Origin of the sequence: Flavobacterium arcticum (genome assembly GCF_003344925.1) — a bacterium.
Lineage (GTDB): Bacteria > Bacteroidota > Bacteroidia > Flavobacteriales > Flavobacteriaceae > Flavobacterium > Flavobacterium arcticum.
The window spans coordinates 490,172-1,412,917 of the sequence record NZ_CP031188.1 but is presented as its reverse complement, the minus strand read 5'-3'; the positions used below and the strand labels follow the sequence as shown (position 1 = coordinate 1,412,917).

Annotated in this window: 821 protein-coding genes, 11 tRNA genes, 5 pseudogenes and 1 riboswitch (2 of these 838 only partly in view); of the genes and pseudogenes, 437 read left to right on the top strand and 400 right to left on the bottom strand. The window is 35.2% G+C overall.

Features of this window, described 5'->3' with window-relative positions:
* A protein-coding gene (hflX, locus tag DVK85_RS06375; RefSeq protein WP_114677644.1) for a GTPase HflX crosses the window boundary here: on the bottom strand, nucleotides 1-1,179 show its 5' portion. 66 nt of this gene lie to the left of the window's left edge; the window shows 1,179 of its 1,245 coding nt (coding positions 1-1,179); the start codon lies at nucleotides 1,177-1,179; its stop codon lies beyond the left edge, outside the window.
* Nucleotides 1,180-1,343: 164 nt separating this feature from the next.
* On the opposite strand from hflX, the gene DVK85_RS06370 reads away from it, so the two are divergent.
* The 6 genes and pseudogenes from DVK85_RS06370 to DVK85_RS06350 all read left to right on the top strand — a co-directional run bounded on the left by DVK85_RS06370 (nucleotide 1,344) and on the right by DVK85_RS06350 (nucleotide 16,372).
* Complete coding sequence (locus tag DVK85_RS06370) at nucleotides 1,344-7,289, top strand: choice-of-anchor J domain-containing protein (RefSeq protein ID WP_114677643.1); 5,946 nt, start codon at nucleotides 1,344-1,346, stop codon at nucleotides 7,287-7,289.
* Nucleotides 7,258-7,383: pseudogene (locus DVK85_RS13740) on the top strand (PorP/SprF family type IX secretion system membrane protein); the annotation flags it as partial. The gene DVK85_RS06370 and the pseudogene DVK85_RS13740, both read left to right, overlap by 32 nt.
* A 24-nt stretch (nucleotides 7,384-7,407) precedes the next feature.
* Nucleotides 7,408-9,279, top strand: a complete 1,872-nt coding sequence (locus tag DVK85_RS06365) for an OmpA family protein (RefSeq protein ID WP_114677642.1) — start codon at nucleotides 7,408-7,410, stop codon at nucleotides 9,277-9,279.
* Nucleotides 9,280-9,465: 186 nt separating this feature from the next.
* On the top strand, nucleotides 9,466-9,939 hold the full coding sequence (locus tag DVK85_RS06360) for a regulatory protein RecX (RefSeq protein ID WP_114677641.1): 474 nt from the start codon (nucleotides 9,466-9,468) through the stop codon (nucleotides 9,937-9,939).
* A gap of 103 nt (nucleotides 9,940-10,042) precedes the next feature.
* Entirely contained in the window at nucleotides 10,043-11,890 is a 1,848-nt protein-coding gene (locus DVK85_RS06355; protein WP_114677640.1) for a tetratricopeptide repeat protein, read from the top strand.
* Between the two features lie 600 nt (nucleotides 11,891-12,490).
* On the top strand, nucleotides 12,491-16,372 hold the full coding sequence (locus DVK85_RS06350) for a T9SS sorting signal type C domain-containing protein (RefSeq protein ID WP_127960561.1): 3,882 nt from the start codon (nucleotides 12,491-12,493) through the stop codon (nucleotides 16,370-16,372).
* Between the two features lie 518 nt (nucleotides 16,373-16,890).
* Here the strand turns inward: DVK85_RS06350 and DVK85_RS06345 are convergent.
* Nucleotides 16,891-17,523, bottom strand: coding sequence for a chloramphenicol acetyltransferase (locus DVK85_RS06345; RefSeq protein WP_114677638.1), 633 nt, complete (start codon nucleotides 17,521-17,523; stop codon nucleotides 16,891-16,893).
* Between the two features lie 122 nt (nucleotides 17,524-17,645).
* Nucleotides 17,646-19,706: a methionine--tRNA ligase gene (gene metG / locus DVK85_RS06340; RefSeq protein ID WP_114677637.1), complete on the bottom strand. Its 2,061-nt coding sequence runs from the start codon at nucleotides 19,704-19,706 to the stop codon at nucleotides 17,646-17,648.
* Between the two features lie 245 nt (nucleotides 19,707-19,951).
* Here metG and DVK85_RS06335 point away from each other — a divergent pair, with 245 nt between their 5' ends.
* From DVK85_RS06335 to DVK85_RS06320, 4 genes are all read left to right on the top strand, one after another.
* Complete coding sequence (locus tag DVK85_RS06335; RefSeq protein WP_114677636.1) at nucleotides 19,952-20,851, top strand: S66 peptidase family protein; 900 nt, start codon at nucleotides 19,952-19,954, stop codon at nucleotides 20,849-20,851.
* Nucleotides 20,851-21,210 carry a YraN family protein gene (locus tag DVK85_RS06330; protein WP_114677635.1) on the top strand — a complete coding sequence of 120 codons (360 nt, stop codon included), beginning with the start codon at nucleotides 20,851-20,853 and terminating at the stop codon, nucleotides 21,208-21,210. The genes DVK85_RS06335 and DVK85_RS06330 overlap by 1 nt, the downstream gene beginning before the upstream one ends.
* Before the next feature lie 297 nt (nucleotides 21,211-21,507).
* On the top strand, nucleotides 21,508-22,167 hold the full coding sequence (locus DVK85_RS06325) for an aspartate kinase (protein ID WP_114677634.1): 660 nt from the start codon (nucleotides 21,508-21,510) through the stop codon (nucleotides 22,165-22,167).
* Between the two features lie 37 nt (nucleotides 22,168-22,204).
* On the top strand, nucleotides 22,205-24,379 hold the full coding sequence (locus DVK85_RS06320; RefSeq protein ID WP_114677633.1) for a M12 family metallo-peptidase: 2,175 nt from the start codon (nucleotides 22,205-22,207) through the stop codon (nucleotides 24,377-24,379).
* Between the two features lie 94 nt (nucleotides 24,380-24,473).
* Here DVK85_RS06320 and mfd read toward each other — a convergent pair whose 3' ends face one another.
* Both mfd and DVK85_RS06310 read right to left on the bottom strand, forming a co-directional pair.
* Nucleotides 24,474-27,836, bottom strand: a complete 3,363-nt coding sequence (gene mfd, locus DVK85_RS06315; RefSeq protein ID WP_114677632.1) for a transcription-repair coupling factor — start codon at nucleotides 27,834-27,836, stop codon at nucleotides 24,474-24,476.
* Complete coding sequence (locus DVK85_RS06310) at nucleotides 27,833-28,522, bottom strand: hypothetical protein (RefSeq protein ID WP_114677631.1); 690 nt, start codon at nucleotides 28,520-28,522, stop codon at nucleotides 27,833-27,835. The genes mfd and DVK85_RS06310 overlap by 4 nt, the downstream gene beginning before the upstream one ends.
* A gap of 231 nt (nucleotides 28,523-28,753) precedes the next feature.
* Between DVK85_RS06310 and DVK85_RS06305 the strand changes: the two genes are divergently transcribed.
* The 3 genes from DVK85_RS06305 (at nucleotide 28,754) to DVK85_RS06295 (ending at nucleotide 33,143) form a co-directional block, all read left to right on the top strand.
* On the top strand, nucleotides 28,754-29,701 hold the full coding sequence (locus DVK85_RS06305; RefSeq protein ID WP_114677630.1) for an L-threonine 3-dehydrogenase: 948 nt from the start codon (nucleotides 28,754-28,756) through the stop codon (nucleotides 29,699-29,701).
* 72 nt (nucleotides 29,702-29,773) lie between these two features.
* Nucleotides 29,774-29,845, top strand: a tRNA-Arg gene (locus tag DVK85_RS06300).
* Between the two features lie 295 nt (nucleotides 29,846-30,140).
* On the top strand, nucleotides 30,141-33,143 hold the full coding sequence (locus DVK85_RS06295) for a ligand-binding sensor domain-containing protein (RefSeq protein ID WP_114677629.1): 3,003 nt from the start codon (nucleotides 30,141-30,143) through the stop codon (nucleotides 33,141-33,143).
* Between the two features lie 2 nt (nucleotides 33,144-33,145).
* On the opposite strand, the gene DVK85_RS06290 is transcribed toward DVK85_RS06295, so the two are convergent.
* The 5 genes from DVK85_RS06290 to DVK85_RS06270 form a co-directional block, all read right to left on the bottom strand.
* Complete coding sequence (locus DVK85_RS06290; protein WP_162845305.1) at nucleotides 33,146-33,781, bottom strand: response regulator; 636 nt, start codon at nucleotides 33,779-33,781, stop codon at nucleotides 33,146-33,148.
* A gap of 75 nt (nucleotides 33,782-33,856) precedes the next feature.
* Nucleotides 33,857-34,906, bottom strand: a complete 1,050-nt coding sequence (locus DVK85_RS06285; protein ID WP_317048268.1) for a glycosyltransferase family 9 protein — start codon at nucleotides 34,904-34,906, stop codon at nucleotides 33,857-33,859.
* A gap of 250 nt (nucleotides 34,907-35,156) precedes the next feature.
* Nucleotides 35,157-35,669: a DinB family protein gene (locus tag DVK85_RS06280; RefSeq protein ID WP_114677626.1), complete on the bottom strand. Its 513-nt coding sequence runs from the start codon at nucleotides 35,667-35,669 to the stop codon at nucleotides 35,157-35,159.
* Nucleotides 35,670-35,764: 95 nt separating this feature from the next.
* Nucleotides 35,765-35,986, bottom strand: a complete 222-nt coding sequence (locus DVK85_RS06275; RefSeq protein ID WP_114677625.1) for a hypothetical protein — start codon at nucleotides 35,984-35,986, stop codon at nucleotides 35,765-35,767.
* 97 nt (nucleotides 35,987-36,083) lie between these two features.
* A complete protein-coding gene (locus DVK85_RS06270; RefSeq protein ID WP_114677624.1) occupies nucleotides 36,084-37,478 on the bottom strand; it encodes a dicarboxylate/amino acid:cation symporter in 1,395 nt (464 codons plus the stop codon).
* A 245-nt stretch (nucleotides 37,479-37,723) separates the two neighbouring features.
* Here DVK85_RS06270 and DVK85_RS06265 point away from each other — a divergent pair, with 245 nt between their 5' ends.
* The 4 genes from DVK85_RS06265 to DVK85_RS06250 all read left to right on the top strand — a co-directional run bounded on the left by DVK85_RS06265 (nucleotide 37,724) and on the right by DVK85_RS06250 (nucleotide 40,978).
* Nucleotides 37,724-38,509 carry an HNH endonuclease gene (locus DVK85_RS06265; protein WP_114677623.1) on the top strand — a complete coding sequence of 262 codons (786 nt, stop codon included), beginning with the start codon at nucleotides 37,724-37,726 and terminating at the stop codon, nucleotides 38,507-38,509.
* 66 nt (nucleotides 38,510-38,575) lie between these two features.
* Complete coding sequence (locus DVK85_RS06260; RefSeq protein WP_114677622.1) at nucleotides 38,576-39,922, top strand: ammonium transporter; 1,347 nt, start codon at nucleotides 38,576-38,578, stop codon at nucleotides 39,920-39,922.
* Nucleotides 39,923-39,994: 72 nt separating this feature from the next.
* Nucleotides 39,995-40,513: a nuclear transport factor 2 family protein gene (locus tag DVK85_RS06255; protein WP_114677621.1), complete on the top strand. Its 519-nt coding sequence runs from the start codon at nucleotides 39,995-39,997 to the stop codon at nucleotides 40,511-40,513.
* Nucleotides 40,514-40,771: 258 nt separating this feature from the next.
* Nucleotides 40,772-40,978, top strand: a complete 207-nt coding sequence (locus DVK85_RS06250; RefSeq protein WP_114677620.1) for a hypothetical protein — start codon at nucleotides 40,772-40,774, stop codon at nucleotides 40,976-40,978.
* 488 nt (nucleotides 40,979-41,466) lie between these two features.
* Here the strand turns inward: DVK85_RS06250 and DVK85_RS06245 are convergent, their stop codons facing one another.
* The 4 genes from DVK85_RS06245 to DVK85_RS06230 all read right to left on the bottom strand — a co-directional run bounded on the left by DVK85_RS06245 (nucleotide 41,467) and on the right by DVK85_RS06230 (nucleotide 45,623).
* A complete protein-coding gene (locus DVK85_RS06245) occupies nucleotides 41,467-42,378 on the bottom strand; it encodes a leucine-rich repeat domain-containing protein (protein WP_114677619.1) in 912 nt (303 codons plus the stop codon).
* Between the two features lie 88 nt (nucleotides 42,379-42,466).
* The gene (locus DVK85_RS06240) at nucleotides 42,467-44,491 is read right to left on the bottom strand and encodes an alkaline phosphatase PhoX (protein ID WP_114677618.1); all 2,025 of its coding nucleotides are present in this window, start codon (nucleotides 44,489-44,491) and stop codon (nucleotides 42,467-42,469) included.
* Nucleotides 44,492-44,530: 39 nt separating this feature from the next.
* Nucleotides 44,531-45,088 carry a hypothetical protein gene (locus tag DVK85_RS06235; protein ID WP_114677617.1) on the bottom strand — a complete coding sequence of 186 codons (558 nt, stop codon included), beginning with the start codon at nucleotides 45,086-45,088 and terminating at the stop codon, nucleotides 44,531-44,533.
* Between the two features lie 40 nt (nucleotides 45,089-45,128).
* Nucleotides 45,129-45,623, bottom strand: a complete 495-nt coding sequence (locus tag DVK85_RS06230; protein WP_162845304.1) for a helix-turn-helix transcriptional regulator — start codon at nucleotides 45,621-45,623, stop codon at nucleotides 45,129-45,131.
* Nucleotides 45,624-46,183: 560 nt separating this feature from the next.
* Here DVK85_RS06230 and DVK85_RS06225 point away from each other — a divergent pair.
* On the top strand, nucleotides 46,184-47,842 hold the full coding sequence (locus DVK85_RS06225; RefSeq protein WP_114677615.1) for a tetratricopeptide repeat protein: 1,659 nt from the start codon (nucleotides 46,184-46,186) through the stop codon (nucleotides 47,840-47,842).
* 315 nt (nucleotides 47,843-48,157) lie between these two features.
* On the opposite strand, the gene DVK85_RS06220 is transcribed toward DVK85_RS06225, so the two are convergent.
* The 11 genes from DVK85_RS06220 to DVK85_RS06170 all read right to left on the bottom strand — a co-directional run bounded on the left by DVK85_RS06220 (nucleotide 48,158) and on the right by DVK85_RS06170 (nucleotide 61,694).
* On the bottom strand, nucleotides 48,158-50,101 hold the full coding sequence (locus DVK85_RS06220) for a hypothetical protein (protein ID WP_114677614.1): 1,944 nt from the start codon (nucleotides 50,099-50,101) through the stop codon (nucleotides 48,158-48,160).
* A gap of 108 nt (nucleotides 50,102-50,209) precedes the next feature.
* A complete protein-coding gene (locus DVK85_RS06215; protein ID WP_114677613.1) occupies nucleotides 50,210-52,462 on the bottom strand; it encodes a T9SS type A sorting domain-containing protein in 2,253 nt (750 codons plus the stop codon).
* A 91-nt stretch (nucleotides 52,463-52,553) separates the two neighbouring features.
* Entirely contained in the window at nucleotides 52,554-52,769 is a 216-nt protein-coding gene (locus DVK85_RS06210) for a hypothetical protein (protein ID WP_114677612.1), read from the bottom strand.
* A 1,060-nt stretch (nucleotides 52,770-53,829) separates the two neighbouring features.
* Entirely contained in the window at nucleotides 53,830-56,331 is a 2,502-nt protein-coding gene (locus tag DVK85_RS06205; protein WP_114677611.1) for a S8 family peptidase, read from the bottom strand.
* A gap of 13 nt (nucleotides 56,332-56,344) precedes the next feature.
* Nucleotides 56,345-57,304 carry an AAA family ATPase gene (locus DVK85_RS06200; RefSeq protein ID WP_114677610.1) on the bottom strand — a complete coding sequence of 320 codons (960 nt, stop codon included), beginning with the start codon at nucleotides 57,302-57,304 and terminating at the stop codon, nucleotides 56,345-56,347.
* Between the two features lie 180 nt (nucleotides 57,305-57,484).
* Entirely contained in the window at nucleotides 57,485-57,730 is a 246-nt protein-coding gene (locus DVK85_RS06195; protein WP_114677609.1) for a hypothetical protein, read from the bottom strand.
* 54 nt (nucleotides 57,731-57,784) lie between these two features.
* Nucleotides 57,785-58,540, bottom strand: coding sequence for a hypothetical protein (locus DVK85_RS06190; protein WP_114677608.1), 756 nt, complete (start codon nucleotides 58,538-58,540; stop codon nucleotides 57,785-57,787).
* Between the two features lie 426 nt (nucleotides 58,541-58,966).
* A complete protein-coding gene (locus DVK85_RS06185; protein WP_114677607.1) occupies nucleotides 58,967-60,238 on the bottom strand; it encodes a tyrosine-type recombinase/integrase in 1,272 nt (423 codons plus the stop codon).
* 30 nt (nucleotides 60,239-60,268) lie between these two features.
* Nucleotides 60,269-60,553 (bottom strand): hypothetical protein, encoded by a 285-nt coding sequence (locus tag DVK85_RS06180; RefSeq protein ID WP_127960560.1) that lies wholly within the window; start codon nucleotides 60,551-60,553, stop codon nucleotides 60,269-60,271.
* Nucleotides 60,554-60,621: 68 nt separating this feature from the next.
* The gene (locus DVK85_RS06175; protein ID WP_114677605.1) at nucleotides 60,622-61,164 is read right to left on the bottom strand and encodes a hypothetical protein; all 543 of its coding nucleotides are present in this window, start codon (nucleotides 61,162-61,164) and stop codon (nucleotides 60,622-60,624) included.
* Nucleotides 61,165-61,397: 233 nt separating this feature from the next.
* A complete protein-coding gene (locus DVK85_RS06170; RefSeq protein ID WP_114677604.1) occupies nucleotides 61,398-61,694 on the bottom strand; it encodes a hypothetical protein in 297 nt (98 codons plus the stop codon).
* Nucleotides 61,695-61,898: 204 nt separating this feature from the next.
* Between DVK85_RS06170 and DVK85_RS06165 the strand changes: the two genes are divergently transcribed.
* Nucleotides 61,899-63,179 carry a hypothetical protein gene (locus DVK85_RS06165; protein ID WP_114677603.1) on the top strand — a complete coding sequence of 427 codons (1,281 nt, stop codon included), beginning with the start codon at nucleotides 61,899-61,901 and terminating at the stop codon, nucleotides 63,177-63,179.
* Between the two features lie 15 nt (nucleotides 63,180-63,194).
* On the opposite strand, the gene DVK85_RS06160 is transcribed toward DVK85_RS06165, so the two are convergent.
* Complete coding sequence (locus tag DVK85_RS06160; RefSeq protein WP_114677602.1) at nucleotides 63,195-63,875, bottom strand: recombinase family protein; 681 nt, start codon at nucleotides 63,873-63,875, stop codon at nucleotides 63,195-63,197.
* Nucleotides 63,876-64,095: 220 nt separating this feature from the next.
* Here DVK85_RS06160 and DVK85_RS06155 point away from each other — a divergent pair, with 220 nt between their 5' ends.
* Nucleotides 64,096-64,428 carry a DNA cytosine methyltransferase gene (locus DVK85_RS06155; protein WP_114677601.1) on the top strand — a complete coding sequence of 111 codons (333 nt, stop codon included), beginning with the start codon at nucleotides 64,096-64,098 and terminating at the stop codon, nucleotides 64,426-64,428.
* Between the two features lie 65 nt (nucleotides 64,429-64,493).
* Nucleotides 64,494-65,075, top strand: a complete 582-nt coding sequence (locus DVK85_RS06150) for a class I SAM-dependent methyltransferase (protein ID WP_127960559.1) — start codon at nucleotides 64,494-64,496, stop codon at nucleotides 65,073-65,075.
* Nucleotides 65,076-65,176: 101 nt separating this feature from the next.
* Here DVK85_RS06150 and DVK85_RS06145 read toward each other — a convergent pair whose 3' ends face one another.
* Nucleotides 65,177-65,896, bottom strand: coding sequence for a hypothetical protein (locus tag DVK85_RS06145; protein WP_114677599.1), 720 nt, complete (start codon nucleotides 65,894-65,896; stop codon nucleotides 65,177-65,179).
* A 5-nt stretch (nucleotides 65,897-65,901) separates the two neighbouring features.
* Nucleotides 65,902-66,327 (bottom strand): lipocalin-like domain-containing protein, encoded by a 426-nt coding sequence (locus DVK85_RS06140; RefSeq protein WP_127960558.1) that lies wholly within the window; start codon nucleotides 66,325-66,327, stop codon nucleotides 65,902-65,904.
* Between the two features lie 116 nt (nucleotides 66,328-66,443).
* Here DVK85_RS06140 and DVK85_RS06135 point away from each other — a divergent pair, with 116 nt between their 5' ends.
* On the top strand, nucleotides 66,444-66,665 hold the full coding sequence (locus DVK85_RS06135; protein ID WP_114677597.1) for a helix-turn-helix domain-containing protein: 222 nt from the start codon (nucleotides 66,444-66,446) through the stop codon (nucleotides 66,663-66,665).
* A gap of 14 nt (nucleotides 66,666-66,679) precedes the next feature.
* Here the strand turns inward: DVK85_RS06135 and DVK85_RS13545 are convergent, their stop codons facing one another.
* The 5 genes from DVK85_RS13545 to rseP form a co-directional block, all read right to left on the bottom strand.
* Nucleotides 66,680-66,826 (bottom strand): hypothetical protein, encoded by a 147-nt coding sequence (locus DVK85_RS13545; protein ID WP_162845303.1) that lies wholly within the window; start codon nucleotides 66,824-66,826, stop codon nucleotides 66,680-66,682.
* Nucleotides 66,827-67,206: 380 nt separating this feature from the next.
* Nucleotides 67,207-69,330, bottom strand: coding sequence for a DUF262 domain-containing protein (locus DVK85_RS06130; RefSeq protein ID WP_114677596.1), 2,124 nt, complete (start codon nucleotides 69,328-69,330; stop codon nucleotides 67,207-67,209).
* Between the two features lies 1 nt (nucleotide 69,331).
* Entirely contained in the window at nucleotides 69,332-71,008 is a 1,677-nt protein-coding gene (locus DVK85_RS06125) for a DUF262 domain-containing protein (protein WP_114677595.1), read from the bottom strand.
* 145 nt (nucleotides 71,009-71,153) lie between these two features.
* A tRNA-Asn gene (locus tag DVK85_RS06120) sits at nucleotides 71,154-71,227 on the bottom strand.
* A gap of 148 nt (nucleotides 71,228-71,375) precedes the next feature.
* Nucleotides 71,376-72,710 carry an RIP metalloprotease RseP gene (gene rseP / locus DVK85_RS06115; protein WP_114677594.1) on the bottom strand — a complete coding sequence of 445 codons (1,335 nt, stop codon included), beginning with the start codon at nucleotides 72,708-72,710 and terminating at the stop codon, nucleotides 71,376-71,378.
* 244 nt (nucleotides 72,711-72,954) lie between these two features.
* On the opposite strand from rseP, the gene DVK85_RS06110 reads away from it, so the two are divergent.
* Genes DVK85_RS06110 through DVK85_RS06100 form a run of 3 tightly spaced genes read left to right on the top strand, consistent with a single transcriptional unit; the run spans nucleotide 72,955 to nucleotide 76,187 of the window.
* Complete coding sequence (locus tag DVK85_RS06110) at nucleotides 72,955-73,995, top strand: Gfo/Idh/MocA family oxidoreductase (protein ID WP_114677593.1); 1,041 nt, start codon at nucleotides 72,955-72,957, stop codon at nucleotides 73,993-73,995.
* 12 nt (nucleotides 73,996-74,007) lie between these two features.
* Complete coding sequence (locus DVK85_RS06105) at nucleotides 74,008-74,958, top strand: aldo/keto reductase (RefSeq protein ID WP_114677592.1); 951 nt, start codon at nucleotides 74,008-74,010, stop codon at nucleotides 74,956-74,958.
* Between the two features lie 23 nt (nucleotides 74,959-74,981).
* Complete coding sequence (locus tag DVK85_RS06100; protein ID WP_114677591.1) at nucleotides 74,982-76,187, top strand: MFS transporter; 1,206 nt, start codon at nucleotides 74,982-74,984, stop codon at nucleotides 76,185-76,187.
* A gap of 8 nt (nucleotides 76,188-76,195) precedes the next feature.
* Here DVK85_RS06100 and DVK85_RS06095 read toward each other — a convergent pair whose 3' ends face one another.
* Nucleotides 76,196-78,118 (bottom strand): M1 family aminopeptidase, encoded by a 1,923-nt coding sequence (locus tag DVK85_RS06095; protein WP_114677590.1) that lies wholly within the window; start codon nucleotides 78,116-78,118, stop codon nucleotides 76,196-76,198.
* A gap of 151 nt (nucleotides 78,119-78,269) precedes the next feature.
* On the opposite strand from DVK85_RS06095, the gene serS reads away from it, so the two are divergent.
* The 5 genes from serS to mgtE all read left to right on the top strand — a co-directional run bounded on the left by serS (nucleotide 78,270) and on the right by mgtE (nucleotide 84,012).
* The gene (gene serS / locus DVK85_RS06090) at nucleotides 78,270-79,541 is read left to right on the top strand and encodes a serine--tRNA ligase (protein ID WP_114677589.1); all 1,272 of its coding nucleotides are present in this window, start codon (nucleotides 78,270-78,272) and stop codon (nucleotides 79,539-79,541) included.
* 151 nt (nucleotides 79,542-79,692) lie between these two features.
* Nucleotides 79,693-81,471, top strand: coding sequence for a tetratricopeptide repeat protein (locus DVK85_RS06085; RefSeq protein WP_114677588.1), 1,779 nt, complete (start codon nucleotides 79,693-79,695; stop codon nucleotides 81,469-81,471).
* Between the two features lie 54 nt (nucleotides 81,472-81,525).
* Nucleotides 81,526-81,846, top strand: coding sequence for a DUF4286 family protein (locus tag DVK85_RS06080; protein WP_114677587.1), 321 nt, complete (start codon nucleotides 81,526-81,528; stop codon nucleotides 81,844-81,846).
* A gap of 44 nt (nucleotides 81,847-81,890) precedes the next feature.
* A complete protein-coding gene (rsmA, locus tag DVK85_RS06075) occupies nucleotides 81,891-82,670 on the top strand; it encodes a 16S rRNA (adenine(1518)-N(6)/adenine(1519)-N(6))-dimethyltransferase RsmA (RefSeq protein ID WP_114677586.1) in 780 nt (259 codons plus the stop codon).
* The gene (mgtE, locus tag DVK85_RS06070; RefSeq protein ID WP_114677585.1) at nucleotides 82,660-84,012 is read left to right on the top strand and encodes a magnesium transporter; all 1,353 of its coding nucleotides are present in this window, start codon (nucleotides 82,660-82,662) and stop codon (nucleotides 84,010-84,012) included. The genes rsmA and mgtE overlap by 11 nt, the downstream gene beginning before the upstream one ends.
* Before the next feature lie 13 nt (nucleotides 84,013-84,025).
* Here the strand turns inward: mgtE and DVK85_RS06065 are convergent, their stop codons facing one another.
* Entirely contained in the window at nucleotides 84,026-84,967 is a 942-nt protein-coding gene (locus tag DVK85_RS06065) for a hypothetical protein (RefSeq protein ID WP_114677584.1), read from the bottom strand.
* 95 nt (nucleotides 84,968-85,062) lie between these two features.
* On the opposite strand from DVK85_RS06065, the pseudogene DVK85_RS06060 reads away from it, so the two are divergent.
* Together DVK85_RS06060 and DVK85_RS06055 are read left to right on the top strand one after the other, a co-directional pair.
* Nucleotides 85,063-86,016, top strand: a pseudogene (locus tag DVK85_RS06060) (2-hydroxyacid dehydrogenase); the annotation flags it as partial.
* Between the two features lie 562 nt (nucleotides 86,017-86,578).
* The gene (locus DVK85_RS06055) at nucleotides 86,579-86,965 is read left to right on the top strand and encodes a DUF805 domain-containing protein (RefSeq protein WP_114677582.1); all 387 of its coding nucleotides are present in this window, start codon (nucleotides 86,579-86,581) and stop codon (nucleotides 86,963-86,965) included.
* A gap of 50 nt (nucleotides 86,966-87,015) precedes the next feature.
* Here the strand turns inward: DVK85_RS06055 and DVK85_RS06050 are convergent, their stop codons facing one another.
* On the bottom strand, nucleotides 87,016-88,827 hold the full coding sequence (locus DVK85_RS06050) for a GNAT family N-acyltransferase (protein WP_114677581.1): 1,812 nt from the start codon (nucleotides 88,825-88,827) through the stop codon (nucleotides 87,016-87,018).
* A 190-nt stretch (nucleotides 88,828-89,017) separates the two neighbouring features.
* On the opposite strand from DVK85_RS06050, the gene DVK85_RS06045 reads away from it, so the two are divergent.
* Both DVK85_RS06045 and DVK85_RS06040 read left to right on the top strand, forming a co-directional pair.
* Nucleotides 89,018-89,779 carry an exodeoxyribonuclease III gene (locus DVK85_RS06045; protein WP_114677580.1) on the top strand — a complete coding sequence of 254 codons (762 nt, stop codon included), beginning with the start codon at nucleotides 89,018-89,020 and terminating at the stop codon, nucleotides 89,777-89,779.
* 29 nt (nucleotides 89,780-89,808) lie between these two features.
* Complete coding sequence (locus tag DVK85_RS06040) at nucleotides 89,809-90,768, top strand: OmpA/MotB family protein (RefSeq protein WP_114678992.1); 960 nt, start codon at nucleotides 89,809-89,811, stop codon at nucleotides 90,766-90,768.
* An 81-nt stretch (nucleotides 90,769-90,849) separates the two neighbouring features.
* Here the strand turns inward: DVK85_RS06040 and DVK85_RS06035 are convergent, their stop codons facing one another.
* The 8 genes from DVK85_RS06035 to panC form a co-directional block, all read right to left on the bottom strand.
* Nucleotides 90,850-92,220, bottom strand: coding sequence for a PQQ-dependent sugar dehydrogenase (locus tag DVK85_RS06035; protein WP_114677579.1), 1,371 nt, complete (start codon nucleotides 92,218-92,220; stop codon nucleotides 90,850-90,852).
* 132 nt (nucleotides 92,221-92,352) lie between these two features.
* Nucleotides 92,353-93,981, bottom strand: coding sequence for a DUF4139 domain-containing protein (locus tag DVK85_RS06030; RefSeq protein WP_114677578.1), 1,629 nt, complete (start codon nucleotides 93,979-93,981; stop codon nucleotides 92,353-92,355).
* Between the two features lie 65 nt (nucleotides 93,982-94,046).
* Nucleotides 94,047-96,038: a transglycosylase domain-containing protein gene (locus DVK85_RS06025; RefSeq protein ID WP_114677577.1), complete on the bottom strand. Its 1,992-nt coding sequence runs from the start codon at nucleotides 96,036-96,038 to the stop codon at nucleotides 94,047-94,049.
* Nucleotides 96,039-96,055: 17 nt separating this feature from the next.
* Complete coding sequence (radA, locus tag DVK85_RS06020; protein ID WP_114677576.1) at nucleotides 96,056-97,420, bottom strand: DNA repair protein RadA; 1,365 nt, start codon at nucleotides 97,418-97,420, stop codon at nucleotides 96,056-96,058.
* Nucleotides 97,421-97,426: 6 nt separating this feature from the next.
* Nucleotides 97,427-98,575 carry an alpha/beta hydrolase gene (locus DVK85_RS06015; protein ID WP_114677575.1) on the bottom strand — a complete coding sequence of 383 codons (1,149 nt, stop codon included), beginning with the start codon at nucleotides 98,573-98,575 and terminating at the stop codon, nucleotides 97,427-97,429.
* Nucleotides 98,576-98,616: 41 nt separating this feature from the next.
* Nucleotides 98,617-99,579 (bottom strand): lysylphosphatidylglycerol synthase transmembrane domain-containing protein, encoded by a 963-nt coding sequence (locus DVK85_RS06010; RefSeq protein ID WP_114677574.1) that lies wholly within the window; start codon nucleotides 99,577-99,579, stop codon nucleotides 98,617-98,619.
* A 7-nt stretch (nucleotides 99,580-99,586) separates the two neighbouring features.
* The gene (panD, locus tag DVK85_RS06005) at nucleotides 99,587-99,937 is read right to left on the bottom strand and encodes an aspartate 1-decarboxylase (protein ID WP_114677573.1); all 351 of its coding nucleotides are present in this window, start codon (nucleotides 99,935-99,937) and stop codon (nucleotides 99,587-99,589) included.
* A 13-nt stretch (nucleotides 99,938-99,950) separates the two neighbouring features.
* Nucleotides 99,951-100,796 (bottom strand): pantoate--beta-alanine ligase, encoded by an 846-nt coding sequence (gene panC, locus DVK85_RS06000; protein ID WP_114677572.1) that lies wholly within the window; start codon nucleotides 100,794-100,796, stop codon nucleotides 99,951-99,953.
* A gap of 106 nt (nucleotides 100,797-100,902) precedes the next feature.
* Between panC and DVK85_RS05995 the strand changes: the two genes are divergently transcribed.
* The 7 genes from DVK85_RS05995 to DVK85_RS05970 all read left to right on the top strand — a co-directional run bounded on the left by DVK85_RS05995 (nucleotide 100,903) and on the right by DVK85_RS05970 (nucleotide 108,400).
* Entirely contained in the window at nucleotides 100,903-101,709 is an 807-nt protein-coding gene (locus DVK85_RS05995; protein WP_114677571.1) for a glycogen/starch synthase, read from the top strand.
* A 25-nt stretch (nucleotides 101,710-101,734) separates the two neighbouring features.
* Nucleotides 101,735-103,309 (top strand): DUF4270 domain-containing protein, encoded by a 1,575-nt coding sequence (locus DVK85_RS05990; RefSeq protein WP_114677570.1) that lies wholly within the window; start codon nucleotides 101,735-101,737, stop codon nucleotides 103,307-103,309.
* 9 nt (nucleotides 103,310-103,318) lie between these two features.
* On the top strand, nucleotides 103,319-105,166 hold the full coding sequence (gene glmS / locus DVK85_RS05985) for a glutamine--fructose-6-phosphate transaminase (isomerizing) (protein WP_114677569.1): 1,848 nt from the start codon (nucleotides 103,319-103,321) through the stop codon (nucleotides 105,164-105,166).
* 325 nt (nucleotides 105,167-105,491) lie between these two features.
* Nucleotides 105,492-105,731 (top strand): hypothetical protein, encoded by a 240-nt coding sequence (locus tag DVK85_RS13495; protein WP_127960557.1) that lies wholly within the window; start codon nucleotides 105,492-105,494, stop codon nucleotides 105,729-105,731.
* Nucleotides 105,732-105,923: 192 nt separating this feature from the next.
* Nucleotides 105,924-107,435 carry a F0F1 ATP synthase subunit beta gene (atpD, locus tag DVK85_RS05980; RefSeq protein ID WP_114677568.1) on the top strand — a complete coding sequence of 504 codons (1,512 nt, stop codon included), beginning with the start codon at nucleotides 105,924-105,926 and terminating at the stop codon, nucleotides 107,433-107,435.
* 62 nt (nucleotides 107,436-107,497) lie between these two features.
* Nucleotides 107,498-107,782, top strand: a complete 285-nt coding sequence (locus tag DVK85_RS05975; RefSeq protein ID WP_114677567.1) for a F0F1 ATP synthase subunit epsilon — start codon at nucleotides 107,498-107,500, stop codon at nucleotides 107,780-107,782.
* Between the two features lie 189 nt (nucleotides 107,783-107,971).
* Nucleotides 107,972-108,400: a hypothetical protein gene (locus DVK85_RS05970; protein WP_114677566.1), complete on the top strand. Its 429-nt coding sequence runs from the start codon at nucleotides 107,972-107,974 to the stop codon at nucleotides 108,398-108,400.
* Between the two features lie 46 nt (nucleotides 108,401-108,446).
* Here the strand turns inward: DVK85_RS05970 and DVK85_RS05965 are convergent, their stop codons facing one another.
* From DVK85_RS05965 to DVK85_RS05955, 3 genes are read right to left on the bottom strand one after another with little or no spacing between them, the layout of a single operon-like run.
* The gene (locus DVK85_RS05965; protein ID WP_114677565.1) at nucleotides 108,447-108,668 is read right to left on the bottom strand and encodes a helix-turn-helix domain-containing protein; all 222 of its coding nucleotides are present in this window, start codon (nucleotides 108,666-108,668) and stop codon (nucleotides 108,447-108,449) included.
* 2 nt (nucleotides 108,669-108,670) lie between these two features.
* Nucleotides 108,671-109,195, bottom strand: coding sequence for a DUF2975 domain-containing protein (locus tag DVK85_RS05960; protein ID WP_114677564.1), 525 nt, complete (start codon nucleotides 109,193-109,195; stop codon nucleotides 108,671-108,673).
* Between the two features lie 3 nt (nucleotides 109,196-109,198).
* A complete protein-coding gene (locus DVK85_RS05955) occupies nucleotides 109,199-109,702 on the bottom strand; it encodes a DUF2975 domain-containing protein (RefSeq protein ID WP_114677563.1) in 504 nt (167 codons plus the stop codon).
* A gap of 127 nt (nucleotides 109,703-109,829) precedes the next feature.
* On the opposite strand from DVK85_RS05955, the gene DVK85_RS05950 reads away from it, so the two are divergent.
* Nucleotides 109,830-110,975, top strand: a complete 1,146-nt coding sequence (locus tag DVK85_RS05950) for an aminotransferase class I/II-fold pyridoxal phosphate-dependent enzyme (RefSeq protein WP_114677562.1) — start codon at nucleotides 109,830-109,832, stop codon at nucleotides 110,973-110,975.
* Here DVK85_RS05950 and DVK85_RS05945 read toward each other — a convergent pair.
* A complete protein-coding gene (locus DVK85_RS05945; RefSeq protein WP_114677561.1) occupies nucleotides 110,953-112,065 on the bottom strand; it encodes an AI-2E family transporter in 1,113 nt (370 codons plus the stop codon). The two genes, DVK85_RS05950 and DVK85_RS05945, sit on opposite strands and share 23 nt — an antisense overlap.
* A 174-nt stretch (nucleotides 112,066-112,239) precedes the next feature.
* On the opposite strand from DVK85_RS05945, the gene bioD reads away from it, so the two are divergent.
* From bioD to DVK85_RS05915, 6 genes are all read left to right on the top strand, one after another.
* Nucleotides 112,240-112,863, top strand: a complete 624-nt coding sequence (gene bioD / locus DVK85_RS05940; RefSeq protein WP_114677560.1) for a dethiobiotin synthase — start codon at nucleotides 112,240-112,242, stop codon at nucleotides 112,861-112,863.
* Nucleotides 112,863-114,173 (top strand): adenosylmethionine--8-amino-7-oxononanoate transaminase, encoded by a 1,311-nt coding sequence (gene bioA / locus DVK85_RS05935; protein ID WP_114677559.1) that lies wholly within the window; start codon nucleotides 112,863-112,865, stop codon nucleotides 114,171-114,173. Before bioD ends, bioA begins: the two co-directional genes overlap by 1 nt.
* A gap of 76 nt (nucleotides 114,174-114,249) precedes the next feature.
* The gene (locus DVK85_RS05930; RefSeq protein ID WP_114677558.1) at nucleotides 114,250-115,404 is read left to right on the top strand and encodes a beta-ketoacyl synthase N-terminal-like domain-containing protein; all 1,155 of its coding nucleotides are present in this window, start codon (nucleotides 114,250-114,252) and stop codon (nucleotides 115,402-115,404) included.
* Between the two features lie 43 nt (nucleotides 115,405-115,447).
* Nucleotides 115,448-115,936 (top strand): hypothetical protein, encoded by a 489-nt coding sequence (locus tag DVK85_RS05925; protein WP_114677557.1) that lies wholly within the window; start codon nucleotides 115,448-115,450, stop codon nucleotides 115,934-115,936.
* A 52-nt stretch (nucleotides 115,937-115,988) separates the two neighbouring features.
* Nucleotides 115,989-116,891 (top strand): histone deacetylase family protein, encoded by a 903-nt coding sequence (locus DVK85_RS05920; RefSeq protein ID WP_114677556.1) that lies wholly within the window; start codon nucleotides 115,989-115,991, stop codon nucleotides 116,889-116,891.
* 161 nt (nucleotides 116,892-117,052) lie between these two features.
* Nucleotides 117,053-119,218, top strand: coding sequence for a M12 family metallo-peptidase (locus DVK85_RS05915; RefSeq protein WP_114677555.1), 2,166 nt, complete (start codon nucleotides 117,053-117,055; stop codon nucleotides 119,216-119,218).
* Between the two features lie 57 nt (nucleotides 119,219-119,275).
* On the opposite strand, the gene DVK85_RS05910 is transcribed toward DVK85_RS05915, so the two are convergent.
* The 6 genes from DVK85_RS05910 to DVK85_RS05885 all read right to left on the bottom strand — a co-directional run bounded on the left by DVK85_RS05910 (nucleotide 119,276) and on the right by DVK85_RS05885 (nucleotide 128,642).
* Nucleotides 119,276-124,129, bottom strand: a complete 4,854-nt coding sequence (locus DVK85_RS05910) for a DNA repair ATPase (RefSeq protein WP_114677554.1) — start codon at nucleotides 124,127-124,129, stop codon at nucleotides 119,276-119,278.
* A gap of 12 nt (nucleotides 124,130-124,141) precedes the next feature.
* The gene (locus DVK85_RS05905) at nucleotides 124,142-124,594 is read right to left on the bottom strand and encodes a hypothetical protein (protein WP_127960556.1); all 453 of its coding nucleotides are present in this window, start codon (nucleotides 124,592-124,594) and stop codon (nucleotides 124,142-124,144) included.
* A gap of 80 nt (nucleotides 124,595-124,674) precedes the next feature.
* Nucleotides 124,675-126,708 carry a flotillin family protein gene (locus tag DVK85_RS05900; RefSeq protein WP_394338171.1) on the bottom strand — a complete coding sequence of 678 codons (2,034 nt, stop codon included), beginning with the start codon at nucleotides 126,706-126,708 and terminating at the stop codon, nucleotides 124,675-124,677.
* A 164-nt stretch (nucleotides 126,709-126,872) separates the two neighbouring features.
* Nucleotides 126,873-127,511, bottom strand: coding sequence for an OB-fold-containig protein (locus DVK85_RS05895; protein ID WP_127960555.1), 639 nt, complete (start codon nucleotides 127,509-127,511; stop codon nucleotides 126,873-126,875).
* Between the two features lie 14 nt (nucleotides 127,512-127,525).
* Nucleotides 127,526-128,242, bottom strand: a complete 717-nt coding sequence (locus DVK85_RS05890) for a PspA/IM30 family protein (RefSeq protein WP_114677550.1) — start codon at nucleotides 128,240-128,242, stop codon at nucleotides 127,526-127,528.
* 4 nt (nucleotides 128,243-128,246) lie between these two features.
* Nucleotides 128,247-128,642, bottom strand: a complete 396-nt coding sequence (locus DVK85_RS05885; protein ID WP_114677549.1) for a type III secretion system chaperone family protein — start codon at nucleotides 128,640-128,642, stop codon at nucleotides 128,247-128,249.
* A gap of 207 nt (nucleotides 128,643-128,849) precedes the next feature.
* Here DVK85_RS05885 and DVK85_RS05880 point away from each other — a divergent pair, with 207 nt between their 5' ends.
* A complete protein-coding gene (locus tag DVK85_RS05880; RefSeq protein ID WP_114677548.1) occupies nucleotides 128,850-129,605 on the top strand; it encodes a helix-turn-helix domain-containing protein in 756 nt (251 codons plus the stop codon).
* 52 nt (nucleotides 129,606-129,657) lie between these two features.
* Here DVK85_RS05880 and DVK85_RS05875 read toward each other — a convergent pair whose 3' ends face one another.
* Together DVK85_RS05875 and DVK85_RS05870 are read right to left on the bottom strand one after the other, a co-directional pair.
* Nucleotides 129,658-131,400: a hypothetical protein gene (locus tag DVK85_RS05875; protein WP_114677547.1), complete on the bottom strand. Its 1,743-nt coding sequence runs from the start codon at nucleotides 131,398-131,400 to the stop codon at nucleotides 129,658-129,660.
* Between the two features lie 226 nt (nucleotides 131,401-131,626).
* On the bottom strand, nucleotides 131,627-132,139 hold the full coding sequence (locus DVK85_RS05870; protein WP_114677546.1) for a hypothetical protein: 513 nt from the start codon (nucleotides 132,137-132,139) through the stop codon (nucleotides 131,627-131,629).
* A gap of 548 nt (nucleotides 132,140-132,687) precedes the next feature.
* On the opposite strand from DVK85_RS05870, the gene DVK85_RS05865 reads away from it, so the two are divergent.
* Together DVK85_RS05865 and DVK85_RS05860 are read left to right on the top strand one after the other, a co-directional pair.
* Nucleotides 132,688-134,259 carry a bifunctional GNAT family N-acetyltransferase/carbon-nitrogen hydrolase family protein gene (locus DVK85_RS05865; protein WP_114677545.1) on the top strand — a complete coding sequence of 524 codons (1,572 nt, stop codon included), beginning with the start codon at nucleotides 132,688-132,690 and terminating at the stop codon, nucleotides 134,257-134,259.
* A gap of 18 nt (nucleotides 134,260-134,277) precedes the next feature.
* On the top strand, nucleotides 134,278-135,081 hold the full coding sequence (locus tag DVK85_RS05860) for an SDR family oxidoreductase (protein WP_114677544.1): 804 nt from the start codon (nucleotides 134,278-134,280) through the stop codon (nucleotides 135,079-135,081).
* Nucleotides 135,082-135,285: 204 nt separating this feature from the next.
* Here the strand turns inward: DVK85_RS05860 and DVK85_RS05855 are convergent, their stop codons facing one another.
* On the bottom strand, nucleotides 135,286-135,948 hold the full coding sequence (locus DVK85_RS05855) for a response regulator (RefSeq protein ID WP_162845302.1): 663 nt from the start codon (nucleotides 135,946-135,948) through the stop codon (nucleotides 135,286-135,288).
* A 315-nt stretch (nucleotides 135,949-136,263) separates the two neighbouring features.
* Between DVK85_RS05855 and DVK85_RS05850 the strand changes: the two genes are divergently transcribed.
* Nucleotides 136,264-136,869 (top strand): hypothetical protein, encoded by a 606-nt coding sequence (locus tag DVK85_RS05850; RefSeq protein ID WP_114677542.1) that lies wholly within the window; start codon nucleotides 136,264-136,266, stop codon nucleotides 136,867-136,869.
* A gap of 36 nt (nucleotides 136,870-136,905) precedes the next feature.
* Here DVK85_RS05850 and DVK85_RS05845 read toward each other — a convergent pair whose 3' ends face one another.
* Nucleotides 136,906-138,969, bottom strand: a complete 2,064-nt coding sequence (locus DVK85_RS05845) for a M13 family metallopeptidase (RefSeq protein WP_114677541.1) — start codon at nucleotides 138,967-138,969, stop codon at nucleotides 136,906-136,908.
* A gap of 166 nt (nucleotides 138,970-139,135) precedes the next feature.
* Here DVK85_RS05845 and DVK85_RS05840 point away from each other — a divergent pair, with 166 nt between their 5' ends.
* From DVK85_RS05840 to DVK85_RS05825, 4 genes are read left to right on the top strand one after another with little or no spacing between them, the layout of a single operon-like run.
* Entirely contained in the window at nucleotides 139,136-139,828 is a 693-nt protein-coding gene (locus tag DVK85_RS05840; protein ID WP_114677540.1) for an SCO family protein, read from the top strand.
* A gap of 54 nt (nucleotides 139,829-139,882) precedes the next feature.
* Nucleotides 139,883-140,116, top strand: a complete 234-nt coding sequence (locus DVK85_RS05835) for a FeoA family protein (RefSeq protein ID WP_114677539.1) — start codon at nucleotides 139,883-139,885, stop codon at nucleotides 140,114-140,116.
* Nucleotides 140,117-140,121: 5 nt separating this feature from the next.
* A complete protein-coding gene (feoB, locus tag DVK85_RS05830; RefSeq protein WP_114677538.1) occupies nucleotides 140,122-142,227 on the top strand; it encodes a ferrous iron transport protein B in 2,106 nt (701 codons plus the stop codon).
* Nucleotides 142,228-142,232: 5 nt separating this feature from the next.
* Nucleotides 142,233-142,364 (top strand): FeoB-associated Cys-rich membrane protein, encoded by a 132-nt coding sequence (locus DVK85_RS05825; RefSeq protein ID WP_114677537.1) that lies wholly within the window; start codon nucleotides 142,233-142,235, stop codon nucleotides 142,362-142,364.
* Nucleotides 142,365-142,395: 31 nt separating this feature from the next.
* Here the strand turns inward: DVK85_RS05825 and DVK85_RS05820 are convergent, their stop codons facing one another.
* Nucleotides 142,396-143,220: a ZIP family metal transporter gene (locus DVK85_RS05820; protein WP_114677536.1), complete on the bottom strand. Its 825-nt coding sequence runs from the start codon at nucleotides 143,218-143,220 to the stop codon at nucleotides 142,396-142,398.
* A gap of 7 nt (nucleotides 143,221-143,227) precedes the next feature.
* Complete coding sequence (locus tag DVK85_RS05815) at nucleotides 143,228-143,881, bottom strand: metal-dependent transcriptional regulator (RefSeq protein WP_114677535.1); 654 nt, start codon at nucleotides 143,879-143,881, stop codon at nucleotides 143,228-143,230.
* Nucleotides 143,882-144,010: 129 nt separating this feature from the next.
* Between DVK85_RS05815 and DVK85_RS05810 the strand changes: the two genes are divergently transcribed.
* The 5 genes from DVK85_RS05810 to DVK85_RS05790 all read left to right on the top strand — a co-directional run bounded on the left by DVK85_RS05810 (nucleotide 144,011) and on the right by DVK85_RS05790 (nucleotide 148,235).
* Nucleotides 144,011-145,147, top strand: coding sequence for a lycopene cyclase family protein (locus DVK85_RS05810; RefSeq protein ID WP_114677534.1), 1,137 nt, complete (start codon nucleotides 144,011-144,013; stop codon nucleotides 145,145-145,147).
* A gap of 67 nt (nucleotides 145,148-145,214) precedes the next feature.
* Nucleotides 145,215-145,625 carry a BrxA/BrxB family bacilliredoxin gene (locus DVK85_RS05805; protein WP_114677533.1) on the top strand — a complete coding sequence of 137 codons (411 nt, stop codon included), beginning with the start codon at nucleotides 145,215-145,217 and terminating at the stop codon, nucleotides 145,623-145,625.
* A 150-nt stretch (nucleotides 145,626-145,775) separates the two neighbouring features.
* Entirely contained in the window at nucleotides 145,776-146,510 is a 735-nt protein-coding gene (locus DVK85_RS05800; RefSeq protein WP_114677532.1) for a lysophospholipid acyltransferase family protein, read from the top strand.
* Between the two features lie 4 nt (nucleotides 146,511-146,514).
* A complete protein-coding gene (locus tag DVK85_RS05795) occupies nucleotides 146,515-147,510 on the top strand; it encodes an acyl-ACP desaturase (RefSeq protein WP_114677531.1) in 996 nt (331 codons plus the stop codon).
* Nucleotides 147,511-147,581: 71 nt separating this feature from the next.
* On the top strand, nucleotides 147,582-148,235 hold the full coding sequence (locus DVK85_RS05790; RefSeq protein ID WP_114677530.1) for an HD domain-containing protein: 654 nt from the start codon (nucleotides 147,582-147,584) through the stop codon (nucleotides 148,233-148,235).
* 1 nt (nucleotide 148,236) lies between these two features.
* Here DVK85_RS05790 and DVK85_RS05785 read toward each other — a convergent pair whose 3' ends face one another.
* Nucleotides 148,237-149,736: a hypothetical protein gene (locus DVK85_RS05785; RefSeq protein WP_114677529.1), complete on the bottom strand. Its 1,500-nt coding sequence runs from the start codon at nucleotides 149,734-149,736 to the stop codon at nucleotides 148,237-148,239.
* 127 nt (nucleotides 149,737-149,863) lie between these two features.
* On the opposite strand from DVK85_RS05785, the gene yiaA reads away from it, so the two are divergent.
* The 3 genes from yiaA (at nucleotide 149,864) to DVK85_RS05770 (ending at nucleotide 152,263) form a co-directional block, all read left to right on the top strand.
* Nucleotides 149,864-150,337: an inner membrane protein YiaA gene (gene yiaA, locus DVK85_RS05780; protein WP_114677528.1), complete on the top strand. Its 474-nt coding sequence runs from the start codon at nucleotides 149,864-149,866 to the stop codon at nucleotides 150,335-150,337.
* 77 nt (nucleotides 150,338-150,414) lie between these two features.
* Nucleotides 150,415-151,704, top strand: coding sequence for a DUF2157 domain-containing protein (locus DVK85_RS05775; RefSeq protein WP_114677527.1), 1,290 nt, complete (start codon nucleotides 150,415-150,417; stop codon nucleotides 151,702-151,704).
* A complete protein-coding gene (locus DVK85_RS05770; RefSeq protein WP_114677526.1) occupies nucleotides 151,694-152,263 on the top strand; it encodes a GDYXXLXY domain-containing protein in 570 nt (189 codons plus the stop codon). Before DVK85_RS05775 ends, DVK85_RS05770 begins: the two co-directional genes overlap by 11 nt.
* Nucleotides 152,264-152,311: 48 nt before the next feature.
* Here the strand turns inward: DVK85_RS05770 and DVK85_RS05765 are convergent, their stop codons facing one another.
* From DVK85_RS05765 to DVK85_RS05740, 6 genes are all read right to left on the bottom strand, one after another.
* Nucleotides 152,312-153,094 (bottom strand): enoyl-CoA hydratase/isomerase family protein, encoded by a 783-nt coding sequence (locus DVK85_RS05765; RefSeq protein ID WP_114677525.1) that lies wholly within the window; start codon nucleotides 153,092-153,094, stop codon nucleotides 152,312-152,314.
* A gap of 21 nt (nucleotides 153,095-153,115) precedes the next feature.
* Nucleotides 153,116-154,627, bottom strand: a complete 1,512-nt coding sequence (locus DVK85_RS05760; RefSeq protein WP_162845301.1) for a sensor histidine kinase — start codon at nucleotides 154,625-154,627, stop codon at nucleotides 153,116-153,118.
* A 4-nt stretch (nucleotides 154,628-154,631) separates the two neighbouring features.
* A complete protein-coding gene (locus DVK85_RS05755; protein WP_114677523.1) occupies nucleotides 154,632-155,189 on the bottom strand; it encodes a CopD family protein in 558 nt (185 codons plus the stop codon).
* Nucleotides 155,189-156,529, bottom strand: coding sequence for an MATE family efflux transporter (locus DVK85_RS05750; protein ID WP_114677522.1), 1,341 nt, complete (start codon nucleotides 156,527-156,529; stop codon nucleotides 155,189-155,191). Before DVK85_RS05750 ends, DVK85_RS05755 begins: the two co-directional genes overlap by 1 nt.
* Nucleotides 156,529-157,560 (bottom strand): ferrochelatase, encoded by a 1,032-nt coding sequence (gene hemH / locus DVK85_RS05745; RefSeq protein ID WP_114677521.1) that lies wholly within the window; start codon nucleotides 157,558-157,560, stop codon nucleotides 156,529-156,531. The genes DVK85_RS05750 and hemH overlap by 1 nt, the downstream gene beginning before the upstream one ends.
* A gap of 89 nt (nucleotides 157,561-157,649) precedes the next feature.
* Nucleotides 157,650-158,522, bottom strand: coding sequence for a helix-turn-helix transcriptional regulator (locus DVK85_RS05740; protein WP_114677520.1), 873 nt, complete (start codon nucleotides 158,520-158,522; stop codon nucleotides 157,650-157,652).
* A 228-nt stretch (nucleotides 158,523-158,750) separates the two neighbouring features.
* Here DVK85_RS05740 and hemA point away from each other — a divergent pair, with 228 nt between their 5' ends.
* The 9 genes from hemA (at nucleotide 158,751) to DVK85_RS05695 (ending at nucleotide 167,615) form a co-directional block, all read left to right on the top strand.
* Nucleotides 158,751-160,007 carry a glutamyl-tRNA reductase gene (gene hemA / locus DVK85_RS05735; protein WP_114677519.1) on the top strand — a complete coding sequence of 419 codons (1,257 nt, stop codon included), beginning with the start codon at nucleotides 158,751-158,753 and terminating at the stop codon, nucleotides 160,005-160,007.
* A complete protein-coding gene (gene hemC, locus DVK85_RS05730) occupies nucleotides 160,004-160,927 on the top strand; it encodes a hydroxymethylbilane synthase (RefSeq protein ID WP_114678991.1) in 924 nt (307 codons plus the stop codon). The genes hemA and hemC overlap by 4 nt, the downstream gene beginning before the upstream one ends.
* A gap of 8 nt (nucleotides 160,928-160,935) precedes the next feature.
* Nucleotides 160,936-162,672 carry a TrkH family potassium uptake protein gene (locus tag DVK85_RS05725; protein ID WP_114677518.1) on the top strand — a complete coding sequence of 579 codons (1,737 nt, stop codon included), beginning with the start codon at nucleotides 160,936-160,938 and terminating at the stop codon, nucleotides 162,670-162,672.
* A 12-nt stretch (nucleotides 162,673-162,684) separates the two neighbouring features.
* Complete coding sequence (locus DVK85_RS05720) at nucleotides 162,685-163,386, top strand: potassium channel family protein (RefSeq protein ID WP_114677517.1); 702 nt, start codon at nucleotides 162,685-162,687, stop codon at nucleotides 163,384-163,386.
* 3 nt (nucleotides 163,387-163,389) lie between these two features.
* Nucleotides 163,390-164,061 carry a uroporphyrinogen-III synthase gene (locus DVK85_RS05715; protein ID WP_114677516.1) on the top strand — a complete coding sequence of 224 codons (672 nt, stop codon included), beginning with the start codon at nucleotides 163,390-163,392 and terminating at the stop codon, nucleotides 164,059-164,061.
* A 93-nt stretch (nucleotides 164,062-164,154) separates the two neighbouring features.
* Nucleotides 164,155-165,180: a uroporphyrinogen decarboxylase gene (hemE, locus tag DVK85_RS05710; protein ID WP_114677515.1), complete on the top strand. Its 1,026-nt coding sequence runs from the start codon at nucleotides 164,155-164,157 to the stop codon at nucleotides 165,178-165,180.
* A gap of 15 nt (nucleotides 165,181-165,195) precedes the next feature.
* Nucleotides 165,196-166,098 (top strand): oxygen-dependent coproporphyrinogen oxidase, encoded by a 903-nt coding sequence (gene hemF, locus DVK85_RS05705; protein ID WP_114677514.1) that lies wholly within the window; start codon nucleotides 165,196-165,198, stop codon nucleotides 166,096-166,098.
* 90 nt (nucleotides 166,099-166,188) lie between these two features.
* Entirely contained in the window at nucleotides 166,189-167,184 is a 996-nt protein-coding gene (gene hemB / locus DVK85_RS05700; RefSeq protein ID WP_114677513.1) for a porphobilinogen synthase, read from the top strand.
* A 20-nt stretch (nucleotides 167,185-167,204) separates the two neighbouring features.
* Entirely contained in the window at nucleotides 167,205-167,615 is a 411-nt protein-coding gene (locus DVK85_RS05695; protein WP_114677512.1) for a c-type cytochrome, read from the top strand.
* 75 nt (nucleotides 167,616-167,690) lie between these two features.
* On the opposite strand, the gene DVK85_RS05690 is transcribed toward DVK85_RS05695, so the two are convergent.
* Entirely contained in the window at nucleotides 167,691-168,374 is a 684-nt protein-coding gene (locus tag DVK85_RS05690; protein WP_114677511.1) for a response regulator transcription factor, read from the bottom strand.
* Entirely contained in the window at nucleotides 168,371-169,651 is a 1,281-nt protein-coding gene (locus DVK85_RS05685; RefSeq protein ID WP_114677510.1) for a sensor histidine kinase, read from the bottom strand. The genes DVK85_RS05690 and DVK85_RS05685 overlap by 4 nt, the downstream gene beginning before the upstream one ends.
* Before the next feature lie 177 nt (nucleotides 169,652-169,828).
* Between DVK85_RS05685 and DVK85_RS05680 the strand changes: the two genes are divergently transcribed.
* From DVK85_RS05680 to DVK85_RS05645, 8 genes are all read left to right on the top strand, one after another.
* The gene (locus tag DVK85_RS05680) at nucleotides 169,829-170,296 is read left to right on the top strand and encodes a DUF1573 domain-containing protein (RefSeq protein ID WP_114678990.1); all 468 of its coding nucleotides are present in this window, start codon (nucleotides 169,829-169,831) and stop codon (nucleotides 170,294-170,296) included.
* Between the two features lie 132 nt (nucleotides 170,297-170,428).
* Nucleotides 170,429-170,911, top strand: coding sequence for a hypothetical protein (locus tag DVK85_RS05675; protein WP_114677509.1), 483 nt, complete (start codon nucleotides 170,429-170,431; stop codon nucleotides 170,909-170,911).
* Nucleotides 170,901-171,101: a helix-turn-helix transcriptional regulator gene (locus tag DVK85_RS05670; protein WP_114677508.1), complete on the top strand. Its 201-nt coding sequence runs from the start codon at nucleotides 170,901-170,903 to the stop codon at nucleotides 171,099-171,101. Before DVK85_RS05675 ends, DVK85_RS05670 begins: the two co-directional genes overlap by 11 nt.
* 6 nt (nucleotides 171,102-171,107) lie before the next feature.
* Nucleotides 171,108-171,581: a methylated-DNA--[protein]-cysteine S-methyltransferase gene (locus DVK85_RS05665; RefSeq protein ID WP_114677507.1), complete on the top strand. Its 474-nt coding sequence runs from the start codon at nucleotides 171,108-171,110 to the stop codon at nucleotides 171,579-171,581.
* A 90-nt stretch (nucleotides 171,582-171,671) separates the two neighbouring features.
* Nucleotides 171,672-172,862, top strand: a complete 1,191-nt coding sequence (locus DVK85_RS05660) for a serine hydrolase domain-containing protein (RefSeq protein WP_114677506.1) — start codon at nucleotides 171,672-171,674, stop codon at nucleotides 172,860-172,862.
* A 24-nt stretch (nucleotides 172,863-172,886) separates the two neighbouring features.
* A complete protein-coding gene (locus DVK85_RS05655; RefSeq protein ID WP_114677505.1) occupies nucleotides 172,887-173,600 on the top strand; it encodes a 3'-5' exonuclease in 714 nt (237 codons plus the stop codon).
* A 51-nt stretch (nucleotides 173,601-173,651) separates the two neighbouring features.
* A complete protein-coding gene (locus DVK85_RS05650; RefSeq protein ID WP_114677504.1) occupies nucleotides 173,652-173,864 on the top strand; it encodes a hypothetical protein in 213 nt (70 codons plus the stop codon).
* Nucleotides 173,865-173,887: 23 nt separating this feature from the next.
* A complete protein-coding gene (locus tag DVK85_RS05645) occupies nucleotides 173,888-175,573 on the top strand; it encodes an ABC transporter ATP-binding protein (RefSeq protein WP_114677503.1) in 1,686 nt (561 codons plus the stop codon).
* Nucleotides 175,574-175,637: 64 nt separating this feature from the next.
* Here DVK85_RS05645 and DVK85_RS05640 read toward each other — a convergent pair whose 3' ends face one another.
* The 7 genes from DVK85_RS05640 to DVK85_RS05610 form a co-directional block, all read right to left on the bottom strand.
* The gene (locus DVK85_RS05640; RefSeq protein ID WP_114677502.1) at nucleotides 175,638-176,294 is read right to left on the bottom strand and encodes a CoA transferase subunit B; all 657 of its coding nucleotides are present in this window, start codon (nucleotides 176,292-176,294) and stop codon (nucleotides 175,638-175,640) included.
* A gap of 2 nt (nucleotides 176,295-176,296) precedes the next feature.
* Nucleotides 176,297-176,995: a CoA transferase subunit A gene (locus tag DVK85_RS05635; protein ID WP_114677501.1), complete on the bottom strand. Its 699-nt coding sequence runs from the start codon at nucleotides 176,993-176,995 to the stop codon at nucleotides 176,297-176,299.
* A gap of 82 nt (nucleotides 176,996-177,077) precedes the next feature.
* The gene (locus tag DVK85_RS05630) at nucleotides 177,078-179,396 is read right to left on the bottom strand and encodes a penicillin-binding protein 1A (protein WP_114677500.1); all 2,319 of its coding nucleotides are present in this window, start codon (nucleotides 179,394-179,396) and stop codon (nucleotides 177,078-177,080) included.
* 8 nt (nucleotides 179,397-179,404) lie between these two features.
* Nucleotides 179,405-179,896 (bottom strand): gliding motility lipoprotein GldH, encoded by a 492-nt coding sequence (locus DVK85_RS05625; protein WP_114677499.1) that lies wholly within the window; start codon nucleotides 179,894-179,896, stop codon nucleotides 179,405-179,407.
* Entirely contained in the window at nucleotides 179,880-181,256 is a 1,377-nt protein-coding gene (locus DVK85_RS05620; RefSeq protein ID WP_114677498.1) for a PSP1 domain-containing protein, read from the bottom strand. The genes DVK85_RS05625 and DVK85_RS05620 overlap by 17 nt, the downstream gene beginning before the upstream one ends.
* A gap of 241 nt (nucleotides 181,257-181,497) precedes the next feature.
* Nucleotides 181,498-182,853 carry an oxygen-dependent tRNA uridine(34) hydroxylase TrhO gene (gene trhO, locus DVK85_RS05615; RefSeq protein WP_114677497.1) on the bottom strand — a complete coding sequence of 452 codons (1,356 nt, stop codon included), beginning with the start codon at nucleotides 182,851-182,853 and terminating at the stop codon, nucleotides 181,498-181,500.
* A gap of 133 nt (nucleotides 182,854-182,986) precedes the next feature.
* Nucleotides 182,987-183,937, bottom strand: coding sequence for a hypothetical protein (locus tag DVK85_RS05610; RefSeq protein ID WP_114677496.1), 951 nt, complete (start codon nucleotides 183,935-183,937; stop codon nucleotides 182,987-182,989).
* A 147-nt stretch (nucleotides 183,938-184,084) separates the two neighbouring features.
* Here DVK85_RS05610 and recA point away from each other — a divergent pair, with 147 nt between their 5' ends.
* From recA to DVK85_RS05590, 4 genes are all read left to right on the top strand, one after another.
* Nucleotides 184,085-185,089, top strand: coding sequence for a recombinase RecA (gene recA, locus DVK85_RS05605; protein WP_114677495.1), 1,005 nt, complete (start codon nucleotides 184,085-184,087; stop codon nucleotides 185,087-185,089).
* A gap of 108 nt (nucleotides 185,090-185,197) precedes the next feature.
* Complete coding sequence (locus DVK85_RS05600) at nucleotides 185,198-185,632, top strand: hypothetical protein (protein ID WP_127960554.1); 435 nt, start codon at nucleotides 185,198-185,200, stop codon at nucleotides 185,630-185,632.
* 17 nt (nucleotides 185,633-185,649) lie between these two features.
* Complete coding sequence (locus tag DVK85_RS05595) at nucleotides 185,650-186,195, top strand: RNA polymerase sigma factor (protein WP_114677493.1); 546 nt, start codon at nucleotides 185,650-185,652, stop codon at nucleotides 186,193-186,195.
* The gene (locus tag DVK85_RS05590; RefSeq protein ID WP_114677492.1) at nucleotides 186,192-187,859 is read left to right on the top strand and encodes an outer membrane beta-barrel protein; all 1,668 of its coding nucleotides are present in this window, start codon (nucleotides 186,192-186,194) and stop codon (nucleotides 187,857-187,859) included. Before DVK85_RS05595 ends, DVK85_RS05590 begins: the two co-directional genes overlap by 4 nt.
* Before the next feature lie 71 nt (nucleotides 187,860-187,930).
* Here DVK85_RS05590 and DVK85_RS05585 read toward each other — a convergent pair whose 3' ends face one another.
* Complete coding sequence (locus tag DVK85_RS05585; RefSeq protein WP_114677491.1) at nucleotides 187,931-188,674, bottom strand: lysophospholipid acyltransferase family protein; 744 nt, start codon at nucleotides 188,672-188,674, stop codon at nucleotides 187,931-187,933.
* Nucleotides 188,675-188,747: 73 nt separating this feature from the next.
* Between DVK85_RS05585 and trpS the strand changes: the two genes are divergently transcribed.
* Nucleotides 188,748-189,719 (top strand): tryptophan--tRNA ligase, encoded by a 972-nt coding sequence (gene trpS, locus DVK85_RS05580; RefSeq protein ID WP_114677490.1) that lies wholly within the window; start codon nucleotides 188,748-188,750, stop codon nucleotides 189,717-189,719.
* 66 nt (nucleotides 189,720-189,785) lie between these two features.
* On the opposite strand, the gene dprA is transcribed toward trpS, so the two are convergent.
* Nucleotides 189,786-190,889: a DNA-processing protein DprA gene (gene dprA, locus DVK85_RS05575; RefSeq protein WP_114677489.1), complete on the bottom strand. Its 1,104-nt coding sequence runs from the start codon at nucleotides 190,887-190,889 to the stop codon at nucleotides 189,786-189,788.
* Between the two features lie 99 nt (nucleotides 190,890-190,988).
* On the opposite strand from dprA, the gene DVK85_RS05570 reads away from it, so the two are divergent.
* A complete protein-coding gene (locus tag DVK85_RS05570; protein WP_114677488.1) occupies nucleotides 190,989-191,927 on the top strand; it encodes an HU domain-containing protein in 939 nt (312 codons plus the stop codon).
* A 64-nt stretch (nucleotides 191,928-191,991) separates the two neighbouring features.
* Nucleotides 191,992-192,501 (top strand): acyl-CoA thioesterase, encoded by a 510-nt coding sequence (locus DVK85_RS05565; protein ID WP_114677487.1) that lies wholly within the window; start codon nucleotides 191,992-191,994, stop codon nucleotides 192,499-192,501.
* 56 nt (nucleotides 192,502-192,557) lie between these two features.
* On the opposite strand, the gene DVK85_RS05560 is transcribed toward DVK85_RS05565, so the two are convergent.
* The 7 genes from DVK85_RS05560 to DVK85_RS05530 form a co-directional block, all read right to left on the bottom strand.
* Nucleotides 192,558-193,808 carry a murein hydrolase activator EnvC family protein gene (locus DVK85_RS05560; RefSeq protein ID WP_114677486.1) on the bottom strand — a complete coding sequence of 417 codons (1,251 nt, stop codon included), beginning with the start codon at nucleotides 193,806-193,808 and terminating at the stop codon, nucleotides 192,558-192,560.
* 15 nt (nucleotides 193,809-193,823) lie between these two features.
* Entirely contained in the window at nucleotides 193,824-194,597 is a 774-nt protein-coding gene (locus DVK85_RS05555; protein WP_114677485.1) for a DUF4292 domain-containing protein, read from the bottom strand.
* A complete protein-coding gene (locus DVK85_RS05550; RefSeq protein WP_114677484.1) occupies nucleotides 194,594-195,958 on the bottom strand; it encodes a tetratricopeptide repeat protein in 1,365 nt (454 codons plus the stop codon). Before DVK85_RS05550 ends, DVK85_RS05555 begins: the two co-directional genes overlap by 4 nt.
* 6 nt (nucleotides 195,959-195,964) lie before the next feature.
* Nucleotides 195,965-196,975, bottom strand: a complete 1,011-nt coding sequence (locus tag DVK85_RS05545) for a sugar phosphate nucleotidyltransferase (protein ID WP_114677483.1) — start codon at nucleotides 196,973-196,975, stop codon at nucleotides 195,965-195,967.
* A 2-nt stretch (nucleotides 196,976-196,977) separates the two neighbouring features.
* Complete coding sequence (locus DVK85_RS05540) at nucleotides 196,978-197,943, bottom strand: tetratricopeptide repeat protein (protein ID WP_114677482.1); 966 nt, start codon at nucleotides 197,941-197,943, stop codon at nucleotides 196,978-196,980.
* Nucleotides 197,944-197,958: 15 nt separating this feature from the next.
* Complete coding sequence (gene dut / locus DVK85_RS05535) at nucleotides 197,959-198,393, bottom strand: dUTP diphosphatase (RefSeq protein WP_114677481.1); 435 nt, start codon at nucleotides 198,391-198,393, stop codon at nucleotides 197,959-197,961.
* Nucleotides 198,394-198,463: 70 nt separating this feature from the next.
* On the bottom strand, nucleotides 198,464-199,921 hold the full coding sequence (locus tag DVK85_RS05530; RefSeq protein ID WP_114677480.1) for a lipopolysaccharide biosynthesis protein: 1,458 nt from the start codon (nucleotides 199,919-199,921) through the stop codon (nucleotides 198,464-198,466).
* A gap of 185 nt (nucleotides 199,922-200,106) precedes the next feature.
* On the opposite strand from DVK85_RS05530, the gene DVK85_RS05525 reads away from it, so the two are divergent.
* Both DVK85_RS05525 and DVK85_RS05520 read left to right on the top strand, forming a co-directional pair.
* On the top strand, nucleotides 200,107-200,547 hold the full coding sequence (locus DVK85_RS05525) for a hypothetical protein (RefSeq protein WP_114677479.1): 441 nt from the start codon (nucleotides 200,107-200,109) through the stop codon (nucleotides 200,545-200,547).
* A complete protein-coding gene (locus tag DVK85_RS05520; protein WP_162845300.1) occupies nucleotides 200,544-200,918 on the top strand; it encodes a TIR domain-containing protein in 375 nt (124 codons plus the stop codon). The genes DVK85_RS05525 and DVK85_RS05520 overlap by 4 nt, the downstream gene beginning before the upstream one ends.
* A gap of 67 nt (nucleotides 200,919-200,985) precedes the next feature.
* Here the strand turns inward: DVK85_RS05520 and atpG are convergent, their stop codons facing one another.
* From atpG to DVK85_RS05445, 15 genes are all read right to left on the bottom strand, one after another.
* Complete coding sequence (atpG, locus tag DVK85_RS05515; protein WP_114677477.1) at nucleotides 200,986-201,846, bottom strand: ATP synthase F1 subunit gamma; 861 nt, start codon at nucleotides 201,844-201,846, stop codon at nucleotides 200,986-200,988.
* 70 nt (nucleotides 201,847-201,916) lie between these two features.
* Complete coding sequence (atpA, locus tag DVK85_RS05510; RefSeq protein ID WP_114677476.1) at nucleotides 201,917-203,491, bottom strand: F0F1 ATP synthase subunit alpha; 1,575 nt, start codon at nucleotides 203,489-203,491, stop codon at nucleotides 201,917-201,919.
* A 40-nt stretch (nucleotides 203,492-203,531) separates the two neighbouring features.
* Entirely contained in the window at nucleotides 203,532-204,065 is a 534-nt protein-coding gene (atpH, locus tag DVK85_RS05505) for an ATP synthase F1 subunit delta (RefSeq protein ID WP_114677475.1), read from the bottom strand.
* A gap of 7 nt (nucleotides 204,066-204,072) precedes the next feature.
* Nucleotides 204,073-204,573: a F0F1 ATP synthase subunit B gene (locus tag DVK85_RS05500; RefSeq protein ID WP_114677474.1), complete on the bottom strand. Its 501-nt coding sequence runs from the start codon at nucleotides 204,571-204,573 to the stop codon at nucleotides 204,073-204,075.
* Nucleotides 204,574-204,666: 93 nt separating this feature from the next.
* Nucleotides 204,667-204,858 carry an ATP synthase F0 subunit C gene (gene atpE, locus DVK85_RS05495; protein ID WP_026992764.1) on the bottom strand — a complete coding sequence of 64 codons (192 nt, stop codon included), beginning with the start codon at nucleotides 204,856-204,858 and terminating at the stop codon, nucleotides 204,667-204,669.
* Nucleotides 204,859-204,895: 37 nt separating this feature from the next.
* Nucleotides 204,896-206,071, bottom strand: coding sequence for a F0F1 ATP synthase subunit A (gene atpB / locus DVK85_RS05490; protein ID WP_114677473.1), 1,176 nt, complete (start codon nucleotides 206,069-206,071; stop codon nucleotides 204,896-204,898).
* 119 nt (nucleotides 206,072-206,190) lie between these two features.
* Nucleotides 206,191-206,580, bottom strand: coding sequence for a DUF6168 family protein (locus DVK85_RS05485; RefSeq protein ID WP_114677472.1), 390 nt, complete (start codon nucleotides 206,578-206,580; stop codon nucleotides 206,191-206,193).
* Nucleotides 206,581-206,582: 2 nt separating this feature from the next.
* On the bottom strand, nucleotides 206,583-206,804 hold the full coding sequence (locus tag DVK85_RS05480; protein ID WP_114677471.1) for an AtpZ/AtpI family protein: 222 nt from the start codon (nucleotides 206,802-206,804) through the stop codon (nucleotides 206,583-206,585).
* Nucleotides 206,785-207,183, bottom strand: coding sequence for a bactofilin family protein (locus tag DVK85_RS05475; RefSeq protein ID WP_114677470.1), 399 nt, complete (start codon nucleotides 207,181-207,183; stop codon nucleotides 206,785-206,787). The genes DVK85_RS05480 and DVK85_RS05475 overlap by 20 nt, the downstream gene beginning before the upstream one ends.
* A 34-nt stretch (nucleotides 207,184-207,217) precedes the next feature.
* Nucleotides 207,218-209,872: a type IX secretion system periplasmic lipoprotein PorW/SprE gene (gene porW, locus DVK85_RS05470; RefSeq protein ID WP_114677469.1), complete on the bottom strand. Its 2,655-nt coding sequence runs from the start codon at nucleotides 209,870-209,872 to the stop codon at nucleotides 207,218-207,220.
* A gap of 153 nt (nucleotides 209,873-210,025) precedes the next feature.
* Nucleotides 210,026-210,721: an ABC transporter ATP-binding protein gene (locus DVK85_RS05465; protein WP_114677468.1), complete on the bottom strand. Its 696-nt coding sequence runs from the start codon at nucleotides 210,719-210,721 to the stop codon at nucleotides 210,026-210,028.
* Between the two features lie 13 nt (nucleotides 210,722-210,734).
* Nucleotides 210,735-212,207: a DUF5687 family protein gene (locus DVK85_RS05460; protein ID WP_114677467.1), complete on the bottom strand. Its 1,473-nt coding sequence runs from the start codon at nucleotides 212,205-212,207 to the stop codon at nucleotides 210,735-210,737.
* A 58-nt stretch (nucleotides 212,208-212,265) separates the two neighbouring features.
* Nucleotides 212,266-212,976 (bottom strand): hypothetical protein, encoded by a 711-nt coding sequence (locus DVK85_RS05455; RefSeq protein ID WP_127960553.1) that lies wholly within the window; start codon nucleotides 212,974-212,976, stop codon nucleotides 212,266-212,268.
* Nucleotides 212,969-213,586, bottom strand: coding sequence for a hypothetical protein (locus tag DVK85_RS05450; protein ID WP_114677465.1), 618 nt, complete (start codon nucleotides 213,584-213,586; stop codon nucleotides 212,969-212,971). Before DVK85_RS05450 ends, DVK85_RS05455 begins: the two co-directional genes overlap by 8 nt.
* A 2-nt stretch (nucleotides 213,587-213,588) precedes the next feature.
* Nucleotides 213,589-213,936 carry a PadR family transcriptional regulator gene (locus DVK85_RS05445; protein WP_114677464.1) on the bottom strand — a complete coding sequence of 116 codons (348 nt, stop codon included), beginning with the start codon at nucleotides 213,934-213,936 and terminating at the stop codon, nucleotides 213,589-213,591.
* Between the two features lie 142 nt (nucleotides 213,937-214,078).
* Between DVK85_RS05445 and DVK85_RS05440 the strand changes: the two genes are divergently transcribed.
* A complete protein-coding gene (locus tag DVK85_RS05440; protein WP_114677463.1) occupies nucleotides 214,079-215,131 on the top strand; it encodes a ferredoxin--NADP reductase in 1,053 nt (350 codons plus the stop codon).
* A gap of 81 nt (nucleotides 215,132-215,212) precedes the next feature.
* On the opposite strand, the gene DVK85_RS05435 is transcribed toward DVK85_RS05440, so the two are convergent.
* Together DVK85_RS05435 and DVK85_RS05430 are read right to left on the bottom strand one after the other, a co-directional pair.
* Nucleotides 215,213-216,262, bottom strand: coding sequence for a glycosyltransferase family 9 protein (locus DVK85_RS05435; RefSeq protein ID WP_240339578.1), 1,050 nt, complete (start codon nucleotides 216,260-216,262; stop codon nucleotides 215,213-215,215).
* A 6-nt stretch (nucleotides 216,263-216,268) separates the two neighbouring features.
* Nucleotides 216,269-216,874, bottom strand: a complete 606-nt coding sequence (locus tag DVK85_RS05430; protein ID WP_114677462.1) for a DUF4254 domain-containing protein — start codon at nucleotides 216,872-216,874, stop codon at nucleotides 216,269-216,271.
* A gap of 67 nt (nucleotides 216,875-216,941) precedes the next feature.
* Between DVK85_RS05430 and upp the strand changes: the two genes are divergently transcribed.
* A complete protein-coding gene (gene upp, locus DVK85_RS05425) occupies nucleotides 216,942-217,595 on the top strand; it encodes a uracil phosphoribosyltransferase (protein WP_114677461.1) in 654 nt (217 codons plus the stop codon).
* On the opposite strand, the gene DVK85_RS05420 is transcribed toward upp, so the two are convergent.
* A complete protein-coding gene (locus tag DVK85_RS05420; protein ID WP_114677460.1) occupies nucleotides 217,590-218,519 on the bottom strand; it encodes a DUF6427 family protein in 930 nt (309 codons plus the stop codon). The genes upp and DVK85_RS05420 overlap by 6 nt on opposite strands.
* A gap of 50 nt (nucleotides 218,520-218,569) precedes the next feature.
* Here DVK85_RS05420 and DVK85_RS05415 point away from each other — a divergent pair, with 50 nt between their 5' ends.
* On the top strand, nucleotides 218,570-218,800 hold the full coding sequence (locus tag DVK85_RS05415; protein ID WP_114677459.1) for a DUF6341 family protein: 231 nt from the start codon (nucleotides 218,570-218,572) through the stop codon (nucleotides 218,798-218,800).
* A gap of 1 nt (nucleotide 218,801) precedes the next feature.
* Here the strand turns inward: DVK85_RS05415 and purD are convergent, their stop codons facing one another.
* The 10 genes from purD to DVK85_RS05365 all read right to left on the bottom strand — a co-directional run bounded on the left by purD (nucleotide 218,802) and on the right by DVK85_RS05365 (nucleotide 231,267).
* The gene (gene purD, locus DVK85_RS05410) at nucleotides 218,802-220,073 is read right to left on the bottom strand and encodes a phosphoribosylamine--glycine ligase (protein ID WP_114677458.1); all 1,272 of its coding nucleotides are present in this window, start codon (nucleotides 220,071-220,073) and stop codon (nucleotides 218,802-218,804) included.
* A 27-nt stretch (nucleotides 220,074-220,100) separates the two neighbouring features.
* Nucleotides 220,101-221,468, bottom strand: coding sequence for an undecaprenyl-phosphate glucose phosphotransferase (locus tag DVK85_RS05405; RefSeq protein ID WP_114677457.1), 1,368 nt, complete (start codon nucleotides 221,466-221,468; stop codon nucleotides 220,101-220,103).
* Nucleotide 221,469: 1 nt separating this feature from the next.
* Nucleotides 221,470-222,453: a UDP-glucuronic acid decarboxylase family protein gene (locus tag DVK85_RS05400; protein ID WP_114677456.1), complete on the bottom strand. Its 984-nt coding sequence runs from the start codon at nucleotides 222,451-222,453 to the stop codon at nucleotides 221,470-221,472.
* Complete coding sequence (locus DVK85_RS05395; RefSeq protein WP_114677455.1) at nucleotides 222,450-223,769, bottom strand: O-antigen ligase family protein; 1,320 nt, start codon at nucleotides 223,767-223,769, stop codon at nucleotides 222,450-222,452. The genes DVK85_RS05400 and DVK85_RS05395 overlap by 4 nt, the downstream gene beginning before the upstream one ends.
* Nucleotides 223,705-224,817 (bottom strand): DUF1972 domain-containing protein, encoded by a 1,113-nt coding sequence (locus tag DVK85_RS05390; protein WP_114677454.1) that lies wholly within the window; start codon nucleotides 224,815-224,817, stop codon nucleotides 223,705-223,707. Before DVK85_RS05390 ends, DVK85_RS05395 begins: the two co-directional genes overlap by 65 nt.
* Nucleotides 224,818-224,894: 77 nt before the next feature.
* A complete protein-coding gene (locus DVK85_RS05385; protein WP_114677453.1) occupies nucleotides 224,895-225,992 on the bottom strand; it encodes a glycosyltransferase family 4 protein in 1,098 nt (365 codons plus the stop codon).
* A gap of 1 nt (nucleotide 225,993) precedes the next feature.
* Nucleotides 225,994-227,283, bottom strand: a complete 1,290-nt coding sequence (locus DVK85_RS05380; RefSeq protein WP_114677452.1) for an O-antigen ligase family protein — start codon at nucleotides 227,281-227,283, stop codon at nucleotides 225,994-225,996.
* Nucleotides 227,284-227,297: 14 nt separating this feature from the next.
* Nucleotides 227,298-228,110 carry a glycosyltransferase family 2 protein gene (locus DVK85_RS05375; protein WP_114677451.1) on the bottom strand — a complete coding sequence of 271 codons (813 nt, stop codon included), beginning with the start codon at nucleotides 228,108-228,110 and terminating at the stop codon, nucleotides 227,298-227,300.
* A gap of 11 nt (nucleotides 228,111-228,121) precedes the next feature.
* Nucleotides 228,122-228,784 carry a class I SAM-dependent methyltransferase gene (locus tag DVK85_RS05370; RefSeq protein ID WP_114677450.1) on the bottom strand — a complete coding sequence of 221 codons (663 nt, stop codon included), beginning with the start codon at nucleotides 228,782-228,784 and terminating at the stop codon, nucleotides 228,122-228,124.
* Complete coding sequence (locus tag DVK85_RS05365) at nucleotides 228,784-231,267, bottom strand: DUF6311 domain-containing protein (RefSeq protein ID WP_127960552.1); 2,484 nt, start codon at nucleotides 231,265-231,267, stop codon at nucleotides 228,784-228,786. The genes DVK85_RS05370 and DVK85_RS05365 overlap by 1 nt, the downstream gene beginning before the upstream one ends.
* A gap of 199 nt (nucleotides 231,268-231,466) precedes the next feature.
* On the opposite strand from DVK85_RS05365, the gene DVK85_RS05360 reads away from it, so the two are divergent.
* On the top strand, nucleotides 231,467-232,948 hold the full coding sequence (locus tag DVK85_RS05360) for a glucosyltransferase domain-containing protein (protein WP_114677448.1): 1,482 nt from the start codon (nucleotides 231,467-231,469) through the stop codon (nucleotides 232,946-232,948).
* Nucleotides 232,949-232,970: 22 nt separating this feature from the next.
* Here the strand turns inward: DVK85_RS05360 and DVK85_RS05355 are convergent, their stop codons facing one another.
* The 9 genes from DVK85_RS05355 to DVK85_RS05315 all read right to left on the bottom strand — a co-directional run bounded on the left by DVK85_RS05355 (nucleotide 232,971) and on the right by DVK85_RS05315 (nucleotide 242,327).
* Entirely contained in the window at nucleotides 232,971-233,930 is a 960-nt protein-coding gene (locus tag DVK85_RS05355) for a glycosyltransferase family 2 protein (RefSeq protein WP_114677447.1), read from the bottom strand.
* Complete coding sequence (gene rfbD / locus DVK85_RS05350) at nucleotides 233,923-234,762, bottom strand: dTDP-4-dehydrorhamnose reductase (protein WP_114677446.1); 840 nt, start codon at nucleotides 234,760-234,762, stop codon at nucleotides 233,923-233,925. The genes DVK85_RS05355 and rfbD overlap by 8 nt, the downstream gene beginning before the upstream one ends.
* Complete coding sequence (gene rfbC / locus DVK85_RS05345) at nucleotides 234,756-235,307, bottom strand: dTDP-4-dehydrorhamnose 3,5-epimerase (protein ID WP_114677445.1); 552 nt, start codon at nucleotides 235,305-235,307, stop codon at nucleotides 234,756-234,758. Before rfbC ends, rfbD begins: the two co-directional genes overlap by 7 nt.
* 8 nt (nucleotides 235,308-235,315) lie before the next feature.
* The gene (rfbA, locus tag DVK85_RS05340) at nucleotides 235,316-236,176 is read right to left on the bottom strand and encodes a glucose-1-phosphate thymidylyltransferase RfbA (protein ID WP_114677444.1); all 861 of its coding nucleotides are present in this window, start codon (nucleotides 236,174-236,176) and stop codon (nucleotides 235,316-235,318) included.
* A gap of 1 nt (nucleotide 236,177) precedes the next feature.
* Complete coding sequence (gene rfbB, locus DVK85_RS05335) at nucleotides 236,178-237,194, bottom strand: dTDP-glucose 4,6-dehydratase (protein WP_114677443.1); 1,017 nt, start codon at nucleotides 237,192-237,194, stop codon at nucleotides 236,178-236,180.
* On the bottom strand, nucleotides 237,187-238,185 hold the full coding sequence (locus tag DVK85_RS05330; RefSeq protein WP_114677442.1) for a hypothetical protein: 999 nt from the start codon (nucleotides 238,183-238,185) through the stop codon (nucleotides 237,187-237,189). Before DVK85_RS05330 ends, rfbB begins: the two co-directional genes overlap by 8 nt.
* A 5-nt stretch (nucleotides 238,186-238,190) precedes the next feature.
* The gene (locus tag DVK85_RS05325) at nucleotides 238,191-239,876 is read right to left on the bottom strand and encodes a DUF6909 family protein (protein ID WP_114677441.1); all 1,686 of its coding nucleotides are present in this window, start codon (nucleotides 239,874-239,876) and stop codon (nucleotides 238,191-238,193) included.
* Between the two features lie 93 nt (nucleotides 239,877-239,969).
* Entirely contained in the window at nucleotides 239,970-241,451 is a 1,482-nt protein-coding gene (locus tag DVK85_RS05320; RefSeq protein WP_114677440.1) for a GH3 family domain-containing protein, read from the bottom strand.
* A 6-nt stretch (nucleotides 241,452-241,457) separates the two neighbouring features.
* Nucleotides 241,458-242,327 carry a M23 family metallopeptidase gene (locus DVK85_RS05315; RefSeq protein WP_114677439.1) on the bottom strand — a complete coding sequence of 290 codons (870 nt, stop codon included), beginning with the start codon at nucleotides 242,325-242,327 and terminating at the stop codon, nucleotides 241,458-241,460.
* A gap of 180 nt (nucleotides 242,328-242,507) precedes the next feature.
* Between DVK85_RS05315 and DVK85_RS05310 the strand changes: the two genes are divergently transcribed.
* A complete protein-coding gene (locus tag DVK85_RS05310; protein WP_114677438.1) occupies nucleotides 242,508-242,717 on the top strand; it encodes a Sec-independent protein translocase subunit TatA/TatB in 210 nt (69 codons plus the stop codon).
* Between the two features lie 88 nt (nucleotides 242,718-242,805).
* Nucleotides 242,806-243,348, top strand: a complete 543-nt coding sequence (locus DVK85_RS05305) for a hypothetical protein (RefSeq protein WP_114677437.1) — start codon at nucleotides 242,806-242,808, stop codon at nucleotides 243,346-243,348.
* Nucleotides 243,349-243,449: 101 nt separating this feature from the next.
* On the opposite strand, the pseudogene DVK85_RS13715 reads toward DVK85_RS05305, so the two are convergent.
* The 3 genes and pseudogenes from DVK85_RS13715 to DVK85_RS05290 form a co-directional block, all read right to left on the bottom strand.
* Nucleotides 243,450-243,539: pseudogene (locus tag DVK85_RS13715) on the bottom strand (S1 RNA-binding domain-containing protein); the annotation flags it as partial.
* On the bottom strand, nucleotides 243,533-244,621 hold the full coding sequence (locus tag DVK85_RS05295; RefSeq protein WP_394338170.1) for a two-component regulator propeller domain-containing protein: 1,089 nt from the start codon (nucleotides 244,619-244,621) through the stop codon (nucleotides 243,533-243,535). The pseudogene DVK85_RS13715 and the gene DVK85_RS05295, both read right to left, overlap by 7 nt.
* Nucleotides 244,622-245,016: 395 nt before the next feature.
* Nucleotides 245,017-247,140: a Tex family protein gene (locus DVK85_RS05290; RefSeq protein ID WP_114677435.1), complete on the bottom strand. Its 2,124-nt coding sequence runs from the start codon at nucleotides 247,138-247,140 to the stop codon at nucleotides 245,017-245,019.
* Nucleotides 247,141-247,251: 111 nt separating this feature from the next.
* On the opposite strand from DVK85_RS05290, the gene DVK85_RS05285 reads away from it, so the two are divergent.
* Complete coding sequence (locus tag DVK85_RS05285) at nucleotides 247,252-248,085, top strand: pPIWI-associating nuclease domain-containing protein (protein ID WP_114677434.1); 834 nt, start codon at nucleotides 247,252-247,254, stop codon at nucleotides 248,083-248,085.
* Nucleotides 248,086-248,233: 148 nt separating this feature from the next.
* Nucleotides 248,234-248,302 (top strand): DUF1211 domain-containing protein, encoded by a 69-nt coding sequence (locus DVK85_RS05280; RefSeq protein ID WP_240339579.1) that lies wholly within the window; start codon nucleotides 248,234-248,236, stop codon nucleotides 248,300-248,302.
* 35 nt (nucleotides 248,303-248,337) lie between these two features.
* Here DVK85_RS05280 and DVK85_RS05275 read toward each other — a convergent pair whose 3' ends face one another.
* From DVK85_RS05275 to DVK85_RS05265, 3 genes are all read right to left on the bottom strand, one after another.
* Nucleotides 248,338-248,904, bottom strand: coding sequence for a helix-turn-helix domain-containing protein (locus DVK85_RS05275; RefSeq protein WP_114677433.1), 567 nt, complete (start codon nucleotides 248,902-248,904; stop codon nucleotides 248,338-248,340).
* A 197-nt stretch (nucleotides 248,905-249,101) separates the two neighbouring features.
* Entirely contained in the window at nucleotides 249,102-249,533 is a 432-nt protein-coding gene (gene rpiB, locus DVK85_RS05270) for a ribose 5-phosphate isomerase B (protein WP_114678988.1), read from the bottom strand.
* A 621-nt stretch (nucleotides 249,534-250,154) separates the two neighbouring features.
* The gene (locus tag DVK85_RS05265) at nucleotides 250,155-250,394 is read right to left on the bottom strand and encodes a DUF2007 domain-containing protein (RefSeq protein ID WP_114677432.1); all 240 of its coding nucleotides are present in this window, start codon (nucleotides 250,392-250,394) and stop codon (nucleotides 250,155-250,157) included.
* Nucleotides 250,395-250,533: 139 nt separating this feature from the next.
* Between DVK85_RS05265 and rnr the strand changes: the two genes are divergently transcribed.
* From rnr to DVK85_RS05245, 4 genes are all read left to right on the top strand, one after another.
* Nucleotides 250,534-252,723 (top strand): ribonuclease R, encoded by a 2,190-nt coding sequence (gene rnr / locus DVK85_RS05260; RefSeq protein ID WP_114677431.1) that lies wholly within the window; start codon nucleotides 250,534-250,536, stop codon nucleotides 252,721-252,723.
* Nucleotides 252,724-252,817: 94 nt separating this feature from the next.
* A complete protein-coding gene (locus tag DVK85_RS05255) occupies nucleotides 252,818-253,489 on the top strand; it encodes a head GIN domain-containing protein (RefSeq protein WP_114677430.1) in 672 nt (223 codons plus the stop codon).
* Nucleotides 253,490-253,614: 125 nt separating this feature from the next.
* Nucleotides 253,615-254,256 carry a GIN domain-containing protein gene (locus tag DVK85_RS05250; protein ID WP_114677429.1) on the top strand — a complete coding sequence of 214 codons (642 nt, stop codon included), beginning with the start codon at nucleotides 253,615-253,617 and terminating at the stop codon, nucleotides 254,254-254,256.
* Nucleotides 254,257-254,372: 116 nt separating this feature from the next.
* A complete protein-coding gene (locus DVK85_RS05245) occupies nucleotides 254,373-255,053 on the top strand; it encodes a LysE family translocator (RefSeq protein WP_114677428.1) in 681 nt (226 codons plus the stop codon).
* Nucleotides 255,054-255,113: 60 nt separating this feature from the next.
* Here DVK85_RS05245 and DVK85_RS05240 read toward each other — a convergent pair.
* Together DVK85_RS05240 and folB are read right to left on the bottom strand one after the other, a co-directional pair.
* Nucleotides 255,114-255,184, bottom strand: a tRNA-Cys gene (locus tag DVK85_RS05240).
* 71 nt (nucleotides 255,185-255,255) lie between these two features.
* Nucleotides 255,256-255,615 (bottom strand): dihydroneopterin aldolase, encoded by a 360-nt coding sequence (gene folB, locus DVK85_RS05235; RefSeq protein WP_114677427.1) that lies wholly within the window; start codon nucleotides 255,613-255,615, stop codon nucleotides 255,256-255,258.
* Between the two features lie 131 nt (nucleotides 255,616-255,746).
* Here folB and DVK85_RS05230 point away from each other — a divergent pair, with 131 nt between their 5' ends.
* The 4 genes from DVK85_RS05230 (at nucleotide 255,747) to DVK85_RS05215 (ending at nucleotide 258,672) form a co-directional block, all read left to right on the top strand.
* Nucleotides 255,747-257,429 (top strand): glutamine--tRNA ligase/YqeY domain fusion protein, encoded by a 1,683-nt coding sequence (locus DVK85_RS05230; protein ID WP_114677426.1) that lies wholly within the window; start codon nucleotides 255,747-255,749, stop codon nucleotides 257,427-257,429.
* 311 nt (nucleotides 257,430-257,740) lie between these two features.
* A complete protein-coding gene (locus tag DVK85_RS05225; protein WP_114677425.1) occupies nucleotides 257,741-258,055 on the top strand; it encodes a YtxH domain-containing protein in 315 nt (104 codons plus the stop codon).
* 18 nt (nucleotides 258,056-258,073) lie between these two features.
* The gene (locus tag DVK85_RS05220) at nucleotides 258,074-258,427 is read left to right on the top strand and encodes a competence protein (protein ID WP_114677424.1); all 354 of its coding nucleotides are present in this window, start codon (nucleotides 258,074-258,076) and stop codon (nucleotides 258,425-258,427) included.
* Nucleotides 258,428-258,429: 2 nt separating this feature from the next.
* On the top strand, nucleotides 258,430-258,672 hold the full coding sequence (locus DVK85_RS05215) for a DUF6327 family protein (protein WP_114677423.1): 243 nt from the start codon (nucleotides 258,430-258,432) through the stop codon (nucleotides 258,670-258,672).
* Nucleotides 258,673-258,721: 49 nt separating this feature from the next.
* Here the strand turns inward: DVK85_RS05215 and DVK85_RS05210 are convergent, their stop codons facing one another.
* Nucleotides 258,722-259,732: an SPFH domain-containing protein gene (locus tag DVK85_RS05210; RefSeq protein ID WP_205431321.1), complete on the bottom strand. Its 1,011-nt coding sequence runs from the start codon at nucleotides 259,730-259,732 to the stop codon at nucleotides 258,722-258,724.
* A gap of 161 nt (nucleotides 259,733-259,893) precedes the next feature.
* The gene (gene gltX, locus DVK85_RS05205) at nucleotides 259,894-261,408 is read right to left on the bottom strand and encodes a glutamate--tRNA ligase (protein ID WP_114677422.1); all 1,515 of its coding nucleotides are present in this window, start codon (nucleotides 261,406-261,408) and stop codon (nucleotides 259,894-259,896) included.
* A gap of 200 nt (nucleotides 261,409-261,608) precedes the next feature.
* Here gltX and DVK85_RS05200 point away from each other — a divergent pair, with 200 nt between their 5' ends.
* The 6 genes from DVK85_RS05200 to DVK85_RS05175 all read left to right on the top strand — a co-directional run bounded on the left by DVK85_RS05200 (nucleotide 261,609) and on the right by DVK85_RS05175 (nucleotide 269,514).
* Nucleotides 261,609-264,911 carry a DUF4175 family protein gene (locus DVK85_RS05200; RefSeq protein ID WP_114677421.1) on the top strand — a complete coding sequence of 1,101 codons (3,303 nt, stop codon included), beginning with the start codon at nucleotides 261,609-261,611 and terminating at the stop codon, nucleotides 264,909-264,911.
* A complete protein-coding gene (gene ybeY, locus DVK85_RS05195) occupies nucleotides 264,904-265,323 on the top strand; it encodes an rRNA maturation RNase YbeY (RefSeq protein WP_114677420.1) in 420 nt (139 codons plus the stop codon). The genes DVK85_RS05200 and ybeY overlap by 8 nt, the downstream gene beginning before the upstream one ends.
* 112 nt (nucleotides 265,324-265,435) lie before the next feature.
* Entirely contained in the window at nucleotides 265,436-267,307 is a 1,872-nt protein-coding gene (gene mnmG, locus DVK85_RS05190; RefSeq protein ID WP_114677419.1) for a tRNA uridine-5-carboxymethylaminomethyl(34) synthesis enzyme MnmG, read from the top strand.
* A gap of 65 nt (nucleotides 267,308-267,372) precedes the next feature.
* Nucleotides 267,373-267,825, top strand: coding sequence for a hypothetical protein (locus DVK85_RS05185; protein WP_114677418.1), 453 nt, complete (start codon nucleotides 267,373-267,375; stop codon nucleotides 267,823-267,825).
* Entirely contained in the window at nucleotides 267,826-268,674 is an 849-nt protein-coding gene (locus tag DVK85_RS05180) for a class I SAM-dependent methyltransferase (protein WP_114677417.1), read from the top strand. It abuts the gene before it with no gap.
* Nucleotides 268,675-268,926: 252 nt separating this feature from the next.
* On the top strand, nucleotides 268,927-269,514 hold the full coding sequence (locus tag DVK85_RS05175; RefSeq protein WP_114677416.1) for an OmpH family outer membrane protein: 588 nt from the start codon (nucleotides 268,927-268,929) through the stop codon (nucleotides 269,512-269,514).
* A gap of 62 nt (nucleotides 269,515-269,576) precedes the next feature.
* Here the strand turns inward: DVK85_RS05175 and DVK85_RS05170 are convergent, their stop codons facing one another.
* Nucleotides 269,577-270,491 (bottom strand): LysR family transcriptional regulator, encoded by a 915-nt coding sequence (locus DVK85_RS05170; protein WP_114677415.1) that lies wholly within the window; start codon nucleotides 270,489-270,491, stop codon nucleotides 269,577-269,579.
* Between the two features lie 96 nt (nucleotides 270,492-270,587).
* Here DVK85_RS05170 and DVK85_RS05165 point away from each other — a divergent pair, with 96 nt between their 5' ends.
* Together DVK85_RS05165 and DVK85_RS05160 are read left to right on the top strand one after the other, a co-directional pair.
* Nucleotides 270,588-271,214 (top strand): NAD(P)H-dependent oxidoreductase, encoded by a 627-nt coding sequence (locus tag DVK85_RS05165; RefSeq protein ID WP_114677414.1) that lies wholly within the window; start codon nucleotides 270,588-270,590, stop codon nucleotides 271,212-271,214.
* Between the two features lie 79 nt (nucleotides 271,215-271,293).
* Nucleotides 271,294-273,576, top strand: coding sequence for a helix-turn-helix domain-containing protein (locus DVK85_RS05160; protein ID WP_114677413.1), 2,283 nt, complete (start codon nucleotides 271,294-271,296; stop codon nucleotides 273,574-273,576).
* Between the two features lie 25 nt (nucleotides 273,577-273,601).
* Here DVK85_RS05160 and DVK85_RS05155 read toward each other — a convergent pair whose 3' ends face one another.
* The 3 genes from DVK85_RS05155 to DVK85_RS05145 form a co-directional block, all read right to left on the bottom strand.
* A complete protein-coding gene (locus DVK85_RS05155) occupies nucleotides 273,602-274,081 on the bottom strand; it encodes a hypothetical protein (RefSeq protein WP_114677412.1) in 480 nt (159 codons plus the stop codon).
* A 128-nt stretch (nucleotides 274,082-274,209) separates the two neighbouring features.
* Complete coding sequence (locus DVK85_RS05150; protein WP_114677411.1) at nucleotides 274,210-274,590, bottom strand: DoxX family membrane protein; 381 nt, start codon at nucleotides 274,588-274,590, stop codon at nucleotides 274,210-274,212.
* A 5-nt stretch (nucleotides 274,591-274,595) separates the two neighbouring features.
* The gene (locus DVK85_RS05145; RefSeq protein ID WP_114677410.1) at nucleotides 274,596-275,744 is read right to left on the bottom strand and encodes a DNA polymerase III subunit; all 1,149 of its coding nucleotides are present in this window, start codon (nucleotides 275,742-275,744) and stop codon (nucleotides 274,596-274,598) included.
* Between the two features lie 262 nt (nucleotides 275,745-276,006).
* On the opposite strand from DVK85_RS05145, the gene DVK85_RS05140 reads away from it, so the two are divergent.
* The 5 genes from DVK85_RS05140 (at nucleotide 276,007) to DVK85_RS05120 (ending at nucleotide 281,149) form a co-directional block, all read left to right on the top strand.
* Nucleotides 276,007-277,194 (top strand): phosphoglycerate kinase, encoded by a 1,188-nt coding sequence (locus tag DVK85_RS05140; protein ID WP_114677409.1) that lies wholly within the window; start codon nucleotides 276,007-276,009, stop codon nucleotides 277,192-277,194.
* A gap of 94 nt (nucleotides 277,195-277,288) precedes the next feature.
* Nucleotides 277,289-279,034 (top strand): lytic transglycosylase domain-containing protein, encoded by a 1,746-nt coding sequence (locus tag DVK85_RS05135; protein ID WP_114677408.1) that lies wholly within the window; start codon nucleotides 277,289-277,291, stop codon nucleotides 279,032-279,034.
* Nucleotides 279,035-279,053: 19 nt separating this feature from the next.
* A complete protein-coding gene (locus DVK85_RS05130; protein ID WP_114677407.1) occupies nucleotides 279,054-280,031 on the top strand; it encodes a DUF4837 family protein in 978 nt (325 codons plus the stop codon).
* On the top strand, nucleotides 280,032-280,688 hold the full coding sequence (locus DVK85_RS05125) for a hypothetical protein (protein ID WP_114677406.1): 657 nt from the start codon (nucleotides 280,032-280,034) through the stop codon (nucleotides 280,686-280,688).
* On the top strand, nucleotides 280,688-281,149 hold the full coding sequence (locus DVK85_RS05120) for a GNAT family N-acetyltransferase (protein WP_114677405.1): 462 nt from the start codon (nucleotides 280,688-280,690) through the stop codon (nucleotides 281,147-281,149). The genes DVK85_RS05125 and DVK85_RS05120 overlap by 1 nt, the downstream gene beginning before the upstream one ends.
* A 49-nt stretch (nucleotides 281,150-281,198) precedes the next feature.
* Here the strand turns inward: DVK85_RS05120 and DVK85_RS05115 are convergent, their stop codons facing one another.
* The 5 genes from DVK85_RS05115 to rnpA all read right to left on the bottom strand — a co-directional run bounded on the left by DVK85_RS05115 (nucleotide 281,199) and on the right by rnpA (nucleotide 287,080).
* Complete coding sequence (locus DVK85_RS05115; protein WP_114677404.1) at nucleotides 281,199-282,017, bottom strand: OmpA family protein; 819 nt, start codon at nucleotides 282,015-282,017, stop codon at nucleotides 281,199-281,201.
* Nucleotides 282,018-282,041: 24 nt separating this feature from the next.
* Complete coding sequence (locus DVK85_RS05110) at nucleotides 282,042-284,009, bottom strand: KUP/HAK/KT family potassium transporter (RefSeq protein WP_114677403.1); 1,968 nt, start codon at nucleotides 284,007-284,009, stop codon at nucleotides 282,042-282,044.
* A 129-nt stretch (nucleotides 284,010-284,138) separates the two neighbouring features.
* Nucleotides 284,139-285,776: a S41 family peptidase gene (locus DVK85_RS05105; protein ID WP_114677402.1), complete on the bottom strand. Its 1,638-nt coding sequence runs from the start codon at nucleotides 285,774-285,776 to the stop codon at nucleotides 284,139-284,141.
* Nucleotides 285,777-285,780: 4 nt separating this feature from the next.
* Nucleotides 285,781-286,626: a DUF4349 domain-containing protein gene (locus DVK85_RS05100; protein WP_114677401.1), complete on the bottom strand. Its 846-nt coding sequence runs from the start codon at nucleotides 286,624-286,626 to the stop codon at nucleotides 285,781-285,783.
* A gap of 70 nt (nucleotides 286,627-286,696) precedes the next feature.
* Nucleotides 286,697-287,080: a ribonuclease P protein component gene (gene rnpA, locus DVK85_RS05095; RefSeq protein WP_114677400.1), complete on the bottom strand. Its 384-nt coding sequence runs from the start codon at nucleotides 287,078-287,080 to the stop codon at nucleotides 286,697-286,699.
* Nucleotides 287,081-287,173: 93 nt separating this feature from the next.
* On the opposite strand from rnpA, the gene DVK85_RS05090 reads away from it, so the two are divergent.
* The gene (locus tag DVK85_RS05090; RefSeq protein ID WP_114677399.1) at nucleotides 287,174-287,869 is read left to right on the top strand and encodes a S24 family peptidase; all 696 of its coding nucleotides are present in this window, start codon (nucleotides 287,174-287,176) and stop codon (nucleotides 287,867-287,869) included.
* A 155-nt stretch (nucleotides 287,870-288,024) separates the two neighbouring features.
* Here DVK85_RS05090 and DVK85_RS05085 read toward each other — a convergent pair whose 3' ends face one another.
* The 3 genes from DVK85_RS05085 to DVK85_RS05075 all read right to left on the bottom strand — a co-directional run bounded on the left by DVK85_RS05085 (nucleotide 288,025) and on the right by DVK85_RS05075 (nucleotide 292,710).
* On the bottom strand, nucleotides 288,025-289,908 hold the full coding sequence (locus DVK85_RS05085) for a M1 family metallopeptidase (RefSeq protein ID WP_114677398.1): 1,884 nt from the start codon (nucleotides 289,906-289,908) through the stop codon (nucleotides 288,025-288,027).
* 256 nt (nucleotides 289,909-290,164) lie between these two features.
* On the bottom strand, nucleotides 290,165-291,772 hold the full coding sequence (locus tag DVK85_RS05080) for a S8 family peptidase (RefSeq protein ID WP_114677397.1): 1,608 nt from the start codon (nucleotides 291,770-291,772) through the stop codon (nucleotides 290,165-290,167).
* A gap of 77 nt (nucleotides 291,773-291,849) precedes the next feature.
* Complete coding sequence (locus DVK85_RS05075; protein WP_114677396.1) at nucleotides 291,850-292,710, bottom strand: MBL fold metallo-hydrolase; 861 nt, start codon at nucleotides 292,708-292,710, stop codon at nucleotides 291,850-291,852.
* 180 nt (nucleotides 292,711-292,890) lie between these two features.
* Here DVK85_RS05075 and DVK85_RS05070 point away from each other — a divergent pair, with 180 nt between their 5' ends.
* From DVK85_RS05070 to sufD, 5 genes are all read left to right on the top strand, one after another.
* A complete protein-coding gene (locus DVK85_RS05070) occupies nucleotides 292,891-293,220 on the top strand; it encodes a HesB/IscA family protein (protein ID WP_114677395.1) in 330 nt (109 codons plus the stop codon).
* Between the two features lie 77 nt (nucleotides 293,221-293,297).
* Nucleotides 293,298-294,746: a Fe-S cluster assembly protein SufB gene (gene sufB, locus DVK85_RS05065; protein WP_114677394.1), complete on the top strand. Its 1,449-nt coding sequence runs from the start codon at nucleotides 293,298-293,300 to the stop codon at nucleotides 294,744-294,746.
* Between the two features lie 31 nt (nucleotides 294,747-294,777).
* Nucleotides 294,778-295,527, top strand: coding sequence for a Fe-S cluster assembly ATPase SufC (gene sufC, locus DVK85_RS05060; protein WP_114677393.1), 750 nt, complete (start codon nucleotides 294,778-294,780; stop codon nucleotides 295,525-295,527).
* Between the two features lie 39 nt (nucleotides 295,528-295,566).
* Nucleotides 295,567-295,929: a four helix bundle protein gene (locus tag DVK85_RS05055; RefSeq protein ID WP_114677392.1), complete on the top strand. Its 363-nt coding sequence runs from the start codon at nucleotides 295,567-295,569 to the stop codon at nucleotides 295,927-295,929.
* Nucleotides 295,930-295,981: 52 nt separating this feature from the next.
* Nucleotides 295,982-297,298 (top strand): Fe-S cluster assembly protein SufD, encoded by a 1,317-nt coding sequence (gene sufD / locus DVK85_RS05050; RefSeq protein ID WP_114677391.1) that lies wholly within the window; start codon nucleotides 295,982-295,984, stop codon nucleotides 297,296-297,298.
* 72 nt (nucleotides 297,299-297,370) lie between these two features.
* Here sufD and DVK85_RS05045 read toward each other — a convergent pair whose 3' ends face one another.
* Entirely contained in the window at nucleotides 297,371-297,787 is a 417-nt protein-coding gene (locus DVK85_RS05045; RefSeq protein ID WP_114677390.1) for a hypothetical protein, read from the bottom strand.
* 16 nt (nucleotides 297,788-297,803) lie between these two features.
* Nucleotides 297,804-298,277 (bottom strand): hypothetical protein, encoded by a 474-nt coding sequence (locus DVK85_RS05040; RefSeq protein WP_114677389.1) that lies wholly within the window; start codon nucleotides 298,275-298,277, stop codon nucleotides 297,804-297,806.
* A 240-nt stretch (nucleotides 298,278-298,517) separates the two neighbouring features.
* Here DVK85_RS05040 and DVK85_RS05035 point away from each other — a divergent pair, with 240 nt between their 5' ends.
* Both DVK85_RS05035 and DVK85_RS05030 read left to right on the top strand, forming a co-directional pair.
* Nucleotides 298,518-300,674: a TonB-dependent receptor plug domain-containing protein gene (locus DVK85_RS05035; protein ID WP_114677388.1), complete on the top strand. Its 2,157-nt coding sequence runs from the start codon at nucleotides 298,518-298,520 to the stop codon at nucleotides 300,672-300,674.
* Nucleotides 300,675-300,686: 12 nt separating this feature from the next.
* The gene (locus tag DVK85_RS05030; protein WP_114677387.1) at nucleotides 300,687-301,760 is read left to right on the top strand and encodes an HmuY family protein; all 1,074 of its coding nucleotides are present in this window, start codon (nucleotides 300,687-300,689) and stop codon (nucleotides 301,758-301,760) included.
* Between the two features lie 139 nt (nucleotides 301,761-301,899).
* On the opposite strand, the gene DVK85_RS05025 is transcribed toward DVK85_RS05030, so the two are convergent.
* The 4 genes from DVK85_RS05025 to DVK85_RS05010 are packed head-to-tail and all read right to left on the bottom strand — an operon-like array spanning nucleotide 301,900 to nucleotide 305,654.
* Nucleotides 301,900-302,937: a hemin-degrading factor gene (locus DVK85_RS05025; RefSeq protein WP_114677386.1), complete on the bottom strand. Its 1,038-nt coding sequence runs from the start codon at nucleotides 302,935-302,937 to the stop codon at nucleotides 301,900-301,902.
* A gap of 18 nt (nucleotides 302,938-302,955) precedes the next feature.
* On the bottom strand, nucleotides 302,956-303,735 hold the full coding sequence (locus DVK85_RS05020; RefSeq protein ID WP_114677385.1) for a heme ABC transporter ATP-binding protein: 780 nt from the start codon (nucleotides 303,733-303,735) through the stop codon (nucleotides 302,956-302,958).
* 3 nt (nucleotides 303,736-303,738) lie between these two features.
* Entirely contained in the window at nucleotides 303,739-304,773 is a 1,035-nt protein-coding gene (locus DVK85_RS05015; protein ID WP_114677384.1) for a FecCD family ABC transporter permease, read from the bottom strand.
* Entirely contained in the window at nucleotides 304,773-305,654 is an 882-nt protein-coding gene (locus DVK85_RS05010) for a heme/hemin ABC transporter substrate-binding protein (protein ID WP_114677383.1), read from the bottom strand. Before DVK85_RS05010 ends, DVK85_RS05015 begins: the two co-directional genes overlap by 1 nt.
* A gap of 219 nt (nucleotides 305,655-305,873) precedes the next feature.
* On the opposite strand from DVK85_RS05010, the gene DVK85_RS05005 reads away from it, so the two are divergent.
* The 6 genes from DVK85_RS05005 (at nucleotide 305,874) to DVK85_RS04980 (ending at nucleotide 309,839) form a co-directional block, all read left to right on the top strand.
* Nucleotides 305,874-307,088 carry an aminotransferase class V-fold PLP-dependent enzyme gene (locus DVK85_RS05005; RefSeq protein ID WP_114677382.1) on the top strand — a complete coding sequence of 405 codons (1,215 nt, stop codon included), beginning with the start codon at nucleotides 305,874-305,876 and terminating at the stop codon, nucleotides 307,086-307,088.
* A 34-nt stretch (nucleotides 307,089-307,122) separates the two neighbouring features.
* The gene (locus tag DVK85_RS05000) at nucleotides 307,123-307,563 is read left to right on the top strand and encodes a hypothetical protein (protein ID WP_114677381.1); all 441 of its coding nucleotides are present in this window, start codon (nucleotides 307,123-307,125) and stop codon (nucleotides 307,561-307,563) included.
* 5 nt (nucleotides 307,564-307,568) lie between these two features.
* Nucleotides 307,569-307,988: a SufE family protein gene (locus DVK85_RS04995; RefSeq protein WP_114678987.1), complete on the top strand. Its 420-nt coding sequence runs from the start codon at nucleotides 307,569-307,571 to the stop codon at nucleotides 307,986-307,988.
* A gap of 5 nt (nucleotides 307,989-307,993) precedes the next feature.
* Nucleotides 307,994-308,317, top strand: a complete 324-nt coding sequence (locus tag DVK85_RS04990; RefSeq protein ID WP_114677380.1) for an SUF system Fe-S cluster assembly protein — start codon at nucleotides 307,994-307,996, stop codon at nucleotides 308,315-308,317.
* A gap of 54 nt (nucleotides 308,318-308,371) precedes the next feature.
* Nucleotides 308,372-308,881 (top strand): DUF2480 family protein, encoded by a 510-nt coding sequence (locus DVK85_RS04985; RefSeq protein ID WP_114677379.1) that lies wholly within the window; start codon nucleotides 308,372-308,374, stop codon nucleotides 308,879-308,881.
* Nucleotides 308,882-308,954: 73 nt separating this feature from the next.
* Nucleotides 308,955-309,839 (top strand): DUF3078 domain-containing protein, encoded by an 885-nt coding sequence (locus tag DVK85_RS04980; protein ID WP_162845306.1) that lies wholly within the window; start codon nucleotides 308,955-308,957, stop codon nucleotides 309,837-309,839.
* A gap of 253 nt (nucleotides 309,840-310,092) precedes the next feature.
* On the opposite strand, the gene DVK85_RS04975 is transcribed toward DVK85_RS04980, so the two are convergent.
* From DVK85_RS04975 to DVK85_RS04965, 3 genes are all read right to left on the bottom strand, one after another.
* Nucleotides 310,093-311,973, bottom strand: a complete 1,881-nt coding sequence (locus DVK85_RS04975) for an OmpA family protein (RefSeq protein ID WP_114677377.1) — start codon at nucleotides 311,971-311,973, stop codon at nucleotides 310,093-310,095.
* Nucleotides 311,974-311,994: 21 nt separating this feature from the next.
* Entirely contained in the window at nucleotides 311,995-312,933 is a 939-nt protein-coding gene (locus DVK85_RS04970; protein WP_114677376.1) for a PorP/SprF family type IX secretion system membrane protein, read from the bottom strand.
* Between the two features lie 313 nt (nucleotides 312,934-313,246).
* Entirely contained in the window at nucleotides 313,247-320,017 is a 6,771-nt protein-coding gene (locus DVK85_RS04965) for a choice-of-anchor J domain-containing protein (protein ID WP_114677375.1), read from the bottom strand.
* A gap of 226 nt (nucleotides 320,018-320,243) precedes the next feature.
* On the opposite strand from DVK85_RS04965, the gene DVK85_RS04960 reads away from it, so the two are divergent.
* Nucleotides 320,244-320,996: a UDP-2,3-diacylglucosamine diphosphatase gene (locus DVK85_RS04960; protein WP_114677374.1), complete on the top strand. Its 753-nt coding sequence runs from the start codon at nucleotides 320,244-320,246 to the stop codon at nucleotides 320,994-320,996.
* Here the strand turns inward: DVK85_RS04960 and DVK85_RS04955 are convergent.
* The 6 genes from DVK85_RS04955 to DVK85_RS04930 form a co-directional block, all read right to left on the bottom strand.
* Nucleotides 320,993-321,346: a hypothetical protein gene (locus tag DVK85_RS04955; RefSeq protein ID WP_114677373.1), complete on the bottom strand. Its 354-nt coding sequence runs from the start codon at nucleotides 321,344-321,346 to the stop codon at nucleotides 320,993-320,995. The two genes, DVK85_RS04960 and DVK85_RS04955, sit on opposite strands and share 4 nt — an antisense overlap.
* 56 nt (nucleotides 321,347-321,402) lie before the next feature.
* On the bottom strand, nucleotides 321,403-323,097 hold the full coding sequence (gene recJ, locus DVK85_RS04950; protein ID WP_114677372.1) for a single-stranded-DNA-specific exonuclease RecJ: 1,695 nt from the start codon (nucleotides 323,095-323,097) through the stop codon (nucleotides 321,403-321,405).
* 70 nt (nucleotides 323,098-323,167) lie between these two features.
* Nucleotides 323,168-324,280, bottom strand: coding sequence for a serine hydrolase domain-containing protein (locus tag DVK85_RS04945; RefSeq protein ID WP_114677371.1), 1,113 nt, complete (start codon nucleotides 324,278-324,280; stop codon nucleotides 323,168-323,170).
* 30 nt (nucleotides 324,281-324,310) lie between these two features.
* Complete coding sequence (locus tag DVK85_RS04940) at nucleotides 324,311-326,221, bottom strand: AAA family ATPase (RefSeq protein WP_114677370.1); 1,911 nt, start codon at nucleotides 326,219-326,221, stop codon at nucleotides 324,311-324,313.
* Nucleotides 326,222-326,280: 59 nt separating this feature from the next.
* Entirely contained in the window at nucleotides 326,281-326,958 is a 678-nt protein-coding gene (gene rsmI / locus DVK85_RS04935; RefSeq protein WP_114677369.1) for a 16S rRNA (cytidine(1402)-2'-O)-methyltransferase, read from the bottom strand.
* The gene (locus tag DVK85_RS04930; RefSeq protein ID WP_114677368.1) at nucleotides 326,958-327,977 is read right to left on the bottom strand and encodes a hypothetical protein; all 1,020 of its coding nucleotides are present in this window, start codon (nucleotides 327,975-327,977) and stop codon (nucleotides 326,958-326,960) included. The genes rsmI and DVK85_RS04930 overlap by 1 nt, the downstream gene beginning before the upstream one ends.
* 102 nt (nucleotides 327,978-328,079) lie before the next feature.
* Between DVK85_RS04930 and DVK85_RS04925 the strand changes: the two genes are divergently transcribed.
* A complete protein-coding gene (locus DVK85_RS04925) occupies nucleotides 328,080-328,703 on the top strand; it encodes a thymidine kinase (protein ID WP_114677367.1) in 624 nt (207 codons plus the stop codon).
* Here the strand turns inward: DVK85_RS04925 and DVK85_RS04920 are convergent.
* Nucleotides 328,700-329,032, bottom strand: coding sequence for a hypothetical protein (locus tag DVK85_RS04920; protein ID WP_114677366.1), 333 nt, complete (start codon nucleotides 329,030-329,032; stop codon nucleotides 328,700-328,702). The two genes, DVK85_RS04925 and DVK85_RS04920, sit on opposite strands and share 4 nt — an antisense overlap.
* 123 nt (nucleotides 329,033-329,155) lie before the next feature.
* Here DVK85_RS04920 and DVK85_RS04915 point away from each other — a divergent pair, with 123 nt between their 5' ends.
* The 3 genes from DVK85_RS04915 (at nucleotide 329,156) to DVK85_RS04905 (ending at nucleotide 333,293) form a co-directional block, all read left to right on the top strand.
* Complete coding sequence (locus DVK85_RS04915) at nucleotides 329,156-331,597, top strand: bifunctional UDP-N-acetylmuramoyl-tripeptide:D-alanyl-D-alanine ligase/alanine racemase (RefSeq protein WP_114677365.1); 2,442 nt, start codon at nucleotides 329,156-329,158, stop codon at nucleotides 331,595-331,597.
* A gap of 61 nt (nucleotides 331,598-331,658) precedes the next feature.
* Nucleotides 331,659-332,093 carry a large-conductance mechanosensitive channel protein MscL gene (gene mscL, locus DVK85_RS04910; protein WP_114677364.1) on the top strand — a complete coding sequence of 145 codons (435 nt, stop codon included), beginning with the start codon at nucleotides 331,659-331,661 and terminating at the stop codon, nucleotides 332,091-332,093.
* 210 nt (nucleotides 332,094-332,303) lie between these two features.
* Nucleotides 332,304-333,293: an aspartate-semialdehyde dehydrogenase gene (locus tag DVK85_RS04905; RefSeq protein ID WP_114677363.1), complete on the top strand. Its 990-nt coding sequence runs from the start codon at nucleotides 332,304-332,306 to the stop codon at nucleotides 333,291-333,293.
* 74 nt (nucleotides 333,294-333,367) lie between these two features.
* Here the strand turns inward: DVK85_RS04905 and DVK85_RS04900 are convergent, their stop codons facing one another.
* Both DVK85_RS04900 and DVK85_RS04895 read right to left on the bottom strand, forming a co-directional pair.
* Nucleotides 333,368-333,895, bottom strand: coding sequence for a hypothetical protein (locus DVK85_RS04900; RefSeq protein ID WP_114677362.1), 528 nt, complete (start codon nucleotides 333,893-333,895; stop codon nucleotides 333,368-333,370).
* 102 nt (nucleotides 333,896-333,997) lie between these two features.
* Nucleotides 333,998-334,276, bottom strand: coding sequence for a hypothetical protein (locus DVK85_RS04895; RefSeq protein ID WP_114677361.1), 279 nt, complete (start codon nucleotides 334,274-334,276; stop codon nucleotides 333,998-334,000).
* A 14-nt stretch (nucleotides 334,277-334,290) separates the two neighbouring features.
* On the opposite strand from DVK85_RS04895, the gene DVK85_RS04890 reads away from it, so the two are divergent.
* The 5 genes from DVK85_RS04890 (at nucleotide 334,291) to DVK85_RS04870 (ending at nucleotide 340,182) form a co-directional block, all read left to right on the top strand.
* Complete coding sequence (locus DVK85_RS04890; RefSeq protein ID WP_114677360.1) at nucleotides 334,291-334,476, top strand: hypothetical protein; 186 nt, start codon at nucleotides 334,291-334,293, stop codon at nucleotides 334,474-334,476.
* Nucleotides 334,477-334,550: 74 nt separating this feature from the next.
* Entirely contained in the window at nucleotides 334,551-334,904 is a 354-nt protein-coding gene (locus DVK85_RS04885; RefSeq protein WP_114677359.1) for a hypothetical protein, read from the top strand.
* Between the two features lie 95 nt (nucleotides 334,905-334,999).
* Nucleotides 335,000-337,381, top strand: a complete 2,382-nt coding sequence (locus tag DVK85_RS04880) for a TonB-dependent receptor (protein ID WP_114677358.1) — start codon at nucleotides 335,000-335,002, stop codon at nucleotides 337,379-337,381.
* An 18-nt stretch (nucleotides 337,382-337,399) separates the two neighbouring features.
* Nucleotides 337,400-337,969, top strand: a complete 570-nt coding sequence (locus DVK85_RS04875; protein ID WP_114677357.1) for a type 1 periplasmic binding fold superfamily protein — start codon at nucleotides 337,400-337,402, stop codon at nucleotides 337,967-337,969.
* Nucleotides 337,970-338,079: 110 nt separating this feature from the next.
* Nucleotides 338,080-340,182, top strand: coding sequence for a prolyl oligopeptidase family serine peptidase (locus DVK85_RS04870; protein WP_114677356.1), 2,103 nt, complete (start codon nucleotides 338,080-338,082; stop codon nucleotides 340,180-340,182).
* A 42-nt stretch (nucleotides 340,183-340,224) separates the two neighbouring features.
* Here the strand turns inward: DVK85_RS04870 and DVK85_RS04865 are convergent, their stop codons facing one another.
* The 4 genes from DVK85_RS04865 to DVK85_RS04850 form a co-directional block, all read right to left on the bottom strand.
* Complete coding sequence (locus DVK85_RS04865; protein WP_114677355.1) at nucleotides 340,225-341,178, bottom strand: lipid A deacylase LpxR family protein; 954 nt, start codon at nucleotides 341,176-341,178, stop codon at nucleotides 340,225-340,227.
* Nucleotides 341,178-341,855, bottom strand: coding sequence for a monofunctional biosynthetic peptidoglycan transglycosylase (gene mtgA, locus DVK85_RS04860; protein WP_114677354.1), 678 nt, complete (start codon nucleotides 341,853-341,855; stop codon nucleotides 341,178-341,180). The genes DVK85_RS04865 and mtgA overlap by 1 nt, the downstream gene beginning before the upstream one ends.
* 83 nt (nucleotides 341,856-341,938) lie before the next feature.
* A complete protein-coding gene (locus DVK85_RS04855) occupies nucleotides 341,939-343,051 on the bottom strand; it encodes an NAD(P)/FAD-dependent oxidoreductase (RefSeq protein ID WP_114677353.1) in 1,113 nt (370 codons plus the stop codon).
* Nucleotides 343,048-343,788 (bottom strand): DedA family protein, encoded by a 741-nt coding sequence (locus DVK85_RS04850; protein WP_114677352.1) that lies wholly within the window; start codon nucleotides 343,786-343,788, stop codon nucleotides 343,048-343,050. Before DVK85_RS04850 ends, DVK85_RS04855 begins: the two co-directional genes overlap by 4 nt.
* A 234-nt stretch (nucleotides 343,789-344,022) precedes the next feature.
* Between DVK85_RS04850 and DVK85_RS04845 the strand changes: the two genes are divergently transcribed.
* The 3 genes from DVK85_RS04845 to DVK85_RS04835 all read left to right on the top strand — a co-directional run bounded on the left by DVK85_RS04845 (nucleotide 344,023) and on the right by DVK85_RS04835 (nucleotide 348,874).
* Complete coding sequence (locus DVK85_RS04845; RefSeq protein WP_114677351.1) at nucleotides 344,023-345,924, top strand: S9 family peptidase; 1,902 nt, start codon at nucleotides 344,023-344,025, stop codon at nucleotides 345,922-345,924.
* A gap of 75 nt (nucleotides 345,925-345,999) precedes the next feature.
* On the top strand, nucleotides 346,000-347,202 hold the full coding sequence (locus tag DVK85_RS04840; protein WP_114677350.1) for a C1 family peptidase: 1,203 nt from the start codon (nucleotides 346,000-346,002) through the stop codon (nucleotides 347,200-347,202).
* An 88-nt stretch (nucleotides 347,203-347,290) separates the two neighbouring features.
* Complete coding sequence (locus tag DVK85_RS04835) at nucleotides 347,291-348,874, top strand: FMN-binding glutamate synthase family protein (RefSeq protein WP_114677349.1); 1,584 nt, start codon at nucleotides 347,291-347,293, stop codon at nucleotides 348,872-348,874.
* Between the two features lie 49 nt (nucleotides 348,875-348,923).
* Here DVK85_RS04835 and DVK85_RS04830 read toward each other — a convergent pair whose 3' ends face one another.
* From DVK85_RS04830 to pdxA, 8 genes are all read right to left on the bottom strand, one after another.
* Nucleotides 348,924-349,292, bottom strand: a complete 369-nt coding sequence (locus DVK85_RS04830; RefSeq protein ID WP_114677348.1) for a hypothetical protein — start codon at nucleotides 349,290-349,292, stop codon at nucleotides 348,924-348,926.
* 128 nt (nucleotides 349,293-349,420) lie between these two features.
* The gene (locus tag DVK85_RS04825; RefSeq protein ID WP_114677347.1) at nucleotides 349,421-350,359 is read right to left on the bottom strand and encodes a tetratricopeptide repeat protein; all 939 of its coding nucleotides are present in this window, start codon (nucleotides 350,357-350,359) and stop codon (nucleotides 349,421-349,423) included.
* Between the two features lie 123 nt (nucleotides 350,360-350,482).
* Complete coding sequence (gene accC / locus DVK85_RS04820; protein WP_114677346.1) at nucleotides 350,483-351,829, bottom strand: acetyl-CoA carboxylase biotin carboxylase subunit; 1,347 nt, start codon at nucleotides 351,827-351,829, stop codon at nucleotides 350,483-350,485.
* 95 nt (nucleotides 351,830-351,924) lie between these two features.
* Complete coding sequence (gene accB, locus DVK85_RS04815) at nucleotides 351,925-352,410, bottom strand: acetyl-CoA carboxylase biotin carboxyl carrier protein (RefSeq protein WP_114678986.1); 486 nt, start codon at nucleotides 352,408-352,410, stop codon at nucleotides 351,925-351,927.
* Nucleotides 352,411-352,436: 26 nt separating this feature from the next.
* Entirely contained in the window at nucleotides 352,437-353,435 is a 999-nt protein-coding gene (locus tag DVK85_RS04810; RefSeq protein WP_114677345.1) for a beta-ketoacyl-ACP synthase III, read from the bottom strand.
* 162 nt (nucleotides 353,436-353,597) lie between these two features.
* Nucleotides 353,598-353,792 (bottom strand): 50S ribosomal protein L32, encoded by a 195-nt coding sequence (gene rpmF / locus DVK85_RS04805; protein ID WP_035133354.1) that lies wholly within the window; start codon nucleotides 353,790-353,792, stop codon nucleotides 353,598-353,600.
* 9 nt (nucleotides 353,793-353,801) lie between these two features.
* Complete coding sequence (locus tag DVK85_RS04800; protein WP_114678985.1) at nucleotides 353,802-354,344, bottom strand: YceD family protein; 543 nt, start codon at nucleotides 354,342-354,344, stop codon at nucleotides 353,802-353,804.
* A gap of 135 nt (nucleotides 354,345-354,479) precedes the next feature.
* Nucleotides 354,480-355,529 (bottom strand): 4-hydroxythreonine-4-phosphate dehydrogenase PdxA, encoded by a 1,050-nt coding sequence (pdxA, locus tag DVK85_RS04795; RefSeq protein ID WP_114677344.1) that lies wholly within the window; start codon nucleotides 355,527-355,529, stop codon nucleotides 354,480-354,482.
* 54 nt (nucleotides 355,530-355,583) lie between these two features.
* On the opposite strand from pdxA, the gene DVK85_RS04790 reads away from it, so the two are divergent.
* On the top strand, nucleotides 355,584-356,174 hold the full coding sequence (locus DVK85_RS04790) for a riboflavin synthase (RefSeq protein ID WP_114677343.1): 591 nt from the start codon (nucleotides 355,584-355,586) through the stop codon (nucleotides 356,172-356,174).
* 81 nt (nucleotides 356,175-356,255) lie between these two features.
* Here the strand turns inward: DVK85_RS04790 and DVK85_RS13655 are convergent, their stop codons facing one another.
* The 6 genes and pseudogenes from DVK85_RS13655 to DVK85_RS04760 all read right to left on the bottom strand — a co-directional run bounded on the left by DVK85_RS13655 (nucleotide 356,256) and on the right by DVK85_RS04760 (nucleotide 361,427).
* Nucleotides 356,256-356,615, bottom strand: coding sequence for a T9SS type B sorting domain-containing protein (locus tag DVK85_RS13655; RefSeq protein ID WP_241209610.1), 360 nt, complete (start codon nucleotides 356,613-356,615; stop codon nucleotides 356,256-356,258).
* A gap of 358 nt (nucleotides 356,616-356,973) precedes the next feature.
* Nucleotides 356,974-357,135, bottom strand: a pseudogene (locus tag DVK85_RS13650) (type IX secretion system membrane protein PorP/SprF); the annotation flags it as partial.
* Between the two features lie 229 nt (nucleotides 357,136-357,364).
* Nucleotides 357,365-358,447 carry a biotin synthase BioB gene (gene bioB / locus DVK85_RS04775; protein ID WP_114677340.1) on the bottom strand — a complete coding sequence of 361 codons (1,083 nt, stop codon included), beginning with the start codon at nucleotides 358,445-358,447 and terminating at the stop codon, nucleotides 357,365-357,367.
* Between the two features lie 67 nt (nucleotides 358,448-358,514).
* A complete protein-coding gene (locus DVK85_RS04770) occupies nucleotides 358,515-358,985 on the bottom strand; it encodes a hypothetical protein (protein ID WP_127960551.1) in 471 nt (156 codons plus the stop codon).
* A 185-nt stretch (nucleotides 358,986-359,170) separates the two neighbouring features.
* Nucleotides 359,171-360,496: an HTTM domain-containing protein gene (locus tag DVK85_RS04765; RefSeq protein ID WP_114677338.1), complete on the bottom strand. Its 1,326-nt coding sequence runs from the start codon at nucleotides 360,494-360,496 to the stop codon at nucleotides 359,171-359,173.
* Nucleotides 360,477-361,427 (bottom strand): bifunctional riboflavin kinase/FAD synthetase, encoded by a 951-nt coding sequence (locus DVK85_RS04760; RefSeq protein WP_114677337.1) that lies wholly within the window; start codon nucleotides 361,425-361,427, stop codon nucleotides 360,477-360,479. Before DVK85_RS04760 ends, DVK85_RS04765 begins: the two co-directional genes overlap by 20 nt.
* 259 nt (nucleotides 361,428-361,686) lie before the next feature.
* On the opposite strand from DVK85_RS04760, the gene DVK85_RS04755 reads away from it, so the two are divergent.
* Nucleotides 361,687-363,927 (top strand): zinc-dependent metalloprotease, encoded by a 2,241-nt coding sequence (locus DVK85_RS04755; RefSeq protein ID WP_114677336.1) that lies wholly within the window; start codon nucleotides 361,687-361,689, stop codon nucleotides 363,925-363,927.
* Between the two features lie 54 nt (nucleotides 363,928-363,981).
* Here the strand turns inward: DVK85_RS04755 and DVK85_RS04750 are convergent, their stop codons facing one another.
* Nucleotides 363,982-364,488 (bottom strand): hypothetical protein, encoded by a 507-nt coding sequence (locus DVK85_RS04750; RefSeq protein WP_114677335.1) that lies wholly within the window; start codon nucleotides 364,486-364,488, stop codon nucleotides 363,982-363,984.
* A 150-nt stretch (nucleotides 364,489-364,638) separates the two neighbouring features.
* On the opposite strand from DVK85_RS04750, the gene DVK85_RS04745 reads away from it, so the two are divergent.
* Both DVK85_RS04745 and DVK85_RS04740 read left to right on the top strand, forming a co-directional pair.
* Nucleotides 364,639-367,893, top strand: a complete 3,255-nt coding sequence (locus DVK85_RS04745) for a reprolysin-like metallopeptidase (RefSeq protein ID WP_114677334.1) — start codon at nucleotides 364,639-364,641, stop codon at nucleotides 367,891-367,893.
* Between the two features lie 73 nt (nucleotides 367,894-367,966).
* The gene (locus DVK85_RS04740; protein WP_114677333.1) at nucleotides 367,967-368,374 is read left to right on the top strand and encodes a hypothetical protein; all 408 of its coding nucleotides are present in this window, start codon (nucleotides 367,967-367,969) and stop codon (nucleotides 368,372-368,374) included.
* A 36-nt stretch (nucleotides 368,375-368,410) separates the two neighbouring features.
* On the opposite strand, the gene pth is transcribed toward DVK85_RS04740, so the two are convergent.
* From pth to DVK85_RS04725, 3 genes are all read right to left on the bottom strand, one after another.
* The gene (gene pth, locus DVK85_RS04735; protein WP_205431300.1) at nucleotides 368,411-369,037 is read right to left on the bottom strand and encodes an aminoacyl-tRNA hydrolase; all 627 of its coding nucleotides are present in this window, start codon (nucleotides 369,035-369,037) and stop codon (nucleotides 368,411-368,413) included.
* Between the two features lie 104 nt (nucleotides 369,038-369,141).
* On the bottom strand, nucleotides 369,142-369,744 hold the full coding sequence (locus DVK85_RS04730; RefSeq protein ID WP_114677332.1) for a 50S ribosomal protein L25/general stress protein Ctc: 603 nt from the start codon (nucleotides 369,742-369,744) through the stop codon (nucleotides 369,142-369,144).
* Nucleotides 369,745-369,774: 30 nt separating this feature from the next.
* A complete protein-coding gene (locus DVK85_RS04725; RefSeq protein WP_114677331.1) occupies nucleotides 369,775-370,716 on the bottom strand; it encodes a ribose-phosphate pyrophosphokinase in 942 nt (313 codons plus the stop codon).
* A 152-nt stretch (nucleotides 370,717-370,868) separates the two neighbouring features.
* Here DVK85_RS04725 and DVK85_RS04720 point away from each other — a divergent pair.
* Nucleotides 370,869-370,948, top strand: a tRNA-Leu gene (locus DVK85_RS04720).
* 50 nt (nucleotides 370,949-370,998) lie between these two features.
* Here the strand turns inward: DVK85_RS04720 and DVK85_RS04715 are convergent.
* From DVK85_RS04715 to DVK85_RS04700, 4 genes are all read right to left on the bottom strand, one after another.
* On the bottom strand, nucleotides 370,999-371,799 hold the full coding sequence (locus DVK85_RS04715; RefSeq protein ID WP_114677330.1) for a sulfite exporter TauE/SafE family protein: 801 nt from the start codon (nucleotides 371,797-371,799) through the stop codon (nucleotides 370,999-371,001).
* Between the two features lie 81 nt (nucleotides 371,800-371,880).
* Nucleotides 371,881-372,510 (bottom strand): Crp/Fnr family transcriptional regulator, encoded by a 630-nt coding sequence (locus DVK85_RS04710; RefSeq protein WP_114677329.1) that lies wholly within the window; start codon nucleotides 372,508-372,510, stop codon nucleotides 371,881-371,883.
* A gap of 36 nt (nucleotides 372,511-372,546) precedes the next feature.
* Nucleotides 372,547-372,960 (bottom strand): YeeE/YedE family protein, encoded by a 414-nt coding sequence (locus DVK85_RS04705; protein ID WP_114677328.1) that lies wholly within the window; start codon nucleotides 372,958-372,960, stop codon nucleotides 372,547-372,549.
* A gap of 7 nt (nucleotides 372,961-372,967) precedes the next feature.
* Nucleotides 372,968-373,525, bottom strand: a complete 558-nt coding sequence (locus tag DVK85_RS04700; RefSeq protein ID WP_114677327.1) for a YeeE/YedE family protein — start codon at nucleotides 373,523-373,525, stop codon at nucleotides 372,968-372,970.
* A 300-nt stretch (nucleotides 373,526-373,825) separates the two neighbouring features.
* On the opposite strand from DVK85_RS04700, the gene DVK85_RS04695 reads away from it, so the two are divergent.
* From DVK85_RS04695 to DVK85_RS04680, 4 genes are all read left to right on the top strand, one after another.
* Nucleotides 373,826-374,254 carry a hypothetical protein gene (locus tag DVK85_RS04695; RefSeq protein ID WP_114677326.1) on the top strand — a complete coding sequence of 143 codons (429 nt, stop codon included), beginning with the start codon at nucleotides 373,826-373,828 and terminating at the stop codon, nucleotides 374,252-374,254.
* Between the two features lie 172 nt (nucleotides 374,255-374,426).
* Nucleotides 374,427-375,509 carry an efflux RND transporter periplasmic adaptor subunit gene (locus tag DVK85_RS04690; protein ID WP_114677325.1) on the top strand — a complete coding sequence of 361 codons (1,083 nt, stop codon included), beginning with the start codon at nucleotides 374,427-374,429 and terminating at the stop codon, nucleotides 375,507-375,509.
* A gap of 24 nt (nucleotides 375,510-375,533) precedes the next feature.
* Nucleotides 375,534-378,731, top strand: coding sequence for an efflux RND transporter permease subunit (locus DVK85_RS04685; RefSeq protein WP_114677324.1), 3,198 nt, complete (start codon nucleotides 375,534-375,536; stop codon nucleotides 378,729-378,731).
* Nucleotides 378,724-380,163, top strand: a complete 1,440-nt coding sequence (locus tag DVK85_RS04680; protein ID WP_114678983.1) for a TolC family protein — start codon at nucleotides 378,724-378,726, stop codon at nucleotides 380,161-380,163. Before DVK85_RS04685 ends, DVK85_RS04680 begins: the two co-directional genes overlap by 8 nt.
* 93 nt (nucleotides 380,164-380,256) lie before the next feature.
* Here DVK85_RS04680 and DVK85_RS04675 read toward each other — a convergent pair whose 3' ends face one another.
* The 24 genes from DVK85_RS04675 to DVK85_RS04560 all read right to left on the bottom strand — a co-directional run bounded on the left by DVK85_RS04675 (nucleotide 380,257) and on the right by DVK85_RS04560 (nucleotide 403,078).
* Nucleotides 380,257-381,798 (bottom strand): acyl-CoA carboxylase subunit beta, encoded by a 1,542-nt coding sequence (locus tag DVK85_RS04675; RefSeq protein WP_114677323.1) that lies wholly within the window; start codon nucleotides 381,796-381,798, stop codon nucleotides 380,257-380,259.
* A 4-nt stretch (nucleotides 381,799-381,802) separates the two neighbouring features.
* Nucleotides 381,803-383,245 carry an acetyl-CoA carboxylase biotin carboxylase subunit gene (accC, locus tag DVK85_RS04670; RefSeq protein WP_114677322.1) on the bottom strand — a complete coding sequence of 481 codons (1,443 nt, stop codon included), beginning with the start codon at nucleotides 383,243-383,245 and terminating at the stop codon, nucleotides 381,803-381,805.
* A gap of 4 nt (nucleotides 383,246-383,249) precedes the next feature.
* Entirely contained in the window at nucleotides 383,250-383,735 is a 486-nt protein-coding gene (locus DVK85_RS04665; RefSeq protein WP_114677321.1) for an acetyl-CoA carboxylase biotin carboxyl carrier protein subunit, read from the bottom strand.
* A 95-nt stretch (nucleotides 383,736-383,830) separates the two neighbouring features.
* The gene (cap12, locus tag DVK85_RS04660; protein WP_114677320.1) at nucleotides 383,831-384,754 is read right to left on the bottom strand and encodes a CBASS system CD-NTase-associated NAD(+) hydrolase Cap12; all 924 of its coding nucleotides are present in this window, start codon (nucleotides 384,752-384,754) and stop codon (nucleotides 383,831-383,833) included.
* Nucleotides 384,751-385,818 (bottom strand): hypothetical protein, encoded by a 1,068-nt coding sequence (locus tag DVK85_RS04655; protein WP_114677319.1) that lies wholly within the window; start codon nucleotides 385,816-385,818, stop codon nucleotides 384,751-384,753. The genes cap12 and DVK85_RS04655 overlap by 4 nt, the downstream gene beginning before the upstream one ends.
* A 22-nt stretch (nucleotides 385,819-385,840) precedes the next feature.
* Nucleotides 385,841-386,062 (bottom strand): DUF2188 domain-containing protein, encoded by a 222-nt coding sequence (locus DVK85_RS04650; RefSeq protein ID WP_114677318.1) that lies wholly within the window; start codon nucleotides 386,060-386,062, stop codon nucleotides 385,841-385,843.
* 411 nt (nucleotides 386,063-386,473) lie between these two features.
* A complete protein-coding gene (locus DVK85_RS04645) occupies nucleotides 386,474-386,920 on the bottom strand; it encodes a KTSC domain-containing protein (RefSeq protein WP_114678982.1) in 447 nt (148 codons plus the stop codon).
* A gap of 114 nt (nucleotides 386,921-387,034) precedes the next feature.
* Complete coding sequence (locus DVK85_RS04640) at nucleotides 387,035-388,435, bottom strand: NADH-quinone oxidoreductase subunit N (protein ID WP_114677317.1); 1,401 nt, start codon at nucleotides 388,433-388,435, stop codon at nucleotides 387,035-387,037.
* Between the two features lie 12 nt (nucleotides 388,436-388,447).
* Nucleotides 388,448-389,890 carry a complex I subunit 4 family protein gene (locus DVK85_RS04635; protein ID WP_114677316.1) on the bottom strand — a complete coding sequence of 481 codons (1,443 nt, stop codon included), beginning with the start codon at nucleotides 389,888-389,890 and terminating at the stop codon, nucleotides 388,448-388,450.
* Nucleotides 389,891-389,900: 10 nt separating this feature from the next.
* Nucleotides 389,901-391,793, bottom strand: coding sequence for an NADH-quinone oxidoreductase subunit L (gene nuoL, locus DVK85_RS04630; protein ID WP_114677315.1), 1,893 nt, complete (start codon nucleotides 391,791-391,793; stop codon nucleotides 389,901-389,903).
* Nucleotides 391,794-391,799: 6 nt separating this feature from the next.
* Nucleotides 391,800-392,120: an NADH-quinone oxidoreductase subunit NuoK gene (gene nuoK, locus DVK85_RS04625; protein WP_114677314.1), complete on the bottom strand. Its 321-nt coding sequence runs from the start codon at nucleotides 392,118-392,120 to the stop codon at nucleotides 391,800-391,802.
* Between the two features lies 1 nt (nucleotide 392,121).
* Entirely contained in the window at nucleotides 392,122-392,628 is a 507-nt protein-coding gene (locus tag DVK85_RS04620; RefSeq protein ID WP_114677313.1) for an NADH-quinone oxidoreductase subunit J family protein, read from the bottom strand.
* Nucleotide 392,629: 1 nt separating this feature from the next.
* Nucleotides 392,630-393,175: an NADH-quinone oxidoreductase subunit NuoI gene (gene nuoI, locus DVK85_RS04615; protein ID WP_114677312.1), complete on the bottom strand. Its 546-nt coding sequence runs from the start codon at nucleotides 393,173-393,175 to the stop codon at nucleotides 392,630-392,632.
* Between the two features lie 59 nt (nucleotides 393,176-393,234).
* Nucleotides 393,235-394,266: an NADH-quinone oxidoreductase subunit NuoH gene (gene nuoH / locus DVK85_RS04610; RefSeq protein WP_114677311.1), complete on the bottom strand. Its 1,032-nt coding sequence runs from the start codon at nucleotides 394,264-394,266 to the stop codon at nucleotides 393,235-393,237.
* Between the two features lie 3 nt (nucleotides 394,267-394,269).
* On the bottom strand, nucleotides 394,270-395,313 hold the full coding sequence (locus DVK85_RS04605) for a 2Fe-2S iron-sulfur cluster-binding protein (protein WP_114677310.1): 1,044 nt from the start codon (nucleotides 395,311-395,313) through the stop codon (nucleotides 394,270-394,272).
* Nucleotides 395,314-395,378: 65 nt separating this feature from the next.
* Entirely contained in the window at nucleotides 395,379-396,746 is a 1,368-nt protein-coding gene (gene nuoF, locus DVK85_RS04600; RefSeq protein WP_114677309.1) for an NADH-quinone oxidoreductase subunit NuoF, read from the bottom strand.
* 2 nt (nucleotides 396,747-396,748) lie between these two features.
* Nucleotides 396,749-397,294: an NADH-quinone oxidoreductase subunit NuoE family protein gene (locus DVK85_RS04595; RefSeq protein ID WP_114677308.1), complete on the bottom strand. Its 546-nt coding sequence runs from the start codon at nucleotides 397,292-397,294 to the stop codon at nucleotides 396,749-396,751.
* 5 nt (nucleotides 397,295-397,299) lie between these two features.
* Complete coding sequence (locus DVK85_RS04590) at nucleotides 397,300-398,535, bottom strand: NADH-quinone oxidoreductase subunit D (protein WP_114677307.1); 1,236 nt, start codon at nucleotides 398,533-398,535, stop codon at nucleotides 397,300-397,302.
* Nucleotides 398,536-398,563: 28 nt separating this feature from the next.
* Nucleotides 398,564-399,085, bottom strand: coding sequence for an NADH-quinone oxidoreductase subunit C (locus DVK85_RS04585; RefSeq protein WP_114677306.1), 522 nt, complete (start codon nucleotides 399,083-399,085; stop codon nucleotides 398,564-398,566).
* 7 nt (nucleotides 399,086-399,092) lie between these two features.
* Complete coding sequence (locus tag DVK85_RS04580; RefSeq protein WP_114677305.1) at nucleotides 399,093-399,644, bottom strand: NADH-quinone oxidoreductase subunit B; 552 nt, start codon at nucleotides 399,642-399,644, stop codon at nucleotides 399,093-399,095.
* 31 nt (nucleotides 399,645-399,675) lie between these two features.
* Entirely contained in the window at nucleotides 399,676-400,041 is a 366-nt protein-coding gene (locus DVK85_RS04575; RefSeq protein ID WP_114677304.1) for an NADH-quinone oxidoreductase subunit A, read from the bottom strand.
* Nucleotides 400,042-400,346: 305 nt separating this feature from the next.
* Nucleotides 400,347-400,541 (bottom strand): cold-shock protein, encoded by a 195-nt coding sequence (locus DVK85_RS04570; protein WP_114677303.1) that lies wholly within the window; start codon nucleotides 400,539-400,541, stop codon nucleotides 400,347-400,349.
* Between the two features lie 148 nt (nucleotides 400,542-400,689).
* Nucleotides 400,690-402,438, bottom strand: a complete 1,749-nt coding sequence (aspS, locus tag DVK85_RS04565; RefSeq protein WP_114677302.1) for an aspartate--tRNA ligase — start codon at nucleotides 402,436-402,438, stop codon at nucleotides 400,690-400,692.
* 79 nt (nucleotides 402,439-402,517) lie between these two features.
* A complete protein-coding gene (locus DVK85_RS04560; RefSeq protein WP_114677301.1) occupies nucleotides 402,518-403,078 on the bottom strand; it encodes a hypothetical protein in 561 nt (186 codons plus the stop codon).
* 100 nt (nucleotides 403,079-403,178) lie between these two features.
* Here DVK85_RS04560 and DVK85_RS04555 point away from each other — a divergent pair, with 100 nt between their 5' ends.
* Nucleotides 403,179-404,168 (top strand): TlpA family protein disulfide reductase, encoded by a 990-nt coding sequence (locus DVK85_RS04555; RefSeq protein ID WP_114677300.1) that lies wholly within the window; start codon nucleotides 403,179-403,181, stop codon nucleotides 404,166-404,168.
* Between the two features lie 25 nt (nucleotides 404,169-404,193).
* The gene (locus DVK85_RS04550; protein ID WP_114677299.1) at nucleotides 404,194-405,186 is read left to right on the top strand and encodes a TlpA family protein disulfide reductase; all 993 of its coding nucleotides are present in this window, start codon (nucleotides 404,194-404,196) and stop codon (nucleotides 405,184-405,186) included.
* Nucleotides 405,187-405,212: 26 nt separating this feature from the next.
* Here DVK85_RS04550 and DVK85_RS04545 read toward each other — a convergent pair whose 3' ends face one another.
* On the bottom strand, nucleotides 405,213-406,616 hold the full coding sequence (locus DVK85_RS04545) for a hypothetical protein (protein ID WP_114677298.1): 1,404 nt from the start codon (nucleotides 406,614-406,616) through the stop codon (nucleotides 405,213-405,215).
* 167 nt (nucleotides 406,617-406,783) lie between these two features.
* Here DVK85_RS04545 and DVK85_RS04540 point away from each other — a divergent pair, with 167 nt between their 5' ends.
* The 7 genes from DVK85_RS04540 to DVK85_RS04510 all read left to right on the top strand — a co-directional run bounded on the left by DVK85_RS04540 (nucleotide 406,784) and on the right by DVK85_RS04510 (nucleotide 426,417).
* Entirely contained in the window at nucleotides 406,784-407,131 is a 348-nt protein-coding gene (locus tag DVK85_RS04540) for a toxin-antitoxin system YwqK family antitoxin (protein WP_114678981.1), read from the top strand.
* A 228-nt stretch (nucleotides 407,132-407,359) separates the two neighbouring features.
* Nucleotides 407,360-408,001, top strand: coding sequence for a helix-turn-helix domain-containing protein (locus DVK85_RS04535; RefSeq protein ID WP_114677297.1), 642 nt, complete (start codon nucleotides 407,360-407,362; stop codon nucleotides 407,999-408,001).
* A 105-nt stretch (nucleotides 408,002-408,106) separates the two neighbouring features.
* Complete coding sequence (locus DVK85_RS04530; protein ID WP_114677296.1) at nucleotides 408,107-410,233, top strand: hypothetical protein; 2,127 nt, start codon at nucleotides 408,107-408,109, stop codon at nucleotides 410,231-410,233.
* Nucleotides 410,234-410,244: 11 nt separating this feature from the next.
* Nucleotides 410,245-412,815, top strand: coding sequence for a deaminase domain-containing protein (locus tag DVK85_RS13645; protein ID WP_240339567.1), 2,571 nt, complete (start codon nucleotides 410,245-410,247; stop codon nucleotides 412,813-412,815).
* An 18-nt stretch (nucleotides 412,816-412,833) separates the two neighbouring features.
* A complete protein-coding gene (locus tag DVK85_RS04520; protein ID WP_114677295.1) occupies nucleotides 412,834-413,433 on the top strand; it encodes a hypothetical protein in 600 nt (199 codons plus the stop codon).
* A 46-nt stretch (nucleotides 413,434-413,479) separates the two neighbouring features.
* Nucleotides 413,480-420,391, top strand: coding sequence for a hypothetical protein (locus tag DVK85_RS04515; protein ID WP_114677294.1), 6,912 nt, complete (start codon nucleotides 413,480-413,482; stop codon nucleotides 420,389-420,391).
* Between the two features lie 20 nt (nucleotides 420,392-420,411).
* Nucleotides 420,412-426,417 carry a hypothetical protein gene (locus DVK85_RS04510; RefSeq protein WP_114677293.1) on the top strand — a complete coding sequence of 2,002 codons (6,006 nt, stop codon included), beginning with the start codon at nucleotides 420,412-420,414 and terminating at the stop codon, nucleotides 426,415-426,417.
* 92 nt (nucleotides 426,418-426,509) lie between these two features.
* Here the strand turns inward: DVK85_RS04510 and DVK85_RS13640 are convergent, their stop codons facing one another.
* The 7 genes from DVK85_RS13640 to DVK85_RS04475 all read right to left on the bottom strand — a co-directional run bounded on the left by DVK85_RS13640 (nucleotide 426,510) and on the right by DVK85_RS04475 (nucleotide 430,468).
* A complete protein-coding gene (locus DVK85_RS13640) occupies nucleotides 426,510-426,869 on the bottom strand; it encodes a T9SS type B sorting domain-containing protein (protein WP_240339566.1) in 360 nt (119 codons plus the stop codon).
* Between the two features lie 503 nt (nucleotides 426,870-427,372).
* Nucleotides 427,373-427,771: a hypothetical protein gene (locus DVK85_RS04500; protein WP_114677291.1), complete on the bottom strand. Its 399-nt coding sequence runs from the start codon at nucleotides 427,769-427,771 to the stop codon at nucleotides 427,373-427,375.
* 3 nt (nucleotides 427,772-427,774) lie between these two features.
* Nucleotides 427,775-428,164 (bottom strand): putative periplasmic lipoprotein, encoded by a 390-nt coding sequence (locus tag DVK85_RS04495; RefSeq protein ID WP_114677290.1) that lies wholly within the window; start codon nucleotides 428,162-428,164, stop codon nucleotides 427,775-427,777.
* Between the two features lie 19 nt (nucleotides 428,165-428,183).
* On the bottom strand, nucleotides 428,184-428,567 hold the full coding sequence (locus DVK85_RS04490) for a hypothetical protein (RefSeq protein WP_114677289.1): 384 nt from the start codon (nucleotides 428,565-428,567) through the stop codon (nucleotides 428,184-428,186).
* A gap of 31 nt (nucleotides 428,568-428,598) precedes the next feature.
* Nucleotides 428,599-428,958 (bottom strand): DUF3127 domain-containing protein, encoded by a 360-nt coding sequence (locus DVK85_RS04485; protein WP_114677288.1) that lies wholly within the window; start codon nucleotides 428,956-428,958, stop codon nucleotides 428,599-428,601.
* 10 nt (nucleotides 428,959-428,968) lie between these two features.
* A complete protein-coding gene (locus DVK85_RS04480; protein WP_114677287.1) occupies nucleotides 428,969-429,847 on the bottom strand; it encodes a DUF3127 domain-containing protein in 879 nt (292 codons plus the stop codon).
* A gap of 18 nt (nucleotides 429,848-429,865) precedes the next feature.
* Nucleotides 429,866-430,468 carry a hypothetical protein gene (locus DVK85_RS04475; RefSeq protein WP_114677286.1) on the bottom strand — a complete coding sequence of 201 codons (603 nt, stop codon included), beginning with the start codon at nucleotides 430,466-430,468 and terminating at the stop codon, nucleotides 429,866-429,868.
* 142 nt (nucleotides 430,469-430,610) lie between these two features.
* Between DVK85_RS04475 and DVK85_RS04470 the strand changes: the two genes are divergently transcribed.
* Nucleotides 430,611-430,841, top strand: coding sequence for a helix-turn-helix domain-containing protein (locus DVK85_RS04470; protein ID WP_114677285.1), 231 nt, complete (start codon nucleotides 430,611-430,613; stop codon nucleotides 430,839-430,841).
* A 147-nt stretch (nucleotides 430,842-430,988) separates the two neighbouring features.
* Here DVK85_RS04470 and DVK85_RS04465 read toward each other — a convergent pair whose 3' ends face one another.
* Together DVK85_RS04465 and DVK85_RS04460 are read right to left on the bottom strand one after the other, a co-directional pair.
* Nucleotides 430,989-431,426, bottom strand: a complete 438-nt coding sequence (locus DVK85_RS04465) for a JAB domain-containing protein (RefSeq protein ID WP_114677284.1) — start codon at nucleotides 431,424-431,426, stop codon at nucleotides 430,989-430,991.
* Nucleotides 431,427-431,656: 230 nt separating this feature from the next.
* Entirely contained in the window at nucleotides 431,657-432,052 is a 396-nt protein-coding gene (locus DVK85_RS04460; RefSeq protein ID WP_114677283.1) for a hypothetical protein, read from the bottom strand.
* 268 nt (nucleotides 432,053-432,320) lie between these two features.
* Here DVK85_RS04460 and DVK85_RS04455 point away from each other — a divergent pair, with 268 nt between their 5' ends.
* Genes DVK85_RS04455 through DVK85_RS04435 form a run of 5 tightly spaced genes read left to right on the top strand, consistent with a single transcriptional unit; the run spans nucleotide 432,321 to nucleotide 440,406 of the window.
* Nucleotides 432,321-434,534 (top strand): type I restriction-modification system subunit M, encoded by a 2,214-nt coding sequence (locus DVK85_RS04455; RefSeq protein ID WP_114677282.1) that lies wholly within the window; start codon nucleotides 432,321-432,323, stop codon nucleotides 434,532-434,534.
* 56 nt (nucleotides 434,535-434,590) lie between these two features.
* On the top strand, nucleotides 434,591-434,923 hold the full coding sequence (locus DVK85_RS04450) for a type II toxin-antitoxin system RelE/ParE family toxin (RefSeq protein ID WP_114677281.1): 333 nt from the start codon (nucleotides 434,591-434,593) through the stop codon (nucleotides 434,921-434,923).
* A 25-nt stretch (nucleotides 434,924-434,948) separates the two neighbouring features.
* Nucleotides 434,949-436,040 (top strand): ImmA/IrrE family metallo-endopeptidase, encoded by a 1,092-nt coding sequence (locus DVK85_RS04445; protein WP_114678979.1) that lies wholly within the window; start codon nucleotides 434,949-434,951, stop codon nucleotides 436,038-436,040.
* On the top strand, nucleotides 436,041-437,336 hold the full coding sequence (locus DVK85_RS04440; protein ID WP_205431299.1) for a restriction endonuclease subunit S: 1,296 nt from the start codon (nucleotides 436,041-436,043) through the stop codon (nucleotides 437,334-437,336).
* A gap of 1 nt (nucleotide 437,337) precedes the next feature.
* Complete coding sequence (locus tag DVK85_RS04435) at nucleotides 437,338-440,406, top strand: type I restriction endonuclease subunit R (protein ID WP_114677280.1); 3,069 nt, start codon at nucleotides 437,338-437,340, stop codon at nucleotides 440,404-440,406.
* A 58-nt stretch (nucleotides 440,407-440,464) separates the two neighbouring features.
* Here the strand turns inward: DVK85_RS04435 and DVK85_RS04430 are convergent, their stop codons facing one another.
* The 13 genes from DVK85_RS04430 to DVK85_RS04370 form a co-directional block, all read right to left on the bottom strand.
* Nucleotides 440,465-441,499, bottom strand: a complete 1,035-nt coding sequence (locus DVK85_RS04430; protein ID WP_114677279.1) for a DUF3871 family protein — start codon at nucleotides 441,497-441,499, stop codon at nucleotides 440,465-440,467.
* A complete protein-coding gene (locus tag DVK85_RS04425) occupies nucleotides 441,471-442,334 on the bottom strand; it encodes an AAA family ATPase (RefSeq protein WP_114677278.1) in 864 nt (287 codons plus the stop codon). Before DVK85_RS04425 ends, DVK85_RS04430 begins: the two co-directional genes overlap by 29 nt.
* A 113-nt stretch (nucleotides 442,335-442,447) precedes the next feature.
* On the bottom strand, nucleotides 442,448-443,680 hold the full coding sequence (locus DVK85_RS04420) for a site-specific integrase (RefSeq protein WP_114677277.1): 1,233 nt from the start codon (nucleotides 443,678-443,680) through the stop codon (nucleotides 442,448-442,450).
* Nucleotides 443,681-443,757: 77 nt separating this feature from the next.
* A complete protein-coding gene (locus tag DVK85_RS04415) occupies nucleotides 443,758-444,639 on the bottom strand; it encodes a hypothetical protein (protein WP_114677276.1) in 882 nt (293 codons plus the stop codon).
* A 4-nt stretch (nucleotides 444,640-444,643) separates the two neighbouring features.
* Complete coding sequence (locus DVK85_RS04410; protein WP_114677275.1) at nucleotides 444,644-444,937, bottom strand: helix-turn-helix domain-containing protein; 294 nt, start codon at nucleotides 444,935-444,937, stop codon at nucleotides 444,644-444,646.
* A 114-nt stretch (nucleotides 444,938-445,051) separates the two neighbouring features.
* Nucleotides 445,052-445,906 (bottom strand): hypothetical protein, encoded by an 855-nt coding sequence (locus DVK85_RS04405; RefSeq protein ID WP_114677274.1) that lies wholly within the window; start codon nucleotides 445,904-445,906, stop codon nucleotides 445,052-445,054.
* Between the two features lie 109 nt (nucleotides 445,907-446,015).
* Nucleotides 446,016-446,089: transfer RNA gene (locus tag DVK85_RS04400), tRNA-Ile, on the bottom strand.
* A gap of 213 nt (nucleotides 446,090-446,302) precedes the next feature.
* A complete protein-coding gene (locus DVK85_RS04395; protein WP_114677273.1) occupies nucleotides 446,303-446,689 on the bottom strand; it encodes a hypothetical protein in 387 nt (128 codons plus the stop codon).
* Between the two features lie 419 nt (nucleotides 446,690-447,108).
* A complete protein-coding gene (locus tag DVK85_RS04390; protein ID WP_114677272.1) occupies nucleotides 447,109-450,564 on the bottom strand; it encodes an efflux RND transporter permease subunit in 3,456 nt (1,151 codons plus the stop codon).
* A 25-nt stretch (nucleotides 450,565-450,589) separates the two neighbouring features.
* Nucleotides 450,590-451,753: an efflux RND transporter periplasmic adaptor subunit gene (locus DVK85_RS04385; RefSeq protein ID WP_114677271.1), complete on the bottom strand. Its 1,164-nt coding sequence runs from the start codon at nucleotides 451,751-451,753 to the stop codon at nucleotides 450,590-450,592.
* Nucleotides 451,754-451,770: 17 nt separating this feature from the next.
* Nucleotides 451,771-453,144, bottom strand: a complete 1,374-nt coding sequence (locus DVK85_RS04380) for a TolC family protein (protein ID WP_114677270.1) — start codon at nucleotides 453,142-453,144, stop codon at nucleotides 451,771-451,773.
* Nucleotides 453,145-453,170: 26 nt separating this feature from the next.
* Entirely contained in the window at nucleotides 453,171-453,764 is a 594-nt protein-coding gene (locus DVK85_RS04375; protein WP_114677269.1) for a TetR/AcrR family transcriptional regulator, read from the bottom strand.
* Nucleotides 453,765-453,840: 76 nt separating this feature from the next.
* Nucleotides 453,841-454,455 (bottom strand): TetR/AcrR family transcriptional regulator, encoded by a 615-nt coding sequence (locus tag DVK85_RS04370; RefSeq protein ID WP_114677268.1) that lies wholly within the window; start codon nucleotides 454,453-454,455, stop codon nucleotides 453,841-453,843.
* A gap of 146 nt (nucleotides 454,456-454,601) precedes the next feature.
* Here DVK85_RS04370 and DVK85_RS04365 point away from each other — a divergent pair, with 146 nt between their 5' ends.
* Together DVK85_RS04365 and DVK85_RS04360 are read left to right on the top strand one after the other, a co-directional pair.
* Nucleotides 454,602-455,576 carry a polyprenyl synthetase family protein gene (locus DVK85_RS04365; RefSeq protein ID WP_114677267.1) on the top strand — a complete coding sequence of 325 codons (975 nt, stop codon included), beginning with the start codon at nucleotides 454,602-454,604 and terminating at the stop codon, nucleotides 455,574-455,576.
* Nucleotides 455,576-455,926 (top strand): hypothetical protein, encoded by a 351-nt coding sequence (locus tag DVK85_RS04360; RefSeq protein ID WP_114677266.1) that lies wholly within the window; start codon nucleotides 455,576-455,578, stop codon nucleotides 455,924-455,926. The genes DVK85_RS04365 and DVK85_RS04360 overlap by 1 nt, the downstream gene beginning before the upstream one ends.
* 127 nt (nucleotides 455,927-456,053) lie before the next feature.
* Here DVK85_RS04360 and DVK85_RS04355 read toward each other — a convergent pair whose 3' ends face one another.
* Nucleotides 456,054-456,608 (bottom strand): hypothetical protein, encoded by a 555-nt coding sequence (locus DVK85_RS04355; protein WP_114677265.1) that lies wholly within the window; start codon nucleotides 456,606-456,608, stop codon nucleotides 456,054-456,056.
* 117 nt (nucleotides 456,609-456,725) lie between these two features.
* Between DVK85_RS04355 and DVK85_RS04350 the strand changes: the two genes are divergently transcribed.
* Together DVK85_RS04350 and odhB are read left to right on the top strand one after the other, a co-directional pair.
* Nucleotides 456,726-459,509 (top strand): 2-oxoglutarate dehydrogenase E1 component, encoded by a 2,784-nt coding sequence (locus DVK85_RS04350; RefSeq protein ID WP_114677264.1) that lies wholly within the window; start codon nucleotides 456,726-456,728, stop codon nucleotides 459,507-459,509.
* Between the two features lie 56 nt (nucleotides 459,510-459,565).
* A complete protein-coding gene (gene odhB, locus DVK85_RS04345; protein WP_114677263.1) occupies nucleotides 459,566-460,780 on the top strand; it encodes a 2-oxoglutarate dehydrogenase complex dihydrolipoyllysine-residue succinyltransferase in 1,215 nt (404 codons plus the stop codon).
* A 76-nt stretch (nucleotides 460,781-460,856) separates the two neighbouring features.
* Here the strand turns inward: odhB and DVK85_RS13540 are convergent, their stop codons facing one another.
* From DVK85_RS13540 to DVK85_RS04320, 6 genes are all read right to left on the bottom strand, one after another.
* A complete protein-coding gene (locus DVK85_RS13540; RefSeq protein ID WP_162845285.1) occupies nucleotides 460,857-461,009 on the bottom strand; it encodes a hypothetical protein in 153 nt (50 codons plus the stop codon).
* A 455-nt stretch (nucleotides 461,010-461,464) separates the two neighbouring features.
* Nucleotides 461,465-461,944 (bottom strand): hypothetical protein, encoded by a 480-nt coding sequence (locus DVK85_RS04340; RefSeq protein ID WP_114677262.1) that lies wholly within the window; start codon nucleotides 461,942-461,944, stop codon nucleotides 461,465-461,467.
* Nucleotides 461,945-462,094: 150 nt separating this feature from the next.
* Entirely contained in the window at nucleotides 462,095-463,114 is a 1,020-nt protein-coding gene (locus tag DVK85_RS04335; RefSeq protein ID WP_114677261.1) for a hypothetical protein, read from the bottom strand.
* Nucleotides 463,115-463,213: 99 nt separating this feature from the next.
* Complete coding sequence (locus DVK85_RS04330; protein WP_114677260.1) at nucleotides 463,214-464,242, bottom strand: hypothetical protein; 1,029 nt, start codon at nucleotides 464,240-464,242, stop codon at nucleotides 463,214-463,216.
* Nucleotides 464,243-464,565: 323 nt separating this feature from the next.
* A complete protein-coding gene (locus DVK85_RS04325) occupies nucleotides 464,566-466,824 on the bottom strand; it encodes a choice-of-anchor L domain-containing protein (protein ID WP_114677259.1) in 2,259 nt (752 codons plus the stop codon).
* A gap of 75 nt (nucleotides 466,825-466,899) precedes the next feature.
* On the bottom strand, nucleotides 466,900-467,337 hold the full coding sequence (locus DVK85_RS04320; RefSeq protein WP_114677258.1) for a retropepsin-like aspartic protease: 438 nt from the start codon (nucleotides 467,335-467,337) through the stop codon (nucleotides 466,900-466,902).
* A 101-nt stretch (nucleotides 467,338-467,438) separates the two neighbouring features.
* On the opposite strand from DVK85_RS04320, the gene DVK85_RS04315 reads away from it, so the two are divergent.
* The 4 genes from DVK85_RS04315 (at nucleotide 467,439) to DVK85_RS04300 (ending at nucleotide 470,570) form a co-directional block, all read left to right on the top strand.
* Nucleotides 467,439-468,206 (top strand): TatD family hydrolase, encoded by a 768-nt coding sequence (locus tag DVK85_RS04315; protein WP_114677257.1) that lies wholly within the window; start codon nucleotides 467,439-467,441, stop codon nucleotides 468,204-468,206.
* A 69-nt stretch (nucleotides 468,207-468,275) separates the two neighbouring features.
* Entirely contained in the window at nucleotides 468,276-469,412 is a 1,137-nt protein-coding gene (locus tag DVK85_RS04310) for a 1-acyl-sn-glycerol-3-phosphate acyltransferase (RefSeq protein WP_114677256.1), read from the top strand.
* Nucleotides 469,402-470,430: an asparaginase gene (locus tag DVK85_RS04305; RefSeq protein ID WP_114677255.1), complete on the top strand. Its 1,029-nt coding sequence runs from the start codon at nucleotides 469,402-469,404 to the stop codon at nucleotides 470,428-470,430. The genes DVK85_RS04310 and DVK85_RS04305 overlap by 11 nt, the downstream gene beginning before the upstream one ends.
* 52 nt (nucleotides 470,431-470,482) lie before the next feature.
* Nucleotides 470,483-470,570, top strand: a tRNA-Ser gene (locus tag DVK85_RS04300).
* A gap of 22 nt (nucleotides 470,571-470,592) precedes the next feature.
* On the opposite strand, the gene DVK85_RS04295 is transcribed toward DVK85_RS04300, so the two are convergent.
* From DVK85_RS04295 to DVK85_RS04275, 5 genes are all read right to left on the bottom strand, one after another.
* A complete protein-coding gene (locus DVK85_RS04295) occupies nucleotides 470,593-470,979 on the bottom strand; it encodes a VOC family protein (RefSeq protein ID WP_114677254.1) in 387 nt (128 codons plus the stop codon).
* Between the two features lie 15 nt (nucleotides 470,980-470,994).
* Nucleotides 470,995-471,198 (bottom strand): YqaE/Pmp3 family membrane protein, encoded by a 204-nt coding sequence (locus DVK85_RS04290; protein WP_114677253.1) that lies wholly within the window; start codon nucleotides 471,196-471,198, stop codon nucleotides 470,995-470,997.
* A gap of 72 nt (nucleotides 471,199-471,270) precedes the next feature.
* Nucleotides 471,271-472,326 (bottom strand): Omp28-related outer membrane protein, encoded by a 1,056-nt coding sequence (locus DVK85_RS04285; RefSeq protein ID WP_114677252.1) that lies wholly within the window; start codon nucleotides 472,324-472,326, stop codon nucleotides 471,271-471,273.
* 47 nt (nucleotides 472,327-472,373) lie between these two features.
* Nucleotides 472,374-473,111, bottom strand: coding sequence for a T9SS type A sorting domain-containing protein (locus DVK85_RS04280; RefSeq protein WP_114677251.1), 738 nt, complete (start codon nucleotides 473,109-473,111; stop codon nucleotides 472,374-472,376).
* 109 nt (nucleotides 473,112-473,220) lie between these two features.
* Nucleotides 473,221-474,678 (bottom strand): T9SS type A sorting domain-containing protein, encoded by a 1,458-nt coding sequence (locus DVK85_RS04275; protein ID WP_114677250.1) that lies wholly within the window; start codon nucleotides 474,676-474,678, stop codon nucleotides 473,221-473,223.
* A gap of 416 nt (nucleotides 474,679-475,094) precedes the next feature.
* Here DVK85_RS04275 and DVK85_RS04270 point away from each other — a divergent pair, with 416 nt between their 5' ends.
* Nucleotides 475,095-475,571 carry a TlpA family protein disulfide reductase gene (locus DVK85_RS04270; RefSeq protein ID WP_114677249.1) on the top strand — a complete coding sequence of 159 codons (477 nt, stop codon included), beginning with the start codon at nucleotides 475,095-475,097 and terminating at the stop codon, nucleotides 475,569-475,571.
* 3 nt (nucleotides 475,572-475,574) lie between these two features.
* Nucleotides 475,575-477,269, top strand: a complete 1,695-nt coding sequence (locus DVK85_RS04265) for a DUF6029 family protein (protein WP_114677248.1) — start codon at nucleotides 475,575-475,577, stop codon at nucleotides 477,267-477,269.
* A 144-nt stretch (nucleotides 477,270-477,413) separates the two neighbouring features.
* Here the strand turns inward: DVK85_RS04265 and DVK85_RS04260 are convergent, their stop codons facing one another.
* Complete coding sequence (locus DVK85_RS04260) at nucleotides 477,414-477,728, bottom strand: HPF/RaiA family ribosome-associated protein (RefSeq protein WP_114677247.1); 315 nt, start codon at nucleotides 477,726-477,728, stop codon at nucleotides 477,414-477,416.
* A gap of 196 nt (nucleotides 477,729-477,924) precedes the next feature.
* Between DVK85_RS04260 and DVK85_RS04255 the strand changes: the two genes are divergently transcribed.
* Together DVK85_RS04255 and DVK85_RS04250 are read left to right on the top strand one after the other, a co-directional pair.
* On the top strand, nucleotides 477,925-479,007 hold the full coding sequence (locus DVK85_RS04255) for a mechanosensitive ion channel family protein (protein ID WP_114677246.1): 1,083 nt from the start codon (nucleotides 477,925-477,927) through the stop codon (nucleotides 479,005-479,007).
* Nucleotides 479,008-479,103: 96 nt separating this feature from the next.
* On the top strand, nucleotides 479,104-479,823 hold the full coding sequence (locus tag DVK85_RS04250) for a porin family protein (RefSeq protein ID WP_114677245.1): 720 nt from the start codon (nucleotides 479,104-479,106) through the stop codon (nucleotides 479,821-479,823).
* A 1-nt stretch (nucleotide 479,824) separates the two neighbouring features.
* On the opposite strand, the gene DVK85_RS04245 is transcribed toward DVK85_RS04250, so the two are convergent.
* The 3 genes from DVK85_RS04245 to asnS form a co-directional block, all read right to left on the bottom strand.
* The gene (locus DVK85_RS04245) at nucleotides 479,825-480,442 is read right to left on the bottom strand and encodes a hypothetical protein (protein WP_114677244.1); all 618 of its coding nucleotides are present in this window, start codon (nucleotides 480,440-480,442) and stop codon (nucleotides 479,825-479,827) included.
* A 5-nt stretch (nucleotides 480,443-480,447) separates the two neighbouring features.
* Nucleotides 480,448-481,911 (bottom strand): RNA polymerase factor sigma-54, encoded by a 1,464-nt coding sequence (rpoN, locus tag DVK85_RS04240; RefSeq protein WP_114677243.1) that lies wholly within the window; start codon nucleotides 481,909-481,911, stop codon nucleotides 480,448-480,450.
* Between the two features lie 121 nt (nucleotides 481,912-482,032).
* Nucleotides 482,033-483,466 carry an asparagine--tRNA ligase gene (gene asnS, locus DVK85_RS04235; RefSeq protein ID WP_114677242.1) on the bottom strand — a complete coding sequence of 478 codons (1,434 nt, stop codon included), beginning with the start codon at nucleotides 483,464-483,466 and terminating at the stop codon, nucleotides 482,033-482,035.
* A gap of 143 nt (nucleotides 483,467-483,609) precedes the next feature.
* Between asnS and DVK85_RS04230 the strand changes: the two genes are divergently transcribed.
* Nucleotides 483,610-483,936 carry a DMT family transporter gene (locus DVK85_RS04230; protein ID WP_114677241.1) on the top strand — a complete coding sequence of 109 codons (327 nt, stop codon included), beginning with the start codon at nucleotides 483,610-483,612 and terminating at the stop codon, nucleotides 483,934-483,936.
* On the opposite strand, the gene DVK85_RS04225 is transcribed toward DVK85_RS04230, so the two are convergent.
* The 4 genes from DVK85_RS04225 to DVK85_RS04210 form a co-directional block, all read right to left on the bottom strand.
* Nucleotides 483,933-486,422, bottom strand: a complete 2,490-nt coding sequence (locus DVK85_RS04225; protein WP_114677240.1) for a DUF5686 family protein — start codon at nucleotides 486,420-486,422, stop codon at nucleotides 483,933-483,935. The genes DVK85_RS04230 and DVK85_RS04225 overlap by 4 nt on opposite strands.
* A gap of 90 nt (nucleotides 486,423-486,512) precedes the next feature.
* Complete coding sequence (frr, locus tag DVK85_RS04220; RefSeq protein ID WP_114677239.1) at nucleotides 486,513-487,073, bottom strand: ribosome recycling factor; 561 nt, start codon at nucleotides 487,071-487,073, stop codon at nucleotides 486,513-486,515.
* Between the two features lie 26 nt (nucleotides 487,074-487,099).
* Nucleotides 487,100-487,807: a UMP kinase gene (gene pyrH / locus DVK85_RS04215; protein ID WP_114677238.1), complete on the bottom strand. Its 708-nt coding sequence runs from the start codon at nucleotides 487,805-487,807 to the stop codon at nucleotides 487,100-487,102.
* Nucleotides 487,808-487,879: 72 nt separating this feature from the next.
* Nucleotides 487,880-488,659, bottom strand: coding sequence for a patatin-like phospholipase family protein (locus DVK85_RS04210; protein ID WP_114677237.1), 780 nt, complete (start codon nucleotides 488,657-488,659; stop codon nucleotides 487,880-487,882).
* 96 nt (nucleotides 488,660-488,755) lie between these two features.
* Between DVK85_RS04210 and DVK85_RS04205 the strand changes: the two genes are divergently transcribed.
* On the top strand, nucleotides 488,756-489,370 hold the full coding sequence (locus tag DVK85_RS04205; protein WP_114677236.1) for a thioredoxin family protein: 615 nt from the start codon (nucleotides 488,756-488,758) through the stop codon (nucleotides 489,368-489,370).
* Between the two features lie 17 nt (nucleotides 489,371-489,387).
* Here the strand turns inward: DVK85_RS04205 and DVK85_RS04200 are convergent, their stop codons facing one another.
* The 5 genes and pseudogenes from DVK85_RS04200 to DVK85_RS04180 all read right to left on the bottom strand — a co-directional run bounded on the left by DVK85_RS04200 (nucleotide 489,388) and on the right by DVK85_RS04180 (nucleotide 492,753).
* Nucleotides 489,388-490,020, bottom strand: a complete 633-nt coding sequence (locus tag DVK85_RS04200) for a YiiX/YebB-like N1pC/P60 family cysteine hydrolase (protein WP_114677235.1) — start codon at nucleotides 490,018-490,020, stop codon at nucleotides 489,388-489,390.
* Nucleotides 490,004-490,696, bottom strand: a complete 693-nt coding sequence (gene truB, locus DVK85_RS04195) for a tRNA pseudouridine(55) synthase TruB (protein WP_114677234.1) — start codon at nucleotides 490,694-490,696, stop codon at nucleotides 490,004-490,006. Before truB ends, DVK85_RS04200 begins: the two co-directional genes overlap by 17 nt.
* A gap of 6 nt (nucleotides 490,697-490,702) precedes the next feature.
* Nucleotides 490,703-491,512, bottom strand: coding sequence for an undecaprenyl-diphosphate phosphatase (locus DVK85_RS04190; RefSeq protein WP_114677233.1), 810 nt, complete (start codon nucleotides 491,510-491,512; stop codon nucleotides 490,703-490,705).
* A gap of 86 nt (nucleotides 491,513-491,598) precedes the next feature.
* Nucleotides 491,599-491,832 (bottom strand): annotated as a pseudogene (locus DVK85_RS04185) (DUF3098 domain-containing protein); the annotation flags it as partial.
* 48 nt (nucleotides 491,833-491,880) lie between these two features.
* The gene (locus tag DVK85_RS04180) at nucleotides 491,881-492,753 is read right to left on the bottom strand and encodes a cell division protein FtsX (RefSeq protein ID WP_114677231.1); all 873 of its coding nucleotides are present in this window, start codon (nucleotides 492,751-492,753) and stop codon (nucleotides 491,881-491,883) included.
* A 168-nt stretch (nucleotides 492,754-492,921) separates the two neighbouring features.
* Here DVK85_RS04180 and DVK85_RS04175 point away from each other — a divergent pair, with 168 nt between their 5' ends.
* The 3 genes from DVK85_RS04175 to DVK85_RS04165 all read left to right on the top strand — a co-directional run bounded on the left by DVK85_RS04175 (nucleotide 492,922) and on the right by DVK85_RS04165 (nucleotide 497,578).
* Nucleotides 492,922-495,942, top strand: a complete 3,021-nt coding sequence (locus DVK85_RS04175) for a leucine--tRNA ligase (protein WP_114677230.1) — start codon at nucleotides 492,922-492,924, stop codon at nucleotides 495,940-495,942.
* Nucleotides 495,943-496,084: 142 nt separating this feature from the next.
* Nucleotides 496,085-496,795, top strand: coding sequence for a hypothetical protein (locus DVK85_RS04170; RefSeq protein WP_114677229.1), 711 nt, complete (start codon nucleotides 496,085-496,087; stop codon nucleotides 496,793-496,795).
* An 87-nt stretch (nucleotides 496,796-496,882) separates the two neighbouring features.
* Entirely contained in the window at nucleotides 496,883-497,578 is a 696-nt protein-coding gene (locus tag DVK85_RS04165; protein ID WP_114677228.1) for a zinc metallopeptidase, read from the top strand.
* An 83-nt stretch (nucleotides 497,579-497,661) separates the two neighbouring features.
* Here the strand turns inward: DVK85_RS04165 and DVK85_RS04160 are convergent, their stop codons facing one another.
* Both DVK85_RS04160 and DVK85_RS04155 read right to left on the bottom strand, forming a co-directional pair.
* Entirely contained in the window at nucleotides 497,662-497,943 is a 282-nt protein-coding gene (locus DVK85_RS04160) for a hypothetical protein (protein ID WP_114678977.1), read from the bottom strand.
* Between the two features lie 253 nt (nucleotides 497,944-498,196).
* Nucleotides 498,197-499,567, bottom strand: a complete 1,371-nt coding sequence (locus DVK85_RS04155) for a saccharopine dehydrogenase family protein (RefSeq protein ID WP_114677227.1) — start codon at nucleotides 499,565-499,567, stop codon at nucleotides 498,197-498,199.
* A gap of 108 nt (nucleotides 499,568-499,675) precedes the next feature.
* On the opposite strand from DVK85_RS04155, the gene DVK85_RS04150 reads away from it, so the two are divergent.
* Entirely contained in the window at nucleotides 499,676-500,062 is a 387-nt protein-coding gene (locus DVK85_RS04150; RefSeq protein ID WP_114677226.1) for a DUF423 domain-containing protein, read from the top strand.
* 78 nt (nucleotides 500,063-500,140) lie between these two features.
* Nucleotides 500,141-501,742: a phosphoenolpyruvate carboxykinase (ATP) gene (gene pckA, locus DVK85_RS04145; RefSeq protein ID WP_114678976.1), complete on the top strand. Its 1,602-nt coding sequence runs from the start codon at nucleotides 500,141-500,143 to the stop codon at nucleotides 501,740-501,742.
* A gap of 133 nt (nucleotides 501,743-501,875) precedes the next feature.
* Here the strand turns inward: pckA and DVK85_RS04140 are convergent, their stop codons facing one another.
* Entirely contained in the window at nucleotides 501,876-502,625 is a 750-nt protein-coding gene (locus DVK85_RS04140; RefSeq protein ID WP_114677225.1) for a uroporphyrinogen-III synthase, read from the bottom strand.
* 15 nt (nucleotides 502,626-502,640) lie between these two features.
* Nucleotides 502,641-503,309 carry a DUF4271 domain-containing protein gene (locus DVK85_RS04135; protein WP_114677224.1) on the bottom strand — a complete coding sequence of 223 codons (669 nt, stop codon included), beginning with the start codon at nucleotides 503,307-503,309 and terminating at the stop codon, nucleotides 502,641-502,643.
* A 105-nt stretch (nucleotides 503,310-503,414) separates the two neighbouring features.
* Here DVK85_RS04135 and DVK85_RS04130 point away from each other — a divergent pair, with 105 nt between their 5' ends.
* From DVK85_RS04130 to DVK85_RS04120, 3 genes are read left to right on the top strand one after another with little or no spacing between them, the layout of a single operon-like run.
* Nucleotides 503,415-504,137 (top strand): polyprenol monophosphomannose synthase, encoded by a 723-nt coding sequence (locus tag DVK85_RS04130; RefSeq protein WP_114677223.1) that lies wholly within the window; start codon nucleotides 503,415-503,417, stop codon nucleotides 504,135-504,137.
* 8 nt (nucleotides 504,138-504,145) lie between these two features.
* Complete coding sequence (locus DVK85_RS04125) at nucleotides 504,146-505,489, top strand: dihydroorotase (RefSeq protein WP_114677222.1); 1,344 nt, start codon at nucleotides 504,146-504,148, stop codon at nucleotides 505,487-505,489.
* Between the two features lie 3 nt (nucleotides 505,490-505,492).
* The gene (locus DVK85_RS04120; RefSeq protein ID WP_114677221.1) at nucleotides 505,493-505,930 is read left to right on the top strand and encodes a DUF4296 domain-containing protein; all 438 of its coding nucleotides are present in this window, start codon (nucleotides 505,493-505,495) and stop codon (nucleotides 505,928-505,930) included.
* 4 nt (nucleotides 505,931-505,934) lie between these two features.
* Here DVK85_RS04120 and DVK85_RS04115 read toward each other — a convergent pair whose 3' ends face one another.
* Nucleotides 505,935-506,939, bottom strand: coding sequence for an NAD-dependent epimerase/dehydratase family protein (locus tag DVK85_RS04115; RefSeq protein WP_114677220.1), 1,005 nt, complete (start codon nucleotides 506,937-506,939; stop codon nucleotides 505,935-505,937).
* 102 nt (nucleotides 506,940-507,041) lie between these two features.
* On the opposite strand from DVK85_RS04115, the gene tyrS reads away from it, so the two are divergent.
* Nucleotides 507,042-508,340 (top strand): tyrosine--tRNA ligase, encoded by a 1,299-nt coding sequence (gene tyrS, locus DVK85_RS04110; RefSeq protein WP_114677219.1) that lies wholly within the window; start codon nucleotides 507,042-507,044, stop codon nucleotides 508,338-508,340.
* Nucleotides 508,341-508,371: 31 nt separating this feature from the next.
* Here tyrS and DVK85_RS04105 read toward each other — a convergent pair whose 3' ends face one another.
* From DVK85_RS04105 to DVK85_RS04080, 6 genes are all read right to left on the bottom strand, one after another.
* The gene (locus tag DVK85_RS04105; RefSeq protein WP_114678975.1) at nucleotides 508,372-509,352 is read right to left on the bottom strand and encodes a LuxE/PaaK family acyltransferase; all 981 of its coding nucleotides are present in this window, start codon (nucleotides 509,350-509,352) and stop codon (nucleotides 508,372-508,374) included.
* Between the two features lie 80 nt (nucleotides 509,353-509,432).
* Nucleotides 509,433-510,371 (bottom strand): T9SS type A sorting domain-containing protein, encoded by a 939-nt coding sequence (locus DVK85_RS04100; protein ID WP_114677218.1) that lies wholly within the window; start codon nucleotides 510,369-510,371, stop codon nucleotides 509,433-509,435.
* A 128-nt stretch (nucleotides 510,372-510,499) separates the two neighbouring features.
* Nucleotides 510,500-511,372, bottom strand: coding sequence for a T9SS type A sorting domain-containing protein (locus DVK85_RS04095; protein ID WP_114677217.1), 873 nt, complete (start codon nucleotides 511,370-511,372; stop codon nucleotides 510,500-510,502).
* A gap of 112 nt (nucleotides 511,373-511,484) precedes the next feature.
* Complete coding sequence (locus tag DVK85_RS04090) at nucleotides 511,485-511,823, bottom strand: T9SS type A sorting domain-containing protein (protein ID WP_114677216.1); 339 nt, start codon at nucleotides 511,821-511,823, stop codon at nucleotides 511,485-511,487.
* A 110-nt stretch (nucleotides 511,824-511,933) separates the two neighbouring features.
* Nucleotides 511,934-513,085: a hypothetical protein gene (locus DVK85_RS04085; protein ID WP_114677215.1), complete on the bottom strand. Its 1,152-nt coding sequence runs from the start codon at nucleotides 513,083-513,085 to the stop codon at nucleotides 511,934-511,936.
* 140 nt (nucleotides 513,086-513,225) lie between these two features.
* Nucleotides 513,226-516,027, bottom strand: coding sequence for a TonB-dependent receptor (locus tag DVK85_RS04080; RefSeq protein ID WP_162845284.1), 2,802 nt, complete (start codon nucleotides 516,025-516,027; stop codon nucleotides 513,226-513,228).
* Nucleotides 516,028-516,209: 182 nt separating this feature from the next.
* Here DVK85_RS04080 and DVK85_RS04075 point away from each other — a divergent pair, with 182 nt between their 5' ends.
* Together DVK85_RS04075 and DVK85_RS04070 are read left to right on the top strand one after the other, a co-directional pair.
* Nucleotides 516,210-516,893, top strand: coding sequence for a response regulator transcription factor (locus DVK85_RS04075; protein ID WP_114677213.1), 684 nt, complete (start codon nucleotides 516,210-516,212; stop codon nucleotides 516,891-516,893).
* Nucleotides 516,893-517,936 carry a sensor histidine kinase gene (locus DVK85_RS04070; protein WP_114677212.1) on the top strand — a complete coding sequence of 348 codons (1,044 nt, stop codon included), beginning with the start codon at nucleotides 516,893-516,895 and terminating at the stop codon, nucleotides 517,934-517,936. Before DVK85_RS04075 ends, DVK85_RS04070 begins: the two co-directional genes overlap by 1 nt.
* Here the strand turns inward: DVK85_RS04070 and DVK85_RS04065 are convergent.
* Nucleotides 517,910-518,971, bottom strand: a complete 1,062-nt coding sequence (locus tag DVK85_RS04065) for a glycosyltransferase (RefSeq protein WP_114677211.1) — start codon at nucleotides 518,969-518,971, stop codon at nucleotides 517,910-517,912. The genes DVK85_RS04070 and DVK85_RS04065 overlap by 27 nt on opposite strands.
* A 95-nt stretch (nucleotides 518,972-519,066) precedes the next feature.
* On the opposite strand from DVK85_RS04065, the gene trmB reads away from it, so the two are divergent.
* The 3 genes from trmB to DVK85_RS04050 are packed head-to-tail and all read left to right on the top strand — an operon-like array spanning nucleotide 519,067 to nucleotide 520,723.
* Complete coding sequence (trmB, locus tag DVK85_RS04060) at nucleotides 519,067-519,741, top strand: tRNA (guanosine(46)-N7)-methyltransferase TrmB (protein ID WP_114677210.1); 675 nt, start codon at nucleotides 519,067-519,069, stop codon at nucleotides 519,739-519,741.
* Nucleotide 519,742: 1 nt separating this feature from the next.
* Nucleotides 519,743-520,375: a LysE family transporter gene (locus tag DVK85_RS04055; RefSeq protein ID WP_114677209.1), complete on the top strand. Its 633-nt coding sequence runs from the start codon at nucleotides 519,743-519,745 to the stop codon at nucleotides 520,373-520,375.
* Between the two features lie 12 nt (nucleotides 520,376-520,387).
* Nucleotides 520,388-520,723 carry an MGMT family protein gene (locus DVK85_RS04050; protein WP_114677208.1) on the top strand — a complete coding sequence of 112 codons (336 nt, stop codon included), beginning with the start codon at nucleotides 520,388-520,390 and terminating at the stop codon, nucleotides 520,721-520,723.
* A gap of 54 nt (nucleotides 520,724-520,777) precedes the next feature.
* Here the strand turns inward: DVK85_RS04050 and aqpZ are convergent, their stop codons facing one another.
* Nucleotides 520,778-521,482 (bottom strand): aquaporin Z, encoded by a 705-nt coding sequence (gene aqpZ / locus DVK85_RS04045; protein ID WP_114677207.1) that lies wholly within the window; start codon nucleotides 521,480-521,482, stop codon nucleotides 520,778-520,780.
* 226 nt (nucleotides 521,483-521,708) lie between these two features.
* Between aqpZ and DVK85_RS04040 the strand changes: the two genes are divergently transcribed.
* The 4 genes from DVK85_RS04040 to DVK85_RS04025 all read left to right on the top strand — a co-directional run bounded on the left by DVK85_RS04040 (nucleotide 521,709) and on the right by DVK85_RS04025 (nucleotide 524,583).
* Nucleotides 521,709-522,839 carry an Mrp/NBP35 family ATP-binding protein gene (locus DVK85_RS04040; protein WP_114677206.1) on the top strand — a complete coding sequence of 377 codons (1,131 nt, stop codon included), beginning with the start codon at nucleotides 521,709-521,711 and terminating at the stop codon, nucleotides 522,837-522,839.
* 2 nt (nucleotides 522,840-522,841) lie between these two features.
* Nucleotides 522,842-523,081 (top strand): NifU family protein, encoded by a 240-nt coding sequence (locus DVK85_RS04035; RefSeq protein WP_114677205.1) that lies wholly within the window; start codon nucleotides 522,842-522,844, stop codon nucleotides 523,079-523,081.
* A gap of 115 nt (nucleotides 523,082-523,196) precedes the next feature.
* Entirely contained in the window at nucleotides 523,197-524,249 is a 1,053-nt protein-coding gene (locus DVK85_RS04030; protein WP_114677204.1) for an NAD(P)/FAD-dependent oxidoreductase, read from the top strand.
* 1 nt (nucleotide 524,250) lies between these two features.
* Entirely contained in the window at nucleotides 524,251-524,583 is a 333-nt protein-coding gene (locus tag DVK85_RS04025) for a 2Fe-2S iron-sulfur cluster-binding family protein (protein WP_114677203.1), read from the top strand.
* 113 nt (nucleotides 524,584-524,696) lie between these two features.
* On the opposite strand, the gene DVK85_RS04020 is transcribed toward DVK85_RS04025, so the two are convergent.
* The 6 genes from DVK85_RS04020 to DVK85_RS03995 form a co-directional block, all read right to left on the bottom strand.
* Nucleotides 524,697-526,760, bottom strand: a complete 2,064-nt coding sequence (locus DVK85_RS04020) for a T9SS type A sorting domain-containing protein (protein ID WP_114677202.1) — start codon at nucleotides 526,758-526,760, stop codon at nucleotides 524,697-524,699.
* Nucleotides 526,761-526,870: 110 nt separating this feature from the next.
* Nucleotides 526,871-527,656, bottom strand: a complete 786-nt coding sequence (locus tag DVK85_RS04015; RefSeq protein WP_114677201.1) for a DUF3050 domain-containing protein — start codon at nucleotides 527,654-527,656, stop codon at nucleotides 526,871-526,873.
* A 198-nt stretch (nucleotides 527,657-527,854) separates the two neighbouring features.
* Complete coding sequence (locus DVK85_RS04010; RefSeq protein ID WP_114677200.1) at nucleotides 527,855-529,033, bottom strand: acyl-CoA dehydrogenase family protein; 1,179 nt, start codon at nucleotides 529,031-529,033, stop codon at nucleotides 527,855-527,857.
* Nucleotides 529,034-529,135: 102 nt separating this feature from the next.
* Nucleotides 529,136-529,849: a tRNA1(Val) (adenine(37)-N6)-methyltransferase gene (locus DVK85_RS04005; protein WP_114678974.1), complete on the bottom strand. Its 714-nt coding sequence runs from the start codon at nucleotides 529,847-529,849 to the stop codon at nucleotides 529,136-529,138.
* Between the two features lie 60 nt (nucleotides 529,850-529,909).
* Nucleotides 529,910-530,437 carry a ribosome maturation factor RimM gene (gene rimM, locus DVK85_RS04000; protein WP_114677199.1) on the bottom strand — a complete coding sequence of 176 codons (528 nt, stop codon included), beginning with the start codon at nucleotides 530,435-530,437 and terminating at the stop codon, nucleotides 529,910-529,912.
* 15 nt (nucleotides 530,438-530,452) lie between these two features.
* Nucleotides 530,453-531,004 (bottom strand): 30S ribosomal protein S16, encoded by a 552-nt coding sequence (locus tag DVK85_RS03995; protein ID WP_114677198.1) that lies wholly within the window; start codon nucleotides 531,002-531,004, stop codon nucleotides 530,453-530,455.
* 232 nt (nucleotides 531,005-531,236) lie between these two features.
* On the opposite strand from DVK85_RS03995, the gene DVK85_RS03990 reads away from it, so the two are divergent.
* The 6 genes from DVK85_RS03990 to DVK85_RS03965 all read left to right on the top strand — a co-directional run bounded on the left by DVK85_RS03990 (nucleotide 531,237) and on the right by DVK85_RS03965 (nucleotide 538,493).
* Nucleotides 531,237-531,713, top strand: coding sequence for a DUF6252 family protein (locus DVK85_RS03990; RefSeq protein WP_114677197.1), 477 nt, complete (start codon nucleotides 531,237-531,239; stop codon nucleotides 531,711-531,713).
* Nucleotides 531,714-531,880: 167 nt separating this feature from the next.
* Nucleotides 531,881-532,243 carry an RNA recognition motif domain-containing protein gene (locus DVK85_RS03985; RefSeq protein ID WP_114677196.1) on the top strand — a complete coding sequence of 121 codons (363 nt, stop codon included), beginning with the start codon at nucleotides 531,881-531,883 and terminating at the stop codon, nucleotides 532,241-532,243.
* Between the two features lie 149 nt (nucleotides 532,244-532,392).
* Nucleotides 532,393-536,886 (top strand): DNA polymerase III subunit alpha, encoded by a 4,494-nt coding sequence (gene dnaE / locus DVK85_RS03980; protein WP_114677195.1) that lies wholly within the window; start codon nucleotides 532,393-532,395, stop codon nucleotides 536,884-536,886.
* A 112-nt stretch (nucleotides 536,887-536,998) separates the two neighbouring features.
* Entirely contained in the window at nucleotides 536,999-537,316 is a 318-nt protein-coding gene (gene trxA, locus DVK85_RS03975; protein ID WP_114677194.1) for a thioredoxin, read from the top strand.
* Between the two features lie 87 nt (nucleotides 537,317-537,403).
* On the top strand, nucleotides 537,404-538,330 hold the full coding sequence (locus DVK85_RS03970) for a DUF58 domain-containing protein (RefSeq protein ID WP_114677193.1): 927 nt from the start codon (nucleotides 537,404-537,406) through the stop codon (nucleotides 538,328-538,330).
* 86 nt (nucleotides 538,331-538,416) lie between these two features.
* Nucleotides 538,417-538,493, top strand: a tRNA-Asp gene (locus DVK85_RS03965).
* Nucleotides 538,494-539,194: 701 nt separating this feature from the next.
* Here the strand turns inward: DVK85_RS03965 and DVK85_RS03960 are convergent.
* On the bottom strand, nucleotides 539,195-542,464 hold the full coding sequence (locus tag DVK85_RS03960; protein ID WP_114677192.1) for a collagen-binding domain-containing protein: 3,270 nt from the start codon (nucleotides 542,462-542,464) through the stop codon (nucleotides 539,195-539,197).
* Nucleotides 542,465-542,801: 337 nt separating this feature from the next.
* Here DVK85_RS03960 and DVK85_RS03955 point away from each other — a divergent pair, with 337 nt between their 5' ends.
* On the top strand, nucleotides 542,802-543,278 hold the full coding sequence (locus tag DVK85_RS03955) for a hypothetical protein (RefSeq protein WP_114677191.1): 477 nt from the start codon (nucleotides 542,802-542,804) through the stop codon (nucleotides 543,276-543,278).
* Here DVK85_RS03955 and DVK85_RS03950 read toward each other — a convergent pair.
* Nucleotides 543,265-544,212 carry a lysylphosphatidylglycerol synthase domain-containing protein gene (locus DVK85_RS03950; RefSeq protein WP_114677190.1) on the bottom strand — a complete coding sequence of 316 codons (948 nt, stop codon included), beginning with the start codon at nucleotides 544,210-544,212 and terminating at the stop codon, nucleotides 543,265-543,267. The genes DVK85_RS03955 and DVK85_RS03950 overlap by 14 nt on opposite strands.
* A 23-nt stretch (nucleotides 544,213-544,235) precedes the next feature.
* Here DVK85_RS03950 and ruvC point away from each other — a divergent pair, with 23 nt between their 5' ends.
* The 4 genes from ruvC to DVK85_RS03930 are packed head-to-tail and all read left to right on the top strand — an operon-like array spanning nucleotide 544,236 to nucleotide 547,151.
* Complete coding sequence (gene ruvC, locus DVK85_RS03945) at nucleotides 544,236-544,793, top strand: crossover junction endodeoxyribonuclease RuvC (protein ID WP_114677189.1); 558 nt, start codon at nucleotides 544,236-544,238, stop codon at nucleotides 544,791-544,793.
* On the top strand, nucleotides 544,790-545,983 hold the full coding sequence (gene hemW, locus DVK85_RS03940; RefSeq protein WP_114677188.1) for a radical SAM family heme chaperone HemW: 1,194 nt from the start codon (nucleotides 544,790-544,792) through the stop codon (nucleotides 545,981-545,983). The genes ruvC and hemW overlap by 4 nt, the downstream gene beginning before the upstream one ends.
* Before the next feature lie 36 nt (nucleotides 545,984-546,019).
* Nucleotides 546,020-546,787, top strand: a complete 768-nt coding sequence (locus tag DVK85_RS03935) for a cyclase family protein (RefSeq protein ID WP_114677187.1) — start codon at nucleotides 546,020-546,022, stop codon at nucleotides 546,785-546,787.
* 4 nt (nucleotides 546,788-546,791) lie between these two features.
* Nucleotides 546,792-547,151: an MmcQ/YjbR family DNA-binding protein gene (locus tag DVK85_RS03930; RefSeq protein ID WP_114677186.1), complete on the top strand. Its 360-nt coding sequence runs from the start codon at nucleotides 546,792-546,794 to the stop codon at nucleotides 547,149-547,151.
* Here the strand turns inward: DVK85_RS03930 and DVK85_RS03925 are convergent.
* The 3 genes from DVK85_RS03925 to DVK85_RS03915 form a co-directional block, all read right to left on the bottom strand.
* Nucleotides 547,144-548,244 (bottom strand): DUF4407 domain-containing protein, encoded by a 1,101-nt coding sequence (locus DVK85_RS03925; protein WP_114677185.1) that lies wholly within the window; start codon nucleotides 548,242-548,244, stop codon nucleotides 547,144-547,146. The two genes, DVK85_RS03930 and DVK85_RS03925, sit on opposite strands and share 8 nt — an antisense overlap.
* 135 nt (nucleotides 548,245-548,379) lie before the next feature.
* Nucleotides 548,380-548,814: an energy transducer TonB gene (locus DVK85_RS03920; RefSeq protein WP_114677184.1), complete on the bottom strand. Its 435-nt coding sequence runs from the start codon at nucleotides 548,812-548,814 to the stop codon at nucleotides 548,380-548,382.
* A 14-nt stretch (nucleotides 548,815-548,828) separates the two neighbouring features.
* Nucleotides 548,829-550,217 (bottom strand): dipeptidase, encoded by a 1,389-nt coding sequence (locus DVK85_RS03915; protein ID WP_114677183.1) that lies wholly within the window; start codon nucleotides 550,215-550,217, stop codon nucleotides 548,829-548,831.
* Between the two features lie 141 nt (nucleotides 550,218-550,358).
* Here DVK85_RS03915 and DVK85_RS03910 point away from each other — a divergent pair.
* Nucleotides 550,359-550,440: transfer RNA gene (locus DVK85_RS03910), tRNA-Leu, on the top strand.
* A 163-nt stretch (nucleotides 550,441-550,603) separates the two neighbouring features.
* Here the strand turns inward: DVK85_RS03910 and DVK85_RS03905 are convergent.
* Nucleotides 550,604-553,930: a CotH kinase family protein gene (locus DVK85_RS03905; RefSeq protein WP_114677182.1), complete on the bottom strand. Its 3,327-nt coding sequence runs from the start codon at nucleotides 553,928-553,930 to the stop codon at nucleotides 550,604-550,606.
* 396 nt (nucleotides 553,931-554,326) lie between these two features.
* Between DVK85_RS03905 and DVK85_RS03900 the strand changes: the two genes are divergently transcribed.
* Complete coding sequence (locus tag DVK85_RS03900) at nucleotides 554,327-555,349, top strand: LacI family DNA-binding transcriptional regulator (protein WP_114677181.1); 1,023 nt, start codon at nucleotides 554,327-554,329, stop codon at nucleotides 555,347-555,349.
* 68 nt (nucleotides 555,350-555,417) lie between these two features.
* Here the strand turns inward: DVK85_RS03900 and DVK85_RS03895 are convergent, their stop codons facing one another.
* From DVK85_RS03895 to polA, 3 genes are read right to left on the bottom strand one after another with little or no spacing between them, the layout of a single operon-like run.
* Nucleotides 555,418-555,696, bottom strand: a complete 279-nt coding sequence (locus DVK85_RS03895; protein ID WP_114677180.1) for a hypothetical protein — start codon at nucleotides 555,694-555,696, stop codon at nucleotides 555,418-555,420.
* A 60-nt stretch (nucleotides 555,697-555,756) separates the two neighbouring features.
* A complete protein-coding gene (locus tag DVK85_RS03890; protein WP_114677179.1) occupies nucleotides 555,757-557,073 on the bottom strand; it encodes a serine hydrolase domain-containing protein in 1,317 nt (438 codons plus the stop codon).
* Nucleotides 557,074-557,127: 54 nt separating this feature from the next.
* The gene (gene polA, locus DVK85_RS03885) at nucleotides 557,128-559,965 is read right to left on the bottom strand and encodes a DNA polymerase I (protein WP_114677178.1); all 2,838 of its coding nucleotides are present in this window, start codon (nucleotides 559,963-559,965) and stop codon (nucleotides 557,128-557,130) included.
* A 149-nt stretch (nucleotides 559,966-560,114) separates the two neighbouring features.
* Between polA and DVK85_RS03880 the strand changes: the two genes are divergently transcribed.
* Both DVK85_RS03880 and DVK85_RS03875 read left to right on the top strand, forming a co-directional pair.
* The gene (locus DVK85_RS03880; RefSeq protein ID WP_114677177.1) at nucleotides 560,115-561,344 is read left to right on the top strand and encodes a metallophosphoesterase; all 1,230 of its coding nucleotides are present in this window, start codon (nucleotides 560,115-560,117) and stop codon (nucleotides 561,342-561,344) included.
* A gap of 73 nt (nucleotides 561,345-561,417) precedes the next feature.
* Nucleotides 561,418-561,717 carry a thioredoxin family protein gene (locus DVK85_RS03875; protein ID WP_114677176.1) on the top strand — a complete coding sequence of 100 codons (300 nt, stop codon included), beginning with the start codon at nucleotides 561,418-561,420 and terminating at the stop codon, nucleotides 561,715-561,717.
* Here DVK85_RS03875 and DVK85_RS03870 read toward each other — a convergent pair.
* The 3 genes from DVK85_RS03870 to DVK85_RS03860 all read right to left on the bottom strand — a co-directional run bounded on the left by DVK85_RS03870 (nucleotide 561,710) and on the right by DVK85_RS03860 (nucleotide 569,135).
* Complete coding sequence (locus tag DVK85_RS03870; RefSeq protein WP_114677175.1) at nucleotides 561,710-562,354, bottom strand: polysaccharide deacetylase family protein; 645 nt, start codon at nucleotides 562,352-562,354, stop codon at nucleotides 561,710-561,712. The genes DVK85_RS03875 and DVK85_RS03870 overlap by 8 nt on opposite strands.
* A gap of 78 nt (nucleotides 562,355-562,432) precedes the next feature.
* Nucleotides 562,433-565,714, bottom strand: coding sequence for a glycosyltransferase family 117 protein (locus DVK85_RS03865; protein ID WP_114677174.1), 3,282 nt, complete (start codon nucleotides 565,712-565,714; stop codon nucleotides 562,433-562,435).
* A 145-nt stretch (nucleotides 565,715-565,859) separates the two neighbouring features.
* Nucleotides 565,860-569,135, bottom strand: a complete 3,276-nt coding sequence (locus DVK85_RS03860) for a glycosyltransferase family 117 protein (protein ID WP_114677173.1) — start codon at nucleotides 569,133-569,135, stop codon at nucleotides 565,860-565,862.
* Between the two features lie 147 nt (nucleotides 569,136-569,282).
* Here DVK85_RS03860 and DVK85_RS03855 point away from each other — a divergent pair.
* Nucleotides 569,283-569,355 (top strand) — tRNA-Gln (locus tag DVK85_RS03855).
* Nucleotides 569,356-569,408: 53 nt separating this feature from the next.
* Here DVK85_RS03855 and DVK85_RS03850 read toward each other — a convergent pair.
* Nucleotides 569,409-570,254 carry a universal stress protein gene (locus DVK85_RS03850; RefSeq protein WP_114677172.1) on the bottom strand — a complete coding sequence of 282 codons (846 nt, stop codon included), beginning with the start codon at nucleotides 570,252-570,254 and terminating at the stop codon, nucleotides 569,409-569,411.
* 184 nt (nucleotides 570,255-570,438) lie between these two features.
* Here DVK85_RS03850 and rimP point away from each other — a divergent pair, with 184 nt between their 5' ends.
* The 3 genes from rimP to infB are packed head-to-tail and all read left to right on the top strand — an operon-like array spanning nucleotide 570,439 to nucleotide 575,137.
* Nucleotides 570,439-570,903: a ribosome assembly cofactor RimP gene (rimP, locus tag DVK85_RS03845; RefSeq protein ID WP_114678973.1), complete on the top strand. Its 465-nt coding sequence runs from the start codon at nucleotides 570,439-570,441 to the stop codon at nucleotides 570,901-570,903.
* Nucleotides 570,904-570,918: 15 nt separating this feature from the next.
* Nucleotides 570,919-572,160: a transcription termination factor NusA gene (gene nusA / locus DVK85_RS03840; protein WP_114677171.1), complete on the top strand. Its 1,242-nt coding sequence runs from the start codon at nucleotides 570,919-570,921 to the stop codon at nucleotides 572,158-572,160.
* A gap of 49 nt (nucleotides 572,161-572,209) precedes the next feature.
* Nucleotides 572,210-575,137 carry a translation initiation factor IF-2 gene (infB, locus tag DVK85_RS03835; protein ID WP_114677170.1) on the top strand — a complete coding sequence of 976 codons (2,928 nt, stop codon included), beginning with the start codon at nucleotides 572,210-572,212 and terminating at the stop codon, nucleotides 575,135-575,137.
* A gap of 98 nt (nucleotides 575,138-575,235) precedes the next feature.
* On the opposite strand, the gene DVK85_RS03830 is transcribed toward infB, so the two are convergent.
* Nucleotides 575,236-575,625 (bottom strand): SPOR domain-containing protein, encoded by a 390-nt coding sequence (locus DVK85_RS03830; RefSeq protein WP_114677169.1) that lies wholly within the window; start codon nucleotides 575,623-575,625, stop codon nucleotides 575,236-575,238.
* Nucleotides 575,626-575,839: 214 nt separating this feature from the next.
* Here DVK85_RS03830 and DVK85_RS03825 point away from each other — a divergent pair, with 214 nt between their 5' ends.
* From DVK85_RS03825 to DVK85_RS03700, 26 genes are all read left to right on the top strand, one after another.
* Nucleotides 575,840-577,171, top strand: coding sequence for a cytochrome c3 family protein (locus tag DVK85_RS03825; RefSeq protein ID WP_114677168.1), 1,332 nt, complete (start codon nucleotides 575,840-575,842; stop codon nucleotides 577,169-577,171).
* 34 nt (nucleotides 577,172-577,205) lie between these two features.
* Complete coding sequence (locus tag DVK85_RS03820) at nucleotides 577,206-580,259, top strand: TAT-variant-translocated molybdopterin oxidoreductase (protein ID WP_114677167.1); 3,054 nt, start codon at nucleotides 577,206-577,208, stop codon at nucleotides 580,257-580,259.
* A 34-nt stretch (nucleotides 580,260-580,293) separates the two neighbouring features.
* Nucleotides 580,294-581,715 (top strand): NrfD/PsrC family molybdoenzyme membrane anchor subunit, encoded by a 1,422-nt coding sequence (gene nrfD, locus DVK85_RS03815; RefSeq protein ID WP_114677166.1) that lies wholly within the window; start codon nucleotides 580,294-580,296, stop codon nucleotides 581,713-581,715.
* A 6-nt stretch (nucleotides 581,716-581,721) separates the two neighbouring features.
* On the top strand, nucleotides 581,722-582,246 hold the full coding sequence (locus DVK85_RS03810) for a DUF3341 domain-containing protein (RefSeq protein ID WP_114677165.1): 525 nt from the start codon (nucleotides 581,722-581,724) through the stop codon (nucleotides 582,244-582,246).
* A 6-nt stretch (nucleotides 582,247-582,252) separates the two neighbouring features.
* Nucleotides 582,253-582,798: a c-type cytochrome gene (locus tag DVK85_RS03805; protein WP_114677164.1), complete on the top strand. Its 546-nt coding sequence runs from the start codon at nucleotides 582,253-582,255 to the stop codon at nucleotides 582,796-582,798.
* 25 nt (nucleotides 582,799-582,823) lie between these two features.
* A complete protein-coding gene (locus DVK85_RS03800) occupies nucleotides 582,824-584,239 on the top strand; it encodes a quinol:cytochrome C oxidoreductase (protein ID WP_114677163.1) in 1,416 nt (471 codons plus the stop codon).
* A 19-nt stretch (nucleotides 584,240-584,258) separates the two neighbouring features.
* Entirely contained in the window at nucleotides 584,259-585,449 is a 1,191-nt protein-coding gene (locus DVK85_RS03795; protein WP_114677162.1) for a cytochrome c oxidase subunit II, read from the top strand.
* A 30-nt stretch (nucleotides 585,450-585,479) separates the two neighbouring features.
* Nucleotides 585,480-587,288: a cytochrome c oxidase subunit I gene (locus DVK85_RS03790; protein WP_114677161.1), complete on the top strand. Its 1,809-nt coding sequence runs from the start codon at nucleotides 585,480-585,482 to the stop codon at nucleotides 587,286-587,288.
* A 92-nt stretch (nucleotides 587,289-587,380) separates the two neighbouring features.
* Nucleotides 587,381-587,683 (top strand): GNAT family N-acetyltransferase, encoded by a 303-nt coding sequence (locus tag DVK85_RS03785; protein ID WP_114677160.1) that lies wholly within the window; start codon nucleotides 587,381-587,383, stop codon nucleotides 587,681-587,683.
* 27 nt (nucleotides 587,684-587,710) lie between these two features.
* On the top strand, nucleotides 587,711-588,736 hold the full coding sequence (gene ruvB / locus DVK85_RS03780) for a Holliday junction branch migration DNA helicase RuvB (RefSeq protein ID WP_114677159.1): 1,026 nt from the start codon (nucleotides 587,711-587,713) through the stop codon (nucleotides 588,734-588,736).
* A gap of 13 nt (nucleotides 588,737-588,749) precedes the next feature.
* Nucleotides 588,750-589,256 (top strand): hypothetical protein, encoded by a 507-nt coding sequence (locus DVK85_RS03775; protein WP_114677158.1) that lies wholly within the window; start codon nucleotides 588,750-588,752, stop codon nucleotides 589,254-589,256.
* An 11-nt stretch (nucleotides 589,257-589,267) separates the two neighbouring features.
* On the top strand, nucleotides 589,268-590,191 hold the full coding sequence (gene queG / locus DVK85_RS03770) for a tRNA epoxyqueuosine(34) reductase QueG (protein WP_114677157.1): 924 nt from the start codon (nucleotides 589,268-589,270) through the stop codon (nucleotides 590,189-590,191).
* 63 nt (nucleotides 590,192-590,254) lie between these two features.
* The gene (locus tag DVK85_RS03765; protein WP_114677156.1) at nucleotides 590,255-592,558 is read left to right on the top strand and encodes an NADP-dependent malic enzyme; all 2,304 of its coding nucleotides are present in this window, start codon (nucleotides 590,255-590,257) and stop codon (nucleotides 592,556-592,558) included.
* A 52-nt stretch (nucleotides 592,559-592,610) separates the two neighbouring features.
* The gene (gene ruvA / locus DVK85_RS03760; protein ID WP_114677155.1) at nucleotides 592,611-593,192 is read left to right on the top strand and encodes a Holliday junction branch migration protein RuvA; all 582 of its coding nucleotides are present in this window, start codon (nucleotides 592,611-592,613) and stop codon (nucleotides 593,190-593,192) included.
* A 66-nt stretch (nucleotides 593,193-593,258) separates the two neighbouring features.
* Nucleotides 593,259-600,512 carry a T9SS outer membrane translocon Sov/SprA gene (sov, locus tag DVK85_RS03755; RefSeq protein ID WP_114678972.1) on the top strand — a complete coding sequence of 2,418 codons (7,254 nt, stop codon included), beginning with the start codon at nucleotides 593,259-593,261 and terminating at the stop codon, nucleotides 600,510-600,512.
* Nucleotides 600,513-600,577: 65 nt separating this feature from the next.
* Nucleotides 600,578-600,958, top strand: a complete 381-nt coding sequence (gcvH, locus tag DVK85_RS03750) for a glycine cleavage system protein GcvH (protein WP_114677154.1) — start codon at nucleotides 600,578-600,580, stop codon at nucleotides 600,956-600,958.
* A 61-nt stretch (nucleotides 600,959-601,019) separates the two neighbouring features.
* Nucleotides 601,020-601,325 carry a VanZ family protein gene (locus DVK85_RS03745; protein WP_114677153.1) on the top strand — a complete coding sequence of 102 codons (306 nt, stop codon included), beginning with the start codon at nucleotides 601,020-601,022 and terminating at the stop codon, nucleotides 601,323-601,325.
* A gap of 45 nt (nucleotides 601,326-601,370) precedes the next feature.
* Nucleotides 601,371-602,114, top strand: coding sequence for a deoxyribose-phosphate aldolase (gene deoC / locus DVK85_RS03740; protein ID WP_205431297.1), 744 nt, complete (start codon nucleotides 601,371-601,373; stop codon nucleotides 602,112-602,114).
* 247 nt (nucleotides 602,115-602,361) lie between these two features.
* Nucleotides 602,362-603,264 carry a heme o synthase gene (gene cyoE, locus DVK85_RS03735; protein WP_205431309.1) on the top strand — a complete coding sequence of 301 codons (903 nt, stop codon included), beginning with the start codon at nucleotides 602,362-602,364 and terminating at the stop codon, nucleotides 603,262-603,264.
* A 3-nt stretch (nucleotides 603,265-603,267) separates the two neighbouring features.
* Nucleotides 603,268-603,852, top strand: coding sequence for a cytochrome c oxidase subunit 3 (locus DVK85_RS03730; RefSeq protein ID WP_114677150.1), 585 nt, complete (start codon nucleotides 603,268-603,270; stop codon nucleotides 603,850-603,852).
* A gap of 45 nt (nucleotides 603,853-603,897) precedes the next feature.
* A complete protein-coding gene (locus DVK85_RS03725; protein ID WP_114677149.1) occupies nucleotides 603,898-604,875 on the top strand; it encodes a cytochrome c oxidase subunit 3 in 978 nt (325 codons plus the stop codon).
* A gap of 21 nt (nucleotides 604,876-604,896) precedes the next feature.
* Nucleotides 604,897-605,247 carry a cytochrome C oxidase subunit IV family protein gene (locus DVK85_RS03720; protein WP_114677148.1) on the top strand — a complete coding sequence of 117 codons (351 nt, stop codon included), beginning with the start codon at nucleotides 604,897-604,899 and terminating at the stop codon, nucleotides 605,245-605,247.
* Nucleotides 605,248-605,324: 77 nt separating this feature from the next.
* Nucleotides 605,325-605,975 carry a hypothetical protein gene (locus tag DVK85_RS03715; protein ID WP_114677147.1) on the top strand — a complete coding sequence of 217 codons (651 nt, stop codon included), beginning with the start codon at nucleotides 605,325-605,327 and terminating at the stop codon, nucleotides 605,973-605,975.
* A gap of 6 nt (nucleotides 605,976-605,981) precedes the next feature.
* Nucleotides 605,982-606,608, top strand: coding sequence for an SCO family protein (locus DVK85_RS03710; RefSeq protein WP_114677146.1), 627 nt, complete (start codon nucleotides 605,982-605,984; stop codon nucleotides 606,606-606,608).
* Between the two features lie 4 nt (nucleotides 606,609-606,612).
* Nucleotides 606,613-607,167, top strand: coding sequence for a DUF420 domain-containing protein (locus tag DVK85_RS03705; protein WP_114677145.1), 555 nt, complete (start codon nucleotides 606,613-606,615; stop codon nucleotides 607,165-607,167).
* A 22-nt stretch (nucleotides 607,168-607,189) separates the two neighbouring features.
* A complete protein-coding gene (locus DVK85_RS03700) occupies nucleotides 607,190-607,420 on the top strand; it encodes a hypothetical protein (protein ID WP_114677144.1) in 231 nt (76 codons plus the stop codon).
* Here DVK85_RS03700 and DVK85_RS03695 read toward each other — a convergent pair whose 3' ends face one another.
* Entirely contained in the window at nucleotides 607,421-608,815 is a 1,395-nt protein-coding gene (locus DVK85_RS03695; RefSeq protein ID WP_114677143.1) for a DUF4403 family protein, read from the bottom strand.
* Nucleotides 608,816-608,955: 140 nt separating this feature from the next.
* Between DVK85_RS03695 and DVK85_RS03690 the strand changes: the two genes are divergently transcribed.
* The 3 genes from DVK85_RS03690 to tsaB are packed head-to-tail and all read left to right on the top strand — an operon-like array spanning nucleotide 608,956 to nucleotide 612,329.
* Complete coding sequence (locus tag DVK85_RS03690) at nucleotides 608,956-610,344, top strand: TolC family protein (protein ID WP_114677142.1); 1,389 nt, start codon at nucleotides 608,956-608,958, stop codon at nucleotides 610,342-610,344.
* Nucleotides 610,345-610,356: 12 nt separating this feature from the next.
* Entirely contained in the window at nucleotides 610,357-611,664 is a 1,308-nt protein-coding gene (locus DVK85_RS03685; protein ID WP_114677141.1) for an efflux RND transporter periplasmic adaptor subunit, read from the top strand.
* A 5-nt stretch (nucleotides 611,665-611,669) separates the two neighbouring features.
* Nucleotides 611,670-612,329 carry a tRNA (adenosine(37)-N6)-threonylcarbamoyltransferase complex dimerization subunit type 1 TsaB gene (gene tsaB / locus DVK85_RS03680; protein WP_114677140.1) on the top strand — a complete coding sequence of 220 codons (660 nt, stop codon included), beginning with the start codon at nucleotides 611,670-611,672 and terminating at the stop codon, nucleotides 612,327-612,329.
* A gap of 5 nt (nucleotides 612,330-612,334) precedes the next feature.
* Here tsaB and DVK85_RS03675 read toward each other — a convergent pair whose 3' ends face one another.
* From DVK85_RS03675 to DVK85_RS03665, 3 genes are all read right to left on the bottom strand, one after another.
* Nucleotides 612,335-613,015, bottom strand: coding sequence for a hypothetical protein (locus DVK85_RS03675; RefSeq protein ID WP_114677139.1), 681 nt, complete (start codon nucleotides 613,013-613,015; stop codon nucleotides 612,335-612,337).
* A 105-nt stretch (nucleotides 613,016-613,120) separates the two neighbouring features.
* Nucleotides 613,121-613,954, bottom strand: coding sequence for a mechanosensitive ion channel family protein (locus DVK85_RS03670; protein ID WP_114677138.1), 834 nt, complete (start codon nucleotides 613,952-613,954; stop codon nucleotides 613,121-613,123).
* 3 nt (nucleotides 613,955-613,957) lie between these two features.
* Entirely contained in the window at nucleotides 613,958-615,982 is a 2,025-nt protein-coding gene (locus DVK85_RS03665; protein ID WP_114677137.1) for a thioredoxin domain-containing protein, read from the bottom strand.
* Between the two features lie 224 nt (nucleotides 615,983-616,206).
* On the opposite strand from DVK85_RS03665, the gene DVK85_RS03660 reads away from it, so the two are divergent.
* Nucleotides 616,207-616,908 carry a peroxiredoxin-like family protein gene (locus DVK85_RS03660; RefSeq protein WP_114677136.1) on the top strand — a complete coding sequence of 234 codons (702 nt, stop codon included), beginning with the start codon at nucleotides 616,207-616,209 and terminating at the stop codon, nucleotides 616,906-616,908.
* Nucleotides 616,909-616,919: 11 nt separating this feature from the next.
* Complete coding sequence (locus DVK85_RS03655; RefSeq protein ID WP_114677135.1) at nucleotides 616,920-617,627, top strand: flavodoxin family protein; 708 nt, start codon at nucleotides 616,920-616,922, stop codon at nucleotides 617,625-617,627.
* A gap of 54 nt (nucleotides 617,628-617,681) precedes the next feature.
* On the opposite strand, the gene DVK85_RS03650 is transcribed toward DVK85_RS03655, so the two are convergent.
* The 9 genes from DVK85_RS03650 to DVK85_RS03605 form a co-directional block, all read right to left on the bottom strand.
* Nucleotides 617,682-619,442, bottom strand: a complete 1,761-nt coding sequence (locus DVK85_RS03650; RefSeq protein WP_114677134.1) for a family 43 glycosylhydrolase — start codon at nucleotides 619,440-619,442, stop codon at nucleotides 617,682-617,684.
* Nucleotides 619,443-619,571: 129 nt separating this feature from the next.
* Complete coding sequence (bglX, locus tag DVK85_RS03645) at nucleotides 619,572-621,812, bottom strand: beta-glucosidase BglX (RefSeq protein ID WP_114677133.1); 2,241 nt, start codon at nucleotides 621,810-621,812, stop codon at nucleotides 619,572-619,574.
* 46 nt (nucleotides 621,813-621,858) lie between these two features.
* Complete coding sequence (locus DVK85_RS03640; RefSeq protein ID WP_114677132.1) at nucleotides 621,859-622,557, bottom strand: carboxylesterase family protein; 699 nt, start codon at nucleotides 622,555-622,557, stop codon at nucleotides 621,859-621,861.
* Between the two features lie 4 nt (nucleotides 622,558-622,561).
* Nucleotides 622,562-623,953: a glucoamylase family protein gene (locus DVK85_RS03635; RefSeq protein WP_162845283.1), complete on the bottom strand. Its 1,392-nt coding sequence runs from the start codon at nucleotides 623,951-623,953 to the stop codon at nucleotides 622,562-622,564.
* Between the two features lie 117 nt (nucleotides 623,954-624,070).
* Nucleotides 624,071-625,003 (bottom strand): LamG-like jellyroll fold domain-containing protein, encoded by a 933-nt coding sequence (locus DVK85_RS03625; protein ID WP_114677129.1) that lies wholly within the window; start codon nucleotides 625,001-625,003, stop codon nucleotides 624,071-624,073.
* Nucleotides 625,004-625,031: 28 nt separating this feature from the next.
* Nucleotides 625,032-626,492, bottom strand: coding sequence for a RagB/SusD family nutrient uptake outer membrane protein (locus DVK85_RS03620; protein ID WP_240339565.1), 1,461 nt, complete (start codon nucleotides 626,490-626,492; stop codon nucleotides 625,032-625,034).
* Between the two features lie 18 nt (nucleotides 626,493-626,510).
* Nucleotides 626,511-629,321 (bottom strand): SusC/RagA family TonB-linked outer membrane protein, encoded by a 2,811-nt coding sequence (locus tag DVK85_RS03615; RefSeq protein WP_114677127.1) that lies wholly within the window; start codon nucleotides 629,319-629,321, stop codon nucleotides 626,511-626,513.
* Nucleotides 629,322-629,563: 242 nt separating this feature from the next.
* Nucleotides 629,564-632,311, bottom strand: a complete 2,748-nt coding sequence (locus DVK85_RS03610) for a helix-turn-helix and ligand-binding sensor domain-containing protein (RefSeq protein ID WP_114677126.1) — start codon at nucleotides 632,309-632,311, stop codon at nucleotides 629,564-629,566.
* Nucleotides 632,312-632,475: 164 nt separating this feature from the next.
* Nucleotides 632,476-632,548 (bottom strand) — tRNA-Phe (locus tag DVK85_RS03605).
* A 109-nt stretch (nucleotides 632,549-632,657) separates the two neighbouring features.
* On the opposite strand from DVK85_RS03605, the gene DVK85_RS03600 reads away from it, so the two are divergent.
* The 7 genes from DVK85_RS03600 (at nucleotide 632,658) to DVK85_RS03570 (ending at nucleotide 640,269) form a co-directional block, all read left to right on the top strand.
* Nucleotides 632,658-633,398, top strand: coding sequence for a type III pantothenate kinase (locus DVK85_RS03600; RefSeq protein ID WP_114677125.1), 741 nt, complete (start codon nucleotides 632,658-632,660; stop codon nucleotides 633,396-633,398).
* Complete coding sequence (locus tag DVK85_RS03595) at nucleotides 633,391-634,653, top strand: hypothetical protein (protein ID WP_114677124.1); 1,263 nt, start codon at nucleotides 633,391-633,393, stop codon at nucleotides 634,651-634,653. Before DVK85_RS03600 ends, DVK85_RS03595 begins: the two co-directional genes overlap by 8 nt.
* Before the next feature lie 17 nt (nucleotides 634,654-634,670).
* Nucleotides 634,671-636,038 (top strand): tetratricopeptide repeat protein, encoded by a 1,368-nt coding sequence (locus DVK85_RS03590; RefSeq protein WP_127960550.1) that lies wholly within the window; start codon nucleotides 634,671-634,673, stop codon nucleotides 636,036-636,038.
* 3 nt (nucleotides 636,039-636,041) lie between these two features.
* Complete coding sequence (lptC, locus tag DVK85_RS03585; protein ID WP_114677122.1) at nucleotides 636,042-636,590, top strand: LPS export ABC transporter periplasmic protein LptC; 549 nt, start codon at nucleotides 636,042-636,044, stop codon at nucleotides 636,588-636,590.
* A 12-nt stretch (nucleotides 636,591-636,602) separates the two neighbouring features.
* Nucleotides 636,603-636,800, top strand: coding sequence for a hypothetical protein (locus tag DVK85_RS03580; protein WP_114677121.1), 198 nt, complete (start codon nucleotides 636,603-636,605; stop codon nucleotides 636,798-636,800).
* Between the two features lie 6 nt (nucleotides 636,801-636,806).
* On the top strand, nucleotides 636,807-638,072 hold the full coding sequence (locus DVK85_RS03575; protein ID WP_114677120.1) for a hemolysin family protein: 1,266 nt from the start codon (nucleotides 636,807-636,809) through the stop codon (nucleotides 638,070-638,072).
* Nucleotides 638,073-638,163: 91 nt separating this feature from the next.
* Nucleotides 638,164-640,269, top strand: a complete 2,106-nt coding sequence (locus DVK85_RS03570; RefSeq protein ID WP_114677119.1) for a peptidylprolyl isomerase — start codon at nucleotides 638,164-638,166, stop codon at nucleotides 640,267-640,269.
* A 58-nt stretch (nucleotides 640,270-640,327) separates the two neighbouring features.
* On the opposite strand, the gene DVK85_RS03565 is transcribed toward DVK85_RS03570, so the two are convergent.
* Together DVK85_RS03565 and DVK85_RS03560 are read right to left on the bottom strand one after the other, a co-directional pair.
* The gene (locus DVK85_RS03565; protein WP_114678971.1) at nucleotides 640,328-641,248 is read right to left on the bottom strand and encodes a GYDIA family GHMP kinase; all 921 of its coding nucleotides are present in this window, start codon (nucleotides 641,246-641,248) and stop codon (nucleotides 640,328-640,330) included.
* A 4-nt stretch (nucleotides 641,249-641,252) separates the two neighbouring features.
* Nucleotides 641,253-642,578 carry a hydroxymethylglutaryl-CoA reductase, degradative gene (locus tag DVK85_RS03560; RefSeq protein WP_114677118.1) on the bottom strand — a complete coding sequence of 442 codons (1,326 nt, stop codon included), beginning with the start codon at nucleotides 642,576-642,578 and terminating at the stop codon, nucleotides 641,253-641,255.
* 164 nt (nucleotides 642,579-642,742) lie between these two features.
* Between DVK85_RS03560 and DVK85_RS03555 the strand changes: the two genes are divergently transcribed.
* The 4 genes from DVK85_RS03555 to DVK85_RS03540 are packed head-to-tail and all read left to right on the top strand — an operon-like array spanning nucleotide 642,743 to nucleotide 648,721.
* Nucleotides 642,743-644,914, top strand: coding sequence for a S9 family peptidase (locus tag DVK85_RS03555; RefSeq protein ID WP_114677117.1), 2,172 nt, complete (start codon nucleotides 642,743-642,745; stop codon nucleotides 644,912-644,914).
* Nucleotides 644,915-644,917: 3 nt separating this feature from the next.
* On the top strand, nucleotides 644,918-646,468 hold the full coding sequence (locus tag DVK85_RS03550; RefSeq protein WP_114677116.1) for a peptide MFS transporter: 1,551 nt from the start codon (nucleotides 644,918-644,920) through the stop codon (nucleotides 646,466-646,468).
* A complete protein-coding gene (locus DVK85_RS03545) occupies nucleotides 646,468-648,210 on the top strand; it encodes a peptide MFS transporter (RefSeq protein WP_114677115.1) in 1,743 nt (580 codons plus the stop codon). The genes DVK85_RS03550 and DVK85_RS03545 overlap by 1 nt, the downstream gene beginning before the upstream one ends.
* A 49-nt stretch (nucleotides 648,211-648,259) precedes the next feature.
* Nucleotides 648,260-648,721 carry a thioredoxin family protein gene (locus DVK85_RS03540; protein WP_114677114.1) on the top strand — a complete coding sequence of 154 codons (462 nt, stop codon included), beginning with the start codon at nucleotides 648,260-648,262 and terminating at the stop codon, nucleotides 648,719-648,721.
* A 19-nt stretch (nucleotides 648,722-648,740) separates the two neighbouring features.
* On the opposite strand, the gene DVK85_RS03535 is transcribed toward DVK85_RS03540, so the two are convergent.
* From DVK85_RS03535 to surE, 5 genes are all read right to left on the bottom strand, one after another.
* Nucleotides 648,741-650,765: a ComEC/Rec2 family competence protein gene (locus tag DVK85_RS03535; RefSeq protein ID WP_114677113.1), complete on the bottom strand. Its 2,025-nt coding sequence runs from the start codon at nucleotides 650,763-650,765 to the stop codon at nucleotides 648,741-648,743.
* 42 nt (nucleotides 650,766-650,807) lie between these two features.
* The gene (locus DVK85_RS03530; RefSeq protein WP_240339564.1) at nucleotides 650,808-651,470 is read right to left on the bottom strand and encodes a C40 family peptidase; all 663 of its coding nucleotides are present in this window, start codon (nucleotides 651,468-651,470) and stop codon (nucleotides 650,808-650,810) included.
* A gap of 67 nt (nucleotides 651,471-651,537) precedes the next feature.
* On the bottom strand, nucleotides 651,538-652,650 hold the full coding sequence (gene lpxB / locus DVK85_RS03525; protein ID WP_114677111.1) for a lipid-A-disaccharide synthase: 1,113 nt from the start codon (nucleotides 652,648-652,650) through the stop codon (nucleotides 651,538-651,540).
* Between the two features lie 102 nt (nucleotides 652,651-652,752).
* The gene (locus DVK85_RS03520) at nucleotides 652,753-653,286 is read right to left on the bottom strand and encodes a lipocalin family protein (protein WP_114677110.1); all 534 of its coding nucleotides are present in this window, start codon (nucleotides 653,284-653,286) and stop codon (nucleotides 652,753-652,755) included.
* Nucleotides 653,287-653,358: 72 nt separating this feature from the next.
* Nucleotides 653,359-654,138: a 5'/3'-nucleotidase SurE gene (gene surE, locus DVK85_RS03515; protein ID WP_114677109.1), complete on the bottom strand. Its 780-nt coding sequence runs from the start codon at nucleotides 654,136-654,138 to the stop codon at nucleotides 653,359-653,361.
* 140 nt (nucleotides 654,139-654,278) lie between these two features.
* Here surE and DVK85_RS03510 point away from each other — a divergent pair, with 140 nt between their 5' ends.
* The 3 genes from DVK85_RS03510 to DVK85_RS03500 are packed head-to-tail and all read left to right on the top strand — an operon-like array spanning nucleotide 654,279 to nucleotide 658,079.
* Complete coding sequence (locus DVK85_RS03510) at nucleotides 654,279-656,510, top strand: carboxy terminal-processing peptidase (RefSeq protein ID WP_114677108.1); 2,232 nt, start codon at nucleotides 654,279-654,281, stop codon at nucleotides 656,508-656,510.
* A gap of 4 nt (nucleotides 656,511-656,514) precedes the next feature.
* Nucleotides 656,515-657,624: an ABC transporter permease gene (locus DVK85_RS03505; RefSeq protein ID WP_114677107.1), complete on the top strand. Its 1,110-nt coding sequence runs from the start codon at nucleotides 656,515-656,517 to the stop codon at nucleotides 657,622-657,624.
* A gap of 11 nt (nucleotides 657,625-657,635) precedes the next feature.
* Nucleotides 657,636-658,079, top strand: coding sequence for a hypothetical protein (locus tag DVK85_RS03500; protein WP_127960549.1), 444 nt, complete (start codon nucleotides 657,636-657,638; stop codon nucleotides 658,077-658,079).
* Between the two features lie 5 nt (nucleotides 658,080-658,084).
* Here DVK85_RS03500 and rodA read toward each other — a convergent pair whose 3' ends face one another.
* The 6 genes from rodA to purH form a co-directional block, all read right to left on the bottom strand.
* Nucleotides 658,085-659,341, bottom strand: a complete 1,257-nt coding sequence (rodA, locus tag DVK85_RS03495; RefSeq protein ID WP_114677105.1) for a rod shape-determining protein RodA — start codon at nucleotides 659,339-659,341, stop codon at nucleotides 658,085-658,087.
* Nucleotides 659,342-661,201: a penicillin-binding protein 2 gene (gene mrdA / locus DVK85_RS03490; protein WP_114677104.1), complete on the bottom strand. Its 1,860-nt coding sequence runs from the start codon at nucleotides 661,199-661,201 to the stop codon at nucleotides 659,342-659,344.
* Nucleotides 661,198-661,704 (bottom strand): rod shape-determining protein MreD, encoded by a 507-nt coding sequence (locus DVK85_RS03485; protein WP_114677103.1) that lies wholly within the window; start codon nucleotides 661,702-661,704, stop codon nucleotides 661,198-661,200. The genes mrdA and DVK85_RS03485 overlap by 4 nt, the downstream gene beginning before the upstream one ends.
* Nucleotides 661,697-662,521, bottom strand: coding sequence for a rod shape-determining protein MreC (gene mreC / locus DVK85_RS03480; protein WP_114677102.1), 825 nt, complete (start codon nucleotides 662,519-662,521; stop codon nucleotides 661,697-661,699). Before mreC ends, DVK85_RS03485 begins: the two co-directional genes overlap by 8 nt.
* Nucleotides 662,522-662,532: 11 nt before the next feature.
* Nucleotides 662,533-663,561, bottom strand: coding sequence for a rod shape-determining protein (locus DVK85_RS03475; protein WP_114677101.1), 1,029 nt, complete (start codon nucleotides 663,559-663,561; stop codon nucleotides 662,533-662,535).
* A gap of 62 nt (nucleotides 663,562-663,623) precedes the next feature.
* A complete protein-coding gene (gene purH / locus DVK85_RS03470) occupies nucleotides 663,624-665,150 on the bottom strand; it encodes a bifunctional phosphoribosylaminoimidazolecarboxamide formyltransferase/IMP cyclohydrolase (protein ID WP_114677100.1) in 1,527 nt (508 codons plus the stop codon).
* A 156-nt stretch (nucleotides 665,151-665,306) separates the two neighbouring features.
* On the opposite strand from purH, the gene DVK85_RS03465 reads away from it, so the two are divergent.
* Nucleotides 665,307-666,557 carry an ABC transporter permease gene (locus DVK85_RS03465; RefSeq protein ID WP_114677099.1) on the top strand — a complete coding sequence of 417 codons (1,251 nt, stop codon included), beginning with the start codon at nucleotides 665,307-665,309 and terminating at the stop codon, nucleotides 666,555-666,557.
* A gap of 23 nt (nucleotides 666,558-666,580) precedes the next feature.
* Complete coding sequence (locus DVK85_RS03460) at nucleotides 666,581-666,988, top strand: hypothetical protein (protein ID WP_114677098.1); 408 nt, start codon at nucleotides 666,581-666,583, stop codon at nucleotides 666,986-666,988.
* A gap of 33 nt (nucleotides 666,989-667,021) precedes the next feature.
* On the opposite strand, the gene accD is transcribed toward DVK85_RS03460, so the two are convergent.
* The 3 genes from accD to tamL all read right to left on the bottom strand — a co-directional run bounded on the left by accD (nucleotide 667,022) and on the right by tamL (nucleotide 671,631).
* Entirely contained in the window at nucleotides 667,022-667,876 is an 855-nt protein-coding gene (gene accD, locus DVK85_RS03455) for an acetyl-CoA carboxylase, carboxyltransferase subunit beta (RefSeq protein WP_114677097.1), read from the bottom strand.
* Nucleotides 667,877-667,945: 69 nt separating this feature from the next.
* Nucleotides 667,946-669,013 (bottom strand): class II fructose-bisphosphate aldolase, encoded by a 1,068-nt coding sequence (fbaA, locus tag DVK85_RS03450; protein WP_114677096.1) that lies wholly within the window; start codon nucleotides 669,011-669,013, stop codon nucleotides 667,946-667,948.
* Between the two features lie 47 nt (nucleotides 669,014-669,060).
* Entirely contained in the window at nucleotides 669,061-671,631 is a 2,571-nt protein-coding gene (gene tamL / locus DVK85_RS03445; RefSeq protein ID WP_114677095.1) for a translocation and assembly module lipoprotein TamL, read from the bottom strand.
* Nucleotides 671,632-671,670: 39 nt separating this feature from the next.
* On the opposite strand from tamL, the gene DVK85_RS03440 reads away from it, so the two are divergent.
* Nucleotides 671,671-672,408, top strand: coding sequence for a TrmH family RNA methyltransferase (locus DVK85_RS03440; protein WP_114677094.1), 738 nt, complete (start codon nucleotides 671,671-671,673; stop codon nucleotides 672,406-672,408).
* On the opposite strand, the gene porT is transcribed toward DVK85_RS03440, so the two are convergent.
* The 10 genes from porT to DVK85_RS03380 all read right to left on the bottom strand — a co-directional run bounded on the left by porT (nucleotide 672,395) and on the right by DVK85_RS03380 (nucleotide 680,330).
* Nucleotides 672,395-673,102: a type IX secretion/gliding motility protein PorT/SprT gene (gene porT / locus DVK85_RS03435; RefSeq protein ID WP_114677093.1), complete on the bottom strand. Its 708-nt coding sequence runs from the start codon at nucleotides 673,100-673,102 to the stop codon at nucleotides 672,395-672,397. The genes DVK85_RS03440 and porT overlap by 14 nt on opposite strands.
* A 1-nt stretch (nucleotide 673,103) precedes the next feature.
* On the bottom strand, nucleotides 673,104-673,835 hold the full coding sequence (ubiE, locus tag DVK85_RS03430) for a bifunctional demethylmenaquinone methyltransferase/2-methoxy-6-polyprenyl-1,4-benzoquinol methylase UbiE (RefSeq protein WP_114677092.1): 732 nt from the start codon (nucleotides 673,833-673,835) through the stop codon (nucleotides 673,104-673,106).
* A 105-nt stretch (nucleotides 673,836-673,940) separates the two neighbouring features.
* Nucleotides 673,941-674,549: an alpha-ketoglutarate-dependent dioxygenase AlkB family protein gene (locus DVK85_RS03425; protein ID WP_114677091.1), complete on the bottom strand. Its 609-nt coding sequence runs from the start codon at nucleotides 674,547-674,549 to the stop codon at nucleotides 673,941-673,943.
* Nucleotides 674,550-675,113: 564 nt separating this feature from the next.
* Nucleotides 675,114-675,605 carry a dihydrofolate reductase gene (locus tag DVK85_RS03410; RefSeq protein ID WP_114677088.1) on the bottom strand — a complete coding sequence of 164 codons (492 nt, stop codon included), beginning with the start codon at nucleotides 675,603-675,605 and terminating at the stop codon, nucleotides 675,114-675,116.
* Nucleotides 675,605-675,973, bottom strand: a complete 369-nt coding sequence (locus DVK85_RS03405; protein WP_114677087.1) for a 2TM domain-containing protein — start codon at nucleotides 675,971-675,973, stop codon at nucleotides 675,605-675,607. Before DVK85_RS03405 ends, DVK85_RS03410 begins: the two co-directional genes overlap by 1 nt.
* Before the next feature lie 38 nt (nucleotides 675,974-676,011).
* Nucleotides 676,012-676,836, bottom strand: coding sequence for a thymidylate synthase (locus DVK85_RS03400; protein WP_114677086.1), 825 nt, complete (start codon nucleotides 676,834-676,836; stop codon nucleotides 676,012-676,014).
* 78 nt (nucleotides 676,837-676,914) lie between these two features.
* A complete protein-coding gene (locus DVK85_RS03395; protein ID WP_114677085.1) occupies nucleotides 676,915-677,535 on the bottom strand; it encodes a bifunctional nuclease family protein in 621 nt (206 codons plus the stop codon).
* Nucleotides 677,536-677,630: 95 nt separating this feature from the next.
* Nucleotides 677,631-678,599, bottom strand: coding sequence for an electron transfer flavoprotein subunit alpha/FixB family protein (locus DVK85_RS03390; RefSeq protein ID WP_114677084.1), 969 nt, complete (start codon nucleotides 678,597-678,599; stop codon nucleotides 677,631-677,633).
* Nucleotides 678,600-678,691: 92 nt separating this feature from the next.
* Nucleotides 678,692-679,438 (bottom strand): electron transfer flavoprotein subunit beta/FixA family protein, encoded by a 747-nt coding sequence (locus tag DVK85_RS03385; protein WP_114677083.1) that lies wholly within the window; start codon nucleotides 679,436-679,438, stop codon nucleotides 678,692-678,694.
* Nucleotides 679,439-679,649: 211 nt separating this feature from the next.
* Nucleotides 679,650-680,330: a hypothetical protein gene (locus DVK85_RS03380; RefSeq protein ID WP_114677082.1), complete on the bottom strand. Its 681-nt coding sequence runs from the start codon at nucleotides 680,328-680,330 to the stop codon at nucleotides 679,650-679,652.
* A gap of 222 nt (nucleotides 680,331-680,552) precedes the next feature.
* Between DVK85_RS03380 and DVK85_RS03375 the strand changes: the two genes are divergently transcribed.
* From DVK85_RS03375 to DVK85_RS03355, 5 genes are all read left to right on the top strand, one after another.
* A complete protein-coding gene (locus DVK85_RS03375; RefSeq protein ID WP_114677081.1) occupies nucleotides 680,553-681,530 on the top strand; it encodes a pyruvate dehydrogenase complex E1 component subunit beta in 978 nt (325 codons plus the stop codon).
* A 65-nt stretch (nucleotides 681,531-681,595) separates the two neighbouring features.
* Nucleotides 681,596-684,091, top strand: coding sequence for a DUF5686 and carboxypeptidase-like regulatory domain-containing protein (locus tag DVK85_RS03370; RefSeq protein ID WP_114677080.1), 2,496 nt, complete (start codon nucleotides 681,596-681,598; stop codon nucleotides 684,089-684,091).
* 317 nt (nucleotides 684,092-684,408) lie between these two features.
* Nucleotides 684,409-684,939 carry an inorganic diphosphatase gene (locus tag DVK85_RS03365; RefSeq protein ID WP_114677079.1) on the top strand — a complete coding sequence of 177 codons (531 nt, stop codon included), beginning with the start codon at nucleotides 684,409-684,411 and terminating at the stop codon, nucleotides 684,937-684,939.
* A 114-nt stretch (nucleotides 684,940-685,053) separates the two neighbouring features.
* A complete protein-coding gene (locus DVK85_RS03360; RefSeq protein WP_114677078.1) occupies nucleotides 685,054-687,483 on the top strand; it encodes a sodium-translocating pyrophosphatase in 2,430 nt (809 codons plus the stop codon).
* A gap of 221 nt (nucleotides 687,484-687,704) precedes the next feature.
* A complete protein-coding gene (locus DVK85_RS03355) occupies nucleotides 687,705-688,043 on the top strand; it encodes a hypothetical protein (RefSeq protein WP_127960548.1) in 339 nt (112 codons plus the stop codon).
* Between the two features lie 87 nt (nucleotides 688,044-688,130).
* On the opposite strand, the gene DVK85_RS03350 is transcribed toward DVK85_RS03355, so the two are convergent.
* From DVK85_RS03350 to DVK85_RS03320, 7 genes are all read right to left on the bottom strand, one after another.
* Complete coding sequence (locus DVK85_RS03350; RefSeq protein WP_114677076.1) at nucleotides 688,131-688,745, bottom strand: deoxynucleoside kinase; 615 nt, start codon at nucleotides 688,743-688,745, stop codon at nucleotides 688,131-688,133.
* The gene (locus DVK85_RS03345; RefSeq protein WP_114677075.1) at nucleotides 688,745-689,539 is read right to left on the bottom strand and encodes a hypothetical protein; all 795 of its coding nucleotides are present in this window, start codon (nucleotides 689,537-689,539) and stop codon (nucleotides 688,745-688,747) included. The genes DVK85_RS03350 and DVK85_RS03345 overlap by 1 nt, the downstream gene beginning before the upstream one ends.
* An 80-nt stretch (nucleotides 689,540-689,619) precedes the next feature.
* Nucleotides 689,620-690,336: a LytR/AlgR family response regulator transcription factor gene (locus DVK85_RS03340; RefSeq protein WP_240339563.1), complete on the bottom strand. Its 717-nt coding sequence runs from the start codon at nucleotides 690,334-690,336 to the stop codon at nucleotides 689,620-689,622.
* A complete protein-coding gene (locus DVK85_RS03335) occupies nucleotides 690,326-691,177 on the bottom strand; it encodes a sensor histidine kinase (protein ID WP_162845282.1) in 852 nt (283 codons plus the stop codon). Before DVK85_RS03335 ends, DVK85_RS03340 begins: the two co-directional genes overlap by 11 nt.
* 227 nt (nucleotides 691,178-691,404) lie before the next feature.
* Complete coding sequence (locus tag DVK85_RS03330; protein WP_114677073.1) at nucleotides 691,405-691,710, bottom strand: DUF4907 domain-containing protein; 306 nt, start codon at nucleotides 691,708-691,710, stop codon at nucleotides 691,405-691,407.
* Between the two features lie 18 nt (nucleotides 691,711-691,728).
* Complete coding sequence (locus DVK85_RS03325; protein ID WP_114677072.1) at nucleotides 691,729-692,715, bottom strand: Kelch repeat-containing protein; 987 nt, start codon at nucleotides 692,713-692,715, stop codon at nucleotides 691,729-691,731.
* A 3-nt stretch (nucleotides 692,716-692,718) separates the two neighbouring features.
* Nucleotides 692,719-693,606 (bottom strand): DUF6268 family outer membrane beta-barrel protein, encoded by an 888-nt coding sequence (locus DVK85_RS03320; RefSeq protein ID WP_127960547.1) that lies wholly within the window; start codon nucleotides 693,604-693,606, stop codon nucleotides 692,719-692,721.
* Nucleotides 693,607-693,825: 219 nt separating this feature from the next.
* On the opposite strand from DVK85_RS03320, the gene DVK85_RS03315 reads away from it, so the two are divergent.
* The 5 genes from DVK85_RS03315 to DVK85_RS03295 all read left to right on the top strand — a co-directional run bounded on the left by DVK85_RS03315 (nucleotide 693,826) and on the right by DVK85_RS03295 (nucleotide 700,888).
* Complete coding sequence (locus tag DVK85_RS03315) at nucleotides 693,826-695,154, top strand: DUF4270 family protein (RefSeq protein WP_114677070.1); 1,329 nt, start codon at nucleotides 693,826-693,828, stop codon at nucleotides 695,152-695,154.
* Nucleotides 695,144-696,385, top strand: coding sequence for a PorV/PorQ family protein (locus DVK85_RS03310; protein ID WP_127960546.1), 1,242 nt, complete (start codon nucleotides 695,144-695,146; stop codon nucleotides 696,383-696,385). The genes DVK85_RS03315 and DVK85_RS03310 overlap by 11 nt, the downstream gene beginning before the upstream one ends.
* A gap of 233 nt (nucleotides 696,386-696,618) precedes the next feature.
* Complete coding sequence (locus DVK85_RS03305; RefSeq protein WP_114677068.1) at nucleotides 696,619-697,503, top strand: GLPGLI family protein; 885 nt, start codon at nucleotides 696,619-696,621, stop codon at nucleotides 697,501-697,503.
* A gap of 56 nt (nucleotides 697,504-697,559) precedes the next feature.
* Nucleotides 697,560-700,313, top strand: a complete 2,754-nt coding sequence (locus DVK85_RS03300) for a TonB-dependent receptor (protein ID WP_114677067.1) — start codon at nucleotides 697,560-697,562, stop codon at nucleotides 700,311-700,313.
* 98 nt (nucleotides 700,314-700,411) lie between these two features.
* On the top strand, nucleotides 700,412-700,888 hold the full coding sequence (locus DVK85_RS03295) for a hypothetical protein (protein WP_114677066.1): 477 nt from the start codon (nucleotides 700,412-700,414) through the stop codon (nucleotides 700,886-700,888).
* Between the two features lie 76 nt (nucleotides 700,889-700,964).
* On the opposite strand, the gene metK is transcribed toward DVK85_RS03295, so the two are convergent.
* A complete protein-coding gene (gene metK, locus DVK85_RS03290) occupies nucleotides 700,965-702,215 on the bottom strand; it encodes a methionine adenosyltransferase (protein WP_114677065.1) in 1,251 nt (416 codons plus the stop codon).
* A 643-nt stretch (nucleotides 702,216-702,858) separates the two neighbouring features.
* Between metK and DVK85_RS03285 the strand changes: the two genes are divergently transcribed.
* Together DVK85_RS03285 and DVK85_RS03280 are read left to right on the top strand one after the other, a co-directional pair.
* Nucleotides 702,859-703,302: an OsmC family protein gene (locus DVK85_RS03285; RefSeq protein ID WP_114677064.1), complete on the top strand. Its 444-nt coding sequence runs from the start codon at nucleotides 702,859-702,861 to the stop codon at nucleotides 703,300-703,302.
* 101 nt (nucleotides 703,303-703,403) lie between these two features.
* Nucleotides 703,404-703,925, top strand: coding sequence for a hypothetical protein (locus DVK85_RS03280; protein WP_114677063.1), 522 nt, complete (start codon nucleotides 703,404-703,406; stop codon nucleotides 703,923-703,925).
* Nucleotides 703,926-704,264: 339 nt separating this feature from the next.
* Here the strand turns inward: DVK85_RS03280 and DVK85_RS03275 are convergent, their stop codons facing one another.
* Complete coding sequence (locus DVK85_RS03275) at nucleotides 704,265-704,711, bottom strand: hypothetical protein (RefSeq protein WP_114677062.1); 447 nt, start codon at nucleotides 704,709-704,711, stop codon at nucleotides 704,265-704,267.
* 495 nt (nucleotides 704,712-705,206) lie between these two features.
* A riboswitch (SAM riboswitch) is annotated at nucleotides 705,207-705,312 on the top strand.
* Between the two features lie 77 nt (nucleotides 705,313-705,389).
* On the opposite strand from DVK85_RS03275, the gene DVK85_RS03270 reads away from it, so the two are divergent.
* The 5 genes from DVK85_RS03270 to DVK85_RS03250 are packed head-to-tail and all read left to right on the top strand — an operon-like array spanning nucleotide 705,390 to nucleotide 711,906.
* The gene (locus tag DVK85_RS03270) at nucleotides 705,390-706,388 is read left to right on the top strand and encodes a homocysteine S-methyltransferase family protein (protein ID WP_114677061.1); all 999 of its coding nucleotides are present in this window, start codon (nucleotides 705,390-705,392) and stop codon (nucleotides 706,386-706,388) included.
* The gene (gene metH, locus DVK85_RS03265; protein WP_114677060.1) at nucleotides 706,388-709,063 is read left to right on the top strand and encodes a methionine synthase; all 2,676 of its coding nucleotides are present in this window, start codon (nucleotides 706,388-706,390) and stop codon (nucleotides 709,061-709,063) included. The genes DVK85_RS03270 and metH overlap by 1 nt, the downstream gene beginning before the upstream one ends.
* Nucleotides 709,064-709,066: 3 nt before the next feature.
* Nucleotides 709,067-710,023, top strand: a complete 957-nt coding sequence (gene metF, locus DVK85_RS03260; RefSeq protein ID WP_114677059.1) for a methylenetetrahydrofolate reductase [NAD(P)H] — start codon at nucleotides 709,067-709,069, stop codon at nucleotides 710,021-710,023.
* A gap of 31 nt (nucleotides 710,024-710,054) precedes the next feature.
* Nucleotides 710,055-711,152 carry an acyloxyacyl hydrolase gene (locus tag DVK85_RS03255; RefSeq protein WP_114677058.1) on the top strand — a complete coding sequence of 366 codons (1,098 nt, stop codon included), beginning with the start codon at nucleotides 710,055-710,057 and terminating at the stop codon, nucleotides 711,150-711,152.
* Nucleotides 711,153-711,156: 4 nt separating this feature from the next.
* On the top strand, nucleotides 711,157-711,906 hold the full coding sequence (locus DVK85_RS03250) for a head GIN domain-containing protein (RefSeq protein WP_114677057.1): 750 nt from the start codon (nucleotides 711,157-711,159) through the stop codon (nucleotides 711,904-711,906).
* Nucleotides 711,907-711,908: 2 nt separating this feature from the next.
* Here DVK85_RS03250 and gldA read toward each other — a convergent pair whose 3' ends face one another.
* The gene (gene gldA / locus DVK85_RS03245; RefSeq protein WP_114677056.1) at nucleotides 711,909-712,814 is read right to left on the bottom strand and encodes a gliding motility-associated ABC transporter ATP-binding subunit GldA; all 906 of its coding nucleotides are present in this window, start codon (nucleotides 712,812-712,814) and stop codon (nucleotides 711,909-711,911) included.
* 61 nt (nucleotides 712,815-712,875) lie between these two features.
* Between gldA and DVK85_RS03240 the strand changes: the two genes are divergently transcribed.
* From DVK85_RS03240 to DVK85_RS03185, 12 genes are all read left to right on the top strand, one after another.
* On the top strand, nucleotides 712,876-713,976 hold the full coding sequence (locus DVK85_RS03240; protein WP_114677055.1) for a bifunctional 3-deoxy-7-phosphoheptulonate synthase/chorismate mutase type II: 1,101 nt from the start codon (nucleotides 712,876-712,878) through the stop codon (nucleotides 713,974-713,976).
* Between the two features lie 44 nt (nucleotides 713,977-714,020).
* Nucleotides 714,021-714,983 carry a ribosome small subunit-dependent GTPase A gene (gene rsgA / locus DVK85_RS03235; RefSeq protein ID WP_114677054.1) on the top strand — a complete coding sequence of 321 codons (963 nt, stop codon included), beginning with the start codon at nucleotides 714,021-714,023 and terminating at the stop codon, nucleotides 714,981-714,983.
* Nucleotides 714,984-714,986: 3 nt separating this feature from the next.
* Complete coding sequence (dtd, locus tag DVK85_RS03230; protein ID WP_114677053.1) at nucleotides 714,987-715,439, top strand: D-aminoacyl-tRNA deacylase; 453 nt, start codon at nucleotides 714,987-714,989, stop codon at nucleotides 715,437-715,439.
* A 48-nt stretch (nucleotides 715,440-715,487) separates the two neighbouring features.
* Entirely contained in the window at nucleotides 715,488-717,386 is a 1,899-nt protein-coding gene (locus DVK85_RS03225; RefSeq protein WP_114677052.1) for a DUF3857 domain-containing protein, read from the top strand.
* A 19-nt stretch (nucleotides 717,387-717,405) separates the two neighbouring features.
* Nucleotides 717,406-719,421 (top strand): DUF3857 and transglutaminase domain-containing protein, encoded by a 2,016-nt coding sequence (locus DVK85_RS03220; protein WP_114677051.1) that lies wholly within the window; start codon nucleotides 717,406-717,408, stop codon nucleotides 719,419-719,421.
* Nucleotides 719,422-721,440 carry a transglutaminase domain-containing protein gene (locus DVK85_RS03215; RefSeq protein ID WP_114677050.1) on the top strand — a complete coding sequence of 673 codons (2,019 nt, stop codon included), beginning with the start codon at nucleotides 719,422-719,424 and terminating at the stop codon, nucleotides 721,438-721,440. It begins immediately after the preceding gene.
* Nucleotides 721,441-721,459: 19 nt separating this feature from the next.
* Entirely contained in the window at nucleotides 721,460-723,406 is a 1,947-nt protein-coding gene (locus tag DVK85_RS03210) for a transglutaminase domain-containing protein (protein ID WP_114677049.1), read from the top strand.
* Nucleotides 723,406-723,732 (top strand): nucleotide pyrophosphohydrolase, encoded by a 327-nt coding sequence (locus DVK85_RS03205; protein WP_114677048.1) that lies wholly within the window; start codon nucleotides 723,406-723,408, stop codon nucleotides 723,730-723,732. Before DVK85_RS03210 ends, DVK85_RS03205 begins: the two co-directional genes overlap by 1 nt.
* A 31-nt stretch (nucleotides 723,733-723,763) precedes the next feature.
* Nucleotides 723,764-725,002, top strand: coding sequence for a 3-phosphoshikimate 1-carboxyvinyltransferase (locus tag DVK85_RS03200; RefSeq protein ID WP_114677047.1), 1,239 nt, complete (start codon nucleotides 723,764-723,766; stop codon nucleotides 725,000-725,002).
* Nucleotides 725,003-725,149: 147 nt separating this feature from the next.
* Entirely contained in the window at nucleotides 725,150-726,199 is a 1,050-nt protein-coding gene (gene queA, locus DVK85_RS03195; RefSeq protein WP_114677046.1) for a tRNA preQ1(34) S-adenosylmethionine ribosyltransferase-isomerase QueA, read from the top strand.
* 100 nt (nucleotides 726,200-726,299) lie between these two features.
* Entirely contained in the window at nucleotides 726,300-727,580 is a 1,281-nt protein-coding gene (gene kynU, locus DVK85_RS03190; protein ID WP_114677045.1) for a kynureninase, read from the top strand.
* 35 nt (nucleotides 727,581-727,615) lie between these two features.
* Nucleotides 727,616-728,422 (top strand): zinc-dependent peptidase, encoded by an 807-nt coding sequence (locus DVK85_RS03185; RefSeq protein ID WP_114677044.1) that lies wholly within the window; start codon nucleotides 727,616-727,618, stop codon nucleotides 728,420-728,422.
* 1 nt (nucleotide 728,423) lies between these two features.
* Here DVK85_RS03185 and DVK85_RS03180 read toward each other — a convergent pair whose 3' ends face one another.
* Genes DVK85_RS03180 through DVK85_RS03160 form a run of 5 tightly spaced genes read right to left on the bottom strand, consistent with a single transcriptional unit; the run spans nucleotide 728,424 to nucleotide 730,855 of the window.
* The gene (locus tag DVK85_RS03180) at nucleotides 728,424-728,930 is read right to left on the bottom strand and encodes a DinB family protein (protein ID WP_114677043.1); all 507 of its coding nucleotides are present in this window, start codon (nucleotides 728,928-728,930) and stop codon (nucleotides 728,424-728,426) included.
* A 37-nt stretch (nucleotides 728,931-728,967) separates the two neighbouring features.
* Nucleotides 728,968-729,348, bottom strand: a complete 381-nt coding sequence (locus tag DVK85_RS03175) for a VOC family protein (RefSeq protein ID WP_114677042.1) — start codon at nucleotides 729,346-729,348, stop codon at nucleotides 728,968-728,970.
* A gap of 34 nt (nucleotides 729,349-729,382) precedes the next feature.
* Complete coding sequence (locus tag DVK85_RS03170) at nucleotides 729,383-729,838, bottom strand: VOC family protein (protein WP_114677041.1); 456 nt, start codon at nucleotides 729,836-729,838, stop codon at nucleotides 729,383-729,385.
* A 31-nt stretch (nucleotides 729,839-729,869) separates the two neighbouring features.
* Nucleotides 729,870-730,436, bottom strand: coding sequence for a dihydrofolate reductase family protein (locus DVK85_RS03165; RefSeq protein WP_114677040.1), 567 nt, complete (start codon nucleotides 730,434-730,436; stop codon nucleotides 729,870-729,872).
* The gene (locus DVK85_RS03160) at nucleotides 730,433-730,855 is read right to left on the bottom strand and encodes a DoxX family protein (protein ID WP_114677039.1); all 423 of its coding nucleotides are present in this window, start codon (nucleotides 730,853-730,855) and stop codon (nucleotides 730,433-730,435) included. The genes DVK85_RS03165 and DVK85_RS03160 overlap by 4 nt, the downstream gene beginning before the upstream one ends.
* Nucleotides 730,856-731,033: 178 nt before the next feature.
* Here DVK85_RS03160 and DVK85_RS03155 point away from each other — a divergent pair, with 178 nt between their 5' ends.
* Nucleotides 731,034-731,999, top strand: a complete 966-nt coding sequence (locus tag DVK85_RS03155) for a GlxA family transcriptional regulator (protein WP_114677038.1) — start codon at nucleotides 731,034-731,036, stop codon at nucleotides 731,997-731,999.
* A 3-nt stretch (nucleotides 732,000-732,002) separates the two neighbouring features.
* Here the strand turns inward: DVK85_RS03155 and DVK85_RS03150 are convergent, their stop codons facing one another.
* Entirely contained in the window at nucleotides 732,003-732,455 is a 453-nt protein-coding gene (locus tag DVK85_RS03150; RefSeq protein WP_127960545.1) for a thioredoxin domain-containing protein, read from the bottom strand.
* 1 nt (nucleotide 732,456) lies between these two features.
* Complete coding sequence (locus DVK85_RS03145) at nucleotides 732,457-734,697, bottom strand: TonB-dependent receptor (protein WP_114677036.1); 2,241 nt, start codon at nucleotides 734,695-734,697, stop codon at nucleotides 732,457-732,459.
* A 177-nt stretch (nucleotides 734,698-734,874) separates the two neighbouring features.
* On the opposite strand from DVK85_RS03145, the gene DVK85_RS03140 reads away from it, so the two are divergent.
* Nucleotides 734,875-736,599 carry a patatin-like phospholipase family protein gene (locus DVK85_RS03140; RefSeq protein WP_114677035.1) on the top strand — a complete coding sequence of 575 codons (1,725 nt, stop codon included), beginning with the start codon at nucleotides 734,875-734,877 and terminating at the stop codon, nucleotides 736,597-736,599.
* A 6-nt stretch (nucleotides 736,600-736,605) separates the two neighbouring features.
* On the opposite strand, the gene rpe is transcribed toward DVK85_RS03140, so the two are convergent.
* The 8 genes from rpe to DVK85_RS03095 form a co-directional block, all read right to left on the bottom strand.
* Entirely contained in the window at nucleotides 736,606-737,268 is a 663-nt protein-coding gene (gene rpe / locus DVK85_RS03135; protein ID WP_114677034.1) for a ribulose-phosphate 3-epimerase, read from the bottom strand.
* A gap of 300 nt (nucleotides 737,269-737,568) precedes the next feature.
* On the bottom strand, nucleotides 737,569-738,432 hold the full coding sequence (locus DVK85_RS03130) for a sigma-70 family RNA polymerase sigma factor (protein ID WP_114677033.1): 864 nt from the start codon (nucleotides 738,430-738,432) through the stop codon (nucleotides 737,569-737,571).
* Nucleotides 738,433-739,093: 661 nt separating this feature from the next.
* On the bottom strand, nucleotides 739,094-739,387 hold the full coding sequence (locus DVK85_RS03120) for a Bor family protein (protein ID WP_114677031.1): 294 nt from the start codon (nucleotides 739,385-739,387) through the stop codon (nucleotides 739,094-739,096).
* A gap of 130 nt (nucleotides 739,388-739,517) precedes the next feature.
* Nucleotides 739,518-740,003: a hypothetical protein gene (locus DVK85_RS03115; RefSeq protein ID WP_114677030.1), complete on the bottom strand. Its 486-nt coding sequence runs from the start codon at nucleotides 740,001-740,003 to the stop codon at nucleotides 739,518-739,520.
* Between the two features lie 2 nt (nucleotides 740,004-740,005).
* On the bottom strand, nucleotides 740,006-740,686 hold the full coding sequence (locus tag DVK85_RS03110) for a hypothetical protein (RefSeq protein ID WP_127960544.1): 681 nt from the start codon (nucleotides 740,684-740,686) through the stop codon (nucleotides 740,006-740,008).
* 186 nt (nucleotides 740,687-740,872) lie between these two features.
* On the bottom strand, nucleotides 740,873-743,155 hold the full coding sequence (locus DVK85_RS03105; RefSeq protein ID WP_114677028.1) for a polyribonucleotide nucleotidyltransferase: 2,283 nt from the start codon (nucleotides 743,153-743,155) through the stop codon (nucleotides 740,873-740,875).
* A 142-nt stretch (nucleotides 743,156-743,297) separates the two neighbouring features.
* Complete coding sequence (rpsO, locus tag DVK85_RS03100; protein ID WP_114677027.1) at nucleotides 743,298-743,567, bottom strand: 30S ribosomal protein S15; 270 nt, start codon at nucleotides 743,565-743,567, stop codon at nucleotides 743,298-743,300.
* A 137-nt stretch (nucleotides 743,568-743,704) separates the two neighbouring features.
* A complete protein-coding gene (locus DVK85_RS03095) occupies nucleotides 743,705-744,160 on the bottom strand; it encodes a GAF domain-containing protein (protein WP_114677026.1) in 456 nt (151 codons plus the stop codon).
* A gap of 75 nt (nucleotides 744,161-744,235) precedes the next feature.
* Between DVK85_RS03095 and xrtF the strand changes: the two genes are divergently transcribed.
* The 6 genes from xrtF (at nucleotide 744,236) to DVK85_RS03065 (ending at nucleotide 749,800) form a co-directional block, all read left to right on the top strand.
* Nucleotides 744,236-744,787 carry an exosortase family protein XrtF gene (xrtF, locus tag DVK85_RS03090; RefSeq protein WP_114677025.1) on the top strand — a complete coding sequence of 184 codons (552 nt, stop codon included), beginning with the start codon at nucleotides 744,236-744,238 and terminating at the stop codon, nucleotides 744,785-744,787.
* On the top strand, nucleotides 744,765-745,202 hold the full coding sequence (locus DVK85_RS03085; RefSeq protein ID WP_114677024.1) for an exosortase F system-associated membrane protein: 438 nt from the start codon (nucleotides 744,765-744,767) through the stop codon (nucleotides 745,200-745,202). The genes xrtF and DVK85_RS03085 overlap by 23 nt, the downstream gene beginning before the upstream one ends.
* A 54-nt stretch (nucleotides 745,203-745,256) precedes the next feature.
* A complete protein-coding gene (locus DVK85_RS03080) occupies nucleotides 745,257-745,682 on the top strand; it encodes an HYC_CC_PP family protein (protein ID WP_114677023.1) in 426 nt (141 codons plus the stop codon).
* Nucleotides 745,683-745,745: 63 nt separating this feature from the next.
* Entirely contained in the window at nucleotides 745,746-747,983 is a 2,238-nt protein-coding gene (locus DVK85_RS03075) for a TonB-dependent receptor plug domain-containing protein (protein ID WP_114678969.1), read from the top strand.
* Between the two features lie 50 nt (nucleotides 747,984-748,033).
* Complete coding sequence (locus tag DVK85_RS03070) at nucleotides 748,034-748,375, top strand: heavy-metal-associated domain-containing protein (RefSeq protein ID WP_114677022.1); 342 nt, start codon at nucleotides 748,034-748,036, stop codon at nucleotides 748,373-748,375.
* A gap of 111 nt (nucleotides 748,376-748,486) precedes the next feature.
* Nucleotides 748,487-749,800, top strand: a complete 1,314-nt coding sequence (locus tag DVK85_RS03065) for a hypothetical protein (RefSeq protein ID WP_114677021.1) — start codon at nucleotides 748,487-748,489, stop codon at nucleotides 749,798-749,800.
* A gap of 41 nt (nucleotides 749,801-749,841) precedes the next feature.
* Here DVK85_RS03065 and DVK85_RS03060 read toward each other — a convergent pair whose 3' ends face one another.
* From DVK85_RS03060 to miaB, 8 genes are all read right to left on the bottom strand, one after another.
* The gene (locus tag DVK85_RS03060; protein ID WP_114677020.1) at nucleotides 749,842-752,220 is read right to left on the bottom strand and encodes a hypothetical protein; all 2,379 of its coding nucleotides are present in this window, start codon (nucleotides 752,218-752,220) and stop codon (nucleotides 749,842-749,844) included.
* A gap of 135 nt (nucleotides 752,221-752,355) precedes the next feature.
* Nucleotides 752,356-753,987, bottom strand: coding sequence for a chaperonin GroEL (groL, locus tag DVK85_RS03055; protein WP_114677019.1), 1,632 nt, complete (start codon nucleotides 753,985-753,987; stop codon nucleotides 752,356-752,358).
* Between the two features lie 36 nt (nucleotides 753,988-754,023).
* Nucleotides 754,024-754,299, bottom strand: coding sequence for a co-chaperone GroES (locus DVK85_RS03050; protein WP_114677018.1), 276 nt, complete (start codon nucleotides 754,297-754,299; stop codon nucleotides 754,024-754,026).
* Nucleotides 754,300-754,437: 138 nt separating this feature from the next.
* Nucleotides 754,438-754,794: a preprotein translocase subunit SecG gene (secG, locus tag DVK85_RS03045; RefSeq protein WP_114677017.1), complete on the bottom strand. Its 357-nt coding sequence runs from the start codon at nucleotides 754,792-754,794 to the stop codon at nucleotides 754,438-754,440.
* Nucleotides 754,795-754,799: 5 nt separating this feature from the next.
* A complete protein-coding gene (locus DVK85_RS03040; protein ID WP_114677016.1) occupies nucleotides 754,800-755,660 on the bottom strand; it encodes a tetratricopeptide repeat protein in 861 nt (286 codons plus the stop codon).
* Nucleotides 755,661-755,742: 82 nt separating this feature from the next.
* The gene (locus tag DVK85_RS03035; RefSeq protein WP_114678968.1) at nucleotides 755,743-756,246 is read right to left on the bottom strand and encodes an LptE family protein; all 504 of its coding nucleotides are present in this window, start codon (nucleotides 756,244-756,246) and stop codon (nucleotides 755,743-755,745) included.
* A 10-nt stretch (nucleotides 756,247-756,256) separates the two neighbouring features.
* A complete protein-coding gene (locus DVK85_RS03030; RefSeq protein WP_114677015.1) occupies nucleotides 756,257-757,534 on the bottom strand; it encodes a sigma-54 interaction domain-containing protein in 1,278 nt (425 codons plus the stop codon).
* A 118-nt stretch (nucleotides 757,535-757,652) separates the two neighbouring features.
* Nucleotides 757,653-759,098 carry a tRNA (N6-isopentenyl adenosine(37)-C2)-methylthiotransferase MiaB gene (gene miaB / locus DVK85_RS03025; RefSeq protein ID WP_114677014.1) on the bottom strand — a complete coding sequence of 482 codons (1,446 nt, stop codon included), beginning with the start codon at nucleotides 759,096-759,098 and terminating at the stop codon, nucleotides 757,653-757,655.
* A 399-nt stretch (nucleotides 759,099-759,497) separates the two neighbouring features.
* Here miaB and topA point away from each other — a divergent pair, with 399 nt between their 5' ends.
* From topA to DVK85_RS02990, 7 genes are all read left to right on the top strand, one after another.
* On the top strand, nucleotides 759,498-762,014 hold the full coding sequence (gene topA / locus DVK85_RS03020; RefSeq protein WP_114677013.1) for a type I DNA topoisomerase: 2,517 nt from the start codon (nucleotides 759,498-759,500) through the stop codon (nucleotides 762,012-762,014).
* 6 nt (nucleotides 762,015-762,020) lie between these two features.
* On the top strand, nucleotides 762,021-763,175 hold the full coding sequence (locus tag DVK85_RS03015; protein WP_114677012.1) for a formimidoylglutamase: 1,155 nt from the start codon (nucleotides 762,021-762,023) through the stop codon (nucleotides 763,173-763,175).
* Between the two features lie 149 nt (nucleotides 763,176-763,324).
* A complete protein-coding gene (porK, locus tag DVK85_RS03010; RefSeq protein ID WP_114677011.1) occupies nucleotides 763,325-764,707 on the top strand; it encodes a T9SS ring complex lipoprotein PorK/GldK in 1,383 nt (460 codons plus the stop codon).
* A 68-nt stretch (nucleotides 764,708-764,775) separates the two neighbouring features.
* Nucleotides 764,776-765,411: a type IX secretion system motor protein PorL/GldL gene (gene porL, locus DVK85_RS03005; protein ID WP_162845287.1), complete on the top strand. Its 636-nt coding sequence runs from the start codon at nucleotides 764,776-764,778 to the stop codon at nucleotides 765,409-765,411.
* A 45-nt stretch (nucleotides 765,412-765,456) separates the two neighbouring features.
* The gene (gene porM, locus DVK85_RS03000; RefSeq protein ID WP_114677010.1) at nucleotides 765,457-767,013 is read left to right on the top strand and encodes a type IX secretion system motor protein PorM/GldM; all 1,557 of its coding nucleotides are present in this window, start codon (nucleotides 765,457-765,459) and stop codon (nucleotides 767,011-767,013) included.
* Nucleotides 767,014-767,057: 44 nt separating this feature from the next.
* A complete protein-coding gene (gene porN, locus DVK85_RS02995; RefSeq protein WP_114677009.1) occupies nucleotides 767,058-767,984 on the top strand; it encodes a type IX secretion system ring subunit PorN/GldN in 927 nt (308 codons plus the stop codon).
* A gap of 64 nt (nucleotides 767,985-768,048) precedes the next feature.
* Nucleotides 768,049-769,089, top strand: coding sequence for an NAD(P)/FAD-dependent oxidoreductase (locus DVK85_RS02990; RefSeq protein WP_114677008.1), 1,041 nt, complete (start codon nucleotides 768,049-768,051; stop codon nucleotides 769,087-769,089).
* Here the strand turns inward: DVK85_RS02990 and DVK85_RS02985 are convergent.
* Nucleotides 769,079-769,474, bottom strand: coding sequence for a DUF983 domain-containing protein (locus DVK85_RS02985; protein ID WP_114677007.1), 396 nt, complete (start codon nucleotides 769,472-769,474; stop codon nucleotides 769,079-769,081). The genes DVK85_RS02990 and DVK85_RS02985 overlap by 11 nt on opposite strands.
* A 54-nt stretch (nucleotides 769,475-769,528) precedes the next feature.
* On the opposite strand from DVK85_RS02985, the gene DVK85_RS02980 reads away from it, so the two are divergent.
* Nucleotides 769,529-771,439 carry an ABC-F family ATP-binding cassette domain-containing protein gene (locus DVK85_RS02980; RefSeq protein ID WP_114677006.1) on the top strand — a complete coding sequence of 637 codons (1,911 nt, stop codon included), beginning with the start codon at nucleotides 769,529-769,531 and terminating at the stop codon, nucleotides 771,437-771,439.
* A gap of 59 nt (nucleotides 771,440-771,498) precedes the next feature.
* Here the strand turns inward: DVK85_RS02980 and DVK85_RS02975 are convergent, their stop codons facing one another.
* Both DVK85_RS02975 and DVK85_RS02970 read right to left on the bottom strand, forming a co-directional pair.
* Nucleotides 771,499-771,762, bottom strand: coding sequence for a hypothetical protein (locus DVK85_RS02975; RefSeq protein ID WP_127960543.1), 264 nt, complete (start codon nucleotides 771,760-771,762; stop codon nucleotides 771,499-771,501).
* A 72-nt stretch (nucleotides 771,763-771,834) separates the two neighbouring features.
* Nucleotides 771,835-772,803 (bottom strand): App1 family protein, encoded by a 969-nt coding sequence (locus tag DVK85_RS02970; RefSeq protein ID WP_114677004.1) that lies wholly within the window; start codon nucleotides 772,801-772,803, stop codon nucleotides 771,835-771,837.
* Nucleotides 772,804-772,869: 66 nt separating this feature from the next.
* Here DVK85_RS02970 and DVK85_RS02965 point away from each other — a divergent pair, with 66 nt between their 5' ends.
* The gene (locus tag DVK85_RS02965) at nucleotides 772,870-773,760 is read left to right on the top strand and encodes a diacylglycerol/lipid kinase family protein (RefSeq protein WP_114677003.1); all 891 of its coding nucleotides are present in this window, start codon (nucleotides 772,870-772,872) and stop codon (nucleotides 773,758-773,760) included.
* Here DVK85_RS02965 and DVK85_RS02960 read toward each other — a convergent pair.
* The gene (locus tag DVK85_RS02960) at nucleotides 773,753-774,895 is read right to left on the bottom strand and encodes a GNAT family N-acetyltransferase (RefSeq protein WP_240339562.1); all 1,143 of its coding nucleotides are present in this window, start codon (nucleotides 774,893-774,895) and stop codon (nucleotides 773,753-773,755) included. The genes DVK85_RS02965 and DVK85_RS02960 overlap by 8 nt on opposite strands.
* A gap of 58 nt (nucleotides 774,896-774,953) precedes the next feature.
* Nucleotides 774,954-775,436 carry a DUF1761 domain-containing protein gene (locus DVK85_RS02955; RefSeq protein WP_114677002.1) on the bottom strand — a complete coding sequence of 161 codons (483 nt, stop codon included), beginning with the start codon at nucleotides 775,434-775,436 and terminating at the stop codon, nucleotides 774,954-774,956.
* Nucleotides 775,437-775,616: 180 nt separating this feature from the next.
* On the opposite strand from DVK85_RS02955, the gene DVK85_RS13535 reads away from it, so the two are divergent.
* From DVK85_RS13535 to DVK85_RS02935, 5 genes are all read left to right on the top strand, one after another.
* Nucleotides 775,617-775,790: a DUF5522 domain-containing protein gene (locus tag DVK85_RS13535; RefSeq protein ID WP_162845281.1), complete on the top strand. Its 174-nt coding sequence runs from the start codon at nucleotides 775,617-775,619 to the stop codon at nucleotides 775,788-775,790.
* Between the two features lie 73 nt (nucleotides 775,791-775,863).
* Nucleotides 775,864-777,852, top strand: coding sequence for a urocanate hydratase (locus DVK85_RS02950; protein WP_114677001.1), 1,989 nt, complete (start codon nucleotides 775,864-775,866; stop codon nucleotides 777,850-777,852).
* 70 nt (nucleotides 777,853-777,922) lie between these two features.
* The gene (locus DVK85_RS02945) at nucleotides 777,923-778,435 is read left to right on the top strand and encodes a DUF4136 domain-containing protein (RefSeq protein WP_114677000.1); all 513 of its coding nucleotides are present in this window, start codon (nucleotides 777,923-777,925) and stop codon (nucleotides 778,433-778,435) included.
* A gap of 136 nt (nucleotides 778,436-778,571) precedes the next feature.
* Complete coding sequence (locus DVK85_RS02940; protein WP_114676999.1) at nucleotides 778,572-780,887, top strand: T9SS type A sorting domain-containing protein; 2,316 nt, start codon at nucleotides 778,572-778,574, stop codon at nucleotides 780,885-780,887.
* 256 nt (nucleotides 780,888-781,143) lie between these two features.
* Nucleotides 781,144-782,907 (top strand): aromatic amino acid hydroxylase, encoded by a 1,764-nt coding sequence (locus tag DVK85_RS02935; RefSeq protein ID WP_114678965.1) that lies wholly within the window; start codon nucleotides 781,144-781,146, stop codon nucleotides 782,905-782,907.
* Nucleotides 782,908-782,959: 52 nt separating this feature from the next.
* On the opposite strand, the gene DVK85_RS02930 is transcribed toward DVK85_RS02935, so the two are convergent.
* From DVK85_RS02930 to DVK85_RS02920, 3 genes are read right to left on the bottom strand one after another with little or no spacing between them, the layout of a single operon-like run.
* Nucleotides 782,960-784,987: a M3 family metallopeptidase gene (locus tag DVK85_RS02930; protein ID WP_114676998.1), complete on the bottom strand. Its 2,028-nt coding sequence runs from the start codon at nucleotides 784,985-784,987 to the stop codon at nucleotides 782,960-782,962.
* Nucleotides 784,988-785,014: 27 nt separating this feature from the next.
* Entirely contained in the window at nucleotides 785,015-785,503 is a 489-nt protein-coding gene (purE, locus tag DVK85_RS02925; RefSeq protein ID WP_114676997.1) for a 5-(carboxyamino)imidazole ribonucleotide mutase, read from the bottom strand.
* Between the two features lies 1 nt (nucleotide 785,504).
* Nucleotides 785,505-786,659, bottom strand: coding sequence for a 5-(carboxyamino)imidazole ribonucleotide synthase (locus DVK85_RS02920; RefSeq protein ID WP_114676996.1), 1,155 nt, complete (start codon nucleotides 786,657-786,659; stop codon nucleotides 785,505-785,507).
* 199 nt (nucleotides 786,660-786,858) lie between these two features.
* Between DVK85_RS02920 and DVK85_RS02915 the strand changes: the two genes are divergently transcribed.
* A complete protein-coding gene (locus tag DVK85_RS02915; protein WP_114676995.1) occupies nucleotides 786,859-788,145 on the top strand; it encodes an MFS transporter in 1,287 nt (428 codons plus the stop codon).
* Here the strand turns inward: DVK85_RS02915 and DVK85_RS02910 are convergent.
* Entirely contained in the window at nucleotides 788,142-788,705 is a 564-nt protein-coding gene (locus DVK85_RS02910) for a hypothetical protein (protein WP_114676994.1), read from the bottom strand. The genes DVK85_RS02915 and DVK85_RS02910 overlap by 4 nt on opposite strands.
* A 144-nt stretch (nucleotides 788,706-788,849) precedes the next feature.
* Between DVK85_RS02910 and hpt the strand changes: the two genes are divergently transcribed.
* From hpt to DVK85_RS02900, 3 genes are read left to right on the top strand one after another with little or no spacing between them, the layout of a single operon-like run.
* Complete coding sequence (gene hpt / locus DVK85_RS13635) at nucleotides 788,850-789,377, top strand: hypoxanthine phosphoribosyltransferase (RefSeq protein WP_240339561.1); 528 nt, start codon at nucleotides 788,850-788,852, stop codon at nucleotides 789,375-789,377.
* Between the two features lie 21 nt (nucleotides 789,378-789,398).
* Entirely contained in the window at nucleotides 789,399-789,974 is a 576-nt protein-coding gene (locus tag DVK85_RS13630; RefSeq protein ID WP_240339560.1) for an adenylate kinase, read from the top strand.
* 11 nt (nucleotides 789,975-789,985) lie between these two features.
* Nucleotides 789,986-791,260: a hemolysin family protein gene (locus tag DVK85_RS02900; RefSeq protein ID WP_114676993.1), complete on the top strand. Its 1,275-nt coding sequence runs from the start codon at nucleotides 789,986-789,988 to the stop codon at nucleotides 791,258-791,260.
* Between the two features lie 82 nt (nucleotides 791,261-791,342).
* On the opposite strand, the gene DVK85_RS02895 is transcribed toward DVK85_RS02900, so the two are convergent.
* Nucleotides 791,343-791,990, bottom strand: a complete 648-nt coding sequence (locus DVK85_RS02895) for a hypothetical protein (protein ID WP_114676992.1) — start codon at nucleotides 791,988-791,990, stop codon at nucleotides 791,343-791,345.
* A 198-nt stretch (nucleotides 791,991-792,188) separates the two neighbouring features.
* Between DVK85_RS02895 and obgE the strand changes: the two genes are divergently transcribed.
* The 3 genes from obgE to DVK85_RS02880 all read left to right on the top strand — a co-directional run bounded on the left by obgE (nucleotide 792,189) and on the right by DVK85_RS02880 (nucleotide 797,011).
* Complete coding sequence (gene obgE, locus DVK85_RS02890; protein ID WP_114676991.1) at nucleotides 792,189-793,190, top strand: GTPase ObgE; 1,002 nt, start codon at nucleotides 792,189-792,191, stop codon at nucleotides 793,188-793,190.
* 208 nt (nucleotides 793,191-793,398) lie between these two features.
* Complete coding sequence (locus tag DVK85_RS02885) at nucleotides 793,399-795,543, top strand: S46 family peptidase (RefSeq protein WP_114676990.1); 2,145 nt, start codon at nucleotides 793,399-793,401, stop codon at nucleotides 795,541-795,543.
* A gap of 109 nt (nucleotides 795,544-795,652) precedes the next feature.
* Nucleotides 795,653-797,011: a UDP-N-acetylmuramate--L-alanine ligase gene (locus DVK85_RS02880; protein ID WP_114676989.1), complete on the top strand. Its 1,359-nt coding sequence runs from the start codon at nucleotides 795,653-795,655 to the stop codon at nucleotides 797,009-797,011.
* Nucleotides 797,012-797,058: 47 nt separating this feature from the next.
* On the opposite strand, the gene DVK85_RS02875 is transcribed toward DVK85_RS02880, so the two are convergent.
* Entirely contained in the window at nucleotides 797,059-797,628 is a 570-nt protein-coding gene (locus DVK85_RS02875) for a DUF1287 domain-containing protein (protein WP_114676988.1), read from the bottom strand.
* 93 nt (nucleotides 797,629-797,721) lie between these two features.
* Here DVK85_RS02875 and radC point away from each other — a divergent pair, with 93 nt between their 5' ends.
* From radC to DVK85_RS02845, 6 genes are all read left to right on the top strand, one after another.
* Nucleotides 797,722-798,420: a RadC family protein gene (gene radC, locus DVK85_RS02870; protein WP_114676987.1), complete on the top strand. Its 699-nt coding sequence runs from the start codon at nucleotides 797,722-797,724 to the stop codon at nucleotides 798,418-798,420.
* Between the two features lie 64 nt (nucleotides 798,421-798,484).
* Nucleotides 798,485-799,114, top strand: coding sequence for an ABC transporter ATP-binding protein (locus DVK85_RS02865; protein WP_114676986.1), 630 nt, complete (start codon nucleotides 798,485-798,487; stop codon nucleotides 799,112-799,114).
* Complete coding sequence (locus tag DVK85_RS02860; protein ID WP_114676985.1) at nucleotides 799,111-800,475, top strand: ABC transporter permease; 1,365 nt, start codon at nucleotides 799,111-799,113, stop codon at nucleotides 800,473-800,475. The genes DVK85_RS02865 and DVK85_RS02860 overlap by 4 nt, the downstream gene beginning before the upstream one ends.
* Entirely contained in the window at nucleotides 800,468-800,974 is a 507-nt protein-coding gene (locus tag DVK85_RS02855; protein ID WP_114676984.1) for a hypothetical protein, read from the top strand. Before DVK85_RS02860 ends, DVK85_RS02855 begins: the two co-directional genes overlap by 8 nt.
* Complete coding sequence (locus DVK85_RS02850) at nucleotides 800,974-801,663, top strand: YjjG family noncanonical pyrimidine nucleotidase (RefSeq protein ID WP_114676983.1); 690 nt, start codon at nucleotides 800,974-800,976, stop codon at nucleotides 801,661-801,663. Before DVK85_RS02855 ends, DVK85_RS02850 begins: the two co-directional genes overlap by 1 nt.
* 7 nt (nucleotides 801,664-801,670) lie before the next feature.
* Complete coding sequence (locus tag DVK85_RS02845; RefSeq protein WP_127960542.1) at nucleotides 801,671-802,378, top strand: hypothetical protein; 708 nt, start codon at nucleotides 801,671-801,673, stop codon at nucleotides 802,376-802,378.
* A gap of 10 nt (nucleotides 802,379-802,388) precedes the next feature.
* Here DVK85_RS02845 and DVK85_RS02840 read toward each other — a convergent pair whose 3' ends face one another.
* Nucleotides 802,389-803,666: a replication-associated recombination protein A gene (locus DVK85_RS02840; protein ID WP_114676981.1), complete on the bottom strand. Its 1,278-nt coding sequence runs from the start codon at nucleotides 803,664-803,666 to the stop codon at nucleotides 802,389-802,391.
* A 94-nt stretch (nucleotides 803,667-803,760) separates the two neighbouring features.
* On the opposite strand from DVK85_RS02840, the gene DVK85_RS02835 reads away from it, so the two are divergent.
* Nucleotides 803,761-804,552 carry a rhomboid family intramembrane serine protease gene (locus tag DVK85_RS02835; protein ID WP_114676980.1) on the top strand — a complete coding sequence of 264 codons (792 nt, stop codon included), beginning with the start codon at nucleotides 803,761-803,763 and terminating at the stop codon, nucleotides 804,550-804,552.
* A 16-nt stretch (nucleotides 804,553-804,568) separates the two neighbouring features.
* Here DVK85_RS02835 and rlmB read toward each other — a convergent pair whose 3' ends face one another.
* Both rlmB and DVK85_RS02825 read right to left on the bottom strand, forming a co-directional pair.
* A complete protein-coding gene (gene rlmB / locus DVK85_RS02830; RefSeq protein WP_114676979.1) occupies nucleotides 804,569-805,303 on the bottom strand; it encodes a 23S rRNA (guanosine(2251)-2'-O)-methyltransferase RlmB in 735 nt (244 codons plus the stop codon).
* Between the two features lie 54 nt (nucleotides 805,304-805,357).
* Nucleotides 805,358-806,992 carry a BamA/TamA family outer membrane protein gene (locus DVK85_RS02825; protein ID WP_240339559.1) on the bottom strand — a complete coding sequence of 545 codons (1,635 nt, stop codon included), beginning with the start codon at nucleotides 806,990-806,992 and terminating at the stop codon, nucleotides 805,358-805,360.
* A gap of 215 nt (nucleotides 806,993-807,207) precedes the next feature.
* On the opposite strand from DVK85_RS02825, the gene rpsL reads away from it, so the two are divergent.
* From rpsL to DVK85_RS02610, 43 genes are all read left to right on the top strand, one after another.
* Nucleotides 807,208-807,588 carry a 30S ribosomal protein S12 gene (gene rpsL, locus DVK85_RS02820; protein WP_114678964.1) on the top strand — a complete coding sequence of 127 codons (381 nt, stop codon included), beginning with the start codon at nucleotides 807,208-807,210 and terminating at the stop codon, nucleotides 807,586-807,588.
* Nucleotides 807,589-807,614: 26 nt separating this feature from the next.
* Entirely contained in the window at nucleotides 807,615-808,091 is a 477-nt protein-coding gene (gene rpsG / locus DVK85_RS02815) for a 30S ribosomal protein S7 (protein WP_114676977.1), read from the top strand.
* A gap of 30 nt (nucleotides 808,092-808,121) precedes the next feature.
* On the top strand, nucleotides 808,122-810,245 hold the full coding sequence (gene fusA / locus DVK85_RS02810) for an elongation factor G (protein ID WP_114676976.1): 2,124 nt from the start codon (nucleotides 808,122-808,124) through the stop codon (nucleotides 810,243-810,245).
* Between the two features lie 18 nt (nucleotides 810,246-810,263).
* Nucleotides 810,264-810,569 carry a 30S ribosomal protein S10 gene (gene rpsJ, locus DVK85_RS02805; protein WP_114676975.1) on the top strand — a complete coding sequence of 102 codons (306 nt, stop codon included), beginning with the start codon at nucleotides 810,264-810,266 and terminating at the stop codon, nucleotides 810,567-810,569.
* A 114-nt stretch (nucleotides 810,570-810,683) separates the two neighbouring features.
* Nucleotides 810,684-811,301 carry a 50S ribosomal protein L3 gene (rplC, locus tag DVK85_RS02800; protein WP_114676974.1) on the top strand — a complete coding sequence of 206 codons (618 nt, stop codon included), beginning with the start codon at nucleotides 810,684-810,686 and terminating at the stop codon, nucleotides 811,299-811,301.
* Entirely contained in the window at nucleotides 811,301-811,930 is a 630-nt protein-coding gene (gene rplD, locus DVK85_RS02795) for a 50S ribosomal protein L4 (RefSeq protein ID WP_114676973.1), read from the top strand. Before rplC ends, rplD begins: the two co-directional genes overlap by 1 nt.
* Before the next feature lie 7 nt (nucleotides 811,931-811,937).
* A complete protein-coding gene (gene rplW / locus DVK85_RS02790; protein WP_114676972.1) occupies nucleotides 811,938-812,228 on the top strand; it encodes a 50S ribosomal protein L23 in 291 nt (96 codons plus the stop codon).
* A gap of 6 nt (nucleotides 812,229-812,234) precedes the next feature.
* Nucleotides 812,235-813,059, top strand: a complete 825-nt coding sequence (gene rplB / locus DVK85_RS02785) for a 50S ribosomal protein L2 (protein WP_114676971.1) — start codon at nucleotides 812,235-812,237, stop codon at nucleotides 813,057-813,059.
* Between the two features lie 10 nt (nucleotides 813,060-813,069).
* Nucleotides 813,070-813,348 (top strand): 30S ribosomal protein S19, encoded by a 279-nt coding sequence (gene rpsS, locus DVK85_RS02780; protein ID WP_020213638.1) that lies wholly within the window; start codon nucleotides 813,070-813,072, stop codon nucleotides 813,346-813,348.
* A 9-nt stretch (nucleotides 813,349-813,357) separates the two neighbouring features.
* Nucleotides 813,358-813,771: a 50S ribosomal protein L22 gene (gene rplV, locus DVK85_RS02775; RefSeq protein ID WP_114676970.1), complete on the top strand. Its 414-nt coding sequence runs from the start codon at nucleotides 813,358-813,360 to the stop codon at nucleotides 813,769-813,771.
* A gap of 8 nt (nucleotides 813,772-813,779) precedes the next feature.
* Nucleotides 813,780-814,523 (top strand): 30S ribosomal protein S3, encoded by a 744-nt coding sequence (gene rpsC / locus DVK85_RS02770; RefSeq protein WP_114676969.1) that lies wholly within the window; start codon nucleotides 813,780-813,782, stop codon nucleotides 814,521-814,523.
* A 19-nt stretch (nucleotides 814,524-814,542) separates the two neighbouring features.
* Nucleotides 814,543-814,962 (top strand): 50S ribosomal protein L16, encoded by a 420-nt coding sequence (rplP, locus tag DVK85_RS02765; protein WP_114676968.1) that lies wholly within the window; start codon nucleotides 814,543-814,545, stop codon nucleotides 814,960-814,962.
* A gap of 13 nt (nucleotides 814,963-814,975) precedes the next feature.
* Complete coding sequence (gene rpmC / locus DVK85_RS02760; protein WP_114676967.1) at nucleotides 814,976-815,167, top strand: 50S ribosomal protein L29; 192 nt, start codon at nucleotides 814,976-814,978, stop codon at nucleotides 815,165-815,167.
* Nucleotides 815,168-815,186: 19 nt separating this feature from the next.
* On the top strand, nucleotides 815,187-815,444 hold the full coding sequence (gene rpsQ / locus DVK85_RS02755) for a 30S ribosomal protein S17 (RefSeq protein WP_114676966.1): 258 nt from the start codon (nucleotides 815,187-815,189) through the stop codon (nucleotides 815,442-815,444).
* 2 nt (nucleotides 815,445-815,446) lie between these two features.
* Nucleotides 815,447-815,815, top strand: coding sequence for a 50S ribosomal protein L14 (rplN, locus tag DVK85_RS02750; protein WP_114676965.1), 369 nt, complete (start codon nucleotides 815,447-815,449; stop codon nucleotides 815,813-815,815).
* Between the two features lie 11 nt (nucleotides 815,816-815,826).
* Nucleotides 815,827-816,141, top strand: a complete 315-nt coding sequence (rplX, locus tag DVK85_RS02745) for a 50S ribosomal protein L24 (protein ID WP_114676964.1) — start codon at nucleotides 815,827-815,829, stop codon at nucleotides 816,139-816,141.
* Nucleotides 816,142-816,143: 2 nt separating this feature from the next.
* Nucleotides 816,144-816,695 (top strand): 50S ribosomal protein L5, encoded by a 552-nt coding sequence (gene rplE, locus DVK85_RS02740; RefSeq protein WP_114676963.1) that lies wholly within the window; start codon nucleotides 816,144-816,146, stop codon nucleotides 816,693-816,695.
* 3 nt (nucleotides 816,696-816,698) lie between these two features.
* On the top strand, nucleotides 816,699-816,968 hold the full coding sequence (rpsN, locus tag DVK85_RS02735) for a 30S ribosomal protein S14 (protein ID WP_114676962.1): 270 nt from the start codon (nucleotides 816,699-816,701) through the stop codon (nucleotides 816,966-816,968).
* 22 nt (nucleotides 816,969-816,990) lie between these two features.
* On the top strand, nucleotides 816,991-817,389 hold the full coding sequence (gene rpsH, locus DVK85_RS02730; protein WP_114676961.1) for a 30S ribosomal protein S8: 399 nt from the start codon (nucleotides 816,991-816,993) through the stop codon (nucleotides 817,387-817,389).
* A gap of 18 nt (nucleotides 817,390-817,407) precedes the next feature.
* Entirely contained in the window at nucleotides 817,408-817,950 is a 543-nt protein-coding gene (gene rplF, locus DVK85_RS02725; RefSeq protein WP_114676960.1) for a 50S ribosomal protein L6, read from the top strand.
* Nucleotides 817,951-817,961: 11 nt separating this feature from the next.
* A complete protein-coding gene (gene rplR, locus DVK85_RS02720; protein ID WP_114676959.1) occupies nucleotides 817,962-818,312 on the top strand; it encodes a 50S ribosomal protein L18 in 351 nt (116 codons plus the stop codon).
* A 6-nt stretch (nucleotides 818,313-818,318) separates the two neighbouring features.
* Entirely contained in the window at nucleotides 818,319-818,843 is a 525-nt protein-coding gene (gene rpsE, locus DVK85_RS02715) for a 30S ribosomal protein S5 (RefSeq protein ID WP_114676958.1), read from the top strand.
* Between the two features lie 12 nt (nucleotides 818,844-818,855).
* Entirely contained in the window at nucleotides 818,856-819,038 is a 183-nt protein-coding gene (gene rpmD, locus DVK85_RS02710) for a 50S ribosomal protein L30 (RefSeq protein WP_114676957.1), read from the top strand.
* Nucleotides 819,039-819,049: 11 nt separating this feature from the next.
* Nucleotides 819,050-819,502 (top strand): 50S ribosomal protein L15, encoded by a 453-nt coding sequence (gene rplO / locus DVK85_RS02705; RefSeq protein ID WP_114676956.1) that lies wholly within the window; start codon nucleotides 819,050-819,052, stop codon nucleotides 819,500-819,502.
* Between the two features lie 11 nt (nucleotides 819,503-819,513).
* A complete protein-coding gene (gene secY, locus DVK85_RS02700) occupies nucleotides 819,514-820,857 on the top strand; it encodes a preprotein translocase subunit SecY (RefSeq protein ID WP_114676955.1) in 1,344 nt (447 codons plus the stop codon).
* Nucleotides 820,858-820,864: 7 nt separating this feature from the next.
* Nucleotides 820,865-821,080 carry a translation initiation factor IF-1 gene (gene infA, locus DVK85_RS02695; protein WP_035129818.1) on the top strand — a complete coding sequence of 72 codons (216 nt, stop codon included), beginning with the start codon at nucleotides 820,865-820,867 and terminating at the stop codon, nucleotides 821,078-821,080.
* Between the two features lie 11 nt (nucleotides 821,081-821,091).
* The gene (ykgO, locus tag DVK85_RS02690) at nucleotides 821,092-821,208 is read left to right on the top strand and encodes a type B 50S ribosomal protein L36 (RefSeq protein ID WP_114676954.1); all 117 of its coding nucleotides are present in this window, start codon (nucleotides 821,092-821,094) and stop codon (nucleotides 821,206-821,208) included.
* Nucleotides 821,209-821,210: 2 nt separating this feature from the next.
* Nucleotides 821,211-821,585, top strand: coding sequence for a 30S ribosomal protein S13 (gene rpsM, locus DVK85_RS02685; RefSeq protein ID WP_114676953.1), 375 nt, complete (start codon nucleotides 821,211-821,213; stop codon nucleotides 821,583-821,585).
* A gap of 11 nt (nucleotides 821,586-821,596) precedes the next feature.
* Entirely contained in the window at nucleotides 821,597-821,980 is a 384-nt protein-coding gene (rpsK, locus tag DVK85_RS02680) for a 30S ribosomal protein S11 (protein WP_114676952.1), read from the top strand.
* Between the two features lie 91 nt (nucleotides 821,981-822,071).
* Nucleotides 822,072-822,677, top strand: a complete 606-nt coding sequence (gene rpsD, locus DVK85_RS02675) for a 30S ribosomal protein S4 (protein WP_114676951.1) — start codon at nucleotides 822,072-822,074, stop codon at nucleotides 822,675-822,677.
* Nucleotides 822,678-822,697: 20 nt separating this feature from the next.
* Nucleotides 822,698-823,690: a DNA-directed RNA polymerase subunit alpha gene (locus DVK85_RS02670; protein ID WP_114676950.1), complete on the top strand. Its 993-nt coding sequence runs from the start codon at nucleotides 822,698-822,700 to the stop codon at nucleotides 823,688-823,690.
* A gap of 33 nt (nucleotides 823,691-823,723) precedes the next feature.
* Complete coding sequence (gene rplQ, locus DVK85_RS02665) at nucleotides 823,724-824,215, top strand: 50S ribosomal protein L17 (protein WP_114676949.1); 492 nt, start codon at nucleotides 823,724-823,726, stop codon at nucleotides 824,213-824,215.
* 182 nt (nucleotides 824,216-824,397) lie between these two features.
* Nucleotides 824,398-825,504, top strand: a complete 1,107-nt coding sequence (carA, locus tag DVK85_RS02660) for a glutamine-hydrolyzing carbamoyl-phosphate synthase small subunit (protein ID WP_114676948.1) — start codon at nucleotides 824,398-824,400, stop codon at nucleotides 825,502-825,504.
* 133 nt (nucleotides 825,505-825,637) lie between these two features.
* Nucleotides 825,638-826,930: a phosphopyruvate hydratase gene (gene eno / locus DVK85_RS02655; protein ID WP_114676947.1), complete on the top strand. Its 1,293-nt coding sequence runs from the start codon at nucleotides 825,638-825,640 to the stop codon at nucleotides 826,928-826,930.
* 140 nt (nucleotides 826,931-827,070) lie between these two features.
* Nucleotides 827,071-829,233 carry a DUF7619 domain-containing protein gene (locus DVK85_RS02650; protein ID WP_114676946.1) on the top strand — a complete coding sequence of 721 codons (2,163 nt, stop codon included), beginning with the start codon at nucleotides 827,071-827,073 and terminating at the stop codon, nucleotides 829,231-829,233.
* A 158-nt stretch (nucleotides 829,234-829,391) separates the two neighbouring features.
* Nucleotides 829,392-831,368 carry a tetratricopeptide repeat-containing sensor histidine kinase gene (locus DVK85_RS02645; protein ID WP_162845280.1) on the top strand — a complete coding sequence of 659 codons (1,977 nt, stop codon included), beginning with the start codon at nucleotides 829,392-829,394 and terminating at the stop codon, nucleotides 831,366-831,368.
* A 2-nt stretch (nucleotides 831,369-831,370) separates the two neighbouring features.
* Nucleotides 831,371-832,132 (top strand): LytR/AlgR family response regulator transcription factor, encoded by a 762-nt coding sequence (locus tag DVK85_RS02640; RefSeq protein ID WP_114676944.1) that lies wholly within the window; start codon nucleotides 831,371-831,373, stop codon nucleotides 832,130-832,132.
* A gap of 72 nt (nucleotides 832,133-832,204) precedes the next feature.
* Complete coding sequence (locus tag DVK85_RS02635) at nucleotides 832,205-834,067, top strand: DUF7619 domain-containing protein (RefSeq protein ID WP_114676943.1); 1,863 nt, start codon at nucleotides 832,205-832,207, stop codon at nucleotides 834,065-834,067.
* A 191-nt stretch (nucleotides 834,068-834,258) separates the two neighbouring features.
* A complete protein-coding gene (locus DVK85_RS02630) occupies nucleotides 834,259-835,542 on the top strand; it encodes a citrate synthase (protein WP_114676942.1) in 1,284 nt (427 codons plus the stop codon).
* 203 nt (nucleotides 835,543-835,745) lie between these two features.
* Complete coding sequence (locus tag DVK85_RS02625) at nucleotides 835,746-836,660, top strand: dimethylarginine dimethylaminohydrolase family protein (RefSeq protein WP_114676941.1); 915 nt, start codon at nucleotides 835,746-835,748, stop codon at nucleotides 836,658-836,660.
* A gap of 26 nt (nucleotides 836,661-836,686) precedes the next feature.
* Complete coding sequence (gene ctlX, locus DVK85_RS02620; RefSeq protein ID WP_114676940.1) at nucleotides 836,687-837,622, top strand: citrulline utilization hydrolase CtlX; 936 nt, start codon at nucleotides 836,687-836,689, stop codon at nucleotides 837,620-837,622.
* Nucleotides 837,623-837,628: 6 nt separating this feature from the next.
* The gene (locus tag DVK85_RS02615) at nucleotides 837,629-838,042 is read left to right on the top strand and encodes an RrF2 family transcriptional regulator (protein WP_114676939.1); all 414 of its coding nucleotides are present in this window, start codon (nucleotides 837,629-837,631) and stop codon (nucleotides 838,040-838,042) included.
* A 174-nt stretch (nucleotides 838,043-838,216) separates the two neighbouring features.
* Entirely contained in the window at nucleotides 838,217-838,933 is a 717-nt protein-coding gene (locus tag DVK85_RS02610) for a phosphoadenylyl-sulfate reductase (RefSeq protein WP_114676938.1), read from the top strand.
* Between the two features lie 164 nt (nucleotides 838,934-839,097).
* Here the strand turns inward: DVK85_RS02610 and DVK85_RS02605 are convergent, their stop codons facing one another.
* Nucleotides 839,098-839,730 (bottom strand): MarC family NAAT transporter, encoded by a 633-nt coding sequence (locus tag DVK85_RS02605; protein ID WP_114676937.1) that lies wholly within the window; start codon nucleotides 839,728-839,730, stop codon nucleotides 839,098-839,100.
* A 275-nt stretch (nucleotides 839,731-840,005) separates the two neighbouring features.
* On the opposite strand from DVK85_RS02605, the gene DVK85_RS02600 reads away from it, so the two are divergent.
* From DVK85_RS02600 to DVK85_RS02590, 3 genes are all read left to right on the top strand, one after another.
* On the top strand, nucleotides 840,006-840,464 hold the full coding sequence (locus tag DVK85_RS02600; RefSeq protein ID WP_114676936.1) for a gliding motility lipoprotein GldH family protein: 459 nt from the start codon (nucleotides 840,006-840,008) through the stop codon (nucleotides 840,462-840,464).
* 81 nt (nucleotides 840,465-840,545) lie between these two features.
* Nucleotides 840,546-841,640 (top strand): carboxypeptidase-like regulatory domain-containing protein, encoded by a 1,095-nt coding sequence (locus tag DVK85_RS02595; RefSeq protein ID WP_114676935.1) that lies wholly within the window; start codon nucleotides 840,546-840,548, stop codon nucleotides 841,638-841,640.
* 84 nt (nucleotides 841,641-841,724) lie between these two features.
* Nucleotides 841,725-842,093 carry a CoA-binding protein gene (locus tag DVK85_RS02590; RefSeq protein ID WP_114676934.1) on the top strand — a complete coding sequence of 123 codons (369 nt, stop codon included), beginning with the start codon at nucleotides 841,725-841,727 and terminating at the stop codon, nucleotides 842,091-842,093.
* Here the strand turns inward: DVK85_RS02590 and DVK85_RS02585 are convergent.
* Nucleotides 842,077-843,588: a sodium:solute symporter gene (locus tag DVK85_RS02585; protein ID WP_114676933.1), complete on the bottom strand. Its 1,512-nt coding sequence runs from the start codon at nucleotides 843,586-843,588 to the stop codon at nucleotides 842,077-842,079. The two genes, DVK85_RS02590 and DVK85_RS02585, sit on opposite strands and share 17 nt — an antisense overlap.
* Before the next feature lie 113 nt (nucleotides 843,589-843,701).
* On the opposite strand from DVK85_RS02585, the gene recR reads away from it, so the two are divergent.
* The 33 genes from recR to DVK85_RS02420 all read left to right on the top strand — a co-directional run bounded on the left by recR (nucleotide 843,702) and on the right by DVK85_RS02420 (nucleotide 879,069).
* The gene (gene recR / locus DVK85_RS02580; RefSeq protein ID WP_114676932.1) at nucleotides 843,702-844,322 is read left to right on the top strand and encodes a recombination mediator RecR; all 621 of its coding nucleotides are present in this window, start codon (nucleotides 843,702-843,704) and stop codon (nucleotides 844,320-844,322) included.
* Between the two features lie 178 nt (nucleotides 844,323-844,500).
* Nucleotides 844,501-845,475: an SDR family oxidoreductase gene (locus tag DVK85_RS02575; RefSeq protein ID WP_114678963.1), complete on the top strand. Its 975-nt coding sequence runs from the start codon at nucleotides 844,501-844,503 to the stop codon at nucleotides 845,473-845,475.
* A 32-nt stretch (nucleotides 845,476-845,507) separates the two neighbouring features.
* Nucleotides 845,508-846,779 (top strand): nucleotide sugar dehydrogenase, encoded by a 1,272-nt coding sequence (locus DVK85_RS02570; protein WP_114676931.1) that lies wholly within the window; start codon nucleotides 845,508-845,510, stop codon nucleotides 846,777-846,779.
* Between the two features lie 30 nt (nucleotides 846,780-846,809).
* Nucleotides 846,810-848,201, top strand: coding sequence for a UDP-glucose 6-dehydrogenase (locus DVK85_RS02565; protein ID WP_114676930.1), 1,392 nt, complete (start codon nucleotides 846,810-846,812; stop codon nucleotides 848,199-848,201).
* Nucleotides 848,202-848,268: 67 nt separating this feature from the next.
* Nucleotides 848,269-849,279 (top strand): NAD-dependent epimerase, encoded by a 1,011-nt coding sequence (locus DVK85_RS02560; RefSeq protein ID WP_114676929.1) that lies wholly within the window; start codon nucleotides 848,269-848,271, stop codon nucleotides 849,277-849,279.
* 173 nt (nucleotides 849,280-849,452) lie between these two features.
* On the top strand, nucleotides 849,453-850,247 hold the full coding sequence (cysQ, locus tag DVK85_RS02555; RefSeq protein ID WP_114676928.1) for a 3'(2'),5'-bisphosphate nucleotidase CysQ: 795 nt from the start codon (nucleotides 849,453-849,455) through the stop codon (nucleotides 850,245-850,247).
* Nucleotides 850,244-850,672 (top strand): DUF2061 domain-containing protein, encoded by a 429-nt coding sequence (locus DVK85_RS02550; protein ID WP_114676927.1) that lies wholly within the window; start codon nucleotides 850,244-850,246, stop codon nucleotides 850,670-850,672. Before cysQ ends, DVK85_RS02550 begins: the two co-directional genes overlap by 4 nt.
* Complete coding sequence (gene cysC, locus DVK85_RS02545; RefSeq protein WP_114676926.1) at nucleotides 850,669-851,265, top strand: adenylyl-sulfate kinase; 597 nt, start codon at nucleotides 850,669-850,671, stop codon at nucleotides 851,263-851,265. The genes DVK85_RS02550 and cysC overlap by 4 nt, the downstream gene beginning before the upstream one ends.
* A gap of 4 nt (nucleotides 851,266-851,269) precedes the next feature.
* Nucleotides 851,270-852,175, top strand: a complete 906-nt coding sequence (cysD, locus tag DVK85_RS02540) for a sulfate adenylyltransferase subunit CysD (protein WP_114676925.1) — start codon at nucleotides 851,270-851,272, stop codon at nucleotides 852,173-852,175.
* Between the two features lie 72 nt (nucleotides 852,176-852,247).
* The gene (locus DVK85_RS02535) at nucleotides 852,248-853,507 is read left to right on the top strand and encodes a sulfate adenylyltransferase subunit 1 (RefSeq protein ID WP_114676924.1); all 1,260 of its coding nucleotides are present in this window, start codon (nucleotides 852,248-852,250) and stop codon (nucleotides 853,505-853,507) included.
* A 2-nt stretch (nucleotides 853,508-853,509) separates the two neighbouring features.
* Nucleotides 853,510-854,955: a lipopolysaccharide biosynthesis protein gene (locus DVK85_RS02530; protein WP_114676923.1), complete on the top strand. Its 1,446-nt coding sequence runs from the start codon at nucleotides 853,510-853,512 to the stop codon at nucleotides 854,953-854,955.
* A gap of 6 nt (nucleotides 854,956-854,961) precedes the next feature.
* Nucleotides 854,962-856,191, top strand: a complete 1,230-nt coding sequence (locus DVK85_RS02525; RefSeq protein ID WP_114676922.1) for a UDP-N-acetylglucosamine 1-carboxyvinyltransferase — start codon at nucleotides 854,962-854,964, stop codon at nucleotides 856,189-856,191.
* A gap of 7 nt (nucleotides 856,192-856,198) precedes the next feature.
* The gene (locus DVK85_RS02520; protein ID WP_127960541.1) at nucleotides 856,199-856,711 is read left to right on the top strand and encodes a serine O-acetyltransferase; all 513 of its coding nucleotides are present in this window, start codon (nucleotides 856,199-856,201) and stop codon (nucleotides 856,709-856,711) included.
* 9 nt (nucleotides 856,712-856,720) lie between these two features.
* Nucleotides 856,721-857,587, top strand: a complete 867-nt coding sequence (locus tag DVK85_RS02515; RefSeq protein WP_114676920.1) for a sulfotransferase family protein — start codon at nucleotides 856,721-856,723, stop codon at nucleotides 857,585-857,587.
* 12 nt (nucleotides 857,588-857,599) lie between these two features.
* Nucleotides 857,600-858,460: a UDP-N-acetylmuramate dehydrogenase gene (gene murB, locus DVK85_RS02510; protein WP_114676919.1), complete on the top strand. Its 861-nt coding sequence runs from the start codon at nucleotides 857,600-857,602 to the stop codon at nucleotides 858,458-858,460.
* Nucleotides 858,461-858,462: 2 nt separating this feature from the next.
* Nucleotides 858,463-859,623 carry a glycosyltransferase family protein gene (locus DVK85_RS02505; RefSeq protein WP_114676918.1) on the top strand — a complete coding sequence of 387 codons (1,161 nt, stop codon included), beginning with the start codon at nucleotides 858,463-858,465 and terminating at the stop codon, nucleotides 859,621-859,623.
* Between the two features lie 19 nt (nucleotides 859,624-859,642).
* Nucleotides 859,643-860,935 carry a hypothetical protein gene (locus DVK85_RS02500; protein ID WP_114676917.1) on the top strand — a complete coding sequence of 431 codons (1,293 nt, stop codon included), beginning with the start codon at nucleotides 859,643-859,645 and terminating at the stop codon, nucleotides 860,933-860,935.
* Between the two features lie 14 nt (nucleotides 860,936-860,949).
* Nucleotides 860,950-862,053: a polysaccharide deacetylase family protein gene (locus DVK85_RS02495; protein WP_114676916.1), complete on the top strand. Its 1,104-nt coding sequence runs from the start codon at nucleotides 860,950-860,952 to the stop codon at nucleotides 862,051-862,053.
* Nucleotides 862,053-863,192 carry a hypothetical protein gene (locus DVK85_RS02490; protein WP_114676915.1) on the top strand — a complete coding sequence of 380 codons (1,140 nt, stop codon included), beginning with the start codon at nucleotides 862,053-862,055 and terminating at the stop codon, nucleotides 863,190-863,192. The genes DVK85_RS02495 and DVK85_RS02490 overlap by 1 nt, the downstream gene beginning before the upstream one ends.
* A complete protein-coding gene (locus DVK85_RS02485) occupies nucleotides 863,185-864,339 on the top strand; it encodes a glycosyltransferase family 4 protein (protein ID WP_114676914.1) in 1,155 nt (384 codons plus the stop codon). Before DVK85_RS02490 ends, DVK85_RS02485 begins: the two co-directional genes overlap by 8 nt.
* An 18-nt stretch (nucleotides 864,340-864,357) precedes the next feature.
* Nucleotides 864,358-865,455, top strand: a complete 1,098-nt coding sequence (locus DVK85_RS02480) for a glycosyltransferase (RefSeq protein ID WP_114676913.1) — start codon at nucleotides 864,358-864,360, stop codon at nucleotides 865,453-865,455.
* A gap of 11 nt (nucleotides 865,456-865,466) precedes the next feature.
* Nucleotides 865,467-866,627 carry a glycosyltransferase gene (locus tag DVK85_RS02475; RefSeq protein ID WP_114676912.1) on the top strand — a complete coding sequence of 387 codons (1,161 nt, stop codon included), beginning with the start codon at nucleotides 865,467-865,469 and terminating at the stop codon, nucleotides 866,625-866,627.
* Nucleotides 866,617-867,957 carry a polysaccharide pyruvyl transferase family protein gene (locus DVK85_RS02470; protein WP_114676911.1) on the top strand — a complete coding sequence of 447 codons (1,341 nt, stop codon included), beginning with the start codon at nucleotides 866,617-866,619 and terminating at the stop codon, nucleotides 867,955-867,957. The genes DVK85_RS02475 and DVK85_RS02470 overlap by 11 nt, the downstream gene beginning before the upstream one ends.
* Nucleotides 867,957-869,078 (top strand): glycosyltransferase family 4 protein, encoded by a 1,122-nt coding sequence (locus tag DVK85_RS02465; protein ID WP_114676910.1) that lies wholly within the window; start codon nucleotides 867,957-867,959, stop codon nucleotides 869,076-869,078. Before DVK85_RS02470 ends, DVK85_RS02465 begins: the two co-directional genes overlap by 1 nt.
* 2 nt (nucleotides 869,079-869,080) lie before the next feature.
* Nucleotides 869,081-869,695 carry a sugar transferase gene (locus DVK85_RS02460; protein WP_114678962.1) on the top strand — a complete coding sequence of 205 codons (615 nt, stop codon included), beginning with the start codon at nucleotides 869,081-869,083 and terminating at the stop codon, nucleotides 869,693-869,695.
* A gap of 19 nt (nucleotides 869,696-869,714) precedes the next feature.
* Nucleotides 869,715-869,939: an acyl carrier protein gene (locus tag DVK85_RS02455; protein ID WP_114676909.1), complete on the top strand. Its 225-nt coding sequence runs from the start codon at nucleotides 869,715-869,717 to the stop codon at nucleotides 869,937-869,939.
* 2 nt (nucleotides 869,940-869,941) lie between these two features.
* Complete coding sequence (locus DVK85_RS02450) at nucleotides 869,942-871,000, top strand: 3-oxoacyl-ACP synthase III family protein (RefSeq protein WP_114676908.1); 1,059 nt, start codon at nucleotides 869,942-869,944, stop codon at nucleotides 870,998-871,000.
* Nucleotides 870,997-871,773, top strand: coding sequence for an SDR family NAD(P)-dependent oxidoreductase (locus DVK85_RS02445; protein WP_114676907.1), 777 nt, complete (start codon nucleotides 870,997-870,999; stop codon nucleotides 871,771-871,773). Before DVK85_RS02450 ends, DVK85_RS02445 begins: the two co-directional genes overlap by 4 nt.
* A gap of 29 nt (nucleotides 871,774-871,802) precedes the next feature.
* A complete protein-coding gene (locus DVK85_RS02440) occupies nucleotides 871,803-872,456 on the top strand; it encodes an acetyltransferase (protein WP_114676906.1) in 654 nt (217 codons plus the stop codon).
* Nucleotides 872,457-872,606: 150 nt separating this feature from the next.
* On the top strand, nucleotides 872,607-873,743 hold the full coding sequence (locus DVK85_RS02435) for a DegT/DnrJ/EryC1/StrS family aminotransferase (RefSeq protein ID WP_114676905.1): 1,137 nt from the start codon (nucleotides 872,607-872,609) through the stop codon (nucleotides 873,741-873,743).
* Between the two features lie 80 nt (nucleotides 873,744-873,823).
* Nucleotides 873,824-875,800 carry a polysaccharide biosynthesis protein gene (locus DVK85_RS02430; RefSeq protein WP_394338164.1) on the top strand — a complete coding sequence of 659 codons (1,977 nt, stop codon included), beginning with the start codon at nucleotides 873,824-873,826 and terminating at the stop codon, nucleotides 875,798-875,800.
* A 108-nt stretch (nucleotides 875,801-875,908) separates the two neighbouring features.
* On the top strand, nucleotides 875,909-876,685 hold the full coding sequence (locus DVK85_RS02425; RefSeq protein WP_114676904.1) for a polysaccharide biosynthesis/export family protein: 777 nt from the start codon (nucleotides 875,909-875,911) through the stop codon (nucleotides 876,683-876,685).
* An 8-nt stretch (nucleotides 876,686-876,693) separates the two neighbouring features.
* Nucleotides 876,694-879,069 (top strand): GumC family protein, encoded by a 2,376-nt coding sequence (locus DVK85_RS02420; RefSeq protein WP_114676903.1) that lies wholly within the window; start codon nucleotides 876,694-876,696, stop codon nucleotides 879,067-879,069.
* Between the two features lie 37 nt (nucleotides 879,070-879,106).
* Here DVK85_RS02420 and DVK85_RS02415 read toward each other — a convergent pair whose 3' ends face one another.
* The 3 genes from DVK85_RS02415 to DVK85_RS02405 form a co-directional block, all read right to left on the bottom strand.
* Nucleotides 879,107-879,844, bottom strand: a complete 738-nt coding sequence (locus DVK85_RS02415; protein WP_162845277.1) for a tyrosine-protein phosphatase — start codon at nucleotides 879,842-879,844, stop codon at nucleotides 879,107-879,109.
* A 61-nt stretch (nucleotides 879,845-879,905) separates the two neighbouring features.
* The gene (locus DVK85_RS02410; protein ID WP_114676902.1) at nucleotides 879,906-881,042 is read right to left on the bottom strand and encodes a lipoprotein N-acyltransferase Lnb domain-containing protein; all 1,137 of its coding nucleotides are present in this window, start codon (nucleotides 881,040-881,042) and stop codon (nucleotides 879,906-879,908) included.
* Nucleotides 881,043-881,055: 13 nt separating this feature from the next.
* Entirely contained in the window at nucleotides 881,056-882,129 is a 1,074-nt protein-coding gene (locus DVK85_RS02405) for a putative type IX sorting system protein PorV2 (protein ID WP_394338163.1), read from the bottom strand.
* A gap of 100 nt (nucleotides 882,130-882,229) precedes the next feature.
* Between DVK85_RS02405 and DVK85_RS02400 the strand changes: the two genes are divergently transcribed.
* Genes DVK85_RS02400 through DVK85_RS02390 form a run of 3 tightly spaced genes read left to right on the top strand, consistent with a single transcriptional unit; the run spans nucleotide 882,230 to nucleotide 884,305 of the window.
* Nucleotides 882,230-882,979 (top strand): CDP-alcohol phosphatidyltransferase family protein, encoded by a 750-nt coding sequence (locus tag DVK85_RS02400; protein WP_114676900.1) that lies wholly within the window; start codon nucleotides 882,230-882,232, stop codon nucleotides 882,977-882,979.
* A complete protein-coding gene (locus DVK85_RS02395) occupies nucleotides 882,980-883,873 on the top strand; it encodes a glycoside hydrolase family 25 protein (RefSeq protein ID WP_114676899.1) in 894 nt (297 codons plus the stop codon).
* A 54-nt stretch (nucleotides 883,874-883,927) separates the two neighbouring features.
* Nucleotides 883,928-884,305 carry a 2-dehydro-3-deoxyphosphooctonate aldolase gene (locus tag DVK85_RS02390; protein ID WP_205431296.1) on the top strand — a complete coding sequence of 126 codons (378 nt, stop codon included), beginning with the start codon at nucleotides 883,928-883,930 and terminating at the stop codon, nucleotides 884,303-884,305.
* 3 nt (nucleotides 884,306-884,308) lie between these two features.
* Here the strand turns inward: DVK85_RS02390 and lptB are convergent, their stop codons facing one another.
* The 4 genes from lptB to DVK85_RS02370 are packed head-to-tail and all read right to left on the bottom strand — an operon-like array spanning nucleotide 884,309 to nucleotide 887,260.
* Complete coding sequence (gene lptB, locus DVK85_RS02385) at nucleotides 884,309-885,088, bottom strand: LPS export ABC transporter ATP-binding protein (RefSeq protein ID WP_114676898.1); 780 nt, start codon at nucleotides 885,086-885,088, stop codon at nucleotides 884,309-884,311.
* Between the two features lie 27 nt (nucleotides 885,089-885,115).
* Nucleotides 885,116-885,466, bottom strand: coding sequence for a carboxymuconolactone decarboxylase family protein (locus tag DVK85_RS02380; RefSeq protein ID WP_114676897.1), 351 nt, complete (start codon nucleotides 885,464-885,466; stop codon nucleotides 885,116-885,118).
* A 3-nt stretch (nucleotides 885,467-885,469) separates the two neighbouring features.
* Nucleotides 885,470-886,288, bottom strand: a complete 819-nt coding sequence (gene tatC / locus DVK85_RS02375; protein WP_240339558.1) for a twin-arginine translocase subunit TatC — start codon at nucleotides 886,286-886,288, stop codon at nucleotides 885,470-885,472.
* Nucleotides 886,289-886,294: 6 nt separating this feature from the next.
* Nucleotides 886,295-887,260, bottom strand: coding sequence for a KpsF/GutQ family sugar-phosphate isomerase (locus tag DVK85_RS02370; RefSeq protein ID WP_114676896.1), 966 nt, complete (start codon nucleotides 887,258-887,260; stop codon nucleotides 886,295-886,297).
* Nucleotides 887,261-887,348: 88 nt separating this feature from the next.
* Here DVK85_RS02370 and DVK85_RS02365 point away from each other — a divergent pair, with 88 nt between their 5' ends.
* Entirely contained in the window at nucleotides 887,349-889,544 is a 2,196-nt protein-coding gene (locus DVK85_RS02365) for a RecQ family ATP-dependent DNA helicase (protein WP_114676895.1), read from the top strand.
* Between the two features lie 104 nt (nucleotides 889,545-889,648).
* Here DVK85_RS02365 and DVK85_RS02360 read toward each other — a convergent pair whose 3' ends face one another.
* Nucleotides 889,649-889,885, bottom strand: coding sequence for a hypothetical protein (locus DVK85_RS02360; RefSeq protein WP_114676894.1), 237 nt, complete (start codon nucleotides 889,883-889,885; stop codon nucleotides 889,649-889,651).
* Between the two features lie 78 nt (nucleotides 889,886-889,963).
* Here DVK85_RS02360 and DVK85_RS02355 point away from each other — a divergent pair, with 78 nt between their 5' ends.
* The 10 genes from DVK85_RS02355 (at nucleotide 889,964) to DVK85_RS02310 (ending at nucleotide 897,468) form a co-directional block, all read left to right on the top strand.
* Nucleotides 889,964-891,028 (top strand): DUF2891 domain-containing protein, encoded by a 1,065-nt coding sequence (locus tag DVK85_RS02355; RefSeq protein ID WP_114676893.1) that lies wholly within the window; start codon nucleotides 889,964-889,966, stop codon nucleotides 891,026-891,028.
* Nucleotides 891,029-891,070: 42 nt separating this feature from the next.
* Complete coding sequence (locus DVK85_RS02350; RefSeq protein ID WP_114676892.1) at nucleotides 891,071-892,624, top strand: NAD(P)/FAD-dependent oxidoreductase; 1,554 nt, start codon at nucleotides 891,071-891,073, stop codon at nucleotides 892,622-892,624.
* Nucleotides 892,625-892,757: 133 nt separating this feature from the next.
* Nucleotides 892,758-893,417, top strand: a complete 660-nt coding sequence (locus DVK85_RS02345) for a TetR family transcriptional regulator C-terminal domain-containing protein (protein WP_114676891.1) — start codon at nucleotides 892,758-892,760, stop codon at nucleotides 893,415-893,417.
* Nucleotides 893,418-893,426: 9 nt separating this feature from the next.
* Nucleotides 893,427-894,734, top strand: a complete 1,308-nt coding sequence (locus DVK85_RS02340; protein WP_114676890.1) for an ABC1 kinase family protein — start codon at nucleotides 893,427-893,429, stop codon at nucleotides 894,732-894,734.
* Nucleotides 894,709-894,807: a DUF2256 domain-containing protein gene (locus DVK85_RS02335; RefSeq protein WP_240339557.1), complete on the top strand. Its 99-nt coding sequence runs from the start codon at nucleotides 894,709-894,711 to the stop codon at nucleotides 894,805-894,807. The genes DVK85_RS02340 and DVK85_RS02335 overlap by 26 nt, the downstream gene beginning before the upstream one ends.
* 240 nt (nucleotides 894,808-895,047) lie before the next feature.
* A complete protein-coding gene (gene idi / locus DVK85_RS02330; protein WP_114676888.1) occupies nucleotides 895,048-895,608 on the top strand; it encodes an isopentenyl-diphosphate Delta-isomerase in 561 nt (186 codons plus the stop codon).
* Between the two features lie 7 nt (nucleotides 895,609-895,615).
* Entirely contained in the window at nucleotides 895,616-896,026 is a 411-nt protein-coding gene (locus DVK85_RS02325; RefSeq protein WP_114676887.1) for a 6-pyruvoyl trahydropterin synthase family protein, read from the top strand.
* Nucleotide 896,027: 1 nt separating this feature from the next.
* Nucleotides 896,028-896,990, top strand: coding sequence for a type I phosphomannose isomerase catalytic subunit (locus DVK85_RS02320; RefSeq protein WP_114676886.1), 963 nt, complete (start codon nucleotides 896,028-896,030; stop codon nucleotides 896,988-896,990).
* A gap of 58 nt (nucleotides 896,991-897,048) precedes the next feature.
* Nucleotides 897,049-897,315, top strand: coding sequence for a hypothetical protein (locus DVK85_RS02315; protein WP_114676885.1), 267 nt, complete (start codon nucleotides 897,049-897,051; stop codon nucleotides 897,313-897,315).
* 79 nt (nucleotides 897,316-897,394) lie between these two features.
* Nucleotides 897,395-897,468 (top strand) — tRNA-Thr (locus DVK85_RS02310).
* Between the two features lie 59 nt (nucleotides 897,469-897,527).
* Here DVK85_RS02310 and DVK85_RS02305 read toward each other — a convergent pair.
* The 5 genes from DVK85_RS02305 to DVK85_RS02285 form a co-directional block, all read right to left on the bottom strand.
* Nucleotides 897,528-898,256, bottom strand: a complete 729-nt coding sequence (locus tag DVK85_RS02305; protein WP_114676884.1) for a DUF4369 domain-containing protein — start codon at nucleotides 898,254-898,256, stop codon at nucleotides 897,528-897,530.
* A 117-nt stretch (nucleotides 898,257-898,373) separates the two neighbouring features.
* Nucleotides 898,374-900,248 (bottom strand): T9SS type A sorting domain-containing protein, encoded by a 1,875-nt coding sequence (locus DVK85_RS02300; protein ID WP_127960540.1) that lies wholly within the window; start codon nucleotides 900,246-900,248, stop codon nucleotides 898,374-898,376.
* 150 nt (nucleotides 900,249-900,398) lie between these two features.
* Nucleotides 900,399-901,793 (bottom strand): alpha/beta hydrolase family protein, encoded by a 1,395-nt coding sequence (locus DVK85_RS02295; RefSeq protein ID WP_114676882.1) that lies wholly within the window; start codon nucleotides 901,791-901,793, stop codon nucleotides 900,399-900,401.
* A gap of 73 nt (nucleotides 901,794-901,866) precedes the next feature.
* Nucleotides 901,867-902,145 carry a DUF2805 domain-containing protein gene (locus tag DVK85_RS02290; RefSeq protein WP_114676881.1) on the bottom strand — a complete coding sequence of 93 codons (279 nt, stop codon included), beginning with the start codon at nucleotides 902,143-902,145 and terminating at the stop codon, nucleotides 901,867-901,869.
* 170 nt (nucleotides 902,146-902,315) lie between these two features.
* The gene (locus DVK85_RS02285) at nucleotides 902,316-903,221 is read right to left on the bottom strand and encodes an EamA family transporter (RefSeq protein WP_114676880.1); all 906 of its coding nucleotides are present in this window, start codon (nucleotides 903,219-903,221) and stop codon (nucleotides 902,316-902,318) included.
* 138 nt (nucleotides 903,222-903,359) lie between these two features.
* Here DVK85_RS02285 and DVK85_RS02280 point away from each other — a divergent pair, with 138 nt between their 5' ends.
* Complete coding sequence (locus DVK85_RS02280) at nucleotides 903,360-903,968, top strand: murein L,D-transpeptidase catalytic domain-containing protein (RefSeq protein WP_114676879.1); 609 nt, start codon at nucleotides 903,360-903,362, stop codon at nucleotides 903,966-903,968.
* On the opposite strand, the gene DVK85_RS02275 is transcribed toward DVK85_RS02280, so the two are convergent.
* The 4 genes from DVK85_RS02275 to htpG all read right to left on the bottom strand — a co-directional run bounded on the left by DVK85_RS02275 (nucleotide 903,965) and on the right by htpG (nucleotide 909,536).
* Nucleotides 903,965-905,137, bottom strand: coding sequence for a DUF1501 domain-containing protein (locus tag DVK85_RS02275; RefSeq protein ID WP_240339556.1), 1,173 nt, complete (start codon nucleotides 905,135-905,137; stop codon nucleotides 903,965-903,967). The two genes, DVK85_RS02280 and DVK85_RS02275, sit on opposite strands and share 4 nt — an antisense overlap.
* Nucleotides 905,138-905,146: 9 nt before the next feature.
* Nucleotides 905,147-906,532 (bottom strand): DUF1800 domain-containing protein, encoded by a 1,386-nt coding sequence (locus DVK85_RS02270; protein WP_114676877.1) that lies wholly within the window; start codon nucleotides 906,530-906,532, stop codon nucleotides 905,147-905,149.
* 79 nt (nucleotides 906,533-906,611) lie between these two features.
* Nucleotides 906,612-907,025 carry a DUF2721 domain-containing protein gene (locus DVK85_RS02265; protein WP_114676876.1) on the bottom strand — a complete coding sequence of 138 codons (414 nt, stop codon included), beginning with the start codon at nucleotides 907,023-907,025 and terminating at the stop codon, nucleotides 906,612-906,614.
* Between the two features lie 624 nt (nucleotides 907,026-907,649).
* Complete coding sequence (htpG, locus tag DVK85_RS02255; protein WP_114678958.1) at nucleotides 907,650-909,536, bottom strand: molecular chaperone HtpG; 1,887 nt, start codon at nucleotides 909,534-909,536, stop codon at nucleotides 907,650-907,652.
* Nucleotides 909,537-909,796: 260 nt separating this feature from the next.
* Between htpG and DVK85_RS02250 the strand changes: the two genes are divergently transcribed.
* Nucleotides 909,797-910,246 (top strand): lipocalin family protein, encoded by a 450-nt coding sequence (locus DVK85_RS02250; RefSeq protein ID WP_114676874.1) that lies wholly within the window; start codon nucleotides 909,797-909,799, stop codon nucleotides 910,244-910,246.
* A 39-nt stretch (nucleotides 910,247-910,285) separates the two neighbouring features.
* The gene (locus DVK85_RS02245; protein ID WP_114676873.1) at nucleotides 910,286-910,981 is read left to right on the top strand and encodes an OmpA family protein; all 696 of its coding nucleotides are present in this window, start codon (nucleotides 910,286-910,288) and stop codon (nucleotides 910,979-910,981) included.
* An 82-nt stretch (nucleotides 910,982-911,063) separates the two neighbouring features.
* Here the strand turns inward: DVK85_RS02245 and DVK85_RS02240 are convergent, their stop codons facing one another.
* Nucleotides 911,064-911,687, bottom strand: coding sequence for a hypothetical protein (locus tag DVK85_RS02240; RefSeq protein ID WP_114676872.1), 624 nt, complete (start codon nucleotides 911,685-911,687; stop codon nucleotides 911,064-911,066).
* 293 nt (nucleotides 911,688-911,980) lie between these two features.
* Here DVK85_RS02240 and DVK85_RS02235 point away from each other — a divergent pair, with 293 nt between their 5' ends.
* The 3 genes from DVK85_RS02235 to DVK85_RS02225 all read left to right on the top strand — a co-directional run bounded on the left by DVK85_RS02235 (nucleotide 911,981) and on the right by DVK85_RS02225 (nucleotide 914,653).
* A complete protein-coding gene (locus DVK85_RS02235) occupies nucleotides 911,981-912,940 on the top strand; it encodes an ABC transporter ATP-binding protein (protein ID WP_114676871.1) in 960 nt (319 codons plus the stop codon).
* Nucleotides 912,941-913,039: 99 nt separating this feature from the next.
* Nucleotides 913,040-914,053, top strand: coding sequence for a 3-oxoacyl-ACP synthase III family protein (locus tag DVK85_RS02230; protein WP_114676870.1), 1,014 nt, complete (start codon nucleotides 913,040-913,042; stop codon nucleotides 914,051-914,053).
* A gap of 78 nt (nucleotides 914,054-914,131) precedes the next feature.
* Nucleotides 914,132-914,653 (top strand): L,D-transpeptidase family protein, encoded by a 522-nt coding sequence (locus DVK85_RS02225; protein ID WP_114676869.1) that lies wholly within the window; start codon nucleotides 914,132-914,134, stop codon nucleotides 914,651-914,653.
* Between the two features lie 103 nt (nucleotides 914,654-914,756).
* Here DVK85_RS02225 and DVK85_RS02220 read toward each other — a convergent pair whose 3' ends face one another.
* A complete protein-coding gene (locus DVK85_RS02220; RefSeq protein WP_114676868.1) occupies nucleotides 914,757-917,168 on the bottom strand; it encodes a TonB-dependent receptor domain-containing protein in 2,412 nt (803 codons plus the stop codon).
* 235 nt (nucleotides 917,169-917,403) lie between these two features.
* Here DVK85_RS02220 and argS point away from each other — a divergent pair, with 235 nt between their 5' ends.
* The 4 genes in view from argS to DVK85_RS02200 are tightly spaced (at most 15 nt apart) and all read left to right on the top strand, a layout consistent with a single transcriptional unit that may run on beyond the window.
* Nucleotides 917,404-919,188, top strand: coding sequence for an arginine--tRNA ligase (gene argS / locus DVK85_RS02215; protein WP_114678957.1), 1,785 nt, complete (start codon nucleotides 917,404-917,406; stop codon nucleotides 919,186-919,188).
* Nucleotides 919,189-919,203: 15 nt separating this feature from the next.
* The gene (locus DVK85_RS02210; RefSeq protein WP_114676867.1) at nucleotides 919,204-920,679 is read left to right on the top strand and encodes an SGNH/GDSL hydrolase family protein; all 1,476 of its coding nucleotides are present in this window, start codon (nucleotides 919,204-919,206) and stop codon (nucleotides 920,677-920,679) included.
* Complete coding sequence (locus DVK85_RS02205; protein ID WP_114676866.1) at nucleotides 920,669-922,084, top strand: GDSL-type esterase/lipase family protein; 1,416 nt, start codon at nucleotides 920,669-920,671, stop codon at nucleotides 922,082-922,084. The genes DVK85_RS02210 and DVK85_RS02205 overlap by 11 nt, the downstream gene beginning before the upstream one ends.
* A protein-coding gene (locus DVK85_RS02200) for an MBOAT family O-acyltransferase (protein ID WP_114676865.1) crosses the window boundary here: on the top strand, nucleotides 922,084-922,746 show its start. It continues 999 nt past the right edge of the window; 663 of the gene's 1,662 nt are visible here — the first part of the coding sequence; it begins with the start codon at nucleotides 922,084-922,086; its stop codon lies beyond the right edge, outside the window. Before DVK85_RS02205 ends, DVK85_RS02200 begins: the two co-directional genes overlap by 1 nt.

The following is a 922,746-nucleotide window of genomic DNA, read 5'->3' as shown; positions in this document are numbered from 1 at the left end:
GTTATAAGGAAAGCGTGTAATATGTATTTCTCTTACTGCTTGGTATACCTTTTCGCGAAACTCCTCGAAGTTTTCTTTATTTACTGCCGATATAAATAATGCATTGTGCTCTCCTACATTTGCCATCCAAGTAGATTTCCACTCTTCTAGCGTATAATGTCGTGATGTCTTTTCGGTAATCAAGTCATCCTCATCAATAGTTAATGGCTTGTAAGCATCAATTTTATTAAAAACCATAATAGTCTGTTTATCTATACAGCCTATATCTTGCAATATATTATTTACCGATGCGATGTGGTCTTCAAAATCAGCATGCGAAATATCTACAACATGCAGCAGCAAGTCAGCCTCACGCACTTCATCTAATGTACTTTTAAACGATTCTATAAGCTGGGTAGGTAGTTTTCTAATAAACCCTACGGTATCTGACAGTAAAAACGGAAGGTTTTTTATTACCACTTTACGCACTGTGGTATCTAATGTTGCAAAAAGTTTATTTTCTACAAAAACCTCACTTTTACTTATAACATTCATTAAAGTAGATTTCCCCACATTAGTGTATCCTACCAGTGCTACACGAACCAGCGCGCCACGATTGCTGCGCTGTACAGACATTTGCTTGTCTATAGTCTTAATTTTATCTTTTAGTAACGCAATCCTATCGCGCACAATACGTCTATCAGTTTCAATTTCCGTTTCACCAGGACCACGCATACCAATACCCCCACGTTGTCGTTCAAGGTGTGTCCACATACCACTAAGGCGTGGCAATAAATATTGGCATTGTGCCAGCTCTACCTGTGTACGTGCATAAGATGTTTCGGCACGTTGTGCAAAAATATCAAGAATAAGATTTGTTCTATCCAGTACTTTACAGTCTAGTATCTTATTTAAATTTTTTTGCTGAGCAGGTGTCAACTCATCATCAAAAATAATAGTCTTAATATCATTTTCTTTTATATAAAGATGAATTTGCTCTATTTTACCCGTGCCTAAAAAGGTTTTGGGGTTAGGGCGTTCCATCTTTTGAGAGAATCGTTTTACTACTTCACCTCCGGCGGTAAAAGTTAAAAACTCTAGTTCATCAAGGTACTCTGACAGCTTTTCTTCATCTTGCTCCTGTGTTATAACTCCTGCAATAACTGTCTTTTCGAAATTTATAATTTCTTTTTCAAGCATAATTTTTATGTATATCACAAATTTACAAAAAAAAACAAGGTTTTTTTTAAGTATTCAAACTATACACTTTTTTTGGTTTTCTTATGTTAAATTTAAATAAAATGTTACGCATAAGTTATATTTTTTTAAATTTGAGGATTAAATTTAGCTAAACCCTTAAATCTATGAAAAAAATTACCTTTTTATTTTTCATGTCATTACTCTCTCTGGGAGCCTTTTCGCAAGGTCTTCCTTTAGAAAGTTTTGACGACACAGGTGTGTTTCCTCCTACGGGATGGGAAGTACACGACAACGCAATTGGGCCTGCCGCCTTTTGGGTACAAGCCGACGGAAGTGCTACTCAGCCTGCTCATACAGGGGCACACGCCGCTTATCTTAATAAAGAAAACGTAGCAACAGGCATTCCTGAAGATTGGTTAGTTACCCCTTCATTTACTGTTCCTGCTAATCCACAGCTTCGCTTTTGGTCGAGGCTTAGTCTTGGTGGAGATAACGGATCTATTTATCGTATAATGATCTCGACAAATGTTACTGATGCATTTGACGCTGCCAATTATACTAACATACAAGAATGGACAGAGCTTATAATTAACCCTTCGCAAACTACTTATACCGAAAAAGTAGTAACTATTCCTGCAATTTATATAGGTCAAGATGTACACATTGCTTTTGTAATGGCTGGTGATAACGGTGACCGTTGGCTAGTTGACGATGTAATGGTGGTAGAACAATGTTTAGATCCTACAGACCTTGACACTGATCTTATTGGGACTGACTCTGCAGAACTTACTTGGGCTAACCCAAGTGGTGCTACATCTTGGGAAGTAATAGTACTTCCTGCAGCAGGTATTCCTAACGTTACTGGTATAACTTATACTGGTACACTTCCATATACTGCTACAACGCTAGCAGATGGTGTTACACCTCTTACAGAGGATACTGATTATAAATATTATGTTCGTGCACTTTGTACTGATGAGTCAAGTAGCGAACTAATAGGACCGTTTCTTTTTAGTACAGTAGCTATGGGAGAAACATGTGGTGCTCCAATAGAGATTGCTACACTACCTTACTCTACTACTGATAATACTTCTAACTACGGAGACGACTATAATGCATCTCCAGGAGCTACAGGTTGTGGTACTACAGGAAACTACCTTAATGGTGACGATGTAGTATACTCATTTACATCTACTATAGATGGTCTTATTAGTATTGAAATGACGAATAACGGAGCTGACTCTGGTATATTTGTTTATAGCGACTGTGCCGATATAGGTACTGCTTGTATAGATGGTGGCTTTACTAACTTTGCAGCTAACCCTGTAACTTTAGATAATTTTGCAGTAACAAATGGAGAAACCTATTATATTGTAATTTCTACAGATGGTTTCCCTCAATCTACTCCATATACACTTACTATACAGCAAGTATTTTGTGCTGAGCCTGAAGGCTTACCAACAACTGGTGCAGATCATGAATCTGCTAACCTTTCTTGGACAAATCCAGGTGCAGCTACTTTATGGGAAATTGTTGTTCAAAATGCTGGCGATGGTATTCCTACTGGTGCTGGTACAACAGTTAATACAACTCCAGAATATGCCGCTATAGGATTAGATGAAGCAACAAACTATGAGTACTTTGTAAGAGCTGATTGTGGCGATGGTACTTTTAGTGCATGGGCGGGTCCTTACGGATTTTCTACTACGCAAGTTGCTGCAGCTATGGATTACTCTCAAGACTTTGAGGGTGTACACGGATGGTCTTTAAGTAATGGTACAGCTACAAACCAGTGGAATGTAGGTACAGCTATTGCAAATGGTGGTACTCAATCATTATACGTTTCTAACGATAACGGAGTAACTACTAACTATACAATCAACAGTACATCTGTAGTGCATGCTTATAGAGATATTCAAATGCCAGCAGCTGTTGATCAAGCAACTCTTTCTTTTGATTATAATATTGATGGTGAAAACTGTTGTGACTATGTAAGAGTTTGGATAGTTCCTGCATCATTTACACCTACAGTAGGCACACAAATAAACGCAGGTGCAGCAGGTGCAAATGCTTTTCAAATAGGTGGTAACTTTAACGATAGTAGCGGATGGGAAACTGAGCTTAATGTTGTTGATTTAACTGCTTATTCAAACGAAGTAATGCGACTTGTTTTTGAGTGGAGAAATGATGGAAGTGTTGGTACAGCACCAGCAGCTATTGATAATATAGATGTTTCACTTATCACATGTCCTTCACCAGCAGATTTAGCAATAGATGATTTACAAGAAGACGAAGTTACTTTTGCTTGGACATCTCCAACATCTGTAACTCCTACATTCGATTATTATTTTGCAACTGCAAGTACAGCTCCAGATGATTTAACTGTTCCTACAGGAAATACAGCTTTAGAGTCAGTTACTATTGGTTCTCTTGCTCCATCTACCGCTTATTGGTTTTGGGTAAGAAGTAATTGTGGTCCTGGCGATACTAGTTTCTGGGTAGGTCCTGTTCAATTTACAACTCCTCAAGTTCCTGCTTCAATGGATTTTGAAGAAGATTATGAAGGAACTATAAGCTGGACACTAAATAATGGTACAGCTACTAACCAGTGGGTTGTAGGGGAAGCTATTAATAATAGTCCTACGCACTCCCTTTACATATCTAATGATGGTGGTACAACTACTAACTATACTAACAATAGTACATCTGTAGTACAAGCTTATAGAGACATTGCAGTTCCTGTAAGTGCTCTTGAAGCAGATTTAAGCTTTGATTATAATATTGACGGTGAAAACTGTTGTGATTATGTAAGAGTATGGATGGTTCCTGTAACATTTACACCTGTAGCTGGCACACAAACAAATGCTGGTGCCGCAGGTACTGATGCTTTTCAAGTAGGAGGTAACTTTAATGATACCGCTGGTTGGGAAACAGAGAATGCTGTAGTTAATGTATCTGCTTATGCAGGTAGTACTGTTCGACTAATTTTTGAGTGGAGAAATGATGGTAGTATTGGTACAGCTCCAGCAGCTATTGATAATGTAAGTCTTTCACTTATAACATGCCCACAACCTATTGATTTAGCAATTAGTGATGTAGAGCAAACAACAGCTACTTTTGGCTGGACTAACCAAGGTACTGCTACAGCATGGGAAATATATTATGTTCCTGCTGGCGACCCTGCTCCTACTGATGTTACTGTAGGAACACCTGCACCAGTAAACCCACACCCTCTAACAGGTCTTGATGAGTCTACTCCTTATGACATATATGTAAGAGCAATTTGTGGAGTTGATGATATTAGTCAATGGTCTGGACCTTTAAACTTCCAAACACAATGTGGTTCGTTTAATGTTCCTTTCTTTGAAGGCTTTAATACCGATTCGACATCAGAGCTTTGCTGGACAGTGCTTAACGAGAATGCTGATTTTGACACATGGAACATGAATAATGGTTTCAACCAGTTTGAAGGTGATCAATGTGCATCAATCAATACAGATTTTAATAATGGTAATAATGATGACTGGTTAATTTCACCAACTATCAACCTTACAGGTAATCAAAGACTTAGATTCCACCAAAGAGTACAATCGACATTTGAACCTAATGATTTTGAAGTATTACTATCTACTACAGGAATAGATGCAGCAGATTTTACTGTAACCCTTATTCCTCTTGCAAGTTATGATAATACTGAATATGTAGAGTATGAAGTATATCTTGAAGATGCAGCAGATGTTCTTATATCTGGCCCTGTAAACATTGCATGGCACATACCTAATGGTGGTCTTGACGGATGGAATTTATTTATTGACAATGTAATTGTAGATGATATACCTTCGTGTCCTCAACCTGTAGATCTTGCTGTATTTGATATTAGTAATACAACAACTTCTATAAGCTGGACAGAAATGGGATCAGCAACAGCATGGGAAATAATAGTAGTTCCTACAGGTGATCCTGCCCCTGCAGATGACGCTGTTGGAATACCTGCTGATTCAAATCCATTTACACTACCAGAAGGAACAATTGGTGCTGGTCTTACTTATGATATATATGTTAGAGCAAACTGTGGTCCAGATGATTTAAGTTTATGGTCAGGTCCAATAACTTTCAATTCAGCAATATGTCCATTAGATGCCCAATGTGGTTATGAATTTATAATGACAGATACTGGTGGTAACACATGGAATAATAACACGATGTCTGTAATACAAAACGGTATTATAGTAGGTACTCTAACAGGACCAACAAATGCTGATGGTACAAATCCTGTTACTGCTACAGTACCACTTTGTGCTGGAGTTCCATTCCAATTAGTATGGAATGATGATGGTTTCTCTGATCAACAAGTAGGTGTAGAAATTGTTAATCCTTTTGATGAAACAATATATACTAAACTTCCAGGCGAAGGTTCGGCACCATCTACATTATATGAGGGTATTCCTAACTGTGAGCCTATAACTTGTCCTCAGCCAACAGATCTTATGTCTGAAGGTTACAACTTCGATTCTGTTGAACTAAGTTGGACACCTGGAGATGTTGAGACACAATGGGAACTTGTAATACAAACTTCAGGAGGTGCATATCCAGGAGAAAACCCAACATCTGTAGTAGCAGTTGATGGTGATCCTGAATACATCCTTACGGGTATAAACCCTGATGTTTTTTATGAATATTATGTAAGAGCAATATGTGGTGAAGGTGATGAAAGTTTCTGGAGTGGTCCATTTGAATTCAGTTTGTTTAGTCCTCCTGGATGTGCAGCTGTTGATGTATTTGATGATGAACTAGAAATTATAGCTCCAAACTCTGAAATAAGCCTTTGTCCTGGTGATGATACTTGTTTCGACTTTAGTGCTAACTATTATCAATTAAAAGAAACAGATACTTATGATGTAGAGTCTATAGACTACTCTCCTCCATACCCATTCCTTGGTGGTACAGAGCTTAACGTAACTACAGATGATATTTGGTCTCCAGTTGTAGATCTTCCTTTCGACTTCTGTTTCTTTGGTGAAACTTATAATGAAGCCAAAGTAGGTTCTAATGGGGTTGTACAATTCGGTGAAAATATGACAGATGCAGGTAACTGCCCTTGGTCATACTCACAATCTGTTCCAGACCCTGCATTCCCTATAAAAAATGCTATTTATGGAGTATACCAAGATATTAACCCTGCTGTTGCAGGAAGTGATGTAAGTATTAACTACCAAGTGTTAGGTAACTACCCTTGTAGAGCTCTTGTAGTAAACTACTACGATGTTCCTCAATTCTCTTGCGGACTTAGTGTAGGTACTCAAACTACTCAAATAGTTATATACGAAGTATCTAACATTATAGAAGTATATGTAGAAAATAGAACATCTTGTGTAGGATGGAATAGTGGTAATGGTGTAATAGGTATCCAAAATTCAGCGGGTACTGAAGGTTTCACGCCTCCAGGACGTAATACTGGTGATTGGACTGCTACCGAAGAAGCTTGGAGATTTACACCAAGTGGCGATAACTTAAGTGTAGTATTCGAATGGTTAGAAAATGGTGATTTTGTTACTAATGATACAGATCTTCAGGTTTGTCCTACAGAGGAAACTGTTATAACTGCTCGTGCAACTTATACTGCTTGTACAGGTGAAGAGATTATAAAAGAAAACAACTTTACAATACATGTTGGTGAGCCTATTATCGCTAATGAACCTCAAGACTTAACAGCTTGTTCATCAGGTGAAGAAGTTACTTTTGATCTTACTGAGAGTTTAGACGGTATTATGGATGACTTAACCGGATATAACTTTACGTTCTATGCTTCTCAAGAAGCAGCAGAACTTGGTTTAGACGATAATTTACCAGAATCGTATACTACAGATACTGCACAAACTGTATACATAAGAATAACAGAAGGCGAAATAGAGTGTCCTATATTTAGATCATTCGAATTAATTCTTACTAATATACCACCAGCATTTACAGTAACAGAAGATGTTACGGTATGCGAAGGAACCCCAGTAACACTTGAAGTGTTTGCAGGAAACTTTGACCCTAACGCTCCAGATGTAGAATACTCTTGGATGTTAGATGGTCGGTTATGCTTACGACCATATCATCTCTGAATTGGATGTAACAACACCGTCTTCGCATGAAATCATGCTCCTGTTTGATGTAAACTTCCCGAAAAAAGTTTCCCGTTCACCACGTTATTTCTAAACAATCTTATAAAGAAACAGTACTATGAAACAATTATGTTTTACACTAACTTTATTATTAACTATAATTTCGGTTAACGCACAAAACAAGGATACCGAAACAGCAGATAAGCTATTTGGGCGCTTTGAATATGTTGATGCTGCAAAGGAGTATTTAAAAGTTGCTAAAAAAGGTAAGGATCCGTACGTATATAAACAACTTGCCGAGAGTTACTATAATGTATTTAATACTAAAGAGGCTATAAAATGGTATGCCAAGGCAACAGAATCTAAACAAGATGCCGAGACGTATTACCGCTATGCACAAATGCTAAAAGCAGAAGGAGAGTATGAAGAAGCTAACAAGCAAATGCAAAAATTTGCTAAAATGGCTCCTAAAGACCAAAGGGCTGTTATTTTTAACCAAGACCCTAATTATTTGCCTAAACTAAGGAATCAAGAAAAATTATTTGATGAAAGAATATTAGACATTAATGATGATAAAAATGCCGATTTCGGTGCTGTACTTGCAAACGACAATACGTTATATTTTACTAGTGCTCGTAATACTTCCAGAAGAAAATATGGCAGAAACGAAGAGCCTTACTTAGACATTTACACCGCTATTTATAACGAAAAAACAGGTAGTATAAGCGAGCCTAAACCGTTAACCGACATTAACACAAAGTGGCATGATGGTCCTGTAGCAATTACTGCCGATGGTAAAACCATGTATTTTGCGAGTGAGAGTTTTGTAAAAGGAGATTTCGATAAAGAAAGTACCATGAAACAGCGTACAGGACTTATTTATCTTTTTGTAGCTACAAAACAAGACGGGAAATGGGGCAATGTAAAACCTGTATCTTTTAATAGTAACAACTGGAGTACGGGGAACCCTACTATTAGTAACGATGGTAAAACATTATATTTTACTTCTAACAGAGAAGGTTCTATAGGCGATACCGATATTTGGAAAGTAGAAGTTAAAGGTTATAACAGTTTTGGCGAACCTGAAAATCTTGGTACAAAAGTAAATACTGAGGGTAAAGAAACTTTCCCTTACATTACAGATGATGATAAACTATATTTCTCTTCTAACGGGCATAAAGGTTTTGGCGGACTTGATATTTTTATGATAGACCTTGCCAATGATGGTGAAACTATGAATGTGGGTGCACCCGTAAACTCACCACAAGATGATTTTTCATTTAGCTTTAACAATACTAAAAACATAGGGTTCTTTTCGAGTAACCGTAAAGATAAAGACAACATGTATCTTGCCATACCTGTATGTGGTGTAGAAGCCATTGTAACAGTAAAAGACATTAATACAGGTAACCCGTTAGCTTCGGCTAAAGTAGCAATACTAGATGATAAGCAAAATGTTATTGAAACCCGTACTACCGACGAAAACGGAAAACTAATGTATAATGTAGATTGTGAAAGATCATACTCATTAAAAACATCGGCTATTGGTTATGAAACAAGTATGTTACGCCTGCCTAAATCACGCGAATCAAAAATAGATATTGAAGCCTTCCTAAAACCAATAGGAAATCTTATTGTAGATGGTAAAGTAGCACTTAGCGATATTTATTTTGAATACAATAAAAGTAATATGACCCCCGAAGCTGCTTTTGAACTTGACAAACTTGTCGAAGCAATGAAGGCAGACACTAATATGGTAATCATGGTAAAAGCTCATACTGATAATAGAGGAAGTGAAGAATATAACTTAAACCTATCTGACCTAAGAGCTAGAGCTACTGTACAATATGTAATATCAAAAGGAATAGATAAAAGTCGTATCTCTGGAAAAGGATATGGCGAAAGTGAATTGAAGATTGATTGTGGTGAAAACTGCACCGAAGAACAACACGCCATAAACCGTCGTACGGAATTTATTATAGTACAGTAAATTTATAACTAAACAAATCGTTAAAAAAGACAGCTTATACAAGCTGTCTTTTTTATGAACATTAATAAGTACATACATAAAATGATGTGATTTGCCTCAAGGTATTTTTATTATGTAGTACTTTTACAACTTATTGTTTAAAACAATTACAACTATAATATTGTTATACAAAACTAAAGCTAATAAATGCTGCATAAATCATATACTGTAACCGAAGCACAAAAAAAACTGGAACAGTACTGCGCTTATCAAGAGCGCTGTCATGAAGAGGTTATACAGAAGCTAAAAAGCCTTAATATGATACCTCAGGCTATAGATACAATTATAGGGCATTTACTAGAGCACAATTTTCTTAATGAAGAACGTTTTGCACGTAGTTTTGCACGTGGCAAATTTCGTATAAAACATTGGGGGAAAATAAGGATAGTTAGAGAACTTAAAGCAAGACAAATATCTCGTTATAATATAGATGCTGCCTTAAAAGAAATTGATAACGAAGAATACATCGCTGCATTTAATGAACTTGCTAATAAACAATGGGACTTTGTAAGAGAAAGCAACCTACTTAAAAAAAAGAAAAAAGTTTTTGATTTTTTAATGCGTAAAGGCTTTGAAAACCAGCTTATCTATACAAAAATAGCAGAGTTAGCGGGCAATTAACCTACATTAGGGTTTAAAAATGTAAAAAAAGCATTCATTTTTTCACTAAATTGCACTATCCCTCCAGCTACCAACAACCATTTACAAAAAAGTATCATTTTACATGGTTAAAATACTACTACCCTTATTGCTGTTTGCGAGTACTTTAGGCTATTCTCAAAAACAATCTTATGATTTTAAAAAAGCAGAAATAGATGCTCGAGAACTTATTTATAAGTCGCCCGATAGCGCCCTTGTACTAATAAAAAAAACTCTAGCACAACCCCCATCACATGATACCATTTGGGGTAACACCTACAACCTCTATGGCATGTATTATGGCATGACTGGCAATCCAGATTCTTGTATATATTATTTTAAAAAATCATTAAAATATCTTGATAAATACCCAAAAAACCGCCTTCGCAGTTTAATGAATCTATGTATTGGGTATAGAAACAAAGGCGAATATGAAAAATCGTTAAAGCATCTTGATGAATCTCTTATATTAAGTAAAAAAATTAAAGACAACATCGCTACAGGAAAAGTATATGGCGAAATGGCATCGAACTATAACTACATGTTGCAGTACGATAAATCGATTGATTATTTACTACAAAGCATACAAATTTTTAGTAGAGAAAACAGTACCGCAAACTTAATGGCTGCACGACAAAAGCTTGCCAACACCTACTTAGCTACTGAAAACTTTGAGTTTGCCGCCGACCTATATAAAGAAACTCTTATCGGGTTTAAGAAAACAGGTATGGAGAAAAATTATTACATAACCCTCGTTAACCTTGCCGAAGCTTATATACGCATGGAACGTTATACCGAAGCCAAAAAAGCATTACAAGATGCTGCAAGTGGAGTCGAAAAATTTGGAGATAAAGAACTATCTGGCATTGCATACAGCAAAATAGGTAATATAGAATATAAGGAAGGACACAACAAGAAAGCCTTAAAGTTTTACAAAAAAGCATTTAATAGCCTAGTAGAAAATAAATCTACACGAATATTAAGAATAGCAGGCGAATATATTAATATACTAAATATTGAAAAAAGATATAAAGAAGCTCTCGATATCATTGCACGAGCAGAACCTTATAGAGATAATAGCGTTATAAACTCGAACATACAAGACAGGATGGTGTATGTAGAAGCGATTGCCGATACGTATAGCCATACAGGAGATACACAAAAAGCATTTATAGAATATAAAAATACTATTGCTATAAAAGACTCTATAGCATCTTCTGACACAAAAGCAGCTGTCAAAGAAATACAAGCTAAATTTCAAACTAAATTACAGCGTGAAAAAAACCTCGCACTAGAAGCAAATAACAAAGCATTAAAACAAAAAGTTGAAAAAGAACACATAATAATGCTGTCATACATCTTTGGGAGTATCATAATAATGATACTTATACTTGCTTTTTTGAGAAGTTACTGGCTAAAAACAAAACTACAGAAAGAAGAACTAAAGAGTATTGAAGCCGAAAACAAACTCATTAAACAACACCATCAGCACGAGCAAGAACTTACTAATGCTCAAAAACAAATAATAAATGAAAAACAAAGAGAGCTAACTGCTACAACACTGCAAATGGCAAACTATCAAGACAATATAAACACCATTCTTGACAAGTGTAAAAAAGAAGAGGTAAATATAACTAGTCTTAAAAAAGAGTTGCAACAACTACTTAAACAAAAAGATTATTGGAAACAGTTTGAAACCCGTTTTAATAACCTGCATCCTGAGTTTGAAAAAACCTTGAGTAATAAATTCTCAAAACTCACTAAAAATGATATTGAGTTTTGTTCACTTTTAAAACTAAACCTTACTAATAAAGAAATTGCTTCTTTATTACAAATATCTCACGAAAGTACTATCACAAAAAAGTATCGAATTAAGAAAAAAATGGAAATTAATGACGATACTGAGTTTGAAAAATTATTGCTTGAAATATAGCTCTACGAAAAACCCCTAACGGTTATAAATGGCTCTAAAACTATTGGTTTTAGAGCCATTTATCTTAAAAAGCAATTACCATTCAACGGCAGATAATTACCGTTGAACGGCATTGGCAAATGCATCATCGAAAATAAGCAATTACCCCTCTATTAGCAACGTATATTTGTAACAGATAACGCGAACATTTATAGGGGTAAAGTTCAAAATTATGCTAAAACGTTCATTAAAAAAGTGCAACCAACAATTATGAGGTTCACAAGAGAAAGTAAAATAAGAAAAATCTATTGAACCATATTTTTATAATATGATAAAGCAAAAAATGATCGAAAATTAGAACATACATTTGCAATAGGATATAAGAATTTTGAAAGTAAATAGATTAAACGACAGCATATCCAATGAATAGATATTTATCCGCTTAAATAGTTACACTGTAGCTTATTACAGTTAAAAAATAATTAAAATAAAAAGTTTTAAAAAATAATACGATTTAACCGCTAAAAAATTTTTTAGATTAAAAAAATGGTGTAATTTTGCACCCGCAATCAAAAGCAGTTATGCCCCCCATAACTACCTAAATTTAAATTAATTACTAGAATGAGAAAGTTACTACTTTTAATCATGCTATTGCCTCTTATTGGCTTTACGCAAACAGACCTTGTACGTTGGAATACATTATCTCCAACTACCCCAACAAATTTATCAGCTCAAAACTTATCAACCGCAGGAGGAGCCACAGCTGTAATGAATCAGTGGAGTGCATCTGGTATTATGTTAGAGAATTTCCATACAGGTTCTAACAGCACTCAAATTATAACTACTAAATATATCGAGTTTTCTATAACTCCTAATACTGGTTATAAGTTTACTGCATCTCAGTTTTCCTTTATCTATAATTCTGGACAAGCAGCTGCAAAAAAAATGCAGGCAAAATCATCTGTAAATGGTGGAAGCTGGGTGAACCTTACCAATAACGGTAGCCAATCAGAAATTACATTGCCTGAAGGTAACAACACTACTATTACATTAAACTTCCCTTCAAACTATACAGCTATACAGGGCGAGAATATTAAAGTAAGGCTTTATTTTTACGACTTTAATAATAATTACTATACAAAATTTTATTTAAGAACTAATGCTTATGGAGCTAATACTGAAGGACCAACAGTATCAGGTACAGTTTCAACAAGTTCAGGAGATTCAGTTTCAGAAGGTTCAGAGCCTGCTATAACTGGAGCATTATGCGGAACTTATTACATAGGTACTGACGGAGATTTCTCTACAATAACTGATGCAGTAGATTACCTAAACGATTACGGTGTTAGCTGTCCTGTAACATTCTTACTAAAAGATGTAACATACAATAATGAATCTGGTGAAACATTCCCTATAACTATTAACAGCTTTACAGGTAGCTCTGCTACTAACACAGTTACTTTTAAACCAAATACTGGTGTAAACGTAAAAGTAGAAGCGACAAACATAAACCATTATACTGGAGTTTCTTCTGTATTTAAACTTAACGGTGCAGATAACATTATTTTTGATGGTAGCAACGAAGTTGAAGGAAGCACAAGAAATCTTACTATCAAAAACAAGAGTAATATAGACTACAATAATCGTTCAGTATTATCTATTACTTCAAACGGTTCAAATGGCGCTACTAATAATACTGTGAAGTATTGTAATATTAGACAAGAATACAAGAACAGCGGTAGTAATTTATGTATAGGTGTTTTTTCTGGAAGTAATGACTCTTACTCATTCAATACAGCTACAGCAGATAATACAAACCTAACCGTATTAGGCAACAACTTTATGAATGTAAAGCAAGGTGTTTATGTTGAAGGTAACGCAAGTACTCGTACAACTAACGTTGTAATACATCAAAATGATTTAGGTTCTGAAAACAATACTGAAACTATTATATATCCTGCTTATTTATCTAACGTTAACGGGTTTGAATATACTGAAAATTATATATACAACTTGTACCGCGATACTAATGCTGGAGATTTAAGATCTGCAGGGATACATGTTGCTAATAACTCTACAGATGGTTATATCCTTAAAAATACAATGCGTGATCTTACTAGAACAACTACTGATCAATATACATTTGCAGGGATAACACTCGCCTCTACAAACAATAATGCCAATATACTTGTAGCTAATAACACTATATTAAATGTTATTGCAAAAGGTAATACTACTGCTGATGAAAATGGACATGGTATTAATGTACATTCAGGTGGAGGTTACAAAATATACCACAACACTATAGTACTTAACACAAACCAACCTAACAACGGATATACAGCTGCTCTATATGTACACTCAGATGTTAATGGTTCTCTTGATGTAAGAAATAATATTTTTGTAAACAACCAAACTACAGGAACAAGAAGAACAGCAATACTTGTAAACAAATCATTAAATGATATAAACAGTCTTTTTAGTCACTTAGATTACAACAATTATTATTCAAACGATAAAATTGGATTTATCTCATCAGCAGGTTCTACTGACTGGTCAAACAATCCTGATTACCAAACAACACTTTCAGGATGGCAATCGTTTACTGGAAAAGATGCAAACTCTATAAACGAATTACCTGCATTTGTATCAGCTAAAGATTTACATCTTGCGAGTAACGATAATGACGCTCTTAATAACCTAGGTACACCTATAGCAGATGTTACTAAAGATATGGATGGACAATTGCGTAACACTACTGCTCCTGATATGGGTGCTGATGAGTTTGGAGCAATACAAATGCCAACAGCTGGTGCAGGAGAAGGCATATATTGTGACACAAGTGTTACATGGAATGGTACAGAATGGATAGGTGGAGAACCTACAGCAACAACAGATGTTATCTTCACAGGAGATTATACTCAGGATGGTTATGCACTATATGCTTGCTCTATATTTGTAATAGACGGTGCAAATGTAATTTTTGAAAACAATGCTAACGCAATAGTAACACATAGTGTAAACATTGAAGAAGGTTCTACACTTACTTTTGAGAGCAGTTCTAACCTTATACAAATTGAGAATACAAAAAACGAAGGAATTGTTACTGTGAAAAGAAACAGTTCTATGATAAAACGTCTTGACTACACTATATGGTCATCTCCAGTAACAGGCACACAAACATTACTTGACTTTTCGCCACAAACGTTAACAAATCGTTTTTATAAATTTAATACTGAAAGTAATATTTACAATGCAATAGCAGATCCTGCAAGCACAGAATTTGAAACAGCAAAAGGATATCTTATACGTGTAGCCAACAACCACTCTGCTACTGACCCAAGTGTATATGAAGGAGCATTTGTAGGAACACCTAACAATGGTACAATTAGACGTACATTGGAGTATACTAATGGTGAGCAGAGCTACAACATAGTAGGTAATCCATATGCGTCACCAATAAATGTTAATAAATTTATAGATGCTAACATTGATAATATTGATGGTACTATATGGGTATGGAGAAAAACAAATGACCCAACAAAAACTACATACTGTACTATTAACAAAATGGGATTTGTTGCTAATAACGCCCCTGGTGGTGGTGGTGAAAACGGAAATGATGGTAACGAATTAATAGGTGATCCTTTTGATACAGTAGAAGGTGGTGTCTTAAACACAGGACAAGGTTTCTTTGTAAGAGCACTAAATGATAACGATCTTGTATTTAGTAACAATATGCGTGAAACTGTTAACTATAATAACTTTTTCCGTAGCGAGAACACAGCAGAACAACAAGATACTACTAACCAAACTAACCGTTACTGGCTAAATGTAGTTACTGAAGATGAAACAGTATTCACTCAAATGCTTGTTGCACACTCAGCCCTAGCTACAAATGATTATGATAAAGGATATGACGGAAAAGCTTTTCTTGATGGTGATGTTAGTTTATATACAATAATAGATGCTGCAACTGAAGAAGAAGAAAACCTAAAACTATCTATACAATCAAGAGCTACTTTTACAGCAACTGATGTTATAAAAGTAGGATTTAACACTGAAATAGCTGGTACATTTAGCTTTACAATAGACCATATGGATGGACTGTTTGAAGAAGGACAAGCTATATACCTTGTAGATAAGTTTACTAACACTACTTACAACCTAGCAAACGGAAACTATACATTTGATTCTGAAATAGGTATATTCGAAAACAGATTTGAAGTTATCTATAGTATTGAAACACTTGGTACAGAGACACCTCAGTTTACTAAAGATGATGTAGTAGTTTACCAAAACAATAAAGAGCTTTCTATAAATGCTCCACAAAACATAGAGTCTGTAGTAATTTATGATTTACTTGGAAAAGTTTTATACCAAAACGCAAAAGTAGATAACACTGAGTTCACTACAACAGTAAATACTCAACAACAAGTAGCTATCGTAATGATAACTCTTGAGAACAACCAAGTTGTTTCTAAAAAAATAATGATAAACTAAAACTAAGGTTTATCAATAAAATAGTAATTATTTGGGGTAAGCCTCCAGTTTTGCAAAAAAACTGGAGGTTATTAAAAGAAGTTTTTTAGAAGCCTTTTATTCTTAAAAACAAAAGCTTTTACAATAATTATAATGACTACAGGTCGTTATAGTTTAGTAATTTTTTAGTTGGATGTAAGGTCCCCCAATAGCACTGCTGTTGGGGGATTTTACATTTTTAAAACCTAACAAAAAATAAATAGTTTTTTTTACAGCATAATACATCTTTTTACAAAAAGTAGTAGTATATTTGCTATATAATTGAACGATTAGAAAACCGAATTCTCAAGTACTGATTTTATACAGCACAAAAGGTAATTATTATAAAGGCGTTTAGTAAGTCCTTTTAATAATTTCGAAGAAAATTATGGTGGATTAGTCTATCGTAATTGTTTAGTAATTTTTTAGTTGGATGGATCCCCGGTGCAAACCGGGGTTCTTACTTTTTAGGAGATACGCATTTATAACAAATCTTAAGATTATAAATTCTCATTAAGTTTCTCTTGCAACAAGTCAAAGAATAACCCTACATGATAACCGTCCATCAATCCATGATGCACGTGTACAGATACTGGCATTATTTTATACCCATTATTTTCAACCATTTTACCTACAGATATCTTCGGACAACTATCAGCTAGTGTAAAACTACGTGCGTGCGACAACGAAGTAAAGTTAACCCAAGGTACTGCCGAAAAATGAATGATATTGTCTACCTCAAATGCTCTCGTAAACAACCCTGGAGTAGTACGCACTCGCTCAATCTCTTTTTTCGCACTTGCTTCAAATTCATTAAAGCTTTTATGAAATTCCATTAGTGAAAAGCCAAAGGTATTATCATCTCGCGTTAGTGTTGCCGAAACATCAATCTTGTCATACACAACGACCTCATCACCTGCAATACGATATCTAAACGCTTCTACCCCATTAACAGCAGCAGCAACTTTATGCAGGTAATACAGAAAAAAAGAAGTTTTAGCGCTTTTTGCAGTAGCATAAGCTTTAGTCACATCTACATCAGCAACAATACCAAAGAAAGGTTCTTCAAATTTCCTAAAAAATTCAAAGTGTTCACGGCGCGACCAGTTTTCAAGATCAAGTTTATTTTTCATTGTAAGTGTAGTAAAAACAAAAACAGCCACACTCAGAAATTCTCAGTTTGACTGTTTTTATTATTTATTTTAAAATTTAATTATCAGTTAACCTGATAGCTATACAGTAGTATTTATCAATATTAGCTAATTACCTCACCATTTGCTACATTATCAGTATCAGGGTTTACAAATACTAACTGCCCTTCTCTATCCTCTGTCATTAATATCATTCCTTCACTCTCCACACCACGTAGTTTTCTTGACGCAAGATTAACTAATACTGTAACACGCTTGCCAATTATATCTTCTGGTTTAAAACTCTCTGCAATACCACTCACTATAGTACGTACATCAATACCCGTGTCTACTTTGAGCACAAGTAGCTTCTTAGCTTTTGGCATTTTTTCTGCCTCTAGTATAGTACCTGTACGAATATCCATTTTAGAGAAATCCTCAAAAGTAGCAAGCTCTTTTTGAGGCTCTGCCTTTTTGTTTTCGGCAGCATTAGCCGTTTTTGTAGCCTCTAGTTTATCTATTTGCTTTTGTATTGCCTCGTCTTCTATTTTAGCAAACAATAGCTCTGCCTTTCCTATAGTATGCTCTGCTGCGATAAGCACCTCTTTAGAGGTTACATCACCCCACTGCAAACCACCATCTAGTTTTAATATATCTTTTAATTTACTAGATGTAAATGGTAAAAATGGCTCACTAAGCACTGCTAATGCTATAGCTATTTGCAATGCTACATACATTTGTGTTTTTACCCTTTCTGGGTTTTCTTTAATCACCTTCCAAGGCTCTTCATCAGCAAGATATTTATTACCCAATCGCGCAAGGTTCATGAGTTCACTAAGGGCTTCTCTAAAACGATAACGTTCTATAGAGCTTGCTATAACAGCAGGGTAAGCATGCATTTCGGCAAGTGTAGCTTCGTCTACATTACTAAAATCGTTTGGTTGCGGCACTACACCTTCATAATACTTATTAGTAAGTACCACTACCCTATTGATAAAGTTTCCGAATATAGCAACTAACTCATTATTATTACGCGCTTGGAAATCTTTCCAAGTAAAGTCATTATCCTTAGATTCTGGCGCATTTGATGTCAATGCATAACGCAATACATCTTGCTGCTCTGGGAAATCTTCTAAATACTCGTGTAACCAAACTGCCCAGTTTTTAGACGTAGACAACTTGTTACCCTCAAGATTTAAAAACTCATTAGCAGGTACATTATCTGGTAATATATAACTGCCCTCTGCTTTAAGCATCGCAGGAAAGATAATACAATGAAAAACAATATTATCTTTTCCTATAAAATGTACTAATTTAGTGTCATCACTTTTCCAGTAAGGTTCCCAGTCTTTACCTTCGCGCTCTGCCCACTCTTTAGTAGAAGATATATAGCCAATAGGCGCATCAAACCACACATAAAGCACTTTTCCCTCTGCCCCTTCTACAGGGACTGATATACCCCAATCAAGATCACGGGTTACAGCACGGGGTTTTAACCCATCGTCTAACCATGATTTTACCTGACCAAATACATTAGGCTTCCAGTCGTTTTTATGACCTTCTAATATCCACTCACGCAGAAAAGTATCATATTGGTCTAATGGTAAAAACCAATGTTTTGTACTCCTTGTAATAGGAATAGAACCTGTTATTGTCGATTTTGGATTAATTAAGTCAGTAGCATTTAACGACGAACCACATTTTTCACATTGATCGCCATACGCCTCTTCGTTACCACATTTTGGGCAAGTACCCATCACAAACCTATCAGCAAGAAATTGGTTAGCTTCTTCATCATACAGCTGTTCCGTTACTTCTTCTATGAACTTGCCATCATTATATAGTTTTTTAAAAAACTCCGATGCCGTATCATGATGAATTTTTGAAGACGTACGAGAATAGTTATCGAATGATATCCCGAAATCTAAAAACGACTGCTTGATGATACCATTATATTTATCAATTACTTCTTGTGGAGTAATACCCTCCTTTTTAGCTTTCATAGGTATAGCAGCACCGTGCTCGTCACTACCACATATAAAAGCTACATCTTTTTGTTGTAACCTCAAGAAACGAGAGTAAATATCGGCAGGAACATATACCCCTGCAAGGTGACCTATATGTATGGGACCATTAGTATATGGCAACGCTGCTGTAATGGTATATCGTTTTGGATCTTGTATCATCGGAAAAAAAATTGAAATTTAAACACAAATGTACGACATAGTTAGAAAGTCGTAAAATTGAATGTTAGAAAGTTTATATAGATATGTGTCATGAAGGTATTAAGTAAATTATATCATCATTATTGTTGTTCCATTTTTTCATTAAGTTTGCTATACCAAAACAGGAACGAATGCTACGGATTAAACGATTATTGACATTACTGTTTGCTTTATTTTTTTCAACCCTGCTATACGCACAAAATATTATGAAAACACCACCGTACTTACAAAAAGGAGATACCGTGGCAATACTTGCCACAGCACGAAAAATAGATCTTGCACCGTTACAACCTGCTATAAAGCTACTGGAAAGCTGGGGACTAAATGTAGTTACTGGCAAAACTATAGGACTAGACAATAACAACCAGCTTGCTGGAGCCGACTGGCAACGTGCTACTGACTTCCAGAACATGATAGATAACCCATCTATTAAGGCAATATGGTGTGCTAAAGGTGGATATGGTACAGTGCGTATGGTGGATAGGGTAGATTTTACCAACTTTAAGAAAAACCCAAAATGGTTTATCGGCTTTAGTGATGCTACTGTGCTGCACAGCCATATTAACAATATGAATATTGCAACACTACATGCTATAATGTGTATTAGCGTATCGCGTGCTACACCCGAAGCTATTGAGAGTTTTCGTAAAGCATTATTTGGAGAGAAGATAAGCTACAGTATAGAACCCCATAAGTTTAACAAAGCAGGAAAAGTACACGGCGAGCTTATTGGCGGTAACCTTTCAGTATTGTATAGTATCATTGGGTCGCGGTCGGAAGTGGAGTATAAAGACAAAATACTTTTTATTGAAGACCTCGACGAATACTTATACCATATAGACCGTATGATGATGAACTTGAAACGAAATGGTTATTTCGAAAATGTAAAAGGTATTATAATAGGCGGTATGACCAGTATGAACGACAATAGTATTCCATGGGGACATGATGCTTTAGAGATTATTCAGGATATTACTAAAGACTATAATATACCTATCTGCTTTAACTTCCCAGCAGGGCATATGCACGATAACCGCGCTTTAGTACTAGGGCAGGGAATTACTCTTGATGTAAGCACTAATGGTACAAAAGTTACTTTTGACTAATGGCAGAGCATAACGAACTTGGGAAACTAGGGGAAGAAATGGCAGCCGATTATCTGCGGAAGCAGGAATATGAAATATTAGAAACTAATTGGGTTTTCCAGAAAGCAGAGGTTGATATTATTGCTAAAAAAGGTGATGTGCTGGCGATAATAGAGGTAAAAACACGATCTACACTAGATTTTGGGTCACCACAAGACTTTGTAAAGCCCAAAAAAATACAACTATTGGTAAAAGCAGTAAATGAATATATAACACAAAACGATCTAGACGTCGAAGTGCGTTTTGATATTATTGCTATTTATAAAAACAAAGGTCTGTTTGAAACGGAACATCTTGAAAATGCATTCTTTTATTTTTAAAAACCTATAAAATAGATTAAAAACAAACACTATGTTTAAAAAATTAACAGTTGTTTAGTTTTAAACATAATTTAAGTATTACATTATAATCATGATATAACCCGAAAAACTAGATAAACAATAAAAAAATACCTGCTTTTTAAGTTTTAAAAAAGATATTCTCAGTATTTCTTTAACAGCATTAATTTAAAATCAAAATTATTTTTGTGATTTTTAGTTTGTTAAATATTTAACAGAATGTTTTAGTTTGTATATTTGTTTACACAAACTACAACTACAACTACAACTTATTAACGTATGAAAACAATCTCTTCTGTAGTAGAACACTACATAAAGACTAAACCTTTTTTGCTAAGCGCATTATCGCAAGGTATTATCAACCTTACCTCACTTGCACGAAATATGATGCCCGAACTGGAACTAGAATTGGGTAAAGATGTGAAACAAGGTGCAGTAGTTATGTCGCTAAAGAGACTCTCTGAAGATCTTGACTTCCGCCTTAATCATAAAATAGTTAAAGTACTAAAATCTATAGGCGAAATTACGGTACGCTCTTCACTAACTGATTATACCTTTGTGGTATCTGACACTATGTTAAACAAACATGTCGAATTAATAAACCGTATTACTGCTAATCCTGAAGTATTCTATACCTCATCACGCGGTGTGAACGAAACAAGCATTGTTGTGAGTTCATCTGTCAATGATATTGTAGATACACTTTTTGCTGATGAAAAAATGGTAGAGCGCACAGATAATCTTGCCTCTATCACTATAAAACTACCTAAAGACAATATATCTACACCAGGTGTATATTACTATATATTTCAAAGACTTGCATGGGAAGGTATTATTGTAAATGAAGTAATATCTACATCTTACGAGTTTACAATACTAGTAAGCGAAGAAGAGATAGATCTTGCCTTTAAGGTTATGAAAGATCTTAAAAATCTATAATAAAAAGCTTTGTAATACGTTATATCATAAAAGATTTATGAAAAAAATTATTTTTATTATAGCACTTTTCTTAAGTGCTATAAGTTTTTATGGACAAAATAGAATAGCTCAAAAAATAGAAGTTCTAAATTCTCAAAAGACACAGTTCATAAAATTCACTCCACTCATTGCTACTACTGCCCCAGTAGATAATACCATTCAAAAAACGGTAAACAACTCACTATTAGCAACCGTAAACAAGAGTGTTATTGAAAACATTGCAAACAATCATTATGAAAATATCGAACTCGATATTCCTTATAGTGAAGGTACTATTACCGTACAACTATATAGAGTAGACATCCTAGCCGAAGGCTTCCATACCGATACTGACAAACAAAACGACGTTCCTTTTAACAAAGGAGCTTATTATAGAGGTATTATAAAAGGAGACGCCACTACAGTAACATCATTCAACTTCTTTAAAGACGAAATGAATGGAATAATATCATCAAGCAGCATTAACAACCTTGTTATAGGAAAGTTACACAAAACAGGCAACTTAACTGATTATATTATCTATTCTGACGCTGACTTAAACATTTCAAACACATTTAAATGTAATGCTCCAGAGCCTAAAGCAGCACAATTTAGCGGACAAAAAAGAGAAGCACAAAGTCCAGCAGGAACACTTAGCGACCGTTGTGTAACGATGTATTTTGAAATAGATAATGATATCTATCTTGAAAACGAATCTGACGAAGAGTTTACCATAAACTGGATGACATCAGTGTTTAACAGTGTTCAAACATTATTTGACAACGATGGTATTACAATAGCATTAAAATCACTTTACATCTGGACAGAGCAAGACCCTTATGAAGGCGAAAGCTCTTTTGAATACCTTAATCAATTTAACCAAATACGTCCCGTTTTTGATGGCGATGTAGGACAACTTGTAGGTATAGACCCTGGAGGGCTTGGTGGTGTAGCTGCCACTATAGATGGTTTATGCTCTAATTCAAACTACAGCTACTCTGACGTTAATAGTCTTAACTTTCAAGAAGTGCCACTTTTCTCTTGGGCAGTTCAAGTTATAACACACGAGTTTGGTCACCTTTTAGGCTCACCACACACTCATGGTTGTTACTGGAATGGTAACAATACCGCCATAGACGGTTGTGGTACATCAGCAGGATTTGTAGAGGGTAATTGCGAACAAAGTATTATACCTACAGAATTAGAAGGTGGTACAATAATGAGCTACTGCCACTTAGTCCCTGAAGTAGGTATTAACTTTGCCAACGGGTTTGGTATGCAACCTGCCCAAAGAATATTAGACAACGTTAATAGTTCAACCTGCCTTAGCACCGATTGTATTAATACCTGTATAAACACTATAGCAACTTATACAATTACCGAGGTAACAGAGACCACAGCAACCATAACATGGATTGATGAAAGCGAAGGTCCATGGGAAGTAGCCTATGCCGATATTAATGGCGAATTTACCAACTGGCAACCTGTAGACGAAAACACATTTACAGCCACAACACTAGACCCTAACACCTACTACAAATTCTCTGTGCGCCCAGTATGTCCAGAGAGTACAGCACCAGCAAATGACCAACTGGTGTTTGCTACTACTACCGATTATTGTTTAGGCATAACATTTACCGATACAGGAGATATTGATGGTAATTATAGTAACAGAGAAACCCTAACACGTACTTTTATCCCTACAGAGGATACAAACATTATTGTTACGTTTACCGAGTTTGATTTAGAAGCCGATTTCGATTTCTTATCTGTATATGATGGTGCTACAGCCAACGCTCCCTTACTAGGAACATTTAGTGGTACTACCATCCCCGGACCATTTGAGTCTACCGCCCAAGACGGATCGTTAACTTTTGTTTTTACATCAGATAGTTTCCTGACAAGAACAGGGTGGAGCGCCGATGTAACATGCGCTGGCATTGCATCTGTTAGTGACAATACATTTTCCGACTTTAGTTATTACCCTAACCCTACCACCGATGTTGTAAACATTACCTCAGCAGAAAACATTACAGATGTTTGGGTATACAATGTAGCAGGACAATTACTACTACACAACAAAGCTAATAGCAACAACACAAGTACTAACATTGCACCGTTTGCACAAGGAGTTTACTTCTTTAAAATAGCTAACGGTACTAAAGAAGCTAACTTCAGGATTATAAAACAATAGCATTTAAATAGGATTACTTATATCAATAAAAAAGCGGTATTACTAAGTTTAGTAATACCGCTTTTTTATTGGTCTCTATTTTCGTGATATAGCTCTACTCAAACACCATTTCTAGTAAATGTAATGCTTTAGGTAAAGTTTTTACATTATCAAATGTAAGCAGTAATCGCAGCCCGTTTTTAGTTTGTTTTTCCTTCATACGGCTTAGTGATGGTTGCTTTTGTACAAACTGCAAAACCTTGTGGAAAGTCCCACTCTGGTAATAATCACTCTGCTGGTCGCTCACAAAATACCCTATCATTTTACTTTGCTTTAACACCAGTTTTTCTATACCCATTTTGGTAGCTAGCCACTTAATGCGCATACTTGTCATTAACGCAAGTGCTGGTTTTGGCAATGCTCCAAAACGGTCAATCAGTTTTTGTTCAAACTTATTTAAGTCCTCTTCTGTTTTTATAGCACTAAGCTCGTTATACAGGTTAAGCCTTTCGGTAATATTATTTACATACTCATCAGGGAATAGTAACTCAAAGTCTGTATCTATCTGTATCTCTTTTACATATTCCCGTTGTACAGGTTTTTCGGTATCTTCTTCATAAAGGTATTTAAACTCGTTCTCTTTCAACTCGTCTATAGCCTCATTCATTATCTTTTGGTAGGTATCAAAGCCTATCTCGTTAATAAAGCCACTTTGTTCTCCACCTAGCAGGTCTCCTGCTCCGCGTATCTCAAGGTCTTTCATAGCGATATTAAAACCACTACCCAGTTCGCTAAACTGCTCTAGTGCCTGTATTCTTTTACGGGCATCCTCTGTCATAGCGCTATATGGCGGTGTTATAAAATAGCAAAAAGCTTTTTTGTTACTACGTCCTACACGTCCACGCATTTGGTGCAGGTCACTAAGTCCGAAGTTATTGGCATTGTTTATAAATATAGTATTAGCATTAGGTACATCCAGTCCGCTCTCTATAATAGTGGTAGCAACCAGCACGTCAAAATCGCCATCCATAAAGGAAAGCATCAGTTCTTCCAGTTTCTTACCTTCCATTTGCCCGTGCCCTACTCCTACTTTTGCTCCCGGTACTAAACGTTGTATCATTCCGGCAACTTCTTTAATATTTTCAATACGGTTATTTATAAAGAATACTTGCCCTCCACGCTGTATTTCATACGATATAGCATCGCGAATAATTTCTTCATTAAAACCTACCACATGACTTTCTATTGGGTAACGGTTGGGCGGAGGTGTAGTTATTACCGAAAGGTCGCGCGCTGCCATCAATGAAAACTGTAATGTTCTGGGTATAGGTGTAGCAGTAAGCGTAAGTGTGTCTACATTTGCTGCAATGGTTTTTAGTTTATCTTTTACATTTACGCCAAATTTTTGCTCCTCATCTACTATCAATAAACCTAAATCTTTAAACACAACATTTTTACTGGTAAGCTGGTGCGTACCAATAATGATATCGAGTTTACCTTCGGCAAGTTCTTTCAGCGTTTCTGCTTTTTGCTTTGCCGTACGGAAACGGTTAAGGTAACCAATGGTAACTGGCATATCTTTCAGCCTTTCGCTAAATGTTTTATGATGCTGAAATGCCAATATAGTAGTGGGCACCAGTATCGCTACTTGTTTACCGTTATCTACCGCTTTAAAAGCAGCACGAATAGCAACTTCTGTTTTACCAAAGCCCACATCACCACACACTAGCCTATCCATAGGGCGCTCGTTTTCCATATCGGCTTTTACATCACGAGTTGCTGTTACTTGATCAGGCGTGTCTTCGTATATAAAAGATGACTCTAACTCTGCTTGCATATAACTATCTGGCGCATACTGAAAACCTTTTTCGAGTCTACGTTTAGCATATAGTTTAATTAAGTTAAAGGCAATATGTTTAACTCTTGCCTTGGTCTTATTTTTAAGGGTTTTCCATGCACTACTGCCTAGTTTGTATATCTTGGGCGGTGTACCGTCTTTACCGTTATATTTCGATATTTTGTGTAACGAGTGTATGCTTACATATACAATATCATTATCAGCATATACCAGTTTTATAGCTTCTTGTTTTTTACCCTCTACTTCTATTTTTTGTAATCCGCCAAACTTACCAATACCATGATCGATATGGGTTACATAATCGCCTACCGATAGCGAGCTAAGTTCTTTTAGAGTAATGGTTTGTTTTTTAGAGTAACCATTCTTAATATTAAATCGGTGGTAGCGTTCAAATATCTGATGGTCAGTATAGCAGGCTATTTGGTTTTCTTCATCGATAAAACCTTCATATATAGGGAATACTATTGTTTTATACTGCTTACGTATATCTTCGCTATTCTCTTCGTCAATACTCTCAAATATATCATGAAAACGGGCTGCTTGTGCTTCGTTCGAGCAGAATATATAGTTTTTAAAACCATTAGCTTGGTTCTCGTTCAAGTTATTAAGCAATAAGTCGAATTGCTTGTTAAACGATGGTTGTGGTTGTATATGAAACTCGAATGCTTTATCTATTTTAAAGACAGGTTTTGTGGCAAGATCTACTACTGTGAAATCTAATGCTTTTTTAAGGAATGACGCCTGATTAAGAAACAATTCCTCGGGAGCTGCATGTTTAATATCTTCAGACAGTTTACCAAAAGCTTCGACAGCCTTACTATACAGCACGTCTAGCTGTGATAGCATAGCCTCGGTATTCTGGATAAAGACAACAGTTTTTTGATTAATGTACTCTAAAAAACTCTGCCTGTTTTCCTGCAAAAATTTGTTCTCAACATTTGGGATAACTGTTATTTGCTTATTCTTCTCTAACGATAATTGCGTTTCTACATCAAATGTACGGATGCTATCGACCTCATTACCAAAAAACTCTATACGGTAAGGGTTATCGTTACTAAATGAAAACACATCGACAATACCACCTCGTACAGAGAACTCTCCAGGCTCAGTTACAAAATCTACTCTACGAAATTCGTACTCGAACAACACTTCGTTAATGAAATCGATACTCACTTGGTCGCCTACTGCTACTTTTAGCGTATTCTTATCAAGCTCCTTTCGGGTTACCACTTTTTCAAAAAGCGCCTCGGTGTATGATACTATAATTGCTGGTTTCTTGCGCGAATTGATACGATTCAGTACTTCCGCACGCAATAGCACATTCGCATTATCCGTTTCCTCTATTTGGTACGGACGACGGTAAGAACCAGGGTAGAACAATACATCTTGCTCGCCCACTAGTTTTTCGAGGTCATTAAGGTAATATGCGGCTTCTTCTTTGTCTTTAAAAACAAGCAAGAACGGAAGCCCTGCTTCCTGAAATAGCGGGTCGATGATAAATGATAACGACGAGCCTATAAGTCCTTTTATATGCAACTTACTTTCGCGCTGTTGTAGCGCAGTTGCAATTTGTTTTACTTTAGTCGACTCTTGGTATATAGTTGTTATTTCGGGTTTCAATTTTCAGATTTCAGTTTATTGGTTTTAAACGGTCGCCTTTGTCTATTAGGCACATCAGTACTAGTTGGTAAAGTATCCTTTACTGGTGTAGCTATCGATGGTTTTGGAATATTATCTGGATTTGCCATTCGTGTAGTATCGCGAGCACGAAGCATTTGTTCTTCTCCTATTTCCTTAGGAATTTCGCTTAAACGTATTATCTCGTCAAACTGTTTTTGTAGTGCAGTAGTTTCTTCTGTTATTTCGGCTATTAGCAGTAATACTTTGTCGCATTGTACTACATCGAGCACCATGTAGGTATATAATGATTTTATTTTGGTATCAAGCACTGTAAGACGGCCACGCACTTGTGGTTTGTCAAAAAATGGCGGTATGCTTGTTTTTACCTCTGCTACTTTATTAATAAGGTTCTCTGCTTTTTGTTTATAAGCCGTTAGTGTACCCGTTGGTTTTTGCGAAAGCTCATTACTAAAGCGTTCCCATTCGTTCCAGCCTGCAATGCGTTCCTTTACTTTTTCTGTAAGGGGGGGCACATTAAAATGCCAATTGCTACTTACTACTTTTACTATAGAATCGTTTCGTTGTTCGGCTTTACGTGTTTCTGCAAGTTGTTGTTTTTCATCATCTTGACAAGACAAAAGAGTAAAACTCAAAAAAGTAGTTATAATAAATAAGATATATTTCATAATAGGGTATTGAACTACAAATTTACAAATGTTAGACCAATGTGGTGTTTATTAAAAATAAAATATAACGAAAGCTTATTTATAGAGCATTCAAAACAATGTCATTTTTAAGAATATAGCACAAACATTTACCTTAAAATCACAATATGATAAATTTTTGTTACAATCAAGGTGTTAAACAATATATTTCATATTCCTAAAATGGTATATTTGCAAAATAAACAACAAACTATGAGTACTATTTTAATTATAGGGGCTTGCGGTCAGATAGGCACAGAGTTAACCAAAAAGTTAAGAAACCTTTACGGAAATAATAATGTTATTGCATCGGATATAAGAGAAGGTGATGCCGAATTTGTATCGTCGGGTCCTTTTGAAGTGGTTAATGCTCTTGATTTTGACCAAATAGCCAACGTAGTTAAAAAGCATAATATTGAGGAAGTTTACCTCATGGCAGCTCTATTATCAGCAACTGCCGAGAAAAACCCTGCCTTTGCATGGGACTTAAATATGAATTCGCTTTTCCATGTATTAAACCTTGCTAAAGAAGGGAAAATTAAAAAAATATTCTGGCCTTCAAGCATTGCTGTTTTCGGTCCTACGACACCTAAACAAAACACGCCTCAATATACTATAATGGAACCTTCTACGGTATATGGTATATCTAAACAAGCGGGCGAAAGATGGTGCGAATATTACAATAAAATATATGGTGTAGATGTTCGTAGCATTCGCTACCCAGGGCTTATAAGCTGGTCTACCCTACCTGGAGGTGGTACTACTGACTATGCTGTAGACATATACCACAAAGCACTTAATGAAGGTGCTTATACCTGCTTCCTGTCTGAAGATACACGTTTACCGATGATGTATATGGATGATGCTGTACGAGCTACTATTGAGATTATGCAAGCTCCTACAGCGCAAATAAAAATACGCTCGTCATACAACTTATCGGCTATGGACTTTACACCGAAAGAGATTGCCGAAACAATACAGCAACACATTCCTGATTTTACCATAAGCTATGAGCCTGATTTCAGACAAAAAATTGCTGATAGCTGGCCACAAAGTATAGATGACAGTAAAGCACGAGAGGACTGGAACTGGAAACATGATTATGACCTAAAAAACATGACATCGGACATGCTAGAGCATCTTGAGAGCATGGCTGAATAGCACATAAACGAGGCTTACTATTAATTTATAGCAGGAACTAAAAAAGTAGTATCTTTGCATCTCTAAAATTTTAGCCTCGTAGTTCAACGGATAGAATGGGAGTTTCCTAAACTTTTGATCCAAGTTCGATTCTTGGCGAGGCTACAAAAAAACCGGTTTACTATAGTAAAGCGGTTTTTTTGTGTTTAAAATATTATCTAAACACATGGTCTAAAAAAAGAAAGATGTGCCAAGGGTCATGACACATCTTTTCCATTTTTTGTTGTCTTTTGTTACAAAGACATTTTCGGGGGGCCAAAAATTTACATTGCAAATATATATTTATTTTTTAGCTCTAGCTGTACTAAAAACTTTCTTTAGATGTAGAAATAATACTACACAAACAATACGTGCTTATATTTTATATACTTTAGTCCTCTCAAACACTTTTATATCTTAAATGAAATTACTAAATCTTATTGTTTTATTATTAATTTCAACATATTGTTTTAGTCAGCAATCATACCATACACAATGGTATTCTGCCGATAGTAATCATCTACCTCAAAACAGTGTAAAGTCTATAATTAAAGACAAGTATGGCTTTATATGGCTCTCTACAGAGAGTGGTCTTATAAGGTTTGATGGCAGTAATTTTAAAGTTTTTAACAGCGCTACTATTCCTAATTCAAATTCTGACCGAATGTATTTATTCGGCGGATCAGTCGAAAAAGACAGTATTACAATTCGTAATGGTTTATTACAATTTTTTGTTATACAGAATAGAACCGTACAAATTGACACTCCACATATTGTTCCTCCTTTTAAACCTAAAAAAGATTTGTACATATGGGAGCTAGAGTTTAGAAAAGGACTGCATTACACAAAAGAAAACAAGCTCTTTAACCTTACACCAAAAAATGATTTAACTTATATAATAGGGAATGACAGTATTAGGGAATACAAGAAAAACTATGTATTAAAAAATAAGTTTTTTTTTCCTTTACCTAATGGTTTACAATTTTTTAGCGCAGGGGGTAAATTATACCTTATGGGTGAAGATAACACCTATTATCATGTAACTGAAAATGGTAAAGAAGCTTTTACATTTAGTAATACCGCTCCTGTTCCTTATACCGTTTTTACTAATGAACCTTGTAAACAGGTTTTTTTAGCTTCAGGAAAAAATTTATACATCGTAAGACAAAAAGATAATGGGTTAACTACTGAATTATTGTATAATGATTTTGACCTTAAGAACAATATTAACTCTATTTATTATGATCAGGAAAATAACGTCCTGTATTTAGGTAGTAGTAACAAAGGATTACTTGTTATAAAAAAACACGATTTTATGACGATAGGCTCCCCTATTAAAATGGATAATGGGGTTGATGGAGTATATTATGGTCTTATCGCTTTTGATAAAAACAAAATACTAACAGCTACAGGAAGTATTTTTGAAAACGAAAAATACAGTGGCTACATACCCATAGGAGAATATAGCGATAAGTATATCATAGCAATAGATAATAAAGAAGATGTATGGACTAAAGGATATATACACCTCTATAGATTTAAAAAAGAATCAGGATATAAAGAATATAATAAGTGGACACTAGACAACTATATCACTGCAATAAATAAAAGTCCTGATGGGAGAATATGGGTATCTACAGTTCATATTATTAACAGTCAAGAATATGGATCTATTTATGTTGTAAACCCAAAAGATAAAGAGGTAAAACCCAAACTATACAGAAAAATAAATAGTGGAATTAGCGCACTTTTAAGTACTAATAATGATGAACTTTGGGTAGGCTCTAGAGATGGTTTATTAAAACTGAATACTAGAAGTAATACTATAAAAACAATATCTGGGCTTGAGGGCACTCATATAAGAAGCATTCGAGCAGGTGAAGACAACGAGCTATGGCTAGCAACATATAACAAAGGGCTTTTTTTATATAAAGATGGAAAAATAACTAGTTTTCCTGCTGATAGAGATAAACACATTCTTTCGTCCCACTGTATTGTTGAAGACAAAAATGGTTTCTTTTGGATAACTACTAATAGAGGGTTATTCCGAGTAAAAAAACAAGATTTATATGATTATGCTGCGGGAAAGAAAGAAAGTGTTTACTATTACTATTATGATAAAGACTCAGGATTTACTACTAATGAGTTTAATGGAGGGTGCTACCCGTGTAGTGTTTTTTTAAATGATAAAACTATATTTTTTCCGTCTATGGATGGTATTGTATATTTTAATCCTGATGAAGTAGAAATGAAACAACCAAAAAGCGATTTATTTATTGATGAAGCAGAGGTTGATAATAGACTCGTAAGTACTACAAATCTAGAAATAGACCGTAACTTTGATAGAGTAAAGTTTTTTATTTCTAGTCCTTTTTATGGTAATACTTATAACCAAAATATAGAAACACAACTTTCAGGACCTGTATCGCAAAACTGGGCTGGGCTTACAGGTAATTATGTCGATCTTTCTACGCTACCTCCTGGAGACTATAACCTAAAAGCACGTAAACTAGCCGGATCAGGATCTAACTATATATATAAAGAAATAAATTTTAGAGTTATACCCGCTTTTTGGCAAACAATATGGTTTAAAGTTCTAGTTATTGTAGTATGCTGTATAATTCTAATTCTTATGTATAAAATGAGAATGAGATACATAAATTATCAAAATGAGATGTTAGAGCAACAGGTAGCAATACGTACAAAACAACTGGGAAATACAATAAAAACGCTACGAAAAACGAAAATAAACCTTAGCAAACAGAACGAAAACCATAAAAAACTTATTAAGAATATTACTCATGATATTAAAAGTCCTCTAAAATTTATTGCAATAACAGGACGCTATGTATATAACAATCTTAATGAGGGTGATGCTATGTATAAAGAGGATATAGAATCTATTCACACCTCGTCGTCTCAACTATATTACTTTGTAGATAGTTTTCTAGAATATACCAAACAGGCTGATAACGACTTAAAAAACTCTCCTTCCTTTTTAAAAGAAATTGTAAACGAAAAAATTGCGTTTTTTAAAAATATAGCTAATTCTAAAAATACGCAAATAATAGATAATACAGAGCCTAACACCATAGTCGTAATAAATAGACATCTATTATCTATAGTACTACATAATCTTTTAGATAATGCAGTAAAAAACACTTATAACGGTAACATAACACTCAGTACTACACTAAAAGAAAGAGAAGTTATACTTACCATTAAAGATACAGGTAAGGGTATGAGTAAAGAACAGGTTACAGAATATAATGATATTATTAACCAGAAAGCAGGTAATCTAGAGTACTTTAATAATGGTATGGGACTACAAATTATTGCCGAACTATTAGTTATAATGGATGTTGTAATGACAGTTCATTCTGTAGAAGGTATTGGAACGCAAGCTACTCTAAATCTTAAATAATACTATTCGCTATATAGCTTATATTGCTCTACTAGAGATACTACATTAGTTACATTAAGTTTTTCGAAAATGCGATGTTTATAAGTGCTAACCGTAGACATTTGTATATTAAGTATATTGGATATCTCTAAGTTACCCTCGCCTTTTACTAATAACGAGGCCACTTCCATTTCCCTATCAGATAAAGACTCTAATGGGTTAAGAGGGGTATTGTTTAACGCGTTTTCAAAAATTTTGTTCTTTACCCTCTCACTAATGTACTTACCGCCATCAAGAATAATCTTTACTGCTTCAATAATTTTTTCTTCAACAATAAGTTTATTCAAGTAACCATCTGCACCTGCCTGTATGTATCGCAATGCAAATTGCTCTTCATCAAATGCCGAGAACATAAGTATTTTTACAGATGACTGTACCATACGCACCTTCGCTATCATAGCCGAAGTATTACCACCTGGCAAATTAATATCTAATATAATTAAATCTATAGGTTCTTTTTTAAGCACAGATATAACCGAATCAAAATCAGCAGCATAATTAATATTTACACCCACAAGAGACTCCTTTAAAATAAGAGCTACCCCTCTGCGGACTACACTATGATCATCGGCAAGCAGTATTTTTTTATCACTAAACATAGTTGGCATGGTTATGTCATAAATGTAATACAAAATTACTTTTTAAAAACACACAGATATTTATTTTAAGATTATTTACCTTTTTTGGATAATTCTATCTAATGTAGCCATACAACTCCGTGTACATAAAATGTTAGTATTAATAGCCGTACTACTACTATTATAAGGAGTATAAACACTTTCTTTAGTAATCGAAAAAAGTCCTACTGTAGGGGTTTGCGATGCGCTCGCTAAGTGCATCATACCACTATCGGCTCCTATAAAAAATTCAGTATTAGCTATAAGTGCAGCTATTTCGCGAACATCTTTACTATAAAATGAAGGAGCTTTAAAATTTATTTGAGAAACATTTTCTACAGGTAAAATCTCTATAATATTATACTCATCAGCATAGCGCTCCTGTAATGTAGTATAAAAATCGTCCCACCAGCTTTTAGAATAGCATTTTGCACCTGTAGCATAAGTAAAAATACTAATCGTTTTTCTACCATCTTTTACTAATTTATCTAAGGCTCTTTTGCCTTCAGCCAACTCATCAGCACTCAATTTAAGATCCAGTGTAGGCATCTCAGCATTTTCACGCGCTGTAATTCCAAGCATCGAAAGATAGTACCTAAAGTTATACACCGGATATTTTGCAATATGACAATAATCGGTATGTTTTGTAGTATAACTTTCTTCTACATCTCCAAAAAATTTATAATCTCCTCTAGCCGTCTTAGTAGATAACCTGCCAGATGACGAGGTTTTATTCACGTTAATTACAATATCATAATGTCTTTTCTTAAGAGCAATCCATCCGCCAAAATATTGAAACAATTGTTTAAAGTGCTTTTTAGGTAATTTTATAATGCGATCTACACAAGCATAATTACTAAAAATAATACCACCTAAATTACCTTTTACAAACAAGTCTATTTTACAATTAGGAAAAGTGCGCTCTACCTCCTGTACAAGTGGAGTTATTAGTAACATATTACCCAAACGATGGTTTGGGCGACATATCAAGACACGTTTTACCTCATCTCTTTTAAGCGTAGGCATATCTTTAAAATCGTTGCTACCCATATTTTTGGTAAGCCCCTGCATAATAATTTTCCTAAACTTATTGATAGTTTTTAGCATAGTAATAGAATTGATACTTCGACCAACTTATTTTTATAAAAAAACAAGCTGGTCGAAGTATAAAGTAGTTTCTTCAATTATTTCTTTCTTCTCTACAAATATAAAGAAGCAACTACCATACATTTCTTAAGATATGCTAAAAAATACAGTTCAATTATAACATTTTGTTGATTATATGTTAAAAAAATATTCCAGTTTTCTAAAATTTACGAAAAAAACAAAATTTAGAACATTTAGTATAATCAATTTCTTACCGTTCCCAAAAAAATGGAGGCTCTATATTTAAAGAGCGTAAATACACATAACCTTGCCCTCTATGGTGTATTTCATTATCTACAAAATATAAGATAGTACTATAAACAGGGTTTTCATATTGCCCAAAAGCCACTACAGTTTCGGCAAAACGATGCGGAGTAAGTTCACCCCATAAGTCGTCTATTACACGTGTAATTTCATCCCAAAGCTCTAGTAATTCAGCTTTGGTTTCAGGCATACCTTCACCAGTATGATGAGGCATCTCCTCTATTTTATCCCATTCGTTGGTTACAAAACCCTGCATACCAGGACCTGCCAAATCTATCATTTCCATAGCAAGCCGTGCAAAAGGTCGCATACCTCCTATAGAATAATTAAACAATTCCTTTTCAGGAAAAGCAGCTATAACTCTGCGGGTAAGCGCACGATGCCCTTGCCAATGTTTTAATAAAATTTCGGGGGTTATTACTGTAACTGTACTGCTTAATGTTGCTGTATTGTTTTCCATAATGTAAATAATTAGTGGTTCATATTTCTTTCACCAAAATTATCTATAGGTAATGACAACAGTATGTCAGTAGCATTTATATATCAGGATAAAAATTACTTCATAATTTTATTTCCCATTCTATCAATAGTACTATGACGATTTCTTTTATAAGGAACAGTACACCCACCAGCACCACAACCAGTATTGAGTGCTGCCAAAAGTAATAAAAACACGCCTGGAATAGCAAGCAGCCATTCTTTAACATCTATAGCCTGTAATATAATAAGTATGCCAAAAACAAGACGGAGTATGCGTGGTATATTAATATTTTTCATAACTATTGTTCTTAAAAAAGTTGTGTAACACAAACTATAACGTAAGATACAAAAATTACATTGTATAAAAAAACCGCAATAATTGCGGTTTCATATATTATTCAGGGATTTCGGCGTCAAAAACCTTATCACCACCTTCTTTATTCGGGTCAAACTCACCTTCCCACTTAGCAATAAATGCCGAAGCTAAACAATTACCAATAACATTTATAGAGGTACGTGCCATATCCATAAGTTCATCTATACCCAATATTGCCATAATAGGCCATATAGGCAAGTTAAACGAAGCTGCCGTACCCATAAGTATTACCAGCGAAGCACGCGGAATACCCGCCACGCCCTTACTGGTTACCATTAATGTAAATACCATTATAAGTTGTTCGCCAAGGCTAAGGTCTATACCCGCAGCTTGCGCCACAAATATACTAGCAAGAGATAAGTATAGTGTAGTCCCATCGAGGTTAAAACTATACCCCATAGGCATTACAAATGACACTACCTTTCGCGGAACACCGATACTCTCCATAGCCTCCATAGCACGAGGCAATGCAGCTTCTGAACTTGTAGTAGCAAAGGCTATAGATACAGGTTGTTTTATAGCTTTTATAAACGGTATAAGCGGTATACGAGCAATTAATGCAATAGGCAGTAAAACCAAAAGTGCAAAAACTATTAATGCTCCATAAAGTAAAAGTAATAAGCCAAAAAGGTTTTCTAATATAGAAAGCCCCATATGCCCTACTGTATAAGCCATTGCAGCTCCCACACCTATCGGTGCAAAATACATAACGATATTCGTAAATTTAAACATTACTTCCGATAAACTTTGAGTAAAGTCAACCATCGGTTTACGCTTGTCTTTTGGAACCATAATAAGACCAAGCCCAAATATTACACTAAACACTACTATTTGCAATACTTCGCCCTCAGCCATAGATTTGGCTATGTTTTCTGGGAATATATGCAATATTATTTGTTGCCATGTTTGTGGTTCGGCAGCCGTAATTTGTTCGTGCATTGCTGCTGGTGCCTCTATACCCATACCTACAGGAAACAGGTTAATAGCTGCAACACCTATAAATAGAGCTATAGTAGTTACTACCTCAAAGTAAAGTAAGGACTTCCACCCCATACGCCCTACTTGCTTAATATCTGAGTGTCCTGCAATACCATAGACCAGTGTAGCAAAAATAAGCGGACCTACTATGGTTTTTATCATCTTGAGAAATATCTTGCTCAGTACACGTAGGTGTACAGCAACATCAGGAAAATCATATCCTATGGTAGCCCCTATAACTAAACAGACTAATATCCAGGTGGTAAGACTTCTCTTTTTAATACCATATAACACTAACCCAAATATAGATGCCCAACGAAAGAACGTTAGTACACTATCGGGTACTACATCAAACATGAAGTTTACTAAATATATTACAGCTGTAATAGAAACAATAATAAATGCAAAAAAATTAATATAGCGGGATTTAAACATAGAGCAAGTGCTTTATTTAGGTGTTTGTTTTTTTAAAGTGTTTTTACAGAAAGTGTAGTACTGCGCGGTAAAAATAATGGAAAAATAGTTTTTAGGCTAAAAAAGGTATTAAAATCATTAATCTCTTGTGCACTACCATAACAAATATAATTCTCGACTACCTCAAAACAACAATCTATCTCTATTATTAAAAACACTATAAAATTGCCTAATGATTATCTATATTTGATGTAAACTGAATCCTAATGGCGTCAAAGAATTGGACACGAGAAGAATTAATATTAGCTTTTAACCTTTATCTCAAAATTGAATTTAGCAAAACACATAAAGGCAATCCAAAAGTTATTGAGCTTTCAAATATAATAGATCGTACTCCAAGTGCCGTGGGTATGCGGTTAGGGAATTTTGCAAGTGTAGACCCTTATCATCAGCAACGAGGTGTAACAGGGCTTCGAAACGGAATTAAACAAGTGCAACCTATTTGGGATGATTTTTTTAATAATCAAGAAGATTTGATTTTTGAAAGTGAAAGAATATTAGCCGAAAAAGAGAATATAACACTTGAAGATAAATATAACAGTCTGTTTTCAGACATTAAGGATTTAAAAGGCGAAACAAAAATAAGAGCTGTTAAAACTCGAGTAAACCAATCGGTATTTAGAGAAATAATTTTAACAAATTATAGATCAAAATGCGCCATAACAGGTATCAATATTCCCGACTTATTATATGCAAGCCACATCATACCATGGTCTAAGAATGAAAAAGAGCGGTTAAATCCAGAAAACGGTATTTGTCTTTCAGCTTTATATGACAGATCCTTTGATAAAGGTTATTTAAGTTTTTCTGATAATTACAAAGTATTATTATCCTCTAAACTAAAAGAAAAAAGCAATACCGAATATTATAGTAAATATTTTGCCTCTATTGAAAATACAACATTAATAAAACCGATTAAATACTATCCCTCAAAGCTATTTTTAGAATATCATCGTGATGAAATATTTGACAAAAACAAACACACCCCCTAATTTTTAATCATCATACGTCTTTATAAAAATAATTTTATATTTTTAACCCTATAAAAAATAGGGGTTATGTGTAAGAAAATAGAAAAAAGATGGATCGTTGCTTTTTTAATCACCACAGCAGTATGTTTAACAGGGTTATTTTGGGAACATTCCACGGTAACCGATTCCAGCGAGTTTAACAGTACCGATACCATAGTCCCCGCCGATGTAGCATGGCTACTCACAGCTTCGTGCCTCGTGTTGCTCATGACCCCTGGACTTTCGTTTTTTTATGGTGGTATGGTAGGCAAAAAGAATGTTATCTCTACCATGCTCAAGAGTTTTATATGTCTTGGCGTTATCAGTATGCTATGGGTAACAGTAGGGTTTAGCTTGTCGTTTGGTAGTCCTATAGGTATTACTATAAATGATGTAGAATATGGAATTATAGGCAATCCGTTTGACTTTGCTTTTTTTAATTATGTAGACGAACACCCACATTCACAAATGGCGAGTACCATTCCGTTTATACTTTTTGCCCTCTTCCAGATGAAATTTGCTGTAATTACTCCCGCCATTATTACAGGCGCACTCGCCGAGCGTATTAGGTTTATATCTTTCCTTCTATTTATATGTCTTTTCTCTTTACTTATTTATGCACCACTTTGTCACATGGTTTGGCACCCTAACGGGTTGCTAGGCAGCTACTTTGGTATAAAAGATTTTGCTGGTGGTACTGTAGTACACATGAGTGCCGGTTTTGCTGCTATTGCAGGCGTACTGGTACTGGGCAAGCGTAAAAATGTAGAACACATACCCACTAATATACCATTTGTACTGCTGGGTACAGGTATGCTATGGTTTGGGTGGTTTGGTTTTAATGCAGGTTCGGCACTGGCTGCTAACCATACTAGTGCTATGGCTTTTGCTACTACCACTATTGCTTCGGCTGCTGCTATGCTTACTTGGGTGTTTTTCGACAGGCTCAACGGTCGTAAGGTGTCTGCAATGGGGGCGTGTATTGGCGCTGTAGTTGGGCTTGTGGCAATTACTCCTGCTGCGGGGTTTATATCTGTACCAAAAAGTATGTTTTTCGGGTTTGCTGCTGCCATAGTATCTAACGTTATGGTAAACTGGAAAAGCCTGAAACATATTGATGATACGCTAGACGTTTTTGCTTGCCATGGTGTAGGCGGTATTATGGGCATGATACTTACCGCTATTTTTGCCGAGGGCGAAAATGCGAGTTTGCTACATGGCGGTTGGGGTGTTTTTGGGCATCATATGCTTGCACTTATATTGGTAGCAACATTTTCTTTCTTTGGAGCAATGCTATTGTATAAATTTACAAATCTGTTTATTCCGTTACGAGTTTCAGAAGAAGCCGAAGAACAAGGGCTAGACATTTCGCAACACGGCGAAATGCTTTCGTAACTCATAGGTCAGTTTTTAACAATCTAAATTATAGACGTCTTATTTGTATATTAGTCTCAAAACTATATACCAATGAAAAAACTGTTATTCTTTTTATCCTTTGCTACTATTACCTATGGTGGATTTATAAATAAAGAAGTATCTATTAACACCTCTACTGAAAAAAAAACTATTAATGCATTATTAAACGATTGGCACACTGCTGCTGCAAATGCAGACTATAATAGCTATTTTGATAAAATAGCCGAAGATGGTTATTTTATGGGTACTGATGCTACCGAAAATTGGAATAAAAAGGATTTTTCGGTTTTTGCTAAACCACATTTTGATAAAGGCAAAGCATGGAACTTTAAAACCTTAGAACGCAATATTTATTTTAGCGAAGACGGGAAAACAGCTTGGTTTGACGAGTTACTAGATACCTGGATGAAGGTTTGCCGAGGCTCTGGAGTATTAGAGAAAGAAGGTGATGGATGGAAAATAAAACATTATGTACTCTCTATGACTGTGCCTAATAAAGTAACTAAAGAGATAATACCTCTTAAAGCTAAGTATGAAGACTCTTTAATAGAAGAAATGAAAGAACAATAGTTATATAAACGAAAACTGCCGAGTGGGGACTCGGCAGTTTTCATACTAGCAATAATAAAAAAGAGTTTAGTGATAAAATAATGGGGGGGGGGCCATCACTAAACATTTATATATTTTAACAGTTTTTGTAATAATTTACTTTTTAACTGTTTTCTTGTCATTTTGATACTTCAAAGATAGTTACTACTCTACCCTTTTAACACTTTATTCGCCGACACCTCTTATTAACACCTCTGAAATGCGCATAAGTATAGACGAATGGTAAAACACATACTCCCTATAGACTGTCTTAATCAAATTACCAAAACATCTCTAATTACCAATAAACATAAAGGATGTCCTAATATAAGGAGTGAAAGAACAATCGTTATACAAACGAAAACTGCCGAGTGGGGACTCGGCAGTTTTCATACTAGCAATAATAAAAAAGAGTTTAGTGATAAAATAATGGGGGGCCATCACTAAACATTTATATGTTTTAACAGCTTTTGCAATAATTTACTTTTTAACTGTTTTTTTGTCATTTTGATACTTCAAAGATAGTTACTACTCTATCTTTTTAACATTTTATTCGCTGACACTTCCTATTAACAACCTCGAGATGCACAAAAGTGTCGACGAATGGTAATATCGACTATGTTATTTTTTTCTAACAAAAAAAGAAACGCTCCGAACATTGCTGCCCGAAGCGTTATCCACCTAACCAATAAAAAAATCATTTATAAAAAAATTAAATACTAACGAGTAATCGTTCCTCATTTAATTACATTGGTAAAATTACTATACATCAATCTTATTATTATTTTTTATCGGCAATATGCAATAAACCATAGATGAATATCTCTTTACAAACGATGAATGAATATTTACATAAATAAAAACGAACAACCAGAATAAATTAATGTTCTAGTGTTTTGCTTTTCAGAAAAAATCAATAGTTTGATAACATCAAACTACCAATATATTTTACATTCTGGCAATGCTTTTTTCACTTCTTCTTTTTCAGCTTTTGAGATAGGGTTTCCTACTAAAATTAATGTTCTTAAACTTTTTAGCTCCGCTATATTTTGAGGTAAATTTTTAATCTTATTTTTTGATAGGATCAACAATTCCAGCTTATCAAGCTGTGTAATTTCATCAGGTAACTCAGTTAATTCATTATCACTTAAAATAAGTGTCTTTAAACTTTTGAGTTCTTTTATAGATACTGGTATTCTTTTTAATTTATTATTCTCCAGATTAAGTGACTCTAATTGAGTTAGCCTAAACCATGTTGTTTCAAACTCATGAAACTGGTTGTATCCTAAATTTAAGTTTTTTAGCTTTTTTAGCTCAGCCATTTCTTTTGGTAAAAAGCTTAACTGGTTGTTATCAATCTCTAAACTTTCTAAATTATGGCATTTTGATATTGAAGCGTTTACCTGAATTATATTATTAAAAGATAAATGTAAAAAACGTAACTCTTTTAAATCGCCTATAGCCTCTGGCACTTCTTTCAGTTTATTGCTTGACACATTTAAACGAATAAGCTCTTTTAATTTAGACATATCCTTTGATATGTAGGGTAATTCATTTTGTTGTAAATTTAAAACTTCTAGTTTATTCAGATTAAAAATACTCGCTCCCCAATCTTCTAAATTATTACCCATAAGGTTTAAAAAAACAAGGTTTTTAAGTTTAGAAATGTCTTTTGGCATATAGTAATAGCTCTGGTCTCTCAGGCTAAGTTGTGTAACATCATTCGGTTTTAATAGTGCCTTAGACAAATCGTTTAAAACATCTTCTTTTAACGGATTGGCATTTTGTGCCTGTAATGATAACATAGCACAAACAGTAAGCAAAACGGCTATAGTAGCTCTTTTCATTATTATAAATGTTTGTTTATACACAAATACAAAATTAAATAACAGAAGCCGGCTAAACGCCGGCTCCTGTAGTATAAATAAAAGCTAATTACTTAGTTAAAACTTTAAAGTGATGAACAGTTTGTCCTACTTTAACGTTAAGTACCAGTACTTGATTTTGACTAGCAAAAGCACTTACATTTAACTTAATGGTTTGTAATCCGCCCTCAATAGCGTTAGTTACATTAGTAAGCTCATGACCAAGAATGTCATAAACTGTAACAGTAACGTTTTCGCCCATTAAACTTGAATTAAACTGAATATTTAACTCATCTGTAGTAGGGTTAGGATATACTGTAATATCAGCTTGTGCTGTATCTGGGTTAAATATACCTGCAGGTACTGCTCCAATATTATCTTTTAATGCAAATACTATAGAAGCAGAAGCATCAAAAACAACTTCCTCTCCTGTTGCATCCTCTTGCGGAGTATTGCTTGAGCTAGGATGTTGTACAGAGAAGAAACCATACTTAAAATCAGGTGTAAATGTTAATCCAGTAGGTTCTGACCCTATTGGCATAGATGCAAATAGCTCTACATTAGGAGTACTTTGTGTATGATCTGGTCTTACAACCCATATATAGTTGTTTCCGCCATCTTCTAGTACCCAAAGGTTCCCTTTATCGTCAAAAGTAAGGTTATCATTACCATTACCCCAAGGCTCAACTTGTTCGCCTGTAGCAGTAGTTACACTATAACTCATACCTCCTACAAAAGTTTCGAACTCGCTAAATGTATTCCCCTCGTCAACAAACCTGTACACTCTATCAAGACCTTTAGCCGCAAAGTATATTTTACCATCTATAGGGCTTATTTCTACATCTTCAACACCGTTAAATGATGTACCTCCAACATTAGAGGCTACTGTACCTAAGTTGTTTCTTTCTTCCTGAGTATCGTTAGGAACTTCTATCCACTCTCCTGTAGAAGAACTTGGATCGTTACCCGAAAGTGATAATTCTAATTTCAATACATATACAGTACCTGCACTTAGATTACCAGGGGTATCCATTACATACTTGTACATACAATGTGTTCCTCCATCTTCGCCATAATAAGCCGTAGTACCGTCTGGCGAAACTACTACATTCTCATGGTTCATTCTACCCATAGCCCAAAGTTTGTCTGGTTGAGAATCTCCATCATAATCTACTACTTCAGCAGTTTCAGGATCTATTTCCACTAACCACCCCACATCTTGATAGCCATCGCTATTTACGTCTCCAGTATTCATAGTTTCCTCAGCAGTTACTACAGTTCCCCATGGTGTAATACCACCAGAACAGTTTCTAGTTGTTGTAACTAAGACTTCGTTATACAAGTCTACAAGCTTGCTATCATCTACTTCCCATAATTGATTTTCAGTATTTAAATGTATATCTACTATAGATACACCACCTGGTGTATTTTCGTGATTAACAGAAAGATACCCTTCTTCACTGCTTCCGTCTATTGCTATATAACCAGTAAAGTCGTTATTACCCGGCACTGTGCCATCTCCTGTTATATAAGCATCGCCTTCTTTAAATAGCATCTGGAAATCGTGCTCTTCAGGAATAAGTAAGTTAGTAGTTTGTCCTGTAGGTGCTATAGATGTAAAGCAAGCTACGTGCTCTTCTGTACAATCAATTCCAAGATCATCTACATTCTTAACATACATATCAAATCGTGTATCAGAACTTGTTGCACCAGCTTGGTGTAATTCTACCGCTATTCTATTTACACCATCTACAAATGCCGTACTTGATATTTGAGCAATGTGATAAATATTCTCATCTATACCACCAACAGTGTTTACTGCCGATGTGTTATAATTAACATCGCCTTCGGGCATATTTTGTCTAAATACCTCAGTACCGTTTACATAAACTACTGCACCATCATCTCTCCTTAAACCAAACTCAACATTACTTGTTAATTCACTTACTGTAACATTAATATCCTTAACAAAATAAGAAGTTATGTATTTATTGTTAGAATCTGGACCATAAGAAATTTCAGTATTAACAACGTCACCATAACCGAAAGGTGCATTACCCCTGTTCCAAGGTATAACGTTATACTCAGTTGCCAACCATTCAGTACCTAAGTCACTACCGTTATCAAGGAAATACTATTCTTCATCTTTCGCTACAGGATAATTTGTAACCTCTAGTGCAGGAAGTGTATAAGTAACTTCCATATCAAATCTTAGATCAGAGCTACTTGCCGAACCTTGGTGTAGTTCTACTGCAATTACATTTTCTCCGTTTTGAAGTAAGTTTTCAGTCACTACTTCTACCCAAGTTTCTTCATCTGCACCACCTATTGCACTAGATGCATACGTGTTATAGGTAATTTCACCGTCAGGTATATTATCTCTAAACACCTCAACACCATTTACATATACTACCACACCATCATCTTTCATTGTATTGAATACTAAACTACCTATTTGAGTTATGTCTTCAACATTAAAGATGTGACGTAAGTAATAAGTAGGGTATTTGTTATCGGCATCAGTTCCGTAATCTAGTGTAGTAGACTCAATTCCGTCTCCATATCCTAATATTGCATTACCAAATGCCCATTCAGCATCATCATAACCATTGTTTTTCCAATCTGTACTTAAATCTACACCTGTATCATTATATTTGCATAATCCACCAGATGCGATAGGGAAAGTTCCCATAGGGTATTTGCCATGCCTTAAAACTCAACCATGATTTAGTTTATCTATCACTAATAGGTAGTAAATCTTTATTTGTTGCATAGGTAATTAACACATCTTCAATCTTTCTTTCATCATTAATCCCCATTTTTCTTTTGAGTCTATATTTTTTTGAAATAACACTTTCATGGGATATTTGTAATAACTCTGCAATTTCTTTATTTGAAAGCTTCATTTTCAGTAATGCGCAAAAATTGATATCATTAATGTTTAAAATGGGAAAAGCCTGTTGTAAGTTATTGCAAAACTGAGGATGTGTTTCATTAAAACGAACTTTAAATTCCTTCCAATAGTCTTTACTTTTTATGATTTTTTCAATTGCTGATTTAATTTCAGATCTTTTAAAGTTTTCATTATCTATCTTATTTATAACTTCTTTTAATTTATCATCTTTATTCATTAACTCTATAGAAGAGGACATTAATTGCTTATTTTTTAAATAAACAAGCTCTTTTAGGCTATCTATTTCACTTTCCAAGGGTATTTCATCGTTCACTTTATTAAGTTTTATAGCTTTTTTTACCTTGGTTTTAGTAAGATAAATGAATATTACAATTATTATAGTTAATGAATAAATACAACAAATTAATATTGTAAAAACATAGGTATCCTGAGTCATTTTATTTTTAATGATGTTTTATAAATTATGAAGATCCTGTGCGTATATTTAGAAATCACTCTGCAATAAATTAAACACATTATTGAACTGATTTATTTAATCTATCTTAAAAAGAGCAGGGCAAAATATCGATTACATAAATAGCCTTGGTTAATTTAGAGGATGACAAAGCTATCTTAGCAAACCATTAAAGCTTGGAATTAGTTTAAGAAAATAAACTTTAAACTAATTATTTGAGATGCCCGACCATCATTTAATATTAAAAACGCTACCCCTGATTTGTGTCAAATTTATTTATATGTTTGTAACCGCAGTAAAAACAGGGGTTACACTTTTAGAATATATGAATACAAATAATGTAAATGGGTGTAAATGAGATAAATCTGTTTTAGATATTTTGTTTAATTATTTATCGATAAAATGAATTTATAGTACATATGAACTTTAAAATTTACTTTTTATACTTTTTTTTCCTTTTAAAATTATCTACAAGTTACAGTCAGTCTACTCCAAAAGAACAATATAATACTGCTTTTAAACTATTGACTAAAGACGTACATCAAGCCGAGATAATTGGTGAAAAATTACTAAAATCCAGTATTGATTCTAAAAAGGAAATGCCTATTGCAACATCTTTAAGTTTAATGGGTATGGTATATTATTATAAGGCTAATTACTACTTGTCAAATAAATATTATTTCCGTGCCTTAAATAGTGCTTTTTCAAAAAAGTCTAAGCCATTTCAAGAAAGTTGCTACAATAATATTGCAGTAAATTATGAAATGTTGGGGCAATACGGAAAATCTATTAAATATTATAACAAATCACTTAAAATAACAGAGCAAAGTAAAGATTCGGTTTCTATGGCAGAATCATGGATTAATCTAGGGCTCATAAATCATAAAGTTGACAATCATAAATTAGCGACAAGCCAAACCAAAGCGGCTTTAAAATATTTTATAAAGAGTAACGATTCTTTGCAAATGGCCTTATGTCATCATAACTTATCTCTTTTTTATTTTAAAAAAAACAAATACATTGATGCCGAAAATGAGGCTTTAACAGCTTTGCAGCTTTATGAAGTTTTAGATCATAAATTAAATGAAGCAAAAACATTGGTGATATTGTCAGATTTATATGTTAAGCAGCAAAAAATAAAAGAGTCTAATAAATTTTTACATCAGGCACTTGATTTAGAATGTAATAATGACTTATTAATCGCTACAATTTATACCCGTTTGGCTACTAACAAAATAGCAAGAGAAGAATATAAAGATGTTGAAAAATATTTGCAAAATGCATATCTGTATTTTAATAAAGTTAATTCTACAGACAATCGGCTCAATGATTATTATAGTGTAAGGTCAGATTTTTATGCCAAAACCAATAATTATGATGCCTTTTTAAAAAATAAAGAAGAGTATGAGCAATATAATACTAAAATAGAAACTTCTCAAGCAAAAGATAAGTACAGAGAGCTACAAGCAGTTTATGAATACGAAAGCCAGCAAGGTAAAATAGAAGCACATAAAAAGGAATTGTTTATTAAAAAAAAGGAATTATCTATTAGTAGATATCAAATAGGGCTACTTATAATAATACTTCTTACCATTTTTATAATTGTAGGTATTATTGCTACAAACAGCAGAAAGAGAAAGAAATATATACAATTACTGTTTTCTTCTAATGTTAGAGAAATACAGGTCCCAAAGATAGATACAAGTGATAGTTCGGACACCAAATTTTTAGAGATATACAACAACTTATTGCATCTAATGGAAAATGAAAAGCTTTATACAAACCCAAACCTAAGCGTTAATGAAATTTGTAAATTACTGGCTACAAATAGTAAATATCTTTCATTAGCTATTAATAAATATGCTAAGACAAATTTTAATGGCTTTATTAATAGCTATAGGATTGCAGATGCAAAAAAGCTAATTCTGTTTTCAGATAAATCATTAAAAGAAATTTCAAGCGAAATAGGGTTTAACAATCATACAACATTTTACAGGCAATTTAAAGAATCTATAGGAATGTCTCCCAAGCAGTTTCAAGACCTAAGTATATTAAATAAAAAAGAATCGATACAGTAATAATTATTTAATGAAACAGCTAAAAAAATAACAGTCAGTAATACTTAGCTGTTTATTTTTTTAACTACGATGTTCCGTCCTGAACAAGCAAACATAAAACTTCATTACATCAGAAGAAGCAAGCTATGTAAAGTACATCCAGCAAGATTGTATTATTTTACTTAACCGTCAAATGAATTAAGTGTGGAGGGGTTATCTGCCTATATAGCTTTAAAAAAACAGAAGTAACCCTAAAGCTACTTCTGTCTAAAAAAAATGTACTTTTATTTAATGATGATCCTCTATCATTATTTTAAGATTCACAACAAACTCTATTTATGGAGTTGTAGAGGCATTACATAACAGTAAAGAATGAGTATTGGCATGGTTACCAACACTATCTCCAATTCGGGATATTGTTAATGTATCATAGAGGCCAGAAGCGCTTATATTAAATAATACACTAACAGTACTTGGCGAACCCGTATTTCTGATAGATGCTGAATTGCCATCCTGTGTAGAAGTAAAATTAGAATTACAGGTTCCTGCAAAGGGTACCAATTGTACTGCTACGGGCGATCCGCCTAAGGAAGCTGTTACTGTATACCCTTCATTACCTTCACCACTTTCATTACTCATACCATAAACCTGTACATTTTTTAGCGGCGAGCTAAAGCTATAAGTAACGCCTTGAGTTCCGGTAAATCCAGTTAACCTTTCACCGCTAATATTAATACCGCATGAATCGTAATTTGCACCTGTAACACCCCCACCTGTTTTAGAAACAGTAACACTACTCCCATTAACAGTCACAGTTTGTGGGTAACTTCCATAGCCGGTACTGCAAAGTGTGGTGTTAAACGATTCGCTAATGGTTCGATCAAAACTACAGCTCGGAGTAGTATTTAATTCAAATGTACCTGTGCCAGCTACTGTAGGAGTACCTGTTGCTGTAAGTACTACTGTTTGTGCTCCAGTAGCTGCAAAAGTTCCGCTTTTTGAAAAAGTTACACCATTTGCAGTTGCTGTAATATTATAAGTACCTGCAGTAGTAACATTAGCAGTAATAGTTTGTTGAACATCTGACGACACAGGAATATCAACTGCCAAAGCTCCTTGTGAAGCTACAGAACAACTGTATGATGAAATGACTGCTGTACCGTTTGAGGCACTATTAGGTGCTGTAGTAGCATTACAAAACATTAAACCATACCCATTGGTACCAGCCGAACCTCCTGCTGCACGGCTTATGATAATTTTATCATAGGCATCTGCAGAACTGACATTAAAAATTAATGAAGAAGTATCTGTTGAATTAGTATTTCTGATACTTGCTGAATTACCAGACTGTGTAGAGGTAAATGCTGACTGACAAGTACCATCAATAGCACTTAACTGAACTGCTACAGGAGCTCCGGCTAACGAAGCACTAACTGTATACCCTTCATTACCTTCATCACTTTCATTATTGTAACCATATACTTGAACATTTTTTAAGGGTAAACTTAAAGTATAAGTAGCGCTTTCTGATCCTGAAAATCCCACAGCACTACCGGTAATAGACATACCACATGTTGTGTTATTAATCGACCCTGAAGGACCGTCTCCTGTCTTGGTAACCGTTACACTAGTTCCTTCTACATCAACTGTTGCTGGATAGTTTCCATAAGTAGTACTACAAGCAGTAGTTGAATAATTAGCACTAATTGAACGAGAAAAGCTACAGTTTGGATCTGTGTTTAGAGTAAAAGTTCCTGTACCCGCTGTGGTAGGTGTGCCACTTGCTGTAAGCGTTATTACTTGGTTTCCAACTTCTGTAAAAACATCTGCATTAGAAAATGTAACACCGCCAAAAGTAGCCGATATGTTGTAGCTTCCTGTTAAAGTAACGTTAGCAGTAATAACCTGTGTAACACCGGAAACTTCGTTTCCTACAGACATTGTACCCGTAGCAGTACCTGAACAATCATAAGAAGCAACCACAGCAGTACCGTTAGAGGTAGGCGAAAGAGCATTTGATGCCGCACTTAAACAAGCAGACCATGCACCATTTTCATATGCTTTTATACAGTTTGTAGATAAATCATACACCATCATACCATTAACTGGTGAGGTAATTTCTGATGTATCTGCTACTCTGGTAAGTACAAGTGCCTTATTGGTACTTTCAAGTTCAAGGATAGAACTTGTGCCTACAGATGTGGGGTTATCTCCAATCTTTACCTGTGCCTTAACTCCAAATACACAAAGTAAAAGTGATGTTATAATTATTTTTTTCATATTTTATTATTTATATAATTCTCTTATTTTTTTAAGTCTTAACAAGTTCTTTTATAAATATTTGTACATAGTGTTTACTTACTTATAAAAGAGATTAAAAATTGTACTTTATATTCCGTTAATTAATTTTTGAGTAACAGTACTGCCGTCCGTAAGCACTGCTTTGGCTATATATATACCTTGGGAATGATTAAATGGAGCATTATAGGTAATATTATTTTTCACGTCATATTCCTGTACCATTCTTCCCGTTATATCATAAATAATGATACTATTTACATTTACCGAAGCATTTACATTGAATTGTGAATTATTAATATTCATAGTAATGTCTCTATTTTTAATTAAATCATTTTCTCCTAGTAAACTACTCTGATATACTACTTCAAAGCGGTCATTATTTTGAAGTCCAACAGCAGTGAAATTATAATCACTCAGGTTAAGATTATGATATTCATCAAGATACATATCGTGAAGGTATATGGTTACATCGCTTGTAGCAAATATCCCTTCGGGGCTTTGCAGTGTAATAGTATACATATTGCCATCATTTGCTGTTCTAGATACCCCAAGAGGAACCTCGTCATTCGCGTCAAATTCCGGACGACTATTGATAGCATATTTTGAATCTTCAATAAATGAATATAATTGAGATGTACTAGTGCTATTCCTGTTGGCATCATAGAGGCGATCGTAATCATAAGTAGCCTCTTCAGTATAGTTAATCAGAATTTGGCTAAAAATACCTTCTGTATTGGTAAGATTAAGCCAGTAACGGTCTTTTTCATCTTCATTAGTACGGAAGTAATTATTATTATTACCCGTAACCCTCATACAGTTTGTAAACATCGCTACGCCCTCGCTAGTTAGCCCTTTTACCATAAAACCTTGCCCAGAAGAAATATAACCTGTAGGTACCTGACTTGTTCCTTCTGGTAAAGTAGTTACACTTCCTGCAAGATTCCATACTGCATAATCAGCTACTGCTCCAGCACTATTATACTCATTAGCTGTCCATAGATAAATGGCTCCTCCAAGATTTAAATTGCTCCTCAAAAACTCTCCTGCATCTATTGCTGAAGGATAAGGGTTTGCAAGCAAATTATAACTCCTTGCGCCAGTTGTAGCGCTACCTAGCTCTACTTGTATGGTACCATTATTTGCTGTACCAATTATAGGAAACTCTATAACTTCATTATACTCATCATCTATAAAAGGAGCTTGATTTTTAATACGGGTAATAAAACCTTTACCAGGAATAATTTGATCAAGATTCTGCCAAGACCCCCCATCTCCATCCTGAGAAACATATTTATATGCTACATCAAATGCTATTACTTGAGAGCTTTGAGATTTAGCGTTTGATATTTGGTCAATAAAGTTTTCCTGTATTGGTGTTCCCCAATAGGCATAATCCCATTTTCGTAAAGGACGAGTCTCTTTGGTAAGTTCTATTTGTGGAGCTGCTGCTGAAGAAGCGCGTTGCACAAATGAACTTTCAGAGGTAAGAAAAATTGTCCCTTCGCCTGTAACATCTTTTAAAACATCAATGTATGCACCATCTGTAATTGTTATATCTGAATTAAGTATAAGGTTGTTTGCTACAAAAGAAGTTTCTGGGGTAACAGTAAGTGCACTATTTATAATAACTGTGGTAAGCTCGTCGGGGGAACTATCCCAAAGTCCATCATAAATAACCTCTCCAGTAGCATTTACAACCTGCATACAGCCGTTTTTAAAGGCTAGTGTAAATAGGTTATATGAGCTAAAGTCTACTATCCCATCAGTTGTTATGCTCCCCTCATTTAGTGTACTTCCAATATCCACCGAAGAAGGTAATACTATCCATTTTTCGCCATTCCATGCAACAATAGTTACATCTTCAAGGTCTAAACTTAAGGCTTGACTAATACTTCCATAACCACTTTCTTCTGTCCATTTTACAGTGATATTTGCGCTGTTATTACTATTTATTGCCCAATGTTCGTTATCAGAAACCATCAGTATATCGGTATCATAGCTATCGGTATCTTCTGGAGAAAATTCATTATAGAGAGCCATAACAGGTTCATTAGATATCGTTACATTAGTAAGTTTGACAGGCGAACTTATATTATTACCTGTTGGCAGAAATACCAAGTTGTCTGTTTCGTAAACCTTAGCACGTCCGTCTATGTATCCGTTAATACTAGTAGTTCCAGATAGTGATGCAAAAGAGATTATACTGGAATCGCTACTTCTGTCAGTCTTTACATTTTCGAAGGTTATATTTTCAGTATATTTTATATACATCTCAGTACTTTCACCTATCCAAGTATTACTAAAGTTGGCTCCCTGCGAGGCAGCATTCTGTGTTGACACTAAGGATAGAAAAAGGATAAATATTAAATAATATGTACTATTATAATTCACATGTTTAGATTTTATTTGGTTTAAATTCAGTGCTTGTATATCAGTTATTGTCTATTATTACAGAGCTATTCTTCTTTAATACATACCAAGAGAATACAATTCCTACTCCTACTAATAATAAAAGATATTCATTAATAGGTGCAGGTGGCGGGCCTTCAGGACCATCAGGATCTACACTCTGCCCAAATACTATAGAAGTATTGAACAAATACAATAATAGTAGTAAAAAACAATTCAATTTCTTTTGCTTTAACATTCCTAAAGTTTGTTTTAATTTTACAAATAATTCTCTTTCAAATTTCTATAAATTGTAAAACAAATACACTTATTAGCAATAGATAAAACATAGATTAAAACATAGATTAAATATGCATCTATGAAGAAAACCTCTGCAAAGGCTGGGATTTCGGTTCTCAAAAACCAAACTCCTCTAGGAGTAAGTTTGAACAATGATTATGATTGTAGAAACAAATGTGAGTACTTCTAAAATCCGTTTTATCACCCGTTTTATATTAAATCATGATCTTGCGATTGCGAAGTTTTTTCATCCCTTATGTATTGCGGCAAGCTTTAAAATCGCTTGCGCGACATAAGAGTTTTTCATATATGCATCTATGAAAAAATTTGACGATAATAAATATTAAAGCTTTTATGTATTTGACTGCAACTCCAAAAAAAAGAAACATGATTACGGTTATGCTTAATTTTTTTTCTTAATCTAATTACTGGTAGTTAAATTCGAATTTTCATAACAATATTGATGATCACTTTGTTATTTTAGGAATGAATATTAATAAATATAAAACAAAGGATTAAGATGAAGCACCTATTATTTATACTACTTGTTAGGTACTTTGGTCTTTAAAAGTATCCATTAACTTTAAAATTCGGTCTAATACATTTTTGCGTGCAAATTGCGTGCAAATAAAAAAAGACCTTAAAAGTGTTACCTTTTAAAGCCTTTCTTTAGTAGCTCCCCCTCTTGGGCTCGAACCAAGGACCCTCTGATTAACAGTGGCAGAATAGGAAAAAGCAAAGCTGACCTTCAACTATTTATAATTGCTCAAATTTTCAAAAATCCACATTTTCAAACATTTTTCCACTTAATAAGTACACTTAAATTTTCAAATAAATTCATATACAATCAATCACAAAATGCAAAGAAGTGGTTTTTTTATACTGATTAAAGAATTGTTTTAATTAAAAAACTTTTTATAAGATTACGGAGGTTTTAACAAGGTTCAAATAAATCTCATTAAGTAGAATAAAAAACTAAGGAAAACTTATATGCCCAAAATTTTTAGTGTTATTTTCAATTAATTACCTATAGGAATTTCAATAGGAATAATACTTTGTATAGCTACTTCAACTGGAGTATAGAGTTCTATATTTGTGACAGGTGTTTCCAATGTTACAATTAATGAATATCTAGTACTAGTTTCTGTCATATTTAAATGAGTTCTTTGTCTCCACCATCCTATAATAGGGTATACGGATAGTAAATTACAAGCAGCTAACTGAGCCGCTGTACCAGTCCATGAATCTGAATGAACTGAACCAGATTTTCTCCCTTGCATTCCAATTTTCCACCTACTACTGTCGCTATCAAATTCAATTCCTTCATCTTCATCACGAATCGCTTTATTAATTCGACTTTTAAAAGCCAATACATCTTCAGTTTCAGAATTAACATCAAAACACAGTCCATGTGAGCGATATCTATATTTATCTTTCCAGCCTACTTCACCTACTCCTGGCTCAATAAAATATGAAAGAGTCACTTTTAATGTTACTTCTATATCAGGGTTGGCCAATAATTCATCTTTTGGCCAAGGAAGCTCAAAAAAGTGCATTTCATTAGTTTTATGCGATGAACCGACTTTTTTAAATGGTTTTATTGTATTTTGGGATATAAACGTAAGAGCATTATTATAACTAAATAAAGCTTTGTCAATATTCGGAATCCCATAACCAAATATTCTCAATATGTTTTTAATATCACTTTTACTATTAGAATTTTTGTCAAACTGGGCAAACATTTCCTGATTCCAATCTGCAGAGTGTATTATTAATGCACGTACAGTTTCTGGCCAAGCTTCTTTATAAGTAGACATTATCTTCGCCGCCATCCATGATGCTTTTGCTGTAGCTGCACTTGTAGCATTTATAGTATCGAATTGTCTTACAACTGGATTTTTAGCGGTTGAAAGTAATCCAAAATCGTCATATCTATCAATATATTCGTCAGTTTCATTTTTTAGCAGATTTCCACCTTCAAATACAACATCGGGTTTTATTGGCCATTTTTTTTCCCAACTAAAAGATGTTGAACTAAATGGAGAAAGACATCCTTTTGATGCCACAGGAGTATATGATGAATAAGAATCATCTTTTATTTCAACTTTATCAGTATAAGCACCTACAACTAAGCTATTCCATGACTGCGCAGGGTTTTGTATTGAACTGGTCAAATTGCTATGGGGATAACTACTCCAATCTAATGGATTTCTAATATTACCACCGCTTATAATAAATAACCTCTTGACAGTTTCACCATAACTAATCTTATCAATTGCACCAGACCATGAAGATGGCCTCCCCCTGTCAATCTCCAATGATGATGTAACTGCCATACAGTATACAATTCTTTCATCTGGTAAGTTAATTTCAGTTCTGCTAATTGCCTGTGAAGTTATATCGCCCCAAAGCTCAATTGGACTTCCTTCTTGTGAAGGAGGAGGAATTATTTTTACGGAACATAATTTATGATATTGGGAAACTACTTCACTTGATTCTAATATTTCTTCTATATTATTATAAGCTGCAATTCCACTCATTAGAGTTCCGTGTCCGCCTCCAGATTCATGGTCATTTGTAAGCCAAGTAGGGCGTACTGTTAAACAATGCACATCTTCTAAAAGTGGCGCTAATAATGGATGTCCATTGTTCACACCACTGTCTAATATACAAACTCGAACATTAACGTTCTCGTCAATTTGTAATCTTTGTAGTAAATCGTCAACCCATTCTTGTTGCTCATTATTGGTTTGACCAGTCCAAAACCCTGCAGCCTCTTGAGCGATTCTTATCTCTGCCAAATAATCAGTTTGCGAGACTATTTCTGACAACTGACTTCTATTAGCTTTAGCTATTAATACAGACCTTTCAGGAAAATTTATGACATTTGTTTTATACTCAATTTCACTTGCAGAAAGTAATGATAGAAAATTTTCTATAATAGCTTGAGAATCTTCATTATTGTGTCTAAGCCATATTTCACACCATAATGGAGTTTCATTTGGTAATAACTCAATTGGGTCTGTCCAAAGGGACTCGACAAAAGCAATTTTTATATCATCAATACTATTTATTAGCTTTTTATTTTTCGGATTTCCACCTACAGTGAGTTTGTTTGCATCGGCATAGTCGGTAATCTTTTGCAAGAAAAAATTCTCTTTTCCAGAGGGCACATATACAGTACAAAGAGTTTCTTCATTTTCATTTTCCCCAGTTTGTCTAACATTAAGTAATCGAACACCTTGTCTAACATCTTCTAAACTCTTTGTTATCAAGTCATACCCCGCTCTACTCTTGAATTCTAGATAAGTTCCGTCTTTACTTCTTACTGAAATCGCTTCCCTTTCAGCTCTATTATGCTGGGTATCTCCCCAAATTCCTTCAAATATACTAATCAGTCTTTGACTGTGAGAAACAACCTCTCTATCTGGAATATTTGCCTGTGGTCCTCTAGTAGCATTAGAAGTATAAGGTATGGACTCTTTTATGTCTGGAAGGAATAAATGCGAATATTGAGCCATACAGTATAACTATTTAAAGGATTTTATTATAGAAATGTGAGCGGTCTTTTAGAGCGGCAATTAGAGTACCTTCACTCACTTTGAGATTGTTGGATAATACTGTTTCTTTAATTGCGTCAAAACACGCTTTTGAAATTTCCGCATGACTTAAGTCTTCACAATGAGTAAGAACATTCTTAAGATTTATTTTTCCTTTGAAATTGGCTAGTCTATTATCAATAAGTGATTTTATTTCTTTTTCGTTAGGTTTATTGTATAGTAAAACATCATCAAAACGGCGAAATAATGCTTGGTCAAGCAATTTAAAATTATTAGTGGCAGCTACTATAATGCTCTCAGAGTCATCCATTTCGATGAACTGTAAAAATGAATTTACAACCCTTCTCATTTCACCTACATCATTGTCTTTCCCTCTCTCACCTCCAATTGCATCAAATTCATCAAACAAGTAAATTCCTTTGTTTTCTTTTATATAGTTAAATACAGTACGAAGTTTTGCACTAGTTTCTCCCATAAATTTTGTCACAATTTTGTCCATCAATATTACATACAATGGAATGCCAAGTTCTTTTGAGATAATGGAAGCAGTCATTGTTTTTCCAGTGCCAGGAGGTCCGCTCAATAGTACTTTCCTTCTGTTTTCCAAACCATATTTCAACAATTTTGAACTATTACGATATTCATTTAGGATTTTTTGAATTCTATCTTTTAAAACATCAGAAACAATCAACTCTGACAATTTACTATCTGCGTGAACTTCAAGAATCAATTCTTCTAATTCCCTATTCAAAGGTTTCAACTGACGAATCATTGGTTGTGAATTATCAATCAAATTCCTAATATCATTTGCCAAAGCAGTATGTCCCAACTTTGCCTCATGAGCAGCAATTTGAAGTGAAAGAGTTATAAAACGATTTCCTCCTTCTTCAAAATGAGATTTAATTAAAGTTTTTAATTGTTGGGCTGTAGCCATCTATAAAAATAGTTTATGAAGGATGTAAAATAAATATTTACCAAAAATATGCTTTTTCTTTCTGATTAGATAATGAATATTATGTTTTTCTAGATATTTGCAATCAAGATAAATTTAGGTTGAATACTTTTATTAATAGTGCTTAAGAATTATTTTTTGTATTCACCTAGAGGCACATGGTTAAATGAAAAATTTCTTGTAAATCAATGTGATTCCAATTATCAGAATTACCACCAGAGCCACAATCATCTGCAACACCGCACCCATAATTTCGAATACAAACCCGACATTTGGTGCTGGTGCCGTCCGCATCTGATGATTTCTCATTCCTATCATCATCTTTGATGCAATAATGTCGTACTTGAGATTGGTTGAACTGGAATTATCTGTAGGGAATCCATTGAAGTTCGGTATTTGATTATTCATTTTAACTGGTGTTTTATTCCATGAAGATAAACATTAAACTATACCACGCCAGCTTTAGAAGCTTGATGGCGCTAAGACAAGTGCCTCAAATGCCTCTATCATCTCATCAATACTCCAACCTTTTGGATTATCTATCATGTACTGTATCGCTAATTTCTTACCGTTCATATTATCCTTGCGTATCAATCGTTTAAGCAAAACCATAAATTCAGGTAAGGTTTCAATGCTTTTGTAGCCTATAACATCAGCATCGTCCGTAAATATTTCAGGCTTGTCAACCTCAGGTTTTAATTCAACGTACTTGCCAGTACCTTCATCCTGCTTATCTAATTCCGCCAACTCGTCTATAAGGGATTTAGAGCGATTTATTTCAGATTCACCATCTAGCCCTGACTCTTCTGTCGATTGCTCCTGTAAGGGGCTTACTAGGACTTCTGAGGCATTTGCAATAACAGGATTGAAAGCCGCATGGATTTGGCTTTCCAAAAATATCATATTAACTTTTAGATTAGCTGAAGAGCCTCCGTTTTTCCCATTAAAATTATGGATAGTTTCGGATGTGATGTAACCTTTTGCTTTTGCCTTGGCGACTATATTACCAACCGACTTTGCCTTATTTTTAGTGTTACCCAAATGTAGATACTCCGCAATGTTAGAATAGTTCATGTAGAACTCATTCCCCTTTTCAGTAAATGATAAAACTAATTCGATAAGCTTTATCTCGTTGGCTGATAAATCTAATCGTGTAAGATGTGGAAGTGACTTGATGAAGTTTTTGCTTAACGCATCGTGTAAAGAAGTGAAATTCATATTAGTGTATTTAATAGTTAATCCCTTGGGATACTTTTATTTATGCTTTCGTAGGTGCAATGGAATCTTAAGAGGCTTAGCCACAAGAGTACCTTTTAAGTATATTGATTTTTGGAAATGATGGTTTAATGCCGAGTAACTTAATAATTACCTTGCGCTTTTAGTCTTCAAAGATTCTTTCCTTGGACTGATTCCGTAAAAAAGGAATGAGAAATGAGAATTGGAAGAAGGATTCTAAACGGAGGTAATCTAACAATTACCTTACTATAATTATATTATTTATACTCTTATCTTTAATCTTAGTTAATAATCTTATAATGGGGTAATCTGCCAATGGTAGGCTGGCAATTTTCCAATTACCGTGCAGAATTATGTAATTACCTCGTTGAGTTATTCAATTGCCTCGGTTGTGTTAGGGCTTTGGCATTAGAAGTATGAAAACTCTCTTTTGGCAACTTCCTTTACAACCGCTCTTTTATCAATATAGTTTTTCAAAACTACACTTGATGTCTTTTGATAACCCATTGATTCAGTTAAACCTGTTTGCAGGTGAAGCTTTGTCAAAAATGTCTTTCTAAGGTGTTTTATGCTAAAATCATCGCTTAATTCTGCTTGTCTCCTATAGAACGTAAATGAATGGCTCAATTGCTTTGCTAAAGAACTTCGGCTAATGTTTTCATCGCCAGCAATCAAATATTTATTCATTCCAAGATTGTCTTTATAATTTAAGCGAATCAGTAGACTTCTTAATTCAGGTGAAATTGGTATATATATAACTTTTTTAGCTTTTGTATTATCCCAATTATGAGCTCGCTCAAATTTTAAATCTGTACCAATTAAGCTCTCCAACTCCCCACTTTCATCGACAACAATGTCTGAATATTTTAAAGAAGTGACTTCTTCCAATCTCAATCCCGTGTAGGCACACAGTTCAATTCCTGCCTTAGTGTATGTTCTAAACCGATTCTTCCTTACACCACTTTTGAGGACTTCCATTGAGGTCTCAGGATTAATCTTTGAAAGCAAGGCTAAAAAATCTTTGTCAGCAATACTTATGGGGTTTGGATTCTCATACTTCAACTTCATTTTCTTTGGAATATTTGGAATCAGCAATTCTTTCTCATTAACCAAAAAATTATAGAAGTTCTTTATTGCTCTCAAATTATGGTTAAACGTTGCTGGACTTTTTATCTTAGTTTCCAAATGTTCATAGAAGTCTCCCAACAAAAACTTATCGATTTGATATATGGTTAGCTTCTCTAAGTCAAGGCCATTTCTTTTCAAGAACTCGATGAACTTCATTACATACCCAACAGTCTCTTTGATATATTTTGTTGACCTCAACTTTTGCTCGTACTTTGGAACGTCTACATTTTCCAGCCAGTCACTATACATTATTATAAAATCGGTCAGTAAAGTAAATTCAACCTCAACTTTGGAAGTAGGAATTTCAAACTTTATCGGACTTGATAACTCATCTTTAAACTCCAACAATTCCTTTACTGCATCATTATATTCAACAGCGTTTAAATCCCTTGTTTTACGGCCTCCATTAATCTTTACAATTGCTTTATACTTTTGCCTGTCAATCGGGTGCTTACATCCTTTGTATGGCGTTTGAGACACCTCAACGAGCTTGTTACATTTTTTGCAAACGATATGCAGTCCAGTAAACTTCTTGTATTTAAGTAATTTCATTTTTTACGGCGGTTTTAATGCGAGGATAACTCATTTCCTGGACTCTCCAAAAATTTTAGCAGTTAATTTGCCTTTGGGAGTATAGCTAATATTTTTTTTACTTGTAGGTGGTTTTAGTGTAATTGCCTCATGTAATTTACCATTCAGATACAGTTCGTAATAATCTTGCCAATAATCACCAAATTGGTTTTTTAATCTTAATATTATAGGCAGGTTGTATGCTAGTTCAAATTCTTTCTCATTAACAAATTCACCCGATGAATCCCTGTAAATCGGGAGTTGGTTTTTCACACACCATTTACGAATGCTTCTCACGTCCCTTTTGTTTATTAAAGGAGATAACTCTGCTAGGTACATTCTCCTCTCCAATAGAATAGGCATTGCTAAACAAAAGTTTGAATGTCCACAAGTAACTCCGAAGAAGAATTTTTAACCTCATCAACAAGCTGATTGATTAATGAGTGGTCTACGCTTTGCAAACATTTTGTCGAAAAACCATTTAAACTCAAATCTTCTGAATAACGATGCAACCACTGGTTTGCATTATCAGTAATTATAAAGTCATGAATGTTTTTATTGGGTTTAGTACCGTAGTATTCCCTTATTGCGATTTTGTTGTATTTGTAACTTGGGTCAATAATAATCGTTTGGGTATCGATTTCTAAAACACACCATGTATGATAAATTCCGATATTCTTTCCTTTTGAAATCGATTTGCCATAAATAATATTTTTCTCATTCTTGTCCTTAAATATTACAGTGCCTGTAACTTTCCTGGCTGTATACCCTGCCCTTATCAATCCTTCTGCCATACAATGTCCAATTAAATAGCATGTTCCAACGGGGTAATTGCTTAAAAGGCTTTCCAGTTTATCCGTGAATCGCTGGCACATTATTTCTAAATTATTCTTTAAATTATTTTCCATAGTTGTTGTTTTAGATAATAGCTGACCTACATTTTTAAATGACTGTTGTGTGCAACTTAAATAGTTGGGTATTTTTAAGCATAAAGAGTCCCGCTTAGGGTATTTACCGAATTTTTGGTATCCATATGTTTTGGTATTTAGTGGCTGAGGATTACATTTTATCGCAAGAATAAAAGGAGTTTACATTCGCTAGCGTTTAAGGGGTTTTCTTCTCCATTGTATCCAAAAATGTATCATAAACAATATCCGTCGAGGGTTTGCTCTACAAAATCATAAATTGCTTCCTCATCATTTTCAAATAAATCACGGATTTCATTGGAGAGGTTATCACATTCCGCTTCAAGGTTTGATGGCCTTTCACTATAATCTATCTCCAATTGGAATAGCAGTCCAAAGGCACCATGGCACATAATATCATAAATGATAAACCTTCCATAGTGTAGTTCATTTTTATCCATTATTTCGATTACTGTTTCTAAATGCAGAATTATGGAGTCAAAGGTTTCGGGATTGTTTTCAAGATGTTTCATACTGTTTGTTTTTAAGATTAATATTTAAAATCCCGTTGCAACTGTGATTTTGATAGGACAAAGGTAGAGTCAAAAAAGCCCCATAAATAAAAGCTACCCAAAATATCCTATTTTTGCGCATAGCCCTAAATCATTATTATACCAGTAACTTAGCACTATATTTCGAGTTCTAAATTTTTGATAAAAGTCCTAAAACACTTAAAAATGGCGCAAATACTACTACTTGACAGGTTCGATATATTGATAAACAAGGCGTTAGAGCTACCTGTTCTACAAAAAACTGTTGAATGGAATGACAATTACCGTATTCTCCTGCTGATAGTTATTCTATCAACAGGACTTCCAATTTCCGAAATCAATAAGTTAAGATGGGAGGATATTTTAGACGTTGGGGGTATTGATGGCGTTAAAGCTAAAGAACAACTGTTTGTAAGAAGATATGCTAATTACATCCATCCTATAATACAAGTAAAAATAGAAACACTGTATGTTCAAGGATTTCTATCTCCCAAGATGACATCCCTATTATTTCCTGCTCATAAAACTGAAAACGCATTGTTTTATCTTCATGCATTTTTATCTATAGAACAAAAGCACTTTTCAATATACTGTCAAGAAGGACACCCCATGGATATAACACTCTTTAATTATTTTTTTCAAGCCACTTTTGGAAGACAAGTTGTGAGGGTTTGTGGTTTTAATAAAGAAACGTCAAGACAGTTGCGCCGTCATTTCAGGGTGAAATCTAATGATGAAGTTCTTTATTTGCTATGCATGGACAAACCAACAGTTTTTAATTTGGAAAATTTAAATCTATATGGACAAGAGTACTTATACCTTGAAAGTAGGAATTTTGAAAATGGCTACGCTTTCCAAAGCTTTATTTATTTAAATAAATTCCTTGAGGACATTATTTTTGAGTGTCAGAGAGATGCGGCAATGCAATGCTTAATGTTGCTCAGCCTTCACAATGGAATAAAAATGAGTGCATTGCTTAAGATTGAAAGTTCTGATGTTTATTTTAAAAAAGATAGTCTCAATCCAGAGGCAATTATGTTTTGTAACCACAAACTTGTATTAAGTAAAACTATAGAATCAGCATTCAAACGTTATTTTTTCAAATATGGATATGACAATTCTCTACCACTTTTTAGGACTAATCGCGGAAACCGCATAAGTCCGTCCAGTTTACAGAGAGAACTTACATCCGTTATGAAACAATTTGGACACAAATATTACAAATCTTTTAATCAAGATTCGTTTTTAATATCTTGGGGGCGTAGAGTGATTTCAATTACAGGAGACCATAAACCCACGATTAAAGCATTAAAAGAACGGCTTAAGTTAAAAACTGAACAAGATTTGTATAGATTTCTACAACTGCAAAACCCTAAAAAAGGTTATTCAATAAAGGGCCGATACGAAAAGGATATATATAGAGCAATTACCTATTCTTTTCCCACGGAGAGACAGGATATGAATTAATCAGATTGAGTACAACTACTGCAATTGTAAATCACTCTTTCGTAAAAATAATCGCCTTACACTTGTAGAATTATGCTTTTTCCCTTGTGAAGTACCGAAATTCAGTTGGTTAAGGGCAGCAGCAATCTTATCATAGCTTAGCCCTTTGCTTCGGTACTCTACAATCAAAGCCGTAGCCTGTACGTTTGCTTTATTTTGGGCTGCCTTCTGCCTGATTACCTGTATTCCCTTTGCTTTAGCTTCATCAGTCAGGTTTTCAGGTGTGCCCAACTTACAGCCACGCTTCTTTTTTTCGACCAACGCATTTTTAGTACGCTCCGATATAAGGCGGCCTTCCATCTCTGCCAAAGCGGCGTACAGATGGATGGTGAAGTTGGTTGCCTGTGGTAAATCACAAGCTACAAACTCCACTCCAGCCTCCATTAGCGAGCTAACAAAGTAAACATTCCTTGCAAGGCGGTCTATCTTTGCGATTACTAGTATAGCATCATTTTGTTTGGCAAATTCAATGGCCTTGTAAATCTCTGTCCTTCTCCTTTTAGAGGTACCTGTCTCAATTTCCGTAAACTGATTTAATATAATTCCATTATTACTATTGATGTAATTTTCTACCATTGTTCTTTGGGCTTCCAGACCCAAACCTGACTTTCCCTGCTCTGATGTGCTCACCCTGAAATATGCGACAAATCGTTTCATAATGTTTTCTTTTAATTGTATAGCGGACCATAAACATCCGTTTGGAATCCGCTGGATATGCCACGAGGATACGAGGAAATAATTTCCTGTGCCAGTTTTTTCAATATTTTTTTAATGGAAAGCCCTGCCAATAGGGCATTTCTAAAAATTAATTCATTTTCCCCACCTCATAATCTGTCTTTTTCCCCACGGCGGAATATTTATCAATTAAACGGTAAATATGACAGAAAATGAAAAAGGAATTAATGTGCTATCCCTCTTCGATGGGATAAGCTGTGCTAAGCTCGCCCTAGAGAGAGCGAGTGTCAAAATAAATAAGTATTACAGTTCAGAGATTGACAAATCTGCCCTGAAAATCCAAGAGCATCATTATGGTGCTGACACTAACTTTATCCAGTTGGGCGATATAAGAAATATCAACGGATTGGATTTGGCCGATGAGATTGACTTGGTGGTATTCGGCTCGCCCTGTACTAACCTTTCATCTATCAACCCAGTTGACAGGCGAGGGCTGGAAGGCTCTGAATCAAGGCTGTTCTATGAGGGATACTAAAGGAAGTATATGTATTCCAGCCATACCATAAGAAGCTGTATTTCCTGATGGAAAACGTAGCTAGCATGAGGACGGCAGACAGGGATAAAATAACCGAAGAGCTAACCAGAATATTTGATGATGATGTCCAGCTATTGAAGATAGATTCGGCACTGGTGGCTCCAGCACACAGGAGAAGGCTGTATTGGACAAACATTCCCCATGTAACAGTTCCTGAGCCTACCGTCATCAATTATGCCAACATACTGGAAAATGGTTATGTGGACTGTGATAAGGCTAATGTGTTGCTGTCTGGAAATGTAACCCTGACGAATGGGATTTTCAGGCATTACAAAATGAATATCGGTAATATCATTTATAAGAATAAGGATTTTGCTAAACTGCCAACGGAAGAAAAGTTAGCTAGGTATCCCTCGATACTAGCCGATTCAGGATATAAAGGCAAAGCCCATAGCGTTACCGATGAGTTGGATTTTCCAAACGGGTGTTACCGTCACCCCAGCATCAGGGAATATTCAAGGCTTATGACAGTCCCTGAGGATTATGTTAACGGCGTTGCTGGTGTTTCAAAGACCGAAAAGCTAAAAACCTTGGGGCTTGCTTTTACCGTTGATGTTGTGGCACATCTCCTGAAGGGGCTGGCGTGACAGATTATTTCTTAAAAGGATAAAGCGGCATTACGCCGCTTTATCTGTTATTATCTTATCCCGCTACTGGTTTGGTGTGAGGTATAGGGGTCTATAATTTATTAATAGCCCTGATGCCCTTTGCCGTCACATTGGGGGCAAACCCTTCCATACTCATTGCTCATTGAACTGTGATTCTTTTCAATTCCTGTCCCACCGCAGAGAGAGCATGCCGCATTTTCATAAATCCTGCCGTTGCTTCCAGTTGTGTAGCCAGATTCAGATTCATAGGAATCAGATTCTGAATATTTAGTAGTTGATAGGGATTCCATATTTCGCCGACCACGCTTTAGATGAGGGCTGCCATCGGGAGCGAATTCAAATGTCTGGCCGTTGACTACGGTTGAGATAATGTCCCTTGATTCATCATAATAAAATGTCCTGTCGTTTGTGCTGCGCCCTTCACAGTCAGAATCGGAAAACTTAGCATAGATTTGCCCGTTTTGTATTATATATGAATAAGTAAACCTGCAAACATTGTCTTTAAGTATACTTCCTTCTGAAAAGGTGCAAGCGCCATGGTTGGTTTTGCCCCACGCTGAGAACGTTATGCTGTTGCCGTCCTCTGTCTCATAATTATAGTAGGTTTTTCGCTTTATTTTCTGGCCTATCTCAATATTCTTTTCTTCTGTACTGGATTCGGGTTCCGTTGCATTATTAGAGGCTACATCAGCTGTACAATTGCTGCTTTGTTTGCTGCCATCGAAATGATAATACTTTTCGGCAAGGGTGAACCCTATAAAAAGGAGTAGGGCTGCCAGTAATTTAAATTTAATGCTCATGGCCTCTAATTTAACTTATTATAATATTTCTTGTATCCAGCCTCCTGCGTTGCATCTACCATCAGTTCATTGCCGTTAACCGTAATAATATGATGGTAGCTGTTCTGCGCACCCATGGCAACTGCACCATTCTCCAGTACCCACCATGAATAGCTTCCCGAACCGCCAAACTGGCAATCATCATCTATATATAAGGTCTCACTTACTTCACCATCATTCTGAAACTCTAGGATTTCACGGCCGCAGGCGCCGTTGGATTCATACAGTACAGGTTCTGAATTTTCATATTCGGCTTTATATATTTTCCACTTGCCTAGCAGTTGGGTTGTGTCGGTGTTTTGTACTGGCGCTGGTGAATCGTCCCCACCTGAACAGGCGGTTAGGAATAGCATAATGGTTAATACGGGTGCAAAGAACAATTGTTTTCTCATTAGTTGATATTTTATGGTTACTAACCGCAAACATATATAAAAAGGCCGAATAACATACTATAGTATGTTAAAAATGTTGAGCTGAAATCTGACATTGGCTCTAAATATTAGGAGTAATGGATAAGTCAGTAGAATTATTGAAGCTAGGGAGCAAGATAAGGGAGTTGAGAATGGCTAAAGGGCTTTCGCAAGCTAAATTAGGAGCTATAGTATTTAAGGATCAGCAATCCATTCATAAGGTAGAAACAGGGGAATTTAACCCTACATACATTTATTTGTTAGAAATATGCGAGGGTCTGGATATTACTATTTCGGAATTATTAGATTTTAAAAAATAGTTTGCTATTGGGGTTTAGTCCTTCTTTTTCTGATTTATCAGTAGTGATAATTCCTGAAACTCCATTTTGCTTATCTTATCCATTTTTATAAGGATTGGTAGTTTTACTGGCTCACTTGCTAATATCCTTTTTAGCTGGTCAACCGTTAATATTATTTTCATATCTTTCTTTTCTATAAATAGTTTGCTATGGGGAAATTCTCAAAAAATTGCCCAAAAAAATATTCCTGGAATTTTCGAGACCATCCGAATGACTTCATGCTTTAGCGTAAAAAAGGTATTAGTAAGAGGGGATTCGGCAAAGCCTCTTTTACATTTCTTAAAAAACCCGCCCTCAAGGAGGGAGAACACGTGCATCAATCAGAATAATTGGGCTGTACACTACCAAAATAGCCAATTTTGAAAGAATTATTTTTACAAACAGGTGCTAACGATGTCACAAATGGTTATTGTTGTAGACCAAATTAAGACAATTTTCAAGTTACTTTGAACTATTAACGACCCATTTAGGGATAATTAATGGACTGTAGGGAACCGACAAATTAAGTAGCCCTTTCTTTCACGTCAGTTAAAAACTCGCACAAAATTTCAATTCTATCTTTATCTTCATTTTCAGTCAACAAAAAGTAATCTTTTTTTTCCACGAGTTTGTAACTTGGAATTAAATCGCCGAAAAGGTCTTTGTCAAATTTGTAAATCAACCAGCCCTCACCTTTGGAATAAACTTCCAATTCTTTACAGGTTAAATAACTAAATGAATCGTATTGTACAATATATGACTGCTCTCCTAGCTTTTTGGCGACTGTTGTAATGTAAGGATTTTGATGGTATGCATTTAAATTGCTTCCCCCCATTTTTTCAAGTGAGTATTGACCATTCCAAGAAAATATGTTATTGTCTTTTGATAAATCGGAAATCGATGATGTCATTTCGGGATACTTTATAAAGTAATATCGCCAATCGTTATTTGTATTTGTCTTTAAATAAGATGAAACAACAGCATTCAAAGAATTGTTATTCAATTTAAAGGATTCGAAATAGCTTTTATAAAAGCTTTGTTTGTTAGGGGCAGTAAGTATAACTTCCCAGTTGTTCACGTTTCCAAAATAAAATTTATCGCCTAAAATTGTCCAACCGATGTTCAATGAATAGTTATCAATTGTAAGTAAGGACCTAATTATTAAACTGTCTTTGTTATCAAATATTTCTCGAATTGAATTACCATAAAAGTGCAACTCAGTGATGTCTGAAGATAGTAAGTTATGAATATCGCCCTTGAGATATTTAAAGTCCTCGAGTCGAAATATTTCATCTTTAATATTAGGGTCTTGCTGGATTATTTCAGCCTTATCAATTTCAAATTGTATTGAAGATTCGCTTATACCAGTATTTGTCCTGTCAAAATCATTATTAACCAATTCGTAATACACTTCTTTATTGATAAGCTCTAAAAAAAAAATTAATAAAGATTGAATGTTTTCAAATGATAAATCATTGGTGTAGTAAATAAATCCATTTTTTAAGTGCTTTATTCGGTAAGTTAAATTTCGAGCAACCCTCAGCAAGTCTTTTAAATTATTATCCAATTCTGACCCTAAAGAATGATTTACGATAATGTACAGGAGTATTTTCTGTTGAATGTTCACTGGCTGCCCTATGATAATTTTTTCCAAAAGATTATAATCATCATCGAAAAGGCAAACCTTATTTACTTCGTATTTTTGAGTGCAAAACAACTCGCCAAAACAACTCACGACATACGGTAACCTATCTAATGATTTAAACAAAAATTGAATTTGTTCTCTAGTTCTATATAAAGACTTTATTTGTTCAAAATCGCTTTCTTCTGTTAAAGTGTCCCTATTATTGCTGTAATAAATCATCTCTGTGATATAACCGAAATAATTCATGAAGAATCTATCTATGAGGAAACTTTTATCATTTACGCCATACTTCCAAAAAAAGTCTGTCCACTCATTGTCAATTTTCTGAGAGAATTCGAGGTATAAGTCGTTATCAAATTGAATTAAATATTTTTCGAATTTTGCCTTAAAATTTTCAAACTCAGTTAGCGATTTTCCCCTGGCGTTCATTTTAATATAAAGGTCGTCGTCAAGGCCGAATTTTTCCAATTCAAAAAAGTTGAAAGTGATTTTATCTAAATTATTGTAATATGATTTATCATTAAACTTCTGATGGATATCGTCAATCATGTTTAACATTGCTCTGATTGATGGGTCATTTTCCCAATATGCCAAAAACCAACTACTATCCTTAATTTGGTGACTAATGCTCGTGTCTAAAAAGTTTATACTACTGTCAACAAGTTTACTACAGAATTCCCTCGAACTGGCTCGAGTCTCATACGTAAAGTTTTTAAGGTAGTCAATTTCTTTCTCCTCCTTTTTCCCAAAATACCAATAGAGTAAATACAAGGTTGTAAGTCTTTGTTGGCCGTCAAGAGGAATAAATTTATCTTGTTTTACGCTTCCATAAATAAAATCAAGATGTAGTTCGTCACTCTTTCCAAGGACCTCAGCTATCGAGTTTAGAAACCCTTCTCTAATTTTTGACGCTCTACGGTCCATTCGGCCTTGAGCATAATCCCTTTGAATAATAGGAATTTGGATTTTATATTTTTCAGCAACGTTTTTGAAATTTTCCATTTTAGAAGTTTTTTATTACTGATTTAATTTCCTTTACGTAATCAATTCTATCGGTGTTATTCCAAAAGAATAAATCATTAGCATTTTGGCTATAGTACTTCAGGAAGACATTTTTTGTACAGATTGGAATGAATTCACCATTCTTATCTTTTTCTAATAATAATTTCCTTTTGAGAGGAAAAAAACTATTTCCAAGAGATGAATTAACACTATTTGAAAGGAGGGCTAAATTATCAATTGTATCAACGTCGGGCTGTCCAAAAAACTCAAAAATGATATTTTGAACAGAACGAAACTCCTTATCATCCTTAGTTATTTTGGAAAGATTAGATAATCTTTGGGTCTCAAGAATAATCTTATTTTTTTTCTTTTGCAATTGTTCTTTATCTTTTACGTCAATTGCTTTGATTTGCTTTTGCACATCTTTAAGCCATCCTATTATTGAATCAGTACTTTGCAACCCCTTATCCTTTTTGGCATGAATATGCTCTATACTCCAATTTTCTCTATTGAACTTGTCGAACGCAAATCGAATATAGCTGTTCGAGTTATTTAATATCGTAGCCACGTTAAATAAAAGCAACACTTTAAAAACCTCTGCGTAATTATTACTATAGTCTAATATTTCGATTTTATTAACGTTAACATCTGACTTGATTTTCAGTAATAAATCATCCACAAATTGGCTCTTATTTTTACCTTTAAAAAGTTTGTAAATGCCGTCGACTGAATAAGTATCGGTTGAAATTAAATATCCGATAAGGTGAAACAGTTTTCTATTATCAAACCAATATTTTAAGCTTAGGAATATTTTTTTGATGTTTTCACTATCCTCAGCCCAAAGATTGGTTATTAGTTTTTGTTTAGCAAAAAACCTGTAAGTTGAAAACTCGTCTTTAATCGGTTCGGTTGAAAAAATTTCAAATAACAATTCGATTCTTGTAGGATATTCTTTTCTCTTGGTTAAGAAATGCCAAAATTCATCGTTTTGCAGGGTCAACTCAATTTCATCCCATTCTTTTGCTATTTCAATCTGCCTAAGGTATTTCTCTGCAGTAGCAAAATTTTTACTATTCAGAAATAATGCTTTAATTAATTCAGCATTGGTTAACGGTATTTTCCCGCTGTTAATTCTTGTAAAAACTTCAATTTCATCTTCATTATCTTCGATTTCATACCAAATCACTTTAGTGTACTTTCCTAAATTAATATAGAACTCCTCTTTAATCGTAGATTCATTTTCCTCTTTTTCCTCAAACCATTTTTTTATTATAGCGAAGGCTTTACTGATATGATGGAAATCAATATTTTCATTGTTGATGTCCTCGGATATATTATTCAAGAAGGTCTTACTTTTTTCACGTGTTTCGAATTCGAGTGAAAACCTCTTTTTTTCTAAATAAACCAATATTATATAAATCGTAGTAAGCCTCTGTTGGCCATCAATCAGCCTAAAGTTAAGTTCGGTCACTTTATTTAAAATAACAGGCTGTAGGCAATAGAAATCACCCACGAGTTGAGATTTACTCTCTTTGTTCTGAATGAATTCATATATATCATTGAGTAAATCCACGACTTGTGTTTTATTCCATCTATAACCCCTTTGATACGATGGGATTAAAAATTCGAATTTTAATAAGTCATTGATTGATTTAAGTTCTATTTTACTTGTCCCCATAAAGTTTGGTCATTAGCAAACGTTAAGAAGTTTGCAGAACAAATATAGATAAAAAGTAATGTGAAAATTTCGGAGTACACTTAAGAAGTACACTTAGCTAAAAGAAAAAAGCCCTTACATTGCTGTAAAGGCTTCTCCTTCAATGCTCCCCCTCTTGGGCTCGAACCAAGGACCCTCTGATTAACAGTCAGATGCTCTAACCAACTGAGCTAAGGAGGAAACTGTATATTGTTTTGTAACTGTTACCGAAACTCGGTTGTAATTACATTATGTTTTTATTAACGTGCGAAGTACTAAAACATATCGCCTTTATTGCGGTGCAAATATATAACCATTTTTAATTTTCACAAACAAATTCGTGAAAATTTTAGAAGAAATTTTTCATTACTATCTGGTAGATATCTTTACCAAAAACTAACACCATGAGTGTTAATAATATAACCATACCTATTGTTTGTACTACGCCCGCAGCCTTATCGCCTAATTTACGTCCTGTAATCATCTCTGCGATGGTAAAAATGGCATGACCACCATCAAGACCCGGAATAGGTAGTATATTCATAAAAGCAAGTCCTATAGAAAATAGTGCTGTAAACTTCCAGAAAAATTCCCAATCCCAAGTGGTAGGCAACTTACTCGCAATTCCTACTACACTACTTACGTGCTGGTATGCTCCAGTACTTGGGCGAAGTATTAATTTAAACTGTTTAATGTTATATATAATTAAGTTATATGACTCATCCATTGCTTCTGGAATAGCACTAAAAAAACTATACTCTTCATTAACAAAATAATCTATGCCCGAAGGGACTTTTTGCGAAATACCAATTATACCTAGCGAGTCTACCGCAGTAGTAACAGTAAGCGGCTCATTTCCGCGTTTTATAGCAAGGTTTAATTTTCCTCCCTTATGCTCGTATGCCTGCTCGTTTAACTGGCTTCTATATTTAAGCGGCATCCCCTCGACACCTACTATGCTATCGCCTTTTTTAAGCCCTGCTTTTTCTGCATTACCTCCTGGCACAATGCTATCTATATAAGTAGTCGTTACCATCGGGTGAATAAAACTACGCCCTTCTTTATCTAATATCTCTTTTATACTTTCATCAGTAAGGTGTATGCTTACAGGCTTACCATCGCGCTCTACAGTCACCTCATCGCCTAACAGCACATCTAGTATCATTCTATCAAACCTAGGCTGGTATTTACCATCTACACTCAAAATTTTATCACCATCCTTAAAACCTGCCTTTTTACCTATTGTACCAAAAGCAAGCCCCTTTTCTTGTATTTTTTCGGTAGCTACATAGTTTTTACCATAAGTAGAATAAACAAACGTAAAAATAATCCAAGCTAAAAGTACATTTACAATAATACCTCCCATCATTATAATAAGACGTTGCCATGCTGGTTTACTACGAAACTCCCACGGTTGTGGTTCAGTTTTCATTTGGTCGGTATCCATACTCTCGTCTATCATACCGCTTAGCTTTACATACCCCCCTAAAGGTAACCAACCAATACCCCAAACCGTTTCGCCTATCTTCTTTTTAAATAAAGAAAAACCAGCATCCATAAAAAGGTAAAACTTCTCTACCCTTACTTTAAACATTTTAGCTGTTATATAGTGCCCAAACTCGTGTAGTATTACCAATATTGATAACATTAAAATCAATTGGGCTATCTGTGTAAATGTATCCATTCTTTAGTTTCAATTTTTATAAACGCACAAAAATAGTGTTTTCTGATTACTTACAACTATTTTTAGTATATATCGCCCTATGTTTTAAAAGTTTGTTAATAATAAGGTTCAGTAAGCATACTTCAACTTTTGTAAGTAATTTTACATTTGTTAAAAATTATCATACATCAATTGCAGTAAGACTCAATAGTATTACCATACCTAAAACTATCTGTTAAGGTAAAAATATAGAACAGCAAACAGAATGAAAAAAATAAAAACAGCCCTCGTGTCATACGGCATGTCAGGCAAAGTATTCCATGCACCATTTCTAAAAGCACATGATGGGTATGAACTCGTAGGAGCCTGGGAACGAAGCACAAAAAACATACAAAACGACTACCCTGAAACAAAAAGTTACGATACTATCGAAGCTCTTTTAAACGACACTATTGATTTAGTCGTTGTAAATACCCCTGTAAATACTCATTATGAGTATGCAAAAAAGGCATTACAGGCAGGCAAGCATGTACTTGTAGAAAAAGCCTTTACTACTAATGCTGCCGAGGCAGAAGAACTGCAAACATTAGCCAAGCAAAAAGGATTAAAACTAACGGTATATCAAAACCGCCGCTGGGACAGTGATTTTAAAACAGTACAAAAAGTATTGCAACAAAACCTGCTAGGCGATATTATAGAAGCCGAAATTCATTTTGACCGTTATAACCCAAACCTCAGCCCAAAAGCACATAAAGAAACAGGAGAGCCTGGTGCGGGAGTACTCTGGGATTTAGGTTCGCATATTATCGACCAAGCATTAGTGCTTTTTGGTTATCCTAAAGCGGTATTTGCCGACATCAGGAAAACTAGAGAAAACTCTAAAATAGACGATTGGTTCGATATTGTTTTATATTATACCGATAAAAGAGTTCGAGTTAAAGCAGGTTTTTTTATGCGTGAACCTATACACTCTTACATATTACATGGCAAAAAAGGAAGTTTCTTAAAAAGCCGTGCCGATGTACAGGAAGATGAGCTTAAAGAAGGTAAAACACCTGACAGTAATGATTGGGGTACAGAACCTAAAGATAAAGAAGGACTACTCCATACCGAAATTAATGGCGAAGTAGTAAAAAAACGAACCCCAACAGAGCAAGGTAATTATAGTGAGCTTTTTGAGCGTTTATATAACTCTATTATAAATAACACTGATGAGCCTGTTACCGCAGCCGAAGGTGTACAGGTAATGAAAATAATAGATGCTGTACAAGAAAGTAGCGCACTAAAACAAGTTGTTGAATTGTAATATTAAATAGAAATGAAAAAAAGACAATTAGGCACTACCGATTTATATGTTTACCCTATAACATTTGGAGGTAACGTATTTGGCTGGACAATAGACGAAAAAACATCCTTTGAAATACTAGACGCCTTTACAGGCGAAGGTTTTAATTTTATAGATACTGCCGATGCCTATTCGCGATGGGCAGATGGTAATGAAGGTGGAGAATCGGAAACCGTTATTGGTAACTGGATGAAGCAAAGAAAAAATCGCAACAACGTTATCATTGCTACAAAAGTAGGTTATGATATGGGTGAGGGTAAAAAGGGACTTTCTAAAAAGCGTATCCTGCAAGCGGTTGATGATTCACTCACAAGGCTACAAACAGACTATATAGACTTGTATCAAACCCATTTTGATGATGAAAACACTCCTATAGAAGAAACATTAGAAGCCTACCAACAACTGATAAAAGAAGGTAAAATACGCCACATAGGAGCATCTAACCTTTCGCCTGAAAGACTTACAGCATCATTAAATATCGCCACCGAAAAAGGATTACCTATTTACAAGACTTTTCAGCCACATTATAATTTATACGATCGTGATAAATTTGAAAACGGATTAGAACAAATCTGTTTAGACAACAACCTTGGCGTACTCAATTATTTTTCTCTCGCTAGTGGTTTTCTTACTGGAAAATATCGTAGTAAAGATGATTTTAGTAAAAGTCCTCGTGGCGGTGGCATGGACAAGTACTTAGATGAACGCGGATTAAAAATACTCGCTGCACTAGACAAAACATCTCATGAACTAAACACTACACAAGCAACAGTAGCATTGGCATGGCTTATACACCGTCAGTCTATTACTGCACCTATAGTGAGCGCCACCAGCCTAAAACAGCTAAACAGTATTATAAACGCACCCAAATTACCTATAACACCCGAACAGATTGAGTTCCTTACGCAAGAAAGCGCATGGTAATTATAAAAAATTAAAAGAGCATAATGCAGGAGAATAATACTAAGGAACACCTGCCTAATAAAAAAGGCTACAGCAAAGCAAAAACAGATTACCTCAACCGCATACGCTGGGCGGTGGGGTTGCTTTATTTTGCTATGGGGCTTTGTTTTGCCACTTGGGCAAGCCGCATCCCTGATATTAAAACATCGCTCGGTCTTACCGATGCCGATTTGGGTACAGTACTGTTTGCCATACCTTTTGGGCAACTGGCTATTATGCCATTCTCAGGAAGGCTTGCCACTAAGTATGGTAGCCATAAAACAGTGCTTATTGGGTTAGCAGCCTATATTCTTAGTCTTGTAGCGCTTGGGTTGTGTACTGAGCGTTGGCATTTATCGCTTATTCTTTTCTTTTTTGGTGTATCTAGCAATCTTACTAACATTTCTGTAAATACACAGGGTATTTATACCGAAGGCATTTTTAGACGACCTATCATGTCGGCATTTCACGGGGCGTGGAGTATAGCGGGCTTTACAGGCGCATTAATAGGACTAGGAATGATGGGACTAGGAGCAAGTCCTTTTATCCATTTTGTTATGGTAGCGCTATTACTTTTCATAGTAATACTAGTAAACTACAAGCACCTTGTTAAAGTAAAAAAACAACCATTACCGCAAAAAAGCAAACTATTCAGTAAACCAGACAACGTGCTTATGTGGCTTGGGGTAATGTCTTTTTGTTGTATGCTAAGCGAAGGTATAATGTTTGACTGGAGTGGTGTTTATTTTAAAGAGGTAGTAAAAGCACCAGGGGCTCTAGTGGTTTTAGGCTACGCATCATTTATGATAATGATGGCATTAGGACGTTTTTTTGGCGATGTTGCCATTAGAAAGTTAGGACGAAAACGAGTACTACAAATAAGTGGCTGCCTTATAACCATTGGGTTATTAAGTGCTGTACTACTACCCTACCTTATTACTGCAACTCTCGCCTTTATGATGGTGGGCGTTGGGGTATCGGGTGTTATCCCTATAATATATAGTGTTGCTGGTAAGCGACCAGGCATACCTCCAGGTATTGCTTTACAAACTATTTCGGGTGTTAGTTTTCTTGGCTTTATGCTTGGTCCTCCCGTTACAGGTTATGTAGCACAAGCTACCAGCTTAAGGGTATCATTTGCCATTATAGCTGTTTTTGGTGTGGGCATTGCACTTTTAGCAACTCATGTAAAAGCAATAAGCGAATCGTAAACTACTAATTACTCTTTTATAAATCGTAATTGTTTACTGCCTTTATCTGTTACAAGTGTAAGGAAATGCACCCCACTAGCAAGGTTTGAAACATTCCATTCAGTTTCATCATTACTTTCCAGTACTTTTTGCCCTAATGTGTTATAAAAAATCGCTTTTTCTAAAATTACACCTTGCGGAAGCTGCACACTCAGCTGTCCTGAAGCTGGGCTTGGGTATAAACGTACACCTGTAAGGTTGTTTATAAGTGTTGTCCCTAAAATATTTTGATTGTTAGCAGATATGATATTATTTTCAGGGTCAAATTCTATTGCGTTAAAAAGAAAAGGCACTGGTACTATAAACTCTTGCCCATCAAAGGTATTATCTAACACTACATCTTGTTGTTCTCCCTGAGTACCATAAATACGTATTGGCACAGGCATTTCGAAATAATCTACAGAAGAATGCGACTGGGTTTGATTTACCGTTATTTTAACCTCTCCCATTGCAAAATGCGCTATTGTAATGGTATAACTTGGGTAACCTTCCCTATAAACCCAATCCTGAAAAAACTCATTTAAATCCATACCAGACACAGCTTCTAAATGTGCTTGTAAATCGGGCGTTTTTGCATAACCATAAGCTAGTTCGGGATCAGCAAGATAATTTTTAACCCCTTGATAAAAATCGGTATCACCAAGTTTATAGCGCAACATATGTACCACCATAGCCCCTTTATTATACGTAAGCCTATTACTAAATATTCTGCCCACGCTGGTAGTATCAGTATCCGTAAGATATAAATTACCATCAGGAAGTGATGTAATATACTCAATGCGGTCAGCCTTCCATGCAGGGAAAAACTCTTCACTATCCATGTGCTCTACTACAAGCCCTGATAAATAAGTAGCAAAGCCTTCATTAAGCCATATATCTTTCCATGAACCACAAGTTACTTTATCTCCAAACCATTGATGAGCAAGCTCATGCGCTATTAGTTCGCGTCCAAAACTACCCATAAACGATACCGTAGTATGTTCCATTCCGCCAGGTATGCTACACTGTGCATGCCCATATTTTTCTTCATGAAAAGGATATGTTTCAAATAAGTCTTCAAACAATTCCATTATAGATGGTGTTACAGCTAACTGTGCTGTGGAATTATCAGCACTTTCAGGATATAGGTAATTGACTATAGGAAAAGTATTAGGTGCAGTACCTGCCGTTTGCTCATATATTGTATAATCTGTAACCGCTATAGCAATCAGGTAAGCAGGTATAGGAAAATTATGCTGAAAACGTGTAGTAGTTGTACCATTACCATTATCTATTTGCGATTGCTCCATTCCGTTAGAAACACTTTCATATTCTGATGGTGCCGTGATATATACATCAATATTGTCTATTTTATCGTTTAAATCTTGCTTGCATGGCCACCAGTCTTTTGCGCCATAAGGCTGAGATAATGTCCATATTTCAGGTATTCCATTATGATTACCTGTATTAAAACCATCCGAATCTAACGGTGGCTGTCCTGAATAGGTTACTATAATAGTATTTTCTGACCCCTCAATTAATGGAGTTGGAAAATTTACTATAAGCTCATCATTGGTGTTTTGTTCAAAAATAAGTTCTTCTCCTCCCATAGTAGCCATACTTACGGTAAGTTGCGATGCAAGGTCAAATGTAATATCAGGCATATCTTCTTTAGCCAAAAAAGTAGTAGTAACTACTCCATCTATAAAATTTATAGCAGGATCAACTTCAAATTCAAGCTGATGGTATACAATATCATAATCGCCTGTATTAATGTTAGCTGTAAAATTAGTAATACTATATGCCGATTTCATTTCGGCTTCTACTATCTGATTAAGGGTATCGTTATTATTCTGAGCAAATAATGATGGTAAGCAAAACAGTAAAGTAATTATTTGGGTAAAATTTTTCATTCTCAATGTGTTTTTTTCAAAAATAGGGAATAAAAAATAATTCTCAATTCATAAAAAGTTAAAGATAAGTACTTTGAAAGTTTATCAATGCTCAGGTATTAATAAAAAACAAATGATTAAATTTGCTCACTTTACAAAACATTATAAAACCATGTTACAGACAGTATTTATTAGAGAAAACAGAGAAAAAGTAATCCAAGCACTGGGCAAAAGAAATTTTGATGCTCAAGCGTTAGTTGATGAAATCATTGCACTTGATGAAAAAAGAAGAAGTACCCAAGCGGAACTTGATACTGTTTTATCGGAATCCAACAAACTGTCTAAAGATATTGGGGCATTGATGAAAGCAGGCGAAAAAGCCAAAGCTACACTACTTCGAGAAAAAACAGCACAGTATAAAGAGAATAGTAAAGAACTTAATGAGGTATTAAATACCACATCAGAAGAGCTAACACAAGCTTTATACAAATTGCCAAATACACCGGCTGATATTGTACCCGCAGGTAAATCGGCAGATGACAATGAAGAAGTATCTAGAGAAGGTGACATCCCTGCGCTACATGCAGATGCAATGCCACACTGGGAGCTTGCCAAGAAATATGATATTATCGACTTTGAATTAGGTAATAAAATAGCAGGAGCAGGTTTTCCTGTATATAAAGGTAAAGGAGCAAGGTTACAGCGTGCACTTATCAATTATTTTCTTGATAAAAATACTGGAGCAGGTTACAACGAGGTTCAAGTACCTCACTTGGTTAACGAAGCATCTGGCTATGGTACAGGACAACTACCTGACAAAGAAGGGCAAATGTATCATGTAGGGGTAGATGATCTTTACCTTATCCCTACTGCAGAGGTACCCGTTACTAACATGTTCCGCGATGTAATTATCGAAGAAAAAGACCTGCCTGTATTATGCACAGGCTATACACCATGTTTCCGTAGAGAGGCTGGTTCTTACGGGTCTCACGTACGTGGTCTTAACCGCCTGCACCAATTTGACAAAGTAGAGATAGTACGCATCGAGAAACCTGAAAACTCTTATGCTGCTTTAGATGGCATGGTAGAACATATTAAAGAAATACTTAAAGAGCTTGGTTTACCCTATAGAGTATTACGCCTTTGTGGTGGCGATATGGGCTTTACATCGGCACTTACTTATGATTTCGAAGTGTTCTCTACCGCACAAGATCGTTGGTTAGAGATAAGCTCTGTTTCTAACTTTGAGACTTTCCAAGCAAATAGATTAAAACTACGTTTTAGAGATAAAGATGGTAAAAATCAACTGGCACACACGCTAAACGGTAGCTCACTGGCATTACCAAGAGTACTGGCAGGACTACTTGAAAACTACCAAACTCCTGAGGGTATTGTAATACCAGAAGTTTTACGCCCATATACTGGGTTTGATATTATAAATTAGTAATTTTGTTACTAAAGGTAGGAACGCGGATGCCGCGGATTTTACAGATGCTCACAGATTTATACTTATAAATAGTTGTTTTGCGTTTATAGTTTAATCTTCGAGAGTTTGCCTAATCCGAGTTTTCCGCGTTCTATTTTTTAAAATAATTATGAAAAAACTATTTCTCTATATCGCTTTTATTTTTTCGGTTGCCGTTTTTGGGCAAAACGAACAATTGGCAAAAAATTATTTTGAAAAAGGAGAATTTGAAAAAGCACTCGTTATTTATGAACAACTAGACGAGAAGCAACCTAGCAATACTTACATAGCACAACGCATGGCTGCGGCTTACCAGCAGTTAGAACAATATGATGAAGCACAAAAACTACTATTAGAAAAGCTAGAAAGAACTAAACAACCCATGTTACTTGTAGAGATTGGGTATAACTATCAGTTACAAAAAAACACTCACGAAGCTGAAAACTATTATAAGCAAGCACTAGACGCTATAGCACAAAACCCTAGTCATGTATACAGCATAGCCAATACTTTCGAGAAAAAGGTATTAGCAAAAGAAGCACTGCAAGCCTATGAAATGGCAATAGCGATAAACAAAAGCTTGAATTTTGATTATCAAATGGCGTTACTACAAGGTCAGCTTGGCAACATGGACTTGATGATAGAAAACTTGCTCAACTATGCTTTTAAAAACCAAAAAAACTTACCCATAGTACAAAACCAACTCTCGCGATTTATGAACGAAGAATCGCCAGAAGCATTTAATACTGCACTACGAAAAACATTACTTATAAACACCCAGAAAACACAAGATATTTTCTGGAATCAGTTTCTAAGTTGGTTTTTTGTACAACAGCGTGACTACGGCAAAGCCTTTATACAAGAAAGAGCCATATACAAGAGAGAGCCTGATAGTTTTATGAACATAGTAGCCCTAGCAAAACTTACTGTTGAAGAAGGCGAAAACGAAACGGCACGCGACATACTAAACTATATACTAGAAAACACACAAGACCCTAACCTGCAAATGGAGGCGCACAAGTATCTGCTAAAAATGGATATTGCAACAACAGGAGAAAAAGAATATCTAGCTATCAAAAAACGTATCGACGATTTACTAGCACAATTTGGTATAAGCCCTTACTCACTAGAACTGCAATTGCTAAAAGCAAACTTTGATGCATTTTACCTTAAAGATCCTGATGCGGGTATTACAACTTTAAATACCGCATTGAAACTTCAATTGAACAAATATCAAACAGCCGAAGTAAAAATGAAGCTATCGGATATATTGTTGCTAGAAGAAAAATTTAATCAGGCAATAATATACTATGCCCAAATAGAAGAAGAACTAAAAAATGATGCCGTAGGGCATGAAGCAAGCCTAAAAGTGGCAAAAAGCACCTACTTTAAAGGCGATTTTGAGTGGGCACAAAAACAACTAAAAGTACTAAAATCATCGTCATCACAGCTTATTGCTAATGATGCATTAGAGCTTTTTTTACTAATTACTGATAACACAGTAGAGGATAGTACCCAAACGGCTTTAAAAAAGTTTGCTCGTGCTGATTTTAAACTATATCAAAATAAAAAAGCTGAAGCACTAGAAGGGTTCAAAAATATTATAACTACAGATAAAACCGAAAGCATACAAGATGTTACCCTATTACGCATAGGCAAAATATATGAAACACAAGGGCAATATGACCTTGCCCTACAATACTACCAGCAAATTATTGATAAATATGCCGAAGGTATTTATATAGACGAAGCCCTATTCTTCTCGGCAGAAATTTATTATAAAGAACTAAACGATACCGAAAAAGCTAAATCATTATACGAAAAAGTGCTTTTTGAACATCAAGACAGTATCTATTTCATAGAAGCAAGAAAACAGTTTAGACTGCTAAGAGGAGATACAACTATTTAGCCTTAGCAAACTAGGTCTATTATAAACAAAATATAAATTAAAGGATATAAAAAGATGATTATATACAACGTAACTATAAACATAGACGATAGCGTACACGACCAATGGTTAACATGGATACATGAAAAACACATCCCTGAGATGCTACAACTAGGTAAATTTACCGAAGCAAAAATGGTTAAAGTACTTGTAGAAGAAGAAATGGGCGGAGCTACTTACTCTATACAATTCCTTACTGAGAGCAAAGCAATGCTAGAACGTTACTATAACGAAGATGCACCTAGAATGAGAGAAGAAGGTTTAAAGCTATTTGGCGATAAAATGCTTGCTTTTCGCACAGAGTTAGAGTTATTAAAACAATATACGCTTTCATAACATTATTATTCAAGGACTGTATTACCAGACTATAAACAACTTATATGGATAAAGTAAGAGCAAAAAAACATCTAGGGCAGCATTTCCTTAAAGATGAGAGCATCGCAAAAAATATTGCCGATGCACTAACACTAGAGGGATATGACACAGTACTAGAAATAGGACCTGGTATGGGGATGCTCACTAAGTATTTGTTAGAGAAAGAGCTAAACACCTATGTTATAGAAATTGATAGGGAATCGGTTGAGTACCTAACAGAACACTACCCTAAGCTACATGGTAAAATAATTTCTGAAGACTTTTTAAATTATAATCTCGATAATGTTTTTGCCGATGTACCATTGGCAATAATCGGCAACTTTCCGTACAATATATCTACACAAATTGTTTTCCGTACGCTGCAAATGCGCGACAGAATACCCGAATTTGCAGGTATGTTTCAAAAAGAAGTAGCCGAACGTATCTGTGAGAAAAAAGGCAGTAAAACCTACGGAATACTATCTGTACTGGTGCAAGCTTTTTATGATGCTGAATATCTTTTTACCGTATCTGAGGATGTGTTTATACCACCTCCAAAGGTAAAATCAGGAGTACTTCGACTAAAGCGTAAAGAAAACTATCATCTGCCTTGCGATGAAAAATTATTCTTTGCAGTAGTAAAAACAGCTTTTAACCAACGTAGAAAAACACTGCGTAATAGTTTAAAAACCTATAACCTTTCTGATAGTTTAAAGGAAGAGAGTATCTTTGACCTTCGTCCGGAACAACTTTCGGTAGAAGACTTTATTATGTTAACCCAAAAAATAGCTGCCAATGGAATTTAAGGTTAGTAAGGATTTTGTCGCTCAAATAGAGCAATATGTAGAAGAGAATCGCGAAAAGGAATTACAAAACCTTCTTGACGATATTCACTACGCGGATATTGCCGAAATTATGGGTGAACTTAGCGATTCTGAAGCGACCTATATATTCCATATTCTTGACAGCGAAAAAACTGCCGAGATACTTCTTGAACTTGACGAAGAAGTACGAGAGAAAATTTTAAAAGAACTTTCGTCAAAAGAAATTGCCGAAGAGCTTGATGAACTTAGTACAGATGATGCTGCCGATATTATTGCCGAACTGCCACAAGACAGAAAAGAAGAGGTAATATCTGAAATAAATGATGTAGAACATGCTAAGGACATTGTTGACCTGCTTCGCTATGACGAAGATACCGCAGGGGGGCTTATGGGTAAAGAGCTCGTAAAAGTAAACGAGAACTGGAACGTGCTTACCTGTGTAAAAGAAATGCGCGAACAAGCTGTAAACGTGCAACGTGTACACTCTATATATGTGATAGACGATGAAAACAGACTTAAAGGCAGGCTCTCTCTAAAAGACTTACTTACTACATCGACCAAAACACCTGTAAGCGATGTTTATATACCCAAGGTAGACTATGTAAAAGTAAATACACCAGGTGTAGAGGTAGCACGTATTATGCAGCGTTATGACCTTGAAGCAATACCAGTGGTAGACGAGCTAGGCAGACTTGTAGGACGTATTACTATTGATGATATTGTCGATGTAATTAAAGAAGAAGCCGACAAGGATTACCAGTTGGCAGCAGGTATATCACAAGACGTAGAGGCAGATGATAGTATCCTCGACCTTTCTCGTGCACGATTACCTTGGTTAGTGCTTGCTTTATTAGGTGGTTTTATAACCGTTAAAGTATTAGGATTATTTGAGACAGCAATGGATGTACACAAAGAGCTTTTCTACTTTACACCGCTTATTGCTGCAATGGCAGGTAACGTAGGTGTACAATCATCAGCAATTATAGTACAAGGTCTTGCTAATAATACCCTTAGTGGCTCGTTATGGAAACGCCTTATAAAAGAAGTTTCACTAAGCCTTTTAAACAGCTCTATATTAGCCGTTATATTAATAGTTGGTAGTCATTTTCTTTTGGGGGTAACCTATGATGTTGGGCTTACTGTAAGTATATCGCTTATATCAGTAATTGTTATTGCCTCACTAATAGGTACATTCGTACCAATACTACTTAATAAATTTGGTATAGACCCTGCACTCGCTACAGGACCATTTATCACTACCAGTAACGATATTTGCGGGATATTAATTTACTTCTCTATCGCAAAAATGATATTAGGATTTTAACAACAAGTTTCATTCAAAAAAAAGTAACTTCAACTGCATAAACCTTCTTTTCCCAAATATAGATAAAAGCAAATCCTTTGTTATCAGTAAAAGATATTTGATAATAATAATTATCTGTAGGGTCTTTTAAAGGAGCACCCCAGTTCCTAAAAGTAGTAGAGCAAGGATAGTTTTCAATTATTTTTTCTTCGCTATCGCCAATTGCAATACCATCTACAGTCATAGTAAGGTTAACGCCATACTTCCCTGTAGGGTGATGTGCGTTTATAGTACTTATAACATCTGTATCGCCAAATAACACTTCTAAGTTATTTACCCAATACTCTTTAGCAACAACTATTCTCTTTCCGAAAATAGAATCTGTTCTTACCATTTGAAAAGGAATAATTTTATCTTCAAAACTTTTACGTTTCAGTTTATAAATGGGCTTATTATTTATCACTACCTTTTTTACCGAAACAGAATCGTACACACGCTGCATTATATCTGTTAAAAAATCTTTCGTTACAAAATCTCCAAAACCTTTATTAAGTACATTTTCCAATTTACTCTCTGCATCAAAATATTTCTTCTGTTGTTCTGGAAAAAAAATAGCACAATTATTTTTTGTAGTATAAATAGTATCTCTATAACTATTTATCTGCACCACATACATATTAGGTATTACCTGCCCTTTTTTATAGACCTGTCCTTTACAATCACATTCCTCAGCAGCCCAATTCTCTTTAGCATCTCGTTTAAGTTGTAATAACTGGTGTGCCAAATCAGAATCATAAGACACCGTTGCCTGCACTGTAGTGCCTACGGCAGAGACATCTTTTAAATAATCTTTTATGGTACAAGAACCATTTCTAAACATAACGCCTAAAGTATAAGCCGTTACTTTAGTATTATCTTTAATATCCTGTGCACTACAGGAAAAACTTATCAGTATAAAAAGTAAAATGTATCGCATAATATAATTAGTTGGTATTTTATAAAACTAATAATTTCATCTGATAGTATATTAATAACCGCTTTCTTTAACTTTGTAATAGAAAACAATAAGCAATGACTACACAACCAGAAAAAATAAAAATTCTTCATATAGATAGTAACCACCCCATACTTTGGCAACAATTGGAAGAAGTAGGGTTTACTAATGAAGCTGATTATAAATCTACAAAAGAAGAGATAGAAGCTAAAATTGCTAACTATAGTGGTATTGTTATTCGTAGTCGGTTTGATATAGACAAAGCCTTTTTAGATAAAGCTACAAACCTACAATTCATAGCCCGTATAGGTGCAGGACTAGAAAGTATAGACTGTGACTATGCAGAGCAAAAAAACATACAGCTTATTGCCGCTCCCGAAGGTAATCGCAACGCTGTAGGCGAACAGGCTTTGGGAATGTTATTATCGTTATTTAATAACCTTAACAAAGCTGACAGAGAAATCAGAGAAGGTAAATGGATACGCGAAGGTAACCGAGGGCATGAATTAGACGGTAAAACCGTAGGTATTATTGGCTATGGTAATATGGGTAAAGCATTTGCCAAAAAGTTACGCGGTTTTGATGTAGACGTGCTTTGCTATGATATTAAACCTATGGTGGGCGATGCTAATGCCAAACAGGTAACACTTGAAGAGCTACAACAAAAAGCAGATGTACTGAGCCTGCATACCCCTTGGACTCCCGAAACAGATAAAATGGTGAATACTGATTTTATCAATGCATTTGCAAAACCTTTTTGGCTTATTAATACCGCACGAGGAAAAAGCGTAGTAACTAAAGACTTGGTAGAGGCTTTACAATCAGGAAAAATAAAAGGAGCTGGGCTTGATGTACTAGAGTATGAAAAATCATCATTCGAAAACTTATTTACTGATAATGCTATACCCAAAGCATTTCAATATTTGTTAAATGCCGATAATGTATTACTATCGCCACACGTAGCAGGATGGACTTTTGAAAGCCATGAAAAACTAGCACTGGTAATAGTAAATAAAATAAAAGCTGTTTACTTTGAAAGTGAAGTAGTTAAACAGGAAGAAAAACGTGTAACAGGCATTGGCGGTGTTTTCTTTAAATCGGAAAACCCTAAAGCATTAAGAGACTGGTACAAAAAATATTTAGGACTTCCTACAGATGATTACGGCTGTTCTTTTTGGTGGAAAGATACAGCGGGTAATGACGCTATGACACAGTGGTCGCCTTTTGCTAATGACACCACCTACTTTGAGCCATCAGGAAAACAGTTTATGCAAAACTTTAGAGTACATAATCTTGATAGGCTTCTTGAAAGACTAAAAGCGGAAGGTGTAACCCTTGTAGGAGAACCCGCAGTATACGATTATGGAAAGTTCGGCTGGATACTTGATTGTGAAGGAAATAAGATTGAACTATGGGAACCTATTGATAAAGCTTTCCTTTAATGTTAAGTTTTTTAGTGTTTTTACATTTTTCATAACATTGTGTTAAAAAAAGGCATATTTTAGTATCCTGAAAATGGTAACTGATCCATATAAAATCAGGGAGTAACCGAAAATCCGTAAAAGAGTAGGAACCAACCAAAAACAAATAATTATGATTGAATGGTATTTAAAAGTAGTTAGAGATAACTATGCAACTTTTTCAGGTAGAGCACGCAGAAGTGAATATTGGTATTTTGTACTATTTAATATTATTATTGGTATTATACTCGGAATTATTGACTCTGTAATTGGAATTGACTTATTAGGTACAATATATTCATTGGTTGTACTCATCCCATCTCTTGCTGTAGGAATAAGAAGACTACATGATGTAGGTAAAAGCGGATGGTTTACATTAATTATATTAATTCCATTAATTGGTGCTATATGGCTTATTGTGCTATATGCGACCGAAGGAGATAGAGGAGCTAATGAATATGGCGAAGACCCTAAAGCAGATTACAACGAGTTTGAAGATATAGGAAAACCTGAAGCATAATAAAAAAAGCCCTTTAATAAGGGCTTTTTTTATATTTAATCAATACCATTTTAGTGCTCACCTTTTTCTATAAGTTTACGTTCTAGTTCTGCCTGAAACTCTTCCATTACAGGTTTTACTGTGCTCTCGGGCAAGTCGGCAATACGAATGTACATTAACCCATCTACCGAGTTATTAAACAACGGGTCTACATTAAATGCTATAACCTTTGCATTTTGTTTAATATACTTTTTTATAAGTACAGGCAAGCGCAAGTTACCTGGCTCTACCTCTTCAATTATCTTGTCAAACTTATTAACGTCCGATTCGGTTTCGTTAAATACAAAATCTTTATCGGCATCCTTTAGTTTTACTTTATATTCCTTTTTAGGGTGGACATACTGCGCAATATAAGGATCGTAATAATGTGACTTCATAAACTCAATCATCAACGATTTAGAGAAGTCAGAAAACTGATTACTGATACTTACCCCACCTATCAAGAATTTATGCTCTGGATAACGAAGTGTAATATGTACTATACCTTTCCATAGTAAAAATAAAGGCATTGGTTTTAATTGATAATCTTTAATAATAAAAGCACGTCCCATCTCTATAGACTTCGATAGCATATCATAAAGTTCTGGTTCAAAACGGAAAAGATCGTGCAAATAAAAACCATTAATACCATGTTTTTTATAAATATCGCTACCTAACCCCATACGGTAAGCTCCAGCAATTTGTTTGGTATTTTCATCCCATAAAAACATATGATGGTAGTACTTATCATAATCGTCAAGATCTAGCGACTCATTAGTACCCTCGCCTACTGCTCTAAAAGTTATTTCCCGAAGGCGACCTATTTCATGTAGTATGTTAGGTATTTTATCTGCCGACACAAAAAACACTTCATAGTTTTTGCTTTGCAACAATCTACAATCAGCCTTTCTAATCTTGTCTACCTCTGCTAATATCTCATCATGATTAGCAGGCATAGCTATTTGCTTAGGACTTTTTTGCAGTTTTAAATTCAGGTTAGATGTATCTATAAGTTTTGTGCCTTTTTCAAAAGGATTGGCTAGCATATAGGTCTTACGTCTCAAAAATTCAGAGTAAGCATCTAAATTCTCATATTCATTTTGCTCTGCTACCGATATAGGTTTACCAATACGCACTTTTATTACCCTATCTTTTTGTGTAAGCAATTCAGAAGGTAACTTAGCGGTGCGCAAAGTATCACTCATTTTAGAAAGAAAATAAAACAACCTGCTGTTTTTAGCATGAAAATATATGGGTACTACAGGTACATTTGCTTTTTTTATAAGTTTTATAGCCCCTTCTTCCCAAGGTTTATCTACAACTAGTTTGCCATCTCTGTAGGTAGACACTTCTCCCGCAGGAAAAATACCTAAAGGTTTATCTTCACTAAGGTGACGTAAAGCATCTTTAATCCCTACAACGCTAGACTTAGCATCTTTATGCCCCTCAAAAGGATTAACAGGCATTATGTAATCTTTCATTGGTTCTATGCGGTGCAATAAAAAATTAGCTATAATTTTAAAATCAGGGCGTCTTTCGAGCATTAATTTTAATAACAAAACCCCGTCTAAACCACCTAATGGGTGATTAGAAACAGTTATATAAGCTCCTTCTTTAGGTAAGCGTTTAAAGTCTTCTTCTGGGATTTCAAATTTTATTTGAAACTCGTCCAATAATGCATTCAGGAAGTCTACATCCGATAAATGTTTATGCTTATCGTATATTTTATTTACAGTAGAAATCTTTAAAACCTTCATCAGTAGCCAACCTGAAAAAGTCCCTAAAAAACCATACTTGTCAGTTTTTATTGCTTTTGCAACTTCTTTAGCGGTAACTAAACTCATCTACATTGGTGTGTTTCGGCGAAAAACAAAGATAACAATTCTGACGAAACGTTAAAATGTAATATTTTTTTTAACGCTTTAAATATTTAACCACCTAATTATCTGCTATTAAGATGTTTAAAATCTAATAGTGTAACCTGAATTTAATATCTATAGTTTTTTGGTTACTTTTGGGTTGTTAATTTAGCTTATGAAAATTATTTCTTATAACGTAAACGGTATACGTGCCGCATTTACAAAAGGTTTTTTAGACTGGCTACAACAAGCCGATCCAGATATTATTTGCCTACAGGAAACTAAAGCAAACCAAGATCAGGTTGATATCGCAGCTATAGAGGCTGCTGGTTACCCATATCATTACTGGTTTTCTGCCCAAAAAAAAGGCTATAGTGGCGTAGCAATATTATCTAAACATAAACCGCTTAATGTGGTGTATGGCACAGGTATTGACTATATGGATGCCGAAGGACGTAACCTTAGACTCGACTTTGAAAACTTCTCTGTAATGAGTCTTTACCTGCCTTCAGGAACAAATAGTGAAAGATTAGGGTATAAGTTCCAATATATGGACGATTTTTACGATTATATAAATAACCTAAAGACAGAAGTACCCAATTTAATAGTTTGTGGCGATTATAATATATGTCATGAAGCGATAGATATACACGACCCTGTTCGTAATAAAAAAGTATCAGGCTTCCTACCAGAAGAGCGCGTATGGCTAGACGGGTTTATTAATAATGGATTTATAGACAGTTTTAGGTATTTTAATAAAGAGCCACACAACTACAGTTGGTGGAGTTATCGTGCCAATGCACGTAACAACAATAAGGGATGGCGCATAGATTATTGCATGGTAACTGAGCCAATGAAAGACAGACTTACAAGGGCTTTAATATTACCCGAGGCAAAACACAGCGACCATTGCCCTATAGTGATTGAATTTGAATAATGAACACATATAAATTGAAAAATAAAATGATGATTAAAAGAATTTCTGTAGGAATACTAGCTTTGGCACTTACTACTTCATGTGTGTCATCTAAAGTATATAAAGATCTTGAAAATAAATATGCTGACCTGAAAAAGGAAAACAGGTCAATATCTGATGAAAATACGGCTTTGGCAAAAGAAAAAAACCAACTAGACTTGCAAACTAAAGACTTACAAGCACAACTGGAAAAAACAAAAGCCGAACGCGACAAGCTAGCTGCTGACTATGCAGCAGCACAATCTAGCCTTAATACACTAAAGTCTTCATACAATGCTTTAGAAAAAAATAGTAGTGAAGCACTTGATAGCAATATGAAGAAAAATCGTGAATTACTGGCTCAGCTTGAAGCGAAAGAAAAAGCACTTGCAGCAGAACAAGAAAGACTAAACAAGCTAAAAAGTGACTTGCAAGACCGTTCGCAACGTGTAGATGAACTAGAAGGTATGATAGCTAACCAAGATGCGAGCCTAAAACGTCTAAAAGAAACACTTAGCAAAGCACTAAACAGTTTTGAAGGAAAAGGACTTACCGTAGAGCAGAAAAATGGTAAAGTATATGTAAGTATGGAAAACAAATTGCTTTTCGGCTCAGGTAGTTGGACTGTGGGTACAGAAGGTCGAAGAGCCGTTAGCGAAGTAGCTAAAGTACTTGCCGATAATCCTGATATCGCGGTACTTATTGAAGGGCATACTGATAATGTACCCTACAATGGTAATGGACAAATTTCTGATAACTGGGATCTTTCTACCAAGCGTGCTACGGCTATTGTAACCATTATTAAAGATAACAAAGGTGTAGACCCTAAAAACCTTACAGCAGCAGGACGCGGAGAGTATGCTCCTGTGGCAAGCAATGAAACTGCCGAAGGAAAATCGAAAAACAGAAGAATTGAAATTATCCTGACTCCAAAACTAGACGAAATTTCTAAAATGCTTAACGAAATATAATAAGCGTCCTTTAGGTTATATACATAATAAAATCCCGCTGCATTGCAGCGGGATTTTTTATTTTAAAATTTATTTTCAGCACTATTTAACTGCTAATTTATAGTTATATCCTGCACCATTTACATCGGTTATTTGTAAAAGATATAAACCCGAAGGCAACGTGCCTATACTAAATGTATTTTGCTCGGTAGCATCAAGCGAATAGTGTAAAAGACGTTTCCCACTCATATCATAAATAATAGCATCGGTAGCTATAATATTATTAGCTGCTTCTATAGTAAGCAAATCAGTAACAGGATTAGGATAAACAGAAAAAGAATCCCCTGTAAAAGTAGGTGTACTTAACTCCGTATCAATAATTCGGTACACATTACCACTATTACTACCCGCAATGTATAGCTCGCCATTTATATCTTCGCCAAAAGTGGTAAAAAACTCTCCCGAAAAAGCACTGGTATAGGTTATTTCCATATCGCCATTTAGAACACCAATCTTATTATTACAATAATCGGCAAAAAGATACATCCCCTGCAATCCAGGGTACGTGTCACCAGTATATACATAACCTCCAGTTATAGAGCATCCGCCTGTAGCAGTATGGGTATATTCAGCAACAGGATAGGTAAAGGTTTCTGTCATTGAGCATCCATCTGAATTATACTCTGTACTACCCTCATAACAACGCCACCCAAAATTATAACCTCCTGTAGATGGGTCAACCTTATTAATTTCTTCAATTTCACCTTGTCCTACATCGGCAATCCATAAATCGTTATTATCTTTATTAAAAGAGAATTTCCAAGCATTACGTAGTCCATAAGCCCATACCTCATCAGCCCCATCGACACCTACAAAAGGATTATCGGCAGGTATGCCATAAGGTGCAGCACCATCTACATCAATACGCAACATTGCGCCCAATAATGTATTCTTGTTTTGACCATTACCATTAGGATCACCTCCACTACCGCCATCGCCCATAGAAATATAAAGATATTCATCAGGACCAAAATGAATACAACCACCATTGTGGTTAGAAAAAGGCTGATCTACAGTAAGCAATATAGTGGCACTACCTGTATCGGCTATATTTTCGTCACTTTCGCTTACAGCATAGCGGGCTATAACTGTATCGCCCGATGTATTGGTATAGTTAACATAAAAGAAACCATTTGTGGCATAATCAGGATGAAAAGCCAAGCCTAGCAAACCTCTCTCGCTGCCCAGACCTAAAATACTACTAACATTAAGAAACGGAGTTACATTGGTCGTGCCATCTGCATTTAGCACCTTAATCAATCCACCTTGCTCTACTACAAAAAGACGATCATCACCCGCATTTACAATCTCGGTAGGAGAATTAAACCCCGAAGCAAAAAGATCTAAATCGACTGTTTGCCCAAAAGCAAGACTCGATAGCATAGTAAGAATAAATAGTAATTTTGTTTTCATAGCTGTTTGATTTTTATGTTATTATGCTAATTTAACAATTATAACAATGCTAATCACGCAGTGAGTAAAGATTATAAAAAAACAACCCCTGCTTTCGCAAGGGTCGTTTCGGGTTATTGAGTTAGTTAGCTTCTATAAATTATTTATCACTTTATCTTTAGGATAGCGCACTTTATAACTGATGCGTACTTTTTTAGTTTCGCCTGGCTTCAGGTCAAACTCCCAAGTAAGCACCCCTGTTTCGGTATTTACTTTAGCGCCATCATCTTTAAGTAGCTCTACTTCTATTTCTTTATCGGTACTTATTGGGTATTGGTCTTTCAGCATTAGCTCGACAGTTTCTTTCTTATTATTTCTTATAGTAATATCATAAGTAAAGGTCTGTTCTTTGTAGGACGACAAGAATTTACTACCCGATTTATCAGCTACTTTTTCTCTTTTAATAGAGATTTTTTTATCCCTGCCCATACTTAGTCGTAAAGTATCGGTAGTTTGGTTCGGGTCAATAACGGTTTTACCAATATACATTCCTTCAAAAATAATGTTGGCTTCTCCCGTTAGTAAATTGTATTTAGAATAGTCGCTAAGCTCTGCCAAAAGGAAGGCTTCTTTTTCCAGTTTTGGCACAGCATAATGCTTATAAGTAGCAGGAAGTTTAATTTCTTTAAGCGTTACACTGTGTTTTTTACCGTTACTAAGTATATCATAAGGTACATCTATATCAAATGAAACATTAAGTTGGTTTTCGCTTATGGTAGTGTAATTGGAGATATTAGCTCTATCTTGTAGTTCCGAGCTAGCACCAGGAGCACCTTCTCCAGTTGCAATTTTCAGCCCTTGAACCTGCCCATTAAATGTGTTCATTCTTACATCACTATTATCATACCTATACAAAACACCAAATCGTAAAAACCATGCTTGTAATAATGGTGCTTGATTGTTTTGGTTGGGCATACCGCTAGATAGCGTAAGTTTTGCTTTTTTCCAGTCGATACCCGTTTGCTGTACTACCTGTGCTTTATACAGCATGTTTATAGGCTCACTTATGTTATCTACACGCAGGTCATAAAACGGCGACCATGATGCACCTGTGGTAAGATAGTTTATTTCGAGCGGTACACTACCCGCTGCATCACTCATTACCTGCAATACAAGTTTTCCTTGAGATGTTTTCTCTTCTTTATTAATGTTTGTTTGTAGTCTGCTCTTTAAGTCACTAAGTTTTTGATTGAGCATTTGTAGCTTTGTATTTAATGCACTTTCAGAAAGCGCAATTTCTTTGCGTTTTGTTCTGTAATATTCAACCAGCTTAGTCAATTCGGCTACGTTAAGCCCGCTTTGCTGTCCCGCTACTTGTTGATTTTTATCGAGTATTTCGAGGGTTTTTTGCTCGGTATACTTAGAAATACTTGTTTGCTGAATATCTTTCTCTATAATCGTTATACTATCGCGCACTTTTTTTAATGCAGGGGAGCTATCATCATGTTCATATTCCGAAATATAATCGCGGGTAAACTGTACTGATAGTACCGTAAGACTTTCGGGTGCACCAATGCAAACCGTGCTTTCGTTAACGTAGTCCGCAACATTTTTAATCACTATTTCTGATGTTCCCAATGGTATTCTAGCCGATGCCGATTGGGTTATCTCCGCAGCATTAAAATATACCGTAGCTGCTTTTACTTTTGCCGATGTAAAAACGGGCTTTTGTGCATAAATTATGCCGCTGAATAGCAGGCATACAAAAAGTATCTTCTTCATAATTATAGTGTTTAATTATATAGAGCATCATTTTGTAAGAAAGGTTGGGACAGCCCTAAAAAAATTTAATCAGTTTCAGGAACAGTAAATAAAAAATCATCTAGATCTATCGAGTCATTTGCAATAGCCGTAGTATCTTTTATTCTCAGTCTTGCTCTGGCAGGACCACTAAGGTTTATTTTACTTGGGGCAATAGTGTCTTCGGGCGATAGTAACCCCCTGCGCAACATCAAATCTTTAATAAATTTGTTGTGTGTTTTGGCATAGGGTTTCAGGTTACCCTCATTGTTAAACTGCCACATAAACTTTTTAGGGCGTGGCACTATACTCGCCAAGAAAAGACATTCATCAAGCGTAAGTTCCGATGGTGTTTTCTGAAAATAATAGCGTGATGCCTCGCCTATACCATATACATCAGGACCCCATTCTATCACGTTAAAATAAACTTCGAGCATTCGTTCTTTACTGGCAATGCGATTGTTTTCGAGTATATATACCAAAAGAATTTCTTCTAGCTTTCTCGAAAGTGTTTTCTCGCGGGTAAGGAATACATTTTTTACCAACTGCATGCTTATAGTACTTGCCCCGCGTGCAAACTTCTTTGTCTGGATGTTCTTGATTATCGACTCACGGAAAGCTTCATTAATAAACCCTCTATGATTAAAAAACGATGGGTCTTCGCTGGTTAATACTGCTTTTTGTAAGTACGGTGCTATTTGGTCTATTGGAGTATAGTTCGGGTTCTCGTCCCCTACTACAATAGGGCGTTGCCGCACACCATTATCAATAGCGCTGTAGGTAAACGGAGTATTCAACTTGGCAAGGTTAGCCTCTCCATATTTGGTGATTTTCAGCCCCTCTTTTTTCAAGCTACTGTCAAAAATCAGGTCTTTTGGCTTGTTCTTGTTGTACTCAAAATCGAGGTCGTAACTAAAACTGCCTTCGGCTTCCATACCTTCAAAATTGCTAAAAAGCCCTTTTGGGAGCGAGGTTATAAAATCCTGAGCCTGCATTTTAGGTATGTGTACTTGTAGTGCATACACCGTATCTTTTATAACACTATACTTGGCAAACGGAGTAAACTTAATATTATTAAGCTGCATTGTAGATGCACTGTCTAAAGCTATAAAGCCAGTACCTAATAAAAAGTGATAATCAAAACGGGCGTTATTTATAACCACATCTTTCTTTGCAATTTTAGGATGATTTATCATAAAATCGCTAATAGTAGCGAAACCGTCTATGTGCAGTTCATCGCCATTCATATCTATGCTTTGTACATTAACTCGTATGGAGTCAAACCCCGATTTTAGATCAAACCGTTCGCTAATATATGGGAGTTCTATTCGTGAAGTATCGCTATTAAAAAACTTAAGGTCACCCTGCTTATTACGTGGGTCGGCTATACCTTTTACCTGCCATGACTGTATCTTACCATTATCAATTACCCCGAAAGATGATTCCAATTGCTTATCAGCAAGCCGAAGTGCTGTAAGGTCGATACTTACCTCGCGTCCCATATCATTCAATCGTAACGAAAGGTTTTGCAAGGTCATATCGGTAGGCACAAGATTTAACGCTCGGGTAAGTAAACGATAGGCTTTTTTAGCATAGTTTACAGCTTCTTTATCTTGTAAATCTTGCTTCGCAGCTACTCTTTTAGGGTGTAAAAAAGAATCAAAATTTCTGCCTTTCTTGCTTCGCACCAGTTGGATATATCCATTTTTCATATCCAGCGCACCCAACTGTATTTTACCCGCTAAAAGTCGCGATACATTTATTGTTGTAGTAAGCGACTCGATATGCAATAAGGTGTCAGCATCTTTAGGTACAAGAGTTATGCCCTGCATAGTTATGCCCGAAAAACCTGTAAAGGAGGCGTGCTTAACTTCAAATTTACTATTGTAATCGCGTTCCATTTTATGACTCACTTTGTCAATAGCTTTTTCTAGTAAAACATTACGGAAAGTAAAAAATGCTATAATTCCAAGTACTATGCAAGCAGCAAGTATCTTTACTAACAATACAAGTAACTGTTTCTTGTTTCTCTTACGCATTTTAAATAGTAATAAACTTAACCGAAAAGATGCCCCGCAACATCTTCTATTTTTGCTACGAGTTTAATTTGGATAAGGGTATCTTTTAATGATATCTTGTTGTACTTAGAAACAAATATAGTAGAGAAGCCTAATTTCTCGGCTTCTAGTATGCGTTGTTCTACTCGGTTTACGGGACGCACCTCACCCGAAAGACCTATTTCGCCTGCAAAACAATAATCTTTATTTACAGGTATATCCTCGTTAGACGATAATATTGCAGCAACTACAGCCAGATCTATAGCAGGATCATCTACATTAATACCTCCCGTAATATTAAGGAAAACGTCTTTTGCTCCTAGCCTAAAACCTGCACGTTTTTCTAACACAGCAAGTATCATGTTCAGGCGTTTGGCATTATAGCCTGTAGTACTACGCTGTGGTGTACCATATACCGCTGAGCTTACCAAAGCCTGTACTTCTATCATTAGCGGTCGCATACCCTCCATAGTGGTGGCTATAGCTGTACCGCTAAGTTCCTCCTCTTTGTGTGATATTAATATCTCTGATGGATTGGTTACCTCACGAAGTCCGCTGCCCAGCATTTCATAAATACCCAGTTCGGCAGTCGAGCCAAATCGGTTTTTTAGTGAACGAAGTATACGATATACATGGTTACGGTCTCCCTCAAACTGTAACACGGTATCTACCATGTGCTCTAGTATTTTGGGTCCTGCTATGCTACCGTCTTTCGTAATATGACCTATAAGTATAACGGGTACATTACTTTCTTTGGCAAATTTTATCAACTCGGCTGTCGTTTCTCTAATTTGCGAAATACTTCCTGCTGCTGATTCTATATAATCAGTATGCAACGTTTGTATCGAGTCGATAATAACCACCTCGGGGTCTATCGCCTCTATCTGCCTAAATATATTTTGGGTTTTGGTTTCGGTAAGGATAAAGCAGTTGTCAGCATCAGGCGTTATCCTTTCGGCACGCATTTTTATTTGCTTCTGGCTTTCCTCTCCTGATACATATAACGTACGATAAGGTAACTTTAAAGATATTTGCAATAACAATGTACTTTTACCTATACCGGGTTCTCCGCCAAGTAAAGTTAAAGAACCAGGCACTATACCGCCACCAAGCACACGGTTAAGCTCAGCATCTCCAGTATCAAGACGTTGCTCGCTGGTAGCATCTATTTCTTTAATTTTTAAAGGTCGTGCTGCTTTTTTTACTTCGGGAGATGTAGTTGCTCTCCACACAGGTTTTTCTTCCTTTTGTATTACTTCCTCAACTATGGTGTTCCATTCCTTGCAAGCATTACATTGTCCTTGCCATTTTGAATATTGTGTACCACAGTTTTGACAAAAGAAAGACGTTTTTACTTTAGCCATGTATTGTTATTCAACCAGATGTTTTAATGTTTCTGCCTTTTCTATGATAAGATCTTTAGTATAATCGCCAATATCGGCATAGTTATACCCTTTCAAGTAAGATCTTATCGCTTTTCGGGTTTCCCCTTTCATTTCATGATGTAGCCCTTGGTAATACTCTCCTATTATCATTTTTGGGTAGTCGTCTCGTGCCATATCCGCGAGATCTTCCAGCTCATCATAAGCGGCATTTTTCATGATGGCTGCCTCAATTGCCTTAAAGTCGTTAAGCCTTACGGGGATTTTAATACCCAGATCGTTACGTATAGCATCATATTTATTTTTCAGGTAATCAACATAACCTGAAGGCAGCGTAACAATTTTTTCTTCGTATTCTTTTGATGATATAGGCTGATATTCTGAAAATATAAAATATAATGAATTGGGTATACCTAATGCTACTAATGAATAGTGTGATGCTCCTTCAAATTCTTCAAATTTATATTTTAATTTCGGGTTTTCTACCGCTTGTATATTTACATTTAGCGTATCTATTTTTTGCTTTATTTTTTTTACATCGCCACTCGCAGTTGCCATGTAGTAATAAGTAGATTTCTTAACATCTTTAAGTGCTTGTGGTACTCTCTTCTCCATTTCGAAAGGTAGAATAGGGCTAAAAGATACATAGGCATTAAATACTGGTTTTTCTCTGTAAAGGAAAAAGTTTAAAAAACCTGCCGTAAGGTTATGCCCTGCTACTACCTTAAAGGGAGCTACACGATAGTTTTTCTCCATATAGGGTATTAGCTCGTTTGCTACAAATTGGTAAAACTGGTCGCCTTGTCCTTCTGGCAAACCTGTAGATTTATAGGTTTGTGTATCAAATTCTCTACCTTCAGCTCCATCATGATTTATACCTACAATTATTACTTGCGGTAAGTCATCCCAATAAGAAGTGTAAGACAAAATTCCTTCAAAAGGATCTACCAGATACTCTCCGTCAAGTAATATAAGTAAAGGATATAATTTCTCTTCATTTTCTTCATAGAGGGCTGGTGTAACAACAGTTACAACCTTAGTATCATTAAAAACTCTTGACGGTACGTCCTCTTGTATTTTTTGAGAATACAGCGAGCAAGAAACCAACAATATGAGTAGCAAATGTTTGAATTTCATTGTTTTACGGCTTTGTTGAAAAATGCAATGCAAGGTAACAATTATTTTTTTCTATAAAGTAAAGGGAGTAATAAAAATGATAGTCCACCCAAAAAGATAACAAACACTATTTGCGAAGTCCAAACAATCCACCCAAAAGCAGTACCTACCTCTTTAGGAATGTTATATAAAAGTAAAATTGCAGCAATTACAACAGGATAAACACCAAAACCACCATTTGAAAATGTTATAGCAAGACTACCTATAACAAAAGAAGTTGCTACAGCCCCAAAACTAATATTGGCAGTTTCGGGCAATGCATATATAGTAACATAGAACATAGCTACATAAGCCACCCATATATACAATGAATGAAGCAAAAAAGGCCACTTATTAGGCATTTTAAAAACACTTAACGAGCCCTCTACAAGCCCCGCTATTTTTGTTTTAATTTTAAGCACCCATTGTAAGCGCGAATATTTATAGAAAAGTATAGTACAAATAAAAAGTATAGCGAGAACACTGCCATATACCAATAATTTCTCGAAAGGTATTTCTTGTTCAATATACTCTTTAAGTACATCAAACTGTAAAATTAACGTAATAGAGATACATACTACAAGAAGTATTAAATCTACAAATCGTTCTGATATTATAGTTCCGAAGCCTTTATCAAAAGGCACTCCGCTATAATTTTTTAATACTACAGCACGCGACACCTCTCCTGATCTAGGAATGGTAAGATTTAAAAAATAACCAACGCTTATGGCGAAGAAGTTAACTAAAAATGGAGATTGATACCCTAAGTGTGAAAGTGTGTATCGCCAGCGATAAGCACGAGATATGTAGCTAGTAAGTGCAAAAAATAAAGATATAGCCACATAGCTATAATCGGCGTTTGCAAAATGCTTAAACATCTCTGTACGCTGTTCGGGCGTAAAGCTGTTATAGCTATATATAATTAAAAACACTCCCAGCAATAGCGGGAGTGTTACACTCAATATTGTTTTTATCTTTTTATTCAAGACACTCTTATGTTAAAGAGTTATCTCTCTCATTAGGGAATACAATAGCTGGTTTAAAAGATTTTGCTTCTTCAAACTCAAATATACCATAAGCTATTATAATAATAATATCGCCCTTTTGCACTTTTCGTGCAGCAGGACCATTTAGTGTTATTTCGCCACTACCTCTGTTTCCTTTTATAGCATAAGTCTCTAGTCGCTCACCGTTATTAATATTCACGATAGCAACTTTTTCTCCTTCAATAATATTAGCAGCATCCATCAAATTCTCGTCAATGGTAATACTTCCTATGTAATTTAAATCGGCTCCAGTCACCGTAACACGATGAATCTTGGATTTTACAACTTGAATTTGCATAGCGCAAAGGTAATTAATTTAATGATATATTATCTATAAGCCTCACATTGCTTAACATAACCGCAATAAAAGCCCTGTACTTTTTATCTTCTTTTAGCGTAGCCGATATAAGGTCGTCTTCAGCCGCTATTTCAAAGTATTCTAGTTCAAATTCAGGACGAGCTTTAAAGGCTTCTATAACATACTGCTTTATATAATCTATCTTATTGTTGGCAAATTGATCTTTTGCAACTATAAGAGTTTTATAGATAAAAGATGCTATCTCTCTTTCCGCTTCGGTGAGTCTTTGGTTCCTAGAACTCATTGCCAGCCCATTAGACTCACGAGTAATGGGGCAACCTACTACATTTACAGGAATATTGTTTTTTACAACCAATTTCTTAACAATCTGTAATTGCTGAAAATCTTTCTCTCCAAAATAGGCATTAGTAGGTTGCACATATTCAAACAACTTTTTTACTATGGTGCCCACCCCATCAAAATGACCAGGACGATGACTACCTTCCATTTGATTTTCTAATCCATCAAATGAAAATGATACCGACTGTGCATTACCATCATACATTTCATTTACAGATGGAGCAAAAACAACAATGTCCTTGCTAATGGCCTCTATCTTAACCACATCAGCCTCTAGTGTTCGAGGATATTTCTTTAAATCATCAGGGTTATTAAACTGCGTAGGGTTTACAAAAATACTAATTACAGTAATGGTATTCTCTTTTACTGATTGCTCTAACAAGGACAAATGCCCTCGATGTAGCGCACCCATTGTGGGCACAAAACCAATTGAAGAATCCTTACTTGTATAACGGGATAAATGCGACCTTAAATCGGCTTTATTATTGAAAATGAGCATTAAATTAAAATTAAAAATCAGGGCAAAATTAATTATTTAGTTATAAACTGCGTAAAAATGTTTAATTTTGCGTGTTTTTGTACCCAATTAAAAATAAATTTTGAAGATGGAGGATAAGAGGATATTGTACGTATCATCTGAAGTAGTGCCATATTTGGCTGAAAATGAAGTTTCTTTAATGTCATATGAAGTTCCCAAGATGATTAATGATCAGGGCGGACAAATAAGGATATTCATGCCACGATATGGTAACATTAATGAGAGAAGACATCAATTGCATGAAGTAATTCGACTGTCTGGGATGAACTTGGTTGTAAATGATATGGATATGCCACTTATTATAAAAGTAGCATCTATACCCAAAGAGCGTATTCAGGTTTATTTTATAGATAACGATGAGTATTTTAAAAGAAAAGCAACTTTTAGTGATGAGGATGGTGTATTATACCCTGACAATGACGAAAGAGCTATATTCTTTGCAAAAGGCGTTGTAGAAACCGTTAAAAAGCTAAACTGGGTTCCAGATATTATACATGTGCATGGTTGGATGGCTGCTTTACTGCCGGTATACATGAAGCATTATTATAAAAATGAAGCTTTGTTTGCCGATACTAAAATTGTAACCTCTGTATACAATCAGTCGTTTGAAGGCACACTTGATGCTGGTATGTTTAAAAAAGTACTTTTTGATGAAATACCCGAAGATGCTGTAAAACCACTAGAGACACCTAATTACGAAAATATACTTAAAACAGCTATAGCACACTCTGACGCGACTATTATATCATCTGAAAACCTATCTGATGAACTAACAAAATTCGTAGAAGAGTCAGGAAAACCATTCCTGCCATATGTTTCTAAAGATAAATTTGCCGAAGCATATACTAATTTCTATAAAAACGAGGTTTTATAGTAAATTAAATCATTAAAAAACTTATATGAATAACCGTTCGTTTTATAAAAAACTCATTCTTGCTTTAGGTATAGTATTCTTTATTGCTTGCGACACTGATTATAATGACATTGGCGCTAACATTATTGATAACGATGTACATCATAATATGTCTCAATATGAAGCCCGTATAGTTGCTACAGATGTAGGCACAGGAGTTGTACAGGCAAATAACCTGCCCATAAACTCTTTAGGAGTATATGACAACCCCATCTTTGGCAAAACTATCGCTAGCTTTGTTAGTCAAGTAGAACTTGTAACCGCTAATCCAACACTTTATAACCCTGTTATAGACTCTGTGTTTTTATATGTGCCTTACTACAGTACACTAGAAAGCACAGACTCTGATGGAGAAAGCACTTATACATTAGATTCTATTTACGGAAACAGCAATGCTAAGTTTAAACTGCATATTTATGAAAACCAGTATTTCCTTAGAGATACTGATCCTGGAGAAGGAGAAGCTTCTGTACAAAAATACTATTCTAACGACAAAACTTTAATTGAGAATAATAGAGGCACAACACTACTTAACAATAGTGGAGATGAAAGTCAGAATGAAACTTTTGGGTATAGCGCATCAGAAGTAAAAAGAACATATGGTACAGGTACTGTTGCCGAAACCTATACCCCAGGAATGTTTTTATACCTAAATAAAGATTTTTTCCAGTCTAAAATACTTGATGCTGGAGCATCAGGAAATTTACTTAACAACAATATTTTTAGAGAATACTTTAGAGGACTTTATTTTCAAGTAGAACAAATAGGAGATCAATCGGTAATGGGTATGCCACGATTTGACCAAGGTAAGATTACAATAAAATATACCGATAACAAAATTGATCTAGAAACTGGAGATCCTTTAGATGAGACCGAGAGTAAAACCATTACCTTAAACTTATCAGGCAATACTATTAACTTTTTTGACAACACCTATTCGTCACCATTTACTACAGCAATTACTAGTAATGATGATACTACAGGCGACGAACGTTTATACATTAAGGGCGGAGCAGGATCTATGGCGACTATAGATATACTTAGCGATGAAGATATAGCACTCTTAAAAGCAGAGAGAATACTTGTAAATGACGCAAGCATTACTTTTTATGTAGATAAAGAAACTATGGCAAATGCTAAAGAACCCATGAGAGTGTATCTTTATGACCTTACCAACAAAAGACCTTTATATGATTATAGTGTAGATGGTACATCTATCAGTACAGCGCCAAAATACAGTAAATATGTGCACGGTGGCTTACTAAGTTATGACACTGATGATAGAGGGCTTAGCTATAAAATAAGAATTACAAATCACATTAGTAACATTATAAACAAAGACTCTACAAATGTTAAGCTAGGTCTTGTTGTTACAGAGAGTATTAACGTTATTACCAATGCTGCATTAAAAGAGCCATTTACAACAGGTGAAACAGAGGTTAAAACCGTTCCTGTATCATCTGTAGTACATCCGTTCGGAACAGTATTGTATGGTAGTAATAGCAATGTACCCGAAGAAAAGCGCCTCAAACTTGAAATTTTTTATACTAAACCAAATTAATTATTAACTATGTGTGGAATTGTTGGTTACATTGGTCACAGAGATGCATACCCTGTAATTATTAAAGGTCTTAAGAGACTGGAATACAGAGGTTATGACAGCGCCGGAGTTGTCTTATTTGATGGCAACGACTTAAAGCTTTCTAAAACTAAAGGTAAGGTTTCAGACCTTGAAAAAAAATCACAGGAAGAAATTTCTGTTACGGGTACTATTGGTATTGGACACACCCGATGGGCAACCCATGGTGTTCCTAACGATGTAAATTCACATCCGCACTATTCTAATTCAGGCAACTTAGCAATTGTACATAATGGGATTATAGAAAACTATGAGCCGTTAAAAAAAGAGCTTATTGCAAGAGGCTATGTTTTTCATTCGGATACTGATACTGAAGTACTGGTTAACTTAATTGAAGACGTTAAGAAAAAAGACAACCTTAAACTAGGTAAAGCGGTACAAATAGCGCTTAACCAAGTGGTAGGAGCTTATGCTATTGCTGTATTTGACAAAGACAGACCAAAAGAAATTGTAGCAGCCCGTTTAGGTAGTCCGCTTGCTATTGGTGTTGGTAAAGATGAATTCTTTATAGCATCAGATGCTTCTCCATTTATAGAGTATACATCAAACTGTATTTATCTAGAAGATGAAGAAATGGCAATCATCCGTTTGCACAAACCAATGAAAATAAGAAAAATTAAAGATGACTCTTTAGTTGACCCTTATGTTCAGGAATTGCAAATGAACCTTGAGCAGATAGAAAAAGGTGGTTACGACCACTTTATGCTTAAAGAAATATATGAACAACCAGCTGTTATAAAAGACACTTATCGTGGTAGACTTCATGCTAACGAAGGTCTTATTAAAATGGCAGGTATAGAAGATAACCTGCAAAAATTCTTGAATGCCGACAGGATTCTTATTGTAGCCTGTGGTACATCTTGGCACGCAGGACTTGTAGCCGAATATATATTTGAAGAATTTTCACGCATACCTGTAGAGGTAGAATATGCTTCTGAATTTAGATACAGAAACCCTATCATTCGTGAAAATGATGTGGTTATCGCCATATCACAATCAGGAGAAACTGCCGACACCCTTGCTGCTATAAAACTAGCTAAAGAGCATGGTGCTTTTGTATTTGGAGTATGTAACGTAGTAGGTTCATCTATTTCTCGTGAAACTCACGCAGGGGCTTATACCCATGCAGGGCCCGAAATTGGAGTAGCTTCTACTAAAGCATTTACTACCCAAATTACAGTATTAACGCTTATTGCACTTCGTTTAGCACAAGCTAAAGGAACACTTACCAATTCTGATTTCCACAGATATTTACAGGAATTAGAATTGATACCAGAAAAAGTACAACAAGCATTAGAAACAAACGATACTGCAAAAGCTATTGCAGCAATATATAAAGATGCTCCTAACTGTCTATACTTAGGTAGAGGGTACAACTTCCCTGTAGCACTAGAAGGCGCATTGAAACTTAAAGAAATATCATACATACACGCTGAGGGTTACCCTGCTGCCGAAATGAAACACGGCCCTATTGCCCTTATCGATGAGCAAATGCCAGTTGTAGTTATTGCACAAAAGCAAGAGCATTATGATAAAATAGTAAGTAACATACAAGAGATAAAATCACGTAGTGGTAAAATTATAGCTGTAGTTACAGAGGGTGACACACAAGTAAGAGCACTTGCAGATCATGTTATCGAGATACCAAGAACAGTAGACGCATTATCGCCGCTATTAACGACTATACCGTTACAATTACTGTCTTACCACATTGCAGTAATGAGAGAATGTAATGTAGACCAACCGCGTAACCTTGCAAAATCGGTTACGGTAGAGTAAGGAAAACTTTATTTTAGAACTATATAAAAAGGCAGTTGATAATTAATTATCAACTGCCTTTTTCGTATGTTTATCTAATAGAAAAGTTTAACATGAAGAACTCATTAGTCTTTATCACAATTCTTTCTTGTAAAGAAGAAAAAACGATCTAAACTTAAACAAATAATCTCTTGAGATGAATTACAAACCCTTTTTAATCATCCCATTTTTTGTTTTTACATCCTGTAAAAAAACAGAATTTGAAACACTATTAACTAATCCCGATAAAAGATGGGTTTATATAAATGATAGTATTTTAAACCCAAACTCTAAATCACCTTGGTACATGAGGTTCGACAACAACAATAACTGTAAAAATCTCAACATATCAGACAATAGTGAATTACCATATATACATGGAAATGAATACCACGAATGTTCATGGGAGTATGATAAGACAAACTCTACACTCAAAGTATTTGATTATGATTTCAAGATAGAACGATACAATAAAGACACAATATACCTCACAAAGCAACAAACTAATCGTAAGGTACTATTTATTAATAAATATTTACGCAAATAAATCTCACAGTACTTTTCTTTAAAAAACACCTCGTTCAATAACAATAATACACTGAATTTTTAAGAAGAATCTCTTTTATTAAAAAAAATGCAAAATTAATATTGCATAAATCATTCAGAAAAAACTATCTTTGCGCTCGGAAAAAAGAAGTTTTTTCAGGAAATAAATAGCTGTTTAATAAATACATAAGCAATGTCTAAAGTAATAGGAAAAGTTGCACAGATTATCGGACCGGTTGTAGACGTAGTGTTTGACACTCAGAACGCTGAGCTTCCAAAAATCTATGATTCATTAGAGATCACTAAAAAAGATGGTACACTATTAGTACTTGAAGTTCAATCTCACGTGGGTGAAAACACGGTTCGTACAATTTCGATGGACTCTACTGATGGTCTTAGCAGAGGGTATGAAGTAGTAGGTACAGGTGCCCCGATACAAATGCCAGTTGGTAGCGATATCTACGGACGCTTATTTAATGTTATTGGCGATGCTATTGATGGTCTTGGCGATTTGCCAAAAGCTGGCGAAAATGGTTTACCTATTCACCGCCAAGCACCAAAATTTGAAGATCTTTCAACTTCATCAGAAGTTTTATTTACGGGTATTAAAGTAATCGACCTTATCGAACCTTATGCAAAAGGTGGTAAAATTGGATTATTTGGTGGTGCCGGTGTAGGTAAAACAGTATTGATTCAGGAGTTGATTAACAATATAGCAAAAGGTCACGGTGGTCTTTCAGTATTCGCAGGAGTAGGAGAAAGAACACGTGAAGGTAATGACCTTCTTCGTGAGATGTTAGAGTCAGGCATTATCAAGTATGGTGACGACTTTATGCACTCTATGGAAGAAGGCGGATGGGATCTTACTAAGGTTGACAAACCTGGTATGAGAGATTCTAAAGCTACTTTTGTATTCGGACAGATGAACGAGCCACCAGGAGCGCGTGCTCGTGTAGCACTTTCTGGTCTTACTATAGCTGAATACTTCCGTGATGGAGCAGGAGAAGCACAAGGAAAAGATGTACTTTTCTTCGTAGATAACATCTTCCGTTTTACACAAGCAGGTTCAGAGGTATCAGCACTTCTTGGTCGTATGCCATCGGCGGTAGGTTACCAACCTACACTTGCTACAGAGATGGGTGCTATGCAGGAGCGTATTACATCTACTAAGAAAGGTTCTATTACATCGGTACAAGCAGTATATGTGCCTGCGGATGACCTTACTGACCCAGCACCAGCAACAACATTTGCTCACCTTGATGCAACTACAGTACTTTCTCGTAAAATTGCCGAGCTTGGTATATACCCAGCAGTAGACCCATTAGATTCTACTTCTAGAATACTTACACCACAAATTCTTGGTGAGGAGCACTACAAGTGTACACAAAGAGTAAAAGAGATACTACAAAAATATAAAGAGCTACAAGATATTATTGCTATCCTTGGTATGGAGGAGCTTAGTGAAGAAGATAAACTATCTGTATCACGCGCACGTCGTGTACAGCGTTTCCTTTCTCAGCCATTCCACGTAGCAGAGCAATTTACAGGTATACCTGGTTGTCTTGTAGACATTAAAGATACCATTAAAGGATTTAACATGATTATGGATGGTGAGCTTGATCACTTACCAGAAGCTGCTTTTAACCTTAAAGGTACTATAGAAGATGTAATTGAAGCAGGACAAAAAATGCTTGCAGAGGCATAATCAGTTTTCAGTTTTTAGGCTCTAAGCCAAACTGTTAACTATTAACTCATAACTTATAAACTATGTTGTTAGAAATAGTATCGCCAGAAGGGCACTTATTTAAAGGAGAGGTTACTGCAGTAACTGTACCTGGTGTTGATGGTGAATTTCAATTATTAAACCAGCACGCTAATATCGTTTCGGTACTAGCAGCGGGTACTGTTAAGATTGCAGTAAATAATTTAAATGCTGCTACCGAATATTCTCCAAAATTTACTCGTAATGACAAAGAGCAAAAGTTGTTTCTTGCCATACAGTCGGGTACATTAGAGATGAAAGACAATAAGATCATTATTTTGGTTGATTAATTCACTTATATTTACTAAAAAGCCCTTTCTTACAAGAAAGGGCTTTTTTGATTTTGTACCATGAATACAATTCAGGAAAACATAATAATTACAGAGGGTAAACGCCCTATATAGCAAATAAGTATAGCGCTACTATGTTATGCTGGAGCAGTAACCTTATTTATAATAACAATTGTAGATGGCAGATTTTTGAATACAAGAGAAGCCAGAAGCTCTTTTCATTTACTCGAATTCTCTATTGTATTACTTTTATTGGGATTGCGGTTCTCTTTAATACAAAACATTTTATTCGACATAAAACACAAACGATTTAAAAAAGAGTTTGATATTGGTTTCACAAAATTCGGAAAATGGAAACAACTACCCAATATTGAATATATTTCTGTTTTTCAGCAAGGCGTAAGCAGTGATAGCGATGGAGATGGAAGAAAGAGTTATGGAATTATTTATAATGTAAATGTTTGGCATCAAACGTCAAAACATTTTACTATATACAGCAATACAGAATCTGATCCTGCTCTAGAAATGGGAAAACATATTGCAGCAAGTCTAAATACAGATTTACTAGATGCCACCGACCCTCATAACAGAATATGGATAGAGCCTGAAAAAGAATAATAAAATATCAAAAACGGCTAATTCTTCTTATCTAAAATTAATTCTCTTATAGTTTATTATTCACCTCTTCTACATACTCCATAATATCGGCAGGTTGGCAATCCAGTTCTTTACAAATGGCTTCGAGCGTACTAAACCGTATAGCCTTTGCTTTACCCGTTTTTAATATCGAGAGGTTTGCCGTAGTAATCCCTACACGCTCAGCAAGCTCATTACTTCGCATTTTCCGCTTTGCCAGCATTACATCAAGATTTATAATTATTGGCATAGCTATATAGTTAATTCGTTTTCCTCTTTCAGGAATGTACCTTTCTCGGCTAAGTAATATAATACCAACACAAGTTTACCTAAAAAATAAACCACAAGAAACATAGGGATCTCCTTAATAAAAATGCTAAAACTACGAAAGAAAAAAACTCCAAAAACACAAAACAGTAAGTATTTACATTTTGCAAATATGATAATTCCACCCCCTGCCCTTTTAAACTCGGCAGCCTGTTTTTTATAAAAAACCTCCCCTTTTTGCAACCTATCAAAACTACGATACAGCGTTATTAAAACATATACCAAGTACCCCAATAGTATAGCATAAAGTATATAAAAATAAGGTAAAGCACCCTGAGATATATCAAATCCTTTACTAAATGTATCAAATTCTTCTCTTATAGTATTTTCAAAGCCCGTTGGGTTTAAAAATGTAGCATAAGCCTTAAAGAGTTGCATTCCCGTATAAACTATTATTACAATTATCATGGCACGAATGGCAAGCAGTATAATATTTAAATGATACCTCATAACTTATATTGTTTGCTCGTTTTCTTCTTTCAAGTTCTTACCCATCTGGAATACTTCACTTAGTACTATAAAGAACAAACCAAGACCTATTGTAAACAATGTATTATTCCATCCAATATTAAACTTTATTTCATGAGTGTTATCTGTAAACCAAGTAAACACGTACATTGTAAATATTATAAAATAACCTATCAATATTGCTTTACCAATTTGATCAAAGTTTTTAATAACACGATTATCAAAAATGATTCGTTTTCTAAATAAATCAAGCGTTTTTCTAAACAAGTAAAGTGCATATACAAAGAACAAAGCACCCAGATATACTATAAGTAATATAATAATTAACTCCCAACCACCTATACTTTCTAGATTCTCATTTAATGTAAATGGAACTTGTTCAGGCATAACTGCAAGCATCAATATAAACGGGAGACCAATCACAGCTCCTATCATAGTAAGAACAAATAGTATATCGGCAATAGTTTTTAAAGTAGAAAGCTTTCTCATGGTTAGTTGGTTTAGATTAATATGATGATGCAAATATAGTATAATTATTGATAAACAATAATTACTTTATCTTAATCAATATTTAAAGTAGTTAGTCAATACTAAAAAAGATACTTATTTTTGAGGTATGCAGCAGTTACCCAAATCGCTTTCAGATAAATTAGCACAACGCCAGCAAAATGGTTTGCTACGCCAGCTACCTACCCCATCATCATTAATAGATTTTGCATCGAATGACTATTTAGGACTATCGCAAAGCAAGACCATTTTTGATGCAGCACACCAATACCTCATCGAGCATAATAGTATAACTAACGGCGCCACAGGTTCACGGCTTATTAGCGGAAATCATAATATTTATAACCAAGTTGAAAGCTATATAGCACAAGTTCACAATACCAAAAATGCGCTTATATTTAACTCAGGCTACGATGCTAATGTTGGCTTCTTCTCTTGTGTGCCGCAAAAGGGAGATGTGGTATTATATGATGAGTTCATTCATGCCTCTATACGCGATGGTATGCGACTGAGCAATGCTATAGCATACAAATTCCCACATAATAACTTAGATGCATTAAAAAAGCTCATAGAACGACACAAGGGTACTGCTATTGAGCTATATATTGTAACCGAATCGGTTTTCTCGATGGATGGCGATAGCCCTGACTTAACCGCTCTAGCAGAATTAGCAGCCAACCATAATTGCAAGCTTATAGTAGACGAAGCTCATGCATTAGGAGTATTCGGTATAAAGGGCGAAGGCTTAGTACAACATTTAGAGTTACAGGATAAAGTTTTTGCCAGAATCATGACTTTTGGAAAAGGATTAGGCTCTCATGGTGCGGTTATTTTGGGCAGCAAAGCTCTTATGGATTATCTAGTTAATTTCGCCCGCAGTTTTATCTATACTACAGGATTACCACCGCATAGTGTTGCTACTGTTTTTTGTGCTTACAAGCAACTACAAGAGGATGATGAAAATCGTAAAAAACTGAAAAGCAATATTCAATTTTTTAAAGCCGAAGTCAAAAGACTAGAACTAACTACTTTTATACACAGTAACTCAGCTATACATTGCACTATATTATCAGGAAATGAAAAAGTAAAAAATATAGCGCAACAATTACAGCATAGTGGTTATAATGTAAAAGCTATACTTTCGCCTACCGTGCCCAAAGAAAAAGAACGCTTACGCTTTTGTTTGCACAGCTACAATACCCCTTCAGAAATTACAGCTGTATTAGCACATCTTAAATTGACTCTTCAGGCTTAGGTTGTTCACGTTTTCGTAATCGCTTCTTAAACCAGTTGCTATCCTCTTCACCAAACAGGTAAGCATACGGTTGCGTTTCAGGATTCATTTCAAACAGTTTTTTAAGTATTGCAATAGTAGGGATAATCAAAATCATGCCTACCACCCCCCAAATAGCCGCACCTATAAGCAGTCCCAAAAAAGTAACAAAGGCATTAAGGTTTACATTGCTTCCTGTAATTTTAGGAGTAAGAAAGGCATTTTCTAACAATTGTATGAAAGTAAACGATATAATAATAGCTATTGGGTAAAACAACCCATCTTTTGTTATTAAAGCAAAGAAGAAAGGTAGTACGGCACCCAGTATAGGACCTAAGTACGGAATGATGTTTAGCATCCCTGCTAATACTCCAAAAAAGATAGCGTGTTCTATACCCAAGGTAAAAAGCACAGCCGTATTTATTATAGCAAGTATCATCATCACCTTTCCTGCCCCACTAATATAATCATATACTATTCGGCGAATAGCCGTTAACTTGTCTAGCAAGTCACTATCATTTTGCTTCCGAAAAACTTTACTGATGAATACCGCAAGGTGGTCTCTATAAATAAGCAGGAAAAAAATGAATACAGGTAACAGTAATATATCTGATAAAGTACTTAGTGTAATAAATATAAGTTGTGTGGGGCTAGCATCTTCTGTTTGTACAATAGCTACTGCTTTTTTAAACTCAAAACCATTGTACATACCCATATCTATGCCTAGATTTTCATAACTCCAGTTGTTAGCATCTATTACATATCCATTTACTTTTTCCGAAAGATTATCACCTAAATCCTCTACAAAACCACGAACTTGAAAATAGATAAAAACCAATGAGGCGGATATAACAATCATAAAAATCAACAAACTCACCGCAGCACTTACTGTTCTAGGAACTTTACGCTTTTCTAACCAATTACAAGCAGGTGTTAATAACATTGATATAAATCCCGATACAAAAAGCGGCACCAAAATAGTTTTTCCCACTATCATAAAAAAAACGATAAGAATAATGAGCAACGATATAAAAACAGCTTTTATATAAGATGGCACTTTCAATGTATTCATAGGTAAACAGGTGTTAAATTTGATGAATATTTTCAAAATTACATATAATATGCTATCCTATATGGTAATGTTTTATTAAAGTTATAAAGCATTATGTGCAAAAAACAAAGTCTTCTTTACCTAGTAAAATATTGATTGCTTATTTAGTAAATTTGTTATCTAATCAAATTGAGAATGAAACTATTTATAACAGGTATAGGCACAGACGTAGGTAAAACAATAGCATCGGCAATTATTACCGAAGCTCTAGAAGCCGACTACTGGAAACCCATACAAGCAGGAGATCTCAACAATTCTGATAGTCATAAAGTGAAAAAATACATCTCTAACACTAAAACAACATTTCACGATAACAGCTATGCGCTCAATACACCAGCAAGTCCGCACCTTGCAGCAGCAATAGACGGTATTACTATAGACCTTAAAAAAATAAAAGCCCCCAAAACTAAAAATCATTTGGTTATAGAAGGTGCTGGCGGACTATTTGTTCCGTTAAATGATAATGATACTATTGCCGACCTTATACAGCCCGATTATAAAGTTATCATAGTATCACGCCATTACTTGGGTAGTATCAATCATACGTTACTTACTATTGAAGCCTTAAAAAATAAAAATATAGCGGTTGCAGGTATCATTTTTAATGGTGAAGAAAACAAAGCAACCGAAGAAATAATACTACACAAAACAGGTATTACATTCCTTGGCAGGATAGAAAACGAGCCTTTTTTCGATACAACAGTTATTCGTGATTATGCCGATCAGTTTAAAAATAACCTAGAAGCATTAAATTCATAATGAGCAACGTAAATAAAACCACCTCCGCAAAAGATAAAAACCTTGTAGCACGTGATGCCGAATACCTTTGGCATCCTTATACACAACACAAAACAGCAGCACTACCTATAGCCATAAAACGCGGAGAAGGTGCGCTACTATGGGATGAAGATGACAAACAATATATAGACGCTATAGCATCGTGGTGGGTAAACCCCTTTGGGCACAGCAACACCTTTATAGCCGATGCCATATACAAGCAGCTTACCACGCTAGAACATGTACTATTTGGCGGATTCACACATGAACCTGCCGTATTGGTAGCCGAAAAACTAAAAGAGATACTACCACAAAATCAGCAAAAATTCTTCTTTTCAGATAACGGCTCTACCGCTGTAGAAATTGCCTTAAAAGTAGCATTACAATACAATTATAACAAAGGTGAAAAACGCACTAAGATAATTGCTTTCGAAAATGCTTTTCATGGTGATACCTTTGCGGCAATGGCAGCAAGCGGTATATCATTTTTTACCGAAGCCTTTCGTGGCTCACTTATAGAAGTTACCCGCATTCCTGTACCTGTAGCGGAACAAGAAGAGACAAGTATAGAAGCGTTAAAACAACTTGCAGAAACAGACGAATACGCAGCCTTTATTTTCGAGCCCTTAGTACAAGGTGCGGCAGGAATGGTTATGTACACCCCCGAAGCATTAAATGATTTAATAGACATTTGTAAACAAAATAACATATTTACCATAGCCGATGAAGTAATGACGGGCTTTGGCAAAACAGGTAAAAACTTTGCTTGCGATTACCTTACTACACAACCCGATATGATGTGCTTATCTAAAGCACTTACTGGTGGCACTATACCTATGGCACTAACGACTTTTACACAAGAGTTATTTGATGGTTTTTATGATGACGATGTAAACAAAGCATTATTTCATGGGCATACCTTTACGGCAAACCCTACAGGGTGTGCTGCTGCATTAGCCAGTATTGCGCTATTGCAACAACCTGAAATGCAAGAAAACATACAGCGCATTAACCAACAACACCTTGCTTTTAAAACTAAGATAGAAGCACACCCAAAGGTTAAAACTACAAGAGTATTAGGTGTAATTTTTGCCCTTGAATTAAAAACAGATGGTGAAGAAAGCTATTATGGCGGACTTAGAAATAAATTATACAATTATTTTATAGAAAAAGGTGTAATACTACGCCCTGTGGGGAATATCATCTATATACTCCCACCCTATATCATTAGCGATGAATTATTAAATACTATTTATAACACAATAGAATCGGCTATTAATGCTATTGTATAGCCCTACCAAGTGGTTTTAACAAACTGTTTTTCGGTAATTTCAGGTTTTGGAGTACTTTTGCGGTAAAACCGCCATATTGTCTATATCTGTTTCCATAACTGCTATCTCTTCTTTCTCACCATTAGGCAATAACCCTGATACTGTTTGGGAAAATTATCGCAACAATGCATCTTTTATACAATTGATGCACTTTGGTGTTAAAAAAGCATTTGGCGCGCCGCTATCTAACCTGTTACAACAAGAAGTACAAGCATTAAGAAATTCAGCATCAAAATATCAAAACCTTGATAACTCGGTACTATATGCACTCTTAGCATCACGTGCTGCCATAAAAAAAGCAGGATGGAAAACAGGCGATAATTTTGGTGTAAACATCGGTTCTTCTCGTGGCGCAACGGCATTATTTGAACAATATCATGAAGCGTTTTTAAAAACAGGACTCACCCATACGCAGGCTTCACCCTCTACCACATTAGGCAATATAGCCTCTTGGATAGCACAAGATCTTAAAACTACTGGACCCGACATATCGCACTCTATAACCTGCTCTACTGCATTACACGCTTTGCTTAACGGTGTGGCATGGTTACAATCGGGCATGGCAGATAAATTTATCGTAGGCGGTAGCGAAGCTCCTCTTACCCCCTTTACCATAGCCCAAATGCAGGCTATGAAAATATATGCATCTAAAGAGGCTGAATACCCATGCCTCGCCCTAGACCTCAACAAAAAAACCAATACTATGGTACTAGGCGAAGGTGCGGCAACTGCCTGTCTAGAAATTGGGCGCAAAGAAAATGCTATTGGTTACATAGAAGGCATTGGCTATGCTACAGAAGAACTGAAACATAGTGTTTCTATTTCGGCAAATGCCGACTGTCTGCAAAAATCGATGCAAATGGCTATTGGCAATACTCCATTAAACGAAATAGATGCCATAGTACTCCATGCTCCTGGTACAGTAAAAGGTGACTTATCTGAATATAATGCTATAAAAAGCATCTTTGGCAACAACCTGCCCTTACTTACTACCAATAAATGGAAAACAGGACATACATTTGGTGCTTCTGGGCTATTAAGCCTTGAGCTTGCATTATTAATGCTAGAACACAACACGTTTATTAATGTGCCTTTTATCCCTGTTCAGGAAAATAAAAAAGAAATTAAAAAAGTACTGGTAAATGCTGTAGGTTTTGGTGGTAATGCCGTGAGCGTATTAGTTGGTAAATAATGTAACAAATGTGGGTGTTATACGACTGATAAAATAAAAACACATGAGTTTAGACGAAACCTCTCAATTATTAAATACTTTACTCTCCCAAACGCATAAAAAAACAGAACAAAAGGTTTACACTAATTTTATAGGGATACTATCAGCTTTAAAAAAGAAAAACTTAACTGAAAACCAGCTACTATTAATACAAGAAAAACTTTCTTCGTTAAATTTAAATGCAATTCCAGAAAAAAGACGAAAATATTACAGTCAAAAACTTCATGAGTTTAAAACATTCTTAAAGAATGAATTTTCTTTTACAACTGAAAAACATTATGCCGAAGCAGGTGCAGCCTTAGGGATAAGTTTAGGAATGAGCTTAGGTATGGTAATGGGTTTAATAATTGGTTCTGCCATTAACCCCGATTTAGGGGTAAGTATAGGGATGTCTACAGGAATGTCTTTAGGTATAGGTGTTGGAGTAGCAATAGGAATGATATATGGTAAAAGAAAAGATGATGAAGCTAAAAAACAAGGACTCGTTCTTTAAAAGAGTAACTAAACATTACTAAGGAATTTTATCTTTGTATAAAGTTTACCGAATGCTTTCAATCGCTTTTCACTCTATATACAAGCACCCGTTACCCGAAGGGCATCGATTCCCGATGATAAAATACGAATTGTTACCCGAACAATTACTACACGAAGGAACGGTTACACAAAGTGATTTTCATACCCCTAATATGCCCAATATGCGCTATATATTCGGCATACATGAGAAAGCTTATGTAAATAATTTACTAAACCTAACACTCGACCCACGTGCAGCGCGCAAAATTGGTTTTCCGCTCTCAGCAGAATTAGTAGAAAGAGAATTACGTATTGCACAAGGTACTATTTGGGGATGCGACCAAGCATTACAAAAAGGCATCGCATTCAACATAGCAGGGGGCACACACCATGCCTACAGCACACATGGCGAAGCTTTTTGCCTGCTTAATGACCAAGCCATAGGAGCGCATTATTTACTACAAAATAATCTCGCGAAAAAGATATTAATTGTTGACCTCGATGTACATCAAGGTAATGGTACTGCCGAAATATTTAAAAATAATGACACGGTATTTACTTTCTCTATGCATGGTAAAACCAACTACCCTTTTAAAAAAGAAATATCTGATTTAGATATTGCCCTGCCCGATAATACAGGTGATGATGAGTACCTGTCAATTTTAAAAGAAACCTTACCAAAACTCATCGATAGCCACAAACCTGATTTTATTTTTTACCTGAGTGGTGTAGATATATTGGCTTCTGATAAATTAGGAAAACTAGACTGCTCTATACAAGGTTGCAAAGAACGAGATGAATATGTCTTAAATCTTTGCTATAAACTGAATATTCCTGTACAATGCAGCATGGGTGGTGGTTATAGTCCCGATATAAAAATTATTATTGAAGCCCACGCCAACACGTACAGAGCAGCTAAAAACATTTATTTCTAATACCTTTTTCTTCAAATACTAATTATAACACGGCACATACTCATTTGAGTTAACATATTATTAATTAGTACATTATATTTACACATTAATACTTTATTTATAATCAATTACTTAAAAAATAAATATTTTAGATTAAATTGCTACTCTTTAAAAACTAAGTTATGAAAAAAATTACACTAATAATAGCACTCCTTCTTTCGGTATCTTTTTATGCTCAGCGAAGAGTTGCTATAAAGGTGCAGGAATTAAATAATGCTGAAGCATCTTTTCAAAAATTCACTCCTCTTATTGCTTCTCAAGGCACTAAAGACTATACAATAGTAGATAACGAAACGTATGCTACGCTCGACAGTAATGTTTTAAATACTATATATAACAGCAAACCAGAAACTATTAACCTGATAATACCATATCAGGGAAATAATATAAACATCAGCCTGTATAAAGTAACTATTTTTGCCGAAGGCTTCCATGCAGATACTGATAAAGAAAAAGATTTTGCTTTTAAACACGGTGTTTTCTACCGTGGTATTATAAAAAATGATAATGCATCACTGGCATCTTTTAGCTTTTTCGAGAATGAAATGTCGGGTATTGTATCTAATCAAGAACATAAAAACATTGTGATTGGCAAGCTTGCCAAACTCCACAACTTTTCAGAATACATTATTTATTCTGATAGCGAACTAAATGTTGCTAATCCTTTTAACTGCTCAACATCGGATGACAATATTATTAAAGGACAGCAATTTGGAAAAAAAACAGCATTAAGCACACAAAATACAGAGACCGATAAATGTGTGGGCCTCTATTATGAAATAGATTATGATATCTTTCAACAAAACTTTTCTACCGAAGAACTTACCGCCAACTGGCTTACCTCCTTATTTAACAATACTCAAACACTATATGATAACGACGGTATTAACATATCGCTAAAATCATTTTTCATTTGGACTACTGATGACCCGTATTTTGGTGAAGACTCGGTTGATTACCTTATACAGTTTTTTGACAACTATCAAACTACCTTTTTCGATGGAGATTTAGGTCAACTTTTAGCAGACGATTTAGGAAGTTTAGGGGGGATTGCTTTCTTAAATGGTGTTTGTGATATCCCTAATAATGTTAGTTATGTAGATGTAGATGGTACTTCTTTACAAGATGTCCCAGCATATTCATGGAGTGTTCAGGCTTCAACACACGAACTTGGTCATCAATTAGGCTCACCACATACACATGCCTGTGTATGGAATGGAAACAATACAGCAATAGATGGTTGTTATGAAACAGAAGGTGGTTGTGCCCCAGGACCAATTCCTACAAATGGAGGAACTATTATGAGCTATTGTCATTTATCATCTGCGGGCGTTAACCTAGCAAATGGTTTTGGGGAACAACCTGCACAATTAATGATTGATAATGTAAACGCTTCAAATTGCCTAAGCACAAGCTGCGAAGGTGGCATTTGTGACGGCAATATTAGTAATTTAGGCGTTGAAGACTCTTCATTAGATAATTTTATCATCTCATGGGAAGACGAAAGTAGTACAACTAATTTATGGGATATAAGACTAGATGAGGCTAGCACATCACAAAATAGTGGATGGGTAGAGGTAGACTCAGAGTTTGTAACTATACAAGACCTTCAGCCTAACAATTATTATGTATTAAAAGTACGTTCTGTTTGCGAAACTGGAGTGTCTGGAATAGAAGAAATACTTTTTGCTACCGATGCCGACTGGTGTGAAGGGCAAATATTTACCGATCCAGGAGGAGTATCTGGGAACTATAATGAAAATCAATACATCGCCCGTACATTTACCCCTACAGAAGAAGGAAAAGTAATACGAGTTACCTTTAACTCATTTGAACTTGAACAAGGTTTTGATTATCTTACTATCTATAACGGAGCTACTACGACCGCCCCTTTAATAAATAACTACACAGGAACATCTATTCAAAATGTGGTTACCTCTACAGCAGCAGACGGTTCGTTAACTTTTGAGTTTTCTTCAAATGAATCACAAAATAATGCAGGATGGGTTGCCTCAGTAGAATGTGTTAATGCCAATGCTAGTGTTAATGATAACTCATTCAATAACTTTACATACTATCCTAATCCGGCTACAGACCTACTAAATATTAGTGCTGGTGAAGAAATCACCGAGATAAAAGTATATGCTATTTCAGGACAGCTATTATTTACAAAAGAGGTAAACGCAGCTCAGACTACTATAGATATTTCTGCACTGGCTAACGGTGTATACTTCTTTAAAGCGGTAAACGATAATAAGGAAACTAATTTTAGAGTGGTAAAACAATAAGCTCTAAGACATATCTTTAAATAAAAAAGCAGTGCTGTTACAGCGCTGCTTTTTACATTATTGCTTTTCAATACCTCTTCGCAATATCTCTTTTATACCTTCTATATGCTCGGTAAATTCCATTACTTGCGATAGCATTTGTGCCATGTCATCTCGGTTGCCAAAGCCTTTAAGTTTGTTGTTCTTTACAAAAGTCTCTTTTATAGACTCCCAACGCGCTACATCTTCTTCCGAGAGTTGCCCTGTCATTTCTTTATACTTAAGTAGGTTCGCTTCGGCAGCACTGGTAAGCGTTTGTGTTTCGTTACGGTAATGCGAAAGTAAGAGAGTGCTTATCTCATCATTGTTCATAACAGGTACTATCTTAGCAACTAGCTTGTTCATATCACGGTAAGATCCTTGCAACCTAAATGGCGGTTCTATTCGATAGGCATCTTCCATAGCTGCTGAGGCAATATAGGCGGCATTGGCTTTTAGTACTACATCACGCACTTTTATTACTTTATCTAGTACACTAACGTAGGTTTCTATTTCCTGCTTGCTATAATTACCTTTCAGTTCAATGCCATCACGCTGCTCTGTTGTTGCCATTTCAATCATCGGGTACAAGTCATCACCGTTTTTAGCCATTATACTTGCCAATACAGGGTTAGACGTTAAAGCATTCTCTATAAGGCTCAATTCAAACAAGTCGCTTGTACTACCTATAACATCACCCAAATTGTAAATATCGGCACGGTTGGCAAGCATATCGGGTATGCGGAATTTCTCGCCAGTTTCGGTATAAGGGTTACCCGCCATAATAACACAAAACTTCTTCGATTTCATGTCATACGTTTTGGGTTGCCCATTATATATACCTTCTATCTTACGCGTACCATCGGCAAGCGAAATAAACTTCTGTAAAAACTCAGGACTACAATGCTGTATATCATCAAGATATAGCATTACATTATTCCCCATTTCAAGGGCAAGGTTCAGCTTCTTCAATTCCTCACGAGCTGCTGCATTAGTAGCCGACGATGGGTCTACCGATGTAATATCGTGCCCAATTGCAGGACCGTTTATTTTCATGAAAACCAACCCAAGCCTGTTCGCTAGATACTCCATTAAGGTGGTTTTACCATAACCTGGTGGCGATACCAATAGTAACATTCCCGAACGATCAGTTCGGCGGTTTTCGCCTGCACTACCCAATTGTTTGGCAAGGTTTTCACCAAATAATGGCAAATAGACTTGATCAATTAACTTATTACGAACAAACGAGGTCAATACTTTTGGCATAAACTCATTTAAACGCAATTGTTCTTTAAGCTCTATGGTAAGCTTGTGGCGTTCTGCTCTGAAGTTTTCAAAAGCAGGCATTTCGTTATCATAATAGTTACCGAAAATTCGTGTAAACTCATGATAGTGGAAATGATATTTCCCTTCCTCTATTGTTGGGTGAGAACCTGCTAGTCCTGTAATTTCTTCATCTGGTTCTATCGGTACTATTTTCTCTGCCGACTCATGCCTGTATAATAACAAAGCTGTTATTTCATACAAATACTGTGCATACTGCTGTTGCTCGGTTTCTTCTAAATAAGAAGCTACCCATTGTGCAGCCAGTAGCACACCACTCTCTTTATCAGAAGCATGGTCTATATTATGTCTAAAGGTAACGGCTGCACCCTTGCTGTCGAGCATTTTTATAAAGCTCTCCGCCAGTTGTGCCGCTTTATGGCTTACTGTAAAAGCATCATCATCCTTTAATTCATCAAAAAGATAGCGTGCTGTTTTAGCCGTATCAATAGCCAAGTCTTTACCAAAAGCTGTATTGTGTAAATGCGCCTCTAGTTTTTGCTGTAACTCTTTAACAATATAATCAAACTCCTTGCTATTAGGGAATATCGCCAGCACGCCTCCCGACGCTTTTATTTTGCTATTAATGATATTCCGAGCTTCATCTTCTTGTGCATACCAAAAGAACTGTGCAAACGCTCGGGTGATAGGCGCGTAGCGCAACAACCCCAAGTTATGATGCTTTGCCACCAATGTTTTCAGTATTTTAAAAGCATCGGCATCATGCACGCCTTTTACATAGCCTTCGGTATAGTTTTTAGACGTTTCTTCAGCTACTAAAGCCTCTAAGGCTTCATCGGTCATATTAAAAAGCTTTTCAGGAGCATTATTCCTGAATATCTTGTATGCCAAGAAAGCTGCTCTGTATATCTTTTCATTTTCTGAAACCAGTTCCTGACTCCAATATTTTTTAGAAGCTAATAAGGTTTCACTTTTCAACTCTTGGTAAAAATCAGTCCCTGTTAAATGATAGTTCAGGTTACCGTCTTTATACACTATCGTTAAGTCTAGCGGTTGCTTGTTTACCGCAAACTTATGAGTACCCAACTTTATAATATTTTCGCCGTCTTCATACAAGTCCTGCTTGTCTTTCAGTTTACGAAGTGCATCTTCTCTCGCTGATTTCAATTCGGTTTCTATGGCTTCGGCTTTGCCTGTATCTTCTAGTGCTATAAGTTGCTCTACAAGGTCGCGGAGTTTGGCAATCATCAGGTCAGATGCAAAATAACCGTTTATCTCCTCAACCGAATCGAATGTAAGTGCCTTAGTTGCCACATTTTTTAAAATACGGCTTGAAGCATTTTCTATGGCAATCGCCTTTTTATTGCGTGCCTCGGTAAGTGCATTTTTCTTCGCTTCGAATGCCGAATATACCTCTTCGCGCTTCTCCATGATAGCCCCTGTAAACTCCTCATAGTCGGCAAAGCGTGCTTCAAGGTCTTCCAGTTGTACTGAAATTTTATTCAGTAATTCATCCGCTTTTTCAGGAGTGGTAGCTCTGTCGAGTGCATTTACAATACTTTGGTCTATCAGTTTTATCTGTGCTGCAAAATCGGCTTTTGCTTCTTTACTGCCAAGCGATGAAATCTTGTTTTTTATATCTGCCTTAACGCGGTTAAGTGTAGCAAATATCAGGGAGATATTATTGATAATTTGTGTTGACTTCGAGGTATCATCTATCTTTAAATTCGATACGATATCAATCAGCATTTCCAAATCGGCAGTAATGCTATTTACGGCATCTTGCAATTCTTTACCTTCGGCAACGGTGGTAATATTTTCTATTTCGCCTTTCTTTTCTTCTACCCGTGCATGATATGGCTCTAAAGCCTTTTCATCCATAAGGAACTCTACACAGTTTTGCGAAATATTCTCGGTTTGTTCTACAATTTCGGCTTCCAGCTCATTAATAAACTCAGTGTCAACATAGCGTACTTCGCGCAGGCTTATTACTTCGCCACGTAGTGAGCGTAATCCGGCAAGATCGGCTACAAAAACATCAATATCGTTAAGCGGAGAACTCTTTATTTGTATAAAAAGACTCTCTGCTTTTTGCCGTACCTCTCCTGTAATTTTCTTGGCATTATGGCGCAATTGCACCACCTTTTCAAACTCATCGATGGCGGCATTTGCCGTGCTTTTTATCTCGGTAAGTGGCTTGTTAAGCTCAAACGTCTCACTGTTGGTTATCCAGTAATAGCCATCAAGTATGTTTTGAGACAAACGAGTAAGGTCGGCATACAAGCCTGCATAATCGTCATTTTTATTCAATAAGGTAATAATGGCTTGACTGTCTGCCATAGCTTTTACAATATCCTTATTGCCTATTTTATAGATGTAGCTGTCCTTGTGTTGTGACGGCATAATATCGCTTTTTACAAACGGCGTTTGCCATATTTGTACCAAGTGATTTTTAGTCGCTTCATCTTCCGCACGGAAGTAGCACAGCTCGCCGTTTTTAAGAATGGTATAACCATTACAAACAATGGGTGTCATTACCTCGCGGGTAATAAGGTTATAGGACATCAGTACATACTGCCCGTAGGTTTCTTCATAAAAAACATACATAAAGTCCTCGCCGTTAGGCGATGCGATACGTTCCTGAAACATCAGGTTTTCCAGACTACTCTCAAATATTTTATATTCGCCTGTTTGCAAGTAATACCCGTTAGAGAATATCAACCCATGATCGTCAGGCAATAAAATAGCCGATGTTTCAAGGCTGTCTATCTTGCGGACTTCCTGTAATTTATGATTATATATAAAATAACGGGGCTCTTCCTGAAAGGGTTTTATGCGCAGTGCGATAAGGTTACCCAAATCGGCATATTGAAAATTACCATCGTCCAACGTTTGGTCAGGATGAATAACATCTTCGTCATAAATACCTTTGCCTACAGCGGTATTGTTTTCTATTTTTATGGTAAGTGTACCACCCACAGTTTCTACAAATACTTTATCGAGTATAGAAACGTGAGGGTGTTCGCCATACTTTTGCATTTCGCGCGTGGTTTCCTGCCACCTGAAATCGTGCTGACGCGGAAATTTATATTCGTGGTCGCTCCTGTTGTCTATATAAGTAAGCTGGTTGTCTTTTATCAGCCATTTGAATGTCTTTATATCCGAAATTCGGTCGCTGATTTGGAATACCATGTGCAGGTAGTTACCCGCAATAAAAAACTTGCGAAAACTGGTATCTCTGTAATATTTATAAAGGTTAAAAAAATCAGTTTGGAATGTTTCGTCGCCAATAAAGTCGAGGTTTTCCTCACGAAAATCGCCGTTTTCATATACATATATGGCAAAAACATCCTCAGCCTTAATATCGGTACGCAGCCCAAAGTGTACATTATACCCCAATATGCACCTGTCGTTTATTGATACAATATCGGCAGGAATACAGTTATTTTGGGTAATAATTCTGTTATTGGCTATCAGTTTGGTTTCGATACTGCCAAATACTTCCTTCCGCGCGCCATTTAGTTTTTGCAGCCTGTCCAAAAGATCTTTCTTTTGGGCTTCTAAACGTGCTTGTATAATTTCATATGTACCGCCTTCCAGTGTACTCATGGTGTGGTTGTATTATTTTTTTCTTTCGATTATTCCGTAAGTTGTCTTCAAGACTTGTTTGTTGACAGGATGTGTTAACAAACTTCCATTTTCGTCTTGAATATATATTTTTGGGTACATTACAGTAAAGCTCGGACGTGTTGCAGGCTCTATAATTACATTTCCATTAACCGGAAAATCTTTTTTAGTATTACACAATTCAAATACTCTAATTGTATCATTCTTTTTTGTAACTCCTATTGTAACTGATGCTGTTGCTATAGTTCCACAACCAACGCCTGCCAGTTGATGAGAAATAATCTTTAGTTCGGTTGATTCCTGTAAATCGAAATATACCCAATTGCTCTCATAATCATCCGCTATAGGCTCTGTAGTTTTGTTTGATTCATTACTAGATACATTCTGATAAGAATTACAAGAAACCGCAATAAAAAATAGAATCATCATTGAAATTATTCTTTTCATAGTATGCGAGAGTAAAAGTAACCCTCGGTGTGCTTTGGCACACCGAAGGCATTATTTAAAAAAATCAGATAAACTCATAATTATCCCAGCTTCCTGTTAGACAAGCCTAGGTTTTTAGCCATATCCATCAGGTTAGCAAACAAGCCTTGCTCTCCGTCATCGCTACTGCGTTTTTGCAGTTCCATAAGCAGTCCGGCTACGGTTAGGTTTTTTATATCCTCTGACGAGATGTTGTATTTATCGGCAAAGCCTTTAACACGCTCTATTAGGTTTTCTTGGCTTTCGCCACCTTCGCCTAAAATAGCATCTTTAATCTCGGTAATATTCTCAGAGTGGTTTACCAGTCTGTCAAAGCCTTTGGCTCTTGTTATCTGGTTAACAATCTGGTCAAAGAACATTGTTTCGCCACCCACAATATCAATCTTAGCCGCTTTAAGTGCTTCTCCTATTACGCTTGCCTGAGCATCTGCAATATCTTTCTGGATATTGATGTGTGCAAGATCAACTTGAAGTTCTTTATCTAGTTTTAACTTGAACTCTTCATGGTCTTTACCTACACCGTCAAGTTTCTTCATTGCTTCAGCTTTTTCTTCTATACCGCTAGCTTCGGCAAATGCTTTCTCTTTAATAACATTGGCTTCAGATAATCCGAACTCTCTTTCGGCTTCGGCTCTTGCTTTAAGACCTGCTGCTTCGGCAAGGGCTTTTTTCTCGATAATTACCGCATCTACTATACCTTGTCTTTCGTTAGCGTCCGCTTTAGCATGCATTACTTGCGCTTCAGATAATCCTAATGTAGCATCTTCCTTAGCTTTGGCTTCGGCAAGTATTTTACGGGCTTCGGCTTCTTTTTCACTCGCAGCCATTCTAGCAGCAGCATCAATATTAATTTCTTCTGCTTTTTGTTTCATTGCCTCTTTTTCTGCCTCGGCAGCTTTCAGGCGTTTAATGTATAGCTCTTCACTTAATTTCTCGGCAAGTGTGATTGCTACTTTTTTCTCCCTATCGGCAGTTTTAAATGCCTCAATATCTTTCATGTTTTCCTGCTCTTGCACCACGCCTTTTTCTAGCGTAACCCTATCGCGGATAACATTCTGTATGTTTTTGCGCTCTACCTCAACGGCTTTTTCTTTCTCTATCTGAGCTAGTGTAACAATACGTTCCCTTTCGGTTTGTTCTAATGCACGGTCTTTTTCTACCCTTTCGGTTTCTACGGCAGCCGTACGTTCTTTGTTCTTGGCTGCTACAATTACAAGCCTGTCTTTGTTTTCTTCGGCAACCTGAACTTTTTCGGCAGTGCTAATGCGTGCTGTTTCCGATTTCAGTTTTTCTTCTTCGGCTACTTTTGCAATTTCAGCTTCCTCACGCGATCTGATATTTGCTATCTCACGTTTTTGTATTTCTTCTTTTTCGGCAAGCTGACGGTCTAGTGCTAAAATAGCTTCACGTGCCTCTACATCTTGCTTGCGGATGGTTTTCTCCTCGTCCCTGCGGATAAGGTTTGATTTCATGTTTTGTGCAGCCGTAAGCTCAGTAATTTTCTTGATACCTTCAGAGTCAAGAATGTTATCTGATTTTAGATGGCTTAATGATGTTTGTTCTAAATCGTCAATAGCACAGTCATCAAGAATATAACCGTTAAGGTCTGTTCCTATTATCGAGATAATCTCTTCACGGAATTCGCTTCGGGCTTCGTATAGCTCGATAAAATCAAACTTTTTACCTACTGTTTTTAATGCCTCCGAGAATTTAGCATCAAACAGCTGCCTAAGTACATCAATTTCTGATGCTCTTTCGCAACCGATGGTTTGTGCTACGTTAATAATATCAGCAGTAGATTTATTAATTTTGATAAAGAACGTTACTTTGATATCGGCACGGATGTTGTCTTTACAGATAAGACCGTTAACACCTGTACGCTCTACATCGAGCTTTTTTACAGAGATGTCCATAATCTCCATTTTATGGAAAACTGGTACTATAAGCCCTGCATTAAAGAATACTTTTGTACCTCCATACCCAGTACGTACTATAACTTTACCTTGTATGGTTTTTTTGTACATGGATATTATCCATACTGCAAGACCAATAATCACAACGATAATGGCTATCATGGTAATAATAAGTGTGTCTCCTAACATTTTGTTTTAAGTGTTTAAATTGGTTGGTTAAAAAATTGATTGTATGATAGTTTGTATAAGCCCTACACAGGCTGAAATAATGGTAATAAAGACTGCTATCATGGTTGTTGGATGTTTTATGATGTTATTCTTAAGTACTAATAATCGAATTTTTCAATGAGGTAGTATCTCTTGTCTTCGCTTTCTTTTACTATAACTGCTTGCTGTCCTACTGTAATTCTTTCTTCGGTATTACTGCGGGCATACAGCTTTATAGGGTCGCCATTTACTATGAGTTCTATCATTCCTGTTTTATCTTGCGCTATTGATGTAATAACATTACACCTGCGCCCTAAAAAATCAATTTCTGGTTCGCCCTTATGGTTGACTAGTTTATATAGCTTTCCCAGTGGTTTGGCCAATATTTTCACTAAAAACAGACTAAAAATAAAGTTAGGAATAAGTAATATAAATCCTAACAAAGAACTCTCTACGCCTAAATAGTATGAGATATTGACGCCTAAAAACCACATACTAAAAAAGACTATGGTAACAATAAACATCATGGGGAGTTCGTCAAAACTAAAATACTCGAGTATTTTCATGAATCCACCACTACCCCCGTTGCCATCGACACCAAAATCGCCATCAACATCTGCTGCATCAAACTCTACACTAAATAAATCAGGATCTAAACCTGCTATAATGACCAATAGCCAATATAGCAACATGATAATAGACATGATGGTAAAAAATGCATTGACAGGCGAAAAAGAAATTCTAATTAATTCCTCCATTGTTTAAGTATGTATTATTCCGGTGTGCCACCGCCGATACCCATTTGGGATTTCAGCTTTTCGAGCTCGCTCATGGCTTTAGATTTTTTTACATCTACAGCCTTGTCTATCTCGGCATCTACCGATTTGGTTGAGTTGGCAATTTCGCCATAGGCTTCCGCTAACGCTTCCTCTTGTATTACTTTTTCTTTCATACGTTCTAAAAGCGATATGGTGCCATTTGTATCTATCTTAGCCATTTGTTTGTTAAGGCTCTTAGTAGCATCCGCAACCTTAACACGGCTTCTTAATATTTTTAATTCGTTTTCCCATTTATTAATATTTTGCTTAATGGTTTGCACATTGCCCTCCATTTGCAATACATTTTGGTCAAATTTCTCCTTGTCACCCTCAGCACGCTGCTGGTGTGCCATTGATTCTTCTTTTTTAAGCAAGGCTTCAGTTGCTAGTCGGTCAGCCTCTTCGGCATCCATATCGCCTTTTTGTGCTTTTTTTAGTATCAGCATGGCTTTTTCGTTATAATCTTCTGCCTTGTTACCGTGCTCTTCTATCTCATTTTTAGCACGTATGCTCATGGCTTTTACCTGCGCCAAAGCTTCTAGACCTTTATCAAGATCTTGTTTCATATCTCTTATACCTTGCTCTGTCATTTTTATAGGATCTTCTACTCCATCTATAGCGTGGTGCACCTCTGCCTGTCCAATCTTAAATAATCTTCTTAGAAATTTCATCTTTTTAATTTTTTGAAAAGTTAATAATCTGTTCCGAATACTCGCTAAGCAACAGGCTGAGCGAATTTAACGTTGCCCCAAACTCATTCTGGTCTAAATTTTCGAGTTGTAGCGAATCTCTGAAAATTACTTTTCTACCTGTATCATCAAGAACAAAGGCCCCGTGAATAATATCGCGATTTTTTTGGAGTAATTCTTTAAATACTGTGTAAGCATCTGGCTTGATTTCAAACAAATATTGCTCAAAAATAACAATAGGATATGCCACACAAATAATAAGATTAACTATACCGTCTTGCTCGCTGCTCACTATAAATACGCCATCTTTATGATTTTCGTATTTAACCTCAAGCTCAAGCTCATTCAGGTAATTTTTAACCACTCCAAAATAGTCTTTCATGTTACAGGTATTAATAATTTTATAAAACTCGCTTTTTTTTTGACGGCTTACAACTATTGCCTTACATATTTTTTAACAATAAGGGTTAAAATTTTAAGCTTCAAAAACTCATTATATTAGCATTATTACTATCTTTGCTAATATTGTTAGCACAAATTTAAGAAAATAATTTTAAATTGCAAATATTATTAGCAAAATAATTTTATCATGTTTGGAAAGAATCTAAAAAAAATACGCAGCGTACACGGAATGAGTCAGCAAGAATTTGCAGAACTGTTTGATTTAAAGCGCGCTACACTCGGGGCGTATGAAGAAAACCGTAGCAATCCTAAACTAGAAACCGTTGTAAAAATTGCTAAGCATTTTAGTATTAGTATAGATGACCTATTAACAAGGGAGCTTACCGTAAACCGATTATTACGCTTTAATGAGACTATAACGGTAATACCTGGAGAAACACAAGACAATGATAAAGAAGGTATTACCTGTATTTCTGAGAACAATAAAGAAGATTTCATTAAACAATACAATATTGCTAATAATATTAGCAACGTGCAATTACCCTCTGTTTACCTACCCCACGTTAGCGGAACGCATAAACTAGCGTTAGTAATAGATGATTTAACCATGTCTGGCGAGCCAAATGGTTTTTTACCAAAAGATATGGTAATAGGTACACAAATACCACTTGATGAAATTGAAAAAACTAACGGAGAACTAGTACTTATAGCCACAGCCAACGATTTTTATTTTAGAAAAATAAACTATCAAAATGATAAAGTAGTCCTAAAAGCTAACCATCCTGGTGTAGAACCAATAGCTCTTAACACTAAAGAAATTACAGGGCTATGGGTAGTAGTGCATTTATTTAGATATACATTACCAAGCAACGAAAGCGAACTAGAACAACGACTTGCACAACTGGAGAGCTCTATTGCCAACCTACGCCAAAACCCAGAATAGTAAACCAAAAATGGCAGCCAATTGACTGCCATTTTTAATACATATTTTTTATTTATTCCCTATAAATCTCTATTGTTCTATTTACACTGAAAGGAGTTGTATCAAGACAAGAATTATTGTCACCATTATAATTTCCATTATCATTTATAGTTCCTGTAAACTTATCTAAATCGTGGTTATATGTAACCACTATATTTTCATTTTGTAACAGATTAGTTTGTTGCTCCTCTTCTTCACAAGTATATTCTAATAAGAATTCATATTCTAAATAAATATCTAAATAATCACCATCTAAAGTATAAGAATTAATTACAAGATCTTGATTTAAAGCACTGCCGTTTTCCTGATACCCGTCACTTATTACAGTAATTTGATTGAATGTAATTGTGCTTTCATTAAATACAAATCTATATAAAGCAGCATCACCGTCAAGTGAACCAAAATCGTAGGGATTAGTAACCTGCATGATCCAATTTCCTGATAAATCTATTTCTGACAAACTTATTACAATAGGAAAACTACCACTAAAACTGTTCAGCTCATCCTGATAGCTATAATTTATGGTTGTTTCTAATGAGTCACCGTTTACAGCATCGGGATTATCAACCGTTAGCTTCATACTTATTGCACCATTAGCAAAGCTTACATTACTCATTGTTACATTGTTACTAGCTACTGATAATTGCATAGCATCAAAAAATGCGCTATCACCATTCTCAACTGCAGTTGGTTGATTACTCGGCATGGTATATACCGGAATAAGGCTAATGTTTGAAAAGAAAAGATTATCATTAACAAACTCAATAGCGTCATTAAGGTTGGTTACTGCACCGCTAAAGATTCCGTGCGAATTAAAAAAAGTAGTGAGTCCAGATGAAGATGAGCCTTCGTCTCCCGATTCAATATTACGGCTCTGAACATCAAAAGAAAAACTTTTTGCCTCACCATCAGTAAATGTAAGGGTTTGCAAAGTACCTCTACCGCTCAGTTCTCCCGCAACACCGTTAAATACTGCATTTATTTTTTTAAGCTTTACTTGCATAAATTCAGTTAGGTAATCTTTAGATTTTTTCCAAGCAATGGCTGCTACTAAAGCACCTAATGCTTTTTCTACAGGATCTGGAGCTAATATTACAAACGCAACACCACCACCAAATGCAAGTACTGCTAGTTTATGTTTTAGTAATTGAGTATCAATATTAAAAATGTTTGTAGAGCGACCTAAAGTAAGGTCTCCCGCTATGATACCGCTAAACAATTCGCTGTTAGCTTTATAAGTAATTGCTAATTGTTGCTTTTCTGAATCTGTAAGGGTTTCATAATACGCATTAAAAGAAGCTATGTATTGGTTTACTATATCGGCTTCCTCGTTTTGCTCATTACTTATAGACTCCGAAAAATCAACAACATCAGTAAAAAGCGGAGCTAGCTCTACTTCTGGTGTACTTGTAAGTACTGTTTCATATATAGTATAATGTAAGTCAAGTCCTAAATCAGTTACTACTAAATCGGCTTCACCGATTAGCGAAGAAGACACTTTAAACATTAGTGTGTTTTCGCCTGCTCTTGCCAGTGTTATTGGGCTTCCAGCAAATGTTCCTGCATATTGTGCAGCCGGTACTGCTGTGGGCATCTCTATACTTACTACCTGACTTTGATATATCTCGGTAGGAGTAATTATTTCACCCTCTTCCGCTGTAGCAGGACTGTCGTCTTTAGAGCAACTGTTTAAAAAACCTGTACAGGCAATTACCAACAGTACTAACGTAACTTGTAAAAATTTAAACTTTTTCATTTATGTATAATTAGTTATATAATAAATTTATGGCAGTAAATGTAAATAATTTCTGAACAACAAAAAAACATAACACACTATATAACAGAAATATACTCTATTTTACATTACTTAACCATTTCTTAAAACAATTAAATATTAATGAGGGGTTGCTCCTCAGCAACCCCTCCCCTAAACTAACTCATAGCGGGTTGACTTCCCGCACGAGCACAAAACACACAAATTCTTAGTTACTAAACTGCTCCCAGGTAATTGCATAGCAATCGCTACTTTGTTCCTGACGGCTAGCATATACTATACCTCCATCGTTAAGCTCTCGAATTTCGAAAGTTTCACCCTCCATAAGTATAGCCTCTTTATTATCATCTTTCCATTCCCAGCTGTAGTAAGAGAACTCCTGACCGTTACTACCATATTTTGCATACAATAATCCATCTGGTTTAAAAGCAATATAAAAATCTTCTTCATAAAGATCTTCATCTTCATAACCTCCACAGTGATAATCTATTTTAGATTGTACTTGTTTCCACCATACTTGGCTACTTTCTTCAAGACTTCCGCGTCCTTCACCTTCAGGAAAACCTGTAAGTGTTTCATAACGTTCGCCAACAGGCACTATCTCTCCCTTAGGAACCCCTGCAAACCTGTCTCCACCATCATCGTCTTTAGAACACGATGTTACAAGCGCTAGCCCTAATACAAATAAAAATGTTGCTTTTAAAAATAGTTTTTTCTTCATGGTAATTAAGTTTATTGGTTAATGCTTAAGTGTTTACTAGTTTTAGAAAGGTCAAACTTAGTCATTCAGGTTATGTCAAAAAATACCCAACTATGGGTATTATTATAAAAAAACCTCATTATCAACACTATATATAAAAGAAAGGGGGTTGCTCCTCAGCAACCCCACCTAAACTAATTTCAAATGGGTCTAATAATACCCCCCGATGAAACAAACACAATTTTTTAAGAAACTATTAGCTATTAAATCTAGGCAAATATAAAAGTTAGTGCAACACAAAAACATCCCCAATTATGGGTAATTATTATTTTGATAAGTAGAATACTAAATGTCAGTAAAGAATATAGAACCTCATCTAAAAAATAGGCTGAATTTAAACAATTCTAAAATAAGGTATCATGGTTGTAGAGCTGTAAGACATGATGACCATATACACATACAACTAAAATAAAAAACTAAATATCAGTTAGTTAAAAACTTCTACACCCCAATAAAAATTCCTTTTACAAATCAAAGACTTTTGTACATTTGATAAAAATACTGATAGTATGCAAATAGAGATAAATAAGGTTGAATTACGCAACCTGCAAATAGAAGATTACAAACAGTTAAAGCTTTCTATGCAACATGCCTATGGCGAGCTAGAACAGTCGTACTGGCAAGAAAAAGAAATAAAAAAACTCTTAAAAATATTTCCCGAGGGGCAACTTGTAGTGCTTGTAGACGGTAAAGTTGTGGGTGCTGCACTATCATTAATAATAGATTATAAAAAAGCTATAGGCAGTCATAATTATGAAACCATTACAGGTAAGTATACTTTTGATACTCATGACTATGAAGCTGATATACTATATGGTATAGATGTATTTATAGACCCTGAATATCGTGGGCTTCGCCTAGGCAGAAGGCTCTATGATATGCGAAAAGAACTATGCGAGCAACTCAACCTGAAATCGATAATATTTGCAGGACGTATGCCTAATTATACCGCTCACGTAGATGAATATTCACCTAAAGAATACATAGAAAAAGTACGCCTAAAAGAAGTACATGACCCTGTATTATCTTTTCAAATAAGTAACGATTTCCACGTAATAAAGTTAATGCGAAACTACCTAGAGGGCGATGTTAGCTCTAAAGAGTATGCCGTACTAATGGAGTGGAATAATATTTATTATGATAAAAGCCCTAAACTTATCAATACACAAAAAAGTACTATTCGTTTAGGATTAGTACAATGGCAAATGCGCCCACTAGCAAATGTTGAGGCACTTTTTGAACAAGCCGAGTTTTTTATTGATGCCGTTTCGGGCTATGGTAGTGACTTCGCATTATTTCCAGAACTTTTTGTGGCACCGCTTATGGCAGATTTTAACCATCTTAGCGAAGCTGATGCTATACGCGAAATTGCACGCTATTGCGATCCTATACAAAAACGATTTCAAGAAATGGCAATATCCTATAACATCAACATCATTACAGGGAGTATGCCTTACCTAGAAGATGGGAACCTGTATAATGTAGGGTTTTTATGCAAGCGCGACGGTACATCTGAAATGTATACCAAAATACACATTACCCCAAACGAGGTACAATATTGGGGTATGAAAGGTGGTAGCGAAATTAAAACATTTGATACCGATTGTGGTAAAATAGGTATTATGATATGCTATGATGTTGAGTTCCCAGAGCTAGCACGCCTAATGGCAGATGAAGGAATGAATATCTTATTTGTCCCTTTCCTTACCGATACCCAAAACGGCTATACTCGCGTAAAACACTGTGCGCAGGCGCGTGCGATAGAAAACGAATGTTATGTAGCCATAGCTGGATGTGTAGGTAACTTGCCTAAGGTAAATAATATGGATATACAGTATGCACAAACAGCAGTATTTACGCCATCTGACTTTTCATTTCCATCTAACGGTATTAAGGCAGAAACAACCCCAAATACTGAGATGACGCTTATTGTAGATGTAGACATTGACTTATTAAAAGAACTACACGAATATGGTAGTGTGCGCATACTGAAAGACAGGCGTAATGACTTATATAAAATAAAAAAGCTTAACCAACCTGTAGCAGCAACTAAATCAGGTTCGGATAACCAAACTAGTTAAATATTCACGTTACTATACATGGCACAAATATCTATATTGGGTTGTGGCTGGCTCGGACTGCCCTTAGCAAAACAACTTATTGCAAAAGGACATACCGTAAAAGGTAGTACTACTTCTCCCGAAAAAATAGCTGTTTTGCAAAAAGCAGCTATAAAGCCTTATGTAATAACATTACATGAAAATAATATAGAAGGCGATAGTAAAGGTTTTCTTCAAGACAGTAACATACTTATAATTGATATCCCTCCTGGGTTACGCAAAGGGAGCAGCGAAAGTTTTGTTGCCAAAATAAACACGCTCATCCCTATCATGGCAACTTCAAGGATAACTAAAGTATTGTTTATAAGCTCTACTTCTGTTTATGGTGCTGTAAATGGTATTGTTACAGAGGGTACTATACCCAACCCTGAAACCGAAAGCGGGAAGCAGCTTCTAGAAGTAGAAGCTATATTACAAAGCAATACCAATTTTAAAACTACTATAATTCGTTTTGGGGGACTTATAGGCGACGATAGAAATCCTGTAAAATACTTGGCTGGTAAAAAAGATATCAGTAACCCTAGCGCTCCTGTAAACCTCATCCATCGCGATGATTGTATAGGTATTATCATGAAAATAATCGAAAAAAATGTTTGGGGAGATGTTTTTAATGCTGTAACCCCTCATCATCCTACACGCCAGGAATACTATACCGAAAAGGCAAAAGAAAAAAACCTGCCTATACCTTTATTCAGCCGGGAAGAAGTATCAATAACAAAAGTGATAATTGCCGATAGGGTAAAGCAGGTTTTAGAATATAATTTTATAAACACTAATTTATAACTATTATAAAAAAATACTGCCCCGGATAAACGCATTACCAAGAGCAGTATCATAAATTAGCTGGATGTAGTGTAAAATAAAGGAATTTTTATGACTTAAAATTGCGGAAAAACCGCAATTAACATTTTATTAAGAGGTTTTTTCTTTCATAAAAAAGCCTGCTAAATGCAGGCTTCATATTATAACAATTTGGTAACAATGAAATTAAACATAACCTTGGTTACGGGCTTCAGATATCAATTCTTCATCGCCCCCCTCTATATCTAGTAAACGCTTTATTCTATATTTTCGTTTTTCTATACCACTTACAGTAAGTGGTATGTATTTATCTAAGTTTTTATTTTTGATACCTCTTGCTAATAATTTTATAATGCGGATGTCTAAGTCATCTAGTAATATACCAGAACTCAATCGTTTTTGAAAATTCGAAACTGTTTTAGAGTAATAATTACCCCCATCGAGCACTATTTTAAAACCTTCAAGAAGCTCATCGGTAGTACAATCACTTTTGTTAATAAAACCTTCGGGACTTATTGTTTCAAGTATACGCCCCATAATATCGACCTCTTTGTGCATGGTCATCATTACAATTTTGCATTCGGGCATAACTTCGCGCAATAGCATAGCCATATCTCCGCCAGAGTAGAGTTCTCGCTCTGCATAATCGGGAATACTATAATCTACTACGGCAATATCAAAAGGGTCGTTTTTATAACTCTCAATCAATTCATAAGCCGATTTGCAATCAGATGCTTTAATAAAATTTAGATTACCGTGTTCTTCATTCAGAGCTTTAAAAATGGCGTGATACCCCTCTAGAACTACAACATGGTCGTCTATCGCAAGAACATGTAATACCTTTTTCAAGTTGGATTGTATTTATTTTGTGGGTGGACAAAGTTAATTCTTAAATATCTATTATAACTGCGGTTTTTCCGCAATTAACAATTTAGGCATTAGCCTTTATAGGAACTCAAAAGCCCTATAATCAATAGGATAATCTGGTTAGCTCACTACACACATATTAAAAAATTATTGCACCTGAAAATAGTTAAAATTTACAACATAAAATACTTTTTTTAAATAATTATTATTGTTATGTTGACTAAGCATTAAGTTTAACCTACAAACGACAGTAGTGTTAAAAAAAAATAGATCTTAGCAAATTAATTAAATTAAAAAATGAAACTATCTCTCACTGCATTAGTTATATTGTTTTCAACACATATAAATGCACAATTTTATAACGGAAGTATAACCCTTAACGACGGAAAAAAACTAACTGGTCTTATTGAGTTTAATTATGATAATGGCATTAATTATAAGAAGTCAGAGAATGCCGACTTCTCTGCCATATCTTCTGATAAAATTAAATCGGTACAAGCAAATATCAACGACACTAATGAAAGTTTTGTTTTTCTCGACGCTCCCTTCTCTTTAACAAGAATAGATGAGCCCCAAAATATTAAAAAACGGCTTTTTCGCATTATGTCACAAGGAAAGGTTACACTATTAGAATACACTCCATCTACCGCATTAGTGTTATTATATTCAACCGAAATAACGGTTTTATATCTCCAAAAAACTGATGCTGAAATGCCAAAAATGTATGCTTATATACAAAGAGGGGCCGTAATTGGTGCTAGATACAAGCGCAGAGGATTTAAAGAATTTGCTACTGAATATTTCTCCGATTGTCCTACTCTTGTAGAAAAAATAAACAACAAAGATTTTAAAGCTAAACACGCTATTGAGGTTATTGATTATTATAATAATAGTTGTAACTAAAAGAAAAAGCCCTGCAAATTGCAGGGCTTTTTTTGTTTACCATATTTTTACCCGTTCATCAGGTGCGATATACATGCCATCTCCTTTTTTAATATCAAATGCTTTATAAAAGGCATCTACATTTTGAAGTGGTACATAAGCCCTGTACATACCTGGTGAATGCGGATCGGTTTTTACCTGATTTTTTATTGCTTCGTCTCTCATCTTAGTTCTCCATATTGTAGCCCAAGACATAAAGAAACGTTGCTCTGGTGTATAACCATCTATAAGCCCTGGGTTACCGTGCTCTTTAAGATATAGTTGTAACCCATCATAAGCAGCGTTTACACCACCAAGGTCACCAATATTTTCTCCTAGAGTAAATTTACCGTCTACAAAAGTGTTAGGTAGTGGTTGTAACTGACTGTATTGGCTGGCAAGTGCACCACCAAGTCCTGTAAATTTCTCAAGGTCTTCATCGCTCCACCAGTTTACAAGATTACCGTCGGCATTATAACGAGAACCAGAATCGTCAAATCCATGCGATATTTCGTGTCCTATTACAGCACCAATACCTCCATAATTAACTGCTTCGTCAGCCTTATAATCATAAAATGGTGGTTGTAATATTCCTGCAGGAAAAACAATTTCGTTATAGGCAGGGTTAAAATATGCATTCACAATTTGTGGAGCCATGTGCCATTCGTCTTTATCTACTGGCTTATGTAATTTTTCAATATCTTCATTATAACTAAAACGAGCGATGTTCATCATATTTGCAAAAAGATTCCCTCCTGCTTCAGGGCTCTTAATAGTTAATGCCGAATAATCTTTCCATTTATCAGGGTAACCTATTTTTACTCTTAATTTACGTAGCTTTTCTATAGCGTTTTTTCGAGTAGATATTGCCATCCATGGCAATTTGTTAATACGGTTTTCAAAAGCCTGCATTACATTGGCTATCATGCTCTCTGCTTTTTCTTTCGCTTCTGCAGGAAATTTTTCGGCAACATATAGTTTCCCTAATGCTTCGCCTACTGTACCATTTACTGTTTTTAGTGCATTAATATCACGCTTTTCTTCTTTTAGTGCACCACGAAGTGTTTTACTGTAAAACTCCCAGTCAGCAGTCTCAATATCTGTAGTAAGATATCCTGACGCTCTGTTTATTAAAGTCCATTTCATGTAAAATTTCCAGTCTTCTACATTGTTTTCTTTTAATATACTATTTAGGGCAGTCATATACTTAGGTTGCGATACAATAAGTGTATCTACCTTATCAATACCTATAGCTGTAATATATTTACTCCAATCTATAACAGGAGTAAGCTCCTGAAGTTCGGCAACCGTCATTGGGTTATAGCTTTTTCTTCTATCGCGACGCTCTACTCTATCCATTCTTGGTTCTGCCATTGCAGTTTCTAGCGCCAGTATACCTTTAGCTGCTTTTTGTGCTTGTGCATCACTATATCCTAAATATTTTAGCATTCGGGCTACGTGCAACACATACTCTTGTCTTTTTTCTTTAGAGTCTGCATCATCAGACACATAATAATCTCTGTCTGGCAAACCTAAACTACCAGGCCCCATATATACTACATTGCTATTACTATCTTTAGCATCTGCACCTATACCTATACCAAAAAAACCAAGTCCGCCAAGAGGCTCCATTTCTATTAAAAGTGATTGTAAATCTTTTACACTCCCAATCATATCTATTTTAGTTAAATATGGTTTTAGTGGTTCAATCCCTTTTTCATTTCGTGCCACAGTATCCATAATAGAGCGGTACAAGCTTGCTGCCTTACCTTGATCACTATTTGGGTCTAGGCCTTCATTAGCAGCCGCTTTTTTTAATATTGCAAGTGCATCATTATTAGTTTGCTCGCGCAGCTCATCAAAGCTTCCCCAACGGGTTTTATCTCCAGGAATTTCGGTATTGTCTACCCAAGTACCATTTACATAGCGAAAAAAATCTTCGCCTGGAGCTACCGACTTATCCATATACGATAAGTTAATACCTGGTTTCGATTGCTCACTATTATTAGTTTGTGCATTACATACCGTTGCACCAAGCACTATAGCTAAAGATGCAAAAGTTGTTTTTTTGTTTAATTTCATGTTTTCAGTTTTATACCTTGGTTTTACAAAAATATAAAGTTAGCCCAAAAAGCCATTATAAAAGCAAAAAAACTAGTTTTCCGATTGTTTTTTAACGTTGTAAAACCTGCTTTACTTGCATTGTAATCGGTTTTCCTTTCGTAATTTTGCAAAAAACTACCCCAATATGCTTTCTTTTTTCAAAAAATATAAATTTTTCTTCTTGTTCATGGGTGTGCTTTCGGCAGTCATCTTGTACCTGTTTTATGGTGCATTAAAGCCCAAAAAATCACTAAAAATATACAGCCCTGCCGATGTAAACCCAGAGCTGGTAGACACTACAGTACAATATGTAGCGCGTAATCATAAAATAGCCGATTTTGCTTTTACCAATCAAAACGGTAAAACCATTACTCAAAAAGATTATGAGGGAAAGATATATGTCGCTGATTTCTTTTTTACCACGTGCCCTACCATTTGCCCAATAATGACTGACAACATGGTATGGCTACAAGACAAAATTAAAGATAACACGAAAGTAATGCTACTTTCACACTCAGTTACACCAGATATAGACAGTGTACCAGTACTAAAAGCCTATGCCGAAAAAAAAGGAGTTATAGATAGTAAATGGAACTTGGTTACTGGTAATAAAAAAGACATTTATTACATTGCTAGAAAATCTTATCTCGCTGTAAAAACCAGTACATCAAACGAGTTGTATGACATGGTACATACCGAAAATTTTATATTAGTAGATAGTAAAGGTCGAATAAGAGGTTTTTACAACGGAACCAATCTTGATAAAGAAGTAGAGGGCGAAAAAAATGTAACCCAATTACTAGAGGACATCAACTGGTTATCTAACCATGAAAACTAACACTTGTGTGTTAATTTTTTGTAAATTTGTATCTTTAATTATTCTTAATAAACTTTGAAAAACACTCTTGCAGGGCTCAAAAAAGGGCAAAAAGCCATTATAGTCGATTTTAATATCGACCTCATCCCGCTCAAGCTACTTGAAATGGGGTGCCTGCCAGGCAATCTTGTAGAGTTATTGCAGGTCGCACCATTTGGCGACCCCATCTACATCAATGTAAATGATAGTCATGTAGCAATTCGTTTAGAAACTGCTGCTGAAATTGATGTAGAAATTTTAATCGACTAATTTTAATGGCAACCCAAACTATAAAAATTTCTTTAATAGGTAACCCTAACACAGGTAAAACCTCAGTATTTAACCAGCTTACAGGGCTTAACCAACAAGTTGGTAATTACCCTGGTATAACGGTAGAGCGCAAGCAAGGCTCTGCAAAACTAGGTACTGGTATTAAAGGAACAATTATAGACCTACCAGGCACCTATAGCCTGAATGCCAGCTCTATGGACGAGAATGTGGTTATAGAACTGCTGTTAAACCGTAATGATAAAGATTTTCCTGATGTAGCAGTAGTAGTAACTGATGTGGAGAACCTAAAACGTAATCTACTACTTTTTACTCAAATTAAAGATTTAGAAATACCCGCCATACTCGTCATAAATATGGCAGACAGAATGGAGCGCAAAGGTATATCGCTAGACATTCCGTACTTAGAAGAACAACTTAAAACAAAAATTGCCTTAGTAAGCTCTCGTAAAGGAACGGGAATTGACGATCTTAAAGAACTTATTGTTAATTATAAAGATCTTACTACAGAGCCATGCCTTAATGCATCGTCTATAGATCCTGATTATTTTGGTAAACTAAGAAAAGCATTTCCTAACCAATTATTATACAAACTTTGGTTGGTTATTACTCAAGATGTAAACTTTGGGCAACTAGAGCGAAACGAAATAGAAAAAAGTTCGTTTACCAAATCTAAAACAGAACTGAAAAGACTACAACAAAAAGAAACCATAAAACGCTATCAGTTTATAAATGATGTGCTAAAATTTGGGCTTGTTGTAGATGCTACGATAGCAAAAGACCTAAGAGCAAGACTAGACAGGGTATTAACCCATAAAGTATTTGGTTACGTTATTTTCTTTTCGATATTAATGCTCATCTTCCAATCGATATTTGCATGGTCGAGCGTACCAATGGATTTAATAGATGAAGGTTTTACATGGTTAAGCTCCTATGCATCTAAAAATTTACCTGCTGGCAAACTTACAGAGCTAATAGCCGAAGGTATTATTCCCGGTATAGGTGGTGTAGTTATCTTTATACCACAAATAGCCTTCCTGTTTCTATTTATATCAATATTAGAAGAGAGTGGCTATATGAGCCGTGTAGTATTCCTTATGGATAGGATTATGAAACGTTTTGGGCTAAGCGGTAAAAGCGTTGTACCCCTTATATCGGGTACTGCGTGTGCTATACCTGCTATTATGGCCGCTCGTAATATAGAGAACTGGCGCGAAAGACTTATTACTATACTAGTAACACCTTTTACCACCTGCTCTGCAAGGCTGCCTGTATATGCTATCCTTATTGCACTGGTAATACCTAACCGTATGGTTTTTGGTTTCTTTAACCTGCAAGGACTTACGTTAATGTTATTGTATATGCTTGGCTTTGCAAGTGCAATTGTATCAGCAATTATACTTAACAAAGTACTTAAAACTCGCTATAAAAGCTTTTTTGTAGCCGAAATGCCTAACTACAAATTGCCTCTTGCTAAAAACGTAGCGCTTACTGTAATAGAAAAAACAAAAGCATTTGTATATGGTGCAGGTAAAATAATACTGGCACTATCTATTATTATATGGTTTTTAGGCTCACATGGACCGGGTGATGAGTTTGAAAATGCAGAACAAATTATAACTACCCAAATTGGTACAACTAAAATAGACCCCGATAAACTTGATGATAAAATAGCTGCTTACCAGCTAGAGCACTCTTACATCGGTATTATGGGAAAAAGCATAGAGCCTGCTATAAAACCATTAGGTTACGATTGGAAAATTGGTATTGCTATAGTTTCTTCTTTTGCGGCACGTGAGGTATTTGTAGGTACTCTTGCCACCATATACAACATAGGTAGTGGCAGCGATGACGAAGCCACCATTAAAGAACGTATGAAGGCTGAAACTGACCCCGAAACGGGCAAGAAAGTATTCAACTTCGCTTCAGGGTTATCATTATTATTATTTTATGCCTTTGCTATGCAATGTATGAGTACACTTGCTGTTACTAAAAAAGAGACTAATTCTTGGAAATGGCCTATGATACAACTATTTGGCATGAGTACTTTTGCTTATATTGTATCATTGATAGCCTACCAGCTATTAAAATAAAAACTATGTATATACAATCAATAATAGCTTATTTATTAGTAGTAGGAGCAGCAGCTTACCTTGTAAAGAAATTCTTTTTTAAGAAAAAGAAGAAAGCAGCAGCAAACTGTGGCAGTGACGATTGTGGTTGTCATTAATATATAATGTAAATCATAAAAGGGAACTTGCTTAACCCAATGCAACATCTAACGACATCATTACTACAAACCCTCCTATAAAGCCTAAGGTAGCAATATCAGTATTCTTATCGCGCTGCGTTTCGGGTATTACCTCTTCTACTACCACAAAAATCATAGCACCCGCCGCAAAGGCTAAGGCATAAGGTAGTATAGGGGTAAAAAAAGTAACCGCTACCGCGCCTAGCACACCCGCAATAGGCTCTACAAGTGCCGATGCCTGCCCATACATAAAACTTTTACTACGCTTCATGCCCATACGGCGCAATGGCATAGACACTGCAATACCTTCGGGGAAATTTTGAATACCTATACCTATAGCAAGTGTTAAAGCCCCAGCTATAGAAGCCTCTGGTATACCTGCTGCAACACCACCAAAAAGTACACCTACAGCAAGACCTTCGGGTATATTATGTAATGTTATAGCAAGCACCAATAGTGTAGTACGTTGCCAAGGGGTTTTTATACCCTCTTTTTCTGTTTCTTTAAAGTTTATATGAAGGTGTGGTAATGCTTTATCAAGCCCAAACAAAAATAAGGCGCCAAGTATAAAGCCTATAGCAGCGGGCATTACTTTAGTAAAACCTTCACCCGAGCTCATTTCTATAGCAGGAGAAAGTAAGCTCCAGTAACTTGCTGCCACCATTACCCCTCCTGTAAAACCAAGCATACCATCTAGTAATGCCCTGTGCATTGTTTTAAAAAAGAATACTGCCGATGCGCCAAGTGCAGTAACACCCCATGTAAATAATGTAGCATAAAGCGCTGCCAAAACGGGGTCTATCGACTCAAAGTAAGTAACTATAGTTTCAAACATAATTTATTTACAAAGTTTTTACAAAAAGGTTAGCGGCTATTTTGTTTGATACTGTTAGTTGCTTATCGTGTACACGCAAAGTAAGCGACATATCAAAATCTTCTTTAGAAACTATATCAATAGCCGAGCCGAGGGCTATTTGTTGCTTATCGAGGTATTGTAAAAAGGCAGGCGAACTATCTTTTACACCTACACATATCACTTTTTTACCCGCTTCAACTTCTGATAGTAGTTTTTTATCTACTTTCTTTATATTTCCTTCTTTATCAGGTATAGGGTCGCCATGCGGATCTTCGGTAGGAAAATCGAGAAACTCGTCGAGCTTGTCTGTTAATTTATCCGATTTTATATGTTCTAATTGTTCGGCAACATCATGCACTTCATCCCAAGAAAAGTCGAGTTTTTCTAATAAAAACACTTCCCATAAACGGTGTTTACGCACAATCATTAGAGCCGTAAACCTCCCTTTATCTGTAAGCGATACACCTTGATACTTTTTATAGATAACTAAATCTTTCTCGGCAAGCTTTTGCAGCATATCAGTAACCGATGAAGGTTTACTCTCCATTTCATTAGCAATAGCGTTAGTAGCTATACCCTTGCTTGTGGCGGTAGAAAGATGGTAAATTACTTTAAGGTAATTTTCTTCAGAATAGGTCATTAATCATTAAATTGATATACAAATATAGTGATTATTTGATATGGTTAAAATATTTTTTAGGACAGCCTAAATATTATCCTTTTAATACTATATGCTATTTGCTTATTTTTGATTTTCAGGAGTAACGATATGAAACACTTTCACTATATTTTTGCAGGTTCGGGGCTTTCCGCTTTAATGACGGTTTACAGAATGGTCGTTTCAGGAAAGTTTACCGATAAAAGCATATTACTCATAGACCCTGATACCAAAGAAAGTAATGACCGTACCTGGTGTTTTTGGGAAACTGAATCAGGCGAATGGGATAATATAGTAAGTAAGCATTGGGATAGTGCCTTTTTTATTAACACTGCCTTTACTAAAAAAATGATACTTGCCCCTTACCATTATAAAATGATTAAGGGAGCAGATTTTTATAGTCATATAAAAAGTGTAATCAGTAAACAAGCTAACATTACTTTTATACAACAAAGAGTAACTGATTTTACCGATACTCCGCAACACGTTTTAGTAAAAACAGAAACGGAAAGTTATACTTGTAACAAACTGTTTAATAGTATATATAACCCTACATTGCCAGCAGAAAGCAGGTATCCTTTACTGCAACAACATTTTATAGGATGGTTTGTAAAAACCAAGAAACCTGTTTTTAATGCTGATACGGCTACATTTATGGACTTTAGCGTTCCACAAAAAGGCAATACTCGGTTTATGTATGTAATGCCCGTTTCTGAGACAGAGGCATTGGTAGAATATACGCTCTTCTCTCATGACTTGCTACAAACACAAGAATATGAAAGTGCGATACATCAATATCTTGAAAACCTCGATAGTAACGATTATGAAGTTATTGAAAAAGAAAGAGGCAGCATACCTATGACGTGTTACCCCTTTTGGGAAAATAATACTAAGAACATTATTAATATTGGCTCAGCAGGCGGATGGACAAAAGCCAGTACGGGTTATACCTTTAAAAATACAAGTAAAAAATCGCAGAAGCTTATTGCTTTTCTTGAAAATGAAACTGACTTTACCAAATTTCATAAGAAAAATCGTTTTTGGCTGTACGACCTATTATTGCTAGATATTCTGTATAAAAAAAACGAAAAAGGCAGCACTATCTTCTCGGCTATGTTTCGTAATGCCATGCCACAACTCATCTTTAAATTCTTAGATGAAGAAACCACAATATCAGAAGATTTAAAGGTAATATGGGCATGCCCCAAAAGCCTTTTTATAAAAGCATTAGGCAAAAGATTGTTTTAAACCGTAATATTTTTTAGAACAGTATTTCTTCGTAACTTTGCTACATCAAACTTTAATATATAAAGATATGTATCCTGAAGAACTAGTAAAACCAATGCGTGCTGAATTATCAGAAGCAGGTTTTGAAGAATTATATACAGCCGATGCGGTAAAAAATGCTATTAATATTGATGGTACTACACTAGTAGTAGTAAACTCGGTATGTGGATGTGCTGCAAGAAATGCAAGACCAGGCGCAAAAATGAGCCTTGACAACGACAAGAAACCATCTAAAACGGTTACTGTATTTGCTGGTGTAGATAAAGAGGCTGTAGATGCAGCAAGAGAGTCTATGTTCCCTTTCCCTCCATCATCACCATGTATGGCTTTGTTTAAAAACGGAGAATTAGTACACATGCTAGAGCGTCACCATATAGAAGGTCGCCCTGCCGAGATGATCGCAGAAAACTTAAAAGATGCCTATAGTGAGCATTGCTAAGCAATACTAACTACATCTATTATAAAAACCACGCTTATGGCGTGGTTTTTGCATAATTATACTATACACACCACATAATATGCTTGCATAGTAAAAATTTTCAGTATGTTATAAAAAGGTAGTACTTTTACGCGAATTTTTAACCCCTACATGGAAAAGATACTATCATATCCTATATCTGCAATATATTGTATTGCCTACTTGCTGGTGTTACTTATTTTTCATCCGATACAGTGGCTGTGCTTTACTGTTTTTGGTTACCAAGCACATAAAAAAAGTGTCGATTATTTAAACGGAAGTCTTTTAAGTTGTGCTTACATTATTGGTACTCATCATACATTTTACAATTTAGAACGTGTACCAAAAGGAGTCCCACTAATTATAGTAGCTAATCACCAAAGTATGAGCGACATACCGCCAATTATTTGGTTTATGCGAAAATTTCATCCTAAGTTCATTAGCAAAAAAGAATTAGGAAAAGGTATACCAAGTGTGTCTTTCAATTTAAAACATGGTGGCTCAGCACTTATAGATCGCAAAGACCCTAAGCAGGCACTACCAGCAATAAAACAGCTGGCAGAATATATAGAGAAAAATAATCGCTCAGCAGTAATATTTCCCGAAGGAACACGAAGTAAGACAGGAGAACCAAAACGATTCTCTGAAAACGGAATAAAAATACTTTGTAAATATGCCCCATCTGCGTACATTGTACCTTTAAGCATTAATAATTCGTGGAAAATATTTAAATTCGGAAAATATCCATTAGGATTGGGTAATCATTTGACTTTTACAGTACAAGAGCCATTTGCTATAAAAAATATTTCTTTTGCAGAGGTAATGGAACGAACAGAAAGAGAAGTAAAACAAGGAATAAAAAATTAAATATATGTCTATAAAAAACATCCGGTTAGAGGTAATGCAGTTTTTAGAAAAAAACATCGACGCTTTTGTTGATAGTTACCTCGTACCTGTAGAAAAAATATGGCAGCCAACAGACTTACTGCCAGACTCTCAGAGCGAATCTTTCTATGAAGATGTCAAAGAGCTAAGAGAAATAGCCAAAGACCTACCTTATGATTTTTGGGTAGTGCTTGTGGGCGATACCATTACAGAAGAAGCGTTACCTACTTACGAATCTTGGTTAATGGATGTAGAAGGTGTAAACCAAGTAGATAACGGTGGGAACGGCTGGAGCAAATGGGTGCGCAACTGGACGGGAGAAGAAAACCGCCATGGCGATGTGCTTAACAAATACCTATACCTATCAGGTCGTGTAAATATGCGTGAAGTAGAAATAACTGCACATCACCTTATTAACGATGGTTTTGATATTGGTACAGACCGTGACCCGTATAAAAACTTTGTGTACACAAGTTTTCAAGAACTAGCTACTTATGTATCGCACAACAGAGTATCGCAAATGGCAAAGAAATTTGGCGATAACAAACTATCTAAAATGTGTAAACTAATTGCTGGCGACGAAATGCGTCATCACATGGCATATAGCGAGTTTGTAGATCGTATTTTTAAAGTAGACCCAAGCGAAATGATGCTGGCGTTCCAATACATGATGAAGCAAAAAATAACTATGCCTGCGCACTTCCTTAGAGAATCGGGCGGTAGTATAGGTAGTGCTTTCGATCAGTTTTCAGATTCGGCACAGCGTATAGGCGTTTATACCGCTATGGATTATGTAGATATATTGCGTAAACTTAATGATAAGTGGCAAATAGATAAAATTACTGGGCTTACTGCCGAAGCTGAAAAAGCTAGAGATTACCTCATGAAATTGCCCGATAGAATGGCAAGAATATCCGAAAGGATAGTAATACCAGAAGAATCGCACATTTTTAAGTGGGTGCAACCTGCCCTGATAAAATAATACTAAAAGCTACCTAATGGTAGCTTTTTTATTTTTGTATTAACTATTTTTGCATTACTCAACATTATATCATGACTAACCCCGCTCTTATACACAAAACCATTAATTTCGTAAAAGAACAACTGGAAAATGCCGAAGGCGGTCATGACTGGTTTCATATACAACGTGTATATAACAACGCCTTAAAAATAGCCGAAACAGAACAGTGTGATTTGTTGGTTGTTCAACTTGGGGCGTTACTGCACGATATTGCCGACAGTAAGTTTCATAACGGCGATGAAACCGTAGGTCCAAAGGTAGCACGAGCTTTTTTAGAGCAAGAAAATGTTGAGGAAGCCACGATACTACACGTAGTAAACATTATCGAGAACATATCTTTTAAAGGAGGTAATTTCGAACAGAAATTCAACTCAATAGAATTGGAAGTAGTACAGGATGCTGACAGACTAGATGCAATAGGTGCAATAGGTATAGCGCGTACTTTTAACTATGGTGGGTTTAAAAACAGAGCTTTGTACAATCCTGATATTGCACCTGAAATGAATATGACAAAGGAGGAATACAAAAAAGGCGATAGCCCTACTATAAACCATTTTTACGAAAAGCTACTATTACTAAAAGACCGTATGAATACCGAAACAGGTAAAACCTTAGCACAAGGCAGACACAACTATATGGTTAACTTCCTTGCGCAGTTTTATGCTGAATGGGAAGGTGAAAAGTAAATTATACTGTTGCGCTTTCGTTTAATAGACTAAGCGTTACTTCATAAACAGGTTTGTTTTGTGTTTTGGCATATAGCCATGCTATGAAACTCAATACAAAAACATCTTGGGTTGCCGTTGCCATTGCCATAAGCTCCTGTAGTTTATCGTTAAATAGCTTTGTATATATAACATCCGCGTTCAAAATATATTTTTCCGCTAGCTGTACGTACTCCAATACTTTACCCTCTTTAACATCAGTAAGGTATTTTTTATACCGCCGTTTAAACCCTTTAATACGGGATAATGCTAACTCTTGATTATCAAATTCTGCCTGGAGTATAATTTCAACCAATGCCTTTTTTATAGCCCAGTCCATACCCATTCTTTTTTCGTACCAGCTGTCAGTATGAGCAAATTGCCTCATATATTTAAATGCTGTTTTATCGGCTTGTTGCGAATAGAAAACAACCATACAAAGCAGCAGGTCATTCAGGTCTGTAACATCTCCTTTTTGCTGATTTAGTGCTTTTTGTATTGTTGCTTTAGCTGCATCAGGGTTATTAGTATAGTGCTGGTTAAGCCCTAATAATAACGACCAGCGCATAAAGAACCGTTTGTAATATTTCTTGTTTTGTACTTGCATTTGCTCCTGCATCAACTCTAAGTAGCGTAATGATGTTGCAAACTCACGATTACGAAAATAGATATTGGCTATAAAATACAGCACATAAATATGGTAATACAAATGTTTCCCTGCAAGCTCTTTTTTATCTTGAATAAAAGGCAGACTTTTATTTACAAACGATGTTATAAGGCTATAATCGCTATTTATAGAGGCATACTCATTGGCAATAAATAATATTTGATATAGCGATTTAAAAGTAAGTACCTCATCTAGTGATATATTAAGCGATTTTATAGTATTCTGTATCAAAGCACGCAAATCGACTATTTTACCTTTATGGTAAATGTCTGCCAATTCCTTCCGTAATAGTGCATAACCCAAGTTAAGCTGTTCTTCATAATATAGCTTTTGCCTGTTAGCTGTAAACTTGGCAATCACACCATCCAGTTGTGGGCTACCCTCTATATGAGCAAATTGTATTTGGGTATGGTATATTTCATTAAGCAAACTAAACTGCTCTAAAGTCAATGCCTTTGTTTCGGCTTTTGCCAAACATTTAAATGCTGTTTTGTATAAATTATGTTCTAAAAATGCACGAGCTACTACCAGCAAACGTAACACCTCGTGTTCTGCCGAAGTAGTATACTCAAAAGTGCGGTTTGCCATAAATGCGATAAGGCTATCATACATACGTTTGCGCAAGGCATGATATACATCGGCAGATTTTTTAGTTTTATATCTATTTTTTAAGGTATTTATATCATCAGTTTCTAACAATTTAAAGAAGTTGATATTATGGACATCTTTACGTTTATTCTTCTTACCAAGATATGTTACAAAAGACTTTTTATCTTTCAACGACATCATAGAGACTACTTCATCCAGAGCATTCATACACTTTGCATATTAAGTATATAAATATAATAATTTAAATAATATATCATCAGTTTTTGTAAAATTATAGCTTTTACAGGTTTACTTTTTACAGGAGATTTGCCTCATAATCTTAAAACAAATAATTATGAATCCGCTAAACATAGAAGAAGTAAACGAAACTTCTAAATTTTTAAAAAAAGAAAGTAAAACAAGTAACAATCCTCTTAAACCCAGCACTGCTTTTATAGGCGCATCCTGGATGACAGTTCTTATCGGTATGACTTCCTACTGCATTGGTTTGTTTAATGCTGATATGGAACTCAACGAAAAAGGTTATTACTTTACCATATTACTATTTGGGCTGTTTTCTGTAATATCAGTACAAAAAAGTGTACGTGACCGCCAAGAGGGCATAACTGTAACCGATATGTATTACGGTATAAGCTGGTTTACTACACTTGCATCAGTAGTACTGCTGGTAGTAGGCTTATGGAATGCCACTTTAGCACTAAGCGAGAAGGGCTTTTACGGAATGTCGTTCGCGCTAAGCCTCTTTGCTGCAATAGCCGTACAAAAAAATACGCGTGATGTAAAACATTTTGAAGACAACAACGCTTAGCGGAGATGCCTCGCTACCAAAACATTCTATAATGCAAGGTTGCGAGGTTATTTTATTACATTTAAAAAAATTTAATTATGGCTTCATCTATTATAAAACAGTTGCCTGAACTTGTAAAAGAGAAGGTAATAACACCTGATACAGCAAAAGATATTGAACAATACTATGCAATTAAACATCGTGATAACGGCACAAACCCACTGGCAATATTCGGCTCTATAGGCGGAGTATTAATAGGGCTTGGTATAATATTACTGTTTGCGCACAACTGGGATAATTTTTCCCGACCTGTAAAAACAGGAATTGCTTTACTGCCTTTAATCCTGTTCCAGATAAGTACCGGCTATGCTTTGGTAAAAAAGAAAAGTCAGGTTTTTAAAGAAGTATCGGGAATACTTTTATGCTTTTCTGTAGGAGCTTCTATAGCATTGGTCGCCCAGATATACAATATACCCGGAGATATTGGCAGCTATCTTTTCACTTGGACGTTGCTATGTATCCCTTTAGTATATTTATTACAATCAAAAACTATTGCAGTACTGTCTTTAATTTTAAGTACCTACTACGCTACAGAAACAGGGTATTTTACCTACCAATATGAAAGTAGCCCTTGGTTCTACTTTATGTTTATTGGCGCACTACTGCCTTTCTACTTAAACTTACTAAAAGTAAAACCAAACCATAATGTTACTAATATTTTTAACTGGCTATTACCATTAAGTATTATTATAACATTTGGTGCTTTTATGGATAGCATTGAACAACTTATTATTATACTTTATGGTTTGTTACTATGCATAATTTATAATATAGGTATGCTCCCTGCCTTCCGGAGAGGCTGGTTACTAAATGGTTATAGTCAACTGGGTGCTTTAGGAATTACCACATTACTTATTATTAGTTCTTTCCGCATGGTATGGCGATTTAACACTGCTCAATCACCCGAAAAACCTGTATATTATATTCTGGCTTTAGTTTTAGCTGCTATAAGTATCTGGCTTAGCTACATTGCACGCAAAAAAGGAGAAAAACTTACTATTTTCAACGTAGCAGCATTAATTTTCCCTTTAATTTATCTCGGCTATCTAATTGATTATAATATCGCTTTTTGGTTAAGTAATGTAGCTGTGCTGGCTGTAGGAGTTGGCTGTATTCAACGAGGTATAAATACTATCGACTTTAAAATACTCAACTTCGGTTTAGTTACTATAGCAATACTTATACTATGCCGCTTTTTTGATATCCAAATTTCCTTTGCTATCAAGGGGGTTTTATTCTTGGCTTTAGGCATTAGCTTTTTTATAGGCAACTATTTTTTAGCAAAGAAGAAGAAAGAAACACTAAACACTACTAAACATGAAAACTAAACACCTATTTATAGCCTTTATAATCACTGCTATTGCTCAGGTATTTGTACCATTAAAAATGGTATATGATAGTGAAATGACCGAAAGAACCGGTACTGTATATAAGTTTAAAACAGCACCCATTGACCCCCAAGACCCTTTTCGCGGTAAATATGTAAGGTTGAATTATGATATGAGTTCATACCCTACAAATGACACTACTTGGGTACATGGAGAACCTGTTTATGTAACCCTAAAAAATGACAATGAAGGTTTTGCAGCTATAGAAAGCATAAGTCATCAAGCTCCTGATGACGGAACAGATTACGTTGTAGCAAAATACCGCTATAATGCTAAGGACAATATAAACTTCTCACTGGAGTTTGACCGCTACTATATGGAAGAAAGTAAAGCCCCAGAAGCAGAAACATTTTACAGGTCGTATAACCAAAATGCAGAAAACAAAAAACCTGCTTATGCACTGGTGGCTGTAATAAATGGTAATGCTGTTTTGAAAGATGTTATAATAGACGACATACCAATACGGGAATACGTTTTAAAAGAAAGAGAAAAACAATAAAAAAAGCCCCATGTTTGGGGCTTTCATGTTTATAATATAATGGTGTAATTACTTACCGGGAAAAGCAGCTCTTCTTTTCTCTAAAAAAGCCGTTGTTCCTTCCTTAAAATCTTCTGTACCGAAAGATTCGCCAAAGGCTTTTATTTCGGCTTCATAACCGTTTACGCCATCGGTATAGTTAGTATTTATAGCTTTTATAGCCTGTCCAATTGCTACCGATGAGTTTCTCATAATCTTGCCCGCTATACCTTTACAAAACTCCAAAAGCTCTGCTTGTGGCACTACGTGGTTTACCAGTCCGTAAGTTTTAGCCTCTTCGGCATTTATCATACCGGCTGTCATTATCATTTCCATAGCACGTCCTTTACCCACAAGTTGTGGTAAGCGCTGTGTACCACCGTAGCCCGGTATTACACCCAACGATACTTCGGGTAATCCCATTTTTGCATTATCAGATGCTACACGGAAATGTGCTGCCATAGCAAGCTCTAATCCTCCGCCCAGAGCAAAACCGTTTACGGCTGCAATAACAGGAGTAGAAAGGTTTTGTACAAAGTCAAATAACAACTCTTGTCCTTTTGCAGCAAGTTTACCACCTTCTGCTACTGAGAAGTTAGCAAATTCAGAGATATCAGCACCAGCTACAAAAGCCTTCTCGCCACTACCTGTTATAATAATAACCTTAACCGAAGCATCTTCGTCTAATGCTTTAAAAGCATTGTGTAGTTCCTCAATTGTGGCTTTATTAAGTGCATTTAGTTTTGTTGGTCTGTTAATGGTAATCAGTCCAAGACCGTCTGTTGTTTCCGTTAGGATATTTTCGTAATTCATTTTCAGTATTGGTTTTATAATTTACATTATTGTTTGTCCTTCTTTATTATCAGAGCTATCGGCATCTATAATAGGGAATTCTACTATAAATGTGGTTCCTTTCCCTATTTCACTAGTAAAGGTAATGGTGCCATTATAGTTCTCTACAATGTTTTTAATGATACCCAGTCCGAGCCCCATACCACTAGTTTTGGTTGTAAACTTAGGTTCAAATATACGGCTCTTATTTTCAATGCTTATACCTTTTCCGTTATCTCTTACTGCTATCACAGCATGATTGTCCTTGCTATACATACTAACCTCAATAAGCGGATTAGCAAAATCTTTAGACATTGCTTGCGTAGCATTTTTAACAAGGTTGGTAATAATCCGAATCAATTGAGTACGATCCATTCGGGTTATTATTTCCTTTTCTTCACTACTAAAAACAATATAGTTTTCATTAAATATCTCTAATGCAAGCTGCACTACTTTAACCATATTAATGGTCTCATTTTGCTGTGCTGGCATAGAGGCAAAACTCGAAAATGCCGACGCTACTGATGACATGGTATCTATTTGTTGTATTAACGAGGTAGAGTATTCATCCAGCTTTTTATTTATATCAGGATCATCAGGGTTAAACCTGCGCTGAAAACTTTGCACCGTGAGACGCATAGGCGTTAGCGGATTTTTAATCTCATGCGCCACCTGTTTTGCCATTTCGCGCCAAGCCTGTTCTCGCTCGCTTTGTGCCAGTTTTGCAGCACTCTCATCAAGATCATCTACCAAACCATTATAGGCTTTTACTAGCTGACTAATTTCTTGTGGCGAATCCCGTTGGTCTATTTTTTCGTTAACACTACTTAAGCGAATTTCGGTTATCCTGTCACTTATCGATTTAAGTGATTTTGTAATATAACTCGAAAGGAAGTAAGCTATTATTATAGAAATAAGTAACATAAAAGAGTACACCTGAAAAAAGCGCATCATAAAATTATTTATCTCTTTTTCATAATACCCATCATCTTCTATATAAGGTAGGTTGAGTATGCCCAATGGTTTAAACTTGGTATCTTTAATATAACTGTAAGAAGAGCGGTAGCGCTTTCCGTTTTCTGTTTTCAGTAAATCTACATAGCGTTTCTCGGCAGTAGAGCGTATAACACGCAATATAGGTTCATCTATTTTTTGGCTAACGGTATCTATAGAAAAAGCAGCTTTAGATGATTTTAACAACTCGCCATTAAGATCATAAATATTAATCTCCATGCCATGAATATTTGCTAACTCATGTATGCGTTCACGAAAAATAAGTGGTAAATTCTCTGTAGAAAGCGGATAGGTAGTCGTAGCAAGTATATAGTTAATATGCTCTTTTATTGCCTTCTCTTTCCTATCTACACGTTCCTGATGGTAGTCTTTGGCTTCTTTTTTAAACTGATAAATAGATACTGCTGCAATAAGCATAGAAGCCACTAACGTAACAAATATCATAGAGAGAAATATTCTTACTCGCAGCGACCATCTTCTTATCTTAAACCGTTTTTTCATCCTTTCAGGATTTGTTCTTTTCTCGTATCCGTTTATAAAATTTAAAACCTAACATGAGTAGTACAGAAAAGGCAATAATACCCACTACCCCATATATCCAGTTTACAGCACTTTTTAAAATTACTAAAAAAATGACGGCAAATAGTATAATGGTTGCACCTTCGTTCCACAAGCGCATAAAACTGGTAGAGTATTTTACGGCATCATTTTGCAATTGTTTAAATATCTGGTGACATTTTAAATGATATAAATAAAGCAAGAAAACAAAGCCTAGCTTTACATGCATCCACGAAAATTGTAACCACACTCCGCCACGTGCTGTACCAAACAGCATTAAAAAAGCAAAAATACTAGCTAATACTGCCGATGGCCATGTGATGATATACCAAAGCCTGTAGGACATTAACTTATATTGCTTTATCAATATTTCTTTTTCGGGCGATGGCTTATCGTTAGCCTCTATATGATATACAAAAAGCCGAACAATATAAAACAACCCAGCGAACCAGGTTATCACAAAAATAAGGTGTAACGATTTTATATAGTCATAGTACTCTTCCATCAAGCTTCTTTAAGTTCTTCGGTCATTTCTTTCTTTAAAAACAACCCCGTTAATAACGTAGATAGTATATCTGATATAGGGAAAGCTATCCATACCCCAAAAATACCAAAAAACGGTGGTAAAATAAGCACCAGCGGTATCAGGAAAAAACCTTGCTTACTAAGTGTTAACAATAATGCTTTAGTCGCCTTTCCTGCTGCCTGAAAATAAGCCCCTCCTATAAGTTGTATCGCAATAATAGGTGATGCCGCAAATACCCAGCGCAATGCAACTGGAGTACCTTCTATAACACCTGCATCGGTGGTAAATAAAGCTGCAATAGGTCTTGCAAATACAAGCACTACTACAAATATAATTATAGAAATATAGGTTGCATATTTAATAGCCGTAGTAATCGCTTCTTTTACTCTTATATAATTTCCTGCCCCATAATTATAACCTGCAATAGGCATAAAACCTTGGGTAACCCCAAGCACAGGAAATAGCATAAACATAAGCATTCGGCTAATAATACCATATATGGCAACAGCCTGTTCACCTCCTTCGGCATATAGCGTATGGTTTAATATAATGGCAAGAATACTTATTACGCCTTGTCTTGCAAATGTTACAAAACTCAACGAAACAATCTCTTTAACTAACTCAGGGTGAAAAACAAAACTACTCAGCTTTAATCTAAGTTCACTTTTTTTAATAAAAAACCAAAGGATATAAGCAAAACAAAGCATAAAAGAGAAGGCTGTGGCAAGTGCTGCCCCAAAAACCCCCATATCTAATACTTTTATAAAAAGCACATCTAAAATAACGTTTGATAATGCTGCCACTATCATGGCAACCATAGCATGGCGCGCCTTATCTTCGGCACGTATAACAGTGTTACCCATCATACAAAATGCCTGAAGTGGTACAGCAAGTAATATGGGCATAAAAAATTCTTTGGCAGGAGGCATAATAGCACCATTAGCACCAAAAAGAAAAAGTATCTCTTCGCTAAAAAATAGCCCTGCTATTACAAAGAGTATACAAATGCCAAAGGTCATCATAATTTGATGAGCAAAGGTAGCAACCGCCTTTTCATGATTACCTTTACCTAACGCCCGCGATAATACAGAGCTACCCCCTATACCTATAGCCATACCCATAGAGGAGATAAAAAAAGTAATAGGCATTACTACAGAGAGTGCAGCAATAGCTATAGAGCCTATCCATCGTCCTACAAAAATAGTATCTATAAGCAAGTTAACTGTTAAGAACAATATGCCTATAGATGCAGGTACAGCTTGCTTTATTAGCAGGCTTTTTATACTCTTATGAGCTAAATCGGTAGATGAAACTGACATTATGCTACTGGCTTTTCAGCGTGAGCCCATTCGTTTATCCAGTTTACTACAACGTCTATCCAAGGGTCGCTATCATTAAGACAAGGAATAGCCATAAAGTTTTCGCCACCATGTTCTTTAAAGTCTTCATTTGCGCGCATAGCAATCTCTTCGAGAGTTTCAAGACAATCTGACACAAAAGCAGGAGTTACTACTGCAAGATTTTTAATGCCTTTTTCGGGCATTTTATTTACTTCAATATCAGTATAAGGCTCTAACCATTTGTCGCCCGAAAGACGCGACTGAAAGGTTAGGGAATATTTATCTTCAGGTATACCCAGCTCTTTTACTACCAGTCGTGTAGTTTCGTAACACTGATGACGGTAGCAGAATTTATGTGCTGGAGATGGCGTTACACAACACGAGCCATCAATTTTACAGTGCGATTTGGTTACATCTGTTTTACGGATGTGACGCTCTGGTATACCGTGATAGCTAAACAACAAGTGATCATAATTATAACCTTCTAACGATGATTTTATCGAGTTAGCAAGTACTTTTATATAGTCTGGCTTATCATAAAAAGCAGGAACATCGGTAATGGTCATGTTTGGGAATTTCTTTGCGCGAATTTCCTCTGCAAGCTTCAATATCGTTAAAGTAGATGCCATAGCATACTGCGGATAAAGTGGAAAAAGCAGTACTTCTGTCACTCCTTTATCGGCAAGTTCTTGCAAACCCGTTTCTATAGAAGGCTGACCATAACGCATAGCAAGCGATACTGGCAACTCTACTTTTTTGTTTACTTTTTTATGCATCCTCTCGCTAATAACAATAAGCGGAGAACCTTCGTCCCACCATATTTGTTGATAAGCATGCGCCGATTCTTTTGGTCTTTTGCGTAATATGATACCTCTTACCAATAATGCTCGTAGCAAGAAAGGAACATCTATTACATATTTATCCATCAGGAACTCATCAAGGTAAGGTTTTACATCCTCTGGGGTTGGGCTTTTTGGTGAGCCTAGGTTTACTAACAGTACTCCCTTCATGTTATATATTGTTTGTTCTTGGTTGTTATTGCCTGCTTCTGCTCAAAAACCGTGCGAGATGCAGCCTGTTTATTAACTTTATGATTTGTTTAAGTGTTCGCATTCATACTCATCAAATACTTTTTGGGTGTAGTGCCAAATTTCTTTTTAAAGGCAGCTATAAAGTGGCTCGATGTGCTATAGCCTATACGCAGTCCTACTTCATTCACGTTATACGACCCACTATCTAATAGTTTACGAGCATACTCCATTTTATAATCAAACAAAAAACTGTACACACTGTCACCATATATCTGGCGAAAGCCCATTTTTAGCTTCTTTAAGTTGATCCCCACCTGGTCGGCAAGTTCTTGTAACCCTGGCGGCTCTGCCATGTTAGTTATAACTATATCTTTTGCCTTGCGAATTTTTATAACGTTATCCTCATCTATCAGGAATGGGCATTGCTCGGCATTGGGGTCTTCGGTACGGTTAAAATACAGGCTTAGCAATTCATACACTTTACCTTTAAAGTACAGTTTCTTGATAGACTGATGCAAATTAAAGTGAAACAACTGACTAAGCACTATAGCCATACTTGGGTTTATCTTATCTTCTTTATAATACTTTTTGTCTTTGTTACCATCGCTCAAAAACGGTATATAGTCTGCCTCTTCAGAGAAAAAACTATGGAATTTTTTTATTGATATTAATATAGATAAAACCCATGAATGTGGCGCAATTTCTAAGTGTACAGGCAACTCTTTTTGTGGGTTGTATAAAAACAGAGAAACCTCCTCGCGTAAGTCTAGTGCATAATGCCCCTGATTGAATATAAATTTAGCCTTACCCTTTACTCCAAAATGAAATTGGATAAGATCTACTCCTACTTCACGCTCAAAATGTACGGTATCATCGCTATCATTTTGGAAACGTAAAACAAAAAAATTATCCTCAATCTGTATCTCTTCATGAGTACCCATAGCGGTATTTTTTTGACTGCCTTTTTTAAGTTTTCAATTCGTTTTATTTAGAATAGTTCTAAACAAAAAAGTTGTAAGGCATTGATTTTAGTGCAAATTTAGCGTATTTATCCTTAAAAAAGGATTTTAGCACGAAAATATCCGACAGCGTTATAAAAAGAACCTGTAGCGTTACTTTTAAAAAAATGTTAAAAGTAATTTTGTAGCACTTTTAGGAAAGTGGATATTATGGAGAATCATAACGGATCGAAGCATCAGTACTTTTATGCTATAGGTTTAAGCTACAAGAAAGCAGATGCCGAGATGAGAGGAAAGTTTAGTTTAAGCGCCGAAGGCAAACACAATGTATTGCAACAAGCAAAACAAGAAGGCATAAGTAGCCTTGTTGTAATATCTACCTGCAACAGGACAGAGATATACGGCTTTGCTCAGCACCCTTTTCAGCTTATAAAATTACTTTGCGACAACAGCCGTGGTACTGTAGAAGAGTTTCAGCGCGTAGCTTTTGTATATAAAAACAACGAAGCCATAAACCATATGTTTCGTGTGGGTACAGGGCTAGACAGTCAAATACTGGGTGACTTTGAAATTATTAGTCAAATAAAAATTGGTTTTGCAGAGTCTAAAGAACTAGAGCTAACTAATGCCTTTTTAGAACGATTAGTAAACTGTACTATACAAGCTAGTAAAAGAATTAAAAATGAAACCGAACTTAGCTCTGGCGCAACATCAGTCTCATTTGCATCAGTACAGTACATTATGAATAATGTGGCTGATATTCAAAATAAAAACATACTCCTTTTTGGTACAGGAAAAATAGGGCGCAACACTTGCGAAAACTTGGTAAAACATACCAAGAACGAACATATTACCCTTATTAATCGTACTAAAGACAAAGCCGAGAAAATAGCTGGGAAATTTAACCTACTTGTAAAAGACTACGATTTACTACCACTAGAAATACCCAAAGCCGACGTGCTCGTGGTAGCTACAGGTGCCCAAAACCCTACTATAGATAAGGACATTTTAGTGCCACACAAACCATTGCTTATACTCGATTTATCTATCCCGAAGAATGTTCATGATAATGCAAAAGAAATTGAGGGCGTAACAGTAATACACCTCGACGACCTTTCTAAAATAACCGATGATACCCTAGAAAACAGGAAAAAACATATTCCTACAGCCGAAGCTATCATTGCCGAAACAGAAGAAGACTTTGTTAACTGGCTAAATGCAAGAAAGTTTGCACCAACTATACATGCACTTAAAGAAAAGCTTACGACCATAAAAGATGGCGAATTAGACTTTCAACGCAAAAAAATAAGTAATTTTGATGAAGAACAGGCAGAAATAATAAGCCAGCGAATTATTCATAAAATTACAACCCATTTTGCAAACCACTTAAAAGACAGGGATACTATGGTAGATGAAAGCATAGAATGGATAGAAAAAGTATTCCATATCGAAAACACTACAAAATGAATAAAGCCATAAGAATAGGCACGCGCGATAGTGAACTTGCACTATGGCAAGCACATACTGTACAAGCAAAACTGGAAGCGCTAGGCTATACCACTGAAATTGTAGCTGTAAAATCTACTGGAGATGTCGTATTAGATGTACCGTTATATGAGTTTGGCATTACAGGTATATTTACCAAAACGCTAGATGTCGCCATGATAAAAGGCGAAGTAGATATTGCCGTACACTCTATGAAAGATGTACCTACTGCATTGCCTAAAGGCATTATACAGGCTGCTGTATTAGAACGCGCCGCTACCGATGATGTACTGGTACATAAAGGAAACCTAGATTTCTTAAACAAAGAAGGGATTATTGCCACAGGTAGCCTTCGCCGACAGGCACAATGGCTAAACCGCTACACAGACCACTCCGTAACCGACCTGCGTGGTAATGTAAATACCCGACTTAGAAAGCTGGAAGAAAGCAACTGGGGTGGCGCTATATTTGCTGCTGCGGGACTAAAGCGCATTAACTTACTACCCGAAAATCATTTAGTACTCGACTGGATGATACCCGCACCTGCACAAGGCGCAATGGTGGTGGTAGCTATGGAAAGTGATAATTATTGTCGTGAAGCTCTTGCAAAACTAAACCATACTGAAACAGAAATTTGTACCTTTATAGAGCGTCAGTTTCTTAAAAAACTAGAAGGTGGTTGTACTGCCCCTATTGGCGCACTAGCTCAATTTAAAGAAGACACTATACACTTTGAAGGAATATTACTGTCAATAAACGGCAAACAAAGAATACATATCGAAAAAATGATTGCCAAGAATGCTGATTATAGTACCTTTGGCGAACAATGCGCTCAGGAAATCCTGAATAACGGCGGACAACCGTTAATGCAGGAAATTCGTGAGAAACTGAACAAAAAGTAATTTAGGAGATGTTTAAAAATATTTCGAATGTACTATCTAAGATATATGGCTTTGTAGATATCTTATTAATTACCTTCTTGGTATTCGATTTTGGCTTCGAAAATCTTATCTCTGAGTTATTTAATCATAAAACACTTTACCTTATTGGGCTTATAGCTGGGCTTATAACATTTAATGTTATCCGCTTTTTTTATACCCAAAACCTGATGCTCAAAAAGATGCTGAAGGCAAACGTATTGATATTAGCACTAACGTTAGTAATAGCGACTGTTACGTTTCTATTTAGTGATGAATATGAACGGCTGTATAAAGCAACCCTAATTATCGATACGGGGCTTATTCTTTACTTTTTCTTGCGACTTACAAGCCTCATCAGGAAACTATATGCGCTATATTACAACCCCACCATACTATTTGTAGGAAGTTTTGCTATTACAGGGTTTATAGGAGCTTTTTTATTAATGTTACCCAATGCCACGACACACGGAATTACCTTTACCGATGCACTATTTACATCCATTAGTGCCGTTTGTGTTACAGGCTTAATTGTAGTAGATACTGCTGCCGATTTTACTTTTATGGGTAAAACAGTAATCCTTTGTCTTATACAACTAGGCGGTATAGGTATGCTTACCTTTACATCTTTCTTCTCGTTTTTCTTTAAGCAAGGTTCTACCTTTAGAGAGGGTATGAATGTAAGCAGTTTTGTAGATAGTGATAACTTGCAAAATGTAATGCGTTTTGCCATGCGAGTAGTAGCTTTTACTGTAGGTATAGAAATTGCAGGAGCACTACTCATATATTCTTTTATAGCCGATATACCTAGTATAGAGCACAAAGCATTTTTCTCAATATTCCATTCTATCTCAGCATTTTGTAATGCTGGGTTTTCTACCTTTTCAGCAGGATTAGCCGACCCTTCGGTACAAAATGCCTATGCATTTCAGTGGGTTATAATGCACCTTATTATATTTGGCGGGCTTGGTTATAATATTGTTTTCAACTTTTTGCTTTACATAAAACACTTTATTGTTAATAGTATATCAAATATGCGTTTTCAAGCACCAGTGCGCATACTTACACTAAACTCTCGCATTGTTATTATCACTACCGCAACACTACTTACAGTAGGTAGTATATTTTTCTTTTTTGCAGAACAAAGTAACGCGTTTAGTAAAGAAACCTTTTTTGGTAAAATTACATCGGCAGCATTTACATCGGTTACAGCAAGAACAGCAGGTTTTAACACCTTCGATTTTGCTTCGCTGTCTATGCCTGCTATACTTTTTGTAATATTCCTTATGTGGATAGGAGCTTCACCTGGCTCTACTGGAGGTGGTATAAAAACCAGTACCTTTGCACTAGCTACACTAAATGTATTTACTATAGCACGAGGAAAAGAACATATAGAACTGAGGGGCAGAAAGATAAACAACCAGTCAGTAAAACGTGCATTTGCCATTATATGCATATCGCTTATTGTTATAGGTATGGGCATTTTAATGATATTATTCTTTGAAAAAGATTTTTCGCTTATACAAATTGCTTTCGAGGTATTCTCGGCATTCAGTACCGTAGGGCTTAGCCTAGGTATAACAGCAAGCCTTAGTATAGGCAGTAAATATGTTTTGATAGTAGTAATGTTTTTAGGAAGAATAGGCTTACTAAACCTCCTTATAGGTATGCTAAAAACTATAGAAGCACATAGTTATGAGTATCCTGAAGAAAACATACTGATAAACTAAAAATTTGAAATTATGAAAATTATCATATTCGGGTTAGGAAATTTCGGGATGTCGCTAGCAGTAAATCTTACAGAGACAGGCAACGAAGTTATTGGTATTGATAACGATATGAATAAGGTTAATATGGTAAAGCATCAAATATCTCACGCGATATGTATGGATGCTACTAATGAAATGGCTTACCAAGCACTACCTGTAAAGGATGCCGATCTTGCTGTTATAGCCATTGGCGAAAACGAGGGGGCAGCCATTATTACCACCGCTATAATAAAAAAATTATCACAAGCTCGTATTATAGGGCGTTCGCTTTCCCCTATACACGATACCGTATTAAATGCAATGGGTATAGAAACCATTATTCACCCAGAGCAAGATTTTGCTGACAGGCTTGCCAAAAAAATAAACCTAAAGGGTATTGTAGATAACTTTAGCATTGATAAAAATTACAGCATATCTGAAATTAAGGCTGTACCCGATTTTACAGGAAAAACACTTGAAGAATTGGCATTTAGACAAACATATAACCTTCATGTAGTAACTATTATTCGCAAACAAGCACGAAAATCTATTATAGGAACTACCAGTCAAATAGACCAGTCAGAAGGGTTTATAACAAAAGATAGTATTATTATGGAAGACGACCTTTTAGTCGTTTTTGGGCTTAATAAAGATATTGGTAAGTTTTGTAATCGCTACCAGCAAAAAAAGCGTTAAGTAATGGAACGGTGCGCGCGCATATTGGCTACCAAAAAGCTGCAACCTAACCAACGGCAATATCTACTTAATGCAGAATTATCTGTAACCGAAGCCGATTTTATAGGCATTAGTCACAAGCAGTTTGAGGTAAATAACATTAAAGGCAACCTGATATTTACCAGCCAAAACGGATTTAAAGCGTTCTTAGAGAAGAAAAAAAGTGAGAACTTTAAGGATAGAAATATCTTTTGTGTAGGGCAAAAAACCCGCGATGTTATTGTAAGTAATGGTTATAATGTAATTGCTTTTTCAGATTATGCAGAGGAACTGGCAACAACAATTATAAACAATTACAATAAAGAGAGTTTTACGTTCCTATCAGGTAGTATGCGACGCGATACTCTACCCGAAGCATTAAAAGCAGCAGGTATAGTGTTGAATGAAATTGAGGTATATAAAACGGTGCTAACACCACATAAAATTACCTCGGGCGCAGATGGAATTTTATTTTTTAGTCCGAGTGGTGTAACGAGTTATTTAAAAGAAAATAGTATTACAAATGAAGCTTGTTTTTGCATTGGTACAACTACCGCACAAGCTTTAAACGGTATAACCGAAAATATAATTGTGGCAAACAAGCCGAGTATAGAGAATGTTATAATACAGTGTATTAATTATTATAAGAATTATTAACCACCAAGAACACAAAGTATACACAACGGACACAACACATGTGGACCTCGTGAAAAACTTAGTGCACTTTGTGGTTAAATAAACTAAATACAAATGAGCATAAAAAACGACCTTTTCCTAAAAGCATTACGTAACGAAACCGTAGAACGCCCACCCGTATGGATGATGCGCCAAGCAGGACGCTACCTGCCGGAATTTATGGCATTGAAAGATAAATATGATTTCTTTACCCGTTGCCAAACACCAGAGCTTGCTGCCGAGATAACCGTGCAGCCTATTCGTATTGTAAAGCCCGATGCGGCAATATTATTTTCGGATATATTGGTTATACCACAAGCTATGGGGATAGACGTAGTAATGAAACCAGATTTTGGTCCGTTTGTACCCAATCCTATACGCACAATACAAGATGTAGAAAAAGTGCGTGTACCAGACATTCATGAAACACTGGGTTATGTAATGGACGCCATTAAACTAACCAAAGAAATGCTGAATGACGAAGTTCCGCTAATTGGTTTTGCAGGCTCCCCATGGACAATACTTTGTTATGCCGTAGAAGGTAGAGGCTCTAAAAGTTTTGATATTGCCAAAGGCTTCTGTTTTTCGCAACCCGAAGCAGCCCATGCGTTACTCCAAAAAATAACCGATACTACTATTGCTTACTTAAAAGAGAAAGTAAAAGCAGGCGTTAATGCTGTACAAATATTTGATAGCTGGGGTGGTATGTTAAGTCCTGTAGATTATCAAGAATTTTCTTGGAAGTACATTAACCAAATTATAGAAGCATTAGCACTCGAAACACACGTTATTGTGTTTGGTAAAGGTTGCTGGTTTGCCCTTGACGAAATGGCAAAAAGTAAAGCATCTGCACTTGGGGTAGACTGGACGTGTTCGCCACGCAATGCACGTTACTTAACAGGTGGAAAAATAACACTACAAGGTAATTTTGACCCAAGTAGATTACTATCGCCAATACCTACCATCAAGAAAATGGTGCACGAAATGATTGACGAGTTTGGTAAAGACAATTACATTGTAAACTTAGGTCATGGTATATTACCACACGTTCCTGTAGACCATGCCAAAGCATTTATAGAAGCAGTAAAAGAGTATAAATAGACACAACTACTCGCTATGAAAGACAAGTTTTACGCATACATACAACAACTACAAGACACAATAACCGCTAAACTAGAAGCCGTTGATGGCAAAGCCAAATTCCGTGAGGATATTTGGGAACGTGCCGAAGGTGGCGGCGGAAGAACCCGTGTTATAGAAAACGGAAATGTATTTGAGAAAGGCGGTGTAAATATCTCGGCAGTACATGGAGCATTGCCCAAAGCCATGCAGAGTTATTTTAATGTAGGTGATGTCGATTTCTTCGCTTGCGGATTAAGTTTGGTTATTCACCCAACAAACCCTTTTATACCAACAGTACATGCCAACTGGCGTTATTTTGAAATGTATGACAAAGAGGGTAACATCATCAATAGTTGGTTTGGCGGTGGGCAAGACCTCACCCCTTATTACCTTTTTGATGAAGATGCAACACACTTTCATCAAACGTGTAAAACAGCTTGCGATAAACACAACCCTGAATTTTACCCAAAATTCAAGAAACAATGTGACGAGTACTTTTGGAATGCACACCGCGATGAAGCGCGTGGTATAGGTGGTTTATTTTTTGACCATTGCAAAGCAACCGAAAACTTTAGCATGGAGCAATGGTATAACTTTGTAACCGAAGTAGGTAATAGTTTCCTTGAGGCTTATGTACCTATAGTAGAACGAAGAAAAGATATTGAATATACTGCTGAAAACAGGACTTGGCAAGAAATACGTCGCGGACGTTATGTAGAGTTTAACCTTGTACATGATAAAGGCACGCTTTTCGGGCTAAAAACCAACGGACGGATGGAGAGTATATTAATGAGCCTACCACCCCATGTACAGTGGGTGTACGACCATCATCCTGAACAGGGTAGTGAAGAAGAAAGGCTTATTACTATACTTCAAAAACCAAAAAACTGGATATAAGAGCCACTTGAGTTAAAATATACTATGTACATGATATATATCATACGTCATGTACTCAATTATTTGCAACTTTGATTAAATCATAATACTATGTTCCCAATACACAGAAACAGACGACTAAGAACCAACGATGCTATACGTGCCATAATGCGCGAAACTACCATAAGCCCTAACGATTTTATGTTTCCTATGTTTATTGCAGAAGGTACTAACGTTCAGGTAGAAATCCCATCAATGCCTGGTATTTACCGTCGTTCTATAGACCTTACCGTAAAAGAAGTTAAGGAATTGTGGAGCATCGGTATTAAAGCAATTAATATATATGTAAAGGTCAGTGATACCCTTAAAGATAATACGGGTAAAGAAGCATGGAACCCTGATGGGTTAATGCAACAAGCTATTAAAGCTATAAAAGATGCTGTACCCGGCATGATAGTAATGCCCGATGTGGCGCTAGACCCTTACTCGATATACGGACATGATGGTATTGTAGAAAACGGACAAGTAATAAACGATGCTACTGTAGATGCACTTACCTTAATGAGCGTAAGCCATGCCGATGCTGGTGCCGATTTTGTAGCACCAAGCGATATGATGGACGGCAGAGTACTCGCTATTAGAAAAGCACTAGAAGGAAGCGGACATCACAATGTGGGTATTATGAGCTATAGTGCCAAGTATGCTTCGTCATTTTATGGTCCTTTTCGTGATGCGCTAGATAGTGCGCCAAAAGAATCAGGCGTACCTGTACCAAAGGATAAAAAAACGTACCAAATGGATTATGCTAATCGCATAGAAGCTATTAAAGAAGCCTTACAAGATGTAGAAGAAGGTGCCGATATTGTAATGGTAAAACCAGGGCTTGCTTACTTAGACATTGTTCGTGAAGTAAAAAATGCGGTAAACGTTCCTGTATCAGTATTTCATGTATCAGGAGAATATGCTATGGTAAAAGCTGCTGCCGAAAAAGGCTGGCTAGATCATGATAAGATTATGATAGAACAGCTACACTGCATTAAACGCGCAGGAGCCGACCTTATCTCGACTTATTTTGCTAAAGAAGCTGCTATCTTATTAAACAAGTAATCGTCTTAAAACATTATATCATGAAATATTTTTTAACCCTGCTTGTTGCCTTTTCGCTTTTTGCTTGTAAGGATAACAAACAGCAAGAACCTTTTGGAAAAAAAACTGAAAGCACTACTACGGAAGAAGAAACAACTTCGAATTATACGTCTTCAGAAAAAATTGGTGAGGAAATTTTTAACGGAAAAGGTAATTGTTTTTCTTGCCATAAACCTGACCAAAAAGTTATAGGACCAAGTATTGCCGAAATTGCAAAAATATATGCTGATGAAAATGGTGATATGACTGCTTTTCTAAAAGGGAAAGCCGACCCTATTGTTGACCCTTCGCAATATGCTGTTATGAAAACCAACTTTTACATCACTAAACATTTTACTGATGAAGAAATGCAAGGCGTAGTAGACTATGTGATGAGTTTTAAACCTGAATAGCTTTTAATCTCGGCTTACAGTCGCAGTATTCAGCATGCACTATGCTAACTGTAAACTACGACTGTAAACTGAATACTACTCCGGTGCTACGAGTTTAAAGCCTACACGGGGTATATTCTCTATCTTAATACGGTCGTCGTCTTTAAATATTTTGCGCAAGCGCGATATAAAAACATCCATACTACGCCCCATAAAATAATCATCTGTACCCCAAATACTGGTTAGTATAACCTCACGTTTAAGTACGGTATTTTTATGCTCTATAAAGAGTTGCAGTAATGCCGATTCTCTTTCGGTAAGCTTTGTAGTTTCACCATTACGCAATATAGTATAGTTTACAGTATCAAAAACAAAATCGGCAATGGTATAAGTACTTTTCTTTATCGCCGATTTTTTCTGGCTCCGTTGTAAGAATACTTCAATTTTTAAAATCAGCTCCTCCATACTATAGGGCTTTACCAAATAATCATCGGCACCAAGTCGTAGTCCTTTTATACGGTCTTCTTTTAGTGTTTTTGCCGATAGGAAAATAATAGGCACCTCTACATCGCGTTCCCTAATGGCTGCTGCAAGTTCAAAGCCATCCATTATAGGCAACATCACATCGAGTATACAAAGATCAAAATCTTCTTGTTTAAAGGCTTCAAATGCTGCCTTCCCATTATCATAATGAGCCACTTCATACTCCTGCTCTAAATTATCTGCAGTAAGAAATGCTAGTGTGTTATCGTCTTCTACATATAGTATTTTCTTTTTCATAAAAGGCTACTGTTAGGTATGGCTATGGTAATGGTTATACCTTTATCGTCGTTATTTTTTATCTTAATTTTCCATTCGTGAAGTTCACAAATCTTTTTTACATAAAAAAGACCTATACCAAAACCTTCTATCTCCTTTTTATTTTCTCTGGGTACACGATAAAATCTATCAAAAACATACTCTAGATGCGATGCAGGTATGCCAGAGCCATTATCTGTAAATTGTAGTTCAAGATGTTTAGCACATTCTTTTATGTTTATATCTACCTCAGGAATATCATTACCATATTTTATGGCATTTTCTACAATATTGTAGGCTATATTATAGAAATGAAACTCATCTGCCGCTATTGTATACTTATCTTTTGTACTGTCTAATTGTATAATCGCAGTAGGGTATTTTAGTGATGCATTATCTTTAACCAAATCCAGAGTTTCTACAAGATTAATCTCTTGTTTTTCAAGCACCATAAGGTCGGCATCTGTCTTGGCTACATTTAGTATACGTTCTATGTGCTGATTCAGTTTATTACTTTGCTGTATTATTATCTGTAAGTACTTGTTTAGTTTTGGGTCTTTCTCTATAGCATCTTGCTTTACCGCATAGTTAGAAGCAATAAGTATAGACGATAATGGCGTTTTAAACTCATGCGTCATGTTATTGATGAAATCCTTTTGTAACTCAGTATATCTTTTCTGTTTCAAAAGTGTAAATACCGAGTAAACATAAATAACAAGTACTAAAAACAGTACTCCTGTATATATCCAATACTGCTGTAACGATGCTATATAATTATAATGCAGATGCGGAAACCGAATGGCAAAATAGTAAATAAGCCCTTCTTTCTTGGTAAAGCAATTTTCGCATTTGGCTATATCATTTTTCACTTCGCTCCCTGTAGCATTTATATAATTACCATACATCATTTCATCCGAAGCACAGTTGTATATAGAATACTCATAATCAATATCTAGTTTTACCTTCTGAAACTCGGTTCTTAAATAATATTCTAGTATATCTGCTTCAAAAACATCATCAACATTTACCACATAGTAATCGTCTGATACTTTTTTAATAGGCGTAGTAACGGGCAACTCGCTATCGTTATCCCTATAAATTTTATCTACAACATCTTGTAGTGCAAAATGAATTTTTTCACCAAACTCTTTACGCTCAAACATAAAAGCCTGTTTAAGCATTACCAACTGCATTGTGATAACACCTATTATAGCTAGTAAGCCAATAAAAACGATTATGTTAAGTTTATTGAATTTCAATTTTAAAAATGTTGTTTGTTACCATTATCCTATATTACTATAAAAAAGCGTATACCACAAGTCGTTAACATGTCATTAACAATAGTTTGAAAACAGTTAACATTTTTATTCAAATAAGTAAATATATTTGTATTGTTAAATAATAAAAACTGTATTAACCTTATAAATCTACTAATTATGAAATCATTGAAATTTACTTTATTTGCTGCGGCAGGGGCTTTATTACTAACATTCTCTGCTAACGCACAATCAGCAGCAGCTAAAAATACAAGAACAGCTACTAGTGAGCAAAAAAACATGCAACCTTCAGAAATCTCTTGGACAGAAGATTCTCATAACTTTGGCGAAATAGAGCAAGGAACACCAGTATCGCATGAGTTTACTTTTAAAAACACTACTAAACAAACTGTGCTTATTACTAATGTAAAAGCATCTTGTGGGTGTACTGCTACTAACTACACTAAAACTCCTATCAAACCAGGAGAAACAGGATCTGTAACAGCAACTTATAACGCACGTAATGGTGGTAACTTTAACAAAACAGTTAGTGTAACTACAAACGATAGCGATGTAAAAAAAGTACTTAAAATAAAAGGAAAGGTAATGACTCCTGCTGTTGAAGCAGCTCCTGCTAAAAAACAATAATTCTTTTTTACAGATTATAAAGATATAAAAGCCACCTGTAACGGTGGTTTTTTTATAAACAAAAAAGTAAAGTATACTTTACATATTGGAAAAATTGTTTTACATTTGATATCTAATCATAATATCAATCCTATGAAAACAAATTTTTTATTTCCGTATCGGCTAAAAACACTTAGTGGTATCCTGTTTAGCATATCATTTATTTTACTAGCATTGTTTTATTCTGTTTCCGAGTTTTCGAATTTCGAGATAAAAGCAAAAGTATTTGCTCTGTTCGGCGATACCGGGCTATTTGGAGAGAATGAAAGCTTTTTCTGGATTGAAAACTCTATTACTGATGAACTGCTCATACTGCTTGTTATTCCGTTTGGGATAATCTTTGCCTTTTCAAAAGAAAAACACGAAGATGAAATGGTTTCGGCAATACGTCTTAACAGCCTTGCATGGGCAACCATTATTAACTATGTTATTATACTTTTGGGTTACCTTTTTGTATATGGCATGCCATTTTTAAACGTTTTAATGGTGGCTATGATATCGCAACTTCTTATCTTTATACTGCTATTCCGCTTTAGAATGTATCGCTTTTATAAAACTGCTGCACATGAAGAATAATATAAAAGTACAGCGCGCCATATATAACCTGACACAGCAGGAATTGGCAGAGAAAATAGGAGTAAGCAGGCAAACCATTAACGCACTAGAAGCAGGGAAATATGTACCCTCTACCGTGCTAGCACTAAAGCTGTCTCAGCTTTTTGAAAAACCTGTAAATGAAATTTTTGAACTCGAAGAAGAAGATTAAATAATTATGGTTCAGGCACACATCAAAACACCGTTAGGCATTACCGCTATAGAAGGCGACACAGAGGGTATTACCAAAATAACAGTGCTTGATGAAGCTATGACTGTATCTAATACAATTGCTACAGAGTTACAGGAAGCTGTAAACCAACTCGAAGAATATTTTGCAGGCAAGCGAAATAATTTCACTTTCAAAATTAACCCACAGGGGACTGATTTTCAGAAGAAAGTTTGGCAGGCACTCTTAGAAATACCCTATGGTAAAACCACATCTTACCAAAAATTATCTATACAACTGGGCGATGTAAAAGCCATACGGGCTGTAGCATCGGCAAACGGTAAAAATCCGTTATGGATAGTTGTACCCTGCCACAGAGTTATAGGTTCTGACGGTTCACTTACAGGCTATGCAGGCGGACTGTGGCGTAAAAAATGGTTACTAGAGCACGAAAACCCACCCATACAACAAAGCCTTTTTTAAGCTAGTAATGTTAGTAGAAATTAGTATAATTTGTCTCAGTAACATATTTTTTAATTAAATTCGTTGCTAAACGTATTATACCATTCTTCTATGAGATTTATTAAAAACTTCCTGCTTTGGTTTGCTATCATCCTTACAGGTATCATTATACTCATGTATATTTTTGAGGTCAATTATCTATTACGAGCCGTTCGTACGATATATTTTAGGGGCGAAACCACCGCTTTTCTTGACGATTATAAAGAATTTCCTAACCGTACTATAGCTAAAGGCACGGTGCAACCATGGGCAATACATAAAGATTATAACAAAGTAAAAGCGACCCAAAGACTAGAAGAAGCCCACGAAAAACTTGAAACAGTAGCCTACCTCATTATAAAAAATGACAGTATCTGGCACGAAAGTTATTATGATGGGTATGATAAAGACAGTAAATCAAATTCTTTTTCTATGGCAAAAAGTGTTGTTTCGGCAGCACTATTTAAAGCTATAGAAGAAGGTAAAATAAAAAGCCTTAACCAAAAAGTAGGCGATTACTTTCCTGAATTTAGCGAAGGGCTTGCGGCAGAAATGACGGTAGGCGACCTATCTTCTATGGCATCTGGGCTAAGTTGGGACGAAAAATATTATAGTCCGTTCTCTATAGTAACCCGTGCCTATTTTGATGATCATCTAGATAAAGTAATACTGGGATTAAAAGTTGTAGATGAACCGGGCAAAGAATTTAAATACCTAAGTGGCGCTACTGAATTGCTAGCAATGGTAATTACAAAAGCTACAGGACAAACACTATCTGACTATGTTTCAGATAAATTTTGGAAGCCTATGGGTATGGAAAATGATGCATTATGGCAAGTAGACAACTTAGATGGCATCGAGAAAGCCTACTGTTGTATAGGTAGTAATGCGCGCGATTTTTCTCGTTTCGGGAAACTGTTTCAACATCATGGTAACTGGGATGATAGAGAACTACTAAATGCTGCATCAATACAAAAAATGATAAATCCTAGGTTTGTAGACACTCCATATTATGGCTACGGCTGGTGGATAAACAACTATATGGGCAAAAAAATGTTTTATATGCGTGGACACTTAGGGCAGTTTGTAATTGTTATTCCCGATGATAAAATTATCATTACCCGACTGGGACACCTAAAAGGACTGCAAACAAGTGAAGACGTACACAGTAACGACTTTTATGTATATGTAGATGAAGCCTACAAAATGATGGGACTGATGCAACCTAGCGAAGGCGAAGGCAACTCGAAAGCATTAAAATAACAAAGGCGCATATTTCATAGTATCATGTTAGAAAAAATAAGACTCGAAAATGTATTATTCCTCGATATAGAAACCGTTCCTGAGCAGGAAAACTTTGAATCGCTAGATGAGGAAACTCAAAAACTATACGATTTAAAAACGCAATACCAACGCAAGGATGGCGAGACGCCAGAGGAGTTTTATGAGCGTGCTGGCATTTGGGCAGAGTTTGGTAAGATAGTGTGTCTATCTGTAGGTTATTTTACATTTAAAGGCGATATACGCCATTTTAGAGTAACCTCTTTTCATGGTGAAGAACCTAAAATATTAAAAGACTTTAATAACCTCATCAATAATCATTTTAGTAAGCCACAATATATACTGTGTGGGCATAACGCTAAGGAGTTTGACTTCCCGTTCATGGCACGCAGAATGATTATTCATGGTATAGCATTGCCCAATAAGTTAAACCTTTTTGGTAAAAAACCTTGGGAAGTACCCCACCTCGACACTATGGAGCTATGGAAGTTTGGCGATTATAAAAGTTTTACCTCGCTAAAATTATTGACAAAAATATTGGGTATTCCATCTCCAAAAGGCGATATAGACGGCAGTCAGGTAGCCCATGTATATTATGTAGAGAAAGACATCGACCGTATTGTAACCTATTGCGAAAAAGATGTTATTGCCGTAGCACAAGTACTGCTGCGTTTTCGCCAAGAAGATTTACTGATTGATGAAGAGATTATACATGTGTAGATCTTATTTTTTTGCTATAAATCACATTAAATAATACAGTACTTTTGTAGTATGATAAAAGAAATAAAGGAATTATACGTAGCCCAAACCGATAATAAGGTAATTGTTTTTAGTACTAACCTAAAAGATTTTGTAATCTCGTTAGATAGTGTTGCTAAAAACCTGAAAAACTATATGTATTACTACAGGGAATTTAAAAAGACCGACTATATAGAACACATCGCTGCCGATGGTCGTAAATTTTACTTACAAAAAGTATTGTAAACCGTTTTCATTACTTTTATAGTATGAATACTCCCCTGCTACATATCGACCATGTTACTATTTCGGCTAAAAAAGAAGGCGAGTGGACTCCCATTGTAAAAGGTAGCGATTTTGTACTCCATCAAAATGAGATACTAGGCATAGTGGGCGAGTCAGGTTCGGGTAAGTCGGTTACTTCATTAGCAGTAATGGGGCTGTTGCCGAAAGGCATTTTAGCAATTACCGAAGGGAAAATTGACTTTGAAGGCAATACTATTGCCACACTTTCGCAAAAAGCACTACGAAAACTGCGCGGTAATGCCATTAGTATGATATTTCAAGAACCGATGAGTTCTTTAAACCCATCGCTAAAATGTGGTTATCAGGTAGCCGAAATACTAAAAGAGCATACCACACTTTCACAAAAAGAAATTAAGGAAACTATACTTTCATTATTTGAGAAAGTGAAGCTACCCAACCCGCATGAAATATACAACCGTTACCCACATGAAATATCGGGTGGGCAAAAGCAACGGGTAATGATTGCTATGGCAATAGCCTGTAAACCTAAAATACTAATTGCAGACGAACCCACCACAGCACTTGATGTAACAGTACAAAAAGAAATCATACTACTCCTAAAAGAGCTACAACAGGAAACAGGAATGAGTATTATTTTCATTTCGCACGACTTGTCATTGGTTTCAGAAATTGCCAATAGGGTATTGGTAATGTACAAAGGTGTAATTGTAGAGCAGGGCGAAGCAATGCAAATTTTCAATAATCCGCAGCACTTATATACCAAAGCACTAACAAGCTCTCGACCTTCGTTAGACGTTCGCTTAAAAAGACTCCCTACTATACAAGACTATCTTACCGAAAATATAGATAGTACTGAAATAAAACCCGAACAACGCAAAAAGGAACACGAAAAACTATACAGCCAACCACCATTACTAGAAGTAGTTAATGTAGAAAAAGAATATGTTTCATCAGCAGGATTATTCGGTAAAGATGTAAAGTTTAAAGCAGTAGATGATGTCAGCTTTAAAATATATGAGGGCGAAACCTTGGGACTAGTAGGCGAATCAGGTTGTGGTAAATCGACACTCGGGAATGCTATACTACAGCTTGACAAACCCACCGCAGGGAAAATACTTTATAGAGGCACAGACCTCAACCAACTATCAACAAAACAGCTACGCGAACTGCGTAAAGAGATACAAATCATTTTTCAAGATCCTTACTCTTCCTTAAATCCACGCCTTACAGTAGGCAGGGCTATAATGGAACCTATGCAGGTACATAAGCTGTATAAAAACGATAAGGAGCGTAAAGAGAAAACACTCGAAATACTAGAGCGTGTAGGGCTTGGCAGTGAACACTTCCACCGTTATCCACATGAGTTTTCGGGTGGGCAAAGGCAACGTATAGGCATTGCCCGAACCATAGCCTTACAACCTAAACTTATTGTATGTGATGAATCAGTTTCTGCGCTTGATATTTCAGTACAGGCACAGGTGCTTAACCTGCTAAATGAGTTAAAAGAAAATTTCGGATTTACCTATATATTTATCTCGCACGACCTTGCGGTAGTTAAATATATGAGTGATCAAGTACTGGTTATGAATAAAGGAAAAATTGAGGAAATGAATGAGGCTGATGCCTTATATGAGCATCCGCAAAAAGAATATACTAAGAAATTGATTGCTGCTATACCAAGTAAGTAGTTATCAGTCGCAGTGTACAATATAAATAGTAACTGCCTAGCGCGACTGATAACTGAGTACTGTATTAAATAACCATTTCAGGAATATCACCTTCTATAATAAGGTTACCTTCTGTGGCTTTTTGTATCTCTTGGACAGTTACACCTGGAGCGCGTTCTAGTAATTTAAACCCTTCGGGTACAATTTCCATCACGGCAAGCTCAGTAACTACTTTTTTAACGCAGCCCACACCTGTTAATGGTAATGAGCAACGTTTTAATAGTTTAGACTGTCCTGCCCTATTTACGTGCATCATTGCCACAATAATATTATCTGCCGATGCTACTAAATCCATAGCACCACCCATACCTTTTACCATTTTACCTGGAATTTTCCAATTGGCAATATCGCCATTTTCAGAAACTTCCATAGCACCAAGTATAGTAAGGTCTACGTGTTGCCCGCGTATCATCCCGAAACTCATAGCTGAGTCAAAAAATGATGCCCCTGGTAATGTTGTTATCGTTTGTTTTCCTGCGTTAATAATGTCGGCATCTTCTTCACCTTCAAAAGGGAAAGGTCCCATACCCAGCACACCATTCTCGCTCTGAAATTCTACCGAGATATCTTCACGAACATAATTAGCCACCAAGGTAGGGATACCAATACCAAGGTTTACATAATACCCGTCTTTAACTTCTTTTGCAATTCGTTTTGCAATTCCTGTTTTATCTAAAGCCATAATTATTTTTGTCTAACGGTTCGTTGCTCAATTCTCTTTTCATACTGCTCCCCTTGGAATATGTGTGTTACAAATATCCCTGGTATATGTATCTCATTTGGGTCAAGTTGTCCCGCAGGTACAAGCTCCTCTACCTCAGCAACAGTAATAGTTGCAGCTCCTGCCATACATGAGTTAAAGTTACGTGCTGTACCTTTAAAAATAAGATTTCCTGCCTCGTCGCCTTTCCATGCTTTTACAATAGCAAAATCTGCCTTGTATGCATTTTCTAGTATGTGCATCTTTCCGTTATACTCTCTAGACTCCTTACCTTCGGCTACTTCTGTACCGTAGCCTGCTGGTGTATAAAATGCAGGAATACCAGCTTGTGCAGCACGGCATTTCTCGGCAAGTGTACCTTGTGGGGTAAGCTCTACCTCTAGCTCTCCACTAAGCATTTGTCTTTCAAACTCGGCATTTTCTCCTACATAAGAAGAAATCATTTTCTTTATTTGCTTTTTTTGTAATAACAATCCAAGACCAAAATCATCTACCCCCGCATTATTAGAAATACAAGTAAGATTTGTAGTGCCTTTTTTAACCAGTTCGTTAATACTGTTTTCAGGTATGCCACAAAGACCAAAACCACCTAGCATGATGGTCATATCGTCTTTTATATTGCGCAAAGCGTCTGTAACGTTTTGTACTTTTTTATTAATCATACAATTTATTTTAATTTTCGACTATAAATATATAAAAAAACGCCTTCTTTTGAAGGCGTTTTTGCTATTATCTTCTACATCCTCAAATACCGAAGAAGTCATCTATATCTTGTTTTTCAATGGCTGTACTATCTTTCTCCACAGCTTTTGAACAATCTACTCTTATTGATAAGTTTTCAGGTCGTTCAAAATTTTCTTTAGAAATTTCGAGCGATTCATTGGCATAACATTTTTTCATATAAAGCCCCCATATGGGCAGTGCCATAGTAGCTCCCTGACCGTAGGTAATACTCCTAAAATGTGCCGAACGATCTTCGTTACCTACCCATACCCCTGTAGCAAGGTTAGGTACCATACCCATAAACCAACCATCACTTTGGTTTTGTGTTGTTCCTGTTTTACCAGCAATAGGATTTGTTAGTTTATACGGGTGTCCTGTAACACGTTTATAACCGTTACCACTCCAAGTCGATTTAAGTCTGTAGCCCGAGCCCGACTCGGTAACTCCTTCTAAAAGTTTAACAACGGCATAGGCAACATCTTTACTCATTACCTCTCTAGTTTGCGGAACATCGTGATACAACTGCACGCCATTTTTATCTTCTATTCGTGTTATTACTATAGGCTTTATATACATTCCTTTGTTAGCAAATGTACTGTATGCCGCTACCATTTCGCTAACGTTTAGTTCTGCTGCACCTAGTGCTATGGCAGGCGTTTCAGGTATCTCGTTTGTTACACCCAGTTTATGAGCCAAGTCAACCACTGCTTTAGGCCCTACCTCATTAATAAGCTTTGCCGATACCGTATTTATAGAATGTGCCAAAGCATACTTCATAGTAACTGCTCCTTCATGTTTATTGTTAGAGTTTTTCGGACTCCAATCAGCAGTAATACCATATTTACCTTTAGGCATTGTAAAAGGCGAATCGATAATAGTGTCACAAGGTGAATGGTGTATGTGCTCTATTGCAGTAGCATATACAAACGGTTTAAAGGTAGACCCTACCTGCCTTGTACCTTGTTTAACATGGTCATACTGAAAGTACCTATGGTTAATACCACCTACCCATGCTTTTACCTGACCCGTTTGTGGTTCCATAGACATTACACCTGTTTGTAAAAAGTGTTTATAATATCGGATAGAATCCATTGGGGTCATTATAGTATCTCTATCTCCTTGCCAGCTAAAAACTGTCATGTTTGTTTTTACGTCAAAAGACTTAATAATTTCATCTTCCGATTTTCCTTGCTTATTCATTACTCTCCATCGTTCAGAGCTTTTCATAGCCCTGTCTAGAATGCGCTTTGTTTCAGCACTAGAGATATTCATAAAAGGTGCATTCTTGTTTTTTTCCTGTCCTATAAAAAATTCTTCTTGTAAGTTAGAAAGATGTTCGTGTACTGCCTCTTCGGCATACTTTTGCATACGAGAGTCTATAGTAACATATATTTTTAGTCCATCTCGGTATATATCATACTCGGTACCATCTTCTTTCAAATTTTCCTTAACCCATGTTCTCATAAAATCATTCCTAATGTATTCTCTTAAATAAGTAGCAATACCCTCATTATGATCTTCAGGGTTAAAATCGAGTTTTATTGGTTTTAAAGCCAACTCTTCTTTAATCTCTGGTTTCAAAAAACCATTTTTCACCATCTGGCTAAGTACAGTGTTACGTCTGTCTAATACTCTTTTTTTTCTTGATTCTCTTGCTGGGTTATACAATGATGGGTTTTTAAGCATACCCACTAATACTGCCGACTCTTCAATAGTTAAATCTTTAGGCTCTTTACCGAAATAGGTTTTTGCAGCCGAACGGATACCTACCGCCTGATTTACAAAATCTACGGTATTCAAGTACATGGCTATAATTTCCTGCTTGGTATATTGCCTCTCTAGTCGTATGGCTATAACCCACTCTTTTGCTTTTTGTGTAATTCGGTAAAGAATATTTTTAGAACCTTCTCCATGAAAAAGGTTTTTTGCCAATTGTTGCGTAATAGTACTCGCACCACCTCCCGCTCCAAGAGATGCAGCAGCACGCAATGTTCCGCGCGCATCAATACCCGAATGCTCAAAAAAGCGTTCATCTTCGGTTGCTACAAGAGCATCTACCAAATTTTGAGGTAAATCGGCATACTTTACAGGTGTGCGGTTCTCAAGATAAAATTTACCGATAGTTACCCCATCAGATGAAATTATCTCAGTAGCCACATTAGAGTCTGGATTCTCTAACTGATCAAATGTGGGCATTTTTCCAAAAACACCCCATGATGCCATGAGGAAAAACAGCACTACAGATACAAGCCCTATTAAAAAAATAGACCAAAAGATTTTTATGTACTTAAAAAAGCCATTGCTACTCTTTGCGCTTTTAGTGTTTTTTTTTGTTGCCATTTATATTATTATTCTGTTGTCTCTATCCTGAAACCTATTTCTGTAATACCCTCTAGTTCTTGTACTCCAGGCACTTTTCCTGCTTCGCGCACTGCCTGCTGAATGTTTACTTTATAAGCTCCCTGTGTTGGGAATTTTACTTGTTCTCTATACCACAATTTACTTTCTTTAACATCCGTAAATCCTTCGCCCATAAGCGTTCCATCAGGATTTGCCATTTGGTATTCTAATGTATCTACTATTGTAAAATCGGTGTCGGGTTGCTGCATTTCTACTATCAAGAAAATGTTGCTGTATGGGTAATCATTATTACTCCTGATGTTAACGAACATATTATACACACTGGTTGTATCCTGTTGTTCAAAGTCAAACGAAGCAATACTGTCTTTATTCCATGCACCATCAAATGACTTATATTCATCAAAGACTCTCTTTTCGTCACAAGAACAGAAAAGGAGTAACAATGCGCCAAAAACAAAAATGCTATTTCTTATCCTCATTACCACCGGGCTTAGTGTTTCGGTTATTATTATTTTTGTTATTTCTATTCTTATTGTTCCTGTTAGCGTTATTCCTGTTATTTTTCTTGGCTCCAGCATCAGTATTTCTACCACCTTCTTTTGCTGGGGCAGCCTCTTTAACAGGTACAGCACCTCCAGGTTTTATAATCATCTTAGCCTTAGGAGCTACTTTACCTTCTGGCGAATTTGCCGTTGCTGGTTTTTTCTTCCTATTGTTATTGTTAGGTCTTTTCTTACGCTTAGGTGCATCAAAACGGGTAAGGCTATCTTGCCCTACTGCATTCTCAAAGTTTTTAGCAACCTCCTCTTTAGTAGTATCTTCAGTAACATATTCTTCTAACGAAGATACACGTTCTTTATTTTTATTAAGTGCCAGCATTTCTTTTACCTGCTCAGCATTAATCATGTGCCAGTGCGCATTATCATTAGCATAAGCAAACCACATATTACCCTTAAAAATATCTACCTTTTGGCAATAAGCATCACCTTTTTCAGTATATAATTTTGTATCAAGGTCTGGTAATTCTTTAAGCGCATCAAGATAAGTATCTAACTCATAGTTAAGACAACATTTTAACTTACCACATTGCCCAGCTAACTTTTGCGGATTTAGCGATAATTGCTGATAACGTGCTGCTGAAGTATTTACACTCCTAAAATCAGTTAGCCAAGTAGAACAACACAGCTCGCGACCACAAGAACCCACTCCACCAAGGCGTGATGCCTCTTGACGGAAACCTACTTGCTTCATCTCTATTCTTGTGCTAAACTCTCTTGCAAAATCTTTAATAAGCTGACGGAAATCTACCCTGTCATTAGCGGTATAGTAAAACGTAGCTTTTGATGCATCACCCTGAAACTCAATATCAGATATTTTCATTTCAAGATTTAAGCGTATTGCTAACTCACGAGCTATAACCTTCATCGGTTCTTCGCGGTCGCGGGCTTCGCGCCAAATATCAATATCACGTTGCGACGCTTTACGGTATATTTTTGCAATTTCACTATCGTCCTTTACTCGCTTTTTCTTCATCTGCATTTTTACCAGTTCGCCCGTAAGGCTCACAATACCAATATCATGACCAGGCGAAGCCTCGGTAGCTATAATATCGCCAATGCTAAGAGTAAGATTATCTGTATTTCTATAAAAGTCTTTACGTCCGTTTTTAAAACGAACCTCAACACAATCAAAAGGTGCTTCGCCTCCAGGGAGGCTCATATTGCTAAGCCAGTCAAAAACAGTTAATTTGTTGCAGCTGTCGGTACCACAGGTACCGTTATTTTTACATCCTTTGGGCGACCCATCTTTGGAGCCCGTAGAACAGTTTGTACATGCCATAATTTAAAATATATATAGTGGTCGCAGCCATAGCCGCTACTCTGTTGTAATAACGTTTTAATGGGTAAAGATAGTATATTTTATGGTAAAAGTATAAAAAGCCATCTCGAAGCTCGCCGCTTGTATTAATACAAAAACTAAATCAGATTATCAGCACTTTACCTACCAGGAGGTTGAGTATTACTTCCATAAAAAAACCTGCACTTGCGTGCAGGTTCGGTATATAATAAGCAACATTGCTTTATTCCTGTGGTAATTTATATAACTTATCCGAAAGGCGTATTCTAAACGGAATGTTCATTGTTACCCTATCATCTTTTTGAGCCACATCGGCAGGCGTGCCATTAACATGCATATTGGTTACAACCAGCTCTTCTCTACCTGTAGTAGGACCCATTATAACAATTTTATCGCCTGTTTTTAACTCGTTTACCATAGTAAACTGCCCTATACTTGCTTTAGTAAAATAATGATCGGCATTACCTACTAGTATTTTGCGTTCTCTTTTGCGAACGCCTTTTACTTTTGGCACTTCGGCTAAAGCAACAGCCGAAACCGTATCACCCGACTTTTTAAACTTCAAGGCATCCGATTTTCCTTTCCTGAAAATCATATTACCTTTCATAATACCACGACGCCTTGCTTTTTGCTCTTCTTCGGGTAGTTGAATTACCTCTACACACGCTGCCGAACAGCACCCTGCCATACTTGTAGCACACTCCTCACACTGAATAAACAGTAAGTGGCATGCCTCGTTAGCACAGTTGGTATGCGTGTCGCATGGCTTACCACACTGGTGGCATTGTGCAATAATATCATCGGTAATACGCTCGCCCAAACGGTGATCGAACACAAAGTTTTTACCTATAAACTTGCTTTCCAGTCCTTCGGCTTTTACCTGACGGGTATATTCTATAATACCGCCCTCTAACTGATATACATTCTTGAAACCTTTGTGCTTAAAGAATGCCGATGCCTTTTCGCATCGGATACCGCCTGTACAATACATCAATAGGTTTTTATCTTCTTTATGGTCTTTTAAATCGTCTTCTATAATGGGTAATGACTCTCTAAATGTTTCTACATCTGGCGTTATGGCGTTTTTAAAATGCCCTATTTCACTTTCGTAATGGTTACGCATATCTACCAAAACCGTGTTAGGGTCTTCTAGCATTTCGTTAAATTCCTGAGCCTTTAGGTGAATTCCCTTGTTCGTAACGTCGAAAGTAGCATCGTTAAGCCCGTCGGCAACAATTTTGTTACGTACTTTTATGGTAAGTTTTAAAAACGAAAGGTCGTCCTGCTCTACCGCCACATTAAGGCGCATACCATTCATAAAAGGGTAGGTTTCTACATGGTCTTTAAAAGCATAGAAATTATCGGCAGGTAGCGAAAGCTGGGCGTTAATCCCCTCGGTAGCTACATATATTCTGCCCAGTACCTCTAGTGGGTTCCAAGCAAGGAATAATTCGTCGCGAAATTGTTTTGGGTCTGTGATGTTTGCGTAGGCATAGAAAGACAGCGTTAATCGTTGCTTACCCGACTGGTCGATAAGCTCCGCTCTTTCTTCTGCGCTTAAAGTGTTGAACAGTTGCATGCTATACAAGTTTTAAGTGAGATAAATTTTCAATATGTACCAACCCCTATTGGCGGGATTGGGTACAAAGATAGAAAATTTTAGGAATTAGGAAATGTAAAAAGCAGTGAAAGACTTTCGGTCAAGGAACGGTTTATAAATCTAATTTTGTTTGATTTAATAACTCTTTGTTTCTTTTTTTTCTTTTTGTTTCTATTGTTTGAGCCCCAACAATTACATCTGTAACATTATATACATTTATCGCTTCAATGGTAACTTCTCCTTCATCATTAATAGATTGTTCAAGTTCTACATCACAAACAACACTTATTCCACTTGAAAAGCTAATTTCCCCATTAAGTACAGAGTTTCTAAATTCAGTATCTCTAAGATTAAAATTTATTGGTTTATCATCATATACACCTTTCCATTTCATTTTAGATTTTTTTAGAACTGGGGCAACTATTTCAATAATTATAGATTCTTGATATATCGGTTCTATTTGTCTCGTATGAATAATGAATCTATCAAAATTCGCTCTCGAAACTATGGACTCTTGTTCATAAGGAATTCTATCTTTATTAAGCAACTGAGTAGATATTTGTTCAACTTTACCATCATCTAAAAGAGCTGAATAAAAGTTAGATTTAAAAATTTTAATTTTATCATTATGTGTTATATAAAAATATAAATCTCTCACATACACCTTCTCGTCCTCCTCTGAGTTATCTTCTTTTTCTAAATCTTGTTTTAATTTTTGAATTCTAAGTTTTATTTCATCCTTTTGAAGCTGTTCATATTCTGTATCAGTATTTAATTTATTTGAAACTATATCGGTTATAACAACAGAAAGTATCCCTCCTAAAAAAATCAATACTTTATTAATTCTTTTTTTCGTTTTCTTTTTTCTGAGAAGTTTATAAAAAGATTTAATTCCTCCTTCTTCAATTGCAATAGCCTCAAATGCTATTTCGCCTTCAAGGTTAAGTGTTACTAAAACTTCTTTAAATATTTTTAATAATTCACTTTCTGCTTTATTTAATACAAAAGCATCCAGTGAATGCTCGTTGTCTTTTAAGTAATAATGTAGTTGAAAATAATCCATATAATTGGTTTTGTTAAATTTAACAAAATATCTTAACATTTCTGTTTCTTAAAAAATTTTGCTAAAAACTATTTCTTTATAAGATTATTTTCTTACATTGCGCTATCAAATAAAAGCAGTATTTTTACTAAAAAATAAGACGATATAATGAGTGCAGATAAAGAAGCAAAGCTAAAAGCATTACAACTTACATTAGACAAACTTGATAAATCATACGGTAAAGGTGCGGTTATGCGCCTAGGCGACAAGGCAGTAGAAGAGGTAGAAAGCATCCCTTCGGGTTCGCTGGGTATCGACTTAGCATTGGGTGTAAACGGTTACCCTCGTGGTAGAATTATAGAAATATACGGTCCTGAATCGTCAGGTAAAACAACGCTAACGCTTCACGCTATTGCCGAAGCGCAAAAAGCAGGCGGTATTGCTGCTTTTATTGATGCAGAGCACGCTTTTGACCGTAATTATGCCGAAAAACTGGGCGTAGACGTAGAAAATCTTATTATATCGCAACCCGATAATGGGGAGCAAGCACTAGAAATTGCCGAAAACCTTATCCGCTCTGGGGCGATAGACATTGTAGTTATTGACTCGGTTGCGGCACTTACGCCAAAAAGCGAGATAGAAGGCGAAATGGGCGACAGTAAAATGGGGCTTCATGCGCGCCTTATGAGCCAAGCACTAAGAAAATTAACTGCTACTATTAGCAAAACACATTGTACCGTTTTCTTTATTAACCAACTTCGTGAAAAAATCGGTGTTATGTTTGGTAACCCCGAAACAACTACGGGTGGTAATGCCTTAAAGTTCTATGCTTCGGTTAGGCTAGACATCCGTCGTTCCTCACAAATAAAAGATGGCGATAATGTTATTGGTAACCGTACCAAAGTAAAAATCGTTAAAAATAAAGTTGCTCCACCATTTAAAACTGCCGAATTCGACATTATGTATGGCGAGGGTGTAAGCAAAACAGGTGAGATATTAGACCTTGCTGTAGAGTTTGAAATCGTTAAGAAATCAGGCTCGTGGTTTAGCTACGGCGACACCAAACTGGGGCAAGGGCGCGACGCTGTAAAATCGCTGATAAAAGACAACCCCGAACTCGCTGATGAGCTGGAAATCAAAATAAAAGATGCCATAAAAGAACATCTGGCATAACAACTACTAAAACCCGATTGATTTCGGGTTTTTTTATACCCAAAATACGCAACCTTTTGCGTGTTATTGTATCTTTATACTACATGATGTATTGATTGAGGACATTTTATGAAAAAGCTATTATTGTTATTGATGATATTGATGGGGGTAAGCTCCTGCTCGTTTAAGGACGACACCTTAAATTTTCAGGTAGAGTTTATACCTGTAGAGAGTATTGAATTTCCTGAATATATGCAGGCTGGAGAAACTTATGAGTTAAAAGTGTATTACAAAAAACCCAACGATTGCTACTACTTTGATGGGTTTTATACCGAAAAAGGAGAGTCGTCGGAGGTATTAGCAGTACAAACATTAGTAATACAAAATGCCAAATGTGAATCGCTCGAAGATGAAGAACCCGAGTTTGGACTTTATGAATTTACATGCCCTAATATTATTATAGGCACTTTTAATAATGTCTATTTGTTTGAGGTCTACAAAGGCGATGACGGTGAAGGCAATATGATATTTGAAACCGTAGAGGTACCGATTGGGCAAGAATAATTTAACAATAAAAGTCGTTGGGTATAGAACAACTCATAAAAGATTGCCAGCAAGACAGCATAAAGGCACAGGAACAGTTGTACAGGCTTTTTGCCCCGAAACTGTTTGCTGTATGTCTAAAATATTCGCGCAATTATGAGGATGCCCAAGATAACCTACAAGATGGTTTTTTATTATTGTTTAGAAAAATAGGTCAGTTTCAGTTTAAAGGCTCTTTTGAAGGATGGGCAAAAAGGTTAATGGTAAACAATGTATTGCAAAGATACCGCTCGGAAGGTATTTTTGAGATTGTAAGTGAAAATATGCCTGACGAGGCAGAAGTAGAGATTGAGAGCGACAGCGTGAGTATGGATTTTTTGTTGTCGATAATACAGGGGTTACCAGACAGATACAGAATGGTGTTTAACCTGTATGTAACAGATGGCTATTCGCACAAAGAAATAGCCGATATGCTTGGTATAACGGTAGGGACATCTAAGTCTAACCTATCGAGGGCAAGAATAATATTGAAGGGAAAAATTGAAGCGCAGGAAGGTAATTCTAAAAATACCTACAGCAAATGAGTGAGAAAAAAAACATAGACAGGCTGTTTCAGGAAAAGTTTAAAGACTTTGAAGCCGCTCCGCCAGAATATGTATGGGAAAACATAGAAGCGGAACTGAAAAAAGATAAAAAACGAAGGGTTATACCATTATGGTTTAAGCTGGGTGGTATTGCTGCTGTTTTAGTTATTGGGTTATTCTTAATTAACCCTTTTAATACTGGAATAGAAGTAGATAACAACCCTGTTGTAAACAGTAACAACCCTAAAGATAAAACTAATAATAATGTTACTAACCCAAATGATGGGAATAATAACAATAAAGTTGTTGCGCCCGCAAATAACACACAAAATTTTAGTACTAACGAAGCCGTAGCCACAGGCAACGAAAACTCTTCAGGTGATGGGGCTCTAGATAAATTTTCAAACTCAGGTACTAACCAAAACAACGGTAAGAGTAACTCAAAAAATGGTTTTGGCAACAATAGCAATGCTGTAGTAAACAATAATAGCACTAAGAACAATAATAGTAAAACAAAAGGCGCTACTACAGGAAACAACAGTAAAACTGCTAATATTCAAAATAACAATACTGAGCATTTACGCAAAGAAAATGCTGTAGCCTACAACCCTAAAGCAAAAAGCAGCGATAACAGTAATAGCACAAGCAGTGAACATACTGGGTCAGGAAGTAAAGACAACAATACTATAAATAATGGTATTGCCGCATTTGAAGAAGCTGCTATAGCTGAAAATGAGCATAACGAAAATACAAATGCAACAAAAGACGGTAACGAGCAAAATAGCAATTATATACTTACAGATAAAGATATAATGACAGAAGAGGCTGTTACCGAAACAGTTGTTGACACTACCACTACAGAAGAACCTGAAAATGAGTTGGAAAAGCTATTGCAGGAAAAGTTAAATGAGGAAAAAGATAATAAAGATAAAATGCTCGCAAAAGCAGATGACAATAAAAAATGGAATGTTAAGCCACAAATAGCACCTGTATTTTACAACTCCCTTTCAGAGGGTTCGCCTATAGATGCTCAGTTTGCAGGTAATAGTAAAGATTATGAAAACAACCTTAGCTATGGCGTAGGTGTTGATTATGCTGTTAATGATAGAATCTCTATCCGTTCAGGTATAAATACCGTTAATCTTAATTATTCGACACGTGGTGTAGAGTTCTTCCCTTCTATGTCACAGCAAACCAATAACATCAGTAGTAATACTGCTTCTCGTGCTGCAAACCTTGTAGTACAAAATCAGTCGGCTGGTGTAGATGGTCTTAATCCTACTGCTTCAAAACAAGCATTTAATGGCTCTATGCTACAAGAAATGGGTTATATAGAAGTACCTGTAGAAATGTCGTATGCCTTGATTAATAGAAAATTTGGCATAGATGTTATTGGTGGTTTCAGTACACTATTTTTAAATGATAATAATGTAAGTGTAGTTACTACACAAGGATTAAGCTCATCTATTGGTGAAGCAGAAAACCTTAATAATATTCACTTTAGTACCAACGTAGGTATTGGTTTTAAGTACAAGTTCTTTAAATCATTCCAAGCTAGTTTTGAGCCTACATTTAAATATCAAATTAATACGTTTAGTGGCAGTTCGGGTAATTTTAAACCCTATTTCATAGGCTTATACTCTGGTGTAAGTTTCCGTTTCTAATGTATACTTAATTGGTTTAGGTAGTCCCGTAATGGGATAGAGTAAGGCGCCCACGAACACATTGGGGCGCTTTATTTTTTTAGATATTGTAATAAACTACTATAAATAGTCTGTCGAACATTATCTTTCAGTCCCTTTCTATCTTCAAGTTTCAATCCTTTTGTTGTTACAAAAGGGAGTACTTTTGCTCTCATCAAACCTGGGCTTCCGCTAAAAAAAGTATAAGAAAATCGTCTTTTATTATCAGGAAATGCCATAGGCACTATAGGTATTTGGTGTTCTATAGCTAACCGAAATGCCCCATCTTTAAATTCGTCAAGTACTACGCTTTCGTCATCGGGCACACCACCTTCTGGAAAGATACAAATACTCAGTCCTTCGTTTAATCTTTTTTGTGCTCGCACAAACACTTCTTGCCTGCTTTTAGGACTGTTCCTGTCCACCAATATACTGGTACGTTTATAAAAGAACCCAAAAATGGGTATTGTAGCAAGTTCTTTTTTACCTACAAAAACAAACGGGTTTTTAGACACGATGAGCATCATCATAATATCTGCCATAGAGGTATGGTTAGCAACTAGCATATAGCTCTTACCTTTTTCCATTTCCTGTTCGCGGTCTATTTTATAATAGAACCCCATACCAAGCAATATAACTTTTGCCCAAATGCGCGCCAAGAAAAAAAACTGCGGATAGGTTTTAGTCGATAAAATAGACAGTATAAGTAATGGCGAAAGCACAATAATAGGCACTCCCATCAGGATATAAAACCATACCCGCCATAATATCCAAAAAAAATATTTTATTGCTTTCATTATGTCAAATGTAATGATTAGCTAATTATCTTTTTATCAAAACTGTTACCTTTGTGAAAAATTATACTAAATAATGGCAAAAATACTTACTGGTATCCAGAGTACGGGAACACCACATTTAGGTAACCTTTTAGGTGCTCTATTACCAGCCATAGCAATGGCGAACAAACCCGAAAATGAATCATTCCTTTTTATAGCCGACTTACATTCTGCTACACAAATAAAAGATGGAAAAGAGCTACGCGAAAACACCTATAGTGTTGCTGCTACTTGGCTTGCCTGTGGTTTAGATATTAATAGGGTAGTATTTTATCGCCAAAGTGATATACCACAAGTAACCGAATTATCTTGGTACTTGAGTTGTTTCTTTCCTTATCAGCGTTTAACGCTAGCACACTCTTTTAAAGACAAAGCTGATAGACTAGACGATGTAAACGCAGGCTTGTTTACCTACCCTATGCTTATGGCTGCCGATATACTACTATATGATGCCGAGTTTGTACCTGTAGGAAAAGATCAACTACAGCATATAGAAATTACTCGCGATGTGGCTTCGCGTTTTAATCACCAAATGGGAGATACATTTGTATTGCCTGAAGCTATTACTAGCGATGTTACAAAAATTATTCCTGGAACTGATGGGGAAAAAATGAGTAAATCACGTAATAACTTTATCAATATATTTCAGGCAGACAAACCATTACGCAAACAGGTAATGAGTATAGATACTGATAGTACTCCACTAGAAGACCCTAAAAATCCTGATACATGTAATGTATTTGCTATATACAAACTACTAGCAACAGAAGAACAAGTAGTGCAAATGCGTGCTAATTACCTAGGTGGTAACTATGGTTACGGTCATGCTAAGCAAGCGTTATATGAACTAATAGCCGAGACCTTTAAAACTGAAAGAGAAAAGTACAGCTACTATATGGCTAACCCACACGAAATAGACGCTGCTCTAAAAGTAGGTGCCGAAAAAGCTACAAAAATAGCTAATGGTGTACTGGCAAGAGTTAGAGAAAAACTAGGATATTTATAGCTTTTAGTTAACAGTCGCAGTAAACAGTAATTTGATAACTGCCTACTGCGACTGTAAACCTTTATCCTAAATTGCCTCAAACATTTTACCAGGCAATGGGCGTATTACTCCCTTCAATTCCATAGTGAGTAATAATGATGATAACCTATATATAGGCATCTCGCATTGTAGTGCTATAATATCTATAAGCTCCTTGCCATTTTTCTGTAAATAATCATATACTTTTTGTTCTTCTACCTCTAGCGTTATAAACAATTGCTTTTGCACGGGCTTTTGTTTCTTCTCCTCTAGTTCCCAATTTAATATATAAATAAGGTCGGCAGCACTGGTAAGTAAGTTTGCTTTTTGGGTTTTTATCAGGTTGTTGCACCCTTGGCTATACTTATCAGTAATACGCCCCGGTACGGCAAACACATCCCTATTATAATCATTAGCAATATTAGCTGTAATTAGAGATCCTCCTTTATCGGCACTCTCTATAATTATGGTAGCTTCAGTAAGCCCTGCCACAATACGATTACGGCGCACAAAGTTTTCTTTATCAGGGTTCGATGTGCTCCAAAACTCCGTCATAAAACCACCATTCTCCTCCATCTTGGCAACATACTTTTTATGCGTCTTGGGGTATATTTGGTTTAGCCCGTGTGCTACTACACCTATAGTTTGTAAGTTATGTTCCATAGCTACATTATGAGCATGTATATCTACCCCATAAGCAAAACCACTTACAATAACAGGATTTAAGGGCGCAAGGTCTTTTATAAGTTTTCGGGTAAAATCGGCACCATATGAAGTAATTTGGCGTGTACCCACTATACTTATCAGTTTCCTATTCTGTAGGTTTATATTCCCTGAACTAAAAAGCAATACAGGACCATCTATACAGTGCTTTAATCTATCAGGATAATCTTTATCAAGATAAAAACTGACATTGATGCTGTTCTCTTTTATAAATTTCATTTCGGCTTCTGCCAAGCCAAAAACAGCTCTATTCTGGAGCTTATTGTATAACACCTCGCCTACACCCTCTATAGCAAGCAGTTGTTTTCGGGTAGCTAGAAATACAGCTTCGGCACTACCACAATGGTGTATTAGTTTTTTTGCCACAATGTCGCCCACACCTTCTATGCGAAGTAACGCTAGTGTATTAAGTAATTCAATATCAGTCATTAAAAAATAAAATAAGCGACTATCTATTTAATCGATAATTGTTAATAAAATTTGTGGATAAAATTTTTCTTTCACCACCGAATAGTTAATTTTGTGTTTATGATGATAGAAAAACACATATCGGCACTACTATATCGTTACCAGTGCGTTACCGTTCCTGGCTTTGGTGCATTTCTTGCCGAAACTACCTCGGCACAATTAGATAATGATACCCATACTTTCTATCCCCCAAAAAAACTTATTTCGTTCAATGCGAATTTAAAAAATAATGACGGGCTTTTGGGTAACCATATCGCATTACAAGAAAAAATTTCTTACGATGCAGCAGTAGCCGAAATAAACTCGGCAGTAAGTCATTGGCTAAACGAGTTACATAACAACCAAACACTTGTACTTAAAAACATAGGTAGTATTACAAATAACGCCGAAGGCAACCTTGTATTTACACCTGATACTCCTGTAAATTACCTTACAGACTCTTTTGGGTTAAGTTCTTTTATATCGCCTGCTATTAAGCGTGAAGAATATAAAATTATTGCCGAAGCAATAGAAGAAAAAGCCCCTGTAGTATTTACTCCAGAAAGGAAAAAGAATTATAGTTACCTTAAATATGCAGCTATATTTGTTGTTGCTCTTGGCGTAGGTAGCGTTGGGTTTAAGTTTTATAGAGAAAATGAAATTGCAACCGAAACACTTTTAGTACAGCAGCAAGCACAAGAAGAAGTACAGCAAAAAATACAAGAAGCTACCTTTTTTATAGAAAACCCTTTTGCAGTAACACTCCCTGTTAAAGAAGAAGTTACTAGTATGCCATATCATGTGGTTGCAGGTGCTTTTCGTAGTGAAGAAAATGCAGCAACAGCTGTAGAGCAACTTATTACTAAAGGTTATAAGGCAGCAAAAAGCATTGAGAAAAACAAGTTTGGGTTATATCCTGTTATATATAGCAGCTATACCACAAACCATGAGGCACAAGAAGCACTCAATAAGATAAGATTACAAGATAATGACGAAGCTTGGCTTCTCATAAAAGAATGATAAAAAATCCTCCTCTACGGAGGATTTTTTATTTCTGTAGTATCTTTGCCAAAAAAAGAAACGTATGCAGTCTAAAAATCCCTCAGATTCGGCATGTATAATGACCGATCTTGTACTCCCTGGAGAAACCAACCCGCTTAATAACCTTTTTGGTGGCGAGCTATTGGCACGTATGGATCGTGCAGCGAGTATTGCCGCACGCAGACATTCGCGACGCATTGTTGTAACAGCATCTGTAAATCACGTAGCTTTTAACCGTGCTGTGCCCCTAGGAAGTGTAGTAACTGTTGAGGCTAAGGTATCGAGAACTTTTCGTACCTCTATGGAGATTTTTATAGATGTATGGATAGAAGATAGAGAATCGGGTACAAAATCTAAGGCTAATGAAGCTATTTATACTTTTGTAGCAGTAGATGAAACAGGAATACCTGTAGCAGTACCTACAGTAGAACCGCAAACCGAACTTGAAAAAGAACGCTTTGAAGCAGCGTTAAGAAGAAAACAACTTAGCTTAGTACTAGCAGGCAAAATGAAACCTAGCGATGCGACAGAACTGAAAGCATTATTTATGTAAATAAGAATCTAATATAAATAAAAAAGGGGAAGTTTTTAAAACTTCCCCTTTTTTATTTATCGCATAATCCACTCTTCAGGATTGAGCCTGGTAGTGTTTTGCATTATCCTTAATTTTACTACTGTTTTTCCTGAAACAGGGTTTGTATGTACTGTTCCTATATTTTGTTTTATCGAAACATTATCTCCTGTACGCACGTTTACTTCACTTAAGTTAAAATATATAGAGATATAATTTCCGTGCTGTATCAAGACCGCTTTAGTACGCGTTCCTGGCATTACTTGTACATCCATAACTTCACCTGCAAAAATAGCACGAACATCAGCCCCTTCTTCGGTTGTTATTTCTATAAAACTATGATCTATCTCTACTGAAGAGGCTATAGGGCTTCTTTGTACACCAAAACCCATAGACATATATCCTTTCTCTACTGGCCAAGGTAATTTACCTTTATTAGCTCTAAAATTGTCGGCAATTATTTTACCCTCTTTAGTAAGTACAATTTTATTAGGTGCTGCTGTAGATGTCGATCCTTTACTTGTTGGTTTAGCTCCTGATGCAGCAGCCGCTTTTCTATTGGCAGCAGCAATTGCTTCTCTTACTATCTTATCTATCTTTTTGTCTATTTCTTTAGCTTCTTTTTGTTTCTTCTTTATATCAGCAGCATACTTTTTCTTGTCTTTTTGTATCGCTTTTATAAGTTTTTCTTGCTCCTTTTTTTCTTCTTCTAGGCTAGCCTTTACTTTAAGATTTTCGGCAAGTAATTGTTCTTTTTCTTTCTTCTGACTGTTTAACTTTGCTGCAAGCGCTTCAAGCTCGATCATTTTTTTCTTTATCTCTTCTCCTTGCATTTTCCTAAAACTAGCATACTGTTTCATATACTGCATGCGCTTATAGGCTTGCAAAAAGTTTTGTGAAGAGAGTATAAACATTATACGACTTTGCTGCGAACGGCTTTTGTATGCCTTTAATATCATATTAGCATAATCTTCTTTTAACACCTTCAATTCACGATTCAGCTTGTTTATTTTGCGCTGGTTCAGATAAATTTCGTCGCTAAGTATTTTAGTTTGCTTTTGGGTATTGCTAATAAGTTTTTCGCTAAGTCTTATCTTAGTTTGATTATCGGCTATTTTAGTAAGTACCGATTTCTCCTTGTTTTTTTCTTTACCAAGCAGGTTCTGAAATTCTCGAATTTCTTTATTTAGTTGCGCTCTTTTTTGTTCCAGTTCTTTTTTCTGGTCAGTCTGCGCTACGGCAAGCATTGTAAAGCTTAAAAAAAGAATGGTAAGGACTGCTCTTATCATGTTCTAAATATTCAGTTAGTCAAGAAAAATTTGATCGAACCCTTGTGGTACGTTAAATGGGAACGAAAAATCTTCGTCAAAGGTAACGGTATTGTAACCAATTTGTATAGTTACCTTATCTTTTTGTTGCGCATCTATCTTTATTTCTGCTGGTAATATTGCTTTTGGATACTCTCTATGGGCAGGATATTGAATATCAAGGCTACGCGCATCGAGACCGCCTTGAGCTATATTTTCTCTTTTTAGGAGATAATTTGATCCTTCAAATAGAAATGATTTCATTATTCCTCCAGAATTTGAGCTTAATCGGTATAATCCGCTTTCTATTTTGGCGGTATAAGTATCATCTTTAAGGTTATATATTGCTTTGCCTAAAATAAGGTTTTGCACTTTAGCATAATCTAAATCAGCACCTAACCAACGGCTTAACATAGCATAATTACCATCAAAATAGGTATTATTCAGTTTTTCATAATACGTTACACCATCAGGGGTTATTAAGGCTTTTGCCATGGTAATCCCTAAAAATTTTAGGCTTACCAATATCTTTTCATCTTTTTTAACTCTTATATCTGCCGATAGTTTTTGCGATGTATGTTTATCGCTATAGCGTACATCTGCTTTTATATAGAGTGTGTTAAAGTCTTTTTCGTTAGCATAATGCCCCTTTATAATTTCGGCTGTTGTTCTCGCTTTATTAGCACCTTGCTCGCCAAGTACAGCTTGCTTAGATTTACACGATGTAAAAAATACTACTGTAAGTAGCAATAAAGCTGTTATTTTTCTCATTTTGTCTTTTTCAATTTAAGCAATCCTTCTATCCTCCGTTTATATGCATCACTTCCCTCAACATCTCCTATACCCTCAAAAGCTCTTGCTAACTGCTGAGTAAAGCTAACTTCTAGTTCAGCATCTTCAACAACAAAGTCTATACCGCTTTCTAGCCAATCTTTTGCTTTTTTAAACTGTGATAAGTTATTCGCTGCTACTCCTGCAAAATAATATAGTCTAGCATGAGTAGGATATAAATCTATATAACTGGATGCTTTTTTAAGCAATAACTCATTTTGGTTATTCCCTTCATAGGTATATAGTAAAAGTTCTATTGCTTCGATATCGTCAGCATTTGCTGCAAGGCTTTTCTCAAAATAAGCCCCAGCACGTGCGTAATCTTTTTTAGTAAAAAAGAACTTGCCTACCTCTTTAGGTACATTTACCTCTTTATCGTCTTCAAAATAATCGGCAGCTTTGGCAAGGTCATTATTAAATTGCGGATTGTTATTCACAAAAATAAGAAACTCGTTAAAAGCACGATGTTTTATTTTGCGGTCTATTTTTTCGCTTTCTAAAATCCTGAAAAGGGATTTTGCAGCTTCGCCTCCCTCATTATTATTCAGGTGAAATTTGAAAAGGCTCACCTGTGCCCAATCTGAGTTTGGAATTTCCTTCTCTAGCTTTTTGGCTACTTCTTCTGCTTTAGCTTCCTGATTGCTTTCGGAATACAGATAAATTAACTCTAAATAATTAGACTCTTCTTTAGGGTTTTTCTTTATAGCTTCTTCTAATGATTCTTTTTTAGGTTTTCGGAAACGATCGTCTTGCATAATTTGCGCTCTATACATCGCCCTCTTGTCTGATTGTCCTACTTTATCATCTAGTGAGTTTATAAGCACCAATGCTTTGTCATACTGCATGGTGTACATGTATAATGACACAAGGTCTTCTTCATAAAATTCCTTTCGCCATTGGGTAAGTTTTTGTACTACGGGTATGGCTTTATTCCAATTTTGTATACCATAATACACGTCATACAAACCTTGCCAGTACCAACGATTTGCGGGGTCAAGCTGGGTTGCTTTTAAAAAAGCCCTCTCAGCATCGCCAAAACTTCTCAACGCAAGCTGATTTTTTCCTATCTCGTTATATACCGCATCATTATCTGGCTGTAACGCCACACATCGTTGTAACGCTTGTAATGCCTTATCATAATTTTCGATTCCTTTTTGCTTTAAGGCTTCATAAAAATTGTTTTCGAATTCATCATTCGCCAGTGCAATTTCATCTGGTTCTTGTTGCTGTGCCTGTATAACTACAGGGTACAGCAACAACCCAGAAAGCGCTAATCCGCTAAAAAGAATCTTTATATTCATATATTTTTATTCTAAAACCGAATAATCTCCAATGCTAATGGTTGTAAAATTACCATCAAAACGAGCATTATTACCTATCATGGCATTATCTAACTTAGCATTTTTTATTACCGAATTGGTTTGTACTAAACTGTTTTTAATAGTAGTATTTTCTACTGTGGTATTATCGCCTAACGATACATTTGGCCCTACTGTACTGTTTTTTAACACTACATTTTCGCCAATGTAACATGGTTGTATAATTTCGCTATTTTCTACAGTTGCCGATGTTGCTATCATATTGTGTCCGTCAGCATGCAGAAAGTTAAGCATTCTATTATTAGTATCTACAGTAACATTCTTATTACCACAGTCCATCCATTCATCTACTTTACCAGGCACAAACTTCATACCCTTTTGCTTCATGTTTTCTAAAGCATCTGTAAGCTGGTATTCGCCACCTTTTACAATGTTATTATCTAACAAGTATTGTAACTCACTACGCAGTGTTTCTCCACTCTTAAAGTAGTATATCCCTATAATAGCAAGATCTGACACAAAATCTTTTGGCTTCTCTACAAAGTCAACTATTTCTTTTTTATCATTAAGCTGAACAACACCAAAAGCACTTGGGTCATCTACTTGTTTTACCCATATTACACTATCGGCTGTAGTATCTAACGTAAAATCGGCACGAAATAGTGTATCGGCATAAGCAACTACTATTGGACCACTCATTGACTCTTTCGCACACATAATGGCATGACCTGTACCTAGTGGTTCATCTTGATAGTAAATAGTACCCTTAGCACCTAGTTTTTCGGCTATAGCTACAAGGTCTTTTTCTACTGGTGCGCCAAAACTTCTATGTATTATAAATGCTATTTCTTCTATCTCTTGGTTAATAACACCAGCAATATCCTCTACTAAGCGGTGCACTATTGGTTTACCTGCAATAGGGATTAATGGTTTTGGTACTGTTAGTGTGTGTGGGCGAAGGCGCGAACCGCGACCTGCCATGGGGACAATGATTTTCATGGTTATTCGTTGATTTCTATGTTATTGTTTTTGGCTGCTTCTAAAAAAATATCTAGTTTACCTTTTTCTTTGAGTTCATTATACATAGCAGAAATTACTTGCTGAGCATCACTTATATATGGGCTTTGTAATTCTTTATACATTAAGTAAGCTTTAAAAGCTTTGTCTACTCCCTTTGCATAATCACCTGCAAAATAGTACATCCTTGCTGCACCATAATAACCTTCAGGATCATTCGGGTACTGAATAATGTATCTATCATATACTTCTGCTGATTTTTGATACTCTTTTAAATACTCATAAGCTACTCCCAAATTTTGTAACGGCATTTTTCCTGTAGGATCTACTTCAAGTGATTTCTCATAACACTTTATAGCTTCTTTATAGTTACCACGTTTTCGATAACTAATCCCCAAATTATCCCAAGCAAAGGCAAATTTTGGGTCTTTCTTTACGGCTTTATTAAAACTAACAATAGCCATGTCATATTCTTCTCTCACGAGATGCGCTTCTCCTTCTTCATAAAATTGTAATGCTTTTTTATTCTTAGACATGGAGTGTTTGGACTCTGCATTGTTAGAGCTCATTAAAACTTTTACAGCATAACAATTCTCAAACATATACTGTTGGATTTCATCAAAATCCTTATCCATCGTAATAACGATGTTTTTACCTTTATTTTTACCAATCTCTGCGACCGTGTCATTATCGGTAAGTTTGCTAACTTCTTCCCTAATTTCTTCAGGAGTGCCAAATTGACTTGTCATCTGATCCAGTAATATTTGTGAAGATATACAATCATTTATCTTCTTTACTATTGAATCTCTTACTTGGTCTGTACTTATTTCCTTCGTACACTCACAGGCTTTATCACCAATGGTTTTAATACTATCATCATCCTGTGCAATAGCTATTAATGGGAATACCAGCAATAATAGTGTTAAAATAGAAAAACGGTTACTTTTCATATATGTTAGGTTAGTTTACTTTACCCCAGTACTACCAAACCCTCCTTCGCCCCTAGAGGTTTCGGTAAGCTCTTGTACTTCCTGCCATTCAGCACGTTCATGTTTGGCAATAACAAGTTGGGCTATTCTTTCGCCATTTTCTATGGTAAAAGCATCGTTTGATAAATTTACTAAAATCACGCCTATCTCGCCTCTATAATCGGCGTCTATTGTACCTGGGCTATTAAGTACCGTGATGCCTTTTTTGGCTGCCAGTCCGCTACGAGGGCGCACTTGGGCTTCATATCCTATAGGGAGTTCTATAAATAATCCTGTTTTTATAATAGCCCTGCCCAATGGGCTTAGTACTACTGGTTCGTCAAGGTTTGCCCTCAAATCCATACCTGCCGAAGCAATCGTTTCATAGTTTGGCAACGCATGCTGCGAACGGTTTATAATTTTAACTGTCATGCTTGTTTATTTATAAATCAAATATCAAAATAGTATTACTAATAACCAAACCTTTAGTTTGATTAATTTGTTACCCTTGCTTTATTATACGCAGTAATGTTGCCTTTTCGTTTATATAAATAAACCCAGCATAGACTACTATTGCAGCTACCCCTACAAAGTAATTTTCTCTGAAAAAGTAAAAACACACTAGCGACAGCGCAATAGAAAGCCCCAAGTAACCGCATATCTTTTTCATATCATAAGGAATAGGGTAATACTTGTTGCCTAATATATAAGAGATAACCATCATGGTGGTATAAGCTGATATAGTAGCAACTGCCGACCCCATATAGCTATACTTAGGTATGAGGGCAAAGTTTAGCCCCAAGGTAACAATAGCTCCTATTATAGAAATATAGGCACCCATTTTTGTTTTATCTGATAGCTTATACCAAACCGAAAGGTTATGATAAATACCCAGAAAGAAATTAGCCATAATAATAAGTGGTACTACCGCCATACCCTCCCAATACGATTCGTTACGGATGATAAGTACTTTGAGTAAATCTGCAAATACTATTACTACCAGTAATATAATCGACCCAAATATTACAAAATATCGGGTTATCATGGCATAGGTTTGTGGTGCATTCTTTTCTTTAGCATGGCTAAAAAAGAATGGCTCTATACCTAAGCGGAATGCCGTAGCAAAAAGCGTCATGAATATTGCCAGTTTATAGCAGGCAGAGTAAACACCTACTTCGGCTTCGGCTATATTTTCGGGCAGTATGTTGTGGAGTAATATTCTATCGAATGTTTCATTTATGGCAAATGCAATCCCCGCAATCATTATCGGGAAACTATAGCGCATCATTTTTGCCCATAACTGCTTGTCAAATTGCCACGAGATACGGAAATAATGTGGTGCTAATACCAAGAACGTTAACAGGCTCGCAATAAGGTTTGATATAAATATATACCCTATCTGGAAATTCTCTACATACATAGCGCCTAAAAGCGTATCAGGTTGTGCTGTAGCCAGTTTTGGCAAATAGAGCAGGAAGAATACATTTAATCCTAAATTGACCGCTACATTACCAATTTTTACGACGGCATACAATAGCGGTCTGCCTTCGGCACGCAGTTTAGAAAATGGTATAATAACCAGCGCATCGAGCACTAGTACCCAAATGGTATAGGTAATATATTGTACATCTATACCTGCAGCTTCGGCAAGGTAGTTGCGCCCCAGTAGGGCAGCTCCAAGAAAAACAATCGATGTCCAGAATATAGATATGGTAGATGTTGCTTGTACTTTTTTAGAATCTTCGTTAGTATAAAACCTAAAAAATGCGGTTTCCATACCATAGGCTAATACCACATTAAAAAGTACAATCCATGCAAAAATAATAGATACTTCTCCATACTCTTGCTCTGGTAAAATATCAGTATATAGTGGCGTAAGTACAAAACTAAACATTCGTGGTACTACCGTAGCGATACCGTATATAGCAGTCTGTTGAAAGAGATTTTTAAAAAGGCTCAAATGTTATTGATTGTATTTGTTAATGGCAAAAGTAGAGAATAAAAGATAGTTCTAAAATTGTATATAATAAATTGAAAAAAAATCTGGAAATAAATGATTTCTTAATTCACAAATAATCTATTAAAACCAACTACTTCATCAAAGTGATAAAAAATTAAATACCTTTGAACGTAAACTATAAAAGGATGAACGACATAAATAAAATTTTGAAATTAAAAGAAATTGATCAACTTGATTCTTCTATTCTTCAATTTTCTAAAAATACATTAGCTACTAAAAAAATTTGCGCATCTTTATTAGTTGCTATTCCGAGCATTATTTTTAAAATGACGGATAATAAACTAGATACTTCTATTTATGTTAGTAGTTCTCTCATACTTTTGTTTTTCTGGATAATTGACTCCAATTCCTATTATTACCAAAGGAAACTAAGAATTAGAATGTCCGAAATAGTTAATGAATTAAATGGAAACCAATTAATTGTGAATGGCTTTGGGATGCCTCTGGATAATAAAGAAAAAGAGTCTTGGGGAAAAGCGTTTTTTAACAAATCACAACTATTTTATCTATTTAGCACAATACTTGTTCTCATATTAATGATAGTTGATAAAAAAGAATTGATTTGATAGAAGGAAATAAACTAAAGGTATTTATTAGCTATACTGTTAGAGATGGAGAAATTGACAGCCATTTTTTAACTAAATTAAATCATCAAATATCTGAAATAAGTACAGTATACATTGATTTAATCCATAATAATTCTGTGAATAAACAAAATAGAGTCGTTAATGAATTGAAAAAATCAGATTTTATTTTTCTCATTAGGACTGAACAAACCAATAATTCTAAATGGGTAAATAAAGAACTATCTCTTGCTAGAGAACTTAACATCCCAATTGTAGAATTTAAACATAAAGAACTAATAAAAGTGGGTTTTCAACCAATTATAAAAGCTATAAAGCACCTTAACATAAAAAATAATCAAAGGTGTTCTTAACCATGTTATTTCAAACAAAAAAGGCTATCCTATTCGGATAGCCTTTTTTATATATTATTAAATGTTCTTAGTTATTCAAAGCTTCAGCACCACCAACAATCTCAAGGATTTCGTTAGTAATAGATGCCTGACGTGCTTTATTATACGTAAGTTTCAACTGGTTTCTTAGGTCAGTAGCATTATCAGTTGCTTTGTGCATAGCTGTCATACGTGCTCCATGCTCTGATGCAAAAGAATCGCGTATTGCTTTATACAACTGTGTTTTTAACGATAATGGTATAAGGTTAGCTACAATTTCTTCTTTAGAAGGCTCAAAAATATAATCAACGCTGTTGTTTACATCTGTAGTATCTAAAGGAGCTAACGGCAAAAACTGCTCTGTAAGCACTAATTGTGTCGCTGCATTTTTAAAATGGTTATATACAAGCTCTATTCTGTCATAATTTCCAGCAACAAAGCTATCCATAATATTTTGTGCTATATCAGCAACATTTTCAAACGTTAAATCGTCATAAACATTACTTTCATTAGCCGTAATGGTACAGGTTTTACTAAGTACGTCATTACCTTTTTTACCAATGGTTAAAACGTCTACTTGCTTACCAGCATAAGTAGCTTGTACTGCTTTTACACCTTTTATTACATTAGTATTAAAGGCACCGCACAAACCCCTGTTGGATGTAATGGCTACAACCAAGACTTTATTTATCGAGCGTTGCTCGGCAAATGCACCTCCGTTGTCACCCTCCATAGTGGCACTCAAATTTTGCAGTAGCTCAGTAAGCTTTTGGCTATAGGGGCGCATTGCCGTTATAGCATCTTGCGCTTTTTTAAGCTTGGCTGCCGATACCATTTTCATCGCACTTGTAATTTGCATTGTCGATGAAACGGAAGCAATCCTGTTACGTATTTCCTTTAAGTTTGCCATTTTATATAGTATTAAGTAGTGAGAGTTAAGTAGAACTCAAGTTCTCACTACTAAAATCTAAAAATCTAAATTAGTATTTTGCAGAAATTTCAGCTGCCGCTTTTTCAAGCACATCAGTAAGCTCGTCAGTAAATTTACCCGATTTAAGTAAATCTAAAGTATCTCTGTGTTTTGCATTAAGATACTCTATATAGTCTCTTTCAAACTCTTTTACTTTGTTTACTGGTACTTTTCTTAACAAGTTTTTAGAACCTGCATAGATAATAGCAATTTGGTCTTCTACCGTAAATGGGTCGTTAACTGCTTGCTTAAGTATTTCTACGTTTCTTCTACCTTTTTCAATTACGCTTAATGTAGCCGAATCAAGATCTGAACCAAATTTAGCGAAAGCTTCAAGCTCACGGAACTGTGCTTGGTCTAGTTTAAGTGTACCAGCAACTTTTTTCATTGGCTTGATCTGAGCATTACCACCCACACGAGATACCGAGATACCTACGTTAATTGCAGGACGCACACCTGAGTTAAATAAATCTGACTCAAGGAATATCTGACCATCTGTAATCGAAATTACGTTTGTTGGGATATATGCCGAAACGTCACCCGCTTGTGTTTCGATGATAGGAAGTGCTGTAAGCGATCCGCCACCTTTAACAATTGGTTTTAACGATTCTGGTAAATCATTCATGTTCTTCGCAATATCATCATCAGCAATTACCTTAGCGGCACGCTCTAATAATCTTGAGTGAAGGTAGAATACATCTCCAGGGTAAGCCTCACGTCCTGGTGGTCTTCTAAGTAGAAGCGATACCTCACGGTATGCAACTGCTTGCTTAGATAAATCATCATAAATGATAAGTGCCGGACGACCAGTATCACGGAAGTACTCACCAATTGCAGCACCTGCAAATGGAGCGTATACCTGCATCGGAGCAGGGTCAGAAGCATTTGCAGCAACAATAACTGTGTAAGCCATTGCACCTTTTTCTTCTAAAGTTTTTGCAATACCTGCTACTGTAGAAGCTTTTTGCCCAACAGCAACATATATACAGAATACAGGTTTACCCGCATCATAAAATTCTTTTTGGTTTAGTATGGTATCAATACAAACTGTTGTTTTACCAGTTTGACGGTCACCAATAACAAGCTCACGCTGACCACGTCCTACAGGAATCATGGCATCGATAGCTTTAATACCCGTTTGTAACGGCTCAGTAACTGGTTGACGGAAGATAACTCCTGGTGCTTTACGCTCCAAAGGCATCTCATAAAGATCACCACCAATAGGACCTTTACCATCTATAGGGTTACCTAGTGTATCTACAACACGACCTACCATTTGCTCACCTGTTTTTAGGGAAGCAATACGCTGTGTTCTTTTTACAGTAGAACCTTCACTAACGCCAACAGAAGGACCTAACAATACTACGCCCACATTGTCTTCTTCAAGGTTCAATACAATACCTTCTAACCCGTTATCGAACGCTACTAACTCACCATATTGTGCGTTAGATAATCCGTAAACACGGGCAATACCGTCACCTACCTGAAGTACTGTTCCTACTTCCTCAAGGGTAGCACCCGATTCAAAACCGGACAATTGTTTCTTTAATATTGCTGAAATCTCAGCAGGTTTAATTTCTGCCATAATAATTGTTTATAATTTAAACACTTACGTGTGGTATATACTAGTTACTGAATTCTCTTTTTAATGTTGTAAGACTATTAGCTACAGAAGCATTAAACTGCTTGTCGCCAACTCTTAATATAAACCCACCTATTATTGCAGGGTCTACTATATTTTGAAGCATTAGTTTTTTATCAGATAGCATCTTTGCTTTTTCTAATACTTGTGCTTCAAGCTCTGGTGTTATAGGAAAAGCTGTTGTTACTACCGCTCCCTCTCTACCATTTAGTTCGTCAAACTGAGTTCCATATTGTACAGCAACTTGCTCCAATATTTTAAACCTTTTGTTTACATGCAGAAGTTTAAATAGTCCTTCAGTAATATTTTGCGAACCTGCAAAAACTTCTTTAAGGGTTGCTTCTTTAACTTCTGCCTTTATAGTAGGACTGTCGATAAAATCGCGCAGCTCTTTATTACTATGCATTGTAGATGCAATTTGGCTCATATCCTCATTCACAGCAGATGCATTGCCTGCATCTTGTGCCATTTCGAGTATTGCCTTTGCATAACGTATTGCGGCTCTTGAACCTGTCATAACCGTATTAGTTTAATTTAACGTCGTTCAGCATTTTCTCTACCAAAGTAGTTTGAGCAGCAGCATCTGACAGTTCGTTTTTAAGAATCTTTTCAGCAATCTCTACAGATAGCGTAGATACCTGATTTTTAAGCTCAGCCATAGCAGCATTCTTTTCACTTTCGATAGAAGCTTTAGCTTGCTCAATCATTTTTTCGCCTTGTACTTGTGCCTCAGTCTTAGCGTCAACAATCATTTTATCTTTTATCTCTCTTGCCTCTTTTATCATGGCATCTCTTGTAGCTCTTGCTTCTTGCAGTATTCTTTCGTTATCTGCTTGTAGATTTTGCATTTCTTTACGTGCAGCCTCAGCAGCAGCAAGCGCATCAGTAATACCTGCTTCTCTAGCAGTAATAGCTGTCATTATAGGCTTCCATGCAAATTTTACAAGAAGTAGTACCAGCACTACAAAAATTATTGCTTGCCAGAAAAATAATCCGAATGAAAAATCATTTACTAACTTTTCCATTATATTTTTAGTATAATTAGTTTTTAATTAAATCAACTTGTTAAAACAACACCTGCAGCCAACCGCTACAGGTAGTTGCCTTATTTCTTTTTATTAAGCTGCGAAAAGCGCTGCGAAAGCAACACCCTCTAGAAGTGCAGCGATAATAATCATTGCAGTTTGGATTTTACCTGCAGCCTCTGGCTGACGAGCAATAGCATCCATTGCAGAACCACCGATTTTACCAAGTCCTAGACCTGCACCGATTACTACTAAACCTGCTCCAACAATTCCTGGAATTTCCATGTCTAATTTGATTTAAATTAATTAAAAAGATTACGTTTTATATTATTATTGGTTCTTCCTCTGTATGCTTGTCGTGGTCTTCTTCATGGTGATGTTCTTGTACTGCCATACCGATAAATAGTGAAGACAGCATTGTGAATACAAACGCCTGAAGGAAGGCAACCAAGATTTCTATAATAGAGATGAACAATGTTAATCCGAAGAACGATGGACCAGCGATCCAGTTTTTAAATACGAATATAAGACCTATAAGACTCATTACAACAATGTGTCCTGCCGAAATATTTGCATAAAGACGTATCATAAGTGCAAATGGCTTAGTAAGCGTACCTAATATCTCGATAGGTATAAGTGCTATCTTCATCAATACCGGCACATCTGGCATCCAAAAGATGTGCTTCCAGTAATCTTTATTCGCACTAAACTGTGTGATAAAAAAGGTTATAAGTGCTAAACAAGCTGTTATAGCGATATTACCTGTTACATTTATACCTAGTGGTGTTAGACCAAAAAGGTTAAGGATAAGGATAAAGAAAAACACTGTAAGTAAGTAACCCATGTATTTTCTATATTTATCTGCACCTATATTTGGTATTGCAACCTCATCACGAATAAATATAATAAGTGGCTCTAAAATTCTACCAAAACCTGTAGGTATTGGTCCTTTTTTGTATGACTTTGCTAGACCTGTAAACAATAAAAACATAATTAATGCCGTTACAAGCATAGCCATCACATTTTTAGTGATAGACATATCTAATGGCATTACATTAGTTGGATGATGGTGCTCATCAAAGGTTAGTGTACCTTCGGCATCCGTCTTGTATATTTTATTATGGTAAAGTGCGTAGTGCTCTCCTCCAGCTTCAACAATTTTTTCGCCATGCTCAAATTTTGCAGCAGAGAAAAATTTAACCCCGTTATCTATTAAGATTACAGGAAGCGAAAAACCATAGTGTTCTCCTGTCTCTTCATCTGAGAAAAAGATGAAGTCATGAGAATCCTGAAGGTGATGATTTATAAACGCTTTGATTTTTGAGTTTGTATCAATTATCTCACCCGTATTTTCCGAATGAGAACCTTCAGCAGCATGCGCTTCAGTATCGGCATGACTAGGCTGAGTTTCATCAGAAACATTAGCGGTACAAAGCAAAGGAAATACAGCAAAGAGGGCTGTTATTGTATTCTTAATTAATTTTGTGGAAAACACCATCTTATTAAATATCTTAATTTTACAGTCCTAAAATTTTGTGCAAAGGTACATTTTTAATTAATATTCCAAGATGATTGCTCAAAAATTTTTAAGATAATTTTAGTCTTATTAAATGTTTGTTATTTATTGTTTAATAAACGTGCTGTATAATAGGCTTCTATTGCTAAAAACAAAATAAACACTATAAAAAAGTTGATTTTCTCTGTAGGGTCATCAATCGTTTTCGTAAGTATAGGTCGGGCAATAAGATAACTAAGCCCCATCTTGGCAGATGTTAAAAAAAGAAATATATACCCTACTTGTTCTTTCTTTTTCTTTCCTAATGTAAGAAGTACACCTAATATTACAATGGTAAAAACAAAGAAAAAGAGATATACCAAAGGTAATGAATATATAAAATTTTGACTTGCTGCCTTAAGTTCAGGCACTTGATAAATGAGCATATTAGCAATCAAGGATAAAGCAGCTATAACGGTGGTAACGGTAAAAATACCTATGTTTTTTTTCATGTCTATTTGTTGAGTTCGTTTACCTGCCTTATTACATTATATAAGGCAATAAACACACCCAGAAGTGTAAAAATTATGCGATTTGTGTTTTTTGTATTAAGATACTCTGCATCAAGCCATCCGCCAAACCAAGAAAATAAAAAAATTATTATCCCCATTTGTAACGGTATATTAATAAGTGCCATCCACTTATTACGATTATTATTATCCCGCTTGTTGCTCATTTACTTTAGCTATTTGCTTTACCCCGTTTTTCATAGAACAGGTGGCTGTAAAGGCTGCTCCTGGCTCTACAGATAATTTACCCGTTATAACCTCGCCTACAATACTTGCGCTTGCCTTAAGACTAAGCAGCTCCTCTACCTCCATCTTACCTTTAAACCTACCCTCTACATCTGCGTTTTTACATTTAATATCACCTATTACTTTACCTGTTGGTCCTATTACTATTTTTCCAGTCGATGAGAAGTTTCCTTCAAGTTCGCCATCAAGCCTAAAATCAGCTTGCGATATAATATCGCCTTTTATAATAGTTCCTTCTACTATTCGGTTTGTTTTCCCGAAGTCGAGACCTCCTGTTTTTGGTACTTTTTTGTCAAACATTTTTTTAATGTGTATGGGTGATGGATATTGTGTTTTATTCTATAGCCAAATATTCGGTAAAGTTCTTTTTAATCTGAATTACTCTATAATCTTCACTAGATATAATAATAGGTGTTTCGGTAATTTTATACTTTTTATAATCCTTAAGTACAGATACCGCATCTTCTGCCGCTAGCTTACTATTAAAACCATGTATTACTAAAAAGTCTGACTCTGTTGTATAAACATCCTGAGATAGTGTTATACTATTATTAAGTCCTTCTTTAATATACTTTTGTATTTTCTCTTGCAGTGGTTTTATCTTAGGATCGTTAGGACTCTCAAACTTAAATATTACTTTCCAAGACATTGCAGGGTTACCAAAGTTAATTTTTTCTAATGCTGGTATATCGGTTTTCAGCATAATCTCTGCTTTTTTACCTTCATCACTATTGGGGTAATTTAGGGCTACAAAGTTCAATGTTTTTTTATATTCTTCTACACCGCTCAATCTTGCCGTAATACTAGCTTTTAATAATTCAAATTTAGAAACAATAGGCTCTCCTGTATATAAGTTTATATACTCTTCAACTAATGCTTCAGATTCTCTTAACGCACCACTTTCATATTTTTTAAACAGCGTAGCATATACTGCTTCGGGGCTTTGACTATTATCCGCACCCAGCGTAGGATTCTTTATAATCTCTGCATAGCGACTATCAGGATACTCTGTAAGTATTTGTTGCTTGTATAGCTCTGCTCTTTCAGGGTTTATAATTTGGTATATCTTATACAAGTTATATTTTGATGGCAATACCAAACGCTCTTCGGGATTATTTTGTAATAATTTTTCTAACTTATCTGCAGCACGCTGATACTCTTTAAATTTCTCTTTATATATAGTACCAAGCTGATAGTATGCAAAATTACGTTCTTTAGCAAGGCTGTCTAGCACCGTTTGCGATGTAGGTAATTGTGCAATATAATAGTCAGGAGTAAATCGAGGTTCTAGCTCCCAGTCTTTATCTTGTGTTACATCAAGGCTATCTGTATCTGTACCTTGGTTTCCTGCAATATTTCTCAGGTCTGCTGCCCAGCGCCAGTTGTCTACAAGCGGACGTTTGCCCCATCGTTTTGCAAACTCAATTTTACCATATGACACTGTAGATGGTGTATAGAAGTAAAATTTACCTCCTGCGCTACCTGACTGGCTTGTAGTATTAAAACCATTTCTTGTGCCTGCTTGTTTTGTAGCACTTTGAGCAACATCTTTAGAAACTACTGAACCAAAACTTGAAGGCTTATCTGAACCTAGCTTCATTGGCTGAATACCTCCTGATGCAGCCATGTTTTCTTGTATTCTAGCTTCTTTTTCTAACCTTTCTCTTTCTGCTTCTTCTTGTATTTTCAGTTTCTCTATATAAGCTTGATAGTATTCTTTTTTAGCCTCATCAGATAACGAAACGGCGTGCAGTATGCTATCATTAACCTGTGCTATAGCTTCATATTTTATAACATCTTCAAGATTATCTCTTTTCTTTTTAATGTTTTTAAACTCGCGCGATCTTTTTTCTAAGTACACCATGGTACTATCATAATAAAGCCCTGCAACAGGATATCTTGCTTTTTCAAAGTTTATCTCGGCAATATTGCGATAGTTAGAGGCTTTTAAGTAGCGATCTTGATTTTGTGTTTTGGCACGAAGCGACTTGTTATAATACTTTACAGCATTTTCGTCAAGATCTTGCTTATCATAAAATAAACCTACTTGATGGTTTATAACATCTAGAAAAGGTCTATTCTCTCTGTCTTTAAGCAAGTCTCTATATTTCTCCATAAATACAAGCGTGTCACCATTTTTATAATCAAACTGACCTGCCTGTTGGGCATGTGCCTGTATTACATAACGTCTTGGTGACTTGCGCTTCATGTCTATCACTTGCTGAAAAGAAGCAAAAGCACTATCTGGTTTGTTTAACCTTTGGTAAAGTTGTCCTGCTATAAAATAATATCTCGCTCTTTCTTCTTTACGCTTAGTAAATTCGCCTGCTTTTTTAAGTACTACTAAAGCACTATCTAAATATTCTGTTTTTATATACGCCTCGGCAAGTATAGCATTAGCATCTGCATATACTTGGTCGTCTAGTTTTTGTTTATTCTCTAATAACAGTTTCAGGTTTTTTATGGCAACACCTTCGCTTTCTAACCTTATATTGGTTTTTGCGCGCCATACCTTAGCTTCGCCTATTTTATCACTATTAGGATATTTATACAATATATAATTAAACGCCTCTAGTGCAGGTATATATCTATTATCATAATAGCGTGCTTGCCCTAGTAGTAAGTGGGCTTCATCTATTTGTGGGTTTTTCTCACTACCCCCCATATACATAGAGTGTTTTTGTATGGCCTTTGTAGCTTTTTCTTCGGCTCTATCAAAGTTAGGGTTTCGCTTATCATTAGGGCTCATTTCCTCTACGGTAAGCTGCATCCTTTCTACAGGAAGTAACTCCCAAAAGTTATCGTTATAGGTAGTTTTCAGCTCATTAACCCCTGCAACGAGGGCAAGGTTACCGTTATACAAAACATTATATTCGGTGGTGACCGCATGGTAGTTGCGGTTAATAAATTTGTTTTTTTTGGTAGAACAGGCTATTAAAAAAACAACCAAACCAAAAAGAAGAAAATATTTATACGTACTGGTTTTCAAATGTATAGATTTTTTATTCCTTTAACTGTCAAAATTCTTTTTTAGTATAAAAGAGGGGTAAAAATACACTTCTTTTCGTAAAGAGAGAATACTTTTACATCAAAAAATTGAATACAAAAAAAATCCCCTTACCAAAGTAAGGGGATAGTGTATTTATATCGCAAAAAAAGCTTCGAGCTCCTTGAGCGTTTCTTCAGATGTTTTTATGTCTTTTACCACTTCACCCTTTTGCAGTGCAACAATACGGTTACTTACCTCTATGGTATGAGCAAGGTCATGACTAGACACCAGTATTGTTACCTCTGGATCTTCGGCAAGTTCTTTAATTATTTTTTTTAGTCTAAATTGTGTAGTAGGGTCTAAGTTAGCAAAGGGTTCATCGAGTATAATAACTTCGGGGTTACCTATTAATGCTGCAATAATACCCACCTTCTTTTGGTTTCCTTTAGAGAGGTCGCGCAGGTATTTCTTTTTCTTTAGTATCTCATCATTAAAAAAGTCTTGATGCTTTACTAATAGTGCATCTACATCTGCTTTATTTAAACCGCGAAGTTCGCCAATAAAATAAAAATATTCTTCGGGCGTAAGGTAGCCTATAAGAAAACTCTCATCTATAAATGCCGATGTAAAGGGTTTCCATGCTTCGCTTTCATTAACCTTTATAGTATTGCTGGTTATATATCCGTTAGATGGCTGTATTAAATCTAGTAACAAGCTGAAAAATGTAGTTTTCCCCGCTCCGTTATTACCTACTAGCCCAAAGCTTTCGCCTTTAGGTATTTCAAGATTATCTATTTTTAATACGGTTGTTCCGTTATATGTTTTTCTAAGGTTATGTACTTGTATCATGATGTTGTGTATTTTAGTTTTTTTGTTTGTAAGATGCTAATGTTTTGTACTTCTCTGTTTTGTATATTTTCTCTACCATAGAGAATACTTTGTTACGGAAAGTAAACCCTATAATACCTGCAATAATTACAAGTAGTACTCCCCAATTTTCACCTATAAAAGCATCTCCAAGACTATATAGTGCCATTGGAATAATCATTTTAGGTAATGTTATTAATAGTGTTTTTACATTAAAGGCTTTCTTATCTCCAAAGGCTTGTTTGCTCGATGCCAAATCTATGGGTGTTTTTATATAGGCACCACCTAATAATATTAAGTGCGAATTTACCCCTATGTTATATACTCCTGCTGCAAGTAGCATTAAGTAAATATTTAAACCAAAGTAGATGTATGGTAATGCTAATATTGTACTTATAAATGTACCAATAACTACTAACCACCATTTAGAGGAGATATACTCACGATACTGTATATTTTGGCTCATCATTAATGGGTAGTAAGCACTATCCCAGCTTGGTACAAATTGCCCAAAAGTAAACAGGAAACCTCCTGTTACAAATATGGCTGCAAACATGTGCATAAAGCTATTATCATAACCTTTTACTATTCCTGTAAAGAAAGCTAATCCGTAAAAAAGAAATAATAAACTTAGACCCACTGTGGTTTTAGAGCGTTTGTTTCTTATTATCAGTTTAATATCATTTTTAAGGAAAGTACCTAGTGTACCATAACGATTAAGCCAAGAATAGTCTTGTGTAGTAACATCAGACTGTTTTTTAGCAAGCCCCGTGTCTTGATATAAATGTTGTTTAAAATAACGGAAAGAGTATATCACTAACCCTATAAGTGCTATTATTGGAAGTATAAAAATGTATGTTGTAGCATACATTCCTTGAAAAAATACTGATGTGTAAATTGTAGCATCAAATATTTCATAATACTGAAGTCCGCCCATTATAGCTAAAGAGCCCATAAATACAACAAAAAGACCATCTTTATTATTGATCAATATATTCATAAAGTTATTACAATATATCAATGCAAATATACCCAAGTGCCAAAGCCCTACACTTAATGGGTCATGCCCCTCTATTAACATAACTATTGAAAATGGTATAAAGAAAAAAGCATGTATATAATTAAAAAATGACAATGCTGTTTTACCTAGCGCAAAGCTTACAATAGTACTTCTTTTTATGGGTAGTGTAAGGAATGGTTTTATATTTATAACAGGAATTTTTTGTAAAAAGTACCTAATCATTATATCCGACACTAAATAGTATATAATATACTTATTTATTACTTCTAACGGATCTTGTTTAAGACTATCTTCTATAATAAAATAGCTTCCAAACCCCATACCTAAAAGTGCTAACATAAAGAATAGTCCTCCTAATATCATGAACACTTTCACGATAACATTAGCAGTAAAAGAGGGCGACCTAAAAAAGGCTTTCCATTCGAGTGCAATAAACTTCCTAAACATATAATTGGTGGTTTTGTTTATATAGTTAGTAGCAAAACCAAAAAAACGTTACAATTTTTTATTGTTTCTCTATTATATGATACTCTGGGTAAAGCTCTGTAAGGTGCTTTTCTGCTTTGCGAGGTAACACAAATAATGCTACGTAATCGAATAAATAGTAAAGGACTAATGTTATGGCAAGTAACCAAGCAGCAGGCTCAGATATTGTTTTTTCTTCTAAAGAAAAAAAGTGCTGAAAATAGATGGGCGCATACACTATAGGGAAACCGCCTGCACAACTGTATATAATTTCTTCAAGTAACCATTTACGCCCTGTCTTTTTGGCTCTTCTTCTATATTTTACGCTCATATATATAGCATATGATATACCTGCTACAATACCACAAAACAAGAAAACCGTGTAGAGTATAGTAGAGAACTTTAGTAGCCAATATATAGCAATTACTGCCGAAAGTGTACCTAAAACCTGCGGTAAACGGAAAAAGGTTTTAAAATAACTCCACAGTAGTTTATAATATTTTTTAGTAAGTGCCTTTTGGCGTTTTTCTACAATATCGGAAAAACCAAAAATCCCAAATTTCTTAAACGCTGCCTGCAATGCCTGTTCAAAATCTAAATCAGGATTTTGTTGCCATTTCAACTCTATAGCATTGGCTAAATGGTCTACAAGCTCCGACTGTAAATCGTAATGTTCTACAAAATGCTCGCGCGTAAAACCAAAAAGCCTATCTGCTTCGTGTGCTGTTATTTTTCTGTCTTTGTTATTCATAATTATATTGCAGTTTATATTTTTTTGATAAAACATAAAACGTGTATACATTTATAGTTATAAAAGATGTAAAAGCTGCATAATAAATAGTTATTAACATAGGGTTATCTATTAGCTTGTTTGGTCTTAAAAACACAAAAACAACATAGGTAATAATAAGCAATGTAGAAATTAACTTATCTAATACCGAAAATTTAGACTTATGGTAACCTATACTAAATTTATAAAACAATAGTAGGCATACCAGTAACAAACTATAAATTATACCTAGTACATCTTTTACGGTATTTACGCCAAAAGTAGTAACAGCCATATAAAGTACTAAAAACAAAGCAACCATAAACACAAGGCTATGAGGCTTAATCATGTTTTGTAATAATAGCCATAAGGCACGCTTGCGAGCAGCTTTAGCAAACTGCCTGTTAGATTGCATAATATACTTTTTATTACGAGCCATATATACCATGAAATTCTCAAGAAAATCACCTTCTTTTTCTTCTAAGGTCGTAGCAACATGGTCTGTCATCTCATAGCGAACATCACTATAGCTAACTCCTGAATTTTTCAGGTAATTGTCTATAAAAGTGATATTTTCTTTAGTAAGCTTCATAATTAAAACTGTAAATCAGGATTTGTTTTAGAGTTTACAAGCGTTTGCATATTTCTTATAAAATCTTCAAGTTCAGCCAGCCTATTTACCGTTTCTTTTTGTCCGCTTTCGGTAAGTTTATAGTACTTACGTAGCCTGTTATCTACTTTTTCTACTTCGGCTTCTAGCAGCCCTTCACCCTCTAGCCTATGTAATGCAGGATATAATGCACCTTCGGTAATATTTAGCTCTCCTTGAGTAATAAGCTTTACTTTTTGGGTTATTTCATAGCCATACATACGCTCATTTTCTTCTAATAGCTTCATAATTATAGTAGTAAGACTACCCTTATATAGTGGCGAGTTTTTCATGATGTGCCTAAATTCAAAATAATTTACAGTCCAAATATATACATAATTTTATTATGCATAATAATCTTATGTATAATTTATTTGCGAACAGTTTTCATTTCCCTATAAGGAATGCTTAATTTTGTAGCTAAATACTATTAATATGTCAACATTTCATACGTTAACCATAAAAGATGTTACAAGGGAAACACCTGGAGCAGTATCTATTGCTTTTACTATTCCTGATAACCTTAAAGATGCATACAAATTTACAGCAGGGCAGTATATAAACCTGAAAACTGAATATGAAGGACAAGAGGTGCGCAAAGCTTACTCTATTTGTTCTTCACCCAATAGTGATGAACTTCGCGTAGCTATAAAAGCAGTGCAAAGCGGAGGGTTTTCTAGCTTTGCTAATGAAAAACTAGCTACAGGTGACACCTTAGAAATAGGCACACCAGAAGGTAAATTTACTTTTGAACCTAAACCAGACAGACAGCGCAACTATGCGGCATTTGCTGCTGGTAGTGGTATAACGCCTATACTATCTATTATACAATCAGTACTAGAAGGCGAACCAAAAAGTACTTTTGTGCTGGTATATGGTAACAAAACACCCGAGGACACTATATTTCATCAGTTATTGCACGATATGCAACTAGAATATGTGGGTCGCTTTTTTGTACATTTTGTTTATAGTAAAGCTAGAGCCGAGGATTCTCTTTTTGGCAGAATAGAACGCTCTACCGTAAACTTTGTAACGAAAAACAAACATAAAGAAAAAGAGTTTGCTAAGTTTTACCTGTGCGGTCCTGAAGAGATGATAAAAACGGTAAGCGAGGTACTAAAAGAAAGTAATGTACCTGAGAAAAACATTAAGTTTGAGTTGTTTTCTACTCCTATTGCTGAGAAGAAAATTGAGGAAAACTTAGAAGGTCATACTAAAATTACCGTACTGGTAGATGATGAGGAAACGACTTTTGATATGTCGCAAAAAATGACAATACTAGACGCTGCCCTAAAACAAGGCGTAGATGCTCCTTACTCTTGCCAAGGTGGTATATGTAGTAGCTGTATGGCACGTATAACAAGTGGTAGTGCCGAGATGAAAAAAAACGCTATACTTACAGATGGCGAAATTGCCGAAGGGCTTATACTTACCTGCCAAGCACACCCTACATCGCAGGAAGTTTATGTAGATTATGACGATGTATAATACCTCAAAATAAAATTTATTAAATACAAAAACGGGCAATGTAATACATTGCCCGTTTTTATTTATTCTATAAAAATAGAACTATAAGTTATTATGATTTAAATAACTATCTACAATAGTTACAACATCATTTGGCTTTATAGTACGCATAGCATTTTCATAGCCTTCTACTTTTTTATTCCCATATATAGAGGTAGGCAGCTTAGGGTATTGTTCCCTGTCTGCAACCAATTGATTTTTCTCAGGTTGATTAAAGGGTGCAAAGCCTGCATAGGGATGCGTTGCGCCCCAAAGCGTTATCACATTAACACCATACATAGCAGCAATATGAGCATTACCACTATCCATACTAAGCATTATATCAAGATTGCTTATTAATTGTAATTCCTGTTTAAAACTCATTTTACCAGCAATAACAATTACATTATCATGTCCCTCGGCAAAGCCTTCTAGTTTCTTTATTTCGCTACGTCCTGCCCCAAAAAGAAAAATTTTTATTTTTGGTTTCACCAAAAGCTGATTAATAACCTCTTGCATTAAATCTTTAGGGTATATTTTTGCTCTATGCTTGGCAAAAGGAGCTATACCTACCCAGTTTTCTGTACGCGTACCTGTGGTTGCAATTATATCATCTGTAAGGCTCTGTTTTTCAATAAACTTAACCTTTTTAAGATCTATAGGATATCCAAGCATTTCAAACACATCGGCATACCTTTCTGTTATAGGCACTAAAGGTTCAAATACTTTATTATCAGGTCGTGTTAGTGCTGCTCTTTGGCTTCGGGCTTTATCAACTGTTGCTGTTTTTTTTCCCTTTAACCTAAACAGCGTTGTTATTATCCTACTTCGCAGTACATTATGTAAATCGGCAACACCATATACATGAAGTTTTTTAAGTTCAGAATACAGTTTCAGTAAACCTAAAAAACCTTTATGTTTACCATTAGGTTCGGCAGCAAAAAAATCTATATTAGGTATTCCATTAAAAAAGGGCTTAAAAAAAGCCCTTGATATTACTGTAACTTTTACCTTTTTATGTTGCTCTGTCAGCGCCCTTAGTACGGGTACCACCATAGCAACATCGCCCATAGCAGATAGGCGTATTACAAGAATATGTTTTTTCCTTCGCATGAAGGTCTATTTTTTATTTTGATACAAAACAGGATTCAACTCCTCGTCATTATACATTTTCATCTGCTTATAGACTTTCATATATTTCTCACCGCTTTCAATATCGGCAATCAAATCATCTATAGCAGTAGATAAGTCTTTTTTCTGCTCAAGTAGTACATTAAGTTTCTCTGTACATTTTTTACGATGCTCCTCAGATGCTCCCTCGCGAGTAGCCTCTTCGTTCATGTGATATATTTTTAAGGCAAGTATAGACAACCTATCTAATGCCCATGCAGGACTTTCAGAGTTTATTTTGGCATCGCTTTTAACCTGTACATCAGCATATTTTTGTAAAAAGTAACTATCTATATACTCTACCATATCTGTACGCTCTTGGTTAGATGCGTCTATACGTCTTTTTAACGTTAATGCTGCTACAGGGTCTATTTCTGGATTACGAATAATATCCTCAAAATGCCATTGTACAGTGTCTATCCAATTTTTAGCATAAAGCAAGTGCTCTATTTTATCTTTGCTAAAAGGATTATTTATAGGTTGGTCAACGTTATCAAACTTATGATAATCAAGGATACTCTGTTCAAAAACAGGAAAAGCTATTTCGGAAAACATACTCAAATTTTTATTTACAAATATAGTTTTAATACTTTTACCTTGCTAATACTAATATTTTTTTAGAATGAATCTCCATTATATCTCTGATAACAATAGTATACTCAACCACTTCCTTACACAACTGCGCGATGTAGAGATACAAAAAGATAGTATGCGCTTTCGTAAAAACATAGAACGAATAGGCGAAATAATGGCTTATGAGCTTAGTAAGGAATTAGATTATAAAGAAATTGAGGTTACCACCCCTCTAGGCATAAAAAAAACCACCGCAATTAAAGACGATGTAGTACTATGCTCTATACTTAGAGCAGGATTAGCATTACACACGGGGTTTATGAACTTTTTTGACGATGCCGAAAATGGTTTTGTTTCGGCATACAGACACCACCCTAATAATGATGACGAGTTTGAAATACTGGTAGAGTATCGTGCTGCACCATCTTTTAAAGATAAAACTCTTATACTGGTCGACCCTATGCTGGCAACAGGACAATCGTTAGTAGCTGTATTCAATCAGCTTATGGAAAAAGAAAAACCAAAAGAAATACATATTGCTGTAGTAATAGCTGCTCCTGAAGGTGTGGCTTACCTGAAAGAACAGTTACCTGACTACTGTCACCTATGGATTGCTACACTTGATGAAAAACTTAACGAAAAGAAATATATAGTACCTGGACTGGGCGACGCAGGTGATCTTGCTTATGGCAGTAAATTATAATTGCATTATAAATAATATAATAGCTATAACTACTATAACTGCCAAAACAGTTTCTTTAACCCAATAGTTTTTTTGGTTTTCCAGATAGTTTGCCCCCATTATGGCAAGTGGTGCAAAGGTAAAGGCAAGAAAACTATTGTTTTTAAAATCTGAAAGCACATAAATGCCTACGCCTATTAAAAATGAAAATAGCACCTTTTTGTGCGAAACTTGCAAGTTTATAGGTTTACTACTAATAGAAGCCAGATATGGGAAAAGAAATAATACCGTTACCGATGCAAAAAAGGCTATGGCTATGTTTTGATATACATTTTCGAAATAAGTAAAGTCTAGACTTATACTTATTTCGCCCATTACATGACTAAAGAAACCTTCGTCTATTATAAATGCTGCCATAAAATAGAGTACCGCCACTGCAAAAAAGGCAATAAAAGGAATAATCCAGTTTCTATAATCGCGCGATACATGAAAAATTATCGAGATAAAGACCAGTACAATATAGATAATGCTCCAAAAATGAAAGATAGCAGCAGCAAATATCCAAAACGAAGCATCAAATATTTTTTCTTTAGGTGTAATTAATGATTGTAATGATATAAGCCTCCTTAATGCCAAAAGTAAAAAAAAGTTTGATATAATAATATTGGTATTTACCATTATGGTAGGAAACAATATTAAAAATACCAAAAATAAAAACATTGCATAGGTGTTATCCTTATTAAGCCTGTTTTTGTGGGTAACAAAGTTAGTAAGGAATAAAGATCCTATTAAAAGGAGCAGTAAACCAATACCTTGAAATATGGATAAAATAGATTCTGTCCAAAAATTTTCTTTAAAAAGATATAGAAAATAGAACAATACAAGCGCTACGCCTATGATTACGTAATTTATAGGTCGCGATTTATTAAAAACACTTGCTAACATTTGGAAAATTTATATACTTTTGTGGATGTAAATATAATACTTGTTTAAAAATGAAAGCATTTTTTGAAGCTATAGGTTACCTTTTCACCGATATTTTATTCATCCCTATGGATTTTATCCGTGCATTAGAGTTAGAAAACTGGTGGACAGCCAATATAATTACTTGGGTTTTTATCATTACTTGCTGTGTAGCTACATGGTACTGGATAAAACAATTACAAGTATTTAAAGCAAACCACGCAGACGAACAAGATACTACAGCTCACTCATTCCTGTCTTAAACTACAGGTCGAAGCCAATATCTTTTCTATAATACATCTTATCAAAATGTAGCTTTTCTATGTTTTGATAAGATTTTTTTATGGCATTATCCCAGTTATCGCCATAAGAGGTTACCGCTATTACACGCCCTCCGTTAGTTACTACCGCACCATTATCTTCTTTAGTACCTGCATGAAAAGCAATAGAACCATCAATAGCATCAAGACCTGTAATGGCTTTACCTTTTTCATACCCTTCAGGATACCCACCTGATACTAGCATAATAGTAGCTACACTTCTTTCATCTATTTCCAGTACCGCTTTATCAAGTTTCCCTTGTGCAACGGCTTCAAATAGTGTTACAATATCACTTTTAAGTCTTGGTATTACCACCTCTGTTTCGGGGTCGCCCATTCTTACGTTATATTCTATTACAAATGGGTCGTTACCTACTTTTATAAGCCCTATAAATACAAAGCCTTTATATTCTATTGCATCATCTTGTAAACCTGCTATAGTTGGTTTTACAACACGCTCTTCTATTTTTTGCATAAACTCTTCATCTGCAAACGGAACGGGTGATACTGCGCCCATGCCTCCTGTATTAAGCCCTGTGTCGCCTTCGCCTATACGCTTGTAATCTTTTGCCATAGGCAATATTTTATAACTCTTACCATCGGTAAGTACAAAACAACTTAACTCTATACCGTCTAGAAACTCTTCAATTACTACTTTACTACTCGCATCGCCAAACTTGGCATCTACAAGCATGTTTTTAAGCTCCTGCTGTGCTTCTTTCAGGTCTTGCAATATCAACACTCCTTTACCAGCAGCAAGTCCATCAGCTTTTAGCACATAAGGTGGCTGTAGTGTTTCTAAAAACTTACAGCCCTGCTCTACCGTATCTTTGGTAAAACTGTCATAAGCTGCTGTAGGTATATTATTTTTTACTAAGAATTTCTTAGCAACCTCTTTACTACCTTCAAGCTCAGCACCGTGTTTTGATGGCCCTATTACAGGTATATTGGCAAGCTCATTATCATTTTTAAAGAAATCATATATACCGTTTACCAATGGGTCTTCGGGTCCTACCACAACCATTGTTATTTGTTCAGTAAGTACTAGTTCTTTTACCGCATCAAAATCGTTAGGGTTTATTGCCACATTAGTAGCTATAGTTGCTGTACCAGCATTGCCTGGTGCTACAAAAAGCATATCGCATTTTGGGCTTTGTGTTATTTTCCATGCTAATGCGTGCTCTCTTCCTCCTGATCCTAATAGTAAAATTTTCATATTGTGTGTGTTGTTCTTACTTAGTAGTTAATATGCTTTTTCGTCGCCTATTATTATATTGGTAACCGTTTGAAGTATAATTTTTAAATCTAGTATAAGCGACCAGTTTTCTATATAAAACACGTCATACTTTATACGGTTTATCATATCTTCATCAGTACTTATCTCACCTCTATAGCCTTTTACTTGGGCAAGCCCTGTAATACCAGGTTTTACATAGTGGCGTATACCATATTTTTTTATTCGTGAACTGTATAATCTATTCTGAGACCATAAATTTGGTCGAGGTCCTACTACCGACATTTCACCCTTAAGTACGTTTAAAAACTGGGGCATTTCGTCAAGGCTTGTTTTCCTGATAATTTTACCAACACGTGTTACCCTTGGGTCATTTTTCACTACTGATTGCTCTGTAGTCTTATTAATTTGCATAGAACGAAACTTGTAGCAAAAGAATTCTTTTTCTTTTATACCAGGACGACTTTGCAGAAAAAAAACAGGTCCTTTAGATTCTAGCTTTATCAATAATGCCATTAAAGGAGTAAACCATGAGAGTATAAAAACAATTACAAATAAAGAAAACACTATATCAAATACCCTCTTTACTATCATGGCTATTGGCTCGTGCAATGGTGTTTTACGTAGCGATAATACTGGGAAAAACTCATAATAATCTATCCGTAAATTTTTAGAAAATATATGTTTTGTGTCTGGTATAAATTTAATGGTTTTATCATTAACCTCTGCAAACTCTACAAGGTCTTTCATTTGTAGGTTGTCCAGCTCATTCATAGAGCAATATATATCGTCGATATTATTAATTAATGTAAAATCTTTTATATCGTTTACCCGTCCTACTATTTGTTCATTTTCTTTCTTATCTGAAAAATAGCCGTAAAAATTATATCCATAATCGGCTCTCGAATCAAACAATTCTCTAAGGTTTATTGCCTGAGGAGTAAAGCCTACTATAATCGCATTTCTTTTATTACTTCCTGTAGATATTCTGTACTTCTTTAAATAATAAAATAATAAAAATTTAAACGATATAATGGCTATAAATGCAACAACCATATATTCTGCCAAGGCTTGCCCGCTAAAAATAGTTTGTTTCGCAAAAGGGAAAAACGCAATAATTGCCAACAGGAAAAGTATGCCCTGTCGGAATAATTTAGAGAATATTTGCACAGCAGTAGTGTAACGATACACCTCATAAAATCCTAAAAAATAAGATATAATAGACCAGCAAACTATTTGATAGGCTGTAAAGTGTATGTCATTTACGTTAAGTTCGCTTAAAAAAAAGCGATATGCTATGCTAATAACCAGTACATCAAAAGATATACTAATTGGTCTTAAATATTTTGAGTATCTGCCCTTTCCAAATGAAATCATCTTAATGTATAAATCCTGAAAAATCTTTATGTTCTTCTTTTAGCAGCTCTTCATTAGACAACGATTTAAAATAATCATAGGTTATTTTCATACCTTCTTCGCGTCCTACTTTTGGTTCCCAGCCTAATATTTCTTTAGCTCTGGTAATATTGGGTTGGCGTTGTAAAGGGTCATCTTTAGGAAGCGGCTCATAGACTATCTTTTGGTCTGTACCTGTAAGTTTAATAATCTCTTCAGCAAAATCTTTAATCGTTATCTCATCAGGGTTACCAATGTTTACAGGATATACATAATCTGAATTTAAAAGCCTGTATATACCCTCTACTTGGTCATCTACATAACAAAAAGAACGTGTTTGCATACCATCGCCAAACACTGTTAAATCTTCTCCTCTAAGTGCCTGCCCTATAAATGCTGGTATTACCCTACCATCGTTCAGCCTCATGCGAGGACCATAAGTATTAAATATCCTTACTATTCTTACATCTACGTTATGAAAAGTATGGTATGCCATAGTTATAGACTCCTGAAAACGCTTAGCTTCGTCATAAACTCCTCTTGGACCTATGGTATTTACATTACCATAATAATCTTCGGTTTGCGGGTGTACTAAAGGGTCTCCATATACTTCGGATGTCGATGCTATAAGTATTCTTGCACCTTTTACTCTTGCCAGTCCAAGTAAATTATGTGTTCCTAAAGAACCAACTTTTAATGTTTGAATTGGTATCTTTAAATAATCTATAGGGCTTGCTGGCGATGCAAAATGCAATATATAATCGAGCTTATCAGGAATGTTTACAAACTTAGTAACATCATGATGATAGAACTCAAAGTTTTCTAATTTAAAAAGATGTTGTATGTTTTTAAGATCGCCCGTTATAAGGTTATCCATACCTATCACATAGTAACCTTCTTTAATAAACCTGTCGCAAAGGTGCGAGCCTAAAAAACCTGCAGCACCAGTTATAAGTATTCTTTTCATATCTTTTTTTTATCAGAAGTTCCTGGTAACAAAGCTGTATTGAAAATACAGTAGAACATAGTAAAGAAAACTACCCCTCTTTGTCGCCACAAAAATGATTCCGTCAAAAATAAACTTATCATAACAATTGCGAAAGCAATATGTATAAAATCTTTCTTAGTAAGCCCATTTTTAAGGTTTATAAATAACATTACTATAACAATCAAAAAACCAAAAATACCTAAATCGGCAAACGTTTGTACATATTGGTTATGAAAATTAAGTTTGTTATAAACCATGCCGTCTTTATCGCCATGTATTAAATTGTGTTCTATACCCTGTTCTTCTACTTTATTACAAGAAGCATTAAGACCATAGCCTGTAAAGAGCACAGGGTCTTCTTTTAGCATTTCAGTAAATATTCTTATTTGATATAACCTAAACGATGTTCCGTTAAGATAATCATTACCATTAAAATCATTTCTTGACCAAGCCTCCTTTAGGGTAACATAATGCACACCGCCTGCTGCTTCATCTTGTTGTTTATTATTAGTAAACTCGGCTGCTATACGTTCATTAATTTTTCCGTAATAACCAAGCCCTCCTGCCATTATACAAAGTAATAGTATAGCTACAACTCGCCCTCTTACTTTCATGCCTGAATAGAAAATATAGTAAATCGCTATAAGCAGTACATTAGTAATAATAATTACTTTAGAAGAAAGTAAAAACAGAAAAACAAGTAAGAACAATAATACACTATAGCCCCAAAATGTTTTTCTTTTCTTACACAAAAAATACATCAATGCCATAGATACTAGTACTGATAGGTATATAGCATTAACATCGTTAGTGGCAAGTTCATGATAAAAGAAAACATCTATACTTCCTGTATCGCTATAACGCATAACTGCCCTGCCCAAAAGTATAATACCAAACAATATAATACCTAAACTATAGTTTTCGAGTATTTTGGTTACTGCTTTGCGCGAAAGTGGCTGGTTAAAACAAAAGGCTATTGGTATAAATAGCAAGGGTGCCTCTCTACTAAGCGCCTTGAGGGTACTGTTAAAATCTACCGACCATACTAACGATAGCACCATGAGCAAAAAAAGCAATAATAACGGTAACAGCGGTAACCGCAATTTTATATTTTGCTTACTATAAGAAAGAAAGGTATATAATACAAAAAGAATAAGGGTAACACTGTTATAAACATAACTAAGCGGTATGGTTAATATCGCTGCCGAAATGAAAAAAATAAGCATTTTTTTACCTGGCGTGAGTCCTATTCTTTTTAGTAAAGCATGCCTCGAAAAATTGTAAATATTTGCCATTTATTTTCTCCCAGTTAAAGTCGTTTTCTATTGCTTGTATATTATTTTCTATAATCGCTTTATTTTCCTCTTTATCTAAATGTTGCAGTAAGTGAGTAACCTCATCAGGATTAGAGAAATAAAAAGCATTGTCTTGTAAAACGCCTCTATTAAAGGCATTATTGTGAGCTGCTATAAGCGCACCCGATGCCATTGCTTCGAGCAACGACGGGTTTGTACCGCCTACGGAGTGCCCGTGGAAATAAATTTTAGAAAACAATCGTAAATTATTAAGATGCTCTAAGTTGTAAAGCCCCCCTATAAACCTTATGTTTTTGTACGATTTATACTTTTCTATAAGATAATTACCATGCTTGGTCTTATAATTACCCACTACAAGTATAGGAACGTTATCATTCGTTTTTGCTACCCCTTCCAGTACCATATCAATATTATTTTCGGGCTCAAAGCGCGCCATAACCATATTATAGCCATGCTTCTTTACATCATACTCGTTTAATATAGCTTCGTTTGGGTTAGTAAAGGTAGTTGCACCGTAAGCTATGTATTCTGATTCTTTTCCATACAATCTTTTCAACGATTCCTGTATCCCTAGCGAGTCGGCTACAAGGTAATCGCTTTTAACAGCAGCAAGCCTTTCAGCAAATTTCAAAAACTGCTGCACTGGTTTTGAGTATTTAGAGCGTTTCCACTCTAGCCCGTCCATATTAGTAATAATTATAGCCTCTTTAGGTAGCATAAAATACCATACCGAATTACTGGTATAGCCCAGCTGTAGTATAATATCAAAATTACGTTTTTGGCTATCCTTTATGCAATTATAATCGTAAACAAACTGCCCAGCCGTACCCATTTTATATTCAGGATCATAGCAGTGAATGATATTTACACCGTTGAATTTTTTTTCCTGATAGGGATGATTATGCGAGTTATAAACATATACCTCATGCCCCTTTTCGACTAGGTAAACCGAGAAAAATTCAGCAAATTGCTCAAAGCCTCCGTAGTAATTGGGCACACCCCTTGTTCCTAATATAGCAATCTTCATTAAAGTTCTTTTTCAAGGACGTAAAAATAGGCTTTAATTTGTATATGAAAAAATCTATTCAAACATAATAGAGCCTATTATTTTATATAACTGTTTAGTATATATGCCGATTTTTTCCAATCGTATTTTTGCCTGATTATATCGCTTATTTCCTGAGTATTTGTATTAGATAAAGCATTTTGTATAGCAATGTGCATTGCTCCTTCAGAGTCGGGGTCAAAAAGTGTATTGCCAAAGAAATCGAAATCAGCCATAGCAGTTGCAGATGAACAGGCGGTAGCTACTCCTGCTGCTGCCGACTCTAATGGTGGTATGCCAAAACCTTCGGCTTTAGAGGGGTATAGACATACATTAGCACCTCTTATTAACTGCAATAAATCATCAAAACTAACTTTATTAAGTATCAGTATTTTGGCACTAACTTCGGCAGGTAGAGATTGGTATAAAACATCAAACTGGGGGTTAGCAATAGCAGGTTGCCCTACAAATACCAAACTATAGTTTTTATAGTATTCTTGCTCTACAAAAACTTTAAGCAACATATCATGGTTTTTTCTTGGTTCCCAACGGCTTACAAAAAGCAAATAGTCATTAATAGCATATTTCTTGGTAACGGTATCATGAATGGTCTTTTTATCATACTTTTCAAAAAAGGCAGCATCTACCGCATTAGGAGTAACAATTACATTCTGAATTTTATAATGGTTTTCTATTTGAGCTTTTGAGTATGGAGAAACAGTTACAACCAAGTCAGATAATTTTGCGCTATATCGGAAAAGAAATCCTTTAACTAACCTGTATGTTAACGGAAAATATTGGGGGTAATCTAAAAAAAGAAGGTCGTGTATGGTATTAATATACTTACAATATTTAAAAGGTGGTGTGATATATTGAAAGTGAGCAAAATCAATATCATTTCTTTTAATAATTCTCGGAATATCTATAAGCAAACGATAAAACTTTCCGTGTGATGCATAGCGAACGTAGTGTACATTTTTAGCAGTACCAAAAACCTTTTGCAAATTTTCAACATCAAATGCTGCCAAATAAAACTGTTTTGTTTCATCTTTAATTAACTCGCCATAAATGCCCTTCAGGTAAGTAGTAGTTCCCTGAAAGCCACCATCAAAAACATGACAATCTACAAATATGCGCAGTTGTTTTCTGGTATTCATTTTACTGTTGAATTTCTTGCACTTCTGCCTTAGTCTTTGCCGCAGATTCTGAATAATATAAAGCTGCTCCTAGTATAAAGATTATTATATCGCGACCATTAAATATTCCTGTAATTGTTATTGAAGAAAACAGGTATATGGTGCCAATAGCAGATACTAGCATATTTACCATTGTATTTCTCTTATAAATATAACTATACCATCTAAGCAAGATGAATAAGTATAACAAAATACCTATCGCCCCTATTTTATAAAAAACGTACATATAACCATTATGCAATTCCGAAACATATTTCATTCCTTTTAAATTGTCAGGTACAGGAACGAAAAATTTTAAATTAACTAGTGACCCATGCCCTGTACCTACCACAAATGAAGATGGATTTTCTTCCATTAAGGCATAAGCCCTTTTTGCTTCATAAGCCCGCCAATGATCCCATAAATCAGCATGGTTTTCACGGTTTATATTACCCACAAATATCTCTCCTGGAGCCATTTTAATTTTATATAAAAAGCCCTCTATACCCTCTTTGTCTCTCCTTATATTAGCATTATTAAGATATACAAATAGTAATGAAAGTAAAACAACACCTATGCTCGCCAGTACTAAACTCTTTTTAGTAATCTTAGTATAGCCATATATTGTTACCAGTAGTAAAATTGCTATTACTATCATGGTTCGAGAAAAGTATAATATACATGATAATGATATTATTCCAAGTGAAAAATATCTAAACAAGTAGTTGCTAAATAGCTGTTTACCTTCATATTTTTTATAAAAAACTAAAAAGAAAATGGCAAACAACTCTAAGAAATTATCTTTTGTATAAAGCCTGATATTTGAAATTTGACCACTAAAAAAATCTGTTATAAAGAATACTATATAGAGGTGTATAAATGCCGATAAAACACTTGCAATAACAATTGTTTTTATAAATAGGCTAAAATCATTCATCTTACGGAAAAAGAGATAACCTATAAGAATACCTACGGCAGGTTTTATAAAATGAAAAAGATCTTTAATAATATTAAAAGCACGGTATTTATGAAGTAATGTGCCTATAAAACCCAGTATTAACAAGAGAAAAACAGATGTAAACTGTCCTAAGAATTTTTTTGATATTAAAATCTTGCTTTCCGCAAAGCAAAAAAATAATAATGCAGCAACCTGTACTACTATATTAATCTTAAACGATGGTAAGTATAACTGCAATAACAGTAATAGCACAAAAATAGGTGCATATACTTTTTTTGCTTTTATTTTATCGTTTGTATTTTGCGCTTCTATCACGTATTAATATTATTTTAGTCCAGTGTAAAGGTACTCTTTAAGCGTTTTACTAACGCATTTATTGCTAATGCAAACTTAAGGTTTATTCGTTTTACACCACTATAGTGTTTAGTAATATACATTTTAAACCCTTTTATCAATAGGGGATTCCTGGCTTTATTAAAACCCACAAAATGTATATAACTATATTGTGGTAGAAAAACGCGCTTGTAGCCCTTGTAGTATACCCTTCGGCTCAAATCTACGTCTTCCACATACATAAAATAATCTTCATCAAAGCCTCCTATTTCATCATACACTTTTTTAGGCATCATTAAGAATGAGCCACTAAGCCAGTCAACTTCATAGGCTTCTTTAGAGAAATTACCTGTTTCTATATCGTTTCCTGCTTTGCTTAGGTTCTTTAGCTTTAGCATTGAGCCAAAATCGGGGAACTTACCTACTGCTGTAGCATACTCTCTACTACCATTCAGCATTTTTATAGCCAATGCTCCTATGGTATCGTCAGCCTTCACATAGTCCAATACAGGTGCTAAATTATCTAGCACTATAGTATCGTTATTTATAAGTAACAAATAATCGCCTTGTGCCTGTTTTACTGCTTCGTTATTACCTTTACCAAAACCAAGATTATCAGGGCTTTCTATAAGTTTTATATCAGGATAATTTTCGCGAATGTAAGCACAACTATTGTCGCTAGATTTATTATCTATAACAATAATTTCATAAGCTATACCCTCAAGTGTTTTGTACAGCGAATCGAAACACTCTTTAAGGTATTTTAACCCATTGTAGTTAACTATTATAATAGAGAGTTCTATTTTCATTTGACTGAATACTATTTTATTTTTGAACTAAAAAAATATTGCGTTGAAAAAAACTCCTCAAATAATCCGAATGTTAATTTATTAATTATTTTAACCCCTGATTTGCCTTTATAATTCTTAATAGAGCTTTCGCTATACTGTACTGCAAAGCCGGAATTTTCCAAAAGCTCCTTTATGTTTTTCCTGCAATAAAACCGCATATGGGTATAATCGAATATACCACTCTCTTCATACCTGAAATCGCCTTTAAACACAATCTTCTTTATCGCCGAATAATGCCTGATATTAGGCATACTTACTAATAACTCACCATCTGGGTTAAGGTATTTTTTCACTTTTGCAAGTACCTTTTTTGGTTCTACTAAATGTTCTAACACATCGGGCAACAGGATAATATCAAAGTAACCCTCATACTCAGGGAAATCTGTTTCCTCTATGTTGGCAAATATAAACCTATCCAATGGCTTGTAGTTTTCTTTGTTCTTAACATCTTCATAAAGCTCTACACCTACAGCCTCTGCTGCAATTCCTTGTTCTTTTAAAAAATGTAACGTTTCGCCATAGGCTGCACCAATTTCTAAAACTTTTAATCCGCCTTCTTTTTTACTTATCAGGCTTATAAGATCATGCCTTATATTAGCATAATAGCTCGATGTTTTATCGCTGTAATTCATTATTGTTTTATAAAAGTTTTGTCTGTCATCATTAACGACTCATCATTAGTAGATTTATTACGCACTAATAAACCTATTTTATAGTTACCCTGCGGTATATCCTTCTTATTAATTAATGCTCTAAAACCAGAATTATTATAGTCGTATTCTCTTTTATATGCCTCAGTAACATCAAACCTGTTTACAACTGTACTAGGATATACATATATATTGTCATTATCCATAAAAACGACCTCTACTTCACTATCAGTAGCATCTATATCTTTAAAAGCAGTCCAACCATAAAATTCTAAAGTATCATCTTCTTCAGTAAGATAATCAATAACCCCAATTTGAGCTTTTTGAGACGGTAATTTATCCTTTTTAATTGATTTAATAGTTTTTTTGATCTCCGATAACTTCCCTATACTATTATGTACCCATATGCCCGAATGTTTTTTTATCGCTATACCAAGTATTAGGTTATCTTGTAAGAAATTATTTACAAGTATAAAAGATGAAAAACTTAATCTTTCTTTATCAGAAGTATCTGTATTCTGTTTTGTTTGAGTAATGAATATTTGACTACCATCTGAAATAGTTACAAAAACAGAATCATTTTTATTTTTAATCTCATTTTCTATAAATGTACTCCCTTCTAGAGTAATACTACTCTGGTTTGTGATAAGCCGATTAAGTTTAAATTTTAATCTGCTGTTATGTATAGTATCAATGTCCTGCACTCTAACAAATTTAGTATTGCTAGATACATCTTTCAAATCGGTTTTATAAAATACAGATGCTTCACGTTTAAACTTTATTTTATTTACTTTTTCTTTGTCATAAAGTATATAATAACCATCTATATACTCTACCGTTACTTTATTATTCTGTAAAAGAGTACTAAAGGCATCTAAATGTTTAGAAGTTGTAATATAAAGTTCACCTGAAGAAAAATTACCCGCTTTTAGTGATGCTGTTAATGATTCGGTATACTTTTTATTCCCTTTATAATTTTCTCTTGCAGAATACCCTGTACTTATTGGTTTATGATTTTTTAATGCCATGAAGCATAAATCCTGATAATCCATTGCGTTAAGCAAATGATTATCGAATGATGGGTAAGTTATCATAGCATCAAAAACTGGAATTATAGCATTCCATCTCTCTTCTATTAAAGGGCTGTCATAATCACCATAAGGAAAATTTCTAGGTGTATAAAGGTTTTGAAGATCATAAGCCTGTGCTCCCACTATAATAAGTATAAAAACAGACTTAAACCAATCGGGTAATTTCGTTCTCAAGAAAATAATTATAAAAAACAGTATTACTATGTAATAAGGTATCCACATAAATCTTCCTGTTGCCCTAAAAACACCTCCTATTATCCTGATTATTTTAGGTGTATAATATTCAAATAACACAGTGTCATTGTAAGTAACTATATGCGTTATAGCAAAAACAGTTACAAACAAGCAAAGTATGAATAGTGGTAAAATAAATTTATTTTTCTTTATAAACCTTATTGGTTTTCCTATTATAATAAAAAGAATGGATGCTATACCAATAAGCAACATGAAACCTAATCCTAAATACATAAACCCTTCATACTGATGATCAGTAACCAATGCCTGCTTAGGAAAAATAGTAGAGAACCCAAAAGAGTTTGTAAGTGAGTTAAGATTAAAACCATAAAGACCATATCCCTTAGAAACTCCTAAGCTAGTATCACCTCCAAAGCTAATCATCCCTATACTATACCAAACTAACACTACGGATAGTGCAGAAATAGAAAGGTATGCTAAAAATCTCTTTACGGATATTAACTTGTCATAACGGCAATGCTTAAACGGAACAAGAAAATTAAAACCAGAAACCATAAAACAGATATAGGGATTAATTGCTGCACTTAACACAATTAATAATAACTGTTGCTTATTTATCCTATCAACATTTTGAGCATTAGCTGGTTTTAAGTATAAATATAAAGATGCCAAAATAAAGAAATGAGAACAAAGAGCAGGGTGCATCATCCTGTAAACCAAAACAGGGTTAAAGCCTATCAATACAGCAAAAAATACAATATAAAACCATTTTATATTATATAACCTCAATATTTTTATAGTAAAGTATCCTGTTAATAGATGACAAAGCAATAGCCAACCTCCTAAATATTGAAATGTATCGGGCAAAATAGGATTTAGCAATTTAAAAAAAATGGCTACACCTGGTGCAGTATCCCAATAGCCAACATTAGTGCCTGTAGGATAAATAACTGATTGCATCTCGCCTAAAGGAAACGTCCATGGTTCATTTCTATAAAAAGCCCAGCCTAAATAATGCTGCCCCCAATCGTGCCTGATAGAAAGAAGCCAGTTTATGTTTGAAGGGGCTATAATCTCTAACCCATAAGTATAATTAAAAATAAGTATAATTAATACAAATGTTAAACCTTCAGTAATCCATTTTTTATCCACAAACAAAGCTTCTAAATTCTTATGCATAAAAATTATCTTTGGTTTTATCAGGCTTCTCTTTTTGCATCTTATCATACAAATATAGCTATATTTATCTATCTCATAGATTCAGAATGATCACTTTTATAAATGTATGTTCTATTTATATCAGTCCATTTAATTACAACTAAAAAATTATTAACGTTTCACGAAAAAAATTATCTTTATACATATTTTTTTTAGAAAAATGAGCAAAACAATTTCATCCGAGTATTTTAAATTACTATTTTTTTCCATTGTTATTTCTTTTATTGCCTATGGATTTGCACTAACTAATTTTTCGCTTACCATTGATAGTGAACAAGTCTTTCTTCCTGATACTTCTTTGGCGCTAGGAAGATGGGGGACTAACATATTAAGATACCATATTTTTGAAGGAATAATACCTTATTTCACACTCTTACTTTCATTAATATTACTTAGTTTATCTGCTGTTGAAATAGCACAACTATTTCGTTTAAACAATCTGATGGGTTATATTTTTTGTGGTTTATTTTTAACTTTTCCACAAATGGCTTATCAACTTGTATTTACAATGCAGGCAGATGTTGTTGCTTTAGGGTTTTTAACATCTGCATTATCAATTAAATTTTTCATTAAGTCATTAGAGGGTTCTTTAAACTTAAAGTCTGCCAGCTATTTTACTTTTTCTTCATTATTTTTCATGTTCGTTATTGCGCTTTATCAAGCATTAGCTTTCATTCCTATAATTATATATATCATTATTTTATTTCAAAATACATCTTCTGAAAACTATAATTTTAAAACTGAATTTAAAAAAGGGCTCCTGTTTATTGGATTGATGATTACCTCTGTAATCTTATATTTCATATCCGTAAAAATTATATGTCCAAATGGTGATGGTAGTGGATTCCTTGCCAATTATACACAAGGAGATAAAAATCTTTTCGTTAATTTTTATGAAATATGGATAGCAAATATTAAAGGGAGTAGTTATTATGGAAATAAAACTTTTTTAATATCATCTATAATATGCGTACTTCTTATAATTAATCTTTTCTTTGGTGAGAGAAAAAACCGCCCTATTAGATCTTTTCTACTACTTTTAATGATGGTTATACCTTTTATAATATCTTTTTTTATTACAAGTGGTTATAACCCTCCAAGAATATATGTAACTGAGGGTATTGTTTTTGCTTTTATAATTGTGAGCTTTCTATCAATGATTAAAAAAGCAAAAATATCATTGATTTTTTCCTCTTTAATTATGCTGACCAATATCTATTTCATAACAATGTTATTTTGGTCAAACCATAAATTATATAATCACGATATAAATATTGCTAGAAATATAGATAACTCAATCCGAGCTAAATATCCTAATTTTGACCCTACTTCTGAGTACGTTTATTTCTTTGGAAGTTTGCCATATGGTGAGCATGAAAAGTTTAGATTACCAAATTCTGAAATATTTGGAGGCTCTTTTTTTATATGGGATGGTGGTAGTAATGATAGAATTATCAGTTTTATGAAATTCAGTGATGTTGCCTCTTATCGTAAAATTGATAATAAAGAAACCTATACTAAAATTAAGGACTCTATCAATTCAATGCCTACATGGCCAAAAAGTGGTTATATTAAACGTATTGATGATGTAATCATTGTAAAACTAGGTGATAAAAAAGGGGCAAAATTATGGGTTGAATAAGAACATTAAATAAAAAAAGCGGTTAATTATTATCTGCTTTTTCTATTCCCTCTTGAATTAGTTTATCTACAACATACAAAGGTCTATTTCTTACCTGATTGTATATACGTAATACATATTCGCCTATTAAGCCTAAAGAAAGTAATTGCACACCACTAAAAAGTATAATTGCAGCAATAGTAGCTGTAAAACCCTCTGGTACATCGCCAAAAAAAACTTTGCGGAATAGTATATAAAGTAAATAACAAATAGAAAGTAATATGGTTACTAACCCCACTTTTGCTATCATTCGTACAGGAAAATCACTAAAATTAAAAATACCATTAAAAGCAAGTTCAAACAATTTTCTCCAACCATATTTAGACTCTCCTTCCTGTCTTTCATCTCTATCATACTCATAGCCTATTTGCTTATACCCCACCCAAGCGCGCATACCCCTTAGATAACGACTTTGCTCTGGCATAGCATTCATAGCATCTACTACCCTTCGGCTTAGCATCGAAAAATCGCCACTATCAATAGGAATATTAAAGCTAGATATACGCTTTTGCAATCTGTAATAGTACTTATAAGCTATACGTTTTAAAAGGCTTTCTTTTCGGTTTTTCCTAATGGCATAAATAACATCATATCCATCATTAAGCAGCTCATAAAATTCTTTTACTAACTCAGGAGGGTCTTGTAAGTCACCATCAATTATCATAGCCCCTTTTTTACCCCTCACGTGTGCCATACCCGCTGTAACTGCAAGTTGATGCCCATGATTACGAGAGAGTAACACCCCTGTAAAGCGAGGGTTTTTCTTGCAGATACCCTCAATTAATTGGGCTGTATCATCGCTACTGCCATCATTAACTAATATAACCTCACAATTAAACTTACATGAGTCTATAACATTAGTAAGTCTTTCTATTAAAAGCGAAAAAACCTCTTCTTCATTATATAGAGGCACTATAATAGATATATCTATATTATTATTCATAAGGTTGTAAACTATCTTCCCATTGTTTTATATCAATTCCAAAAGCATGTTTTATTTTGCTCTTATCCATTACACTATAAACGGGTCTTTTAGCCGGAGTAGGATATTGTTCAGTAGTAATTGGTTTTAAATCTATGGTAATATTATTAACTTCAAATATTTTTTTGGCAAAATCATACCAAGTAGCAACACCCTCGTTACTGTAATGATATATACCATACTCGTGCTTACCACTTGCTATAATCTTTAATAAGGCATCGGCAAGGTCGTTAGCATTAGTAGGCGTTCCTGTTTGGTCGTTTACCACACTTAGCGAATCTCTTTCTTTACCCAACCTAATCATGGTTTTCATAAAGTTATTTCCATATTCTGAGTACAGCCATGAAGTCCTAATGATATAATGAGGATTTAATGTCTTTTCTATTTCTTGTTCTCCTTGTCTTTTAGTTAGTCCATATACACCCTGAGGGTTGGTTTCATCCTCCTCAGTATAAGGTGTATCTTTACTGCCATCAAATACAAAATCAGTTGAAACGTGTATTAACGTAGTGTTATGCTCTTTGCAAACTTCTGCAAGGTTTTTTGCACCTATAACATTTACCAAATGTGCTTTTTCGGGCTCGCTTTCGGCTTTATCTACAGCAGTATAAGCTGCTGCATTAATACAAAAATTCGGCTTTATAATGCCGAATATTGCTTCCAAATTTTCTTTACTTGTAATGTCGACCTCTGCCGAAGTAGCAAAGTGGAACTGTATTGTATTATACTGTGACGCTATTGCCTGCAATGCCTGACCTAGCTGACCCGATGCTCCTGTTACTAGTACTACCATATGGGTCTTGCATTTTCAAGATTAGGTAATATGGTGTCTTTTTGTGATATAATAAGCTCCGATGCTTCCATACCCCAGTCTATATCAATAATAGCATCGTTATACATAATACCACCTTCAGACTCTTTATTATAAAAATTATCACATTTATAAAAGAAGGTAGCTGTTTCGCTCACAACTAAAAAGCCATGTGCAAAACCACGCGGTACAAAAAGTTGTCTATTATTTTCTGCTGAAAGCAATACTGCTACATGCTGCCCATAAGTTGGCGAACCAGGACGAACATCTACCGCTACATCTAGCACTTCGCCTTGCAATACTCTTACCAGTTTTGCTTGTGCGTGTTCTCCTGTTTGATAATGTAACCCACGCAATACTCCTCGTGTAGAAAACGACTGATTGTCTTGCACAAAATGTACTTTAGCTCCTGTTTCAGCTTCAAAACGTTTCTCATTATAGCTTTCCATAAAATAGCCACGCTCATCAGGTATCACGTTTGGCTCAATAATAAAACATCCTTCCAGTTTGGTTGGTATAGCTGCCATCTTTTCTTTTATTCTATTATACTTAGCAAATGTGTTCCATAACCACTTTTTAATAACGGCTCTGCAAGTGCTGTAAGTTCTTCTTTATTTATATATCCCATTTTATAGGCAGCTTCTTCTATAGCCCCTATTTTAAGCCCTTGGCGTTCTTCTATTACTTGTACGAACTGCCCTGCTTGCATTAATGAGTTAAATGTACCTGTATCTAACCAAGCTGTACCTCTATCTAGTATACTAACCTTAAGATTACCACGCTTCAAGTATTCCTTGTTTACATCAGTAATTTCTAGTTCACCTCTATGGCTTGGTTTTATATTAGCTGCAATATCAAGGACATCATTATCATAAAAATAAATGCCTGGTACGGCAAAGTTCGACTTTGGTTTCTCTGGCTTTTCTTCTATAGATAGTGCATTACCCTCTTTATCAAAATCTACCACACCATAACGCTCAGGGTCGTGTACATGGTAGGCATAAATAATACCGCCTTCGGGATTGTTATTGCTTTGCAGTAAATCGCCAAGACCTGTACCATAAAATATATTGTCGCCCAGTATTAGCGCTACCTTATCGTTACCTACAAATTCTTTACCGATAACGAATGCCTCTGCAAGCCCGTTAGGGTGCTCCTGAACGGCATACTCAAAACGACACCCTAGTTTACTACCATCGCCTAAAAGATGACGGAACAACGGTAAATCGTGTGGGGTAGATATAATAAGTATTTCCCTAATACCTGCCCACATAAGGGTAGATAATGGGTAGTATATCATCGGTTTATCATAAATAGGCATTAACTGCTTACTTACGGCAAGCGTAAGTGGATGTAGTCTTGTACCTGAACCTCCGGCTAATATTATTCCTTTCATGTTATTTTGTTAGTTTCTGTAAATACCATTCTATGGTTTTTACAATTCCTGTTTCAAAATTTTCGGCGGCTTTCCAGCCTAATTCATTCTCTATTTTAGTAGCATCTATCGCATAGCGCAAATCGTGCCCTGGTCTGTCTGTCACAAATGTAATTTGATCTTTATAACTACCTTCTGCTTTTGGCTGCATTGTATCGAGCAGTTCACATATCTTGTTAGCAATATATAAATTATTGCGCTCGTTTCTTCCACCTATGTTGTAGGTTTCGCCTGCCTTACCATTTTTATAAGCAAGCTCTATACCTGTACAATGGTCTAACACATATAACCAGTCGCGCACATTTTTACCATCGCCATAAATAGGAATATTTTCTCCTGATATGGCTTTCCTTATAATAGTAGGTATTAGCTTTTCTTGATGCTGTTTTGGTCCATAGTTATTAGAACAGTTAGTAGTAACTACATTCATCCCATAAGTATGAAAATAGCTTCGTACTACCATGTCAGATGATGCTTTTGAAGCACTGTAAGGACTATTCGGTGCATAAGGAGTTTCCTCTGTAAATAAGCCTTCGGCACCTAGTGTACCATATACCTCATCAGTAGAGATATGGTGGAAACGGCAATTTTCATATCCTGATTTATACGCGTTAGGTGCATCCATCCAATGTTGTCTTGCGGTTTCTAGCAAGTTAAAAGTACCCAATACATTGGTTTTTATAAAGGCTTCTGGTCCTGAAATAGAATTATCTACATGCGACTCCGCAGCAAAATGTATTACCCCTCTAAAATCATATGTTGCAAATAACTCTTGTAAAAAAGGTCTATCGCAAATATCTCCTTTTACAAACTTATAATTTGGGTTATTCTCAATTTCTGTAAGATTATCTAGTGTACCTGCATAAGTAAGCAAATCAAGGTTTACCACAAAATAATCAGGGTTTTCGGCAAGAAAATGCACAATAAAATTTGCTCCTATAAATCCTGCTCCTCCTGTTATTACTATCGCTTTATTCATTGATAATCATTTTTCGTTTTTTTATTTGCCTTTTGTAGTAACTTATAAACGATACAATTGGCATAAAAATAAAGAAGAAAAGAAGAAACGGTACTATTAGCTTCATTCTGCCGGCAAGAATGTTATCTCGCTTAACATTAAGTACTACGCTATTTTCTTTAATAATTTTGCTATAGTTTATACGGTTTACCCTATTTTTATTTTGCTTCTTTATGAGTTTATTTTTAAGGATTATAACCTCATCCAGCTGTGTATTATCGCTATGGTACATTTGATTACCCACAGGAGTCTTTCTACCGTTAACAGAATAACCTGTTAGCAAAGCATCTATATTATTTATTGTACTATCATTAGCTACAATTTCTTGTTCAAGGCTCTTAGTATATTCTTCCTTAACCTTTAAAAAATAAGCATCTTGATTTAAGTATTTCATTAACGGCTCTACAGTTGCTTCATGGCTTGCATTACCAGCAGTATATATAGTAATCAGGTGTTTAGTATAGTTTCTAGAAGTAGGCATATCCTCCATTACATCTTCTATATTATCACTCTCTGCTAAAAGTCTAAATACCTGAAGTTTTTTCTGCTGCTCATCTTCTTCATCATCAATAAAATCGTATATCTCTATTACAGGTTTTACTGTAATACCACCTATTGCAGCTCCGCCATTAAAACCAATACTACTTAAAAACTCGCCATCACTCTCTTTTATTTTTTCGTTTATCAGCTCAATATTATCATATAAATAATCTATACTCCCAAAATTGGGCATTACAACTATTCGTTGCTCATAAATTTTTTCGTTGCTATCCATATAATAGCCCAGTGCTACACCAGCAATAATTACTATTGCTACTAATATAATATTACGCTTTAAAAATAATATCCAGTCAAAAAACCAGTCGTTTATACGTCCTATATATTTTTTAATCTTACCAGATACCAATGCTAGATCTAAGTCCTCGTTGGAGTTGTGGGTTTGGTTTGCCATTGGTTTTATTTACAGTTAAAAAGTTGTTCTAAAATTTTTATTGTTATTAAGTAGGTAGGTTTTACACCTGTAGTACCCAATCCGCCCGAAGCCAACGTACTGCCCGTTTCTAGTGGATTATCTGATGCATAGTAAGCATAACGTACTTTTACATCGGGGTTTATACTTTTTCTGATTTTGGATGCCGATTGTATGGCTTTTTGATAATAAGCACCTTCCATCTCTAGCCCTATAACGCCCCAAGTAGATTCGTGGAAGAATTTAAGTAAGTCTTTATTTTGAAGCGAAGTACCTAATACTGTTACCATAGAGCCACTATATACTGGTATACCTCCACCATCAAACATTTCGGCATTTAATTCATTTTCAAAAGGGTAGTTATCGCCTGTACCTTCATTTATATGTGCCGAAGGTATCATGATGTCGCCTTTATTACCTTCTAAGATACCTGCTTTACCCATTATAGAAACCGACGCTACATTAAGTAAGGTTTTAGCAGCATCTTCTTTATAAGGTTTCAATAACTCGTCTATAGTTTCATAAGCCTGCTCACCAAAAGCATAATCCATTACAATAATAACGGGTTTATCTTCTGCTAACTGTGCTGATGGAAATGCTGACTTTGAAAAATCAATCTTTGCCGAGTCAAATATTTGTACATCTATATTAGTACCTGATGCATCGGGCATAGCAATCATACCGTTTTTAAGCGCAAATTTTTCTACTTTGTCCCTATCAGTATTACCCGACTTGCTTAGTTCTTCATATATCGTAAAATCTGACGTGTCTTTATACTTTGCTTTAAGTACATGGGGTGCAAATATAGAGTTCATAACACTGTGCATATTAGCACTTATAATGTGTATAGGTCTTTCTAGTAGTCCGTTTTGCTTTAGTACCGCCTTTATATTATCTGCCCATATTTCACCATGTATATGGTGCCCTAATCTTTCGCGTAATATAGGGCTAAAAGTTATGGTGCGTTTTGGTCCGCCCAAAGCCTCGTCTATAGCTAGTTTTCCTAACCAATAAACTACGTGCAAAAATCTATCTGGCACATTAGCATTACCAAAAGAATCATAAATATCGGTAACCTCTGCAAAGGTGCGCCCGAGTATATTAGACACGTGCGATATCGCTATCTCGCGCTCTACAAGATTTAGTTTTTTGTTTTGCAGTATTACCTGCTCTAGCTTTTGCCAATCGCGAGTTACCTCGCCCGATTCGTCTATTAATACACGGGTTCTTATTTTGTGCGATTCTATAAATATAAAGGTAAGGTGCGTAAGTATATCATATATATCCGACCGTCCTCGTGTAATATCTACATTCATCTGCTCTTCGTCTATACGATAACAGTTTCGTCGCCTTTTAGGTGGTACTATTGTTTGAAAATGTGATTTAGAATAGCCTTCATCTGACGTGAGGTTAACAAATCGACATTCTTCTATACCTATAGGCAAACGCTCTATAACATATAACAATCCATTAAGCTCTGCTTTTTCATCAGCTATAGAACCATATATCTCAGGGCGAAGTTGCAATAATGCTTCTCTAAGTGTTTCGCCAGATACACCCATTGGTTTATAAAAACCACGGTTAAAAAGGTGGCGCATAGTTATGTAAAGTCGCTCTATTGCCGCAGAAGATTCTTGTGCTCTTGTGCGTGATATATTTTTAGTACTGCTCATTCTTTTTCTTATTTTACCCACAAATGTAGGATTTTTTATTTTAGTTGATTAAAGTAATACCTGTGTCGCTATTACTTATTGGTACGTTTTACCTTACCTTAATACATCGGCTATTTTCCTATCGTTACTTAGTCGAGGTAGCTTGTTTTGACCACCCAACTTACCAATAGATTTCATGTATTCCTGAAAACCATTCTTGCTCACTTTAGTAACTACTACTGTGCGGAGTATATTACCCCCTATCAGGTCATCATAATATAAATTTTGCTTACGCATCGCTTTATCTATAGCTAAGGCAAAAGTATTTATATCCTGCGGTTCATTTTCAAATTCTATAAACCATTCGTGGTAAGGCAATCCGCTATCGGGGTTTATTTGAGGGGCTACGGTAAACTCATTTACGCGCACATCTGTACCCTCCATCGCTTGGTTAAGTGCACTCTCTACTTCTTTACCAATAACATGCTCGCCAAACGCCGATATATAATGTTTTATCCTGCCTGTAACAATAACCCTATACGGCTGCAGTGAAGTAAACGCTACAGTATCGCCAGTATTGTATGCCCATAAACCTGCATTGGTAGAAATAATCAAAACATAATTTACACCTTGTTCTACTTCGCCTATAGTATAACGTTTCGGATTTTCAGTAAAAAACTCATCCGATTTTATAAACTCATAAAAAATACCCGAGTTGAGCAGCAGCAGCATCCCTTTTTCGCCTTGTTTATCCTGATAGGCAAAAAAACCTTCGGATGCAGGAAAAAGTTCTATACTATCTACTTTGCGCCCAATGAGGTTTTCAAACTTAGCGCGGTAGGGTTCGTAGTTAACTCCTCCGTATATAAACAGACTAAAGTTTTTAAAAATATCGCCTACTTTTTTATTGCCTTTTTGCTGTAAGCGTTCAAAATACATTTGCACCCAAGATGGTATGCCCGATATTACGCTCATATCCTCGTTAAAGGTTTCGGCTACTATTGCATCTACTTTGGTTTCCCAATCGTCTATCGTGTTGGTTTCCCAACTTGGCATTCGGTTACGTTGCAGGTAAGCGGGTACATAATGCGCTACAATACCACTAAGCCTACCGAACTTAATTCCGTTTTTCTCTTCTAGTATGGGGCTACCTTGCAAAAATATCATTTTACCGTCTACAAAATCGGCTTTCCCCGTTTCGTGTACGTAGAGTAATATAGCATTACGCGCTGCCTCTATATGGTAAGGCATCGACTCCTTTGTGAGTGGTATATATTTAGCCCCCGATGTTGTACCCGATGTTTTGGCAAAATAAATAGGTTTACCTACCCATAGCACATCAGCTTCGCCTTTTACAACACGTTCTACATAGGGTTTTAAATCTTCGTAATCGCGTACAGGTACACGAGCTGTAAAATCGGTATGGGTATATATAGCATTAAAATCATGGTCTTTACCAAAAACTGTATCCTTAGCTTTTGCCAACAACTGTTCGAAAACCTTTTGCTGGGTTGCTACAGGGTTATTTGCCCATTTTTGTGTATCGTTATACACCTTGTGCGCGAATATTTTTGCGGCAAATGATTTTAATGACATAAATTGTTATTCAAAGTCTATATACTGTGTTGGGTTTATCGGGTAGCCATCTTTCCATAACTCAAAATGCAAGTGTACACCTGTAGAGTGCTTTCCTGTAGAGCCTGCAAGCGCTATAACCTCGCCCGAACGTACTACATCGCCCTGCTCTTTAGTTAACGAAGCAGCGTGTTTATATACCGATATAATACCATCGTTATGGCGTACTATAATAACATTGCCGTTAGTAGGTGTCCAGTCGGCAAAAAGCACCGTACCCGCAGCAACCGATTTTATGGGTGTATCTTTTGCCAAAGCAATATCTACAGCAAAATGTTTATTTTTAGAATTATAAGGCTCTGTAATATGTCCTTTTGCAGGAGAAAATAATACAAACCCAACACGCGTTTGTGCTTCTTCAAATAAATTATATTTATCCTCTAGCGCTACTTCTTCTATTAGTTTTGCTTCCGCTTCAGATGGATTTACGTCTATATGTGGCATTTCTTTATGCTCAGGTACATATATAGAGTCACGACTTAGTTTAGTCATTTCTAAATCGCCTGTAAGCACTTTTTTTATTGAAGCCATATATGCTGTATTAGCTTCTAGTTCTTGGCGTAACGAATCGACCTTTATAACATTTTGAGCTGCTTCTCTTTTAAGCTGAGTAGAATTATATCCTGGTATGTATTCGCGTAGTGGTGTAAATGCAATAATGTAGGTTGTAAGTGTTATCATTACAATACTAACAAGTGTTATCACTACAAACACATTCATAAGATTGAGTTTGAGAGAAAATTTTTCCTCAAAGTTGTCCTCGTCCAGTATAACCAAACGGCTCTTGTTGAACAGCTTTTTTTTGATTACCTGTCTTTTTAGCCTCTTCTTTGCCATTGTAACAGTTTAATTGACAAATATACTAATCTCTGCAGGAGAATGAAATGGTATCTGCACGAAAAGCAATTGGTCATTAACTTTTATTTTATTTAACGTAAACCATATCCAAATAATTGTTGTAAATAATTATTGTAATAAATTTATCATTAACTTTGCATCGAAATATATTTTACTATTATGAACGCATTAGCATTTTTTTTAGGAATAGTAGGACCATGGCAAATAGCTGTAGTGGTAGTACTAATTGTATTGTTGTTTGGAGGAAAGAAAATTCCTGAATTAATGAAAGGACTTGGGTCTGGTATTAAGGAATTTAAAAATGCAGCAAAAGACGACGATCAGCCACACCAAACATCTAAAAAACAACAAGAAGAGAATAAACTATAATAACTACTTTTGGTTATATAAATAAACCCTGTAGCAATGCTATGGGGTTTTTTATTATTTTTAGTTTTACATATATAATTATTCTATCTTGAAAACAATACTTACATCAATTTTTATATTAATATCTTGTTTTGTATCAAGCCAGACAAAAGAAGATGTTTCTCAGATAATCAGTCTTGTCATACAGGAATATAACCCTGACAGCACCTATATTTACAATAGGTTTAAGAATACTAACCTATTATCCGACATAGAAAGAAGATATTTCTTTGAAATTGAAAACCTTGATGATGAAAGATTAAATGAATTTTATGTTGATACATTAGCATACAATCTGGATTATGCGAAAAAATATTTTAAATTACCCTTTTATCTAAATTTAGATAATAACATAAATAAAACTGATAATAAAAGAATAAATAAATACACTAATAAAAAGCTCGAAAATAATAGAAAAAAACGCCCTATAGCTTTTATTTCCTATCCATTAATCTCAGTTGATAATAAAAAAGCCGTAGTTTATGGAGCATATGTTTGCGGGGGGCTTTGTGGTAGTGGTGGAATATTCTTTTTAGAAAAAATAGATGGATTCTGGAAAATTATAAATTATCAAATGAGATGGGTTTCATAAATACTACTATCATCTAAGTTATCTTAATAACAATCCATAAAGATTGCCACGCTCCATTTCATTACGCTCGCAATGACGAAGTAATGACACGTAACCCGTAACTACAGTATCATACTCAACGCTACGCGTTTCCTCGCTTCATCTACCTCAATAACTTTTACTGTAACGTGCTGATGTAGTTTTACTACTTCTCTACTTTAACAATACCTTGTCGAGTAGCTAAATACAGATTTCCTTCTTTATCAAAACACATATCTGCAATATAAGATGTTGGTATATGAGAGTTTAGGTTATGATAGTTTTCCCAGTTGCCATTCAGGTCATAGCGTACTAATCCGGCTCTGTCAGTTGAAACCCATAAAATTTTTTCTCTTTTGTCAAACAACACACGAGTAGTATGATTAAAAGGCATTCCTGAATTTTTAGTAGTAAAGTGTTCCCAAGTACCATTATTATGGAAAATAGCAATACCCTCATTTCTATTTGCTTGTTTACGATCTTTAGGATTAAGCTCATAAAGACCAAAATATAAATTACCTTCATCATCTTCATCCATAGAGGTAATACAGTAACCTTTTAGCATTTCTTTAGTATCATTAAAGCTTGTTGCTTTGCTATTTTCATCTATCATTACAGACCCATCAAATGTTCCTATCCATAACCTGTTTTTAGAATCTCGCTTTGCAAAGTCAACTCTATCAGAAGGAAATTCTTTAATTTTTGATTTTGTAATCATTTTAAACCCTTCGTTGGTTTTTATAACTAATCCTGTTTTGGAACAAATAAAAAACTCATCGGAAGATGGGTTGTTCACAAAACCATAAGCATCAGGAATACCTATTTCATCTTCTTTATATTTTCTCCATTCATCATTTTCAAGACTAAATATTGCAGAGACACCATCTGTCCATACCCTGTCATTATCATCAATACCCAAAGCAAAATATTTTCGCTTTTTAATCTCTTCTTCAGTAGTATTTTCAGGTGCTAATTGTATCTCATTTCCGCTTAAGTAGAGTAGTTCACTATCAGCGATAGCCCATATATTACCTTTTGAGTCTGCAGCTATATGATTTACACTATTATCAGGTAAAGATGAGTTTGAAGAATTCCATATAGTAAAGCTATAGTTTTTTAAATTCTCATTGGTATAAGTATAATGGTCGTTATAAATTTCAGGATCTACAGGTCTGTCAAATGATTTTCCAAAAGCATCAGTATCAACACGCTCTATTTTTCCTGTAATATGGTTATCCTGAATGGTAAAACGCATATTTATTGATACTTTATCTTTTATCCCATCTTTATTATATGCGGGTTTCCAACCTTTAAAATTATTTAATTCCTTTATAATTTCTTTTGATATATAACTTTTACCCATATCTGTATGACTTAATGTACATCCTCTTCCTTTAGTATCAATAAGTATTTGGAACATTACTCCCCCTTTGGCGTCCTTTAGGTCAAGCGACTTATTTAGCCTCTTTAACATCTTCTCAAACTTAGCCTCATCATATGAGGCTTTTATATCTCCACAATCCAAACAAAAATATTCAGTATTACAATTTTCAAGTTTTACCGGAAACAAATTTTGAGCTTTAACCCCTGTATACATTATAAACAATGATACAATAAATAATTTTTTCATAATTAGACATTTATTTATATTTAAATAATCATACTTAACGCTACACGTTTCCTCGCTTCATCTACCTCAATAACTTTTACTGTAACGTGCTGATGTAACTTTACTACTTCGTTTACATCGCTTACAAAGCCTTCTTTGAGTTGCGAAATATGGACAAGTCCGCTTTCTTTAATACCGACATCTACAAAGCAACCAAAGTTGGTAATGTTATTCACAATACCCGGTAATATCATACCTGTATGCAAGTTGGTAATCGATTTTACATTGGGGTCGAACTCAAACATTTTAGCCGACTTACGCGGGTCAAGTCCCGGTTTTTCCAACTCTTTTAGTATGTCTTGTAGTACCAAAATACCCACTTTTTCGGTGGCATAAGTTGATGGGTTTATTTTAGCAATCGCTTCCTTATTGGAAACTAAATCGGATGTTTTCAGTTTCAGGTCTTTTGCCATTTTTTCGACAATAGCATACGCTTCGGGGTGCACCGCGCTATTATCCAGCGGATTTTTAGCATTGGGTATGCGCACAAATGCTGCTGCCTGCTGATAGGCTTTTTCGCCCAATCGGGGTACTTTTTTCAGTTGCTTTCTATCTTCAAAAGCACCGTTTTCACTACGGTAGTTTACTATATTTTCGGCAAGCTTCTCCCCTATACCCGATACATAACTGAGCAATGCTCCACTGGCAGTATTCAGGTTTACGCCTACCGCATTTACGCAACGCATCACTACCGTGTCAAGCTCATCTTTTAGCTTGGTTTGGTCAACATCATGCTGGTACTGCCCTACGCCTATGGCTTTGGGTTCTATTTTTACCAGTTCGGCAAGCGGGTCGCTGAGCCTGCGCCCAATAGATACCGCTCCCCTAACGGTTACATCGTAATTCGGGAATTCGGCACGGGCAATTTTTGATGCAGAATATACCGATGCCCCTGCCTCGCTTACCATATATACTTCCGGTGGTGTGTCCCACGCTATTTTTTTAATAAAATGCTCCGTTTCGCGGCTTGCGGTGCCGTTGCCTATGGATATTGCCTCTACTTTGTAAGCATTGACCATAGAACGGATTTTTTTCATGGCTATAGCCGACTCTTTTTGTGGCGGATGCGGAAATATCGTTTCGTTATACAGCAAGTCCCCTTTCTCATCGAGGCATACTACTTTACACCCCGAACGATACCCGGGATCTATAGCCAAAATGCGCTTTTCACCCAAGGGCGGTGCGAGCAATAACTGCCCTAAATTATCGGCGAATACTTGTATTGCCACTGCATCGGCTTTGGCTTTTGCCTCCTGCAATACCTCATTACTAATGGCGGGAGCAAGCAGGCGTTTATAACTGTCGGCTATGGCTTTTTGCAGTTGTGCTGTGGTTGCTACATTCGGTTTTTTGATGATTGACTGCTCCATAAGGTCGAGCACCTCATCATTATCAACTTCTATTTTGAATTTGATGATTCCCTCTGCTTCAGCACGTAATATTGCCAACAAGCGGTGCGATGGCGCTTTGGTTAGGTTCTCGCTCCAGTCGAGGTATTGCGAAAACTTTTGTGCCTTTTCAGGGTCGGCGGTTTTAACCGCTTTAGTAGTAATGGTTGCTTTGCGACTAAAAATGCGACGTAAACTTTTACGGATATACATATTTTCGTTTATCCACTCCGCTATAATGTCGCGTGCGCCTTGCAATGCGTCGTCTTCGTTAGCAACGTTACTGTTCAGGTACTTGCCTGCTATATAGTCGATGTCATCGGCGTTTTGTGCCATGATTATTTTTGCCAACGGTTCGAGTCCGTTTTCGCGGGCGGTGTCGGCTTTGGTTTTTCGGCGTTTTTTGTAGGGCAGGTACAAGTCTTCCAGCTCCGTGAGGTCGAAAGTAGTGCTGATTTTATCCTGTAATTCGGGTGTAAGGGCATTTTGCTCTTCGATGCTTTTTAGTATGGCTTCCTTACGCTTTATAATTGCCTCATACGCTTGGCTGAGCTTCGCTATTTGCTCTATGTCTACCTCATCGAGGTTGCCGGTGGTATCTTTACGATAACGGGCTATAAAGGGTATGGTGCAGTCTTCGCTAAGGAGTTGTAAGGTGGCGGTTATGCTTTTTACAGGTGCGGTTACCACGCCCGCTATATACTGAATGTTTGTCATGCTTTCTGATTATAGCTTACAAAGATAACGGGATATTTTAAGGGTAATATTTAAAAAATGATTTAAGAAAGTTTTTGTAAGTTAGAGGCTTAATACTAAATATATTACTAAGTGGATAATATCAAGAAAATATTAAAAACAGAGTTTCAAAAAAGTTTGTTTGATTCAGCTATAGAAAACTTAAATGATAAATCTAATAAATTAAGATATAACAATTTTGCTTATAGCATTCGAGAACTTTCCAGACATTTCTTGCATTCATTATCGCCTGATAATCAGGTAATAAATTGTAACTGGTTTATAAAAGAAACTCACAACGGTGCTCCTTCCAGATCTCAGCGAATTAAATATGCCGTAAAAGGTGGCTTGTCTGATGAGTATATAGAACAACTAGGTTTAGATCTAGAAGAACTTAGAGATACTATTATCGAAACGAAACGTATTATTGATTCTTTAAGTAAGTATACACATATAAATGAAGATACATATAATTTACTAGATGATGAAGTGACTGAGAAAAGTTCACTTGTGCTCTCAACTTTTTCAAAATTTGTAATGACTATTTTAGATTATAGAGATGATTTGAGAAACGAAATAGATAGGGTTATTCATGATCAAATATTTTCGGAAGTTACGTCTACTATATTTAGTGAAATTGATATTTTGTCTACGCATCACTATATAGAACATAGTGATGTTGAAGAATTCGAAGTAGTTGACATAACAAGCGATGAGATCTGCGTAGAAGTTTCAGGATACGTTCACGTAGTTTTAGAGTATGGATCTAAAAACGAGAGACGTGAAGATGATGGTCTCGATTTATATGAATATTTTGCCTTTGATTGCAGCATTAAGTATAAAATCGATGACGATTTCCCATCAAAAAATTACACAGTAGAGGACTTAGCTGTAGATACTAGTGAATGGTATGACGATTATGAATAATAAAATCTCGTAATCTTCATTTACAAGTTATTTCATCTATTTTGTTTTGTGATGTCCACCTTCAAATTCAGTCTTCGGAATAATATCAAACCTTTACAGTATTACAAAATTCCATACATTTAAAACCTGAACCAACAGGAATAAACCAATGCAAAAAACCCGCTTAGAAGCGTTTAGCGATGGCGTACTCGCTATAATTATCACTATTATGGTATGATATAAGAAATCCGCTCTTTCAAGCGGATTTTTAAATTATTTCACAATCCTGAATAACACCGGATAAAAATTCTTAACGATCCCTCTATTAATACGTATGGCATTACTAATAGCGTAGATAAAATTGAAAATACTCACTGCCAGTAAGCCCAATAGTATTCCGTTAAACGACACGTTATAGTTCCATAACTTACTAAATACTGCAAAAAGAAGTACGCCATAGGTTATAAACGTGTACATAATTTGAAAGTTAATAATATTGGCACCTTGCTGTTGTACATCGGTAATTTTATCCCGTTTGTTGAGCCATAATATAAGCGGCAGTATAATATTGCCTAAGGGTATTACACAAAAACTAAGTATAGAAAGATGCAGAAATATCAGGTAACTTTTGTCTTCGTTTTTACCATAGTCCAGTATATCTTCTATAGCTATGCCGAGTGCGCTACAAATGCCGTTTAACGAGTTGCCGCGTGGCTCGGTTTCGTCTTTTTCTATACGTTGCAGGGTACGCAGGTTTATGTTGGCGGTTTCGGCAACTTCCTCTTGTGTTAGTCCTTTTTGTTTGCGTATTGTTGCAATTTTTTTACCAATAGTTGTCATAGTATATATGTTTTAAGATTATGGTACAAAATTACCCTCAGCACCTCCATTTTGATAGCGGTTTTAGTACGGCATTTTTACGACATTTGTGTCTAACTACTGTAAATAAAGGAATTTTTAGACTAAATTTTATTACTGCGTAATAAAAAAATCCGCTTGAGAGAGCGGATTTTTAGTATATATAAAACGAGTAATTATTAGTTACACGCTATTTTATCTACACGGTTTTGGTGACGACCACCTTCAAATTCCGTATTCAGGAAAGCATCTACCATTCCTATAGCTTGTTGTATGGATGTGTAGCGTGCCGGTATGCTTAGTATATTAGCATCGTTGTGCTGGCGTGCCAGTTCGGTAATTTCTTTCGTCCAGCATAGTGCAGCTCTAATACCTTTATGTTTGTTAGCTGTCATGGCTGCTCCGTTACCGCTTCCGCAAATAATAATACCCATAGCTACAGTACCATTGGTTACATCTTCGGCTACAGGGTGTACAAAGTCAGGATAATCGACACTATCAAAAGTATCGGTACCGTGGTTAATAACTGTTATACCTTTTTGTTCCAAATGTTGTACTATTGCTTTTTTGTAATCGGGTGCAGCGTGATCGTTGCCTATTGAAATTTTCATATTTCGTTGTTGTGTTATGTTGTTTATGGGTGCAAATTTACCAAACAATTTTAATATGCTGTTAACCAGCATCATATTATTTAATTAACATTAGAGGCTAATAATATAACAATAAAAATGTTAAAATAAGGCAATGTTAATAAGTATTAAAATATACTGTAAATAAAGGAGTTATAAATTAACTAATATTGTTGATAAGTAAAGAACGAAAATTATAAATTTTTCTGGTTAGTTAACAATTTTTTTACATACAGCAGTTCAATTGTAAAATGCAAGAAAAGTTTCAGCTTTTTTACATATTTTTATGCAAGGTTTACTACTAGTTATTAACACTAATTAACAACCTGACTTATCAAAAAAATATAGATAAACTGTATTATTAACAACTGTTGATAACTCAATAATCAGAATTTAAATATACTTACTTATCAGTAGTTTACATTAAATTAACATTGTTGATTATTCTGTATAACTTACTACAAGTAGACAAAACAAAAATATAACTAAAAGTTATGCCTATTATTAACACGCTATAATAACCATCATTCTTTTTTAAATTTAAATAAATCTATTTTGTATTATATTATAAATGTTAACAACTTTGAAACTTTAAAAATAAATTTATACAATTCTAAGATTAGTATTAGATGAAAAGTCTTTGAGTATAGTTTTTACAGTTTCTATATCGTTAGGGTGTACTTTTAGTTTTATGCCACCCAGTGCAAAAGAATACATAGGTACTATAGCTGTCATGGTTTCGTTTTCGAAAAAGAAATTAATACCGCTTTCTATGAGTAAGTGTTTTAGTATTGCTATTTCGTGAGGGTAAGTAAAAACGGCTATAGTAACAAATTCTTTCATAAGAGTAAGTTATACTCATAAAGATACTCATTTTTGTTGTTTCGTGTAAATTAATTTTGAATCAAAAAAGTTATTATTTCATTAAATAGAGAGTAAAATCGTAGACTTATTTGTAATTTTAAGCATTATTTTAAATTATATGAGTAAAAAGAACGGAAGACCGTCAGCTAAAAAAGAGAAAGATTTTTCACACAAGATTTTTAAAATCCTTTCTAAAGATCCCAACAAATCATTTAACTATAAACAAATTGCTGCCATACTGGAACTAAACGATACCCAGAGCAGAAATCAAATTATTAAGGAATTAAAGTACTTAGCATCTAAAGAAAAGATTGAGGAAACAGAAAGAGGAAAATATAGTGTAATTGCTAAAGCTGATTATGTAGAAGGAAAAATTGATATGACAAGCAGAAAAACTGCTTATTTTGTATCTCCAGATCTAGAAGAAGATGTATTTATACCTACTAATAATCTTAATAAATCGTTAGATGGCGATAAGGTTAAGGTATATATTTATAACCGAAGAAGGGGCAGAAGACCTGAAGGTGAAGTAGTAGAGATACTAGAAAGAGCCAAAACTGATTTTGTGGGCGTAATAGATGTACAAAAGAATTTTGCTTTTGTATCTACTGCTAACCCTAAAATGTATACTGATATTTTTGTACCAAAAGATAAACTTGGTAATGCCGAAAATGGCGATGTAGTATTGGTAAAAATAGAAGATTGGCCTGCCAAGGCAGACAGCCCTTTTGGCGAAGTAATACGTGTACTGGGGAGACCAGGAGAACACGATACAGAGATACACGCTATACTTGCTGAGTATGGACTGCCTTATGATTTTCCTGTAGATGTAGAGGTATATGCACAAAAGCTAGATACCGAAATACATGAAGATGAAATTGCCCGTAGGAGAGATATGCGTGATACACTTACGTTTACCATAGACCCTAAAGATGCAAAAGATTTTGATGATGCATTGTCATTCAAAGTACTAGAAAATGGTAATTATGAAATAGGCATACACATTGCCGATGTATCGCATTACCTGCAAGAAGGAACAATATTAGACGAAGAAGCTTATAATCGTGCTACATCTGTTTATTTAGTAGATAGGGTAGTACCTATGTTACCTGAGGTACTTTCTAATTTTGCGTGTTCATTGCGACCACATGAAGAGAAATATACCTTTTCGGCAGTATTTGAACTAAATGATAAAGCAGAGCTTAAAAACAAGTGGTTTGGGCGCACAGTAACCTATTCAGATCAGCGTTTTGCTTACGAGGAGGCACAGCACATTATAGAAACAAAAGAAAACACTATACCTGCCGAGATTTCGCTTACCAACGAAAGTTATGAAGTAGGAGAGGAGGTAAGGCATGCTGTACTTAAAATGGATGAGCTAGCAAAAATAATGCGAAGCAAGCGTATGGCAAATGGTGCTATATCTTTTGATAAAGTAGAGGTGAAATTTAACCTTAACGAAAATGCCGAACCTATTGGCGTTTACTTTAAAGAATCGAAAGACGCTAACCACCTTATAGAAGAATTTATGCTGCTTGCTAACCGTAAAGTAGCTGAGTTTATTGGTAAACAAAATAAAACGTATGTATATAGAATACATGATGAACCCGATACTGATAAGCTAATGAACCTGCAAACAGTGATAGCTAAATTTGGGTATAGCGTTAATTTTAAAACTAAGCAAACCATATCGCAATCGTTAAATCAGTTAATGGCAGATGCACATGGTAAAAAAGAGCAAAACCTTGTAGATACCCTTGCTATTAGGAGTATGAGTAAAGCTAAATATTCTACTGATAATATTGGTCATTATGGCTTAGCTTTCGATTACTATTCACACTTTACATCGCCCATACGTCGTTATCCCGATGTTATGGCACATAGATTGCTACAACATTATTTAGACGGAGGAAAATCGGTAGATGAAGATGAGTATGAAGAAAAATGTACCCATTGTTCTAGTATGGAATATCTTGCTGTAAATGCCGAGCGTGATAGTATTAAATACATGCAGGTTAAGTATATGCTAGACCATAAAGACGAAGAGTTCTTAGGTGTAATATCTGGCGTTACAGAGTGGGGTATATATGTAGAAATTGAAGCAAATAAATGCGAAGGAATGTGTCGCATCCGTGAAATAAAAGATGATTATTATACTTTTGATGACAAGCAATATGCACTAGTAGGCGAGGTGACTCGTAATTTACTGCAACTTGGCGATGAGGTATATGTAAAAGTTAAAAATGCCGATTTGGTTAAAAAACAGCTTGATTTTACTTTTTTAGGAAAAGCAATTGATAAAAAGTAAATTTTTTTATGCTATAACAGTAACCTTTGGTTGTTTATTCTCGTCTTTGTTTATGTAGTGAAATATATAATCATCAATTTTAAAATCAATCAACATGAAAAAGGTAATAGTTATACTATTTATAATTATCAGTCAATTTGCTAATGCTCAGGTTACTAAAAATTTAGGCGATTTTACTACCGTTAAGGTATTCGATCAAATAAATGTAACCCTTGTAAAATCTGACGTAAACAAGATTGTTATAAAAGGTAATAGGGCAGATGAGGTAACACTAGTTACTAAGAATGATGTACTAAAAATAAAAATGAATTTTACTAAGCTACTCGCTGGCGAAGATATAGAGGCTACTTTATACTATAATGGCACTATACAAGCTATTGAGGCAAACGAAGGTTCGTTTGTAGGCTCGGCAGATACTTTTAAAGCAATTGCTTTTGATGTAAATGCAAAAGAAGGTGCTACTATAAAAGTAATACTTGATGTACAGAGCCTTGAATCTAAAACTACATCGGGTGGTATTCTAGAACTTTACGGAAAGTGTGATTATCATGATGCTAAAGTAAACTCTGGAGGCATACTCAATGGAGAAGAGCTTATTACTAAACAAACAAAAATAAGTGTTAGTGCAGGTGGCGAAGTAGAAATATATGCTACTGATTTTGTAGATGCTAAAGTAAGAGCTGGAGGTACTATTGACGTGTATGGAAATCCAAGCCAAGTCAATAAGAAAACCTTTGCAGGTGGCGATATTAGTATAATACAGTAATAAAAATAAAATCATTTTAACCTCATAAATATCATACATTGGTGTTTATGAGGTTTTATTTTTTATAGTAAACTGTAACAATTTATAATAAGCTGTGTCTTTACATAAACTAACATATTTATATCATGAAAAAAGTATTTTTATTTGCTACACTAGGTATTTTTAATCTTGCTATTGCGCAAAAAACAGTTGAACTTAAAGATTTTTCAAGTCTTACAGTAGGGTCTGATACAGAGGTTACTATGGTTAAATCTAATAAAAATAAGTTAGTAATAAACGATTCAGACGACGACAGTACCTATATTAACAACGCAGGAGGTTCGCTTGTGCTTAGTAGTGACGGTAATTATACTTTGTATTATAAAAATGATATAAACAATATTACAATTGCCTCAGATGCTGTTTTAGAATGTGACGACGAAATTAAATCAAATTCACTTACTATTACAGCAGCTTCAGATGCTGTAGTGATCCTTAAAATAGATGTAGAGAATTTACAAACAACAGCTAACTCTGATGCTGAAGTAACGCTTACAGGAAAAGCCAAAAATCATACTGCGGTTTTTAATTCTGATGCTGAGTTGAATGCTAAAAATCTTGTTACAGAAAATACAAATATCGTATTATCATCAGATGCTATAGGAGTAATTACCGCTAAAAAACAGGTAAATGCTACCGCATCTTCAGATGCTTCTCTCGAAATATATGGTAACCCTAAACAGGTTAACAAGGTAGTAAGTAGTGATGCAGAAGTTATTGTGAAGTAAGTTATAATTTGAGGTAATCAAAAAAAACAGTTTAGAGAGGTTAGTACATTCCTGTCATTAAATTTTCAGCTTTAAAAATATAAATGGTAACTTGCATTCCCATATTTTTATACTGAATGATTGACGATATACTTGCGGCATTGCCTTTAGGATTTCTTCTTAGTTTCATGCCAGGAGCAGTGTTTTTTGTGCTTCTTGAAACCAGTGTTGTAAAAGGATTTAGAGCTGCTATAACATTTGATTTAGGCGTTATACTTGCCGATATAGTTTTTATTTGCCTTGCTTATTTTAGTAGTTATAGGCTTATACAAAGCATTAAAGATGAACCTGCTTTATTTATATTTGGCGGACTCATATTGGTTATTTATGGACTTGTGTCATTTATAAAACAAAAACGCATTGCTAAAGATGAACTCTCTGAAAGCAAAACCAATGAAATTCTAAAAAAAGATTATTTTACATTAGCTTTAAAAGGTTTTATACTTAATATAATTAATGTGGGAGTACTGGGTTTTTGGTTAGCTATAATTATAACCGTAGGACCACAACTGGATATGAATCAGAGTAGGATACTTACATTTTTTATATCGGTATTAGCAGGTTATTTATGTACTGATATTTTTAAAATAGTATTAGCAAAACAACTTCGCAATAAGTTAACATCAGGTAACATACTTAAAATCAAAAAAGTAATAAGTATTATACTCATAATTTTCGGTATAGTATTGTTAGCACAAGCATGGTCACCTTCAGAGCGCAAATTTGTAATGGAACAATTAGAATCAGATAACAACTAGAAGAATAAAATATATAAGGCATAAAAAAAGCTGTTACTAAAGTAACAGCTTTTTTTGTAGAGGCATCGAGCGGATTCGAACCGCTGTACAAGGTTTTGCAGACCTCTGCCTAGCCACTCGGCCACGATGCCATTTAGGTTGGCAAATTTACATATATTTTAGACTAACACAAGACATTTATTGTAAATTTTACCATTTAGTATTAATTTCTATATTCTTCTAGCTGTACCGTTACAGCAGCTACATCGCCACCTATAGGGGGGTTTATTTTAGAAACCGCTACTAATATTCTTGATACCGAGGGTATTTCGCTAAAAATACGTTTTATAATACGCTCAGCTACATATTCTAATAACTTAGCACGTATAGCCATTTCTTCAACAACTATTTTGTTTAGCTGTACATAATCTACAGTATCGGCAAGCTCATCTGTATCGCGGGCTTTTCGCAAGTCGGTCTTTATTTCAAGATTTACCAAGTAATCCGATCCTATTTTACCTTCTTCTATCAAACACCCATGGTAAGAAAAAGTGCGTATATTTTCTAATCGTATAATTCCCATAATATAAATATATTTCCTTTTGTAAAAATAAACATTTCTTGGCTTTATTTTGCAGTTTAAAACTTTTAAACGCATCCTTTTTATCTGCTTTTTTTGAATAACTTTGCACCACTTGAAATACACCACATTATATGTCAAACGAAGAAAGATCGCTCAATTTTATTGAACTTATAATAGAAGAAGACCTTAAAAAAGGACTTCAGCAGGACGAACTCCGTTTCCGTTTCCCGCCAGAACCTAATGGTTACCTGCACGTTGGGCATGCCAGCTCTATATGCCTTAACTTTGGTTTAGGACTAAAATATAACGCACCCGTAAACTTGCGTTTTGATGATACAAACCCTGCAAAAGAAGAGCAGGAGTATGTAGATGCCATTAAACGCGATATAGAATGGCTAGGGTATGAGTGGGCAGAAGAACGCTATGCCTCTGATTATTTCCAACAACTATACGACTGGGCAGTCAATTTTATACAGCGTGGTCTTGCTTATATAGATAGCCAAAGTAGTGAAGATATGGCTAAGCAAAAAGGTACACCTACACAACCAGGTACTAATAGTCCATACAGAAATAGATCGGTAGAAGAGAACCTTGAGCTTTTCGAGAAAATGAAAAATGGTGAGTTTCCTGAAGGAAGCCATGTACTTAGGGCTAAAATAGATATGGCATCATCTAATATGTTGATGCGCGACCCTATTATGTATAGAATATTAAACAAACACCACCACCGCACAGGCGATTCATGGCACATATACCCTATGTATGACTGGGCACATGGTGAGAGTGATTATATAGAAAGCGTATCGCACTCATTTTGTACACTCGAATTTTCGATGCATAGAGAGCTTTATGACTGGTTCTTAGACCAAGTATATGATGACAACCAAACACGCCCTAAACAGCGCGAATTTGCCCGTAGAAACCTAAGCCATACCGTTGTGAGTAAACGTAAGCTATTGCAACTGGTTCAAGAAGGTCATGTAACAGGCTGGGACGACCCTCGTATGTCTACCATATCAGGGTTGCGACGCAGAGGATATACTCCTATGTCTATCCGTAATTTTGCCGATACCATAGGTATTGCTAAGCGTACTAACCTTGTAGATGTATCGTTATTAGAATTTTGTGTTCGCGAAGATTTAAACAAGACAGCACCGCGTGTTATGGCAGTTTTAGATCCTGTAAAACTGGTTATAGATAATTATCCAGAAGGAGAAGAAGAGTGGCTTGATGCCGAAAATAGCCCTGAAGATGAAAGCGCAGGATCTAGAAAAGTACCATTCTCTAAAGAGCTTTATATAGAGCGTGAAGACTTTATGGAAGAGGCTTCTCGCAAATATTTCCGTCTTACACTAGGTAAAGAGGTACGCCTTAAAAATGCCTACATTATAAAAGGAGAAAGCGTTGTAAAAGATAGTGAAGGTAACATTACAGAGATACATTGTACTTATGATGCCGATAGCCGTAGTGGTAGCGGTAGCGAAGCGAGTATGCGAAAAGTAAAAGGTACACTACACTGGGTATCTATACAACACGCTATACCAGCAGAGATAAGAATATATGACAGGCTATTTACTAACGAAAACCCTGATGGCGATAAAGAGGTTGACTTTAAGAGTTACATAAACCCAAATTCGCTAGAGGTTATTACAGGTTATCTAGAGCCAAGTCTTAAAGATGTTAAAGATGGCGAACAATTTCAATTTCAAAGACTGGGTTATTTCTGCGTAGATAGAGATACTACTCCAGAGAAAATTGTTTTTAACAAAACAGTAGGACTTAGAGATACTTGGACAAAAGTAGAAAGTAAGTAAATTACTATAATAAATTTTATTTATAAACAGCCTGCTAATGCAGGCTGTTTGTTTATTATTACTATTCCTAATAGTGTAGTGATGTTGTATAATTATTTTTTATAAAAAACGGCTTTATTTAAAGCGTTCTAATCTATTATTTATTTAGATTAATGTATTTGTGTGTTTGCGGCAATAATAGTTTATATAAGCTCATTATTTAAGTTTTCACATAGTTTATATTTCAATTAACTACCTGTTAACATCCTACAAATGTTAAAGTGAGTATCTTTATATAAAATAAATTAGATAACTTAAAAAAACTAAAAATTATGTCAGGTAAAACAGATACATTAGTAGCAATGGTTGCAGGTGCAGCTATAGGTGCAGTAGTGGGAATATTATTTGCTCCTGATGAGGGAAGCAAAACAAGAAAGAGAATTAAAGAGGGTTATGATTCTAAAAAAGATGAATTGCACGATAAACTTCACGAACTTAGCGAGCAAGTAAAAGGCAAGTTTGGTTCATCTAAAGAAGATTTAGAAGTTGGTATCGATAGACTTGTAGCAAATGTAGAAGAGAAAACAGATGATGTTATTGCTACACTCGAAAAAAAATTACAAGAGCTTAAAGCAGCTACAAAATAATAATATATAAAGGCTATTATGGCATTTGAAGAAGTAAAAGAAAATATTGAAGATCTAAAAGCACAAGGCGAAGAGGTATTTAACGCTAATGTAAAATATTACAAGCTTTTGGCTTTTAAGATGTTTATGAAAACCAATGTAATGGTGGCTAAAGCTTTGTTGCTTGGTACACTATTGTTATTAGTATTATTTTTCTTTTCGTTTGCAGGTGCTTTTGCTTTAGGAGAAGCATTAGGTAATTATGGTTATGGTTTCTTAATTGTAGGAGTTTTTTATTTACTGTTGGCTTTTATTGTATATAAAATGAGAAATAAAATTGTTGACGGACCACTTATTGCCAATTTTTCTAAAATATTTTTAAAAGACGACTAATTATGGAATCTGGCAAAGTATATACAACATTTAATGATATAGATAGAGATCTTGAAGTAATGAAGGTTGAAAAAGATCTTTCTTACTACAGGTTTAAAAGAGAACTAGCTACAACTAAAGAAAGTTTTGAGCCTGAAAACCTTATTGGTAAAACACCTGCTAAAATATTTAGCTTTTTATCTATGTTATCAGGACCTTTAAAAAATGCAGCACTCACGCTCATTTTTAAAAAGATATTTAAATAAAAAAAGTGCCAATGTAATTGGCACTTTTTTTATTTATTATAGAATCTATCTATTCATCAGTTTCTTCACTCTCGTCCTCATCATCATATCCCGAAGTTGGTTTAGGAGGTAAGGGTTGTGCATCTTTTCGCTCTTGCTCTATTCTTTTCTCATTACCGCGCTTCATTGCTTCGCCCACTTGGTTAGATGCTGTAAAAGATGCTACCATATTGTTAAGCATATCGCTACCTGCTTGTGGAGAGTTAGGCAATAGTATCAGGTTAGAGTTAGTATCTGCACCTATAGCTTGTAAAGTATCATAGTGTTGTGTAACCACAATAAGCGCAGAGGCTTCTTGAGAATTGATACCCACACGGTTAAGTACATCTACACTTTCTACCAGTCCGCGAGCTATTTCTCTACGTTGGTCAGCAATACCTTGTCCTTGTAGTCTTTTGCTTTCTGCTTCTGCTTTAGCTTTAGCTACAATACGTATTCTAGATGCTTCAGCTTCATACTCTGCGGCTGATTTCTCTCTATCAGCAGCATTAATACGGTTCATGGCATTTTTTACCTGAATATCTGGGTCAATATCTGTTATTAGTGTGTTTATAATATCATAGCCATATAAAGTCATAGCTTCGTTAAGCTCTCTTTTTACAGCAACGGCAATATCATCTTTACGCTCAAAAACATCATCCAGTTTCAGTTTAGGCACTTCGGCACGCACCACGTCAAACACGTATGATGTTATTTGGTCGTGAGGATACTCTAGTTTATAAAATGCTTCGTATGCTTTGTCTTGTATAACTTTAAACTGTACCGAAACTTTCATTTTTACAAATACATTCTCTTTTGTTTTTGTTTCGATAATAACATCAAGCTGCTGTATTTTTAGGTTTATACGACCTGATATTTTATCAATAACAGGTATTTTTAAGTGTAAACCTGCTTGACGAATGCTAAGAAACTTCCCGAAACGCTCTACAATAGCTGCTGTTTGCTGTTTTACGGTAAAAAAGGATAGAAATAAGACAATTAAGGCTAAGAAAAGAAATAGAAAAAGACCTGCATTTTCCATAATATAGTTTGTTTTTAAATTGGTTGGTTAAAAAATAAATGATCACTACTAGATAAGTATATAAAGGTATGCAAATGTTACATAGTAATCGTACTATTACTGTAAAGCATAAAAAAACCTCCCATTATAGGAGGTTAATTTTATAAAATGCTATTTATTTTTTATGATAATGTAGTAACTGCTTTGTTAATTCGGTTTATGGTATCTTCTTTTCCAATAATTTCCATAATATCAAATACGTGAGAACCTTTCATCTCTCCCACAAGGCTTAAACGTAATGATGGCATAACTTTGCCCATACCTAGCTCTTTTTCTTCCATCCAAGCTTTTGCAACGGTTTCTATGTTAGCCGATGAAAAATCTTCGGTGTTTTGTAGTACAGTTACTAGCTGAGTCAATATATCATTAGTAGTAGGCTTCCATTGTTTAGCGGCAGCCTTTTCGTCATAGCTAGTAGGAGGTATAAAAAAGTAACTACTCAAGTCCCATAACTCATTAGGAAAGTTAGCACGTTCTTTAACAATACCTACAATTTTTGTTACCTTTTCTATTGGCTCATTTATACCTTTACTTGTAAGTATTGGCATAAATTGTTCAGCTAATACAGCATCGTCAACTTGCTGTATATAATGATGGTTCATCGATTTTATCTTGGCAGGGTCAAACTTGGCACCTGCTTTTTGTACTTTATTAATATCAAACGTTTGTATTAACTCTTCTAGCGTAAAATACTCACGGTCATCACCATTGTTCCAGCCTAATAAAGCTAAGTAGTTAACAACGGTTTCAGGTAAATAGCCTTCTTCTCTATACCCCATAGACGATGTACCATCTTCATTATCCCATTGTAACGGGAATACAGGGAAACCAAATTTATCGCCATCGCGTTTGCTTAGTTTACCGTTACCCACAGGTTTTAATATTAATGGCAGGTGTGCAAACTCTGGAGCTTCCCATCCAAAGGCTTTATATAAAAGCACATGGAGTGGGAGCGAAGGCAACCACTCTTCACCACGAATAACGTGCGATGTTTCCATAAGGTAATCATCTACAATGTTAGCAAGGTGATAGGTAGGCATACCATCACTTTTAAACAATACTTTATCATCAAGTAACGACGATTCAAATTTTACTTCGCCTCTTACCATATCGTTCAAAACTATAGTTTCGCCCACAGGCATTTTAAAGCGTATAATATAGTCATCGCCATTAGCAATACGTTGCTTTACGTCTTCTTCATTAAGATGTAGCGAGTTAACCAGCTTTTCGCGGTTAGTATGGTTGTATATAAAAGTTTCGCCTTTGCTTTCGGCTTCTTTTCGTGCAGCGTCTAGTGACTCGGCAGTATCAAAAGCATAATAAGCCCATCCGGTATCAACAAGCTGTTGTGCATAGTCTTTATACATTGCTTTACGCTCACTTTGGCGGTACGGTCCAAATTTTCCTTCTTTACCCACGCCTTCGTCAAATGGTATTCCGCACCAGTTCAGCGCTTCAATAATATAGTCTTCAGCTCCTGGCACATAGCGATTTTGGTCGGTATCTTCTATTCTTAGGTAGAATACACCATTATGTTTTTTGGCAAATAGATAGTTAAATAGGGCAGTGCGCACACCACCTATATGTAGCGGTCCCGTAGGGCTTGGTGCAAAACGCACACGTACTGGTCTTGACATTGTTACTAAGTTTTGACGCAAATATACAATTATGAATTGTACTGCTCCATGTATTTTTGGCAGCTATTTTGCAGTTGTATTACAGTAGGCTTATAATAAGTTGTTTTAATAAAAAGCTATCATCCATATAAACCGATATTTAACGTTTATCTATTCAATATAAATTGTAATTTTATCAGTTATTAACAATTGTCAATAATTTGGAAGCAAAAAACATCATATATCAAAAGCTAGAAGACTTTATAAAAAAGTATTATACTAATGAGCTTATTCGTGGTAGTATATTTTTTGTAGCGCTTGGGCTGTTGTATTTTATAGTTACACTACTAGTCGAATATTTCCTGTGGTTGCCACAAGGCGGACGAACGGCATTGTTTTGGGTATTTATTGCGGTAGAGGTATTTTTACTTTTTCGTTTCATACTTTTTCCGTTGTTTAAATTGTTTAAACTTCAAAAAGGAATTAATTACAATCAAGCATCAGCTATAATAGGCAATCACTTTGCTGAGGTATCAGATAAGCTAACCAATTTTTTACAACTAAGTGGGCAATCGCACCAATCAGAATTATTAGCTGCATCTATAGAACAAAAGGCTAACGGTTTACAACCCGTACCATTTACTAATGCCGTTAATTTTAAAAAGAATTTAAAATACGTTCCTTATGCGGCGGTACCATTATTGCTGATACTATTTTTTATGCTAAGCGGTAACAGTGGTGTTATTACGCAAAGTTTCGATAGGGTAGTGCATTATGACAAGCACTATGCACCACCTGCACCATTCGAGTTTGTAGTACTGAATAAAAACTTGACTGCACAACAAGAGACTGATTTTCTACTTAAGGTAAAAACACAAGGCAATATAATTCCCGAAAATGCTATGATAACCATAGGCGAAGAGAATTATTATTTAGAGAATATGGGTAATGGTGTGTTTCAGTATAAATTTGAAAAGCCATCTAAAAATATTGATTTTCAGTTAAAGGCAAACAATGTAGTATCGCAACCCTATGAGTTGAATGTTATTGCTGTGCCTACTATTACCAATTTTGAAATGGTGCTAAACTACCCAGCCTATTTGCGCAAGACTACCGAAGTTGTGCGTGGAACAGGTAACGCCGTTGTACCCGAAGGTACTAAAGTAACTTGGAAAGTAGAGTCATTAGCTACCACAGGTATCGAGTGGGTATCGGGCGAAAGCACTTCAGACTTTAATTTGGGCGAAAAAAACTTTAGTTTATCTAAAAATATCTTTAATAATACAGACTATCAGATACTTACATCGAATGATAAGATAAAAAATCACGAAAAGCTACAGTATCAAATAACTACAATAAAAGATCAGCACCCAAGCATAACGGTAACTACTGCTCCCGATAGTTTACAGTTAAAACAAGAGGTACTGGTAGGGCAGGTATCTGATGATTATGGGTTGACTAAATTACAAATAGTTTATTACCCGCAAGATAATCCTGATACTGCTAAGAAATACAATCTGTTAGTTCAAAAAGATACCTACGACAGGTTTATATATACCTTTCCCGAAGGACTTGCTATTACAGCAGGAGTTAACTATGAATACTACTTTGAGGTATTTGATAACGATGCGGTACATAATTACAAGAGTACGAAGTCTTCAGTATTTTCTCACAGAGAGCTAACCGATGATGAAAAGCAGGAACAAGTACTACAGGAACAAAACAGCAACATCAATAGCTTAGAAAAGTCGATTAAAAATCAAGACAAACAAATAAGCGAGCTAGACAAGCTCCGCAAAATGAATAAAGAGAAGACCGAGCTAGACTTTAATGACCAGAAGAAAATAGAAGACTTTATCAAGAAGCAAAAGCAGCAAGAAGATATGATGAAGGAGTTTTCTAAAAAACTAGAAGATAATTTAGAACAGTTTAACCCAGAAAAGAAAGACGAGTTTAAAGAGGAGTTAATGAAACGCCTTGAAAAGAATGAGGAAGAGGCAGAGAAAAATAAGAAACTGCTAGATGAGCTTAAAAAACTTACCGATAAAATTAACAAAGAAGAACTTGCCGAAAAGATAGACAAGTTTAAACAAAAAGCCAAAAACCAGACGAAGAACTTAGAGCAGTTAGTAGAACTAACAAAGCGTTTTTATGTAGAGAAAAAAGCCGAACAGCTTGCTGATAAATTACAAAAACTAGGCGAAAAACAAGAACAGCTTGCAGAAGACAAAGAGAACTCGGCAAAGAAGCAAGATGATATCAATAATGAATTTGACAAGCTACAAGAAGAAATGCGCGCTCTTGAAAAAGAAAACGAGGAGCTAAAAAGACCCATGGATATTCCTACTGATAAAGCCGAAGAGGAAAACATTGAAGAAGACATGGAGAAAGCCGAAGAAGAACTCCAAAAGCAAAACAAAGATGCAGCCAAGCCAAAGCAAAAATCGGCTGGAAAGAAGATGAAAAAGATGGGCGGGCAAATGATGCAAATGATGATGAGTAGTGAAATGGAAACAATGGAAGAAGATGTAAAAATGCTTCGCCAAATATTAGACAACCTTTTGGCATATTCTTTCTCGCAAGAAGATGTGATGGGTCAGTTTAAAAATTCAAACTCTCGTTCGGCTTCATTTAGTAAGTATCTAAAAAGACAGCAAGATTTAAAACAGCAATTTGGACATGTAGACGATAGTATTTTTGCTTTGTCACTTCGTAATCCAAAAATCACCGAAATGGTAACTACCGAGGTGGGTAATGTACATTACTATGTAGGTAAAGCATTAACAGATCTTGCCGATAATCAAGTGCCGCGTGGTGTCTCAAATCAGCAATATGCCGTATCATCGGCAAATAAACTTGCCGATATGCTTAGCGATATGCTAAACAGTATGCAGATGCAAATGCAAGGTATGGGCATGGGGAAACCTAAGCCTGGAGAAGGAGAGGGGATGCAACTTCCAGATATTATTAAAAAGCAAGAAGGGCTATCTGAGGAGATGAAGAAAGGAATGAAAAAAGGGGAGAAAGAAGGTGAAGGAAAACCTGGCGAAAAAGGTAAGCCAAATGGTGAAGGCGAACAAGGAAAACCAGGAGAAGGTAAAGGACAAGGTGAGGGTGATGCAGGAAGGCTTTTAGAAATATATAAAGAGCAGCAACAACTTCGAGAGGCTTTACAAAAAGAATTAGAAAAGAAAGGTATGGGCGGTAATGGTCAAAATGCCATGCGCCAAATGAAAGAGATAGAAAAGCAATTGCTTAACAAAGGTTTTAATAACGAAACCATGCAGCGTATGCAAAATTTAAAGCACGAACTTTTAAAGCTAGATAAAGCAATACAGCAACAAGGCGAAGAGAATAAAAGGCAGTCGCAAACCAATAAAAAAGAGTTTAATAATCAGGCTACCCAACTTCCTGACGCACTGAAAGAATATTTAAATAGTGTAGAGATATTAAACCGCCAAGCCTTACCTTTGCGCCCGAATTTTAACCAAAAGGTGCAAACCTACTTTAGGAAAGATGATTAGTTTTAATTACGAAACCAACTTTGAGTTGGAGAATGAATCACAGTATGAAGATTGGATTACCCGCGTAATCGAATCGGAAGATAAAACAGCAGGCGAGGTAAACTATATATTTTGTGATGATGAGTACTTGTTGCAAAAAAATATTGAGTTCCTTAACCACGATACACTTACTGATATTATTAGTTTCGACTATACTATGGGTAACTTAATTAGTGGCGATGTGTTTATATCTGTAGAGCGTGTACGCGAAAATGCTACAGAATACAACGTTGTTTTTGAAGAAGAATTAAAGCGCGTTATGGCACACGGTGTGTTGCACTACTGTGGCTATAAAGACAAATCAGAAGATGATGCAGCGTTAATGCGAAGTAAAGAAGAAGAAAAAATTAAACTGTTCCACGTGGAACCTTAATGTTTTTTTATTCTTTGCCCAATACGTGTTCCACGTGGAACACGTGTTAATAATTTATTGAATACAGATAACACGTTCCACGTGGAACAACTAAATAAAGAAGGAGAATATAATGTTTCAGGATGTATATGATGTTATAGTAGTAGGAGGAGGGCACGCTGGTTCAGAGGCTGCTGCCGCTGCTGCCAATATGGGTTCTAAAACCTTGTTGGTCACTATGAGTTTACAAAACATTGCCCAGATGTCGTGCAACCCTGCTATGGGTGGTATTGCAAAGGGACAAATAGTGCGCGAAATAGATGCCTTAGGCGGATACTCGGGTATAGTCTCAGATAAGACCGCTATACAGTTTAGAATGCTAAACAAATCGAAAGGACCTGCTATGTGGAGTCCGCGTGTGCAGAGTGACAGAATGCGCTTTGCCGAAGAGTGGCGATTGATGTTAGAGCAGACTCCAAATCTTGATTTTTATCAAGAGATGGTTTCGGGCGTAGTTATAGAAAACGGTAAAATAGTCGGTATAAAAACCTCTTTAGGGTTAACCATAAAAGCCAAATCTGTTGTATTAACCAATGGTACTTTTCTTAACGGAATGATACATATTGGTGACAAAAATTTTGGTGGTGGTAGAGCAGGAGAAGGAGCTTCATTTGGTATTACCGAGGATTTAGTAAAAGTAGGTTTCGAATCGGGCAGAATGAAAACAGGTACACCACCACGTGTTGATGGGCGCTCGTTAGACTACTCTAAAATGATAGAACAGCCAGGTGATGAAAACCCAGACAAATTCTCTTATTTAGATATCACAAAGCCATTAACGCATCAGCGTTCGTGCCACATGACTTATACTTCAGAAGCCGTGCATGATGTTTTGCGCGAAGGTTTTGATCGTTCGCCAATGTTTAATGGTCGAATTAAAAGCCTTGGGCCACGATATTGTCCATCTATCGAAGATAAAATAAACCGCTTTGCCGATAAAGACAGACATCAGCTTTTTGTAGAACCAGAGGGTTGGAATACTGTAGAGGTATATGTAAATGGCTTCTCTACATCTTTACCCGAAGATGTACAATTTAAAGCCATGCGTTCTGTAGCAGGATTTGAGAATGTAAAATTCTTCCGTCCAGGATATGCTATTGAGTATGATTATTTCCCACCAACACAATTAAAGCACACGCTAGAAACGAAGCTGGTAGAAGGATTATACTTTGCAGGACAAATAAACGGTACTACAGGTTATGAAGAGGCTGCATCGCAAGGCTTAATGGCGGGTATAAATGCCCACCTAAAAGTAAACGAAAAAGCGCCTTTTATATTAAAACGTAATGAAGCTTACATAGGGGTGTTAATAGACGACCTTATTACTAAGGGTACAGAAGAGCCTTACCGTATGTTTACTTCACGCGCAGAGTATAGAACATTATTACGACAAGATAATGCTGATTTTAGGCTTACGCAGTTATCATACGAAATAGGTTTGGCAAAAGAAAATAGATTGATTAGAATGGAAAAGAAGCGTGACGAAAGTGATGCTTTTGTAACATTCTTTAAAGAAACTAGCGTTACTAAAGATGAAGCTAACCCGATTCTCGAAGAGAAAGGTTCTTCATTAATGACACAGTCAGATAAAATGTTTAAAGTCTTTTCGCGTCCGCAAATTGACTTGGAGGACATCTTGAAGTTTGATAAAGTAAAGCAATATGTAGCCGAAAAAGGTTTAGATAGAGAAGTAATAGAGCAAGCAGAAGTACAGGTTAAGTATTCGGGCTATATTGATAAAGAGAAAAACAATGCCGATAAACTAAACCGTTTAGAGGATGTGAAAATTCCTGAGAACTTTGATTTCGATAAAATAAAATCAATTTCTATGGAAGCTCGCGAAAAATTGAAGAAGATTCGCCCCGTAACCATATCGCAGGCATCACGCATTAGCGGTGTATCGCCAAGCGATGTTTCGGTGCTTTTAATACACATGGGACGATGATGTTTCACGTGGAACACAAGATAAAAACCCTTTTTAGAAGAGGGTTTTTTCTGTTTTGTATAACTATGTTTGCAGTATCGTGTATTACGCCAAGGCATACAGTAGAGATCAACGATTATATTTTATTAGAAAACGGAATAGAAATTTTAGGAAAAGAGAAGGGGTTAACGGCTTTTATGTTCGAGAACAACCCGAGAAAAATTCCTTTTCAGCAGTTTGTAGCCGATAAATATAATGTGGGCAGTTACCATGATGTAAATTACTGGGTAACTATAAATGGCAATAGATATAAAGTATTTGTATATGAAAATTCAGATATAGAGAAGTATTTTGATATATCAGAGTTTATGGTGACTAATGTAGAAACAGAAGTAAACATTGTAGGATCTAAAGCAAAATTTATAGCGCTGTCTATGACCGATGCCTCGAATGAAGATTGCCTTGGCGAAAATTCGTTATTTCGAAGCATTGCCATAAAGCATTTAAAACAATTAAAAGACGAATACCTGAATAACTAAATGGATTTTACTAACGCCACAAATCATCTTACTGTAAAAGACCACTCCGTTTCGGGAGAGGAATTTGAGTTATTACTTAATGAAGAGTTACAGCTTTTAAAAACGCATCCGCAACCTAGTGCCGAAAATTTAGGGCGCTATTATGAAAGTGACGATTACATTTCGCATACCGATGGTAAACGTTCATTTTTTGAAAAACTGTATCATACCATAAAGCAAAAAGCACTTCACGACAAGATAAAGTTATTGCAAAGCTTTAAGCCTAAAAAAGGGAAGTTGCTGGATATAGGTGCAGGTACAGGCGATTTTTTAGTAATGGCAAAAAACCATGGGTGGAGCATTACAGGTATAGAGCCAAGCGAAAAGGCAAAAGGTATTGCACAATCAAAAGGAGTATCATTTGCAGATAGTCTTGTCGATATTCAAGACCATTCGTTTGATGCGGTAACCCTATGGCATGTATTAGAACATGTACCAGATGTAGAAAAGCAAATCTCAGAACTAAAACGTATAATAAAACCCGATGGTGTTATTGTGGTGGCTGTACCAAACTTTAAATCATACGATGCCAAATATTATGGTGCTTATTGGGCAGCTTATGATGTACCAAGGCATTTATGGCATTTTAGTAAAACAGCCATGCAACAACTTTTTGGGGCGCAAGGCATGGATGTTGTAAAAATAGTACCCATGCTTTTTGATAGTTTTTATGTAAGTCTGCTTTCAGAGAAATATAAAAACGGCAAAATGAATTTTGTAAAAGGGTTTTGGGTCGGGTTAAAGTCAAATACTAAAGCAAGACGCAATTTTGAGTATTCGTCCCATATTTATATCATTAAAAACACCTAAAACACGAAATAAAGCGATTTAAGCTACTTTTATAGTTGATAATAGTAATTACCATAGCTGCTGATTCAAAAGCAAAGCAGCATAAAGATAAACAAGTCGCTTTTTATTAATTATAGTTATAGCTAATTTAAAAACTATAGTTAACCTTTATAGTGATAAAAACACAATAAACAGTCTATAAAAACAGTTGTGTTGTACATTAAGAAGTAATTATTACTTTTGTCGAAATTTTTAAATAACTAAATTCATAAAATGAAAAAATCGCTTATACTATTGGGTGCTGCCCTTGCCATGATTTCTTGTGATAAAGGAACATCATCATCTGCTGGTTTAAAAACAGCTTATATCGATACTGTCGAATTGATGGAGAATTATGAAGAGTTAAAAGATTGGGAATCGAAAGGAAAAGTAAAGAAAGAAGAGATGGAACGCGAGCTTCAAGAAGAAGCACGTAAACTAGAGCTTGATGCAGCGAGTTTTCAGAATGAAATGCAGTCTAAAGGAAGACAGTGGGCTGAGTTAAAATACCAAGAACTACAAAAAAGACAAAGAGATCTTGGCATTAAGCAAGAAACTATGATGATGCAACTTCAGGAAGAATTTGGTGTAAAAAGAGATACCATACTTTCGCAAATGAAAAGACATATCAAAGAGTACGGTAAAAAAGAGGGTTACGATTATATATACGGTACAGGCGATGCTGCAAGCATACTATATGGTAAAGAAGAGTATGAGATAACAGATGTTATACTTAAAGACCTTAACAAAAACTATAAAGGAGAGGCTACTACAACCGAAACTCCTGAAGCTAAAGAAGAAGACACCACAGCAGCAAAATAATATACAGTTTTATAACTAGTGTAAAGCGTTATATACCTTGGTATATAACGCTTTTTTAATGATTATTTAGAAGTAGTATTATCCTGAAATTCACTGAACAAAATATCTTCTATACACTTTATTTCATCCATAAGTATAGATTGTTTTCGTTTGCCAAAATATAGCGTGTTTTCAAGAGGTTTATAACCTTCCCATATTTTAAATACATTTTGGTTGTCCATTGCTTCTTTACACAAAAAATAGGGTAAAACAGCAATACCTCTGCCTTTAGATAAACACCTAATTATAGAAAACTTATTGGGCACAATGTAGTTAGGTAAAAAATTTGGGCGTTCGCCAAAATTATTCTCCCAAAATAAGTTTAAAACATCCATATCGGCAGCGGTACTGTACCACAACTGCGATTTTAGCCAGTCTTTAACCTCGTCTTTATTATTTTTATTTAAACGTTCAAATTCCGATATATCGGTACTGTTTCCTGCCACAACTATAAACCGTTCGGCTGCAAAAGGAGTATAGACTAAATTATTTACTGCTGTAGTAGAGGTAGTTAATATTAAATCGGCAGAGCCATGCTCTAGCGCTTGAATTAACTCGTTAGTACTACCAAATTGCATAATTAGATTAAAACCTAAATCGGGGATATGTTTTTCTAGCGCTTGCTGAAAAGTTTCTACACACATACCAACATTTACAGTAGCCCTGTCGTTACCTGACTTGCGCTGAAACCTACTTTCAATATCCTCCATACATAGCAATGAGTTTATCATTTGTTGGTAAAGGAGTTTACCTTTTTCGGTAGGTAGCATTTTGCGTGCTGTACGTTCAAATAACGGAAAACCCGTATAGGCTTCTAAAGCATTTAAATGCAATCCTATACCAGGTTGCGAAACATATAACTGTTTTGCTGCACCGCTCATTGTGCCTGTTTCATATATCGCTCTAAAAGTTCTGAACCATTCAAGATTAGCTTTCATTATAATTATTATTATACTTTATGCAAAGTTACATTATTTTTATTAGTGATTGATGTGTTCTAATTTTGTCCCTGTAATTAGTAAAGTAAAAGAAATATGACAAAAATATTTGTAATTAACGGAGGACAGCACTTTGGTCACTCAGGTGGTAAGTTTAATGCAACACTTACAGAGCTAGATAAAGCCTTTTTTACACAAGAAAATGGCTTTGAACTTAAAGTAACCGATATTAATGAGGAGTATAACCCTGATGAAGAGGTACAAAAATACGTTTGGGCAGATGTTATTATTTATCACTTCCCTGTCTGGTGGTTTTCTATGCCGCATAAGCTAAAAGCATATATAGACATCGTTTTTACCGCAGGGCATAAAAAAGGACTTTATTATAGCGACGGACGTAAAAGTCATAATCCCGATATTAATTATGGTACTGGTGGTAGCATGCAAGGCAGGAAATATATGGTAACAACTACATGGAATGCTCCCGAAACAGCATTTACCCTCCCAGATGAATTTTTTGACCAAAAAAGTGTAGATGACGGGGTATTATTTGGTTTTCATAAGATGAATCAGTTTATGTCGTTAGAAAAGATAGACGGTATACATTTTCATGACTTAGAAAAAAATGTAACCCAACAAATGGTAGATGAGTATAAAGAAACCTATACCAAACACTTAATCAATGCCTTTAAACAACAATTATCAACTACGCCTCTAGGGTGATGGTGTAGTTAGGGATTATTATAGTTTTTTTATGTACTAACGCCGAAAAATCCTTATTTTTCGGCTTTATTATACGCCTATGCAATCCCTCTCTACTACAGCCCAATATGCCCTTCGTTTTATCAACCAAACGAACAAGTCTATATTTCTTACAGGTAAGGCGGGCACGGGTAAAACCACGCTGTTAAAAGAGATTATCAAGACCACGCATAAAAATGTAGTAGTAGTAGCACCCACGGGTATTGCAGCACTAAATGCAGGTGGCGTTACCATACACTCTATGTTTCAGTTGCCCTTTGCGGGTTTTATACCAGAGTTTAACCATCCGCCACAATTTTCTGATAGGGTAAAATTTGAAACTAAAGATACCTTACGCAGGCATTTTAAAATGCGAGCAGACAAGCAAACAGTACTCAGGAACTTACAACTGCTTGTTATAGATGAAGTTAGTATGCTTCGTGCCGATTTATTAGATGCTATAGATTTTATGCTCAGGAGTGTACGCAAAAAAGATATGCCTTTTGGTGGTGTGCAAGTGTTGTACATTGGCGATTTATTACAACTTCCGCCCGTTGTACGCAATGAGGAGTGGGAGGTACTACGCCAGTTTTACAGAGGTAAGTTTTTCTTTCATTCGCACGTAGTACAGCAAAACCCGCCTTTGTATATTGAGTTAGATAAAATATACCGCCAAACGGATGAACAATTTATAAGCGTACTCAATAACCTGAGAAATAATATTATTACTAATGATGATTTGCAAGTATTAAATCAGTTTGTAAAACCTGATTTTGATATTAAAAATAACCCTGGTTATATTACCCTAACCACCCACAACGCTAAGGCAGACACCATGAATGCTAATGCGCTTAAAGACCTTAAAGGCAAAGCGCATACCTACCTACCTGAAATTGTAGATGATTTTCCCGAAAAGATATACCCTGTAGAGGAAGAGCTAAAGCTGAAAATTGGCGCACAGGTAATGTTCGTTAAAAACGACCCATCGCCAGAGAAGAATTATTTTAACGGAAAAATAGGGGTAATCGAATCATTATCAGAAGGTGAAATCATGGTACATTTCCCTGAAGAAGACCTTACCATTGAAGCCGAAAAATATGAATGGCAAAACATCCGTTACTACGTAGATGAACAAACCAAAGAAATAAAAGAAGAAATATTAGGCACATTTGTACAGTACCCGTTAAAGCTGGCTTGGGCAATAACGGTGCATAAAAGTCAAGGGTTAACATTTGATAAAGCGGTACTCGATGTATCGCGTGTTTTTATGCCAGGTCAGGCATACGTTGCTTTATCACGTTTACGTTCGTTAGAAGGGCTTGTTTTGCTTTCTCCGATGCAAATGAACGGTATTCTTAATGATGCCGATGTAATGCAATATGCTGCCGAAAAAGCTAAGACAGATGACCTTGAAGCCTCATTACAACAAGAAACCAAAGTATTTATAGGCAATTTCCTGATAAACAGTTTCGAATGGAAAGACCTAGCTACCCAATGGCAAAAACACAAAATGAGCTATCTGCAAGAAGGCGATAAAGCTCTGAAAAGCAAATACAGACAGTGGGCGCAGCAACAAGAAGACAAAATACACAAATTGTTAGACCCTGCGGGTAAGTTTATCAATCAGCTTAATAGTTTGTTTTATAAGCCCGACACCGATATGACTTTTGTAAAAGAAAGGGTAGTGGCAGCCTACAATTACTTTTTCTCTGTAATGGATGGATTAACGGGTGAGATATTGGCAAAAATGGAAGAAATAAAGCGACAGCGAAAAGCCAAGGGTTTTTATGAAGAACTTACCGAGCTAGAGGAACTACAAACCAATGCCGTACTGCAACTGATGAAAGCAAAATTGCTAATGCAAGCCGTAGTAGCAGGGGTAGAAATAAACCGCGATAACCTTACATCTCCCGAAATACAGTCGTATAAAAAAGACAAGCTGGCTACTATTCGCAAAAAAATGCCTGCTGCGCCTACCTTCTTAGACGATGACTACGAAGAAGATTACTCAGCTAGTTATGCGCCTAAAAAGAAAAAGAGCAAAGAGCCTAAAAAATCGACCCTCGAAGAAACCTTTGAGCTATGGCAGCAAAAAATGTCGATTTCCGAAATTGCCACCAAACGTAAGCTCACCGAAACTACAATACAAAGTCATTTTGCGGGATTGATACAAAAAGGAAAAGTACAAGTAACCGATGTATTACCAAAAGATAAAATAGAAGCTCTTAAAACGGCATTTACTGATTTTGACGGGCAATCCTTAACCGAAGTAAAACAAAAAAGCGGAGATCAATTTTCTTGGGGCGAGCTAAGGCTCTACAGAGCGAGTATAACTAATGAATAGATAGGTTACAAATAATCAGTTGTTGCTATTCTAACCCTAATACTTTTTTATTATCATCTGATAATTTCCAATTCTCTTGAATATCTAAGTTAAGAAAAATGATGCGTATGTTTAAATCCTTGTTGTTTTTAAGGGATTTATACCAGTTGTACGATGTATCATCGTTCATACCATCAACAAACATTGCCCAATTTATAATTACATAAGCATCATAACTGGCTTCTGTATTGTCACTAGAAAGGAAATTATAATTGGTTATCCAATCCTTAAAATGTTCTTTATTGTCTGAACTAGCATTACTAATTTCATCAATATTACTTATAGCCATACCACATCCTGTACCTTCAAATCCTGATATTAGATATCCATCTTTATTGAAGAAATAAGCTTCAGGTATAACTAATTTTTCAGAATTATTATACTCGATGAAGGTATTAATACCATTTAACGTTGCAATTTCATTAGCTGATACTTCATAACCTTTCTTATTAAGATAGTTAGTCATAGTCTTCTTATTCTGCTTCTCAAATTTTATACTCGTCTGTCGATTAATTGTGCAAGAAGCTGCTAGAAAACTTAGGATTAGAATAAAGTACTTCATGTCATTTTGAGGTTATAGGTTATAAATTCATTTTACAACCAGCTTAACAACAATACTACTGGTATAAAGTAAATCACTATGGTTCTTGCACCATCATAATCTTTAGCAGCACGCTGCCCTAAAAGCAGGAACAAAAACGTAACAGCCGATAGGCAAGCTGCATAAAACGCGAAATCAGTCTCGCCACTTACTAGTAGCTCTATAACCCCTATTAGCGATAAAGCACCTGCTACTACCTCAAGAGCAAGAATAATAAATACAGCTAACGGAACCATGTTTTTTAGGAATGTTTCAGCAAAATGACCTTTTAGCCAACCCACGTTGCCTTTCCAGTCCATTACTTTATCGTAGCCCGATTGTATAAATGTTATAGCAAGAAAAAGTAGTACGGCGATTATTGCGTAAGTCATCATAGTGTTTATTTTTTATGGATTAGTCGTGTTAGTTTAATAGATAAGTCAGTCAAAATTATTTTAGCATTACCATTACGTTCTATATGGTAAATGGCATCTGAAAGCTCTTTAAAAATATCGTTAATGTTGTTGCCGTTAACAAACGGTGCAAAATTTTCTAGTTTAAATTTATCTACAGTAGGCTCTATATATACCAGCTCCTTAGCCTGATAGTTAAGCATTAATGCTTGGCGGAACATAGTAATACAAAAATCAAGAAACTGTTTTTGCGCTTCGCGCCCTATACCCGCTATTTGTTCGCTCCAACTTATCAGATCGTGTATCGCAGCAGCATTCCCCTTGGCGCGAAAAGCAGCACGCACCCATTGTACAAACCACTCTTCAAAGGGGTAATCGTCACCCTTTTTGTGTAGTAAATGCGTTGCTTGGTTATAATTGCCCTGCGCTTGGTGGGCTAACTTCTGCGCTACGGCTGGTTCTATATTTTCACGAGAAACCAATGCATCGGCTATAGCTTGTTCGCTAAGCCCACCAAAGTGTAACACTTGACAGCGCGACAGTATGGTTTGTAGTATATCGTCTTCATCTTCTGTTACCAACAAGAAAACCGTTTTTTGTGGCGGTTCTTCTAGCAGTTTCAGGAGTTTATTAGCGGTAGCAGTATTCATTTTATCTGCCATCCAAATAATCATTACTTTATAACCACCCTCGTATGCTTTTAGCGAAAGCGATTTCATAATCTCCTGCGCTTCATCTACCCCTATTTGCCCTTGCTTGTTGGCAATGCCTATTTTTTTATACCAGTCAAAAAGACTACCATAAGGCGTTTGGGTAATAAACTCGCGCCACGATTTCATAAAGTTAGCACTCACAGGGTGGCTTTTTACCTCTCCATTGGGCGCTACTGGGAACACAAAATGCAAATCAGGATGCGAAAAGTTCTGAAACTTCAGGTTACAAGCAGCATTACCGTTGCTGTTTTCGCCACTGGTATTACCGCACAAAATATACTGCGCATAGGCAATAGCCATAGCGAGCGCACCAGAACCCTCTGGACCTACAAACAATTGCGCATGCGGAATGCGTCCGCTATCGGTACTTTTGGTTAAGTGGTTTTTAATGTGTTCCTGTCCTAAAATTTCTGAAAAAAGCATGGAACAAATATAGCAGAATTTAGGGGATTTGGTGTGTTATGATTGATGAAGATTACGCTGTCATTCTGAACGTAGCAGAGCGTAGTGAAGAATCTAAAACAAGCAGGAAATAGAGATGCTTCATTTCTCAGCATGACAGTACTTAACAACTACAACGAGTGATTTTTTTATAGTTTCATTTTTCAATCGCTATTTTTCAAACTATTATCAGAAAAAGTTATATTTGCTACGCTTCATTAAAAACTAAATAAAAAATACACATATGAAAACGCTTTCAGATATTGATTTTAAAGGTAAAAAGGCATTAATTAGAGTAGACTTTAATGTGCCTCTTGATGAGAATTTTAACGTTACCGATACTACACGTATTGATGCGGCAAAACCAACTATCGATAAAATTTTAAATGATGGCGGGAGTGTTATCCTGATGAGCCACTTGGGTAGACCAAAAGGAAAAGAAGATAAATACTCGCTTAAACATATTGTTGCAAAAACATCGGAGGTTTTAGGCAAGGATGTAAAATTTGTAAATGACTGTGTAGGCGATGAGGTTGAAAAAGCTGCTGCCGACCTTAAACCAGGAGAAGTATTACTGTTAGAAAACCTACGTTTTTATGATGAAGAAACAGCAGGCGACGAAGCATTTGCTCAAAAATTATCAAAACTAGGCGATGTTTATGTAAACGATGCTTTTGGTACAGCACACCGTGCGCATGCCTCTACCACTATAGTTGCAAAGTTTTTCCCTGAAAATAAAGTTTTTGGTGCGCTTCTTGCTAAAGAAATAGAGAGTTTAGATAAAGTATTAAAAAATAGCGAAAAGCCAGTTACAGCTGTTTTGGGCGGAAGTAAAGTATCTTCTAAAATTACTGTTATCGAAAATATATTAGATAAAGTAGATCACCTCATTATTGGTGGTGGTATGACCTTCACCTTTGTTAAGGCATTAGGCGGAAAAATTGGCGACTCTATTTGTGAAGACGACAAGCAAGAGCTTGCCCTTGAAATACTGAAACAAGCGAAGGCTAAAAATGTACAAATACATATTCCTGTAGATGTTGTGGCTGCTGATGGTTTTAAAAATGATGCTAACACACAAATAGTTGATGTTAACGAAATTCCTGACGGATGGCAAGGGCTTGATGCAGGACCAAAATCGTTAGAGAACTTTAAAAAAGTGATATTAGAGTCAAAAACCATACTTTGGAATGGTCCTCTTGGGGTTTTCGAAATGGAAAGCTTTGCTAAAGGGACTATAGCATTAGGCGAATTTATTGCCGAAGCTACAGCAAAAGGTGCTTTCTCGCTTGTAGGTGGTGGCGACTCTGTTTCGGCAGTTAAGCAATTTGGGCTAGAGCCAAAAATGAGCTATGTGTCTACAGGTGGCGGGGCTATGCTAGAGATGCTAGAGGGTAAAACCTTACCAGGTATTGCTGCTATATTAGAGTAGTCTGTTAAAATTTATACGAATACCAACTGTTTTAAAGTTATACCTCTTATGCCTTAGTAGCATTTAGGGTGTAGTAACGGTTAATAAATAATTTATGAACAAAAAAAGGATATTGTCTGCTGTTTTTGCATTCTTTTCTTTTGTGGCTTTTGCACAAGAAGGTGCCGAAACAGCCGTGAGTGCACAGGAAGTAAAACTTTCTTATATCGATTCGTTAAAAACAACCTTTATTCATAACGAAGAGCTAGCTTGTATGGACAGCCTTTGGGTAAAGGAACTGACTAATAAAGATCTTTTTGCAACCATGCAAGAGGATATACAAAATATAGATCCCGATGAAGAGGTAGATTATAACCTATCTACGGCTTTATTAAAAGAAAGGCTTGCCAAGCTGGATGCTGTCTCGCCATTTCATATAGAATACAGCAAAGGGTTAGAAAACATCATAAAATCATACCTGAAAAACCGACCAAAATCGTTTAGCAGGCTTATGGCACTATCAGAGTATTACTTCCCATTATTCGAAGAATACCTTGCCAAGTATGATGTACCTATGGAAATAAAGTATCTTGCCGTTATAGAGTCGGCACTAAACCCACGTGCAAAATCGAGGGTAGGCGCTACAGGACTTTGGCAATTTATGTACCCTACAGGTAAGCAGTTTAACCTTGAGGTAAACTCATATGTTGACGAAAGATGCGACCCTATACAGGCTACCGAGGCAGCTTGCCAGTATTTATCAAGTTTATACAATATTTTTGGCGACTGGGATTTAGTTTTAGCGTCTTACAATGCAGGACCGGGCAATGTTAATAAAGCAATACGCCGTTCGGGCAATCGTAAAAATTACTGGAACATACGACCAAAATTACCAAGAGAAACACGGGGCTATGTGCCTGCTTTCCTAGCTACTATGTATGTATATGAATATGCTAGCGAGCACGGTATTACGGCTAATAAAGCACCAATGACGTACTTTGAAACGGATACTGTAATGGTAAAACGTCAAATGTCGTTTAAGCAAGTTGCCGATTTATTAGATGTACCTATGGAGCAATTACAGCTATTAAACCCTATTTATAAACTAGATGTTATACCTTATACTACAGAGAAGCCACATTACCTGAGGTTACCTAAAGATAAGATTGGTTTATTTACCTCTAACGAAAAAGGAATCTATGCTTATATAGACTATGAAGCTGACCAAAGAGAGAAACCTCACTTTGTAATAGAACGCGAAGAGGCACTTGCACAAACCAAAATAATGGATGGTAAAAAGATAATTACCACCACCAAAACCTATAAGGTAAGACGTGGTGATAACCTTGGAGCAATAGCCAACAAGAATGATGTATCAGTAACAGAATTAAGAAAGTGGAACGGTCTTAGAGGTAATATGATTAGGGTAGGGCAAAACCTGAAAATTAAGGTAGAAACTATTGTAGATATACCGCCTATGCCAAAAGTAGAGGCTATAGCCGAGATAAAACCTAAAGAGGTTAAAAAGGAAAAATTAAAGCCGCTAAAAGCCGCAATTATTAAACCTATAATACCCGTTGATGAAGGTATAGTAATTGATGAAGATGAGGTTATTGAAGATACTGAAATAGCAGAAGAGGAAGCCGAAACACTTGAGGTGGCGACTGATACTCATAAAGACAATAAGTTTAAAGACTTTGATTATGAAAAGGAGCATTTGTATATTGTTCAAAAAGGAGACTCTTTATTCAGTATCGCAAAAAAACATCCTGGTGTAACAGTAGAGAACCTTAAAAACTGGAACAAAATAAAAGGAGAAAGCATTAAACCTGGCATGAAGCTAAAGGTTGTTGTTAACTAAAGTAAAGGAGTTTATTATCATGAAAAGAATAAAACAAATAGTATTTTTTGTTTTTGTTCTTTGTGCTACAGCTTGCAAAGATGACAGCGATGCAGATGCAGTAGCATCCAAAGGGAATATTAATGAGATATCTATCATTATAAATGATGTGCTATGGAGTGGCGACATAGGCGACAGCCTGCGCAAAAAACTAGCTGCACCAGTTGATGGTCTTACACAAGAAGAACCTCTTTTTACACTAAACCAATATCACGAAAGTACCTTTGATGAAGCCCTTAAAAAAGGCAGAAATATTATTATAATAAACAAAGGAGGCGAAAAGGAATATACTTCAAAAAAAAACAGTTTTTGCACGCCACAAAATGTGTTTACCTTTAGCGGAAAAAGCATCGACGATTTACTAGATCTCATAGAAATGCACTCTGATGAGATTATCATGAAAATAAAAGAAACCGAAATATGCGAAAACCAAAAGCGTAACCGAAAAGCAGGATTACTAGACACAATACCTTTTAAAGAACAGTTTGGCATCTCGATAATGGTTCCTGCTACCTATACCTATGCTATAGAAAATGATAAGTTTGTTTGGCTAAAAAAAGATATACCAAGCGGTAATACCAACATACTACTGTATAGTGTGCCTTATGAAACAATAGAGCAAGAAAAAACGATATTGAGTAACATTATCAGTATGCGCGACTCTATAGGTAGTCTATACATACACGGGCAAGAAGAGAATACTTACATGAAAACAGAAGAGGCTTACTCGCCTTACTTATTCATGACAAGTTTTAAAGATAATCGTGCTTTTGAAACACGTGGTAATTGGGAAATGGAAAATGACTTTATGAATGGACCTTTCCTTAACTACGCCATTCGCGACGATAAGCATCAATGTTATTTGGTAATAGAAGGGTTTATTTACAGCCCTTCGTCGCCCAAGCGCGACCTCATCATAGAGCTGGAGTCGATTATCAAGTCATTACAATTTCAATAAATGATTCAATTCAAAATAAAGTATTTATCTGCTTTACTTTCATATACATTAATCATAGGATTTTTTTTAGTTTCTTGTAGTCCAATAAAAGTAACTCAGCTAAAGGGTAACTATGTCTGCAAAAGAAAAAATAATCCTTATCTATATTCAGAAATAACCCTTAACGATACAGCATTTTCTTATACTTATAGAGCCGGCTTATATTATAAGGAATCTCAAGGAACGTGGCATATAGAGGGCAATAATATAATTTTAAACAGTTATGATTATTGTAAAAACGATTATTTGATAGTAGAAGAAAAACATACTGAAGGAAAGCCTTATATACAGTTAAATCTAAATCAAAATGAAGATAAGTTTCCCTTACCGGGGTGGAGTATTAAGATAAATGATTCGGGAGAGTATTTATTAACTGATTCTGAAGGGAAAATTTATTTTGATAAGACTGCTGAAATAGATACTATAACTGTTTTTTCTATTGGATTATCTGAAAAAAATTCAAAATATACCATAAAGGATAGAACTGCTAATATTTTTGAAATAGAATTGATTATGGAGAATCAATACATATATTTCGAAAATGAAAAGATGAAACGAAACGGCAGATTTCTAAAGTTTACAGATTATGTTAGTCATCTTAAATATTTTAAAGAATAATGTCGGAAATTACAAAACAACCAATATTCAAAATAAAGCAATTTAACGAGTTTTCACTAGATGAACTATACTCAGTGCTACAATTACGCAGTGAGGTGTTTGTAGTAGAGCAAAACTGCGTATATCAGGATATAGATGGTAAAGATGAAAAGGCATTACATCTACTCGGCATTTATGAAGGTAATGTTGTTGCTTATGCACGCCTTTTTGAACCAGGGTATTATTTTGAAGAAGCTGCCATTGGTAGGGTCGTTATTAATGAGAAATATCGTGACCGTAAATGGGGGCACAACCTTATGGAGGCTGCTATAGCAGGTATTTCAAAGCATTATACTACTACAGCCATTACCATATCGGCACAGTTGTACTTAAAAAAGTTTTACGAAAGTCATGGTTTTGTGCAGGTAGGCGAGGGGTATCTTGAAGACGATATTCCGCACATCAGGATGAAACGACAATAAATTAGTTGTACTTAATAACGCACTGCAACTGAAAACTGTGTGCTAAATACTAAATCTTAGTAATCACAAGCTCTACCCTACGGTCATATTCAGAGCCTTTACCTAGCGGTACGGTATTACCATAGCCTTTATAACTCATTCTGCTTTCGGGTATTCTTTTACGTAATAAAAATTTGTACACCGTTCTTGCTCTATTTATAGAGAGTTCGCGTTTACGAGTATCTTTATCTATAGCCTCTTTCTGGAAGGTAGGAGTACAGCATACATGACCTTGTATCTCAAATTGTAGGTTTCTATACTTGTGCAGCAGGCGTGCTATCCTTTCGAGTTCTACTCTCGATTTTCCAGTTAGTTTGCTACTACCACGTTCAAAAAGAATATTTTGAAGGTACACACGGTCGCCCACTATCATGTCTTTTTTAACCGTGTTATATACACCCGGTTCTAGCTTAGGTGGGGGGAGTGGCTCAAAGTTTACTACCACATCTACACGGCGATTTTTAGAGCGCGCTTCTGATACGTTGTCGATATCATCTTGCAACAATATGCGCCCTTTTCCCTCTATGGTTACAATAATTTTGTTTTTAATACCACTACCTATCATTTTTTCTTTAATGGTATTGGCACGATTGTTAGATAGCTTGTAGTTATATTCGTCTTTACCACGGTCATCAGTATAGCCAAATATCTGTATGCTTTCTATTCGGGTAGTATCTATAGCGTTTATAAAAGCTACAACATTATTGCCCTGTTTATCATCTAAATTATATTTATCAAATTCAAAATATATAGAGTAAACGGTTTCTTCTTGGGCAAGTGTAATGTTGGTAACTAGCAGTAAAACTAATATGTTGAAAATTGTTTTCATTGTTCTGCTAATTTAATAATTTTTTTACTCATCTACCCTTGTTAGGGCTACATCTTCGGGCGGATGAATTACTATTGGGAATTTTTCTACTTTAACAGAGCTACTGTCAAGCCCAAAAGCACGCCCTTCAGAAAGGCTTATTTTTTTCAGTACATGGTATATATCTAGCACTATTCTTTCATACCAAGGCAAGTCGTTATCATAAGACATAAACTTCTCTATAATAACAAACTTAAAATCGCCAATAACATTGTTTCGGTTTAAAGATTCATAGCGACTTGTAATATCTACCTCGCCACGCTCTACCATATCTTTTACCACTTCTTTAAACAAAAGGTTGATTCTTGGTGGTACACGGAAGCCCAAATAAAAATCGATACGAATAACATCGCCTTCAATAATTTCGCGTACACGATAATCCATACGATAAGGTTCATCTACCACATTAACATGTAAGAACCAGTATAAGTCGGCGCGTTTAGGTCTTTTTTGCAATATAGAGTATAGTACTTTCGATTCTATTTCGTCGCTAAACTGCGCATTGGTTAAATACACCAAATGCGTTGCATATTTAGGGATAGTAAGGTCGTTACTAAGCTCAGAGAGTACTGTTTTGTAATTCTCTACTTTTGTAAATTCGGTATAACCACTTCGTATTTTCTTGGCGGTGTACCATGTTGTCATAACTACAGAAAGCACGCCAGTAATAATTACCGAAACATAACCACCGTTGTGAAACTTATCTATATTAGCAACAAAAAAAGCACCTTCTATAACCAAGTAAACCGATATAATTGATACAATGATCCAGAGCGGATAGCGCTTTGTAGCCATAAACATACCCAGTAAAGAAGTAGTCATTAGCATACAAATTATTATGGCAAGCCCATAGGCAGCTTCCATCTTACTCGATTCTTCAAAATATAAAACAATAGCACAGCACCCAAAAAACAATAACCAGTTGATAGAAGGGATGTATAATTGTCCTTTCAGCTCTGTAGGGAACTTAACCGATACCTTTGGCCAAAGGTTAAGTCGCATCGCTTCACTTATCATGGTAAACGAGCCACTTATAAGTGCCTGCGAGGCAATAATTGCTGCCGATGTCGCTATAGCAATTCCGATGGGTAAAAACCAGTCGGGCATTAGTAAATAAAAAGGGTTTCCTGGATTTCCAGATGTACCAAGATCTATAAGTGTTTTACCCGAATATTTCATTAAGTACACACCTTGCCCAAAGTAGTTTAGCACCAGCATTGTTTTTACAAAAATCCAACTCATCCTAATGTTGTTCCTACCGCAATGACCCATATCGCTATACAAAGCCTCGGCACCCGTAGTACATAAAAATACAAAACCAAGCACATAAAAGCCTTCGTGGTGTATGCTTAGTAAATGAATAGCATAGTAAGGGTTTAATGCCTTAAAAACAGTTAAATCGCCTACTATTTGAGCCATACCCAGTATACCCAGCATACTAAACCAAATAAGCATCATAGGACCAAAAAACTTACCTAAAAATTTTGTCCCGAAACGCTGTATAAAGAAAAGAGCAAAGAGAATGCCTATTACAATAGCAATGGTATTAATGGTGGGGTTAAAAACTTTTAACCCCTCTACCGCCGAGGAAACCGATATAGGAGGGGTTATAAACCCGTCGGCAAGTAGACAACTACCCCCAATGATGGCGGGAATTATCATCCATTTTTTCTTAAACCTCTTTAAAAGTGTGTAGAGCGAAAAGATACCACCTTCGCCATTATTATCGGCTTGTAGTGTAAGCAGTACATATTTTAGGGTGGTTTGTAAGGTAAGTGTCCAAAAAATACAAGAAAGCGCACCAAGCACAACCTCTTCTTTTATAGGAACTTCGCCCATTATAGCCTTCATAACATATAGGGGTGAAGTTCCTATATCTCCGTAAATTATTCCTAAAGTAACAATGAGTCCTCCTGCTGTTACTTTGTTAAGGTTACTGTGATTACTGCTCACTTTATAATTGGGTTAAAGCTGCAAAGGTATATGTTTTTAACTATTAGGCATTTATTACCTACTGATATTTAATTTTTAAGCATAAAAAATCCCCTAGCTTTTATAGTAAGTAGGGGGTTTTGTGTTTTTCTATTTAAGCAGAATCCTGTTGTATTCGGTAGTATTCTTTAATAACGCTGTGGCTTTTATAATTTCGGAGTTACTGGTAGTGTAGTGTTTATACAGCCCTTCTTTATATTGGTAACGCTTTATAGCTTCGTCCAGCATTAGTTTTTTTATTTCGTCTTTATGTTCGTTTATTTCTTTTTCCTCACTTTTTTCTAACGCCATTACTAGCTGTTTGTATTCTTTGGCAATGTTTTCGTCAATTTTTTCTTTTACCGATGCTTCATACATAACTTTTAGTGCTTTCTCGGTTTCGGTATCAAAATCAAAATCTTCTTTTTTAAGGAATTTTTTAAAATCTTCGAAATCGCTATCGGTTATCTTAGGCAGTGTGTTATCTAAAATTGGGTTCTTGTAGTAGTAAGTAGTAATAAAGTTAAATATAGCATCATTGCGCTGTAGTGCATCGGCTATGGTGCTTTGTTTCGACTCTTCCAAAACTACATCGGGTAGTATACCACCACCATCATATACTGTACGACCTTTACGGGTTTTAAAAGCGTTATAGTCTTTTGAGTCAATACGTATTGCTTTACCATCGGCATCTTTATGCGTATAATCTAATGCTTGTATACCACGCCCAGATGGAGTGTAGTAGCGCGATATGGTTACTTTTACCTGTGTACCATAGGTAAGCTCTAGCGGACGCTGTACTAAACCTTTACCAAAACTACGGCTGCCCACTACTACGGCACGGTCTAAATCTTGTAATGCGCCCGAAACAATCTCTGATGCCGAGGCACTCTTACCATCTACTAAAACAACCAAAGGAATCTCAGTATCTACAGGTGCTTTTTTGGTTTTATAGGTAGTATTATATTTTTCGTTTTTCGATTTTGTAGTCACAATTACCTCGTTTTCTGGCAAGAAAATGTTACATACATTTACCGCCTCATTAAGCAGCCCACCTGGGTTACCTCTAAGGTCGAGTATTATTTTAGTAGCCCCTTGGTTTTTAAGCTCTAATAATGCTGCTTTGGTTTCGCTAGATGCTTTTGCATTAAATTGCGATAGCACTATGTAGCCTGTTTCTTTATCTGCCATAGCAAAATAAGGTACCGCTCTAAGGTCTACCTCATCGAGTATTAATTGTGTACTTAGCATTTTGCCTTGACGCTTGTATTTAATATCGATTTTAGTGTTACGTGTACCTTTTAATAATTCGCCAGCATCTTCTTTAAAATCGGCAAGGTTTACATCGCCTATTTGTATAATCTCGTCGCCTGCTTTAAGTCCTGCTTTATCGGCAGCATAGTCTTTATACGGCTCTTTTATTATTAACCTGCCATCTTTGCGCGTTATTAGCGCACCAATGCCTGTATATTCTCCTGTACTATTTATTTTAAACTTAGCTACATCTGCCTCGTTAAAATAGTTGGTATAAGGGTCTAAGTCGGCAAGCATACTTTTAATTGCAGTATCCATAAGCTCGCCAGGGTTGGTTTCGTCTACATAGTTGGTGTTAACGGTTTTAAACAGTGTAGTGAATATTTCTATTTGCTTTGCGATTTCAAAGAAATCATTTTGAAAGCTGGCACCAACGAACAGAAAAACAGCAGCAAGCGTTGTGACAACATATCTTTTCTTGAATTTGGAGAGCATAATTTTATAATGATTTATGTTTTTTTCGTTTTAATTTTCTGCGGATTACAAATAATGTAACTACGAAAATAAGGATAAAAGGCCAAAGATAGAGCAAACCGATAAAGAAACTTGAAAGCGAGTTAAAGCCCGATTTTATGGCGTTACCCATTTTAGAACCATAGGATACTGTTGCACCCGCCTGTGCTTCGGCTAATTTATAAAATTCAATGTTTACAGTGCTCATTGCTACACGGTTTTTCATGTAGTTGAGCCTGCCTTGCTGAGCCTCTATTTCTTCACGAATTGATGAGAGTTCTTTTTCTATTTCCAGCATTTCGCTCACTTTGTTTGCCTTTTTCAGCAGTTCTAAATAGCGACTTTCCAGTGTTTTCTTTGCTTTTATACGGGCTTCTACATCTATATACTCGGCGGTTACATCCTGTGAACTTATTTCCTTACGGTCAAAGTAAGCAACTCCCGTGCCGATGTCGGCAATAAAATTCTCAAAATGTTTTGATGGGATTCGCACTACAATATTACGGCTCATTTGGTAACTGCTTTTGCTTTCGGAGTCGCTTTTTACCTGTGCTTTATATTTTTTTACAGCCGTTTGTATGGTGTTGGCGGTAGCATCTAAATCATTAGTTTCAAAAGCCAGATTGGCATTTTTAATGATTTTAGGGTCGTAAGCACTTTCTTCGGCATAATCGGCAGAGGACGCTCTATTTGCTTCCAACGATTTGTATTTTACTTCTTCAACTATGCTCATCTCTTCGACGGCTTCAGCGGCATAGTCGTTTTCATCATAATTGTCTTTACATCCGGCAAGAGCCAACAGTATAAATAGGGTATAAATGCATTTTTTCATATTTGGGTGGTTTTACCCAATAAAACGTAAAAAGATACCTACTTAGTACAACAATTTAGAACAGAATTGATTATAACTCTTCCTGTGCTATAAATTTTTCGAATAGCTGTACCGTTTTGGTGTGTATTTCCTCATAGGTAAGCCTGTCTTTAGTTTGGTAAAAAAACATAAAGGCGGTAGGTTTTGATAGCTTATCGGTAAGCAGGTGTTTGTTAAGCCTGTAGGTTTCGCGCAGTATTCGTTTAAAATAATTCCTGTCAACGGCTTTTTTAAAGTGTTTTTTAGAAACCGAAACGCCCATTTTTATCATACCCTCATCGGCATTTTCTAGAGGTACATATACCAATCGCAACGGATACTTGCCCACCGATTTCCCTTCGGTAAACATTCTATCTATTGTGTTTCTGCTTTTCAGCTTTTCTTGTTTTGGGTAGGTATATTGCTTCTTTTCCATAAAGCGCAAAGGTACATTATTTTAAAATCTCAAAACGATATAATGTACGTGTCAGATTATTTTCTTATTATTGTGGTAAAATAGTACAACAATATGGTATCAGCAAGAGTAGGGAAGTATATAGAGGCAAAAGGAATAAGTTTTTATGCTTTCGAAAACAGTTTAGAAGCGAGTAGGGGTAGTATATCTAAGGCGGTAAAAGATGGTAAGAGCATTGGCTCTAATATGCTAGAAAAAATTCTTTTGCTATACAATGACCTCAACCCTACGTGGCTACTTACAGGCGAGGGCGATATGCTGCTAGATAATGGCGCTTGGCAAAATAGTAGTATTAATACTTATAGGCTAAAAACCGATACATCTGTAGAAAGTCAGCAAATACCATTGTATAACCTAGAAGCTGTAGCGGGTTTAGTGCCACTTTTTGGCGATAACAAAGCTTTTCAGCCAGTAGATCATATTATGATACCGCATCTGCCCAAATGTGATGGTGCAGTGTATATAACAGGCGATAGTATGTACCCATTATTAAAGAGCGGCGATATTGTTATGTATAAAGAGATAAACGATATTGCTAATAGTATTTTTTGGGGCGAAATGTACTTGCTAAGCGTTGATATGGGTGGCGAAGAGTACATAACAGTAAAGTATGTACAAAAAGCAGAAGACAACCATTATATAAAACTGGTAAGCGAAAACAAGCACCATCAGGATAAAGAAGTGCCGTTAGCTCAGGTAAAAGCACTTGCACTAGTAAAGGCTAGTATTCGTATAAATGCTATGACATAAAAAAAACCGCCAGGCACTACCACCGGCGGTTTTTTGCCGTTTCCGGCACATCCAACTAATTATCCTTTATTACATTACAAATGTAGCGTCCATATTCAAAAAGATATGGTAAAGGTTTCCTAAACTTCTGTTAAACCAACTTTGGCTTATCTCTGTTAAGGAGTAAACAAGTTATTTTCTTTATTTACATCTGCCATAAGCTCTGTAGGGTCTATTGCCATTACTTTTATAGCGCTCTTAGGCTTGTTTATAGTAAATGTATAGGTTGGGTGTGCCCAGTTCCATTCCTTTTCTATAGTACGTTTTAAGTTAGGGTATGGGTTATCTTTTTGGTAATGCATCATTTGCAACGGTATATAAAAACTCTCTTGTGTACCATCGGCATAGGCTACAATAATATCTATAGGCATTGGCATACGCCCTATACGCTCTAAGGTTATTGTAGTAGTTTCGCCATTTTCTTTAACCTCTTTAATACCATAATCTATAGTACTGGTTGTTTGTGTCCATTCGTTTAAATACCAGTCTAAATGTGCACCTGTTATACGCTCGGCAGTTCTTTTAATATCATTAGGCGTTGGGTGGCTAAATTTATAATCAGCATAGAATTTTTTAAGCGTTTTATTTAAATTATCCTGCCCGATGAGGTAGCCTAATTGTGTTAAAAATATTTCTCCTTTACTGTATGCCGAAATACCGTACAATACATTTTGGTCATACCTGTCAGCATGGGTGCTTAGTGGTTGCTCTTTACCCGATGATGCCATATAAAAGTAGTTAGAATATGCTCCTGCAAAAGGGTTGTTGTTTTCTTCTTTAGATGGCATTACCGCCTCCATAGCCAAATCAGATATGTAAGAGGTAAAGCCCTCATCCATCCATTCGTGTTTTGCTTCATTCGATGCTAAAATATGCTGAAACCAAGAGTGTGCAAACTCATGAGCTGTAACCCCCACAAGGCTACCATAGCTACGCTTGCCTGTAATAAGGGTACACATAGCATACTCCATACCACCATCGCCACCTTGTACAATAGAGTATTGCTTATAAGGGTAGACCCCCACATGGGTGTTGTAATACTCCAGAAGTTCTACAACTTTAGGTTGCATTTTTTTCCAACTGTCGTTATATTCTTTATTATCCTTATAAAAGAAATGCAGTTCAGTATCATTAGGACCCATTACTTTGTCGTGAATGTAATCTTTATCTGCTCCCCAAGCAAAATCGTGTACCATAGGGGCAACAAAGTGCCAAGTAAGGGTTTTAGTTTTTCGAGGGTGTTTTACCTCAACGCCTTCGTCTTGGTAGCCTTTACCTATTTCGTTTTTGTTTTGAAGGTAACCAGACCCACCAATAGTATATTTTTTATCAATAGTAATTTTTACATCAAAATCACCCCATACACCGTGAAACTCACGCCCTATGTAAGGGTCAGCATGCCAACCTTCAAAGTCATATTCGGCAATTTTTGGGTACCATTGCGTCATAGATAGGGCTACACCCTCTTCGCTTTCTCTACCCGAACGGCGCACCTGTAATGGTACTTGCCCTTCAAAATCGAGTGTAAAAGTTGTCGATGCTCCTGGAGCAATAGGTTTAGCAAGATTTACTTCTAGTACTGTACCGCCTACGGTGTTTGCGGCATTAATGCCATCTTGTTTTAGGTTCTTTATTTTTAAATACCCTATTTCGTCAGGCTTTAAAGTACTTATACGGCTTTCGTTTATGGTTTCTGTACCTCGCTTAAAGCTTTTTACCATACGCTTGTCTGGGTCAGCAATACTAGTAAGACGAGCATCCATTTCGCTACCCGGCTGAAAGGCGTTAGGATATAAGTGATAAAACACGCGGTACAATGTATCTGGTGAGTTATTGGTGTACACCAATTCCTGATTTCCCGTGTATGTGTAAGACTTCACGTCCATATTCACATCCATTTTATAATCTACATGTTGTTGCCAGTACCCGGGGTTAGGGTTGTTTTCTTGTGCCCATAGGTTGCCGATAGCCAGCAGGGCGAGTAGTGCTAATTTCTTCATGGGTTAAAAATAAACAAAGTTTTTAAAGTTATAAAGTTGATAGTGATACTAATTTTTTTTTTCGTCATGCTGGGGTACGAAACATCTATTTTTTTTAGATGCTGTATTCTGCTTTGCTACATTCAGAATTACAGTGTTAGCCATTGCGAGCATAATAATTTTTTAGCACAATGACTATGAGTCGAAAACAAATAAAAACCCCACAAACTACAGTAGTAATTTGCGGGGTTTTTAAAAATCATATAATAGTTACTAATTACATTCTTGACATTTTATCGGCAAGAATAATAGCGTTATAAGCATTAACAATTCGTCCTGTCATAGACACATCGCTAAAAGCTCTCATATCGTTAGTGTCGCCACCTGCAGCTACCTCTATGTTAATAGGAAGTCCTGACTGCATTATGATTTGTTTTACTTGCGCTGCTTTTAGTTTAGGGTAGTAAGCACGGATAAGTGCTGCTACACCTGCCGCATTTGGCGATGCCATAGATGTTCCTTGCAAGAACTCATAGTTGTTATCTGGTGTTGTAGCATATATCTCTACACCTGGGCTAAATACATCTACATCTGTTTTACCGTAGTTAGAAAAATCAGCAATAAGATTAACATCTAGGGGGTGGTTTAATGCACCTACGGATAGGAAGTTATCTGAAATCTCAGCACCACCATTTCTGTTATCGTTAGGGTAACGCTCTACACCACCTTCTTTGTTAAGGTCTGTACCTTCGTTACCTGATGCACAAACAATAAGTACATCTTTTTCTGCTGCATATTTAATAGCATCATATACCCATTCGCTGTGTGTAGCGTAGTATTTACCAAAACTTCCGTTAATTACTTTTGCTCCGTTATCTACTGCATAACGAATAGCCAAAGCTACATCTTTGTCATACTCATCACCATCTGGCACGGCACGTACAGGCATAATCTCTACTACGTTGCTGGCAACACCATCGCCACCTATACCGTTACCTCTTGCTTGTGCAATAATACCGGAAACGTGAGTACCATGTTTTGCTTCTTCTTTATCTGGACCTATAACATTGTTATTACCATAACCACGAACGTCGAAGTTATCAGCGTCATCTTTTAATATCTCTTGACGAGGGTTATAGTCAAGGTTTAGGTTATACTCTAACTGACCACCGTAGTAATCCATACCTCTTTGTATCTGACTAATAAGTTCTTCTCTAGAAACGTTACTTAAAATCATAACAAAACGAGGCTTAATGCTATTTATCATTGCATCGTCAGTTTCTAAACCTTTTAGGTCTTCGGCAGTATAATCATCTTTACCTAGTGCTTCTCTAATAGCTTTATCAGCACCCATTATTGCCTCCATTTGCTGTTTTCCAGCCATAGCAGCGCCATACTTTTGGTCGTATTCAGCTTTCGCTTTTTTATACGTTTCAGAGCCATCGTCCCCTTTTTTAACGATACGTACAAACTCTAAGTTTTCGTGTGCTATGTCACCAAGAAAGTTCCATCCGTGTACGTCGTCTATATATCCGTTTTTGTCATCATCCTTACCGTTACCAGCAATCTCTTTATCGTTTGTCCAGATAACATCTTTTAAGTCAGGGTGCTCAATATCTACCCCAGAGTCAATAACACCTACAATTACTTTTTTGGCTTTTCTGCCTTCAAGTAGTTTATACGCTTTATCTACACTCATTCCAGGTATAGTATCGGTTACTATATCTAAATGACTCCAGCGTTCTAGTTCGTTTTCAGTCAAGTCTGCCTTTTTAGGTGTTATTGACGAGATAGTAATAGGTTCTGCCGTTATTTTTTTAGTTGCGCTACATCCTACAAGAAATAGGGCGAGGGCAGCCGACAGGTAAATTGATTTAAATTTCATATCTTGATTTAGTTTACTTTTATAGAAAATGAGTCTAATTTATTAATCATTTGTTACAAGTATGGCGATAATTAACATTACATTAATATATCGTCCCATTTTAAAACCTCTTTAAGACGAACGCCTTTTTCGGTATGCTGTACTGTAATTATTTCATTATGTGCGTCATGCTCTAGTACCAAATAATATTCTTTATCAGCAGCCGTATTTAAAAATTTAGCTTTTTCGTCAAGCGTAAGCAACGGTCGTGTATCATAGCCCATTACATAAGGTAGCGGTATATGCCCTGCTGTTGGCAAAAGGTCAGCCATAAACACAAAAGTTTTGTCCATATAATTTATATGAGGTAACATTTGCTTCTCGGTATGCCCGTCGGCAAAAAATATCCCAAAGCCCATTTCGCTACTTTCTTTAAAATCGCCTTTGGGGCGTTCTATAAATTTAAGTTGTCCGCTTTCCTGCATTGGCATAATATTCTCTGTAAGGAAAGATGCTTTTTCGCGCGCATTAGGTTTAGTTGCCCATTCCCAGTGGTTATCATTTGTCCAGAAATGTGCATTTTTAAAAGCAGTTTCATAACCCGTTCGGTCTTTATTCCATTGTATAGCACCGCCCACGTGGTCAAAATGCAGGTGTGTTAAAAACACATCAGTAATATCATCACGGCTAAAACCATATTTTGCCAGTGACTTATCTATAGAATGGTCGCCCCACATGGAGTAATAACCAAAAAATTTTTCGCTTTGTTTGTTCCCCATTCCCGTATCGATAAGGGTTAGCCTGTTGCCATCTTCTATTAGTAAGCAACGCGCTGCCATATCTATAAGGTTCTTATCATCGGCAGGGTTGGTACGGCTCCAAAGGGTTTTTGGGACTACGCCAAACATAGCACCGCCATCGAGCTTAAAGTTACCGCTCTCTATTGGGTATAATTTCATGTTGTTTGTTTGAGTTTTAAAGCCAGCAAGTTACAAATTTTGATAAGAATAATTATAATTTAAAACATGGTATAAACATTGCCTATATACTTATAAGCATAAAACAGACACCTTTTATTGCAATCTGTAAAATTGTGGGTATCTTTGCACTAAATTAGATTAATTATATATAATACGAACATGATAAAAGTTTCTGAAACAGCAAGAAAAAGAATCGTGAACCTTATGGAGGACGACGGTTTTGATGCTACTATCGACTATGTGAGAGTAGGCGTAAAGAGTGGCGGATGTTCAGGCTTGTCGTATGACCTGAAGTTTGACAAAGCCATGGGCGAGAATGATAAATTATTTGAAGACAACAACATAAAGATAGCCGTAGACAAAAAAAGCTTCTTGTACCTTGCAGGAACAATACTAGAATATTCTGGTGGTCTTAACGGAAAAGGCTTTGTGTTTAACAACCCAAATGCACAAAGAACCTGCGGTTGTGGGGAGAGTTTTTCATTATAATTAATGAGTTGTAAAGTTGAAAGTTCGGTGTTTAATAGTAAACGTTTAGTAATGTTAAACCCGAAACAAATTAAGTTATGAGTAAATATACAGAAGAAGAATTAAAAGTCGAGCTCGAAAATAAAGAGTATGCATATGGCTTTTATACCGATATAGAGAGTGATACTTTCCCAATAGGGCTTAACGAAGATGTTATTCGTGCGCTTTCTTTTAAAAAGGAAGAGCCAGAGTGGATGACAGAGTGGAGACTTGAGGCTTTTAGAGCATGGGAACAAATGATTGAACCTGAATGGGCAAATGTACATTACCAAAAACCCGATTTTCAGGCGATATCATATTACTCTGCACCAAAAAAAGCAGACCCAAATAAAACGCTTGATGATGTAGACCCTGAGCTTTTGGCAATGTATAAAAAACTGGGCATCTCTATCGATGAGCAAAAGAAGATGAATAATGTGGCGGTAGATATTGTTGTAGACTCTGTTTCTGTAGCCACTACATTCAAGAAAACACTTGCCGAAAAGGGCATTATATTCTGCCCCATATCCGAAGCTATTAAAGAGCATCCAGAGTTAGTAAAGAAATATCTTGGTACTGTAGTGCCGCAAAAAGATAATTTTTATGCTGCGTTAAACTCAGCAGTATTTACCGATGGGTCTTTTTGTTATATACCAAAAGGAGTACGTTGCCCAATGGAACTTTCTACTTATTTCCGAATCAATCAAGCAGGAACAGGACAATTTGAACGTACACTTGTAGTTGCCGACGAAGGTAGTTATGTAAGTTACCTAGAAGGTTGTACCGCACCAAGCCGTGATGAAAACCAGTTGCACGCTGCGGTAGTAGAGCTTATAGCAATGGACGATGCTGAAATTAAATATAGTACAGTACAAAACTGGTTCCCTGGTAATAAAGAGGGTAAAGGTGGTGTGTACAACTTTGTAACCAAGCGTGGACTTTGCGAAAAGAATGCCAAAATATCTTGGACACAAGTAGAGACAGGATCTGCAGTAACATGGAAATACCCAAGTTGTGTGCTAAAAGGTGATAACTCAGTAGGAGAATTTTATTCTATTGCAGTTACCAATAACTATCAGCAGGCAGATACAGGTACTAAAATGATACACCTTGGCAAGAATACTAAGAGTACTATTATCTCTAAAGGTATCTCGGCAGGAAAATCGCAAAACAGCTACCGTGGTTTAGTACAAATAAACAGTCGTGCCGAAAATGCGCGTAACTTTTCGCAATGTGACTCATTACTAATGGGTAACAACTGTGGGGCGCATACATTCCCGTATATAGAGTCTAAAAATACAACAGCCAAAATAGAGCATGAGGCTACTACAAGTAAAATTGGCGAAGACCAAGTGTTTTACTGTAACCAGCGTGGTATTCCTACAGAAAAGGCAATCGCACTTATAGTAAACGGCTTTAGTAAAGAAGTACTTAATAAACTACCGATGGAGTTTGCTGTAGAAGCTCAAAAACTTTTAGAAATAAGCCTTGAAGGTTCAGTCGGTTAATAAATTCCCAAATCAACAAATTTCCAAATTAATGTTATCAATAAAAAATTTACACGCAAGTGTCGAAGATAAAGAAATTTTAAGAGGTATAAACCTTGAAGTAAAAGCAGGTGAAGTGCACGCTATAATGGGACCTAATGGTTCTGGTAAAAGTACACTATCATCGGTTATAGCCGGAAAAGAAGAATATGAAGTGACAGGTGGTGAAATTATCTTTGAAGGTGAAGATATTGGCGAGCTTGCTCCAGAAGAAAGAGCCCACAAAGGTGTTTTCCTTTCATTTCAGTACCCTGTAGAGATACCAGGAGTATCGGTAACTAACTTTATGAAAACAGCGATTAACGAAACCCGTAAAGCACAAGGTAAAGAAGATATGCCAGCAAATGAGATGCTTAAGTTTATTCGTGAAAAAAGTGAGCTTTTAGAAATAGACCGTAAGTTCTTATCACGTTCGTTAAACGAAGGTTTCTCTGGTGGAGAAAAGAAACGTAATGAGATTTTCCAGATGGCAATGCTAGAGCCAAAACTAGCGATACTTGATGAAACCGATTCTGGTCTTGATATTGATGCATTGCGTATCGTGTCTAACGGTGTTAACAAGCTGCGTAGTAAAGACAATGCAGTTATTGTAATTACACACTACCAAAGACTTTTAGATTATATAGTTCCAGATTTTGTACACGTACTTTACAATGGTAAAATTGTAAAATCGGGTGGTAAAGAACTGGCTCATGAGCTAGAAGAAAAAGGATACGACTGGCTTAAAGCTGAAAACGTATAATAAAGTCGAAGGTCGAAAGCCATAAAGTCGTAAAGAACTATGGGGAAGTTTAATTCTTTTGAAGAAATTAATTCTTGGCAAAAAGCAAGAGTTCTTAATAAGAAGATATACCTCATTACAGACGCTCTGGCTTTTAAGAAAGACTTTGATTTGGCTCGACAGATGAGAAGGTGCTCTGTGTCAATATCTTCTAATATAGCAGAAGGTTTTGAACGTAATACAGATAAAGAATTTATACATTTTTTATACATAGCTAAAGGTTCGGCGGGTGAGCTAAGGTCACAATTATATCTTGCCTACGATCTTAATTATATCTCTAGCGAGATTTTTAATGAATTACTAACAGAAATTACTGATATAGCAAAGCTGCTTAGTGGCTTTATAAAATACCTTAGTAAATAAAGCCAGAGAGTCTTTATGACTTTATGACTTTAAAACTTTTGACTAGAATAAAATGGATTTAAAAGACAAATTATTATCTTCTTTCATGGCTTTCGAAGAACGTGTAGATGTACACTCTACCCTGCACGATATTCGTACAGATGCCATTAAGAATTTCGAAAATAAAGGCTTCCCTACCAAAAAAGAGGAAGCATGGAAATATACATCGCTTAACAGCATCCTTAAAAACGATTTTAGTGTATTCCCTAAATCAGAAACGGCACTTCATTATGCCGATGTAAAAAAGTATTTCCTACACGATATAGATACATACAAGTTAGTTTTTATCGATGGTGTATTTAGTTCATACCTTTCCTCTACCACACACGATGGTATTGATGTATGCCTTATGTCATCGGCATTAACAAAGCCAAAGTATAAAGATATAGTAGATACTTACTTTAATAAGATAGCTAATACTGATGATAGCCTTACATCGCTAAATACTGCATTTGCTATAGAGGGAGCGTTTATAAACATCCCTAAAAGTAAAGTAGCCGATAAGCCTATCGAAATCATGTACCTATCTACAGGTAACGAAGCAGCACTTATGGTGCAGCCAAGAAACTTGGTTATAGTAGGCGAAAATGCGCAGGTGCAAATCATAGAGCGCCACCAGAGCCTTAACAGCAACCCTGTGTTAACTAACAGTGTTACTGAGATGTTTGTGCAAGAGCGCGCTATTTTAGACTATTACAAGATACAAAACGACGTACAAACAGCTAACATAGTAGATAATACTTATATCGCTCAAAAAGGAGATAGCAATGCATCGGTACACACGTTCTCTTTTGGGGGTAATGTTACCCGTAACAACCTGAACTTTTACCACCAAGGGGAGCATATAGAGAGCACTATGAAGGGTATTACCATTATAGGCGATAAACAACACGTAGATCACTATACGCTAGTACAGCACGCAACACCTAACTGCGAGAGTCACCAAAACTACAAAGGTATTTTTGACGGTAACTCCACAGGAGTGTTTAATGGTAAAATATACGTAGAGAAAGAAGCACAAAAAACCGATGCTTTTCAGCAGAATAACAATGTGTTATTAAGCGAAAAAGCAACAATAAACGCTAAGCCACAGCTTGAGATATTTGCCGACGATGTAAAATGTTCTCACGGATGTACCATTGGGCAGCTCGACGAGAGTGCAATGTTTTATATGCAGTCGCGTGGTATCCCTAAAAAAGAAGCCAAAGCATTACTAATGTACGCCTTTAGCAACGAAGTTATCGAGAGTATTAAAATACCAGAATTAAAAAGCAGAATTACTAAGCTTATCGCCAAAAAACTAGGCGTTAATATGGGTTTTGATCTTTAATATTCAATACAATATATATTTAAAAAGCGACCTTATTCAAGGTCGTTTTTTGTTTTTATACTTCTTGCTCCTCTAGCTGTAAAGTTTAGTTTTAATTGCTTGTAATTTCCGTAAAATTTTTGCTATAAAAGTCTCTTTCTTTGTAGGTGTATCTTCTGTTCTAAACTCTCTCCATTCTATTAATAATTCTTTAAAATCACTCATATGAATTATGAGATCAAAATCAATTATAACATTAGGGTGGACAAACTCTATGTGTATTCCTTCTGTTCCACCAGAAATTAGAAATTCAGGGTCATACGGCTGGTTATTTTCTATTAACTCAATCTCATGAATAAAACTCTCTATTTCAATGGGGTATAATATATCTATAAAAAAAAGTCTTGCATACAGTCCTACTGCATCACTTGCATCTATCATATGCTCAATAGTGCCAAAACCATTTAGCCCTTTGTAGAATTTTAAATTGTATACTTCTCTCTTAGTCATTTTAATTACAATAATTTCAAAAAGGACTTCGTCCTTCTTGTACTCTTTTTACCCGATAGTTTATAAATTCAGATAATTTTAATTTTAATTTAGTTATCCATGTAGATTCAGGGTCAGAATAATATCCCTCATGTACAAAGGGGTCATCTCCTTCGTCAAGATAAATAAATAAACACTGGTCGTTACCATTATAAACATCTACAGCATAAAAAGGTCGTGTTATTTGTTTTCCATATTCATTTATGAGCTCTCGTACATCTTCTTGTAATTCTTGCTGAGATTCATTAATCCCATAATCCAGTACATAACAATAATCTCCCGCTAAATATAGTAACTCCTGTAATGCTTTAGGAAAAGGTGCTCCATTATTATATAAGTCTTCTAAAGCTGTTATTTCTGTTTCTGGAATTGGTGTATTAAACCAATAAGACTTAGTATTGCCTGGTCTAGTAGGATAGTTTAACAAATCTTGTAAATATTCTATTTGCATTTCTTAGTCTTTAATGAATTGTCCCCACAATTTGTTTACTTGATTCCATTACAACAATAATCTAGCCAGTTGAAAAACTTAAATATAGAAATTTTCAAAATCTATAAAAAGCTGATGTTTTTAGTTTAAACAAACATTATAAATCTAAACCCTTCTCTTTTATTTAGAATTAATAAAAATAATTTGCATATGTAAACCCCTACCCGTAGATTTGCAATTTAGAATCAATCTAATATAATAATGCAAATTAACGTAAGGGTTTTACTACCTGTATTTCTTATAGCAACTTTTGTTGTCAGTGCACAGCAAACAGCAAATGATTCGGTCATTTTTGCCAAACTCGATGAGGTAGTTGTTACAGGGCAAATAGAACCACAATCGATAAAAAAATCAGTGTTTAACGTTAAGGTTATCACCGCAGCCGATATTAAGCGTCAGGCAGGAAATAACCTTGCCGATGTACTTAACCAGTACCTTAATATTAACATACAGCCACAAAGTGGCGAGGGGCGTTCTACCGTGTCTATGTTTGGGCTAGACAGCCAGTACCTAAAAGTATTGGTAGACAATGTTCCGCTAGTAAGCGATACAGGGCTGGGTAATAATATTGACCTTACCCAAATAAACCTCGACGACGTACAGCAAATAGAAATTATAGAGGGCGCTATGGGGGTTACCCACGGTGCTAATGCCTTGAGTGGTATTATAAATATCATTACCAAAAAATCGACCAAAAACAAATGGGAAATTACCGCTACAGTACAGGAAGAAACCATAGGCGAAGAGTACAGCCCACTCTATGACGAGGGCAGGCACATACAAGCCCTTAGAGTAGCCCACAGCATAAACGATAATTGGTTTGTGGCAGTAGGTGCTAACCGCAACGATTTTGAAGGTTACAAGGGCGAATTTGGCGGTAAAGAGTTTACCAATAACCCAAATAACCCAGAGCAAGAACGCGGGTATAGCTGGTTACCAAAAGAGCAGTATTTTACTAATGCATTAGTACGTTATCAAAAAGGAAGTACACGCTTGTTTTATAAATTCGATTACTTTAACGAAAATATAGATTTTTACAATAGTGTAACGCATGAAGAACTACAGGACGATAATATAACCAAGTTGATATATGCTGACGATAGGCGTTATTTTACCGAAAAATTTTACAATCATCTTAATGCAGTAGGTAAAGTTTTTGGACTAGATTATAACGCATCCGTTTCTTACCAAAAACAGCAACGCGATGCAGAGGATTTTAAATATTACATTCAAACCGATACAGAGTTAAACAATACCGAAGAAACCTATCAGGAAACCGAAGTGCTATACGCTACAGGAACAGTAAGCAACTTCTTTAAAAAAGAGGGCTTAGATCTTCAAGTTGGGTATGAGCTGGTAAATACTAGTGGTTATAGCTCGGCACTTTCAGGTATTTTTAATGATGAAAATCAGGATGATAACGATCATGAAAAACGATTAGAAAATTATGATGTATTTACAGCAGCCGAGATAAGTGTTACTGATAAATTCTCAGTTCGTCCAGGGGTTCGTTATTCATTTCAGTCAAAGTTCGACGACCAATGGGCAGCTTCTATGGGCTTTCGCTACCTGTTGGGCAAAGGGCTAGAAACCCGACTGAGCTATGGCAGGTCATACCGCACACCAAATTATGACGAATTATACACTTATTTTGTTGACTCTAACCACAATTTGCAAGGTAATCCTGATTTAGTGCCAGAAAGCGGACATAGTGTAGAAACGAGTATTAAAAAACAAACATTTTTAGACTCAGGCTTACAGCTTAGTAATACCCTTTCGGCAAGCTTTATTAGTATAGACGATCGTATAGAGCAGGCAGTGGTAGCCACTACACCATCATTGCGCTATCGTTATATTAATATAAGCCGTTATAAAATGTGGAATATTGCTACTACGCACCGCATGGTTTACAATAATTGGCAAGCAAAGCTTGGCGCATCTATTATGGGTATTTCTAGGGCTATTAACACAGGTTTAGCAACATCAGATGATAAATACTTAATCAACTACCAGTTTAACGCTAATATAGGCTACAATATCCCGAAATGGAATACATTACTGTCGCTTTATTACAAGCATAACGGCGAGCAACAACAATATGTACAAGATGGCTCACTAACCAACCCCAAGTTTGTTCTTTCAGAAATAGAATCGTTTGGGCTTATGGATGCCTCTGTACGCAAATCGTTCTTTAAAAATCAATTTGATGTTACCCTTGGTGCACGCAACCTGCTCGATGTGGTAAACATACAAAGCAGTGTAGCCAGCGGTGGCACCCACACTACGGGTAGTACCAATATGTTAATGGGCTACGGACGTTCTTATTTTTTAAAATTAACCTACAATCTTAATTTTTAATTTCTAATTTCTATGAAAAAGATAATCATATTATCATTTGCAATGCTATCATTAGTAGCCTGTTCTGACGATGATACAGCAAGTAATATAGCACCAATACAAACTATTTCAGAAGGCGGTCTTTTTGGTACTACCGATAATCCACTTAACCTTGGTGGTCCTAATCAGCAAAACCAAGTATATGTTAACCTTAGTGAGGCAGCAGCAATGCCTGTAGCCCGCGAAAGTTGGGATTTAGGCTTTTACTCGGGCAACGATTTTCGTGTTGTTATAAACGGGTCATTATTAATGGCAGTAAAACAACTAGAAACTACCGATATTACGGTAAGACAACATGAAGATGCATCGGTTGCAGTAGGTACTTTTCAAGTCGAAAATTTAGCGTATATAGATAATCCAGACGGGTCGCTTAGCGGTACAGCATTTGGTACACTGGCAACTAGCGAAGAGGCTGCCAAAGTATATCTCGTAAACTTGGGTAACCAAGTGCCCGATACAACTCCTGCGGCAGGATCAGTAAATACAGCAGGTGATGCACGTGGCTGGAAAAAAGTAAAAATATGGCAGGATGACGAAGGCTACAAAATGCAGTATAGCGACCTAGACACATCTGAATATACCGAAGTAGCAATTGCAAAAACAGCAGGTTACAATCATACCTTTTTTAGTTTTACAACAGGTAGTGTAGTAAATGTAGAGCCAGAGGCAGCTAAATGGGATATGAACTTAACTACGTTTACTAATGAGGTTTTCGATAACTCAGGAGTATCGGCAGGGGCGTATTTTTATTCTGATTTTATTGTAACCAATACCAAAGCAGGTGTAACAGCACTTATGGTAGAGGGCGATGTTGCAGCTTATGAAGGCTTTACTATAGAAACTTTAAATACAGGTGATTATGCTTTTAGCGACGACCAAAGAGCCATTGGTGCTAACTGGAGAAATGTAATACCACTAGAGGTATATAATAATGTTTTCTTTGTGCTAAAAGACGGTGCAGGTAACATGTATAAAATAAAGTTTATATCGATGCTTAATACCGATGGCGAGCGTGGTTTCCCGCTATTCCAGTATGAGTTGCTATAAAAAGAATATTTAAGTTTAGTAAGTTTTGTTTGAATTTATCCCGACTGTGTGTAATGCATGGTCGGGATTTTTTTTGGTAACCAAACACAAAAAAACCGCTCCCGAAAGGGAGCGGTTCTCAACTAAACATATATCCGGCTTATAATGAAGCGACTAAATCTCTCCACCCCTGTAGTTCAGGAATACCAGGTTTTCTTTTCCCGAAAAACTGTACTATAATTTCGCCCATTTCGTTAAATACTTCAAGAGCTGTAACGGTACCATCTTCGGTTGGCTTGCGCACTACCCACACCTGAGCAATTTTGCTCATATCTAGGTGCATGTTAAAGTCAGGATCCATAACATTAAACCAGTCGTTATGCCACATAGTTTTACGTATAGGTCCTGTATGTATTTGTATGTTACCTCTATTACCCGTAAACACCATTATAGGTAGTTTTGTTTCGGCAGCACCTTCTAGCATTTTTACAATAACTTCTTTGTCTACTTTTTGTGCATAGTCACCCTCTGGAGCAAGACGCAATGCCTGCGTACGCGTAACACCAAATTTACGCATCATCATAAAGAAATCATGCGTGTCTTTTAGGTTTACCCATGCCTCACGGAAACCAGCTACATCAATATCAGCATCAGCTTTTTCTTCAATTTTTAGCGGAACAGCAACAGTAGTTTCGGCTGTAGTTTGATTGTCTGACGTGTATTTTTCTACCAAAGCATCAAAAGCAGCTTCGTTACTATCAGGAGTCAAATATATTTTGTGTATTGCTAGTCCGTCTTTCCCAAAAAACTGAAGGCTTTTACGCTCGCCACGCTCGCTTTTTTCGGCTACAGCAAAGGCTTTATCCCAATGGGTATGAAAAATACGAAGGTCAATATCTTCACCTACAAAAAGTCCTGCATGCGGGCTACTAAAGTCAGGGTTAAGGTATGTTCCTTTACGCTCGTGTACACACTCGTCGTTACGCGTTAGTGCCATTACTTTCTCTAATTCTTTTACATCGGTAAGTATCGCTGCAAATTCAGGACGCAAACGCGTAACAGTATCACCTACCTGAGTAGCTAAAAGTTCGGCTTCGCTAACGCCAAGTTGATCGGCAGCGTTACGAATGCGTAGGTGTGGGTTTTCTGCTTTTAACGCATCCCACTGTGTTTTTAATGTATTAGTGATAGTATCCATATTGTTTATATTTATTAATTAGGTTCCAAATATTATTAAAGGATTTTTATTTACAGGGTTAGGGCATACCGTACACGGAAAGTTATATACACTGCTTATTATTTCGCGGGTAAAAACTTTATCGGGTACATCGTGGCTTACTATTTTACCTCTTTTAAGCAGCATTACAGTATCGGCAAATTGTGCTGCAAGGTTTAGGTCGTGCAGTACCATAATGGCAGTATTGCCACGCTCTGTAAAGTTCTTTATCGTGTGCAGTATGCGGTGCTGGTGCAGTACATCAAGATTATTTAATGGCTCATCCAGAAAAATGAGTTTATTTGCCACATCATTGTCTAGTTGTGCTAGTACACGAGCAAGGTGTACCCGTTGTTTTTCGCCACCAGAAAGCAAGTTATAATCACGTGTTGCCAATGCTTCTACATCCGTTTCTTGCATGGCTTTTGTAACCGCATCGTTATCTTGTTTTTGTGGTGTAGTATTAAAATAGGGATAACGCCCCATCATTACGACATCTTTTATAGAAAGGGGAATATCGTGACTGTTGCTTTGCGAAAATTTGGCTTTATGGCGTGGTAACTCTTTGTCGTCCCATTCTTCAAAAGATTTTCGTTTAAAAAGTATAGAAGACGACTCATTTTTGCCCATCTCGTTTGCCAAAAGGCTTAATAGCGTAGATTTTCCTGCACCATTAGGACCAACAATAACTAGTAGTTCGCCATGATTTACCGAAACATCTATATCTTCTAATATAGAAAACTTGCGGTGTGCGTATGATATTTTATTCGCTTTTAGCATGGTCTACATTGATTTTCGGTTGCGGATTAGTATAGCAATAAATATAGGCGCACCCATAAATGCGGTAAGTATTCCTATCGGAATTTCTGATGGTGCAGCTATGGTTCTGCTTATAGTATCGGCGGTAAGTAGCAGTATACTACCTAGTATTGCCGACATGGGTAATATTATATGGTAATTCGATTTGAATATCAAACGAAGGATGTAAGGCACTATAAGCCCTATAAACCCTATAGTACCCGCAAAAGCTACCGATGTACCTACCATAAGCGCAGTAAACAGCACTATTTGCTTCTTGATGCGTTCTACAGGTATACCTAGGTGTTGTGCATCGCGCTCACCCAGCATCATGGCGTTAAGTGCTTTCCCTTTATTGATAAGAAAGGCATACGATATGATTATGATAACAGCGAGTATTGCATTCTTTGTCCATGTAGCACTAGCAAGGCTACCTAAGTTCCAAAAGGTAAGGTCGCGCAGTTGCTCTTCTTTTGATATATAAATAAGAAACCCTGTTATAGCAAAGCCTAGTGCTGTTATTGCAACACCCGAAAGCAGCATTACTATAACATTAGTTTTACCATTGGTGGTAGATATGTTATATACCAGCATCATGGTAAGTAATGCGCCAAGAAACGCCATAATACTAAGTAGTGAAAAGTGCAATAACTCGGGGATATAAGGTTTTATAAAACTGCCTAGCACTATGGCAAGTGCAGCAAATAATGATGCCCCCGATGTTATACCAATCAAGTCGGGTGTGGCAAGCGGGTTTTTAAACATACCCTGCAAGCAAGTACCCGATACTGCAAGTCCGCTACCTATCAATATCGCCATCGTAATGCGGGGTAGGCGTAGCCCCATTATTACAAAGCGGTCACTATCAGAAATAGTGTCGTCGTTTACGATAAGCCCTTTTATAAGCGCTGTTAGCGAGTGTTTTTCAAATGTATATACACCCATATATAACGATACTATTGCTAATGTAATTAACAATAGTACACTAAGTAACAGGTAAAGGGATAATCTATTTTGCATTATTTATTTTCTGACAGCTTGCTATTTAGTTCTAATGCAGCTTCGCCCAAACGAGGACCAAAGCCTGCAAGCAATCCGCCATCCATAGCAATTACGTTTTTATTTTTTCCTGCATTGGTTTCAGCTATTCCCTGTATTTTTAGTACACCATCTATTCCGCTAAGGCTTGCTAACCCTGAGTTAAACATTAGTATTACGTCAGGATTTCCTTTTACAAGAGCTTCAGGGGTAAGAGGTTTGTAATCGTCAAAGCCTTCTATTGCGTTAGTACCACCTGCCAGTGTTATTACTTTATCTACAGGGGTGTTTTTTCCGCTTACCATAAGTGGTCCATGACCTGCATATATAAACAGTACTTTTTGTGCTTTTTCTAGAGGTACAATCTTAGCAAGATCAGCATCAATTTTATCTTGTACTTCTTTTACATTTTTGCTATCTAATATATCTGCTACCTCTGCTACAGTTTTCTTTGCACCATAAGGGCTAAATTCTCTTTCAAATACATAGGTAGTAATGCCCGATAATTCTATTTTTTCGATTAGTTCTGGGCTAATACCTTCACGAGTTGCTAGTACAAGAGTAGGTTGTAATGCCATTATCGATTCTATCGATATTTTGCTTGTATGCCCTAAATTTTGTGCCGACTCTTTAAGTTGTTCAGGGTAGGTGCTGGTAACATCTACTCCTACAATTTCATCTTGATGCCCTAGTGCACTAACCATTTCAGTTAATGCCCCGTTAAGCGATATAATACGTTGTTCCGTTTTAGCAACAGTATCATTTGCTACGGTGTTTTCTTCTGTTTGTTTTTGTTCTTTCTTGCAAGAAACAGTAGCCAATAGTACTAAGGCTACAGTTACAGTTTTAATTAGATGCTTCATTGATAGATGATTGTTATTTTTATTAAATCTAAATTATTGCAAATCTATAAATATTATTTAGAATGATGAAAAATAAGAAGCAAAAAGTTCCATTTTCTTGTATTCTTAAATCCATGCTAAAAATCTGTTTTTAAAAAAACAAGCCGTAACTTTGCATTGGCTTACTACGGGTACACAAAACCCTAACTAGCTGATAGTAATTAATTCAGGAAATTTATAATGTTAGATATAAATAAAGTCAGGGCAGACTTCCCGATACTTAATGAAACGGTAAACGGAAAACCCCTTGTATATTTTGATAATGCAGCCACATCGCAAAAACCCCAAGTGGTTATAGATGCTATTTCGGCTTACTACGAAACCATAAACTCGAACATACACCGTGGGGTGCATACCCTTAGCCAGTTAGCTACTGATGCTTATGAGGTTTCGAGACAAAAAATACAAAAGCATATTAATGCTAAGCATGCTCACGAGGTGCTGTTTACTACGGGTACTACACATGGTATAAACCTAGTAGCAAGCGGTTTTTCTGCATTTGTAAAAGCTGGCGATGCCGTAATGATATCGGCAATGGAACACCATAGCAATATAGTGCCATGGCAAATGCTTTGCGAGAGGGTAGGGGCGGAGTTGTTGGTTATCCCTATGAATGATAAGGGAGAATTGATAATTGAAGAATTTGAAAAGCTATTAACCAACAGGGTTAAAATAGTAGCGATAAATCATATTTCTAATGCACTGGGTACTATAAACCCAATAGAGCATATTATTACCAAAGCCCATGGGGTAGGGGCAGCCGTTTTAATTGATGGCGCACAATCGGCACCACACATGCAGTTTGACGTACAACAATTAGATTGTGATTTTTATACCTTTTCTGGGCATAAAGTTTGTGGCCCTACAGGTAGCGGAATATTATATGGTAAAGAAGAGTGGCTAAACAAGTTACCACCTTACCAAGGCGGTGGCGAAATGATAAAAGAAGTAACCTTTGCCAAAACCACTTATGCCGAGTTACCTCATAAATTTGAAGCAGGTACACCCAATATAGCAGGGGGCATTGCGCTAGGCACAGCTATAGATTATCTTAACGCTATAGGGTTAGATAATATTAATACCTACGAACAAGAATTATTACAATACGGTACAGAGAAGTTACTAGAAATAGAGGGACTTAAAATAATAGGTACAGCCAAGAATAAAACATCGGTAATATCATTTAACGTTGGGGATATTCACCCGTATGATATTGGATCTATTGTAGATAAAATGGGTATAGCCGTGCGTACAGGGCATCATTGTACACAACCGATAATGGACTTTTTTAAGATACCAGGCACAGTGCGTGCTTCTTTTTCGTTTTATAACACAAAAGAAGAAATTGATGCACTTGTAGCAGCAGTTATTAAAGCACAACGTATGTTGAGCTAATTTAAACTTGTTTAAAAAATTGTAATTTTATATCATGAAAAAACTACTGCCTTTACTGGTTATTACGTTGCTTTTTGCTGCGGGCTGTGCTTCATCGGCATTAAAAAAAGAAAGCGAGTACATTGCTTTTGAATATGAAGCCATGACACGTGGTGCCTATAAAAAAGTAATTGTAAAACAAGATACTGTTATTACGCTAAACAGCAGAGATACAGCCCCTATAACAACAGGGCTTAAAAAAGGCGACTGGAACAAGTTGCTTAGTGCGTTACAAAAAGTAGACTTAGATAAAATAAGTGAGCTAAAACCACCAAGTACCCGTAGCCATGTAGATGCTGCACTGGCTGCTAACTTAAAAGTGATTAGAAAAGATAAAACATATCAAAGTAATGGGTTTGATCATGGTAACCCACCTGCCGAAATTAAAGTACTGGTTGAGGAAATATTAGCAGTTTCGGCACTTGAAAATAAATAATGCAAATGAGAATAAAAGAAATACAAGACGAGATAGTAGACGAATTTTCAATGTTTGAAGACTGGGACGAGCGTTACCAATATGTAATAGACCTTGGTAAGACATTGCCACTTGCAGAAGAGCAATATAAGACCGAGGAGAACATCATTAAAGGCTGCCAGAGCAAGGTTTGGCTACACGGCGAGCAACAGGAGGGTAAAGTTGTTTTTACGGCAGATAGCGACGCTATTTTAACCAAAGGAATTATTGCAATACTTATTAGGGTATTTTCTAACCAAGCCCCTGCGGATATACTAGAAGCTGATATGGCTTTTATTGATAAAATTCAACTAAAAGAACACCTTTCGCCTACACGAGCGAACGGATTGGTTTCGATGATTAAACAGATAAAAATGTACGCCTTAGCATTTCAGGCAAAAAACTAAATAACATGGATACGCAAATAGATACCGCACAACTAGGAGAAGAGATTGTAAAAGCACTAAAAGGCATTTATGACCCCGAAATTCCTGTAGATATTTATGAATTAGGATTAATTTATGATGTAATGGTAAATACCGATAATGAGGTTAAAATACTCATGACACTTACATCGCCTAACTGCCCCGTTGCCGAAAGTTTACCAAAAGAGGTAGAAGATAAGGTAGTGGCTATAGAAAACGTTAAGAGTGCTGAGGTAGAAATTACTTTCGACCCACCTTGGACGCGTGACCTTATGAGCGAAGAGGCAAAGCTGGAACTTGGAATGCTGTAAACAAATTTCAGTTTACAGTAGTAGTATTCAGTTTTCAAAACTTATAATTTAATTATGGAAGAGCAGGAAATAATAAATCGTGTTGCCAATAGTGTATTGCAAGTGTTCGACCTAGAGGATTACTATCCTGAAGGCGAGCGCAAAACTATTGATATATCTCAATGGTTGTTAGAAGGCTTTGTGCTTCGCGAAAAAGACTTTAGAGCATCGCTTAAAGACCATAACTGGGAGCAATATAAAGATTGTTATGTCGCCCTATATTGCAGCACAGATGCTATAGTGCCCGCTTGGGCTTATATGTTAGTAAGTACTTACCTGCAACCTCTTGCTAAAAAAGTAATTCAAGGTACTATCGCTAATCTTGATGTACAATTATACCAAGAAATTCTTTCCGAAATAGATTATGCCGAATATAAGGGTAAACCTGTTATAGTAAAAGGCTGTTCTAAAAAGCCAGTACCACAGGAAGCCTATGTTATGGCAGTGCAAAAATTAATGCCTTTTGCCAAAAGTCTTATGTTTGGCGAAGCTTGTTCTGCTGTTCCGTTATACAAGAAAAAGTAGTGTTTTATTAGTCGTGCATAGCATAAATAAGTATTTAACTATCTTTGTACAAATATATATTTGTACAATTATGATAAAAAAAATTACTCTACTATGTAGTGCTTTATGCGTAATGAGCTTAAATGCACAAAATGAAGACTCTTCGAATGTAGCTAATGATACTATTAGCCCTTGGACAACAAAAGGGAATGCATCATTTTTATTCAATCAATCTACTTTCGACAACTGGCTTGCAGGAGGAGAGAACAATATCTCTGGTAATGCAGGACTTAACTACGATTTCAACTATAAAAAAGGCGACTGGAGCTGGGATAATAAGTTTATAGCATCTTATGGTATTGTAAAGACCAAAACAAGCTCATTTGCCAAGAAAACAGACGATCGTATGGAGGTTAATTCTGTTTTGGGTAAAAAAGTTACAGAGCGTTGGTACTATTCAGCATTTCTTAATTTTAAAACACAATTTACAAAGGGATATGTATATTCTAAAGACGAAAATGGTGCAGAAATAAGAGATGAATACACTAATTTTCTTTCACCAGGTTATTTACTAGTTGATCCTGGTATGATGTACAAAAAGGATGATAACTTTAAATTTAACCTCTCTCCTGCAACATCTAAATTTACTTTTGTAGACAAAAACTTTACACTACCCGAAGAAGCTTACTTTGGAGTAGAAGAAGGTAAATCAATGCGCTATGAGCTAGGTTTTAATGCATCGGCATACTATAAGTTAGATATTATTGCAAATGTAACTTTCGAGAATATAGTAAACCTTTACTCTAACTATCTTGAAGACCCACAAAATGTAGATTTAGATTATCAGCTTAATATAGTAATGAAGATAAACCGTTATTTAACTACAAACCTATCTTTCCAAACCGTATATGATGATAATGCTTACAAAGGATTCCAGTTACGTCAGGTATTTGGTGTAGCCGCTAATTATGGTTTCTAGTATAATTTATATTCCATATTTTAGAAATAAATATAAAAAGAGCAGTCATTATTGGCTGCTCTTCTTTTGAATAGTCGGTAGTTAATCTTATAAAATGATTTCTTGTTCTCTTTTATATGTTATAATAGTATTTCTTTCGAATATAAAAGAGCGCTATATGTCCTAAAAAACAAACCCCGCTACACAATGTGTAGCGGGGTTTTTGTTTTTATAAGCTCAGGGTAAAACCCTTATCGTTGATTGTTCGTTGTTGTTATTTCTTCACAACAAGGAACTCACTTCTTCTATTCTCAGCATTCTGTTCTTTAGTACAGTTATCTTTACAATCTACTTTAGGCTGACTCTCACCAAAGCCTTCACCAGATATTCTGTCCTTAGCAATACCTTTAGAGATGATGTATTGTACAGTAGCTTTAGCTCTTCTATTCGATAAGCCCATGTTGTACTTCTCACTACCTTGATTATCTGTATGCGCTTTCACCATGATTACCATCTCTTTGTTATCATTCATAGCTTCCACTACTTTATCTAACTCAAAGGCAGCCTCTTTAGTAATGTTACTCTTATCAAACTCAAAGAAAACAGGTTTTAGGTCTAGTACTGGTATCACCACGATCTCCTTAATAGGTTTCAGGTTCGCCGCAATCATAACCTTCCCACCATCAGTTTTGGCGATAGGGAAGCTGTTACTTTCATACTTGTTCGCTGTAACCTGTACGGTATAGGCTCTATCACAATCTACATTGTACGTTACCTTACCATCAGCACCACTCATTTTGCTTTCAATTACATTGTTCTTCTCATCCAAGATCGCCACCTTAGCCGAAGCCAATGGTTTTCCTGTATTAGCATCTTTTACCATAACAATAGCCTCTACACCACATACTGGCGTAGCACTGTATAGTTTATCCATTCCGCTTCTATTAGAAGCAAAAAAGCCCATGTTTTTAGTAGTGTTAAACGTAAAAGAGAAGTCATCTTGTGGCGAGTTAATAGGAGCTCCTACATTCATCGCTTCTCCACCATTAGCCAAGTCAATCACATAAACATCATGACCACCAAAGCCCGAACGGGCATTAGAGGTAAAGTATAAGATACCCTCATCAGTAATAAACGGGAAGGTTTCTTTACCTTCGGTATTTACTTTCTTACCAAGGTTTACTGGCTCACCATAACTGTTAGCGCCTTTTATTTCTACTTTCCAGATATCGTTATCCCCGATAGACCCTTCTCTGTTCGAAGCAAAGTATAATGTTTTACCATCTTTACTAATAGCAGGGTTACCTGTACTCCAACGCTTGTCGTTAAATGGTAATGGTTGTACATTACCCCAACTATCACCTTGCTTAGTAGCTTTGTATAGGTATACTTGTCCTATTTTAGCATTAGCGTCTTTATCACGCTCAAATTGCTTACTTTCTTTAAAACTCTCACTAGCAAAATACATTGTTTTACCATCTGGGGTTACCGCAGCAGGACCATCATGCCATTTGCTGTTCACACCATCTACAGGTACAGGCTCACTAAACGTACCATTAGCATTGTAAGTTGCCATATACAAGTCAAGATACGGTTGCTCGTTCCATCCGTAAGTTTTACGGGCTTTGTTACGGGCACTCGTAAAGTATAGGGTATTATCATCGGTTAGTACAGGACCAAAAGAACCATACTTCTCATCGTTAATATCTAATACTTTCTCATCAAAGAGTTTAGCTTGATTTTTTAGCTTCGGCAGGTAATTAGGATCTTCCATAAAGAGCACGGCACGCTGATCGGTAGGTGCCATTGTAGCAAATTTTTGCATTTGCTTGTTCGACTCTTCATAACGTCCTGCTGCTTTTAGCATTTGTGAGTAGCGGTAATAGGTTTCACTATCAGCGTTGCCTGCGGCAACAGCTTTGTCATACCATTTTACAGCTTCTTTATAATTGAATATGTTATAATAGCTATCGGCTAGTTGTGTATACACATAACCATCGGCTTTGCCATCATTGACAAGTTCTAAGTATTCTTCTGCGGCTTCTACATATTCGAAACGGTCAAAATGTTTATCCGCGGTCTTAGTATCTTTGTTTTGTGCCGTTACTGCCATAGTGGCGAGCATAAAACTAAGGGTAATATATAAGTTCTTCATTTTCTTATGTCGCTTTTAGGTTTAGAAATAACGTGGTGAACGGGAAACTTTTTTCGGGAAGTTTACATCAAACAGGAGCATGATTTCATGCGAAGACGGTGTTGTTACATCCAATTCAGAGATGATATGGTCGTAAGCATAACCGATTCTTAGATTAGGTGTAATAGCATAGTTTACCATTCCACCAAAACTGTCGTCTAACCTGTAGGTAGCCCCAATCTCAAAACGCTCAAAGAACAAGAAGTTCAATGAACCATCTATAGAAGGCGACACATCAAAAGAAGATTTTACCATAAACGATGGTTTCATCTTAGTGTTTTCGGAAATCTGGAAAACATACCCCCCCGTTAAGAAGTAGTGTGAAGTCTCTGAACCGAACTCATAGGCTGTTCCACTAGGAGCCGTTACATCAAGGTGCTTGCTTTTAAGCATATTCGGCACCGATAGGGCTAAGTAATAGTTTTGTGTATAGTAAAAGAAACCTGCACCTACATTAAAGTAGGTATTGTTTACGTTTTCTTGAAAGGCAGGATCACCTGGAGCAGGGACATAACCATTACCAATATCGCTGTATAAGCCTACATCGTGTAGGGTAACACCACCTTTAAGACCTAAGGCAAGACGGTGTTCGCCACCTAGGTTTAAGGTGTACGAGAAGTCGGCATAAACATTGGTTTCTTGTACAGGTCCAATCTCATCGACAATAGCCGATAGTCCAAGACCTACGTTTTTACCTACTGGGCTGTGTCCTGAGAAGGTTCCTGTATTGGGAGCACCTTCTACATCGACCCACTGGGCACGGTATAAAAGCCCAAAGGCTAGGTTTTCTTTAGACCCCGCATAGGCTGGGTTTATAACGTTCATGTTATACATGTACTGCGTGTAATGCGGATCCTGTTGGGCACTCATATCGGTAAAGCCTAACAGGGCTAAAAATGCTGATAAGTATAGTTTCTTCATGTGTGTGTATTAACTAATATTCAATTGTTTTTCCCGTTGTTGAAGGTAATTAAAATAAATGGAAAACTTAATAGTAGTAAGTGTTAAATTAAAAACAAGATAAATACTACCACTAAATTTTATAAATCTAAAAGAACCCGTTTAAAAAGAGTTCAAAAAAAATAAAATAAACTGAATTTAGTACAATTTTTAAAGTTTTTTTTAATGCTCTGTAATAAAAATAACGCTAAAAAAACAAATAATTAATGTTGTGTTTTTATACAAATGATAAAGAAGACACTTCCTGTGGTTAACAGGAAGCGTCTCTTTAGTTTTATTCCTCTCTATTAATGTAAACCCATCCTGTTTTGCTTTCGCCATTGCTACGCTCTATCGAGTAGAAATACGTACCAGTTGGGAGTTCATCACCACCATCGGTTTGTCCGTACCATTGGTTAGTATAAACACCATAACTAAAGACTTCTTTACCATAACGGTTAAAGATGCTTATTCTTCTAACATCTAGTGAGGTAAGGTCAAAATTATCGTTCATACCATCATTGTTTGGCGATATACCTCTTGGTATAAAACAACTAGTATCTAATACATTAACATCTGTTCCGCCAATACAACCTTCTAGGGTTTCTATTGTTACAGTATAAAGACCTGCTGAAGGCACAGTAACTGTTTGCGTTGTTTCAGAGAAGTTATCTGGACCTGTCCATGTAATTGTTGCTGTGTCAGGGTTAAATGAACCATCGATATCCATTACAGTTATCATATAGTCACCGCTTTCACAACCTTCTTCAAACATTACAGCAACAGCATTAGTGTCTTGTGTTACAGCAACACTTTGCGTGCTAGAACAGTCTCCCACAGTTACCGTTACTCCATAGGTACCGAAATCGGTAGCTTGAAGGCTTGCTCCTGTATCGGCTATTGGTGCATCGTTAAATGTCCATGCATAGCTTGCGTCGGCACTATTATAGTTACCTGGTGTTACTGTAATAACAGCATTACTCACAATACATACATTATAAGGACCACCTAAGTCAAACTCAGGGCTTGGAGTAATCATTACTTCAAACTGGCTTTCGTTTGTACAGTTTGGCGTTGTACCACTTTCTGCATAGATATAGATTGTTTGTGTACTTGTTACTACATCACCTGCGGCTAACGGTGTTCCTGCTCCTCCAGTTTCTGTAAAGTAATTACCTACTGTAAGTGCTTCAAGTGTATAGCTATCACAAGCTGTTACATTTGCCAATACATCGGCTACAGGTGTTGGTACTGTTATTACCTCTATTTCTTGGCTTCCTACACATCCTGCATTGTTTACGGTTACTTCATAAGTACCCCCTACAGTTACGGTTATAGATTGTGTAGTAAGACTAAGGTCATCGCCATCTAACATCCAAGAGTATTCTACATCTGGAGCGTTAGGGTCAAAGTTTCCTGCAAACACTTCAAGTGTTACTGGTGTTCCTTCGCATACCGTAACATCTTCTGTTACTGTAAATGCTGGTGGTATGTTAGATAGTATTATTTCAAACGACTTAATTAAATAACATTCAGAACCATCTTGATCTATTCTAATGAAAATAGTTTCACTAGTATTTGTAGTGTACGATTCTGGTAGGCTGTCATCTAAACCAAGTTCTGCCGCTTCTTGAGAAGCGTAGAACGTAAAGCTGTAACCTGTTGTATCATCCATCATACCGTCTAAACTCTCAGTAAGATCAAAAGTAACATCTTCGCCTGTAGAACAAGCTGTTAAGTTTTGAGGATCATCAGCTATAATAGGATCGTAAAATTCAATAGTTTTTTCGGCATCTACAGAGCAGTTTGTATTTTCAAATAAAACTTCTACTAAATAACTACCACTTTCTGTAACAGTTAAACTAGCTCCTGTTTCTCCGTCAATAGGTATACCATCTAAGAACCATGTAAAGTCATATACATCTGGATCCATTTCTGTATCAAGAACAATTTCTTCACCATCACAAGCTGCATTACCACCCTCGATAGTTAAATCGTCTCCTAAATCTGGTGCGCCAATTGCAAAACTACCTCCGTCAAGGAAAACCGCTGAGTTTACACTCGAGTCAGCTCCAAACGGACCATAATCTGCGATTACCAATTTAATATGGTAAGTTTCTCCTGGGGTTACTGGTGCAGATGCAACCATTGGAATGGTTTGACCATTATAACCTATTGATGACGCCTCTGGATTATCTGGGTTATATTGCCCAAAGTAACCTTCGTTTACAGACTCACAGAGTGTATTATATTGATTGTCTCTAATATTAACAACCGACACTGGTATTGTAGTACCCGGAATTACAGCCAAGTTATCACCATCTACAGCTGTAGTAGGACCTGTTAGTATAAAAGCAAAAGCATCAGAGTAATTACACTGGAAAGTACCATATTCATTCGATGCAAATAAGAAGTTAAAGCTTATTTGATCTGTAAACGGAACAAAATCAAATTCAAGTATAGATGCATTAACTAATGTTCCTGTATTTCCTCCCTCTGCAATAATTGCTGAAAGATCTGCATCACCTGGCCATAGTGAATTATCAAAAGTAGCCGCTCCTGGCCATGGGCCTGGCGCCTCAGTTATACCACCAGTTGCCATTACTATACCGTTTGTGAAAGGAAATGCCGATCCATTTTGGTCGAAATAACCAATACTGTTCGCCTGTCCAAAATCTGAACCAGATGTTGAAGTAACATTTGATACAATAGCACAATCAATACCTATAAGTACATCTTGTACTAGTTCCTCTATAGTATACTCCGTATCATTAACTGTAATAGGTGGTTCTGGTGTTTTTACACAAACATCAAAACTTGTTAATGCTAACGGATTACTTAAGAAGGTAGTATATACCATAACGTAGTAAGTATTACCAGGAATAAGACCTGTTACTGTTTGGTTAACACCTCCACAAGCTAATTGGGTAAGATTACCACAATCGTCTCCTTCGAAAATTATTTGCTGTAAGAATGCACCTCCAACAACATTATCTATAGTCACACTATGTGTGTTTACCTCTGCTACAAATGAATACCATACATCAAAATCAATATCTGTCCATGTAATACATGTTTGAGTTACTCCCGATCCTGTAGCACCAGTAATAGTACCCGATACAAAATCGACACACTCAGCATCTGGATTAACAGGAACATCTATAGCGCCATCACAATCGTCATTAGCTATTTCGGTTACAAAAACAATTGGTCCTGACCAATAACTAGAATCGTCATCAGCACAAACAGCTCTTACATAAAACTCATAAGGAGTAGATGGGTCAAGCCCTTCATACGTATAAGGATTTTCTGTTACAACAGTAACCTCTGTTTCATCAGTTGGCTCACCTGTACCAGGTGCTTGTACCACAACTTCCCAAGTATCTTCAGATCCAGATGGTGTCCAGCTAAGATCTATTGAAGTAAGTGTTGGGTTTGCAGCCACTAAATCAATTGGCTCAGGACACGTTGGTATATCTTGTATAATTACATTATCAATATATAACCTCCATCCGTCAAGACCGCCATTAGGTACATGCCATGCAATATTTACGTTGCCAGATATTAATGCATCTGCTGCATCATCAAGAAGTACAATATACTCTATATAATCTGTATTATCATAAGTAGCAATAGGCACAAGCTCTACCGTAAAATCAGCAAGAGCAGTTCCTGTAGTAGATAACAACACCTCAAAATCATTCGGTTCAAATGAAGATTGTACTCTTTGGTGGAATTTCAGCCTTTGATTACCTGTTAGAATTATTGTTGGAGAAATTAACCAATCGTCATTATTTCCATTATTAAAATCTGTATACATTACAGCAGATTGGTCACCTTCAAAAGGATTAAAATTATAATCCATATCCCATAAATCAAAATCTCCATTTCCATTTACTACTGACCAACAGTTTTGCGTTTCAGAATCTGTATTAAACCCTTCATAGAAAGGAACTGTAAACGGATCGCAAGCTGTTACAAAAGTAATTGGACCTATCCAGTTGCTAAGATCATCAACGCCACAATTTGCTCTTACATATACTTCATATTCAGTATTTGGCGTAAGACCTGTTGCTGTGTGCTCTGGGTCACCTGTTACAGCATCGCCTGGGGTAGTTGGCTCACCTGTACCAGGTGCTTGTACTACAATTTCCCATGCTGTTTCAGTAAAGCCAGGCTCCCAAGCAATATCTGCCGAAATATTAGCTGCACTTAAAACTTCTAAATCTGTTGGGTCTGGACACGTTGGTATATCTTCTATAATTACATTATCAATAAACAATCTCCATCCATCAAGACCTCCATTAGGTACATGCCATGCAATATTTACATTACCTGTTATTGGCACATTTGATACATCTACAAGGTTTACGATATACTCTACATAGTTTGTGTTACTATAATCTGCTAAAGGAACAAGCTCTAATGTAAAGTTAGCAACATCAGTTCCTGTAGTAGATAATAACACCTCGAAATCATTCGGTTCGAATGTCGATTGTACTCTTTGGTGGAATTTCAGCCTTTGATTACCCGTAAGTGTAATAGTAGGAGAAATTAACCAGTCATTATTATTTCCGTTATTAAAATCTGTAGTAATTGCTGCCGATTGGTCTCCTTCGAAAGAGTTAAAAGCATAATCCATGTTCCATGTATCGCCATCACCATTTTCATCTAAAACTGTCCAACAGTTTTGCGTAGTAGAATCTGAATTAAACCCTTCAAAGAAAGGAACTGGGAATGGGTCGCAAGCCGTTGTAAACTCAAACGGACCTACCCAGTTACTAAGATCATCAACACCACAATTTGCTTTTACATAATACTCATAAGTTGTATTAGATGTAAGCGCTGTTGCTGCATATTCTGGATCTGTTGTTACAGCTATACCTGCTGCAGTTGGCTCTCCTGTACCAGGGGCTTGTACTACAATTTCCCATGCTGTCTCGTTAAAGCCAGCTGTCCAAGAAAGATCTGCCGATGTAGGCTGAAGGTTACCTGCCATCAAACCTGTAGGATCTGGACAAGATGGTATATCTTCAACAATTACATTATCAATATAAAGTCTCCATCCGTCAAGACCTCCGTTAGGCACATGCCATGCAATATTTACGTTACCAGATAGTGGTGTATTAGTACCATCTACTATATTTACCATATACTCTACATAAGTAGTATTACTGTATGTTGCAAGAGGTATTAATGTCATTGTAAAATCGGCAGGATCAGCACCTGTAGTAGAAACAAGTACTTCAAAATCATTCGGTTCGAATGACGATTGTACTCTTTGATGGAATTTTAGCCTTTGGTTACCTGTAAGAGTAAGAGTAGGTGAAATTAACCAATCGTCGTTATTACCACCATTACCATCAGTAAGCATAATTGCTGATTGATCTCCTTCAAAAGAGTTAAAACCATAATTCATATCCCACTGATCATTATCAGCATTGTTATTTAATACTGTCCAACATAACTCTGTAGTAGAGTCGGCGTTAAAACCTTCGTAGAAAGGAACTGTCAGTGCTCCACAAGTTGTTCCAAAAATATAAGGACCAGCCCATGCACTAAAGTTACCATCGCCACAATCGGCTCTTACATAATACTCATATAATGTAGACTCTGTAAGTCCTGTTAAAGGATGATTTACATTTGTTGTTACAACATCTCCAGAACCAGCAGGAATACCTGCACCTGGAGCTTGTAAAACTATTTCCCATGAGGTAGCACCACTTGGGTTTGTCCAAGATACATTAGCAGTAGTTTGCGTTATGCTTGTTGTAGGCTCGCCTACTGGTGGCGCACAAAATACTTGCTGTATTATAAGTGTGTATGGCGTACTTTGTGGAGCAGCCCATGTAGATATTACAAAATAGTAAGTTGTACCAGCAGTAACTGCTAATGATGGTATACTAACAGGTGTAGCAGCAAAACCTCCTACTCCTCCAGCAATACATTCAACACCAATATCATCACAATCATCATAAACAAATAAACCGGCATAAGTACCCGTATTATTCATATCTGCGCTAATAACACCATCAGCAGTAGCTGTATAAGAATATACTACATCATCTCCATTAAGGTATCCAAATGTACTACCACAGCCAGATGCCCCTGGAGTTCCGTTATAATCATCTCCATAATTAGAAGTATCATCAGTAGTAGAGTAAGGTAATGTAGCAATCTCTATTGGAGCACCACATGTTTCTCCAAGTGCTACTGTACTAAATAAAAATGGTCCTATTAGTTCGCTACTTGAATCATCACTACATAGTGCACGAACATAATATTTATAATCTGTATTCTCTTCAAGAGGTGTACTATCATAAAGCGTTGTAGCAACATACGGTGGAGCACCGTTATAAGTTATACCTGTAACGTTTGGAATAGCCGCAGCAGGAAGCACAATTACTTCCCAAGATGTAGCTCCACCTGGGTTAGACCAAGTAAGTGTTGCAGAGTCAAGACCAGCAGTATCTACAGCTAGATCTGTAGGATCTAAACATTGTTCTACTACCATTACATCATCAACTAGCCAACGGTCACCGTTGTCTCCAGCCATTACAAAAGCAATACGCACATCCTGACCTTCATATGTAGCAGGAATAACTACTACTTTTTCAGTATAAGTAGTTTGCGATGGGTTAATTTCAAGTTCTGTCCATTCCTGAATATTAGTATAATCATTCGGGTCAATAGCACCAGTATTAACTGTTGATATCATTATACGATATACAGTACCATTATCTCCACCAAGAGTAAGTCTTGACCAGAAACGAAGTTGCGGATTAACCGGAACTGTAAATGAAGGGGTTATTAACCAGTCTTCAGGAATACCTGTTGCTACGTTCTCTTTGTTAAGATATGCAGCATGATCAGGGCTGTATGCCGGCTGAGTAACACCTCCATCGGCTTGTTCCCAAGAAGCAGCGGGTCCTATACCATTATCATATGTTTCCCACCCCGCAGGAGGAAATACACTTGGAGTATCAAATCCCTCCAAAGGAAGTCCTTGTGCAAAAACGCACAAAGATGATAATAGCATGAAAAACATTAAGGTAATTTTTTTCATAGAAATTTACGTTTAATTTAGTTTATGTTTAAGAACACGAAAATTAAAGAAAATAAATCAATCATTCATGATAAAAATTATACATTGTTTATTTTTTTCTTAAAAAAAACAAAATTATTGTGTTTTGTTATGAATATAAATTTAATTCTTGATTTTTAAACGATAAACAGAGTATGCTTTATTTAATAAAATACTCTTACTATCTTTGAAATCTGATTTACAGTAAATGACTGATACCAAAAAAATATACTTTGCATCCGATCAACATTTTGGAGCACCTACACCCGAAAAAAGTTTCCCGAGAGAACAAAAATTTGTAGCTTGGCTAGATGAAGTAAAAAAAGATGCCGAGGCTATTTTTCTTTTAGGTGACCTTTTTGACTTTTGGTTTGAATATAAAACCGTAGTACCAAAAGGTTTTGTAAGGGTATTAGGTAAGCTTGCTGAATTGAGAGATTCGGGCATTCCTATCTATTTTTTTATTGGCAATCATGATTTATGGATGGATGATTATTTTGAAAAAGAACTCAATATACCTGTATATCATCGTCCGCAAGAATTTACTTTTAATAACAAACTTTTCCTTATAGGGCATGGCGACGGTTTAGGACCTGGCGATAAAGGGTATAAACGAATGAAAAAGGTTTTTACCAATCCTTTTTCAAAATGGCTATTTAGGTGGTTGCACCCTGACGTTGGCGTAAGGCTAGGGCAATACCTCTCGGTTAAAAATAAGTTGATTTCTGGCGATGAAGACGTGAAGTTTTTAGGCGAAGAAAACGAATGGCTAGTACTATACAGTAAACGCAAACTAGAAACTAAACACTACGATTATTTTATATTTGGGCATCGTCACTTACCTATGACTATAAATGTAGGCGAAAACTCAAAATACATAAATCTAGGCGACTGGATAGGCTATTTTACCTACGGTGTTTTTGATGGTAAAAATTTTGAGCTAAAAGAATTTAAAAACTAATTACTACTCAGATTATTAATATAATTGTTCAGGTTTAGGTTAAACAAAGCCCCCTCCATAAGATCTTTAATAAGATAAAGTTCTTTTTGGGTAACTGCCAAGTCTACCTCATTAATAGGAGTTTTTAATAACATCTTGTGGCAAGACTGTTTATAAAAACAATCGCTACAGTCATATTGTGTACAAGTAGCGTTTACCAGCATTTTAAACTCATCAAGTTCATGAGGTTCTAAATAAAACCCTGTTTCTTTAAAAATAAGTTGTACCCTACTTGTTAACACCTCATCATCTTTTACCCAGTGAAATGCAACACCAAAGTCATTATGATATATCTGTTCTATTTCTTTCATTACTGATGATTTTAAACAAAAATACAATATTATTTAAAATCATTCTAAATAAAAAATTAATTTTCACTTTTTATATCCCTAAGCCTTAATTGTAAGGTAGTTTCGCCGTTCCAAGTATTCTCATCTACCGAATAAACCGCATCAAAAGCAGCTCCGCTACAAGCTATTTCCATTTTACTCGCCAAACCAAAACCTATCGCTGCAAAACCTTCTGAATTTTCTTGTTGCACAAAGAGTTTTAAATGAGTACCATCGCCTATAGGCTTACCAAAACCAGTATCTTTTATACCTTGAGTTAAAAATATAGGCGACATATTACCTGGACCAAAAGGCTCAAACTGCTTTAGTATCCTGTTAAACTTAGGCGTTATTTGCTCAAAATTCAGCTCCATATCTATTTTTATTTCAGGAACACGCATATCAGGATGTATAGTAGCCGTTACTACTTCTTCAAATTTTTGTTTGAATGCTTCATAGTTTTCTTCTTGCAGCGTAAGTCCTGCAGCATACTTGTGTCCGCCAAACTGTTCTATATGTTCGGCACAAGCTTCGAGGGCATTATAGACATCGAACCCTGAAACAGAGCGTGCCGAAGCTGCCAGTTTATCGCCACTTTTAGTAAACACTAGCGTAGGGCGGTAATGGGTTTCTATAAGTCGTGATGCCACAATACCTATTACACCTTTGTGCCACTCCTTATTATATACTACCGTAGTATATTTATCTTGCTCGCTGTTGCGCTCTATTTGTAGTAATGCCTCGGCTGTAATTTGTTTATCAAGGTTTTTTCTATCGACATTTAGAGCCTCAATTTGTGCTGCAAACTCAGTTGCTTGCATCATGTTAAATTCTGTAAGTAATGCCACCGCATCGTTACCATGCTTTATACGTCCTGCTGCATTAATGCGTGGTGCTATAGTAAACACCACATCGCTTATGGTAAGTGTAGGCTTTTTTATATTTTGTATTAGTGCTTTTATACCTGCTCTTGGATGGCTATTAATAACCTCTAACCCAAATTTTGCCAGCGTACGGTTCTCGCCTGTTATAGGCACAATATCGGCAGCAATAGCAGTAGCTACCAAGTCGAGATAAGGGATTAAATGGTTAATAGTTTGCCCTCTGTTTACCCCCAAGGCTTGTATCAGCTTAAAGCCTACTCCGCAACCGCACAGTTCGTCATAAGGGTAATTACAATCTTCACGCTTAGGGTCGAGTATCGCAACTGCATTGGGTAGTGTATCGCTAGGGCGGTGATGGTCGCATATAATAAAGTCGATGCCTTTAGTCTTGGCATAGGCTACTTTATCTATTGCTTTTATACCACAATCTAATGCTATTATTAAGATACAGCCGTTATCATCGGCATAGTCGATACCCGCTACAGAAACGCCATAACCTTCTTTATACCTATCAGGAATATAAGTATCTACATTCGGGTAGTACGACCGAAGGTAAGACGATACCAACGATACCGCCGTAGTACCATCTACATCATAATCGCCAAAAACCAAGATGTTTTCGCCGTTAGCAATAGCCGTTTCAATGCGCTGCACGGCTTTATCCATATCCCGCATTAGGTAGGGATCGTGCAAATCACTTAACGACGGACGGAAAAATTGTTTCGCCTCTTCAAATGTTTCAATACCACGTTGTAATAATAGTGTAGCAATGGTATTATCTACATTTAATGCTTTGGTAAGGTGTTGTGTTTTTTGAGTATCGGGGTTTGGTTTTAAAGTCCAGCGCATTTAAAAATTCAAATTTTAGCGAAGATAATCTATCTGTATGACATTCGAAAAACAACAGAAAACCCTTCAATTATTGCTTAATAATTTGAAGTATTGTATTGCTTATTTCGGCATTGAGTTCGCGTTTACTTTTCTCTAATGTATATACCGAAATAGTAGTGTTAAGCTCAGGAACATACATACAATCTGTACCCCAAAAACCACCGTGATAATAAGCATGCATACCGTGGAAATTAATATTTTGAAGCCCCAAACAATATCGTGATTCTTCTTGTGGTAGCACATAAGTATGCATTTGCTCTAACAGCTTTTTGTCTTTTACAATCTTACCTTCAAACAACAACTGAAAGAACATTGCCAAATCTTTAGTTGTTGCAGTCAACCCACCACCACCATATAAATCGAAAGATGGATGTAAATCAGCGACTTTTAGCCCATATTTACTATAATATTGATGCACTAAAGGCAAAACATTTTTTGGGTATTTTTCTAAGCTGTAAAACCATGTAGCATTAAGCTGGTGTTTTTTAAATTCGAGCAGTTCTCTAATGGCAGTATAAAAAGGCTTCTTGGTTTTATGCTCTATAATTTCTGTAAGTAATAAATAATTAGTATCTGCATAGCTATAAGTTTTACCTGCTTCGGCTAAAGGGTTTGCGTTTTCAACAGCAAATTGTATTTGTTCATCTCTCGTCCAATGATAATCCTGATGCTCAAATATAAATGCAAAATAGGCATCATTTACATAATCGGCAATTCCTGAGGTATGCGAAAGCAAATGCTTTATTGTAATTTGGTTAACCTTATAACCGTCAGCTATAAGAAGCTCTTTTGTTTTAGGATTAATTAAATCGGCTATTGGCTGATTTAATTGCAACTTACCATTCTCAATGAGTTTAACGATAGCAACCGCAACATACGTTTTGGTATTACTAGCAATAATAGCGGGTTGGTTCTTATTTATAGCTTCTTGAGTTTCTTTATTGGCATACCCCACAGCCGATGTCCAAGAAATATTTTTATCGGGTGCTTCAACATGAATCATAATCCCAACAGCATCCTTATTGGCAGTATAAACCGAATCTAACACCTGTTGAAATTTCATTTCTACCGATTGGGCTTTAACTCCTACTGAAAGGGTTAAAAATAAAGTAATCAGGAAAATTTGGGATATTTTTTTCATAGAATAGGTTTTGGTTTAAAGTTTAGTACGCTATTTACTAACTATAAAACTATATAAGTTTTCAATAACTTCTTCTAATTGTTGATTTTCTTTAATCAAATCAGAATAGTTATAATTACCATTGACAAAAAAGTCACACAACTTGTTCTTATAAAGATTATTTAGTGTTCCGCTAGGAGCTTTAAACTTCTTACAGTCAAAATTTGGTTTCAAAATAGACTCGAAATAATCCCCTAACCCTTTATTATAATAATCAGACCTATTAAGCCCTATGCTTTCGTACCCCTCATGTTGTTTAACCAATTCTGGAATAAAGTCTTTAATTATTTTAACTGGTAGTAAGTTTTCAATTTCTCGATATTCAGTATTTTGGTATTTAAAATTCTTATCTGAAATACCCTGTAAATTTTCCCTTCGTTTATATTTTGCACTCCCTTCTTCTACATTATCATTGTCTGCTAATAAATAAACTTTATTAGACAATGCAAATGCTTTTATTTTTTTCCTAACCTGTGCCTCTGTAACATCTTCATCAAAACTTTTATCAAAAAGGTAATGTTCTATTAAGTTGCCTCCATACTCAAAGAAAGCAAAATCAATATCTTCTTTTAAATAAGGCAACCCTTTGTGTTCACAATACAGTTTAAGCCATTTAGAAATATATTTTCTATCGGTAGGACCTTCTACCCAAATAGAAGTATTTGCCAAAAAAACTGATGATGTATTTACCCCTAATAAATCGAGAATTTCTTTACTTGGCTTAACATTCGTTTTAATATTAAATTTTTCAGAACTTTCTTTTTCAAATTGAAATATAGAGATTTCTTCATGATCAAGAGAAATATCCAAAAAATGATTTGAGTGTGTAGTAAAGAAAAAACGTAAGTTTTTTTTCTTTAAATGTTCATCATTTAAAAGTGTTTCAATGAATATTCTCTGCAATCCGGGATGTAAATGTGTTTCGGGTTCTTCTATAAAAAACCATGTTCCATCTTCTGCTGTATAAATGGGAAACATCAATAAAATTAACTGTTGAACTCCATCTCCTAAATCATAAACCGGAGTCAAATCACCATCAATATTTAATAATATATTGCTACTCTCATCATCTGGAATAATTCTAACATTTTTATTCTCATTAAAATTCTTTTTTATCCATTCGCTAAATGCATCTAGTTCTATTATCCGCGATGATGTGTGCTTCTTTAATACTTCTGTATATAATCTTTGCCCAGTAAATATATTCTTATTAATACCATACTTATTTTCAATAATTTTTTCAAAAACCTGACGCTGAAACCCTTCATCTTCAACTAAAGTCCTATATACTGGTATGTATAGTTTATCCTTTGGTTTAAAATTTGAATTTGTACGAACGTTATCTATAAAAGAGAGAATTTTATCTATAGCATTAATACATACTACAATCCCATTATACTCTGAATCAGATATATCTTCTATATGAGATTGCCTATCTTTATAAACAGCCCTGATTTTACCTAATTGATTTTTGATATCAATTTGCTCATTTACTCTATCATAGGCATATATGTTTTCTTCCCAAAAACTTTGAATATCTTGTCCTGTCCTATCAGTATAGGATACTTTTTTTCCAACAATTATATCTTTTAATAATTCATTATACTCATCTATTAAGGATATTTGATTTTTCGAAATCGTAATTCTATTCGCCTCTTTAAATAGAGCTCTCAAAAACCTACTCTTACCAGAATTATTACTCCCAATTAACAAGTTAATATTTTTAACTCCTTCTAGCCCTCCTCTCAAAGATTCTAAATCTATTATAGGGTTTTCGTTAGAATAATAATGAATTTTAGTTAGAACGTTATTATCATCTATATTAAATTCTTTATTTACCACCCCTAACTCTACAGGAAAAGCTTCTAAGTTTGTGGCATTAAAATTAAAATGTACATACATTAATTTATATTTTATTTTTTACTTAAAAGATTCTTCCTATCGTCAGAATGACAAATTAATTACTTCCCAGACTTCCCTCCCACAACAGCAACAATTTCCCCTTTTGAGGCGTGTGCTTCAAAATGCGCTAGCACCTCTGTAGCTGTACCGCGAATGGTTTCTTCGTGCATTTTGCTCAACTCTCGCGATACTGATACTGGGCGATTTTCGCCAAAGTATTGTACAAACTCACCCAACGTTTTTACCAGCTTGTGCGGCGATACATAAAAAATAATAGTACGGGTTTCTTCGGCAAGGGCAAGAAAACGCGTTTGCCTTCCTTTTTTATCGGGCAAGAAACCCTCAAAAACAAATTTATCATTAGGCAATCCACTATTTACCAATGCAGGCACAAAAGCCGTAGCACCTGGCAGGCATTCTACGTCAATATTATTTTCTACACAGGCACGGGTAAGTAAAAAACCGGGATCTGATATTGCAGGGGTTCCCGCATCAGATATTAGCGCAATAGTTTCGCCCATCTGTAAGCGTTTCACGATATTCTCTACCGTTTTATGCTCGTTGTGCATGTGGTGGCTTTGCATGTGTGTACCTATCTCAAAATGCTTCATGAGTTTACCACTCGTTCGGGTATCTTCGGCGAGTATCAGGTCGGCTTCCTTTAGCACTTTTATAGCTCTAAAGGTCATATCTTCAAGGTTGCCTATAGGCGTAGGAACAATATAAAGTTTACTCATTAATCAAATTTTTTGGCTACCAGTTCCATAAAACGCTCGGCATATTCCTCTTTATCTTTCCAGTTATTATAATCGGGCTTTACAAGATCGTTTATAAAATTATGAGCATCGCTAAGTTTATCAAAAGTATTCAATTGAGACAGTACACGGTTTAGGTCTTCGCCGCTACCCTCAAAAAGATGCTTTTCAAAAGCAATACGGTCGTTAAGCCCTATGTTTATGCTTTTACCAAACGAATCGTTTAGCGAACGTGTCGATGCTGTACTTGCTGTATTTGCTACAGGAACAGGCTCTGACGGTGATGCTGGTACTTCGGGTTCCTCTTTTTTAGGCTCCCAGTTTTGCCACTCTTCATCTACTGCCTTTATTTCTTCGGGAGCAGGTGCATCGTTATCTTTCTTTACAAACTCTGGTTCTATATAATCATGGAAATCCTCAAACGAAATTTCTTTCTGTTTTTCGGTAGTTTCAGTTGCTTCTTTTGGTTCAAAATCAATATCAAACCCAAAAGGCGATTTACCTACAGGTGTTACCTCATCATTGGTCTTATCTTCTTCAATAGCTTGCACTTCCTCTTCAATAGTTTGCGGTTGTGGTTCTGGCTCGCTATCAGTAATAGGTTCTTCTTGCTTTTCTTCTTGTTCTACCGCTGCTTCGGGTTTTGTTTCTGCTACAGGTTCCGCAACCTCTTCTTTAATATCTTCCTCCACTTCTTTTGCTGGCTCAGCCTGTTGCTCATCTAGTTCTTTCGCATCTTCTATTGGCTTAGGCTCTTGTATTACGGGTTCTGTTTCTTCTAAAACAGGAGTGTTATATATGTCTTCCAGCTTTTCTTCTGCCATAGCATACCCAATGGTAGGCTTTACATCGCCAAAGTTATCTTCTACAAATTTAAGCACCGACAATTTCTCATACAGCTTTAGTGTTTCTTGCTGTAATTGGTCAAGTTCTGCCCTGTTTTTTAGTTTTAATATCCTGTGAGCTATACTAATTAATTCGGCTTCTAACTTTTTCTTCATAACTTTTAGAATTAAACGGAGTCGCGCAATAGTTTTTTAATAAATTTGTTTCAGTACAAAGTAACAGAAAACATTTCTGTTTTACTGCCTGAAAAATACAAAATGTTTCTCGAAAATACAGTAAATCATAAAGAGCAATTTGGCTGGATAGAAGTAATATGCGGCTCGATGTTTTCGGGTAAAACCGAAGAACTCATACGACGTTTAAAAAGAGCACAATTTGCTAAGCAAAGAGTCGAAATTTTTAAGCCCACCATAGATATTCGTTACCACGATGAGATGGTAATATCGCACGATGCCAACGAGATACGCTCTACTCCCATACCTGCTGCTGCCAATATTCGCATACTGGCACAGGGCTGCGATGTTATAGGTATAGACGAAGCTCAGTTTTTTGACGATGAGATTGTAGCTGTATGTAATGACCTTGCCAATAGTGGTATTCGTGTTGTTGTAGCAGGGTTAGACATGGACTTTAAAGGCAATCCCTTTGGTCCTATGCCCGCACTTATGGCTACTGCCGAATATGTGACCAAAGTACATGCTGTATGTACCCGCACAGGTAACTTAGCCAATTATAGCTTTAGGAAAGGAAATAGCGACAACTTAGTGCTTCTAGGCGAAACAGAAGAATATGAACCCCTAAGCCGAGCTGCTTATTATAAAGCCATGCGCGAAGCACAATCAAAACAAAAGGATAATAAGGAACAAAAAGAAGGTAATTAGTGCAATAAAACATAATGTCCCATAAGCATATCATCTACAAGTATAGCTTCGCCTTGATAGGTAAGCTCCTCATTAATATACCATGATAGTTTATATTTTACACTTTTATTTTCGGCATGCTCAATAAACGAAATAATAAGTACCCCCATAAAACACTCATCGTCTATACACCATGTTGAGTTATATTTTCCTAAAAAAGGTGCATTACCCAGCTCTATTAGCTCACAACTTTCTGAAGAAACTGTGAAACGCTTATTATTAGTAAACTCGCCTAACAGCTTATTGCTTGCTACTCTTTTTAGGTAAAAAGAACCTATAATATCGCACATAATTTCATATTTAACTCTTTGATACAAAAGTAGCTATTTACACGAAAAGCATTTAATGTTTCGATTATATTTTTAAATGAAGTGATTATCCTTAATTTTACATTTACTACTAAAACTTAAACTTTGAGTCTAAAAATACAAGATATTACTACCGCTATAGCAGCATACTTTGAGAGTGTACAACCACAAGCGCATATAGACAACGTTTCTATAGACAGTAGATCGTTGCAAAACAATGCTAGCACTCTCTTTTTTGCATTACCAGGGCAAAACCGCGATGGGCATTATTATATTCCAGAACTTCTTAATAAAGGAGTAGTCAATTTTGTTGTTACCCATATTCCCGAAACAGTATCAGGAAAAGCTAATTTTATTATTGTAAATAACACTTTACAAGCATTACAAGATTTTGCAGCATACTACAGGCAGCAATTTCAGTTTCCTGTAATAGGCATAACAGGTAGTAATGGCAAAACTATTGTAAAAGAGTGGCTAAATTACCTATTAAGCCCCGATTATAATGTAATTAGAAGCCCTAAGAGCTACAACTCGCAAGTAGGTGTACCCCTATCTATTATTGGTATCAATAAAAAACATAATCTCGGTATTTTCGAAGCTGGCATATCGTTACCCAATGAAATGCAAAAGCTACAACATATTATATGTCCTGATATAGGAATACTCACTAATATAGGAACAGCACACGACGAAAGCTTTACTAGCCAAAAAGAAAAAACACTCGAAAAACTAAAGCTATTTAGCAAGGTAAAGCTATTAGTACTACAGAAGAATGAAGCTATAGAAAAACTGCTCCCAGCTACTACAAAAACCTTTACTTGGAGTTTTAACAATACAGGAAATGTACTTGTAAACAAGCTGGAAAAAGCTAGCGCAACTTGCTTAGAGGTAATTTACCAAGACACTATTTTCTCGGTAGAAATTCCTTTTACCGATGATTATGCGATAGAAAACGCAATTAACTGTCTAATGGTTATGCTGCATTTGGGCTATAGCCACGAAATAATTACACAACGTCTTGCAGGACTTTATCCCGTAGAACTTCGCCTACAGGTAAAAGATGGTATTAACGGCTGCACGATTATAGATGACAGCTATAGCGCCGACTACCAATCCTTAAAAATAGCGCTCGATTTCTTAGAACAGCAAAAAACACATAAAAAGAAAACCATTATCCTTTCGGATATTTTCCAGAGTGGGTTTACTAAAAAAGAGTTGTATAAAAAAGTAAAAGAACTACTAAGAACCCATAAAATAGGTAGGGTTATTGGCATAGGCGAAACGATAACTAAAAAACTTGCCGACTTCCCTAATTTCTTTGCTTATAAAACTACGCAGGAGTTTTTGGCGCAATACAACAGTAATGCTTTTGAAGATGAAACTATACTTGTAAAAGGTGCACGTAGTTTCCGATTTGAAGAAATTGTGGTTTTGCTTGAAGAAAAAACCCACGAAACAGTACTAGAAATTAATTTGAATGCCATTGTACACAACCTCAACTTTTATCGTGCTAAATTAAAGCCCGAAACTAAAGTTATGGTTATGGTAAAAGCCTTTGGTTATGGTAGTGGTAGTTATGAAATTGCCAAAACACTATCGCACCACAAAGTAGATTATTTAGGCGTAGCCTTTGCCGATGAGGGTATTGCCCTTCGTAATGCAGGAACTATGATTCCTATTGTAGTGATGAACCCAGAAAGTAGTGCTTTTAATGCCATGACAGCCTACAACCTTGAGCCCGAAATATATTCGCTACGCGAACTAAAAGCCTTTATAGACCTTGCCCGTAAAAAAAACCTATGGAACTACCCCATACATTTAAAACTCGATACAGGCATGCATCGTCTTGGTTTTGAAGAGCATCAACTAGCAGAGCTTATAGCACTACTACGCAATAATAACTTTGTTTCGGTAAAAAGCATCTTTTCGCACCTTTCAGCAAGTGATAGTCTACAATTTAAAGACTTCACAACGCAACAAATTGACCTTTTCGAAAAATGGTCTACTCAACTTATAGATGCCTTACAAATAAACCCAATGCGACATATCCTTAACACATCGGGTATATACAACTACCCTAATGCACAATACAATATGGTGCGTCTTGGCATTGGGCTATATGGTGTAGGCAACGATCCTACAGAAATGAAACACCTGCAAAATGTAGGTACGCTAAAAACAGTGATTCTTCAAATAAAAGAAATAGAAGTAGGCGAAAGCGTAGGCTATAGTCGTAAATATATAGCAACCCAAAAAACACGTACTGCCACACTACCCATAGGCTATGCCGATGGTATACCACGCGCTTGGGGTAACGGTAACGGCTATGTAATGATAAACAGCCAAAAAGCATCAATAGTAGGTAATATTTGTATGGATATGCTTATGGTAGATGTTACCAATATTGACTGCAAAGAAGGAGACAGAGTTATAGTCTTTGGTAAAGACCCATCGGTTGTAACAATTGCCAACACCTTAAACACAATTGCTTACGAAATTTTAGCAGGTATTTCTCATCGTGTAAAAAGAATTTTCTACAAAGAATAAATGTTTTTTTTTGTACATTAGTACCCACCAAAAATATTTAACAACAAAATCACAAAAAATTATGAGTTTTATTAAAGATTTTAAATCCTTCTTGCTAAAAGGCGATATTGTAAATTTAGCAACAGCTGTAATACTAGCTGGTGCATTTGGAGCTATCGTAAAATCGTTTACAACAGACATTTTAATGCCTCCTATCGGGATGGCCTTAGGTGGTGTCGATTTTAGCGAATTAAAGTACGTTCTTAAAGATGCACAACCCGAAAGCGTAATTAACGGCGAAACGGTTGCTGCTATAGAAGCTGTAACCATTAACTATGGTAACTTTATACAAATAGTAATTAACTTTATTATCATTGGTTTGTTCATCTTCATGGTACTAAAAGCTTATGAAAGAACCAAGAAAAAAGAAGCCGCTGCTCCTGCTGCACCACCAGCACCAAGCGCAGAAGAGAAATTGCTTACTGATATTCGCGACTTACTAAAAAACAAACAATAAAGACAAAGTGTTCGCTACACTATATATTCTAAACCTTTATTAACTAAACCGCCCATAACAGGGCGGTTTTTCTCTTAGTTATTATTTCACATAAATCGCTGTATTGGACTAAAAATAATACCTCTCCTGTTTTTTGTTATTTTTACTATATCCCGAAAAGACAATCTATTTTCTCCTTACTTTTGCAACACAATTTAATACACTATAATTATGAAAATTGCTGTTGTTGGTGCTACTGGAATGGTAGGCGAAGTAATGCTTAAAGTATTGGCAGAAAGAAATTTCCCTGTAACCGAATTAATACCTGTTGCCTCTGAGAAGTCAGTAGGAAAGGAAATCGAGTTTAAAGGAAAAAAATATAAGGTAGTAAACCTTGCCACCGCCGTAAGCATGAAACCGCAAATAGCACTATTTTCGGCAGGTGGCGATACTTCTAAAGAATGGGCACCCAAGTTTGCCGAAGCAGGCACTACGGTAATAGACAACTCTAGCGCATGGCGCATGGATGCCGACAAAAAGCTGATTATCCCAGAGATTAACGCTGGCGAGCTAACCAAAGACGACAAAATAATAGCCAACCCTAACTGTTCTACCATACAAATGCTGATGGCGTTAGCACCATTGCATAAAAAATATACCATAAAAAGAGTGGTAGTATCTACCTACCAGTCCATTACAGGAACGGGAGTAAAAGCGGTACAACAGTTAGAAAACGAGTACACAAACACCAAAGGCGAAATGGCGTACCCTTACCCTATTCATCGTAATGCGATACCGCAATGCGATGTGTTTGAAGACAATGGCTATACCAAAGAAGAAATGAAACTGGTGCGCGAAACCAAAAAAATATTGCGTGACGATACCGTAAACGTTTCGGCTACGGCAATACGCATACCTGTAGTAGGCGGGCACAGCGAAGCCGTGAACATAGAGTTTGTAAATGATTTTGATGTAAATGACGTACGCCGAATACTACACGAAACTGCTGGCGTAACGGTACAAGATAATACCGACACCAAAACCTACCCAATGCCGATATATGCCGAAGGGAAAGACGATGTTTTTGTAGGGCGCATACGCCGCGACGAAAGCCAACCCAATACACTAAATATGTGGATTGTTGCCGATAACCTGCGTAAAGGAGCTGCTACCAACACCATACAAATTGCGGAGTATTTAAATGCAAACGGACTGGTATAAAAGAATTTAATTTTATATTTATAACCTGCAATGCTTTAAAATGTTGCAGGTTTTTTATTATACATTAGAAATGCTCATTTTATTTCTAATTGGGCTGCTGTTGGTTCTATTTGTTGACTGGCTTCTATTTGGGAAGAGGAAATAGGTGTGTAGTAATTCAAAACCTGAAATATTGTACTTACTAAAAAAGTGAGTATAGCTATAAACCAAACTGTAATTTGAAAAATGTGTTTAACTCTTTCTCTATAGAATTGCCGATGTAAACCACCTGTAGATAGGAGTTCTAATCCTTTATAGCTTATCATATAGTCAGGTGTATAAGGGTTACTATCTTTTCTATAAAGCATCCCTAATTCAGATAAGTGTATAGCGGCTATTCTGAATACCATTCTTTCCTTACCAGCGGGAATATCAGGTTTAGTATAACTCCATTCACCAAAAATTTCATCGTAATACTTAATAAAACTAACACTGCGAGCAATATCATTTTCACTCTTAAACTCTCCTAAATTCTTAGAGAGTTCGGTTAAAATGTCATCTAAATAAACAAGCCTATTGTTAGGGTAACGTTTTAAGTAAAAGTTGTAAATATAAGATTGCATGAAATAACTGATTATTAATAGAATGTAATTTTTTTAAGTTTGTATTTATGAGTTTATATGAATTTTGGTAACTATATACAACTATATACCGAATTTTAGAGGTTAATAAGTTTTAATATTTCTACTAATATTTACTAAAGGATTTACACTATTGACATAGAGTTCCTTTTCTGAAACATCAGTTCTAATACCATTTAAAAAGTCTAACAGGTTATGTATCTGAAGAACTTTTATTTTTTCAGGGATATTGTCCCTACCAATTTCTAAATGTTCAACAACCTTACAATGTATGTATTCTTGAAAATTGTTACCGTTATATGTAACAGGGCGCATGTAAGTCTCTATTTGACCCACTTTAAAGTATTCTGGATTGTAAGCCATAAAAAATATAAATTATGATTGAGTTTGATAGCACTAAATATACAAAAGTTAAATTAGGAAAGGTAAAAATACCTAAAGAAGAAAGAACTAAAGAACAGCACGTCTTTTTAGTTTGTATATCTCGTATACATAAAGAATATAGTTTTGCTATAAAACCTTTCAATACGGAAACACTTAAGGAAAAAGAAGAGCTTGTGTAAGAACTCTTAAAAATTTCACAACATTACTGCAACCCTATTGCATTTAAGTAAATTGTTTGCTTACCTTTGCAGTCATGAAAAGAAAGTTTGCTTTATTTAATTTGGCACTTATGGCTGTTGTGTTACTCACAACCGCCTATCAGTCTTTTCATGCCTTTAGTCACAAGCACAGTGTAGTACACACAGCGCACAGCCACGAACTAAAAAAATCAGCAAAACAGTTTAGCGCTATCGATTTAGAACACGAACATGAAGACGATTGTTCGGTTTGCGATTTCCATTTCGACTTCTTTATTACACCACCACAGTTTTGCCTCCGTTTAGATTTCCCATTTAAACCCATCCCTTACAGCTACAACAGTATAGAAGGTTTTGCTTCTTTCGGCGGTAGCCTGTTTGCGCTTCGCGCACCTCCTGCATTGGTATAATACGTTTAACGCCAACCTTTCTGTAACAGGTAAGGATTTCGCTGTATAGCAAATACAGCAAGCTATGGCTTATATCAATCTTAGCATACATCACCATGAAGTTTCATCAGCTACTCCTGCCATTACTGTTGGCAGTAAGTTGGAGTACACAAGCACAATATACCCTTAGTGGTACGGTGCAAACTCCCAAAGGCATCCCCCTCGATGGGGCACACATACATAGCAACATGCTACATAGCGTAAGCACACCCGATGGCTATTATGAAATAAACGCCATACCCAAAGGCGAGCAGCGTGTGGTTATATCCTACATTGGGTACACAACCCTCGATACTGTTATTGACTTTCGTAATACTATAGTGCTAAATGCAACCCTGCAACCCCACGCAGCACAACTACAGGAAGTAGTACTTACCGAAAACAACACCGTTTCGCAAAACACGGTACACGAACAACGGTTAAAAACCGAAACTATAGAAAAATACAGCAGTGCCACACTAGGCGATGCCCTAAAAGAAATCTCTGGTGTATATGCTCTAAAAACAGGAACTACTATAGTAAAACCCATTATTAATGGGCTACACAGTAGCCGTGTGCCTGTAATTAGTAATAACGTTCGGCTAGAAGATCAGCAATGGGGTACAGAGCACGCCCCTAACCTCGATATTAACTCGGCTGGGCGAATATCAGTCATAAAAGGCGCCAATGCCTTGCAATATGGTGGCGATGCCATTGGTGGGTTAGTTTTGGTAGAACCGATGAAAGTATTGAAAGATACCTTGTTTGGCAAAACCATACTAACAGGTAACAGCAATGGGCACGGTGGTAACATAGCCACGAGCCTGCACAGGGGTAACGAAAAAGGCTGGGCATGGAACGCTAACGGTTCGTTTAAATATATGGGCGACCGCGAAGCTCCTGACTATGTCATTTCGAATACAGGCAATCGCGAAGCTAATTTCTCGGGCGATGCAAAATATATTGGTAGCGGTTATGACATTAGCGGGTTTTATAGTTTTTATAATGCTGATATTGGTATTGCCAAAGCAACGCATATAGGCAACACTACCGACTTGGTCAATGCTATCAATAACCAACAACCCAGCATTATTGAACCTTTCACGCACACTATAAGCGCACCCCGTCAGGAAATACAGCACCACTTAGCAAAGTTAGATTATAACAAAAAACTAAGTGATAATGCTTCGCTAAACTTGCAATATGCTTTTCAGCTGAACCGTCGTAAGGAATTCGACCTACGCCGAGGCGAGTATAAAGATGTCCCCGCGCTTGATTTAACCTTAGTTACCCATTCGGCACAAGCCAACTGGAAAAAATATTTAGGCGATGTGACGTTAAAATCAGGAGCAAGTTTCTCCCTACAAAATAATGATGCCAGCCCCGACACCGGTATATCTCCCCTGATACCCAATTATACTAAAACCGATGTTGGGGCTTATGGTATTGCTTCCTACTCTTTTTCTGACAGCTTTAGTGGCGAAGCGGGCTTGCGTTATGACTTTACAAACATATCGGCAAATAAGTATTATAAAAAATCACGCTGGAGTAACTTGGGCTATGATGGAGTTTTCGACCATTTCATTACAGGCGAACAGGGTTCGCAATGGTTAACCAAACCCAAGTTTACTTATCATAATGTTTCCGCAAGCTTGGGCGTACGCAAAAGGCTTAGCAACAACTTAGAACTCTTGGGTAATGCAGGACTAGCAATGCGTAACCCTAACCCTTCGGAACTTTTTAGCGATGGGCTACATCATTCTAACGGTACTATCGAGCTGGGCGACTTAGGCTTGAAGAAAGAACAAGCCGTAAAACTATCGGCGACGTTATTAAAAAGTGGCGATGTTTTTACATTCGAGGCTACACCTTTTATTAATAGAATTCACAATTTTATTTATTTACAGCCTACAGCAGCCGAGACGACCATTCGGGGTTCATTCCCTGTGTATAATTACAAACAGACCGATGCCCTACTAACAGGTATTGACCTCAACACGCACTGGAAACCACTACAAAACCTGCAACATACTTTTGGGTTTGCCTATGTGCGAGGTACTAACACTGTGACCGATGAACCTATTATCGATATGCCGCCGCTAAACATAAATAATACTGTGCGCTATACCATACCGAAATGGCATGACCTGTTTGTAGAACTTAGAAATGAAACGGTGTTTACACAAAGCCGTTATCCTAATTATAACTTTTATACTGATGTACCCCAAGATGGCGAACTCATTTCAACGCTAGTAGATGTAAGTACACCCCCAAAAGGGTATAGCTTGCTACACTTTACTTCGGGGGTTCAGTTTGCTTTAGGCAAAATGCAAACAGCCGTTAACCTATCGGTTTATAACATTTTCAACACTACTTATAGAGATTACCTTAACCGCCAACGACTCTATACTGACGAGGCAGGTAGAAACATTCAATTACAAATTAAATTCACTTATTAATTAAATACTTATATCAAAATGAGAAACTTAAAAATTTCAGCTTTAGCATTAATTTCTTTTATCAGTCTAACATCATGTAGCAATGATGATGATGCAGTTTTCGTAAACGAAGAGGAAGTAATTACTACACTTACCGCAACGTTTACACCTGCTGTTGGTGGCGAAACGGTTACATTAACCTCACGCGACCTTGATGGTGATGGTCCTGATGCACCTGTACTTACCGTTTCGGGTGACTTTGTTACAGGTACAACCTATTCGGGAACTGTAAGTTTCTTAAACGAAACCGAAAGCCCTGCCGAAAACATATCGGAAGAAGTATATGAAGAAGGTGATGAGCACCAAATATTCTTTCAACAAAGTGGTTTAGGCACATTTACTTATGCTGATACTGATGTGAACGGCAACCCAATAGGGCTTAGCTTTAACTACCAAGCAGCAGATGCAGCAACAACAGGCGCACTTACCATTACGTTAAGACATGAGCCTAATAAGGCTGCCGAAGGTGTAGCCGATGGCGATATTACCAATGCTGCCGGAAGCACCGATGCTACTGCTACTTTTCAGGTTGCAATAGTAACACCATAAGTTTTATAACAATTTGCTATTTAAATCCCGACACTAGTGTCGGGATTTTTTATTTAAGCAGGTTAATTAAGTATTCCCTATTTTTGTTTATCTAACTAACAAGAAACAAAATGAAAAAATCAATACTAACTATACTAACTGTGGCAACTAGTCTTAGCATGAATGCACAAAAAATTCACTATCCTACAACCCAAAAAGGAAATACTACCGATACTTATTTTGGTACTAATGTGCCTGACCCTTACCGATGGTTGGAAGATGACCGATCTGCAGAAACAGCAGCTTGGGTAAAAGCAGAGAATGAGGTAACGTTTAACTACCTCGACCAAATTCCGTTTCGCGAAAGCATAAAAAAACGTATGGAGCAGCTATGGAATTACGAAAGAGTTTCGGCTCCGTTTAAAGAAGGGGATTACACCTACTATTATAAAAATGATGGCTTACAAAACCAGTCGGTACTATACCGTAAAGATAAAAATGGTAAAGAAGAGATTTTCCTTGACCCTAATACGTTTTCTAAAGATGGTACTACTTCGCTTGGCGGAGTAAGCTTTACTAAAGATGGTAGCCTTGTTGCCTATTCTATTTCCGAAGGCGGTAGCGACTGGCGCAAAGTATTTATAATGGATGCTAAAACCAAAAAACTAACAGGAGAAGTTATTGTTGATGTAAAATTTAGCGGTACATCTTGGCTGGGTAATGATGGTTTTTACTATTCTAGTTATGACAAACCCGAAGGCAGTGAGCTATCAGCAAAGACTGACCAGCACAAACTGTATTATCATAAACTGGGCACGCCACAAGCTCAGGACAAAGTAATTTTTGGTACAGAACAAAAACGTAGGTATGTAGGCGGATATGTAACCGAAGATCAAAAATATCTGGTTATCTCGGCTGCCAATTCCACTTCAGGAAATGAATTGTATTTAAAAGACCTTAGCAATGCCAACAGTAAAATAATTACCGTAGTAGATAACTTTGACAGCGATAATGGTATTATTGATACCGATGGCAGTACCCTATTTATCTCTACCAACTACAATGCCCCTAATAAGCGAATTGTTACAGTAGATGCCAAAGCACCGCAACAGCAAAACTGGAAAGACCTGATTGCCGAAACCAAAAATGTACTCTCGGCATCAACAGGGTCAGGTTACATTTTTGCCGAATACATGCAAGATGCTATTTCGGTAGTAAAACAATATGACCGTAAGGGCAAACTGGTGCGCGAAGTTACCCTACCTGGTATAGGTAGCGCAGGAGGCTTTGGTGGTAAAAAAGATGCTGATGTGTTGTATTATTCATTCACTAACTACATCAGCCCAGGTACAATATATTCTTACAACCCTGAAACAGGAAAATCGGAACTGTATCGCAAACCAAAAGTTGATTTCGATACCGATAATTACATTTCTAAGCAGGTATTTTATACCTCTAAAGATGGTACTAAAATACCGATGATTATTACGCATAGAAAAGATTTAGAATTAAACGGTAAAAACCCAACGATGCTGTACGGTTATGGCGGTTTTAACATCAGCCTTACACCTGCTTTTAGCATAGCCAATGCGGTATGGATGGAAAACGGCGGTATTTATGCCGTACCTAACCTGCGTGGTGGTGGCGAATATGGTAAAAAATGGCATGATGCAGGGACAAAATTGCAGAAACAAAATGTATTTGACGACTTTATCGCTGCTGCTGAATACCTGATTGACAACAACTACACCTCATCAGACTATCTTGCAATTAGAGGAGGTTCTAACGGAGGACTTTTAGTGGGTGCTACCATGACACAACGCCCTGACCTGATGAAAGTAGCTTTACCAGCCGTTGGTGTACTCGATATGCTGCGTTACCATACTTTTACTGCTGGTGCAGGATGGGCATATGACTATGGTACTGCCGAAGATGATGCAGCAATGTTTGAGTACCTGAAAGGTTACTCGCCTGTGCATAATGTGAAAAAAGGTGTACAATATCCCGCTACGCTTATTACTACAGGCGACCACGACGACCGCGTAGTACCTGCGCACAGCTTTAAGTTTGCCGCCACTCTACAAGAATACCAAACAGGCGATAACCCTGTGTTGATTCGTATTGGTGTAAATGCAGGGCATGGCGCAGGAAAATCGGTAGCGCAAACTATTGAAGAGTATTGCGATATACAAGCGTTTACATTCTACAATATGGGTGTAACACCTAGGAGATAGTTTACAGTCGCAGTTTTCAGTAGCTCACTGCGACTGTAAACTTTACAAAAGATACCCTATACCAATAGAGCCGTAATAATAACCCGTAATAACGTTATTAGAAAGCTCTTTTCCACGATAATTTATAGCATACGATAAATTCCAGTTGTTCTTGCCATATTTAATACCAAACTCGGCATTAAAACGAACAGGAAGCAGCGGAAACGTTACAGGACTATTATCATTAAATAAACTACCTTGTATCGTAGCATCATAAATTTGATAGTTGATATTCGGGTTCAGGAACAAGAAAAACTCCCTGCGCCCTTTATAACTTTCTTTATCATGGCTTAGTGTTGCGTTATGCAATGTCGATTCATACATTGGTTTCAGCACAAGGTTTTTAGCAAGGTTAATACGCGCCATAGCCCCAACGGATGCTCCTGTCCAGACTGTACCAGCATTCAGCTCGCCTTGTAGGTGGAAATCTACTTTTTCTTTATAGGTTTCGCTAAATATTTTTTTAGAATAAAACGCATTTGCCTGTAAACCTAAAAGCGTTGTTATTTGGTGTTGCCACCCCCTAACGGTAGGATAGCTAAACAAACGATGTAGCCCTTCCTGTACATCTTCGGCATAGGACTCGGGGCCTACTACCCCAACCTGAAAATTGAGCTTTAAAAGACTTTCACTTTTATAATAAGTATTTATTCCTGCTTCGGCAAAAAGGTAACCGGCAAAAGGTCTGTCGTTTACATTTATCTCTTCTGCCCTTACAGATTGCGGATTATAAATGTACTGTCCTACTCTAAATTCGGTAATTTTCTTCGCTATTTTATCATTCTTAACAGTACCTAAATAACGGTAAAAAAGTTCGATACCATTAGTATAATACTGGTCGTTTACAGGCGAAGAGTACAAGTCATTATCTAGTATTGCGCCTATCTCGGCAGGCTTTTGCGCCCAAGCCGACACCGTACATAAAACTACAATTATAACCTGTTGTAATAACCTCATCAATAATCGAGTTTTACATAACGCATATGCCTTACAATATGCCCCTTGCGCCTGTTAATATATACAGATGAATTTACTGCTTTATACTTTAGCGGGCTGGGTAGTATAGCTGCGATACCTGCTGCTTCATATCGGGTAAGTTTTTTAGCATCTTTATGGTACCAATATTTGGCTGCTGCCTGCGCACCATATATACCATCGCCCATTTCGATACTGTTAAGATACACTTCCATAATGCGTTCTTTGCTCCATAATACTTCAATAAGCACCGTAAAATAGGCTTCAAGCCCTTTGCGCAAGTAGCTCCTGCCCTGCCATAGGAAAACATTTTTTGCTGTTTGCTGTGATATGGTACTACCGCCTTTTATCTTTTTGCCTTTTTTGTTGCTCTTGTAGGCTTTATATATCGCATCAAAATCAAAACCATGATGGGTTAAAAAGTTACCATCTTCACTGGCAATAACAGCTTTTTGCAATTCAGGCGATATTTCTTCAATAGGTACCCAATTGTGGTTTGCGGTCATATCCTCTCCTCGTTCACGCTGCTCTAACGCACGCGATACCATAAGTGGCGTAAATGGCACAGGCACAAAACGGAACAATACTACCGAAAGTACCGATATAACGATAAACCAAAGGAATATTTTAAAAACGAAGCGGAACACCTTTCGCAACATAGCATACTGAAATTACATATAACGAAAGTACAAATAAGTTTGGATATTTTAACGTTGAAAAATATAGTTATAATTAATTATGACTAAACCAAATCGGCAAGTTCTGTACCAATAGTACTGCCAATAGCTATGCCCATACCGCCAAGCCTTACGCCACAATATACGTGATTGCTCAACTGTTGTACAATAGGGTTCTTTTGGCTGCCTACACCCATAATACCACTCCATCTATGGGCAATTTTTATGTCTTGGTTAGGTAATATCACTTCATGTAATAATTGCTCTAGTCGATTTTGAATAAGGTCGGTTTGTGCCAGTTCAGTAGTGGTTTCACCTTCAAAGTCGAGGTTGCGCGCTCCACCAAGCAATATCCTATCGTCATAATTACGGAAGTAGTAATACCCCTTATCCATGTGGAATGTACCTTTTATGTCAAGGTTGGGTATTGGCTCGGTAATAAGTACTTGAGCGCGCGCGGGCTTTACAGCTCCGTTGGTAAGTGTCGAGGCAAAACCATTGGTAGCAAAGAGTAATTTTTTAGTACTAAAACTAAAATCGCCTACATTAACCTCTACACCATCTATTTTTTCGTGATAGCCTATAACGGTTTGGCAGTTTAGTATCAATATATCATTTGCAGCAGCTTCTTTCAGGAGTGCCTGCATCATGTTACCTGTATCTATCTGCCCTTCATAGGGGTTAAAAATCAGGTGTTCGTGTATGCCTTTAAAGTCAAAACGATTCGTTTCTGTAGCAAACACATCATTACGGAACAGTGGCTGGAGCACCTCATTTACAAATGGAAGTTTGCGTAGGCAATCTTTGTAAGTTGAAGTGTCTTTTTCAAGGAAAAGCTCATAACCGCCATAAGGCTTAAAGTCGATAACAGCATCGCCCAAACGTTTGCGTAATAATTGCAACCCATCCCAGCGTTTTTGTATCAGGTTAATAACCTCCTGTTCGGTATGATTGTTTAGGTCATCGGCAATTTCTGATAGGCTACCAAAACAGGCAAAACCTGCATTTTTAGTACTTGCCCCTTGCGGTAATTGCCCTTTTTCGAGTACCAATATTCTGCTGTCGGGAAATCGTTCGCGTAGGCGCAGTCCAGTATGAAGTCCTACAATGCCGCTACCTACTATGGTATAATCTACATTAGTAAACCAGTTTTTTATTTCCCACCAGCTTAGTTTCATCGCGGAAAGATGTCGTTATCGTGGTCGTCTTTACTTTCGGCTTCCTCTACAGCTTCTCGTTCTGTAACTTTATTACCTTTTAATGCATTTAATATCAATGGCACAGTAGTTATTAATACAATAATTAATATAATAATCTCTATGTGTGATTTAAGATCAATACCCATTGTTGTTTTGAAAAGCTCCTGTAAGTAATGCCCTGCAAATATGATGGTTGTTGCCCATGTAAAAGAGCTAATAATGTTATAAAACATAAACTTTTTCTTTTCCATTTTTACCACCCCTGCAATAATAGGTGCAAACGTCCTGATAATAGGCAAGAAACGAGCAAATATAATGGCTCTACCTCCATGTTTTTCAAAAAACTCGTGCGACTGTATTAGATATTTTTTCTTAAACCAAAAAGTATCTTCTTTTTTATACAAATAGCTACCACTCTTATGACCAAACCAGTACCCAAAGGTATTACCCAGTATTCCGCTAATTGCTACCAATACTGATAGTAGAAGTACATTTATAAAGTCGCCCTCAATAGGTATAAGGGTGTTCATTAACTCAGTACTATAAATACCTGCAAGGAATAAAAGGCTATCGCCCGGAAGGAAAAAACCTGCAAAAAGACCTGTCTCGGCAAAAATTATAAATAATACAACATAAATTCCTACAGGAACACCGCCAAGCTCTAGCATTATATAAAACTCAGGATTTATAAGTTGCATCCAGTCAAAATCACTCATGTGCTAAAATTATTGTATAAAACTGTTATTATTTTAAGTCTGTGAAATTACTTATATTTTTTTAATCCTGTAATAGCTTAACATTTTATAAGCATCTTTTATACATAAATTAATTATTTAACATAAAAAACCAACACAATATCAAATTTAAACCATAATGATGCGATATATCAAAACACGAGGTGTTAAAGAAATTTGCTATTTTTAAGCCAATCTTATTTTAATGTAAAACCAATGAAAAAAATACTTTTTATAACCTTTAGCCTCATGGGATTATCTGCTGCTGCTCAACAACACATGACCCCCGAACTGCTTTGGAAACTAGGACGCATAAGCCCTGTTGGCATAAGCAAAGACGGGAACAACATTATTTACAAAGTTTCTACCCCTAGCATGGAAGAAAATAAACAAAGTAGTAAGCTGTATAGCACTCCTATAAATGGTGGTAAAACCAATGAGATAGAAGACTATAAAGAACTTGTTGCCGATAAATATATTTCGCCCGATGGCAAATATAAACTAACACATAAAGAGGTTAAAACCGAAAATGTATATGGTAAAGATTATTACCCTGAACTAGAAAAATCTACCGTACAAATATATGATGCGCTAGACTATCGCCATTGGGATACTTGGAACGATGGAACGCACAACCACGTGGGCTATGCTCCTGTAGACAATAAAGACAACTTTACCGACATTATGAAAGGTGAGCCTTACGATTCTCCTCAAAAACCATTTGGCGGAGAGGAAGACTACACATGGTCGCCCGACGGAAAAAGCATTGTTTATGTAAGCAAGAAAAAAGCGGGTACCGAGTATGCCACAAGCACCAATACCGACCTGTATGAATACAACCTTGAAAAGAGTACTACTATAAACCTTACCGAAGGTAATAAAGGTTATGACACACAACCCGCATTTTCGCCGAATGGCGACCTGACTTGGCTACAAATGAAGCGTGACGGTTATGAAGCCGACAAAAATGATATTATAGTACGCCATAAGGGTATTGATATTAACCTTACTGCTAATTGGGATGGTACTGTTGATGCCTTTACATGGAGCGAAGATGGAAAAAAAATATATTTCTTGGCTGCGGTTGATGGTACACGTCAACTATTTGAAGTAAACTTCCCAGGGCTTACTAAAATAGCTGTTAGAGTACAACAAGTAACCGATGGTCATTGGGATGTAAATAGCATAATAGGCTTTAGCGGTAACAAAGTAATTGCAACCCGCAGCGACATGAACCACGCTAGCGAGATATACAGTTATGACCTCAAGAAAAAAGACTGGAAACAGATAACAACTGTAAACGACAAGGCATACTCAAGCATTGCATTAAGCAAAACGGAGAAACGCTATGTTACTACTACCGATGGTAAACAAATGCTGGTATGGGTAATATACCCACCTAACTTTGATGCATCTAAAAAATATCCTACACTGTTATACTGCCAAGGCGGTCCTCAAAGTGCACTCACACAGTTCTATTCTTTTCGATGGAATTTCCAAATTATGGCAGCACAAGGGTACATAGTAGTTGCCCCAAACCGTCGCGGTATGCCAGGGCATGGTGTAGCGTGGAATGAAGCCATTAGTACAGACTGGGGCGGACAGGTAATGGACGATTACCTTTCGGCAATAGACGATGTGGCTAAAGAACCTTATGTAGATAAAGCTAGACTAGGCGCAGTAGGTGCTAGCTATGGCGGTTACTCTGTATTTTACCTTGCAGGCATTCATAAAAAACGTTTCAAAACTTTTATTGCCCATGATGGGGTCTTTAACCTGAAAAGTATGTATGGTACTACCGAAGAGGTGTTTTTTACAAATTGGGATAGCGGAGGTGCTTATTGGGAAGAAGACAATGCTGTGGCACAAAAAACATATAACGAGTTTAACCCTATAAACCATGTACAAAATTGGGACACTCCAATACTTATATTTCAAGGTGATAAAGATTTTCGTGTCCCTATAGGGCAAGGACAAGAAGCTTTTCAGGCAGCACAATTAAGAGGCATTAAAAGCCGTTTTATAGTATTCCCAGATGAGAATCATTGGGTTCTAAAACCCCAAAATGGTTTAGTATGGCAACGAGAGTTCTTTAAATGGTTAAAGGAAACTTTATAGAAATTTCACAAATACGTAACGTTTTGTAAATTTTCTTTATTTTAGCAGTCTCAACTTAAACAAAACAAAAAGATTATGAAAAGATATTCATTTAGACCATTACTGGTAGCATCCTTACTATTTGCAGGTTTGCAAACTGTTTCGGCTCAGGACTATTTGGTAAATTCTCTAAAAAACAACAAGAGCGAAAACAGTAAAGATTCTTTTATTTTTACCGATGTAGTTAATCTTGAAAATACACCTGTAAAAAGCCAAGGTTCATCAGGTACTTGCTGGAGCTATGCAGCCAACTCTTTCATAGAGTCAGAAATGATTCGTATGGGTAAAGAACCTGTAGAAATTTCGCAAATTTATACCGCACGTAATGCTTATATAGAAAAAGGGAAAAACTATGTAAAAATGCATGGAGCCATTACCCTTGGCGATGGTGGCGCGCTGCACGATGTTATAAATATGTATGAAAAATATGGTGCATTACCACAAGCAGAGTACACTGGTTTAAATTATGGCACTACAAGAAACCAGTTTGCAGAAATGGCAGCTATAAACGAAGGTTTACTTGCTGCAGTAGTAAAAAACCCAAACGGAAAACTAACTCCTAACTGGGAAAAAGCCTATATCTCAGTATTAGACACTTATCTTGGAGAAGTGCCAGAAAAATTTACTTATAAAGGTAAAAAATATACACCACAAACATTTGCTAAAGAAGTTGTAGGTATTAATGCAGATGACTATGTAGAAATATCTTCGTTAAAAGAGCACCCATATTATAGCCAGTTTGTACTTATGGTACCAGACAACTGGTCACTAGACCTTGTTTATAATGTAAAAATGAACGACCTAACAGATATTATAGACAATGCTATTAAAAAAGGCTACTCTGTAGGATGGGCTGGTGATGTGAGCGAAAAAGGCTTTAGCTGGAAAAATGGTGTGGCTTATATTCCTGCAAAAGAGTTTAGCGATATGACTGCCGAAGAAAAAGAAAACATCTTTAAAGGGCCACAAAAAGAAATGGAAATAACCGAAGATATGCGTCAGGAAGCTTTTGATAATTATGAAACTCAGGATGATCACGGTATGCATATTGTAGGGATTACTAAAGACCAAAATGGTAAAGAGTACTACATGATAAAAAACTCATGGGGTGCTAGTAACGACTACCAAGGGTATATGTACATGAGTAAAAACTTCGTGAAATATAAAACTACTGCTATACTACTACACAAAGGTGGTTTACCGAAAGGTATTGCTAAAAAACTTAATATAGAACAGTAATTTATTAAGCATAATTAAATTAAATCCCGTTAGTTTTCTTAACGGGATTTTTTATTTTTATAAACTATAGTATTCACACCCATCACTAATGAGAAAAGCATTTATAGTTTTCAGTATTACTTTATTATCCATTATTGCTATAATGACCTACATTAACTGGAAATCATCTCTTTTACTATTAATATTTCTTCCTTTAATAATAATGGGGGTATATGATATGTACTTCTGTAAAAAAACCATCCGCCGAAATTTCCCTTTACTGGGTAGGCTACGATATTTATTACAGTCTATGGGACCCGAAATGCGTCAGTACTTTATTGAAACTGATCTTGACGGAAAACCATTTAACCGCCTACAACGAAATTTAGTGTATGACCGTAGCGAAAATTTAGTAAGCACTATGCCTTTTGGTACGCAGCTCAATGTGTACGATGTAGGCTACCAATGGATAAACCATAGTATAAATGCTATACCCTTTGCCGAGATAAATTTAGACCCACGCGTTACCATAGGTTCTTCACAATGTAACAAGCCGTACAAAGCGAGTCTCTATAACATTAGTGCTATGAGTTTTGGCTCATTAAGTAAAAACGCAATACTTGCCCTTAATGCAGGCGCAAAAAAAGGAGGGTTTTACCACAATACAGGCGAAGGAGGGCTATCGCCATACCATTTACAGCATGGTGGCGATATAGTATGGAATATTGGTACAGGCTATTTTAGTTGCCGTGATACTGATGGGCATTTTTCGTATGAAGAATATACTAGGCGTGCCACACTAGATGCCGTAAAGATGATTGAAATAAAATTTTCGCAAGGTGCTAAACCTGGTCATGGCGGTATTTTACCTAAAGAAAAAGTTACTGACGAGATTGCCAACATACGCCTTGTAAATAAAGGACATGATATTGTTTCGCCACCTTATCACTCTGCATTTACAACACCTTTAGAGCTTATCGAGTTTATAAAAGTCCTTAGAAAAGGATCTAAAGGTAAGCCGATAGGAATAAAAATTTGTATCGGAAATAAATCGGAGTTTCTATCCATTTGTAAAGCAATGGTTGCTACAGATACCTATCTTGATTTTATAACGGTAGATGGTGCCGAAGGCGGTACAGGTGCTGCACCACAAGAATATTCTGACCATGTGGGTATGCCCCTGCGCGACGCACTAGCTTTTGTGAGCGATGCCCTAACAGGTTTCGGGATTAAAGATCAAATTAAGATAATAAGTAGTGGTAAAGTTATTACAGGGTTCGACATTATTAAATGCCTTTCTATGGGTGCCGATTTATGCAACTCAGCAAGAGGAATGATGCTTGCTTTGGGTTGCATACAGGCTTTGGAATGTAACACCAACACCTGCCCTACCGGTGTGGCAACACAAGACCCCGACTTAGTAAAAGGGCTTGTGCCTACCGAAAAAAGCGAAAGAGTATACCGTTTTCATAACGAAACCGTTAAAAGCGCTATGGATCTTATGGCATCTGCAGGCATTCATCACCCCAATGGTGTAGATAGAACTGTAGTGAGTACTCGTGTAGACAAAAACAAGGTAGAGACTTATTACGAAAGCTATCCTGAGCTGGCTATAGGCTGTCTGCTGAATGAAGAGTCGGTTCCGCATAATCTATTACCTTTTTGGAGAAAAGCAACTGTAAACCAATTTTAAATATAAAACTCCTGCCGATAAGCAGGAGTTTTATATTTTATTTTTTACCCTAATAATACTCTTTTAGGAATTCTTGGTTTTTAGCCCTGTCCGCAGCATACGTTCTGTACTGCGCATCGGTAAGGACTGATTTTAATTTCTTCTCTCTGTCGGCACTGTATATCTTTATTTTCTTTTCTCTTGCAGGTACTGATTTTACGGTTTTTTTAGCCTTTACAATCCTGTTCAGGTATTCTTTGTTTATTTGTAGTACTTGGTTGTACTGAGCGTCGTTTAACGAGAGTTGTTCTTTCATTTTTACAGTTACAGCTAATGCTCCTTCATCGGCTTTACTTTGCGCTGTTGCGATAGTGGTAAATGTTACTAAAAGTAATACTATAGCTACAGTGCCCTTTAGGGCAGTTATAATCTTGTTCATTTTTTTGATTTTTTTTATAGTTGTTATATGGCAATAGTCATTCACAAAAATATATGATAATTTTAATTAGCTATCCTAAAAACCATTAAATAACAATAAGCAAACATATATAGGGAGACATTCTATTTTCAATACCCCTCATTTTGCAGGTATATACGTCTTAGTAATTTAAGTACTTTCTTGTTTGCAGTCCTTGAGGTAATTTTCCGTTCAAGGACTTCAGTGTTTATATTCAGCAGTTCTTCTGCTAAAGATATATCCGACTCCTGTGCATATACCAAATCCAGTTGTGCCTCATTATGCCTTCTCAGTCTCATTAATACTCTCCCTCTTGTTAACCTGTATGCTGCTTCATCAGGATTGAGCGCAATGGCTTTATCAAAATATTCTACTGCTTTGGAATATTTCCTAAAATGTTTATAGCAAAGCCCCGTGTTATATTGTATTTTATGATTGTCAGGAAATTTATCTACAACGCTTTTATGCAGTTTAAAAGCTTTCCTCATTTTTCTTACGCGGAGATAGCTGTAAGCAAGGTTTACGGTAATTTCGTCTCTTTTAAAATCACCTTTTAGAGCCGTTATATAATCAGGAATAGCCTCATTATGCAAATTTCTCAGCGCACTACACATAGCCCTTAAATAGTATAACTCTTCAGACCCAAAACCAAAACCGATACCTATAACGCATTCTTCACGAGCAAGATCTATATCTAACAAACTGAAATAAAGAGCCGCTTTAATACGATAATACATATCGCCGATATCGGGCTCATTCCTATGGTTTTCGGGTATTGAGTTAAGATAAATAATAGTTTTTTCTGCATCTAAATTATCAAAATCAATTGCAAACTCTATAAGAATCCCCAGATGGAAACCTTCAAAGTTTGAGTTATAAATAGCTATTTGCTCTTTAGCCTTTTCTATTTCTTCTAAATTCCAAAAATGAAATGTTCTCTCAAGTAACTGTCCTAAATAATCAGGATAATGCTCCTTAAAAGGATTAAGCAATGGAGACTCTTTGATAAAGTCATGCAGATTTATCGGTTTATAAAGTCCTTCATCCATTACTTTAAAAGTTACTATTATTTATACTGAATTTATATGAAATTTAATACTAATTTTTAAATAAACATATATAAAAAGCATAATAAAACTAAACCCGCACAGTTTTGCGCGGGTTTAGTTTTATTATGCAGGATCTTTCATTTTAAAAGATTCCATGAATTTTGTAGTATAATTACCTTCAACATAATCTTTCTCATCCATCAGTTGCCTGTGGAAAGGTATTGTAGTTTTAATACCCTCTATAACAAACTCATCAAGAGCTCGTCTCATTTTGCTTATAGCTTCTTCTCTTGTTTGAGCAGTAGTTATTAGCTTAGCGATCATAGAGTCATAATTAGGCGGAATAGTATAGCCTGAATACACGTGTGTATCTAACCTTACACCATGACCACCTGGCATATGCAGGGTAGTAATTTTACCTGGCGATGGGCGAAAATCATTATAAGGATCTTCAGCATTAATACGACACTCTATAGAGTGCATTTCTGGCAAGTAATTTTTACCCGAAATAGGAATACCTGCTGCTACTAATATTTGTTCACGTATTAGGTCATAATCTATTACCTGCTCAGTAATAGGGTGTTCTACCTGAATACGAGTATTCATTTCCATAAAATAGAAATTCCTGTGTTTATCTACAAGAAACTCTACTGTACCCGCACCTTCATACTTAATGTATTCGGCAGCTCTAACAGCAGCTTCACCCATTTTTTCACGAAGTTCATCTGTCATAAACGGCGAAGGAGTTTCCTCCGTTAATTTCTGGTGACGACGCTGTACAGAACAGTCACGCTCACTAAGGTGGCATGCTTTACCAAAAGAATCGCCTACAATTTGTATTTCAATATGGCGAGGTTCTTCGATAAGTTTTTCCATATACATACCGTCGTTACCAAAAGAAGCAGCAGCTTCTTGTCTAGCACTTTCCCATGCTTTTTTAAGCTCTTCTTTCTTCCATACAGCACGCATACCTTTACCACCACCACCAGCAGTAGCTTTTAGCATTACAGGATAACCAAACTCTTTAGCAAGTTTTTCTGTTTGCTCGTATGATTCTAATAATCCGTCAGATCCTGGTACACATGGCACGCCTGCTGCTTTCATAGTAGCTTTAGCACTTGCCTTGTCACCCATTTTTTCAATCATTTCAGGAGAAGCTCCAATAAATTTAATATTATGCTCTTGGCATATTTTAGAAAACTTTGCATTTTCTGAAAGAAAACCATAACCTGGGTGTATTGCATCTGCATTAGTAATCTCTGCTGCTGCAATAATGTTAGACATCTTTAAGTAAGAAAGGTTACTTGGCGGAGGCCCAATACACACTGCCTCATCGGCAAAGCGCACGTGCAAACTCTCAGCATCGGCTGTAGAGTAAACCGCTACCGTTTTAATCCCCATTTCTTTACAGGTTCTTATAACACGTAGTGCGATTTCGCCCCTGTTTGCAATTAATATTTTTTTAAACATCGCTTGAAATTTTAAATTTTGAATTCTAAATTTTAAATTATTTCTCAAAATAGCAAACAACATTTGCTACTCATAATTTAGTATTTAAAATTTCTTTATGATGGATCTACCAAGAATAAAGGTTGGTCAAATTCTACTGGAGAAGAATCATCAACTAATACTTTTACAATTTTACCTGACACCTCAGATTCGATCTCGTTAAATAACTTCATTGCCTCGATAACACAAACTACATCTCCTTTAGAAATGCTAGTACCCACTTCTACAAATGGTGCTTTATCTGGCGAAGGTTTTCTATATAATGTACCAATAATTGGTGACTTGATAGTGATATACTTGTCATCATCATTAGTAGCAACTGGCTCTGCAACTGCAGGTGCTGTAGGTGCAGCAGGTTGTGGTGCTGATGCCTGTGGCAATGCTTGACTTACAGGAAGGTGCTGAACATAGGTAGTTTCGGGAGTTCCGCTTTCTGTAGTAGTTTTTATGGTGATCTTTACATCATCCATTTCTAACTTTACTTCAGTAGCTCCGGACTTAGCTACAAACTTTATTAGGTTTTGAATTTCTCTGATATCCATAATTTCCGAATTTTGTTTTAGTTTGTTTATTTTTTGTCGTACGCCCACTTTAAGTAGATAGACCCCCATGTAAACCCACCTCCAAAAGAAGCAAATATAAGGGTGTCACCTTTTTTAAACTGGTGTTCGAAATCGTTTAGGAGTAAGGGTAAAGTGGCAGATGTAGTATTGCCGTATTTTTCGATATTTATGAGCACTTTAGACTCATCGAGTTTCATTCGTGATGATGTAGCATCAATAATTCTTTTATTAGCTTGGTGCGATACCAGCCAATTTACATCATCGTTTGTAAGATTATTGCGCTGCATTATCTGCTCGCTAATGTCTGCCATATTAGACACTGCATATTTAAAAACGGTTTTACCGTCCTGAAAGACATAATGTTGTTTATTATCAACTGTTTCATGCGAAGGTGGCAGTAAAGAGCCTCCTGCAGGAATTTTAAGAAACTCACGACCTATACCGTCACTTCTTAAAATTTCGTCTTGTAGACCTAGACCTTCATGGTTGGGTTCAAAAAGGGCTGCTCCTGCGCCATCGCCAAAAATTATACAGGTAGCCCTGTCAGTATAATCTATAATAGACGACATCTTATCGGCGCCTATTACTAATACTTTTTTATAACGACCACTTTCTATATAGGCTGCCGCTGTAGACATACCATATAAAAAACTAGAGCATGCTGCTTGCAAGTCATAAGCAAATGCATTTACAGCACCTATTTGTGTTGCTACATATACCGCCGTAGCCGCAACGGGCAAATCTGGAGTTACTGTTGCCAGCAATACCAAATCAATTTCAGCAGGGTTAGTACCCGACTTTTGCAGCAAATTTTCGGCTGCCTTTATGGCTAAGTATGATGTACCTTTGTCTTTATCTTTAAGAATGCGCCTTTCTTTAATACCAGTTCGGCTGGTTATCCACTCATCATTTGTATCTACCATAGTCTCTAAAACCTTATTAGATAATACAAAATCAGGAACATATGCACCAACGGCTGTTATGGCTGCTGTTATTTTACTCATAGGATAAATTTTTCAATCCAAATCACTTGATTTGAAAAGTGGTGGAAATTACAAAAAATTTACAAAAAGGATTGTAATTAGTTACCTTAAATTAAAACTAAAGGGTATTTAACAAAAAAACCCTCACTTTAGTGAGAGTTTTTCCTCAGTTCCTTATACTATTTAAGCTACTGCTTCTTGTTTATCAATAACAACCTGACCTCTGTAGTACATTTTACCTTCATGCCAGTAAGCTCTGTGGTAAAGGTGTGCTTCTCCAGTTACAGGACATGTAGCTATCTGTGGTACAGACGCTTTGTAATGCGTTCTTCTTTTATCCCTTCTCGTTTTCGATATTTTTCTCTTAGGATGCGCCATTTTACTATATTATTTATCCGTTAATAATTTTTTTAATTCGTCCCATCGGGGATCTATTTCATTCTCTTCTTGTTCGTCTTCCAGTTGTGCCTTTGGGGCAAGCTCGTCTAGTTTATCCAGTATATCGGCATCCATAGTGCCATCGCTAAATCCTGGATGTACTCGTTTTGAAGGTACTGATAATACAATCATCTCATAAATGTACTGTGTTACATCTACCTGATAATCGCCATGTTGTAATACAAGTATCTCATCATTTTCATCATTAAACTCATCACCAAATTTTACTACAATTTTCATATTGCCTTCTACTGGCAAATCAAAATCCTCATTACTAAGGTCACACGGAACATTTACAGTACCCTTGTGGTTAAAATGTAGCTCAAACATGGTGCTTTGCTTCTCCAAAACCATATCTACCTTGATATTGACATCGTTATACTCGTCAAAATCAAAAGCATCAAAGAACGTCTTATCTATATCAAAATCAAACTGGTGCTTACCTTGCTTTAATCCTACAAAAGGGATTAAAAATTCTTTATTCACTTTCATTTCGCCAGTTTTTAAAATTATCAAAACCGCTTATTGCCATCCAAACAGTCGCAAAATCATTCCGTTACAACAGTTTTGAGCGTGCAAAGATAAAAAATTATTGCAATTCCAAACATGTTATCAACATTTTTTTGTTTACAACTGTTTCTCTCTGGTTTTCAACGGATTTTTAGTTACATCGGCATATTCTTGTCTGTGATTATAAATATCAAGAGCAAGATATACTGCCTCTTTAAATGAATTATTATCAGCAATACCTTTCCCTGCTATCTCATAAGCAGTACCATGATCGGGCGATGTGCGAATCCCCTCTAGTCCTGCTGTATAATTTACACCCTTACCAAAAGAGAGTGTTTTAAATGGTATCAATCCTTGGTCATGATATGCCGCAATAACAGCATCATACTTTTCATACTGCCCACTACCAAAAAAGCTATCAGCAGAGTAAGGACCAAAAACCATTACTCCCTCTTCAAAGAGTTTTTTAAGCGCAGGCTTTACTACATCGTCATCTTCATGCCCTATCACACCATTATCACCACTATGTGGATTAACACCTAGCACAGCAATTTTAGGTCGATTTACTCTAAAATCTTCTTTCAACGATTTATTTATCGTTAATATTTTTTTTCTTATTAAAGCCTCTGTAAGATGTGCCGACACTTCATTTACCGGAATATGATCTGTAAGCAATCCTACTCTAAGGTCATCTTGCACCATAAACATTAATGCATCTCCCTCAAGCTCTTTATCAAGATAATCTGTATGTCCTGGGAATTTAAAATCTTCCGATTGTATATTGTATTTGTTTATAGGTGCCGTTACAAGCACATCTATATCCTTGGCTTTAAGCGCAGCTACAGCAGCCGTAAAAGACTGTATAGCATACTTGCCTATAGTATCATCATTCTTACCAAAATCGATATTAACACCTTCTTTCCAAACATTAAGCACATTAAGCTTACCTGGCACCACTTGATCAAGACTATCAATACCATATACATTACAATTAATGTTTAATACCTTCTTTATAAACGATAGTATTTTTACATTACCAAAAATAACGGGTGTACAAAATTCAAGCATACGGGTATCCTGAAATGTCTTTAGTATCACTTCGCTCCCCACTCCGTTAAGGTCGCCTATTGATACTCCTACAATTACATTCTCTGCTTTTCTTGTCATGATGCTGTTTTATTGCTACTTTTGATTGTACAAATTTAGTAAAATAAATCAAGGATGTTTACAGGAATAATTGAAACCTCGGGAAGTATTAAACAAATCTCGAAAGACGGCAGCAATATCAATATAACGATAACAAGCACTATTACAAATGAGCTTAAAATAGATCAAAGTGTTTCACACAATGGTATATGCCTTACAGTCGTGGCTATAGAGGGTAACAACTATACTGTTACCGCTATTAAAGAAACGATTGAAAAAACGAACTTAGGGCATTGGCAAGAAGGCGACAGCGTAAACCTAGAGAGAGCCATGAAACTAGGCGATAGGCTAGATGGACATATTGTGCAAGGACATGTAGACCAAACGGCAGTATGTAAACATATAGAAGAAGTCAACGGAAGTTGGTATTTTACATTTGAATACAACACAGACCAACATAATATTACGATTGAAAAAGGCTCGATAACCGTAAATGGAGTAAGCCTTACCGTTGTAAATTCAAAAACAAATGAATTTAGCGTAGCAATTATACCTTATACCTACGAACATACCAATTTTAAAGACTTCAAAGTAGGCAGTATAGTCAACCTTGAATTTGATGTAATAGGTAAATATGTTGCCCGCTTACAAGAATTAAGAAACTAAAAAGAGTTTCTATTTAAAATACAACAACAAATAAGGGCTACCATTTGGTAGCCCTTATTTGTTGTTGTAAGTGAACTATTATTATCTCTTAAGCGCAAAGTGAGCTTTAAACTCTCTAGTTACCATTCGTGTCACTTCACCTGTAACAGGCTCGTCAGTAACAGGATCATTAATAACATTACCATTTGCATCTCTAAGGGTCTCTATAGTGGTTATCTGCTCTACATATGTTACGGTAAACCAGTAATCATCTGCTGGCATTGGGCTTCCGTTGTAGGTACCATCCCAGCCTTCTCCTTGTGAACTAATTTGTTTGATGAGTTTGCCATAACGGTCAAAGATATAGATCTCGGCTCCACCTTGGCTCGATAAACCATAGATGTTCCAATAATCATTATAACCATCACCATTTGGAGTGAAGAACCTTGGATAGTCAATCACATTAACATCTGGGATGTCTACTACGAAGTCTGAACAGGCGTCTTTATCACGTACGTGTACGGTATAGGCGGTGCTTCTCGGGATAACACCTGTAAAGATGTTACTGTCTTGCCATGGTCCATTTTCTAATTGGTACTCATAGTCGCCATAGCCTTCTACAAATACAGTGATTACTTGGTCGTCACTAAAGGCATTGGTCACGCTAAAGCCTACGCCTATTACACTGGCGGGTCCACTTTGTGTTACTGTTACAGGTTCAATAGGGTCGCTAATACAGCCTGTTGCGCTTATGGCTTCTACGGTGTAGCTTCCTACGGCCTCGGCGATATAAATGTTTTCTGTTGCTCCTGCTATAATTTCTCCATAAAAGCCCAAAGGCTAGGTTTTCTTTAGACCCCGCATAGGCTGGGTTTATAACGTTCATGTTATACATGTACTGCGTGTAATGCGGATCCTGTTGGGCACTCATATCGGTAAAGCCTAACAGGGCAATAAGTAGCGATAAGTAAACTCTTTTCATTGGTATGAATAAACTTTAGGTTTGGTGGATATTAGCCTATATGTATTATATTAGTTACTAAATACTAATGCATATAAGCTCGATAAAGATAATTATTTTTACAACATTCAGTATATTCTGTTTAAAGTTTTCATAAAATTGATGTTATATGTGATAATTTCATAATTGGGGTATAAAAAAAGCTCTCTTACAGTCGTAAGAGAGCTTTTTTATTTATTGCTTTGAATGTTTATGCTTTTTTACCCGAAGCTTCAAGGTTACGCTCTATAGTGTGACCTGGACGTGTCCATCTTGGTTTTTCTCCTAGTGGTGCATATTCCGAGTCAGCAGCTTCTACAGTTTGTGGTTGTGAAACTTTAGTAAAAGGTTTTTGTGGTATCATGCCTAGCATCTCAAACATTTTCATGTCTTCGTTAACATCAGGGTTAGGTGTGGTAAGTAATTTATCTCCTGCAAAAATAGAGTTGGCACCTGCAAAAAAGCACATGGCTTGTCCTTCACGGCTCATTTGTGTTCTTCCTGCCGATAGTCTTACTTGTGTTTCGGGCATTACAATACGAGTGGTAGCTACCATACGTATCATTTCCCATATTTCTACAGGTTTTTCTTCTTCCATTGGTGTACCCTCTACAGCTACTAATGCGTTTATAGGTACTGATTCGGGTTGCGGATTTAGAGAGGCTAATGCTACTACCATTCCTGCTCTATCTTCTACACTTTCGCCCATACCAATAATACCACCACTACATACAGTAACATTAGTTTTTCTAACATTATCTATAGTTTGTAGGCGGTCTTCATACCCTCTGGTAGAAATTACTTCTTTATAATATTCTTCAGATGTATCAAGGTTGTGGTTGTAAGCATATAGCCCTGCTTCGGCAAGTCGTTTAGCTTGGTTTTCGGTTATCATACCTAGTGTACAACATACCTCCATATCAAGCTTGTTTATAGTACGTACCATTTCTAATACTTGGTCAAACTCTGGTCCGTCTTTAACATTTCGCCATGCAGCACCCATACATACGCGTGATGATCCTCCTGATTTAGCACGTAGTGCTTGCGCTTTTACTTGTTGTACCGACATAAGGTCGTTGCCTTCTACATCAGTATGGTATCGTGCAGCTTGTGGGCAATAGCCACAATCTTCGGGGCAACCACCTGTTTTTATAGAAAGTAGTGTAGATACTTGTACCACATTAGGGTCGTGGTGTACTCTATGTACTGTTGCTGCTTCATACAGCAAGTCCATTAAAGGTTTATTATATAGGGCTATTATTTCTTCTTTAGTCCAGTCGTGCCTCTTAATCATTAGTAACGAAATTTATTATTGCCCCAAAAGTAACAAATTCCGTTAATGTAATGAAGTACTACTGTGATTAATGCTCATTATGGGCAAGGTCATCTACTGTATCTATTCGTTCTATTTTGTTTTTCCAGATTTGCATCAATGTAAATGATACTATTACAGATGCTGCCATACCCTCTAGAAGTAGTCCCATTGCAAATTGTGGAATAGATGGATCGCCACCAAATATATAGCCTTTAGCATGCTCATCTATATATACTTCGCCTCCTTTATAGTTCGCATAAGCAATAAAACTAAAGATACCAATTACAAGACTTACAAAAGCAGTTAAGAATGCTGAAGATAAATTGGTTAAATAACCATTAATGTGGTCTTTATAGTTTTGCTTTATAGTAAGGTTTACACCATATAATACAAACACGAAGTTGAATAGCCTAAGATAAACATGATCTGTAAGGTTTAAAATTTCCATTAATAAGAAAAAGAGTGCTATACCAATGAAAATGATAATCCCGTTAATGATAACTCTTGAAATTTTCATAATTCTATTTTTTTAGTTACTAAAATTATTTAGGAATTTAGGAGATAGCTTAGGGTGTATATGTTATCTCCAACTACCTTTTTCGGTTTTAAAAAGGTAATTAATTCATATAAAGTTAGTTATAAAAACAATAGATTAAGAGGAATTAGTAAAAGTTTAATATATGTTTAGAAATAATTTTCTGTTTACTCTAAACGATTACCGTCGGCATCATAAAGTACAATCCAGTCATTATGGAAAAAGTAATCCCAATCGGCAGCGGCAAGGTCAGCTTTCTCGTCTATCAATGTTTTCATAGGCGCTCCGTTTATACCGGCTTTACTAGTTACATATACAGCAACATCAAATCCGTCTGCTTTAAAGTGTTTCTTTATACGCTGTGCTGTTTGCCATAGCATATCAGGTTTGGTGCGCATAGACCCAAGCTGCTTACGGGTCATGTAATCTAAAGGTCGGTAGGGTAGTGGCTCGTTATTCGCTTTGTTAATCACCTTAAAATAGGTGTATCCATTTCTGCTGCGCAGCATCATTCTCCAGCTCAGGCGGTGCCCTTCTTCTGTCCATAATACATCTCCTTTTATAAAATGATGTCTTATAGGGAGAAATAGCTGTATAATAAAATAAGGGATAAAGAAATAGAGAAGTATGCTTCGCTTCTCGGTTGTTGTTTCGTAATGAGTAACAACAGGTTTTTTCTTGAAAAACACTTGCCTAATACGCTCTGGTGGGTAAAAGAAAACTACAAAACTTAATGCGAAAAATGGAAAGATACCTATTTGTAATGTTATTGAGTTGAATAGATGAAATACAATTGACGCTATTAGTGCTATAGTTCTTGTTCTTTTATATAATAAAAAGGGTACTATAAGTAAGTCGAATGCTATACCCGCATAGGCAATAAACATATAAAACCATTTTTGTGAGGCAATTTCATGAAACCATCCATTACCACTATGCATAGCAAGTAGATTTTTAGTAAAAGTACCATCTAGCCAATCAGGATAAAATTTTGCTACTGTGGCATAAAAATATACTATTGCTACTTGCGCTATCATTACTACTGAGCACCAAGCAGGCATGGTTAGCTTTTTGAGCGTAGGGTTTTGTTTTGCATCTATTGAGGCATATCTATTTGCTGGAAGAAAAACCATGATAAGGCATACTAATAATAACAGGTAATAGTGATTGTTATAAGATGTTTTTTGCATAAAATATACACCTGCCCACATAATTGTATAAAGCCCTAATGTAAAGCGGTATTTATACCCAAGCATTACTAAAATGCCTAATGTTCCCATTACTAAAAAATAGAAATACATACCATTGCCTGGTAGGGGTTGTAGCCAGTCCATACCAATATGCGAAAAAGTGAATTCAGGATCAATAAAGTTTGACTTTACCCAACCTGTTGCTATAGCGCCATATGTTTCGCAGGCGAGTAAAAACCCGAAAAATATCCTAAAAAGGATAAGAGGTGCATTGTCTATTTCTTTAAAGAGACGATTGTTCATTTCTTGTTTCTTTAAAGTAATTTAAAGTAGCGGTTCTGTCTTCTTCGAGCTGAATTTTAAGCGCATCGACTGATGCGAATTTAACTTCGTCTCGCAGTCTTTTATGGATGTTTATTTTTAACTCTTTGCCGTAAAGATTCTCGTTAAAATCTAAAAAGTTAACCTCTATTGTTCCTGCTGTGCCACCTACTGTAGGGTTAGTGCCAATATTCATCATACCATGCACTGTATTTCCATCTATAAGAGATGAAACAACATACACTCCCTTAGCTGGTATCAGTTTATAATCTTGTTTAATATGGATGTTAGCAGTAGGAAAACCAATAGTTCTACCTAGTTTTTTGCCTTCAATCACTATACCCGATAAAAAATAATTGTAACCCAAAAACTCATTTGCTATAGCAATATCTCCTTTATCTAGGGCGTTTCTTATTTTTGTAGAGCTAACAGATACCTCGTTCACTTCAAGCGCCGATATTTGTTCTACTTCAAAATCATACACTGTACCATAATGTATAAGATCATCAATAGTTGCGGTACGATTACGCCCAAAGCGATGATCGTGCCCTATAATTATTTTACTAATATTTAGTTTATCTACTAAAATGTCTTTTACAAACTCTTCGGCAGTAAGCCTAGAGAAAGCATGATCAAAAGGATGTACTATAAGGTGATCTATGCCATGTTGTTCTAATAAATAAGCTTTTTCGCTCATGGTGTTAAGCAATTTAATATCAGTATTTTGCTGTAGTACCATGCGTGGGTGCGGAAAGAAAGTTAACACAACACTTTCACATCCCGATGATTGGTTGCTTTTTATAAGCTTATCGAGAATGCTTTTATGTCCTTTATGTACTCCGTCAAAAGTACCTAGGGTAACGATGGTTTTGGTTGTGCTACCAAATTCCTGTATAGAATTATATATTTTCAAAAGATTCAGTTATAAAGAGCAAATTTAATTATCTGTTTTTAAAAAGAATAGTATTATTTATGTTTTTAAAATCATACATGGATATTTTACTGTTTTATAAAGTTAAAAAATAACAATTTCTATTTTTTGAAAGTATATTCTTACATTATGATGCATGTTTTACTATTTTAACTTTAAAATAGCAGTCATACACCTGCCTTAATGCATATAATTATTAAATTAGTAGCCTATTAATTATTTTAGAGAAATATATAAAATCATGAAAAGAATTTTACTGCTGGTTATTATTAGTATCGTGTTCGGGTCGGCTAATGCACAGCAATTATGGAATGCTGTGCCTTCAGAACGGTTAAATCATCTTGAAAAGACCAATAGAGTTTCGATACCTTTAAAAAGCCAGACTTTTAGTTTAGATCTTGATGCTTTCAAAACAATTTTAGAAGCAGCCCCATCAAGAGATAACTATACAGCCCCATCTACGGTTATTGTACCATTTCCTAATGGTGAAGGTGAAATAGAGCATTTTAGAATTTATGAAGCTTCTGTTTTACATCCAGATCTTGCTGCACAACACCCTAATATAAAAAGCTACGTAGGACAAGGTATAGAACACCCTGCATCTTCAGTTCGTTTTAGTGTTACTATTTTTGGGTTACACTCTATGATGTTCTCTACAGCAGGTACATCTTATATAGATCCTTATACAAGAGATTTACAAAATTATTTGATTTACAAAAAGAAGGATCTACAAAATCCTCGTCAATTTTTCTGTGGAGTAACAGAAGACGTTCATCAAAATGCGGAACGTTCTCAGAACCAAAATGCACCTCTTTCGGTAAATGCAAGTGATGGTACACTGCGTACTTATCGTCTTGCTATGGCATGTACAACAGAGTATGCACAATATCAAATAGGAGCATATTTTTTGACAGCAGCCTCTTTAGAAGAAAAAAAGGCAGGAGTACTTACTGCAATGAATGTTACTATGACCCGTGTAAATGGGCTTTATGAGAGAGATATGGCAATAACAATGCAAATAGTCCCTGATAATGAAGATATTATTTTTGTAACCTCAGATAATCTTGCCAATAACAATGCAGGAACACTATTAGGTCAAATACAATCAGTTATTAATAATGCTATTGGATCAAGTAATTATGATATAGGACACGTAGTGAGTACGGGCGACGGTGGTATTGCATCACTTGGTAGTGTGTGTAGCTCTGTTAAAGCACAAGGTGTTACAGGTTCTCCTGTTCCTGCTGGAGATCCTTTTGATATAGATTATGTAGCTCACGAAATGGGACATCAATTTAATGCAACTCATACTTTTAATAACTCATTTCAGCGTACTGCTGCTACAGCAGTAGAACCAGGTAGCGGTAGTACTATAATGGCTTATGCAGGTATAAGTGCGCCAAATGTTCAAAATAATTCTGATGATCACTTTCATACTGTTAGTATAGCACAAATGAGTGATTTTGTTAATGGTTCAGGAGGTACTTGTGCTACTGAAACTGCAAATGGTAATTCGGCGCCTTTTGTTGGTTTTCTTTCTAACTATACAATACCAAAAAGTACTGCTTTTATATTAAAAGGTAGTGCTACGGATGCCGATGGTGATGCGTTGACATACTGTTGGGAACAAATAAATGCTAACGGTAGTTCATCTACAATAAATAGTGAACCATCTGCTTTTAGTACAAGTGGTCCTAATTTTAGGTCGCTTTCTCCGTCAGATTCTCCAAATAGATATATGCCACAACTTAATAGTGTATTGGCAGGTAACCTTACCCCAACATGGGAGGTAGTACCTGCTGTAGGTCGTACTTTAAATTTTGCATTAACAGTACGTGATAATCAAATACCTAATGGTGGACAAACAGGAAGAGATGATATCTCTGTTGTAGTAGTAAGTGCTGCAGGACCATTTGAAGTAACTTCTCAAAATACAGGAGGAATTACTTGGGCAGGTAATGGAAGTGAGACTATAACTTGGGATGTTGCAGGAACAACAGGTAATGGTATTAATACTGCAAACGTAAACATCCTTTTATCTACAGATGGAGGACAAAATTTTGATACTATACTTGCCGAGAACACACCTAATGATGGATCGGAAGCTATAACAGTGCCGAATGTAAATGCAACAACATGTAGAATAATGATAGAGGCTGCGGGTAATATATATTATGCAGTAAATAGTAATCAATTCCAAATTAGTGCGACTAATGGTACTGATGATTTTGGGTTACAAAGTTTTAAGTTATATCCTAATCCAAATAATGGCTCGTTCTCTGTTGCTTTCAATTCAGATAATACTAACGATGTTTCGATAGCAGTTCATGATATAAGAGGTAGAGAAATATATAGTAATGATTATGAAAACACAGGAGTGTTTACAGCCAACGTTAATTTGCAAGAGTTGCAATCAGGTATATACTTGGTAACAGTAATTAATGGTGCTAGAAAAGAAATGAAAAAAATTATTATAGAATAGATAGATATCACATTGTTAAATAAAAAAAAGGGAACACTTAGTGTTCCCTTTTTTTTATTTAAAAGTAACCGATATATCTTTAATCTTTTGTGCCTCTACCAGTTCTGGTAGTACAATATGCAACTTATTGTTTTTATACGTTAGGTTTCCTTTTTCAACACTATAAGAGCCCGCTTTACCTTTGCAAAAACACATTACCCCAAAAAGCATTTTAGTGTTTTGTATTTCACCATCAGTATAATCTAAATTTGTACTATCGTTAAAAATTTCAAATACTACTTCTTCAACATAACCAGAGTCGGGTAGTGTAGAGTTGGTTTCCTTAACATAACGATATTTTAGAACACTTGTAGCAGAGTTGTCTTTAATGGTGTAATATAGTTTACCTATATCGTCTGTTTTAATGATGAGGCTTTTATTTTTTAGAACTTCAAAAGTACAATTACCATCTTCAGGACAGGTCGTTATACTCGTTACAGCTTCTGCGTTATCATGTAAGCTTTTTGTACTTCCACAGCTAAATAGTATAAGTAATATAGGTATCAGGGCAATTTTTCTCATTAGAGTCTATTTTTATTAAAATTGAGTACTAATCTACAAATTTAAAGACAAATACTTCATTAATACGCTATATCAATAGTGTTGAGGTGTAAATGTTTAAAATTTTGTAAAACAAATTAGTATATTCGTAAAATTTAACTAACTACACACATGAACAAGAAACTATTGTTATCAATTCTTACCTTAATGGTAATACTGTCTGGCTACTCCCAAAATGCTATATGGAATCGTATTACTACTAAAAACATAGAGAATTTAGAAAAGCTAGAGAGAACATCACAACCTACTACTTTTAATCTTTATAACCTTAATCTCAACAATCTTAAACAACAACTACAACAAGTCCCTATAAAGCAACAAGAACAAAGTTCTAATGTAATATTGCCATTTCCTAACCGTAATGGCGAGTTTAATTATTATCGTATTTATGAAGCCCCTGTAATGCATCATGAATTATCGGCTAAGCATCAAGGTATAAAAACCTATATAGGTCAAGATATAAATGATGCCTCTGCAATAATACGTTTTAGTATTACGCCGTTCGGGTTTCATAATATGCTCCAGTCAGTAAACGGAACTACTTATACTGATCCTTATACTAAAGATTTACAAACCTATATAGTGTATAAAAGAGAAGGGCTTACTACAAGTCAATCCTTTCATTGCGATGTTATAGATAATGGTAACCATAATAATCAGAAAAATGTAAACCAACCTTTAAGTGTTGCTGCTACCGATGGTGTTTTAAGAACATATCGTCTTGCTATGGCGTGTACTATAGAATATGCAGCTTTTCATGTTAATGCCGCCGATCTTAACGATGGTACATTAGCAGAGAAAAAAGAAGCAGTATTAGCAGCTATGGTTATTACAGTTAATAGGGTAAATAGTATTTATGAACGTGACTTGTCTATAACACTAGAGCTGGTTCCAGATAATGAGGATGTTATTTTTATAAACGATGACAATTTTGATAATGCTAATACTGACGGAATATTATTAAACCAAAGTCAAAATGCAATAGATAATGCAATAGGGTTTAATAATTATGATATAGGTCATACAGTAAGTACAGGCGGTGGCGGTTTAGCTCAGCTGTTTTCACCTTGCTCTGGTAGTAAAGCTAGAGGTATTACAGGGTTACCTTCTCCTGTGGGAGATCCTTTTGATGTTGATTATGTAGCTCACGAAATGGGACATCAATTTGGAGGTAATCATAGTTATAATAACTCGTGTAATGGTAATAGGAGTAATGATAATGCTTATGAGCCAGGTAGCGGAAGTACCATTATGGCATATGCGGGTATTTGCGCACCAAATGTACAAAGTAACTCTGATGCTCATTTTCACGCTAATAGTATTGCAGAAATTACAGCATTTATAACTAATTGGGGTGATTGCTCTGAAAATACCATTACAGGGAATATACCTCCTGTTATAGATGCAGGTCTTGATTATACTATACCTTATGGTACACCATTTATACTATCGGGTACAGCTACTGATGCTAATAATGATATAATGACCTACAACTGGGAACAAATGGATAATGAAATATCCGAACAACCCCCATTAGCCAATGCTACCGATGGTCCTAATTTTCGCTCATTACCTAGTAAAGAACTACCAGAAAGATTTATGCCTGATATCGAGAGTGTAATTAATAACGACCTCGCCCCAACATGGGAGGTGATTTCTGATGTAGCACGTGAGTTTAACTTTGCCTTTACTGTAAGAGATAATAATGTAGCAGGAGGACAAACGGTTATAGATTATATGAAAGTAGATGTGTCGGGTACAGCAGGACCATTTATAGTTACGATGCCCAATGCTGCTGTGTCTTGGCAAGCAGGTACACATCAGGATGTAGAGTGGGATGTTGCAGGAACTACTACAAACGGGGTAAATACTCCTTATGTAGATATATTTCTTTCTACTGACGGAGGGTATACCTATCCTGTTATATTGGCTGCCAAAGTACCTAATGATGGTAGCGAAATAGTTAGTGTGCCCAACTTGCTAGGTAATGCTAATAGAATAATGGTTAAAGGGCATGATAATATTTTTTATGATATTTCGAATACTAATTTTACCATTATAGCACCAGCAACTACTATGGCAATAGCTGTAAGTGGCGCACAAAATATAGCTAACTGTATAGGTAATGAGGTTAGTTATGAACTAAACTATAATGCCTATTCAGGTTTTAATAGTGATACTACATTTGCTGTAACGGGCAATCCTGATGGTACTACTGTAACATTTAGTCCAGAAATTATTGTAGCCGATGGAACGGTAACCATGACTGTCGTTACAACAGAGAGTACTCCTGCAGGGTTTTATACTATGCCAGTAGTTGCTACGTCAGGCGGGGTAACAAAAACTATAAATGTATATCTTGACTTGATAGATGCTAACTTTGGGACATTAAGTCTAATTTCTCCTGTAAATAGTGCTACACAAGTGTTTGATCAAACTTCTTTTGATTGGGTTGATGTTGCTAATGCTACAGGTTATCAGATAGAGGTAGCAGGAGATGAAAATTTTACAGATATAATTATAGATGCTATTATAACAGATAGTAACTATATAGCTGTATTAGAAGGATCCGAGCAATATTACTGGAGAGTGCGCCCTATTAACGAGAACTGCTCTGGTAGTTATAGTGATATTAATGGATTTGTTACAGGTATTACCGAATGTAATGATTACACTGCTACCGATGCACCTGTAATAATACCAGACAATACTACATCTATAGTAAACTCTGTAATTGCAGCAACAGGCGATGCACCGATACAAAAAGTAAGTGTAACTCTTGATATAAGCCATACTTGGGTGTCCGACCTTACTGTTACATTAATTAGCCCACAGGGTACAGAAGTACAGCTTTTTAGTGATGAATGTGATGATGCAGATGATGTACAAGCTACTTTTGATGATAGTGGAGAATTATCGGTTTGTGGCACAGTACCTGTTTTAAGCGGTGTGATACAGCCTGATGAAGCACTTTCAATATTTAATGGAGAGCTACCTGAAGGTGAATGGATGTTAGAATTATCTGATGTTTTTGATGAGGATGGAGGAGCTATCAATAGTTGGAGTCTTACTATTTGTACTACTGAAGAAGCTACTGCAATTATTGAAAATAACCTGTTTACTAACTTTACATTATATCCTAATCCTAATAATGGGGATTTTACCATACGATATACCTCTGCTACGGGCGATGATATTAACGTAATGGTACACGATATAAGGGGTAGACAGCTTTTGAGTAATACATATAGAAATACGGGGCTGTTTGAAAATAACCTTTCTTTAGGCACAGTTGAAGCAGGAGTTTATTTAGTAACGGTACAAGATGGCAGTAATAAAATTACTAAGAAAATAGTGGTGCAATAAGTAACCTAAACATATAAATAAAAAAGAGGAGGTTTTTAACCTCCTCTTTTTTATATTTAAGCAAAATTTAAAAATGAAATCAAACCTATTTGCTGTAAGTATTGTTATATATATAATAGTTATACAGGTGCTAAGCTTATTTTTTAGTATAGGTGGTTTAATGATAATACACTATAACACTATAGATATTGTTTTTTTCGGCTCAGCGTTACTATGGTTGCTGCTTACAATTCCTGTAGTGAAGCTCTTGTGTTATTACTATATGTATAGTGAGCGCAAAATAATACTTTATCTGTACTGTATTATAGCATTAGTTATGTATGTGGGAGGTAATCGTCTGATTTCCTATTTAGCGGAGATGAGAGATGTAGATAGTGTAAGTGTGTTTAGGTTTCTTTTGTATGAAGACTTGAAATTAATAGATTCAGCGCTTCTTACTTTAGGCATTATAGTGTATCGTAATTATTTGTTTAAAGATTAAATAATAGAGTAAAACTAGGTTTAATAATTTTGGTATTTATTTTCCGTTAAAACTATTCATAGTATTGGCAAGTCCTGCCAATGCAAAAGATTTTATAGCCTCTGTTGCTGTTTCTAGTCTTTCAGGTAGTTTTGTTTTTTCTTCTTCATCCCATTCGCCAAGTACATAATCTACCTGCTTTCCTTTTTTAAATTCATCGCTTATCCCAAAACGAAAGCGCGGGTATTGATTGGTGTTTAATAACTGTTGTATGCTTTTTAGTCCATTATGTCCACCGTCGCTACCTTTGGCTTTAATACGAATACTACCAAAAGCGATGTTTAGGTCATCTGTAACTACAAGTAAATTTTCTATAGGTATATTTTCTTTCTCTAACCAGTATTTTACAGCCTTACCGCTGAGATTCATATAGGTATTTGGCTTTAATAATATAAGTGTGCGTCCTTTTATTTTATATTCGGCTACCGCACCTAGTTTTGCAGTAGCAAAGTCAAGTCCTTCTTGTTGTGCTAGTTTATCAAGTACTTTAAAGCCTATATTGTGGCGCGTGTTTACATAGTCGGCACCTATGTTGCCAAGTCCTGCGATAAGGAATTTCTTCATGGGGTCTGTAGGTTCTTTTGCTTCTTTTTTAGCAGTAAAAAGATTAGTAAGCCATTTCATAACGGCAAAGATAAAATTTTTTGATATTGTTTACAGGTAAAGAATTGACATAAAACAAAAAGCGCTCCATTTGGAGCGCTTTGTAGTATTGAAAAAAGAAATAATTATTTTTTCTTTCCTGCAGCTTTTTCTGCTTTTGCAGCCTCTTGAGCAGCTTTCATAGCAGCACGAGAAATTCTTACTTGCGCAACAACAGTGTTATCTGGGTGTAGCAATTTGAAATCGTTAGCTTCAATTTTAGTTACATAAAGTTTGTTACCCATTTCAAGTCCAGAAATGTCGGCTACAACAAAGTCAGGAAGGTTAGCAGGTAATGCTTTTACTTTAAGTTTACGTTGGTTAAGGCGTAATACACCACCACCAAGTACACCAGGAGATGTTCCTGTAACTTTAACAGGTACTTCCATAGTGATTTCCTTGTCATCATAAAGTTGGTAAAAATCCATGTGAAGGATTTTATCACTTACAGGATGAAACTGTATGTCTTGTAGGATAGCGTTATACGTTTTTCCTGCAAGGTCAATTACTACAGTGTGTACTTCTGGAGTGTAAACAAGGTTTTTAAAAGCCTTTTCTTCTGCAGTAAAATGTACTGGCTTGTCTCCTCCGTATAACACGCAAGGAACCATTCCAGCATTACGTGCGGTACGCGTTGCCGCTTTACCCACGCTTTCTCTTTCAGATCCGTTGATCGTAATTGATTTCATTGAAATAAAATATAGTTAATAAATAATAAATTACATTAAAAATTTCCCGCTTATCGAGTTGTTAAGGTGCACTTTGTGCATCACTTCGGCAAACAGGTCTGCGCAAGTTATTACGCGTATTTTGCTGCTTTGTTTTTTCAGCGGTATACTGTCAGTCACAATAAGTTCTGACAATTTAGAATTCTCTATTTTCTCATAAGCATCACCCGATAATATAGCATGTGTACATATAGCTCTTACGCTTAGTGCGCCTTTTTCTATCATTAGATCGGCTGCTTTTGCAAGTGTTCCACCAGTATCTATCATATCATCTACCAGTATTACATTGCGTCCTTTTACTTCACCTATCAGCTCCATAGCTTCTACTACATTAGCTGCTTTGCGGTGTTTGTAACATATTACAACATCACTTTGCAAAAACTTAGAGTAGGCATAAGCTCTTTTAGAGCCCCCCATGTCTGGAGAGGCAATAGTCAAGTTTTCTAAACCTAATTCTTTAACGTGTGGTAAGAATATGGTCGAAGCAAACAAGTGATCTACTGGTTTTTCAAAGAAGCCCTGTATTTGATCTGCATGCAAATCCATTGTCATAATTCTTGTTGCACCTGCCGACTCAAGTAGTTTAGCTACCAATTTTGCTCCTATTGGAACTCTTGGTTTATCTTTTCTGTCTTGTCTAGCCCATCCAAAATAAGGTATAACGGCAGTTATATGTCTTGCCGAAGCTCTTTTGGCTGCGTCTATCATTAATAGAAGCTCCATAAGATTATCAGAATTTGGAAATGTTGAACATACAAGAAAGACTCTTAAACCTCTTATAGATTCTTCGAATGAAGGCTGAAATTCACCGTCACTGTATTTAGAGAACGTAATTTTACCTAGCTCTACTCCATAGCTTTGCGCTATTTTTTCGGCTAAGTACACACTTTGAGAACATGCAAATATTTTCGCTTCCGGCTCGTGGTATGACATTTTTTAAATGGTTGTTTTGTAGTTAGTTAGTGTTGCGTTGTGTTACGAGGTGCAAATTTATAAATTTAATTGAAGTATAGAAGTAATTTATCATGTATTTTTCCTCAAATTAAATAATAATTTTTACATTTGCACCCACAAATAAACCAAATGCCTGGATGGCGGAACTGGTAGACGCGCACGACTCAAACTCGTGTACTTAGGTGTGTGGGTTCGATTCCCACTCCAGGTACTTAAAAGGCGACTCTTAACTAAGAGTCGCCTTTTTTATTTTTAATATAATTATTTAATTATAAGCTCTTTAATAAGGATGTAAGCACCCATAACTAGTACAAAATATCCGAAGCCGGTTTTTAATTTATGACCCTCTATTTTCTTTGAGGCATAAATACCAATAAAAATACCAATAATTGAGGCTAATGTAAAAGGAATTAAAAATGCCCAATCTATAATTTGAGCGTTGATATCTCCTACAAAGCCTGCCAAAGATTGTATTGCTATTATAAAGAGAGAGGTACCTACAGCCTTTTTAATAGGCAGTTTTGCTATGAAAATTAATGTGGGGATAATTAAAAAACCACCACCTGCACCAACAGCGCCTGCTAATAACCCCACACCTATACCACTTATAATCAGTTTTATATTTGATACTTTAAAGTCGTTGTTTACAACGGTTGATGATGTAGACCTGATCATTTTTATAGCTGCAGTTACCATAACTATAGCAAAAATCAACATTAATAATAATGATTTTGTTACATTTCCATAATCTGTTTTTATAATAATATCGGGTAGTGAGGGTATTATATATGCACGAACCCAATAGGCTGTGAGTAACGAAGGTATTCCAAAAATAGCGACAAGATTAAACTTTACGTTATGGTAAAAAGCATTACGAATTCCTCCTACAAGAGCGGTACTACCTACTACAAAAAGCGAGTAACCTGTAGCTATAACAGGATCAAACCCCAAAATATATACTAATATTGGCACGGTAAGTATAGAACCTCCACTGCCTATAAGTCCAAGAGAAATGCCAACTAGAAGCGCAAGGAAATAACCTGATAAAACTAAAAAATCCATAAATTGACTTTCTTATTATATTTTGCTAAATTATAGGATAAATACTGCAATTGTGGTAACAAATGTTACAGAAAGTTTTTTTTATTTTAAGAGCTCTACAGTATTACGATTTAGTTTAATGATTCCCTCGTTTTCAAAAGCCTTTAATAATCGCGATATTACAACTCTTGAGGTGTTCAATTCGTAGGCTATTTCTTGGTGTGTATTACTTATAATTAAAGAATTGTTCACTTTAGCTTTCTCTTTTAGATACTTCATGAGGCGCTCGTCCATTTTCATAAAAGCAAGATTGTCTATAGCAGTAAGCATTTCGCTAAGTCTTTTATTATAACTCGTAAAAACAAAGTTGCGCCAGCTTTTATATTTACCTAGCCATTCTTCCATTTTGCCTACAGGAATCATTGCTACACTACCCTCTGTTTCGGCTATAGCGCGTATTTCGCTTTTGGTATACCCCATGCAGCAGGCTAGTGTCATGGCGCAGGTGTCCCCTTTTTCAAGAAAATACAATAACAGTTCACCTTCATCTCGATCTTCACGCAATATTTTTATAGCTCCTTTTATTAAAAGTGGCATTTGTTGTATATATTCTCCTATCTCTATGAGCTTATCATCTGCTTTAAAATCAATGAGAGTTGCAGTATTAACAATTTCGTCTATAAGAGCGGGTTCAAATACTGAACCATAAGCTTTAATAAGGTGTTCTGTCATAATTTACTATCAATAGGATTGATGTAAATATACAAATTAATGAGGTAGTTTGTCTTTCAGCAGTCCGTACACCCATGTTCCAGTTATAGCGCCTACTATTACCACAATTATAGGTAAATAGCCAGCTCCTAGTAATGTAAACATAGGTCCTGGGCAAGCCCCAGCAAGTGCCCAACCTAGCCCAAATATGATTCCTCCGATCATATATCTTATAAAACTCTTTTCTTTTGGAACAAACACTATAGAATCGCCATTGATATGTTTTAGCTGTTTTCGTTTAATAATTTGTACCAAAACAATGCCTAATACTAAAGCCGAGCCTATGATGCCATACATGTGAAAGGATTTAAACTGAAACATTTCGTAAATGCGAAACCAAGAAGATGCTTCTGATTTAAACATTACGATGCCAAAAAATGTACCTATTATAAGGAAAATTATATTTTTCATATTGTATTTAAAAGATTAAAGGGAATAGTAAGTGTATCATAATGAGTCCGCCAATAAAGAAACCAATAACAGCTATTAGCGAAGGTAGTTGTAGGTTACTGAGTCCTGATATGGCATGCCCAGATGTACACCCGCCAGCATAACGTGCACCAAACCCTACAAAAAAGCCACCTATAAGTAATAATATAATTGTTTTTACTGAAGAGAAAGCTTCATTACCAAACAGCTCTGATGGCGCATAGGATGAACCTGCACTTTTAAAACCCATTTGCTGTAGTTGGGTAACTACATCATTATTAATATCAACAGCAGTGTCATTCGATAAAAAATTCATAGCAATAAACCCGCCTAAAACAGCTCCCACCATAACGATAAGATTCCAGCGTTGAGAACGCCAATCAAAACAGAAAAATTCGCATGTTTTTCCTCCTCCACACATTGTGCATAGTGTTCGTAGATTTGAAGACATCCCAAAGTTTTTCCCTGCAAATAAAAGCGCAGCCATAGTGACTGTAATTAAAGGTCCAGATATATACCAAGGCCAAGGTTCAAAAATCCAACTCATAATTTTATTTGTTTTTTATGAACAGCAAAATAACTGAATTATAAAAGCCCTGTCAGTAGCTTTTGTTACATAAGCTCTTTTTAATTGAAAAATAAATTTTAAGAAATGAATCTTTTAACCGTTAAATGCTATTATTGCTATTGAATATTAATCTAATACTTATATAGGGTAATCTATGGTAGGCCTCTTATGGGTTCATTATAAGTTATGTAATGACTATAGAGGTAACTTTTTATTATGTTTTATTTAATAACACATTCCTTGTCTGTATAAGCAACTTTGTGTAATTTTGCCGTTGATATGAAAAAAATGTTAGTCAGATTTTTCTCTTTACTCATCATTCTCCTTTTAGGAGGGCAGAGTACTTTGTATGCTAATGCATACGAAAATCAGACAGATAATTTTTCGATATTAAAAAATGAAAATCGCGAAATTGCCAACTTAGGCACAGCAAAAAGTACGCGGCATTCAATTATTAGACACATATTATCTGACATAGAAGAGGAAGACCTCGAGATATGTGCAATAGATGATAGTGAGAGCGAAGAAGAAAAATGGATTTCTTATAAGAAGACCTTAGAAATCAATAAATATTATACTTCTTCTTATTACGCTCAAGCAAACCAGTATTTTTGCCATCACGTTAAAAAACGCTTATCCTTACATAAGCAGTTTTTACACTTTATATCTTCTAGTAGATATATTACACTCAGAGTCATTAGATTGTGATTTAAAACAAGTTGAACAAATTTCGTTGTTTAACCCTCCCATTATTATTAGTTACTATTTCGCATATGAGTTAGCATAAGGCTAATTTGTATGCATCAAAGTGTATTTTCTATACACAATTTTCAAAAAAACATCAATAAAATCAAGCTGTTTTAAAAACATCAAAATTATTATGAAGCGAATTTTCATGGTTATGAGTTTGTGTGCCTTGTTATGCAATGTAGGCTGCAAAGAAGAAAAAGAAGAGAAAGAAGAAGAAACAAAGTTCTTGGTTACTAACCCGGTAAGGATGGATACTACAATGACAGAAGACTATGTTTGTCAAATCCGTTCCATACGCCATATTGAACTAAGGGCCCAAGAACGAGGGTACTTAGATGATATATATGTAGATGAAGGCGATTTTGTAAAAAAGGGGCAATTATTGTTCAAAATTATGCCCAAACTTTATGAAGCCGAAATGCAAAGAGCTAAGGCTGAAGCCGACTTTGCTGAAATTGAATACCAAAATACAAAAAGACTTGCCGATAGTAATGTTGTAGCTCCTAATGAGCTAGCTATGGCTAAAGCTAAGTTTGATAAAGCCAAAGCAGAACTAGCATTAACACAAGTACATTTAGACTTTACAGAGATAAGAGCCCCTTTTGATGGTATAATAGACCGTTTTCATGTAAGACAAGGAAGTCTTATAGATGAAGGAGAGCTACTTACTAACCTTTCAGACAATAGTAAAATGTGGGTTTACTTTAATGTACCCGAGGCTGAATACTTAGACTATAAAACTCAGGTAAAAAACAACGATAAGCAAAAAGTAAACTTGCTTATGGCTAATAATAAAATGTTTGAATATCCTGGAGTGATAGAGACTATTGAAGCAGATTTTAATAACGAAACAGGTAATATTCCTTTTAGGGCAACATTTGCTAACCCTGACGGATTATTAAGGCATGGAGAAACAGGTAGTATTCAATTAACCTCACCTTTAAAAGGGGCGCTTTTAATTCCTCAAAAAGCTACGTTTGAAGTACTTGATAAAAAATATGTATATGTAATAACAAAAGACGATAAGATACAATCTAGAGAGGTTAAAATTGCAGCAGAATTGCCTCATATCTTTATTATTAGTGATGGTTTATCTTTAGATGACAAGATTCTTCTTGAAGGCTTACGCTTAGTAAAAGAAAATGAAAAAATAGAATATAAACTGGAGAAGCCAGAACATGTTATATCGCATTTGGAGCTATATGCAGAATAATCGAATAACTTAAAAAGATAACAAATGTTTAATAAATTTATACACAGACCTGTATTTGCGATAGTAATTTCGATTATGATTGTATTTATGGGTACTCTGGCAATAAAACAATTGCCAACCTCGCAGTTTCCCGAAATTGCACCAACAACAGTAAATATTTTTATTGCTTATCCTGGAGCTAGTGCCGATGTATTAGTAAAATCGACACTTATTACACTAGAAAACTCTATTAATGGTGTTCAAGGTATGCGATATATGGCAACAGATGCCACTAGTGCAGGAGAGGCAACATTAAGGATAATTTTTGAACCAGGTACAGATCCTAATCAAGCAGTTATTAGGGTCAAGACAAGGGTAGATCAGGTTATGCCGCTATTACCCGAACTTGTACAACGAGAAGGGGTTATTATTACCCCTATTCAGCCTAGTATGCTAATGTATGTTAACCTGTATGCGAAAGGCAAAAACATGGATGAAAAGTTCCTGTATAACTACGCTAACGTTAAAATGATTCCTGAAATTAACAGGATTAAAGGGGTAGCAAGGTCACAAATATTAGGTAGCCGAACTTATGCTATGCGTATTTGGTTAAACCCTGATCGTATGAGAGCTTACCAAGTTTCTGTAGACGAAGTTATGGAAGCTTTAGGAGAGCAAAGTATTGTAGGGCGTCCTGGTCGTATAGGGCAAAGCTCTGGTATTGATGCCCAATCGTTAGAATATGTGTTAACATATGAAGGAAGGTATAATGAGCCAGAACAGTATGAGAATATCATCATCCGTGCTAACGCAGAGGGTGAAGCAATTCGATTAAAAGATATTGGTCGTGCAGAACTAGGTAGTGAATTTTTTGATATCTACTCTAATTTAGACGGACATCCGTCTGCATCTATTGTGTTAAAGCAAAACTATGGTAGTAATGCTAGCGATGTTATTGAAGATGTAAAAATGAAGTTAGAAGAAATGAAAGAAACTTTCCCTCCGGGAATGGACTATAAAATTAGTTATGATGTTTCTAAGTTCTTAGATGCTTCTATAGATCAGGTTATAGATACTTTAAGAGATGCCTTTATACTGGTAGCTTTGGTTGTATTTATATTCTTGGGCGATTGGCGTTCTACATTAATACCCATATTAGCCGTTCCTGTATCATTGATAGGGGCTTTCTTTGTTATTCAATTTTTCGGAATTTCCATTAACATGGTAACCATGTTTGCACTTGTGTTAGCCATTGGTATTGTGGTAGATGATGCCATAGTCGTCGTCGAGGCAGTCCATGCTAAGTTTGAGGAGTTTCCTCATATAACACCTTACATGGCTGTGAAAAAAGTATTAGGAGAAATCAGTGGTGCTATTATAGCCATTACAGCTGTAATGGTATCGGTGTTCTTGCCTATATCATTTATGTCAGGTCCTGTAGGAACATTCTACCGTCAGTTCTCTATTACTATGGCGAGTTCTATTGTAATATCTGCACTTATAGCACTTACACTTACACCTGTATTGTGTGCTATGCTACTAAAAAATAATCACGGAAAAGAAAAGAAACAAAACATACTTACAAAATCGCTCGATAAGTTTAATAGCGTGTTTGATAAACTTACAGGCAAGTATGTAGCACTGTTAAAAAGAATTGTTAGTAGGAGATGGCTCACATTTGCCATATTAATAGCATTTTGTGCAGGTACATTCTTTGTAAATAAAATTCTTCCTTCAGGTTTTATACCCAGTGAAGATCAGGGTACAATTTATGCCATTATTCAAACGCCACCCGGTTCTACATTAGAGACTACCAATCAAGTATCGCAAAGGCTTCAAAAAATTTGTGAAGAGATAGAAGGAGTAGAGTCAGTATCATCTCTTGCAGGTTATGAAATTATGACCGAAGGTAGAGGGTCTAATGCGGGTACGTGCCTTATCAACCTAAAACCATGGGATGAGAGAGAGCATAAAGTAACCGAGGTAATGGAGGAATTAGAAGAAAAATCTAAAGGACTTGGAGCAAAAATAGAATTTTTTGAACCACCCGCTATTCCTGGTTTTGGTTCTTCAGGAGGTTTCTCACTACGTTTATTAGATAAAAATACGACTACAAATTATCAGGATTTTGATATAATAAACAAAAAATTCCTCGAAGATCTAGGTAAGCGTAAAGAGTTATCAGGACTGTTTACATTCTTTGCTGCCAATTATCCGCAGTATGAATTGAAAATAGACAACGACCTTGCTATGCAAAAAGGAGTGTCTATAGGTAAAGCAATGGGAAATCTTGATATTTTGATAGGTAGTACCTATGAACAAGGTTTTATTAAGTTTGACCGTTTCTTTAAAGTATATGTACAGTCTGACCCTAAGTTTAGAAGACTTCCTTCGGATGTATTAAATCTATTTGTTAAAAATGATCATGGCGAAATGGTACCTTACTCTGCTTTCATGAGGCTAGAAAAGAAACAAGGACCAAATGAGATTACTCGCTATAATATGTATAATTCTGCTGCCATTCAGGGGCTTCCAGCAAAAGGTTATACAACAGCCGATGCTATTCAGGCTGTTCGCGAGGTTGCTGCCGAGACCTTACCAAAAGGATATGATATTGCATGGGAAGGACTTTCTTATGATGAAGCAAGCAGGGGTAATGAGTCAATTTACATCTTTATGATTGTATTAGTATTCGTTTACTTTGTGTTAGCTGCACAGTATGAGAGTTTTATTATTCCGCTTGCAGTTGTATTCTCACTTCCTGTAGGGGTGTTTGGTTCGTTCTTGTTACTCGAAGCAATGGGACTTCAAAATGATATTTATGCCCAAATAGGGCTCATAATGCTTGTCGGGTTGCTCGGTAAGAATGCGGTATTAATAGTAGAGTTTGCAGTACAAAAACACCATGAAGGTGCTACTATACTTGAAGCAGCTATAGAGGGGGCTAAAGTACGTTTTAGACCTATTTTAATGACATCGTTTGCCTTTATCGCAGGATTAATTCCGTTAATGCTTGCAACTGGTGCAGGAGCTATAGGTAACAAAACGCTTGGTTCTGCTGCGCTTGGAGGTATGTTCTTCGGAACAATTTTCGGGGTAATTATAGTGCCTGGACTGTACTTTATTTTTGGTTCGCTTGCAGAGGGTAGGAAACTAATAAAAGACGAAGACGACGGTTCTTTATCAGAAGAATTTGTACACATGATAGATAATTTTCCAAAAAATGAAGAAAATAATGAGTAAGATATTTAATAAGCAAACTTATATATATGTAGGTATTGTGCTTACGCTACTAGCATTTACAGGGTGTAAGCTCCCTTCTGTAGCAAAGCAAACAGCAAATACTAATGTCCCTGAGAGTTATAATGACTCTCAGGACACAGTGAATACGGCTCAGATAAAATGGAAAGATTATTTTACTGACCCGTATCTTGATAACCTTATTGAGATAGCTTTAAGCAACAATCAGGAGTTGAATATAATGTTGCAAGAAATCCAAATTTCTCAAAATGAGATAAAAACTAGAAAAGGAGAGTATTTACCTTTTGTAGGGTTAAATGGAGGAGCAGGGGTTGATAAAGTAGCACGTTTTACTAGTCGTGGTGCAAGCGAAGCCACTACCGAAATAGAACCTGGTAAAGAAATGCCCGACCCATTACAAGATTATATGGTAGGTGCTTATGCTACTTGGGAAGTAGATGTATGGGGGAAACTGCACAATGCTAAAAAGGCGGCAGTAAGTAGATACCTATCTTCTGTAGAGGGTAAAAACTTTATGGTAACTAATATGGTTGCCGAAATTGCCGATACTTACTATGAGCTTTTAGCATTAGATAATCAGTTAATTATCTTAAATCAGAATATTGAGATACAAGGGAATGCACTAGAGATAGTAAAACTGCAAAAACAATCGGCAAGGGTTAATGAGCTTGCCGTACGTAGGTTTGAGGCACAGGTGCTAAATACTAGAAGCCTTCAGTATGCCATTAAGCAGAAGATTACAGAAACAGAGAATAAGATTAATTTTTTGGTAGGACGATTTCCGCAACCTGTAGAAAGAAGCCCTCAAGAGTTTAATACTATAATACCAAGTATTATTCATGCGGGTATTCCATCGCAATTATTGGAAAACCGCCCAGATGTGAAACAAGCAGAGTTAGAACTTGCCGCAGCCAAACTTGATATAAAGGTAGCTAAAGCTAGGTTTTACCCTTCATTAGGTATTTCGGCAGGTATAGGTTACCGCGCTTTTGACCCAAGTTATTTAGTAAAGCCAGAATCGTTGCTGTATTCTATTGCAGGCGATTTGGCAGCACCATTAATAAACAGGAATGCTATAAAAGCAGCGTATAGTAGTGCCAATGCAAAACAGGTACAGGCTATTTATAATTATGAGCGTACTATTTTGAATGCATATATAGAAGTAGCAAACCAGTTGGCAAAAATAGATAATATGGAAAAGGCTTACGACCTGAAATCGCAAGAAGTAGTTGCTCTTACTCAGTCTATTGATATTTCGAATGATTTGTTTAGATCTGCAAGAGCAGATTATATGGAAGTGTTGCTAACGCAACGTGATGCGCTCGAATCGAGATTTGAATTGATAGAAACCAAAATGCAGCAAATGAGTGCAATGGTTAATATATACCGTGCCTTAGGGGGCGGATGGAATTAAGAGGGATAATTGTTAAGTTTGGTTAATTTTGATAAACCCTCCAAAGTCATTGACTTTGGAGGGTTTTCTGTTATTATATATTCTTATGTAAAATTACAGAGGAATATTACCGTGTTTTCGGTTAGGTGTCTCTACCTTTTTATTTTCTAGCATACTGAAAGCTTTTATCAGTTTTCTGCGGGTGTCTTTTGGCAGGATAACCTCGTCTATAAAGCCACGTTGTGCAGCCCTGTAGGGGTTAGCAAACTTCTCGGCATACTCCGCTTCTTTTTCCAACAGTTTAGCAGCAGAATCATCTGCCTCGGCAATTTCACGTTTAAAGATAATTTCACTAGCTCCTTTAGCACCCATTACCGCAATTTCGGCAGTAGGCCAAGCAAAGTTCATATCGGCACCAATGTGTTTCGAGTTCATTACGTCATACGCACCACCATAGGCTTTACGAGTAATAACCGTTACGCGTGGTACGGTTGCTTCGCTAAGTGCATATAGTAGTTTTGCACCGTGTACTATAATACCGCTCCACTCTTGGTTAGTGCCTGGTAAGAAGCCTGGTACATCTACTAATACTAATAACGGAATGTTGAAGGCATCGCAAAAACGGGTAAAACGGGCTGCTTTTGTCGAGCTATTTACATCAAGTACACCCGCTAAATACATGGGCTGATTTGCCACAATACCTACGCTTCTACCACCAATGCGGGCAAAACCTACAATAATATTTTCGGCAAAATCTTTATGTATTTCATAGAAAGAATCTTCGTCTATAATACCACTAATAACCCCATGCATATCATATGGTTTATTAGCACTATCAGGTATAATATCTGAAAGTACATCGCGTACTTCATCGTTAAGCTTGAAGTCTACTTTAGGAGCGGTTTCTTTATTGTTTTGAGGTAAGTAGCCTAGTAGTTTTTTAATATCTTCGAGACACTCTACATCATTTGCAGAGGTAGTATGCGCCACCCCCGATTTTGTAGAGTGTGTACTTGCACCACCTAACTCTTCGCTAGTTACGGTTTCGTTAGTTACTGTTTTTACTACATTAGGACCAGTTACAAACATATAACTCGTGTTCTCTACCATCATGGTAAAATCGGTCATAGCAGGAGAATATACTGCACCACCCGCACAAGGACCCATAATAGCAGAGATTTGCGGAATTACACCACTACTCTGTACGTTACGGTAAAAAATATCGGCATAACCGCCCAGTGAACGTACACCTTCCTGAATACGTGCCCCACCAGAGTCATTTAGCCCTATCATAGGTGCACCATTTTTAACAGCCATATCCATGACTTTACAAATCTTCTCGGCGTGCGTTTCAGATAATGCACCACCAAAAACGGTAAAATCTTGCGCAAAAACATACACAAGTCTGCCGTTTATAGTACCATAACCAGTGATAACACCATCGCCATAGTATTGTTCTTTTTCCATACCAAAATCAGTAGTACGGTGGGTAACCAGCATACCAATTTCTTCAAAAGAACCTTCGTCCATTAAGTATTCCACCCGCTCGCGTGCGGTAAGCTTCTTCTTTTCGTGCTGTTTTGCTATCCGTTTCTCGCCTCCACCTAAATGTGCCTGAGCGATTTTATCGTTTAATACTTTTATTTTGTCTTCCATAGGTTTACTGTATTGGCAGTCGTAAAATTTTCTGGTCTTCCAAATATTGTTTCAGGGCAACATAGGCAGCAATTTCTGCTTCGTTGTCCATTTGCGATTTTAGCTTTTCGGCATCGTAGTATTTCTTTACAAAATGCGTGTCGAAATCTCCTGAACGGAATGCTTCGTGTTCGCACACAAATGTACCGAAGGGTAGGGTAGTACTAATACCTTCTACTTTATAATCGGCAATGGCTTCTATCATTAGTTCGATAGCTTCCTCACGTGTTTTGCCATAGGTAATTAGCTTGGCAAGCATCGGGTCATAATAAATAGGTACATCCATACCTTGCTCAAAACCATTATCTACACGTATGCCTTTGCCTACGGGAATTTGATATATATCCAAATGCCCAACGCTTGGCGCAAAGTCATTTAGTGAGTCTTCGGCATATACACGAAGTTCTAGTGCATGACCGTTTATTTGTAAGTCTTCTTGTTTAATATCGAGTGCTTCGCCACGTGCTACTTTTATTTGTAGCTCTACAAGGTCAAGTCCTGTAATCAATTCGGTAACGGGATGCTCTACCTGTAGGCGGGTGTTCATTTCTAGGAAATAGAAGTTTTTATTTTCATCCAATAAAAACTCTACTGTACCAGCACCTAAGTAATCGCAGGCTTTTGCTACTTTAACGGCAGCTTCGCCCATGGCTTTTCTGATTTCGGGTGTAAGTACTGCACTTGGTGCTTCTTCTACCACTTTTTGGTGACGACGTTGCACGCTACATTCTCTTTCAAAAAGGTAAATGATATTGCCATGGCTATCTGCCATAACTTGTATCTCGATATGTCGTGGTGAGCCTACATATTTTTCGATAAAAACAGACCCATCACCAAAGGCTGAGGTAGCCTCACTTATAGCGCGTTCCATTTGCGGAACAAAATCGGCTTCTTTTTCTACCACGCGCATTCCTTTACCACCACCACCTGCTGATGCTTTTATCAGGATAGGGAAACCAATGTTTACGGCTGCTTGTTGAGCTTTTGCCACATCAGTAATTGCTTCGTCTATACCGGGAACCATAGGGATGTCATACCCCTTAACGGCATCTTTGGCAGCGAGCTTGCTACCCATTATGCGGATAGCTTTAGAGCGTGGTCCTATAAAGGTAATACCACTAGCTTCTACGGCTTCGGCAAACGTAGCATTTTCGCTCAAAAATCCGTATCCAGGGTGAATCCCATCTACGTTAAGCGATTTGGCTACTTCTATTATTTTATCTCCTAAAAGGTAGGATTTGTTTGATGGTGCTTCGCCTATGCAAACAGCTTCATCGGCAAGTTTTACATGGGGTGCATTTCTATCGGCGGTCGAGAAAACAGCAACGGTTTTAATGCCCATTTTCTTTGCGGTTTCCATTACCCTTATGGCAATTTCGCCCCTATTGGCTACAAGTATCTTTTTCATAGTGCTATTCAAATTCTATTAGTAACTGACCTTTATCTACAGCGTCGCCTTTGCTTACTGCAATAGACTTAATAACGCCAGCTCTTGGCGATTGGAAAGTGTTTTCCATTTTCATTGCCTCTAGTACGAGTAAGTTGTCATTTTCTTGTACTTCTTGTCCTACGGTAACATTTATTTCGAGTATAAGCCCCGGTATAGGTGCTTTTATATCGTTTACCTGTTTTGCAGCGCCTATCTCGAAGCCCATTGCTACAATAAGCTCATCGAGCGCATTAGCAATGTTTACAGTATAGGTGTTATTATTCACCGTAACGGTATATTCTTTTGCAAGAAAATTTGTTTGGGTAGTGGCTGCTTTAAAAGGTTTACTGTCTTTTAAAATATGGTAATTGTTCGGTGCTGTACTAATGGCATCGAGCTGCGAAAGTTGCGCTTCGTTAACATCAAAAGTAGTAGTGCCGTTTACCGTAAGTTTGTAAGCGTTACTCATGTGATAGTTGATTTTGGAGCTGTAAATATAAATAAAAGAAAACGTTTTCGGGGGGTGTAAGTGTGCAAAAGCCTGGATTTTTACCAGGCTTTTAATTAATTATATTTAATAGAAACAAGACCATCAAATCCATTTCTCTTTATTAGGCTTTGCAAAGTATGGACAAACCGTTCTAATTCCCGATTTAATATTTGCTTATATTCTTCACCATTTTCATTATATTCGTCAGGGAGGAGTTCCCTTATTGCATAATTTATACCTGTAAGTGTAGATGGAAAGTCTAAGATTTCTAATTGATTTTTCTCTAATTTTTTCACATCTACATTGTAATTTCGTCTTCTACCTAAGGCAGGAATACATTTTTCTTCAACTCCAATTTTATTTTTGATTTGTTGAAACTGTAGATTTAGGTCTTCCGATAGAGTTTTTGGAATCATTATTTGAATGCTACAAATACTATATTTAATACCTTCTATATCAAATTGATTTTTCTTATAGTACTCATTGCATAAAGGTTTTATGAAATTTTCAAAATAACCAAAAGCTAAAGTATTTGAAGGAAAAAAATTAAACTTATTAATAGAACTATTATCAAATAATTGCTTGACCTCTTTAATCTTATCGGTTATATTATCTATATTGTATTTGGCAATGTATATACCACTTAGGTCGGTAGGCACTTCTACTGATGAATCCACTAAAAAAGCACATTTATCAATACCCAATCTTCCAATAAATAAGCCTAATTCAAACAAAATATTATCACGTGCAGATAAAACTTCATTTCCTCGCTTTATTAGTTTATCATCTGGAGTACCAATTAAAATACCAAAGTCAAATTTTAAACTAGCTTTCAATAAATCATTTAAGAAATTGTTGTTTAATCTGAAAACTGCCTTATCCCAAATTTTTTCATCCCAAATTGTTACCTCATAATCTTTATCAAGGAAGCCTTCTACTATTTTAGCAATTTTTATTTCTTCACTAGAACATCCTATAAAAATTTTTTTCTTTTTCATACAGCGATTAATTTTAATGAATAGATATCGGATAATATTGCATCAATTTCTGATTTGAAAATATAAAGCTCACTTACTTTTTCAGGGTTTGACCTAAAAATATACTCTTGTGCATCTACTGATTTTAAATTATTTCTATAGCTTTCATCAGAAGCAAGTAAAGATATTTGATTATACAAAATCATGACTAATTCTAAGTAATTAGATGAATCGTATATTTTTAGATCTATATCATAGCAAATAGCATTAATGTCAAAACTTGATATTTTTGGTTTTCCTGTTATTTGTGAAGTATCACACTTAATATTTTTCAAAAAACGAATCATTTTTTTAAGTCTCCCATTAGATAAGATACTTTTTTCATTAATTCTTTTGATACTCCAAAAAGGAAACTCTACGGGTAGTTTACTGTCAGTTTCTTTATTATAAATTTGTATACCTTTTTTGTGTTCGCTGTTAGATTTCATATAGGGTATAGCTTTATAATAGACAGCAGTAGCAACATCTACTTTTCTAAGAGGTGTTTTGACTTCAACAGCAATGGCTTTTGGTTTTGAAATGTCCACATCTTTATAGATTGACTGTAAAGTTTCTTCGGACTTAATACGAATCTTCCCTAAATCTGAAAGCTGATCTCCTCCATATAAAGTAAAATTATCAGAATGCTCTTTCAGGTTTTTATACTCTTTGTTGGTGTATTTCCATGATTCATCTAATGCTGTTTTAAGGCTGGCACGGTCTACTGTTGAAGATTGCAACGAAATTTGTAAAAGATCAATATCATTATCATTTAAAATATGCGTATTGGTTTCAACGGATCCTTGAAATCTAAATTCTATATTTTTGTCGTGTAATTTTTCTAAGTGAACCATTACTTTTTTCGCAGCAGCCTTGCTATTATTAGTATATTCTAAAGGAACACCTGCCATTGCAAGTTTAACATATTGACCTACATCTGTATAAGGTATGCCTGCACTTTCAAAAAGTAACCTTCTAATAGGTAAGTTTTCAGGGTTACTTCTTTCTTTAACTTTTTGAATTAAATTCGTGTAATTTTTTTTCATACAAAAATCTTTAAATTATTAATTATCCTTTACTTTCTACAGGGTCATTACCATAGCTATCTCTACCTCGAATTGTTCCATCTTTTTTATGAATGAACAATTCTGATTCCTGATTTTTAGCAATTTTTCTTGCTGATTCAATAGCTTCTGTCTGTGTTTTTGTAACTTTTGTTGCTTTTGAGTTACCTTCACCTTTTACTGCCCATCCATCTTGATGGGGTACAACATGTTGATTTTTTTTCATGTTATTAAAAATTTTGATTATACTAAATTTTCGGTATTTAGCGAATAACCGGAAAGGAGAGAGTTAAAGATTTTGTAGGATGAAAAATAATATTATATTTGTACCTGTATTAAAATAGCAATAGTCCTTTCTTTTAACTGCTTAATTGTAATTTGGGGAGATTTTACAATTATCTTAACGTTTTTTTTAGTTCAAGTTTTGTGCCAACTATATCGTTTTCGCGTTTTATAAAAAAAAATATAGAAAATAAATTAATTTATAACCTAGATATATATCTAGGTTATAAAAAACTATGACATTGTGTCAATTGTGTTTGAAAAAATGACAATATGACGTTAAGATATGTCATGGTTTATAAATACAGAAAGCCTCCAATTAGGAGGCTTTTGTTGTTTTTATATCGATGAGGTTTTACTCTCCCGCTACTATTTTAATAGCACTGCGGTATAAGTATGTTCCATAAATGTGTCTACGAGCAAAACGTGCTGGCGACTCGGCATTTACCATCTTGATGTAGGTGTTTCTTGGTACACCAAAGTATTCATAATTGCTACCATCTACAAAGTTGATGTATAGGGCTTGGTTTTCCATATAAAAATCCAATATCCCAGACTCTTTTGTAGTCTTGGTATATTCTGCTTGGTTTTTCTCGGCAGTTTCAGGAGCAACACTTACCAAGAAGTGGTATGCCTCTATAATTGCCTTGCTTTTTTCTTCGGCAGCCAGTGTTTCTTCTTCAGTAGTACAGGTGTCTGGGTGGCATTCTTTCATGCTGTTCCTGTAAATGGTTTTCAGCTCCTTTAGGGTTGCTGCCTTAGTAACGTCGAGTAACTTTCTGTACTCAACAATTTTTTTCATGTTCATGGTGTTGCAAAATAAAAAACCACCTATTTTCATAGGAGGTTTGTCTTAGAAGGCGCAAAGGTACATTATATTTTTCAGCTTTGCACCTGTGTATCGTGAAAGATAATATTACTTTAATATACTTAATAAAGCATCAGGATAAAGCCCAATGGCAATAGTAAGCAGTATAGATACTACTGCGACTATGCTGTATGCCGTAGGTGCTTTCTGAGTGTTTTCTGTAGCGTCTTTGCTGTACATGGCTAGTATTAGCTTAAAGTAGTAGCCTACACTCACTATAGAGTTAACTACGGCTACTATTACTATAGCTATATGTCCTGATTTTATTACTTCGCTAAACAAGAAGAACTTGGCAAAGAACCCAGATAATATAGGGATACCTGCCATAGATAGTAATGCTAAGGTTAGTGTAGCTGCCATAACAGGATTGGTTTTACCCAGTCCGTTAAACTGATAAATATCTTCGTTCTCTTTATTACTAGTAACATATAGTATTACGGCAAACGCTGCTATACCCGCAAGTGCATAAGCCGAAGCGTAGTAGAACAATACCCCTGACATAGCAGGAGGGTTTAGTAATACCATAAGCATAAAACCTGCATGAGATATACCAGAGAAAGCAAGCATACGCTTTACGTTAGTTTGTCTTAATGCCATAAAGTTACCCACCGTCATAGATAGTATAGATACTGTTATGATAATGGCAATATAGCTACCTGGTACTTCGTGGTTAAGGTTGCGCATTAGCTTAAAGAAAGCTGCCATAGCAGCTACTTTTGCTAGTGTACTCATGGTAGCAGTGTTTAGTGCAGGTGAACCTTGGTAAACATCAGGTGCCCACATATGAAAAGGTGCAGCAGCAATTTTAAATAATAAGCCTATAGTAAGCATCACTATTCCTATAAAGAACCAACCTGGTAAATCGCCACTTAATACGGCGCTGTAAATAGCAGCATTGTCAAACGAGCCTGTTGCACCATAAATAAGCGCAATACCAAATAATAAAATACCCGATGCAAAAGCCCCCATAAGGAAGTATTTCATACCAGCCTCGTTACTTTTTATGTTTTTTGGCTCACTTGCAGCGAGTACATATAGTGATATAGATAAAATTTCGATACCTAAAAAGAACATAGCAAGGTTACCAAACGATACCATAGCTACAGCCCCTGCAAGCAAGAATAATTTTATAGCAACAAAGTCGGATATTTTAGCTTTGTGTTCTTTATGAAACTCGGGTGTCATTGCTACTAAAAAGATAGTAAGCACTATAAACAGCCCAGTAAATGCCATACCGAAACTGTTGTTAACAATCATGTTATTATAAAAGCCTTCACTACGATCGGTAATGGCAGCGTTTAGACCAAGCTCCATATAATCATATACGTTAAGCCCTAGTATTGCCAATAGCCCGATAATAGTAACGGGAACAATGGCTTTCCTTAAATTGAAAATTTCAGCTATAAGGCATAAAATCCCTAATCCTGCAATAGCTATTAATGTATTCATTGTTATATGAGCTTAATTAATCTGATTAATTTGTAATAATACCTTTTGTAGGTCTGGTGTAATAAAGTCGGCAATCGGGCTTGGATATATTCCGAAAAATAATAGTACCCCGATGATAAGTGCAAATACAAAGCCTTCGCCAAATGTAATATCGGCAAATACTTTTGTACCCTTATCGCCAAGCATTACTTGCTGGAACATTCTCAGCATATAAAATGCACCAAGTATAATGGTAGTACCGCCAAAAACAGCAAACCAAATATTAGTTTGGGCAAGGCTATATAGTACCTCAAATTCTCCTATAAAGTTAAAGGTTAATGGTAACGCAACGGATGCCATAACCAATATCATAAACATAGATGCAAATTTTGGCGCTTGTGTTCTGATGCCGCCCATATCTGCAATTTCTCCTGTGTTGTACCTGCGCGATATAATTTCGGCAGCGTAGAATAAACCAACTACTACAAAACCGTGCGCTATCATTTGCAAGAAAGCCCCACGAAGCCCGTCGATAGTAAGCGTATAAGCACCTGCTGCAATAAGCCCAACGTGTGCTAAAGATGAGTAGGCTAATAATTTTTTAAGGTCAGTTTGTTTCAGAGCAAGTATAGAGCCATATATAACACCTGCAATACACAGGGCTATAAAGATATATTTATATTCTGCTGCTGCTTGTGGCGCTATAGGTAATTGCCATCTCACGATGCTGTATAATGCCATTTTTAGCATAATACCCGATAGTAGCATAGTACCTACGGCTGGAGCTTTTTGGTACACATTAGCCTGCCATGTGTGGAATGGTATAATCGGGATTTTGATAGCATAAGCTAAAAAGAATCCAAGGAATATCCAAAATTGCTCTGTTTCCGATAGGTGTGCTTTATATAAGTGAATGTTAAGGAAACTTCCTGTTTTAGTATATAGGTATATAAACGAAACCAACATAAACAGCGAACCTGCAAAGGTGTAGATAAAGAATTTTACAACTGCTTTTTTTCTGCTTTCGGCATCGCCGCTACCCCATATAAGAGCTATGAAATATATTGGTATTAATGATAATTCCCAGAAAATATAATATACTAAACCATCTGTGCTTAAAAATGTACCTACCATAGCAAATGCCATAAACAGGATAAGAGCATAAAATGCTTTTGTTTTTGGGAACATATTCCCAAAAGATGTTAATACAATTATTGGTGTAAGCACTGTGGTAAGCGCAACCATAGCAAGCGATAAGCTATCGGCACTAAAGTTTAATAGTACGCGAGGTCTTTTTATCCAAGTATGTAAATAGCTTACCTTTTCGCCCATATTGTAGCGATATATCACATAAAGGGTGGCTGCAAATGCTGCGGTGCTAAATATTAATGCGGCTTTAGAAGCCCATTTATCGCCCACAAAGTAAGTAGCAACTGCTCCGAATAATAGAATAATGAGTATAAATGATACGTCCATCAGGTATGAATTATTTTAAAAAGATATAAGCTATTATAGAGCATACGCTCAATACAAATACAAACAGATATAAACCTACGCTTCCGTTTTGTGCACTTCTTCCTTGTGCACCTATTGCGTTGGCAACTTTACCAAGCCCAAATATAAAGCCTGAAAAAGCAACTTCGGTAATATTCTTAAAGAAAGCACCTAGAGCATATATTGGTTTTACAATAACTGTATTATAAATTTCATCTACATAAAATTTATTATAGACTATTTTGGCAAATCCTGTTATTTCATTATCTGGTACAGGTACAAATGATTTTTTGATGTATTTAGCATATGCTAACCCTATACCTATTAATGCACCTACAATTGCAACTCCCATAAGCATATACTCTGTAGTGCCCAATGCGTGGTGCTCTGCCGGATGGCTTATAATTGGTGCAAGGTATTCGTTTAGCCAGCTACTGCCTGGTAAACTTATAGCACCACCCACTAAAGCAAGTACGGCAAGTACTATAAGCGGGAAAGTAATAAGTGATGGCGATTCGTGCAGGTGGTTTTTCTGTTCTTCTGTTCCTCTAAAATCTTTAAAGAAAGTAAGGTATAGTAATCGGAACATGTAAAATGCTGTCATTATAGAGGCAACTGATCCAATAACCCATAGTGGTTTGTTATGGTGGAAAGCTGTCATTAATATTTCGTCTTTAGAGAAGAAACCAGAGAATGGCGGTAAACCTGATATTGCCAGTGTAGCAATAAGGAAAGTAATAAAGGTTACCTTCATTACTTTGCGAAGACCACCCATGTTGCGCATATCCTGCTCGCCACTCATAGCGTGTATAACCGAACCTGAACCTAAGAATAAACAAGCCTTAAAGAAAGCGTGTGTTATTACATGGAAAACAGCTATTTCATAAGCTCCTAATCCAAGCGCAAGGAACATAAGCCCTAATTGTGATACAGTAGAGTAAGCAAGTACTTTTTTAATATCATTTTGCATTAAGCCTATAGTAGCAGCAACTAGTGAAGTAACAGCACCTACTATGGCAATTATATTTTGAACATCTGGTGTAAGGTCAAAAACAAAATTCATTCGGGTAATCATAAAAATACCTGCGGTTACCATCGTAGCAGCGTGTATTAATGCCGAAACCGGTGTTGGTCCTGCCATCGCATCAGGTAACCATGTGTATAATGGTATCTGAGCACTTTTACCACAAGCTCCTATAAACAGGCATAGTGTAGCAACGCCTAACCATGTCATGTTTGTAACATCGTTTACATTAAAACTTCCTGAAGCAATAGCATTTTTAATATCTATATAATCTACACTATGGAAAAGGTACCCTATAATGAATATACCAATAAGGAAACCAAGGTCACCAATACGGTTCATGATGAAGGCTTTCTTGGCAGCATCGTTAAAGTCTTGATTTTTATACCAAAACCCAATAAGTAGGTAAGAGCAAAGTCCAACGCCTTCCCATCCGATGAACATTATAAGTAGGTTACTACCCATAACTAGCATAAGCATAAAGAATATGAAAAGGTTTAGGTAAGCAAAGTACTTATGCATATTTTCATCATTATGCATATAACTGATAGAATATACATGTATAAGTGTACCAATACCAGTAACAAACATTAGCCATAGCAATGATAGCTGGTCTAGTTGAAAAGCAAAGTTAACACTAAAGTTATCCAGTGTCATCCATTTAAACAGGTTAACCATTACAGGTTCTTTGGTACTGCTTACTTGCATGAAGAAAAACAGCGTAACTGCAAATGATACCGCCACGGCCAAAGTGCCTAATGTGCCCGATAAATTTCTGCTCAGTTTTTTTCCTGCAAAAATGTTAAGTAAAAACCCTGCTAAGGGGGCTAATAGTAATAGTAAAGCCAAATTAGTCTCCATTAGGCGTTATCCTTTTAAATTCTTTAAATTATCAATATCAATATTCTTCATGTTTCTGTACACGGCTACCAATATGGCAAGCCCAACGGCTACCTCTGCTGCGGCTACTGCCATAGAGAAGAATACGAAAACTTGTCCTGCTGCATCCTGATGGTAAGTAGAAAAAGCTACCAATAGAAGGTTTACTGCATTAAGCATAATTTCGATTGACATGAACATTACAATGGCATTTCTCCTGTAAAGCACTCCAAATGCCCCTACACAAAAAAGCAATGTGGAAAGATAAATGTAGTTTTCGATACCTATCTGTTGTAAAATGTTTTCCATATTAGTCGTTAATGTGTTCTTTTTTAGATAATAATACTGCACCTATCATTGATACCAAAAGCAGTATAGAGGCAAACTCAAACGGAACCATATAATCGTTGAGTAATACTTGTCCTAATACTTGAATAGATTGGTAATCTTCGCCCGAATTTTTATACTCCATTATTGCTGGTTGTGCTTTTATAAAGGTAGCCAGTAATACAAATGCTATAAGGCAAAAAGAAATGGTTGCCGCAATACGGGTAAGTATAGACTTGTGCTGTTCGTCCTCTTTATTGAGGTTCATGAGCATTATGGTAAAGAGCATCAATATCATGATAGCTCCCGAATATACTATGATGTGTACTATTGCTAAAAACTGAGCATTGAACATAAGATAATGTCCTGCAATAGAGAAAAAGCAAAGTACAAGATAAATAGCACTGTGTATAGGGTTTTTACTAAAGATGGTTAAAAACGCAGTAGCTAAAGTAATCGCCGATAAAATATAGAATACTGTTGTTATCATCTTAGTTTGCCGCGTTAGTTGGTGTGTTCTTAATTGCCATATCAAGAGGCATAACCAGTTTATCTTTTCCGTAAATAAAATCTTCTCTGTTAGTTGCCGATTTTACCATAACTCTCGATTTTGTCAAGAAAATAGCTTCTTTAGGACAAGCTTCTTCACAAAGTCCACAAAAAATGCAACGAAGCATATTTATTTCATATATAGAAGCATATTTCTCTTCTCTGTACAAGTGCTTTTCTTCAGGTTTTCTTTCTTCAGCCTTCATAGTGATAGCTTCAGCAGGGCAAGATAATGCACAAAGTCCGCAGGCAGTACAACGTTCTCTGCCTTCATCATCACGCATTAGCATATGTTGTCCTCTATAAACAGGGCTAAGTGATCTTGTTTCTTCAGGATATTTAATAGTCACCTTTCTTTTAAATAAGTGTCTTATGGTGATCATCAATCCTTTAAATATCGCCACAAGGTAAAGGCTCTCCAAAAAGGTCATCTTTTTGTTGGAAACCTCCTTCTTTCTTCCCGATAATGATATGGTCTCTATTGACATTTGTATAATTGTTAACCTGTTTTACATACAGGTAGTTGTAATTCTATTTTATTTTTAGGTTACTCTGTTAATAATATAACAATACCTGTAATAATAATATTTGCTATAGATAGAGGTATTAATATTTTCCATCCTAAACGCATTAACTGGTCATAACGGAATCTTGGCACCGTCCATCGTACCCACATATAAAAGAATATAAAGAAGCACAATTTAGCAAACAATGCAAACATACCTATTATGTTAGCAATATTAACGCCTACATTTTCTTCCATCCAGCTCATACCAGGGTAGTTGTATGCTCCAAAATAAAGCACGGCAAGAATAGTAGATGATATAAACATACTCGCATATTCTGCAAACAGGTAAAAACCCATTTTCATAGAAGAATATTCGGTATGGTAACCTCCTATAAGTTCTGCCTCACATTCTGCAAGGTCAAACGGTGTACGGTTAGTCTCTGCAAACGAACATACTAAGAAGATAAGGAAACCTACTGGTTGGTAAAAAACATTCCAGTTCATTCCTTCCTGTCCAGCAGCAATTTCGCGAAGGCTAAGTGTTCCTGTCATCATAATAAGTGCGATGATAGATAACCCCATTGCTACTTCATATGATATCATTTGTGATGCAGCACGCATGGCACTCATCAACGAGAATTTATTATTAGATGCCCATCCACCAATCATAATACCATATATACTTACTGATAGTACTCCGAATACATATAGTATTGCTACATCAATATCAGTAGCTTGTAGTATAATATCACGACCAAAAAGGTGAAGTTTGTCTCCCCAAGGAATAACAGCACTTGTCATTAGTGCCATACTCATTGATATTGCAGGACCTACAAAAAACAAAAATTTATTCTCTGTATTAGGTACAAATTCCTCTTTAGCAAATAGTTTTAAACCATCGGCAAGGGGTTGTAGTATACCGCCTTTACCTGCACGGTTAGGACCTACACGATCTTGCAACCAAGCTGCGATTTTTCTTTCGGCAAGCGTAGAGTACATCGCCATTAGCATGGTAAGGGCAAATACTGCAATAATAATAACGCTCTTTTCTATGATGATAGCTTCGTTCATAATTTATACGTTACCTTCTTTAAGTTTTTTCTTTCCTTGTTCTGTAAGTGGCACATCGGGCATACTTATTTTTTTTCTGTCCTGCTCTCTACCCAACAGAATGTTATGTTCGGTTTCAATAGTCACTTTTTCTAATTTTTGAGTATAGTTATTTTGATTAATAACCGAACCTTTTTCAAACTTACGAGGTCCTTCAATAACCCAATGGCTAGGATCTTTATGGTCAAAACGACATTCGTTACAAATGAACTCTTCTACTTCATGGTAAATATCTTTACGTCCTGTAACTCTTTGTATTTCGTCGCCAAACATCCAAAGTGTTGTTTTTCCGCAACATTTATCACAATCTCTATGAGCATTAAATGGTTTGTTAAACCAGACCCTTTGCTTAAATCGGAATGTTTTATCAGTAAGTGCACCTACAGGACAAACATCAATCATATTTCCTGAAAACTCATTATCTATAGCTTTAGAAATACAAGTAGATATTTGCGAATGGTCACCTCTGTTCATTACACCATGTACCCTGTCGTCTGTAAGTTGGTCTGCAACCATCACACAACGGTAACATAGTATGCAACGATTCATGTGCAACTGTATGTTTGGACCTATATTTTCAGGTTCAAAAGTTCTCTTTTCTTCAATAAAACGTGTTTTACCAGCACCATGCTTAAAGCTAAGGTTTTGCAGGTCGCACTCACCAGCTTGGTCACATACTGGGCAGTCTAACGGGTGGTTGATAAGTAGAAACTCAGTAACTGATTTTCTTGCATCTAATACTCTTTGCGAAGAAATACTGTTTACTTCCATACCGTCCATAACACCTGTTACACACGATGCCATTAGTTTCGGCATTGGTCTAGGGTCTCTTTCGCTACCTTTAGACACCTCTACAAGACAGCAACGGCATTTACCACCACTACCTTTTAGCTTAGAATAATAGCACATTGCTGGCGGAACAGATTCGCCACCTATCATACGAGCCGCCTGTAGGATGGTTGTCCCTGGTTCTACCTCTATACTTTGACCGTCTATTGTTACTTTCATATTCTATATAGTTTGAAAGATAAAAAGCACAAGGCTTTGAGACTTTCGACTTTTAAACTTTTGACTTAAACTGTTTGTTTCGTTACTAAGTGCTTTACTTTTTCGAAAGGTTCAGCTACATAATGGTCACGATTTTTAACTTTTTCTGGAAAACGAACGTGATACTCAAACTCATCACGGAAATGACGAATTGCTGCTGCTACTGGCCATGCTGCTGCATCTCCTAGCGGGCATATTGTATTACCTTCTATTTTACTTTGTATATCCCACAGTAGGTCGATATCTTCTTCACGACCATGTCCTGTTTCTATACGGTGTAGTACACCTTCTAGCCAACCTGTACCCTCACGACAAGGTGAACATTGTCCACAGCTTTCATGATGGTAAAAACGACTGAAGTTCCAAGTGTTACGCACAATGCACGATGTGTCATTGTAAACAATAAAACCTCCAGACCCTAACATAGACCCTGTTTGAAAACCACCTTCGCTAAGCGATTCATAACTCATTAACCTGTCGCCGCCTTCTGCATTCTTATAAATAAGGTGTGCAGGTAATATTGGCACAGATGAACCTCCAGGTACTAATGCTTTTAATGGTCTGTCATTCATCATTCCGCCTAAATATTCATCAGAGTTCATAAACTCATCAACACTTAAGCCTAATTCTATTTCATATACTCCAGGGTTTTTAATATGTCCTGAAGCTGATATTAATTTTGTTCCTGTAGAGCGACCAACACCAATTTTGGCATATTCTTCGCCACCATTGTTTATTATCCAAGGTACTGCTGCAATAGACTCTACATTGTTTACCACAGTAGGCTCTTGCCATAAACCTTTAACCGCAGGAAAAGGTGGTTTTATCCTTGGATTACCTCTTTTTCCTTCAAGCGATTCTATAAGTGCTGTTTCTTCTCCGCAGATGTAAGCTCCTGCACCACAATGTACATAAAGGTCTAGATCATAACCTGAACCTAATATATTTTTACCCAGCCATCCAGCAGCATAGGCTTCTTTAATTGCATTTTCTAATATGCGGTATACCCACATATATTCGCCACGAATGTAGATGTACGAAAGTTTTGCACCTAAAGCAAAGCTAGATGTTATCATTCCTTCTATTAAAAGGTGAGGAATGTACTCCATCAAGTAACGGTCTTTAAACGTTCCTGGCTCTGATTCGTCAGCATTACAAACTAAGTGTGAAGGATTTCCTGATTTTTTATCAAGAAAACTCCATTTTAAACCTGTTGGGAAACCTGCCCCACCACGACCTCTTAATCCTGAAGTTTTTACTTCTTCAACAATTTCATCTGGAGTCATGGTTTTTATAGCCTTTTCTACAGAAGCATAACCGCCCATTTTGCGGTACACTTCATAGGTTTTTATCCCAGGTACATTTGCGTGCTCTAATAATATCTTTCTTCCCATTGTTACTCAGTATAATGGTCTTGTTTGTGTAAATCTACTTTGCCTGCTTTGCATTCTTCAATAAGCGTGTCAACTTTCTCTTTAGTAAGATGCTCTCTATAATAGTCACCTATTTGTAGCATTGGCGCATAACCACAAGCACCTAAGCATTCTACACCCACTACGGTAAACTGTCCGTCGGGTGTTGTTTCGCCTTCTTTTATACCCAGTTTATCACAGGTATAATCCATAAGATCTTCTGCACCACGCAGGCAGCAACAAGAAGTTCTACAGAATTCGAACATGTATTTACCTATTGGTTTTTGGTTATACATAGTATAAAAGGTAACTACCTCATAAACCTCTACAGGTTTAATTTCTAGTATTTCTGCTACTTTATCTTGTAGCTCTATACTAAGCCAGTTATCATGTGCATCCTGTACTTCGTGAAGTACTGGAAGCAATGCCGATTTTTTCTTATCGGCAGGGTAGTGGCTTAATAGTTCGTTGATGCGCTCTGTGAGCTTCTCATCTATGTTTATAACCTGTTTTGCGTGTGAAATTTCCATAATCGTTAAGCGTCTAGTTCGCCTGCAATAACATTGAGGCTTGATAATGTTGCAATCGCATCCGAAAGCATTTGACCTTTTACCATTTCGTTAAAGGCTTGATAGTATATAAAACATGGTCTACGGAAGTGTAACCTGTATGGTGTACGGCTACCGTCGGTAATTAAATAAAAACCAAGTTCGCCATTACCGCCTTCTACCGCATGGTATACTTCGGTTTTTGGTACAGGCACTTCACCCATCACTATTTTAAAGTGATAAATAAGTGCTTCCATATTGTTGTAAACATCTTCTTTTGGAGGTAGGTAATAATCAGGTACATCAGCATGGAAAGGACCTTCTGGTAATTTATCCAATGCCTGACGGATTATTTTTAAACTTTCCCAAACTTCTGCATTACGTACACAAAATCTGTCATATGTGTCGCCTGCTTCTCCTACAGGAACATCAAATTCAAAATCTTCATAAGAGCTATAAGGCTGCATTACTCGCACATCATAGTCTATTCCCGCAGCACGAAGGTTTGGTCCTGTAAAGCCGTAACTCATCGCTTTTTCGGCAGATATAGGTCCTACACCTATAGTTCTGTCCATAAAAATTCTGTTACGTGTAAGTAGGTTTTCAAACTCTTGCCATACAGCAGGAAAATCTTCTAAAAATACATTTATTTTTTCGAATACAGCTGGGCTCCAGTCTCTTTCAAATCCACCTATACGTCCCATATTTGTGGTAAGTCTTGCACCACATATCTCTTCGTATATTTCGTATATTTTTTCTCTGTATTGAAATACGTATAAAAACCCTGTAAGTGCACCTGTATCAACAGCTAATACTGAGTTACATATTATGTGGTCGGCTATACGTGCCAGCTCCATAATAATAACCCTTAAATATTGTACTCTTTTAGGTACTTCTATATCAAGTGTTTTTTCTAAAGTCATCCACCATCCCATATTATTGATAGGAGAGGAGCAGTAGTTCATCCTGTCAGTAAGTGGTGTTATCTGATAAAAGGGTCTGTTCTCGGCAATTTTTTCAAATGCGCGGTGAATGTACCCTACAGTACCTTCGCCATCCAGTATTCGCTCGCCATCCATTAACAATATATTTTGGAATATACCGTGTGTAGCAGGGTGGGTGGGCCCTAAGTTAAGTACAGAAAGCTCGCTACCATCTTCGTTTTGCCTTTTGGCAATCATTTCGGCATAGCGTTGCTCTGGTGGTAATAATAGGTCTGACATTTATATTACAATTTATTCAGGTTCATTATTAGCGATTATCAGTTGTTCGTCCAAAAAAGCGGTCGTCTTTATCAGTCCTTCCACCGTCTTCTAGCGGGAATTCTTTTCGTAAAGGGAACGACACCATCTCATCCATATTTAATATCCTTTTCAATTGTGGGTGTCCTTTAAATATAATTCCGTAGAAATCATAGGTTTCACGCTCTTGCCAGTTAGCACTCAAAAATAGATTGGTAACTGTGTCAATTTCAGGGTTATCTCCGTTAAGGAAACTTTTAAACCTTATGCGAATATTATCTACCCAGTTATGCATATGGTAAACCATAGCAAACTGTTTGTCTTTTTCATTATCGGGATAATGTACTCCACAAAGGTCAGTAAGGAAGTTAAAGCGCAACACCGAGTCTTCTTTTAGAAAACGCATAACATCATTCATGCTATCTGGTGCGACTTCAAAGGTGAAAATATCTTTTATTTGGTTAAATTCGGTAACATTGTCGCCGAATTTATTTGTGAGCTTGTCTTGTATAACAGATGTTTCTAAAGCCATAGTGTCTTTATGAAATATTATAAGATGCCAATAATTCTTTATATTCTGGAGAGCTTCTCCTGCGTACGGATTCTGATTTTACTATTTCTTGTAATTCCATAATACCATCAAGTATTTGCTCTGGTCTTGGTGGGCAACCTGGTACATAAACATCTACAGGTATTACCTTATCTATACCTTGTAATACAGAATAAGTGTCGAATACACCACCAGATGATGCACAAGCTCCAACAGCGATAACCCAACGTGGCTCGCTCATTTGCTCGTAAACCTGACGTAATATTGGTGCCATTTTTTTGGCGATGGTACCCATTACTAAAAGCATATCGGCTTGGCGTGGTGAAAAACTCATACGCTCTGAACCGAAACGTGCTAAATCATAATTTGCACCCATAGTTGCCATAAACTCGATACCGCAGCATGAGGTGGCAAATGGTAAAGGCCATAACGAATTAGCACGTGCAAGCCCTACTACATCGTCGAGCTTAGTGGCAAAAAATCCGTTTCCCTCTACTCCTTCGGGAGCGTTAACTAATTGTATGTCTGATGAATCGCTCATTATACTTATTAATTATGGTTATTAGGTGTTGTTATTCCCACTCTAGGCCTTTTTTCTTCATTACATAGAAGAAGCCTACTATCAGTAAAAACATAAAGATACCCATCTTTGCTAAACCTTCAAAGCCCATTGCTCTAAAGTTTACTGCCCAAGGATACATAAATATTACCTCTACGTCAAATAAAACAAATAATATGGCAACAAGAAAATATTTTACAGAGAATGGTATTCTAGCATTACCAATAGATTCAACACCACATTCAAAGTTTTTATCTTTGTTAATAGAGTGCCTCTTTGGTCCTAGAAAGCTTGAAATTATAATAGTACCTACTACAAAACCAACAGCTAGTAATAGCTGCATAATTATCGGGAAGTAATCTACCTGTGTAGTTTGCATGATAGCTTAGATTTTTAATAATAATTCACAAATATACACGTCAATTTTTAAACTAAATCAAGGTTTGCTTTTTGTATCGGTTTATTTGTGTTAATTTTTATTTAGAATGAATAAAAATTACAAAACATTGTACTTTGCTTTTTTATAGAATTGCTGGTGAATTATTTTTATTGTTAACGAATTATTAACATATGGTGGTTTGGGTTGAGGATGGTGGTGGTTTTATTCTTAAAAACAAAAAAAAGAGCCGCTCTTTTGAGCGGCTCTTAAATTTTCAATAGGTAAGCAATAGTATTTATATTGTCTTAGATCGCTACTACCTGAGCAGCTACTTTACCTTTTCTTCCTTCTTCTTCTTCGTAGCTTACACTATCACCTTCACGAAGATCCTCCGTTTTGATTCCTGTAGCGTGTACAAAGATGTCTTTACCTGTTTCGTCGTCTGTAATAAATCCATAACCTTTGGACTCATTGAAAAATTTAACTTTGCCTGTTCGCATTCTGTAATAAAAAAATAATTAATAATTGTCAAAGGTAAACTTTATTATGAGACTGCAAAGATAATATTGAAAAATTTACATAAAAATAAATTGATTTACAGGAGTTTGAATTTTTTTTAAAGAAATTTATAAACAGAAAAAATTAATATTAGAGGTTTAGCTTTATGCTCAGTTCTTTGAGTTGTGTATCATCAATTGCCGAAGGCGCATCAATCATTACATCACGACCTGAGTTGTTTTTTGGGAAAGCAATAAAATCTCTAATAGTTTCCTGTCCGCCTAATATTGCTACAAGCCTGTCAAACCCAAAGGCAAGCCCGCCGTGTGGTGGTGCACCATACTGGAAAGCATCCATAAGGAAACCAAACTGTGCTTTTGCTTCTTCTTCGGTAAAGCCTAAGTATTTAAACATAAGCTGTTGTGTAGCTTTATCGTGTATCCTGATAGAACCACCGCCTATTTCGTTACCATTCAGTATAAGGTCATAAGCATTCGCCCTTACCTTACCTGGATCTGTTTCTAGTAGCGGCATATCTTCTGGTTTTGGCGATGTAAATGGGTGGTGCATAGCATGGAATCGTTCTGTTTCTTCATCCCATTCTAATAGCGGGAAATCCATAACCCATAATGGAGCAAATACTTCTGGATTTCTTAACCCTAGTCGTGTAGCTAGTTCCATACGTAGCGCACTAAGGCGAGCACGGGTTTTATTAGCATCACCACTTAGTATTAGTATAAGGTCTCCTGGTTGTGCGCCTGTAGCTTCTGCCCATTTTTTAAGGTCTTCTTGGTCGTAAAATTTATCTACAGATGATTTGATAGTACCATCTTCATTATATTTTGCATAAACCATTCCTGTAGCACCTACTTGTGGGCGTTTTACCCAGTCGATAAGGGCATCTATTTCTTTACGAGTGTATGATGCACATCCTGGTGCAGCTATACCAACAACAAGTTCTGAGTTATTAAATACACCAAACTCTTTGTGTTGTGCTACTTCGTTTAGTTCGCCAAACTCCATCCCAAAACGGATGTCTGGTTTGTCGTTACCATATTTTTTCATGGCTTCGTCATAGGTCATTCTCGGGAATGTACCTGTTTCTACACCTTTAAGTTCTTTAAGTAAGTGGCTTGCTAGTCCTTCAAAAGTTTGTACAATGTCTTCTTGCTCTACAAAAGCCATTTCGCAGTCTATTTGTGTAAACTCTGGCTGACGGTCAGCTCTAAGGTCTTCATCACGAAAACATTTCACAATTTGGAAGTACTTATCCATACCACCCACCATTAGTAATTGCTTAAAGGTTTGTGGCGATTGTGGCAGGGCATAGAACTGCCCTTCGTTCATGCGGCTTGGTACAACAAAGTCACGAGCCCCCTCTGGAGTACTTTTTATTAATACAGGGGTTTCTACCTCTATAAACCCTTGTTTAGACAAGTAGTTACGTACCTCCATGGCTACTTTATGACGAAATAGTAAGCTGTTTTTTACAGGATTACGACGAATGTCGAGGTAACGGTATTTCATACGGATGTCTTCACCACCATCAGTTTCATCTTCGATTGTAAAAGGAGGTGTTATAGCTGTATTTAGTATAGCAAGCTCTTTTACTAGTATTTCTATATCGCCAGTAGGCATATTTGGGTTTTTAGATACACGCTCTATTACGATACCTTTTACTTGTATAACAAATTCTCTACCTAGCGCTTCGGCTTGTTTAAAAACTTTGGCATCTGTACGCTCTTCATCAAATATAAGTTGAGTAACGCCATAACGGTCTCTAAGGTCTGCCCATACAAGGAAGCCTTTGTTACGTGTTTTTTGTACCCATCCGGATAAAGTTACTTCTTGGTCTATATTGGCTGCTGTTAGCTCACCGCAATTATGGCTTCTATACATTGTGTTCAATTTTAGAGTGCAAATTTAGCAACTATTACCAATTATGCTTACTCATATACATTCAAATATTTGCTAAAGCTTATTTTTTACTTTTATTAGTCTCTTTAAATGAGTTTATCATAGCCTTCATAGTCTCTTTATATTGCTCTTTCTTATCGGCAAGTGTCCATATCATTACTTGGTAGTAATTATTTTTTCCTTCTATAAAAGCTAAACTCCAATAAATATCTATTCCTTGAGAATTACCTGTAAATGTGGCTGTTTTTGCATTGAGTCCATTTATTTTTTTTGATATTAGTTGTGGTACACTATCTAGACTTGCTCTTGTCTCTATTCCTTCATTTAGTAGTTTTGCATATCCATCAAGATCTGGAGTGTAATAATCTTCTAAAGCATTCTCTTTAATAGCTTTTTCGAGTTTGCTTTTAGGTTCATCAATTACCATTATATACACCTCACGAAGTGTATTTTGATATTGTAATGATGCACTGTTATCAAGCCCTGTAGTTTTTGTAAGGTATTCAGGTAGCTCAATACTATACAAACCTTTTATTTTGATTGTTTGTATTTCTTCTTTACTGTCTCCGCAGGATAGTAGTAAGAACGCAGTTATTATGGTGATAAAGAGGTGTTTTTTCATCGTATATTTAAATGTGTTAGGTTTTTATGCTTTTTTTTAACGGTTGCAAGTAAGCTAAAAAGTTTAAAAATTCTATTTTTACAACTATTAAATTTACAACATGAAAAAATTACTTACATTACTTTTACTTACAGTTAGCAGTATTTATGCTCAAAATAAAGAGTTTACATTTTCGGCAATTATAAAAAATCCGAATAGCGATTCTCTTGTCATACGCTCTAAATCGATGCAAAAAGTTATTAAAGCTGATAAAAAAGGAAACTTTAAAGATAGCTTTTCTTTAACTACAGGCTTATATCAATTATATGATGGTAAAGAGTATAGCGTGTTATATCTTGATAATAGTTATGATCTTGATATGACGGTAGCAGCAGATAGCTTTGATAAAACGATACATTTTACAGGCAAAGGTGCGGCAGAGAATAACTTTTTAGCCAAAAAGATGCTTGCTGACCAAGTTTTTATATCAGGACTTGACGATTTGCCTAACGAACCCAATGCAGCTCAAAAAATAGTTGATGATAGAGCAAGAGAGTTACGATCTGCATTAGAGAATCCTGAAATAGGTGAAACGTTTAAAAACTTGATGATAACGGTACTTACCCAAGAGAAAAAGCAACTGGAAGCAATGGCAAAACGAGCACAAGAAGCCCAAAAAATGAAGGGAAAGCCATCGCCGCTTTTTACTTATGAAAATCATAAAGGAGGTACTACAAGTCTTAAAGATTTTAGAGGTAAATATGTATATATAGATGTTTGGGCTACTTGGTGCGGACCATGTCGTAAAGAGATACCTTATTTACAGAAAATAGAAAAAAAATATCATGATAAAGATATCGTATTTGTAAGCATCTCTGTAGATAAAGAGAAAGACCATACTAAGTGGAAAAAATTTGTAGATAAAGAAGCATTAGGCGGAGTACAACTTATAGCAGATAAAGACTGGAAGTCTGATTTTATTGCAGCTTACGATATTCATTCTATACCACGCTTTTTATTGATAGACCCAAAGGGCAACGTAGTACGATCTGATGCTGCAAGACCATCTGACCCTGCCTTACAAGAGTTACTGGATAAGCTCTTAAAATAAATTATATTTTACAATATCCAATTAAATGAAAAACATACTATTACTATTATTAGTGTGCACTGGTGTGTATGCGCAATCGGAAATTCAAAATTTTAAAGGGACTTTAAAAAATAATAGTGTTGACTCTATAATAGTCAAAAATCAAAGAGGTACTTGGCGCAAGGGTTATGCCTTAGATAAGCAGGGAAATTTTTCGGGTAGATTACAACAAGGATTGGGTATGTTTACGCTGCATTATGGAGATAATGAAGCTGAGATGTATTTAGGTAACGATTCGGATATTGTTATAACTGCAAATGCTGATAACTTTATTGAAACTCTTGTATATACAGGGAAAGGTGCTGATGAGAATATCTTTTTGGCAGAGTATGCTAGAGGGAAAAAGGCGTTAATTGATAAGTTTAAAGATGGTGGAGACAAAGAGGTTATACAAAAAGAAGTAGATAGTCTTATTGCTGTATTTGAAGATAAACTTAAAACAAGAAAGTATAACTTTATGTTTAGGAATTTAATGAGTACGACTTTAAAATACTCTGATAGTCAAATATTACCAATGCAAATTAGTAAGCAAGCGACTTCAAAAAGACTTGAAGGAAAGCCATCGCCCCTTTTTACTTATGAGAACCATAAAGGAGGGACTACAAGTCTTAAAGATTTAAGAGGTAAGTATGTATATATAGATGTTTGGGCTACTTGGTGTGGGCCATGCCGTAGAGAGATACCCCACTTGCAGGAAATAGAGGAGAAGTACAAAGGAGAAAATATTGCTTTTGTAAGTATTTCTGTAGATAAAGAAAATGATTATAATAAGTGGAGAGAACTTGTTACAAAAGAGACATTAGGTGGAATACAGCTTATTGCAGATGACAACTTCAAATCTGATTTTATTCAATCTTATAATATATTATCAATACCACGATTTATACTAATAGACCCTAAAGGTAATGTAGTAAAAGCCGATGCGCCAAGACCATCAGATTTTGCACTGCAAGATTTATTAAATAAACTCCTAAAATAAAAAATGCCTGCTTTTGCAGGCATTTTTTATAAGTTGTATGCTATATTGTCTATAACTATTTCGTTACTGTCTTTAGCAAGGTATACATATCGTATAGCAGTATTGTTAAACGAAGCACTAAAATGTTTTATCTTCTTATTTTCTGAAAATTGTTTGGTAAGCTCCTTTTTATCAATTTCAGGATAATCTGCTTTATCAACTTCTGTCTTATCTATAAGTTTCATGTCGCTGTTTAAAGCTATTATAAAACTAAAATTAGTTTCTTTAGTATATAAAGGTAAAGTAGTAAAATCAGCATTAGGTCCGCGCATTTGATTTTGTATCATCCACATATGATTTTGCATCATTAGTTGTTGCTGTTGCATTTGGATACGCATAAACCACATATTGTCAAACCACCAATTGTAATTATAGGTTTTAGTGTTAACAGCATCCACACGCAAGCTATAATTTTCACCTGATTTATTTACAGTAAGCGTTGTTCTTATATTGTTTTTATGTGCCTTTTTAAGGTAAGTAGCTACATCCATATCTACTTCATCAAAATATTGTATTAAATCATTGGTAAGGTTATAAGAAGTCTTTTTTTCGCCACTGTTTAATTCAAAGGCATTAATATCCATACTTTTTTTACTGCTATTCATTACAAAAATCATGTTTTCTTTCACAAAAGATGTTAGCTGTTTGTGTTTTTCATCGAGAACTTTAAATGTTTTAAAGTCAGCACTACCCGTAGTACTATTAATGCTTATTGTTTTTGTTGTATGATTAGCTTTATCATCATGAGTTATTATAATAGTGTTGTTTTCATAATATATACGCGCAGAGTTTAGTGAGCCATTCTTAACATATTCTTGTGTGTTAATCTGGTCGATGCGCTGTCGTTTTAAAGACTTTAATACCTTTTCTATTTCATCTGTGATTGTTACAGGAACAGAAGTGATTTCAGTACTGTTTTTAATTTTTTCAATTATAAGTCCGTCCCCTTTATAGGCTTGGCGCAATAGGATAGTATTATTATCATCGCTAAAAAATGCAATTGGCTCTGTAAAGTCTTCTATTACTTTATTGTATGCTGTATCGGTGCTGATTTCATAATCAATAATACGTAAGGTTTCATTATCGTAAGCTGTGAGGATAATATTGCCATTATTTATGTGACATGATTTAAACTTAGGTTCATCTTCATATGATTTTATATTCAACTGTTTTACACTACCTGATGCATCTGCAAAAAAGGGTATTACATCGTGTTTGTGAGTATCTCTGTTTTTAGCAATTACTACATGAAAACTCGCTCCTGTTACAAGGTTAAATGAATGAGTACTTTCTACTTTAAGATTAGCGGTTAAAGTATAGGTAAAACCTTCTGCTGCATTACCAATATAACCAACAAATAATAGAGCGCAATAGAGTAAAATTTTTCTCATTATCATATGTTTTATGAGGTATAAAATTATAAAAACCTTCTCTTTAAAAGCTATGATAGTGTTAAATATATTTCAATGTTACCAAATTGTTAACTAAATGTTTTTTTAATGTAAATTAGTTTTGTATATTTGTGTTAGGTTATTTGAAGAACTAAATACGAATGAATATGAAAAAGATAATTATTGCAGCATTTATGTTGTTTGCTGGTGTTATATCAGCACAGGAAATAAAACCAAAATACGAGATAGAAAACCAAACAGTGAAAGCAACGTATTATTATGATAATGGTAATATAAAGCAAGAAGGTTTTTATAAAGACGGTAAGCTACACGGAAAATGGATGTCTTTTAATGAAGATGGTACAAAACAATCAATAGGAGAGTATGCTAACGGGATAAAGTCAGGCAAATGGTTTTTTTGGAACGATACGACTCTTAGTGAAGTAGATTATAGTGACAGTAGGATTGCTGATGTGAAAAAGTGGTCGAGAGATGCTGTGGTAGTTAATAAATAACATTAATTTTCTTGTTATATAAAAGGGTGTAAATAAAATTTACACCCTTTTATGTTTTAAAGTCGCGACAGCTATAAGGAACTACATAAATGCTGCAATAATTATCTTTTTCATATTCATTTGTATTTAGTTGTATCTTCTTTGATTTAATAATGATATTGTAACTATAAGTTATTTATAATTCGTTTTTTTTGATTAATATTGATTATCCAATTTTAAATAGATTACATGAATATATTAATCTCTGGAAATCATCCGTTTACAATTGATGTTTTTGAGAAAACTTTACATGAAAACTTTATTGATTTAAATATATCCAAAACATACTGTTATAAAATAGCTTTTAAAATGATATCTAAAAACGCTATGGATCCTTATGAATTAGTTGTTTTTGATTTAAATACAATGATTAATGATGATTTAAATTTCACTTACATTGTTGAAATTATTGTTTTACTAAAAAAAAGAATGTCTAAATGTAAGATTATTGTAATAACGTCTAGAACTGAAATTTTACATGTTTATGAAATTGTAAGGAAAATAAAACCAACAGGTTTAGCCGTTAAAACAGATGTTTCTTTAACTGAATTAAAATATTTATTTGAAACAGTACTAAAAGGAAGTAACTATCAAAGTTTTCATGTTAAGCAATGTCTTAATGAGATTTGGGATAACCAATTAATGATTGAAGATTATAATAGACAAATTCTTTTACTTCTATCACAAGGATATAGAGTAGGAGAATTAAGTGAAGTAATTTCATTAAGTAAAAGCGCAATTCAGAAGAGAATATATAAACTAAAGAAAGCATTTAACACGGGTGATGAACAGAGCCTTATAAGAGAGGTAAGGCTAAAAGGGTATGTTTAACATAAATTACTCAAAAGTATCCTTATATGTTAAAATTTTGATTGGCTACATAATGTTATACGTTATTAATATTAGATTTCGATATAATTTTATGCCAATTAAAATATGCCAACTAATAATACTTCTATTGAGCCTAAATCTCATTTTTTTACAGATCCTAACTTAATTAGTCAAACTGAATCGCAAGCATTCGGTCCACAGTCATCTTCCTCGAGCTATAATATCAGTTCAAAATTTACAGCTTCTACAGATGCAAAAGCATTTGCAGTATGTAAGGGTATTGTTCTTATACAACCACAAGTAGACAATGCTAATAAAGTTAACCTCATACTTAGACCTTATGCTCAACCTGTTCAAGGGGTTAATATCAAATACTTTATTTATAGAGGATTAAAAAAATCAGATTTTTTTACTGATAATATGGTAAAAACTGGAGGTTCTGATTTTATTCAAAAAATACGAACTGATTTTTCTGATTTTTATCAAAATGATCCTGTGAACCCCAATCCTAATTTCTTAGCAAAATATATAGGTTTTGATCCAGAGAATCAAGATGAAAATTTACTTATAGATAGCTTCTTTTTTAAAGAATCAGAATATGTTGAGAGTAATGGCGAGTTTATAGAAGATGATGAGGGGTTTGGTTCTTTTGAGCTACCCTTAATACATGAAGGCGCGTGGCTTGGTGATTTTGCAGCAGGTGAGTGTGCTTTTGATGTTGTTTTAAACTACGGCGATTATAAATCTTCAGGAGAATTAAGCCAATTTAATTTTGACCTTAGTTATGCTAGAGCAACAAGTGCCGAAATAACACTAAACGGAGCTACAGATTATGAAAATAAGTGTATTAAAGAACAAATATTTCAATTTATAGATGCTGCTGCCTATTATGGCTTTCACACTGCTAACGGAACTGTAATTACAGACGATAATGGCACGAAGCAAAATAATGAAGGTCAGGGTATATATAATAATGTGCTAACAAATTTCATTACCAAAAACAAGCTCTATTTATATATACAAGGCGACAGGACTCGATCTTATAATTTTTATAATAATTATAAAATAGGCGAAACTAATAATTCTCTAAAATACGGTATTGAACCCGAAACTCTAAACGAAAGGGAATATGCTACTGACGGGTGGTCTGTTATTATAGAGTCGCCGCCAAACCCAACTACTTACCTACAGTTTGTTACCGATAATAATGTAAACACAGTATTATATGGACAGGTAGCCGATATTACTAATGCTGCTAAAAATAATTTTAGCAATGCAGATGATTTATTACTCCCGCCTAATGAAGAAGGGGAGGTAAGTGCCTTTACAAAAGTACTTGAATTGAGCAACCCAGTATCGGAGGTAGATGAGCTTACTATAGCGACTTTTAATATTATATTATATCAAGGAGTTGTTTATGACTATATAGTAGCAAATACACTTAATGAAAATTTAGATTTTTTAGAGATACTCGATAAACCTACTTTTTTAGACGATATTTTCGATCTTATAACAGCAGAACCACTTTTAAAGAATAGTGTAAATGATTATTCAGAAATAAGCTCATACAAACTTAAGCTCATTAATAAATATTATAATAGCAGACAAAATGGGACATTTGCAGTACAAACATTAGTGGCAAAAGATAAAATTGAAGATATCAATGATAGCTCCATTTTACAGAAACGTGTAACTTATGTTACAGAAATTATTTACTTATTTAATGATGCTTTGAATATTATGGAGAATATATCTTCATATACAAAATCTTCGTCTAGTATAAATGGTAATGTAGAGCCTCATAAAACTTATAAAGTATCGAAGTCATATAATATAAAAGAATTTACCGATGACACTGAAATTATTAATGGAATAGAAATAAATAATGAAAGTATATCTAAATCATCAAAAATAATAATTGGTATAACCGACTATGAAAATCAATTAATTAGGGAGCAGATTGTGGGGTTTGAATTTCAAAACCCAAGACTATTCTTTGTTAATCTAATTGAAGATGAAAATATTGATTTCATTTCTACGGAAGGAATTAGTTATAAAAAATATAAAATAGGAATTGTGGGCGAAAATGCAACAGGCGATTTACAAATAAAGTATCCTGAAAATGATATTATAATATACTCATTAGACGGAAGTTGTCACTTTAGTAAAGACTATAGCATTAATCTTACAGAAGAAGAAAGTATCCTAGTTAAAGAATATCTTAATCTTTAAAACCCTTTAAAATGAGCGAAAGATCGGTAATATTAGATATAGGAATAAAAAAAGCGTTTCGTAAATCAAATTTCCAAGAAATAGAGTTTAATTTGGATGGGTCTGTACATAGTTTTAAAATTATCAATGATCCTAGGCGTTATGTTAGGTCATATAGATCCACAATAGAAAATTTTTATGGATTTCTTGAAAAAACTAATTTTGATACACAAAAGGAAAGATTTAATAAAGGAGAAAAAGTAACAACTTCAGAATGGAGAAAGGGAGAATTTAATAACTTCGATTCCTTAAGTCCTGCTGAATCAGGCGATATTGTAGAAGGGGTTTATTCTATTTTCACAACGAATGGCAAGTGTAAACAAAAATATGTTTTTACATTTAGCAGTAATGGAAACATCCCTGAGACTTTTAATACGGTTTCAAATATAGACCCTATGAGCCCTAATTCGTACGATTGTAATGATTTTGGAGGAAATGCTACTCATCAAGGTGCTTTTTTCAATACTTACAAAGATGTTCTACTTTCTAACGATGATGGGCCTAATAGTACAGATATTGAGTTAATAGGAAAAATAGCAGCATTACTTGATGAAACAGAAGGAAAAACTGCTCAGGCTTTTATCGATTTCCAGTTGCAAAACATAGATAATGCTCAGTTTCAAATGATAATTATAGATGGTGTTTATGATCGCAAAGCTTTTGAAGTTTATAAGAAATCTCTTGAAAATTGGCTGGATATGCTCGATAAGTATAAAGAAAAAATCAAGAACCTTACTGATAAGGAAAAACTTTTTATATATATCGATGTAATGTATAGGCATAATATGCTTCACCTATTAACAGTACAACAAAAGATAGACATACTAGCTACTATGGCTACTGGAGCATTAATCACTTGGTATTTTGCTTCATGGACAGAAGGATTTCAAAAGAGGGAACCAATTGCCATTAAGGTGGTTGAATCGGTTACTAATGAACAAGCAGAAGAGTTTTTACAAAAATTAGTTAGTGAAAAAGTGTACACTAGTACATCTATTCCTATTCTTTTCCCCCTTCCTAGTGTTACTATTACAGGTGAAAACTCTCTTTACAAAGCACTTTTTTACAGATTTGATGATTTTTTTGGGAAAGACAATTTTACAGCTTTTGCCGAAAAACTTAATGCATTAGTACTTGCTAAAAATAATATAATACAAACTGCAGAAGGATATATAATTAGTACTCCTGAACAGCTTAATACTGATAATAATTTTGTTAAATATAATTTTATATGGAATAAAAAATTTAATAAAGATTTTAAAGGTGAAATAGAATATGATATCTCTTATCCTTCAGATAATCAAATTACAATAAAGGAGAAAATTGTAAAAGGGGTTACACGTAGGACAGTATCATATCAGGGAGTTACTGCATCTAAAATAGAAGCATCATCTTATTATGATGAGTCAGAAGTGACATTAAACCATTTTGATTTGGTTTCAATTACGTATTTAAGTAATCCATCATTTTTAGATTTATGTGAATATGCAGATTGCTCTAATGTTACTTTCTTAGCATCAGCGGCATATATTGATTACCTGTTAGAAAAGAGAGATACAAAAGATATTATAAATACTCTTTCTGTCAGTACACAGGTACTTTCTTTAGCTTTTGGTGTAGGAGAGTTATTAGCTGCTATTAGAACAGCAAATACAATCAGAGGTATAATAGGGGCATGGACAATTCTTGGTGATATATATTCTTTAATTATCAGTTCTCCAGTTTTTATAGAATTTTTGCAAGAGGCATACCCTAATGACTACATGGAAATTTTGGAAACTTTAAATATGATAGGTTTACTCAATGGTTTAACCAATGTAGGGGGTAATATTTTTTATAGTGCATATAACATAGATAAAGCCACTAAATTTATTGGTTACGTTGATGCTTTAAACAGCGACCATGGTGCTATAGCAAGGATGACAGCAGCGGAAGTTAAAGCGCTTCATATAACAAGAGAAAGGTTATTAGCTGAGTTATATGTATTGAGAAAAAACTCATCGGTGTATGAAACTGTTGAAAATCAAATACTTGCATATAGGAATCAGAGGAACTTACAACTTAATAATGCTGTTAGAGGTTCTACCACTGAATGGGAAGCAGCTCAGCAAATTATTATTCAGCATAGAGTAGCTGTTAGCACTCCTAATGGTAGAAATTTTGCATTTTTAGAAGGAATGGTAGAAGGTATAGATTCAAGTGCACTTATCGATCCTGCTGTTACCAACCAAAATCTTACCCAGAATCTTTGGAGGTCTGTTTCTGACGGTATAGCTGGAATGGAAGCTCATGTATTTACAGCTTCTGTAGTTGGAAACTATTTAAGAATAACGGATTCTGAATATAGAATGTTAAATAAGCTAGCATTAACCCTTAAACCAAATGCAGTTTTAGGATATATATATGTTGATGTAGTCGGTAATTTAAAAATAGTATCAGAGAATATATTCTGTGTATCTTGTCAAAACGCTATTAAGCAATTTAATCAGATGTTTCCAAATGTAAATATTACATTAATAGATGGAACTAGGGTTGGATATTAATATTAAAAAATAATAAAAATGAAAAAATTTAAAATTTTACTTGATATAAGATTAAAAGACGTTATTAACCATATTTTAAGAAAAAGGCGGTTTTCTCTGATTAATTATTCTTATTCGGTTGATTATATAAATTATAATGACACACAATTTATTGAAATTTCGGATGAAAAATTAAATCTCGATAAAGTAGCATTTTTAGGGTCACAGGTTTTTATTAGTATCTACTTATGGAATAAAAATATAAATAATAAAGAACATTATAGATATTTAGATGAATCTTCTGAAAATGAAATAATTAGTTATTGGCATAAAGAATATAGCCTCATTGATTTTCCTGAAAATTATAGCAATAATTTTGTTGCAGAAGTTAAATATTATAATGAAGGGAGTATATCAACAAATAAATTAATAGGCATTAATATATTTGAAATTAGCATCGGTGATTCTTCTTTAATGCCTGATGTAATAAGTACCTATAATGAAAATTATAACACTGACTTTTATATAGATGATATTGCTGGAGAGGATGGTCTAGAAACTTTAAAAATAGGATTTAAAAATGCTAGTCCAATAGATGTCTTTCTTGTTACTTTTCTGATGAGTGAAAGAGACTTTTAAGAAATTTGTTTGAATCGGAAAAATTTCAATTAATAAAAACTAAACTATGCCATCATCCAACATACAAATAGCCAGAAGGTATTATCCTAAACTATCAGAGATAGTAACCGTAGACGATTTGCCCGAGTCTCTTTCTTTTATACAAGAAGGGCTTAATGCAATATTCGATAAAATACATTACAAAAACCTGCAGTACTCTAAAAGTTATAGAGGCGATAGTGCTTTTTATAGCCTAGATATTGTTACTAAGCAAGATATAGGTTTAAACCTGCTGGGCAACATAAGGCTTATATTAAACCCTGATGCTACAGATAGTAATATATCTTCTTTTCCTGTAAGGGTAGAATACCAATGGGAAATATTGGGCTATTTGCGTAGTTTCAGTTTGGATGATTTTGCATTTTCACCTGAGGCATTTTTTAATATTGGGCTACAAGTTTTCCGCATAGATGATGGGCAGATAGTAGCAAATACCTTCAATTTTTTTGTTAATCCTACGGGTTCAGAAACAAAATTCGAAAATTTCGCATCGAGTATTGATGAGGTATACCCCAACTCAAGTTTCACTTTACCAGAAAACCCAACAATAGATACTGTAACAGAATCGATAAATAATGACCCAGAGTTGGGTTCTGTAGCAGAAGTTATTTTTAATATCTATATTTTACGTGACAATTCTACAGAGGTTGCTGATGCCGATACAATTAAGGCAAACCTAGAGAAGTTCTTTACTGTAATATCTCCCGGTGGTATTCAGGAATATATAAAGAAAATTATTGTACCAAGAGCTAAAGCATCGTTTTTGCTTAGTGCAGGGCTACAATTTCCGCGCGAGTATTTAAAGCCTGTATATGACGAGGAGGGTAATAGCCCCCTTACTACACAAACGGGCGAACCACTTGAGGTTATTCCTACAATAGATGGCGAGGGTAACCCTAAAGTTACACTTTTATTTGGAGAGGCAGAATTTTTTGCAGATACAGAAAAAGGATTGGGTTATTCGTTAGAGTTTAACATTACGTCTAACAATTATGCACAAATAGGGAATACGGGGCTTATAGTATATCTTAATAATTTAAAAATAGACCTAAGTAAAGATAGTAACATTCCCGAAGCAGATAGTGATGGTCGCCCTCCAGAGTTTATTGGGGTATATGCAGAACAGCTTGATATTTTTTTACCTAAAAAATGGTTTAAAAAAGACTCTGGTCAAACCTTAAAAATTTCTGGAAAAACGTTATTAATAGGCACAGGAGGTATATCGGGTACTATTGGTATAACCCCTACTTATGCGGTTAATAATGATGGGGAAATAGAAAATTACTATCAAGATTATTTTGATATAGACTATCCTGTTACAGTAATTTCAGGACAAGGTACTGAAGTTGAAATAAACTCATATAATGCTCTTGTAACCTACATGAATACATTGACAGCCCAAGAGCAGCTGAAGTTTAAATATCCTATAAACCTTGTAGATGCTACTACAAATAATACTGTAGTTATACCTAATGAAAAGGAATATAACTCCTATATAAATTTGTTGCAAATAAGTGACAATAATGCTTTATGGTTTGATTTAGGAGGTAATGGTAGTAAAAGTTGGCGACTCGGTTTCAAGTCTTTTGATGTTACTTTTAAACAAAATCAGGTTGTAGATTCTCATTTACATGCATCGGTAGAGCTTCCTAAGTTTAAAAATGAAGGACAAGAAAATGGGGTAGCTGTAGTTGATGTTTATGGTGAATGGAAAAGTTGGGAAGATTTTGAATTATCAGCTTCTTTTTTACCTGATGGGTTACCTCTAAATCTTTTCGGATTGTTAACGATTACTTTTCAAACTGCTAAAATAGGTAGTGAAGAAGGAGATTTTTTTATTGAAGCTGATACAAAAATTTCTTTTCCAGAGGGCACCCTTGCCTATTCACTTTTTAATGGTCAAGAAATAGACTTGCCTGCAATTCGTGTTTATTTTGACGGACGGTTTGAAATAGTAGGTGGTAATGCATTTATACCTGTCAATTTTACTCTCCCTATAGGTCCTATAGAAATGTCTGTTACAGGGATTCACTTTGGTAGCATACAAAGGGAACGAGGTGGGAAGATGAGGAAGTACAACTATATAGGTTTTGATGGTGGTATAAGTGTTGATCCTTTTGGGATAGATGTAAGAGGTAATGGTGTTAAATATTATTATACCATAGATAATGATGAGCACCCAGATAATTATTCAGATGATTATTTCCATATTTCTACACTTGAAATAGATCTTATTATACCAGGAACTGCAACTCCTACCGAAGCAATAGCCATCATAAAAGGTTCTCTTACAATTCCTGAACCTGGTGTTTCAACAGAATATCGAGGTTCTATTTCGATTCAATTACCTAAACCAATGATATATGGGTCGGCAGCTATGAGGCTTAACCCTAGGTATCCCGCATTTCTTATAGATGCATCTGTTGAGTTCCCTGTGCCTATACCTTTAGGTCCTGTAGGGATATTTGGTTTCCGAGGATTGCTGGGCTATCGTTATGTTGCTGAAAAACAAGCTATAGGTCTTACCGAAGATGATACTTGGTATGACTATTATATGACTCCACAGCGTGGTATTAATGTAGATAAATTTAGTGGTCCTGAACAAACTACCGAGTATAATTCGGCATTCTCAGTAGGTGTTGGTGCTTCTATAGCTACTATGGACGGTGGGGGTAGAACAGCATCATTAAGAGCTATGCTTTTACTTTCTCTTCCAAGTATGTTTGCTATTGACGCAGGCTTAACAATACTTAGTGAGCGCTTAGGAATGGCAGAGGAAGATCCATCAAGTCCACCTTTTTATGCTTTCGTAATAATAGGAGATGATTCACTTGAATTTGGTGCGGGTGCCAACTATCAGTTTAATAAAAGTCAAGGTTGGCTATTAGATATAAAAGCTGAAATACAGGCAGGGTTCTTTTTCAAAAATCAAAGGCCATGGTATATTAATTTTGGTACGAAGCAAACCCCTATTACTTCTACGCTTTTTAAAACCGTATTAAATATAAAGTCACTTTCTTTTCTTATGCTTTCTGCTTCTGGTATAGAGGCAGGCGCTAGGGTAGATTTTGACTTTGACTTATTTATTGCAAAACTATATGCTAGTTTAGAAGTAGGAGGTTATATAAGCTTTGAAAGACCTCAAATAGGAGGTTATATGAGGGCAGAAGGTAGTATAAAAATTGACTTCTGGATATTTAACCTTAGTGCAGAAGTAAAAACATACTTTAGTATAGAGTTACCTAAACCTTTCTTGATAATAGCTCAATTTAGTCTTAGAGTATGTGCTAGTATTAGTTATGGTTTCGGACGGATTACGATATGTAGAGACCTACCATTTACTATCAAATGGAGTAAAAATAATACGCTTGATGCCGCACCTATCCCTTCTTTAACTTATCAGGCAGTTAATGATCCTGATTATGCGAAGAAGATACAAACGTCAAACTTTGTGAAAGGAGTACACATGATGACTTTTGAAACATTTGAAGTTCAATATTTGGGAGTAAATTCAGGCATTCCTGATCATAATAATATAAATAATATAATTCCTTTAGATACTTATATTGACATTAAGGTAGAAAAAGGATTGATTCCTTCGGCTGTTTCTGGAATAATAGGGGGACATACGGGAGGCTCAACTAAATATGTTGACCTTATTCCACCAAAACAGCAGTTACCTGGAGGTAAAACAGTTCGTCAAGTAAAACATAAGTATTCTATTGAAGAAATTGAGATAAAGGCTTGGTCTGGCAATTTAAATGAATGGGTTGATTACCATCCGTATAAGGCTATTGCTCCCGAAGAAAATGTAGGTAATTTAAAAGTAGGCTACTGGCAAAAAAATAATGGAGGTAATTATTATGATACCATTCGTCTTTTAGCTACTACTCCTTTTGCTTTTTTAGATGGAGCAGAACCTGGCTGGTTTATTCCAGAGCAGTATGGTATAACACCTTCAACATTGTTTTGTACAGCTACAGATGTCGAAACATTTTGTTTTGATGTACTGAATAAGAACCTCAATAAAACCTATTATCCTCCTATCCATTATAATGCAGATTTTATAAATGGAGCTTATCTTAATATAAAGGGTTATTTTTCTCAAGAAGTAAGTAGTGAGCCACTAGGTGAAATTCTAGCCGTAAATGATACTATGGTAGTGAGTGATATAGCTAATCCTTTTGGTTATGAAAAATCATTAACTTTTGATAGTTATAATACTTTAGTAATCACTTTGCCAGAGCCTACTGCAAAAACAGAGTTAAAACTGACAACTTCAGGGCAAGGTGCTACTATCAGATATTTTAGAACAATTATAAATGATGACTCTATATTACAACATTTCGCACTTATAGAAGAAGTGTATAAAACGAGCACAGAATTACAATCGCCTGTAGTTTTTGATAATACAATAAATTATAGTAATATAAGAAATGTTTCAAAAATTGAGATAACTCCTGATTCGGCTAGCGGTAATGAAATTTATGAACTAGAAACTCAACTAGCAGAATTAATGAATACTGCTGAAGAGGCGAGTGAAGGAATTTCATATACAATACTTCAAGGAGAAGATTTAATAACATTTAATAATATTACAGCAGAAATAGCTTACTTAAAATCACTTGGGTGTAGCCAAGATGTAGGAAGTCCTTGTAATAAAGATGAAAATTTATGTGATCTTGCATCTAAACTTTCATCTTTATATATGGATGGTTTTATAGAGCTGTCTATTAATAATGTTTATGATTACTGCATGAATAAAGATTATTACACCTCTATTATTCTAGAATTAGAAAATTTTGATTCAAGTAATCCTGAATATGGTTTAATAGGAAATCATTTGAGTACTCTTTATGTAGATTATAAAGAGAAGCTAGATAAATTAATAGATTGGTGTGGTACTCCTGAAGTATCTGATAGTGAGGTTCTCGATTATTATAATGCTTTTATGCAAACTGCTAATAGCATTATTAGTACTGTAACTGGCTTAGGTAATTGCGATTGCGGAGAAAGTGATGAAGAGCTTTGTTCATTACATAGCGATCTTACAGATCTTTTTAACTCGTCATTCTTACCTTTAGATGGTAAAGATGTCTATACATATTGTGACTACTTACAATATTATGATAATATCATTACTATTTTAGTAGAGTTTGACGCGAATCATCCAGACTATTTATTAATTGGAGAATACATTACTACTCATTTTGAGGAATTTAAACAACAACTAATTTTTCTAAAATCGTGGTGCGAAAATACCTCGGGTACTGTTGAGGAAATATTAGATGCATATAATATGATGCAAAATAGTGGCTCAACTATAATTAATATCATTGGCAGTATGGGTAACTGTAATGAGGAACAGTATATTATGCTTAATTGTAAAACTTCGGTACAGTCATTATGCTGGCAAACTCTAGAGAATTTTGAATATATGCAGACTATTCCTGCACAAGAAGATGTTGAGGCAGATATTCAAGCCATGATAGAAGGGGTTGAAAAAACGGTACAACCAGTATGGAGACCAAATACTACTTATTATATTAAATTTAAATTAAAAGATGAAGTAGATAATGGACAAAGACCAGAGGGAACGTTTGACTATTATTATGGTTTTAAAACGGTAGGGCCTGTAGGACATTTCCATAAATACCCTAATGCTTATACTATGCCTCCTAATTCCAGTATAGAAGAATTCTCTGTAGCATCATTAAACAAGTACATTGATTATAAACGTTCTTACCCTAATGCAGATGGAAATATATTATTGGCTAAACCATTATTCTATGGTAATGAGCAATGTACAATAAATATTTATTTTTCTAAAGACTTTGCATATCATATGCTTAATACATGGAAAGCATACCCTAACGCTCAAAATGTAGAGGCATTACCCGAAATTAAAGGAGCAATGCACTTAGCGATAAAAGACCCTGTGTCTGATGTAATTATACCTTACCCATTACCACAAGACTGGGAAACTCATGAAACGGTGCCTGAAACAATACCTAATGGAGATGGTTTAACCCCATGGTCTGTAAATTCAGAGCCTCCACTTTCATTGGATATACAAATTTTTAATGATTTTATTGAAAATAGTGGAGATATTACTTGTCAAATAGACCTTGGAGATTTAATAAAACCAGCTTCATATTACTATACGGTTCAATTAAGCAATTTGAAACCAAGAAAATTGTATACTGCGTTGGTGTATAATGCCTTTGATGAAAATATGGACGGTAATATTGCTGACCAAACCTCACTAGATGCCGAAGGGAATCTTAAAATTGATTATGAAGAGAGCCAGAAAGTACATGAGTTTGTATTCCAAACTTCTCGCTATGCTAACTTTACAGAGCAGGTAATGAGCTATGTGCTTAAAGAGAAAGACGAGAATGGAAATGTTATTAATGAAAAAGAAGCCGTTTTTGAAATAAATACAACGCTTACTACCCAACAGGCGCAAACTGCACTTACCTTAGTTTCGGGTAGTACTAATACTGATACCGAAGCTTTAGCATTACAGTTTTATCATCCTTTTGATAGGGTACTAGAAGGTATATTTGGTTTAACACCTCCTGACCCTCCTACTACAACCGATTTTATAAAAATAAAAGATGTTTCATCAGGAAATATTGTAGCTCTATTGATTAGAAACCCAGAGCCATTTAATAACCCAAAGATACCTATAGCTGATATTTTAGATACTATACAGGTAGTGGACCAGTCAACCCAAATGGGAGATGAAAATTATAAAACGTTATTCTCGAAAGATTATTCTCAAGCAATTATAATGAACCAATCGGCATCGATTAATACAGGTACTTTACCTTTTCAGTTTAAATACAAGACCTATACCGCACTCGATCTAGTAGAGGCTGATACTGTTACATTCAACATAATAATTACTGAATAATATTTAATACAAGAAAAACTATGTCATTTTTAAATATATACGATAAACCACAAGATTATCATTACCAATTTTCCCTAAAAGCAGGGAATGTTCTTTATTATTTTGGTAAAATAGAAAACGATTTATTTATACTTAAAACTGATCTTTCGGGTGAAGTATTATGGGAAAAGAGATTTAGTGATATTTACCCAAATGTTAGGTTGTCTGAACCTACCATGTGCGATAATGGTGATATAATGATACTCCTTACTGAAATTCCGGCTCCGATTCTTCTGGTTGTGGCTACAGATAACACAGATTTTGTAGTCCTCCGCATAACACCTACAGGTACTATCGCTTGGAAAAAAAAGTATCATACACCTAATACGGGAAATATATATATCAAAAGAGTTAGTACAAATAATTATCTCATAAAATGTAGCTCAAGTGGTCTACCTTTTGGGTTATCATCATTTCCTTTTGTAAGCTTATTTATCAAAATAAATGACTTAGGTATAGTCGTTGCTACAAAAAGGCTTGATACAGATAATAGCTCTAACACCATAAGTATAAACAGTATAAAAAGAGATTTAATAACTTTTGATGATGATTATATCTACCTTGCTAGTGGGAATTTATCTTATATAAAATTAGACCACAATCTTAATCTAATTAATCAATTTGCTTTTGCAAATGATACAAACGGATACCATACTGCCTATGAAATAAAAAAACTTTCCAATGGAAAAATCCGAATAATTGGAAAAGAAAAATTTGGAGACAATAATGACTATGACTATTTTTTGATGGAGTTGAATTTCCTAAATACAACTATGAATCAAAATATCATGGTTAAGCGCTATGTGGATGATATTGGTAATGAATATTATTCTGGTTTTGGTCTTAGTACAGAAGATTCATTATTCATCAATAGAGCTAACAATAATCAAGCAGTTTTACAAAAAATAAACATTGCTGACAACTCTACAATATGGACAAAAGAAATAACATCTGCACCTTTAAATCTCCAAGTTAGTGAACAAGAAATTGTATGTAATACTGTTCATTATCCCTCCCCTACTTCAAACGTAGTAGGACTTATAAATGAAAACATGGAAAGTTGTATTTCACAACCTTATCCCTCCCCTATAGCTTCCCTTCCAGACGTATCTCTCAGCATAACTTCAGACTATACAGTAACAACTAATAATATAACAGTAGCAGTTACCAATGATGTAACAGTATCTATTAGTGACATTACTTCTGTTAAAATAAATCAGTGCGCTAGTGGAGATTCGATTGACATATCTGATAATCCACTTTTTCAATCGCCCTATTTATACTTTCAAGCAGTAGGATCTACAGGTACTGATAGTACAAAAGGAATCCACTTAAGGTGGACTCTTGGTGGTACACTAGGCGATAACCATATACCTAAGGGTAACTATGCTGCTAATAATGTTAACTTTAATAAGCCTAACGATTTTGTTAAAATATATCGCACCCCTTATCAAAAAGCAACGTTTACACTTGACCTAGCATTATTGCCACAAGCTGTTAATGATCAGCAGAAGTTTTGGCTTTATAAGTTTAATAATGATACCCGAATATTTTTTGTTTATTTCCGTAATGCTACAAAATACGACCAAGTAAGAGCTACTATTAACCCAATGACTAATCCATCTGGATTTATTCAGGCTTATGGAAATGAGATAATAGAAATAGAAAATAAAAGAGAATTATTTTTTGCTTCTAAACTTGTAGTTTCTAATACTACACCTACTAGTAGTTTGCAAGCAGAGGCATTATCAGTTCCTGAAAATCAAATTTTTGTAAATAAGTCACTCTTTTTTAGGAAAACATATAGTTCAACACAGTTGGATAACGTTGATTTAATAAGTGAAAATGGTAGAAGTGTACGATTTAAGCCTGAAAATTGTACTGTCTTGCAAGTAGAATTTGAATTTTATTCTGATTTCATAGTCAATACAAATAGTAATGCTGCATGGGAATCTTTAGGAGAATATGCATTAACCTTAGATGATGAATTAGCTATAAGTCAACTTGATCCTGACGAAAATAACCCTGTTAAAGGTAATTGGCTACGTTTTAATGATGAAGCTTATGTAGACACAGATAATTATGTAGAAAAATGGAATGCTCCTGTAGAGGAGTGGAATAGAAATATAAAAGATGTAGTAGGTCAATACATTAACTTGAGTAATGACCCTGATAATCCTAAAGCGGTTGAGTTTTTTGATTTAAATCTAGCAAATGATCAAGGCGGACCACTAACAATAGGTAGTAGTGAAGATGAGGCAGGAATGGAAATATCTAACCTAGATATGTTATTAATTGCAGGTTATGATTATCATATAGCTAGAATGTTAGGGCTAGGTACGCTTGACCTTGCCTCTGAAGTTATGGAAGGAGAGTATATTTACATATCAGAATATTATACCTCTGGTAGTTTAAGCAACGATTTGTCTGGCGAAGTACATCATCTTTCAATGTCATTACCAACTTCGGTAAACACGCAAAGACTACCTTTACCCGTAGCGCTTAGCGCGCTAGTGCCAGGATTCTCTAATGAAGAAGGAGAGGATGGCTCGGCAAATGTTGATGAAAACGGCTATTCTTTTGATGGTAGAAAAAGATATATAAAAATATTTCCTGAACAATTACCACAAGGAGAAATTAACCCTGTGTTCTTTGCAAATGAAATAGATTTTGATGGGTCTACATTTACAATGCCAATATATGCAGGGCTTGAGTATCGTAAGGTTGAACCTGGACAAAGTGATACAGGAATTTGGGAAAAGCCGGAGTTATCGCACACTAAAAAATATCTGAATATTGATGGGACGAGTATCGAATCGTATGAAACCTTACCCATAATTATACCCGATTATAATAATCCACTATACACTCATAGGCAAACACGTAGTGGTATGTATTATTACTCTGGATATGGCATAAACTGGTTTTCTAGAGCTACTACTAGCGATATTGTATTGCAAATTGAAACAGAAATTAAACCCTATAACTCATTATTACCACCAACTAACATTAACGCGTTATTGATTGTAAATGAGAGTCCTTTGATGTTTTCTTCGCAATCAGAACAGCTCAAATTAGCTCAAATTAATGATGCAGATAAAACATTAATCAGGCTTACATTTGATTATGATGCTAATAATGAAGTTATTAATTATCAAATACCTATTGATACAGCTGTTCCTGATAGTGATTTTGTAACAGATCCAGAAGTTTTATTTCCTGATGATGATGAGATATTTGCAGAGGATGTCGAAATATTTTTTAGAAATGAAACACCAAAAACTATTTATACAAAAGTAGTATCAGTAAGCCAAGATAGTAGTCCATTCCTTTCGGTACTACAAACGGAATCCTATCATCAAATTGATGGTATGGTACCTTCTGAATTTCCAGAGGGGACAACTTCTCAAAATTTTATAGGTAGTTTACTAGTAATGGGAGACCAGCAATATATAGTAAATAATATTGTTGAAACCCCAAATGGTTTGAGATTTACAGTATATAACCAGCAAATTACTAATAGTATTATGGGAAATGAAGTTGCTACTGTAGGTTCTCAGCCCATTATGACTCCTACTATTGAGAATGATGGTCTTTGTACAATAGTCGAAAACATGCAGAATACTTCTTCATGGGGTGCTCAGACAAATCCTCATAGTCTTAAAGTAAAAATAGGGTTTGATGGGACTAATTCTTGGGGAGTAAATAGAGAACTAGTAAGGTTTGTTAACGATGCTGGTCTTGTCGAAAAATATATAGAGAAGACACGCGGATTTTGGGAAGAAGCTACAATTGAAAAGTTTTTAGAAAACTTTACTTTTCAAAACTCAAACGGAGAACTTATACAAAAAACCAACACCCATAGAGGGATATATAAAATAACATTCAATTCGTTTAGTCTTCCTCAACACGTTCAGTATAATAATAATGATGTCTCTGTTGAGTTTTTCAATGGTACTGTTAGACTTTATACTGAGAATAATATGGTAAGTGGTAGTTTGACAGACTCGAGGGAGGTATTTAAAGTTTTTAAAACAGAAAATATAGGTACTGCAAACAATTTGGTTTTATATATACATGATGAAAACTTCCAATCAGATGGTCAAGGTAATCCATCTGTTGATAATAATAATATTCTTATTGATAATAATATATCTGTAAATTATTATCCATCATACAAAGTTTACCTATACCATGATCCATTACACAATCTTACAGAAGAAAAAATTTTACCTGAAGAAGGCGAAGGAGTACATTATTCAATATTTGGTCTTCGAGCAGTAGACTATGATAATACAAATAATGATAACACCTTTTATAAATCAAGGCTTAGTGTCCCAGCTATAATGTTTGCACAAGAGATAATTCTTCCGCAAGTTCCAAATGGTCCGCAAGGAGTTTTATATGCTACAAGACCCGATTTTTTTGGTAAATCAACATATACCTTTACCACACAGTTTAGTCATAAACCTTATAGTGTTGGTTTTTATAGATCTGATGATCAGGCTTTGTTATCTTCGATTTATGAAATAGAAACTATTCGTGAAATTAGAGCAGATTTGGCTAATATTGGAGGTAACCAAGAAGAGTACCTTACTGATAGATGGCAAAATTTTTTAGATTTTGATTTACTAAGTACTGATGGAGATTACTCAACATTCCCGCCAAATTTAGAAAATGCATATAAATTTCCGTTGCCTAATAAAGTGAAATTTTTTGATGAGATTAATTTCTTTATTCAAAAACACAATCAACATTACGATACAAGCATACCTTTAATATCAAATGATTACTATGGTAATATGGCTTTAGATAGTATTGTAATAACTATGCCTAACTCTAATAATTTGAGTTTGCTTGATTTTGTAAAAGAGGCTATCTTAAATGTGTTTGTACCCCTTAATGAGATTCCTGTAATTTATAATTTTATTCATACTGAATCGGGTTATAAGCCTACAAATAAGAAACCTGTAATAAGAGATGATAATGGTTATTTACTTAATCCAAGAGATGCTAATAGTGGTTTTGAGATGGCTCCTATGATGAAAGTTGTAGGTACAAACAAAATCCAATTTACAGATTTTACACTTGATGGTACTACATCTAACCTATACTTTTATGCTGCAAAGGAAATAGGCTCACAGATGAAAATGAGTGATTTTAGTACACCACTTGGCCCTATTAAAATGGTAAATACGAATGCTCCAGAAGCTCCTAAAATTAAAAGTGCACTGCCTGTATTATCCAATGATATGCTAAATATTACATCAAAAATAAGTTTTGAGATTAACGCTTATCCTTTAGTTCAAAATATTAAAAAGATTAAGTTATATAGGACAGATAGCCGTATTGATGCCGAATCTATATATTTTATGACTTTGGTTAAAGAGGTTGATTTAGAGGCTGATGGTATGGATACTAATAATATATGGAAATTTACTGATGATTTTTCTGATTTAGAAGAGATTCCGTTTGGCGATACTTTATTTTATCGCGTAACCGTATCTAGAGAGGTAGAGTATGCTGATGATGAAGATAATATAGTTATAGAATATGCTCCGTCTCAGCCTTCTAAAATATTAGCTACAATTGTATCCGAATCTAAAAAACCTAATTCACCTGTATTAAGTCATTCTTTTGAGCCCATCCAAAGTTATTTACTTAAGGACATAGTGTTACATTGGGATAAAATGTGTTATAAGGGGACTTATCATGTATATAAAATGAATAATCAAGGACATTGGGTTAAGATACATGAAATAAATACCAATGATGAGAATATTCATTTACCGCTAGAAGACACAAACCTTGAAAGCAGTGATTTAACAGTAATTGATGCTCAAGCAAACCCAATATACCATCATTTTAAAGTTATTACTGAGAATACTGCAGGAATGTTTAGTACAGAAGAAAATGTATTAACCATATGGAAAGATGTTGGAGGTATTGGAGAAATGAAGATATCACATAGTTTTGTAATACGATAATTTATAACTAAAAGAGATCTTTTTTAATCCTACATAAAAGAATAAGGGCTACCAAATGGTAGCCCTTACTTGTTGTTATAAGTGGACTATTATTATCTCTTAAGCGCAAAGTGAGCTTTAAACTCTCTAGCTACCATTCGTGTCACTTCACCTGTAACAGGCTCGTCAGTAACAGGCTCATTAATAACATTACCATTTGCATCTCTCAGTGGCTTATAAGATATTATTGTTTCCCCAAATGTTACGGTAAACCAGTAGTCATCTGCTGGCATTGGGTTTCCGTTGTAGGTACCATCCCAGCCTTGACTTTGTGAACTAATTTGTTTGATTAGTTTGCCATAACGGTCAAAGATATAGATCTCGGCTCCGCCTTGGCTTGATAAACCATAGATGTTCCAGTAATCATTATAACCATCACCATTTGGAGTGAAGAACCTTGGATAGTCAATCACATTAACATTTGGGATGTCTACTACGAAGTCTGAACAGGCGTCTTTATCACGTACGTGTACGGTATAGGCGGTGCTTCTCGGGATAACACCTGTAAAGATGTTACTGTCTTGCCATGGTCCATTTTCTAATTGGTATTCATAGTCGCCATAGCCTTCTACAAATACAGTGATTACTTGGTCGCTAATACAGCCTGTTGCACTTATAGCTTCCTACGGCCTCGGCGATATAAATGTTTTCTGCTGTACTATTCATGTTCCAAACTTAATAAAATAAGTAAATGTTTAAACTGAGAACATGAAAAAAGCCTTACATTTCTGTAAGGCTTTTTTTTAAGTAGTGGTCCCACCTGGGCTCGAACCAGGGACCACCTGATTATGAGTCTGTAACTGTTATGTTTCAGATTGTTGCTTTTTATTTCAGATGGTTGATTATCAATGATATAATTAAAAACCATTCTTTTCTTTGTTTCCTTTAGTTACCTATTATTATAAAAATGTTTGACCTATGTTTGACCCAGAATTTTAAACACTCTTAGCTTTATATCTTTCTCTATATCTAGCATCAGACTAAATTCTGGAAAACTGAAAACAGTAAATGTTTGACCTAAATCAAATTTATCTGTAATTAATAAATAATCACTTAACTTCTCTTGCAACTTACCTAAATCCTTTATATCAAAGCTATATACTATTCTAGAAAGTATATCTCCATTGTACTGTAAGATTGGATTACTGCAAAAAGAAACCCCGAATAGTGTTCTAAAATCTCCTTTTATATATTCGTAATTTTCATTCTCTAATCCATTACTAAAAGTTGATTCTAAAGCCTTAAGATTAAACTCATTTAATTCATACTGTTCTCCAATACTAAAGCGAAATTCTTTTAATAAGGAATTACACATACCTTAATTAAAAGTATATTGATATTGAAAACTCTGTTGGTTTATGCTTTCTTGATGAACATTAACGTTATCTACAGAACCATAAAAACACATTTCAGCTTGAGAAGAATCTTCTATATAAAATCCTAACTCAAAGCCTACTGTGTTCTCTGGAATCTCTACGCTAACTATATTTTGGGTATAGTCAAAATCTGAACTAATTGTTGACTCTGTTCCATCATCTGAAGTTAATGTAGTTGTTAAGCCTACAGATACCCAATCCTCAAGAGCACCTGTTGTAAACTGTACAATATGAGATTGACTAATTTGTTGTTCTTCTCCCTGATTGTCATCATCACTTGAGCAGGCTGTAAATGCTAAAATAGCTATTAATATTAAAAATGTATTCTTCATTCTATTAGGTTTTAGTTTATTAAAAATTATGGTTATAAGTATAATTTACTTCTGAAATAGTCTGTTCATCTATGATGTTACCTTCAGAACTAATTAACTTAATATTTACTTCTGAACCTCCTTCAATATAGAAATTCGATTCTATTTTAACTGGATTTAAATCTGTTTCTACTGTAACAGTTCTAGTATCTTCATCATAACCAACTTCTTTAAACTCAAAGGAATCTTCATATGTAATTGTATTTCCTGCTCTTACTACATAATAACTAGGCAATACACCTGTAGTATATACTAACTTATAACTGAGGTTAGCATTTGTCATTTCTGCAACCTCACTATCATCATCACTAGAACAAGCTACTAATGACAAAATCGCTATTAATGTTAAAAAGATATTCTTCATAATTTATTATTTATTGGTTAATTGATTCTTATTAAAATGGCAAGTCGTTATCTGCTTCATCTATAAAGCTAACTGGTTCTTGCTGTGTTTGTGTTTGAGGTGTAGGCTGTTTACTATTAACAAGCTCTATTCTCCAACCTTGAATAGCATTAAAGTATTTAGCTACTCCCTCAGGGTTAATCCACTCTCTACCTCTTAAATTAAGGGCTATTTTTACTTCTTGACCTACAACAAAACTATCTAGTAAATCACACTTATCTTGTATGAACTCTACTAAAATATGTTGAGGATACTGTTCTTCTGTAGTTATAACAACCTCTCGTTTTCTAAAGCCATTGTTCCCTATATTTTGAACATCATTTAAGACCTTTATTTCCCCTGTTAATTCCATAGTTTTTTATTTAAAAAGGTAATGGTAAAATGTATTTATAATACAAATCCATTTCCTTTGTGTTTTTCTTTACTTTTGGTTTAGCATCTAATATCTCTACACGCCAACCATATAAATGATGTTTATACTCTTTAGTACCTTCTGAATTTTGCAGCTCTCCTCCTGTGAGTCTTGCAAATACTTTTACAAACTGACCTACACTTAAATTATCTAAGTGTTTTACCCTTCCATCTGTAAAAACCACTTGAAGTTCACTACAGCAGAAATCATCAATTGACAGTACTATTTTACGCCTTGTGTATGCTCTTGTATTTTCAGTTTTTTTATAAACTTCTAAATCATCTATTGATTTGATTTTTCCTTCAAAGTGGATAGCTTTAGCTTCTTCTATAATACCCATGTATTTAAGTGTGTACTTAAAATCTTCAGGGTTTAATGTTAGTTCATCTAATTCTAAACGATAATGAGTAAGCTCTCTACTATCATAAAATACAGAAGAAAATAATTGATATTCATTTTTGTTTTCTTCTTGATATGAAAACCAAGTTTCAAGTTTCAACACACTGTCTTTAAATTCATTATAGTTATCTAGTTGTTGCCTAAAGTAAGCTTCCTTCTTATACAGCCTTGATAAAATATCTAACTTACCATATAAGACCTCAAAATCCTTTTTCACTAATACCTCTATCGAATTCAGTTTAGAAGCATATCTTTTATCTTCTAGTATTGTAAAACCTCTGTACCTTTCTAACCATAACTCTATAGCCTTCATATTACAAACACTTTTATAGCTGAATGCATTGTATTCACAAATCGGATTGGAATCATTTAGATGTTTCCTATATTCTGAAATGCTTTCTTGGTTTTCATCTTTACTAATTTCATCCATTCTCTTCTATACCTTTATTTATAAGTGACTTTCAAAACGAAATTTTTTGAGATAGTTTTTTAGGAATTCAATAACTTCAAACTGTTCATTCTCCATTATAAATAATGATTGTTCTTCTGATGAAATAATAACGAAGTCTATTTCATTAACATTTGTAGTTAGTATTCTTTTGGGAAACAAAACATCTACTTTTCTTGTAAAAAGGTTCTGTTCAGAAATGGTTAAGTTGTCAATAACTATCCTATACGGAACTTTGAGCCCTTTAAATGTTCCGAAAAGGAATGCTAAACTGATTAATATGTATATAAAATTACTTGTTAGATTACCATCACTATCTACACCCTTGGAACTCTCATGTAAAACTACTAAAACTGGAAATGCAATCAAGGCGACATAGAAATAACTAGATACAAGATATTTGTGCAACATCTTCAAGTGATTTACATTTCTAAAAACTAGCTTATCTTTAGAACTCTTACCTCTATCTAGTTCATAAGAACAAAAACTATCTGACTCTAAATTTATCTGCTCTTTAATACTACTCAATTTATGTTCTAAACTGAAATGAAAATCAGCTTCTGTTATTCCTGTATTTTGAAATTTTGAAATTTTTACTTTCATTATATTTTATTTATAAACTTTGAAATTGCCATAAACACTTATAGATAATAGATTTAACAAACATACTTTTTTTATCATTTATGATAACCATAACAGCTTACTTAATTATCATTTTTGACAACTAGATAATGTATGTTTTAAAATGGACGATAAAGACCAACTTCAAATAGCAATTGGAAAGCGAGTTAAAATGTTAAGAGAAGAGCAAGGTATTGCTCAACAAGACCTTGCTGCTAAATGTAATATTGAAAAATCTAACTTTAGTCGTTTAGAAGCTGGTGGAACCAACCCTACTTTATACACTTTAAAAAGGATTGCTGATAATTTAGGTATCACTTTATGTGATATTGTAAACCTTGAAGATAAAAAGTAAGATTTAGCTATTAATATTAATCTATAGGGCTTACAAACTGTAAATTTTTGCTTAAAAAGCCTACTCTCACACTCATTCATACACATACAAAAGACAAAAAGTCCCACTTTTTCCAATTCACTATATATAGAAATGGAAAAAAGAGGACTATTTTATCAATCCATTATCACTAAAACTATAAAAGTCATCTTTAGTTACTATTAAGTGGTCTAACAGCACGATATCTAGATACTGCCCTGCTTGTTTTAGTTTTTGTGTTAAATTCTTATCTGCTTCACTTGGCTGAAGGTTTCCTGAAGGATGATTATGTGCTATTATAATGTTTGAAGCATTGCATTTAAGAGCAACACTAAACACTAATTTTGCATCTACCACAGTAGCAGAAACACCTCCTTTAGAAAGCGGATAAACACCTAAAATCTGGTTACTCCTATTCATCATTAGTACCTTAAACTCTTCTTGTAATTCTATTGTAGAATCACTCCAACAAGCTCTTATAATATTATAAGACTGTTTACTATTACTTATTTTTAGTCTATCCCCATTATTGTTTGAGTATGATACACTTATTTCGGAAATTTTCATAATGAATATATTTGTTAATTAGAAACCTCAACACCTTACAAAATTCATTTATAGCTACTTATACCCACCTTCAAGATTAATAATATATCCTTATAGTAATAAAGTAAACTCGCTACAGTTATACTATTTTTTATTTATGAAGGTATAAGCAATCAAGCACAATATTGTAAGGGTATTTTAAAACTCAAAAAACAAAGCCCAATCTATTTACATAGACTAGGCTTATATTTTTACTCTGCATGCTCAAGAATACCATTCTGTGAAAACACATCAGAATTAGCTATAATATTATGTTTAGGCACAAAAGTTTCTTGCTTTGGCTTTACAGCATCTTCTGTAACATAAACCCATCTGTGGGATAATGTAATTTCCTCTCCTGTTTCCTTTACAACATATTCAAAAGGCTCACAGTCTTCTTTAATGATGCTCCCTGGCATTTCTGTACCAATAAGCCCAGTACACACCTGCTCATCAAATGTTGAAGGTATATAAGCTTTCTTAGCAGTAGCATAAAAGTTTCCTGTAACTTTGCTTAATACCATTTCAATTCCTCCTTGTAGTTCCAGAACGAAGAATGAAGTACCATCCTCTTTCTGTCTCTCTTTGTAATTTACGATTCTAACCATTTTTCTAAAAGTTTTTGAGTTGTAGTATACCACACACAGAAAATCAATTACCTACAGCATATAAATCTCAACTATCACCTTGAATTTATTAACTCTGCCAGAAAATCTTCTTTACTATATAAAGTGGTAGGGGCATCTTTATCCCCAGAACTTAGTGGGGGTTTTGCACAAGGTATCTGGCACTCTCGCTTTTAATCGATAATTTTTTTTTATAAAATTTTTTTTGCATTTGAATAGCCTTACATTTATAGGCACATAAAAAGTATAAATGAATAATAAAGTACATAATCAAATAGTTAGCTTCATTTGGAGCATTGCTGATGATGTTTTGAGAGATGATTTTGTAAGAGGTAAATACAGGGATATAATCCTACCCTTTACTGTATTAAGGAGGCTGGACGCATTACTAATACCAACCAAGGAAGAGGTTTTAAAAGGATATATCTTTTTAAAGGAAAATGGGATAGATGATTTGTCTGGACTGACACATCAATCTAAATTCCCCTTTTATAATATTTCAGGGTTTACATTTTCAGACAGCAGTACTGTAAAATCTAAATTTCCATATACAGCATTAACTAATGACCCTGCTAATATAGACAGTAATCTAGAAGAATACCTAGATGGCTTTTCAGATAACATTCAACTAATTATTGATAGGTTTGAAATAAGAAAGCAGCTTGCAAAATTAAAAGAGAATGGATTGACTCCTCTTTTAATTGAAAAACTAGCCTCCAAAGAAATCAATTTAAGTCCAATAGAAATTAAAAACCCTAAAGGCGAGGTACTACCTCCTTTAACTAATTTAGGTATGGGCTATGTTTTTGAAGAACTTATTAGAAAGTTTAATGAAGAAAACAATGAAGAGGCTGGTGAACATTTTACACCTAGAGAAATTATACAGTTAATGACACACCTTATCTTTTTACCAATAAAAGATAAACTTAAAGTTGCTCAATACTCTATTTACGATTCTGCTTGTGGAAGTGGTGGTATGTTAACCGAGGCTGAAAAATATGCTAAAAGGATAACAGATAACAAAACCTCTTTCAGTTTATATGGACAAGAAGTAAACCCTGAAACTTGGGCAGTTTGTAATTCTGATATGCTTATTAAAGGCGAAAAAGATTACCATATTGCTTATGGTTCTACATTAGCTAATGATGGTTTTCAGTTTAAAGAATTCGACTTTATGTTGTCTAATCCGCCTTATGGTAAGGCTTGGAAAAAGGATGAAGATGCAGTGGTTAATGAAAGAGGTAAAACTAATGAAGTAATAAAAGACCCGAGATTCCAAACAGGACTGCCAAAAATTTCTGATTGTCAATTGCTATTTCTTTCTAACATGGTTCATAAAATGAAGAAAGGAACTGAATTAGGAAGCAGAATTGCATCAGTCCATAACGGTTCTTCGTTATTTACTGGTAATGCAGGTCAAGGAGAAAGTGAAATTAGACGCTACTTAATTGAGAATGATTTGGTAGAATGTATAGTGGCGCTCCCAGAAAAAATATTTTACAATACAGGAATTCCAACTTATATCTGGCTACTTTCTAATAGAAAAGAAAAAAGAAGAGAAGGCAAAATTCAGCTTATTAATGCTTTAGACTTATCTACGCCTTTAAGAAGAAATTTAGGAGAGAAAAACTGTGAGATGCAACCAAGCCATATCAAGCAAATAGAGGACTTATTTCTAAACTGTAAAGAAACTGAAATATCTAAAGTATTCAACAATGAGGATTTTGGCTATCATGAAGTTACCATAGAAAGACCTTTAAGATACAAATCGCAGTTTACCGAAGAAGCAATCGAAAGATTGAGATATGTAAACACTATTTCAGAGGAAATGACATGGATGTTTAAAGCATTTGGAGATACTCTATATGAAGGTATTACAAAAGATATTAAACAAAAAACAGAGCTATGGATTAAAGACCAAGACTTAAAAACATCTACTGCTAATAGGAAAAAACTGTTTAGTGCAGCTACTTGGAAAACTCAAAAAGAATTGATGCTAATTGCTAAAGATATTTTTACTAAAATTGGAGATACACTTTATGATGACTTCAACCAATTCAATAAAGATGTTGATAAAGTGCTAAAATCGTTTTCGTACAAAGTTAGTGCTACAAACAAGAAAAAGGTGCTACTTGCTGTGAGTTGGAAAGATGAAGATGCGAAACCAGTTATTAAGAAGAAAGAAAAGATTGGCACTTTAACCTATGAAGCAGATGCTGATTTAAGAGATACCGAAATTGTACCTTTAAATGAAGATATAGAAGTGTATTTTAATAGGGAAGTTATTCCTTATGTTTCTGATGCATGGATAAACTATGACAAGATTACTAAAGGTTACATGATTTCATTTACAAGATATTTTTACAACTATTCTCCCCCTAAAGATTTAGAGCTAATAAAGCAGGAAATCCTTGATTTAGAAAAGGAAACAGAAGGAATTCTAGAAGAGATTATTAAAAGTTAATTACTATTTTTATTTTTTAATTAACACTTAATGTTAATAAGTTTATTATATTTGCAATGGATATTACATTTGGGGACAAGAAGTTAAAGAAATACGCCAACAGTGACAGGGATGGACAAAAAAAGTTGGGTGCAGATAAATTTAGAGTCTACAAAAAAAGACTCTCCCAAATTCAAGCAGCAACAACTTTAGAAGACTTAAGATATGCCCCAGGAAGATTTCATGAATTAAAAGAGAACAAAAAAGGGCAATGGGCTTGCGATTTAGACCATCCTTACAGACTCATTTTTACCCCTCAAGAAAACCCAATACCTACAGATGACAATGGAAAATATATTTGGGTTGAAATTTCAGGAGTAGAAATTATTAACATTGAAGATTACCATTAAACAGAAAACTAAAGAAGGGACAAATATGGCAACTATTAATCAGTATTACCCAGAAAGTGTTACACACCCTGGCGACATATTATTAGAGGCATTAGAAGAAAGAGAATTAGGAGCAAAAGAATTTGCAGTAAGAACAGGAAAACCAGAAAAAACTATTACAGCAGTATTAAAAGGTGAAAGTGCTATTACACCAGATATGGCAGTGCTATTTGAACAAGTTCTTAAAATACCTGCTCATTTTTGGATGAATGCCCAAAGCAATTTTGACGAGTATCAAGCAAGAGTTAACTTTCAGTTAGCTATTGATGATGCTATAGAATGGGCTAAAAAATTTCCTTATGCTAAAATGGCAAGTATGGGCTGGCTTCCTAAAACCTTAAAAATTAGAGAAAAGGTAGTTTATTTATTTAACTACTTTGAGGTAGCTAGTACAAAAGCTTGGGAAGATTATTACATCAACCAAAAGCTTCAAGTGGCTTTTAGAATTTCATTAAAAGACCACGAAAATGCTACTGCTATTGCATCTTGGTTAAGACAAGGAGAATTGCAGTCAGAGCTTTTAGAAGCACCAGAATTTGATAAGTCTGCATTTAAGAAATTACTGCCAGAGATAAAAAAAATAATGGCTAAACAGCCAGATGATTTCTTTGAGCAACTACAAGCCTTATGCCTAACAGCAGGTGTAAAAGTAGTACACACACCTTGTTTACCTAAAACAGCTATTCATGGCTCTACTAGATGGATTAACAATGTACCGCTTATACAATTAAGTGGTAGGTATAGAAGAAACGATATTTTTTGGTTTACATTCTTTCATGAAGTAGGTCATATTTTACTGCATGGTAAAAAATATATTTCTATTGAAAATGTTGCTTACGCAGGAGAAAATGAAGACTATGAAGCCCAAGCTGATGCATTTGCTTCAAACATCATTCTATCTGAAAAGGAAGAAGCTGAAATTTGCAGTAACAGACAACTATCTACTGATGATATTGTAAGATATGCCAAAAAATTTGGAACTCATCCAGCATCTATTATTGGCAGATTGCAATACAAAGAAGTTATTGCTTACGGACAAGGAAATGAATTTTTTAAACCTATTAACTTCTGCGATTAATTGAAGCCCACATATAATAAATACAAAAATTCAGATTTCATTTATACCAATCAAATAACTGATGATTGGGAATACATAAAGTTTAAGTACTTATTTGAAGAAAGAAAAACTAAAGGATTCCCAAATGAACCTCTACTTGTCGCATCTCAAGATAAAGGAGTGGTTTTAAAGGACAGTTACGGAAGAAGAACGACTACTGCTACAAAAGATTTACATCTACTAAAGTTGGTGCACAAAAGAGATTTTGTAATAAGTTTAAGGTCTTTTGAAGGTGGTATTGAAATTTCATATGAAAGAGGAATAATAAGCCCAGCTTACACAGTGTTTTTTCCAAAAAAAAATGTGAATAGTTATTATTATAAACATCTATTCAAATCTCATAGTTTCATAGCATTACTGAAAACTTGTGTGACTGGAATAAGAGAAGGTCAAAATATAGATTACAATATAATTAAGGATGAGTACATTCCAATTCCACCTATTGAAACACAAAATCTTATTGTTGCCTATTTGGATAGGAAAGAGAGACAAATTAAAAAATTCATTAGAAATAAACGTGAACTGCTTTCTTTAACAGAAAATCAGCTATACGCATTAGTTTTTGGAACCAAGGGACAACAGGAAGTTAAGGAGTGGGAAGATTTATTTGATAAGAATTGGGAGATAAAAAAAGGGAAATGGATTTTCAACGAAAGAAATATTAAAAATCATCCAAATGAAAGATTACTAGCAGCTACACAATCTAGAGGTTTAGTTTTTAAAGATGAGATTGAAGAAAATTATGTTACAGCAACTCAAACGGATGGATTAAAGTTAGTTTGTAATGGTGATTTTGTTATTAGTTTAAGGTCATTTGAAGGTGGAATTGAATTGTCAGAAGTACAAGGAATCACAAGTCCAGCATATACTATGTTCTATTTAAAAGATGAATACAAAAAGCTTAAGAACTTAAAGTATTATTACAAATACCTTTTTAAATCGAGTCAATTTATTGGATTGCTTAACACAGTTGTTTCTGGAATTAGAGAGGGGAAAAACATAAGCTTTAGAGACTTTAGAGATTTGAAAATTCCTATTCCAGACCAAAAAACTATTGATAGTATATATAAACTTCATATAAAATTAGTTGATACAAAAAATTTGATAAAAAAAGAAAATGAACTTTCAAAAAATCTATTATCTACTTTAATTGAGAATGTGGTTACTGGAAAATTACAAGCACCCAAGAGCTTTGAGAAGAAACCAATCACTATAAGTAAAGCAGCAGAACCTGCAACAACCTACAAGACTTTATAATATGCAAACAACAGACTATAGCGAAAGAGGATTTCAAGAACTCATAGTTAAAGAACTATGTGAGCAAGGATATACAGAAACGCTTTCAAAAGACTTTAATAAAGAGTTTTGTTTTAACCTCCAAGAGCTATGGTATTTTATAAAAACCACACAACCTAAAAAATTCGATTTCATTCAAGATAAAGGTGAAAGAAAGTTTTTGTTGCGGTTAGATAAAAAAATAAGGCAAGATGGTATTGTAGATACCTTAAGAAAAGGTGTTAAACACTATGATAAAACCATAGATTTATTTTACCAACAACCACCATCTGTTTATAATAAAAAAGCACAAGACTTATTTGAAAAAAACCTGTTTACAGTAACCCAAGAGTTAATGTATACAGAGGCTAATAGAAATGAAATAGACTTGGTAGTCTTTTTAAATGGGCTTCCAGTTGTAACAATGGAACTTAAAAACGCCTTTACACACCAAGCAGTAAAAAATGCTATAAAACAATACAGAAATACCAGAGACCCAAAAGACCTTATTTTCAACTTTGGTAGATGTATGGTGCATTTTGCAGCAGATACAGACTTGGTATATATGGCTACAGCATTAGCCTACGATAAAACATTTTTCCTCCCATTTAATAAAGGACTAAATGATGGTGATTATGTTGCTCCTTTTGGTGCTGGAAATCCTGAAGTCAATGAAGGTATTAAAACCTCCTACTTGTGGAAGGACATTTTAGAGAAAAGAAGTTTTACTAACATAATAGGGCAGTTTGCACAAATTGTAAAAGATGATGATGACCCTTGTAACAGAAAATTAGGGATTAAGAAAAAGAGCAGTCCTAAACTTATTTTCCCTAGATACCACCAACTAAAAGTAGTTAGAGATTTATTGTATGATGTAAAACATCAAGGCATTGGTAAACGGTATTTAATTCAGCATTCTGCTGGTTCAGGAAAGTCCAATTCTATAACGTGGTTAGCGCATCAATTAGTTGGTTTGTATGATAAAACCAATACTAACCACTTGTTTGATTCTGTTATTGTAGTTACAGATAGAACTGTTTTAGATAGGCAAATTAGAGAGAACATTAAACGGTTTGCACAAGTAAAATCTACCGTTGAAGCTATTACAGGTAAAGGTGGCTCTAAAACTTCACAGCTAAAAGAAGCGTTAGCTAACAAGAAAAAAATCATTATTTGTACAGTACAAACATTTCCTTTTTTGCTTAAGGAAATGGACGATTTACAGGAATCTAATTTTGGAATTATAATAGATGAAGCCCACAGTAGCCAAAGTGGCGATACTGCTGCTAAAATGAATGCAGCTTTAGCAGGAAAAGGCTTTGATGATTTACCAAAAAATGAAGATGGTACAATTGATACTGATGATATTGTAAATCATATTATTGAAAGTAGAAAAATGTTGAAAAACGCAAGTTACTTTGCATTTACTGCTACACCAAAAAATAAAACTTTAGAAACTTTTGGGGTGCCTTATAAAGGTATAGGTGATGATGGTTTAGAGAAAACAAAGTTTAAGCCTTTTCATACCTACTCTATGAAACAGGCTATTGAAGAGGAGTTTATTTTAGATGTGTTGGCAAACTATACCACTTACAATTCTTTTTATAAGTTAATATCACAAGCCAAAGAGCATAAGGAGTTTGAAATAAAAGATGCCAATAAAAAATTAAGGTCTTATGTAGAAGGGCACAAGTTTGCTATTAAAGAAAAAGCCATAATAATGGTTAATCATTTCCATCAAGATGTACATCATTTAATTAATGGAAAGGCAAAAGCAATGATAGTATGTAAAAGTATTGCTTCTGCTATGAAATACAAAGATGCAGTAGATGATTACCTAAAGGAAATAAAATCCCCTTATAAAACTATTGTAGCTTTTTCAGGTAAGAATAAACATTACAGTACTGGTATAGAAATGACCGAAGCTAGTATGAATAATTTTGCTGATGGAGACAATGACATTCCCTGCAAGTTTAAAAAAGACAAATACCGTTTTTTAATTGTAGCCAACAAATACCAAACTGGTTTTGACCAACCCCTATTACATACCATGTATGTAGATAAGCAGTTATCTAGTGTTGCAGCAGTTCAAACACTGTCAAGATTAAATAGAGCACATAAACCCTTTAAAAAAGACACTTTTGTTTTAGACTTTTTTAATAAGCTAGATGACATAAAAGTAGCCTTTCAAGACTACTATACAACAACCATTTTAAGTGAGGAAACAGATATAAACAAGTTAAATGATTTGCAAGACAATTTAGCTGAATATCAAGTCTATTCCCCAGAAATTGTAGAAGAACACTTTACATTATACTATAATAATGTTGATAGAAATAAAACAGAACCACTTATAAAAAGAGGTGCTTATTTTTTTGATAGTGAACTAACAAAAGATGAGAAAATAAGCTTTAAATCACAAGCAAAATCCTTTGTAAGAACTTATAGCTATTTAGCTAAAATTGTAGATGTACAAAATCCAGAATGGGAAATGTTATGGCTGTATTTAAAGTATTTATCACCCTTATTAAAGATTGATGATGAAAATGATGATGAAAACATCATTGAGGCTATTAACATGGATAGCTATAGAGTTTCTAGACACCAACAAGGAAAAATAGATTTAGTTGCAGAGACAGCTTCTATTGAGCCTATTCCTGTAAGTGAAGGTGGTTTTGGAACAGAAAAAATGTTTGACACTTTAGAGGGTATCATAAATGAATTTAATAAAAGATTTGGTGATATTGAATGGACAGACAACGATAAAGTAAATGAAAGGTTAAGTATTGAAATTCCTAGAAGAATTAGGGAGAACGAAGCACAAATGGCTGTATTTAATAATTCAGATAAGTCTAATGCAAAAGACTATATGAATAAGATAGTTACCGATGTTATGAAGGAGCTAATCTTCTCTTCAAAAGGAGATTTGGTAGTAGACACTGAAATCTATAAAACCTTTGCAGATAATGCAGATTTTAAACAGAAATATGTGGATATGATGTTTGATATGTTTTGGAGCAATAGGAATAATGATAGCAGAACACACAAATGATTTAAAATACTATTAAAAAAATAACCCAACCTCTAAATAAATAGAGATTGGGTTCTACTCAACTCAAAAACCAACGATGTTTAGAATCACCATTGATAGCATTTGCCAGACCTTGAGTAAAATCAAAGGCATTGACATTTCTTGATAGAAAAGAGTCTATATAAGAGCTTTTATTAGCTCCTGTGAAGAGATTATATACATTCCAAAGGTTAATATCTCTATTCTCATTTCTACAAAAGCTATCATCTAAATAATAGTCTTTAGCTACTGTAGAAATTTGTCCATCATTAAGCATTAATTCTGGAATTAGAGTCTTTTCTTCTTTAGGCAGAAAGTTATATAACCTTGCTCTACCTATAAGCTGAGCAAATTGCTGTTCAGTTAAATTATGTTGAGATAGTTGCTTCATTTCCTGTAAATGAGATTGTGCATTATAGTTCTCTATTAAATCCATGATTTTAGACTGTAATTCAGAATAGTTTCCTACTCGCATTTCATCTTGATAACCATCTGTAGAAATACATAGGTTACAACACACCATATTCTGAAAACCTATAAAGAACTTAAATTTCTCATAAGTTTTTCTGTTATACAAGTTTTCTTGATTGTAAGCTCTAACACCTCCAACAGTTAATGAAACATCATGACCATTTATGTTTTCTGTAATAGATGGTATTCTAATGATAAATGCCATTCTTTCAAAGTACTGTGTTTTCTCATGTTCTAAAAGCTCTTTTACTGGCTTGTAAATAGCATCAGCAGTTCTGCCTTTAATTTGATGAGAAACTCTAACCTCTGGCACTTCAATTGTATGATGTGAAAACACCTTACCAATACAGTCTTGAGCTATCTCTATAAACTCTTGATGCGCTAATGTCTTCTCATTATCCTTACTGAATACAGGAATGATACATTCATGTTTTAAAGTAGAAAGGCTAACCTCTTTTGTGTTAGCCTCTATAAATGGGTTATGTTGATATACTTTATTTTTTGAAGGTATTTGCAAAGGATGCACAATTTCAGGAATACCTTCAGGATAATTAAATACTCCTTGACGTTGCTTGTTAAGCTCTGTTACTGATACTATTTCCATTTTGACTAAAATTTTGTGGGTTAACTAATTTTTCTAATAAATCTTTTTTAGCTTGATACAAAGCTTTTAATGGCAACTGAAAACTAGGATACTCTTTGTATAGCTCCATTAACTGACTAACAGACAAACACTCTTCTATTCGCTGTTTTACATCTTCTTCTTTTACAGGTGAAGTACACCACTCTAAAATCCGTTTACCTGTAGAAGTATTTATCATAAATTCTGGTCTACCTGAAAACAAGTTAGTTCTGTCTTTACTCGCTATTGCAAAGTGCTTAATATCTATATCAAATACAATGGTAAACTCATAGGAAACATCATCTCTTTGTACAGCTTTAAGACCAACTTTTTCAGGAACATACTTTCCATCTTTTTGCTGTAGTACATAATCCTGTTTTGTTCTCATTGTAGCTATAACATGTGCATCACATTGTAAAATCTTATTTATAAATGCTTTTTGTCTAGGTGTAACCTTGCTCCAATTAGCAAAAGAATTCCCAGGTAGTTTTGAATGGTAATCTAAAAGCTCATCCCATACTTGAGAGATGGAATCCAGCACTATCACTTCCATTCCTGCCTCTTCACAAACAGTTATAGCTTCTATAAATTTCTCTGGTGTATAAGGTGGTTGTAACGGTAATACATTGTAGTTACCCAAATGAGCATAAAGGTCAGCAGAGCCATTTTCTGTATCAATTACAGCCACTTTATCCAGTTGGTCATTAGTTAGTCCTTTAGCAAGTAAAAGTGAGCTTAAACTCTTGCCTGAACCTGATGAACCTTGTAGAGCCATTTTAATTTTTGCTTGTTGTCTTTCTGATTTTCTTAATTGCATAATCTTATGTTTTTGAAGGTTAATATTAATTTGTATTAGTAAAGATTAATCTGAATAGATTAAGTATATAATGAAGAAAGACCCTCATAAAATGAGAGTCTTTTCATATAGTTTTAAGATGCATATTGTAATATGGGTTCTTCTAAAAGTTTTGACATTGCATCATCAATTATATCATCTTTAAACTCCTTAAGGTAGGCTTGTGTAATACTCACATCAGCATGCCCCATAGACCTCCCAATAACATCAGTTGAAATACCTGCAAACTTTAAGTTAGTAGCAAAGCTGTGTCTGATAACATAAGATGTTACATTTTGTTCCAAACCTTGAATTTCAGCTATCTCTTTGAGTTGCTTATTAAATCGTCTTAATGTTTTATGCTTCCTGTTGTCTATTTGTACTGGTGATAAGTCTTCTTTTAGTAAAATTGGAAACACATATTTTGTTGGTCTATTCTGAGCTTTGTAATAAGCTATAATTTGCTTTACAGGCTCTAACATTTTAACTGTAAACTTACCTTTGGTTTTAGAACGTATATATTGAATTCTATCACCTTGAATATTATCCCATTTCAATTTCATCATATCAACAAAGTTCATTCCTCCCATGTAATAACTAAAAACCAAGTAGTTCTTAGTGTTAATCAAATGCGGATATTTCTGGGTATTAATAGCTTCCATCAACTTCATTTCATCTCTAATCAATGCTTTTTTAACCCCTTTAGCTTTAAACTTTGAAATTTTATAAATCTTAAACGGATAGTATTTTTCATCTACAATTCCACTTTTAATAGCATAGTTATATAAAGCTCTAATAGTTCTCATTTTTATACCAATACCTCCATTGGAATTATTATTACTCCTTAAAAAGGTTTCATACTTATCTAGAAAAGCTGGTGTGACTTCTCTAAACAAAATATTTTTGTTCTTATGGAATTTAAAAAACGAGTTATAAGTGTCTTTATATGGTTTTGAATTACCTATCCTTCCTGCTTTTATGAAATCATTTATTTTTTCTTTCCAAAATTCGGAGACAGTTACACTGGAAGATTTACGCCCCCTAAACTTAGTTTCAAATTGATTTAAAGTAAAGTCAATGTCATCTAATGCAAATTCATCTATTATTTTTAATGCTTTTTCTTGTAGCTTTAATAACACTCTATTTCTCTGTGAGGCGTTAGCATATGTTTTTTTAAACTCGTTCTTTTTAGAATCCCAATCTTCCTTTTCACAAAGCATCCCTAAAGAGATTAGCTTAGACTTTCTATCTTTAACTATTCTTAGTATTACTGGAAATTCGTTTTTCTTATTAGGTTTACTTCTTAAGGTTATATTAATACTTGCCATAATTATGATTTTAAGTATGCGACATTTTCTCAACTATATATTACATATACTATAATGGTTGATAAAATGTCGCATTATTAGTTGGAAATGAATACACTAAAAGCTTTCCTTAGTTCACTTTCTAGATTTAGTTTTTCTTTATTTAGATTGTACTTAAGTATCAATGCATTGAATTTCGTCTTTTCTCTATACTTTGCTTTTCTGCCATTTTGGGTATTAAAAGACTCCCAATACCTATTACTTAAATATTTCTCCAGTGATAGCTTATCTTTCCCCTTAACATTTTCATAATTATCTACAATAATTATCTCGTTAAACCTCAGCATAAAGAAATCAAATAGTAGTTTTAGCTTTTCCTTTTTTTCTAAGTCATTTACGTTTAGAATCCCCATCTTTCTAAGTTCTAAACTCTTACTTAACGTAAGGTTTATACTTAAAAAATTTTCTAAACCAAGTTTCTTTTTACTTGCATAAATGCCAATAGTATAATTGGTGTATTCAAATTCCTTTAACTCTATGTTTTTCTTCTTCTTTTTGTTATGATTGTAATAGTTTAATTTGTGCATGAGAATGTTCATTTTTATTAAATCTTTTCCTGCTTTTTTTGTTGGTACACTAAAGCCATAACTAATCTTAGATATTTTAGTCTCACCAGAGTCAATCATATAACTTTTAAGGTTTTTGATAGCTCTTAGGGAGTCCGAAAATGTTAAATTTTCAAATTGATGCATATAACCTTTAGAAATACAGCGGTGGATGTTTTTTAAATAACCAATTATAAATGCTCTATACTTATCTATTAAAACTGAAACTCCATTTTGATATGCAGTTATAGGGTAATTAACTTCTCCTGTTTTAAGATTAGTTAATCTCTTAACATCTTCAAAAACATCTCTTTCTGTAATAAAAAGTTGATATTCTGATTTCGTTTTATGATATGATTTTATAATATCTATCATAACCTTAGTTCTCTAAAGGTTTAGACAAATAATTATCCATATCTAAAGCACAGTCATCATCAGTACTAACTCTACTATTTGTTATCCACTGGTCTATTTCTAAACGCTTTAGATATATCTTCTTTCCACCAGGCTTGTAATGAGGAATTTCCTTATTACTTGTCATTTTGTACAACCTAGAGGTTGATAACCCCAAGTACTGCGAAGCATCTTCAATTGTTAAAATCTCTTTTTGCTGAATGTTTAGAGCTAAAAGAAGTTTTTTTATTTCTTTAATTTCATTTTGAATAAAATCCATAATTATAATAAATTATGGATAGCCGACTATCCTTTTGTTAATGTTGAAACAAAGAAACTGCGAAGAAGACCTTACATTAGTTTACCATACCTTGACCGTATAGTAAAGCTATATTTATAGTGAAGAAATAATGATGTCAATTCTATCTTTAGAAGCTGGATTGTCTGACATAGCTTCTCTAGATTGTTTTAGGTTTTTTAATTCATTTCCATTATGGTCTCTAAACACATATCTAATGAATTTATAGAGGTCGTTTATGATACTTCGACTTAAAAATCTGTTATCTATAAGCTCGTCTAAAAAGTAAAGTAATGATGGCTTACTAACATAATTTTTATTCTTACCTGTAATTAGCCAATTAATGCCTTCGTCTATTTCTTTTCCTGTAAAGGCATTAATAAACTCTTCTAGTGAACAAGAGATAACTGATGGCTTTTCATGAAGCTGTTTATATAAAGTTTTAATTTTAGATAATTGCTCTTCAGGTGTCTTTGCTATAAACACAAAGGAAGGTGTGTAAGAATAGTTTGTAGATTGTTTTGAATACTGGTCAATCAAGCTATCTAATTGCCCTAAATACAAGAGTAAAAAGGGAAATTCTTTACAAGCACTATTACTAAAAAGACTGTTTAGTTTTATTCTTAAAAAATCAGCATAAGCCCTAACTTCTTTTTTATCAGAAAAGCGTTTTTGAAAGCCTAATTCAATGAACTCTTTAGCTCTTTTAACTTCCTGCTTCAGCTTTGATTTAGAAGAGTGTTCAAAAGAAAAAGTAATATACTCTGATGCAACTTCATCATGATGAATGTTAAGGACTTTAATAATGTGATTTACATTATCTATTTCATCTGTATTATTAAAATACAATTCTTCAGTAATATTAGTATAAAACTTTTTTAGGTCTCTCTGTATTTCGTTTTCTAAATACCAATCAAAAAATGCTAAAGGGAATTCTGCTGTACTTTCCATAAATCAAAACTAATAAAAACCGTGATTACAAAAAGAGAAATGTTTGACCTATGTTTGACCTCAATCCACAAAAAAAGCCTTACATCTCTGTAAGGCTTATGTTTACTAGTGGTCCCACTTGGGCTCGAACCAAGGACCACCTGATTATGAGTCAGGTGCTCTAACCAACTGAGCTATAGGACCGGTTTTGAGACTGCAATATTACTACTATTTTTTGATTACCGCAAGAGGTTTTTAAATATATTTTTTAAGATTTGCGATAAAATTTTGTAAAATGTTGATTTACAAATAATGGTGTGTGTTTTTTTATTAACAGGGTTTGTGTAGTGTTTAATTTAGAGAAGGGGTTTACTTTGATTTATAGGTTTGCTTTTAATGTGATGAGTGTAAAGTGTTTTAATAACACCTAATTTTTGAATGGTTATATATTAATCTATTATTGTTTTTAAAGTTAACAATACCTAAAATACTTACTTTATTAGGTTGTAATACTATGGTGTAGTTAGATTTATTGTATAACCCTTGTACGGTTAGTTGCAACTTTTTTTCCCCATCATCTGGGCGGCAAATTACTTGTCTATTTTCAAATGTTTTTTTATCGTTAAATTCATACCATAAAGCATTATCAAAGTTGTAACGGATAATAATAGTATCATTACTATCTCTATCACATACATAGTTAAAATATAATAATTTTAATGCTTTATTTCGTTTAGGTAAAATGAAAACAAATCGTTTCAAAATACCTAAACGGAATAAAATACAATCTAATAATGTAGACATATTTAACGGTTTTGGGGGCGATATAAAGATGGTAAAGGGGGGATTACCGACTGCAATTTATAAAATGATTAGATAGAAAAAGCCTATGAAACGTGGTTGTCTATACTTTGTCTATATTTATATTTTAGTTTTTTCTTTCTTTTTTTAGATGTAAGGTGCTGTTATATAGGTTGTTGATTCGCTATTGTTTGTTTTGTTTCGAATAACCCTTGTTTGTCTTTGTCGAGCTTTTGTAAGGGGTGATATTCTTAATTTCCTGTCTAGAATCTATCCTTTAAATAATTTATAGCAAGTATTAGTTTAAAGTTGATACTCTACTAATAACAAAAAAAATTCCCGATTACAACATTGTAATCGGGAACTTAGAATTATAATAATAGTAAGATACTTTACTCTGTATTTAAAGTACAATAGTAGTATTATGCAGTAACATTTTCGGGATTCTTTTTAAGTCTAATTTTTAACTTTTGAAGCATGAAAAACATTACAGGTACAATTACTAATGTAAGGAATGTTGCAAAAATAAGTCCGTAAATTACTGTTTTTGCTAATGGTCCCCAGAAAATTACATTATCACCTCCTAAATAGATGTTTGGGTTATAATCAGTAAATAGGTTAAAGAAGTCTATGTTAAGCCCTACTGCTAGTGGTACAAGCCCTAGTATTGTAGTAATAGCTGTAAGCAGTACTGGTCTTAAACGTGAACGTCCTCCTTCTACAATAATCTCTCGATATTCTTCTTTAGTAAGTAATGCCTTTTCTTCCATTCCATTTTCGGCAAGTTTACGGTCTATGAGTAGCTGTGTATAATCAATAAGTACAATGGCATTATTTACTACAATACCCGCAAGAGATATAATACCCATCATTGTCATGATAATTACAAAATCGTCTCCAGATATAATCATACCCCAAAATACACCACCAAAACTAAACAATACCGAAACCATAATGATAACTGGCTTAGATATAGAGTTAAACTGTGCTACAAGTATTAATACAATACCTCCTAATGCAATAAGCAATGCTTTTACCAAGAAGCTCATATTTTTAGATTGTTCTTCTTGTTCTCCTGTAAAGGCATACCCTATATCTTCGGGCATTTTATAATTAGTAAGCTCTCCTTTTATCTTTTCTACAATTTCATTACCGTTATAACCACCTAGTACATTAGAGTATACTGTAATAACTCTTTTAAGATTTTTTCGCTTAATCATGTTATAGGTAACGGTGTTTTCTGAGTTTGTTATTGCAGAAATAGGAACTTGTACGAGCTTACCTGTTGCTTGATCTCTAAAGGTAACTGGCTGATTGTATATTATACTCTTGTTGTTACGCTGTTTTTCTTCAAGTCTTACATTTATCTCATAATCATCTTTACCTTCTTTATAGGTAGATGCTTTTTCGCCATATATAGCCCTTCGTAAAGTTTCTCCTACTTTACCCGATGTAATACCTAGTTCTCCAGCTTTGTTTATATCTACACTAACATCTACACCTGGTTTCTGTTTGTTTACATCAACCTTAAGCTCTTCTATACCAGGAATGTTTTTCTCATTTATAAAATCGCGAAGTTTATGGGCTTGAGCAAGCATTTCGTCATAGTCTTCTCCTGCAATTTCGATGTTTATAGGATATCCTGCTGGTGGTCCTGCAGCATCTTTCTCTACAATTACCGATACACCCGCATAGCCTTGCACTGCTTTACGTACCTCTTCCATCACGTCAGAGCTTTCTACGCCTTTACGGTATTTAAACTCGCGCATAGTAAGGGTTATTTTTCCACGATGGGGCATTTCACTCTCAGACCCACTATCTGTTTGTGGGTTACCTGCTCCTTGTCCTACCTGTGCTATGGCGCTTTCTACCATATAGTTTTCGTTGCCATCAATATATTTGTTGGCTACAGCATATACTTTTTCTTCTACAAGTTTTGTAAATGCATTGGTTTTATCAATATCAGTGCCCTCAGGAAACTCGATATAAACTATAATTTGGTTAGGTTCATTTTCTGGAAAAAACAGTACATTAGGTTGAACGATGGCTATAGCAAAAAACGATAGTATAAGTAAGCCAAAAGTGCCTATAAAGAAAAACCTTGGTCGTATACCTTTTAAGGCATATTCAAGAAAAGCTTTATACTTATTTTCTAATGATACAAGACCATTGTTCTGGAAACGTTCCATTCTCTTAACAAGGAAAAATTTATATACCCAAAGCATTATTACAAAGAAAAGCATCAGATTACCCATTCCTCTTAATGCTCCTGAACCTGTTGTAAAGCCTCCGATAAGTGTAACTAGCCCTATGATACCTAATATAAGGCTTATACGAATCATTTTTTTACGCGTCATTCCTTCCTCCTTCAGTTTCATAAAGTCAGAGGTAAACATGGCATTAATAACCAATGCAACAAACAATGATGACCCTAATACTATAGAAAGCGTCATAGGGAAGTAAATCATGAATTTACCCATAGTGCCTGGCCATAAACCTAGTGGGAAAAATGCGGCAAGTGTTGTAGCTGTAGAGGCTATAATAGGCCATGCGATTTCGCCAATACCCTCTATAGCTGCCTGCTTTCGCGACTTACCCTGACTCATGAGCGAGTATACGTTTTCTACTACCACAATACCGTTATCTACCAGCATACCAAGCCCCATTACTAGAGCAAATAGTACCATAGTGTTTAATGTAATACCCATTGCTCCTAGTATCATGTATGACATGAACATAGATAGTGGTATGGCAATACCCACAAAAAGAGCATTTCTTAAACCAAGGAAAAACATAAGTACAATAACCACAAGTAATACCCCAAAAATAATATTGTTTACAAGATCATCTACTTGTGCAATGGTACGTGAAGACTGGTCGTTAGCAAAACTAATTTTAAGCCCTTTAGGGAAATAGTTTTCTTGTGCTTTTGTAACAATGGCTCTTACACCATCTACTGCTTCAACCATGTTTTTACCACTTCGCTTTTTAATGTCGAGCATTACTACGGGCTCGCCATATTCTCTTGCATATGTGGTTCTTTCTTTCTCTTTAAAGGTAACTGTAGCTATGTCTTTAAGATATACATTGCCATTGTCTTTCTTTACAATAATGTCTTCAAGCTGCGAAGGCTCATCAATTTCGCCTATTACCCTAATATTTTTATTAATACCATTACTTGTTACGCTACCGCCCGACACAGTTTTGTTTTCAAACTTTATGGTGTTTATAATATCGTCAAAGCTTACCATAGCGGCAGACATCTTATACATGTCTACAGCTATTTCTACCTCTTTTTCTTCGGCACCACGAATGGCAGCTTCTTTAATTTGAGGTAGACGCTCTATGCGGTCTTCAAGATATTCTGCAAATTCTTTTAGCCTTTCAGAAGTAAAATCGCCTGTAAGGTTAATGTTAAGAATAGGTGTTTCCTCGGCAATATTAAGGTCAAAAATATTAGGTTCTACCTTTGCACCACCATCTACAGTAGGCCACTCAGTATCAGCCTTTACTTTATCTACCTCGTCTTTTACTTTTTGCTTAGCATCTTGAACGCTTATATCCTCGTCAAACTCTACTAATATCATCGAATAATCTTCAAGCGTATTCGATGTTATTTCTGTAACTCCCGATATGTTATTAAACTCTTCTTCAAGAGGCTTTGTTATTAGTTTCTCTACATCTACCGCTGAGTTACCAGGGTTTATAGAACTTACATATATCTTGGTCTCAATAATTTCGGGGAAGTTTTCCCGAGGCATTGAGTAGTAGGTGATAAGTCCTCCAAAGAGCAGTATGGCGGTAATAACATATACCGTCATTTTATTGTTTATAGCCCAGGTAGATATACCAAAGCTTTTATTTATTTGGTTACTCATTATATATTGGTTTTATGAGTTGTTTTTATTTAATAACTTTTACCTCGGTGCCGTCTTCTACTGCTTTTGCACCTTCGGTTATAACTGTGTCACCAACTTTTAATCCTGATTTTATTTCTACATAAGCTCCAGATGTATAGCCTGTTTTTACTTCATTTTCTATAGCTACGAGCTCTTTTTTGCCTTCTTTCTTTTCTACAGTATACACTACAAGCCTTCCGCCAGCTTTTTGCTGAATAATGTTTTCAGGTACTAATACAGAGCTTTTATTTGTGTAGTCTTCTATTTTAAGTATCGCTACTTGATTAGGACGTAATAGATTTTCTGGATTTGGTAATGCTACCTCTATACCAAAGCTTCTGTTGCTTGGGTTAATAAAGTTACCTACTTGGCGTACTTTTCCTTTGTATGTTTTTCCTATTGATTGAAGATACACGTTTACAACAGCACCAAGTTTTACTTGTTCAAGGTAAGATTCTGGCACTGTAGCACTAACGTACATATCGTTAAGACTCACTATACGAAACAGGTCTTGCCCTGGGCTTACTACCTTGCCTCTTTCGGTCATTACTTCATCTATAGTTCCGCTAAAAGGTGCTTTTATAATCGTTTTTCCTTGCTGCGATTGTAGTTGTGCTACAACTTTTTTCTGACTTTCTAAATTGGTTTGTGCTTCTAAGAATTGCATCTCCGAACCTATTTTTTGATCCCAAAGTCTTTTTTGTCTTTCAAAAGTAGTTTGTGCTAACGAAAGTTGTGCTTTGGCTTGTGCCACTTGCGAGCCTATTCCGCCATCATCTATAGTGGCCAATATTTGTCCTTTAGATACTTTTTGCCCTGTTTTTACATTAAGCTTTAGTAATACTCCCGACATTTCTGGATATATTATAATATTTTGCTTAGTGTCTACATTACCTTGTATTTCTATAAAGTGTGTAAAAGCAGTATCTTTTATGGTTAACGATTGTACTAAAGGTAACTTTTTATTAGGGTTAAGTGAGTCTATAGCAGCATCAAGGCGCGCTAGGTCGGCACCAAGTTTCTCATATTCGCTATGTACTATGTCGCGCGATTCTTTGATTTTTGTAAGGTCGTTAGACTCTAACGTTTCATCAATGTTAACTTTTGATTTTTCGCCACATGAAAATACAAGGAGCGAAAGGACAGATATATATATTATTTTTTTCATTTCGTTTTATTTGATAATTATTGAGCAGTTAGTTTTTGTAAGGTAGCTTTTGTATTTATTACATTTAACATAGCTTGAAGGTAACTTTGTTGTGCCGAATAAAGCTGTCTTTGAGCTTCTGAAAGCTCGAAGCTAGATGAAAGTCCTTCGCGAAATTTTATTTGTTGTTTGTTTTCAATACGCTCTGCAAGTCTCATATTGTTTTTAGAGGTTGTGTACTCTTCTACACTATACTCATATTCACTTTCGGCTTGTTGGTATTGTAGCTTTAAATTTTGCTCTGTTTCTGTAAGCTGTGTTTGCGCTTGTTCTAGTGCTATCTTTGCTTGTTGTGTTCTGGCACTACGGGCAAAGCTGCTAAAAATAGGCACACTAAGATTTACAGATAGGTAAGAATAGTCTAACCACATTTGGTCTTTATTTGTAAACTTAAATTTGTCGTTATAACCGTTATATCCAAAAGCTAAACTTGTAGAAAGTGTAGGTAAGGCTTTGCTTTTTTCTTGTTGTAATAACAACCTTTTTTGCTCTTGGTTATTAGCACTTAGTTTATAATCGATGTTAGACTGTACATTAAAATCACTTCCTGTAAAGGCTACATCAAGGTTTGCCATTGTAAGGTCTTCTAGTTTGTCTGTAACATTTAGTTTGTCTTCTAAGTCGATACCTAATACAAGTTTTAGCATATTGATAGTAATCTTCTCAAGACGCTTTGCGTTGTTCAAAGAGCTATTAACGGTAGCCAATGTTATAGATATTTGTTCTACATCTTCTTCTTCACTAAAACCACTTTTGAAATTTTCATTAATTTCAAATTTGTTTTTTTCTAAAGTAGCTTTGTTTTTTTCAAGAATAGCAATGTTTTCTTGAGTTAATAATACATTACCGTAAGCGTTAATAACCTGTTCTTTTATTTCTATATCGGTTTTCTTTTTCGATGTCTCATAGAAATCAAGATAGGTTTTTGCTGCTTTAACGCCTACTATGTAGCTTCCGTCAAAAATAAGTTGCTCTAGAGTAGCGCTTGCGGTAGCACTATGTTTTGTAGAAAATGCTACAGCGGTAAATTCTCCAGGGTTACCCCCAAACAGCTCTGCTGGAATGACAGATTGCTGTATAGCAAAATTGTTTTGATAATTACCCGAAGCACTTATTTGGGGTAGACCACTAGCAATGGTTTCCCATTTCTTCTTTACAGATGCTTGTACGTCACGACCCGAGTTAATAACCGAGTAGTTGTACTGTAGTGCGTGTTGTACAGCTTCTTCTAAGCTGTAGCTGTAACTATTGGTTGCTTCTTGCGCCCGCAGTTGAGGTGCAAAAAGGTAAACCAGTAGTAAACTAAGCGCCTTAAAAAGGTGGCTTGTTAATTGATTTTGGTTTTTCTTCATAGAACTATTGTTAATTGATTGATGATTTATTGTTTAAATAAAAGGGTTAAAATAATTTCTTTACGTTCTTCTAGCAGTTTGTCATAGCTATCTTGGTTAAAACCCATTGTTTCTTGTAGTAATGGTCGCATAGAAACAGGAAAAGACATAAGTGAGATAAAGTTTAGCACAAATTGTTCTGGGCGCATTTTAGGTACATTACCTCTTTCCATTTCAAGACCTATTTCTAAGTAAAACTTATCGAGCATTCTGTTCATTGCTTCTGTATCCTTATGGCAACTTCCCTGATTCATTTGGGTTACCATATAAATTTCTAGGTACGGGTATTCTTTAGACTGTTCTAAAAACAGATCTAAGTGTTGCTCTATTTTTTCTCTTAGCGAAAGGTCAGAGAAAACTATCGATTCCATACGGATGTGCTCTTGTTCATGTGCATCTTCAAACACTATATTGAAGAGGTTATCTCTAGAACGGAAATAATAATTTATCAGCGTACGGTTAACTCCGGCTGCATCGGCAATTTCTTGCGTGGTAGCATTAAAGCGACCTTCTGCAAAAAATATTTTTTTGGCAGTGTTTTTTATGAGTTGCTCTGTAGCAATATCTTTTTTGTCTGACATTTTTGTTTAACTAAATTGTTTGACATTTTTGTCAATGCAAATTTAAAGCGTTTATTTTGATACTTACAAGATAAATTTATGTTAATTTTATTTTGTCACTTTCTAGTAGTTTTTCTAATATTACTAGTCCTTTTGCTGTTACAATTGCACGAAGATGATATTCTAAAAATGCTATAGTAAGCTCATTGGCACCAAACATAGAGGTTGGGTAAATATCTTGATCTTTAATTCCTGTAAGCCCTGTAAAATAGATGCGCGAAATAAAATCTATATTAATAGTATCACGATATAAGCCATTATCAATTCCTTTTTGCAGATTATCTTTCATACATCCGTTTACTTTCTCAAATTGTTGTGCGCGTAAACATGAAAATATTTTAGGAAAAAATTTTTGCAATTGGTAAAAAGGCGACGCCGACTCATTGTTTAAATGCTGCATCATAAAGCTACGTATAATGAAAATTTCTTCAATAGAGTTTTTACCCATTTCCCTTATTCCGTCTATACCACATGAAACATTTTCAAAAACACTCAAGGTACTAGCTTCTACTAAATCGTGCTTGTTACAAAAATGCTGGTATATCGTCTTTTTAGAAATACTAAGTTCATTGGCAATATCATCCATTGTTACACTCTTAAACCCAAGAGACATAAACATCTCCGTAGCCTTTTTTACAATAGTCTCTCTCATAGTAAAATCGTAATATTTCGTGGGCAAATGTATGAAGGAAACTTTTAAAACCAAAAAAGTTTCCATAGTTTTTAAATTATTTTTGTACTCCTTATCATATTGTTTATAAAAGCGGAAAGGTTTACTTTAGCCAAAAAAAAGAATCGATGCACGCTATAGCGCACTACCAGCAAATAATTCAGGAGTATTTTACCAATTTATCTTTAGAAAAAGAACCTGTAAACCTGTATAGCCCTATACAGTATATATTATCACTTGGCGGTAAGCGTATGCGACCTGTGCTTACACTTATGGCTGCCGATGTGTTTAATGCCGATTGTAAAGAGGCACTCCCAGCAGCTATAGCAGTAGAGATGTTTCATAACTTCTCGCTTGTGCACGATGATATTATGGATGATGCACCTCTGCGTCGTGGTAACGAAACTGTACACGAAAAGTGGGACGTAAATACGGCTATATTATCGGGCGATGCAATGCTTATACTCGCCTATCAGTATTTTGAAGATTATGAGCCCGAAACTTTTAGAGCATTGGCAAAGCTGTTTAGTAAAACAGCACTTGAAGTATGCGAAGGGCAGCAATGGGATGTTGATTTTGAGGAACGCAACGATGTTACTATACCCGAATATCTAAAAATGATAGAGTATAAAACAGCGGTACTAGTAGGTGCAGCCATGAAAATGGGCGGTATTGTAGCTAAAACTACGGAAGAAAACTGCGACTTAATATATAATTTTGGGCTTAATCTCGGTATAGCCTTTCAGTTGCAAGACGATTATTTAGATGCCTTTGGCGACCCAGAAACATTTGGAAAACAAGTAGGAGGCGATATTATAGAGAATAAAAAAACCTATTTATACCTAAAAGCATTACAACAGTGTGATGATAATCAAAAAGCAAGTCTTTTACAATGGTTTACATCGTACGCCGAAGATACAACAACCAAGGTAGCTGATGTAAAACAACTGTTTCAAACAACAGGAGCCGATGTTGCTACAAAAGAAGCTATTGAAGCCTATACCCAAAAAGCATTTGCAACATTAGAACAACTGGATATAGCTGCGGATAAAAAACAGATGTTAGAACAGTTTGGGCAATACTTAATGCAACGAACTGTATAATGTATATAGCACCTATAAATGCAGACTTGCTGCTGAGCGAAGCGCAAAAAGAAGAGCTTTATGTTAAACTGGTAGAGCAGTTGAATAAAGATTTTACGCTTGCCAATGAGTTACTAGATTTTGCAGTAGATATTACTCCAATAAATTTAAAACTAGGTCTACAAGAAAAAATTTACACGCTTATACAGCATCGCTTTGCCGAGTACTTAAATCTGCTCTATATTATAGATGTTTCTGAACGCGAAATAAAAGCCCTCAATGGTGGCGATATTACTGAACTTAGCGAGCAAGTAGCTTTCCTGATATTAAAACGTGAATGGCAAAAGGTGTGGTTTAGAAATAGATATTAATGTTATTGTTGAAGTTGCAATTCAAGGCAGAATTGCTGTCATTCTGACGAAGGAAGAATCTTTAATTGTTTAAGATTCTTCGACTCCGCTGAAGCTGCGCTCAGAATGATAGTCAATAATTTATTCTTTAAAAATAAACCCTTATAAAAGGCATAAAAGCATCACTATACACCATATCTCTTTCACGGAACAGCACATTATAGCGCACTCCTATGGTTGCGTTTCCCTGACGGTAGCCTGCGCCTAAAAATAATGCGGTATTCCAAAAATCCCTTTTCTTTTCCGCATCACTAGTATAGTTTGGAGTGCTAATGTAATTTTCATCATAACTAATATTAACGCGTAGTTGTTCTACCTCTGCAGAGAGTTGTATTTCTGGTATTGGGTTAAATACCCCTATAATAGATGCACCATAAATATACGATTCATAAAAATCTTTATACCTTACATAAGTGCCTTGTAAGCCTAAGCCCACACCTACATATTCGTTAATGTTGTAAAGTGCTCCTGGTGCAAGGGTAACATCAGTATAATTATTGCCAAAGGCTACACCTGCTGTACCGCCAAAACTAACATTGCCCCAAAAGCTATTGTCATTTTGTGATTTTACTGGTTCAAAAGTAAGTAGCGCTGTGATAATTATTATACAATTTGTTAAAAAACTGAAATTTCGGGTTTTCATAACAGATGTTTAGTATGTAATTATTAAACATAAATATATAAAAAACACTCAAAGGTTATTACAAATATTGTACTTTTGCATAAAATTTTTTAAACAAAAGGTCATAAAGACATAAGTATGGACAGGTTTTCCTTTTTAAACGCAGCACATACTGCTTTTTTTGCAGATTTATACAGTCAATATATAGAAAACCCGGATAGTGTAGAGCCAAGCTGGAGAAGTTTTTTCCAAGGTTTCGATTTCGCTAATGCCGGTTACGGAGATGAACTTACTGGAGCAGCCACCTCAGGGCAAGGAGCGACACAACAGGCTATTTCTGATTATTCGGATCTTCCCGAAAAATTACAGAAAGAGTTTAAAGTGATTAACCTTATTGAAGGCTACAGAACGCGAGGACATCTTTTTACTAAAACAAACCCTGTGCGTGCACGCAGGAATTATACGCCAACCATAGAGTTGGAGGATTTTGAATTGTCAAACGCCGATCTTACTACAGTATTTGATGCTGGTAAAGAGATAGGGCTTCGTCAAGCTACATTGCAACAAATACTAGATCATCTTAAAAAAGTATATTGCGATCACATTGGTGTAGAGTATATGTATATCCGTAATCCTAAAGTAAGGAAATGGATACAAACGAGACTCTCTGAAGGAGAAAATCAACCAAAATTTTCTGCCGATCAGCAAAAGCATATTCTTGAGAAACTAAATGAAGCAGTTTCTTTCGAAAGCTTTTTGCATACTAAATATGTAGGGCAAAAACGTTTTTCGCTAGAAGGTGGTGAATCGCTTATTCCTGCGCTAGATGCTCTTATTGAAGCAGCAGCCGAGAAAGGTGTAGAGCAGTTTGTGATGGGTATGGCACATAGAGGTCGCCTTAGCGTGCTTGCCAATGTGTTCGGAAAATCGCCTTCGGATATATTCAGCGAATTTGATGGTAAAGATTATGATGATGATGCTATGTTTGATGGTGATGTTAAATATCACCTTGGACTTACATCTGATAAGAAAACAAGACAGGGCAAAAATATCAATATCAATTTAGCACCAAACCCGTCGCACTTAGAAACAGTAGGTGCAGTTATAGAGGGTATTGCTAGAGCAAAACAAGATAGATATTTCCCTGAAGATAATAGTAAAGTATTACCAATAGCACTACATGGAGATGCTGCTATTGCAGGACAAGGCATTGTGTACGAAATTGTACAAATGGCAAAGCTAGACGGTTATAAAACAGGTGGTACTATACACGTAGTAGTAAACAACCAAATAGGTTTTACAACCAATTATCTAGATGCTAGATCATCTACTTATTGTACTGATATTGCTAAAGTAACGCTTTCGCCAGTACTACATGTTAATGCAGATGATGCTGAGGCAGTAGTACACGCTATGCTTTTTGCGTTAGATTATAGAATGGAGTTTGGTGGTGATGTATTCATCGATTTGTTAGGTTATAGAAAATATGGTCATAACGAAGGAGATGAGCCGCGTTTTACACAACCTAACTTGTACAAGCTAATTGCTAAGCATAGAAACATAAGAGATATTTATGCAGAGAAGCTTTTATCATCGGGTGTTATAGGGAAAGGTCATGTAGCTGAGCTTGAAAAAGAGTATAAGGACATGATGGAGCAAAACCTTGAAGCTTCGCGTAAAAAAGACTTGACTGTGATTACTCCGTTTATGCAAAATGAATGGGAGGGTTATGAAAAAGTATGCGAGCAAGAGATGCTTAAAAAGGTAGATACTACTATAGCCAAAGAAAAGCTTGACGATATTGCAGCTGTTATTACGCAGTTGCCTACAGATAAAAAATTCATCAGGAAGATACAAAAGCTTATTGATGACAGAAAACGTATGTATGAAACGGACAAGTTAGACTGGGCTATGGGTGAATTACTTGCTTATGGTACGCTACTTACTGAAGGTTTTGATGTACGTATGTCTGGACAAGATGTAGAAAGAGGAACTTTTTCACACCGTCATGCTGTGATTAAAGTAGAAGACTCAGAGGAAGAACTGGTATTACTAAATACATTAAACGATCAAAAAGGTCAGTTTAATATATATAATTCTTTATTGTCAGAATATGGGGTAGTAGGTTTTGACTACGGTTATGCCTTAGCTAGCCCTAAAACACTTACCATTTGGGAAGCACAGTTTGGAGATTTCTCTAACGGAGCCCAGATAATGCTAGATCAGTATATATCTGCAGCCGAAGATAAATGGAACAATCAAAACGGTTTGGTAATGCTATTGCCACACGGTTATGAAGGGCAAGGAGCAGAGCACTCTAGCGCGCGTATGGAGCGTTACCTTCAACTATGTTCTACTAATAATATGTATGTAGCTGATTGTACTACACCAGCTAACTTCTTCCACTTGTTAAGAAGGCAAATGAAAACTAACTTCCGTAAACCACTTATTGTGTTTACACCAAAGAGTTTATTGCGCCACCCTGATGCAGTATCTAGTGTAGAAGAATTGGTAAACGGAACTTTCCAAGAGGTTATTGATGACCCTGCGGTAAATGCAGATAAAGTAAAATCACTTGTTTTTTGTACAGGTAAATTCTATTACGATTTAGTAGCAGAAAGGAAAAAACTAGAAAGAGATGATGTTGCTTTTGTGAGATTGGAACAATTGTTCCCATTACCTATAGCGCAACTTAAAGGGATTATTGCGAAATATAAAAATGCCGATGATTATGTGTGGGCACAAGAAGAGCCTAAAAACATGGGAGCTTACAGCCATATGCTTATGAATTTTAACGAGGTAAAATTAAGGTTAGCTTCGTTAGAACCATCTAGTGCTCCTGCCGCGGGTAGCTCATCGCGTGCTAAAAAACGTCATGCAGTAGCGATTGCGATGGTATTTGACAAAGATTTATTTAATTAATATTGTATTTTTGATTTAACATATAGAGTTAACAACACCAATAAAATTATATTGAGATGATTTTAGAAATGAAAGTTCCCTCTCCAGGGGAATCGATTACCGAAGTTGAGATTGCAACATGGCTGGTACAAGACGGCGACTATGTAGAGAAAGACCAGGCTATTGCCGAAGTAGATTCAGATAAAGCAACTTTAGAGCTTCCTGCTGAAGCAGCAGGTATTATTACACTAAAAGCAGAAGAAGGCGATGCCGTAGCTGTTGGTCAGGTAGTATGCCTTATAGATACTGATGCAGCTAAGCCAGAAGGTGATGCTCCTGCAAAAGAGGAGAAAAAAGAAGAAGCGCCTAAAGCTGAAGCTAAGCCAGCAGCGTCAAAACAAGAAGAGAAAACGTATGCTACAGGAGCGCCATCACCTGCGGCGCGAAAAATACTTGATGAAAAAAATATAGACCCTACTACCATTAACGGTACAGGTAAAGATGGTAGAATAACTAAAGATGATGCGGTTAACGCAACACCATCTATGGGTACCCCAACAGGTGGTAACCGTAGTTCTGAGCGCAAAAAACTATCGATGCTTCGTAGAAAAGTAGCAGAGCGTCTTGTTTCGGCTAAAAATGAAACGGCTATGCTTACTACTTTTAATGAGGTAAACATGACGCCTATAAATAAACTACGTGCAGAGTATAAAGAAGTATTTAAAGGAAAACACGGTGTAGGTTTAGGCTTTATGTCTTTCTTTAGTAAAGCAGTAGTAAGAGCTTTACAATTATATCCTGATGTTAACTCTATGATGGATGGAGACTATAAAGTGTCTTATGACTTTGTAGATATTTCTATTGCAGTATCAGGTCCTAAAGGATTAATGGTACCTGTAGTAAGAAATGCAGAAGCATTAACTTTCCGTGGTATTGAGGCAGAGATTAAGCGTCTAGCTATTCGTGCTCGTGATGGGCAAATAACAGTTGACGATATGACAGGTGGTACATTTACCATTACTAATGGTGGTGTATTTGGTAGTATGTTATCTACACCTATTATTAACCCTCCACAGTCAGGTATATTAGGGATGCACAATATTATAGAGCGTCCTATAGCTGTAGATGGTAAAGTAGAGGTACACCCAATGATGTATGTGGCACTTTCTTATGATCATAGAATTATTGATGGTCGTGAGTCTGTAGGTTTCCTTGTAGCGGTAAAAGAAGCGCTAGAAAACCCATTAGAACTACTTATGGATAACAACCCTAAAAAGGCATTAGAACTTTAAGAGTTGTAGTTATATATATAAAAAAATCCCGCTCATTGAGCGGGATTTTTTTATAGACTGTATCTTCCCTTGATTATTAACGATTGATATCAAAACTACCTTCTGTTATTTCTACAGATATAAGGTTGTCTTCAGCATCATATTTTCTAAAGCTTCCTGAGAAAGTACCTTTCAACTTTTCAGTATCATTAATCTGGATAACGTTGCTTATGCTAGTGCCTTGATTCATTATCCAACCATAATACATTTGACCATTAGTATAATAAAGCGAAGCAGGGTCATATATTACATCAGCACCAACTTCGCCTTCAAGTATTTCAAAGGATATGTATTCCTCTGAGTTTCCTGTTTCGGATCCTGTTACGGTTAACCATATTTCCTCTTGTCCCCCAGATGTTACAGTTTCTGTATTAATAATAATATTACTATATGTTTTTTGAACGCCATCAGCCTTAAACTTTACATACGAAGTAGCATTGTCAGTCGAGCTTGAATCATCATCAGAGCAAGAGCTGATTGATAGGGTTAATACTGAAAGGGATAAGAATAAAAATAATTTTTTTCTTTTGTAATTTTATTTAAGTTAGAAATTAATTAGGTACGATTATAGAGTAATTTTTTTCTTTTATGTAAGTAAAAATTCCCAATATATAGCGAGGACTTTGTGTAAAGTTGCTAGGGTATTTATTCGTAGTTTAGTTTAATATCAAAATTACCCTCTGTAATAGTTTTGTAAATATATTCTCCATTTAAGTATTCTCTTAGAGTTCCTGTAAAGACCCCTTTTATTCTCTCAGAGGTATATATTTCAGTGTCATACACAATGTCTGAGCTGTTATTAGCTTCATATTCGAGCCCAGCATAATTATAGTTTAGATTGAGTATGTCGTATGGAGCGTTAGCTCCTTCATTTAAGTTCATATGTATATAAAGTTCGAGTGTTTCAGTAATATCATTCCCGTCTTGACCTTTAATACTTAAATAAGTATCTGATTGAAAAAATGTTTTTTCTTGAGTTATGTTAGTGAAGTTTTTCTGTACACCATCAACTTTAAATTTAATATATGAAGTAGCATTGTCAGTCGAATTTGAGTCATCATCAGAACAAGAGCTAATAGATAGTGTTAGAATAGAAAGTGATAAGAATAAAAATAATTTTTTCATTTTGTAATTTTATTTAAGTTAGAAATTAAGTGCAATTATATAACAATTTTGGATTTTAATAAAACTTTTATTTCGGCTATTAAATTTGCGTACAACAAAAACCCCACTCATTGAGTGGGGTTTTTTATTATTTGAAATAGAATTGTTTAATTAAGGTAGACTATTGAGCATATTGATAAGTGCAGGGTCTGTCGCTACGGCAAGATCAGACTGTGTGAAAACAATAATATCATTTCCTACTATAGTTACTTGTTTTACGCCCACTAGCCATTGCCCGCCTTGCGAGGAAACAAATATTACATTAAACTGCGCACCAATTGGAATGTTGTCATAAGGATCATCAAATAATTGTATGCCATAATCAAAGTTGTTAAACCCTGTAAGCATATTCATTTGTCCTTGGTAAGACATATATACCATAGAATTGGTGTCGTTAAACCCGTTAGGTGCGTCAACCCAAATTCCAGTGAATTCTTCAAAACCTTCTAGACTATCTAGTTTATCAATATTACACCACCCGAAGCTTAGCATCTCCATGATGAATTTGCCATCCTCTACAGATACTTCTCTTTCATTGCCATCGTCATCAACGTCTTTTTCCCATGCCACATCACCGTCTTCATCTTCTTCGCCAGTCCATACAATCATTTCTTCGGTATCCTCTCCTTGACCTCCAGATAGTTCTGTAGGTACAGATAGTACATAAGGCACACCGTCATCTATATCTTGACCTTCCTCTGTAGTCATGTTTACATAAAATTCACCGCCTGTTATAAGCCCTGCTAATGCAGAATCTTCATTTGCTTCTCCTTGAGGCACTCCCATAGTTGGCATACCTGTAGCTACCATTCCGCCTATCCCGAATACTTCTATAAACTCTACAACAACAGGACCGTTGTATGGGTTTCCGTTAACAGTTAAATTGTTAGGAGAAAAAGTTAACTCTACACCCATTTCTGATCTGAATTTAACTTGCTCTGTTCCAGTTTCAAACCTAAAATACTGTTTTGAGTTTTCTCTATTGTTTTGTTCTAATGCATAAAGACTACCTTCTTGGCTCTCCGAAGCTTTTTTTAATAAGGCGTTGTCAGTTGTGGAAGTGTCTTCGCTACTACATGCGGCAAAAATCAGTGCTACGAAAGCAGTCTTAAATAATAATTTAGTTTTCATAATTTATTTATTTGGATTAAAATTTATTCGAGAATTTTAAAATAACCCCATTTTATTAAGTAGGGGTTATTTTAGGTTTTTTATTAAAGTGAAGTTTGTTTATGGAATGGCATCTATAGCATTCTCTACATCAGTTTGAGTACCTGTAACTATATCTACGGCATCTATAACAATAATGTCATTAGGGGTAAAAGTTACGGGTTTTATGGTGTAGTCCCATTGTCCTATTGTTCCTGACACAAAAACAATGTAGCCGCTTAGCCCCACAGGTACTTGACCATAATGCTCACTAAAAAGTTCTGTTCCAGCATCATATGTATCTAGCCGAGCTAACATGTTTTGTTCTCCTTCTGTTGCAAGATACACGTTAGAGTTATTGTTGTCATATCCGGCAGGAACATCAACCCGAATTGTAGTTTTAGGACCAGCATAGCCCCAAAAACGATCGATATTAGACCACCCGAAATTGTCTACATCAAGATTATAATTTTCGCCACCAGTACCACCTTGATCACCGCCACCACCTACAGGCTCTGCATCATCATCTTCGTCCCATACTACATCACCGCCATTATTTATTTCACCATCCCATGCAGTCATGTTAGGGTCGTTACCGCCTGTTAATGCTGTAGGTACAGTAAGTGTAATATTAGCACCGTCATCTATTTGCTGATTATTAAATGTCATGTTTACAAAGAATTCACCACCAGTTTTAAGAGGCCATAAGTCTACTCCCTCTATTTCATCTGATTGTTCATCGGCAATTCCCATAGTAGTTTTATTGGCAGTTGCCATAGTACTACGTTTAAAAATTTCGACATATTCTACTACTATATTACCATGTACTCTTTGCCCTTGTATGGTAAGGCTAGAGGTGCTAATATTAATCATTACCCCATTCTCTGTTTCTAAAGTAACGTTAGGGTTTTCGGTGTTGAATTCAAAAAATTGTGTAATTTTTTCAAGAGCATTGTCTTGTAATTTTTTAACATCATTGTAGTTGTCTGACGTTTGTCTGTAACTGTTTTTAAGGTTAACGTTATTTTTTTCGTTGGAGTTGTCTTCATTGCTACAGGCACTGAAAAACAGGGCCACAATTGTGGCTGTAAATAATAGTTTAGTTCTCATAATTATAATTTAGTTGGATTAAATTAAAAAGTGAGTTACAATAACAATAGCTAGCATACTTGTTGTTGTAGCTTTGTTAAAAGTACTAAAATATTATCATATTAATTATTTTGTATCTTTTTTATCGACAAAATAATGGTTTTTTATGTTAAAATAACAATTTTAACATGCGGAGTTATTTTTTATGTAGTAAAATACTGAATAATCATGTTTTGTAGATTTTTCACTTAGTGTTCTGGAGGTTAGTGCTTTAGTTTTTGTGTAAAAAAACTCCTGCAATTTTGCAGGAGTTTTTAAAAATTGTTTTTTTTTAAAAGTATGTGTTACTCTTTTATTATTTTGATTGTCTTTTCGCTATTGCCAGCTATTATTTTAATAAAGTAAATACCTTGTTTAAATGCTTCTGTATTAATTTGTGTTTCGAGGCTGTTTACTTTTTCGCTAAAAATAGATTGTCCTAACAGGTTGTGTATAGTTACGGTGTCTATTTTGTTATTGTTTTTAATGTATAGTATATTACTAACAGGGTTAGGGTGGTAGCTAAAGCCTTCAAAATCGTGTTTTGAAGTACTTAATGTAGATGATACTGTAACAGAAAGTCTCTCAATACTTTCTATACCATAAATAGTTTGAGTCGCATAATATGTTACACCATTTACTAAGGGAGTGTCAAGCGGTAATGGGGTTTCCTCATCTTGTGTATTCATTGCTGATCGCCCACTTGTAGCATCTTCGGCATACCATTGTATGTTTTCTCCTTCTATTATTAAATCACCCAGTGTTTCTCCTTCGTCAAATGATTGTGCTTCCTCTCCTTGTGGGGCAGGGGTAGTGTAATTTTCATCTAAAATGATAAGTTGGAAGCTACCTGTATTAAAACAGCCTGATAATTCATTTTCAATTCTTACATATATTGTTTCTGGATTTTCTGAATTTTGATAATAATCAGGTAGAGCATTAGTACCTGCACTGGCATCTTCAAGGGTATTATGGAATGTAATGAATACATCTTGGAAGTTTAGATCTTGCAGTATTAGAGCTGATTTTTCAGCAAGATCAAAATTGAATAATCCGTCACTTTCTGCCTCAAACATTAATACATTGCTTATCTCAATGTCAGTAATGGTATCACTTCCTTCTGTAATATTTATACTGTAGCTAAGGTTACAGCCTTCGTTAGGTAAAGTTACATTTACAACATACTCGCCAGCTTGGGTAGCTATTATACTATTACTATCTTCTTCAGGAATCTCAACACCATCAAGATACCATGCGAACTCGAAAGAGCTATCTAGGTTAATACTAAGCGTTGTCGATTGACCTTCGCATAATACAGTGCTATTATTAGTGCTTATAGTAGCATATTCATATTCTGATGATCCAATATTAAAGCTTCCTCCCTCAATAAATATAGCAGAATCGAAAGCTGTATCGTTATAATCGGCAATAACGAGTTTTATATGATAGGTATTACCAGGTATAACATCGCTTTCAGCTGTCATAGGTACAGTAATTCCTCTAAAGTTAACAGGGGCAGTAATATCATCAGTAGTGTAGTAAGAGTCGAAATATTGTGGGTTTACAGAGGTGCAGCTAGTGTTGTATTGTGAATCTCTTATGTTTACTACAGATATAGGTATGGTAGTGCCTGGTATAACGGCAAGGTTAGTAGCTTCTCCCGTAGCTACATTAGTAAGGATAAATGCAAAAGCATCAGCAAAACCACACTGGTAGGTACCATATTCATTAGCAGCAAAAATGAAATCAAAACTAATGTGATCTATTGTAGGCACAAAGTCAAATTCAAGCCAACTAACGTCATTAAAACTTCCGGGAAAATCGAACATAATAGCCTCAAGGTCTTCATCACCACTTAAGTTAGATCCAACAGAACTTGATGGCCCTATAGCAGGACCGGGAGCAATGTCTATATTTCCGCTAGATAGGATAATACCATTGTCAAAATTAAATAAGGATTCGTTTTTTTCAAAGTAACCTAAGCCTCCTGAAAGTCCTTCGCTTGCCCCAGTTTGGTAATTAACGTTAGAAATGGTCATACATTCAGAACTTATCAATATATCCTCAATTAACTCTTCGGGCGTATAGGCAGTACTACTTGTCGTAATGCTATTAAGCGGTACATTCACACAAATTGTAAATACAATATTTTGATCCGACTGTGTGGTGGTAGCATGTACCTGTACCTTATAGGTTGTACCAATTGTTAAGTCCTCTACAATTCCTGCCGAATTGACACAACTAATTAGCGTGGGCGTATCACAATTATCTTCATATAATGATAACTTTATGTATGCGTCGGTGCCAGAAACTATATTGTAACCAATTCTATGTCTGTTACTTGTAGCAGTAAATTCAAACCATACATCATAACCATTGGTGCCAATACAATCGTTTGTAATGTTAGATAGTGTTGCCGCTACAAAAGTAGCTTCTACATTAGTGTCACAAATAAGCTGATTATTAACAGGTATTGTAGTTGCTCCACTACAGTTATTATTAGTAGGTTGTGCATAAGTAAATGCTGTAATGAGCGGGATTAAAAAAAGGAGCAATTTCTTCATAATAATAAGGTTGGTGGTTTTTAGCCGACTAAATTATAAAAAAAGAACTACAAATATGTTTTTTTAATATTATAACTATTTCAAATAAAAGCAGTTATTATAATAGTCTATGATAGCTTTGCCTTGTAGTAATACATCTGCACCTATAATGCCGTGTACAGGTTTTGCTTTATATTGGCGTAATGCCTCATTTACGTGCGACATGTCAAAAATAACTAAGTCAAAATCTTTGTTTTTCCACCAGCCCATTTTTAAAGTATTCTTTAAAGAGGTTTGCGTTAGCATACCTGTACCGCCTGCACCAGCAGCTTTAGTATCTGAGTCATTAGTTAAAAGCTCAAAGTGTTCTATGCTTTCAAACCCCACACAACTGTTAGATGCTCCTGTGTCTAGTATAAAATTACCTGCTATACCATTTATTTTGGCTGTTATAAGCAAATGCTGTGTTTTAGATATTTTAAATTTTATGCGTTTATAGCCTTTTTCTTTTAGTGTACTATATAAGTTTTCCATGCAAGAGGTCTTGATTCTTACTCAAAAATACTTTAAAATAATATATAAATGCAGTATAAGCAGTTGCAACTTTGTAATTTTGCAATCCAAAATATTTTGTAATGACGTTTACCGATACACATACTCATTTATACAGTGAAGAATTTCAACAGGATAGAGATAGCATGATGCAACGTGCTATAGATGCAGGTGTAACCCGATTATTTATACCTTCTATAGACTCTACTTATACTCAGCAGATGTATGAGATTGAGGCACAATATCCTGATAATGTGTTTTTAATGATGGGGTTACACCCCACCTATGTAAAGGATAACTATGAAGAAGAGTTGATGCATGTAGAGGCAGAACTTGCTAAACGTAAATTTGCAGCCGTAGGCGAAATAGGTATTGACCTATACTGGGATAAAACCTATATTAAAGAGCAACAACATGCTTTTAAACACCAGATACAGTTAGCTAAAAAATATAAGCTACCTATTAATATTCATTGTCGAGATGCTTTTGATGAAACCTTTGAAGTGTTAGGGTCAGAAAAAGGAGAGGGGCTTTATGGTATATTTCATTGCTTTACAGGTGATTTTAAGCAAGCAGAACAAGCAATATCCTACGGAATGAAACTGGGTATTGGTGGTGTTAGTACTTTTAAAAACGGAAAAATAGACCGGTTTTTAAACGAAATAGATATTAGTCATATTGTTTTAGAAACCGATTCGCCTTACCTCGCTCCTGTGCCATATAGAGGTAAACGTAATGAAAGTGCTTATACTGTACTTGTTGCAGAGAAACTTGCTGGGATATATGGTATGAGTATAGCAGATATTGCTACTATAACTACTGAGAATTCTAAATCAATTTTTGGTTTTTAACAAAGAAGACGGCTTAAATTCATAAAATTTTTGTTCATTTGTAAGATTGTTTTTAACATAAAGAAGTGCATGTCAAAATTTGAACATATCCGGCCTTTTTATGACAGTGAAGTAAATGAGGCTATATGTGGTGTTATACATCATCCTATGATGAAAGCGCTTATGAGTTTTGCATTTCCTGATGTTGACCAAAAGGTGTGGGAAAGGCAGTTGCAAAAAACACACTCTAAGCGCGATTTTCAAGTTAACTTTATATATCCTGCGGTGCAAAAAGTACTGCAAAAAAGTTCAGAAGGGCTTACTACATCTGGTTTTGAAAAGCTTGATAAGCATACACCTTACCTTTTTATTTCTAATCATAGAGATATTATACTCGATACTTCATTATTAAATGTTTCGTTGTACGATCATGGACAAATAATGACGGCATCTGCTATAGGCGATAATTTAGTTCAGAAACCTTTTTTACATACTCTTTCAAGACTTAATCGTAATTTTTTAGTACAAAGAGCACTACCGCCAAGGGAGTTGCTACAGAGTTCGCGCTTAATGTCAGAATATGTATGTCAGTTATTACTCCGCGAAAATCGTTCAGTATGGATAGCACAGCGTGAAGGACGTACTAAAGATGGTAATGATGCAACCCATCAAGGAGTATTGAAAATGCTTGCCATGGGTGCAGAGGGAGATAGTTTGATGGAGTATTTTAAGTCGATTAAAATTGTACCTGTTTCTATATCTTACGAGTACGACCCCACAGATGCTTTAAAAATGCCTATGCTAATGGCGCAGGCTAACGATGAAGTATATGTTAAGGAGAAAAATGAAGATTTTAATACACTACTTAGCGGTATAATGGGGCAGAAGAAACGGATTCATATTCATGTTTGTGATGTGCTAGATAATGAGTTAGATAAAATTAGTGCTGAATTTGATAATCAAAACAGACAAATACAAGCTGTTGCACAAGTGTTAGATGATGCAATATTGAGTACTTATAAGCTTTGGTCTACCAATTATATTGCATATGATTTATTGAATAAAACAGATTGTTTTAGTGCAAAATATACCGAAAAAGAGAAGCAGCTTTTTGAGCGAAGACTGGAAATGCGTATAGATGTAGATAATAAAACGTTATACGACGGTTTTTTAGCAATGTATGCTAATCCTGTAGTGAACAAAATGAAATACAAGAATGAAGTCTAAACCCAATATTTTATTATTATATACCGGTGGTACTATTGGTATGGTTAAAGACTTTGATTCGGGGGCATTAAAAGTGTTCAATTTTGACAAATTGCTACAAAATATCCCTGAACTAAAACAGCTTGATTGCGTTATAGAAACGATGTCGTTTGAAACACCTATCGACTCATCCAATATAACCCCACTTCAATGGGCTAAAATAGCCACAGTAATAGAGCAGAATTATAATAATTTTGATGGTTTTGTAATTTTACACGGCTCAGATACTATGTCATACTCGGCATCAGCATTGAGCTTTATGCTACAAAATCTTAATAAACCTATTGTTTTTACAGGGTCTCAGTTGCCAATAGGAGATTTGCGTACCGATGCTAAAGAGAATCTTATTACAGCAATACAAGTGGCTTCGCTTAGAGATAATGATGAGGCTGTTATACAAGAGGTGTGTCTTTATTTTGAATATAAGTTGTATAGAGGTAATCGCACCGTAAAAATAAGTGCCGAACATTTTAATGCTTTTATATCCCCTAATTATCCTGAACTAGCAGAGTCAGGGGTACATCTTCGTGTAAATAAGAATGTGCTATTGCAAAAGCAAGAAGATAAAGAATTATTAGTAATAAAAGATTTTGATACTAATGTTGTTATTATTAAGGTTTTCCCGGGTATTAATGTGCAGGTATTAAAAGCTATACTTGGTGCGCCAAGGCTTAAAGGAGTAATACTTGAGACTTATGGGGCGGGTAATGCACCTACCGATGCTTATTTTGTATCGACATTACAAAAAGCGATAGAACAAGGAATACATATAGTGAATGTAACTCAATGCTCAGGAGGTAGTGTTAATATGGGGCATTATGAAACAAGTACTTTATTAAAAGAGATAGGAGTGATATCGGGTAAAGATATCACTACCGAAGCGGCTATAACTAAGCTAATGTATCTGTTGGGGCAAGACGTACCAGCTCAAGAATTTAAAGAGCTTTTCGAAACTTCGCTATGTGGCGAATTGTCTTAATAATTTTTTAATATCCGTTTTAATATTCTATTTTTGCAGCCGCGATAAACTTAGAGAGGTGGCCGAGTGGTCGAAGGCGCACGCCTGGAAAGTGTGTATGCTCCAAAAGGGCATCGAGGGTTCGAATCCCTTCCTCTCTGCTAAAGAAAACCTGTGATTTATTTACAGGTTTTTTTGTGCTTTTAGGTTGCTTATTATTATGTTAAACCCGTCTGGATCCTGAATTAAAATACCATTTAAGTTCCAATAGGGGTTTTTGGGGTTTAATTTTTTAATTTGATATATGTTGATGTTTTCTATTATCATACTGTATGAAATATCTGTTTCAGGGTAAAAAACTAAAATATCGTCATCATTAAATTTATGATTTACAATTTCATCTGATTTTGTGAACTCTAAATGCCAGCTCATATCTTTCAGTCCTATAAAAACACCATCATAATTATCATGGTTGTTAAAAGAGCCAAGAATTTCTAAATCTAAAATATTAGTATAGAATGCTATTATTTTATCAAGATTGTTTGTGTGCCTAGCGACTCTGAAATTCATGACGTTGTTTAAAGTTTATCTGCTTTTTTTTATAGCTTTAATAACAGCTTTATTTCTTCTATCAGCATACATTCGGTTTAATGATGCTACTGCCCATATAAAAGCGGGTATCCAACCAATAATGGTTAATTGAAGTATTAAACAAAGCAAACCAGAAATTATTTTTCCTTGCAAGAATAAAGAAAGCCAAGGAAAGAAAAAAGCGATTACATATCTCATAATATAAATATATTAAAATAAATAACGGCTACCATTTGGTAGCCGTTATTTATTTTAATGCAATATTTTGTTCTATAAAATTTCAAATTCTTGTTCATCACCTGGGTGAGAACTCCTTACATTAAGTACATTGCCATCTGCATCTGTTACAAATGCAACAAATTCAAGTTTGCTGGCATTTTCAACAGTTTCGGGTACTGTAACATTAAATGTTCTTGTGTAAGTATTAAGTATGGTGGTTTGATTACTAGGTATATCTTCTCCCATAAGAGGTGTAATACATGCTCTTAATACATGATTATGTTCAAAACCTTCAAGAACATCAATACCATCATAATAGGTGGTATAGTTATGCTGCTCGTGTATTAAACCATCTTCAAGAATGTAAACAACCATCTTCATGTTGTTGTTAAAATCTTTACCAAACATGACTTTAACATCTATAGCTAGATTATTACCATCTTGAGATGATTTCATTGCAAGTCCCAGTTTCGGGTTATCACCTTGAGTTAATGCAATAACTTGGTTAAGATTGTTCGGCTCAGGATAGTTCCATTGCGTTAATCTATTTATTAAGCCTTTAGGGTAGCCAGGTATGTTTATAAAGTTTTCCAATTCGGTAGAGTCAAACGTATAAGGGTCATAGCTAGGATCGTTCGGGTTCAAACTAGCCCTGTGTATTGCTACAGCTACTACATTATCTGATTGAGTTTTAACTTGTTCTATACCAAATGCTACTCTTGGGCAGTAACCACACCAAGTACCTGTATAGTCTTCAATAAGTACACGTTTATTAAAGTTAACTTCTGAGCCATCATGAAAACGTATAGGTAGCTCTTCAGACTCTGCACCAAAATATTTGGCAGTAACTGTAAATTGACCTACTGTCGAAGAAGTAAACGTATTGCCTTCTAAGGTGTTTCCGTCTATATAAATAGTTGCATCTTCTGTAAGATCATTGCCATCATTATCTTTTACTGTAAAGACAATAGATTCATCTATAATTTTAATAGAGCTATCAGCTGTTAGTATTATAGAGTCAGCTGACTTAAGTATCTCATAGTCCGAAGAACATGAGGATAGTAATATAGATGCTAAAGCAAAGAATAGGAATAAGCTCTTTTTCATAATTTCATTTTTTACCCCAAAATATATAAGTGATTAATATGATGGTTTTATTGCTTAACAACTCTAATTTGAGATGTTTTATTATCCTCTGTAGCAAATCGTGCAATGTAAATTGCGCTAGAAAGTGACGAAAGATCTATTGATTGATTTCCTGTACTAATAGTTACAGATTTTATTAATTGCCCGTTCATGTTGTATAGTTCTAAACTAGCGTTTTGTTGTGCATTGATTTCCATATTATTTTTTATAATAGTACTTTCTAATGAAATGCCTGCATTTTGTAAAGCTTCAAAGTCATTAATGTTTGCGGTAGAACTATATACATAATTAAAAGAAATAAGCTGGTTTAATTCATTACCACTACCATCTACTGTTATTATGGCTAATGTATAGCTTACAGACATACTTTCGTTATCACCAGTATAACTACTCCAAAAATGATTATCTCCTGTAGAAGAAGCTCCAGCTTCAAGAGTTAGTCCGCTTTGAGGGTTAGATGGTACTGTAGAGCCTTCGCTAATGCTAAAAAAACATTGCGGATCAATGCAAAATTGTAGACTTGTACCTGCGGTGTTATTGCTTATTGATAGAACTTTCATTTTTATATTTACACTTTCAGTAGATGTATTTGTGAAGTGTAAATCTAATGTAGCTGTCTCTGCATCTAATGTATTAAATGTAAAAGTTTGTCCTTCGGTAATAGCTTCCCCATTACCAGTTACTGTGATTTGTGCTTGTGCTATTCCGCAAAGTAATAATCCTGCAATAAGTATAATTTTTTTCATAATTCTTTTTTTTAATTCGTTTATAGTATTTAAGTAAAAAGGCTATCGAGAACAAATAAATGTTCTCGATAGCTTTCTATTAAAGTATTGTAAAAATAGCTTTTAATTTTTATTTGATAACCAATTTCTCAGTTCTTTCTCCTGTAGCACCAACTATTTTAGCAAGATACATACCTTTTTGTAGGTTACTAAGGTTCATAGTGTCGCCATTGTTAATTTCTTTAGCAGTAAATACTACTTTACCTGTTAAGTCCATAACTGTTACAGCTACTGCTTCTTGAGTTGCAAAGTTAAACACACCGTTTGAAGGGTTTGGATACACTGCAAAAGTTGAAGTTTCGATAGTTTCAGAAGCTAAAACACCATTTGTTTTGAAAGCAGATGCTCTTGTTAATTCAGTTCCAAAGTTTCCAGGTCCATAAGCAAATACAGCTGTATCATTAGAGTAAACCTCCATACCATGCCATGTGTTACCAAGACTCCATCCGTCGCCATATGCATCATACATGTTAACATCAAAACAATCTGAAGTACCTTCAGGTATTTCTACAAAATGCATTTTGGTAGTATTAGCATCAGGTCCACCTGCTCCAGCAGTACCAGTACCTGCTTGATAAGGACCGCCGTTAGCAACTACATTTCCATTACTGTCTTTAATATCCCAGCTTATTTCACCAGGGTAGTTGTCTGTGTGTACAAGTACAACTAAGAAGTTGTTTTCTGCCTGACCTGCAACGCTAACATCTACAGTGTTAGATTCAAGGACACTGTTAAAAGGCTCACTTCCGTTAATTTGAGTAAATTCTATTGTGTGATCTTTTGATGTGTCAAATTCTACACCTTCGAAACTAACAGTCCCTGAAGTATAAAGAGAAAGATCTCCACTATATGTTTGTGTAGCAATCACAGTACCATCTTCTTTAAGAGAAAGTTCCGCACTTGTTAAATTGTTTCCACCATAATTTTTTATTTCAACATCAAAGTTTGTAGCTCCTGTAGCTTCACAAAGTGAAACAGATGTTTTTTCTACTTCGGCATGATTTTCTGCACCATCAATACTACCGCAGTTACTAACTCCTTCTAAAAATGGTAGTGGGTTAGCCTGATTCATTTCATACACCAATCCGTCAGGGCATATTCTATATAGAGTAGGGAAGTAAGCAATGTCATATAAGTTTGCTATAGCAGCACTATCTATAATAGGATATTTTGTTCCTGTAACCCAGTCTCCTTGAGTTTGAGCTGTTTCACCATTAAGGTCAGATATAGATGTTGAGCCATCACCCTCTATAAAAAGGATAACTACTTCGTCTGATCCTTCTGGACCGTGAGATTTGTATAACTCTTCGAGAATGTGTGCAGAGTGAAAACTCCAACATGGCCCACACCATGTAGCAGATACGTCTAATACTACAGTTTTACCTTGGTCAAGATAAGTTTGTAAATGATGTTCTACACCATTAATGTCTGTTGCTGTAAAATCGGGAGCTTGAGAACCCGAAGCTAACTGAGCGTTAGCAGAAAAACCTGCAAGGGCAAGCATTCCTAATAGTAGTGTTTTTTTCATGGTCTTTCCTTTGAGAAATTTAGTTTTGTTTTTTATGTAACGAATACCTTTCTATTTGTTTATTTTTTAACAAATAAATAATGAAAAGTAAAATATTATCCGAAAATATGTAAAAAAAAGTTACTATCAAAAAAACATATAGAAAAAAAAATTAATTAACATTTTTTATATATCAATGATATTTTTTAAGGTTTCTCTATAGGAATAGTAGGCTTTTAGGTGTTTTGTGTTTTGTTAAAAAACTTTTTTTTAATTAACATTTTAGCTATTAATGCTTTTGCGGTTTATTTCTATGGTAGATAGAGTTTATAACTAACTATTTTATGTTTTTTATTGAAAAAAAGTAATAGACTGTCAAAAAAATTTTTAATATTGCGACTCAAACAACACATAATGTATTAATATTATTTTATAACATGAAAAATTTACTCATACTATTTTTGCTCGTTACCTTTTCTGCCAATGCACAAAAAGCAATGCCTAGTGTAACCCTTAAGTCGGTTAATAATAAAAGATATAATGTTAAAAACGATTTTAGCGAAAAAGATAAACTTTATGTATTTACATTTTGGGCAACTTGGTGTGCACCTTGTATAAGTGAGCTTGATGCTATAAAAGAGCATTATACTGAGTGGTCTAAAGAACTTAATATGGAAGTGATTGCGGTATCTATAGATGATACACGTACACAAAAAAGAGTTAAACCATTACTTAATGGTAAGAACTGGGACTATACTGTTTTGTTAGATACAAATCAAGATCTAAAAAGAGCACTTGCCATTGCAAATCCACCTTATACTGTAGTAGTAAAAAATAAAAAGGTTGTATATGTACACAATGGATACAGCCAAGGAGCTGAAATAGAACTTTACAATAAACTGAAGGAACTATAATTGATGAAAAGAAAACTACTTTTTCTGTTACTACCCTTAGTAACAGGATCATTATATGCTCAGGATACCGAAACCGAAGAAAAGGAAGAGGTAAGAGTGTATGGCGGATTTGAATCGAATATACAATGGTATCTAAATGATAGTGGTAGGGGTATAGAACATCCTAGTACTCCGTTAAGGTCTAATAATTATTTTTTAACAAATTATCAATACGGTCGATTTACGGCAGGTTTCCAAATTGAGGCTTACGAAGATAATGGGCTATTAAACTACAATCCTGGTTTTAAAGGTGGAGGTGTGGGTACATATTACCTTAACTATAAGACCGAAAAACTAGAGCTTACTGCTGGATATTTTTACGAACAGTTTGGTAGTGGTTTATTATTACGCGCATGGGAAGATCGTGCTTTGGGTATTAATACAGCCTTGCGAGGCGGACGTGTTCTTTTTAGACCAAGTGATAATGTAAGGTTAACAGCTCTTTTTGGGCAGCAACGTACGGGGTTTGATGTTTCAGAAGGAAGAATATATGGTTTTGATTCTGATATTAATTTAAATAGCTTATTCAAATTCGAGCAATCAGACCTTTCTTTTGGAGTAAGTTATGTAGGTCGATATGAAAAAGTAACTATCCCTGACCCAAATTTTGATGAGCTTACTAATGCTTTTGCAGGAAGAATTAACTTTATACACAATTCATTCTATATCTCGGGTGAATATAATTATAAGCAGAAAGATGCTATACTAGATGTACAAAACCGTATTAATAACGATTTTGTAAAGCCAGGTAATGCTATCCTTCTTAATTTTGGGTATACAGGCACAGGACTTGGTATAGATGCTACTGTGAGAAGAATGGAAAACATGAGTTTCCTTTCAGAGAGAGAACCTACATTTGTAGACGCAACATCTTCTAGTCTTAACTTTAATGATAAAGTACTCAACTTTGTACCTGCTTTAACAAAACAACACCACTCTAATCTTGCCAATATATATGTTTTTCAGGCACAAGGTAAGGTAGATTTTATAGACCAACCTATAATGAAGGCAGGAGAGACAGGCGGACAAATAGATATTTTTTATGAGTTTGCCAAAGAAACTGCACTTGGCGGTAAGTACGGTACTAAAATAGCTCTTAACGCATCGAGCTGGTATAACTTACCAGGTCAGTACAGGTTTACTCCTGCTGATTATGAAACAAACCTTTTTGGTGTAGGAGAGAAATATTTTTCAGATTATAATCTAGAAATCAAAAAAAGACTTTCAGAAACATTGCTTACTAATTTCTACTATATCAATCAGTATTACAATACTCAATGGTTGCAAGGTGGCGAAGAGGTAAACTCAAACATTGTTACAGGAGAAGTGGTTTATAATTTTGATACAACCAAATCAGTACGTGTTGAGGCTGAACATATGTGGGCTGATGCCGATAGGAAAAATTGGGCAGGAGGTACTGTAGAGCTTAACCTAAACGATAAATATTCTTTTTATGTATGGGATATTTATAATTATGGTAATGATGATAGCGCTAAGCAAACCCATTATTATAATGTGGGTGGTGCTTACCGTTATGGTGCTACACGTATGGCTCTAAACTATGGTAGACAGCGTGGCGGACTGGTATGTGTAGGCGGTGTATGTCGTTTTGTGCCAGAAAGTACAGGTTTTACAGTGTCTTTAAGTACAGCATTCTAAAGGAACTAACCACTCACCAATTATACTTAAGCCCTTGCATTTACTGTAAGGGCTTTATTTTTATTAGTCTTTATACACTATCCGCTTTATAACAAAAAACTCCCGATAGAATATATCGGGAGTTTTTTGTTATGTTGCTTTAGCTTAGTTTGCGTTTAGTTTGCCAAAAGTGTGTTCTAAAGCACTTTTTATTTTATCGGTAGCACCTGCAACTGCTTTTTCAATAGTATTAGCATGGTTTACTACTCCTATGGGCTTTAATCCAGCAATGCGTGCCTCTATACTGCAACGCTTGTCGTTCTCTCCACCTTTAGTACTATTCTCGTCACCAAGATGTACTTCAAGGCGTGTTATTTTTTCCTCATATTTTTTTAAGGAAGTTTGTAGCTGTGTAGTAAAATATTCTTCCAGTCTGTGGTGACCTTCAATATTATTATCGGTATTAATTTGTACTAGCATAGTATATATCGATTTAATTATTTACACAAATATAGCAACAAAACGTCAGGTTTGTTATGATATTGGTCATAGTTAACGTAACATTAAGTATTTATTTTAACTTTTACATTACAACGTTATAGGTTAATGTATTCATTAATTGTTGTTATACCCTAATTTGATTTTTAACTTTAAGGTTTAATTGTATAAATTACTTATGATGAATTTTTTAGCTATAAACTCTAATCTTCTCCGGTATCTCATTTTTGGAGCATTAGGACTCATAATAACATTTGCAATAATATTTCTTGTATTAAAGAAAATAGGTAAAAACCCTAAAAACATACTGCCAGTTAACTTTGCACATCGCATCAAAGTTCCGCTTGTATTATTTATAATTGCGTTGGTTCTCCGTATTGGAGTATCTAGTAATGTATTCGCAGAACCTCAATTAAGTATTATTGGGCATATAGGCACATTACTTTTAATATTAACGATAACATGGTTTTTAGTTATTATACTTCGGGCTGTAAAAACAGGACTCATGCGCAAATATGATATTTCGGCTTCAGATAACTTAAATGCAAGACGAGTATACACTCAGTTTAGTATATTAGAACGAGTAATTGTTTTTATACTTGTTATACTAGCTATAGGTATTGCTCTTATGAGTTTTGATAGCATACGAGCCATAGGGGCAAGTGTTTTGGCTTCGGCAGGGATAGCAGGTATTATCATTGGGTTCTCGGCACAAAAAGCACTAGGAACATTGTTAGCAGGGGTGCAAATAGCCATTACTCAACCTATTCGGTTAGATGACGTATTAATTGTAGAAGGCGAATGGGGGCGTGTAGAAGAAATTACCCTTACTTATGTTGTGATAAGTATTTGGGATAAACGCAGGCTTGTAGTACCCACTACTTATTTTATAGAAAAACCGTTCCAGAACTGGACAAGAAATAGTGCCGAGATTATGGGTACAGTATTTATTTATACTGATTTTCATGTTCCTGTAGATAAACTTCGTGAAGAGCTTACACGTTTATTAGAAGGCTCTGACCTTTGGGATGGTAAGGTAAACGTACTTCAGGTTACAGATGCTAAAGTAGATGTTATGGAGATACGCGCCCTAATGAGCTCTGCAGACTCTTCTATATCATGGGATTTACGTGTGTATATTAGGGAAAAACTAATAGAGTACCTTCAAAAGAACTATCCTGACAGTTTACCAAGAACACGAGTTTCGTTAGTAGACCCTAATACAGCAAACTCATCTGGTGTTAATATAAATGATTTATAAAAACATATTTATCATTGCTAACGAAAAAGATGAACAGGCAGTAATAAAGTATAGGCAAACTTTTGCATCTTTGTACTACTAACGTTATATACTATTATGCGGTCATTATTTATACTCATACTCAGCTTTATTATAAGTACTTCATTTGCACAAAATATAGATGAAGTACAGGAGGTAAAAACGGATAGTATTACTACTGTACCCGACTCGTTGTATAGAGAAGATCAGTTTTATGCTTCAATATCGTATGTAGTTATGCAAAATAAACCGAATGGTTATGAGCAAAATTCTGTTTCTACGGGATTAACTATGGGTTTTTTAAGAGATATGCCTATCAATGAAAAAAGAACCTATGCCATAGCCGTGGGGTTAGGATATGCTTATTATAACATAAAAAATGACCTTAAAGTAACTGAAAGTGCCGGTACTGTATTTTATGAGCAGGCAGATGCTGCAGACTTTGATAAAAATAAACAAGTACTTCATTATCTTGAGTTGCCGATAGAGTTGCGCTGGCGTAACTCAAGTGAAACAAGTCATAAGTTTTGGCGTGTATATACAGGCTTTAAAATAAGTTATCTTTTTGCCGATAAAGCGCAATATTATCCCTTATCAGGAGGGAGTACAAAAGTAAAAGGAAATAGTGATCTTAATAGCCTTGTGTATGGTGCTTATATTTCTGCAGGATGGAACACCTGGAACTTGTATGCTTATTATGGTATAACGCCTATTTATAAGAATCAAGCAAAATTAAGTGATGGAGAAAACATAAACCTTAACACAGTAAGTCTAGGGCTTGTTTTTTATATACTATAATTTAAAAAGCAGGTATAAGCCATACAAACCATAATAGTACCTGTGGTAGCACACCTACAATACTACCTAAAAAAACACCGCTAAGCGAATGTTCTTTTGCTTGTAGTCGAGATGAAGCTACAATTCCAGATGATAGTATTAAAAAAGCGATGGAGTACAAGAAGGAAACATGATAGTAGGCTGATATACTTATTACAAATACCGTTAATGATGATACCCCCATTACATGAAGGCTTATTTTTTGATTAAAAAGTAGTAAAACTAAAGCAATTAGAATACTTATAAGACTACCCAAAAAATAATAATATAACTCAGGTATAACTAGTACAGAAAAACTGTGTTTTATTAATACCAGTAGTAAAATAGCATAAAATGCTAAAGGAAGTTTGCGTTCCCTTCTATCAATTAGCATTTTAGTGCGTATAAGCCCTAATGAGCGTAAAAGGTAAAATAACGATATAGGCAACAGCATAGTTAGTATAAGTACCTGTATAAACACAAGATAGATTTCGTGCTTATAAAAGTAATTCATGGTAATCATGAAATAAAATAGCGTAACATATACAGGTATAAGTAACGGATTGAAAGCATAAGAAAATAAAACAAATAGTTTTTTCATGCACCTTATATTTTCTTTCGCATTCGTGCTACTGGTATATCTAGTTGCTCCCTGTATTTGGCAATCGTCCTTCGGGCTATAGGGTAGCCTTTATCTTTAAGTATTTCGGCAAGTTTATCATCAGGAAGTGGTTTTCTTTTGTCTTCCTCTTCAATAACATTTTGCAGTATTTTTTTAATTTCTATAGTCGATACATCCTCTCCCTGATCATTTTTCATGGCTTCAGAGAAAAATTCTTTTATCAACTTCGTACCATAAGGTGTATCTACGTATTTACTATTTGCTACACGCGACACCGTTGAGATATCTAGACCCACAAGGTCGGCAATATCTTTAAGTATCATAGGTTTTAGCTTTGCTTCATCACCATCTAAAAAGTACTCTTCCTGATAGTGCATTATAGCATTCATAGTTACATACAGCGTTTCTTGTCGTTGCCTTATAGCATCTATAAACCACTTAGCAGAGTCGAGTTTTTGTTTTATAAACTGTACTGCATCTTTTTGGGCATTCGATTTCTCTCTAGAAACCTTATAGCTTTGCAGCATCTCCTGATAATCTTTAGACACGTGTAGTTCTGGTGCATTTCTTCCGTTAAGCGTGAGTTCCAGTTCGCCATCCCTAATTTTTATAGCAAAATCAGGTACTACGTGTTCTACAGTTTTACTATTGTTATCATAAGAGCCACCTGGTTTTGGGTTTAGTTTCTCAATCTCATCAATAGCTTTGCGCAATTGGTCTTCGCTTATGTCGTATTTTTGCAATAATTTGGCATAGTGCTTTTTAGTAAAAGCATCAAACTGATTTTCTAGTATGTTTATAGCCAAGTCTATGGGCTCTGTAGGCGTTTTATGCTTTAGTTGCAATAGCAAGCATTCTTGCAAGTCGCGCGCTCCTACACCCGCGGGCTCTAACTGATGAATAACATGTAGCATATTTTCTACTGTTTTTTCATCGGTATAAATACCTTGAGTAAATGCCATATCGTCTACAATATCGGGTATGTTACGGCGTATGTAGCCCATGTCGTCAATACTACCTACAAGAAATTCGGCAATATCCCTTTCGTTCTCGCTAAGTATAAAAGTGTTTAACTGCTCTGTTAGGCTTTGATGAAAACTAACATTTGCTGCCATAGGCATAGTCCTATCTTCATCATCATCACTATAGTTGTTGGCTTGGGTTTTATAGTTGGGTACCTCGTCGTCGCTAAGGTATTCGTCTATGTTTATGTCATCGGCATTAATGCTCTCGTTGTCATAATCATCATAGTCGTCATATTCATCTGCTGCAAACTCATCGGTTTCATACTCATCCTCTTTACCGTTTTCAAGTGCAGGGTTCTCTACCATTTCTTCTTTAAGACGTTGTTCAAACGCTTGCGTAGGGAGCTGTATCAGCTTCATCAGCTGAATTTGCTGTGGCGATAATTTTTGAGATAGCTTTAATTGTAAGTTCTGCTTTAGCATATGTAATTGGGTGGTTTTCCAGTATAAAAATACAAAAAACAGGCATTACAACCCTACGCTTTTTAGATAAAATTATGACGTAAAAGGTATAATGCCTGTTTTTAAGTATGTAAGAATATTTTTAGAAATCGGCGTTTTGTGGTGTTCTAGGGAAAGGTATTACATCTCGAATGTTACCCATACCTGTTACAAACAGTACAAGGCGCTCGAAACCAAGCCCAAAACCACTGTGTACAGCACTACCAAAACGGCGTGTGTCTAAGTACCATTTAAGTTCTTCTTCGTCTACGCCAAGCTCTGCCATTTTTTGCTGTAATACATCAAGACGCTCTTCTCTTTGCGAACCTCCTACAATTTCTCCAATACCTGGGAAAAGGATGTCCATAGCGCGCACGGTTTTATTATCGTCGTTAAGCCTCATATAGAAGGCTTTTATATCAGCAGGATAATCAAATAATATTACTGGAGAGTTAAAATGTTTTTCTACAAGGTAGCGTTCATGCTCACTTTGTAAATCAGCACCCCATTCTTCAATAATATAATTGAATTTCTTCTTTTTGTTTGGCTTACAGTTTTTCAGTATATCAATAGCCTCAGTATAACTAACACGTTTAAAGTTGTTTTCAAGTACAAATCGAAGCTTTTCTAAAAGACTCATTTCGCTACGTTCTGCCATTGGCTTGTTTTTCTCCTCGTCTTTAAGACGCTGGTTTAAAAACGTAAGATCTTCAGGGCATTTCTCTAATGCATAACGGATAACATATTTAATGAAATCTTCTGCTAAGTCCATGTTAGCATCAAGATCATTAAATGCAACCTCAGGTTCTATCATCCAAAACTCAGCAAGGTGGCGCGATGTGTTACTATTCTCTGCACGGAAGGTAGGTCCAAAGGTATATACCTGTCCTAATGCCATAGCAAATGTCTCGGCTTCTAACTGCCCAGACACGGTAAGGTTGGTTTCTTTACCAAAAAAGTCTTCTTTATAATCTACATTTCCTTCTTCAGTTTTTGGTGGGTTACCTATTGGTAATGAGGTTACGTGAAACATTTCTCCTGCACCCTCTGCATCACTACCTGTTATAATGGGCGTGTTTACATATACAAAACCTCTATCTTGAAAATAATGATGTACGGCAAATGATAGTACCGAACGCACTCTCATAATTGCACCAAATGAATTAGTACGTACCCTTAGGTGTGCATTCTCTCTTAAAAATTCAAGAGAGTGTTTCTTAGGTTGTATAGGGTATTTTTCTGGGTCGCTGTCGCCCAGTATTTCAAGCTGTGTTACTTGTATTTCAAACTGCTGCCCAGAGCCTTTACTTTCTACAAGGTTTCCATTTATAGCAACAGCAGCTCCTGTAGTAATCCTTTTTAGTGTTTCGGCAGGTGTATTTTCAAAATCTATTACGCATTGTATGTTATGTATAATAGAGCCATCATTAAGTGCTAAAAACTGGTTATTTCTAAAAGTTCTAACCCATCCTTTTACCGAAATACCATCAATAGGTTTTGTGCTGTTCAGCAGGTCTTTAACTTTAGTATGTTTCATTGTAAATAATTTAATTCATTTTATTATAGATACCTGTCTCATGATTATAGCTCATTGATGAGGTAAATGCCTGCAAATGTACTAAAAACAACAAAATAGTTAAATAGTAAGGCGTAATATTTGGAAAACTTTATATTAGCATAATGAACTGGATATTATTAATTATAGCAGGATTGTTTGAAGTAGGCTTTGCTTCATGCCTTGGTAAAGCTAAAGAAACAACAGGAATAACCTCGACCTACTGGATGGGAGGTTTTTTTGTTTGTCTAGCTATAAGTATGTTTTTGTTATATAAAGCAACACAAACACTACCTATAGGAACGGCTTATGCGGTATGGACAGGTGTGGGAGCTGTGGGTACTGTACTGGTGGGTATTTTTATTTTTAAAGAGCCTTCGCACTTTTGGCGGTTGTTTTTTCTTACCACGTTAATTGCTTCGTTAATAGGACTAAAGTTTGTGTCAAATTAGAGTAAATTTAGGACAAAAGACACTTTTATCGAAATATTTCTATCTAGTTGAGGTAAGTGATAAGGTCCATATCTGTAAAAAGCAGTAAACCCAAGCCCCTTAAAAATTTCATTAAACTCTATGCCGCTTTCATAATACCCTTTTTTAAGGGTGTTATATTCTATACCTTCATGTTCATGGTTGTTTTCCATATTACCCCATGCAAAACGTGTAACGAGCATAGGCGATAGTTTAAGGGAGTTAAATATTGTAAAACGGCTCATGCCGTGTTTTAATTGTACTATTGCATATTGGCTAGAGAAAAATTCGTTAAAATACATGGTTTCAAAACTGTTTTTCCCTGCAAAAGTAATTCGTTGTAAAACCCCATCTCTGTCAAGATTATTAGGCGATGTACTGTATAGATGGGTAAGAGGTGTGTCGCCTACAGCAACTCCTGTTTGTATAAGTGCCGATGTTCTTTGCCCGTTGAGGTATTTTCTTTCCATTTCTACTCTAAAGTCGAGTTTGCCAAAAGTGAAATCGCTATCTAAAATTCCTGCAAGGGCTTGCGTGTATTGAAAAGTAAACTTAGGGAAACGCTTGTCTACCTCTATTCGCCCATTAGGTGTTTGCATAAAATCGCTAAACGGATTCCATTGTATAGCTGCTGTAGCAGTAACTAAGTTAAACTGTGAATAAGATCTTCCGTTAGGACTATATATGTAGTTAAACTTGGGGTCAATACTACTATGAGTAACTTGCCAATGACTTTCTGTTTTAGGTAATATTTTAGACTCTAAGTAGGCTTCCCAAGTTTTATGTTCATAAAAAGTAGAAATGTTTATGGGGCGAGGATCGTATATTTTAAACGTTTTTTTGTCAGTAGCAAATGATGTACTTGCAATTTCCCGAACATCCTCAGTATATGAACCGCCTATCCAAGAGCTTGAGAAGTTGCCTATTCTTACTGCAGCTCCCATACTGTATTTAAAAGCATTGTCTTTAGTACCATGAACACCATAGCCTTTTATTCTGAAACAGTTAGAAAACTTACTGTTAGTAATACCGCCTAGCCCAAGTCTAAACCCTTCATAGTTATTATATTTAATAAGATCTCTAAGGTCAATATCAATTATGCCAACAGGTATATAACCGTCAATTATTTTTTTGCCTAGAAATATTTTTTTCTCCCATTTTTTTTTAGCTACAAGACTATCTAAAGCAATATATGTTTTCATACTTCGGTTATCCAAAGTGTCAATGCGGTAACGATTCCAGTAGTTTTCGGGTCTGTTTATAGCTTCCTGCTTTATATCTATTGCTACCCCAGGGTGTTTTATTGTTAATGGTATATTGTATTCTTGCTCGAAGTTAATAGACTCTGATATGAGATATACATAATCTGAGGCATCTTTTTCGCGATTAGACTTGTCTTTTTCTACTCCGTCAAACTTTATAGTTTCTCCAAGTATTTTAATATCATTCTTATTATTGCCTTTTACAATTTTTAGTTTTTTTTCATCAGGAAACCACAGGTTTAGCTCTTCGTTATAACTAAATACATGGGTAGAGGTAATATCGAGTGCATTTTTTACTCTAAAAATAGCTTTGGCTATACCATAGTTTTTACCGTCAATGTATAGTAGTCCTTCTAGTTTTCGTTTTTTATATTTTCTTTTTGGGGTAAAGTATACAACATAAACTCTTCTGTCATCTATAGCTACGGTGTCGAGTATTTTATATTGATAATCAAGTAACGCATCATCGGCTAATGGTCCTGCATATTTGGTTTCAACCAATTCTACATTGTTGCCATATACAGAGTATGATTGCAGCGTTAGTCCTATTATTTCATATAATGGCTGCTTAAAGCCTGCCATGCGGGTGGCAAGTACATTTTCTTTTAAGCCTTGTTTTTTAGTGTATTTGAACTCTGAAACCTTTTCTGTTTGATAGAGGTGTTGCTGCTCTATCAGCTTCTTAAATTTAAATTCTGTAGAGTCAATTTTGCTAAATCGCTTTCTCGATCGTTTATATGTATATATAGAATCGATTTTCCCTACTATAGAGTCAGGGTTAGCAGTAACCAGTAATTTGTTGTAGGTTTTATATCTAAAACTTTCTAGTCTTTGTCTCGGGTCGTTATATGGTTTCCTGTAAATTACTTTTCTTAATAAAGCGTTAGCACTATTGCTTTGCTCTATAACAACCTCTTTGAGTTGTTGAGTGCTTTGAGTAAGAAAAATATTGTATTTTTCTTTACCAGGTATAACGGCTATTTTTTTCTTTTTATAGCCAACATAAGCAACGGTAAACCATTCGGTAGCATCAGTATTAAATTTTCCGTCAATATCTGTAACTAATGTTTTCCCTTTATCTGTAGTAATGGTGGCAAAGGGTAAGGGTTTATTGTGCTCATTGTCTCTTACAATACCTGCAATAGTAAACTGCGCCTGACAAGACAGGCTACCTATAAGCAAGAGCAATAGTGTAAGGATTCTCATGTACCTTTTTATGCTAAACGAAAGAAACCGCAATTTGTTTCGACAAAGATAGCATATAAATAAAAAATCCGCCTTAGTGGCGGACTTTTATTATACTTTCATTATCTCGGCTTCCTTGGTCGAGAGTAACTCGTCAATTTTTTTTATGAAACTATTGGTTAGCTCCTGCACCTCATCTTCGGCGCTTTTACATACATCTTCAGACATACCGTCTTTTTCTAGTTTCTTAATTTCGGTATTAGCATCTTTACGAGCGTTTCTTATACCTATTTTAGCATCTTCTGCTTCACCTTTAGCTTGTTTTGCTAACTCTCTTCTGCGCTCCTCTGTTAATGGTGGGACGCTTATAATAATGTTATCACCATTATTCATAGGGTTAAAACCAAGGTTAGCTATCATAATAGCTTTTTCAATAGGCTGTAACATGTTTTTTTCCCAAGGCTGTACTGTTATAGTTCTAGCATCAGGAGTATTAACATTAGCTACCTGAGATAACGGTGTTTGCGAACCGTAATAATCTATCATTACTCCGCCTAGCATAGCAGGACTAGCTTTACCGGCGCGAATATTTAAAAATTCTTTTTCAAGGTGTGCAATAGAGCCGTTCATTGACTCTTTTGTACTATCTAAGATAAAATCAATCTCTTCCATAGTAGTAATTCTTATGCTGTTAAAAATTATACGTTTACTGTAGTTCCTATAGGTTCGCCTTCGCAAATTTTTACGAGGTTACCATTTTTGTTCATGTCAAATACTATAATAGGTAATTCATTTTCTTGACTTAAAGTAAATGCAGTTGTATCCATTACATTAAGTCCTTTACTCAATACATCTTCAAATGTAAGCGTGTCATATTTTACTGCACTAGCATCTTTTTCAGGGTCGGCAGTATAAATACCATCTACGCGTGTACCCTTTAGTATCACATCGGCATTTACTTCTACACCTCTAAGTACAGCAGCGGTATCTGTAGTAAAATAAGGGTTACCAGTACCTGCTCCAAAAATTACAATACGATTTTTTTCTAAATGGCGTACTGCTTTTCTTTTTATATAAGGTTCTGCAATAGCTTCTATTTTTAAAGCCGTTTGCAGTCGTGTTTGCATACCAGCATCTTCTAGGGCGCCCTGTAGTGCCATACCGTTAATAACGGTAGCAAGCATACCCATATAGTCTCCCTGAACCCTATCCATACCGTTACTAGCGCCAGCTACACCCCTAAAGATGTTACCACCGCCTATAACAATAGCGATTTGTATACCTTTATCGTGTATTTCTTTAATTTGTTGAGCATATTCGGCAAGTCTTTGTGGGTCTATACCATATTGTCTGTCGCCCATTAAGGCTTCACCACTCAATTTTAACAGAACTCTTTTGTATTTCATAGGGAGATTTTTCTTGAATGGTGCAAATATAGTAATAAATGTTTTTCTAAAAAGAGTTTTATAGCCTCACTCTTATACTATAAGTGCATCATACGATTTTTTTGCAGCTTCATAGCCTATATCAAAAATTTCGCCCATTTTTATCTTATTAGTCTCAAAGGTATTATAAGGTGCTAGCTTATCAGGACTTATTACCCAATCGCACAAGCTAAATTTTTGCATATTTGAGTTGGCAGTAAGCAAATCATAAGCACGTGTCGTAACTGCTTTTATACTTTTCATATCGCTTGCTTCAATTTTTTGTATGGGGCTTAAATATACGCCTATCAAAACTTCACACCTGCCCTGTAACACATCAGTAGGAAAGTGGTTTAGTATGCCTCCATCGCTATATAGCTTACCGTCTATTTCATAAGGGCTAATAATACCAGGAAAAGCAGCCGAAGCCAAAATGGCATCGATAATCTTTATTTCAGGACCAAATATGTGTAATTTACCCGATACAATATTGGTGGCAGTGATGTGCACTCTATAAGGAAGATCGCCTAATGTGGCATCTTTAAAAATGGTGCTGAAATAACTTTTAAATGCATCTGCATCAATAAAACCTGCTTTGCGAAAGGTGAAGTGCTTCCAGTGAAAAAAATAGATAGATTGGAAAAATTCTAGTATTTCATCAGGTGTTTTACCCCACGCGTATAATGCTGCTACAATAGCACCAGAGCTAGTGCCTGCAATATGGGATGGTTTTATGTTTTTTTCTTCAAAAAACTTAAGTACTCCTGCGTGGGCAATACCTTTAGTGCCTCCTCCAGAAAGTGTAAGTCCAATAGTGTTGCCTTCAAATTTCATTTCTACAATTTATCTTACTAAAGTACAATTTTTTATTAATTGTGTTTTTTTTGTTTCTCTAAAACTTGACGTAAATTTGTAGTAAAAGAAAACAATATGCAAAATACGCTTATTACTAATAGTTTAGAGAAAAGTTATTCTTATACTGAATATAGAAATCATATTTCAAAATTATTGTTAGACGGGTTATCTACTGGTGAGACCCAATCGGAAAGCCTTACGCATTACAGTACTTTAAATGAAGTGCGTATGAAACGCTTAGATAAAACCATAAAATTGACTCCTGATGTTGTCGAAAAACTAAAAGCAATAAAAGATAACTATGTTTTCCTTGTAATTTCTGAGGGATGGTGTGGCGATGCGGCTCAGTTACTACCTGTAATGGAGAAAATGGCAAGCGAAAACGATTTAATAGACTTGCGGATTGTACTTAGAGATGAAAATAGCGAATTGATGGATGGTTTTCTTACTAATGGTGGAAGGGCAATACCAAAGCTAATTTTAGTAGATGCTAAAGATAATACTGTTTTGGGTAATTGGGGGCCACGACCAGAGGGAGGAACAAAACTGATTAAAGATGCCAAAGAAAAATTCGGTGTAATTAATGAGGAAACTAAAACCGAATTACAAAAATGGTATTTGCACGATAAAGGTATTAGTGCTATGCAAGAAATTACAGCCCTCTTAGAGAAAGCACAGGCAAGTAAATAGTTTTATTGAAAGCAGTATTATTCTATTACACCTATAATCTCTATTTTATTAGACACCGACATACCGCCAGGGTTACAACCCAGTAAGCCTTCAGGTATAGTTTTGCCTATACTTTTGTAATAGTCTACCCATGCAGGGAAGAACTCGTTAGTATTAGGTTGTTTATATGTCATTGGGTAAAGCCTGAAAAATGGCTTACCTGAATTGGCAAACAAGAAAGCATCATATATAAGTTCTGAACAGTAGTAACTGCCATTATCATATACATATTCATCATCATAAGGTACACCCATTTGCTGTAATGAGAATGAGATAGCTGAAGGTATTAGGTTATTATATTCTTCTTTTAGCCGACCTATATACATGGGTTTTGATGTGTTCTCTGAAAATTTTTCAAGCGTAGTAAGCCGCACTGCATTACCGGCAGCTTCTATAATGTATACTGTATCGTTTTTATGATATACCATACCCATGTGGCTAAAGTTATTATTGTTATAGCCTTCGGTTACAGCTTCTATCGCATCGCATAACGGACCGCAATCCATATCTTGAAAAATGAGGTCGCCATCTTGCAAATCTACTTTTTGAGCAAAAGCAGAAGATAAAGAGAATGCGATAAGTAAGTATAATAATTTACTTTTCAATTTCATTCTCAAAAATTTCAGGATCTATAGCATTATCAACGGAAAATTCTCCAATTTTAGTGCGTCGCAGTACTGTAAGGTGTGCGCCAGATTGTAATGCTTTACCATAATCAAAAGCTAAAGAGCGAATGTAAGTACCTTTGCTACACACTACTCTAAAGTCAACTTCGGGTAATGCTATGCGGATAATTTCAAACTCGTATATTGTGGTTTTGCGTGAAGCAATTTCTACTTCTTCGCCTTTACGAGCATGTTCATACAGTCGTTTACCATCTTTTTTTATAGCCGAGAAAATAGGGGGTTTTTGGTCTATTTCGCCTAAAAATTGCGAAACAGTTTCTTTGATGAGGTTCTCATCTATATGTTCGGTAGGGAAAGTAGCATTAACCTCGGTTTCTAAGTCGTAAGATGGTGTTGTAGCACCAATATGAAAAGTACCTGTGTACTCTTTCTCCATACCCTGCAATTCGGTGATGCGTTTGGTGAATTTACCAGTGCATACTATAAGTAGTCCTGTCGCCAAAGGGTCGAGTGTACCCGCGTGCCCTACTTTTATTTTTTTTAAGCCTAAATGCTTCTTTAAACTCCATTTTATTTTATTAACAGCCTGAAAAGAACTCCATTTTAAGGGTTTGTCTATTAATAATATTTTGCCTTCGGTAAATGCTTCGGGTGTCGTCAAATCAAATTATTTGTATGTTGTAAAGTAAGCAAGTAGTAGTGCTCCTGCTATTATTCTGTACCAGCCCCAAGGCTTAAAACCGTATTTCTTGATGAAGCCTATAAAACCTTTTATAGCAATAATAGATACAATAAAGGCAATAACGTTACCCATAAGGAACATTTTGAGATTATCTGGTGACTCTACTAATAACTCATAGCCTTTAAGTCCTGAATGCTCATACGTTTTTAGAAATACAGAGTATAGTGTAGCGGCAGCCATAGTAGGTACGGCAAGGAAAAAAGAGAACTCTGCTGCATTTTCCCGAGTAAGTCCTTGTTGCATACCACCTATAATAGAAGCAGCCGAACGGCTTGTACCAGGCATCATGGCAAGACATTGCCAAAAACCTATGGTTATTGCTTTCTTTCGGGTTATATCTTCTTCCTTTTTTATCGGTTGGTTAATAAAGAAATTTTCGATAAATAACAATATCACACCACCCACTATAAGCACTATGGCAATGGGTATAGGGTCGCCCAAAGCTTGCTCTATAAGATCGTCAAATAATAAACCTAAAATTAACGCAGGTACTACTGCAAGTGCTAGTTTTATATAGAAGTTGAATTTTGTAAAATCGAAAAACTTTTTCCAGTATAAAGCTACTACTGCGAGTATAGCGCCAAATTGTATAGATACCTGAAACAATTTTACATAGTCGTCTTCCTGTATGCCGTAGTAAGAACTTGCAAAAATCATGTGTGCGGTAGATGATACAGGTAAGTACTCTGTAAGTCCTTCAATAATAGCAATTATGATAGCCTGATAAAAATCCATTACTGTTTCTTGTTTTTAAAGTTTTTAATGGCTTTATCTTCAGGGAAAGTTTCTTCTGTTTTTATTTCAGGAGTGTTTTTACCATGTGGGTTTTTAAGTATAGCATAAATAGTAATACCAAAGCCTATAATTACTACGGTAGGTGCAAGACGTATTCTTCTAAAGTTGAAAATATCTTCGCTAAATACATTAGGATCGTCACTGCCTCCGCCTGCCATTAGTATAAAACCAAGAGCAATTACGCCTAAGCCTATAAGTAGTATTTTATAATTTACCTTTTCAAAAAGAAAATGGGTTTTTATTTCGTTGTTATTCTTCATCAGTTTTGTTTTAAGTTTTTACTATTGCCTTTTTCTGTATCGCTAGTCTTAATAAAGATCGTCTGTTCTTAAATTAAGAAAACGTTGTGTGGCAAAAAATGTACTTATTGTAGTAATGATAATTCCAAAAGCTAATACACCACCAAAAACAATAGCCGTAGGCATCCAGTCTTCCCAAATGTTTAGTACAGGTAGTGCAGCATCAAGATAATATACTAGCCATAGTAGCGTAGCGATAGCAAAGAGCGAACCTATAAGCCCTAGCTTAATCCCCCTCCACACAAATGGTTTACGGATAAACGATTTTGTAGCACCTACCATTTGCATGGTTTTTATAGTAAAACGGTGGTTGTATATAGATAGTCTTAACGCACTATTAATAAGTAGCATCGCAATAAATACCAATATTCCGCTTATAACGAGTATCCAGAATGTAATGGTTTTTATATTTTCGTTTGCCATTTCTACCAATACAAGGTCATAGGTAACATCGGCTACCATAGGGTTGGCTCTCAATGCTAATTCAATGTTTTTAATACTATCAGTTTGTACGTATCCTCCTTTTAGGTGAATGTCATAGGAGTTTAATAAAGGGTTGCCGTCTAATAAAGTTTCATAGTCACCCATAATATCTTTATTATTTTGTGCAGCTTCCTCTTTGGTTACATACACATAATCCTTTATGTAAGGAGCTTCTTTTAACTCTTCGCCAAACGATTGCATAGTAGCATCATTTGCATCCTTTTTAAAAAACACCGTCATCGGGATGTTTTCCTTTACATAACTCGATATTTTTTCGGTATTTATCACAAATAGTCCTAGCGCTCCTAAAAGCGTAAGTACTATGAAAATACTGAGTATCACAGAAAAATAAGAGGAAAGAAGCCTTCTTTTTTGGAATTTTTCAAAAGATGATGCCATAGTTTATATTTTAGCGGTAAAAATAATAAAGAAATTTGTTAAACATAGTTTATAACGGGCAAAGTTTTAACTTTCGTACAATAAACGTAAATTTGCTTTTTTTAAGCTGAGTACCGCAACGGCTCGGCAACTTTTTAACCTTATGACTTTCAATTTTACGACTCACTTATGAGATACAATCCTAACGAGATAGAAGCCAAGTGGCAAAAATACTGGGCTGAAAACAAAACGTTTAAAGCAGAAGATAGCACTGAGAAACCAAAATATTATGTACTCGATATGTTCCCTTACCCATCGGGGGCGGGGCTGCATGTAGGGCATCCGCTAGGGTATATCGCATCAGATATTTATGCGCGCTACAAACGCCATCAAGGTTTTAATGTATTGCACCCACAAGGGTATGATAGTTTTGGGCTTCCTGCTGAGCAGTATGCTATACAAACAGGACAACACCCTGCGGTTACTACTGCTACTAATATTGCGCGTTATCGTGAACAGTTAGATAAGATTGGTTTCTCATTCGATTGGGATAGAGAAGTACGTACTTCTAACCCTGAATATTATAAATGGACACAATGGATATTTATCCAACTGTTCAACTCGTGGTATAATAATGATACCGATAAAGCAGAAAGTATTTGTACATTGATTGCCAAGTTTGAAGCAAATGGTAATACAGACATCAATGCCGTATGCGATGATAATATTGCTACTTTTACAGCCGACGCATGGAAAAGCTATAGCAAAGAACAACAAGAAAAAATATTATTACAATATAGGCTTACTTATCTTGCCGAAACCGAAGTAAACTGGTGTCCTGCACTAGGTACAGTTTTGGCAAATGACGAGATAGTAAATGGAGTATCTGAAAGAGGTGGGCATCCTGTTATGCGTAAAAAGATGACTCAATGGAGTATGCGAATTTCTGCCTATGCCGAGCGTTTACTTCAAGGCTTAAATACTATCGACTGGACAGAATCACTTAAAGAAAGTCAGCGTAACTGGATAGGTAAATCAGTAGGAGCATCGGTTACGTTTAATGTAAAGGAGCATGATGCGAAAATAGAAGTTTTTACTACCCGTCCTGATACTATTTTTGGCGTAAGCTTTATGACGCTTGCACCCGAACATGATTTGGTAGCCGAAATAACCACACCAGAACAGGCAGCAGCTGTAACACAATATATAGAGGCTACTGCAAAACGTAGCGAACGCGATCGTATGGCAGATGTAAAAACCATATCGGGTGTGTTTACAGGGGCGTATGCCGAGCATCCATTTACAAAAGAACCTGTACAAATTTGGATAGGCGATTATGTATTGGCAGGTTATGGTACAGGGGCTGTAATGGCAGTACCTTGTGGCGATCAGCGTGATTATGATTTTGCAAAGCATTTCAATATAGAAATAAAAAACATATTCGCAGGTATAGATATTAGCGAAGAAGCCTATGCAAGTAAAGAGAACGTAGTATTACAAAACTCTGATTTTCTTGATGGGTTAGACTATAAAACAGCAACCAAAAAAGCAATAACAGCATTAGAGGAGATAAGCCAAGGTATGGGTAAAACCAATTACCGCTTGCGCGATGCTGTATTTAGCCGTCAGCGTTATTGGGGAGAACCATTCCCAGTGTACTATGTAAATGGTATGCCACAAATGATAGATAAAGAGCATTTACCAATACGTTTACCAGAGGTAGAAAAGTACTTACCAACAGAGGATGGACAACCACCACTAGGTAATGCTACAACATGGGCGTGGAGTACTACTGAGAATAAAGTAGTGAGCAACGACCATATAGATAACGAAACTATTTTCCCATTAGAGCTAAACACTATGCCAGGTTGGGCAGGTAGCTCATGGTACTGGTTACGCTATATGGATGCGGGTAATGAAAATGAATTTGTAAGTGAAGCAAACCAAAGCTACTGGCAAAATGTAGATTTATACATTGGTGGTAGCGAGCACGCTACAGGACACCTACTATACAGTCGTTTTTGGAATAAGTTTTTACAAGATAGAGGTTTTGTACAACAAGAAGAGCCTTTTAAAAAGCTGATTAACCAAGGTATGATATTGGGGGAGAGTGCCTTTACTTTTAGGATTAATGGAGGGTTTTACTATGGTTATGCTGAAAATATTAGTCAAGAAGATTATCAGTCTAAAGATGAAATTTTTGATAATATTTTTGATAATATATTTGATAGGCGATTAGTGTCGTGGGATATTCTAAAAGATAAAAATTATGAAGCTGTAGTTAATGGGCTAAAATATAAGTTAACTGAAGTTTTTAGTGAAGATTTAAAAGAATATTTTGAACCATCTGGATTTGATATTAATAAGATTTATTTTACTGTAACGAAACTTCATGTACCTGTAGAGTATGTTAATTTAAAAAATGAAATTGAAAATGAAGAAGGGCTAGCTAGTTGGTATAATGAAGATATACATACTAGTACAATATTTAGGACAAATGGAAAATTTACGACTCTTAGAGAAGTCGAAAAAATGTCGAAGTCCAAATACAATGTAGTAAACCCAGATGATATTTGCGAACAGTACGGTGCTGATACATTGCGTTTATACGAAATGTTTTTAGGACCATTAGAGCAAGCTAAACCATGGAATACCGCAGGTATTACAGGCGTTAGCGGTTTCCTTAAAAAACTATGGAAGTTGTATTTTGATGATAACGGACTTATTGTTACCGATAACGAACCAAGCAAAGAAGCTTACAAAATACTACACCGTACTATTAAAAAAGTGCAGGACGATATTGAGAACTTTTCGTTCAACACATCAGTAAGCTCGTTTATGATAGCCGTTAATGAGTTAACAGCTATTAAGTGTCACGAACGTGCTATACTAGAGCCATTGGCAATACTTATGTCACCTTATGCGCCACACATTGCAGAGGAGTTATGGAGTCAGTTAGGGAATGAGGGCAGTATTGCTAGAGTAGCTTTCCCAGAGTTTAATGCAAGTCATTTAGTAGAAAGCAGTAAAGAATATCCAGTATCGTTTAACGGTAAAATGCGCTTTAAGATAGAGTTGCCTATGGATATGCCGAAAGATGAAATTGAGAAAACCATACTTGCTGATGAACGTACCATACAACAACTTAATGGGCAGCAGCCCAAAAAAGTAATTGTAGTACCAGGTAAGATTATCAATATAGTAGGATAATTACTTATTGTATACTATGATAAAAAGCACCAACCATATACTATGGTTGGTGCTTTTTTCGTTTTAAGATTAATTAACAAGGTTTTTTTGGCATACAATTTGAAAGAGCCTAAACAAATCATCAATTAAAAAAACAAAACTTATGAAAAAAATTGTATTTGCAACTATTTGCTTTTTTGGAGGTCAAGCATTATTACTTGCTCAAGAAACAGTAACAACCACGACAACTACTACAACTACCACTACCATGGCAGATGAAAACAATCCTAAAACAAGTTTTTATGTTGGCTTTGGGGCAGCAGTGTTTGAGGATCATAAAATTAGCGATAATCTTGCAGCAGCAGGAATGCCCGGTATAGATGAGGTACTACCCGAAATGACTTTTGGGTTTAATGTTATGGGCGAAGACTATTTGGTAGATATAGAGTTTAATACTAATTATCTTGATAAAAAAACAAGTACCGACAGGATAAGAGCAGTTGCTGCTGGTATTAAAATGAGAGGTCATTATATACCTGTAAATACGGGTAATTTTTACCTTTCTGCAGGGGCTGATTTGTCTTATATAGGCAGTAATTATGATTTATTTACCCGAGGTAATGTTATAGATCTTAACGATCTTAATCCAGGTACCCACACAGGGCATATTAGTCTTTATAATAATCAGTTTTATGCAGGACCATCATTAGCGTTTGGTGCTTTCCAAAAAAGTTCATTTCCGCTGCGTCTTAACGTAGGGTATGAGTGGGCTTTGATAAGCGGAAAATGGAAATCAGAATACGCTAATGTAAATAATACTTTTAGAGAGAGCGGGCAAGGGCGCTTTTATGCTAAACTTACTTTCTTGCTATAATTGTTAATTATGACAAAAATTCATTTAAAGCCAGTCTGTAAAGATTGGCTTTAAATTTGCTATATATTCTGTAAAAAGAATTTAAAAATGATAGGATATTATGTGTTATTAGGACTTATAGCTCTTGTGAGTTATGCGGTAAGTTCAAAACTTAAATCGAAGTTTGAGTACTACTCTAAAGTACACTTGCGCAACGGTATGAGTGGTGCTGAGATTGCACAAAAAATGTTACAGGATAATGGTATTTATGATGTTAAGGTAATTTCTACATCAGGTAGCCTTACTGACCATTACAACCCTGCCAATAAAACAGTAAACCTTAGTGAGGCGGTATATAATCAGCGTAACGCTGCCGCGGCAGCCGTTGCTGCTCACGAGGTAGGGCACGCTGTACAACATGCTAATGCGTATAGCATGTTGCAGTTTCGTTCTAAAATGGTACCTATGGTAAATGTGTCATCACGATTATCAGGACCACTTATTTTTATAGGCTTAATACTTGGTATTGGTTCGCAACTAGGCTTTGGCTATTATATAGCCGTTGCAGGGGTACTACTTATGGGTATTGCTACATTATTTAGTTTTATAACATTACCTGTAGAGTATGATGCTAGTAACCGTGCATTAAAATGGTTAAAAACTAAAAATATGCTTACGCAAGAAGAATATTCGGGTGCAGAAGATTCGCTTAAATGGGCGGCACGTACCTATGTAGTAGCTGCCATTGGTGCACTTGCTTCATTGTTATACTGGGCATTTTTAGTGTTTGGTAGGAGAGATTAAATATTTTAAGATAATACATAGCAAACCCCGTTACAATATTGTAACGGGGTTTGTTTTTATAGTAAGATTTATTTAGTTGCTAATTATAGCCTTATAATACCTGTAATATAAGGTGCGCCATTAAGAGGTCTGAAAATTTCTACGATAGCTTCCCACTCTACTTCAGATGGTGGCATAGAGGCTATGCATTTAAATCGATAATTCATTCCGGCTACAACTTGTGTTGATACGGATTGCGGAGTGTACTTTACTCCTACAAAGCCTTTCATAGCTTCGTTAAACACTTTTTGATCTTCTGGAGTTAGTTTGTGGTACGCAGACCATCCTCCAACTACATGGGGTTTTGTGGCTTCTTTAGTTGACATAATTTTTTGTTGAATTAAATTTTCCCTACTCATAAGGCTTTTTGGGTTCCGCCCGTTTTTTTTAAGTGGTTAACGTTTTCACTGTTTTGATAATCAATATATTGATATATTAAAGGTAAGTTGAAGTTACTAAAAATAATTAGGTGTAAATACCGTTTTTTATAGTAGGTAAATGTCTTTGATTTTAAATAAAAAACCTCCCCGTATAAATACGTAGGAGGTCTCGAAAAAAAAGTTGAGTTAGTTATTAGGGTTAGCTCGCTACATTGTCGGGGTTATACCCCATGTAAGGAACTTCTTTCTCATAGAAAGTAACCCCAAATTCTTCAAGTTCTTTTAGTATAGGTTCATATACTTCTTTATATATAGGTAATTGTACACCTTTTAGGGTAATATTGCCGTTTAGTATTTGTAATGCAGCCATGGCTACGGGTAGTCCTACGGTTTTTGCCATTGCCGTGTAGGTTTGATCTTCACCTGTACACACCATAGTAGCATCTATTTGTTTTTTTACACCATTAATTTCATAGCCAAATTTATGATACATTACTATCATATCTTTATCTTCAGGGCTTAGTGTCCATTTATCCGAAAGTATTTTTTCGAGTATTTGTGCAGGTGTAGCATCACGAAGGCCAATTTTTTTATCGGCATTAAAAATGTCAAGCTCTAGTAGTTTTTCCCACTGTATATCGTCTTGATCTACTTTTAATATGTGTCTTAGTTTTAACTCTATTGAATCTGTTGGATGATAAGGTAAGAATGAATTAATAAACTCACGATAACTCATGTTTTCAGAGTCTTCCATTACATAAGTATCATCTGTCATACCTAGTTGTACAAACATATTCCATGCCTTAGAGTAGCCTACTCTTCGCATTGTACCTCTATATAGAGTAAGAGCGTCGTCTAGCCCATATACACTACGGTATTTAAGGGAGTCACGATTAGCATAGGCTTCAAAACGACCAAAGCCATCAATCTCTAAAAATTCTGTTCGACGAAATAATTTGTTGTATGGGATATATTTATACTTACCCTCTTGTATAAACTTAGCTGCGCCACCTTGTCCTGCTAATACAACATTTCGAGGATTCCATGTAAATTTGTAGTTCCAAATGTTATTGTCAGATTCTGGAGCTACCAGTCCACCGCAAAATGATTCGAATAGTAATACTTTTCCACCTTTACTTCTTATCTCATCCAAAATCTTCATGGCACTCATATGGTCTACACCAGGGTCTAAGCCTATCTCATTCATGAAAATGAGGTTGTTTTCCCTTACTTGAGCATCAAGTTCTCTCATGGCAGGGCTTATGTAAGATGCCGTAACCATATTTTTTTTATGCTTAACGCAGTCTTTAGCTACTTCATAGTGTAGATGTGCAGGTAACATTGATATTACAATATCGGCGTTGCCTATGTAAGTATTACGTTGTTCGTCATTAAAAATATCGAAAGCAATAGGAGTAGCTCTTGGGTGATTTTTCGTTTTCTTTTGCGCCAATTCTATAGAAAGGTCGGCAATAGTGATATGTAGATCTTCGGTTTCTGATTTTTGTAACAAGTATTCTATTAATGACGTAGCCGAACGTCCTGCGCCAATAATTAAAACGTGTCTCATAGCTTCTTTAATTTATAACACGAAATTAGTGATTTGTTATATTTATAAAAATATTTGTGGGGTAAATTTCTATAAACTTTTTAATTTTACCATATAAATTAGAAGAAAATGAACAGAAAAATTTTAGTTACAGCAGCAGTGTTAGGAATAATAGCTATAGGCTTAGGTGCTTTTGGTGCTCATGGATTAAAAAAAATACTTGATCCTGAGATGCTTGTAACTTTTGAAACGGGGGTTAGGTACCAAATGTATCATGCACTATTTTTATTATTTGTAGGTACGACGCCATTAATTTCAGACAAGGCGAAGAAAATTATTTTTACTTTAGTAGTAATAGGAGTGTTATTTTTCTCTGTATCTATTTATTTTTTAGCGTGTAATGGTCTTTTTTCTTTCGATTCCAAGAAGATTGGCATTATTACTCCTATTGGAGGATTGTTATTAATTGGTGCTTGGGGAACGCTGTTATTAAATTTAATGAAACGAAAAGGATAAAATAATTGTAATTCGACACATTTATAAAATTATTTTTTACATTTGTGCCCATAAATAATGCAACTTAATCTTAAAGTTATGGAGAATCACGGTCTTTTCACGAAAACGATTTCGTTAGAAAGCATGGGAATTAAGAACGCGAATGTTAAATATCAGTTAACTCCAGATGAGTTACACGATATTTCTATTGAAACTGGAGAGGGTGTAGAGAACTCTACAGGAGCGCTTGCCATTAACACAGGAGAATTTACAGGAAGATCACCTCAGGATAGGTTTATTGTTAAAGATAGTATTACCGAAGATAAAGTATGGTGGGGTAATGTAAATATTCCTTTTGATAGTGATAAATTTGATGCTTTATATAATAAGGTTACTGAATATTTATCTGGTAAAGAGGTTTATGTTCGTGACAGTTATGTATGTGCTGACTCTAACTACAGACTTAATGTACGAGTAGTTACAGAAAAGCCTTGGGCGAATCTTTTTTGTTATAATATGTTTCTTCGTCCTGAAGAATCTGAACTAGAAAATTTCGCACCAGATTGGAAACTAATATGTGTGCCAAGCTTTATGGCAGATCCTGCTGTAGATGGTACACGTCAACACAATTTTGCAATACTAAACTTTACACGTAAAATAGCACTTATAGGTGGTACAGGTTATACAGGAGAGATGAAAAAGGGTATCTTCTCTGCTTTAAACTTTATATTACCTGTAGATAAAAATGCACTTCCAATGCATTGTAGTGCTAATGTGGGTGAAGATGGAGATACTGCAATATTCTTCGGTCTTTCGGGTACAGGAAAAACAACGCTTTCTGCCGATCCTGCACGTAAATTGATTGGTGATGATGAGCATGGATGGACGAATGAGAATACCGTGTTTAATTTTGAAGGTGGTTGTTATGCTAAAGTAATTAACCTTACCGAAGAAAATGAACCAGATATTTTTAGAGCTATAAAAAGAGGTGCAATCTTAGAAAATGTTATTTTTAAAGAAGGTACTAATGTTGTAGACTTTGAAGATACTTCTATAACCCAAAATACAAGGGTGAGTTACCCTATATATCACATAGATAATGTACAGCCAGGCTCTATAGGTAAGAATCCTAAAAACATATTCTTCCTTACTGCCGATGCTTTTGGAGTACTGCCTCCTATATCTAAACTTACTCCAGGTCAGGCGGCTTACCACTTTATATCGGGTTATACCGCTAAGGTTGCTGGTACAGAGGCTGGTGTAAATGAGCCACAACCTAACTTCTCAGCTTGTTTTGGTGCGCCTTTTATGCCACTGCACCCTACAAAATATGCCGAGATGCTTAGTACAAAAATGAAAGAATCTGGTGTTAATGTATGGCTTATAAATACAGGCTGGACAGGTGGTGCTTATGGTACCGGAAGCAGAATGAAATTAAAATATACAAGAGCAATGATTACAGCTGCTCTTAATGGGGAACTTGATAATGTAGGCTTTGAAGTTCATCAAGTATTTGGACTTGCAAAACCGCAGAGTTGCCCTAATGTACCATCAGAAATACTTAACCCTCGTAATACGTGGGAAGATAAAGCGGCTTATGATGCTAAAGCACAGGAGTTAGCTGAATCATTTAAGAAAAATTTTGCCAAGTTTGAGGAATTTGCAAATGAAGAAATTCTAGCAGGTGCCCCACTGGCATAAGTGTGATTTTAGAATAGATGCGAAAAACCGCCTGTGATGGGGCGGTTTTTTATTTTTTTAAATTTTCTTCAATGTATAAAAAAAGAGCTACCTTATAAGGTAGCTCTTTTTATTATGTATATAGGCAAGTGTTTTACTTTGCTTTGTTAGCTTCTAAAATGTATTTCTCTAATGCCATAGTCATAGATGGTGTTTCTGGTGCAGGTGCCATAATATCTATGCGTAGGTCTCTGTCGTTGGCTTCTTTTTGGGTAGTAGTGCCAAATACTGCTATACGGGTATCATTTTGTTTAAAGTCTGGAAAGTTTTTAAACAACGACTTAATACCTGTTGGGCTAAAGAATACTAGAATATCATAGTATACATCTTTCAGATCAGAAAGATCGCTCATTACTGTGCGATAAAATATACCTGGTGTCCAGTTTACCTTTAATTTGTCTAATGTGGTAGGTACATCATCATTAAGCTGATCTGATGCAGGGAGTAAAAACTTTTCGTCTTTATACTTTTTGATAAGCGGAGCCATATCTGCAAAGTCTTTTTGCCCCACATAGATCTTTCTTTTTCGATATACTACATATTTTTGTAGATAAAAAGCTACAGCTTCACTCTGACAAAAATATTTCATATTTTCTGGTACTTTGTAGCGCATTTCTTCTGCTACACGAAAAAAATGATCTATAGAGTTTTTACTTGTAAGAATGATCGCGGTATAGTTGTTAAGGTCAACTTTTTGTTGTCTTATATCTTTTACGCTTACACCCTCTACATGAATGAACGGCCTAAAATCTACTTTTACTTTCAGTTTTTGCTGTAATTCAAAGTATGGTGAATTTTCTACTTTAGGTTCCGGTTGTGAAACCAAAATTGTTTTCACTTTCATATTTTTTTATGTCTTTTATTTACTATTTGTAAACCAGTAATACATGAAATAATAGGGTGCTATTTCAAGAGTGCAAAGATATAAAATAAAATAGAACAATTTGCTAAGTATCAAACTTTGATGTAATCTTAATGATACAAAATAAGAAATAATATTTGTGATGAATATAAGGGCTACAATAATATATACTACAAAAGGCTGAGGGTCATTGTTATAGAAGAGTATAATGTTAACGGGTAGCAATATAAGCCCTATGTAGGTTCTATAACTAACTTTATGTAAATTAAAGGTTTCGCTAAACTCTTCGATATTAAATGAAGTTGCTATTATTTTCTCGATAAGATACTTAGAAAGTATAAAAACAGCAATAAAAGTGAGTATCTGTACAAAGGTTATCCAGCTTGTTTTCTCGGCAAGCCCATAGTAGCTTAGTAGAAACTGTACAAGGAAAGTAAATGATATGAGCTGTATTGTAAAAAAAGAAATAGTAAACCCACTTAGCATATTACTACTATCTTTATAGATCTTCATATATTTGTCAGAATATCCAAGTCTGATAAATTCAGTAAAGCGGTTTCCCGATACAGTTTTGTTTATAGCTATCAATGCAAGACAGAGGACAAATAGAATAGTTGCCCAATCATTACCGCCTGTAGCTCGTTCGTTAAAAATCAAATCCATCATAGGGTGTAAAATTACTAATTTTTACAGTTAAAAATTTTATTATAATTTAATTGAGGTACTCACGTTAGAAATACATTATTTTTGCACTAAAATTTACAGTTACTAATGAGCGATGGCATTGTTATAATTCCTACGTATAACGAAATTGAAAATATTGACACCATACTTAGGGCAGTATTTGCACTAGATACGCAATTTGATGTATTGGTAGTAGATGATAACTCTCCCGATGGTACAGCAGGTAAGGTAATAGAACTGCAAAAAGAATTTTCTGGTAGGTTGCATCTAGAGGTTAGGGCAGGTAAATCGGGTTTAGGTACAGCTTATGTACATGGCTTTAAATGGGCTATGAACAACAAGTATGATTATATTTTTGAAATGGATGCCGATTTTTCTCATAACCCTGCCGATCTTGAGCGTTTATATAAAGCATGTGTTGCCGGAGCTGACATGGCTATAGGATCGCGTTATAGTACAGGTGTAAATGTGGTAAACTGGCCGCTTAGCCGTGTGTTGCTTTCCTATTATGCATCAGTATATGTGAAAATGATTACAGGTATGCAAATACACGATGCTACAGCAGGTTTTATTTGCTACAAACGAAAAGTACTAGAAAGAATAAACCTCAACAAAATAAAATTTGTGGGTTATGCTTTTCAAATAGAAATGAAATACCGTGCCTTTGCTAATGGTTTTGTAATAGTAGAAGTACCCATAATATTTACCGATCGTACAAAAGGCGAATCAAAAATGAGTAACGCTATAATAAAAGAAGCGATATTCGGCGTTATTGCACTCAGAATAAAAAAAATGCTAAATAAGCTATAGATATCACTATGAACAGGATTTTAATAAAGAATGCCAAGATTGTAAATGAAGGAACCATTTTTGAGGGTGATCTTTTAATTGAGGATAAGTATATCAAAGAAATTGGCGATAGCATAAGCCCAAAAACATCTGATGTTAAAATTATTGATGCCGAGGGGAGCTACCTTATACCTGGCATGATAGATGACCAAGTACATTTTCGTGAACCAGGGCTTACCCATAAAGGTAATATAGAAACCGAATCGCGTGCTGCGGTAGCTGGTGGTATAACCTCTTTTATAGAGCAACCAAATACAGTGCCCAATGCTGTAACTCAGGATTTGCTAGAAGATAAGTATAAAAGAGCAGCCGAGGTTTCTTATGCTAACTATTCGTTTATGATGGGAGGCACAAATGATAACTTAGAAGAGGTGCTCAAAACAAATCCTAAAAATGTAGCAGGAATCAAGTTGTTCTTAGGCTCATCTACAGGGAATATGCTTGTAGACGATGAAGCAGTACTTGAGAAAATATTTTCGAGTACATCTATGCTTATTGCGGCGCATTGTGAGGACGAAGCTACCGTGAGACATAATTTGGAAAAATATAAAGAAGAGTATGGCGATGATATCCCTATGAAATATCATCCGTTAATACGTAGTGCTGAGGCGTGCTATATATCGTCATCAAGAGCCATTGCACTAGCTAAAAAAACAGGAGCAAGATTACATGTTTTTCATGTATCTACAGCTAAAGAAACAGAATTGTTTACGAACAAAATTCCGTTAGAAGAAAAGAAAATTACTGCCGAAGTATGTATACACCATCTTTGGTTTACTGATGCTGATTATGAAAATAAAGGTTCATTAATAAAATGGAACCCTGCTGTTAAAACGGAAGCCGATAGAGATGCACTATGGAAGGCTCTACTAGATGACAGGATAGATGTTATTGCAACTGACCATGCTCCGCATACACTTGATGAGAAGAAGAACCCTTATACAAGTGCTCCTTCGGGCGGACCATTAGTACAGCACGCTGTTGTAGCACTATTTGAAGCATACCATCAAAATAAAATATCTGTAGAGCGTATTGTAGAGAAAATGGCACATAACCCTGCAAAAATATTTAAAATTGAGAAGCGTGGTTTTATCAAAGAGGGGTACTATGCCGATTTGGTGTTGATAAACCCAGGGTTGCCTTGGAATGTGAAAAAAGAAAATATTTTATATAAATGTGGGTGGTCGCCTTTTGAGGGGACTAATTTTAAATCGAGAATAACCCATACCTTTGTAAACGGACAGCTAGTTTACAATAACTTTAAAGTAAAAGATATTCATTGCGGCGAACGTTTACTTTTTAATAGGTCATAAATTATGAAGAGAGCAGCACTTATACTATTAGCATTTTTGGTTTTGGGGTGTAATGATAATGCCCCTAAAGAACCTGAAAAACTACTCAGCGAAGAAGAGATGGTTAATGTGTTGTATGATATTACCATGTTGCAATCCATAAGGTCTTTTAAACCACAGGTGTTAAGAGAGAATCACGTAGATGTTGCAGAATATGTTTATAATAAGTATGATATAGATAGTACTATTTTTGCTCAAAACCACACGTATTATGCATCACAATTAGATGTGTATGAGCGTATTCATAACAAAGTGAGCGATAGTGTGAAAAAACAACAAGAACCTTTTAAAGAAGAAGAGGTGGAAACTAAAAAGGACACTATTAAAAAAGGTAAAAACAAAATATTAGATAGTATTGCCTCAAAAAGGCTTAAAATGAATGAGGAAAAGAAAGACAAGTAAATATTTACTGTAAATGTTCTGCGGCACTTGCTATTTGTTTCAAGTACTCTTTAACGTTAGTGAAATTATAATCTAGTAATGCTTTAATTTTGCTGTTGTCATAATTTTCATCATTGTGAGTAGCGGTTGCCATATCTCTGGTCATTACTCTTTTTCTTTGTAGTAGTTTTGATAATAGCCAGTCTAAACGCCAAGCTACCGATGTTAAAAAAGGAGTAGCATATATACTAGGACGTTTTTTATTTAACCCATCTGCAATACTAAATAACATTTCTTTATATGATAGCTGCTCTGCTACAAGAGTATATCTTTCGCCAGATACTTCACTAGCCATAAGCTCTATCATAATCGTTGTAACATCTTCTACAGCTATAACACCACAGCTTCCTTTGGTATAAAAGTACTGACCATTGTTTACTGTTTTAAATATCTTACCGCTACCCTGTGCCCAAAACCCATAACCAAATATAAGACCAGGGTTTACAACTACCATATCAAGCCCTTCTTGCCAAGCCCGCCATACTTCCATTTCTGCGCCATGTTTGCTTATGGCATAATCGCTATGTTTTACTTCAGGGTTCCATTCTGTTTCTTCGGTAATAGTTGTTTCATTCTCTCTAGGATTGCCTAGTGCGGCAATAGAGCTAACGTGGCACAACTTCCGTACACCATACGCTAACGCGCAGTTCACTACATTGGCAGTACCCTCTATATTCACTTTTCGTAATAGCTCCTCGTCATTAGGGTCAAAAGATATATAGGCAGCACAATGATAAACATGAGTAACATTTGCAAAAGCAGTTTCAAGCGACGGAATATCGGTTATATCACCCTCTACCCATTCTATAGTTGTAAACAGGTTGCTTTTGTTATAGTGTTCAAAAAGCTTCTTGGTTTTTATTTTGCTAACTTCAGTGCGATACAGTGCACGTACCGCTTTTTTGCCTTCTGCTAATTGTAGCAGTAGGTGTGCACCTACTAAACCTGTTCCGCCAGTTACTAATATCATACTACAAAAATACTTTTTACAGAATAAATATTAGCAGATGTTTACTTTTTTTGACTCATGTTAATGCAAGTTTGTATTTTTGTGGCTCAATAAACAATAAGCATGAAAAATTTTGTAGAAGAATTACAATGGAGAGGTATGGTGCACGACATTATGCCAGGAACTGAAGAGCAATTAAATAAAGAAATGACGACTGCCTATATTGGCTTCGACCCAACTTCTGATTCATTGCATATTGGTAGCCTTGTGCCTATTATCATTTTGGTTCATTTGCAAAAATGTGGTCATAAACCCATTGCCCTTGTGGGTGGTGCTACAGGTATGATAGGTGATCCATCGGGTAAATCGGATGAAAGAAATTTGCTAGATGAGGCTGCACTTGAGAAAAACGTAGCGGGTATAAAAGGTGTGCTTTCACGCTTTTTGGATTTTGACTCTACTGATGCAAATGCACCTATGTTAGTAAATAATTATGACTGGATGAAAGAGTTTTCTTTTATCGATTTTGCTCGCGATGTGGGTAAGCGTATTACTGTAAACTATATGATGGCTAAAGATTCGGTTAAAAAACGTCTTACAGGCGAAGCTGGATCAGGAATGTCTTTTACCGAGTTTACCTACCAACTTATACAAGGTTATGATTTTTACCATTTGTATAAACATCATAACTGTATGCTACAGCTTGGCGGTAGCGACCAGTGGGGTAATATTACCACGGGTACAGAGTTGGTGCGTAGAATGAATGATGAGGGTGCAAAAGCATATGCTATGACGTGTCCGCTTATTACGAAAGCTGATGGTTCTAAATTTGGGAAATCAGAAGGAGGTAATATATGGCTAGATGCCGATAAAACATCAGTGTATAAATTTTACCAGTTTTGGATTAATACTACCGATGTTGATGCCGAAAAGTATATTAAGATATTTACTTTTTTACCAAAGGAAGAAATAGAACAATTAGTAATGGAGCATAAAGAGGCACCTCATTTACGACTACTACAAAAAAAATTAGCAGAACAAGTAACAATATTTGTGCATTCGGAACAAGAATTAGAAAAAGCAATAAAAGCCTCTAATGTATTGTTTGGAAAATCTGATGCAGATGATTTAAAAGCATTAGATAGTGCTACTTTCTTAGAAGTATTTGATGGTGTCCCACAGGCAGAAGTTGCAATGACAGATATAGAAGAAGGTTTGGCTATAATTGATGCCTTTGTTGCAAAATCTGAGTTTTTATCTAGTAATGGAGAAGCAAGACGCGCATTGAAAGAAAATTCAATTTCTGTAAATAGAGCTAAAGTAAAAGAGGACTACACTATTACTAAAGAAGATTTAATAAATGACCAGTTTGTATTATTACAAAAAGGGAAAAAGAACTATTACATACTGAGAATAAAATAGTAAAAAGCGGCGTAAGCCGCTTTTTTATTTTTTATAATACCATGAGGTTGCAACCGCGAATATCTGAATTATCAAATCGTCCTAAAACCTCAAAGGACTGATTACTGTATTTTTTACCTAAATCTTGTGTAGCTATAAACGAGCAAGAGTTTATGTTAGCAAGGTCGATAACATTAATACCGCCTGTTTTATTATAACCTACATAGTTAAGTGCATCTTCGGTATCTCTTATGAGTATATCCATCCAAGGAGGGCATTCAAAAACACCGTTGCCTAAGGAGTAGGCTTGCGATAAAAGCTCAGTCATACCATACTCTGAATGGATTTCGTTTACACCAAAACCTGTGCATAGTATTTCGTGTAGTTCTTCGCGTATCATTTCACGACGTTTACCTTTCATGCCGCCTGTTTCCATTATAATAGTGTTTTTTAATTGAAATTGTTGCATTTCAATTAAGTCGAGTAGGGCATAGGTAACACCTATTAACAATACATTTTCACCTGACTTGTCAAGTTGTGTAAGTTTGTTGATAAGCTCAGCGTAGTTATGCAGATAGAAACCACTATCAGGGTTATTAGAGCCTTCTATCAAATCGTTAACCATATAGATTAGCGATGAGCCCTCGCGCTCTAAATAAGAAGGGAGGAGTGCTATTATAGTATAATCTTCAATATTACCATAAAATTGAGAAAACGCTTGCCGAAAGCTTTGTTCGTAGTGACTAAGGTCAATTACATGGTGGTTGCTGGTAACCATGCCCGTAGTGCCGCTACTAGTAAAGGTTACTTGTATAGGTTCTTGACTACTAACTATTTTATGGGTTTTAAAGAACTGTATGGGCAAAAACGGGATGTCTTTAACGGTTTTTACGTTCTGCTTGTCCTTTTTTAATAAGGCACAAAATTTCTGATATATAATATTACTATCATACTGTTGGCGGAACACCTTTAGTGTGATTTTTTCAAACTCTTTTTTTGAGGCAATATTAAATATATCTGATGCAGTAATCAAAGCAATTATTTTGCTGTAAAGGTATAAAATAAAAAAGCACCGCATATAGCGGTGCTTTTGATAATATTGCAAAAAAGTAATTATCTAACTACAAGTTTTCTTGTAGCAGTTTTACCTTCTTCTGTAATTTTTACGATATAAACACCAGCAGTAAGTGCAGAAACATTTACAGTTCCGTTTGCAGTTACAGTGTTTACTACTTGTTTTCCTAGTACATCAAATATACCAACTGTTTTAGCAGCGTTAGCATTAGATGTTATGTTAAGAATGTTTCCTGAAACTGGGTTAGGGAACATTTTAAGACCAGAGATAGTATCAAATGTTTTAGTAGATAAAAAAGATTCTAAAGCTACTGCAGTTACAAACTCAGAACAAGTAACACCGTCTAGAGCATTATTACCTCCGTAAGTAAAAGTAGAAGCGTCAAAGTTACCACCGTTAGCTGCAACACTGTTATTTCTAGTTACATAACTGTCTTGGTAAGACCATGCAGCAGTATAGTCACTACCATCAGCAATATCAAGTGGGCTTCCAAATTGATCAATAACACTTATTAAATTGTCTCCATCATAAGTAGCGATTCTAAGAGCATCATTACCATTCATGTTAGGGGCATAAGTATTGAATATTACATTTGTAAGGTCTGGATACATTTCAGTAAAAACTGGAAGTGTATTTTCATAATATGGTTCGCCTGTATCAAAGTCTTCTGGAATATTAACTAAATAAACAAATGAATCAGTAATTTGATTAAGTGAGCTTAAAAATAATCCATCACTCCAATTAATTGCATCTTCGTTTGCGGCACCATTTGCTTCTGTTTGTACTCTATAGTCATTAGTTGCAAAATCAACTGTTCCTGATACATAAAGTTCAACAATTTTAGGACTGTAAGTACCTTCCGTTCCAGCGCATCCATCATGAGGTAATGTGCCATCTATAACTTTGGTAATAACTACACTCTGTCCGAATGCAGCAGCAGATAAAAGTGCTAGTGATAAAAAGTAAAATTTTTTCATTTTCAATATGATTTGTTATAATTCGGTGCAAATGTATTGAAAAGGTTAGATATCTAATGTTTCGAAATTGTTATTTAACAAAAAAAGCACCTAATTTTAGGTGCTTTTTTGTTTTTCTTGATGTAAGGTTATTTAACAACAAGTTTTCTTGTAGCTGTTTTACCTTCTTCGGTAATTTTAACAATATAAACGCCAGAGGTTAAACCTGAAACATTTATAGTTCCGTTTTTGGTTACTGTATTTACTACTTGCTTGCCTAATACATCATATATAGCAACTACTTTTGTAGCATTAGCATTAGATGTTATGTTAAGAATGCTTCCTGATAGTGGGTTAGGGAACATTTTAAGTGTTGAAATACTATTTTGTTGTACTGATGCTGTTGCATTGTATTGTCCGAAGGGTACTATTGTAGATAATGCTGCTTCAGCATTACATAGGCCCAGTCCGTCTAATGCGTCTACACCACCATAAGTCCAGTTGTCAGCATTAAATGTTCCGCCGTTAGGACCAGTACCGTCTACTCTTCTCGCCCATGAATCCAAGTACTCCCATGTAGTTTCACTACCATCCACTCCTTCTTCTCCATATTGATCTATTACAGTCATTCCTACATCAATAATTCTTACCCTGTCATCACCATTTATACTTACAGGAGCTGGCTCTCCATTTTCTGTACTTGTATAGAAAATATGAGATGAAGGTACATCGGCAAACTCACTTGAGAAAGATGTATTAGTATCAGCACTTACGATATAGATGAAATCATCTGTTACAGTACCAAAAGAAGCAAGGTTTAAAGTGTTGCCCCATGTTGTGTTAGCGTTACTTTGGTTTTCTAAAGAATAGTTAGCAAAATCTACAGTGCCGTTAGCATAAATTTCGACTGCTTTTGGGTGACCACCAGTGCAAGGGCCATCCATGACACCCGTGATTATAGGTGTTTGAGCGAAAGATAGACTTACCGCCATTAATAAAGATAAAGAGTAAATTTTTTTCATATTCGTAGTGTTTTAGTTATTATGTATAACAAATATAATAACAAATACTATTCTAATTGAAAAAAAATCATAAAATTATGATAGTTTTAAGGGAAAGTGGTGTGTGGTGTAACTATTTAATAATCAATTTCTTTGTAGAAGTAGCTTCGCCTTCTTTTATCTTTATAATGTACACCCCAGGAGTAAGCGACGAAATGCCAAGTTCTTTGCCATTAACTACAGTTTGGAGTATCTTTTTCCCTAATACATCATATATCTGAATTTCTTTACTCAGCATATTTTTCGAAGTAATATATATTCTGTCAGTATTTACAGGATTAGGGTATATATTAAGTCCTTCTATGGCTTGACTACTACTCATAGTAGAATTCCCTTTATTTTCTTGGGCATTAGCGCCAAGACTAAAAAGAGAAACGAATAATAGTGTTATATAAAAATATTTTTTTGCCATGATGATTATTGGTTTTGTAAATATATAAAATATATTTCAAATAGTGTACCAAAAAAATAACCCCTCAAATATTTGAGGGGTTATTAATTATATCTTAAACTTGTTTTAGATTACCAAGTAAGCTCAGAATTGTGAGACCAGCTGCCAAAAGCCGACATATTTGCTCCAGTTGCAGTAGCGTCTTGTGTGAATAATAAACTATCTAAATCTGTGTCATCAACATTGTTTACAACAAGTGCGATTGTAGGATCAAAATCACCTGTCATATGTAACGAACCATCATTAACTTGGTTAAGTTGATTGTTTACGAAAGCTACGTGCTCAACATTGTAAACTTTTATATTACCAAAGTCACCTGCAGTACCTTCTTTAAGGTCAAAAGCTGATTTACCAGCTTTTAAGCTCCCTCTGATTGTTACATTTCTTACAATCGGGTTTGATCTTGGCTCAACATTCCACTCTGTTTTACGACTTGAAAGTTCGAAAGCAAAGTCACCAAGGTTGTCCTCCTGATAAACAGCAATATTTGTTAGTGTACCTTTATATCCTTGATCCCAGTCAATAGAATCATCCTCCATACCTATAGCGATTAAGTTTGTAGCACTTACAAGACCACCATAAAATTCAAATCCGTCATCAGCACCTTTATAAGCTTCACAGTTTTGAACTATTGTTCCAGAACCACAAGCAAAGAAAGAGAATGCGTTATATTCAAATTGACCATCAGATGATGCAACACCTGCATATTCTACACGAACATATCTAAGTATACCTGAAGTTTCTTCATTAGTATCTCTATCTCCGCTGTATGGAAGTTGTCCTGCTTCAGATAGAGGGTTACTGTCAGTACCATTAATAGGAGCTCTACCGTGTAGTACTATACCACCCCAGTCTCCATCAGATGCTCCTGCACTCTGATTTTCAGAAGTAAATACAATAGGCTCATCAGCTGTACCGTCAGCAATAAGTTTACCTCCTTGTTTTACCATTAAAACGTTTATTCCTGTTGCTTGATCAGCAAGGGTTACAGTGATTGTAGAACCTTTTTCGATAGTTAGCGTAGCGCCATCTTCAACTAAAACAGTACCTTTTAGTGTGTAATCACCTTTAGGAACAAAAAGATCTTCTGTTATAGAGCCTGTAATTACGTTCCCTTCAATAACATCACCATTGTTGTTGTTACTGTTCGAATCATCATCGCTACTGCAAGATGTAACTGCTAATGCTGATATTGCAAGCATTGATAAAAGCAATTTTTTCATTTGTTGTGTTTTTAAAGTTAAGTATAAATTTATGTGGCAAAAATATTTGTATTTAATTAATCGGTGTTTACCTAAATATTAAGGGATTGTTAAATGTAGTAAGGTAAATCTGCCTCAATGTTGCCTAAAGATTAACCGAATTAAAGTTTATAAGTAAGTGTTAGTCCAAAGTTTACACCTAAGTTATAACTCTCATAAACGTTACTATACGCATCAGGAAATTGAATTTCTTTAGTAGCATCTTGTGTAAATAATGTTTTTTCGTCGAGTATGTTTTGTATGGTAAACCTTAAGCCTAAGTGGTCATTAAACTCTGTATTCCATACTAAGTCGAATTGATTTATCGGTTTTTCGTATATATCATCGGCACCTTCAACACCTACAGCATAGATTCTTTTTCCATAAGTGTTAAAAATTAGCGTAAAAGTTGAATTAAAGTTTTCGCCGCTTTTAAACTCATAAGAGATATCTGCATTTATCCCCCAGTTAGATGCTCCTTGCAGTTGTCTTTCTTTATTTGTTATTTGTCCAAATTCGTTATTGTTATTTTCTGTTTTAGATTCTGAGTCCATAAGGATTCCGTTAAACCCTAACGATAAATCTTTTAATGCATCAGCTTTAAACACATTACCGATGTTTAACTTTCCTTCTAGTTCTATACCATATAAGTATGCCTTATCAAAATTCCCAAAACTTTCAAGATAACCTACTGATGTACTACGGAATAGTCTTTCTATAGGGTCTTGTATTAACTTACCAAATGCAGCTATTGCTAATACTTCTGAGTTGCTTGGGAATATTTCATACTTTAAATCAAAATTATAATTGGTTGAGTTCTTCAGTAATCGATTTCCTACCGTTTGGTTTCCGTCTCCACCTTGATAAACTGTAGGGAGAATTTCTCTTAGTCTTGGTCTTGTTGTGGTTTTTGATGCAGCAAGGCGGATGTTAGTATCATCATTTAAATTGTATTTTATATTTAATGCTGGACTGAAATCAAAAGGATCATATTTTTCTATACGATGTGGGTCATATACGTTGTCGGTTTGCAGTCGATATTCTATTTCTCTTATGGCATATTCAGCCCTGACACCTACTTCTATTAAAAGCTTTTCCCATTGTTTAGTATAATTAACATAGGATGCGTTTATGAATTGATTTATGTTGCTATCCATTGTTGGGTCGGGAGTATTTCTATATCTTAAGAATCCGTTTGCGAAACCATTTTGGAAGAATGCTTCAGGGTTATTAGTGTTTATAATAGCCTGGTCTGGCGTGCCATTAAAACTTGCGGATATTGTTCGGTTAAAAAAATTATAATCAAGTAAATCTGTATTGTATCCAATTTTTACATTTGATTGATATTGATCATTTTCTTCATTATGATCAAAACCTATTTTGTACTCTACAAGGGCATTAATGTTTGAATTATCTAGTTCTTGATAGAACTTAAATGGGTTTATTCCATTTGTAGTGATATACTCTGCGTTTTCACCATTGCCTGCAGCAACTAAAACTCTTCTATCTGGCACACTGTTTTTACCATCAGAATAAGATGTTCCAAAGTGTAGCACGTGCTTTCTATTCATCCATTCATAATCACCTAATACTTGAAAGATGGCTACCCTGTTTTCTGTATATTTAGTATCCCTTATGAAAAAAGGAGTATTGTTAAGTTGTGTATATGAATTATTAAGACCTAATCCTTCAGCTATTGCATTACTGCTATTCTGTAAGTATATTGTGTTAAACGTCAAGTCTAGTTTGTCATATATTTTGTAGTTCAGGGCGAATAGTCCAGATTTTTGTGTTGAAAAATCGTATTGTTTTGATTTGAAATCTTGTTGTGCATTTCCTTCTGAGCTAAGTCTTCTCTCTACCCCTGACTGATAAAGGTATGAGTTGTTATAATTAAAACTCAAAAACACGCCTAAGTTTCCTTTATCCCACTCTTTTATTCTTTGTCCATGACTTATGCCAAATTTACTATTAAGTGGTGCAGTACTTTTTTTAGGAGTCCATGAAGAGTTAAATAAATTTGCTGATTCCTCTGGAGTTGCATTATAGGCTAAGGGGTTGTCTTCTGAGTATACATTCGGTATTTCTCTGCTATTCCCTGTATATCCAGCAAAATTTTGAAATCCAGATCCTGAATCGTCAGTATAAAAATCATTAAAAGTAGTGTTGGTATTGTATCCTACACCAAAACTAAAAACTGTTGTAGGTCTTGAAGGTGCTTTTTTAGTGTTTATCTGAAATGTAGCTCCAGCAAAATCCTGATACAGGTTACTGCTGAAGGTTTTAAATACATCTACCGATTCTACGATACTAGTTGATACGTAATTAAGAGGTATGATTTTTTTATCTGGATCAGGAGAGGCTATCGGGAGACCGTTTATTAGTAAATAATTGTATCGATCATCTAGACCTCTAACGAATATACCGCGCCCCTTAACATTAGTAATACCTGATATTTTAGTTAAGCCTTGTTCTACAGTAGAGGTAGCTTTTCGAGCTAACTCTTGAGCTCCGATACTTTGCTTAATTTCTACAGCTTTCTTTTGATCGACAAGCAATGCCGACTCTTTTTCACGGTTTATTTGCTGCTCTATAACAACATCATTAAGTTGTACACTTGTAGATGACATTGATTTGTTTATTATTTTGGTTTCGCCAGCAGCTAGAGTGATAGGAACTTCGATGTTTTCGTATCCTAAAAAACCAAAGACTAGAGTGTGGCTTCCAGCAGGAACTTTTAATGTGTATTTACCATTTTCATCGGTATTTGTTCCAATATTTGTTCCTTTAATTGCTACACTGGCAAATGGCAGCGTCTCATTGTTCATGTCTTTATCTGTTACAGTTCCTGTTACAATTGCTGTGTTTTGTGAAAAACCTAAAGTAAAGATAAACAGGCAGATAAGTAAAAATTTAAGTCTCATTGTGTGTTGTTTGTTTTTCATGCAAAGAAACCTCAACCTTTCAAATGCTATGTTACCAAAACGTTACTTTTGAATTTACTTAATGTTACAAAATTGTTAACAGATTAAATTATAGTTAATAGGTTTGCTGGTTTTGTATTATCTTTACCTTTACAGCCGCTAAACAATATGCAAGTGTCATTATGAAAAAAAAAGACATCAAGATTTTACTGGTTGACGATGAACAGGATATCTTAGAAATCGTAGGTTACAATTTGAGTCAGGAAGGCTATCATGTTATTACAGCAAGCAATGGTAGAGATGCCATTGTTAAAGCAAAAAAAGAACTTCCGCATCTTATTATTATGGATGTAATGATGCCAGAAATGGATGGTATGGAAGCGTGTGAAAACATTAGAAAAATTCCAGAACTTAGTAATGTTATTATTACATTCCTTACTGCCCGAAGTGAAGACTACTCTCAAGTAGCGGGGTTTGATGCAGGAGCTGATGATTATATTGCAAAACCCATTAAGCCGAAATTATTGGTAAGCAAAGTAAAAGCATTACTTAGAAGACTTAAGGATGATGAAGCAAAAGGCGATATACTAAGGGTGGGGACTATAGAAATAAACCGCGAAGAGTATAAAATTGTAATGGAAGATCGTGAAATTGTACTACCAAGAAAAGAATTTGAACTGTTTTACCTTTTAGCTTCTAAGCCAGGTAAAGTATTTAAGAGAGAAGAAATTCTTGATAAAGTATGGGGTAATGAAGTAGTAGTAGGCGGTAGAACAATAGATGTGCATATAAGAAAACTACGTGAAAAAATAGGCGACGAACTTTTTAAAACAATAAAAGGGGTGGGCTATAAGCTGGAAATTTAGTGGCAATTAATTTTAAAAAATCATATCGTTTTGCTGTAAAATCAGCATTATATATTACAATATTTTCTGCTTCGCTAATAGCGGGATTACTATATTATTTCGCCGAAATAAACCTTCCGTTTATTTTTATATTTTCAATATCATTATTTGTGTTTTCCTTTTTTGTATTGCAATATAGGGTAGAGCACTTTATATATAGAAGAGTAAAAAAGATATACGACGATGTATCGTTGCTGGAATCGGCTTCATTAAGAAACAAGCCTATAACTACAGATATGGCAACACTTACTCGCGAGGTGCAAAAATTTGCAAGAGATAAGAAAATAGAGATTGAAACACTTAAAGTTCGTGAAGAGTATCGCCGAGAATTTATGGGTAATGTATCGCACGAATTAAAAACACCATTGTTTACAGTACAAGGCTATTTATTAACATTGCTTGATGGGGCAATGAATGATAAAGTATTGCGTAAAAAATATATGCAGCGTGCCGAAAAAGGAGTTGAAAGACTTATTTATATTGTGCAAGATTTAGATATGATATCTAAATTCGAGTTAGGAGATCTCAATCTTAATTACACCAAATTTAATATTATTGAAGTTGTCCAGAATGTTTTTGATATGCTGGAGATGAAGGCCGATAAAAAGGGTATTATACTCATGTTTGACATGAAGTACCTTAAGCCTATAATGGTTTATGCAGATAGAGATAAAATACAACAAGTAGTAACTAATCTTGTTGTGAACTCAATAAAATATGGCAAGGAAGATGGTACTACCGAGGTAAGTATAGAAGACCTTGTTAATAACAAAGCTATTGTTAGGGTAAAAGACAATGGCGAGGGTATAGAGCAACAGCATATACCCCGACTATTTGAACGTTTTTACAGGGTTGATAAAAGTGGTGCTAGAACAGAGGGTGGTTCTGGTTTAGGTCTTGCTATTGTAAAACATATTATAGAAGGTCACGATGAGAAAATGTATGTAGAAAGTAAGTTTGGCGAAGGCTCAGAGTTTTCATTCACTCTTGAAAAGACCAAATAAATCTTTCCACCGCATATCATTACCTAAATTTTTAAGTCCTTTATATAAAGATATTTTTTCTAAATCCTCTACTTTAAAGCTATGCTGGCGTGCATAAGGGACTAACCCCGTTTTCTTTAGTTTATGTGCTAAATATTCCTGTTCATATTGCCCTGGGGTAGGTATAAAGAAAGCCTTTTTGCCTAATTGAGCTAAATCCATTATTGTGGTATATCCTGAACGACACAGTACCTGGTCACTTTCATTAAAAGCCTGTTCTAATGCAGCAGTATTCATAAAGTTGTAAAAGGTAATATTATCTTCTACCGTTATTTTTTCTTCAGGCTCTACTATACCTTTTACAAATATTATTTTGCCTTTATAGTGTTTAAGTTCATTGCTAAGTTTTTCTTCTAGCATAGTACGTTGTGGCTCTGGTCCAGATAGTATTGCCATAAGGTCATACTTTTTCTCCATAGGTTTTCTATGCAGTCTACTAAGTGGTCCAATATATTTCACCTTAAACTCACTACCTTCAATATGTCCAAGCTTACCCGAGAGGTTAGGGCTTGTTTGTACATCAGGAACCCAACATTCATTATATTTTTTGATGAACATTTGGTGTATTTTAGATGTAAACCATGTAGTATTACCAGTAAGTACATTAAGTTGATGTGTAACAAAAACAGACGGTATCTTCTTAGAAAACACACCTAGGCGATTATCTGATATAATGCCATGTATGTTGTGTTTTTCAACAAGCTCTTGTACCATTTTGTTTTCACGCCTTACGGCTTTAATCATGTTTGGTATTTGTGTAATAAGCTTTAATTTGAAAAACGCACCATTTTTAGCATACTCTATTTGGTATGACGGTAACTCTAAAGCGGTAAGTGATGGAAATTCTTTTCTCAATAGTGCAAGCGCAATGCCGTCTGATGCAATTACGGGCTCAAAACCATGATTTTCCAATGCCTCAATAATAGGTATGCAGCGTGTTGCATGACCCAGACCCCAATTTAGTGGAGCCACCAAAATTCTTTTTCTGTCTTGCAAAACGTCGTTTTTTGATAACTATTTAATAAGTGCAATCTAAAACTATTTCAGGTTTCGTATATTTCCCTAATTTTACCAAAATTTTAAGTTTAGTCGTGGGAAGTAAAAACAAATTAAAAAGATTTAGGGAAAACGAAACCTTTAGGAACGTTATTCAACCTGAAAGAGAAGACGTGATGTCGGATGATTTTTCGTTAAAAGGAAACTGGGGTAGTACTTTTTTTAAAAATCAAAACCCTATTATACTAGAGCTTGGCTGTGGTAAAGGTGAGTATAGTATAGGTATGGCAAAGCGCTATCCCGATAAGAATTTTATAGGTATAGATATTAAAGGAGCACGTTTTTGGCGTGGTGCAAAAACAGCAATAGATGAGGGTATAAATAATGTCGCTTTTTTACGAACGCAGATAGAACTTATAGAACATTTTTTTGCAGCTGGTGAAATTGCTGAGATATGGATAACATTTCCAGACCCGCAAATAAAGTATAAACGTACAAAGCATCGTTTAACTAATACAGAGTTTTTACAGCGTTATAAAAAGATACTTGCGCCAGATGGCATAGTGAATTTAAAAACAGATAGCGAGTTTATGCATGGCTATACCCTAGGATTGTTACATGGAGAAGGACACGAAATTATGTATGCTAATCATAATGTATATCGCAATGCTGGTTCTCCCGAAATTGTTACTGCTATACAAACATTTTATGAGCAGCAATATTTAGAAAAAGAAAAACCGATTACTTACATACAGTTTAAAATAAAGTAATATGGAGTTTGTCCTGCCCGTTGTGTTAGGTATTGTTTTGGCTGTTGCAGGTATATCGTTACCTGGGCTTTTAAACATTACTGCCGCAAAAATTAGTCTTAGTGAGGGCAGGCAAAGAGCGGTTATTTTTGCATTAGGTGCCACAACTATTATTTTTATACAAACATATATAGCAGTTTCTTTTGCAAAATTTATAAATAGCAGACCTGATATAATACACCTGCTCGAAGAGATGGGGCTTGGTATATTTGCAGTACTTACTATTTATTTTCTTTTTTTAGCAAAAAAACCAAAGGTTAAAGAAGATAAAGCGGTAACGAAAATTAAGAGCCGAAGAAGTAAGTTCTTTTTAGGGGTACTACTTTCGGCTTTAAACTTTTTTCCAGTTCCTTATTATGTGTTTATGAGTGTTACGCTTTCTAAACATAAATACTTTTTTTTCAATCCGTTATTTATTTTTCTTTTTGTTATGGGAGCCGTTATAGGTTCATTATCTGCTTTTTATCTGTACATTATATCTTTTAAAAGATTTGAACATAAGGCATCTTTTTTTCTGCGTAACATCAATTACTTTATGGGAGGTATAACAGGGGTTGTGTGTCTTATCACAATCATAAAAATGATGAGAAACTAAAAAGGTTTTGTTATGGCAAACAACGATGGCTTTTTTGAACGAGTTTATGTAGTAGCACGTCAAGTGCCCTATGGTAGGGTAACTTCTTATGGGGCTATTGCAAAATTTATTGGAGCAGGGCGCTCTGCCCGAATGGTAGGCTGGGCTATGAATGCTAGCCATACTATGGATGATGTTCCAGCGCACAGAGTAGTAAACCGTGTAGGGCTACTAACAGGCAAACATCATTTTGAAGGTACAAATCTTATGCAACAGCTTCTTGAAAGCGAAGGTGTAAAGGTGAAAGAAAATAAAATAGTCGATTTTGAGAAACACTTTTGGGATCCTATGGAAAATATAGATGAATAAAAAAGGGAAGACTACTCATAGTCTTCCCTTTTTTATTGCGAGTAATTTTAATATTTACGCTTCTTTCTTCTGTAATAAGTTTTTATAAATAAAACCCGCAATAATTGCTCCTATAATAGGTGCTGTCCAAAATAGCCAAAGTTGTGGTATATAATCACCTCCTGCAAATAATGCTTGCGAAGTAGAACGTGCAGGGTTTACAGATGTATTCGTTATAGGGATGCTTATTAAATGTATTAAAGTTAAACCAAGACCTATTGCTATACCTGCGAAGCCAGAATTGGCAAATTTATCTGTAGCGCCAAGAATTATTAATAAGAAAAACATAGTCAATAATAGTTCAGTAACAAAAGCAGCAGCCATAGAGTAGCCTTCGGGCGATAACTCTGCATAACCATTTGCAGCAAAAGCTCCCGCACTTGTAGGGTCTATAGCAAAGCCTTCTCTTCCTGAAGCAATATAATACAATGCTCCTGCGGCTGTCAATCCGCCCACTACTTGACTTATTATGTAAGGAGCTAAATCTTTAGTAGCAAAACGTCCTCCTGCCCACAGCCCAAAAGAAACGGCAGGATTAAAATGCCCTCCCGAAATGTGTCCTACGGCATAAGCCATAGTTAATACAGTAAGTCCGAATGCGAGTGCTACTCCTGCAAAACCAATACCTAAGTCAGGAATTCCTGCTGCAAATAAAGCGCTTCCGCACCCTCCAAAGACTAGCCAAAAAGTTCCGAAAAATTCAGCGAGTAATTTTTTCATTTGTTTGTTATTTAATTTTTTAGTTAAACAAATGTAAATATTTTATTAAAAAGTCAATCTATTTTAGTGTAATATGTTATTTAGTTGATTATTTTATAGTGTTAAGAAGAGAGGGAAGGAGAGATTATTAAAATAGCAAAGCTTTTAGATTATAAATTTTTCATAGTATCTTTGTAGTTTAAAGACAGTCTTATTTAAAAGACTGTAATACAAAGTAATAATACATATGAAACTCGATAGAAAAGAAATACTGAAAGCTCTTGAAACCATAACATTAGCTGGAGAAGGCAAAAACATGGTAGAGAGTGGAGCAGTACGTAATGTGCTTACCTTTGGTGACGAAGTCGTAGTAGAACTTGTAATGCATAATCCAGCGATGCATATTCGTAAACGTGCAGAAGCCGATATTATTAAAACTATACAAGATAAAATATCTCAAGAAGCAAAGGTTAAGGTAAATATTAAACTAGAAACTCCTGAGAAGCCAGAGATAAAAGGTAAAGGGATACCTGGTATAAGCAATGTAATTGCGGTATCATCTGGTAAAGGTGGTGTGGGTAAATCTACCATTACAGCAAACCTTGCCGTGACTCTTGCAAAAATGGGCTTTAAAGTTGGTGTACTCGATGCTGATATTTATGGACCATCTATGCCTATAATGTTTGATGTAGAAAGAGAACGACCTATATCGGTAGAGATAGATGGTAAATCTAAAATGAAACCAATATTAAGCTATGGCGTTCAAATACTTTCTATAGGCTTTTTTACTACGCCAGAGCAGGCTGTTATATGGAGAGGTCCTATGGCATCTAAAGCATTAAATCAAATGATATTTGATGCAGACTGGGGTGAGCTTGACTTTATGTTGATAGACTTACCGCCAGGAACAGGAGATATTCACCTTTCTATAATGCAGTCGCTACCTATAACGGGTGCTGTAGTAGTAAGTACACCACAAGCTGTGGCACTTGCCGATGCTAAAAAAGGAGTGGCTATGTTCCGTCAAGATAGTATTAATGTACCAGTTCTAGGTATTATAGAAAATATGGCTTACTTTACACCTGAAGAGTTACCAGATAATAAGTATTATATATTTGGTAAAGAAGGAGCAAGGAACCTAGCCGAAGATTTAGATGTGCCTTTCCTTGGCGAAATGCCATTGGTACAAAGTATTCGTGAAGCAGGCGATTATGGTCGTCCGGCAGCATTGCAAACAGCAACACCACTTGAAACTGCTTTCGAAGAGTTAGCGCGTTCTGTAGTGCAAGAAACTGTAAGTAGGAATGATAACTTACCGCCTACAGAAGCGATTAAAATAACAACAATGGCTGGCTGCTCAGCAGTTAAAAAGAAATAATTATGACAACAGAAGAAATTAGACTAAGTGTAGAGAGGGCACTCGACGAGATTCGTCCTTTTCTTGAATCTGACGGGGGTAATATTTCATTAATAGCCATAGATGAAGACAAGCATGTAAAAGTACGTCTTGAAGGTGCTTGTGTGGGCTGTAGTGTAAATCAAATGACACTGAAAGCTGGAGTAGAAACAACGATTAAAAAGTATGTTCCGCAAATAGAGACAGTAGTAAATATAGCATAATAGCTATAGCATTAAAATAATTTTGTCAGGATATATTTGCTGACAATTATCATAGAAATAAAGAACAGTTTTAAGGAATTTTGTCCCTGAAACTGTTTTTTAACATACAATAAAAATGATTACAACAGATATACTTATAATAGGTGCGGGTCCTACAGGGCTTTTTGCCGTATTTGAAGCAGGATTATTAAAATTAAAATGTCACATTATAGATGCCTTACCGCAACAAGGAGGGCAGCTTGCAGAGTTATATCCTAAGAAACCTATATTTGATATACCAGGCTATCCATCTGTAATGGCGGGCGAACTTGTAGATAACCTTATGGAGCAAATAAAACAGTTCCAACCTGGTTTTACTCTTAACGAAAGAGCCGAGACTATAGATAAACTAGAAGATGGTACATTTATAGTTACAACAAATAAAGGAACTAAGCATCATGCTAAAGTAGTAGCTATTGCTGGAGGGTTAGGTAGTTTTGAGCCACGTAAACCATTAATAGAAAATATTGCTTTTTATGAAGATAAAGGAGTAGAATATTTTGTAAAAGACCCTGAACTTTTTAGAGATAAAAAAATTGTAATTGCAGGTGGTGGCGATTCGGCTTTAGACTGGAGTATTTTCTTGGCAGATGTTGCTTCAGAGGTAACTTTGGTGCATAGAAGAAATGAATTTAGAGGAGCATTAGATTCCGTAGAAAAAGTACAAGAATTAAAGAAATTAGGTAAAATAAACCTAATTACTCCTGCTGAGGTTACAGGTATTATAGGAGAGCAGCATGTAGAAGGTTTGGCTATAACAAAACACGATGAAACTAAAATTATAGCAACAGATTATTTTATACCACTGTTTGGACTTACTCCAAAACTAGGACCTATTGCAAACTGGGGTTTAGAGATAGAAAAAAATGCTATTAAAGTTAATAATGCACTAGATTACCAAACCAATATAGACGGTATATATGCCATAGGCGATGTTAATACTTACCCCGGTAAGTTAAAGCTAATTTTGTGTGGTTTTCATGAAGCTACCCTTATGTGTCAAAGCGTATATAATAGAATTAACCCAGGTAAAAAATATGTGCTTAAATATACTACGGTGAGTGGTGTAGATGGTTTTGATGGTACTCGTAAAGAAGCAGAAAAACAAGTAGTAAAAGCGATAGAATAATATGGCACAAGATATAACTGTAAAAATAACTGATAGAGAAGGTGTGGTACACGAAGTACAGGCACCTACTGATATGGCTATGAATGTTATGGAGCTTTGTCGATCTTATGAACTAGCGCCCGAAGGTACTATAGGTATTTGTGGAGGTATGGCAATGTGTGCCTCCTGCCAATGTTATGTGCTAAATGATGTTGCTTTACCCGAGATGGAAGCAGATGAAGAGGCAATGCTATCTGAGGCTTTTTATGTAAAGCCGAATAGCCGTTTAGGTTGCCAGGTTCCTATAACTGAGGCACTAGATGGACTTGAAATAGAACTCGCTCCAGAATCATAAGAGTAAATAGAGTTTGTGTATAATATTTTGGGCTCTTATTATGTTTTAAATACTAAAAAGCAGCCCTTGCATTTTGCAAGGGCTGCTTTTTTTAGAAATAAATCTGCTTTTTCTTAGTGCTTTACAAAACGTAATGTTTCAGAAGTATTGCCTTTATTGACTTTTATAAAATACATACCATTTGCATAGGTAGATATGTTTATAGTAGTAGTGGTAGATGTTACTTTGCCATTACCTACAAGTTGTCCTAAACTATTGTATATAGCATAGCTATCTGGTAAAGATGTAGTTGCTGTAGTGCTAATGTTAATTGTATTATTAGCAGGGTTAGGGTATAGTTTTATGTCATTTTCTATACTCATCGAGTCATTAACTGATAAATAGGTGTTAATACCAAAAGGTGTTATCTCAGTTTGGGTAAAACTTCCTCCTTCTGCTATAACCTCTCCATTAGTTGTTGTTACAGTATAATAACCATTACCAGAATTACAGCATATTCCGTCTCCCGCAGTATCTAAGATCCCGAATGAATAGCATTGATTATCTTCAACATCAATTGTTTGTGTATATAATTGGTTAGAGTTATAAAAATCAGCAGGATTAGGGTTGTTAAAATCTATATTTCCTATAATGGGATCTTCATTACTGTCAAGTAAAGCCCATATAGTTTCACTACCATAATTATCAGTCATTACTGTAACTATTATTTGGGTAGTATTATAACTGTTGGCTATCGTAAAGTTATTAGAAAAAGTATTGTTGGTAATTATATCATCTACAGTATCATTTACATTTGTTAGCGTAGCGGTAAATGTATGCTCTCCAGCTGATAGTGTAAGTGTAGGTAATGTTATCGCAGCCTCTTCATTGTTGTTAATGTTACCTGTCCAGTTATATTCAATGCTAGCTTCGTTATCAATAGTATAGCTGATAGTAGCTGTTGTTATAGCGTTATCTCCTAAATTTGTTAAGGTTAATGAAGGTGTAATAGTGTTGGTACATACTTCATTTTGTAAATCATCTAGGTTAAGTGAGCCGTCAAGGTCATATACCATACCTGGTACACAACCTAAAGATGTAATAAGTGATACTCTTCTAGGCGAGTTAAGCAATACTGCTGTCATCCTGTCTTTTTGGTTTAAAGTAAATACGCTTAGACAAGTATCATCAGTATAATCCATATAATTCTCAATCATGTCATTTCCTGGAGATGAAGGACAAGAGTCTACGCCAGAAGGACAGCCTTGATTAGCATCTGCGGCAGCAGGAGTATCGGCACAAAAATCATCTTCACTACAATCGCCATCACCCCAAATATGTCTAAGTCCAAAAAAGTGACCAACTTCGTGTGATGCCGTACGACCTTTATCTCTTCCGCCTTCTTCATAAATTCCTTCAGGGTAGATGTCACTTGAACCAAAAAATAAATGTCCAATAACTACACCATCTGTTTCTGGAGCATCAGCCTGACCAAGTCCGTCAATACCATCAAGCCCTGAGTTAGTAGGGAATTGGGCATACCCAGCAAGTTCGCCACCAAAAAAATATATATAATCTACAATCCAAATGTTTAAATATTGTTCAGGATCCCATTGGGTTTGCGGTTTTAGCGTCGATTCTATATCTTCCATATCCCATCCGTCGTTTCCGCCAAGGTTATAGCGTATGATACCAGTAGATGCAATTCCGTCAGGGTCACGTTGTGCCAAACAAAATTCTATTTCCATATCAGCCCCCACAGGGTTTGTGTTATAACCTGGGGTATCAATCATTCTCCTAAAGTCTTGATTTAGTACCGTGATTTGCGAAAGTATTTGTGCTGTTGATAAGTTCTCATCTGTACCGATAGGATCTCCATTATGTATTACGTGTATTACAACAGGTATTGTAACAACAGTATTTGTAGATAGTGGTGTTACTGTAGATGCCAACCGTTGTGCTTTTATCGCATTTACTTTTGGTGCAAGCCATTGTTCAAACTTTTCAGTAGTGGCACGCTTAGGGTTCTTTTGTTGTAAAAGAGTTTCATACTCGGTTGTACCACATCGTTTAATTTCGGTAGTTATACTTTTACCAAAAGCTCGTGCTTTTTTGTTTTGTTTTTCTTGTGCATTACTGCTCAAAGTAAAAGTTAAGGCTGCTAATAAATATAGAGCTTTAGTTATAGTTTTTTTCATTCGTGTTGTTTAATAGGTTTTAAAGGCCGAAAATAATCAATTATTTAGAATTGATATAAAAAAAAGCTCTGATATATCAGAGCTTTTAGTTAAAATTTTGTTTGCTGTTACTATATAGATGCCATATCAGGGTGCATAATATTATCTTCAATAGCATTCCAGAGTTCTAATCTTTTTTCTAGAGCTATTTTTGAAACAGCTTCTACCTCTGCCCATTTTTCATCATCTTCACCACAAAGTTCGGTAATCATTTTCATTGCCATAGGTCCATGCTCATCAGCATCAAGTTCTATATGTCTTTCAAAATAGTATATTAATTTATCAAGGTTGGTTTCGGGAAAGCTTTCCTGAAAATTCTTAATAATTTTAGTAAACATTTCAGGGATGAGGTCTTCTCTCCCAAATGTGAAAACTGCAGCTATTTCGTGTGGTTTACCTTGCTCTATAACTCTAAAAGTAAAGTCCATAAAATCCTTAATTCCTTCGGGTAGTTCACTTTGTTTTATTGATACAAATATATTTTGTGTTGTTACCACATTATCTAGAAAAGTAGTTATTTCCGATGTGTCTGCACCGCAGGCTTCCATAGCCTCTATATACATTTCAAAGTGACTTAATCGTTTGCCTTCGGTATCAATATCGGTTTCTTCTCCAAGTACAATTTCATTTATTAAATATCTTGTTTCGGCATTACCTGTAGGCATCCATGGGGTAGCAGTGCATGTAAGTTGTGTTTGTAACGCTTTTAGTAGCGACATAAAATCCCACACGGCATACACATGACCTTGTAAAAAGCATTTTAGGTCATCTATAGTCTTTACTTTAGTGTAAAGCGAGTGTTGTAACAAGAGTTCTTTTTGGGGAAGAATACTCTCGTTGATAGTTTTTGTATTCATAGCATTTGTTTTTTGCAAAATTAAAAAGCTTCTTCGTTAAAAGACAGTTTTTCATATTATTTTTATCTACACAAGAATAATGCCTTTTGTGTTAACATAATTATTTTGCCAGATGTGTCATGTAATAAATAAACGTAAAAACCCCGACATTATTTAATGTCGGGGTTTAATATTATATTTTTTTAAATAATAAAAATATTATTTAAAAGCTGCGTGTCCTGTAATATCCATACCTGTTATTAATAGGTGGATGTCATGAGTTCCTTCATAAGTTATAACACTCTCTAAGTTCATCATGTGGCGCATTATAGAGTATTCTCCTGTAATACCCATACCACCTAGTATTTGTCTTGCCTCACGAGCTATGTTTATAGCCATATCTACATTGTTTCTCTTAGCCATAGATATTTGCGCCGATGTGGCTCTACCTTCTTCTCTAAGAACTCCAAGTCGCCAAGTAAGTAACTGTGCTTTTGTGATTTCGGTAATCATTTCGGCAAGTTTCTTTTGTTGTAATTGTGTAGCGGCAATAGGCTTGTCAAACTGTATACGCTCTTTAGCGTATCGTAATGCAGTATCATAACAATCCATGGCAGCACCTATAGCACCCCAAGCAATACCATAACGAGCAGAATCTAGGCAACCAAGCGGCGCACCAAGACCAGATTTGTTAGGTAAAAGGTTTTCTTTAGGCACTTTCACGTTGTCAAAAATAAGCTCACCAGTAGCCGAAGCTCTAAGCGACCACTTGTTGTGTGTTTCTGGAGTTGTAAAACCTTCCATACCGCGCTCTACGACAAGTCCATGAATTCTTCCTTCTTCGTTTTTTGCCCAAACTACAGCAATATCTGCAAATGGAGCATTACTTATCCACATTTTGGCACCATTAAGTAAGTAATGGTCGCCCATATCTTTAAAATTAGTAACCATACCACTAGGGTTAGAACCATAATCTGGCTCAGTAAGACCAAAACAACCAATGAATTCACCAGAAGCTAGCTTAGGTAAATATTTCATGCGTTGCTCTTCGTTACCGTATTTCCATATAGGATACATAACTAAAGAAGATTGTACTGATGCTGTAGAACGTACACCGCTGTCGCCGCGCTCTATTTCTTGCATAATAAGCCCGTAAGAAATTTGGTCGAGACCAGCTCCGCCATACTCTTCGGGTATATAAGGACCAAATGCACCAATATTGGCAAGGCCTTTAATTATTTGTTTTGGGAATTCAGCCTTTTGGGCATAATCCTCTATAATAGGAGAAACTTCACGCTTTACCCATTCGCGGGCAGCATCGCGCACCATTTTGTGCTCGTCTGTTAGTAACTCATCTAAAAGGTAGTAGTCTGGTGCCTGAAATAAATCGGGTTTCATGTTATCTTTATTTTTAGTAGGAACAAAAGTAAAGAAGAAACTTAACAAATCAATAAAAATTTGTTGTGATTTTTAGCAATAGTGTAAGGTGTGGTGATAAAACTACATTTTCAAATAAAAATCCTTAGTTAACGCTATATATTCAGGAGTGTATTGATGGCGAGCAATTTCTATAATTAGCTCGTCTATCTTAACTATTTCTGTTTCCTGCTTTTTAAAAGCAATTAAACTTCGCTTGATTTCCGTTTCTGGCGTGCCTTTTACTCGTGTTATTTTAAAAACAAATAAGGAGAATTGCGCAGCAATAGAAATAAAGTTTTCTTCTTCTTTATAGGGTAATATTACAGTAAATATTCCATCGCGAGATAATAATAATGCTGCTGCTTCGGCAAGTTCATCAAAAGGCATAGAGGTATTAAATCGAGCTTTGTCCCGTTGTTCATTACCTGTAGTAAAATCTTCGCTATAAAATGGAGGGTTAGAGATAATCAGGTCATACTCTTCTTCATCTTGCATCTCTTCAACAAACTCATCTAGTCCTGCATGATAACAAAAAAGGCGATCGCCCCAAGGACTATTCTCAAAGTTATCTACTGCCTGCTCGTAGGTATCATCATCAATTTCAATAGCATCAATCTGTTCAGCATTACTTCGTTGTGCAAGCATAAGTGCTATAAGACCTGTGCCTGTGCCAATATCTAATATACTATTAGGGCTATGGTTTGTAGAAGTCCATGTGCCTAATAAAACACCATCTGTGCCTACTTTCATAGCACATTTATCTTGTTGTATGCTAAATTCTTTAAACTTGAAAATGGACATATAAGGACTTTTTTTAGATTTTTTACTTAAATATAAAACTACGTAGTGGTTTTGTTACTCAAGGTATAAATCTACTAATCCTTCGGGAGTATCGAGGATTACTTTTTTATTTTCGCGATCTATTTTTACAATAAAATCGTCTATCATGGGCACTAATATTTCGATGTTACCTTTTTTTATTTCAAAAAGAGGTTGTGCAGAACTATCATTAATGCCAACAATGTTACCTATATCGCCAAGACGTTCGTCTTCTACAGCGTAATCTATAATTTCGTGAAAATAAAACTGATTTCCTTCTAGTTCAGGTAGCTCTGTTAAAGGTAGGTAAACCTCATTGTTCATTATGTTGTCAGCTTCTTCCTCATTATCGATGTCTTCGAAGCGTACTCTTAAAAAACTGTTTTTGTGTAATGAGCTACTTATAATAAAAAATGGAACCAAGTGTTTGTTGACCTCAACAAACACTGATTCCATGTTTTCATACAATTCGGGTTCATCAGTATCTAAGTATATTAGAACTTCACCCTTAAAGCTGAATTTTTTAGCGATTTTACCTAAGTAGAAACAATCTTCTTTGCGCATATCGCTAATTTAAAATTAAGCTTGAGTTTCCTCGTTGTTTTCTTCTGTAGCTGTTGGCTCTTCAGTAGCAGCTTCTTCGCTTTCAGCAGGAGCTTCAGCAGCAATAGCGTCAGCTTCAGCTTTTTTAGCAGCAGCAACACGATCATCATTAACTTTCTTCTCAGCAGCAAGTGCTTTTGCTCTTGCTTCAGCATCAGCATTACTAAGACCTTCTTTCTTAGCGTCTACTTTTGTTGCTTTCTCTTCCATCCATGCTGCAAGTTTAGCGTCAGCCTGTTCTTGTGTAAGAGCACCTTTACGCACACCACCATCAAGATGATGTTTAAGTAATGCACCTTTGTAAGAAAGGATAGCTTTTGCAGTATCTGTAGGCTGTGCACCATTGTGTAACCACTGTACAGTAGTATCAAGGTTTAAGTCTATAGTTGCAGGGTTAGTGTTAGGATTGTAAGTTCCTAGTTTTTCAAGAAATTTACCATCTCTTTTAGAACGGCTGTCTGCCGCTACTACCCAGTAAAAAGGTTTTCCTTTTTTACCGTGTCTTTGTAATCTGATTTTTACAGGCATAATCTTTAGATTAAATTTTGAGGTTCCCGACCTCTGTTAATTAAGTTGGCAAATATAAGAAAGTTTATTGTACTTGCGTTTTAAATAAAAGAATTTAATATTTTTTATGATTGGAATGTGGCAGATTGTTAATTTTTATTATGATTTCTATTATTTATATTAGGATTTATACCATAAAAAACTATTTTTGTCGTTGTAAAAATTTGGTTTACCTTTTCCTAACTATATAATAATGAAAAAATTTTTATCACTTTTAGTGTTGTTGGTGGCTTTTAGCTCATGTGAAGAAGATATACAATTCAATACTCCTGCGGTTCAAGGTTTAAAAGATAATGAATTGTGGAAAGCAACAGAGTATAGGGCTATATTAGGTGGTGGCGGTTCTCTTACTATAGAGGCTACTAATGGTTTCGAGACGGTAGTGTTAAAAACAGTATCTTCTACACCAGGTATGTCTTTTCAGTTAGGGGTTAATGAAGTTAATAAGGCTACTTATTCGCTTAATGCAGATGGTTTGTCATACGATTATCAAACTGGTACTGACCTAGGAGATGGGCTTATCGAAATTAGCGACAACCCAATAGAAACAGATATTACAAAAGGGTATATTACGGGTACTTTCCGTTTTAATGCCTCTGATGAATTTGGAGAATTAGTGAATTTTCAAAATGGGTTTTTCTATAAAGTACCTATTCAGGCAGCTCCTTAAGAAATAGATTACTGAAAAAAATATTTAAGCCCTGTTTATGCAGGGCTTTTTGTTAGTTTTATATTACTATAATATTAATTATCAATAAAACAGCTTTTTGTAGATAAATAAGAGTACATTTGTACTGTAACATCAATGCAGTTATAATTGCATTCAATTTTTTTTTTATGAATATATTTGTTGGAAGTCTTCCTTTTAGTATTGAGGAAGCAGATTTAAGAGAGTCTTTTGAGGCTTATGGACCAGTTGATTCTGTAAAAATTATTACAGATAAGTTTACTGGTAGAAGTAAAGGTTTTGGTTTCGTAGAGATGCCAAACGACGACGAGGCCCAAAAGGCTATCGATGAACTGAATGGAGCTACTGTTCAGGGAAGAACAATTGTTGTCAACAAATCTGAACCGAGACCGGAAGGTGATAGGAGAAGTGCTGGTGGTGGCAACCGTAATTTTAGCAGAGATAACAACCGCGGCGGTGGTGGTGGCGGTTACCGAGGTGGTAACGGCGGTGGCAACCGTGGTGGATATTAATATATATCGGCAAAAAATTATAAAAACCACCTTCGGGTGGTTTTTTTTGTTAATAAAAGGTTGCTGAAAAAACGTAAAAAATATTGTATTTTTGAAATATGCATCTCTCCGATGCATTTCTTTTTTAATCTCCAAATCCTAAGTTTGTTATGTACCTGATATTTGACACCGAAACAACTGGGTTGCCCAAACGATGGGATGCTCCTATTACTGATACTGATAACTGGCCGCGTTGTATACAAATAGCTTGGCAGCTTCATGATGAGATGGGCAGACTTATAGAGCATCAAGATTATATTATAAGCCCTGACGGTTTTAATATACCATATGATGCTGAGCGTATACACGGCATCTCTACAGAGCTAGCTGTTCAGGAGGGGATACCTATTCAAGAAGCCCTTAAAAAGTTTAATGAAGCCCTTTCTAAATCTAAATTTATAGTAGGGCAAAATGTAGGCTTTGATGTAAATATTATGGGCTCTGAGTTTCATCGTTATAGTACTCAAAGTCCACTCGCTACAATGAAAGTTCTTGATACCTGTACCGAAACCACAGCCGAGATGTTACGGCTGCCAGGAGGACGTGGCGGTAGGTTTAAGCTACCTACACTTACAGAGTTACACCAATATCTTTTTGGCGAGCCTTTTGCCGAGGCTCATAATGCTACTGCCGATGTAGAGGCTACCACACGTTGTTTTCTAGAACTTGTAAAGCGAGAGGTGTATACTCATGAACAGCTCGATGTACCACCTACTTATTTTCATGATTTTAAAGAAAGTAATCCGCAGACTATTCAGTTAATAGGGTTAAAACATATTAACCTTAAAGCCGCTTCAGATGCAATACGTAAGCGTCTCGAAAAGCTAAAATCAGTAGATGCTCCAGAGGCGCCTTCGGAGGAGGCAAAAGAAGAACTTAAAGAAGTAGATTTTGTTCACTTGCATAACCATACTCAATTTTCAGTATTACAATCTACTATATCAGTACCAGCTTTAGTTAATGCAGCAGCTAAGTATAAAATGCCTGCTGTTGCTATGACAGATCATGCCAATATGATGGGGGCTTTTCATTTTGTAAGTGGAGTACTTAATCATAACAAAGAAGCAGAAGCCAAAAATAAAGAAGCACTAGAAAACGGAGAAGAGCCGCAAGAGGTTATTATTAAACCAATTGTTGGTTGTGAGTTTTTTGTATGTGAGAACCATAAAGACAAAACGCGAAAAGATAATGGCTATCAAATTGTGCTTTTAGCTAAGAATAAAAAAGGGTACCATAACCTAGCAAAAATGTCTTCTATAGCCTATACAGATGGTTTTTATTATGTGCCAAGAATAGATAAAAAAGTAATAGAGCAATATAAAGAAGATATTATAGTGCTTTCGGGTAACTTGTATGGAGAGATACCTAACAAGGTACTTAATATTGGAGAAAACCAAGCAGAGGAAGCATTGCTATGGTGGAAGAAAACCTTTGGCGAAGATTTCTATATCGAGTTAATGCGTCATGGGCAAGAAGACGAAAACAGAGTAAACCAATCGCTTATTACTCTTGCGAGAAAACATGATGTAAAGCTTATAGCGACTAATAATACCTATTATATAGATAAAGAAAATGCTCATGCACATGATATTTTGCTTTGTGTAAAAGATGGCGAAAAACTCTCTACACCAAAAGGTAGAGGACGTGGTTTTCGTTATGGATTGCCTAACGAGGAGTATTATTTTAAGTCGGGTGAGGAAATGAAGAGCCTTTTCGAAGATGTGCCTGATGCGATTGTAAATACACAAGAAATAGTAGATAAGATAGAAATTTACTCGTTATACCGCGATGTTTTACTACCTAAGTTTGATATACCCGAAGAGTTTTTAGTCGCAGAAGATAATGAAGATGAAGGTAAGCGAGGAGAAAATAAATTTTTAAATCATCTTACTTACCAAGGGGCTAAAAAACGTTATGGTGAAATAACCGATGAAATAAGAGAACGACTCGATTTTGAGTTAAAAACGATAGAAAATACAGGTTATCCGGGGTACTTTCTTATTGTGCAAGACTTCATTGCAAAAGCTAGAGAGCTCGATGTGTCTGTAGGGCCAGGTAGAGGGTCGGCAGCAGGATCTGTGGTTGCTTACTGTTTATGGATTACCAATATAGACCCTATTAAGTACGATTTGCTTTTTGAGCGTTTCCTTAATCCAGATCGTGTGTCGATGCCCGATATTGATATTGATTTTGATGACGAAGGACGTGGACGTGTTATGGACTATGTTATCAATAAGTATGGAGCTAATCAAGTAGCCCAAATTATTACTTATGGTACTATGGCGGCAAAGTCATCTATAAGAGATACTGCTAGGGTGCTTGATTTACCATTGTTTGAAGCCGATAAAATAGCCAAGTTAATACCAAACATGAAACTGGCTAAGATGTTTAAGCTAGATGATGCAGCTTTGCGAGGTGCACTTCGGTCTGAAGAGTTCGAAAAAGTACAAGAACTATTCGCAATGGCTAAAGCAGATGATTTAGGGGGCGAAACAATACAGCAAGCAAAGGTGTTAGAAGGGTCGTTAAGAAATACTGGAATACATGCTTGTGGTGTAATTATTACACCCGATGATATTACCAATTTTGTACCCGTAGCTTTGGCTAAAGATTCTGATTTATATGTTACCCAGTTTGATAACTCGGTAGTAGAGAGTGCGGGATTATTAAAAATGGACTTTTTAGGGTTGAAAACATTAACTCTTATAAAAGACACTGTAAAACTGGTAAAATATAAGAGGAATATAGATCTTAATCCAGATGAGTTTCCTATAGATGACGTGAAAACGTATGAGCTTTTCCAGCGAGGAGAAACAGTAGGGATATTTCAGTATGAGTCGCCAGGTATGCAAAAATACATGAAAGACTTGAAGCCTACTGTATTTGGTGACCTTATTGCCATGAATGCATTATATAGACCAGGGCCTCTAGAGTATATACCGAGCTTTGTAAGAAGAAAAAATGGAGAAGAAGAAATAAAGTATGACCTAGATGCCTGCGAAGAATATTTAAAAGAGACCTATGGTATTACAGTATACCAAGAGCAGGTGATGCTATTATCGCAAAAACTTGCAGACTTTACTAAAGGTGAAGCCGATGTTTTGCGAAAAGCAATGGGTAAAAAACAAAAGGCGGTACTAGATAAAATGAAGCCTCAGTTTATAGCGCAGGCAGAAGCAAAAGGTCATGATGCTACCGTTCTTGAAAAAATTTGGAAAGACTGGGAAGCCTTTGCGAGTTATGCCTTTAATAAATCGCACTCTACATGTTATGCTTGGATAGCATACCAAACAGCTTACTTAAAAGCACATTATCCTGCTGAGTATATGGCTGCGGTACTGTCTAATAATATGAACGATATTAAGCAGGTAACCTTCTTTATGGAAGAATGTAAACGTATGGGGCTAGAAGTGCTAGGTCCTGATGTAAATGAGTCGTTCTATAAATTCACCGTTAACGATCAAAATGCAGTTCGTTTTGGTATGGGGGCTATTAAAGGTGTAGGTTCTGGAGCCGTAAACACCATTGTGGAAGGGAGAAAAACAGGGAAATATAAATCGATATTTGACCTTGCTACTCGAATAGATCTTAGAGCGGCCAATAAAAAAGCATTTGAAAACCTTGCGTTAGCAGGTGGTTTTGACTGTTTTAACGATACTCATAGAGCACAGTATTTTTATGATGATGGTGAGAATAGTACTTTTCTAGAAAAAGCAATTCGTTATGGTGCTAAGTTTCAGGAGAATGAAAACTCATCGCAAGTTAGCCTTTTTGGAGAGGCTAGCGAAGTACAAATACCCGAGCCAGTAGTACCGCCATGTGAAGAGTGGAATACTATGGAGAAGTTAGCTAAAGAAAAAGAGGTAGTAGGTATATATATATCAGGGCATCCTCTTGATGATTATAAGTTTGAGATGAAATATTTTTGTAATTCTAGGCTAGATGCTCTTAAAAACTTAGAACAACACGTAAGTAAAAATTTAACCTTCGGAGGTATTATATCAGATGTACAACACCGGGTTGCCAAAAACGGTAAAGGCTGGGCATCTTTTACGCTAGAAGGGTATGATGAAAGCCATGAGTTTAGAATATATGGAGAAGAGTATTTAAAGTTCAGGCATTTTTTAATAGCCAATAACTTTACTTATATGAAGGTAATGGTGCGCGAAGGTTGGGTAAATCAAGAAGGTAAGCGCGGTGAACCAAGACTACAGTTTATAGCAATACAATACTTGCAAGACGTGCTTACTACATTTGCTAAAAAATTAATTATTCAGTTTAGGGTAAATGATTTGAAAGATAATGTTATTGATGGGTTGCAGCAGCTGTTTAATATAAACAGAGGAGATCATACAGTAATGTTTGAGGTAATGGAGTTAGAGAAGATAACTAAACAGGTAGAAATAACTAATACAGTAAATGAGCCTACTCCTGAATATGGAGAACTAGATACTATTGAGGTTACAGATACTGTACTGACTAGTGTAGAAGATGTGCAGGTAGTAACTAAGTTAAGTATGCCAAGCCGTAAGCTTAAAATAAAAATATCTAATGAATTATTGCAAGAATTAGAACGATTACAGCTCAATTTTAAACTAAATTAGGCTTGTAATAGGTTTAGTTTATTAATGTATAGTTAAATCTAATATACCATTTGGGGTGCAATTAAAATTTAATACTTAAATTTGTTTTTATAAAATTAAACGAACATATACTATGGCACAAGAAATAACAGATGCTACTTTTGATGAAGTAGTATTGAAATCAGATAAACCAGTATTAGTAGACTTTTGGGCAGCATGGTGTGGTCCTTGTCGTATGGTAGGTCCAATAGTGGATCAAATTAGCGAAGAGTACGAAGGTAAAGCTGTTGTAGGTAAAGTTGATGTAGATGCTAATCAGGAATTTGCAGCAAAATATGGTGTAAGAAACATACCTACAGTATTAGTTTTTCAAAATGGTGAAGTTGTGGGCAGACAAGTAGGTGTTGCTCAAAAACAAACCTATACTGATGCTATTGATGCATTACTATAATTTTAAAGTAATACTCGCATATAAAAAGCCCTAACAATTATTGTTAGGGCTTTTTATTTATAGTTACATTTCCCTACATTTGAAAGTATGAAGATAGAGAATCAGTTAGAAAAAATATCAGCATTTTCCCATTTAGAACTATTGGCTAACCAAATTGTTGAAGGTTTTGTATCGGGTATGCATAAAAGCCCGTTTCATGGGTTCTCGGCAGAGTTTGCAGAGCATAGGCTATATAATCAAGGCGAGAGCACACGGCACATAGACTGGAAACTGTACGCAAAGACCGATAGGCTGTATACAAAGCGTTTTGAAGAAGAAACAAATATGCGTTGTCATATTATATTAGACAACTCTTCATCGATGCATTACCCGAAGCTAAAAGAGGGGCAGCAGTTTTATGAAAATAAAATAGGTTTTTCTGTATTGGCATCAGCGGTTTTAATGGAGCTGTTAAAGAAACAACGCGATGCTGTAGGATTAAGTATATATTCGGACAGTTATGAGTTTTATGCACCAGAAAAAGGCAGCGGAAGGCATCACAGGATGCTTCTGGATAAGTTAGAGGGAGCGCTCACTGCGTCTAAAGCGACAAAACAAACCGATACAACTACGTTTTTGCATCAAATAGCTCAGAAAATGCATCGTCGTTCTATGATTATACTTTTTACAGATATGTTTCAGTTAGGCGAGAGTAGTGAGTTGTTTAATGCATTACAGCATTTAAAGCATAATAAACATAAAGTGGTTCTTTTTCATGTAACAGATAAAAAAACAGAGTTTAACTTTGATTTTGATAATGTGCCAAGAAAATTTATTGATGTAGAAACTGGAGAGGAAGTGAATCTTTTTGCTGAAAATGTAAAAGAAGCATATGAAAAGCAAGTAGATTTATATTTTAAAAAGGTAGCCGAAACATGTATGCAATACAGAATTAAATATGTTCCTGTTTCTGTTGATGAAAATTTTGAAAAAATTTTAACCACCTACCTTGTTGAAAAACAAAAGTTTGGATAATTTAGGTGATTTTTTTTCAATTTTTTGCATTGAAATGTTTGGAGAAGTGAAAATCTGTCGTATATTTGCAACCGCAATGAAGCACTGGTTTGGTAGTTCAGTTGGTTAGAATACATGCCTGTCACGCATGGGGTCGCGGGTTCGAGTCCCGTCCAGACCGCCAGTAAAGTTGAGGAAGCCTTTCGATTAAAAACGAAAGGCTTTTTTCGCCGAAAAATATTTAACGATAGTTGTGTTGTTTATGCCGCGAGAGCGGTAGGTTTAGTAGTTAGACCAATGAAAAGCTTTCCATTAATTTGGGGGGCTTTTTTGATTTAAAGACTCTACTATATCTATTCCCTTTATTTTTTTCGATCTTAAAAAAAGCACGTTAAACGTGTTTCTTATTTCCTTTGTATTGCATTTTGAAATAACTTGATAGAAGGATTGACTTGTATAAAAAAGATGATGATAAAAGATGTTGGGGCTAAACTCAAAAAGATTTGCAAATGGATAGGTGATAGGTAAAGAAATTAGTTTTATTGTTTATAGTGACTGCTATAGAGGTAAAAAAAATATCTTACAGATTAAAAACATCAAATTAATGATCTTAGTGCTAATCTTATTTCTAATCAATGCATGTGTTCATAAACCATAAAAAAAACGCCTTACAAGGGCTTTTTGTGTTGTTTTTTATAGGTGTGAGGGTGCAGGTGACTTTGTTTGTAATAACTATTTTGTATCCTTCTTTTCTTAAAGCTCATTATTAAGGGGAGTAGTTGATGATTGATAGATAAAATAGTTTATAGAACATTTATAACTAAAAAGAGCTACCATATGGTAGCTCTTTTTAGTTATATAAGGGGTGTCTGTTATTTTCTTTTCTTATTGGAAAATGATTTTAGAAGTCCCAAAGTCCATTGTAGGGCTTGTAATGTTAAAGAACATTAACCCAGAAGGAACATTAAAGTTAAAATCTAATTCATTTCTTCCTTCTTCTAGATTAACAGGAGCAGAGTAAATCACTTTTCCTGTAATGTCATGAAGTGTTACAGTAGCTGTGCTGGCTGCGTCACTATAAAGTAAACAGTTTACATTTCCACGAGATGGGTTAGGGTATACCATGAACTCGTTTACCATAGTGTTTAATAGCTCTTCGTATCCTTCAGGTGCCGACTTAATAAATCGTACATTTTCTATGGTTAAATCCAAGTCATTAGTGCCCGCTTCAACAGGTAAGAATGTAAAAGTAATCATTGATAAGTCGTCAGCTGTTATTTTTTGTGTTGTACCAGTTGATGTAAAGAAATCGAAAGGAACATAATACGTTTGTTCTTCTTCTCCTACATTGATAATAGCTCTGTATTGGTGTTTCCATTCTTCTACAGTTGATTTTACTAAACCAAGCTCTAGTAAACCACTTCCTTTGGCTTTAAACGATAAGAATTCATACTCTGTATAGTCGGCAGGTAAATTACCTGGTAAAAGTGACTTGTAAAGCGTTAAATAGTCATACTCACTATGTGCCTTTAGTTGTACGTTTCTATGAACTGGCATTTCGTCATTTTCATAAACTCTTTCAAAATCGTTATATACAAAGTAGTTGTTTATAGTAGTATAAGTAGCGTCATAGTCTAAGCCCCAGTTACCATCTGCATGATAAAAAACATCTTGGATTTCTCCATCTACTTTAATCATTCCGTCATACTCATAACCGTCTTTTATTTCTAGTCTAACAGTTTGCTCTTTTTCAGAGATGAATGGGTTGTATCTTAATGCAAAACCATTAGTTTCGCTATAAACCTCGTCCATAGATATTTCTATGTTCTGTGCTTGCTTAGTACTTTTCAGTTTCAATACCATATCTAAACCTTCTCTCGATACTTTTGCAGCGTAGGTTTTAGGTAGTTTTTGTATTTCTGTTTGTTGAACAGGAAGGTAAGATCTTAAGTTATTTAGAATATCGGTTACTAATTTCTCTGTAGCTTCAGGAGTAGTAGCCCAAACTTGGAAGTTGTAAACGTCATTTAATGCAGTATATTCTTTTACAAACCAATTGGTTTGAAGTAAGTAGTTGCTGTCGTTATTGTTTTTACCAATAGCAAATGAAATAGCATACTCTGTAACTCCGCTTCTTTGTTTTATAGCTTGCATTAAAAAGTTGTAACCTTCAACTTGAATGGTTTTTACATTCAATATCTCTGCACCACGAAGCCTGTCGCAAGATGCTTTAGTGTGGTTGTATACTTTGTCTTCTGTTTTAACGCCAAGTACAACTGCTTTTGTTTCTTCGGCTAAAGAGAAGTCAACACTCAATACCTCTTGAGCAATAGTGTAATCTAGAATATCTGTAGGAGAGGTAATATGAGCAACATCGCCAGTTGTTAGTTGTTCTGGGAACATATCTAAAAGCGTTTGTCCTTCTCCAGAGCGAGCAGCAAAACTACTGATTAGTGTGTTTTTCTTGTATAGTGTTGCGTTAGTTTTCTTTAAAACCACTGGAACACTTTTCATTTTTCTATGTACATACCTCTTAGAAACTACATCTCCTAGGCTTTCGCTTTCTAAACCTCCGTTATTTCCAGTACTTACATCTTCTGATGCTATAACAACAGGAACAATAGTAGTGTTTTCACATCCGTTATTGTCAATTGTGGTTACTGTAATTTCATAGTAACCAGCCTGCGTAAATTCGAAGTTTACAATGTTTTGGTTCGTAAATAAACCTGTACCCTCTCCTGATAATGCCCAAGAGAAGTCAGTAAAGTCAGTGCTATTCGTTAATGTGAATTGCTTAGTGATTGATCCTGAACCTGATGTAAGAGTGGATTGAGTAACTACTGCATTAGTAGTAGCGTTAACTACAACTTGAATGGTTTCGTTATCCGACCCGTATGTGTTTGTAGTAGTAAGTGTTACATCATATGTTCCTGCTGTAGTGTAAACTTTTACAGGGTTCATATCTGTACTAGTTGTACCATCACCAAAATCCCATGAGTAGCTTAATGGTGCTCCAGGTTGTACCGCAGTGCCTGTATTTGATGTGTTGTTAAAAGTGAACTCGTTATTATTTAAGCATTGAGTAGTGTTATTCACACCAAATTCAGCTGTAGGAGCTACACCTGCTACAGGGGCGCAACCTGTTATAGAAGGTGCAAACTTAGCATAATGCATTTCGCCACCTCCATGAACTAACGATTTACCGATAACTTGTCCTTCAATATTTGACTGGTTAACGGTTTTAGTAATATCTGCAAAAGGAGCAAAAACAGTTCCTTCAATAGTTGAGTTTCCTACAATGTTTAATGTTGTAGTGTTATAAAAGTTGTATAGTATATACGGGCACTGGTTAAAACCAATACCTGCTTGGTTCCAAACACTCCAGTTAAAATTTCCTGGCGCATCAACGTTTATAATTAAAATTTTTGAAGCACTAGGTTGTTGGTTGTAAGTAAAGACCTGAACGTTGTTCATGTCTGCTCCTGTTACATTTAGGTAGTTAACACCGTTTTGTAAGTTTATTTTAACCTGATTAGGAAGGCTAGTGTTTGGTATCGATTGTCCGTTAGGGTTCGTCAACTGCGCATTCCCTGAGCATTGTGAAATGCTTAGAGAAGTAGTTTCCATGGTTTGGAAAGCACTAGAAAAATCAATCAAATTATCTTCAAAAACAGGGTTATTGCTTACGCCTACATTCAACTGGTTTGAATTAGCTTGAAGCATAATTTTTGGAGATGAATTGTAATTTGAGCTTGGTGTAATCCTTATTGGTGAAGCCGCATTATTTTGGTCATAATACCACACATAAGATCCGTTACCGTTTCCTATTTTAATATAACCGTTTGAATTTACTTGTAAAGCGTTACCTGATTGGTAATTTACTTTTCCGCCTATCAAGACACCAATTTTAACACCATTTACAGTAAAGTCACCTGCATCATGTACAGCAGCTTGGTAGTTTCCTTGAACCGTTAGGTCGCCACCACAAGCAACTGGGCCTTCAGATTCGTTAGTTATTAATGTCATGTTGTTCTCAGCGAAAACATTAAATCCTTGTGCGGGAGCTGTTGGGCTCTGGCTGTAAGACTTATTACTGTACAGCAGTGAAATAGCCGCGAAAGCAGCTAGCATAATTTTGGGTATTTTTTGAAACATTTTTAAGGGGATTAAAGGGGGGGGTTAATGTGAAAAAAATGTGCGCAAAGGTAAGGAAAAAAATCTGTTTATTTATCTTGTTAATTTTTTAAAAAATTCAAAACCAGTGAATCACAAAAAAAATGATGATGCAAATGTATAAAATAAATAAAATTACTACTGTACAATAAGACTTCATTCTGTGTAGAAATAATACTACACAATACTGATAATTTTAAATTTAAAATGAACAATACAGCCAAGATAGCTTTATTGTGAAATAACTATTACACATAGAGGGAGCAGATAATTATTTTTACCTATTTTTGGCATAATATCAAACTCATTATTTCTTGTAATGAAAAAAACAGCCACTTTATTTACACTTATTTTGTTTAATTCCTGTCAATGGTTTGGCGGAGAAGTACCCGATAAACAAGAATTAGTAGATAAACGCCTAGAAGAAATTAACTGGGCAGAAGTGACGAGTTATCCATCTATAGTAGAATGTGATATTATGACAGACAAGCAACAGCGTAAAGATTGCTTTTTTGAAACAATGGCTAGATTGGTACAAGAAAAACTAGATGCGGATACTATAGCGGTACTTTATCCGCAGTTAGATACTATAAATGTTGAGGTTACAATATTTGCAGACTCTCACTTAGAGTTCAAGCCACAATTTGAAAACGACAGTCTTAGTACTACAAGTGTTGCAATAGATAGTATTCTTAAAAATCGATTAGTCGATTTTCCTTCAATTGAGCCTGCCCAAAAAGAAGGTATACCTGTTACTACACAATTTATACTCCCCGTAATTCTTAATGTAGAGTAGTTTCTCTACGGAATCTAAATACGTAATAACTTCCTATAGTTACAGGTATTACTACATTTAGCAGCCATATTAGTGTTGCTACAAATACCACAATCCATTCGTTTACATCTAGTAATCCAAAGAAAAATACCGCTACACTGCCTTTTACTGCAAAGTCTAAAAACTGAAAGGTAGGTAATGAAGATCCTAAAAAATAAGTTCCTTCAATGGTAGCGAGTAAAACGGGGTAGGAGAGTGTGACGTCAAAGGCTAAAAATAAAAAGTAGTATTGGTGTATCAGTACAATATAGCGTAATGTAGCGAGGATTATATTTTTACGATGTACAGCTTTTGGTAATGCATTAATTTTTTGTCCTAATTTTTGTATCGAGTAACCCCTTATAGTAAAATTACGTCCGCTAAACAGTAAAAAGATAATTATAACTATAATAGCTACTACAATTAAAACTGCTTTTGCAGATAAGACAGGGTGCGCTATATTAAAAATAACTAGCCCTAATATTCCAAATGCTACAGCCAGTATAAGCTGAATACCATTGCATATAAGGTTAAGAAATAGAACTGTTTTTGCTTCTTCTTTAGAATAGTACATCGCTTTGGCAGCATATTCGCCAATGCCATTAGGTGTAAATAAAGCTGCGGTTACAGCAGCTAAAACTTCTTTGGTTGCTTTAGCTAAAGGTGTAGGGGTAATTGTGTTTGCTAGGTTTTGCCATTTTAGTATTTCTATAAAACGATTCAAGAATGTAAGCACTATAATAATAGCTATAATCCAAAATGATTGTTGTTGGTCAAGCATGGTTGTAAACCTTTGCCAGTCCAGCTGTTCGTTGTTGGTAAGCCTATCATGAATAAAATAAAAAGCGCCGCCAACAATTAAAAGTTTAGTAAGAACCGTAAGGAATTGTTTAGCTTTGCGAGATAGAGTAGGCATAGCTGCAAAATAAAGAAATTAAATTGGCAAACGAACGTATTATATTAGGTATTGACCCTGGTACAACCATTATGGGTTTCGGACTCATAAAAGTGGTTAACAAAAAGATGGAGTTTTTGCAACTTAATGAGCTAGATCTTAAAAAGTATGATGATCATTATGTAAAGCTCAGAATTATTTTTGAGCGTACTATAGAGCTTATAGAAACCCATCATCCTGATGAGATTGCCATAGAAGCTCCATTTTTTGGTAAAAATGTGCAGTCGATGTTAAAGTTAGGTAGAGCACAAGGTGTGGCTATGGCAGCAGGACTGTCGCGCCAAATACCTATTACGGAGTATGAACCTAAGAAAATAAAAATGGCAATTACAGGTAGTGGTAATGCCAGTAAAGAGCAGGTAGCAAAAATGCTACAACAATTACTAAATATAGGCGAACTACCCAAAAACCTAGATAGTACCGATGGGCTTGCAGCAGCAGTATGCCATTTTTTTAATTCGGGTAAAATCGTTGGAGGTAAAAGCTATACGGGTTGGGATGCTTTTGTAAAACAGAACGAAAGTAGAGTTTCGAAAAAATGACAGCAAAAACAATAGATACAGATAATAAAGAGCCTTCTTTTTTACTAAATAAAAAAGGAGCAGGTATTTATATACACATACCATTTTGCAAGCAGGCATGTCACTATTGCGATTTTCATTTTTCGACTTCATTAAAAAAGAAGGAAGAAATGATTGTGGCTATTATTTCTGAAATAAGCGCTCGTAAAGATGAGCTTAAAGATGGACTAATACAAACCATTTATTTTGGAGGTGGTACACCGTCAGTTTTATCGAATGAAGAGATACAGCTTATTATAGATGCTGTTTATAATAATTTTATTGTTGTTGATAATCCCGAAATCACACTAGAGGCTAACCCTGATGATTTATCGGGTAGTCGAATAATTGAATTGTCTAAAACTCCAATTAACAGGCTAAGCATAGGTGTACAGTCGTTTTTTGAAGAAGATCTAAAAATGATGAATCGTGCCCACAATGCCCAAGAAGCGACCGAGTGTATTGCCGAAGCCGTAGCATATTTTGATAATATTTCTATCGATTTGATATATGGTATTCCTAATATGAGTAATGAGCGTTGGCTACAAAATGTACAAAGGGCATTATCATTTGGGGTGCCCCATATTTCCAGTTATGCCCTTACAGTAGAACCTAAAACGGCATTACACACTTTTGTAAAAAAAGGAATCATCGCACCGCCTAGCGATGAAGCAGCACAGGAACAATTTTTACTGCTAGTAGATACGCTCGAAGCAAATGGCTTTATACATTATGAATTATCTAATTTTGGTAAAGAGAGCTATTTTTCGCAAAATAATACTGCCTATTGGTTAGGTAAAAGATATTTAGGTATTGGTCCTTCAGCACATAGCTATAATGGTATTAGCCGAAGTTGGAATGTTGCTAATAATGCACTTTATCTAAAAGCTATCCAGAATAATGAATTACCCTCAGAAGAAGAAAACCTTACCATAACAGATAGGTATAATGAGTATATTATGACGGGACTGCGCACTATTTGGGGTGTTTCTACAGAGCGAGTAAACAGCGAATTTGGTTCAGAGTATTATGATTATCTCATTAAAGAAAGCAGTCACTTTATTAATAATGGATTACTGGCTTTTGAAAACGGTATTTTAAAAACAACCCGAAAGGGTAAATTTTTAGCTGATGGCATTGCCAGCGATTTGTTTTTCATAAATTTGGAATAACAACAAATTCCGCTTTGGCGGTATAATGTACAGCACATGAAAACTACCATAGAACACAAAAGTGTTACTTATACAGTCAATCTTTCTAACCCTTTAGATATTTCAATTCCGCTTTCAGGTGATGAGAATAATCCTATCGCATGGTATATTGATAAGCCCACTATCGAGCCTGTAACAATGGGCGATTGGGTAGGTAAGGTAGGCAAGGGGTCTTCTACCAATTTTAACAACATCTTTTTTAACCCACATGGTCACGGTACACATACCGAGTGCTTAGGGCATATCACTAAAGATTTTTACAGCATTAACGAGGCTATAAAAAAGTTCTTTTTTATAGCTGAGTTGATTTCTATTCAACCTGAAATGCAAGGCGATGATTTGGTTATAACCAGAGCGCAGATTGAAAAAGCTTTAAACGGTAAAACTCCCGAAGCGATAGTAATTCGCACATTACCTAATGATACAGCAAAGCAATCGAAAAAATACAGCAACAGTAATCCGCCTTATCTTGAAGAGGCAGCAGCAACCTATATCTGCGAATGGGGTATAAAACATTTACTAATAGATTTACCGAGTGTGGATAAAGAAAAGGATGAAGGCAAGCTGTTAGCGCATAAAGCTTTTTGGAATGTAAAGGATGTGAATAATCTGAACGCAGATGCGCGACATGATGCGACTATAACCGAGATGATTTATGTACTGGATTCAGTTAATGATGGTGCTTACTTGCTTAATTTGCAAATAGCATCGTTTGTAAATGATGCTTCGCCGAGTAAACCTGTATTATATAAGTTAGAACGTTAGTATTATGAATGTCCAACAATTTTATGAATATTGTTTAGCTAAAAGAGGAGTTACCGAACATTTTCCTTTTGATGAAAATACATTAGTGTTTAAAGTAGGGGGCAAGATGTTTGCGCTTTCGTCACTCGTAAAATGGGAACAAGGCGAAGCGGCTATAAATCTAAAATGTGACCCAGAAAGAGCTTTGGAACTGCGTGCAGCATATGAGGGTATAAACCCTGGATATCACATGAGTAAAGTGCATTGGAATACAGTAACCGTAAATAGTGATGTACCGCTATCGCTTTTAAAAGAGCTTATAGATCACTCTTATGAACTTATTTTTAAAAGCCTGACCAAAAAAGTGCAGGCAGAGATTACATAACTCCTTTTTGCTTGTTAGAGAAACTATCGGCTTGCATTTCCAGTAGTTCAATAGCTTTTTTCTTCTTGTAGTTGTACAGTTCTTTATCCTGTCTTATCTCGCCATATATATCATCATAAATACCTGCATCGGTAGTACGCATTAGTTCGCGTTGGTAGTTATTCTGCGCCAAGCTAGTTTTTAAAGCCATTTCATTCTCTTCTAGCTTAAAGTCGTATTCACCTTTAGGCGAAAGTAATTTCGCAATAATAGGAGATGTTTCTATAGCTAAGAACAAGAGCATAATAAACAAAGAGGGTAGCAAAGGCAATTTATCTAATGCTTTGATGCGTGCCATTAATCCGTCAAAATTATCAATTACAGGCTGACTGTCGGCAATTTTTTTATGGAGGTCTATTTGTAGATTTGCAGCTACTGCCTCTTTTGCTTCAATTTTTGCAGTATTCTTTTCTCTTAAAGAGTTTAACTGTGCCAATGCAGTATCGTGCTTTTCTCGTTTTTCATTATATACAGGACCTTTTCCTAGTTTGAATGTGCCGCTTGTACCTTCAGCTTCGGCAATATAGGTAGCATACAGTTCGTTTACTTCTTTCTCTTTTTTTAAAATTTCTGACTTTAAACTATCTATAGAGGTTTTATTTTTGCTGATGTCACTCGTAAAATAATCAGCAACCTGATTTTTATTGGCAAGTGCCATATCATTCTTCTCTTTAAGCAGTACGGTATCAATTTCCTTTTCAAAAATTTTAATTTCTAAAGGTTTAGATATTACGATGGCTATAATAATGGCAAGTATAATACGCGGAGTTGCCTGTAATAACTCTTGACTAAAATGATCGCGTTTGCGAATAGTAGAAACTATAAAACGATCGAGGTTAAAAATAAGCAAACCCCATATCAGACCAAAAAAGGAGGCGATATAAATGTTATCGAATACTGTAAATAAAGCGTAAGAAGAAGCAATCCATGCGAGTAAGGCGGTAAAAAACACGGTAGCACCTATACCTGCATATTTATTTTGTTCGCCGTTGGAGCAACTATAGATAATAGCCCTGTCTGCACCAGAACAGGTGATGAAAAAACGTTTTAACATGATGATTGATTTGATTGATGATGATTACAAATATAACGTGTTTTCTGTTAAAATGTTTTAAATGGTTGGTATGTTTGGTTTTAAACAAAAAAATCCGCCACAATGGGCGGATTTTTAATTGAAATAGAATTCTGTTTACTTTGTAATATTTATTGTTAGAGGGAGTGTAAAAGCAACTCGAAGCAGTTTGCCACTACGATTCTCTCCTGGAGCCCATTTTTTATCTATACTTTTAAGTGCTCTTATAGCTTCTTCACCCATACCATATCCAGGATCTTTTATCGTTTTTATATTTGACATCGAACCGTCTTTTTCAACACTAAACGATATATAAATTTTATAAGTTCCATCAGGTGCTTTAGGTGTTTTAAAACTTTGTAATAAATCATTATAAAGTTCTTTTTGTCCCCCTGGATACTGTGGTTGCTTATGTACGATATCTGTTGAATCGAGAACTTTTCGGGAACTTTCTTTTTCGCTAATTTCTTGTGCGCTTACCCGAAAGCATAACAGCACCATAAGTGAAGTTATAGCTATTGTAAAAAAGTTTTTTGAAGCTGTATTTTTCATTGTTGACTTATTACTTACTTACTCATTTCAGTAAAATATTTATAAAATAACGGAATTGTCTCGATACCTTTCAGGTAATTGAATACCCCGAAGTGTTCGTTAGGCGAGTGGATGGCATCACTATCTAAACCAAAGCCCATCATTACAGTTTTGCTCTTTAATTCTTTTTCAAATAAAGCTACAATAGGAATACTACCTCCAGATCGCACAGGTATTGGCTTAATACCAAAACTTTCGTTATAAGCACTTGCAGCAGCTCTATACCCAATACTATCTATAGGGGTAACATATGCCTGCCCGCCATGATGAGGCGTTACTTTTACTTTAACCCCTTTAGGAGCGATGCCCTCAAAATGTTTGGTAAATAAATCGGTAATTTCTTTCCAGTCTTGGTCTGGTACTAAACGCATTGATATTTTTGCATAGGCTTTACTAGCAATAACCGTTTTAGCACCTTCGCCTATATAACCGCCCCATATACCGTTTACATCTAGTGTAGGTCGTATAGAGTTACGTTCATTTGTAGTATAAGTGGCTTCGCCATGTACGTCTTCTATGTCTAATGCTTTCTTATATGCTTCAAGCGAGAAAGGTGCTTTTGCCATTTCATCACGTTCTTCGCGAGATAGCTCTTCTACCTTATCATAAAACCCAGGGATAGTTATATGATTGTTCTCATCATGAAGTTGAGCAATCATTTTTGCTAATATGTTTATTGGATTGGCAACTGCACCACCATATAAACCTGAGTGCAGGTCACGGTTAGGGCCTGTAACTTCTACTTCTACATAGCTAAGTCCTCTTAGTCCTGTAGTAATAGAAGGCTGCGTGTTAGATATCATTCCTGTATCAGAAATTAATATTACATCATTTTTAAGTTTTTCATGATTACGCTCTATAAACCATCCTAAACTTGGCGATCCTACTTCTTCTTCGCCTTCTATCATAAACTTTACGTTGCAAGGTAAAGTGTTGTTTTGCACCATGTACTCTAGTGCTTTTACGTGCATATACATTTGACCTTTGTCATCGCAAGCACCACGAGCAAAAATTGCTCCTTCGGGATGGATATCAGTAGGCTTAATAACTGGTTCAAATGGCGGTGATGTCCAAAGCTCAATTGGGTCGGCAGGTTGAACATCATAATGACCATAAACCAAAACTGTTGGTAGATTTTTATCTATTGTTTTTTCGCCATATACAATAGGGTAGCCTGGTGTTTCACAAATCTCGACAAGGTCGCAACCTGCTTTTTCAAGGCTTTCTTTTACTGCTTCGGCAGTATTCATTACATCTTGAGAAAATGCACTATCGGCACTAACCGAAGGTATTTTTAATAATTCTATAAGCTCGTTTATAAATCTTTCTTTATGCTCCGCTACGTAGCTTTTTATGTTATCCATTTTAAAATTAATGATATAGGTTGACTGTCAAAAGTACATAAAAAAATAATAATATTTTTTTCATTTATTATTTGCATTATTTCAAACTATGCGTATATTTGCACTCACAATAATGAAACGCATATCAAGTTTGTTATTCCTGCGGGTGTGGTGAAATTGGTAGACACGCCAGACTTAGGATCTGGTGCCTCACGGTGTGAAGGTTCGAGTCCTTTCACCCGCACAAAAAGCCTCTGAGAAATCAGAGGCTTTTTTATTGTAGTGAATTTAAAGACTGAAAAATACTCGTTATATATTTATGATTCTTCTCTTTGAAGTGATAAAATAAAAAACCGCCCTTCAGTTCATTTGAGCAGAAGGGCGGTTTTGGTTATGAATAATTTTGATTATTGCTTAATTACTTTAATTGTTTTTTCGGTGTTATTTGAAAACACTTTAAGTAAATAAATTCCTGTAGGTAAGTTTTCTAAATCAATTTGATGATTAAGGTTTTTAGGAGAAGATTGATGTACGGCTTGCCCATAAATAGTGTATAAAATAACCTTATCTATAGCCTCGCTAGCTTCAATGTTAACTATGTTATCAGTAGGGTTAGGGTATACTTTTACAGTTACATCTCTTATAGGGGTAATAACAGTTAGTGTTGTTTCGCCTGTAATAGCAATGTTATTAAGGTAAACTTCATTTCCTTCATCAATAAACATATCTGTACCGTCAAAACGAATACGCACTTTAAAATCAGGGTTGTTATTTGCGGTAGTAATATTAGAAAAATCAAACTCTTTCACTTCATAGCTGTCAGCTATTGCAACTGATGCGTTCTCAAGTCCATTAGTAGTCCATTCTGAACCATTCCAGTAGTCTACTAATAAAGTTTGTGCAGCACCGTTAGACTCTATTGCAAGAGAAAGTTTTATGTTTTGCAGATTAGTAGTAGGAGTTTGTAGCTCGATAGTGTTTTCAAGATCTCCAACTCTAAAAGGTTGCTTAATTTGTATTCCTTTCATTATTCCGTCTGAATAAGTAATGTCATTATTAGCTTCAGGGTAGTAATTTAAAGGAGTAGGACTATTTTTACGTTCCATAGATGCTTTACGCCAGTTATCATCTGCACTTGTAAAAGGATACCCTTCTAAACAAGAGCTATACATTATCTTTGCTGTTAGTTCATTTGCGGCATAGGTTGCATCAAGTTCTTCTAAAGGAGTATCATTTGGAATTTCCGAATCCATAAGCCAGAAGTAAACAATTTCTTCTCCTGCTGCTTCTGGTTCAAAATTAGCCTGAATTTCCATATTACTATTTGGGGTAACTGTTATGGCTACATCTGTACTATTAACATCGCCAGACCAATGAGAGAATACATATCCAGGCATTGCTGTAGCCTCTAGAGTTACAGGTATGTTGTTAAAATAAATACCCGTCCATGGGTAAGGATTTTCAGGTACACCTGGTGTAGATGGTTCTATACTAACAGTATTTATTTTAATGTTACCAGCGTCGGTATTAGAAACATTTAATATTAAATCGACTGTTCCTGTAAGGTCAAAATAAGTTCTAATTTGTTCTCTTTGAATATCAGGTCTTTCTGTACCCCAGTTTAATAAGTTTTGTTTTTCTATATCTTGGTAGAAGAATTGTCTTGGAAAACGGTTTATGTCTTCTGTTAGATAAGGTTCAATTTCGTCAAAAGTTTCGTTTGTTATAGCGTTGAAACGTTGGGTTGTAAATGCTGTATTTAAAATATCAGCAAAACGATTTATAAAAGCTGTTTTAAAACCGTCATTAGCTAATAACTCCCCTAAGAAAGATTCATTAGCCGATTCGGTCATGTCGCCCCAATGTTGCATCCAGTTCGTTTCACTCTTTAAAGACGCTTCAAAATCTTGTACGTTTAAACGCCATTTCCCATCTCCGTAAGACTCATTTTCTACATCTCGAACTCTCCAAAAATTTCTTTCGTAACTATCATTTGCGGCATAAACTTCTAGAACCATGTGATCTATAAAAGATTCCATGTCTAGAATGTCATTGACTTGAGAAAATAAATTTTCATCTGCCATATCATTTTGAATGATAAAATCTCTCATGGTAATAAAACTTTGGTAGTCAGTATCATCACCTTCGTCTATTTCACAATTCCCACCTTTACAATCAACCTGAATAATATTATCTTCATCCAAGTCAAAATTTAAAGCATAATGATGTTTGTCAAAACGATCTCTAAGAGTTGTAAGCCCCCAAAACTCACCATTAATAAAATGAATAGCTGGTTTTATTCGGGTAACACCATTAAATACAGGTTGCATAATACGATTAAATACAACATCATAGGCGATAGCTCCTCCAGTGCCGTCACCTCTTAACATAATGCGTTTAAATTCATTATTGTTAGGTACGGGTGCATCAGGAATTACTTCGTCAAATAAGTTATGTTCAAACGTGTTTGCTTCGTCATATTCGCTTCGTGCATACAGTCTAAGGTTTTTAATAGCCAAGGCTCTAGAGTTGTTTCCGTGAATCCTGAAACCTCCATTAATATTCATTACAGAATTTAAAGAGCCTGATTCAAAAAATTCTACATGTACAGGATACTCCCAGTCTGAACCGCTTCTCCAGTAATTAGACCATTCGGGTCTATACCATTGGTTGTTATCAGGATTGTTTTCTCTCCATGTGTCAAAATCAACTCCTGCGGTATAAGTACCATCATTATAATCAAATAAATAGTTTTCTTGAATTTGAAGAGATATAACAGGTATTTGGTAAGGGTTGCCCTCACTCCATATAAAGAATGTTTTAGCAATAATTTTAGACCCCACACCATCTACATAAGCACGTGCTTTAACAATAGTGGCTTTTCTTACAGGTGTTGTAGGAGTGTATAAAGGGTGCTGACGCGTATTCTTATTGGCTAATTGGTCTGCCTCGGCAGAGCGATCATAAACCGCAACAGGTACAGTATAGGTGTTCGATGTATAAGAGTCTGTTAATAAAAGGCCTGGTGTATCAGTGGTTTCTAATTTATAAGCATTTTTATATTCAAAAACAGTCCCTGATATATTATCTAATTGAGGTTCAGATCCATCTGTTGTATATACAATTACAGCATTAGGGTTGTTATGCGATAATAATAAATCAAATGATTCTGTATATAACCCCGAGTCATGAGAAAAAGTAGGTGGAACTAATAGTTCAGATAACCCAGTAGTTGTATTAGCTACCCCTGGTGTAGGAGAGTAGAAAAACAACCATGAACCAGTACCGTCGGGCTGACGACCAATTGAAACATCAGTTTCTGATGCAATAGCGGGTGCTTCATTAACAAGTACCCCGTCAGGGTCTGTTAATACAATAGTCTCTCCTCCAGAACTGATTTTGAAATTAGTGTGTAGCGGTTCTCCAGCAATTACCTTGTCTTTGTCAGATGCCCATACTAACAAAAATTCGTTAGGCTGTAGTGTCTGCGCAGGGAAAACCCATTTAAAAGGAATTGTAGTGTCATCGGTAATACCATACCCCTCTAGATTCACAGGAGTTGTTCCGTAATTATATAGTTCAATCCAATCTTCAAAATCTCCATCCTCATCGGTCAGAGTAGCATCGTTTGATGACATAATTTCATTGATAGCAATTTCTTGAGACCAAGAAATACTAAAAGTTATTAATGATAGAAATACCAAAAATGATTTTGGAATTGTAAATTTATTCATGGAGTAATGGGGTTAAAAAGGTTAATTTAAAAATAACTGTATTAGTTTTTAATGTAAGATATTGCTTTAAAGTGGTGTTTATCTGTTTGTTGAAATGCAAAAATAACCTTTTATTTAACTTTTTTTAATTAAAATTTAACTTTTATGTTGTTTGATGTAGTTGTGTTTAGTTATCTTAAGTATAAGTACTTTTATTTTACAAATAAAAGTACTTGCGATTCTATATTATATAATAAATGAATTAGTACTATTTGTATTAGCTTTTAAGATATGGGATTGTAAATTATTGCTTAGGATATGCTTTTAGTCATGTTTTTTTAGGTAGTAGTATTAGTAACTGTAGTATAGTTTTCGTATTTTTTTCGTTATTTTACGTGAAATTAAATTTATCAGGATATGAAACAGAAAGCCACATTAAAGCAAATTGCAAAAGAACTCAATGTCTCCGTTTCAACAGTGTCAAAAGCGCTGAGTAATAGTCCTGAGATTAGCGAACCTACCAAAATAAGAGTTCAGGAGTTTGCTAAACTTAAAAATTACAAGCCAAATAATATGGCTGTAAACCTAAAGAATAAGCGCTCTAAAACCATAGGTGTTATTATCCCTAATATACTCAACCCGTTTTTTGCTAAAGTGTTTAGCGGTATAGAAATGGCTGCTAATGCAAGAGGATATAATGTAATAACATGTATCTCTAATGAGTCACTTGAAAAAGAAATTCATGCTATGGATATGCTTAGTAATGGTACTATAGATGGTTTTATATTATCTGTGTCAGAAGAAACACAAATGCAGCAGGAATTTAAACATTTTAAAGAAGCCATGTCTGATGATTTACCTATAGTAATGTTCGATAGAATATCTGACGAGGTAAACTGTGATAAGGTTATTGTAGATGATTTCGATTCGGCAGTACACGCAGTTAACCACATGATAAAGCTGAATTGTAAAAATATAGCTTTAGTTTCTACTATAGATAATCTTAGTGTAGGTAAATTACGTGCCGACGGTTATAGGAAAGCATTATCTGATAATAAGTATCAGGTAAATGAAGATGTAATATTGCTTACCGATAACCCAGAAGAATTTGATAATAAATTAGCTTCTATTTTTGATAAAAATATAGATGGTGTTTTTGCCCTTGATGAGCACGCCTCTGTAATGGCGATGAAAATGGCAATTAAGCGAGGTGTAAAAATACCTGAAGAACTTAATATTATAGGCTTTGCCGATGGGGTATGGTCAAGACGACTAACGCCAAGTCTTTCAACCGTGAGCCAGCACGGTCCCGAAATAGGGGAAGCTGCTGCCGAGATGCTTATTAATCGATTAGAGTCTAAAGAAGAGGAAGAGCCGGAATATGTAACTAAGGTTATTAAAACGGAATTAAGACAAAGAGAATCTACCAGAAAATTATAAATAAAATAACCGCTATATGTTTTAAGCATATAGCGGTTTTTAATTTTTCTTTAAAGTTTTTAAGGCAATTAGTATGGAAACGATATGTAGTCATATATGCCATAACCTATAGTCAGTGCTATAAAAACACCACCTATAGCGATTCTTCCATAATCTACAGTGCCAGCTTTTTTATCTTCTCTAAACTTTAAATAAGCCATAAAAGAAACTAGAGCAACAAAACTAACGCTAATTACCAAAACAACGTTTGTGCTTAAATCGATAAGGCTATCTCTCAATGACCAGAATAGTAGTATTAGTGCTACCATCGCTAAGGTGTAGTTGCTTACTTTTTTGTTTTTTCTCATAGGTGGATGAATTTTAAACAAAAATAATATTTGAATTGAGTTGATACAAGTATTACTTCTTTATTCTTTAGTAAACTCATTAACTGTTCCGCCTTGGTGTATAGCAAAACCATTTTCTTTAAAGCTAATGATAATACCAGCAGGTTCAAAGTTAAACTCGGTATCGCTTAATGGGTTTAAAGGGAAAGCACCCTGCCCTGTAGCTTGAGCCGTTAGCTGGTCGCCTACAAGTTTTATAGTTATCTTTAATGGTATGGTTGGCGAAGCGTATGTACCTTCATAACTTTTAAGCGTTTCTTGAGTTACCTGAGCTGTTTTTAAGTTTGGCAAACGATAAGGTACTTTATAATAACTACTCAATACACCAATTAATATTTGGTTAGAGTCATACCCTTCACCATTAACTGTCATAGCAATACTCAACTCGTCTTTTGGATAGTAACCTAATACGGATGAAAAACCTTCTATACCCCCGTTATGCCCATAAAAACGACGTTCGCCAAATGGAAATATGAAAACACCTTTCCCGTAACCAAAGTCCATCGTTTTCATTTCTTCAAGCGACTCTTTTTTTATAATATCACCTTCAAATAAGGCTCTAATAAACTTTGTTAAGTCAGTAGGAGTGCTTTGCAGTGCACCAGCAGCAAAAGTTACTGACTCATGCCATTCTTCACGTTTTAACCAGCTATCACCATCCAGAGAGTAAGAATATGCCTCATTACGCTTTGGGTTTATTTTGCCGTAATAGTAGGTGTTTTTTAGTTTTAATTTTTTTATAATTCTTTCATTAACAACATCTTTATAGCGTTTATTGGTGATGTCTTCTATAATATAGCCTAATAATAGATAATTGCTATTGCTATAATCGGCTTTTTCATTAGGATTAAAAACCGAACCGTAATCGGTAATGCGTTGTAACATGGCTTTGCGCGTTTGCGGTGTTTCGACATAATCCATAAAAAGACTATCATTTGTAAAATTATAAATACCACTACTATGGTTCAAGAGGTTTTTTATACTGATGCTGTCTGCATTTTTTATTTGTGGGTAGTATTCTGCCAGTTTCGTGTCAAGCGTTAGTTTTTTCTCTTCTATTAATTGAAAAATAATAGAAGAAGTAAACATTTTGGTAATAGACCCAATCTTGTATTTAGTGTCAACATTAGCCTTTACTTTGTTTTCAAGATCGGCATAGCCATAAGCTTTTTCAAAAACTATTTTATCTTTTTCTCGTATAGTAACAGAGCCCATAAACTTATCATTGGTAGTAAAGTAGGTAAGTACACTGTCAATTTTTTGGAATTTAGGTTCGCTCTGTGCATAAGTAGCTATTGCAGTGCTTGCTGTAAAAAGGATAAATAGATATTTTTTCATATTGATGATTGTTTTAGATATCAGTAAGACTAATAACTATTTAATTTGTTACAATTAATGCGCCTCAAGCCAATTATTGCCCGTTCCCATATCAACATCTAATGGTACATCTAGCTTAAAGGCGTTTTCCATTTCATACTTTATCATAGGCTTTATAAGGTCTAGTTCGCTGTTGTGTACATCAAAAACAAGCTCATCATGTACTTGCAGTAACATTTTGCTTTTCCAGTTTTCGCTAACCAGTTTTTGCTGTATATTTATCATTGCAATCTTAATAATGTCAGCGGCACTACCTTGTATAGGCGCATTCACAGCATTACGCTCGGCACCACCACGCACTACGGCGTTTTGCGAATTAATATCTTTTAGGTAGCGTCTTCTACCTAGTATGGTTTGCACATAACCTTGCTCGCGTGCCATTTCTATTTGGTCTTGTATGTATTGCTTTAATGTAGGGTAGGTTTTGTAGTAAGCATCGATAAGATCTTTCGATTCCGATCGACTTAACGAAGTTTGGTTACTCAACCCAAATGCCGAAACACCATATATAATACCAAAGTTAACTGTTTTGGCATGGCTACGTTGTTCGCGAGTCACATCTTCTAATGGTACATCAAACACTTTTGCAGCAGTAGAGGCATGAATATCCTCTCCGTTTTTAAAAGCATTTACCATCTCTGGGTCACCACTTAGTGCTGCAATAATACGTAGTTCTATTTGCGAGTAATCGGCAGAAAGCAGTGTGTAATTTTCGTCACGTGCTATAAATGCTGCACGCACCTGTCGTCCTCTTTCAGTACGTATCGGTATATTTTGTAGGTTTGGGTTGTTAGAGCTTAAACGTCCTGTTGCAGCAACCGTTTGCATATAATCTGTATGTACACGTTTAGTCTTTTCGTTTACTTGCAATGGTAAAGCATCTACATAGGTGTTTTGTAGTTTTACTATTTGTCGCCAATTCAGTATGTTTTCTACTATCGGGTTATCTTTTGCCAAGTACGAAAGTATTTCTTCGCCCGTGGCGTACTGTCCTGTTTTGGTTTTCTTTTGTTTAGGTCCGCCTATTTTTAATTTGTCAAATAATATATCGCCCAGTTGTTTTGGCGAAGCAAGGTTAAAGGTTTCGCCTGCGGTTTCATATATCTTTTCTTCAAGCCCTTTAATATCTCTTGCTAACTCATCTGATAATTTTTTTAAATAATCAGTATCAAGATTAATACCTTCACGCTCCATAGCAGCAAGCACAGGTACAAGCGGAATTTCTATTTCGTCGAATAACTTTCGGGTAGCTGCCTCTTCAAGTTGTGGTTCAAAAATCTCTTTTAGTTGTAGTGTAATATCGGCGTCCTCTGTAGCATACTCTTTTACAAGGTCAATTTCTACATCGCGCATACTCTTCTGGTTTTTACCTTTTTTACCAATAAGCTCTACTATCGGCATAGGCGAATAGCTAAGGTAGGTTTCGGCAAGTATATCCATGTTATGGCGCATATCGGGGTTAATAAGGTAATGTGCAATCATGGTATCAAAAAGTTTTCCTTTTACGGTAATGCCGTAATTGGCTAGTACTTTGAGGTCATATTTTAAATTTTGTCCTACTTTTTCAATATTTTCATCTTCAAAAAACGGGATAAATTTGTTGATTAATTCTTGTGCTTCATCACGGTTTTCGGGTACAGGTACATAAAATCCTTTACCTGTCTCCCAAGAAAAAGAGATTCCTACCAACTCGGCAGTAAGCGCGTCAAGCCCCGTGGTTTCAGTGTCAAAACATACTGTTTTTTGTTGTAGCATATCACGTAGTAACAGGCTTAAACCTATACCGCCTTGTATAGCTTGATATACATGATTAGTAGTGTCTAGTTTTTTATAAAAGTCAGCATTAGGTGTTGTAGCTTCTCCTGTTGCTGGCTCGCCAAATAACGATGTTTGTTGTGTATCTTTTTGCTTCGCTACACTTTTTGAGGGTGCTGTGCCTTGTGGTGGCACAGTAGTATTTTCAGCATCTTGCACAAATAGTTTATGAAACTGCTCTGTCATTCTCCTAAACTCCAATTCCTGAAAAATAGCTTCTGTTTTCTCGGTATCAGGTTTAGAGAGTTCATAATCATTTTCGTTAAAGGTAACATCGCAGTCAAGAAGTATGGTTGCCAGCTTCTTCGACATAATGCCTTTTTCCTTATTAGCTTCTATATTCTCTTTCATTTTTCCTTTTAGCTCATGCGTGTTGGCTAACAGGTTTTCCATAGAGCCGTATTGTTTCAGGAATTTTTTGGCTGTTTTTTCGCCCACCCCCGGTAGTCCTGGTATGTTATCTACAGCATCCCCCATCATCCCTAAAAAGTCAATTACTTGTTCAGGGCGTTCTACTTCAAAACGTTCTTGTATTTCGGGTACGCCCCATATCTCTATACCGTTACCCATACGTGCAGGGCGGTACATAAATATATTTTCAGACACTAATTGTGCAAAATCTTTATCGGGCGTTACCATAAATACCTGATAGTTTTCTTTTTCGGCTTGCTTGGCTATAGTACCTATGAGGTCATCAGCTTCGCAGCCAGCTAACTCTATAATAGGTATGTGCATTGCTTTAAGAATGTCTTGTATATAGGGTATTGCAATTTTTATAGCTTCAGGTGTTTCATCACGGTTAGCTTTATATTCAACAAACATTTCTGTACGCACGGCACTTCCACCTTTATCAAAAGCTACAGCAAGATGGTCGGGTTTTTCACGCTTTATAACATCGAGTAACGAGTTCATGAACCCCATTATAGCCGAGGTGTCCATACCTTTTGAGTTGATTCGTGGATTTTTTATAAAGGCGTAATAACCGCGAAATATAAGCGCATAGGCATCGAGTAGAAAAAGTCGTTTTTGCTGTGACATAAAAAATGTATTTGACCGTAAAAATAAACAAACCAATGTAAAATAAGAAGCTACACGTTATGTATAAAGATTAATTTCTATAACTGTCATTTATTCTGTAACATTTAGCATCGTTATTCGTTACTTTGTATATTAAATCATGTATATAAATGTTTCGTTGGATATTATTATTCGTTTTTGTGGCTGTAGTAGAGATATATGCCTTTCAGGCATTGCGTACTGTTACTAAACTTCGCTGGTTGTTGTGGGCTTATCAAGGGATTTCTCTTTTTATAATCTTATATATTGCTTATTCGTTTACACAGTTTGACAGGAGTGTAGGGCAAAACAAGCAGAGCTTGTTTACCATTGGTTTACTGCTTATAACTTTTGTTCCTAAAATGATCATAGCGAGTATGATGATTTTGGAAGATGTTACCCGTATTATTGGAGGGTTAATGAGAGAGTTTTTAGGTGATAGTAACGAATCATTTTTTAGTGAAAGACGAAAATTTGTAAGCCAAATTGCATTAGGCTTGGCAGCGATACCATTTCTGTCTTTATTATATGGTGTTACAAAAGGCAAGTATAATTTTAAAGTCAGGAAAAAAACAATTTATTTCCCTGACCTTCCGGAAAATTTTGACGGACTTACCATTACACAAATATCTGATGTACACAGTGGTAGTTTTGATGATCCTGATGAAATAAGCCATGCCATTAATCTTATTAACGAACAAAAATCAGATATTGTACTGTTTACAGGTGATATTGTAAATACTCATGCACATGAAATGCATCCTTGGGTTGATACTTTTAAACGTATAGAAACACCTACATTGGGTAAATATTCTGTATTAGGTAATCATGATTATGGTGAGTATGTTACTTGGAATACTGAAAAGGAGAAACAAGACAACTTTGAAGCAATAAAAGACCTACACCGTCAAATTGACTTTAAGTTACTGCTTAATGAAAATGTAAAAATTAATAAGGACGGACAAGAAATAGCCCTAGTAGGAGTAGAGAACTGGGGGCATAATTTTAAAAAAGCAGGCGATTTGCCAAAAGCATCTAAAGGATTAACTCCTGAAGATTTTAAAATACTGATGAGTCATGACCCATCGCACTGGGAATATGAAGTGAAAGATAATGCGAATAACTATCACCTTACGCTTAGCGGGCATACACATGGGTTACAATTTGGTATAGAAATACCAGGTTTTATAAAGTGGAGTCCTGTGCAATATGTATACAAACAATGGGCAGGGCTATATGAAAAAACAGGTCGCTATATATATGTAAATAGAGGTTTTGGTTTTCATGCTTACCCAGGTAGGGTAGGAATATGGCCAGAAATCACTGTTTTAGAGCTAAAAAAAGGTCAAAAAATAGCATAGATTACTAAAATTGTTATATTTGTGTAAATTTTAGCGAGATATAAAAGCTTTAGGTCGGTTTAAATTTTAATTTATGTCAAAATTCGGAGAACTTATTAACTCCCAAGTGCCAGTACTGATCGATTTTTATACAGAATGGAATGAGCCATCAGTATCTATGCACCCAGTAATGCGTGATGTAGCTGCTGCTCTTGGAGACAAAGCCAAAGTGATAAAAATTGATGTAGATAAAAATCAGGAGCTTGCAGATGCCCTTAGAATAAAAGGGTTACCTACACTTATGATTTATAAAGATGGGCAGATGGTATGGAGACAATCGGGCGAGCTCGATGCGAATACCATTATTACATTGGTACAGGAACAGGCTAGCTAATTTTTGCAAACCTAAATCCTTTTTCTTTTAAATAATTTATGACCAATGGTAGTGCATATTGCATATTGGTTGCTGCCTTTATGCTATCGTGAAAAATAATCACGCTACCTTCGCGAGTAGTATTTACAACGTTTTTAAAGCATTTTTCAGGGCTTATACTCTTGTCAAAATCAGCGCTTAACACATCCCACATTATTATCCTGTAGCCTTTACTGCGCACGTATTTTGCCTGTGTTCTTTTCATCTTACCGTAAGGAGGGCGAAATAGCTTCACTTTCTCAAATTCAGGATTTCTTTTTAGGATAGCTGTTTCCGTAGCCTCTATATTATCAATATATGTTGCATTATTAGTATTCCAACCGTTGAGGTGGTTAAAGGTGTGGTTACCTATAGCATGCCCTTCGGTAATTATTTTATTGAAGATATCAGGGTGTTTTTCTATATTGTTACCAATACAAAAAAAGGTCGCTTTAATATCGTGCGGACGTAATATATCGAGTACCCATTCGGTGATTTCGGGGGTAGGACCATCATCAAAAGTAAGGTATACGGTTTTACTCGTGTTAGGTATATCCCACACAAAGCCTGAAAATAGACGCTTTATAAACCATCGTGTTTTTACCCAATACATTTTCATTATTCTTATTTTTATAAAGTAAAAGAGGCAGTATCTAAATGATACTACCTCTCAAAATTACATATTATTTTGTAAGTATTATTCGCTGTCTCTTTGGTAGCGCTTAAACATCTCGTTATACTTATTAAAAGCTGGTTTTTCTTTATTGTAAAGGGCAGTATCACCTTGTTCTTTCATTATCCATAATAGGCTTCTGTAACGCTCTATATCTGTAATAATGTCAATGTGGTGTGCATCCTGCTGGCTTATTTTAAGTCCTTTATAAAATGTTAAGCTTTCCTGATATTTTTTAATAAGAGTAGCAAGCATTGTCCTTGCTTTTTCTTTATTACCTGTTTTATAATACCCTGTAGCAAAAGGTTCTAAAAGCGTATAATAGCCATAATATTCTAAAGGCATTTTTTCCATAGCCAAGTCGATTATCTTTTTGGCTTTTTCTTCTTTACCTTCTTCAATCAGTTTTTCCATTAATCTTGCTAGGTTAGTACGGAAAGTAATACTGTTTTTACGGGTTTCAGGATCATGATATATATTTGGGCTATCGCTGTTACCCCAATCCCATTGCATTACAATATCATACATTTTATCGGCATCTATATACCCCATGTCTAGCGGACTACCATCTTTAGGTATTGGTGTGCGTATAGGAACAAGTTTAAACACCATACCATCTAGTTGCAGGTAATCTTTCATCCACAGGTAATCATCATCACCAAAGCTACCGCCTGTAAAATAGATAGGGCGTTCCCAGTTGTTATTCGCTAGTATATCGAGCATCATAAGGCGGTTTTTATACAATGCATCACCTTTAATATCAATATCGATGTAAGGCACAATAGAGTCATACTGTGCAGGACTTACGGCTTTGTTTTTAATAATGTTTTCCTTGTCAACAGTAAGTCTTATTTTGTTGGTACGGTAATAATTTACCATGTGCCCATTATTAAGTTCTTTTTTAACACGAGGGTCATCTGATCCTATAAATTTAAGGAACGTTTTAATATCCCATCGTTCATCTGTTTCAGGGATATGTAACATGTAATCTCTAGTGCCTTGTACATATTGCTCGTGTTTAAACGAAATAGGCATTGGTTTCGATTCGTATGCTTGTCTTTTCATTTGGTCAATATACCAGTCAGTCATAAATAGGCTAGTATTTACAATCCTGATATCGGTACGGTAACCTTCTACCTCTTGTGCGTACCAAAGAGGGAAAGTATCGTTATCACCAATGGTAAATAGTATAGCATTAGGTTCGCACGATGACAGGTAAGCTTTTGCCATTGCTAAGGCTGTATAACGCCCTGAACGGTTATGGTCGTCCCAGTTTTGAGAACCCATTAATATTGGTGCTGCCAAAAGTGTTACTACAATAACAAGAGGAGCTGCTATTTTAGGTTTAATATAATTTTTAATAGTATCATATATAGCATATACTCCAAAGCCTATCCACATAGAGAACACAAAGAAAGATCCTACAAGAGCATAATCTCTTTCACGTGGTTCAAACGGACGTTCGTTAAGATATACTTTTAAAGCAAGTCCTGTAAATAGGAATAAAATTAACAGTACATAAAAACTTTTAATGTCTTTAAAAGCATGATAGGTTACACCAATAAGCCCTAATATAAGCGGAATCATAAAATACATATTGCGCCCTTTATTGTTCGTTTGGTCAGAAGATAGATTATCCTGAGAGCCAAGCCTCATAGTGTCAAATGGTTTTATACCGCTTATCCAGTTACCGTCCATATTATCGCCACGTCCTTGTATGTCATTTTGTCTTCCGGCAAAATTCCACATAAAGTACCTACCGTACATATAGCCAAACTGGTAGTTTACCATATAATCCATGTTATCCCAAAACGACGGCTTTTCTATAACAAGATACTGCCCGTAAGAGTTTAGAAATTTATTATAATCATCTAAATCAGCATCACCAGAACGGTAAGCAGCTTTAAATTGATTTACGGTACCTTCTAGTTCGCCTCTTATTTGGTTTACATAGTCTGCATACTCTTGCTCTGTCATTTGCTCAGGGTCTATACCATATTGGTACAGTTCCCTTTCATAATCAATAGCAGGATCAAGTTTGAATTCTAGTGGCTTAGTATAGCGCATATAATTTACAGCATGTTCTGTGCTCCACATTCTTGGCATAAAACCTTTATGTCTGTCGTCGGTATTTTGTTTGGCGTTTTTATAATTGTTTACAATTACATATTTACCTGTTTTGTAATCTCTTTGATAGTTAGGTTTCTCATCTTCATATGGATTGTTTTTGTCAAGTCCCGCATAAGTATCAGAATACATAGGGCCATAAAATAATTTTTGCTCGCCATACTGCTCCCTGTTATAGTAAGCTAATACTTCGGCAGCATCCGAAGGGCGGTTCTCATTAATAACTACATTAGCATTAGCACGAATAGGTAGCATCATCCATGTAGAGAAACCTATAAGTATAAATAGTGTAGAAAGTAATATAGTGTTGTACAACGGAAGCCCTTTTTTGTGAGTATAAGTAAGCCCGAAGTAAAAGAATGCAATAATAACTAACCCTATAAAAATTGTACCCGAGTTAAATGGCATACCTAAGCTGTTTACCATAAATATTTCGGTTTTCCCGAAAAGTGCCATGGTATAAGGTAATAACAGTTTGAAGATGAAAAGTAGTATAGCTACAATAATTACATTGGCTATAAGGAAACTCTTAATAGTTACATTTTCATAATTTTTAAAGAAATAAATAAACCCTATAGCAGGTATAGCAAGGAGTGCCATAAAGTGTACTCCGAAAGATAATCCTACTACAAGCGATATAATAAGCAACCATTTGTTACCACGTGGTGTATGCATATCCTGTTCCCAGCGCAGTCCCAGCCATAATAAAAGTGCAATGAATAAAGAAGCCATAGCATATACCTCGGCTTCAGTAGCATTAAACCAGAAACTATCAGAGAAAGTTAATGCCAAAGCCCCTACAAAGGCACTACCTAATATGGCTATAGCACTATTATTGTCAAATTCTGAAAATCGGGAAATAATTGTTCTTAAAATAATGGTAACTGACCAAAATAGAAATAGTATAGTAAATGCACTTGATACTACGGATACCATATTAACCATAAGAGCAACCTTATCTGGACTGGTAGCAAACATGGCGAAAAATGCACCCATCATTTGGAAGAGCGGAGCTCCTGGTGGGTGACCTACTTCGAGCTTTGCAGCAGTGGCAATATACTCACCACAGTCCCAAAAACTAAGGGTAGGTTCTACAGTTAACGAATATACAGTCATTGCTATGGCAAAAACAAACCAGCCAAGCAGTGTATTCCATTTCTTATAATTAAATGTTATCATGTATTATAAATTGTACCAGATTATTTGATATGCAAAGAAACTATTTTTTTTGTTTAAGGTAATAGTATTCGAGTTGTTTTTTATAGTCGCTTATAAAATGAACAGTAGTGGTTTAAACCACTGCTGTTACTGATAACCTTTTTGCTTATTCATTTTCTCGGTCAAACCGTGTAAACATCTGATTAAATTGATTAAACTCTTTTTTGTGCTTTTCATAAAGTGTGATGTCTTTATTCTCTTTCATTATCAATAATAAGCTTCTATAGCTTTCTATATCTCTAAGAATATTATAGTATAATGAGTTTTGCAATGAGGGCGCAAGCGAATGATAATAATCGAGATTCTCTTTATATTTTCTCGTAAGTTTGTTAAGTAACTGCCTTGCTTTTTCTGTTTTACTAGTGCGATAGTAGCCATCAGCAAAGGCTTCATCCATAAAATAAGCACGGTAATAATCAACGGGCATTTTTTCAAGAGCAAGGTCTATTATTTTTACTGCCTTTTCAGTCTTCCCCTCTTTAATTAAAGTGTCTGATAGGCGGGCTAAGTTTCTTTTGAAGGCAACACTGTTTCGCAGTGTTTGCGGATCATGATATATATCAGGGTTGTTACTGTTACCCCAATCCCATTTCATAACGGTATCATACATTTTTTCAGCATTTACCCTTCCAAAGTCAAAAGGAGCATCTTCATCAGGAGTCGTTTTTATGGGTACAAGCTTATAAGTCATACCTTCCAGTTGTAGGTAATCTTCCATCCATATGAAATAATCATCATCAGGACTACCGCCAGTAAAATATATAGGACGCTCCCAGTTATTATTCGCTATTATATCGAGAGTAATAAGGTTGTGCTTGTACAACACATCTGGCAAGTCAATATCTATATAGGGAACAATATCATCATAATAGGCTTCGGGTACTACCTTGTTTTTAATAACTTGTGCCTTATCAACGGGTACTCGAATTTTGTTAGTAGGGTAGTAGTTTATTTTCTGCCCGTTATTCATTTCTACTTTGGCACGTTCATCATCTAGCAATATAAAAGCCATAAAGTCTTTAATATCCATTCGCTCCTCCGTACGCGGGTTGTACAACATATAGTCGCGTGTGCCATCGCGGTATTGCTCATGTAAGAGCGATATAGGTAATGGGGTAGAATCATACGCCTGTCTTTTCATTTGGTCAATATACCAGTCAGCAGGTAAGTAGGTGCTACATGCTACTCGCACATCAGTTCTGTAACTTTCAATTTCTTGTGCATACCATAATGGAAATGTATCATTGTCGCCAACGGTAAATAGTATAGCTTTAGGGTCGCATGAATCGAGGTAGGCTTTTGCCATAGCCAATGCCGTATAACGCCCAGAGCGATCATGATCATCCCAGTTTTCTTTAGCCATAAGTACAGGAGCAGCAAGTAGGGTACAGGCAAGTACTACGGGTGTTACCACTTTTGGGTTAATGTGTTTTTTTAGCATATCATATAAAGCATATACCCCAAAGGCTATCCATATACCAAAAACGTAGAAAGAACCTACCAGTACATAATCGCGTTCACGTACTTCAAATGGACTTTCGTTTAAAAATACTTTTAGTGCAAGGCTTGTAAAGAGGAATAATACCAGTAGTATGTAAAAACTTTTTAGATCTTTTTTGGCATGATATACTAATCCGATAAGTCCTAGTAGTAGCGGTATAAAATAGTAAGCATTACGCCCTTTGTTACCCAGCATATCGCTTGTTAGTTTTTCCTGTGCACCAAGTCGCATTTCATCAACGGCTTTTATACCGCTTATCCAGTTGCCGTTTAGTATATCATCTTTACCTTGTATGTCATTTTGACGACCTGCAAAATTCCACATAAAGTAGCGCCAGTACATATACCCAAACTGATAGTTAAACATAAAGCTCAAGTTGTCGCTTAGGGTTGGCTTATCTACGATAAGATATTGACTATAACTTTTCAGGAAAGAATTATAATCAGTATTATCCATTTCACCCTTCCTGTACGATGATTTAAACTCTGCCACAACGTTTTCCAACTGCCCTTTCAATTGTGATGCTGCAATAGCAGTATCTTCGGGGCTTAATTGCGAAATATCCACGCCATATTGAGGTAGTTCTTTTTCAAAATCATAATATGGGTTTACCTTAAACTTCGGAGGTCCAGCATACGCCATATAAGTTACTGCGTTTTTTTCGTGTGCCAGTCGTGGTAAAAACCCCTCATGATTTTTATCAAAGTTTTGTTTAGCATTTTTGTAATGATTTACAATTACATATTTACCTGTAGTATAATCGCGCTCATAGTTGGGCTTGGCATCTGTATATGGATTTTCTTTGTCAAGTCCGGCATAAGCCTGTGTGTACATAGACCCGTAAAATGTTTTTTGTTCTTGGTAATTTTCACGATTATAATAGGCAAGTAATTCAGCAGCATTAGTTGGTGGATTCTCATTGATAGTTATGTTAGTGTTGGCACGAACAGATAACATCATCCATGACGAAAAACCTGTGTAGATGAACAGTAAGCACAGTAACAATGTGTTGTATAATGGTAGTTGTTTTTTACGAGTATATTTTAACCCACTATAAAATAAGAAACCTGTAAGGAGGAACATGATAATTGTACCTGAATTAAAAGGCATACCAAGACTGTTTACTACAAATATTTCAGTTTTTGCAAAAAGAGCTAATGTGTAAGGCATAAGGAGCATAAACACAAATAGAAGCACCCCTACAATACTAATATTGGCTATGGTGAAGTTTTTGATGGTGATTTTTTCGTAGTTCTTAAAATAATAAATAAGCCCTATAGAAGGTATGGTAAGTAATGCAAGGAAATGAACGCCGAAAGATAAACCTGTTAATAACGAGATGAGTAATAGCCATCGGTTACCATGTGGTAGGTGCATTTCTTCGCCCCAGCGTAGTCCTGCCCAAAATAATATTGCTATAAATAATGATGCCATAGCATATACCTCGGCTTCGGTAGCATTAAACCAAAAACTATCTGAAAACACAAAAGCAAGGCAGCCTACAGCAGCGCTCCCAAGAATCATAATGCTATTTTGTTTATTGATTTCTGTAAAGCGTATGATGAGGTTTTTGAGTAGTAATGTTGTTGACCAAAACATAAAGAGTATAGTGAATGCAGCAGAAAGTACAGATACCATATTGACCATCGGTGCTATATTCTCTTTTCCAGAAGCAAACATTGCAAAAAATGCTCCTGTGAGTTGATATAGTGGTGCGCCTGGTGGGTGACCAACTTGTAGTTTTGCGGCAGTAGCGATATATTCCCCACTATCCCAAAAACTCACAGTAGGTTCTACTGTAATGCTATAAACAATAAAGGCAATAGTAAATATTATCCACCCAATAATAAGGTTCCATTTTTTTAAATTAAAATTGATCATAGTCTGACTTATAAATACTTATATATTCTTACAATAATACTGTATATTCCTTACAGAACGCTAAAAATAAATTTTTAATATTTTTTTTGTGTAAAATTTTGGAAAAGAGAAAATGTGTCTTATATTTGCACCCGCAATGAAGAAGAATGGCCTATGGTGTAATTGGTAACACGTCTGTTTTTGGTACAGAAGAGTCTAGGTTCGAGACCTAGTGGGCCAACAAAAAACCTCTCAATATTTTGAGAGGTTTTTTTATTTTTATAACTTTCTTAATTATATTTTAAAGGTAACTACTGGTCTAACGGCATGGTTAACAAGATCTTCGCTTATACTTCCGTTAAAAAAGTGAGCAAGTCCTTGTCTTCCGTGTGTACACATACCAATCATATCAGCATCAATGCTATTGGCAAAATGCAGTATTCCTTTTTCTACATTTACATCATTATAAATGTGAGTGTTAAGGTTGTTTATGTTGAATCCTGATGCAAATTCAAGCATTAGTTTTTCTGCTGCATGGGTAGATTTGAAATCGTTTGGAGTGTTCACGTATACAAGATCTAGTTCCATGTTAAAAGTATTGGCAAATTCTACCACTTTTGCGAAAGGTTCTTTTATTTCTTTAGAGAAATCAGATGCAAAAACAAATTTTTGAGGCGTAAACTCTCCTTCATCTTTTTTAATGACTAATACTGGTACGCTAGATGTTCTTACAACCTTCTCAGTGTTAGAGCCTATAAACATTTCTCTAAAACCACTTGCTCCATGAGAACCCATTACGATAAGGTCTATGCCGTGATCTTTACTGTGTTTCATGATGCCGTCAAAGGCTTTTTCAAACTGTATTGCTTCAACAATCTTAATTCCTTCTAAGTATGGAGCGTTTACGATTTCTTCAAAACGCTCGCGTACTTTTTTCATAAAGAACATCACTTCAGGTATTCCTGCGCTTCCGCCTACAGCATTGCTTTCTCCTATACCATCATCAGCTACGTGATTAGGTAATTCAAGAAGATGTAGTAGGTAAATTTCACCATTATTTTTACGCGCAATTTGTGCGGCTACTTTTAGTGCATGTTCAGCATGTTCGGAAAAGTCTGTTGGGACTAGGATTTTTTTCATAATAATTGGAGTAAATCTTAAAGTATTGACAAATTTCTGTGTTATTTTTATAATATAAAATTAAGAATTTATTTTACATTATCCAATGATTTTCAATATATAAAAATAATTAGTATATTTGCGCGGTTATTTAATGGAAAACTAAATAATGAGGGGGCTGTAGTCCCCTCTTTTTATAATGAATATGATATTTAAAGAGAAAGTAAGCACTCTGCTTGAAGAGGCACTTATAGAAAGCCCTTCACTCTTTCTTATTGACCTGAAGATTACGGATTCGAATAAAATCATGGTAACCCTGGATGGCGATAACGGAGTGAACCTGCAGGATTGTATTAATGTAAGCCGTGCGATAGAACATAATCTTGACAGGGAAGAACATGATTTTTCGTTGGAAGTAACTTCTGCTGGCGCTACTACACCCTTAACAAACAAAAGGCAATATGTTAAAAACCTTGGTAGAACACTAAAGGTGGTTACAGAGACCCAAGAAGTTGAGGCTACACTTACTGAGGCTAATGATGAGTTTGTAGTTATGGAATGGAAGGCTCGTGAGCCAAAAAAGATAGGGAAAGGTAAAGAAACCGTGCAAAAAAGAGCCGAAATATCTTATAGTGAGATAAAAGAAGCAGTTGTTGTAATAAAATTTTAATAAAAGATAGTTGGTATGGAGAATATCGCATTAATTGAATCGTTTTCGGAGTTTAAGGATGATAAACTAATAGATCGTGTTACGCTTATGGCGATACTAGAAGATGTATTTAGGAATGCCTTAAAAAAGAAATACGGTTCTGACGATAATTTTGATATAATTATCAACCCTGATAAAGGGGATATGGAGATTTGGAGAAATAGGGTAGTAGTTGCCGATGGTGAAGTTGAGGATCCTAACCAAGAAATATCACTAACTGAGGCGCGTAAGATAGAGCCCGATTTTGAAGTAGATGAAGATGTTTCTGAAGAAGTAAAGCTTATACAGCTTGGTAGAAGAGCTATATTAGCACTACGTCAAAACCTTATATCTAAAATACACGAACACGATAATACTAACCTTTATAAGCAGTTTAAAGACATTATTGGTGATATTTATACTGCTGAAGTGCACCATGTTCGCCCAAAAGCTGTAATTTTGGTGGATGATGAAGGAAATGAGATAGTATTGCCGAAAGAAAAGCAAATTCCGGCAGACTTTTTTAGAAAAGGAGATAATGTTCGAGGTATCATTGAGAGTGTAGAGCTAAAAGGTAATAAGCCGCAAATTATAATGTCTAGAACATCTGAGACATTCCTTGAAAAATTGTTTGAACAAGAAATACCTGAGGTATTTGATGGTCTTATAACAGTTAAAAAAGTAGTAAGAATACCAGGTGAAAAAGCAAAGGTAGCTGTAGATTCTTATGATGATAGGATAGACCCTGTTGGAGCATGTGTTGGTATGAAAGGTTCGCGTATACACGGTATAGTAAGAGAGTTGGGTAATGAGAATATAGATGTTATCAACTATACTACCAATACGCAGTTATTTATAACAAGAGCTTTGAGTCCTGCGAAAATATCATCTATTAAAATAGATGAAGAAAACAAAAGAGCAGAAGTGTTCTTGAAACTTGAAGAGGTTTCTAAAGCCATAGGTCGTGGCGGACATAATATAAAACTAGCTGGTTTCTTAACAGGGTATGAGTTAGATGTTATAAGAGAAGGTAATCTTGTAGAAGATGAAGATGTTGAATTAACAGAGTTTACTGATGAGATTGATAGCTGGATTATTGAGGAATTTGCTAAAATAGGTCTTGATACTGCTAGGAGCATACTAAGCCAAGATATACAAGATCTTGTAAGAAGAACAGACCTTGAAGAAGAGACCGTTGCAGAGGTAATGAGAATACTTAAAGAAGAATTTGAAGAGTAAGTTTAATATATAAACATCACAACAAAGAAGATAATATTAAAAAGATTGTATGTCTGAAGAAAGAGCAATAAGAATAAATAAAGTTTTAAGGGAATTAAATATTTCGCTGGATAGAGCAGTGGAATATCTTAAGGATAAGGGCTATAATATAGATGCCAGCCCTAATGCCAAGATATCCGGCGATGAGCGTAATGCCCTTTACAATCAATTCTCTGCTGACAAAGGCAAGAAGGAAGCTTCTCTTGAGGTGAGTGAGGAGAAGAGAAAGGAAAAAGAGGCGCTACGTGTTGCGAGAGAGCGCGAGATGGAGGAGAAAAGAAAGCAAGATGAAGAGCGACAAAAGCAAGAGGTTATTAAAGCTAAAACTACTTTATCAGGACCAGTATCGGTTGGTAAAATAGACCTTAATCCTAAAAAAGCTCAAGAAACTTCTTCAGACGATATACCTAAAAAACAAGAGCAGCCAAAAGCAGAAGCTCCAAAGGTTGAAGTGCCTAAAACAGCTCCTGTGTCGAAATCTGAAGAACCAAAAGTATCAGAAGCGAAGCCAGCAGAAGAGCCTAAGGTAGCAGATAAAAAACCAGAGGTGTCAAAAGAGGTTCCTGTAAAGGATGAGGCGGTAAAAGCTGCTCCAGAAAAACCTGCAGCAAGACAGCCAAAGATTATTAAGGCTAACCCTAATGCAAAGATACAGCCGAAGCAGCAAGAGCAAGCTGTGCCTGAGCAAAAAGAAAAACAAGCTGCGCCTGAACAAGAGCAGCCAGAGGAAGAAAAAATAAAAACCCAGTACCAAAAACTTTCGGGTACAACGTTTACAGGTAAAACCATAGATCTTACGCAGTTTCAAAAACCAAAGAAGAAGAAGGAAGAGCCTAAAAAAGGAGAGGCGATACGACCTAACCAACCTGGGAATAATAACAATAATAAGAATAAGAGAAAAAGGATTATTCCTAAAGCTCAGCAAGGACAGGGAGGTAATAGACCTGGTGGACAACAAGGCGGAAATAGAACTGGTGGAGCTAAAATAACTCCAGGTGGTAGACGTCCTGCTATTGTAGCTAAGGTAGAACCTACTGAAGAAGAAGTTAAAAATCAAATTCGTGAAACGCTAGAGAAACTACAAGGTAAAGGTAGTAAGTCTAAAGCGGCGAAATATAGAAGAGATAAACGTGATAGTCACCGTCAAAAAACAGACGATGAACAACGTATGCTTAACGAAGGCAATAAAACTATTAAGGTAACGGAGTTTGTTACTGTAGGTGAAATTGCTACAATGATGGATGTGCCAATTACTAAAGTTATATCGGTATGTATGTCTCTTGGTATCATGGTTACCATGAACCAAAGATTAGATGCAGAAACGCTTAGTATTGTTGCAGATGAATTTGGTTATGAAGTAGAATTTATAACAACCGATATCGAAGAATCGATGGAGGTTATAGAAGATAAAGAAGAAGATCTAGAGTTTAGAGCGCCTATTGTTACTGTAATGGGGCACGTAGATCATGGTAAAACATCATTACTAGATTACATTCGTAAAGAAAATGTAATTGCTGGAGAATCTGGAGGTATAACGCAGCATATAGGTGCTTATGGAGTACAGCTAGAAAATGGTCAAAAAATTGCCTTTTTAGATACACCAGGTCACGAAGCGTTTACAGCAATGCGTGCGCGTGGTGCTCAGGTAACAGATATTGCTATTGTTGTAATTGCAGCAGACGACGATATCATGCCACAAACAAAAGAGGCGATAAATCACGCACAAGCTGCAGGTGTACCTATTATATTTGCTATAAATAAAGTGGATAAGCCAACGGCAAATCCAGAAAAAATAAAAGAAAAACTTGCTGCCATGAATCTTTTAGTAGAAGATTGGGGCGGAAAAATACAATCGCACGATATTTCTGCAAAGACAGGCTTAGGAGTAAAAGATCTTCTAGAAAAAGTATTGCTTGAAGCAGAAATATTAGACCTAAAAGCAAATCCAGATAAGGCTGCTGTAGGTACTGTAGTAGAGGCATTCCTTGATAAAGGTCGTGGATATGTATCTACGGTATTAGTTCAAGGTGGTACATTACGACTTGGCGATTATGTATTGGCGGGTAAACATCATGGTAAAGTAAAAGCTATGCATGATGAGCGCGGTAAGAATGTAAAAGTAGCGGGTCCATCTACTCCAATATCTATATTAGGACTTGATGGTGCGCCAACGGCAGGTGATAAGTTTACCGTGTTTGAAGATGAAAAAGAAGCGAAACAAATTGCTGCTAAGCGTACACAATTAATACGTGAACAATCTGTAAGAACGCAACGTCATATTACACTTGACGAGATTGGTAGAAGAATTGCTCTTGGTCAGTTTAAAGAACTTAATATTATCCTTAAAGGTGATGTGGATGGGTCTGTTGAAGCATTATCAGATTCGTTCTCTAAACTATCTACCGAGGAGATTCAAATTAATATTATACATAAAGCAGTAGGTGCAATTACAGAATCTGATGTATTGCTTGCTTCGGCGTCCGATGCTATTATTATAGGATTTAATGTTCGTCCATCTGCATCGGCAAGACAACTTGCTGATAAAGAAGAAATCGACATCAGAAACTACTCTATTATTTATGATGCTATTGATGATCTTAAAGATGCAATGGAAGGTATGCTTTCTCCAGAGCTTAAAGAAGAGATTACTGGATCTGCTGAGATTAGAGAAACGTTTAAAATATCTAAAGTGGGTACTATTGCAGGTTGTATGGTTACCGATGGTAAGATATTTAGGAATTCTAAGATTAGACTTATTAGAGAAGGTGTGGTTATATACACAGGAGAGCTTGCTGCCCTTAAACGATTTAAAGATGATGTTAAGGAAGTAGCTAAAGGATATGATTGTGGTATGCAGATAAAGAATTATAATGACATACAACAACTTGATGTGATTGAAGCTTATCAAGAAGTAGAAGTTAAAAAGAAGCTTAAATAAAAGCTTGATATATAAAATTAAAAAAGCCCGTTTGTTATAGCAAACGGGCTTTTTTGTACGTGTTAATTATTATCATCTTACTGAGATAGTTAGAGAGACTATTTGTTTGGTTTTATAAGTAATGAGTAAGGGTGTTTCTCTTTTATCTTAACTAACATTCTTTCAGCGTCAATACGCGTGTTAAAGCTGCCTGCCCATACTTTATATGTAGGGCTTTCAAATACTATCGTAGCATCCATATCTGGAAATTCTTTTTTAAACTCTGCAAGTGTTTTTCTTGCTTTAGCATTTTCGCCATAAAATATCTGTATTTTATAACGATCATTAATGGTGATAGATGAATTTATCTTTCGCTTTTCATTTAAAAGCGAAGTGAATTTTTCATCTTGTTCGATATTTATTTCTGCATTTTGTGCAGATGATTTGCTTGCGGGTAATGCAAGGAAAAATACTACAAATAGAATGTGCTTCATGTTTAAAATTCTCATAATGAACGGTGTTTGATGCAAAAATACAACATATTATTTTATCATATTCTTCTGTATTTATTTAGAATTGTTATAAATTGGTTCTTAACAATTAATTAAGGTTTGAGAATAATTCATAAGTCGTATTTTTGTGGGAGTTTTTAAAAAAAGTATAACATTTTGTTGGGATACAAATAGAAAACTATACCAAAAATAGTCGATAATCATTTTTAATATGAAAAAAGTGGGTAACCATACTTCGTTTTCAAGAATTTTATTGTTCTGCCTGGCGTTCTCGCTGTCTTTTTCCTTAACGTCATTTGCGCAGGAAACTGCAGCTGAAGCTCCTGCCGAAGCAGCGGCTCCTGATGCGGGAGCAGGCGATCCGGTAAAAGGTAAAGAACTTTTTAACTCATTATGTGCTGCATGTCACAAACTCGATGCTAAGGCTACAGGGCCTGCACTGAGAAATATTGCTGATAAGCACGATCGTGCTTGGCTTTATAAATGGGTGAGAAATAGTAGCGAGATGATAAAATCAGGTGACGCTACTGCAGTGAAATTATTTGCAGAAAATAATAACTCTGTGATGACAGCATTTCCTCAATTATCAGATAAAGATATTGATGATATCATGGCATATACCTCGCAGCCAAAAGCTGAACCAAGAATTTCTTCTGCTCCTGTTGGAGGTGGAGGTAATGGAGGTTCTGATAGCGGTGTAAATAATACGCTTGTTCTTGCTGCGTTAGTGCTGGTGCTTTTAGTGCTTATTGTTATGCTTGTTTTGGTAAACAAGACATTAAGAAAAGTTGCTGAAGCAAACGGTGTTAATATTGCTGATGATGAATCTTCGGTGTCTTTATGGAAAGCATATGCTAAAAATCAGTTCTTAGTGTTGGTTACGGTAATATTGTTGCTATTGTCTTCTTCTTACTTCTTGTATGGTTTTTTAATGCAGGTAGGTGTAGATAAGGGGTATGAACCAATACAGCCAATACATTTCTCTCACAAAATACACGCTGGTGAAAATGGGGTAGATTGTAAGTATTGTCACTCTTCTGCAAGGGTTAGTAAAACTTCAGGTATTCCATCGCTTAATGTGTGTATGAATTGTCATAAAAACATTTCAGAGTTTACAGGTAGTAAAGATTCTACATATGTAGAATATTCTAAAGAATTCTATACTGCCGAGATACAAAAGCTGTATGATGCAGTAGGTTGGGATAAAACAACTCAAGCTTATACAGGTAAAGAAAAACCAGTTAAATGGGTAAGAATTCATAATCTTCCTGATTTTGTTTACTTCAATCACTCGCAGCACGTTTCTGTAGCAGGTGTTGATTGTCAAAAATGTCACGGTCCTGTAGAGACTTTCGAGATAATGAAACAAGACGCTCCTTTAACAATGGGATGGTGTATTAACTGTCACCGTGAAACTAATGTTAAAGTTGAGGGTAATGAGTACTATGAAAAAATCCACGATGAGCTTGCCAAGAAATATGGTGTAGCTAAGCTTACGGCTGCCAATATGGGTGGTACTGAGTGTGGAAAATGTCACTATTAATAAATTTTTAAAGAAGCTAATATCTATATATAACATGGCATCAAACAAAAAATACTGGCAAAGTGTTGAGGAACTGAAAGAAAACAGTTCTATTGTTGAGACGCTAAGAAACAATGAGTTTGTTGAAGAGATTCCGACTGATGAATTTCTTGGCGATAAGGAAGCTTTGTCGTCTTCGTCAACAAGCCGTCGTGACTTTTTGAAATATGTTGGATTCAGTACTGCTGCAGTATCACTTGCAGCCTGCGAAGGTCCGGTTATTAAGTCTATTCCTTATGTAGTTCAACCAGAAGAAATTATCCCAGGTGTTGCAGATTATTATGCAACTACTGTTGCGGATGGTTTTGATTTTGCAAATATATTGGTTAAAACCCGTGAGGGTAGACCTATAAAAGTTGAAAATAACAATCTTCCAGGTTCTAAAATAAAACCTAATGCAAGGGTTTATGCTTCTGTACTTTCATTGTACGATAGCATGCGTTTAAAAGAGCCAATGGTAAAAGGTAAGCCTGCTACTTGGGAAGAAGTTGATGTTCAAGTAAAGGCTGGTTTAGCTAATGCTGCATCTTCAGGGGGTCAAGTGGTATTGTTAACTAATACTATGGCAAGTCCTTCTACAGATAAATTAATTGCTGAGTTTGGAGCACGTTACACTAACTTTAAGCATGTTGTTTATGATGCTGTTTCTGCATCAGAGGCTTTAGATGCTTTTGAAGCTGTATATGGAGAAAGAGCTCTTGCTGATTATGATTTTTCTAAATCAGATGTTATTGTTTCTGTAGGTGCTGATTTTCTAGGTGACTGGCAAGGTGGTGGCTGTGATACAGGATATGCTGAAGGACGAATACCTAAGAATGGTAAAATGTCTAAGCATATACAAATAGAGTCTAATATGTCGCTAAGTGGTGCTAACGCTGATAAGCGTATTCCTATGACAGTGACAGAACAAAAATATGCCCTTGTAGCACTTTATAATGCTGTAATGGGTACGTCAGTAAGTGTTCCTGCATTTACTAATAAAGATGCAGTTGCTAAGGCTGCAAAACAATTAAAGTCTGCTGGTTCTAAAGGTGTTTTAGTTTCAGGTCTTGATGATATGAATGCGCAATTGCTTGTGTTAGCAATTAATAACGCCTTACAATCAGAAGCGTTTAACCCTGCTGGTGCACGCCTTGTAAGACAAGGTAACGCTAAAGCAGTAGCTCAGTTGGTACAGGATATGAAAGCAGGTACGGTTGATACACTTATAATGAGTGGTGTTAATCCTGTTTATACATTACCAAATAGTGCTGATTTTACTGAAGGGCTTAAAAAAGTGAAATTTTCGGTAGCCTTTTCTATGAAAGAAGATGAAACGGCTTCTTTAACTACTATTGCTGCAGCAGCACCTCATTACTTAGAATCATGGGGCGATGTAAGTATGGCAAAAGGATATTATAGTATTACTCAACCAACTATACGTCCATTATTTAAGACAAGACAGTTGCAAGATTCATTATTGTTATGGTCGGGTAACTCACAATCATATTACGATTACCTTAAAGCGTCTTATACTGCTGAGGGTACTGGTAAAACATGGAATCAAATTGTACATGATGGTGTTCACCATGATGCTGCTACTTCTGCAGTCGTTGCAAGTCCTACTGATTTTGGCGGTGCAGCTTCTAGGCTTGCAGGTGCTAAAAAGGCAGCAGGTTTGGAGCTTGTGTTGTACACTAAAGTAGGTATGGGAGATGGTCAGCAGGCTAATAACCCATGGTTACAAGAGTTTCCAGATCCTATCACAAGGGTGTCTTGGGATAATTATGTAACAGTATCTAAGGCTGATGCTGAGGAGCTAGGTCTTGAGAATTATAATGTTGCTAATGGTGGTATGAACGGTAGTATTGTAACACTTGAGGTAAACGGTAAAAAATTAGAAAATGTTCCTGTTATTGTACAGCCAGGTCAGGCAAAAGGTACTGTTGGACTTTCTTTAGGTTATGGTCGTACAGCGGCTATGAAGAAAGAAATGATGACGGGCGTAAATGCTTACACGTTATACAACAATTTCAATTCACTACAGTCAGTAAAGCTTACTAAAGCGTCAGGCGACCATGAATTTGCTTGTATACAATTACATAAAACATTAATGGGTAGGGGAGATATTATAAAAGAGACTACCTTATCTGAATTTAATAAAAAAGATGCTTCGGAGTGGAATGAAGTTCCTATGGTATCTTTAGATCATAAAGCTGTTCCTGCTACTTCGGTAGATCTTTGGACATCTTTTGATAGAACTACAGGGCATCACTTTAACCTTTCGATAGATCTTAATGCTTGTACAGGTTGTGGGGCGTGTGTTATAGCATGTCATGCAGAGAATAATGTACCAGTAGTTGGTAAATCAGAGGTAAGAAGAAGCCGCGATATGCACTGGTTGCGTATTGATAGATATTATTCATCTGAAGAGACTTTTGCAGGTGATGTAGAAGTTAAAGAGAATATCTCAGGGTTAATGGATTCTATTGATACCTTTGATGCAATGGAAGATCCTTCTGAGAACCCTCAAGTAGCATTCCAGCCAGTATTCTGTCAGCACTGTAACCATGCACCATGTGAAACAGTTTGTCCAGTTGCTGCAACATCACATAGCCGTCAAGGTCAAAACCATATGGCATATAACCGTTGTGTAGGTACTCGTTACTGTGCTAACAACTGTCCTTATAAAGTACGTCGTTTTAACTGGTTCTTATATAATAAGAATGAAGAGTTTGATTATCACATGAATGATGATTTAGGGCGTATGGTACTTAATCCAGATGTTAATGTTCGTTCAAGAGGTGTTATGGAGAAATGTTCTCTATGTATCCAAATGACACAGGCTACTATTCTTAATGCAAAAAGAGAAGGTCGTCAGGTTAAAAAAGATGAATTCTATACAGCTTGTACTGAGGCATGTGGCTCTGGAGCTATGGTGTTTGGAGATGTTAATAATGAAGAGGATACAGTTGTTAAACTGAAAGAGGATGACAGAATGTATCACTTATTAGAGCACATTGGTACTAAGCCAAATGTATTCTATCAGGTTAAAGTAAGGAATACCTAAAAATTAATATTAATTAAGAAACAAGATAAAGGATATGTCGTCTCATTACGAAGCACCCATTAGAAAACCTTTAATTATAGGTGACAAAAATTATCACGATGTAACAGTTGATGTTGCAAGGCCAGTGGAAGGCAGGGCTAACAAGCAATGGTGGATAGCATTCTCTATTGCGCTTGCCGCTTTCCTTTGGGGTGTTGGTTGTGTCGCTTATACTGTAGGTACAGGTATTGGAACATGGGGATCAAATAAAACTGTTGGTTGGGCATGGGATATTACCAACTTCGTTTGGTGGGTAGGTATCGGTCACGCAGGTACACTAATCTCAGCCGTACTATTATTATTCCGTCAAAAATGGAGAATGGCAATTAACCGTTCTGCTGAAGCAATGACAATCTTTTCGGTAATACAGGCAGCAATGTTCCCTGTATTCCACATGGGGCGTCCTTGGTTAGCATACTGGGTTATGCCAATACCAAATCAGTTTGGTTCGCTTTGGGTAAATTTCAACTCTCCGCTACTTTGGGATGTATTTGCAATTTCTACTTACCTTTCGGTATCATTAGTGTTTTGGTGGACAGGTTTACTTCCTGACTTTGCAATGCTTCGTGATAGAGCAATTACTCCTTTTACAAAAAGAGTTTATTCGATACTAAGTTTTGGATGGAGCGGAAGAGCTAAAGACTGGCAACGTTTTGAAGAGGTTTCTCTTGTCCTTGCAGGTTTAGCAACACCACTTGTACTTTCTGTACACACAATTGTATCTTTTGACTTTGCTACGTCGGTTATACCAGGATGGCACACTACAATACTTCCGCCTTACTTCGTTGCGGGAGCTATATTCTCAGGATTTGCAATGGTTAATACTTTGCTTATAATTATGAGAAAACTTTCTCACCTTGAAGCTTATATTACAATACAACATATTGAGTTAATGAATATCGTTATCATGATAACGGGTTCTATTGTAGGTTGTGCTTATATTACAGAGCTTTTCGTAGCATGGTACTCAGGAGTTGAGTATGAGCAATATGCTTTCCTTAACAGAGCAACAGGACCTTACTGGTGGTCATATTTATTAATGATGACTTGTAATGTGGTTTCTCCGCAGGTAATGTGGTTTAAGAAAATTAGAACAAGTATAATGGCATCTTTCATAATTTCACTTGTTGTAAATATAGGGATGTGGTTTGAGCGTTTTGTAATTATCGTTACATCACTACACAGAGATTACCTACCATCATCATGGACAATGTTCCAACCTACTTTTGTAGATGCTGGTTTCTTTATAGGTACTATTGGTTTCTTCTTTGTATTGTTCTTGCTATATTCAAGAAGTTTCCCTGTAATTGCTCAGGCAGAGGTTAAATCGATAATGAAAACCTCAAGCGAAACCTACAAGAGAAAGAGAGATCAAGAACACGGAAACGACAATCATTCACATTCAGAAAATCATTAAGAGATCATGAGTAATAAAGTTATACATGTTTTATACAATGATGATGATATCCTGATGGATGCAGTAAAACAAACACGTGCTGCGCATCATCACATTGAAGAGGTTTATACACCATTCCCAGTACACGGGTTGGACAAAGCCATGGGACTTGCTCCTACAAGATTAGCTATTGCTTCATTCTTATATGGTTTGGTTGGATTAAGTGTAGCAACTACAATGATGCGCTACATGATGATTATAGACTGGCCTCAAGATATTGGAGGGAAACCAAGTTTTAGTTATATAGAAAATATGCCGGCTTTTGTACCGGTAATGTTTGAGATGACAGTATTTTTTGCTGCTCACTTAATGGTTATCACTTTTTATATGAGAAGTAAATTATGGCCATTTAAAGAAGCTGAAAATCCTGATGTAAGAACTACAGACGATCATTTCTTAATGGAAGTTGCTGCTCACGGAGACGTAGATCAGATGGTTTCATTCTTTGAGAGTACAGGAGCTGTAGAAGTAAAAGTAATTGAAAAGCAATAACAGATTATGAGAGCGTTATATAAAATAGCATTATTGGTAGTTGTAGCATCGGTTTTTACTGCGTGTTTTGACAAGTCGGCACCAAATTACCAGTACTTCCCAAATATGTACGAGCCAATATCTTATGAGACATATGGTGAATCTTCAGCCTTTAATAACGGCAAGGAGGGTCAGCTTCCTGCAGAAGGTTCAATACCAAGAGGATTTACACCTTATGAATATGAAAACAGCAATGAAGGATATGAGCTTGCTAAAGCTAATTTAGAATCTCCTCTTGATTCAGCCTCTATAGATCTTCCTAGAGCTAAAGAGTTATATACAATATACTGTGCAATTTGTCATGGAGATAAAGGTGATGGTAAAGGAAATCTTGTAAAGAGAGAAAAATTTCTTGGTGTGCCTAACTATAAAGATAGGGTTATTACCGAAGGAAGCGTTTTTCATGTAGTAACATACGGGTTAAACTCGATGGGATCTCACGCTAATCAACTTTCTCAAGAAGAGCGTTGGCAAGTTGCCCACTACGTGTTGAAATTAAGAAGCGAATTATAATTGTAGAACACTGAAAGCATATAATATGTACACATTTTCAAGTAGATTAAAAACTTTTTCCTTTGTCCTGATTGCCTTGGGTATTCTTGGCATAGGCTATAGTTTTTTGACTGCACCAAAAACCGTTGAAGACGTAGAAAAAATTTTAGCGGCAGAAAACGCACATGGTGGTCACGGTGCTGACCATGAAGCAGGTGCAGCGCATGGGGAAGATGCACATGGACATGCTGCCGAAGGGCATCATGAAGCCACAGCTTCTCATACAAGTCATGGTAATGATACTCATGCCGAAGCTGGTCATCAGCCAGATGTACATGCTGCTCATGACGAACATCAAGAGCACTTAGAGCACGTATTACACCAATTAAAAACTAAGCCATGGTCTGCAGTATATGTAGCAGCTTTGTTCTTTATGTTGTTGTCACTTGGTGCTTTAGCGTTCTATGCAATACAAAATGCTGCACAAGCAGGATGGTCTCCTGTATTGTTTAGAGTTATGGAGGGTATATCTAGTTACCTTATTCCTGGTGCTATAATAGTATTTATATTATTGGTTTTAGGTGTTATGGATATGCATCATATTTTTATCTGGATGGATGAGGATGTTGTAGCGAAAGATCACTTGATACAAGCAAAAACAGGTTATCTAAATGGACCTTTCTTCCTTATAAGAGCAGCTATTTTTATGGGTGGATGGATATGGTACCGTCAGTATTCTAGAAAGAACTCATTATTGCAAGATGATGCTAATGATAATATATACTACAAGAAAAACTTTAAAGCTTCTGCTTCTTTCTTGGTATTCTTTATTATATCAGAATCTATTATGTCTTGGGACTGGATTATGTCGGTAGATCCGCACTGGTATAGTACTTTATTTGGATGGTATGTATTTGCAAGTTTCTTTGTAAGTGGTATTACTGCTATTGCATTAATAACAGTTTACCTTAAAGCAAAAGGCTATCTAGAGTATGTAAATACGAGTCATATACACGATTTAGCAAAATTCATGTTTGGTATTAGTGTTTTCTGGACATATTTATGGTTCTCTCAGTTCATGCTTATGTGGTATGCTGATATACCAGAAGAAGTTGTTTATTTTAAAACACGTATAGAAGATTATAACCTTCCATTTTTCGGGATGTTAGTTATGAACTTTGTATTCCCTGTTTTAATACTTATAAATACAGATTTCAAACGTCTTTCTTGGATTATAGTTATGGCAGGTATTGTTATACTTTGCGGACATTATATTGATTTCTTCAATATGATTATGCCAGCTACTGTAGGCGACAGATGGTTTATTGGTGTTGGCGAAATTGGTGCAGTACTATTATTCCTTGGATTATTTATATTTGTTGTATTTACAACTTTAACCAAAGCACCTCTTTTAGCGAAACGTAATCCGTTAATTGAAGAGAGTAAGCATTTTCATTATTAATATTTAAAGAAATAAACAAATGACGAGTTTATTGATAATTGCAGTTTTAGTTTTATTAGGCATTGCAATATGGCAATTAACTAAAATATTCCATCTTACTCAGTTAGGATCGGCAACCCATAATGAAAATAGTGAGGTTGCTAATGATAGGGATAATAATGTTAATGGTTACCTGATGTTTGCTTTTGTTGGCTTCATCTATATTTTTACAATTTATTCTTTGGTTAAATGGGGTCACCTTGTTTTAGGCACACCTGCATCAGAGCATGGAGAGCAGTATGATAGTCTTATGGCTATTTCTATGTGGCTTATCTTTACTGTACAAACCATTACTCAATTCTTGTTACACTATTTCTCTTTTAGATATAGAGGTAAAAAAGGAAATACAGCTTATTACTATGCTGATAATGACAAGCTTGAGTTTATCTGGACTATTATACCAGTTATTGTACTTGCAGGTCTTATTTTATATGGATTGTATGCATGGACTAACATTATGTTTATTGATGATGAGAAGGAAGAAGCCTTATATGTTGAAGTATATGCTAAACAATTTGGTTGGGAAGTGCGTTATGCTGGTGAAGATGGTGTTTTAGGTAAAGCTAATGTTAGGTATATAGAAGGTATCAATACAATGGGTGTAGATATGGCCGATCCAAATGCACAAGATGATATTCAGGCTACTGTACTACATTTACCAAAAGGTAGAAAAGTAATATTTAAATTCCGTTCTCAGGATGTGTTGCACTCTGCATACTTTCCTCACTTTAGAGCGCAGATGAATGTTGTGCCAGGTATGGTTACTCAGTTTGGTTTCACGCCTACAATTACAACAGACGATATGCGTTTAGATCCAAAAATGATGGATAAAGTATCTAATATTAATAATATTAGGTCTAAAAAAAGCGCAGAACTTGTTGCTAAAGGTGAAGAACCTTTAGATCCTTATACTTTTGATTACTTATTATTATGTAATAAAATATGTGGTGCATCGCATTACAATATGCAGATGAAAGTTATTGTAGATGAAGAAGCAGACTTTAATAAATGGCTTGATGATCAAAAAACACTGGGGGTTGCTGTAAAAGAATCACAAGGTGGAGATGATCCGCATGAAGTACCAGTTGTTGAGCCTGTACATGATATGAAGCGGGATACTTTAGCAACAGCTGAAGATTCAGTAGCAATAGCACAATTGATAAGAAAATAATCTTTTTTAATATATTCAAATTAAAAAAATATGTCAGCAGTAGGACACGAAATAAACGGAGAACACGATAATCATGATGCTCACGATCATCATCATAAAGAGACTTTTATAACAAAGTACATCTTTAGTATTGATCATAAGATGATTGCGAAGCAATATCTTATTACAGGTATTATAATGGGTATTATTGGTATTATGATGTCAATATTATTCCGTATGCAAATTGCTTGGCCAGAAGAGTCTTTTACTATTTTTAAAGTTCTTTTAGGTGACGATTTTGCTCCTAACGGGGTTATGCGTAACGATATTTATTTGGCACTTGTTACTATACATGGTACTATAATGGTATTCTTTGTACTAACAGCAGGTTTGAGTGGTACATTTAGTAACCTTCTTATTCCGTTGCAAATTGGTGCACGTGATATGGCATCTGGTTTTATGAACATGATATCATATTGGATGTTTTTCTTGTCTTCTGTAATAATGATACTTTCATTATTTGTTGAAGCAGGTCCGGCATCTGCTGGTTGGACAATATACCCTCCATTAAGTGCATTACCACAAGCAATAGGTGGTTCTGGTGCAGGTATGACACTTTGGTTAGTCTCTATGGCAATATTTATTGCTTCATCCCTAATGGGATCACTAAACTATGTTGTTACGGTTATTAATTTAAGAACAAAAGGTATGTCTATGACAAGACTACCATTAACAATATGGGCATTCTTTATTACTGCAGTAATTGGTATTGTATCTTTCCCAGTACTTTTATCTGCGGCATTATTACTTATATTTGATAGAAGTTTCGGAACATCATTTTTTCTTTCAGATATTTTTATTGCAGGAGAGGTATTGCATTATCAAGGTGGTTCGCCAGTATTGTTTGAACACTTATTCTGGTTCTTAGGTCACCCTGAGGTATATATTGTATTACTTCCTGCATTGGGTATTACATCAGAAATTATTGCAACTAACTCACGTAAGCCTATCTTTGGTTACCGTGCCATGATTGCTTCTATATTAGCTATCGCATTCCTTTCTACAATTGTATGGGGTCACCATATGTTCGTTTCAGGTATGAATCCTTTCTTAGGTTCAGTATTTACCTTTACAACGTTACTTATTGCTATCCCATCGGCTGTAAAAGCATTTAACTATATTACAACCTTATGGAGGGGTAACTTACAGCTTAACCCTTCAATGTTATTCTCTATAGGTCTTGTATCTACTTTTATAACAGGAGGTCTTACAGGTATTATACTTGGAGATAGTACACTAGATATTAATGTTCACGATACTTACTTTGTTGTAGCTCACTTCCACTTAGTAATGGGTATCTCTGCACTATATGGTATGTTTGCAGGTATTTATCACTGGTTCCCAAGAATGTTTGGTAGAATGATGAATAAAAACCTTGGTTATATTCACTTCTGGGTAACAGCAGTTTGTGCTTACGGTGTTTTCTTCCCGATGCACTTTATAGGTATGGCTGGTTTACCAAGACGTTATTATACAAATACGGCATTCCCATTATTTGATGACTTACAGGATGTTAATGTCTTGATTACAATGTTTGCTATTGTAGGTGCTGCTTTCCAATTAGTATTCTTATGGAACTTCTTCTATAGTATCTTTAGAGGTAAAAAAGCTCCTATGAACCCATGGAGATCTAACACACTTGAGTGGACTGCTCCTGTAGAACATATTCACGGTAACTGGCCAGGTGAAATACCTGAGGTTTACAGATGGCCTTATGATTATAGTAAGCCAGGTCATGATGATGATTTTGTACCTCAAAATGTGCCAATGAAAGATGGTGAATCTGAATTGCATCATTAAGATAAAAATTTTATATACTAAAAAGCCTCTCCATTCGAGAGGCTTTTTATTTGGAATCAAAGTACTATCTTTATAGTATAACATGAATAATTATGAGTAATAAATCAGAAGCTATTTTTAGCATAAACGAAGCTCAAAATCAGTTTGAATTGGAGATAGGAGAACATACTGTTTTTTTGGAGTATTATATGGAAGGCGATAAAATGCTGATGACACACACCGAAGCTCCGCAAGAACTTCGTGGTACAGGTGCCGCGAGTAACTTGGTTAATCAGGCATTACAGTATGCGAAAAATAATAGCCTTGTTGTTGTTCCGTTGTGTTCTTATGTTGCCGATTATATAAATAAACACCCAGAATGGAACACAATACTCTCTGAAGGTTATCAGATGTAATTACCCGTTTTCAAGTATATTTGCATTATGAACGAAAATTTAGATCCTACCAATAATAATTATAACACAGAGGAACTCGATCTTGAAAAAAAATTGAGACCGTTATCGTTTGACGATTTTGCGGGTCAAGATCAAGTATTAGAAAACCTGCAGATATTTGTGCAGGCTGCCAATATGCGTGAGGAAGCATTAGATCATACTCTTTTTCATGGTCCTCCAGGTTTGGGTAAAACCACACTGGCAAATATTCTTGCTAATGAGCTTGGAGTAGGTATTAAGATAACATCCGGACCTGTGTTAGATAAGCCTGGTGATTTGGCAGGATTGCTAACAAATCTTGATGATAGAGATATCTTGTTTATAGATGAGATACATCGTCTTAGCCCTATAGTAGAAGAATATCTCTACTCTGCTATGGAAGATTTTCGTATTGACATTATGATAGAGTCAGGACCTAATGCGCGTTCTGTACAAATAAATTTAAATCCATTTACACTTGTAGGTGCAACCACTCGTTCGGGGTTGCTTACAGCGCCAATGCGTGCACGTTTTGGTATTTCGAGTAGATTACAATATTATACTACAGAGTTATTAACTACCATTGTACAACGAAGTTCGGCTATACTTAAAATGCCCATTACTATGGAGGCAGCGATAGAGATTGCAGGGCGCAGTAGAGGTACACCGCGTATTGCTAATGCACTACTACGTCGTGTGCGCGATTTTGCCCAGATAAAAGGTAATGGTAGTATAGATATAGAAATAGCACGTTATTCATTAAAAGCACTGCATGTAGATGCACATGGTCTTGATGAGATGGATAATAAAATACTCACGACTATTATAGAAAAGTTTAAGGGTGGTCCTGTAGGGCTGTCTACGCTTGCTACTGCGGTTTCTGAAAGTAGCGAAACAATAGAAGAGGTGTATGAACCTTTTTTAATACAAGAAGGATTTATTATGCGTACGCCACGTGGTAGAGAAGTAACCGAAAAAGCATATAAACATTTAGGGAGAGTGAAAATGGGGAATCAAGGAGGTTTGTTTAGCTAATTTTATATCAAACATGAGGGAAGAATATTTACTAGATAAAAATATCTGGACAGAGGAAGACTTTGACCAAATGGGGTGGCATGATGCCAATATATATGGTTTTATTATTAGAAAACAAGAAGAGGATTGGACTTCTGATTTATTGCTTGATATCGACTATATTTTTAAATGGGTAAATCCTCATCCTCCAAATCAATTTTTTACATTTTGGGTAGCTCCTTGTACACTTGTTTTTAAAGAGTGCTTTAATTTAAAAATGGATATAGGAACTGAGAATTACTCTGTCTCTCCTTTGGAGATTTCAGATTTTTTCTTAATTAAAAAGATTAGACCCAATAGCGAAGGGTCTATTTATTACGAATGTAAAATAGAATTACATCAGGGAGAAATAACATTTGAATCAAGTGGCTTTGAGCAAATAGTTAAAGAAAACCCAAAACATATTAACTCTCAGGTTCTTGGTTTGGAAAAACGCGGAGGGATAAATTTTGGTTTAATGCCTTGTAGTACGGTAATTTAAATTTTGTATTTCTGAACTCTAAAAAAAAATATACTGATTTTATAAAATCCGAAGCCAAACGCCTCGGGTTTTTGTCTTGTGGTATATCTAAAGCTGGTTTTCTTGAAAAAGAGGCACCTCGACTAGAAAAGTGGCTTAATGAAAACAAGAATGGGCAGATGCAGTATATGGAAAATCATTTCGATAAGCGACTTGACCCAACCTTGCTTGTAGATGGTGCTAAAAGTGTTATATCGTTATTATTGAATTATTATCCTGATGCAACTCAAGTTGACGACAGTTACAAAATTTCCAAGTATGCTTATGGGCAGGATTATCATTTTGTAATAAAACACAGGCTAAAAGAATTATTATACTCCATGCAGGAAACCATTGGCGGAGTAGGCGGTAGAGCTTTTGTGGATTCGGCACCTGTATTAGATAAGGCTTGGGCTGCCAAAAGCGGACTTGGCTGGATGGGCAAACATAGCAATTTACTTAGTAAACAAGTAGGGTCTTTCTTTTTTATAGCGGAATTGATTGTAGATATTGAACTAGAGTATGATACTGCTACTACTGATCATTGTGGTACGTGTACAGCGTGTATAGATGCTTGCCCCACGCAAGCTATTGTTGAACCGTATGTAGTAGATGGTAGTAAGTGCATATCTTATTTTACTATTGAATTAAAAGACAATTTACCCGATTCTATGAAGGGTAAATTTGATGATTGGGCTTTTGGTTGCGATGTGTGTCAAGACGTGTGCCCTTGGAATCGCTTTTCTAAATCGCATAATGAGCCGCTTTTTAATCCGCACCCCGATTTACTATCAATGACAAAAAAAGATTGGGAAGAAATTACAGAGGATACTTTTCGGGCTGTATTTAAAAATTCGGCAGTAAAAAGGACAAAGTTTCAAGGACTAAACCGCAACATAAACTTCTTAAAAGAATAGTGTTAAAAATTTCTAAATTTACCACATAAGGTTACCTTTGTAAGTCGAGTAAAATTTGAATCAATGAACCATTATAGTAAACGCAGAGAAGCATTATTATACCATGCTAAACCGCAACCAGGTAAAATACAGGTAGTACCTACAAAAAAATATGCTACACAGCGCGACTTGGCGTTAGCATACTCTCCGGGTGTTGCAGAGCCTTGCTTGGAAATAGCTAAAGATGTAAATAACGTATATAAATATACTGCTAAAGGTAATCTTGTAGCTGTAATATCTAATGGTACGGCTGTTTTGGGGCTTGGCGATATAGGTCCTGAAGCATCAAAACCAGTAATGGAAGGAAAAGGGCTTCTTTTTAAGATTTTTTCTGATATTGATGTTTTTGATATTGAAGTTGATACAAAAGACATAGACAAATTTGTAGAAACAGTAAAAAATATAGCACCTACATTTGGAGGGATTAACCTTGAAGATATTAAAGCCCCAGAATCTTTTGAAATAGAAAGAAGATTGGTAGAAGAGCTTGATATACCTGTAATGCATGATGACCAACACGGTACAGCAATTATATCTTCGGCAGCACTACTAAATGCGATAGAGCTTGCTGGTAAAAAGATAGATGAAGTAAAGGTGGTAGTGTCAGGGGCTGGTTCGGCAGCAATGGCGTGTGTTAATCTTTATTTATTACTGGGTGTAAAATTAGAAAACATCATAATGTTTGATAAAGATGGTATGCTTATAAAGAGTCGTACTGATCTTTCTGTATTACAACAAAAATATGCTAAAGATGTCGAGCCATTATTGCTTGAAGGAGCTATAAAAGGAGCCGATGTGTTTTTAGGGCTTTCGGTAGGTAATATACTTACACCTGAAATGCTCTTGAGCATGAGTAATGATCCTATTGTGTTTGCTATGGCAAATCCTGTGTCTGAGATAGATTATAATCTAGCAATAGCGACACGCGATGATGTTATTATGGCAACAGGTAGATCAGATTATCCTAATCAGGTGAATAATGTATTAGGTTTTCCATATATATTTCGCGGTGCGCTAGATGTAAGAGCTTCTAAAATTAACGAAGCTATGAAAATGGCTGCTGTAGTAGCACTTGCAGAGCTTGCTAAAGCTCCTGTTCCAGAGCAGGTGAATATTGCTTATGGTGAAACGAAATTAAATTTTGGTAGAGATTATATTATTCCGAAACCATTTGACCCTAGGCTTATTGCTGTTGTGCCACCTGCTGTAGCAAAAGCAGCTATGGAGAGTGGAGTAGCAAAAAACCCAATAAATGATTGGGGAAAATATACCGAAGAGCTTTTAGAGCGATTAGGAAATGATAATAAAATGATACGTTTACTTACTAATAGGGCTAAGACTGACCCTAAGCGTATTGTTTTTGCAGAAGCTGACCACTTGGATGTATTAAAAGCAGCGCAGATAGTACATGAAGAGCGAATAGGTATACCTATACTTTTAGGTAATAAGGAGATTATAGAAGAGTTGATGAAAGAAATCGACTTTGATGCTACTGATAGTGGTATTACTATTATAGACCCTAAAACTGATGAAGAAAAAATAAGACGTGAGCATTATGGTGAGGTTTTTTGGAGATCAAGACAACGTAGAGGATTAACCCAGTTTGAAGCTCAAAAATGGATGCGTGAGCGTAACTATTTTGCGGCAATGATGGTTAATGAAGGCGAAGCCGATGCTTTGGTTACAGGATATTCAAGGAGTTATCCTACGGTTGTAAAACCAGTTATGCAACTTATAGGAAAAGCACCTGGTGTAACACGTGTAGCGACAACCAATATGATGATGACCAAACGAGGACCAATATTCTTGTCAGATACAGCTATTAATCCAGAACCTACTGCTGATGATCTTGCTAAAATAGCATTGATGACTGCACGTACTGTAAGGATGTTTGGTATGGAGCCTGTGCTAGCAATGGTGTCTTTTTCTAACTTCGGATCGTCATTAAATAAAAGTGCTAATAAGGTGCGTGAGGCGGTGGCTTTTTTACATAAAAATCACCCTGATCTTATAGTTGATGGAGAGGTACAGGCAGATTTTGCTATGAATCCTGAAATGCTTAAAGATAAATTTCCGTTCTCTAAATTAGCAGGTAAAAAAGTAAATACGCTTATATTTCCTAATCTTGAGGCGGCTAATATAACGTATAAGCTACTAAAAGAACTTGATAAAGTAGTTTCTATAGGACCTATTATGTTGGGTATGGATAAGCCTGTACATATATTTCAATTAGGCGCTAGTGTAGAGGAAATGGTAAACATGTCGGCAGTAGCAGTTGTAGATGCACAAGAGAAAGAAAGACGCCTAAAGTCAACTAAATTAAGATAATAGTACAGGATTAAAGAATTTTAGTATTTTTGGAAAACTTTAAGAAGTAGATATGATAGCACACCTTCAGGGAAAACTGGTAGAAAAACTACCTACAGAAGTGGTAATAGAATGTAATGGCGTGGGTTATCAGGTAAATATATCATTGCATACCTTTTCTTTATTGCCTGATTCAGAAAATATAAAACTGTATATTTTTCTTCAGGTTAAAGAAGATGCACACACTCTTTTTGGTTTTGTAGAAAAAGCAGAACGAGAACTTTTTAAGATGCTGCTATCTGTGTCTGGGGTAGGGGCTAGTATAGCAAGAACAATGCTTTCGTCATTAGACCCTAAGCAAATAATAAATGCGATTGGTACAGGCGATGTTGCTACTATACAGTCTATAAAAGGCATAGGTGCAAAAACTGCTCAGCGAGTGATACTTGATTTAAAGGATAAAGTGTTAAAACTATATGATTTAGAGGAAGTTTCTGTTGCAGGTTACAATACAAATAAAGATGAAGCGTTATCTGCCTTAGAGGTGTTAGGCTTTAACAAAAAATTAGCAGAAAAGGCGGTGGAGCGAATTGTTAAAGAGACACCAGAAGCTAATGTGGAGACAATTATAAAACAAGCATTAAAAAATTTATAATCCTTGAAAACAGAATACTCTAAAAAATTCTATAATAATTTAAGATATACGCTTTCTGCAATATTTATGTTTTTTGGCGTAGCATTACAGGCACAAATAACCGAAGAAGAGGAGCAGGCGGCACGCGATACTATAAAAGGTTATAATACGGGTAAGATAGAGATTGATAACCCTAGAAGTATTGTAGACGCATATACTTATGATCCTGTAACTAATCGTTATATATATACTAGTAAGTTTGAAGGTTTTAATATAACGCACCCTATTATACTTACTCCAGAGCAGTATGACGAATTGGTGCTTAGGGAGTCAATGCGCGAATACTACCAAGAAAAATCGAAAGCTATAGATGGTAAAGGTACTGAGGAAGAACAGAAAAATTTACTACCCCGTTACTATGTAAACTCTAGCTTTTTTGAAACTATTTTTGGAGGTAATACTATTGATGTAAAACCACAAGGTTCTGTAGAGATGGATCTTGGTGTTCGTCTTACTAAACAAGACAACCCTTCGTTGTCGCCAAGAAATAGAAAAACTTTTACTTTTGATTTTGATCAACGTATAAGCATGAGCCTACAGGGTAAAGTAGGTACAAAATTAGCCGTAACAGCTAATTATGATACCGAATCTACTTTTGCTTTTCAAAATCTTATTAAACTAGAATATACACCTACGGAAGATGATATTATTCAGAAAATAGAAGTAGGTAATGTGAGTTTCCCGTTATCAAACTCATTGATAAGAGGTGCGCAAAGCCTATTCGGGGTAAAAATGCAACTTCAATTTGGTAAAACAACTTTTACAGGGATATTCTCTGAACAAAAATCACAAACTAAAACAGTAACAGCCGAAGGCGGTGGTACAATACAAGATTTTGAGATTTTTGCTCTTGACTATGATAGCGATAGGCACTTTTTCCTTTCGCAATATTTCAGAAATCAGTATGACTATGCTATGAGGAGTTACCCTCTAATAAGTAGTAGGGTACAAATAACGCGTATTGAGTTATGGGTAACCAATAGACAAAATAGAATAAATGCTACTGAGAATAACTCAAGGAATATTATAGCAATTCAGGATTTAGGAGAATCGCAGCTTACTAGATTTACAGTTAACGGTAATACTGGAGAAGACTATACAAGCGAGGCTATAGGTTTTACTACTTCAGGATTTTTTAATAACGGTTCACAGTTTAACCTTCCTCCAGATAACGAAAACAATAAATTAAACCCAGAGGTAATAGCTTCGGGTGGTGGTTGGCTTGCGCCAAGTATAAGGGAAATAGTTACCGTATCTAACTCGAGCTTTACAAATGGGCTTGATGCTAGTGAAGGTAGAGATTACTCTAAATTAGAAAATGCTCGAAAATTATCTTCAAGTGAATATACTTATAATGCACAGTTGGGGTATATATCGCTTAATCAAAGGTTGAATAATGATGAAGTGCTTGCCGTTGCTTATGAATATACTATGGGTGGTGAGGTATATAAAGTAGGAGAGTTTGGTACTGATGGTGTAGATGCAACTGTTGTAGGCGAATCTACTGATGATACTCAGCAAACTGTAGCAACACAAAGTTTGATATTAAAAATGCTTAAGAGTAACTTGGTTAATGTAAATGAACCAGTTTGGGATCTTATGATGAAAAATATTTATCAAATACCAGGAGCATATCAACTTTCACAAGAAGATTTTAGGTTTAATATCCTGTATACGGATCCTTCTCCGTTAAACTATATTACTGCAGCGCCTGGTACAACAGGTACCCCAGCTGTGCCATTGCCAGATGATGTTGCTGATACGCCACTTTTACGGGTATTTAATGTAGATAGATTGAATTATACTAATGACCCACAAGTAGGTGGTGATGGTTTCTTTGATTTTGTGCAAGGAGTTACAGTAGATACTCAGTATGGTCGGGTAATGTTTACTACTGCTGAGCCTTTTGGTGAATATCTTTTCGATAAATTAGCGACAAGTCCATCAGAAAATTATCAAGATGACGAGGATGAAACCACCTTTAATGCTAACCAAAAGCGATATGTGTACCGTAGTATGTACAAGAGTACACAGGCAGATGCACAACAAGATAGTCAAAAAAATAAATTTCAGTTAAAAGGAAGTTTTAAATCTACAGGCGGTAATGGTATTTCGCTAGGAGCATTCAATGTTCCGCAAGGTTCGGTAGTAGTAACTGCCGGAGGACGTACGCTGGTAGAAGGGGTAGACTATACTGTAAACTATCAATTAGGTAGAGTTCAAATACTAGACCCTTCGTTGCAAGCATCTAATACCCCTATAAATGTTTCGGTAGAGAATAACTCTACTTTTGGGCAGCAAACAAGACGTTTTGCAGGATTTAATATTGAGCATAAGTTTTCAGAAAAATTCTTAGTAGGAGCTACTTTGATTAATATGTCTGAAAAACCATTTACTCAAAAATCAAACTACGGTCAGGAATCTGTAAATAATACTATTTTTGGTTTAAATACAGCCTATTCTACAGAGGTACCATTTTTTACCCGACTGGTAAATAAATTACCAAATGTAGATACTGATGTGCCTTCTAATTTATCTTTTAGGGGTGAAGTTGCTGTTTTAAAACCAGGAGCATCAAAAGCAGACCAGTTTGATGGTGAAGCAACAACTTATGTAGATGATTTTGAAGGTTCGCAAACTAATATAGATATGCGTTCTTCGCAGGGCTGGACACTTTCTAGTGCACCTGTTACCGTTTTTAGCGATGGTGTTGTACCTACTAATGACCTTGAATATGGTTACAAAAGAGCCAAGCTAGCTTGGTATAGCATAGATCCTATTTTTTATAGTAGCCAACGCCCTGGCGGGGTTAGTCCAGCAGATCTTTCTTCTAACAGAACGAGACGTATTTATTATGATGAACTTTACCCTAATACTGATGTTGCAGTAGGACAAAGTACAGTAGTAAATACTTTAGACCTTAGTTACTATCCGCAAGAGCGTGGTCCGTATAACTACAACCCATTAGCTCAGGCTACAAATACTTTTACAGAAACAGAAGCCGAGACTAACTGGGCAGGTATAATGCGATCTATAAACTCTACTAATTTTGAACAAACAAATGTAGAGTACATTCAGTTTTGGATGCTAGATCCCTATGATGGAAACCCAGGAAATACAGATATTAATAATACAGGTACATTAGAGATTAACCTAGGAGAAATATCTGAAGATATATTAAGGGATAACAGAAAGCAGTATGAAAATGGCTTGCCAGGAGAAGGCGGTACTCAGCCTGTGTTTAGTACTGTATGGGGAGATCTACCAGTATCACAATCATTGATATATGCTTTTGATACTAATACAGGAAACCGCGCAGTACAAGATGTAGGTTTTGATGGACTTACTGATGAAGAGGAAGCAGCTAAGTTCCCAGGGTTTGACCCTCAAGACCCCTCTGCAGATAATTATCAGTTTTATTTAGGAGCTGATGGCGATGTGCTTAATAGATATAAAAATTATAATGGTGTTGATGGTAACTCACCAGTAGATGTAGGTGATAACGATCGAGGTAATACTACCTTACCTGATACAGAAGATGTAAATAGAGATAACACCATGAATACCATTGATGCTTATTATAGGTATCAAGTGCCGATAGGTCCTAATGCTGTTATTGGTCAAGGTTATGTAGTAGATGAAAGACCGTTTACAAATGTAGAGTTGCCAAATGGTGATAGTGCAAATGGTAGATGGTTATTGTATAAAATACCTATTGATGGTCCACTTCGTGAAGAGGTAGGAGGTATTAGTAGTGTTCGTTCTATTCGTTTCATGAGAATTTTTGTTACAGGATTTAGAAGTGACATTACATTACGTTTTGGAGCTTTAGATTTAGTGCGTGGTGAGTGGAGAAGATATACCAATTCTTTACAACCCGATGATGAAGATTTGACAGACCCTATAGATTTAAATACAGGGTTTGATGTTGTAGCTCTTAATATTCAGGAAAATGGAGAACGTTCTCCTATACCTTATGTGTCGCCACCTGGTGTGCAAAGAGAGCAGCTGTATAATAATAATGCTATTATTAATCAGAATGAGCAATCACTTTCTTTGCGTGTTTATTCTGCCGATGGTTCTACCAATGGAGGGCTTGAGCCAGATGATTCTCGTGCAGTATTTAAGAATGTAAATGTAGATATGCGTCAGTATAAAAAGCTAAGAATGTTTTTACATGCAGAGGCTTTACCTACAGATACAAGTCCGTTGCAAGATGATGAAATGAAAGCTTTCCTTCGTTTTGGTAATGACTTTGTAGATAACTTTTATCAAGTAGAGGTAAGGTTAAAGGTTACAGGACAAACTGAAAGAACAGCCGAGCAGATATGGCCAGAAGAAAATGAAATATTACTACCGCTTGATGCACTTACTAGTTTAAAAATTGATGTGCTTAATAATGTAGCCCCTGAACCAGATGAACTAGGTATAGTATATGTAAACCTTAATGATATTAGCCCAGGTGCTGATGAGGAAAATAGAATACGTATTGGTATAAAGGGTAATCCTAACTTTGGTTATATAAGAACCTTAATGTTAGGAGTAAAGAATGGCTATATGCCAGGGGAAATTGGTGCAAGAAATGTAAGAGGAGAAGTATGGTTTAATGAGCTACGCCTATCTGATATGGATAATAAAGGGGGTATGGCTGCTGTAGCTAATATGGATACTAATTTTGCAGATTTTGCTACAGTATCAGCAACAGGTCGTATGAGTACCATAGGTTTTGGTAGTGTAGAGCAAAGTCCAAATGAGAGAAGCAGAGAAGACTCTAAACAATATGATATTGTAACTAATGTTAATCTTGGGAAACTACTTCCTAAAAAATGGGGTATTAATGTTCCGTTTAACTATAGTGTGGGAGAAGAAATTATCACGCCAGAGTACGATCCGTTTTATCAGGATATAAAACTCGATCAACTTATAGATGAAACAGAAGATGAAGACGAGAAAGAAAATTTACGAAATAGAGCTATAGATTATACCAAGCGTAAGAGTATTAACTTTATAGGGGTTAAAAAGGAGCGATCTGCAGAACAGAAAAAACATGTTTACGATCCTGAAAACATTACCTTGTCTTACTCATACAATCAGTTAAATCATCATGATTATGAGATAGAGAACTTATTGCAACAAAATGTTAGAGTTGGAGCAGACTATACCTATTCATTTACTAATAAACCAATAGAGCCATTTAAAAATACTGGTTTTATGAAGAAGAGTGACTATTGGAAAATACTTAATGATTTTAACTTTAATTACCTTCCTACTAATATATCGTTTAGTTCTGATATCATGAGAGAATACAGTAAGCAACAGTATAGAAATGTAGATGTGGATGGTATTCCTATAAACCCATTATACAGGCGTAATTATTTCTTTAATTACCAGTATGGTCTTAATTATAATATTACTAAAGCACTTAAATTTAACTATGAGGTTTCTACAAGAAATATAGTTCGAAACTATCTTGACGAAGATGGTGTGCCTATAAATGATTATAATGTGTGGCAGGATTTCTGGGATACGGGCGAGGCTAACTCACACACGCAACAGTTTACATTTAATTATGATTTACCTATAAATAAGATACCAATATTTAAGTTTGTAAAATCTACATATAGCTATACAGGTACATACAATTGGCAACGTTCATCAGATGCATTAGCCTATGTTACAGATGAAAATAATGTTAGCTACTATTTGGGTAATACTATACAGAACTCAAACTCGCATAAGTTGAACGCTGCCTTTAATATGGATATGTTTTATAAGTATATAGGGCTTGGCAAGAAAAAGAAGGTTGCTAAAAATACTGCTCCTAAAGGACCACCAAAGCCAGGGCAGAAAATTACATCTAACCAATCGGCTAACGAAGGTGGTAATGTTTTTGTAGATGGATTAATAGGTGTAGTAACGAGTGTGAAAAATATTCAGTTAAATTATACAGAGACTAACGGAACAGTATTACCAGGTTATTTGCCAAATATTGGTTTCTTGGGTACATCAAAACCTACATTAGGCTTTATAGTAGGTAGTCAGGATGCAGATGTAAGATATGAAGCAGCAAAGAATGGTTATCTTACAGATTACCCAGAGTATAACCAAAATTTCACTCAGGTTAAAACACAATTACTAAATTTAACGGCTTCTATAGATTTATTTCCTGATTTAAAAATAGATCTTACAGCAGATAAGAATAAGTCAGATAATTATTCTGAGCAGTATGATGTAAGTGATGGAGTATATAATTCGAGGTCGCCATATAGCTATGGTAACTTCCAGATATCAACAATACTTATAAAAACTGCCTTTAGTACAAGTGATGTTAATGGGTCTGATGCGTTTGACCAAATGAGAGAAAACAGGCTGACAATTGCTAACAGGCTGGCAGAGCAACATTATGGAACGACTGACTTTCCACGTTATGGAGATGCAGGACAACCCTCTAGTGATTTTGCTGATGCTAATACGGGTTATCCTGTAGGGTTTGGTAAAAATAGTCAACGCGTGCTGTTACCTTCTTTCCTTGCGGCATATTCCGGTCAGGATGCAGGTAAAGTTTCTACGAGTCCGTTCCGCGACACACCGCTGCCTAACTGGGTAGTGAAGTATACAGGGCTTATGCGTTATAAGTTCTTTAAAGACAGGTTTAGAAGATTCTCGTTACAACACGGTTACAGAGCCTCATATAATATTAATTCCTATCGTTCTAACTTTGAGTATGACAATGACCCGTCAGGGCAGGATAACGATGGTGCAGGTAACTTCTATTCTGAATATATTATATCTAACATTAACCTTACTGAGCAGTTTAACCCGCTTATAAGAATAGATTTTGAAATGAAGAACTCTATCAAAATACTAGCAGAGGTAAGGAAGGATAGAACGCTTAATATGAGTTTTGATAATAACCTGCTTACAGAGGTAAAAGGAAATGAATATATAGTAGGGATAGGATATCGTATAAAAGATGTTACTATTAACTCTAGTCTTGCAGATAACCCTACAAATACTATTAAAAGTGATATAAACCTAAAAGCAGATTTCTCTTTAAGGAAAAATGAAACGATAGTACGTTATCTAGATTATGATAACAATCAGCTTGGTGGCGGACAAAATATATGGTCGATTAAGTTTACAGCAGATTATTCGTTTAGTAAAAACCTTACGGCGATATTCTATTACGACCATTCGTTCTCTAAGCCAGTTATATCTACTTCATATCCGTTAACAAATATTCGTACAGGGTTTACATTACGATATAATTTCGGAAATTAATTTGATGTAAATCATTTTAAAATTATAGTATTAAAACATACATTTGCTGAAAACAAACAAACAACATGAATATACCTGCAGAATTAAAGTACACTAAAGACCACGAGTGGGTTAAAATTGAAGGTGACATTGCAACAGTTGGTATTACTGACTTTGCACAAAAAGAACTTGGAGATATTGTATATGTAGAAGTGGAAACACTAGACCAGACACTTGATAAAGATGAAGTTTTCGGTACGGTAGAAGCTGTAAAAACAGTATCTGATCTTTTTTTACCATTGAGTGGTGAAATCATCGAATTTAACGAAGAGCTTGAAACTACACCAGAGAATGTAAATACAGATCCTTATGGTGCTGGATGGATGGTAAAAGTGAAAATATCTAACCTTGATGATGTAACCGAGCTACTAAGCGACGAAAAATATAAAGAGCTTATTGGTGCGTAGTCTTTATTTCTGGGTAGCTATAATATGGACACTGTTTATAACAGTTTTATGTTTAGTTAGTATGGAAAAACTGGGAAGTGTTAATGATATTGAATTCCCTAATAAAGATAAATACGGACATTTTATATTCTATTTTATATTTACCTTATTATGGTATGGTTATATAAACCTTAAGAGTAGTGTTAGTGCGAAGCGCGCAAGACTCATTTCGGTTTTTTTAGCCTTTACATATGGTACAGTTGTAGAAATATCACAAGGCTTATTTACACAAGGAAGAGAGGCCGATATTATGGATGTCGTTTTTAATACCCTTGGCAGTATAACTGCAATAATATGTGTATTACTGCTGCAAAAGAGCAAAAAATAATTTACTATCCCTCGTTATAAACGGGGGATATTTATTTTAACTATTATGAAATTAAAACAATACCTAGATACTACTTATTTAAAAACTGCAACACAGGCAGGACTTACAGAGGCTGAGAATCTTGAAGTAGTTAAGGCGCTTGTAGCCGAAGCAATACAAGAAGATTTTAAGTTAGTAATGATACGACCCGAAATGGTAGCAATGGCTAAAGAGATGATAGTAGCTACTGAGTCAAAAGTAGGAGTGGGTACTGTAATTGATTTTCCAGAAGGCAGGGGTGATTTACAAGAAAAATTGCAAGAAGCACAAACTGCTATTAATGACGGTGCTGATGAGCTTGATTTTGTAGTAGATTATACGGCTTTTAAAGAAGGTAAAATAACTGAGGTTAAACAACAAGTGCTTGAGTGTACTCGTCTTGGTTTAGATAATGAAAAAGTTATAAAATGGATTATAGAAGTGGCTGCACTTAATGAGCCACAAATAGTGCAACTGAGTGCCTTGATAAAAAATGTAGTACTATCTAACTTTGAAGAAAAAAATTACCAAAATGTATTTGTTAAATCATCTACTGGTTTTTATATAACCGATGATGATAAGCCTAATGGTGCGACACAAGCAGCTATTACATTAATGTTAGAAAACTCATTTCCGTTACCAGTAAAAGCTGCGGGAGGAGTAAGAACATATGATGAAGCTATGCAAATGATAGCGCTAGGAGTAAAAAGAATAGGTACATCATCTGCTGGAGCAATAGTAAAAGGCGGTAGCGGACAAAATGACTATTAAAATTTATAGACTTTATAAAAACAGAAAAACCTTCTTGTGTAAAACAAGAAGGTTTTTTCTTTTCATAGCGATTTCTCCCAAATTTTCTTTTTCATATATAAGATGCACATATTTTAAAAAGGTTGCGTTTTTATATGAATTTTTTTTGGCAACATTTTGTAGAGTGGCATTTTAAGACTATTCCTGTTGATGAAATGTTTTTTTTAAAGTATCTTTGCGCCAGTTTTTAATACCCATGAAAGTCACGTTGAACGCTACAGAAAATAAGGTTTCCCTAAAGTCAATTTTTGCAGATTTTGTTGCAATAACCAAAGCCAGACTCGCTATTAGTGTAGTGTTTTCGTCTGTTGCAGGGTACTTGTTGGGCTTTTCAGAGTTTTATCCTTTTAGTTGGGTAACACTTATACTACTTACTATTGGTGGTTACTGTATGGTAGGAGCATCTAATGTTTTTAATCAAATTATAGAGAAAGAACTCGATGCCCTTATGGATAGGACAAAAAATCGTCCTTTGCCTTCAGGTAAAATATCAGCACGAAACGCTTTTTTGTTAGGTTCGGCTTTAACTATTTTGGGTATTGGTATACTGTATAGTATTAATCCTAAAACGGCTATGTTTGGAGCTATATCTATATTTCTATACACTAGTATATATACTCCTCTAAAAAGAATAACACCACTATCGGTATTTGTAGGGGCGTTTCCTGGTGCTATACCGTTTATGTTAGGTTGGGTTGCTGCGACTAATGATTTTGGTATCGAAGCAGGAACACTATTTTTAGTGCAGTTCTTTTGGCAATTCCCTCACTTTTGGGCTATTGGCTGGTTTTTATTTGACGATTATAAAAAAGCAGGATTTTTTATGTTACCTACAGGTAAAAAAGATAAAAAGACTGCTCTACAAACTATACTCTATACCGTTTGGCTTATTATAGCCTCATTATTACCTGTTACAGGTTTTACAGGTAGCCTAAAACTCAGTTATGTTTCGGCTGGAATTGTTTTCTTATTAGGGTTATGGATGTTGGTATATGCAGTAAAGTTATACAAACAAATGGATGCTAAGGCAGCGCGCAAGCTAATGCTTGTAAGTGTGTCTTATATTTCGTTGTTGCAGGTAATATATGTTTTAGATAAATTTATTCGATAAGTTATGGAAATGGGAATGTCGTTACAAGAACACAATGATAGAAAAGCAAAATCATACAAAATGCTTCTATGGTTTGGAATGATTAGTATGTTTATGATGTTTGCGGGGCTTACCAGTGCCTATGTAGTGAGTACATCGCGCCCTGACTGGCTTAACGACTTTGTGTTACCTAACGCTTTTATAATAAGTACAGCTGTTATTATACTAAGTAGTATTACATTTCATATGGCAAAAAATGCGATGAAAAAGGGTAACAGAGAACTTACTACAACGCTATTATTAGTTACACTTGGTTTAGGGATAGGGTTTGTGGCTGCTCAGTTTTATGGCTTTTCTCAGGTTATAGCAGAAGGATATTATTTTACAGGAGCAGAGAGTACTGTTACTACATCATTTTTATATATTGTAGCAGTGCTACACTTGGCACACCTTTTTGCAGGAATTATAGTGTTACTTATTGTAATTTATAATCATTTTAAACAAAAATACAATTCCTCACAAACCCTTGGAATAGAGTTAGGTGCAATGTTCTGGCATTTTCTCGATATTTTATGGGTTTACTTGTTTTTATTTTTCTATTTCTATTAATAAAAAAAAATGTAAATTTGAAAACTTTTTAACACTTAACATTATATGGCAGCGACAGTTACTACAACAGCTACTACAGGTAAGACCTGGGGCGGAGGAAACGAGCCTATGGGAGCGAGTTATGGCAAATTGATGATGTGGTTTTTTATCGTATCGGATGCCCTGACTTTTTCTGGGTTTCTTGCATCTTACGGTTTTTCCCGATTTAAATTTCTTGAAACATGGCCTATAGCCGATGAGGTATTTACTCACTTTCCATTTTTACATGGTGTAGATGCACCAATGTATTATGTTGCATTGATGACATTTATCCTTATCTTTTCATCAGTTACAATGGTGCTTGCAGTTGATGCAGGTCATCAATTGAAGAAAACAAAGGTGGCTGTATATATGCTACTTACTATTGTAGGAGGGCTTATATTTCTTGGTTCTCAGGCTTGGGAATGGAAAAACTTTATTAAAGGAGAATATGGTGCTGTTGAGACAACAGGTGGTGCAATACTACAGTTTGTTGATAATGATGGTGCTAGAGTTAGTCTTGATGATTTTGCAGCGACACTTCCTACAGATAGAGCGCAAAAAACAAGAAGCAATGGTATATGGTTTGAAGATGGTGCTACGCTAGGAGAATACTCTGTAGATGAAGTAGTAGAAGGCTTTAAAGCAAACCCTAATCTTTTAGTAAGAACAGAGGTTATAAATAAAGATAAACAAAAAACAATATTATCGCGTGAAGAGTCTATAAAGAGACTTGAAGATGCGACAATAGTAGTAAGAGGTGCAAACCTTGTAAGAAATGAATATGGGCATAAATTATTTGCTGACTTCTTTTTCTTTATTACAGGTTTTCACGGTTTCCACGTATTGTCGGGTGTTATAATTAACATACTTATTTTCTTTAATGTACTTTTAGGTACATATGAGAAAAGAAAGAGTTATGAAATGGTCGAGAAAGTTGGATTATACTGGCACTTTGTAGATTTAGTGTGGGTATTTGTATTTACATTCTTCTACTTAGTTTAATTGATAAAAAGCATTTAAGATATGGCACATTCACACGAATCCAATACGAAAAGAATATGGGTGGTTTTCGGATTACTATCGGTAATAACCATAGTAGAGGTTATATTCGGTATTATTAAACCAGACGCACTATATAGAACAGACTTATTTGGTTTAAATTTACTAAACTGGTTATTTATAATCCTTACAGTAGTAAAGGCTTACTATATTATGTGGGCGTTTATGCACCTTGAAGGAGAAAAAGGAAGTTTAAGATGGTCTATTGTTGCGCCATTAGTATTCTTAATTATATACTTAGTGTTCATTTTGTTGCTGGAAGGTAATTATGTTTTTGAAGTGTTTCACGACTCTCCATACAAATGGCTTTTCTAAGCGACAGATTATTATAAAAAAAAGGCGGTTTATTAAACCGCCTTTTTTTATTTTTGCACTATTGTAAAGACCATGATATGAAAAAGACAATTGTACTTTTTGTTTTGTTTGCCCTGCCCATTGTAGCATACCTTTTTTTTGCTTCGGGAATTAATACTTTTGCTAAGTTACCTATTGTAACTCCAACGATTAAAGAACTCCCACAATGGAAATCGTTATCAGGAGATAGAATAGAATTAAAAGATAAAATAACCATACTTGGTTTTACAGGTCAGGATGTTTTATATAATAAGGGAAACGCTTTTAACCTGAACCAAAAGATTTATAATAAGAATAAAGAGTTTACCGATTTCCAGATGGTAATGATTGCTCCCCTAGGTACAGAAGACCAGGCAGAAGAGCTTATGGCAGAACTAGGACGTATCAGTGATATGTCGGGATGGCACTTTGTATTTGCATCGCCACAAGAAATACAAGAGTACTATAATGGATTAGAGCTTGTAGGGCAACTTGATGACAAAAACGGAACTTCTAATGTTTTTATTATTGATAAAGATTTGAACCTGCGTGGCAGAAAGGGCAAAAACTTGAAAGGTGAAGAGGAGTACAAGGAGGGATATAATACAATATCGGCTGCTGATTTACATAATGAAATGTCTGATGATGTTAAAGTAATTCTTGCCGAATATCGCCTTGCGCTGAAAAAGAATAATAAAAGAAAAATTTAAACTCCAATGAAAAATAAATCATATATAGGTATATCGTTTATCGTACTGATATTCGGTATATGGGCAGTACCAAAAATTGTAGCAAAATTCCAAAAATCTGATTTAGTAGAAATAGGACCTGTTCCTTCTTTTAAATTAACTGATCAGGATAATAAAACGATTACCGATAAGGATTATTTGGGTAAGGTATATGTGGTAGAATTCTTTTTTTCTACATGCCCTACTATTTGTCCTAAAATGAACCAGAATATGCTAAAACTCCAAAAAGAGTTTTATGGTAACCCTGAGTTTGGTATTGCATCTATTACTATAAATCCAGAATATGACACTCCACAGGTATTAAAAGAGCATGCCGAACATTTAGGAGTAAAGCATTATAATTGGCATTTTCTTACGGGTGATAAAGATTATATTTTTAATCTTGCTAAAGAAGGTTTCAACTTGTATGCAGGAGAGAATAAAAGTGCAAAGGGCGGTTTTGAGCACTCAGGTTTATTCGCCTTGGTTGATAAAGAAGGGAAAATTCGTTGTAGGAAGGATAAGTATGGAAACCCTATTCTATATTATGACGGGCTTGATGATAAAGGGGTAGAAGCTATAAAAGAAGATATTAAGAAACTATTAGAAGAATAGAATAATGGGAGATACAATAAATAGCGGCAACGCCGAGAGTAAATATAATAAATGGATAGTGGTGCTATCTATTGCTATACCACTGGTTGTAGCCTTGTTGTTTGGTTTTAAGCTAAAAGACTTTGGTTATAATGTAGAGCCACTTTCTTTTTTACCGCCTATATATGCTGCTGTAAATGGACTTACTGCTATAGTACTTGTAACGGCTGTGTGGGCAATAAAGAATGGGAAGCAAAAACTACACGAAAACCTGATGAAGTTTGCTATTAGTTTATCAGTAGCATTTCTTGCGATGTATGTAGCTTATCATATGACATCAGACTCTACAAAATTTGGAGGTGAGGGTGCTGTAATATATATATATTATTTTATACTGATTACTCATATAATACTCTCGGTAATAATAATCCCTTTTGTATTAATTACCTACGTTCGGGCTATTACAAGCTCGTTTGAAAGACATAAGAAGATAGCTCGCATTACTTATCCTATGTGGTTGTACGTTGCTGTTACAGGAGTAATAGTTTATTTAATGATATCACCTTACTATATACATTAGTAAGCTGTAAAATGAAGTGAGAATGAAAAATGTTATTTATACACTAGTATTGTTTTTTATCGCTATGTCTGCTAATGCACAATGTGCCATGTGCCGTGCAGCACTAGAGAGTAGTGATAGTGGTATAAAGCCTGAGGCGGTTAATGATGGTATTGTCTATCTTATGATATTTCCATACCTACTTGTGGCTTTAATAGGCTATGCAATATACAGACTTAGAAAAAAGAAAATCAAACCCGAGATGGTTGGGTAGTTACTTCATTCCGTCTATTTTTAAACTCATTTTGCCTGAGCTTTTTATAAAAGCAACAATAACTTTATTGGTTAGTGTTATTTTATCAAATTCAAAATCATCTAACGTGCCATTTATATAAATACCTGGCATAGGAGAATAGTTGTCAAGATAGGGTGTTATGTTTTTCTTGCCGTCATCGAGATTTTCTTTTATAGAGTATCGGCAATTGTCCTGTATTTTTCTAAGAATTGTACCTTCAGCAAGCCAATTGGCAGTTTTTAAGAGTACACTTTTTGTAGTTAAGAGATAATCTAACTTGTCAAAATAAATCTCATTGGTTACTGTATTATAACTTGGGTAGCCTGATAGGTATATTGTGCCATTAATACTACCTGTCATATCTAAAGCTATAATCATTTTACCTTCTTTACTCCATAACTCTACTTTTTGTACTGTTACTTTTTTACTACCATTACCAAATTCCTGTCCTTTAAAATTTTTCGTAATTATTTTTGAAGCACTTTCATAGGTTGATACCGCTGCGACTACCACATTTATTTTATCGGGCATTTTGCTTACGGGTTTCAGTATAACATCTTCTTTCTTAAAGGTTTTTAATGGCTTTTGTCCTACTACGGTTTGCATGGTGCATTTTAACCCCATTTCCATAGTTATTTGTTTTTTGGAGAGTTCAGCATCGGTTACATATAGCTCAATAGGTGTTAGTTTAAACCATGTTTCATACTGTTCATTGGCAAGGAAAGGCTCACTTATTTTTTCTAAAGCCTCTAGTACTTGAGGTTTAAAGTCGGTAGTTTTACTTATTGCTTTATCGAGTTCGTTTTCAATTTCTGATTTAAATAGTTTTACAGCAGGATTAATAAGGTAACTAACATTTACTTGTTGCCCACCTATGCTTATACTTGGATTCTCTTTCCACTCTAATGATTCTATGTTCGTGCTGGTAGTCATTTTCCAGTTGGTAAGACCTATTTTACTATTAAAAGTAGTAATACCATTCATGTTTACCTCACGAGTGTCATATAGACTAACACCTAAAGCTGATACGCCATATTTTACTTTTGCGATAATTTTTATAGGTACTATGGTTTGCAGCCTGCCTTTTTGTTCACTGAATTTTATAGGGGCTGTTTTCCATACCTTCATCGAGATATTATCATCGTCAATGTTTTTGTCTTCATAAATAATGCCGCTCAGTAGCTTGTTTACCTGTGTCTCAATATCAGCAATACTAATGGTAACGGGTAGGTTGATAAATGAAGTGGAGTTCTCGAAAGCTACAGGTTCATTATTGCTTGGCTCAGGTTTTAATGCTTCTATTCTTTTTGCGGTAGAGCATCCAGATAAAAATAGTGCAGCAATTGCTATATATACTATGAATTTGCTTTTCATTGGCTAGGAGATTAAAAATCTGTGATAAAATTAGTATTTAATTTGTAACAAAAACCAATGTTAGGGGTCTAATGGTTACATAATAAATTACTTACTATAGATAATTTAAATACCTTTGTAAAAACCATCAGCTTACAATTATGAGAAGCAAAAAAACGGCAGTACTTTTATTTATTTTGACCCTCTTTTCTACGCTATCTAATGCGCAGGTAAAAAAATGGACGCTTGATGAATGTGTAACATATGCACTAGAACATAATATTTCGATAAGACAGAGTGAGTTAGATATGAAATTGTCTAATATAGATAAGAAAGATGCTTATGGCAGCTTTTTACCTACAGCCAGTTTTAGCGCTACCCATTCTTGGAATATAGGACTTGTTGTTAACCCTATAACCAACTCAGCACAAAATACTACTTCACAATATACCAATGGAGGTCTAAGTACAGGGATTGATATTTATAACGGACTTAGAAATCAAAAAAACTTGCGTAGGGCTAAGTTAAATATAATAGCTAGCCAGTATAATATAAAAAAAATGCAAGAGGATATAGCGCTTAATGTTGCACAAGCTTACTTGCAAATACTTTTTAATCGTGAAAATTTAAAAGTTCAGCAAGAACAATTAGCAACAGATAAAAATCAACAAGAGCGCTCAGAGCAATTATTAGAGGGAGGTCTTATACCTCGTGGTGACCTTCTAGATATACAAGCAACAGTAGCGGCTGACAAACAACGGATAATAGAAGCAGAGAACCAATTATTGATATCTAAGTTAAGTTTAGCACAATTGTTACAACTAGAAGATTTTAGAGAGTTTGATATAGCAGATGAAGAGTTTAATAAGGAAGAAAGTGAAGTATTGCTACAAACTCCAGATGCGATTTATAATAAAGCAAAAGAAGAACAAACGGTAATAAAGGTTGCTCGTGCTAACCTTGAGGTTGCTATGCAAGATGTGTCTGTTGCACGTTCGTCATATCAGCCATCGCTAAGAGGTTTTTATAGCCTTAGTAGTTCGGTAAGCCATAATGATAATATAGCTTATGGGATAGACGATCTAACAGGAGAAACCATTGCAGTATATAGTTCTCCATTACCTTTTTGGAATCAGGCATCAGATAACAAAGGACACTCTTTTGGATTTCAATTATCAATACCTATATTAAATGGTTTTTCTGTAAGAAATAGTGTAGAGCGCGCAAAGGTGACTGTAGAGCGTTCTAAACTTGCTTTAGAACAACAAGAGTTAGATCTAGAGCGTAATATATATACGGCTTATACAGATGCTATGGGTTCATTAAAAACGTATGATGCATCGGTAGCTGCTGCCAAAGCTAGAGAGGGATCATTAGAATATGCTCGCGAAAGATATGAAGTAGGACTTATTAATATATTCGATTACAACCAAGCGCAGGCATTATCAATTAATGCACAATCTGATGTAATAAGAGCAAAATATGATTTTATTTTCAAGGTTAAAATCCTTGAGTTTTATTTCGGTATTCCAATTATTCAACAACAATAAGCAAAAATAGCCATGTCAAAGAAAACATTATACTATATTTTAGGTATTACATTAGTTGTAATTATATTACTAGTTGTACTTAATAAAACAGGTGCATTTGGTAGTAGAGATGAAAGTAAAGAAGTAGAAACAGCCAAAGTAGAAACTATAACACTTACAGAGACTGTATCAGCTACAGGAAAAATACAACCTGAAGTAGAGGTTAAAATATCGTCTGAAGTTTCGGGAGAAATTATAGAACTTCCTGTAAAAGAAGGTCAGGCTATAAAAAAAGGACAACTTTTAATACGTATTAATCCAGATCTATATGAGTCTGGTCTTAGTCGTACTGCAGCATCACTATCTACGGCAAAAGCAGGGCTTAGCCAAACCGAAGCACAACTTAAAGAAGCAAAGGCAAATTACGATCGTAATAAAACGCTTTTTGATAAAGGTGTAATATCTAAATCAGAATGGGATAAAATAGTATCTGCTTATGAGGTGGCACAAGCATCAAAACAATCGGCTTACTTTAGTGTGCAAAGCGCAGGGGCTAATGTTACCGAAGCAAAAGATAACCTTAATAGAACTACTATATACTCACCAGTAGATGGTACTATTTCTAAACTTGATGCCGAGCTAGGCGAACGTGTTGTAGGTACACAGCAAATGGCAGGTACAGAGATATTGAGGGTAGCTAACCTTAATAATATGGAGGTAGAGGTAGATGTTAATGAAAATGATATTGTTAAAATACAGATAGGCGACCAAGCAGATATAGAGGTTGATGCTTACTTAAAAAGAAAGTTTAAAGGCGTAGTTACAAGTATATCTAATTCTGCAAGTAGTGACTTAACAGCCGATCAGGTAACTAACTTTGAAGTTAAAGTACGTATAAATAAAGAGTCGTATGCTGATATGACAGAAGGGAAACCATCTAATTATTCACCATTTAGACCCGGTATGACAGCAACTGTAGATATTATTACTGAAAGAAAAGAAAATATTATTGCAGTACCTATTAGTGCAGTAGTTGTAAAATCAGACACTACAGCGGTTAAAAAAGATATTATAAAAGAGCTTGAGGAGAAAGAGAAAGAAATAAAAGGAGAAGCTAGTCAAGACGAAAAATTTGAATGTGTTTTTGTAATGAAGGCAGGTGTTGCTGTATTGCGACCTATTACTACAGGAATACAAGATGATACTAATATTGAGGTAATAACAGGACTTAAAAAAGGCGAAGAGGTAATAACAGGACCTTATACTACTGTTACCAAAGAACTTTCGCCTAATGATAAAGTAAGAGTAAAGAATAAAGACAACGATAAAGAAGATAAGTAATACTTATGGGGTTTATTCTTAATATTGAAACAGCAACTAAAAATTGCTCAGTTTCGCTAGCTCAAGCTGGTAATGTTGTTGCTATAAGAGAATTTGCAGGCGAAGGCTACAGTCATGCAGAAAAGCTACATATTTTTATAGAAGAAGTGCTTAAGGAAGCAGAGACAAATTTTTCAGGTCTTGAAGCCGTTGCTGTTAGCATGGGGCCTGGGTCTTATACAGGACTTCGTATAGGTGTTTCAGCAGCAAAAGGATTGTGTTATGCACTTAATATTCCTTTATTAGCTATTGATACGTTAGAGGTTTTAGCACGCAAGCTAAAAATAACAGAAGGTGTTATTGTACCAATGATAGATGCACGACGTATGGAGGTATATAATGCTGTTTTTGACACCAACTACAATAAAAAAAGCGATACAAAAGCCGAGATTATTACTGGAGACTCTTTCTCAGAGTATACAGATATATGTCACTTAGTAGGCGATGGTGCAGAGAAATGCAGAGCCTTATTACCTGATAATAAGTTTATGTATCATAATGATATTATATATCCATCTTCTGCAGAAATGGCTCTTTTATCTTATAACAAGCATCAAAAAAGCGACACCGTTGATGTCGCTTATTTTGAACCTTTTTATTTGAAAGATTTTGTAATGAATAGATAGAATAATTAAAGTAAAGTATTCATATAGTTACCTAATAGCTGTAAGTCTTTATCATCACTTATCTTTATTCTATTTTCTTTCATGAATTTTTTAACTTCTTTTTCTTTACCTGGTATAAGTTTTATTACGTCTTTTTTTCTGTCAGACATATATACTATATCGCCATTATTCATCTGGATATAATATTCAGGGTTTTGCTTTTTATACAATGGAGCTTTATACTTTTGATACCCTCCTTGTGGATGCTGTTCTGGCTGAAGGTATATACGCTCGCGTTTAAATATTTTCAGGTTAGAGGCATCGCTAATAACTACAAGGTAGTTTTGGCTAGCTATTCCGTCCTTGTTAGTATATTGTGTAAATGTATAGTTAGCCTGATTGTTAACCAGTCTAATCATCATACCGTCTTTAGGCTCTAATACAACAACTTCATCGTGTATTTTTAGTTCCATCTCATCAGAGTATGCATTATACTTTACAAGTGTAATCTCGTTAGAGTCATCTATTTTAGCAGCGTTAAACGAGTCAATATAATACTGTGTACCTCCTGCAGGCTCACTCGGAGCTTTTTTAGTATATCCATAATTCATACCGCCCGACTCATCTACATATGTTTGAGCTTGTTGGGCATTTGCAAATGTTGTTGCTAATAAGGCAGTAAATGCCAGTAATCCTTTAAATTTCATTATATAGTTTTTTTTAAGAGGGTCAAAAATATAAATAATATTCTTTATGATTTATATTCTTTTACTATTTAACAAACAGTATGTCAGTTAAATTATTGTAAATTCTTATGATTTTTTTTCTTGAAGATACTTTACATTTAAATCTCTTTGTGGGAATGGTATTTCTATACCTTCTTTATCAAGCTCTATTTTAGCATTTTCTTTAAAGTCAGAAAGCATTTGCCAATAATTTTCATTAGTTGCCCATGCAAAAATTTGGAAGTTTACAGAGCTATCAGCTAATTCTCTTACTCGTATAACAGGCTCTGGGTCTTTAAGTATATTTTTATCCATTTCTATAACACGTTTCAATATGCTTTTAACTTGTCTAATATCGCTATTATAACCTACTCCTATAGTAAGGTCGGCCTTACGTATAGGCTCTTTAGAGTAGTTAGTTATATTACCATTAGATAGTGACCCATTAGGTATATATATAACTTGGTTAGTAGGTGTTAGTAATCTAGTATATAAAATTTGTATTTCCATTACTGTACCGCCTTCACCTTGTGCTTGTATAAAATCGCCAACCCTAAAGGGTTTAAATAGTATAATGAGTACACCACCAGCAAAGTTAGATAGCGAACCTTGTAATGACAGCCCTATGGCTAAACCTGCAGCACCTAGCACAGCTACAAATGCAGATGTCTCTATACCCAATGCACCAATTACCATTACAATGAGTATTACTCGTAATCCCCATGTTAAGATATTCATTGCAAATTTTATGAGCGTAGGGTCAGACTCTGGATTACGATTCATGATACGTTTCATTATCCATCGTAAAAACTTAATAGCAATAATACCTATAACTAAAATAGCTATTGCTTTTATAAGGTTAGGCATAAAATTTAATAAACTCTCACTTAACTTGTCAATAATATCTTCTAAACTATTCATTTTCTAATTTTCTAAATTTAATTGTTTTATTACTTCATTTATCGAATTGGTTGGCAAATTACAAGTATTATTCCTACAAACATAGAACATTACACTATCTTTAACAAAACGGTTATAAAGGAAAGGTATCTCCGATTCAGCTTTACAACCCGCTATAATTATGTGTGGTAGGTATTCGCTGTTTATAGCCTTAACCGCTTCTTTAGCATTTGCTCCACATATTGCAAGCTCTTTATTTTCGGGAGATAAGTTTAACCATAAATTAAGCCAATTAGAAAATGCTGAAGGATAATCTAAACTAGGTATAATGTTATGTAGCATTTGTAGTGCTATTTTTTCATAATGATTATTATGAAAGAGTAAACCTAGAGCATATAATACATTACCCATTATCGAGTTAGATGCCGGTATTACATTATCTTCTGTTTCAAAATGTGCAGCAATAAGCTGTTCGCTATTGGTAGCATTAAAGCTAAAAAACTGTTGTTTTTCATTATAAAAATGATCAAGACAATAGTCGGCTAATTGTTTGGCATACAATAACCATTTTTCATTCATAGTAGCTTGATGCAATGCTATAAAAGCATCGGCAGTAAGTGCATAATCTTCAAGAAATCCAGCTATTTTTGCAGTCCCGTTTTTATAGGTACGCCACAAGTGCCCATCTTCGTGCCACATAGTTTGAGTAATAAACTCAGCATTTTTAAGTGCAGCATCTAAGTATTCAGTATTTCCAAGAGCTTTATAAGCATCAACATAACCTTTAAGCATCAGGGCATTCCATGATGTTAATACCTTATCGTCAAGTCTTGGTTTTGCTCTTTTTTCTCTCACTTCATACAATAGTTTTTCCCATCCTTGTTTTTTCTGCTGTAATGTTTCGGGAGTTATGCCTGCCGTTTGTGCCAGTTCCTCTATCGGTTGGTTTTGTATCAATACAAAATTACCATCTTCCCAAAATCCAAATTCATTGATATTAAAAATCTGTGAAAAAAGTTCGAAATCATTACCCAAAAGCGATTTTAACTCGTTTTTTTCCCATACATAAAAAGCCCCTTCCTCTAAGTGTCCTTTTTCGTCAAGGCTATCGGCATCTAGTGCACTATAAAAAGCTCCATTATTCATAGTCAGTTCTTTTGCAACAAAAGAGTGGGTTTTCTCAATAACCTCTTTGTATAATGAGTTTTTAGTGCGTTTGTAGGCTTCGGCATATAGGCTCATGAGTTGCCCATTGTCATATAACATCTTTTCAAAATGAGGTACATGCCATTTCATATCAACCGAGTAGCGCGAAAACCCACCATCAACAGTGTCAAAAAGCCCTCCCCATGCCATACGTGTTAACGTTAGGTCTACAAAATTCAGTAGCTCAGTATTGTTAGTTTGATAACCATAGCGCTGTAGAAATAAATAATTATCCGGCATCATAAATTTTGGTGCACGGGCATAACCTCCATATTCATTATCAAAACTTTTTGTCCATTTTTCTACAATAGGTTGTATGTTTTCAGGTTGAGGTAATGTATCTTCGCTTTCATTACTTGTTATATTCATTGCTACTACACCATTATGCAATTTCTCGGCATATTCTACCATTTTGGCAGGATCAGTGCTATAGAGTTCTTGTAATTGTTGTAATGCCGATATCCAAGTTTCTTTCTTAAAATAAGTCCCTCCCCATACAGGTCTGCCATCGGGTAATAAAACTACATTCATAGGCCATCCGCCCTGTCGTGTCATTAATTGTAAAGCTTTCATGTATATAGCATCTACATCGGGGCGTTCTTCTCTGTCTACTTTTATGGCGATATAACTATTATTCATTACTTGTGCCACTTCTTCATCTTCAAAGCTTTCGTGCTCCATGACATGGCACCAGTGGCAGGCAGAGTAGCCTACACTTACTACGATTAGTTTATTTTCTTGTTTTGCTTTATCAAGAGTTTCCTTACTCCATGCTTTCCAGTATATAGGGTTATTAGCATGTTGTAGTAGGTAAGGGCTGGTTTCTTGTTTTAGCTCGTTCATGATATCTTTTTTATAAAAAAGTAAAGTTACTTAAATGCATGGAGGTTTAAAGATGGCAGCAGTTAGATTTCTGTTAATGTTATTCATAAATGGCTTTTAATATTATGTTAAATTTTAACATATCAAAGATGTTGTTTTAAATCGTTGTTAAAATATAAGGTATTGCTTTACAAATGAGGGGTTTATTTTTTAAGTTTACTTTTCAATAAATAAAAATTTATATTATGAAAAGAGCAGTATTTGCATTTGCAATTGTAGCAGCACTATTTACAAGCTGTAAAACAGAGAAAGAAAAGACGACTGAAGAAGAGACAGTAGTTACCGAAGAAGAAATGGCAATGACCGATGAAAAACCCGATTATGCAGGTTTTGGTATGGATGAAGCTGACTTGCCAGAAGGATTAAATGTGGGTGATACTGCTCCAAATATTACCATGACTACAGACGATAATAAGAAAATGAAACTTGCAGATTTATATGCAGAGCAGCCTGTTGTAGTGATTTTTTATAGAGCTTACTGGTGTCCTGCGTGTGAAAAGCATCTTTCGGAATTTGCAGAAAAGGCTAAAGATATAGAGGCTAAAGGTGTAAAGCTGGTAGCTATAACCCCTGAAACATATGATAATGTAGATAAAACAAAAAAAGGAACAGGTGCTAATTTTACTATAATATCTGATACTGACGGAGAAATAATGAAAGCTTTTGATGTAGATTATAAAGTAACCGAAAGTTATCAGGCTATGATAGGAGATAAATTGAATGCATCTGTAGCTGAAACTAATGCTACTGGTAAAGCTGTGTTACCTGTACCTGCTACTTATATTATAGATACTAATGGTAAAATTGTATACAGACAGTTTAACCCTGATTACAAACAACGTGCTTCGGTTCAGGAAATACTGGACAACGTACCTGCTAGTAATTAAATTAAAATGTTATGGATAACAATTTTAAAGGGTTAAAAGCTTTATACATAAATTGTACACTAAAAAAATCGCCAGAATTGAGCCATACAGAAGGACTTATGCAACTCTCTATGGATATTATGGAAAAAGAGGGTGTAAGTGTTGATCTTGTCCGATTGGTAGATTTTGATGTCCCACCAGGTGTATATCCTGATATGACAGAGAAAGGCTGGGATAAAGACGACTGGATAGCATTGTCTAAACAAGTATTAAAGACTGATATTCTTGTAGTAGGTACACCTATATGGTTGGGCGAAAAATCGTCGATAGCGCAAAAACTTATAGAACGTTTGTATAGCCTTAGTGGTGAGATGAATGATAAGGGGCAATATATATATTATGGTAAAGCAGGAGGCTGTGTAATAACAGGAAATGAAGATGGAGTAAAACACAGTGCTCGCGATATATTGTATGCTTTACAGCACATAGGCTATTCTATACCTCCTCAGGCTGACTGCGGCTGGATAGGAGAAGTAGGTCCCGGACCCAGTTATCTCGACGAGGAGGCTCATGCAAAGCAGAATGATTTTACTAATCGCAATACTACTTTCATGACGTATAACCTGCTGCATCTTGCTAAAATGCTTAAAGCTAATAATGGTTACCCTACTTATGGTAACTCTCGAAAGGATTGGGATAATGGCGAACGTTGGCGATTTGATAATCCTGAATATAGATAATAACAAAAATGCCCGCTCAATAAGCGGGCATTTTCTTTATATTATAAGTACTTTCTATTTTGCTTCTTTTACTTCCGATCGAGGACCTATACCGTTATTATTAAAAGCTTCTATCTGGAAATAGTAAACATCGCTCCTGTCTAGTCCGCTAAAGTAGTATTCATTTTTCCCGTATACCATAATAGTCCCGTACAGTTTATCGGGCGATTTACCAAAGTAAATAACATAACCATCGGCATTAGGTTCTTGTGCCCATTTAAACCAAACATTTCTTCTTTCGCCTTCTTTTTTAGGAGCAGATCGCAACGGTACAAAATCTTGTACTACACTTGGTTTTTCGCCACTACCTTTACCAAATATTCTTAATCCGCTTATAGCAAATTTACCTGTAGGCATTTGTATGTTCTCTAGTTTTATATAGCGTGCTTTAGCATGCTTATCAAGCTCTATATAATCATGAGGGACATCTTTATTGTTTTTACTTTTATCTATAAGTACGTGCCATTTTTTCCCGTTATCTGAAGCGTAGATAATATACTTATGCCCTGTTGTAGTTTCGGGTTTACCCATAATAGCTACATCTTGGTCGGCATAGTTTATTTGTATCGCATTAATGGTGCTTTGTTCTCCTAAATCAGTAATAATATATTCTCCTTTATTAGTTGTTTTAGCTGACCAATAGGTTTTTATATCCTCGTCTACTGCATAGTTTGCTTGAAAGCCCCCCAATGTAGAAGAAACCTGTACAGGTTTGCCATAATTCAATAACATCCATCCCGTGAAGGAGTTTACATCCATATGGCTCTTATTTTCAGAAGGCAGATAAGTAGGATAATCTCCGTAGGCAGTATTTGAGTATAACACATCATCTTTATCAAACCCAGCAGGCCATATACCTAATCTACGTTCAAAATTGTTTTTAGTACAAATTCCTATAGTAGATACATGCCAATATTTGTCGTAAGCATCCTGATAGGTAGCGCCATGCCCTGCACCTCGTGCAAAACCACCTGGTTTATATGAAAATGGATTGTGCGACTGATATTCAAAAGGACCTAAAGGTTTTTCGCCTACATATACTCCATCACCATATCCACTAAATTCTGTGCCTGGTCCTGCATACTGTAGGTAATACTTACCGTTATATTTTGTCATAAAAGCTCCTTCTAGAAAGGGTTGTAAAAAAGTATTATCGTTATACTCGCCAAAACGTTCCCACCCATGTTCAAAATCATTGAGTGCTACTACAGGTACAGGATCGCCCTCCGGCTGAAATGTTTTGCGGTTCAGTTTTACACCATATAGCGGATACATATTGCTCGAACCGTAGTACAGGTAAACTTCATCGGTGTCTTCATCCCAAAATAGTTGAGGATCCCAAGCTCCTGCTTCCGATTTGTGGACAAGCTCTTTCCAGTCGTCAACTTTAGGGTTGGTGCTCATCCATATCGGGAATTCTTTAGTATGCGTAGAGCCTATTACTAAAAGTGTATCATTTACAAAGGATAGAGAGGGGGCACAAAGTTCATCATATACCTTATGCTCAGGTCTTAAAAATTTTCTAGGTATAAATTTCCAGTCAGTCATATCATCACTATGCCAATAGCCCCATTGGTTTGTAGAAAACAAATAGTATTTTCCATCAAAATACGTAATTACAGGGTCGGCAGTAGCGCGGTGTTTTCCTTTAGTTACAAAATCAGGAATAGGGCAGTAGCCATAATCTATATTTATAGGGTTACAGTATGTTTTTTGCTGTGTAAAAGCAGTGTTAAAAAGAAACAATGCTATAGCTAAAAATGCAAATTTTTTCATTGTTATTAGGTGTTAAATTACTCTAATTAGTACAAAACGAATAGTATAAAAATAAAAAATTAAACCAGTTTACATAAAAGACCCCGCACAGGCGGGGTCTTTCGATCGAAGATCACAAAAAAAGGAAAATTACTTAACTAACATAAATTCACCTTGTAAACCATTAGCGGAATTACTCCCAACGGTGATCTCAAAATCGCCAGGTTCTGCTGTAAATATCATATCGATATTATAAAATTTAAGGTTTTCGGGAGTTACAGTAAATGTTACTGTTTTCTTTTCACCTTTCTTTATCATAACTTTTTTAAATCCTTTTAACTCTTTAACGGGACGTGTAACAGAACCTACTTTGTCTTGAATGTAAAGTTGCACAACCTCTTCTGCGTTGTAGTCACCTGTATTGGTTATATCTACACTAACTTCAATACTGCCATTCATACTCATAGTGTTTGAAGACAGTTTCAGGTTCGAATACTTGAATGTAGTATAACTTAATCCATATCCGAATGGGAATAATGGGCTGTTGTCTACATCTATATAGCGTGATTTATATTTTTGTTCTGGGTCTGTTGCGCCTAAATAAGGACGACCTGTGTTTTTATGGTTGTAATAGATTGGTACTTGTCCTACATTTCTCGGGAAAGTCATCGGTAGTTTACCACTTGGTACATTTATGCCATATAAGGTTTGTGCAATAGCATCGCCACCCATAGTACCAGGGAACCATGCTTCTAGTATGGCATTCATGTTATCATTCTCCCAAGTTAGGTTTAACGGTCTTCCGTTCATTAATACTAAAACAATAGGCTTGTTCAGCTTTTTAAGCTCGGCTAAAAACTCTTTTTGTATTCCTGGTAAGTCTATATTGGTACGTGATGCAGCTTCGCCACTCATGTTTTCAAACTCACCCATTACGGCTACTATAACATCTGCTTTACGGGCATTTTCAATAGCTGCCTGCATTTTGCTTCGGTCATCTTTAAGTATTTCGACACCTTTATCAAATGATACTTTATTTTTGTCAGTTATAATTTTGTTGATGCCTTCTTCAACGCTCACGGCATAGCCATATCTATCACCCGAAGCAGCCCAAGAGCCTATTATGTTCCACTCATCACTAACTAAAGGTCCTACAAAAGCAATTTTCTGTTCTTTGCGTAACGGTAATACGTTATTATCATTTTTTAGCAATACCATAGATTTATTGGCAATATTAAGAGCAGCATCGAGGTATTCCTTTTTATTGATTACTTGTTTTTCTCTTTTTTTATCGTTGTAACGGTAAGGGTTATGGAAAAGTCCTAAATCATATTTAGCTTCTAGTACTCTACGACAAGCATCGTTTATTTGAGTTTCGGTTACTTTACCTTCTTTAAGTAGGTTTTTAAGGTTTCTCATATAGATACCGCCTACCATATCCATATCTACTCCGGCGCGCATGGCAAGCTCTCCTGCTTGTGCAGAGTCTTTGGCAACACCATGTGGTATAAGCTCATTAATAGCAGTATAGTCGGTTACTACAAAACCATTAAAACCCCACTCGCCTTTTAAGATATCTCTTAATAAAAATTTACTTCCTGTTGCAGGTACACCAGATATTTCGTTAAACGATGTCATAAAAGTACCTACACCAGCATCTACAGTAGCTTTAAAAGGTGGTAAATAAACCTCTCTAAGTGTTCTTTCGCTCATGTCTACAGTATTATAGTCACGACCAGCTTCGGCAGCACCATAGGCTGCAAAGTGTTTAGTACATGCTAATACAGTATTATTATCCATCAGGTTATTACCCTGAAAACCTTTTACTCTAGCTATTGCCATTTGAGTACCTAAATAAGTATCTTCTCCAGCTCCTTCAGATACTCTGCCCCAACGAGGGTCACGGCTTATATCTACCATAGGGGCAAACGTCCAGTGTACACCACTAGCAGCAGCTTCTTCGGCAGCAATACGTGCCGAAAGCTCAGCAGCTTCCAAGTCCCAACTTGCTGTTTCACCCAATGTTATTGGGAAAATGGTTTTATAGCCATGAATAACATCATATCCAAAAATCAAAGGGATTTTTAGCCTTGAGTTTTTCAGGTTTAACTCCTGAAGTTCTTGAGTATATTTTACAGATGTAGCATTAAGTATAGAGCCTACATTTCCTTTTTTTATCTCTTCTATATAATTGATTCCTGCTTTTGGTCCTGTTACTGTACCATCGGCTGTATATTGAACCAGTTGCGCTATTTTTTCGTCAATAGTCATCTTTGCCATAAGTTCAGGAACAAACTCATCGCGTGGTTTTATTTTTTTATCCTTTCCTTTTTGTGCATATACGCTAAAGGAGCAGGCTAATAGTAAAAGTAGTACGCTATTGTATTTCATTTTATAATTATATTGGCTTATTTTTCAGCTATTGCTGAGTATTCTTTTATTGTTTTTTCTGTTGTAGCATCCACTCATAAATAGTAGGGTCGTCATATACACGTGTCCAGCTATCATGATTGGCATCATCAAAAATGGTAAGTTCAATATCGGTGCTACAGGTTTTCAATTTTTTGTAGATATTGATAGAATAGTTAACATCTACCACGTCATCTACTAATCCATGAAAAATACGGGTAGGTATATCTTTAATCTTGCAGTTTTCTATCATGGGTACTCTATCTACAAACCCCGCAATAGGTACTAATGCCGCAAACATATCAGGGTGTGAAAAAGCTAAGTTCCAAGCGCCCCAAGCGCCCATACTCAGCCCTGTAAGGTATATTCTGTTAGGGTCTATTTTATTCTCTTTAATTACCTTTTGTATAAGCCTGTATAGTACTTCTTGATCCCAATATTCTTCTTGCGGGCATTGCGGTGCCAATACATAAGCATCGAGTTTATGTGTTTTTAAATATTTAAAAGGGCCATGTACTTTTACTCTTTCTAAATCATTTCCTTTTTCACCAGATCCATGTAGAAAAATAATAAGAGGCTTTAACTGCTTTGTGCTTTCTGGACTATAAAGCAGATAGTTTAATTGTTTTTTGACTACTACTTCAGTAGAAAAAGAACCGCCCTCTGCCTTTTGTGCAAAAGACGGTAATGAAAACAAAAAAATTGCTATGAGAATAATTCTTACCATAAATTTAAAAACCGTGTTGTGATGAACTAAAGCCTAAATTTAATAAACCTTGTTGTACCTCAGGAGCTTGCATAAATAAATTCCAGAGTAATCCCGTTCTGTGATTTTCTATCATAGGTACAATAGTACCCTGATCTATTGCTAAATAGCGACGTGTTACCCAGTCGTAGTGCGGCGAAAAGGCATCATAAGGACCTGCTACACCCACTAATTGGTCTTTCTTTTCTTCGTATAAGTATCTTAAAAATTTAAGAGACTTTTCTGGCGCATATGGGTATGATGATAATGCTGCCGTAGGGGTTATTACACCTCTGTCATTATTTGGTTGGTGTGCAGAGTAGCCCGTACTTCCGTTACTATTTCTAGTATAACTTGCCGTTAGTCCCCAACAATTTTCGCCATAACCTTCCCATTGGTATGGGTTGGCAACACAATGCTCATACATAATATTGGTATGGTTTTGTACTGCATCCCAATAATTTGCATAAGTATCAGTAAGTCCTCGTGGGTCTAAACCTAAGTAGGAATAGTGTGACCAAAACATAGGACCTACGTTGCTAGAAGCACCATTATAGTCGAATATAACAGGAATATTATAACGTTGTCCGCCATTTGTTATATTACCATTTCTTGCCCATCCTTGATGGTAGGCTTCTTCACTTATAGAATGCGTTGGTGATGCAGCTGCCATTATATAAGTAACTAAACATTCGTTATACCCTTCAAGTTGAAAGTTCATTTCCCATTCATATTCGGGAGACCAGTGCCAGTATAAAACATTTTCTCCGCCTTTAGTGTACCAGTCCCATTCTACTCCTTGCCATAACACATCAGCTTGTTGTGCTAGTGCCTGTTCTTCTTCAGTGCCATCTTTAAAATATTCTCTGATACAAATAAGCGCTTGGCAAACAAAAGAAGTTTCTACAAGGTCGCCACCATTATCTTTAGTCCCAAATGGTATTACATCGCCATTTGTACCGTTCATCCAGTGTGGCCATGCCCCGTGAAAACGATCGGCATTTTCTAGAAAGTTGAGGTTTGTTTGTAGTCTAGCTACAGCTTCACCTCTAGGGATAAAACCTCTGTCAACTCCTGCAAGGATGGTCATAAGCCCAAAACCAGAACCTCCTGTAGTAACAATATTTGCATCGTTAGAAGGGTCATCGGTATGGTATCTTTCTCTTGCCAATTTAGAATTGGTTTCGGCATAATCCCAAAAATATTTTATAGCATCTTTTTGCACCATGTCAAGAAGTTCATTCTCTGGTAAAGGATCTACTATTGGTGGGGTAGGGTTATCATCGGTAACTGTAATGTCATCATTATCATCTTTTGAATCGCATGAAACACATGAGGTGCAAAATGTAAGAATGATAAGTAATTGTAATATTTTCAATGTGAATGTTTTTAAATTGATGCGAAATTTTATGTGTGATGGTTTAGGGTATGGAGGGTGGCTTACAATTGAAAAAATATCTCGGCAGTTTTACTGCCGAGATTATTTATAGATAAATTATCTACCAGCTAGTTCTAGCTCATAAAGAGCATTGATATCTGAAGTTGATAACATTTTATCCCATATACGAACTTCATCAAGACCACCTGTTAATGGCTTGTTCCATACATCTGTATTAGTACCGTCAATATAAGTAGCAAGTGCTCCTAATGTTGGGTGAGATGGAGTAAAGAAAGCTAATGGCATAGGAAGTCCGTTGTTTCTTACTTCCCAAGCAGGATTAGATATTTTAACACCATTTACAAACATTCTTGCAGTACCAGTTGTACCTTCCCAAGAAAATACTACGTGAGCCCACTGACCGCCTATTTTGTTAGCAAAAGCAGCATGCTGCGGTTGAGCGCCATTGTTGTTATCATCTACCATCCATGTTTCCATTTTAAGCATGTTGATACAGTCTCCGCCAAATTCATCACCTTCTGGGTTTTTAAAGCCATACTGTGCTTTCATTTGAATTGAATCGCTAGTTATAAGACCATGGGTGTTTCCAAAAACACTTAGGTTACCTACAACACTTGCACCACCTGAAAATGAAACTAATGGAGAGATAAGACCATCTGATTCTGGTGTTGCTTTAGTGTTGTTCATTAAAGCCCAACAGCTAACAGTAAAGCTACCCGATTGTGGGTTTATATTTGCGATAGAAGGATAATCAATATATCCGTTTATCATCATAGCTCCTTGTCCTTTTATAGCTGCTGCATAAGTAGTTCCTACAGTATTACTTGGCATAGTTCCAGAGATGCTTTCTTCTCCATTTCCGTTAAGAGGGAAGTATGCTAATAAATCATCAGCACCTACTTCGTCAGCACTACTATAGCCGCCTATTGGAGGTAGTTGTGCAGCTCCATCGTCATCACTTCCACATGAAGTTAATAGTACTCCTGACGTTATCATCAGTGAATAAGCAAAAAATTTGATTGTTCTCATAGTTTAAAAAATTTAATTTAAGTTAGTATTAGTATCCATTGTTTTGAATTAATCTTCCTCCGCTGGCTGTAATTTGTGGTTCTGGTATTGGGAATACTTCATGTTTGCCAGGTATAAAAGTTTTACCATCGGCAGCCATAGCTGTTTGTGCTTGTCCTGTTCTAACAAGGTCAAACCACCTTTCGTGTTCCATTGCCATTTCCCAGCGTCTTTCGTTATATAGCTGTTGTAATGTTAAGCCAGATATTTCATCAAGCCCTGCTCTTAGTCTCAACTCATTTATTATATCTTCTGCCTCGCTTGTCATTCCTATCTGGAAAGCAGTTTCGGCTCTTATAAGCAATACATCGCTGTACTTTAATAATCGTAAGTTTTTTGCAGTTTCAGCTTTATTACCATTCCATGGTTCTGCTATGCTACTTTGGTATGCTTTATAGTTATAGCGAGGGTTATTCCAGGTAGTTGGTGCTTCAAAACCATCCCAAAGGGTAGAAGGAACAAATAAAATGGTTGCTTCTTTTCGCAAGTCACCATCTTCATACGAGTTAACAAGGTTAAGTGATGGCGTGTTAAAACCCCACCCTAAATCAGGAGTTCCACGAGGTCCTTGTACATCTGTATACTGTGCTAACCCTTTTGTAAGTGTAGCTTGTACTTCAAATACTGATTCTTCTTGATTTTCTCCTACTTGTCTCCATACATCGGCATAATTTTCCATAAGTCCATATTGACCTGATGTGATAACATCACCTGAAAGTGCATATGCTAAATCCCACTCTTGTTGGTATAAGTGTACTTTTGCTTTAAGTGCCTGAGAAGCTCCTAGTGTAGCACGACCAAGATCGCTTTGTGCATATTCACCTTTTAACGGGAGTAGTGCTATAGCATCTTCTAAGTCGGCTTCTATTTGTGCATATACTTCTTCTTTGGTGGCTCTAGTAAGCACTATGTCGTTTATAGTTTCGTTATCGTTTAAGTCGATGTTTTCTGCTACAAGTGGTACACCGCCAAAACATCTTACTAAATCGAAATACCAAAAGGCTCTTAAAAACTTAACTTCACCTATGAGTCTGTTTTTTAAACTTTCGTCTATTTCAAATTGCTCAAGATAGTATAAGGCATTGTTGGCTCTATATATACCTGCATAACGACCTTGCCAAACATCATTAAAAGAAATGTTCGAAGCTTCGAATGTTAAAGCATCCATTTTATGTTTGTCAGATCCTGTATCACTCACTGTAGAGCCTTTATCTGCATCGTCAGATGTAATACTTGTAATTCCTATCCAAGGGAAGGAGTACATGTTATAATCCAGCATTTTATTGTAAACTCCGTTTACTAGCTGTACTGCATTATCAGGATTTCTCAAGAAATCGGCTTCGCTAATATTGTCTCGTGGTGATACATCTAAGTCATCATCGCAAGAAGCAAATAATGCCATTATTGCAAAAACTCCGATAAGTGTTTTATATTTAAATCTATTATTCATAACCATTATTTTTGTTTTTTAGAAACTTACATTTAAACCAAATGAAAAGGTTTTGTTAGTAGGGTATGCATCTAGCTCTATACCTGCATTACCAAGTGGGTTACCATCGCCACCGCTAATCTCTGGAGAGAAACCACTATATTTTGTGAAAAGGAATGGGTTTACTGCTGTAGCATATACCCTTACTTTATCTAACCCTTTAACCATAGGTGGTAGTGTGTATCCTAAAGTAATGTTGTTGATTCTTAAATAATCTCCTTTTTCTACATAATAGGTAGAAGCTCTTGGTACATCGTTAGATGGTTTTGGGTTAGCTGCATTTGGTGTAGATGGAGTATAGAAACTGTCTAAAACATCCGATTCTATATTTTCGCCACCAAAGCGTTGTGCTTTTTTACCATTGTAAAGTTTATTTCCTCCTACACCATAAGCATCTACAGAGAAGTCGATGTTTTTATACATAAAACCTAAGTTAATACCATAGGTTACTGTAGGTATATAAGACCCTGCAACAACTCTCTCATCACTATAGGTAAAAGCGCCATCAGAATTATATCCTGTAGTTTCATATACATAAAAACTACCTAGCGGTTGCCCTACGATAACTTGTTTTGTATATTCTCCGTTACCAAGTCCGCCACCTGTGTAAGCCCCGAAGAGTTCTTCGTTATATACTTCTTTTAGTTCGTTTTTATTATGAGAAACATTACCACCTACCCAGTAGTTAAAGTCTTGTCCTATTTTGTCTTGCCATTTTAATGATAGCTCTATACCTTTATTGGTAACCACACCGCTATTAAGAAAAACGGGTACTGGTGATAGTACTGGTGGTACGGCAATAGGTAATAATATGTTCTCGTTTCTTCGGCTGTAATAGTCAAAAGTTCCTGTTAACTTGTTAGATAACATAACGAAATCGAAACCAAGATCTATTTCTTTCATGGTAGACCATGTTAGGTTTTCATCTACTTGGTAAGGATTGTTAGACCCTGGGTTGATACTTTGATCAGGACCAAAAGGATAGTTATAACCACTACCAAAAGAAGTGATATTTAATGGGTTATCAGTATATCCACTACCTACTTCTCCATAACCACCACGTAGTTTAAGATTGTCTAGGAAATCGATATTATCCATAAAATCTTCGTTGGTGATTACCCAACCGGCAGATACTGAAGGGAAAATTTCATATTTATTATCTGCCTGAAATGAGCTTATTCCTTCTCGCCTTACAGAGGCTGATAATAAGTATTTATTATTGTATTCATACTCTGCTCTTGCAAAATAAGCTACAGATACTACGGGAGTGCTATTACTGTTTTGTACTACAGAGCCTGGTGCTACCTCTTCATTATTAGTAGAAAAATCAAGACTCCAGTAATCAGATTGTGTAGGAACATCTAGTCGAGTTCCTGCTAATGTTTCAGAGATATTTGTAGTAGTGCGTGAAAGCCCTGCTACTACGGTAACATTATGATTGCCAAAATATTTGCTGAATGTTACATAATTATCCCAGTTCCATCTATAATTAGAGCTCCTATTTTGATAAAGAGAGTTTATTATTGGATTTTGAGGGTTTTGGTCAATATAATCGCCAACAGTACTTGAAGGGTTTGATGCTAACCATAACTCACGTGTAGGTGTAAAATTATACGATCTTGCCCAAGCTGCCTGAGCACCAAAGTTAGAGTTAAACTTAAGGTAATCTACAATTTTTAATTCTGCATTTATAGACCCTATTAGGGTTACCGCTTTACTTTGCTGGTCGGTATAAAATAATTGTGCAGCTGGGTTAGCAACATTGTTATACCTGTCGCCAGTAATATCATTAACGCCGTCTTCGTTTAATAATGGTGCTCCCCATCTACCATTAGGATATTTTACAGGCATTATAGGAGATTGCTTATAAGCATTTGTAAAAGCGCTTAAAGGCTTAGATGTTGTTCTCTCTGTAGATAAGTTAAAGAACGGAGTTATTTTAAGTTTACCATCTAATGCTTTAAAATCAGTTTTACTTATAATGTTTGTGCGTTCATAAGCAGTTCCGTTAAGTATACCTTTCTCTTTATAGTTAGACGCTGCAAAATAGTAGTTGGCATTTTCTGATGCTCCAGAGAGTGATATAGAGTTATTCATTACCTCTCCCGTTCGTGTAATTTCGTCAAGCCAATCGGTATTATAAGGCTGTTCGAAATTAAAATATGATGCAGAACCTAGTGCGGTATTATTATAATAGGCATAACGGTAAGAGTCTGCCATGTCAACTTTTCTCTGAATGAATTTTTGACCGATATAACTGTCATAAGAAATTTTTATATCGCCTTTTTTACCTTTTTTGGTAGTTATTAATACAACACCAGCTTGTCCTTTTTGACCGTATATAGCAAGCGATGAGGCATCTTTTAATACATCTATAGTTGCGATATCGTTAGGGTTAAGCCCATTTATTGTGCTTGTTTCTATACCATCTATTACATAGAGCGGGTTAGCACTTCCAGAAATACTGTTTAAACCCCTTATACGAATAACAGGTTCGGCTCCTGGTTCGTCGTTCGTAATAATATTTACACCTGCTGCTTTACCTTGTATTGCTTGTATAGGCGATTTTGCAGGTGTCCTTATAATATCAGATGCTTTTATCTGAACTACAGACCCTGTTATAGACCCTGCTTTTTTACTTCCATATCCTATCAATACAACTTCTTGCATTTGATTCTCAAAAAAGATAGAATCACTTTTAATAATAGAATCTAATTCAGTTGGTGTAATCTGTGCAAACGATGCTGCTGCGATTAAACAGAAACTAATACTGAGTAATATTTTCCTCATATTATATTTAAATAAAATTAATGTAATTCAAATGTAAGCAACTAAAACGTTATAGGAGTGTTTTTTACAACCTATCTCAACTACATCAAAAAATAATTATAAGTTTTTAATTATCTGTATTACAGTTTTTTAATATACTAATCATTACATCAAAAAAAAGACTAATGATGTAGTAATGATGTGTTTTAAATTCATCGTTAAGGGGTTAAATAAATGTTATTATAATAAAAAAATACGCTTTTTTATATTGCTATCATAAATTTTGAAAGACTTTCCTCTGTAGGGAGGTCTATTTTTTTTCGAAGTCTATATCGGTGTAGTTCAACTCCTCGATAAGAAATACTCATTAAAGGCGCTATTTCTTTTGACGATAAATTCATCTTTAAATAGATACAAAGCTTAATATCTTTTGGAGTAAGCGATGGGTGTTTTTTAGTAAGTCTTTTTACAAAATCTTCATGACTTTTAATTAAGTTTTTTTCAAAACTTTGCCATTCGTTTTTATTTATGGAGCTAGATTTAATAACTTTTTTTACTTTAGCTTTAAGCTGATTAACTTCTGATTCGTCACTTAAAACCTCCTGTATTTTATCAATCATTTCACTATGCTTGGCTATAGATAATGATTTTCCTGCTACTTCAGATGCCTTTGTTTGAATTTCAACTTCGAGTTTTTTCTTTTCATATTCTTGCTCTCTAAGTTTGTTTTCGGCTTCCATTTCTAGCTCTAGTATTTCTCTTCGGTGTCTTAGCTCTTCTTCATTGAGTCTTATTTTTTGTAGATATCTTATTTTATTCCACCTATAGTATAAAAAGAAAATACCGCTTATTCCTGCTATATATACTATGATCATGAGGGATGAAAAATACCAAGGTTTAGCAACGCTAAATTCATATTTCCCTACTGTTATTTGTTTGCCTCCCTTGTTATAATAAACAATAAGCTGTTGAGTTCCGCTATTTAAATTATTTAATATAGTTTTCCCGTCAATTATATGTTTTAAATCGCCTTCGTTTAATTTATAAAATAAGTCGGGTCTGTTATAGCCATAGTATTCACTTATAATATTTATTTCTACAGGTTGATTGTATTTTATTTGTGTGCTTTCGGCTATCAACTGTCCGTTATAAAATGCTTCTATATTTATTTTCGGGTCTTTATCAATATTATTTTTTGGGTTGAATGCTAAAAATCCATCATCTAGATTTATTAATAGCCAGTTCTCTTTTTTATACACCTGTGTGTTTTCAATAATAAGACGACCTTGGTAATACTTGTCTAAAAGTAATTTCCAATAAAAGTTATTGCCTTCTTGCGTTATTAAGTATATATATCCGTCTCTAATAACTATAAAACTATCGTTATCTACAGGTATAATATCGTTGATGTTTTTAAACTCGTCATTAAAAACATTGTTTTTTATAAGTTTATCTTCAATTCTATTATAGGTATACCAAATGTTGTCTATAAAAAAGAGTATCTCGTTTTTATAATTAAACAATTTCACACTATAGTCATTATTCAGGTTGTTCTTTTTAGATATATTATCTACACGCTTAACATCGAAATTTTTATCATATACTATTCGGTAAAGCCCTCTATAACTATCGGCAGCCCATAGTTCACCTATTCTGTTTTGGGCAATATTTCGTATTGGTTTAGCAATGCTGTCTATTATTTTCCAGCGATTTAGTTCGTTAATGTCATTATAAACGACAATGCCAGAATAATTAGCTTGAAAATAAGCATCCTCATAACCAGTATTTAAAAAATCCCAGCCACCATTAATGTTATTTATTTTATCAATTTTATTGTTAGAATAAACAAAAGTTCCATCGTTATGACCAATAATGTAATTGTCTTTGTGTTGATAAATATCCCATACCTGTCCTTGAGAGTTTGGTATAGTTTCTAGGTTTTTTCCGTCGTAAGTAAAAACGCCATGGTTAGAGCCTAATATATAGCCTTTGTTTAAAGAAGCTAAGGAATAAACAGAGCCTAGTAGACCTGAATTGTCAGTGAATATTGATATAGGTGAGTTAACTTCAATATGAGAGATACCATTGTCTAGCCCTAACCATAAATTTTTCTCACTATCTAGCGTTATAGATAAAACAGCATTATTTCTTAAAGCATTTTGCCTGTTTATATTTTTATAGCTATCATCTTTTAGGTTTATAAGGTATAATCCTTGTAATGATGTACCTACGGCTAGTAAATTATCATTTACAAACTTAACAGATAGCACAACATTGTTTTTTAATATGTTATTTATTGGGCTACTCCAAGGTTTAAGGTTTTTGTTTTCGGCAATATATACCCCATTGCTTTTTGTAAAAACATAAGTTTTATTGTTGCGTTTAACAATTCCGTGTATAATATTATCTTTCAGGTCACCCCATGCGTCAACGGGACTAAATGTGTCGTTCTGCATTTTATATACTCCGTTTCTTACAGAGGCAGCATAAATAGTGTCATCTACAGTATAGCAGTATGAAATTTGGGTAGGGAGTTCTATTTTAATTACTGTGCCATTATTATAACGATATAGCTGATTAAAAGATTGAAAATAAATAGCATCATTATGTTTAAATATTTTCCATATTTCTTCATTTACGGCATTACCAGTAAAAAGATCTTTATCTGCCGATATTGATTTATAAATCATAATGCCAGCTACACGTTCCCAATAGCCAAATTCTTTATAAGAACCGCAGTAAATGCGATTTCCATCGGCGAAAACAGAACGTATAATGGTTTTATTGGGTAAAGAGTACTTTTCCCATTTTACCCCATTATAGCGTAAGAAATAATGATGATTGGCAAAATATATAGTATTATCATTAGCCTGAGTTATACTCCATACTTGATTATCTCCCGTATATTCAGACTTAGAAAAGTTTTTCACAAAGGGTAATAGCTCCTGTGCACTAAGCTCTAAAGCAAAAAGAAGGCATAATAATGCGAATAGATATTTCCTGAAATACATTTGGCTTATATATTTTATGCTCAAATTTAAGAAACTAATTACAACAAAACAGCATATAAAAAAACCTCACTATTAGTGAGGCTTATATAATTTTTCTTTTTTGTATATTTTAGTGGAATAAAAAAAACCGTAACATACTTATAATAGTTGTTACGGTTTTATTGTGGTACCTCCAGGAATCGAACCAGGGACACATGGATTTTCAGTCCATTGCTCTACCAACTGAGCTAAGGTACCGTGCATTACTGCTGTTATTGCGGGTGCAAATATAGAACCTTTTTTATCTTATCCAAAACAAAATATAAAAAAAATCAATTTGTATCTTTGCGTTACTAATAATTAGAAAATGCTTTTAGCTGTAGATGTAGGGAATACAAAAATTAAAGTAGCTGTATTTGAGGAGTATGCCTTGATTGATAAGTTTATTTTTGATAGAGATGAAGTCGAAAAAAAAATAAATAAAATTTTTAAAACACATTGCGAAATTTCTCAAATAGTGCTTTCGTCGGTAGGGAAAGAGGATGAAGACTTGTTACTATGGTTACAAACGTATGCCGATTTGACTGTAATAAATAGAATGTCGCGTTTTCCTTTTGAAAATCACTATGCTTCACCAGATACTTTAGGTGTCGATAGGATGGTGCTTTCTGCTGGAGCAGTTTTGTCATTTCCTGACAAAAATAGGCTTGTAATAGATGCCGGTACTTGTGTTACTTATGATTTTATTGATAGATCAAATAGCTATATTGGTGGAGCAATATCGCCAGGTCTTCGATTGCGATATGAGTCAATGCATAATTTTACGGCAAAACTACCGTTGTTATACCCAGAAATGCCTTCGGATTATACTGGTAATACCACAAATAAAGCCATGCATTCAGGAGTAATAAATGGTTTACTTTATGAAATTGAGGGGTTTATGAGTAGGTATATTGAGCAGTATGGCGATGTGTCAATAATATTGACGGGTGGCGATGCTGAATTTTTGGCTAAAAGATTAAAAAACACCATATTTGCCAATTCAAATTTTCTGTTGGAAAGTCTGAATAAATTATATTTATATACTATAAAAATCGAAAATGATTAAAAGATTTATTGTAGGCATCTGCCTACTATTTACCGCAGTAGTTTTTTCGCAGCAAAATAGCTCGTCTCCTTACTCATATTACGGTATTGGAGATGTTAAGTTTAAAGGAACTACAGAGAACCGATCTATGGGAGGTTTGGGTATAATTCCTGATAGTGTACATGTTAACCTTCAAAACCCAGCGTCATATAGCTCGCTTCTCCTTACAACCTTTACGGTAGGCGGTAGTACAACATCTACAACATTAAAAACAGATTCGGCAGAAAGTGATGCTAGTAGAACTACGCTTGATTTTCTTGCGGTAGGCGTTCCTGTTTCTAAAAAAATAGGCGTTGCGATAGGACTTATGCCTTATAGTGCTGTTGGGTATAGAATAGAGAATACATCTGTAGTAGATGATATTGAGCGATACTCTCAGTTTAATGGAGAAGGAGGGCTTAATCGTGTTTTTGCAGGAGTATCTTACAAGGTTACCCCAAGTTTAAGTTTAGGTGCAGATGTACAGTATAACTTTGGAACAATAGAAACAAAATCTATAAATGCAATACCAAGTATACCAATACAGTATCCTACACGCGAAATAAACACAACAGATTATAAAGGAGTTTCGTTCAATATAGGCGCGATGTATCAAACCAAACTTAATGAAAAATATGACTGGTTTACAAGTGCTACTTATACACCTTCGGCAAACTTGTCAAGTGAAACAGACAGGCAATTAGCAACCATTACTTATTCAAACGGTTTGAATGAGCTTATTGTTGATGAAATTGATGTTCGAGTTTCTTCTGGAGATGTAAAATTACCATCAAAGTTTACTGTAGGTTCTGGTTTAGGTATAAAAACAAAATGGTTTGCAGGATTAGAATATACATTTCAAGAAAGCAATGAGTTAGGTAATCGTTTTGATAATGTAACATCGGCAAATTTTGAAACATCTCATAAAGTATCTTTAGGTGGATATTTTACACCAAAATTCCAGTCTTATAATAGTTATTTGAGTAGAATAACATACAGGGCAGGTCTTAGGTATGAAAAAACAGGACTTGTTATTAATGATGAGTCTATTAACGATTATGGACTTTCATTTGGTGTGGGCTTGCCATTAAACTACTATGCGTCTAACCTTAATTTAGGTGTAGAGTTAGGGCAAAGAGGTACAACAAGTGCTAGTCTTGTACAAGAAAATTATGTAAATTTCTTTGTCAGTCTTTCTTTAAACGACAGATGGTTTGTGAAACGGAAGTATGATTAATTAAAAATTATGGGATTATGAAAAAGGAACTTGTCTTTTTAATAACAATGCTAAGTAATATTTTTGTGTTTACTGCGGTAGCACAAACAGATAAATGTGAAAAGCAATTTAAGGTGTATGAAGAGAAGGTGAAGGCTAGAGACTATGTTGATGCCGAAAGCCTTTTGGGAGTGTTGAAAAAAGACTGTTCGAAATATGATGCCAAAATATATGCTTATGCAGAGGAGATTTATAAAAATAAAATAGAATTTTCTCGTACCCCTGAAGATAAACAAATAGCTATAGATTTGCTTTTGGAGCTTTATGCCGATTATGAGAAAAGTTTCCCTGGAAATGGTAGTGTAGTAAGAAAAGCACTTTTGCTAAAAGAGCAAAACATGGCAGATGATGCAGAGGTATATAAAATATTAAACTCATTTTTTATAACCCATAAGAAGAAGTTTACTGATTATGATGCTTTACAGACTTACTTTATGCTTTATTTAAAGCAATTTGAAGCTGAGAATAAAACAATATCTCAAAAAGAGTTTGTAGAAAAGTATGCGATAATAGCTGCACAGGTGGCTTATGCTCAAAACAAGTTTGCTACAGAAAAAGCAACTTTGTTAGAAAAACAAGAAACCCAAATACTTACTGATGAAGAGAAGGCTTTAATTACTGATGCTAATCGTGCTATAGATGCTCTTGACGCTGTAGGCGATAATATAAGCCTAATGGCCTCTAAATACTTTTCTTGTGAAGTACTCGCAGAGTATTATGGTAAATCTTATAATGATCATAAAGAAGATTTAGAGTGGCTTGGAGCGGTAGTAGATGTAATGTATAATAATAAGTGCTATAATAATGATGTGTTATATAAAGTAGCTCTTGCAGCACACGAGATGCGCCCTACGGCACTATCAACTTATAGGCTAGGTAAAATAGAGCTAAGGCGTAATAATATTAAAGATGCAGTTTATTATTTTGATAAAGCTGCTGCTATGTATACTGATAAGAAAGAAAAGGCAGACTTGTTTTATGAAATAGCCTCTATTTATAGAAATATAGATAAAGCAACAGCTAAGAGTTATGCGATAAAGGCAGCTGAAACGAACCCTGAGTTTGGGAAACCTTACCTTATGCTTGCAGAGATGTATTCATCTGTTACAGGTGAGTGTGAGTTAAACGATTTTCAGCGTAAAGCATTACTTTTCTTGTGTATAGAAACTGTAAAGAAAGCCGAAATAGCCGAGCCGAAATATAAGCCTACTGTTACTGCTTTAATGGAACGTTATAATAAATCTTTGCCTTCTAAAAGTGAAGCTAAAGCGGCGGGTTATCGTAAAGGTGATGAGGTTGTTTACGGATGTTGGATAAACGAAACAGTTAAACTTCCAAAACTCTAATAAATGAAACGATTTGTGAGTGTTGTTGTGTTTAGTACTATTATGTTAGGCTTTTTGCTGAGTTGCGAAGGTAGTCTTAAAGATGTACAGCGTATAAATACAGTAACTTTTGCGCCAGCAGCACAGACGGAAGATATAAATCTTAAATATACCGATTCGGGTAAAGTAAAAGCCATATTGGTAAGCCCGCTGATGCTCGATTATTCTAATATGGAATATAAGTTTAAAGAGTTTCCCGAAGGGATACACTTAACGCTTGTAGATGATGCGGGTAAGAATAATTATGTAGTTTCAGACTACGCTATTAGTTATGATGATACTAATATTATAGATTTACAGGGTAATGTAAAGATAACATCTTTTGATGGTAAAGAGTTGCGCGCTCCACAATTATACTACGATCAAAAAAATGAATGGTTTTATACCGAAAAAAACTTTAAATTTACCGATGGCGAAGGGAGTTATCTAGAAGGTCCTGGCATAGATTTTAGTAAAGATTTTAAAGTCTTTAATATGCAGCGCAATAACGGTGAAATTAATAATGTAGAATAGAAATCAATCAACATGGGTTACCTTAAAATAACAGCATATGTATATCTTGCTGTAGCAGCCTTTTTTACTTACGAAGGGATTATGGCGCTTAACAGCGGAGAAGACAGTTTTATAATGTTTTTCTTTGCTGCCGTTGCTGTCTTTTTATTCTTTTTTAGAATGCGAAATGCTAAAAAGTTTGGTAACAGAAGAGAAAAAGAAGAAAACTAACTTATTATGGAAGTTGCGATAATCATAATTTGTCTTTTCCTGTCGGCATTTTTTTCAGGAATGGAGATAGCTTATGTGTCGTCTAATAAAGTTTATCTAGGGGTAGAGCGCAAGCAAACTACCTTGATGTCTAGAATACTCACAAAACTTACCGAAAATCCTGTGCAGTTTATTACCTCTATGCTTGTAGGTAATAGTATAGTGCTTGTTATCTATGCCTACTATATGGGTAATGTGGTAATGCGCTGGATTACAGCAATGGGGTGGCAAATGTCTCCGTTTTATGATGTATTACTGCAAATAGTCGTTTCGCTATTTGTTATGCTATTTACAGCTGAGTTTTTACCAAAAGTGTTTTTTCAGATATATGCCAATACTCTTATTAAATTTTTTGCCCTTCCAGCTTATGCTTTTAGCTTCTTGTTTCACTGGGTATCACTTTTTGTTATAAAAATTTCTGATTTCATACTATTAAAAATACTTCGCACTAAAGGCGATACTAAACAGGCTTATTTTACAAGGGGGGAACTTAGTAATTATATAACCGAGCAAATGCACGGTATGGATAGTCAGGAAGAAATGGACTCTGAAATACAAATGTTTCAAAATGCATTGGAGTTTTCAGATCTTAAAGCTCGTGAGATCATGACACCCCGTACTGAAATTTCAGCCTTAGAGCTTAATGATAGTGTAGAGGAGTTACGTGAAATTTTTGTAGAAACAGGTTACTCTAAAGTAATTGTATACCAAGATACTCTAGATAATATTGTGGGTTATATTCACTCTTTTGAGTTATTTAAAAAACCACAAACAATAAAGGAGGTAATGATACCTGCTGAGTATGTACCCGAAACAATATATATAAAGGAGTTACTCAATATACTAACTCGTAAACGAAAAAGTATTGCAATAGTGCTCGACGAGTATGGTGGCACTTCGGGTATTGTAACTATAGAAGATATTATTGAGGAGCTTTTTGGAGAAATTGAAGACGAGCATGATGCAGAAGAGGAACTCATAGAGAAAGAATTAGATAATGGTGCTTACTTATTCTCGGCACGGTTTGATGTAGAGTATATAAACGAAACCTATGGGTTAGAGTTGCCAGAAGGTGACTCTTATGCAACACTTGGAGGTTTTGTGGTTCATAATACAAAAGAGATTCCTAAAACGGGCGAAAAAATAAAGTTAGACAACTTTGAGATTGTAATAGAAGCAGCCTCTAATACGAAAATCGAACTTATTAAGTTAAGACCTTTACAGGATAAGTAAAAAAATTCCGAAAATATAAGAGCACTACTTTTATTATTAAAGAGATAATTGTATTTTCGCCCACTGAAATACAATTTAATAAACAATAAAAATGGCGGTTTTATCAAAAATTAGACAGCGTTCGTTACTTCTAATACTTGTTATTGGTTTTTCATTATTAGCTTTCATTGTTACCGATTTAGTAGGTAATGGAGGCTTCGGTACTACCAAAAATATAGGGAGTGTTGACGGTAAAGATATTCCTGTACAGGAGTTTTTACAAAAAGTAGGCGATGTGCAAAGCAGGCAACAAGGCGTTAGCCCAACACAGGCTGCTAATATGGTTTGGAATCAGGAAGTAGAAAGTGTTTTGTATGAAGCACGTTATGAAGAGGCAGGTTTACGTGTAGGTCGTGATCACGTTTACAATATGTATGCTCAAGATCCTTCTGTGGGGCGTAACCCACAATTTCAAAACGCCGTAGGTGAATTTGATAAAGCAAAATTCAATGAGTTTCTTGTAAATATGAAAGAGAATAATCCTGAACAATATAAAAATATTGAAAGGAATATTCCACAAGTAGAGGATGCTGCTAAAAAGCAACTTTACATTACAATGGTAAAAGCAGGATTTGTTACTACAAAACTTGATGGGAAATCAAAATACAGTCTTGAGAATGATAAAGCTTCTTTTGATTATGTATATGTACCTTACACAACAATTAATGATGATGAAGTAAAAGTTTCAGATGATGAGATTATTGCTTACATGAAAAAGAACGAAAAGAAATATAAAGCAGATGCTACTGTTAGTGTAGAATATGTTTTAATAGAGAATAAGGCATCTGCACAAGATGAAGCTGATACTAGAGCTGGCGTAGAAGCATTGCTTTTACCAAAAGTAGTATATAATGATTTGACTAAAACAAATGATACTATTCCTAGTTTTAGAGGAGAGGTTGTTAATGTTAAAGAATATGTGAACAACAACTCTGATATTCCTTTTGATACTACTTATGTAGCGAAAAAAGATCTTCCTATAGAGTATGCTGAGCAGTTGTTTAACTTGCAAAAAGGAGAAGTATTCGGTCCTTATAAGGATAAAGAGTATTACAAACTTAGTAAAATGGTAAATAGAAGACCCGGTGGTACTGCAAAAGTAAGCCATATACTTATTGCTTATGAAGGTAGTAGATCTCCAGGTGAACTAACGAGAACAAAAGAAGAGGCTGAAGCTAAGGCTAATGAGCTTTTAAAGAAAGTGAGAGCTAACCCAAGTTCTTTTTCTGATTTAGCTAAAGAAAATAGTGATGACCCTGGTTCTAAAAATACTGGCGGTATATATGATGATGTGTTTAAAGGGCAAATGGTTCCTGAGTTTGATGCATTTGTATTTGGTAACGGTATAGGTAGTACAGATGTAGTTGAGACTGATTTTGGTTTCCACGTTATAAAAGTACTAGATAAGTATGATGCAGTACAACTTGCTACTATTGCTAAGAGTATACAGCCATCTGAAAAAACAAGTGATGATGCGTTTACTAAAGCTACTAAGCTTGAGATGGATGCGCAAGACAAACCTTTCGAGGAGCTTGTTAAAGCGATAGGTTCAGAAATTAAGCCAGTTAATAAATTAGGCGTTAATGATGAAAATATTCAAGGTTTAGGTTCTCAAAGAAGTATTGTTCGTTGGGCATTTAATAGCGAAACTAAAGAAGGTGACGTTAAGAAGTTTGATGTAACAGAAGGTCATGTTGTAGTGAAACTTAACAAGAGAAACGAAAAAGGATTACAACCTGTAGAAGATGCTAAAGCTACTGTAATGCCAATTCTTATGAATGAGAAGAAAGCAGTACTAGTAAAAGATAAAATGAAAGGTGATACACTTGAAGCTGTTGCACAGTCTGCTGGTTCAAGTATTGCTACTGCTAATAATGTTTCGCTTGCCGCCCCACTTGTTACAGGTGTAGGTTCTGAGCCTGCTGTAGTAGGTAGAGTATTTAAAATTGGCGAAGGCAAAACTTCAGGACTTATAGAAGGTAAAACAGGTGTGTTTATGGTAAGAACTAAAACCATAGCTAAAGCAGCTGAGTTGCCAAACTATAATGCTATAATAAGCAGAACAGAATCTCAAACTAGAGGAGGAGTACAGACAAGACTTACTACAGCGCTTAAAGAGAAAGCTGATATTGAAGACAACAGAGCTGAATTTAACTAAGAATTTAGTAACTGACTGATAGATATAAAAAATCCCGCTATTAGCGGGATTTTTTATTTTATAATATCATGTCGTCATAGCTGATTATAGTAGTATAACCTTTTTTCTTAAAATAAGCTGTAGGGTTATCTTTGGCTATAGCCAGTATAAAATCGCCACCCCATGCGCCAAGACTTTTTAGTGAGCCTTTAAAATCAGGGAAAAGTGACTCTTTAACTGTTGGGGTACTTAATACTTGGCTCATTATAGCTTCATGTTCGTCAAGCAGTGCCGTAAAGTTATTAATGCTTTTATTAGCATTAGCTGCTGCATTAGTTATCATGTTTATTTGACTAATGATACTATTAATGTCATTCTCCTTTTCACGATAAGAAGCGATTGCTTTGCGGCTATCCTGTTTTTGGTTAAGGTATATGAAATAGAGATTATCAGTAAAACTAGGTTTGAAAGCTATTGGTGTAACTGTTGGCTTACCTTTAATTATTTGATATAGTATAGGTGTGTTGTGTTGTGCGCATGCAATATCATAACCACTACCTCCAAAACTATCCCATAATAACCGATAAGCATCAATACTAAACCATTTTGCTATATTGTTTATTAAAGTAGATGACGTGCCTAACCCCCAATGTTTAGGAAATGTAAGCTCGGTTGTAATTATTAGACCCGTTGCTTTTTCTAGAATATCAGGATTTTGAAGATGTGCTTTGTAGAGTATTGTAATAAGTGTACTAGTTATACTGTTATTTTCGGGCGTACGATTATTAATAATATCACTTATTGTAATGTTATCTTCATACCAAACAGAACCATCGGCGTCGAGACTTTTCCAGAATATTTTTTCCCCTACCGCTATGTCTTCTTCTATATGTAAATACTGCCCATATTTTGTAGGTAATGCAAAAGCTTTTGCACCATCGAGTACAGTATATTCACCTGTAAGTAATAGTTTTCCGTTACTGTAAAAGGTCTTCTTCAAAGTGTTAAGCATTTACTTTTCGTAATTCTTGTATAAAGTCGCCTGCTGCTGAGTGGCTAACAGTGTTTTTTTCGAAATGTTTTACAGCTTTTTGTTTTTCTGCCTCGGTAGCTTGTAGTTGGTTCAGGATGTTCATTAAGTGCATTTTCATATGTCCCTGTTGTATGCCTGTAGTGGTAAGCGAGCGCAGTGCTGCAAAGTTTTGTGCCAATCCTGCTACGGCTACTATTTGCATTAATTCTTTAGCAGAGGGCTTGCCAAGCATCTCCATTGATAACTTAACTAAAGGGTGCAATGATGTAAGTCCGCCTACAGTACCCAATGCTAATGGTACATCTATCCAAAACCTGAAAATACCATCTTCAACCGTAGCGTGCGACAGGCTGCTATATTTTCCTTCTCTTGAGGCATAGGCGTGTATGCCAGCTTCAACAGCGCGAAAATCGTTACCTGTTGCCAGTATAACAGCGTCAATACCATTCATTATACCCTTATTGTGGGTAACAGCTCTAAAAGGTTCTACTTCGGCAATTTGTACCGCTGTAATAAATTTTTCGGCAAATTCTTCAGGACTTATGCTTTTATCCTCATTAAGGTCGCTTACAGGGCAAGATACTTCGGCACGCACCACGCAGTTGGGTACATAGTTAGAGAGTATGCTCATTACTACCTGTAGGTTTTTTTCACCCTCATTAAAGTCAGAATATATTTCAGCTTCACTTTTTAGTATTTTGGCAAACTGCTCTAAACAGGAATTGATAAAGTTGGCACCCATACTATCAACTGTTTCAAAAGTAGCATGTAATTGATAATAGTTGGGTAGTAAGTCAGTTTTATCGCGAAGTTCAATATCCAAAATCCCTCCTCCCCGTTTTTGCATATTGCCCGTTATACTTTCTGTTTCCGAAAATAGTTTAGGTTTTACAGTTGCAAAAAATGAGCGTAGTTTCTCAATATCTCCTTTAAACATAAAGTGAACCTGACCTATTTTTTCGGTATTTAAAACGGTTGCTTTAAACCCACCACGTGTTGCCCAAAACTTTGCTGACTTGGATGCTGCTGCCACTACCGAGCTTTCTTCTATAGCCATAGGTATAGTGTAATCTTTACCATTTATACTGAAATTTGGTGCTATACCTAGTGGTAAATAGAAGTTGGTAATGGTGTTTTCGATGAATTCGTCGTGTAGTTTTTGCACTTCAGCATCATTATTCCAGTATTTTTGTATCAAAGCTATTGCTTCGTCAGGGTTAGAAAAGTACTCTTTAGCAATCCATGCTATTTTTTGGTCTTTACTCAGTTTAGAAAACCCCGCTATCGCTTTACTCATTTCCAGTTGCTTAATTATAATAATAGGCGCAAAGATACAGTATAGCGGTTGTATTTGCTAAAATATTGCATTAGCGATTTAACATCAAAATTGTATTTAACAAAAAAAAGACCCTATAATTCATAAATTTTCACTAAAATTGGGGGTTTTTTACCATCTACAATATGAATAACATTACAAGAGCACTTTTTATATTTTTATTGACAACTATTTCGGTTGTCGCACAACAAAAAATAACACTCGAACAAATATGGAGTGGAGCTTTCCGTACACAAGGTATGGATGAGTTACACGCTATGAAAAACACCAATCAATATACTGTTTTAGATATTGACTGGAATGCTGGAACTGCACAAATAGATTTGTATGACTTTGCTACACTTAATAAAGTAAGTACACTTATAGACTCTAAAAATCATGTTGAACTTCGTGGTATAGATAGTTATACTTTTAGTTCTGACGAAAAAAAAATATTAATTGCTACTAATTCAGAGTATATATTCCGTCATTCCTTCACGGCAGATTATTTTATTTATGACATTTCAGCTAAAACTTTATCTAAAGTTGGTGACTCGAAAATACAAGAACCAACTTTTTCTGCGGATAATTCCAAGATAGCATATGGTTATGAGAATAACTTGTATGTGTATAATGTAGCTACCAAAAAAACAACTCAAATTACTAACGATGGTAAAAAGAATGCTATAATAAATGGTATTACTGACTGGGTTTACGAGGAAGAATTTGCTTTTGTACGCGCTTACGATTGGAATGCGACAGGCGATAAAATAGCTTTTATCCGATTTGATGAAACCGAAGTGCCTGAGTTTACTATGGAGTATTACAATCAAGGTTTATATCCTGCACCTTATACGTTTAAATACCCTAAAGCAGGAGAGAATAACTCTAAAGTATCACTGCATATCTATGATGTAAAAGCAAATACAAATAAAAAAGTAAATCTTAGTGATTTTAATGCCTACTATATTCCTCGTATAAAATGGACTAATGACGCACAAACACTTAGTGTACGGTTGATGAACAGACATCAGAATAATCTTGATCTTGTTTTTGTTGATGCTACTAACGGTAAAACCGAAGGCATACTTAATGAAAAAGATGACGCTTATATTGATGTTACAGATAACCTTACTTTTCTTAACGATAATAGTTTTATATGGACAAGTGAGAAAGATGGTTACAATCATATTTATCACTATAATAAAAAAGGTAAGCTAATCAACCAAGTTACAAAAGGCAATTGGGAGGTGACAGCTTATTATGGTTTTGATGATAAAACAGGCGCTGTTTTTTATCAATCGGTAGAGAATGGTTCTATTAATCGTGATGTATATAGCATTAGTATTAAAGGGAAAAAGAAAACTCGCCTTACGCCACAAACAGGTACAAACGAGGCTACTTTTAGCCCTAACTTCGATTACTTTATCAATTCGTTTTCTAGTAGTACAACACCTGATACTTATACTCTGCACAGCGCAAAAGATGGTAAGCTTGTAAAAGAGATAGTAGATAATAAAAGACTTGCTGAAGGATTAAAAGTTTTTAACTTGCCTACTAAAGAATTTATGGTGATTACTACACCTAAAGGTCATGAATTAAATGCTTGGATGATAAAACCAACTGATTTTGACCCGAATAAAAAATATCCTGTGTTTATGTACCAATACAGCGGGCCAGGTTCGCAACAGGTAAATAATGACTGGAACGGCTATGATGATTATTGGTTTATGATGCTGGCGCAGCAAGGTTATATTGTAGCCTGTGTAGATGGGCGTGGTACAGGCTTTAAAGGGGCTGCATTTAAAAAAGTGACTTATAAAGAGCTTGGTAAATATGAAGTGGAAGACCAAATAGATGCTGCCAAAGTAATAGGAGGATATAACTATGTAGATGAATCGCGCATTGGTATTTTTGGCTGGAGTTATGGTGGCTTTATGTCATCTAACTGTATATTAAAAGGTAACGATGTGTTTAAAATGGCTATTGCTGTTGCTCCTGTAACCAATTGGCGTTTTTATGATTCAGTTTATACCGAGCGTTATATGCAGGCACCACAAGAAAATGCTTCTGGGTATGACGAGAACTCTCCAATAAATCATGTAAAGAAATTAAAGGGCTCGTACTTATTAGTACATGGCTCGGCAGATGATAATGTACATTTGCAAAATACTATGTTAATGGTTGAAGCTCTTGTACAAGCAAACAAACAATTTGATTGGGCTATTTACCCTGACAAAAATCATGGTATATATGGTGGTGCTACAAGGCTACAGCTCTATACCAAAATGACTAATTTTATTAAAGAGAAACTATAATATATGGCTACACTAGCAAAACAACCACACGAAAAGGAGCTTTTTGGGCATCCAGTAGGGCTTTACATCCTGTTTTTAACCGAAATGTGGGAACGCTATTCTTATTACGGAATGCGTGCTTTACTAACGCTTTATATGGCTGCAAAAACAATGGGCGATAACCCAGGATTAGGTTGGTCTAATTCTGAATCTTTAATGTTGTATGGTTGGTATACTATGCTGGTATATGTAATGTCGATACCAGGAGGTATTATTGCAGATAAATATCTTGGACAAAAAAAGTCAGTATTGGTAGGTGCAATTATTCTTGTATTTGGTCACGGAGTATTAGCTATAGATCAAGAATGGGCTTTCTTTACAGGATTAGGGCTCATTGTGTTGGGTGTTGGTATGCTTAAACCCAATATATCTACCATGGTAGGGGGGTTGTATAAGCCAAATGATATTCGTAGGGATAAAGGATTTAGTATTTTTTATATAGGTATTAATGTTGGGTCGTTATTGGCAACATCTTCTGTTGGTATTGTGGCCGCGATATACGGCTGGCACTATGGTTTTGGTTTAGCAGGTATCTGTATGTTATTAGGGTTAATTGTTTACCTATGGGGACAAAAGTATTTAGTTCACGTTGGTAATGTTGCTACTGTAGAAGAAAAGAAAGATGATGTATCGATTGCCGAAATGTATAAAAGATTACTAAAATCACCAAAACACTTATTAATAGTGTTTGTAATGATATGCTTATCATTATATGCTGGTTTTACTTTTGAAGGTGTTGATCATTGGGGGTATGGGGTATTATTTGTTTTTATTTCTCTAGTAGTAGGTCTAATGATGATGATATATAAAGATCTTGATACACAGGTTATGAAAGATCGCTTTTTAGTAATATTGCTTTCTTTTGGACTTGTAATAGTATTTTGGGGTGCTTTTGAACAAGCTGGCGGATTGATGAGTTTATATACAGAACAGAAAACGAATCGTGATTTCTTTGGTTTATTTGAGATACCTACAGCAGTGTTTCAAGGCTTTAATGCAGGGTTTATTATACTTTTTGCAGTAGGAGTAGCAAATTTTTGGGCTAAAAGAAAACTGAAAAACAAAGAAGCATCTTCACTATTTAAAATGGCGACAGGTACTATTATAATGGGTACTGGTTTTGTATTTATGGTTTTTGCATCATTACAATATGAAGCTAACGGAGAGTCTGCAATGTATTGGTTAATACTAGCTTACTTATTTCATACCATTGGAGAATTATGTTCTTCACCTGTTTCTTTATCTTTTATAACTAAACTTGCCCCAGCTAGATATGCATCATTAATGATGGGAGCTTACTTTGCTTCTACAGGTTTAGGTAATAAGGTAGCGGGAATTTTAGGAGAGAATGCTTCAGAATATGGAGAATTAACTATTTTTGCTAGCATTTTTATCTTTACTATTGTTTTTGGGCTTTTGGTTATAGCATTGCTTAAGCCATTAAAAAGACTTACTCACGGTGTTGAGGATAATGAAACAGAGATTACAGAAAACACAATTGAAACTACTACATAATGGAGAAATCTACATCAAACGACTTTTTTAAATCAAATGTTTTAGGACATCCAGCAGGGCTGTTTGTACTGTTCTTTACTGAAATGTGGGAACGTTTTTCCTACTACGGAATGCGTGCACTATTAGTATTATTCCTTATTTCTAAGCTTGCTGACGGTGGGTGGGCATGGCCAGAAGAACATGCATTGGCTTTATATGGTACTTATACCTCTTTAGTATACTTAACTACCATTATGGGAGGTTTCCTTGCTGATAAATATTTAGGCTACCGATGGGCAGTTGTAATAGGAGCTTTATTAATGACATTAGGGCATGCTAGTATGGCTGTAGAGACTCCTATGTCTTTATATATTGGTATCGGGTTATTGATATTTGGTAATGGTTTCTTTAAACCGAATATGACATCGATTATTTCATATATGTATAAAGATCACCCTGAGAAAAAAGATGGTGCTTATACCATTTTTTATATGGGTGTAAATGCAGGGGCTTTCTTAGGTATTATGCTTTGTGGTTATATAGGTGAAAATGAAAGTTGGAGTTTAGGTTTTGGTCTTGCAGGTATCTTTATGTTCTTTGGAATGTTACAATTTTACTTTACACAAAATATATTTGGTACTATAGGTACTAAACCTACCGCTGCTGAAAAGCTTGATAAAAAAACTGTTACTGATGGAGATAAAAGAGTTCCTTTTACTTCATTTGATCTTTTTCTTATAGTAACCTCTCTTATTTTAGGATTAGTTTGGATTATAAATGATCCTTATTCTAAAATTAGCGGTAATAACCTACTAGACTTTAAGGTTGGTAATCTTGATGGTTCTAATTTTATTATACTATTAGGTCTTGGTCTATTCTTAATTTTGTTAGTAGGTAGGTTAACTCGTTATGCTACAGTTACAAGAGATAGGCTTATTGCAGTTACTATTTTTGCATTCTTTACTATTTTCTTTTGGGCTTCGTTTGAACAGGCAGGAGGTTCTATGACAATTTTTGCAGAACGATATACGCAAAGAGCATTAACAGGCTCTACTGCTTCGATGTTTAAAATCATCAATACGTTGCTTACTGTAGTACCATTAGGTATTATTACATATGTACTTTTTAAATTGTTCCAACAGACGTTTAAAAAATATCCTTTGGGTAATATTATATTAGGATCCAGTTTTGTAATAATATGGGGGGTTGTACTTTGGATGCTTAATCGTGAGTTTAGTAATGATGATACAACTGTTGCTGCTTCATGGTTTGGTATATTAAACTCTTTCTTTATTATTGCTTTTGCACCACTTGTTTCTAAAGTATGGGAAAGTAAATACAATCCACCTGCCGCAGTAAAATATGGTATTGGGTTATCTCTTTTAGGTTTAGGCTTTGGTTCACTTGCCTACGGTGCATCTGAAATAGTTAATGGAGCTGATATAAAAGTCAGCATGGTGTGGCTTATATTTGCATACTTGTTCCATACGCTTGGTGAGCTTTGTCTTTCTCCAGTAGGATTATCTTATGTTAGTAAGTTAGTGCCTGCAAGAATGATAGGTATGATGTTTGGTATTTGGTATTTAGCTATCGCTATAGGTAATAAAACCGCAGGTAGTATGGGAGGTATGATTAATGAAATTACTGAAAAGTATTCATTATCAACGTTTTTCCTTATTTTTACCATAGTACCTATAGGTCTTGGTATATTAGTGGTGCTATTACATCCATTACTTAAAAAGCTAATGCACGGGGTGCATTAATTTTCGGCATTGTTTTTGAAAAATCATATATTATTAAAACTTATTAAATATGAAAAAATTACTTTTAACTCTTTTTGTTGCTTTAGGAGCTTTGGCAACACAAGCGCAGGAAATAAAGTGGATGTCGCTTGACGAAGCACTTGCGGCTCAAAAGAAGAATGCGAAACCTATTTTTATGGATGTTTATACCGACTGGTGTGGACCATGTAAAATGCTTGACAAAAACACTTTTCATGATAAAGCTGTTGCCGATTACATCAATACAAATTACTATGCTGTGAAATTTAATGCAGAAGGTAGTGCTGAAGTTAGTTATAAAGGCAAGAAATATGCTAACCCTAATTATGTAGCAGGTAGAAGAGGTAGAAACTCGGTACATGAGTTTACTATATTCCTTAAAGTACGAGCATATCCTTCAATGATGATTTTTGATAGTAAAGGAAATGTAAAAGAACCAATAGTTGGTTATCATACACCAGACCAGCTTATGAAAGTGCTTAAAGCAAAATAATACTTTAGAGTAAATAATATTATTTTATGATATAAGATCCCTTTTCTGCAGTAGCATGAAAAGGGATTTTCTTTTTCCTACAGGTAGCTTTCCATCGAGTAATGTAGCTTTTATAGTTAGTAGCATCAGCAATTATTACCTTTGGACTAATTGTATCTAGTAGTCGTTCTAAATTTATTTTAGGAGATTTTGCTAACACTAGAATATCAGGTTGTATTGCTCTGTTATATATACCTAAGCTATCAATAACCAATATTTTATGCTCCATATAATAAAGTGTATTTTGTAACGGGAGTATAGTTATACTATCTGTAAAGCTACCTTTGGCATATGCTTTTATATTACGATTTTCTAATGCCATGCCATCATTAGTATAAAAGGTTATACTATTATGTTGTTTATGTGCAGCAAGACTATTGTTGTAGTTGTTGAATATTACAAAGGCTTCATTGTTGTCTGCTTGCCATTTTGTGGTTGTATATATAATTTGAAACACGACCACCGCACATAGCAAAGCGATCATTCGCTTATACTCTTTCTTAAACCCCCATAATACTCCAAATGCAATAATAGTATAGAATGATATAGTGAGTAGCAGAGTAAAGGGAATGTCTTTTATAACGAAGTTTTTAAATGAGGCTATACAGTTTATAAAACTATTCATAAACTCAACTAGTAGACTTAAAAATTTCCCCACAAGTAAAGCAAGATCACTATAAATGAAGTTTAAAGCTAGCACTATGATACCCAGTATTAATGCAATTGTAACTAACGGAATTGCCACAATATTGGCTATAGGGAAAAGTATAGGGAATTGGCTAAAATAATACAAGCTAAGCGGAAGTACACCTAACTGTGCTACTAAAGAAATTACTACGATATCAATAAAATAGTTAACAGCTTTATATCTTGATACTTTTATCTTTCGATATAAGGGTTGCATCCAAACTATGGCAAATACGGCTGCATAACTAAGCTGAAAACCAACATCGAATAAAAATGCTGGCTTTACCAATAAGAGTACTAACATAGATACTGCAATAGAGTTGAATATATTAGCATTGCGATTGAAATAGAGCCCTATGCTCACAAAACTAAACATAACTACGGCTCGTACTATTGATGCTGATAGCCCAGCAATAATGGCAAAAATCCAAAGAAAAGTAAGTGTGATTAATAACTGTAATAATCTTCCTCTTTTACTAAAATGATTTAGCGGTTTAAGTAGTAAACGGAGTATGTAAAACAATATCCCTATATGAAGCCCAGATATGGCGAGTATATGAATAACCCCAGCATCGATATAATCTTGGTTAATATCCTTATCCATATCTTGTCGTTGCCCCAGTAATAATGCTTTTATTACATTCATAACTTGCGGACTATAATTGTGTTTCTCAAAACTATTGATGAGTATATTACGGAAATACTCGGTGTAATAATCAAAGTTTTTTATCTGTCCTACTTCTATATAATTGTTTTTTAGCTTTATCTGATGGAAAACATTTTGCTTTTCCATATAGGCAGCATAGTCAAACTGGTGTGGGTTGCCTATTTTAGTAACAAGTTTTGGTGTTTCATATATAATGATAATATCGCCAGCATTTAACGAGTGACTATAATCATTTTTAGGTACGGTTACTAAAAGCTTACCAGTGGCGTGTTGCTTGTTTATAGACTGTATTTTGAAATAGTACTTTTCGTTAAAGTCATTTGGTTTAATTCTCTCAGAGATATACCCTTTAATTAAAGGTGTTTCTTTATTAGTGAGTAAATGTGTGTAGTGTGTTGCATGGTTAGGAGGATAATGTAATGAAAAAACCAACATACCAATAATGAAAGCTAAAAAGCCTGTGCTTATAGTAAAGTAAGGTTTTGGGAGTAACGTTTTAAACGAAAACCAATAAGTTGTTATAAAAATAATAAATGCTACTATCGTATAAATGTATAGAACATTTGATGTACTATTGATATAAGAACCTGTAGCTATGCCTGCTGCTAGTAGTAAAATAATGGGTACAACAGGGTATTTCAATACCTTCATGAGTGCTGTGATATTGAAATTTAATTAACCATATAATTTAAATTAATCTTCGATAACTCTGTTAGCTTGTACAAAGCTTTTTTCGTAATATGACTCGCTTAATGATGAAACCGTTACACCCAATTGTAGTGTGGCATGAATAAATTTTATATCACCATCTTCAGTTACTTCAGTTACTAGCCCCACATGATTTATGCGTTTCCTGCGTGGGTTATTATCAAAAAAGAGTAAGTCACCTTTTTTAACCTCTTCAAGTTTTATCTCTCTTCCTGCTTTTGCCATTTCTCGTGAGCTCCTAGGTAAAGAAATATTAAAAAGATTGAATGTAGTATATACCATACCGCTACAATCCATACCCATTTTTGTAGTGCCTCCTGTTTTATAACGAACTCCTTCAAACTCCATTACATTATTTACTACCTGTTGTGCAATATAACTCTCGTCAGGTGCAGGTATAAAATCAGGATCAGGTCTTGTGCTTTCTATTAACCTCTTTCGTTTTTTCTTCTCTTCTGTTGTTGTCTTTTCTATTGGTTTTACTGCCGATAAGCCAACGGAGTTTTCTGTAGTTTCAGTATTATTATCTTCTTCGGTATAAGAATAAATGCCATTTTCTATAGCCTCCTTTTTTGAGGTAATAATTTGTGCTGACGATTCCCATGAAACCATTAACAGCAAGAGATATATAGGCAGTATTTTTTTCAAAATGATACTTTTCCGTTTAACATTGATAATTACAAATATAGAAATTTTTTGAAGTGAATATAAAACGCTATTTTAAATGTTCTATTATAAGTCGTGCTGTGTTTTCACTAGCACCCACACCTCCTAGTTTTTCTTCCAGAACATCATATTCCTTAAGTAGTTTTTCACGATGATCAGGATTAAGTATTTTCTGTAATTCAGCTTTAAGGCTTTTTTTATTGAAGTCGCCTTGTATCAACTCTTTTACAACTTCTTTGTCCATTATAAGGTTTACAAGCGATATATACTTTAGCGTAATAATACGTTTTGCTATTTGGTAAGATATCCAATTGCCTTTATAACACACTACCTCTGGTACTTTAAAGAGTGCTGTTTCTAGTGTAGCTGTGCCCGATGTTACCAATGCTGCATGAGAAATACTTAATAAATCATACGTTTTATTGCTTACAAAATGAATACTACGTTTATTTAAAAACTGCTCGTAAAAAGAATATTCTTGACTAGGGGCGCCAGCAATTACAAACTGGTAATTAGGGAAATCATCTACTACAGATAGCATTACCGACAGCATTTTGGCTATTTCTTGTTTACGACTACCAGGGAGTAGTGCTATCACGGGTTTATCGTCTAGGTTGTTTTCTTTACGAAAAGCCTCTTTATCTGTTATAGGTCTATTTTGTATAGCATCTATAAGGGGATGCCCTACAAACTCAACGGGGTACTGGTGTTTTACTTCATAAAACTCTTTCTCGAAAGGTAGTATAATATACATTTTGTCAACATCACGCTTTATGGCTTTTATGCGATTTTCTTTCCAAGCCCATATTTGTGGCGATATGTAGTAATGAGTTTTATATCCTTTAGTGCGTGCCCATTTGGCAATTCGCATATTAAAACCAGGGTAATCTATAAAAATAATAACATCGGGGTTAAAGGTTGTTATGTCTTCTTTACAGATTTTTATATTATTTAATATTGTTTTTAAGTTTTGTATCACTTCGGCAAAACCCATAAAAGCAAGATCTCGATAGTGTTTTACAAGTGTACCCCCTGCTTGTTGCATAAGGTCGCCACCCCAAAATCGTATTTCGGCTTGGGTATCTTGTTTGTATAATTCTTTCATGAGGTTTGCCCCGTGCAAGTCGCCCGATGCTTCGCCTGCAATAATATAATATTTCATGGCTTTAATTTATACCTCAAAAATAGCATTTATTTTATTTGCAATAGGCATAAACAAAAAGAGCCTGTGCAACGCACAGGCTCTTTTTTTATTTTTAATAAATTACTGTTGTGTAAAAACAAGAGTTGCACCTACAAAAGAGTATAATAAATCATTACCACCATCATCATTACCAATTGGTAAATCAGAAAGTTGAGGCACAGTTACAGTTAATGTATTGCCAGATATTGTAAAATCTAGTGTTTCAGTAGTACCATCTTCATATTCAAAAGTTAAAGAAGTAGTGTTTCCTGAAACAGTGTAAAGTGTTTCTTGAGCAGTAGAACCAAGACATTCTACCGTAATATCATATTCATCTGTGTCCTCAATTGGTTCTATTTCAACATCAATTTCTTCAAAGTTAACTGTGGCAGTATCATCATTATTAAATGTTATAGTAGAATTGCCAAAACACCCTGATTCAGCAATCATATCTGTCGATGCGATATCATCACCATTAATATCAAGTTGTTGATTTAGTTCAAAAGAAGTAAGTATCCATGTTCCTTCTACAGATGTTGTTAATTCAGCAGTATCATCGTCAGAGCATGAAAAGCTCAATAATGCTATAGCTGCAATTGCAATAAATTTTTTCATAGCTTATTTTTTTATATTTACACAAATATAACTTATAAAGTGTAGGTTTACAAATGTTTAGTAAGTGTTTGCTTATGTGTTGTTTAACTTCCAGTTGTTTAATTGCTGAATAGCGTGGTAAGCTGTCAGGTCAAACTGGACGGGTACAATAGATACATAACCATGTGCTAGTGCCCATTCGTCAGTATCTTCACCATTATCTTTATTTATAAACTCACCTGTGAGCCAATAGTAGTCTTTACCTTGTGGGTTAGTACGTTTATCAAACCGTTCTTCCCATACCGCTTTAGCCTGTCGGCATATTTTTATACCTTTTATTTCGCTTTCTTTTAGCTTAGGGAAGTTTACATTGAGTATTACACCTTCGGGCAATCCGTTTTTAAGCACTTCAAGAGCAATTTTTTTAATGAATGTTTTTGTAGGTTCAAAATCAGCATTCCAGTCATAATCTGATAATGAGAATCCAATAGCAGGAATACCTTCCATACCTGCCTCTACAGCAGCACTCATAGTACCTGAGTATATAACATTAATAGATGAATTAGAACCATGATTAATACCCGATACACATAAATCGGGTTTGCATTTTAGTATTTCATGTACGGCAACTTTTACACTATCTACAGGCGTGCCAGAGCAGCTATACTCTTGCTCTATATCGCCGTCCATTGTTACCTTATTTATAAAAAGCGTATTGTTTATAGTGATAGAGTGTCCCGTTGCCGATTGTGGGCTGTCGGGTGCTACTACGACTACTTCGCCTATTTGTTTCATTACAGCAATAAGTGCCCTGATACCAGGGGCTGATATACCATCGTCGTTAGTGACCAGTATAAGTGGTTTTTTTTTCATTGTATAGCAATTTCAAAATAAGAGTTGTACTTTTACGTTTGCTAAAATACGTAAATTTATGGGGTGGCCATTGTTTTAAATGTTGACTGATTTTTGGATTAATGGATTTTTGGCACAGTTTTTTATATAAATTTAGTCTAATGAATGCTATTTTACGCTATATGAAAAGAAATTATAAAATATTAATGATTGTTACTGTACTTGCAGTAGCACTATGGAGTTTTATACCTAAACAATTACAGGTATCTGACCCAGAAAAAGACAGGTTATTAGTAGAGTTAATAACCTTTGTAATAGAAAAAGGGCATTATGAGCCTGCCGATATTAACGATGAGTTTTCAAAAGGTGTTTATAAAAGCTACCTTGAGAGTATAGACCCTTCAAAACGTTTCTTTATTCAGGCAGACATCGATGAGTTTTCAAAATATGAAACGCAGCTCGATGATATGATTTTGAATAAAGATCTTACCTTTTTTGACCTTACTCACAAAAGATTACTAAAAAGAATAAATGAAGCCGAAGGGTTTTATAAAGAAATACTAGCACAGCCTTTCAACTTTAAAGTTGATGAAGAGTTTAATGTAGATTATGAAAATCAGCCCTATCCTGCAAATGATAATGCACTAAGAGAACGTTGGGAAAAGCAACTAAAACTATCGGTGCTTTCTACTGTTACTGATAAACAAAAGCTACAAGATACTCCTCTAAAAGACAAGAATAAAGATAAGGCAGATGAAAAAAAGGAATCTGCGGATAAGAAAACCGATGATGTTAAAAAGACATTTACTGAGCTTGAAAAAGAAGCAAGAGAGTCAACATTAAAATCATTAGATGATTATTTTGATTTTATAGACGACTTAGAGCGTGAAGAATGGTTTAATGTATTTCTTAATGCTATTGCTGAACGTTTTGATCCGCATACTTATTACTTTGCACCTAAGGATAAAGAAAAATTTGATACTAGCATGAGAGGTTCTCTAGAGGGTATTGGTGCAAGACTACAAAAGAAAAGTGACTATGTAGAGATATCAGAATTGATACCTGGCGGACCAGCATGGAGAGGTAAAGAGCTTGAGCAAGGAGACTTGATTATGAAAGTGGCACAAGGTAGTGATGACCCTGTAGATATTGCAGGAATGCGCCTTGATGATGTTGTAGAAAAAATAAAAGGACCAAAAGGTACAGAAGTGCGCCTTACCGTTAAAAAAGTAGATGGCACGCTAGATGTAATTGCTATTGTACGTGAAGTGGTAGAAATAGAAGAAACCTATGCAAAATCGAGTATTGTAAAAAAAGATGGTAAGTTATACGGAATTATCAATCTACCTAAATTTTATATTGACTTCGAAAATACAGATAGCCGTGACGCTGCTAAAGATGTTGCCCTTGAGGTAAAAAGGCTAAAAGCAGAAGGTGTAGAAGGTATAATTATGGATTTAAGGAATAACGGCGGTGGTTCGCTTAGAACCGTTGTAGATATTACTGGATTATTTATAGATAAAGGACCTGTGGTACAAGTACGTTCTCGTTCAGACGATGGTAGACCAAGCGGTAAAGTAGAAGTATTGAGTGATAATGACCCTAAAGTACAATGGGATGGACCGCTTGTAGTGTTAGTAAATAATTTCTCGGCATCAGCCTCAGAGATATTTGCAGCAGCAATACAGGATTATAACAGAGGTGTTATAATGGGGAGTCGCCATACATATGGTAAAGGAACAGTACAAAACCTTATAGATCTTAACCAATTTGTGCGTAGTAACTCTATGGGCGATCTTGGTGCGCTTAAAACTACTACACAAAAATTTTATAGAATAGATGGTGGCTCTACACAACGTGAAGGTGTATATAGTGATATTATAATGCCAGATAGATATTCGTACATTGATATGGGCGAGCGTGATATAGATAATGCTATGCCTTGGGATAAAATAGCTCCTGCAAAATATGACACGGCTAAAAATAATTTTGCATCAGTAGTAGCAAATAGTAAAAAAAGAATGGAGTTAAATCCACAATTTAAGCTGGTAGACGAAAATGCGAAATGGATTAATGAACAAAAAGATGATAATACCTATAACTTAGAAATTGATAAGTTTAAGGCAGAGCTTACTAAAAAAGAAGCTGCAACCAAGAAGTTTAAAGTGCTTAATGATTATAAGAACAATCTTAAATTTGAAGCACTACCACACGATAAAAAAATATTTGAGAAAGACCCATCATTTGCAGAGAAAAAAGAAAGATGGTATGAAAGCCTTTCTAAAGATATATATGTAGAAGAGGCACTTAATGTACTAGAAGATATGCAAACAAAATCTTCGGGTAAAAGTGCTGTGGTAACTAAAAAGGAAAAAGTAGTTAAAACAAAATAATTGAATGGATAAATCCAATCAATCGCTTACAGGCTTAGCGCTCCAAAAATTCAAGAAGAATTTTTGGGGCGTTTTAAGTTTTTGGTTTATCGTCCTGTTGTTGTTTGTGGCATTATTTGCCTATGTGCTAGCTCCCGATAAAACTAAGAATGCTAACTGGGGCGATCTTTCTCTTAGTTCTAAACCGCCAGGTTTTGAAGTGACAATGCTCAAATTGCCTTCTCATGTACTTGTACAAACAAGTTGGGCAGACTGGTTTTTAGGTAAAACATATACAGCGCCCAAAGTCCCTATTTTAGATTATAAAGTACAAGGCGATAGCCTTACGTATACTGAGTATGCTGAAGATGTTTCGATGGCTGTGGGTAAAAGTATAGCACTATCAGCTTATGGTAAAAGTATTACTACAAACACAATTAAGCAAGATTATATAAGTCAACAAAAATTCATTTTAGGCACAGATAGTCAAGGGCGTGATTTACTCAGCAGGCTTATTGTCGGTTCAAGAGTATCTATAGCCATAGGGTTTGTAGCCGTGTTTATATCGCTTATAGTTGGGATATTTTTTGGTGCTATAGCTGGTTATTTTGGTGGTAAAGTAGATGCTTTCGTCATGTGGCTGGTAAATATTATTTGGTCGATACCCACGTTATTACTTGTTATTGCTATTACGCTTGCATTGGGTAAAGGTTTTTGGCAAGTGTTTGTAGCGGTAGGGCTTACCATGTGGGTTGAGGTAGCTCGTGTAGTGCGAGGGCAGGTTATGAGCCTAAAGCAAATGCAGTTTGTTACGGCAGCCCGTGCATTAGGTTATCGCGATAGTAGAATTATCTTCAAACATATATTACCCAATAGTATGGCTCCTGTTATTGTAATATCAGCAGCCAACTTTGCTTCGGCAATATTAGTAGAAAGTGGACTTAGTTTTTTAGGGCTTGGTGCGCAACCGCCTATACCTAGTTGGGGCGGTATGATAAAAGACCATTATAATTACATCATTTTAGGGAAACCTTATCTTGCTCTTGCACCGGGTATAGCTATGTTATTATTGGTACTTGCTTTTATGATGGTAGGTAATGCCTTGCGTGATGCGCTTGATGTAAAAGCAGAGTAAAAAATTATCTTATGAAATATTTGGTTTTACTTTTGATTTTTCCTTCACTTCTTTTTGCTCAAGATTATGATTGTCTAAAGGAATCAACTGTTGAAAATAATTTTTATATAAAAGGTAATAAATTATATAATGGATATGTATCAGGAGAAATTGATTTGTATATAGAGATAAAAGAACATTTAGATACTAATCCTAACAGTTTAGCTTTATTCATCTATACAGAAGATAAAGTGCCTTTAGTTGGAGCTACCTGTAATAATATTATTAGAGTAAAAAATGATAGACGACCAGATAAATCTTTCAAGCTAAAGAAACTTTTACCTGTTTCTGATAAGCAAGGGATAATGATTATACCACATGATATGTCTTTGGAATTAATATCAATAACTTACCCAAGTTTTAATGCAGAAGTTATAGATTATAAAAGGCTTATAGAGTGCGTTAAAAATAATTAACCTACTTACCACTCGTTAACCTTATTAGCATCCAGTTTTATAAAGATAAACAGCATTATAGTAAACGCGAATAAGCTCGACCCACCGTAAGAAAAGAAAGGTAATGGTACCCCGATAGTAGGGAAGAGGTTAATAAGCATGGCTATATTAACAAAAAAGTGCATGAATAATATTGCTACTATACAGTATCCATACGTTCGACTAAAAACTGATTTTTGACGTTCGGCAACATAAAGAATACGCAGTAACAATGTAATGAAAAGTGCAATTACAGTTATTCCTCCTATAAACCCCCATTCTTCGCCTACGGTTGTAAAAATATAGTCGGTGTGCTGTTCTGGTACAAATTTCCCTTTCGTTTGTGTGCCTTCAAGGTAGCCTTTACCAGTCCACCCACCCGAACCAATAGCTATTAACGATTGGTTGAGGTTGTACCCTTCTGCTTGATTATTAACTTCTTTACCAAAAAGTACATTTATTCTGTCTTTTTGGTGTGGTTCTAATATGTTTTCATATACAAAATCTGTCGAGTAGGTAAATACAGCTATTGCCATAAATATCATAGTATATACTATAGGATTCCTTTTATTACGTCGCGTCATGAAAAAGGATGTCAGCATTATAATGACTACAAATAGCAGTACAAATTGCCATTTTATTAGCAACGATGTTATAAAAAGGGCTATAGCCAAAAAACCCGCTGCTATGTACCAACCGGGTAACCCTTCGCGGTATATGGCTATTATAAGTGCAGCAAAAATCATGGCGCTTCCTGCATCGGGTTGCATCATGATGAGTCCTACGGGTAGTAATATAATACCAAAAGCAATAAACTGGTGATTAATGTTTTTAAGACTTATTTGTGTGTCGCTTAAAAATTTTGCTACCATAAGCGAAGTCGCTATTTTAGCAAATTCTGAAGGTTGTAAACCAAAACCACCAAAAGAGTACCAGTTGGTTTGACCTTTAATGGTTTTACCAAACACAAACAAACCTGCTAGTAATAGTATGGATAGCCCATAGAAAATAAAGGCATATTTTTCGTAGATTTTAGCATCAAGTGTTAGTATAACAAAAATAAGAGGTATGCTTATTAGTATAAAAAATAGTTGCTTACCATATATTTGGTTCAAGTCCAGTATAGAGGTAGTTTCGTTAGGTAATGATGCCGAATAAATAGTCATCCACCCAAGCCCAACGAGTAGCATATACAGCAGGACAATAAGCCAGTCTATGTTATTGCTTACACTTTGATTCTTCATCTATTTATTAATACTGAATGGTTTTCCGCTTATTACCTTAGCATATTCTTCTTTAAGTCCTTTGGTTAGCATTTTTACTTCAAGATCCTTACGGCTTACAGTACCTTTTAGGTACTTCTCTATCATTAATGTTGCTATAGGTCCTGCCCATCGTGACCCCCAATAACCATTTTCTACAAAAACAGCAATAGCAATCTTAGGGTCATCTTTTGGTGCAAAGGCTACAAATATAGAGTGGTCTGTAAGCTGCGTTTGTACACCGTTTATTTTTGTAAAGTTTTCGGCAGTACCTGTTTTACCACAAATTTCTATATCCTTAACGCGTAATGAGCTTGCAGTACCTAGGTTAAACACGTCATACAAGCCTTCTATGATAGGTTCAAAATATTCTTTGTCTATTGTAGTGTAATGCTTTGTGGTAAATTTTTCATCTATTTTACCTCCTTCAATTTCTTTTATGATATGAGGGGTGTAATAATATCCTTCGTTAGCTACGGTTGCCATCATGTTGGCAAGTTGTATAGGGGTCATTAAAACCTCTCCCTGACCTATAGAGTTTGATATTATTGTAGAGCTTCGCCAGCCACCATTGGGGTAATATCGCTGGTAGTATTTAGCATCTGGTATGAGTCCTTTTCTTCCAGGAGGTAAATCATACCCCAAGAAGTTGCCTAGACCAAAACTCTTTAGGTGGTTGCTCCACGCGTTAACTCCTGATTCTGACTTTGGGTACTTGTCTATCGTTAGCTTAAAAGTATTGGCAAAATAGGTATTACACGATTTGTATATTCCTTCGTTTAACCTGTTAGTGCCAGAGTCGTGACATTTCATAAAAGCACCACGTCCATAACTAAAACCGTGACGACAAGTAAAGCCTGTGTTTTCGTCTATAACCTCTTCTTGTAAGCCTATAAGCCCAGTAAGTATTTTAAATGGTGACCCTGGAGGATATTCTGCTAGCAATCCCCTGTCATAAAGCGGGATACCTAGTGTGTCTTTTTCTAATAGTCTGTAATTATTAGAGCGATCCCTACCCACCAGCAATGCAGGGTCATAGGTTGGTGCTGTGACTAAAGCTAGTATTTCACCTGTTTTAGGCTCAAGTGCTACAATACCACCTCGTTTTTCAAACATTAATGATTCGCCATATTTTTGTAATTCACTATCTAATGTTAGTGTAATATCTTTTCCTTGTATGGCAATGGTATCATAAATACCTCCTTTAAAAGGACCTATTTCACGATTAAAACGGTCTTTTTGGATGTATTTTACTCCTTTTATACCCCGAAGTACATCTTCATATACTTGCTCTACGCCCTGTCGCCCAATAAGGTCGCCACTTTTATAGTATGTGTTTTTCTTTATAGTAGCTTCTCCTACTTGACCAATGTAGCCAAAAACGTTGGCTGCTGCATGAATTTGATAATCGCGCAGTGAACGTTTTATAATATCAAAACCTTTAAAACGACGTATTTTTTCTTGAAAAGCAGCAAATTCTTTTTTATTGAGTTGCGAAAGAAATACAGATGGAAGTCTTGGGCTATATATTCTGGCTTTATTAAGACGCTCTATATAATATTCTTTGGTAACATTAAGTAACCTGCAAACCTCCATAGTGTCAATTTCCTTGCTCATTTCTATGGGGGTTACCATAATGTCATAAGAGGGTTGATTGGCAACCATCAGCGTGCCATTACGATCGTATATATAACCTCTTTCAGGATATTCATATTTTGCTTTATATGCATTATTATCACTTTTTTTTACCCAAGAATCATCTAATATCTGCAAGTAATATAGTTTTGTTGATATCAATAGAGCTCCAACAATGATAAGCGCGGGAAGTAGAATCTTTCTCATTGTTTACTGGGTTTAGTTATATAGATTATAATTATACAAAGTATAAGTGTAAATATTGCAGAAAATACTGAGCGCAATAAAATATCAAGCATTAAACTGAATCTAAATATTTCTAAAAGGTATAAAATTAGATGGTGTATTACAACCGAAATAAGTATAAATGAAAATCTTTCGGATGAAAGACGATCATTTATTTTTACGGTTTGGTATTGATAACTTACCCCAAAAGAGAATTTAAATATGGTAGGGCGCATATAGGCAAGCACAAGACTTGCTGCTGCATGGGCACCCCCTGAATTTAAAAATGTGTCTATACTCAGCCCCATTAAAAACGCCAAAATAAGCAGTAATGCTTTGTTGCCATCTACAGGGTAAAGTAATATAAATAAAATATAAGGGAAAGCGTTTATAAAGCCAAAAAGCTCTATACGGTTAAAAATAAGTACTTGTAGTGCAAGTAAAATAATAAAACGGATGCTATTTGTTATTATACTATTATTCATTTTTAGTTGCCGCTTCCAGTTGTATTATCTCTTCTCTGTCTTTGTTTTCTATAACATATACATGTCCTAGGCTTGTCATGTCATTAAATAGCCTTACGTCAAGTGTATAATAATTAGTTTCGTTATCTATATATACTTTATCTATAGTACCTATAGGTATGTTTTCAGGAAATATATCCGATCTTCCACCTGTTACAATAGTATCTCCTTTATCTACTTTAGCTAATCGAGGTACATCAGTTAGTTGCGTGTAGCCTGCATTTTTGCCATTCCATACCAAGAAGCCATAATGACCATTCTTTTTTATTTTTGCAGCTAGTTTAAATTTTAAGTTTAGTACACTTATTAAAGTAGCATAACCAGGCGATACGTTTTCTACTATACCTACTACACCAAGGTCGCTAACAACTCCCATATCGGGTTTTATACCATCTTTTGCTCCGCTATTTATAGTAAGGTAGTTTTTGTGTCTATTGTATGAATTGGATATTATTTTAGACTGTATTACGTTAAAACTGCCTACTGCGTTAGGGATTGTTACAGTCGCTAAGTCAAGAGTGTCCTTAGTATTAAAAAGTAATTTTTTTAATCGGGCATTTTCATCGGCAAGCTTTTCATTTTCGGTCTTAAGGTGCAAATACTCTTCTACATTATTTACTTGTCCATACACATAACCGCTTACAGCATTTGCCGATGATATTGTCATACTCTTATGGTATGCGTGCGACTGTATGGTAAGTGTTAACGAGATACCTAAAAGCAGCAAAAACAGTAGTAGAATACTGTTTTTAAATATAAAATTTAATATTTGCTGCATTTCTTATTTCTTTATTTTATGAGTATACTTCTAAATTTTTGAATGTTTTTAAGTGCCATTCCTGTTCCTCTTACTACTGCCCTCAATGGGTCTTCGGCAATATAAACAGGTAAATCAGTTTTTTGAGATATCCTTTTATCAAGTCCTCTAAGCATCGAGCCACCTCCTGCGAGGTATATACCAGTATTGTATATATCTGCTGCAAGTTCTGGCGGTGTTTGCGATAGCGTTTCCATTACAGCATCTTCTATACGTTGTATAGATTTGTCTAATGCTTTTGCAATTTCTCTATAAGAAACATCTACTTGCTTTGGCTTACCTGTAAGTAAGTCACGTCCTTGTACCGACATTTCTTCTGGCGGCGACTCTAGGTCTTCTAGTGCAGCACCTATCTGTATCTTTATTTTCTCGGCAGTACTTTCTCCTACAAAAAGGTTATGCTGCGTTCTCATATAATATACAATATCATTAGTGAAAACATCTCCCGCAATTTTTACCGATTTATCACATACAATACCTCCAAGTGCAATAACTGCAATCTCGGTAGTACCACCACCTATATCTACAATCATATTACCTTTTGGTTGCATAATATCTACCCCAATACCTATTGCTGCTGCCATAGGCTCATGAATAAGATATACTTCTTTGCCGTTTACTCTTTCTGCCGATTCTTTTACTGCACGCATTTCTACTTCGGTAATACCCGATGGGATACAGATAACCATGCGAAGCGCTGGTTTAAAAAGTTTCTTTTTTAAGGCAGGGATACTTTTAATAAACAAACTTATCATCTGTTCAGAAGCATCAAAGTCGGCAATAACCCCGTCTTTAAGCGGACGTATGGTTTTTATGTTTTCATGCGTTTTACCCTGCATCATACTTGCCTCTTTACCTACAGCAATTATTTTTCCCGATACTCGGTCGCGTGCTACAATAGAGGGGCTGTCTATAACAACCTTGTCGTTATGGATAATGAGGGTATTTGCGGTACCAAGGTCAATGGCAATATCCTCGGTCATGAAATCAAAAAATCCCATACTTTATTAATGTATTTAGGGTTCGTGTTTTATAAGTGTTCAGGCTTACAAAAGTACTAAAATTAATGTTTAAAATGTCTTGTTCCTGTAAATACCATTGCAACATTATTTTCGTTACAATAATTAATACTTAATTCATCTTTTATAGATCCTCCAGGCTGTATAACTGCGGTGATTCCTGCGTTTTTTGCCAATTCCACACAGTCTGGAAATGGAAAAAAAGCATCACTTGCCATAACAGCTCCGTTTAGGTCAAATTTAAAAGATACAGCTTTATCAATAGCTTGTCTTAATGCATCTACACGAGAGGTTTGTCCTGTGCCCGATGCAAAAAGTTGTTTGTTTTTTGCAAATACAATAGTGTTTGACTTAGTGTGCTTGCATATTTTAGATGCAAAAATAAGATCTTCAATCTCTTGCGCTGTAGGCGATGTTATCGTAACGGTTTTAAGTTGTTCTTTAGTATCTGTAATGTTGTCTTTATCTTGTACTAACAATCCGTTTAAACAGGTTCGTACTTGCTTAGTAGGTAGTGCTACATCATGTTGTACTAATAATATTCTATTTTTCTTTCCTTGTAATACTGCTTTCGCATCATCGTCATAATCAGGAGCTATAACCACTTCGCAGAAAAGGTTATGAATTTCTTCGGCAGTTGCTACGTCAATTTTAGTATTCGAAATTAATACACCACCAAAAGCTGATGTAGGATCGCCAGCAAGTGCATCAAGGTAAGCTTCTTTTATAGTAGCTCTTGTAGCTAGCCCGCAAGCGTTGTTATGTTTTAGTATGGCAAATGTAGGTGCATCATTTTTAAATTCCTGCATTAGGTTTACGGCCGCATCTACATCTAATAGGTTGTTGTAAGATAGCTCTTTTCCGTGTAACTTATCAAATATTTTGTCAAATTCGCCAAAGAAGAATCCTTTTTGGTGTGGGTTTTCGCCATAGCGCAATACCTGCCCGTCAGCAACACTTGCTTTGTAAAATGTGTCATCAGTATTAAAGTAATTGAATATAGCCGTGTCATAATGCGATGAGGTATGGAATGCTTTTGCAGCAAATAATTTACGCTCTTCTATTGTAGTAGCGCAATTATTTTTAGTAATTGTTTCTAAAAACAGACTATAATCGTTTACTGATGCTACTATTATGGTGTCTTTAAAATTCTTTGCAGCAGCGCGTATAAGTGAAATACCGCCAATGTCTATTTTCTCAATAATATCAGCTTCAGCTGCGCCCGAAGCTACTGTTTTTTCAAAAGGATATAAATCTACAATAACCAAATCTATCTGCGGGATGTTATATTCTTGCATCTGCTGTACATCTTGCTCATTGTCTTGACGGTTAAGAATACCACCAAAAACTTTTGGGTGTAATGTTTTTACACGCCCACCAAGTATTGAAGGGTAAGAGGTTACGTCTTCTACTGCTACAACAGGGATTCCTAAATCTTTAATAAAAGATTCTGTGCCACCTGTAGAGTAAATAGTTACATTATTTTCATGTAATTTGCGTACTATAGGTTCTAGTCCCTCTTTGCTAAATACAGATATAAGTGCTGATGAAATGGTTTTTTGTGTGCTCATTTTATGTAGTTGTGTTTAAAGATGCAAAAGTAGTTAATGCAGGCTTAACATTCAAAGAGATAACATGCATTATTTTAACCTTTTTTATTTTATTATTTGATGTTTTAGGTTTTTGCGAAAAAAATATGGAATTTTACACAAGACAAATAAATTGCTATGCTTTTATACCTACGTTTACTTAGAGAGAGTCTTGCATTTGCAATGAGTGCATTAATAAATAACAAACTCCGAACGTTACTTTCGCTATTGGGGGTTACTATTGGTATATTCTCTATTATAGCCGTGCTTGCTGCAGTAGATTCTTTAGATAAAAAAATTAAAAAAGATTTAAGTAAGGTAGATGAGAATACTATGTACCTGAAACGTTTTTCTTTTGGACCATCAGAAGTTCCGCGTTGGAAACGTGAGCAGTTTCCTGATGTGACTTATGACGAATACCAATACCTTAAAGATGCTGTGCCATTGGCAGAGTATATGGCTTTCCAGATATTTACCAAGAATGAGATGGTAAAGTATGAAGATAATTCGGTTAGTGGTATTAATATGGTTCCTGCGTCTTATGAGTTTGCTGATATTCAGAGTTTGAATATAGCAGATGGACGTTTTTATAATGAGGCCGAATCAAATTCGGGTAAAGCTGTAGCAGTAATAGGGAGAGAGGTTGCAGAGAACTTATTTGGAACACAAAATCCTATTGATAAAAAGATACGTATTTACGGTCAGCGTTTTACCGTTATTGGGGTTATAGAGAAACAAGGTGAAAGTACTTTTGGACCAAGTAATGATATTACAATTATTATCCCTGCTAATTTTATACGTAGAATGTATGGCGATAATAATAGCTTTATGACACCTGTTATTGTTATTAAACCAATGCCAGATGCCGACCCTGATGCGGTTAAGGCAGATATTACCCAGAAACTACGTTCATATAGAGGAATAAAAGCAGGCGATATAAGCAACTTTATGATTGATATACTTGCTGGTTTTACCGATATGATTGATGATATCATTGGTAAGATGAATATGATAGGCTGGATTATTAGCGGATTCTCTCTATTGGTAGGGGGCTTTGGTATTGCTAATATTATGTTTGTATCAGTAAAGGAGCGTACCAATCTTATTGGTATTCAAAAAGCACTGGGTGCTAAAAACCGTTTTATATTATTTCAGTTTTTATTCGAAGCCGTTATACTTTCTTTAATAGGGGGTATAGTAGGTATGCTTATGGTGTGGGGTATTGCTGAGGTGCTTACTAATGCACTTGATTTTGAGTTTATACTTAGTTTTGCTAATGTAATGATAGGTACAGGGTTGGCAACTTTTATAGGACTGATTTCTGGTATACTACCTGCTATCGCAGCATCTAAACTAGATCCTGTTGAGGCGATTAGAACGGGTATGTAATTCTTTCAATCGTTTAAATTTTTATGAAGCTACTCTATCTTTACTGTATATCATTTGTTTTATTATCGTGTGCTAGTAAAAAGAATACCGATGGTGATTACTTTCAAGTTTTTGATAAAAAGAGGTATGATAATTATACGTTGTATTATGGAGAAAAAGATAATGATACTTTAGTATTTATTGGAGAAAAAGATTTCATAAAAAAATGTAGAATATCTTTTAAAATGATTGATAAGAAACTTTTAAATAATAGCGTTTCAAGTCTTGAAACTACTAATTACAGCATAGCTTTCTATTATTTAATTTGGGATGTAAATCACCAGTTTTTAGTTTCTGTTGGAAGTGAAAGTCCTGGTCACAAAAATAATACTTATATAGGAACATATTATAATTATCCTTATTATATAGATGATTGTCAGGCTTTAAAATAATAAAAAATCCCGCCACTGGCGGGATTTTTGTTTTTATCGAACTGCTTGATTTTGTATCAAGTCGATGTAAAGGTTTATTTTATCTTTTAGTTCTTTTCTTGGCGTAATAAAATCAAGGAAGCCATGTTCCATTACAAACTCAGCAGTTTGGAAACCTTCTGGTAATTCTTTACCTGTAGTATCTTTTACGATACGAGGTCCTGCAAACCCAATAAGCGCACCAGGCTCTGATATGTTAATGTCACCTAGCATAGCATATGATGCTGTTGTGCCACCCGTAGTAGGATCTGTAGATAATGATATGTATGGTAAACCAGCATCAGCAAGTTGTGATAGCTTTGCAGATGTTTTAGCAAGTTGCATTAACGATATTGCTGCTTCCATCATTCTTGCACCACCAGATTTTGAAATCATCACAAATGGTAATTTGTTTTTGATAGCATGATCTATACCACGAACAATCTTTTCTCCTACTACAGCTCCCATAGATCCGCCAATGAATGCAAAATCCATACAGCATACTACAAGATCTTTTCCTTTAGATTTTCCTACAGCTGTTCGCACAGCATCTTTCAGCTTGGTTTTTTCAGTAGCTTCTTTTAGACGATCGCTATATTTCTTAGTGTCAACAAATTTTAAAGGGTCTTTTGATGTAATGTTAGCATCAAGTTCTGTAAACTCGTTATCATCAAAAAGTATAGCAAAATATTCTTTACTACCTATGCGTACATGGTAACCGTCTTCTGGGCTTACATAAAAATTTCTTTCTAGCTCCTCAGCATCTATAATTTTACCTGTAGGCGACTTGTACCATAATCCTTTAGGTACATCTTTCTTGTCTTCGGTTGGTGTCTGTATTCCTTTTTCCGTTCTCTTAAACCAAGCCATATTTATTCAATTTAATTAATAGCTGCTGGTTTATCGAGGGGTTGCCTAAATAAACCAACAGCCTCTAACTTATAGTGTGTTTACGTTATTTAGGTCTTCAAAAGCCTTTTCTAACCTTGTGTTGAAAGTAAGCTCGCCTTCACGAACCCATTTTCTTGGGTCATAATATTTTTTGTTTGGTACATCAGCACCTTCTGGGTTACCTATTTGTGTTTTTAAGTACTCTACTTTACTGCCCATGTAATCACGAACACCTTCGGTAAATGCATACTGTAGGTCAGTATCAATATTCATTTTGATAACGCCATATCCAATAGCCTCTCTTATTTCTTCAAGAGTAGAACCTGAACCACCATGGAAAACAAAATCTACAGGATTAGCTTCAGTATTGAATTTTTCCTGTACATACTCTTGCGAGTTTTTAAGAATTTTTGGTGTAAGTTTTACATTACCTGGTTTGTAAACTCCGTGTACATTACCAAAAGCAGCAGCAATAGTAATCTTGTCAGATATTTTGTTTAACTCTTCGTAAGCATAAGCTACTTCGTCAGGTTGTGTATATAGTTTAGAGCTATCAACATCAGTATTGTCAACACCATCTTCTTCACCACCAGTAATACCAAGCTCAATTTCTAGGGTCATGCCCATTTTGCTCATTCTGGTAAGGTATGTTTTACAAATTTCAATATTCTCTTCGATTGGCTCTTCAGAAAGGTCAATCATGTGCGAACTAAATAATGGTTTTCCATGCTCTTTATAGTGTGTTTCACTAGCATCAAGTAGTCCGTCTATCCAAGGCAAAAGTTTTTTTGCACAGTGGTCTGTATGTAAAATTACTGTAGCTCCGTAAGCTTCGGCAAGTGTGTGTATGTGTTTTGCTCCAGCAATAGCACCAAGTATAGCTGCTTTTTCTCCGTTGTTAGATAGTCCTTTACCAGCGTTAAATGCAGATCCTCCGTTAGAGAATTGTATGATAACAGGCGCATTAAGTTTTGCAGCTGTTTCCATTACACCGTTTATAGTACTAGATCCTGTAACGTTTATAGCTGGTAATGCAAAACCTTTCTCTTTAGCATATTTAAATATCTCTTGGACTTGGTCTCCGGTAGCTACACCGGGCTTGATGTTGTGAGCCATTATTTTTTGATTTAAGAATTAGATATACAAAAATAGTATTTTTAAGTTTAGAAAGGATAATTAATTCCGACATTGTAAACAGTGTGTGAAAAATTGTACTGCTTAAACCATCTGTCATTCACGGGTCTGCCTGGGTCATAGGTTTTAAAACCAAGATCAAGCCTTACTACAAAGAAATTAAAGTCATACCGGACTCCAAAGCCTGATCCTAATGCGAGATCACGAAAAGAACTTAATCCGTTAAAAGTGTAATCAGGGTCTTCTTGGCTGTCAAAAACATTCCATATATTACCAACATCGCCAAATATAGCACCATTTAATTGACCAAATAAATTAAAGCGCAGCTCAGCACTATATGCCATTTTTAGATTAGCTTCGTTAAAGTCATTAAGCCCGCCGCTTCTTCCTGGTCCAAGGCTATATGATTGCCATGCACGGTTATCGTTGCTACCACCTGCAAAATAACTTCGAGTAAAAGGTATAGAGTTAGAGTTACCATAAGGCAGAGCTAGCCCGAAAAAAGCACGCATTGCTAAGACTTTTCCTCTCCTTAAGTCAAAGTGTTTTATAAAATCGACTTCTCCTTTTACATACTGAGAATATTCAACATCTAAAATGGTTCTATTACCACTACTACTTCTTTTTCCATTGTCAGTAATTGCAGATAATAGTCCAAGTGTATTTCCTGCTGTTTCTATTTTTGTTTTAAAGACAAAAAAGGTCTCGTCTGTATTGTTCTCTTGATTACTGGTTGTGTAAGTAAAGTTTGTAGCTGCAATTAGGTTGTTTTCGGTAAGTCGTTTTTTTCGTTCTTCAATACTTCTTACACTTCTTTTATCTTCTGAAGATACAGCGATAGTACCATCGGTTACCTCATTAATAAAAGCACTTGTACCATTTTCAATTATTAATTGTCTGTCCTGATTCGGGTTTGTGTTTTCTACAAAATAATCAGGGTTTACAGCGCTCACATAAGTATTAGCAATATCATTTAGTTTGTCGTAAGATGAATTGTATACATTAAAATAATTTTGCGGATTTACGTTACGTACATATTGAATGTTGAATAAATCCATACTAGCTGTAACTTTTTCTTTTGGATTCCAGTTGTAATTTAAAATACCTGAGAAGTTTTCTTTATCTAAACCAATATTTTGTTGCCTACTTATACCAAAACTTACTAAGGTAGAGGGTATCATGCTTTTTGGTATAATTCCTTCCGTTTTAATAGGAAAAAAAATCCTTGGGAAGCTAAGTTTTGCATCTGCTCCGTATTCTTGAATATTAAAAAAGCTACGGTCAGCAATATCAGGATCACTAGATGAGCCTAAGTTACCTCTTACTGTAAGGTTTAAAATTTCGGCTCCACGAAATACATTTCGTATAGAAACCCCCATGCTACCTTCTAAACCTATATCTTGAATATTAGAATGGGTAACATCTGCAGAGGCAATAAATTTAAATTTTTTCCACGGGCTAAGGTAAATGTTTGTTATTAACGATTCTCCTGTTACATCAGTACTATCGGTAACATATTGTATTTTAGGATAATCAAATATCCTTAAGTTATTCATGTATTTATAAGTAAGCGATCGGGTAGAGTCGGCATACATTTCGCCAGGTAATATAAAAACAGGGTCAGTAAGTGCTTTCGCTCTATAATTAAGTTTTCCAGTACTAAATATTTTAAAACCTTTATAAGACGTGCTGTCTATTTTTTGACTTTTATCGGCTAAGTTTTTAGTATAAATATTTACCTGACTTATTTTGTATAGTTTAAAAGGTTGGGCATAAGTAGTATCTTCATTTCTTATTGTTTCATTACTAATAATAAGATCTACATTGGCTTTATAGTTTGTGTTTACAGTATCTACTACATAAGATATATTGTTAACCTCAAAGTTATAAGCACCTCTATTTTTAAAATAAGTTTTAATACGCTCTCTTTCTTCTACAAAGTCGCTCTCATTATATTGTTTATTCTTTTTTATTAAAGAGTTTTTTTGTGTAGTTTGGTATAAACTATCAAGAACAGGTGTCTCAATATAAGTGTTTATAGAGTCTACAACATAAGGCTTACCTGTAGCTACTTTATAATTTATCTGAGCTTTCTTACCTCCAAGAGTATCTATACTATAGCCTACTTTTGTGCGGAAAAAGCCTTGTTTGTAATAATATGCTAAAAGTCTGTTTGCCGATTTTCTAACCCTCACGGCATCTATAGTTACAGGTGCTTCTCCCACTTTTTTAAGAAAATTACTATAGCCTGATACCACAAATGACTTACCGAAACGCTGAACTTGTTTTTCTGATAATAGCTTTTTTAAAAAGTCATGTCGTTCTGGGTCACGGTTTAGCCACGCTTTATAAGACGAATCGGCATCGGGTTTAGCAAGATTGTATAAATGTAGTCGTAGGTTGTATCCCAATATGTTTGAATTGGGCTGTTGATACAGTTGATCCTTCAACGCATCGTCATTTTTCGACTCGCCATTTACCTCTATATTATTCTTTTCTAAGAGATGTTCGCCTTCGGGAACTCGCTTTACAACAGAACATGAGTATAAAAAGAAACCCGATAATATAAATAGTGCTATTTTTGTTGTTTTATTTCTCAAGACGGTAGTACCAAATAGTAATTCAAAAATACATTTTTTATGGTTAGTAAAAACCAAATTAAGCTAATAACGGGTTTACAGCAAAAAAAATATAGGAAACAACATAAGTTGTTTATTGCTGAGGGGATAAAGGTAGTACAGGAATTACTTAATTCCAATTTTGAATTGCAAGAACTCTATACTACACAAACCGTTTTTCAAGGTGTTACTACTGCCAAAATTATACCAGTAACTGATGCTGAGCTTAAAAAAATAAGCGCACTGACTAATCCTAATAGTTGTCTAGGTGTTTTTAAAATGCCAGAAACAAAACAAGTGACCGAAAAAGGACTAATTGTTGCACTAGATGATGTTCGCGATCCGGGTAATTTAGGCACTATAATAAGGCTTTGTGACTGGTTTGGTATAGAAAATTTAGTGTGCTCAGAGCAAAGTGTCGATTTATATAACCCAAAAGTAGTGCAGGCTACTATGGGGAGTATTGCAAGGGTAAATGTGGTGTATACTGATTTAGAAAATTATATAACCAATACTAGACTTCCTGTTTTTGGAACTTTTATGGATGGCGAAAATGTATATACTCAAAAATTACCACAAGAAGGCATTATAGTAATGGGGAACGAGGCTAATGGTATTTCAGATGCAATAGCACAAAAAGTAACGCAAAAAATAGCAATACCACGATTTGGTAAAGTACAGGAGACAGAGAGCCTTAATGTAGCTACCGCTACCGCAATACTGTTAAGCGAGTTTTGTCGTAATCTTAATGGAAGGTAAAGTTGATAAGTATAGCGCGTGTTCGCATTGCCTCTATATTACCTGTATAGGGACTGTTAGGGTCTTTGTCGCGAACAAGTTCATCTTTAAGCCCGAATACTCCACGTATAGAAGGTGAGAACTTAAAATACTCAAAATAAAGATCGACACCAAAACCAATTTCCCAGTTATTGGTCATTTTCTTCATTCTAAAAATATCATTAAGATTGTCGTCTTGCGCATTCTCATTACTTGATAAATTTAGTGTACGCGAAAAACCACCCACAAGGTATGGTCTTACATTTCCTGTTCTTTTAGCAGAGAATTTAAGTAATAAAGGGAAATGTATATAGGTAGATTTCACCTCTCTTAGTCGGTCATATTCGTCTTGTACTTCAGGGAAACTCAAGTTTCTTTGCGTATAAATCAATCCAGGCTCAAAGCGTAAATCTAAATACTCGAATAATCTTAAGTTACCTACTAGCCCAACATTAAAGCCCGTAGTTCCTTTTACCTCTACATCTACACCTGGGTCATCTTTATAATCCATTTTAAAGCCGTAGCTGTTAAAACCAAGAAAATAACCCCAGTGTACCCGTTGCTTGTCAAAATTTTCAAGATTAACAATAGGGTCTTTAGCAAAGACTTGAGTGCCAAACTGCGCGTTGCATATTAGCCCCGTAAGTAATGTTATATATAAAAACAGTTTCTTCATTTTACTTTTTTGAAGCGGAATAAATGGTAGCCACACCAAATGTTTGTGGCAAATGATGTACCTCTATAAACCCGATTTTTCTCAAAATATTGTTTAAAGCCTCACCATACGGGAAAACAGATGCCGACTCGCTTAGGTAGGCATAAGCTGACTTGTCTTTAGAGAATAATTTACCAATAGTAGGTAATATAAATTTACAATGAAAATTATATCCTTGTTTATACGGAAATTTAGTGGGTACAGAGGTTTCGAGTATTACAAAAATACCACATGGTTTTAACACTCGGAGTATTTCGGATAATCCTTTTTCTAACGTTTCGAAGTTACGAACACCAAAGGCTACGGTAATGGCATCAAAATAATTATCATCAAAAGGTAAATTCTCGCTATCAGCAAGTACCATTTGTATTTTGTTATCCATTTTGCGCTCCGCTATTTTTTTACGCCCCACATCCAGCATTCCTGCTGAGATATCAGCACCTATAATCTCGGTTGCCGATGTAGCTGTCATCAATATAGCAAGATCGCCTGTGCCTGTAGCGATATCCAGTATGGTTTGTGGTTTAGTGTCCGCTACCATTTTAAGCACTTTTTTACGCCACTTTATGTCAATACCAAACGAGATTACACGGTTAAGACCATCGTATTTCTCAGAAATAGTATCAAACATTTGGGCTACCTGCTCTTTTTTACCTAGCTCGGAGTCTTTATATGGTGTTACGTTTTTTGGCATTTTTTTATTTTGGGCAAAGATAATAGAACTTTTAATAATAACAGGCTATAAATGACGTAACCCTATAAGGCTAACATAAAATTATAAATTGTTGAAGTAAATGCTTTATCGGACTATAGTCCTGAAGGTAAGGTTAACGCGTGGGGTTTTTACCATTTTTGTAGGTGGTAGGCGGTGCAGCCAGTGGGTTTGGGTAGTGCCTTTCATGACTAACAGGCTGCCGTGTTCTAAAATTATCGATACGGCTTCTTTACTCTCTTTGTGCTTAAAAGCGAACTTGCGCGTAGCTCCAAAACTTAGTGAACCGATTGCTCCGTTTTTCTTTAAGTCTTTTTCGCCATCGCTGTGCCATGCCATGCCTTCGCTGCCATCGTGGTACAGGTTAAGCAGGCAGGAATTATAGGTTTCTCCTGTATGTTTCTGGGTTAGGGCTTTTAGTTTGGCTAATGCTGGGGTAAAGGGTAAAGCCTTTTTGGTAATATTACTATAGGTGTATTCAAAGGGTTGTTCGGCATACCATGCCACTTTGCGTTTGGTGGTTATCAACTTTCCGAAAATAATTGCTTCGTCATTTTTCCATTCAATATTATTGAGTAATTCCTCTAAGTAATGGTTAGCTTTTTCCTGCAAAAAAATACTTCCATAATAATGTACTGTACCATCATAGGGCAGGAGGTTGGTTTCTTGTGGGGATGATGGGGAGAAGAGGTTCATTATACATGAAGGAAATGAAAAAGAGTGTATGCAAAACCACTAATTAAAAATGATATAATTTGAATTTTAGTCCATCTCCAAGTTGCATTACCTAGTACTATTGATAGTTCTCTCAATTTTTTAAAATCATTTTTCCACTCATCATTTTTTTTAATTATTTCCAATGTAATTACAGGGAGTTCATGAAATAATATTTTATATAATGCCTTTGTTCTGTCTTTACAACTAATCGAACCCAAGTCGTTGCGAGGTAAGTCATCTTTTTCATATTCTTTATAATAACGTTTACGTATTAAATTTAGCCTTCGAGAAATTCTAAAATCATATAATCGTGAAAATAAAACCCCTAAACCAAAAAGGATAGATATTGATAAGGCAAAAACTGATAAGGAAAAAACTGATAAGGAAAAAAAAATGTTTGACAGTCAATATTCATTAGGTAAATATACAAGCCTGAAGATAAGCCAAGAAAAATGTTGTTAACGTTTGATAACTGATTTACAGAATGATCTCTCCACTCTTTTTGAAGTCGAGAAAATTCAAGTTCTTTATTAGATTCATTATTCATTGATTTTGTTTTTTAAATGTCCTAAACGTAAAATCAACCTTATGCTTTTCATCTTTTGGGTGGTATTCTTCATTAATAAGCTCCCATTTGTCAGTATCAATTTCAGGGAAATACGCATCGGCTTCTACTGTAGTATGCACGCGAGTCAGTTCTACTTTATCGGCTTTATCAATAGCTTGTTTATAAATTTCGCCACCGCCTATTACAAAAACCTCTTCATCCTGTGGGCAGGCAGAAAGTGCTTCATCTAGGCTATGTACTATGGTACAGCCTTCGTAGGTGTAATCTTTTTGTCGTGTAATAACTATGTTTGTGCGGTTGGGTAGTGCGCCATTCATGCTTTCCAGCGTTTTGCGCCCCATTATAATACAATGTCCTGTAGTAAGTTTTTTAAACCGTTTAAAATCGTCGGGCAAGTGCCATACCATTTGGTTGTCTTTCCCTAGAGCATTATTCTCGGCTGCCGCCGCAATAAGGGTAATTGTCATTACAGTGTAGTATTGTTATTTTCTGTAGAATTATCTATATTATCAGAAGGCTTGTTTATTTTCTTTTCAAGTTGGTCGATACGCCGTTCTTGTCGTGCTACCAGCTTATCTATTTGCTCACGCTCCCATTTTTTATTAATGAAGCTTTCGGTAACAAAAACTTTTACAAAGTGCAGTATAAATAAAAACAACCAAGCTGTTATTACCCACAAGTACCAGTTGTACACTTCCTGAACATTAAACCATTTATTTATAACAAAAAGAAAAGGGCTCACGATTAAAAACAGGATGAAATGCCGGTAAACCAGTTTTTTTTGCTTTACGCGCTTTCGGGCATATTCATATAATTCTTGTTGATCTTTATCCATGTCTTTAGTTTTAAACTAAATAAAGGTAGTGAAAAAAACTATACCGCTACTGCTCCTTTTATATGCGGGTGAGGGTCGTAATTTTCGAGTGTAAAATCTTCAAATTTAAAGTCGAAAATATCTTTTACTTGAGGGTTAAGTACCATTTTTGGTAATGGGCGCGGTTCACGGCTCAGTTGTAAATTTACTTGTTCTATATGGTTGTTGTAGATATGTGCATCGCCAAACGTATGGATAAAATCGCCTGCTTCTAGTCCGCATACCTGTGCTATCATCATGGTAAGCAATGCATAAGATGCAATATTAAAAGGTACGCCTAAAAATATATCGGCACTACGCTGGTATAACTGGCAAGATAATTTGCCATCGTTTACATAAAATTGAAAAAAAGCATGGCAGGGAGGTAGCACTACTTTACCTTCGGCAACATTATCACTAAACGATTTTGAAGTGTCAGGCAATACACTAGGATTCCAAGCCGAGATAACCATACGGCGACTATTTGGGTTGGTTTTTAGTGTTTCTATAAGTTCTGTAATCTGGTCTATTTCTTTACTATCCCAGTTACGCCATTGATGCCCATATACAGGACCAAGATTGCCATCTTCGTCAGCCCAGTCATCCCATATTTTTACGCCATTTTCTTTAAGGTACCCAATATTAGTATCGCCTTTAAGAAACCAAAGTAATTCGTGTATAATTGATTTTAAGTGTAGTTTTTTTGTAGTAACTAAAGGGAAACCTTCACTAAGGTCAAAACGCATTTGATAGCCAAAAACACTTAACGTTCCTGTACCAGTTCGGTCACCTTTTTGATTACCGTTTTCTAAAACGTGTTTTACTAAGTCGTGATATTGCTTCATGTTTCCTATGTATTTGTAAATTTGGTTTTTGCTTATTTGGGGGTAGTTGCCAAATAAACGAATGAGTAAAGAACCAAATTAGCTTTCTCTTTTAGATATCTCATCGCGAATTTTCGCCGCTTTTTCATAATCCTCATTCTGCACTGCGCCTTCTAGCATTTCGTTAAGCTCTTGTAGGCTATATTGTGAGTAGCCTTCGCCCGAAACAGTTTCGGTGCCAAATGTTTGCGGTTCAGATAATACATCATCGGTTATTATACCTTCAGCATCTCCTTCTGTAGGATTTATGTTAAGGTAAATACCTGCTTTGTCTAGAATGTTTTTGTATGTAAACATAGGCGCGTTAAAACGAAGTGCTAAAGCTATAGCATCGGATGTTCGCGCATCTATAATCTCTTCTATTTTATCTCTTTCGCAAATAACACTCGAAAAGAAAACACCATCTACTAACTTATGTATAATAACCTGCTTTACCACGATATCAAAACGATCGGCAAAGTTTTTAAAAAGGTCATGTGTTAAAGGGCGTGGAGGTTTAATTTCTTTTTCTAAAGCAATAGCTATTGATTGGGCTTCAAAAGCACCAATAACAATAGGTAATTTGCGTTCTCCATCTACTTCATTAAGGATTAATGCATAGGCGCCATTTTGAGTTTGGCTGTATGAAATTCCTTTAATCGTTAGTTTTACTAAGCTCATAATAATCTTTCCACTATAACTAAAAAAAGGCTATCCGACAAGGATAAAGCACCCTTGTTCGGATAGCCCTTTTACGGGCACAATTTATAATAAAATTATGAGTTATTTGCCTTAAATTCTTTTAATTTTTCGATCAGTTTTGGCACAACTTCAAAAGCATCGCCTACAACACCATAATCAGCTACTTTAAAGAAAGGAGCTTCTGGGTCGGTGTTGATAACTACTTTTACTTTAGATGAGTTGATACCTGCAATGTGCTGTATAGCTCCAGATATACCTATTGCGATATACAAGTTAGCAGCTACAGGCTTACCTGTTTGCCCTACGTGCTCACTGTGAGGTCTCCACCCAAGGTCAGATACTGGTTTAGAACAAGCTGTTGCTGCGCCTAGTACTGCCGCAAGGTTTTCTACCATACCCCAGTTTTCAGGGCCTTTAAGCCCACGTCCGCCAGATACTACTACCTCAGCATCGGCAATGGTTACTTTTCCTGTTACTTTTTCTACCGATTCTACGTTTACACTAAAATCATTATCGTTTAATGATGGTGCAAATTCTTCGACAGTAGGCGTTGATGTTGATTCGATGAGACCGAATGAGTTTTTACCTATAGCTAGTACTTTTACATCAGTACTAATTTCTGTTATATTAAATGCTTTGTTAGAGAACACTGTTCTTTTTACAAGGAAAGGCGAAGTGCTTTCTGGTAATGCAACTACGTTTGAAGCGAAACCTGCTTCAAGACCTACCGCTACAAGTGGTGCAGTGTATAAACTATCTGTAGTAGATGAGAATAATACAATTTTAGAAGTTTCTTTTTGTGCAGCTTGTTTTATAACATCGGCATAAGCTTTAGCATTAAATGCTTTTAGCTTATCTGAGTTTACATTTAATACTTTATCTACACCATACTCGCCAAGCGCTGCTGTGTCAGTAACGTTAATGGTAAGTGCAGTTACAGTTGTACCGGTTTCTCCGGCTATTTTTTTTGCGTATGAAGCAAGTTCGAAAGTAGTTTTTTTAAACTTTCCTTCTATTGATTCGGCATATATTAGGATTGACATAGTCTTAAATTTTTTAATGGTTTAATGTATCAATGTAACAATTGCCTCGTGATAGATTCATTGGTACATTGAAAAATAGATTCATTGGTACACTAAATTACTTTCGCTTCGTTATGCAACAAGTTTACAAGCTCGTCAAGATTATCAGGGCTTACCAGTTTTACTGCTGATTTTGCTGCAGGTTTTTCAAATTTTACAGCTTTTGTAGTATTGTCTGCTGCTACTGGTTCTACTATATTAAGTTTCTTTTGTCTTGCCTGCATAATACCTCTCATGTTAGGTATTTTAAGGTCTTTTTCTTCAACAAGCCCTTTTTGCCCACCAATAACAAGAGGTAGTTTAGTACTTAAAGTTTCTTTACCACCATCTATTTCGCGTATTGCTTTAGCATCAGTACCTTCAACGTCAAGTTTTATACAAGAGTTTACAAAATCATATCCTAAAAGAGCCGCTAGCATACCCGGAACCATACCACCATTGTAATCTAATGATTCTTTTCCTGCTATAATAAGGTCATACCCTCCGTTTTTTGCAACTTCAGCAATTTGCTTTGCTACAAAAAAACCATCGGTAGGATTAGCATTTACACGTATAGCTTCATCAGCACCTATAGCAAGTGCTTTTCTCAATGTAGCCTCAGCATCAGTTCCGCCTACGTTAACTACTGCTACGCTAGCTCCTTGTTGCTCTTTAAACCAAATTGCTCTGGTAAGACCAAATTCATCGTTCGGGTTTATTACAAACTGCACACCGTTGGTGTCAAACTCACTGTCGCTGTTTGTAAAGTTGATTTTTGAAGTAGTATCAGGCACGTGGCTGATGCAGACTAATATTTTCATTTTTATAAAGTTATAGGAGTTTATGTTTATTTGTTACGAAATTAATAAAATAATCTGAATAAAAAATTATGCACGCATATTAAATAGTGTATTTTTAAGAAAACTGCTTTAAAAATACGTGTGTGATAAAAAAACAGGCTAATATTAGTGCTTTATTGCTAGATGTTTAATTTTGGTGAGAGATTACTGTTGCTTTAGACTAATAAAAATTTTATTCTTTAGAATTCTGCCCGTTTTTATACGCAACATAGGTTTTTAATAATTCCTCGATATTTTCGGCTTTAAATTCTTTGTCTCTTATACGTTCTACCAATTCGGGAACGTCTTTAAAGTAATGAGCTGCGCTTTTTCTAAATTTGCTTTCTCGCCCAAGTACATTCGCTCCCTTTATGTCACCAGTAGTTATCATAGTGAGTATTTCTTCATCGGGGCGTAAAAAGCAAATGCTGGTTGAAGCTAACCCGATGTTATTTTTTATAGTAACTGTAATTTCCCCTTCCCCATCAATATAATAATTCTCTCCAGTTTGATAACATTTTATAACAGGGTCTGAAAATCTCAATAACGACCAGTATTTTGATTTGAAATTATGTTCGCGTGGTTTCTTCTTTGAACCATATATTGATTTTATATTTTTCCTTTCAAATATGTGTTTCCTGCCCGAGTCTGTATAATAAAGTATATACTCGATTGTATCGAAATCATACCGTATTGATTTTTCTTTCTTACTTATTCTAAATTTAATGGCGCCATCAAACATACTGTTGCTAGGTAGTTCGGCATAGCCTTCTTTTGTGCTGCCGTCTATAAACTCGATTTTAGATTTGTAGTATTTTGCAGCATTTGCAATAACCGCTACAAAAAGAAATAGGAGAGTCAAGATTTTTTTCATCAGAATTAAATTAGTTGATTTTGTATTTATATCAAAAATAGATAATTGATTTGAAATACTTTTATATTGTAGATTATTTTACGAAAATGTTTTCGTGATTTTTTTTAGTCAAATAATGTAAATTATGATGTTTTAAATGATATTATTATTGTTTGGAGATACTGAATAATAATTAAATGTTTTATTTTTGCGTTTCATTTAATACCGAAAAAGTACTTATACATGAGAACAATACAATTCAGGGAAGCTATTTGCGAAGCGATGAGCGAAGAAATGCGTCGTGATGAAGCTATATATTTAATGGGCGAAGAGGTTGCTGAGTATAACGGAGCCTATAAAGCATCTAAAGGGATGCTTGACGAATTTGGTTCTAAGAGGGTTATAGATACTCCCATTGCCGAGCTCGGTTTTGCTGGTATAGCAGTAGGTTCTGCCATGAATGGTAATAGACCTATAGTAGAGTTTATGACCTTTAACTTCTCGCTTGTTGGTATCGACCAGATTATTAATAACGCTGCTAAGATGCGTCAAATGTCAGGTGGTCAATTCCCAATGCCTATGGTGTTTCGTGGACCTACTGCATCTGCAGGACAATTAGGAGCTACACACTCACAGGCTTTTGAGAACTGGTTTGCTAATACACCAGGACTAAAAGTAGTTGTGCCATCTAATGTATATGATGCAAAAGGATTACTTAAATCTGCCATTCGCGATAATGACCCCGTTATTTTTATGGAGTCAGAACAAATGTATGGAGACAAAGGTGAAGTGCCTGAAGGAGAATATACTTTGCCACTAGGTGTTGCCGATGTAAAACGTGAAGGTAAAGATGTTACTATAGTATCGTTTGGTAAAATATTAAAAGAAGCATTTAAAGCAGCCGAAGCACTAGAGAAAGAAGGAATAAGCTGCGAAATTGTAGATTTAAGAACTATCCGTCCTATGGATCATGAAACGATTCTTAACTCTGTTAAAAAAACAAATAGATTAGTAGTATTAGAAGAGGCTTGGCCGTTTGGTAGTGTAGCTTCAGAGATCACATATATTGTTCAAGAAAGAGCTTTCGATTATTTAGATGCGCCAATACAGCGTATTACTACAGCCGATACACCTGCTCCATATTCACCTGCACTACTTAAAGAGTGGATACCTAATGCAGACGATGTAGTAAAGGCAGTTAAAAAAGTTATGTATAAATAACAAAATAAACCGTTATATTTGAAACTTCATCATACTATTATGATGAAGTTTTTGTTTATAGATATATGAAAAGAGAATTACTACTATTAGGGTTTTTACTGCTACTTGCCAACACTATTTTCGCACAAATTAAGGTGAGTGGGGTGGTGCTAGATAAAACAAACGAGCCCATACCATATGCTAACGTATATTTTAAAGCATCTAGCGAAGGTGTTATAACAGATGAAAACGGAAAGTTTTATCTGGAATCTCAAAACAATCATTCTATAATAGTAGTTTCTTTCGTGGGTTTTGCTACCGAAGAGATACCTCTTGAAAAAGCAGTTACTTATAATATGAAAGTAGTGCTTAACGATTCTCAAGAGCTTAAAGAAGTAGTATTGTACTCTGGTAAAACATCAAAAAAAAATAACCCAGCGCTAGATATTCTTCGAAAAATATGGGAACGCCGTCGTAAAAATGGTCTTAAAATGTTCGACCAATACCAATATGATAAATACGAGAAGGTAGAGTTTGACATGAATACTATAGATAGTGCTTTTATGGCGAGCAAGATATTTAGAGGTATGGAGTTTATCTTTAAACATGTAGACACATCGAGTGTTACAGGAAAAACGTACTTACCTATTTTTATAAACGAAAGCCTTAGCGAGGTATATGGAGATAATACTACTAATAGCGAAAAGGAAATACAACAAGCGAATAAGAACTCAGGGTTTAGCGATAACCAGCAAATTATAGCTTTTGTAAAAGACCTATATGCCGATTATGATATTTATAATAACTATCTCAAGTTTTTTGATAAAGACTTTGTGAGCCCGCTATCGCGTACGGGTATTAATGTGTATAACTATGTGTTGCACGATAGTACTTATATAGAAGATAAGTGGTGCTATAACATAGTGTTTTATCCGCGGCGTAAAAATGAACTTACGTTTAAAGGGAATTTTTGGGTAAACGATACCACTTTTGCCATAAAGAAAATAAGTATGGCTGCCAGTAAGGGAGCTAATATCAACTGGGTGAAAGATATTTATATAGAACAGGAATTTGATGTACTGAACGATTCGGTGTTTTTGTTAAAGCGAGACCATATGATGTCAGACTTTGCGCTGCGTAAAAAAGAAGAATCGAAAGGGGTATATGGTAAGCGTACAACGCTTTTTAGAGATTATGAATTTGATATTGAAAAGCCGAAAGATTTTTATGCTAAAGAGGTGAACTATTATAACGACTCTGTACATAAACGATCTGAAGAGTATTGGGCATATAATCGTTTCGAATCGCTAAACAAAGACGAAAAAGCGGTTTATAAAATGCTCGATACGTTAAAAACAGTACCTAAGTTTAAACGAATGTATACCCTTGTAGCTACATTAGGTAGTGGCTATTACCAGATGGGTAATTTTGATTATGGTCCTATTTTTTCAAGCTTTGGGTATAATGATGTAGAGGGATTAAGGCTTCGAACTGGAGGGCGTACCTATTTTGGGCAAAATGACCCTTGGCGTATAGAAGGTTATACCGCTTATGGTTTTAAAGATGACCAGTTTAAATATGGTGTTTCGGGAAAATGGATGGTAGACAAAAAGAAACGTATTATACTTGCTGGAGGTACGCGTCGAGATGTAGAGCAGATAGGGGTGAGTCTTACGGGTTCTACTGATGTATTGGGTAGGAGTTTTGCTTCGTCAGCATTGTTTGCTAGTGGTGACAATAGTAAACTTACTTCAGTAAACTTTAGTAACTTTTCGGTAGAGATAGAACCGCTCAAGAATGTTGTTTTTAGAGCAAATACCTCATACCGTACACTAAAGTCGGCATCATATGATACCTTTAGGCTCGATTACTTTATAGACCCTAACGACCCGTCTAAAGGGACAAAAGGTTATGTAGAGCAATTAGAATATGGCTTGCTGATAGATTATACACCAGGACGTAGAACGATAGGGTATGGTGTAGAACGATCTGATGTGGATAGTGACGATTATACGAGATTATATCTTAACTTTTCACACGGTATTGATGGTGTTACCAGTAATGATTTTAATTACAGAAAGTTACAGTTTTATTACAGGCAACCCATATTAGTAGGTGGTTTTGGGCGTTTCTTTACCACGCTAGAGGCAGGTAAAATATTTGGCGAAGTACCGCTAGGACTTATGGGGGTAATACCGGGTAACCAGTCTTACTTTATTATTCCGAATACTTATAACCTAATGAATTATTATGAATTTGTGGCAGATGAATATGTGTCGCTACACTTAGAACATAATTTTAACGGAAGGTTGTTCTCCCGTATTCCATTATTAAGAGATCTAAACCTACGAGAAATAGTAGGGGTAAAAGGAGTATATGGTACAGTGTCTGATGATAACAGGAGGCTTAATGCATCAAGCATTGATTATAGAGCGCCCGAGGATATATATTGGGAATATCATGCAGGGATAGGTAATATTTTTAGAGTATTCCGTATTGACTTTGCATGGAGAGGTAACTACCTTAACCTACCCGATGCCAATAAGTTTACTGTAAAAGGTGTCTTTGGTTTTCATTTCTAAGAATCACACAATTGATGTTTTACAAATAATAGACTAAGACTGATTGAAAGTCAATGAGTAGTATTCGTTTATTTAATATGTAAATATATTTCTCGTAGTAACTTTTCTATATGTTTCTGTAAGTCAGTTTTTTAGTTGTTGTTATTGGCATTATTTGTAATAATGATAATTAAAGTCATAAAAACCCTTATGTATATTTTGCATTAAATTTACGTGAATATGTTAATTTACTATGCCTAATAGGCTTGTAAAGACTTGCAAAACACTATTTTTGTGCTACTTTTGCAATCGCTTAATAAAAGAAATAAATATATAATATGTCTGCAGCAAACCTAAAAACATTTGATGTTCTGATAGAAATCCCAAAGGGAAGCAGGAACAAGTATGAATATGACTTCGAATTAAAAAAAATACGCTACGACAGGATGCTTTTTTCTTCTATGATGTATCCTGCCGATTATGGTTTTATTCCTGAAACTCTTGCACTTGATGGAGATCCTCTTGATGTATTAGTGTTGGTTACAGAGCCTACTTTTCCTGGTTGTGTAATGGAAGTAAAACCTATTGGTGTTTTCCATATGGCTGATGAAAAAGGACCAGATGAAAAAATTGTATGTGTGCCAGTATCAGATCCAATTTGGAACAAATTGGAAAATCTAGATGATATGAATCCACACCTATTAAAAGAGATAGAACATTTCTTCCAAGTATATAAAGATCTTGAGCAAAAGAAAGTTGATGTTGGCGGATGGGGCGATGTAAATGAAGCTCGCGAAATTATAGACAAGTGTGTAGATCGTTTTGATACTATAGAGAATAGACCAGAAGGATTGTTCAGTATTGGATAATTAGAATTTCATAATAAAATAAGGAAAAAGCAATATTCTACTAATGGGTATTGCTTTTTTTTCGTTGGTTTCGTTATATTTACAATAATTTAACAACAAACCAAACTATTATTTATGGATTCAATTATGATTTACGTGCCAGCTATAATGGCTGTACTGGGTCTTCTTTTTATGGCAATAAAAAGATCCTGGGTGTTAAAGCAGGATGCCGGAGATGGTAAAATGAAAGAAATTTCAGATCACATCTATGAAGGTGCACTTGCCTTTTTGAAAGCAGAATATAGGTTATTAACCTTTTTTGTAATAGCAGCCAGTATAGCACTTGCGGCAATTGCATATTTTGTTCCTACTACTGATATGCTTATAGTGGTGGCTTTTATTTTTGGAGCAATATTTTCGGCACTTGCTGGAAATATGGGTATGAAAATAGCAACCAAAACCAATGTTAGAACTACACAAGCAGCAAGAACCAGTTTGCCACAAGCATTAAAAGTTTCTTTTGGCGGTGGTACCGTTATGGGGCTTGGTGTTGCAGGTCTTGCCGTATTAGGACTAACAGCGTTTTTTATCTTCTTTTTTCATTATTTTATGGAAGGTGTATGGACAAATGCTGCCGATATGACAATAGTACTTGAAACACTTGCAGGTTTTTCGTTAGGAGCAGAATCTATAGCATTATTTGCCCGTGTAGGAGGTGGTATTTATACTAAAGCTGCTGATGTAGGGGCTGACCTTGTGGGTAAAGTAGAGGCAGGTATTCCTGAAGATGACCCTCGTAACCCTGCAACTATTGCAGATAATGTAGGTGATAATGTAGGTGATGTAGCAGGTATGGGTGCCGATCTTTTTGGGTCGTATGTAGCAACAGTACTTGCAGCAATGGTTTTAGGTAATTATGTACTAAGAGATATTTTAATAGACAATCCTAGCTTTACCGATGCCTTTGGAGGTATAGGACCAATATTACTACCTATGGCAATAGCAGGTTTCGGGATATTATTCTCAATAATAGGTACTATGCTAGTAAAAATAAGCAGTAATGATGCCAAAGAAGCACAGGTGCAAGGAGCCCTTAATATAGGTAATTGGGTCTCTATAGTATTGGTTGCAATTTCATGTTATTTCCTAATAAATTATATGTTGCCAAATACTATAAAAATGGAGTTTTATGGTGAAGGTGCTAAAGATATATCGTCTATCCGAGTGTTTTATGCTGCTTTGGTGGGCTTAGTAGTAGGTGGTGTTATATCATCGGTTACAGAATATTATACAGGGCTTGGTAAAAAACCAATACTTGCTATTGTACAAAAATCGAGTACTGGAGCAGGAACTAATATTATAGCAGGACTTGCTACGGGTATGATATCTACTTTCCCAACAGTACTATTATTTGCAGCTGCTATTTGGTCATCTTATGCTTTTGCAGGTTTTTATGGTGTAGCACTTGCAGCTTCGGCTATGATGGCTACAACTGCAATGCAACTTGCTATTGATGCTTTTGGACCAATATCTGACAATGCAGGTGGTATTGCCGAGATGAGTGAACTCCCTAAAGAAGTACGTACCCGTACCGATATTTTAGACTCGGTGGGGAATACTACAGCTGCAACAGGTAAAGGTTTTGCTATTGCTTCGGCTGCACTTACTTCATTAGCGTTGTTTGCTGCCTATGTTACCTTTACAGGGATAGATGGTATTAACATTTTTAAAGCACCAGTACTGGCAATGCTCTTTGTGGGTGGTATGGTGCCTGTAGTGTTCTCGGCACTTGCCATGAACTCGGTAGGTAAAGCTGCTATGGAGATGGTATATGAGGTGAGAAGACAGTTTAAAGAGATACCAGGTATTATGGAAGGCACAGGCAAGCCAGAGTATGGCAAGTGTGTAGAAATATCTACACAGGCAGCCTTGCGCGAAATGATGTTGCCAGGTGTACTTACTATAGGTTTCCCTATTGCTATTGTACTTTTAGGAATGTTTATTTATCCTGAAAATAATCAACTGGTAGCCGAAATGCTAGGTGGTTATATGGCAGGGGTAACGGTATCTGGAGTGTTATGGGCAGTATTCCAAAACAATGCGGGTGGTGCATGGGATAATGCTAAAAAATCGTTTGAGGCAGGTGTAATGATTAATGGAGAAATGACTTATAAGGGTTCTGACGCGCACAAAGCTGCGGTGACGGGCGATACGGTAGGAGATCCGTTTAAAGATACATCAGGACCATCTATGAATATATTGATAAAGCTAACGTGTCTTATAGGGCTTGTAATTGCACCAATATTAGGCGGACATGGTGCTAATGACGGTCTTGACGTGTCGCATGCTACGGTTATAGAACAACCTGTTATAATGGGGCAGGAAAGCCGTAAGGAAATATCTATTGATAGACAAAAAGATAATGACGGAAATGTAACGGCTACCGTAACAATTTCGACTTACAGTAGTAAAGAGCAGCTTAAAACTGATGAGCAAGTTTTCTCTGGTACAGAGGAAGAGGTAAATAATAAAATTACAGAGTTTAAAGATAAATTAAGCGAGTAGTAAAAGCTCTTTAGTATAAACAAACAGCCTCGCATTGCGGGGCTTTTTTTGTGTTAAGAGGATGCATGTGTTGTAATATTCAAAATAAATAAATAACTTCACTTCAAAATAAAAAGGATATCCAATTGAAAAAAATTCACCTATTTATTGTTGTTTGTACAGCAGTTTTAAGCTCATGTTCAAATGATGATTCAAACGATTCGGTTAATGCTCCATTGTCTGTGACTATTAATGGAATAGATAAATCATTTGATGAAGTTGATGTAGAAATTAGTGGAGATAGAGTTTATGTTACGGCATTAACCCCAAACCATTCTGAAACTATATCTTTTGAAACTACTATTAATTATGTTGGAGATGAAATGATCTATGAAGTAATATATAACAATGATAATGGCGTATATCGTGAAATTAGTGTAGGGGATATTTTAGATAATGTAGAAGTGAATACTGAGCATAGGCTTAAGGGAACGTTTCATGGTTCAGTTAAATCTATACTTTTGGATGGAGATAATGAAACATTTAGTTTTACTAATGGCTCTTTTGATATAGACTACTAGTTAAATATAATATTTTATAATAAGTAAAGCCTCAAAATATTTTGGGGCTTTACTTATATTGATTTTTAGATAGTTGTATTATTTTTTTTAAAACAATCCATTCAATTCCGCGTCAATTTTATTGATGATAGTACCTAAATCTTCGGGGTTATTTACAAAGTCAAGGTTATCTACGTCTAGTATTAGTAGTTTGCCTTTATCATACCCTTGTGCCCATGCTTCATAGCGCTCGTTAAGACGGCTTAGGTAATCTATCGAGATAGAGTTTTCATAATCGCGCCCTCGGCTGTGTATTTGTTTTACCAAGTTGGGTATCGAGCTGCGCAGGTAAATAAGTAAATCAGGAGCTCCTACAAAACCTTCCATTAGTTCAAACAGCGATTTGTAGTTATTAAAATCCCTGTTACTCATTAGTCCCATAGCGTGTAGGTTGGGTGCAAATATATGGGAGTCCTCATATATGGTTCTATCCTGTATAATGTTCTTTCCGCTTTCGCGTATTTGTAATATCTGGTTAAAACGGCTGTTAAGAAAGTAAATTTGTAGGTTAAACGACCATCGCTCCATTTGATGATAAAAATCATCTAAGTAAGGATTGTCAACTACATCTTCATAATGCGGTTCCCATTTAAAATGTTTAGCTAATAATTCTGTTAACGTGGTCTTTCCGGCACCAATATTTCCGGCTACAGCTATATGCATTATTCAGGTAGTGTTACGTTATATTGTATGATTTCGTTGTTGGTAAAAATAGACAAAATTTGGTCGGAATAGTAAAAATTATCAAAGCTTTTTTCAATGATTTCTATTTTTTGCAGGCTGTTTTTTTGCGGACTGTACAGGTACAGTACATCATCTTTTTCAAGTAAAATCTGCTTGTCATTAATAAATTTCACTTTCTTAAAGCTGGGTAATTGCCCCAAGGAGTTTACCTTACCAAAAACGTTTACGGCATATAGGTTATTACTATCATCTACCCAATAAAAATAATTATATCCTGACTGGTAGTATTGTAATGTCTTATTGAAAGGTGGTGTAAGGGTTTTAAAACTTTCTTTATTAATATCATATAACCCTACTTGTTGCGTGTTGGTGTCATATACCCAAAGTCTATTTTGCGATGCAAGTCCTACAGCTTCGGCAAGTAAGGGTTGTTGTAGTTGCGAAAAGTTAATGCGGGTGGTTTCGTTTAACTGATTATCTAGTAATACAGCGGTATTGAAGTTTTTATAAAATAATACGATCTGTAATGGGCTTTGTAAATCGGCACGATAAATATCGCCTAGCGAAACACTATTGTATTTTAAGTTTTTCCCGTCTTTCTGTTTTATAAATACATTGTTTTTAATGGTGTATTTCCACCCAAAAGCATCTGTACCAATGTAGCGTTCTGTACCAATAGCCACTTTAGATATTACTTTAGCAGGTATTGCCTTTTGCTGTGCTAGCAGCATTACAGGGTATAGTATAAAGAGTAGTACAAGTCGAAAATTCATATACAAATATAAGCTAACCTACTGTTTTTAGTTTATAAAAGTACTAATAACACTGTATATGATAGCACTATTGTGAAGGTTTATATATTTATACGTTCAAAAAAGCTCTTTTTGTACGATTCGCTAATTGGTATTCTAGATTCGTTAATTAGTATACGATTGCGTTGTACCGATGTAATGTACTTAAGATTTACTATATAAGAATTGTGTACTCGAATGAATGATTTTTCAGGCAATTTGCCCATCATATTCTTAAAGTTAGATAATGTAAGAATGTATTTACCATTACTCAGGTTAACTTTAAGATAGTCTTTTAGCCCTTCTATATATTTGATGTCAGATATGAATACTTTGATGCTTTCGTGTTCTGATTTGATAAATAAAAAGTCATCATTATTACTACTTTCAAACGTTGGAGGACTTGTAGTAAAAGATTGATTTGATGTTGTTTTATTAACTTTATTAAACGCTTTTAAAAAACGGATATACGATATAGGTTTTATAAGATAATCTGCAGCTTCGAGCTCAAAACCATCGATAGCAAATTGCGGATAGGCGGTGGTGAAAATAAATTGGCATTTTAGTTTTAAAGTATTTATAAACTCGATACCAGACAACAGTGGCATTTCGATATCAATAAAAATAAGATCGACACTGTTTTTATTAATAAACCCCATTGCCTCTACAGGATTGGTAAAACAATTAAGTACCTCGATGTCCGAAATAGTGTCGCAATAGTTTTTTATAACATCTATTGCCAGTGGCTCGTCATCTATTATAACTGTTTTAATTTTCATTAAGTTTTAGGTTTAAATCTACATAAAATTTATTGTCTTCTACATACGTTTTTAGGGTATGACTTTCAGGAAAATAGAGTGCTATTCTTTTAAGTGTGTTTTCCATACCAAGTCCCGAAGCCTCATCATTTTTTGGTTGCTTATTGATATCGTTAACGATAAAAAAATGTATTTCTTTTTTAGAGATATTAAATTTAATATAAATTTCGCTATTTGTAGCGGTACTTATACCATGTTTAAAAGCATTTTCTATAAACGAGATAAAAAGTAACGGAGGTATCTTTATGCCATTGGGGTTTCCTATTACCTCATATTCTATTTTATTATTTTCTGTAAGGCGGAGTTTTTGCAACTCAATATAGTTTTCTATATACAAAAGCTCTTCGTTTAGTAATACCATTTCTTTATTGGTTTCATAAAGCATATAGCGCATCAAGTCAGAAAGGTTTAGAACTGCTACAGATGTTTTATCTGACTTTTTAATAGCCAAAGAAAATATGGTATTGAGCGAATTGAAAAAGAAATGCGGGTTTAATTGCGCTTTTAAAAAGTTGAGCTCAGATATTTTTTTCTCCGTTTCAGCCACTTGTTGTTTTTTAAAGCTATCATTCCATTCTACATATATTTTAAACATTGCACTAAATGCAAGGTGTAGTATAATCATTATCACATTAGGAAAAAACCGCATAAAGAATAGTCCTCCCTCTGGTTTTTTCATTCGAGGTAGTCTCTTCTCCATTACTTCTTTCATCTCTTTATTTGGGGTGAAATGATCAAAGTAGTTTGTGAACAAAAAGGTGAAAACTACAAGTATAATAGCCGCTGCAACAAAATAATGCAACAGCTTTTTTTTTAGTAAAAATTGCGGGACTAAAACAAAATAATTAAGGTAAAATATACCGAAAGAAAAAATTGTTTTGATGAACATGTCAACAGAAAAATCACGATTTCCTACAAAATAGTTTGCTACGGGTAAAAAAAGAAACAATAGCCAGAAAAAGAAATGCAGTAAAAAAAACCTGAAAGTGATAGATTTTTTTCCGACTGTAAAATGAGTAGGGATATTTTTTAGCATTTCGTTTTTATATTTAACGCTGTCAAATCAGCTTTGGTAATAGTAGGCGATTTTTTACTTTTTATTAGCTCCTTTACAAAGCTAGCTGTTTTTGCTGCATCAATACTATCACAAAAAACTTTATTGCCCTCAATACTTGGTATATGTGCTTGGTTAATGAGTATTTTGTTGTTATGGGTTATTTTATAACCATACCCATTTTCTACAGGATATATAATACTTTTTAAATCACCTTTTTTTTTGGTATTACATGAACATAGTAGTAGCATAATAGCTATTGTTTTACAATAAAGTTTCATTGTGACTTAATTTAAAAATTAATCTTCATCGTCATATTCTTCAAAAGGTCTAAACTCATACATATCATCAAAGTAATAATTGCCATATTTACCTAAAAATATAAATGCTCTTGAATCTGTATTAAACGCTGCGCCATCTTGTCTCGGAGTGCCTTCAAAGTTAGTCTTTTCATCCCAATCATCATTAGCTGGGTCATATTCCCATACACTATTTGCATCACCACCAGCGATGTAACCATAACTGCCTATAGAGAATCCTACAGCGTTAGATCTTTCTACGGTATAATTATCATCGTCGTCTAAGTCTTTTAGTTTTGTCCATGTTTCAGTATTAGTGTCAAATACCCAAAAGTCATCAACATTTAACCCGTTAGAAGACCCTGTGCCAAAATATACATTTGTACCAATGGTAAAAGTTACACCTTCTCTTCTTTTATTACCGCCAAAACCAAACATTTCTTCCCAAGTATCAGTACTTGGGTTGTATTTCCAAAAGTCTTTTTTATCATTATCACCATCAAATCCAGATCCTACATAGCCACTTGTAGCAGAGCCAAAGCCTACTGCTGCGCGTCTTGTAGTACCACCAAAGTCGGCTATTTGCTCCCATGAGTTATCACTAGGATTATACTCATAAAAATCGCCAAGTTCATCTGTACCATTATATCCTGTACCAATGTATCCTGCATTATTTACAGAAAATCCTACGGCAGAGCTTCTGCCTTCACCAGGAAAATCAGCTTTTTGTACCCAGTAACCACCATTTATATCATATTGCCAAAAATCGTTAAGGTAATAATCGCCATCATAACCTGTTCCTGCATAGCCATAGTCGCCTATCATGAAAGATACAGCACTACTTCTAGGTGCGCCATCAAAAACAGTTCCTGTAATCCAGTTACCTAATTTGCTACTATCGTCGCTAGAGCAGCTTGTTACAAATGCTGTACATAATGCTAGACCAAAAAACAGTGTGTTATTTCTTTTTAAAAAGTGCTTTTTCATAATTTAATTAAAATTTATATTATATATAAAACCTACAGATATGTTTATATCGTTATTAAAACTTATTTCATGTTCATTGTCTTGATCATCAATAGCATCAAGACTGCTATATATATTATGTCCTACTTTAAAAGAGGCTATCCAGCTTTCGCTAGATATATAGTTGTATTCAATACCTCCTGTAACCATAACCATTTGCAATGCATTAATTTTAAATTCGGTATCCTGCCCTCCTCCCGAAGTATAAAAATAATTGTCACCTCTTATTTTAGAATAGAATCCATCAACCGCGATTTCTGATTTTATACGGTGCTTTTGGTTTATATTATACGTTAGGCTGGTTGCAGGAATACCTAGTGTATAAGACAGCTTTTCGTTTACTTTTTTACTAAAGTTTATTATTGGTAATAGTCTGTATTTGCCAAAATAACCTTTATATCCAACTCCAAAATTTAAACTGGATTTTTTATCGCTAGTTATATAGTTTGCTCCTGCAAAAAAACCAAGGTATACGTCTTTTGATGTTAGGATGTTGCCAAAATCGGCAACAACCGTGGGGGCAATAGCGGCTGTAGCGCTCCAGTTGTTGCTTATATTTTGGCTATACATTATATCTAGTTCAAGCGAATTTATATTTTCTATACCTACAGTAGTAAATGGCATATTTGTCCCTGTATATTCAAAGTTATAAGCATTAAAAGTTCCTGTATATGTAATCCTGCTATTAGATAGTTTTTGTTTATAATTTAATGTTGCATTATGGTTTACTAATGCAGTATTATTACCATCATAAAAAGCATTATAATTATACTTTATAGTGTTTACTGTTTCTTGCGAATAACTTTGTGTTGCAAATACCAATAAGAATAGAACAGTAAATAATCTCGACATAGTAACAAAATTTCAGACAAACATATCTTGATTTTAAGGTATAGGAAACATCAATATACGGTTAGGCGGTTTTTAACTACAAAACATTAAATAGCATCTATAGATTAGTTTAAGTGTGTTTATAGCCTAAAAAGGTCTTTTTATAGAGGTATATGTATAAGGCATATATATCTTTTTTTGTAGCATACTAATAGGGGTACTTTGGCTGTTTAATTTCTTATGATGAACAGATTATATAGTGTTATTTGTTGTTGTTCTATATTTATTGCACTCATGTTTGTGTCGTGTAATAACGATATAGTTGATGATGCTTATGACCCAGGCGAAGGTTTTACGGAGAGTAATGTAAGGATTGTAGTTGTTGATACCTTTGATATTAGGATGAGCACCTTTAGGTATGATAGTATAATAAATGAAGGACAAAATAGAGTTTTGGTAGGTCGATATTCTGATCCGTATTTTGGAGTAATAAAAGCTACTGCTTTTGCCGATTTTACACCTGAAACTTATAGTTTAGATGAAGAGGCTACTTTTGATAGTATTGCAGTTAGCCTAAAATATGATGGGTTTTATTATAACGACACCCTGTTACAAAAAACAATTAAAATACAAGAGCTTACCAAAGAGATTAGATATAAGAATAATGAGAGTTATTTTTATAATACTTCTGATATTGAATCGAGCAATACTATAATAGGACAAAAAACATTTTATCCTAGAATAAGCAATGACTCTATAGCAATACGACTGACTGATGCTTTTGGGCAAAATCTATTTGACAAGATACAGAGTAATATAATTAACGATCAAGAGCAATTTACCGACTATTTTAAAGGATTGAAAATAGCTCCTGACGATACTGAGGATGCTTCTATAATAGCATTTAATATTGCCGAAACCTATATAAGGATATACTATTCACTTCCAGATCAGTCAAGCTCAGAGAGTGAGTTTATGGATTTAAATTTTAGGACGAATTCGAATAAAAAATTTTTCAGCAAAATAGAAAGTGATAGAAATGGCACCCCATTAGAGAATGTAAACGGAAAGGAAAACGAAGCAACTTCTGCAAGTTTAAATGACTTAACCTATATACAATCAGGTATTGGGATAACCACTAAAGTTACTTTCCCTAATATTCGTGATGTTCGGTATATAAATAATAACAACGGTTCTATCTTTAAAGCTAATCTTAAAATAAAGCTTAATAGTGCCTACTATGATAAAAAGGTATACCCCAGTGACTCACTTTATGTATATGTACTAGATCAGAATAATGACATACTTGCCCCACTGTATAATAGTGGAGGGGATATAGTAGCTGGATATATAGATTATAGTGACGAGGAGATAAATGAAGTATACCTTTATGTACCTGTCGAAGCCTTTTTAGAAAAAGTAATTACCAATAGTACTTACCTTAATTACGGGTTAACATTTATTCCGTTACACTTCAATTCTGCAACAGAAAGACTCATTTTAAATGGCGAAAATAATAGCGATTACGAATCGAGGCTAGAATTAACTTATATTATATATGATAAATAGAATAACGGTACTGTGTTTACTGTTTTGTACTGTCAAAGTGTTTTCACAATCCAATAATCAAACAAGTTCTCCTTATTCTCTTTTTGGCTTAGGTAGGCTAAACGAAGCAGGGGTTGGTAAAACAAATGCGTTAGGCAAAAGCGGTATTGCATTTTCTAGCGAAACGGAGCTTAATAACCTTAATCCTGCATCTTATGCTGGTATTTTTAAAAACTCATTTCTCTTTGATATAGGTATAAAGGGAGAGAAAAATAATATGGCTACTATTGATGACCAAAAAAGCACAACAACGTATAATTTTTCTAATATAAGTATGGCAATAGGTCTTACAGATAAATCTGCAATAGGTTTTTCATTATCCCCATATTCTGATGTCGGTTATTTTTTGCAAGGTGTAACAGGATCAGTAGAAGGTAATGCAGACACCTACTCGAGCGATATAGAAGGCTCGGGTGGGCTTAATAATGCGATGTTAACCTATGGAAGAAAATTTAATAACAAGCTAAATTTGGGTGTTAATGCGAGTTACTATTTTGGCAATATAGAAGAAACTGAAGTAATTACTATTAATAACGATTACCTGTCTATAAACGAAAAAAGTTATTACAGAGGTATTCGTTTTGGAGTAGGAGCTCAATATAAGGTGAACGAAAAATTAGATATAGCATCAGTAATTAATCTTCCTGTATCGCTTTCAGGTAAGCAGGATAGATTGGTAAATAAGATCGTAGATTATTATAGTGCAGAGGTTGAAGATATAGGCGGTAGAAGTATATCAAGTTTTAAGCTCCCTTTAGAGTTTACTATTGGAGCAAAATATGTTTTTGCAGATGTACTTACTGTAAATGCCGATTATAAACGTTCTTTTTGGAATGCTACTGATATGGAAGATAACTTAGGGAGTTTTACAGATCAAGATTTTATAGGCGTCGGTTTTGAATATTTTAGAAATAAAAATAGATATAGTTACTTTGATCAGGTACGGTACAGGTTAGGCTTTAATGCAGATAACGGTTATCTAGAAGTGGGAGGAGCAAGAGTTAAAAATGTTGCTTTTACCTCAGGAATAGGACTACCAATTAGAGGTTCGGGGAACTCGTTTCTTAACCTGTCTTATAGCTACGGACAAAGAGGTGTTATAACAACAACACTTACCGAAGAAAAATACCATCTTTTTACAGTAAATATAAGCCTCTCAGATATTTGGTTTAAAAAAAGAAAATATGATTAATTGAGTTGATGTTAAGTTGAATAATGTTTTTTTATTTTATGTGCGGTAAATAAAGTAATGTTTATGATTTGTGAACAATTAGAGTATTTACAGATTAAATTACTTTGTTTATCGCCATTTTTTGTTACCACTAGCTCTTCTTGTTTAATTTACTACAGATTCTGAATTTTTTACGATACACCCATGTAACCAAAAGGCCTTTTAATAGTCTAACAGGTATAAAGTTTATTATTATGAAAAAAATCACAAGTTTTTTAATTGCAATTATAGCGACTATAGGCGTACAGGCTCAAGATTTTCAAGGAATGGCAGTATATGAGTCTAAAACTAGCCTTGACGAAGATATGTCAAGGTTTGGTAATAGAGAAATTACTCCAGAGATGAAAAAAATGATAGAAGAGCGTATGAAACAAATGCTCGAAAAAACATTTATACTCAACTTTGATAAAACAGCATCAATATACCAAGAAGAAGAAAAACTAGATTCACCTAATCAAGGCGGAGGCAGGATGCGAATGATGATGTCATCTATGACAGGTGGTGGAGGTAAACACTATAAAAATATAAAGGATAAAGTGTTTCTTATAGAAAAGGAAATTTTTGGGAAAGAATTTCTAGTTACCGATACATTGCCAAAAATTGTCTGGAAAATGGAAGGTGAGAGCAAGAAGATAGGAAACTATACTTGTTATAAAGCAACAGCAATAGTACCTGTAGATAAATCGAATATGATGAATTTTCGTCCTAAGAAAGGTGCAGAGCAAGAAATGGAAGCCAAAAACGAAGAGGAACAAAAGAGTACCAACTTTATGGATATGATAGAAATGCCAACAGAGAAAACAATAACGGCATGGTATGCTCCCGAAATACCTATAAGTCAAGGTCCTGAAAATTACTGGGGGCTGCCAGGACTTATACTCGAAGTATCAGACGGAAAAACAACTATGTTATGCTCTAAAGTGGTACTTAACGTAAAAGAAAAAGCAGCAATAAAAGCGCCTAAAAAAGGAGAAAAGGTAACGCAGGCAGAGTTTGAAGAAATTATGACAAAAAAAATACAAGAAATGCGTGAAATGTATCAAGGTCAAGGTGGTCGAGGTGGTCGTATGAGAGGTTAATACTCAATAATTTTCCGCTCATTTTATAATAATACTTACCAATACATAAATGCTAAATGATTAAATTCTTCACATCAATGTTACTGTTAGTATCAACAGTTTCATTTGCACAAAATATACGAATAGAAGGCACACTTAAAGACGATCAAGGTATAGGGCTTGAAATGGCTAATGTAATGGCTATAAATAAAGTTACTAATGCTATGGACTCTTATGCTATTACTAATGATGCAGGTAAATATCAATTGTCGTTAAAGCCTAATACAACCTATATTGTTAAAGCTAGTTACATTGGTTATACAACCTTTGAAGAAGAAATTACAACAGGTACTGATAATATTGTTAAAGACATTACACTTAATGAGGGGGTAGAACTTCAGGGCGTAGAGATAGTACACGAAATGCCTGTAACCATAAAAGGCGATACTATAGTATATAATTCAGACTCGTTTACAAACGGTTCTGAACGTAAGCTAGAAGATATACTTAAAAAACTACCAGGTGTTGAAGTAAATGATGATGGAGAAGTAGAGGTAGAAGGCAAGAAGGTAGGCAAGCTGATGGTAGAGGGTAAAGATTTTTTTGATGGAGATACCAAGTTAGGTGTAAAAAATATTCCTGCTGATGCAGTTAGTAAGATAGAAGTACTGCGTAATTATAGCGAAGTAGGGCAGCTTAGCGGTGTGCAAAACAATCAAGATAACCTAGCAATGAATATTAAGCTAAAAGATGGTAAAAAGAACTTTTGGTTTGGTAATATAACTGCAGGTGCCAGTATTGGTGATGGCGATCGTTATATCGCAGCGCCAAAAATATTTTACTACAACCCAGAATACACGTTCAATTTTATTGGAAACATGAATAATACAGGCGAATTACCATTAACAATGCGAGATTATTTTAATCTTACAGGTGGTTTTCGAAATGTAATGAAAAAAGGAGGTACATCATTTAATGTTGGCTCTAATAGCTTAGGACTTTCTTTAATGCGAAATAATAGAGCAAAAGAGATAGAAACTAAATTTGGTGCTGCCAATTTTAGTTATAACCCTACAAAAAGCTGGACAATTAGTGGTTTTGCTATAATTAATTCTAGTGATACAGAAATGGAAACCGTGAGTCGCACTACGTTGCTTAATACAGAAACAGGCGACCCTGAAACAATACAAGATGTAGAAGAGACATCGCAACAAACAAATGAGTTTGCTCTTGTAAAGCTTAGTTCTTCGTATAAACCAAATAAGAATTTGCAGTTTGATTATGATTTTTTACTAAAAACATCTAATCAAGAAGAAGCTAACGGTTTATTTTCGGTGGTAACACCCGAAACAGCGCAGAGTCAGAATGTTTATACCAATAAAAAGCAAAAGCCTTTTTCGTTTAACCAAAACTTGAATTTATATTACACGCTTGACGATAAGAATATATTTGCTTTTGAGGCACAACACTTATACCAAGACGAAGATCCATTGTATAGTGCTAATCTGGGCAATAACCCTTTTCCAGATGTTGCAGGTAGCGATCCTTCACTTTCATTGGGATTACTAGAAGCAGATAGGTATAATGTAAATCAAAACAGATTTGTAACTACCAATAAACTAGATGCTAAACTAGATTATTACTACATGGTTAATGCAAAAAGCAGTCTTAACCTTACGTTAGGTAATACCTATTCCTACCAAAATTTCAATTCTTCGATGTTTCAGTTGTTAGATGATGGTGATACTAATAACATGAGTGATAATACAAAAAATGATGTTAACTATGTTTTTAATGATGTTTTCCTCGGGGTGCATTATAGGTTTATAAAAGGTAAGTTTGAATTTAACCCTGGTGTTAGCTTACATAGTTATACTACCTATAACGATCAGTTAGATAATAAAGTTAGTAATAACTTTACTAGAGTGTTGCCTGATTTTTTTGCACAATTTCAGATAAAGAAAATGGAAAGATTGATATACAACTATTCTATGACTACTAGTTTTACAGATGTATCTGATTTTGCAAGAGGGCTAGTACTTAATAGTTATAAATCATTGTTTCAGGGAAACCCTAATTTAGATAACGGTTTATATCAAAATCATTCTCTTACATACTTTAAGTATAATATGTTCAACTTTACTCAACTCTACGGTAATGTAAACTATACCCGCCAGATGGATGCTATAAAAAGCCTTTCTTCTTTTAGTGGAATCAACCAGATAGGTACAGTAGCAAACTCTAATTTTGCCGATGAAAGTTTTACCGCTTCTGGAGGATATAACAGGAGTTTTGCCCGATTTTATAAAGCAGGATTTAATGCAAGTGTCGCATGGAGTAAGTTTAATAATTTTAGGAATGATGGGCAAAATACATCAGAACCTGCTACTATAGAAAATGCCGTTAGACAGGTAAACGAGCAGTTTACACAAAGCTATAAAACAAGTTTTTCTACTAATTATAAAACAGTACCTAATCTAGAAGTAGGATATTCAATTAGTATTAATGATTATGCCGACAGTAAATTTTATAACAGTAAACCATTTGCTAATATCAACTACTTTTTTTGGGATGCATTCACGGTAAAAGTTGATTATGAATACAATCATTATTACAACAGCGACAAGACATCAGATAACGAGTATGACTTTTTGAGTGCAGAGATAATGTATCGCAAAAAAGACAGTCACTGGGAATTTAAAGTGAGCGGAACAAACCTGCTTGATACCACATCACTTAATGATGATAGTTTTAATCAGTTCTCTACCTATACTTCGCGCTATACAGTACAGCCACGTTACTTACTACTAAACATAAGGTATAATTTATAAGGTTTTATTTTGACTACTTGGTTGCTTTTGGGTTTGTAAATTAAAACGCAAAATGAATTGATATAATTAATATATATTTGCGCAATAATTAAATGAAAATGAAAAAAATTATTTATTGCCTGTTTCTTACAGCAGCACTAATTACCTCATGTAGCTCTTCTGATGATTTTGAAGTAACAACACCAGATGGATTTGCTACTACACCTGTTTCTGGAGTTATATATGATGAAAGTTTTGTTATTGGTGGAGGTACATCAAGAGCTATTGAACTTAACGGTACATCAAGTCTTTACATTTATTTAGATGCAAATGTGATAGGTTGTGATTCTGAAGTTGAGAGTCCTATATGGATTTCTGTTCCTGCAACAGTAGGTACATACAGTAGATCTCAAGGAGAAATGACACTACAATTTAGAGATGTGAATAGTGATGATTTTGAGGGTTCGCTTGATGCAGAGATAGAAATAATATCTATTACAGAAACTACGGTTAAAGGTAAGGTGAAAGCAACAGGTTTTTATGAAGATGAAAATAACATCAATGGTACATTCGAAGTTATTTATTGCTCTCTATAAGGCATACTAAAATATATAAAAAGCCTGCTCTTATATAAGAGCAGGCTTTTTTATTTTCAAGAGTTTAGCTTTTTTATTAAAGTTCAAAAGCTTCTTTTACCTTATCTACATAGTCTAGTTTTTCCCAAGTAAAAAGTTCTACTTCCACTGTTTTTTGCTCACCGTTAGGAGCAGTAAACGTTTTAGTAACCGTTTCTGGCTTGCGCCCCATGTGTCCGTAAGCAGCTGTTTCACTATAAATAGGGTTTCTCAACTTCAGGCGTTGCTCTATAAAGTAAGGACGCATATCAAATAGTTGTTCTACTTTCTTGGCAATTTCACCATTAGTAAGGTTTACCTTTTTTGTACCATAAGTATCAACAAATATACCCATTGGTTTAGCTACGCCAATAGCATAGGATACTTGTACCAATATTTCATCTGCTACACCAGCAGCAACTAAGTTTTTAGCAATATGGCGTGTAGCATAGGCAGCACTTCTGTCAACTTTACTAGGGTCTTTACCAGAGAAAGCACCACCACCGTGTGCACCTTTACCACCATAAGTATCTACAATAATTTTACGACCAGTAAGCCCAGCATCGCCATGAGGACCACCAATTACAAATTTACCCGTAGGGTTAATATGGTATTGTATAGCATCATTAAACAGGTGTGCATACTGCGGATTATTTTTTATAATACGCGGTATTAATATCTCTTTAATATCTTTATCAATCTTTGCTAGCATAGTAGCCTCTTCAGCAAAATCATCATGTTGTGTAGATATAACAATAGCTTCAATTCTTACAGGCTTGTTGTCATCATCATACTCTAATGTTACTTGGCTTTTTGCATCAGGACGCAAGTAAGTAATCTCACTATTTTCACGGCGTAGTACAGCAAGTTCTTGTAATAATTTATGCGATAAATTTAATGCCAAAGGCATATAATCTTCAGTTTCATTAGTAGCATAGCCAAACATCATACCTTGGTCACCTGCTCCTTGCTCTTCTTTACTTTGTCTGTCAACACCTTGGTTAATGTCTTGCGACTGCTCATGTATAGCCGAAAGAATACCGCATGAGTTGGCATCAAACATATACTCACTTTTAGTATATCCTATTTTTTTAATAACCTCACGGGCTATTTGCTGTACATCAAGGTAGGTTTTAGATTTTACCTCTCCGGCAAGTATTACCTGTCCTGTAGTTACTAAAGTTTCGCAAGCTACTTTCGAATCGGGGTCGAAAGCTAAAAAGTTATCGATAAGTGCATCCGAAATCTGGTCAGCTATTTTATCAGGGTGTCCTTCACTCACTGATTCTGACGTAAATAAATATGCCATAATACTATTATAATTATTAAGGAGGAAAGAATAATGCAACGCTAAACTAAAGGGGAGAAGTATCCTGCTTTAGCATTTTTTATAGAGGTTGCAATCAGTACAAATCTTTCCTCAGAATTTATGTAGCAAAGGTATAAAACCTATTTCAAATAAAAAAAGCCTTCATCTGTTTTAAGATTTTATTAGTACTACTTACGAAAAGGTTATAATGTTAAAGTTTAATTTTTTTTTAGGTTTGTATTAAAATAGTTCCGAAGTTTGTTATCAGATAATAAGACAATAATGAAATTTATTACACGCCAATATAACTGTCATACCATGTGGAGTACATCCCAGGAGGTTACTATTGTTCTATTTTAAATTTTAAAATATATAAACACTAAGCCCTCCTGATATATCAGGAGGGCTTTTTTATTGAATACAACATAAAATAATATATAAAAAGAATGACAACATATTTCGCACATACAACAAACTACCGCCAAACCATGTGTATTACATGGATGCACTGGCTGTATACCTTGTTACCAAAGCGAAGAACGATTTGATTTTAGTATATAATTAATGTTCAGGCTCTTTTGGTAACTTCTCCAAAAGAGCCTTTTTTTTATCACAATACTCAACACAAAATAATAATAAAGCTATGAATACCGCACAACCCATAAACGTACTCGGCTATATAGGTAACAACAAGCAGTTTGTTGTAAAAACCCTGAATACTGATATTAGAATAAGCCAAAACTCAAAGCACCCTGAGCTAGAAGGTCCAAACCCATACGAATATATATTAGCAGGTTTTGCTGGCTGCATTAATGCCTTGGGGCAACTTGTAGCACAAGAGCAGGGCATATTATTAAGCTCATTACAGATAGAAATTACGGGGAGTTTAAATCAACAAGATGATGCTACCAATGTTAAACCTGGTTTTGGGAGTATAGAAATAAAGCTCAAGCCAGCGGCGGCAGTACCTGTAGAGGTATTACAAAAATGGCTTGCAGAGGTGCAGTTGCGTAGTCCTGTTTATAATACATTGGTTAACAATACACCCGTAAACTTAATATTGTTTAAAGAATTCGCATACAGCTGATAAGTAAGTTGGATTATAAGTTGTTTTTGTTTGTTTGTTTAGGAGAGCTGCCTTTGGGTCAGCCAAAGGCAGTTTCCTTTTAATGTTTAAAAAAGATTATCATGAATAACAGAATAAATATAGTACTCTTTGGTATAGGTAATATTGGGAGTGCCTTGATTAATAAGGTGGTAAAGAACAGGAAAAACCTTATACTTGACGAAAAACTCGATATACGATTCCCTATAATAACTAACTCAACTGTGGCTTTCTATGAGAAGGAAGGCGTAAACTACTCATGGGAAGCCAATTTTATTCAGTTTGGGATACCGTTTAAAATGGATGATGTTCTCAATTTTGTATATGCTTATGGTACAGAAAACCTTATTGCTATAGATGCTACTGCAAGCGATAGCCTGCCAAATGATTACCTCGACCTGATCCGTAGTGGTTTTAGTGTACTATCTATAAACGAGAAGTTAGCCAATCGTCCTGAGAACTTTGGTAAAGCAGTACAATTCCTTGCCGAAAGTCGTGGACTAGAGTATGAATATCTTACTACTAAAGGGAATAAAACAGTAGTAGCAGAGCAACTCTATAATGCGGTAATTAAAATAGCGGAGAAGCAGAGGGAATTTGTATAGTTTACGTTGATAATAACTTAGTTGCGTTTGCAAAAAAAAATATAAGTTTTTTTGTTTTAATTCTCGGGATTTTGTTATCGAGGATTATATTAAAAATAGTTTTATATATTTGTAAAATGAAAAAAGGGAAGCGCGAACTTCCCCTTCTTTAAGAGACGGTTTTGCAATTTGCATAGTTCTAATGAGAAACCCCGTCAATATTGCCCTCTAATGTGGGGTCTTGCAATAAAAGCTGAGTGTTGAGGTTTCTTACACCTCATCTAAGTATGGCAAATGAGACCAACTTTGACCACTCGTGTAATCTAAGCACTTCTAAATGATGTGCTTTTTTTATTTTCATTAAGATCCAACTACTTCCTTAATATCTGTTTCAGGAGCATCGTCAGATTTATATTCCTTATCAAAATCATTTCCATTAATCCATTCAGGCTTCCCCCACCAACTTAAGATTTGCTTATTTTCATATTTAACCATAACAAGCTTTTTATCTGTTCTCATGCGCCTCACAAGATTATCTATTTTTATGTTTTCGCCTTTATATTCTTCTAGTTTTTCAACAACTTCTTTTAATTTTACAGATTTGCTAAAAACATTTTCGAACAACCATAATATTTGCTTAACTGTACCTCCCTTCATTGGAAAAACGCCATTTATTGAAGAATCAAATATAACATTAGGTTTACTATCAACTACCTCACCGTACTCTGCTTGTAAGACTAATGATATTAATTCGGCTCGTTTTAAAAGCTCATGCCTTTTTCTGATCAAATCTTCTTTAGTATCCATAATGTGCTGAGATTTTTATTAGTAAAAATTTATTTTTAATTCAAAAAAATTAAATAACCTCTTGTTTCACTTTTTTCAGTGTTCTATACATTGAGACAAATATAAACAAAAAAATGAATTAAAAAACAACATGTATAATATGTAAATAGAGTTTAAGTAAAGTTTGTTTGATGTTGTTTGATGTTGTTTGATGTTGTTTTTATTTTTTTGATAGCTGTTTTCTCTTTGTTTATCAGTGATAATAAGATGTTTTAGAAGTTTAATGGATGTAATAAATATCTATTTAGCGTTAACAATTATGAGAAAATTGTTAATAACTAATACTTAATTAAATCAAGATTGAAATAAAAGGCAAAGTGGATTTATATCTAATCAGTTATTGTTTATGTCTATAACTCTAAAATTCTTATCGTAAAAGTTAAAGCATGAATTTAAAACAAATTTGCGTCATAAAAATTTATTTCCTTACTTTGCTCTGTTCTTACACAGACTGATATGTTATCACGAAAGGCAGAGGGAATAGACCCGATGAAGCCTTAGCAACCCTTTAACTTTTAAAGAAGGTGCTAAATTCTACCACAGTAATGCGGATAGATAACACACGTAATATTGCTTATCGCAATATTCTCACTCCCTTTTTTGATGACATATTTTTAGTAAACATTATAACTAAAAAGAATGTCAAAAATACACCAAGCATTAAAAAACAGAATACTCGTTCTCGACGGAGCAATGGGTACCATGTTGCAGCGCTATAAATTTAGCGAAGAAGATTTCAGGGGAGAGCGCTTTGCCGATTTCCCGCATTCATTACAAGGTAACAACGATTTACTATCGCTTACGCAACCCGAAGCTATAAAAGAAGTACACCGCAACTATTTTGAAGCGGGAGCCGATATTGTGGAAACCAATACCTTTAGCAGTACCACCATTGGTATGGCAGATTATCACATGGAACATTTGGTTTACGAACTCAATTATGAATCGGCGCGACTGGCACGCGAAGCAGCCGATGAATTTACACAAGCCAACCCAAATAAACCCCGATTTGTAGCAGGCTCAATAGGGCCTACTAATCGTACCGCCAGTATGAGTCCTGATGTTAACGACCCGGGCTTTCGTGCTATAACTTTTGATGAACTGGTTGTCGCCTATAAAGAACAAACTAAAGCTTTAATAGAAGGCGGTGTAGATATACTCTTGGTAGAAACCATATTCGACACCCTAAATGCCAAAGCAGCCCTTTTTGCAATCGAAGAGGTTAAAGAGGAGTTGGATGTCGATATTCCAATTATGGTAAGCGGTACAATAACCGATGCTTCGGGGCGTACGCTTTCGGGGCAGACGGTAGAAGCTTTTCTTATTTCTATTTCGCATATCCCGTTGTTAAGTATTGGTTTTAATTGCGCTTTAGGTGCTGACCAATTGAAACCGTATTTAAAACGACTGGCACACAATACTACACTAAATATATCGGCACACCCCAATGCGGGATTGCCTAATGCCTTTGGTGAATATGACCAAACTCCCGAGGAAATGCAACAACTCATAAAAGAGTATTTAGATGATAATTTGGTAAATATTATAGGTGGTTGTTGCGGTACTACGCCAGAGCATATCAGGCTGATAGCGGAAGTTGCTCAAAATTATAAACCACGAAAAGAATTTGTAGTATAATGGCAGCGAAAGATAAATATTTACAATTATCAGGGCTTGAGCCCTTAGTAGTAACACCTGAAAGTAACTTTATTAATGTAGGGGAGCGCACTAATGTTACGGGGTCTCGTAAGTTTTTGCGACTGATAAAAGAGGAGAAATATGAGGAAGCGCTGGATGTTGCCCGCGCTCAGGTAGAGGGCGGTGCACAGATTATTGATATCAATATGGATGAAGGAATGCTCGATGGCGTTCATGCCATGACAACCTTCCTGAACCTGATAGCAGCCGAACCTGATATTGCCCGTGTACCTGTAATGATTGATAGCTCTAAATGGGAAATTATAGAGGCAGGACTAAAAGTTACACAAGGCAAAAGCGTAGTAAATTCCATCAGCCTGAAAGAAGGTGAGGAGCTTTTTATCAGTCATGCTAAAAAAGTAAAACGCTATGGTGCAGCCGTTATCGTTATGGCTTTTGACGAAGTTGGTCAGGCAGATACCTACCAAAGGCGTATTGATATTTGTAAACGCAGTTATGATATTTTGGTTGATAAAGTGGGGTTTCCGCCACAGGATATTATTTTTGATCCGAATATTTTTCCCGTTGCTACAGGAATGGAGGAGCATCGTAAAAATGCTTTAGATTTCTTTCAGGCTACAAAATGGATACGAGAAAACCTGCCTTATGCCCATGTGAGTGGTGGGGTTAGTAATGTGTCTTTTTCTTTTCGAGGTAACGATAGAGTGAGGGAAGCAATGCACTCGGCATTTTTATACCATGCCATACAAAACGGAATGGATATGGGAATTGTAAACCCCGAAATGCTTGAGGTATATGATGCTATTGACAAAGAGTTATTACAGCATGTAGAAGATGTGCTGCTCGATAGGTGTGATGATGCTACCGAAAGACTTTTAGTATTAGCCGAAAACCTAAAAGGCAATGTGCGGGTAAATGAAAAACAAGCACAAGAGTGGCGCTCGCTACCCATACAGGAAAGACTTACCCATGCACTGGTAAAAGGTATTGATGAATTTATAGTACAAGATATAGAGGAAGCAAGGCAACAAGCAGCAAAACCTATTGAAGTTATCGAGATAAATCTTATGGCAGGTATGAATGTAGTGGGCGACCTTTTTGGTAGCGGAAAAATGTTTTTGCCACAAGTGGTTAAGTCGGCACGGGTAATGAAAAAAGCAGTGGCATATCTTTTACCATTTATTGAAGCAGAAAAAGATGGACGTTCTTCTAGTGCAGGTAAGGTATTGATGGCAACTGTAAAAGGCGATGTGCATGATATTGGTAAAAATATAGTAGCAGTAGTATTAGCGTGTAATAATTTCGAGATTATAGATTTGGGTGTGATGGTTCCGCCTGAAAAAATTATTGAAACTGCTATAAAAGAGCAAGTAGATATTATAGGACTTAGTGGTTTAATAACTCCGTCGCTTGATGAAATGGTATATCTCGCGAAAGAGATGGATAAACTAAACATCAGTATCCCTATCATGATAGGTGGGGCAACTACCTCGCGAGCACATACCGCTGTAAAAATAGCCCCCGAATACAGGGAAACTGTAGTGCATGTAAATGATGCTTCGCGGGCTGTAACTGTAGCGGGTAATCTGCTTAATGCCAATACTAAAATAGATTATAATGCAAAGTTGCGTGCCGAATATGATGAGTTGCGTGAAGGCTATCTTAGTCGTGCGCGCGATAAAGACTATCTTACTATAGCGCAGGCAAGAGCCAATAAATTACGATTATACTGGAATAATTTTATACCCTATAAGCCTGAGTTTATAGGGGTGGCAACTATCGAGCCTCAACTATCGGAATTAGTAAAATATATCGACTGGACACCATTTTTTAGAACATGGGACTTACATGGTAAATATCCCGCTATTTTAAACGATGAGGTAGTAGGAGAACAGGCACAATTGCTTTTTAAAGATGCACAAAAAATGTTGCGTAAAATAGTAAATGAAAATTGGCTACAAGCAAAAGGAGTCTATGGGATATTCCCTGCTAATCAGGTTCAGGATGATGATATTGAGGTATATAATGAAAAAGGCTCGGCAATAGCAAAATTTTTAACGCTTAGGCAACAATCGAAAAAAACTAAAGGTGCGTCGAATATCGCCTTAGCCGATTTTATAGCTCCAAAAGAATCAGGTAAGCAAGATTATATAGGAGCTTTTTGTGTTACTACGGGTTTTGGGACAGAGAAGAAAGCAAAAGAATTTGAAGCACAGCATGACGATTATAATTCAATTATGATAAAAGCGTTAGCTGATCGACTTGCTGAAGCCTTTGCAGAATATTTACACAAAGAAGTACGTAAGGAAACTTGGGGTTATGCTAAAAATGAAATATTGAGTAATGATGCATTAATTAAGGAAGAATATAAAGGTATCCGTCCTGCACCAGGCTACCCAGCGTGTCCTGACCATTTAGAGAAGAAAACAATTTGGCAATTACTTAATGTAGAGCAAAATACAGGTGTAAAACTGACAGAAAGCCTTGCTATGTGGCCAGCAGCATCGGTATCAGGGTATTATTTTGCACACCCTGAAAGTAAATACTTTGGGTTAGGGAAAATAAAACAAGACCAAATAAAAGATTATGCCAAACGAAGAAATATAACACTAGCAGAAGCCGAAAAATGGCTTAATCCTAATATATCAGAATAAGAAATGAAAGTAACCGAACATATAGAAAAAGCAAACGGAAAATCATTATTTTCTTTTGAGATATTACCGCCATTAAAAGGACAAAATATACAGTCTATTTTTGATAGTATTGATCCTTTGATGGAGTTTAATCCGCCGTTTATAGATGTAACCTATCATAGAGAAGAATACGAATATAAAGAATTGCCTAGCGGGCTATTAGAAAAGCGAATTGTAAAAAAACGCCCTGGTACGGTGGGTATTTGTGCCGCGATACAAAATAAGTATAAAGTAGATGCCATTCCGCATATACTATGTGGTGGATTTACTAAAGAGGATACCGAAAACTTCTTGATAGATCTCGATTTTTTGGGTATAGATAATGTATTGGCACTTCGTGGCGATGCCGTAAAAAGCGAAATTTATTTTAAACCTGAAAAAGAGGGGAATCAGTTTGCGAGCGATTTGGTTACTCAGATAGAAAACCTCAACAAAGGGCTATATCTTGATGAATATTTACAAAACACTTCGGCTACTAATTTTTGTATTGGTGTGGCAGGTTATCCCGAAAAGCACATGGAAGCCCCCAGTCTTGATAGTGATATTCATTTCCTAAAGCAGAAAATTAAAAATGGGGCTACTTATATAGTAACCCAAATGTTTTTTGACAATAAAAAGTTCTTCAATTTTGTAGCTAAATGCAGAGAAGAGGGTATTACCGTACCTATTATTCCAGGGTTAAAACCTATTTCTACCAGAAAGCAATTAAATCAAATACCGCATCGGTTTAAGGTTGACCTGCCTGATGAACTTATAATGGAAGTGGTGCGAGCAAAGGATAATGAAGCTGTTAGGCAAGTGGGGGTAGAATGGTGTATTGCACAAAGTAAAGAGCTGATTGCAGCAGGAATACCTGTACTGCATTATTATTCTATGGGAAAATCAGATAATATTAAAGCAGTAGCAAAGGCGGTTTTTTAAATTCTATTATATTTGCTTCATTAAGTTTATAATGAGGTATTTTCTTTATCTTTTACTGCTATTAACACAGTGTATATTTGCCCAGCAAGAGTCTGAAGGTAAATGCTTTGTTGATGCTAATTATTTCTATGGTAATGTAGTTCAGCACCGTAAGTCAATACAGCACCTGATAACAGGACATCCAGAAGGGGTTATTATCAGTTTTAACCGAAAAACTTTTGGCGAAAAACAGTGGGAGTCAGCTTACAATTACCCCGATTATGGTGTTTCGTTTCATTATGAAGATATGAAAAGTAAAGCCTTAGGAGAAATGTATGGGCTATATGGTCATTATAACTTTTATTTCCTGAAAAGAAACCTCGTGTTTCGCATAGGGCAAGGTGTAGCTTATAACACCAACCCTTATGATAAAGAAACCAATTTTAGGAACTATGCCTACGGGTCTAGCATTATGCCTACCACCTATTTTATGCTGAATTATAATAAACTTGATTTATGGCAAGGATTCGGTATACAGGCAGGTGTATCGTTTATACATCATAGTAATGGTAGTATGAAATCGCCTAACACAAGCACTAATACTTTAGCCATAAATGCAGGGCTTAATTATACTTTTAGCAGAGCTAAAAATCATATGTATATACCGAGACATCAAGATAGTATTGCTTATAAAGAGCCTGTGCGATATAACATAGCCTTTAGGGGAGGGGTTAACGAAAATGATGTTATAGGAGGAGAGAAGTATCCTTACTACGCTCTGTCTTTTTATGCAGATAAAAGATGGAGTAGAAAGAGTGCCTTTCAGTTAGGTGTCGATTTCTTTTGGCCTAAGTACTTAGAGGAGTATATAAAATTTAAATCAGTTGCTTTTCCTGAAGAAAATGTAGATCCCAATACCGATTATAGAAAAGTTGGAGTATTTGTAGGGCACGAATTATTTATAAATAAGCTATCACTCGAAACACAAGCAGGTATTTATGTATATGAGCCTTTTAAATCGACAGGGAGCCTGTACCAAAGGGTAGGAATGAAATATTATTTCAGTAAAAAAATATTTGGTGGATTTGGACTTAAAACGCATATGGCAAAAGCTGAAGTACTTGAGTTTACTATGGGTGTAAGACTATAAAATTATGAATTTAATACAACGATTTACAGTTTTAATACTTGTTTTGCAGTTGATGACGGCCTGCAATAATGACTCATCTCTTGAATGTTTTAAAGCAGCAGGAGATACTGTACATTATGATATGGCTGTAGCCGATTTTACTACCATACATATTTCGATGGGTATTGAGTTGGTTATAAAAGAGGGCACAGAGCAACGAGTAACGATACAGACAGGTGAGAATCTTAAAGAGTATATAACTACTAAAGTTGTCGATGGTGTGTTATTTGTTACTAACAATAATAACTGTAACTGGACACGTGACTATAACAATACCACAGTATATGTGACTACGCCACATCTAGAAAAAATATATTCTGCTTCGCAGTTTGCGGTAAAATCTGACGGATTGCTTACCTTTCCTTCTCTCGCGTTAGAGTCTGGCTTGTATAGCGAAACAGCATCGGGAGAATTTGAGTTGAATATAAATGCCGAAACTCTTGTTGTACAAGACGACCAGTTTACTTATTATAAAATTACAGGTAGTGTTACTAACCTTTTTGTGAAGTTTTATAATGGCGATTCTCGATTTGAAGGAAACGAACTAATTGCTCAAAAAGTAGAAGTTTTTCAGCGAAGCTCTAATGATATTATTATAAACCCGCAACTGGAAGTAAAAGGCACTATATACTCTACAGGTAACTTGGTGCTAAAAAATCAGCCACCTGTTATCGAGGTAGAACAAATGTACTCAGGGCATATAGTATATAACTAAAACTATCCTTCTTGGTTTTTAGTCATTTCTCTAAATACGGCTTCTAGATTTTTATTCTTCTGATTAAGTTGTAATGTTTTCAACCCATTATCATGCGCAAAGTCAAATAGGGCAGGGCGCATATCTTCTTCTGTAGAAAAAGTAAGCTCCCAAGTAAAATCGAAAGTGTTTTTATATGAAACAAGGTGAGGTATGCTTTTTATAAGCTGATCTTCAACCCTGTAATCAAAGGCTACTTCTATTACTTGCTCTTTTTCGTTTCTTAGGTTATTCAACTTACGATCGGTTACAATTTTCCCTTTATTAATAATAATAACTCTATCGCAAATAGCTTCTACCTCTTGCATAATGTGAGTAGATAAGAATACCGTTTTGTTTTTTCCAATGTTTTTTATCAACTCTCTTATCTCTACAAGCTGGTTAGGGTCAAGTCCTGTAGTAGGCTCGTCTAGTATTAGTACTTCTGGGTCATGTAGTAGTGCTGTAGCGAGCCCCACACGCTGACGGTACCCTTTAGAGAGTTGTCCTATTTTCTTATTTGCTTCAGGTGTTAAACCTGTAAGTTGTATAACTTCCTCAATACGAGACTTAGCTACTTTATAGACATCGGCATTAAAGGCAAGATATTCACGCACATACAAGTCGAGGTATAACGGGTTGTGCTCTGGCAAGTACCCTACAGCTTTTTGTACAGTTTTTTGTTGGCTTTTTACATCACTGCCATTTACAAGAGCCATACCTTCATCAGCGCTAATATAAGTAGTAAGTATTTTCATTAATGTCGATTTTCCTGCACCATTAGGTCCTAAGAAACCAACAATTTCACCTTTGTTTATGGTAAATGAAACAGCATCGAGCGCTTTTTGCGTTCCGTAACTTTTAGAAATATCCTTAACCTCTATCGACATAGCGTGTTTGTTTTAAACAAAAGTAGTAAGAATTCCATAATTTTGTACCATAATCTAGAAGATGGAAAATAATAGTGAGATGAGACAATGGGTAGACGACTTAAAGTTGTCGCATCCATTAGTAATAGCAGGGCCATGTAGTGCAGAGACTGAAGAGCAAGTATTAGACATAGCAAGGCAACTGAAAGATAGTGACGTAAGTATATACCGTGCAGGTATATGGAAACCCCGAACCCGACCAGGAGGTTTTGAGGGAGTAGGCGCTATAGGTTTAGGATGGCTGCAAAAGGCTAAAGCCGAAACAGGCTTATTAATGGCGGTTGAGGTGGCAAATGCTAGCCATGTAAAACTCGCTTTAGAGCATGATATTGATATACTATGGATAGGGGCACGTACTACTGTAAACCCATTTGCAGTGCAGGAAATTGCCGATGCACTGCAAGGCACAGATAAAATAGTATTGATAAAAAACCCTGTAAATCCCGATCTTGCTTTATGGCTTGGTGGAGTAGAGCGTATATATAATGCGGGCATTCGTAAATTGGGCGTAATACATAGAGGTTTTTCTACGTATGAAAAAACAAAGTACCGCAACATACCCGAATGGCAAATACCTATTGAACTACACGATCGTTTTCCTGATCTTCCTATAATATGCGATCCTTCGCACATTACAGGTAAGCGCGATATGATACAGCAGGTATCACAACAGGCTCTTAACTTGAATTATGACGGACTCATGATAGAGACGCATAATAATCCTGATAAGGCATGGAGTGATGCGGCACAACAGGTAACGCCTGAGTCTTTAAAGCAAATACTGCAAAACCTTATACTTCGCAAAAAAACGGATGAAACAGATGAGTTTAACAGCAAATTACAAAATTTAAGACTTCGTATTGATGAGTATGATGCAAAAATGATGGAAACATTAGGTAAGCGTATGCAAATAGCCGAAGATATAGGCGCACTAAAAAAAGAGAATAACGTAGCGGTTTTACAAAATAGACGTTGGAATGAAGTGCGCAAACGTATGCTTGCCATGGGGCTTGAAAAAGGACTTACAGAAGAATTTATAGACCGCCTTTTTAAAGCCATACATCAAGAAAGTATAGGACATCAAGAAAAAATTATTAATAACAGTAATGATGCTACTACTTAATTTATGGCAGCCAGTTATTGTATAAAGTGTTTATCTTTGCCGTTATGACAGGACTCGTTTATAAATCTACAGGAAGTTGGTATACCGTAAAAGCTGAAAATGGTACTTTTTATGAATGCCGTATAAAAGGTAAATTCCGTATTCAAGGTATTAAAAGTACTAATCCCGTTGCAGTAGGTGATATCGTTGATTTTGAAATTGAGGAAACTGGAGATGGCGTTGATGCTACTATTACTGTAATTCATGAACGTAAGAATTACATTATTAGAAAATCGGTAAACCTGTCTAAACAAGTGCATATTATAGCCTCTAACATTGATAAACTATTTCTTTTAGTTACTATTAATAACCCACCTACAACCACCAGCTTTATCGATCGTTTTTTGGTTACTGCCGAAGCCTATGGTATAGAGGCAGTACTTGTGTTTAATAAAATAGACACTTTTGATAGGGAGGCCGAAGACGAACAGTTGTACTTACAATATGTATACAGCAATATTGGTTACAAGTGTTTAAAAGTTTCTTCTACAGAGGGTAAGGGTATTGAAAAACTTAAAGCCGAAATGAAAGATAATGTAAGTATGTTTTCGGGTCATTCGGGTGTTGGTAAATCTACATTGGTAAATGCGTTACAGCCTTCATTGAGTCTTAAAACGAAGCAAATATCTGAACAGCACAGCCAAGGACAACATACTACAACTTTTGCCGAAATGTTTGATCTTGATTTTGGAGCAAAAATTATAGATACTCCTGGTATTCGAGGTTTTGGTATTGTCGATATAGAAAAAGATGAACTAGGCGATTACTTTCCAGAGTTTTTCGCGCTAAAAGAACAATGTAAGTTTAATAATTGCCTGCATAAAGAAGAACCCTATTGCGCCGTAAAAGATGCACTTGATGAAGATGAAATTGCTTGGTCGCGTTATCGTAGTTATATACAGATGCTAGAAGGCGATGATGAAAATTACCGTACCGATATTTATGGCGATGGTAAAAATAACGAATAATAAATGAGAGTAGTATTACAACGTGTAAGTGAAGCATCGGTAACTATAGAGAGTGATAAGGTAGCAGAGATAAATAAAGGGTTACTTATTCTATTAGGTATTGAAGATGCTGATACTAGTGAAGATATTACTTGGTTAACGGCAAAAATAAGTAAGCTTAGAATATTTAGTGACGAAAATGGTGTAATGAATCACTCGATTCAGGATATAGATGGCGATATTATTATCGTAAGTCAGTTTACACTACACGCTGCCACAAAAAAAGGTAATCGTCCGTCATACATAAAAGCAGCAAAGCCTGATGTTGCTATACCATTATATGAAGCTTTTATTGCTAAAATGGAGCAAGACTTAGATAAAAAGGTGCAAACAGGACAATTTGGAGCTGATATGAAAGTTAGTTTAATAAACGATGGCCCCGTTACAATATTAATAGATAGTAAAAACAGAGAATAAAATTTCCAGTTTTTATAAATTCCTCTATTTTTGACGAAAAATATTAACATGCTTTTAAGAATTTCAGTGTTGCTACTCTTTTTAGTTCAACAAAATTTATATTCTCAAGATAATTTATCGACATTAACGTTACCCGAAGCATTAAATGAAAATGCAAACGCAGTTGTACGTCTTGACGAGAAAATAATTAAAATATCATCGAAAAAATCGATGACTATCGAAACCAAGAGAATCGTTACTATTCTTAATGAATATGGTATGGGCTATATTGATGCAGCTGAGTTTTTTGATAATTCAACGCGCATTAAGTCTATAGAGGCTATTATTTATAATAGTTTTGGTAAAGAGATTAAGAAAATTAAGAAAAAAGACTTTAAAGAGCGTTCAGTTTCTCAAGGTTCAATAATAACAGATAACAGATTGCTATATCTTGACTATACGCCTGTACAATATCCTTTTACTGTTGTTTTTACCAGTGAAACTGAAAGTTCGAATACTGCATTTATACCGCGATGGATGCCAATGGAAGGTTGGTATGTAAGCACAGAGAAAGCAACTATTCGCATAACAAGCGACTCTGATTTAGGGTTTAAATACAAAACCTATAATTTTGATGAAGGAGTATTAAACACTACTGAAAAAGGAAATACTTTAACGCTATCAGTAGAAAACCTACCAGCATATAGACACGAGACTTATTCGCCATCATTATACAAAATATTTCCAAATGTCCTTTTTGGTCTTACTACTTTTAATCTTGAAGGAGTAGAAGGCGAAGCCATAAACTGGGAATCTTTTGGGACTTGGATGTATAATAATCTTTTGACAGGAACAGATGAACTGCCAAAAGAAACAGTTACTAAAATACAAGAATTAACAGCAAGTGCTAGTACTCCTCTAGAAAAAGCCAAAATAGTATATGAATATATGCAAAGTAAAACCCGCTATATAAGTATACAGCTTGGTATTGGCGGTTGGAAACCAATGCTTGCTAAAGATGTAGACAGATTAGGCTATGGCGATTGTAAAGCATTGACCAATTATACTAAAGCATTACTAAATGCTGCGGGTGTAGAAGCATATTATGCTGTGATATATGGCGACAGAGGAAAACGTGATATTATAGAAGATTTTGTGTCAATGCAGGGGAATCATGTTATACTTGCTGTGCCAGATAATAATGAGCTAGTGTGGTTAGAGTGTACAAGCCAACAGTTACCTTTTGGGTTTCAAGGTAATTTTACAGATGATAGAAGTGCGCTATTAGTAAAGCCAGAAAAAAGCTGCTTAGTACGAACATCAGTATATAATGCAAAAAACAATACCCAATTTGCAACAGGAGAATATTCCATAACATCCGATGGGGCTATTGCAGGAAGTATAAAAATAACTTCCGCAGGATTACAGTATAATGATAAGTATAGTTATGCAACTACTTCTCCAGATGATTTAGACAAGATGTACAAAAATCGTTTCAGTAATGTTAATAATCTTAAACTGAAGAAAGCAGAGGTTAAAAATGAAATTGATAAACACGAGTTTATAGAAGATATTGCTATTGAGGCAGATGGTTATGCTAATAAAAGTGGTAACAGGATATTGTTTGAAATAAATGTTTTTAATCAATCATCTGTTGTGCCACAGCGTTATAGAGATAGAAAACTACCGATGGAGATAAGAACAGGTTTTTATGACACGGATGAGGTAACGATACAACTACCAGAAGGTTTTACTATAGAAGCAAAACCAGATGATGTAACTATTACAGATAAATTTGGTGAGTATAAAACGGAATATACTATAGTAGAACCTAACAAAATGCTATACAAACGTTCGCTTATTATTAATGATGGACTTTATGAAACGGCTGATTATGAAAATTACCGCCTTTTTAGAGAAAAAATAGCACGTAATGATAATGCCAAAGTGGTACTTGTAAAAAATTAAACCAACCCTTATATACACTATGAAAATTCGATTGACCGCCTTATTTATTCTTGTTTTAAGTCATATTACACTACATGCACAAGAGTTTGAGTATGAACTTGGTGAAGTTACTAAAGAAGAACTAGCACAAGAGAGTCATCCTATTGATAAGGATGCTCCTGCTGCAATTTTATTCAGTAAAGCCGAAACTTACATGGTTTATTCAGAAAGAGATGGCTTTGACCTGATTACTGAGGTGGATATGAAAATTAAGATATATAATAAAGATGGTTATGACTGGGCAAATAAATCGATACGATTTTATGACCCAGGTTCTAATAGAGAAGAAGTAGATGTATCTAAGGCTTATACTTATAACTTAGAGGATGGTAGTATAAAAAGAACAAAACTAAAAAAAGAAGGAAAGTTTACAGAAGATGTAAATAAGTACTGGAAACGTGAAAAAATTGTAATGCCAGATGTAAAAGAGGGTAGTATAATAGAGTATAGATATAAAATTAAATCACCTCATATTAGCTCTTTTCCAGAATGGCGTTTTCAAGAGGGGATACCTGTAGATCACTCTAAATATGTAACTAAAATACCCGAATATTTTACTTATACCCCAAATTTTAGAGGGTATCATATGCCTAAAGTTACCCAAGGAAAAGCTAACAGAAGTATTAGTAGTACAAGTAAGCAAAGAAGAGAGAATCAAACTACTACATTTAGTACTAGTAAGATAGATTATATAGAGGCTATAACAACCTATGAGTTTGAAAACCTCCCAGCAATGAAAGAGGAAGCTTTTGTAAACAATATAGACAACTATACTGCAAGTATAGAGCATGAAATAACTATGATAAAATACCCTAATTCACCGTTAAAGTCTTTTTCGGCAACTTGGGAAGATGTAGCAAAATCTATTTATGATAATGATGATTTTGGTAATGAGTTAAAGAAAACAGGATATTTTGAAGAGGATGTAGATGCATTACTTTCAGGACTAAATACTCCGGAAGAAAAAATAAATGCGCTATATTATTATGTAAGAGATAATATGAATTGGAATGATTATTACGGATATTCATGCCAAGAGGGCGTAAGAAAAGCATATAAAGAGAAGGTAGGTAATATAGCCGATATTAACCTGATGCTTACCTCTATGCTTCGGTATGTAGGTTTAGAGGCAAACCCTGTTTTGGTTACCACCCGCTCGAGCAAAATAGCTTTATACCCTAATAGGGATGCATTTAACTACGTGATTGCAGCAGTACAACTAAATAATAAAACAATATTATTAGATGCTACATCAAAATCTGCCATGCCAAATATATTGCCTATTAGAGCCGTTAACTGGTTAGGGAGGCTTATAAAAAAAGGTGGTATTTCTAATGAAGTTACATTGTTACCTACTACACCATCTATAGAGTCTATAAGTCTTATGGCAACATTAGATACTGAAGGGAAACTAACAGGACAGTTAAAAGACCAATATTATGACTATAATGCTTATACTTTTAGAGAGCGTTATAATGGTCTAAGCGAACAGAGTCATATAGAAAAAATAGAGAAAAAATATAATGGAATTACGGTAGAAAACTATGAGATAGCTAATGCAAATATCTTTGGAAAACCTATTGAAGAACGATATGAGTTTATTCATACAAATGCTAATATCGATGTAATAGGCGATAAAATGTATATTAGCCCTATGCTTTTTCTTACTCAAAGTGAAAATCCGTTTAAACAAGAAAAGCGCGAATATCCGATAGATTTTATATATCCTCGTCAAGACAGATATATGATTAGTATAACATTACCAGAAGGATATACAGTAGAATCGGTTCCTCAAGCTGTTTCATTAGCAATGGAACAAAATATAGGTAGTTTTAATTATAATGTTATAGTTAATAATAATCGAATAATGCTAAGAGCTATGCTTGAGCTTAACTATGCATCTATACCACAAGATTTTTATCCTACGGTAAAGGACTTTTTCCAGAAAATGATAGAAAAACAAACTGAAAAAATTATTATTACTAAAAATAAATAAATGAAAAATATCTCATTATTAATAGCCTTTCTTTTATTGTCGCTAAACACTTTTGCTCAGAAATTTGAACTAGGTAAAGTAAGTGTTGATGAGTTAAAAGAAACAAGTCATAAAACAGACCCGTCAGCTCCTGCTGCAATTTTATACAAAAAAGGATTTACTCGTTTTGATTTTAATAATTCGGGAGATTGGATAATTGTTACTGATGTAGAGGTAAGGGTTAAAATCTATACTAAAGAAGGCTATAGTTATGCCAATGTAGAAGTGCCTTATTATACTAAAGGTATGGATAAAGAAGAAGTTGTATTTACAGATGCCGTTACCTATAACCTAGACGGGAACAAAATAGAAAAAACAAAACTAAAAAATGAAGGAGAGTTTAAAGAAGATTATACCGTTAATTGGCATATAAAGAAAATTACTTTACCTGCTGTAAAAGAAGGCTCTGTAATAGAATATCACTATCAAATAAGATCTCCTTTTAAAAGAAGTATTCCTACATGGTATTTTCAGGGGAAATTGCCTATTAATAATATAAAATATACTGTAAAAATACCTCAGTATTTTATTTACAATAGAATATTGAGTCCTTATATTCCGATAAAGGAAGAAGAAGATACCAGTAAAGAAACAAAGGTGTTTAGTAGTTCTAACACCAAAGGAGGCTATGGCAGAAAAAGCTCGGTACTTAAAAATGAAGTAGGTACAGTAACTTATTATGAAATAGAGAAAACATACAGTACAGAGAATGTTCCTGCATTACAAGATGAGCATTATGTAGATAATATAGAGAATTACCTTTCTTTTGTAAAGCATGAGCTTTCTAAAACTCATTTTCCTAACCAACAAGAAAAAAAGTATGCTTCGGACTGGGATGCTATTGTAAAAACAATTTATAACGATGAAAATTTTGGTAGAGAGCTTGATGAAAAAGATTATTTTGAAGATGATATAAAAACACTTATAAACGAAACAAATACTACAAGAGGTGAGCTTATTACCACTATATATAACTATGTGAGAGATAGAATGGCGTTTAATGAACAATATAGATATGAGTGTGTAGATGGTGTAAAGAAAGCCTACGAAAGTAAAACGGGAAATGTTGCCGAGATAAACTTGATGTTGGTTGCTATGTTGCGTTATGCAGGACTTAATGCCAATCCTGTATTATTAAGTACACGTGCTAACGGACATGTCTCTTTTGTTAATAGGACAGAGTTTAACTATGTTGTTGCAGGTTTAGAGTCACAAAACGGTATTATGTTTTTAGATGCTACTTCAAAAAATGGAGTACCAGGTTTATTACCAATACGAGCTCTAAATGTAACGGGAAGAGTAATAAGAGAAAACCTTTCGTCTGCACAAGTATTAGTTACTCCAGTCATAAATTCGGTAGAAAATACTGTTGTTATGGCAAACCTTAATAGCAACGGTAGCATAGATGGGCAAATAAGAGTACAGTATTTTGATTATAATGCTTATGTATTTAGAGAAGCATATCTTAATGTTAACCAGGATAACTACCTTTCAGGGTTAGAAAAAAAATTGGGTAATGCAATAGTATCTGATTATAAACTCACTAATGATAAAGAGTATGATAAACCTATTATAGAAGGTTTCTCTTTTCAAAATAATGCTGGCGCAGATGTAATAGGCGATAAAATATACCTTTCGCCAATGTTGTTCTATACAATGAAAGAAAACCCTTTTAAACAAGAAAAACGAGCCTATCCAGTAGATTTTATTTATCCACGCCAAGACAGGTATAATATTAGTATTACGATACCAGATGGTTATGAGGTAGAATCGTTACCAGAGTCAGCAACGGTAGCTATGGATGGCAATATTTGTACATTCCGTTTTAATATTGCACAAAGAGGTAATCAAATACAAATGGTAATAAATAACGATATTAATGTAGGAAGATTAAACCCAGAATACTACAGTGACTTAAAATCGTTTTTCAATGATGTTTTTGTAAAACAAAACGAGAAAATAGTACTTAAAAAAGTATAGAAAGTTAAAGCTTGTTTAAATGTATTTTAAAGTCGTTATTACTTGTTTTGTATTATTTATACACTCTAATGTTTTTGCACAGGAGTTTAAATTAGGTGAAGTGAGTAGGGAAGAGCTGGAACAGAAATCGCACCCCGATGACCCCGATGCCCCTGCTGCCATCTTGTTTCGAAGTGGTAATACCTCTTTTATATTAGATGGAGATAGAAATTTATATATGATTACAAAGGTAGACACCCGTATAAAAATTTATACAAAAGAAGGCTATGAATATGCTACAGATAAGCTTGTATATTATACGGGAGGTAGAAGAATAAGAGCGTATTATTCTAAAGCATGTACCTATAATCTTGTCAATGGCGAAATTGATAAAACAAAATTAAAAGAAGAAGGAGAGTTTGATGAAAAAATAGTTGAAGATTTTTATGCTAAAAAAATAACTCTTCCCAATGTAAAAGAAGGTAGCGTAATAGAATATAGATATACTATAAAAACGCCTTATCATACTAATATAAGAGATTGGCATTTTCAATATGACATACCGGCAAATTATGTAAGCTATAAGTCATCTATACCCTCGTGCTTTGTTTTTAATACACTCTTATATGGTTATATTGATGTAGATAAATCAGAATCTAAATTGATTCGAGGTGTTACTAAATACAATGAGTTTACAACGACATATACCGCAAAAAATGTAAAAGCCTTAAAAGAAGAAGTCTTTGTAAACAATATGGATAATTATCGCTCTACATTAAAGCATGAACTGGCATTAACGCAATTTGACGGAGAACAGGAGAAGCATTATTCAACAACATGGGAAGCAGTTGCAAAGAAAATATATGAGGATGATGATTTTGGAAAAGAATTAAAACGTGACTCTTATTTTGAAGATGATTTGTCAGTGCTTTTATCAGGTTTACAAACTCCTGAAAAGAAAATAGAGGTTGTTTTCAACTATGTTAAATCAAGAATGAATTGGAATGAAGAAAGCCGTTATTATTGTAAGGAAGGTGTAAAGAAAGCCTATGAAAACAAAGTAGGTAATGCTGCTGAAATTAACCTTATGCTTACTGCTATGCTACGTTATGCAGGATTTGATGCTAACCCAGTACTTGTGAGTACTCGTTCTAACGGTATTATTGCTTACCCTAGTATGAATGGTTTTAACTATGTGATTTCATCTGTGAGTATAAATGATACTTTAATTTTATTAGATGCGACTAGTAAATACACAGCTCTAGGTATATTACCTAAACGAGCATTAAACTGGAAAGGGAGACTGATAAAAAAGGATGGCTCTAATGCTGAAATTGACCTTTTACCTACCAAAAAATCGCTGGAATCTGTTATTATTACTGCCGATTTATCTCCCGAAGGAAATATCTTGGGGAAAACACGACATACTTATTTCGACTCTTATGCTTACAATTTCCGCGAAGCAAATAAAGATATTAATGAAGAAAACTATATTGCTGAAATTGAGAAAAATTATAATAATATTACCGTAAGCGGTTTTACTATATCAAATGTAAATGATGTGTCAAAACCGATTAATGAGCAATATAGTTTTACAAGCAGTAGTCAAGTAGAGTTTATAGGAGATAAAATATATTTTAACCCTTTACTGTTTCATACAGTTGAAGAAAATCCTTTTAAGCAAGAAAAACGTGAATATCCAATTGACTTTGTTTTTCCAGTATTACAAAAAAAAATGGTAATTATAAATCTTCCAGAAGGATACACAGTAGCATCATTGCCAGAACCCGTAAATATAGAAATGGAGCAAAACATAGGTAGATTTAAATATAATATTGCAGTTATAAATAATCAATTGCAAATCTCAACCCTGTTTTTAATAAATTATGCTAATATACATCAGGAATATTATTATACATTAAAGGATTTTTATCGTAATATGATAGAAAAACAAAATGAAAAGGTAGTACTTAAAAAAGTAAAATAATGGATATAAAAAATGCACAACAGGAAGTAGATAATTGGATAAAAGAGCATGGTGTGCGTTACTTTAACGAGCTCACCAATATGGCACAGCTTACAGAAGAGGTAGGCGAAGTGGCACGCATTATAGCACGTAGGTATGGAGAGCAAAGTGAAAAAGAGAGTGATAAAAATAAAGATTTAGGAGAAGAACTTGCTGATGTAGTGTTTGTAGTACTTTGTCTTGCCAACCAAACAGGAGTAAACCTGCAAGAAGCTTTTGATAAAAAACTTGATTTAAAAACAAAACGCGATCACGACAGGCATCATAACAACGATAAGTTGAAATAGTTTTTTACTTTTGAGGTAAATAATATCTTTTATGGATATAAAGTTAAGTTTAATAAAAGTCATACGTACTGAGAGGCTGACATTGTCAGGTAGCAAGTCTGAAACCAATAGACTTTTATTATTACAGGCACTTTTTCCAGAAATTGCTATTAAAAACATATCAGATTCTGATGATAGTACTGTAATGCAACAAGCGCTTAACAGTAGTAGCAATGTTATAGATGTACACCATGCAGGTACAACCATGCGATTTCTTACGGCCTACTATGCCATACAAGAGGGTAGGGGGGTGACTTTAACAGGTTCTAAACGGATGCAGCAACGCCCAATAGGTGTTTTGGTAGAAGCATTACGGAATTTGGGAGCTGATATAACCTATATTGAGAAAGAAGGTTACCCGCCGCTAAAAATAACAGGTAAAAAAATAACTAAAAGCAAGGTTAGTATCAATGCTAATGTAAGCAGCCAGTACATAACAGCATTATTATTAATAGCTCCAAAGTTAGAAAATGGTCTCGAAATTACTCTTCAAGGAGAAGTTACATCATTACCCTATATAAAAATGACACTTGCGTTACTTAACGAAACAGAGATTAAGGCAAGTATGGATAGAAACGTTATCAAGGTACAGCCAAAAACTAAAAACAAAATACCTATAAGTCTTATAGTGGAAAGCGACTGGAGTTCAGCTTCTTATTTTTATGCTATTGTTGCTTTGTCACCATTAGGTAGTATGTTAACGCTATCATCATTTAAAGAAAAAAGCCTTCAGGGTGATACTGCATTGGTAGATATTTATGATCATTTAGGGGTTACTACTACTTTTATTGACAATGCTATCACGTTAAGAAAAGCTAGTGTCCACGAACTATCAACTATTAATTTAGCATTGAATAATACCCCAGATATTGCCCAAACTATAGCGGTTACCTGTTTTGGTTTAGGTATAGAGTGTCATCTTACAGGGCTTCATACACTAAAAATAAAAGAAACTGACAGGCTCGAAGCACTAAAAACAGAACTCAAAAAGTTTGGCGCTAAAATTACAGTAACTCATGATAGTCTTACATTAAAAAAGTTTATGGATAGCCTACCTGTAAATAAAGAAGTTACTGTAGCCACTTATAATGATCATCGAATGGCTATGGCTTTTGCACCACTAGCATTAAAAACGCCCATTATTATTCAGGATGCCGAAGTAGTTTCTAAATCCTATCCTGCTTTTTGGGATGATCTTAAAAAGGTTGGATTTACGATTAATAGGCTGTAAAAAAAATCTGAACACTTACTTTTCATGCTACTGATGATATATTATAATAAATATATTGCAAAACACTTGACAACGCCTGCTTTACAGTAGTATATTTGCAGTCAGTTAAAATGGCGTGCTTATTCCGCTGAAATTAAACATATACACATGAAATTATCAAACTTCAATTTCAACTTGCCTAATGAATTACTTGCAGAGTTTCCTGCTGAGAGTAGAGATGAGGCACGCTTGATGGTAATAAACAGGAAAACAAAAACAATAGAGCACAAGTTGTTCAAAGATGTATTAGATTATTTTGATGAGGGCGATGTTATGGTACTTAACAATACCAAAGTATTCCCTGCACGTCTATACGGAAATAAAGAAAAGACTGGAGCGAGAATAGAAGTTTTCTTACTTAGAGAATTAAATGCCGAACAACGCCTTTGGGATGTATTAGTAGATCCAGCTAGAAAAATAAGAATTGGTAACAAACTTTATTTTGGCGAAGACGATTCATTAGTAGCAGAGGTAATAGATAATACAACATCACGCGGAAGAACATTACGTTTCTTGTATGATGGGTCTTATGAAGAGTTTAGAGCTAAACTTACAGAGCTAGGCGAAACACCTATACCAAAATATATTAGTAGAGATGTAACACCTGAAGATGCAGAACGTTACCAAACAATATATGCTAAAGAAGAAGGGGCTGTTGCAGCACCTACTGCTGGACTTCACTTTTCTAAGCACTTATTAAAAAGGCTTGAGATAAAAGGAGTCGATTTTGCAGAGGTTACATTACACGTTGGTTTAGGTACATTTAACCCTGTTGAAGTAGAAGATTTGTCTAAACATAAAATGGACTCTGAAGAACTTATCATTAACCAAGAGGCATGTGATATTGTAAATAATGCAAAATCAGCAAAGAGAAGAATATGTGCTGTAGGTACTACCTCTATGCGTGCTATGGAAAGTTCTGTTTCTTCGCAACATACTTTAAATCCTTATGTAGGATGGACTAATAAATTTATTTTCCCTCCTTACGATTTTAGTATTGCCGATTGTATGATAACAAACTTCCATACACCAAAATCTACATTGTTAATGATGATTTCTGCATTTATGGGTCACGATCTTATGCGTGAAGCCTATGATGAGGCAGTAAAAGAAAAATATCGCTTTTATACCTATGGCGATGCAATGTTAATATTGTAAGTTTTTAAAAAATTATATAAAAATCCTGCCGTAAAGGCGGGATTTTTTGTTTTATTCCTTTTTTTATTTCCTTATTTTTACATCCAACAAACAAACAACGATGGATTTTAAGAATACACGCGAATTTGCACAGCAACTTGATGCACAAGATAAACTGGCTAAGTATCGGGATGAATTTAACTTTCCGCATATAAACGGCAAGCAAGTAATTTATTTTACAGGAAACTCGTTAGGGTTACAACCCAAAAGAACAAAAGCCTATGTAGATGAGGTAATGAACGACTGGGCTAAACTTGCTGTAGAAGGACATTTTTTTGCCGATAAACCTTGGTGGGATTACCATGAGCGTTTTGCACAACCACTAAGTAAAGTAGTAGGAGCGTTGCCTAGTGAGGTTACAGTTATGAATACTCTTACGGTAAATTTACATTTGTTAATGGTTAGTTTTTATAACCCTAAACCCAATAGATATAAAATTATTTGCGAAGAAAAAGCCTTTCCTAGCGACCAGTACATGATAAAAAGTCAAGTGCATTTTCATGGATATGATCCTGATGATGCCATTATAGAAATAAAAAGACGAGATGGCGAACATAATATTCGAACAGAAGACGTATTGAATGTTATAAAAGAAGCAGGCGATGAGCTAGCACTTGTTCTTATAGGTGGAGTAAATTACTATACAGGTCAGGTTTTTGATATGGAAACGATAACCAAAGCAGGACAAGAAGCAGGAGCTTATGTAGGCTGGGATTTGGCACATGCTGCGGGTAATATACACCTTGATTTACACAAATGGAATGTAGATTTTGCTGCATGGTGTAGTTATAAATATATGAATTCAGGACCAGGTAATGCATCGGGCGCATTTGTACACGAAATGCATCATAATGATATGGATTTACCACGTTTTGCAGGTTGGTGGGGACATAATAAAGAACGCCGCTTTTTAATGGAGCCACAGTTTGATCCTGTACGTGGTGCAGATGGCTGGCAAATTAGTAACCTACCCATACTATCGCTTGCACCTTATCTAGCTTCGGTAGAAATGTTTGACGAAGTAGGTATGCCTGCATTAATACAGAAAAGAGACCATATAACCTCATATCTTGAATTTATACTACATGAAATTGATAAAGATGTAGATAGTACTTTTGAGATTATAACACCATCTAACCCTAAAGAGAGAGCCTGTCAATTATCAGTATTTTTACATGGAGAGGGTAAAGCATTATTTGATTATTTGATGGAGAATGGTGTAATAACCGACTGGAGAGAGCCAAATGTAATACGACTTGCACCAGTGCCATTATACTGCTCTTATGAAGATATGTATGAGTTTGGTCAGGTATTAAAGAAGGGAATTTTATCGCATAAATAATATAAATAAAGCCAGATAAAATATCTGGCTTTTTAATGCCTATGGACGTATTCTTTTTTTTACTAATAGTTTTTGTTGGAATATTTTTTACTTTTTCTATAATAATAGAACCTATATATACTTTCATTTTTAATAAGCCTGTATATGTTCATTTTTATCCTGTAAAAAAGCAACTAGCTATAGATGAAGTAGCTATATTGCACGAAAATTTTGTATTTTATCAGAAACTTTCACCAAAAAGGCAATCTTATTTTTGTCATAGAGTGGCTGTATTTATAGGTAATTATACTTTTGTAGGTAGAGACGGTCTAGAGGTTACCCAAGAGATGAAGCTGAAAATAGCGGCAACATCGATTATGCTTACTTTCGGGATGCGAAAGTACATACAAAATGTATTCTCGGTAGTTATAGTATATCCAGATGTGTTTTTATCTCGGAGTGGCGATTATCATAAAGGAGAATTTAACCCTTCGGCAAGGGCTGTAGTATTTTCTTGGAGCCATTTTGAAGAAGGATTAGCTTATAATAATGATAATATCAATCTTGGGTTGCATGAGTTCGCCCATGTAGTATATTTCAACTCATTAAGAAAAAGAAGGTTTGGTTCATCATCAATAGTTTATAGTGATATGTTAGATGATGTAATGCGTTATTTGGGTGACTCAAATAACAGAGAAGCATTATTGGCATCGGGTTATCTACGAGATTATGCATATACCAATAAATATGAATTTATGGCTGTATTGCTAGAGCATTTCTTTGAAACACCGGAGGAGTTAAAAGAGCAATTCCCTAAATTATATACTATTGTAAAAGTTATGATTAATTATCGTGAGGGGTAACTCAAGCGGATACATTTTTTAATATGTTTTTTATCTGCTGGTTATGCCTTTGTGTATGATAAATCAAAAAATAAACCAACTCCAGTTTAGTATAGCCTTTAAACGGATTCCAGTCAGGCAGTTCTGGTACTTCCTTTAAGGTGGCCTTTTTTAAAGCCTCCGTTATTGCCAGTCTTAACTCTTTTAGAAGAATTAAAAGTTCTTCTTTGTTATAATGTTTATCTTCAGGTAATATAAATTCTGGCGATTCCATTTTTCTACTAAAATCAAGGAATATGCTTTTAAGCTCTTCGATATTTTTATCGGCTACGCGTTCAGTAACAGGAGCCGGAGCGGTAAATAATTTATCCATTCCCGTTCCTGATTTTAAAAGATGTATACCCGTTTGCGCAGCTGTCCAGCTTCCTTCAAATGGTACCGCATTTAGTTGCGCTTCCTCAGCAGAAGAAAGCAGGGAGATGGTTTCTCCCAGTGCTTCTTCAAGTTCATTAATTATTTTTTGAAACATATTACTATTCGTTTTTGATTAATGATTGATAATCTTTTTATTCTTGAATAATACTCAAGATGTTTCCGGCAGGGTCTTTAAACCATGCAATATGTGGTCCATCACCTCTAAAGATGTTATTAGATTCTGTTTTTAGCTCTTTATAGTCATAGCTTTCAAAAATAACCCCTTTATCTTTTAATGAGGAAACAGCTTCTTCAATATCAGGTACAGGGAAGTTGAGTATGGTAAATGAAGCAGGTTCATGGTTAGGTTTAGGATAAATAATTACAGGGTTACTTTCTTTAATATAAAGCTCCAATATGCCCTCCATACCTCCCTCTTTAACAGTTAGACCAAGAACGTTAGTATAAAATTCTCGTGCTTTTACTATATCATCAACAGAAAAGCTGCTAAATGCTTTTGATTTATTTACCATAGTCTTTATTTTTAGCCTAACAAAGAGCATTTTATTACTGCTGTTGAGCGTTGAAATTAACCATCCACTGTATGCCAAATTTATCTGTAAGCATACCGAAGTAATCTCCCCAAAACATATTATCTATAGGCATAATAACTGTTCCGCCTTCTGATAAGGCTGCAAATATGCTGTCGGCTTCCTTTTTACTTTCTACACTTATACTTAAAGAGGTATTCGTCCCTCCTTTTACCTGTTCCATGTGCGATGGTACATCACTTGCCATTAAGATATTATTGCCAATAGGTAAAGCAATATGCATAATTTTTTCGCCCTCGTTTTCAGCAGGTTTATTTCCTTCCGTATCTACACAGCCATCCATTGGTACATCGGCAGGTACATCTTTAAAGCGCATTAGGGTAGAAAACTCACCGCCAAAAACGCTTTTGTAAAAATTGAAAACTTCTTCGGTGTTTCCGTTAAAGTTTAAATAAGGATTTAATACTTTCATAATGATTAATTTTTTATGGTTATTAATAAATTTATTTTCTTGTATAATGTAAAACAGTTATACCACATGTAAAAGGTTGTACTTCCATTAATGCTAGTTTTTGTGGTACACTAAGTTTTTCAAATATTGGCATACCATTACTGATGGCAGAAGGATTTACAAACAGATAGAAATTATCAATTAACCCTTGATCAATAAGCGAAGAAACAAACTCTCCACCACCGTAAACAATAATATCTCCACCATCCTCAGCTTTAAGTTTATTGATTTTTTCGGTAATATTATTATTGGTAACTACTGTATTTTTCCAGTTTTCCTGATTGCCGATAGTATTAGAAAATACTACTTTATGAGTATCAACCATTTTGTGCGAGAAATCATTTGCAGTTTCAGGATTTTCGGAAAAAGACTGCCAATGCGGAATAAAACCTTCCGCTAGTTTTCTGCCCAGTACTATTGTATCTACAGTTTCATGAAGGCTATTTACATAATTTTTAATGTCGTCCTCCCAGCCCCATTCTAGCCAGTCCATTTCACTGTTAGATCCGGCAATGTAACCATTAACCGACATTTGTACTTGTAGTTTTAGAGTCCTCATGTATTAGCTATTTTTTTCGGTTTTAAAATAAAGTAGTCTATAGAGTATTTACCACTCCCCAGTATAAATACAGGTAAACAAAGCACCATGAAAATAAAGGCGGGTATTTTATCATTAAAAGCATCATTGCCGTGCGCTATAAAATAGGCTACAACCATAGTAATAAAAACAGGTATTACAGAATAGCGTGTGGCAAAGCCAAGTAATATGAATAACCCGCAAAAGAGCTCTGCAAAAATGACCAAATGAAAAGAAAGCTCAGACCCGATACCGATGATATCGCTAAAGTTGGGCAGTATAGTATCATACATTTCAACTTTACCATAGCCAAAATGTACAAGCATACCTCCGAAAAATATTCGTAGTAAAAGATTAGCCATATTTGTACCCATTGATGAAGGTGATAATAGTTTTTTCATAATTATAAATAGTTAATGATTTGTCGTAAAAAATTACGATAAAATTATTTATATTAACTATTTACAAAATTATTTTAAATTGTTTAAGCAGAGGGTTGTTTAAAAAGTCAATTAAGAGGGGTGTTTGAGACAAAAAACTTTTTATATTTGCTTTTCTGTTTATTACTTATTGAATATCATGAAATTAGGTATATTACTTCTCAAGAATCATAGGCTGCTGAGCGTAGCCGCAATGTTAGATGTATTTGAAACAGTAAACGGTTTTTATAAAAAAGAGGGGAAGGAACATCCTTTTGTAATAGAACTCGTATGCCCGCAAGAATACAACCCTGGTAGCTATGCAGGTTATGTGCCTAAGAACACCAATAATGAGGAATGGTATGACCTTATTTTTATTCCTGCATTTAAAGGGGATATGGTTGCAGAATCGATTGAAGCAAATATGTCCTGGATACCTTGGTTACAGCAACAATATAAAAAAGGTGCGGCCATAGCAAGCTATTGTACAGGAGCTTTTTTGTTAGCAGCTACAGGCTTACTGAACGATAAACCTGCAACTACACATATCAATGCTTGGGCTTCTTTTGCCAGATTGTTTCCTAAAGTGCGAGTACAGGAAAAAGCGGTAGTGACCGAACAGGACAAGATATACACCAGTGGCGGAGCAACCAATAGTTTTCATCTGATGATGCTATTACTGGAAGTATATTGTAATAGAGAAGTAGCGATAAAGGCTGCTAAGATTTTTTCGGTAGATATGGATAGAAGTTGCCAGTTGTATTTTGGTTCGTTTGTGCCGATACACGACCATGGTGATGAGCTTGTAAAACAGGTGCAGGATGAGATTAAAAAGAATTTTAGCACTGCCACTACAATAGAAGAAATTATTACCGAAGTACCTGCAAGCAGACGAAATTTAGTAAGACGCTTTAAGCAAGTAACAGGTATAACACCGATAGAATATTTGCAAAAAACTCGTATAGAAGCTGCCAAGCAATTATTAGAAACCTCTAGATACAGTATTATGGAAGTAATGCTAGAATCAGGTTATAATGATTTAAAAGCATTTCGTTCTTTGTTTAAAAGAAATGTAGGAATGACCCCCAAAATGTACAGGGAAAAATTTAGCGGACAAGTGGTGTAATAGCTAATACTGTTTAAGCAATTCTTTTAATTGGCTGTTTTTCAATAAGCCATTGTATATACCCAGTACTTCATATTTTGAAGATAATAGTACCCAGCAAGGATAGGAGTTATTTCCCTTTGTTAGATATTCAGTTAACTCATGATATCCGTTATTTGCCCCATGTGGTATATAGTCATACTCTTTCTTGTTGAATATTATGGTTTCGGTAGTTTCTCCATTTAGCTTAATATAGTAGCAGGAGTTTTTAAGCAAGTCCTGCAACGTTACGTCTTTCTCAATTTTCTTATCCTGTATTTTACATACAGCACACCAGTCGGCATATACTTTTATGAGTATAGGCTTAGGGTTTAATGCTATTTTCTCGGGGAGTGTTTCAAAACTTATAATATATTGCTCCTGCCCGTACATAGTTACGAGTATAAGCAGGAACAATAAACAGTAAACTCTTTTCATCTTAAAATAGATTATAACGAACTCCTAAAAATACTCGTCTTCCCTGTAAAGAAGCATAATTATAGCTTGGGTCGAAGGCGTAACCGTTAGGGTTGTTTACTTCAACATTTTTATCAAAAGGGTCAAACGGACGTAGTATAGGATTATCTGGTATAAAATCTAAAATGTTTTTTATACCGCCATAAAACTCTAGTCCGTAATCAAACTTTTTTGTAGCCTGTATATTTGCGATGCAAAACCAAGGCGAATATTCTGGACGGAAATCATTTGGGAATATAGGTAATCGCATAGGGCCATACCAGTTTCCTGTCAAGTCTATACTATAATTATTGGGTAATTTATATGTTCCTACAAAAGTACCCGACCATTTTGGTGCATGTAGTTGTTGTGTGTGCTCTAATTTTCCACTATCATTTTCTTCCATCTGAAAAACATCCATATATGATATTCCTGCTAGGATTTTTAATGGAAAAGTAAAGGTAGCATCTATATTTAATGATACTCCTTGCGATATAGCATGCCCACGCAGGTTATCATAAATAATTTTATTAGGGTCACTATCAAAATCGCCTACAATTTTGTTGGTAAAGTAGGAGTAGAATCCTGTAATATCAAAATTAAGCATATAGCTATCCGTAGGCACTTTCAGCACATAGTTAAGATTACCATTAAACGAGCGTTCAGGGTTAAGTTTTTCGGCAATAACTACTTCACGTGCTCCAGTAAGTGCAGCATGGTCTTCGGTAAAAAGGTTTACTACTCTAAACCCAGTACCAAAACTGGCACGGATAGTATTATTAGTATTAGGCGCAAATTTATAAGCTACTCTTGGCGAGTGTACTGCTCCGTGGTTCTTGTCATAGTCAAAACGATATCCCCCAAGCAATTTATGCTTTTTGTTAAGAGTCCATTCATCTTGTATAAAAATACCAGGTAATGGTGTTTCGGCAGGTTTGTTACTTAATCCGTCTGCCGATGCTGTTGCAGGTGTGTTATCGTCATATATAGTGTAGCGCATAGATGCTCCTACAAGCAGGCTGTGAGCATCGTTTAAAGGTTTATCCCAGTACGTTTGTACAAAAGCTACCTGTTGGGTTGCCATATAAGGAGTGTTACCATACCATGAGTTTTGGTCGTGCCAATTATAAGAGAACTGTGTAAAAATTCGCTCAGAAGTAGGGAGCTGATATAACCCTATTAATTCGGCACGTTTGGTATAAATACTCTCACCATATATGCTGTCGCTACCGCGCCATTGTTTATCCCAGTTCATTTCGCCTCCCCAGCGGTCTTCATATACATAACGAGCTGCCACACTTGCCGCACGATTTTCTTTTCGTTCAAAATTCCATTTATTAAAGACTGATATTCGATTTTGTAGAGTTAGGTCGGTAAAATTATCACCGTTATTATCAATACGGCTGTTGTAGTTAAAATAGTTTACACCTATTAATGATGTAGCTTTTCCTGCATTTATTTTCCCAGCTACATCTACACTTAGTTCGCCCCAACTTGTTAGGAAACTGTCTGCACTTATCACGGGGGCTTTATATGGGCTTTTGGTAATTACGTTAATAATACCGCCCATAGCTTCTGAGCCGTATAGTGATGATGCAGGACCTTTTACCACCTCTATACGTTCTACCATACTGTTAGGTATTCCGTTTAGCCCATATACAGTAGATAGCGCACTTACTATAGGCATACCGTCTATCAATATCAAGGTATAAGGACCTTCCATTCCGTTAATGTGTATATCCCCTGTGTTACACACGTTACAGTTAAGTTGCGGTTGCACACCGTTTACCATTCCTACTGATTCGAACAGGCTGGCAGTAGGGTTCTTTTTAAATAGTTTAGGAGTTATGATCTCTACAGGAACAGGGCTTTCGGTTCGGCTAATCTCTTTCATCGTTCCCGTTATTACCACTTCATCTAGTGCCATGTTGTCTTCCTGTAGTTTTATATTGAGGGTTACAGGAGAAGTTGAATTTATCTTTATTTTCTTTTTTTCAGTTCTGAAACCTATAAAGTTAAAAACTACTTGATGTGTACCAAAGGGTATATTCTTTATTTCATAACTACCATTTTCATCGGCAGCTATCATGATTTTTAATTGTGGTATAGATACAGTAACTGCGGGTACAGCTTCTCCGTTACTTGTTATTTTGCCTTTAATATTTCCATTTTGAGAAAAGGCTATACCACTTATAAGTAAGATAAATATGTAATATGTTTTCATGTCTAATTTTATTATTAGTTATACAAAAGTATATATTTAGGTTTGTCTAAAAAAATATTTAAGTCATTATTTATTTTTAATAAAAATTATCATCGTATTAATACCTGCTATTAGGTAATAATTTTATCCTATAAATGTTATAGTTTTGAGATGTTCATTAACTAAAAATTACTAAACATGGAAAATGATACTTTTAGAGTAGGACTATGTATGGCTGGTGCGGTTTCTGCAGGAGCTTATACAGCAGGAGTGGTAGACTATTTGCTAGAAGCGCTCGAAGAGTGGGAAAAGCAAAAAGGAAACCCTAATGTGCCTACTCACAAAGTAGTTATACCTGTTATAGGTGGGGCTTCGGCAGGAGGCATGACGGGTGTAATTACAGCATCGGCATTAGAGGGAGAAATAAAGCCTGTACCCGTACCTGAAAAGGAAGACATATTAAAAGAACATCCTGAAAACAGGTTTTATAATGCATGGGTAGATCTTTTAGGAGAGGATATGTTTGTTCAAATGATGAATACATCTGATATTGAAAAAGGAGGCGATGTGGTAGCATTACTTAATTCTCAGTTTATAGATGAAATTGCTAATAAAATAACTAAAATAGATAATAGCAAACCTAAGCCTACACGTTCCTATTTTGAAACTCCTCTTAAAATATTTACCACACTATCTAATCTTGAAGGGTTTGACTATAATATAGATTTTAATACAGCGATAAGTAGAGAAAAATATGTAATGACAGTACATAATGATTATGCCTGCTTTGGTCTTTATGATACTCCTGAAGAGAAATTGAAAATAGAAGAGGGGTGGATTCCGCTTAATTTTAGAACAAATAAAAATGTAAACATTGCTAGAGATGCTGCTATGGCAACAGGGGCTTTCCCTATTGGTTTGGAGTCAAGAGTTTTAGAAAGAAAATCGAATGATGTACATAAAATAAATTGGCTTAAAAATTATTTTGCAAACATTCCTGATAGTACAAACGATTATAAAACCCTAAATATTGATGGGGGAATGATTAATAACGAACCTTTTGAAAAAGTAAGACAGGTACTAGATGATATAACCCAAAAACAAAATCCGGATATAAAAGATGATGATGTTGTTAAAATGAATATGGAGTATAATACATTTACCAATACTGTTTTAATGATAGACCCGTTTCCTAGTAAGGTAAAAGAAGATAGAGCCGCATTTAGTTATGAAAAAGATATGCTTTCTATTTTTGGTAAATTACTTACAGCTGTAACTAACCAAATGAAAGTTAAGGCAGAAGATTATATGCTTGCCATGAAAGATGGCTATGCTAGTCAGTTTCTAATATCGCCATCCCGTTATTTTAAGGACTCCGAAGGTAATGTAGTAGATGCTTTTGGCGAAAATGCTATTGCTTGTGGTACATTGGCAGGTTTTGGCGGGTTTATAAGTAAAGAGTTTAGAGTACACGACTATTATTTAGGACGTTTTAATTGCGAAATATTTTTGAGAGATTATTTTACTGTCCCCAAAGAGGCACTTACCGAAAATCCTATTTTTAGGAATGGTTATGCAAATGTAGATGAGGAGAGTAGAGAGCGGTTTAAATCGTTAAAAGATGATAGTTACCAGATTATACCTATTTTCTCGAAACGTAAAGAAGAAGGTTACTTCCCAATGCCTACATTTAGTAATGGCAGTAACTGGCCTGTTATTAAAGAAGAAATTATAGATAAATTAAAACCCCACGTAAAACGCAGGGTTCAAAAAGTTACTCTTAATATCGTTAAATTAAGTTTTATTAATAAAGTCTTACTCTTTATTGGTAGCAAAGTAGTCATAAACAGAATGATTACAGATAAAATAATAGGGGCTATAAAGAAATCAATGATAACTTGGAAGCTTATGGATAAAAAATAAAAGTTGTTATAAAGCTGTTATTTTTTTAAGTCCAGCAATAGTTTCAACAAGGTTATCAGATCCAAACACATAGTTGCCAGCAACAAGTACATCTGCACCTGCTGTTACTAGCTTAGCTGCATTTTTATCGCTTACACCACCGTCTATTTCAATGAGTGTAGAAGCATTGTGTTTTGTAATAATGTTTTTCAACTGACTAACTTTAGCATAGGTGTTTTCAATAAATGATTGCCCACCAAAACCAGGGTTAACACTCATTATACAAACCAAGTCGATGTCATTTATAATATCTTCTAACAGGCTTACATTAGTGTGAGGGTTTATTGCTACTCCTGCTTTCATGCCTTCGGCCTTTATAGCCTGTAGCGTACGATGTAAGTGTGTACACGCTTCAAAGTGTACTGTTAGGTTTGTAGCCCCTAGCTCTGCAAAGGTTTTAATGTACTGGTCAGGATTTACAATCATTAAGTGTACATCTATTGTTTTCTTTGCATGACGTGTAATGGCACCTAGTACTGGCATACCAAAAGAAATATTAGGCACAAAAACGCCATCCATTATATCGATATGAAACCAATCGGCTTCACTCTTATTTATCATTTCGATATCGCGCTGTAGATTAGCAAAATCTGCCGAGAGTACTGATGGGGCAATTAAAGTGTTTTTCATTGTAGTGTGTGTTTATACTGCAAAGATACTCTTTATAGTTGTAAAGTCATAAAGTAGAAAGTTGTAAAGTGCAGGAGGAAGAAACGGTTTTAAGAAAACCGAAACAGGTTACGTCAGGCTATATAAAAAGAAAAACTCCGGTAATCAGCCGGAGTTCAATCATCAATCAAAAAACGAACAGTTATTGAACTGTAAGTGCTTTATATATTTTTATTCGTTGAATTACATTATTGTGCAGCCAAAATACAAATTATAAACAAATTATAAAATTAAGAATATAATTTTTTGTGCATTTTAACGTTACCCAAGATATGTTTTAAGAATCTTGCTGCGCGAAGTATGCTTTAACCTTCTGATAGCCTTTTCTTTAATCTGACGGACACGCTCACGAGTAAGGTCAAAAGTTTCACCTATTTCTTCAAGTGTCATCGGGTGTTGGTCTCCTAAACCAAAGTAAAGTCTTACAACATCGGCTTCACGAGGTGTAAGTGTCTCTAAAGCTCTTTCTATTTCAGTACGAAGAGACTCATGAATTAGCTCACGATCAGGATTTGGCGACTCACCAGAACGAAGTACATCATATAGGTTAGAGTCTTCTCCTTCAACAAGCGGAGCATCCATAGATAGGTGACGTCCTGAGTTTTTCATACTCTCCTTAACATCGTTAACGGTCATGTCAAGTTCCTTAGCAATTTCTTCTGCCGAAGGCGCACGCTCACTACTTTGTTCCAGTAAAGCATACATTTTGTTGATCTTGTTGATAGATCCAATTTTGTTAAGCGGAAGACGAACAATACGCGACTGCTCAGCAAGTGCTTGCAATATCGATTGACGAATCCACCATACGGCATAGGATATAAATTTAAAACCACGTGTTTCATCAAAACGTTGTGCCGCTTTAATAAGTCCTAAGTTACCTTCGTTAATAAGGTCAGGAAGGGTCAATCCTTGGTTTTGATATTGTTTAGCTACCGATACTACGAAACGTAGGTTGGCTTTTGTAAGTTTTTCGAGTGCTCTCTGGTCTCCGGCTTTTATACGTTGTGCTAATTCTACCTCCTCATCTGCTGTAATTAAATCTACTTTTCCAATTTCCTGAAGGTACTTGTCTAAAGATGCAGTTTCCCTATTGGTAACCTGCTTGGTGATTTTAAGTTGTCTCATTTAAAAATCCTGACTGTTTAAGTATGTATGTGAGTAGTTATACGCAACGAAGTCAGAAAAAGTTACACGATGTAACTAAATTTTTAATTAAATGTTATTATAGTTTAATTTAAAAGCCTAAAGGTGTCTGATTTTAAACAAGTTAAAGGTGGTGATTAATTTTTTTTGTACAGTCTTATTAAAAAATAATTTTTTGTCACGGATACCCGAGATTGTTTTAGTGATTTTTATTTGATGTCGAAAAAATGCTTAGGATATAATCATCGGTGTTATTTTGCAATTGGATACACGATATACCCAGTTATCATGCTTGGCTTATATGTAAAGGCAAACCCGTTAGGAAACAAATCTGTTTAATGGATAAAATAAAAACCTGTAATTATAGAAATATAATGATAAGATTTCTATTTTTCAGAAGATTTTTTGGTAAATGTTTTTTTATAGAGAAGCAATAAGAGAAGCAAAAAAACAAGAAGCAAAATAAGTTTTCCTGCAAGGAATCCCCACCCATATTCTGTCAGTCGATCTATATCACTAATGAGTTTTGATGTTACATCAATTAGTAAAATGAATGTTATAGCAGAAATTACGAAGAATAATGTTTTTTTCAATGTTGGATAAAATTTAAGTGGGAAATTTTTAATCTCCCACTTTATAAGAATTATTTAGTAACGGTTGTAGTTGTCGGAGTATAAATACCAAATGTTATACCGGCAATAAGTCCATTAACAAAACTGTGTTTTGTTGTTACTGTATAATCAGTTGCTCCATCTGCCATATCCCTAGAATCAGATACTCCAACAGGAGCTAAGCCATAAATTACATAATGATTCCATTTTGTAACGGTAACATTACTTTGTGCCCCTTTACCTACCACAGTAGTGTAAGTATAGCAAGATGTTAAGAGCATAGATGCTGCGAAAGCTGCGGTAAAAATTTTTGTAATTTTTTCCATTGTTGTTTTATGTTTATTAATTTAAATAAAGTCAAATGTATTTTTTTTATTCTGGATTACAAAAAATTATTTATATAAGTTTTTTATTAAAAATAAAACCCCTGCTATTATTAATAGTAGGGGTCATGTGTTAGTACATAAACCTGTTAGACCCATACAAAATATGCAATTCCTTCCATACATCTGCCATTATTTCACTACCGCATACCTGCATAGCTTCTTTACTGTATTTATATAAGTCAATATTTTCCCATATTAGCTGCTTTCCCATTTCGGTTTGTTTATTAAACAAACTCCGCGCCTCATCCATAGATTCAAATTCGGTCTGCTCTAAATGATCCTCCACCCACGCTAATGCCATTTCTTCACCTGAAAGTGATTGATATTTTTCATCTTGAAAAGATTTATTATAATTTGCCTTTAACCTAAAATTTTCTCTTGCCTGATAGACTTTTATACCCAGCTCAGAATCGTACATTTTCTTATACATATCGAGAAGTGTAGTATAATACTCTTTATATTCTGTACTTGATGGGTCGTAATTAACCCTTGGCTTGTTTTGACCCTGTGAAATTGAAAAAGTTAAACAGATGAAAAAGGCTATAATATTCTTCATAATTAATTACAATTGTAAATACATAAGCGAAAATCACTCCAAGCTTGATCAATTGCAGCTTGATAGCAATTGTTCATGTCCGCCACAGCACCTGCAAAATCATCAATAGAGTCAAAATCGGACAAATCAGTAACTGACGTTGCTGCATCATAATCGGCTGCTCTGTCTGCTGCAATGCCAGCCATTGTTAAGGAATATGCGCTTCCGCAACCGCATGCATCAGTAGGTACAGGTTCAGGTTCAGTTAAGTTTAAGAATGAACCACCGATGCTCGGCTCTTTTTGAAGTTCTTTATAAAATTCAAGATTATTTATTGTAACGATTTTTTCCGACGCTAAAAGATTATCATATCCTGTTTCCGCTTCATTATAGTTAGCGAAATCGGTAATACTAATGTTAGTGTTTATCCATGATAAAAGTTTAGCTTTAGTATCTATATCTGATACCTTACCAGTAAAATTCATTTTACCAATAAAAATTTCTCTGTTCTTTTTCAATGAAATATACTCATTTGAATTTACCATTACATTGTAAAGCGAATCCAATTTGGTATTGCCACTTGAGCTTTTTAATTGAAATTTTGATGAATCTACTGTACTTGTTTCAGAATTAGTTGGTTCATTTGAACATGAAACAAATGTTAACGCAATTGTTGCGACGAATAAAAAAATGATTTTTTTCATAAAAAGTTGGATGAAATTATGCTTACTTTCAAGTTTAATGTCCTGTTTCAGCTTAGTCAGACTTAGATATATCTAAATCTAAGATAATGAAAATTTAAAAGCCTAAACCGTTAATAAATTGTTGAAAATAAAAAAAAACCTGTAACTTTTGTTACAGGTTCATATTTTGTGTTATATAAGTGTAGACTACGATTCTTTATTGGTATCGTCATTACCTTCTTCTCTACGCTCTATTTTATTATCTCTATCTCGTGAGTTTCTATCATCTCTACCGCGGTTATCTCTGCCTCTATTGTCTCTTGGGCGGTCTTCCCTTGGTCCTCTGTCTTCTCTAGGAGCTCTGTTCTCATCCCTTGGTGGGCGTGGTAACAATGCTTTTCTCGAAACTTTCTCTTTTCTTGTTTTAGGGTCTATACCTAAGTATTTAACATCAAAGACATCACCCATATTTACAACATCAGATACGTTTTCGGTACGTTCCCATGCTATTTCACTAACGTGAAGTAACACTTCGTTGCCAGGAGCGTCTGCATATTCTACTACAGCACCAAAGTCTAGCATTTTTATAACTTTTACGCTATAGGTTTCGCCAACTTGTGGTTTAAACGTAATAGAGTCAATTTTATTAAGTACTGCCTGAATTCCATCTGGGTCAGTTCCTAAAATTTCAACTTCTCCTTGTTCGTCAACCTCATTAATTACAATAGTAGTTCCTGTAGTTTTTTGAAGTTCCTGTATTACTTTTCCACCAGGACCTATAAGTGCACCAATAAATGCACCAGGTATGGTTACTTTAATAATTTTAGGAGAATGTTTTTTAACATCTACTCTTGGTTGCTCAATAACCTCAGTTAGTTTACCAAGAATATGAAGACGACCATCTCTAGCTTGTTCAAGAGCTTTCTCCATTATTTCGTAAGCAAGACCTTCAATTTTAATATCCATCTGGCAGGCAGTAATACCATCTGCTGTTCCGGTTACTTTAAAGTCCATATCGCCTAAGTGATCTTCATCACCAAGAATATCAGATAATACAGCCCAACGTCCTGTTTCTTCATCAGAAATAAGACCCATAGCAATACCAGATACAGGTTTTTTCATTTGTACACCAGCATCCATTAAAGCAAGTGTTCCTGCACATACTGTAGCCATAGAAGATGAACCGTTAGATTCTAATACTTCTGATACGATACGTATTGTATAAGGATTCTCTTCAGGAATCATGTTTTTAAGTGCACGTTGTGCAAGGTTTCCATGTCCTACTTCACGTCTAGATGTTCCTCTTAGTGGTTTTGCTTCTCCAGTAGAGAAAGGAGGGAAGTTATAGTGTAAGTAAAATTTCTCTTCTCCTTGGTCTGTAGGTAAGTCAATAATGTTAGCCTCACGCGATGTGCCTAGTGTTACTGTTGCCAGTGCTTGTGTTTCTCCTCTTGTAAAAAGAGCAGATCCGTGTACTGATGGTAAGTAATCTACTTCACACCATATAGGTCTAATCTCGTTTGTTTTTCTTCCGTCAAGACGAAGTCCAAGGTCAAGAATTACATTTCTTACTGCTTCTTTTTGTGTTTTAGAAAGATATTTACCAATAAGGTCACTATTTTCAAGTAACTCTTCTTCAGTAAAGGCTTCTTTTACCTCATCTTTAAGTAGTGAGAATTTTTCAGAACGTTCTTGTTTAGAAGAACCTTCTTTTGCTATAGCAAAATACTTATCGTAAGAAAGTTCACGTACTTTAGCATAAACTGCATCGTCATTTCTTTCCTCTTCATACGTTCTTCTTTCTTTGCCAACAGCAGCTTTTAGCTTCTCTTGTGCAGCTATCTGTAGTTTAATGGCTTCGTGGGCAAACTTAATAGCCTCTACCATTTCTAGTTCAGATATCTCTTTCATTTCACCCTCAACCATTGCGATAGACTCTGCAGAAGCCCCAATCATCATGTCAATGTCAGATTCTGCAAGTTGCACTTTGCTAGGGTTAATAATAAATTGACCGTCTACTCTTGCTACACGAACTTCAGAAATTAGTGTGCTAAATGGTGCATCTGATACTGCAAGTGCAGCAGATGCAGCAAGACCTGCAAGAGAGTCTGGCATTACAGTTTCGTCATGCGACATTAACTGTATCATTACTTGTGTTTCAGCATGGTAGTCACTTGGGAAAAGCGGACGCAATACGCGGTCTACTAAACGCATCGTTAATACCTCGCTATCACTTGGTCGTGCTTCACGCTTAAAAAAGCCTCCAGGAAAACGACCTGCGGCTGCAAATTTTTCACGGTAATCTACCGTTAATGGTAGGAAATCTACAGGGCTTGGGTTCTTTGCCGATACTACTGTAGCAAGTAACATAGCATCTCCCATGCGTACTACTACAGCACCATCAGCCTGTTTCGCAAGTTTTCCTGTTTCGATCGAGATGCTTCTTCCATCTCCCAGATCGATAACTTCTCTTGTTACGTTTGGAATCATAAATTCTAATACTTTGATTAAACAATGGGTTTAGTTGTGTTGTTGTTGTGTGTAGTTGTTTAAAACCCAATGAAAAACCAAAACTTTTTCTACATTCATCTAAAAACAAAAAGAGGCGCGCAGGCACCTCTTTTCATCTCGATTATTTTCTGATGTTCAATTCTTTGATAATCTCACGATACCTGTTGATTTCTTTTTTCTTCAGGTAGTCAAGTAGGCTTCTTCGTTTACCTACCAGCATTACAAGAGAGCGCTCTGTATTATAATCGTGACGATTTTTTTTAAGGTGCTCTGTAAGGTGGTTGATTCTGAATGTGAATAGCGCGATTTGACCTTCTGCTGAACCAGTGTTAGTAGCAGCTTTACCGTGCTTCTCGAAAATTTCTGCTTTAACTTCTTTAGTTAAGTACATGCAAATATTATTTAAATAATTATTATGTATATTCAGGATTTTCCTGATTGGCTGCAAAGATAATTATATTTTTGGTACCGGCAATACATAATAGTGTAATTGCTTTTTTATAACAATTTTGTTTTAAACACGTGTGTTTAAAACATTTTTGCTACTTCATGATTAACAAACTCAAGAAAACGCTCATCATTTTCAGTAAATGCGTCAATTATATTAGAGTCAATATCTATTTGACCAATATTTTCATTATTGGCAAAGAGCGGTACAACAATTTCAGATTTTACAGTAATACTACAAGCAATATAGTTGTCTTGTGCGCTAACATCGGGCACTACAAAGTTCTCGTTAGATACAGCTACCTGCCCACAAATACCTTTTCCAAAAGGGATAACAGTATGATCAGTAGGTTCGCCAGCATAAGGTCCTAATAGTAATTCTTCCTTATCGTCATTTTTAAAGTAAAAGCCTACCCAGTCATAATAATCTATATTATCTCTAAGCAAATGACATAGTTGTAACAACTTTTCATTGCGTAAAGTGTTAGTATGGTGTAGTATATCGGTTACTTTAGGCTTTAATTCTTCAAACGTCATCTTATTGAATTTCTTTATTACAAATGTATTTATTAAACCTCTTTTATTTTACTTATTTTTGTTAAAAATTATCTAATGAGTATTTGGCAAAAAAACCGTCCCTTTTTTCTTTTTCTTATTAAATTCGGGGTGAGTTATCTCATACTTTCAGTGATTTATTCATTGTACCTTAGTCAGTATGATGTAGATAATTTTGAGACCGATAGCATGACTACTCTTGTGGCAGAACAATCTAAAGATATTGTACAGCTAACGGGTAAAGAGGCACATATAACACCTCATTTAAAAGAAGCATCTTATGTTTTTTATGTAAATAGCGATAGTGTTGCTCGAATAGTTGAAGGTTGTAACGCCGTTAGTGTTATGATACTTTTTGCTGCTTTTATTATTGCGTTTTCTACTACTTTTAAAAGAACATCTTTATACATTATAATAGGGGTACTCATAATTCATGTTCTAAATGTAGTGCGTATAGCGTTATTAGGGCTTGGCTTTTATTATTACCCAGAGTATGAAGAGTTAATGCACGATATACTTTTTCCGCTATTTATTTATGGTGTGGTGTTTGCACTATGGGTATTGTGGGTAATGAAACTTTCAGGAAATGCAAAAAAAAATAAAGCTTAGTACTACTACTGTATTTGCAATAATAGTATTACTTATACTAATTGTGTTGGTAAGAGTTTTTCAGGAACAATTGTTTTATGATCCTTTTTTGGCTTTTTTTAAAGCAGAGTCGAAAGAGTTGCCCTTATATGACAATCTTAAACTCTTTGGAGGCATAGCATTTCGTTACTTACTTAATTCTCTATTTTCATTAGCGATAATTTATTTAGTGTTTAAGGATAGGTCGATACTAAAACTATGCTCTATTTTATATGTGTTACTGTTTTTAATATTCATAACGATATTTTTTATAGTACTAAATACAGATGAAGTTAACCTATTACTGCTATTCTATATTAGGCGTTTTTTAATACAGCCTTTGTTTTTAATTTTATTCTTGCCTGCTTTTTATTATCAAAAAAGAGTTCAGTTATAAATTTTTAACATAAATAACAGTTATATACGTTGTAAATATTTAATTTTGCGTACAATGCAATTAAAAAAGCACATAAGTTTTATTTTATCCTTCCTTATATTGGTTGCCAATATGGGGTTGGCACTTAATGTGCATTATTGTGAAGGTCAGGTTTCAGAAGTTTCTTTTGCATATAAAATTCAAGAACCATGTAATGACCACCATGCAGAAGAAGCAAAAACATGTTGTGCCTTAGCTACAGATAATCATGAAAATTGTTGCAAGAACGATCTTGTAAAATTTAAAAATAAGGCAGATAATCTTATTATTGTAAAATCGTTACAGTTAGATCTTGCTGGTTTTTATATGATACCTGAATGGAAACCTATTCAGTTTTATGGCGAAGCTCCTATAGTAAAAAAGCAAATACCTGCTTTTTATTGCGAGTCTAATGCGCCACCACTCTTTAAACTCTATTGTCGCTATACTCTATATGCCTAAGTAATGTTGTAATCTTTTATCCACATTGTGGAACAAATTATTATTAACATTATACTATTATATATGCGTAAAATATTATTAACATTATTTTTATTTACTGTTGCTTTTACACAAGCACAAGAAACCATTAGCGGGAAAATACTCGACGATCAAAAACTACCGCTGCCAGGAGCAAGTTTGTACTGGCTTAATACTACTATTGGAACATCAACTATAGAGGACGGTACTTTTACACTGCCTTATAAACCAGATTATACACAACTTGTAATAAGTTATATTGGTTTTACTACTGACACACTAAGTGTAACTTCGCCCGATTATATAACCTATACTATGAAGTCTTCAACTGGTAAGGAACTAGATGAAGTAGAGGTAACGAAAAACAGAAAAAGTTTAGAGCGGTCGTATGTAAAAACGGCTAATATATCTACTATGGGGAGTAAAGAGCTATTAAAGGCTGCTTGTTGTAATATAGCAGAAAGCTTTGAAACGAACCCTTCTATAGATGTGAATTTTTCGGATGCACTTACAGGTACACGTCAAATAAAAATGTTAGGGCTTACCAGTCCTTATTTAGTAATTAGCGAAGAAAACATACCTGCTGTACGTGGAGCATCGCAAGCCTATGGGCTTTCTTTTGTGCCAGGTACTTGGGTAGAGAGTATTCAGATAACCAAAGGAGCAGGTCCTGTGGTTAATGGTTATGAAAGCATATCAGGGCAAATAAACTATGAACTTATTAAACCTGTAAACGATATTCCGTTTTTCGTGAATGCTTATGGTTCTACAGGTGGACGATTTGAATTGAATACGCACTTTAATAAAAAAGTGTCAGACAAATGGAGTAGTAGTCTTTTTGTACATGGTAACACTCGTGTAACCAAAAACGATATGAATAATGATGGGTTTTTAGATAATCCACTAGCAAAACAGGTAAACGTAATGAACCGTTGGCAATATGTCGATGCTGAGAAAGGTTGGGTAAGTTTTATAAACGCTCGCTATATGCGTGATGAGAAACAAACAGGACAACTTGACTTTGACCCTGATAGAGATAAATTGACGACCAACTACTGGGGATCTGAAATTAATACCGATAAGTTAGATCTTTCGGCTAAACTAGGATATGTGTTTCCAGATATGCCTTTTCAGAGTGTAGGATTACAAACGGCTTATAACTGGCACAAACAAGATTCTTACTTTGGTTTAAATCAGTATGATATCGATCAGAAAAGTTTTTATTCTAATCTGATTTTTAGCTCTATCATAAGTAACACCCTTAATAAATTTTCTACAGGTATTAATTTTACGTATGACAAGTATGATGAGTTTGTGAACACTACAGACGTAGGCAGGATAGATAATTCTGTAGGTGCATTTTTTGAATATACGTATGATAATACTGATAACTTTAGCATAGTAACAGGAGGTCGTTTTGATGTACACAATCGTTTAGGAGCATTCTTTACTCCAAGAATGCACTTACGTTACAACCCATGGAACAAAGCTGTGTTACGTGCTTCGGCAGGTAGAGGAAAGCGAGCAGCTAATATATATGCTGAAAATCAAGCCTATTTTGGTAGCTCACGTCAAATGAATATCTTAAATAGCGGAGGAAAAGTATATGGTCTTGATCCAGAAATTGCTTGGAACTATGGTGTGAGCTTTATGCAAGGCTTTACATTGTTTAATAAAAACACTGAAGTTGTAGTTGATTTTTATAGAACAGATTTTCAAAACCGTGCAGTAGTAGATGTATATGCTTCTCCGCAACAAGTACAGTTCTATAATCTTGAAGGAGCATCGTCTGCTAATAGCTTACAGTTAGAACTTAATTACGAAATTACACATCATTTTAATATTCGTACGGCTTATAAATACTATGATGTAACAACAGATTATACCTCTGGTACTGCCGAAATGCCATTGCAGGCAAAGCATAGATTTTTTACTAATGTAGGTTATGAAACCCATATAATAGAAGGTGGCAAGCAGTGGAAGTTTGATTTTACGTATAACTTGCTAGGGAAACAACGTTTGCCTTACACAGGCAGTAACCCTGCCCAGGAACAAATGGGCAATTATTCTCCGTCTTTTTCGTTAATGAATGCACAGATAACGCGTACTTTTTCAAGTGTTTTTGAGGTATATGTAGGTGGAGAGAATATAGGTAACTACCGTCAGGATAAAGCTATTTTAGGAGCTAATGACCCTTTTGGTTCATATTTTGATACCTCTATAGTATATGCACCAATTTTTGGTCAAATGTATTATGCAGGATTACGATTCAAAATAAAGTAATACAGTCAATTATAAATTTTATATATTTAAAATCTTTTAATCAACATACCATGAAAAAAATATTTTTAGTAATGCTCGTTATGCTAATGGGGGTAACAATGCAGGCACAAGAAAAAAAGAAAAAGAATGCCAAATATGAAATAGGAGCTAAGGGCAATTGTGAGATGTGTAAAAAACGTATAGAGAAAGCTGCTTTTGGTGTTTCAGGCGTTAAATATGCTGCATGGCATGCTGACCATCAAGACCTTCATCTTATTATTGATGAGAATAAATGTAATGTAGATGATGTGCGTAAAGCTATAGCCAAAACAGGACATGATACTGACACTGTTAAAGCAGAAGATGTAGATTATGAGGGGCTACATGAGTGCTGCCAGTACAACAGAGGATAAAAATATATATATGCAATAAAGAGCCTCCAATATTGGAGGCTTTTTTATGATATGTTTAGTTTTAGGGTATCTTGTTTTTCTAAGAAGAAACAAAAGTCAAATAATTAAAGAATGAAGAAAATTAGAATAGTATTAGCCATTAGCGGACTAATGATCTTATTGTCAACACAAATTACTAAAGCACAAGAAATTTTTAAAGACAGAAAATTATACCTTAACGAAGATGGTAGTAACTATGTTAAGTTTACCTTTCTTACCCAAGCATGGCTAAGAAATATGCAATATAACCCAGGTACTACTATAAATGATGTAGAGCGTAGTAGCGGCACTGATATTGGTATACGTCGTTATAGAATACAAATGTACGGGCAGCTTACGGATAGGGTTTTTGCTTACGGACAGTTTGGTGAAAATAATTTTAATGCAATATCCGAAAGGAAAACAGGCTTTTTTGTACATGATGTTTATGGCGAATATGCTATAGATAAAGATAAATTATCTATGGGTATGGGGCTTTCAGCTTGGAGTGGACTTTCTCGATTTTCATCGGCATCTACAGGATCTATATTGGGTGTTGATGCTCCTTTATTTTTGCAAAGTACTAATGATGTAACGGATCAGTTTCTTAGAAAATTATCTGTTTTTGCAAAAGGTAAATTTGGTAGGTTCGATTATCGTATATCTATGGCACAGCCTATGGATATTAAAAAATCGTCAAATTACAACCCTACGATTTCAGAGGATGTAGCCAGTTTTTCATCCAACCCGCCAGAGATGCAATGGAATGGTTATTTTCAGTACCAATTTAAAGATAAAGAATCGAATATGACGCCCTATAATGCAGGCACTTATTTAGGAAAGAAAAAAGTATTTAATGTAGGGGCGGGATTTGTGTATCAAAAAGATGCTATGTGGCGTTTAAATACGACCAATGATACTATTATGAGTAATATGGTGCATCTTGCTGCCGATGTTTTTTATGATGCCCCTGTAGGAACAAATGGGCAAGCAGTGAGTGTATATAGTACTATAACACACTATGATTTCGGTAAAAATTACCTGCGTAACGCTGCCGTAATGAATCCTACTAACGGGAATAATAATCCAGATGTACTTAATGGTAGTGGTAATGGTTTCCCGATGTATGGTACGGGTACAATATTTTATTTGCAAGCAGGATATAAATTTAAAGACAATCTTATAGGTAATACTACTTTGCTGCCGTATGCTTCACTACAACATACCAATTATGATGGGTTAAACGACCCAATGGATTTTTTTGATATAGGGGTTAATTGGCTTTTGGCAGGGCATGCCTCTAAATTTACAATAGCTTATCAAAGCCGACCTGTATATAACATGGCTAAAGACAAAACAAATAGGCGAGGAGCTATAGTAGCACAATATCAAGTGTTTTTTAACTAACCTTAACTAAACAAAAAGCCCCACATAGTGGGGCTTTTTGTTTAGTTAAGGTTTATGGTTTTTATTTCAGATATTAGTTTACCATCAGGACTAATACCTTCTATTAATAATTTTATACTATTCTGTCCTGTGTGTGGGAGTTCTAATTTAAAGCCTCCCTTTTCATCTGTAGTGATGAGCGGCTCCCAGTCTATTACACCAAAGTTTTCAAAACCCTTAGTAGCAGTTGATAGGTATATGTTATTTTTAAAAGGAGTAATACGTTTAAAACCATTTTTTACTAAAAAGGATGCAGGCGAATTGTTTTTTGCCTTACTCGAATAGTCTTTTCTCATATATATCCTTATAATTCCCATTCTGTTATTTACAGAGGGTACTACAGCATGCTGATTTACATAAAACTCATCAATATCTTCGGTTTGCATATTCCATAATATGTCAAAACTAAGTACTTGCATATTATCTATATATATCATTGGGGTGGTTGCTTGTCCGTTTATAGTATTAATTGTACGCCCCGTAATACTTACAGTACCATTACTTGTTTCCACATTAAAGCCATGATAGCGGATGAGGTCTAATATATAAAAGAAACTCTTTCTTTCATCATCACCTATTTTGTATCCTCTTAATTGTGAGTTGCCAAAAGCTTTTTGATACTTTAGTTTATTAGTTGTGCCTTTTAGTTCTACTTCATCGAGAACTATAGTATTGATATCTATATGGTCGGGTAGTTCAGGTAGATCTGAGATAGTATTATTATTTTCAGTTATACTGCATTCAGTAGCTTTAGGGTTATATTGCTTATTATATACTCTATTAATATTAAAAAGCTGAGGGTAAAGTTTTACTTGCTTTTTGGTGTCGTCTTTTACTAAGAAAAAATCAAGTTTAATAGAATCGGCAAGGATAAGGTTATCTAAATAAAACTCATTTTCTTTATTGATGTCTACAGTTTCATCTATCATTCCTTCAAATGAAGTTACCTTTACTTTATACTTTTTAAGATTGCCGCTATTGTTTATTGTTCCTTTTAGTGAAAGTCCAATATCGAACGTGTGATTGCTTTTAGGCGGATTATTTTTAATATTTCTCCACTTGTATTTACTATTTTGGTTGAGTAAGAACAAATCTAACTCATATTGATTCTTTCGAGAAATAGTATTTAAATAGGCTTTTGTTTCGAATGTTTTATGATATTCTATATAAGGAGCTATAAGTAGCGAGTTATAAATATCGTTATGCTCTTTTATAGTAACAGTATTGGCTGGCAACATAGATATGCTTAAGTTCATGTTAGCATAGTTTACTTTGCCACTTAATTCTATTTTTCCATCTGTCTCTTTAGGCTTTGTTCGAACCTCTACATTTACTGTTAATTTTGGATAGATATACATAACCCTTTCGGCAAGTTCATTTAACTCGTTATCTAATATACGTATGGTGTTTAACCCCTCGAATAAGTCTAAGTTACTCATGACTACTGTCTGCTCTAAAACTTGATGTTTAAAGTCAATCTCTGTAATTATAGCCTTTTCATCTTTGTGTATTACTAAGTATAATGGTTTACCTGATAATGACGTTTGCATTAATGGGTTAATACTTGTTTTAATAATGGTTTTGTCGGGTACGGTATAGCTGTTTATCTCTAAAGAAACTCCTTTTAGCTGTGCTGGTGGTATTGTTTGTTCATATTCTTTACCCTCTATTGTAGTGATAACTTTATATTTTTTGGTTCTATCTGGAGTAAGGTTAAATTTACCGTAGCCTTGTTTATTTAGGTTAAGTTCTTTCCCTGCTTCATCATTGCCATTTACTAATATTGCCTTTGCGTTAGGTATGGGTTTATCATTACAGTCGGTTATACTTATACCTATATTGTTGTTAATTCCTTCTACCAATGTACCGCCTTCAGGGTGTAAATCTATATTTACTTTCGAATAGTTAGGAGTATTAAATAGGGAAGGGTTAATGTTTTTGTTGACAACAGTTATTTCGCCTACAAACGATTCGTCTTCGGTAAAGTTATTCATCCAGTTGGTATAAAACTGAACATAATATCGTCCTGACTTCATAGAATCGTTTAATTTAAAACTACCCGAAAAAGTTCCCATATTACCATAAAGTAACTGACTTTCTATAACATTACCTTCGTTATCTATAAGTGTGGCAAAAATATTTACGCAGGCAAAAAAAGGTGTGTTGTTTTTTCTGTGGTAGGTATAGCCTTTAAACCATACCGATTCATCGGTTAGGAAAACATCTTTATCAAAGTGTACATGAATGTTCTCTCTTTCGAGAAAAAAATAGTCGGTTAGTTTTTTAGCAATCTCATCTTTTTTGGTCGTTTGTGCAATTAAGTTATTGCTTATTAATACCAAAAAAAGCAGCACAATTTTGTGTGATAAAAGATGTTTCATTAAAGTAATTAATTGTTGGGTAATTATAACGCTAAAATAGGATTATTGTGATATATGTTTTGCGAAATTTATTTTTTTTAACAAAAAAAGCTGCTCTATTATAGAGCAGCTTTTTATTGAATTTTTATAATGCTATTACATCATGCCTGGCATACCGCCACCCATTGGCATACCGCCACCAGGGTTATCTTCTTTTAGGTCGATAAGAGCACACTCTGTAGTTAATATCATACCGGCAACAGAAGCAGCATTTTCTAATGCTACACGTGTTACTTTTTTAGGATCTATAATACCTGCCGAAAGCATGTCTACATACTCGTCAGTTTTAGCATTATATCCAAAATCAGCAGTTCCTTCAGCTACTTTTGCTACTATTACAGAGCCTTCAAGACCTGCATTCTCAACAATAGTTCTTAAAGGAGCCTCTATAGCACGAGCAACAATTTGTACACCTGTAGCTTCATCTGCATTTTCAACTTTTATGTCGGTAAGTGAAGTTTTAGCTCTTAAAAGCGCTACACCACCACCAGCAACAATACCTTCTTCTACAGCAGCTCTTGTAGCGTGTAGAGCATCGTCTACTCTGTCTTTTTTCTCTTTCATTTCTACTTCAGATGCAGCACCTACATAAAGTACAGCTACACCACCTGCAAGTTTAGCAAGACGTTCTTGTAGTTTTTCTCTATCATAGTCAGATGTAGTACTCTCCATCTGTGCTTTAATTTGGTTTACACGGTTTTTAATCATTTCCGCTTCACCTGCACCATTTACTATAGTAGTATTATCTTTATCAATAGTTACTTTTTCACAAGTACCTAGCATATCAAGCGTAGCATTCTCTAGTGTATGTCCTCTTTCTTCAGCAATAACAGTACCACCTGTAAGGATAGCGATATCTTCAAGTAATGCTTTTCTTCTGTCGCCAAATCCTGGTGCTTTAACAGCAGCAATTTTAAGCGAACCTCTAAGTTTGTTTACTACAAGTGTAGCAAGTGCTTCACCATCTACATCTTCAGCAATTATTAATAAAGGTCTTCCTGATTGTGCAACTGGTTCTAATACAGGAAGTAAATCTTTCATAGACGATACTTTTTTGTCGTATAACAAAATGTATGGTCTTTCAAGTTCCGTTTGCATTTTTTCTGAATCAGTTACAAAGTAAGCTGATAGGTAACCTCTGTCAAACTGCATTCCTTCTACAACATCTACATATGTATCAGTTCCTTTAGCTTCTTCAACAGTAATAACACCTTCTTTACCTACTTTACCAAATGCAGTAGCAATAAGTTCACCTATAGCTTCATCATTATTAGCAGAGATAGAAGCAACTTGTTTTATTTTTTCGCTAGATGTACCTACTTCTTTTGTTTGTTTAGCAAGATCTTTAACGATAGCTTCTACAGCTTTATCTATACCACGTTTCAAATCCATCGGGTTAGCCCCAGCAGCAACGTTTTTAAGTCCTTCTTTTACTATAGCTTGTGCTAATACAGTAGCGGTGGTAGTACCATCTCCTGCAAGGTCATTGGTTTTAGAGGCTACCTCTTTAACCATTTGTGCTCCCATATTTTCGAGCGTATCTTCAAGTTCTATTTCTTTAGCCACAGATACACCATCTTTTGTTACGGTTGGTGCGCCAAAAGATTTACTTATAATAACATTACGCCCTTTAGGACCAAGAGTTACTTTTACAGCATTTGCAAGAGCATCTACACCACGCTTTAAACCATCGCGTGCTTCAATATCAAATTTTATTTCTTTAGCCATTATTATTTTATTATAGTTTCAATTATTAAACTCAATTTATAGTACTGCGAAAATTTCTTCTTCTTTCATTATTAGGTAATCTTTACCTTCAAATTTAAGTTCAGTTCCTGCATACTTGCCGTATAGCACAGTATCGCCCACTTTTACAGTCATGTCGTGGTCTTTGGTTCCGTTACCAACGGCCACTACAATACCTTTTTGTGGTTTTTCTTTTGCAGTATCAGGAATAAATATTCCCGAAGCAGTTTGTGTTTCTGCAGCAACCGGTTCTATAAGTACACGGTCTGAAAGCGGTTTAATGTTTAAAGCCATATGATATTATTTTTATTGTTATTAAATGTTGCTTCTGTTTTTTCAGAAACTATGCCAATTCAGTAAACTGACAGTATGGACAAAAAAAAATGCCAGCATGTCAGTTGCCGGCATTTAATAGTATGTATGTTGTAATTTTTATTCCTGTGGAGTACCCTCTTCAGTGCCAGCAGGTGTAGTAGCACCTTGTTCTGTACTTGTAGGAGCAGGCGTAGTAGCGCTTGGTACAGCAGTCTCATCTATAAGTTTACTGTCACCTCCTGCATAGCCTCCTGAAAAGCTAAGTGTAGAAAGCAATATAAGTGCGATAAGTACTGTTGCAAGTGTCCATGTACCTTTATCTAGGAAATCATTGGTTTTTTGTACGCCACCCATTGCTTGAGATCCACCGAAACTAGATGATAGACCACCGCCTTTAGGGTTTTGTACCATGATTACCACAACAAGAAAAAAGCTTACTAATGTAATTAGTATTAAAAAGATTGAAAACTCCATTTTGGTTAATTATTATTTTGTTGTAAAATTTTAATATCTGCTATACGGTTTGCAAAGAAAACACTTTTTTCCGGATATTTCAAAATTAAAATTTCATAAGCTTGTATTGCTTTTGTGTATTTTTTTTGTTCCAGATAAACTCTTGCAAGTGTTTCGGTCATCAGGCTGCTGTTACTGCTGTCATTATTACTTGTAGATACAGGGCTTGATGTAGTGTTTTTAACGGGTGTTATTTTTGGATTCGATTCAATAAAGCGGTCTATTATATCTAACTTTGTATCTAGTCCTGACTCCTTTTCTGTTTCTGTAGGGTTTTCTTCTCGTACTATGGGTTTTAGTTGTGCGAGTTGTAACCATTCTGAAAATGAATGTGTTTCGTTTTTTGTAAACGATATTGGTTTCCCGATTTCAAGTTTTTCTATTACTTGATCTGAACCTTCATTTTTTGGTGCTGCAATTTTTTCTTGAGGTGTTGCAGTGGTGGTACTATTATTATTGGCTTCTTCAACTGTGCGTTTTATAGCCTCTTCTAGTTTGTTTACTTCTGGCTTTACCTCTTCGCTTTTTGTTACAGGTAGCTCTGTTATTGCTTTTTCTGTTTTTTCAAAATGTATTTTATCTATACTTTGAAAATTTTCAGATGTGATAAAGTCGAAAAGCACTGAGCGATCGGCGGTAAAAGCTGCCGTTTTTTTTACCTCTGTATTATAACGAAAACTATCTTGATTATAGAGCCCTTTTAAATGAATGGCACGCGCACTTTGCAGGTATGGAAACTCTGATAGGATGTTTTCCAGTTCCTGTGTTTGCCTTTCGTTTAAAGAGTAAGGCTTATTTAGTAGTGATATGTAATCTTTTGTGTTCAAATTTTAGTTTTTCAGTCGCAGTCGCAGTTATCAGTTAAGTAATATAATTTATTACTAAGGCTGAATACTGCTAACTGTAAAATTACCACTTAGCTAGTGATTCATTAAAAATGTCCTGTGTTATCCTTTCAAAAATTTCATCAAGAGCAGTATTAAGTACTTGTCCCGAAAGTAATGCATCTCCAGAGTAGTCATAGAAAAAACTGAATGGCTTTTCGAAATCGTCTTCTTCTTTTTTTCTATTAGTAAATCTTACATTTACGGTAATACTAAGTCTATTTTGTGCAGCAAGTTGGTCGGCAGTAGCGGTCATAGGAGTAATACGGAACTGTGTTATTTCTCCTTCATATACTAAGTCGCCACCAGAGTTAGTAAGGCTCAGGTTGGTTTGGTTTTGTATGAGGTTCTGCAAGCGTTGGGTAAAATCTCTTTCAATACCAGGCTCTACAATATCAGCATTGTTTTGAAAATAATTCACCTGAAAAGTATCAGCGTCAATTTTACCTGTACCAGTAAAGTTATAAACGCTGCATCCGTTTACTATAAACACTAATGTCAATACTGCTAATAGTTTTAAGTTTTTCATTATACTTCTCTTAAAGATCATATTGTTTTATTTTTCTATAAAGTGTTCTTTCAGATATGCCAAGTTCATCTGCGGCTGCTTTACGTTTTCCTTTATTGCGCTCTAATGATTTTTTTATCAGTTCTACTTCTTTTTCGTCAAGTCTTAAAGTTTCTTCTTCTTCAACTGTTTCGGCAAAAAGATAGTTACTGTCATCATCGTCATCATCATGATCTATAATAGGTTCAGCTCTGCTTACAGGTTGCGAAGGCACCATTTCTGGTCTTGCCATCTCTTCAAATTCGCTATTGTGCTCTTCTTTTGAACCGTAAATGCGTTGTATTAAATGTTTATTAGACTCCTGAACTTTGTTACTATTGCCATTTTGCATTAGTTCCATTGTTAGTTTTTTCAGGTCGTGTAGATCGCCCTTCATGTCAAACAATACCTTATATAGTATCTCTCGTTCGTTACTAAAATCGCTTTCAGGTTTTTTGTCTTTTATAATAGCAGGTAAGTTACTGCCAGCTTCAGGTAAGTAGCCACGCAATGTTCCTATGGTGATGGCTCTGTTGGTTTCTAAAACAGATATTTGTTCGGCAACATTTCGTAGCTGTCTGATGTTTCCACTCCAGCGGTATTTTAATAACAAGTGTACTGCATCATCATCTAGTTTTATGGCAGGCATTTTATATTTCTGGGCAAAATCTGATGAGAATTTACGAAACAATAAATGGATGTCGTCTTTTCGTTCTCGTAATGGTGGTAGCATAATTTCTACTGTACTAAGGCGGTAGTAAAGGTCTTCTCTAAATTTGCCTTTTTCTATAGCTTCTGCCATGTTTACATTGGTAGCTGCTACAATACGCACATTAGTTTTTTGTACTTGAGACGACCCTACTTTTATAAATTCGCCATTTTCTAGTACACGTAATAATCGTACTTGTGTAGTAAGGGGGAGTTCTCCTACTTCGTCAAGGAAGATAGTTCCACCGTTGGCTACTTCAAAATAACCTTCTCGGGTAGAAGTTGCTCCTGTAAAAGCACCTTTTTCATGTCCAAAAAGTTCACTGTCTATAGTGCCCTCGGGTATTGCACCACAGTTTACCGCAATATATTTACCATGCTTTCTGTGCGAAAGAGCATGTATTATTTTTGGTACACTCTCTTTACCTACACCACTTTCTCCAGTAACCAGTACCGAAATATCGGTAGGGGCTACCTGTATGGCTTTTTCTATAGCGCGGTTCAGTTTTTGGTCGTTTCCTATAATTTCGAAACGTTGTTTTATGGCTTGTATGCTTTCCATATTGTTTTTTCTGCCACGAATTGTGCGAATTAAATTAATCCCTACAATATTCGTTTAAATTATTATCTAACAATTCTGTTATACTAAAAGGCTTACCTGTTGTAATTAATTACTAATATCAATTCATATCGCTATACCCTATAGCTTCACCTTTTAGAGTAGCCGAGGTACAGTCGGTTATTTTTACATTTACAAATTCGCCAATCTTATAGTCGCCTTTAGGGAATACAACTGTAATACTTTGCGAGTTACTTCCGCTCCAATGAGTTTCTGATTTTTTAGACTCTTTTTCTATAAGCACTTCTACAACTTGTCCTATGAACTCTTGCGATCTTTCAAGACTGTGTTTTTGTTGCATATCTACAACTTCTTGTAAACGACGTTTTTTTACTACTTCAGGTACATCATCTTCCATTTTTCGAGCAGCCATTGTGCCTGGTCTTTCAGAATAGGCATACATATAACCAAAATTATATTTAACATACTCCATTAGTGTAAGTGTATCTTTATGGTCTTCTTCTGTTTCTGTAGGGAAACCAGTAATCATATCTTGCGATATAGAACAGTTTGGTAATATTGTTCTAATTTTATCTATAAGTGCCATATACTCTTCGCGAGTATGCTGACGGTTCATTTCTTTTAATACCCTAGTGCTACCACTTTGTACTGGTAGATGTATGTGATTGCATACATTATTATGTTTGGCAATAACATGAAATACATCTTCGTGCATATCTTGTGGGTTAGATGTAGAGAAACGAAAACGCATTTTTGGGAATGCTTGGGCAGTCATGGCAAGTAATTGTGCAAAATCTACCGCTGTCGCTTTTTGCATATCGGTAGCTTTTACAAAATCTTTTTTAAGACCACCACCATACCAAAGGTAGCTATCTACATTTTGTCCAAGTAGCGTTACTTCTTTATAGCCGCTTTTCCAAAGCTGTTCTATTTCGGCTATAATGCTTTGAGGTTCTCGGCTACGCTCTCTACCTCTAGTAAACGGTACTACACAAAACGTACACATATTATCGCATCCGCGGGTAATAGATACAAATGCTGTTATTCCGTTGCTATTGAGTCGGATAGGGGCAATATCACCATACGTTTCTTCTTTAGATAAGATAACGTTTATAGCATCGCGACCCTCATCTACTTCTTGTAGTAGGCTTGGTAAATCTTTATAAGCATCAGGACCTACTACTAGATCTACTATTTTCTCCTCTTCTAAAAATTGATTTTTAAGACGCTCAGCCATACAGCCAAGTACGCCTACTTTCATTTTAGGATTTATTTTTTTTACAGCATTATATTTTTCGAGCCTTTTTCTAATGGTTTGCTCTGCTTTATCACGAATAGAACAAGTGTTTACCAAAACAAGATCGGCTTCTTCAAGATTTTGTGTCGTGTTAAAGCCTTCATTGGTTAAAATAGAAGCAACAACTTCACTATCAGAAAAATTCATAGCACAACCATAACTTTCTATAAAAAGTTTTTTAGTGTTTTCTTTTTTCTGTTCTAAAACAAGGCTTTCTCCTTGTTTACTTTCTTCAATAATCTTTTCCATAACCTGCCTCTGTAGTGCTTTTTTGAATATGCAAAGGTACTATTTAATTTCTAAAATATGACAACTTGACATATTTGTTTAGAACGCTTTAACACCACTACCTGCTGAGGGTAAGGTGTTATATAGCCCTCTTTATGAACTGTGATTATAAGGGTATATTCTATTTAACGCTGCATTATCCTATTAATAAGGTATGAAATACATTTTATTTATAATGACAACAATAAATTATTTTTGAAGTATTGTTTTAGGGGGTGTGATTATGATTAATGTCTTGAATAATAGTGTGTTTTAAGTGTTTGTAAAAGGTTAATATTTAGCTAAAACGGTTAATTTTAAAAACATGAAAAACTAATATTTAAAAAATTCCTATACTTTTGCGACACAAAGAAACGTATGATGGCAAAGAATTTAGTGATTGTTGAGTCGCCTGCAAAGGCAAAAACCATAGAAAAATTTTTAGGGAAAGACTACCAGGTAGAGTCCAGTTATGGGCATATTGCCGATTTACCCTCTAAAGAAATAGGGGTAGATGTAACCAATGGTTTTAAACCAAAATATGAGGTGTCTCCTGATAAAAAAGCTTTGGTTAAAAAGCTTAAGGGTCTGTCTAAATCTGCCGAAATGGTTTGGTTAGCAAGTGATGAGGATCGCGAGGGGGAGGCTATTGCATGGCATCTTGCAGAAGAGTTAAAGCTTGATAAAGCAAAAACTAAACGTATTGTTTTTCATGAAATAACCAAAACGGCTATACTGAAAGCAATAGAAAACCCAAGAGATATAAATTATGACCTTGTAAATGCACAGCAAGCGCGACGTGTATTAGATAGACTTGTAGGGTACGAACTTTCGCCTGTATTATGGAAGAAGGTAAAAAGCGGACTTTCGGCGGGTAGGGTACAGTCGGTTTCTGTACGTCTTATTGTAGAGCGCGAGCGCGACATACAAAATTTTAATGCGGAAGCATCATATAGCATCACTGCTGAGTTTGCTAATGAGAAAGGGAAAACCTTTAAAGCAAAGCTACCTAAGAATTTTTCTTCAAAACAAGACGCCCAAGATTTTTTAAATAAAAATGTTGGATCTATATATAAGGTTTCAGATTTAGAAACTAAGCCGGCTAAAAAATCGCCAGCGGCACCATTTACAACATCTACACTACAACAGGAGGCTGCGCGAAAGCTATACTTGCCTGTGGGGGTAACCATGATGTTGGCACAACGCCTGTATGAAGCAGGACTTATTACTTATATGAGAACAGATAGTGTAAACTTGTCTAACGATGCAATGAATGCTGCGGAGGCTGAGATTATTAATTCATACGGTAAGGAGTTTAGTAAGCCACGTAACTATGCTACTAAGAGTAAAGGTGCTCAGGAGGCACACGAAGCGATACGTCCTACAGATATGACACGTCATACTGTGAATATAGATCGCGATCAAGCGAGGTTGTATGATTTAATCTGGAAACGTACACTAGCATCACAAATGAGTGATGCGCAGTTAGAGCGTACTAATGTAAAGATTGAAGCAAATAATCATACACAATTATTTACAGCATCTGGAGAGGTGCTTAAGTTTGAAGGTTTTCTAAAAGTATATCTTGAAGGAAGTGATGATGAAGATGTAGAGCAAGAGGGTATGTTACCAGCATTGCGAGTTAGTGAAAGATTGATAAATAATTATATAACGGCTACCGAACGCTTTAGTAGACCACCAGCCCGATATACCGAGGCAGCATTGGTGAAGAAGCTAGAAGAGCTAGGTATAGGTAGACCGTCTACTTATGCGCCTACTATATCTACTATTATTAGTAGAAATTATGTAGAGAAAGGTAGTTTTGAAGGTAAAGAGCGTAACTATATGCAGCTTGTACTGAAAGATAGTACGGTTAATGAACAGCAGCTTTCTGAAAACGTAGGTTCAGATAAAGGAAAATTAGTACCTACAGATATTGGTATTATTGTTAATGATTTCTTGGTAAGTCATTTTGATACAATTCTAGATTATAACTTTACTGCTAAAGTAGAACAGGATTTTGATGAAATAGCATCGGGTAATGAAGATTGGACAAAGATGATGAGTGATTTTTATGGTCATTTTCACCCTACAGTTCAAGATGTAGAGAAAAATGCTGATAGAGAATCAGGAGAGCGAATATTGGGTATGCATCCAGAGAGTGGTAAACCTGTAAGTGTACGACTAGGTAAATTTGGTCCTATGGCACAGATAGGTGATGCTGAAGATGAAAACAAACAGTTTGCTAGTCTTATGGCAGAGCAGAATATAGGTACGATTACCCTAGATGAGGCCTTGAGCTTGTTTTTGCTACCTAAAAACTTAGGTACATATAAAGATGAAGAGGTAGAGGTGAGTAATGGTCGTTTTGGTCCTTATGTGCGTTTTGGTAAAACATTCGTGTCGTTACCTAAAGGTGAAGACCCATTAGATGTTACTTTTGATAGGGCTAAAGAACTTATAATAGAAAAAGAAAAGGCAGACGCTCCTATTGCTACCTATAAAGAATTGCCTGTACAAAAAGGTGTAGGTCGTTTTGGTCCATTTATAAAATGGAATAGTATGTTTATAAATGTCAATAAAAAATATGACTTTGATAACCTTTCACAATCAGATATTGTAACTCTTATCGAGGAAAAAATACAGAAAGAGATTGATAAGGTAATACATAACTGGGAAGATGAAGGAATACGGGTAGAAAAAGCCCGTTGGGGTCGCTCAGTGATACTAAAAGGTAAAGTTAAGATAGAGCTCGGTAAAGATGTAGATGCTGCGGCTCTTTCGCTTGACGAGGTTAAGGCGATGATAGAGCAAAAAGCTCCAGCGAAGAAAACGGCTGCGAAGAAAACTACTACTAAAAAAGCTCCAGCTAAAAAATCAACAGTTAAAAAGAAATAATTATATATGGCTTTTGAGTTTTTAGAACCGTTAGATGATACATTTTCTGGCTATATAGAAACACTTCCAGAACAGTCGTTAGGTAAAAAAGCCCTAATGCACTTTAGCAGTGGCTTACCAGATGTTGGAGAGGTAAGTATAGCAATAATAGGTGTTTTAGACAATAGAGGAGCAGGAAATGGAGAAAATAAGTCAGTCTGTCTTAATTATATAAGAGAACAGTTTTATGCGCTTTACCCTGGTAATTGGGATAAAACAATAGTTGATTTAGGTAATATACCTGCTGGTAATACAGTGCAGGATACCTATTATGTAGTGAAAACTATTGTAGAGGAACTTGTAAAGAACAAAATAATACCACTGATAATAGGAGGATCACAGGACATAACTTACGCGATGTATCGTGGTTATGACAGGCTAGAGCAAATGGTGAATCTTGTTACTATAGATAGTAAGTTTGATTTTGGTAAAGAGAATCAAGATATATCTGCTGAGTCTTACCTTACACATATTATTGTTGATGAACCTAATAATCTGTTTAATTATAGCAATATAGGCTATCAAACCTATTTTAACTCGCAAGAAGAAATAGATTTGATAGAGAAGCTATATTTTGATGCTTATAGACTTGGAGACGTTATAGCAAACGCGACTATTGCTGAGCCAGTATTTAGGGATGCAGATATTGTAAGTCTTGATATGCAGTCAGTAAAATCAGGAGACTCAGGAAATTTTGTTAATTTTTTGCCAAATGGTTTTAATGGGAAAGAAATTTGTACTTTAGCGCGCTATGCAGGGATAAGCGATAAGGTTACGTGTTTCGGAATCTTTAATCATCAAGGTACAAAACAAGAATCTCTTTTACTGGCACAGGTACTTTGGTATTTTATCGAGGGAGTGCATTACCGCTCTAACGAATATCCTTTCGATACTAAAGATAATTATATGAAGTACATCGTTCCTATGGATGATGAGGAAGTAGTGTTTTATAAAAGTGATAAAACGGACAGATGGTGGATAGAAGTACCTTTTATAACAGGTGTTAATAATAAATTAAAAAGGAATACGTTATTACCATGTACCTACGATGATTATTTAGGTGCTTGCGATAGTGGTTTTCCTGAGCGATTATGGAAAGCGCAAAGAAAAAACATAATATAAGATTTTTGTGATAAAACAGTATTGTATTCCATTAAGTACAGAGATCTTTACTTTTATTTAAGGTTTTTTTAATAAAAAAATTGTTTTTTTGAAAATAAATAAATAGGTTTACGCCCTTAAAAATAGAATTACATTAATAACCCAAATTTATGAAGAAGTTCATTGCATTAACAGCAACTTTATCATTACTAATCAGCTGTGGTTCCAGTGACCGAGGGGAACTGGTAGGTGTTAGAGGAAAACAGTGGAGGCCTGAGAAGCCGTATGGTATGACCCTAATTCCGGGTGGCGCATACATTATGGGTAAATCAGACGATGATTTGGCTAATGTGCAGGATGCTCCTACGAAAACAGTAACTGTTCGATCTTTTTATATGGACGAAACAGAGATTACCAATAGTGAATACCGTCAATTTGTAGAGTGGGTTAAAGATTCTACAATCAGAACAAGACTTGCTATCCTTGCGGATGAAATGGGTCAGAAGCCTGGAGGTGAAGGAGGTATTGGTGAGTATGCTTTTAAAGATCAAATGGTGGAGGGAGAAGAACAGTCTCCATACGATAAGTATATGTATGATAATTATTACAGTCTTGGAGATGGTGATGATCCTTATGCAGGTAGAAAACTTAATCATCAGCCTAAATTGATACAAGATCCGCAACAATATCCTGATGAGTATTATGTGGAGGTGATGGATTCAATGTATCTTCCAGCTTCAGAGTCATACAATGGTTTGAGAACTATGGATGTTTCTAAACTTAAGTTTAAGTATTCTTGGATGGATATAGCTGCTGCAGCTAAAGATAAATCTAAAAATACAAGAGCGAAAAGAAGTAAGTATATGATTCATGAGCAAGTAGAGGTTTATCCTGATACTACTGTATGGATAAAAGATTTCTCTTACTCTTACAATGAGCCTATGCATAATGATTATTTCTGGCATCAAGCTTACGGTGAGTACCCTGTTGTAGGTGTTACTTGGGGACAGGCAAAAGCTTTTTGTGCATGGAGAACTTTATATAAAAATGCATACCAAAAAGATAAGGGCAGACAAGAAATAAACTCTTTTCGTTTACCTACAGAAGCAGAGTGGGAATACGCTGCAAGAGGTGGCTTACAATCCGCTACTTTTCCTTGGGGAGGTCCTTATGCTAAAAATGACAGAGGTTGTTTCTTAGCTAATTTCAAGCCAAATAGAGGTGATTATGCTGCTGATGGTGCACTATATACTGTAGAAGCACAATCATTTGATCCGAATGAATACAACTTATATAATATGTCTGGAAACGTAGCCGAATGGACAGACTCATCTTATGATGCTGCATCTTACGAATACGTTTCTACAATGAATCCAAACGCTCCAGATCCTTCTAATAGAAGAAAGGTTACCCGTGGAGGTTCTTGGAAAGACGTAGCTTACTTCTTACAGGTAAGTACAAGGGATTGGGAATATGCCGATTCTGCAAGAAGTTACATTGGTTTTAGAACTGTACAAGATTACATGGGTACTCAGAATACAGGAAACCAATAATTATTTTTAACCAACTCGAATTTTGAATATTTAAATTATTTAACTTAACTAAAAACTAAAATTATTTTATTATGGCACTACCTAAAAAAGTTATGAATTTTGCCTATGGTATGGGGGCAGCAGTTGTTATTATTGGAGCACTTTTCAAATTGATGCACTGGCCTGGTGCAAGTGCGATGCTTATTGCAGGACTAGGAACTGAGGCTTTCATTTTTGGACTTTCTGCTTTCGATCCTGTAGATAAAGAGTTAGACTGGTCTTTAGTATATCCTGAATTAGCAGGAGGCGACTCAAAAGGTAAAGGTGCTAAGAAAGAAAACCCTGCTGAAGCACAAGGATTACTTTCTCAGAAACTTGACAACTTATTAAAAGATGCTAAGATTGATGGTCAGCTTATGGCTAGTCTTGGTGCAAGTATTAAAAACTTCGAATCTGCGGCAAAAGGAATTGCTCCTACAGTAGACTCTATCTCTTCTCAGAAGAAATATAGCGAAGAAATGTCTATGGCAGCAGCTCAAATGGAATCGTTAAATAGCTTGTACAAAGTACAACTTGAAAGCGCATCTCGTAATGCTGAAGCTAACAAAGATATTGCTGAAAATGCAACTAAGCTACAACAAGAAATGCAGTCTATGACTAAAAATATCGCTTCATTAAACAATGTTTATGGTGGTATGTTATCTGCAATGGGTAACAAGGCCTAATTAATTAGGATTTTTATAAATAACAAAAAACTATACTAATTAGATATGGCAGGAGGAAAATTAACCCCTAGACAAAAGATGATTAACCTAATGTACTTGGTTTTCATCGCGATGCTGGCACTAAATATGTCCAAAGAGGTACTATCCGCTTTTGGATTGATGAATGAGCAATTTGAGACTGCGAATCAACAAGCAACTAAAACAAATAAAGATCTGTATGATGTACTTGCATTAAAAGCAAGTGAGTCTGCTGCTCAATATGGAGAAGCTAAAAAGATTGCAGATAAAGTTAAGACTGTTTCTGCATCTTTTACAACATACCTTGAAAACCTTAAAGGTGATATTACTAAAGGTATAGAAAAAGATGATAATGGGAAACTTCCATACGAAGCTATGGATAAGGGTGGTGTAATTGACGAAGCTTGGTTTAAAGGCGACGGTTATTCTAAAAAAGGTAGTGAGGTTATAGCAACTATCAACAAGTATAAAGCTGATATGATTGCTGCTTTTGGTAAGGATAATAAATACAATGCCCTAAAAAAGGAAATCCAAAGTAAATTCGATGTAGATGATGTAACAGATGGAGAAGGTGTAAAGCAAAAGTACCTAAGTTATCATTTTAAAGGATTTCCTGCAATTGCTTCTTTAACTAAACTTTCTGCAATGCAGAATAATGTTAAAGTTGTAGAGGCAAATGTTTATAGCGTTGCACTTGGTAAAGCCGCTATTGAGGCTACATCTATGAATAAGTACAAAGCAATCGTTATTACTGATAAATCTGCATTCTTTTCTGGTGAAAAAGTAACAGGAAAAGTAGTTTTAGGACGTTATGATGATGCTACTGTACCTACTAGAGTAGGTGTTAAAGGTGGAACTGTTACTATGGAGAATGGTCAAGCTCAATTTGAGGTTAGTGCTGGATCTGTAGGTGAACATGAATTACAAGGAGAGTTTGTTTTCCTTGAAGATGGAAAAGAAGTTGAAATCCCAATTACAGGTAATTATGCAGTAGTACCTCGCCCTAATGAGGCTACAATATCTGCTGATAAGATGAACTCTGTATATAGAGGTGTAGATAACCCAATGACAATTTCATTTGCAGGTATAGCAGATAGTGATGTTAACGCATCTGCTCCTGGTCTTAAAAAAGCAACAGGTGCTGGTAAATATAACTGGAACGTTACAACTGTGTCTGGAACAGAGGCTATTGTAAATGTAACGGGTAAACTTCCTGATGGAACATCAGTAAATTCTAAAAAGAAATTTATTGTAAGAGATATTCCTGCTCCTGCAGCTTCTATTAGAGGGAAAAGAAACTCCTCTAAAGGTCGTGCTCAAGATTTAGCAATATCTACTGTTAACGTTGAGTTTCCAGGTTTCGTATATGATGTTGATGTTGATGTAGTTTCTTTTGAACTTTATGTTCCTGGTCAACCAGGTATGATAGTTCAAGGTAATAAATTTGATGGTAAAGCTCAGTCTGCTATTAATAGAGCAAAAAGAGGTGATCAAATTCAAATAATGGCTATTAAGACAAAACTTAGAGGTGGCGGAAGCTATAGAATGCAAGATTCTAGCCCGTTTATCTGGGAAGTACAATAATATAATTAAAAGATCGTTTTTCTTTTATAGAATAAATTAAGGATATGAACAGCAAAAATTTTTTATTAGCGGCATTATTTTTTACAGGGATTGGTTCTTCAGTGGCTCAATCAAACTTGTTGAATGCAAAAACGCCAGATGAGATAGGACAGAAAACCGCTGAGCAGGAATTGTTAGATAATGACAACCCTTTACCTTACGGTTATGTAGGAGATAGAGATATTTTGTTTACTAGAAAGGTATGGGAAGTAATTGATCTTAACCAGAGAGTTAATTTTCCAATGCTTTTTCCTGTAGAAGAGAATATTGGTGATGATAGAAAATCGCTTTTCACTGTTCTTATAAATGGTATTAAGGATGCTCAACTTACCGAAGTGTATGGTGACTCTTATTTTACTGAGAAAAAGACTTTAGAAGAAATTCAAGAGAATTTTTATGTTAGTATGCTTAATAGCTATGGAGTAACTACGATGAACCAGTACCCTGGTGAAACGGAAGATGCTCTTAAGGAAAAAGGCGTGCTTACTGCCGAACATTTCGATACACAAGAGGTAACAGCTAATGATGTTGCAGCATATCGTATTGTAGGTACTTGGTATTTTGATAAAAGACAAGGTGAGCTTAAATACAGAATTCTTGGTATTTGTCCAATGGCTGTAGATGCTTTGAGTAAGTTAAGGATGGGTGAAAGTGCAGAACCTATTGAATTATTCTGGGTGTTTTATCCAGGAGCAAGAGATGTACTACACCAAGCAAAAGCATTTAATGAGAAAAACTCTGCGATGCCTATTACATTCGATCACTTGTTAAACTCAAGACGTTTTAGTGCTGTTATATACAAAGAAGAGAATGTATATGGCGACAGACTTATCAAAGAATATCTTAAAGATAATGCTCAGCTACAACTTCTAGAATCGGAACGTATAAAAGATAAAATACGTAATTTTGAACAAGATATGTGGAATTATTAATAATTCTCGTAACTATAAAAAAGAACTCTTACCCTTGTGGTAAGAGTTTTTTTATTTTTGCACTATGAAAGATTTTATAATTGTTGGCGCTGGTTTGGCAGGTATAAATTTTGCAGAGGTTTGCCGTTTAAATGGCAAATCATTTATTGTTATAAGTGATACTTCGCATAACTCTACACGTGTTGCAGCAGGAATTTATAATCCTGTTATATTAAAACGTTTCAGTTTGCCTGCCGATGCTGCAAAACATATGGCACATATAATTCCTTTTTATCAAAATATACAAGATAGATTGGGTGTGCAGTTTATGCATAATGTTCCTATGTATAGAAAGTTTGCTTCGATAGAAGAGCAGAATAATTGGTTTGAAGCTGCTGATAAGCCCGCATTAACCCCTTTTTTAGATACAGAGATTAAACACAAGAAATATCCTGCTTTACCTTCTCCTTATGGTTTTGGTAGTGTATATAATACAGGTTATATGGATACTAATGTTTTTTTAGATACGTACTGTGCCTCATTGTTAAATGATGGATTGCTGCTTAAAGATACTTTTGATTATAGTATATTACATATTGCTGAAGATTGTGTGCAGTATAAAGACATTTCCGCGAAGCATATTGTCTTTGCAGAGGGGTTTGGTATTCATGCTAACCCTTATTTTAACTATTTACCACTAGATGGTACCAAAGGAGAACTCTTACTTATAAAAGCTCCAGACTTACAGCTTGATGTGATAGTAAATGCCAGTATGTTTATTTTACCTTTTGGTAATGGTTACTATAAAGTAGGTGCCACTTATGAATGGGGTGATAAAACACAAGAGCCTACAGAAGTAGGGAAACAAGAGTTGGTAAAGAAACTAGAAGAGTTAATTACTTGCGATTACGAAATTATAGAACATCTTGCAGGAGTGCGTCCTACTGTTAAAGACAGGAAGCCTCTTATTGGGACACACCCAAAGTATTCTCGTTTACATTTGTTAAACGGGCTGGGTACAAGAGGGGTAATGTTAGGACCGCCGATGGCATTGGAATTATTTGAATCTATAGAAAAAGGAACAGAAATACCTAGAGCAATAAACCTTACTAGGTTCAAGGTTTAGGGTTTTCGTTCTTCCAGTTTTTATTGTATTTAATAAATATATTGATCCATATATTACGCGATAAACGCATAGTTATGGGCATAAATAGTACAAGTGTGCCTATTATGGCATAGAATGAAGTTTTTAGCGAAGTGTTTAGAATTACTTTTGCAATAATAAAAGCAGCAATGCTAAAGGCAACACCAAGACCATAGCTAACATACATGGCACCATAAAAGAAAGAAGGTTCAATTTTATAATGCAGACCACAATGGCTACAATTTTCGTGCATTTTATATACTTTGCTTAGATTGTATGGGTTTTTATCTAAATACATACTTTCTTGATGGCATCGAGGGCAGGTTCCTGTTAAAATACTATATAATTTGGATCCTTTTTTTAACATTTGCAAAACTATTTGGTGTAACCAAATTTACGACATAAATAAGACATAACAATAATGCTGAACATACATAATTTATCGGTTTCTTTTGGAGGAACTTATCTATTTGAAGAAGTTACTTTTAGACTTGGAGCAGGTGACAGAGTAGGGCTTGTAGGAAAGAATGGTGCAGGAAAATCGACGATGTTAAAAATCTTGTCAAAAGAGCTCGTGCCAGATTCGGGCGTTATAGCTACAGAAAAAGAAGTTAGTATTGGTTTCTTGAAACAGGATATAGATTTTGTACAAGGAAGAACAATACTTGAAGAGGCATATCAGGCATTTGAAGCAATTAAGGAAACCGAAGCAAAAATAAATGATATTAACCATTTGTTGGTTACCCGTACCGATTATGAAAGTGAAGAGTACTCTAAACTTATAGAAGATCTTAGTGACTTAACACATCATTTTGAAATATTAGGAGGTTATAATTATGTAGGAGATACAGAGAAGATACTTTTAGGGCTTGGTTTTAAGCGTGAAGATTTTGATAAACTTACTGATACTTTTTCTGGCGGATGGCGTATGCGTATAGAGCTTGCCAAGCTTTTATTACAATATAATGATATATTACTATTAGATGAGCCTACCAATCACTTAGATATAGAAAGTATCATTTGGTTAGAGCAGTTTTTAAGAAGCTATCCAGGGGTTGTTATTATTGTATCGCACGATAAGATGTTTTTGGATAACGTTACAAATCGTACTATAGAAATATCGTTAGGTAAAATATACGATTTTAATAAACCTTACTCACAATATCTTGAATTGCGTAACGAATTGCGAGAGAAACAACTTGCTACACAAAAAAATCAAGGTAAAAAAATTGAGCAAACAGAGAAGCTTATAGAAAAATTTAGAGCTAAGGCATCTAAAGCATCTATGGCACAATCGTTAATCAAGAAGCTGGACAAAGTAGAGCGTATTGAGGTAGATGAAGATGATAACTCAGTAATGAATATCTCATTTCCTATATCGATGATGCCAGGTCGTGTAGTGGTAGAAGTTGAAGATGTTACCAAAAAATATGGCAAAAAAACCATATTAAAAGATATTGATTTACTGGTAGAGCGTGGCAGTAAGATTGCTTTTGTAGGGCAAAATGGTCAAGGTAAATCTACACTTATAAAAGCGATTACAAAAGATATTGACTATACAGGCACTATTAAACTAGGGCATAATGTACAGTTGGGTTATTTTGCACAAAATCAGGCAGAGTACCTAGATGGCGAAATAACGCTTTTAGAAACTATGGAGAATGCCGCTACAGATACTAATCGTAGTAAAGTGCGCGATATGCTAGGTTCATTTCTTTTTAGAGGAGATGACGTAGAGAAAAAGGTAAAAGTACTCTCTGGAGGTGAGCGAAACCGTCTTGCATTATGTAAGTTGCTTTTACAGCCTATTAATGTTTTGGTAATGGATGAGCCAACTAACCACTTAGATATAAAATCTAAAAATGTATTGAAGGCTGCATTACAAAAATTTGAAGGTACTTTATTACTAGTATCACACGATAGAGATTTCTTGCAAGGGATGTCTAATATTGTATATGAGTTTAAAGACCAGAAAATAAGAGAATATCTGGGTGATATTAATTTTTATCTAGAGCAGCGTAATATGCAAAATATGCGCGAGGTAGAGAAAAGAGACATAATTAAAGAAGCCGCTAAAGATAATAAGCAACAACAAGTATCGTATCAAGACCAGAAGAAAAACAAGTCGTTACAAAACAAGTTATCTAAAATTGAAAGTCAGATACAACAGTTAGAAAAAGAGATTAAGCAGGATGATAAAAAGCTTGAAACAGATTATGAAAAGCTAATGGCTGATGCTACTTTCTTTGCAGCCTATGAGAATAAAAAGAAAAAACTTGACGCATATATGGAAGAATGGGAGCAAGTACATGAGGAAATAGAGAAAGTATAAAATTGTCTATATTCTATTAATAAAAATAACAACCCCGCTTTTAGCGGGGTTGTTATTTTTTAGTCAGTTTTAATATTAACTTCTTTTTTATCATCTGTAATGGTTACATTACTTTCGTTATCACCATTTTTATTTTTAACGCTCACACCATCTTCACTAATACTTACTGATGTGCCGTCTTCTTCAGCTACTGGTTCTGGTGCTGGAGGCGGAGCAGGATCTTCTACCGTAGGTGGCGTTGGTGGAGGTGTTTCTTTTTTGTCTTTACAAGAAGTAAAGAGCGCAAAAGCCATCACTCCTGATAGTAAAATCAATTTTTTCATAATATAACTGTTTGATTAGTTTTTACTAATTTAACCATTATGAATTGTAATTAGTTGTAAAATAACTCAATTTTAAGAAATCAATCCTATTTTTTTAGCGTGTAGTATCGCTTCTTCACTGTCTTTAAAGTAGCAAGTTGCTATAGATAACGATTCAATATTCTTTAGTGAATCACTCACTTTTTGCTTTTTACGTTTCCCTGTTTGTCTTATATATACAGCCTTTACAGTGACGGGAAATATTTTACAAATATTTTCATACAGGTAGGGGTCATGCTGAGAATCATCGCCCAATAGTGTGTATTTAAGATGAGGATAGAATTCTAATAGGTGCTTTATCTTGTCAAATTTATGATTATGATTTCCACGTCCTGTTACTAAAAAATCCATCAAACCCGTTTTAATATCTTTTAGTAACATTACAGCTCTGGGTAGCTCGTGTATTTTAGTAAACTTTACAATAAAACTATACAGGTTCCATTCACTGCTCGATACATAGAAGAAAGCATTTTGTTCTTCTTTAGTCTTTCTTCCAGCACTGCTCAAAGCTTGGTAAAATGGCACTACACCTTCAAATATGCGTCGAGCATTAATGTTTTTCCATAAAAGGATATATAGCTTTTTAAAAACATTGCGTGTATGCGATACTAAAAAAGTATCATCAATATCTGATATAAAGCCTAAATCGCCTTCAAAGGGTCTTATATAGGTACCATTTTCTTTTATTTCTTCGTCATTATAAAAAGTACTCACACTATAGCTAGACCAGCCGTGTTTTAAATCATTATCTAGTGGGATGCAAAATTTAAAATATCCATCTTTAAGTGTTCGGGTATGTATTTTTTTGCCATTATGCTCTAGGTAAACATCTGCATTAGCAATAGTTTGTACCATAAACATCTTTACAATAGAACGTGCATTTTTAAAACGTTTTTTTTCAAATTCGTAGCCGCTTACCGTGTTAGAGTTAAAAATATGACCAAAAACCATTAGTTCTTGTTCATTGGCATAACCGCGATAAAGTTTTAAAATAGGCTTCATTAAAAATTATGTTTTTTATAAGATATCCGAAACCACAATTTAACTAAATTTAGTCAAAAATAGAACATGGCTCAGCAAGAGATTTTTTTATTTGTAATAAACCCCATTGCTGGGGATAACGATAAATCAGATTTAATAGCAATGGTAAAAGCGTATGCCAAAGATAGCAACGTAAACCTTATTTATTATGAAACTACTGGGAAGGATGATGAAGAGGTTATAAAAAAACTGTTTACTAAACACAGTCCACAACGCATTTTAGTAGCTGGTGGCGATGGTACTATAAAAATGGTTGCCGAAGCTACTCTAGACTATGATGTTGTTATAGGAATATTGCCCGCAGGCTCAGCCAATGGCTTGTCGGTAGATCTTAACCTACCCGATACTATTGAGGCTAACCTAGAGGTGGCTTTTAAAGGAGCAGTAGAGCCTATAGATATAGTTGCTATTAATGGTATAAAGAGTCTCCATCTTAGTGATATTGGTGTTAATGCTGAGCTAATACGTAATTATGAAAATGGTAAGATTAGAGGTAAGCTTGGTTATGCTATACAGGCTCTTACTACTTTAACGAGTTTAGAAGAACCTTTTTATACTACAATTGTTGCTAATGGTAAGACTATTGAGACAGAAGCTCGTATGGTGGTTATAGCGAATGCTAATAAGTATGGTACTGGTGTAACTATAAACCCTGTAGGGAAAATAAACGATGGCAAGTTTGAAATAATTATTATTAAAAATCTTGATATATCTGTTATAGGTAAAATCCTTTCAGGAAATATAACTGTAGATGAAAATGAAGATGTAGAAATAATTTCTGCTAATAAGGCTTTGGTAACAACTAATGTTCCTGTTAGTTTTCAAATAGATGGTGAGTTTTGTGGCGAAGTAAAAGAACTTGATGTGAAAATAATGCACCATCAAATGAAGGTAGCTGTGCCACATCAAACTATTTAAAAGGACTACGTGCTTTCCATTCTACTTTTGGATCGAAATAAGAGAAAAGCTTTCCTATAAATAGATTTATAAAGGGGTTGGTATGTTTTATTATGCCATGTACTTCTTCAGCTTCAGCACCTACACTACTTTTTATTTCCATTGCCGATCGGGCAAATATTATATGTTTATATTGCTTTTTTATAGCGTAAGCGACCATGTCATAAAGCATATTTAGGTAAAGCATTTTTTCTTTTTGCACTGTTTCATCATACCCTAAGAAATAAGTATCCATATCCTTGCCGTTTTTAATAAGCGTACTAAACCCAACGAGTTTGTCATTAAGAAAGTAGCCATAAAAACGGAATTTATCTTTAAGTTCTCGTTTCATTATTTCGAAATGATTTTCAGGTAAAAAGAAGGTGTTAAATGAAGCTCTATTAGCAACAGTGTGGTACAGTTCGTTTACCCTAAGTTGTTGTGATTGTATTTCATCGGCAGTAAGTTTTCTTCTTATAACTCCTTCTTCTTTTTTTCGAGCACGTTTATATTGCGTACGGTATTTTGTATTCAGGTCAGTTAAATAGTCATTTATATCGTTCCATTCTTCCCTTATGCCGAATATCATATTAGGTTGAGTGCAAAACTTAAAATAATTTTTAAATTTAGTAGAATCAAAGTTTGGAAATTCTTTTTCATTAAAATCTTTTACTGCCAAAAGATTTATTTTTTGTCCTTTATTATTATATTCTTTTTCAACTTTTTTTAATGCTTTATGCATTAGTTGCAATGCCTCGATTTCGGTTATATCACTGGTGTGTAAATAAGCATTTTGTCCAGTAAGAGTATTATTTCCAATAAATAAAATATGCGAAGCAAATTTTTTAAACAAATACTCTCTAATACAAAAGCGACTTTTTTTATTTTTAAAGGTCGTTACATCGGCTAAGTTAATAAACTGTATTAAAGCTATACCCGAAAGTTTACCATTCTTAAATAGTCCCACAAAATGGCATTTCATGTTTTTAGGAGACGATTTTTCTAGAACACTAAGTCCCTCACGCGAAAGGAATATATTTTCGGCAGCAATAGTATCCCATTCAGTAGGGAAGTTTATAGTCGTAGTATAAAGCGTATAAGACAGGTTTGAAGTCAAAGTAGTGGTAATGAAAAATCTCCCGTAGGAGATTTAAAAATTAAAATTGTAAATATAATTATTCCCAAGCACATAATATACCTCCCATTATAGTAAAGCAAATTATCCAGTAACCACCATTTATTAGTATGTATTTTGCGCTTTTTCTTTCAAAAAGAGCATTAGTACCTATAACGGGAAGACCTAAAAATAGCCCCGTCATAAAACCATGTAGCGCACCATGCTTAAAGGTTCTAAACGCATGTCCATAGTCAGCAATAAAAGCTTCATAAGAAGGTTTAGCTACTGCCGGATTACCACCTATCATTCCTAGCGAACCAAACTGGTGTATTACAGAAAACTGAAGCACAAAAGATATCATTATTGCAAAAAGGATTGCCATACCAAATATTTTAAACATATTGGCACCTTCTGCTTTTTCTTCGGTCATGCCTGTTTCTTTCATCCATACAGTACCAAATACTTTAGGGTTATACCATATAGCTCCTACTACCATAGTAGATAGAGCAGCAACAATAACGGCTAAGAAATTCATTTCCATAATATTGATTGTTTAAGTTTGATAATGGCTAAATTATGTTTTTTTAAGATAATATTTGTTAAACATGTAAAATCTTATCTATTGATAATGAATAGCTAGAAAAATACAATTTAATTTTTCAAGATTAAATATTTAGCTCTAATTATAATCGTTCGATGTAAAGTTCATAAATTTGTAGACATGTATAGCCAAAATCCTAATGATTTAATAAAAGGGGAAGATTATTACCTAACCCCCGAAGGGTATAAAGTATTTACCGAAAAATATCACTTAAAGCGAGGGTATTGCTGCAAGAGTGGTTGTCGCCATTGCCCGTACGGATATGATAAAAAAACAGGAGAATTTAAAAAATAAACAACAACAGTAAGCAGTATCGGTTAATGATTTTAAACCGAATAATAAAGCTAAGGCTGAAAACTAGTAATATATGACATTTCAAGAACAGATACAAGAAGGAATACCACCGGTTTTACCACAACCACAAGTGTATGACCCAGCTATAAATCATGCACCAAAAAGAAAAGAGATACTAACTACGGAGGAGAAAAAATTAGCATTGCGTAACGCACTGCGTTATTTTGAACCAAAAGATCATCCCGAGCTAATAAAAGAATTTTCTGATGAGTTAGAAAAATATGGTCGTATTTATATGTATCGTTTACGTCCTGATTATAAAATGTATGCTCGCCCTATTTCAGAATATCCAGGAAAATCAGAGCAAGCTAAAGCTATCATGCTAATGATACAGAATAATTTAGATTATGCTGTAGCACAACACCCACATGAGTTAATAACTTATGGTGGTAATGGCGCAGTGTTCCAAAACTGGGCACAATATAGACTTACTATGAAATATCTTAGTGAGATGACCGATGAACAAACACTAACAATGTACTCTGGTCACCCTATGGGATTATTCCCTTCACACCCAGAAGCACCAAGAGTAGTTGTTACTAACGGTATGATGATCCCTAATTATTCTCAACCAGATGACTGGGAAAAGTTTAATGCACTAGGTGTAACCCAATACGGGCAAATGACAGCAGGTAGCTATATGTATATAGGACCTCAAGGTATTGTGCATGGTACTACCATTACAGTACTTAATGGTGGTAGAAAAATTTCTAAAAATGGAGAAGGACTAGAGGGTAAACTATTTGTTACCTCTGGGCTTGGAGGTATGAGTGGCGCGCAGCCAAAAGCAGGTAATATTGCAGGATGTATAACTGTATGTGCAGAGGTAAACCCTAAAGCAGTACACACACGTCATTCACAAGGGTGGGTAGATGAGGTCGTTAAAGATGTGGATACGCTTGTAAAAAGAGTTCGTGAGGCAAAAGCCGCTAAAGAAGTAGTATCTATAGCCTATCAAGGTAATATAGTAGATGTTTGGGAAAAGTTTGATGCAGAAGATATTTATATAGATTTAGGTAGCGATCAGACTTCGCTTCATAACCCATGGGCAGGTGGTTATTACCCTGTTGGTCTTTCTTTCGAGGAAGCAAATGATATGATGGCTAATAATCCAGAGTTGTTTAAAGAGAAAATACAAGAAACGCTACGTAGGCACGCTACTGCGATTAATAAGCATACTGCAAAGGGGACTTACTTTTTCGATTATGGTAATGCATTCTTGCTAGAAGCTTCGCGTGCTGGAGCCGATATAATGGCAGAAAATGGTATCGATTTTAAATATCCAAGTTATGTTCAGGATATTATGGGACCTATGTGTTTCGATTATGGTTTTGGTCCATTCCGTTGGGTATGTGCTTCGGGTAAACCAGAAGATTTAGCCAAAACAGATGCGATAGCATCTAAAGTGTTAGAAGAAATGGCTAAGACTGCGCCCGATGAGATAAAACAACAAATGCAGGACAACATTAAGTGGATACAAGGAGCGCAAGAAAATAAACTGGTAGTAGGTTCTCAGGCACGCATACTCTATGCCGATGCCGAAGGACGTATTGCTATTGCAAGAGCATTTAACGAAGCAATTGCAAAAGGCGAAATAGATACTGTAATACTAGGGCGCGACCACCATGATGTGAGTGGTACTGATTCTCCATATAGAGAAACTTCTAATATATACGATGGTTCTCGTTTTACAGCAGATATGGCAATACATAATGTTATTGGCGATAGTTTCCGCGGGGCTACATGGGTAAGCATCCATAACGGTGGTGGTGTAGGCTGGGGAGAGGTTGTAAATGGTGGTTTTGGTATGGTTCTTGATGGTTCTAAAGAAGCATCAAAACGCTTAGAATCAATGCTTTTCTGGGATGTAAATAATGGTATTTCGCGTAGAAGCTGGGCAAGAAATGATGAAGCTATTTTTGCAATAAAACGCGCTATGGAAAGTCAACCGTTGCTAAAAGTTACCTTACCTAATAAAGTAGATGACGCTTTATTGAGCTAATATTTATACTTAACTAAAGTTTGGTGTTAATAGATTGATGCGTTTTTATTAAAATGAAAATTGTGTTACTATGAAAAAGATAAAATTGCTATCATTACTATTTGTTACAGTTTTTATAGCTTCGTGTAGTTCTATTCGTGTGAATTCGGATTACGATGCTGCTGTAGATTTTAATCAGTATAAAACCTATGCCTTTTTTAAACAGGGTATAGATAAGGCTGAAATATCTGACCTTGATAAAAAGCGCATACTACGTGCTATAGATGCCGAAATGCAGAAGAAAGGTTTTGTAAAGAGTGATAGTCCCGATATGCTTATAAATATATTTACTCGTGCTAATGAGCAAGTAAATGTAAATAACTGGGGCTACAGCCCATGGATGTGGGGTGGTAACTATACCACTGTAAATACCTCTACACAAGGCATACTTTATATTGATATACTGGATGCTCGCAAAAAAGAATTGGTTTGGCAGGGTATAGGTACTGGTGTGTTAACCCTTGATCGCGAGAGGAAGCAAGAACGTATTAATGAATTTGTTATGGAAATAATGAAAAAATATCCTCCGCAGAAGAAACAATAATTTATTTATAATATAGTAAGCCCTTGCCAATAGCAAGGGCTTTTTTAATTCATTGAAAATTAAACATGGAGCAACACAACATCAGGAAAATTGTTTTAATTTAGCTAAAAATCAACCTTCAATAAAATAAAACGCTATGAAAAAACAATTACTTTTCCTATTACTGCTAATAACGACAGCTGCGAGTGCACAAATTGTAAATGTACCGGATGTTGCATTTAAAGAAGCATTATTATCAAATTATACAGATGCCAAAGATCTTAATGGAAATATAATTTCATTAGATGCAAATAATGATGGAGAAATACAACTTAGTGAAGCACTTAATGTAGGTGAAATTACTATTGACTTGTTTAGTTTTTTTGTGTTTTCACTTGAGGGAATCGGAAGTTTTTCAAATTTAACTAAATTATCAATTACTGAAGCCGATCAGCTTTTAGACCTGGATTTAACAGCACTTACCCAACTAACTCAGTTATCAATAAGCGATAGTAATGAGTTTGATAGTATAAACCTTAACGGTTTAAGTAATCTTGAAAATATAAATTTTAATGGATTAACAGGAGGCGGTGATAGTATGCTTGTTTTAAATGTTTCAGGAGTGAATAATCTTACACATGTCAATTTTACAGACGTGGTTTTTGATATGGATTTTAGCCAATTACCAAGTCTGGAGAGTCTAATATTGAATAATACATCAGTATATTTTGATTTGAGTGCTAACAATAATTTAAGTTATGTATCAATAACTAATCCTCAGTACGTTGATTATTTTTTGTTGGGTAATAAGCCGCTCTTAACGTATTTAAATTTAAATTTTAATGGAGGAATAGGTATTGTTAATGATATCGACCTTAGTGGATGTACTGCTTTGGATGATCTTTTTTTACGTTTTGATGAAGCTGTTGCGATAATACCTATCCCTTTCAGGACTTTAAATTTAAAAAACGGGATAAGTAACTATGATTCTTTTACGGTAATGCTTAATAATGGCAATCTTCAACCCATCTATGTATGTATTGATGAAGGAAATGAAACCCTTTTTTCCGAAACCGTTTTAAACGACCCAAATGTTTTGATTAGTTCCTATTGCAACTTTACACCAGGGGGTGATTATAATACTATAACAGGTAATTTTACCTTTGATGCCGATAATGATGGTTGTGATATAAATGACAACCTAATTAATCATACCCGTGTAGATATCACTACAGAAAACGATGAAGAATTTGCAGTATTCAGTAATAACATAGGAGAGTATAACTTTTATTGGGGAGCAGGTACATTTACCCTTTCACCAAGTATAGAAAACAATGACTGGTTTACAATAACCCCATCATCAGCTACGGTAACTTTTGAAGATGATAATAATAATATAGAAACTCAAAGCTTTTGTGTAACACCTAATGGAGAGCATCCCGATGTAGAAGTTGTTATTGTTCCTACAGAACCCGCTCAACCCGGGTTTAATGCCTCTTATAAAATAACGTATCGAAACAAAGGAAACCAAACCCTGTCAGGCAATGTTCTACTAACGTATGACGAAACAGTGTTAGATTATGTTTCTTCTACTTCTGGAGTAGGAGCAGCAACAAATACATTTGGCTGGAGTTATAGTGACCTGCAACCTTTTGAAACCAGAAATATAAACCTTACTTTAAATGTAAATGCTCCAACAGATACTCCCGCGGTTAATATAGATGATTTATTGATGTTTACAGCAAACATTACTTCAGCTACGGGCGATGAAAACCCTGATGATAATACATTTACATTGGCTCAAACGGTAGTAGGATCATTTGACCCAAATGATATTACCTGTCTTGAAGGTGAAGCTGTACATGTAAGCAAAATAGGTGATTACCTACATTATAATATCAACTTCGAGAATACGGGTACAGCACCTGCAACATTTATTGTTGTGAAAAATGAAATTAATGAGGAACAATTTGATGTTAGTACATTACAATTGATAGATGCTTCGCATAATGTAGAAACTCGTATTACAGGTAATAAAGTAGAGTTTTACTTTGGCAATATAAACCTTGCAGCTAATGGCGGAAAAGGAAATGTATTATACAAGATTAAAACACTAAATACATTGCAAGAAGATGATATTGTAATGCAAGAAGCCAATATCTATTTTGATTATAATTTCCCGATAGAAACCAACGAAGCTAATACTACGTTTGCTGTTTTAAGTAATGACGTTTTAACAAAAGACGATTCTGTAAAACTATATCCTAACCCAACTACTGATAACGTAACCATAGCAGCAAATAGTGCTATTACATCAGTACAACTATATGATGTACAAGGTAGGTTATTACATAGTAGAGTCGGTAATGAGACGAGTATTAGACTAGATGTCTCGGCACAGCCATCAGGCTTATACTTTGTTAAAATAACAACAGATAATGGTTCTAAAGTGGAGAAATTAGTTAAAGAATAAAAATTTAAGAATTATAACATACTAAGAGCAGGAAATAATGAGTTTATACTTTTATTAGATTTATTTATTACTTTTTGTTTTACTTTCTGAAAAAGCCACAGCACAAGCTGTGGCTTTTTTTATTAGTGATTAAGCATTTTTACATATTTTTCAATTTATAGTTTTTCTTAATTAAAATAAAAATATAATCATTACTGATTGTTTGCAAATCGTGAGAAATTCGTAATTTTACACTATAACAATAATGCAAAGTAATATGAGTGCAACAATAGATAGCAATCCATTATTAGATAAGTTGCCAGAGCATTTAAGGCAATTTATAAAGCCGCAAGACTATAAAGATTACACACCTATAAATCAGGCAGTGTGGCGCTATGTAATGCGTAAAAATGTAGACTATCTTAGTAAAGTTGCCCATAACTCTTACCTTGAAGGTTTAGAGAAAACAGGTATTGAAGTAGATAATATACCAAGTATGTATGGTATGAACCGCATACTTAAAGAAATTGGCTGGGCTGCCGTAGCTGTTGATGGATTTATTCCGCCGAATGCTTTTATGGAGTTTCAGGCTTATAATGTATTGGTTATCGCATCAGATATTCGCCAACTAGAGCATATAGAGTATACGCCCGCACCCGATATTATTCATGAAGGAGCAGGACACGCACCTATTATTGCTAATCCAGAATATGCTGAGTATTTACGTCGTTTTGGAGAGATAGGCTGTAAAGCAATATCATCGGCAAGAGATTACGAAATGTATGAAGCGATCCGATTATTATCAATACTAAAAGAAGCAGAGGGTACACCGCAAGATGAGATTGATGCTATTGAAAAACGAGTAGAAGACTTACAAAATGATATGGGCGAACTGTCTGAAATGGCACTTGTGCGTAACTTACATTGGTGGACAGTAGAGTATGGTCTTATCGGTACTGTTGATGACCCTAAAATATATGGTGCAGGTTTACTTTCTTCTATAGGCGAAAGTGCTTGGTGTATGACAGATAATGTGAAAAAAATGCCATATGATATAAATGCAGCTTATCAAAGTTTTGATATCACAAAGCCACAACCGCAGCTATATGTAACGCCTGATTTTGCTCATCTTAACCAAGTACTCGAAGAGTTTGCTAATAAAATGGCTTTGCGTACAGGTGGTCTTAGCGGTCTTACTAAACTAATACAGTCTAATGCTTTAGGTACTATAGAGCTTAGTACAGGTTTACAGGTTTCGGGTACATTTACTAATGTCATTCAAGATAACGGGAAGCCTATATATATACAAACTACAGGAGCTACAGCATTGTCATATAGAGAAAAAGAACTTGTAGGTCATGGTACATTGTATCATGCCGAAGGTTTTGGCAGCCCAGTTGGAAAACTAAAAGGTATTAACCTTGCTATAGAAGATATGAGTCCGAGAGATTTACAGGCTTATGATATATATGAAGGTGGTCGTGTAACATTAGAGTTTGAGGGCGGTGTAAAGGTATCAGGAGAAATTATAACTGGAACACGTAACTTACAAGGAAAAATAATTATTATCAGTTTTAAAGATTGTACTGTAACACATAACGATACAGTGTTGTTTCAGCCAGAATGGGGTATTTATGATATGGCTGTAGGTAAAAAAGTAATTGCGGCTTTTTCTGGTCCTGCCGATGTAACAAGTTTCGATCTTATTACTCATGTGCCGTCAAGCCAAACAATAAAAGCTAAGAAATCACCTGCAAGAGAAGAGCTAGAGGGGTTATATCAAAAAGTAAGAGGAATTAGAGAAGGTAAAGCAGATAATAAAGAATTGCAAAGCATATTTACCATAGTAAAACAAAATCATCCTAATGATTGGTTGTTATCAGTAGAAATTGCTGAATTGTTACAGAAAAATAATACTACCGAATTACTAAATCAGGTAATGACACATCTTGATGATGTTAAAAATAGACGTCCAGAAATTGTACATTTAGTAGATGGAGGACTCGAACTTATTTTTGAAAAAGAGAAATCACTTGATTAATCAAAAAAGGATGCTTATATAAGCATCCTTTTTTATTTTATATAAGCAGGGTTTATAATAACCCAGCTCTTTTAAGTAGTGCTTCAGGTTTTGGTTCTTGACCTCTAAAGCGTTTGTATAGCGTCATAGGGTGTTCTGTACCACCTTTACTTAGTATGTTTTCCTTAAAAGCAGTAGCTGTTGCGGTATCAAAAATTCCTTTTTCCTGAAATAATTCAAACGTATCAGCATCCAGTACTTCTGCCCATTTGTAGCTATAATAGCCCGATGAATAACCACCCTGGAATATATGACTAAAAGCAGTACTCATAGCATTTTCAGCTACATCAGGATATAACTGTGTGTTAGCAAATTGTTCTGTCTCAAATGTTTTTACATCAGTAATACTACTAGGGTCAAGACTGTGCCAACCCATATCGAGCATCCCAAAGCTAAGTTGCCTTAATGTTGCCATACCTTCTTGAAAACTTGCACTTTCTTTAATCTTTTTGATGTATTCCATCGGTATCATTTCGTCGGTTTTATAGTGGTGCGCAAATAACTCTAACGCCTCAGGCTCATAGCACCAGTTTTCCATTACTTGGCTTGGTAACTCTACAAAATCCCAATATACACTTGTTCCTGATAGGTTAGGGTAAGTTGTGTTGGCAAGCATACCATGCAATGCATGCCCGAACTCATGGAAAAGCGTTGTCACTTCGTTAAAAGTAAGTAAAGATGGTTTAGTTTCGGTAGGTTTAGTAAAGTTACAAACTATAGAAACATGAGGTCTTTCGTTAACCCCATCCTTTATATACTGAGGTTTGTAAGATGTCATCCATGCGCCATTACGTTTTCCTTTTCTTGGGAAGAAATCAGCATAAAAAACAGCGACAAGATTACCATTCTCATCTTTTACCTCATAGGTAGTTACATCTTTATGATATTTGTCAATGTCTTGTACTTCTTCAAATGTGATACCGTATAACTTACCAGCTATGGTAAAAGCACCATTAAGTACTTTCTCTAACTGGAAATAAGGTTTTAGTTTTTCATCATCAAGATTGAAAAGTTTTTGTTTTAGTTTTTCAGAGTAATATGCACTGTCCCATTTTTGAAGCTCATCAATACCATCAATCTCTTTTGCAAATGCGGTTAATTGTTCAAACTCCTTTTGAGCAGCGGGTTTTGCTTTTTCTAAAAGATCATTCGAGAAAGACTTAACCTTTTCGGGATTTTCTGCCATGCGTTCTTCTAAAACAAAATCGGCATGCGATTTATAGCCTAATAGTTGTGCGCGCCCATAACGTAGTTTTACAATCTGTAATACTATTTCCTGATTGTCGTGTTCATTATTTTGAAATCCTTTCGCGCCAAAAGCCAAAGCCATTTTTTTACGAAGCTCACGGTTATCGGCATACGTCATAAAGGGTATATAGCTTGGATAATCTAGCGTAAATACCCAACCTTCTTTCTCCATACTCTTGGCAATTTCTTGCGCCGCTTCAATAACACCTTCGGGTAAACCCGAAAGGTCTTTTTCATCCGTTATATGCAAATGAAAAGCATGAGTTTCTGCCAAAACATTTTCACCAAACTCAAGGCTTAGTTTCGAAAGTTCTTTGTCAATTTCTCTAAGCTTGGTTTTCTTACCTTCAGGTAAGTTAGCGCCATTACGCGAAAAGCTTTTATATGTTTTATCAAGTAATGTTTGCTGTTCCGTTGTCAAGTCAAGCGAGTCTTTTTTATCATATACTGCTTTCACCTTTTCAAATAATTCGGCATTTAATCGTACATCATTACCAAATTCTGATAATAATGGGGAAACCTCTTGCGCTATTTTTTGGATTTCATCATTAGTTTCAGCCGAATGTAGGTTGAAAAATATGCTAGAAGCTCTGTCTAGCATTTCACCACTAAAAGACATGGCTTCTATAGTGTTCTCAAAAGTTGGAGCTTCGGTATTATTTACAATAGCATCAATTTCTGCTTTAGCCGAAGTTATCCCTTCCTGAAAAGCAGGTAAGAAATCGTCGTTTTTTATTTTGCTAAAAGGAGCAGTGTCGTGCTTTGTAGTAAATTTTTGTGTGAGTATATTCATGTGTTTTTTACTTAGATGTTACAAAAACTATTGCTGATTTTTTAAATCTTCCGATGCTTTGTTTACAGCATTTTTAAGTTCTTGTTTGTATGCGATTATTTTTGCTTGAACGAGTTTATCATGGCTCCCTAATATTTGTGCAGCTAATATTCCTGCATTTTTAGCACCATTTAGGGCTACGGTAGCAACGGGTACTCCACCTGGCATTTGCAGTATAGAGAGTACACTATCCCATCCATCAATAGAGTTGCTGGATTTTACAGGAACACCTATAACAGGTAGTGGTGACATAGCAGCAACCATACCCGGTAGGTGAGCTGCACCACCTGCACCCGCAATAATTACCGACACTCCTCTGTTGTGTGCCTCTTTACTGTATTCATATAGCTTTTCGGGTGTACGGTGTGCCGATACAATATCCACCTCTGTATCTATTCCAAACTCTTTTAATATATCTATGGCAGCTTGCATTACCGGCATATCCGATATACTACCCATTATAACTCCTACTTTCATTTTAATTGCTAATTACTTTAATACTGTTTTTAACTTCTTCGGCTATACGCCTTGCTTCATTAATATCCTCATTCACTATGGTTACGTGTCCCATTTTCCTGAAAGGACGTGTTTGCTTCTTTCCGTATATGTGCGGAGTAACGCCGTCTTGACCTAATATTTTTTCTATATTTTCATATACTACATTACCGCTGTAACCTTCTGCACCAACAAGGTTTACCATAATACCAGCTGCTTTACTATCGGTATTACCAAGTGGTAAGTCTAATATAGCGCGCAGATGTTGTTCAAACTGCGATGTATAGCTTGCCTCTATAGAGTAGTGTCCGCTGTTGTGGGGTCTTGGTGCTACCTCGTTTACAACTATTTGGTCGTCCTCTGTTCTAAACATTTCTACAGCCAGTAATCCTACATGGTTAAATGCTTCGGAAACTTTTAAAGCGATATCTCTAGCATCTTCCGAAACAGCATCCGGTATACGTGCTGGGCAGATAACATACTCCACTTGATTGGCTTCTGGGTGAAATTCCATTTCTACCACAGGATAGGTTTTTATTTCTCCAGATGGATTACGTGTTACAATTACCGCAAGCTCATGTATAAAAGGAACCATTACTTCGGCTATGCACTGTACATCGGGTAAACCTTCAAAACTTTCTGCAGATCGAATTACTTTTACACCGTTACCATCATAACCACCCTCGGTACTTTTCCATACAAAAGGCATAAGGATTTGTTCTTCTTCAACTGCCAGCTTCAGGTCGTTTAAGTTTTCAAAACGTCTGTAGTCAGCCGTTGGTATTTTATTAGCGATGTAAAAGTCCTTCTGGTCGCCTTTGTTTTGTATTTGTTTTAAAGTAGCAGGCGATGGATATACTTTTATCCCCTCGCTTTCTAATTTTTCGAGTGCAGCTACGTTTACATGCTCTATCTCAAAAGTAAGTACATCAACTTGTTTCCCGAAGTTGTAAACGGTATCAAAATCCATCAGGCTACCCTGAAAGAATTTGTTACTACCTATTTTACAAGGAGCTTCATCACTCGGGTCGAGTACGTAGGTTTGTATATCAAATTTTCGGGTTTCGGTAAGCAGCATTTTTCCAAGTTGTCCGCCACCTAAAATTCCCAGTTTAAAATCAGAAGAAAAGTAGTTCATTTGTCGTGTTGTTGTTAGCAGTGTCAAAGATACTTAAAGCCATAAAATTTTGCTATTAAATGACAAAGTTTATAAAGTATGTTATAACGTAAGGGTAGGGTGTCAAGATGTTTTTAATAGTTTTTACTAATATGAAAATATGAAATAAGCCTACTGTAGTAAGATACTGTTGTATATTTGCGCCAAATTTATATTAGCTATGGAAAAGGGCGATGCGGATAAAAAAGAGTCAACATTCTTAAAAAAGAATCCGTCACTTAAAATCCGCGAATTTCTTTCGTTTTTAAGTATACGATTCGGGCTTATTTTTGCGCTGAACATGCAGATAACCATTGTTTTTTATTGGGTTTACCAAATAACAAACGATAAATTATCACTTGGACTAGTAGGCTTAGCAGAGGTAATACCTGCTATTGGTTTTTCACTCTTTGCAGGACATTTTGTCGATTTGATGGAGAAAAGAAAAATGGTACTAGTCTGTATTTCCGCATACATACTGCTAGGGCTAAGTCTTTTTGCGCTTACTACACCGTATGTGTTTGATGCTTTAGGGCTTAATACTACCCTTTACTTAATTTATTTTTTTGTGTTTTGCGGTGGGGTTATTCGTTCGTTTATGGGGCCTTCGGTATTTTCATTATTTGGACTTATAGTACCTCGAAAGAATTATGCTAATGCTACCAGTTGGGGTAGTATGGCATGGCAAATGGGGTCTGTAATAGGACCACTTACAGCAGGGATACTTATTGCGTTCGACGGCGTAATTGCTGGGATGCTTGCTGTGGTTATAGTAGAGGTATTGTTATTAATCCCGATACTTTCTATAAGCGTAAAGCCGATATTGAAAAAAGAAAAAGAGCCTGTATTAAAAAGCCTTACCATGGGTATACGCTTTGTGTTAAAAACACCAGAATTGTTAGGAGCACAATTACTCGATATGTTCTCGGTGCTGTTTGGTGGTGCGGTTGCATTATTGCCGGTATATCAAAAAGAAATATTACATGTAGATGAGGTGGGCTTTGGTATTCTTCGTGCTGCACCTGGTATAGGAGCATTACTTACTATGGCGATACTGGCTTTCTTACCTTTAAAAACTTATCCCGGTAGGAAGTTGTTTATGGCAGTTACAGGGTTTGCTTTGTCGATTATAATATTTGGTATTTCTACTAATTTTATACTCTCATTTTTTATGCTACTCTTTTCAGGTATGTTCGATGCTGTGAGTGTAGTGGTACGAAGCACGATACTTCAGCTTGTAACTCCAGACCATATGCGTGGGCGTGTAGCATCGGTAAATACTATGTTTATAAGCTCTTCTAACGAATTAGGTGATTTTGAAAGTGGTGTTATGGCACATTGGTTAGGTACAGTACGAGCTGTTGTAGTAGGTGGCTGCCTTACACTAGGAGTGGTTGCAGTAACTTTTTTCAGTGCACCACAGCTTCGCAGATTTGGTTTTGAAGAAGAAGAGGAAACAGATGATTAATGTTTTTTTTGCTGTCTTGCTATTTTTCGTAAAACATCTTTAGCAGTTGCTTTATAAGCAGCGGTGTGTTTAGAAAAATCAAGTTCTAGTATTGGCTGTAATTCAGGATATATCCATTCGTTACTTTTACCTAAAAGATATAGCGACTGTATGGCATATACTTTTGCAGCTACTTTTTCATCAGGATTAATTACCCAGTCAAAGCAGGCTTCCGTTATTTGTTGTAATTGCTTATCGTTTAAGAAATTAATGTCTTTAGCATGATGCTTTATAGCAAATGTACATACTTTAGCTATAGGACGTATGGCGCTATCATTTTTTAAAAGAGGTAATGTATTACAAAATTCGGTCAAATGTTCTTTAAGCCATGTAATTCTAGCTTCGCAAACTAATTCTAGTATCCAGCAGGCTTTATGGTGGTTTTTATCATTTATATCAAAAGCGATATTTATTAAATCGGGAAACAAGCCTTTGTCACTGAGTACCACCTTAGATAGCTCATCACGAATACTGCGACGTGCATTACTATTTATTATTTTGGTGTAAAAGGTAGTGTGCATAATTAAAGCAAAACTCGAAAATTACAAAAACACCTTAAATATCTCAATATTTAGCTATAATAATTTTATAAAATAAACTACAGTTTATAAAGAGCTGTACTGTAATTAGTATATTTGCAAATTATTGATAATAATTACAAGAAATTGATACAGCTTCACGATAAACACTTTGTACCTTTTATAGATGCCGCTACTATTGATGCTGCTATTGCCCGAATGGCAAAGCAAGTAGAGGATGATATGGCAGATGAAACCCCAGTTTTTGTAGGCGTGCTTAATGGTGCGTTTATGGTAGTTTCAGACTTTATGAAACATTATAAAAAACCGTGCGAAGTAAGTTTTGTAAAACTAGCTTCTTATGAGGGTACTACATCTACTAATGATGTGAAGCAACTGATAGGTCTTAATCAAAGCTTAGAAGGAAAAACCGTTGTAATAATAGAGGATATAGTAGATACAGGAAATACGGTTATAGAACTCAAAAAAATGTTTGAAGCACAAAAAGTAAAGTCGCTAAAAATAGCAACATTATTTTTTAAACCTGAAGCATATACTAAAGATGTAAAACTCGATTATATAGGGTTCGAAATCCCTAATAAATTTATAGTAGGGTTTGGGTTAGACTATGACGAGCTGGGGCGTAACTTACCCGAAGTTTACCAATTAAAATAACAAACAACAATAACAACAACAATGATTAATATCGTATTATTCGGGAAACCGGGAGCAGGAAAAGGAACACAGGCAGAATTTTTAAAAACGAAATACAACCTGACGCATATTTCTACAGGAGATGTTTTTCGATATAACCTCAAGAATGATACCCAACTAGGTAAAGAAGCTAGAGTGTTTATAGATAAAGGAGATCTTGTGCCTGACTCTATTACCATAAAAATGTTGCAGGATGAGGTAGAGAAACATACTGATACTGCAGGTTTTCTTTTTGATGGTTTTCCTAGAACGATTGCACAAGCACAGGCATTAGATGCTTTTTTAGCAACTAAAGACTGGAAAGTAACAGGTACAGTAGCACTAGAGGCAGATGACGAAATATTAATACAACGCCTTTTAGAGCGTGGTAAAACAAGCGGAAGAGTAGACGATCAAGATGAGAGTCTAATAAGAAACCGTTACCAAGAATATAATGAGAAAACAGCTCCTTTAATGGATTACTATAAAAGCCAGCATAAATTTTATGCAGTAAATGGTATAGGGTCTATTGCAGAGGTAACCGAAAGGTTGAGTTTGGTAATAGATAAGCTTAACTAAAATTTCAGCGATTGGAAATAGCCATAATATTATTCCTAATACTACTTAATGGTGTTTTCTCCATGTCGGAGATTGCACTGATTTCTGCTAGGAAAAACCGTTTAGAGTCAGCCGCAAAAAAAGGGAATACCAGCGCAATTGCTGCTTTAAATTTAGCCAACTCACCCAATAAATTTTTATCTACAGTACAAATAGGCATTACACTTATAGGTATTCTTACGGGTATTTATAGTGGTGATAAGGTAACTGGAGATGTTGAAGCATTTTTTATGCAATATGAGTTATTTACACCTTATGCAGAAAATTTGGCGGTAATAGTGGTTGTAGTGATACTAACATTTTTCTCGTTAGTACTAGGTGAGCTATTACCAAAAAGGATAGGGCTTATTTATCCTGAGGCTATAGCTAAGTTAGTAGCTTTGCCAATGAAGTATGTATCTATAGCTACAGCACCTTTTATATGGTTATTGGTTTCATCTACTGATTTCTTGATGAAAATATTTAACATTCGCCCTACGGCAGATGGTAAAGTAACCGAAGAAGAAATTAAAGCTATTATTAAAGAAGGAACAGAGGGAGGAGAAGTACAGGAAATAGAGCACGATATAATGGAGCGTGTTTTTCATATTGGCGACAGGAAAGTAAATTCGCTAATGACGCACCGAAAATCAGTAGCCTATCTTACGTTTCAATCAGATAAAGCCCGTATTAAAGAAATAATGCTTGAAGAGATGCATTCGGTTTACCCCGTGTGCGAAGATAATCTTGACGACGTAGTAGGTATGGTGTCATTAAAAGATATGTTTTCCAATTATGAAAAGCCAGGCTTTAACCTGAAGAATATAACTACAGAGCCTGTATACCTTATAGAGCATACTTCGGCATATAAAGCCTTAGAGATATTTAAAAAGACAAGAGTACATTATGCTTTTGTAACTGATGAATATGGTGTTTTCCAAGGAATTATAACACTTAACGATATACTGGAAGCACTTGTAGGAGACGCCTCTGATTTTTATGATGATGAATTTCAATTAGTAGCCAATCCAGATGGTACTTGGACGGTTGATGGGCATTACCCATTACACGACTTCTTGACCTACTTTGACTTAGATGAGCTTACAGGCGATTATGAAGTAACTACTGTAAGCGGTCTTATTATGACAGAGCTTTCCTATATACCTAAAGCGGGCGAAAAGCTGTCTTGGAATTTATATGAATTGGAAGTTCTTAAAATGGATGGCGTTAAGATTGATAAGGTAAGAGTACGGTCGATTAAAGAATAATTAAACAATATACTAAGTATGTAAAAAGTAAAGGGAGGTTTTAAAACCTCCCTTTACTTTTTTGTTTTATAGATAAGTTCATTTACTTTTCCTCTAGTACAACCTGAGCTTCAACGGCTACTTCGCTCCAAGTTTTACTAACGCCATCAGCTCCTGTGTGTAATACTTCACAGGCTTTATTAATAGACGCTATAGCATTTAACGCATCCCAATTCTCTAAATTCATTACACCTTTAAAAGTGTAGTGATTTTCTGAAGTCATCTCTTGTGTTAAAAAAATGTTGGCCGTTTTTCCATTTAATGTTACATCTATAGAGCACTTTCCGTCTTCATAAACGTTAAAAGTACCAGAGATAAATTCGGTATTTTTCATCACGCCAAAGAAAAACCCAAGTATTTTAGGGTCTCTTGTTTCTGTAGCATCATTTGTATATAAACTATTTACAGGAATTTTAAATGTAGTGCCATTTAAAGCAGCTAGAGGAGTGTCTCCTGTTGTTGTGTTGGTAATTTCAATTTTCTTAAACTCACCGCCTACAGGTACTTTATCGGTTGTTTTATAAGCTGTAAAACTAACTTTTGTAGCTTCTTTAACTAAAGAAAATTTACCAGTTGTAGTATTGTTTTCTTGGTTTTCTGTTTCAGTAGTTACTGATTTCTCTTTTTCTTGTTTACAGCTATATGTTGTGCTTAACGCTATAGCTAGGCATAAAAATGCGATTTTTTTCATGAGAATTATTATTTTCTATTTCTGCTAAATTACAATTATTTCGATACATTATTGAGCTTTAAATATGCTGTTTTATGGCTTTAAGGCATTATTAGCGAAAACGTGTACGGTGTATCTGTAATTCGTCTCAATTCGTTTCATAAAAATAATGTACTTTTGCAGGCTGAAACGTTGCATGGCAAACTTTAAAATAAAAAAATGACAGAAGGGAATTTTGTAGATTATGTAAAGATTTATATAGCCTCTGGTAAAGGAGGTAAGGGATCTACACACCTACATAGAGAAAAATTTATTGATAAAGGTGGTCCTGATGGTGGCGATGGTGGTCGTGGTGGTCATGTGTACCTTGTGGGGAATAGAGGACTATGGACACTATTTCACTTAAAATTTGCACGCCATGTAAAAGCGGGTCACGGTGGCGATGGTAGTAGTGCGCGTAGTACTGGTGCCGATGGAGAAGATAAGTATATCGAAGTACCATTGGGAACTGTAGTGCGTGATAAAGAGACCAATGAAGTGCTTTTTGAAATAACTGAAGATGGTGAAAAACGAATAGTAGCCAAAGGAGGTAAAGGGGGGTTAGGTAACTGGCATTTTCGTAGTTCTACCAACCAAACACCACGTTATGCACAGCCTGGTATACCAGGTGAGCAGTTAGATGTGATCTTAGAGCTTAAGGTGCTTGCCGATGTAGGTTTAGTAGGTTTCCCAAATGCAGGAAAATCAACACTACTTTCGGTACTTACTTCGGCTAAGCCTAAAATTGCCGATTATCCTTTTACGACACTAAAACCTAATTTAGGTATTGTGGCATATAGAGATTATAAATCATTTGTAATTGCTGATATACCAGGGATTATAGAAGGCGCAGCAGAGGGTAAAGGCTTAGGGCATTATTTTTTGAGACATATAGAGCGTAACTCTACATTATTATTTCTTGTTCCTGCTGATGCCGAAGATGTAAAGAAAGAATATGATATTCTGCTTGATGAACTTAGGCGATATAACCCAGAAATGCTTGATAAAGATAGGCTAGTGGTAGTGTCTAAAAGTGATATGCTAGATGAAGAATTAAAAGCAGAAATGAAAGCACAGCTAGATGAGGAGTTTAAAGGAATACCTTATATGTTTATTTCATCGGTAGCACAACAAGGGCTTGTCGAGTTAAAAGATAAACTTTGGCAAATGCTTAATGTATAAATGTATATTTTGAGATAAAAACAAGAAAGGCGCTGATAATGCGCCTTTCTTGTTTTTAAATTTTATAATACGTAATTATTTTACGAAATTCTCAAAAAAAGCTATCTTCGCATTACAAAAAATAAAATCTTAGAGGTGTAATTATGTAACATTTAGTTGTGTTATTATACTTATGATTTATAACTATTAACTTTATTTAGTCAGATTAATGAAAAAACTAATTTTATTCGTAACCCTGTTTGTACTGGTATTGCCAGTAAAAGCAGACGAGGGAATGTGGTTCCTGATGCATATTGAGCGTCTTAACTACAGAGATATGCAAAAAATGGGACTTCAGCTTACTCCCGATGAAATTTATAGCATAAACAACCATAGTCTTAAAGATGCTATTGTACAGTTTGATGGAGGTTGTACTGCAGAGGTTATTTCTAAAGAAGGTTTGGTTTTAACCAACCACCACTGTGGATATGATGCTATAGCAGAACTTTCTACTCCCGAAGCTAACTATCTTAAAGATGGTTTTTGGGCATCAACACGTCAAGGAGAGCTAAAACCAAGTTCATTATACGTGCGTTTCTTTGTAAGAATGGACGATGTATCTGAAAGGATGCTTAGTAAGGTAAACGACCAAATGACAGAAGCTGAAAGAGAAAGAGCTCTTAATCAAGAAATCGCCCTTATTGAAAAAGAAAATAACGAAGGCGGAAAATATACTGTTTCTGTACGTTCATTTTTTCAAGGTAATGAATATTACTATTTCGTATATCAAGATTATACAGATGTACGTTTAGTAGGTAACCCACCAGAAAGTATTGGTAAGTTTGGTGGAGATACAGATAACTGGGAGTGGCCACGCCATACAGGAGATTTCTCTATGTTCCGTATTTATGCAGATAAAGATGGTAACCCAGCAGAATATTCTACAGACAATGTGCCATTAACGCCTAAACATTACCTTCCTGTAAGTATGAAAGGTGTTCAGGAAAACGACTTTGCTATGATATTAGGTTATCCTGGACGTACTAACCGTTGGATGCCATCTGGTGGTATCGAGCAAAACGTTAAGTTTGCTTACCCTGCATGGGTAGAGGCTTCTAAGCGAGGTATGGACAAGATGAAGGTACACATGGATGAGAGTGATCAAGTACGTCTTAACTATGCATCACAATATGCACAGGTAGCTAACTACTGGAAAAATCGTCAAGGTATGATAGACGCACTTACTAAACATAAGACTGCTGAAACTAAAGCCAAAGATGAAAAGAAATTTAACAAGTGGGCAAATAAAAAAGCTAATAAAGAAAAGTATGGTAATGTTATCGCTACGATAAACAATTACTATTCTAAAACTAACGAAAAGGCACGTCATGATAATTACCTAATTGGGTTATTGCGTACTAGTACTTATGCAGTGTTACCATATAGTTTAGGTAGAGGACTTCAGGCCTATGCAAGTTCTAACGAGAATGGTCGTGCTGCTATGCTTCCTCAAATAGAAGAAGGTGTAAACGAAGCATATAAAACATTATACTTACCATTAGAAAAAGACGTGCTTGCTGCACAGCTTAACCTGTATGCAACAAAATCGTCAGGTTACCCAATAGCATCATATATTGATGAAATAGGTAAGGGAGTTGATTATGATTATACTGCTTTTGTAAACAATGCATTTGATGCTAGTATTTTTACTACTAAAGAAAAGATAATGTCATGGATACAAAATCCTGATGCAGAGGTGTTAAATAATGATCCGTTATACAAGCTATCTAATGCTATTATTACGCAGTATAGAGCTAAAACAGATGAGCAAGCACAACTTGAAGCAGATTATGCAAAAGCATTCCGTTTATTAGTACAAGGTATGCGTGAAGCTAACCCAAAAGAAAAATATTATCCAGACGCTAATAGTACACTACGTTTAACGTATGGTAAAGTAAGATCGTTGCCTGCAGATGCAAGAAACGATGCTAAGGTAAACTACTATACTACTATGCAAGGTGAGGTTGCAAAATACAAACCAAACGATCAGGAGTTTGATCTTCCTAAAAGATTGTTAGAACTGTATAACAAAAAAGATTTTGGTCAGTATGCAGATAAAGATGGATATATGCCAGTAAACTTCCTTACGGATAATGATATCACAGGAGGTAACTCAGGTTCTCCAGTACTTAATGGTAAAGGTGAGCTTATAGGTCTTGCATTTGACGGGAATATCGAAGCTATGGCAGGCGATGTTATTTTTGATAAAGATTTACAACGTACCATAAATGTTGATATTCGTTATGTACTTTGGGTTATTGACAAGTATGCAGGTGCTAAACACATTGTTGACGAAATGACACTCGTTCGTTAATTATATAATTATTAGTTCAAATTAAAAACGTTCCGCAAATTGCGGAACGTTTTTTTTATTTTCATAATCACTGGTAGTTTTGTTACTTTTGGAGAAATTAATTACAAACATGCGTACACATTTTATTGCTATAGGCGGTGCTGCCATGCATAACCTTGCATTGGCACTTCATGAAAAAGGATATAAAGTAACAGGTAGCGACGATGCTATATTTGAGCCATCGCGTACACGCTTGGATAATAAAGGTTTATTACCTGCCGAAATGGGGTGGTTTCCAGAAAAAATAACCACAGCTATAGAGGCAGTAATACTAGGTATGCATGCCAAGGCTGATAACCCTGAATTACTAAAAGCACAAGAATTAGGACTTAAAATATATTCTTATCCTGAGTTTTTATATGAGCAGTGTAAAGATAAAACACGTGTTGTAATAGGTGGGTCGCATGGTAAGACCACGATTACCAGTATGATACTTCATGTAATGCATTATCATGATATAGATGTAGATTATATGGTGGGGGCACAGCTTGAAGGATTTGATACTATGGTACGCCTTACAGCAGATAATGATTTTATTGTTTTAGAAGGTGACGAATACCTTTCATCTCCTATGGATCGCCGACCAAAATTCCATTTGTACCAGCCCAATATTGCACTGATAAGTGGTATAGCATGGGATCATATTAATGTGTTTCCTACCTATGAAAATTATGTAGAACAGTTTGATATATTTATTCAGCAGATAACCAATGGTGGTATTCTAGTTTATAACGAAAATGACCCCGAAGTAAAGCGTGTAGCCGAAGCATCGACCAATCCTATACGTAAATTGCCTTATCAAACGCCTGAATATTCGGTGCAAAATGGTGTAACCTATCTTGAAACACCCGAAGGACCAATGCCAATAGAAGTATTTGGGGCGCATAACCTTAATAATCTTGCTGGAGCAAAATGGATATGCCAAAATATGGGAGTAGATGAAGCTGATTTTTATGAGGCTATTGCCACCTTTAAAGGAGCGAGTAAGCGTCTTGAAAAAATAGCTGAAAATGGTAAGAATGTAGCCTATAAAGATTTTGCCCATTCACCAAGTAAAGTGGCAGCAACTACTAAGGCAGTAAAAGAACAGTACCCTGACCATACTCTTGTTGCTTGTCTTGAGTTGCATACTTACAGCAGCCTTAATGCCGAGTTTCTAAAGGAGTATGAAGGTGCACTAGATAGTGCCGATGTAGCAGTAGTATTCTACTCGCCAGATGCGGTAAAAATAAAGCAGCTTGAAGAGGTTACTTATGAGCAAATAGCCAAAGCCTTTAATCGAGAAGATTTAATAATTTATACGAATCCTGCGGAGTTTAAAGACTATCTTTTTAATTTAGAAAAGCAGAATAAAGGTACTGCATTACTGCTTATGAGTTCTGGTAATTATGGAGGACTTAATTTTGATGAAGTTAAAACGCTTATTTAAAAAGTATGATCAAAGTAAATTAAAAAATAAGGGAGCTATTAGCTCCCTTATTTTTTATACCTATAATGTCCTGAGAGCGTATAACTGAAAAGGCAATCTTCCAGTACTTGTCCGCTCCCTATGTTATGTACTATCATATAACGTTTCCCATCTCTTGATTTTCGGTTTATTACAATACCTATGTGGGGAAGCCTGTCATTAAGCATCCATGTCACAATGTCGCCAGGTTTATAGTCGATAGCATTTTTAGTAACAGGTATAGATGTTCCTTTTCGTGTAAAAAATGTTTGTAAGTTGGGGACACGCCTATGATCAATATTAGTATCTGTCGATTTCATTCCCCAGTTCTTAGGATATTTCAAAAAGTTAGCTTTCATATCCTCATGTACCTCTTTTTGCAAGTCAATACCCAGTTTGCGGTACGCACGTATTACTACATCGGTACATACGCCTATGTTTTTGGGGACATCGCCATTAGGGTAGGGTATCTTACGATAGCTGCCATCATAGTGTACATAATCTTTAGTAAGGCTTATTGCTGCGTCAGATAGCTTTTCTGAAAAAGTATCCTGTACGGGGCTTAATAGTAAGAATAAAAAGGGTATAATATATTTCATATCAGTTGGTTTATTATCAAAACGTAAGAATATTCATGTGTAGTATAGCTATTTTGTAAAAAAACTTATATTAGCAGTTATAGTTTAAACCTTATGGAAGAAACACAAAGTCCCTTTTCGATAAAATATTGGGCAGAAGATGATAAACCTCGTGAAAAGTTAATGCAAAAGGGCAAAGCAGCCCTTAGTGATGCCGAACTAATCGCAATACTTATTGGTTCAGGTAGCCGTAACGAAAGTGCAGTAGAACTGAGCAAACGCATACTGGCAAGTGTAGATAATAACTTGAATGCATTGGGTAAGCTTTCGTTACAACAGCTTATGCAGTTTAAAGGAATAGGAGAAGCAAAAGGTATAAGTATTGTAGCAGCAATGGAGCTGGGTCGCAGACGTAGGGAAGAGGGTGCACTCGATTTAAAGAAAATAACGTCTAGTAAGGCTGTTTTCGAGATAATGCAACCCATAATAGGCGAGTTACCCCATGAAGAATTCTGGGTTATTTATCTTAATAATTCGAATAAAGTAATTTATAAAAATCAGCTTAGTAAAGGTGGTATTACAGGTACAGTAGTAGATGTTCGTATAGTGTTTAAAACAGCGTTAGAGCAAAATGCAGTTGGGATTATTTTAGCGCATAATCATCCTTCGGGAAACTTACAGCCGAGTGATGAAGATAAAAATATAACACGTCAATTAAAAGCAGCAGGACATAGTCTTAGTATTGCTGTACTCGACCATGTAATCGTAACCGAAAAAGATTATTGTAGTTTTGCCGACGAAGGTATACTTTAACAATTATTGTGATTTTATAATCCCTGCTTTTTGAGTAACTTGCAGGGCATATAAATATTCCTGCATGATAAGCACAAGAAATATTCAGTTTTCTTACGGAAAAGAAACAGTATTCAATTTTCCCGATATAATAGCACAAAGTGGTAATACACTACTTATAACAGGTGGTTCGGGTAAAGGGAAAACTACGTTGTTACATTTGCTTGGCGGTTTACTAAAACCACAGTCGGGTGAGATATTAATTGAAGAGACCAATATTGCTACATTATCCGATAAAAAATTAGACCATTTTCGCGGAAAAAATATAGGGTTAGTATTACAACAAGCCTATTTTGTAGAATCGCTTAGTGTGGAGGAGAATGTTGTTTTGGCGTCATGGCTTGCCACAGGTAAACAAGCAACGGAAAAAGCCCGTCAAATACTAGAACAGTTGCGGCTTAAGGACCAAATGCATAAACTACCATCGCAACTCAGTATTGGGCAGCAACAGCGTGTTTCTATAGCACGTGCGCTGATAAACGAACCAAAATTACTTTTAGCAGATGAGCCAACCTCAAGCCTCGACGATGAAAATGCTTTTTTAGTTGCCGATATGCTTTCTAGTTTGGCAAAACAATATGGTACAGCATTAGTAATTGTAACGCACGACCAAAGGCTAAAAGACCGTTTTTCTAACCAAATTACCTTATCATGATTACAAAAATAGCTTGGAGAAATATTTGGTTTAAACCATTAAATACACTACTTAGTATAATATTGCTTACAGCAAGTGTAGCTATCATTACACTGCTTATACTTTTGCAGGAGCAGTTTGAAAAGAAATTTAATAGTAATATAGATGGAATCGATCTTGTGCTTGGAGCAAAAGGCAGCCCGCTACAATTAATACTCTCATCAGTATATCAAGTAGATGCTCCTACTGGTAATATCAACTATATAGAAGCTAAAAAATGGATGGATAACCCATTTGTAGAAACGGCTATACCACTTGCTTTTGGCGATAATTATAGAGGTTTCCGTATTGTGGGTACTACACCTGATTATCTTGATAAATATGGTGCAGATATAAAAGAAGGAAAAGTTTTTACTGAAAATTTTGAAGTAGTAGTAGGTAGCGCTATAGCCGAGAAAATGCAACTTAAAATAGGCGATACATTTTTTGGTTCACATGGCGATAGCGAAGAAGGGGAAGTGCATAAAAATCATGCTTATAAAGTAGTAGGTATTGCTTCTAAAACAGATAAAATTGTCGATAACCTCATATTGTGTACTATACCCAGTGTATGGGCAATGCACGACCACGAGCATACCGAAGGCGAAGCACACGACCATGATGCACATGACCATCATGATGATGAAGCCGTAACTGAAGATGTACACAATCATGACGAGCACATGCATGATGAAGATAATGCAGCACACGATCATAATCACGATGCAGTAGCTTCAGCAGACAATCACGATGACCATGACCACGAAGCAGAAGATACTCATATAAGTGAAGAAGGTAAAGAAATAACAGCCGTGTTATTGAAAATGAAAAATAAAATGGCTATTTTTTCTTGGCAACGTATTATACCTATGAATACTAAAATGCAGGCAGCATCACCTGGGCTTGAAATAAGCCGTCTATTTTCGCTATTTGGTATTGGTTTACAAGCATTACAGTATTTAGCTTATGGTATTATGCTTATATCAGGTATTAGTATATTTATCGCACTTTACAATACTTTAAAAGAAAGAAAATACGAATTTGCCCTATTGCGCGTTAATGGTGCAAGTCGTTTTCAGTTATTAGCATTAGTGCTTATAGAAAGTTTGTTGTTATGTATTACAGGCTTTTTGTTTGGAACGATTGTTGGGAGAGTAGCGTTAGTGCTTATCTCGGGTTCATCAGAAGAAGAATTTAAAATGTCGTTTAACCCCTTCGAGTTTGTTTGGGAGAAAGAAGGATATTTATTCCTGCTCACTATCTTTGTAGGTATTCTGGCAGCCGTGATTCCGGCAGTAAAAGCATATAGTTTAAACATATCAAAAACACTCGCAAATGCGTAAAACATTTTTTATTTTATCAATACTCATTATATCAGGTTTTTTTCTAACAGCCTTAAGTACTCCTCCTAGTACAACTGTGGGGCATTCATATAACAAAATTACAGCAGATGCTAGTGTGTTTGCCGATACGCTAAGTTGGAAATTATTAGGGCGCATTCAATATGAGAAAAAACCTAGTAAAGATTATCCAGAAGGGGTAATGTATCCAAAAATTAATAGCACATTAAAAACCAAGAATAAAAAACCAATAGTAATGAGTGGTTTTATTATCCCTATTGATAATAAAAACTATGCTTTGAGCAAAAATGTATTTGCATCTTGTTTTTTCTGTGGACAGGCAGGACCTGAAACTATTATGGGTATAAAATTTAAAGACCCTTCAATACGACTTAAAACCGATCAATATGTAACCTTAAAAGGAACTTTTCGTTATAACGATAATGATGTTGATGACTGGATTTATCATATAGAGAATGCTGTTATTGTAAAAGGGGACTAATGAGGATAAGTGATAAAAAGGCAGTTTTTTTTGATCTCGATCATACACTATGGGATTTTGAAAAGAATTCAGCATTGGCATTCGAAACGATACTGACTAAGCATAATGTAGGTGTCGATATCTCAGCGTTTTTAGAGCACTATGTGCCGATAAATCTCAAATATTGGAAACTGTATAGAGATGGTAAAATCACACAGCAAGAACTTCGTTACGGAAGGTTTAAAGATGCTTTTGATATTCTTGGTTTCACTATCAATAATAATCTAATTGATGTCCTTTCGGATGATTATATAAAGCATTTACCAATGTATAATTATTTGTATGAAGGAGCTGTAGATATATTAGAGTATTTAAAACCGAAATACAGTTTGCATATCATCACTAATGGTTTTCATGAGGTGCAAGATGGCAAGCTTAAAAATTCAAATATCCATCATTATTTTGAAACGGTAACCAACTCCGAGTTAGCAGGATGTAAAAAACCGCATCCTGATATTTTTGAATATGCACTAAAAGCTGCCAATGCCCAAAAACACACCAGTATAATGATAGGTGACTGTATAGAAGCAGATGTACAGGGTGCTTTAGATTACGGGCTTGATGCCATATATTTTAATGAGTTTAACAAACAAGTTCATACCTCTGTTAAACAAATAAATCATTTGCTTGATATTAAAAATTTATTATAACCAAATTATGAACAGAATCATAGTGTTGTTTTGCCTTTTACTAACATTTTCGGCTTTTTCACAAAAAAAACTAAGCGATTATAAGTACATGATTGTACCTGAAAGATTTGAATTTCAAAAAGCGACAGGTGAATATAACCTGAATCAGCTTACGAAGGGAATTTTTGAAAAGAAAGGTTTTACCGTGTTTTTATCTAGCGATATACTTCCTGAAAATTTGGCTTTTGATAGATGTAAATTATTGTATGCAAATGTGCAGGAGGAGTCGAGTATGTTTAAAACCGAATTAACTATTACTGTTAAAGACTGTTCGGGAAAAGTATTGTTTGCTACAGAAAAAGGAGTTAGTAAAGAAAAAGAAATTCAAAGAGCATATTATGAGGCACTGCGTGAAGCATCACGTTGGGTAGATACTATGGTGTATGATTATAACGGAAACACTCAAGCAAAGGTAGCTACTAATACTGCTGAATTTAAAACAGATGCCAATGTTGATGAATCTACACTCTTTGCACAGCCTATAAAAAATGGTTATCAATTAGTAGATAGTGCACCAAAGGTAGTCTTGAAGATGTATAAAACATCACACCCCGACTATTATATAGGTATTACCGAAGGTAAAAACGGAATGATTTTAAAAGATGATGGCAATTGGTTTTTTGAGTATTATCAAGATAATGAGTTGATAATAGAAAAACTGAATATAAAGTTCTAAAAAGTAACTTTTAATATCCATACTTATCTTTCCATCTGTTTTTTAAGAAATCGCGCGTGCTGTTTTCTCGACTGTTACTACCAGGGTCATAAAACTTAGTATTACTTATCTCATCGGGCAAAAACTCTTGCTCAGCAAAGTTATTCGCATAATCATGAGAGTATTTATACTCATCGCCATAGCCTAGTTCTTTCATTAACTTAGTAGGAGCATTGCGCAGGTGCAGTGGTATGGGTAAGTCACCTGTTTGTTTTACTATTTGTTGCGCTTTGTTTATCGCCATATAGCTTGCGTTACTTTTTGGAGAAGTAGCAAGGTATACTGCGCACTGACTTAATATAATTCTTGATTCGGGATATCCAATAGTCGACACTGCCTGAAAAGCATTGTTTGCCATAATAAGCGCCGTTGGGTTGGCATTACCAATGTCTTCACTTGCTAGTATTAGCATACGGCGCGCTATAAACTTTAAGTCTTCGCCACCTTCTATCATGCGTGCTAACCAATATACTGCGCCATTAGGGTCACTACCTCGCATCGATTTTATAAAAGCCGATATAATATCATAGTGTTGTTCACCTGTTTTATCATACAACACCGTGTTTTTTTGTGCTAGTTGCATTACCCGTTCATTGGTAATTTCGATAGTGTCACCCTCAGTAGCGTTTATCACTAACTCAAAAACATTAAGCAACTTTCTACCATCGCCACCAGATAGCCTTAATAGTGCTTCTGTTTCTTTTAGTATGATATTTTTTTGCTTTAAAACTTCATCCTTTTCCATTGCACGGTGCAATAAAGTCTCTAAGTCTTCGCGTGAAAATGGATTTAGTACGTAAACCTGACATCTTGACAATAAAGCAGGGATAACTTCAAAACTTGGATTTTCGGTAGTAGCACCTATAAGCGTTACCCAACCTTTTTCAACGGCTGCTAGTAGTGAATCCTGTTGCGATTTGCTAAAGCGATGAATCTCATCTATAAATAGTATAGGATTCTTAGCAGTAAACAGTCCACCACTTTGCTTTGCCTTCTCAATAACCTCCCGCACTTCTTTTACACCAGAGTTTATAGCACTCAGCACATAAAAGGGTCGTTTTGACTCTTGTGCCATAATTTGTGCTAGGGTCGTTTTTCCTGTTCCGGGAGGTCCCCAAAGGAGTAGTGAGGGAATAATGCCCTTTGCTATTTGGTGAGTTAACGAACCTTGCGGTCCTACCAAATGTTGTTGGCTAATATATTCTGATAAATGTTGCGGACGTATGCGTTCTGCTAATGGTGCTTCCATGATGTAAAATTAATCATTATGACAAAATTGCACGATATAAAAAGTGGTTAAATTCTTGACAAGTTATTATTACACTTGATATAATCTTTATACCGTGAATGATAATCGCTTTAAATTTTCTCCCTCTGTATTAGCTTGGCCACTATATTTTGTAGTGTTTCTATGGATAATATACTGGATTGATATAAAATTTCCTGTAAACTTTGCACAGTACGGTGTTTACCCAAGAACATTTAAAGGACTTAGAGGTGTACTCTTTAGTCCTTTTATACATGGTAGTTTAGAACACTTATATAATAATTCTATACCCTTATTAGTGCTCATTGCTGCATTACGTTTCTTTTATAGGAGACACGCTTTACAGGTTATTGGCTATGGTATTTTACTGTCAGGAGCTATAACATGGCTCATTGGTAGAGAGTCCTACCATATAGGGGCAAGCGGGCTTATATATGTATTGGTAAGTTTTATGTTTTTTAAAGGGATACAAACAGGCTATTACCGTTTGGTAGCATTATCACTTACTATAATAATGTTATATGGCGGTATGATATGGTATGTTTTCCCAGATATAGATAAAGGTATATCATGGGAAGGACATTTGGCAGGACTTATTACAGGTTTTATATTTTCTCGATTGTATGATGCTCCCGATTATCAAAAACCTATAGTGTATGATTGGCAAAAGCCAAATTTCAACCCAGAGGATGACCCCTTTATGAAACGATTTGACGAGAACGGTAATTTTGTAAATCCGCCACCACCCGAGCCTGAACCCGAAGAAGAAAGCATACAGCCTACTTCATCTACAATGCCTAGAGTATCTATTGTATATACTTATACTAAAAATAGTAAAGAAGAGGATAATGAAGGTGCGGAAATCTAATTGTTATACCAAAAATTTACCTTCTTTGTCGTACTGCTTCATATAAGAAAGCACCACAAGCTACTGATACATTTAATGACTGTATAGTGCCAAACATAGGTAGTTTTACTTTTTCGTCTACTATTTTAAGCACCGATGGGTTAATACCTCTATCTTCAGATCCCATTATAATTGCCAATGGCTCTTTAAAGGATATGTCATAAATCGTGTCTTCGGTTTTCTCTGTAGCAGCAATTGTTTTTATTCCTGACCCTTGCAGGTGGAAAATAGCATCTTTAATATGTTCTACTTTACAAATGGGTACATTAAACACAGCTCCAGCCGATGTTTTTACGGTATCACCATTTACAGGTGCCGAACCTTGTTTTTGAACAATAATACCATCTACACCAGTACACTCTGCAGTACGTATTATTGCACCAAAGTTGCGTGCATCAGATAGTTGATCTAATATAAGGAAAAGAGGAGTTTTACCGCTTTCCATAACCTGTTCTACAAGTGTTTCAAGGTCATGAAATTTTATAGGAGCAATAGTCGCCACAGCACCTTGATGGTTGTTGTGTGTTAGTCGGTTTAGTTTTTCAACAGGTACATAGCTAAAGTTAATGCTATTACGCTTTAGCACCTTCATCAGGTCGCGCATTAGGTCGCCCTGTGTTTCTTTTTGTATAAAAACTTTATCTATTTCTTTACCTGCCTGTATAGCCTCTATAATGGCTCTTATCCCGAATATTTGGTGCTCTTTTTCCATACGGCAAATATAGTGATTTGGCTAGTGCTTTTTATACCCTATTACACTATTTCGTTAAAAGCGTGTTTTAAAACTAATATGCACTATAGAATTAGATAATTTTATAGGAGCATCTTTAGTGCTACCGTTAGCATATATTATATTAAATAATCCATTATTTGTTAGTAGTCCGAAACCAAAACCTAATCCCAGCAAATTGTCATTAAGTCCCGATGTTTTATCCTGAAAATACCCATAGTCAGTAATAGAGTATATATATAGGTTAGGCGATAGTATATACCTATACTCTGCCATTAAAGCAGTGTATAAACTTGCCTGTAGGCTGTTTTCGTTAAAACCCCTTATAGAGTTAATGCCACCAAAGCGGAAAAGCTCATTAATTATATAAGATTTGCTATTAAGGTAAAAGGTCTCATTCTTTAGGTTTATAATATTACGCTTATTAAGATAGAGATTATGCGAAATATCAGTTTGTATAAAGTATTGGTTTGTGTTAGTTGTTTTAGTGTCTCTTGTGCCAAAACCACCTTTTAGTAAAACAGATGTTTTTTCAGGAAATAGAAAATCATCAAAACTATAACCAGTATATTCATAGGTAGAGGTGTAGAATGTGCTCGAGTAATCACTAAGTGTACTATTGTCTATGTTTTGTATATCTACAGACTCTGTTTGTTTGTAACCTAAATAAGCACGAGAGTTATAATTAAAGTAATATCCAATATTTAAGTCGGTAACGGTCGTTTGAAAAGTACTATCTTGTTTAAAAATATTCAGACTCGCTTTTATACCTATCGGGCTTTTAAAAATGTAAGGTAACTCTAAAGATGTATTAAAAGTGGTTTGTTCGTCGCCATTGTTTTTCCAGTACAGGTTAAATCGCTCTCCGGTGTTTAATACATTAATAAGTAATAGGTCTAAGTAGCCGTTAAAGCGAACATTGCCTTCATCTTGATCGTTAGAAAAGCCTATATATCCATCAAAGGTGTTTGGTTTGGCTTTCTCTAAATATACATATACCTTAGTAGTGTCTTCTTTAAATAATATCTCGGGGTATTTAATTTGATTTACAAAGCGTATAGCATTAAAATCATTATGCAGTCGCTGTAGGTTTTCCTGATTAAAAATTTTGCCTTTATACTTTCTCAATATATTACGACGTATCCCTTCGGGGAATTTTTTGTACCCTTCTAGTACAAGCCCATCAAGTGTTCGTTTTTTTTCTATTACAATTGTAAGTGAAGCATTTAAAACCTGGTCTTTCTTCTCGAGATCTATAAGTTGTAAGTTGCTTAAAGAGTATCCTTTCTTTTCTAATAAAGCCATATTACTGTTCATGAAGCTTTCGGTTTCGGCTATGGGTAGGCTAATAGTGTCTTTAGTTATGTTTAAAAGCTGTTTATGAAAATCAGATAGCTTACCTGTATATATATGTATAGTGTTTGTTTTATTTCCTATAGAAAAAGTATGATTAAAAACGGAGTCATTTACCTTGCGATAGGAGGCTTCTTTATTTTCTAGATAACCAGCTGTTAATAAGGTTTTAGATAACAGTGCGGTTTCTTCTAATATTGATTTAGCATTTTTATGAACCTTATTATAAGATATAGAGTCGATGATTTTAGTTTCGTTAACGGTATTACCCTCCACTTTTAAATAAAGGTTTTGTGCTTTTACCGAAAAGCAAAGCATAAAAAGTAAAAATATAAAGGGGAGTTTTTTCAATGCAAAAAATGTTGTCGGTAAAAATAACGTAAAAAAACCTGAAAAAATATAAACAGCACTTTATGTTGACAATTCGTTTGAAAATTAATGGGTTAAGATTTGTTTTGTTAATTATAATTTCTACATTTGCAACCCCGAAAAAAGCGGGAATTTTTAATTATAAGAAATTTTTAAAAGTAATTATGCCTACAATTCAACAATTAGTAAGAACAGGGAGAACCCAGATGACTAAGAAGAGTAAATCGGCTGCGTTAGATTCTTGTCCTCAAAGAAGGGGTGTATGTACGCGTGTTTACACGACTACACCTAAGAAACCGAATTCTGCAATGCGTAAAGTTGCAAGGGTTCGTTTGACAAATGGTAATGAAGTGAATGCTTACATACCAGGAGAAGGACATAACCTACAAGAGCACTCGATAGTATTAGTTAGGGGTGGAAGGGTTAAAGATTTACCAGGTGTTAGATACCACATTGTACGTGGTGCTCTAGATACTGCCGGCGTAAGCGGGAGGTTACAGAGAAGATCTAAATATGGTGCTAAACGACCTAAAGACAAAAAGTAATTTTTAAAGAGTTTTAAAGAAAAGACATGAGAAAAAGACAGGCTAAAAAAAGACCTCTTTTACCAGATCCAAGATTTAACGATCAGCTGGTAACGCGTTTTGTGAATAACTTAATGTGGGATGGTAAGAAATCTACTGCTTTTAAAGTGTTTTATGATGCAATTGACATCGTAGAGACTAAGAAACAAGATGAAGAAAAAACAGCATTAGAAATGTGGAAAGACGCATTAACTAATGTTATGCCTCATGTAGAGGTAAGAAGTCGTAGAGTAGGTGGAGCTACTTTTCAGATACCAATGCAGATTCGTCCAGACAGGAAAATCTCAACGGCTATGAAGTGGTTAATACTTTATGCAAGAAAAAGAAATGAGAAATCTATGGCTCAAAGATTAGCATCAGAAATTTTAGCTGCGGCTAAAGAAGAAGGTGCTGCTGTTAAAAAGAGAATGGATACTCATAAAATGGCTGAAGCAAATAAAGCGTTCTCTCACTTTAGATTTTAATTTATAAAAAAGATAAATTTTTAAGAAATAATGGCTAGAGATTTAAAATATACTAGAAACATAGGAATTGCTGCTCATATTGATGCTGGTAAAACAACAACAACAGAGCGTGTTCTTTTTTATACTGGTAAATCGCACAAAATTGGTGAGGTGCACGATGGTGCTGCAACAATGGACTGGATGGCGCAAGAGCAAGAAAGAGGTATTACAATTACATCTGCTGCTACTACTTGTACTTGGAATTTCCCAACAGAACAAGGTAAGCCGCTTCCAGAAACGCTTCCTTATCACTTTAATATTATTGATACTCCTGGACACGTTGATTTTACTGTTGAAGTAAATCGTTCGTTAAGGGTTCTTGATGGTCTTGTTTTCTTGTTTAGTGCAGTTGATGGTGTTGAGCCACAATCTGAAACAAACTGGAGGCTGGCTGATAATTATAAAGTGCCTCGTATGGGCTTTGTGAATAAAATGGACCGTCAAGGGTCTAACTTCCTTGCTGTTTGTCAGCAAGTAAGAGATATGCTAAAATCTAATGCAGTTGCAATCACTTTGCCAATTGGTGAAGAAAATGATTTTAAAGGTATTGTAGATTTAGTAAAAAATCAGGCTATTATATGGCATGATGAAACTCAAGGTGCTACATTTGATATTATTCCTATTCCTGAAGATATGAAGGAAGAGGTTCATGAATACAGAGCTGCTCTTATAGAAGCGGTTGCTGATTATGATGAAACTCTTATGGAGAAATTCTTTGAGGATGAAGATTCTATTACTGAGGAAGAGATTAATGTTGCTTTGAGAAAAGCTACTATTGATATGTCTATCATACCAATGATATGTGGTTCAGCGTTTAAAAATAAAGGTGTTCAGTTTATGCTGGATGCAGTTTGTAAATACCTTCCATCTCCAATGGATAAAGAAGGTATTGTAGGTGTTAACCCAGATACAGAAGAAGAAGAATTACGTAAGCCAGATCCTAAAGCGCCTTTTGCCGCTTTAGCATTTAAAATTGCTACTGACCCTTTTGTTGGTCGTTTAGCATTCTTTAGAGCTTATTCAGGTAGGCTTGATGCTGGTTCTTATGTATTGAATACACGTTCAGGTAACAAAGAGCGTATTTCTCGTATCTACCAGATGCATGCTAACAAGCAAAATCCAATTGAATATATTGAGGCAGGAGATATTGGTGCGGCAGTAGGATTTAAGGATATTAAAACTGGAGATACACTGTGTAATGAAAAAAATCCAATAGTATTGGAGAGTATGGATTTTCCAGATCCAGTAATTGGTATCGCTATTGAACCTAAAACTAAAGCTGACGTTGATAAAATGGGTATGGCTTTGGCTAAACTTGCAGAAGAAGATCCAACATTCCAAGTTAAAACAGATGAGGCTTCAGGTCAAACTATTATATCAGGAATGGGTGAGCTTCACCTAGACATCCTTATTGATAGAATGAGACGTGAGTTTAAAGTTGAAGTTAACCAAGGTGAGCCTCAAGTTGAATATAAAGAAGCATTTACTAAAGATGCACAGCACAGAGAAGTTTATAAGAAACAATCTGGTGGTCGTGGTAAATTTGCAGATATCGTTTTCAACATTGGTCCAGCAGACGAAGGTGTTGTTGGTCTTCAGTTTATTAACGAAGTAAAAGGTGGTAACGTTCCTAAAGAATATGTACCATCTGTAGAGAAAGGATTTAAAATGGCTATGAAAGCAGGACCTCTTGCAGGTTATGAAGTTGATAGCTTGAAAGTAACTCTTAAAGATGGATCTTTCCACCCTGTGGATTCAGATGCATTATCTTTTGAGTTGGCTGCAAAATTAGGTTATAAAGAATCTGGTCGTGCTGCTGGTGCTGTTATCCTTGAGCCTATAATGAAAATTGAAGTTATCACTCCTGAAGAAAACATGGGAGATATCGTTGGTGACCTTAATAGAAGAAGAGGTCAAGTTAGTGATATGGGTGACAGAGCTGGTGCTAAAACCATTAAAGCAAATGTTCCTTTATCAGAAATGTTTGGTTATGTAACTACATTGAGAACACTATCTTCTGGTAGAGCAACATCTACAATGGAGTTTTCTCACTATGCTGAGACGCCTTCAAACATATCAGAAGAAGTAATCAAGAAAGCTAAAGGCAACGATTAACGATTAATCTTAAAGAAAATGAGTCAGAAAATCAGAATAAAATTAAAATCATACGATCATAGTCTTGTAGATAAATCTGCAGAGAAGATCGTTAAAACGGTAAAGAGCACAGGTGCTGTTGTTACAGGTCCTATTCCTTTACCTACAAACAAAAAGATTTTTACAGTACTGCGTTCTCCGCACGTAAATAAAAAATCTAGAGAGCAGTTTGAAGTTAGTTCTTACAAAAGGCTTCTTGATATCTATAGTTCTTCTTCTAAAACTATCGACGCGCTAATGAAATTAGAGCTTCCTAGTGGTGTAGAAGTTGAGATTAAGGTATAATTATAAAAGAATTGATTTTTATAAGTTGAGTATTGAGTAATGTCTCAATACTCAACTTTTATATCTTATTCTATAAAGAGTTTTTAATAAATAGTAATTAATAATTAGTTTAATATGTCTGGGTTAATTGGAAGAAAAATCGGCATGACCAGTATTTTCGACGAAAACGGTAAAAACATACCGTGTACAGTAATCGAAGCAGGTCCTTGTGTCGTTACCCAAGTCAGAACCAATGAGGTTGACGGGTATAAAGCGTTACAACTTGGTTTCGATGACAAATCAGAAAAACATGTAGTAAAAGCGGCCGCAGGTCACTTTAAAAAAGCAGGAACTTCTGGTAAAAGAAAAGTCGTTGAATTCAAGTATTTTGAAGAAGAACATAACTTAGGAGATGTTCTAACTGTAGATTTGTTCAGTGAGGGCGAATTTGTAGATGTGCAAGGAGTATCTAAAGGTAAAGGTTTCCAAGGTGTTGTAAAACGTCATGGTTTTGGCGGTGTTGGTCAAGCAACACACGGTCAGCATAACCGATTGAGAGCTCCTGGTTCTGTTGGTGCATCATCATATCCATCAAGGGTATTTAAAGGTATGCGTATGGCAGGAAGAATGGGTGGAGAAAATGTAACAGTACAAAACCTTACAGTTTTAAAAGTTGTGGCAGAAAAAAACCTTATTGTTGTTAAGGGTGCTGTGCCAGGACATAAGAACTCGTATGTAATCATTCAGAAGTAATGGAAGTAAAAGTATTAGATATCAACGGAAAAGAAACTGGCAGAACGGTAACCCTTTCTGAATCAGTATTCGCAATTGAGCCTAACAAGCACGCTGTTTACCTTGATGTTAAGCAATACCTTGCTAACCAAAGGCAGGGTACGCATAAGGCTAAAGAAAGAGCAGAAGTAACAGGAAGTACACGTAAGATAAAGAAACAAAAAGGTACAGGTACTGCTCGTGCGGGTAGTATTAAAAATCCTTTGTTTAAAGGTGGTGGTACTATTTTTGGCCCTAGACCAAGAAGCTACTCTTTTAAGCTTAATAAAAATCTTAAGCGTCTTGCAAGAAAATCGGCGTTAGCATTAAAAGCCAAAGATTCAAACTTAGTTGTTGTAGAAGAATTTAATTTTGATGTACCAAACACTAAAAATTTCATTAATGTTTTGAATGCTTTAGGGTTAGATAATAAAAAATCTTTATTTGTGTTGGGTGATACAAATAAAAACGTATATTTGTCGTCACGCAATTTAAAAAGCACTAGTGTTATAACTCACTCAGAATTAAATACTTACGCAGTTATTCATGCGAATACTTTAGTTTTAACAGAGGCTTCATTAGGGCAGATTGTAGAAAATTTAAGCAAATAATAGCGATATGAGCATTATAATTAAGCCTATCATCACTGAAAAAATAACTAAAGACGGAGAGATTTTTAACCGTTTTGGTTTTATTGTAAACAAAAAAGCTAACAAAATCCAAATAAAAAATGCTGTTGAGGCTGCTTATGGGGTTTCTGTTGTTAATGTAAATACAATGAATTACAGGGCTGATAGATCGGTTAAATACACTAAGAGTGGTTTAATATCAGGAAAGACAAATGCTTATAAAAAAGCAGTTGTACAAGTACAAGAAGGAGAAACAATAGATTTTTACAACAATATCTAAGATAAAATGTCAGTAAGAAAATTAAAACCTATTACCCCGGGTCAGCGTTTTAGAGTTGTTAATAGCTTTGACACTATTACAACTGATAAGCCGGAGCGTTCTTTGATCGCACCGAAAAAAAACTCAGGCGGTAGAAATAGTCAAGGGAAAATGACCATGCGTTACACAGGCGGTGGTCACAAACAAAGGTATCGTATAATAGATTTTAAAAGAACCAAAGTAGGTATTCCTGCTGTGGTTAAAACTATCGAGTACGATCCAAACCGTTCAGCGTTTATTTCGTTATTGTATTACGCTGATGGAGAAAAAGCTTACATAGTCGCTCAAAACGGCTTACAAGTAGGTCAAACTGTAGTTTCAGGAGAGGATGCTGTGCCAGAAATTGGTAATGCAATGCCTTTAAGTAAAATTCCTCTAGGAACTGTTATATCTTGTATTGAGCTACGTCCAGGTCAAGGTGCTGTTATAGCTCGTAGTGCTGGTACTTTTGCTCAGTTAATGGCGAGAGATGGAAAATATGCAACAATTAAAATGCCTTCAGGAGAAACAAGGTTAATCCTTTTAACTTGTATGGCTACTATTGGTGCGGTTTCTAACTCAGATCATCAATTGGTTGTTTCTGGTAAAGCAGGTAGATCAAGATGGTTAGGTAGAAGGCCAAGAACAAGACCAGTAGCAATGAACCCGGTAGATCACCCAATGGGTGGTGGTGAAGGACGCTCTTCAGGAGGTCACCCACGTTCTAGAAAAGGACTTCCGGCAAAAGGTTACAGGACTCGTTCTAAAGTTAACCCGAGTAATAAGTATATCGTAGAACGTAGAAAGAAATAATAAGTAAGATATGGCACGTTCATTAAAGAAAGGACCTTTCGTTCACTATAAGTTAGAGAAGAAAGTTCAGGAAAATATAGAAAAGGGTAATAAAGGAGTTGTTAAGACTTGGTCTAGAGCTTCTATGATTACACCTGATTTTGTTGGGCAGACTATAGCGGTACATAACGGACGTCAATTCGTTCCAGTTTACGTTACAGAGAATATGGTAGGTCATAAACTAGGAGAATTTTCACCAACGCGCTCTTTTAGAGGTCACGCTGGTGCTAAAAATAAAGGTAAAAAATAATAAGAAGCTATGGGAGTTCGTAAAAGAGAAAGAGCAGAGCAGATAAAAGAAGCTAACAGGCAAGTAGCATTTGCCAAGCTTAATAACTGCCCAACTTCGCCCCGAAAAATGCGCATAGTTGCAGATTTGGTAAGAGGTAAAAAGGTAGAATTGGCTCTTAATATATTAAAATTCAATAGTAAAGAGGCTTCTCGCAAATTAGAAAAACTTTTGTTATCAGCTATTAATAACTGGCAACAAAAAAATAGCGAGGGTAATCTTGAAGAAGCTGGTCTTTTTATAAAAGAGATTAGAGTTGACGGTGGAGCTATGCTAAAGAGACTTAGACCAGCACCACAAGGTCGTGCTCATAGAATAAGAAAACGTTCTAATCACGTTACAATCGTGCTTGGAGCTATTAACAATAATACACAAAGCAATTAATAAACAGTATGGGACAAAAGACAAATCCAATAGGGAATCGCCTTGGTATCATCAGGGGATGGGACTCCAACTGGTATGGTGGAAATGATTACGGTGACAAACTTGCCGAAGATCATAAAATCAGAAAGTACATCCATGCCCGTTTAGCAAAAGCGAGTGTATCTAAAGTAATAATCGAGAGAACGCTTAAACTTGTAACCGTTACTATCACTACTGCCCGTCCTGGTATTATTATCGGTAAAGGTGGACAAGAGGTAGACAAGTTAAAAGAAGAACTTAAGAAAATTACTGACAAAGAGGTTCAAATCAACATCTTTGAAATTAAAAGACCTGAAATTGATGCTCACCTTGTAGGTGCAAGCGTTGCTCGTCAGATTGAAAGCAGAATCTCTTACAGGAGAGCTATCAAGATGGCAATTGCTGCCGCTATGCGTATGAATGCAGAGGGTATCAAAATTTTAATCTCAGGTCGTTTGAACGGAGCTGAAATGGCACGTTCTGAAATGTTCAAAGAAGGTAGGGTTCCTCTATCAACTTTCAGAGCTGATATTGATTATGCACTTGTAGAAGCTCATACTACTTATGGTAGAATGGGAATCAAAGTGTGGATCATGAAAGGTGAAGTTTACGGTAAGAGAGATCTTTCTCCGTTAGTAGGTATGGATAAAAAACAATCCAAATCTTCAGGATCTCAAGGAAGACCTAATTCAGGTGGACCGGGCGGAAGACCAAACCAACGCAAAAGAAAGTAATTATTTAAACTAAAGAAAAATGTTACAGCCTAAAAGAACAAAATACCGTAAGGTACAAAAAGGTAGAATGAAGGGACTGTCTCAAAGAGGACACGAACTTTCTAATGGAATGTTTGGTATAAAATCTTTAGATTCATCTTTTATTACCTCTCGTCAAATCGAGGCAGCCCGTATTGCGGCAACTCGTTTTATGAAAAGAGAAGGTCAATTGTGGATTAAAATTTTCCCGGATAAACCTATTACCAAAAAACCTCTTGAGGTACGTATGGGTAAAGGTAAAGGTGCAGTTGAATATTGGGCTGCCGTTGTTAAACCGGGTAGAATTATGTTTGAAGTAGGAGGGGTGCCAATGGCGGTAGCAAAAGAAGCTTTACGTCTAGCTGCACAAAAACTTCCTGTGAAAACTAAGTTTATTGTTGCCAGAGATTTTGAAGCATAATTAAACATTTATTATGAAACAATCAGAAATTAAAGATCTATCTGCAGCTGAGTTACAAGGTAAACTTGGTGAATTAAGAAAGACATATGCCGATCTAAAATCAGCTCATGCTATATCTCCTATCGAAAACCCATTACAGATTAGAACTGTAAGAAGGTCTATTGCGAGAGTAGCCACTGAGTTAAGCAAACGCGAATTGCAATAATTGTAGTCTAGCTGAAAAGATGGAAAAAAGAAAATTAAGAAAAGAGCGAGTAGGTGTTGTTACTAGCAACAAAATGGTAAAATCCATAGTTGTGTCTGAAACAAGAAAAGTAAAACACCCATTATACGGTAAGTTCGTGTTGAAAACAAAGAAATATGTTGCACACGACGAAACAAACGACTGTAACATTGGAGATACTGTAAGGATCATGGAAACACGTCCTTTAAGTAAATCTAAATGTTGGAGATTAGTAGAAATCATTGAAAGAGCGAAGTAATTATGGTACAACAGGAATCCAGATTAAAAGTAGCAGATAACACGGGAGCTAAAGAAGTTTTAACTATCCGTGTATTAGGAGGAACGAAACGTCGTTATGCCTCTGTTGGAGATAAAATTGTAGTTTCTATAAAAGATACAACACCTAACGGTAACGTTAAAAAAGGTACTGTATCTACTGCAGTTGTTGTACGTACCAAAAAAGAAGTGAGAAGAGCCGATGGTTCATACATTAGATTTGATGATAACGCTTGCGTATTGTTAAATGCTACTGGTGAAATGAGGGGAACTCGTGTTTTTGGTCCTGTAGCAAGAGAGCTTCGTGAAAAACAATTCATGAAAATTGTATCATTGGCACCAGAGGTGCTTTAATTGATTGAAAAATGATAAAGCTAAAGATAAAAACAGGAGACACAGTTAAAGTAATTGCTGGAGAGGACAAAGGTTCTGAAGGTAAAGTGCTTCGTGTACTTCGTGAAAAAAACAAAGCAGTAGTTGAGGGAATAAATATGGTGTCTAAACACACTAAGCCAAGCGCTAAAAACCCTCAAGGAGGCATTGTTAAGAAAGAAGCTCCAATTCATATTTCTAACCTTGCAATTGTAGATCCTAGTACTAAAGAGGCTACAAGAACTGGTGTTAGAGTAGAAGGAGATAAGAAAGTGAGATTTTCAAAAAAATCTAATCAAGTATTATAGTGATGACTTATATACCAAGATTAAAGAGTGAATATAAAGAGAGGGTAATACCTGCTCTTACGGAAGAGTTTGGCTATAAAAACGTAATGATGGTTCCTAAACTTGAAAAAATCGTTTTAAGCCGTGGAGTCGGAGCTGCTGTGTCAGACAAGAAATTGATTGATTATGCAGTAGATGAGCTTACAAAAATAACTGGACAAAAGGCTATTTCTACTATTTCTAAAAAAGACGTTGCGTCTTTCAAACTTAGAAAAGGTATGCCAATTGGTGCTAAAGTTACACTTCGTGGAGAAAGAATGTATGAATTCCTTGATAGGTTGATTACATCTGCATTACCACGTGTAAGGGATTTTGGCGGAATTAAGGCTACAGGTTTTGACGGTAGAGGTAATTATAACCTAGGTGTTACTGAGCAAATCATTTTCCCAGAAATTGATATTGATAAAGTAAACAAAATATCAGGTTTAGATATTACATTTGTAACTTCTGCAGAAACGGATAAAGAAGCGAAATCATTATTAGGAGAATTAGGATTACCTTTTAAAAAGAATTAAGATATGGCTAAAGAATCAATGAAAGCCCGTGAGGCTAAAAGAGAGGCAATGGTAGCTAAGTATGCTGAAAAAAGGAAAGCTTTATTAGAAGCTGGAGATTATGAAGGTTTACAAAAACTTCCTAAAAATGCTTCACCAGTACGTTTACACAATCGTTGCAAACTTACAGGTAGGCCAAGAGGGTATATGCGTCAATTCGGTATTTCACGTGTAACATTCCGTGAAATGGCTAATAATGGATTGATACCAGGAGTTAAAAAGTCAAGTTGGTAATTAAGTTTTAAAAGGAAAAAAAATGTACACAGATCCTATAGCAGATTTTTTGACCAGAGTTAGAAATGCAGTAAGAGCAAACCATAAAGTGGTAGAGATTCCTGCATCTAACCTGAAAAAAGAAATCACAAAGATTTTATTTGATCAAGGATATATTTTAAGTTACAAGTTTGATGATAGCTCTGTACAGGGTACAATCAAAATAGCTCTTAAGTATGATAAAGAAACTAAAGAGTCTGTAATTAAAGATATCCAGAGAATTAGTAAACCAGGTTTACGTAAATATGCAGGTTCAACTAGCCTACCAAGAATCCTTAACGGATTAGGTATTGCCATAGTATCTACATCAAAAGGTTTGATGACAGGAAAACAGGCAAAGCAACAAAATGTTGGTGGTGAAGTAATCTGTTACGTATACTAATATAAAAGACTTTATACGATGTCAAGAATAGGTAAAAATCCAGTAACAATACCAGCCGGTGTAACTGTAGAAGTTAACGGTGATGTTGTTACAGTAAAAGGTAAAAAAGGAGAGCTTAAGCAACACTTTGTAGATGTTTCTATAAAAGTTGAAGATGGGCAGGTTCTTGTAGAGAGATCATCTGATCATAAAGAAATGCGTTCTAAGCATGGCTTATACAGGTCTTTGATAAATAATATGGTTATTGGTGTTTCCGAAGGATTTACTAAACAACTTGAGTTGGTAGGAGTTGGTTACAGAGCTTCTAACCAAGGGCAGAAACTTGATCTAGCATTAGGATTCTCTCACAATATAGTTCTTGAGGTTGTTCCTGAAGTTACTGTAGAAACTGTATCAGAAAAAGGTAAAAACCCTATAGTGAAGTTAACTTCTCATGACAAACAGCTTGTAGGACAAATAGCGGCAAAAATCCGTTCGTTCCGTAAGCCTGAGCCATACAAAGGAAAAGGAGTTAAATTTGTGGGTGAAGTATTAAGAAGAAAAGCAGGTAAATCAGCTTAAAAATTAAGACTATGTCATTAAACAAATCTGAAAGAAGACAAAGAATTAAGTTCAGAATCAGAAAGATTGTAAGCGGAACTGCTGCTAGACCAAGACTTTCTGTTTTCAGAAGTAATAAAGAAATCTATGCACAGCTCATAGATGACGAAAATGGTGTAACTTTGCTGGCTGCTTCTTCTAGAGATAAAGCTATCGCAAAAGGGACTAATATAGAAACTGCTGCAGCTGTTGGAAAACTTGTTGCTGAGAAAGCTATCGAAGCAGGTGTTGATACTGTCTCTTTTGACAGAGGAGGATACCTTTATCACGGACGTGTTAAATCATTAGCTGAAGGCGCAAGAACAGCTGGACTTAAATTCTAAGAAATTATGTATCATAATTATAAAAACGTAGAACTTGTAAAACCAAGCGGACTTGAACTTAAAGATCGTTTGGTAAGTGTAAATCGTGTTACTAAAGTTACCAAGGGTGGTAGGGCTTTCGGTTTCTCTGCTATTGTAGTAGTAGGAGATGAGAATGGCGTTGTTGGCCATGGTCTTGGTAAATCTAAAGATGTATCTGAAGCTATTGCAAAAGCAGTAGAAGACGCTAAAAAGAACTTGGTAAGAATACCACTTTCTGGTCAATCTGTTCCTCATGAGCAAAAAGGTAAATTTGGTGGTGCACGTGTGCTACTAATGCCTGCTTCTCATGGTACAGGTGTTATTGCCGGTGGTGCTGTTCGTTCGGTTCTTGAGTCAGTAGGTATTCACGATGTATTATCAAAATCGCAGGGTTCATCGAATCCTCACAATGTTGTTAAAGCTACTTTTGATGCTTTACTTCAAATGAGAAGTGCTGTAAGTGTTGCAAAACAAAGAGGTATTTCTTTAGAGAAAGTATTTAAAGGTTAATTCAAGGAAATAATGGGAAAAATAAAAGTAAAACAAGTTAAGAGTAAAATCAACTGTCCTCAAACCCAGAAGCTTACTTTAGAGTCTTTGGGACTTCGTAAAATGGGGCAGGTTGTTGAGCATGATGCGACTCCTTCTATCCTTGGAATGGTAAACAAAGTTAAACACTTAGTTTCTGTAGAGGAAACTAAATAACAAATACAGTAATGGATTTAAGTAACTTACAACCGGCTGAAGGTTCAGTTCAAAGTAAAAACAAAAGAGTAGGTAGAGGCGAAGGATCCGGTAAGGGTGGTACTTCTACACGTGGGCACAAAGGTGCTAAATCACGTTCAGGTTACTCTAAGAAAATTGGTTTTGAAGGTGGACAAATGCCTTTACAAAGACGTGTGCCTAAGTTTGGTTTCAAAAACATAAACCGTAAGGAATATGCTGGAATTAACCTTGACACGCTTCAAGCTCTTGTAGACAATGGTGTTGTTACTGATACTGTAGATTTTACAGTAATGGTAGAAAATCGTTTGGCTACTAAGAATGAAATGGTAAAGATTTTGGGAAGAGGAGAGCTTAAGGCAAAACTAAAAGTAACTGCTCACAAATTTACAGCAACAGCTAAAGCGGCTATCGAAGCTGCAGGTGGCGAAGCTGTAACATTATAATCTTTATAACAATGAAGAAATTTTTCGAAGCGTTTCTCAATGTCTGGAAAATAGAGGAACTAAAAAACAGAATTTTAGTTACTTTGGGATTGTTACTTGTGTACCGTTTTGGTGCACATGTTACATTGCCAGGTATTGATGCTACAAAATTAAATAATTTATCAGATCAGACTGAACAAGGTATTGGTTGGCTTATTGATGTATTTACAGGTGGTGCGTTTTCGCAGGCATCTGTATTTGCATTGGGTATTATGCCATACATTTCAGCTTCGATTGTAGTTCAGCTTATGGGTATTGCGATACCTTACCTGCAAAAATTACAAAAAGAGGGCGAAAGTGGTACCAAGAAAATAAATCAGATTACCCGTTGGTTAACTATACTTATTACGTTGGTACAAGGTCCTGGTTATATCTATAACCTATACAATACACTTCCTAGCGAAGCGTTCTTGCTACCGTCTGATTCGTTTCCATTCCTTTTCTCATCAGTAGTAATACTTACCACAGGTACAATATTTGCTATGTGGCTTGGTGAAAAGATTACAGACAAAGGTATTGGTAATGGTATATCACTATTAATTTTGGTGGGTATTATTGCAAGAATGCCTCAAGCTTTTATACAAGAGTTTACTACTGTAGTAACAAATAACAATGGTGGTCCATTAATTTTGGTACTAGAAGTTGTTGCATGGCTACTGGTTATAATTGTTTGTATATTACTTATTATGGCTGTTCGAAGAATTCCGGTACAGTATGCAAGGCGTACAACTAGCGGTGATTATGAGCAAGACCTAATGGGGGGCAACAGGCAATGGATACCTTTAAAGCTTAATGCTTCGGGAGTTATGCCAATAATATTTGCTCAGGCTATTATGTTTATTCCTGCTGCATTAGCAGGTTTATCTAAGTCTGATACGGCTCAAACAATCACAGCACAGTTTCAAAATGTGTTCGGTTTAGCCTACAATGTTGTTTTTGCGTTATTAATTATAATTTTTACGTACTTTTACACCGCAATTACAGTACCGACCAATAAAATGGCCGATGACCTTAAACGAAGTGGAGGTTTTATACCAGGTATTAGACCAGGTGTAGAAACTGGAGATTATTTAGATAAAATCATGTCATTAATAACATTCCCTGGTTCTCTATTTCTTGCTATCATAGCTATTTTACCAGCTATAGCGGTTAGTTTTGGGGTACAATCACAATGGGCTTTGTTTTATGGCGGAACATCGTTATTAATTATGGTTGGGGTTGCAATCGATACTATTCAGCAAATAAATTCATACTTGCTTAACAAGCATTATGATGGTTTAATGAAAAGTGGTAAAAATAGAAAAGCAGTAGCTTAATAGTTTTATGGCAAAACAAGCAGCAATAGAACAAGACGGATCAATCATTGAGGCATTGTCCAATGCAATGTTTCGTGTTGAATTAGAAAATGGACACGTAGTTATAGCTCATATTTCAGGAAAGATGCGTATGCATTATATTAAATTATTACCTGGTGATAAAGTAAAACTTGAAATGAGCCCTTACGATTTATCCAAAGCAAGAATTACTTATAGATATTAAAAGCTATTAAAATGAAAGTAAGAGCATCAGTAAAGAAAAGAAGTGCCGACTGTGTTATAGTACGCAGAAAAGGCAGATTATACGTTATTAACAAAAAGAATCCTAGATTTAAACAAAGACAAGGATAATTATGGCGAGAATTGCAGGGGTAGATGTACCTAAAAACAAGAGAGGAATCATTGCTTTAACATATATCTTTGGTATTGGTAAAAGCAGAGCTACAGAGATTTTAGAAAAAGCTCAAGTTAGCGAAGATAAAAAAGTACAGGAATGGAATGATGATGAAATCAGTGCCATCCGTGAAGCAGTTTCTTACTTCAAGATTGAAGGTGAGTTACGTTCAGAAATATCTTTAAACATTAAACGTTTAATGGATATCGGATGTTACAGAGGTATTCGTCATAGAGCAGGTCTTCCTTTAAGAGGACAACGCACTAAGAATAATTCCAGAACTAGAAAAGGTAAGAGAAAAACTGTTGCCAACAAGAAAAAAGCAACTAAATAATAAGTAGTAGTATGGCTAAAGCGAATACAAAAAAACGTAAAGTTGTTGTAGAATCAACTGGCGAAGCTCACGTATCTGCAACTTTTAATAATATCATTATTTCTTTGACTAATAAGAAAGGTGAAGTTATTTCTTGGTCTTCTGCCGGAAAAATGGGCTTTAGAGGTTCTAAAAAGAATACTCCGTATGCTGCTCAAATGGCTGCCGAAGATTGTAGTAAAGTTGCTATCGAGGCTGGACTTAAGAAAGTTAAAGTTTACGTTAAAGGACCAGGGAATGGAAGAGAATCTGCCATCAGGTCTTTACATAATGGAGGAATTGAAGTTACTGAGATTATCGATGTAACTCCGTTACCACACAATGGTTGTCGTCCTCCTAAGAGAAGAAGAGTTTAATTTATTTTATAGTATAACCACAAACAGGATTTAAAGGATTATCGGAGGATATGACCTGAATTCATAATCCCCTGTTTATTAATTTTTAGAAATGGCAAGATATACTGGTCCAAAAACTAAAATTGCCCGTAAATTTGGCGAGGCAATTTTCGGAGACGATAAGTCTTTCGAAAAAAGAAATTACCCACCAGGACAACATGGTAACGCTAAGCGTAGAGGTAAAAAATCTGAATATGCTATCCAGCTTATGGAGAAGCAAAAAGCAAAATACTCTTATGGTATTCTTGAAAAACAATTCAGAAACTTATTTGAAAAAGCATCTGCTACCAAAGGAGTAACAGGTGAAGTGCTTTTACAACTTTGTGAGTCAAGACTTGATAATGTTGTTTACAGAATGGGTATTGCACCTTCAAGAAGAGCTGCAAGACAAATTGTATCTCACAGACATGTAACTGTAAATGGAGAATTGGTAAATATACCTTCTTACCATTTAAAAGCTGGAGACAAAGTAGCAGTACGCGAAAAATCTAAATCTCTTGAAGCTATCGAGCGTTCTTTATCTAATTCTGCACATGTATATGAGTGGATTACTTGGAATAACGATATAAAAGAGGGTACTTTTGTTTCAGTACCTGCCAGGATTCAAATTCCTGAAAACATCAAAGAACAACTAATCGTTGAGTTGTATAACAAATAATAATTGACATTAGTCGTAATATGGCAATATTTAATTTTCAAAAGCCCGATAAAGTTATAATGATCGATTCTACAGATTTCGTGGGGAAATTCGAATTTCGCCCATTGGAGCCTGGATATGGATTGACTGTTGGTAACGCACTTAGAAGAGTTTTGCTTTCTTCATTAGAAGGTTATGCAATTACTTCAGTACGTATTGAAGGAGTAGAACATGAATTCTCCACAATTCCCGGGGTAGTTGAAGATGTTACAGAAATGATCCTGAATTTAAAACAAGTTCGTTTTAAACGTCAAATAGAAGATGTAGATAACGAATCTGTTACTATTTCTTATACTGGAAAAGATCAGCTTACAGCAGGCGATTTCCAGAAGTTTATTTCAGGTTTTCAGGTTTTAAACCCTGATCTTGTTATCTGTAACATGGACAGCGGTATAAACCTAAACATGGAACTTACTATTGAAAAAGGTAGGGGATATGTACCGGCAGAGGAGAATAAAAAGCAAAATGCAGCAATAGGAACTATTTTTACAGATTCTATTTACACACCAGTAAAGAATGTAAAGTATACAATAGAAAACTTTCGTGTAGAGCAAAAAACTGATTATGAAAAATTAGTTTTTGAAATCATTACTGATGGTTCTATTCATCCTAAAGATGCACTTACTGAGGCAGCAAAGACACTTATTCACCACTTTATGCTGTTCTCTGATGAAAGGATAACACTTGAGGCCGATGAAATAGCACAAACAGAATCTTATGACGAAGAGTCGTTACATATGAGACAACTTCTTAAGACTAAGCTTGTAGATATGGATCTTTCTGTAAGAGCATTAAATTGTTTGAAAGCGGCTGAAGTTGATACATTAGGAGACTTAGTATCGTTCAATAAAAATGATTTAATGAAGTTCCGTAACTTTGGTAAAAAGTCACTGACTGAGCTTGATGAGCTTGTTGCAGCTAAGAGTTTACACTTCGGGATGGATTTAACGAAATATAAATTAGATAAAGAATAATCTGAATCGTAAGGATTCACATTACAGATAGCAATGAGACACGGAAAAAAATTTAATCATCTAGGCAGGCAAAGAGGGCATAGGAAATCTATGCTTGCTAATATGGCTTGCTCACTTATAGAGCACAAGCGCATCAACACTACTGTTGCTAAAGCGAAAGCATTGAAGCAATTTGTTGAGCCTTTGATTACAAAATCTAAAGAAGATACTACTCATAACAGACGTATCGTTTTTGGATACCTTAGAAATAAGTATGCTGTTACTGAACTTTTCAGAGAAGTATCTGCAAAAGTAGGCGATCGTCCAGGTGGATATACTCGTATTATTAAGCTTGGTAACCGTCTTGGTGACAACGCGGATATGGCAATGATTGAACTTGTAGATTTTAATGAACTATATAACGCTACTAAAAAAGAAGCTAAGAAAACTACACGTCGTAGTAGAGCTTCTAAAAAAGCGGATGATGCTCCTGAAACAACTGCTCCTGCAGCTGACACAGAAGAAAACAAAGAAGCTACTGAATAATCATGAAACAAGTGATTTTTCTATAATATTAAAAAAGGATAAACTGTATAGTTTATCCTTTTTTTTGAATATACTGTTTTGGTATATCTTTATGGCATGGTATATGCAAATTGTGCCAAACGTTTTTAGTAAAACAATTTTTTAAAGTAAATTTGCACGCAACACAACAACAAACTACACAAATGAAATATTCTAACAGAGATAAGGCCATACTTCTTTTGGCAGACGGCACTATATTTTATGGAAAATCTATAGGTATAGAGGGAACAGTTTTTGGCGAAGTATGTTTTAATACGGGTATGACTGGTTATCAGGAGATTTTTACAGATCCATCATACTTTGGGCAAATTATGGTTGCTTCTAATGCGCATATTGGTAACTATGGTACCAATGATGAAGAGGTTGAGGCAGATAACATAATGATTTCGGGTCTTGTATGTAAAAATTTTAGCTTTAACCATTCTAGAGTAAATTCTTCTAAAGGACTTAAAGAATATTTCGACAATCAAAATCTTGTCGCTATTTCTGATGTTGATACTAGAGCATTAGTAAGCTATATTCGTGATAACGGTGCTATGAATGCTGCTATCTCGACGGATGGTACATCTATAGAAGAGTTGCGTAAACAACTTTCAGAAGTGCCAAATATGAAAGGTCTAGAATTATCGTCTAAAGTATCTACTAAAGAACCTTACTTTGTCGGTAATCCTGATGCTAAATATAAAATATCTGCTCTCGATCTTGGTATTAAGAATAATATACTACGCAATTTAGTTGCTAGAGATTGTTACATAAAAGTATTTCCATATAATGCTAGTTATGAAGATATGAAAGGTTTTAACCCAGATGGTTACTTTTTGTCTAATGGTCCTGGCGATCCCGCTCCGCTTGTAGTGGCTCAAGAAACGGCTAAAAAAATAATAGAAAATAATAAACCTGTTTTTGGTATATGTCTTGGGCATCAAGTATTAGCACTTGCTAATGGTATAGGTACTTATAAAATGTTTAACGGGCACAGAGGGATAAATCACCCAGTGAGAAATATACTAACAGGTGAAGGTGAAATTACATCACAAAATCATGGCTTTGCAGTTGTACGTGAAGATTTAGAAAATAACCCTGATTTTGAAATTACTCATGAGCATGTGAATGATGGTACTGTTGCGGGAATGCGCATGAAGAGTAAAAATTGTTTTTCGGTACAATATCACCCCGAAGCAAGCCCTGGTCCTCATGATGCTACCTATCTTTTTGATACATTCATAGCTAATATTGAGGCAGCTAAATAAAATATATAGAAAGATTGTTTTCTATAACGTTTGCGTTTATAAGTTTTTGTAAATAAGCGAATTTGATGTTTTAAAATATTTAAATTTGTTTATTACGTAATAAAATCAACCCAAAATTAATAAAATCAAAATCATGAGTATCATTATTCAAGTACATGCAAGACAAATATTAGATTCGCGCGGAAACCCTACAATTGAAGTAGATGTTATTACAGAAAATGGAGTGCTTGGAAGAGCTGCTGTGCCTTCTGGAGCTTCTACGGGAGAACATGAAGCTGTAGAGCTTCGTGATGGTGGTAAAGCCTATATGGGCAAAGGCGTATCTAAAGCTATAGAAAATGTGAATACTACTATTGCTAGCGAGATTATTGGTACATCAGTATTCGAGCAAAATGCTATAGATAAAATGATGATTGAACTTGATGGGACTCCTAATAAATCGAAACTTGGCGCTAATGCTATTTTAGGTGTATCGCTTGCTGTAGCAAAAGCTGCTGCTAATGAGCTTGGAATGCCATTATATAGATATGTAGGTGGAGTTTCGGCTAACACGTTGCCTGTACCAATGATGAATATCATCAACGGTGGTTCGCATTCAGATGCTCCTATTGCTTTCCAAGAATTTATGATTATGCCTGTAAAAGCGCAAAACTTTACGCACGCTATGCAAATAGGTACAGAGGTTTTTCATAACCTTAAAAAAGTATTGCATGACCGTAACCTTAGTACTGCAGTAGGCGATGAAGGTGGTTTTGCACCAAACCTTGCAGGTGGCACAGAAGATGCTCTTGATACTATCAAGAAAGCTGTTGAAAATGCAGGATATAAATTTGGTGAAGAAGTAAAAATTGCTCTTGACTGTGCTTCGGCAGAGTTTTATGTAGATGGTAAATATGACTATACTAAATTTGAAGGCGATAAAGGTGTGGTAAGAACATCTAAAGAGCAGGCAGAATATCTTGCAGAGCTTACTACTAAATATCCTATAGTTTCTATTGAGGATGGTATGGATGAGAATGACTGGGATGGTTGGAAATACCTAACAGAACTTGTAGGTGATAAAATACAGCTAGTAGGTGATGATTTATTTGTTACTAACGTAGATCGTTTAAGTAAAGGTATTGCTAATGATACTGCTAACTCTATATTGATTAAGGTAAACCAAATAGGTACACTTACCGAGACTATTGCAGCAGTAAACATGGCGCATAATGCGGGTTATACATCTGTGATGTCTCACCGTTCGGGAGAGACAGAAGATAATACAATTGCTGATCTTGCTGTGGCACTAAACTGCGGGCAAATAAAAACAGGTTCGGCTTCACGTAGCGACCGTATGGCAAAATACAATCAGTTATTAAGAATTGAAGAAGAACTTGGTGATGTAGCTTACTTTCCAGGTGAAAATGCTTTTAAAGTGAAGTAATTACTAGTTTTTTAGTATCAAATATAAACTGCCCGCTATAAGCGGGCAGTTTTATTTTATAAGAAATTATAGCGATAAAGAGTAGGGTATTTGGTTTATGAAATGTTTAATGTTAAAATGCTAACAAATATCTATCTATTATGAAACAGAAATTACTCTTTACTTTATTATTCGTAGCCGTGATGGCAAATGCTCAAATTGTAAACATTCCAGATGTTAATTTTAAGAACAAGTTAGTAAATGCTGCTGTAGCTACTCCTAATGCTTATACTGCACAAGATGCAAATGGCGATTATATGGTTGTTGATATTAACAGCGACGGAGAAATACAAGAAAGCGAAGCACAAGCAGTATATAGACTTCGTTTAAATAATTCTAATATTACAGATTTAACAGGTATTCAGTATTTTACCAATTTAACACACTTGAAAGCAGACAACAATAATAATCTGACACTTTTAGATATTTCTAACATGACAAACTTATTGGATGTAAATGTTCAATACTGTGGGCTTACGTCCTTGGATGTTACGGGATGTTCAAATTTAGAGAAACTTGAATGTGGAGTAAACCAACTAACGAGTTTAGACCTTTCAGGTGCTTCTAGTTTAGAATTTTTAACTTGCTCTAATAATCAATTAACCAGTATAGATTTCTCTCCTGTAAACCTAACGTATTTTTATGCTAGTGATAATCCTTTGATTATTGTAGATCTTTCTGCACAATCTAATTTGCAAGGTTTTAGCTTATATAATTGTACTGATCTTACCACTGTTTATATTAAGAACGGTAGTGTTCAATATTTTAATAGTGAAGAGTTTGGTCAATGTGATAGTCTTGACTTTGTATGTGTTGATGATGCAGAATATGATGCAGCATACGGTAGTATATTAGCAGCAGCAGGATGGGATGATGATATGAATATCGAAGATATAGTTATTACCACTACTTGCCCTATAACAGGAGAAGAAGGTAATGCTATTACTGGTACTGTTCGTTTTGATCTTGATTCTAATGGGTGTGATACTTCGGATATAACACAGAGTTTTGTAAAGGTTACATCTATACATGATAATAATGTGAATACAATATTTACAAATTCTAATGGCTATTACAGTTTTGCTGCAGAAACAGGAGATTATAATGTTGCTCTTGATTTAAATGAAATGCCTTATTTTACTTCTACAGCAGCTCCAGTCATTAATTTTGCAGCTCTAGATGGTACCAGTATAGTACAAGATCTTTGCATTACGCCAGATGGTATACATCCAGACCTTGAAGTTGTAGCAGCTACAAATTGGAGTATGGCTCCTGGTTTTGATACAATGTTTTTTTTAATATATAAAAACAAAGGAAACCAAATGCTTGATGGTACTATTTCGTTTAGCTTTGACGATGCAGTGCTAGAGCATGTGTCTGCTATACCAGCTTATGACAATCTTACATCAGGTTTGTTGTCTTGGGATTTTGCAGATTTAGAGCCTTTTGAAACACGCCAAATTATAGTAACGCTACATTTAAATAGCCCTACAGATACACCACCTGTAAATATAGATGAGGAATTTGATTTTACTGTTTTAGGTACAATATCGCAAACGGATGACACACCAGAAGATAATGAAGTTACTTTTTCTCAAATAACTACAGGTTCTTTTGACCCTAATAATATAGTATGCCTTCAAGGGGCTTCACTTTCTCCAGATGAAATAGGTGAGTACTTGCATTATACAATTAACTTTGAAAATATAGGTACAGGAGCAGCACAGTTTGTAGTAGTTACCGATGAAATAGATGCTACAAAGTATGATGTAAATTCATTACAAGTATTAAATAGTTCTCATGCAGTTAATGCTAGCCTAGAGAATAACACAATTACATTTAGATTTGACGATATTGACTTAGCGCCAGATGCTCAGGGTAATGTTACATTTAAAATTAAATCACTTAATACAATAGCAGTAGGCGAATCTGTAATGAACGACGCTAGTATTGTATTTGATTTTAACGAAGCTATAGAAACAAATGATGCGATTACAACTTTTGAAGCTACAGCCGCAGCACAAAATTTTACAAATGCTACTGTAAGTTTATACCCTAACCCAGCAACAGATGTAGTTACAATAACTGCTAATAGTGCTATTAAAGCTATAGCTGTATATGACATACAAGGTAGGCTTTTAAGTAATGTTGAAATGAATAGTAGTACTACCAGTTTTAGTCTATCGGCTAATCCTTCAGGTGTTTATTTTGCAAAAATAACTACAGCCAACGGTACAACTACTGAGAAGATTATTAAAAAATAAGTTTTAATATATAGTTTATCAAAGCCCTGTCTTAATTAAGGCAGGGCTTTTTTTTATTGTCATTGAGTGCAAATTCTAATTCATACACCTCAAATTCTAATCAACACATTATAAATTGTGTAAAAATGATAAATTTGTTTGGTTATAACTTTTCGTTTATGAAATTATTAAAATTCCTACTGCTCTTTATTTTCATAGTCGTTGCCACGCCTGTTTTTTCGCAACAGAAGGTACTGGATAGTCTATTTGTAGCTATGAAGAATGCAACGACAGATAAGGAGAAGGTAACTTTACTTAATGAGATTGCCTCTGAATATATAGAGAACAATCCTGAAAAAATGATGGAATATGCCCAAAAGGCATTAACATTGGCGCAAAAAAAAGAGCTTAGAGTACAAGAGGCAGACTCTTGGCTTAATATAGGTAATGCTAATATTATGATGAGCCGTTACACCGATGCGCTCATGAGCTTTAGTAATTCGCAAGATATACTCGAAAAACTATTAACCGAAAATGATACTATTAATAATGCCGAAATAAAAAGTGCCTTGGCTCGGGCTTACGGTAGTATTGGTATTGTTTGTTCTGAACAGAATAATTATGCGGGAGCACTCGAGTATTATTTTAAAGCATTAAAGATATATCAGGATACAAAACAAGAAGATATTGTATCGCGTCTTTATAACAACATAGGCATTGTATATAAAACCAGTAAAGAATATGATAAAGCACTAGATTATTTTAGAAAAGCATTAGAAGTACAGCGAAAAATAGGCGATAATACATCGGCTATAACAATAACCAATATAGGTAATATATACTTGGCTCAAGATAAAAATGACAGAGCATTACAATCGTATAACGAAGCATTGTCTATTTTTAAAGAACACGAAAACAAAAGAGGGCTGGGTGAGTTGTATAACAACTTAGGTAATTATTACAGTAAAGTGGGTAATACTATAGATGCTGAAACCAATTATAAAAATGCGCTAGAAATATTTGATAGTGTTGGCGAAAAATATGGAGCTTCGGCATCGTTGGCATTTTTAGGTAATTTATACGCAGAGCAGGGCAGAAGCAGTGAAGCGTTAGATTGTTTAAAACGCTCATCTAGTATGGCAGAGGAAATAGGTGTATTAGAGCAGGTAGAAGATTCAGAGAAGAGTATTAGTCAGCTTTATGAAAAAAAGGGGAATTATAAAGATGCATTACTACATTATAAGAAATATACTATTGCAAAAGATAGTATTAATAATGCCGAGAATATAAAAAATATGGTGCGCGAGGAGATGAATTATGAAATGGAGCGCAAAGCAGCACTACAAAAAACTGAAACCGAAAAACGTGAAGCTATATATAAAGAGCAAGACAAAAGACATAAACAACAAATGCTTTTTATGGGAGTTTTAGTGCTATTGCTATTTGGGCTTGCCTTTGTAGTATATAATAGGCTTCAGCTTAAAAAGACACTTACTTTGCAACGTGATCTTGCAGAGTATGAACAGAAAGCATTGCACCTGCAAATGAATCCTCATTTTGTGTTTAATTGTTTGGGTTCTATTTCTAGTTTTATAGTACAAAATGGTACAGATTCGGCTATAAAATATTTGTCAAAATTTAGTAAACTAATGCGCCTTACACTTGAGTATTCTAAAGAGTCATTAATACCCATTGATAAAGAGATAGAGGGGTTGCAAAATTACTTAGAGTTAGAGCAACTTCGTTTTAATCAAATGTTTGATTTTTCTATTACTAAAGATCCAAATATAGAAGACGATATGGCAATGCCACCATTATTATTGCAACCTTTTGTAGAAAATGCCATCTTACATGGTATAGTGCCTAAAAAAGAAAAAGGACGCATTACTGTAGATTTTGCTTTAGCAAATGATAAATTAGTATGCACTATAATTGATGATGGTATTGGTTTTTCGAAATCAAAAGAACTGAAAGAAAACTCGGTAACAGTACATAAATCAATGGCATTAGAGATTACTAAAAAACGTCTTGAAGTTATACAGGCATTTACCTCTAGAACCTCGCAAGTAGATATAAAAGAACTACTTAATGAAAATGGAGAGCCTTCGGGGACTAAAATTATTTTAAATTTACCTATACAATACGCATCTAACTGACTATGATAACAGCACTTTTAATAGACGATGATAGTAACCTGAGAAACGGCATGAAAGGGCTGCTAAGTATGTATGCACCAGATATACATATATTAGGAGAAGCCGATAGCGTAAAAGCAGGTATAACTGCTATTGAATACCATCAGCCAGATGTTATATTTTTAGATATACAGCTTGGCGACGGGACTGGTTTTGATATACTAGAGCAGCTTACGCAAAAACGTGGTAGCATTAATGCTCATGTAGTTTTTATAACCGCTCATGAGCAGTATGCTGTAAAGGCATTTCGCTTTAGCGCACTCGATTATCTTTTAAAACCTGTTGATCCAGAAGATTTAAATGCTGTAGTTGAGAAGATAAAAAAGGTATTGAATGATAATGAGAGTTTTGCCCATATTGACCTTTTATTAGAAAACATCAGGAAAAAAGTAGATAAGTTTAAGCGTATTGCACTTTCTACCTCCGAAGGGATACACCTTTTTGAGGTGAGCGATATTATTCGTTTAGAATCACATGATAATTATACGAAGTTTTATATAAAAGACAACAAGCCAGTGCTTATATCTAAGACACTTAAAGAGTATGAGGATTTGCTCTCTGAACAGGGCTTTGAGCGTATTCATCAATCACATCTTATTAATTTAGCTTATTTAAAATCATATATCAAAAAAGACGGAGGATATGCTGTGATGGCAGACAATAGTCACCTGCCTATATCACAGCGTAAAAAAGAACGTTTACAAGAGCTACTACGAACATTATAGGTTAATTAGAGAGGCTAGTGAAAAAATAAATCACCTATATTTGATAGGTATTGCATACAAAATGAAATAGTTATGAAAAGAAAATCACTAATTATAATATTACTTATAGCTTCGGGTATTGCTCAAGCACAGATTATAGATATACCAGATCCGAATTTTAAAAATGCACTTTTAACTTCGGGTGTGGTTAAAGATGGCGATAACAATAATATAATTTTAGATAGTAACAACGATAATGAAATTCAGGAAAGTGAAGCCTTGCAAGCTGCATGGTTAGATATTTCTAACCTTAATATAACATCGTTAGACGGTATTGAATATTTTGTAAATCTTGAATTTATAAATTGTACTGCTTGCCCCATAACTGAACTAGATTTAAGTGCAGCACCTAACCTTACTAGTTTTATAGTAAACGACTGTACCGCTCTAACTTATATTAATATAAAAAATAGTACAATATTATCTTCTCCAGAACTTGTAGAAGTGAATAATGCTACAGCATTAGGTTTTGTTTGTGTAGATGAAGGAGAAGCAGCTGTTTTAGTACCTTATTTCCCAATGTTATATATAAGTACTTACTGCTCTTTTACGCCAGGTGGAGATTATAATACTATTACAGGTACTTTAACTTTTGATTTAGATGATAATGGTTGCGACACAACAGACCCAGTAAACTCTTTTGTGAAATTAAATATTACTAATGGTACAGAAAGTGAAACTGTTTTTACTAATACTTTGGGGAATTATAATTTTTATACAGAAGCAGGCGAATTTACGATAACCCCCATGTTTGAAAACAACTACTTTTTAGCTTCTCCTGGGTATGCATTGGTTAACTTTCCTATTGTAGATAACTCTGTAGCAACAGAAAATTTTTGTATTTCAGCTAGTAGTATATATAATGATATTGAAGTAGTAATGGTTCCTATAGGACAAGCACAGCCTGGGATTAATGCAAATTATAAAATAGTTTATAAAAATAAAGGTAATACAGTACTTTCGGGTGGTGTGAGTTGCGGTTGGGATGATGAGCTACTAGGGTATGTTAATATATCTCCAATGGCAGATATAATAGGAACAGGAACTTACACTTGGTATTTTAGTAACTTACAGCCCTTTGAAAGTAGAGAGATACTAATGACGCTGAATGTAAATAGCACTACCGACACTCCTTCGGTAAATATTGGTGATGTATTACCTTTTACTGCTGATGTTACAATTACAGGAGTTGATGAAATACCTTCGGATAATAACTTTTTGTTTGATCAGGTTGTAGTGGGAGCTTACCCATCAAATAGTATTATTTGTATAGAAGGAGATACAGAATCTACTGAAAATATTGGCGAATATTTACATTATGTTGTGAATTTTGAAAATACAGGTAACACCGAAGCTAATGCTGTTGTGATAAGACATGAGCTAGATGAAACAAAATTTGATATTGCCAGTTTGCAATTACTAAATAGTTCACACGAAGTAATGGCAAGGGTTGAGGGGAGTAGTATAGAGTTTATTTTTGAAAACGCTAACCTCTCGGTAGCCGATCATGGTAATATACTATTTAAAATAAAAAGCAGGTCTAACCTTATGGCTAATGATATGGTTACTAACAGTGCTAATATTTATTTTGATTATAATACTCCAGTGCAAACTAATAATGCTAACACTGTTTTTGCTACATTAAGCACTGGTGATTTCGAATTGGATAATTCAGTCTCATTATATCCTAACCCATCAAAAGATATAATCACTATAACAGCCAATACCGCTATCATGTCAGTGCAACTATATGATGTGCAAGGTAGATTGGTACAAGTAAATACAGGTAATGAGGCTAAAGAACAATTAGATATATCAGCACAACCATCGGGCTTGTATTTTGTGAAAATTACTACCGAGGATGGAGTTAAAGTAACGAAGTTGGTAAAAGAGTAATTTTATCAAGTGTTCTTTAAAAGTGTAAAAATTTTAAATAAAAAACAAAAGTCAAAGCATTACCGCATTGACTTTTGTTTTTTATCAGATATTTAACTATTTAAACAAGCGGTTTTCTTCATTAATAAAATCTAATTTATTAAATTCGCAGGAATATTATTTTAAAACCATTATAACACATCACTAATACCATGTCAAATATAGCAACATTGGAGATTGATGGCAAAAAATATGAGTTCCCTGTAGTTGTGGGAACCGAAAATGAGGTTGCCATTGATATTGATAAATTACGCGGACAAACAGGCGCGATAACATTAGACCCTGGTTATAAAAACTCGGGTTCATGTAAAAGTGAAATTACTTTTCTAGATGGCGAAAAAGGAATCCTTAGATATAGAGGATATTCTATTGAAGATTTAGCTGGAAAGTCAAATTTTATTGAAGTATCTTACTTGTTGATTTTTGGCGAGTTACCAACTGCTGCTGAACTTGATAAATTTGAAAACACTATAAGAAAATATACTCTTGTAAATGAAGAAATGAAAAACATCATAGATGGTTTTCCAAAAACAGCTCACCCTATGGGAGTGCTTGCTTCATTAACAAGTGCGCTTACTGCATTTAACCCTAAGTCGGCTGATGTAAATAACGAAAAAGAAATGTATGAGGCTGTGTGTAAAACAATGGCTAAATTTTTAGTTATTGCTACATGGACATATAGAAAAGCTAAAGGATACCCGCTTAATTATTACGATAATACTAAAGGGTATGTTGAGAACTTTATGCAATTAATGTTTGGTTTACCAACGGCACCATATACGCCAGATCCTGTAGTTGTTAATGCTTTAGATAAGTTGTTTATACTTCATGCAGATCATGAGCAAAACTGCTCTACATCTACAGTACGTATAGTAGGTTCATCTCATGCAGGTTTGTTTGCTTCTATCTCGGCAGGTGTATCAGCGCTTTGGGGACCACTACATGGTGGGGCTAACCAAGCTGTGTTAGAAATGCTAGAAGAAATTCAGGCAAATGGTGGTGATGCAGATAAGTATCTTGAAAAAGCAAAAGATAAAAACGATCCATTCCGTTTAATGGGCTTTGGACACAGAGTTTATAAAAACTTTGATCCAAGAGCTAAGATTATAAAGAAAGCAGCCGATGATGTGTTAGCTTCGCTTGGTGTAGATGATCCTATACTTGATATTGCTAAAAAACTAGAGGCCTCTGCTCTTGAAGACGAATATTTCAAATCAAGAAACCTTTACCCTAATGTAGATTTTTACTCAGGGATTATTTACAGAGCAATGGGTATCCCAACAGAAATGTTTACAGTGCTTTTTGCTATTGGTCGCCTTCCAGGTTGGATTGCACAATGGAAAGAAATGCGAGTTAACAAAGAGCCTATCGGAAGACCAAGACAGGTATATGTTGGAGAACAACTTAGAGATTTTAAAGCTGTTAACGAAAGATAGATGTATTAAAATACACAAAGTTTATATTAATCCCGATTGTTCATACAATCGGGATTTTTTTATATAATATTGATTGTTTAATGTATAAAAACAGTGTCGTTTGGCATAGTTTTATTATTGTATTTTTAAAATATAAACTAATAGGGAATGAATTGTATATTATTTAAAGGCATTTTCTATATTTGTTTAAAAGCTAAAAACGTATGTTACAATTAAATGTAAAAAATGAAACGTCTCGTTTAATGACAGTTATATTAGGTACGGCCAAGAGCAATGGACCTACGCCCGAAGAGCATGAAGCCTATGATCCTAAATCGTTAGAGCATATTAAAGCAGGAACATACCCTGTAGAGGCAGATATGGTAAAGGAAATGGAAGCGCTAAATGCTGTATTTAAAAAATATAATGTAGAGGTATATCGTCCTGAGGTTATAGAGAATTATAATCAAATATTTAGTAGGGATATAGGGTTTGTAATCGACGATATTTTTATAAAAGCCAATATATTACCAGATAGAGAAAGAGAGCTAGATGCGATACAATATATTATAGATAAAATAAACCCTTCTAAAGTGGTGCGCCCACCCGAAGAAGCACATATTGAAGGCGGTGATGTTATGCTATGGGATGATTATATTTTTATTGGTACTTATAAGGGTAGCGATTATAAAGACTATATAACTGCACGTACTAACATGGCAGGTGTAAACTTTATTAAAGAACTTTTTCCTCATAAAATAGTAAAGGAGTTTGATCTTGTAAAATCGCGAATTGAAGCAAGAGATAATGCTTTGCATTTAGACTGTTGTTTTCAGCCAGTAGGGAAAGATAAAGGGGTTATATATAAAAGTGGTTTTAGGGAAGAGGCAGATTATATGTATCTTGTAAACTTATTTGGGAAAGAAAATCTTTTCCATATAGAACGAGAAGAAATGTATAATATGAATTCAAATTTCTTTTCTATAGCTACTGATGTAGTTGTGATAGAAAAAAACTTCACAAGGCTAGAAAAATGGCTTATAGAACGTGGTTTTACTGTAGAGACAGTGCCCTATGCCGAGATTGCCAAACAAGAAGGTTTACTTCGCTGTTCTACACTACCATTAATAAGGGAATAATTATATAATACTACCAATTTAGAATAATGAAACAAATTACAAATACTATATTAATGATACGCCCTGTTGCGTTCAGAATGAATGAACAAACGGCGGTAAATAATTATTACCAAAAGGTTTTAGATAATCTTTTACCTGATACGGTAAACGTTAAGGCACAGCATGAATTTGATGCTTTTGTAGAAAAGCTTAAAGCAGTAGGTGTAAACGTTATTGTTGTTGATGATACACTCGACCCTGATACTCCAGACTCGGTATTCCCTAATAACTGGGTTTCTTTTCATGAAAATAATGACGTAGCCCTATATCCAATGTTTGCCGAGAATCGCAGACACGAACGTAGAGAAGATATACTTGACCTAATAGAAGAAAAAGGTTTTGTTATTGATAATATTGTAGATTATACATCGGCAGAAGAAGATGGATTCTTTTTAGAGGGTACTGGCAGTATAGTGCTTGATAGAGAAAACCAAAAAGCCTATTGTGCGTTGTCACCACGTGCTGATGAAGAATTATTTATAGAGTTTTGCGAAGATTTTGAATATAGCCCAATTATATTTGAAGCTTTCCAAACGGTAAACAAAGAACGTAAGCCTATATATCATACTAATGTTATGATGTGTGTAGGTACTACATTTGCTGTTATTTGTGCCGATTGTATTGATGATAAAAAGGAGCGCAAAATGGTGCTTTCTAGTTTTAAAGATGATAATAAGGAGGTTATATTGCTTACAGAAGAACAACTTAATCATTTTGCAGGTAATATGTTACAAGTAATAGGCACAAATGAAAACAGCTACTTAGTAATGAGTAACTCGGCGCACGAAAGCCTTACGCAAGATCAAATTACCAAAATAGAGAAGCATACAGAAATACTATCTGTAGGCCTAGATATTATAGAAGCTTGTGGTGGTGGTAGTGCTCGCTGTATGATGGCAGAAGTGTTTTTACCTAAGAAATAACGAAATATGCTTTCTAAAAAGACAAAATATGGACTAAAGGCTCTTATCTACATTGCTAAGCAAGGTGGAGAAGGGCCTGTTCTTATTTCAGATATTTCGGAGAAAGAAAGAATTCCTAAAAAGTTTCTTGAAACCATATTGCTCGACCTTAAAAAGTTTGGCATCTTAGGCTCTAAGAAAGGAAAGGGCGGAGGGTATTACCTTATGAAAGACCCTGAAACTATAACGATGGCTGTTCTAATACGAGTTCTTGACGGACCAATAGCAATGCTACCTTGTGTGAGCCTAAATTATTATGAACCTTGCGAAGATTGCCCTGATGAAAAAGTATGTATTTTAAATCATTTTATGGCAGAGGTTCGTGATAATACACTTAACCTGTTACAAAAGAAAACATTACATGACCTAATAACAAAGTAAAAAAATTTACGTTATTAGTCTATTAAATCCATAGACTAATAGTATATTTGAAAAATACTTATATAGTGGTTATATATACTAGTTTCATGATGATTAAAATAGCAGTTTATATATAAATTTTAAAGATTTTGTATAAAAGTCTTTTTAGTATAATACCCTATAAATTGAAATAAAATGGATAGACATAAATTAAACTATTTAAATAAAGCAATAGAAGAAATGCCTACGGATGATGCTATATCGTTTGTGTTAGATGCTATAAAAGGTAAAAAAGTATTCTCTACATCTTTTGGTATAGAAGATCAATTATTAACACATTATATAGCATCGCATGATGATGTTACTACCTTTACTCTCGATACAGGAAGGCAATTTAATGAAACTTATAAGGTTTTTCAAGATACACTTGATAAGTACCCATCTTTACTAATAGATACTTATTCTCCTGATGAAAATGATATTAAGAACTATGTTAAGAATTGTGGTATAAATGGTTTTTATGATAGTATAGAAAAACGTAAAGAGTGTTGCAGAATACGAAAAGTAAAACCATTAAAACGCGCGTTAACAGGTGCGAAACTATGGATAACAGGATTGCGAGCGGAACAATCTATGAATCGTGAAACAATGCAATTTCTAGAGTGGGACGAAACGAATCAACTTATAAAGTTTAATCCGTTATTGCATTATACTCTAAAACAAGTAGAGCATGAGGTGGGGGTATTTAATATCCCCGTAAATCCTCTTTATTATAAAGGTTACTTAAGTATTGGTTGTGCACCATGTACTCGAGCACTTTTAAAGGGTGAAGATTTTCGTGCTGGTCGCTGGTGGTGGGAAAATGGTAAGAAAGAATGTGGGTTACATATTCATTCTGATAATAATCACTAATTCTAATCACTTTATGTGATTTTATTTAAAATCAGTTTTTTTAAAATATCTAAAGTTTACAAACGTAATCCATATTGTTGTATTATGTTAGGGTAAACAGATTAGTTTGCGTTTGTATAATTAGTTTTGTTACTGCTCCCTATTGGGAGCAGTTTTTTTTTGTGCTATTTAAAATCTATTGCTTGAAGTATGTTTACAATAGAGCTACTTATGTATTGTATACCTATTGCAATAACAATAAAACCAATGATTCTTGATATTGCAACAATTCCCGATGCACCTAAAATACGCGAAAGGTAGTGAGCGCTACGCATAGTAAGAAAAATTACCAAAGCTACTGTTGCTATGGCGATACAGGTTATTACCTGCTCCTGTATTTCCTTATATTCTTGGTGTAGTGCTATAAGTAATGATATAGAACCAGGTCCTGCTAGCATAGGTATAGCTAGCGGGCTAAGAGCGATGTCGTTTCTACTTTGAGCATCACTTTCTACCTGTTTGTTGATGCCGCGTGTTTTACTGAATTTACCTGTAAGGAGCGAGAAGCCAGAGTTAACAATTATAAAACCACCTGCTATGCGAAGTGCGTCGATACTAATCCCGAAAAAAGCGAGTACATATTGTCCTACAAAAAAAGAAATAAGCAGTATTATAAAAACATTTATAGCAGCCCATAATGAAATGCGAGAACGTTCGGCTTTAGAGTCGTGCAGCGTAAGTCCTACAAAAATAGGTACAGCTCCAAGAGGGTTTATAACTGAAAAAAGCGCAGCAAAAATGTATATGAATAGCTCCATCTTATGTGTTTAATGCTGCAAAGATATTTATTTAGACTTAATATATAGCGTAAGTAAGCGGCTAATTAGGTTCTTTTAATTAGTAATAATTAAAAAGAAAGGTTCTTTTCTTGTGTTAAGAGTAAAATTCAACTAATAAATATCTGATATAAATAGATATAATGTTAAAAATTTGATTAAATTTGTTAGAAGCTGGTGTAAAAATAGGTTTGATGCAATAAAATCAATGTGTAGAAATGAATATAATAATTAAATAATTCTTAATATAATATCTTATGAAGAAATTTGTTTTCCTTTTACCCCTGCTATTACTGTTGTCTTGTAATAAAACAACACTTTTTACTCAAACCCTTGATGATTTTAATAATAACCGTTGGCAAAAAAATGAAATGAAAGTGTTTCACTTTGATGTTAAAAAAGATGTTAAAAAAGCCGATATCAAGCTAACCTTTTCACATACTTTTGACCCACAATATGAAAGGGTACCGCTTGAAGTTATAATAGAAAATCCTGATGGAACTAAAGATAATATGTTTCTTAATCTACAACTTAAAGATGCTTCAGGGGACGTAGTGTCTGATTGTGCTGGAGATATTTGTGATTTAGAAATGGGATTGAAAGAAGGGTTAACAATGCCTGCGGGTAAATATTCTATTACGGTAGAAAATAAATTTGAAGGAGAATATTTGCCTAATGTAATAGCACTTGGCATAACTGTCGAGAATAATGATTAAGTAGTTTTTAGTTTATATATAGGCAGCCTTCGGGCTGCTTTTTTTGTTAAGCTATTTGCTTAAATTATTTATATTAGCATTATGAAGTTTATTTTGTTTCTACTTTGTTCTCTACTATATGTTTCGATAGGGTATTCGCAAACTTTATCAGGATATGTGTATGATGAGAAAGAAAATTTGCCGCTTCAGGGGGCTTTTGTTTATTTAGATGGTACTACACTCTCAGCAAGTACCGATTCTTTAGGGTATTTTAAAATTATTGCAAAGCAAAAATTTAGTACTGATCTTGTAGTAAGTTATATTGGATTTAGTAATTTTAAGGTAAGTAATCCATACCAATATATTAATCCTATAAAAATACTACTACGTGAAGAGGTTACTAAGCTCGATGCGGTAGTAATTAGTAGAGAAGCAAGTCCTTTTTCGCGCGAAGAGATGCTTAAAGTATTTCGCGAAAATTTTTTAGGAACTTCCAAGGCGGCTAGATCCTGCCGAATAACAAATGAAGATGCAGTTGTTTTTCATTTCGATAAGAACTCCAATATTCTGTACGCCAAGTCGATTGAGCCTTTACAGATACGGAATAACTATTTAGAGTATAATGTACAATTTGATTTAACTGATTTTGGAATAAGATATAAAGCCATGACACTCGAAAGGTGTTATCAACGCGCGGTGTATTTTTCAGGAACTACTTCTTATAAAGATATATCAAAAGGTAATGCTGCCTATAAACAAAGAATAGAGGCATATCTTGGGTCTATACCTCATTTAATGCGAACATTGGTTTCAAATAGTTGGGTAAACCAAAAATTTAAACTTTATGTAAATGGTATGGAGGCTGATCCTCAAAAATATTTTAAAATTACCGATACACTGGGGGTTAAAAAAGTAACAGTAATACAAGGGAGTAATAAGGCTAAACCATTAAATATTAATACATCAGGAGAGACTGTTGAAGATTTAAAAAAGAAACAAGAAGCCTATCTTAAAAAACAAGGTGTTATAAACTTTACTGTGCGATATAATGGTAACGAAGAATCTTACTTTACCTGTCCTACGGGGATATTTTATGTAGATACTAATGGGCAGTATTTCCCGATATCAAATTTACGTTTTGAAGGTTATATGTCACAATTTAAAGTAGCAGATATGCTCCCTGCTGATTATAGATAGTATTTCTTAAAGTGTTATTATTGCCTTAAAATAAAAAAGTGTATCAATAGGTTTTAGTAAATTTGAGATGTAAAATAAAAAACTATGAATACAATTAAAAAAACATTAGTAATAGGAGCTTCTACAAATCCTGATCGCTATTCAAACAGAGCGGTAAAATTGCTAAAACAGCACCATCATCCTGTTCTTGCTATAGGTAATCAAGAGGGGGATATTGAAGGAGTTGTTATAGAAAAGGAACAATTGCCGTTTAAAGATATAGATACGGTAACACTTTATGTAAACCCTGTTCGTCAAAAAGAATATTACGATTATATTATAAGTTTAAATCCTAAACGCGTAGTGTTTAATCCAGGTACAGAGAACCCTGAATTTTATTCGTTATTAGAACAACACAATATATTTGTAGATATTGGCTGTACGCTGGTTATGCTCACTACAAATCAGTATTAATAATTGGTTGTTGCTTTTTACTAATAAAGAGTAATAGTATAAAGGTAATGAGTCCGTTTACAATGATAAGTTCATTGTCAAAAACATAATTACCAAACAGTATTGTCGAGTTCATACTAAGTAATAGTGTTAGTAATGGTGATGTGATGCATATAATAGGTACAAACTTGTCGTGTACTGTTTTGTTTTTAATTAATAAACCAAATGAATATAACCCAAGTAAAGGCCCATAAGTATAAGATGCTATCCTGAATATCATACTTACTACAGATGCGTCGTTTAGAGTGTTGAATATTATTATAACCAAAAACATAAGTAGCGAAAAAGATATATGTACCCAGTGGCGTGTGCGTACTACATTCGGTTTTGTTATATTTTTTGCTTTATCCATGCCTAAAAAATCGACACAAAAAGAAGTGGTAAGTGCTGTTAAAGCAGAGTCGGTAGTAGCAAAGGTAGCAGCGGTTAATCCTAATAAAAATATTACAGAAGGAATAATTGCTAAATGATTAAAGGCTATTTCAGGAAATAACAAATCGGTTCTTGGGTTGCCGAAGCTATCAGTGGGTACTGCAATACCATATTTATCAGCATAGATATAAAGCAGTGCGCCTACTCCTAAAAAAAACAGATTTATAACTACAAATATTCCTGTAAAGGAGAACATGTTTTTTTGTGCTTCACTAATATTTTTGCAACTAAGATTCTTTTGCATAAGGTCTTGATCAAGACCTACCATAGCAATAGTTACAAAAATACCACCCAGTATTTGTTTGACAAAGTGATAACGGCTACCTATAAAATTATCAAAGAAAAATATTTTAGAGTAATTACTTTCTTTAACTGTTTCAAAAGCTTCTACAAAATTAAGGTCGAGCGTATCGCAAATAAAATAGATAGTAAATAGTACTGAAGATACAAGAAAGAATGTTTGCAATGTATCGGTAATAATAATAGTTTTCAACCCTCCTTTGTAGGTGTAAGCAAAAATAAGTAATAGTGATATAAGTACTGTTGCCCAAAACGGGATTTTAAAAGCATCAAATACATAGCGTTGCAGTACTATAACGACAAGGTATAGTCTAAAAGCCGACCCTATGGTACGACTTATCAGGAATATCATAGCTGCCGTTTTGTAGCTGTAAAAACCAAGTCGCTCTTCGATATAGCTATATATCGAAGTAAGGTTAAGTTTGTAGTATAGTGGTAAGAGTACTTTAGCTATAATTATAAAACCTATAGCATTACCCAATACAAACTGAAAGTATTTAAACTGCTCACCATTGGGAGAGCCCACCTCGCCAGGTACCGATATAAAAGTAACACCAGATAACGCTGTGCCTATCATACCAAAAGCTACTAAATACCACTTGGAGTTTTTGTTGGCTTTAAAAAAAGCATCATTCCCTCCGTCTTTACCACTAACTAGTCTTGATATTACAATGAGTAATCCAAAATAAGCAATAATAATAGCGAGTATAGTTTCTGGTTTCATAGTATTTAGATTAAACACAAAGCAACTAAAAATTTTCGCAAAAAACTATAGTTGTGTTATTTTGAATGCATATAATCGGGTTAGTGTCTTCACTTTATTATCTTTGTGGAACTATGGAAATGTCTTCTAAATTACTGGAAAAAGCGGTAGCCGAAATATCGCAATTACCTGGCATAGGCAAGCGCACCGCATTACGGCTTGCTTTGCACTTGTTAAAACAACCCCCCGAACAATCGCAACACTTAGCAGAAGCCCTGAAAAAAATGAGGGAAGAAATTAAGTTTTGTAATCAATGCCACAATATATCAGATAATGATGTTTGTGAATTGTGTGCTAACCCGTTGCGCGATAAAACTATTATTTGCGTAGTTGAAGATGTGAGAGATGTAATGGCAATAGAGAATACAGGGCTTTTTAAAGGGCAATATCATGTGTTGGGTGGTAAAATATCGCCTATAGATGGTGTTGGTCCAAGTCAGCTCACAATCAGTTCTTTAGTGGCAAAGGTAAAAGCGGGAGATGTTAAAGAACTTATCTTTGCACTTAGCTCTACTATGGAGGGTGATACTACCAATTTTTATATCTATAAACAAATAAAAGATTGCAATGTTGTAACCTCTGCTATAGCAAGAGGCATTGCTGTGGGCGATGAGCTTGAATTTGCTGATGAGGTAACTTTAGGTAGGAGTATTATACAAAGAGTTCCTTTTGAAAACTCTTTTAAGAATAATTGATATATTTTATATAAATGAATATATTTTCTTGTTAAATAGATGTCATTTAAATGTTATCTGTAATCGTTAAAAAAATGATATAGTATTTATATAAATAATATTATGTTAAAATATAAGTACATATATTTGTAGCTTGAATTTTTGATAAATGTAAAATTTAACATTAATAATGGGTAATATGGTTGATAAGAAAATCCTTATAACTGGAGGAGCAGGATTCATAGGTTCTAACTTATGTGACTATTTTATAAGTAAGAAATATAAAGTAGTTTGTTTAGATAATTTTGCTACTGGATACAGGAAAAATATAGAAAAACATTTATCCAATCCTGATTTTACACTTATTGAAGGCGATATACGCAATTTAGCAGATTGTCAAAAAGCTGTTGTAGGAGCCGATTATGTACTTCACCAAGCAGCATTAGGTTCTGTGCCACGTTCTATAAAAGATCCTGCTACAAGTAATGATGTTAATGTAGGTGGTTTTATGAATATGCTTTTGGCCGCTAGAGATGCAGGCGTAAAGCGATTTGTATATGCAGCAAGTTCTTCTACTTATGGTGATTCTGAATCTTTACCGAAAGTTGAAGATGTGATAGGAAAACCACTTTCTCCTTATGCTGTTACTAAATATGTTAATGAACTTTATGCTGATGTTTTTAGTAAAACATATGGTATAGAAACTATCGGACTTAGATACTTTAATGTTTTTGGAAGAAGACAAGACCCTAATGGGGCTTATGCGGCTGTGATACCTAAGTTTGTAATGCAGTTCATGGATCATGAAAGTCCTGTGATAAACGGAGATGGGAATTACTCTAGGGATTTTACTTATATTGATAACGTTATTCATATGAATGAGTTAGCAATGACTACAAATAATCCTGAAGCTATAAATACGGTATATAATACCGCTTATGGAGACAGGACTACTTTAAATGATCTTATTGGATATTTAAAAGAGTTTTTGTCAAAATATGATTCTGAAATTGGTAATGTAAATGTAATACATGGACCTAATCGTGCAGGAGATATACCTCACTCGCTTGCCAGTATAGATAAAGCTAAGCAACTGCTTGGTTATAATCCTCAATACTCTATTAAGCAAGGTCTTGAACAGGCTGTTGAATGGTATTGGGCAAATCTAAAATAATTTATAAGTAATCGTTTAATTGTAGATATTTAATGAAAATAGCAGTAATAGGATTAGGATATGTAGGGTTGCCATTGGCAAGATTATTCGCAACAAAATACCCTGTAGTAGGATTTGATATTAATCAGCCTAGAGTTGATGAATTAAACTCGGGTGTAGATAGTACACTTGAAGTAGAAAATGATCTTTTAAAATCAGTGTTAGTTGATACTCCTGCGCAAGAGGTAGGGCTTTATTGTAGCACCAATTTAGATGATATTAAAAATTGTGATTACTATGTAGTTACTGTTCCTACTCCAGTTGATAAGAATAACCGACCTGATCTTACTCCTTTATACAAGTCTAGCGAAACAGTAGGTAAGGTTCTTAAAAAAGGAGATATTGTTATTTATGAATCTACGGTATATCCTGGTGTTACTGAGGAAGAGTGTATTCCTGTATTAGAGCGCGTTAGCGGTCTTAAGTTTAATGAGGATTTCTTTGCAGGATACTCTCCTGAAAGAATAAACCCAGGAGATAAAGAGCATACAGTAGAAAAAATACTAAAAGTTACCGCTGGCTCTACTCCAGAAGTAGGAGAGAAGGTAAATGATTTATATAAATCGGTAATTACTGCGGGTACACACCTTGCACCTACCATTAGGGTTGCCGAAGCTGCCAAAGTGATAGAGAACTCTCAACGAGATATTAATATTGCTTTTGTAAACGAGTTAGCCAAAATTTTTAACTGTATGGGTATTGATACCCATGCGGTACTTGAAGCTGCGGGAACAAAATGGAATTTCCTTCCTTTTAAACCAGGATTAGTAGGAGGTCACTGTATAGGTGTAGATCCATATTACCTTGCCCAAAAGGCACAAGAAGTTGGCTATCACCCAGAGATAATTCTTGCAGGCAGAAGGCTGAATGATAGTATGGGCGACTATGTTGCATCTCAGGTTGTAAAGCTCATGATAAAAAAAGGAGTTATAGTAAATGGCTCTAGCTTACTAATGTTAGGGATAACTTTTAAAGAGAATTGTCCTGATGTGCGTAACACTAAAATTGTAGATGTTATTAAAGCACTAAAAGAATACGGTATTACGGTTACTATATTCGATCCTTGGGCGAGTAGCTCTGAAGTTGAACATGAATATGGATTAACAACGGTAAGTGAAATTCCAAGTGATAAGTTTGATGCAATAGTACTTGGGGTATCGCACAAAGAATTTACTACGATGGATTTTAATGCCGTTAAAAAAGAAAATAGTGTAGTGTATGATGTTAAAGGTGTTTTAGGTGCTGTAGCAGACGGCAGGTTATAATACATATACTCATTTGAACAAGGAAATAAAATGAAGATAAAAAATATTTGTTGTATAGGGGCAGGATATGTAGGTGGACCTACAATGGCTGTTATAGCTCATAAATGTCCAGATATTAAAGTTACTATTGTAGATCTTAATGCACAGCGTATAGCCGATTGGAATGATGAAAACACAGATAATTTGCCTGTGTATGAGCCAGGGCTTGATGAGATCGTTCTTTCGGCAAGAGGTAAAAATTTGTTTTTTTCTACTGATGTAGAAAAAGCTATAGATGAAGCAGAAATGATATTTATATCAGTTAATACTCCTACAAAAACCTATGGTTTAGGTAAGGGTATGGCTGCCGATTTAAAATATATAGAGCTTTGTGCTAGACAAATTGCCTCTGTAGCAAAAGATAATAAGATTGTAGTCGAAAAATCTACGCTACCCGTAAGGACTGCCGAAGCAATTAAAAATATATTAGATAATACAGGTAATGGTGTAGAATTTCAAATACTCTCTAACCCTGAGTTTTTAGCAGAGGGAACGGCTATTGATGACTTATTAAGTCCAGATAGAGTTTTAATAGGTGGTGGTACTGATGCGAAAGGACAAGAGGCTATAGATGCACTTGTAGATGTATATGCTAACTGGATACCTAAAGAGAGAATACTTACTACTAATGTATGGTCGTCAGAGCTTTCTAAACTTACTGCTAATGCATTCTTAGCACAGCGAGTATCCTCTATAAACGCAATGTCTGAACTTTGTGAGAAAACAGGAGCAGATGTAAATGAAGTGGCGCGAGCTATAGGTATGGATAGTCGTATAGGACCTAAGTTCCTGAAATCTTCAGTAGGTTTTGGAGGTTCTTGCTTTCAAAAAGATATTCTTAACTTGGTTTATATTGCAAAATCGTATGGTCTTAATGAAGTTGCTGATTATTGGGAACAGGTAATTATAATGAATGATCACCAGAAAAGACGTTTTGCAGCAAATATTGTAAAAACACTTTATAATACTGTTTCTGGTAAAAAGATAGCTTTTCTTGGTTGGGCATTTAAAAAAGATACTAATGATACTAGAGAGTCGGCTGCGATATATGTTGCTGATGATTTGCTATTCGAGCAAGCTAATATTGCCGTATATGACCCAAAAGTAGAAGATAAAACTATATTTAAAGATCTTGATTATTTAGCAACAAGAAAACCAGAAGAAAATAAAGAAGGTGTAACTATTTTTCAAGACCCATATGAAGCTTGTAAAGATGCTCATGCTATAGCAATATTGACAGAGTGGGATGAGTTTAAAGATTATGATTGGGATAGAATATATAATAACATGAAAAAACCTGCTTTTGTTTTTGACGGAAGAAATGTTCTTGATGTTGAAAAAATGAGAAGTAAAGGTTTTGTTTTTAGTTCTATAGGTAAATAGATAAAAGATACTCTGTAAATTTAGAGTAGGAATAACATAGTAGTTTTAATACGATTAATATACAATTATGAAAATATTAGTAACCGGTGCAGCGGGTTTTATAGGGTATCATCTTTCTGAAAAACTATTGTCATTAGGTCATACTGTAGTAGGGTTAGATAATATTAATGATTACTACGATGTTAACCTAAAACTAGCTCGATTAAAACAATTAGGTGTAGAACAAGTAGATTATAACGTACTGATTTCAAGTACTACTCATAATAATGAATTTAAGTTTATAAAGCTAAATCTAGAAGATAGAGAGGCAATAAACAAATTATTTGAAACAGAACAGTTTGACAGCATCTGTAATTTAGCTGCTCAAGCAGGTGTGCGTTACAGTATCGAGAATCCGCATGCATATATAGAAAGTAATGTTGTAGGTTTTATAAATATTCTAGAGGCTTGTCGTAATTATAATGTAAAGAAGCTTGTATATGCAAGTAGTTCTAGTGTTTATGGTTTAAATGATAAGATTCCTTTTTCTACAGATGATAATGTAGATAATCCTATAAGTCTTTATGCGGCTACTAAAAAGAGTAATGAGCTTATGGCGCATACTTATAGCCATTTATTTGGTATAAAAACTATAGGGCTTCGTTTCTTTACAGTATATGGTCCGTGGGGTAGACCCGATATGGCTATGTTCTTATTTACTGATGCTGTTTTTAATGATAAGCCTATAAAAGTATTTAACGAAGGTAATTTATCGCGTGATTTTACTTACATTGATGATATTGTTGAAGGGGTGGTTGCAACACTACTTCAAGAAAATAATGAAGATTCGTTGTTGTATGAGTTGTATAATATAGGTAATAGTCAGCCAGTTAAACTGATGGATTTTATCTCTGAAATAGAAAAAGCAACAGGTAAAATAGTAGCTAAAAATTATTTACCAATGCAGCCTGGCGATGTTGAGAAAACATGGGCAGATACTAGTGAACTTGAAAAAACCTTCGGTTATAAGCCTTCTACAAGTATAGAGGTAGGGGTTAAAGAGTTTGTAAATTGGTATAGAAGTTATTATAATATCTAAAAAATACTATAGAACAGCTATTGTTAATATTTTGTTAAAGTTGTTTTAGTAAAAAGGTGTCAAAGTATTGCTTTATATCCTTTATATTTGCAGCTTAGTTTTTTTGATTAGCTGTGTTTAGTAGTTTTAAAATTCGTTCATAAAATTAAATAACATATAAATAGTAGCACTTAATGAAGCAGATATACAATACAGCAATACAAGCAAGTATTGAAGCAGGAGAAGCAATAATGAAAATCTATGAAAAAGATTTTGAAGTTGCTTATAAGGAAGATGCTTCACCACTTACAGAAGCAGATAGTGCTGCTAATGCTATTATAATGAATTATTTGTCTTCTACTAATACTCCTATAATTAGTGAAGAAAATAAACAATTACCTTTTAATGAGCGTAAAGACTGGACTTCTTGCTGGATAGTAGATCCTCTTGATGGAACTAAGGAGTTTATAAAGAAAAACGGAGAGTTTACTGTAAATATTGCATTAGTTACCAACGGTATACCTCAGTTTGGTGTTATATATGTGCCAGCTGTAAAAACATTATACTATGGAGACATTGCCACAGGGAAATCATATAGAGCAGTGCTTAAGAATGTAGATGATACTATAGATAGTATTATAGAGTATGCCGAAGAGATTAAACCTACTGCAGATGATAATAAACTAAGAGTTGTAGGTAGCCGATCGCATATGAGTCAAGATACTCAAGATTTTGTTGATAGTCTTAAAGAAAATACAACTAAAGAAATAGAAATAGTATCTAAAGGAAGTTCTTTAAAGTTTTGTCTTGTTGCAGAGGGTAAAGCAGATGTATATCCTCGTTTTGCACCAACCATGGAGTGGGATACAGCAGCAGGTCAGGCAATTTGTAAAGCAGTAGGTTTATCTGTTATAGATAATACTACTAAAAAAGAAATGGTATATAATAAAGAAAACTTATTAAACCCTTATTTCTTGGTTTCTTTATGAGAGACGGCTCGTACAAACGACATATAGCTAAGACTATAACTTGGCGTGTAGTAGGAACAATTGACACTATGATATTGGCATGGCTTATCTCTGGAGACCCTATGATAGGTTTACAGGTAGGTTTTGCAGAAGTAGTTACAAAAATGATATTATACTACATACATGAGCGTGTGTGGTTTAAAGTAAACCTCTCTAAAGGAGGTAAAATATTAGAAAGTAGAAAAAGACATATAGCCAAAGCAGTAACTTGGCGTTTTTTCGGAACGATTGATACTATGTTATTGGCATGGTTTATATCAGGTAACCCACTAATAGGTATGAAAATTGGTCTTGCCGAAGTGGTTACAAAAATGGTTTTATATTACGTACACGAACGCATTTGGTACAGGACAAATTTTGGATTATCTCAACGTGAAAAAAAATGAGTAATAATAATATCATAGAGCACGATTATTTTGTTTGCAAATCAAAACGCAATCAAAAAAATAAGCACAACTCTTTTGTAATTTGGTTTACTGGACTATCAGGTTCAGGAAAATCAACTATTGCAAATAAAGTAGAAGAGTATTTGTTTGACAATGGTATACAAACATATACCCTTGATGGCGATAATATTCGTATGGGTATTAACAAGGGGTTAGGCTTTAATGAAGAAGATCGTAATGAAAACCTAAGGAGAATTGCAGAAATTGCGAAACTTTTTGTAGATGCGGGTATGGTTACTATTGCGGCTTTTGTATCGCCATTAGAAAAAGATAGAGAATTGGTAAAAGACATTATTGGGGCTGATAATTTTGTAGAAGTTTTTGTACATACAAGCCTCAAAGAATGTGAAAATAGAGATGTTAAAGGGTTATATAAGAAAGCAAGAGCTGGTGAAATTAAAAACTTTACTGGTATTAATGCTCCCTATGAAAAGCCAACAACTCCTGATGTTTTAATAGAAACAGAAAAGGAGAATATAGAAGCGGCTATAGAAAAAGTAGTTACATTTGTAAAGCATAAATTAGAACTTTAAAGTTATGAGTAAATATTATCTAAATTATTTAGATGAATTAGAGTCTGAAGCTATCTTTATTCTAAGAGAAGTATGGGCACAATTTCAAAACCCGGTAATACTATTCTCCGGAGGTAAAGATTCGATTGTGGTTACACATTTGGCTCAAAAAGCCTTTTATCCTGCAAAAATTCCTTTTGCATTACTGCATGTAGATACAGGTCATAATTTTCCCGAAACAATTAAGTTTCGTGATGATTTGGTAAAAAATATGGGTGTACAGCTTTTAGTAGGTTCTGTACAGGAAGCCATAGATACTGGTAGGGTAGCTGAGGAAAGGGGTAAAAATGCAACTCGTAATACATTACAAATTACAACTTTGCTAGATGCAATAGAAAATAATAAAGTTGATTGTGCCATTGGTGGAGGTCGTCGTGATGAAGAAAAGGCTAGAGCTAAAGAGCGTTTCTTTTCTCATAGAGATGAGTTTGGACAATGGGATCCTAAAAACCAAAGACCTGAATTATGGAACTTGTTAAACGGTAAACATTTTCAGGGCGAACATTTTAGAGCATTCCCAATAAGTAATTGGACTGAAATGGATGTTTGGAATTATATAAAAAGAGAAAACATATCAATACCGTCATTATATTTTGCTCATGAGCGCGAAGTAGTGTGGCGTAATAACTCATGGATACCAAATTCTGAATTTTTAAAGATAGAGCCGAATGAAGAGGTAATTACTAAAAAAATTCGTTTTAGAACTTTAGGAGATATCACCATAACAGGAGGTATAGAATCTGAAGCAGATACACTAGGCAAAATTGTAGATGAAGTATCTACTATGCGCCATACTGAGAGAGGTAACCGTTCGGATGATAAGCGTTCGGAGTCTGCGATGGAAGACAGAAAAAGAGAAGGGTATTTTTAAGAAAGTTATTTTTCTTAAATACTCGACTTAGCAGCAAATTTATAATGACTAATGAATTAAACGAATAGACGAATGCAAATCAATAACAATCAATTATTACGATTTACTACCGCAGGAAGTGTTGACGATGGTAAAAGTACCCTTATAGGTCGATTACTATATGATTCCAAATCTATATTTGAAGACCAGCTAGAAGCTATTGAAGAAACTAGTAAACGAAAAGGACTAGGGACTGTAGATTTGGCTCTTTTTACTGATGGACTTAGAGATGAGCGTGAGCAAGGTATTACCATTGATGTAGCTTATCGTTATTTTACTACTCCAAAAAGAAAATTTATTATTGCAGATACTCCAGGGCATATTCAATATACACGAAATATGGTTACTGGTGCATCTACAGCTAATGCTGCAATTATATTAATTGATGCTAGACATGGAGTAATAGAGCAAACAAAAAGACATGCTTTTATAGCATCTTTATTACAAATTCCGCACATTATAGTATGTGTGAATAAAATGGATCTAGTTGAATATTCTGAAACAACATACAATGATATTGTAACTCACTTTGAAGAGTTTTCTTCTAAGCTAGCTGTAAAAGATGTTCGCTTTATACCTATTAGCGCTTTAAATGGTGATAATGTGGTAAACCGCTCAGAATCTATGGACTGGTATCAAGGTTCTCCTTTACTTCATGTGCTAGAAACCTTGCATATAAGTAGTGATATTAATAAAATTGATGCTCGTTTTGCAATACAAACAGTAATTAGACCACAGCGTGAAGGATTTATAGACTATAGAGGATATGCTGGTAGAATTAGTAGCGGAATTTATCGCGTGGGTGATGAAGTTGTTGTACTTCCATCAGGGTTTACTTCTAAAATCAAATCTATAAATGCAGGAGATAAAGAGATAGAAGAGGCTTATGCTCCTATGTCTGTAGCTATGACGCTAGAAAATGATATTGATGCGAGTAGAGGAAACATGATTGTAAAGAAAAACAATCAGCCCGAAATGATGCAAGAGTTTGATGTTATGATGTGTTGGTTGCATAATAATACTGTAAGACCAGGCGCTAAGTATATATTAGTGCATACATCTAACGAGCAACGCGCTATAATAAAAGAGGTAGTTTATAAAATAGATATTAATACCTACGAAAGAAATACAGAAGATAAGAATCTTGCTATGAACGATATTGCAAGAATAAAAATACGATCTGCGCAAAACATTATGCTAGACCCGTATCGCGATAATCGTACTACTGGTAGCGTTATCCTTATAGAAGAGGGAACTAATGAAACAGTAGCTGCCGGCATGATTGTCGGATAATTATGAGCAAGGAAGTTGGAAATAAGACGAAAAAAGGACTTTTTTGGGATTTAGCCGGAAGTTTTTTCAGGCAATTTGCGTCTGTTTTTATATCTATCATATTAGCTAGGCTTCTCTCTCCTGAAGAGTTTGGAGTTGTAGGAATGGCACTTGTTTTTGTTAGTATTACTGAAGTTTTTGTAGATATTGGTTTTACTAGTGGGCTTATACAAAGGAAAGAAGTAAAAGACATTGCTTACTCATCTATCTTTTATGTCAATCTAGTGATTAGTATTATACTTTCATTATTAATAATATTGATAGCCCCTTATGTTGCCGATTTTTATGAAGAACCCAAAGTAGGTACTGTTTTAGTATACTTGGCACTCATACCGCCTATTGCTGCATTTGGTCGTGTACAATCTACCATTCTTACTAAAAGGATGGATTTTAAAAGTTTGTCCATAAGAAATATTGTAGCAACTGTTGTAGGTGGTATTGCAGGTGTTACTGGTGCTTTATTAGGCATGGGGGTTTATAGTCTTGTATTGCTACAAATATTTACTGTTTTGGCATCTACTATACTATTATGGTCTTCTACAGGATGGCGACCAAAATGGGAGTTTTCTAGATCAGAGGTACGTTCCTTATTAGGTTATTCTAGTTATGTTTTTTTCGATCAGGCACTCCGACAAATTTTTAATAAAATAGATACTATATTTATTGGTAAAGTATTCTCTACTGCTACGCTTGGTTTTTATTCGCGTGCAGAATCATTAAAGGGACAAATAGATACTTATACTACAAATAGTTTGCGAAAGGTAATGTTTCCGGCTTTGAGTGCCTTACAGGACAATCAGCAAAGCTTTGCAAAAGCCTATCATAGAGCTTTTAATATTGTAACGGGTGTAATAGTGTTATTAGTAGGTCCTATTTATTTTTTATCAGAAGAAATAATAATTGGACTTTTAGGAGCAAAATGGCGTCCCAGTATAATATTTTTTCAAATACTGCTTTTTGCGACACTTACCAGCCCCCATATTGGTATGATGGCACAGGCTGTTTTGGCGAAAGGGTATTCTAAATTGAAGTTTAATATAGGTTTAATACAACGTTTTTTGAAACTTACACCAATAGTATTCGGACTTTGGTTTGGAGTAGTAGAGTTTTCAATGGCAGTTGTGGGGGCTTCAACAACAGTGTTTTTTGTATATTCATATGTAGTTCACAAGAAACTTCATTTGAGTTTTGGTAAACAGATGAAAGATTTCTTTATACCTAATATTTTATTTCTTGTATTTATTGTGATTTTTCATTTATTCGGAGAGTATATAAGTTCTTGGGTCTATGCTCCTTTATTCTTTATATGTAATATAATTTTCCTTAGATTATTAAAGCATGAAAGCTATTATGTTATTCAAGATACTTTTAAAACAGTAACCCAAAAAATATCAAAATTTAAACGATAAGAAATTATGGCATTATCTATATCTAGAACCAAATTAAACGGCCTTGTTAAGGTTAGCGGCGCAAAAAACAGTTCACTTCGTTTACTTGCAGCCTCTCTTTTATCAGAGGATACACTGTATTTAACAAATTTTCCAAATGGGCTTCTTGATGTACAGGTTCATTTAAAAATGCTTGAAGCATTAGGTAAGGTAGTAGTTTCTGCTGGCGACACTGTATCTATAAGTAAGGGTAAAGAAAATATAAAAACACAGCTTATTTGGGATGAGCGTTCTATACGAAATACACTTTTAATATTAGGTGCTCTTACAGCTCGTTATGGTGAAGGAAAAGTACCATTGCCAGGAGGGTGTAAACTAGGAGAAAGAAAATATGATTTACACGTTATGCTACTTGAAAAACTTGGAGCAGAAGTATGGGAAGAAGGTGATTACCTTTGTGCAAAAGCAAAAGGAGGAAGACTTATTGCTAACGAAATACATTTACCTATGCGCTCTACTGGAGCAACAGAGAATACTATTATAGCATCTTCTCTGGCAAAAGGTAAAACTGTTTTATACAACCCGCATATCCGTCCTGAAATTATGGACTTGATAGCAATGCTAAATAAAATGGGCGCCAAGATTAAGGTGTTTGGACAACGTTCTATAGAAATAGAAGGTGTAGATTGTTTATCAGGTACAACACATGCTGTTATTCCGGATAATATGGAGGCTTTAACTTGGGCCATAGGCTCGGTTATTACTAATGGTGAGGTAGAAATAGAAAATTTCCCATACGAACATCTTGAAGTACCATTGGTATATTTAAGAGAAAGCGGTATGAAATTTTATCGTGGCGAAACCAGTCTTATTGTTAAAGGTGGGACAGCTTACCCTGTAGAGATAAGCACAGGTCCTTACCCAGGTATCAATTCAGATATGCAGCCTCTATTTGCAGTATATGGAGCAATGTCTAAAGGAGAAACAAAAATTGTCGATTTACGTTTCCCCGGTAGGTATGCTTATGCCGAAGAATTGGCAAAACTTGGTGTTGACTCTAAAGTGGTTGGCGATATGTTAGTAATCAACGGCGGTAATCCGCTACACGGAGGTACTGTTAAGGCTCTCGATTTGCGTGCGGGTATTGCACTATTACTTGCAGGGATGACTACAGATGAAGAAGTTATTATTGAAGACGACTGGCAAATATACAGAGGTTACGAAAACCTTGAGGAAAAATTGAAAAACTTAAAATAACAGCATTTTGGGGCTATTAAAGCAGATTAACAACGATTTACACCACTGTGGTGCAAGAGGCATCCACCGTAAGGCATTAACGTTTCTGTTTAATGTGTCTTTCAGGCTTACCATGAATTACAGGCTTGGCTATTATTTAGCCAAGCGAAGAAATGTTATTGTTAATATCATACTGTTGCATTTAAAAAGAAGACAACTTGTAAGGTATGGTTGTGATATTTCTTATCAGGCAGTAATAGGAAAAAACGTTAGCTTTCCGCACCCCATAGGTATTGTTATTGGCGTTGGTTCAGTAATTGAAGATAATGTAATGATATGGCAAAATGTTACTTTGGGTAGCAAAGGAGCCGAAACTAAGGCTTACCCTCACATTAAATCTAATGTAAAGATTTTTAGTGCGGCTCAAATATTAGGAAGTGTCATAGTGGGCGAAAATTCTAGAATAGGAGCATTTTCATTAGTTTTAAAAAATGTTCCCGATAACTCAACAGCAGTAGGTATTCCTGCACAAATAAAATAGATAGATAATATGGTTCCAAATTTTATTTTAGCCGGCGCTATGAAAAGCGGCACAACTTTTTTGCATAATCTGCTTGAAAATCATCCTCAAATATTGATCATCGATAGGGATATGGATTATGCCTATTTTGATGACGACAGGATTTACAAACGAGGTAAGGAATGGTACCTGAGCTTGTTTGAAAAGGTACTTAAGGATAAAGAAGAAGATACAATTATAGGGCAAACTTCGGCAGATTGCAACTTCAACCCTGGGAGTATACAAAGAATTCTAGATCATAACCCTGATACAAAGCTGATTTTTGTATTGCGACACCCAATTGATCGTGCATATTCACTGTATTGGCATCAGTATGGTATGGGAAGGGAATACAGAAAATTTGAGTATGCCATAAAAATTGAGCCTACTTTAATTACCAAATCCTATCATAACTTTAAGCACTACTCTTACATAGAGCGTAGTAGGTATAATAGTCAGTTTAAAGAGATAATAAAACTAGTTCCTGCAGAAAATTTGCTTTTCATGGATTTTGAATCTCTTGTTAAAGAGCCTCTTGCAACTACAAATATTGTTCTTGAATTTTTAGGAGCAAATAAAGTTGATGACTTAAAAAAACTTAACTTTACTGAGTTGCCAAGAAATCCTGCGAAAATACCTACGAGTCACGTAGTGGTGGTACTTTCAGTATTTATGCAAAATATGGGTATGATAAGAATAGGAAGGAGAATCCTGAATTTATTCAGGAAAGAGTCAAGACCACCAAAATTGAATGAAGATACCCGCAAACTTTTAGAACTTGAATTGAAAGATGATATCTTATTTTTTGAAAAGGTAAAATCTGATTTTGTATCCAAAATCAAGACTACTAAAATTTAAATACTACATAAAGTGAAAATAGAGAACAATTTCGACCTAACCAATTATAACAGCTATAAAATAAAGGCAGCATGCAACAGGGCTTTTTTTCCTGCCAATGAAGCAGATTTTATAGAGATATTTAAAAATTCAGGTCTTGATAACAAGGTAATCATAGGTGGTGGCTATAACATAATATTTTCTAAAGATCACTACGAGGAAGATTTTATAATGCTTGGTGAAAACTATTCATCTATAACTCTTGAACCAGATAATGTAGTGGTTTGCGAAGCAGGAGTAAGTACTATAGTACTTACTGAGTTTGCTCTTACAAATTCATTATCAGGCGTAGAGATATTTTATGATATACCCAGTTCACTAGGAGGTGCAGTTGTTATGAATGCTGGTGCAAGTGGAGAGGAAATCAAAGATATTTTGGTAAAAGTAAGATATCTCGATCTTACCGATATGAAGGTAAAGGAGATTAATAAAGAAGATATTGGTTATGAATACAGGAACAGCCTTTTTCAGAGAGAAACCAATAAAGTCGTATTAAAAGTATGGCTACAGCTCCATCCCAAAAATGCAGATGAAATTAAGGATAAAATGGAAACAGTTAAGGAAGCCCGATGGGCAAAACAGCCCAAAGAGCATCCGAATGCAGGTAGTGTTTTTAAAAGACCTCCAGGGCACTATGTTGGGCCTATGATTGATGAATTGAAACTAAAAGGTTTTAGAATAGGTGGTGCAGAGGTGTCTAAAAAACATGGTGGATTTATTGTAAATGTTGATAATGCTACTGGTATGGATATTATTAATGTTATAAAACACGTTCAGGCAATGGTTAAAGAAAGATTTGGTGTAGACCTTGAAATAGAACAACGAATTATTTAATTATGAATATACTTTTCTTAATATCAAATGATGGAGGAAACGGCGCTGGAGGTCATTATAATTCATTAAACCAAGTTAGCCGTGAAATGGCAAAACAGCATAATGTTAAGATTCTTACTTTGGGTTCTTCTACCAGTCCTGTTGTTGCAAGTAACCCTCTTTTTGTAAAACATATAAGAATTAATAAAGGATTAAAGGGACTTTCAGGTCTTAATGCAGAAATTAAAGAAATAAAAAAAACCTTTGTTCCAGGTGTAGTACACTGTTTTGATACTAATTCATTAAATAGAGCACTTTTACTTCCGAGTCTAAAAAAATATCCTATAGTATTAAACAAGTGTGGAGGAAAAAATCCTTTAAAATCTAATTATCAGCATGCAGATGCTATTGTGGTTTTTAGTACAGAAAATCAAGATTGGTTCCTTAATAATACGAACTATAATAATGATGATATTTTTTTAATACCTAATAGAGTAAGAAAGCTTGAGCTACTTGATGAAAAATTAAGGCAAGAAACTAAAGATACAAATAAAATTACTTTTGTAAGAATAAGCCGTCTTGGAGGTGCTTATGAGCATACATTGCTATCTGCCTTCAATTTGATTGAAGAACTTATGAAAAATTACCCTGTAGAACTTGTTGTAATAGGTAGAATACAGAATAAAGAAAGATATACCAAACTTAAAAAAGAAGCTGAAGATAGAAAACTACCTGTGAAATTTATAACAGATGAAAGAGCAATAAAAGGATCTGATTTTTTATATTTAGCAGATTTTGTGGTAGGTACTGGTAGAAGTTTTATGGAGGCTACTTCTTTAGGGATACCATCATTAGCTCCAGCATCTAATACGGATTATCCTATTTTAATAAATACAGACAATTTTCAGGATTTCTTTAAAAATAATTTCTCAGAACGTAATGTAGCTAATGATAAATCGTTAAACGAAAATTTTTCTAATATAGAGAGACTTATTAAAGACAAGCATAAATATATAAAATCTCAGGAAGAGACTATTGCACTGTTTAATGATTACTTTGGTACCGAGGGAATATTACCTAAGTATGATTGTGCGTATTCCTATGCAGCTAATAAAAAGATAAATAGGACATCGCTTATTATTAATAATTTAAATTACATAGTTAAGTATTTATTAGGTAAATAAAGAAAGACCCCATCCTATAATGAAGGAAAATCAAACTAAAGGACTATCAATTTTATTGCTTTTTATTTCTCCATTACTGGGACTGTTTTGTGGTATAAAATACTTATCATGGAAGAACAGAAAGTTAATCATTATTTTATTTTTTATAATGTATGGTTCTTTGCTTCAATATGGTGAAGGATCTGATGCTGCGGCATATGTGCGACTTTTGGATGGTTATGCTCAGATGTCATTATCTGATTTTTTTATAAGACTGAAACAAATTATACTGTTAGACCCTTTACCTGATTCTCCTAATGATGTCTATGTTCATACTCTTGCCTTTTTCACAAGTAGTATTATGCAAGCGAAGTTTCTTTTTTTTCCTATAGTAGCTGGTATATATGGTTATTTCTACGTAATGGCAATGTCAAAAATACTTGTTTGGGAGAAGCATAAACATTTAACAATTGGGTTACTATTTATAATTCTATTATTTATAATTCATAGAAGTGTTACTAGTTTTCAAACAGTTAGAACATGGACAGGTATGTGGGTGTTGTTTAATGGAGTTTTAGGATATCATCAAACAAAGAACAAAAAGTATTTGTTATTAATGTTATGCACTCCGCTAATTCACTTTGCTTATTTTATAATTTCATTGCCTGCTTTTATAGCAATTTACTACAAGAGAGTCTCGTTTTTAGTGATAATAGGAATATATTTTCTTTCTTTTTTGGGCAGTATAAATGGAGGAGGGGCTATAGATATTGCAAAAGATAACTCATTAGCAAAAGAGAAAATGTCTTCATATTATAGAGAAAATCAATACGGAGAATCTATTGACCCAATAATGGTGCTACGAGAAAAAACACAATCAGTTTGGTATGCTAGATATGGGAAGACAGATTCAGTATATTATGGCGGACAGGCTTTTACGTTTTTTATAATCTTAGCAGGTTTTTATAGAAAAATGAAACCCATTGAACTAGCTCTTTTTGCTACAGGACTTCTTACTGCATCATTGGCGAATTTTGGTTCTTTTTCTTATGCTTTTTACAGTAGAACAATGGCAAATGCTGTGATTTATATTTTAGCTACGGTTACTTTAATGGCTATTAGAGGAGCTTTTGATAAAGGGATAGTTAGGAAATATGAAACAATAAATTTTTTTAAGTGGGTATGTATTTTAGTTTTTGTTCCTAAAATAGTTTATTTCATAGCAGATTTTCTTGTACGAACAAGTATATTTATTGTAGGACTGCCTTTTGTAGGCTGGATAGACGAAAACCTTAATGAATCTATACGTGGAACTATAGGCGAATTCCTTTAATTAAATAAAACGATATGTTAGCAAAATTAGTAAAGAATCTATCAAGTTTACCGGGTTGGCGTAGTAATAGAAAAATTGTTGTTATAGAAAGTGATGATTGGGGTAGTATCAGGATGTCATCTTCAAAAGCCTATCAAGACTTGGTTAGCGCGGGTGTTACAATGGGTGAGGGCGTAGGAGTAAGGTATAATAAGTATGATACTTTTGCCTCTAAAGAAGATTTATCGTTTTTATATGAAACCTTAAATAGTGTTAAGGATAAAAATGGACATGCTACAAAAATGACAGCTATATGTCTTTCGGCTAACCCTGATTTTGATAAGATAAAAGAGAATGGTTTTAATAATTACTATTATGAGCCATTTACCAAGACTTTAGAAAAATATAATATAGAAAATACATTGCCTCTTTGGAATGAGGGTTATAATTCTAATATTTTTGTACCTGAGTTTCATGGTCGTGAACATTTAAATATATACGCTTGGTTAAGAGCGTTACAGGCAGGAGATAAAGAAGCTTTATTAGCTTTTGACCACGGGGTGTGGGGATATAACAGAAAAAAAGGAATTGATTTTCAAGCAACTTTTGATCTAGAGTATGCTAGTGATCTTGAAGGTCAAAAAGAAGCTGTTAAAGATGGATTAAGACTTTTTGAAGAGTTGCACGGGCGTAAAGCCACATTTTTTGTACCACCTAATGGGCCTATAAATAATCAACTTGAAAAAGTTGCCGCTGATGGGGGGATAACATATATGTCATCACCCAAGATACAAAAAGAAGTACTTGGTGAGGGCAAAATAAAAAAGCACTTTAGATACATAGGAAAGAAAAATGAACACAATCAGACCTATATAACCCGTAATGTTTTTTTTGAACCTTCAAAATTGTTAAAAGATGAGATTAATTCTTGCCTTTCACAAATTGAGATTGCTTTTAAATGGAAGAAACCAGCGGTTATAAGTTCTCATAGGGTAAATTATATTGGAGGACTAGAGGTTTCAAACCGAGATAATGGTTTAAATCAATTACGAAAACTTTTAAAAGCGATTGTTAAAAAATGGCCTGATGTGGAGTTTATGACTTCAACGGAACTAGGGCAATTAATTAATAAAAAATAATGATAGGAAGGGTAAAGTCTATTATAGGACGAAAAATAGTTAATATTCTAGGTTGGAAAACCGATCGAAAAATTATTGTAATAGAAAGCGATGACTGGGGTGGTATTTCTATGCCCTCTAAAGAAGCTTATGAAACTTTACTTAAGAATGATATTAAAGTAAATACAAACCCTTACTCAAGATATGATAGCCTTGCCAGCGAGCAGGATTTAGAAGCGCTTTTCGAGGTGCTATTAAAATATAAAGACAGTAATGGTAATCCGCCTGTAATTACCGCCAATACAAATGTAGCAAACCCTGACTTTAAAAAAATAAAAGAGTCGGGTTTTAAAGAATATCATTATGAACCTTTTACAGAGACTTTAAAAAGATATCCAAAACATACTAATTCTTTTAATTTGTGGAAAGAAGGAATTAATCAAAAAATTTTTATACCACAGTTTCACGGACGTGAGCACCTTAATGCTCAACTTTGGTTAAATGAGTTAAAGGAAGGAAAAAATAAAAAATTACAACTTGCATTCGATTTAGAATGTTTCAATCTTTCTAAAGATGCATTTTTAGATAATAGTAAGATATACAATACTGCTTTTTACCCTAGTAATGAGCATGAAAGGAAAAGTATGTTTTCAGCTATCCCGTCTGGATTAAAATTATTTGAAGATATAATAGGTTATAAGGCTACTTCTTTTATAGGGACAGGTTATTTTTGGAATCGTGAAATTGAAAAAATACTTCAGGAAAACGGAGTAATGTCGCTTCAAGGATTACCAATACAAAAAGAACCACGCCTTAATGGTGAAAAACATACTAAAAGATATAACTATACAGGGAAAATAAACCAGCATAAGCAAGTTTTTCTAGTGAGAAACACCTTTTTTGAACCTACTTTGAAACAGAATATAGATACTGTTAATGATTGTATAGAAAGAATAGAAGTAGCCTTTGCAAATAAAACACCAGCAATTATATCTTCTCACAGATTGAATTTCATAGGATATATTGATGAGCAAAATCGTACAGATAACCTTATTATGCTTAATGCTTTATTGAAAAAAATAGTGCAATTATGGCCTGATGTAGAGTTTATGTCATCAGATCAGCTTGCCAAAATTATAAACACAAAAAAGGATGGATAAGAAACAAAATCCAATAAGGACAGTTGTACATGTAATGGGGTACGACTCTAAAAAATTTGGAGGTTTAGAGCGTTATATATTAGACCTTTCAAAAGCTGGAGCACCAAAAGGGATTAAAATTGTCGTTGTTTATAATCAAAAACCAAAATCAGTTGAGTTTTTAAAGCAGCTTGAAGATAATAATATTAAATATTATATAGCTAATGCATTAAGTACTGTAGCTTTTTTTAAGGCTTTTTATAGAATTGTAAGAACTCATAAGCCTATTATTATACACTCTCATTTTCAGCCTTTATTCCCAAGTTTATATGGTTATTTGTTTGGCTGTAAACACCGGTGGAATAATGTTCGACTTATGCTTGTAGATAAAGATATTAAAGAAGCACAATATAAAAATCAGCTAAAAAAATCAACTAGAGTATATAGAGCTCTTATAAATATGTTTACAACACGTTTTTTTTCAGTGTCTAATGCTGTAAATAAACAATATACTGAAATTTATCCTAATCATGCGCATAAATTTGAAGTACTATATAATGGAGGGAAAATAAACTCATTTGATAAAGAGGCTTCACGATCTAAACTTGGTTTTAAGTCTGATGTAGTTTATATATGTTGTATTGCCTTTGCTTCAAAAACTAAAGGTATAGATATTTTAATAGATGCTGTACACGAGCTTAATAAGAAGGGAATAGAAAAACAGTTTATACTCTGTTTAATAGGGCTTATGGAGGGGAGCGAAGTTACGGTTCAAATTGAATCTAAAATTGAATTATATGGTTTAGATCAGTTAGTTAAGAACTTTGGTATTATTAATAATGTTCCTGAGGTATTACCTGCTATGGATATTTTTGTACAACCATCTAGATCAGAGAGTTTATCTAACTCTATTATTGAATCAGGGTTTGCAGGTGTTCCAGCAATAGGGTCAAATGTAGGGGGGATACCTGAAGTTATTATTGATAACGAAACAGGAATGCTTTTTCCTGTAGGAGATGTTCATGAACTTGCTACTAAACTTGAATTGCTGATAAAAGACGATAGGCTGAGGGTAACAATGGGGCAAAAGTCTAAACAGCATAAAACAAATGATTTTTTAATGTCAGATAAGATTAATAAACTTGTCGATTACTATATTTCAATATAATATAACTATAATATAACTATGTCTAAACTAAAAGTATGTTTTTTAATACCTTCTGTAAGATCAGGAGGAATAGAAACTGATTTACTCCGCTTTCTTAACTATCAGGACAATGCAAATGCAATAGATGCAACTATTTTGGTAAGGAATAAATCTAAGGCAGAGTTGTATGATGCATATAAAGCAACAGGAGCAAATTTGGTTTTTAAACCTCTGGGGTATTTTAATCTTTCAAATATGCTTTGGTATTATCGCTTTTTCAAAAAAGTGAAATTTGATACCGTATGTGATTTTAATGCAAACTTTGCTGGGCTACCTATGTTTTTAAGTAAACTTGCAGGTATAAAAAAACGAATTGCTTTTTATAAGCAAGGTAGCGATCATTTTAAAAAATCAGCATTACGAATAGCTTATAATAATCTTATGAATAGATTAGTATATAAATATAGCACGTTTATATATGCAAATTCTTCTTCGGGACTTGAATTTTTCTTTCCTAATGAATACCCGAAGGATACCCGATTTAAGGTTATTAAAAATGGTGTTAATGTTGACGATTTTTTAGATACAAATGAAAGTAAAAAAGATCTAAGAAAAAGATTAGGGTTGCCTGAAGATAGATTTGTTATAGGACATACAGGGAGATTTACAGAAGCAAAGAATCAATTTTTTCTATTAGATGTTGCTGCTAAGTTGATAGCCAAGGATAAAGATATTTATTTTGTTCTTATAGGTAATGATACAGATCAATTATTACCCTATATTAATAAGTTAGGGATTAATGATAATGTTAACGTTTTTGGATATAAAAATAATATTCCAGAATACTTAAAAACTTTTGATTTATTCTTTTTTCCATCAGTTACAGAGGGGCTACCCAATGCACTTATAGAAGCAATGATATCGGGTTTACCTATTGCAGTATCAAATATTCCTTCTCTTGTAGAGTGTTTACCGAGTGATAGGCACGGTTGTTTGATAGATCCATATAATGTAGATAGTACTGTTGAAAAAATAATAGAAATTAAGAAAAACCCTGAAAATTATGTTTACCAGAAATTTGCTATTGAGAACTTTGATGCTGAAGTTCAGTTCGGTGAATTTATGGAAAATTTGTAAAGCTATACTTTATGAAAAAAGTTTTATTTATTCATGACGGTCCTCGTTGGAAGGACTCTGAAGGAACACAATACGGAACTGGTACAGATGCTGATATGTATAATAGATATCTTTATCTTGGTGATAAAGTTGAATTTGTAATGCGTGTTTTTAAAACAGACGATACTTCAAGTTTACTTAATCTTAATAATATAGGTTTGTATGTTAATGAAATAGTGCCATTTAATAGACCTAGTTTGTTAAAAAATTATTTTAAAAGTAAAAAAGAAATTATACGCAATGTAGAGTCGGCAGATATGCTTGTTGTTAGGCTACCAAGTACAATTGGGTCTGTAGCTGTAGCACATGCAAAGAAAATAAATAAGCCATATCTTGTAGAGGTTGTAGTATGTCCATGGGATACATTAAGAAATCATGGACTTTTAGGAAAATTATATGCTCCATTTTCAAGAAATAAATTAAAAAAACTGGTTGCAGAAGCTCCATTCGCATTATATGTTACTAAGTTCTTTTTGCAAGGTCGTTATCCTTCAAAGTATGAATCAGCAGGCATTTCGGATGTTATTTTGAGGGATCTTCCTGAAGAATACCATAAAGATGGTTATTATGAAAATTTTAGTAAAGATAAAAAGATAACATTTACGACTCTTGGAGGGGTTAACCTTGTTCATAAAGGGCATCAATATGTTTTAGAGGCTATGGTAACCTTGGTTAAAGAAGGATATAATGTTCATTATAACATTGTAGGCGGCGGCGATAATACCCGGCTTCTTAATATGGCAAAAACACTTGGTCTTGAAGATAGAGTCACTTTTCCAGGTAAAATACCTCATGAAAAAATCTTTGGAATTTTAGAAAAAACGGATTTATACATTCAACCTAGTGATGCAGAGGGTTTACCTCGAGCTTTAATAGAAGCAATGAGTAGAGGGTGTGCTGCTATAGGATCTAATGTTGCTGGAATACCTGAGCTTTTAGATGATAGTGCTATTTTTAAGAAAAAAGATGTTATAGATTTAACGAATAAGATTAAAGATATTTTAGATAAAGACACTCTTATTTCTCAGAGTAAGAAAAACTATAAATTAGCAAAAGAATATAGTTTTGAAAATCTAGAGATTAGAAGAAAAGCATTTTTTGATAAATTCTTAAATAGTATTGATGAAAAATAAAATTTTAGTTGTTCCAGGTAATACAGATTTAAATAGAGGAGATCAGGCACTAGTTTGGGAATCAATAAGGGTTTTTGAGGATGTATTGCCTAACCTGCAGGTTTATTTATACGAATCAGGAGCCAATGAAGAAGAGAAAATGCTCCAAAAAGGGCAGTCATTAGGTTTAGGCTATGAGTTTATACCAAGGATATTACAACACCCTCGTGTTAAAGGAAAAAGTACAACTAAAGAGATAAAATATAGCAAATTTGTATATGTAAAATGGGGCTTTAATGCTATTACTGACCTTATTAGTACATTAATGCTATCGTCTCGTTTTTCGCTTTTCAATAAGATAGGGAAATCAACATTATCAAAAGAACAGAAAAAGTCTTTAGAATTATTTCCTCAACTATCGGCACTTGTAGTAAAGGGTGGAGGTTTCTTACATAGCTACGGTAAGATCTACGACGCTTATGTAATGTATTACTTTTTGTTCGATTTAATGTTGGCACACCGCTATAAAGTAAAAACAATAATATTACCTAATTCTATAGGTCCATTAAAAAATAGCCTAGCAAAGCGTTTAGTTAAACGCGTTATAGCAAAGTCATCATATATATCAGTTCGTGAAGATGTCTCTAAAAAATTCTTGAAGACAGAGCTAAATATGGATGTACCTACTGTGCCTGATTTAGGTTTTTTCCTAAAAGGATCAGATGATGATTTTGAAGGCTATTTAGCAGAAAGAGGTTTTGATAAAACCAAAAAAAATATAGCAATTACATTAAGACCTTATCGTTTTGACGGATATGCTAATGCTGATGAACTTTATGCAAACTATCTTAATGAAATAGCTAAGTTTATAGGTACTCAGGTAAATAGAGGGTACAATATAAGTTTGGTAGCGCATACCTTAGGGCCAAGCGCTCATGAAGATGATAGATTAGCATTAAAAGATGTATATAATGCTATTAGTGAAGATGTAAAGAAAAATGTAATTTATCTAGAAGATTTTGGACTTAACTCACGTCAAATGCAAAAGATGTATTCCTATTATGACATACTGGTAGGTACAAGGTTTCATTCAGTGATATTTGCATTAAACGAAAAAACACCTTCATTAGCTATTGCTTATGGTGGTAATAAGAGCTACGGTATTATGCGCGATATAGGCGTTCCAGATTTTGTATTAGGTATAGAGGCAGTATCATCAGATAAACTGAATGAAATGGTTGAAAAACTTGAGATTGAGAGAGAAGATTATCTTGAAAAGATAACTCAGTACCAGGTAAAGTTGGTTAAAGAAAGAGAAGATCTTGTAAAGAACTTAAAAGAAATATTCTAATGAAAAAAGTTTTATTTGTAGCTAACATACATAAGCACTTTAGGGCTTTTCATATTCCTTACATAGAGTATTTAAAAAGTGAAGGTTATGAGGTGCATGTTGCTGCAAATGATCCTGACACTAAGATTCCTGAGGCAGACAAACAATATAATTTACCTATAAATCGTAATCCTTTTTCTAATAATAACATAAAGGCTACAAAGCAGTTAAAAGAGATAATAGCCATAGAGAAGTATAGCCTTATACACTGTCACACCGCTATGGGCTCTGTAGTGGCAAGGCTTGCAGCAAAAAAAATTAGAAAAAAGGGCATGTTAAAAGTGTTATATACAGCACATGGCTTCCATTTTTATAAAGGTTCTCCGAAGTTATACTGGAACATATATTATCCTATGGAGAAGTATCTTGCTAAGTATACAGATGGCCTTATAACTATAAATGAAGAGGACTATAATGTTGTTGTTAATAATAAATTTAAAGCAGTAAATGCTTTTAAAACAGCTGGGGTAGGTATAAACTCTCAAAAGTTTAAAGGTTTGTCTTTAGATGGGGGAGATGCTATCCGCGAGAAGAACGGTTATGATAAAGACACATTTTTAATAATATATATTGCAGAATTCATAACCAGAAAAGACCATAAATTTATTCTTGAAGCAATACCTTTGTTAAAAGAGAAAATAAACAATTTTAAGTTTGTTTTTGCAGGTCGTGGTATATTGAAAGATGAAATGGAAGAGATGGCAACCAATCAAGGATTAACTGATAATGTTGATTTTTTAGGATTTAGAAAAGATATTGGCGAACTTATAATAATGTCAGATATTGGAGTTTCTGTAAGTAGACAAGAGGGCTTACCTATGAATGTAGCCGAAGAAATGTTTGCTAAGAAACCAGTAGTTGCTACAAAGATAAGAGGTCATGTAGATTTGATAAATCATGGAGAAAGTGGATTTTTATTTAATAGAGGTGATCATCAAGAATTTGTAAATCAAATTACAGACTTGTATAAAAATAAAGAACTTTGTAAGACAATGTCGGAAAACGCAAAGATAAAAGCAGAAAAATTTGAGTTGGCTAATTGCCTCGAAGAAATGAAATTAATATATAAAAAGTTTCTATAATGTTGTATTCAGGATTTTTAAAACCTTTATCAGATTTTCTTATAGCATTTATAGTGCTTCTTCTACTGTCGCCAGTTCTATTGTTACTGATTATATTGCTTGCTTTTTTTAATAAAGGCAGTGTTTTCTTTTTTCAGGAACGCCCAGGTAAAAAAGGGAGGATATTTAAGGTTATAAAGTTCAAAACCATGAACGACAAGAAAGGTGCTGACGGTAAATTACTACCAGATGCCGATCGTATTACTAAAGTAGGAAGCTTTGTGAGAACCACATCTTTAGATGAACTCCCACAACTTATTAATGTAGTAAAAGGAGACATGAGCCTAGTAGGGCCAAGACCATTATTAGTAAAATATCTACCGCTTTATAATGCAAAACAAGCCAGAAGACATGAGGTAAAGCCAGGTATTACAGGTTGGGCTCAGGTAAATGGCAGGAATGCCATATCGTGGGAACAAAAATTTGAATTAGATGTACACTATGTAGATAACCTTTCTTTGGGGTTAGATATTAAAATTATATATTTAACCGTGTTAAAAGTTATTAAAAGGAGCGATATAAATACCGAAGGGGTAGCTACTACAATACCTTTTACAGGAACTAAAGATTCAGAATAAAACTTAAATAAATCAAACAATGGAAAATAAATTTATTGAAGCTCTAAAGGAAGCATTAGAAATGGAAGACCAAGAAATTAACTTTGATGATAATTTTAGAGATTATGATACTTGGGATTCGTTGAGTAGACTTTCACTTATTGCAGTTTTAGATGAAGAGTTTGAAGTGCAGATTGAAGATGCAAAATTTGAAAAACTAATTACAGTAAAAGATTTATACGAAGCTGTAGTTGAAAATAAATAATTATGGCTTTACTGGAATTTAATAATATAGGTATCAAAGGTATTGCTGGAGCAGTGCCTAAAACGGTTATTAATAATTATGAATATACCAAATATTTTCCGGCAGAAGATGTAAAAGATATTGTAGATAAAACAGGAATATATGAACGCAGGTTTGCAGATGATGCCACTTGTGCATCTGATTTATGTTATCATGCTGCCGAAAAACTTATATCAGATTTAGCTATAGATAAATCGGAAATAGACCTTGTAGTTTTTGTTTCACAAACGGGAGATTACCGTATGCCTGCAACATCAATAATTTTGCAAGACAGACTAGGGCTTGGTAAAAACACAATAGCTTTTGATGTAAATTTGGGCTGTTCGGGTTTTATTTACGGTATGTCTATAGTATATAATTTTGTGCAACAATCAGGTATAAGAAAAGCTCTTTTATTGGATGGCGAAACACGCTCTAAAGTATATAGCGCTAAGGATAGAAAAACAGCTTTCTTGTTTGGCGATGGTGGTATTGCTGCTCTTATAGAAAAAGGTGAACAATACGGACAAAGCTGGTTTTCACTTAACTCTGATGGAGGTAGATCATCTTTAATAAAAATGGATGCAGGTGGTTACCGTAACCCAAGTACTCCTGAAACATTAGCGGAAAAAGTAGTAGATGAGCACGGTAATATTCGTTCTGATGAGCATGGATACATGAATGGTGCTGATGTGTTTAATTTTGTGCTTGCCGAAATACCTAAAGACATTAAAAAGACATTTAAATTTGCTGAGAAAACTACGGCAGATCCTGATTTTTTTGTGTTTCATCAGGCAAATAAATATATGAATGATTATTTACAAAAGAAACTAAAGCTGGAAGATGAAAAAGTACCTGCTTCGGTTTCAAAATTTGGTAATACATCATCAGTATCTATACCCTTAACGATAGTCTCAGAGTTACAAGGTAAGCTCGAAGGGGATAAAGAACTGTTTCTTTGCGGATTTGGTGTAGGTATGTCTTGGGCTTCAGCTATTATAAAAACCAACGATTGCTATATAAGTGATTTAGTAGAGATATGATTCAATCAGAAATAAATGCCTTTGCATTACAAGGCAAAACTATTGTTGTAACAGGTGCTACATCGGGCATAGGCAAGCAAATAGCCATACTATGTAGTGGCCTTGGTGCATCGCTTATCTTATTAGGGCGTAATACCGAAAGGTTAAACGAAACTATGTCATCTTTACATGAGCCAGATAATCATTTGGCATATGAAATTGATATCAATAATTATGATGCGGTTGCAGATATAATTAAAGATGCAGTTGCAAAGAAAGGTAAACTTAATGGTTTGGTAAATTGTGCAGGAGTTTCTCCTACAATGCCTTTTCGTACCACATCGACAACTAAAATGGAAGAAGTCTTTGCTACTAATGTTATTGCTGCTATGAACCTTACAAAACTAGTTTGTAAGCCTGCAAATATGATTAGTGAAGGAGGGAGTGTTGTGTTTATAGCCTCTGTAATGGGAACAGTAGGCGAAGTGGGGAAATCGTTATATGGTATGAGTAAAGGTGCGCTTATAGCGGGAGCGAAATCGATGGCTATAGAGTATGCAGCTAAAAATATTCGATTTAATACCATATCACCAGGTGTAGTAGTAACGCCAATGTCAATGTCATCAGAATATAGTAAGGATTCTGACAAATTAGATTTTGTAACAAAATTGCACCCGTTAGGATTAGGTATGCCACAAGATATTGCACAGGCTACTGTATTTTTGCTCTCAGGGGCTTCTCGATGGATAACAGGAGTGGATTTAAAAATAGATGGAGGATATACTGCTAAATAAACGATGTTTTAGTTAATTAATATAATAAAATGGAGCAAATAATAATTATAGGTGCTGGTGGACATGCTGCAGAAATAGATGAGTATTTAACGCATACCAACTCATTAACCGGTGAAGTAAAATATAAAGTAATAGGCTTTATTGATGATAATGCTGCGAGTTATCAGGTATATAAATTCTCTGCACCATACTTAGGTTCTATAAAAGACCACGTAATTAATGAAAATTGCTCATATATAATGGGTATTGCTAATTTAAAGTTTAGGAAAATTATAACTGAGAATTTTCTTGAAAAAGAAGCGAACTTTTTAACATTTATACATCCATTAGCTTATGTTTCTCCGTCTTCTAAAATAGGAGAGGGTGTAGTAATAGCACCTTATGTAAATATAGGTCCTAATGTTGTTGTAGGCAATTTTACTTTAATAAACTCAAGAGCCAGTATGGGGCACGATAGTAAAATAGGTACTTTTAACTTTATTAGTCCCAATGTTTGTTTTTCTGGTTTTACTACCGTTGGCGACGAAAATTTATTCGGTATCAATTCGGCATCAATACCTCAAATAACTATTGGTAACAGAAATAAAATTGCTGCGGGTATGGTTGTAGAACGTAATATAGACGACGATACTACTTATTTCCACAGATTTAAAGAGAAAGTACTTGCTATACCAAAAGTATAGATTGTTCTTGCAATAATATTGCTGAATTAATAATACAATGTTAATATTAGAGAGTCTAAGCCTGTATATATTCATAAAATATTAAAACAAATATTTATAAATAACATAAGGATTTCGACTACATTTGTAAAGAAAATAATTACATTATAAATGGAATTAAGTAAAATATGGCTTTCATCTCCGCATATGGGAGGTAAAGAAGAGGTATATGTTAAAGAGGCTTTTGATACAAATTGGGTAGCTCCATTAGGGCCTAATGTTAATGGCTTTGAAAATGATATTGAAAACTATCTTGAAAAAGAAGTATATGTAGGGGCTTTGAGCTCAGGTACTGCAGCACTACATATTAGTTTAGTTTTATTAGGTGTACAGCCTGGCGATGAGGTTATATGCCAGAGTATGACTTTTTCAGCCTCTGCAAATCCTATAATGTATTTAGGAGCTACACCTATTTTTGTTGACAGTGAGACTGAAACTTGGAATATTTGCCCAGATGCTCTTGAAGATGCTATTAAAGATAGAATAGCTAAAGGTAAAAAGCCCAAAGCTATTATCGCGGTACATTTATATGGTATGCCTTTTAAGGCAGATGAAATTTTAAAGATTTCACAAAAATATGAAATACCTATTGTAGAAGATAGTGCCGAAGCTCTAGGAAGTACTTATAAAGGACAAAAATGTGGAACTTTTGGCGATATTGGCGTATTATCATTCAACGGAAATAAAATTATAACTACTTCGGGAGGTGGTGCACTTGTAACAGCTAAAAAGGAGTGGAAGGATAAAGCTGTTTTTTTATCTACACAAGCAAGAGATAATGCACCTCATTATCAGCACAGTGAAGTAGGTTACAATTATAGAATGAGTAATATATGTGCGGGTATTGGGCGAGGACAAATGGAAGTATTAGACTCACATATCGCAAAAAGAAGAAGTATGAACGATTTTTATACTGATTTGCTTAGGGATAATGATGCTATAACTGTTTTTAAAGAACCTAATGAAGACTATTTTTCTAATCATTGGCTAAGTGCTATTTTGGTGAATCCAGAAAAAGCTAATGGTCGTACACGAGAGGATTTACGACTTAGTTTAGAGGGTAAGAATATAGAGTCTAGACCATTATGGAAACCGATGCATATGCAGCCTGTTTTTGAGAAGTTCCCTTTCTATGGAAGTAATGTGTCTGAAACGCTATTCGAAGACGGTTTATGTTTACCATCGGGTTCTAATTTAACATCAGAAGATAAAACAAGAATAAAAGATTCGATACAATCTTTCTTTTAATGAATGTTGAGTTTTTGTTAAAAAGTTATATATTTATCAATGTTTTTTAAATTAATAGGCTTAGTTAAACCAAAGATGTAGTGGAGAAGAAGTTTAAAAAAAATATGTTTAATGCTGTTGATAGTGCATTTAATAATACAGGGGTCTGGAAGGTTTTTGATAATTTAGGCTATTTGCCAAGATGGATTATTCTTGTAATAGATTTATTTGTTATTACAGTTACAGGTATTCTATCATATGTTTTAATACATAGAACTGGGGTGTTATATATTAATCCTAAGTTATATATTGTAAGTATTCCTGTCTACTTATTTATCAGCTTTGTTACATTTCGTGTTTTTAGAACTTACTCAGGTATTATTAGGCATTCATCTTATATAGATGCTGTAAAAATATTTTTTTCACAATTTACTGCAGCATTTCTATTGCTTGCTTTTAATAGTGTTTATAAATCACTTACTGACGATTTACTGTTCCTAAACATAGGAATACTTATTAATGCTGTTTTTTCTTTTGCTAGCCTTTTCCTATACAGGGTTTTAATAAAGCAATTCTTCGAAAATTATTTAAATCAAACTAAGAAACAACACCTTGCCAAAGCAATTATTTATGGTACTGATGCTAATGCCATTGCTGTAGCAAACGCTTTAAAGTCAGAGGTTCCCGGAAGGTTTAAATTAGTAGGTTTTATTGATAAATACAGTCAAAATAAATCAAAAATGATTTTAGGGCTGCCTATTCTTCAACATAAAAAAAAGACATCTACTCTTATGCGTGTCTTTGGGGCACAAGCGCTTATCATTGCAGATAAAAGTCTAACTAAAGATGAAAAGCTAGCTATTGTAGATGAGTGCCTTGAGTTTAACTATAAGGTATATACTGTTCCTTTGGTTTCTGATTGGGAAGATCAAAAAGAAATATCAAAAAAAATAAAGAATTTCCAAATTCAGGATTTATTAGAGCGAAAGCCTATTGTGCTTGATAACAATTCTATATCTAACCAATTGAAAGGTAAAAAGGTATTGATAACAGGTGCTGCAGGTTCTATAGGTAGTGAAATTGTACGACAGGTAATTCAGTTTAATCCGCAATGCGTTATTATGCTAGATCAAGCCGAAACACCATTACATCACCTTGGTCTTGAAATATGTAAAATTGAAGCTAAAACAAAATTAGTTCCTATAATTGGAGATGTTAAGAATAGCGCTGAGCTTGATGAGGTTTTCAAGACCTATAAACCAGATGTAGTTTACCATGCGGCAGCATACAAACATGTTCCGCTTATGGAAGGCAATCCGTCTCAGGCTATATTTGTAAATGTTTTAGGGACTAAAAATGTAGCAGATCTTGCTTGTAAATATAATGTTGATAGTTTTGTAATGGTATCTACTGATAAGGCTGTTAACCCTAGTAATGTAATGGGAGCAAGTAAAAGAATAGCTGAAAAATATGTACAAGCGCTACATAATAAATTACTTGCAGAAGGTAAGAGTGATACAAAATTTATCACTACACGTTTTGGTAATGTATTAGGTTCTAACGGGTCTGTTGTGCCTTTATTTACTAAACAGATAGAAAATGGAGGTCCTATAACGCTTACACATCCCGATATTATAAGATACTTTATGACCATACCTGAAGCTTGCCAACTTGTACTAGAGGCGGGGGCTATGGGTAAAGGAGGCGAAATTTATATTTTTGATATGGGCAAGCCAGTAAAAATTATAGATCTTGCTAAGAAAATGATTAGACTCGCTGGTTTTATACCAGATAAAGATATAATGATAAAGATTGTAGGGCTTAGACCAGGTGAGAAGCTTTATGAAGAGTTACTTAATGACACATCTAAGACACTACCCACTCATCACGAAAAAATAATGATTGCACAGGAAGTATATGATGATTTTTCTCGTTTAGAAGATCTTACTAATGATTTAGTGCAATGTGCATCAGGATACTCAGGTATAGAAGTTGTATCTAAGATGAAAGAAATTGTCCCAGAGTTTAAGAGTATGAACTCAAGCTTTCAATCGTTGGATAAGAGTACAGTAGACTAACGATTTTTTTATATTAAAGTAATATATCTTAATAATAAAAAATTATCTTTGCCCAAATATTCTTACTTATTTATAGGTTAAGTGCCTAAATGTTCAATAAGATTTTTCATGATAAAAAAAGCAATAGTTTTTCTTACTATATTACTTGTGTTTAGTTCGTGTGTATCTAACAAGAAAATTATTTATTTTAATAATACGTCAGGTACAGAAAATAGAAATGAAGACGATACATTAAAGTATGCTAATGTTTTACAGCCAGATGACAAAGTTATGGTTATGGTTACTGCTGATGAGCCATCGCTTGCCGCACCATTTAATCTTGTTTACCTTAATATACAAAGTAACCAAATGACTAATGTTAATAACAATGATGCATTAACTAGTTATTTGATAGATCAGGACGGATATGTTGATTTTGCAGGTATCGGAAAAATAAAATTATCTGGATTAACACGTATAGAAGCAGAAGCGAGCATTAAAAAGTTATTAGAAAAACAGCTTACTAATCCAGTTGTAAATTTACGAGTTATAAACTTTAAAGTTTCTGTTATAGGAGAGGTTGCTGCGCCTGGTTCTGTTAAAGTTGATGGAGATAGAATTACAATTCTTGAAGCCTTAAGCATGGCAGGAGATATGACTATATATGGAAAACGAAAAGAAGTAGTTGTTATAAGGGAAGATAATGGAGTAAAATCAATAAATACAGTTGATATTACAGATTCTACTATTATTGATAGCCCTTTTTATTACTTAAACCATAATGATGTGGTATATGTAAAACCTAATAAAACAAGAGTAAACTCATCTGTGATAGGACCTAACCTAACGGTTGCTATATCTGCAGTTTCATTACTTGTTACTATAATTGCTTTAAGCACAAGATAATAATATAAATGCAACAAGATAATAATTATAAAGAAGATTTAGATTCAGGTTTTAATCTTAAGGAGACTTTTTTTAGATATCTACGAAAATGGCCTTGGTTTTTAATTGGTGTACTATCATTTTTCTTACTAGCTTTTCTTTATTTACGATATAGTGTTCCTAAATATAGTGCATCTGCTACAATTATGGTAAAAGATGATAAAAAAGGAGGGATGGTTTCTGATCTTGCTTCTTTGAGCGAGATGGACATGATGGGGGGTGTTAAAAGTACTGTTGATAATGAAATTGAAATTATAAAATCTCGAACAATTATAGAGTCAGCTGTAAGAGATCTTGACCTAAATGTACGTTATATAAGAAAAGGAACAGTTAAAGCTGTCGATTTATATAAAAAATCACCTATAAAAGTTGTTCTTTCTGATGAAGATCTTATTACTAATAGCTCTAAATTTAGAGTATTATATAAAGGAGATAATAATTATACCCTTTTTGATGCTGAAGACAATAAATTGGGGACATATAAATTCGGACAGGTTGTAAAACATAAAAATGGAGATTTTACAATACTTAATCAAGACTCAGATAATTCAGGTTTTGATATAAACTTTTCTATATCTCCTATACTTAGCGTAACGCAGAGTTATAAAAGTAAGCTTAATGTAAAACTTGTAGATAGAACCAGTGTTGTACAATTATCAATTGTAGATCCTGTAAAAATCAGAGCCGAGGATTTCTTAAATACTGTAATAGCTAATTATAATGAAGATGCTAAGCGAGATAAAGGCGAGGTTTTTAAAAACACAGCTGAGTTTATCAATCGCCGTATTGAGCTTATAATGGATGAGTTAGGTGATGTAGAAGAGGAGGGCGAACAATATAAAAAAGATAAAGGGCTTACAGATATAGTTTCTGAGGGAAGTCTTTTTCTTCAAAATGCATCAGAGTTCGAAAAAAGTTTTATAGAAACCGAAACTCAATTGCGCATCGTTAAATCATTAAAAGAGAATGTCCTAGAATCATCTAATACAGATCTTATTCCGGCTAATATATTAGCTCCAACTGCGGTAGATGCTACATCGGCATCATCGCTAATAGACGAGTATAATACATTGATGCTTCGAAAAAATAAGATAAAATTAGGGGCTACTGAAGAAAATAAGCAACTTATTAATATAAATGTTCAACTTACAGCGCTTAAAGAGAACATAGTAGCTAACTTAGATAGACTTAATAATACACTCCAAATAAGGAAGCAAGACCTTAACTTACAACAAAGAAAAGTGTTAGGTAAAATTGCAGAGATACCTACTCAAGAAAGAGAGTATAAATCAATTTCACGTCAACAAAATTTAAAGGAAGCTATTTTTGTATATTTATTACAAAAGAGAGAAGAGACAGCAATATCACTTGCATCTACTACTTATAACGCTAAAATAATAGATCCTGCCTTATCTTCAGATGTGCCAGTATCTCCTAAGAGAAGATTAATATATATAACAGCAATTTTAGTAGGTCTTATTATCCCATTTAGTATAATATATTTACGAGACCTTTTAGATACTAAATTACATGGTTATCGCGATCTTAAACATTTACCTGTACCCTTTTTGGGTGATGTTCCAAGAACTGAGTCTAGTAATGAGTTGATAAGCCTTAATAGTAGATCTAGTACGGCAGAATCCTTAAGAATAGTAAGGACTAACCTTGAGTTTATGTTAAGTCAAGTACCCGAAGGTGTTGCAAAAACTATATTTGTAACATCTACAGTACCAAAGGAGGGGAAAACATTTATATCTGTAAATCTGGCTACAACTATTGCGTTGTCAGGAAAGAAAGTTATGCTAATAGGTATGGATATTAGAAACCCTAAATTAGATGAATATATTGATTTGCCTTCAAAAGGGTTGAGTAACTATATCTCTACTACTGGTACTACTCTTGAAAGTTATATTGTTAAGCAAACAGGGTTTGATAACTTTGATGTATTACCTCCAGGTATTATACCACCTAATCCTGCTGAATTACTTATGAGTTCAAAAATTGGAGAGTTATTTAATAGATTGAAATCAGAATATGATTACATAATTGTAGATACTGCTCCAGTAAGCTTAGTTACTGATACACTTATTATTGCTAAATATGCACATTCAGTAGTATATGTCGCGAGAGATGGCTATTTAGATAAGCAAATGCTTACAATACCTGAAAGACTATACGAAGATAAGAAATTACCAAATATGGCAATATTACTGAATGATACTAACCAAAAAAGTGGTTATGGCTACGGTTATGGTTATGGCTACGGTTATGGCTATGGTTACGGTTATGGACCTGAGGTTAAAAACCGATCGTTACTAGACAAAATTTTAGGACGAAATAAATAGAATTTGATTCCTTTATTGATAAATAAAAACTCCGATTTTAAAATTTAAAATCGGAGTTTTTGTTTAATGCCTTTTCTAGGTTTGAATATTTTTTTAGTAGAATAGGATTTTTTAAAGATTCTGTATGGCGGGTATGATGCGCATCAGAGCCTGCGTAATCAATCATATCTTCATCAAGAAGCATTTTACTTATGTCAAGAACTTGCTTACCATAATAACCCGTAACAGATAATAGGTTGATTTGAAATAAGCACCCTGCTTTTTTAAGCTTTTTGTAGGCATCTAAGTTTTTATAATAAAAAATATACCGTTCAGGGTGTGCCAGTATTGGTTTGTACCCCGCAAGTTGTAATTCAAATAATATATCAAACAATTGCATTGGTGGGTTTAGGTAAGACATTTCTACCAACACATAGTTATCTTTCAAAGTTAATAATTGTTCCGATTTGAATAGCGACATAAAAGTATCGTCCATTAAATATTCGGCCGCAGCTTTAAAGGGTACAGTAATGTTATTCTTTATTTGGCTTTGTAATGCTTTTTTTTCTATAGTTTTAATGCCTTTGGTAGTATTATTCCATACACCTGTTAATACGTGTGGGGTGGTTATAAACTGACTAAAGCCGTAACCCATTAACGTGTTTATTAATCTATTAGAATCTTCCTCATCTTTAGCACCATCATCTATGCCAGGTAATAGGTGCGAGTGAATATCTATGTATCCATCAGGAATAAGATCGGTAAGTCGGGTTTTGGGTTTATTAAAGAAAATCAAAATACCAGTTTTAAATTATATCATACAAAAGTAAAGCAAAACAGTTATTTATAATTGAATTTTATGCTGATTTAAGCTGTTGATTTTTATTCTCTTTAATAACACGTATAAGCACTAAAGCATGTAAGATAATAATGGGCAGCATGATTAAGAGATGAGGCTTATTAAGCATGTAAATTACGTACAATAGTAATAGTGCCACGCAAATGTATGTTGTAACTTGCATACCCTTTGTTTTATTGGCTATACTAAAGAAGGCTAATAATATAAACAACGGATTAATTAGTAACGTGTTATAGTTTTGTGTTATTTCATTATGAAAAGAGTAGAAACCTACGGTTAAAAAAAAGATGCCTAGTAGACCAGTTATAATCATATAAGATAATCTTACAGTTCTGTTTTTGGTAAAATACATTAGTAAAATCATTACAAAAGCAAAGCTGTAAAAGTTATTCCATAAAGAGCTTTCTTGTTGCTCGTTTTTTTCTTCTACTACTGTAACAGTATTCTTTGCTAATGGTTTACCATTTATTGTAGTGTTTTCTATCCCTTCTTTTAATTCTAAAGGTAAAAAGAGCTTATCAGATGTTTTATCTGTTTTATGACCAAAAATTAAATTGATACCCAGTTTTTCATAAAAATGATCATCAAGATAACCGTATAATATTTCGCGATTGGTTTTACCCTTATCTACTGTTTCCATAGATATTTTGCCATCAATATTGTCGGTAATAATATCAGCAACCATAGTTGTACAATTACGATCTATAAATTTATAGGTATAAAAACGCCTGTCTGATAGTAGTATGTCGCTTAGCTCATTGGCAATATTTTGTTTTTGCGTAGCGTTTAAAAATAGTTCTTGCTCATATACAGATCTTTCATAATAAATATATTCTGCTATAAAATCATTATACGAACCTATAGATACAAAATATTGTAAATCGCCTTTTATGAATTTTAGATAGAAATTAGGAGTACTAAAATCGAATGACCCAAAATTATAAACAACATCCATTCCTCTATTTGGGTCGGCTACTCTAATAGCCGTATGTCCAAAAACAGAATATAACTCTTCACCAGTTCCACAGGTTAATAGTGTTATTTTTGCTTGCTCCGAAAGTGGAATTTGAGCAAAAGCTTTTGGTAAGAATAAAAAAGATAGAAGTAAAACGAATACAATTTTAAGACTTCGCATCAGGATTTGGTTTTTAGCGTATAAAGTTACCCAAATCTACTTTAAGAGAAAAAATATTTGAATAAAGAGCTGCACTTTGATCGCCAATATCTGTAAGGGCATAATCTATAGATATACCTTTATATTTAAATCCTAATCCTATATTAGGCTGAAAGCTCAATTTTTCGGAATTATCTATTTGAGTAATGGTCTGAAAGTTACCTACACCGCCTCTTAAAAAGACAACATCAATATATCCGAACTCAAAACCAAGAGCGGGGTCTATACTTACCACTTCGGTAGAAATGATATCTTGAGTTTGTGCAAAGCGCATATTCAAATTAGCAGCAGCCAAAATACTGTAGTCATAACGTATTAGGAATTTTTTTGCAAAACCTAGCTGCGCTTTGGGTAATGTTATTTCGGTAGTTTCGGGCAATTCCTGATTCTCACCAGGTACAGCATCACGAATGGTAGCATACTCTTCTTCATCAATACTCCATACATTATATGTTGTGGTTATATCGCGAAGCATTAATCCTATTTTCCATTCGTTTTTGGTTTGATATTGTATGCCAATATCAAAACCAAAGCCCCATGAGTTAGCAAAATCACCAATTACTCGGCGTATTACTTTTGCATTAACGCCATAGTTTAAACCATCTAGTGGTAATGAGCGTGCATAAGATAGTGTAACGCCATAATCGGCTGTAGAGAAAAGGCTAATTCTATTGTAATCAATATTACCTTCACTGTCTATAAGTTGTGTAGTGTTTAAGATGTCATCTACTCCAAAGCGTATTACTGACATACCAAATGCAGAGCGTTCATCTATAGGCATAGCAAAGCCAGCATAATCATACTGTGCTATATTAGCAAAGTAGCTGGCGTGCATTAATGCAAACTGCTTATCTTTTACTTGCATTAGTCCTGCTGGGTTCCAGTATCCTGAGTTTACATCGGCTGTATGCGCTGTAACGGCGTTACTCATGCCTAATGCGGCTGCATCTACACCTATGTTCATAAATTCATTAGAATACTTTGCAACAGACTGTGCGTAAGTATAAAATGATAAAAAAAGTGATATAATTAATAGAAACTTTCTCAACGCTGTTATTTTGTGCAAAGATTACATAAAAATCTCAATTACTAAACTCTAATTCAATTAACTTATTGTGTTAACTTTGTCCATATAAAAAATATAAACCATGTCTGTTCTCAAACAAGTACCTAATTTTATTACGTTACTAAACCTTACTGCCGGACTTATAGCCCTTGTGTATGCTTTTGACACCAACTTACAAATGGCATTTATATGGGTATGTATAGGTATATTTTTAGATTTTTGGGATGGTTTTTTTGCCCGCATCCTAAAAGCACAAAGTGCCATTGGGTTGCAGCTTGATTCACTTGCCGACATGGTAACAAGTGGAGTAGTGCCTGGTGTGGTTATGTATAAACTGCTAGAAAACATACAAGAACTGCATGAAGATTACAATTTAAGTGCCGACAATTATTATCTAGGCATGTTGCCTTATGTAGGTTTTATAATTACACTTGCATCATGTTATAGATTAGCAAAGTTTAATGTTGATACACGACAAACAGAATCTTTTATAGGGTTGCCTACTCCTGCAAATGCATTATTTATATTGAGTTTGCCAGTAATATTAAACCATTCTGACGGCTCAGGGTTTGTGTTCGAAACGCTTAGTAACCCTTATGTGCTTATAGGAATTAGTTTGCTTAGTGCTTTTATGCTGAATGCAGAGATACCGCTCTTTTCATTAAAAATAAAACACTTTAACTGGGCTACCAATAAAATACAAATCATATTCCTTGTGTTTTCAGTATTGTTACTGTTCTTCTTTCAATATTTAGGGATACCGCTTATTATACTTTCGTATGTGATTTTTTCTTTTATTAATAATAAATTCATAAAGAAACCTGCTCAGTAAATGAAGCGTTCTGCGCCGCCAAAAAAAATAGTTCCGCCAAAAAAAGCTCAAGTAAAAAGAAAGCCTGTAAAGAAAAAGAAACCTTCTTCTGTTTGGGTAAAGGTTAAATGGTGGTCGATTATTTTATTAGTTACAACAATATTGATTGCAGGATATCAATATCGTAATGGTTTATTGTACTATCTCGGTTTTAAAACGGATAGACACATAAAAACACTAACTAAAGAAGAGCGTAAACTTGCTGATCTTCGTATTTATGAAATTGTAGGACGTCATAAAGATAAAATATTCGGTATCGATGTTTCGGAGTACCAAGGTATGATAGACTGGAATGAGCTACAAAAAGCCGAAGAGGAATTTCCTTTACATTTCATATTTATACGTGCTACGGCGGGTAAAGACAAAACAGACAATAAGTTCAAAAAGAACTGGAGGCATAGTAAAGAAAACGGCTACTTGCGCGGAGCATATCACTACTACCGTCCTGACGAAAACTCCATTCTACAAGCAGATAATTTTATTAAGACTGTAAAGCTTGCCAAAGGCGATTTGCCACCAGTACTGGATATTGAGAGAATGCCTAAAGCTCAAAGTATGGAAAGCCTTAAATTAGGTTTACAACGATGGCTAGATAGGGTAGAGCAGCACTATGGTGTTAAACCTATTATATATAGTGGAGAGAGTTTTTATACTGATTTCCTGAAAAAAGAATTTACTGACTATAGTTTATGGATAGCCAACTATAGTTTTTTTAAAGAAGAGATAAGGAAAGAATGGTTGTTTTGGCAATTTACCGATAAAGCCCAAATAAAAGGTATTGAAGGTAATGTTGATGTAAATATTTATAATGGTAATTTAGAGGAGCTAATAGAGTTGGTTATTTCTGAAAAATAAATAGGGTTGTATTAACCTATTTTTATTATTTTTAGACTCTTAAATTTATTTTATATGGGTTACAGGATTTTATTTTTATTTTTTACTTTCGTTTTTTTTAGTTGTGCTTCTACAACTTCTTCAAGCTCAAAAGTTGTAGATGATGATTATGGATATTCCGAAAATAATCCAATAAAAGTTGGCGGACCTTCAAACGGACCTGCTAATGAAAGAAAGTATTTATATAGCCTTACAGGATTAAATGGTGAGCAGGTTACTTTTGTTAGGAAAGGTAGTTGTTGTCATTTTGAGAGCAAAAATGCTTTTGGATTAGGGCTGCTTGATGTTTATGAAGTTCAAATTAAGGGTGATACGGTAAAGAAAACACTTTATTTAAATATGTACGATAAAGATAAACTTTATGCTCCAAAAGGATTTTTGATGAAAAAGTAAAGACTATATTTCATTTTTCACTTCAGCTTCCTCAACATTTTTTTGGAAATCTAGTTTCTTTTTACGCAGTTCAAAGTTTTGTCCTAAATATACTTTTCGCACCATTTCATCTTCTACCAGTTCTTCAGGCTTACCTGCTTTAAGGATACCGCCCTCAAACATTAGGTAGGTTTTATCTGTAATGGCTAGTGTTTCTTGTACATTGTGGTCGGTAATAAGAATACCAATGTTTTTGTTTTTAAGTTGTGCCACAATACGCTGAATATCCTCTACAGCTACGGGGTCAACCCCTGCAAAAGGTTCATCAAGCAGAATAAATTTTGGGTCTGTGGCAAGTGCGCGTGCTATCTCGGTTCTTCTACGCTCACCTCCCGATAGTAGGTCACCACGATTAGTGCGTATGTGTTCTAGCGAAAACTCATCAATAAGTGATTCCATTTTGGCTTCTTGTTCTTTCTTAGATAGTTTGGTAAGCTGTAATACGCTCATTATATTATCTTCAATACTTAACTTTCTAAAAACAGAAGCTTCTTGTGCTAGGTAGCCAATACCGTTTTGGGCACGTTTGTACATCGGGAAATTAGTAATCTCCATATCATCAAGGTAAATATTACCACTATTAGGTTTTACCAGCCCTACTATCATGTAAAAAGAAGTAGTTTTACCAGCCCCATTAGGACCTAGTAAACCTACAATCTCTCCTTGTTCTACCTGTACCGAAATGCCTTTTACAACACTACGACCTTTATATGTCTTTACTAAATTATCTGCTCTTAAAATCATAGTTGTATAAGGTTTATTACCGCTATCTTATTTAGCATTATTTTCTAATGCTTCCCAAAATTCATAAGCTCTTCTTAGGTGTGGTACCACAATAGTACCACCTACAAGTGTTGCTATGCTAAGGGCTTCCATAACTTGTTCTTTACTCAATCCTTCTTTATGGCAGGTCTCTAAATGATATTTAATGCAATCATCACAACGCAATACTGCCAATGCTGTAAGTCCCAGTAGTTCTTTGGTTTTCACATCAAGTGCACCCTCCATGTAGGCATTAGTATCAAGATTAAAGATACGTTTAATAATTTTATTATTATCAGTGAGTAGCTTGTCATTCATTTTCTGACGGTACTCATTAAATTCTTCTACTATATCAGCCATATATTATTGTTTATTAGCTCTTTTTTCCATTCTTGTTGCTATAATGATGCTTAGTTCATATAGTAGCATTAAGGGTATAGTAACAATTATTTGGCTTACTACATCAGGTGGTGTTACTACGGCAGCGACCAAAAGCATAATAACATAAGCATATCGTCTTGTGCTTTTCATTGTAGCGGCACTAACCAGTCCTACTTTAGACAGGAAATACATTATTATAGGCAGCTCAAAAATCAAGCCACATGATATAGCTGTAGTTTTTATAATACTAAGATAAGATTGTAGGTCAATATCATTTTTAACCACGCTACTTATTTGATAATTTCCTAAAAAGTTAAGCGATAGTGGTGTAATAATGTAGTAACCAAACAGTATCCCTGAAAAGAAAAGTACTGAAGTAGAGAAAAGAAATGCTACAGCATATTTTCGCTCAGTGTCATATAATGCGGGACGTATAAATTTCCAAAACTCCCATAATATGATAGGGAAACCCAGTATGAAACCTGCTGCTATAGATGTCCATATATCAGTAGAAAACTGCCCATCCATAGTACGACTTTGTATCTCGAACGGTAGTTTTTCCATGCAAAAACTTTTATCAAGACCATAGGTGTTTGCTAAGTCGCAAAAGAAACGATAGGTAACAAAGTCACCATTTATAGGCGCAAATATAATTTCGTCGAAAATAAAACTACTAAAAGCAAAAGCAATTGATCCACAAACTATTATAGCTAGTGTGCTTCTTACTAATAACCAGCGCAACTCTTCCAAATGATCTATGAAAGACATTTCGCTTGGACTTTTCTTTTCTTTTTTTGCCATTTTTGTTTAGATAATTCCTTCTTTTAGTATATCGTGTAGGTGTAGTATGCCTTTATAGACACCATCATCTGCTACAACAAGCTGTGTAATAGCGAAGTTTTCCATAGTGTTAAGGGCTTCTGTTGCCATTGCAGTTGTTTTTATTGTCTTTGGGTTTTTTGTCATAATATCGGCAGCGGTAACACCTGCAATATTATCTCTATCGTTAAGCATTCGCCTTATATCGCCATCGGTAATAATACCTATTATTTTTTCATTGTCAATTACTGCTGTAACACCCAGTCTTTTTTCAGATATTTCTACAATTGCTTTTTTAATGCTGCAATCTGGGCTTACTTGTGGTTTATTGATGTCGTCTAGCATATCGCCTACGCGTAGTAGTAGTTTTTTACCTAATGCACCACCAGGGTGGTATAATGCGAAATCTTCACTTTTAAACTCCCTGAGCTCCATAAGGCATACGGCAAGCGCATCACCCAGTACTAGTTGTGCTGTAGTACTGTTAGTAGGAGCAAGATTGTTGGGGCAAGATTCTGTTTCTACATGTGCATGTAAAACATAATCTGATTGTTTGGCTAAAAAAGAATCTTTATTAGCTGTCATCCCTATTAAGATGTTGCTATAACGCTTTAATAGCGGAGCAAGTACTTTTATTTCTGGGCTATTACCACTTTTAGAAATACATATAACCACATCGCCAGGCTGTACCATACCCAAATCGCCGTGTATGGCTTCAGATGCGTGTAAGAAAAGCGATGGAGTACCCGTAGAGTTTAATGTTGCTACTATTTTAGAGGCTATTATAGCACTCTTGCCTATTCCTGTAACCACAACACGACCTTTACTGTTGTAAATAGCCTCTGTGGTTTTAACAAAATCATTATCTAGGTACTGTACTAAGGCGGCAATGCTCTCACTCTCAGAAAGTATTGTTCTTTTGGCAGAAGCCAATATTGTATCTGTATTTATCAAACTTTGTAAATGTTTAAAAAGTTGTGCGTATTAAAGATTTTTGTATCTTTAGGTTCTGCAAATTTATGTAAATTACTATTAATAAATAATGAAATCAACCGAAATTGACTTATACAAAGAGTTAAAAAAGTATTTTGGTTTTAACAAATTTAAAGGCCTTCAAGAGGATGTTGTTACAAGTATAATTTCTGGTAACAACACATTTGTTATCATGCCTACAGGCGGTGGGAAGTCATTGTGTTATCAGTTACCTGCGCTTGTGTTAAATGGTACAGCTATTGTAGTTTCGCCTCTTATTGCTCTTATGAAGAATCAGGTAGATGCTATTCGTAGCCTTTCTTCAGAATCTGGGGTAGCCCATGTTCTAAATTCGTCACTTACCAAAACCGAAATAAATCAAGTTAAGACCGATATAACATCAGGACTCACAAAACTTTTATACGTTGCTCCAGAGTCGCTTACCAAAGAAGAGTATGTTAATTTTCTAAAGGGGGTTGATATTTCTTTTGTAGCTATAGATGAGGCGCATTGTATATCTGAATGGGGGCACGATTTCCGACCAGAGTATCGTAATTTGAGGAGCATAATAAAGCAACTAGGCGACGTACCAGTAATAGGACTTACAGCCACTGCAACCCCTAAAGTACAAGAAGATATTCTTAAAAATCTTGATATGTCTGATGCCAATACCTTTAAGGCATCGTTTAATAGACCTAATCTCTACTATGAAATACGTACAAAGACAAAGAATGTAGAGAGTGATATTATCCGTTTTATAAGGCAACACAAAGGCAAATCAGGAGTTATATACTGTCTTAGTCGTAAAAAAGTTGAAGAGGTAGCACAGGTATTACAGGTAAATGGTATTAGTGCTGTGCCATATCATGCAGGTTTAGATGGTAAAACACGAGCCAAGCATCAAGATATGTTCCTTATGGAAGATGTAGATGTAGTAGTAGCAACTATAGCCTTTGGTATGGGTATAGATAAACCAGATGTTCGTTTTGTAATTCACCATGATATACCTAAGTCGCTCGAAAGTTACTATCAAGAAACAGGACGTGCAGGACGTGATGGTGGCGAAGGGCATTGTTTGGCTTATTATGCATATAAAGATATTGAGAAGCTCGAAAAATTCATGTCAGGTAAACCTGTAGCCGAACAAGAGATAGGATATGCTTTACTTCAAGAAGTTGTAGCATATGCTGAAACATCGATGTCGCGTCGAAAATTCCTGTTGCATTACTTCGGAGAAGAATTTGATGACGAAACAGGCGAGGGTGCCGATATGGATGATAATGTTCGTAATCCTAAAAACAAAGTAGAAGCTAAAGATCAAGTGGTAACCTTGCTAGAAACTGTTAAGGGTACACGTCAGCTATATAAATCTAAAGAAATTATATTTACACTTTTAGGTAAAGTAAATGCGGTTATAAAATCACATAAAACAGATGCTCAACCTTTCTTTGGTAAGGGTGTGGGTTTTGACGAGAAATACTGGATGGCACTCATACGTCAAGTTTTAGTAGCAGGATACCTTTCTAAAGATATAGAATCGTATGGTGTTATAAAAATAACCCCCGAAGGAGAAGCATTTATAGAAAATCCAGAGTCATTCATGATGAGTGAAGATCATGACTATGGTGGAAGTGATGAAGGAACTGTAGTTACCACATCAAAACCTTCGGCTGTGTTAGATGAGGTACTCATTGGTATGTTGAAAGATCTTCGTAAAAAGGTAGCTAAAAAACTAGGTGTACCTCCATTTGTAGTATTTCAAGACCCTTCTCTTGAAGATATGGCGCTTAAATACCCTGTAACCGTAGAAGAAATAGGAAGTGTGCACGGTGTGGGTGAAGGTAAAGCCAAGAAATATGGTAAAGAATTTGCCGAGCTTATAGCACAATATGTAGCAGATAATGACATTATGCGTCCTGATGATCTTGTAGTAAAATCTACAGGGGCAAACTCTGGACTTAAACTATATATTATTCAGAATATAGACAGAAAGTTGTCTTTAAATGATATTTCTAAAGCAAAAGGACTAGATATGGAAGGTTTGCTAAAAGAAATGGAACAAATAGTATATTCTGGTACGCGACTAAATATAAAATACTGGATAGATGAAATATTAGACGAAGACCAACAAGAAGAAATTCAGGATTACTTCATGGAATCGGAATCAGATAATATAAAAGCCGCTCTTTCTGAGTTTGATGGTGACTATGATACTGAAGAGCTTCGACTAATGCGTATTAAATTTATTAGTGAAGTGGCGAATTAATTCTCAGTATTCAGTCATAATAAGAGTATTAAAAAAACAGGAAAAGCTCAATAAGTAAATACTTATTGAGCTTTTCCTGTTTTTTGCGCCATTTACTATCATGATTACTCACCATACAATTCTCCTCTATGCGGTTTTAGAGCATCACGTACGGGTATCATAAAATCATCAGTTACTACTATCCATGCAATAGCATGCATATCATTTATATTATCAAAACCTGTAATATTTAATGGTAGCTTTTCTATTGCGATATATTCTTTAAGGTGTATTTCATGATGTTCTGCCGTTTTTGCCGAGGCAGGACCTCGAAAATCCCATATTAGTTTTATTTTTCTCATGTTTAGGTAAAAGTTTAAAGACGTAAAGTTATAAACTTTGTGAGCAAAATAAATATCTTTGGAGTAAAGACATTATTTATGAAATATACTTACTATTTAGTTTTATTGGTTACAACTGTTACTTTTTCTCAAGAATTAACTTTAGAGCGTGCCAATGGTCTTGCAGGTTTACCATTAAAGTGTTTACAACAAGAATACCCTAATAAGCTAAGTCAGTTACTTGCAGATTCTACCGAAATAGCTAACCCTAAAGCATTACACCCTGCTTTTTATGGTTGTTTCGACTGGCACTCTTCAGTCCACGGGCATTGGAGCTTGGTGTATCTGTTAAAGCATTTTCCTGATCTTGATAGGAGAGAGGAAGCTATTCTTAAACTAAAAATAAATTTATCTAAAGAGAATATTGCACAGGAAATAGCCTACCTGAATAAAAAACACAATAAATCATACGAGCGTACCTATGGCTGGGCTTGGTTATTAAAATTACAGCAAGAATTAGACGCCTATAATGAACCTTTTGCTAAAGAAATGGCTGCCAATTTACAACCATTAACTACTATAATTGCTGAACGCTATATTGAATTTTTACCGAAGCTAAACTATCCGTTACGTGTTGGGACACATACCAATACTGCTTTCGGGATGTCATTCGCGTGGGATTATGCTGTTCATGCTAAAAACACAGCCTTGCAAAACAGTATCAGAGAGAATACTTTAAGACTGTTTAAAAATGATATAGATTGCCCTTTTGAATGGGAACCTAGCGGTACTGATTTTCTTTCGCCATGTATGGAAGAAATAGGCATTATGCAACGAATATTACCTGAAAAGGAGTTCCTGAAATGGTTGAAAGATTTTGCTCCTTCTCTTTTTAATAAAAAGTATACATGGGAACCTGGTAAAGTATCGGACAGGAGTGATGGACATTTGGTACACCTTGACGGGCTTAATTTTAGTCGTGCATGGAATTTTTATCGTCTTGCTAAGCAATATCCAAAACAATTAGGGCATTTAAAACCTCTTGCCGATAAACACCTTATGCACTCGTTACCTGCTATAGTAGATGGAGATTATGCGGGCGAACATTGGTTGGCAAGTTTTGCACTACATACTTTTGAAGAGAAGCAAGACATTAGCCAATAGTTAACAGTCAATAATCATTAAAAAAATATTTACTTTTGCGCCATGCCAAGAGAACTCCAAATACAAGTTGCGCCAGAGGTTGCTGCACAAATGCCATTGCTTATAGCTCATGTTGCTAAGTTGATGCATAGTAGTCCGAATGAAATAAATCATTTGGTAATATTAAAGCGGTCTATAGATGCACGTCAAAAGACGGTTAAAATAAACCTGAAAGTAGCGGTATATTATAATGAAGAATATACAGAGACAACTATACCGTTACCAGAATATAACGATGTGAGAAATGCTCGTGAGGTAATTATTATAGGAGCAGGTCCTGCAGGGTTATTCGCGGCATTACAGTTGATAGAACTGGGTGTAAAACCCATTGTTTTAGAACGTGGTAAAGATGTTCAGGCACGTCGTCGTGATCTTAAAGCTATTAACCGCGACCATATTGTAAACGGTGACTCTAACTACTGCTATGGCGAAGGCGGTGCAGGCACATACTCTGACGGTAAATTGTATACTCGTTCTAAAAAGCGTGGCGATGTCGATAGAATACTCAGGCTGTTTGTAGCCTTTGGTGCTTCGCCCGATATATTGGTAGAAGCACATCCGCATATTGGCACAAATAAACTTCCAGATATTATTAAAGCCATCCGCGAAAAGATAATAGAATATGGAGGACAAGTATTATTTGATACTCGTGTTACAGATATTTTAGTAAAAAGTAATACAGTAACAGGTATTACCACTCAAAATGGCGATACTATAAAAGCAGATAAAATAATTCTTGCCACAGGACATTCGGCTCGTGATATATTTGAATTATTAGATAGAAAGAAGATATATATAGAAGCTAAGCCTTTTGCATTGGGTGTTCGAGCAGAGCATCCGCAAAGTCTTATAGATAGTATCCAATATAGTTGTGATATTACTACGGGTAGGGGCGACTACTTACCACCATCTCCTTACTCTATTGTAAAACAAGTAGGAGGCAGAGGGATGTATTCTTTTTGTATGTGCCCTGGTGGAGTTATAGCACCTTGTGCCACTAGTGAAGGTGAGGTAGTAACCAATGGCTGGTCACCATCTAAGCGGGATCAAGAAACTGCTAACTCAGGTATTGTAGTAGAGTTAAAGCTCGAAGATTTTAAACCATTTGCCAAGTTTGGAGCATTAGCGGGTATGGAATTCCAAAAAGCGATTGAACAAAAGGCTTGGCATTTGGCAGGCGAAACACAGCGAGTACCCGCACAACGCATGGTCGATTTTACACAAAGTAAAATATCTACAGATATTCCTAAAACATCTTATGTACCAGGGACTACTTCGGTAGAATTAGGACAGGTATTCCCTAATTTTATAACCCAAACATTACGAGAAGGTTTTATTGAGTTTGGTAAATCGATGCGTGGTTACCTTACTAACGAAGCGATATTACACGCACCCGAATCGAGAACTTCATCGCCTGTGCGTATTCCTCGTGACCACGAAACCTTAGAGCATGTACAAATAAAAGGGTTATATCCTTGTGGCGAAGGGGCGGGCTATGCAGGAGGTATTATTTCGGCAGCCATAGATGGTGAGAAGTGTGCATTGAAATGTATTTAATATTTTAGATATGTTGTTGGTATATCTCTTGTTAAGTTTCTGAACTTTCAAAATTTTTGAACGATAATTAACAGATGTTAAACATGCTGTTGCTTTGTTGTTTAGTAAATTTGTTGAACAAAATACTACTACTATGGCAACAAAAAAAATAAAAACTCCGACTAAATCAGATATTATAACTAAATATACCGACTATTGCCTCATGAATGGCAGTAGCCCTGCTACGGTATATAAGTTTGCTAAAGATAATGGTTTTGAAGAGGCAGATTTTTATGCTTTTTTCAGTTCTTTCGAAATGTTAGAGCATCAGTATTTTACCGAGATGTTTACATACACACTCGAAATGCTGGAACAATCGCCTAATTATGTAGCGTATGATGGCACACAAAAGCTATCTGCTTTTTATTTTACGTTTTTTGAACTGTCAACAGCCAATAGAAGTTTTATAATGTATTTAATGGGAGATGGAAATTCGCGAATGCGCAATTTGCTAAAATTGAAAGAGCTTCGTAATGTGTTTACAGATTATGCTGCGGAGGTTTTAGAAAAGCCATTAAATGTTGATAATGAACGTGCTGATAAAGCACAGAGTAAAGCACTTAAAGAAGGTGCGTGGTTACAGTTTTTATCTATATTTAAGTTTTGGATGGATGATGTTTCTCCTTCGTTTGAAAAAACAGATATTTTTATAGAAAAATCAGTTAAAGCATCATCAGACTTAGTGTATAACACACCACTTCAAAGCTTGTTTGATTTGGGTAAGTTCATTTGGAAAGAAAAATTCACCGCTTAAACTCTTATTATGAAAAGATTAGACTCTATACCCACCAATAAAATTGAGCGGGTAACAAAACTTGTATCTACAGGTGTAAAAATAGGCGGGAATTACCTTAAATATTATGGGCAAAAAATGGTAAATCCAGAGCTTACTAAAGATGGTTTGCATGAAGATAATGCTACTGATATTTATGATGGTTTAAAAGAGCTGAAAGGTAGTGCGCTAAAAGTAGCACAGATGCTTAGCATGGAGAAAAACCTGCTACCGCAGAGTTATGTTGAGAAATTTTCGCTAAGTCAGTTTTCTGTACCACCGCTTTCGCCACCTTTGGTAATGAAAACGTTCAAAAAGTATTTTGGTGTAGAGCCATACGTACTTTTTGATGAGTTTGACTCAGAGAGCATCAATGCGGCAAGTATAGGGCAGGTGCATAAAGCTAAAAAAAATGGTAAAGACCTCGCTGTAAAAATCCAGTACCCTGGAGTACGTGATAGTATAGGTACAGATATCGCAATGGTAAAACCTATTGCCTTACGTATGTTTAACCTGAAAGGGACTAGCGATGAGTATTTTCAAGAGGTGGAAGACAAATTGATGGAAGAAACGGATTATACACTTGAGTTACAGCAAAGCGAAATTGTGCGTGAAGCTTGTTCCAATCTAGATAATATCATTTTCCCTAAATACTATCCTGAATTATCATGCGAGAAAATAATTACGATGGACTGGATGCAAGGTAAACACCTTTCAGAATGGTGTAAAGAAGAACATTCGCAAGAAGAGCGTAATAAAGTAGGGCAGGCATTATATGATTTTTATATGTATCAAATACACGTGTTACATAAATTTCATGCCGATCCGCATCCTGGTAATTTCTTGGTAGATGAAAATGCACAACTAATAGCTATAGACTTTGGTTGTATGAAAGAACTGCCAAAAGCGTTTTATACGCCTTACTTTGAGTTGATACAACCCGAAACATTGGATAACGATACTTTGTTTACAGAAAAATTAATAGAGCTGGATGTTTTAAAAACTGATGACACCCCCAAAGAGTATGAGTACTTTAAGGCTTTATTTCATGAATTGCTTACTGTATTTGTAGAGCCATACCGTCATGATCATTTCGATTTTTCACAAGAGATATTCAGTGAAGCCATTGCAGGTTTAAGCGATAGGTTTGCTAACGATAAGAATATTAGAAAAATGAATACAAATCGCGGTAGCAAACACTTTATTTATGTAAACAGAACATTCTTTGGGCTGTATAGTTTATTATTTGATATAAAAGCAAATGTAGCGATTCGTGGGTTTGAAAAATACCTCAAGTAAAGGAAACAAGTCCTATTTGCCATCAAGAACCTGCTCTGTTTGCGAGTGTGAGTTTACTTGGCGAGAAAAGTGAGCAAAAAACTGGGATGATGTAAAATATTGGAGTGATAATTGCCGTAATAAGTAATCTTTATTTTTTTAGAATTTTATATTGATTAAAGACCCGTAAAAAGCGGGTCTTGTTTTTTTTCAAAGAAGATGTTGGTACTATTTTCGCAATATGTTTTATTTTTTATTCTATAAGAAAGGTTAAGAATATATCTCCTGTATTTCCACAAATAATTTCTTATTTTTGAGAGCTATAAGCATATTTATGACAGAAGAAAAAGTAATATTAGTAAACGAAAAGGATGAGCAAATAGGGCTTATGCCCAAAATGGAAGCTCATGAAAAAGCATTGCTACACCGTGCATTTTCGGTATTTATACTCAACTCTAAAAATGAGATAATGTTACAACAGCGTGCAGCGCAAAAATACCATTCGCCATTATTGTGGACTAATACTACATGTAGTCATCAACGAGAAGGAGAAACCAATTTGCAGGCGGGTAACCGTAGGTTGATGGAAGAGATGGGTATAAAAGCTGAACTGAAAGAACTATTTTCATTTATTTATAAAGCTCCTTTTGATAATGGGCTTACAGAGCATGAATTTGACCACGTAATGATAGGTTATTATAACGATGAGCCTAACATTAATAAAGAAGAAGCCGAAAGCTGGAAATGGATGGGTATAGGAGCTGTAAAAGATGATATGAAGATCAATCCTGATATTTATACCGCTTGGTTTAAAATAATATTTGATGAGTTTTATCATTATCTAGAAGAACATAAAAGCCCATTATGTAACGAAGGGGGAACCCCGATTCAATAAGATTGATATGAAAGTAACTGTTAGTAGGAAAGCCCATTTTAATGCAGCACACCGCTTATACCGTCCTGACTGGGCAGAGGAGCGTAATGATGCTGTTTTCGGGAAGTGCAATAACCCTAACTTTCATGGTCATAATTATGACCTTATTGTAAGTGTAACGGGCGATATAGACCCCGATACTGGTTATGTGATTGATATAAAAGTCCTAAAAGATATCATTAAAGAAGAAGTAGAAGATGCTTTCGATCATAAAAACCTTAACCTAGATGTTCCTGAGTTTGCAGATTTAAATCCTACTGCCGAGAATATTGTTGTGGTAATTTGGAATAAAATCAGAAAGCGAATAGCTAATACTATGGCATTAGAAGTAGTGCTTTATGAAACCCCACGAAATTTTGTAACCTATAAAGGAGAATAATATGGAATTGTATCCGTTGATTTTTGAACCAATCCTAAAAGACAGGATATGGGGAGGTACTAAACTAAAAAATGATTTAGGTAAAAACATACCTACTGAGACTACAGGTGAGAGTTGGGAGCTGTCAGATGTTGCTGGCGATGTAAGCGTAGTAAAAAATGGTACTTATGAGGGGAAACCATTAACCGAATTAATGAATACCTACCCCGAAGCTCTTCTAGGTAGCAAAGTATATCAGCAATATGGTGCTCAGTTTCCGTTATTATTTAAATTTCTTGATGCACGTAGCGATCTTTCTATACAAGTACACCCTAATGATGAGCTGGCAAAAGAACGTCATGACTCTTTCGGTAAAACCGAAATGTGGTATATAATGCAGGCAGATGAAGGTGCAAGAATAATCGTAGGTTTCAAAGAAAAATCGAGTCCTGAAGAATATTTAGAACATCTCGAAAATAAAAACCTTATTGAGATATTAAATGAAGTTCCTGTAAAAGCGGGTGATGTTTTCTTTTTAGAAACAGGAACAATACACGCCATAGGTACAGGTATTGTTATAGCCGAGATACAGCAGACTAGCGATATTACCTATCGTATTTATGACTGGGACAGGGTAGATGCAAATGGTAAATCGCGCGAACTGCACGTAGAGCAGGCTCTTGATGCTATGAATTATAATACTACAGATACTAAAAAAGAATATACTAAAGTACTTAACACTTCTAATATAGCAGTAGACTGCCCTTATTTTACCACAGCTTATTTACCGCTTACAGGTGAGGCTAATGTAGATAAAGAAGGTAGTAGTTTTACCGTTTATATTTGTACTGAGGGTGATTATACCCTTACGGCTAACGGAACACAGTACAGCTTTAAAAAGGGTGATACGATACTTATTCCTGCTGGATTAAAGCAATATTCGCTTTCAGGTAAAGCAACATTATTAGAAATATATATTTCATAATAGCTTTACTTAACGGAATAGTTGTAATTTTGTACCGAAATTTTAATAAAAACAGAAAATGGCAAGCGTAAAAGATTTAAAAAAGGATATTAACTTCGTATTAGGAGACATTATTGAAGCAATTTACATTTGGGAGATGACCACTACGGGAAAACCAACAAAAGAATCAGAAGCTTTAATAGATGAAGCTATTGCAACTTTTGATAGTCTTATCAAAAAAGTGAACCAAAAAGATGTGGAGAATAAAAAAGCACATTTTAAGCAAATAAACCAAGAATTGGAACAGTCTGCTATACAGCTTGTTGAAAAAGTGAACACACTTTAATCAAAAATAAGTTGTAAAAAACTTATAATTTTTTTTGGAAGTTTGGGTTTGAGTCTTATATTTGCACCCGAATTGAGACGCCGATGTAGCTCAGCTGGCTAGAGCAGCTGATTTGTAATCAGCAGGTCGTGGGTTCGAGTCCCTCTATCGGCTCAATAAATAAAAAAACGCTTCAGGAAACTGAAGCGTTTTTTGTTTGCTTTATATTTTACTTATTTAACCGAATTAGCTTCTTCTGCTTTTATACCCTTTACATATTTAGTAAGCATTTTACCGTAGTATGATTTTGCTACTTCGGGAGTCATACTTTTTTGTATTGTATCAAGATATATAACGTTGGCATCATATATTTCCGATAATGCTAGGTAAGGACCTAAGTCATACTTGGCATGGTTAAGTGCATAGTTTACTGTAAATAGATAGCGTCTTTTTGTAGTCTGATCCATTTTTTGCGAAATGCTATCAAGTTGAACAGTATTATTTTCCTGAGTTGCTTTTACATTCTGCTCTATAAGGTCTAGGTTGTCGTTTGTAAAGCGTTTTTTCATTTTAAGAAACTCTTCATACATTTTTTGATTTTCAGAGCCTGTAATCGTAGCTTTTGCGAAAAACTCATCGTTAGTAGTCTCTATAGTCATTTCACCTGGTTCAGCAAAAAATGGCAGACTGTTATCTACCGAGTTTGTTTGCCCTCTATCTAAAAACAGGTATAACATTTCGGGAGAGTCTAGTTTTAAATGGCTCTCAAAAGATGAATTCCCGTTGATTATAATAGAATCCATTGTTACAAGAGCTGTATCTCTTACGTGCTGTATGTACAGTTTACCTTGTTTTAAACCTTTTACAGTTCCTGTAATGTGTAGGTTAGTGTCACCATGATCTTTTTTATTACAGGCAATAAGCAATAATAGAGTAATAAATAGCGATAAAATTCTTTTCATATACGTGTGAGTGTTATTTTAAAATTCTGGCAAAGTAATGAAAATTATAGTTTATGTTATAGGTGTTAAAATAAAAAAGCTGCCTAATGGCAGCTTTTTTATCTATAGATATTATTTTTAGTTAACTAAAAGTTTTTTAGTATGTTTTATACCTGTATTGGTAATAACATCTACAAAGTAAGTTCCTTTAGCAAATGCCGAAGTATTAATATGTAGATTGTTACTTACTACGCTACTACTATTAAATATTAGTTTTCCTGTTAGGTCATAAACTTTTACTGAATTAATAATATTAGTAGTATTGCTCAAAGCAATAGTTACAGCATTGTTGGCAGGGTTAGGGTATATAGTAAAGTTACCTAGCTCAAAAGTATCTGTACTTGCTGTTGCTTGAACAAAATGTGTTTCAAAAGTATTAGTTTCTACAACTTCATTAAAGTCAAAATAAATTCCTGCACCATTTGGTATCATATCACCAAGAGCAAACCCAGGTAATGGCTTAACTCTAAAATAAACATAGCCATTGCTGCCTGCTTCATCGTCTTGTTCTGCAGGTAGTTGAATATTATCAAAAGTCCATGTAAGCTCATTACCATCTTTTTCCATAACATAGTTGTGGCTAGAGCGTATCATCTCTACTGTACTTTCATCAAGCTGATCATTTAATACATCTTCTACTCTTACATTTATAGCACTGGCTGTACCCATGTTTTGGAAACGAATGGTGTAATATAGATAGTCGTTATTGTCAAATTCAGAGATTAAAACATCTCGACCTCTTGATTCCATTTTATCATTAGGATCATAAGATCCAACTACGATATCATTATTAACAGATGTATTATTATCAAGTGTCATATCATCCACTTCAGAAGTTATAATAGCTGTATTGGTAACTACTTCTCCTAACTCTGTTTCTACTGGCACATATAGTGTTACAGGAAAAGTAACGGTTTCATAGGGCGCAAGGTTCGTGAAGTTGTAAGTAAAGCTCACATCAGTAAGATCAGTTACTGTTTCGCCTACATTAGTTATAGTAAGCGGGGCATCGGCTGTAAAAGTAACACTACCTTCTGCAACACTTGCAGGGCTAAGGTTAGCATAAACAACATTTACATTATGTTCAAATCCAGGTCGTGGTTGCTGTACAGGAATAATATAAACAGCAAGATCACTGTAAGGTTGTACCACTGTTACAGGAAAGTAATATGTAGTTACAGTTTCTCCTGCTATTACTGCAATATCTTCATAATAAGACGTGGTTACAGAAAAGTAAGGAGCATATAATGGTAGTACATCAAAACCTATATCATAAGTATTAGCCGCTTCGGGGTCATAAATAAAATAATTTCCGGTTGGTGTAGTAACATTATGTACTACGCCATCATTATTAATTTCATAGTTAAAATTACCAAGATTAAAGTTTAACTCGTTACTATCTTTAACTCCATTTTCATTAGTATCTATAAATGTTGTTAGTTGAATACCAGTACAATCTATAGCTCCTGTAGTTTCTTCTTCTATATCAATAGTAATAAGTCCTGCTTGATTAGAAAAGTTAGTAACCATCATTATGTAATATTCTCCTGCTTGTGCATTGGGTATGGTTGCTGTTTCTGTTGCTGCTGCCGAATAGCTGCAATCTATAATATGATCTAAGTCTAAATTATTACAAGACTCTGCCAATGAGCTAAAAGGACCATAACAGATAAAATCAATATCAATAGGGTTTCCTTCAAAGCTTTCTTGACTAAGAAAAAAACTAAGCACTCCATCATCACTAACAGGGATATAAAACCAATATGGGTTTGGTTCATTACCCAAACACCCATATTCAGGACCTGGCATAGCAGGATCAGAATTGATAGTATTAATAAAAGGATTGCCTAGCGCACCACAGAGTGCTTGGGCGTCAGAACACAAAGTGTTGTTGTTTTGAGCATATGTAATACTCATAAACGTCATCGCAAAAAGTAATAATAATTTTTTCATAGCATGTTTTTTTTGCAATATAGTCTGTATATTAAATATTTACAAGTTAAATTTAACGAATTTTCTTATTACTTTTTATGATAATCGTTCTCATAAAAAAGGCTGCCTAATGGCAGCCTTTCGCTTTTTCTGTTTTAAAATATAGTTTTGTTATTTTACTTGTTTAAGTATCCATACCGAAATTTCATTTAGTGCAGAAGGTGCTATAGTTTGCTCTATACTACCATACTCTGAAGGTGAACCTGTACTGCTTTCTTGAAATAAGTGATTAAGCCCTGATAATTGTTTAGTGGTTACTTTTTTATTACCACTTTTTTCGGCAGCTCTTTTTATAGCGTCAAGATTAGCAATAGCTGCAACCTGTAAATCTTTATCTCCGTTTAGCGCCAATATAGGGCATTGTACTTTTTCTAATGCAGTAGTAGGATTATAACGTATAAAGTTAGTGTACCAAGGCGAAGAAAGCTCTGCTACTTGCATATTAATATATTGAGTAACCTGCTCGTTAGAAATCCCTTTAGAAATAAAAAGAGGCTTTAGTTCACTATTAAATACATTATATAGCTTCGTTTTTATTTCTGTTAGCGGTATATCTTCTTTTATTACATCATATATTTTACGATTAATATTGCCCAGATTTGTAAGTTCTTCTTCAGGCATTCCGTTTGCTTTGCCTAACAAATAGTTTTGCAACATCATTAATTCATCACCAGGTATTGCAGTTCCTGCCATTAATACTATAAAAGCTACATCTTTATTTGCATTTGCTACCATAGGGGCAATAGTTCCTCCTTCGCTATGCCCTATAAGTCCTACTTTTCTTTTATTTATTGAGGGTAACGATTGCAAGTAGGTAAAAGCTGCTGTAGCATCTGTAGCAAAATCATTAGTGGTAGAACCTTCAAATGTACCGCCCGAAGTAGCTACACCTCTGTCGTCATAGCGTAATACAGCAATGCCATTTCTTGTTAAGAAGTCAGATAATACTAAAAAAGGTTTGTGCCCTAATAGTTCCTCATCACGATTTTGTGGTCCGCTGCCACTTATAAGCACTACCGCAGGAAAGTTACCTTCTTTTTTAGGCATAGTTAGTGTTCCTGCAAGGGTTATACCTGCTTTTTCGTTTTTAAATGTAACCTCTTCGCTATAATATGGATATGGTTTTACAGGTTCTTGTGGTCTTTTAGGCTTTTCAGTTTTTATTTCTTCTCGGCCTAAATTAAGTGGTATTGGGTAATTGTTTTGTGTAAATGTACCTACAAAACCATTGTTTTCATACACGCCTTTATACTCTCCATTTATTGCGGGTATGGTAAAGCTCATTTCTTTACCATCAAATAACACATTCTCTGTAGGTATGCCCATTGTACCTTGGTCTGGGCTATCCATAGTAGCTGTAAAGCCTTTTTCAGATTGTTCTACGTGTACAGTTATACGCAGTTTTCCTCCAGGAAAAGTAAGTAGTCCATACCATGTGCCTTTAATATCTTGGGCAAATAACCCTGTAGTGATAAGTAAAGCGAATAGTGTAATGATTTTTTTCATGAAAAATAATTTTGTATCAAATATACTTAGTTTATTCTACTATTAAAAAAGCTCCTTTATAAGGAGCTTACTATTAAAATTTCTTATTTATGTAATATTTAGTATCTACATCATCATCTTGTATGGGATTAAATTTTTGCGGTTTTTGTTTTACTTTTTTTGTAGCGACTTTTTTCTTCCATAACTCAAAATTTTCTGCGGGTAATCTCTCACGCATAATTTCGGTTACTTCTTTTTCAGATAAACTAAACTCTTTTTTTATTTTTTGGAAGGCTTTTTTTTCTTCCTGAGCCATTGTTACAATTTTGTCAATTGCTTCTTTTCCCAATTCTACACGGTTACTCTTTTTCATCAGATGAAAAATTTTTTTCAGATATTAATTAGTAATATTTACGATTTGTACAATCAATATTACTAAAAAAAATTAATTGCTCCTCAAAAAATAACATTTTTTTTAAACTTTTAATAGATAGCAAGATATGTAGCTGTTTTACGAGCTATATTATGAATATAAAGAAATGTTTACGTTATATTTTTTTTACGACGTGTATTAATATTCATTACTATAATTGCTGTAATAATTAAGGCAATACCCACCCATTGTAAAGCAGTAACCTTTTCACTTAAAATTATAAAAGCCATCATTACCGATACTGGTAATTCTAACGATGATACAATACTACCCAAGCCAAGCCCTGTGTGCGGAAACCCTGCATTCATTAATATAGGCGGAATGATAGTCCCGAATAGTGAAAGTACAATACCCCACCTTAAAAAGATAGCGACGTTAAAAGTTCCTGTCCAAGTATAAGCAGCAAAAGCAAATACTATAACGGCTCCGCCTAATAGCATAAATAAACTACGTTGTGTAGATGATAAGTGTAATGCAACTCTGTTTGAAGTAAACATAGTGGTAGTAAAAGATGCTGCTGCAAGTAACCCCCAGCCGATGCCTCGCCAGTCGGGGAGTGTGCTACTTTCTATAAGGTTAGTAGCAAGCGCTGTACCTGTAAGTACTATAAGTACAGCAATTACTTTTCGTCCCGAGGGTAACTTTTTGGTTAATAATGACTCTAGTACTACCCCCATCCATACGGTTTGCATAAGCATTACAATACCTATAGATACAGGTATATATCGAACGGCTAGATAATAAAATAGACTGGTAAAGCCCAATGAAGTACCAGCAAGCATAAGCTGTTTTACATCTTTACTTTTTGCTTTAACTACAGTAGTACCATTACGCTTTTTCTGGAAAGCATTAATAAGTAGCATACCTAGTATACCCAGTATAAATTGCGATGAGGTAACCTCGGCAGTAGTATAGCCTTCTTGGTAAGCAAGTTTTACAAATGTAGCAAGCATACCATAGCTGGTAGCACCAAGCCCTACTAAGAAAACACCTTTAAGTATATTGTTTTGTGACATTTTTTCAAATTTAAAAAGCGGGCAAATATAGGGTAATGTAGGCTACCTAAAAAACGAGTTACTATTATTTAAGAAATTAATAGCATACTAAGTTAACTGCTTTTATAGTTATAATGTAATACTTTATGTATTAACTATATGATACGAATAACTATTCTACTACTTTTCAGTTTTTTTAGCTGTGCCGATGCCAATAAAAAAGAAACGAATCAACCAATTGTCGAGAAAGACTATTCGACAACTCATGCCGAAGCACTCACATTTTGTAAGGCTAATAATTTTTGTGCCGACTATTATTTTTTGATAGATATGAGTATTCACTCGGGTAAGAATCGCTTTTATACATACAGTTTTAAAGAAAATAAGATTGTAGACAAAAAACTAGTTACACACGGTAGTTGTGATGCCTATGAACCTAATAGTACTAAATATCAAAAAGCGAAATATAGTAATCGTGCCGAGAGTCATTGTTCTAGTAAGGGAAAATATAAAATAGGCAAACGCGATTATAGTTCATGGGGTATTAATGTAAAGTATTGGCTGCACGGACTAGAAGAAAGTAATAGTAATGCTAAGGATAGGGTAGTAGTACTACATTCTTGGGATGCTGTTGCTGATGTTGAAATTTATCCTACATACAGCCCATTAAGCTGGGGTTGTCCTGCGGTGTCAAATAATTTTATGAAACAACTTGATGCAAAGCTAAAGCAAACTGATAAACCTGTACTGCTTTGGATAATAGATTAAAAAATCCCTTTTAGCGCTAAGTTTGTAATGCCTATTTGAGTGGGGTCAAAACTAAATTTGTCTTTTAATAACGAAGCATATACACTCCTGAAATCAATTTGATGAATAAGATCGCCATTGTTGTCGAGGTTTAATAAATCAGGATTAGAACCAATGTTTCTCCCCTTGTTTCTTCCTCCAATAATAAACATTGGTGCAGCCGTACCATGATCAGTCCCTTTACCATTATCTTGTACTCTTCGTCCGAATTCTGAAAAGATAACAATAGTAACATTATTTAATTTACCCGATGCTTTCATGTCTTTATAAAAAGTATATACGGCATCATTAACATCTTCGAGCCGGTTAGCATGTTCTGATTTTTGGTTGCTGTGTGTATCAAAACCACTAAGTGAAGTATAGTATACTTTCGAATTAAGTCCGCCTCGTATCAGTTTTGCCATCCACTCCATATTTTTTGCTAGTTTAGAATCAGGATAGATCACATCGGTAGCTGTTGCTTTTCCTAAAGCCTTTTCTAACTCTTCCGCACCATCAACAACTGAACCTGCAATTTTTCGGACAAAGTCTAATTGCGGATTATCAGATAATTTAATATTTACCTCACTACTGTATGTTTTTAAAGTATTTGGGTTCTGTATAGTAAGCGCATTAGGTTCTATTCCTTTTAGGGCAAGGTTATCAATATTATCAAAATTGATCCCCCCTGTAGCATGATAGTCTTTATAGTGATGATCTAAAAAACGACCTAACCAACCATTGTTAGTATATTTATTAGAATCGGTAGCGGTTTGCCATATTTCCTGACTACGAAAGTGGGAACGGTTAGGCTCAGGATACCCTACATTTTGTACTACAGTAAGGTCTCCCTTTTGTTGTATATCAGCAAACCCCGATAGCTTGGGATGGAATCCCATACCGCCCGAACCACTAATAATATCACTTTTGGTAATACCTATCGCGGGGCGAAACTTATAATATAATTCATCCTGATAAGGTATATAAGTATTAAGCCCATCATTGCCCCCTTCGAGCTGAATGAAAACAAGGCAGTTGTCGGCATTGGTAACGTTATCTTGTAAGGCATAATTATATAAAAAATCAGGCACCATGAGCAAACCACCGGTACATGTACCTGTAAGTTTAAAGAAGTTTCTTCTGTTCATCATTCCTCTTTTTTAAATTAATTGAAATTCGGGTGTTTTTACCATATAGTTAAAAAGTCTGAGTACACCGTTATCAGCTCCTTTGCTCGTGGGGTCAAAATCATATTTCAAGATGCTTTCAAAGTTTTCTTGCGTTATGGTATCAGTATCAAATAGGAGCCTGTCTTTTAGTTCTGTTATTACTTCTTTGCTTTTATTGTTATGATTCCACTCTATAGTTATATCAAAAGTACTAGTATAAGGCTCGTCACTTTTTCTGACAGATCGTAACATTTTTTCACTAAAGTTTTTACCATTACAGTATAAGTTGGCAATTCGGTTGCGTTGTAGATACAATTGTGCCGTTAACCAATAGTTACCGCCGCTCCATCCTTTTACATTAGGCTGGTTAAACAAGTCCATGCCTTGCTGTCTTATAAATAAAGCAGTAAGCTTGTGGTTTTGTTCTTTTATGTTCAGTTCGTGATATAACTGAATTACATAAGTTAATGGGTCTTTTATTTTAGAGCCTGCTGTGGACTTGTCAAATTCTTCTGTAACTATTTTAGTTAATAATGGTTCAATTTCATAATCCTGTTCCCGTAGGTAATCACCATAATATTTTACTAGCTCTTCGGGCGGATTATCATAAATAAACCATTTAAGCAGTTTACGTGTTATAAAATAGGGGGCGCTTTTTTGTTTAAAAATAATATCAACCATTTCGTCGCTTTTAAACACGCCTTTTTCTCCAAAATAAGTAAATGGTTCGTCATCCTGAAATGCAGTACGGTAATAACCGCCCTCATTTCCTGCAACCAAACCTGCAAGTCCGTGCGCACCATTTTTAATATCGGTTTCGGTATAGTTACCTTCGCCGAGTGTAAAAAGTTCCAGTAGTTCACGACTCAGGTTTTCATTAAAGCCTTTATTGGTGTTTTTATTATTATCTAAATAAATTATCATTGCATTGGTACGCAATATTTGTTTGGTAATTTCCCTGAAGTTGCCAAAGGCATTTTCGCGCAAAAGCGTGTTGTGACTATACAGCCAGTAGTTTATTTTTACTTTTTTGTAAGTGGTTACATAATGATTGTGCCAAAATAAGGTCATCTTTTCCCTAAGCGGATATTCTTCTGTAGCCATTTTGTTTATCCACCATGATTTAAGGTCAAAAAATATCTTTTTTTCCTTTTCACGTCTTGCTCTAGCTTTTGTAACATCATTTTTTATTGATTGCCTTACTGCTTTTACTTCCTTAAGTGTCTTGGGTGAACCCTCAAAGAAATCGGGTAGGGTAATGTCTGGTTTTGTAGCGAAGGCATTTTGCAGAAATGTATTAATACCCTGCTCTTTTATAGTTTGTGCCTGCTTACCGCTAAATCCTAGTCGTAATGACCATAGTGTGTTTACGTCCATAACAATACCTTTTTATTTAGTTATTAATACACCTATGTTAGTTAGATATTTAATAACGAAAAAGGTTTAGTATAAGTATTTATTTTTCGGTCTTTTTGTTGGCCTCTTCTATAAGGTCGCTGAGGTGTATTTGTAATGCACGTACCGATATGCTTATTTCCCAAAACGAAACTGCAAGCGATACCAGCATGAGCAACAAACTAAGCCCGAACATATACATTGCCCATGTTTGTATATCGAAGAAAAGCAGCGTGAGCGCAAATACAGAAAAAAACAGACTTAGCACCCCATACATTTGCATGTGCCGAATGAGCGTTAGGCGCAGGTTAAGGTTTTTAATTTCGAGGAGTATGCTTTTGGTTTGGTTTTCTTCGTAGTTCTTTTTTAGCCCGCGCACTATGCCTGCTATGGTAAGGAAACGATTTGTATAGGCAAGCAGTATTAATGATGTTGCCGAAAACAGTAAAGCAGGGGTTTCGAGGGATAGTTGCATCAGGTATAAATTGTATTATAAAAATATTTTTTTTTAAAGAATTATTGACTAAAAAGGGTTATTTATTAACTGTACAATATTAACTATAAATAGAGTTAGTGTAATGAATAAAAAATAAAAACCCCTATATGAAATTTCATTATAGATAGATTTTTTGTATAATTTTTTTCGACTATTTAATACTAGAAATAGAAAAATGATTAATCCTATCAATGAGAAAAATAATAAAAAAATACTACCAGGTAAGTCCATGGCTTTAAAAGTTATTGCGAAACAACAAAATGAAAATAAGAAGCTTACGAGTATAGAAAAACCAATTCTTTGTGATGAGAATTCTTTGATTGTATTTTTTTTGATAAATCTTATTGTGTTCAAGCGGTTTATTAAAAAAAAGGAGAAGATGAGATAGAAAGCACAAAGGAGAATACCTGTTACTGGTAGTAATAAGAAATTTATATTATATACGTATGTTAGAAATGTAAAAAGAATAAAAAGTAGCCATAAAGTCTTTTCAAAATGTTTAATCATACTATAAATTCTATGAGTTTAGTCTATCAAATATAAACAAAAAAACCTGTAGCTCTCACTACAGGTTCTTTATCTATACTCTATTATCCAACGTTCTTATTTTATTAAATCAAAGCTACGTTTTACAAAGGCAGTAAGTTCTTCACCTTTTAGTAGGTTTTGGCTTAGTTTGGCAAGGTCTAGTGCTTGTTTTACTAATGCTTCTTTTTGCGCTTTGTCTTCGGTATGCAGTATGTTGTTGGTAAGCTCATGGTTGGTGTTTACCACAAGGTTATACATTTCTGGCATGTTGCCCATACCAAACATACCTCCGCCACCGCTTTGGCTCATTTCTTTCATACGTCGCATAAACTCCGGCTGTGTAATTCGGAATGGTGCAGCGTTGCTGTCCATCGCTTCAAGTTGTACCGTGTAAGTGGTTTTAGGTACTATTTCTTCTAGCGTAGTTTTTAGTGTTTCTTTTTCTTCTTCGCTAAGTTTAGAGATTTGCTCTTCGTCTTTATTGATAAGCTTGTCTACATGGTCAGAGTCTACACGAACAAAAGTTAGGTTCTCATTATCTGCCTCTAGTTTTTGTATCAGGTGCGATATAATAGGAGAGTCTAATAGTAGTATTTCATAGCCTTTCTCTTGTGCTTCGGCAATATAACTATGTTGTGCATCTTTATTACCTGCATATAGCACTACTAACTTACCATCTTTATCTGTTTGGTTAGCTTTTAGGTTTTCTTTAAGTTCTTCTAGTGTGTAGTACTTGTCATCTACTGTTGGGTAAAGTACAAATGCACCTGCCTTTTCGTAGAATTTAGGTTCGCTAAGCATACCATACTCTAATACAATTTTAATATCGTTCCATTTCTTCTCGAAATCCTCACGATTTTCTGTAAATAACGATTTTAGTTTATCGGCTACTTTACGAGTAATGTAGTTTGATATTTTCTTAACAGCACCATCTGCTTGCAGGTACGAACGTGATACGTTTAACGGAATGTCTGGGCTATCAATAACACCACGTAACATAGTCAAGAATTCAGGAACGATACCTTCTACATTATCAGTAACGAATACTTGGTTTTGGTATAGCTGAATTTTATCTTTCTGTACTTGTAAGTCAGATGATAATTTAGGGAAGTATAATATACCTGTCAGGTTAAACGGATAGTCTACATTCAGGTGGATGTTAAATAATGGCTCTTCGAACTGCATTGGGTACAATTCACGGTAGAAACCTTTATAGTCTTCCTCGTTAAGTTCGCTTGGTTGTTTTGTCCATGCAGGGTTAGGGTTATTGATGAAGTTATCTACCTCAATAGTCTCTTCTTTATAATCCTCAGGAGCATCTTCTGGTTTTGGTAACGTTTCTGTACGAGTACCAAATTTAATAGCTACTGGCATAAACTTGTTGTACTTATTTAACAACTCGCTAATGCGCGATTCTTCAAGAAACTCAGTAGAATCTTCGGCAATGTGAAGGATAATCTCAGTACCACGTTCGGTTTTATCAGATGGTTCCAGCGTAAACTCTGGGCTACCATCACACGTCCAGTGTACTGCAGGTTCATCTTTATGTGACTTAGTAATAATTTCTACTTTCTCAGCAACCATAAATGCCGAGTAGAATCCAAGACCAAAATGTCCTATAATACCTGAATCTTTGGCAGAGTCTTTATATTTTTCTAAAAATTCTTCAGCACCCGAGAAAGCAACTTGGTTAATGTATTTTTCTACTTCTTCACTTGTCATACCAAGACCTTGGTCGATAATGTGTAGTTTTTTACCTTCTTTATCTACTTTTACTTCGATAACTGGGTTACCATATTCGGTACTACTTTCGCCAATGTTGGTAAGATGCTTTAGTTTTAGTGTTGCATCGGTGGCATTAGATACTAACTCACGTAAAAAGATTTCGTGATCACTGTATAAGAATTTCTTGATTAAGGGAAATATGTTCTCTACCGAAACATTAATTTTTCCTGTTGACATAGTATTATTGTTTTTAGTATTATTGTTTGATGCTTTTATCTTGTCAAATAAGATACCAACCCACTTGTGATGACAAATTGGCATTTTTTTGTCAGGTTCATATTTTTATCGCATTATTTTTTTGAGTGTATAATAATAGATTGCGACTGCTATAATTCTTGTTAAAATTATAAGAAGGACTTTGTAAAGTAAGCTATATTCTTAGTAACTTTATTCGCTTAAACAAATAGTAGAAAAACAAACCACTAATTTTTTATATTATGAAAAAAATATTCTTTTTAAGTATACTTATGGTCTTACTAGTTTCTTGCGGATCGCTAGACCAAAAATCGCAAACAGGACTAAAAGGTGACTGGACAGTAACTAAAGTTTCTTACCCAGGTTCGGAATATATTAAGGTGAATTCTTTTGATATTGCCGATTCTAAATGTTTTGAAGGTAGTTCTTGGAGCTTTGTTTCTAATAACAATAAAGGAAATATGAGTATTGCAAAAGGCGGATGCCCTACTTTTAGTAGTCCTATTATATGGACGGTTACTAAAGAGGGTAATTTTACTTTAAAAATAACCGAAGGCGAAAAAGGAAAAAGAGTAACACAGGGGTATTATCTTAAGATGAGAAACCAAACCGAAAGTAGTTTTCAGCTTGTAGATAATGTAAATGTAGGAGGAAATACGGTTGAGGTAGTTTATTCCTTTCAGAAAATATAATAGCGAACTAAAAAATATAGAACAAAAATAATTAAGGATATGAAAACGACAAAAATTTATTTACTAGCCCTTGCATTTATACTAAGTATAAGTATTAGCTCATGTGAAGCAGTTAAAAATACAAATAATACGCAACGAGGTGCGGGTATAGGCGCAGCTTCGGGTGCTGTAATAGGAGGTATATTAGGTAATAATCTGGGTAAAGGTGGTAATACTGCACTTGGTGCTATTATAGGCGGAGTTGTAGGTGGTACTGTAGGTGGAGTTATTGGTAATAAAATGGACAAGCAGGCTCAAAAAATTGAAGAGTCACTACCAGGTGCTGAGGTAGAAAGAGTAGGTGAGGGTATAAAACTAACGCTGGGTGAAAACTCGGTACGATTTGATACTAATAAATCGAGCCTTACGGCTACTGCAAAACAAAATCTTGATAAACTGGTAACAGTGTTTAATGAATACCCTGATACTAACATCCAAATTTTTGGTTATACAGATAGTACTGGTGCTGTAGATTATAATTTAAAACTTTCAGAGCAAAGAGCACAATCAGTAAAAAGCTATTTATCAAGCAAAGGGCTTAGCGCTTCACGATTTACTACAATAGGTAGAGGTATCGAAGACCCTGTAGCAACAAATGAAACAGCAGAAGGAAGAAGCCAAAACAGACGTGTAGAGTTTGCTATTACAGCAAATGAACAAATGATACAAGATGCCCAAAAAGAGGCAAAACAATAGATTACTATTTTTAGATAAAATATAAAAGAGGCAGCTATTATAGCTGCCTCTTTCTATGGGATTTTCAGGATAATATCCTTTTTTAATTCCAGTCAGTACCGTTTTTGTTTTTACCAAAATAGTATGTCACCCCTAGCGATACATTTACAATAGTACCTGTAAATGCATTATTAGTTGGTCTTCCTTCAGGATAAGTACCATCAAAATCATAATGTTGTGAAAAATTAAGAATTAATGATGTATCTAGCGTTAGCGCAAAACTATCACTAATATAAAATTGAGGTGTTACACCAAGTATAACATTCCCAATTTTATCAGCATCCGAATCGCTGTTTATAGATTTTAATGATGAATAACCTATACCACCATGAGCTAACATATTAATATAACCATTAGCATAATCAGTAATAGCGATGGCTCTTCCTAAGTTATAGACCCCCTGAACAGAATATCGTTTATAATCAGTACCTAGTTCAGGATTATTACCTGTTCTAAATTTGTCAGCACCAAAATCAAATTTTATTCCCCAGTATTCATCTACCATGTACCTGAAGCCAACTTCAAAATGAGAAACTTCTGTTATGCCAGGAGCTCCCGATATACCTAAACCGTAACCAGCTTCAAGAGAATATTGGTCAAGTTTTTTTTGTGCGTTAGTACTAAAGCAAAGCGATAAGAATAGTACAAGTAAAATAATCTTTTTCATCTTAATATTTTTTTAGAGTGTAAAACTTTACTAAACATAAAGTAACTTACAAAATTATTAAAAATTTGATAGATTAATGAAAGAAATGTAATTTTTAAGCTGAAATGTAATTTTTTTCTTCGAAATAAGCGTTGAAAAATTTATTTTACAAAATAAAATAATCTTTTTCTTATAAATTCATGAATTAGATGAAAAAGAGATTACTTATTAATAATATCCTTCTTTTTTTTATTAAAGTAGATTTAATCTTTAGTAGTAATTGAATACTTTTGTTGAATAATTACTTCCGCCACATGCTTGCAGTTAAAAACATATCTTTCGGGTATACTGACACCCAAATTATACACCATATAAATTTTTCAATCACAACAGGGCAAAATATTGCTATTATTGGTGAGAGTGGTTGCGGGAAAAGCACCTTGTTAAAACTAATATATGGTTTGCACGACCTCGACGAAGGAACAATATTATACAAAAATAACCCCATATTAGGACCAAAATTTAATCTTGTTCCAGGGATGCCGTATATGAAATATCTAGCGCAAGATTTCGATTTGATGCCATATATAACAGCAGCCGAAAATGTAGGTAAATATCTTTCTAATATTTACCCTAAAGAAAAACAACAACGTGTACATGAGCTTCTTGAAATAGTAGAAATGACAGCATTTGCCGATGTAAAAGCACAACACCTTAGTGGTGGGCAACAACAACGTATAGCATTGGCTAAAGCATTAGCACTAGAGCCCGAAGTATTATTACTAGACGAACCCTTTAGTCATATAGATAACTTTAGGAAAAATGCATTGAGACGCAATTTGTTTTCATATTTAAAACAAAAAGGGATTATATGTATTGTTGCTACTCATGATAGTAGTGATGCACTTTCTTTTGCAGATGAAACTATTGTTATTAAAGAAGGAAGACTACTGCACAAAGAACCTTCTAAAGAAATATATTATAATCCTATAGATAAGTATACTGCATCATTATTTGGTGAAGTAAACGAAATAAAGCTGGAACAGCTTACACTTACTCAAAAAACAGATGAAACTGTACTTATATACCCACACCAACTTAAAGTTGAAGAAGACGCTCCTTTAAAGGTTGTGGTAAAACAATGTTACTTTAAAGGTGGTCATTACCTTGTTAAGTCGGCATTGGGTAGGCAGGTTGTCTTTTTTGAACACCATACAGCACTTCCTATAGATAAAGAGATTGCCTTGGCGGTAAATAGGAATGCTTTTGGGTAAGTAGACAAATTACAGAAAGTCAAATTAATAAGATAAATAGCTTTTTAATTTTAAGGAATGTTTATTTTTACAACCTTGTTTTTATTAAAATAACAGTTTATGTATAATTCAAAAATATCTGGTCTAGGTTATTATGTCCCTGAAAATGTTGTTACTAATAATGATCTTTCCAGAATTATGGAAACTAATGACGAATGGATTCAGGAGCGGACTGGTATAAAAGAACGAAGACATGTAGTAAAAGGCGATGGCGATACCACCACTACTATGGGGGTAAAAGCTGCCAAAGTAGCTATAGAGCGTTCTGGGCTAGATAAAGATGATATAGATTTTATAGTATTTGCTACCCTTAGCCCTGATTATTATTTCCCTGGTCCTGGCGTTTTAGTACAAAGAGACCTTGGGTTAAAAAGAACAATAGGCGCACTTGATGTGCGTAACCAATGTTCGGGTTTTATATATGCATTATCTGTAGCAGACCAGTTTATAAAAACGGGAATGTATAAAAATATATTAGTTATAGGTTCGGAGTTACACTCTACAGGGCTCGATATGACCACTAGAGGACGCTCTGTGTCAGTAATATTTGGCGATGGAGCAGGTGCAGCAGTATTATCTCGATCAGAAGATAGCAATAAGGGTATATTATCTACACACTTACATTCTGAAGGACAACATGCAGAAGAATTATCACTAATAGCACCTGGTATGGGTAAGCGTTGGGTTACTGATATTATTGCTGATAACGACCCTAATGATGAGAGTTATTACCCGTATATGAATGGGCAGTTTGTGTTTAAAAATGCTGTAGTACGTTTTAGTGAGGTAATTAAAGAAGGTTTAAAAGCTAATAACTTACAAGTATCAGATATTGATATGCTAGTACCTCATCAAGCAAATTTGAGAATATCACAATTCATTCAACAGAAGTTTGGTTTGAATGACAACCAAGTATATAACAATATCATGAAATATGGTAATACCACAGCAGCTTCAATACCTATTGCTTTAACCGAAGCATGGGAACAAGGCAAAATAAAAGAAGGCGATACTGTAGTGCTTGCTGCTTTTGGTAGTGGCTTTACATGGGGTAGTGCTATTATAAAGTGGTAAAAAATAAAGCTAGTATATTCAACATTACTATAAAAAAGCTACTCTGTAAAGAGTAGCTTTTTTTTGTATATTTCAATAATGAAACGAAGAAATATGATTTGGTTTTTAGTAATGCTCTTACCCGTTGGTTTAACTGCTTATTATTTTTATCCCGAAAAGAAATTACCTCAGGGGAGGGTTGTAGATAAAGTGGTTGTTTATAAAGGTAAACGACAAATGGAAGCCTATTTGGGAGATGAACTACTAAAGACATATACTATTTCGTTAGGTAAAAACCCTATAGGGCATAAACAATATGAAGGCGATAATAAAACACCCGAAGGCACTTATGATATAAATGACCGTAACCCGAATAGTGGTTACCATAAAAACTTGGGAGTGTCTTATCCCAATGATAAAGATATCGCATTTGCCGAAAAAAGGAGAAAGTCAGCAGGGGGAGCAATCAAGATACACGGGTTGCCCAATAGTAAAGGTTATATTGGTAAATTTCACCGATGGAAAGACTGGACAGCAGGCTGCATAGCGGTAACCAATGAAGAAGTTGACGAGCTATATAAGGCGGTAAAACAAAATGCAATTATTGAGATTTATCCCTAATTGCATTTAGTATAAAAAACAAACCCTCACGATCTCCACCGTGAGGGTTCAACTAACTAAACTTAAATATGAAAAATATTCCTGATTGATGGAATCAAATTAATTAAAACATTCCTCCGCCGGATTGTTTTGTGTTATCATCACGTTGCTTGCGTTGCATAGCTCTGTTCTTCCCTCCGCCAAACCTGTAGTTAAGTCCGAAATATACCGAGCGGCTTTCCCAACGGAATTCACCATTTTGCGGAAACGGGTTTTTAGAATCGAAACCATAGCGCATCGTGTTAAACATATCGTTAAAACGCAGACTTAACGACATCTTGTTGTCCAGTAGCGTATATCGCGCTCCTGAATCTATTTTATACATTTCTTTTGTATTGTTTTGTACACCATCTACACCGCCTCTATAAAAGCCAAATAGTAAAAAACTAAGTCTTTCATTTGCTTTAAAATTACTATTAAGTCTAGCATTTATAGCAGCAACATCTACCTCTTTAATAATAGATTCATACTCGCTTGTAGTACCATCTACAAGTACAGATACAACACCTTTTTGAGATATGCTCGAAAAATCTACTGCAGGCTGTATATTCCACCATTTTGTAATTTTATAATTAGCAGATACCTCAAATCCAAATGCAGTGTTTTTGTCAAAATTGCCAAAGCTCATAATTTGGTCTTGTGTATTTTCGGTAGTTTCGTCAGGGTACAGTATTCTGCTTATCTCGTCGTTTATCAGTCTATAAAACACTCCAGCAGTGATTGATGAACCTTGTTCTAGCATTTTAGTGTAATTTACCTCTACCGAGTTGGTAAACTGCGGTCTCAGGTATTGATTACCTAACGATGTAACAAGCGGTGTAGAGAACTCTCTAACAGGTTTAGTTTGTTGCAGGCTCGGTCTGTCTACACGACGGCTATAGCTTACTTGAAACATGTTTTTTTCGTCAAGCGTATAGGTTAAGTATGCCGAAGGATATACGGTAAGATAATCATCATTAAATTTAGCATCCCCTCTATTAAAATTAGCTTCTACTTTATAGCTTTCAAAACGTGCTCCTAACTGGTAACTAAATTTATTGAATTTTTGCCCGAATGTAGCATAAGCCGAGTAGATATTTACATCATACGTATAATTTGAATTTTGTAGTGCTGGGTTGGTTACATTTGGGTTGGTGGTAGTATAATCGTTTTCAGAGCCTATTATTCTTGCCTCTGCACCCAGTTCTAATTTCGATTTTTCGTTTAACGGATTTACATAATCTAAGTTAAGCGTAATGTTTTCTCCGTCGTCTTCTATTTCGTCATTGTACACGGTTGTTACATCGCCTACGGTAGTGTTAAAGCTGGCATCTTGCGAGTTTGAAGAATCGTTATAGTTACCTTCAAAGTCTAATGAGTGCCCTTCTTCGTTAAATTTATGTTTATAAGCTAAGTTGTAGGTGTTGTTTTTGTTGTCAGTATCATAAATCGCCAACTGGTCGGTATTTGTAAATACAGATCCTTCTGGGTATGCTATAGTAATACCTACATTACCTAAACCTTCTCCGTAATTCTGGTTGGTGTATATTGATAGTGTATTTTTATCATTTATATAATAATCCATGCCCAGTTTAGCCAAAAAACCATCATTGTCATTATTAATGTCAAATACTTGACTAGAGTTAATATCTTCTCGGTTTACATTACCATCATTAAAATACTTGCCTGTATTTGAACCTAAATTAGTAAAGAAATTTACTTTACCTGTACGATAATTCATATCGACAGAGTTATTAAATTTAGGTGTTTCACCAAAGGTAACACCAGCATTAAAGCTACCGTTAAAACCATCGTTTGCATTTTTATGCAGTACGATATTAATAATACCCGACATCCCTTCGGGGTTATACTTTGCACTTGGGTTAGTTATCAATTCTATTTTTTTAATAGAGGTAGAGGGTATTTGTTTTAATAATTGAGCAGGGCTCATATTAGTAGGTCTGCCATCTACCAGTACTCTTACATTTTGATTTCCACGCAGCGAAATATTACCATCTTGATCTACATTAACCGATGGTATATTATTCATGATTTCCGATGCTGTACCACCTGCTGTGGTAAGGTCGCGACCTACAGTAATAACCTTACGGTCTATTTTTTGCTCTATAGTAGAAATTTCTTTTACAATTTCTACTTCATTTAGTTCTGTCGCCGTTTCTTCTAAAACGATGCTACCAAGATTTATATTTGTTTTGCTATCGTTAAAGTTAGCCGTGAAGGTTTGGGTTTTATACCCCATAAACTGTATATCGACACTATAGTTTTTAAAAGGAAGATTTTTAATAGTAAACTCGCCATTATCATCAGTAATACCACCTGTAACCACATTGCTGCCTTCTTTTACAACTATGCTTACATAAGGTAATGGCTCTGTAGTTGTTTTGTCGATAACTTTACCTGATAGACTACCTGGATTTTGAGCATACGCAGTGGCTAAGCTCCCAAGTAGGAACAGTAATAATAACTTAAAATTCATGATTGATTTTGATTGATGATTGTTGTAGCTGCAATGCAAGCTACTTTTGTAATACTATTTGTTTTTTAATTGATGATTGATACTAATAAGACAACTATAACAGTAATTTGTTACAACAAAATGTAAAAATATTTTTTATACTTGTTTTTAAGGATTAATGATGTTTTTAAAGCTGCTCTTTTCAAGGCTTTACTAAAATATGTTTATCTTTGCACGCTTAAAAAAGAATATAAAAATGGCATTATCACAAATTTTAACTTCCCACATTGAGACCGCGGTTACCGCTTTATTTGGTATAACTTTAGAAAAAGTAGAGCTACAAGGTACCCGTCGGGAATTTGAAGGTGATATTACTATGGTTATATTTCCCTTATTGAAACAGATAAAGGGTAACCCTGTAGAGCTTGGTAACAAAATAGGCGAGTATCTTACTGAGCATTCTGATATTGTAGAAGGTTTTAACGTGGTTAAAGGATTTCTTAATATTGTAATTTCAGATGCTTATTATGTCAACTTCTTTAATGATATAAAAAGCAATGAAAGTTTTGGGTTTATCGAGCCAGAGCTAGATGGTAAAGCCATGATGGTAGAGTACGCTTCGCCTAATACTAATAAACCACTTCACTTAGGGCACGTGCGTAATGTGTTACTTGGTTATTCGGTAGCCGAGATTATAAAAGCATCGGGTAAAAAAGTATATAAAACCCAAATTATTAACGATAGGGGTATTCACATCTGTAAGTCCATGTTAGCTTGGCAAAAGTTTGGTAATGGTGAAACACCTGAAACAAATGGACTGAAAGGTGATAAACTGGTGGGGAACTATTATGTGGCTTTTGATAAAGCATATAAACAGGAAATAGACCAGTTGAAAGCTGAAGGTAAAACAGAAGAAGAAGCTAAGAAAAATGCGCCTATACTTCTTGAAGCACAAGAGATGCTTCGTAAATGGGAGGCAGGCGATGCTGAGGTTGTAGCCCTTTGGGAAACTATGAATGGCTGGGTATATAAAGGTTTTGAAGAGACCTATGCAAATATTGGTGTTAACTTTGATAGCTATTACTACGAAAGTAACACCTACTTGTTAGGTAAAGACGTTGTAGCAGACGGACTAGCAAAAGGTGTGTTTGAAAAAGACCCTGATGGTTCAGTTTGGATAGACCTTACTGAGGACGGGCTTGACCGTAAAATAGTACTGCGTTCAGATGGTACTGCGGTATATATGACACAAGATATAGGTACAGCAATACAAAGGGTAAAAGATTTTCCCGATGTAGGCGGTATGGTATATACGGTAGGTAACGAACAGGACTATCACTTTAAAGTATTGTTCCTAATACTTAAAAAACTTGGCTTTGACTGGGCAGATAGCCTATACCACTTGTCTTACGGAATGGTAGATTTACCATCGGGTAAAATGAAAAGCCGTGAGGGTACAGTAGTAGATGCTGATGACTTGATGACCGAAATGACCGATACAGCTCAAAAAATATCAGAAGAGTTAGGTAAGCTTGACGATTATTCGGAAGAAGAAAAAACAAGACTGTATAAGATTATAGGTCTTGGTGCGTTAAAATATTATATACTAAAAGTAGATCCTAAAAAACGAATACTGTTCGACCCTAAAGAGTCGGTAGATTTTGCAGGAAATACAGGTCCTTTTATACAATATACCTATGCAAGGATACAGTCATTGGTACGTAGAGCCGATTTTGATTATTCAATAACATTACAGTTAGAAGATGTAACTCTACATGAAAAAGAAAAAGAGTTATTAAAACAGTTGGCACAGTACCCAGATGTAGTGCAAAATGCAGCAGCAGGACATAGCCCCGCTTTAATAGCTAACTATACTTACGATTTGGTTAAGGAGTATAACTCTTTTTATCAAAGTGTACCCGTATTAGGTACAGAAGTAATGAATGAAAAGATTTTCCGTATACAGCTCTCTAAAAAAGTAGGCGATACTATAAAATCTGCTTTTAGCCTGTTGGGTATTGATGTACCAGAACGAATGTAATAAACCACAATTTTTGTGAATCATAACAAGCCTTATTTTTATCAGTCGTTTGCAATTATAGTATTGTCTATAATTGCATTCTTGATATTTAAGCAGTTTTTACCTCGAAAAATTTTCCCTGAAGCGGTTGTTGCCTCTGACAATATAGTAGTAGATAGCCTTGCCCTCGAAGCAATACAGGCTGTAGATACTATTGCTACCGTTGCAGTAGAAGATACGCTACCAGATAAGAAAGTAGTATTTAAAAAACAGAAAGGCATACAGTACCCCTCTGAAAATTTTGACGATTATAAGGGGTATCAACACCTTATGGCTTTTTATGAAAAGTTATTACAGCTTGAAACGAAAGAAGAAGGTAAAGTACGTATAGCTTATTTTGGCGACTCGATGACAGATGGCGATTTGATTGTGAGTGATTTAAGATCTAAATTTCAAGATCGTTTTGGAGGCGAAGGTGTAGGTTTTGTTACTATAGTATCAGAGTCGGCTACTGCAAGAGCTACCATAAAGCATGAGTTTTCTAACAATTGGAAAACAATTTCTTATCTTAATGTAAAACATCCTGAAAGTCCATATGGCGTTAGCGGACAAGTATTTTTTACAAAGCATGATACTGTAAATCCTATTTGGGTAAAATATAGAGCTAACCGCTTTAAAAATCTTTTGTCGCTAAATAACCCTACACTGTTTTACGGTAAATCTAATAATAGAGAAGGGAAAGTGTCAGTTATAACAGGTAAAGACACTATAGTTAAATCATTAGAGGGTAAAAAAACACTTAATACAGTAGCCGTTTCGCCTTATGACCTTAAAGCTTTTAGAGCCGAATTTACAGCAACTGATTCAATACCCTTTTACGGGTTTAATTTTGATGATGGTAGAGGTGTACATATAGATAATTTTTCGAGTAGAGGTAATTCCGGGTTGCCAATATCTATATTCAATACCAGTCTAATGCAAGCATTTAACAAAGAGTTAGATTATGACCTTGTAGTATTACATTATGGTGCAAACGTTCTAAACTATGGTACATACAATTACAATTGGTACGAAAAGCGAATGAAAAAGGTTGTAAAGCATATAAGAGAATGTTTTCCTGGTGTGGCAATACTAATTGTTTCTACAGCAGATAAATCGACAAAGTATGATATGGAAATGAAAACGGATAGTGCTGTTGTGCCATTAGCTTTGTCGCAAAAACGTTATGCTGTACAATCTGATGCGGCATTTGTAAATCTATATTTATTAATGGGAGGCGAAGGCTCTATGGTAAAATGGGTAGAAGAAGTACCCGCACTAGCCAATAAAGATTATACGCACTTTAATTATCGCGGCTCGCAGAAAATAGGGACACTTATTTACAGTCAAATGAATCAAGGGTATGAGCAGTATAAAAAAATGAAAGGGATAACACAAATGATGTCAAAAATGCCTATTGTTATAAAAAAAGATTCTTTAAAACGTAAAACCGATTCTACTCATGCTGAATAAATTACTCAGTATCTTTTTTTCTATTGTTTGTGCAAGTACATGTGCTCAGGTTGATACTACCGAAGTGGTTATTGACAGTATTGTTATTGATACGGTAGCTATTGCTCCTGTTGGTAATAGTATTACTAATGATACTGTAATGAAAGCATTTTTCGAGAAGTTAAAAGTGTTGGAAGAGCAAAAATCAGGTAAAATAAATATTGTACATATAGGCGACTCGCACATTCAGGCAGACATCATAAGCGGTAGAATACGCAAAAATTTACAAGAACGTTTTGGTAATGCTGGTGTAGGTTTTTCATTTCCGCATAGGCTAGCACGTACTAATGGTAGCTCATATATTAAATATAACTCTAATGCTACATGGGCTAATCGTCGTAATATTTACCCTGTAGAAGAGGGTATAGTAGTGGGGCTAAGCGGTATTGCCTTTACTACTACCGATGATTTTGTTATAGAAGCGCAAGTGCGCGATACAGGTTATACATTTAATACCATAAAAATTATAACACCATACAACGCTCCTCTTTTTGATATTGCCACGAGTTCTAAAACTATTGTGTTAGAATCGAGTGTGCCAAAAAAGATAACCCATAAAATAAAAAGTGGTGAAGCACTATCTATTATTGCACAGAAATATGGTACAACAGTTTCGGCTATAAAAAAACTAAATGGTTTACGCTCTAATAACATACGAGCAGGTAAAACGTTACAAATACCTACAGGCGAAATGGAAAAACAGGAAATAAAGCGTTCAGAGTTTATTCCATTGCCAATTGCTACCGATTCACTTTCGCATTATTACCATAGTGAAGAGGTTTTGTCTAAAATATACCTTTTGCCTAATAAAGAAGCCAAAGCGTATAATCTTAATGGATTGATACTCGAAAAAGATACACCAGGCATTATTTACCACAGTATAGGTGTTAATGGTGCTAAAACGGTAGATTATAATAAATATCCGTTGTTTTTTGAACAATTACAAGCTTTAAGCCCAGACCTTGTTATTGTATCGCTGGGTACAAATGAATCTTTTGATAAAATGGAGGTAGCAGAGTATATAGCACAATTAAATATATTTATTGAAAATATACGGGCTAAAAATCCCAAAGCCTGCATCTTGATAATGACACCACCACCATCGCTATTTAAACGAAAATACCCTAATACATTTGTAGCAGCTTATGCTGAAAATATCCTAATGCAAGAAATTGATAAAAACTATGCTACTTGGGATATGTTTTCTGAACTTGGTGGGCTATATGATGTAAACAAAAATGCTGCAAAAGGTTGGATGTCATCAGATAGAGTACACTATTCAGTACAAGGGTATGAAAAGCAAGGGGTTTTATTTACTGAAGCGCTTATAAATGCATATAATAACTTTAAAAACAATCGCGAGTAATGTGGAATGATATTTTGCCACATATAAATTGGCAGGATGTACAACAGTGGTTTACTTATGACCCTAAAAGACCCTTATTGTTTAATTCGGGTTTGTTTCTTGGGTTCTTTATTGTGTTTTACGCGCTCTATATTTCGCTAAAGAAAACATTTCATGCTCGTATTTTTTATGTAATATGTTTTTCACTTTTCTTTTACTACAAGTCTAGTGGAATGTATTTCTTATTACTAATGTTTACTTCTACATTAGATTATACACTAAGTTATTTTTTGTATCGCGAAACTCGCCTATTGCAACGAAAATTATATGTACTATTTAGTATAGTAATTAATCTCTCTTTGTTGGGCTATTTTAAATATACTAATTTTTTAATAGGTACATATAACGACTTATTTAGTGGAGATTTTACATTATCTAACGTAATTCTTCCTGTAGGTATTTCATTTTATACTTTTCAATCTATTAGTTATACCGTAGAGATTTACCGTAAAGAGATAACGCCTGCCAAGAGTTTTCCGGATTACTTATTTTTCGTGTCGTTTTTTCCGCAGCTTGTAGCAGGACCCATAGTGCGAGCAAAAGATTTTATCCCAAAAATTTATGAAAAGCTAACAATAACAAGACAAGAGGTAAATTATGGTTTATTTCTTATTGTAGGGGGG

Coding starts and splice junctions, on each gene's coding strand:
- DVK85_RS06370 (WP_114677643.1), top strand. CDS start 1,344: ATGAAAAAAATTACCTTTTTATTTTTCATGTCATTACTCTCTCTGGGA.
- DVK85_RS06365 (WP_114677642.1), top strand. CDS start 7,408: ATGAAACAATTATGTTTTACACTAACTTTATTATTAACTATAATTTCG.
- DVK85_RS06360 (WP_114677641.1), top strand. CDS start 9,466: ATGCTGCATAAATCATATACTGTAACCGAAGCACAAAAAAAACTGGAA.
- DVK85_RS06355 (WP_114677640.1), top strand. CDS start 10,043: ATGGTTAAAATACTACTACCCTTATTGCTGTTTGCGAGTACTTTAGGC.
- DVK85_RS06350 (WP_127960561.1), top strand. CDS start 12,491: ATGAGAAAGTTACTACTTTTAATCATGCTATTGCCTCTTATTGGCTTT.
- DVK85_RS06345 (WP_114677638.1), bottom strand. CDS start 17,523: ATGAAAAATAAACTTGATCTTGAAAACTGGTCGCGCCGTGAACACTTT.
- metG (WP_114677637.1), bottom strand. CDS start 19,706: ATGATACAAGATCCAAAACGATATACCATTACAGCAGCGTTGCCATAT.
- DVK85_RS06335 (WP_114677636.1), top strand. CDS start 19,952: ATGAAAACACCACCGTACTTACAAAAAGGAGATACCGTGGCAATACTT.
- DVK85_RS06330 (WP_114677635.1), top strand. CDS start 20,851: ATGGCAGAGCATAACGAACTTGGGAAACTAGGGGAAGAAATGGCAGCC.
- DVK85_RS06325 (WP_114677634.1), top strand. CDS start 21,508: ATGAAAACAATCTCTTCTGTAGTAGAACACTACATAAAGACTAAACCT.
- DVK85_RS06320 (WP_114677633.1), top strand. CDS start 22,205: ATGAAAAAAATTATTTTTATTATAGCACTTTTCTTAAGTGCTATAAGT.
- DVK85_RS06310 (WP_114677631.1), bottom strand. CDS start 28,522: ATGAAATATATCTTATTTATTATAACTACTTTTTTGAGTTTTACTCTT.
- DVK85_RS06305 (WP_114677630.1), top strand. CDS start 28,754: ATGAGTACTATTTTAATTATAGGGGCTTGCGGTCAGATAGGCACAGAG.
- DVK85_RS06295 (WP_114677629.1), top strand. CDS start 30,141: ATGAAATTACTAAATCTTATTGTTTTATTATTAATTTCAACATATTGT.
- DVK85_RS06290 (WP_162845305.1), bottom strand. CDS start 33,781: ATGTTTAGTGATAAAAAAATACTGCTTGCCGATGATCATAGTGTAGTC.
- DVK85_RS06285 (WP_317048268.1), bottom strand. CDS start 34,906: ATGCTAAAAACTATCAATAAGTTTAGGAAAATTATTATGCAGGGGCTT.
- DVK85_RS06280 (WP_114677626.1), bottom strand. CDS start 35,669: ATGGAAAACAATACAGCAACATTAAGCAGTACAGTTACAGTAATAACC.
- DVK85_RS06275 (WP_114677625.1), bottom strand. CDS start 35,986: ATGAAAAATATTAATATACCACGCATACTCCGTCTTGTTTTTGGCATA.
- DVK85_RS06270 (WP_114677624.1), bottom strand. CDS start 37,478: ATGTTTAAATCCCGCTATATTAATTTTTTTGCATTTATTATTGTTTCT.
- DVK85_RS06265 (WP_114677623.1), top strand. CDS start 37,724: ATGGCGTCAAAGAATTGGACACGAGAAGAATTAATATTAGCTTTTAAC.
- DVK85_RS06260 (WP_114677622.1), top strand. CDS start 38,576: ATGTGTAAGAAAATAGAAAAAAGATGGATCGTTGCTTTTTTAATCACC.
- DVK85_RS06255 (WP_114677621.1), top strand. CDS start 39,995: ATGAAAAAACTGTTATTCTTTTTATCCTTTGCTACTATTACCTATGGT.
- DVK85_RS06250 (WP_114677620.1), top strand. CDS start 40,772: ATGGTAAAACACATACTCCCTATAGACTGTCTTAATCAAATTACCAAA.
- DVK85_RS06245 (WP_114677619.1), bottom strand. CDS start 42,378: ATGAAAAGAGCTACTATAGCCGTTTTGCTTACTGTTTGTGCTATGTTA.
- DVK85_RS06235 (WP_114677617.1), bottom strand. CDS start 45,088: ATGGGAACTTTCCCTATCGCATCTGGTGGATTATGCAAATATAATGAT.
- DVK85_RS06225 (WP_114677615.1), top strand. CDS start 46,184: ATGAACTTTAAAATTTACTTTTTATACTTTTTTTTCCTTTTAAAATTA.
- DVK85_RS06220 (WP_114677614.1), bottom strand. CDS start 50,101: ATGAAAAAAATAATTATAACATCACTTTTACTTTGTGTATTTGGAGTT.
- DVK85_RS06210 (WP_114677612.1), bottom strand. CDS start 52,769: ATGTTAAAGCAAAAGAAATTGAATTGTTTTTTACTACTATTATTGTAT.
- DVK85_RS06205 (WP_114677611.1), bottom strand. CDS start 56,331: ATGGCTCAATATTCGCATTTATTCCTTCCAGACATAAAAGAGTCCATA.
- DVK85_RS06200 (WP_114677610.1), bottom strand. CDS start 57,304: ATGGCTACAGCCCAACAATTAAAAACTTTAATTAAATCTCATTTTGAA.
- DVK85_RS06195 (WP_114677609.1), bottom strand. CDS start 57,730: ATGAATAATCAAATACCGAACTTCAATGGATTCCCTACAGATAATTCC.
- DVK85_RS06190 (WP_114677608.1), bottom strand. CDS start 58,540: ATGAATTTCACTTCTTTACACGATGCGTTAAGCAAAAACTTCATCAAG.
- DVK85_RS06185 (WP_114677607.1), bottom strand. CDS start 60,238: ATGAAATTACTTAAATACAAGAAGTTTACTGGACTGCATATCGTTTGC.
- DVK85_RS06175 (WP_114677605.1), bottom strand. CDS start 61,164: ATGGAAAATAATTTAAAGAATAATTTAGAAATAATGTGCCAGCGATTC.
- DVK85_RS06170 (WP_114677604.1), bottom strand. CDS start 61,694: ATGAAACATCTTGAAAACAATCCCGAAACCTTTGACTCCATAATTCTG.
- DVK85_RS06165 (WP_114677603.1), top strand. CDS start 61,899: ATGGCGCAAATACTACTACTTGACAGGTTCGATATATTGATAAACAAG.
- DVK85_RS06160 (WP_114677602.1), bottom strand. CDS start 63,875: ATGAAACGATTTGTCGCATATTTCAGGGTGAGCACATCAGAGCAGGGA.
- DVK85_RS06155 (WP_114677601.1), top strand. CDS start 64,096: ATGACAGAAAATGAAAAAGGAATTAATGTGCTATCCCTCTTCGATGGG.
- DVK85_RS06150 (WP_127960559.1), top strand. CDS start 64,494: ATGAGGACGGCAGACAGGGATAAAATAACCGAAGAGCTAACCAGAATA.
- DVK85_RS06145 (WP_114677599.1), bottom strand. CDS start 65,896: ATGAGCATTAAATTTAAATTACTGGCAGCCCTACTCCTTTTTATAGGG.
- DVK85_RS06140 (WP_127960558.1), bottom strand. CDS start 66,327: ATGAGAAAACAATTGTTCTTTGCACCCGTATTAACCATTATGCTATTC.
- DVK85_RS06135 (WP_114677597.1), top strand. CDS start 66,444: ATGGATAAGTCAGTAGAATTATTGAAGCTAGGGAGCAAGATAAGGGAG.
- DVK85_RS13545 (WP_162845303.1), bottom strand. CDS start 66,826: ATGAAAATAATATTAACGGTTGACCAGCTAAAAAGGATATTAGCAAGT.
- DVK85_RS06130 (WP_114677596.1), bottom strand. CDS start 69,330: ATGGAAAATTTCAAAAACGTTGCTGAAAAATATAAAATCCAAATTCCT.
- DVK85_RS06125 (WP_114677595.1), bottom strand. CDS start 71,008: ATGGGGACAAGTAAAATAGAACTTAAATCAATCAATGACTTATTAAAA.
- rseP (WP_114677594.1), bottom strand. CDS start 72,710: ATGGATACATTTACACAGATAGCCCAATTGATTTTAATGTTATCAATA.
- DVK85_RS06110 (WP_114677593.1), top strand. CDS start 72,955: ATGAAAAAAATAAAAACAGCCCTCGTGTCATACGGCATGTCAGGCAAA.
- DVK85_RS06105 (WP_114677592.1), top strand. CDS start 74,008: ATGAAAAAAAGACAATTAGGCACTACCGATTTATATGTTTACCCTATA.
- DVK85_RS06100 (WP_114677591.1), top strand. CDS start 74,982: ATGCAGGAGAATAATACTAAGGAACACCTGCCTAATAAAAAAGGCTAC.
- DVK85_RS06095 (WP_114677590.1), bottom strand. CDS start 78,118: ATGAAAAATTTTACCCAAATAATTACTTTACTGTTTTGCTTACCATCA.
- serS (WP_114677589.1), top strand. CDS start 78,270: ATGTTACAGACAGTATTTATTAGAGAAAACAGAGAAAAAGTAATCCAA.
- DVK85_RS06085 (WP_114677588.1), top strand. CDS start 79,693: ATGAAAAAACTATTTCTCTATATCGCTTTTATTTTTTCGGTTGCCGTT.
- DVK85_RS06080 (WP_114677587.1), top strand. CDS start 81,526: ATGATTATATACAACGTAACTATAAACATAGACGATAGCGTACACGAC.
- rsmA (WP_114677586.1), top strand. CDS start 81,891: ATGGATAAAGTAAGAGCAAAAAAACATCTAGGGCAGCATTTCCTTAAA.
- mgtE (WP_114677585.1), top strand. CDS start 82,660: ATGGAATTTAAGGTTAGTAAGGATTTTGTCGCTCAAATAGAGCAATAT.
- DVK85_RS06065 (WP_114677584.1), bottom strand. CDS start 84,967: ATGCGATACATTTTACTTTTTATACTGATAAGTTTTTCCTGTAGTGCA.
- DVK85_RS06055 (WP_114677582.1), top strand. CDS start 86,579: ATGATTGAATGGTATTTAAAAGTAGTTAGAGATAACTATGCAACTTTT.
- DVK85_RS06050 (WP_114677581.1), bottom strand. CDS start 88,827: ATGAGTTTAGTTACCGCTAAAGAAGTTGCAAAAGCAATAAAAACTGAC.
- DVK85_RS06045 (WP_114677580.1), top strand. CDS start 89,018: ATGAAAATTATTTCTTATAACGTAAACGGTATACGTGCCGCATTTACA.
- DVK85_RS06040 (WP_114678992.1), top strand. CDS start 89,809: ATGATTAAAAGAATTTCTGTAGGAATACTAGCTTTGGCACTTACTACT.
- DVK85_RS06035 (WP_114677579.1), bottom strand. CDS start 92,220: ATGAAAACAAAATTACTATTTATTCTTACTATGCTATCGAGTCTTGCT.
- DVK85_RS06030 (WP_114677578.1), bottom strand. CDS start 93,981: ATGAAGAAGATACTTTTTGTATGCCTGCTATTCAGCGGCATAATTTAT.
- DVK85_RS06025 (WP_114677577.1), bottom strand. CDS start 96,038: ATGCGTAAGAGAAACAAGAAACAGTTACTTGTATTGTTAGTAAAGATA.
- radA (WP_114677576.1), bottom strand. CDS start 97,420: ATGGCTAAAGTAAAAACGTCTTTCTTTTGTCAAAACTGTGGTACACAA.
- DVK85_RS06015 (WP_114677575.1), bottom strand. CDS start 98,575: ATGAAATTCAAACATTTGCTACTCATATTGTTGGTTTCTTGCTCGCTG.
- panD (WP_114677573.1), bottom strand. CDS start 99,937: ATGCAAATTCAAGTTGTAAAATCCAAGATTCATCGTGTTACGGTGACT.
- panC (WP_114677572.1), bottom strand. CDS start 100,796: ATGCTCATTTTCAATAATAAAGCCGATTTAAGGTCGCATTTATCCCGT.
- DVK85_RS05995 (WP_114677571.1), top strand. CDS start 100,903: ATGGAGGATAAGAGGATATTGTACGTATCATCTGAAGTAGTGCCATAT.
- DVK85_RS05990 (WP_114677570.1), top strand. CDS start 101,735: ATGAATAACCGTTCGTTTTATAAAAAACTCATTCTTGCTTTAGGTATA.
- glmS (WP_114677569.1), top strand. CDS start 103,319: ATGTGTGGAATTGTTGGTTACATTGGTCACAGAGATGCATACCCTGTA.
- DVK85_RS13495 (WP_127960557.1), top strand. CDS start 105,492: ATGAGGTTCGACAACAACAATAACTGTAAAAATCTCAACATATCAGAC.
- atpD (WP_114677568.1), top strand. CDS start 105,924: ATGTCTAAAGTAATAGGAAAAGTTGCACAGATTATCGGACCGGTTGTA.
- DVK85_RS05975 (WP_114677567.1), top strand. CDS start 107,498: ATGTTGTTAGAAATAGTATCGCCAGAAGGGCACTTATTTAAAGGAGAG.
- DVK85_RS05965 (WP_114677565.1), bottom strand. CDS start 108,668: ATGCCAATAATTATAAATCTTGATGTAATGCTGGCAAAGCGGAAAATG.
- DVK85_RS05960 (WP_114677564.1), bottom strand. CDS start 109,195: ATGAGGTATCATTTAAATATTATACTGCTTGCCATTCGTGCCATGATA.
- DVK85_RS05955 (WP_114677563.1), bottom strand. CDS start 109,702: ATGAGAAAGCTTTCTACTTTAAAAACTATTGCCGATATACTATTTGTT.
- DVK85_RS05950 (WP_114677562.1), top strand. CDS start 109,830: ATGCAGCAGTTACCCAAATCGCTTTCAGATAAATTAGCACAACGCCAG.
- DVK85_RS05945 (WP_114677561.1), bottom strand. CDS start 112,065: ATGAATACATTGAAAGTGCCATCTTATATAAAAGCTGTTTTTATATCG.
- bioD (WP_114677560.1), top strand. CDS start 112,240: ATGAAACTATTTATAACAGGTATAGGCACAGACGTAGGTAAAACAATA.
- bioA (WP_114677559.1), top strand. CDS start 112,863: ATGAGCAACGTAAATAAAACCACCTCCGCAAAAGATAAAAACCTTGTA.
- DVK85_RS05925 (WP_114677557.1), top strand. CDS start 115,448: ATGAGTTTAGACGAAACCTCTCAATTATTAAATACTTTACTCTCCCAA.
- DVK85_RS05920 (WP_114677556.1), top strand. CDS start 115,989: ATGCTTTCAATCGCTTTTCACTCTATATACAAGCACCCGTTACCCGAA.
- DVK85_RS05915 (WP_114677555.1), top strand. CDS start 117,053: ATGAAAAAAATTACACTAATAATAGCACTCCTTCTTTCGGTATCTTTT.
- DVK85_RS05910 (WP_114677554.1), bottom strand. CDS start 124,129: ATGAGTACACTGGAAGGCGGTACATATGAAATTATACAAGCACGTTTA.
- DVK85_RS05905 (WP_127960556.1), bottom strand. CDS start 124,594: ATGAAAAGAATAATTTCAATGATGATTCTATTTTTTATTGCGGTTTCT.
- DVK85_RS05900 (WP_394338171.1), bottom strand. CDS start 126,708: ATGATAGCCATTATCGTTGTGATTATTGGTCTTGCAGTATGGATAATA.
- DVK85_RS05895 (WP_127960555.1), bottom strand. CDS start 127,511: ATGGAGGAATTAATTAGAATTTCTTTTTCGCCTGTCAATGCATTTTTT.
- DVK85_RS05890 (WP_114677550.1), bottom strand. CDS start 128,242: ATGAAATTTCTAAGAAGATTATTTAAGATTGGACAGGCAGAGGTGCAC.
- DVK85_RS05885 (WP_114677549.1), bottom strand. CDS start 128,642: ATGAAAGACTATTTTGGAGTGGTTAAAAATTACCTGAATGAGCTTGAG.
- DVK85_RS05880 (WP_114677548.1), top strand. CDS start 128,850: ATGTTTGGAAAGAATCTAAAAAAAATACGCAGCGTACACGGAATGAGT.
- DVK85_RS05875 (WP_114677547.1), bottom strand. CDS start 131,400: ATGAAAAAGTTTAAATTTTTACAAGTTACGTTAGTACTGTTGGTAATT.
- DVK85_RS05870 (WP_114677546.1), bottom strand. CDS start 132,139: ATGAAGAAAAAACTATTTTTAAAAGCAACATTTTTATTTGTATTAGGG.
- DVK85_RS05865 (WP_114677545.1), top strand. CDS start 132,688: ATGCAAATAGAGATAAATAAGGTTGAATTACGCAACCTGCAAATAGAA.
- DVK85_RS05860 (WP_114677544.1), top strand. CDS start 134,278: ATGGCACAAATATCTATATTGGGTTGTGGCTGGCTCGGACTGCCCTTA.
- DVK85_RS05850 (WP_114677542.1), top strand. CDS start 136,264: ATGAAACTATCTCTCACTGCATTAGTTATATTGTTTTCAACACATATA.
- DVK85_RS05845 (WP_114677541.1), bottom strand. CDS start 138,969: ATGAAATTAAACAAAAAAACAACTTTTGCATCTTTAGCTATAGTGCTT.
- DVK85_RS05840 (WP_114677540.1), top strand. CDS start 139,136: ATGCTTTCTTTTTTCAAAAAATATAAATTTTTCTTCTTGTTCATGGGT.
- feoB (WP_114677538.1), top strand. CDS start 140,122: ATGGCAACCCAAACTATAAAAATTTCTTTAATAGGTAACCCTAACACA.
- DVK85_RS05825 (WP_114677537.1), top strand. CDS start 142,233: ATGTATATACAATCAATAATAGCTTATTTATTAGTAGTAGGAGCAGCA.
- DVK85_RS05820 (WP_114677536.1), bottom strand. CDS start 143,220: ATGTTTGAAACTATAGTTACTTACTTTGAGTCGATAGACCCCGTTTTG.
- DVK85_RS05815 (WP_114677535.1), bottom strand. CDS start 143,881: ATGACCTATTCTGAAGAAAATTACCTTAAAGTAATTTACCATCTTTCT.
- DVK85_RS05810 (WP_114677534.1), top strand. CDS start 144,011: ATGAAACACTTTCACTATATTTTTGCAGGTTCGGGGCTTTCCGCTTTA.
- DVK85_RS05805 (WP_114677533.1), top strand. CDS start 145,215: ATGTATCCTGAAGAACTAGTAAAACCAATGCGTGCTGAATTATCAGAA.
- DVK85_RS05800 (WP_114677532.1), top strand. CDS start 145,776: ATGGAAAAGATACTATCATATCCTATATCTGCAATATATTGTATTGCC.
- DVK85_RS05795 (WP_114677531.1), top strand. CDS start 146,515: ATGTCTATAAAAAACATCCGGTTAGAGGTAATGCAGTTTTTAGAAAAA.
- DVK85_RS05790 (WP_114677530.1), top strand. CDS start 147,582: ATGACTAACCCCGCTCTTATACACAAAACCATTAATTTCGTAAAAGAA.
- DVK85_RS05785 (WP_114677529.1), bottom strand. CDS start 149,736: ATGAATGCTCTGGATGAAGTAGTCTCTATGATGTCGTTGAAAGATAAA.
- yiaA (WP_114677528.1), top strand. CDS start 149,864: ATGAATCCGCTAAACATAGAAGAAGTAAACGAAACTTCTAAATTTTTA.
- DVK85_RS05775 (WP_114677527.1), top strand. CDS start 150,415: ATGGCTTCATCTATTATAAAACAGTTGCCTGAACTTGTAAAAGAGAAG.
- DVK85_RS05770 (WP_114677526.1), top strand. CDS start 151,694: ATGAAAACTAAACACCTATTTATAGCCTTTATAATCACTGCTATTGCT.
- DVK85_RS05765 (WP_114677525.1), bottom strand. CDS start 153,094: ATGAATTACGAAAATATCCTAACGGAAACAACAGACGGTCTTGGACTG.
- DVK85_RS05760 (WP_162845301.1), bottom strand. CDS start 154,627: ATGAAAAAACGGTTTAAGATAAGAAGATGGTCGCTGCGAGTAAGAATA.
- DVK85_RS05755 (WP_114677523.1), bottom strand. CDS start 155,189: ATGGAAGAGTACTATGACTATATAAAATCGTTACACCTTATTTTTGTG.
- DVK85_RS05750 (WP_114677522.1), bottom strand. CDS start 156,529: ATGTCAGTTTCATCTACCGATTTAGCTCATAAGAGTATAAAAAGCCTG.
- hemH (WP_114677521.1), bottom strand. CDS start 157,560: ATGAAGGGAGTACTGTTAGTAAACCTAGGCTCACCAAAAAGCCCAACC.
- DVK85_RS05740 (WP_114677520.1), bottom strand. CDS start 158,522: ATGGGTACTCATGAAGAGATACAGATTGAGGATAATTTTTTTGTTTTA.
- hemA (WP_114677519.1), top strand. CDS start 158,751: ATGGAGAATCATAACGGATCGAAGCATCAGTACTTTTATGCTATAGGT.
- hemC (WP_114678991.1), top strand. CDS start 160,004: ATGAATAAAGCCATAAGAATAGGCACGCGCGATAGTGAACTTGCACTA.
- DVK85_RS05725 (WP_114677518.1), top strand. CDS start 160,936: ATGTTTAAAAATATTTCGAATGTACTATCTAAGATATATGGCTTTGTA.
- DVK85_RS05720 (WP_114677517.1), top strand. CDS start 162,685: ATGAAAATTATCATATTCGGGTTAGGAAATTTCGGGATGTCGCTAGCA.
- DVK85_RS05715 (WP_114677516.1), top strand. CDS start 163,390: ATGGAACGGTGCGCGCGCATATTGGCTACCAAAAAGCTGCAACCTAAC.
- hemE (WP_114677515.1), top strand. CDS start 164,155: ATGAGCATAAAAAACGACCTTTTCCTAAAAGCATTACGTAACGAAACC.
- hemF (WP_114677514.1), top strand. CDS start 165,196: ATGAAAGACAAGTTTTACGCATACATACAACAACTACAAGACACAATA.
- hemB (WP_114677513.1), top strand. CDS start 166,189: ATGTTCCCAATACACAGAAACAGACGACTAAGAACCAACGATGCTATA.
- DVK85_RS05695 (WP_114677512.1), top strand. CDS start 167,205: ATGAAATATTTTTTAACCCTGCTTGTTGCCTTTTCGCTTTTTGCTTGT.
- DVK85_RS05690 (WP_114677511.1), bottom strand. CDS start 168,374: ATGAAAAAGAAAATACTATATGTAGAAGACGATAACACACTAGCATTT.
- DVK85_RS05680 (WP_114678990.1), top strand. CDS start 169,829: ATGAAATCATTGAAATTTACTTTATTTGCTGCGGCAGGGGCTTTATTA.
- DVK85_RS05675 (WP_114677509.1), top strand. CDS start 170,429: ATGAAAACAAATTTTTTATTTCCGTATCGGCTAAAAACACTTAGTGGT.
- DVK85_RS05670 (WP_114677508.1), top strand. CDS start 170,901: ATGAAGAATAATATAAAAGTACAGCGCGCCATATATAACCTGACACAG.
- DVK85_RS05665 (WP_114677507.1), top strand. CDS start 171,108: ATGGTTCAGGCACACATCAAAACACCGTTAGGCATTACCGCTATAGAA.
- DVK85_RS05660 (WP_114677506.1), top strand. CDS start 171,672: ATGAGATTTATTAAAAACTTCCTGCTTTGGTTTGCTATCATCCTTACA.
- DVK85_RS05655 (WP_114677505.1), top strand. CDS start 172,887: ATGTTAGAAAAAATAAGACTCGAAAATGTATTATTCCTCGATATAGAA.
- DVK85_RS05650 (WP_114677504.1), top strand. CDS start 173,652: ATGATAAAAGAAATAAAGGAATTATACGTAGCCCAAACCGATAATAAG.
- DVK85_RS05645 (WP_114677503.1), top strand. CDS start 173,888: ATGAATACTCCCCTGCTACATATCGACCATGTTACTATTTCGGCTAAA.
- DVK85_RS05640 (WP_114677502.1), bottom strand. CDS start 176,294: ATGGCTTTAGATAAAACAGGAATTGCAAAACGAATTGCAAAAGAAGTT.
- DVK85_RS05635 (WP_114677501.1), bottom strand. CDS start 176,995: ATGATTAATAAAAAAGTACAAAACGTTACAGACGCTTTGCGCAATATA.
- DVK85_RS05630 (WP_114677500.1), bottom strand. CDS start 179,396: ATGGCAACAAAAAAAAACACTAAAAGCGCAAAGAGTAGCAATGGCTTT.
- DVK85_RS05625 (WP_114677499.1), bottom strand. CDS start 179,896: ATGAGGATAAGAAATAGCATTTTTGTTTTTGGCGCATTGTTACTCCTT.
- DVK85_RS05620 (WP_114677498.1), bottom strand. CDS start 181,256: ATGGCATGTACAAACTGTTCTACGGGCTCCAAAGATGGGTCGCCCAAA.
- trhO (WP_114677497.1), bottom strand. CDS start 182,853: ATGCAACTGTTCAACACTTTAAGCGCAGAAGAAAGAGCGGAGCTTATC.
- DVK85_RS05610 (WP_114677496.1), bottom strand. CDS start 183,937: ATGGATTATTTTCAACTACATTATTACTTAAAAGACAACGAGCATTCA.
- recA (WP_114677495.1), top strand. CDS start 184,085: ATGAGTGCAGATAAAGAAGCAAAGCTAAAAGCATTACAACTTACATTA.
- DVK85_RS05600 (WP_127960554.1), top strand. CDS start 185,198: ATGAAAAAGCTATTATTGTTATTGATGATATTGATGGGGGTAAGCTCC.
- DVK85_RS05590 (WP_114677492.1), top strand. CDS start 186,192: ATGAGTGAGAAAAAAAACATAGACAGGCTGTTTCAGGAAAAGTTTAAA.
- DVK85_RS05585 (WP_114677491.1), bottom strand. CDS start 188,674: ATGAAAGCAATAAAATATTTTTTTTGGATATTATGGCGGGTATGGTTT.
- trpS (WP_114677490.1), top strand. CDS start 188,748: ATGGCAAAAATACTTACTGGTATCCAGAGTACGGGAACACCACATTTA.
- dprA (WP_114677489.1), bottom strand. CDS start 190,889: ATGACTGATATTGAATTACTTAATACACTAGCGTTACTTCGCATAGAA.
- DVK85_RS05570 (WP_114677488.1), top strand. CDS start 190,989: ATGATGATAGAAAAACACATATCGGCACTACTATATCGTTACCAGTGC.
- DVK85_RS05565 (WP_114677487.1), top strand. CDS start 191,992: ATGCAGTCTAAAAATCCCTCAGATTCGGCATGTATAATGACCGATCTT.
- DVK85_RS05560 (WP_114677486.1), bottom strand. CDS start 193,808: ATGATAAGAGCAGTCCTTACCATTCTTTTTTTAAGCTTTACAATGCTT.
- DVK85_RS05555 (WP_114677485.1), bottom strand. CDS start 194,597: ATGAGAAAAATAACAGCTTTATTGCTACTTACAGTAGTATTTTTTACA.
- DVK85_RS05550 (WP_114677484.1), bottom strand. CDS start 195,958: ATGAATATAAAGATTCTTTTTAGCGGATTAGCGCTTTCTGGGTTGTTG.
- DVK85_RS05545 (WP_114677483.1), bottom strand. CDS start 196,975: ATGAAAATCATTGTCCCCATGGCAGGTCGCGGTTCGCGCCTTCGCCCA.
- DVK85_RS05540 (WP_114677482.1), bottom strand. CDS start 197,943: ATGAAAAGTAACCGTTTTTCTATTTTAACACTATTATTGCTGGTATTC.
- dut (WP_114677481.1), bottom strand. CDS start 198,393: ATGACAGTTAAAATTATAAACCGTTCGCAGCATGCGTTGCCAAACTAT.
- DVK85_RS05525 (WP_114677479.1), top strand. CDS start 200,107: ATGAACGACATAAATAAAATTTTGAAATTAAAAGAAATTGATCAACTT.
- atpG (WP_114677477.1), bottom strand. CDS start 201,846: ATGGCAAACTTAAAGGAAATACGTAACAGGATTGCTTCCGTTTCATCG.
- atpA (WP_114677476.1), bottom strand. CDS start 203,491: ATGGCAGAAATTAAACCTGCTGAGATTTCAGCAATATTAAAGAAACAA.
- atpH (WP_114677475.1), bottom strand. CDS start 204,065: ATGACAGGTTCAAGAGCCGCAATACGTTATGCAAAGGCAATACTCGAA.
- DVK85_RS05500 (WP_114677474.1), bottom strand. CDS start 204,573: ATGGAAAAGTTAGTAAATGATTTTTCATTCGGATTATTTTTCTGGCAA.
- atpE (WP_026992764.1), bottom strand. CDS start 204,858: ATGGAAATTCCAGGAATTGTTGGAGCAGGTTTAGTAGTAATCGGTGCA.
- atpB (WP_114677473.1), bottom strand. CDS start 206,071: ATGGTGTTTTCCACAAAATTAATTAAGAATACAATAACAGCCCTCTTT.
- DVK85_RS05485 (WP_114677472.1), bottom strand. CDS start 206,580: ATGAAAAAAAACATAGGTATTTTTACCGTTACCACCGTTATAGCTGCT.
- DVK85_RS05480 (WP_114677471.1), bottom strand. CDS start 206,804: ATGAGCAACAAGCGGGATAATAATAATCGTAATAAGTGGATGGCACTT.
- DVK85_RS05475 (WP_114677470.1), bottom strand. CDS start 207,183: ATGTTTGACAAAAAAGTACCAAAAACAGGAGGTCTCGACTTCGGGAAA.
- DVK85_RS05465 (WP_114677468.1), bottom strand. CDS start 210,721: ATGATACAAGTACATAACCTTAGAAAAACATATAACGGAACAACCGTA.
- DVK85_RS05460 (WP_114677467.1), bottom strand. CDS start 212,207: ATGTTTAGGAAGTTTATTGCACTCGAATGGAAAGCCTTTTTTAGGTCG.
- DVK85_RS05455 (WP_127960553.1), bottom strand. CDS start 212,976: ATGAATAACAAAGACAGAAAAATAACAGCACACGAAGCAGATAGGCTT.
- DVK85_RS05450 (WP_114677465.1), bottom strand. CDS start 213,586: ATGAAGCTTACTAAAGAAAATATCACTTTTATAGACAATTACCTGAAA.
- DVK85_RS05445 (WP_114677464.1), bottom strand. CDS start 213,936: ATGAAAAACTCGCCACTATATAAGGGTAGTCTTACTACTATAATTATG.
- DVK85_RS05440 (WP_114677463.1), top strand. CDS start 214,079: ATGTCAACATTTCATACGTTAACCATAAAAGATGTTACAAGGGAAACA.
- DVK85_RS05435 (WP_240339578.1), bottom strand. CDS start 216,262: ATGCGAAGGAAAAAACATATTCTTGTAATACGCCTATCTGCTATGGGC.
- DVK85_RS05430 (WP_114677462.1), bottom strand. CDS start 216,874: ATGTTTTCCGAAATAGCTTTTCCTGTTTTTGAACAGAGTATCCTTGAT.
- upp (WP_114677461.1), top strand. CDS start 216,942: ATGAATCTCCATTATATCTCTGATAACAATAGTATACTCAACCACTTC.
- DVK85_RS05420 (WP_114677460.1), bottom strand. CDS start 218,519: ATGTTAGCAAGTGTTTTTAATAAATCGCGACCTATAAATTACGTAATC.
- DVK85_RS05415 (WP_114677459.1), top strand. CDS start 218,570: ATGAAAGCATTTTTTGAAGCTATAGGTTACCTTTTCACCGATATTTTA.
- purD (WP_114677458.1), bottom strand. CDS start 220,073: ATGAAAATTTTACTATTAGGATCAGGAGGAAGAGAGCACGCATTAGCA.
- DVK85_RS05405 (WP_114677457.1), bottom strand. CDS start 221,468: ATGATTTCATTTGGAAAGGGCAGATACTCAAAATATTTAAGACCAATT.
- DVK85_RS05400 (WP_114677456.1), bottom strand. CDS start 222,453: ATGAAAAGAATACTTATAACTGGTGCTGCAGGTTTTTTAGGCTCGCAC.
- DVK85_RS05395 (WP_114677455.1), bottom strand. CDS start 223,769: ATGGCAAATATTTACAATTTTTCGAGGCATGCTTTACTAAAAAGAATA.
- DVK85_RS05390 (WP_114677454.1), bottom strand. CDS start 224,817: ATGAAGATTGCTATATTAGGAACAAGGGGTGTGCCCAATTACTACGGA.
- DVK85_RS05385 (WP_114677453.1), bottom strand. CDS start 225,992: ATGAATACCAGAAAACAACTGCGCATATTTGTAGATTGTCATGTTTTT.
- DVK85_RS05375 (WP_114677451.1), bottom strand. CDS start 228,110: ATGAAAATAGAACTCTCTATTATAATAGTTAACTACAATGGGTTAAAA.
- DVK85_RS05370 (WP_114677450.1), bottom strand. CDS start 228,784: ATGAATTACAGCGATAAAACATCGAGCTATTATGCTAATATAAGGCAT.
- DVK85_RS05365 (WP_127960552.1), bottom strand. CDS start 231,267: ATGCATAAGAATTTAGAAGCTTTGTTTGTGGATAAAAAATGGATTACT.
- DVK85_RS05360 (WP_114677448.1), top strand. CDS start 231,467: ATGAGCAAAACAATTTCATCCGAGTATTTTAAATTACTATTTTTTTCC.
- DVK85_RS05355 (WP_114677447.1), bottom strand. CDS start 233,930: ATGAATAATAATATAGATATATCTATTATAGTGCCTCTATATAATGAA.
- rfbD (WP_114677446.1), bottom strand. CDS start 234,762: ATGGTAGTACTAGTAACAGGAGCATCGGGTCAGCTAGGTCAGGCATTG.
- rfbC (WP_114677445.1), bottom strand. CDS start 235,307: ATGGCAGCTATACCAACCAAACTGGAAGGATGTTTTATTATTGAGCCA.
- rfbA (WP_114677444.1), bottom strand. CDS start 236,176: ATGAAAGGAATAATATTAGCCGGAGGTTCAGGTACAAGACTACATCCA.
- rfbB (WP_114677443.1), bottom strand. CDS start 237,194: ATGAATAAAGCGATAGTAATAACAGGAGGAGCAGGATTTATAGGAGCA.
- DVK85_RS05330 (WP_114677442.1), bottom strand. CDS start 238,185: ATGGCAAACCAAACCCACAACTCCAACGAGGACTTAGATCTAGCATTG.
- DVK85_RS05325 (WP_114677441.1), bottom strand. CDS start 239,876: ATGAGCAGTACTAAAAATATATCACGCACAAGAGCACAAGAATCTTCT.
- DVK85_RS05320 (WP_114677440.1), bottom strand. CDS start 241,451: ATGTCATTAAAATCATTTGCCGCAAAAATATTCGCGCACAAGGTGTAT.
- DVK85_RS05315 (WP_114677439.1), bottom strand. CDS start 242,327: ATGGCAAAGAAGAGGCTAAAAAGACAGGTAATCAAAAAAAAGCTGTTC.
- DVK85_RS05310 (WP_114677438.1), top strand. CDS start 242,508: ATGAACGCATTAGCATTTTTTTTAGGAATAGTAGGACCATGGCAAATA.
- DVK85_RS05295 (WP_394338170.1), bottom strand. CDS start 244,621: ATGCGTTTTACCATTCAGGATAACCATATTACAGGAAAAATAGAGCGT.
- DVK85_RS05290 (WP_114677435.1), bottom strand. CDS start 247,140: ATGACAAACATTCAGTATATAGCGGGCGTGGTAACCGCACCTGTAAAA.
- DVK85_RS05275 (WP_114677433.1), bottom strand. CDS start 248,904: ATGACAACTATTGGTAAAAAAATTGCAACAATACGCAAACAAAAAGGA.
- rpiB (WP_114678988.1), bottom strand. CDS start 249,533: ATGAAAATTTCAATAGGCAACGATCACGCTGCACCCGATTACAAAAAA.
- DVK85_RS05265 (WP_114677432.1), bottom strand. CDS start 250,394: ATGAAAGAATTTGTTACTATAGCCGTTTTTACTTACCCTCACGAAATA.
- rnr (WP_114677431.1), top strand. CDS start 250,534: ATGAGTAAAAAGAACGGAAGACCGTCAGCTAAAAAAGAGAAAGATTTT.
- DVK85_RS05255 (WP_114677430.1), top strand. CDS start 252,818: ATGAAAAAGGTAATAGTTATACTATTTATAATTATCAGTCAATTTGCT.
- DVK85_RS05250 (WP_114677429.1), top strand. CDS start 253,615: ATGAAAAAAGTATTTTTATTTGCTACACTAGGTATTTTTAATCTTGCT.
- DVK85_RS05245 (WP_114677428.1), top strand. CDS start 254,373: ATGATTGACGATATACTTGCGGCATTGCCTTTAGGATTTCTTCTTAGT.
- folB (WP_114677427.1), bottom strand. CDS start 255,615: ATGGGAATTATACGATTAGAAAATATACGCACTTTTTCTTACCATGGG.
- DVK85_RS05230 (WP_114677426.1), top strand. CDS start 255,747: ATGTCAAACGAAGAAAGATCGCTCAATTTTATTGAACTTATAATAGAA.
- DVK85_RS05225 (WP_114677425.1), top strand. CDS start 257,741: ATGTCAGGTAAAACAGATACATTAGTAGCAATGGTTGCAGGTGCAGCT.
- DVK85_RS05220 (WP_114677424.1), top strand. CDS start 258,074: ATGGCATTTGAAGAAGTAAAAGAAAATATTGAAGATCTAAAAGCACAA.
- DVK85_RS05215 (WP_114677423.1), top strand. CDS start 258,430: ATGGAATCTGGCAAAGTATATACAACATTTAATGATATAGATAGAGAT.
- DVK85_RS05210 (WP_205431321.1), bottom strand. CDS start 259,732: ATGGAAAATGCAGGTCTTTTTCTATTTCTTTTCTTAGCCTTAATTGTC.
- gltX (WP_114677422.1), bottom strand. CDS start 261,408: ATGTCAAGACCAGTACGTGTGCGTTTTGCACCAAGCCCTACGGGACCG.
- ybeY (WP_114677420.1), top strand. CDS start 264,904: ATGATTAGTTTTAATTACGAAACCAACTTTGAGTTGGAGAATGAATCA.
- mnmG (WP_114677419.1), top strand. CDS start 265,436: ATGTTTCAGGATGTATATGATGTTATAGTAGTAGGAGGAGGGCACGCT.
- DVK85_RS05185 (WP_114677418.1), top strand. CDS start 267,373: ATGTTTGCAGTATCGTGTATTACGCCAAGGCATACAGTAGAGATCAAC.
- DVK85_RS05180 (WP_114677417.1), top strand. CDS start 267,826: ATGGATTTTACTAACGCCACAAATCATCTTACTGTAAAAGACCACTCC.
- DVK85_RS05175 (WP_114677416.1), top strand. CDS start 268,927: ATGAAAAAATCGCTTATACTATTGGGTGCTGCCCTTGCCATGATTTCT.
- DVK85_RS05170 (WP_114677415.1), bottom strand. CDS start 270,491: ATGAAAGCTAATCTTGAATGGTTCAGAACTTTTAGAGCGATATATGAA.
- DVK85_RS05165 (WP_114677414.1), top strand. CDS start 270,588: ATGACAAAAATATTTGTAATTAACGGAGGACAGCACTTTGGTCACTCA.
- DVK85_RS05160 (WP_114677413.1), top strand. CDS start 271,294: ATGCAATCCCTCTCTACTACAGCCCAATATGCCCTTCGTTTTATCAAC.
- DVK85_RS05155 (WP_114677412.1), bottom strand. CDS start 274,081: ATGACTAACTATCTTAATAAGAAAGGTTATGAAGTATCAGCTAATGAA.
- DVK85_RS05150 (WP_114677411.1), bottom strand. CDS start 274,590: ATGATGACTTACGCAATAATCGCCGTACTACTTTTTCTTGCTATAACA.
- DVK85_RS05145 (WP_114677410.1), bottom strand. CDS start 275,744: ATGCTTTTTTCAGAAATTTTAGGACAGGAACACATTAAAAACCACTTA.
- DVK85_RS05140 (WP_114677409.1), top strand. CDS start 276,007: ATGAAAACGCTTTCAGATATTGATTTTAAAGGTAAAAAGGCATTAATT.
- DVK85_RS05135 (WP_114677408.1), top strand. CDS start 277,289: ATGAACAAAAAAAGGATATTGTCTGCTGTTTTTGCATTCTTTTCTTTT.
- DVK85_RS05130 (WP_114677407.1), top strand. CDS start 279,054: ATGAAAAGAATAAAACAAATAGTATTTTTTGTTTTTGTTCTTTGTGCT.
- DVK85_RS05125 (WP_114677406.1), top strand. CDS start 280,032: ATGATTCAATTCAAAATAAAGTATTTATCTGCTTTACTTTCATATACA.
- DVK85_RS05120 (WP_114677405.1), top strand. CDS start 280,688: ATGTCGGAAATTACAAAACAACCAATATTCAAAATAAAGCAATTTAAC.
- DVK85_RS05115 (WP_114677404.1), bottom strand. CDS start 282,017: ATGAAAACAATTTTCAACATATTAGTTTTACTGCTAGTTACCAACATT.
- DVK85_RS05105 (WP_114677402.1), bottom strand. CDS start 285,776: ATGCTCTCCAAATTCAAGAAAAGATATGTTGTCACAACGCTTGCTGCT.
- DVK85_RS05100 (WP_114677401.1), bottom strand. CDS start 286,626: ATGAAAAAATGCATTTATACCCTATTTATACTGTTGGCTCTTGCCGGA.
- rnpA (WP_114677400.1), bottom strand. CDS start 287,080: ATGGAAAAGAAGCAATATACCTACCCAAAACAAGAAAAGCTGAAAAGC.
- DVK85_RS05090 (WP_114677399.1), top strand. CDS start 287,174: ATGGTATCAGCAAGAGTAGGGAAGTATATAGAGGCAAAAGGAATAAGT.
- DVK85_RS05085 (WP_114677398.1), bottom strand. CDS start 289,908: ATGAAGAAATTAGCACTACTCGCCCTGCTGGCTATCGGCAACCTATGG.
- DVK85_RS05080 (WP_114677397.1), bottom strand. CDS start 291,772: ATGAAATTTAAATCAATTTACCTGTCGGCTGCCCTCGCCCTATTTCTT.
- DVK85_RS05075 (WP_114677396.1), bottom strand. CDS start 292,710: ATGAAATTATACCCAATAGAGAGCGGTAACTTTAAGCTCGATGGCGGT.
- DVK85_RS05070 (WP_114677395.1), top strand. CDS start 292,891: ATGATAAAAGTTTCTGAAACAGCAAGAAAAAGAATCGTGAACCTTATG.
- sufB (WP_114677394.1), top strand. CDS start 293,298: ATGAGTAAATATACAGAAGAAGAATTAAAAGTCGAGCTCGAAAATAAA.
- sufC (WP_114677393.1), top strand. CDS start 294,778: ATGTTATCAATAAAAAATTTACACGCAAGTGTCGAAGATAAAGAAATT.
- DVK85_RS05055 (WP_114677392.1), top strand. CDS start 295,567: ATGGGGAAGTTTAATTCTTTTGAAGAAATTAATTCTTGGCAAAAAGCA.
- sufD (WP_114677391.1), top strand. CDS start 295,982: ATGGATTTAAAAGACAAATTATTATCTTCTTTCATGGCTTTCGAAGAA.
- DVK85_RS05045 (WP_114677390.1), bottom strand. CDS start 297,787: ATGACTAAGAGAGAAGTATACAATTTAAAATTCTACAAAGGGCTAAAT.
- DVK85_RS05040 (WP_114677389.1), bottom strand. CDS start 298,277: ATGCAAATAGAATATTTACAAGATTTGTTAAACTATCCTACTAGACCA.
- DVK85_RS05035 (WP_114677388.1), top strand. CDS start 298,518: ATGCAAATTAACGTAAGGGTTTTACTACCTGTATTTCTTATAGCAACT.
- DVK85_RS05030 (WP_114677387.1), top strand. CDS start 300,687: ATGAAAAAGATAATCATATTATCATTTGCAATGCTATCATTAGTAGCC.
- DVK85_RS05025 (WP_114677386.1), bottom strand. CDS start 302,937: ATGGATACTATCACTAATACATTAAAAACACAGTGGGATGCGTTAAAA.
- DVK85_RS05020 (WP_114677385.1), bottom strand. CDS start 303,735: ATGCTAAAAGCGAATAAAATATCATACGCACACCGCAAGTTTTCTATA.
- DVK85_RS05015 (WP_114677384.1), bottom strand. CDS start 304,773: ATGCAAAATAGATTATCCCTTTACCTGTTACTTAGTGTACTATTGTTA.
- DVK85_RS05010 (WP_114677383.1), bottom strand. CDS start 305,654: ATGAAGCATCTAATTAAAACTGTAACTGTAGCCTTAGTACTATTGGCT.
- DVK85_RS05005 (WP_114677382.1), top strand. CDS start 305,874: ATGTTAGATATAAATAAAGTCAGGGCAGACTTCCCGATACTTAATGAA.
- DVK85_RS05000 (WP_114677381.1), top strand. CDS start 307,123: ATGAAAAAACTACTGCCTTTACTGGTTATTACGTTGCTTTTTGCTGCG.
- DVK85_RS04995 (WP_114678987.1), top strand. CDS start 307,569: ATGAGAATAAAAGAAATACAAGACGAGATAGTAGACGAATTTTCAATG.
- DVK85_RS04990 (WP_114677380.1), top strand. CDS start 307,994: ATGGATACGCAAATAGATACCGCACAACTAGGAGAAGAGATTGTAAAA.
- DVK85_RS04985 (WP_114677379.1), top strand. CDS start 308,372: ATGGAAGAGCAGGAAATAATAAATCGTGTTGCCAATAGTGTATTGCAA.
- DVK85_RS04975 (WP_114677377.1), bottom strand. CDS start 311,973: ATGAAGAACTTATATATTACCCTTAGTTTTATGCTCGCCACTATGGCA.
- DVK85_RS04970 (WP_114677376.1), bottom strand. CDS start 312,933: ATGAAGAAACTATACTTATCAGCATTTTTAGCCCTGTTAGGCTTTACC.
- DVK85_RS04965 (WP_114677375.1), bottom strand. CDS start 320,017: ATGAAAAAAATTACCTTAATGTTTTTCATGCTATTATCATCTTTGTGC.
- DVK85_RS04960 (WP_114677374.1), top strand. CDS start 320,244: ATGACTGATACCAAAAAAATATACTTTGCATCCGATCAACATTTTGGA.
- DVK85_RS04955 (WP_114677373.1), bottom strand. CDS start 321,346: ATGAAAGAAATAGAACAGATATATCATAATGACTTTGGTGTTGCATTT.
- recJ (WP_114677372.1), bottom strand. CDS start 323,097: ATGCGCTGGACTTTAAAACCAAACCCCGATACTCAAAAAACACAACAC.
- DVK85_RS04945 (WP_114677371.1), bottom strand. CDS start 324,280: ATGAAAAAAATATCCCAAATTTTCCTGATTACTTTATTTTTAACCCTT.
- DVK85_RS04940 (WP_114677370.1), bottom strand. CDS start 326,221: ATGTATGTACATTTTAATTTTAATGCCACAAACTTAGAAGCTTTTCCT.
- rsmI (WP_114677369.1), bottom strand. CDS start 326,958: ATGAGTAAACTTTATATTGTTCCTACGCCTATAGGCAACCTTGAAGAT.
- DVK85_RS04930 (WP_114677368.1), bottom strand. CDS start 327,977: ATGAAGAAAAAGTTAGAAGCCGAATTAATTAGTATAGCTCACAGGATA.
- DVK85_RS04925 (WP_114677367.1), top strand. CDS start 328,080: ATGTTTCTCGAAAATACAGTAAATCATAAAGAGCAATTTGGCTGGATA.
- DVK85_RS04920 (WP_114677366.1), bottom strand. CDS start 329,032: ATGTGCGATATTATAGGTTCTTTTTACCTAAAAAGAGTAGCAAGCAAT.
- mscL (WP_114677364.1), top strand. CDS start 331,659: ATGAGTTTTATTAAAGATTTTAAATCCTTCTTGCTAAAAGGCGATATT.
- DVK85_RS04905 (WP_114677363.1), top strand. CDS start 332,304: ATGAAAATTGCTGTTGTTGGTGCTACTGGAATGGTAGGCGAAGTAATG.
- DVK85_RS04900 (WP_114677362.1), bottom strand. CDS start 333,895: ATGCAATCTTATATTTACAACTTTTACTTAAAACGTTACCCTAACAAT.
- DVK85_RS04895 (WP_114677361.1), bottom strand. CDS start 334,276: ATGGCTTACAATCCAGAATACTTTAAAGTGGGTCAAATAGAGACTTAC.
- DVK85_RS04890 (WP_114677360.1), top strand. CDS start 334,291: ATGATTGAGTTTGATAGCACTAAATATACAAAAGTTAAATTAGGAAAG.
- DVK85_RS04885 (WP_114677359.1), top strand. CDS start 334,551: ATGAAAAGAAAGTTTGCTTTATTTAATTTGGCACTTATGGCTGTTGTG.
- DVK85_RS04880 (WP_114677358.1), top strand. CDS start 335,000: ATGAAGTTTCATCAGCTACTCCTGCCATTACTGTTGGCAGTAAGTTGG.
- DVK85_RS04875 (WP_114677357.1), top strand. CDS start 337,400: ATGAGAAACTTAAAAATTTCAGCTTTAGCATTAATTTCTTTTATCAGT.
- DVK85_RS04870 (WP_114677356.1), top strand. CDS start 338,080: ATGAAAAAATCAATACTAACTATACTAACTGTGGCAACTAGTCTTAGC.
- DVK85_RS04865 (WP_114677355.1), bottom strand. CDS start 341,178: ATGAGGTTATTACAACAGGTTATAATTGTAGTTTTATGTACGGTGTCG.
- mtgA (WP_114677354.1), bottom strand. CDS start 341,855: ATGTTGCGAAAGGTGTTCCGCTTCGTTTTTAAAATATTCCTTTGGTTT.
- DVK85_RS04855 (WP_114677353.1), bottom strand. CDS start 343,051: ATGAAACTAAGCTGGTGGGAAATAAAAAACTGGTTTACTAATGTAGAT.
- DVK85_RS04850 (WP_114677352.1), bottom strand. CDS start 343,788: ATGAGTGATTTTGACTGGATGCAACTTATAAATCCTGAGTTTTATATA.
- DVK85_RS04845 (WP_114677351.1), top strand. CDS start 344,023: ATGAAAAAAATACTTTTTATAACCTTTAGCCTCATGGGATTATCTGCT.
- DVK85_RS04840 (WP_114677350.1), top strand. CDS start 346,000: ATGAAAAGATATTCATTTAGACCATTACTGGTAGCATCCTTACTATTT.
- DVK85_RS04835 (WP_114677349.1), top strand. CDS start 347,291: ATGAGAAAAGCATTTATAGTTTTCAGTATTACTTTATTATCCATTATT.
- DVK85_RS04830 (WP_114677348.1), bottom strand. CDS start 349,292: ATGAACAAGATTATAACTGCCCTAAAGGGCACTGTAGCTATAGTATTA.
- DVK85_RS04825 (WP_114677347.1), bottom strand. CDS start 350,359: ATGGATGAAGGACTTTATAAACCGATAAATCTGCATGACTTTATCAAA.
- accC (WP_114677346.1), bottom strand. CDS start 351,829: ATGTTTAAAAAAATATTAATTGCAAACAGGGGCGAAATCGCACTACGT.
- accB (WP_114678986.1), bottom strand. CDS start 352,410: ATGGATATCAGAGAAATTCAAAACCTAATAAAGTTTGTAGCTAAGTCC.
- DVK85_RS04810 (WP_114677345.1), bottom strand. CDS start 353,435: ATGAGTAAAATAACAGCAGCCATAACAGCCGTTGGTGCATATGTTCCT.
- rpmF (WP_035133354.1), bottom strand. CDS start 353,792: ATGGCGCATCCTAAGAGAAAAATATCGAAAACGAGAAGGGATAAAAGA.
- DVK85_RS04800 (WP_114678985.1), bottom strand. CDS start 354,344: ATGAAAGTGAATAAAGAATTTTTAATCCCTTTTGTAGGATTAAAGCAA.
- pdxA (WP_114677344.1), bottom strand. CDS start 355,529: ATGACAAGAAAAGCAGAGAATGTAATTGTAGGAGTATCAATAGGCGAC.
- DVK85_RS04790 (WP_114677343.1), top strand. CDS start 355,584: ATGTTTACAGGAATAATTGAAACCTCGGGAAGTATTAAACAAATCTCG.
- bioB (WP_114677340.1), bottom strand. CDS start 358,447: ATGATTAAGAGGCACGACTGGACTAAAGAAGAAATAATAGCCCTATAT.
- DVK85_RS04770 (WP_127960551.1), bottom strand. CDS start 358,985: ATGAAAATTTCAAGAGTTATCATTAACGGGATTATCATTTTCATTGGT.
- DVK85_RS04765 (WP_114677338.1), bottom strand. CDS start 360,496: ATGAACAATCGTCTCTTTAAAGAAATAGACAATGCACCTCTTATCCTT.
- DVK85_RS04755 (WP_114677336.1), top strand. CDS start 361,687: ATGAAAAGAATTTTACTGCTGGTTATTATTAGTATCGTGTTCGGGTCG.
- DVK85_RS04750 (WP_114677335.1), bottom strand. CDS start 364,488: ATGAGAAAAATTGCCCTGATACCTATATTACTTATACTATTTAGCTGT.
- DVK85_RS04745 (WP_114677334.1), top strand. CDS start 364,639: ATGAACAAGAAACTATTGTTATCAATTCTTACCTTAATGGTAATACTG.
- DVK85_RS04740 (WP_114677333.1), top strand. CDS start 367,967: ATGAAATCAAACCTATTTGCTGTAAGTATTGTTATATATATAATAGTT.
- pth (WP_205431300.1), bottom strand. CDS start 369,037: ATGAAATGGCTTACTAATCTTTTTACTGCTAAAAAAGAAGCAAAAGAA.
- DVK85_RS04730 (WP_114677332.1), bottom strand. CDS start 369,744: ATGAAATCAATTACGATCAACGGATCTGAAAGAGAAAGCGTGGGTAAA.
- DVK85_RS04725 (WP_114677331.1), bottom strand. CDS start 370,716: ATGTCATACCACGAGCCGGAAGCGAAAATATTTGCATGTTCTCAAAGT.
- DVK85_RS04715 (WP_114677330.1), bottom strand. CDS start 371,799: ATGGATTTTTTAGTTTTATCAGGTTATTTCCTTGCGCTTCTAGTTGGC.
- DVK85_RS04710 (WP_114677329.1), bottom strand. CDS start 372,510: ATGACAGAACACCTTATTAAAGCTTATGGTTCAGTATTTGAACCCGCT.
- DVK85_RS04705 (WP_114677328.1), bottom strand. CDS start 372,960: ATGAAAAATATAATTTTCCTTATAATAGGTACATTTTTTGGCATCGTA.
- DVK85_RS04700 (WP_114677327.1), bottom strand. CDS start 373,525: ATGAGTTGGATTTTTGAACCTTGGCCTTGGTATATATCTGGACCTTTA.
- DVK85_RS04695 (WP_114677326.1), top strand. CDS start 373,826: ATGAAAAAAATGTTAGTCAGATTTTTCTCTTTACTCATCATTCTCCTT.
- DVK85_RS04690 (WP_114677325.1), top strand. CDS start 374,427: ATGAAGCGAATTTTCATGGTTATGAGTTTGTGTGCCTTGTTATGCAAT.
- DVK85_RS04685 (WP_114677324.1), top strand. CDS start 375,534: ATGTTTAATAAATTTATACACAGACCTGTATTTGCGATAGTAATTTCG.
- DVK85_RS04680 (WP_114678983.1), top strand. CDS start 378,724: ATGAGTAAGATATTTAATAAGCAAACTTATATATATGTAGGTATTGTG.
- DVK85_RS04675 (WP_114677323.1), bottom strand. CDS start 381,798: ATGGAAGACAAAATAAAAGTATTAAACGATAAAATCGCTCAGGCACAT.
- accC (WP_114677322.1), bottom strand. CDS start 383,245: ATGAAAAAGATACTTGTAGCCAATAGGGGCGAAATTGCCATAAGGGTA.
- DVK85_RS04665 (WP_114677321.1), bottom strand. CDS start 383,735: ATGAGTAACGCTTACAAACTTACGGTAAACGGCACTACTACTTTTGAT.
- cap12 (WP_114677320.1), bottom strand. CDS start 384,754: ATGAAAAAGAAAAAAATTTTTATAGGATGTTCTAGTGAAGAAATAAAA.
- DVK85_RS04655 (WP_114677319.1), bottom strand. CDS start 385,818: ATGAAAAAAAATTACACGAATTTAATTCAAAAAGTTAAAGAAAGAAGT.
- DVK85_RS04650 (WP_114677318.1), bottom strand. CDS start 386,062: ATGAAAAAAAATCAACATGTTGTACCCCATCAAGATGGATGGGCAGTA.
- DVK85_RS04645 (WP_114678982.1), bottom strand. CDS start 386,920: ATGAAAAAAATTGTTGAGTACAGAAAGTTACTCGACGTTACTAAGGCA.
- DVK85_RS04640 (WP_114677317.1), bottom strand. CDS start 388,435: ATGAATACATTAATAGCTATTGCAGGATTAGGGATTTTATGCCTTATA.
- DVK85_RS04635 (WP_114677316.1), bottom strand. CDS start 389,890: ATGGACGTATCATTTATACTCATTATTCTATTATTCGGAGCAGTTGCT.
- nuoL (WP_114677315.1), bottom strand. CDS start 391,793: ATGGAGACTAATTTGGCTTTACTATTACTATTAGCCCCCTTAGCAGGG.
- nuoK (WP_114677314.1), bottom strand. CDS start 392,120: ATGGAAAACATTTTACAACAGATAGGTATCGAAAACTACATTTATCTT.
- DVK85_RS04620 (WP_114677313.1), bottom strand. CDS start 392,628: ATGATAACAACAGTATTCTATATTTTATCGGCGATTACTTTAGCTACT.
- nuoI (WP_114677312.1), bottom strand. CDS start 393,175: ATGTCAATAGAGACCATATCATTATCGGGAAGAAAGAAGGAGGTTTCC.
- nuoH (WP_114677311.1), bottom strand. CDS start 394,266: ATGAACGAAGCTATCATCATAGAAAAGAGCGTTATTATTATTGCAGTA.
- DVK85_RS04605 (WP_114677310.1), bottom strand. CDS start 395,313: ATGAAAGTAACAATAGACGGTCAAAGTATAGAGGTAGAACCAGGGACA.
- nuoF (WP_114677309.1), bottom strand. CDS start 396,746: ATGGGAAGAAAGATATTATTAGAGCACGCAAATGTACCTGGGATAAAA.
- DVK85_RS04595 (WP_114677308.1), bottom strand. CDS start 397,294: ATGGAAATTTCACACGCAAAACAGGTTATAAACATAGATGAGAAGCTC.
- DVK85_RS04590 (WP_114677307.1), bottom strand. CDS start 398,535: ATGTCAGACCTATTATTACCACCAGAGCAACGCTATGCCGAAATGATT.
- DVK85_RS04585 (WP_114677306.1), bottom strand. CDS start 399,085: ATGGCTTTAGAAACATCTGTTATACAAGACAAGCTCACAAATAAATTC.
- DVK85_RS04580 (WP_114677305.1), bottom strand. CDS start 399,644: ATGAGCGATTCATCAGACATACAATTAGTTAACGCTCCCGAAGGAGTA.
- DVK85_RS04575 (WP_114677304.1), bottom strand. CDS start 400,041: ATGCAAACTACACAGGTAGATTACTTCCCGATAATTATGCAGCTATTA.
- DVK85_RS04570 (WP_114677303.1), bottom strand. CDS start 400,541: ATGCGAACAGGCAAAGTTAAATTTTTCAATGAGTCCAAAGGTTATGGA.
- aspS (WP_114677302.1), bottom strand. CDS start 402,438: ATGTATAGAAGCCATAATTGCGGTGAGCTAACAGCAGCCAATATAGAC.
- DVK85_RS04560 (WP_114677301.1), bottom strand. CDS start 403,078: ATGAAAAAACACCTCTTTATCACCATAATAACTGCGTTCTTACTACTA.
- DVK85_RS04555 (WP_114677300.1), top strand. CDS start 403,179: ATGAAAAAATTACTTACATTACTTTTACTTACAGTTAGCAGTATTTAT.
- DVK85_RS04550 (WP_114677299.1), top strand. CDS start 404,194: ATGAAAAACATACTATTACTATTATTAGTGTGCACTGGTGTGTATGCG.
- DVK85_RS04545 (WP_114677298.1), bottom strand. CDS start 406,616: ATGAGAAAAATTTTACTCTATTGCGCTCTATTATTTGTTGGTTATATT.
- DVK85_RS04540 (WP_114678981.1), top strand. CDS start 406,784: ATGAAAAAGATAATTATTGCAGCATTTATGTTGTTTGCTGGTGTTATA.
- DVK85_RS04535 (WP_114677297.1), top strand. CDS start 407,360: ATGAATATATTAATCTCTGGAAATCATCCGTTTACAATTGATGTTTTT.
- DVK85_RS04530 (WP_114677296.1), top strand. CDS start 408,107: ATGCCAACTAATAATACTTCTATTGAGCCTAAATCTCATTTTTTTACA.
- DVK85_RS13645 (WP_240339567.1), top strand. CDS start 410,245: ATGAGCGAAAGATCGGTAATATTAGATATAGGAATAAAAAAAGCGTTT.
- DVK85_RS04520 (WP_114677295.1), top strand. CDS start 412,834: ATGAAAAAATTTAAAATTTTACTTGATATAAGATTAAAAGACGTTATT.
- DVK85_RS04515 (WP_114677294.1), top strand. CDS start 413,480: ATGCCATCATCCAACATACAAATAGCCAGAAGGTATTATCCTAAACTA.
- DVK85_RS04510 (WP_114677293.1), top strand. CDS start 420,412: ATGTCATTTTTAAATATATACGATAAACCACAAGATTATCATTACCAA.
- DVK85_RS04500 (WP_114677291.1), bottom strand. CDS start 427,771: ATGTGTAATTCCTTATTAAAAGAATTTCGCTTTAGTATTGGAGAACAG.
- DVK85_RS04495 (WP_114677290.1), bottom strand. CDS start 428,164: ATGAAGAATACATTTTTAATATTAATAGCTATTTTAGCATTTACAGCC.
- DVK85_RS04490 (WP_114677289.1), bottom strand. CDS start 428,567: ATGAAGAATATCTTTTTAACATTAATAGCGATTTTGTCATTAGTAGCT.
- DVK85_RS04485 (WP_114677288.1), bottom strand. CDS start 428,958: ATGGAATTAACAGGGGAAATAAAGGTCTTAAATGATGTTCAAAATATA.
- DVK85_RS04480 (WP_114677287.1), bottom strand. CDS start 429,847: ATGGATGAAATTAGTAAAGATGAAAACCAAGAAAGCATTTCAGAATAT.
- DVK85_RS04475 (WP_114677286.1), bottom strand. CDS start 430,468: ATGAAAGTAAAAATTTCAAAATTTCAAAATACAGGAATAACAGAAGCT.
- DVK85_RS04470 (WP_114677285.1), top strand. CDS start 430,611: ATGGACGATAAAGACCAACTTCAAATAGCAATTGGAAAGCGAGTTAAA.
- DVK85_RS04465 (WP_114677284.1), bottom strand. CDS start 431,426: ATGAAAATTTCCGAAATAAGTGTATCATACTCAAACAATAATGGGGAT.
- DVK85_RS04460 (WP_114677283.1), bottom strand. CDS start 432,052: ATGGTTAGAATCGTAAATTACAAAGAGAGACAGAAAGAGGATGGTACT.
- DVK85_RS04455 (WP_114677282.1), top strand. CDS start 432,321: ATGAATAATAAAGTACATAATCAAATAGTTAGCTTCATTTGGAGCATT.
- DVK85_RS04450 (WP_114677281.1), top strand. CDS start 434,591: ATGGATATTACATTTGGGGACAAGAAGTTAAAGAAATACGCCAACAGT.
- DVK85_RS04445 (WP_114678979.1), top strand. CDS start 434,949: ATGGCAACTATTAATCAGTATTACCCAGAAAGTGTTACACACCCTGGC.
- DVK85_RS04435 (WP_114677280.1), top strand. CDS start 437,338: ATGCAAACAACAGACTATAGCGAAAGAGGATTTCAAGAACTCATAGTT.
- DVK85_RS04430 (WP_114677279.1), bottom strand. CDS start 441,499: ATGGAAATAGTATCAGTAACAGAGCTTAACAAGCAACGTCAAGGAGTA.
- DVK85_RS04425 (WP_114677278.1), bottom strand. CDS start 442,334: ATGCAATTAAGAAAATCAGAAAGACAACAAGCAAAAATTAAAATGGCT.
- DVK85_RS04420 (WP_114677277.1), bottom strand. CDS start 443,680: ATGGCAAGTATTAATATAACCTTAAGAAGTAAACCTAATAAGAAAAAC.
- DVK85_RS04415 (WP_114677276.1), bottom strand. CDS start 444,639: ATGATAGATATTATAAAATCATATCATAAAACGAAATCAGAATATCAA.
- DVK85_RS04410 (WP_114677275.1), bottom strand. CDS start 444,937: ATGGATTTTATTCAAAATGAAATTAAAGAAATAAAAAAACTTCTTTTA.
- DVK85_RS04405 (WP_114677274.1), bottom strand. CDS start 445,906: ATGGAAAGTACAGCAGAATTCCCTTTAGCATTTTTTGATTGGTATTTA.
- DVK85_RS04395 (WP_114677273.1), bottom strand. CDS start 446,689: ATGTCTACATTATTAGATTGTATTTTATTCCGTTTAGGTATTTTGAAA.
- DVK85_RS04390 (WP_114677272.1), bottom strand. CDS start 450,564: ATGAGTAACCAAATAAATAAAAGCTTTGGTATATCTACCTGGGCTATA.
- DVK85_RS04385 (WP_114677271.1), bottom strand. CDS start 451,753: ATGAAAAAAATAATATATATATCTGTCCTTTCGCTCCTTGTATTTTCA.
- DVK85_RS04380 (WP_114677270.1), bottom strand. CDS start 453,144: ATGAAGAAAAACCAAAATCAATTAACAAGCCACCTTTTTAAGGCGCTT.
- DVK85_RS04375 (WP_114677269.1), bottom strand. CDS start 453,764: ATGTCAGACAAAAAAGATATTGCTACAGAGCAACTCATAAAAAACACT.
- DVK85_RS04370 (WP_114677268.1), bottom strand. CDS start 454,455: ATGAGAGAGACTATTGTAAAAAAGGCTACGGAGATGTTTATGTCTCTT.
- DVK85_RS04365 (WP_114677267.1), top strand. CDS start 454,602: ATGCACGCTATAGCGCACTACCAGCAAATAATTCAGGAGTATTTTACC.
- DVK85_RS04360 (WP_114677266.1), top strand. CDS start 455,576: ATGTATATAGCACCTATAAATGCAGACTTGCTGCTGAGCGAAGCGCAA.
- DVK85_RS04355 (WP_114677265.1), bottom strand. CDS start 456,608: ATGAAAACCCGAAATTTCAGTTTTTTAACAAATTGTATAATAATTATC.
- DVK85_RS04350 (WP_114677264.1), top strand. CDS start 456,726: ATGGACAGGTTTTCCTTTTTAAACGCAGCACATACTGCTTTTTTTGCA.
- odhB (WP_114677263.1), top strand. CDS start 459,566: ATGATTTTAGAAATGAAAGTTCCCTCTCCAGGGGAATCGATTACCGAA.
- DVK85_RS13540 (WP_162845285.1), bottom strand. CDS start 461,009: ATGAATCAAGGCACTAGCATAAGCAACGTTATCCAGATTAATGATACT.
- DVK85_RS04340 (WP_114677262.1), bottom strand. CDS start 461,944: ATGAAAAAATTATTTTTATTCTTATCACTTTCTATTCTAACACTATCT.
- DVK85_RS04335 (WP_114677261.1), bottom strand. CDS start 463,114: ATGAAAACTAAATTATTATTTAAGACTGCTTTCGTAGCACTGATTTTT.
- DVK85_RS04330 (WP_114677260.1), bottom strand. CDS start 464,242: ATGAGAACTAAACTATTATTTACAGCCACAATTGTGGCCCTGTTTTTC.
- DVK85_RS04325 (WP_114677259.1), bottom strand. CDS start 466,824: ATGAAGAAATTGCTCCTTTTTTTAATCCCGCTCATTACAGCATTTACT.
- DVK85_RS04320 (WP_114677258.1), bottom strand. CDS start 467,337: ATGGAAAACTTATATAGTACACTAAAAGAAAAAGGCTATAAACGCATA.
- DVK85_RS04315 (WP_114677257.1), top strand. CDS start 467,439: ATGACGTTTACCGATACACATACTCATTTATACAGTGAAGAATTTCAA.
- DVK85_RS04310 (WP_114677256.1), top strand. CDS start 468,276: ATGTCAAAATTTGAACATATCCGGCCTTTTTATGACAGTGAAGTAAAT.
- DVK85_RS04305 (WP_114677255.1), top strand. CDS start 469,402: ATGAAGTCTAAACCCAATATTTTATTATTATATACCGGTGGTACTATT.
- DVK85_RS04295 (WP_114677254.1), bottom strand. CDS start 470,979: ATGAATTTCAGAGTCGCTAGGCACACAAACAATCTTGATAAAATAATA.
- DVK85_RS04290 (WP_114677253.1), bottom strand. CDS start 471,198: ATGAGATATGTAATCGCTTTTTTCTTTCCTTGGCTTTCTTTATTCTTG.
- DVK85_RS04285 (WP_114677252.1), bottom strand. CDS start 472,326: ATGAAAAAGAGCTTATTCCTATTCTTTGCTTTAGCATCTATATTACTA.
- DVK85_RS04280 (WP_114677251.1), bottom strand. CDS start 473,111: ATGAAAAAAATTATACTTATTGCAGGATTATTACTTTGCGGAATAGCA.
- DVK85_RS04275 (WP_114677250.1), bottom strand. CDS start 474,678: ATGAAAAAAACACTACTATTAGGAATGCTTGCCCTTGCAGGTTTTTCT.
- DVK85_RS04270 (WP_114677249.1), top strand. CDS start 475,095: ATGAAAAATTTACTCATACTATTTTTGCTCGTTACCTTTTCTGCCAAT.
- DVK85_RS04265 (WP_114677248.1), top strand. CDS start 475,575: ATGAAAAGAAAACTACTTTTTCTGTTACTACCCTTAGTAACAGGATCA.
- DVK85_RS04260 (WP_114677247.1), bottom strand. CDS start 477,728: ATGCTAGTACAAATTAATACCGATAATAATATTGAAGGTCACCACAGA.
- DVK85_RS04255 (WP_114677246.1), top strand. CDS start 477,925: ATGATGAATTTTTTAGCTATAAACTCTAATCTTCTCCGGTATCTCATT.
- DVK85_RS04250 (WP_114677245.1), top strand. CDS start 479,104: ATGCGGTCATTATTTATACTCATACTCAGCTTTATTATAAGTACTTCA.
- DVK85_RS04245 (WP_114677244.1), bottom strand. CDS start 480,442: ATGAAAAAACTATTTGTTTTATTTTCTTATGCTTTCAATCCGTTACTT.
- rpoN (WP_114677243.1), bottom strand. CDS start 481,911: ATGCTAAAGCAGAACTTACAATTAAAGCTATCTCAAAAATTATCGCCA.
- asnS (WP_114677242.1), bottom strand. CDS start 483,466: ATGAAACATACTAAAGTTAAAGACCTGCTGAACAGCACAAAACCTATT.
- DVK85_RS04230 (WP_114677241.1), top strand. CDS start 483,610: ATGAACTGGATATTATTAATTATAGCAGGATTGTTTGAAGTAGGCTTT.
- DVK85_RS04225 (WP_114677240.1), bottom strand. CDS start 486,422: ATGAGAATCCTTACACTATTGCTCTTGCTTATAGGTAGCCTGTCTTGT.
- frr (WP_114677239.1), bottom strand. CDS start 487,073: ATGGAAGAGATTGATTTTATCTTAGATAGTACAAAAGAGTCAATGAAC.
- pyrH (WP_114677238.1), bottom strand. CDS start 487,807: ATGAAATACAAAAGAGTTCTGTTAAAATTGAGTGGTGAAGCCTTAATG.
- DVK85_RS04210 (WP_114677237.1), bottom strand. CDS start 488,659: ATGAAATTTGAAGGCAACACTATTGGACTTACACTTTCTGGAGGAGGC.
- DVK85_RS04205 (WP_114677236.1), top strand. CDS start 488,756: ATGCAAAATACGCTTATTACTAATAGTTTAGAGAAAAGTTATTCTTAT.
- DVK85_RS04200 (WP_114677235.1), bottom strand. CDS start 490,020: ATGAAATTGAAAAGTAAATTATTATACTTACTTATCGCATTCTCTTTA.
- DVK85_RS04190 (WP_114677233.1), bottom strand. CDS start 491,512: ATGGATTTTTATCAGGCTATCATAATTGCTATTATTGAAGGACTTACA.
- DVK85_RS04180 (WP_114677231.1), bottom strand. CDS start 492,753: ATGGCATCATCTTTTGAAAAATTCCAAAAAAGAAGGCTTCTTTCCTCT.
- DVK85_RS04175 (WP_114677230.1), top strand. CDS start 492,922: ATGAGATACAATCCTAACGAGATAGAAGCCAAGTGGCAAAAATACTGG.
- DVK85_RS04170 (WP_114677229.1), top strand. CDS start 496,085: ATGAAAAAAATTGTATTTGCAACTATTTGCTTTTTTGGAGGTCAAGCA.
- DVK85_RS04165 (WP_114677228.1), top strand. CDS start 496,883: ATGATAGGATATTATGTGTTATTAGGACTTATAGCTCTTGTGAGTTAT.
- DVK85_RS04160 (WP_114678977.1), bottom strand. CDS start 497,943: ATGTCAACTAAAGAAGCCACAAAACCCCATGTAGTTGGAGGATGGTCT.
- DVK85_RS04155 (WP_114677227.1), bottom strand. CDS start 499,567: ATGAGACACGTTTTAATTATTGGCGCAGGACGTTCGGCTACGTCATTA.
- DVK85_RS04150 (WP_114677226.1), top strand. CDS start 499,676: ATGAACAGAAAAATTTTAGTTACAGCAGCAGTGTTAGGAATAATAGCT.
- pckA (WP_114678976.1), top strand. CDS start 500,141: ATGGAGAATCACGGTCTTTTCACGAAAACGATTTCGTTAGAAAGCATG.
- DVK85_RS04140 (WP_114677225.1), bottom strand. CDS start 502,625: ATGAAAGTGAAAACAATTTTGGTTTCACAACCGGAACCTAAAGTAGAA.
- DVK85_RS04135 (WP_114677224.1), bottom strand. CDS start 503,309: ATGATGGATTTGATTTTTAACGAACGAGCTACAGGCGGTAATGATTGG.
- DVK85_RS04130 (WP_114677223.1), top strand. CDS start 503,415: ATGAGCGATGGCATTGTTATAATTCCTACGTATAACGAAATTGAAAAT.
- DVK85_RS04125 (WP_114677222.1), top strand. CDS start 504,146: ATGAACAGGATTTTAATAAAGAATGCCAAGATTGTAAATGAAGGAACC.
- DVK85_RS04120 (WP_114677221.1), top strand. CDS start 505,493: ATGAAGAGAGCAGCACTTATACTATTAGCATTTTTGGTTTTGGGGTGT.
- DVK85_RS04115 (WP_114677220.1), bottom strand. CDS start 506,939: ATGATATTAGTAACTGGCGGAACAGGTTTAGTAGGTGCACACCTACTG.
- tyrS (WP_114677219.1), top strand. CDS start 507,042: ATGAAAAATTTTGTAGAAGAATTACAATGGAGAGGTATGGTGCACGAC.
- DVK85_RS04100 (WP_114677218.1), bottom strand. CDS start 510,371: ATGAAAAAATTTTACTTTTTATCACTAGCACTTTTATCTGCTGCTGCA.
- DVK85_RS04095 (WP_114677217.1), bottom strand. CDS start 511,372: ATGAAAAAAATTTACTCTTTATCTTTATTAATGGCGGTAAGTCTATCT.
- DVK85_RS04090 (WP_114677216.1), bottom strand. CDS start 511,823: ATGGCAAAAAAATATTTTTATATAACACTATTATTCGTTTCTCTTTTT.
- DVK85_RS04085 (WP_114677215.1), bottom strand. CDS start 513,085: ATGAAAAAATTGCTTTTATCAATGCTTGCAATATCAGCATTAGCAGTT.
- DVK85_RS04080 (WP_162845284.1), bottom strand. CDS start 516,027: ATGAGACTTAAATTTTTACTTATCTGCCTGTTTATCTTTACTTTAGGT.
- DVK85_RS04075 (WP_114677213.1), top strand. CDS start 516,210: ATGAAAAAAAAAGACATCAAGATTTTACTGGTTGACGATGAACAGGAT.
- DVK85_RS04055 (WP_114677209.1), top strand. CDS start 519,743: ATGGAGTTTGTCCTGCCCGTTGTGTTAGGTATTGTTTTGGCTGTTGCA.
- DVK85_RS04050 (WP_114677208.1), top strand. CDS start 520,388: ATGGCAAACAACGATGGCTTTTTTGAACGAGTTTATGTAGTAGCACGT.
- aqpZ (WP_114677207.1), bottom strand. CDS start 521,482: ATGAAAAAATTACTCGCTGAATTTTTCGGAACTTTTTGGCTAGTCTTT.
- DVK85_RS04040 (WP_114677206.1), top strand. CDS start 521,709: ATGAAACTCGATAGAAAAGAAATACTGAAAGCTCTTGAAACCATAACA.
- DVK85_RS04035 (WP_114677205.1), top strand. CDS start 522,842: ATGACAACAGAAGAAATTAGACTAAGTGTAGAGAGGGCACTCGACGAG.
- DVK85_RS04030 (WP_114677204.1), top strand. CDS start 523,197: ATGATTACAACAGATATACTTATAATAGGTGCGGGTCCTACAGGGCTT.
- DVK85_RS04025 (WP_114677203.1), top strand. CDS start 524,251: ATGGCACAAGATATAACTGTAAAAATAACTGATAGAGAAGGTGTGGTA.
- DVK85_RS04020 (WP_114677202.1), bottom strand. CDS start 526,760: ATGAAAAAAACTATAACTAAAGCTCTATATTTATTAGCAGCCTTAACT.
- DVK85_RS04015 (WP_114677201.1), bottom strand. CDS start 527,656: ATGAATACAAAAACTATCAACGAGAGTATTCTTCCCCAAAAAGAACTC.
- DVK85_RS04010 (WP_114677200.1), bottom strand. CDS start 529,033: ATGAAACCCGATTTATTTCAGGCACCAGACTACTACCTTTTAGATGAG.
- rimM (WP_114677199.1), bottom strand. CDS start 530,437: ATGCGCAAAGAAGATTGTTTCTACTTAGGTAAAATCGCTAAAAAATTC.
- DVK85_RS03995 (WP_114677198.1), bottom strand. CDS start 531,004: ATGCCTGTAAAAATCAGATTACAAAGACACGGTAAAAAAGGAAAACCT.
- DVK85_RS03990 (WP_114677197.1), top strand. CDS start 531,237: ATGAAAAAATTTTTATCACTTTTAGTGTTGTTGGTGGCTTTTAGCTCA.
- DVK85_RS03985 (WP_114677196.1), top strand. CDS start 531,881: ATGAATATATTTGTTGGAAGTCTTCCTTTTAGTATTGAGGAAGCAGAT.
- dnaE (WP_114677195.1), top strand. CDS start 532,393: ATGTACCTGATATTTGACACCGAAACAACTGGGTTGCCCAAACGATGG.
- trxA (WP_114677194.1), top strand. CDS start 536,999: ATGGCACAAGAAATAACAGATGCTACTTTTGATGAAGTAGTATTGAAA.
- DVK85_RS03970 (WP_114677193.1), top strand. CDS start 537,404: ATGAAGATAGAGAATCAGTTAGAAAAAATATCAGCATTTTCCCATTTA.
- DVK85_RS03960 (WP_114677192.1), bottom strand. CDS start 542,464: ATGTTTCAAAAAATACCCAAAATTATGCTAGCTGCTTTCGCGGCTATT.
- DVK85_RS03955 (WP_114677191.1), top strand. CDS start 542,802: ATGAAAAAAACAGCCACTTTATTTACACTTATTTTGTTTAATTCCTGT.
- DVK85_RS03950 (WP_114677190.1), bottom strand. CDS start 544,212: ATGCCTACTCTATCTCGCAAAGCTAAACAATTCCTTACGGTTCTTACT.
- hemW (WP_114677188.1), top strand. CDS start 544,790: ATGACAGCAAAAACAATAGATACAGATAATAAAGAGCCTTCTTTTTTA.
- DVK85_RS03935 (WP_114677187.1), top strand. CDS start 546,020: ATGAAAACTACCATAGAACACAAAAGTGTTACTTATACAGTCAATCTT.
- DVK85_RS03930 (WP_114677186.1), top strand. CDS start 546,792: ATGAATGTCCAACAATTTTATGAATATTGTTTAGCTAAAAGAGGAGTT.
- DVK85_RS03925 (WP_114677185.1), bottom strand. CDS start 548,244: ATGTTAAAACGTTTTTTCATCACCTGTTCTGGTGCAGACAGGGCTATT.
- DVK85_RS03920 (WP_114677184.1), bottom strand. CDS start 548,814: ATGAAAAATACAGCTTCAAAAAACTTTTTTACAATAGCTATAACTTCA.
- DVK85_RS03915 (WP_114677183.1), bottom strand. CDS start 550,217: ATGGATAACATAAAAAGCTACGTAGCGGAGCATAAAGAAAGATTTATA.
- DVK85_RS03905 (WP_114677182.1), bottom strand. CDS start 553,930: ATGAATAAATTTACAATTCCAAAATCATTTTTGGTATTTCTATCATTA.
- DVK85_RS03900 (WP_114677181.1), top strand. CDS start 554,327: ATGAAACAGAAAGCCACATTAAAGCAAATTGCAAAAGAACTCAATGTC.
- DVK85_RS03895 (WP_114677180.1), bottom strand. CDS start 555,696: ATGAGAAAAAACAAAAAAGTAAGCAACTACACCTTAGCGATGGTAGCA.
- DVK85_RS03890 (WP_114677179.1), bottom strand. CDS start 557,073: ATGAAAAAATATCTATTTATCCTTTTTACAGCAAGCACTGCAATAGCT.
- polA (WP_114677178.1), bottom strand. CDS start 559,965: ATGTCACAGCAAAAACGACTTTTTCTACTCGATGCCTATGCGCTTATA.
- DVK85_RS03880 (WP_114677177.1), top strand. CDS start 560,115: ATGTTTCGTTGGATATTATTATTCGTTTTTGTGGCTGTAGTAGAGATA.
- DVK85_RS03875 (WP_114677176.1), top strand. CDS start 561,418: ATGTCAAAATTCGGAGAACTTATTAACTCCCAAGTGCCAGTACTGATC.
- DVK85_RS03870 (WP_114677175.1), bottom strand. CDS start 562,354: ATGAAAATGTATTGGGTAAAAACACGATGGTTTATAAAGCGTCTATTT.
- DVK85_RS03865 (WP_114677174.1), bottom strand. CDS start 565,714: ATGATAACATTTAATTATAAGAAATGGAATACACTGCTTGGCTGGTTT.
- DVK85_RS03860 (WP_114677173.1), bottom strand. CDS start 569,135: ATGATCAATTTTAATTTAAAAAAATGGAACCTTATTATTGGGTGGATA.
- DVK85_RS03850 (WP_114677172.1), bottom strand. CDS start 570,254: ATGAAAAAAATCCTAGTCCCAACAGACTTTTCCGAACATGCTGAACAT.
- rimP (WP_114678973.1), top strand. CDS start 570,439: ATGATATTTAAAGAGAAAGTAAGCACTCTGCTTGAAGAGGCACTTATA.
- nusA (WP_114677171.1), top strand. CDS start 570,919: ATGGAGAATATCGCATTAATTGAATCGTTTTCGGAGTTTAAGGATGAT.
- infB (WP_114677170.1), top strand. CDS start 572,210: ATGTCTGAAGAAAGAGCAATAAGAATAAATAAAGTTTTAAGGGAATTA.
- DVK85_RS03830 (WP_114677169.1), bottom strand. CDS start 575,625: ATGAGAATTTTAAACATGAAGCACATTCTATTTGTAGTATTTTTCCTT.
- DVK85_RS03825 (WP_114677168.1), top strand. CDS start 575,840: ATGAAAAAAGTGGGTAACCATACTTCGTTTTCAAGAATTTTATTGTTC.
- DVK85_RS03820 (WP_114677167.1), top strand. CDS start 577,206: ATGGCATCAAACAAAAAATACTGGCAAAGTGTTGAGGAACTGAAAGAA.
- nrfD (WP_114677166.1), top strand. CDS start 580,294: ATGTCGTCTCATTACGAAGCACCCATTAGAAAACCTTTAATTATAGGT.
- DVK85_RS03810 (WP_114677165.1), top strand. CDS start 581,722: ATGAGTAATAAAGTTATACATGTTTTATACAATGATGATGATATCCTG.
- DVK85_RS03805 (WP_114677164.1), top strand. CDS start 582,253: ATGAGAGCGTTATATAAAATAGCATTATTGGTAGTTGTAGCATCGGTT.
- DVK85_RS03800 (WP_114677163.1), top strand. CDS start 582,824: ATGTACACATTTTCAAGTAGATTAAAAACTTTTTCCTTTGTCCTGATT.
- DVK85_RS03795 (WP_114677162.1), top strand. CDS start 584,259: ATGACGAGTTTATTGATAATTGCAGTTTTAGTTTTATTAGGCATTGCA.
- DVK85_RS03790 (WP_114677161.1), top strand. CDS start 585,480: ATGTCAGCAGTAGGACACGAAATAAACGGAGAACACGATAATCATGAT.
- DVK85_RS03785 (WP_114677160.1), top strand. CDS start 587,381: ATGAGTAATAAATCAGAAGCTATTTTTAGCATAAACGAAGCTCAAAAT.
- ruvB (WP_114677159.1), top strand. CDS start 587,711: ATGAACGAAAATTTAGATCCTACCAATAATAATTATAACACAGAGGAA.
- DVK85_RS03775 (WP_114677158.1), top strand. CDS start 588,750: ATGAGGGAAGAATATTTACTAGATAAAAATATCTGGACAGAGGAAGAC.
- DVK85_RS03765 (WP_114677156.1), top strand. CDS start 590,255: ATGAACCATTATAGTAAACGCAGAGAAGCATTATTATACCATGCTAAA.
- ruvA (WP_114677155.1), top strand. CDS start 592,611: ATGATAGCACACCTTCAGGGAAAACTGGTAGAAAAACTACCTACAGAA.
- sov (WP_114678972.1), top strand. CDS start 593,259: ATGTTTTTTGGCGTAGCATTACAGGCACAAATAACCGAAGAAGAGGAG.
- gcvH (WP_114677154.1), top strand. CDS start 600,578: ATGAATATACCTGCAGAATTAAAGTACACTAAAGACCACGAGTGGGTT.
- DVK85_RS03745 (WP_114677153.1), top strand. CDS start 601,020: ATGGAAAAACTGGGAAGTGTTAATGATATTGAATTCCCTAATAAAGAT.
- deoC (WP_205431297.1), top strand. CDS start 601,371: ATGAAATTAAAACAATACCTAGATACTACTTATTTAAAAACTGCAACA.
- DVK85_RS03730 (WP_114677150.1), top strand. CDS start 603,268: ATGGAAATGGGAATGTCGTTACAAGAACACAATGATAGAAAAGCAAAA.
- DVK85_RS03725 (WP_114677149.1), top strand. CDS start 603,898: ATGGCAGCGACAGTTACTACAACAGCTACTACAGGTAAGACCTGGGGC.
- DVK85_RS03720 (WP_114677148.1), top strand. CDS start 604,897: ATGGCACATTCACACGAATCCAATACGAAAAGAATATGGGTGGTTTTC.
- DVK85_RS03715 (WP_114677147.1), top strand. CDS start 605,325: ATGAAAAAGACAATTGTACTTTTTGTTTTGTTTGCCCTGCCCATTGTA.
- DVK85_RS03710 (WP_114677146.1), top strand. CDS start 605,982: ATGAAAAATAAATCATATATAGGTATATCGTTTATCGTACTGATATTC.
- DVK85_RS03705 (WP_114677145.1), top strand. CDS start 606,613: ATGGGAGATACAATAAATAGCGGCAACGCCGAGAGTAAATATAATAAA.
- DVK85_RS03700 (WP_114677144.1), top strand. CDS start 607,190: ATGAAAAATGTTATTTATACACTAGTATTGTTTTTTATCGCTATGTCT.
- DVK85_RS03695 (WP_114677143.1), bottom strand. CDS start 608,815: ATGAAAAGCAAATTCATAGTATATATAGCAATTGCTGCACTATTTTTA.
- DVK85_RS03690 (WP_114677142.1), top strand. CDS start 608,956: ATGAGAAGCAAAAAAACGGCAGTACTTTTATTTATTTTGACCCTCTTT.
- DVK85_RS03685 (WP_114677141.1), top strand. CDS start 610,357: ATGTCAAAGAAAACATTATACTATATTTTAGGTATTACATTAGTTGTA.
- tsaB (WP_114677140.1), top strand. CDS start 611,670: ATGGGGTTTATTCTTAATATTGAAACAGCAACTAAAAATTGCTCAGTT.
- DVK85_RS03675 (WP_114677139.1), bottom strand. CDS start 613,015: ATGAAATTTAAAGGATTACTGGCATTTACTGCCTTATTAGCAACAACA.
- DVK85_RS03670 (WP_114677138.1), bottom strand. CDS start 613,954: ATGAATAGTTTAGAAGATATTATTGACAAGTTAAGTGAGAGTTTATTA.
- DVK85_RS03665 (WP_114677137.1), bottom strand. CDS start 615,982: ATGAACGAGCTAAAACAAGAAACCAGCCCTTACCTACTACAACATGCT.
- DVK85_RS03660 (WP_114677136.1), top strand. CDS start 616,207: ATGAAAAGAGCAGTATTTGCATTTGCAATTGTAGCAGCACTATTTACA.
- DVK85_RS03655 (WP_114677135.1), top strand. CDS start 616,920: ATGGATAACAATTTTAAAGGGTTAAAAGCTTTATACATAAATTGTACA.
- DVK85_RS03650 (WP_114677134.1), bottom strand. CDS start 619,442: ATGAAAAAATTTGCATTTTTAGCTATAGCATTGTTTCTTTTTAACACT.
- bglX (WP_114677133.1), bottom strand. CDS start 621,812: ATGAAATACAATAGCGTACTACTTTTACTATTAGCCTGCTCCTTTAGC.
- DVK85_RS03640 (WP_114677132.1), bottom strand. CDS start 622,557: ATGGTAAGAATTATTCTCATAGCAATTTTTTTGTTTTCATTACCGTCT.
- DVK85_RS03625 (WP_114677129.1), bottom strand. CDS start 625,003: ATGAGAACAATCAAATTTTTTGCTTATTCACTGATGATAACGTCAGGA.
- DVK85_RS03620 (WP_240339565.1), bottom strand. CDS start 626,492: ATGAATAATAGATTTAAATATAAAACACTTATCGGAGTTTTTGCAATA.
- DVK85_RS03615 (WP_114677127.1), bottom strand. CDS start 629,321: ATGAGGAAAATATTACTCAGTATTAGTTTCTGTTTAATCGCAGCAGCA.
- DVK85_RS03610 (WP_114677126.1), bottom strand. CDS start 632,311: ATGTATTTCAGGAAATATCTATTCGCATTATTATGCCTTCTTTTTGCT.
- DVK85_RS03600 (WP_114677125.1), top strand. CDS start 632,658: ATGCTTTTAGCTGTAGATGTAGGGAATACAAAAATTAAAGTAGCTGTA.
- DVK85_RS03595 (WP_114677124.1), top strand. CDS start 633,391: ATGATTAAAAGATTTATTGTAGGCATCTGCCTACTATTTACCGCAGTA.
- DVK85_RS03590 (WP_127960550.1), top strand. CDS start 634,671: ATGAAAAAGGAACTTGTCTTTTTAATAACAATGCTAAGTAATATTTTT.
- lptC (WP_114677122.1), top strand. CDS start 636,042: ATGAAACGATTTGTGAGTGTTGTTGTGTTTAGTACTATTATGTTAGGC.
- DVK85_RS03580 (WP_114677121.1), top strand. CDS start 636,603: ATGGGTTACCTTAAAATAACAGCATATGTATATCTTGCTGTAGCAGCC.
- DVK85_RS03575 (WP_114677120.1), top strand. CDS start 636,807: ATGGAAGTTGCGATAATCATAATTTGTCTTTTCCTGTCGGCATTTTTT.
- DVK85_RS03570 (WP_114677119.1), top strand. CDS start 638,164: ATGGCGGTTTTATCAAAAATTAGACAGCGTTCGTTACTTCTAATACTT.
- DVK85_RS03560 (WP_114677118.1), bottom strand. CDS start 642,578: ATGAGTAAAGCGATAGCGGGGTTTTCTAAACTGAGTAAAGACCAAAAA.
- DVK85_RS03555 (WP_114677117.1), top strand. CDS start 642,743: ATGAATAACATTACAAGAGCACTTTTTATATTTTTATTGACAACTATT.
- DVK85_RS03550 (WP_114677116.1), top strand. CDS start 644,918: ATGGCTACACTAGCAAAACAACCACACGAAAAGGAGCTTTTTGGGCAT.
- DVK85_RS03545 (WP_114677115.1), top strand. CDS start 646,468: ATGGAGAAATCTACATCAAACGACTTTTTTAAATCAAATGTTTTAGGA.
- DVK85_RS03540 (WP_114677114.1), top strand. CDS start 648,260: ATGAAAAAATTACTTTTAACTCTTTTTGTTGCTTTAGGAGCTTTGGCA.
- DVK85_RS03535 (WP_114677113.1), bottom strand. CDS start 650,765: ATGAAGGTATTGAAATACCCTGTTGTACCCATTATTTTACTACTAGCA.
- lpxB (WP_114677111.1), bottom strand. CDS start 652,650: ATGAAATATTATATTATTGCAGGCGAAGCATCGGGCGACTTGCACGGG.
- DVK85_RS03520 (WP_114677110.1), bottom strand. CDS start 653,286: ATGAAAAAATTTATTGCAATTGCAGCTATAGCATTATTGAGCTTTTCA.
- surE (WP_114677109.1), bottom strand. CDS start 654,138: ATGAAAAAAAAACCACTTATACTGGTCACTAACGACGATGGTATATCA.
- DVK85_RS03510 (WP_114677108.1), top strand. CDS start 654,279: ATGAATGCTATTTTACGCTATATGAAAAGAAATTATAAAATATTAATG.
- DVK85_RS03505 (WP_114677107.1), top strand. CDS start 656,515: ATGGATAAATCCAATCAATCGCTTACAGGCTTAGCGCTCCAAAAATTC.
- DVK85_RS03500 (WP_127960549.1), top strand. CDS start 657,636: ATGAAATATTTGGTTTTACTTTTGATTTTTCCTTCACTTCTTTTTGCT.
- rodA (WP_114677105.1), bottom strand. CDS start 659,341: ATGAAGAATCAAAGTGTAAGCAATAACATAGACTGGCTTATTGTCCTG.
- mrdA (WP_114677104.1), bottom strand. CDS start 661,201: ATGAGAAAGATTCTACTTCCCGCGCTTATCATTGTTGGAGCTCTATTG.
- DVK85_RS03485 (WP_114677103.1), bottom strand. CDS start 661,704: ATGAATAATAGTATAATAACAAATAGCATCCGTTTTATTATTTTACTT.
- mreC (WP_114677102.1), bottom strand. CDS start 662,521: ATGCAGCAAATATTAAATTTTATATTTAAAAACAGTATTCTACTACTG.
- DVK85_RS03475 (WP_114677101.1), bottom strand. CDS start 663,561: ATGGGATTTTTTGATTTCATGACCGAGGATATTGCCATTGACCTTGGT.
- purH (WP_114677100.1), bottom strand. CDS start 665,150: ATGAGCACACAAAAAACCATTTCATCAGCACTTATATCTGTATTTAGC.
- DVK85_RS03465 (WP_114677099.1), top strand. CDS start 665,307: ATGCTTTTATACCTACGTTTACTTAGAGAGAGTCTTGCATTTGCAATG.
- DVK85_RS03460 (WP_114677098.1), top strand. CDS start 666,581: ATGAAGCTACTCTATCTTTACTGTATATCATTTGTTTTATTATCGTGT.
- accD (WP_114677097.1), bottom strand. CDS start 667,876: ATGGCTTGGTTTAAGAGAACGGAAAAAGGAATACAGACACCAACCGAA.
- fbaA (WP_114677096.1), bottom strand. CDS start 669,013: ATGGCTCACAACATCAAGCCCGGTGTAGCTACCGGAGACCAAGTCCAA.
- DVK85_RS03440 (WP_114677094.1), top strand. CDS start 671,671: ATGGTTAGTAAAAACCAAATTAAGCTAATAACGGGTTTACAGCAAAAA.
- porT (WP_114677093.1), bottom strand. CDS start 673,102: ATGAAGAAACTGTTTTTATATATAACATTACTTACGGGGCTAATATGC.
- ubiE (WP_114677092.1), bottom strand. CDS start 673,835: ATGCCAAAAAACGTAACACCATATAAAGACTCCGAGCTAGGTAAAAAA.
- DVK85_RS03425 (WP_114677091.1), bottom strand. CDS start 674,549: ATGAACCTCTTCTCCCCATCATCCCCACAAGAAACCAACCTCCTGCCC.
- DVK85_RS03410 (WP_114677088.1), bottom strand. CDS start 675,605: ATGACAATTACCCTTATTGCGGCGGCAGCCGAGAATAATGCTCTAGGG.
- DVK85_RS03405 (WP_114677087.1), bottom strand. CDS start 675,973: ATGGATAAAGATCAACAAGAATTATATGAATATGCCCGAAAGCGCGTA.
- DVK85_RS03400 (WP_114677086.1), bottom strand. CDS start 676,836: ATGAAGCAATATCACGACTTAGTAAAACACGTTTTAGAAAACGGTAAT.
- DVK85_RS03395 (WP_114677085.1), bottom strand. CDS start 677,535: ATGAGCTTAGTAAAACTAACGATTAAAGGAATTTCATACAGCCAAACT.
- DVK85_RS03390 (WP_114677084.1), bottom strand. CDS start 678,599: ATGTCAATCCTAATATATGCCGAATCAATAGAAGGAAAGTTTAAAAAA.
- DVK85_RS03385 (WP_114677083.1), bottom strand. CDS start 679,438: ATGAAAATATTAGTCTGCATCAGCCACGTGCCTGATACTACTTCAAAA.
- DVK85_RS03380 (WP_114677082.1), bottom strand. CDS start 680,330: ATGAAAAAAATCTTGACTCTCCTATTTCTTTTTGTAGCGGTTATTGCA.
- DVK85_RS03375 (WP_114677081.1), top strand. CDS start 680,553: ATGAGAACAATACAATTCAGGGAAGCTATTTGCGAAGCGATGAGCGAA.
- DVK85_RS03370 (WP_114677080.1), top strand. CDS start 681,596: ATGAAAAGAGAATTACTACTATTAGGGTTTTTACTGCTACTTGCCAAC.
- DVK85_RS03365 (WP_114677079.1), top strand. CDS start 684,409: ATGTCTGCAGCAAACCTAAAAACATTTGATGTTCTGATAGAAATCCCA.
- DVK85_RS03360 (WP_114677078.1), top strand. CDS start 685,054: ATGGATTCAATTATGATTTACGTGCCAGCTATAATGGCTGTACTGGGT.
- DVK85_RS03350 (WP_114677076.1), bottom strand. CDS start 688,745: ATGCATATAGCTGTAGCCGGAAATATTGGTGCCGGAAAGACCACGTTA.
- DVK85_RS03345 (WP_114677075.1), bottom strand. CDS start 689,539: ATGAATTTTCGACTTGTACTACTCTTTATACTATACCCTGTAATGCTG.
- DVK85_RS03340 (WP_240339563.1), bottom strand. CDS start 690,336: ATGAAAATTAAAACAGTTATAATAGATGACGAGCCACTGGCAATAGAT.
- DVK85_RS03330 (WP_114677073.1), bottom strand. CDS start 691,710: ATGAAACTTTATTGTAAAACAATAGCTATTATGCTACTACTATGTTCA.
- DVK85_RS03325 (WP_114677072.1), bottom strand. CDS start 692,715: ATGAAAAAGCACTTTTTAAAAAGAAATAACACACTGTTTTTTGGTCTA.
- DVK85_RS03320 (WP_127960547.1), bottom strand. CDS start 693,606: ATGTCGAGATTATTTACTGTTCTATTCTTATTGGTATTTGCAACACAA.
- DVK85_RS03315 (WP_114677070.1), top strand. CDS start 693,826: ATGATGAACAGATTATATAGTGTTATTTGTTGTTGTTCTATATTTATT.
- DVK85_RS03310 (WP_127960546.1), top strand. CDS start 695,144: ATGATAAATAGAATAACGGTACTGTGTTTACTGTTTTGTACTGTCAAA.
- DVK85_RS03305 (WP_114677068.1), top strand. CDS start 696,619: ATGAAAAAAATCACAAGTTTTTTAATTGCAATTATAGCGACTATAGGC.
- DVK85_RS03300 (WP_114677067.1), top strand. CDS start 697,560: ATGATTAAATTCTTCACATCAATGTTACTGTTAGTATCAACAGTTTCA.
- DVK85_RS03295 (WP_114677066.1), top strand. CDS start 700,412: ATGAAAAAAATTATTTATTGCCTGTTTCTTACAGCAGCACTAATTACC.
- metK (WP_114677065.1), bottom strand. CDS start 702,215: ATGGCATATTTATTTACGTCAGAATCAGTGAGTGAAGGACACCCTGAT.
- DVK85_RS03285 (WP_114677064.1), top strand. CDS start 702,859: ATGAATACCGCACAACCCATAAACGTACTCGGCTATATAGGTAACAAC.
- DVK85_RS03280 (WP_114677063.1), top strand. CDS start 703,404: ATGAATAACAGAATAAATATAGTACTCTTTGGTATAGGTAATATTGGG.
- DVK85_RS03275 (WP_114677062.1), bottom strand. CDS start 704,711: ATGGATACTAAAGAAGATTTGATCAGAAAAAGGCATGAGCTTTTAAAA.
- DVK85_RS03270 (WP_114677061.1), top strand. CDS start 705,390: ATGTCAAAAATACACCAAGCATTAAAAAACAGAATACTCGTTCTCGAC.
- metH (WP_114677060.1), top strand. CDS start 706,388: ATGGCAGCGAAAGATAAATATTTACAATTATCAGGGCTTGAGCCCTTA.
- metF (WP_114677059.1), top strand. CDS start 709,067: ATGAAAGTAACCGAACATATAGAAAAAGCAAACGGAAAATCATTATTT.
- DVK85_RS03255 (WP_114677058.1), top strand. CDS start 710,055: ATGAGGTATTTTCTTTATCTTTTACTGCTATTAACACAGTGTATATTT.
- DVK85_RS03250 (WP_114677057.1), top strand. CDS start 711,157: ATGAATTTAATACAACGATTTACAGTTTTAATACTTGTTTTGCAGTTG.
- gldA (WP_114677056.1), bottom strand. CDS start 712,814: ATGTCGATAGAGGTTAAGGATATTTCTAAAAGTTACGGAACGCAAAAA.
- DVK85_RS03240 (WP_114677055.1), top strand. CDS start 712,876: ATGGAAAATAATAGTGAGATGAGACAATGGGTAGACGACTTAAAGTTG.
- rsgA (WP_114677054.1), top strand. CDS start 714,021: ATGACAGGACTCGTTTATAAATCTACAGGAAGTTGGTATACCGTAAAA.
- dtd (WP_114677053.1), top strand. CDS start 714,987: ATGAGAGTAGTATTACAACGTGTAAGTGAAGCATCGGTAACTATAGAG.
- DVK85_RS03225 (WP_114677052.1), top strand. CDS start 715,488: ATGCTTTTAAGAATTTCAGTGTTGCTACTCTTTTTAGTTCAACAAAAT.
- DVK85_RS03220 (WP_114677051.1), top strand. CDS start 717,406: ATGAAAATTCGATTGACCGCCTTATTTATTCTTGTTTTAAGTCATATT.
- DVK85_RS03215 (WP_114677050.1), top strand. CDS start 719,422: ATGAAAAATATCTCATTATTAATAGCCTTTCTTTTATTGTCGCTAAAC.
- DVK85_RS03210 (WP_114677049.1), top strand. CDS start 721,460: ATGTATTTTAAAGTCGTTATTACTTGTTTTGTATTATTTATACACTCT.
- DVK85_RS03205 (WP_114677048.1), top strand. CDS start 723,406: ATGGATATAAAAAATGCACAACAGGAAGTAGATAATTGGATAAAAGAG.
- DVK85_RS03200 (WP_114677047.1), top strand. CDS start 723,764: ATGGATATAAAGTTAAGTTTAATAAAAGTCATACGTACTGAGAGGCTG.
- queA (WP_114677046.1), top strand. CDS start 725,150: ATGAAATTATCAAACTTCAATTTCAACTTGCCTAATGAATTACTTGCA.
- kynU (WP_114677045.1), top strand. CDS start 726,300: ATGGATTTTAAGAATACACGCGAATTTGCACAGCAACTTGATGCACAA.
- DVK85_RS03185 (WP_114677044.1), top strand. CDS start 727,616: ATGCCTATGGACGTATTCTTTTTTTTACTAATAGTTTTTGTTGGAATA.
- DVK85_RS03180 (WP_114677043.1), bottom strand. CDS start 728,930: ATGTTTCAAAAAATAATTAATGAACTTGAAGAAGCACTGGGAGAAACC.
- DVK85_RS03175 (WP_114677042.1), bottom strand. CDS start 729,348: ATGGTAAATAAATCAAAAGCATTTAGCAGCTTTTCTGTTGATGATATA.
- DVK85_RS03170 (WP_114677041.1), bottom strand. CDS start 729,838: ATGAAAGTATTAAATCCTTATTTAAACTTTAACGGAAACACCGAAGAA.
- DVK85_RS03165 (WP_114677040.1), bottom strand. CDS start 730,436: ATGAGGACTCTAAAACTACAAGTACAAATGTCGGTTAATGGTTACATT.
- DVK85_RS03160 (WP_114677039.1), bottom strand. CDS start 730,855: ATGAAAAAACTATTATCACCTTCATCAATGGGTACAAATATGGCTAAT.
- DVK85_RS03155 (WP_114677038.1), top strand. CDS start 731,034: ATGAAATTAGGTATATTACTTCTCAAGAATCATAGGCTGCTGAGCGTA.
- DVK85_RS03150 (WP_127960545.1), bottom strand. CDS start 732,455: ATGAAAAGAGTTTACTGTTTATTGTTCCTGCTTATACTCGTAACTATG.
- DVK85_RS03145 (WP_114677036.1), bottom strand. CDS start 734,697: ATGAAAACATATTACATATTTATCTTACTTATAAGTGGTATAGCCTTT.
- DVK85_RS03140 (WP_114677035.1), top strand. CDS start 734,875: ATGGAAAATGATACTTTTAGAGTAGGACTATGTATGGCTGGTGCGGTT.
- rpe (WP_114677034.1), bottom strand. CDS start 737,268: ATGAAAAACACTTTAATTGCCCCATCAGTACTCTCGGCAGATTTTGCT.
- DVK85_RS03130 (WP_114677033.1), bottom strand. CDS start 738,432: ATGAGACAACTTAAAATCACCAAGCAGGTTACCAATAGGGAAACTGCA.
- DVK85_RS03120 (WP_114677031.1), bottom strand. CDS start 739,387: ATGGAAAAAATTACAAAAATTTTTACCGCAGCTTTCGCAGCATCTATG.
- DVK85_RS03115 (WP_114677030.1), bottom strand. CDS start 740,003: ATGAAGAATATTATAGCCTTTTTCATCTGTTTAACTTTTTCAATTTCA.
- DVK85_RS03110 (WP_127960544.1), bottom strand. CDS start 740,686: ATGAAAAAAATCATTTTTTTATTCGTCGCAACAATTGCGTTAACATTT.
- DVK85_RS03105 (WP_114677028.1), bottom strand. CDS start 743,155: ATGATTCCAAACGTAACAAGAGAAGTTATCGATCTGGGAGATGGAAGA.
- rpsO (WP_114677027.1), bottom strand. CDS start 743,567: ATGTACTTAACTAAAGAAGTTAAAGCAGAAATTTTCGAGAAGCACGGT.
- DVK85_RS03095 (WP_114677026.1), bottom strand. CDS start 744,160: ATGACGTTTGAAGAATTAAAGCCTAAAGTAACCGATATACTACACCAT.
- xrtF (WP_114677025.1), top strand. CDS start 744,236: ATGAGTATTTGGCAAAAAAACCGTCCCTTTTTTCTTTTTCTTATTAAA.
- DVK85_RS03085 (WP_114677024.1), top strand. CDS start 744,765: ATGCAAAAAAAAATAAAGCTTAGTACTACTACTGTATTTGCAATAATA.
- DVK85_RS03080 (WP_114677023.1), top strand. CDS start 745,257: ATGCAATTAAAAAAGCACATAAGTTTTATTTTATCCTTCCTTATATTG.
- DVK85_RS03075 (WP_114678969.1), top strand. CDS start 745,746: ATGCGTAAAATATTATTAACATTATTTTTATTTACTGTTGCTTTTACA.
- DVK85_RS03070 (WP_114677022.1), top strand. CDS start 748,034: ATGAAAAAAATATTTTTAGTAATGCTCGTTATGCTAATGGGGGTAACA.
- DVK85_RS03065 (WP_114677021.1), top strand. CDS start 748,487: ATGAAGAAAATTAGAATAGTATTAGCCATTAGCGGACTAATGATCTTA.
- DVK85_RS03060 (WP_114677020.1), bottom strand. CDS start 752,220: ATGAAACATCTTTTATCACACAAAATTGTGCTGCTTTTTTTGGTATTA.
- groL (WP_114677019.1), bottom strand. CDS start 753,987: ATGGCTAAAGAAATAAAATTTGATATTGAAGCACGCGATGGTTTAAAG.
- DVK85_RS03050 (WP_114677018.1), bottom strand. CDS start 754,299: ATGGCTTTAAACATTAAACCGCTTTCAGACCGTGTACTTATAGAACCG.
- secG (WP_114677017.1), bottom strand. CDS start 754,794: ATGGAGTTTTCAATCTTTTTAATACTAATTACATTAGTAAGCTTTTTT.
- DVK85_RS03035 (WP_114678968.1), bottom strand. CDS start 756,246: ATGAAAAACTTAAAACTATTAGCAGTATTGACATTAGTGTTTATAGTA.
- DVK85_RS03030 (WP_114677015.1), bottom strand. CDS start 757,534: ATGGAAAGCATACAAGCCATAAAACAACGTTTCGAAATTATAGGAAAC.
- miaB (WP_114677014.1), bottom strand. CDS start 759,098: ATGGAAAAGATTATTGAAGAAAGTAAACAAGGAGAAAGCCTTGTTTTA.
- topA (WP_114677013.1), top strand. CDS start 759,498: ATGGCAAAGAATTTAGTGATTGTTGAGTCGCCTGCAAAGGCAAAAACC.
- DVK85_RS03015 (WP_114677012.1), top strand. CDS start 762,021: ATGGCTTTTGAGTTTTTAGAACCGTTAGATGATACATTTTCTGGCTAT.
- porK (WP_114677011.1), top strand. CDS start 763,325: ATGAAGAAGTTCATTGCATTAACAGCAACTTTATCATTACTAATCAGC.
- porM (WP_114677010.1), top strand. CDS start 765,457: ATGGCAGGAGGAAAATTAACCCCTAGACAAAAGATGATTAACCTAATG.
- porN (WP_114677009.1), top strand. CDS start 767,058: ATGAACAGCAAAAATTTTTTATTAGCGGCATTATTTTTTACAGGGATT.
- DVK85_RS02990 (WP_114677008.1), top strand. CDS start 768,049: ATGAAAGATTTTATAATTGTTGGCGCTGGTTTGGCAGGTATAAATTTT.
- DVK85_RS02985 (WP_114677007.1), bottom strand. CDS start 769,474: ATGTTAAAAAAAGGATCCAAATTATATAGTATTTTAACAGGAACCTGC.
- DVK85_RS02980 (WP_114677006.1), top strand. CDS start 769,529: ATGCTGAACATACATAATTTATCGGTTTCTTTTGGAGGAACTTATCTA.
- DVK85_RS02975 (WP_127960543.1), bottom strand. CDS start 771,762: ATGAAAAAATTGATTTTACTATCAGGAGTGATGGCTTTTGCGCTCTTT.
- DVK85_RS02970 (WP_114677004.1), bottom strand. CDS start 772,803: ATGAAGCCTATTTTAAAACTTTATCGCGGTTATGCCAATGAACAAGAA.
- DVK85_RS02965 (WP_114677003.1), top strand. CDS start 772,870: ATGGCTCAGCAAGAGATTTTTTTATTTGTAATAAACCCCATTGCTGGG.
- DVK85_RS02955 (WP_114677002.1), bottom strand. CDS start 775,436: ATGGAAATGAATTTCTTAGCCGTTATTGTTGCTGCTCTATCTACTATG.
- DVK85_RS13535 (WP_162845281.1), top strand. CDS start 775,617: ATGTATAGCCAAAATCCTAATGATTTAATAAAAGGGGAAGATTATTAC.
- DVK85_RS02950 (WP_114677001.1), top strand. CDS start 775,864: ATGACATTTCAAGAACAGATACAAGAAGGAATACCACCGGTTTTACCA.
- DVK85_RS02945 (WP_114677000.1), top strand. CDS start 777,923: ATGAAAAAGATAAAATTGCTATCATTACTATTTGTTACAGTTTTTATA.
- DVK85_RS02940 (WP_114676999.1), top strand. CDS start 778,572: ATGAAAAAACAATTACTTTTCCTATTACTGCTAATAACGACAGCTGCG.
- DVK85_RS02935 (WP_114678965.1), top strand. CDS start 781,144: ATGAGTGCAACAATAGATAGCAATCCATTATTAGATAAGTTGCCAGAG.
- DVK85_RS02930 (WP_114676998.1), bottom strand. CDS start 784,987: ATGAATATACTCACACAAAAATTTACTACAAAGCACGACACTGCTCCT.
- purE (WP_114676997.1), bottom strand. CDS start 785,503: ATGAAAGTAGGAGTTATAATGGGTAGTATATCGGATATGCCGGTAATG.
- DVK85_RS02920 (WP_114676996.1), bottom strand. CDS start 786,659: ATGAACTACTTTTCTTCTGATTTTAAACTGGGAATTTTAGGTGGCGGA.
- DVK85_RS02915 (WP_114676995.1), top strand. CDS start 786,859: ATGGAAAAGGGCGATGCGGATAAAAAAGAGTCAACATTCTTAAAAAAG.
- DVK85_RS02910 (WP_114676994.1), bottom strand. CDS start 788,705: ATGCACACTACCTTTTACACCAAAATAATAAATAGTAATGCACGTCGC.
- DVK85_RS13630 (WP_240339560.1), top strand. CDS start 789,399: ATGATTAATATCGTATTATTCGGGAAACCGGGAGCAGGAAAAGGAACA.
- DVK85_RS02895 (WP_114676992.1), bottom strand. CDS start 791,990: ATGAAAAAAATCGCATTTTTATGCCTAGCTATAGCGTTAAGCACAACA.
- obgE (WP_114676991.1), top strand. CDS start 792,189: ATGACAGAAGGGAATTTTGTAGATTATGTAAAGATTTATATAGCCTCT.
- DVK85_RS02885 (WP_114676990.1), top strand. CDS start 793,399: ATGAAAAAACTAATTTTATTCGTAACCCTGTTTGTACTGGTATTGCCA.
- DVK85_RS02880 (WP_114676989.1), top strand. CDS start 795,653: ATGCGTACACATTTTATTGCTATAGGCGGTGCTGCCATGCATAACCTT.
- DVK85_RS02875 (WP_114676988.1), bottom strand. CDS start 797,628: ATGAAATATATTATACCCTTTTTATTCTTACTATTAAGCCCCGTACAG.
- radC (WP_114676987.1), top strand. CDS start 797,722: ATGGAAGAAACACAAAGTCCCTTTTCGATAAAATATTGGGCAGAAGAT.
- DVK85_RS02865 (WP_114676986.1), top strand. CDS start 798,485: ATGATAAGCACAAGAAATATTCAGTTTTCTTACGGAAAAGAAACAGTA.
- DVK85_RS02860 (WP_114676985.1), top strand. CDS start 799,111: ATGATTACAAAAATAGCTTGGAGAAATATTTGGTTTAAACCATTAAAT.
- DVK85_RS02855 (WP_114676984.1), top strand. CDS start 800,468: ATGCGTAAAACATTTTTTATTTTATCAATACTCATTATATCAGGTTTT.
- DVK85_RS02850 (WP_114676983.1), top strand. CDS start 800,974: ATGAGGATAAGTGATAAAAAGGCAGTTTTTTTTGATCTCGATCATACA.
- DVK85_RS02845 (WP_127960542.1), top strand. CDS start 801,671: ATGAACAGAATCATAGTGTTGTTTTGCCTTTTACTAACATTTTCGGCT.
- DVK85_RS02840 (WP_114676981.1), bottom strand. CDS start 803,666: ATGGAAGCACCATTAGCAGAACGCATACGTCCGCAACATTTATCAGAA.
- rlmB (WP_114676979.1), bottom strand. CDS start 805,303: ATGGAAAAAGAGCACCAAATATTCGGGATAAGAGCCATTATAGAGGCT.
- DVK85_RS02825 (WP_240339559.1), bottom strand. CDS start 806,992: ATGCTTTGCTTTTCGGTAAAAGCACAAAACCTTTATTTAAAAGTGGAG.
- rpsL (WP_114678964.1), top strand. CDS start 807,208: ATGCCTACAATTCAACAATTAGTAAGAACAGGGAGAACCCAGATGACT.
- rpsG (WP_114676977.1), top strand. CDS start 807,615: ATGAGAAAAAGACAGGCTAAAAAAAGACCTCTTTTACCAGATCCAAGA.
- fusA (WP_114676976.1), top strand. CDS start 808,122: ATGGCTAGAGATTTAAAATATACTAGAAACATAGGAATTGCTGCTCAT.
- rpsJ (WP_114676975.1), top strand. CDS start 810,264: ATGAGTCAGAAAATCAGAATAAAATTAAAATCATACGATCATAGTCTT.
- rplC (WP_114676974.1), top strand. CDS start 810,684: ATGTCTGGGTTAATTGGAAGAAAAATCGGCATGACCAGTATTTTCGAC.
- rplD (WP_114676973.1), top strand. CDS start 811,301: ATGGAAGTAAAAGTATTAGATATCAACGGAAAAGAAACTGGCAGAACG.
- rplW (WP_114676972.1), top strand. CDS start 811,938: ATGAGCATTATAATTAAGCCTATCATCACTGAAAAAATAACTAAAGAC.
- rplB (WP_114676971.1), top strand. CDS start 812,235: ATGTCAGTAAGAAAATTAAAACCTATTACCCCGGGTCAGCGTTTTAGA.
- rpsS (WP_020213638.1), top strand. CDS start 813,070: ATGGCACGTTCATTAAAGAAAGGACCTTTCGTTCACTATAAGTTAGAG.
- rplV (WP_114676970.1), top strand. CDS start 813,358: ATGGGAGTTCGTAAAAGAGAAAGAGCAGAGCAGATAAAAGAAGCTAAC.
- rpsC (WP_114676969.1), top strand. CDS start 813,780: ATGGGACAAAAGACAAATCCAATAGGGAATCGCCTTGGTATCATCAGG.
- rplP (WP_114676968.1), top strand. CDS start 814,543: ATGTTACAGCCTAAAAGAACAAAATACCGTAAGGTACAAAAAGGTAGA.
- rpmC (WP_114676967.1), top strand. CDS start 814,976: ATGAAACAATCAGAAATTAAAGATCTATCTGCAGCTGAGTTACAAGGT.
- rpsQ (WP_114676966.1), top strand. CDS start 815,187: ATGGAAAAAAGAAAATTAAGAAAAGAGCGAGTAGGTGTTGTTACTAGC.
- rplN (WP_114676965.1), top strand. CDS start 815,447: ATGGTACAACAGGAATCCAGATTAAAAGTAGCAGATAACACGGGAGCT.
- rplX (WP_114676964.1), top strand. CDS start 815,827: ATGATAAAGCTAAAGATAAAAACAGGAGACACAGTTAAAGTAATTGCT.
- rplE (WP_114676963.1), top strand. CDS start 816,144: ATGACTTATATACCAAGATTAAAGAGTGAATATAAAGAGAGGGTAATA.
- rpsN (WP_114676962.1), top strand. CDS start 816,699: ATGGCTAAAGAATCAATGAAAGCCCGTGAGGCTAAAAGAGAGGCAATG.
- rpsH (WP_114676961.1), top strand. CDS start 816,991: ATGTACACAGATCCTATAGCAGATTTTTTGACCAGAGTTAGAAATGCA.
- rplF (WP_114676960.1), top strand. CDS start 817,408: ATGTCAAGAATAGGTAAAAATCCAGTAACAATACCAGCCGGTGTAACT.
- rplR (WP_114676959.1), top strand. CDS start 817,962: ATGTCATTAAACAAATCTGAAAGAAGACAAAGAATTAAGTTCAGAATC.
- rpsE (WP_114676958.1), top strand. CDS start 818,319: ATGTATCATAATTATAAAAACGTAGAACTTGTAAAACCAAGCGGACTT.
- rpmD (WP_114676957.1), top strand. CDS start 818,856: ATGGGAAAAATAAAAGTAAAACAAGTTAAGAGTAAAATCAACTGTCCT.
- rplO (WP_114676956.1), top strand. CDS start 819,050: ATGGATTTAAGTAACTTACAACCGGCTGAAGGTTCAGTTCAAAGTAAA.
- secY (WP_114676955.1), top strand. CDS start 819,514: ATGAAGAAATTTTTCGAAGCGTTTCTCAATGTCTGGAAAATAGAGGAA.
- infA (WP_035129818.1), top strand. CDS start 820,865: ATGGCAAAACAAGCAGCAATAGAACAAGACGGATCAATCATTGAGGCA.
- ykgO (WP_114676954.1), top strand. CDS start 821,092: ATGAAAGTAAGAGCATCAGTAAAGAAAAGAAGTGCCGACTGTGTTATA.
- rpsM (WP_114676953.1), top strand. CDS start 821,211: ATGGCGAGAATTGCAGGGGTAGATGTACCTAAAAACAAGAGAGGAATC.
- rpsK (WP_114676952.1), top strand. CDS start 821,597: ATGGCTAAAGCGAATACAAAAAAACGTAAAGTTGTTGTAGAATCAACT.
- rpsD (WP_114676951.1), top strand. CDS start 822,072: ATGGCAAGATATACTGGTCCAAAAACTAAAATTGCCCGTAAATTTGGC.
- DVK85_RS02670 (WP_114676950.1), top strand. CDS start 822,698: ATGGCAATATTTAATTTTCAAAAGCCCGATAAAGTTATAATGATCGAT.
- rplQ (WP_114676949.1), top strand. CDS start 823,724: ATGAGACACGGAAAAAAATTTAATCATCTAGGCAGGCAAAGAGGGCAT.
- carA (WP_114676948.1), top strand. CDS start 824,398: ATGAAATATTCTAACAGAGATAAGGCCATACTTCTTTTGGCAGACGGC.
- eno (WP_114676947.1), top strand. CDS start 825,638: ATGAGTATCATTATTCAAGTACATGCAAGACAAATATTAGATTCGCGC.
- DVK85_RS02650 (WP_114676946.1), top strand. CDS start 827,071: ATGAAACAGAAATTACTCTTTACTTTATTATTCGTAGCCGTGATGGCA.
- DVK85_RS02645 (WP_162845280.1), top strand. CDS start 829,392: ATGAAATTATTAAAATTCCTACTGCTCTTTATTTTCATAGTCGTTGCC.
- DVK85_RS02640 (WP_114676944.1), top strand. CDS start 831,371: ATGATAACAGCACTTTTAATAGACGATGATAGTAACCTGAGAAACGGC.
- DVK85_RS02635 (WP_114676943.1), top strand. CDS start 832,205: ATGAAAAGAAAATCACTAATTATAATATTACTTATAGCTTCGGGTATT.
- DVK85_RS02630 (WP_114676942.1), top strand. CDS start 834,259: ATGTCAAATATAGCAACATTGGAGATTGATGGCAAAAAATATGAGTTC.
- DVK85_RS02625 (WP_114676941.1), top strand. CDS start 835,746: ATGTTACAATTAAATGTAAAAAATGAAACGTCTCGTTTAATGACAGTT.
- ctlX (WP_114676940.1), top strand. CDS start 836,687: ATGAAACAAATTACAAATACTATATTAATGATACGCCCTGTTGCGTTC.
- DVK85_RS02615 (WP_114676939.1), top strand. CDS start 837,629: ATGCTTTCTAAAAAGACAAAATATGGACTAAAGGCTCTTATCTACATT.
- DVK85_RS02610 (WP_114676938.1), top strand. CDS start 838,217: ATGGATAGACATAAATTAAACTATTTAAATAAAGCAATAGAAGAAATG.
- DVK85_RS02605 (WP_114676937.1), bottom strand. CDS start 839,730: ATGGAGCTATTCATATACATTTTTGCTGCGCTTTTTTCAGTTATAAAC.
- DVK85_RS02600 (WP_114676936.1), top strand. CDS start 840,006: ATGAAGAAATTTGTTTTCCTTTTACCCCTGCTATTACTGTTGTCTTGT.
- DVK85_RS02595 (WP_114676935.1), top strand. CDS start 840,546: ATGAAGTTTATTTTGTTTCTACTTTGTTCTCTACTATATGTTTCGATA.
- DVK85_RS02590 (WP_114676934.1), top strand. CDS start 841,725: ATGAATACAATTAAAAAAACATTAGTAATAGGAGCTTCTACAAATCCT.
- DVK85_RS02585 (WP_114676933.1), bottom strand. CDS start 843,588: ATGAAACCAGAAACTATACTCGCTATTATTATTGCTTATTTTGGATTA.
- recR (WP_114676932.1), top strand. CDS start 843,702: ATGGAAATGTCTTCTAAATTACTGGAAAAAGCGGTAGCCGAAATATCG.
- DVK85_RS02575 (WP_114678963.1), top strand. CDS start 844,501: ATGGTTGATAAGAAAATCCTTATAACTGGAGGAGCAGGATTCATAGGT.
- DVK85_RS02570 (WP_114676931.1), top strand. CDS start 845,508: ATGAAAATAGCAGTAATAGGATTAGGATATGTAGGGTTGCCATTGGCA.
- DVK85_RS02565 (WP_114676930.1), top strand. CDS start 846,810: ATGAAGATAAAAAATATTTGTTGTATAGGGGCAGGATATGTAGGTGGA.
- DVK85_RS02560 (WP_114676929.1), top strand. CDS start 848,269: ATGAAAATATTAGTAACCGGTGCAGCGGGTTTTATAGGGTATCATCTT.
- cysQ (WP_114676928.1), top strand. CDS start 849,453: ATGAAGCAGATATACAATACAGCAATACAAGCAAGTATTGAAGCAGGA.
- DVK85_RS02550 (WP_114676927.1), top strand. CDS start 850,244: ATGAGAGACGGCTCGTACAAACGACATATAGCTAAGACTATAACTTGG.
- cysC (WP_114676926.1), top strand. CDS start 850,669: ATGAGTAATAATAATATCATAGAGCACGATTATTTTGTTTGCAAATCA.
- cysD (WP_114676925.1), top strand. CDS start 851,270: ATGAGTAAATATTATCTAAATTATTTAGATGAATTAGAGTCTGAAGCT.
- DVK85_RS02535 (WP_114676924.1), top strand. CDS start 852,248: ATGCAAATCAATAACAATCAATTATTACGATTTACTACCGCAGGAAGT.
- DVK85_RS02530 (WP_114676923.1), top strand. CDS start 853,510: ATGAGCAAGGAAGTTGGAAATAAGACGAAAAAAGGACTTTTTTGGGAT.
- DVK85_RS02525 (WP_114676922.1), top strand. CDS start 854,962: ATGGCATTATCTATATCTAGAACCAAATTAAACGGCCTTGTTAAGGTT.
- DVK85_RS02515 (WP_114676920.1), top strand. CDS start 856,721: ATGGTTCCAAATTTTATTTTAGCCGGCGCTATGAAAAGCGGCACAACT.
- DVK85_RS02505 (WP_114676918.1), top strand. CDS start 858,463: ATGAATATACTTTTCTTAATATCAAATGATGGAGGAAACGGCGCTGGA.
- DVK85_RS02500 (WP_114676917.1), top strand. CDS start 859,643: ATGAAGGAAAATCAAACTAAAGGACTATCAATTTTATTGCTTTTTATT.
- DVK85_RS02495 (WP_114676916.1), top strand. CDS start 860,950: ATGTTAGCAAAATTAGTAAAGAATCTATCAAGTTTACCGGGTTGGCGT.
- DVK85_RS02490 (WP_114676915.1), top strand. CDS start 862,053: ATGATAGGAAGGGTAAAGTCTATTATAGGACGAAAAATAGTTAATATT.
- DVK85_RS02485 (WP_114676914.1), top strand. CDS start 863,185: ATGGATAAGAAACAAAATCCAATAAGGACAGTTGTACATGTAATGGGG.
- DVK85_RS02480 (WP_114676913.1), top strand. CDS start 864,358: ATGTCTAAACTAAAAGTATGTTTTTTAATACCTTCTGTAAGATCAGGA.
- DVK85_RS02475 (WP_114676912.1), top strand. CDS start 865,467: ATGAAAAAAGTTTTATTTATTCATGACGGTCCTCGTTGGAAGGACTCT.
- DVK85_RS02470 (WP_114676911.1), top strand. CDS start 866,617: ATGAAAAATAAAATTTTAGTTGTTCCAGGTAATACAGATTTAAATAGA.
- DVK85_RS02465 (WP_114676910.1), top strand. CDS start 867,957: ATGAAAAAAGTTTTATTTGTAGCTAACATACATAAGCACTTTAGGGCT.
- DVK85_RS02455 (WP_114676909.1), top strand. CDS start 869,715: ATGGAAAATAAATTTATTGAAGCTCTAAAGGAAGCATTAGAAATGGAA.
- DVK85_RS02450 (WP_114676908.1), top strand. CDS start 869,942: ATGGCTTTACTGGAATTTAATAATATAGGTATCAAAGGTATTGCTGGA.
- DVK85_RS02445 (WP_114676907.1), top strand. CDS start 870,997: ATGATTCAATCAGAAATAAATGCCTTTGCATTACAAGGCAAAACTATT.
- DVK85_RS02440 (WP_114676906.1), top strand. CDS start 871,803: ATGGAGCAAATAATAATTATAGGTGCTGGTGGACATGCTGCAGAAATA.
- DVK85_RS02435 (WP_114676905.1), top strand. CDS start 872,607: ATGGAATTAAGTAAAATATGGCTTTCATCTCCGCATATGGGAGGTAAA.
- DVK85_RS02425 (WP_114676904.1), top strand. CDS start 875,909: ATGATAAAAAAAGCAATAGTTTTTCTTACTATATTACTTGTGTTTAGT.
- DVK85_RS02420 (WP_114676903.1), top strand. CDS start 876,694: ATGCAACAAGATAATAATTATAAAGAAGATTTAGATTCAGGTTTTAAT.
- DVK85_RS02410 (WP_114676902.1), bottom strand. CDS start 881,042: ATGCGAAGTCTTAAAATTGTATTCGTTTTACTTCTATCTTTTTTATTC.
- DVK85_RS02400 (WP_114676900.1), top strand. CDS start 882,230: ATGTCTGTTCTCAAACAAGTACCTAATTTTATTACGTTACTAAACCTT.
- DVK85_RS02395 (WP_114676899.1), top strand. CDS start 882,980: ATGAAGCGTTCTGCGCCGCCAAAAAAAATAGTTCCGCCAAAAAAAGCT.
- DVK85_RS02390 (WP_205431296.1), top strand. CDS start 883,928: ATGGGTTACAGGATTTTATTTTTATTTTTTACTTTCGTTTTTTTTAGT.
- lptB (WP_114676898.1), bottom strand. CDS start 885,088: ATGATTTTAAGAGCAGATAATTTAGTAAAGACATATAAAGGTCGTAGT.
- DVK85_RS02380 (WP_114676897.1), bottom strand. CDS start 885,466: ATGGCTGATATAGTAGAAGAATTTAATGAGTACCGTCAGAAAATGAAT.
- tatC (WP_240339558.1), bottom strand. CDS start 886,288: ATGGCAAAAAAAGAAAAGAAAAGTCCAAGCGAAATGTCTTTCATAGAT.
- DVK85_RS02365 (WP_114676895.1), top strand. CDS start 887,349: ATGAAATCAACCGAAATTGACTTATACAAAGAGTTAAAAAAGTATTTT.
- DVK85_RS02360 (WP_114676894.1), bottom strand. CDS start 889,885: ATGAGAAAAATAAAACTAATATGGGATTTTCGAGGTCCTGCCTCGGCA.
- DVK85_RS02355 (WP_114676893.1), top strand. CDS start 889,964: ATGAAATATACTTACTATTTAGTTTTATTGGTTACAACTGTTACTTTT.
- DVK85_RS02350 (WP_114676892.1), top strand. CDS start 891,071: ATGCCAAGAGAACTCCAAATACAAGTTGCGCCAGAGGTTGCTGCACAA.
- DVK85_RS02345 (WP_114676891.1), top strand. CDS start 892,758: ATGGCAACAAAAAAAATAAAAACTCCGACTAAATCAGATATTATAACT.
- DVK85_RS02340 (WP_114676890.1), top strand. CDS start 893,427: ATGAAAAGATTAGACTCTATACCCACCAATAAAATTGAGCGGGTAACA.
- idi (WP_114676888.1), top strand. CDS start 895,048: ATGACAGAAGAAAAAGTAATATTAGTAAACGAAAAGGATGAGCAAATA.
- DVK85_RS02325 (WP_114676887.1), top strand. CDS start 895,616: ATGAAAGTAACTGTTAGTAGGAAAGCCCATTTTAATGCAGCACACCGC.
- DVK85_RS02320 (WP_114676886.1), top strand. CDS start 896,028: ATGGAATTGTATCCGTTGATTTTTGAACCAATCCTAAAAGACAGGATA.
- DVK85_RS02315 (WP_114676885.1), top strand. CDS start 897,049: ATGGCAAGCGTAAAAGATTTAAAAAAGGATATTAACTTCGTATTAGGA.
- DVK85_RS02305 (WP_114676884.1), bottom strand. CDS start 898,256: ATGAAAAGAATTTTATCGCTATTTATTACTCTATTATTGCTTATTGCC.
- DVK85_RS02300 (WP_127960540.1), bottom strand. CDS start 900,248: ATGAAAAAATTATTATTACTTTTTGCGATGACGTTTATGAGTATTACA.
- DVK85_RS02295 (WP_114676882.1), bottom strand. CDS start 901,793: ATGAAAAAAATCATTACACTATTCGCTTTACTTATCACTACAGGGTTA.
- DVK85_RS02290 (WP_114676881.1), bottom strand. CDS start 902,145: ATGAAAAAGAGTAACCGTGTAGAATTGGGAAAAGAAGCAATTGACAAA.
- DVK85_RS02285 (WP_114676880.1), bottom strand. CDS start 903,221: ATGTCACAAAACAATATACTTAAAGGTGTTTTCTTAGTAGGGCTTGGT.
- DVK85_RS02280 (WP_114676879.1), top strand. CDS start 903,360: ATGATACGAATAACTATTCTACTACTTTTCAGTTTTTTTAGCTGTGCC.
- DVK85_RS02275 (WP_240339556.1), bottom strand. CDS start 905,137: ATGATGAACAGAAGAAACTTCTTTAAACTTACAGGTACATGTACCGGT.
- DVK85_RS02270 (WP_114676877.1), bottom strand. CDS start 906,532: ATGGACGTAAACACACTATGGTCATTACGACTAGGATTTAGCGGTAAG.
- DVK85_RS02265 (WP_114676876.1), bottom strand. CDS start 907,025: ATGCAACTATCCCTCGAAACCCCTGCTTTACTGTTTTCGGCAACATCA.
- htpG (WP_114678958.1), bottom strand. CDS start 909,536: ATGTCAACAGGAAAAATTAATGTTTCGGTAGAGAACATATTTCCCTTA.
- DVK85_RS02250 (WP_114676874.1), top strand. CDS start 909,797: ATGAAAAAAATATTCTTTTTAAGTATACTTATGGTCTTACTAGTTTCT.
- DVK85_RS02245 (WP_114676873.1), top strand. CDS start 910,286: ATGAAAACGACAAAAATTTATTTACTAGCCCTTGCATTTATACTAAGT.
- DVK85_RS02240 (WP_114676872.1), bottom strand. CDS start 911,687: ATGAAAAAGATTATTTTACTTGTACTATTCTTATCGCTTTGCTTTAGT.
- DVK85_RS02235 (WP_114676871.1), top strand. CDS start 911,981: ATGCTTGCAGTTAAAAACATATCTTTCGGGTATACTGACACCCAAATT.
- DVK85_RS02230 (WP_114676870.1), top strand. CDS start 913,040: ATGTATAATTCAAAAATATCTGGTCTAGGTTATTATGTCCCTGAAAAT.
- DVK85_RS02225 (WP_114676869.1), top strand. CDS start 914,132: ATGAAACGAAGAAATATGATTTGGTTTTTAGTAATGCTCTTACCCGTT.
- DVK85_RS02220 (WP_114676868.1), bottom strand. CDS start 917,168: ATGAATTTTAAGTTATTATTACTGTTCCTACTTGGGAGCTTAGCCACT.
- argS (WP_114678957.1), top strand. CDS start 917,404: ATGGCATTATCACAAATTTTAACTTCCCACATTGAGACCGCGGTTACC.
- DVK85_RS02205 (WP_114676866.1), top strand. CDS start 920,669: ATGCTGAATAAATTACTCAGTATCTTTTTTTCTATTGTTTGTGCAAGT.